Origin of the sequence: Bradyrhizobium sp. BLXBL-03 (assembly GCF_051853015.1) — a bacterium.
GTDB lineage: Bacteria > Pseudomonadota > Alphaproteobacteria > Rhizobiales > Xanthobacteraceae > Bradyrhizobium > Bradyrhizobium manausense.
This window is the reverse complement of record NZ_CP182470.1, coordinates 5,975,405-6,875,814: the sequence shown is the minus strand read 5'-3', so window position 1 is coordinate 6,875,814 and position 900,410 is coordinate 5,975,405. Positions and strand designations below refer to the sequence as shown.

Below are 900,410 nucleotides of genomic sequence, written 5' to 3'. Positions count from 1 at the left end.
GAGGAGATACCTCCGGAGGACATTTCGGCGGCGGAGGTCGCGCAATTCGACCTGCTTCTTCCATATCGGGAATCCTTCCTGCGGCAGACCATCGAGCGGGTCTGCGCCGAGGTGGGACTCCGCCCGCGCATCGTCGCCGAGATCCATTCTCAATCGATCCTCTTTTCGGCGATAGCCGCCGGAGTCGGCGCGGCAGTGCTGCCCATGTCGATAGCAAGGGAGTTGCCGAATCTCGACCAACTCTGCATTAGACGGATCAATGCGCCGTCGGCGTCGCAACAGATGTCGCTATGCATTTCCGATAACGCTGCGCTGTCCGACGCTGCATTCGCCGTCTATAAGATCCTCCTCGATATCATCATCAAAAGCTGGGGGCCGTTCGATTCCCAGCTCGGCCCGGCTGCCGTCGCCGCGGCTGGCTCAACGTCGCCTCCGGACGGTGCGAAGGACGAGCCATAACAAAACACGATACGGCAATCCTAAAATCTGAATTTGCCGCCCCAAGGCGGTTGGTTATGGAGGTGTAACGGAGATCGCGACAGCAAGGAGGTTACCATGGTGCACGTAATCAGGACATTTGATCGGCCCGCCACCGAGCTTGTCGAGCGCATCAAGAAGTTTCCTCCCTCCACCCTTCACGAAGCGCAAGGACGATCGGGCGCGCTGAACTCCCGCATCAAGCCGATCTATTCCGGGATGCGCGCCTGCGGACCGGCACTGACGGTGAGCTGCCATCCAGCCGACAACATGATGCTGATCACAGCGATTTCGCTGGCTAAGCCCGGCGACGTGCTGGTGGTGAGCGCGGGCGACCATCCCGAGCAAGGCGGCTTCGGCGAGGTGCTGGCGACCGCCTGTGTTGCCAAGGGCATCGTCGGACTCGTCACGGATGCCGGCGTTCGCGACGGCCTTGCGGTGCGCGACACCGGCTTCAACGTCTTCTCCTATGGCCTCTGCATGAAGGGTACCGTCAAAGAGACCCTCGGCACCATCAATCAGCCGATCGTCATCGGCGGCATCGCCGTCCGCCCCGGCGACATCGTCAGCGCCGATGACGACGGCGTCGTGATCGTGCCGAAGGAGAACATCGCCGATGTCTGCGTCAAGTCGGCGGCGCGCGAGGACAAGGAAGCCAGCGTGATGAAGGCGCTCAAGGCCGGCGGCGACATCCTCGAGCTCTCCGGTATCGGCAAAGTTCTGGAGTCCAAGGGCTGCACCTTCGCCTGAGCGGGCAAGCGCCGCAGCACGCAGTGATGGGAGATCAGGTGTCAGCCATTCTCGGCTCGGGCGAGCATCGCTACCGCGTCATCGAGAATTGGGCGAAGCTGCCGGACGGCTGGCAGCTCACCGATGTCGCCTCCGTCGCGGTTGACAGCAAGAACCGCATCTACGTCTTCAACCGCGGCGTCCACCCGATGGTGGTGTTCGACCGTGACGGGAACTTCCTGCGCAGCTGGGGCGAGGGGCTCTTCTGCCGCGCCCACGGTCTGCACATCGATGCCGACGACAATCTCTACTGCACCGACGAAGGCGACCACACTGTGCGAAAGTGCACGACGGACGGCAAGGTGCTGCTGACGATCGGCGTTCCCCAGAAGCCGGCTCCGTTCATGAGCGGCGATCCCTTCCATCGCTGCACGCACACGGCTTTGTCGCCGAAGGGCGAGATCTACGTCTCCGACGGCTACGGCAACGCGCGCATCCACAAGTTCACGCCGGGCGGCAAGCTGATCAAGAGCTGGGGCGAGCCCGGCACCGATCCCGGCCAGTTCAACATCGTGCACAATATTGTCACTGACGCCGAGGGCTGGGTCTATGTTGCCGACCGTGAGAACCATCGCGTGCAGGTGTTTGACGGCACTGGCAAATACGAGACGCAGTGGAACAATCTGCACCGGCCGTGCGCGCTGTGCTGTTGTGGTGGGCCGAAGAACCCCGCCTTCGTCATCGGCGAGCTCGGCCCCGCCATGCCGGTTAACCGCAAGGTGCCCAATCTCGGCCCGCGGCTGTCGATCGTTGACGCCAAGGGCAAGCGCATCGCGGGGCTCGGCGGCGAGGATGGTCCCGGTATTGCGAGCGACAAATTCCTTGCGCCGCATGGGATCGCGCTGGACTCCAGAGGCGACATGTATGTCGGCGAGGTCGGTGTCACCGATTGGAAGACGAACTTCCCCGATTATGAGATGCCGGACGTCGTGCGCGCCTCGCGCTGTCTGAAGAAGCTCGAGCGGGTGGCCGACGTTCCGCGCTAGAGGCGCCCCGCCGTCAACCTCCCCCTGCGCCTGGTTGCCATACGCTCGCCTCCGCCGATGGCATCACTTTCAGAGAAACGCTACACCCATCCGCGAGGGTGCGCGCCAGGCCACCCGACAGGACAACCTCAGACCGTGCTCTGGGATGATCAAATCGAAGGTGGCGAGTATTCGGTCGGTCGCATCCAAGAATTGCAGCGCCGCGCCCGACGTCGAAATATCGCGGACTATACAGGAGGTCTTGTTTTTAAACTCCCTCGACTTGCGCTGGCATGGCCGCGCGAATCGCGGTGCCCTGCGTGTCTCCACCGTTGGTTCCACTGCTACAGCAGCTCCCAAATCGATCTATATTCTTCAACGCTCTGATTGATCCAGAGCAGCGCGGTCCGCCTAATCTTGGTGTTCCTCCCCATCATCACCGGGAGTCATGTGCAATAAGAAAGGAATTCTCGCCAAATCGAAACAACGTGTCGCGTGCTCGGCGCTCGCTTAACGTTTGAACGTCGAGATATGGATACGCGTGGGTAGCAATAAGCTTCATGGCTGAAACCTGCTCAAAGTCGCCTCATGCGAAGCTCAGTTGATCAACCATTAGCCGTCTTAGAGAGAACAAACGGGCGCGTCACCGTGGGGGACAAACCTAAATGTGCCTTGGCTACCCCGCAAAAGTTCACTTTTGAACAAACCGCGCTACCCTTCGTTCACTGATGAATGGAGGAGGAAACAATGCCTCTTTACTTCTTTCATCAGCATGTGCGCGGTCAGAAGACGGAGGACCTGCGTGGAGAACTGTTCCCGACGGATGGGGCATGTCACCGAGCCGCGCAGCGGATGCCAGCCGGCCTTAAACGAGCTGCGGAGCGTTCCTCCAACACCTATGTCACTACCGAAGTAACCTAGCGGCAATCAGACCCTGTTCCTTGTGAGGGGAACAGTCATTGTCGAACGGCGATAACGGCGGCGTCCGCGCTCCGCGTCCGCGCTTGGCGATGGGTCGAGAAGCCGACGGCAAATTGCCCGCGTGAGTGGTCCCGTTACTCGGAGGCAATCCAGTCGCGCAGGCCCCCGATGGTGCGGAAACCGTCGGCCGCATAGCAGCGGATCGACGGAAAGCCACCTTGCATCATCTCGGCCAGCGCATGTCCCGGGCCGAGGTCCAGCACGCGATCGACGCCTTGCTCTGCGAGAGCATCCAGCGTCGCAGCCCAGTCGATCGGGCGTGCGAGCTGGCCGGCGAGCGTAGCCGTGGCATCGGATGCACAGAAGATGCGCTCGCCGCCATCTCCGGCGAGGAGGATCCGCTGAGCTGCAACAGGCACGTGCGTGCTCGCCGCGAACGCCTGTTGCAGGGGCTTACAGGCCGCTTCGAGCCGTGAGGTGTGCGAGGCGATCCTGACGGCGAGAAGTCCGGCCCGCGCGGCGCCCTGCGTTGTCGCCTCATCGCAGAGAGCGATGACATCCTGCTCCGTGCCGCCGACCACATAGAGGAGATCGGGATTCCTGATCGCGATCTCGCAGCGATGCTTCGCAAGCAGCTGGCCGAGCGTCGTCTGATCGAGCCCGCGGACATAGCCAAGCCGGCCGCCCGGGCCGGCCGCGCGGTCCATCAATCGGGCGCGGACATCGGTCAGTCGCAGCGCATCGGCGGCGGTCCATAGTCCTGCGACGCTCCAGGCCGCCATTTCGCCTACGCTATAACCCGTGACCACGGTCTCCTCAGTCAGCAGATCGGCAATGCGGGCGTGGATCGCGAGGGCCGATGTGACGGTCAGGATCTGGCTGACGCGGTTGGCGGACAGCACGTCCGCGTTCCGCGTCCTCACGAACTCTCGCGGGTCTTCCCCGAGACGGGCTGCTGCGGCAGCGAAGACCGGCTCGGCAGCGGGCTGGCCGGCGACAAGATCAAAAATCTTGTCCGAGAGCGTGCCTTGTCCGCCGCAGAGCAGTGCCAGCATCAGGGCCCCATCCGATCGACGAACAGGGTCATGGCGAGCAGATCTGCCGAGCCGCCCGGGCTGAGGTTGCGGGCGACGAACGCCTGATGAATATCGGCGGCGCGCTTGCGCCATCCCGAAGAGCCGACGCCTCCGGCGGCAAGGAATGCAGACGCGCTATCTTGAGCGAACCGCAATCCCTCGGCTCCGCCCCGGTGCAGCAGATTGGTGTCGGCGACTTCGGCGATCAACGCCATGCAGGTTTGAACGCGGACCGCATCGTCATCGTCAGGCGCGAGCATCCGTGCCGCATGCAGCGCGGGAAGGGCGATGTCATAGACGGAGGGGAAACCGCAAGCAGCTTCTGCCCTGGCGCCGCCGGCGCCATAGCGACGCGCAGCCACCGCGCCGTGGCTGCGCAGCAAGATCGGGCCGTCGGGGATGGCCTTGCCCCATCGTTGCGAGACCACTTCGCCGAGCGGCTTGCGGATGCCGAGCGCCTCGCGATAGCCGGCCGCGGCGCAAAGCAGGCCCAGCCCGAAGATCGCGCCGCGATGCGTGTTCACGCCTGACGTCGCCGCCAGCATCGCGCGCTCGGCCGCAACCCCGATCGCGCGCAGCCGGTCCATGCCGGCACCCACGGCGCCTGCGGCGGCGAGCTCGTGGAAGAACGGTGCCAGCGTGTCGGCGCTTCGGCACAGCAGTGCGGCATCCATATCGCGATGCGCGCCGTTGTCGACATGGCTGACGAGGCCGGGCTTCGGATAGGTCTCGACTTCGCGCTTCAGGCAAAGCGAAGCGAGATGACCGAGCTGCTCCGCACGGCGCGCGCGCTCTGGCAGCGCTTGCCATCTCAGCGCCGGGTTCATGACGCCGCACCCGCCAGAAAAGCTGCGCGCGTCGTGCTCGTGACACCGGCCGGACCTTTCACAAGGACCTCGTCCGCCTCATCGCCGGTCAGCTCGCGCCATTGCACGCCCCCGGCGGGAGCCGTGATCTCGCCGTCCAGCCTCATCGGCGCCTGCCTGGCAATCGCGGCAATGTCGGATGGCAGGATCTTGGCTTGCGTCACTGCTGACAGCGGCCAGAGCAGATCGAGATCTGAGCTCTCGGAAAGATATGGAAGGCCGGTGAGATGCTCCCAGGCCAGACTGCCGAACGTGCGCGTCTCCGGCAGAAGCGCAAGCAAGAGGTCGATGGTCGCGCTCCAGTGCGCAGGCGCCGCGGCGGCGGCATCGGCCAGCAGGGGCGGCGGAGCGGATGCGACAATATCGGCGGCGGCGAGAGAGAGGGCGATACGCCGTTTGCCATGGCTTGGAGGGAGCGGCAGACCGAGCGGAACGCGGCCGGCGGTATCGCTGCAGGCCGGCCGGCGGACGATGAGGGGACGTCCCGCATGTATCCAGCTCGCGACGATCGGCTCGCTGGCAAGCTCGGGATAGCGATCCATCACCGCGGCCCATCCGGTCGTCGAGGCCTTCACCATGCTGTGGCGTGCGAGAGCTTCAGCCATGTAGCGATTCCCGATGTGCCGCGAGCGCAACAACGCGATCGGCGATCTCGGCAGCTTTGCGCCGGCCGCCCCGCTCGGTACCGCGCCGGCTGCGATCATCCCGTCCTTGCGACCGTTGCAACACGGCCGCAAGCTGCGGCGCCAGCGGTGCGCTGTCGTCCCAGACGGCGTGAACGCCGCCTGTCAGCACCATGTTGTCGAGCCCGGGCGCGAACACGGACGTGGCTTCGGCCTTGGCCTTTAGCACATCGATCGGCAGTTTGGTGACCCGCGCCATCGACGGCAGGTCCATCACCGCGGGATGGGCGCCGGGCAGCGCCACCAGCGTGCCGGTGGCGAGCGCGGTCGCGATGAACGCACCGGCAGCGCTGCCGCCATAGAGCAGGCCGACGGTGCGATGCCCCTCGGCCTCCGCCAGCAGCAGCGCCTTGGCGAGATGCGACAGATATTCGCTGAGGCCGAGCAGCTCGTCGCGCTTGCTCATGCGCTGGCTGGCGGAATCCACCAGGAACAAGATCGGCGCCCGGTCCCCGGACTTGACGATGTCGATCACGCGGCTCGCGAGCACGATCGCCTCGTCGACGCCGAGCGGCTCTCCCCCGATGATGCCGAGCACATGGACAGGTCCGCCGTCGGGCAGCACCGCCCGTCCCGCGATTATCGCGCCTGATCTGTCGATCTTGCGTCCGTTCGGAAACAGGCTGGCCAGGATGTCATCGAGCGCCATCGGCATTCTCCCTGTCGTTGGCGGCGCGGAGGAAGGCGGCGGTCGGAAGTGCGGGGACATCGGACGGATTGCCGATGCCGAGAGTCCGCCAGATCTCGACGGCATCCTCGGCCTCGCCAAAGCGCTGCAGCCGCCGCTTTAGCCGCGCCTGTTCGGCTTCGAGAACCGCGACATCGCATCGCCCGCCGGCCTTGAGCGCATCGATCGCGGCCTGGCGAAATGCCAGCGCCTCGTCGTCGACGAACATGTCGACGCCGCCGATCAGATAGCGGTGCTTGCCGCCCATGGTGCGCCAGACCAGGGCGCGGTCGCGCGAGTCGAATTCCTCGATGCCCTGGTTGGTCTCGATCACTTCGGGGCCGCTGACGCTGAGCCGGCCCTGCTCGGAGATGATCAGCCGCGAGCAGGTGCCGGCGATCAGGCTGCCGCCGCCATAGCAGCCGGCACGTCCGCCGATCAGGCCGACGACGTTGACGCCGGCGCGACGCGCCTCGACCACCGCGCGCATGATCTCCGCAATGGCGAGCTCGCCGGCATTGGCTTCCTGCAGCCGCACGCCGCCGGTGTCGAACAGGATCAGCACGTCGTGCTTGAGCGCGCGTGCGGCGCGCAACAGGCCGGCGAGCTTGGCGCCATGGACCTCGCCGAAGGCACCGCCCATGAAGCGTCCTTCCTGCGCGGCGACGAGCACCGGCGCGCCGTCCAGCCGGCCGCGCCCGACCACGATGCCATCGTCGAACTGCTCGGGCAGGTCGAAGATCGACAGATGCGGGCTGATCTCGCGCAGCTCGGGGCCGATGAATTCAGAGAAGCTGCCGGCATCGAGCAGCGCGTCGATGCGCTGCCTGGCGCTCGCCTCGTACCAGCTCAGCGAGACGGCATTGGCTGTGACGGCTGTCATTGCTCCGGCTCCTCGATCTTGCGGACGCCCTGGGCAAGCCGCAGCGTCACCGTGTCGGGCCGGGCGCCGCCGTCATTGACGGAGATGCGCAAGCCGCCGGCCGAGCGGCGGGCGACGAAGTCGCGGACCACGGCGTCCCACACCGTACCGAAGCCATCGGCCGCCGTTGCGATGTCGATGGTGCAGATGTCAGGCGGAAGGCCGCGCTCCAGCAGCACTTCGAGATTGCCGGAGGCGACCACGCCGACGATGGCCTGCGTGCGCGTGCCGCCGGCGGATCTGGGTGCAGTCAGTCTGAAGCTGAGCTTTTCCATGCAAATCTCACCAGTTGCGGAAGCGGCTCGGCGGGCGGTAGAGGCCGCCGGAGGCCAGCATGAGGTCCTTGATCGAGCGGGCCGCCAGCAGATTGCGGTCGGCGTCGAGTGGATCGATGCCGAGATCCTCGGGGCGCTGGATCACGCCGCGCTGCCGGAGCTGTTCGACCAGCTTCGCATCTCGCGCGCGACCGATGTCGGTGTAGCCGGCCACGCCGCGGATCGCCTGCTCGCGCTCGTCCTTGCTGCGGCACATCAGGAGGTTGGCGATGCCTTCCTCGGTGACGATGTGGGTGACATCGTCGGAGTAGACCATCACCGGCGCCAGATCGAGGTCGAGCTTGTGCGCCAGCTCGAGCGCATCGAGACGCTCGACGAACAAAGGCGTGTTGCGCTCGCCAAAGGTCTCGCCGATCTGCACCACCAGCTTGCGGCCACGGCGCAGCGCCGCGTTGGTATCAGGGGCGGCTTCGGCGCCGGCCTTGAGCCAGGGTTCGCTCGGGTGGCGGCGGCCGCGCGGATCGGAGCCCATGTTGGGCGCGCCGCCGAATCCGGCGATACGGCTGGTCGTCACCGTCGAGCTGTGGCCTTCGAGATCGATCTGCAGCGTCGACCCGATGAACATGTCGCAGGCATAGAGGCCCGCGGTCTGGCAGAAGGCGCGGTTGGAGCGCAGCGAGCCGTCGGGCCCGGTGAAGAAGATGTCGGAGCGCGCCGCGACGTAATCCTCCATGCCGACTTCCGAGCCGAAGCAATGGATCTGCTCGACCCAGCCGGATTCGATTGCCGGAATCATCGTCGGATGCGGGTTGAGCGCAAAGTGCGTGCAGACCTTTCCCCTGAGCCCGAGCTTCTCGCCATAGGTGGGCAGCAACAGTTCGATCGCGGCGGTGTTGAAGCCGATGCCGTGATTGAGCCGGCGCACGCCATAGGGCGCGTAGATGCCCTTGATGGCCAGCATCGCCGTCAGGATCTGGGTCTCGGTGATGGCGGCCGGATCGCGGGTGAAGAGAGGCTCGACATAAAAGGGCCTGTTAGCCTCGACCACGAAATGTACGAGGTCGCCGGGGATGTCGACGCGCGGCACCTTGTCGACAATCTCGGTGACCTGCGCCACGACGAGACCGTTCTTGTAGCTGGTCGCCTCGACGACGGTCGGTGTGTCCTCGGTGTTCGGTCCCGTATAGAGATTGCCGTCCTTGTCGGCGCTGACCGCCGCGATCAACGCAACGTTCGGCGTGAGGTCGATGAAGTAGCGCGCGAACAGCTCGAGATAGGTATGGACGGCCCCGAGCTCGATCTTGCCGCCGAACAGCATGCGCGCGATGCGCGCCGATTGCGGGCCCGAATAGGAGAAGTCGAGCCGCCGCGCGATGCCTTTCTCGAAGATGTCGAGATGGGAGGGCAGCACCACGCCAGACTGCACCATGTGCAGGTCGTGAACATCCCGGCGGTCGAGGTTCGCGAGCGCCGTTGCGAGGATGTCGGCCTGCTTCTGATTGTCGCCCTCCAGGCATACCCGGTCGCCCGACCGGATCACCGCCGCCAGCAACGCGGGAAGGTTCGGGATCGGGACGACCTTTCCTTTGGCGTGCTGCCGGCCGGCAGCCCGCCGCTCACCGAGGGCAGCCTTTTGCATACCCCAATCGCTCATTTTGGCTCCTTGGCATGCGGGAAGTAGCTTCGACGGCGCCGAATGTATTCGTATTGCCTTTAATTGTCAATTAATGTATACGTAGAGCTATAAGCGAGGGATATTCGCATACACAGGAGGGAATTTATGATACGAATGCATACAGAGCGCCAAACTCCCGGGCCCCGTGCTCCATCCGCAGGCGGGAGGCGCCCGTGACCATTTCCGGTGTGGCGCTCCTCGCTATCTGCACCCTGCTGGGGGCCCTGCTCGGCGACCTTCTCGGCGTCGCCCTCGGTGTGAAGGCCAATGTCGGCGGTGTCGGCATTGCGATGATGTTCTTGATCGCTGCCCGGCTTTGGCTGGTGCGGCACAAGCTGCTCGGCCATGGCCTCAAGACCGGCGTCGAGTTCTGGGGCAGCTTCTACATTCCGATCGTGGTCGCCATGGCCGCGCAGCAGAACGTCGTCGCCGCAGCAAAAGGCGGTCCGATCGTGATCATCGCCGGCGCCGGCGCGGTCGCGGTGTGTTTCGCGATGGTGGCGCTGATCGGAAAGCTCAGTGGCCGCGTCGAGACCATGGACGAGATCGAGGCCCGGGAAGCGCTCGAGGCGAGCGTGCCGCACTTCAAGTCCGGGAGGGTCGCATGACCATGATTTCTTATGTTCTCGCTGCAAATTCGCTGATCACCGCCTTCGCCGCCGTCGGGATCCTGATGTGGATCTCGGGAGCGATCTCGAAATATCTCACCTTCGGACGCATCCACGGCTCGGCGATCGCGATCATGCTGGGGCTGCTGCTGGCCTTTTTCGGCGGCATCGCGACCGGCGGTGAAAAGGGCGTCGCCGATCTGCCCGCGTTGACCGGGATCGGCCTGATGGGCGGCGCGATGCTGCGGGACTTCGCCATCGTCGCCACTGCCTTCGAGGTCGATGTCGTGCATGCGCGCAAGGCCGGATTGATCGGTGCGGTCGCGCTCGGATTGGGCACGGTCGTGCCGTTCATCCTCGGCGTATTCGTCGCCGCAGTGTTCGGCTACACCGATGCGATCTCGCTGACGACGATCGGCGCGGGCGCGGTCACCTACATCGTGGGGCCGGTCACGGGGGCCGCGATCGGCGCATCTTCGCCGGTCATTGCGCTCTCGATCGCGACCGGTGTATTCAAGGCGGTGATCGTCATGATCGGTACGCCCTTCGTGGCGAAGATGATCGGCCTCAACAATCCGCGCAGTGCAATGGTGTTTGGGGGCTTGATGGGAACGGTGAGCGGCGTGTCCGGAGGGCTGGCGGCGACGGACCGGCGTCTGGTGCCCTATGGTGCGCTGACGGCGACATTTCACACCGGGCTCGGGTGCCTGGTCGCCCCCTCGATCCTTTACTTCGCGGTGCGTGCGATCACGGGAGACTGAATGGCGGAGATACTGAAGGTCGCAGTCGGCGCGGAAGACGATGGGGGACTGCTCTCCGATCGCATCCGCAATGCGCTCACCGACGAGATTGCGTCCGGTGCGCTCGTTGCCGGCTCGGCTTTGGAAGAGCAGCAGCTTGCCGATCGCTTCGGAGCATCCCGCACACCGGTGCGGGAAGCTCTCCGGCAGCTCGTCGTCAGCGGACTTGTCGAGGTACGTGGCCGGCGCGGCGTAGTCGTCGCGCGGATGACACCTGAGCGGATCATGGACATGTTCGAGACTAGCGCCGAGGTGGAAGCCATGTGCGTCCGCCTCGCGACCTTCCGCATGACACCACTGGAGCGCAGTCATTTGATCGAGCTGCACGAGAGCTCGCTCGCGATGGTCGAAGCCAATGATGTCGATGCCTATGATGCCTTCAACCGGACCTTCCACGAATGCATCTACAGCGCGACGCACAACTCGTTCATGGCCGAGCAGGCGCAGGATGTCCGGGCACGGCTCAGCGCCTTCCGCCGTACCCAGTTGCGGCAGGGCGATCGCATTCGCAAGTCGCGCGACGAGCACGACGCCATCATGCAGGCGATCGCGGAGGGGGACGGCGATACAGCCTCGCGCAGAATGCGGGCCCATATGCTGAACGCCGCCGCGGCGCTACGGCGCTACATCGATGATCGGTTTGGCCGTGATGGACCACCGAGCGTCGGCGACGGCCCCTTGCCACACGAGTAGTGGATTGGAAAAGCCTCCGCTCCCGGCGACCAGCAGCTCACCCAGGTCTACATCCCGGGCCGGGCGAGGCTCGCCTAACGAAGTGCGCTAATCTTGGTGACACATAGCGCTCCGTTGTCTCGGTGACTCCCTTACTACGGTTTTGTGCGCTGGTCTAACCAGGCGCTTGGCGGCACAGAAGGAATCGAACCTTGGACCTCCCGTGTGTCGGCGAGAGCGCTGGTGCATTGCGTTCGCTCGAGCGCGACCGAAATTCACCTGCCTGGCACGTTGTCCAGATGCCGCTTAGTCCGGCCTGTAAGTGCAGGTTGCGGTCGGTGTGAAGGAAAATGAACGGACTCGTCCCGGATCTGCCGGCTACTCGAACTCAACTTGTAACGAGTGATGACGCCAATGCCCTCTCAAGGCTGAAACAGGGGTTCGATTCCCCAAGGGAGCGCCAGTAAGCAATTTCAATCACTTAGTTCTATGAATAGCGGCCTTAGCGGCACTCGATAGCGGCATCTCACTATCAATGAAGCGCGGTGACCGACACCGATGCTCAAGCCCACCTCGGTAGAGCAAGAGCTAACTAAGTTTGGTGGCAGCGCAACACTCGACCTGAGCTAGCGATGCCGAAATGCGCGGTCGGCTGAAGGAAGGACTCGATCGCAATTTCCCGCCCAGCGTCGTCAAACCTCCTTGACGACAAGGGAAGGGTTCACACCCGTCCATGCGAAGATGCCCGGGCTCCTTCTCCCGGAGAAACGGATCATCGCCTTTCGTCATGCCACCAAGTTTGAGCATGTAGTATCGGGATCGGCGATCCCCTCGTCGAGGTGAACGCGAGGCCGACCGAGATTCGGTCCTCAGGTTTCGACGCCCAAGCGTTACTCGTTCCGAGGCCTTATCCCCGCGGCGTTCCTTCAACCTATCGATTCCAGCGTTTTTCCGGCCGGATCGTCGCCATGCTTGGGTAGAACCTTTCGAACGCGGTCTGAAAGGACAGCCGGTATGCGGAAAAAGTCACCAGTATGGCGATGTCGTCGCCCACGGTCGCGAAGTAGTCCGTGTAGTAATTGGGGACCTCAGACTCGAATTGTCTGCTGTGAACCCACATTTTCTCGCCGATCGTTTCGCGCCTGACGAATTGAACAGTCGAGGAGCGTCCCGTGGGTAAACCCCTGCTGTCCATCAACGGTTTTGCGGCAGATAGATGATCCTCATAGAGGTCGAGCCGATCTTCGCTTCCCCGTTCCTTCGCAGTCAGAATGATGATCGCGGTCTTCTGGGAGCCCTCCTCGGTATCTTCGCAGACCCATTCCAACCCTTCCAAACTGCATTTCCATGCCGGCGGGAGTTCGAAGGAAAGATAGGAGCTACGGAAGATTTCAGCCGAGGCCGGGGAGCCGAATCCGAGCAGCAGCACCGTCGCCAACACAAAACCGACTAGTTTCATCGTGTCTCCCCTTCTGCTACGTCATGGTCGATACGCTCCATCGTACGCATGATTTCGGTCCAGAACCGCCGTCCTTGGACGGCATCGTCGTCTCTCGCAAGGCGGTAAAGCGCTCTCGTGGATATGATACCGATATCGTTATCGGCTACCGACTCCGCCCATTCCTTCACTTGCGACCAATCGCGTTCCGACGGATCCAATTCAGCTTGAGGGTTCACTACTACGAGCTTTCTTCCGGATATTCGCGATGCGCGCGATGCCAGGCCGATGCGCGTAACCGGGGACATCGTTCGCGGTCCGGCAATGCAAAGCAGCGCGAGCGGAGCGAGGCCAGGAGGCTCGAATATCGGAGCGGCGCCGCCGGGGGTCGCTATCTCGCCCGCACCGAGCTTCAAGAAAAGTTCTCTGACCGCCGATTCGAGACTTCGCGCATCCTTGGCGGCAAGTATGCGGCTACCCGCTCTCGATGCCTCGATTTTCGACCGGGCGGTCCGCATGTCGGACTCCGTGCGGTCGCGAAGCGCGGCGAGTCGATCGAACTCACCGGCCGCCGCAGAGCCGTCTGGGGTGTCGTATCGCGCCAGCCAAGTCGGGTCGTCACGATCCAACAGCGCGCGCCAGCGCAAATGCTGCAGGAAGCGATCGCTCAGCCGATGATCATTCGAGTCCAGGGCCGCCGACAGGAGATATTCCTTCAGCTCGTCGGCCGCTTGCGCGGGCAACTCCCGAGCCAAGTAATCGAAAGCGCCCGCGAATCGGTCGTCCCTGGCCAGTGAAAAGCGCATTTCCGAATTCGCCTCCAAAAGCGCGAAATGGAGGTAGAAGTCGCCGATCTTCTCGTGCCTGAACCTGTACTCCGAGGTCGCCTTACCGCCGGCGACATCGACGGTGGTTCGCCTAACCTGCTTTCTTTGCTCGAGGATCGCGACATATTCCCCGAACGATGACCAATCGATCTCCGCCTTATTGTCCTGGCGGGCGTTGAGCGCCGACTTGGAGAACGCGCTGATAGGAAACGGTCGGTCCAACTTGGTTCGGCAATCCTCGTCGACTAGCCGGAATTGTTGTTCCTGCAATCGGAAGGGATCGGGATCGATGTCGAGCGACAGCAGGACTGCCGCCGTGTCGAGATCCATGGGATTGGCCAAGGTTGCCAAGAAGCTCGTGACGATCGCAGGATGTGCAGGATCCGCCGACTGCCGGTCCGCATTTTGGACCACTTCGTCGGACAGTTCGTCCAGATAGGCATTGACCCGCTGGGAGTAGTGCTCGCCGCGGAGAGGAGCTTCGGCATCGAGCGACGTCTCGCGACTCAAGAGAAACTCTCTCATCTGCTCCTTCGTCAACGGCAGGAGATAGTAGGTGGCCAGCCGGGTTGGCAAGGCGATGCCGACCTCCTGGGAACTCAGGAAAACGTTCGCGGTGGGATAGTCGACCACGAATCGCACAATGCGTTCCTGAAGCTCCCGGTCGACTTCGTTGAGGCCGTCGACGTAGATGTCGAGAATGCCGGAGCGGATAAGGGACACGATGAGGTCGGTATCGCGGCCGAGGCCGGGAAAGCGCGAGCAAACGGTCGATACGACGTCCTCTCCGCACTCGGCCGCGCGCAAGTAGACGAAGGGGGTCCTCTTGGACGCGTTAGCCGTGAGGACATGCCTCAAGTAGCTTGTCTTGCCTCGTCCCGAGGGACCGAAAAGGCAAGTCGGTCCCTTCCAATCGGCCAGACCGCGGACGATCTGCTCGGCGGGCGTCTTCAAACCACCGGACAGCGCCTCGCGTTCGGCGTCCTTCAGCCCGGCGGAAAGATTTGATCGGTCAAGCTTTAAGATCTGCGAGTCGGGATAGTACGGCCCTTCCTTCGTTCCGAACGAGCGGCGGCCGACGTCACCGGCCATACCGCCCGCGAATGGCGCGAACAACAATCGTCGCAGCGGACCGATCCAGACGAGGAGTATGTCGACGTAGCCGAAACCGAGGATCTTCCGAGCCAACGGGTTGTAGAAGATATGCGTCTGGACTCTGGTCGATTTGCGATAGGCCGCGAGCAGCACGCACCAGAAGGCCAAATGGAGGAAAAGCGCCGTCGGAACCGCCAGCAGGAGCAGGAATGCCGAACGAAGCAGCCACTCCCTCCTGACTGGCCAAACCTGGTCGGGCAGATCGCGCGAGAGTTCCGAATCCCATTTTCTGAGCAACCCCGTGTCCGCGACGCCCCATCCCATATGCGGCGCGAGAGCCGCCGCTCGCATCGCCATCTTCCGGCGAACCAGATCTCCCAGCGCCTGCGCCTTCGAGGCGGACCAAAGTTGGAAGAGCGTATCGAGTTGCTTCGCGGGCTTCTCGGTCGTCTCCAGCGTGCCGTCCCTGAGCGCGAGGAGCCACAGCATGTCACCTTGCTCTGTCAGGCCGATGGCATTCGCCGGCGCGAGCCAGGCCACGCAAGCCGGCAGCCAATCTTCGCCCTGGAAACTCTCCGCCGCCGACGCCTCCAGGAGCAGGACGGCGAGGCGGTTGTCGGAAAACGCTCCCAATGTCGCGGCATCGGCGCATATATTGGTCGTGCTGCCGAGCTTCGAAGGCACCGTTCGGGCCAGCATGTTCTCCAACCTCTTCGGATCGATGGTCGCCGAATCCGGGCGTTCTCCGAAGGCCCTGACGACCCTTCCCCGAAGGCCTTCGGTGGCCAATCGGTCCAGCAACCAGCCGGTTCGTTCGCGGCTGAACAGGGACGCTGGATCGTTGGTGACGCGCGAAGCCCTGGTGAACGCACGGATAGCCCTTACCGTGAGCTCGTCTGGCGAATCCGCGGGAGCCGCGCGAAGTCGCATGATCGCATCGAACGTATCGACGAGACCTTGTACATAACCCGCGAGCATCAGATCGTCGAACGCAGCTCTTGCGACGTCGAGATCGGCTTGACTGGACGACAGAAGGGCCAACTGATTCATGTCTTGGTTCGCCCACCCCTCCGATCGAGCGGTCAGGTGCAAGGCGGCGACGATGGATCTCTTGTTGCTCAGGATGTGGTCCGAAAGAGAGGCGTTCCCGGCGGGTTTGAGCGTTTGGCGCAGCGCGGACAGTGCCGGATGATCGGACGGCAGCGCCTCGATCAACGCGCCGACGAGGGGATCCACGTTCTCTTGGCGCGCGAGACTGACCAAACCAGTCGAATCCGAGGCGAAGGCGCGCCGCGTCGCTTGGGCGGTCCGGAGAATGTCGCGCACCGCCTTAAATCCCGAACCCGATTCGTCGAAGTTTTCGGCGGCGGCATTCGCAGCTTGCGATAGCGCGGCTGCGTAAGCGCGGTCGGCTGCGGTGCCGAGCCGGGACGTCGCGGCGTCCAGGACTGTTGCAATGTTTTCGGTCGAGCACGGGGGACCGGCCTGCGACCGCGCGATGCTCGAGAGCAGGCTTGTCAAGGAAGTCGCGGTGTCCTTCGGATTCAGATCCGGCCAGATCTCGACCGCCGGAATGAGGATGTCGCACCGGCCGGTTGCGAACATCTGTTTCAAAGGCAGGTCCGCAATCCGCCCTCTGAGCGCGGGTAGCGAACCGGGGGCGCCCGCGATGGCGCCCAATGCGGCGTATCCGCGATCGGCCAGCCAGAAGGCTTCGTCCCCGCGGTGACGATCGATGATTGCGGTCGCGGCGCTCGCATCGGTGCCGAGCAGGAGCCGTAACGCCTCGGCCCACGCGCCGGAATCTCCGCTTCGTTCCACGATTTTCGCCAGCGCCGTCCCGAATATCACGACCCTATCCGGTCGAAAGCTCGACACCCGCCGCAGCGCTGCGCGCACGGCGCCTGGATCGAGGCTATCGAGTGCGCCGAATAGTTCCGTGTCGGTCACCGGCAGTCCACGTGCCACCGCATATCTGAAGGCAAGAACGCGCGCCTTCGGGTCGTTCGACGACCGCAAGTCGAGCAGATAGCTCTCCATGCCCGAGACGATTTCGGGAAACGATGCGATCCTCTCGACGAGCTCGCCGCCGGCCCCGTTGGAGGGGTCGATCGCCCTTGCGATCAAAGCACGCTGCGCGGCCGGGGGCGCCCTGCGCATTCGACGCAGGACTTCGTCCACCGGCTTACCATCGACTACGCCCCGATCGTCGAAGGCGATCGTCTTGGCCAGCGCATCGGCCAGATCCGGCAGTTGCTGGGTCAGGCGCAAGTATATGTCGCGATTATCGGAGAAATTCGACCGGAGGCCCCTCTCCAGAGCTTCCTGTACCTCTCTCCTGGACATGATGGCGTCGATCGTCTTCGGCCAGAAATCGTCTCCCATTTCCAAGACTTCAGCGTGCTTGGCCGCCAACGTTTCCAGGACGTTGCGAGACAGATCGATCGGAGCTGACAGGAGTTTCACGACGCCAACGGCCAGGCGGTCTTCGGCCCTGTCGGGTACACCCGACCGAGCGAGCGGCGACATCGCGCCGAAGACCCCCATCGACAGAAAGCAGCAGGTAGCGAGGGCGGTGCGGCGTATCGTGCGGGGCCCGCCGACGCCCGAACGACCGACTCGCCCGAACCGATTGACCGCGTCGTCGCAGAATCCGGAGATTGAAGCCAACGAGGCCTCCCAGATCGACCCTACAGAATGGCATCTTCAGCATGGCTTGAAGAGCAATCCAAATGCAACGATAACGTGCAGTAGGGTGAGTTGAAAGATGTTCTTAGGGGCGCTCTTAAGGACCGGCGGCGATAGAGTGCGGCTCCGACGACGAGAGTTTTGCACAGAGCGGCTCAAGCAAAACCTTTCGGCTGCCTTCAGTTGGTAGGCATCAACGCAGTTACGGATGCCACGGTCCTCGACCGTGTGTAAAACAGCTCGAAGATCAGTGCGCACACATGCACCAGCACCCACTTGCGCGCCACGGTTGCGCGGGTCTCTGACAGTTTCTAGACAAAGGAGAACGTTTGCGAATGGGTCGCACCACTAATGTCTTCCAAAAGAGCATCCGCCCATTTGCGAAAGGCTCTCCTGTTGGAGGACGAGTGCCATCTGCCCGAACGCGGCGACCGACCGCGCATGAAGGAGGCGGAGTATTGCCATGAGCTCTCACTTCCTGCTGGATCGACATCGCTGGGCGATGGCGGCGCTGCACCGAACCCTGGGAGCGCGAGGAGCGGGAGATCTTTGCTCGGATGGTGCTCACCCGCCGAAATCTACCATGCCTAAGCGGGAGCGGGCACCCCGAGAACCGAGCCAATCTCAGGCTTTGTCTATAGGAATAGCTAGTTCGCGCGCGTCTACGAACTTTTCGACAATGACACGCGTGTGATTGGTCATGGCTTGTGGTCCGCCGCCTACGTGCCGTAACGCCCTTCAAGCGTTCGCACAATCCTCCACTCTTTAAGGCGCAGTTCGACTATCTCGGAAGGGACCAGGCGCTAACGACCCTGCAACACGTTGGAAACAGCGCTTCCGATCAGAGCTGCATTGTGTGCGTTGACGGCGGCCTCCGATGGCCGATTGACGCGCACAAGAACCGTTTTGCCACTCTGGTCCTTTGCCGCCTGGCATGACCATGCGCCAGGCGCGAGGGTCATGAAAACTTCGTGCGTCCGTGTGCGCGACGGGTCGAGCAGGGGGTTCGAAGGTGTGAAGATTCGGTCATGCCTTTTGGAACATTACAAGAACAAATTGTCGGGTTGATCGCCTCTGTGGCGACTGCGCCGCAGCGCGGCCGCCACCTCCGTCGCCGTTCATCGGGAATGACCGTGACGAGCGCCGACAACCGCGTCGAACGAGGAACGACTGCTCACTGAAGGTGGGCGGAGTTCCGTCCCCCAGGCGAAAATTTCAGAATATGTACTTGAAACCATATGTTTCCGATGCCATTATCTTCACATGGTTTGGCAGGTCAACTTGCACGACGAGTTTGAGTTCGATGAGCTTCCGTCCGAAATTCAGGACGAACTCTTAGCTCGTTTGAAGGTGCTCGCCGAGTTCGGACCTAACCTTGGTCGCCCGAATGTCGATACGCTTGAAGGTTCATCCTTCCCAAATATGAAGGAGCTTCGATTTCGGAAGGACGGCCTTTGGCGGTTCGCGTTCGCCTTCGATAGCCGGCAACAGGCAATAGTTCTTGTTGGTGGCGATAAGGAGGGCGAAAACCAAACGAAGTTCTACAAGACTTTGATCAAGGTAGCCGACGCTCGTTTCAGCGCGCATTTGCGAAAGCTGCGGCCTGCGTTGAAGAAGAAATAGGAGATGAACATGCGCAAGCTCGATGATGTGATTGGCAAGCTCTCCCCTGCTCGTCGGCAGAAGGTTGAGGCCAGGGCGCAGGAATTGATTGCCGAAGAACTGACCCTGCAGGATATTCGCAGAGCTCAGAAGCTCACGCAGCAGCAAATGGCTCGATCGCTCAAGATTGGACAGGACAGCATTTCACGCCTTGAAAAGCGAAGCGATATGATGCTGTCCACCATGCGAAGCTACGTTGAGGCTATGGGCGGCTCGCTAGAACTGGTCGCTCGCTTTCCGAAGCGAGCGCCGGTTATAATCAGATCAATGGAAGACGTTTCCTCTGCGCCGAAAAAGGTCGTCAAGCGCAAGAAGCCAGAGCTTGTTCGGGCCTGAAGAACTAGAACTGCATGAGACTGCAGGCTTAGCCGCCACGCTACTCGATACTCCGCATGTCGATCACGTTTACATGCTGCAGGCGATCGCCCTCGAGACAATCCGAGATCGACGACATGAAAGCCTCGTGATGCTCCTCTACGAGCCCTGGCCTCCTGTCCCCGATTGAATTTAGCTTGTCTTCGAGCTTTCGGTCGACGATGACATATCGAACACTGAGGTCTGGGGGGACGATCGACGCATTCCGCACCCGGTCAGCTTTGCGAAGGTGGCTGGCATCAAGAATCGCATCAGATCCTGCGCGCATCAGAGAAGCAATCTTCTCCCGCGCCGACCTAAAGATCGGCCCTTGACTGCCTGAAACGGACAAGCTGCCGTACATCTGCATTCGAAGGCTAACAAAGGCCGGGAAAGTTGTAGAATGTCACCCATCTCCCGGTAGCGTCACCCAAACAGTGCGCGCCGGCCCGTCATATCCGCCTTGACACGATCAACCGACGCAACGCAGCTCGGCTCGAACGTCGAGTTCCGTCCGAAAAGCTTGGCGTATGCCTGAAGAACCATCACTAGAGTCGATCTTACAGGACCTTCGGTCGAGGCATGAGGGGAGCCGTGTGCTGGGGCCAAGCCGTGCACCTGAGCCATCGGGGCCGATCGTCCCCGCTCGGAGTTGGCAGCCTCAGTCTTCAAGAACTGCATCGGACAGCGTCTAGCGCCGAATCGGCTGCTGTGACTGCGGCGCCAATGTTTCGTTTTCAGCCGAGGCCTGTCCGCACTGCGGCTCGGGCGAGCGTCCGGGCTTATGTGCAATACCCCAAAAGAGCGCGCCTGCACCGGATCGAGGAGAAAAACCGATCAGACCCTGATCGGCATGATGGCCCCGTGCTGGGGGATCGGCTTCTTCTACGGCGCCATGATGCTCGGCGCTCTCGGCGCCTTCAGGCGCTCACGTCCTGAGACATCTGCGCGAAGATGTGCCAGCCAACATTTTCGACGGACGGATGGAAGCCCGACGATGAGGATCACGTAGAGTGTGCCCGCATTGTGCCCCGGCATTTTCGGGGCACGCGGCGTGGGAAGAAGCCTTCTAAGTGATTGTATTTTCGAGATTAATGGTGGGCGCACAAGGGATCGAACCTTGGACCTCTCCCGTGTGAAGGGAACGCTCTCCCGCTGAGCTATGCGCCCGGGACCATCATGCCAACGGCCGGACTTTTCGGCCGGCCGGCGCATCGGAGCCCGCGATTTAGAAGTGCGGGCTATCAGTGTCAAGTTTTCAGGCGGCCCCAGGGGCGGAAAACCTTCCAATGGTGTCACAATTCGGTGGCGCGGCCGGATTTTGGGCCGCTTACGCGCCCTGCTGACGGGCGCGGGAGGCATGGGCCTGGAGCGCACGGATGCGCTCGGCCAGCGTTCCACCGCCTTCGGGCAGCGGGCCTGCTGCGCCATTGGTGGCGACGCCATTGGCCGGGCGCGGCGCGGGCTTCGGCGGCTGGCCGGCTTCGGCGGCCAGCAGCGCCTCGATCGGCGAGTTCGGGCCCTCGAGCTGCATCGCAAGTTTTGCCACCTCGGCGGCGATGTCGTTGATGCGCTCGCGCAGAAGCGCGTTCTCCATGCGCTCGGTCGCCCAGGAGCTCTCGGCCTGCTGCTGGATCGCATTGACGTCGCGCTGCAGTTTCGCGCGCTCGTCGCGGGCGGTGCGCAGCTGCTCTTCCAGCGCGGCCTTCTCGGCGCGCAGCGTCTCCATCGCGGCCGATGATTTGCCGCCGCTCAGTGCGGCGATCTCGACCCGCAGCTCCTTGATGGTGCGCTCGGCGCCCTCGTTGGTCTGGCGCAGCTGGTTGTTCTCGTATTCGCGCTCGGCCAGCAGCTTGCCCTGCGTGGCGAGGCGGCCTTCGAGGTCGGCAACGCGGCCCGAGAGCATCTCGGCTTCCTTGACCTGCACGATCAGCTGGCGATCGAGCTCGGTGACGCGCTGGCTCAGATTCTCGACACGGCCGCGGGCCTCGCCAAGCTCGCGCGAGACGGTTTCGGATTCGCTGCGCTCCTGCGCCAGGCGCGCCTGCGTCGCGGCAAATTCCTTCTCGGCATCGCCGACCCGGTTCTTCAATTCCTCGATCTGCGCGCGCACCGCGACCAGCTCGACCTGGCGGCTCTCCGCCATCATCGAGCGGTCCGACAGTTCGGAGTTGATCTTGGCGAGCTCGCCCTGCTTGTTGCTCAGCGCGATCTCGGCCTCGCGCAGCGCTTCGCTCTTGGCGTTGAATTCCTCCTCGGTCGCCCGCAGCTGCTCCTTCACCGCCTTCTCGCGCGCCTCGAGCGCGAAGATCGTGGCGTTCTTCTCGCCGAGCTCGATCTTCATGCGATTGATGGCGTCGGTCTTCTTGCCGAGCTCGGCGAGCTGGCTGGTAGTCTTGTTCTTGAGCTGCTCGACGCTCATCTCGAGCCGCCGCGCCGACATGGCGAACTCGGCGCGGAGCTGGTCCTTGTCGGCCTGGATCTCCGCCATCGACAGCGGCGTTGCCGCCTCGAGCCGGCGCGTGGTCAGGCGCACCGCGCGGTTATGCACCAGCGGCACGATGGCGAGCCCGCACAGCATCGACAGCAGGAAACCGATCGCCAGGTACATGATCGGTTCGACCATGGGTCAGAGCTCCAACAGACAAGGGAAAATTTACCAAGGACAATGCATGGCGGGCCGGCAAAAAGCCAGCCCTGCCCTGTTGTTAACGTGAATCCGGAAGCCGGATCGGGGGAGAAGCCTAGAACGGGTTCCAGGTCGCCCGCGGCGTGTATTTGAGGTAGCCGATATTGGCGCCGAGGCGTAGGCCGAGGCCGGAGCGGATCGGCACCAGCACGATGTTGTTGGCGGTGAGCGCCGTCATGCCGAAGCCGCCGATGATATAGGCCGAGCCGTCGATGCCGGCGAAGCGCTGGTAGATCGCATTGGTGGCGGGCAGGTTATAGACCAGCGTCATGGTGCGCGCGCCGTCGCCGCCCCAGTCGAAGCCGAGCGAGGGACCCTGCCAGTAGACGCGCAAATCGCCGGCGTTCTTGGTGTAGAGCGTGCCTTCGCCGTAGCGCAGCCCAGCGACGAAGGCGCCGGAGCCTTCTTCGCCGAGGATGTAGCCGTTCGGCAGGCCCCATTGGCTGACCGCCTTCTCGATGATCGAGGCGAGCCCGCGCGAGACATTGCCGAAGAAGCGATGGCCGGCGGTGACGAGCTCGTCCGGTCCATAGGTATTGGGAGTCGGGGTCCGCTGCGGTGGTGGCAGGTCCGGGGGCGGCGCGGCCGTCTGGGCGGAAGCCGGCACGGTCCAGCCAGCCAGCGCGATGAGCGCCGCTGCGGCAAGGCGTGATGCGAAAGTCATAAAAGAACCCCTGATATCGATCCCGGTCCGCTTCCCTTAACCTGATGCTATTAGGCACGGCTCTAGGTTGGTCCGGATGACCCCTCGACTCGAATGTTATCCGCAGCAACTATGACGGCACAACGGCAGGAAGATAGCCCTTTGCGCCCCGGAACTGCCTTGATCGGCGGTCTGGTCTGCCTGCTGGCGTGCATTTGGCTCGGCCTGTCCGGGTTACCTGCACAGGCCGCCACCACCGAGCGGATTGTCGTCAATCGCTTCTCCGGCGTCGCCATCGAGGGCTTCGACCCCGTGGCCTATTTCGTTGACGGCGGAGCCGAGCAGGGGACGGCGCAGTTCGAGGCCAATCTCTGGGGCGCGGTCTGGCGCTTCCGCAACGACGGCAACCGGGCGGAGTTCCTGTCCCATCCCGAGATCTATGGCCCGCAATTCGGCGGCTATGATCCCGTCGACATCGCCCGCGGCGTCACGATCGCCGGCAATCCCCGCTTCTTCGTGATCGCGGCGCAGCGGCTTTATCTGTTCAGCCGGGAAGACAATCGGGACGCCTTCACCGCCGACCCCGAACGATTCCTGTATGAAGTCGGCAAGCGCTGGCCGGCGCTGCAGGACAAGCTCAGTCAGTAGGTCGTTACCGCTTCGGCATCGCCCCAGGCGATGAAATCAGGGATGATGAAGCCGGTGTCGCCGCGCTCGCCGAACCGGAGCTCGCCGCCTTTGCCGTCGGTCACCTTGCCGCCGGCGGCCGTCACCACCGCGCAGCCCGCCCCGACGTCCCATTCGCAGGTCGGCCCGAAGCGGGGGTAGATGTCGGCATTGCCCTCCGCGATCCGGCCGAACTTGACGGCCGAGCCGCAGGTCTTTCTGACGGCGTTGGGCCTGCTATCGATGAAGGCTTCGCTCTTGGGGTCGCCATGCGAACGGCTCACCGCCGCGATCCAGGGCTCGCCAGGCCCGGGCAGCTTGCGGGTCCGAATCGGCTGGGCAGCGCCGCTGGTGGTGCCTTCGAATGTGACGCGCTCGGCGCCGCGCCCGACGATGCCGCGCCAGAGCACGCCGAGCGCGGGCGCGCTGACGATGCCGAGCAGCGGCACGCCCTTGGTAACCAGAGCGAGATTGACGGTGAACTCGTCGCGGCCGGCGACGAATTCCTTGGTGCCGTCGAGCGGATCGATCAGGAAGAAGCTGCCGCGAAACGGCGGCGAGGCGAGATGGGTCCGCTCCTCCGACAGCGTCGGCACGTCGTTCGCAAGCCGGCCGAGGCCCTCGGCAATGATTCGGTCGGCGGCGAGGTCGGCCTCGGTGACAGGCGAGCCGTCCTGCTTGCCATCGACCCGCATCGCGGAGCGGTTGACGGCAAGGATCGCCTCGCCGGCCTGCACCACCAGCGCGGTCAGGGGCTCCATCAGCCTACCAGCGGCCTCGCCGTCGATGATCCTCACCTGCATGCCTCATTCATCGGCAAGTTTGCCTCTGTTCACGTGATTCGCCCGTGTCCCCTTATGGCCGCTTCGAACCTATCGCAAGCTTCCTGCCACGGGCTGGCGAATGATAGAACCCGCAGCGACAGTCCAGGCCATGCGTGATTCGCCGCGTCCGCGCCGTGCAATTCCAGGAACCCTCTATGTCTGACGCTCCGTCTTCGGCTACCGCTTCTGCTCCCGATATGCTCGAACTCGCGGCCCTTTTGTGCTCGCGGGTCTGTCACGATCTCATCAGCCCGGTCGGCGCCATCGTCAATGGGCTTGAGGTGCTCGATGACGATCCCAAGCCCGAGGACCGCGAATTCGCGCTCGACCTGATCCGCAAGAGTGCCAAGACCGCCTCCGCCCGCCTGCAGTTCTGCCGTCTCGCCTTCGGCGCGGCCGGCTCCTCCGGAGCGCAGATCGACCTCGGCGATGCCCAGACCATGGCGAAGGGCCACATCGAGGACGGCAAGTGCACGATCACATGGAATCTGCCGCGGCTGCTGCTGCCGAAGAACCGCGTCAAGCTGCTGCTGAATATGCTGGTCGTGTCCCAGCACACGATCCCGCGCGGCGGCTTGCTCACGGTCGATCCGATCGGCGAGGGCGCGGCGATGAGCTTCCGCATCACCGCGACCGGGCACAACGCGCGCCTGCCGCAGAACATCTCCGAGCTCTTGAGCGGCGAGCGCGGCCCGGCCGCCGATGCTCATGCGATCCAGCCTTATTACACGCGGCTGTTGGCGCAGGCCTGCGGGCTCAGCGTGACGCTCAAGCTGGAGGGCGAAGCCGTCATCGTTACCGCTTCGTAAAACGCGCGCTGCGCCCTTAGTTAACCGATCCTTGACGAGGCGCTTCGGCTTGTCCGGAGCGCCTTATCTCTTTGTTGGTTCCGTTCTTTTGCACATACTCAACCAATATTAAACGCTTTGCGGTGAAGCTGGCCTCATTCCGATCTGGCGCATCACGTCTCGTGCGCGCCCTCCCTGTATGAAGGCCTGTTTTCATGGATGATCTGTTGCGGGAGTTTCTGACGGAGACCAGCGAGAGCCTGGACACCGTCGACAATCAGCTGGTGAAGTTCGAGCAGGAGCCGAACAACGCCAAGATCCTGGATAACATCTTCCGCCTGGTCCACACCATCAAGGGCACGTGCGGCTTCCTCGGGTTGCCGCGGCTCGAAGCGCTGGCGCATGCCGGCGAGACCTTGATGGGCAAATTCCGCGACGGCATGCCGGTGACCGGCCAGGCCGTGACGGTGATCCTGTCCTCGATCGACCGCATCAAGGAGATCCTGGCCGGCTTGGAGGCGACCGAAGCCGAGCCTGAAGGCAACGACCGCGATCTCATCGACAAGCTGGAAGCGATGGTCGAGCAGGGCATGGCCGCGATGTCAGGCTCGGCGCAGCCGATGCCGGCTGGCGGCTCCGCTCCCGTTGCTGACGCCCCGCCGCTGGTGCCGGAAGCGCCGCCTGCTGCTGCGCCCGCACCCGCCAAGGAGATGACCACGGGCTCGCTGGTCGACCAGACGCTGGAGCGTCCGCTCCGTCCGGGCGAGGTCTCGCTCGACGAGCTCGAGCGCGCCTTCCGCGAGACCGCGATCGAAGCGCCGGTGCCCGCGCCCGTTGCCAAGGCCGAAGTGAAGGCCGAAGCGAAGGCCGAGCCGGCTCCTGCCGCCGAAGCGCCGAAGGACACCAGGGCGCCCAAGGAGAAGGCCGCGCCGAAGAAGTCGATGGCCGACGAGAGTGCGAGCGAGGGCGAGCGCATCGCCAACCAGTCGATCCGCGTCAACGTGGATACGCTGGAGCATCTGATGACCATGGTCTCCGAGCTGGTGCTGACCCGCAACCAGCTGCTGGAGATCTCCCGCCGCAACGAGGACACCGAGTTCAAGGTGCCGTTGCAGCGCCTCTCCAACGTCACCGCCGAGCTGCAGGAAGGCGTCATGAAGACGCGCATGCAGCCGATCGGCAATGCCTGGCAGAAGCTGCCCCGCATCGTCCGCGACCTCTCGAGCGAACTCGGCAAGCAGATCGAGCTGGAGATGCACGGCGCCGACACCGAGCTCGACCGCCAGGTGCTCGATCTGATCAAGGACCCGCTCACCCACATGGTGCGCAACTCCGCCGATCACGGCCTGGAAACCCCCGCCGAGCGGCTCGCTGCCGGCAAGGGCGAGCAGGGCACCATCCGCCTGTCCGCCTATCACGAGGGCGGCCACATCATCATCTGCATCGCCGACAACGGCCGTGGCCTCAACACCGAGAAGATCAAGGCCAAGGCGCTCTCTTCAGGTCTCGTCACCGAGGCCGAGCTGGAGAAGATGAGCGAAGCCCAGATCCACAAGTTCATCTTCGCGCCGGGCTTCTCGACCGCAGCCGCCATCACCTCGGTCTCGGGCCGCGGCGTCGGCATGGACGTGGTCCGCACCAATATCGACCAGATCGGCGGCACCATCGACATCAAGTCGGTGGCCGGTGAAGGCTCCTCCGTCACCATCAAGATCCCGCTGACGCTGGCGATCGTCTCCGCCCTGATCGTGGAAGCCGCCGGCGACCGCTTTGCCATTCCCCAGCTCTCGGTGGTCGAGCTGGTCCGGGCCCGCGCCAACTCGGAGCACCGCATCGAGCGCATCAAGGACACCGCGGTGCTGCGCCTGCGCAACAAGCTGTTGCCGCTGATCCACCTGAAGAAGCTCTTGAAGATCGACGACGGCGCGGCCAGCGATCCCGAGAACGGCTTCATCGTGGTGACGCAAGTCGGCAGCCAGACCTTCGGCATCGTCGTCGACGGCGTGTTCCACACCGAAGAAATCGTGGTCAAGCCGATGTCGACCAAGCTGCGTCACATCGACATGTTCTCCGGCAACACCATTTTGGGCGATGGCGCTGTCATCATGATCATCGACCCCAACGGCATTGCCAAGGCGCTCGGCGCCGCCGGCTCCTCGGCCCATGACATGGCCGACGACAACAGCGCCCATCACATCGGCTCGGGCGAGCAGACCACCTCGCTGCTGGTGTTCCGCGCCGGCTCGTCGCAGCCCAAGGCGGTCCCGCTCGGTCTCGTCACCCGCCTGGAAGAGCTCCCGGCCGACAAGATCGAGTTCAGTAACGGCCGCTACATGGTGCAGTACCGCGAGCAGCTGATGCCGCTCGTCTCCATGGACGGCGTCACCATCGCCTCCCAGGGCGCCCAGCCGATCCTGGTGTTCGCCGATGACGGCCGCTCCATGGGCCTCGTCGTCGACGAGATCATCGACATCGTCGAGGAGCGCCTCAACATCGAGGTCGGCGGCTCGGCTTCCGGCATCCTCGGCTCGGCCGTGATCAAGGGCCAGGCCACCGAGGTGATCGACGTCGGCCACTTCCTGCCCATGGCGTTCGCCGACTGGTTCACCCGCAAGGAGATGAAGCCGTCGATGCATTCGCAGTCGGTGCTGCTGGTCGACGACAGTGCCTTCTTCCGCAACATGCTGGCCCCGGTGCTGAAGGCCGCCGGCTACCGCGTCCGCACCGCGCCGACCGCGCAGGAGGGCCTGGCTGCGCTGCGTGCGCAGAGCTTCGACGTGGTCCTGACCGACATCGAGATGCCCGACATGAACGGGTTCGAGTTCGCCGAAGTGATCCGCTCCGACAGCAATCTGGGCTCGATGCCGATCATCGGCCTGTCCGCCCTGGTGTCGCCGGCCGCGATCGAGCGCGGCCGTCAGGCCGGCTTCCACGACTATGTCGCCAAGTTCGACCGTCCCGGCCTGATCGCGGCGCTGAAGGAGCAGACCGCGGGCGCCGCCGGCGCCTCCGAGCTGAGCCGGGCCGCGGCATAAGGGCAGGGACCAGGAGACACTGAAATGAGCAAGAAGACGCAAATTGGCGAAGGCGCCATGGTCGAATACGTCACCGCGATGATCGGCGGCCAGCTGTTCGGCCTGCCGATCTCCCGCGTCCAGGACGTGTTCATGCCCGAGCGCGTCACCCGCGTTCCCTTGTCCTCGCGCGAGATCTCGGGCGTGCTGAACCTGCGCGGCCGCATCGTCACCGTGGTCGACATGCGCGCCCGTCTCGGCCTGCCGAGGGACGAGGACGGCAAGACGGCGATGGCGGTCGGCGTCGATCTGCGCGGCGAATCCTATGGCCTCTTGATCGACCAGATCGGCGAGGTGCTGCGCCTGCCCGAGGACGGCAAGGAAGAGAACCCCGTCAACCTCGACCCCCGCATGGCGAAGCTCGCCGGCGGCGTCCACCGTCTCGACGGCCAGCTCATGGTCGTCCTCGACGTCGATCGCGTCCTCGAGCTCGCGCCCGAGATGATGGCGGCCTGATACGGCGGCATCGCCGCCGACGATCAATTGGAAGTCCCCCTCACAGGGGATAGGAAGCAGAGGCTCACATGCGAACTTGTCTCGTCGTTGATGATTCCAGCGTCATCCGCAAGGTTGCGCGCCGGATCCTGGAAGGCCTCGACTTCCAGATTCTCGAAGCCGAGGACGGTGAGAAGGCCCTGGAGGCCTGCAAGCGCGGCCTGCCCGATGCTGTCCTGCTGGACTGGAACATGCCGGTCATGGACGGCTACGAGTTCCTCGGTCATCTGCGCCGCATGCCGGGTGGCGACCAGCCCAAGGTGGTGTTTTGCACCACCGAGAACGACGTCGCCCACATCGCGCGCGCGCTGCACGCCGGCGCCAACGAATACATCATGAAGCCGTTCGACAAGGACATCGTGACCGCGAAGTTCCAGGAAGTCGGCCTGATCTGAGCAAACACCGGAGGCTGGACGGCTCCTTCGGCGTTGGTTGTCAACTAAACCGTTTCAGTCCGAGTTGGTGAGTGATGAGTGTGGCGTTCGCAGGAAAATCGATCATGAGCCCGTCGCGTGAGGCCGGGCCGCTGCGGGTGATGATCGTCGATGACTCCGTCGTCATACGCGGTCTGATCTCGCGCTGGATCGGAGCCGAGCACGACATGGAGGTCGCGGCGTCGCTACGCACCGGGCTCGAGGCGGTCAACCAGCTCGAACGCATCAATCCTGACGTCGCCGTGCTCGATATCGAAATGCCCGAGCTCGACGGCATCTCGGCGCTGCCGCAACTGCTGGCGAAGAAGCGCGATCTCGTCATCATCATGGCTTCGACGCTGACCCGCCGCAATGCGGAGATCAGCTTCAAGGCGCTGTCGCTCGGTGCGGCCGACTACATTCCCAAGCCGGAATCGACGCGCGAGACATCGGCCGCCGATATCTTCCATCACGATCTGATCCAGAAGATCCGCCATCTCGGCGCGCGGCTGCGCCGGAAGCCGGCCGTATCGAGCCCGCCGCTCGCGCCCGCGAGCCCTGCTGTGCCGGCCGCGCGGACACCGTTTGTTGCGCGGCCTGCCCCGCCCGCACCGGCTCCGGCCGCGCCCGCCCCTTCGGGGTCGCTCTCCACACGTCCGTTCTCGACCCAGGCACCAAAGGTGCTGCTGATCGGCTCCTCGACCGGGGGCCCGCAGGCGCTGATGGCGCTCGTCACCGAGCTCGGCCCGGTGATTGATCGCTTCCCGGTGCTGATCACCCAGCACATGCCGCCGACCTTCACCACCATTCTCGCCGAACACCTGGCGCGTTCGAGCCGCAAGCCGGCGGCCGAGGCGGTCGATGGCGAGCCGGTGAAGCCGGGTCGCATTTATCTCGCGCCCGGCGGCAAGCACATGCGCGTCGTGCGCAATGGCGCGGACGCCGCCATCGCGCTCGACGACGGTCCCGCCGTCAATTTCTGCAAGCCTGCGGTCGATCCGCTCTTCACCTCCGCCATCGATGTCTGGCACGGCAACATTCTCTCCGTGATCCTGACCGGCATGGGCTCGGACGGCATGCGCGGCGGCAAGGACATCGTCGCGGCCGGCGGCAGCGTGATCGCGCAGGATGAAGCCTCCAGCGTCGTCTGGGGCATGCCCGGTGCGGCCGCCCATGCCGGCATCTGCGCGGCGATCCTGCCGCTCAACCAGATCGGCGCCAAGGTCAACCGCCTGTTCGCGGGAGACCGCACGTGACGCCGGCGGACTACGACTATCTGCGCAAATTCCTGAAAGAACGCTCTGGTCTCGATCTCTCGCCCGACAAGCAATATCTGGTCGAGAGCCGCTTGCTGCCGCTGGCCCGCAAGGCCGGCCTTGCCGGCATTCCCGATCTCGTTGTCAAGATCAGGAACGGCGACGGCCGCCTTGCCACCGATGTGGTCGAGGCCATGACCACCAACGAGACGTTCTTCTTCCGCGACAAGATTCCGTTCGATCACTTACGCGACAGCATCGTGCCCGGCCTGATCCAGGCCCGCGCCGCGCGCAAGTCGCTGCGCATCTGGTCGGCGGCCTCGTCGACGGGACAGGAGCCGTATTCGATCGCGATGTGCCTGAAGGAGATGGGCGCGGCACTCGCAGGCTGGCGCATCGAGATTGTCGCGACCGACCTCTCGCAGGAAGTGCTGGAGAAGTGCAAGGCCGGCGTCTACAGCCAGTTCGAGGTGCAGCGCGGCCTGCCGATCCAGCTGCTGATGAAATACTTCACGCAAGCGAGCGACGTCTGGCAGCTCAATGCCGATGTCCGCGCCATGGTGCAATTCCGCCAGCTCAACCTGTTGCAGGACTTCTCCCATCTCGGCACGTTCGACGTGATCTTCTGCCGCAACGTGCTGATCTATTTCGATCAGGACACCAAGGCCATGATTTTCGAGCGCATGGCGAAGGGTCTGGAAGCCGACGGCACGCTGCTGCTGGGTGCCGCCGAATCCGTCGTCGGCATCACCGATGCATTCCGTCCCGTGTCCGATCGTCGTGGGCTCTACCAGCTCAACCCGGCGCGGTCTGGTCGTCCGATGGGCGGCTTGATGCCGCAGCCGCTGAAGATCGCCGCGGCGCGGTGAACTCTCCTCGTCATTCCGGGGCCGCGCGCAAGCGCGGAGCCCGGCATCCATAACCATTCGGGTTTCTCACAAAATCGCATGCGGCAGAAACCGCGAGCTGTTGCCCGTGATCGGGCTCTCGTCCTCGCGGATCGAAAGTCCGCACGGCTCGTGGTTCACCAGCCAGCTTCCGATCACCGGATAGACGCCGGAAAAATTCGGCAGCGGCGCCAGCGCCTGCCGGATAAAGCCTTCGGCGCCGTAGGGACCTTCGTGCTCGTCGAGTGACATTCCGCCGGACACCAGCGTGACATTGGCGCCTTCGCGCGACAGCAGCGGCTTGCGGACATAGGAGCTGCCGAGCTCGGCGGCGCGCGGATCGTCCTCGAAATAGGCCGGCAACAGATTGGGATGGTTTGGAAACATCTCCCAGAGCAGGGGCAGAATGCCCTTGTTGGAAAGCAGCGCCTTCCATGGCGGTTCGATCCAGCGCGTCGGCGCGCCCTTGAGCTTCGCCCCGAAGGCGTCGTGGAACATCCACTCCCAGGGATAGAGCTTGAAGACCAGCTCCATGTCGCGGTTATCGAGGTCGACGAAACCGCCTGCCTCGTCGCGCCAGCCGATATCTTCAATGTCGAGCAGCGTCGTGGAGAGGCCCGCCTGGCGCGCCGTGTCTTCGAGATAAGCGAGCGTGCCGGCGTCTTCCTCGTTGGCGGTGGTGCCGGTGAGGTGCAGATGCTTGTTCGAGGCGATGTCCTTCCACGCCGCGATCAGCCGCTCGTGGATCGAGTTGAACTGGTCGGCGCGCGCGGGGATGATGCGCCGCTCGATCGCCTGCTCGAGCCAGGTCCATTGAAACACCGCGGCCTCGAAGATCGAGGTCGGCGTATCAGCATTGTATTCGAGCAGCTTTGCGGGACCGGCGCCGTCGAATTTCAGGTCGAGCCGGCCATACAGGCTGCGGTCGTCGCGCTCCCAGCTCTCGGCGATGAGGTCCCAAAATGCTTCCGGAATCTTGAGCCGGCGCAAATGGCGCTCGTCGCCGATCACGCGGCCGGCAAGCTCGAGGCACATCGCATCGATCTCGCCGGTGGGCGTCTCGATGTCGCGCTCGATCTCGGCGAGCGTGAAGGCATAGTAGGCGCGCTCGTCCCAATAGCGCTCGCCATCGATGGTGTGGAAGGTGAAACCGCATTGTTCGGCAGTCTGTTGCCAGTCGTCGCGCTCGGGACAAAGGATGCGTTGCATGTGTCAGCCGCCGCCGTGACCATGACCGCCGCCATGACCGTGGCCGGGATGGCCGCCCTGCATGCGATGCAGCGTGCCGCCGAAGCCGCCATAGCTCGGCCGGCAATAGGGCTTGCCGCCGATGCCGGGAACGGCTTCGAGGCCGGAGCCGCAGGGCCGCTCGCGGTTCACAAATCCCATCGAGACGGCGCCGGCCGCCGCGCTTCCCATCAGCGTGAGCATGACCCTTCGCGAGCGTTTCATGATGTGTCCTCCCGCGCGATTTAGAGCAGTGGTTACTTAAAGCAGGCCGCGCTCGGCGTTGAATTCAAAACCGCGCGTGTCAGCTACCGCCCGAAAAGGCATGCGCGAACGAGCCGAAGCCGCCGCGCGTGACGCCGCCGGAGCCTGCATCGGACGAGCCTCCCGACGAAGAATGACCGGAGGAGTCGCTGCTGTAGAAGCCCGACCGCGACGACCAGTGCGAGCCGCTGCCCGAAGAACTGCTGCTGCAATTGGTGTTGGTCTGCGCTGTCGTCCCGGCGACCGACGCCCCGGGAGGCGTAGGATCGCAGTTTCCCCGCGGCATCAGCGTGAAGGCGGTGCTGCCGACCGCGATCGTCCCCATCACCAGCAGCGCGACATGGCCCGAGCGCTTGACCGGCTCCCGCGGCGGTAGCGGCAAGTCCGCTGGCAGGCGCGGACGGCGCTTACCGAACTCCTGGCTGGGAGGTTTGTTGGCCATGTCAGTTCGCTACCATGTCAGTAAATCATGCAGGCGGCGTTGAGGAGGCCCGCGGCGAGCGAGGACAACCCGAGCCAGATGGCGGGAGCCAGTTCGCCGGCGGCGATCCGCCCCGACAGGTCGGGTACCGGGATCTTGACGATGTAGAACACGGCGACCTGCACGATCAGCGCGATGAAAGCCCAGACCATGCAGTCCAGCACGTTGGCCGAATGGGCGATCGCGCTGAACAGCGGTGCCACGAAGCCGAGCAGGCTGAGCCCGAGCGCGATCGCCGCGGCAGGGTCGTTGTCCCGGATCAGCTGGAACTCGTTGTGCGGCGTGATCCGCGTGTAGACGAACAGATATGCCACTATCGCGATCAGCCCGGTGCAGAAATAGACCAGGAAGGCGGGCAGGCCGGCGAGCGATTGCAGGATCATGGGGAGAGGTCCGACGGTTGCGCCGGGAATTCTGGCACGATCGCTTAGTCGCGGCACCGGGCGAGCAGGTTCGATCCCCAGAAAGAACCGGCACCGCTTGCGCCCGGGCATCGCACAAAAATTCGGGCCGCATGAGACATGCTTCACAAATGCGTCTCGAGGTTGTGTGTGATAGTCTGAGTCATTGTTCTGCCGCCGCCCGTCAGTTTTGATCGGCCGCGCTCATTCGAGGGATGCTTCGTTCAGATCAAGAATCTTGTTGAGTGAGGCTCAAAATGCCCGTTGCCGAATACGAAGATTTCGAGCTCGAGATCGGCTCCGATCTGCCCGTGGGTGGCGGCCCTCAGCAATATTACGGCCGTGTCGTCAGGTCGCCGGCCGGCGAGGCGCCGAAGAGCCAGGTGAAGTTCTGGTTCTCCGCGCCCGGCGAACTGGCCAAGCTGCGCGGCGAACTTGAAAACGCCGTCCTCGAGATCGACGACAAGAAAAGCCAGGGCCCGACCACGCGCGGCGAGCAGGTGCTGCAGGATTTTGGTCGCGGCGTGTTTCGCAGCATCTTCATCGACGTGCCGTCGATCCAGCGGATCTATGAGCGCAGCAAGGGCGCGGCGCAGGATCTGAGGATCAAGCTGCGCATCGAGGCCGCTGACCTCGCCGGCCTGCCCTGGGAATATCTCTACGACGAAGACGACATGCCCCGCTTCGTCGGCCTGACGCGCCCCATCGTGCGCTATCTCGAGACCGCCGGCGGCGTCGGCCGAATGGGCGTCAAGGGACCGTTGCGCATTCTCGGCATGATCGCCGATCCCTCGACCAGCGAATGGCCGAAGCTCAACGTCGTCAAGGAGCGCGACCGCATCAACAAGGGCATCGATGCGCTCCAGCACGCAGGCAAGGTGGATTTCCAGTGGGTCCCCGGCGGGACCGGCAAAGACCTGATGAAGAAGCTGCTGGAAGGCGAGTGGCATATCTTCCACTTCATCGGGCATGGCGGGGTCGAGGAAGCCTTGCCCGGCGCGGGGGCATCCGGCTTCGTCGTCATGGTCGACGAGGACGGCAAGCCGGTGAAGAAATTCGCCTCCGACCTTGCGATGATGCTGACGGGAGCACGACGTAGCCTGCGCCTGATCGTGCTCAATTGCTGCGAGAGCGCCAGGATCAATGTCGGCGACCGCTTCGGCAATCCGGCGATCGGCTTGATGAAGACGGGATGGCTGCCCGCCGTGGTGGCGATGCAGTTTCCGATCACCGACAATGCCGCGATCTCGATGTCGGAGGGGTTTTACGCCGCGCTTGCGCGCAACCGTCCGATCGACGATGCGGTGACGCTCGCGCGCAAATTCATCCAGGAGAAGTCCCGCGTCGAGTGGGGCATTCCGGTCCTGTACATGCGCTCGCCCGACGGCCGCATCTTCGACGTCGAAGCACCGCAGCCGCAGGCGGCCCCGCCAGAGGCGGCGCGGCCCTCGAAGGAGATGCTGCAGCAGCGCCGCGATGAGTTCATGGAGGCGCTGCTGATTGCCCCGACGACGATCGAGGCGCTGGAGGACCTGACCCGGCGCGGACAGGAGCTTCACGGTCTCCTGGCCGACGATGCCGAGCTCTCGGTCCAACTCGCAAAGGTCTATTTCGATCTCGGCACGCTCCAGCACAAGCAGAAGCAGATCTCGAAGGCCGCGGCGAGCTTCGCCTACATGCTCAAGCTCGACCCTACGAAGCCGGAATATTTCGTGCGAAGAGCCAATTTCAACGTGACGGTCGGTCTCTACGAGAATGCACTGAGCGACATCACCGAAGCGATCAAGCTGAAGCCGAAGAACCCGGAGTTTTACTGGATCAAAGGCGTCGTCAGCATGACCGCCGCCGGCACCGACGACAAGCGCGGCTATGTCGAGGAGGCGATCAAGGCGTTCGGCACGGCGATCGCGGCCAACGAGAACGAGCCGAAATATCTGGTGTCGCGCGCCAATGCCTATGCCCTGATCAAGGACGTGGTCAAGGCCCAGAACGATATGGACAGCGCGATTGCGCTGGCCCCCGACAATATCGATCTCCTGGTCCAGAAGGCCAGGATGGTCGCCCAGGCTGCGTGATTTCTCGCGAGTGTAGTCCGGCGCGCCTTTCAACAGCGAACCCTAGCAATAGGAGTTCATCGTGCAGATCGCTCATGTCGTCGATCCCTTGAATGCGATCTTCGAGTCCTTCGGTGGACCGGTTCTGGTCGTGCTGTTCTACTGGTTCCGCTTCCATACGATGAAAGGCACGCGCTCCTTCACCACGCGGCCGCTGTTCCTGTTCGGCCTCGCCGTCTTCATCACGCCGTTCCTGGTGATCTACGCCGTTCTGCCCGATAAATTGTCGCCGCTCGCATCGGTCTGGCTCTTGATGTTCGTCTGGCTCATTCCGGTGGCGCCGAAGGCGTGGCGCAAATTCTGCCAGGAACTGGCCGGCATTCCTGTCGCCGCGCTCGCGCTGCGCGAGGCGCTGGCCGCTGCTCCCTTCCAGGTCGGTCCGGATGACATGCCGAGCCTGCAGCGCAAGCTGTCCAGGGTCGGCTACCAGATCGACGATTTCCGCGCCACGCAATCGACCGCGATCCAGTCGCGCTTCCTCAAGATTTCCGCGCTGATGCTTCACCTGGAGCGCTGGGCCTGCGAGCATGAGGGCTTCATGGAGCGCAACTCCGATCTCTATGCGGAGCTGCTCGCGGTCTACGACGCGCTCTGCTTCCGCACCGTCCGCGTGCTCAAGAGCAGCACCGAGATCTACGGTGCGATCATGGAGGACAGCCATGTCGAGCCTGACGACTGGCAGGCGCTCGACAAGCTCTCGACCCGCCACACCGTGGTCAGCCAGCTTCAGCTCGCCGCCCAGACCGCGGCCGGATGCATGCTCGAGGATCTGCGCAAGGACATGGATGCGCTGCTCAACAATCTGCTGCTGTTCGCCGCGCGCGCAGCGCTCGCCGGCGAATGGACGTTTGCCCGCAGCCGCCAGCGGCTTGGCGCGATCGGCTTCACGCTGGAGCCGGCTCCGCCTGGCATCGCGAAATTCGTCGCGGTTGCGGCGGGCTTCGGCTTCGTCTGGTGCCTGGCCTGGCTGCTCGGGTCGGGCAAGATCGTGCACATGCCCGGAGACCAGGATGTCGGCATGATGCGGACGCTGCTGATGACGCCGCTCTATCTCATCGTGAATTTCTGGCTGGTGTATTATTTCAAGCGGCAATACGCCTTCGCGAACGAGACCATCTTCGGCCGGCTGCCCGTCGGCTTCATTCTGACGGTCGGCCTCTGGGGCGCGCTGATCCTTTTCCCTGTCCAGGCCGCGTTCGACTTCTACCAGTTTCCGCAAAGGCCCTATCTCGACGTCGTCCTGCACGAGCTGCCGGTCCTGATCTTCCCCTGGGGGATCGCCGCGATGGCGGCGCTGCTGGTGCAGGATTCGACCTGGGGCAAGCGGTCGCGCAAGACGCGGCGGATGCGCGATGGACTCGTGTTCGGCGGCGGCATGACGGTGCTGCTGTGGGTGCTGCTTGCGATCCACCGGGTCAGCCCGATGCCGGTGATGGAGGTCGTCGACAACGTCTCCGGCTGGACCTTCGTCTGGTCTTTCGTGCTGCCGACCTTCGGCTTCGGCTTCACCATCGGCTACGCCTTCATGGCCTGGCTGCGCGAGGCTGCCTCGCGCGTTCCGGTCAGGAGGCCTGTTATGGCAAGTCCTGTGCTCGCGAGCGTCTAACCGAGCGGTTCATCGCAAAATTCCGTCGCAAATATCGCTGCGGACTGTGAACACGTTCACACGAAAATCTGGAATCGACGGTAAGGTGAATTGCAACCTATGGTATTGCCGCACGGCAAGGCCGCCGCAGCGGCATCTCCGGTCATTTCTCAGGCATCGCCCCTGAAATCTTCGAGGAGAACGACGATGAGGTCATCCGTCAAGATCGCGCTCGGTTGCTGTTGGCTTCTGCTTGGTACCATTCCCGTTGCGGCACAATCGGTGCCCAATCCGGCGATGGATGCGCCGGATCAGCTCGCCTGGCAGTTCTTCATCCAGGTCAATACGCGCGCCGGCGGCAACAATGCGCTGTTCGAGACCTGGGCCAGCGACAGCGATACGTTCAAGGTGAACCCGCAATTCCCGACGACGGCGGTGCCGCTCCAGCTGCATGAACCGGCGGTGCCGGAGCTCGGCCGCTTCGCCCTGCAGCGGGCCGGCAAGCTGCTTCCGGCGATTCCGCCCGGCAAGGGTGTGCTGGAGGAATCCCGTCGCAACAAGGACTCGTTCGATTTCATCGTCCAGAACAACCTGTACAAGATATCCGGCCTCCGCGCCGCGTTCGGCAAGACCATCACGTTCCCGGTCGGCGCGATGGAGGTGAAGGCGAACTGGCAGCTGGTGACGGACATTCCGTCCTTCACCAACGGCAAGGTCGCGATCGGCGATGTGCCAAAATTGTACCACGTCAACACCGGCGCGGACGGCAAGCAATATGCCTTCGTGTCCATGCACATCATCTCCAAGGCAGTGCCGAACTGGACCTGGGCCACCTTCGAGCACAAGTTCAATCCCGGGCGCTGCGACATCATCGGCTGCCGGGACTCGTTCGGCGCGCAGACCAGCCCGGTAGCGCCCAATCAGCAGCCGGGCCAAGGTTACCCCGATTGCGCGAAGACGCCGGCGCTGTCGGCGATGATCGCATCCGCCGATTGGGATCCGGCATTTGCCAATTATTGTCTGAAGGGATCGCAGACCGATTTCACCGATGCCACAGGGCTCGACGTTCGCCTCGGCAATTCGGTGACCGAGGACGGTTTCGTCGATCAATCCTCCTGCATCACTTGTCATGGCCGCGCCGCCTGGGACAGCAAGGGTGCGCCGACCAGCGGCGCCGGATTTGACGACAATGGCGCCCCGCTCGGACCGATCCAGCCGAGCTGGTACTGGAGCTTCTCCAGCCAGCCGCCGATCTTCCAGGGCATGAGCGGCCTGTCGCAGATCGCGACCTCGGCGGACTTCGTCTGGTCGGTTCCGTTCTGCGCGCTCGACGACACCCAGAACCCGCCGAAGCTCAATCGCAACTGCAAGGGCAAATGATCGACCGGGCGGTGCGGTGGCCATGCAAAGGGTCGAGCTCGCCGGCAGCTATCGCGCCCCTCCGCCGGACGCGATCCATGTTGGCGAGGTCGATCCCGACGAACGTATCGTGCTGACGGTCTATCTCAAGCGGCGCACGCCCGACACATTCCAGCCGGGCAGCGCCGGGGACCTTGCCCGGCTGTCGAAACCGATCACGCGACAGGCTCTCGCGGCGCAACGTCGCCGGACCCACGGCCGCGCCGCCGCTCGCATCAAGAAGCTGGCGGCGCAGTTTCACGTCACTGTGCTCGATATCGACCTGTTACAGCGCATCGTCACGCTGCAGGCGACCGCGCGGCTGCTGACCGACATTCTCGGCGCCACATTGCGCATCTATGATGACGGCCGGTGCCGTTTCCGCACGCGGGTGGGTCCGTTGCTCGTGCCAAAGGAAATCGCTCCTTGGACGCGGGCAATCCTCGGCTTCGAGGACCGGCCGCTGTTCAGGCCGGTGCCGCGCCTGCGCGCGCTGGCCGGCGTTGGGGGCGGTGCCGGGCTCTGGCCGACGGAGGTCGCCGCACAGTACGGAATTCCACTCGACCGCGACGTCTCGAAAATCTGCGTCGGCATCATCGCACTTGGCGGCGGCTATCTCAAAACCGATCTCGACCAGGCGCTGACGGCGATGGGACGGGAGGCGCCTGTGGTGATCGATCAGGCCGTTACCATCGCGCCGGCCGTGCCTGGCGGCGCGGCTGCACCTCAGACCGGCAGCAATCAGTTCGGCCACGATGCAGTCGCGGACGAGGAGATCGCGCTCGATCTTCAGATCATCGCAGGCTTGCTGCCGAAAGCGCGCGTCGTCGTCTACTTCGCCGGCAACAATATCCGGAACCTGGTTGGTGCGATAAGCCAGGCGATCTTCGATCATGTCAACCGACCCCAGGTGCTGTCGGTCAGCTGGGGCAGCGCGGAGCTGTTCTGGAGCCCTTCGGCGCGCGACGCGATGCAGGCAGTGCTGGCGGACGCCAAGCGATTGAACGTCACGGTGCTGTTCGCTGCCGGCGACCAACTCGCGACTGGCGGACTGAATGACGGCAAGGCGCATGTCTGGTTTCCCGCTTCGAGCCCGTACGCATTGGGTTGCGGTGGCACACAGCCTGCGGACGGCGGGGGAGCTGCGGCCGGTGAGGTGGTCTGGAGCGACGGCAGCAGCGGTACCGGCGGCGGGATCAGCGACGTCTTCCCGGTGCCGGCCTATCAAGCCGGCCTCGCACTGCCGCCGTCGGTCAATGACGGTGCGCTGCGCCGTGGCGTTCCGGACGTCGCCGCCGCCGCGGCGGGCAACCCGGGCTACAAGGTCGTGCTCAATGGCGCCGTGGTGATCAAGGACGGCACCAGCGCGGTCGCGCCGCTCTGGGCGGGGCTGATCGCGATTGCCAATGCCGGACGCGGCACTCCGCTCGGCTTCGTCAATTCCGCGCTCTATGCCAATGCGACACTGTTCAAGCCGATAGAGCAGGGCAACAACCGTGTCGACGGCACCGGCTACGATGCCGGACGCGGCTGGAACGCCTGCACCGGACTGGGCGTGCCGAAGGCCGCTGAGCTCATCGCTGCTCTGACCGCCGCTCCGGTTGCCGTAGTCTAGTCCAGAAACGAAAACCCCGCCGATGCGGCGGGGTCCAGGCTGGAAGGAGCGAGCCCTCAGGGCTCGCGACATAAAACGGATCAGGCGGGGATGCGCTCTTCGTGCTCGTGCGGCTCGCGCAGCACGTAGCCGCGGCCCCACACGGTCTCGATGAAGTTGCGGCCCTCGGACGCGTTGGCGAGCTTCTTGCGGAGCTTGCAGATGAAGACGTCGATGATCTTCAGCTCGGGCTCGTCCATGCCGCCATAGAGGTGGTTGAGGAACATTTCCTTGGTGAGGGTGGTACCCTTGCGGAGCGAGAGCAGCTCCAGCATCTGGTACTCCTTGCCGGTCAGGTGCACGCGCTGGCCGCCGACTTCGACCGTCTTGGTGTCGAGGTTGACGACGAGGTCGCCGGTCTGGATGACCGACTGGGCGTGCCCCTTGGAGCGGCGCACGATCGCGTGGATGCGGGCAACCAGCTCGTCCTTGTGGAAGGGTTTGGTCATGTAGTCGTCGGCGCCGACGCCGAGACCCTTGACCTTGTCCTCGATGCCGGCGAGGCCGGAGAGGATCAGGATCGGTGTCTTGATCTTGGAGACCCGAAGCTGCTTGAGCACGTCGTAACCGGACATGTCGGGCAGGTTAAGGTCGAGAAGGATAATGTCGTAATCGTATAATTTACCGAGATCGACGCCTTCTTCCCCCAAATCGGTCGTGTAGACATTGAAGCTCTCAGACTTCAGCATCAGCTCGATCGACTGCGCGACGGCGCTGTCATCTTCAATCAGCAAAACGCGCATGCCAGTTCCCCATAGTCGCCGCTCCTGGGCGTCAGGTCGGCCGCATTCGCGGCACTCAACAAAACGCCTTTGAACAACTGATTCGGATCCTGACAACAGATGGTTAACAAATCCTGATTCTGGAACGCAAGTCCCCCCGGTGCAATTTTTGTCGAATCGCCCTAAGGTCTTGCGCGAGAAGCAGCTTTCGTTATCCGGCTCCGTTCAAGTTCCACTTTAAGAGACGGGTCTAACCGACTCCCGCGACTCAGCCTTCTTCTGAAGGGGAGCCACGCTCAGTCACAAAGACAGTGACGCAATGATTAATGATGCGGGTAAACACCAAGTTAAGCGCCGTTCAGAAATATGGCGAAATTTAAGGGTTTCCCCGTGAGGGCCCGGATATCGAAGGCGAGCCACCCTGATGAAGGCTCTCACCAAGGCGCGCTCTTGATGAAGGCTGCTCCATGAAAGCTGCTCTATGAAGGCTCTTGCCGAACAGATCGGCGATATCGACGGCATCAATATCTATGGCCGCGTGGTTGGGGTTCGCGGGCTGATGGTCGAGGTGGCCGGACCCATTCACGCGATGTCGGTCGGCGCGCGCCTCGTGATCGAGACTGGCGCCAACCGTTCCATCCCTTGTGAGGTGATCGGCTTCTCCGGCAGCAATGCGGTGGTGATGCCGTTCGCCGGCCTCGACGGCGTGCGTCGCGGCTGCAAGGCCGTCATCGCCAACGCCGCCAATCTGGTGCGTCCGTCGCCGGCCTGGCTCGGCCGCGTCGTCAACGCGCTGGGCGAGCCGATCGACGGCAAGGGGCCGCTGCCACAGGGCGCCTCCCCGATGCCGTACCGCAACTCGCCGCCGCCGGCGCATTCGCGCAGGCGCGTCGGCGCGCCGCTCGATCTCGGCGTCCGCGCCATGAACACCTTTCTCACCTGCTGCCGCGGCCAGCGCATGGGCATCTTCGCCGGCTCCGGCGTCGGCAAGTCGGTGCTGCTGTCGATGCTCGCGCGCAATGTCGATGCCGCAATCAGCGTCATCGGGCTGATCGGCGAACGCGGCCGCGAGGTGCAGGAATTCCTGCAGGACGACCTCGGCGAGGAGGGCCTCGCGCGCTCCGTCGTGGTGGTCGCAACCTCCGACGAGCCGGCGCTGATGCGGCGGCAGGCCGCGTATCTGACGCTCGCCGTCTCCGAATATTTTCGCGACGAGGGCCAGGACGTGCTCTGCCTGATGGACTCCGTGACGCGCTTTGCCATGGCCCAGCGCGAGATCGGCCTGTCCGCCGGCGAGCCGCCGACCGCCAAGGGCTACACGCCGACCGTCTTCACCGAGTTGCCGAAGCTGCTCGAGCGCGCCGGTCCGGGCCTCGGGGAGGGCGCCATCACCGCGATCTTCACGGTGCTGGTCGACGGCGACGACCACAACGAGCCGATCGCGGACGCCGTCCGCGGCATCCTCGACGGCCACATCGTGATGCAACGCTCGATCGCCGAGCGTGGCCGCTACCCCGCCATCAACATCCTCAAATCGGTCTCCCGCACCATGCCGAAATCGGCCGACCCGCAGTTCTGGCCTGTGATCCAGAAGGCGCGGGCGGTGATGGCGACCTACGCCGACATGGAAGAGCTGATCCGGCTTGGCGCCTACCGGGCGGGCTCCAGCCCCGAGGTCGACGAGGCGATCCGCCTGCACGAGCCGCTGGAGGCCTTCCTGCGCCAGCGCAAGGACGAAAATGCCTCGCTGGCCGACGGCTACCGCCAGTTGGCGCAAATCCTCGGTAATTTGGAAACGGAACGCTAACTTTGTCCCGTCATCATCCGTTCCCACAGAGTAGCAGAGCCGGTCTTGGCCCTGACAGGGCCAATGGGGAGACCGGTGCAGTCCCGATGTGTGTATGTCTTGCAGCCAAGGGACTTCTGGGGAGTACGAGTCGATGAAGTCACGTGATACCCTCATCCGCCTGAAGAAGTTTCAGGTCGACGAGAAGCGCCGCCGGGTCGCCCAGATCGAGTCCATGATCGCCGACTTTCAGCGGATGTCGACCGATCTCGATCGCGAGATCCAGACCGAGCAGGACCGCGCCGGGATCAACGATCCCGCGCATTTCGCCTATCCGACCTATGCCAAGGCCGCCATCCAGCGTCGCGAGAACCTGACCCGCTCGGCCGACGAGCTGAAGGGCCAGCTCGAGGACGCCAAGGCCGCGCTCGGCGAGGCCTTTGAAGAGCTGAAGAAGGTCGAGCTGCTGGACGAGCGTGACCAGGCCCGCGAGCGCGCCGAGGAAAACGCCCGTGAGCAGGCCGATCTCGATAGCATCGGCCTGATGCGTTCCCGGATCGGCGCCGTCGCGTAAGCGGCGGTCCGCGCCCCAAGACCGAGAATTTCCGAACCCGGACCCGCAAGGTCCGGGTTTTTGCGTGTCCTGTCCACAGCGTGGCGCGCCGCCTCTTGGTGACGGGCTTGGCCGCGCGCTATGGTGGTGGCGATAAAGGCTGCGCCAGCGACGGCGGTGCCCACCTCTCCCCGTCGGGGAGAGGTGAAGAGAGACGCGACGGGGACCGCGCGTTGGGGGGCTGAATGCTGACGCCAGCAGAGCTGGTCGGGCTGATTGAGGCGGTGGCGAGGCGCGATTCTGCCGCGTTCGAGCGCCTCTACGCCGCCACGCGCGCGAAACTCTATGGCGTCGTGCTCCGTATCTTGCGCCGACAGGATCTCGCAGAGGAGGTCATTCAGGAGACCTACGTCAAGATCTGGAACAGTGCCGGCCAGTTCAATTCGCAACTGTCCTCGCCGATTACGTGGATGGCCTCGATCGCGCGCAACCGCGCCATCGACATCGTGCGCAAGAAGACCGAAGCCTCGATCGAGGAGGAACCGCAGGCGATGGAGGTCGCCGCCGAAAGTCCCGATCCCCTGGCGCGCCGGGAGATGTCCGAGGAGCTGAAGCGGCTCCTGGAATGTATTGGCCGGCTCGAGCCGGACCGTCAGCGGCTGGTGCTTCTCGCCTATTACAACGGTTGGAGCCGCGAGCAATTGGCGGAGAAATTCGCAGCGCCCGTCAACACCGTGAAGACGTGGCTGCGGCGCAGCATGCTGGATATCCGGGAATGCCTCGGACTTTAAAGGATGATGAGAGCGCCACGAACCAGAGCGGCAACGGCAGTCCACCTCTCCCCGTCGGGGAGAGGTGAAGGACAGTGATGGCCTACAGCGAGGACCATATCGCGCTCGCCGCGGAATATGCGCTCGGTACACTCGATGCCGACGAGCGTGCGCAGGTCGCGACCATGATGGCGGTGGACCAGGAGTTCGCCGCGATCGTGCAGGCCTGGCAATTCCGGCTCGGCGTCCTCAACCAGATGGTCGGCACCATCGAGCCGCGGCCGATCGTGTGGGAGAACATCAAGCGCGAGATCGCGCAGACGGTATCGACGCAAGAATCGCAGCAGGATTTGCAGCAGGATTCGCGGCAAGGCACGATCGAGGCGCCGCCGGTGCTGGTGGATGCGCCGCCACCGCCATTGCCGGAGCTCTCGTCATCGGAGCTTTCAACTCAAGAGCCTTCATCTCCCGAGCCGCCAGCGCAGCAAGCTGCCGCGCCGGACGTGCAGCCGCCGGCACCGACCGACTCCGATGTCATTCCTGATATCGCGCCGCAATTCATTCCGCAGACCCACGCGCCCGACCCGCGCATTGCGCCGGCGACGCAGGTGCCGGTCGTCGGCGACACCAAGGTGATCTATCTCGAGAGCCGCGTGAAGCGCTGGCGCACGATCGCCTCCGCCGCGGGCGCGCTGGCGGCCGCGCTGCTGGTGACGCTGTCCCTGCAGATCCTCTCGCCCGATGCGCTGCCGGGCGCGCTGCGCCCGCCACCGCGCATCCAGACCGTCGAGGTCAAGACACCGCAGGCGCCGTCGGCCTTGCCCGCGCAATATGTCGCGTTGTTGCAGGGCCAGAGCGGTGGTCCCGCCTTCATCCTCACCATCGATGGCGCGACCAAGAACTTCACGGTGCGCAAGGTCGGCGCGACGCCGGAGCCGGGCAAGAGCTTCGAGCTCTGGCTGATCTCCGACAAGCTGCCGCGCCCGCGTTCGCTGGGTGTGATCGGCAACGGCGACTTCACCGCACGTCCGGTGCTCGCGGGCTACGATGCCGACGTCGTCAACAGCGCGACCTACGCCGTCACCGTCGAGCCCTCGGGCGGCTCGCCCAGCGGCCAGCCGACCTCGGCGCCGGTGTTCTCAGGCAAGCTGATCGAGACCGTGCCGTCGCAGCCGCAGGCGCCGGCGAAGAAGTAGTTTCCGTAGCCCGGATGGAGCGCAGCGCAATCCGGGACCTTCGTGCTTGCTGGCGAGAACCCCGGATTTCGCTTCCGCTCCATCCGGGCCACAGCGCCGCAACTGTCGCCACGGTCCATTTCGTCGTCGCAATCCGACAAGTCCCGCCAAATCCGCATCCGATTTGAACCTCCGTCCATTCCGCGGCGTCAAATGCCCGGAATTTGCAGTCGGCACGGCCGATCAAGGGTGCCGGGAAGGGGCTAGAAATCAGATGGATGCAGCCAAGCCGCCGGGCATTCTTATCCACCAATATACAGGCCTGCCGCAGGGGCCGGCGTTCGAACATTGGCGCGACCGGGCTCTGGGGGCCTGTGGCCTCGAGATCGGGCCGAGCCATGGCGACAGCATCGATTGCCGGTTGCAGGTCAGCGTGGTCGACAACATCACGCTCGCCATTCCCGAAGGCGCCTCCGCGCAATATTCGCGCACGCAGAGTGGCCTCGCCGACGGCAGCGACGATCTCGTGCTGATCGCAGCCCATGCCGGCCTCGTCAACGTCAGGCAGAACGGCCATGCCGTCGAGCTCGCGCCGGCGCAGATGGTGCTGGCCGACATGAGCATCACCGGCAGCGTCGGTCACACCGACGAGAACCGCTTCACCACCATCCGCATGCCGCGCCGCGCGCTGCTCGACATCAATCCGCGCGCCGAGGACAAGCTGTCGCAGGTGCTGTCCGACGGCGCCGTCGCCGAAACCATCTTTCGCTATCACGCGCTTGCCGCCCATCAGGCGCCGCATCTCGACGCCGTCGGCCAGCGCCTGACCGCGCAGCACATGGTCGATCTCGTCGGCCTGTTGCTCGGCGCCGACGCCGAGCACGCCGCGCTCGCGCGCGGCCGCGGCCATGCGGCGGCCCGTCTCGATCTCATGCGCGCCGACGTGATGGCCGCCCTCGGCCGCAACGATCTCTGCCTGTCCGAGGTTGCGACCCGCTCGGGCCTCAGCCCGCGCCAGGCGCAGCGGCTGTTCGAGCAGGCCGGCACCACCTTCACCGAATTCGTGCTGGAGCAGCGTCTGCTGCTGGCGCGAAAGCTGCTGGGCGATCCCCGCGCGCGGGCGCGCAAGATCAGCGACATCGCGCATTCCTCGGGTTTTTCGGATTTGTCCTATTTCAACCGCGCCTTCCGCAAACGCTTTGGCGCGACGCCGTCGGAACTGCGCAAAGCCTGAGGGCCTGCGGCGGCGCCGCTGCCGCATTTGGTCGATCCGTCCGGATGAGCTATATCTGCCCGGGCGGGGGGCTCAGCGGATCCCTGCAAGCAGCGAAGTCAACGGACATGGCGCGTATCGTCGTGCTCGGCGCCGGGTTTGCGGGCCTGTGGGCGGCCATCGGCGCCGCGCGCATGCGCGAGGCGATCGGTGAGGCCGGCCGCGACATCGAGATCCACGTCATCGACCGCAACCCCTATCACAACATCCGCGTGCGCAATTACGAGGTCGATCTCCGCGAGGTCGCGTTGCCGCTGGCGCAGCTGCTCGATCCGGTCCGCGTCACGCACGGCATTGCCGAGGTCGAAGCCATCGATCCCGTGCGCCGCGAAATCTCGCTGGTCACGTGCCGCGGCGAGGAGACGCTGGGCTACGACCGCCTCGTGCTTGCGCTCGGCAGCGAAGTGATGCGTCCCGTTATTCCGGGCCTCGCCGAGCATGCCTTCGACGTCGACAGCTATGCTGCCGCGCTTCGCCTCGAGGGTCATCTCACCTCGCTCGGACGCAGCGCGCCGTCGCCGGGACGGTCGACGGTCGTGGTGGTCGGCGCCGGCTTCACCGGCATCGAGGTTGCCGCCGAAATGCCTGATCGTTTGATGCGCGCCGGTGTCACCGGCAGCCGCCGCATCATCCTGGTCGATCCCAATCAAGCGGTCGGCGCCACCATCGGCGACCACGCGCGCCCCGTCATCGAGACCGCCTTGTCGTCGCTCGAGGTCGAAACGCGGCTCGGCGTGCGCGTCGCATCGGTCGAGGCTGCAGGCGTTCGCCTGAGCTCGGGCGAGTTCATCCCGGCGCAGACGGTGATCTGGTGCGCCGGCATGCGCGCGAGCCGTCTCGCCGAAAATTTATCGGGCGCGCGTGATCGCCTCGGCCGCCTTCTGGTCGATCCCTTTATGCGGGTCGCTGATGTGCCCGGCATCTTCGCCGCCGGCGACGTCGCCTCCAGCGTGATCGACGGCCTGCATCCGACCGTGATGTCCTGCCAGTTCGCCCGTCCCATGGGCCGTTTTGCCGGCCACAATGTGGTGGCCGATCTCGTCGGCGAGCCGCTGCTGCCGCTGCGGATCGACTGGTACGTCACCGTGCTCGATCTCGGCGCCTGGGGCGCGCTCTACACGGAAGGCTGGGATCGCGAAGTGCGGACGACCGGGCAGGCCGCCAAGGCGACCAAGCAAGCCATCAACTGCAAGCGTATCTATCCGCCGCTGACAGGCAGTAAGGACGACCTGTTCGCTGCGGCAGCGCCGACGGTGCAGGCGCCGCCGCCGACTTATGGGGTGATGCGGCGTTGAGCTGAGGTGCGCACCCACAAGCCCATCGAACCGATGCGCAGAAGCAGTCAGCGGCGAGCCAGAAGCAGACATTGAAAGGCAGCCGGTCAGCCTGACGGCCACGTGTGCGCTTCCTGCCGGCTCGGCGCGTTTCGCAAGCGCTTCAGCCGCCCCTACTTCGCAAAAGCGTCTCGGACGGCAGTTCTCCAAACGTGGCCTTATAGAGGTGCGATAGCTCTCCCATGTGCGAAAAGCCGTTCGCGAAAGCCGCCGATGAAACCGACGTTGCCGGCATGCCCCGTGCGAGTTGCGCGCGTAGAGACCAAAGCCTTTTGCCGTCGTCGTGCCGATGAGCAACCGGCAGATTGCTTCAGGTTCGAAAACGGCACGAGTTTGCACCGGGCGTGGAGGGAATCAATTTTGACCCAGTTCCGATAAACACGGTCGTAGTCGGTTATATGATCATCGGCATACTAAAAGGACAATCATTAAAAAGTAGAAGCACCGCATGTCCAAGGTCGTGCCCTTCAATCAACGGTCCGTACCGTCAGCGGGCGTGGCAACGGAGCGCTTGCGTCGAATCTCGGCGCCCAGATGACAGCTATCGCGACGCGGCGGTCTCTTTGATCTTCCCCGATCCGCCACATTTCGTGCAGGGACGAAACTCATTCTTTTCGCCCAAGCGAACCGGATGCATGCCCCTGTCCTGGCCGGTCCCGTCACACTCCGGGCAATTGCGTTCGACGTCGTTCTGGTCGGTCATTTGTAGCTCTGAGCTGGCCACTTGGCGGGCCATCGGTTGTGAAGCTGGCCGATTTAAACCCATTAATTGTCAGGGCGCCAACACATCCACAATCCCTTGCACTGCCTGACGGGCAAAACACCCAAGGCGTGGGGCAATATCTACCAGCAAAAATATTCCACTTTACCGAAATTCGGAAATGGCGTATGTATCGCGCAACCCGGCCCATGGAAGAGGGGCGTATCGCGATCGTCACGACGCGGGCCGGACGGCGGTGGGCGCAGGCCACATCGGCGCGATCAGGCTTTGCAGGGCGGGCAACCGTGAGCGAAGGCATCGCGCAAACGACCGGTGTGATTGCCGCGTACGGCAAAATCGTGTGGTCCTGGCGCCCGGAGCCTGTGCGCCAAGTCTCGTGGTGATGCGTGTGACCCGACCGGGTCCTTGCATCAGCCATCTGCGAGACGACGGGGGCAATAGTGCATCGCTCCCCGGGGAGATCACGACATAAGCCGTTCCAACCACTGCGCAGGGAAGGCCGGATGTTTCGGCTTCACCTGTATGCCGCTGTGCAGCCTCTTGTAGCGCAGACTATCGCACAGTGGACCGCGGGTGCCAGTCGGGCACCCGGTCTTCCCTGCGCCCTCTTTCATTTGAGGGTGAGGCGACAAGCAGAACTCGGGCGAGATGAGCCGCGAGGATGCGAAAGTGTGTCTGCGATGAAGATACAAATTGATGAAGCGACCATGCTTCCGCACACGCCGTCATTGCGAGCGCAGCGAAGCAATCCAGAAATCCCTCCGCGGAAAGACCCTGGATTGCTTCCGCCTTCGCCAAGGCTTCGGCGGACAAGTCGCTGCGCTCGCAATGGCGATGTGGAAGCAGTTGGGCGCGGAAACTGAGGTCGGGCGTTCGCAGCCACCCCCAGACATGAGAAAGCGCCCGTGGGGGGCGGGCGCTTTCTGTAGTCGACTTGGGGTTGGGGTCGTCTACATATCCACGTGGCGACTTTGGGGGGCTGGTAAAGAGCCGCGTGAATTCCTGAAACTCAAAATCTCCTTAGCGAACGAGCGATGCGTTCGAACTGGTGATCACGACCGGCTTGCCGGCCTTGATGACGCGAGCAGTCTGTGTGAGGCCTTCATCCGAACCCGAGCGCGCCGAGATGCCGAAACCCGCAACTGCGATGCCGGCGACGAGCGCCACGGCCACCACCTTCAGGTGGGTCGAGCGATCCGCGCTGTAGATCGAGTGGTTCATGGAAGCCTCCTGCCGCCATCTACCCGAAGTAGTCGCCGACCCCTGCAGGCAGGTTCATACTTCCGGTGCCCAACAACCTAGTATGTGTGGGATTCGTTCCCAAGAGGCCATCACAACAGCGTGATAGGACGTGAAAGATCGCGATCAAAAGCAGCGCTTGATCGGTCGATTTGGCAATTATTTCAACGGTATAATTTGCTCGAAAGGCGCCTTTTCGGCCTTTGGTCGACAAGGCGCCGGGAACTCAAAAACCATTTGCCTGTGGCCGAAAAACACACAGCTTCTTAAGGCAAATCAGATGCTTCCGACCGTTTTCAACCTCGCCCTGGGGTGGATCTCGGCCTGCGATAGAACCGTCGTTTGGGCCCGGAACCGCTCGACCAGGGAGCGGACGAAGGGACGAATTGCCGCAGAGGTCACCAGCACCGGCGCCTCGCCTTCGCGGGCGGCGCGCTCGAAGGCCTCGCGCACGGCGGTCATGAATTCCGACAGTTTTGAGGGCTGCATCGCGAGGCTGCGCTCCTCGCCCTGGCCGATGATGGATTCGGCGAAGGCCTGCTCCCATTTCGCCGACAGCGCGATCAGCGGCAGGTAGCCGGCATAGGAGGTGTTTTGCGCGCAGATCTGCCGGGCGAGGCGGGCGCGGACATGCTCGACCATGGTCGCGGGGTTGCGCGAGAAGGCGAGCGAATCGGCGATGCCCTCGAGGATGGTCGAGAGGTCGCGGATCGAGATGCGCTCGGCCAGCAGCAGCTGCAGCACGCGCTGGATGCCGGAGACGGTGACCTGTCCGGGTACGATGTCCTTGACCAGCTCGCTCTGCTCCTTCGGCAGCTCCTTGAGCAGCTTTTGCACCTCGCCGTAGGACAGAAGGTCCGACATGTTGGCCTTGAGCAGCTCGGTGAGATGGGTCGAGAGCACGGTGGCGGCGTCGACGACGGTGTAGCCCTTGAGCGAAGCCTCCTCCTTGAGGCTGGCGTCGACCCAGGTCGCGGGCAGGCCGAAGGTCGGCTCGGTGGTGTGGATGCCGGGCACCTGCACCTGGCTGCCGCCGGGATCCATCACCATGAACTGGCTCGGCCAGATCTTGCCAGTGCCGGCGTCGACCTCCTTGATCTTGATGATGTAGGTGTTGGCCTCGAGCTGGACGTTGTCGAGGATGCGCACCGCCGGCATCACGAAGCCCATCTCGATCGCGAGCGAACGGCGGAGCGCCTTGATCTGCTCGGTGAGGCGGTCGGTGCCGTCGGGGCCGTTGACGAGCGGCAAGAGCGCGTAGCCGAGCTCGATCTTGAGGTCGTCGATCTTGAGCGCCGCCGAGATCGGCTCCTCCGCGGCCGCAGCGCCCGGCGCGCCGGGCTGACCGGCCGCCGGCGCGGCCTTGGCAACGGCTTCGGCCTTGGCCGTCGCACGGTTGCGGTTACGCGCAGTCCAGGCCAGCGCGCCGGCGCCGGCGCCGAGCGCGAGGAAGGGGAGGGTCGGAATGCCCGGCAGCGCCGCCAGCACCAGCATCACCGCCGAGGACATTGCGAGGGCCTGCGGATAGCCGGAGAACTGCTTCATCAGCGCCTTGTCGGCGGCGCCGGAGACGCCGGCCTTGGAGACGAGCAGGCCGGCCGCGGTCGAGACGATCAGCGCCGGCACCTGGGTGACGAGGCCGTCGCCGACCGTCAGCAGCGTGTAGCTGCGCCCGGCATCGGCAAAGGACAGGCCCTGCTGCGCCACGCCGATGATCATGCCGCCGACCACGTTGATGAAGACGATCAGGAGGCCCGCGATGGCGTCACCGCGGACGAATTTCGAGGCACCGTCCATGGCGCCGAAGAAGCCGCTCTCGTCCTCCAGCGCCTTGCGCCGCTCCTTGGCGACCTTTTCGTCGATCAGCCCGGCGGACAGGTCGGCGTCGATCGCCATCTGCTTGCCGGGCATGGCGTCGAGGTGGAAGCGCGCGGCGACTTCGGCGATACGGCCCGAACCCTTGGTGATGACGACGAAATTGACGATGATCAGGATGGCGAAGACGATGATGCCGATGACGAAATTGCCGCCCATCACGAAGCTGCCGAAGGCTTCGATGACGTGACCTGCCGCATCCGTGCCCTCGTGCCCGTGCGAGAGGATCAGGCGGGTCGAGGCCATGTTGAGCGACAGCCGCAGCATGGTCGAGATCAAGAGGATGGTCGGGAAGGCGGAGAATTCCAGCGGCGCCTGGATGAACAGCGAGGTCATCAGGATCAGGATCGACAGCGTGATCGAGATCGCCAGGAACAGGTCCAGCACGATCGCGGGCAGCGGCAGGATCAGCACCACCAGGATGGTGAGGATGCCGAGCGCGAGCGCGATGTCGCCGCGCTTGAGGATGGTGACGATGTCGGAGAGGGAGGGGATCCCGGGCTTTGCGCCGCCTACGCCCTGACCCGCGGTGACGTCGACCATGGTAGCTGCCTCCCCGCGCGACTGCCGTCCGCGCGCCCCAAACGCCTGCGCAGCGGCCGAAGGGCCGCCGGTCCGAAAGTGAGGCACCGCACTGGCGTCCACGGGAGCTCCCGTCTTACGCGGCTGACGACACTCGACTTCACCCGGCAATTCTTGCCGGGTGTATGGTTAGCAAAGGGTTAACGAAGGGGGGTGGGGAGCTCGGGGCCGAAGGGATTCGGGGATTTTCCCGCGTCGTTCCGGGGCGCTCGTAGAGCCGAACCCGGAACCGCAAGGATCCGGGTTCGGTCCTGCGGACCGCCCCGGAATGACGGCGGTAGTGGTGGACCGCCCTACTTCGCCTTTTCCAGCTTCGTCACCGTGTACCCCGACGCCGCCTCCTCGGCTTCGAAGGTCACCTTGTCGCCGACCTTCACCTGCTTGAGCATGCCGGGATCCTTGACGCGGTAGACCATGGTCATGGGCTCGTCCATGCCGAGGTTTTTCGCAGGGCCATGCTTGAGCGTGATCTTGCCGGCGCCTTCGTCGATTTTCTTGACCTCACCGCTGATGGAAGCGGCTTGCGCCAGCGCGCTGATGGTCAGGCCCAGCGCCAGCGCAAGCGCTGCGGCGGTGGTGCGGATGATTGGCTTCATTGATGCCTCCATTGTCTTCATTTCACGGTGACGTGGCCGACCATGCCGTAATCGCGATGGTCGGGGATCAGGCACGAAAATTCGAAGGTGCCTGGTTTGGTGAACTTCCAGACGATCTCGGCCGTCTTGTTCGGCGCGAGCCGCACGCCGTTGGGATCGTCGTGCTCCATGTGCGGGTGTTTCTTCATCACCTCGGCATGGGCGAGATTTTCCTTAGGTGTGGCGAGCAGGAATTCGTGGTCTTCCCTGCCGACATTGCGCAGCACGAAGCGGATCTGCTCGCCGCGTTTCACGTCGATCTTGGACGGCTCGTAGGACATCTCGCTCATCGCGATCGCGATGGTGCGCGCCGGCTTGCTGGGATCGCCGGGCTCGCCGGCCGAGAAGCCGTGATGGCCGTGCCCCTCATGCGCACGGGCGGGCGCGATTGAAAGCGTGGCCAGCGCCAGGACGATGCCGATTGTTCTTGTCATTGTGGTCTCCGGTTGGTGGTTGATCGAAACGCGTGGGTTACATCTTCATCTTCGGCATCGGCGCTGCGGGTTGCCGTGCGGGCTCCGCCGCGGGCGAGGCGACTTCATAGGCGACGGTGCCTTGCGGGAATTGATAGGGGCCGGGATCGCGGTAATCGTCGCGCGCGAGGCCCTCGCGGATCTTCATCACCGTGAACATGCCGCCCATCTCGATCGGGCCGAACTGGCCGGAGCCGGTCATCATCGGCAGCGTGTTGTCGGGCGAGGGCATCTCCATGTTGCCCATCGCCATGCCGGTAGAACCCATTGCCATGCTGTCGGGCGCGAGCTTGCCGACCGCCTTGGCGAGATCCTTCCGCGACACGCCGATGAGGGTGCGCACCTCGTGTCCCATTGCATTCATGGTGTGGTGCGATTTGTGGCAGTGAAACGCCCAGTCGCCGGGATTGTCGGCGACCACGTCGAACACGCGCACGGCCCCGACCGGGACATCGGTGGTCGTCTCGGGAATCTGCGCCGTCTCGGGAATCCAGCCGCCGTCCGTGCAGGTCACAGAAAAGCTGTGGCCGTGCAGATGGATCGGATGGTTGGTCATGCTGAGATTGCCGATGCGCACGCGCACCTTGTCGCCGAGCCGCACCGGCAGCGGATCAATCCCGGGAAACACCCGCGAATTCCAGGTCCACATGTTGAAATCGGTCATCTCGTTGACCTGCGGCAGATAGCTGCCGGGATCGACGCGATAGGTGCTCATCACGAAGACGAAGTCGCGATCGACGGGCCGGAAGTTCGGATCGCGCGGATGCACGACGACCATGCCCATCATGCCCATCGCCATCTGCACCATCTCGTCGGAATGCGGGTGATACATGAAGGTCCCGCTCTTCCTCATCTCGAACTCGTAGACGAAGGTTTTGCCGGGCTCGATATGCGGCTGATTCAGTCCCCCGACGCCATCCATACCGCTCGGCACGATCATGCCGTGCCAGTGCACGGTGGTGTATTCGGGCAGTTTGTTGGTGACGAAGATGCGGACCTTGTCGCCCTCGACCGCTTCGATCGTCGGCCCCGGCGACTGGCCATTGTAGCCCCACAAATTCACCTTCATGCCCTCGGCGAACTCGCGCACCACGGGCTCGGCGACGAGATGGAATTCCTTCCAGTCGCCGTTCATGCGGAACGGCAGCGACCAGCCGTTCAGGGTGACCACGGGCCGGTAGTCCGGGCCGCTGACCGGGTGCAGCGGCGGCTGCATCACCACCTTGTCCATGGTCGGCGCTTCCGGAATCGATGCGGCCTGGACGCGGCCGCCGATGGCCGACGCGCCGGCAAGGGCAGCGCTGCCGAGAAATCCTCTGCGGGAAAACATGCTGGCCTCCATCTCAGTGGCCGCCGTCGGCAGATGCTGCCGCGGCGATGGTGGTCGAAGTGTCGCCGCCGGACGCAGGCGCGCCGCCGCCATTGACGGCCGTTTGCAGGTCGGACTGGGCGAGGAAGAATCTTTGTCTGGCATCGATGGCCCCGCGCAGCGATGCCAGGCGCTGTCGTGCCTCGGTCAGCAGTGCGAAGATGTCGACCTGCATGCTGGAGAAGCGCAGCTGCATCTCCTCGGTGATGATTTTTCGCAAGGGTAGAATCTCGCGCTGGAAGTGGCTGGCGATGTCGTACGTGGACCGATAGGTGCGATAGGCATCGCGCGCCTCCGAGCGAACGTTCACGGCACGCTCGGTCAGGCGGTTGAAGGCGAGATTGTAGGTCTCCGCCGCCTGCCGCACGCGCACCTCGCCGCCGTCGAAGATCGGGATCTGGAATTGAACGTCGAAGCCGCGTTCGCGGAACGGTGCGCCCTCCGGATCCTGGGTGCGGCGGGAGATGCCGGCGAGATCGAGCAGCGTGACGAAGCGGGTTGCCTCGGTCAGGTTCAACGAATTCGCCAGCGCGGTCAGTTCGAGCCGCGCGATCTGCAAATCGATGCGATGGGCGACTGCATCGGCCTCGATCGATGGCAAGGCCTGCGGCCGTCGTGGCAGCGGCGGCAATGCGTTGGGCAGACGGAAGTCGAGGCCGTCGTCCCACAGCCCCATCAGGCGTGCAAGTCGTTCGCGCGTGCTGGTCGCGGCCTGTCGCGCGGAGGCGAGATCGGCGGTGGTCTCGGCGTAGAATACCTGTTCGCGGGCCTGGTCGAGCTTGTTGATCGAGCCCGTTTCGCCGAGCTTGACGGCGAGCTGGGCCGTCGATTCCGCCGTAGCCTTCGCATCCGTCAGCAGCGCCACGAGTTCGTTGCAGGTGACCGCGCGGATATAGGCGCGCCGCACGTCGGCGGCGAGCCGCAACGTTGCCAATGCCGCGCGCAATTGCGCCTGGCGAAAGCGATCCCGCGCGATCTCGGATCGGAACGGCAGTGTTGCGAGGGCGAGGATGTCGCCGACAACCTGGCGTTCGATCTCGTTCGCGCCATCGCCTGAGATGCGCGAGATCGAAAACACCGGATTGGGCGGCAAGCTTTGCTCGACCAGCTCGGTCTCGGCCAGCGCCAGCTCGTTATAGGCGGCTTGCAGCCCCTTGTTGTTGAGCAGCGCGACCTGCACGGCGGTCTCGATGGTCAGCGGGCGCGCCAGCAGCCGGCGGACGGTCGCATCGACGGCCTCGGCGCCTTCGGCTGATCGGACGAAGGCGACGTCCTTATTGATGGTCTGGCTGGTGAGGTCCGAGACCGTCGTCATGCCGCCGTCCGGCGAGAACGCCATGCAGCCGGCAAGACTTATTGATGAGAGTCCGAACGGGGTGAGCATGCGCAAGCCCCGCGCGAGACGATGTGCCATGACGCGTCCCTACCGGTCTTGCTTCGGTTGCGGCGTTACGGCGTCGTTGCGTTGCCGCCATGGTGCAGGTGTCGCAGGCCGCAGGGTGGTATAAGGCGCGATGGTCGAGCGGTAGCCGACGCGTGCCACCTTCGCCGCCGGATCGGCGGGGTCCGCACTGGCCACGTGCGTGGTGGCTGGCATGCAGCCGGACAGCGCCAGCGTAACCACGGCCAGCAGCGGCCAATTCAATGGAAAGAGTCGCCCACCCACCGCAGCTGCGGCGGCAGACTTCGCCCCGAAAAGCGCAAGCATGATTCATCCCTGATCTGAAAACCACAGGTTCGCGCGCGCAAACGCGCGCTCGGACCGAGTCGTTGCGTCAGATCAGGCGATGGGGGGACGGTAGTGCTGGGGCGGCGCCGTGCTGTGCAGGCTGGCCACGATCTCCGGCGCGCAGGTCGACGTCGGCTGGACCGGTGTGGCAACGCCGGGCAGATCGGCTGGCAGCGCGCTGATGCACATCATCGCGCAGCATGGGCCCACCGTTCCCTTGCCGTCATGGTGATGCGGAGCGGGTGCATCCTTGGCCGCAATTAGGTGATGCGCGTGGGCTCCCGCATGTTCATGCGAGGAATCCCCATGCATATGGCTCGCCATCTGAACCGGCACGAGGTCGGTGAGGAGCGCGTCATCGAGGCATGGCGCGGGACCGGTACCCAAAGCGAGGCTTGCCGCCGGCGCGAGCACGCAGAACAAATAGGCGAGAGCGATGATCCGCCCCACCTTCATTCGCACCGATCGCGTCAACCGCAGCAACATCCGCCGATAGGCTCCTCGCGCGGCAATGTTGCACACGCTGATTGCAAACTAACGGCAAAAGACGATTTCGCCAAGCTCCTTCTTACCGCAGCGCACCGCGCATGCCCAATATATCGCCACGTTGCTTGACCGTGTGGCGATCCGCGGGCCATGGTCCGGCCCGTGCACGCGCCAAATCATCCCGAACAAAGACCAGACTCCTTCAGCCCTGATTCCCGTCAGGCCTGGATACGGCTCGTCGTTGCGCTGCTGATCGGCTCGATCGGCAGCGTCGGCATGTGGGCCGTGGTCGTCGTGATTCCCGTCGTGCAGGCCGAATTCGCCGCAACGCGCGGCGCAGTGTCGCTGGCTTTCACGCTGATGATGTTCGGCTTCGGGCTCGGCGGCGTCATCGCCGGCAAGATCACGGACCGGTTCGGCATCGTGCCGGCGATGGCGATCAGCATCGCCTTTCTCGGCGTCGCAAATACGCTCGCGGGACTCTCGACCCAGCTCTGGCAGTTCGTTGCGGCGTATTTCCTGATCGGGCTCGGCACGTCGGCGACTTTCGCGCCGCTGATGGCCGAGGCCTCGCACTGGTTCGAGCGCTATCGCGGCCTCGCCGTGACCATCGTCGCGAGCGGCAATTACGTCGCCGGCACGATATGGCCACCGCTGGTCAATGCGGGCATGGAGACGATCGGCTGGCGCTACACGCATGTCGCCATTGCCTTGATCTGCGCGACCTTGATGACGACGCTGGTGCTGGTCTTGCGCGCGCGGATCGGCGACGACAAAGTCCGCAATCACGCCAACGCGCCGCCGCCGCGCGTCGATCTGAAACTCTCAACCAACACGCTGACGGCGCTGCTCTCGATCGCCAGCATCTCCTGCTGCGTCGCCATGGCGATGCCGCAGGTGCATATCGTCGCCTATTGCGGCGATCTCGGTTACGGCGTGGCGCGGGGCGCCGAGATGCTCTCCCTGATGATGGCCTGCGGCATCGTCAGCCGCATTGGCTCGGGCTACCTCGCCGACAAGATCGGCGGCATCCGTACGCTGTTGCTCGGATCGCTGGCGCAAGGCTTTGCGCTGATGTTCTATCTGTTCTTCGACAGCCTCACTTCGCTCTATCTGATCTCCGCGATGTTTGGCCTGTTTCAGGGCGGCATCGTGCCGAGCTATGCCATCATCGTGCGCGAGGCGATGCCCGCGAGCGAAGCCGCAACTCGCGTCGGCATCGTGATCTTCGCCTCCGTGTTCGGCATGTCCTTCGGCGGCTGGGTGTCCGGCATCATCTTCGATGCCACCGGCTCCTACGCCGCGGCGTTCGCCAACGGCGTGGCATGGAATGCCCTCAATGTCGGCATCGTCTTGACGCTGCTGATCCGCTCGCGGATGAATTCAGTCAGGTCAGGACCGACCCTCGCGACTTAAACCGCCTGTCCGGCCTTCAGCAGTGAGCAGCCGGTGATCTTGTAGCTGCCGTCAGCCTGCTGCTCGAGCGTGTAGAGCGCTTCCCAGGCTTCGCCATTGGCATCGATGATGTGAACGCGCTGGGCAACCGAGCCGCCGTCGGTCTTGACGTCGCCGAACTCAAAACTCTTGTGGCGGTAGACCGGCGCGTAGCCGTTCTGCACCATCGACATGAAGATGTCGGGGGCGGGGAAGATCTGCTTGATCGCCGGCGCGGCATAGGAATAGGCGGCCGCCGCGTCGTCATGGACGAAGGCCTGCTCCTGGGCGCGGATCACGCCTTGCGCCGCCGAGACATCGTCAGCGCGCGCGGCAAAGGGGCTGAAGACAATAGCGAGGGCGACGACCAAGGCTGCGATGCGCATGACAGGCTCCGCGTTGATATGCCGGCGATGCTGATCCTAGCATGACCATTGGCAAATACGGGCGAACTATCGTCTCCGTTTCACCGCCGCCTTCGCCGGCTTGACTGTGCGCGCTTTGGCCTTTGCGGCAGGCCGCACGCGCAGTCCGTCGACAAACACGTCGAGCATCCGCAGCACCGAGGATTGCCAGCCGGGCTGGTCGTGCATGTAGCACATGCCGAAGAACGCGCGCAGCAAATCCTCGGGACTGATGTCGGCGCGCATCGCGCCGGCCGCGGCTGCGCGATCAAGCAGCGAGGCGATCGCCTTGGTCAGGCGCTCAAAGGAGAAGGCATGCAGTTCGGATCCGCTCTGCACGGCGAGTGCCAGGGCTGCCACCATGCCTTTCTTGGTGGCGACGAATTCGACACCTGAGCGCAGCCAGCGCCTGAGCGCGTCGACCGGATCCTTGGCGTTCTTCAGCTGTTCGGCGAGCTCGCTGAGCTGCTCGACCTCGCGCCGGTACACCGCCTCGAACAGATCCTCACGCGTCGGGAAATGCCGGTAGAGCGTGCCGATGCCGACGCCCGCGCGCTTGGCCACGGCCTCGAGGCTTGCTTCGGGGCCGCCGGCGCTGAACACGACCTTGGCCGCCTCGAGCACACGCTCGCGGTTGCGCACGGCATCGGCGCGGGGCTTTCGGGTCTGGTCGGTATGGTCGTCCATATCAGGCAATGTAGATCACGAATTGGTTAGGTTGAACCCCGAGCCTGCTGCATGGCGTTGTCAGTGCACGGCCTTTTTGACGAATTCCAATATTTTCCGAGGGGCCCTTGTTAAACGGAGGGTGCCTCCGTATCTTCGCGGGGTGTCGGCTCGGAACATGTCCGCGCTGGCGCGATATCGACAGCGGTCACGGCGGTGACGCGCTGCGCGATGACTCATGTCCATATCTGATCGGAGCCCTGTATGAACCACTCCATCAGCCTCACCGTGAACGGTGCACGGCGCGATTTCGTCCTCGACGATCCCCGCGTCACGCTGCTCGATCTCCTGCGTGAGCGCCTCCATCTCACCGGAACCAAGAAAGGGTGCGACCGCGGCCAGTGCGGCGCTTGCACCATCCTCGTCGACGGCAAGCGCATCAATTCCTGCCTCGCGCTCGCCATCAGCCATGACGGCGCCGATATCCTCACCATCGAAGGTCTCGCTCGCGGCGACCGGCTTCACCCCGTCCAGGCCGCTTTCATCGCCCATGACGGATTCCAGTGCGGCTTCTGCACGCCCGGTCAGATCATGAGCGCCATCGGCATGATGCAGGAGGCGCAGGCCGGCAATGACCCCGAACGCATTCGTGAGTGCATGAGCGGCAATCTCTGCCGTTGCGGTGCCTATGCCGGCATCGTCGATGCCGTGCTCGAGGCGCAGGCCGGTGCCGACGAAACCAACCAGAGGCGCTCCGCATGAAACAGTTCGATTACGTCAGGCCCGCCACGGTCACTGAAGCCGTCGCCGCCGCCGCCCAGCCGGGCGCAGTCTATCTTGCCGCCGGCACCAATCTGCTCGATTTGATGAAGGGCAATGTCACCCGCCCAGATCGGCTGGTCGACGTCACCCATCTCGATGGGCTCGATGGAATCGAGCGCCTCGCGGATGGATCGTTGCGGATCGGTGCGCTCGTCAGCAATGCCGATCTTGCGCATGATGGGGAGTTCGTGAAGGCCTATCCGGCCGTCGCGGAAGCGCTGCTCTCCGGCGCGTCGGCGCAATTGCGCAACGCTGCGACTGTGGGCGGCAACCTCCTGCAGAGAACCCGCTGCGCGTATTTCTATGACACCGCCAGCCGCTGCAACAAGCGCGCGGCCGGCTCGGGCTGCGACGCCCGCGACGGCGAGAACCGGTCCCATGCCGTGCTTGGCTGGAGCGACCGCTGTATCGCGACGCACCCCTCTGATTTCTGCGTGCCGCTGCTCGCGCTCGACGCCATCGTCGAGATCGAAGGCAAGAACGGTCGTCGCGAGATCGCGCTCGACGAATTGCACCGCCTGCCGGGCAATACGCCGGAGAATGAATCCGCGCTCGAGCCGGGCGACCTCATCGTCGCAGTGCGCCTGCCACCCGCCGCGCGTGGCTTCGCCGCGCATGCGCGCTATCTCAAGGTCCGCGAGCGGGCGTCCTACGCGTTCGCGATCGTCTCGGCCGCCGCGGCGCTGCGGATCGAGAACGGCAAAATTGCGGAGGCACGGCTTGCGCTCGGCGGCGTCGCCGCAAAGCCGTGGCGTGCCCGGGCTGCGGAAGATGTTCTCAAAGGCGTCGCGCCCAGCGCAGATGCCTTCCAGGAAGCCGCCTGGCGCGCGCTCACCGACGCAAAGCCGTCCGGCGCCAACGCCTACAAGATCGAGCTGGCGCGCCGCATCGTCGTGCGCGCGCTGACCCTTGCCGCAGCCGGGACGCCCGCGCGCATCCCCGCGCTGCCGGCCTCCCCCTTTGCTTCGACCTCTGGAGCCATTCATGCCTGAGCTCAATCTCACCAGCGCTCCTGCCCATCTCCGCCACGGCTCCAGCATCGGCCAGCCGCTGACCCGCCGCGATGGCGTGCTCAAGGTCAAGGGCCAGGCGACCTACGCCGCCGACAATCATCCGCCCGGCATGCTGTTCGCGGTGATGGCCGTGTCCAGCATCGCGCACGGCCGTGTGAGTTCGCTCGATGTCGCCGCTGCCAAGCGTCATCCCGGCGTGGTCGATGTCATGACGCCGGATCACAAGCCTGAGCTTGCGATCGATCCTGAAATCAAGACCAATCCGTTCGTGTTCCGGATGGAGGTGCTGCAGAGCAACGAGGTCCGCTACGCCAACCAGCCCATCGCCGTCGTGATCGCCGAGACGCTCGAGGCCGCGACGGAAGGTGCGGTGCTGCTAGCGCCGCGTTACGAAACGCTGCCACCGCTCGTCGGCCTCGATGCCGGCAAAAGCTACGTGCCACCGGTCGTCGGTGTCGGCAACCCCTCGGAGATTCATCGCGGCGACGTTGCGGCAGGCCTTGCTGCCGCCGACAAGCAGATCGATGCGACTTACGAGACGCCGGCGCAATATCACAACGCCATGGAGCCGCATGCGATCGTGGCTGACTGGAACGGCGACCATCTTCAGATCGACATGCCAACTCAGGGGCTCATGCTGTCGCTTGGCCGCGTCGCCGAGCTGGTCGGCCTTGCGCCCGACAAGATACACATCCGCAGCCCCTTCCTCGGTGGTGGATTCGGCTCGAAGGGCCTGATGGCTGGTCCCCCGGTGCTCGGCATCATGGCGGCCAAGCTGGTCGGAAGGCCGGTCAAGCTGGTGCTGCGCCGTGAGCAGATGTATGGCCCGGTCGGCCATCGTGCGCCGACGCGTCAGCGCTTGCGCATCGGCGCCGACGCCGAAGGGCGCCTGACTGCGCTCGATCATCACGCGCGGACCGTGTCGAGCACGTTCGACGATTTCTACGAGCCGGCTGCCGATGCCTCGCATACGCTCTATGCGGCGCCCGCCATCCGCACCTCGCATGACGCCGTGCGCGTCAACACCGGCACGCCGCTGTTCATGCGCGCGCCGGGCGAGGCGACCGGTTCGATTGCGTTGGAAAGCGCGATCGACGAGATGGCCTGGGCCTGCGGCATGGACCCGCTCGCCTTCCGCCTGAAGAACTATGCGGAGGTCGAGCCGATCACCGGAAAGCCGTTTTCCTCGAAAGCGCTGCGTGCCTGCTACGATCAGGGCGCGGCGCGTTTCGGCTGGGCGAAGCGCACGCTGCAGCCGCGACAGATGCGTGACGATGCCGGACTGCTGGTCGGCTGGGGAATGGGCACCGCGACGTTCCCCGCGCTGATGTTCCAGGCTGAAGCGCGTGCGGCGATCCGTCGTGACGGCACTGGCGCGATGGAGATCGGCGCGCATGACATGGGGCAGGGCGCCTGGACGGCGCTGGCCCAGATCGCGGCCGATGCCGTCGGCCTCGATATCGACCGCGTCACGTTCAAGGCCGGCACGTCCGATCTGCCCGATGCCGGCATTGCCGGCGGCTCGGCGCATACGGCGACGGCGGGGGCTGCGATCCACAGCGCCGGCGCGGCCGTCATCGCCAAGCTTGCCGATCTGGCCACCAATGACGAGCGTTCGCCGCTGTACGGTGCCGGCAATACCGGCGTGATTGCGCGCGATGGCCGCCTGATCCGGCGTGACGACGAGGGCCGCAGCGAGAGCTACACCGAGATCCTCGCGCGCGCCGGTATCGCCGAGGTCGAGGCGCGCGGCACTGGCGCACCGAACCCGGCGGCGATGGAGGAATATGCCATGCACGCCCATGGCGCGGTGTTCGCCGAGGTGAAGGTCGATCCCGAGCTCGGCCAGATCCGCGTCACCCGCATGGTCGGCGCCTTCGCGGCGGGGCGTATCGTCAATCCGCATCTGGTCAGGAGCCAGCTGTTCGGCGGCATGATCTGGGGCATGTCCTTCGCGCTGCACGAGGAGGCCATCACCGACCGCCGCACAGGCCGCATTATGAATGCCGATCTCGGCGAGTACCACATTCCGGTGAATGCCGACGTGCCGCCGCTCGATGTGATCACCGTCGAGGAGCACGATCCGCATGTGAATGCGCTCGGCATCAAGGGTGTCGGCGAGATCGGCATCACCGGCAGCGCCGGCGCCGTCGCCAACGCCGTCTGGCATGCGACCGGCGTGCGGGTGCGCCGCTTCCCGATCAGGATCGAGGAGCTGCTGACGGGGCGCTGAGCGCGCGCGGCGGGAGCTTCTTTCCGCCGCCGCTTTAGCGGATTCCGGGGAGGCGGTCGATATCGGGCGAGGGCTGCGCCGGGAACAGCCGTGCGGTCGAGGAAATATCGAGCCTTCGCTTGCACTTGGCTTCGTCGGCATTCCCGGCGATGCCGTTGTCGGTGTAGCGCTTCTTGGCGAAGTCGTCGTCGAGTCGGTTGACAATCAGCGTCGCGTGGTCGCGTTCGAGTGTATCCGGATTTCTGCCCTGCTCTTTCGAGGTGAACACAGCATTCTTGACGCTGCCTCTCATCTCGTAGTCGCAGCCGGCTTTCCAGTCGCCCTGCTCCCATTTCCAGCCATTGGCTTCGAGCCCGCCGTCCTTGTCGATGATGATCTCGATAATGGCATTGTAGGCGAGCCAGGTGCCTGCAAGGCCATCGCGCTTTTCGTCAAAACCTTCGAGCAGCGCGATCCGCTCGCGCTGCAGGCCGCTGAGATGATCGCGCGCATTGACCGTGTAGTGCATCTCCGAGGTCCGCTTCTCCCAGCCCGGGTGCAGGAACTCCGGGAATTGATCGGCCTGCGAGCGCACCCAGTGGCGTTGGTCCTCCGTCAAAGCGTGTCGCGTTGTCTCGTCGAGCCGAGGCAAAAGCGCCTTCCAGGCGCGGTTCAAGCGCTGATCGTTTTCGGCGAGCTCCGGATCGGCGCAGATCTCCTCGTCGGTCGCGGTCTCCGGATGCGCGCAATCGAAAGTCGGCTTGACGAATGTGGTGTCGGCCTTGTCAATCGCGTCGGATTTGCCGCTGGCAAAATAAGTGCCCGTGATCTGTCCAAGGCTCTCGCAGCCCGAATCGTCGAAGCCGTCCCATTGCTCGTCCGTCGCAACGAGAACGAGGCGGAGCGTGTCGCCCTGGCGGCGCAGCTTGATTGAGAGCGGCTCGGTTGGCTTGTTCTGTGGGGCGCCCGCATCGGTTGATTGCGCCGGCCTGGCGCGGTCGACCGCGCCGGACAGCCAACCGTTGCCGCTCGGCTTGACGGTCGCTCCTAGCTTGCATTGCCAATGCTTGTCGCTGCCGTAATTGCTGCTCAACTCGGCTGTTACGCGGTAGGCCCCGTTGTCGCCCACTGTAATGCCGACAGCGCCAAACGTGTTGGTCCATTTGCCGTTCAGCCCAGCGCGCCCGAAGCCGGCCGCGATCCCGTTCAGGACCGGGACGCGCTGGCGCAGTGTCGCGGCGAAATTCCTGCGGATTTCGGCCTCGTCCACCTCCTGCACGGTGGTGGCAGCTTCCTCGATCATCTCGTTGAACCAGACCTGATCGCGCTTGAGCAGGGGCCGGACATTGGCCGGCGCCTTTCCGACCGCCGCCGCAAACGATGCGTCGACCGCGGCGACGAGCTTGTCGTAGCCGTGAGCCTTGCAAAACTTGCTTGCGCCGCCCTCGATCTTGCTGCCGTCGGAGTTTTTCGTGCAGAACGTCATCGCCAGCGGTCCGCTGCTGCTGGCACGCATGAAATCGTCCATCGCATCGGCGGGGGCGGGGCTGAGCAACGCGGCTGCAAGCAGCGCGAGGCGGACAGGCCTGGACATGGTCGGCTCTTGGGCGGCTCTTGGTCGAAGCAGGTTCGGATCTCTCCTTGGTCGCCGCTTGCGTCCGTCCGGTTCAGGACCGCATGACGTCGCGTCCGCCCCGGTGGCCGGATCAGTTCATCATCCGGCGGAGTGCCTTGATCTGCTCTCGCTGCTCTTCGATGTATTTCTCGATGGCCGCCCGCAGCTCGCGTGAATGGAGCTTTCTTGTATCGCGCTGAACGTCGTCGAGCGCAGCTTCTGCATTGGCGAGGGTGGTCTTCATCGTGCGCTCCGTTACGAAGCGGCCCCGGAGTGCCTAGGAGTCCGGGGCCATAACCTCAACACCTTTGCGCGAGGCTGCTCGGCTACATCTCGTAATATATAGGAGGCCGGCCCGCAGAAATTGAGCTGGCTCAACTACCGTAAGATGCCGGTGCTCCGTATGATTGCGGATGTCGCGATCGCCCTTCAGAACGTCGGCGGCGTGCAGGCCGAAATCACCTCGCACGGCTTGCCGCCGACGCAGCGGAAGCGGTGCGGACGGCGGCTTTCGAAATAGTAGGCATCGCCGGGATTGAGGATGCGCCGCTCGTCCTCGACGGTGACTTCGAGCTTGCCTGAGATCACGATGCCGCCTTCCTCGCCGTCATGGACGAGGTGCACGCGTCCGGTGTCGCTGCCGGGCTCGTAGCACTCCTTCAGGATTTGCAGGCTGCGGCCGAACAGATTGTCGCCGACCTGCCGATACGAGATCGGCTTCTTGCCGACTTCGGTGAGCTCCTCGGCGCGGTAAAAGATCTTGCGCCTGGACTCCGGTTCCAGCGCGAAGAACGCGGCAAGCCCCATCGGGATGCCGTCGAGGATGCGCTTGAGCGCCCCGACCGACGGGTTCATCTGGTTGGATTCGATCAGCGAGATGGTCGAATTGGTGACGCCCGCGCGCTTTGCCAGCGCGCGCTGCGACAGCTTGTGGCGCGCCCGGATGAATCGCAGCCGTCCACCGATGTCGACGCTCATGCCTCTGGCCCTGTTTCAGGTGTTGCGGATCGCGCAAATATGGACCGGGTGCCCCAAGGAAATCAATGGCTTGCAGATCACCAGAAAAGGACTTGTTGCGCTATCGAAGCCGTGGCTCTGCTATGCCGTCAGCAAAGGAGCGTGGCCCGTGACCCTTCATCAGATTCCGAACACTATCAAGACCGACTCGTTCTGGATGCCGTTCACGGCCAACCGTCAGTTCAAGAAGGCGCCGCGGCTGTTCTCCTCGGCCGAGGGCATGCACTACACCACCGTCGACGGCCGCAAGGTGATCGACGGCTCCGCCGGCCTCTGGTGCGTCAATGCCGGCCATGGCCGCAAGCAGATCGCCGCTGCGGTCGAGCGGCAGCTGATGACGCTGGACTTCGCGCCGACGTTCCAGATGGGCCATCCGCTGGCGTTCGACTTCGCCGAGCGCCTTGCCGAGATCGCGCCTGATGGCCTCGACCGCGTCTTCTTCACCAACTCCGGCTCTGAATCGGTCGACACTGCGCTGAAGATCGCGCTCGCCTATCATCGCGCCACCGGCCAGTCGAGCCGCACCCGTCTCATCGGCCGCGAGCGCGGCTATCATGGCGTCGGCTTCGGTGGCATGTCGGTCGGCGGCATGGTCGCCAACCGCCGCGCCTTCGCCACGCATCTGCCGGGCGTCGACCATATCCGCCACACCCATGATCTGTCCCGCAACGCCTTCGCCAAGGATCAGCCCGAGCACGGCGCCGAGCTCGCCGATGATCTCGAGCGCCTCGTCGGCCTGCATGGCGCCGAGACCATCGCCGCCGTCATCGTCGAGCCGGTGCCGGGCTCGACTGCGGTGCTGCCGCCGCCGAAGGGCTATCTGCAGCGCCTGCGTCAGATCTGCGACAAGCATGGCATCCTCCTGATCTTCGACGAGGTCATCACCGGCTTCGGCCGCCTCGGCACGCCGTTCGCAGCCAATTTCTTCGGCGTCACGCCGGACCTGATGACGACGGCCAAGGGCATCACCAACGGCACCATTCCCTGCGGCGCGGTGTTCGCCAGCCGCAAGGTGCATGACGGGCTGATGGTCGGCCCCGAGAATCAGATGGAGCTGTTCCACGGTTACACTTATTCGGCGCACCCGACCGCCTGCGCGGCCGGCATCGCCACGCTCGACATCTACAAGGACGAAGGCCTGCTGACGCGCGGAGCGTCGATGGCCGAATACTGGCGCGATGCGCTGCATCAGCTCAAGGGTCTGCCGAACGTCGTCGATATCAGAAATTGCGGCCTGATGGGCGCGGTCGAGCTGGCACCGCGTGACGGCGTCGTCGGCGCACGCGGCTACGACGTCATGGTCGACTGCTTCAACACCGGCCTTTACCTGCGCATGAGCGGCGACAGCTTCGCGATGTCGCCTCCGCTCATCGTCGAGAAGAGCCACATCGACCAGATCGTCTCGATCCTCGGCGACGCCATCAAGAAGGTGGCCTGATAATTGCTCTTACAGCGGCGAGCGTGATGCCGCGGGAGTTTGACCAAGCGTGAAAGTTCTGATCCTCGGCAGCGGTGTCATCGGTGTCACCTCTGCCTACTACCTCGCCCGTGCCGGCCACGAGGTGACGGTCGTCGACCGTCAGCCTGAGCCCGCGCTTGAGACCTCGTTTGCCAATGCCGGCGAAGTGTCGCCCGGCTACTCCTCGCCATGGGCAGGCCCCGGCGTGCCGGTGAAGGCGGTCAAGTGGCTTCTGATGAAGCACGGCCCGCTGGTGATCCGGCCGAAGCTCGATCCGGTCATGTGGGTCTGGCTGCTCAAGATGCTGCGCAACTGCACCAGCGCACGCTACGCGGTCAACAAGAGCCGGATGATCCCGATCGCGGAATACAGCCGCGATAGCCTGCGCGACCTGCGCCGCGACATCGGCATTCAATATGACGAGCGTTCAAAGGGAACGCTGCAGCTGTTCCGTTACCAGGCCCAGCTCGAGGGCACCGGCGAGGACGTCGCCGTGCTCAAGCAATACGGCGTGCCTTACGAAACGCTGAGCCGCGAAGGCTGCATCGCGGTCGAGCCGGCGCTTGCGGGTGTGAAGGAGAAATTCGTCGGCGGCCTTCGCCTGCCGCAGGACGAGACCGGCGACTGCCACATGTTCACGCAGGCGCTGGCCAAGCAGGCCCAGGCGCTCGGCGTGCGCTTCCTGTTCAACACCGGCATCGACCGCATCGTCACCGACGGCGCGCGTGTCAGCGGTGTCGCGACCAGCGCCGGCCTTTTGCAGGCCGACAGCTATGTTCTCGCGCTCGGCAGCTATTCGTCGCGCATGGCAGCGCCGCTCGGGATTTCACTGCCGGTCTATCCGGTGAAGGGCTACTCGATCACGGTGCCGATCAAGGACGCCTCCGGCGCGCCGGAATCGACCGTGATGGACGAGAGCTACAAGGTCGCGATCACCCGCCTCGGCAACCGCATCCGCGTCGGCGGCACCGCCGAGATCTCGGGTTTCTCGACCAAGCTCTACGGCGCCCGTCGCGCCACGCTCGATCACTCCCTGAGCGATCTGTTCCCGCGCGGCGGCGATCTCTCCAAGGCGACGTTCTGGAGCGGCCTGCGTCCAATGACGCCGGACGGCCCGCCGGTCATCGGCCCGACCAAGTATGCCAACCTCCACCTCAACACCGGCCATGGCACGCTTGGCTGGACCATGTCCTGCGGCTCCGGCCGCGTGCTCGCGGACATGCTCTCGGGCAAGAAGCCGGACGTGGATGTGAGCGCGCTGACGGTGGATCGGTATCAGCATAGGTTCGGGTGATTGCTGCGTCATTCCGGGGCGATGCGAAGCATCGAGCCGGGAATCTCGAGATTCCGGGTTCGCCTCTTCGAGGCGCCCCGGAATGACGGCAAATTACCCGGTCACGCAATTCACCCACAGCACGACGCTGTTCGCATCCCGCGCCGGATTGGAAAACCGGTGCGGCCTGCGGCTCGCAAAGCGAAAGCTGTCGCCCGTCTTCAGCGACCAAGTTTGGCTGTCCACCGTGAGCATCATCTCGCCCTCTAGCACGAGGCCCGCTTCCTCGCCGTCATGGGTGTAGAGCTCGTCGCCTGTCGAGCCGCCGGGCTCAAGATGCACAAGGAATAGATTGAGCTTGTTGTCGGCGCTGGCCGGGCTCAGCAATTGCTTGGAGACGCCGGTGCGCCAGAGCTTCAGCTCGGGCCGCTGTAGCCCGCGCGTGACGACCTGATCGGATGTGCCGTCGGCGCTGGGGCTGGCGCCGAACAAGGCGGCGATGCCGACGCCGAGCACATCGGCGAGCGTCGCCAGCACGCGCAGCGAGGGCGACGACAGGCCGCGCTCGATCTGGCTCAGGAAGCCGATCGACAGCTCGGTGCGCGCCGCGACCATTTCGAGCGAAAATTGCCTGGCGCGGCGGAGATCGCGGAGGCGACGGCCGACCGCGACGTCCATTGGGGGCTCCGTCGGCTTCGCGGTAGCCTTCCTGACCCTCTTCGCCGGCTTTGCCGCGGCCGGTTTGCGCATTCTTTTGCCACCGCTCACGTCAAACCGCTTCCTTCATGTGCATGAAAACCGCTTGCATCGTCCGCGAAAGTGTGACCAAATTTTCATATTGGTGAAAATAGGCCGAAACGGCTTGGCCCGCAACGTCTGATCCACGACATGCGCGAGCGCCGGCATCGGTCGGGACCCAAGGGGGATGCGATGAAGCGTTTTGGTCTGGCCGCGGTCGCGGCGCTCGCAATGGCAGCGATGATGCCGGTCTCGGCGCAGCAGGTGCTGAAGGTCGGTTCGACGCCGACGGGCATTCCCTTCACCTTCCTCGACACCAAGACCAATTCCATTCAGGGCATCATGGTCGATCTCGTCACCGAAGTGGGCAAGGACGCCGGCTTCAACGTGCAGATCGAGCCGATGCAGTTCTCGGCGCTGATCCCGTCGCTGACCTCGAGCAAGATCGACATCATCGCGGCCGCGATGTTCATCACGGCGCCGCGCAAGGAGGTCGTCGATTTCTCCGACCCGATCTACACCTATGGCGAAGGCCTGGTCGTGCCGAAGAGCGACACCAAATCCTACGCCACGCAGGATGATCTGAAGGGAGAGACTGTCGGCGCCCAGGTCGGCACCGCCTTCGTCGATGCGTTGAAGAAGTCCGGCCTGTTCGCCGAGGTGAAGGCCTACGACACCATCCCCGACATCCTGCGCGATGTGAACACCGGCCGCCTCAAGGCCGGCTACGCCGACTATCCGATCCTGGCCTATAATCTGAAGCAGGGTGGGTTCCCCGAGGTGCGTCTCGTCGACGGCTACAAGCCCGTCACGGTCGGCTCGGTCGGCATCGGCGTCCGCAAGGGCGACACCGAGTTGCTCGGCAAGATCAACGCGTCGCTGGCGAAGCTCAAGGCCAACGGCACCATCGACAAGATCCTCGAAAAATGGGGCCAGAAGGCGCAGGGCTGATAGAGCGCTCATAGGGCTGCACGATGAAAGGCTTCTGGCACGACGCCGCCGAGTTCTTCCCGATCCTGATGAACGGCGTCGCGCTGACGGTTATCGTCACGATCGGCTCGCTGCTGCTCTCGACGGTGCTCGGCCTGATCTGGGCGATGATGCGGGTCTCCGGCATAAGAGCGCTGTCGATGCTCAGCGCCAGCCTGATCAACGTGATCCGCGGCATCCCGATCATCGTGTTGCTGTTCTACCTCTACTTCGTGATGCCCGATCTCGGCGTCACGCTCAGCGCCTTGCAGGCCGCTATTCTCGGGCTTGGCATCGCCTATTCGGCTTATCAGGCGGAAAACTTCCGCGCCGGAATCGAGGCGATCGATAAGGGCCAGATCGAGGCCGCGCAGTCGATCGGCATGGGCTGGTGGCTGACCATGCGCCGCGTGGTGCTGCCGCAGGCCGTGCGCATCGTGCTGCCGCCCTACGGCAACGTCATGATCATGATGCTGAAGGATTCCTCGCAGGCCTCCACCATCACGGTCGCCGAGCTTGCCCTGCAAGGCAAGCTGATCGCGTCCTCGACCTTCAAGAACACCAGCGTGTTCACGCTGGTCGCATTGATGTATCTCACCATGAGCATCCCGCTGATCCTGCTGGTCCGTCACTTCGAGAAGCGGGCGGGCAAGAAATGATCGAGCTGAACGACGTCCACAAGAGTTTTGGCAAGGTCGAGGTGCTCAAGGGCATCACGGCGAAGGTCGAGAAGGGCGAGGTGGTTTGCATCGTCGGCCCGTCAGGTTCGGGCAAGTCCACCATCCTGCGCTGTATCAACGGGCTGGAAAGCTACGATCGCGGCGAGATCAACGTCGAAGGCCTGAAAGTCGACCGCGACGCGCCGTCGATCGTCAACATCCGCACCCAGGTCTCGATGGTGTTCCAGCGCTTCAACCTGTTCCCGCATCGGACGGTGCTGGAGAACGTGGTCGAGGGGCCGCTGTTCGTGAAGAAGGAGCCGCGCGCCCAGGTGCTGGAGCGGGGTCGCGCACTGCTTGCTCAGGTCGGCCTCGCCGAAAAGGCCGACGCGCACCCGCCGCAGCTCTCCGGCGGCCAGCAGCAGCGTGTCGCGATTGCGCGCGCGCTCGCCATGCAGCCGAAGGCGATCCTGTTCGACGAGCCGACCTCGGCGCTCGATCCTGAATTGGTCGGCGATGTGCTCGGTGTCATGCGCAAGCTCGCTGATGACGGCATGACCATGGTCGTGGTCACCCACGAAATGGGCTTTGCCCGCGACGTTGCCGATCGTGTGCTGTTCATCGACGGCGGCATCATCGTCGAGCAGGGGCCGGCTAAAACGCTGCTCAACCAGCCCCAGCATCCGCGCACGCAGGACTTTTTGCGCCGCGTGCTGCATCCGCTCTGACCGGACTTTTACAATGACACGCCTGCCTCTGCCGCCATCGCTCTATGCCGACACGGCCGTCGCGCCGGTTGCGACGCCGGCGCTCGATACGGACAGGAGCGTTTCCGTTGCGATCGTCGGCGGCGGCTACACCGGTCTGTCGACGGCGCTGCATCTGGCCGAGCAGGGCGTCGAGGCGCTGGTGCTGGAGGCACAGGAGCCGGGCTGGGGCGCGTCCGGCAACAATGGCGGCCACACCAATCCCGGCCTGAAGCACGACCCCGATCAGATCGAGGCTGATTTCGGCACCGGGCTCGGCCGCCGCATGATCGCGTTCTCCTACGGCTCGCCGAACTTCACCCACGATCTGATCCGCCGCTACCAAATCCCTTGCGAGGCGCGGCAGAACGGCACGCTGCGCGCGGCCTATAACAACGCCAGCGCCGCTGCGATCGAACAGACCGCGCAGCAATGCATCCGCCGCGGCATGCCGGTGTCATATCTGAACCGCGAGCAGTTGCGCGAGATGACCGGTACGGATCGCTACATCGGCGCGATGCTCGATACGCGAGGCGGCGACCTGCATCCGCTCAGCTACGCCCGTGGTCTTGCGCGCGCTGCAATTTCAGCAGGCGCGAAGGTTCACGGCGAGACGCCGGCGCTATCGCTCCGTCGCGACGGCGCGCGCTGGCGCATCGAGACTCCGCGCGCAGTCGTGCATGCGGAGAAGGTGCTGCTCGCAACCAACGGCTTCACCGACGATCTCTGGCCCGCGCTCCGCCGCACCATCGTGCCGGTGTTTTCCTCGATCGCGGCTACTGCGCCGCTGCCCGACGAGGTCGCCCGCGCGATCATGCGGACACGGCCCGTGCTCTACGAGAGCGGCCACATCACCGTCTATTACCGCATCGACCAGCAGAACCGCCTGCTGATGGGTGGTCGCGGTCCGATGCGCTGGATCAAGTCGCCAACTGATGTCGCCTATCTCATGCGCTACGCCGAGCGGCTATGGCCGCAGCTCAAGGGCGTGGCCTGGACGCACGGCTGGAACAGCCGGCTCGCCATCACCGGGGATCATTATCCGCATGTGCATGAGCCGGCGGAAGGCATCCTGATCTCGCTGGGTTGCAACGGTCGCGGAGTCGCGCTCTCGACCGCCATGGGCGCGCAGCTTGCGCGCCGGCTGATCGGCGGTGCCAAGGCGGAGATCGACATGCCAATATCAGGCATCAAGCCGATCCCGATGCACGCGTTCTGGCCGGTCGGCGTGACCACGGCGGTGATTGCCGGTCGGGTGCGAGACCGGCTGGGGATCTAGCTAGCCTCAGCCTTCCGCCACAGCATCTGCCCAGGGCTGGAAGATCTCGACCGCGCCGGAATTGGTGTCGCCATCACGCATCACCACGCTCGGGAAGGCGAACTTCATCGGCAGGGTCTGCACCGGCGCCTCCCTGTAATCGAAGCGCGCGGCGAGAGCCTTGCGTGCATCCGCCGGCAGCCTGATGTCGCCGAGCACGATCGCGCCTTCGCTGCAATCGATACGGGGCTGGTGGATGGCGGCATCGAGGTCCATGCCAAAATCCACCACAAAGGACACGAGTTGCAGGACGGAAGGCAGGATGCGGCGGCCGCCGGAGGCACCGACCGCGAGTCGTTTGCCGTCCGGGGTCTCGGCGATCACAGGCGTGTAGTTGGTGAGGCAGCGCTTGCCGGGAGCGAGCGAATTGGTGGTGCCGGGCGTCGGATCGAACCACATGATGCCGTTGTTCATGGGAATGCCGCTCTGGGGCGTCACATATTTCGAGCCGAACGAGGACAGCAGTGTCTGCGTCACCGCGGCGATGTTGCCGTCGCGGTCGACCACGGAGAAATGCGTGGTGCAGGCCGGCGCGAGATACTCGGCGCCGAGCGCGCGCCTGCCGTCGACATCGCCCATGTCCTTGAGGCGCTCGCGATAGGCCGCCTGCAGAGCCACTGCATACTCGCTGTAGGCAGCGGCGTCAGGCGTGCCCGCCGGCTTCAGATTCTCCTGCAACAGCCGCAGCGCATGCGCCATGGTCGGGCCGGCCGTGAGTTCCGGCGTCGCCAGCACCTTGCCGCCGCGATAGGGGATCGCCAGCGGCTCGCGCAGATGGGCGCGGAATGCAGCGAGATCCTCGACCGATAGCGAGCCGCCATCGGCCTTGATGTCGGACGCGATGCTCTTGGCGAGGTCGCCCTGATAGAAGTCTCGTGGCCCGGCCTCGGCGAGGTGCAACAGCGTCGCTTTCAAATTGTCCTGTGGCAGCCGGGTCTCAGCCTCGATGCTCCAGGGCGGGCTCGGGGGCAGGCCGTCTTTCAGAAAGGCGGCCGCGCCTGCCGGATAGCGGCGCAGATCTGCCGCTGCACTCGCGATCGTCAGTGTCGTCCACCAGTCGACCAGCAGGCCTTCACCGGCCAGTGCGGCTGCCGGAGCAACCAGCTCCTTCCACGGCATCCTGGCGTAGCGTCGGTGTGCCTCCTCCATGCCGGCGACGACACCCGGCACGGCGATCGCGGCGGGACCGTGAACGTTGCGATCGTCCTTCACCCGCGGCCACGGAAACAGGTCGGTCGCGAGGCGGTCCCCAACGATGGGATAATCCGAGGCGCGCAGGCTTTGCGGCGCGCACATGCCGTAGTCGATCACCTCATAGCGATTTTCCTTGGCGCGGTAGAGCACCATCGCGCCGCCGCCGCCGATGCCGCTATTCCAGGGCTCCAGTACGTTCAATGCGAAGGTCGTCGCCACGATCGCGTCGACGCAGTCACCGCCCGCCGCCAGCACCTGCGCTCCCACCTCAGCCGCCTGCCGCGACTGCGAAGCCACAATGCCGACCTTGGATGTCACGGCGGGTTTGCGGAAGGTTTGGTTGAGGCTGAACTGATGAGGCATGATCTCGTCTTCCGATGGGCAAAGCTCGACGAGAATGGCACATCACCATCGGCGAAAACATCTGCTGCGAGACGCAACATGGCAGGTGTGAAACGGGCGCAGGATGGCACGATCAGCATTTTGACGCTGCGTCTTACGGTTCTCCAAAAAACGTCGATGGCCGGGCAAGCCCGGCCATGACGAAAGATACAAATGTCTGAAAAATGCGGTAAGCGCCGCCTCAGCGCATGCGGTCCAGCCGGCTAGCCTGGTACTTGGCGCGCCATTTCGGGCCAGGCCCGCGCATGTAATGCAGCTCGGGGCGGTAGGGATTTCCGGCGACCCGGATCAGCGTCAGCCATTTGGTGGCGACGAAGGTGAGGGGCTGGCGGAGCAGGGTCAGGGAAGCGAACAGCATGGCATCACCTTAATGGGGCTTGCCGAGCATGGCGGTGAAGGGGAGATCGAAAATCTCTTCGCCGTCGTCGTCGCTGATATGGATCACCCAATCGCGCCAGTCCTCGGCGCCTGGCGTCTCGATCATGGATCGCATGATCTGGGCAGCACGATCGCGCGCTTCGGTCAGATTGGCGACGGCAGCGCCGTAGCGGTCGATCAGCGTGCCCTCGGTGTTGGAGCAGTGAAAGTAGACCTGGACCATAAGCGCCTCCTGGAGAGAGCGATTGGGACGGCAAAACGATACCACCCCAAGCATTCCCAAAATATTCGGGTTGAACCCGGTAAGGGAATTTACGGAGGTTGGTCGCCACGAAGATCGTTACAGGTTTAATCACAGCCGGGTGATGGCTGGACGGCTCCTGCACGACATGGAACAACCCTCAACCGAAAATCGGGGGAGGCCGCTGTGAATCATCTCACTTTGCAGAATGGACGCCGAGGCTTGTGCGCAGCTGCCGCCGTCACCGCGGTCTTGCTTGGCCTTGCCTCGCCAGCGGCGTCCGATCAGTTGCGGAAAAGCGGCTATGCGGTCGGACCGGAGACCTGCGGCAGCGGCGATCTCGCCTTCCCAAGAGTCCAGATCGACATGAAGGCTGGCTTCTGCGCTGGCCTGGTCGGCAGCGAGGAAGACCATCTGAAATTTCCGCGGTCGATCATCCAGGTGCCCGGCCGTGAGCTGTTCGTGGTGGCCGACATGGGCGGTTGGGGCCACACCGACGGCCGGCTGCTGCTGCTCGATCCTCACGCCGCCAGCGGCCATCGCTCCAAGGAGCTGCTGACCGGGGTCGAATATCCGTTCGGCCTCGTGATCGGTCCGGACAAGAAGCTCTACGCCTCGAGCGCCGAGACAATCTTCCGCTTCGATCCGCTCGCCGATAATCCGCGCAGCACGGTCGAGACCATCATCCGTCATATGCCGGGCCGCCGCATCACGCTGCCTGACGGGACGAAGCTCGAGGAGGCCGCGCATCCGCTCAAGCAGTTCGTCTTCGACAAGAACGGGCGGCTGTTCGTCAATGTCGGTGCCCACAGCGATGATTGCATTGCGCCGGCGCCGATCACGAAGCCTTGCGCACCGGCTGAAGGCGCTTCCGCCATGGCGGCACTCTGGCTGTTCACGCCACCGTCAGGCGGCGTCTTCCCGGCCTTGAAGCCTGGCGATCCGGATCCCGCTCACACGATCTACGCGCGCGGCTTGCGCAACTCGCTGGCGCTGGCGCTGCACCCGAACTTCCCCGATGCCGGCTACGCCTTCCTGCAAGGAGAGAATGGTCGGGACCTGCCCGATATCTTCAAGCCGAACGAGGAGATCAACGCGATCGAGCAGGGTAGGCATTATGGCTGGCCCTATTGTTACGATTTGTCGACGCCGAGTCCCGAGTTCAAGCTCGTGCTGCAATCCGGCATCTACAAATCGCTCTGTACGGCGAGCGCGCTCTACAAGCAGCCCTTCTCGCTGCTGCCGCCACATGGTGCGCCGCTCGCGATGCTGTACTATCACGGCGTCAGGTTCCCCGAATTGGAAGGGAAGTTGCTGATCGGGCTCCACGGCTACCGCCCGACCGGCAGCCGCGTGCTGATCTACGACGTCGACGATCACGGCTTTCCAAAGCCTGCTCCGCCGCCGGTGCGCTACCACGTCAGCTGCGCGGCCGATCCGACCCACAATTTTCAGAGCGACGCCGGCGACGTCGCCGCTGCGCCGTTCGACGAACTGATCGCGGGCTGGCACCGCGTCAATGGTGCGCGGCCGCAAGGCGCGCCAGTTGGCATGACGGTCGCGGAGGACGGTGCGATCTGGCTGGTCGAGGACAAGAACCAGACCATCATCCGCATCGATCGCGCCGCCGGCGATCCGCCGCCGCCACTACCCTGCGATGTCAGAAGCCAAGCGTTGATCGACCAACTCGCGGCCTTCGTCGCCAAGGATCCGCAGAACAAGCTACGGCTCACCACGCTGCGCAAGAACCTCGTTGAAAAGCACTGCGTCGGCTGCCACTCCGATTTCGGCCTCAAGGCAGGGCAGTCGGACGCGGACAAGGATGCGACCGTGCTGAGGTTCATGCTGTCGCAGGATGGCTGGATCTATCCCGGCGATCCCGCCTCCGGCAGATTGCGCACGCGCCTGCGCGGCATCGGCGCGGAGAAGCTGATGCCGCCCGGCGGCGAGAGTCTGCCGAAGACCGAGCCGGGTTACGCGGCCTTGCTGACCACAGCGGATCTGCTGGTTGCCAGGATGGTTCCGGGAACGCCGATGCGCATCAAGCCGGGCCTGCCGCAGCGCAAGTTCTTCAGCAAGGCGAACAAGGAATGCGGCGAAATACCGGCTGCCAAGGTCGTCGTCGTGACACAAAGGAACGCTGTAGACAAACCCGGCTTCAGCCGGTTCTTCCGGCCGGCTGATCCCTATCTATATGGTGAGTGCAGCGACGACGATGGCTATTACATCCGGCAGGACTTTCTGGTGCCTGTGCAGTAGCATTCTGCTTGTCGTCGCGACGCCGCTCTTCGCGGCCGAGACGAAGCTGTTCGAAAGCGTGCAGGTCACGCCTTCAGGTGAATATACGCACGGTATCGAGGGCCCCGCCGCCGATCTCGATGGCGATCTCTTCGTCGTCAATTTCGGCAAGCCCGGCACCATCGGCCGATTGCCCGCGGGCGCTGCGGCGTCCGAAGCTTTCACGGAGCTTCCCGAGGGAAGCGTCGGCAACGCGATCCGCTTCGATCGCAATGGCACGATGTTCATCGCCGACTACAAGAAGCACAACATCTTTGCGATCCCGAAGGGCGGCACCGAGCCGGCCGTCTGGTTTCACTCCGACGAGATGAACCAGCCCAACGACATCACCATCGCACACGACGGCACGATCTATGCGAGCGATCCGAACTGGAAGGGCCGCGAAGGTCACATCTGGCGCATTGCCAAAGCCGCCGATGGCGTGGTGCAGGGACAGATCATGTCGGCGCCGCGTTCGATGGGCACCACCAACGGCATCGATCTCAGCCCCGACGGCAAGACGCTCTATGTCGGTGAGTCCAGCAACGGCCAGGTCTGGTCCTACATTATCCGGGACAGCGAGCTCACCGATGCGAAGCTGGTCAAGACATTCCAGCCCGACACCATCGACGGTCTGCGCACCGACGTCGCCGGCCGCCTTTACGTCGCGCGCATTCTCAAGGGTACGATCGCGCTGATGAAGCCGAGTGGTGTGGTCGAGCGCGAGATCACGCTGAAAGCGAAGGAGCCGACCAATCTCGCCTTCGGCGGCAGCAACGGCAAGACCGTCTTCGTCACCCAGCGCCAGGGCGGCTTCATCGAAACCTTCCGCACCGATCAGCAGGGCAGGGAATATTGTCTTCAGCGCGGGCGCTGCTAGAGCATGATCCGGAAAAGTGTGCAGCGGTTTTCCGAAAAGATCATGCTCAAACAAGAGAATATTTCGCGGGCGATCTGCTGCTGGCGCAGAGCGGTGCGGCACAGGCCGGCATTCTTCTTGCTTGCATCTGGCCGCCGCAGCGATCAAAAAACTCTGTGGCACTATCAAGGCGTTTCGAGCGAAGTGGATACCGGTTCGCGTCAGGAGAACGCGTCGATTCAAAAAGCCGCTGAAGAGCACGGAGTGTTGAGTGAAAGCCGTCCATACCGAACTGCACCGCAGCCACGATCCGCAATTCTTCCTGGTTCGCGGCGTCGTCAAGCGCACCACCGAGCAGCCCGAGCGCGCCGATCGCCTGCTCAAAGGCTTGAAGGACGGCAAGCATCAGCTGGTCGAGCCGACCGAATTCGGCCAGGGCCCGCGGGCGCGCATTCACAGCCCGGAATATCTGTCGTTCCTGAGCGAAGCCTGGGACGCCTGGACGGCGCTCGGCGATGCCGGTCCGGAGATGATCGGCAACGTCCATCCCGTGCGCCATGCCGCCACCTATCCGACCCACGTCGTCGGCAAGCTCGGCTGGCACACCGCCGACACCGCAGCTCCAATTGGGCCGGGCACATGGGCCGCGGCTTGCGCGGCGACGGATGTCGCTGTCACCGCGGCGCAGATGGTGATGGACGGCGAAGACGCTGTCTACGCGCTCTGCCGTCCGCCCGGCCATCACGCCTATCGCGATATGGCCGGCGGCTTCTGCTTCCTCAACAACAGCGCGATCGCGGCCGCGCATCTGCGCCTGAAGCACGAGCGCGTCGTGATCCTCGACGTCGACGTCCACCACGGCAACGGCACGCAAGGCATCTTCTACGCGCGGCCGGATGTCTACACGGTCTCGATCCACGCCGATCCGGTCGCCTACTATCCCTATGTGTGGGGCTATGCGCATGAGCGCGGCGAGGGCGCCGGCCTCGGCGCCAATCTCAACATTCCCCTGCCGATCGGCACTGGCGACGATGGCTACATGCAAGCGATGGAGATCGCGCGCAAGGCGATCGTATCCTTTGCGCCCGGCGCGCTCGTGATCGCGCTCGGCCTCGATGCCTCCGAGCACGATCCGTTGAAGGGGCTTGCCGTCACCACGCCCGGCTTCCGCCGCATCGGCCAGGCCATCGCGAAGCTGGGCCTGCCGACCGTGTTCGTGCAGGAAGGCGGCTATCTCTCGGATATCCTTGGCGCCAACCTGACCTCGGTGCTTGCGGGATTCGAAGAGGTGCGGTGATTTTCGCTGGATAGACCGTCGTTCTCCGTCATTGCGAGCGAAGGGAAGCAATCCAGACTGCCTCTAGGGAAAGGTCCTGGATTGCTTCGCTTCGCTCGCAATGACGATGCGGATGCAGTGTTGATCAGTAGTCAAAACATCCCGCTCGCCTTCAGCGCCTTGCAAACATGCTGCATCTCGGCCTCGTCGGCGACCATGTCGAGCATGACAGTGGTCAGCCCCTTCGCCGCAAACTCCTTCAGTTGGGCGCCGATCTCGGCATAGCTGCCGACGAGATAGGGACAGTCGGCCTGGAAGGTGAGGAAGGGCAGCAGCCAATAGCCATTGTCGGCGAGCTCTCCGCTTTGCCCCTCGTACAATCGCCGCTTCCAGACCGAATCTGAATTTTCGACCGTGAGCGCGAGCAGCTCGCGATCGTCAGGATTGTCGCGGAAACGGGCCTTGGCCGCCCGCCGCGCCTCGTCGCGGCTCTCGCGCGCGAAGATGCCAAAGTTCATACCTGATGCGCCGAGGCCTCGATCGAGGTCGGGCGGCAACATCTGCATCTTGATGCAGCCAGCCTCCTCGGCGACGCGCCTGGCTGCGTCGGATTGCCCCGCGATCAGAAATTCCGGCATCAGCTCGGCGGGCAGGCGCGGCCGCAGTTGCAGATTGCTGGCGCAATAGAACCGGCCGTCGACATTCACCGGGCGGGGGCTCGAGAGCAGCCTGCGCATCAAGGTGACGAACTCGCCGAGCCGGACATAGCGGTCGGCGTGAGACTGCTCGTCGCCCAGCCCCTGCAGATCGCTGATCGCGGTCCCCGTGATCATGTTGAGATAGACCTTGCGGCCGTAGAGCTGCGCAAAGGACGAGACGAACTTCGCCGCCGTGAACGGATGCATGTAGACCGGATTGACCGCGATGAGCGGTGAGGATCGCGTCGTCGCGGCGAGGATGTGCTGGGCCATCGCCCAGGGCTGGACGAACACGTCGTTGCCCTCGAACAGCAGAATACCTTCGAAGCCGTTGCGGTCGGCGAAATCAGCCACCCGCATCAGCTCGCCGACGTATTTTTCGGGATCGCGGTTGCGCGAGATCGCAGGAAAGACGCGCAGCCGCGCCGGCATCATTCCGCCGCGTCCTGGAGCGGCCAGGCGTTGCGGGTGATGCGCAGGCCGCCGGCCGCGCCCGAGCCGTCGGCGATCGCAAGGCGATGCGAGGGCGATGGCGAGCACAGCGAGAAGCGCCAGCCCGCTGGGTCGTCGGCAATATCGGGCTTGAAGCTGATCTTGATCGCCTCCCGCGACACCTGCATCGCGAACGCATCCAGCGGCAGATTGAGCCCAAAACCTCTTGCCTTCAGATAGGCTTCCTTCAGCGTCCAATAGTCGAAGAAGCGCTCGATCGCGGCGGGCTCCGGCAGCGTGCGCAGCGTCTCCACCTCTTCCGGCGCAAAGAAGCGAAGCGCGGTCGACAGCGGTGCGACGCGCCGCGACACGGTCTCGACATCGACGCCGACGGTCTCATGCTTCGAGACGACGCAGGCGACGCAGCCATCGGCATGGGACAGGCTGAAATGCAGCGGCGTCGCGGTCGTGGGCGCCGCGACAAAGGGTCGCCCGTAGCGGCCGGTCGAAAACGACCAGTCGGTCGGTTCGACCTCAGGGGCCGCATGCGACAACGCGAGGCGCAGCATCGCATGCGCGAAGACATATTGCCGCTGATGCCGTTCAAACTTGAAGCGGTCGGCGCGTATCTGCTCGTCGACCGAGAGCAACCCTCGGCACACATCCACCGCGCCGGGCGTATCGATGCTCTCGATCAATCCGATAAACAGTTCAATTCCGTCGTCTGCCATCAATTGGGCCCATAGCGTCAGGCGGAGGCCAAATCCGGCCCTGACTGAAGGATCAACCGAACAGGAAGCAACTCGGCGGACCATTTCTAGCGGTCCACCCAGGCAAATTCTTGTCAATCGCTGGCCGGTTTGCAGGAGCAGGCTTGTGCGAGACCCCGACCGGACAGGCGAGCGGCTCAAATCGAAAATGATACGCGAAGATCCGCCCGGCGTCCCGGCCGCCGAATCTTATTTCTTCTTCTTGGCCTTCTTCGCGACGCCCAGCGTCGCAAGGCTGGCATCGACGTCCTTCAGGGCGGACTGAAGTTTTTTCTTCTCGCCCGTCAGCAGCTTTAGCAGGGCCTTGCGGTCCTTGTCGCTGAGCGAGGTGCCTTTGGTAAATTTGATAAAACCCATAATGACGCTCCCCGGTTGAAAATATCGTCCAAATCAAAAGGCGAGAATAATCTTGCGCGCTGGAGCCGAATAATCAAGATGCAACTTGTGTCTTCACAGCTTTGACGGGTGAACTCGTGTTTGCCTGTCCTGTGCGGCTGGTCATGCCGCCCTGCGGGCGAGCAAGCGCTCCAGCGGCGTGTTTGGCCGGAGGATGGCAGCCTCAAGCAGCGCGACGAGATCCTCCATCCATGCGCCGACCGTGGCGCCGTCGAGCAGATCGTCTTTATAATTGCACGAACCTGTAATCCCGGTCGGGCGCTCCTTCAGCATCAGCGATAGCCAGGTCTGGTCGACTGGCAGCACCGGCTGGCCTTCCCGCGCGACGTTGCCGATCGATCGCACCGCGACATCAGGCAGGTCGAGCGGCTGGCGCAGGGGGTTTTGCAGCGTGAAATGGACCTGAAGCAGCGAAGCCGGGTCGATGCCCTCCCGCTCCAGATGGTCGGCCACGATGTTGAACGGCAGCTCCTGCCGCGCATGCGCGTCGAGCACGCTCTGGCGCACCCGGGCCAAGGCCTGGGCGAACGACAGATCCGGCGTGATTCGGCTGCGGACGATCACGGTGTTTTCGAACGGGCCTATGATGTGGTCGGTGTCCGGCTGGGCGCGGTTGGCCATCGCGGTGGCGACCGAAATGTCGGTGCGCCCGGTCCGCGCCAGCAGCAGGGCCTTCAGGCCGGTGAGCAGACACATGAACAGCGTGCTGTTGTGCTGGCGCGCATAGAAGGTGAGACCGACGACGAGATCACGCTCTAGGCTGAGCGGATGATGGCCGGTCGACGCGCCCGCGCGCGCCTCGCCGTCAAACACGGGGGCTGCACCGCGCAGATTGTCGGCCCAGTCGGCGGCCTGCCGGCGGGCCGCCGCAGTTCCGCACCACCAGCGCTGCCAGCGCGCGACGCTGGAAAACGCCAGCGGCGTGCCCGGCAGGGGCGGCGACGGATGGCCCGCCAGCGCGGCATAGCGGCCCGACAATTCCTCGAACAGCACGCCGATCGACCAGCCATCCGCGATGGCATGGTGCAGCGTCAGCAGCAGGACGTGATCCTCGGCATGAAGGCGCAGCAGGCGCGCCCGCAGCAGCGGTGCCCGCGCGGTGTTAACGGGGGTATAGGTCTCCTGCGCGATCAGGAGCTCGATCTTCCTGAACTCGAGCGCCTTGCGCCGCTGATTGTCGTGGGGCCGCCCGTCACCGATGGTTTCGACGGTCAGGACCGGACCGAGCGTGGCTGGCGCGATGACTTGGCTGACCGGCTGCTCGCCATTCCAACCGAATGCCGTCCGCAAGGATTCGTGCCGACGCACGATGTCGTCAATGGCTTGCGCCAGGGTGAGCGGATCGACCGGGCCTTCGAGGTGGAACGCGAAGGGCAGGTTGAACAGCGGCAGATCGGGCAGGTTCCGCTCGATCCGCATCATCTGGTCCTGCGCGATCGACAGCGTGGGAGGAGCGCTTTCGGCCAGGCGTGGAACGCCGGCCGCAGGCCTTTGCGGTGCCGTGGCCACGGCCTCGTCGACCCGCCGGGCGAGCTCCGCGATCGTCGGTGCCTCGAAGATGGTCTTGATCGGCAGCGATACGCCAAGCGCTCGGGCGATGCGCGCCATCGCTTGCCCGGCCAGCAGCGAATGGCCGCCGAGGTCGAAGAAATTGTCGGTGACACCAAGGCTCTCGACCTTCAGCAGATCGATCCAGATGTCGGACAGGACCTTTTCCGTGAAGCGCCGGGCCGGCACGGTCATCTCAGTCGCGGCGCTCTCCTGTTGCGGAGGCGCCAGCACGGCGGAGCGATCGAGCTTGCCGTGGGCGTTGAGCGGGACCTGATCCCGGAACAGGAACGCCGACGGGATTGCATGAACAGGCAGCCGGCTTTTGAGAAAATCGCGCAGCTCGCTGGCGCTGATCTTGTTGCCGGCTTTGGCTACGACGTGGGCAATCAGCCTGACATCGCCATTGGCATCGCGCCGCGGCTCGACGATGCCGGCCCGCACGCTTGCGTGGTCGGCCAGCGCAGTCTCGATCTCCTTGAGCTCGACGCGATAACCACGGACCTTGACCTGAAGGTCGGCGCGGCCGAGGCATTCGATCGTCCCGTCTCCGCGGCGCCTGGCAAGGTCGCCGGTGCGATAGAGCCGGCCGCCTTTCCCCCGCGCGAACGGATCGGGGATGAAGCGCTGCCGGCTCTGCGCGGGATCGTTGACATAGCCACGGCCGACGCCGGCGCCGCCGACGCAGAGCTCCCCGACCACGCCGATCGGCTGCGGCTCCAGATCCGGATCGAGCACGTAAAGCTGGGTGTTGGGCAGGGGCGCGCCGACCGGAACATTGATGGTCGCAGCATCGGGTGCATGAGTCAATCGGTGCAGCGAGACGTCGTCTGAGCATTCCGAGGCGCCATAGGCATTGATCAGCGGCACCTTCGGGCAGCGGGCGAACCAGGCGCGGCAGAGCTCGACCGGCAGCGGCTCGCCGGTCGAGATCAATAGTCGCAACTTCGCAAAAGCGCGCAGCATCGGCGCCTCGTCCATCCGTTCGAGGATCACGCGAAGCAGCGAGGGCACGATCTCCAGCACCGTTATGCCTTCGCGCTCGATCTCCCGCGCCAGCAGCATCGGATCCTGCACGATCGAATTGCCGCAGACATGGACCCGCGCGCCAACCATGGGACCGGCGAGGAACTGCCAGACCGAGATGACAAAGCTCTGCGGCGCGGTCTGCGCGATCACGTCCGTGGCCGTAAGGCCGAGTTCATCGATGAGCGAGGCGAGATGGTTCGACAGCCCGCGCTGTTCGATCATGACGCCCTTCGGTGCGCCGGAGGAGCCGGACGTATAGATGAGATAGGCCAGGCTCGAATCCGCCCGCCGGGCAGGGCGGCCCGGCTCGCTCGATCCGCCTGCGATTATATCGTCGACTACGGCGACCCGGATGCGTGCGACCAGCGGTTCGAGTAGCGCGTCGACCACGGCGGACTGCGCGCGTCCCGTCAGCAGCACGTTTGCGCAGCTCGAGCCGAGGATGGTTGCGAGCCTCGCCGGCGGCTGCTCGGGATCGAGGTTCAGGAACGCTGCGCCCACACGCTGCGCCGCGATCATCGCTGCGAGCAGGTCCGGTCCGCGATCCGCCAATAGCGCGACCACGGTCTCCGCACCGGCACCTTCGCTGGCAAGCCAGCGCGCGATCGCCTGGCTGCGATGCGCTAGTTCGCGATAGCTCCGGGACTCATGTCCATCTGAAATTGCGACGGCATTCGGCGCCTTTTTCGCCTGCCGCTCGAACCGTTCGCAGACATTTCCGCGCGCTGCGAAATTGGCTGGCCGGCCCTTCGTTAGCAATCGCCGGCGCTGCGCGGCCGTCAGCAGCGGCAGGCGCGAGATGCGCTGCTCGGGATTGGTGATGACCGCCTTGAGCAAGGTCTTGAAGCGATCCGCCATGGCCTCGATCGTCGCCGCATCGAACAGATCGGTGGCGTATTCGAAGAAGCCGGTGAAGCGGCCCTCGGCCTCGACCAGCTCGAGCGTGATGTCGAAGCGGGCGACTTGCGGATCGATTTCCAACCGCCGCGTCGACAGGCCGGGAAAGCGCGCGCTCTCGATCGATGCGTTCTGCAGGATGAACATGATCCGGAACAGCGGATTGCCGTCGCTCCTGCGCGCGATCTGCAAGGCACGCAGGACTTCCTCGATCGGAAGATCCTGGTTGCGGTAAGCATCGAGCGTGCCCTGACGCACCCGGCGCAGCAGCTCGCCGAAGGTCGGGTCGCCGCTGAAATCGTTGCGCAGGATCAGCGTGTTGGCAAACAGGCCGATCAGGCGCTCGCTCTCGATCTGGTTGCGGTTCGCGATCAGCGAACCCGTCGCGACATCCTCGTGCCCGGTGTGGCGGAACAGCAGACACTGAAACACCGCGAGCAGCGCCATGTAAGGCGTCACGCCCTGGTCCCGGCTCAGCGAGCGGATGTCGGCGGAAAGGGCCTTTGAGAATTCGAAATAATGACGGGCGCCGTGGCCGCTCCAGAACTCCGGCCGTGGCCGATCGGTCCGCAGCGGCAGCGTGGTGACGCCGTCGAGCTGGGTCCGCCAATAGTCGAGCTGCTCCCTCGCGGCCGGGGTCTGCGCCCAGCTCTGCTGCCAGCGCGCGAAGTCGCGATACTGAAAGCTGGGCGGGGCGAGCGCCGTCACACTTCCCTTGCGCGCGGCAGAATATCGGGCGGCGAGCGCCTCCCACAACAGCCGTTGCGACCAACCATCGGTGACGAGGTGATGGACATTGACCATCAGCGCATGGCTGCATTTGTCGAAAGAGAGCAGCGTGACCTTCAGCGGCGGCTCACCGGCAAGATCAAATTCGTACCGCGCAAGCTTGAGCGCCTCGCGCCTGACGACCGCAACCTGCCTCTCGGCAGGGCAGGGCTCGAGCTTGATCCGCTCGAGCTGTGGCGATGCCTGAAGCACGCGCTGCACAGGCTCGCCCTCGCGTTCGACGAAGATCGAACGCAGCGCTTCATGACGTGTGCAGATCGCGTTGAGGCTTACCTGAAGCGCGGCAATATCGACCTCGCCCTTCAGCAGCGCGACCTCGACCACGTTATAATTGTAGCGCGTCGGGTCGAGCCTTGAGAGCACGTACATCCGCTGCTGCTGGAACGACAGCGGCGCGTCCGTTTCGGCAGCCTCCTGGCGCCAAGCCGGCAACGTCGCATCGCGGTGCGCCGTGGTCTCGATCCGGGCGGCAAGAGCACCGACCGTGGCGCAATCGAAGATGTCCTCGAAGGAGAAGTCGACGTTGAAGCGTTCGCGCAGGCGGGAGCGCATCTGCGTGACCGCGAGCGAATCTGCGCCGAGCGCAAAGACGTCCTGGTCGATGCCGACCTGCGGAAGCTCGAGCAGACTGGCCCAGATTGCGGCGAGCTGGGTCTCCAGCTCGTTGCGCGGCAGCTGCGTTTCGTCATCGTCGTGGGGGGCTGAAATCAGCTCGGCCAGCGCGTTGCGCTTGACCTTGCCGCTGGCGCCCTTCGGCAGCGCGGCCATCTTACGGATCAGGTTCGGCACCTTGTAGGCGGCGAGACGCTTGCGTGCGAATTGGCGCAACTGGTCTGAGGTCGTCTCGGCATTGTCCCTGAGCACCACGACGGCGGCGACGTTCTCGCCGAGCGTGGCATGGGGAATGGCGAACACGCCGGCCTCCAGCACCGCCGGGTGGGCCAGCAGCACCTCCTCCACCTCCAGCGGCGAGATCTTCTGGCCGCCGCGGTTGATGACGTCCTTGATGCGGCCGACGATGAAGAGATAGCCGTCGGCGTCGAGATAGCCGAGGTCACCGGTCCTGAACCAGCCATCGCGGAACGCGGCCTGCGTCGCCGCTTCGTCATTACAATAGCCGCGGCTCATGTTGGGCCCGCGCAGCATGATCTCGCCATGCTGGCCGGGCGCAAGCAGGCGGCCCGTTTCGTCCATGATCGCGATCTCGGGGCCGGCGGCGCGGCCGACCGAGCCGATCTTGCGTAGCTCGAACGAATTGGCGGCAATCTGCGAGGCAGCTTCCGTCATGCCGTAGGTTTCCAGCACGGGGACGCCGAACATCGCCTCCAGCCCGTTCAGGATGGCGGGTGCAAGCGAGGACGAAGCCGAGCGGATCACCCGCAGCGACGACGACCGGACGCGCTCGGGGCTCGCTTCCGCGGCGGTGAGCAATGCGCGATGAATGGTCGGCACGGCCGTGTACCAGGTCGGTTGCAGGTCCCGCATCCAGCCGAAAAAGGACGGTGCGTCGAAACCGCCTGTTACGATCACGCTGGAGCCCGCCGCGAATGCGGTCAGGAGGCCGGAGATCAGGCCGTGGGCATGAAACAGCGGCAGGACGTTGAGCAGGCGATCATGCGGAGCGAGCGAAAGCACCCGGCCGGCATTCTGCGCGGAGAGACACACATTGCGGTGCGTCAGAGGCACCATCTTCGGGCGCGCAGCCGTGCCCGATGTCAGCAGGATGAAGGCGTCGTCCTCCGCGCGAGCGGTGCCGTCGGCACAGGCTGGCCCGATCGTCGGGCCCACGAACTTGCAGCCGCCGAGATCCGTCTCCGGTCTCGGCACGAAATCGATCACCGCGATATCAAGTGCCCTGGCGACGTCGCGGCTCGGCGAGTTCATGTCCGCCCGTGTAACGAGTGCCGTGAGCTTCAATTCGCTGAAATAACGTTGCAGCTCGTCCGCGGTGAAGTCGGGATTGACGGGGACGCAGGCGCAGGTCGATGCCACCGCGATCAGCGCCAATGCACTGTCGGCTCCGCGCGGCAGTGCGACGGCGATTCGGTCGGCAGGTGTAATGCCGAGCCCGCGCAGCGTGCGGACGCAATGCGCAATCCAGGTGCCGAGCGCGCCGTAGGCCAGAGGAGGCCGGCCGGGCGCGAGCAGGGCGGGCGCCGCCGGCATCGCGCGCGCGTGAAAAGCGAGAAGGCTGCCGATATCGGCAAGGTTCTCGGTTTCGACGCCCGCGCCGGCTGGTCTATCTCCCGCCTCGGATGCGATCTCCGACAATGCCATTCCCTTTTGATCCGATTGGGCTATTCTTCCCTGGAGTTTGGCAACGCGTCCAGTCTGAGGTGAAGTTTTGGCCCCAAAATCTGTGGTTGAGGGACCTTAAGCCCTTTGGCGCAGGGAGTGTACGGCGGGATCACCATGCTGGAGAATGAGCCGGGGACTGAAGTCGGGTTGAAGCGTTGGCTCGAAGGCATTGGTCTCGGTCACTATGCCGATTTGTTCACGCAGCACCGCCTCGATCTCGACGTCATGGGCGACCTGACCGAGGCCGATCTTGCCGAGCTAGGGTTACCGCTTGGCGATCGCAAACGGTTGCAGCGGGCGATGGCCGCGCTGTTCAAGGCGGAGACGGTGGAGGCGCCGGCTGCCCCGGCGCGTCCGCAGACCCGCACCGAGGTTGGCGCCGAGCGTCGCCAGCTCACCACCATGTTCTGTGACATGGTGGATTCCACGAAGCTCTCGGCCCAGTTCGATCCGGAAGACGTGCGCGACATGATCGCCAGCTTTCGCGAAACCTGCGTTCGCGTCGTCAAGCATTATGAAGGCTTTGCCGCCCGCTTCGTCGGCGACGGCATTCTGGTCTATTTCGGCTATCCGACCGCGCATGAGGACGACGCCGAGCGCGCGGTGCGCGCCGGGCTCGAGATCGTGCGGGTGCTGTCGACCGCGCGCGCGATCGAGCCGCGCGGCGCGCTCAGCCACGCGCCCGCCGTCCGCATCGGGATCGCGACCGGCCTCGTCGTGGTCGGCGACCTCGTCGGCCAGGGCACCGAAGAGCGCGACTCCGCCGTGGGCGAGACCGTCAATCTCGCCGCGCGTCTGCAGGCGCTGGCGCCTCCCAACGGCGTGGTGATCTCCGCCTCGACGCAGTCGCTGCTGAAGGGCAAGTTCGATTACCGCGATCTCGGCGCCCAGACGTTGAAAGGCATCTCGGAAAAAACCCAGGCCTGGCACGTCGTGCGCGCCACGCGCGTGGAGACCCGCTTCGCCGCCGCCATGGGCACGCGGCTGACCCCTCTGGTCAACCGCGAAGAGGAAATCGCGCTGCTGATGGCTCGCTGGCAGCAGGTCAAGGACGGCGACGGCCAGGTCGTCGTCAAGTTCGGCGAGCCCGGGATCGGCAAGTCGCGCATCATCCAGGAGATATTTGAGCGGATCGCAGGTGACCGGCACGGGCATGTCGCGTTCCAGTGCTCTCCCTATTACACCTCCACTGCGTTCTATCCCTTCGTCGAGCAGCTCAAATTCTCCCTCGGTCTCGATCGCGAGGATGCCTCCGCGCTGTCGCTGGCGAGCCTGGAGAATGCGATCGCCGCAGCCCACGGCGATATCGAGCAGGTGGCACCGCTGTTCGCCGCGCTGCTGTCGATCCCGACTGGTGGGCGCTATCCGCCGCTGGACCTGTCGCCGCAGCAACACAAAGACGCGACCGTCGCGGCGCTGGTCAATCACTTCCTGGGGCTCGCGCGCGAGATGCCGCTGGTGATGGCCTTTGAGGATCTGCACTGGATCGATCCGACGTCCCGCGAGGTGGTCGATTTGCTGGTCGACCAGGTGCAGAACCGGCCGATCCTGGCCATCATCACGGCGCGCTCCGAATTCCAGCCGAGCTGGAACGCGCATTCGCACATCACAACGCTGGTGCTGAACCGGCTGAGCCGGCCGCTGCGCACCACGCTGGTCGAGCGCGTTGCGGGCAGAGAGCTTCCCAAGGAGGTCGTCGAGGAGATCATCGTCAAGACCGACGGCGTGCCGCTGTTCCTTGAGGAGTTGACCAAGACGGTTCTCGAATCCAACCTCCTGACCGAGCGGCACGGGCGCTACGTGCTGTCGGGTCCGTGGCGGCAGCTCGCGATCCCGGCGACCTTGACGGACTCGCTGATGGCCCGTCTCGACCGGATGGGGCCGTTCAAGCGGATTGCACAGATCGGCGCCACCATCGGCCGCGAATTCTCCTACGAGACCCTGCACGCGGTCGCCAACACGCCGGCGGAGCAGATCGAGGCGGCGCTGACCCATCTGGAGGAGGCCGGCCTGATCATGCGCCGGGGGCATCCGCCAGACGCGGTTTACTCCTTCAAGCACGTGATGATCCAGAATGCGGCGCATGCCAGCCTGTTGCATAGTGAGCGGCGCAAGCTGCATGCCAGCATCGCCCAGGTCCTTGCCGAGATGTATCCGGAGAAGACCGATCGCGAGCCGGAGCTGCTGGCCCACCATCTGACCGAGTCCGGACAGAGCGAGGGCGCGGCGAGCTTCTGGCTCAAGGCCGGCAAGCAGGCGGCAAAGAGCGGCGCCAATCTCGAGGCCATCGGCCATCTTCGCCGTGGCTTGAGCGTCGTGCAGGCCAACGCACGCATGCAGGGCGCCGACGAGGTGGAGCTCGAGCTGCGGATCGCGCTCGGCAACGCGCTGATCGCCGCCAAGGGCTACGCCGTGCAGGAGGTCGAGGAGAACTACATTCGCGCCCTCGAGCTTGGCCAGCAGCTCGACGACGACGAAAAGACCTTTGCGGCGACGCGCGGGCTATGGGTGTGCCATTTCATCCGCGCCGACCTGACCCGCGCGCATGATCTCAGCGTCGAGCTGCTGAAATTCGCCAAGCGCGAGCGGTTGAACGAGGACGCGGCGCAGCAGACCGGCTACCTGATCGAGGCGCACCGCTCGATCGCGATGACCATGCTCTATCGCGGGCGCTTCGCCGCCGCGCAACATCATCTGCATCGCTGCATCGATCTCTACAGTCCCGATCTGCATTCCGACCTGATGGAGCGTCACGGCACCGATCCCGGTGTCGTCTCGCTGTCCTATCTCGGCTACCTGCTCTGGTTCCTGGGCCAGCCGGACGCGGCGCGCCAGCACAGCGAGCAGGCGATTGCGCTCGCGGAGAAGATCCGCCATCCGTTTTCGCTCGCCTTCGCGCTCGTGTTCGGCGCCTATCTCTGCCAGCATCTGCGCGATATCGAAGGGACGCGCGATCACGCCAACCGCGCCATGATCATCGCCACCGAGCACAATTTCCTGCACTGGAAGCAGCAGGCCGCGATTCTGCGCGGCTGGGCGCTGGCCCAGCTCGGCGACCTCGACGAAGGCATCAGCCAGATGCGCTTCGGCCTCGACGAGTATGAGGCGATGGATTCCTGGCTCGCCGGCTGCTGGTTCCGCTCCCTGCTCGCGGAGGCCTATGCCAAGGTCGGCATGCGCGATGCCGCCTTGCGCGCGCTGGACGGTGCGCTTGCGACCGCAAGGCGCACCGGCGATCACTCCTACCTCGCCGAGGTGTACCGCCTGCAGGGGGAGATCACCTTGTCGGATGGCAATCCGGCCTCGGTGCAGGAGGCGGAAGATCTGTTCGAGCTGTCGCTGGAGACGGCGCGCAAGCAGGGCGCGTTGTCCTGGGAGCTCAGAACCGCCGTGAGCCTCGCGCGGCTGTCGCACGCATCGGGCAAGCGCGAGCACGCAAGCCTTCTGCTCGTGCCGATCGTCGGCAAATTCAACGAGGGCTTCCTGACGCCCGACCTGAAGCTGGCCATGCAGCTGGTGCATGAGCTCGGCGGCGATACGCCGGCTCGTCCGCAGGCCAATCCGGTGAAATGAGCGATCTGTCCGCTGCGCGGGCGCGCTTCGTCGAGCTCATCGCGAAGCGCGAGCGGATTGCTTCGTCGCGCCTGCTTGCGGCGCTCGCGGCGGTGCCGCGTGAAAATTTTCTGGCGAAGGGCCCCTGGCGCATCAAGAGCGGGGCGGCGCGCAACTACCGGCTGACGCCCAGCGCCGATCCCGTTCATCTCTACGATAACGTGCTCGTCGCCATCGACGCGCGCCGCAAGCTCGACACCGGGCTGCCGAGCCTGTGGGCCCATTTCATCGATGTGCTCGACATCCGAGCGAAGGATCGCGTGATCCAGATCGGTTGCGGGCTCGGCTATTTCTCGGCGATCCTGTCGGAGATCGTGGGGACCAAGGGCAGGGTGTGTGCAATCGAATGTGACGCGCGGCTCGCGGCGCGCGCTGCGAATTACCTGCGCGCCTATCACAATGTCGAGGTCATCTACGGCGATGGCTGTCGCGATATTGGCGAGCCGGCCGACGTCATCATCGTGCATGCCGGCTTCTCGCATCCGCATCCGCTCTGGCTTGCATCGCTTCGCCCGCGCGGCCGGCTGCTGGTGCCGCTGACGCAGCGCGACCGTGAAGGTGCCGCCCTCATGATCACGCGCCGCGGCAAGGGGTTCGTCGCCGAAGCGGTACAGCAGATCCGGATCTTTCCAGGCCACGGTCGCGGGGTGACCGCGCTCGACGACCGCGTCGCCGACTGGTGGCAACGCGCATCCGCCCTGGCGCCGCTGCGCTTTCGCGGGATCGTGCAGGGACTGCCGTCGGATGGCTAACACTGGCTTAGATCGGACGTGAGTGTTCACCTCTCCCCGTCGGGGAGGGGTGAGACCCTGCCAGTCCTCACACGTCCTTCGTGAACTTGCTGATGACATCCATGAACGGCTTGGGCTTGAACTCGCCGTCGAGCGGCAATGGCCGGTTCGGCTGCTTGTCCGGGCGTTTGACGTAGCCGTTGATCCAGCTGTAGCGATCGGAAATGCCCCAGGTCAGGACCGAGCGCACGGGGCCGCTGCTCGCGATCGCGGTCAGGAGATCGTCGACGCGCTTGGCGACAATGGCGTCGCGCTCCAAAGGACTTCCGGTCAGCTTCTGATCGTCGACGTCGAGCTCGGTGACGAAGACCTCGAGGCCCCATGAGCGGATCTCGGTGACGAATTCGGCAAGCCCGTGGGTGTCAATCTCGAGCTCGGCATGGAGATGCGATTGCAGCCCGACCGCGTGCAGCGGAACGCCTTGATCCAGCAGCTCCATGATGAGGTTGCGGTAGGCCGCGCGCTTGGCGATGAACGAATCCTTCGCCGACTCGATATCGTATTCGTTGATCGCGAGCTTGACGTAGGGATCGGCGGCGGCTGCGGTGCGGAACGCCAGCGGAATCCAGCGGTCGCCGAGATGCTGCGTCCAGAAAGTGTCGCGCCGGTCCTTGACGTCCCTGGGATTGTCGGGGATCGGCTCGTTGACGACGTCCCACGAGGTCAGCTTGTCCTTGTAATAGGACGCGACGGTCGAGATGTGATCCACATAGGCGCGCTCGACGCCCTTCGAATCCTTGATCCGCTTGGTCCAGTCAGGAATGTTGTGATACCAGGCGAGCGTATGGCCGCGCATGGTCAAATCGTTCTGCTGCGCGAAATCCAGAATTGCGTCGGCGCGTTCGAAGGCGAAGGTGTGCGCGTCCGGCCGCAGCATCGGCCATTTCAGCTCGAGCACCGGCACCACCTGCGTGCAATAGGTGCTGATGGCCTCGCCCAGCCGTGGATCTGACTGCAAATCCCAGAGCGTGGCCGCCGCACCATAGCCCTGATGACGCCGGGCAAGTTTCGACGCCGGCAGCGCCGCGGACGCCGATGCGCCCGCCGCGAGCGTAGCGGCGCCGGCGAGGATAAATTCGCGTCTGTCGAGCTTGGTCACGTGGCTGCAGTCCTTTCGGAACCAACGCGCCATCGTACCAAGCGGCGCCTTGCAACGCCGCGGTTTCCTGTTGTTGGGTTAATTGTCGCGAATGTTTGGCTCAGCGCGCGTGGCGCTGCATCACCGCTTCGGCGATGTCGTAATAGTGCAGCGCGCCCTTTTCGAGCGTGAGGTTGTCCATGACATAGTCGCGAGGCGCGAAGCCGCCCGCGCTCACCTGCGACCAGAAGCCGCTCCAGCCGGAGATGAAGCCATCGGCATCGATAAATGTGCTGCCGCAGCGTGCGTCGAAATAGGGCACGGAGGACACGCCGCCTTCGTATCTCACTTTGTCCGGGAAATATTCCGGATCCTGCCACGGGCCGCCGCGGTCCCAGGCGAATACGGGCACGCCGCTGGACAGCGCCTGCTGGCAGGCAATGCCCTGGCTCTCGTGTTCGCAGAGGAATACCATGCTGCGGCAGCGCGCCAGCGCGGCCTTGTAGTCGTCTTCCTTGTATTGGCCGTAGCGGATCACCTCCACCGTGCGACCGCTCGCTTCGAGATGCGATCTTATCGGTTCGATCAGCTCGCTGTCGTAGCGGTCATGTTCCCAGCGAACCTTGTCGTAGAGCAGCACGTCGAGGCTTTTTTGCGCGGCCGGCGTTGGCGTCCACAAATCGGTTTCGATGCCGACCGGCCACACCTGGACGTCAGGCCAGTAGGGCCGGCACATCTGCGCATACCAGTCGCAGGGCACCAGGATCGTGTTCTCGTGAACAAGCTTGAGACGCTTGGGCACGTCAACCGGATGGTTGTACATGACGACGCCGAGCAGCAGCGGGTTCTTCCATGCGAACCAGTCGAGCACGAACGGGCGCCCGAGAATGCAGGCGAGCTCCTCCGGATGCTTGCGGATGTAGCTGTAGTCGTTGACGCGATAAGGAATTCCAACCCGGTCGAGCCCGGCGCAGAGATTGAGGAATACGCGCCGCTGGCCGCTGATCCAGGATTTTCCGAGCAGCATCCGCCGCACCAGCGGCCGGACATGGCGGTCGCCCGGAAACCAGCGGTCGTCACGCTCCTCGAAGAACAAATTGAGCGTCATCCGCTCGCCCCCGTCCCCGGGGGATGCCGGGACCAGGGACGCGTTCGTCCCGGCATGGGGCAGGGCGCTCGGGTTTGCCCCTATGCGTTCGACAACGTCCATCTCAGCCACGTCCACACATTAACCAAACGTCGGGCGACGTCTTTAAAATCATGGTTTCCTTTCGGTGATCGCGGCGGCGCGTTCAAGCACAGGGCAAATTTAACGCTAACGCGCGAAAGCGGTGGCTCCGTCCCATTCGGCGGCCGAGTTGCAGACTTAAATGACTATTTTGGGAGATGCTGCGGCGCAGTCCGATCACCAGCCTTTGTTCACCAGGTCTTCGTTCACCAAGTCTTCGTTCACAAGCCAAGGTCCAACTGAATAACGGCTGCTCGATTTCAAGGCCGCCGGTCCCGTGCACGCATGCTGAACCGCCATTTCTCCATCTACCTCGTCAGCTACATCCTGTCTGCTGCGATGGGTTTTTTCGCGGTCACCGCCTACACGCGGCTGCTGACGCCGGCGGAGTATGGCGTCTATGTCGTCGGCATGAGCATGGCCGGCATTCTGGGCGCGATCTTCTTCGCCTGGATCAAGCTGTCGGTGTCGCGCTATCAGGCGATGTCCGCGGAAGCGGATTTTCGGGGCACGGCGATGGCTGGCTTTGCGCTGACCGTCCTTGCCATGTGCGCGGCGACCCCCCTGGTATTCCTGTTCCGTAGCGATGTCAGTGTCGAGCTCGTGCTCGCCAGCATGTTCGTCGCGATCATGTCGAACGGGTTTGATGTCGGCCAGGAGTTCGAACGCGCCAAGTTTCGGCCCTTTCGGTTCGCGGCGATCTCGATGGTACGCAGCGTGGCGAGCGTCGGATTCGGCCTGCTCGGGATCTGGCTCGGCTGGGGCGGCATGGGCCTGCTCGCCGCCTTTGGCCTCGGCTCGCTGACCGGCGTCATCCTCAATCTCGTCAGCGATCGCGCCAGGGTCGCAAGCTTTTCGCGCAGCCAGTTCATGCAGCTGGCGCGCTACGGCCTGCCGTTGACGCTGGCCGGACTTTCCGTCGCGGTCTACTCGGCCAGCGACCGGCTCATCGTCGCCTATCTGCTCGGCAAGGATTCCGCCGGCATTTTCGGCGTCGCCGCCGACCTGCCGCGCCAGTTCATGGTCATGATCGCCACCAGCGTTGCCGCGGCCACCGTGCCGATGGTGTTCCGCTCGCTGTCGGAGGGGAACACGACGCGGGAGCGGCTGACCGAGAGCCTCGAGCTGCTGCTGGCCGTCGTCGCCCCCGTCGCGGTCTGGCTTGCGCTTGCCGCCGATCAGGTCACGGGCACGCTGGTCGGTGTCGATTTTCGCGGCGGCGTGGCCGCGCTGCTGCCGACGCTGGTGCTCGCCCGCTTCTTCGGCATTGCCAATCAATTCTACGTCCAGCTCAGCTTCCAACTCGCCGAACGCCCTTTCATGCTGGCGGCACAGTCGTTTCTCACGCTGGTGGTGAGCGTGGCGCTGATGTTCACAATGGTTGGGGGTTACGGCATCTACGGCGCTGCGCTGGCGACCCTCGCAACCGAGGTGATCGGCTTCGTCGTCGCCGTCGTGCTGATGCACCGCGCCCATTCCGTGCCGTTCGACGTCGTCAGCCTCGCCGGCGTCGCCGCTTCCGCCGCGGCAATGGCAGCTGCGATCCTCCTCGCGCGGTCTCAGGTCCACGGCACCGGTATCGCGGCGCTGATCATCGTGAGCGTTGCGGGCGGCCTCGCCTACGTCGCCGTCGCGTGGCTTCTCAATGTCGCGAATGTGCGGACGCTGTCGCTGCGCATCCTGCGGACGTTCAATCGCAAGGCGCTGGGCGTCTAAGCCGCCGAAGCTGACGAACCGGTCAGGCGGGACGGCTGCGGCTTGCGCATACGCATCTGAATTCCGCGCCACATCTCACGCCTGACAATCCATGTATCGTCTCACCTCCTCCAGCCACGGTGAAGCGACGATGGCACCATCAGGCCCTCTCAGCGGCATCCGCGTCCTCGATCTGACCAGCGTGCTGTTCGGTCCCTATGCCGCGCAAATGCTCGGCGATTGGGGCGCCGACGTCATCAAGATCGAGCCACTCACCGGCGACACCTGGCGCTACGCCGGCCTGTTCCGGAATCGCGGCATGAGCGGCCAGTTCATGGCGGTCAACCGCAACAAGCGCAGCCTCGCGCTCGATCTGAAGCATCCTGATGGCAAGGCGGTGCTGGCGAAGCTGGTCCCGACGGTCGACGCGCTCGTCACCAATGTGCGCCCGGCCGCAATGGCCCGGCTTGGCTTCGGTTACGCCGACTGCGCAAAGCTCAATCCGAGGCTGATCTATGCGGCCGCGACCGGCTTCGGCCAGGACGGCCCCTGGGCGGCGCGCCCGGCCTTCGATGAGATCATCCAGGCGGCCTCGGGCCTCGCATCGTCGATCGGATCGGACGATGAGCCGCAATTCGTCCCGAGCCTGATCGGCGACAAGATCTGCGCGATGGCGATGGTCGGTGCGGTCTCGGCAGCGCTGTTTCGGCGCGAGCGCACCGGGCAGGGGCAGATGGTCGAGGTGCCGATGCTGGAGACGATCGCGGGCTTCAACAGCATCGAGATGCTGGGCGGGCATGCGTTCGATCCGCCGATCGGCCCGACCGGCTACAAGCGCATGAAGAACCGCCGTCCGGTAAAGACCAAAGACGGCTGGCTGACGATGCTGCCCTATTCGGGGGAGAATTGGTGCGCCTTCTTCGAAGCCGTCGGCCGCCCCGAGCTGATCGAGGAGCTCGGCGTGCGCGATCCCGTGCTGCGCTCGCAGAACATCGACAAGGTCTACGACCGCATGAGCGAGATCGGGCCGACCCGCACCACCGCGGAGTGGGAGGAGCTATTGCTGCGGCTCGACGTGCCGCACACCGCCTTCGCCAAGCTGACCGAGCTCGGCGAGCAGCCGCATCTTAAGGCGGTCGGCTTGTTTGCCGATATCGATCACCCGACCGAAGGTCGCATCCGCCAGGCGCGTCCTGCGACAAAGTTTTCCGAGAGCCCGGCCGGCATCCATCGCATGGCGCCGCGGCTTGGCGAGCATTCGCGTGAAGTGTTGCGCGAGGCCGGCATCAGCGACGCCGAGATCGAGACCCTCGTCGCGAACAAGGCCGTCGGCGCGCCGTAACGCGTTTCGCCTGATCGCTTGGCGCTGGCAGATGCCGTCACCTTCGCCAGTCCGCGATCTTCTGTGATTCTGGTCACATCCAGTCAGACTGCTTCCCGGGGCGGACAGTGCGTCCGGGCGGTCACCGCCATCGCCAGCTCCGGGCCAGCCTCGGCCGCGGGCCGCCCTTCCGCCCGCACGGACCCTCGTATAAGAGAGTTTCGTCGCTGGAATGGACCGAATAATGCCGGAAACGGAACAGATGATGGCTGCGAATTCTTAATCCGAAGATCGCAATCTGACGGATCATCGATGCAAGTGCGGACAGACAACCGGGGAATGGCATGAAAGACCTGATGACGACGGCGCAATCCAATCGAGCGGTGCGACGTTGGGGGGCTCCCGGAGTTGTGATGTTCGCCCTAGCGCTGGCGCTGGCGGCCCCGGGCCAGGCGCTGGCCGCCAAGCAGCCGCGCCAGACCGTTGAGGCGGTGGCGCCGCGCGAAGCGGGCGAGCCGATCATGGCGATCGTGTCGATCAAGAGCCAGCAGGTGACGTTCTACGATTCCGAGGGCTGGATCCTGCGCGCGCCGGTCTCGACCGGCACGACGGGACGCGAGACGCCGGCCGGCGTCTTCGCCGTCATCGAGAAGGACAGGGATCACCACTCGACCATGTATGACGATGCCTGGATGCCGAACATGCAGCGCATCACCTGGAACGGCATCGCGCTGCATGGCGGACCGCTGCCCGGCTACGCGGCCTCGCACGGCTGCGTGCGCATGCCCTTCGATTTCGCCGAACGCCTGTTCGACAAGACCAATATCGGCATGCGGGTGATCATCTCGCCGAACGACGCCGCCCCGGTCGATTTCTCGCATCCTTCGCTGTTCGTGCCGAGCAAGGAGGCCATCGCGGCGGCCCCGGCGCGTGCGGACAAACTCCTCGTGGAGGAGGAGGAGGCCGTCAGGGCGGCCGATGAAGCCAAGAAGGCCGCTTCTGCTGCGGCGAAGGAGGCGCAATCGCTGCCGGCCATGCTGCGCAAGCTCGAGCAGCAGAAGGCGCGCGCCGACGCCGAGAACGCCTATGCCGACAAGCTGGTCGCCAATGCCAAGAACGACCAGGCCAGGGCAAAGGCCGACGAGCTGAAGCAGAAGGCGGCGGCCAAGGCCGCTGATGCCGCAACCCAGCTCGACGCCGCCAAGGCCGCCGCTCAGCCCAAGCGCGACGCGGTTGCCACGACCAAGGAGGCGGCCAAGGTCGCCGCGGCCAAGAAGGTCGAGGCTGTGAAGGCTGCGACCGATGCCAAGCTCGCGATGGAGCCGGTCTCGGTCTATATCAGCCGCGCCACGCAGAAGCTCTATGTTCGGCGCAATACCCACAAGCCCGCGCCGGATGGCGGCGGTGAGGTGTTCGATACCAGCATCGAGGTTCCCGTCACCATCCGCAATCCCGACCAGCCGATCGGCACGCACATCTTCACGGCAATGGCGAAGAGCGGCGCGGGCCTGCGCTGGAGCGTCGTCAGCATCGACGAGGGCGACGACGCCAAGGACGCGCTCGACCGCATCACGATCCCGCAGGAGGTGTGGGATCGCATCGCGCCGACCGCGTTGCCGCGGTCCTCGATCATCATCTCGGACGAGCCCTTGAGCGCCGAGACCAACTATCGCACCGAGTTCGTCGCGGTCCTGAGCAATCATCCGCAAGGCGGCTTCATCACCCGCAAGCCGACCGCGCCGCCGGTGGAAATGGCCAGTGACGACGGCTGGGGCGGTAATGGCTTCTTCTTCTTTGGGCAGCGCGATCCCTACGCGCAGCCGGTCAATCCGCGCCGCCGCGCCGGCCAGTACCAGTATTATCAGCCGGCACAGCCGATGCCGATGCAGCGGAGTTTTTGGTAAGGGCAAGGCTGGAGCATAGCTGCTGCGGCATTACGGCCGGGCCGTGATCACCAGCGCCTGAATCTTTGCTTCGACCGGTCCCGAGCCGTGGCGTTTCCGGATCGCTTCGGCGACCGCGTCGGTCGCGGCCTCGAGCCTGCTCGCATCCCTGGCCTCGATCTCGCCGCGCAGCGGCGTTCCCTGGCAATACGCGATCGCGACATATTCGGCCGATGGCGCGCGGCTCGTCGCCGTCAGGGTTTCGATCGATATGTCCCTGAAGCCTGCGCGCTCGAGATCGGCCTTGATGACCGCCTTGTCGTGATAGCCGTGCGGCGTCCGCGCCATGAACAGCGGCGGATCGTCGGGGAACATCTTGCCGAGCGTGGCGGTCGCCTCATCGGCGAACACATTGTCAGCGATACGGTCCCACACGTTGAACAGATAGGTGCCGCCAGGCTTCAACACCCGCCTCGTCTCGGCGTAGCCCTTGCTCCGGTCCGGAAAGAACATGGCGCCGAACTGGCAGAAGACCACGTCGAACGCGGCGTCGTTGAAGGGCAGCGTCAGCGCATCGGCCTGACGCCAGGTCATGCGGGGATCGTCACCCTGACGCTGCCTGGCGACTGCGAGCATCGGCTCGTTGAGGTCGGTCGCGACATAGCGGACATCCGACGGCAGCAGAGCCGCCGCGGCCCGTGTCACCGCGCCGGTGCCCGCGGCGATCTCGAGCAGGTCCGAGGGCGACAGCGCGGCGACGCGTCTGGCCAGGTCGTCGGCATAGACCGAGAAGATCAGCGGGACCAGATATTCGTCGTAGAGCTTGGGGACCGAGCCGGCGAAAACCTTGTCAGTTGCAGACATGCTTGCCTCTCTGAAGGTTGGACCGTCGCGGGCACGATAGCACGGTTCGAGCCGGAAATCCGAAGATCGTGGCCGGTTGCGAGCTCGGGCATACGCCTCGACGCCGGGGCGTGAGACGATTAATGATGCGTGGGTGATCCCCTGCTGGACGCCTGCACGACATGACAACCACGCTGCTGAAACCGGAAGACTACACCCGTGCGCCCTGGAAGAACGGCGGCGGCATCTTTACCGATATCGCGGATGCGCATCGGCCAGGCACGGAGGTGAAGAACTGGGACAGCCTGCTGTGGCGCTTTGCCTCGACGCCGATCGTCGCGCCCGGGCCGTTCTCGCACATGCCAGGCATTGACCGGCTGCAGATGGTGATCGGCGGGCGCGGGCTGGTGCTGAAAGCCGAGGGGCAGGAGTTCGACGAGCGCGAGCCGTTCACGACCGTCCGCTTCACCGGCGAGATGGAGATCGTGACCGAGCTCGAGGCCGGTCCGGTCGAGGTCGTCAATCTGATGGCGCGGCGCGGTGCGGCGGAGATCGCGCTGGTGGCGCTGAAGGAGCCCGGCGAGCGGTCGTTGCCCGCCGGCACGCATCTGGTGTACGCGCTATCAGGCGATTGCGGCATTCGGGTCAGTGGCGAGGAATTTCTCGTTCCCGGCGGCTGCACGCTGAAAGTCGAGCTGGCCGAGGCGTCCAGGCTGGCATTCGTTTCGGGACTTGCCGTGCTGGGATCGATTCGGCTCACCGGCTAGGCCGCGGTCGTGCGAATGCGTACAATCCGTGCAACTGGCTAGGTTGACGCGGTCCATCCGGAACACGATATCTGCTGACGTAAAGACTGCCGCCGAAGGCCAGGATATGAACGCGTCAGACAAGATTCCCGCTGCCACGTTAGCCGACGGCGTTGTCGACTGGCTGACTACCGGGACGCACAACGAGCGCTTCATCGACAACATTTTTGCCGAGATGTGCATCCGCGTCCAGCAAGCGGGCATTCCGTTGCAGCGGTCGACGCTTCACGTGCTGATCCAGCATCCGCAATGGCTGGGGGCGCGTTTCATGTGGGCCGCCGGCATGCTTGAGGCCGAGATCGCACGAGTCGATTTCGACGTGCGGGAGCGCTCCGAATATATCGGCAGTCCCGCCAACGAGATGCAGAATGGCGCAACTGAAGTGCGCGAAAATCTCGAACGGGATCCGGCGCTCGGCCGCAAGCACGCACTCTACGACGAGATGCGCTCGAAGGGCCTGACGGACTATGTCGCCTGGCCGCTCTATCACACGCTTGGCAAGCGCCATCTCGTCACCTTTGCTACAGACCGCCGCGGCGGCTTCGAGGATGCGCACATCGCGGCCCTGAAGAAGCTGCTGCCGGTGCTGGCGCTGGTCAGCGAAATTCGCATCAAGAACCGCCTGGCGCGGACGCTGCTGGAGACCTATGTGGGTTCCCATGCCGGCGAGCTGATCCTCGCCGGCGCCACGCGCCGCGGCACCGGCACGACGGTGCGCGCCGCGATCATGATCTGCGACCTCAGGGATTTCACAAAAATCTCCGATAACTGGCCGCGCGATGACGTCATCGATCTGCTCAACGATTATTTCGACGCGATGTCGGACCCGATCGCCCGCCATGGCGGTGAGATCCTGAAATTCATCGGCGATGGCCTGCTCGCGATCTTTCCGCTCAGCCAGCCCAACGCCTGCGCCAATCTCCTGCACGCCGTCACCGAAGCCCGGCAGGCGATGGCTGCCCTGAACGCGCGCAACAACGGCACGGGCCGCGCGCCGCTGAATTACGGCATCGGCGTCCATGTCGGCGACGTCATGTACGGCAACATCGGCTCGAAAAGCCGGCTCGACTTCACCGTGATCGGCCCCGCCGTCAACATGGCCTCGCGCCTGGAGGCGCTCACCAAGCAGATCGGCAAGAAGGTGCTGCTGTCGCGTGACTTCGCCGAGCTGGTCGATCGCGAATTCGAGCTGGAGCGCGTCGGCAAGCATGCTGTGCGCGGCTTCAGCGACCCGATCGAGCTGTTCGCGTTTGAGCCGGCCGCGCGGGCCTAGGCCCCGCCGCGCGAGCGCGCGCTGTTGCCAAGGCGCGGGCGTCGAATTACGCTTGAGGTCCGCCACATCGGTTCAGCATCAGCCGCATCGTCATGCCCAAGTTTCTTCGCGTCGGCCTGCATCAGTCGAACGTATCGGGGTACACGTCGAAGGCGTGGTGCGTGCGGCGGGTCGGCTCGGTGGTGCTCCTGAAATGGGGCGCCGTCGAAGTGCAGGGCGCCGGCAAGAGCCGCAAGGTTTACTGGACGCATCTGCCGCAGGAGAAAACGATCCGCTGCCGCACGGCGCAGCGCGCCCAGGACTACACCAGATCCGCCATCGCACGGCGGCGCAGCCATGACTATGAACCGCTCAGTGGCGCCATTGGCGTCAGGAGAAATTCTGCCAACGGCGGCGCCGAGCTCAAGCAGGCGCTCGCCACGATTCTGATCGTCGACATCGTCGGCTCCACGGCAAAGGCCGCAAAGCTCGGTGATGCGCGCTGGACCAAGGTGATGGGCCTCTACTATGCCGCCGTCCGCAAGGAGCTGAAGACGTGCCGCGGCAAGGAAGTCGTGACGACCGGCGACGGCGTGCTGGCAACCTTCAAGTCGCCGGCCGCTGGCATCAGTTGCGCAGCCGCGATTCAGAAAGCCGTGCGCACGCTCGGCCTCGAGATCAGGGTCGGCCTGCACGCCGGCGAATATAGCATCAGCGGCGGCGAGATGGTCGGTCTTGCCTTCCACATCGGTACCCGCATCGCCGCCAAGGCGCGCGCCGGCGAAGTGCTGGTCTCGAGCGCAGTGAAGGACCTGCTCGCGGCGCAATCCCAGATCCGCCTCAGCGATCACGGCAGCCACCAGCTCAAGGGCGTGCCGGCGCGGTGGCGGCTTTACCGGGTGGAGGGTTAGAGCATGATCCGGAAAAGTGTGAAGCGGTTTTCCGAAAAGATTATGCTCAAACAAAGAGCTAAAGCGCGATGACGATTCAACCCAATCTCATCGCGCTTTAGCCGGGAGGATGGCTTCCGCTCTGCCGGGCCTGCCACGCAGCAATTTTTCCTTCCAGCTCTCGCCGAACGCTGTCCACCACGCCGGCCCAGTCGTCCCGCTTCTTCTGCCTGAACAGGCGCATCGACCGATACCACGGGCTATCGCCGCGATTGAGCAGCCAGCGCCAATCCGGGTTGAAGGGCAGCATGGTCCAGACCGGTGCGCCAAGCGCGCCGGCGAGGTGAACGACGCTGGTGTCGACCGAGATCACCAGGTCGAGGCAGGAGACCAGCGCCGCGGTCTCGCTGAAATCGGTAAGCTGCTCGGTCAGGTCGATCATGTCGGAGCGTCCGGCGAGGAAGGCGCGATCCGCATCGCGAATGCCCTTCTGCAGGGAGACGAACTGGACGTCGCAATCCAGCAGCGGCACAAGCGCGCGCAGTGCGATCGACCTGTTGTGATCGTTCTTGTGACCGGGGTCTCCCGACCAGACCAGACCGACGCGAAGCTGCGTGCGGGGGCCGAGCCGGCTCGCCCACGACTCCACACGCGCTGCCGGCGGTGCAGGAAGATAGCCGTCCGCGAACGGAATCGTATCGGGGCGCGTCCCGAACGCCAGCGGCAGGCTACCGAGCGGGCAGTGCAGGTCGAACGCCAGCGACGGCGTCGACGACCGGTCGATACAATCTGCGACGCCGCTGATCCCGGCCAGCAGCGGCCGGACTGCAGACTTGACCTCCAGAATGACCCGAGCCCCGAGCGCGGCCACCATGGGCGCGTAACGCACAAACTGGATGGAATCGCCCAGGGCCTCGTCGGCATGAAGCAGGATGGTCCTGCCCTCGAGCGGGTGGTCGCCAAGCCAGCGTGCTTGCGAAAAGCCGCGCTCCGCAAGGCCCAAAGACGGCGCCTTCCAGCGGGCCTCGCGTCCAAGCCAGCCCCGCTCGAAATCTCCGGTCAGCATCTGCAGCAGCGCGAGATTCCAGATTGTATCCGCATTGTCGGGGGCGACCGCCAGCGATCGGTGAAACGTCGCGAAGGCCTCATCCAGCAATTGCAGGCTCCACAGTGCCCGCGCCTTTTCGTTGAGCGCCGCGGAAAAGTCGGGACGAAGCGCGAGCGCGCGATCGAAGCTAGCAAAGGCCTGCTCCATCCGGCCCAGTCTCGCATGCAGCGTGCCGAGATTCTTGTGCGTCTCGGCCTCAAGGGGGTTCAGCGCAATGGACTTCTCGAAGTCGGCCTGCGCCTCCGCAAGCCGGCCCAGCCGCTGCAGGCAAAGCCCGCGCGTCTGATACAGAGGTGCGACATCGGGATTGAACTTTTCGAATGCGTCGAAGCATTCCAGGGCTTCGGCATACCGGCCGAGCTTGAACAGCGATTGGCCCTGCTTCGCGGCCTCCAGGCTCTTAGCGGTCACCAGATGCTGCGACGCGACTTGTGGGGATTGCCTGGCCGCGGCCCGGCGCTCTCTGCGGTTCATGAGCTGACCAGAAATGGAGACGACGTCCCGTCGCGCTAATTTCTGGTGCCAGGCTGGTGCGAGGCTGGCGCAGCCTGAAAGGCTCCCGCAATGAAAGAGGCCGCCTTCGCGGCGGCCTCAGTTCTGTTGTTACCATCGACCGGGACCGACGCCGATCGTGACGCCAGGCCCGTCATATCCGCCGTCGTAATAGCCGCGGTCATAATAGCCGCGATCATAATAGGTGCGGGCCGGCGCCTGATAGTAGCCGTAGCTATCGCGCCACCTTGCGTGGCGGTGACGGCAATTTCCAACGCCGGCCATCAACTGACCACCACTCATGGCGGGGCCTTCGGCGCCGACCGCGTTGTTGCCTGAGCTCGTGCAGGGACCCGGGCCTTGCGCGAAGCTCGGGGTCGCCATCGCAGTCACCGCGATGGTCGCGGCAATCACGGCAATGCTTGGAACGATCTTCATGTCTGTCCTCCAGTTTCGAGAGGGATCAACGACGCGTAGCTGCCGACGTTCCCTGCGATGCGCTGATGCGAGCATGCGGAACATGGGAGCCTCCGTCTTCGCTACCGGGCGGTTCCAGCTCTGTGCAAAATCCTGCGCGACGTCAGCCTGGTGGGGTTCCCTACGGATCGCGTTCGGCCAGGAACTGGCTGATGGCGTCAAAGGCCTGCATGCGGTTCTTTTCGAGCAGCACCATATGGGTGCCTTCGCCGATTTCCACCCATCGCTTGTACGGCGCCCGTTTGAGCGAACTGAACAGATCCTGCATCGTGGCCATGGGCACATCGCGGTCCCATTCGGCATGAACGAGAAGCACGGGGACGCGGATGTCGTTCGGATCATAGTAGGCTTTGCCGGCGCCCCAGTAATCGCGGATATCCTGGATCGGACCATTCACCGCGCGCATCACGCGGGGGCGCTCAGCGTTCCCCAGCGGATCTGACGCGAGCGAGGCTTCCGCCCAGCGCTCGAACCAGCCTTCCGGGATCAGGCTCGCGCGTGCCGCTTCCGGCGCCGCGGCGAGCCAGCGCTCCCTGAAATCGAGCACGGCGACCTTGCGGTAGCCACCGAGTGCGCCACCGGAATCAATCGGGGCAGGGGTGTTCAGCAGCCACAGCGGCGCGACCAGCGCCAGCCGCGCGACCTTGCCGTTGTTGCCGGCGGTATAAGCCCCCGCCACCGAGCCGCCCCAGGACATGGCGACGAGATTGAGGCGCGGGATGCCGCGGTGTGCGAGGACATAGTCGACCGCGCTGGCGAGGTCGCGCACCGCGACTTCGGTGCGAACGAGCGGCGCGGAGTCCTGCGCCGGCGCGTCCATTTCAGCCGGCCGGGTCGATCCGCCATAGCCGCGCACGTCGAGTGCGAACACATCAAAGCCCTGCGCGGCGAGATGATCCATGAAGGAGCGGCCACCGAGCGGCACGTCGAACAGACTGGCCGACGAATAGGTCGCGCCATGGACCATCAAAATGCTCCGCTCGGCGGAGAAAGTCTTTTGCGCACTGGCGCGCTTGTTGCGCAGGTGAAGCGAAATCCCCGGCGTGTCGCTCGGGACGGTGAAATCCTCGACCACGAGGTCGGGCCTGTATCCATGTGCAGGAATGGTCTGGTCCATCGTCATTCTCCTTCTGTCAGAGGAATTGCCAGGCGAAGCGCTCGCCGCTGCGCGTGATGCGCCCGGTGGAGGACTGCGCGAAATGGGTGGTGAAGACGGTTGCGCCGCTCTCGGCCGCGTCCTCCAGCACGAATTTGCGCGAGCGAAGTGCTGCGTCGGGGAATTCGCAGAAGCAGGAATTGAGCGAGGGCTCGTAGACCTGGAGCGGGTGATGCATCACGTCGCCCGCGAACAGGGCTTGCTCGCCGCGAGAGACGAGGCGGATGGAGGCGTGGTCGACACTATGGCCCGGCGTCGGGATCAACGAAATTCCCTCCAGGACCTCGCCGCCGTCGACAGTGACGAGCCGTGCCAGGCCGGCATCGATCACCGGGCGTACGCTATCGTCATAGACGCGGTCGGCGGGCTTGCGCAGGGCAGGGCCCAAGGCCGGATTCGTCGCTGGTTCCTCACCATTGGCCAGGCTCTCGCCATAGGCCTGCTCGATGCGAGAGAAGATGTAGGTCGCGTTGGGAAACGTCGGCAGCCAGCTTCCGTCGATAAGGCGCGTGTTCCAGCCGACGTGGTCAGCATGGACATGGGTGAGGAGCACATAGTCGACCTCCTCAGGCGTGACGCCCGCAGCTTGCAGCCGCGCGAGGAAGGGCTCGTTGAGCCGGTGCAGCGGCGGAATGTCGGGCCTGTTCTTGTCGTTGCCGGTCGCCGCATCGATCAGGATGGCGTGGCGCGGTGTCTTGACCAGCCAGCTGTGGATGCTCTGGATGAACGTGCCGGTGGTGGCATCGAACGAGCCGGCCTCGAGCCGCGCGCGCTGGCGCTGCAGCGCCTCCGGGTCCGCGCCCGGATAGAGCATGTCGAACTGAAAGGCCGCGAGCGACAGTTCGTCGATCCGGGTGATGGTGGCATCGCCGACGCGATAAGCCTTCGTCTCCTTCGTCACTGAGCGTCCTCCGCTTCGGTCGGCGCCGGATCCGGCGAGATTGCCGACATCCCGGACCTGCCGCCGTGGCTGTGAGGTACGCGCCGGGCGCCGCGTCCGGGAGGGCCGTGGGCTCGATACGTCTCATCGATGCCGGTGATATCAGGGCCTTGCGGCGGGCTGCTTTTCATGCCCGCGTGAAGGCCTTAACCTCTCTCGGTGCGGCTCATGCGGCCGCGATCTTCTTGCCTTGAATGGAGGTGCCGCGATGGCGGATGTCGAACGCGGTCCGGGCCGGTCGGCCGACGATGCCGACCTCGCCGAGATCGACCTCGGCCTGTTGCTTGCGCTGGAGGCGCTCCTGCGCGAGCGCAACGTCACCCGTGCGGCATTGCGGCTGAACATCGGGCAGCCGGCGCTGTCGGCCCGGCTGAACCGGTTGCGGCAGGTGTTCGACGATCCGCTGTTCGTGCCGGCAGCGGCGGGACGGGGCGTCGTGCCGACACCGCGAGCCCTGCAGCTGCAGGCGGAACTCGCCGAAGTGCTCGGCAGGTTGCGCCGCATGGTGGAGGGGCCGGCCGCTTTCGACCCGGCGCGGGACCAGCGCACCTTCGTCGTTGCCATTCACGAGAATCCGGCGGTGACACTGGCGCCAGGTTTCGTCGCTCAATTGACCGCGATGGCGCCCCGCACGCGGCTCGCCCTCGTTCATCCCACGCCCGACATCGTCGATCGCCTTGAACGTGGCGAGATCGATATCCTGGTCACGGGACCCGGCGGGACCAGCAGCGAGCTGATGCAGCGTCCGCTGTTCGAGGACAGCTTCCTGACCGCGCAGCGCAAGGGCCATCCGCGCGGCACAGACGCGCTCGATCTCGACGCGTTTTGCGCATGCGATCATCTGCTGATCTCCGCAGATGGCGGCGGCTTTGCGGGCTTGGTCGACGACGCGCTATCAGCGCTCGGCCGCAGCAGACGTGTCGCGGTCTCCATCCAGACTTATGCGCTTGCCCCCGTCATCCTCGCGCACAGCGATTGCATCTGCACCCTGCCGCGGCGATTCCTGATGCGCTTCGCCCACGAGCTCGATCTGGCGCCGCCGCCGCTCGAACTGCCGCCCGCCCGCATCGTCGCGCTCTGGCACCCGCGCAACCAGGAGGACGCAGGCCACGCCTGGTTGCGCGATCGCCTCTACCAGGCTGCTGCCGCCACGTGATCTCTGCGACCGCGTGGAGCAGCCGAACTCGCGTTTGACAAAGGCCGGACGCGCCTAATCAATCTCAAGGTCCAGCAGGCGCGCGAATTGCTGCCCGGCATGCATGTCGCGTTCCTGCATCCAGCCTTGCGGATGCGGGCGCGGATAGGAAATCTTGATCACGTGCAGATTGTCGACCGGGATGCGTTTGACCAGGTCGGGATTGGTGCCGAACAAGCGCGCAAATGTCTGCGGCGACAGCGCCGGCGTATCGCGATAGCGCCTGAAATTCTCCTCGCCATCGAAGAAAAGGTCGACCGTCACCCAAAATGGCCCGGCATTCTTGGAGCGGACGTGGCGGCAGATGTCGCTGAGCTTAGGCATGGAGTGCCCCCTTGTTCGCATCCGCCGGGTCGATGCTCACGCTGCGCACGAGCTCGAAGGCGTCGCTCGTTCGCACGACGTGGTTGAGAACGAACTCATACACCTGGCCGCGCGGAATTTCGGCTGGCGTAAACGGGAATGCATAGCTCGGCATCTCGATGCCCGGGCGCAGCGGCGTGTGGAAGAAATAGGGGTTGCACGCCTTCGCCATCCGGTTGGCGAGGTCCTGCGTCGGCGCCGTGACCACGAACATCACGCCGACATCGCGCGGCGGGACCGTGTCCCGCGGCACCGGCCGGCCGGACGTGCCGTTCCACCCATAGATGCGCAGCGACACATCGAAGCGAACAGCTTCGTCACCAAAGGTCTTTCTGATGCGCCCCGTCAGGGTCTCCAGCATGAGATCGTGGAATTCGTCGAGATTGGCGAGCACCTCCGGATCTTCGATGCCGATCAGCATGATCGTCTGGAAATCACCGCCGCGGGCGCCTTCGAGCTTCATGGTGTAGGGCTTCGGCGTCCAGCGCGAGCCGGTGACGCGGGTGATGCGGTTATCGACCCAGCGATAGTCCGCATCCCGGGCATCAAGCACGCCGCCGGGCTCGGTCAGCGTGAACGGGTCGCTGTTTTCGTACAACAGGTGCGCGGACACGGTCTCCGGCGAACACTGGTTGTCGATATCGAGCGGCTCGATCTCGAAGGCGTCGCGGCCGACCCGCATCAGCACGCCGCCGAGCCCGGGATTGACCGTACATTGACCGCCGCATTCGGCGATCTTGGCGGCGTGCCAGGCTTGCGCGATGCCGGCGCCGCGCATCAAGGGAACCGCGGCGAGCACCGCCGTGTCGGTGGTGCGTCCGCCAAGCACGATGTCAGCACCGGCCTCCAGCGCTGCGATGTACGGCTCGGGTCCCATCAATGCGACGATATGCTCGCAGGATTTCAGGTCGGCGTCGCTGACCGGGCCTAGCGGCGGCAACGGCGTGATCTCTCCTTCGCCGTTCTTCCTGACGAGATCGTCCGCCTTCTGCTCGCTGTAGAGACAGACGATCTTCGGGGCGATGCCGAGCTCGGCGGCCACTTCGAGCGCAATGTCTCGGGTCCAATCGACGCCGCTGTCGGTGCCGCTGGTGCCGCAGCTTCCGACCAGCAATGGAATTTTCGCCGTATACGCTTCCGCCATCAGGATCTGCAGGTCGCGTTTGATGGATTCGCGGTTCATCTTCGATACGCCGCGCGCGAGATAAGCCGGCCCGCTATCGGTCGATCCGGAGTCCACCGCGATGGCGCTGGCGCCGCGGCGGAGGCCGTACTGGATTTGCGTGCGATTGACGCCGGCGCCCAGCATCCCCGTCGGGACGATGACGCTCACCGTGTCGGACAGATTTACACTCTCGGTCATGTACCTGATCACCTCTTGCGACAAATGAAGTTGCGCTAGCGCGCAATGTCTTCAAGCGAACGTCCGCGTGTCAGCGGACCGTAGATGCCAATCGAGCCCATCACCACGAACATGCTGAGCGAGATGAACACGAAGACCCATTGTGCACCGAAGTCCCTGAGAAGAAACGCGATGATGAAGCTCGTGAACACCGTCGACAGGCGACTGAACGAGTAGACGAAGCCGACCGCGCGGGCTCGCACCTCGGTTGGATAGAGCTCGGCCTGGTAGGGATGGTAGGCATACGACATCAGTGTGTTGGCGCCGACGATCAGCGTACCGCACAGGATCAGCAGCGAGGGAACCGTCAGCATGGCAAAGATCAGGCCGAGCCCGGCGGTGGCGCCTGAAGCGACGACGATCTGCCATTTGCGCTCGTAGCGTTCGGCGACGGTAAAGCCCCACAGCACAGCCCAGAGCGGAAAGGCCACCGCAATCACGGCGGAGTAGAACAGGCTCTTGGTGATCGAGTGCCCTTGCGCCGCGAGCAATGTCGGCAGCCAGTTGGTGAAGCCGAAGAAGCCGATCGTCTGAAAGAAATTGAACGCCATCAGCATGATGGTGCGCTGCCGATAAGGCGGCTGCCAGATTTCCGCAAAGCTTGCGCGGCGCGGGACGCCGACAATTTCAGGCGCAGGCGCCGGCAGCGCATGGCCAAGGTCCTGCTCGAGCTGCTGTTCGATTTCGCTGACGATCCGATCGGCGGCCTCGATGTTGCCGTGCTGCGCAAGCCACCGCGGTGACTCCGGCAGATTGACGCGCAACCACCACACGAAGGCAGCGCCACCTGCGCCGATCAGGACAACCCAGCGCCAGCCCGCAACGCCAAGGGGATCGAGCGGAATCAGCAAATAGGAAACGAACGCAACCAGCGGGATCGCAAGATAGGCGATCGCGTGCATGATCGCCGCCGCCTTGCCGCGCATATGCTTCGGCACGATTTCGACGAGGTAGGCATCGATGGTGACCAGCTCGATGCCCAATCCAATTCCGGCGAGCAGGCGGCACGCGAGGATGCCGTTTGCGGTCGATTGCAGCGCCATCACCAGCGTCGCGATGCTGTAGCCGACCAGCGCCCACAGGAAGATCGTCTTGCGGCCGAAGCGATCGGCGACCGAGGCAAACGCGATCGCGCCGATGAACAATCCAAGGAAGGTTGAAGACGCAAACGCGGCCTGGTCCGGCAGGCCGAACAATCCTTTGGCGCCTTCCGAGAAGATGCCTGATCGCACCAGGCCGGTTGGGACGTAGGCGGTCTGATAGAGGTCGTAGACTTCGAACATTCCCGCCAGCGAGATCAGGACTGCGAGGCGCCATGTGTGCCTGTTCTCCGGCAGCCGATCGATGCGCGCGGTGATCGCCGCGGCGTGCGCATGCGGCAACGGCTCGGCTGGCCGCTCGGCGATAGCCGTGATGCTCACTTGGACTTCCCCTGGAGAATGGGCGTTTCTACCTCAGGAGATTGAATACAATAAGCAAGATTGTCAACAATATCTTATATTGGCAACAATTTACTGGCCCATGACTGTGATTCTGGTAGTCTTGGCAGGAGACAATTCCGGATGAGAATCATGACGTTACAGCCAGCCAGCGGCGCTCTCGTCGACCAGATTGTCGCCCGCCTTGAACAGGCGATCCTCACCGGTGAGCTGGCGCAGGGGCAGAAGCTTTCGGAGCAGGCCCTGTCCGACCGGTTCGGCGTCAGCCGAGGTCCACTCAGAGAGGCGATCCGCACCCTCGAGGGGCGCCAACTCCTCGAACGCACGCCATTCTCCGGCGTCCGCGTCGTGCAATTGTCGCTCGACGATCTGGAGCAGTTATTGACGACGCGCGAAGCGCTCGAGGGCATGGCGAGCCGGCAGGCCGCCGAGAACATGACGCTGCACGAGACACGGCAGCTGCGCGTCCGTCTCGCCGCTTTCGAGGACAGCTATCGTCGCGAAGGCGTCGATGGCGTGTTCCGTGTCCGCAGCGCCGGCGACGATTTGCACACGCTGATCGTGCGCGGCAGTCGCAACCGCTGGCTCATCGACATCATCTGCAACGAGCTCTATCCGCTGCTGCAGATCTGCAGGTTTCAGAGTACGGCGGTGACCTTACGAACCCGGCAGCGGATCGAGGTGGTGCACCGCGAACACGAGGCGATCATCGTCGCGATCGAACGCCGCGATGCCGATGCCGCAGAAGCCGCAATGCGTGCCCATCTTGTCGCCTCGCGGACGATTCTGATGGCGCAGTTGCGCGGCGAGCCACCCGCGACCGCCGTGGCCGGAGCTTGAGGCGCGAAGGGGCGCGTTCATCCTGTCGCGGGGACGAGGCCGGTAAGCTTCCTTGGTCTTACCTTCGCCACGCTTCAGCGCTGCTATCCGGCAGCTCGTCTGGCCGAGGAGGCGACAATGGTGAGGACGATTGCGATCGGTTGTCTCGCTGCAACACTCTATGCCGCTCCGCTTCGCGCGGAGCCCGCCGATGCCGTATCTCCGGCGATCACCAAGCCGAACAATGACGCGACATTGCGTCCGCCGCACGTACGACCGCCGGCACCGCGTCGCACCGCTCCGGCAACCGGGTCTGCTCCAACGGATCAATTGCATCGGTGATGTGATCGAGCAGAGAGTCGCGGGCCGCGGCGCGAGCTGCGCTTCTCAGGTCGACAGCCGTGGGCGCGGCGTCAGAGGACGACGTCGCGGTTGACGTTCTTGTAGAGCAGATAGACCGCGTGATTGAGCCCGGTGGGATAGAATTGCTGGGGGCAGAACGATCCCATCCAGATGAAATCATCAACCCAGATTTCGTGCCAGCCGCCGCCAAGATAATAGAGGCCCTGCCCCTCCAGCATGAACAATCCGTGCTCCATGATGTGCGTTTCCACCGCCGGGAAGCAGACGCCGGGCTGGAAAAACATCAGGTTCATTTCGAAGTCGAACCTCAGGTCGCCCAGCGGCAGCAGGTGCTTGAACCCGCGGCCCTGTAATCCGGTATGGTTCGTCATCGGCATGGATTGCTGCTGGCCGATGATCGCCGTTGGGGCGGCAATGCCTTCGGCTTCCTCATAGCGTTTCTTGACGGCGATGATGCGCGCTGGCGCGGTGGGGCGACACGTCATCGCAAATGACAGGCCGGGCGGTACATAGACAAACGCCCCCGCTCCGAGCGGCACTGTGGAGTCGGAGCCGATGGTCACGTCCACTTCGCCTGCCACGACATAGAAGAAGTGCTGCAGATCCACACAGATCGGCCGGGCCGTACCTCCGGCCGGTTCGATTTCCAGCACGAACTGGACAAAGCCGGCGCCGAGCGATGGTGCTGCCAGAAAGCGCACGACTGTCGATCTCCACGCCGGAAGCCTGCTGACCAACACACCCTCCGGAGGGATGAACGCGAAGTTGCGGCCGACAACGCCGCGATTATGGCCGATCGCTCCGGGAGGAACGACACCGGGTTGGCCGGGCAAATCGCTGGGGTTCATCTGATGTCCTCGATCAATTCGCGGGAGTCCGATTCAATGGAAAGCCCTAACGAGAGGCGCCTCCCGGTTTCGGAAACATATGGCGGACGCTGGAGCCGGCTTCGCGTTGCAGCCAGTTTCGGACAGTCATCATCACGGGATCCTTGCGGCGAACGCGCGAATGCAGAAGGTACCAGCCCGTCCCTCGCATCAACGGGGGGAAAGACAGCGGAGCAATCAGCCGGCCGAGGTCGAGTTCCGACGTCACCAGACTGGGATCGATCAGTGCAAACCCGAGACCGTTCATCGCGGCATGTGCGGGCAACACGCTGCTGGCGAAATGCAGCATGCGTTGCGGTTGTTCGCCATGCAGTCCGACCATCGCAAACCAGGCGGCCCAATCCTGCGCCGTGTCGTCGGTGGAGATCAGGGTCTCGGTGAGCAAATGGGCCGGTTCGATAAGCCGTCGTTGTGCAGCGAGGTAGGCCGGACTGCACATCGGTATCAGCCGGTCGGCGAACAGGAAATGGGCGTTCAGTCGCGGCCATTCGCCTCGGCCGTGGGCAATCGCCGCATCAGGAGCACCCTCACGCAAAAGATCCGGCAGATCGGGTTGGGTGAGCAACCTGATGGTCAATTCCGGCTGCTCACGATGGAAGCGGGCAAAGCGCGGCAGCAGCCAGCCGGTGGCGAAAGCCGTCGGCGCATTCAATGCGAATGTCGCGCGCGGCCGCTCCGACAGCAGCCGGGCAGTCCCGCTTTCGAGCGTATCAAACGCCTCGGACACGACGGGCAGCCAGGTCCGGCCAAACTCCGTCAGCTCGAGCGACTGCGGGTAGCGATCGAACAGCTTGCGGCCGATTTGGACCTCCAGCGCCTTGACATGCCGGCTGACTGCTCCCGGCGTCACGGCCAGCTCATCGGCGGCAAGCGCAAAGTTGACGTGACGAGCAGCCGCCTCGAAAGCGCGCACCGCGTTGAGCGGCGGCAGACGGCGACGGGCCGGACGCTCGCGTTTCGACAGACGTGACACCGGCTGACCTGCCCTTTCACCCGCCTCGGTGCCGTTTCGAAGCGGTGTCCATGAGGCTTAGTTTTTATCATGCTCAGCCGCAAAACAAGTGGTTTGCTGAAAAAACGCCGGGGACGGTAGGTTCATCGGGTCGATGATGCGGCTCAATGAGCTCGCATCATGGGCCAACGATGCAAATCGGCCGGGAGGCGACCGAACACTGATCAGTCCTGTGATCGATGATGCTTCGCTCCAAAGCTGCGGCGAAGTATCTGGCAACAAAAGAGGTCCTCCGTGGGATTGCGCCATTTTGTGCTGTCAGCCGCGCTTTCACTTGTCGGTCTCGCCGGCGCTTCTGAGGCCGCGCACGCCGAAGACAGGGTGCTGAAAGTCTCGTTGCAGACCGAGCTTCAGGTTCTCGATCCGATCATCACCACAATCAATGCGACCCGCGTGTTCGCGTACCTCGTTTTTGACGAGCTCGTGGCGATCGACAGCGAAGGCCACTACAAGCCGCAGATGCTCTCCGGCTGGGAGGTCAGCTCCGACCGCCTGACCTACACCTTCCATCTCCGCGACGGGCTGAAGTTCAGCGATGGCGCGCCCGTGACGTCGGAGGACTGTGTCGCCTCGATCGAACGCTGGGCCAAGCGCGAGGGCTTCGGTGCCCAGCTGATGGATGCCGCGGAGCGATTCACGGTGATCGATTCCAAGACGTTCGAGTTGAAGCTCAGGCGGCCTTTCGCCTTCGTCATCGAGGCGCTCGGCAAGCCCGGCCATCAGATACCCGTCATGATGCCGGCACGCCTGGCCCGCCTGGACGCGAACACCGCGGTGCCGGAGGTCGTCGGCTCAGGGCCGTTCATTTTCCTGAAAGACGAGTGGCGCCCCGGCGCCAAGGCGGTGTTCGCCCGCAATCCCGACTATGTCCCGCGCTCCGAGCCGGCAGATGGTCTTGCCGGTGGGAAAGTCGCGAACTTTGACCGCATCGAGCTCTTGAGTATTCCCGATCAATCGACCCGCGCCGCGGCCCTGCAGAAGGGAGAGGTCGATCTTCTGGAGGTCGTGCCCTACGATTACATCGACGTGCTGCGCAAAAATCCCAAGGTGACGATCGGCAAGCAGCCGGCGATCGCCCAGAACATGATTGCGATCAATGTCGATCACACCCACGCGCCTTTTGACAATCCGCTTGTACGCCGGGCGTTGCAGGCCGCGGTCGAACAGAAAGACGTCATGGCTGGTCTGGGACTACCGGCCGACATGTACCGCACCTGCTATTCGATCTACATGTGCGGCAACGACGGAAGTTCGGACGCCGGCACGGAATATTCCCGCGACATCGGGCCGGAGGCCGCCCAGAAGCTCCTGAAAGAGGCCGGCTACAAGGGCGAGCCCGTGGTGTTTCTGCATGCGGGAACATCCGCCATTCTCAATCCGGTGGGCTCCGTGCTGGCCGACCAGTTGAAGCAGGCGGGCTTCAACGTCGATCTGCGGACATCGGACTACGCGACGGTTGCGGCGCGTCGCCTGAAGAAGGCGCCGGTGGCGGAGGGCGGCTGGAGCGTGACCCCGCTGGTGATGGCGGGTATCGATCTGGTCAATCCACTCGCGCAGCAGATGGTGTCGTTGAACTGCCTGGAGAACAATCCCGGCTGGTATTGCGATCCGGAGATGAGCAAGCTGCTGAAGGCGTATTCCCAAGCGTCGAGCCCTGCCGAGAGCAAGAAATACCGCGACGATCAGGCTGCCTTCCACGACAACGTCAACTACGTTCTCGCCGGACAATTTGCGACACCTCCGGCCTACCGTTCGGATCTCAAGGGCATGATCCCTTTCAGCTTCCCGGTGTTCTGGAATGTCCGCCGCGAGTAGCAGGAAGGTACGACGCAATCCGGCGGTCGTCGTCCTGCGTCTTGCCCGGGAGCAACGATGACATGAAGCCCAGAATTCTCTATCAGTTGACCAGTCCCATGCACCGTACCCTCGGGGTCGAGGAGATTGAGCGGCGCCGCGCATATTTGTCGGAGGCCGCCGCGTCCGATGTCGTCATCGACGTCTGGCCGCTCGCCGATGGGCCGTCGGCCGTCGAGTCCAACGCCGACGCCGCCCGGGTCGTGCCCGAGCTTCTCCTTGCTGTTCCGAAATGGATCGCGGAGAGCTACGACGCCGTCGTCATCGGCTGCTTCAGCGACCCCGGTGTTGCCGCCATTCGCGACCTCACCGATATTCCCGTCATCGGGCCGGGCGGCAGCGCGATGCACCTGGCGGCTCAATTCGGCGAACGCTTCTCGGTGCTGTCGTCCGATCCCACGCCCAAAGGGCTGCTCGCGCGCCTTCGTTCTCTTGGGGTCGCCGACGTCTTCGTCTCCGAACGCATGGTCGGCTGTTCGGTGCTCGATCTCGTCCGCAGACCGGACGAAGCCTTCAATGGAATTTTGGCAGCAGCACGCGCCTGTGTCGACGATGGCGCAGACATTCTGGTCATGGGCTGCATGGGGATGGGGTTCACGCCGCAGCTGACGGAACGTCTGCAGGATCGCGTCGGCGTACCCGTCGTCAATTCCGTGCTTGCCGGTCTCAAGATCGCTGAAGCAGCCGTCGGCATGAATCTTCGCCCTGCCAAAGTCTCCGGGAGCAACCGATGACCAGCGCCGCGCTCGCCGATGAGGTCGAACAGTTGAAGGCCGTGGCGCTTGCCTATGAGGCGCGGCATTTTCCGATTCCGGACTTCGTGCTTCCGCCCGGCGTGCGGATGGCGGTGAACTTCACGCTGGATTTCGATGCCATGCTGGCCCGCCGGCTTGCGAATGAGCCGCCGATGCAGCTCGCGAAAGGGGAGTTCGGCGGCCGCATCGGGATTTGGCGCCTGCTGGAAATGTACGAAGCTCACGACATCAAGGTCACGATCTTCACGCCGGGGCGCATTTGCGAGCTCTATCCGGAAGCCCTGCGCCGCGCGGCCAGAGCCGGGCATGAAATCGCCGATCACATGTGGGAGCATCACGTTCCCAAGGACAAGGCCCTCGAGGAGGACCATCTGCTCAAGACCATCGCCGCGCTTGAACGCGTCGCCGGTCGCCGTCCCGTTGGAACCCGCAGCGAGCACAGCCCCGCGCTGCTGCGGCGGCAGGGCTTCATCTACAATTCCTCGACCTCCTGCACCTACACACCGCTCCATCAGGACGACGAGAACGGGATGAACAGGATGGTGCAGCTGCCGGTGCACTTTGCTATCGATGACGCGATGTATTTCAGCGCGAATTGGGCTGGCAGCAAGACCGCCGCGCAAAGGCTGCTCGATCCGGATGAAGTGTTCGAGATGTGGCGAAGTGCCTTCTGGCACCAGTACAGGCTGGGCGGTTATCTCAACTTCATGCTGCACCCCTTCGTGTCGGGCCGTGCCTCCAGAGTCGATATGCTGGAGCGCCTGATCGTCGAGATGAAGAAGCTTCCAGGCGTGTGGTTCCCGACCTGCGAGGATCTGGCGCGGCACGTGCTCGCCCGGCATCCCGCCTGAAAATCGACGACAGCCCGTCAGGACCAGCTCAATGCCCTGGAAGCAGAACTACACGATATCGGACGAAATCGGGATGAAGGATTCGGAAGTCCGCTGGCCGGACGGCAAGCGTTGTTGCTTCAGCGTGGTCGTCGATCTCAGTCCTGCCTCGACACCTTCAGGGATTACCGCGCCCGATATCACGCATCCGACCTCGCTGTTCGGTATCACGGTCGGGCTGCAGAACATCATGCGGCTGCTGCGGCGATATGGTCTGCGCGCGACCTTCGTCGTCCCCGCCGTGATGGCGGAGATCCATCCCGACCGCATCAAGTCCATCCGCGACGACGGGCACGAGATCGCCGCCGGAGGATGGAAGCACGAGGATGTCAGCGCGTTGAGCGTGGAGGAGGAGAGAGAACGGATCGCGCTGACGACATCGACGCTGGAGCGGATTGTCGGACGCCGGCCGAAGGGATGGTTTTCCCTGCCCCGGCAGCAGGACGCGTTCGCCGTCGGCAGCGTGAGCTGTGCGACGATAGGCCTGCTGCTCGATGCCGGTTACGGCTATATGGGCAACGGGCTCGCGGACGATGCTCCGCACTATTGGGTCGCGGACTTCGTGCAGCGCAAGGCTTTCTTGACGCTTCCATACCATTACAGCTGCGACGATCAGTTTTTCCTGATGTTTCCGACCGAAGGCACAGGCCTTGATCGGGTCAATGCGCTGAAGCGAAATTGGCTTCGCGAGTTCGAGGCCCAGTATCGACGCGGTCGGTACTTCTCGCTGACGCTGCATCCGAAAGGGAGCGGCTGGGGACACCACGCCGAGGCGCTCGAAGAGGTGCTTGCATACATCGCGAATTTTCCTGGCCTATGGAATGCTACGGGAGCGGAATGCGCGGATTACTGGTCCGCGACCTATCCCGCGGACACCCATCTTCGCCTGTCCGCTTCGATCTGGCAGGACTATGAGGGCAGCCTGAGCTGACTCCTCGCGAATATTGATGCGGGGTGTTGCAATTATTTTGCGGGAGCATGATGCCGAACCAAACACAGTCAACCGAAGCGGAATCGCTTCTCGCCGGCCTGCGTCGCTGGGTCGAGATCGAAACGCCAACCGGTGACGTCGACAACATGGCGCGGCTGCTCGACGTCGTTGCCACAGACTTTGTACAACTCGGCGCCAGCCTGGAGCGAATTCCGGGGACCGATGGAATGGGCGACCATCTGCTGGTCCGGCTGCCGTGGGGGCGCGGGCCGGGCATCCTCTCCGTTTCGCATCTCGATACGGTATGCCCGCCGGGGTCGGTCGCCATGCGCCGCGATGGCGACCGCTTTCATGGTCCGGGCATCGCAGACATGAAGGCGGGCGGCTTTCTGGCCTTCAAAGCCGCTCAGCATATTGCCGGTCTGGTCCATCAGCCGCACCTTCCGCTGACGCTTCTCTACACCTCGGACGAGGAGATCGGTTCTCCGACCTCGCGCCGCATCATCGAGCGGCTGGCGCGGGAATCCCGCTACGCGCTGATCGCCGAGCCGGCCCGCAAGGACGAGGTCATCACCTTCCGCAAGGGCCGTGCGAAATACCGTCTCGACGTCGAGGGCCGGGAAGCGCATGCTGGCTCGGCTCACGCGAGCGGCCGCAGCGCCATCTCCGAGCTTGCTCGCCAGGTCGTGCAGCTTGACAAATTGACCGACTATTCGACGGGAACGACGGTCAATGTCGGGGAAGTCGGTGGCGGCACGGCGCGGAATGTCGTCGCGGGCCGCGCCTTCTGCACCATCGATGTCCGCTTCTCCTCCGCCGAGGCTGGCCGATTGGTTGATGAGACGATCTTGTCCACCGGGCCGATCGGCAGCGACGTCACGGTCACGGCCAGTGGGGAAATTGAAAAGCCGTGCCTCGAACGGACTGCAGGTGGATTGGAGCTGTTCTCGCTCGCGAAATCCATCGCGCGGGAGCAGGATATCGACCTCGTCGAAACCTCGAGCGGCGGTGGCAGCGACGGCAATTTCACCTCGGCCGTTGGCACCCCGACCCTGGATGGTCTCGGTGCGATCGGCAATGAGTGGCACTCGCCGAACGAATATGTCGTGGTCTCCGCGCTTCCACGACGCGCCGAGCTGCTGCGGGGAATGATCACGGCGCTTGGATCATAGACGAACCGGTCTCGGTGGCGTGCTCAGCTCGACATCAGCGCGCGCGCGGCGCGGGCGAGGCGGCGGCTGACGGTCTTCTGCCGCAGCGCCTCCGTCCAGTCGAACATGCTCGAATTGACATCATAGTCGCCGCGCTGGGCATCCGGGATCGCACCGGCCACGATACGTGCGATCAACTGTGGCAATTCCCGATAGAAAGCCTCCGTGCGATACGGCGGATGCAGCGAGTAGAGCCCGGCGCCCGAACCGAGAAAGTCGATGCGGGAAAGCCCGTTGCGCATCATGGCCGCGGAGATGATCTCCTCGGCCGGCATCGTCAGCGGCGACTGGTGAAACAGTCTTGCCCGGATCCGGCGCTTGAGATTCGGACGCACCAGCTCCAGCGCCCCGATCGACGCATCGAACCTGTTCTGATCAAGCACGAAGATCCGCGTGCTCACGGTGCGAAAACGGTAGGCCGGGTAGGCGGCGGCGAGCCGCTCGGGCGGCTGGATCCCGGTCAGTCCGGGGAACCCGCCATGCAGATCGCCGAGCGTGCCGTCAGTGCGGGGCGGGCCGGGAAGCGGTCCGGCGAACAGGGCATCCGGCGTTGCCGTCAGCCAGCCGATCGCTTCCGCCAGCCAGACCTGGCTGCCGCCGCCGAACAGCATGTCGCTGTCCATATGCACCACATAGTCCGCATTCGCCTTCGACAGACCGTAGAAATAGGCATGGAACGGCCCGCCATCGAAGGCCTTTTCCGGATAGGCGCCGGACGTGGAGAAATAGCGCTGCCGTACGGCCGCGAGCGCCGCCGGCGAATAGTCGACCTCGGCAATCTCCGCCTTCGGCGACTTCCGCGCGATGGCCTCCAGCAATGCGAACAGGCGCCGGCGGCTCTCCTCGTAGGCGCTGCCGGCATAGCGGCCGCTCTTGCTCTGCCTGGTGTCGACGGTGAAGACGATACGATCGACCTGATCGCCCCACACCTCGAGCTGATGCGGAAGTGTGTGGACCGCATGGCGCACGTCCAGCGGATGCAAATTGATCTGAAGCGCGGATCTGACCTGCATCTCATCTCTCCTTGCCGGTGAACGGGCCGGTCACGTCCAAGAGCAGCTTGCGTCTGAATCAGCTGTTCGAGGGAGGCGGCCTCAGCGGATCGGCCTGGATTTGCACCTTTCCGTGCTTCTATCCGCAATTTATCAAACATGGTCCTCGGCAGAAGCCAATTCGCCCTGCGTCGTTAATGAACCGCAGAGCGTCAATGATTGAGTAACCATTCTTGTTAGCCAAGCGCCGGCTGGCGCATGATCCAGAGAAGTGCGAAGCGGCGGAGGTCAGCTCTTTCTGATCATCCGCCAGCGACCGGGAGTGGTCCCCACCCTCGCCGAGAAAGCTCTCGTGAAGTGGCTTTGATCGGCGAAGCCGCATTTGATCGCAATGTCTATGAGCGGCAACGAGGAGCCGACGAGCAGGCGCTTGCTTTCCTCGATGCGCTGATCCATCAACCAGCGATGCGGCGGAGTGCCGGTGCTGATCTTGAAGGCCCGGGCAAAATGGGCCGTCGACAAGCCGCATTCGGTCGCGATGTCTGCCAGGGAAACCTCCCCGTCGAGATGAGCGCGTATCAGGTCCTTCGCGATGCGAAGCTGCCAGGGTGTCAATCCGCTGCGTTGCAGGCGATCGACGGGAAGAATGCTGGTGTAGGTGTGAAGGAAATGCGTGTTGAGCGCCATCGCAACAGAGCCAACGAACAGCTCGTTGGCCTCGTGCGGCCGCTCAAGCGCGGGCAACAGGCACTTGCCGAGATGCGCCACGACAGGATCGCGGATGTTCGTACCAGCCGCAATGTCGAACTGAACGTGCGCAGCCTCAAGCTCGCTCGCAAGACCACTCAACGCGCTGTGCGGCAGATACAGATAAAGAAAATCGAACGGATCCTGGAAGCGAACGATCGTCTCGCATCGCAGATCGTAGATGCTCGTCTCGTCCTTCGCGGCGCCCTTGCGGGCATGGCGTCCATCAACCCATGCCTCGGCCCTTTGACGTCGCAATCGCAGACACAGCGCGAACGCTGCATCGGGCGGTGACGGCAAGGTTGGATCGCTGGACGGCCCGAAATGGGTCATCCGCACCGCGGCGAACGTTCCCTTCTGGAGTGACTTGACGAGGCCCGTGCTGGGCTGCCGGATCATCGGGAATAATGTGGCGAGCCGCTCGCCATAGAGTCCGCAATCGTCCATGCTCTACGTTCGACGCTCCGCCGGCAACGACCCCCAGTCATTGCCGTCGGCGTATACTCCCTTTGCCCGCGCCATTGCGGGTCTTGATGTGCCGGATCGCTTTATCTCGGATTGGCGTTGGTTCGCAGTCAAGTTGCACGAAGGTATCTTATTCCCGTCGTCGTCTCGTGGAGAACCGATCCCGGGTGACACGGGCCGCAACGAAAGGCCGGATCTGAGCCGTCGACGATATGAAACTACTGGACCGGGGCAACGTCGACCGAGCAGCCCTCGCTGTTGCCGCCTATGCGCTCTTTCTTGACCGGTCTCAGGTCAGCAAATGCCTCTTCCAAAATCGTGGCCACCTCCAGCAGCGAAATCATCAGCCGGGGCGTTCGCCGAAGCTTTTCTTCGACGGCGGCCGCATGGAGATCGTTCGGCGTTCGCCCGCCGAGCAGTCGCCGCCGCCCAAAGGCGATCTTGTGGACGTTGCCGGAAGTATATCCGACCGACTCCCACGACTGTTTCGACTCCTGCAACAGCTCGTCCGCCATTCGCTGCATCACCTTGATGATGGCAATCATATCCCGCCTGGCACCGATGAGGCCGCCATGGCCGTCGCGCTCGATAGCGGAGGCCGCCACGGATTGGCTTTGCAAATCGGCGAGTTGGTCCAATAGCGTCGTGAATTGCGTCCGGGCAACGCCGGCGAGAGCCTCGAGCAAGGACAGATTGCTCTGCATCGACGCGGTTGCGACCTCCGGCTTGATCAGTGTGAAATACATCAAAGGCCCCAGAGACAACAAAGCAAACAGCTAAGGTGCGATTCTAGGAGGCTTCAATCGAGGGTGCTTGAACGTCTTGAGCCACGATTGATCAATGCAAGCCTCAAGAGCGAATTCGGGAACAATAGGCAACAAGGTCCCGCGCGAGCACGCGGTGCGTGAATATCTGTTCATCTTCCAGCGGCACGACGCCCTGTTTGAGCCGAGCGACTTCACCTGCTTTCCCGCAACCACCAAGGCCGTGCTCGCGCCATCAGCCAGGGCGTGTGCGACATTCGCTCGGAGCGGAGCTCAACGCCAGGGGGCACGATGGCGTAGCCCCTTCTCCTCGTGGTCGGAATGCCTTAGGACGGGACGAGGACGAGGGGTGAGATGGCAAAGCAGACCGTGAAGAAGCCGCCCGCACTCAAGGGCGTATCGGCGGCCGAACGGGCACTCGCGGTATTGACCGCGTTCCGCCGCGGAGACGGCGCCCTGAGCCTGGCCGAGCTCGCGGAGCGCACCGGCCTCGTCAAGAGCACGATCCTGCGGCTGGCCTTGTCGCTGCAGCAATACCGGCTGCTCGCGCGCCTGCCTGACGGCTCGTACCGGCTCGATGCGGAGACCTTGCGCCTCGGCACGGCCTATCAGCAGGCGTTTCGTCTGGCCGACCACGTCATGCCCGTGCTCGAGCAGCTCGCGGCAAAAACCGGCGAGACCACGTCCTTCTATGTCCGCAATGGCGAGGAGAGGCTATGTCTGTTCCGGGTGGAGAGCAGCAATCGTATCCGGATGACCGTGCAGCCGGGCGATACGCGCCCGCTGGACAAGTCTGCCATCGCGCAAACGCTGCAACGATATGAGGCCGGGCCGCCCGGGCCGGACGATGAGTTGCCGCTGTTCACCTCCGGCGTGACGGATCCCCATGCGGCCGCTCTTGCCATGCCCGTCTTCGGTATCGGCGATTCCCTGGTCGGGGCGCTGGCGGTCTCGGGGCCGGTCAGCCGGCTCACGACAGCGCGGGCGGAGCAGATCAAGCCGGCGCTGGTCGAGGCCGCAACCAAGCTGACCCTGGCCTGCGGCGGAACGCCGTCCTCCGGCACGGCGAGAAGCGGACGCCGGCGAGCCGGTTCGGCTTAAAACGAAACGCAGTTTCGTTTCAGCTTGCGACGTTGGCTTCGGCGGGCGACAATCCTGTCGAACTCTATGTTCTGCCAAGCGCGTCACAAAGGCCAGCCCATGACATTCTTCAGCCCGCCGCGCCGGATCGAGACCAGCATCTTCACGCGACTGCCGGATCATCTTCGCAAACCGCGCCGCACCGCCTGGGCCGATGCCAATCAGGGCGGACGCGAGATCGACTCCTTCCTCGAAGGGCCGTCCTTCGATCGGCAGGGGCGGCTCTACGTCACCGACATTCCCCATGGCCGCATCTTTCGCGTCAGCGCTGACGGGGAGTGGGAGCTGGTGTCCGAATATGATGGCTGGCCGAACGGCCTGAAGATCCACCGCGACGGCCGCGTGTTCATCACCGATTACAAGCGCGGGATCATGCTGCTCGATCCCGCCAGCGGCAACGTCACGCCGTTCCTGGAGACGGCGGCGAGCGAGAGCTTCAAGGGCGTGAACGATCTCGTCTTCGCATCCTCAGGCAATCTCTATTTTACCGACCAGGGTCAGACCGGCATGCATGATCCGACGGGCCGGGTCTGGAAGCTCACGCCGGATGGCCGGCTCACCTGCCTCATCAACACGATCCCGAGCCCGAACGGCATCGTCGTCGATCCCGAGGAAAGCTTTCTGCTGGTCGCGGTGACGCGCGCCAACCAGATCTGGCGCGTGCCGCTGCCGGCGAGCGGCCTGACCACCAAGGTCGGCATCTTCTCGCATCTGCACGGCGGCCCGGGTGGTCCCGATGGACTGGCGCTGGATGACGGCGGCAACCTTCTGGTCTGCCACACCGGCTTCGGCTCGGTCTGGCGGTTGTCGCCGCTGGCCGAACCGCTCGACCGCATCGTCTCCTGCGCGGGCGTCGGGACGACCAATCTTGCCTTTGGTGGCCCAGAGCGAAAGAGCCTCTTCATCACCGAGAGCCGTACTGGAACGATCCTGCGTGCCGAGCTCGAAACGCCGGGCCTGGCGATGTTCTCGCACGCCGATTGACGGCGGGAACCGCCGCCGTAACCAACGGCCACCGCTTCACTTTCTCCTGGGCACACCCTCGTCCGGCGGACACGGGCGCCGCTTTGGCTTTTCACAAAATGAAACGCCGTTGCAAAAAAAATTGCAACGGCGTTCTGTTTTTGCTAAGGCGCTTGCCATGGCCGGGACAACACCGGCGCCCCGGGAGGGAACCCATGGCAAGCGTCGCTGCCGCTTCAGTCCAACAGGGCTACACAGCCGAGGAGGAGAAGATCCTCGCGAAGGTGCTGTGGCGGATCGTGCCCTTTCTGCTGCTCTGCTACATCGTCGCCTATCTCGACCGGGTCAATGTCGGCATCGCCAGCCTGACGATGAACGGCGACCTCGGCATCTCGCCGTCCGCATTCGGCTGGAGCGCCGGACTGTTCTTCTTCGGCTATTTCCTGGCGGAAGTGCCGAGCAACCTGGCCTTGCAGGCCGTCGGCGCCCGCAAATGGATCGCCCGCATCCTGATCACATGGGGCCTGATCTCGGCGGCAACGGCGTTCGTGGTCGGCCCCGTCAGCTTCGGCGTGATGCGCTTCCTGCTCGGCCTTGGCGAGGCCGGCTTCACGCCCGGCGTGTTCCTCTATTTCACCTATTGGTTTCCGGCCCGCATCCGCGGCACGGCGACGGCGGCATTTCTGCTCGGCATCCCGATCGCGAACATCATCGGCGCGCCGATCTCGAGTTCGCTGCTCACCCTCGATGGCCTCGGTGGCCTGCATGGCTGGCAGTGGCTTTTGATCCTCGAGGGCCTGCCGGCGACCGTCCTGGGAATCGTGTGCTTCTTCACGCTCACGGACAAGCCAGAGCAGGCCAAGTGGTTGAGCCCTGACGAGCGGCGTTGGCTCGCCGAGGTGCTGGCAGCAGAGCGCGAGGCCATTGCCACAAAACATCCCTCGCGACTCAGGGACGCCTTCATCAATTGGCGCGTCCTCGCCTGCGCGGCCGTCAATTTCTGCGCCATTATCGGCTCGGTCGGTCTCGGGCTGTGGATGCCGCAGATCATCAAGGGGCTCGGCTTCGGCGTCGTCGCCGTCGGCTTCATCGCCGCCATTCCCTATATCTGCGGCGCCATCACCATGATGCTGTGGGCGCGACTGTCGGACAAAGGCGGCGAGCGCAGCTGGTTCGTGGCATCAGGGCTGCTCGTCGGCGCGGCCTCGCTGATCGTCTGCGGCTACGCGACGTCCTCCGCGCCGGTTTCGATCGTCGCGCTCTGCGGCGCCGTGATCGGCATCATGTGCTACCAGTCGACGTTCTGGCCGATCCCGTCGAGCTTCCTCACCGGCAGCGCCGCCGCCGCTGGCCTCGCGATCATCGTCTCGATCGGCAATCTCGGTGGCTTCGTCGGTCCTTATCTCATCGGCGTGATCAAGCAGTCGACCGGCAGCTTCTCCTGGGCCCTGATCTCGGTGGCCGCGTTTCTCGGCCTTGCCGCCATCCTGATCCGTCTGGTCGGTGCCAGTCTGCAGCGACAGGCCGGAACGGCTGACGGCCGCACCGGCCGCATCGCATCCCTCTCGAAAGGAATTTGAAAATGAGCGAACGAAAGCAGTTCCGTCTCGGTCTGGTCGGTTATGGCGAGATCGGCAGCACGCTGGGCAAAGGGCTGCGCGAGGCCGGCCTGCAGCAGATCTTCTGCTACGACAAATATGCCTTCGACGGTCCGTATGCCGATCTGATCCAGAGCCGCGCCAGGGCCGCGGGCGTGACACTGGTCAGGTCCAATCGGGAATTGGCCGATGCGGCGGAGCTGATCTTCAGCGTCACGCCGGGCTCGAGGTCGCTCGAAAGCGCTGATGCCTTCGCGCCTGTTCTCGACGGCCGCCACACCTTTCTCGACTTCGCCTCGGCCACACCGAAGGTGAAATACGGCGTCGTCGAGCGGCTCGCCGGCACCGGCGCCACGCTCGGTGACGGCTCCATCATGGGCACGCCCAAGCACGGCTATGCGATGCACATGATGTCGAGCGGTCCTGCGGGGCAGCGCGTGGTCGACCTGCTGGTGCCCTGGGGCATGAGCATCGAATTCGTCGGCGAGAAACTCGGCACGGCCTCCGGCATCAAGATCCTGCGCTCCGTCCTGATCAAGGGCATCGAGGCGCTGATCGACGAGACGCTGCTGGCGGCCCGATCCTACGGCCTCGATGAGACGGTACTGGCCTCGGCCTCGAAGACGCTGACGCGTCCGTTCATGGACACGGTCGAGAGCCTGACGCCGTCAGGCGTCATCCATGCCAAGCGGCGTACCGAAGAGGTCGAGATGGCGGCCGAGGCGGTCGAAGATGCCGGCATCGAGCCGTTGATGGCGCGCGCGACCGCGGCGCGGCTGCGCTGGAAGGACAGCCTCGGCCTGAAGGAGCATTTCAGGGGCGTCGTTCCCGAGAATTACAGGATCGCCATCGATGCGATCGCGACCAGGATGCAGGCCAGCGCAAAAGCAGCCGAATAAACCAACAACAAAAAGCAAAAAGGGAGAGAAACGTGACGGCTGCTCGAACGGACATCGACCCGATAGAGAAGGCGACGATGCGCAGGGTGATCCTGCGCCTCGTGCCGTTCCTGATGGTCTGCTACTTCTTCGCACTGCTCGATCGCGTCAATGTCGGCTTTGCGGCGTTGCAGATGAACAAGGATCTCGGCCTCACGCCGGCGATGTTCGGCTTTGGCGCCAGCCTGTTCTTCGTCTCCTACTTCCTGGTGGAAGTCCCCAGCAACCTGGCGCTGCAGAAAGTCGGCGCGCGGCGCTGGATCGCGCGGATCATGATCACCTGGGGCCTGGTGACGGCGTGCATGGCGCTCGTCGTGGGGCCGTATTCGCTGTACGCGATGCGCTTCATCCTGGGCGCGGCGGAGGCCGGCTTCTTTCCCGGCGCGATCCTTTATCTGACCTACTGGCTGCCATCCGAATATCGCGCGCGCATCCTGGCGACCTTCACGGTCTCGATCCCGCTCGCGACCTTCCTGGGGTCGCCGCTATCCGTCGGCCTGCTCGAGCTTGACGGCGTGCTTGGCTTGCGCGGCTGGCAGTGGCTGTTCATCCTGGAGGGGTTGCCGACCGTTTTGCTCGGGCTCGCCTGCCTGTTCGTCCTGACCGACAGGCCCGAAGGCGCGGCCTGGCTGACCAATGAGCAGCGCGATTGGTTGACGGCCCGCATGGCGGTGGATGCAGCCGCGCGCAAGCCGGTCGGTCATCTCTCGCTCTGGCAGCTTGCGACCAATAAATATTTCCTGGTCATGGCCCTGGTCTGCTCCGGCGCGTCCGCCACCGGCAGCGTGCTGTCGGTCTGGCAACCGCAGCTGCTGAAATCGTTCGGCCTGTCGAATCTGCAAACCGGCTTCGTCAATGCGATCCCCTACGGCATCGCGACCGTGCTCATGGTGCTGTGGGGACGGCATTCGGACAGCACCGCCGAACGGCGCTGGCACACGGCCATTCCGCTACTGTTCGCCGCCGGCGGCTTCACGGCATTGAGCCTGACCGGAACGGCAGTCGCGCCGACCATCGTCATGGTGACGTTCTGCCTGGTCGGCGCCTATGCCTTCAAGGGGCCGTTCTGGGCGCTGTCGGCGAGCTGGCTTTCGACCGGCACGCTCGCGGCCGGCCTCGCCGGCATCAACGCGATCTCCAATCTGATCGGCGGCGGCCTGATGGTGAACGTCGTTGGCGTCGTCAAGGAGCGGACGGGCAGCTTCGTGCTCGGGATGCTGCCGCTTGCGCTGCTGTGCGCCGTGGCGGCGACCTTGGTCCTCGTGCTCGGCCGCAAGGTCGCGCGCGCGGCCGACATGGTGGCGGTGAAATCATGAGCGAGCCCGGCAAGTCATCCCAGCACGCCATCACCCGGCGCGGCGTTCTTGCAAGCATGCTGGCTGTGAGCACGGGCGCCTGGGCCGGCGGGGTCGAGCAGGCGGTGCCCAACAGCACGGGGTCGGCGCCGCCGCGCTTGAACGCGGTTGCGGATGCGTGCGATTGCCATCACCATATCTACGACGGACGGTTTCCCGTTTCGCCGCATTGGCACCAGGGCTTTCCGTCAGGTGCGACCGTCGCCGATTATCGAAATCTCCGGCGCCGGCTCGGCACCACCAGGAGTGTGGTGGTGCAGCCGTCGACCTACGGGGTCGACAACCGGTGTCTCGCGGACGCGCTGGGCCAGCTCGGCTCATCGTCACGCGGCGTTGCCGTCGTCCATACCGATGTCGAGGAAGCAGAGCTGCGCGCGCTGGCCGAGGCCGGCGTCCGCGCCATCCGCGTCAATTTCGTCTCTCCGCAGAGCTGGGGCACGACAACGCCGCAGATGCTTGCCGCGCTTGCCAGACGAGTCGCCCCGCTGGGCTGGCACGTGCAGATCCTGATGACCGGCGATCAGATCGTCACGCATGAGAAAGTCATCCGGTCGCTCCCCACCAAGGTGGTGATCGACCATCTCGGGCGTATTCCCCAGCCCGATGGCCTCAAGCATCCGGCGTTCGCCGCTGTCCGCCGCATGCTCGATGAGGGCCGCACCTGGGTGAAGGTCACCGAGCCCTACGAAGACAGCAAGCTCGGTCCGCCCTATGCCGATTCCAGCCAGGTGGCGCGTGCCTACGTGCAGGCCGCGCCGGAGCGCATCCTGTGGGGCACGGACTGGCCGCATCCGACCCAGCGCGGCACCAAGCCTGACGATTCTTTGTTGCTCGATCTTCTCGCCGACTGGGCCCCGGACGAAAAGACGCGCCGGCGCATCCTGGTCGACAATCCCGCCGAGCTGTTCGGCTTCTAATCCAGCCGCTGAAGCGAAAGCATCTCAGTCGATGCCTTCGCACATCAGCTCGCGCAATTGCTTGTCCACCCAGGAGGCGTCGTGGGTGCCGGCCTCGATATTGGCCATCTGCTTCTGCTCGGCCTCGAATTTCGCCGTGGCCGCCTTGAACACCGCTTCGGTCTGATCGAACGGCACGCAGAGCAGGCCGTCATCGTCGCCGATGATGAGGTCGCCGGGCTCGATCACCATGCCGTCGATCGCGATCGCAACGTTGATTTCGCCGGGGCCGTTCTTGTAGGGGCCGCGATGCGTCACGCCGGCCGCGAAAACCGGAAATGTCTGGCCGCGGATGAAGCCGGCATCGCGGATCGCGCCGTTGATGACGAGGCCGGCCACACCGCGCTTGACCATCTGCATCAACATCATCTCGCCGGTAATGGCATTGGTGAGGTCCCCGCCGGCATCGACGACGATGACGTCGCCGGGCTCGGCCAGTGCGATCGCCTTGTGCACCATGAGATTGTCGCCGGGCGCCGTCTTGACCGTCTGCGCGGGACCCGAAAGCCCGCCGCTCCTGTGCATCGGACGAAGCCGCGCACCGCCGGCCGTCAGGCGCGACATGCTGTCGCTGACATTGGCGACCGGTAGCTGCGCGAAACGCGCGACGACCTCAGTGCCGACCTTCCTGGTGCGCTTCAAAATTCTGAATCCGACGGGCATGAATGGTTCTCCAATTGGTCGGAAAATTTATAGAACGTCGTTTCATTATTCGCAATGCGCGTCATCGATCGCCTGGCACGCCGCGCGAATGCGCGAGTTGGGCCGGTGGAACGATCGAATGACGGGCGGCAAAATCGATCAGGGCGCCGCGGGCGGGACTGTCCGGCTGCAGCAAGCCCCTGTGCGTGCCGAACAAGGTCACGGCCACTTCGATCTCGCCTTGCCAGTTCGTGATCGCGGACGAGATCGCGACCAGGCCCGGAATGTAGCGTCCGTCGACATAGGCAATGCGTTCGCGCCGGATCTTCATCGCCACGGCCTCGACACTTGCCATGTCGGGATTGAGATCCGGCCAGCTGACGCCGACCGAAGCGGCACGTTCGAGTTCGCTTTGCAGCCGCACGGCCAGTTGCGGGGGCGGCAGATAAGAGAGGAAGACGCGTCCGGTCGCGGAATCGAGCAACGGAAAGGTGCTGCCCAGACCAATCGACGTGGTCGTCAGATGAGGGCCTCGCTCCAGTCTGACCACGGTCGGGCCGTTGTGACTCCAGACAGCGAGCAGCGCGGCATGCCCTGTCGTCGCGGCCAATTCCTCGAGTTCATCGGAGGCGCGGACAACGAAATTGTTCCGGCTGATGGCCGCGACCCCCAGTTCGGCGGCTTCGCGGCCGAGGTCATAACGGCCGGACCGCTCCTTCTGCACGGCAAGGCCGGCATGAATGAAGCTCGCCAGATAGCGATGCACCTTGCTCGGCGGCATGCCGGCTTCCCTTGCGATATCCGATAGCGTCGCCGGCCCATCGAAGGACCTGAGGACTCGCAGGACCGAAAGTGCGGCGTCGAGAGCCTGGATACCGCCGGGGGCCGTCCCGCCGCTCTCGTCGTCAGTCTCTTTCGCCCGCGTCCGTTTCATCTCAACATGTCCTTGAACTCCTGCGGCACGCTTGCACCGCGGAGTTCGCCCGTATCAGTGACAGCGGCCCAGGCGCGCTGTTCGAAGCCGCTCGCAATCTGCACGTTTCTGACCGACAGCTTGTAGTCGATTCGAAACCGCCGCTCTTGCCACTCGGCCACCTCTGCCCGGATCGTCAGTTCATCGTCGTAGCGGGCTGGCCCCATGAACTGGGCCCCGACCTTGACCAGCGGTGTGACGCTGCCAAAGCGCCGCTTGAGCTCCCGCTGACTCAATCCATGGCTGCGCAGCCAGCGCTGCCAGGTGCAGTCAAACCAGTAGAAGTAGTTGGGATAAAAGACGATTCCGGCTTCGTCGCAATCGCCCCATTCGATCGTGAAAGCTGTCTCGAACATCCAAGAACCCTCCCGGCAAGCACGTCGGCGCGGAGCCTAATGCGTCGCCTCTATTCCTCATAAGAAAAATGATTCCTCATGGCGGAAGAAAGATATTGCACAAAAGGAAATCTATTGCATAATACGCAAACAAAAGCGGGCAGACAAACGCAAACACAGGGAAGGGAAGTCATGCCGCTCAGTCGCATTGCGGTGATGGGAGGAGGGCCTGCGGGCCTGTATTTCGCTGCCCTCTGGAAGCGTCGGCATCCCGAGGACCATGTCGATGTCTTCGAGCAGAATCCGGAAGGCGCCACCTGGGGATTTGGCGTCGTCTTTTCCGACAAGGCGCTCGACTTCCTTCGCGCCGATGATCCTGAGACGGCCGAGGCCGTTTCGGCCCGCATGGAGACGTGGCGCGACATCACGCTCGTCCATCGCGGCGAGCGCGTCGTGCTCGACGGTGTCGGTTTCTCCGCGGTCGGGCGGCTCGATTTCATCACGCAATTGACCGAGCGCGCGCGGTCCGCCGGCGCAAATCTGCACTTCGGCAAGCTCGTGCGTTCCGTCGACGAACTCGCGGGATACGATCTGATCGTCGCCGCCGATGGCGTCAACTCGCTGGTGCGACGCAGCTACGAAGGCGACTTCAACACGTCGCTTTCCTATGACGACAACAAGTTCGCCTGGTACGGCACCACCAAGCGCTTCGAAACGCTGACCCAGACCTTCGTCGAAACCGAGTTCGGCTGTTTCAACGCCCATCACTATCGCTATTCGCCGACGATGAGCACCTTCATCGTGGAGTGCGATCGTGCAACCTGGCTCCGCGCCGGCTTTGCCGAGAAGACCGAGGAAGAGAGCAGGGCGCTTTGCCAAAAGGTGTTCGCCGACACGCTCGAAGGGCATCCTCTCGTCGGCAACAAGTCGCTCTGGCGCAATTTTCCCTGGCTGTGGAACGACCGCTGGTCACACCGCAACATGGTGCTCGTCGGCGACGCGCTCCACACTGCGCATTTCTCGATCGGATCGGGCACGCGCCTCGCCCTCGAGGACGTCATCGCCCTCGTCAACGCGCTGGATGGCGAACCGAGCAACCTCCGCCATGCGCTGGAGCATTACGAAGCCACGCGCCGCCCGGTGGTGGAGAAGCTGGTCAAGGCCGCAAGGACCAGCGCGGCCTGGTACCAGCGCTTTGCCGAACACATGAAGCTGGCTCCGCTGGATTTCGGCTACAGCTACATCACCCGTTCCGGCCGGATCGACGACAGCCAGCTCCGCGCGATGTCGCCGCGCTTCATGGCGCGTTACGACGCCGGTTCATTGGTCCCTAGCACGTAGCGATGATGAGGAGCGCTGCCATGACGGACGGAATCGACCAAACGCTCTCGAATGCGATCGTGGACCACGTGCCTGATGATGCGCCCTGCGCGCAGGAGATCGGCTTCGATATGCCAGACCGCTACAACGCCAGCGAAATCCTGTTCGGCAATCTCGGCGCCGGCCGCGCCGACAAGGTCGCGATCTACACCGCGGCCGGCAACACCAGCTATGGCGAGTTGTGTGCCAGGGCCGCCCAATGCGGCAACGCGCTTCGCTCGCTCGGGCTTCGCCGCGGTGACCGCGTGCTGCTCCTGCTGAACGACACGGCGTCCTATCCCGCAATGTTCTTCGGCGCGGTCCGTGCCGGCTTCGTGCCGATGCTGATCAACACGTTGTCGCCCAAGGACCTCATCGGCTTCTACCTGCAGGATTCGGCCGCGCCGGTCGCGGTCGTCGACGCCGAATATGCCGCCCTGTTCGACCGGGAGACGGTCGCAGGAACGCAGCTGCATACGTTGGTGATGCTCAACGGCGAGGTCGCGGTCGAGTCCCCGGTCAAGGTTCTGGGTGGTGACCAATGGTTCGCCCAGTTTCCCTGCGAGCTGGATGCTGCGCCGACCTCCCGCGACGACATGGCGTTCTGGATGTACTCCTCGGGCAGCACCGGCCGGCCGAAGGGCATCGTGCATCTGCAGCACGACATGGCGTACACGGCCGACAGCTTCGGCCGTCACATCCTGGGAATCGAGGAGAGCGACATTTGCTTCTCGGTGCCGAAGATCTTCTTCGCCTACGGCTTCGGCAATTCCATCACGTTCCCGTTCTCGGTCGGCGCCAGCACGATCCTGCTGGCCGGGCGGCCCGAGCCTGGCGCCGTCCTGGATCTGATCGAGCGGTTCAAGCCGACGCTCTTCTTCGGCCTGCCGACGCTCTACAATGCGCTGCTGCATCATCCGCGCATCGAAACTGCCGATCTGTCGAGCGTGCGCCTCAGCCTGTCGGCCGCCGAAGTGCTGTCGCAGGACATCTTCAACGACTGGAAGCGACGCTTCGGTCTCGAGATCGTCGAAGGGCTCGGATCGACCGAAGTGCTGCACATCTATCTGTCGAACACGCGCGAGCGGAGGAAGACCGGGACCGCGGGCAAGCGCGTTCCCGGCTATGAGCTCAGGCTGACCACGCCCGAAGGGCAGCCCGTCGCGCAAGGCGAAGAAGGCGTGATGTGGGTCCGCGGTCACTCCAACGCGCCGTGCTACTGGAACAGGCCCGACAAGACCGCGCAGACCATGCGCGAGGCGGGATGGATCTGGACCGGCGACAGGCTCGTCGAGGATGCCGACGGCTTCTTCACCTTCGTCGGCCGGGTCGACGATCTCATCAAGGTGAGCGGCCAGTGGATCTACCCGGTCGAGATCGAGCTCTGCCTGTCGGATCATCCCGCGGTCCGGGAATGCGCGGTCCTGGGCCTCGAGCTTCCCGACCGCCGCATGACCACGAAAGCGTTCGTGATCCTTCGGGACGGTCATGCGGCGAGCGAGACGTTGACGCGGGAGCTGCAGGATCACGTCAAGTCGAAGCTGCTTCCCTACAAATATCCGCGCCTGATCGAATACCGGTCCGAACTGCCGAAGACCGGAACGGGCAAGATCGACCGGCAGAAGCTGCGCAGCGCCCCGCTGGTGACCTGAACAAGCAGCCTCCTTGTCTCAAGTCTCCTGAAAGTCACAGCCTACAAACCCACGCTCACTGGAGTTCGTGATGTCCGCTGCTGAAGATGTAGACGTTACCGAGGTCATCGAAGAGGCGCGGTTCGGACGCCTCCAGCTTCTGATCCTGGTTCTTTGCGCATGGATCGCGCTGCTCGACGGTTTCGACACGCAGGCGATCGCCTATATCGCACCTGTGATCGCCGAGAAATGGGGGATCGCCATGGCCGGCTTCGGTCCGATCTTCGGCGCCGGCCTCGCTGGACTCGCCGTCGGTGCATTCGTCCTCAGCCCGGCGGCCGACCGGTTCGGCCGCAGGAGCGTGATCCTGCTGTCCGTGCTGCTGTTCGGGATGTTCGCACTCGTCACGGCGCGTGCGACCACGCTGAACGAGCTCTTGGTCTACCGTTTCCTGACCGGCCTTGGCCTCGGCGGCGCCATGCCCAACATCGTCGCTCTGACCAGCGAATACGCGCCGAAGCGGATGCGCGCGCTGCTCATCGCCATCATGTTCTGCGGCTTTCCGCTGGGCTCGACCATCGGCGGCCTGATCAGCGCGCCTCTGATCGGAGCGTTCGGCTGGCAGGCGGTCTTCGTTGTCGGCGGCGTGCTTCCGCTTCTCACCCTGATGGTGCTGTTCGCCTGGCTGCCCGAGTCGATCCGCTATCTCCTGACGCGCGAGGTCGCAGATGTCAGGATCGCGAAATTGCTCGCAAGGCTTGATCCAGGCATCCGCGCGACCGCGGCGAGCCGCTACGTCGTGCATGGTTCGCAACGATCGGGCTTCCAAGGATCTGGCTTCCCCGTGACGAAGCTCCTCGCCGAAGGCCGCGCATCGATGACGGTCCTGCTCTGGATCGCGTTCTTCATGAACCTGCTCGTCATGTACTTCCTCGTGAACTGGATGCCTTCGCTGCTCAAGGCGAGCGGGCTGCCTCTCAACATCGCGATCCTCTCGACGGCGGTGCTGAATGCCGGGGGCGTCGTCGGCGCGATCGTCCTCGGCCGCTTCGTCGACCGGCTCGACCCCTATCTGGTGCTCGGCGGCGCCTATCTGGCTTCGGCCCTCTTCATCGCGGGGATTGCCTTCGGATCGGCCAGTGTCGGGACGTTGATGATCTCGACCTTCCTCGCCGGCTTCGGCGTGGTCGGCGCGCAGATCGGCATGAACGCGCTGGCCGCCGGCCTTTATCCGACCGAGATCCGCTCCACCGGCGTGGGCTGGGCGCTGGGTGTCGGCCGCATCGGCTCGATCATCGGCCCGGTCGCGGGCGGCGTGCTGCTCGGCTTCGGATGGGACGCGCAGTCCGTCGTCCTGACCGCGGCGGTGCCGGCGGTGCTGGCGGGCCTTGCGGTGATCGCCCTGCGCCGGCGCGAGCCGTCACTCAAGCTCGTGCCGTCGGCGGCGACACTCCATCACTAACAGCGAGACAGACCATGTCCCATCAAGCCATCATGGCGCCAACCGCCGATACGCCCGAGCGCCGGGCGTTCTACGACAAGATCGACAAGAGAAACCTGACGGCCCTGTGGCTGTCGCTGGCCGATCTCGTCACGCCGGAGCCGAGAAGCGCGTGCCGCCCTGCATCCTGGCGCTTCGACGAGATCCGCGCCTACATGCTCGAGGCCGGAAGTCTCATCACTGCGAAGGAGGCGGAGCGGCGGGTTCTCGTGCTCGAAAATCCCGGTCTTCGCGGCCAATCGAAGATCACGACGGATCTCTACGCCGGCGTACAGCTGGTGATGCCGGGCGAGGTTGCGCCGGCGCACCGCCATACGCAATCCGCGCTACGGTTCATCCTCGAGGGTGAGGGCGCCTACACGGCGGTCAACGGCGAACGCACCATCATGCATGAGGGCGATTTCATCATCACCCCGCCCTGGGCCTGGCACGATCACGGCAACCCCGGCTCGAAGCCGGTGTTCTGGCTGGATGGTCTCGACATCCCCGTCATTCAGATGCTGGATGCATCCTTCGCCGAGCATCTCGACGTCGACGAGCAGCCGATCACGAGGCCCGTCGGCGACAGCGACGCCCGCTATGGTCACAATTTGCTTCCCGTCGATCACAAAGGAGGTGGCGGCACCTCGCCGGTGTTCAACTATCCCTATGCACGCACGCGCGAACAGCTCGAACGCCTGCGGCGCGCCGCCGCCTGGGATCCCTGCCACGGCCTCAAGATGCGCTACACCAATCCGATCACGGGCAATCACGCCATGGCCACCATGGCGACTTTCATCCAACTGCTGCCGAAGGGCTTTTCCACCGCCGCCTACCGCTCGACGGATGCCACCGTGTTCGTGCCGATCGAGGGCAAGGGCCGCAGCGTCATCTCGTCCCGGACAGGCGAGGACATCGTGGTCGACTGGAGCAGGCGCGACATCTTCGTCGTTCCGTCCTGGCATCGCGTGCGTCACGAGGCGATCGGAGGCGATGCCGTGATCTTCTCCTATTCCGACCGACCCATTCAGGAAGCCCTGCATCTGTTCCGGGAGGACCGTGGCAATGCCTGACGCCATCTCTCACGCCGACTTCGTTCTGCCTGCGCCGCCGCAAGCCTCCGTCGCCGTCCATCAATCCCCGGCGCGCTTTCCGGTGCGCCGGATCATCTGCGTCGGCCGCAACTACGCGGCGCACGCCCGCGAGATGGGGCGCGATCCCGACCGCGAGCCGCCGTTCTTCTTCATGAAGCCCGCCGACACGGTCGTCGACGACGGCACGACGGTTCCTTATCCGCCGCAGACCAACAACTTCCACTACGAGATCGAGCTGATCGTCGCGATCGGGCAGGGCGGGACGGACATCCGTAACGAGAGTGCGCTCGATCATGTCTGGGGCTATGGCGTCGGCATCGACCTGACCCGTCGCGATCTCCAGCTTCAGGCCCGCGAGCAGGGCCGTCCCTGGGACTGGGGCAAGGGTTTCGATCTCTCGGCGCCAATCGCGCCGCTGCGACCGGTCTCGGACGTCGGCCATCCCGACGCCGGGCGCATCTGGCTTGCCGTCGACGGCACGCTCAAGCAGGATTCCGACATCTCAAAGCTGATCTGGCCGGTGCCTGATATCATCTCGATCTGCTCGCAGTCGATGGCGCTCAAGCCCGGTGACCTCATCATGACGGGAACGCCGGAAGGCGTCGGCCCCGTGCGGCGAGGCCAGGTGATGACAGGAGGAATCGAGGGGCTGGGCGAAATCAGAATACCCGTCGGATAGGATTGTCGGAGCGGAAGAGCTGACCGTCGATCGGCGGTCGACGATGCAAAGCGCAGCACCAAGCGCGCGTGGCCTGCGCTCTCTTACCTTAAGTTGTTGTAAATGGCCGACAGGCTATCTGGGTGGCATGCCCGTATTTGTCATGCCGTCCCGTCGCGCCGCTGTTTCAGACAGGGAATTCTCCGCCAGAGAACGAGCCGGTGGGCCGCATCCGCTGTCCGGCTTGAGGCGGTCCTCGTGATGGTTGCGCTGGACACAAGCGCGGGCGCGGTCACGCGCCGGCCGATCATCACGGCAGCGATGCCGTTGGTTGTCGGCGGCTTTGTCGTCCTGACCATCCTGCTGTTCTGGCCATGGCTCGGGCACCTGTCATCGGCGCTGATCGGCCCGGAAGAAGACAATATGCAGGATTTCTGGAACAGTTGGCACGCGGCAACAGCCCACGGCTGGCGCGACTTTCTGTTCACGAACCAGATCCGCTATCCCGAGGGCACATCGCTCAGCTACCATTCGTTTGCCTGGCCGCAGGTCGCAGCCGTGATGCTGCTTGGCCACATATTCGGCACCAGCCTCACCGATCTGATCCTTTTCCAAAATTTGACATTGCTGGCTTCTTTTCCGCTCTCTGCTGCGGCGATGTTCCTGCTGGCACGTCATCTCCTGGGCGAGCGCACGGGAAGCAACGCGGGGGCGGCGTTGGCCGGCTTCGTCTTTGCCTTCAACCCCTGGCACGTCGCGCAAGTGATGCACCACGCTCATGTCGCGACGATCGAATTCCTGCCGCTCTTTGTGCTGTTTTATCTTAAGGCACTCGACGAGCGGAATTATCTCCATCTCGCCGCGGCAAGCGCGATGATGGCACTCAGCGCGCTGTCATGCTGGTATTATCTGTTCTACGCGTTCTACTTCATGGCTTTCGATCTTGTGTTTCGATGCAGCCGGGATCGGAAATGGCCGGACAAATGGCAGCTCGCTGCGCCGATGCTTTGCGTGATCGGCAGCATTCTCTTGCTTTCGCCTTGGCTGATACCGATGATCATGGCCCGTGGTCCCGCCAATGCAGGCACCAACGCGTTCGTTGCCGATCTTTTTGCCCTGGTCGTGTTTCCACCCAGCCATTTTCTGGCTCGGCTCGGGGAGAGCATCTATGCCCGCCTGACCGGCAATCCCTGGGAGGCCACGGTCTATCTGGGCCTCGCCAATCTCGCGGCGCTGGCCTGGGCGTTCGCCTGCAAAACCGAGACCGACAAGCGGGTGATGCATTACGCGCTGGTCGGGATGCTGTTCTTTCTCGTGCTTGCCGCCGGGGAGACGCTGCACATCGGAGGGCATCCTTCCGGGCTGCCTCTGCCCTATTTCGTCCTGGCCAAGCTGCCTTTCTTCGGCAATGTGCGCACGCCTGCCCGTGCCATTGTCATGGTCTATATGTTCCTGGGGCTCGGCCTGGCACAAGCCTGCGTGATTGCCGCCCGCCGGGTCGGCATCAGGCAACGCGCTTGCATGGCGTTTGCCGCGATTGCGATCCTGTTCGACTTCTTTCCGACCAACCTCGCCGCGACACCGCTACGCTGCTCGCCCGCGCTCGCTGCGATCGCCGGCGATTCCGATAGCTTCGGCGTCCTGGATCTGCCGCGCGGCTACATTGCGGGGAACATCGCCATGGCACTGTCGGCCTGCCATGGTCATCCTATCGTTGCTGGCGAAACATCACGCAAATTGGCTGTCACGCTGGCCGACCAGCTCGAAACTGGCAATCTTGCGCTCCAGCGGCCTCAACTCACGGCAGCTCATGTCAAATATATCGTGCTGCGCCGCTCCAAGGGCCACTCCTTCGTCTGGAACGAGACTGACGGCAGTCTTGACGACTATCTGCGAACCTACCCGCAGGTCAGCTCGGACGACGAAGCGATCGTCTTGCGCGTCTATTAACGTGCCATGCCTGGCCTGACATAGACGCTTTCGTAGACGCCGGTGTGGGCCTCCTTCCACCCTCGCTTTGCCACGAGAAACTGCCTTAATTCTTCATGTCCCCTGAGCCATAGCACGGCGTCGATGTGATATTTTTCGAGAACGTCGTCCCAGGTGTTTTCGTCGATCTCCCAGTGAACCAGCCTGAAGTAATCTCGCAACAGTTCGTCAGGATAGGCGGTGGCAGCCCGTCCGTCCACAAACAGGGGCACCGTTCCATGAGTCAGGAGGATCAAATATCCTCCGACGTTCCAGTGATTGAGCACCCGCGCATGCGAAAGATGCGTTTGCAGATATTCGGCGTCCTGCTCCGACATCATCTCGGGTAACGCCAGAGCGGGCCTGATCTGAATGAATGTCAGAGGGAGCACACATGCGCCGAGAATCGCGGCGGTCACGAGCGCCCGCTGAACTTGCAGCTGAGGCAACTTGCCGGGGATCATGCGATCGAGGTGCAGAGCCATCGGGATGGTCGAGAAGATGAAGAAAAAGGACATGTATCGAAATTGATGGAGTCCGAGGGCCAAGAAGACCCAGGACAGAATGCGTGCCTCCGCGCGGATTTCCGTCGACGCTCCGTAGCGCAATTCGAGCGCAATAAACCCGACAATGTAGACCATTCCGGGAATGCTGCCCGGGATTTCGATGTTGTGAGAATACGGAAGCCACTCGCCGATATTGCCTTGGACGAAGTGTCCCAAGGTTGCGGTCACACCCTCATAGATTTGCCAGCCCAATGGATTGACGAAGGTCACGGCAAAGCAACCCAGCCCCGCCAGCATGATGGCTTTGAACCTTCTCAAGTCGTGGCGCCATAGGGCCCCTGCGCCAAAGACTGCTGGGATCATGAAGCCCAGCACGAATCCTCCGTGCAGGTTGACCCACAACAACATCATCAAGGGCAACAGCCACAGCTTGGTCGAGCGCAGGCATTCCCGGTAGAAAACGACGCTGAACAGCATCGTCGAAACGTTCGGAGATGCTGCCAGGTAGGTATTGGGAGCAGCCTCATAGGCAGGGTACAAAAGGCCTGTTGCGAAAGTCGCGACGCAGACGGCGAGTGCCGAAGCCCCGGTCTCCAGGCAGGCGGACGTCAGATACCAAATGATCAGCGCGCCGCACACGACGACCAGGCCGACAAGACCCCCATAGCCGGCATACTTGAAAATCAAGCTGGCGATAACATCCCATAACCAGGAGAGGTTGAACCATTGCTTGGTTCCGAGCGTGAACGACCACGGGTCCTGGAACGGAACGTGCGCTTCGGTTCTGATCAACTCACCGGCGGCCAGGTGCCAACCGAGGTCGTAGTGACTCAAGATGAGTGACGCGTTGGACAGGTAGAACACGCTCAAGAGCGAGATCAGGAAGACGTACGTTCCCAACGTCGACGACGGCGTTGCTTCGGATGGTTCAGCAAGATTCTGCAGCATCCGGACATTCCGATCGTTCATTCCAAAGCATAGGTCGGACGTGCGTCGACGGTCCGCCGTCGGTTGTCGCCCATTCCCTCACAGCCTAGCGGCGAATAATCTAAGGTAGAGTGAAAGTCGATTGTGCAATCGAGGTTCCGCAAGCAGAAGGAAGAGATGGTTAATGCGGGGTATCGGTCTGGAGCGATGATCCGGTGCCGGTCTCGTCACCACGTCGACGCTGGTTTCGCAGGTTTTAGGCAGTCGGTCATCGCGTGCACTGTCGCCGTGACCATGGCTGCCGCCAGCAGCGACCGCGCCGCTGCAACGGCGTCCGATGCTAGCCGCCCCATCCCGCATACGGATTGTGACCTGGTTCTGGCTGATCATCGTAATGCGGCAGCGGCTGAGGGCGGGCCGGCCCTGCTGGTGAATAGGCCCATGCCCCAGCGGGCCCTGTCGTCAAGGCGCGGGTCGAGTGAGCAGTTGCATGATGCCGGTGGCCCTGGGCTGCCATGGCGGCGCCGACAGGTGCACACAGGAAAATCAAAAGACTGAGGATCAGGCCTGATCGCATGGTCGTTGCTCCGGCGGACTTGCGGTGAACCATCAAGTGAGCCTCGGTCGATGTCCACGCAATCCGTCACCGCCTCGCGACGGGTCACATCCGCGGCATCATGCTCGGGTCGACGGTGGAATTCGTGCGAATCTGTAAACCCATACTGGATGAGCCCGCGTCGCCGCGCTGGGCGACCGCTCTGCAAAGGCCCAGCCTTGCAAAGGCGACACTCAAGATCTTGAGGTCTTCCGATGGGCCGGCCGGTGTCCGTCAGGGGTGCTGCCGAATATTTGCGCCAGAGGGCGTGCCTACGGTCTGTATCGGTTCACCGGGAGCGCGGTCGAGGGGTGGGTGTGGCCGCGCCAGCCCGACCGTTCCGGGAGGCGTGTCATTGCTGGACGGACGAGTATTGACGCGCTCCAACGTAATTGCCGATGCGGCGACAATGGCGATGGCAAGGGCGATTGTGGATAGGGCTAAGGCTGCTCGATCATTCGGGTCCATCGTCAGACCTCCGCGCTCCATAGCCGGGGAATAACGCCGGATGATCGATTTGGTTCTTGCTCAGGGTCCTCGGCCTCAGCGCCCGAGCGGCACCGACGCCTGGATCGTCCAATCGGCGATGGCAATGTCCTGTCCTGAATGGACGATGCAAATCCTGTCGAAGCTAATTCTGCGGCCCGCGAGACGCTGCCCGAATTCGACTGATGCCGGCGCCTTCACTCTTTCCGGCAGGTTGCCATAGAGCAGCGAGACATGCGGCATGAAGCGTTCGGTTTCCTGCGGATCGAGGCGGCGCTTCAGTCCGAAGAGCGGCACTGAGGCGGCGAAGCGCAGGTAGAAGGCGCGGAAGAACGCCTGCGTCGTCTCGATCCCGGTGATCGGCTCGGTGAAGGGCTGCATTGCTGCGGCTGCTGCCCGAGCGTCGTCGTGGAGCTGCTCGAACGCTGCATTCGTGTCGCCGCGCAGCGTCAGATGCGGCGCAAAATTCGGCGTGCCGAAGCGCGCCGCAAGCTCACCGATCAGCGAAGCGAGAAACGCTTCGTCTTCGGGGCACGGCATCAGCCAGAGCGATCGGATCTCGACGGCCATCGAAAGTCATAAATCTGTTGCACGAGCGAGCTAGGGGTCGTTATGTTTATTCCACGCTGATCGCAGAATGGAAGAACAATTCCATCTGAACAATAGGGCAGCGTGGAGGAGCGGAACGTGCGGGCGGGCTCGCAGGCTATGTCGGGTGTCGGCGCGGCAATCGAGGTGCGCGGCCTGCACGTCGCCTATGGCGGCACCAAGGTGCTTCACGGCGTCGATCTCGATTTCGCGCCGGGGTCTTTCACGGCATTGCTGGGCTCCTCCGGCTGCGGCAAGACCACGCTTCTGCGCGCGCTCTCCGGCTTTGTGCCGGTCTTGTCCGGCTCGATCGCTGTCGGCGGCAAGGACGTCGCGGGTCTGCCGCCCGAGAAGCGCGGCATGGCGATGGTGTTCCAGTCCTATGCGCTCTGGCCGCATATGACGGTGCTCCAGAACATAGGCTACGGCCTGAAGCTGCGCGGGGCGTCCAAGCGCGACATCGCCGCCAAGGTGTGCTCGCTGCTGGCGATGCTCGGGCTCGCCGGCTACGAAGATCGCAAGGTCACGGCGATGTCGGGCGGACAGCGCCAGCGTGTGGCGCTGGGACGCGCGCTTGCGGTCGACCCCGGCATCCTGCTGCTGGACGAGCCGCTCTCGAACCTCGACGCCAAGATCCGCCTGACGATGCGTCACGAGATCCGCGCCATCCAGCAGCGGCTCGGCGTCACCACGATCCATGTCACGCATGACCGCGAGGAGGCGATGACGATGGCCGACAGGCTGGTCATCATGAATGCCGGCCGCATCGCGCAGATCGGCACGCCCGAGGAGGTCTATGACCGGCCGAACAGCGCCTTCGTCGCCAATTTCATGGGCGCCGAGAACGTCCTGCCCGTCCATGTCGTCACCGGTGCGGGCCGGACCACGATCACGGCTGGCGAGGCGCGCCACGTGCTCCCCCGTGAACGCGACTTGGCTCTGCCGGCGGGCGAAGCACTCGCCTATTTCCGCGACGACGCAGCCAGTCTGGATGCCCCCGATGCCGAACCGGGCGAGGATCTGGTGGTGCCGGGTCGCATCGCGGCGCGCAGCTATCCGGGTGGGCTCTACCGCTACAGGGTCGAGGCCGCCGGCCGCCAGCTGACCGTGGATCACACCATCAGGCATGAACCCGGCGCGGCGGTCGGCCTGCGCATCCCGCTTTCACGCCTTCACATCTTCCCGGCCGCACAGGCCTCCATACAGGCCTCCATCCCTGCCTGAGCCCTTGCAACGATCCGACACGGAGCCAGACCATGCGCCTTCTCACGATCGCCACCTCGCTCGCCGCGCTGATCGCGGCTTCGCCGCTCGCAGCGCAAACGCTCAACGTCGCCTCCGCGGGCGACCAGAACATGGTCGACTATGTCAAGGATTACCTTGCCCCGATGTTCGAGAAGGCTCATCCGGGCGTCAAAATCGTCGCAGTCGGCACCGGGCCGGGCGATGCCGGCTCGCAGAAGATCTACGAGAAGCTCAACGCCCAGAAAGGCGCGACCGCATCCGATTTCGATGTGGTGGTGATCCACCAGAAGGCCGCCGGCCAGATGGTCAGGGAGGGCCTGCTCGACAAATATACGGCCGATGTCGATACCGCCAGGCTCGCCACGGGCGATGCGTCCAGGAACGCGCTCGGCACCGACGTGAGCGGCTACGTCATCCCGATGTTCCAGTCGCAGACCGCGCTCGCCTACAATGCCGACATGGTCAAGACGCCCCCGGCAACCTTCGCCGAGCTCGCCGATTGGGCCAAGAAGAATCCGAAGCAGTTCGGCTATAACGGCATCAAGGGTGGCATGTCGGGCGTCGCCTTCGTCGCCGGCTGGGTCTACGCATTCGGCGGCGATGCCGACAGACTGATGAAAGGTCCCTACGACGCCGCCACCAAGGCCAATTGGGACAAGGCCTTCGCGGATCTGAAGGCCTTCAACGCCGTTGCGACCATCACTCCCGGCAATGCCGGCACGCTCGACATGTTGAACCGCGGCGAGATCGCGATCGGCCCGGTCTGGGTCGACATGTTCTATTCGTGGCAGGCCGACGGCAAGCTGCCGCCGAACATGAAGCTGAAGCTGATCTCGCCCGGCATGCCCGGTCAGCCGATGTATTATTCGATTCCCGAGAAATCGGCGCAGAAGAAGCTGGCCGAGGCCTTCATCGCGCTGGCAACCTCGCCGCAAGTCCAGGCCGACGGCATCGTCAAGAAGTTCAACTGGTATCCGGGCATCGACGCCAGGAACCTTGAAGGCAAGCTCGACAAGGCCGCCTGGGACAAGCTCTTCAGCGACGTGACGCCGGCCGAGCTCGCCAGCAACGGCAAGCCCTTTCCCATAGCCCCCTACTTCAACGACATCCTCGAGGGCTACGAGAAGAAGGTCGCGAATTGAGGTTGGTTGCGGCGCGCCGCCGTCGGCAGGTTCGATGTCGATCTCGCAACGCCAGCTCGCTCTGCTGCTCATCACCCCTGGCCTCGCGCTGGTGGCGGCGCTGTTTCTCTATCCGCTGAGCTTCTCGCTGATTTCGGCCTTCACCGGGCCGAAAGGAGGTTTCTCGCTGGATGCCTTTCGAAAGGCCTGGGAGCTCTATTCCGGCGACATCCTCTTCACCGTCGTGATCGTGCTCGTCTCCTGCTCGTTGACGGGACTCGCCGCCATCGTCATCGCCGGTACGCTGACGCTCGGCGAGAACCGCCTGATCGTTGGCACGCTGAAAGCGCTCTATCGCTGGCCGCTCTTCATCCCGTTCATCGTCGCGGCGCAGTGCATGCGCACCTTCCTCGCCAAGAACGGGCTGATGAACAATTCCTTCGTCGCCATGGGGCTCATGGAGCCGCTCCAGGCGGTCAGCTTCCTCGACTGGCGCGGCATCATCGCCACCTTCGTCTGGAAGCAGACGCCCTTCGTTGCCCTGCTGCTCGCGGGTGCGCTCGCCGCGATCGACCGCGCGACGCTGGAAGCGGGCCGCAATCTCGGGGCCTCCCGCTTGCGCGTGCTGGTCGAGCTCGCGCTGCCTCAGGTGATGCCGCAGCTCCTCGTGGCGCTGGTGCTGTCGTTCGTGACGATGCTCTCGGTGCTGTCTGTACCGATGATGGTGGCGGGATCGCAGCCCACCTTGCTGACCGTCGACATGGCCTTCCGCATCAACGCCTATGGCGATTACGCCACGGCGAATGCGCTCGGCGTCATCACCTATCTGCTCTCGGCCGGCGCTGCGATCATCTATCTGAAGCGCGGCATGGCGAAGGAGAGTGCGCCATGATGCATCTCGGATCTGCGTTGCGCACGGCGCTGGCCGCGTTCCTGCTCGCGGCCTTTGCCTTCGTGCTGATCGGCCCGCTCGCCAACCTTGCGCTGTGGTCCGTGGCCGAGCGCTGGTACACGCCCTATAAGCTGCCGGTGAGCTACGGCACGCGCTATTGGGAGCAGGTCTTCCGCCCGACAGGCGACGCCATGGCCTCGCTCGGCACATCGGTCTTTATCGCGGTGCTGACGGTCGCCGTCGCGCTCGCGCTCTCGATCCCGGCCGGCTACGCGCTGGCGCGCTTGAGGCTGCCGGCGCGCGCCCTGTTCATGGTTGTGTTCCTGCTGCCGCAGGCCTTTCCGTCGGTGGCGATCTACATCAACGTCGCCCGCGTCTTCTACCAGCTCGGCATCAACGGCACGGTCCTCGGCGTGGTGCTCGTCCATGCCGCGCACGGGCTGGTCTATTCGGTCTGGATCGCGGCCGCCGCGTTCGGCGCGGTCGACAAGGATCTGGAGCTGGCGGCGCGCAACATCGGCGCCTCGCCGCTCAAGACGTTTGTCTCGGTGACGCTGCCGCTGGCCGCGCCCGGCATCGTCGCCAGCGGCATCTTTGTCTTCCTGGAATCGCTCGACGAGTTCACCGGCACCTTCTTCGTCGGCGTGCCGCAGGTCAGGACCCTGCCGCTACTGCTCTACAATGCGGCGATGGGCGGCAATTATCAGGTCGCCTCGATCACGGCGCTGATCCTGCTCGTGCCCTCTGTGCTGTTCATGCTCTTCATCGAGCGCTTCCTGCGCGCCGACGTGCTGGCCAAGGTCGGCGCCTAGCCCCGATCCCTGGCGAGCTCGGCAAACACCCGCCGGAGATTGCCGTCGCCATCCTTCAGAATGGTCTCCGCTTCAGCTCTGCTGACACCCAGCGCCAGAAGCACCGCCGTCTTGACGTTGCCTTCGGCCTGCTCCAGCGCGCGTGCCGCGTGCGATGGATCGCGCTCGGCGATTTGCGCCACCATGGCCTCGGCGCGCCGCTTCAGCTTGGCATTGGTCGGCTGCATGTTCACCATCATGCCGCGATACACCCGGCCAAGACGCAGCATGATGCCCGAGGAGATCAGGTTGAGCACGACCTTCTGCGCGGTGCCCGCCTTCATCCGCGTGGAGCCGGCGATCAGCTCGCGGCCGGTCTCGATCAGGATCGGAAACTTGGCCGATGCCAGCAGCACGGTGCCGGGATTGTTGGCGACACCGACCGTCACTGCACCGCAGGAGCCTGCCTGCTGCAGCGCCGCGACGGTGAACGGCGTCGTGCCGCTGGCCGCGACCGCGATCACCACATCATGCGGTGTGAGCCGCGCGGCGTTGATCTGCGCGACCGCGTCATCAATGTCATCCTCGGCGCCCTCGATGCTGGTGACGAAGGCACTGTCTCCGCCGGCGACGATGAAGCGGACGCGCTCGCGGGGCCAGGCGAAGGTCGGCGTCAGCTCGGCGCCGTCCTGGACCGCCACGCGCCCCGAGGTGCCGGCGCCGACATAGACAAGGCGACCGTGGTCGCCCAGCGCGGTCTTGGCCGCTTCGGTCGCCGCGGTGATTGCGGGAAGGGCATGGCCGATTGCGGCAATCGCCGCAAGCTGCCCCTCCCACATCGCTTCCATCGCCGACGCCAGCGGCCAGGCATCAAGGTCGGCAAATCTGGGATCGACGTCTTCGGTTGCCATATTGCTGATCCCAGCCTCAAACGCGGAACTTCGGAGCCTGTTCATGGTCAGTTTCTCTCCTGGGCAGGTCCAGCCTGGCCAAGTCAACGCGGCAGCGGGTGTCGCCCCACCGATGCCGCGATACCCGGTGCCTTTGTTCCCATCGGACGTTAACGCGAGGAACTAGCTTCGGGTCCCGAAACCACTGTGTACACTAAGGAGCCGGATGCGGCGGGGAGGCGCCTCACTAGTCCGTGAGTGCGATTTTCGGATCGGCACCGATGGCTCGAGCTGGGTCTTCCGCCGTTCTCTCGGTGCCCTACAGCACATCTTTGATGGTGCTGACATGTCCTGCGCGGATCTCGTCATCCTTCATCCGAACTTTGAGGTCGGCGGAACATGAATAGGTGGCATCGGTTCGATGGGCGAGGGGAGTAAGGTTCCCGAGCGAGGCCAGATGCGCAACGATCCCATCATCGTTCAGATTTATGGTGGTGTCTGCCTTGAAACACCGGCCAAGATTGGAGCGGTTGCGCGCAGTCTCGCCGACCTGCACGGGCGCGGTCATCGTGTCGTCGTGATCGTCTCGGCCATGGGCACGACCACCGACTAGTTGATCCAGATGGCGTCCAATCCACAGCAGCAGGCGCTTATGCGAGACGGGCAACCCGCGCTTGTCTCTCGCCAGAAGAATTCACCGCCTTGAAGGAAACCGTCTCGCCGGCCGTCATGCAACCGGTCAGAGTGGAGCAAGCGACTGCTATCACCAGAATGCGCATACTGAAATTCCCCCCGAGGAAAGAGACTATGCAAACGCAGCCTATGCGCGAGGGCAAGATGGTTTGTGCTTGTAGGTATCCGGGCCCACCGTCAAAAAGTCTAAGGCGCTTCTGATGTGTGGCACCGGCTCGCCGAGCCGAAGCTCGATGCAGCAGTCCGTCTTCGTTTCCGCTGCGCTCCAGCTACGCCGGACACCACGCTTCGCCCTTCGGCTCCTGCTGGCTGCTCAGCCCGCCTTCGCCCTCCGGGCTTCGGCGAGGCAGCCTTCACTCGCTTCGCTTTTGATGTGTGGCACCGGCTTGCCTAGCCGAAGCTCGCGAAGCGAGCGAAGGCTGGTGGGCCCGGCAGGACTCGAACCTGCAACCAGACCGTTATGAGCGGCCGGCTCTAACCATTGAGCTACAGGCCCCGCCGCGAGACGGCCCGCGAAGGGGCGGGCCGGCAACGGTGCGCGGTTCGTTTACAGGGATGGAGGCGGGGGTGCAATGCCGAGGCGGGTGACGTGAAAGCGCCAGCGCGACTTGGCGATGACTTCCAAATTTCCGAAGTTTGTGATGATGCCCTTATACGCCTGTTTTGCCCGACGGAACAAGCGTTTTTCGGTGGTATAGATTTTTGCTGCCGCAACCCGTTGTAATTCCCTCACTTTCTACTGTGCATGGGGTTGTTTTCGTGTTTTGACGGCCCGTCTTGCCGGGCACCTGACGCGTGGCGGCGGCCCGCTCAGTCTACCGAGACCCCGGCGAATTCCACCACCTTGCGCCACTTCTCGGTCTCGTCAGCGACCAGCTTGCCGAACTCGGCCGGCGTCATCGGCCTCGGGATGCCGCCATTCTCGGTCAGCCGCGCCACCACCTTGGGGTCCTTCAGCGCCTCGTTGACCGCCTTGTTGAGGAGCTCGACGATCTCGCTCGGCGTACCCTTCGGCGCGGAGATGCCGTAGAAGCCGACCGATTCGAAGCCCGGCACGGTCTCGGCGATGGCGGGCACGTCGGGCAGCGCGGGCCAGCGCTGCGGCGAGGTGACGCCGAGCGCGCGGACATTGCCGCCGCGCGACTGCTCGAGCGCGGAAGGAAGGTTGTCGAAGATCAGCTGCACCTTGTTGGAGATGATGTCGGGGAAGGCGATCGCAGATCCCCGATAGGGCACATGCACCATGTCGCACTTGGTCATCGCCTTGAACAGCTCCGCCGACATGTGCACCGAGGTGCCGTTGCCCGACGAGGCGAACGAGATCTTGCCGGGATTGGCCTTGCAATAGTCGATGAACTCCTGGACCGTCTTCACGGGCATCGCGTTGGAGACGACCAGCATGTTGGTGAGCTGCATGATGCTGGCGACCGGCGTGGTGTCGCGCAAGAAGTCGAACGGCAGCTTCTTGTAGAGCGAGGTCGAGATCGCATTGTTGGGCGCGACGAACAGCAGCGTGTAGCCGTCGGGCGGCGAATTGATCGCGGCGGCGGCCGCGATGTTGCCGCCGGAGCCGGTGCGGTTCTCGACGATGAACTGCTGGCCGAGATGGTCCGACAACCACTGCGCCATGATGCGTGCGACGATGTCGACCGGGCCGCCGGCGGCAAAGCCGATCAGCCAGTGCACGGGGCGGTCCGGGTAGGCGGCGGAGGCGGGAGGGGCCGCGTTGAGGAGACCTGACAGCAAGACCAGCCCGAAAACAGCGCACCGCAAGATTCGCAACATGTCGCCTCCCATTGCCTTATTGTTTGGCGGCATGCTTTCACAAAAACCGGCCGCTGCCTACATCGCCTCAAGTCGATGTTGACGCAGGCGCAGCCGGGCCATGATGAAATTCGTAAGTCGTATCCTTCTCAGTGTCGCGAGACCGGCGTGGTGAAATGACGATCGCTCTAAGCGATCGTCACTTCTTCAGCATCGCACACGCCGGGTCCGGCGGGCCGAAGGCCTTGTCGCCGGGAATCGTCGTGAGGATCTTGTAATAGTCCCACGGATATTTGCTCTCCTCCGGCGTCTTCACCTGCACCAGCCAGAGGTCGTGCACCATCAGATTGTCATCGCGAAGCTTGCCGTGGCGGGCGAAGAAATCCTCGACCGGCGTCTCGCGCATTTTCGCTGCGACCTTGAGCGGATCGTCGGTGCCGGTTTCCTTGATGGCGTTGAGATAGTGGATCACGCTGGAATAGACGCCGGCCTGCCACATCGACGGCATCTTGTTCATCTTGGCGAAATAGCGCTTCGACCATTCCCGGGTCTTGTCATCCATGTCCCAGTAGAACGAGGTCGTCAGGAGCAGGCCCTGCGCGGCCTGCAGGCCGAGGCCGTGGATGTCGGTGATCAGCGCCAGCAGCGCCGCCATCTGCTGGCCGCCCTTGAACACGCCGAACTCCGAGCCGGTCTTGATCTCGTTCATGTTGTTGGGGGGACCTGCCGCAATGCCGATGATCTTGGCCTTGGAGGCCTGCGCCTGCAGCACAAAGGAGGAGAGGTCAGGCGTCGCCAGCGGCGGCTTCACCGAGCCCAGCACCTTGCCACCATTGGCGGTGATGACGCTGGAGGCGTCGCGCTCCAGCGAGTGGCCGAAGGCGTAGTCGTCGGTGATGAAGAACCAGCTGTCGCCGCCGCGCTTGACGACCGCATCCGCAGTGCCGACCGCGAGCGCGCGGGTGTCGAACACCCACTGCATCGCATAGGGCGAGCAGAACTTGCCGTGGAAGTCGGCGGTGCCGGTGGAGTGGGTGATGAACAGCCGCTTCTTCTCGTTGGCGATGTTCTGCACCGCAAGGCCGACGGCCGAGACCGGCACGTCGACGATCAGGTCGACCTGGTCGACATCGTACCAGCGCCGCGCGATCGCAGCGCCAATGTCCGCCTTGAGCTGGTGGTCGCCGATCACGATGCTGATCGGCTTGCCGAGCACAGTGCCGCCGAAATCGTCGATCGCCATCTGCGCCGCCGTCACCGAGCCCTGGCCGGTCGGCGCGGAGGCGGGGCCATTCATGTCGGTCAGCACGCCGATCTTGACGACGTCGTCGGACACCTGCGCCATCGCACCACCCGACAGCAGCGCCGCCGCCACGGCGGCCGCAACCGGCAGTCCAAATTTGATTGGCTTCACGCTCGTCCTCCCCTGATCCGGCGCGTTGGCCGAAAATTGCTTGGCGCCGGGTACGGCCCGGCTGAATTGGTTTCTTTTGCAACTGTTTGGGGGTGGGCGTCAATCTCAGGCCGCGAAACGGATTTGGCCTGCGGGCGAGGGATCGTAACCGGTCAGCTCCTCGGCGCGTTGGCACAGCCGCCGTTCGTCCAGGAACCGGATCAGGGCCTGCATGGCGGGGCGGAAATAGCTGCGCTGCCGCATTGCGAGGTCAAAATTCTCCCAGACCAGCGGCACGAAATCGAGCCCGGCCGAGCGCGCTGCCGCGCGCGTCGCGACGCCGCAATCGGCTTGTCCGGCGCGGACCATCTCGGCGAGGTCGGGCCCGGTGAGGGCCGGCGTCTCCACCCGCCGCAGATCGCGCGTCGAGGCGCCGGCGCGCTTCAGCAGCACGTCGAGCAGCATCTGCGCGCCGGTGCCTTGCTGCCGCATCGCCATCCGCGCGCCGAGCGCGAGCACGTCGGACAGCCCCTGCAACTGCTTTGGATTGCCCGGGGGCAGCACGAGCCCCTGTTCGCGGCGCACGAAGGCGACCAGCAGCGCATCATGTAAGTCAGGTGCGTCCCGCAGCGCCGTCACGCTGGCGTCGGAGGCAAGGTTGCCTTCCGCGTCGAGGCTGTGGAAGTGCACGGCGACCGCCATCACCTCGTTGCGTTGCAGCCGCTCGAGCCCGCGCGCGCTGCCTTCTGTCATCGATCCGAGGCCTGAACCGGACTCGCGGAGGCTCCAGTCCAGCAGCTCGTCCTGGCTGCCGCCCACCACCGGCGGCGGCTCTGCCGTCAGCATGCCGGCAGGGCGCGCCAGGCCCGACAGCACCCAGAGGTCGAGCTCGTGTCGCGGGAAGAGCCATTTGCCTGTGACCTTGGTGCAGGGGATCGCGCCGTTGGTCACGAGTTCGTAGAGCTTGCGTTCGCCGAGGCGGAGATAGTCCGCGGCTTCGCTGGTCGTCAGGAATTCCATCCTGCATTCCTATGCAAATTCTTGCTTCTTTTTGACGTTCAACGCAGGGGAATTCTGCATTTCAGTTTCTGTCCGTGGGAACCATGCCTGATCATCTCGTTGCTTTGCAACACGTCCGCACGCCGGTTTTCACTGCTTTAGTGAACGAGCTTAAAGTGGGCGCATGCTTTGCCGAGATTTCCCGAAAGACCCGCCCAATGGGTATCGCGTCACGAGTGCGGCGCAATCGATCATCATCATGATCGCGTCATCGCCAATGGGAACCTGATATGGGCCGCCTGTCCGTTGCATTCGCGCTTTCCTGCGGCCTCACGGCGGCCGTTGCGGCCGCGTCCGCGGAGGACCGCAGTATCGTCCTCGCGACAACGACCGCGACGCAAGAATCCGGGCTCATGGATTATCTGCTGCCGATTTTCCGCGACAAGACCGGCATCGAGGTGACGGTGATTGCGCGCCGAAGCGACGAGGTGCTCGATGTTGCCCGAAGAGGCGAGGTCGAGGTGGTGTTGATGCACGCCCGGCCGCAGGAGGAGAAATTCGTCGCAGACGGTTTCGCCAGCAAGCGCTACGACGTGATGTACAATGATTTCGTGCTGATCGGGCCGAAGAGCGATCCCGCCGGCGTGAAGGGCAAGGACATCGTCACTGCGCTGAAGGCAATCGAAGCCAAGGGTGCGCCGTTCGTGACGCGGGGCGATCGTTCCGGCACCCATGCGGCGGAGCTCGCACTCTGGATCGTTGCCGGCATCGACATCGCCAGTGCCAAGGGCGCCTGGTATCGCGAAAGCGGGCAGGGCATGACCGCGGCGCTCGATGCCGCGCGCAAGGCGAATGCCTATATGCTTGCAGATCGCGCCAGCTGGATCTCGTTCAGGGAACGCGGCGATCTCGACATCATCGTCGAGGGCGACAAGCGGTTGCTCAACCAATATGGCGTGATGCTCGTGAACCCGGAAAAATTTCCGGACGTGAAGAAAGAATTGGGCCAGACCTTCATCAATTGGCTGATCTCTCCAGAGGGGCAAGCGGCGATCGCCGGTTACAAGGTCGACGGCCAGCAGGTGTTCTTTCCGAACGCGGACAAATCGGGCGGCTGACGGCCGAGGTACGAGTGGTTGCCAAACCGCGCGATGCGTGGTCCATCATGAGACATGATCCAGTGCTTGCCGCCTTCATTGACCCCGCTCGAGCCCGGGCTCGCCGCGCTGCTGCGCGGCGTCGATCCGGTCGGGCCGGTCGAATTGCCGCTGATTGAAGCGGCCGGCTGTGTTTCCGCGGGCATGCCATTGCTGCCGGCCTCTCCGCCGCGCGACATCGCTGCAGTGGATGGCTGGGCGCTTTGCGCCCGCGATCTCGTCGGCGCGTCCTCCTATTCGCCGCTGCCTCTGGCCGGCCTTCCGGTGTGGGTCGAGGCCGGCGGCGCGATGCCGGCGGGCTGTGATTGCGTGCTCGATGTTGACGCAGTTGAGGTGTCGGGCCCGCTCGCCCAGGTGCTGATGGAGGGCGTTCCGGGACAAGGTGTCGCGCGTGCGGGCAGCGATATCGCCGAGAACGCGCCCGCGGCCGCAACGGGATGTCCCGTCGATGCAGCAGCTCTGTTGCTCGCGCGCGTTGCGGGTGCGGACAGGCTGAGCGTCAGGCGGCCGCGCCTGCGCATCGTCAACGTGCCGGGTGGAAGCGCGACGCTGCAGATGATCGCCGAGCTTTCAAGCGCGGCAGGGTTGGATGTGAGCATGCATGAAGCCGGTTCGCGCGATGCGGCGTCGATCGCAGCGGCGCTCGATGTGTCCGCCTGCGATCTTCTGCTGACGATCGGCGGCAGCGGCGTCGGTCGCGCGGATGCCGCGGTGACGGCGTTGGCTGAGCGCGGGGCGGAGCTCGCCCACGGTCTTGCGCTCCAGCCTGGACGGACCGCAGCCGCTGGTCGGCTCGGAAAGGTTCCGGTCGTCGCCTTGCCCGGTTCGCCGGCTCAAGCGCTTGCGGTCTGGGTTGCGCTGGTGCTTCCGCTGATCGATCGATTGTCGGCACGGCAACCACGTCGCACGGTGACCTTGCCGCTCGCGCGAAAAATTGCTTCCAGCGTCGGCATTGCCGAGATCGCGTTACTAGCGGAGGAACATAAAACGTGGATGCCGCTTGCCATGGGCGAATGGCCGCTGCACGCGATCGGCCGATCCGATGCATGGTTGCTCATTCCCGCGAGCCGCGAGGGATTTGCTGCGGGCGAACCGGTCGATGCTTATTTGATGCGGGAATGATATGGGTTCCGGCATGACGATGATCCCAAGGCCGCCAGATCGCAGCACTCTCGAGCAGCAGCAATTTCTCAAGATCCTTTCGCGCGAGGAGGCGTTGGCGCGCTTCGATGCTGCGCTGTTTCCGCGTCCGGTCCCGAAAGAGGCGCGCAAGCTCGCCGATGCGCTCGGTGCGGCCCTTGCCGAAGACATCACCGCGCCGATCGACGTGCCGCCGTTCGATCGCTCCAATGTCGACGGCTTTGCCGTGCGCTCGGCGGATCTTTCAGTCGCCGGCGAAGGCGCACCCGTGCGGCTGGCGCTGAACAGCGAGACCATTCACTGCGGCACCGTACCTGTGCTGCAAGTGACGACAGGAACCGCAACGCCAATCGCGACCGGCGGCCCGCTGCCGCGCGGCGCCGATGCCGTCGTCATGGTCGAGCACACCCAGCCGGCCGGCCTCGCTGCGATCGATGTCCGTCGCGCAGTCTCGCCGGGGCAGTTCGTCTCGTACGCCGGCTCCGACATCGCGCGCAGCGAAGCGCTGCTGCGCGCGGGCACAATCATCGGCTCGCGCGAGATCGGCATGCTGGCGGCCTGCGGCATCGCCGAGGTGAGAGTCGCACGGAAGCCGCGGGTTGCGGTGATCTCCACTGGCGACGAGCTCGTGCAGCCCGGCGAGGCGCTTGCGCCGGCGGCGATCTACGACACCAATGGTGCGATCGTCGCAGCCGCGATCAACGAGAACGGCGGCGAGGCGATCTTCCTCGGTGCGATTCCCGACGACGAAGTCAGGCTGGAAGTGGCGATGCGTCAGGCGCTGGCGGATTCCGACATGCTGGTGCTGTCGGGCGGCACATCGAAGGGCGCAGGCGACCTGTCCCATCGCATCATCGACCGGCTCGGCCTGCCCGGCGTCATCGCGCATGGCGTGGCGCTCAAGCCCGGCAAGCCGCTATGCCTTGCCGTGTGCGACGGCAAGCCGGTGGTGATCCTGCCAGGCTTTCCGACCTCGGCGATGTTCACCTTCCACGACATGATCGTGCCGGCGCTGCGCAAGATGGCTGGATTGCCCCCGCGCTCTGATGCCAAGGTGAGTGCGACCGTGCCGGTACGCATTGCCTCCGAGCTTGGCCGTACCGAGTTCATCATGGTCTCGCTGGTCGAGGGCAAGGACGGGCTGATCGCCTACCCTTCCGGCAAGGGCTCAGGTGCGATCACATCCTTCGCGCAGGCCGATGGCTTTCTGCGCATCGATGCGCTCGCCGACCAGATGCCGGCGGGGACGAAGGCCGAGGTGACGCTGTTCACGCCGCATGTGCGGGTGCCTGATCTCGTCATCGTCGGCAGCCATTGCACCGGCCTCGATCTCGTCACCGCGCCGCTCGCCCATGCGGGCCTCACTGTGCGCTCGATTGCCGTTGGCAGTCTCGGGGGCCTGGCGGCGGCCAAGCGCGGCGAATGCGATCTCGCGCCGATCCATCTGTTCGACGACAAGACGGAGACCTACAACGCGCCGTATCTCGTCGAGGGGCTCGAGCTCGTGCCGGGATGGCGGCGGATGCAAGGCATTGTCTTCCGCAGGGGGGACAAGCGTTTCGAGGAGCTCGGCGCAAAGGAGGCCGTTGCTGCCGCGGTCGCCGACCCCGCCTGCATCATGGTCAACCGCAACCAGGGCGCCGGCACGCGTATCTTGATCGACCGCCTGCTCGGCGGAGCGCGCCCGGAAGGCTATTGGAACCAGCCGCGCTCGCACAACGCGGTTGCAGCGGCCGTCGCGCAGCACCGTGCGGACTGGGGCATGACCATTGCGCCGGTCGCCCATGCGGCCAATCTCGGTTTCATTCCGTTCGCGGAAGAGCATTATGATTTTGCCTTGGTGACCTCGCGCAAGCAGCGTCCGGCCGTGCAGGCTTTTCTCGATGCGCTCGGCTCGGATGAGGCGCGTGCGGCGCTGCAGCGAGCCGGATTCCGGCGTGCCTAGACGACCGAGCCGATGCCGTTGGCTTAGCGGCGCGCTCTCTCGCGCATTCCCGCTCCTCGGCTTCCGCAAGCGCACGCTGCGCTGCCGGCGGCAGCGGCTTCGGGTCCGACGGGACGTCGACGATTTTGTCGCTGCCCGTGGCCTGTTGGCTCAGCCGCTTGGTGCTGTCGATTGCTTTTGAGAGATCGAACACGAAATCGACGACCGCGAATATGGCATTCAGAAGAGAGTCGGCCATGGCTGATCCGGAGTGCGCCCCGATCAGTAGTCGCAGCTCGTCTCCATCCGGTTCGATGTTCCGTTAAATGCTAGGATGCCGCATCCAGTGCCGCGAGACGCTCGGCTGCAGTGATGTCCTCCACCGTGTTCGCATTGAAGAACGGATCGAGCGGCTCGGCCGGCCATGTTACTGTCGCAAGCGGATAGCGCGCGGTCCAGCGGTCGATCTTGCGGAGATCCTCGACGACCAGGGCGTGGCGCAGCTCGTCGCGCAAGGCGACGCGCCACAGGCCAATCACCGGATGCGACTGGTCGCCCGAGGCGGCGACCGCGAGCTGCGCGTTCTCCCGCGCCCGCGCCGCGTGGAGCCGCGCGACGAGGTCACGTGGCAGGAACGGGCAGTCCCCGGCGGCGCTGAGCACCCATTCGATCTCCGGCCGGTTTGCTGCGGTCCATTCCAGTGCGGCCAAAATGCCGGCGAGCGGACCGGGGAAGCCGGGCACGTCGTCGGCAACAACCTGCAAGCCAAATGTAGCGAAACGCGCCGGGTCGCCATTCGCGTTGAGGATCAGTCCATCGCACTGGGGCGACAGGCGCGCGATCACGCGCTCCAGGATGGTGCGGCCGCCGATGGTGCGCATCGGCTTGTCACCACCGCCCATGCGACGTGCCAGGCCGCCGGCGAGCAGCACGCCAAGAGTCGGTGGAAGGCCCGTTGGCGGAATGCTAGTCGTCACCACTTTCGCCCTTGCGCTTGTGCCTCGCTGATTCCTCTTCGACGTAAGCGAGGTTCTGGTCGTAGACGATCCGCTCCTCGCCGGCGAGTGCGATGAAGCGCTTGCCGCGGGTGCGTCCGACCAGCGTCAGGCCGACTTGCCGCGCGAGATCGACGCCCCAGGCAGTGAAGCCGGATCGCGACACCAGGATCGGAATGCCCATGCGTACGGTCTTGATCACCATCTCCGAGGTGAGGCGGCCCGTGGTGTAGAGGATCTTGTCGCCGGGATCGACGCCGTGGCGGTACATCCAGCCTGCGATCTTGTCGACCGCGTTATGGCGGCCGACATCCTCGGTGTAGCAGAGCGGCTCGCCTTCCTTGCACAGTACGCAGCCATGGATCGCGCCGGCCTCGAGATAGAGCGATGGCATGGTGTTGATGGTTTGTGTCATCCGGTAGAGCCAGGAGGTGCGCAGCTCCGCCTTTGGCAGCGCGACGCTCTCGACCGCTTCCAACAGATCCCCGAAGGCGGTGCCCTGCGCGCAGCCGGAAGTCTGCGTGCGCTTCTTGAGCTTGGCTTCGAAATTGGTGTGGTGTGAGGTGCGCACGACAACGACCTGAAGGTCGTCGTCATATTCGACCTCGGTAACCGCGTCGTTATATTTCAGCATGTTCTGGTTCAGCAAATAGCCGAGCGCCAGATATTCCGGATAGTCGCCGATCGTCATCATGGTGACGATCTCCTGGGAATTCAGGTAGAGCGTCAGCGGCCGCTCCATCGGCACCTTGATTTCGACCCTGGCGCCGGTCTGGTCAGTCCCGGTCACGCTCTGGGTCAGGCGCGGGTCGCCGGGGTCAGGGATAATCAGAGGCACCGGGGCCTTGTCGATCTTCATCATGGCCGCGACGTTAGCATGACATTCGCCGCAAGCCGATATAAGCATGCCGGGGAATGGGCAAAATGCCTCCGCTCGTCAGTGCGAGCGCAGCAATCCGGAATCTTTCCGCGGAAGCAATCTTGATTCGCTGCGCTCGCACTGACGGGGAGAGGCCGGAGGTTCCATCTGCTCGCGAGCCGGTGGCGGAGATCGAATGGTTATGAAAGTCATCGGCCTGGCAGGTTGGAGCGGAGCAGGCAAGACCACGCTGTTGACGCGGCTGATCCCGCATTTCAACGCGCAGGGCCTGCGCGTCTCCGTCATCAAGCATGCCCACCATCGGTTTGACGTCGACGTGCCCGGCAAGGATTCGTGGCGCCACCGCGAGGCCGGGGCGGCCGAGGTGCTGGTGGCGTCGTCGAACCGCTGGGCTTTGATGCACGAGTTGCGCGGCGCAGCCGAGCCGCGGTTGCCGGAACTTCTCGGCAAGCTGTCCGCGGTCGATCTCGTCGTGGTCGAAGGCTTCAAGCGCGAGCCGCATCGCAAGATCGAGGTGCATCGCGCCGCCAATGCCAAGCCGCTGCTGTTCCCCGATGATCCCGGCATTGTCGGGATTGCCACCGACGCTGCGGTTGAAACCCGGCTGCCGACCGTCCATCTCGATGACATCGAGGCTGTAGCGGCTCTCATGCTGCGTGCCGCGATACAGGTCGAGGATGCGATGGCAAGAAGCGCGGCGACGCGTTGACGAGGCACCATGGCACAACTGTCGGACGATTGCTTTGCTTTCGGCGGACCGATGATGTCGGTCGACGAGGCTGTTGGCCTGATCACGACCCGCGTCCACGCGATTGCCGACCTAGAGACGGTGGCGCTCGTGGATGCCGACGGGCGCGTGCTGGCGCGCGATATCGCGGCGCCGCTGCCGTTGCCGCTTTTCACCAACTCTGCCGTCGACGGCTATGCCGTCGGCGACGCGGATCTTCCGCAGGACCGGGAACAGGCCTTCCCGCTCGATGGCCGTATCCAGGCCGGCGGCCTTGCGCAGGCGCCGATCAAGCCCGGCCACACCGCACGCATTTTCACGGGCGCGCCGATGCCGCCGGGGGCCGGGACCGTGTTCATGCAGGAGGATGTCCGCATCGATGTATCAGGAAAGATCGTGCTGCCATCAGGGCTGAAGTCGGGTGCGAATGTCCGGCCGGCAGGCGAGGATATCCCCGTTGGCCAGATCGCGCTGCGAGCAGGCCTGCGACTGCGGCCGCAGCATGTTGCCCTTGCCGCCGCGTTTGGTCTGACCCGACTTGACGTGGTCAGGCGCATTCGTGTCGCCGTGTTCTCGACCGGCAACGAGTTGGCCTCGCCGGGCGAGCCGCGTGCGGCCGCGCAGCTGTTCGATTCCAACCGTTTCATGCTGATGGCGATGCTGCGCCGGCTCGGCTGCGAGGTCTCCGATCTCGGCATTCTGCGCGACGATCGTGCCTCGCTCGCGAACGGATTGAAACAGGTGGCGGGGCACCATGATCTGATCCTCACCACCGGCGGCGTCTCGACCGGCGAGGAGGACCACGTCAAGGCGGCGGTCGAGAGCGTCGGCTCGCTCGTGCTGTGGCGGATGGCGATCAAGCCCGGCCGGCCTGTGGCGATGGGCATCATCGGCGGCACGCCGCTGATCGGGCTGCCCGGTAATCCCGTCGCAAGTTTCGTCACATTCGTTCACGTGGTGCGGCCAACCGTGCTCGCGCTCGCCGGCAGCCTGCCGGAGCCGCTAGCGCCGATCCCGCTGCGTGCGGCGTTCACCTATAGGAAGAAGCTGGGTCGCCGCGAATATGTTCGCGCCTCCTTGCGCCGCGCACAGGATGGCGCGCTGGAGGCAATCAAGTTCCCGCGCGAAGGAGCAGGCCTGCTGTCGTCATTGGTGGAGACCGATGGCCTCATTGAACTCGGCGAAAATATCACGCGCGTCGAACCCGGCGACCTCGTAGGTTTCTTGTCCTACGCCAACCTGCTCTGAGTCCCTCGCGTTGACGCAAGCGATCCCTCCCGCCATGTTGCCCTGATGACCAGAACGACGCTTGATCTCACCGGGCTCAAATGCCCGTTGCCGGCCCTCAAGACGCGCAAGGCGCTGAAACCATTGCAGCCGGGCGATCAGCTCGAAGTCCACTGCACCGATCCCTTGTCGATCATTGACATTCCGAACCTGATCCGCGAGACGGGCGACACGGTGGAGATCACCGAGCGCAACGAGGCGCGCATCGTGTTCTTGATAGAAAAAGCGAATGGCTCGATAAAAAGCGCCAATGGTGCGCTGCGTTCTTAGGCGCGTTACTGCGCCGATACCGACCTTTTGTCTATCGACATCGATCCCGGCTTCTGCCCCAATTGACTTTGTCCGCGCCGGCGCGAAGGTTGAATCTTGCCCGCGATACGCGGATCAGCGGGCCGCGCACGAAGCCGTCACATCGTATCGGGCATAGAGTCCTGTTCGAGGGGTTAACTTTTCAGACATGCGTGACGGTCCTGGCGCGTGTTGGATGATTTTGCGGAGCAGCAGGGACCGCAGCTGCGCCGCAATGGGCTGAGCAACAGGATCGTAGCGGCAGTCTCGCTCAAAAGGGCGACTGCAGGGGAGGAGTGCATGACCACAATCGAGAGCGCGGGAAGGATTTCAGGCGCTGGCGCAGGAATTTTCGATCGCGAACATACGGTCGCAAAGGCAGGCTTCAACCGCTGGCTGGTGCCGCCGGCTGCGCTCTGCATCCATCTCTGCATCGGCATGGCCTACGGCTTTTCCGTGTTCTGGCTGCCGCTGTCGCGCGCGATCGGCATCACGCAGAGCAAGGCCTGCCCGGACATCTCGCTCTTTCAGGAGCTGTTCACCACCACCTGCGATTGGAAGGTCGCGAGCCTGGGGTGGATGTACACGCTGTTCTTCGTGCTGCTCGGCGTCTCCGCCGCGATCTGGGGCGGCTGGCTCGAGCGCGCCGGCCCGCGCAAGGCGGGTGCCGTCGCGGCCTGCTGCTGGGCGGCGGTCTTCTGATCGGCGCCTTCGGCGTCTATGTCCACCAGCTCTGGATCATGTGGCTCGGTTGCGGCGTGATCGGCGGCGTCGGTCTCGGCTTGGGCTACATCTCGCCTGTGTCGACGCTGGTGAAATGGTTCCCCGACCGTCGCGGCATGGCGACCGGCATGGCCATCATGGGGTTTGGCGGCGGCGCCATGATCGGCGCGCCCCTCGCCAACCTCCTGATCAACTATTTCAAGACGCCGACCTCGGTCGGTGTCTGGGAGACGTTCGTTGCGATGGGCATCATCTATTTCGTGTTCATGATGATCGGCGCGTTTGCCTATCGCGTGATCCCGGTCGGCTGGCAGCCCGAGGGCTGGACGCCGCCGAGCGAAAAGAAGTCGATGATCACCGAGCATCACGTGCATCTCGACAATGCGCACAAGACGCCGCAGTTCTGGCTGATCTGGTGGGTGCTCTGCCTGAACGTGTCGGCAGGCATCGGGGTGATCGGCATGGCCTCGCCGATGTTGCAGGAGATCTTCGCCGGCAAGCTGATCGGTCTGCCCGATGTAACTTTCAGCCAGCTCTCGACTGAGCAGAAGACCGTCATCGCCGGCATCGCGGCGGGCTTTGCCGGCCTGTTGTCGCTGTTCAACATCGCCGGCAGGTTCTTCTGGGCCTCGCTGTCCGACTATCTCGGCCGCAAGAACACCTACTACACGTTCTTCCTGCTCGGCATCGCGCTCTACGCGCTGGCGCCGACCTTTGCGGCAATGGGCTCGAAGCTGCTGTTCGTGGTCGGCTTCGGCATTATCCTGTCGATGTATGGCGGCGGCTTCGCGACCGTGCCTGCCTATCTCGCCGACATGTTCGGCACGCAGTTTGTCGGTGCCATTCATGGCCGTCTGCTGACGGCGTGGTCGACCGCGGGCATCATCGGCCCGGTCGTGGTGAACTACATCCGCGAGTTCCAACTCGCCGCCGGTGTGCCGCGCGATCAGCTCTACAACACGACGATGTACATCCTCTGCGCCATGCTGATCGCCGGCTTGATCTGCAACTATCTGATCAAGCCCGTCGATCCCAAGTGGAACATGAGCCAGGAGGAGGTCGCCCGCTTGCAGGCGGCCAGCGCGAAGAACGAAGCGGCGATCCAGCACGGCTCGTTTGGCATCGGCAGGGGCGGTCTGGATGCCAAGGCGGCGCTGTTCTGGGCTTTCGTCGGAGTTCCCTTGGCCTGGGGCGTTTGGAAGACGCTGGAGAGCGCGGTCAAGATCTTCTGATCGTAGATCCATGCCGCCGCGGAAGGTCACATGGCCTTCCGCGCGCATCTGTCGAATTGCTCAAGAACAGAATCCAGGGGGATTTCATGCTTCGCACCCGTATCTGTCTTGCCGCCATGATGCTGGCAGCAAGCCTTCACACCGCGTCCGCGCAGACCGCGACGGCGCCTGCACCTGCCGCAACGACCGACGCCAAGCCACCGGGCAAGATCAAGCTCACCATGCAGAAGCTGAAACACATGAAGGCGAAGTGGGCCGCCAACAAGCCGAAGCTGAAGGCGTGTCGCGCCGAGGTGAAGGCCAAGGGGCTGACCGGCGACGACCGCTGGTTCTATATCCAGGACTGCATGGACAGGACCTAAGCCAGAGTTCCACGTTGCGGTTGCGCGGAGGGTACGCAGAGCGGTGGCCTTCCCCGTAAGGCATTATAGAATCTTTCTAAATTCTCTCTTGCATCTGGCATACCAGAGACTAGAGTCGGTTCGATCGGGTTCGATCCACTGTGCCGCGGAGACGCGGTTCCCGGATGATCGTGCCTAGAAGATCAGGGCGGATCGCGATGGTCGTCCCGCCCGGAGATCATCGCGCTTTTGAGGAGAACGCGACGTTTCCATGAGCAGCAACGACGACGTTCACAAGGTCAGGGAATTCGAGCATCCGGGCGAGGGGCGCCGGCGCGCCAAGGCGACGCCCAAGGGGCGTCAGGTCGACCCGACCGCCGCGCATGAGATTGAGCAATTGCTCGGAGATCGCCCGCGGCGGCGCGATCTCCTGATCGAATATCTGCACCTGATCCAGGACACATATCGCCAGATCTCGGCTGCGCATCTCGCCGCGCTCGCCGACGAGATGAAGCTCGCTTTCGCCGAAGTGTTCGAGACCGCGACCTTCTACGCGCATTTCGACGTGGTGAAGGAAGGCGAGCCTGATATTGCCCCACTGACGATCCGCGTCTGCGATTCGCTGACCTGCGCGATGCTCGGGGGAGAGAAGCTGCTCGCGGATTTGCAAGAAGCCTCGGGGCCCGGCATCCGCGTGGTGCGCGCGCCCTGCGTCGGCCGCTGCGATACCGCACCTGCCGCGGAAGTCGGACACAACTTCGTCGATCACGCGACCGTTGCCAATGTGATGGCTGCGGCGAAGGTCGGTGATACTCACGCGCATCTGCCTGATTATATCGATTACGACGCTTATTTTGCCGGCGGCGGCTACAAGCTGCTGGGCCGCTTGCGCTCGGGCGAGATGTCGAAGGACGATCTCTTGAAGTCGCTCGACGATGCGTCGCTGCGCGGCCTCGGCGGCGCGGGCTTCCCGACGGGACGCAAATGGCGTGCTGTGCTGGGCGAGCCCGGTCCGCGGCTGATGGCGATCAATGGCGACGAGGGCGAGCCCGGCACGTTCAAGGACCGCTATTATCTCGAAACCGATCCGCATCGCTTCATCGAGGGCATGATGATCGGCGCGCATGTGGTGCAGGCCTCCGACGTCTACATCTATCTGCGCGACGAATATCCGGCCTCGCGCGAGATCCTGACGCGCGAGATCGCGAAGTTGCCTGCGGGCGGCCCGACATTGCACATGCGCCGCGGCGCCGGCGCTTACATCTGCGGCGAAGAGTCTTCGCTGCTCGAAAGCATCGAGGGCAAGCGCGGGCTGCCGCGCCACAAGCCGCCTTATCCGTTCCAGGTCGGCCTGTTCGGCCTGCCGACGTTGATCAACAACATCGAGACGCTGTGGTGGGTGCGCGACATCGTCGAGAAGGGCGCTGACTGGTGGAAGGGCCATGGCCGCCATGAGCGTCATGGCTTGCGCAGCTTCTCGGTCTCGGGGCGCGTCAAGAATCCGGGCATGAAGCTTGCGCCTGCGGGCATCACGGTGCGCGAGCTGATCGACGAATATTGCGGCGGCATGGCCGATGGCCACCAGTTCTATGCGTACCTTCCGGGCGGCGCGTCCGGCGGCATCCTGCCGGCGTCGATGGACGGCATCCCGCTCGATTTCGGCACGCTGGAAAAATACGGCTGCTTCATCGGTTCGGCCGCGATCGTGATCCTGTCGCAAAAGGACAGCGTGCGCGCAGCCGCACTGAACCTGATGAAATTTTTCGAGGACGAGAGCTGCGGCCAGTGCACGCCGTGCCGCGTCGGAACCCAGAAGGCGGCGCTGCTGATGCAGAAGCCGGTCTGGAACCGCGCATTGCTGGAAGAATTGAGCCAGGCGATGCGCGATGCCTCGATCTGCGGGCTTGGCCAGGCGGCATCGAATCCGCTGTCCTCCGTGATCAAATATTTCCCTGACGAGTTCAAGGAAGCGGCCGAATGACCAAGATTACGTTCGAGCTCGACGGCAAGCAGGTCGAGGCCAGGCCCGGCGAGACGATCTGGCAGGTCGCCAAACGCCAGGGCCGCGACATCCCGCATTTGTGCTATTCGCCCGCGCCAGACTATCGCCCCGACGGCAATTGCCGCGCCTGCATGGTCGAGATCGAGGGCGAGCGGGTGCTGGCGGCTTCGTGCAAGCGCACGCCGTCGGTCGGCATGAAGGTGAAGACCGAATCCGCGCGCGCGACCGCCGCGCAGAAAATGGTGATGGAGCTGCTTGTCGCCGATCAGCCGGCGCGCCAGACCAGCCACGATCCGGATTCGAAATTCTGGCACTGGGCCGAGACCACGGGCGTCACCGAGAGCCGCTTCCCGGCTGCCGAGCGCTGGGAGACCGATGCCAGCCATCCGGCGATGCGGGTCAATCTCGATGCCTGCATCCAGTGCGGCCTGTGCGTGCGCGCTTGCCGCGAGGTCCAGGTCAATGACGTCATCGGCATGGCCTATCGCAACCATAGTTCCAAGATCGTCTTCGACTTCGACGATCCCATGGGCGAGTCGACCTGCGTTGCTTGCGGCGAATGCGTGCAGGCCTGTCCGACCGGCGCGCTGATGCCGGCCGTCATGCTCGACGACAAGCAGACCCGCGTGACTTACGCCGACAGGAAGGTGGATTCGCTCTGCCCGTTCTGCGGCGTCGGCTGCCAGGTCACCTACGAGGTCAAGGACGAGAAGGTGATTTATGCCGAGGGCCGCGATGGCCCCGCCAATCATAACCGTCTCTGCGTCAAGGGTCGCTTCGGCTTCGACTACATCCACCATCCGCATCGTCTGACCAAGCCGCTGGTGCGGCTGCCGAATGCGAAAAAGGATGCCAACGACCAGGTCGATCCGGCCAATCCCTTCACGCATTTCCGCGAGGCCAGCTGGGACGAGGCGCTCGACATCGCCGCCAAGGGCCTCGTCAAGATCCGCGACGAAAAGGGCGCGAAGGCGCTCGCCGGCTTCGGCTCGGCGAAGGGCTCGAACGAGGAGGCCTATCTGTTCCAGAAGCTGGTCCGCACCGGCTTCGGCTCGAACAACGTCGATCACTGCACCCGTCTGTGTCACGCTTCGTCGGTCGCCGCGCTGTTCGAAGGTCTGAGCTCCGGCGCGGTGTCGGCGCCGTTCTCGGCGGCGATGGACGCGGAAGTGATCTGGGTGATCGGCGCCAATCCGACCGTCAACCATCCGGTGGCCGCGACGTTCATCAAGAACGCGGTCAAGCAGAACGGCGCAAAACTGTTCGTGATGGATCCGCGCCGGCAGTCGCTGTCGCGTCACGCCACCAAGCATCTGCAGTTCAAGCCCGGCTCCGACGTCGCCATGCTGAACGCGATGATCAACACGATCATCACCGAAGGCCTGACCGACGACCAGTACATCGCGGGCTACACCGAGGGCTTCGAGGACCTCAAGGAGAAGATCAAGGAGTTCACGCCGGAGAAGATGGAGCCGATCTGCGGCATCCCGGCGCAGACGCTGCGCGAGGTGGCGCGAACCTACGCGCGCGCCAAATCGTCGATCATCTTCTGGGGCATGGGCATCAGCCAGCACGTCCACGGCACCGACAATGCGCGCTGCCTGATCGCGCTGGCGCTGATCACCGGCCAGGTCGGTCGGCCCGGCACCGGCCTGCATCCGCTGCGCGGCCAGAACAACGTGCAAGGAGCGTCCGACGCCGGCCTGATCCCGATGTTCCTGCCGGACTACCAGCCGGTCGGCCGCGACGATCTGCGCGGCAGCTTCGAAAAGCTGTGGCAGCAGGATCTCGATCCCGTCCGCGGCCTGACCGTGGTCGAGATCATGAACGCGATCCATGCCGGCGAGATCAAGGGCATGTATATCGAGGGCGAGAATCCGGCGATGTCCGATCCGGATCTGCAGCACGCACGCCAGGCGCTCGCGATGCTCGATCATCTCGTTGTGCAGGATCTCTTCGTCACCGAGACTGCGTTCCACGCGGACGTCATCCTGCCGGCCTCGGCGTTTGCCGAGAAGGACGGCTCCTTCACCAACACCGATCGCCGCGTCCAGCTCGCGCGTCAGGTCATCAAGCCGCCGGGCGATGCGCGGCAGGATCTCTGGATCATCCAGGAGATCGGCAAGCGCATGGGCCTGCCCTGGAATTATGCCGGCCCGGGCGAGGTCTACACCGAGATGGCGGAGCTGATGCCGTCGCTGAAGAACATCAGCTGGGAGCGGCTGGTGCGCGAAGGCGCCGTCACCTATCCGGCCGATGCTCCCGACAAGCCCGGCAACGAGATCATCTTCACCACGGGCTTCCCGACCGCGAGCGGCCGCGGCAAGATCGTGCCGGCCAAGGTCATCCCGCCGGACGAACTGCCGGACGACGAATATCCCATGGTGCTCTCGACCGGCCGTGTGCTCGAACACTGGCACACCGGCTCGATGACCCGCCGCGCCCAGGTGCTCGACCAGATCGAGCCCGAGGCGGTGGCGTTCATGTCGCCGAAGGACATGCGCAAGAAGAAGCTCGTGCCCGGCGATTTCATCCGCCTTGAAACCCGCCGCGGCGCGGTCGAGGTCAAGGTGCGGTCGGACCGCGACGTGCCCGAGAACATGGTGTTCATGCCGTTCTGCTACGCGGAAGCGGCGGCGAACCTGCTCACCAATCCGGCGCTCGACCCGTTCGGCAAGATCCCGGAGTTCAAGTTCTGCGCGGCGAGGGCCGAGCGCGCGGAGATGCGGGACGCGGCGGAGTAGGGCGGCGAAAACAACCCCATGCACAGTAGGAACGGGGGTTGAAAGGCTTGAGCTATTTTCGGTGTTACCGAAAAGTGCTTGTGGCGTCGGGCAAAACACCTGTATAAGGGCATGATCACCAACAGCGCCCGGCGTCGCCGCGACGGCGGCAAACGTATCCCATGTCCAAGATCACCCCGGCCACCCGCGCGCTCACCGCCGCCGGTGTCGCTTTCACCGTCCACGCCTACGACTATGATCCCGATGCCGAAAGCATCGGCCTGCAGGCCGCCGCCGCGCTCGGCGAAGATCCGGCGCGCGTCTTGAAGACGCTGATGGCGCTGGTGGACGGCAAGCCGGTTTGCGTCATCGTGCCGTCCGACCAGGAAGTCTCGATGAAGAAGCTCGCCGCGGCCGCGGGCGGCAAGTCAGCACAGATGATGAAGCCGCCGGAGGCCGAGCGCGTCACCGGCTACAAGGTCGGCGGCATCAGCCCGTTCGGGCAGCGCAAGCAGGTCGCCACCGTGATCGAGAGAAGCGCGCTCGCGCATGACCTCGTCTATCTCAACGGCGGCCAGCGCGGCTTGCAGGTGAGGATGAGGCCGACCGATGCGCGGGATGTTGCGAAGGCAGTTGTGGCCGACGTGCTGGCGTGAGCGTTTTCGAGCTGGACGCCGACGGCCGCGGATCAAGGGGGCCCGTCGGCATGGGCCAGGGATCGAGAGAGGCCCCACTGAAGGCGACCGGCAAGGTGTTGCATCACATCCTCCAGCGATCTAGCTTGGTCGCATGCGATCTCAGCTGCTCGTCCTTTGTCGCGATGTTCCAGCTTCCAGCCGATGGTATCAAAAGCTACTCGGCTGCGTCGGCGGGCATGGCGGAACCGAATATGAGCGGCTTTGGGACCCACGGCACCACACGAGCAAGTGGGGGAGTGACGGGCTGATCTTGCAACTGCACGACTGGAATGCTGATCACCATCATGGTCCGCTTGGCGACATCGACAAGCCCATCGGCAATGGAATTCTGCTCTGGTTCGAAGTCGATGATTTCGACGAAGTGGTCCTTCGGGCCCGGGACCTTGAAGCCCACGTCGTCCGCGACGTCCACGTCAACCCGAACGCGGGGCATCGGGAATTCTGGATCAGGGATCTCGACGGTTACATGGTCGTGATCGCATCTCCGGATGGCGAGGGTATCGCGTAGCGCGGCTTGTAGGTGCGGATGAAACCGACCGATGTGCGGGATGTCGCGAAGGCGGTCGCTGCGCACGTGCTGGCCTGACGCAATTAAAGAGACTGGGAGTTTGCGGCCTTCAATCCGAGCCACTCGGAACGGCGCCCTCTCCTCGATGGTCCGAGCGAAAGATAGGTGTTTGGGCCCTCGGCATCGCAGGATCGATTTCCGCGAGCGCGTAAGCCATCGAATTGCCAACCAGATGGACGAGGCTATCCCACTTTGTTCTGTGTTCGACGTACGACTCGACGGAATTGCGAAGATCGTCGGTGACGCAAATTCCGGCGATCAGTAGTCGCTCTCGCGCATGATCATACCGGACCCGCCAGAGTTGCTGATTCGCACCGACGGGTTCACCCGATGGTTTTTTATGCAGGAAGACGCCGTTGAGGGTCGCAAGGAGCATTAGCCCGGACAACCAGACCTGCGTGACCGCACCGGATTTTTTCAGCCATTCCGCATCGTCCGGCAATGCACTTCGGATCAGTGAAACGGCATCAAGCGCGATGAGACACGACCTCGACACGGCGTAAATCGGTTCAGGGAAGCGGAAGTAGAACAGGATGGGATAAAAATGGTGGGCTTCCTTCGCGTCCGTCAGCTCTACCGCCATCTCGGAAAGGTTGTTGTAACCCGCGCTGAGCTGGTTCTTCGCAAATAGATGCGCGAGCAGTTCCGCAGCATCACCGGTCTCACCAGAGAGGGTGTGGATTTTGAGGCATAGTGAGTTTCTGCTCCTGAGAGCGCCGTAGATTTGCATCAGATAAGTGATGGTGAGCGATATGACTGACGTTCCGATCACCGAATTGACAAGAAACAGCAGCTTCGCGCCGGCGCTTTGCGGACCAAAATTGCTCCCGCCAACGATCGAAAGACTGCTTCCGGCCACATATAGTGCGGTCGTAAAATCGGTTGGTGTCTGTTGGTTGCTGTTCGTGATACTCGTCCCGAGCAGAGGGTGCACAACCAGCGCGGCCCCGAGCGCGAGCAGAAACGACCAGGTCAGTAGCAAGGCGACCAGGATAAGAGGTCCGCAGAACGAGAGCAGATGATTATTGCGGCTGGAGCAAATCCCGCGCATGGCCAGCCACACCAGCCTTGCCAGGCGGTCGCTCACGATCCCGGTGCCCGCGCGCGCGTAGAGCACCGTGAGGAAGACGTCAGCTAGGACGACGGCTATCAGCGACATGCCCAATATGGGCTCCAACCAATGCACCATCGGCCTCCTCGGCTGAGTCGCCAGGCCTTGTCGCTTACTTCCGTTTCGAGGCGCTGCCTGAGGTGACCGCGCCGGGATCGCGCGGCATGAACTTGAACAAAGTGAAGCTCTTGTCCGTCCATGCCATGTGGAACCAGGGCGAATCCTGAATATGCGATGCCGTCACATAGATGTGGCCGTCAGGACCTTGCGAAAAAGTATCGGGCCAGCGCAGGCGCGAATCCGTCAACAGCTGGCGTATGCTGCCGTCGTGCGGGTTGATGATCTTGACTGCGTTATTGGCGATCGAGCTGAGGTAAATCTCGTCATTCTCTCCCGTCCAGAGCCCGTCCGCCGGCTCTGTCTTGGCTACCATCTCGGGACGCGCACGGCTTGCCCTGTCGGGATTCTGGATGCTGGACGTGGAAATTCGGTAAAGGATCTTCCCGGTCAGGGCTTGCCAATACAGCGTGCTGCCGTCTTTGGACAGCGCCAGGCTATCTGCATTGAAGAGCGGTTGCCGTCCATCGGGCCGCCGCAGCGGCTGACCATCGGTCATCACATTGACGCTGGCATCGAATTGGGTTGAAGGATCGTCGCTCAGCACCCGCCAAGCCTGCCCTGAGTCAATGTCGAGGACGACGAGGCCGCCGGGTGAGCCGGAGTCGGTGAGGTAGGCGAATTTTCCATCGGGCGCGATGCGGATATCATTCAGATAGCTACCCGGACCAGCTATCTCTTGAGAAATCGGGAAAGATCGTTTCACGTTGTTCGATTTCAGATCTATCTCGACGATCTTGGGCCCGCCCTTGATGGTCTTCTCGGTATTTGGGGCCGCCGGATCGACGACCCAGAGAGATCCCCGCTGGTCCGCGACGACGCTTTGAACGCAAACGAAGTGATCGTTTGGTGAGACCTCGGACATCCGTACGTTGCGCCAGCTGTTCCACTCCCCATTGGGGTAAGGCTTGGTCGACCCATCCGGCAGAAGCTCAGCCACCGAAACGGGCGTGTCCTCCGTCCAGCGCGGGAAATTCACGAAGATACGGCCGTCCGGTGCCACGGTGACACCGGTGACCTGATGGTCGAATGTCGCGACCACTTGCAAGCGGTCGTCGCGAGTGTCGACCAAAGGAGAGACAAGTCGTTCCGCTTTGGCCTTGATGTCTTCTGTCGCCGTTTGCGCATGGACAGTGGAGGAGATCGACAGGAGCACTGCCGCGCAGTAGCCGAACGAGTTTGGACGCATTGCGTCGACCTCTCACTTGGGGAAACTCACGACACAATCTTCTCCTTTCGACATCGTTCCTGCTGCCGAGCGAAACCGAGCCACAAGACGTCGCGCGTAAACCTAGGTTAAGCATCGCGGCTCGCACCGGGGAAAGGTCACAAGCAGTCGCTGCCGGCCAACTGGGGCCACTTCCGCTTACCCCACGAAGCAGATGTTTATGATGCACGTCTACTGCTTCTGCAGCAGCTTCAGTCGGCAACGCAGCGCCTCGCGGATATGCGCGCGCGCGAGCTGCTCGGCGTTGTCGCCGTCGCGCGCCGCGATGGCATCGATGATGGCCAGGTGTTCGCCGTGGCTGGTTGAGGGGCGGCCTGTCACGGTGAACGTCGTGGGGCCGAGCAGGGAGATCCAGTCCTGCAATTCGCGCGAGGCGTTGTCGAGATAGCGGTTGCGCGCGGCTCGGCAGACTGCCTGGTGGAAGGCGCGATTGAGCCTTGCCATTTCTCTTGCCATCTCGGCGGCGTCTGTCTTGGATGCTTCCGCCAAAGCCTGCTCGATGTCCCTGAGCGCGTCGACCTCCGGCGCCGAGGCGTGCGCGGCGGCGAGGCGCGCGGCCGCGCCCTCCATGATCTCGCGCATGGCGTAGAGCTCGAGCACCTCCGAGATGTCGAGGTTGCGCACGATCAGGCCGCGGCCGCCGGCGGGCTCGACGAAGCCGCGCGCCGCGAGGCGGCTAAGGGCTTCGCGCACCGGCGTGCGGCTGACCTTCAGCCGTTGAGCAACCTCTTCCTCGCGCAGGCGGTCCCCGGCGCGGTAGCTGCCGGCCTGGAGCGCCGCGCAGAGCGAGCGGAACACGGCTTCGCCCAGCGCGACGCCGCCGTCGCGCGCGATCGATCCGCCTGACTTTGCCGGGCGTCTGGCCATGGTCCCTCGAAGCGCCGCGCGCATCCTGCCCATGCAGAGATGCCGCTTGCTTGAATTCTGTATATCATTGTATACAAAGGTACGCAAGCGGGGCCGGCTTGACCGGATTCCCTTGCGGGCAGAATGTCTCCAACTTAGCCGCATCGGACGGACCGTATGGGCAGCAAATACGATGTGCTGGTGATCGGCGGCGGCAATGCGGCGCTGTGCGCGGCGATTTCGGCGCGCCGCGGCGGCGCCTCGGTGCTGGTGCTGGAAGGCGCGCCAAAATTCTATCGCGGCGGCAACACCCGCCACACCCGCAACATGCGCTGCGCCCATGACGCCGCCACCGAAATTCTCACGGGCCCCTACACCGAGGAGGAGTTCTGGGAGGATCTGCTGCGCGTCACCGGCGGGCAGACCGACGAGCTGCTCGCTCGTCACATGATCCGCGAGTCCAAGGACATCCTGAACTGGATCGTGGAGCAGGGCGTGCGCTGGCAGCCCTCGCTCGGCGGCACGCTCAGCCTCGGCCGCACCAACTCCTTCTTTCTCGGCGGCGGCCGCGCCATGCTGAACGCGCTTTACCTCACTGCCGAACAGCTTGGCGTCGAGGTCGAATACGATGCCGAGGTCACCGACCTCGTGATCGAGGACGGCATGTTTCTCGCCGCCCGCCTCAAGCGGCCGATCAAGGGCGAGACCGAGATGCGCGCGACCGCGCTGGTCGCGGCGGCCGGCGGGTTCGAGGCCAACATCGAATGGCTGAAGCAATATTGGGGCGAGGCGGCCGACAATTTCCTGATCCGCGGCACGCCGTACAATCGCGGCTCGATCCTGAAGATGCTGCTCGACAAGGGTGTCCAGGAGGTCGGCGATCCCACCCAGTGCCACGCGGTCGCGATCGATGCCCGCGCGCCAAAGTTCGACGGCGGCATCATCACGCGGCATGACTCGGTCGTGTTCGGCATCGTCGTCAACAAGCACGCCCAGCGCTTCTATGACGAGGGCGAGGACATCTGGCCGAAGCGCTATGCGATCTGGGGGCGGCTGGTCGCGGCGCAGCCCGACCAGATTGCCTACATCATCTTCGATTCGACCGTGGTCAGCAGCTTCATGCCCACGCTGTTCCCGCCGATCGCCGGTCAAACCGTGGCTGAGCTCGCCGGCAAGCTGGGGCTCGATCCGGCGGCGCTGGAAAAGACCATCACCGAATTCAACGCGGCGGTGCGGCCGGGTACCTTCGATCATACCATTCTCGACGACTGCCGCACCGAAGGCGTCACGCCGCCCAAGACGCATTGGGCGCGCAAGATCGAGACGCCGCCCTATCTCGCCTATCCCGTGCGGCCGGGCATCACCTTTACCTATCTTGGCACGCGCGTGAACAAGGAGGCGCGGATGTTGATGGCTGACGGCAAGCCGTCGGCGAACATGTTTGCAGCCGGCGAGATCATGGCCGGCAACGTGTTGGGTAAAGGCTATGCCGCCGGCATGGGCATGACCATCGGCAGCGTGTTCGGGCGGATCGCAGGACGGGAAGCGGCGAAACATGCACGGAACTAGAATTCTTGATGAGGCCGACCGTCTGATGACGGTCTGCAATTCCTGCCGCTATTGCGAGGGCCTGTGCGCGGTGTTTCCCGCCATGGAGATGCGGCGCGCCTTCTCGGACGGCGATCTCAACTATCTCGCCAACCTCTGCCATTCCTGCGGCGCCTGCTACGTCGACTGCCAGTTCTCGCCGCCGCACGAGTTCAACGTCAACGTTCCCAAGACGCTGGCGGTCGCGCGCGCCGAATCCTATGCGGCCTATGCCTGGCCGCAGGCGCTGTCCGGCGCCTTCGCCCGCAACGGCCTCGTCATCAGCATCGTTGCCGCGCTCAGCATGGCGGCCTTTATCCTCGGTTTCGCCGCGCTCAACGACCGCGGCGTGCTGTTCGGTGTGCACACCGGGCCCGGTGCGTTCTACAAGCTGATGCCACACAGCGCGATGGCCGTGCTGTTCAGCGCCGCGTTTCTTTATGCCGTTGTCGCGCTGGTGATGAGCGTGCGTGCGTTCTGGCGCGACATCGGCGCGCCGATCGGCGGGCACGCCGACGGCGGCTCGATCTTCCAGGCGATCCGCGATGCCGGCGAGCTGCGCTATCTCCATGGCGGCGGCGTCGGCTGCTACAACGAGGACGACAAGCCGACCGACCGGCGCAAGCTCTTCCATCACCTGACGTTCTACGGCTTCCTGCTGTGCTTTGCCGCGACTTCGGTGGCGACGCTCTATCACTATCTGCTCGGCCGGGAGGCACCGTATCCTTGGTGGGATCTGCCGGTCGTGCTCGGCACGCTCGGCGGCGTCGGCCTCATCGTCGGCCCAATCGGGCTTCTCGTCGCGAAATCTCGGCGCGCGCCCGAACTGCTCGACGAGAACAGTTACGGCATGGACGTCGGCTTCATCGCCATGCTGTTCCTGACGGGTCTCACCGGCATGCTGGTTCTGATTTTGCGCGAGACAGCCGCCATGGGTCCACTGCTGGCGCTGCATCTCGGCGCGGTTTTCGCATTGTTCATCACCATGCCCTACGGCAAATTCGTGCACGGCATCTACCGCTTCGCTGCGCTGGTGCGCTACGCGCAGGAACGGCGCAGCGAAGCCGGCTCTTGAGGGACGCGCGGCTCTAACGTATCTCTTGAGCCATTCGCGCTATGCGCGAATCGCTTGGGGAGCCCGCGCTCATGTACATGTTTGTGCCATTTCTGTTGGCGCTCGCCGGCTGCGTGAGCGTCTGGCGTTCCCACGCGCGACTGGGCTACGGACTGTGGGGCGCAACGATCGTCGTCACCGTCGCGTGGTTCTTCCATCACGCGACCGATCCGCTGAAATTCTCTTTCTGACGGTGTCGAGATGAGCATCGTTGATACGAGCAAGAAACCGCCGGTCGGCGCGATCCTGAATGCGGCGGGATTGCTCGGGATCTCGCTAATCCTGACGGTCGCCTTCTCCTACCAACTTGGGCTGGGCGAATTGCCTTGTCCGCTTTGCCTGCTGCAACGAGCCGGGTTCATCGCAATCGGCATGGGGTTCCTGTTCAACCTGCGTCTCGGTGAGCGGCCGTCGCACTATGCGATGATCCTCATGGCCAGCCTCGTCACCGGCTTTATTGCGATGCGGCAGGTGTCGCTGCATCTGGCGCCCGGCGATCCCGGCTACGGTTCGGCGTTGTGGGGCTTGCACTTCTACACCTGGGCGCTCATCGCGGCCGTAGCTGTGGTGTGCTATGTCGCGTTGGTCCTTGTCCTGAAGGATGCGACCGGCAAGCAAGAGGGGGATGCGCCCGTGACCGGGTTCGCGTCCAATGCGGTCTTTGCGATGTTCGCATTGCTGGTTGCCGCAAATCTCCTTTCCACCGTGCTGGAGTGCGGCGCAGGTCAGTGTGACGACAACCCGGTCCGCTATCTCCTGCTCAGGTGAGTACGTGGAGGAGGCCGTCGCACCGGGCATCCGCCGATGCGACGATCCTGACCCTTACGCCACCTCGCGCTCCGGCGCGGAGGCCTGCTCGCGGGCCATCGCCGTGGCGGTGACGTAGTCGGTCTTGCCGGTGCCGAGCAGCGGCACCTTGTCGACCACCATGATCGTCGCGGGCACGGTCAGCTCGGAGGCGCCGATCGCCTTGGCCTGGGCCTGCATCGCGCTGCGCTCGGCATTCTTCTCCGTCGTCAGCAGCACGATACGCTCCCCCTTGCGCTGGTCGGGGATCGAGACGGCAACCGAGGCAGCCTGCGGCCACAGCGTGGTCGCGATGCTCTCGACCGCCGACAGCGAGACCATCTCGCCGGCGATCTTGGCAAAGCGCTTGGCGCGGCCCTTGATGGTGATGAAGCCGGCTGTGTCGATCGCGACGATGTCGCCGGTGTCGTGCCAGCCCTCGGGCAGCACTTCGAGCACACCAGGGTTTTCGGCCCTGAGGTAACCGAGCATGACGTTCGGTCCGCGCACCGACAGGCGTCCGCCTTCCTCGATGCCGGGGACCGGATCGAGGCGGCTCTCCATCAGCGGCGACAGGCGGCCGACGGTGCCGGGGCGGTTCGCCATCGGCGTGTTCATCGCCAGCACCGGCGCCGTCTCGGTGACGCCATAGCCTTCGAGAATGCGGATGCCATAGCGCTCCATGAACACCTGGCGTGTGCGATCCTTCACTGCCTCGGCGCCGGCGATCACCAGGCGCAGGGTGCGGAAGTCGTAAGGGTGCGCCGAGCGGGCATAGCCGGTGAGGAACGTATCGGTGCCGAACAGGATGGTGGCGCCGGTCTGGTAGATCAGCTCGGGCACGATGCGGTAGTGCAGCGGCGAGGGATACATGTAGATCGGAATGCCCGCCAGCATTGGCATCATCATTCCGCCTGTGAGCCCAAACGAGTGGAACACGGGCAGCACGTTGAACACCTTGTCATTGGCGTTGGCATCGACCCGCGCCAGCGCCTGCGCCGCGTTGGCGAGGATGTTGCGGTGGGACAGCACCACGCCCTTGGGCGTGCCTTCCGAGCCCGAGGTGAACAGCACGACGGCCGGATCGTTGGCCTGGCGGGCAACGCGCGGTGCGGTGCCTGCGAGTAGTCCCTTGATCTTGTCGACCGTGCCGATCGAGGCTCTGATGTCCTCGAGATAGACGATGCGCGCCTCCGCGGAGATCGCGGCCATCAGCTTGTCGAGCTTGCCCTTCTCGATGAAGGCCTTCGACGTCAGCACGGTGTTGACCTGCGCGGCCTTCATGGCGGCGAGCACGTTGACCGGGCCGGCCGAGAAGTTGAGCATGGCCGGAACGCGGCCGATGCTCTGCAGCGCCATGAAGACGGCGGCGACGCCGGCGGAGTTCGGCAGCAGCACGCCGACATTCTCGCCGGCCGAGGTACCGGCCTCCAACTTGCGGCTCAAAACCTGCGCACCGAGGATCAGCTTGCGATAGGTCAGCTTGGTGCCGAGCGCATCCTCGATGATGACCTTGCCGGTGTCGCGGTCGCGATAGGCATGGCCCAGCGCTTCGAACAGCGTGTGATCGAGCATGGCGTTCTTGACCATCGCGTCGATCATGACGTCCTGCAGCGCAGCACCCGCGGCATTGCGGCGCGCCTTGCCTTTCAGCTCCGAGGCGACCGGCAGCTTGACCGGCGGCAGGATCGTCACCGTCACCCGCGGGAACCACGAGCGCTTGATCTGGCTGCTATTGAGATAGCTGAGGTGGGAGCGCTGCGCGCCTTCGATGCGAACCGGCACGACCACGGCGTCGGCCTTGTCAGCGATCATCGCGGTGCCGTCATAGACCTTCATCAGCGAGCCGGAGACGGTGATGCGTCCCTCCGGGAAGATCACGACGGGCTCGCCGGCCGCGACGAGCTTGATCAGGTCGCGCGCGGCCAGCGGCTTGCTCGGGTCCATGGTGTAGTGCTTGACCACCCGCAGGAACGGTTTGGCCCACCAGGCCTTGGAGATGCCGGTGTCGACCGCGAAGCTGGCGTCGATCGGCAGCACGGCGTGCAGCAGCGGACCGTCGATCAGGCTGACATGGTTGGGCGCGATCAGCATGCGCGTGCCCGGCGGCGGCAGGTTCTCGAGCCCGCGCACCTCGGTGCGGAACAGGGCGCGGAATAATAGTCCGCCGAAATCGCGGACGCCTTCCTTGCCCCACTTCGTGAGCACGAACCAGACCGCACCGAAGCTGGCGACGCCGAGCCCGAAGAAGATCCAGCCGACATGCAAGCCGCCCGCCTGCAGCAGCGCGACGAACAGCGAGCCCACCACCATGAAGGCGGCCTGCAGCACGTTGCCGGCGGCGATGATGCGGGCACGCTCGTTCGGCGCGGACCAGGCCTGCACGGCGGCGAATGACGGCACCACGAACAGGCCGCCGCCGAAGGCGAAGGCGACGAAGTCTGCCAACATGCGCAGGCCGGCGAAGGAGGTTGCGAAATCGAGCGCAGCGATGTCCTGGCCCTTGCTGGTCACCGCGATGGCCAAGGCGAGGTCAAGGCCGGCGCAGCCCATGATGATGGCGCCGATCGGCACCAGCGCGAGGTTCGGGCGAACATGGCTCAGGCTGGCCGCGAACAGCGAGCCGACGGCAATGCCGATCGCGAAGATGGCCAGGCACAGCGTCACCACGCCCTCGCTGCCGCCGACGACATCCTTCACCAGCGCCGGCAACAGCGACAGCACGATGGCGCCGACCAGCCAGAACCAGGAGACGATCACGGTGCCGTCCCACAGCCGGTGGTCAGCGTGCAGCGTCCTGAGCAGACCGAGTGTCGAGGTCCAGGGATTGGCATCGACGGGCAGATCTGGCGCGGAGGGCGTCGTCTGCGGAATGCGGGAGGCAAAGGCCCAGGACAGCAGGGCGAGCACGACCACGGCCGATGCGACCCAGCCCATATGGGCGGAGCCCGCGACGAACTGGCCGCCGGCGACGGTGCCGAGCAGGATCGCCATGAAGGTCGCGCCCTCGACCAGCGCGTTGCCGGTGGCGAGCTCGCCGAGCTCGAGCTGGTCCGGCAGCATGGCGTATTTCACCGGGCCAAACAGCGCGGCGATGATGCCGAACAGTGCCAGCGCGGTGAACAGCAGCGGCACCGAATGCATGAAGAAGCCGGCGGCAGCGAAGCTTGCTGCGAAGATCTCGGCAAACTTCAACCGCCTTGCGACGACCGATTTGACGTATTTGTCGGCAAGCTGGCCGCCGAGCCCGGACAGGATGAAATAGGGGAAGATGAAGACGGCGCCGGCCACTGTCACAAGCGCATCGCCGTGGCCTGTCGCGGCGCTGTAAAGCAGGATGATGACGAGTGCGTTCTTGAGCACGTTGTCATTGAGCGCCGAGAAAAATTGCGCCCAGAACAGCGGCGCAAAGCGGCGAGACGACATCAATTCCCTGATCATGACGAGTCCTGTTGTGGAAAGGCAGCCTGAGATTGTTACGTTGCGGGTCGAACGTCACGACCGGAAGGGGGTGGGGAGCGATTGCAGGCGACGATGCTTGCCGGCCTGCCATGTCCCCTGCCGTCCCTCCGATCCTGTTGGTCTCCAGCTTGTCTCGTTAGGTTCGCAAAATATCCGGTCGCGGACCCAGCTTCGGGCGGAAATGCCGCGATTATGCGGATATCGCCGGGGCCAATAGCAAAAGCTGAACGGCATGCCTGACTTTCGCCGGGCGGCCGGCAATATCGCGACATGGTGAGTCCTTCGTTGCGACCGGCGTTCGCATTCGAGTGGACCTGCATGCGCATCGGCTTGTCCTCTAGGTGAGGTGAGCGAGATGGCGAAACGGGTTGAGGCGGCCAAGCAGGCCGACACGGCGACCCTCGTGGCGGGCGCGGCTGGTCCGCCACATCCGAAAATTGGCGCGGCGCTCGGCGAGCACACCGGCAATGTCGCAGGCATTCGCAATCCGATCGATCGGGGCCATCGCGAGCCGCAGGACAGCGCGGCCAAAGCCGCTGACGAGAGCCGCGGCGTCATCGATGAAGGTCGAGGCGATATCAACAGCGAGGGTTTGCATTTTGCAGGTCTCCCGGTTAATTTGAACAATGTTCACGTGAGTAGCTTGAAAATGAACAATGTTCAAGAAGAATCGGTCCGAGATCAAAAAAAATTGCGCAGGCGGCTCCAGATCCTCGAGATCGCGCGCGGGATTATCGCCTCTAAGGGATTGAGATCGTTGAAGGTTCGGGACGTCGCGGACGCCGTCGGCTGCTCCGTCGGCAGCGTCTATAACGAGTTCGACGACTTCGACGGGGTGATCCTGACCGTTAACAGGGAGACGGTTCAGGCGCTCACAGCGCGGCTTGGCGCGGTCCCGGCTGAGGATCCGGTTCGCCAGCTCTATGGATTGGCCGAGACCTATCTCGATTTCTTCGCCGAGAACGCCAATCTGCTGCGCTCGCTGTTCGAGCATCGGATGGAGGATGACCGCCCGTATCCCGACGACATCCTCCAGATGGTGATGGACGCCTTCGCGCTGATGCATCCGCCCCTGGTGCGGGTGCTGCCTGACGCGGATGACGTGAAGATCGCGCTGTTGTCACGCACGCTGTTTTCCGCGGTCCACGGCATCATTTCGCTCGGCCTCGAAGAGCGCATGGTCGCGGTGCCGCCGCAGATGCTGCGCCAGCAGGTCACGCAGTTCCTCGACGCGCATCTTCTGGGTCTCCGGATATTGCCGGCGCGCTAAAGCGCGATGAGATTGGGTTGAATCGTCATCGCGCTTTAGCTCTTTGTTTGAGCATGATCGTTTCGGAAAACCGCTTCACACTTTTCCGGATCATGCTCTAGACTAGACCAGCACCGGCTGGCGCACGCGCCCGGCATCGCCGAACACGCGCAAATAGCGCTCGATCTCGGAGGGCATTCCGGTCGCCTTCTCCGGATTGTCGGAGAGCTTGACGGCCGGACGTCCGTCGACCGACGACACCTTGCAGACCAGCGAGATCGGATCGAGATTGAACGAGCCGTCCGGCGCACAGCCGACAAAGTCGTTGGTCAGGTTGGTGCCCCAGCCGAACGAGAGCCGCACGCGACCGGCGAAGTGATGATAGGTCTCCTCGATCGAGCCGACGTCCATCGCATCCGAGAACACCAGCAGCTTGTCCTTGGGGTTGCGGCCCTTCTTCTGCCACCAGGCGATGATCTCTTCACCGGCCTGGATCGGCGGCGCGCTGTCGGGGCGGAAGCCGGTCCAGTCGGCCACCCATTCCGGCGCATCGCGGAGGAATGCCTTGGTGCCGAACGCGTCCGGCAGGGCGATCAAGAGGTTGCCGCCATAGGTCTGGCGCCATTGATCGAGGATGCGATAGGGCGCCCAGCGCAATTCCTCGTCGTCCTTGGCGAGCGCGGCCGCGACCATCGGCAGCTCGTGCGCGTTGGTGCCGATCGCTTCGAGATCGTTGTCCATCGCCAGCAGCACGTTGGACGTCCCGATGAAGGACGGGCCCAGCCCTTCCTTCACCGCCTCCACGCACCAGCGCTGCCAGAGAAAACCGTGGCGGCGGCGGGTGCCGAAATCGGACAGCCGCAAATTCTCCAGCTTGCGCAGCCGCTCGACCTTGGTCCACAGCTTGGCCTTGGCGCGGGCATAGAGCACATCGAGCTCGAACCGGCCGCGGCCCTTGCATGCCGCGCGCGAGCGCAATTCGTTGAGGATGGCGAGCGCCGGAATCTCCCACATCGAGGTGTGGGTCCACGGGCCGTGGAAGTGCAGCTCGTACTGGCCCTCGACCTTGCGCAGCTCGTAGTCGGGAAGGCGGAATTCGGCGAGCCAGCGGATGAAGTCCGCCGAGAACATGTGGGTCTTGCCGTAGAAGGTGTTACCGGCAAGCCAGATCAGCTCCTTCTTGGTGAAGCGGATGGTGCGGGCATGGTCGAGCTGGGCGCGCAGCTCGGCCTCGTCGATGATTTCGGCCAGACGCACATGGCGCGAACGGTTGATGACTGAGAAAGTGACTTGCTGATCCGGGTAATCCTCCCGAATCATCTGCAACATCAACAGTTTATAAAAGTCGGTATCCAGCAGGCTGCGGATGATGGGATCCAGCCGCCAGCTGTGATTGTAGGTTCGGCTCGCAATGTCGGTCACTGTCATGGCCGAATTCTAGCGTGGCCGCTCGCGCGCAACCAGTGGGTTTGGCGAGGGGCAGGCCACGGCCGGCGTCAACAGCCGGCGGGCAACGACCGATTCAGGCGGCTGCCGTCGCCGCCACGTGTTCCAGTTGTGTCCTGATCCAGCGGTGGGCCGGGTCCTTCTGGTAGCGCTGGTGCCAGACCATGAACATCGGCAGCTCGGCCAGCGTGCGCGTGCGTGAGGCCAGCGGAATCTGCACGTGCGCGAAGCCGCGCATGACGCCGGGCGCCAGCAGGCTCGGCATGCTCGCGAGCATTTGCGAGCCACGCAGGAACGCGGGCACGCCGGAAAAGCTCGGCACCGAAATCGCGATGTCGCGGTGGAAGCCGTTGGCCGCGAGCCGGCGGTCGAAGTCGAGCCGCTCATTGTCGGTATAGACCACGGTGACGTGGCGCGCCGCGAGATAGGCGCCTCGTCCCGATGGGGCGGCGCGCGTCTTGGGATCGTAGTAGCAGACGTAATGATCGCTCAGCAGGCGCTTCTGCACGATGTCGACGCCGACGGGCGGCAGTGGCGTGATCATGAGGTCGCAGCGATTTTCGCGCAGCATCGCAGGCGAGGGCGATTGCGACGGGATCACGCGCAGGTTCAGGCCCTTCACCTGCGCGACAACATGGCCGAAGAAGTGCGGCAGCAGCAGGTCGCGCTGGAAATCATTGGCGGCGATCGTCAGCGACAGCTGCGCGCTTCCCGGCTCGAAGGTGACGCCGCCGGCGAAGCTGCGCATCTGGTCGATCAGCGCGCGGGCCTTGGCCGCCAGTGCCTGGGCATGGGCGGTCGCGACGATGCCGCGGCCGGATTTCGCGAACAGCGGATCGCCGACGATCCGTCGCAGCTTGTTGAGGTTGTGGCTGACGGCGGATTGCGTCAGGCCGAGTCGCGTCGCGGCCGCCGTGACCGAGCCTTCCTCCAGCACCGCGAGAAACAATTCGAGGGCGTGGCCGTCAAGCGCCAAATGATCGATTTTGTTCATGGGATTCATTATAATCGATCTATTTATCTTGAGAATAGGGAGCGGCATTATCGTTCAACAAGCCGCGCACCCGGACCCGGGGCGCCCAAGGGAGAGACAACGCCGATGAATGCCCAGGCGACAGCCTTGCAGGATCCCCGCCTCAACCGCCCCGAGCCGTTCACGCCGCCACTCGGCGATGGCGGCTTCTTCCAGCGCGACCGCTCGATTCATCCGCCGGCCTATGCGCCCGGCTACAAATCCTCGGTGCTGCGCTCACCGCGCCAGTCGCTGCTGTCGCTCGAGAATTCGGTCTCGGAGATCACGGGGCCGGTGTTCGGTCACAACGATCTCGGTCCGCTCGACAACGATCTGATCCGCAACTACGCCAAGGACGGCGACCCGGTCGGCGAGCGCATCATCGTCCACGGCCGCGTGCTCGACGAGACCGGCCGCGGCGTGCCGAACACGCTGGTGGAGTTCTGGCAGGCCAATGCCGGTGGCCGCTATCGGCACAAGAAGGACACGTATCTCGCACCGATCGATCCGAACTTCGGCGGCTGCGGCCGCGCGCTGACGGACGACACCGGCTACTATTATTTCCGCACCGTGAAGCCCGGCCCCTATCCGTGGCGCAACTTCGTCAACAGCTGGCGCCCCGCCCATATCCACTTCTCGGTGTTCGGCTCCGGCTTTGCGCAGCGTCTGATCACGCAGATGTACTTTGAGGGCGATCCGCTGATCCCGGTCTGCCCGATCCTGACGACGATCCCGGACAAGGACGCGCTCGACCGCCTGGTCGCGCCGCTCGACCTCAACGCCTCGACGCCGTTCGACTCGCTGGCCTACCGCTTCGACATCGTGCTGCGCGGCCAGCGCTCCACCTATTTCGAAAATCGTCCCGAAGGGAACTGAGCACATGCCGCAGCCGCTCAACTATCTCAAGGAAACCGCCTCGCAGACCGCCGGGCCCTACGTCCATATCGGCCTGATCCCTGCCATGGCCGGCTTCGACATCTTCGAGAAGAACTTTTCCAACGTGCTGGTAACGCCGAACACCAAAGGCGAGCGCATCACGCTGGAAGGCAAGGTGCTCGACGGCAGCGGCACGCCGCTGCGCGACGTGCTGCTTGAAATCTGGCAGGCCAATGCGGCCGGCCGCTACAACCATCCGGCCGATCGCTCGGCCGGCGCGCTAGACCAGGATTTCCGCGGCTGGGGCCGCGCCGGCTCGGATTTCGAGAGCGGGCTCGTGACGTTCGAGACCATCAAGCCGGGCGCCATCACCGACAAGGCAGGGCGCAAATGCGCGCCGCACATCAATGTCTGGATCGTCGCGCGCGGCATCAATATCGGCCTCAACACGCGGCTCTATTTCTCCGACGAGGAAGCCGCCAACGCCGCCGATCCCGTCCTGAACCTGATCGAGCAGCCGGTGCGCCGCGCGACACTGATCGCCAAGCGCGGCGAGCGCGCAGGAAAGGTCGTCTATTCCTTCACGATCAATTTGCAGGGCCCGGACGAGACGGTGTTCTTCGACGTGTGAGGCCTCAGCCCTCGTCGCCATGGAGCTGCGCGCGAAAGGCGCGCGGCGACAGGCCGGTGGCCGCGGCATAGACCCGGCTGAAATAGGCGGGGTCCTCGAAGCCGAGGGCGTAGGCGATCGTCGAGACCGGCAGGTTGGTATAGACGAGGTTGCGCCGCGCCTCGCGGATCAGGCGGTTCAGGATCAGGTGCGAGGCGGTGTCGCCGGTCGCCGCGCGCGTGACGCGGTTGAGATGGGTCGGCGTGATCGCCAGCGACTTCGCGTAGTCCGCCACGGTCCAGCGTTCCAGGTGATGCTGTTCGAGCAAGGCCTCGAAGCGGCGGAACAGATTTGTCTCGGCATTGCCGCCAGCGCCGCTCGCGCCGGCGAGCGCACGTGCGACGAGGCCGATCATGGCCGCCGACAATGCCCGCAGCACATGCGCGCGGCCGAAATCGCGCGCGGCATGCTCGGCAAAGATCTGCTTCATGATGGCGCGGATCTGCGGCGTGCCGCGCACCACTGATGATCGTGACAGCACGCCGCGCAGGCCTTCGGCAGCGAGCAGCGCCTCGTCGAGCATTTCCGCGGCGATGGTCAGCACCCAGCCCTCGGTTCCTGGCACGAAGCGGAAGCCATGGACATGGCCGACCGGCACGTTGACGATCTGCATCGGCTTCAAGGTCACGACGCGTCCGTCGAGCGTCGCTTCGCCGCCGCCGCGCTCGATCAGCAGCACCTGGTGCAGACGGGCATGCCGGTGCACGGCGAGCTTCCAGTCGTGCAGCACCGAGCGCGACGCAATCGTCTCGCAGTGGACGACGTCAGGCAGATCGCCGGCTTCGCCGAACAGATTGTAGACCCGGATCGCCGGGGCGGGGGCTGCGTTCCTCATGTTCGAATAGTACAAGACAATGGCGAAACCCTCCATCGGTCTTCCGCATTGAATCTGCAAAAAAGCGCCGTCGGGAGGACGCAAAAATGAAAGTTCAGGTCTGCATTATCGGCGGTGGGCCGTCCGGGCTGCTGTTGTCCCAGCTTCTGCACCTGAAGGGCATCGACACCATCGTGCTGGAGAAATACAGCCGCGACCACGTGCTGGCGCGCATCCGTGCCGGCGTGCTCGAGCACGGTTTCGCCAGGCTGATGCGCGAGGCGCAATGCGGCGAGCGGATGGACCGCGAAGGCGAGATCCACAACGGTTTCGAGATCGCCCATGACGGCGTGCTCTCCCATATCGATCTGCACAAGCATTCCGGCGGCAACTCGGTGCTGGTCTACGGCCAGACCGAGCTGACGCGCGACCTCTACGAGGCGCGCGACCGGCTCGGCGGCAAGGTCGTCCACAACGCCGAGGACGTGACGCCGCATGATCTGACCTCGGATCGGCCTTATGTGACGTATCGCTCGAACGGGGAGACTGTTCGCGTCGATTGCGACTACATCGTCGGCGCCGACGGCTTTCACGGCGTCAGCCGCAAGTCGATCCCGAAGGACGTGCTGCGCGAATATGAGAAGGTCTATCCGTTCGGCTGGCTGGGCGTGCTGTCGCGCACCAAGCCGGTGTCGCCGGAGCTGATCTATGTCAAGCATGAACGCGGCTTTGCGCTGTGCTCGCTGCGCTCACAGGTGCTGAGCCGCTATTACGTCCAGGTGCCGCTGACCGACAAGGTCGAGGACTGGAGCGACGATGCGTTCTGGGCCGAACTGAAGCGCCGCCTGCCTGATGACGTCGCCGCACGATTGATCACCGGTCCCTCGATCGAGAAGAGCATCGCACCGCTCCGCAGCTTCGTTGCGGAGCCAATGAGCTACGGGCGCCTGTTCCTCGCCGGCGACGCCGCCCACATCGTGCCGCCGACCGGCGCGCGCGGGCTGAACAGCGCCGCCTCCGACATCTACTATCTCTATCACGGCATGCTCGCGCACTATCAGGATGGCGACGATTCTGGGTTGAAGGGCTATTCCGCCAAGGCCCTGGCGCGGATCTGGAAGGCGCAGCGCTTCTCGTGGTGGATGACGATGATGCTGCATCGTTTCCCCGATCGCTCCGAGTATGAGGACCGGCTCCAGCAGACCGAGCTCGAGTACCTCTTCTCGTCCGAGACGGCGCAGCGGCTGCTTGCGGAGAATTATGTGGGGCTGCCGTTCTAGGGGCCGCTACTTCCCTTCCAGCGTGTTCACCGGCGTCCAGTCGGCCGGCGGTGGATTGGCCGCCAGGGCCCGCGCACGCTTGGCAAAATATCGGGACGGCGGATCATCGCCAGCGGCGCTTTCGAACAGTTCGGCGGCCCTCGCAAAGTCGCGCGCCCGCCAGCATGCAAGTGCCCTGGCGTAGGTGGCCGCGCGCAGGCCCTGCTCCTCCGTCTCCTGGTTCTTCTCGGTGAGGGGCTCATACACCCTGATCGGCTCGTCGCGTCCCTGCACCTTGACCATGTCCAGCTCGCGCCAGGTATAGGCGCTGCGGCTCTGGTTCACCGTCGCCTCGGAGGCCATGATCACAGTGCCATAATATTTGTTGGCGCCCTCGAGCCGTGAAGCCAGGTTCACAGTGTCGCTCATGACGGTGTAGTTGAAGCGCCGGCGGGAGCCGATGTTGCCGACGACGGCCTTGCCGCTGTTCAGCCCGATGCGGTGGGCAAGGCCACGGCCCTGAAAGGCGGGGTGGCTGTCGTTGAGCTCCTTGAGCCGGTCGCGGCATTGCAGCGCGGCGGCGACCGCGTGCCGCGCGTGATCGGGATCGTCGGCCGGTGCTCCGAACATGGCGACAACAGAATCGCCGATATATTTGTCGACATAACCGCCATGGCTTTCGATGATGTCGGTCATGGCCGACAGATAGTCGTTCATCAATGCGACCAGCTCGGCCGGTGTCATCTTCTCGGCGATCGAGGAGAAGCCGGCGAGGTCCGAGAAGAACATGGTGATGTCACGCATCTCGCCGCCGAGCGCAGGCATCTTGCCGGAGGCAACCATGCTGTCGATCACTTCGGGCGCGAGGTAGAACGCAAAGCTCTTGCGCAGAAAGCGCTCCTCGCGGTCGGCGATCACGAAGCGATAGCCGATCATCATGGCGATGGCGGTCAGGCCTGCCAGCACCGGCTCGGTCAGGGGAAGTGCAAGCGCATGAACGAATGCGCTGACAGCGACGGTGGTGTAGGCGGCAGTGAGCGCGAGCCAGCTGAGCATCGCACCGGTCGGGGCGAGCATGCAGGCCGCGAAGGCAATGACCATTGCGAACCCGATCGCCAGGACCGTGCGCTGCGGGACGCCGAGTTCGGCGACAGCGTCACGCTCGATCAGGTTCCGGACCGCCGTGGCATGCACGAAGACGCCGGCGATGTCATTGCGGGCCTTTTGCGCCGTCCCGGCAGGCGTGGGCAGGGCGCATCGTGCGGCCGGGCTGCCGTCATAGCCGCCGGAGAGGTGCATCGAGGTGAGCTTGCGGTCCTCGAAATTGAGGATGGTGCCGAGCAAGACGACCTTGCCGTCAAAGGCGCGACGGAAGAAGTCCGTGTCGCCTTTCTCGATGCAAGCGCGCAGATCTGCGAAGGAATAGGCCGGGACGTCGCGGCCCATGCCGCGGAAGTTGAGCGTCAGTGTGTTGGGCTCGGCGCTCGGAATAGCATAGCCGGACAACGACATGGTGCCGGACGGCCCGGTCTCCGGCGGTAGGGCGAGTGCGCGCGAAGCGAGCTCGACAGCCATGGCCGGGATCGGCTTGCCGCCGATGGAAAAGCTGAGCGGCATCCGCCGGATCACGTCGTCGTCATCGGTGTAGACGTTGAGGGCGCGGACATTGTTCTTCACCGCAAGTCGCTGCGCGGCGAAAGGACTGTCCGGATGGTCATTGCTGAGAATCTCGCCGAGCACCAGCTTGCCGCTGTCGGACAGCTTGCGCAACGCGATCAGATAGTCGCGGTCAAATCCTTTCATGCGCGCGCCGACCGGCGCGTCGCCGAAAGGAATGTCCGACTGCTCGATCGAATTCTTGAAGATGACGTCGAATCCGATGACCTTGGCGCCGCCCTCGGTAATGCTGCCGAGCACCCGGCCGACCTCGCGCGTCCAGGTCTGCGTCGGCGATCCCTTGAAAGGCGGCGTCTCGTAGGTCTCCCCGTCGATCGCGACGACGACGACCGGCGACGTCGCGGGATCGCGCCGGTCGCCGATCAGCGTCCAGCGCAAGGCCGTGAGAATATCGAGCGAGAGACCTTGCAGTCTCTGGAGCGGCGGGGACGTGAAAGCAGCGCCGGTCACGAGCGCAATCACGATCGCTGCAACGATGTCCCGCCTGCCGATCCGCCGCATCGCTAGAGTCGCGGACCGTCTATTCGAACCGCAGCAGACGCCCGATGATCGGCGTCGGCGACGCGGTGGCGCTGGCATCGACCTGGAAGGTGTAGCGCTTGTTGCCGAGTTTTGCGAGATAGCTGCCGCCCGGCGTCAGCGACTTTCCGGCCTTCGAGAGGTCGAAGAATTTCCCGGCGACCATGATGTCGCTCTTGAGCGGCAGGCTGATCGCGGGCTCCTTGCCGTCGGTGCGTTCGATCACCAGCGTGCTGCCGCTCTTGGCCTGGATCAGCGGCGCGGTTCCGTAGATCGTCGGCAGCTTCGCCGGCGCGCTGCCGGCATCGGATCGCATGGTGCGAAACGTGGTCGCCGCGCTCTGGTTCGCCTCGCGTTCGGAGAGCTGCGCGGCGTTGGCATCGCACGATACCTTGACGCGCTGGACGTTGCCGAGTTGCACGGTGCTCTGCTCGGTGCCGACAAGCACCACGCCTTCGGTGATGGTCTCGCGCAGGCAGGATTTCAGGTAGCTGAGCGTGACGCCGGCCTTGGGGCCGAGCTTGATGATCTTGCCCGGCGCCACGTAATCCATGAATTCGATACCGTCGACCTTGCCCTGCACGTCCTCGACGATCGCGGCCGGTGTCTCCGCGACGGCGGGGGCGGCGAGGCAAATCGCGCCGACGATGGCGCCGATCAGGGTTCTCATGACTGTCTCTTCCAGTTCGAACGGTGTGTGACTGAGCCGGGTCCCGACGCGAGCCTAACAGGGGATGACCGAGCCAAGTGTGATCAGAATCACTCCTGGTGTTGATGCAGCCTAGCAGGAACAGGTTCAAGCCTGCGATGACAGAAATGGGCGGTGCCGCAAATCCCGGCCGTGGGCCCGATGTCGGACCGCCGTTGCGGCGGCGCGGTCCGGGGGGCGTCCGGCCCGGGAGCCGGGCCCCGTCCCCACGCCTGTCGCGAGCGAACACGGCGCCCATGCGATCCGCGCGCTTCAGGCGGCTCGGCTCAGGGACGCGCAGCGCGAGTTCGGTGGCGACATCAGTCAGATCATCCGTACGCTGTCCGCGATCCTGAATGATGCCAGTAGTCTCGTCGGTCACGGCCGCTCGCTGTTCGGCGGCGAGCATGGCTCCTCGTCGTCGTTCCTCGCCCGCATCAAGCAGACGCTGGCGCAGGCCTCGATCCTGATTGCGACCTGCGAGAACGCAGGCCGTTCGGTCGATGAGGCGTTGGCGGTCGTCGAGGAGGCAGATTCACCAGGCGCTGCGCGAGGTCGAGGCCGGCAACGAACGGCTCGGCAAGCTGGCCTCGTCGACGAAGGCGCCGAGTTCGAGGGCCTGATGAATTCGGCGCAAGGCCTGATGAGCTCGCTCGGCGAGTCCTCCGCAACGTTGCCCGCGGTCGCTGCGCGCCTCGAGACGGCAAGCGCGGGCACGCATCGGCCGCAGCTCCAGGACGAGGCGCTGCTCGACGATCTCTTCGCGCGCTACACGATGGAGCGCGAGCGCGACGTCCACAGGAACTTCTTGCAAGCCTTTGGGCTGTCGTCGAGCGCCGCCGCGCGCCGCGTCGACGCAGTCGAGCCTGCGGATGACGGCATAGAATTGTTTTGAGCTTGCCGCCGTCGCGGCGCAGCCCTGCGCCGCAATTTTAGGAACCGGCTTTGCAGGGCGTTAACCGTGGCGGAACACGCGCCATATCGGTCATTGTCGCGCCCCAGGGATCATTGCAAGTACGTCTGAATTTCACGACGGATGTCTTCATGCTGAGAGACGGCAAATACGCTGCCTGGTTCAGAACTCCGCGTGGCCAGGGCACTGGCCTTGTCGATTTGACCGAGGGACGAATCTCCGGCAGCGACAGCTTCTTCACCTATGGTGGTTCCTATCAGGTCGATCAGCAACGCTTCACGGCTGTCCTGACCGTGAAGCGTCATGCCGAGGGCAATCCGAGCGTGTTTGGCCCAGACGAAGTCGAGGCCAATCTTTCTGGTGATTGCAGCGGCGCGGTTGCGACGTGCTGGGGCACGGCAAAGGAGGCGCCTGACGTCAGGTTCGAGTGCACCTTGATCTACAGCCAGGAAGACGTCGTGGCGGCCGACGCCAAATGCGCGGTCGTGAAGCTCAACTCCGACAAATTGCCCAAGGGGCTCGACAGCTGGTCCCGGCCGCGCCGTCCGCTTGCGCCCGGGCCATTCGGATCGCCGCGCGATTAGCGCTCAGGCGGCTGCAGCCTCTTGAGCGCAAGCTTCATCATTTGGGCGGATGCGCCTTCTGGTGCCAGGCCCAGGCGGTGCGGATCACGGTCGGCAGGTCGGAATGGCGCGGCACGAAGTCCAGCACTTTTCGCGCAGCAGAAGGATCCGCGACGAGATAGGTTGGATCGCCAGCGCGGCGCGGCTTGACGGTGTGAGGCACCTCGCGTCCGGTCTCTTGCTTGATGGCGTTCAGGATCTCGCGCACCGAGAAGCCTGAACCGGTGCCGAGATTGAAGCTGCCGCCGCCATGTCCTGTCTCCAGCAGCTTCAGCGCTGCGACGTGGGCTGCAGCGAGGTCGGTGACGTGGATGTAGTCCCGGATCGCAGTGCCGTCGGGCGTGTCGTAATCGTCGCCGAATACGGCAAACTCGACATGGCCCTGCAAGGCCATCATGGCGCGCGGAATGAGATGGGTCTCGTTGTCGCGCAACTCGCCGATGCCGCCGGCGGGATCGGCGCCGCTGGCATTGAAATAGCGCAGGCAGAACGCACCGAAACCGTAAGCCGCGCGATAGTCCGCCAGCATGCGCTCGATCATCCATTTAGAGGCGCCGTAAGGATTGATCGGTACGCAGGGGAAATCCTCGGACAGCGCCTTGGAATCGGCATTGCCATAGACCGCGCCGGTCGAGGAGAAGACGATGCGGTGGCAGCCCGCATTGCGCATCGCCTGCAGCAGCGACAGCGTACCCTGGACGTTGTTGACGTAGTATTTCTGCGGGTCGGTCATGGACTCGCCGACGAGGCTTGCCGCCGCAAAATGCATCACCGCCGTCACCTTGTGGTCGGCAAAGGCGCGCGCCAGCGTCGCGCCGTCGAGCAGATCGCCCGTCACCAGTTCCCCGGCGACGAAGCTGCGATGTCCCGTCGTGAGATTGTCATAGACCACGGGCCGATAGCCGGCGGCGGCGAGGGCGCGGCAAGCATGCGCGCCAATATAACCAGCGCCACCCGTGACGAGGATAGTCGGTCGGTCTGTCATGTCCTTTTACCCCAACGCAAATGCAACGACCCATCCAGCTGAGGCCGCCAGCAGCAAGTCCACGCAAAGCACAAGTGGCGCAATCGTCGACCGGTTTCGTTATATCGTGTTTGATCATCCTGGATAGCTGCAAGCCTTGGTCCGTCAAGGCCACGAAAGAACTGCTAGTCTCGCTTCGGCGCAGGCCCGGAGGCTGATATCCAGGATCGTTCGAGGTTCCGAGATCGCACCCTTTGGCTTCGCATGCAAACCGCTCCTAATTCAGCTTCAATTGACCATCGTGCGACGAAAATGTCGACGGATTGCGCTCGCAGCAACAATACTTTTAGAGCCGAAAAATTAGGCTGAGGTCCATAACAAGGGACGGACGGACATGGCTCAGATCTGGATGACATATGACGAACTCGCCACGCTTTGTGAATGCAGCAGCAGCGAGGCGAGATTGCGGGCCATCCACCTGTCGCTTGACCGTCGCAAAAGCCGCGACGGGGCAACCCGCGTGAAACTGGATCTGGCGTTGACGGCCAAGTTTTTTGCCTCTGTCCGCGAGTCGGATTTTGACCTCGACAGCGCCATCGAAGCGCTCCGGGCCACACACCGGCAGATGGCGGAACTGCTGGCGCCGAGCGAGGTCCATAGGCGCGGGGTGGCTTAATCGCCGGGCACTCCCGGGGATGGGACCAGCCGGCTTGGCCGTCCGCCGTGATTCCCGCGATGGTTGTCGTCTCGAATCAGGCATAAATCCGCATCCGGAATTTACGGCTGCGGTCGGTGTTTCAACCGAGTTGGGGCCGAAGAGCCTGCAGGAGGATGCCATGAGGAAACCCAATCATTGGGTCTGCGTGCGCGTTTTGGGAGTGGCGACCCTGGGAGGGCTGCTCATCACCACAGTTGCTCCCGCAAGAGCAGAGGTCGTGAAGCTGCAGGCCGATCTGAAAGGCAGCAACGAGGTGCCTCCGAACAATTCGGCCGGCTCGGGTAAGGCAGAGGCCACCTACGACACCGAGACCAAGACGCTGACCTATACGATCACCTTTACCGGCCTGTCGGGCCCCGCGATGGGCGCCCATTTCCACGGGCCCGGTGAAGCCGGCAAGAACGCCGGCATCGCACTGCCGTTCAAAACGGCGCAAAGCCCCATTCGGGGCACCGCGACACTCACTGACACCCAGGCGACGGATCTGCTGGCCGGAAAGTGGTACGCGAACATTCACACGGCTGCGAATCCCGGTGGTGAGTTGCGCGGTCAGATGGTGAAATAGAGGGCCGATATCCTGGCGCGTTGACGCTTCGCCCGTGCCAGGTTTTCCCCACGTCAGGACGGCGGACGGGGAAGGAAAGCCAGGATCGTCTGGGCAAGGATGACCCCTACGGTGCCTCCCGCTGCCTTTTGCAGAACGTCCAGCAGACCGGGATCGCGATCAGGTGTCAGAGCCTGCAGCACTTCCAGCCCCATTGCGACGGCCACGACGAGCGAGCACGCCAAAACGAAGCGGCCCGGCAGCAAGAAGGAGAGAAGAAATCCCAGCAGGCCATAAGCACTGAAGCGCTCGATGACGACCACCCAATATGCCTCGTGGTGACCCATGAGCGCGGGCCGCCCCGCCAGCCGCGCCAAAGTGGCGTAGGCGATGAGGGCAAGGCAGATTGCCGAGGCTGCGATGAGGTGATTTCGGCGCATGGCGGCATCATAGCCGGCCAATCGGCGTACCGCTCTCAAAAGCGGAAAGTATCGTTAAAGCTCGGAGATCGCTGATGCAGCGTTCATGACTGCTGGTTCGCACCGGGACGCATCCATGCAGGGTGGTCCGGCGCCTGTCCGAATTCGAACCAGCCGCCTCGGTCAAGCCACCAGCGCAGCGTCGTTTGCCTGCGCTGCCGCGGCATGACGCGGCGCCATCAATTCGCTGAACTTCGCAAAGGGCAGCGGCGCGGCGACAAGATATCCCTGCCCGGTCTCGACACCGGAGGCGACCAGGGCGCGGAGCTGTTCTTCCGTCTCGATTCCTTCCGCAACGACCGTCATTCGGAAGTCCTTGGCGAGTGCGACCAGCATCTCGACGATCGTCGTGGTCGATGCATCCACGGTGATCGTGTCGACGAAGAATTTGTCGATCTTGATCGTGTTGGCGCCCAGACCCTTCAGTCGCGACAGTCCGCTGTGGCCGACCCCGACGTCATCGATGGCCACGTGGAAGCCATATTCGCGCAGCTCGGCCACGACGGCGGCCGCGCGCGCGAGATCGTCGAGCTCGTCGCGTTCGGTCACCTCGATCACGATTTGCCGGGTGGCAACTTTTGCCGTCAAGACGGTACGCCGAAGCGTTTCGACGAAGCCGGCGCTCAGGAGATGCTTGGGGACGACGTTGAAGGATAGCTTGAAATCCTTGTCTGCTTTCAACAGCGGCCGGAGGTCGGACAATGCTGATTTCAGGATCTGCCAGGTCATGGCCTGGATGCGGCCGCTGGACTCGGCAAGCGGAATGAAATTCATCGGCGGGACGACCGAGCCGTCTTCGCGTACCCAGCGCGCCAGGATCTCGCAGCCCTTGATCTCTCTCGTCCTGAGATCGAAGACGGGCTGATAGTACGGCTTGAATTCTCCTGCGGTCAGGCCGCGATCGAGATCGCCGACCGGTCCCTCCGTGCGGCGGCTTCGCGCCAGCAGGATCCCGAACAGCGCGCCAAGCCCGGCGGCGACGGCTAGTGCCGGCCAATAGGCTTCGCTATTCCAGGCCGAGAGGACGGCGCCGTCGACCTCGATGGTCGTGTGAAGGGGATAGCGGTCCGAAGACCTGTCGAAGCGCTTCGAATTTCGCCGTGGCTGGTCGGCATCGAGCTGGAACTCACCAAGCTTCTCTCCATTGCTCAAGGAGAGGGTCACCTCGCTGTGCCCGCGCAGCTCGGACGGCATGATGTCAAACAGGCTGGCATTGATGCCGACAATGGCGACCAGTGCAGCGCTGCTGTTGATATCCCTGAGAACGCCAAGCGCGTCGCCACCGAACTGCTGAACGCGGAACAGTGAGAGTTTCCCGTCGCGCGAGGCGAGCATGTCCCGGCGGTCGACCCATCCCTCGTCGAATTCCAGCGTTTCGGAATAGGCCGAGCAGATCACCGAGCCGTCCGGATTGACAAGGCGGACGTCCTTGATTGCCGAGCGCTGGTAGACATGGAGGCGGATGGCCTGGAGCGTCGCAGGCTCGCAGTTCACAGCGTCACGCTTGCCGAGTTCGGTCAGACTTGCGGCCGCGAACTCGACCGCAAATTCGGAGCGACGTAGGACGACCTCGGTCAACTCGTCGAGCTGACGGGCCTGCTGGTGGCGGATGAAGCTCTTCGCCGCAAGGTGTCCAGCCAAGCCGAACACGACTGTGCTCGCAAGCACGAGCGCTGCAAACGCGATGGTCGGTCGCTGTTGTCTCATCCTGCCCGGGCGGAAGTTGAGGAGGCTTCCGGCAGATCCTAGCCCGGACGCGCTAAGATAGGGTTTAATGAAGCCACCGGAGCGGACGGATGGGAACGGGTTTTGGTCAGGCTGTGCGGGGCGTTACTCATACTTGTGGGGCCCGGGAGATGCCGCGGCCTGGCACAGGGAACCAAGGATCGGGCCCCTGGCACCCAGACCTGCTCTTCAATCCGAAGCGGCATCAGCACGAACACCCGCTGCGACAGCATGGGGGCGCCTTCAAGGGCACGGAATGCCCATTTATGGAGCCAGTCCCCAACCAGCCGCGGCCTAGGCCCTTGAGATCGCTGGAAAATCCATGACTTAGAGGCCGTGATCCCCTCGGCGTCAAAGCTTTATCGCCGCATGTGGCGATGCTGGGAAACGAGCTCGGGGCGATAAGGGGCGATCGAACTGTTCAGGTTCTTTCCGCCGTGCGGGGATCGCGTCGCTCTCATTCTCAGCGCGACGTAGGCGATGTTGATGGCCAACCAGACCAGCATGACGCAAATGGCAAGATGCAGCACGGTCTGACCTCGCTAAAAGCCTAGGGCAAACGCCGAGTCCCTGCCTATGTTCCCCGCTGAATGCGCCGGATGCCGCGCACCTGTGTAACCCCTGTCTGACACGTCAAAGGAAATATGCCTGGAGCACCCACGACGCGCAGCGTCGCCGCCACGCCTGCCGGCGAGCGCTTGCTCCGCTCCAAGTGCAAATTTGCGCTTTTGCGCGCCCTGACGGTGAGATGCAGTTCTTGAACGAAACGAGTCGGTAACTGTTCTCTAGTGGAAAGCCGACTTGCTTGAAAGCGCCGCCGAGCGCGGGAGGCAATGTCATGCCTCCTACTTTTGAAATTTTCGTCGTTGTGTTCACTTTTGAACGGCAACGAAACGTCTACGAGCGCGTCTGGAGTGAATGGACCAAGATGATCTGCGCATGCTGCGGGAACGCATAAGGCAATATCGGAAGGTCGCGGACCAAAGCTCCGATCCGATGACGCAGATATTGTTGGCGGACATGATCGCCATGTCTGAGGAAATCGAGGAGTTGGAGCGGATGAAGCCGCTGCAACGGCACTAGCCTTAACCAAGCAGGAGCGGTGTTCTCTAAACGACGTGATTAGTTCGAAGAGCAAATTTAGTAAGCACCTCAAAAAGCCTAAAGCAACGTGGGTTGAGCCTGTTTTTACTGCAGAAATTGAATATCGCTGCTTCACGGTTGCGCGCAAGTGCCCTAAGGGATTTTCTAAGACCTAACCTTTATTGTTTCGGCTGACGAAGTATTGGCGTACTCTAAGGTCATCACCGCAAGGCCCGTGGCAAACATCGGTGACGAGGACGCCCATCACAGCGCTCCCGCCTTCCCAAAAAGGAGCGCGCATGCAGAAGCGGCGCCGTTTTAAACCATCTCCGTCTCTCGAAGCGTGTCTCGGCGAGGAGGCGGCTCAGTTGCGCCAAGCAGCCCGTGAGCTTCCGGAAGGACCAAAGCGCGACCACGTGTTGAGGAGGGCACGACAGTGTGAGACTGGCTCTCACATGACCGACTGGATGGACTCGCGCGGTCTTCAGCCACCGGATTAGGAGGAAATATGAAACTCAAGAGAAGGCGTTTCAAGCAAACGGACACGCTTGAAACTGGACTTCAACAATTCGCCAATGACATGCGTCGCAAGGCAGAGAAAGCAAGGCGCTGTGCAGAGAGCAGCCAACGCCGACCAAGCGATCGAACTGGAGCATCAGCTCAGTCTTACTCACTAAGGGGTCGTCTTCCTGGAGACTGCAATGAAACTTTTGGTTGAATATTTGGAGCGGGCCGTTCAGCTTGAACGGTTGGCTGCGAGTGAACGCGATGCCAAGTTCAAGGAGCAATTGTGTGCACAGGCGCAGGCCTACCGGAAGCTCGCGGCCAAGCGAGCGAAGGACTATGGCCTGCCGGACCCAAGCCCGTCTGAAGCAGCGCGAGCGGCTTCAGAAATCAAGCCCGGGACTCTTGATGCGCCGATCCCGATCCATAGGCACCTGCGCATAGATTGATTGAGTCGAGGCCCGACGCGCCGTCTAAGCTGTCAGTTTACAGGACATTCAGGGCAGGTGTCACCGATCGTCTCCAAGACTTCAGCAATCGCGAGCACGGCAGCAGCTGTAGAAATCCCGACAGGTGGTTCTTGACGAGCAACGTCGAATGCACGCTCCCGGGCGTGTGGGTCGGCCCGGTCCTGCATCCAACCGTGCTCTTCGCACTCGCGGATAGCGCCGGCTTCCTGCAGCACGGAAAGGGCCCATCCACGAAGTGTTTTTCTTGCGGACCGTCGTTCCTTGGTCACTAGCATTGCGTTGGCTCCTGCCGGGACGAATCCTTCGCCCACCTGCTTGTTCCGGGCGGTTAGCACGGAGCAGGGATTCGCAATCGGCAGGGCTGCGGCTTGTCCACCTGTTCGGCACCGTCTGTGCAGAAGTGCTACGCTGCCGGCACGGAGTCTTCCTTCTCGCCGGTCGCCACGATCTTCAAGGCGCCGTCGGGCAGCGGTCGCTGCAGCGCTTTGGCTTCGTCCCACGGTGACCGCATCCACACTTCGTACTCCGCGGTGGTGGTCACGATCACCGGCATGGCCTTCGGATGGCCGCGCTTCACCTCGGCGTTGGGTTCGCACGTCAGGAACCCGAAGACGTCGATGTTGACCTCGCCTTCCTTCGCCTTGCGAACGCGTCGAAGCATAACACGTGGCAAGACGTAGCCAGATTAGTAGGGGGGGATGAAGGCAAGAGCGTCTTGCTTTCAATTAAATACAGCCTCTGCCAGAAGAGCGAAGTAGGAGACGATCATGAAGAAGGCGATCGTCTGAAGCTCCTTCGCGCGCAACTCGGCTTCGCGATAGGCGATTGGCTTAGAACGGCGATTGACTGGTGCTGTCCGAAGTAAGACGAGGCACCATTCTGCAAGTGAATGCAGAAGCCTCACCGTCCCTGCCTCGAGAGCGCTCATTCACTCAGGATGTTCGTCTGGCTGCTGGCTGACGAGCGGGTAGGAAGCAGAACCTAGGCCGCGCTCCAACTCGTCGGCTTGCGCGTGATACTGCGCGGCGATCGATTTTAGGGTTTGAGACGCCCTGTGGTCGCTGATGGTTTGGGAAAGCCGCTCGGCCTGAAAAGCCTGTTCTCGCAACCGGTCGGATTGTTCGCTCATGAAATGATCACCTACCCAATGGCAAAAAAACGTCTCAGGGGGCAGCTTGTTCCTGTGCGAAATACCGCGTTTTCTCGCATTCGTCGCACATCGGGCCTGCGAACGCGACCTAACATTTATCAAGTTCGATGGCGCCTGCTACGTGGTAGTCAATCACCCTCGGCCCTACGACCGCACCGATCCTTAATCACTTTCTCCTATCGTGAGCCTTCCACGAAGGAGAGATCAATGGCAGAGGTCTGCAAAGGATGCGGCGGAGGCGATGCGCTGCCTTTCCAGTTCAAAATGGCGTTTCAGCCCATCGTGGCCATCAACGAGCAACGCATTTGGGGCTATGAGGCGTTGGTGCGCGGACCCAACGGTGAAAGTGCACACAGTGTACTTAGCCAACTGACCAAAGATCAGCTTTACCGCTTCGATCAGGCTGCTCGAGTCATGGCCATTGAAACTGCCGGAAGGCTTTTCAAAGACCGGCAGGCCCGGCTGTCCATCAACTTCATGCCGAACGCGGTCTACGAACCCCAGGCTTGCATCCAGAAATCTCTGGCGGCGGCGCACCGTTCGAATTTTCCGCCTTCGAACCTCATGTTCGAGTTCACTGAAAATGAACGCATGACAGACCCTGCGCACGTCGAGAAGATCGTGCATGCATACAGACGGCTAGGTTTTATGACCGCGCTAGACGACTTTGGAGCCGGTTATGCCGGATTGGGTTTGCTGGCGAGGCTCCAGCCCGATCTTATCAAGGTTGATATGGAGCTTTTGCGCGACATTCACCTTAGCCGGTCGAAGCAGGTCATTGTGGCCGGTATCGTCTCGATGGCGCGCGAACTTCAAATCAAGGTTCTCGCGGAGGGCGTGGAAAGCGAAGCCGAAATCACCGTGCTTCGAGCTGCGGGAATAGGACTCTTCCAAGGCTACTACTTCTCTAAGCCGGGATTCATGACACTGCCGGATGTGCCTGGTTATTCGAGTGCGTCCAGCGCCCTTGCAGGCTGACAGGAGAAAGCGTTGGCTTTGCATCTGCGAGGGGCGACTTGGTGCGCAGGAAAGTGCTTTGCTATCATCCCAGACTGCGCCCCGGAGGGATGGCACCGCTACGCAGTTTGCTACCAGACCGGAACAGCCACTGCAATTGACCCGCTAGAACCCGCCAATTGGTTGCGTAGGAATTCCAGCAATTGGTCACCCGAAAGAGCGGCAAGATCGAGTGACGCATCAGAAGGCCGCTCGATCAAGGCCATCGACCAATTCGGGAATAGCCGTTCGGTAGCGTCCTTGGCCTCGATGATGCTGAGTGCCTCGTGGCGAGGGTCTTGAGAGATACGGATAAAGAGGCTAGTCACTTTGCTCCGGTCGCCTTCAAGAACCTGAACAAAGTGATGTTTGTCAAAGAGAAGCGCGCCGGTGAGTGCCAGTGCCAAGTTGTTGCGCTCGGCCGATCTTACGATTTTTAAAAGCTCGCTACTGCCTGACGACCGCCTGAGCAAGTTGCGGCTGTGGTAGATGAGCCTGAACAGCATGGTACGCCTCCCTGAACACCCATAGGCTTTTGGGGTTTTTGGAAAGTTAACGAATGCAGCAGATCAGTGGGCCAAATTCCACAAGGAGGGACTGTCAATCGCGCGGAGCACCATGCGGACAGATAGCGCTCTAATTGTCCGAGAAACGTTCTCCGCACCGAGCGCATCGGTGCAGCTTAACGATTGCGCCGTTTCGAGGGTCGAGCATCGATATAGATAAGCAAGAAAAGGCTCCGCAAGTCGGACATGGTCGCTCCGCAAGGTGGCCACTTGTATGACCGCGGAGTTGGCGAGGCTGGCGTTGATTTTCTCGACACGAGCCGGTCCGCCGATAACATCGTAACGAACCCTCCTTACAACTGCGCCGAAGGCTTCATCCCGCTGCTGCCGAATAGCTCTCATGCAAGGATTTTACCGAAATCGTCGCCTCGAAGCGCCTCTGGCGTAGGACATGACCCTTGGCGTGATTGCCAGAAGGATTCGCTAAGCGGCATGCGCGGCACTTGCGCTCACCGGCATCAGAAAGGTGCGGTTGCGTCCGGTCTTCTTGGCGATATAGAGACCCTGGTCGGCGCGCTCAATGACGTCTTGCACGTCGCGGTCGGCTTCGTCGAAGAGCGCAAGCCCGACCGAGACGGTGAGGGGAATGACGGTGTTGCCATGGCGCACCACGGCGCTCTCAATCGAAACCCTGATGCGGTCGGCGAGCAGCATGGCGGTCTCCTGGTCGATCTCGCGCAGCAACACCACGAACTCTTCGCCGCCGAAGCGCGCCGCCTTGTCGGTGGTCCGGATTGACTGGCTGATGATGTCAGCGACACTCTTGATCGCGTCGTCGCCGGCGGCATGGCCATGGGTGTCGTTGATCTTCTTGAAATGATCGATATCGATCATCAAGGTTGCCATGCTCCGCTTGTATCGGCGGCTGAACGCCACGGCGTCGTCGGCAACCGCGAGGAAGGAGCGGCGGTTCATCAGGCCGGTCATGAAGTCGGTATCTGCGAGCTCGCGCAGCTTCAGCATGTCCTCCTGGAGCTGCATGGCATTCTCGGTCGCGCGCAATTCGGCTTCTTTGGTGCGTTCCTCGGCATGGCCGATGCGCCGCAGCAGCGAGCGCAGCGCGCGCGACAGCTGCACCACTTCGACCGAGCCGCTCTGGCGCGCGAGCATGGTCGGGCCGTGAGCGCGTCCGATGCGGTCGGCTTCCTGCGTCAAGGCAATGATCGGGGCCGCGATGCGTCGCGAGACCAGCACGGCCAGCGACAACGCGATAAGGGCCGTCGCGGCGCCGATCGCCAAAATCGTCTGCGCCGACGAGATCGCCGCCTTCAGCGCCACGCTCGCCGGCTAGCTCGCGGTGACGATCCAGTTCAAACCCTGGTAGTCGCGATAGCCGTTGCCGACATGAAACGCGGTCAGCATCTGCTGGCCATCAACCGTTTCGCGGAAGGTGCCGTCGCGGACCTTTAGCATGTCGGCGAGTTCGTCGCCGCCATAGCGGATGGTTTCCCGCTTTGGCCCGACGAGAACCATGCCGCCCTTGCTGAGGATCGAGAGCCGCGTGTCGGTGTTGCCGTCGTTGGCCTGGACGTCAGCGATGAGGTTGCTGGCCCAGGTCCAATCCAGGTGCCCGCCGAGCACGCCGATCACCTTGCCGGAGGTATCGCGCACGGGCAGGGCGATATCGACGAAGCGATAGGGTTCGTTGTTGGCACGTTGGGTAAGCAGCGAAGCCAGCAGGAGGGCCTCGTGCACGTCGCCGACCACGACGTTCTCGAGCCCCTGCTTGAACCAGGGGCGCGCGGCCACGGACTTGCCCTGCAGCAGCCCTCCGGTCGAGGCGACGACATTGCCGTTGAGGTCGGCAAAGCCGATCCAGGTAAAATCGAAATTGCGTTGAAGTGCCTCGAGCGCGCTACGCAACTCGGTCGGATCGCCCTGCCAGAGCCGTTGCATCGGCTCCAGCTCGGTAAACAGCTTCATCTCCTGCCGCCGCGTCGCCATGAAGCGGTCGAGCCGGGCAGAGGTGCTGGATGCAATTCCGGCAACACTGCTCTCGATGAGGGCGGCCGTGTGTCTGTAACTGATGATGGCGGCGCCGGCAGCCAGGGTGCTTACCAGCGCAATGGACATCGCGGCGACGGCCGCAGCGATCTGCGTCCGTACGGTCAGTCGATCTTCAATCGCGTGCAGGCGGCTTGCCGCCTCTTGCAAGAGGGCTTGCATGGAAAGGCTCCGGTTTTACCGTCGCTCATGCCACGTCGTATCTTCCAGCGGCTTACCGGCCGATTTCGGATTTGGATCGTATTGAATCGGTCGTGAAGCGAATTGGTTGATGGAGTCTTAATTAGAGTGCCGTAGACATCGATCCGCGCTATCGGATCCGACCTATAGTTACGTCCCGACCGCAAGGTCGGTCACGATGCTTTTGCTGTGATCGGCGAGACCATTCGCGAGATGAACAAGGTCGCCATCGGCCGCGTCGTCCTGACCAATCGCCAACACAACATTGCTCTCGAGCCCATGGACAAGGGGCTCGTCGGAACGCTGCTGCGCTACCCCTACGAGGTCCGCGGCGAACAGGAGTATTTCGACGAGATCCAGGACGTTAAAGTCACCAAAGGCATGCTGGATCTAGCCAAGCACATCGTGAACCAGAAGGCAGGCAATTTCGATCCTGAGAAGTTCGAGGACCACTACGAGAGCGCACTGGTCGAACTGCGTGTGCCCATGAAATCCGGGCCGAGCCGGACCTTGTCGCCCGCGCCATCGACGACCCGCGATTCACGCGCACCATCGCTGTTGTTCGAAAACGCGGTCGTACCCTTCCACTCGCAGCGGAAACCTTTTCCGCCGCGCTGGTGGAATTTCTGAGTGATCGTTGGCCCGATCCGAAACGAAGTAAACGAGGTGTTCGCGTAGAAGGCAAGCGAACCTCGGCATAGAGGCGTCAATGAGTCCCCTTGATGACCGCCAAGGATATTGAGGTTCCAAGCATTGTTGGCCGTTTCGCGGATTCCGGCGCACATGCCCGGGTTAGGAAGGGCTGACCTGCATTTGCGAGGCTATCTTTGCTTCGGCGCGCGGCGTCTTGGTGGTACGGCTCCTACTGTGCATGCGGTTGTTTTCTCGTTTTGCCTGGTCAGGGCCGCTTCATCGTCCGGAAGGTGATGGAATAGCGGCGCGCCTCGACCGGTGGAATGCTGTGCTCCCATTGTGATCGCGACTCACCGTCCATGAGGTAGAGGGAACGCGGTCGCGCCTCGAGCGTGTAGCGCTGCCACGTATCGCCGCAGCGGCGCCGAAAGCGGAATTTGCAGGACGAGCCGAGTGACAGTCCGAGGACCTTGTCGAAATGCGGCTTGTCCCGATGCCAACCGATGCCGACGCCTTCGTCATACTCGGTGCACAGCACCTGCTGCACACTGCCGTCCGAGAGGCCGGCCCACGCCTCGGCCTGCCGCGCAATGGGCGCGACCCAGTCTGGGATCGGCTCGGCCGCGGTCAGCCGTTGCTGCGAATAGTCGTATTGATGGCCGAACCACGCCACGCGCCGGTTGCCCTCGAAAGCGCCGAACTGGAAGCGTTGGAGTGGCAAGGCTGCGATGTGGCCGATCAGCGCTTCCTCGGCGGCGCCGTCGATAAAATTGTCCTGATGGCGAAGACCGGCCGGCCCCGCGTCCGGATCAGTGAACAAACCCAGTTGCGTCATTTCTCGTATTTCCGTGATGGAACCTCAAAGCGGCTGACGCGATTCATCTATAAACGCGGGAAGTAACATGCGAGGCTGTCATGGCAGAGAAGCAAACCGCCGCCACGGCAGAGATCGTGCGGGCGACCGTGTCCTGAGCTGGAATAACCGCCGGCTGGCGCCAGTCTGTCACTATCCTCGCCGCCCAGGATCGGCGGGTTGCCGCAGCGGAGGATCGGACGCCTTGAAGCCCTTCGGATGTTCGCTTTCGTCGACCATCAAACGTCGAAAGCCGTAACCGACAGAAGCGCCGGCCCGGTATCCGAGGCTCGCGACGCGACAAGGCCCGCATGCACCTTGACCGAAAGTCCCCGGCTCCATTCTGGGCCATGCCGCGCTCTCCCTGGACATTCGAACGTATTGTGCGGCCCGGCGCGCTCGGCTCCGCCTCGCCGAGCTTGTCCCTTTGGGAACAACAAGCTGCCAGTTGCCCATGCACCTCTCCTGCTACTTAGAGGTACCGCCCCAGCCAAGACACCCCAGGCGTGCCGGTTTGGAGCCGGCGTCCGGTCGAACGCTGCGTCCATGGTGTTGTACACAGCGCCCGGAACACGGGGACAACGCCCGGCTCTGCCGATTGCGAATCCCGGACCCGTGCTAACTGCCGGAACGAGCAGGCGGGCGGAAGGATTCGTCCAGGCAGGAGCCATCTCGATGCTGATGACGAAGGAACGACGGCCGGCGATCCGCACGCTGCGCGGCTGGGCGATCAGCGTGCTGCAGGAGGCCGGCGCGATTCATGAATGCGAGGAGCACGGCTGGGCAAAGGACCGGACCGACCCCCATGCCCGCGAACGCGCACTGGAGCTTGCTCGGCACGATCACCCCGACGGCGTCTCCCCCGACGATGCTGTCGCAGAAATCCGCGCCGTCTTGGATTCCGTCGGTGATACCTGCCCGGAGTGTCCACCGAGCGATTGAGCGCGTCCTTATCCCCAGCGCCGTCCCTACTGAGTCACGGTGCTGGGCTTTGAGAGCAAGCGTTTCGATCGTCTGAGGCTTGCCGCCTGGACCCGGCGTACCAGTCGGCGTACGGCGTGTTCTTGACCGCGTGTCGATTGAAGTCGGGCGTGCCGTCCTTCCACCACACCGGTCCGCGCTCACCCAAGCCACGCTTGGTCTGATCGACGAGCCGATGCGCTGCAGCTTCAGCTTCCGAATCTCCGGCCGCTTTGGTGTCTTCACTGCGCGGCGAGCATCCATCAACTGCTTCACCAGCCGCGCCTTGTCGCCGGGAGCTAAGGTCGGATCGCTCATCCGCCAGAGTTTCCCCCTGACGACGAAGTAGCGACCGTCCGGAGTCACGGGATGCTTGAGATCTGCCATCCAGAAGAGCTTACTTGGTGCGAACGGTCTTCGCGCCGGCGCCCTTCAGCGCCTCGACGATCTTGTCCAGCTCGTCGCCGTGGAAATCCACCGACACCTCGATCTCGCCTTCAAGCCTTTGCTGCCCTTCCGGCGTTGGTGCGGTCTTGGCGTCCGCACCAGCGGATCGCGTTCCAGACGAATTCGCAGCGCCCACGGGCTGGACGAAGATGTCGCCTGGCGCGACGCCACATTCCTGGACGACGTGCTCTACGGCTAACTCGGCCTCGCGCCGCGTGGCGAATTCTCCGATGATCGTGCTTTCCAAGGTTGTCCTCCGCGCCAGGAATCGTGAGGCGGGCAACCGGCCAGTCACGCCGAGAGTTCCTAAAGCCAGTCCGACGCCCTTCCTCCGACGGACGCCGCGCGCGATGCACTGGCGCTCAGCAGCAGAAACAGCGCCCGCTCGGCCTTGTACCTCGCGGCCGCGCGGCTGCACTCTGACCCTGACATCAGAATTTCTCCGTCAGCCCCGCGCACGGCCCACTTCCACCGGCCGCGTCCGCGCGGCTTCAAGACGATATCGTAACTCGGATGTTCGGTCGCCGTGCGGGGCTGCAGCAGGGCATTGATGTTCACGACGTTGTCGGCGGGGGCGGTCGTCGGCCGCATCGCTTGCTCCATTTCTGTTAGACGAGGTGAGGGAATGCCGCGCGGAGGATCCGCGCGGCCGGCGATCCTTGCCCTGTGTCCGGTCAGGCGGCCCTGGATTCGATCTGGGTCACGTTGCTAGAAGTGGCGCCGTTGATCTCGATGCGGCGCGGCTTCATCGTCTCAGGAATCTCCCGCTGCAGGTCGATAACGAGCAGACCGTTCTCGAAGCGGGCGCCCTTGACCTCGACATGATCGGCAAGGGTGAACTGGCGCTTGAAGTTGCGGTTCGAGATGCCACGGTGCAGGAAGGTCTTGCCCTCCTTGTCCGCCTTGCGGCCCTCCAGCGTCAGGACGTTCTGCTCGACCATCAGCGCGACCTCATCTGGCGTGAAGCCGGCGAGCGCCACCGAGATCTGGAAGCGGTTCTCGTCGAGCCGTTCGATGTTGTAAGGGGGGTAGCTCTCTTCGCCCACGCGCTGGGCGGCTTCGGCGAGGTCAAAGAGACGGTCGAAGCCGATGGCCGACCGAAAGAAGGGCGAAAAATCAACAGTGCGCATAGCCAGATCCTCCTGGGAGCAAAATGGTTACGAGCGGCACCGGACACGACCGGTGCCCGTCTCAATTGGCGGGACCCTGACGGCATCCCGATCGTCGTAGGACGACGCCGAAAGAATCTGGAAGTCCGGAGAGACTTTCAAGGGGCCGCCGCAAAAATTTTAGCAAGGACTTCGGAGGATTAATCAAGCGTTGCCGGCCTATTCCCTGGCCCGGTGCAGCGTGTCCTGGAGCCTTTCTCTTTCCCCCTTCCAGCGGACGTCTTCGGCCTTGATCCCCTTCTCGATACCGCGCCGCTCGGCTTCGAGGCCTTCCGATCGTTCTTCGAGCTCCCGCTGCGCGGCGTCCAGCTCGCCCTATCCATTCGAGGGCAGCGTAACCTACTCGCGCCCGGATTCGAGGTCGTTGAGAAATCGAGCCGAACTAAAAACCCTCGGTCGTCGCGCCGCGGTCCTAACCCTCCACAAGCGTCCCGCCTAAGATCGCCTAATTGCCGATGAGCTGCTCCTGAGGCTCGGGACCAGCCGGCTCGCTGGCTCGCTGCTGCTCCAGGAGGTGATGCCGGTAGCAATCGCTGGCCCCGGAACATTTGCGCAAAAACCTGGAAGGTGGGTCTTGCGGGGTGATGAATACCATCCATATAACATCCACATGGATGGCAACAGGATGGCGATGTCCAGTAACTTGCACGAAATCCGGCCAAGGCCCTCCGACTCTGAAAAAATCACGATCAACCTTGGCTTCGTCGATCTCGGTCAGGTCGACTTGATGGTGCAGGAGGGCTTTTACTCGAACCGTACTGATTTCATCCGGACCGCCATCCGCAACCAGCTCGAACGCCATGCCGACGTGGTCAAGCAGTCCACGGCGCGAAAGAGCCTTGACCTCGGGCTGCGCAACTACAGCCGTGAAGATCTCGAAGCAGCGCGGCGGGCGGGCGAGATGCTGCACATCAATGTTTTGGGTCTTGCGACCATCGCGCAGGACGTCACCCCGGAGCTTGCGCGCGCGACGATTGCATCGGTCTCGGTGCTAGGAGCGCTGCACGCCAGTCCGGCCGTCAAATCTGCTCTCGCTGACAGAACGAGGTAAGGCCATGCTGAACCAGGACATCATTCGCGAAGCCACACGCCTCACTCGGTCGGGCCAGATCGTCGAAGCTACTGCGCTGCTCCAGCGCATGCTTCGGGGGGAGAAAGCTTCGGACGCAACCACACCGGCAACCGGTCATCGCGCCCTTGCTGCAGGACGAGAGCCCCCGACCATCCACGCCAAGGTAAATGCTGCCGAAACGAGGCGTCCGCGTCGCACGGCCCGGCCGGCCTTGGATCTCGCCAAGAGCCTCGAAGGGCTCGGACTGAGCGGATCGCTGAGGCGCGCTCCGCCCTCTCTGGCGGACATGGTGCCGCACGGCGCCAGGTTCATCGAAGGCACCTACGCAAACGCCGCGGGAAGCCGCTCCTACCGGCTCTTCATCCCCAGCAGGTATCATGGCCAGGCCATTCCGCTGGTGGTCATGCTCCACGGCTGCACGCAATCGCCGGAGGATTTCGCCGCCGGCACGCGGATGAACTTCATCGCCGAAGAACGGACCTGCTTCGTCGCCTATCCCGCGCAGCGCGCTGAAGCGAACCAAGCGAAATGCTGGAACTGGTTTCGGCCGGCCGATCAGCAGCGCGACGGAGGCGAGCCCTCGCTCATCGCCGGCATCACCCGCCAGATCATGCGCGACCATTCGGTCGATCCGGAACGGGTCTACGTCGCCGGACTGTCCGCCGGAGCCGCGGCCGCGGCTGTCATGGGATCGACGTACGGCGATCTGTACGCAGCGATCGGCATTCATTCCGGACTGGCCTGCGGAGCGGCCAACGACCTTCCCTCCGCGCTGATGGCCATGAAGCAAGGCGCCGGACCTGAGGCAACGCCGAGCGACGGCCCGCCCGTGCCGACGATCGTCTTCCACGGCGATCGCGACACCACGGTGCATTCCAAAAACGGCGCTCGGATCGTCCGACAGGCGATCGGCGGATCCCGCATGAAGGCGAAGGTGCATAGCGGGCGGGTACCTGGAGGGCATGCCTACACCCGCACGGTCCACACCGACGCGGGCGGGCGCGCAATCCTCGAACACTGGGAAATCCACGGAGCCGGACACGCATGGTCGGGAGGCAGCCCCGCCGGCTCCTACACCGATCCAAACGGACCGGACGCAACGAGAGAAATGCTGCGCTTCTTCCTCGAGCATTCGCTCCCACCGGGGCGGAATTGAGTGGGGCATCCACTTTTCGGCTCGGGGATGGCAAGCGGACGTCGCAATCGTTCTCCATCGAACGGGAGGAGCCTTTGCAACAGCGGGCGCGGCGGGGAGGGCGCCGCCCCCCTAGGGGAGTCGATGACTTGCTCGCTTGCTTTCACGAAGAAAAGGTGGCCCGCCTAGGCGAAAGTTGGCGTTCCCTGCCCACCTCGTCCGCCGGGCGGTCCATCCAGATCAGCCGACTAAGGCCCGTCAAGCCAGTAAGTCGAGTGCGTTCTCGAGGGCGGCTCCAGCGGCGGTGTTGTCCAAGATGCACCAGGTCTCATCCGACGAAGACGCAAAATTCAGCCGCGTCTTCAGCGTTCGAAGAAATGCCCCGTCGTAAGCGGAGTAGTAAATGCGCGGAGCTCCATGCAGTCGGAAGTAGCGCAGGCCCAGCCACCCGCCCGGCAGGTCGGCATGGGGCGCCCGCGCCGGATCCGCAGCGACGCGGCAGATCCGGCGCTCGTTGAGCCAAGCACCGACTTCGGACGTGAACCAACTGGCATGACGTGGCTCGCAAACGAGAGCGGCTGAGCTTCTATCCCGCAATGCGCTGAATAGCACTTCAGCATCGGACTCAACGAACGCTCTGCGCGGGGCAAACTGAACGAGCAAAACCCCTAGCTTCGTGCCAAGTCCGGCGCTCTCTTCGGTGAACCGGTCGAGTTCACTCAGCGCAAGCTGCGAGGAATGAGTGACTGACTTCGGCACCTTCACCGAAAAGCGGAAATCATCCGGTGTCACGTCCGCCCACTTCTGATAGGTCGAACGCCGGTGTGGTCTATGAAATGACGAGTTGATCTCGGTGGCGTTCAATACCCGCGCGTATCGTTCGAGGTGACTGCCTGCCCCGCCAACCCTTTCCTTGCAGATTTGCGGAACATTCCATCCCGCTGTGCCGAGCCGCAGCTCAGCCTTGACGTGCGCGTCCTCTTCCATGTCGGTCCGTAATTACCGTCACCTGAGCCCTTCACAACATCAAGCCGACTTCCGCCGCGCCCCCGCCGTCGGTTTCTTCGCGGCGGCCTCCTTGACCGACTTCTTCCCGGTTACCGGCATGAGCATTTCCTTTTGACTGGCTGAGGCCTTCTTCGGCTTCTTAGCGGGCTTTGCCTCTTTCGCCGGCGCGGCTTCCCGACCCACGCTCTTGCGCAGCGCGTCCATCAGATCGACCACGTTCTCGCCCTTCGGCCGCTCCGTCGGACGGATGACCTTGCCGGCCCGCTTCTGATTGATGAGATCGACGAGGGCCTTCTCATACTGGTCCTCGAACTTATCGGGCTCGAACGAACCGGCTTTCTGGTCGACGATGTGACGGGCCAAATCGAGCATATCTTTGGTGACCCTCACCTCCTGGATCTCGTCGAAATATTCCTTGGGGTCGCGGACTTCGTAGGGGTAGCGCAGCAGCGTCCCCATCAGGCCCTTGTCCAGCGGCTCCAGCGCGATGATGTGCTCGCGGTTGGTCAGCACGACGCGGCCGATCGCGACCTTGTCCATCTCGCGGATGGTCTCTCGGATCACTGCGAAGGCGTCGTGGCCGGCCTTGCCGTCCGGACGCAGATAATAGGGGCGGATCAGGTAGCGCGGGTCGATGTCGGTCTTGTCGACGAACTCGTCGATCTCGATGGTCCGGGTCGAGTCCAGCGCGACCTCTTCGAGATCCTCCTTCGTCACCTCGATGTATTGGCCCTTGTCGAATTCGTAGCCTTTGACGATGTCTTCGTTGGGCACCTCGTCGCCGGTGTCGGCGTCGACCTTCAGGTATTTGATGCGATGGCCCGTCTGCCGGTTGAGCTGGTTGAAGCTGATCTTCTCCGACTCAGAGGTGGCCGGATAGAGTGCGACCGGACAGGTCACCAGTGACAGACGCAGGAAGCCTTTCCAGTTGGCGCGTGGGGCCATGAACGCGGTACTCCGGGGGGACGGTGCTGGATTCAAGACGAACGGAGCCTGCCGGTTCCGACATCGTCGCGGCCCGCTGACAGGAAAATTGGTCATCTGCCTACAGCGCCCCGGGGCACGTCCGAAAACGTCGTGAATCGCTTGTTTTCCAGGTACCTCGTGGACCTTTTGGCCGGTATTGTGGACCTATGGACGCGATGACACAGCCCCTTGGAGACCGGCATACTCTGGACCCGGCGGACCTGGCCGCAATGGCCGACGCGTTGGCTCAGTCGGCCGATTACAGGGTCCTTCGACGCCTGATCCCCCGGTCTCCTTACACCCCGCCGGCCGGGCAGGAGGTCCGGACGGGCATTCTTCTCGATACCGAGACCACGGGCCTCGATTGCGCCAAGGACGAGATCATCGAGCTCGGGATGGTCAAATTTGACTACGCGGCCGACGGGCGGATACTTGGCGTCAGAGACACGTTCTCCGCGTTCAACGAACCGAGTGCGCCGATCTCCGCGGAAGTGACGGCCCTCACCGGCATCACAAGCGAAATGGTCGCGGGACACAAATTCGACGATGCCGCCGTCACAGCCTTCGTCGAAAGTGCAGTCATTACGATCGCGCACAACAGCGCCTTCGACAGAAAATTCGCCGAACGATACTGGCCCGTGTTCGAGCACAAGGCCTGGGGCTGCAGCATGAGCGAGATCGACTGGCGCAGGCACGGCTTCGCTGGCGCGCAGCTCGGCTATCTGCTGAACGGCGCCGGCTACTTCCACCACGCGCACCGGGCAGTCGACGATTGCCACGCTTTGCTGGAGGTGCTCGCTTTTGAATTGCCGACGATGGGCTCTTCCGCACTGGCGCTCCTGCTGGAGACCGCCCGTAAGCCGACAATGCGAGTCTGGGCGGAGCAGACCGCTTTCGAGCTCAAGGACTCGTTGAAACGCAGGGGCTATCGTTGGAACGACGGCAGCGATGGCAGGCCGAAGTCCTGGTTCAGAGACGTCGACGAGACCGCGCTCGACGACGAGATCGCGTTCTTGCGGGCCGAGATCTACATGCAGGACGTCGAGCCAACCGTGCAGAGGCTGACAGCATTCACAAGGTTTTCCGGCCGGATTTAAGCTGGTCTAGCGTCCGAGACGCTTCTCGACGCCCTTGCGGCTGTTGCCGACCTTCTTGACGGCTTTCTTCACGGCCGATGCCGAGCGGCCGGTCTTCTTCGCTTCGTACCGGACTTCGTAGTCCTGTCCTTTGGACACCCGAGCCCGGTCCTGCGTCCACGCGCCGTCTTCTTTTTCGCTGCGGCCATGGGCTCCTCCTCTTGGAATGTTGATGGGGATGCGACGCCGCAAGGATTCGCGGGTTCCGGAAACGAATTCTATCGTCCTCACTTGAGCCCGCGTGTTGGCACGGCGCCGGATGCGGCGGATTCGAGCGCAGTTGCATCGGCTCGCCAGCCGGTGCGCAGCGCCTCTAGAAACTCGTCAAGGCGTCGGTCACCTTCGGCCCGTCGGGCGCTCGCGGCGACCAGCATGGCGCGAGGCCGATGCATCCGACGCCCATGAAGCAGATGGCGCGGTTCTTGGAAAGGCTGAGATCCGGATCGGAGATCATCCGTAGGCGCGCGAAGAACGGCTGTGCCTCACGGTCATGTGTCCAGGCCTCTATTGAAGTACGATCGTAATTTAATATTATGGTCGTAATCAAATCCCGTCGCCCCTCCGCGACGGATGCCTTCTTCCAGCTCTTCTCGAGGTTTCCATGGCCCACACCACTGCCGCTTTAGTCCGACCCACACTCGGCGAAATCAGTGACCTGGCTCAACTCGGGCTTGCGGCGGCGGCTGCGGCTATCCGAAATGGCGACATCACGTCCGAGGCCTACACCGCGGCACTTTTGCAGCGCGCCCAGGTCGTTGCCGACTTAAATGCCTTCATCACCATCGATGAGCCCAACTTGCTCGCGTCCGCCAGGGAGGCAGATAAGGCGCGTGCCGCGGGGACAACAGCCCCGCTACTTGGCGTGCCCATCGGCATAAAGGACAGCTATTTAACGAAAGGGCTTCCAACAACTCTTGGTCTGGAAGGGCTCGCGAACTTCTTGCCTTACGAAGATGCGGACGCCGTTCTCGCCATCAAGGACGGCGGCGCCCTTGTGTTCGGCAAGAACAACCTGGTTGAGATGTCCTATGGCCTCACCGGCCACAACGCGCGCTTTGGCCAAGTGAAGAATCCGCATGCCCGCGATCGTGTGTCGGGTGGATCGTCCAGCGGCTCCGCCTCCTCCGTCGCCGCCAACATTGTACCCGCATCCCTCGGGGGCGATACGGTCGGGTCAATTCGGGTGCCCGCATCATTCTGCGGCGTGGTGGGGTTCAAGCCGACGACCGGACGATGGCCGCGCGGCGGAGTCGCGCCAATTTCCCACACGCTCGACACCACGGGCGTGTTCGCGCGTAGCGTCGAGGACTGCGCTCTCATCGATCAGGTTGTGACCAAGGAGTCGGCCGGGGAGCTCTCCAATGGCGGCTATGACCTGAAGGGAGCCCGGCTGGCTTTCGCACCGCGTCAGTTTCTCGATCTCGTTGACGTGGAAGTCGAGGCTCGCTTCCGCGAGGTGGTTCGGCGGCTGCAGGACGCCGGCGCCGAAGTCGTCGAGGTCGATCTGGGCGACGATTTCAATGTCCTCATCCAAACCGCGACATGGGGAATCTTCGCTTACGAGACGATGGGAGCCATTTCGGAATTCCTGCGTCAGCACGACCTTCCGACCACATTCGAGGAGATCTACAAGGGTCTAAAGCCTCAGCTTCACCAAGCATGGGGGCAAATAGTATTGCCTGGCGGTGCGGGTGCTACATCGGCAGAAGCCTACCAGACCGCGCTCAACGCGAGCCGTCCGGAAATCCGGCGCCGCCTCCAAAGGGCGTTCGTCGAACAGGGGGCGCAGGCGATCCTGCAGCCGACGACGCCGTGCCCGGCACCTTTGATCCAGAACCAGGCGACAGTCCATATTGCGGGACAGGAAGTCAGCTACCTGGCTTTAGCGAACCACACTGTATCGGCCAGCAGCGTCGGGCTGCCCGGTATTAGCCTTCCTGTTGGCTTGTCCAGCAGTGGGCTGCCGATCGGCCTTGAGTTGGATGCCCCCTTAGGAGGCGACCGTGCGCTCTTGAATCTCGCGAGCCGAGTCGAAGTCCTTTGGGAAGCCTAGCGCGTAGGGGCGAAGAGCGGGAACATCCATGCGTTTCGAGAAAGGCCACAAGGCAGCAACGCGACGGCATATTGTCGATATAGCCTCTAAATGCATTCGCCGAGACGGTGTCGCTGCCTCCGGCATCGGCGGGATCATGAGCGAGGCCGGTCTGACCAAAGGGGCCTTCTCTCCCCATTTCGAGTCCAAGGAGGCGCTCGTCCGTGAAGCGATGGCGAGTGCACTCGCCGACCAGCAGGATCGTCTCGGCGGGGATCAGCAGGGCGGCGGGGACCTTGAAGCTTTGATCCGAGCCTACCTCAAGCGCGTCCACCTCGGAAATCCGGCGGAAGGGTGCCCCTCAGCGGCCTTGCTTCCGGAAATCGCCCGTCAACCGCTGCGTACTCGAAAGGCCTATGAGAAGGGACTGCGGAGCTACGTCTCGGCGCTGGCCGCGCTGCTTCCGATAACGGACACAGAGAACAGCCACCGCCGCGCAACGGCCGTCTTCGGGCTTATGGTCGGAACCCTCCAGCTCGCACGCGCTGTACCAGATGCTGCGTATGCCGAGCAGATTCTGGAAGGCGGCATCGACGCCGCGCTGCACCTCGCGCGAGCTCCATATCCCGAAGATTGAGCACCTTGGCGTGCTACTTGCGCTGGTGCCGCGCCGCGGCTGCATCTTCGCCGGACTTTCGTCGCCCGTGCACTCCGCGGGGACCGAGCTCTTCGCGCCGGAGTCATCCTCTGAGCGTTCACGCTCCCCGCCTTTCATCGGCTTCTCAGGCATCATTTCATCCGAGCCTTGTCTTTCAGGTCGCGGATCCGGATATCGGCTTCTTCCTTGGAAGTGACGATCTCCGATTCGTCCGGGACACGCGCAATTGCACTGAGCCTCTTGAGCTCGTCGAGTTGTTCCGTTGTGGGCTTTTCCATCTTCGAATCCTTGAGCGCTTGCACGACGGCTTCGTCGTCGAGCACATCCAGCAGCTTGTTTATGGTTTGCTTGCAATCTCTGGGGCCGGGCTCGACATGCCGGGCCAAAATGCCTTGTGCCTCTTCCAAGGCCTTCGCAACTCGCTGTTCCGGATCCATGACCGGTACTCCACAAACTCCGCAGGAAAACGCGGCTATGATCGGCGCGTTCCTTTGCTCAGCCCCTTGAACGAGCTGGCCCGCAGTAGACCTTCGGAGGTGATGTCACGGTACTCGATGTCGGCATAGAACTTGGGTTCGACCCACGTCGCCTTCGGTTTCCTGATGGTCTTGGTCAACTTCTGCTTCGGGCTCACGACGGTATCGAGCGCCTTGCGGATCTGCGCGGAGGTGGTCCGGCTCCATCCGGTCCCGACCTTTCCCATGTAGACCAGATCCTTGCCTTCCTTTTTGTCCAAATAGAGCGCGGCCACGCCGGACGGGTCCTTGATGAAACCGACCACGGGAAACTTGCCCTTCTGAACGACCTTGATCTTCTGCCAAGCCTCCACTCGATCCGATCGGTATGGTGCAGCCACCCGCTTGGAGACGATGCCTTCGTAATCCAGCCTGCTGGCTGCGGCGAAGAGTGCCTGGCCGTCCCCTTCGTGGTGCTCGCTATAGAGGACGGGCTCTTTGAGGTCGTGCTCCTCGATCAGATCCTTGAGCAGCCTCTTCCGCTCGATTTGCGGCTCTTTCCGCAGATCTCGGCCGTCCAGCCAGAGCAGATCGAAAGCGAAGTAGACCAGTCGATCCTGATCGCCTCTGCCGAGGTCTGCCTGCAGCTCGGAGAAGTTCGTGCGTCCATCATGGATGACGACAACCTCGCCGTCGACGATGGCCTGTCCTTCGATATCGAAGGCAGCCGCAATCCTTGAGAACTTGTTGACCCAGTTGTAACCGTTGCGGGTGTAGGCCCGCCGGTCGTCACCGTCGATCCGGAGCTGGATGCGGTAGCCATCGTATTTGATTTCGTGAATCCATAGAGATCCCGAAGGAGCCTTCATCTTCAGGGTCGCCAACTGGGGTTCGATGAACCCCGGCATTGTTGGGCCTTCGGTCTTTTCGGCCCGAGGCGCCTTCGTACGCTTTGCCACGCTACTCAACTCACAAAAAAGCCGCCGCCGGGTTGGGGCCGACGGCGGGCAGTCTACCTACCTTAATCAACGAGTCTCGCAACTTCGAAGGCGGCGAGGAGTTCTAGTGATTGCACTCATCCCGCATTTGCGCCAAGCCACGACGGGCGATCCAGTCTTCGCCGAACCCATCGAACTCCCGGCGAGAGCCGGCGTTTACTGACATCATGTCAGACGCATTCGATTACTTCCGCGCCTACGCCGTCCGAGCTCTCTGCAAAGCGAGATCTATGCCGCGGGGCAAGATGAAGCATCTGCAACTGGTGGCCGGCCGAATCTACAATCTCCTCAAGAAGGAGGCTGCCTACGGCCCCAATGTCCAGCACCTTGAGGACTTTCGCGCAGCTCAGAAGCTCGAGGCTTCTCTCGATCGCCAGCCGAGTGACAGCTCCGGCCGTCGCCCTGCTCCGGCGGCGCCGCAAAGTTCGCATAGGGAGGCTGGCTGAATGTCTTCGCTCGACGCGCGCGGTGTGGCAAGTCTTCTGCGAGAGTACGCGCAGCGCACCGCCTTGCGAGGCGGCAATCCCTACCGGGCGAAAGCCTACTCTCGGGCCGCCGACAGCTTGGCGGCTCTAGCCGTTCCTCTGGACGTGCTCGTCGCCGAAGATCGACTTACTGAGATCCCAGGCGTCGGCGATGCTATTGCCGACGTCATCACCAAGGCTCACACGACGGGCAGTCATCCCAGCCTCGAAAAGTTGCGGAAGGAGATTCCCGCGGGCGTGCTCGAGATGCTCGCTATACCCGGCCTTCGTCCGGAGAAGGTACTGCGCCTGTACAAAGATCTCGGCATCGGCTCGCTCTCGGAGTTGGAGGCCGCCGCCAAGGAAGACCGCATCAAGAAGGCGAAAGGACTCGGCGCCGCGCTGCAGACCAAGATCCTGCAGAACCTCGCGATCGCCAAAAGCGGAGAAGGCCGCCTCCACCTGCACCGCGCTTCCGCGCTGCTCACGCATGCGACGGACTCGATCCGCAAGTCCCGTCCCGAACTCAAGCGTGTGACGATCGCCGGCGACTTCCGCCGCGGCTGCGAACTCGTTGGCGATCTCGCGATCGTTGCGGAGGCTGCCAAGCAGGTCAAGACATCGACGCCACCGGCGGACGGGCTGCAAATCCGAGTATCTGACCGCAAGCACTTCGGCGCTGCTCTCCTCTTCGCGACAGGCTCCGCCACTCATATCGAACAACTCCAGGCTTTGGCGGCGGAAAAGAGGATGCGATTGGAGCCCGATGGCTTGCACAAGGGCCGCATGCTGATCGCCGGCGAGGAGGCTGAAATCTACCGCGCCCTCGGTCTGCCCTTCATCGACCCTGAACTCCGGGAGGGGCGCGGCGAGATCGAGGCGGCTTTGAAAGGCAAGCTCCCGAAGCTCGTCACCGACCAGGACCTGCGCGGGATCCTTCACTGCCACACGGATGCTTCTGACGGCACCGAAACACTGGAGACCATGGCTAAGGCCACGCGCCAGCGGGGCTTTGAGTATTTCGGCGTGGCGGACCATTCCAAGTCTGCCCACTATGCCGGAGGTCTCTCCGTCGAGGAGATCACGCAGCAGCACCGGGAAGCGGATCGACTGAACAAGCGCTTCGGCAAGGACTTCCGGATCCTCAAAGGGATTGAATCCGACATCCTGGCGGACGGGTCGCTCGACTATGACGACGACGTTCTGGAGCGTTTCGATTTCGTGGTCGTCAGCATCCACGGCCGCTTCAAGTTGGACCGCAAAGCGCAGACGCAGCGCCTGCTTCGGGCCATCTCCGATCCTCATACCACCATCATCGGCCACATGACCGGACGTCAGCTGCAGCGGCGGCCCGGCTACGAAATCGACGTCGAGAAGGTGCTGCGGGCTTGCGCCAAGCGCGACGTCGTAGTCGAGATCAATGCTCATCCATGGCGGCTTGACCTGGACTGGCGCTGGCACCAGGCTGCTCTCGAGTTCGGCTGCATGCTGAGCATCAATCCCGACGCGCACTCGATCCCCGAACTCGACCACATGCACTGGGGCGTCCAGATGGCCCGGAAGGGCGGCGTCCCTGCCGATCGGGTCCTGAACGCAATGAAGCTTCCCGAGATCACGCGCTATTTCCGCCACAAGCGGCGCTCGTTCGCCCGCGCCGCCTGATGCCGCAGGCGCACGATCTCTCGCTCGAAGGGAAGGTTGTGGCGGTCGCCGCCGATCGCGGCCACCACTTCAGCAAACCAACTCAGGCCCGCATCATCCTGGTGAAAGATCACGGCGTCGAAGGTGACGCCCACGCCGGTCCGTACGTCCGGCACCGCTATTTGGCAAGCCGTCGGCCCCGCCTGCCCAATCTCCGGCAGGTCCACCTGATCCCGTCCGAACTCTTCCTGTTTCTCCTCGAAGCTGGCTTCGAGGTTGGCGCGGGCGACCTCGGCGAGAACGTCACCACCGCCGGCTTGGACCTCGAATGGATGCCGCTCGGGACCCTGATCGAGCTCGGGCCGTCCGCGGTCGTCGAGCTGACGGGCCTCCGGACGCCCTGCGTCCTTGTCGATCGCTTCCGAGCAGACCTCAAGCGGCAGGTGCTCTCGTCGGCGGAAACAGGCCCCGCCTTCAAATCTGGAGTGCTGGGCGTGGTCCGGGCCGGGGGACCGGTTGTGGCCGGCGACAGCGCGCGGGTTCGCCTTCCATCCTCCTCGTTTCGGCCTTTGCCGGCCCTATAGAGAGCCCCTGCCATGGCCCGAAAATCGACCTTGCCTCTTCGCCTGCAGCCCATGCTGGCCACACTGACGGATGCGCCCTTCGACGATCCCGATTGGGTCTTCGAGGACAAATTCGATGGTTTCCGCATGGTCGCGGAAATCACGCGTGGTCGGGTCGCGCTCTACAGCCGTAATGGGAAGATCATCAGCCACTCCTACGTCGAGGTCGCGAAAGCGCTGGAGGGCGTGAAGGCGGATGCCGTGATCGATGGCGAGCTCGTCGCGATCGGCAAGGACGGCGCATCTCATTTCCAGTTGCTTCAGAACGCCCTGCGCCATGAGGCCAAGCTCTTGTACTGCGCGTTCGATCTCATGTTCGCGGACGGCGAGGATCTGCGCGCGCTGCCGCTCTTGCAGCGCAAGAAGCGGCTCAAGGCCATCCTGCCGCGCCACAAGCTGATCGCGTTCAGCAAGCACCGCAAAGGCAATGGAACGAAGTTCTTCGCAGAAGCCGAGCGAAGGCATCTCGAAGGCATCATGGCCAAGCGCGCGGACAGCCCTTACGCGTTCGGGCGCCGGACTGCCGACTGGCTGAAGGTGAAAACCGCGCAGCGGCAGGAGGTGGTGATCGCCGGCTTCACAGCGCCGAGGCGAACTCGGCCTTTCTTCGGCGCCCTCGTTCTGGCGGTACGCGAGGACGATGCATGGCGGTACATCGGCCATGTCGGCACCGGTTTCAGCCACCAGGTTCTGGAAGAGCTTCACGGCAAGCTGGTGAGGCTCAAAACCGCCAGATCGCCGTTTCCTGCCAAGGTGAAGGATGAGCGGGTCACGACGTGGGTGCGTCCTTCGTTGGTCGCGGAAGTGAAGTTTGCGGAGTGGACGAGCAAGGGCGAGCTGCGCCAGCCGGTCTATCTAGGCCTGCGGTCCGACAAGAAGGCCAAGGACGTCGTTCGCGAAAAGAGTTGGTCGCGCAAATAGAGCCGACGTGAAGAGACGTTCGACCCGGTCAACCAGCGGCGCGCTCGGCTGCCGAAGGCCACGGCGGGAGGGGCGGCAACCCGAGAGCTTTGCGTACAGGCCCGAATGACCGCCGATGAGCGGCGCATGCGCCAAGCCTGGCGAGAGCTTCGTAATGAGCCGGCACCGGGTAGCCCTTGTGATCCGCGAAGCCGTAGCCGGGGTGTCGCACGTCGAGCGCCCGCATCACGGCATCGCGCTCGACTTTCGCGAGGATGGAGGCGGCGGCGATGCTGGCGGACTTGGCATCACCCTTGATGATCGCCTGCTGAGGGGTGTCGATTTCCTTCAACCGCTTCGCATCGATCAGCAAATGATGCGGCGTCATCCCTAGGCCCCGGACCGCGCGCTGCATAGCCTGGATGCCTGCCCAATAGATGTTGATCGCGTCGATCTCCTCGACCTCGACGAACGCCACACACCAACTCTCCGCCTTTTCCTTGATCTCTTTGGCGAGCTCTTCGCGAGCCGCGGCGTCGAGTTTTTTCGAGTCGTCGATGCCGACAACGCGCGTGCCTGGTTTCAAGATGACGGCGCCCGCGGAGACTGGCCCGGCGAGAGGGCTCATTCCCGCCTCGTCCACGCCTGCCACGGCATAATGACCGCTTTTCCAGAGAGCGGTCTCGAAGCGGAGCATCTTGCGGAGGCGCTGCCCTTCGGACCGATTTTCAAAGCGGCGTTTATCGATTGCGGCCAGGATGGCACGCGCTCCAGCGCGGCTGTCGGCGCGCAAGATCTGCTCCACGCTGGCCTCGAGCGGTCTTCTCTCGACGACATAGCGTTGACGCAACACATCGAGTGAGTACTGGGACATCGCGGCCTTGGTGGAGACTGACTGTGGGAGCGTGTCGGTGAACTTTGTGGCGATTGTCTGAAAGTTAAGCCATGCCTCATCCGCTGCGCAGCACCTTGTTTTGAATGGAACCGGGCCGGCTCTCATCCGAGGTTCATATAATTTGCGCTGCCACCGACCTCAGAGCGTAACGAACTCGGCGCTGTAAGAGCCCAGCGCGCAACTCGGCCCTTCGATGGCCGAATCGAAAAGCGTTCGGTAGATCGGGCTGGCATGGCCGCAAACAAGGTAACGGCGGTACGCTTGGGGCTGGGGAGGCAATCGACGGTCCGGGACGGCAAAAATTGGCAATAGATCTCTTGTCACGGGCGGCCCAATGTGGCGATCGCCTTCAACGTTTGCTCAATCCGATGAGCTCCCTGTATTCGGGCGAGCGCGGCTGGCGTCAGCCCTTACCTCTCATGTAAGCCCGGTGCACGACTCGGCGGCCTGATAGCCGAATCGAAAAGCGCTCGGTAGATCGATCTCGCATGGCCGCAAACAAGGTAACGGCGGAACGCTTGGGGCTGGGGAGGCAATCGTCGGCGCAGCCTGGTCGAAGCGTTCCGAGGAGGGCCGCGACTACCTCTCGCTCAAGCTCGACGATCCTTACTTCAACGCTCCGATCTATGCGAACCTGTTCGATGACGAAGGCGGCGAGGGCTACACCCTCCTGTGGTCGCGGCCGCGCAAGACCGGCGAGTAAGAGTGCCCCACCAAGCCCCGTCTGGTCCGCTGGGCGGGGCTTTTCATTCTTCCGGGCATGAGTGAGCGATAAGGTCTTTCGGATCGAGCGGCTCGACATTTAATTATTCGGCCTGTCCCCGAGTCCTTTTCTTGGCGCTTGCGGACGGGCGAATGAGCAGGTCGGCGGCCTCGACACCAAGGCTGCGCGCCAGCCGATCGACAACGTCGATACCTGCCGCATAAACGCTTCGCTCGAGTGCGCTGATGTAAGTGCGGTCGATTTCAGCACGATGAGCCAATTCCTCCTGTGACAAGCCACGGGCCTGCCGGAGCTTCCGCAAATTAATTGCAAGTATCTCGCGTATATCCATGCGCGAGAGGGCATGTCCTTGAAGAGTATTTCACCACGGAGTATTCTCTACAAAACGCGATCGGGATGGCTCCCGCGACTATTTTGCTGCTCCTTCCTGCCCGCGTGTTAGAAATTGTCTAAACCAAGGCGTGGAGTCTTATGAGGAAGCCGCCGCTCGACCCAGACGTCGCCGACGCTGCGCCTGCAGATCAAATTCTCACTGTCTACGATGAGCAGCATGTCGTGACCTACATGCGCCTTCTGCAGGCCGAAAGCCAAGGGGCAGACTGGTTGGAAGTCGCTCGCCTGGTGCTGCATATCGATCCGGTGTGGGAGCCTGACCGTGCGCGAAGCGTATTTCAGAGTCATCTCGCGCGCGCCAAATGGGTGACTGAGCAAGGTCGCCTCTTACGCGCCACCAGCTCGAAATAGAAGAGAATCGTCGGCCGGCGGCTAACAGCAAGAACTATTTTCTTTTGCTGATCGGTGGTCATTCCTGTGCACCACGTGGTGCCAAACTAGGGACTTCCTACAACCGCTTCGTTCATAACTATTGCGCCGCCGTCCTTAGCTGCACACAATGGGACGGACGTAATGCCTGAGTTCGACTGGCGCGCCTGAGGTTCTTAGCGGCGGTCGTTCCGATCACCGTTGCCCGGGCCGCTGATCACAGTTCAGCGTCTCAACCGCTGCTCTGGCCGGGCGCGCTACCGTCAATCCTGGCTGGCTTTCGAATTACGGCATACTGCTGCTCGTCGTCAGCGCAGAGATGATCGGCGCCCAATTTGGAATCGGAGCATTCGTACTGCAGGTGGGCAATCTTATGCAGACGGATCAGCTGTTGGCCGGCGTGCTCATCCTGTCATTGTTCGGATTGACGGTAGGAAAGCTGATCAATCTTTTTGAGGTGAGGTTGTTGCATTGGCGATAGGGATTTCCGCGTCACGTTGCTTTAACGCTTCTTTGCCATCCGTTTTAGGAACTCATCAGGTTCGACGTCGAGCTTATCGGCAAGGCGGCCAATGACCTTTATGCTGACGTAGTATACGCCCTTCTCCAGTTGGCTCAGATAGCTCCTGCTTATCTCAGCCTCCAGAGCAAGTTCGTCTTGAGACCATCCCTTCGCATTGCGTAGACGACGCAAGTTGGTGGCGAATGTCTCCCGCAAATCCATGCGGGCAAAGATGCCGCTTGTTCAGTATATTGCACCTCGATATACTTAACAATGTGCGCCCTGTGAACCGCTGGATAGTAGATTCTGCGACCGTAAGATCATGCAGACCCACCGCTCGATCTTGCCGTGGCTGACCTGGCCCCCACCGGGTCTGTGCTGACGTGTTACGATGAGGGCCACGTTGTAACGTACATTCGCCTTCTACAAGCTGAGGGTGAGGGCGCGGACTGGCAGGAAGTCGCTCGAATAGTCCTGCATATCGATCCTGAGCGTGAGCCGGACCGTGCGCGCAATGCATACGAGAGCCATTTAGCACGGGCTAAGTGGATGACCGAGCAAGGACGTCTTTTGCGTGGCTCGAGGTCAAATTGGTAGAATCTCTGTCAGCAAAAGCATCTATCTGGAAATGATCTTCTCCGGCAGAGCGTGGTCATCCAGAAGCACCACGTGGTGCCAAACTAGGGGCTTCCCATAACCGCCTCGTTCATAACTATTGCGCCGCCATCCTTGTTAGCTGCATACAATGGGAGGGACGTAATGCCTGAGTTCGACTGGCGGTCGCCGGAAACCTACAAGAGCCTACAAGACGCCGAAATCACCGACATCGCCTGGGAATGTCTTCGTCGCAATGCGGACTATCGACGCGACTTTGAGGCTATGATGGCAAACAGTCCCGATGGCGAAGTGACACAAGAATTCAGGAGGAGATGGGGTGTCTGCTTTCGCCCATGACCCGCAGAGGTCCTTCGCCGAGCAGACAATCTTTTGGGCGCCTGAGATTCTAGCCGCTGTCGTTCCGGTGACGGTTGCCGCGGCGGCCGATCTCGGGTCGGCGTCTCAGCCACTACTTGACCTTAGAATTAGCTAGGTGCGCTGCGCCGCGAGCTGACGCATCCGGGCGTGCTGGCGCAGGCATCCGCAAGAGGGCTTCTGCCCCTTTAGTGCTTTGCGCTGCGGCTGGGTGCCAGACGGCAAAACGATGCCATCCTGACAGGCTGCGTCGCGGGCTAGCTCTTCTTGCCCGTCTTCGACTTCAACGACAGACCAAGCCGCATCGCCATGCGCTTGATCGCGTCAGGCGATCGCCCGAGTTGCTTTGCTGCTTCTTCCACCGACGTGGAAGACTTGGCCAGCTCCATGAGCCGGCGATCCTCTTTGAACGACCAGGGCTTCCGCGCCATAACCGAAACGTTCCTCTTCGCATAGACACAACGACAAAGCCGCCAAGCGGACCCATGTTCGCTCGACGGCTTTGCTTGGGTGGGGCCGGGCTTGGGGGAGCCCGGTGCGAGAAGTGGATAGGGTATTGACAAAACTTCGCAACAAACACCGCGGATTAAGCTAACTGCTCAACCTTACCAGGAGGAAGTTGACGCATCTCGCCCCGTATAATCACGGAGGTTGCGTCAGCCGAGACCTATTCATGCAGGTCGTAGCCAAGGCGGTCGGACACGAAAGCTGATGGGATCGCCGTGCGGAGTGCCTCTGGCGGCAATTCACTGAGCAGACCGCAGTTGCGCTCCACTATCCCCGCTCGCAGCGCGCGCCGATGTTGTCGGTATCGCAGACATTGTTGTGCTCAAAGTATCAAGGTCAGCGCATTGCGTGCTCGGCGACATAGAGGTAGTCGCAGATATTGCCGCCATCGCCGTAGACCAGCAGCGATTCGCCCGCCAATCCGCGAACGATCATGTGAGGAATGAAACGATCATGTGAGGAATGAGCTTTTCGGAAAGCGACAGGGCCCGTAATCGTTGAAAGCAGTTCGTCACCATGATGGGAAGACCGGGAGGCCCTATGCGGGCGCCGGTTGTTCGCCAAAGATGCCGGATCACGGCCGGGCCGATGAAGCCTGCACGCTCGTGCAGAATCTCTTGCTCGTGGTTTCGATCAATCTACACGCGAGCGTAGACTTTGGTCCCATCCCGTAGATCCGCAGCCGAGGTGCGTGGCTCACTACCGAAGAGCAGACCTGTGGGGTGATCTCGTCTTATTGCCGGAGGTGCAGACGGTGTCCGATCGCATCCGGTTAGCGCCCCAGGCGCGTCGTGGGCGAACCCGATGCCGCGGAACCAACGGAGAAGATTTTTCTCGCCGGATTAGGGAAAATTTGAGAATCTTCAAAGCGCTGCCGACGGTGAATAAAACAGAAACAATTTGTGACCGAAATTTATTCGTGGAGTTCCGCGAGTTAATTGAGGTAAGATTTTAATATTAATTCGATCCGGCGGAGGAAGAAATGTCCGAAAATTGGGAGCTGGCGCCCTCTTCGATTCACAATGATATGGCTGAAATGCAGCGGAAGCTGAGGAGCATCGGCGAGATGGAGCGCGTCTTGACCGAACGGAGTGCCGGCCGCGAAGCCTATCGATATCTGCTGGATGCCCACCGAATTTTATCACGAGAGGCATTTGAGGCCACTCGGTTGGTGGATCTCCACCAGCTCACGAACGCTCCGGGTCAGTCAAATGGCAGCCTAGCAGCGGCGGCGTGAGTGCTGTGCTCTAGGAGTGGCCCAAGGATCTTTATCAGGATCTTTATCGCTCGACGCAAACTCGATTTTGGATTGAGCGCCGGGCGCGGCTGCGCCCGTTAAACACGAACGCGAGTGACGCTCGGGCAACTAAGCGCGCGCTTCACGAATGCTCCTGCTCGTTCGTGCTTGTATCGGTAGCCTCTGTTTTTTCCGGAATTTTGAATTCCTCGAGCACATGTCCCGATTGCAGCGCCGCAACCAGCCATCGCGGTTGTTTTCCGCGCCCGGACCAAGTCTCGGAAGGTCTAAGCGGGTTGTAGTATTTAGGTATGACCTTTGGATATTTGCGTCGAACTGGTGCACTCGGGTCGAGAGTTCGCTCGTCCGGAGTTGCTTGGTCTAGACGATACAGCTGCGAAAGGCGCTTTTCGAGTTCCTGTTTCTCCGCTGTAATCTTTTCGGCAAGGACCTTCGTTAGCTCCTCGTGAAGGAGCCAGAGTTCCTCGAAGTCCATTGCCTCAAGATCTTCCTTGCGCATCCTGCCCTTATCGATGTTCTGCTGCCTCCAACTTCATCGTGCCGATGTCGACATGAAGTCGTGCTCCGATGGAAAGTAGGCAAGCAAGGAAATCCCATTTCAAATTGACGTCCTGAATAGATTTAAATATAATTGATTTAAGAGAATATGCGATAATTATTTTTTAGATAATGACCGTGCGAGGTTTGCCGTGTTGCGCAGCGCAAAAATCAGAGTGGTCGATCTGCCCCTTTCGCAATTGAAGGCCTGCATGGCTGAGTTAATCATGCCTCCGGCGCGTTGCAGGGACATCGAGTTACTGGAGCTGCAAATCCAATTGCGGTTCCGGGCCCTGAGGGATATGGCGGTCATTCGATCACGGCTGCGGTCCTGTAGAGGCTGCGCGCCCCCACAAGCGCCACGGACAACGGCCCGGCGCCGCAGTCGAGTGCACCGAAGGCCTTCAACAGGCTGGCCTGCGCAACTCGCCGGCCCGCGGATCTAGGCGTTCCATTCGCACGGTGACTTCAGGCCGGGGGTGCACGTGACATGTGTGCCTTGCGCTGTTAATGTGCGGGCCGCGGCATTTTTTTGCCCTTGATTAATGGTCGGGCCGCCGGTATTTCACTTGGGCATTTCTTTTTGGTTCCATATTTCGCTTTGGATAATGCCTGTCTGTCGCTTGATTAATGTCCTCTCTGGGGATATAAACGAGGTACAACTATAGGGTAGTGACATGTCCCCGAAGAAGCTTGAACTAGAGATCATGTCCCTTGACGATCTTTGGGTGCTCCACGAAGAGATCAGTGGCATTTTGTCGGCCCGGATCAAGGCCGAAAAGCAGGAGCTGGAAAAGCGCTTGGCCGTGCTCAATGGAGAAGCACGAGGGCCGCGGGACCCGAGTTCTTTTGAAAGAGTTCCGGACGACAAGCCGCGACGCAGGTATCCTCGGGTACTTCCAAAATATCGGAATCCTCAAACATCGGAAACTTGGTCCGGTCGTGGCAAGCGGCCGCGCTGGTTGGTGGCTGCAATGAAATCCGGACGCAAGATCGAAGAGTTCCAGATCAGCGACGCCGGCGCGAAAGCCCGCCAGCGAGCTTAGGTCCCGGTCGGCGCGCGGGCTCTGCGGTACTGACTTGGTCCGTGGATAATGTTGGCTAGAGGGCATTGCGTCCTCTGAACACCTCAAGGGGTGTCCGCAACAAGATTGCCAGGTCGAGTTGCAAGCTCCAGTTGTCAATGTACCACAGGTCATATTCAACGCGTCGTTCGATTGCAGCTGAATTGGGCGTGGGACCCCGGCACCCATGAATTTGTGCCCAGCCGGTCAAACCGGGCTTGACGCGGCGCCGGAAAGCATAATTGCGCAAGAGTTTATTGAACTGGCCGTCGTGCGCCAACGCGTGAGGGCGCGGGCCAACGAGCGACATGCTCCCGTCGAGCACGTTAAGCAACTGCGGCAACTCGTCCAGGCTGGTGCGGCGCAGCCATTTTCCAACGCGTGTGACGCGGTGATCTGCGGGGATTGCTTGAACTACAGCAGGCCCGTCCTCCATCACATGCATGGTACGGAACTTGCGGATTAAGAAGTGGTGGCCGTTAAAGCCGCAGCGCTGTTGTCTGAATATAACGGGCCCGGAAGAATCAACCTTAATTGCAAGCGCAACCAAGGCCAGGAAAGGAGCCAGAATAATCAAGGAAAGTCCGGCGCCGAATAGGTCGATAGCGCGCTTTGTTGCGTTTGCCATAAACGACAAAGGGCCATGCTGGAGTTCTATGCAGACGGCACCACCGATGCGCCGCGTAGGATGACGGAGCAAATCTGAAGTTGCACCGACGGGTACAAAAAAAATGGGAATTGGCAGAACTTTCAGGTCCGCCATAAGTGCGCGCCACTCAGGCCACCGCTCCGGATTTGCCTCCAGGACGATTTCATCGATCGTCGAACCGCGAATGTGCTCAATCACTCGCGCACTCAGTCGCTTTCGAGAAGCGGCACTGGAGCCGATCGGAGGTAGGGTGAATCGGCCAGCTACGCTAAAGCCGAGTATTGCAAGACTCTGTGACAGCCCAGCATATTCGGACAGCGGTTGATCCGTTATGAGAACGATGGTTGTCCCGGCAAACTTTCGGCCACTCAGGCCTTTAAGTAGAAGGGCCCTGAAGAGGCATCGCTCGGCAATCAGGCAAGCGAGACCGAACACAGCGAAGAATGGCCCAGCGCCCCGGGAGAATTGCGGAGAGATGCTCAAGGCATCCACCGCCAACGCCAACAGAACCAACCAGGTCCAGGCTAGGCAAACCCCCCGAATCTGCGTGCCCAGCACAAGCAATTCGGGGGGCAAATAAAGGCCCTTCAATTTTGATACGGAACCGAAAAAGCTCGCCGCAAGCAGCGCGTGTGCAACGCTCTGCCCCACTTCAGTCATGGTCCAGCCGGTGCGGATGTCGCTGATCAGCGAGGACAAAAGGCTCGCGATCAAAATAGCCATGAGGTCGGCAGCGACGACCGCAAGTTCGATGGAGTCGTACCGGATCGGCCACTTTCGCCCGGAAGATAGCGAGGACGGCAAGCGCGTCCGGGCCGCCTCGCAGTCTTGTTCCGCAATATGCCGGTTGACGAAGTTCATTACCAGGAACACACCAATTTTAAATGCCGGAAAATTTTAATTTATATTAACCAATTGATTTAATTTGTTCAAGCCAAAAATCACGAACCATCGCCGGTGCGGCCTAGCGCTAGTCCGTTTTCTTCTGCTGTGAGTAGCTGGCATTCAGTCCGGACATGAGATTCTCGGCGAAAACTTTGCCGCCCGCCGAGGCGGATCGGTAGGCCGCCATGAGCGCTGGTTCGAGAGTGCGCTGCCGCGTCAGGACAATTTCAATGTCCCTCTTGATGAGGTCACGCAATTCTGGGTTTCTAACGAGTCCATCGCGAGACAGCGCTAAAGAAAGCCGCAGTGGAAACAGCTCGACCTCGTTAGGGGCCGTGTAATACGACATCTTAAGGAGCCCGGCCATGTCATACTTGGGCTTCTCGGTCTCGGCCGAGGCAGCCGCAAGGAGGAGCCAGAGCTCGCCACGCAGCGGCGAAGAGTGCAACTGCGATATGAGCAGGTGGAGGGCTGAGGGACTCGCCGTCACGCGAGATTTCGTTGACAGCAAATCGCCCGTGTTGAAATTGTGAGGGACAAGCCAGCGGCCGGATTGTTCCTCCTGCGCTGACTCGCTCAAGCTCGCCGTAGGTATAACTGCTCTCAGGATGTGGCCGGCCAATACAGGGATCGCGTCGTCGGAATATCGCAGGTCCGCAAGAAGCCAAATCGTTTGCGACAGTAGCGCTGCGGCTAGCAAAACCAGGAGGACGCGATGTCCCATCTGCGCCGGAAGAGTTGATCGGAGGTGCCTACGATCGATCGGTTCTTGCGGCGGCGAACAATTGGTTTCATGCCCCGCTCCTGCCAAGCTCCGCCCGAATGCCAACCCAAAGAGGCCGGCCAGTAGCAGTGATGGGCCTAAATCGGTCAGCCCTCCGGTAGAGAGACTTATTACCGCTACCGATACGGCTGCTGCTGCGCCTAGCGTAGGATACAAATAGTCGCGCCCGCGCGACAGAGATCGCTTCACCAGCGTCCAGGCAGTCACCGCTACGACCAGAAGCAGGCCGCAGAGGAATACCCGTCCCATATCTACTGCGATTGAGGCCGCGTCGGTCGGGCGCTCGCGAATGGAACTTGCGCCAATGTCCCGATAGATTGGTAGCACTGAACCGAACGAGCCCGCCCCGAACCCCGTCGGTCGAATATCCTGGAGCATCCGCTCGGTTGCGCTCTGGCTTTGGGTCGCTATCGCGATCGTCAGATCCGTATCCTTCTTGGCCGGGATGGCTGTAAAAAACGCGACGAAGATCAGCGTAGCTGTTGCGAAGACGCCGGTACTGCCCCAGATTCCCAAGGACCATTTGCGAATGATTGGAATCGCAAGCAGCAGCTCCGCTCCAAGCAAAGTGGCAATGAAGACGGTGGGGGTCTCGCGGAGAACAAGAGCCAGCAGGCAGACCAACAAGGACGCAAGGGCCACGGGCAACGCCCAATTGGCGGGCATAAAGGCTGGTCGGGGCTCGCGCCGGCGGCGCGCGTCGTCCAACTCGCGCAGGATAGCTGCGCACGATAGCAGAGTACCTAACACAGGGGCGACATGACCGCCCTCTGATGCGGGCGCGAACTCGTTTCGGAACTCCATGGCCCACGACAGCAGTGATATCGCCGCTCCGCAGCTCGCGATGCACAATAGGACGTAGAGGAAATCGGCAGCCCGCTGTCTGTCGAGCGCCACGATCACCGCGACAAGACCGGTGGCCAAAACGGCATTGTACTGAACAAGCGAGAGCACCGTGGCACGGATGTCTACCGTGATTCTTTCGGCCAGCGGTTCGTTCAATGCAGCCGATGCAGTTCTCCAGATCGAGTTACCCCAGCCTTGCACCGGAACAGGAACTAGCTGCAAAATCATCCAAAGGATCGGCGCCGCAAGGATGGCAATCGAGAGGGGATTCAGCACCTTCTCAAAGCGAGCGAGTACAGATGACGGGACCAAAACGCTCGCTGCCAGAAGCGAGGGGGCCATGATGACCGTTGCGACAATTGGGCTTTTCAAGACCTCGGACACAGCGATGGCCGAGGATAACGCCACGAGTAGCGCAAAGAATGTGAATCGGGAAATCATGAGAGACCATCCCCGTATTGCTGGCGGAGGTCGGCTTAGTCAACGATAACCGGACTTCGCTCTGGCCTTGTTTGCGGTTTCAGGAGTCGGAAAAGCCATATCGAATGTAATGGCTGTCGTTGTAGTAGTCGCTGCGAGACGCGTCGTAGCGAGCCATTGCTTTGATGTTGGTTTTGTTGAGAACCGCTCCGATCACCGAATCCGAAATGGTCGGTGCAGTGTGCAGGGCGTGCTGAACGACATCGGTCTTCGTGCGTCCCCATTCGACCACGAGAATGTAACAGTCAACCAGCGGAGATGTTACACGCACGTCGACCAGAGGAGTGAGCGGTGGAAGATCCACGATCACATAATCATAGGTTTGTCGCAGACGCTCAAATAGCTTGCAGATGGCTTCCGTGGAAAGAATTTCGCTTGTATGAAATAGTGCTCCGCGGCGCACGGCCGGAAGGAAGACGAGATTGGTCTTCGGATCTCGCCAGATGACTTCCTCGAGCGAGCGACTGCCATTGGAAACCTCGATGAGGCCTGCGGAAGCTTTTGGACAGATACTTGCGGTCAGGGAGGGGTTCCTCAGGTCGCAATCGACAATGATGGCCCGTTTTCCGCTGTGCCCAATCAGCTGGGCCAGAGATGCTGCGATGGTTGTCTTGCCTTCATTGGGAAGGGCTGAGGTTATCCCGATCACCTGGTTCGAAGTCTTCGCCGGGCTGTGGTCCACCGCAAGCTTGATGGAACGGATAGCTTCGGTGAAGCGGGAGAGCGGCATTTCGACCACCGCGCGATGAATCGCCGGAACATTGGAGATCGTCCTTGAGCGCAGGTCTTCCTCCGCCTGCGAAGACTTGGCAGGCGATTTCGAGGGCTTTGTAGCTTGCAATGCCGGTACGAGGCACAAGCAGGGTAGCTCGAGGCCGGCTTCGATCTGGGATGACGTACGAAAGACTCCGTCCATGACATCTCGCAGGAGCCCCAGGAGAACTCCGAGAGCGACCCCTGCGAACATCCCGAGGCCCAGCACGAGATTGGTCTTTGGCTTGCTCCTGCCTTGAGGAGGGGAGGCGCCAAAGATCACCCGCGTTTCCGAAATTGGAAATGTCTCCTGCTGCGTTGAACCCATGTAGCGCTGCAGAAAGCTCTCGTACAAGCTGCGCAAGCTCTTTGCACGGCTTTCCAGATCTCTAATCGTGAGCTCAGCGGAATTCACCGATTGAGATTTTGACACGGCTTCGGCAAGCTGCTTCTCAATCTCCTGTTGTCTTTGCTTGGCGAGCTCGGCCTCACTTCGGCTGATTTCGGCGAGGCGCCGGACCTCATCGAACATGGAGGTTCGATACTCCCGCATTCGGTTGCGGATGTTCACGACAGCCAAGTGGTCGCGACCGACCCGACTAGCTAGCTCGGCCTCGCGACGCGCGAGTTCAAGATATTGCTGGCGGAGAGTCGTTAGAATTGTACTGTTTGTTGCGTCTGTTCCGATGGCATCGAGACCGCCGAGCGGTGCTTGCTTTGCTGGATCTGAGCTGAGAAGAGATTCGTACCGGGTTAACTTCGCGCTCGCTTCAGAGGTTTGAGCCCGCGCGGCGGCCAATCGAGTGTTGAGCTGGGTGATCAGTTGCTCGTCGATCGATTTGCCGTCGGAGGCGACGATGTTGTTCTGGGCCTTGTAGGTATCGACTGCGCGCTGGGCAGTGAGAGCCTGCTCGCCAAGATCGTGCATTCTCTCCTGTAACCAACTCGTTGCCCTCCGATTGGCTTCGAACCTCGCGTCCAGCTGATCCGTGACATAGGCGTTGGCAACCGCGTTCACGATCTCAGCCGCCCGTGGAGCGCTACTCGAACTGAAGCTGATTTCGATTACGTTACTCACGCCGATGCGAGTTGCCGAGAGTCGATTTAGAAAAACCCCGAGAGCCGCTTCGGACGGATCGTCCTCTGTATCCGATGGAGGAGGATTTTTCGAAGACGAAATCTGAGCTCGAGCCCACTGCCACGGCGACAGCAGTGATGAACTAGATCCGGTGAAGTCTGGGTCGTCGGCAAGCTTCAATTGATTGAAGACCTTGGTCGCGATCGCCTTTGATTTCAGGATCTGAAGCTGCGTCTCGATTTGAGTGACGTCGAAGGCCGGTTCGGCAAGAAGAGACTGTTGCTGCACGAACTGTGCCCTGGGAATTCCAAGCAGAACCTGGGCCTGCGCCGTGTAGGTAGGAGGCGCCAATCGCAAGTAAAGCACGCTGGCGGCGCATGCAAGGACGACAGTAACAGCGATCACGATGTACTGCCTCCTCAAAAAGCTAACCGCAAGTTTGACAAGGTCTCCAAATCCGCCGCTGTCCGGCTGATCGAACGAACTCTGACCGCTCAGCGCGACGCGCGTTCTCTCGGTGTGTAGAAGATTGCTCTGGAGCATCGGGTACCTTTGAAGCGGATCGCGCCGTCATTGCGACAGTGCAGGAGGAGGTTGCTGCCCTTTTGGTATTTAAATCATATATTATAAAAATCCAGTTGCAAAATTAAATATTAATCTGTTATTAAGGTCGCCATCCAACGACGAGGCCGCGCCGAGTTTCGTTGAGATTGCGTCAAGTATCGGCGTTCTCTGAACTATTTTGTTTCCTGCTCATATTTAAAGAGAGTCGCGAAATTCAATGATGTCCGAGCGCGTGCGGGTTAATGGGGTCGTGAGCCTCATTATTTTACGGCTCCGACCGGAGCGCGTGTCTCGGGGAGGTGTGGAATGATCGATATTCAATCTCCGCCGCCTGCCTGGATTGCACCCGCTCCCCCCGGAATGGTGGAGCTGGAGTTGTCTCTTTCGCAAATCGATTTGCTCTGTCGGACCCTCGGTGCGGCAGCCGCCGAAGGAAAGCAGATCTTCGGCTGCTCTATGTGGGGCTCTGGAGGATGTTTGATTATTGTTCCCAAGATCGGCCGGGTGAGCTCAATGGAAGATCAGGCGCGCGTCCGCGAACACGAGGTTGCGCACTGCAACGGCTGGAAACACGAAGACCGATGATTGCCAAGCCGAGAGTCGCGTTCCTTCGCAGCAAATCCGGTTCCGACTACGCACGTGTCGGCTGATGAGGCGCGCTCGCTGGGCGATCTATGGCGGAGAATGTCTAGGTCTCCTGGCTGGCCAAGATTGAGGACTAAAAATGGCGCAGAGACCCATTCTAGTCACGGGCCGCAAAGGACAGTTGGCCAGGTGTCTTCATGAGGTTGCTTGCCAGCATGGGCGGCCGATAGTGGCACTCGGGCGGCCGGACCTCGATTTAGAAGCCCGCCAGGACATCGACAAGCTCGTCGCGTCTATCTGGCCATCCGTCATCATCAATGCGGCTGCATATACTGCGGTTGACCAAGCAGAAAGCGAAGTTGCCAAAGCGTTCAGCGTCAATCGCGACGGTGCAGCTGCATTGGCTGACGTCGCTTGGCAGATGAACATTCCGTTCGTACATCTTTCGACCGACTATGTATTCAGCGGCACCAAGCCCGACGCTTACGATGAATCCGATATTCCAGCCCCATTGAACGTGTATGGCGCCTCGAAGTTGGCGAGCGAAGCGGCGGTGCTGGCAGCGCATCCACTAGCGACCATCGTCAGGTGCTCGTGGCTGTACAGTCCGTACGGTGCCAATTTCGTTCGCACCATGCTGCGCCTAGCTGAGACGCGACCTGTCGTTCGGGTTGTCGGAGACCAAGTTGGCAATCCAACATCTGCGTTCGACTTGGCGACGGGTCTTCTCCAGGTGATTGCGCGGCTACCGTCGATCGATCGAAGGACGAGCGCGGGAATATTTCATCTCGTCGGGCAAGGTGAAACGTCTTGGTATGGGTTTGCAGAGGCGATCTTTGATGGGCTCTCCCGTCGCGGAATCCCGGTTCCCAAGCTCGAAGCGGTGACAACGGACGAGTACCCGACCTCGGCGCGCAGGCCACGGAACTCGCGCCTGGATTCGTCCAAGGCTGAACGCGTATTCGGGGTCAGGTTGGGAGCTTGGCAGCATTCGCTTGATGTCTGCCTCACTGAACTACTTAGCACAGCGGGAGAAGCGGATGCTGAAAGGAATTGTTCTAGCTGGAGGCAGCGGAACGCGGCTGTACCCGATCACACGGGTGGTCAGCAAACAGTTGCTCCCGGTTTATGATAAGCCGATGATCTACTACCCGCTATCAACTTTGATGTTGGCGGGCATTCGGGATATCTTGCTGATCACCACACCGTCCGATCGTCCCCAATTCGAGCGGCTGCTGGGCAGCGGTCGACAATGGGGCATTCAGCTCAGCTACGCGGAGCAGCCCCGGCCGGCCGGCCTTGCCGACGCCTTTATCGTGGGCGCCGACTTCATCGGAAGCGATCGTGTAGCGATGATTCTCGGAGACAACATCTTTTTCGGAAATAGTCTCACCCAGCTGCTCGCTAGGGCCGCGGAACGGGAGCAAGGAGCAACCGTCTTCGCGTACCATGTTCGAGATCCGGAGCGGTACGGGGTCGTGACATTTGATGAAGCGGATCGCCCGGTGCGGATTGAGGAGAAGCCCAAACGGCCTGTTTCGAATTGGGCGATTACGGGACTTTATTTCTTCGACAGCCGGGTCGCGCAGTACGCCCGACGGATAGAGCCCTCGGCGCGTGGAGAGCTCGAAATAACCGATCTGCAGATGCGCTATCTTGCGGCTGGCGCACTTCACGTGGAGCGCATGGGGCGAGGCTTTGCCTGGCTAGACACTGGGACTGTCGAGTCGCTCACTGAAGCCGCCGGCTTTGTGCAGACGCTGGAGCATCGACAGGGAATGAAGGTGGGCTGCCCGGAAGAAGTGGCGTTCAGACAAGGTTTCATCGACCGGAACGAGCTCATGACACTGGCTGCTCCGCTGGAAAAGAGTGGCTACGGCAAGTACCTCACCGAACTGGTGAGCGTCCACGGCCTCTCCTAACTTAACACAAGGAATGTTGGTCCGGTGGAAAGAATTCAGAACGGCTGCGTCACCCCCTTGAGACACCTGGTCAACAGACCGGTCTCGCGCAACGCGCCCATGATTGATTATGCTCTCAGGGGTCTACGACAATGCTGGATCTCCGAGAAGGGCAGATGGTCTCACATCTATCATCTCGATGGACGTGCTTCGCCGAATGAGTCTCTCCCGCACAGCGACGTGTTTTACACGCTCAACGTCCTCCTTGGCATGTCGCGCGTACGGGACATTCCCGACGATATCGATCTGGCACAAATATTCGATCGGAACGTCGATGAGCTCACTCGGCTTCCGGTTGCGAAATATGCTTTTGGCATGGCACTTTGGGCTGCGGCCGAGCTCGGATTCGCGCTACCTGAGCCGGTGAAGCGGAAGGTGAGAGCGATCTTGACCGATCAGACGCGCTGGAAGAGCTTCCGGGCCCAAGATTTGGGAATGCTGCTGATAGGGGTGGTAGCGCAAACGCGAGCTGGTGAGAACGAGTGGGCTGTATTTGCCGATCCGCTGTTCCGCTTTCTCAGCCATCGCTTTCGGAGCGAATCAGGATTGTTTTTTGACACGCCATTCGGCTTTCGGCGGCGCTTCGCTTCGTTCGCGACACAGATTTATCTCGCCATGGGCTGCTATGAATACGGAGATTTCGTCAGAGATGGCTATGCCATTCATTTGGCCGACAAGTGCGTACGCAAGCTGATCGCCCTCCAGGGGCCCCAAGGCGAATGGCCCTGGTTCTTCGATGCGACGACTGGCCGCGTACTCGACTTCTACGAAATCTATTCCGTTCATCAATTTGGCATGGGCCCCGCGCTGTTGGAATTGGCGGAGCGCCACAACGTGCGAGGCGCACGAGAGGCACTAGCGAACGGCTTCAAATGGGGTCTCGGGCAGAATCAGCTCGGCCGCTCCATGCTTGTGCCCAAACTCGGATTGACGGTGCGCTCGCACGTTCGCGCGCGGGAATACACAAGTAGGATTCCGAGGATGTGTCGCGCGTTGAAGAACGCCTACTTGGGACGCGAGACGGGGTTGATCGACAATTTGGATGTGCGGCTCCGCCTCGAATGTCGCAGCTACGAACTTGGCTGGATCTTGTGGTCGTTTGGTCAACGTGTCGACATGCGCGAGCTTACGCAAGATCAGGCGTTTAGCGATATCTCCGTGGAACGAGATACGATCTAGCGGTTCCAAATCACAGACCGTCTGCTGCGCAGCTGTGCAAACATCGCAATGGCGCGATGCGTTCTCACCGCGCAGAGAACGGCGGTCGCCTTGAGGCGGGCCGCGCCACCCGCGAGACGGTCGCTCATCATGATGGTGACGACGCCCGATGCGGGGGAGGCTAATACCAGCAGCGCCTGTGCAATCCAGCGCAGTCGCCATGCCGGATCTCGTTCTCTCATGTTTCGATAGTGAGCAATTTGCCGATCCCATTTGGCGTACAATTCCTGCAGGGAATTGCGTGCGGGGTGATAGACGATCATACCTGGGGTGTATTGAAAACGAAGGCCGGCGCAAACCGCACGCTGTCCCCATTCCATGTCTTCAGCAACGTCGACTCCCGCGAAGCGGCCCACGCGCTCGAAGTCGCGACGAAAGACCGCCATGTTGCCTGTCCCGGAGTAGCCGTGCCGTTCAATATATAGTTTGAACCGGTAGGCAAACACACTTTCATATGCGGCGATAGCGCTGACGGCAGTTTCTGCCGGGTGCCAGATCCGAACGTCTCCTCCCAAGATCGTGCCAGGCGGAGACACGGTCAGTGCGTCGACAATGCTGCTCAGCCAATTCGGGTCTGCCCTGCAATCGGCGTCGATGAATGCAAGGATTTCGCCTCTCGCCAATTCCACGCCGGTGTTGCGTGCAGGTCCTGGGCCCGGGGTGATCTCGCGGAGCAGTGTTGCGCCTGGGTGCCTGGCAATGGCTTCGATCGGAACTGTTGCGGAACCGTTATCGACCACAATGACCTCAAACTTGTCGCGGTCCAGCAGCTGGCGATCGAGGCTGCAGAGGCAAATCTCCAGCGCCTCAGCTTGATTTAAATGCGGAATAATTACCGAGACCGTCGGTTTAATCTTGGGCGGGGTGGCGCCGCTACTCCAGGCGCTTGTATCCGGCTTTTTTTCGGCCATTCGCCGCCTCATTTTTTCGCTGATTTTAGATCGCTCGCATATTAAATTGTACTGGACATTATATGCATTATAAATTTAAATCTATAATGTTTTGATTAGGTCAGTCGGATTAGGGGTTCCCATGCGTGCATCTTTTCTGGATTGCCCCATTGATATTCTCACGATGGACGAGACCGTTGAACTTGGGCGTCAAGCCATGCGGACACGAAAGCGACTGCAGCACGTCGCACTGAACGTCGCCAAGTTCGTCAACATGCGCTCCGATGCAGTGCTCGCCGCGGATGTGGCCAGCAGCGACATCGTCGGCATCGACGGCATGGGAATCGTCTGGGCCGCGCGAGCACTTGGGCTTCCGGTCACCTCGCGCGTGGCTGGCGTGGACCTCCTTTGCGAATTGCTGAAGGTCTGTGCTGAGGATGGTTTTAGACCATATTTCTTGGGAGCCACTCCCGCCGTGCTCGATCAGGCCGTTCGTCGCGTCCGCGACAAGCATCCTGCCCTCGTCTTCGCCGGTTGGACGGATGGCTACTTCGATGATCGCGAAGAGCGCGAGATTGTCCGAAAGATCCGATCGAGCGGGGCCGACTGCCTTTTTATTGGAATGCCCACGCCGCGCAAAGAGCGATTTCTCGCGGCTCACCGCGACGAACTCGGCGTACCCTACATTATGGGGGTCGGTGGCGCGTTTGATATTCTTTCCGGCGTGGTACGACGAGCACCGGTTCTCATCCAGCAGCTCGGCCTTGAGTGGCTGTATCGGATCTATCAGGAGCCCCGGCGCATGTGGTGGCGTTACGCAAGGACCAATACTCTGTTTGCGGCCATGCTAGCGCAGGCGATGATCATGCGATCGACCGTACAAGGAGCACTCCCGCCCAGCCAAGTCGGAGGATGAGATGCAGAAGCATTTCCTGATCCTGCTGGGGACCCGGCCGGAGGCGATCAAACTCTTTCCAGTGATCAATCGACTGAAGTCCGAAAACAGAAAGGACGTCGCGATCACCGTCTGCGCGACGGCTCAGCACCGGCAGTTGCTCGATCAGGTTCTCAAGTTGGCCGAAGTGATACCGGATTTCGATCTGGACATAATGACAAGCAACCAGACCCTCGATCATCTCACGGCCCGGTTATTGGCTCAGATCGGGGACATGCTCGAGAAAGTCAGGCCCACAAGGGTCATCGTTCAGGGCGATACGGCGACTGCGATGACGGGAGCGCTTTCTGCTTACTACCACAGAATTCCCGTCTCGCATGTCGAGGCTGGATTAAGAAGTGGAGATATCTTCGCCCCATGGCCCGAGGAGGTGAACCGAAAAATTGTTGGCTCGATTGCGGACCAACATTTTGCGCCGACCGAGCGGGCCGCGCAGGCCTTGCGATCCGAGAATATCCCGACAAACCGGATTCATGTGACAGGCAACACTGTCGTTGATGCGCTGATCCTTGCGAAGGCCAGGGTTGAAGGCGATCCCGCGCTTTCGGCGCGATGGAACGGGATTAGGCAGTGCCACGGAAACCGCCGTATTATCCTGGTCACGTGTCATCGGCGTGAGAATTTCGGAGGCGGAGTTCTCAACATCGTAGCTGCATTGGAGACAATCCTTGCACGAGAGGATGTTGCGGTGGTTCTGCCTGTTCACCCGAATCCAAACGTTAGGGACGTGTTCGTTAGCAGGTTCTCCAATCACCCGCGCGTCGTGCTCATTTCCCCTCAGGAATACACCGACTTTGTCAGTCTGCTATCACTGTCATATCTCGTCCTAACCGATTCTGGTGGCGTGCAAGAAGAGGCGCCGACGTTCGGAAAGCCGGTGCTCGTCATGCGTGACACGACCGAGAGGCCGGAAGGCATTGAGGCAGGAACCGCCCGCCTTGTCGGCGCGAGCCACGAGCGAATTGTGGGCGAAACATTCCGTCTGCTGGATGACGATGAAATTTATGCATCAATGGCGCGCTCTCACAATCCATTCGGGGATGGTCATGCGAGCGAGCGAATCGTGAAGGTTCTACTCGATGCCTGAATTTGCCAAAGTCGCAGTTCTTGGTCTCGGCTATATTGGACTGCCGACCGCTGCGCTGATCGCGAGCCGCGGTTTACGGGTCGTTGGAGTTGATACCAACGAGCGCATCGTGGACACCGTCGGATCCGGTAAGATCCACATTGCTGAGCCCGACTTGGACGGGCTGGTTTCGAAGGTCGTCTCGAGTGGAGCGCTCGCGACCTCCTGCAAGCCCCAACCGGCCGACGTTTTCATCATCGCAGTGCCGACGCCAATTGACGGAGAAAATCGTCCGGATCTATCAAGCGTGGATGCTGCCATCGAGAGCATCGTCGACCTACTTACACCTGGTAATCTAGTAATCCTCGAGTCCACCTCTCCGATCGGAACGACTGAAGCAATCGCAAAACGGATTGGTGAACGGAGGCCAGACCTGCACATCGGCACCAACGGCAAGGAGAACGGCGCGATCTACGTCGCGTATTGTCCGGAGCGCGTGTTGCCGGGACGCATCTTGACCGAGCTTGCCAACAATGACCGTTGCATTGGCGGCATCACCCCGGCGTGCACACGCCGCGCCCAACGCTTCTATAAGATGTTTGTTCGTGGTGCTTGCGTCGGCACGACGGCGCGGGCGGCTGAGCTGGTGAAGCTAACGGAAAATGCCTTCCGCGACACCAACATCGCGTTCGCAAACGAGCTTTCGTTGATTTGCGATAGGTTGGAGATCAACGTGTGGGAGGTGATCGACATTGCAAATCGCCACCCGCGAGTGAACGTGCTACGGCCTGGCCCAGGCGTGGGAGGGCACTGCATTGCGGTGGACCCCTGGTTCATAATCGACTCTGCACCCGATCTGGCGCGTATCATGCGGATGAGCCGCGAAGTGAACAAGACCAAGACGCGCACGATCATCGAGCGTGCGGAGGCGCTGATCGAGGAGAATTCTTACGCCCACATCGCCTGCTGTGGCTTGACCTTCAAAGCCAATGTCGACGACTTGCGCGAGAGCCCGGCGCTGGAAATAGTTTCACATCTAGCGGGAAAGTATGGTTCGCGCATAAAGGTGGTCGAGCCAAATCTTCGACGGTTGCCACCGGAATTGGCTGATTGCCGGGTCGGCTTTGTGAGTATCGACGAAGCGCTACGAAGCTGTGAGGTGGCCATCATTCTTGTCGATCACGATGAATTCAAGATGGTCCCCTTAGCTGAACGCCGTCATCTTGACGTCATCGATACGCGCGGCATTTGGCAGGATATGCCGATGAGGGCGTAGTCCCTCCGATGTTGATCACCGAGATGGACCCGCTTCATGTCAATGGCTTGTCCCGATACCTTGGTAATCATCGAGAAAACCGCCAAGGCTTGCAAAGCGAGGGTCGCGAACACCTCGGGCTTAGGATGTTTTAGATGCCTAGTTGCAGACTAAAGGAGAGTGGCGTTGAGTGATCTGAAGGGCAAGCGCATTCTCGTCACGGGCGCTTCCGGCTTCATCGGATCGCATATCGTCGATCTGCTGTGCGAGGAGGGCTGCATCGAGATCGTGGCACTCGACAACATGCTAACGGGTCGACCGGAGAACCTGCGCAGAGCGCTGACTCGAGGGCCGGTGCGGGTGGTACATGGCGACGTGCGTGATATCAAGCTGATGGCCGCGTTGACCAAGTCGACTGACATAGTCTTTCACCAGGCCGCATTACGCAATGCCCGTTGTGCTGCGGAGCCGCGCCTCTTCATGGAGGTCATGGTAAGTGGCACGTTCGAGCTGCTTGAGCTTTGTGTGAAGCACGACGTCGAGAAGGTCATAGCGGCCTCTTCAGCTTCCGTGTACGGCTCGGCAGAGGAACTGCCAACCACGGAGCGTGAAGCGCCTTACCGGAACCGTACTCTTCATGGTGCGGGGAAGGCTTTTAGCGAGGGATTGTTGCGCGCCTATAACGAGATGTATGGTCTGGACTACGTCGCGCTCCGATACTTCAACGTCTATGGCAGTCGAATGGGCATTCACGGCCGCTACACTGAAATGCTGATTCGTTGGATGGAGCGAATTGAGGCGGGATGGCCTCCTATCATCTTCGGCGATGGTCAGCAGACGATGGATTTTGTGCACGTACGTGACGTTGGCCGCGCCAACATACTTGCGGCCAAGGCTCATGTCACCGACGAGGTATTCAATGTGGGGAGCGGCACGGAGACCAGCCTAACGCAACTCGCGGAGGTGCTCGTAGAGATAATGGGGCGTCGCGGACTGGCCCCAGAGTTCGCTCGCGAGCGTTGCGCCAGCCCTGTGCCGCGTTGGTGCGCTTCAACTGGGAAGGCGGAGCGGTTACTGGACTTCCGTGCGTCCATGTCGCTCGAAAAGGGCCTTGCCGAACTGGTGAAATGGTGGCGGCTCGAGCGTGGACTCGCGGCAGATCGTCACAGATCCGAGTTGGCCTCGTAACTCCCGCTAACCGCCTGCCGTGATCTGTCGAGAGTATCGCTGCGCGTTCTGGCGCTGCTCAGATGGCATCGATGGCACACACGTGGATCCCCTTGACGGCTCTGCCGGATGGATCATCCATTTTTGTGAATTCCTGCGACCAGCGGAACGCAGCGGGGCTCGAACACGCAATGGACGGCCCGACAGGTACAGTCAAACAAGCCGTCGGGTTCTTGAAGATGGTGTCAAAGATCATTCTATAGAGATATCCCTCCTTCGAGGTCGGCGTTTGCTTCGGAAAGCGATCCGCGGCCTGGGCCAGCATCTCATCGGTGACTGTTTGCGCCGCCTGTTGCTTCAGGCAATCAATCCAGTTGTACCCGACTCCGTCCGAGAACTGCTCCTTCTGGCGCCACAGGACGTCTTCCGGGAGGAGATCCCGAAATGCCTCCCGTAGTATGTACTTTTCAATTCTTTTGCCCGGACACATCTTGTCGGCGGGGTCTATGGACATTGCGTAATCCAGAAAATCCTTATCCAGGAACGGTACGCGTGTCTCCACCCCCCACGCTGCCGTGGCCTTGTTGGCGCGACAACAATCATATTTGCTGAGCGCGAATAGCTTGCGTACCGTTTCCTGGTGGAACTCCTCGGCGGTCGGGGCCATGTGAAAATACAGGTACCCCCCGAACACTTCGTCGGCGCCTTCCCCCGAGAGGACCATCTTGATTCCCATCGATTTTATCCTGCGGGCCATCAGGTACATCGGAGTGGCCGCGCGGATCGATGTGACATCAAAGGTTTCGAGATGGCGGATAACGTCCTTGAGGGCATCGAGGCCCTCCTCGATCGTGAAGATGATCTCGTGATGCACGGTACCAATGTGCGCCGCCACCTTCCGTGCATACTGCATGTCCGGAGCCCCTTCGAGGCCGACCGAGAACGAGTGGAGCCGCGGCCACCATGCCTCCTCGACTTCTCCTGTTTCAATTCTCTTGAAGCGATGCTGCGCGACGATTGCGGCGATTAGCGACGAATCCAAGCCACCTGATATGAGCACGCCATACGGGACATCGCACATCAGCTGCTGTTTGACTGCGGAGTCAAGAGCAGCTCGCAGGGCCGGTAAAGAGACCTTTCGCGCGGGGACCGTGTGTGCCCACTCGGGATCGTACCACTTCACGAACTGTCTATCGCGACTTGTGTAATAGTGGCCCGGTGGGAACTCTTGGATCGTTTCGCATACGTCATCCAGCGCCTTCATTTCGCTTGCGACGTAGCTCGTTCCGTCGATGCCCCATCCTATATAGAGAGGAACAATGCCGAGATGATCTCGGGCAATGAAAAATTCATTCTGCCTTTCGTCAAACAATGCAAACGCGAAGATGCCACTTAACATTTTGCATACGGCAGGCCCATATTCGTCGTATAGGTACAGAATGATTTCGCAATCTGAATTCGTCGTCCACGGGTGGGCGCGCTTCAGCTCTTGACGCAACGCGAGGTGGTTGTAGATCTCCCCATTCACGGCGAGCACGCGGCGGGCACTTGAATCGATGAGGGGCTGCGCGCCGTGGTCGACATCGACGATTGAAAGTCGCTCGTGAGCAAGCACCGCGCGATCGTTTACGTAAACTCCACTCCAGTCTGGGCCCCGATGTCGGATGGTCTTGGCCATATCGAGGGCGCGGGCGCGCGCAAATTCCAGCGATTCCTTAAATTCGAAAAGTCCGACAAAGCCGCACACGATGTTTGTCCTATTGCTTGGAAAAAATCGATTGCTCGAAGACCGGATCCGCGGCGTGAAAAAGATTATGCAATGCTAATTCTGAAGTTGATCTAGCCTTCGTTGAACCGAAGCAGCAAGGAGGCTGACTTTGGGTCCGAGCAAGAGGTCATTGACGGGGTAGTCGCCAACGTGATGCTCGCGCAGGCTTCGGGCAAATCGTCCCCATTGGTGGGATCGGTGCCACTTGTCGCCCGTGACAAATAGGTCGACATGACCGGGATAAGGGCGCGGCGCGTATTTGCGGACCGCCGCTACGGTGGCGCTTTCGACCCGTTCTCTCGCCCTTCGTGCAGCGGGGTCCATGAGTGCTTGGGCCCGCTGCCGCTCCAGTCGTTGCCGCAGTCTGCGTAAGAACTCTGCGGGCGCCAGCGCAGTCGCATAGCCGGCAAGGCGAACCCACAGCAGTGAGGTGCGCCCGAACACCGCGGGAAATGGGCTGCCGATGAGCGCGAGGAGGGAGACCTCATGCCCCGCGGCGACGAGCTGTTGTGCAACCTCGAATGCAAGGGTCCCGCCAGCACAGTGGCCCGCAATTCGATAGGGGCCGTGAGGCTGATACCGGCGTATCTGCTCGATCTCATAGCGCGCCAGCGCTTCGATGGAATGCAAAGGTTCGGTCCCGTCGAGCCCTGGTGGCTGAACGCCGATAACCGGCTGCGCAGCATCCAGGTGGCGTGCCAATGGCAAAAGACAAAAGACATCGCCAGCGTGACCGGATACAGCGAAAATCGGCGCCCTACTTCCCTCTGGCTTAATCGGAACAATGGAGACAGGTCCGCTCTGCAGCGCCTCCGCCTGGCGCAGCAAGGCGATTATCTCGTCCTTACGGCCCTTCAGCGCTTCGCGCAATGCGAGGTCGAGCGCCCCCACCGGCGCGCTGCACCTGAGCTGGGCATTCTCAATCCACAGCTTCACGTCTCGGGATCGAAGCGTCGACAGCAGTGCGGCAGCATCCATTACAACCAACCTCTCGCGCAGGCGTTGACCACTAAAGTGCGTCCTCCGCCTCGGCCCTCCAGCCGCTTCTCTCCACTCGAGTCAGCAAGCGGCATTGTTACTTTAAAATTTAATATATGGCAATTAAATCCATGAAAGAAAATACTTGCGAATTATTATATCTGTGTCAGATTAATAATGGCGATGCTTTTTTGGTATTTCCGTTGAGTTCTCGGCGCGAAGTGCATTGGGCGTTTAAATATGAATTTAATACAGCCATCATTTCGGCCGCGGTTGGCTTCCGGGCGATCGGAGCGCTCGGTGGGCATGCTTGCCATCGAAGCAGAATCCGGACTCGCAAAATGGCCTGACCGATATCGTGGCGATCCGCGGATCCCGACCAAAAGCTGCGCGGAAGAGAAGTGGCTCTGATGAACTGCGAAGCGCCCTGGACCACCGATGATACGCGGGTCTTCAGGAAGACGGCGCGCGAGTTCATTGCAAAGGAGTTTCTCTCGCGCCAGGCCCAGTGGGATGAGCAGGGGCGGCCCGATCGGGAAGCATGGCGCAAGGCAGGCAGGGTCGGCCTGCTGCTCCCAGACGTACCGGAGGAGTACGGCGGGGCTGGTGGGACGTTTGCTCACGAGGCGGTTGTCATCGAGGAGCTCGCCCGGGCAGGAATTCATTCGGGCTTTGGTGTTCAGAGTATCGTCGCGCACTACATCCTTGCTTACGGTAACGAGGAGCAGAGGCGCCGTTGGCTGCCGGGTATGGCCGCCGGCGAGCTGATCGGCGCAATTGGGATGACGGAGCCCAATGCGGGATCTGATGTTCAGGCAATTAAGACAACGGCCCGCAGGCAAGGAGATGAGTACATCGTCAATGGCTCCAAGACGTTCATCACGAATGGCTCGCAGACGAACCTTCTCTGCCTGGCCGTCCGGACAGGGGGGGCGGCGCCGGGGCCAAGGGCACTCTCTTTGCTCGTGTTGGAAACCAACGATTTGGCAGGTTATCGGGTCGGACGTTCGCTGCACAAGATAGGTCGACATTCACAGGACACGACCGAGCTGTTCTTCGATGATGTGCGCGTGCCGGCCCGAAATTTGCTCGGTCCGAGTGAGGGTAGGGGATTGTTCCAGATGATGGATCAGCTCTCCTACGAGCGGTTGTCAATCGCAGTGAGCGCGGTCGCCGCCGCGGAGAGCGCGGTGGACCTAACGACGCGCTACGTGAAGGAGCGCAACGCATTCGGCAAGCCGCTCATCGATCTGCAGAACACGAGGTTCAAGCTCGCAGAGTGCAAGACCGACGTGCACATCGGTCGGATCTTCGTGGACAAGTGCATTCAGCAGTTCATCGCGGGCCGGCTCGACTCGATCACTGCGGCGATGGTGAAGTACTGGCTCACCGAATGCCAATGTCGAGTGATCGACGAGTGTGTGCAGTTGCACGGCGGTTATGGCTACATGCAGGAATATCCGATTGCGCGGATGTGGGTCGATAGCCGCATCCAAAAAATCTACGCCGGATCGAATGAGATCATGAAGGAAATCGTAGGGAGCTCTTTATGACGACGCTGAGCGAGGTCCGGGTGCACGGGGCGACGAAGGCTGCAGGATGGCAATTGGACCATCTCGTCAACAACAACACGCGGGCCGAGTTCCCGCAGGTCTGCGCACACGAACTGTTCGAACAGCAAGTCAGTCGTGAACCGGCGGCGATCGCATTGGAGCATGGCCGTGTGCAGATCAGCTATCAGGAGCTGAACGAGCGCGCCAATAAAGTGGCTCATCACTTGCGTCGAAGTGGGGTTGGGCCAGACGTGCTGGTTGGGGTGTGTTTCGACCGCTCTCCGCAAATGGTCGTCGCGCTGCTCGCAGTCTGGAAGGCCGGGGGAGCCTACGTGCCCCTCGATCCGAGTTACCCGCTCGAGCGACTTGCGTTCATGATCGAAGACTCGCAAACGCCCATCCTACTCACCGAGGAGAAGCATCGGCGGCTCTTCGAGGCGGCGGCCACCAGGCTGATCTGCCTTGATTCCGATTGGCCGATGCTGTCCCGAGAGCCGCGCGAGAATCCCTCGCCCATCACGGCTCCAACGAACCTTGCTTACGTGATGTATACCTCCGGCTCGACCGGCAAGCCCAAAGGGGCCATGATCCTTCACCGCGGCCTGGTCAATTACCTCTGGTGGGCAATCAAGGCCTACGAGGTCGGGCCCGGGAGTTCGGTGCCCCTTCACAGTTCTATCTCTTTCGACCTCACAGTGACCAGTCTGTACACGCCCCTTCTGGCGGGTGGGTCCGTCGAGCTGCTTTCCGAGGACGTTGCAGCGCAGAGCTTGGTGGCTGCGCTGCTCAGATCGGGGGATCGCGGACTTGTTAAGATCACGCCGGCGCACCTGGAACTGCTGAGCCGTCAGATCGATCGCAGCGAGGCCGCGAACTTTTCACGAGCTTTCGTGATCGGAGGTGAAAATCTGCTGGCCGAAACTCTGCAGTTTTGGCGCGATGCTGCGCCTGATACGAGACTGATCAACGAGTATGGTCCGACTGAAACGGTCGTAGGTTGCTGTGTCTATGAGGTGCAACGCGGAGATCCCAGTACGGGATCTGTACCTATAGGGCGACCCATCGCAAATACCCAGTTGTACGTCTTGGATGCGAGCTTGGAGCCGGTCCCTCCTGGGGCAACCGGTGAACTATATATCGGCGGTGCAGGTGTAGCGCTCGGGTACCTGAACAGGCCTGAACTGACGGCAGAACGTTTCCTGGCAGATCCGTTCAGCCGTGACCCTGAAGCACGCCTATACAAAACAGGAGACCTCGCCCGCTACCGCAAAGACGGCATGCTTGAATATCTCGGGCGCGTGGACGATCAGGTTAAGATCCGTGGCTATCGAATAGAGCTTGGCGAGATCGAGGCAGCCCTTGCATCTCATCGCCGTGTTCAGTCATGCACAGTTGTTGCGCGGGAGGACGAGCCGGGAAGAAAGATTTTAGTCGCGTATGTTGTCCCGCACGATTCAAAAACATCAAGTGGTGACGAGCTTCGGGCATTTCTGAAGGACACGTTGCCGGAGTATATGATTCCTGCCCAGTTTGTATTCCTTGACTCGCTTCCGCTTACACCAAATGGAAAAGTGGATCGCAAGGCCCTGCCTGTGCCATCGAGAGAAAGCCTGGCGGCAGGAAAGGGTGGAGCACCCAGGAGCAGGAGCGAGGAGACGGTCGCGGAGATCTGGAGCGAGCTGCTGAAGGTCGATGGAATTGGTATTCACGACGATTTCTTCGACCTCGGGGCAGATTCGTTGACTGCCACTGCTCTGGTCGCAAAAATTCGCGGGGCCTTTAGCGTCGAACTCAGTCTCGCGAGCCTGTTCGAGAGGCCGACGATCGCGGGAATCGCGGAAATGATCGACGTGCTCGCGCTTGCGCGCGGAGGCCCCGGGGCGCAGGCCACGTTAGGCCAACGTGAGGAGTTCACGCTATGACGGAAACTGTTGCGCTCTTGTCCGCCCTCCGGCAACGCGATGTGAAACTCTGGATCGAACACGATCAGCTCAAGTGCAGTGCTCCAGCTGGCGCACTTGATGCCGAAATGCGGGCGAGCTTGGTTAACCAAAAGGACCAGCTCTTGGCCCTGTTGCGGCAGTCGAATGGCAATCCGGCTGCGCCAGAAGAACCCGCACCACCGCTCCTGCCGACCATTTCTCGCGAGGTCGGGTTGCCCGTGATCCCGGCCAGGGATGAGCAGATGTCCGACTTCGTCAGCGCGCTACGGAGCTGCGGATACGACCTCGCGAAATGCGCTGCACGCCTCGGCGTGTTCCCGCGGCTGGGCGTAAATTTTTGGGAGAGGATGAGATCGAACTGGAAGCCTCAGCCGGATGACCCGATCGATAACCTGATTACGCTGTTCATCGACGGTCACCCGGTAAGGGCGGATCTCCTGGCCCGCCAGATTTCAGCCTCGTTCGTAGATACGGCCCTTGAAATGAGGCTGGTTGAAGAACGGGGCCATTTGCTGAGCGCGAACCTATGCCTGTTCCCATGTTTCGGGAAATACATCGTCACCGATCAGGCGGCGAAAAACACGGCCATCAACCAGGTTATGTGGCTTTGGGGGGAGAGTTTCATTTTAGGAGGCTTCGTCGACCGGAAAGTGCGCAGGCGCGGCATTGATCTCGGGACCGGTTCGGGGGTGCACGCGATTCTTGCCAGTGATCACTGCTCGCAGGTGGTCGGCGCAGACGTCAGCTCTCGTGCGATTGCTTTCTCCAATTTCAACGCGCAGCTGAACGGGAGCAAAAACATTGATTTTGTTCTGAGCGACCTGCTCGATTCGATCGATGGGTCATGCGACCTCCTGATCGCCAATGTCCCCTATGCCCCCGACACCGCAGCCAGAGCAGGCGACAATTTCTGGAGCGGCGGCATTGATGGCACCGACCTTTTGAGGAGAGTTGTTGAAGCCCTTCCGACAAGATTGGAGAGGGATGGGGTCGCCCACATCAACTCGCTGTTTCCGAATCCTCCGGGAACGCAGATCAAGGATCACTTTGATGCGTGGTTGGGAGGAAAACTCGGCGAGTGGCAGGTGTTGGATCACACGTGGGCAGTGCCACGATATCAAGACCTGCTTTCCGACAAGCCGTACGAGGGGGACAAGAGCGCTTGGCGTTTTGGCGTCGTGAGCTTGCGTCGTTCTGGCGGCGGCAATGGCTGGTGGAAGGAACTCGCCGGACGGGGGCGGTTTTTCCGACCCGACGGAAGCTGCGCCGTCGTTGCTGATCACGAACTTCATCAAGAGGCGCCGTAGATCGCCAGGAGTGAGCCGGCGCAGGGCGGTGCTGAGCGGCCCTGAACGTTGGTACGATCAGGTCAGCGAAGGTGCGATTGACGATAGCAGGAAGAGCACTGGTGCGGAGTGAGGATGCCGCGAGCTAAGCGAGAGCTAAAGATTGCTATAAGTCTGGTTTACTACGTCTTCCGAAGCATTTTGCGGTGCTTGCTCCGCCTTGCAGGACGATCGAGCGCGCAGCGGCTTACGATCCTGTATTATCATGGTGTCCTCCCTGGAGAGCGGACCGCCTTTGCGCGTCAGATGGAGACGCTTCACCGCGCGGCGCGGGTAATCCCGACATCGTACAGGGGGAAACTCCCTCCGGGAAAGAAATGCGTTGCGATAACGTTCGACGACGCGTTCACCAGTGTTGCTGAAAATGCACTTCCAGAGCTAGTCAAACATTCCTTTCCTGCGACAATATTCGTCCCGGTGGCGTGGTTAGGGCGACCGCCTGGATGGGCAATGGAGGAAGACGCCTTGGCACGCCCCTCCGCTGCTGGACCAAAAGTTTCCGAGTTGGTGATGTCGTCGGACGATTTGAAGGCGCTCCCGGCCTCTCTTGTCTCGCTCGGGTCTCACAGCATGACCCATCCTCCTATTTCCGCATTAGATGCCGAGCGAGCGAGAACAGAAATCGCCGACTCGCGCCAGCAATTGGCTGAATTGAGCGGGCGGGAGATTCTCGAGTTTTCGTTTCCTTATGGTGACTATAACGCGTCCGCCCTGGCGACGTGCCGCGCAGCAGGCTATCAGGTCGCGTATTCGATCAAACCTCAGGAAGTTGATCCCGCTGGCTCCGAGTTCTTGCGCGGACGCACGAAGGTCGATCTGTCGGATAGTCCAATCGAGTTCTATCTGAAATTCAATGGCGCGTACGAATGGTCTAGCTATGCTTCTCTCTTGATGAACGCGTTCCGATGGGCCTTCCGTAGGCCGGTCTCAAAAATCGAAGTCCAAGCGCGGTGAGCCCCTGTTTGAAGGACCCTCACTCAACCGTGAAACTTTGGCCGGCCTGTCTCGCCCCTAATTCCAGCCAATAGTCCCTCTGCAGCAGCTCTGAAATTCTTAGAGGACATGGCAAAGAGATAGGTGATTGCGTAGGCGCAGCCAAAGAGGAGTCCCAACGGAAAATACCGATGCCAGTGCATGCGAACGAAATGAAGGTTGTTCCGGCTTTCGAGATAGACGGAAAGCCGAGATCTCTCGGCACGCAGACGGGCCGACCCGATCGTCGTGCCGCCCTTATGAGGTACGATCGAGTCCGGCGCATACCCTAACCCGTATCGCTTGGCGCGCATGGACCAGTCCGCATCCTCGTAATACAGGAAGAATCGCTCGTCCATTCTGCCAATTTTTTCGAGACAGGCTCGCGTGACATACATAGATCCACCTGCGATGCAGTCTAGATCGCCCTCGATCGAGCTGAGATCCACCGATGCACCCGCCTCTTCCCCCAGCCCGATAAAAGCAAGGCTTGTTCGTAACTTGCGCCAGCGGTGACCGGCGCGGCAATAGACGTAGTTGTGGTCAGCAGATGACACGATGGTACTGCCGACCATGCCTTTGCGGCCGGCGACGGCGCGATCTGTGAGAGCTTGCAAAGCGCGAGGATGAGGCTCGGAGTCCGGATTCAAGACCCAGATTCCGGCCCAGCCCGCGCTTGATAGCAGCCGGTCGATCCAAATGTTGAGCCCCCCAGCGTAGCCGAGATTCTCCGCAGCGCAGCCCAACCATACGCGCGCGTCTCGACTCTTCAGGGCCAAGCGTTTGACCTCGGACAACCGTCCCGATGGGGTGATCAAGGCATCTTGTGCCAACTCGCCCGAAATCGGCGTGCAGGCCCCCTGAGGGGCCACCAGTCTCTCACACAGGTCGCGGAACGCGCCGGGGCCGCCATTTTCACATATGAAGACGTCGAAACGAGGTTCTTCGGTCAACTGGGCGAGGGCGGCTAGACAGGCTTGTACGTCTTCCGGATTGCGAAAGCTGACGATCAGGATTGCCACTCGAAACGGATCTGCGTCAATCACACGACACTCCAACTGTATCTGTAATGCCGACCGGCTCCGCATTCAGCAGCGCAAATCCGTTACATGGACCCGGTAACATCGACCGCATTTCGTCGCTCCTTCCTTTCGCGGGTTTCCGGAGATACCCGCAATGTTTACTCTGTTCGATCGATGCGGCACGGACCCGCGTCGACTAGGGCGCGAGCGCGCCGGCCAAGAACGACCGTTGTCTCGTCCTCCACGACGCGTATGCGCGCCAGAGCAGCACGGACATGGGCAGCAGACAGGTTGCGGAGAATAGCATGCGCGTTGTCCAGGTTGGGCTGGGCGCGGACCAGATCATAAGGCCGAATAAGCTGGCCGAGGCCAAGCTGAAAACCATGCACTGGAGAATGATGCGTCCGGAAGATCTCAAGCTCGTGAAGGCGACCCAGTGAAAGACAGCAATGGAAATGACATCGCCGAACAGTCTTCCGGCCAGAATCGACTCCGGGGCGGGGTGCGTCACAACCAGAAGCGCGCCAGCAACGACGCCGAGGCCGACGGTGGCATTTGCGAACGCGAGTTTCGCCGTCTCACCTAAGCTCAGCAAAAGTATGGTATGAGCTCCGCGATACGTCGAGAGGAACACGATTCCCGTAATGAGAACGCGCCATGATGGCGGGACGGAGTAGTGGCTGCCGTAGATGAGCGGGGCCAAGAAATCGAGCGTCAGGCCGACCGCAGCAGCATAAGCGAAGGCAAGAAGTGAAAAGAGCCACAGCAACCAGGTGAACGAAGCAAGCTGCCGCTCCGGCGTGCCCTGACTACGCACCATCATCGACATTCCAAGGGTGCCGAAAATTTCGAACATCGGCGATATCGGGGTCTGCGCGAGACCGACCACGACCGCGTACACCGCAAGCGACTCCACGCCGAGTTTGCCGGCCACAAGGAGCCGGTCCGCCTGGCTTATTAACGCCAGCGCAATTCCGTTCGCGGTCAGCGGTAAACCATACTTAAGCACCTCCCGAATAAACCGCGGAGGGGCACGCCACTCGTAGTCAAAGGGAGAAAGCAAATGGCTCAAGACGACCAGCAAGAATGCTTCCCCGGCCAACGATATCAGAATGATCCGATGGTCCGGCACCCAGGGCACCGCTAGGATCACGATAGCAAACCCCGCTATGCTGCTCAGGCAAACCGAAAGGGCTTGGGGGCGATATTCGTAGTCCCTCTGGATTTGATAGACGCCCAAATGATAGAGCGACCGTACTAATGGAATGAACGCGGCAAGCAGGAAGCTTCTCCAGAATTGGGGCACGCCGAACATTGCACTCAGCGGAACGCAAAACGAGGCGAGAGGGATCGAGATCACCAGCCCTCGCAGGAGCTGTAGCCCATGCGCTGCTGCCAGGAACTCGCGAGCCTCTGGCCCCGATCTGACAAGCACCACATGATTCAAGCCAACCTCGGAGATCATCTCCGAAGTCGTAATCACGACAGCGATTGCGATCGCTATGCCGAGTTCTGCTGGGGCAAGAAAATGTGACAGCAGGATCGTTCGAAAGAACCGGGATGAGAATCCGACCAGCGGGGCTGCCGCAGCCAACGACAAACGCCGGGTCCATGGGCCGATTTCGAATCCAAGTTTCATGAGACGTATACCTGCGCGCGATGAACAGAAGCTGCCGACCAATGCGCTCCGCTCAGCACGCGTAAGAACAGGAAAACTTGTCCACTGACTCTAAATCCGAGCTCGCTCCCGCCGCTGTCGCACAGTCGCGTTTGTGCTGGTCGGAGTTGATTCAGTGTGGGGATGCATCGCGGAGGTTCCCGCCTCGCGTTTGATTCTCGCATGAGCCCGACGATGCCACCCCTCCGGGGACTAATGAATTAAATGACGATTTGATATTAATATCTTGATCCATTAGTTTCAACTGGTATAATTATATTTGAATTAAATAGATCGTAGGAGGGTACGTGACCTTACAGGATCTGGTGATCCACAATTACCGTCAGGCGCTGGCGAGAGTCGGGTTGGATCGTCTTGCTCCCTCGCCGGAGAATGTTTGGCCTTACGTGAAGCACCTAAATCCGTCGCCGCGACACGGCTCGGGCGAGAGCATGGAGCAGCTCTTCTACAGTCATACTGGGCGGCTCGCCCACAAATGGCACCACTATCATCGCATTTACGATCGTCATTTGGAAAGATTTCGCGGAACTTCCGTGAAATTCCTCGAGATCGGCGTCAGCCATGGCGGATCGCTGCAGATCTGGAGCAAGTACTTCGGACCGAACGCCACGATCTTCGGGATTGATGTCGATCCACGCTGCTCCGTCGTGGACGACCCGCCCTCGATCAACGTGCGAATTGGCTCACAAAACGATGTGCAATTTCTGCGGTCCGTGGTTGCCGAAATGGGCGGCATCGATATCGTACTCGACGATGGAAGCCACTGGGTGCCGCACCAGCGAGCAAGCTTTGAAGCCCTGTTCCCGCTGATCTCGGCGCGCGGTGTCTATATTGTCGAGGACCTGCAGACCAACTACTGGCGTGGACGTTACGAGGGAGGTTGGCGCCGTCGCTCGACCTTTTTGGAGCAGATGAAGGACCTCGTCGACGACATGCACAAATGGTGGCACACGAAGCCGCAGCGCCTGCCTGACGCGCATCGGTTCGTTGATGCGGTGCACTTCTACAATGCGATGGTGGTGATCGAGAAGGAGCCGCAGGACAAGCCATCCTCGATACAAATTGGCGAGCCGTCGTTTGTCGATCCTTTCACCGCTCGGGTTGACGAGCCAATTGAGTGAGGGCGTCCTTTATCGTCGCCTGCTCTGAGAACCAACTGCGCGGCCTCGATAATGGACCGATTTGGCCTTGCAAGCAGGCTTGCTCTGATCAGCTTCATGGGCCTGCTGAGTTCCATCACGACGATGAGCGCGCGCGGAAGCACCTACTATATCTCCGCCGAGGGCTCCGATCTGAACGGCGGCACCGACAAGGATAATCCCTGGCAGCATGCGCCGGGTATGCCGGATTGCAACGCCGCTTGTTCGGCGGCGACTCCGAAACCCGGCGATCGCTTCATTTTTCGGGGCGGCGACACGTGGCATACGTCTGTAGGTAAGGTTCGCGGAATGCCCTGGACGTGGACTTGGAGTGGGATGACCACGGATCACGTCTACATAGGAGTGGACAACACCTGGTTCAGCGGTTCGTCCTGGGCGCGTCCGATCCTGCACATGGACAATCCCTCGAGTACGGAGCGGCCGGAAAGCTGCAGCTACGACGATTCGGACATAACCGGCGTAAGTCTCGAGAACGTGCGGTACGTCGATTTTGACGGCTTCGAATTTACGGGAAAGTGCTGGGGTGGGACCCCGCGCGGAGCTTCGATTTTTCGCAGCGGCTCCTACATCACCGTTTCGAACTCATACTTTCACGGTTGGACGATGACGACGCATGCCGGCAACGATACTCACTACATGATTTCGGGTGCGGGAAGCGGAACAACGGGCAACGTTGTTGCATCGAATGTCTTTGATGGATCGGATTCGTCCTTGGGGACAACGCCGGGGAAGTCCAGCGGTTTCGCGATTTACGCCGAGTGCTATGATGTGCATGGCAATGTTTTTCGTCACGTCTCCAACGGAGCTGTGTGTTCGAACCTGACCCATGTTCACGAGAATCTCTTTGAGTATATGTACAACCCGGTTGAGCGGCATTTTGCCCACGGCAATGTTGTGGAATCTCTCGGAGGGCTCGAGCAGGGAACGACATATTTCTATAACAACGTCGTTCGGCATACCGCTGAGGGAGTGACGGTCTGGCTGCAAGCATCGATTTTATATGTCTTCAACAATGTGTTTTATGATATTGGCAATCCAATCAACTGCCTGATGCAGAACCCGCCGGGCTTTAGGGCCGGCGCCGGCGTCGCCACCTCCCACATCTACAACAACACCTTCGAATCGCCCTGCCATCTTAATTTCAACGCTGCCAACAGCACTACGCCCTCATGGTCGGGCTCGGTCTATTTCGGAAACAACCACCTCGTCGGATACTCGAGTGTTGCCGCTGGCATAGGATGCCGCTCCGCGGCGAGCTGCTTTCTCAATGACCAAGGCGGCAATGTCCTTCAAAATAAGGCGAAAGCCGCGGCCGAGGGCTACACGCCTGCAAACGGCTACGCTCCCGCCTCTGGGAGTGCTGCGACAATCGGTCGTGCGCTCAACTTATCGGCGATGTGCCCGTCTGTCCCCGCGCTCTGCAGCACCACGAGTTTCGGTGCAATCGATAGGCCGGACCGCGTCGTAATCTATCCCGCAATTCCGGTTCTTTCGCGACCGAGCGATCATCCCTGGAACGTCGGAGCCTTTTAGCGCAGTCGCGCGCCATGCGAGCAATGACGGAGAGTGTACATGTTACAACGTGACCCCTATTTGGAGCTTCTGAAGAAGACCCTAACGGGCTATGTATTCCCCGAATCTGCCTGGGCGCTGATGGAGCCAAGGGATGGTGAGCGGTCGCCCAAAGCGGCCCTCCGCAACCGAGTGCTTAGGTTGGCTGGGCGGAACGGGATTCGGCTCATGAAGGCCAATCGCTTCGATCCAGAAAAGCGAGAATATGGGGAGGATTGGCCTAGCATTGCTTATACGATGGTGGGCCTGAAACGCCTGGACAACGTGCAGGATGCGATCAGGCAGGTCGTTGAAGAAAAAATTCCTGGCGATATCGTTGAATGTGGTGTTTGGCGCGGCGGTTGCGCAATTTTCGCAAAGGCGGCCTTAAGGTATTACGGTGCAAATGACCGTATCCTCTGGGCCGCTGACAGCTTCCAGGGAATGCCCAAGCCGAACCCAGACAAGTATTCGGCTGATACCAGTGCGCCCGATCTCTCGAATTCCGAGTACCTGGAGGCATCCCTCGAAGCGGTTCGTGCGAACTTTCAGCGTTTCGATCTGCTCGATGAGAACGTGCGTTTCCTCAAGGGTTGGTTTGGCCAGACACTTCCGACCGCTCCAATCGATCGTATCGCCGTCCTGCGTGCGGATGGGGATCTTTATGAATCCACAATCGATATTCTGATCAATTTGTACGACCGGATGTCTCCGCGCGGATTCGTGATCATCGACGACTATCATTCTTGGCCGGAATGCAAGAGGGCTGTTGACGAGTTTCGTGGCTCGAGAGACATAACAGCGCCACTGGAGCCCATCGATCGCATGGCTGTCTTCTGGCGGGTCAGCCACCGGTGACGGCGTCGCAATAACCACAAACGCGACAGCCTGGGGCAACAAGGCGTCATCGATGACGCCCCCGAAGCATCATCTATCCCGCGATTCCAATTCGCTCACGGCCGAGAGAAGGTCCCTGGAACGTTGTGGCCTATTAGCGGGGCGAGGATATAACGTGGTGCAGCCCGCTCGCGCCATCGAAGGTCAGCCGGCGAGCGTTGGAGCACTGCTCCCGAAGAGAAGCGCGGATTCCAATGCAGAGTCCCCAAAACAACCAAACATTGTTCCAATAATGAACTGTCAGCCCCACGAACATGAGCACGACGAGACTCAAGGTGAATGCGGTGCAAAGCTGACCGACGTAGGGATCATGCAAAGTGCGGGCGTAAATCTGCCGCGAAGGCCAGAATGAGGCAACATTTGCAAGGAGCAGAGGGATTATCGAGGGAATTCCGAACCGAATGATCATGACGAGCCAGGTGGAATCGACTGAAACGTTCCCGAAGAAATCATCTGCGGGCGCGTAGCTATCGAATCCGTACCCGACGTAGGGCGACAGGCCGATATAGTAGAACGCAGTGTCCCAGGTGGCGACCCGAAAATAGCCGGTGGATGGATCGAGCGTCAGATTCGCGACGATCCATGACACCGGCCTGTTTGCAACCAAGAAGACAACCAAGAGGAGGGCGAACATGGCTGCGGTTAGAACCTGCCATCGGCAGCGGATGCCATGGAGGAGCCCATCGTAGAGCCGGACGAAGATCGCGATCAAAAAAGCGATCAGCGGTGCGGACGACATTGCGAGCACACATCCAAAGAAGCACAGGCTGCCATAGCAAACTCTACCAAGGGACGTGCGCTCGGAGTACAAGAAGATGGCCCCGGCCGCGGCGCAGAACGTGCCGAATAAGATCGGATGAGGAAATGTCGAGAATGCGCGCAGCCATCCGTATCGGTATTCGTATCCCGGAATGGGTAAGCCAAACAGCACGAAGCCAACGTGAGTCTGGCTCAATTGTTCGACGCTTGCGAGGGCGATTAAAGCGATGCAAATGAGTTTGAGCGCTCGAACAAATGTTTCCAGCGCTGGACGGCCGAATATATAGGACCGCGCCACCAGGTAGCCGCCCCCGAATTCGGTTATCAGCGCGGCCGTCGACGACCATGACTGGTCTGTCTGGGACACGGCAATCAACAGCCAGGCACAAAACGCACATGCAATTATATCAGGTGCGCCCCGATGCCGGCCTCTTTGCAACAGTTCGACCGCTGCGGGGAACACCAGCAGCGCGATCACCAGCCGGGCGATTGTGAACTTTGCGCCCGCTAGGAAGAAAGTCATGTTTGAGTGAACGGCAAGGCCTATCACGACAGCCCAGATGGCGAAGCTGTTCGGGCTGTTCGGCGCAACCGGAATGGCAGCCTGAACATCAGGCGAAAAATGACGATCGAGCTGCACCCTGCTGATGCTCCGGGCTGACAATCTGCAAGCCTCCTCAAACACCGCTTTTAATAAAAACGGCCGTTGATCTTTATTATATTATATAATACATTTTTATTTATTGTGGAAATTAAATCTCTGATCGGACTGAGGTCGAGCTTGAGGTCGCAATGGCGTGGTCCGTGCAGATCTGCTGTGTCGCAAACAACAATGCGATCTTGAAGCGAAATCTGAAGTCGTCGCCGGACGTGGCCAAGCGCCGGGTCCCGCTTTCGGTGATATGGGGCGCGAAGGCAGCGTCAGTTGCTTATCGCGAAGCCATTCAAGCAGCCCGGGCGGAGATTGTCGTTTTCGCCCATCAGGACGTCTATTTTCCAGAAGGCTGGTTCTCCAGACTGGAATCCGTCTGCGAGCGGCTGAGTTCAGCCGACCCATCCTGGGCCGTAGCGGGTCTATGCGGCATGACAAACGAGGGCGAATTCGTCGGACACCTCTGGGATGCCGGGCTGGGTGCCGTATGCGGTGGATCGTTCAGCTCCCCCCGAATCGTAACCAGCCTCGACGAAGTGGTCTTGATCGTGCGCCGCGCGTCAGGGATCGTCTTTGATCCGGCATTGCCGTCGTTCCATCTCTACGGGACCGATATCGTGCTTGAAGCACATCGAGCCGGCATGAAGTCCTACGTCGTCGATCTGCCGGTCATTCACAACAGCAAGGCCGGCGTTCGCTTGGACAAAACGTATATTGCCGCCTATCGCTTTATGGTTCGCAAATGGAGAGCACTGCTTCCGTTGCCGACGGTCATCGTTCGGCTGACGAACAATCCTTGGCCGCTGCTGCTGCGCCGCCTGCGCCTGAGATACAAGGCCATTTTCCGGGCCTCCACATTGCGCCCCATGGTTGAATCGCCCGAGTTGGTCGCGAGACAACTCGGATTTGCCAAGACGCTGGAGGATCGCGCTTGAACGATCTCTCTGGAACGATTGCGTTGCAGTCGACTGGTAGCCCGGTTGCCGCCGCTGAGCCCCCGTCGATGACCGTCGTGGTGTGCATCGAATCGGGGTTATTGGAGCCGCTCACGCTGCGAATGGTCGAGAGCTTACGCCGATTTGGCGGCCGCTTTGCGAGCCTGGACGTGGTTGCTGTAACCCCTCGCTTCACCCCGCCTCTGGCGCCGACGACGCGCCGCCGTATGGCGGAATTGGGGATTGATCACTTGCGCGTGCATCCGAGAGATCCGTACGCTTGGCACCACTACATGAACAAGCCGGAAGCGCTCGCGGCTGTCGAGGCACGGACCCGGAGCAATGCAATCGCCTGGCTCGACAGTGACATTCTCTTCTTGCGTGAGCCGAACGAACTTGAGCTGCCGGATGGGGTCGATTTCATCGCTGGTGCCCCGGACGCCGGCGTGATCGGGTCGGCTGGAGCGGGAGATACCAACGACTCGTTCTGGGGACGATCCGCGGCGCTCGTAGGCAAGAGGCTTGACGATTTGCCGTGGTTGCGCACCAGCGACGGGCGCCTCATTCGGTTCTACGTGAACTCCGGCGTGTTTGTTTATCGCCGCGCAACCGGCTTTGGTCGCGCGTATCTTGCTAACTGCAAGAAGTTCTTGGAGTTGAAGGTGGCAAGGACGCATTCCCAAGTGCATTTCCTGGACCAGGTGATGCTCGGCTTAACAGTCATCGAGCGTGGTCTAAGCTGGAAGATGCTACCGGCCTCAAGCAACTTCCCCGTTTGTGGTGCTCTGCCCGACAACTACGAACCCTCCAAAGTCGCCGACGTGAGTGTTCTCCATTTTCACGATTCCATGGGTCGTGCGCTCTGGGGGAAGCTCCTCGATAGCCTGGGACCGGACCATGATCGGGTGCGCGCCTGGCTCGAACCGCAGGGCCCGATAGAGTTGCCGCCGTCGGGCCTGTCTTCGCTCCTGCGCGGAGCGCTCCGTATAACCCGCGGTGTGCGGAGACAAGTGTTCTACGCGCGCTCCGGATTTAGCAAAGCCAGCAGCAGGGCAGGATCGACTTGCTGATCGAAAGTTGGCGCCGCCGGCGGGCTTGGCGGAGCAAGCTTGCACAAGGTGGAGGAGGTGGATCGTGGGAATCGACTTGACTGGCCTCAGGGCCTTAAACTTCGCAAACCGCGTCTACAAATTCAATTTTCGAAAGACCGCAACATTGGGCCGGCACGAGATCCATTTCTGGAAACAGGAATTCGATACCGTGCGGAAGGGTTTCGGCTTCGAATATGACCAGTCGCTCGCGGTAGGTTCGTTCTGCGAACCTCTTCTCAAAAAGCTGGGTGCCGAAGACATCACCTCGATCGATGCGTCCGGCTTCGAAGGTGCATCGCTGGTTCACGATTTCAATCTGCCAGTTCCGGAAACGCTGCACAATCAATTCGATGCGTTCCTGGATTTCGGCTCAATCGAGCATATTTTCAACGTCGCACAAGTGATCGACAACATCGTCAAGTTGGTCAAGCCTGGTGGCCAGGTCCTGATCGCTACCAACGCGAACGGGTTTCCGTCACATGGCCTGTTTCAGTATTCTCCGGAATTCTTCTATAGCGTCTTCAGCGAACGGAACGGCTTCCGAAACACATGCGTTTTTCTGGTCAATACGTCTCGTCCGAAGCTGTGGCATCTGATCGAACAACCAGCCCGTCTCAAGCGGAGGAACCAGCTCCCGTTCGCAAGTCAAATGAGCTTGGTGGTCCTCTCCACCAAAGTCAGCTGCGCGGATAAATTGCACGTGGTCCAGTCAGATTATGATGATACCTGGGCGAGGTTCGATACGGGCAACTGGACCAGATGGAATCCCGAGCAAATCTCGACCTGGAAGAAAGTGCTGCACGGAGTAGTCAACCCGTACGCTTACAAAATGGCGTCGCAGCTCGCTTTGGCCTTTGAGGTACGACAGCAGTACAGAGCCGATCGCATCCTGCTGGACCCGGACAATGTGGATCCAGCAAGATTCAAGAGGGATGGCGGTTCTCGAGCCGGCTCCGAGGCCTACGGCGCGGCTGTGGAAGCGCATTGATGGCGGGAAGGAGAACGCGGGTCGGCATCGCCAAATCCGGCCTCCTCATGCAGGCCGCCGGTTCGCGTGAACTCGGCTCGACCGACCGTGGCGGACCGCTTGAGGGCAAGTCCAGGCGCGAACTTGCGCGGTTCGGGTCAGGCGCACGCCCAAGGCTGCTCGCGCCGGAGGAACGGAGGACGCGCCGGAGCCGATCGTGGCGGCACCAACAGGCGAGTTTGTGGGCCGGAGCGCTCTTGGCCGGATTGATCATTGCCCTTCCAGGTCGCTGTGAAGCGCGGGATGCGAAGCCAGTCGCTCGACCTGATGCTGAACGCGGAACGACGGCCGGAATTGCGACGGGCATCCAAGCCGGGCCGACTGGCTCAGCCCAGAAGGATGATCATCCTCCAGAACCCGGGGCTTGTACCGCCCAGCATCCTCTTCTCCTGAGCAAATACAGAAAACGGCCGGACTGGCCAGTCGCTGGTGTCGACTTTTGCGTGGGTTACGCGGTGGAGACCGTCTTGAAGGACCCTGCAACGATCTCGCTCGACGGTGTCTCGGTCGATACGAAGAATCATATTGTCACCTTGACCGGCAGCAACGTTACGCTTGACGGCTATGACTTCTCGCTTGACGGCGGCTGGCAGGTGCGGGTGAAGGCTTCCGGGAGCAGAATCGTGAACTCAAAGTTCGTCGTTGGCTCCAACGATCTTCTACCGATCGTAGGCAGTCCGGAGGCCTCGCGTCTGGATATTAGTCATTGCACGATTGACGGCGCCGAGCACGACCCTCCTCCTTGGGGAACAATGATCGCATATAGTGGGGTCGACCTTACCATCGAATACTCCTGGCTGATGAATTCCGGCGGCGACATGATTCAGCAGATCGGCGGTACGGGTTCTATCGTCATCGAGCACAATCTCATCGAGAATGGCGGCTTGAGTCCGGGGACACACGGTGACTACACGCAGCTCGAAGGCGGTCCGTTCACCGTCGCCATCAACTACAATACGACGCTGCAGAGTCGCGGCGCCACGCAAGGCCTAATGACCGAGTACGTCGCGGAAGGTGAAATCGGCCACAATACGATGATCGGAACAGTCAGTTACTTCGTGTCGGTGGACCTGTCATCGATCAGAACAACCTTCACGGTTCATGACAATTATTTCGATCCTCGGGGTTACGGATTTGCCTATCCTTCGCGCAATACCGGAACGCCGAACGACTCCAGCCCGAAATCAATCTTCACCAACAACGTGAATATGCGTACGGGTGTCGTGCTGCAGGACGCCGTGCGTCGGTGAGTGTCTGTAGACCGCCGCCCCGATTGGTAGGTCCAATCGTTCGAGGAAACCAGATTGGTCGAGTATCTGGGAAAAGATCGGATTGCTGTAAACGATGTAGAGTTCGTGGTCGTTCTGCTCGAGCACGCTTCTTAAATTGTCGAGCATGCGCTTGAGGACGTCCTTTCCGAATGGATTATAGAGGAAGAGCACAGTGTCCTCGGTTGGAAATCGATAGGATGCGGCGTCGGCAAGGACTGAGGATATGTCCCGACATCTGGGCGCGATGAGTCGGCTGATATTTTCGGCCGCAATCGCGTTCAGTTCGGCGGCGAACTCGATTCCCAGCACGCGCCGAAACGGGTATTCCGAGGCCACGAGCAAGGTCAGACCCTTGCCGGAGCCTACGTCGATGTACACAAAGCGTTCGAGTGGGATCTGCAGGATTTCGATGGCTTTCCGCACGAAATCCGGGTCGGATGCCTGATACCGGACTCCTTCCGCATGATGAGGGCTCCGGATCTGGAGTTTCCAAAGAGGAATCGTCCCCGCGGTATCCGTTCCGTAACGACGATCGAAAGCGCTTTGCGCTTGCTTGGGAACGGAGAGGCGTCGCACATGCTCGATGCCGCCTTTCACGAACGACGCGAAGCCCTCCTGACGGAGCTTCTGCATACCAAACCGCAGCAGTGTTCTGAGCTGGCTGCGTCCGCTGGTCTCCTCAGACATGTGACAACTCGCGTGCTGGGATAGAGGCGCGGTCCTGGCGGGTTGCCGCGGCTTGCAGGCGACCGAGACAAATATAGCAGATAAATGATTATTTAAAATAACGCGATCTGGCTTTAATCTTCATCCAATATGTTGTTTAATTTGAAGCCAGGATTTCAGCGATTGTGCGAGCTACCATGGTCTCAGCGGGATACAGGGGGGTCGACGGGGCCGGTTACGTCGCCCAGGGTCCGAACTCGGGGGACCGTGTTTCTAAAGACGCGGTCAACGACCGCGTCCTGCAGGCGAAATCCATTCGGACTGCGGCTGTGAGAACGGACGAGGCTGCGCCGCGCCACATCGAGATTCTCCGAACCCGGCCGGAAATCGAAGCGCTTCGGAAGTTTTGGAACGCATGCAATCCGCCGCGAGACGCCGATCTCGAGTTTTTCTTATTCATTTCCGACATCTATCCTGAGGTCGAGCGGCCACATGTCCTGGTTCTCTACGAGGGCGGCGCTCCAAAAGCTCTTCTCGTGGGCCGACTTGAACGGGTTCGCTTACCCCTGCGGCTGGGATATCTCCCGCTCCCTAGTCCGACCGTTCGGATGATCCAAATCGTGCACGGCGGCTGGTTGGGAGCACTCTCCGAAATCAACGCCAAGCTCCTCGTGGAAGGTCTAATTGCCTCGCTCGCGGCGGGAGAGGCCGACGTAGCGTCCTTGCATTCGCCCGATCTTGCTTGCTCGATCGCTCGATACGCTCGAACTCTGCCGTCGTGGTGGTGTTCGGACCACACGGTCCGGCCGGAGGCGAGGCGCGTACGCGAGCTTTTGCCGGAAGCCGGCCCATTCTTGCGCAGCCTTTCTCAGAACGAGCGATACCAGCAGCGAAAGCGCGAGCGAAACCTGAGAAGCAGCTTTGGCGAGCCGTTGATCGAGATCTTTACCAGGCCGACCGAGGTCGATCGGCTGATGCGTGACGCCGAGACGGTCGCCTGCAGGTCTTATCAGAGAGGCCTTCACGTAGGCTTCTCGGATACTCCGGTCATTCGCAATCGTCTGCGGTTCGAAGCTGAAAGGGGATGGCTACAAGGATATGTTCTCTACCTCAACGGCGACCCGGTGGCTTTCTGGATCGGTTCCCTGCGCAACGGTGTTTTCCTTAGTGAGTACCTATCATTTGATCCGGCATATACGAAGTATGCTCCCGGAATGTATCTGATGCTGGTCGTGATGGAGAAACTGCATGACGGTCCCAGTCATGCTCCCGTGCGACTTGTCGATTTCGGCATCGGCGATGCTCCGTATAAGGCACGATTGGCCACTCGTCATTGGCAGGAATCGACGGTTCTCGTCTTCAGTCCGCGGTTGAGGTCCGTTTCGACTAATGCGCTACGTTCGTCTGTCGCGATGGCGAACCGGTGGATGAAGGAGGCCCTGCGCTTCACACCCTGGCTCTCGACGTTGAAACGGAGGTGGCGCGCCCGGGTGATGAGCGATGAGTGAGGGGGCGGAGACATCGGTGCATTCTACCCTGGGCCAGAAGTTCGAGTTGCCTCGCGAGGCGCGCAACAGCGAAGCCGCTGATTCCGCCCCAAGTCGTGCGAACCCGGCGCCGCCACCACATGATAAGCACGCCCTTGGCGAAGCGGCCGCATTGGGTGTGTTGATCCCGCTCCCTCTCAACGGAATGGGCGTCGGCTATACATGCAGCTCTCTTGCCCGCTGGATGGCGGACGAGCGGATCGAAATCACGGTCGTCACATCCCGTAACGAGCTCGCGCTGCCTTCAATTAAGGTGATCGAGGCTTTGCCGCGCTGGGCTCGACATGTGCCTTATCGTTGGACTCGCGGCTATGCGGGTCACAGGATCGAGCGGGACTTCCTTTCGTGTTTTGAACAGTACCGATCGCGAAGGCTCGCGGCTAGCCTTTGGCCTGATGCGTCGCTTGGGACAATCCATGAGCTGAAGCGGCGAGGCGTGACTGTTTTTCGAGAACAGTTCAATTGCCACACGGCTACGGCCAAAAGGATTCTGGACCAAGCATATGGGCGCCTTGGTGTTGAACCAGCACACACGATCACGGCTGAGACCGTCGAAGGCGAGAGGCGGGTCTTGGACGCGGTGGATTATGTTTTCTGTCCGAGTCCTTTGGTGCGAAGCTCATTGCTCGAGAATGGTGTTCCGGCACGCAAGCTGCTGGACACCACGTATGGATGGGATCCCGAGCGGTTCGCAGGACCACAAAGGCCTCTCGCGCCAGCCGAAGGCATCACGGCTCTTTTCGTAGGCACGATCTGTGTGCGTAAAGGTGCTCATTTATTGTTGGACTACTGGCAGCAAAGCGGCATCAAGGGGCGCCTGGTGCTGGCCGGTGAACTGGAGCCGATCATCAAGGAAAAATATGGGCACCTGTTCGGGAGGGATGACATCGTTGTTCTCGACTACTCCAAAGATGTTGGTGCACTCTACAAGTCTGCCGATATGTTCCTGTTTCCGTCTCTGGAAGAGGGAAGCCCTCTGGTGATCTACGAGGCGTGCGGTTGTGGGCTGCCGACGGTAACATCTCCGATGGGGGCTGGCAGGATCGTGCGGCACGACTGCGAAGGATTTGTAATCGATCCCTACGATGCAGCAGGCTGGTGTGCGACACTTCGTAAGTTGGCCGCGGACGCGGTATTAAGGCGGCGTATGTCCAATGCTGCCTTCGAGCGTGCGCGACTATACAGTTGGGAGCAGGTGGCAGCCGCCCGGCGGCAACTGATATTTGACGCCCTCCGCGCGACTTCATAATCCGGGGCTGAAAGGTCGTAGGTCAAGCCCTGGTCCGGCGTCGTCCGCTGCTGTCACTGCTTCGGCTGTTTTCGCGATTCTCCGCAGATTGGCTTCCAGATCTGAGACAATGTCGTGCAGCAGATGAGCTGCAAGTGGATCTGTGACCTCGCGCTCTAGGATGCGGTAACGCGCGATTTGCAACTCCTGCTCATTACTTTGGCGCTCTGTCATCGTGTTGCACCCTCGAAAGGCTACCCGGATGTGACCCTTCAGTCGTCCATTGGGCGAAGCGCTTCTTGGTTCGGCCGCTATGTCTTCGTCGTGCCCTGAGGCGGGCCGGAAATTCTAGTAGAACGCGACGGCGATTCGAGTTTCCTTGCGCCAGACCACCGCGCAGCGCCTCCGCTCACCTTCCGGAAGCAGAGTGAGCGCAAATTCCTCCGGAACGCTGCGAGCTTCGCGAACGTCGAGGGCTGCACCAAACGGAGAAATGCTCCGGATGTTGCACTCCGTCTGCGAGCGTCCAAAACTAATCAGGCCCAGATGTGCCGATCGGGGTTTGCTCTCATTCATGACGTGCTCCTAATTGTGAGGCTCCGGCTGCTGGAGTAGCCCACGGAATGGCCCGACTCCGCAGCCCGGGAGAGCGAGGAATAATAACACGTCACCGGCGCCAGTTAAATAATTAATTGTTTAATTTGTGGCAATAAATGTAGGTGCGCGCGATGTTTGGTGGCGTTCTGACCTGCCAGCCCCCATTTAAGCCGCCAAGTGGCTGATGTAAGCTATTGATGAGAAAAGACATATCAGATTGCTTCCGGGTCGGCGTGTGCGTTCCGAGCGACGCGCTCGGACTTTAACTGGAGGTGTAATTAAATATATGAAGTTTTAAAATTAAACCCTCAGGGCTTTGTCGCCGCCTCTTATAATGGGAGGCGGATAGCCGTCGTAGCGACACGACTACGTTGCGCCCGCGAGCGGCAATTCATCTGAGTTGTTCATTTGCATACGAAAGGAACGTGCGCCCCCAACCGGCGAGTTGCGTGCCCAGTGACGGAAGCATCGGTCGCTGCTTGACTCGTTGTCGATCCGACCGGCCGTCACGCCCATGAAGTATCTCAGCGGATCTCCAGGTAGAAACGGTGGCGCAATCGCAACAAATTGTGGCGGCTCGTGTTCGCTCTATTTCATCTGAACAGGTTTTACTCTTGCGTTTTGGAAGCACACGCCTCCGAAGCAAGATTAAATGAATCCAGATTGCGACAGGTCGAATCCGATCTGGTTGATGATGTGGATCTTTCCCGGAAAATTCATTGTGAGTCACAATCTCAATCCCCGGGTTCATACGGTATTTCAAATTGAGCTTTGAGCGATTGTCTGATGGCGGTGAGCCAGTATTCGGCGTTTTGATAATTTAATTTTCTGGTGTGACGTGCCTACCAAAACATCACCCTAGCACAGCCCCGATGTCGTCCAAAAAAAGCCCGCGGTGCCGGGGCAATAGTCTGCCCGCCGGTCCTGACGTGGTCGGCTCGAGAAGAAGCAAGACAGCATGGCGCTCGGGGAGCATCCTTGGATGAGCACATGTTGAGGGGAAATAGACATCAGGAGAACAGGTAGATGGCGCTTAACGACGGCTCAGCTAATGCACCGGTTGGATCACCGCAGCTTCCGAGCTTGCTGGACTCCTACGGTGCTAGCCGCCCTGCATGGAGTGTCGCCGGCGTGGATTATCATGTTGGGGTGCCGCAGGGTTTGGCACTCAAGGATCCCGCGACGATTTCGATGGCCGGTGTTTCGGTTGACACGACCAATCACGTGGTGACGGTCTCTGGCAACAATGTCACTCTTGACGGCTACGACTTTTCTGGCGGCGGTGGCTGGCAAGTAAGTGTCGAGGCCGCGAACACAAAGATCCTCGATTCCAATTTCGTCGTCGGGTCCAACAACTACACGCCGATTGTTGGTACCGAACAGGCGTCCAACCTCAGTGTGTCCAATTGCACGATCGACGGGGCAGGACACGACGCGGGAGTGTCGGGCACTCTGTTTTTGTATAGCGGCACCAACTTTAGCATCGACCACTCGTGGCTGAAGAATGCTGGCGGGGACACGATCCAGCAGACTGGTGGCTCCGGCTCCATCGTCATCGAACACAATCTTATCCAGGATGGCGGCCTGAGCCCGACATCTCACGGGGACTTTACGCAGTTCGAGGGCGGTCCGTTCACGCTTGCCATGAACTACAATACGACTGTCGAAAACAACGGTGAGACCCAGGGACTGTACACAGAGTTCATCTCTCAAGGGCAGATTACCCACAACACGATGCTCGGTAACCAGAGCTACTTTACGTCAATCGATACCCAATCCCTCACCGGAACCCTGACAGTCCAGGACAACTATTACGACCCGTCCAAGGCGTACGGTTTTGCCTATGAGGGCGGCTCGAGTCCGTTGGCTGTTCTTGATCATAACGTGGATATGACGAGCGGAACGCCCGCTACCACCGTCACAGGCACGCCCACTGGCACGGTGACCGGCACTCCGACTGACCCGTCGACGGCTCCTCCGACTGATACGACGGCGGGCACTCCGACTGACACGTCTACGGGTTCTACGGCCGACACGACGACCGGCACTCCGACTGACACGTCGACGGCTCCTCCGACTGATACGACGGCGGGCACTCCGACTCACACGTCTACGGGCACTCCGACCGACACGACGACCGGCACTCCGACCGACACGGTTACCGGCTCTCCGACCGATTCGTCGGACGGTTCGACGGGAACCGCAACGGATGCTCCGAATGCTCCGGTGCTGGTGAGCGATTCGATCGTTCATCATCATGCAATCGTGTCGGGAACGGCCGATCCGGGCACGACCGTGCAGCTCTACGAAGGCACAACGCTGCTCGGCTCGGGGACAACGGACGGTGATGGAAACTGGAGCGTAAGGACCTCTGCCCTCAAGGCCGGGTCACACACCTTCACTGCGACGGCTACGGATGAGGCGGGCAACACGAGTGCCTTGTCTGATCCGCTGGATCCCACTGTCGGTTCGCATAGCGGCTCGCATGCCCAACATGCCAGTACGATCACGGAGCCGAGCAGCAGCCAGGTCAATCCGAGCGGTGGTGCTCAGACGGCTGGCAGCGATGGTCATTCCGGCACGGGAAGCGGGGACACGTTCGTCTTCCACAGCAACTTCGGCCACCAAGCCGGGGCTTCCACGGCCGCCGCAGCTGGCCCCGATCAGCTCCAGGCTCACAACAGCGTATTCGACAGTTTTGCCAGCACCCTGTCGCATGCGGCTCAGTCGGGCCACGACCCCGTTAGTCCAACCGGGATTGACACGCTCGCGCTGAAGACCATGAAAGTCGATGCATCTCACAGCCACGACTTCCATTTCGCCTAACCGACAATCGTAACGACTCAACTCTGCCTTGGGGATGGTCTCGCAAAGGCACGGTTCAGGGGCAAGTGCTATGAGTGATATAGGATGGCGGGGGGTGATCCCCCCGCCGCGGAAGCTTCGCCGAGCGCAGTTCTCAGCGATGGCGAAGTGCTTTGACTATTTCGCGGAGGTCTCCGCTGTCGCTGGCCGCTTCCTCCAGCAAGCCGAACTCCGTTCTCGCACTGCCGAGCTGATCGGCTGGACGAAGCAGGTGCTGGAAGCGCTTAGGCTGCGACTGTTCTCGGATCAACAACGGGCCGGCGAGCACTATGACGAGCCGAGCTCCGAGATCTCATCGGTCTTGCGTTCTTGCCGTCTGGTCTTTTGGGCGCTGGCGGCGTTCAGCGGCATGAGCAATCTGTTGATGCTGACCGGATCGTTTTTCATGCTCCAGGTTTACGATCGGGTGCTTCCCGGCCGCAGCATCCCGACCTTGATTGCACTCATAGCGCTGGCAATCACGCTTTATCTGTTTCAGGGCGGGCTCGATCTCGTGAGGAGCCGCATCAGTGTCCGCGTCGGCCGCTACCTGGATGAGCGTCTGGGCATCCGCGTGTTTGATGCGATTGTGCGGCTTCCTCTTCGAACCAAGGCGGACGCCGATGGTTTGCAGCCGCTGCGGGATCTCGATCAGGTGCGCAGCTTCCTATCCGGGGGCGGTCCGACTGCGCTGTTCGACTTGCCCTGGATGCCCCTTTATCTCGGCATCTGCTTTCTCTTCCATTTTTGGATCGGCGTGACCGCTCTGATCGGAGCGTTCGTCCTGGTCGGCATTACCGTGGCCACCGAGACGCGGACGCGGGGACCGGCCAAAGCATTTTCGCGTCTGGCGGTCTCGCGCAGCGCCTTGGCTCTGGAGGGCCGACGAAATGCCGAGGTTCTGCAGGCCATGGGAATGCGCCGGCAGGCAGCGCTGCGATGGCAAGACGTCAATGCGAAATATCTTGCGGCTCACGAGCGGGCGAGCGACATTGCTGCCGGCCTCGGAGGCGCCTCCAAGATCTTTCGTGCGATCTTGCAATCATCTGTTCTCGCTGTCGGCGCCGTGCTGGTTATCAATCAGGAATCGACGGCTGGCATTATCATCGCGGGATCCATCCTCACGGCTCGGGCGCTTGCGCCTGTCGAAACGGCGATTGCGAATTGGAAGGGATTTGTCGCGGCACGTCAGTCGGGACATCGGCTGGACGGCCTGCTGAAGCTTCTTCCGGCCGAGGAAGAGCGACTGGCTTTGCCCGCGCCGACCGGAACGCTCACGGTCGAGCACCTCTATGTGGCCCCGCCAAATTCCGAGAGGGCAACTCTCAGTGAAATTTCATTCCAGCTGCGAAGTGGAGAGGCGGTCGGTATCATCGGTCCAAGCGGATCGGGAAAATCGACCCTGGCCCGGGCATTGGTCGGGGTGTGGCCGTCTCTTCGCGGCCGGGTCAAGCTCGATAATGCCGCGCTCGAGCACTGGTCAGCCGAGGCGCTTGGCAAGCACATCGGTTATTTGCCCCAGGACGTTGAACTTTTTGACGGAAGCATTGCGATGAACATCGCCCGGTTCGATCCGCAAGCGACTGCCGCGGCGGTCCTGGAAGCGTCGCGCGCGGCAGGCGTGCATGATCTCGTCCTCTCGCTTCCCGACGCCTACAGCACGAAAATCGGGCAGGGCGGCATGGCACTGTCGGCTGGTCAGCGACAGCGTATTGGACTTGCACGCGCGTTCTATGGAAATCCCTTCCTGGTCGTGCTCGACGAGCCATCCTCGAATCTGGATTCAGACGGTGAAGAGGCGCTGAGCAAAGCAATTATGAACGTTCGTCTGCGCGGCGGCATTGTCGTGATTGTCGCGCATCGTCCGAAGGCGCTCGAGGCCGTTGACCATGTGCTCGCGGTCGGGGAGGGACGGCTCCAATCTTTTGGAAAGCGAGAAGAGGTTCTCAGGAGGGTGCTGCGAACGCCTATACCTCTCAAGGTCGTCGCCGAGGGGCATGGGAGATAGGTGATGAGCAGCCAGATCGCTCCTGCGATGCAATCAATGCAGCGATACATGATTCTGGGCGCGGTCATGTTCGGCTGCGTGATCTTCGGTATGGGTGGCTGGGCAACGACCACCCAGTTGTCGGGCGCGGTCATTGCCCAGGGACTTGTGGTGGTCGATTCCAGCGTGAAAAAAGTTCAGCACGCGACGGGCGGCATTGTCGGCGAGTTGCGCGTTCGGGAGGGAGATCGCGTCAACGCTGGAGACATCCTGATCCGGCTTGACGAGACCCAAACCCTGGCAAATGCGACCATTGTCACGAAAAGCCTGGACGAACTCCTTGCGCGCCAGGCGCGGCTGGAAGCCGAGCGCGATGGTGCCGATCAGATCGTCTTTCCCAAAGTGCTCCTCGATCGGACCAAAGAGAGCAGTTCCGAAGCAAGTCGTGCGATCGCAGCGGAGCGTACGCTGTTCAATCTGCGGCGTCAGGCGAGAGGCGGCCAGAGGGCCCAGTTGGAGGAGAAGAGCTCCCAGCTGGAAAATGAGATTAAAGGCTATTCCGGACAGGCTGAGGCCAAGCAGAAGGAGGTCGATCTGATCCGCCAGGAGCTGGAAGGCGTACGCTCGCTTTGGCAGAAGAATCTGGTCCCGATCACGCGGCTCAACTCGCTCGAGCGGGATAGCGCCCGTCTCGAAGGCGAGCGCAGCCAGCTGGCGGGAATGATTGCCCAGTCGAAAGGCAAGATTGCGGAGATCGGACTGCAGATCATCCAGATCGATCAAGACTTGCGAACAGAGGTCGGCAAAGACCTGATCGATACGCGCTCGAAACTATCGGAGCTTTCGGAACGCAAGACGGCAGCGGTCGATCAGCTCAATCGCATTGATATTCGGGCACCGCAGTCCGGCCGTGTTCACGAGCTCAGCGTGCACACCGTTGGCGGCGTCATCGGCCCGGGCGAGCAAATCATGCTGATTGTTCCGGACGCCGATACACTCGCGGTCGAGGTCAGGATTGCTCCACGCGACATCGACCAAGTCTATGTCGGCCAAATGGCCACGATGCGCTTTGCTGCATTCAATCAGAAGACCACGCCGGAAATTGATGGGGAAGTCAGTCTGGTGTCTGCCGATATCACCCAGGACCAGCGCAGCGGGACCAGCTACTACACTGGCCGGGTGCTGCTCAAGCCGGAGGAAGTGGCGAAATTGGGATCCGCCAAGTTGCTGCCTGGCATGCCGGTTGAGGTGTTCATCAAGACGCCGGGAAGGACCGCGTTGTCTTACCTCTTGAAACCATTGCGGGACCAGGCCGAACACGCCCTGAAGGAACGATAACCGAACATGACAGGGTGCGCCGCCGGTGCCGCAATCAGCTAGACCTTGCCGACCCGGTGGGCGCGGGCCCTTTCCATGATGAACCGAAAGGTTTCGCGCTTGGGCATCGCCCAAGTGCCGTTACCGGATTGGCCGGCTCCCCGATATTCAGCGCCTAGCCCGCAGCGATAGTTGCGGTAGTCAAGCACGGCGGCGGCAAGAAGCGGCCAGCGCGCCAGCGGGAAACGTGCTTGCATGATTCGCCTTTTGAACTGCAGGCGCGGAATGCGCCGGCCGCGCATCGAAGCGGGAACGTCGACGCCTAACAACTCGGTCAAGGCGATGAGCTGGGTTTCGAGCGCGTTTCGCGCCAGTTTCCCTGGTACATAGCCGGCGAGCCGGATCCAATCGAGCCCGTCCGGCGAGTTGACCAAGTCGCGAAGCTGCAGGAGGTGCCTTAGATCAATTCCGCCTACCCAATAGTCGTAATCCTGGAATTGATCATGCATGGTCAGCAACAGAGCCTGGTAAGCTGCTGTTGGCACGTACGCTGACCCTGAACCAATCGATGTGAGCTTGCTATTCTCCAGGATGTCGCCCGCCGGGCGGTAAAAATACGCGGGGCCCGGCAGGGTCCGGTGCAGGTCGATCATTCCCACATCCTGAGGCCGCTTGAGATCAGTGCACCATTTTTCACTCGCGGCAGGAGTTTGGAAGTGCACGACGTAGCCGATGTCAGCGAGTGCCTGCAGAGAGATCTGCGTCTGCTCCGGCGGGACCAGAAGATCAATGTCGGCCATGAGCCTCATTGAGGCTTGCGCGCGTGAGGCTGTAACAAGGGTGGCGGCGCCCTTGAGCAACACCGGCGTCACTTCTCTATTATTAAGCGCAACGACGGCTTCGGTCAGCTGGGCAGTGAGCCGTTGATTCCGAACCTCATTGCGGCGATGGATCTCTCGCACATAGGCGCATACTTCTTCCGGCAGGCTTTGCTGGAACCGGTTCACGAAATCGATCAGGGCCGGCGTCGTTAGCGTCTCGTTCGCAAGTCCCAGAATGGCGAACCAATCGGGATCAGATGGCAGTACACCTCGCAGGCAACGGCACAAACTGAGCAGCGCAGAGCTATGAATCGCCATGACAAAGTCCGGTGAGCACACGCGCGGCATCTGCGGCATCCGAATAGATGAGCTCGAAGCATTCGGCCTCCGCGAGCATCCTCTTCAGTGCGATGAATCGTCTCCGTGATAGCTTACCGTCCGCCGCGAACGAGCCCTCCAGGATTCTACCGATTGCATCGATTTGGCCGATCCGAATTAGCTTGGTCGACAGACCTTCACTCCGCTGCAGGAAGACGATCCATTTGGCTGCAAATCTTCCATGATGCACGTTTACGGCGGGGAGATAGCGCACGCGAGCTTCGTCTGACCGGCGATGGACGGGCTGATCCCTGAGATCGCTGCGCAATCTCGAGACGATGTCCCAAGCCCCCGTTTTTACCGTGAGCGGAAACGGCAGTCCCTCGGCCTCTCCGTCTGGTGTAATAAGCACCACGTCATCGCCGCCATATTGAAATCCGGCGTGGCACAAATGCACAGAGAGCGTTGATTTGCCGACGCCGGGATTGCCACAGACGAGCAGCCCATTGCCCTGTCGTATGAGCGAAGCCGCATGAAGCGCGACATCCGCCCGATCGCTCAGGATGAGGCGCTCGGTCAAACACGCCTTGATCGCCGGTGCCAACTGATCAAATTCGCAGCGGAAGGTCCTGCCCCCGTTGAGGCGAAAAAATGCCTGATCAGCGTTCTCGACCGCCTCTATGAGGATGTCACTCGGACCGTGCCCGCGCGTGGAATGTCCAAAGAGCGGCTCCAATAGACCGAGCAACTGCTCGTTTGAGCATTGAACGGCAATCGTGCGCTGAGCAAAGCGGGTGTGTAGCGTCCAGTCGCTCGAGGGCTCCCACTCCAGATCGACCAGTCCCAGTTCAAGCCATTGATTTAGGGCCTGCTGCACCAACCGAGAGGCCGCGGCGCCGTCCATTCCGCAATTGCTCAGTTCCTTCGTAATCGCCTCGGTTTTCGCTCTCTCAAGCAATTTGCACCAGATGAAAGCGGCGATGCCGTTGAGTTCGAAGATTTGCTGATTACGCTCGCTGAAGACCAGGGGCCGATTGTCCATCAATGTGAACGAGCTATCTGCGGCCGGACGGAAAGCTACGGTTGGGCAGGAAACGAGGCCAGCCATAGGGGTTGGGGTTGTGCTTACCATCGAAGTCCTCAGATTAATCATCTCGCTGCTCCGCGCTCAAACGCAATAATACCCCTCGACAAAATAAAATAAATATTTAAATTTAAATTTTTAAATCAACGGGGGGTGGACATGTCAATCGAGTTCGTCGGCGACATTGAATGGGACGGCAAGGCTCTCTGCGCGCGGGTCGCTACCGGGTTCGGAGAGGTGCTCTGCAGGGTTCCGCGAGAAACAATTCACGCGCTTCCGGTCTATTCGGACGCGATCGAGCGGGAGATTCGCTCACAGCGGCACGCGATCATGGAACGGCTTGCTCCGGCTCTCAGAGCAAAGCTTGCCATTGCGGACAGGGATCGGGCGATCGAACTGCTTCCCTCGGAAGTTCACTAGCGGCAGCGCACGAGCTCCGCGAGCGCGTATCGCTGCCTCGCTTGAAAAAGATAACTAAAAATAATGGGCTAAATTAAATCGATCGATCAGGACAATCGTTGGGCGGCAGCGTGCATGACGGCGAGTATCTCATTGCGAGAGCCAATTGGCGAAGGCGCTGCAATTGCGATACCATGCTGGCAAGTGCCAAAGCGGTCGCAGAGAGCTCTTCATCGCGCCGGATCATTTCAGCCAATCGATTTACAACGTCGGGATTTGTGATCATCCGTAACTCGCATGCAAGAGGCGTGCAACTGAATTGGCCGGGCGGACCAATGGTGCCTGGGACCCCTCAAGTAGTACAGCGATAACTTAGCCGGAACCAAATTCGGGCGGTGTGAGGCAATTCACATTTGCAATCTGCCGGACAGCACAGGAAATGCGCAGCAAGAGGAAGCCAGGCGGCGCCATGGCTATTCTGGCTTGCTCCCGATGAACGAGCGGTGCTGACTGCACCCACCGTGCTGACAGTTCACCAATGTCGAGTTGCCGAGGATATCAGCTGCGCCATCCTCGTCGGAGCTATGCCACGCTGAGACTGCAAAGTGGAGCGTGAGTAGCAGGCTGCCGATCATCAATAGTCCAAGCAAGACGCGATCCACTTGCTATCCCCGCCCTGGTCTGCACCGGAACAGAAGAAACGGTTCTGCTGAGTCGAAAAATGCAGCACGGCTGACCTTGCTTGCATTCTCCCCGAATTTCACTGGCGAGGTGCGAAGCGGGAGGCGTGATTGAAAGCGGGATGCGTTTTGGATTAAATAGCTTAAAATGCCGGCGCCTCATCAATAATCTTGCTGGTTAATTTGGGGAGGAGATATGAGAGAGCGTGAGAGGGGCTTGTTCGAGCCGTCGGGCAGTCTACACGATCGACGGAGCATCGAGAGAACGGGACTGTCGCTGATCCAGCCAGGCAATCGCGTCACGATGAGCAACCTTGGACGTCGTCGCCACCCGAGCTACGCGGGTCTTGAAGGGACGATCGTAGGTCGGAGCGTCTATCCGAGTAGCGTTCGCGTGAAATTCGACCGCCGAATCCAAGTGGAGACCTTCCATCGCGACTACCTTGAGCTCGTGGACCCGACTGCCGCCCGGGCTGCTAGCGAGGTTGTCACTTGTGAGGATCGTTGAGGTTCATTGCCGACCCCGCGCATCGGCAAATCAGGTCCATGCGAGGGATGCGGACAGAGCGGTGCGCCATGCGCCCGATCTTGCCAGGTCTTACGTCTTCTGACGGCGCTTTCGTTGCGTCGATCGGGCGATCAAAAGCTCGTCAAGCTTCTTGCCCGCCCGCAGTTGCGCCCTGAGCCAGCGGGGCTGCTTGCCGCGACCCGACCAGGTCTCGTCCGGATTCTTAGGGTTCCGATATTTCGGCAGCACCGGTGGGTACGGACGGCGTGCGCGCTCCGTTCGAGGATTGCCCTCCCCACCTTCAATCTTGCGCAGTCGTGCCTCGAGCTTGGCCTTTTCCGCGGCCATTCGTCGACTGAGCACTGAGGTCACTTGGTCATAGAGTTCCCACAGCTCAGCCGTGGTCATCGAACCCCAGTCGCCCGTCTCCATGAAGCCGTCCCCAACTACCCCGCTAGGCGCGCAGGGATTTAACAGTCGGGCCGCTCTCGGGCAAGGGCGATGCAGGTCCGATATCGCTAGGGCCGGCTAGGGCGATACCTCCGGGCGGCCTGTCTCTTCCCGACGGACCGTCTGGTTGACCGTCGCCTGCCGAGCATTCTCTGCTCCGCCTCGAGCACGCGATTTCGTAGGCTCTGCAATTCCGTAAATTGTACAACGAGGGCTTGATGAGTTTCCCGTAAAGCACCTAAAGGATACATTGGCCACCTACTGGTTACAAACACTGACCCGACCGGCATCGATGATCTGTGAGGAGCCATCTTTCCGGTCGCAGGCACCGACTAATTAGTATGACTATTGATGAAGGGCGCGCGCTGTTTTGCTAATCTCCCCCTTGGCGTGCGGATTATGCTCGACCTTAAATGCCAACAGCAGTGGCCCCTATATATCGTTGGTTATACTCGCGATTCGCAGAATGTGAGATCTGAGCCCTCGCGGCTAACCGGTGGAACCCCGAGTGTGCCTGCAGCTTGCAGGCGAATATCATGATGTTTACTACCGATTAAAAAGGGTTTTCCCCAGTTTTTCTTGATTCGCTTGCGCAGGCGGCACGACGTACTATTCCGGAGGGCTCTTCACTCAGGGGAAGATATGCGCTAACATCGCTATCGAAGGTTGTTGGGTTGGCAGGCACCGAGCGCGACATTTTTGTCTAATGAAAGTTAATGTGTAGGCCGAGGTTTTGAAGAAGATGCCGACGGACGGGACTAAATTGGTTCGGTGCGGGGTTTGGCAATAGCAAGATCGAGGACCGCATGCGGCGCACGACGGTAGTCATTGCAGACCGGCAGCCGATCGTACGTGAAGGGATCACCAGCATCCTTACGGCGCAACCCGACTTTGCAATCGTGGCTGCCTGCCGGGACGGAACCAGCTGCATCGAAGCGATCCGGCGCTTTGTGCCTGACATTGCCGTTTTGGAGCTTTCGATGCCCGATCTCAGCGGGCCGGACATTCTGGCGATGGTAAAAGGCGACCGCCTCGCCACTCGAGTGGTATTCTTCACCGCCTCTATCGCGGAGCGGGAGCTGGGCGCGGTGATGGCGGAGGGGGCATACGGTGCGCTCACTAAGGATGCCGAGCCTGAGATATTGGTCCGAATGTTGCGACAGGTTGCGCAGGGTCACGCTGTATCGCCGGTGTCCTCGCCTGAACCGGAGGGATATCAGGACGAAACGCCAAATCGCGAGAAGCCCTTACGGCTGCTGACCGATCGCGAACGCCAGATCATGACTCTGGTATCGGAAGGGTTGTCCAACAAGGAGATTGGGCGGCGTCTCAATGTTGCTGATGGAACGATCAAGGTCCACCTGCATCACATTTTTCAGAAGCTTGAAATTGCCAACCGGACAGTACTAGCGGCGCTAGCGATCTCGCAGCAGGAGGCACGTATTGCGCCCGTGGAGATCGATCCGTCCAATACATCGCTAGAGGATGAGGCCGACGTCAAGTAAGGATTCCATTCGCGGTCCTCCCGGTACCAGATCCTGCCCGCAGCTGCTGTCGCAGCAATCGGCGGTGAAGAGCCAGCATCCAACGACCATTTGAAACCACCGAAGCCGCTAATTTCCAGTCTGCGCTCAATCTGCAAGGCTGCAGCGCTCACCCGGTGAGCCTGCTCTCACACGCAGTCTCGGCATGTTGATGCAGGCTGAGGGGCCCCCGCATGAAATTCGGAAAAATAGATGAAGGTCGCTGCGCCCCAGTGCCGTCTTCGAAGAGCGCCGCTCAACCAGCGGGCGATTAATCCTGAAGCAACCCGTTGCACAAACTTCATCGTCGTCTGACAAAAGTTTCAGCGACGGCCATCTTGAAGTCGTCACATCTGCACGATGAAATGTGATGGGAGGCGCGTTCCGAGTACTTAGGAACAGTCCAATGACAGCAATTCTGATTTTGGCATCGATTTTTGCTGCAGGTTTTGGCTGCGGCTATGGCGTGCGAGCATGGCGCTCACGCAGGCGGTCGGCACGGTATCGACTCTACGCGCCCTATACTCCGGCTTCAATCGGTGCTGGCCGAAGCCCGCCCACCTCGTAACGATCATCCGCAAGGTTAGCTCCTCTCTTCCCTTGAGAGCACCGGATCAGGAGTTTAGAGCTTACGAGCCTGTTGCGAGATTTGAAAGACGTCTGCAATTGCGAGGCGTGCGTAAGGAATCGGAGATGGCGTATCTTATTGCGTTGCTGGGCCTGACTGCTTGCGCGGTCTCATTGATTGCTTTTGTTGCATTTATAGTCGACGGCTCGAAGGACTCTCCGGCCCCTGGATCCTCCGTGAGGGTCGTCGTAATGATTGAGCAAAAGCGCCATGCGCGCGAAGATATTTCGTTGATGCGCAGGGGCATCGCGTTCTGATCGGCCTGTCGTCGGACGAAACGGCGGAATTTGAGGCCTTGGATCGGTCGCCGGTCGAAGGTCTCGTGCCGCCGGCGACCAGTGACATCAGCGACGGGTTCGCCGGCGAAAACGAGGTGAGGTGGCTCGAACTCTACCTCAAGCATGAGGGGGCGTGGCGGACCTGGATCACGCAAAGTCGAGCCGAGCAGGCGACAGCGTTCAAACTTTATTAACCGTATTTGACCGATGGTGGCCGCTTCAAATCCAAACGTGGGATGGCCCAAATGTTCCAGCTATTCCTGAGGGCACGCGCGCACAACCTCCTCAATTCCCGGCGTGAGGACAAGGGCTTCAAAGCCCGCTCGGCCGAGCGCGACGCCGAGACTGATCGCGTCCGGATCGAGGCGATCATGACAGCGCTCGATACTGCGCTGCAGGAGGCGGAAAGGGAGCAGGCCGGCCTCAATCGGCGTGTTGATGACGCTCTTGCGCGCGCCTCGGTCACCATTGGCAATGGCACCGACGAATATCTGGAGCGGGAGCCGCTGGACAATCATCATCAAGACCTTTTCGCCGCCGATATCTCCAACGGCCAGCGCAGGCTCAAAGAGCTGAGCAGCACGATTGCGCACCTGAAATTCGTCAAGGCTGCAATGCTGACCCGCTTCCCGGATTTCAAGCCGCCGCAGCTCAACAGCTAGTCGGCATCTGTTTCACAGAAGAGCGTCCAGCGCTCGAATCGACGCGCTGTGGCGCGATGATCCGGGCTTCTTTGCGGTTGGGCGTTTCGGCCGTCTTTGATATGGTCCCCCGTCACGCGGCGTGGATCAAAGGAGTGAGCAAGGTGCCCGTCAGAGATATCCGGAGGTTGTTGGGACTGGCGTGCTTGTTTGCGCTGATTGCTCCCACGACGGCGTCTGCCATCACCGCCGAAGTGGCGCGCACATGTGACGCGGCGGCCGCAAAGGCTTTCCCGCCAAAGCAGGTCGGTAATCCGGCCGCCGGCAGTTCCAAGGGCTCTGCGAAGGAGCGGCGTGACTATTTCAACAAGTGTGTCGCGAACAACGGCAAGGTTGACGACGCGCCGGCCGATGCGCCCCAGGATAGCAAAGCCAAAAATTAGTCAGGCAACCCGGCAAGCTGGCCGTCCTCGCGCTTAACGGGGCGGGGGGCAGGGAGAATAAAACGCACCATTAGTCGCGTTGATGCGTTCGACGCATTGAGTGGGATCAGTGACGGTCCCTGCGACCGTGAAGTCGTAGCCCATGCCCTTGACGACCACGATGTAGCGTCCCGGGGCAAGCGTGAAGCCGTCCTGCTCGGGCTGCAGCAACAGCATTCTTGGCTGGTCCTCAACGGGGCCCACTTTATAGGGGTAGGACATGCTGCGGATGACCCAGGCATCGCCGGCGCTGACCATGGCAGCCTTGCCGGTGGCGTCCACGCCCATCGCGCGGGAGACCTTGGCGACGACCCGAACCTCGGTCACGCTTGTATCCATCCCTCCATCCGGGCGGAACACGATGAATTTGACATCTCCGCTCGTCAGCGTGGTTGCGCTTGGCGTGTTGATGGCCGCCGATATCGCGACGCGCCGGTCCGGGATCTTTCCAGGGACCGCCTTGAGCTCCTGGAGTTGGCCGTCGCTGAGGGCGTAGACCCCGAACGTTGTCGGCAACGGCATCGAGGGCTGTGCCGGCGGCGCCGGCTCTTTTTGGCTATCCGGCGTCCGTTCCGCGGTCTCGCGTGGGTTCGGCGGCGCCGCTGGCTGCGGCTGAGCATCCCGGGACGCGGCCTGTCGCTGTGCGAGCTGCGAGAGGGCGGCGAAGTGTATCTTCAGCCGCGGCCAATAGGCCACTCCGATTCCAACCGCCAGGATCAACAGGAGTAGGACGGCCAATCGAATGGCAGATGTGAAGGCGCGGCTTCGCTTGGGGCGGTCTGGGGACTTGGACGGTGATTCTGCCGGCTGAGGAGCGGCCGCTACGGTCAAATCAGGAGGCGCTGCCGGAATGGGCGGCGGGCTCGGGGAAGCGACAGACGGAGGAACAGCAGCGGATGTTTCCGCGACGCTGCCTTTGAAGGAACGCTCGACCTCTTCGATGGCGCGTTCGAGAATTTGCAGGAGATCACAGGATTCCCGCGCGTCGGCGTGGGTAAATTGCTCGCGCAGCTTGACGCGGGCGAGCTCGTAGACGATTTCCCGCAGCTGCTTGGGATCGGCGGAGGTCTCTCCGATGCGATCCGACAGAAGGCGGACAAAGCCGGCCTTGATCTCTCGCGTGTTCGGAGCGTTGGCCGCAGTGTCGCCGGGATCGGTCATTACGGTCGATCAACTAGCTCGGATGAGGCTGTTTCGCTAGGCTTTTCCACATCAGGCCCGCCTCTCCGAGAGCGGTCGCTCCGTGGTCAAGCTTGCAAGAGCCTCTTCAGGCCGTCCCAAGGAGCTTGCTTTTGGACGAAAACCTGTGACATTCCAGCGAGCTTCTCATTCAGGTGTTTGATCATGCGCAACGGTTTAATGGCACTCACGTTTGTGGCCCTTTTGGTGCCGCCTTCCTTTGCACAAGGGGTCAAGGACAAGGCCAATCTGACCAGCACCAGCATCATCACCACGCCCACCACCAAGAAGACCCAGACGACCGAGGCTTCTCGCCCCACTGCGATCCGGAATTTGGCGCCGGGTACACTGCCCAGCGGAACAGCGGCCCAGGGCGTTTGGAGGGATGGCAAGCTCATTGCGGTGCCGCGGCGGTAAGACCCCAAGGAACCGTGAAGCAGCCGTGAAGCAACTGTGAAGGAACGGTGATCGCCACCCTAACGTTGCTGATCGGGAGATATCGCATGCAACGTTTAGCTTTGATCGCGGTCGCGCTGTTCGTGCCCGCAGCCGTCGGGGCGCAGGGGGTCAATGACCCCTCGACGCCTGATCGTAACGTCATTATCGTCAATCCGTCGCAGCCATCGCCGAGCACGGCGACACCGAATATCCCCAGCCAAATTCAGCCGCCGATCACCAGAGGCGGGCGGGCCCAGCCTTATTACGGCAACAGAACACGGGGTAGCGGCTCAGCTCGGCGTTAATCGCCGGACGATGCCACATGCGCTTGTTTTGCCCGAAGGGTCAAGTGCATTTCGGGAAAACAGTAGACCTCCGGCCGGCTGTTGCCGCTACTGTGCATGGGGTTGTTTTTCGATTTTTGAGGACGGCCGGGCTAGGGGGCGGGTCATTGCCCGCTTGACGTCATACCTCCGCCGGCCGGGAAATTGCTGGCCTTGAGGGCCATCCGCAAGGGTATAAGCTTGAGACAGGTTGGTGATTAGCCCCTTTTTGTGACCAGTCCCTTTTATGTTCAGTCCTTTGGAGACTTTACGGTGCATCCCCCGCGACGTGATCTGTTGTTAAATGGCGCGCTCCGCAGCGTCCTGCTTGGTGCCCTCGTTGCGGCATCAGGTGGTCTTGGAGCTTGCCTTGTTGACCCGACGCCTTGCCTTGCGGAAGACGAGCCGGGACCGACCATCAACGATTATCTTCCGCCCAGCGAGCCGGAGCTCACGCGCGATCAATGGCGGCAGCGGATCGACGAGGCCAGACAGCGCGCCAAGGAAGCCTCGCGCGAGCGTCGCGCGCATCCCGAACTCTACAAGCCTGTCCCGGAAGACCCTGATCTTGTCGCGACTGAACGTATTCTCAATGACGAAAGTCTGCAGCGAGGCGACATCGTCACCACGAAAAAGGGCACGTTCATCTACCAGGGAAGATCCGACCAGCCGCGCCGCGAGCAGGACTTCGTGCCCCTGGCCCCGAAACCGGGGCGCTGAGAGGCACCCGATCAACCCGCGTTCGGTGTCAGTACCGAAGCAGGATATCCTTGAATTTGGGATCGATCATTTGTGCTGATTCCGTCAAGAGCGATTTGCCCTGAGGGGTTGCCTGCACATAAGCCGCAATCAGAAGAGGGGCGTAGCGCGCGCGGTTGGCGAGCGCCGAGCGGATGTCGGATTGTGCCAGCAGCCTGATCTCATCGTCGGCCGCAGCCGCGCTCGATGTCACGGTCTGGACGCGGGAAAAGGCAACATCAACCGGCACTACCCCGGTTAGGTAGGACATTTTCAATGCGGGCGTCGTCGGCTCCCCCACTTGCGCCTTGACCGTACTGAGCGTGAGCCACAATGCGGGACGGATTGGCGAGACCTTCAGCGCGGACATGACGGCATCCTGGGCCGCCTTGTTTTCTTCGGTTCTCTTCGTCGTATCGGATGCCGGACGATGCAGAACGTTCGCAGCCGTCGCAGCGGCATAATTCGCAAGCGAGTCGCCGTCGAAGGAGACACGGGCTGCGAGCCGGGCGATGGTCAGATTGGCGTTGTCGGGCGGAAGCACGCCTGAGAATAAATCCTCCGCTCGAAAGCCCGGCCGCACGAGATCGCTGAAGAAGGTGAAGCCTGCATAAAGCGCAAGGACAAGCGAGACACAAATTCCGATGATACGAAGCGGGACAATGCGGTTCACAATCGAATCCGAAAACCAGGTGATGCCGAAAGGCTGAACCAGCCGCGCGGCAACCATTATTAAATTGCGAGCAGACTATCGCCCTGGATGGTCAGCAGCGTCAAGTTGCCGGTCGCGTAGGCGCCGGTGTCGATATTGATGCGGTTGGGGCGGATGTCGGGAGTGCTGACCGGTGTATGACCGTGCACGACATATTTGCCGAAGCGCCGCTCGGATTCGAGAAATTCCTCGCGGATCCAAAGCAGATCCTCGTCCTTTTGCCGGTCGAGGGCAATGCCCGGCTTGACGCCGGCGTGGACGAAGAAAAAGTCGCCGCACGTGAAGGACGAGGGCAATTGCTGAAGGAAGGCGAGGTGCTCCGGTGGGATCGCGCGGTTCAACGCCTCGATCAGATCGGCCTGCTGTTCTGGCGTAGGGTTCATCGTCGGTGTGATGCCGTAGGACACCAGCGTCAGAAGTCCGCCATAGTGGCGCCACTCCTGCAGACGCGATGGATCCTTCAAGACCTCGAGCAGGAAGACCTCGTGGTTGCCCTTCAGGCACACCGTCTCGTGCGATTTCGAGCGTTCGATCAACAGATCAAGGACGGCGCGTGAGTCCGGACCGCGATCGACATAGTCACCGAGAAATACCTGAATTGCGCGGCGAGGCGCGGACCGGGCAAGGTCGGCGTCGATGACGGTTAACAGCGACTGAAGCAGATCGGCGCGGCCATGCACGTCTCCGATCGCATAGATTCTCACGCCGTCGGGAGCCGCGGCTTGATCTTCTTGCGTAAGCGTGTGGATAGGCCCATCAGGTCGGTCGAATCGCCTTTTGCGTCGCGAGCGGACGCCGAAACGCTCTTAGCAGAACAAGTCTGGGATCGGTATTCTTAATTGTTTCTGACGGACACATCCGCATTTTGATTAAAGGATCGTGCGGCCTTTGAGCCGTATTTCAAGAGGTCTCGCGTAGCGTTTCCCCGACAAGAATGGGGAGCGCGACATGCGCAAAGTTGTAAAGTTCCTGGCGGCCGCGGCCGCTGTTGCGGTGGCTGTCGGGGTCCAGCACAGCGCGAAGGCCGCTTTCGTTGGCGCGCCGTCGGCGCTGCGGGGCGCCATCCAGCACATCAAGTTCGACCAGCCCACGCTGGCGCCGATGGCCTTCACCATCTTTTGCCTCAAGTACAAGGACGAGTGTAAGCCGACAACGCAGCGCATCGTGTTCCGGGGCGGTCGCCTCAAGCTGACGCCGGAGCGCCTGGCGCTGCTTCAGCAGGTCAATCGGGACGTCAACGACTCGATCCGTCCTGAGCCGAACCTGGAAGGGCTGCGCGGGGAGAAGTGGCTGCTGCATCCTGCGAGCGGCGACTGCAACGACTATGCTGTGACAAAACGCCACGACCTGATCGCCAAGGGATTCCCGGCGCGCTCGGTGCTGCTCAGCGAGGTCGTGGTGCCCTGGGGTGAGCACCATCTGGTGGTCGTGGTGCGCACCACGGCTGGCGATCTCGTGCTGGATAACCTCACCACGCATATCCTGCCGTGGTCGAAGAAGTCCTATCGCTGGGTCCGGATCCAGACGCCGAAGAACCCATACTATTGGGCCTCACTGAGCGGCGATCGCGACGCCTGACGATCTTGGCCTATCGTGAGCTGACGCTCTGCGAGAGCCCCAGTCCCAGGATCACTGCAAAGCACAGGATTGCTGCCGGGCGCAGCAATCCTGGACCTGCAAAGCTCTGAACCAGCGCAAACAACACACAGGCTGCGGCGGCCGTCGGAAAGAACGAGTCGCGCCCGCGCTGCAAGGCGCCAAAGAACAAGCGGATCAAGGCCGGCACGCACGCCACACCTGCGACCGCAAGACCAATCCATCCCATGTCGGCGAAGATGGCTGTCGCTGTCGAGGGGGCCAACAGGACCTCACTTGCGTCGCTCTGATAGATCCGCCCTAGGGCCGAAAAAGTCCCGGCCCCCGCACCGAACCATCGCGTGTCGGCCAACATCCGCTCCAACGCGGCCTTGGTTTCGGTCCCGACGTCAGGGACGAGGCGCAGGAGGGCAAGCCCGGAGCTTTGTTCAAACAGGAATGTCAGGACAATCGCCGTGCCAATCAGCCCGGCTGCAGCCAAGGCGCCGGCGGCCAATGGCGACAGGTCAAGTCTGCGGATCACCAGGACCAACAGGATCAACACGATGCCGAAGCCGGCTGCGACCGCACTGTTGGCGCTGGAGAAACCGAAGATCGCAAGCGCGCTCACCAATGCACCGAGCAGGCCGTAAAGACCGATCGTGATGGAGCGCAGCAGCGAGTGACGCGTCTCGGCGCGCTCGGCGGCAAGCTGCATGACGGCCATATTGAGCATGATGCCAAGGCCCGCCATGGTGGTGGCCAGATCGGCAGGCGTCGCCGCCATCAATCCGGGCAAGATCCGATGAAGGTCCATGGCGAGGGCCGCGATGGCGGTCGTTCCGCTCAGCACCAAGAGCACCAGTTCAGCGCGGCTGCGGTCGCGGACCACCACGATCGTGACGCCGAGCAGCGAGACCGCCGCTACGGCTTGCAGCAGGGCATTCAGCGTCGAGCCGATGTCGGCCGTGATCGGCCCGAGTGGCACGCCGCCAAGCGCATCATGGGTGCTGGCCCAGATCGGATGCGCCAAACCCAACCAAACCGGCGCGAGTTGGAGCGCAATGCCGAGCGGGATCGCAATCAGAATCCATCGGCCGAAATGCGTGGCGCGCAGATAGTGCTCGTAGTCGGCTTTGTGCGCGCTTGCGGCGGTCGCCAATAGGCCCAGCGCCGCAGCCATCATCCCGAGCTGCGCACCAAACTTGGCACCGGCAATTTCGAGAACGGAAGCGGAAACAATGGCAATGATGAGGGCAAAATAAGCGAGGGACAAACGGCGCGCTCGACGAGGAATCCTGAACCTGTCAGGTCACCATACAAGCCGTCGATCCGTTTTGAAACAGCAGGTCTGCCGCTTGCGAACAGCTTCGCCTCAAGCCTATGGCGCGCTCGCAGAAGATTTATCGGTGCCCGTCAGGTCGTGAAGACCAACCAAGGGAGATCGATCGTGGAGCTCAGTTAACGGAATCAGCGCGCTGCTTTGGCTGGGCGGGCGACCACGCGGGCGGCCCTGCTGGCTGCGAGAGCGAAGCGAGCGCCGGAGCCGAACAGATAACCGGCCTGCAGAGCAATTGCTGCGAACACCGCGGCCTTCAAACCTGCGAGGAAGCCGAGGCTGGTCATCAGCCCGACGGGGAGCACGGTCAGCACCAGGAAGAAGGTCACCGGCAGCAGCATCAGGACGCGAAAGCGTTGGCCCAGGACGGCGCCCGCGAGAAAGCTGAAAATCAAAAGCTCGGTCATCCGAAACACTCCGTGCTCCGGACCTTAGGTTCCCCACCCTAAAAGGACCCTTAAGTGTTATGGCTAAATTTGGTCTATTGGCTGCAATTGGCCGCCAGCAAATTATAGGCCTCACGAAGTCCCGTCAGAGCGACCACGCCCTTGATTTCGCTGTCGCTTTCCTTGACCGTCACCGCCAACGAGGGCGTCGTTTGCCATTTCCCTGATGCAAAGGCCGAGACCTCATCGGGCAACAGGACAGCGGCGCCGGCGGCGGCCATGCTGGCCTCGACCGTCAGCGTCCCGCCATTGCTCGCGGCGATCGTGACCTGGGGGTGGCTGCGCGGCGGGAAGGGCCGAATCAGGGCCACCAGCACATCGACCTTGCCCTTGGGCGCACAGCGGACGATCAGGCCGGCGAAGTCCGGGTCGGATTGGGTGGTGTCGGCCGTCTTGGTGATGGCGGCAAAGGTCTCGCCCTCCTTGGTGCCTTGGGTCCTGCTGAACTTCCAGACCGAGGACGACAGTGAGGGCGGCGAGGAGGGGCCCGCGATCCGAACGATCGGAGCGCCTAGGCAGGCGGATGGGCTCCTCGCCACGCCAAGAGACTTGGCACACAGGGCCGTCGTCCAGGCGGGATTCTTGCCTGGGGTGCCCGGCCCAACTTTGGGGCTCCGATCAAGAATCGATCCCGCCAGAAGCGCGACAAGGATGGAAAGGGGCACGCGGACAAGTTCCTTGGGACGGTGCGAATCCTATCAGAAGCATCCGCGTTCCGAGAAGTCTCGCCCTTCGGGTGAGCGGCCTGCTCGCAGATCGAGCACACGAAATACAACAAATGGTCACAAAGGGTTAAACTGGGCCCCAAACAGTGTCCCGCACGCAACAGTAGCGGACTCATTGGGCGTTCCCGGCCCCGGAACCCTTGTCGCACCGTCCACTCCGCCGTACCAATCAGGAGTAATGGGGGACTATGGGGCGCGTTGATGCATTCCTTTGCCAAGACCTATCTATTCAAGCCGGCGTTTCTGGCGGCCGTTTTGGCGCTCGGGGCGTGCTCGACCAATCCGGGCTCTGGTCCGCTGATCGATGACGTTAACAATCACGTCCAGACGGAGAACGCTCCGGCCTATGAGCTGGTGCCGCTCAACCCGGCCACGGTCAACATTCTGCATACGCACGAGCCGAAGGGGCTCGCGGGTGCGTTCACGGACAAGCGGCCTCCGGCCAGCATCGTGTTTGGCATCGGCGACGTGGTCAGCGTGACCATTTTCGAAGCCGCCGCAGGCGGTCTGTTCATTCCGGCCGAAGCCGGCGTCCGTCCGGGCAACTTCGTGACGATCCCGGACCAGTCGGTCGACAATGACGGCTTCATCACGGTGCCCTATGCCGGCCAGGTCAAGGCGGCGGGCCTCACCGCGGTGCAAATCCAGCGCGCGATCGTCGAGAAAATCTCCAATCGCGCCATCGAGCCGCAGGTCGTGGTGGCCATGGCCAGCCAGCGGACGCAGCTCATCAGCGTGCTGGGTGAAGTGAACAATCCGGCGCGGTATCCGGCGAGCGCGGCGGGTGCCAAGGACAAGGTGCTCGATGCGATCACCCGGGCCGGCGGCATCAAGGGCCAGGGCTTCGAGACCTGGGTCATGCTGGAGCGTGGCGGACGGCGGGCAACCGTGCCGTTCGAGAACCTCGTGATGACGCCTGAGAACAACATCTATGTTCGCCCGGATGACAGCATCTATGTCTACCGCGAACAGCAGAAGTTCCTGGCATTCGGTGCGAGCGGTCAGAGTGGCGAATTCAACTTCGATGCCTGGCGCATCAACCTCGGCGAAGCGGTCGGCAAGGCCGGTGGTCTCCTCGATGGTCAGGCTGAACCGGCTGGCGTGTTCCTCTATCGCCGCGAGCCGCGCGAGGTCGCTGCCCAGCTCGGCATCGACATCAACAAGTACACCACCGAGACCATCCCGGTCATCTTCAGCATCAACTTGCGTGATCCGGGTGGCTTCTTCCTCTCCACCAAGGTCATGATGAAGAATGGCGACGTCATCTACGTCTCGAACTCGCGCAACATCGAAGTTGTTAAGTTCCTGACCTACCTGCGGGTGATCATGGCGACCGGCGCTGATGCGATTAACCTCGGCAACGATGCGCTGATCTTCCGCAACAACATCAAGCTGGCGCCGTAAGACGCCTTCTTGATCCACCACGATCGATGGCACCGGGCTTTGTCCCGGTGCCATTTTCGTTAAGGGATCCGGGGTTCGTTCGAAGACCAGGGCCTCGCGTTCACTTATGGCGTGAACGGATCGAGGAGATCCGGATCAAGGCGCCACCGCGTAAGGCCCACCCGTCATCGGTCACCCCGCAGGGTCGCAAGAGGCATCATGCGCTTTCGAGCAGTCTCGTGTTGTCTGGCACTCGTCCCATTTGCCCTGGGATTTGCCCCATCGGCGAAGGCCTTTGGCGCGCCTGGTGAGCTCGGCATCCGCCACCGGATCGACGTGGTGGTCTCTGCGGAGCCCGACGCGCCAATCTTCCAGCACTTCAGAAGCGCCAAGGGGGAGCTCACATTCACCGTCCGATTGTCGGCCAACTCGAGGGAGAGCAAGTTCTTCGGGATGCTGCACCCGTCATTCCCGGACATCACCGTTCCCGACAGCTCGGGAAAGCCACTGGTCCAGCAGACCAAGCTCTGGGAGGAGGAGGTCTGTCACCAGCGGCGCGGCCTGCCCAAGGTTACCGTCACCCAGCTCAGCGGCCATTTTGGCGAGGGGGAGGAGCGGATCGAGATCTCCGCAATCAACCGGCACATCGGCCTTCTGGTCCCGCCCGATGAATTGACCCCTGGAATAAAACTCGATCAGGGGAGTGATGATCTTGGAGTATTCTACGCCTTCCGGGCGCAAACCCGGAACAGCCGCCTGAATGTGGATCTGAAGATCTATCCGATCGATTGCTTCTTTTAAGGGCCGCCGGCAACCGCGATGCATCTTCGGCTTCCCCATATCCGCTGGTCATGGAGCCTGCCCGCGGTCTTTCTGCTGTACTTCGTCGCAGCCGGCGCGCCGTTTCCGTTCGGCTCGACCAATGACCTGTCCATCGCGTTCTGGTGCCTGTGTCTCGGCATCGCCGTGATCGTGGCGCCAACGCGCGATTTGCGGCGTCCGCATCTTTGGATGATCGGCGGCATCTTCGTGATCGTCGCCGGATACACTTTCGTACTGCATGAGCAGCTCTCCGATCATCCCTGGATTGCACCGTTCAATCCGATCTGGAAGCAGGCCTCGGAGCTTTTGGAGGTGCCGATCGCGCCGTCGGCCTCGATCGTCAAGAACGAGGCATTCTTCGCGCTCGGCGCGCCGCTCGCCAACATCCTCGCGATCGTGCTCGGCATCACCGTCGGCGCCGACCGTGAACGGGCGCGGCGACTGATGTGGGTGATCGCGATCTCCGGCGCCCTCTACGCGCTCTACGGCGTCGCCTCGTTTCTGATCGAGCCGACCATGATCCTGTGGCGCGACAAGACGGCGTATCTCGGCAGCGTCACGGGCACCTTCATCAACCGCAACACGGCGGCGGCGTATTTTGGCTCCTGCGCGGTGATCTGGATGCTTTTGATCGTGGAAGACGTTCGAAAGCGGGTCCCCGAGCGGCACATCGAATGGAAGCGCCTCTCCATGGACCTTCGTTCGATCCCGCCGCGGGATATCATGCCGCAGCTTGTGGCGCTCCTGATCTGCCTGATGGCGATGTTCATGACCGGCTCACGCGCCGGCGTCGCGCTGTCGCTGCTCGCCATGATCGTCTCGTTCACGGTTTACTTACGCAAGGATCTGCCGCCGCGGACCGGCATCTGGATATCGCTCGGTTCGGGGATCGCGGTGGCGCTCGGCCTGATGCAACTGCTTGGCGGCCGCGTCTCGAGCCGCTTCGACAGTCAGGGCCTGGTCGATGAGGGCCGCGCCGAAGCCTGGAAATCCACGCTTCATATCATCGCGGACAATCCCTGGTTCGGCACCGGCATGGGCACCTTCCAATGGGCGTTCCCGCCGTATCGCAGCCCCAACATCTCGATTCGCGGCATCTGGGACATCGCGCATTCCACGCCCCTGGAGCTCGCCTCGGATGTCGGCATTCCCTTGGCGCTGCTGGTGGCAATCGCCTGGGCGATCATGTTCATCATCCTGGCGCGCGGCGTGTTCGGCCGGCGGCGCGACGTCATCATTCCGCTCGCCGCAAGCGCCACCGCGACCTTGTCGCTGTTGCACTCCTGCCTGGACTTCACGCTGCAGATCCCGGGTTATGCCATTCCGTTTTTTGCGCTTTTCGGCGCCGGCTTGGCGCAATCCTTCCGCTCCGGCGGGGCTTCCTCGGAGCTTGAGCCACCGATTGCGGGCGCCAAGGAAAGGCGGGAAGAGGAAGCGAAAAGAAGCCTCCGTGCGCAGCCGTGTGCTTAACAAAACTGTCTAATTTTGAAGCAGTTGCGCCTGTTTACGAAGTTTTCAGCATGAGTAGACAGGCGAGGGTTGTTCGGCTACTTTCGTTCGCGTCATTGCCCGAGCAGGGGGCAAGCCGATATTTTGGAGGTTCATTATGGGCGCCATTCGTTTTGCGCTTCGCTTGGCTGTGGCCGCGGCTCTGGCCGCTACCATTTCGACGGCCGCCAGCGCGGCCATCTATCCGCCGCAGCGCCAGCTGCCGCCGCAGGTCATCGCCGATTTCAAGGCGACGCCCGCCACGCTTCTCGCGCAATATCCCGCCGGCGCGCCGCTCATCTCGCGCGTGCGCGATCTCGGCGCCTCCGATCCCACGACCCTGCCGGCGCTGATCGGCCTGCTCAAGGATCCCGCGACAACCTCGGACCAGATCCGCGCGATCGTCGCCGGCCTTGCCCAGGTCGCCCGCATGGCCGCGCAAACCGACCAAGCCTTCGCCAATGAGATCCAGACCGCGATCGCCGGCACCGGCAAGCCCGACGTGATCGCCGCCTACCAGGCCGCAACCGGCGACGTTGCGATCGCCGCGGCCGGTGGCGGTGGCGGCGGCGGCAGCTCCGGCGCGGGCGGGCCGATCGGCAATCCCGGCAACACGGGCGGCAGCAACAACGGCGCGCCGACCTTCGGCGGCCTGCACTATGCGACGACGGTCAGCTCGAACGCCGCCAACGGCGTGAGCGGCACGACCAACGCCGGCAATCAGATCAGCTCGCACTGACAGTAGTTGCCCGGAGGTGAAAAGCCTCGACGTTGGGTTCTTTGATCGTTACGAAAGCGGCGCCATTGGGCGCCGCTTTGCGTAGACGCATTAAGGTTCACTGAAAATGTAACGTGAGGGATGCACTGCGCTGCGTCAACGACGTTCAATTTCTGATGGCATTGTGCTAATCTCATTTTCGGCAGAAAGAGGTGGGGCACGAGATTTGCTCCTATCGCCGCGGCGGGCTTTCAATCCCTAGACACGTAATCCGATTGATTTCAGGAACTGATAAATGTTGCAGGTGAACAAGCCGGCCTCGGAGATCAACCGCGAATTCGCCGAAATCGACAGCGCTCCCTCGCATGCGCTTGCCTCCTACGCCGACATCATCCGCCGCCAGTTTCCGACCATGGTGGCGATCGTGTCGGCCTGCGTGATTGTGGCGCTGCTCTATCTCTTCACCGCCGCACCGCTGTTCACCTCAACTGCGACGATGGTGATCGACACCCGCAAGGTGCAGCTGTTCCAGCAGCAATCCGTGCTTGGCGACGTTGCGATCGATTCTGCGACCGTTGAAACCCAGGTTGAGATCCTGAAATCTGAGAACATCAGCCTCACGGTGATCCGCGATTTGCACCTCACTGAGGATCCCGAGTTCACAGGCGCCGGCGGGGGCCTGCTCGGCGCGATCCTCGGCTCGGTCACCGGCCTTTTCTCGTCGAGCCATGCGCCTTCCGAATTCGAGCAGACGCGGAAGGCGCTCGGGGTTTTCGAGAGGAGCCGCACGATCAGGCGCGTCGGCCTCACCTATGTGATGGAGATCGGCTTCACCTCGAAGGATCCGCAGAAGGCCGCTCGCATCGCCAACGCGATCGCGGACGCCTATATCGTCGATCAGCTCGAGGCGAAATATCAGGCGACGCGCCGCGCTAGCGTCTGGCTGCAGGACCGCATCAAGGAGCTGCGCACCCAGGCCTCCACCGCGCAGAAGGCGGTGGTGGATTTCAAGACCGCCAACAACATCGTCGATAGCGGTGGGCGGCTGATGAACGAGCAGCAGCTTGCGGAAGTGAACAGCCAGCTTGTGATGGCGCATGCGGCGACCGCCGAGGCCAAGGCGCGGCTCGACCGCATGAACGACATCGTCAAGCAGGACATCCCGGATGCCAACGTCACCGACGCGCTGAAGAACGACACAATCGTCAAGCTGCGCGGCCAATATGTCGACATGGCCTCGAAGGAATCGATCTGGTCGGCCAAATACGGCCACGATCATCTCGCCGCGGTCAACCTGCGCACCCAGATGGCGGAGATCAAGAAGAACATCACGGACGAGCTGAAGCGCATCCAGGAATCCTACAAGAGTGACTACGATATCGCGGTGACGCGCGAGGAGGCGATCAAGTCGAGCCTTGCCAACGTCGTTTCGGAATCGCAGCTCACCAACCAGGCGCAGATCCAGCTCCGCGAGCTAGAGAGCAACGCCCAGAGCTACCAGGCGATGTACGATAATTTCCTGCAGCGCTACATGGAAAGCGTGCAGCAGCAGTCGTTCCCGATCACCGAGGCGCGCGTGATCAGCGCGGCCACCACGCCGCTAGCTAAGAGCTATCCGAAGTCGCTTGCCATTCTGGCAGCCGCGCTTTTCGGCGGCCTGCTGCTGAGTTTCGGCGCAGCGACGGCTCGCGAACTCACGGACAAGGTGTTCCGCACCACCGGCCAGGTCGAGGAGCAACTCGGAGCCAACTGCATTGCAATCCTGCCGGCGCTCGGTGCTCCCGCGTCGATCCCGGCGCTCGCCGGCAAGCTCGGCCGAAAAGCGAGCAATCCGCAACCGGATCTGCTGCGCTATGTCGTCGATAATCCGCTGTCACGTTTCTCGGAAGCCGTGCGCTCGCTGAAAGTGGCGGTCGATCTCAACTCCATCGTGCGCGAGAACCGGGTATTGGCAACCACCTCGACTCTGCCCAACGAAGGCAAGAGCACGCTCTCGACCAACCTGGCGCAGCTCATCGCCCATGGTGGCGCGCGGGTGATCCTGGTCGATGCCGATTTGCGCAACCCCTCGCTGTCCCGCGCCCTAGTGCCGGATGCGCAAGCCGGCCTCGTCGATGTGGTCGCGCACAAGGCGCAGCTCGAGGATGTCATCACCGTCGATCCGCAGACGAAGCTTGCCGTTCTGCCCGCCGGCACCACTTCGAGGCTGCTGCACACCAACGAGATCCTCGCCTCCAAGCCGATGAGCGATCTCGTGGCGCTGCTGCGCTCGAAATATGACTACGTGGTGCTCGACATGCCGCCGATGGCGCCGGTGGTGGACGTGCGCGTCACCTCGTCCTTCGTCGATTCCTTCGTGTTCGTGGTGGAGTGGGGCAAAACCAAGATCGACGTCGTGCGCCACAACCTGCGCAACGCGCCGGAGATCCAGGACAAGCTTTTGGGCGTGGTGCTGAACAAGGCCGATACCAAGCTACTGGCGCGCTACGAGTCCTACCACGGCCGCTATTACTATCAGAAATACTATGCCCGATATGGGTATGTGGAATAGCGATCATCCTGCAGGGGCCCTCATCCTCAGGGGCCGCGAAGCGGTCCCCGGGAACGGCGAAGCCGCGTCTCGCAGGATGAGCTTGCGAAGCAGGCCTATCGCAGCTTGCACACGAACTCTGCTGCTCTTGTTCGGCCTTGCTGGCGTCATCTGGTCGGCGGTCACGCTGCCGGCCTTCCGCTCGGCCGCGCCCGCCAAAGACGTGACGGCGCGCATTCTGGTCGATGATCGCTTCAAATCGCGAACGCTGAGCGACCTACTGACTTCGATGAAGGCCAGCTCCGAGCCTGTCGTTCAGCGCAGCGATCTCCCGCGCGCGGAAGCGCTGGTGCGGCTGCTGATCGCCGAAGAACCGATCGAGCGAAAGGGCCCGGATCAGGTGGACCGCGACGTGGCCGCAGCGGATGAGAGGCTGAAGTTCGCCTTGGCGCTCAACCCAGCCGACTCGTTCCTCTGGCTGATGCTGTATTCCGTTGCGGCTCGCAACGGCTTGGATTACGCCAGCATTCGTTTCTTGCATCAGTCCTACGGATCAGCTCGGCTGGAGGGTTGGATCGCCCTTCGCCGCAACCGACTGGCGCTAGCCATTTTCCCGATGCTAAGTGAGGCGATGCGCCAAAACGTGGTCTCGGAATTTGCTGCCCTAGTCGATAGTAACTTTATCGATGTTGCTGCTGCCAATCTGGCAGGCGTGGGATGGCCGCAACGAGAGGTGCTCTTGCGTGGGCTGACGCAAGTGGACGTTATATCACGCGAGGCACTCGCCAAGAGACTGGCGCGTGATGGTCTAATGGCGAATGTGCCTGGTGTTGACGTTGATGAGAGGCTGTGGCGCCAATGAAATTTCTCGTACCTCTTTTGATGGTCGCCTTGCTTGTGAGCAATGGCGCGAATGTCCGTGCCCAGTCGACAACGAATAGGCTGACGGTTCAGGAGCCTGCAGAGCCGTCCGGAAATGTCGTCAGAGATCCACTTGGCAAGGCCTGCCTCGACGTTGAGGCAGCGGCGCGCCCCCAATCAAGCAACCATGACATGCTCGATCACGTCGTTAGCATCAAAAACAACTGCCTCCGACCGATTAAAGTGAAGCTGTGCTACTACAAATCTGAGAGTTGCAAGCAATTCGATGTTCAAGCGTACAAACGAGTAGACACGATTTTGGGTGCAATGAGAGGTGTAAGTTTCTTTCGTTACAGTGTCTTCCAGAAATGACTCGTTCCGCTATTTTTGTGCTTATTGGCGTCTAAAATGAACGTGGATTCGGTAGCTCGGCAACACATTGGCTATCTTGACGGTTGGCGCGGGATGGCTGTTTTATCGCTCCTACTGGGTCATTTCACCCCAGTTCATTTCCTCGGTCAGTTTGGCGTTGAAGCTTTTTTCGTGCTCAGCGGGCGACTGATGGCCGACATTCTTTTCTTGAGAAAATTGGATCTTCCGACCTTCTTCTTTCGAAGAGCCTCAAGGATATGGCCGGCCCTGCTATCGTTCGCGACTTGCATTTTTGCAATCTGCTTAATCGCCCGCCACCTAGGCTATTCTTCAGAGAGTCTCGTTCGTCTCGGGGATTTTCAAGCCTCAATCTTTTTCTACATGAACTACTGGATTGGTTCTCATCATGAAACCGTGCTCGCGCATACGTGGTCGATTGCTGTCGAAGAACACGGGTATTTCTTGCTAGCTATCGTGGCGTTCGTCACGAGACGTTCGGGACGGACCGCTGCAATTGCGCTGATCATTCTATCGGTCTGTTGTATGATCAACGGAACGATTGGAAGCCTATCGGGAGGGGGACTCCATGATCTTTACTGGCGTTCAGACGTCAGGTTGTCTTCGATCCTCGTTCCTGCCGCGCTATTCCTGTCGCTTACATTGGACGAAAAACAACAGCTCTGGGTGGCGTCAGGTTGGATTCCGGTCGGAACATTCTTCGTTGCCCTAGTGCTGCACACAGGTGTTTTTCCAGATTGGATGCGATATACGCTCGGCACCCTGTGCTTGGGAATATCAGTCAATTCGCTGCAGAGCGCGCCCAATTTCGTTAAAGTCGCTATTGAGTCTCGGTGGCTCGGGGCACTGGGAGTTTTGTCATTCTCAATTTACTTATGGCAGCAACCCTTTGCGTTGCTTGCCGGCAAGCTTTCGCTTCCATTTACTTTACCCTTGCTGGGAGCGGCAGTTCTTGTAGGTGTGATGAGCTTTTATTTTCTTGAGAATCCTGCACGCCGTTTGCTGAATAGGGCGTGGACAGGTCGGGTCAAATCAGCTGGCGCGGAAGTATCCGGCGTCGCGCAGGCGTCGCCGCGAGAGATATAAAACGTGGCGAAGCTGATTTATTCATTGTTTACCACTGCGTTAGTTCAGGTCGCGAACTTGGGCTTCGGCATTGCAGCGGCTCGGCTGCTAGGGCCAACCGACAGAGGCGTATTAGCCTATCAAGTTACGTTGTCAGCAGTTATTGCAACCTTGTTTTCATTCGGGATTGGCGAAGCTATCGCGTACAAGGCGACTGCAAAAAGCGGAGCGTTCCCCCATTCAACGTATGTTGTGTCTTCAGTCGTTTACGGAATAGCCGGAACACTGGCGTGGCTGGCCGTCTATCCTCTCGTGACCTCAATTTCCAATAACGACCAGTATGTCGCGTATCTCATTTTTGCAGTGTATCCGGCGCTCAACTACATAACTGTCAGTTTCGTAGCATGGTTCGCTGGCGCCGGACAAACAAGGGCATGGAACATCCAGCGCCTCTTGGTTCAACTCGCGCAACCTCTCACTCTAGCGTGCTTCATCCTCATCGAGGGGCCGTCAATCTCTTCCTTCGCTTTCTCAATTGTTGCGGCTCACGTCCTCGCAGTCGGTGTGGGCGTGTACCAGATTTCAATCCCCTCCTTTCTTAAGCGGCCTCGTTGGGTGGATATGAAGGAAGTCTTTCAGCTCGGGGCGCAAAGTTTCGGCACCCGGCTATCGAACCTCATTAGAGATAATGCGGATCGACTGATCGTCGGCACGTTCGCAGCGTCGAACATTCTCGCGCAGTACGTTGTCGCGGTTTCTTTTGCTCAGATTTTTAACGCGTACTCACAAACGATCATCCAGCTTTACTTTTCACGAATTGGTGCAACGCTGAATTCGGAGAAGAAAGCGGACATTGAGCGCGAGTCTGCGTTCCTGATCTTTGGCGGTGGGATAGCTGCGACGTTAGTGAGTGTATGGGCCGGCAAATGGCTGGTTACAATGATTTTCGGCGACAAATTCGCCATGGCTGGAGAGCTGGCCCCGGTTCTGGTTGGTGGGATGGTCTTCTCCTCTATGAAGGCGCTTATAGCCGCTCACGCGCTTGCGATGGGCCGTCCTTGGCTGGCGAGCAAGATCGACGTCTATGCTGTGGTACCGACGATTGCTCTAATGCTTTTTTCGGTTCGTTTCGGCGGCGCCTTTGGGGCAGCCTACGCGTTTGCGGCATCGCAAGCGATCACAGCCTGCGCAACTATTCTGGCCTATCGCACGTATCGAAAGCGAGTTGGCGTCAGTCAAGCGAGCTTGACCTGCTAGTGCCGGACGCCGCTAACAGAGGCGTTTCAAGGCTTCGCAAGATTCGATCAACCGAGCCACGTAGTCATCCCATTCGCTGCTGTGGCTGCGCCCGGCAATGTAGGCGAAATCGATCTGCTTGTTGTGAAAGCGCTCGTTCATCTTGATCAGTGCGCCGGCTAGCTCGGAGACGTTTCCTACTGGTACCGACTCTCCGCTCTTATCATCGATCTGCATATCCGGCGCTCCCGTGTTTGGAGTGTAGATAATGTAATTTCCGTAGCTCCTGGCTTCGTTGTACACGAGCCCAAATCCCTCGATGATCGAGGGCATGACGAATACGTGTGATCGGGAGTATTCTGCCTGAAGGTCCGCGTGACTCAGATGCTTCTTTATGATTACGTCCGAAGGGATCAAGGCGACAATATTGGGATCGAGTTGGCCGCATACGCAGGTTAGTGTCGCGTTGCGCAATTTTGCTTCACGCCACGCGCGGAGAAGGTGATGGAGCCCCTTTCGGATGACGCCTTGGCCTACAAACAAGAACCGGCAGATATCGCTCTTCTTGTCCAACATGTTGAACTCGTCCGCTCTAAGCTTCGAAAAATACGGAACGACCGCCGTTGGTTTGTCGAAGCCTGCATATTCCAGACTGTGTTGCGAAAATGTGCTCGCGGTAACTACGGCATCAGCAAGTTCGATTTCGTCATCAGCATAGCGCCACCGCCACCAGGTCTTCACTTCGCGATCTGATTTAAATGCTTTCTCCGACTCGGGAAAAAGACTGGCGTCCGCTCGAAGTAGATCCGAGATGATTCGATGATGAGGATGATACAAGAATAAGAGGCGACGGAAGTTGGAGCCTTTAGACGCCAGAAACGCAGATCGAGCATATCCGGAGTACAATAAGAGGTCTGCAGGTTGCCGCTTCCAAATAGAAGCAGTCTTTCGTGCAAGGATGCGATCTGCCAAAAAATGAGTGTCAATGACCTTACTGAGCTTGCGCCCGCCGAGAAATTGAACCGCGGCTGCGGCTAGGCTTTCCTCCACAAACTTAGCGTCCAGTTCGGGGCTGTGATGATCAGCGAGGTGGGCGAGCATTCGTTGCCGCCAACTCGGGCCTTTTGTGAAGTAGATATCCGTAACGAGTTTAGTGAGCTGGTTTTTGGAAGCTAAGGCGCGTGGAATGACATAGGAATCTCGATCACGGAGAAAGTTGACAATGTATCCAGGGGCAATCTTGGAGTTGTTGTCGGTCAATTGTTCTTCTCGCATGGAAATTGTTATGGCCTGTGAGTTTGAGTCGAGGGGCTCAGATCGAGTGAGGTTGCGAGATAGTTGAACGTCGTTGCCTCGCTCTCCTTGCTGGCGTACGGGATAGGGGCTTCCCAGCGCGTCGTCGCCTCGCCGGACTGCGCCACGATCGACAGAAGACCCGGACTTAGATGCATCTTGTAGAAGTGGAGCCCGCTTCCGCCGCTGAATAGCTTGTGTTCGGAACCTGTCGTCACCTCAATCGTAACCGGCTGGTTGGTCTCGGCGACGATATGAAGATCGTCTCGTAGGTCAGCAGCTCCCCTCGGACAGGAGCTCATTGAGATGAAGCCGCACTGGCTGGACGATTGAGGTCGATAGAACACATGTACTCTGTTCTGAGTTACAGGAGGAGGCACGCCGCTCTTGAACCATTTGATGTAGTATCCGGTAAGGTTCAAATACGCGTCATGGGCTGTGAGCAATCCCCAGTGGCTGTCCCAAAGGGGAATTGTAGATTCTCCCTCGAACGGGCGCACGTAGCTGGACTCGCCCCAATCGTTCCAGGTAACGATCTCGACCCAATCTGCTTTCGACTCGATGGCCGCCTTCCATTGCTCTTCCATTCCGGTAAAGCCATCGGCTTCGAACACCCGAAAGTTCTGCTTCAGTCCTCGATAGTACGGCGTAACTGGAGCCATATACAGTTTCGAATGTGCATGGGAAAGCTCGACTCCAACGCGGATTGACTGTGCAATCGCCGGATATCGTCCAGCAGCGCCAAAATAGAATAGCCCATCGCTGAATGTCAGGTCTGCCAGGATTCCCTCAATTGTCACACGATCCGGCGTCTCGATAAGAGATCCCGGAATGCTCTTTGCGTGCGCGGGACGATGCGAATTCGGCACGAAGAAGATCGTGATGCCTCGGATTTTAAGGCCGTCCAAGATATCTTTGTACCATTCCACCGTACCGCCGTAGGTCGAGAGGACAGGCCGACCCGAGCGCTTGAGATAGGCCTGCTCGCCTGAGAACCGTGAGACCATGTCAACCACTTCCGAGGCGGAAAGGCCGGTGGAAGCGTCAGCGGAAAAAAACAATTTGAATCTGCTCTGTTGCGCGGCTTTGAACAGACGCAAAGAAATATCCTGATAGTACGGTTCTTTCAGCCAAGCGCCAACGTTGACCGCGAATCCGTCGATGCCGGCGCGAGCGGCAAGCTCCATCTCATGTTGCAAAGCATCAACCGATGCATTGTGGCCGGCGAACGGGCAGCACGCCATGTAGTGGGAGAAAACAAGTCTCTCAGCGTGCTCTATCGCGAAGCTGGGGGTAGTGAGAATAGGCCAAAGGAGCTGAAGCCACGCGATGATCATGGCGCTTAGGATCGCGCGGTGGCAGCTCCGCAGCGGGGAATCTGGCATGCGCAACCTAGCTCTGGGATCGAGAGTCAATCGAGATACGTCGTCGCATAGCGTACGGCTGTGCCGATCGTGACGGGTGGCGTGCGACAAAGGCTGCAATGATCGCTGGCAAGGTGAGAAAGAGCGTAAACTTGACAACGGATACCAGCACGCCATCGCGCATCCATTGTAGATGAAGCGGGATCAGCACTGTGTAGGCGAATGCTGCATTGGGACCGGCGTTCGACAGGAGCGTTCGCAGGATGAACGATGAGAGCATCACATAGATGAGGCAGGTTGCCACGATCCCAACTATACCGAAGCTCAGCCATCCCTGGCCGTACCAACCCGTTGAAAGGGTGACCATGTTTGCAAACCGGTTCAGCTCGATCATCTTGATCGGATCGCCGAAAGGCTTGCTTGACCACAGCGCGCGCGGAATAGGCTCGGTCAGCAATCTGACGTGTTCAGTAAAGTAAGTGTACGAGTCAGTAAGCCGAGGCACAATGCTGACGGCGGCCGTCTGGACCTCGAACGTGGACATATCAAGAGTATCAAGCGGTGACACTCTCTTCCAATCGTCCGTTACCCTTTCCGTACTGCTGGTATCAAAAAAGATTTCTCTAATTGCGGCGCGATTCTGGCCAAGCACCACGAAAGCGACGATCAGGGTGGCTCCAACAGGGAGCAGAAGTAGAAACTTCCGCAGATTGAGCCTGGATCGCGTTATCATCAGAATTGTTCCAGTCATCACGCAATACACGAAGACAAATCTGGAAGATCCCAAGGTCAACCAGAGAGAGCCGAGACCGCATACGGCGATCGTCCAGATTCGTGAAAATCCAGATGTCATCCAGAGGTACATTGCACAAAACACGAAAGCCGAAGATAGCTCGTACCACCAGCCGCTGCCCTGACTGAAACCAAAATTTCCCGTTCGAGCGTCTTGGACGAGTTGGAAGCCTTCGTCAGAGCCCAAGTACCCCCGCATGCGTTGAACGAAGGCTACGAACGACACGGCTAGCACGAGAAGAACGAGTGTGTGGGCCGTCGAGGATATTCCCGCACGGTTGATTTCGGGAGCAAGTATGGCGCGTATCTTCCGATTGTCATATCGAAAGAAGAAGACGTAGCCGAGATAGCTTGTAGAAAGGCCAAGTGTGGAGACTAGGATCGAATTTACAGTTTCTTCTTCATTGGGATAGAACTGCATGTATTCAAAGGCGTGGTTGTGGTTGAAATAGTACCACAGCGCCGGCTTCATGAGATGAAAGAGGAAATGGTAGCCTAGCAAGATCGTGACTGGTTGCACGATACTGAGCTGGCCCTTTGCCTGACAGTGAAGCAGGCACCCAAACCATATCACAAATTCCAAAAATAGCAGGGTGCTGATCATTTCGCTTGAGCCTGGCTATTCGCGATGGTCAGGCAGCCATCAAGGATGCTCTTGGCGGCTGAGTCAGGTGTGAAAGGCGCAATCTGGGCGAAACACGCTCGCGCGGTACCTGCGACATCGGAAAATGTCTCGGGAACGAGTTTCATCTTCTCTGAAAGATGGTTCACATCTCCCCATTCGAACGAGAAACCCGTTCTGCCTTCATTCACAAGCTCGGGAACGCAGCCGCAACGATGGCTCACGACGGCGGGACAGCCGTAACTCAGAGCTTCGTTTACCACCAATCCCCAAGGCTCGCTATGGCTTGGTAGGACGAGGCAACTCGCCTTGGAATACTCTTCGAAGAGTTCGGAGTCGAACTTCGGTCCGGCGAATGCCACGTGCTGCTGAACACCGAGTTGGGCGGCTAGATTGCGAAGTTCCTGCTCGGAAGGCCCCTTGCCCACGAGCACAAGCTGCGCTCCGGGGATTGATGCTATGACCTGCTTGAAGGCGAGCAGCAGGTGATCGAGAGATTTTTCCGGAGACAGGCGTCCAACGTATAGATATCGGGGAGGGGCATTCCGAGGAGCTTTTTCGAGGCGTTGTTCGAACGCCTTCGCGGCGGAGTAATCCTTCGGCAGGGCTGCTGCCTGACATCGGACAAAGCTCTTGCTGCTCGGTACATCGTAATGGCTCACGTACTCTACGGCGCGCACGCCATAGCAGAAGATGCCGTCGGCCCAGTTGAAGATGATGCGTTTGCCAATCCCCTTCCAAAAGTTTTGGGGTTGGTCGTAGATCGTGGAATCGCAGAACAGCGCAAATGGCCGCCGCTTCAGGCTCAGAATGAGAGCCTGGAGCCATACAACCGGCCTCTCGTAACCGGAAAGGATCACGATGTCGGCGGGATCCCTCCACGTCAACAGTGCTGCCTTCCACAACAGCTTGAGCGAAGGTATGTTGGAAGACGCGCCCTCGAAAAGGAGTGTGAACGGATACTCGTGCCAGCTCTGATCGATTGGCGAAAGGCCCGCGCGGTTCGCGTCCGTTTCTGCGATCTGATAGAAATTGACCGGGATGTTCTCAGTTTGGGCCCGGCGATAGATCGAAGAGAACACGACCGCCTTGTAGCGAGACCACATGATATTGTGCCAAATTGCAATCTTCATGAAACAGAATCTCTGCGGTTACAAAGCTGTAGGAGTTGCTGAAAGCGCCACTCGCGCCTTCGCTCTCTCCGCGACGTGCATATCAGTCGTGATGTGAACTACGGAAGCGCGGGATGCAGTCTTTTCCCGGCGCTCCTGAAGTTTGTGCAGCCACGCCAGCGCCGCTGGCACGAATGGCTCGTCTTGCGATATGCTCACGCCGCTATTTCCGATCTGAGAGGCAATGCAGCCTCTCTCGTATGCGATCACAAGGTTGCCTGCAGCGAGAGCCTCATAGAGCACTGTCGGCTGAGCCTCGTTGGCGTAGATGGTCGGAAACACAAACACGTCGATCGACTCGTAGAACCTGAGCTTGTCGTCGGCGTAGAGTGGGCCGGCATATTGCAGCACATCGCCAAGTTCTTTCTGCGCTGCTTCGAGAGCGCTCTTGTCCTGGGCCTCGCGCACCGGTCCAGCAAGCGTTCCCAGGACGTTTAAGCCCTGCTCGCGCGCGGCGCGCAACAGGTCGAGGAACAGGTAGAGGCCCTTTTCGCGATTTAGGTTGCTCAGCAGTCCGATCTTGAGGGGCCCCTCGGAGGAGGGCTCGAGTCGGTTGGTTGTAGGCGAGACGAATGCAGCATTCGAAATCACGACGGAGCGTTTGGGCCTCCAATAGGTCTCCCCGAAGCGCTGCTGCATGCGCTCGCAAAGGAAGATGTGCACGGTTTCGGGACCGCCGGCGTGAAGCGCAAGCCCCATAATGCGTCGTCGTTCGTTGATGTATCCGAAATTATGATGATGCAGGTAGGTCGGATATCGGAGCAGTCGCGCGACGGCGAGAAGATAAATCGTGTAGACGAGACCGAAATCGCTTTGACACGGCATGTAGCAGGTGCGGTTGGAGCGCCATGCGTTCGACACCAGATGCATCGACGCAAGCAGCACGGTGAAAGTCCGCGACAAATGATAAGCGATGCCGCGCTTGGCCACTTTCGGCGAAATGTTGAGAATCTTGATGTCGTGATCCTCGGCGAGGAGCTTGAGATATTCCGACGTGATGTAGGCGAGCCCGTCCATGGGTGGCGGAATCTGGCCGATCGCCACGATAAAGCGTCGAGGAGTGGGCATAGGGCGGATACGGTTCGGGCGAGACTAATACGCTGAGCTGTGGAGCACGCCAAAGGCCGTCCGCAGCAGGATGATCACGTCCAGCCTCAAGCTCCAATTATTGATGTACCACAGATCATACTCCACGCGCCGCTGCATCAGCTCGAGCGTGTGGGTTTCTCCGCGATAACCATTAACCTGGGCCCAGCCGGTGATGCCGGGCTTGACGTGGTGGCGGAAGGCATAGTTGCCGATGATCTGCTCATATTCGCTGTTGTGAGCGGCCGCGTGCGGGCGGGGGCCGACCAGCGACATCTCGCCCTTGAGCACGTTGAGGAGCTGCGGCAGCTCGTCGATCGAGGTCTTGCGCAGCCATTTGCCGATGCCGGTCACGCGCGGGTCGTTCTTGCGCGCCTGCACCACCGTGGGGCCGTCCTCCAGCACGCGCATGGTGCGGAACTTGAAGATCTTGAAGGCGCGGCCGTTGAAGCCGTTGCGGGTCTGGCGGAAGAACACGGGGCCCGGCGAGGTTAGCTTGATCAGGATGGCCGTCACCAGCATCACCGGGGCGAACACGATCAGCGCGAGGCTGGCGCCGGCGAGATCGAGCGAGCGCTTGAGCGCGCGTTCGTTCCAGGACAGGGGGGCACGGCGCAGCTCCGCCGTCCAGGTGTTGCCGGCGCTGTGCAGCGGGTAGCGCAGGAAACGCGCCGCGTGGGCATCGGGCACCAAGTGCACCGGAATGGGCAGGATCTTCAGCGCATCCAGGATGCTGTCGATGGCGTGCTGTCGGTCCCAGCTCATCAGGAGGAACACGTGCTCGATCCGGTTCTCGCGCGCATAGGCGATCAGCTCGTCGAAGCGCGGCGCGATCGCGGAGAGCAGGAGGGGCGAGGTGAGCTCGCGCTCGCGGATCTCCATGATCCGCATCAAGCGGTAGCCGTGCTGGGCCAGGTCCGATATCGCATTCGAGGACGCCGGCAGGCCGATTTCGGCGATCATCACCGCGCGGCTGTTGGCGAAGGCGCCGGTGCGCAACGCATTCGCCGTCCAGCGCGCGGCGAACGCCTTCCAGATCACCAGCACCGCTAGGCCGACGGCATAGAACGAGATCGTCGTGCCGCGGGAGAACTCGTCGGAAACCTTCATGGCGAAGGCGATCGCCAGTAGCGCGCCGAACACGCCCGTCCAAGTCGTCACCGTCATCCGCAACGTGCGCGGGACGTCGGTGATGGCCTTCAGCCGGTAACCCTGCTGCACGACAATGAGGAGGACGAAATTTAGTGCAACCAGCACGCTCGCCGCGGCATAGACATTCGCCTTGCCGAGCACCGACTGGGCATAGAGATGATAGGCCACCGCGCAGCCGATGCCGGCCGCGATCACCAGCATTGCATCGATCAGCATCACAAGCCGCTCGACAACCAGCGGGCGAAGAAAAGTCTTTGCGAAACCCGTGGGCCCAGCAAAGTCCCGCTCGGGCGCACTAGTTTCCGCAGCAGAATCAGGTGCTTGCTCCCGTCGAGCCTCCAGGATTGTCATCTGCCCCAGCCCATTAACAATCGATTCACTATCAAAGCGCGCCGTGCTATCGGCCAAAATCACTGTCAAAACAAGGCGAAGGAAAAAGTAACCTTACCCTTATGATTGCAATGTAGCGCATCTTGCCCCGACCAACATGTTAAATTTCACCCTTCGTTAGGAAGCTCTCCAGTGCCTCAAACCCGGTCTCGCCGGCGACGATCCAGGCGACACTTCGGCCGGTACGCCGTCATCGGTCTAGCCACCATCGCGCTCCTGGGGATTGCGCTCCTCGCGCTGCGCCCCGATTCCGCACCGGTCCGAGAGGCGACCGTTTCCACCTCTGGCACGCATCTGCTCTTAGATGGCCCATACGGCGCGCGCTTCGCTGGTGAATTGACGGCGCTCAAGCAGGGTTTCTTTGCTTCTGGCATCGGGCTTCGCCCGCACCCCGATGACCCGAATTTCGTCGAGACGATCGCACGCGAACGTGCCATCGGCGTGACGAGCGGGCAGAAGTTCCTCTTGGCCGCCTGGCGCGGTGTTCCCGTCACCGCTTTTGCGGCAAGTTTCCTTGACACCTCCATTGCGATTTTCACGCTCGAAAGTTCTGGGTTGCGTCGGCCCGCTGATCTCATCGGCAAGCGCGTGGGCTACCGCAGGGCAAGCGAGGGGGACGTCATCTTCGACGCCATGATGGCGCAGCTCGGTTTGCCCCGCAGCCAAATCACGAAAATGGCCGATCGCGACAGCTTCGATGCGCTGCGCGCCGGCGAGGTGGATGCCATTGTCGCCGCCATCGATGACCAGCCAACTCCGTCGGAGACGGGCTACAACGTCCGGCTGAATGTGATCAAGCCGCAGGACTACGGTATTCACGTTCCGGGGCTGGTCTATTTCGCCAGCAACGATCTCATTCATGATCGGCCGTCCATCGTCGCCGACGTTCTCCAGGGCCTCATCCGAGGCTGGCAGTTCGTCTACACGGACTATGCACGCAGCGTGCCTGTTCTTGTTGGCGCCGATCCGGAGAGGCTGAAAGCCGAGCGGGTCAGGTTTGAGCTGCAGCAACAGCGAAGTCTGGTTATACCGACCGGGGGCCGTATTGCGGACTACGACGAAAGTCGCTGGAACACCCTTCGGGACATCCTGATCTTCGCCAAGCTTGGTGAGGAAGAGGTGCCCCTCGCCCAATCAGTCAACTATCAATTCCTTCGCGACGTCTACCGCCGTTCGCCCGACCTTGGCACTCCCGGCGCCTGGACCGGGGAGAAATAGGGCCAAGAAGCCACAGTTCTGCGCCATATCGTGCAGAGCTCGGCTTTTGGGATCGGGATCGGTTGCCTTCGACCCCCACGGCTTGGTAGTCTTGGTTCACTATTTGAGCCGATTTCCGGCCGGTTCACGGCTATCGTGCCGCTGGAATAGTTCCTGCTTGGAGCTGCTCGGGTACGGTTCTGTTTGGGGCAAGGGGAGCTTTGCGGATGTTCAAGACGATTGCGCGCGTAGGTCTTTTGGCGTCGGCCGCACTTCTGGTGGCGGCGAGCGGTGCGGGTGCCGGCATGCAAATGCCTGGAAGTGCAGCATTGCTCACCGGCGAAGCCCAGGCGACGCCGGTCACCTTCTGGGCCCAGCCCTATCCGTACCGCTACGTGCCGCGGAGCCGTTGTCCACTGGTTCGGGTGGAAACGCCCTACGGCTGGTATTTTGACCGCGTCTGCGCTCCGGTTGGACCGATCTTGCGCCGGGCTTACTAATCGCGCGCCTCTAGGCAGGCGGAATCCCTCGCCGACGAGCAGCCGTGCGCCCCGTGCGGCTGCTTCGCCTAATTTGCCATCAGTCGCTGCCGGACGTTTACGCAACCAAGCGCAGTTCACCATCTTCATGCTTCCGGAAGAACACGGGCTGCCGGATGGTGAAGATTGTGTTAGCAAGCTGACTGTGTTGCATAGCGGTAGGGCGTTGGAGCCCGCTTTGGTGGGCTGTGTTGTCGGTTCTTTCGGGTGACGAGGGCCGGTAGAGGGGAGCGATGACAGGGGCTGCAATTTACGATCTCTCGGGTAAGCGGGTCTTTGTGGCCGGCCATCGCGGCATGGTCGGCTCGGCCGTCGTGCGCCGCCTCGCATCGGAAAATTGCACGGTGCTGTTCGCCGACCGACATGAGGTAGATCTCACCAAGGAAGAGCCGACGGTTCGATGGCTTGAGGCGAATCGGCCAGAGGTTGTGGTTCACGCAGCCGCAAAGGTTGGAGGCATTGCCGCCAACAATAATTTTCCGGTCGATTTTCTTTGCGACAACCTTGCGATCGAGCTCAACGTCCTCCGCGCCAGTCATGCCGTTGGCGTGCGGCGGCTCTTGTTTCTGGGTTCGTCCTGCATCTATCCAAAGCATGCCAAACAGCCGATCAGCGAAGATGAGCTGCTGACTGGTCCACTCGAACCAACCAACGAGTGGTATGCGATCGCGAAAATTGCGGGCCTGAAGATGTGTCAGGCCTATCGCCGCCAATTCGGCGATGACTTCTTCTCCGCTATGCCCACCAACCTCTATGGCCGTGGCGACAACTACCATCCCGATCATAGCCACGTGCCGGCAGCATTGATCCGACGGTTTCATGAAGCCAAGCTGGCGCAAGCGCCCACAGTGGCGGTCTGGGGCACCGGAACGCCGCTCCGCGAATTCCTGAACGTCGACGATTTTGCGGACGCCTGCGTGTTCCTCTTGAAGCACTATTCCAGTGATCTTCCGATCAATGTCGGCAGTGGTGACGAGTTGTCGATCGCTGATTTCGCGGCGACTGTGGCTGACGTCGTGGGGTACAGGGGCAAGCTGGTGTTCGACACGTCCAAACCTGACGGTACCCCCCGCAAGCTCCTGGACAGCTCGCGGCTGAGGGCGCTTGGTTGGCGTCCGAGTATTCCTCTGCGCAGTGGTCTCGCTACCGCTTACGCAGATTTTCTGAAGGGCTACGGGCGTCATCTGGAGGTCAGCGCAACGCGCTGAGCGAATTTACTTAAGCTACAAAAGACTTTTCTTTCATTCTAGACTTTGAGCTGGGCTGGGCTCTTATGCGTGTTCTCTTGGTAGGCATCAACTATGCCCCCGATCTGATCGGCGTGGCAAAATACAACACTGAACTCTGCGAGAGCCTTGCCGCTGAAGGCCACGAGGTCCGAGTGATCACGGCTCCGCCGTATTATCCGGCCTGGGAAATTCCTCCGAGCTTCAGCAACCATTACTTTCGATCGCGGCATATCGATGGCGTTCGCGTAAGGCGCACGCCAATCTATGTGCCGGCGCGTCCATCGGGAGCGAAGCGACTGGTCCATCACGCATCGTTCGCGCTCTCCAGCGCGGTGCCTGTCCTTATGGAGGCGCTGTCCTGGCGGCCCGACGTCATGATCGCCGTCGCACCATCGTTGATGTCGGCTGCCTTCGTCTCGTTCGTAGCTCGTCGCGTCGGCGCCAAATCATGGCTTCACGTGCAGGATTTCGAGGTGGATGCGGCCTTCGATCTTGGTCTGCTGCGCAATCCTTCTCTGCGAAAATGCATGCTTCGAGCCGAAGCGGCGATCCTCAAATCATTCGATAACGTTTCAACCATCTCTCATGCGATGGTGGAGCGGTTGAGGATCAAGGGACTGCGACCCGACAAAATCGCCGAGGTGAGAAACTGGATCGACACCACTGCGATCTGCCCGGGGCCTCGAACGACCAAATACCGTCAGCAGCTGAACCTGGCTGAGGGCGATATCATTGGACTGTATTCCGGCACGATGTCCAACAAGCAAGGCCTTGAACTCGTGATCGAGGCTGCGATTGGCTTAGAGCGAAGTCATCCGCATATCCACTTCATCCTTGCCGGCGAAGGGCCTCACAGGATGAGGCTCGAGCAGCTTGCCGCCGGACATCGCAATATCCACTTCCTGGGGCTTCAGCCCAAGGACAGCTTCAATCAATTGATGGCAACCGCGGATTTCCATCTGATTCCCCAGAAGGCCGAGGCCGCCGATCTCGTGTTGCCCTCGAAGCTCGGTGCGATCTTCGCATCCGCTCGGCCGGTCATTGCGATGGCTGAAGAAGGCACCGGCCTCGCTGCGGAAGTCGCGAATGCGGGCCTCGTGATCCCACCAGGAGATTCGTCGGCTCTCAGGGTTGCAATTTGCCAGCTTGGTGAAGCGCCGGCCCTGCGTGAGCATTACGGCGAGGAAGGGAGAAGGCGAGCCCTTGATCGCTGGGATCGACGCACAATCGTGCGCCGGTGGTCGGAGGCCATGACAGGGCACGGCAATGCGACAGGGCAGACGAATGCCGGCCTGAAGGGCGCTGCCAACGACATTGGGCTTCCGGTGGAGGATGCCGTTCGCTCCCCATGAGGCATTCGACTGCAGTTGGATGAGGTGACGTCATCCAAAAAAATGAGCGCCGCGATCAGCGCTCATTTGCCTGTTTGGTCGCCTTGCTGGCCGATCTACGAGAATTACTCGTGGCGAGGATAATATCTAAACCCGTGCTGTTTGATGAGTTCGTCGCGCTTTGCGGATTCGAGATCTTCCTTCATCATTTCTCGAACCAGGCTTTCGAACGACGTCTTGGGCTCCCAGCCAAGTTTCTGCTTGGCTTTTGACGGGTCACCAAGAAGCGTCGCGACCTCAGTCGGGCGGAAATAGCGGGGATCGACCGAAACGATACACTTGTCGGTCTTGGCGTCATATCCCTTTTCTTCGACGCCGCTTCCTTCCCAGCGGACCGTCATGCCGACTTCGTTTGCTGCGACATTGACGAAGTCTCGGACCGAATGTTGCACACCCGTAGCAATCACGAAATCCTCCGGGTTGTCCTGCTGCAGCATCAGCCATTGCATTTCGACGTAGTCACGCGCGTGTCCCCAGTCCCGCAGGGCGTCCAGATTACCTAGATAAAGCCTATCCTGCAGTCCCAGATGAATGCGCGCCAAAGCACGCGTGATTTTTCGGGTCACGAAGGTCTCGCCGCGGACGGGAGATTCGTGGTTGAAGAGGATGCCGTTGCAGGCATACATCCCATAGGCTTCGCGGTAGTTGACCGTGATCCAGTATGCATAAAGCTTGGCGACCGCGTACGGTGAGCGCGGATAGAAAGGCGTGGTCTCCTTTTGCGGAATCTCCTGGACCAAACCATACAGTTCGGATGTCGACGCTTGATAGAAGCGCGCCTTCCTTTCCAAGCCGGTAATGCGCATGGCCTCGAGGATGCGCAGAGCGCCGAGAGCGTCGGAATTCGCGGTGTACTCGGGTTCCTCGAATGAAACGGCAACGTGACTCTGCGCTGCGAGGTTGTAGATCTCGTCTGGCTGCACCTGGCCAACGATGCGGATCAGGCTCGAAGAGTCTGTTAGGTCGCCATAATGCAGGCGGAATGGCGGATTCGGCTCATGTGGGTCAAGATAGAGATGATCGATGCGATCAGTATTGAAGAGAGAGGTCCGGCGTTTGATGCCATGGACTTCATATCCTTTTTCCAACAACAATTCGGCGAGGTAGGCGCCGTCCTGACCGGTTACGCCCGTAATAAGTGCACGTTTCTTTGCCATAATATTCTCTAGGTTCGGTATCCCGTTCGTACCTGAAAACGGAAGGGATAGGGAGATGGCTGAGCCAAAAAAGGCAAGCTTAGATTAACGGCTTTCCCGGTCCGCGGAATGGGCAAAGGCTGCCTTGCTAACGATGTTATGAATTTGCGATCTCGCTTCTCAATTGAAGCCCTATAGAAGGGGCGTTTGTATCGCTGTATCTAATTTGCCTCGGAGCGTCCGATTTGGAACAACGCATTATCCCCCTGATCATGTGCGGTGGTGCCGGCACGCGGCTGTGGCCGGCTTCGCGCGAGGTGCGGCCAAAACAGTTCCTGCCGCTGTTCGGCCCGCGCTCGACCTTCCAGGACACGCTGCTGCGTGTCTCCGATGCGTCGCTGTTCGACCGGCCTGTTGTCATCACCAATGCGGCGTACCGCTTCATGGTACTGGAGCAGCTCGCCGAGATCGGCATCGAGGCCGATGTGATCCTCGAGCCGATGCGCCGCGACTCCGGTCCTGCGATCGCCGCCGGTGCTGCGTTCGCGCAAAACCGCACCAGTGAAGCGATCGTGCTGGCGCTCGCCGCCGACCATGTGGTGCGGGACAATGCCGCCTTCATCGCGGCGTGCCGCGAGGGCCTCAGCGCCGCGAGCACGGGACGCATCGTCACCTTCGGCGTCAAGCCGGAGCGGCCGGCGACCGAATACGGCTATATCAGCCCGGGTGAGGTGATCTCAGGCGAGGTGCATGCGGTCGCGCGCTTCGTCGAGAAGCCGGATGCGGTGAAGGCTTCGGATTACGTCAATTCCGGCTATCTCTGGAACAGCGGCAACTTCATGTTTCCCGCAAGCCTCCTGCTCGACGAATATCGCAAGGTCGATGCGGCGAGCGTGGATGCGGTGTCCGCGGCGGTGAACAATGCCGGCCGCGATCTCGGTTTCGTGACGCTGGAGCCGCAGGCCTTTGGCGCGGCCAAGGCGATCTCGATCGACTATGCCGTGATGGAAAAGACCTCGCGCGCGGCCGTGGTGCCGGTCTCGTGCGGCTGGTCCGACGTCGGCTCCTGGCGCGCGGTGTGGGAATTGTCCGACAAGGATGCGCAGGGCAATGCGGCGCACGGCACCGCCGTGTTCGAGGATTCCCGCAACTGCAACGTCACGACCGATCATGCGCTGGTCGCGCTCGAAGGCGTCGACGATCTCGTCGTGGTCGCGACCGCGGATGCGGTGCTGGTCTCGCGCCAGCAGGACGCCAACGGTCTGAAGCGCCTGATCACCAAGCTGAAGGCGGTCGCGCCCAAGGTCACCGAGGAGCATCTCAAGGTGCATCGCCCCTGGGGCAGCTATCAGTCGGTCGACAATGGCGAGCGCCACCAGGTCAAGCGCATCGTGGTGAAGCCGGGCGGACGGCTGTCGCTGCAAAAGCACCATCATCGCGCCGAGCACTGGATCGTGGTCCGCGGTGCCGCCCGCGTCACCGTCAACGAGACGGTGAAGACGGTGCACGAGAACGAGTCGATCTACATCCCGATGGGCGCGGTGCACCGGATGGAGAACCCCGGTAAAATCATGCTGGAACTGATCGAGGTCCAGACCGGATCCTATCTCGGGGAAGACGACATCATCCGGATTGAAGACGACTATCAGCGTACTTGAGGAATACTCGAACTGCGCATTGCGATGATTGGAACGGGCTATGTCGGACTGGTGTCTGGAGCCTGCTTTGCGGATTTCGGTCACGACGTCACCTGCGTCGACAAGGACGAGAAGAAGATCGCTAGCCTCCATCGCGGCGAAATCCCGATCTACGAGCCGGGCCTGGACGAGCTGGTGGCCAACAACGTCAAGGCCAAGCGGCTCGATTTCACCACCGATCTGTCCAAGCCCGTTGCGGATGCCGACGCCGTGTTCATCGCGGTCGGCACGCCGTCGCGCCGCGGCGACGGCCACGCCGATCTGTCCTATGTCTACGCCGCGGCGAAGGAGATCGCGCAGTCGCTCTCCGGCTTCACCGTGGTGGTGACGAAGTCGACCGTGCCTGTCGGCACCGGCGACGAGGTCGAGCGCATCATCCGCGAGACCAATCCGTCAGCCGACGTCGTGGTCGCATCCAATCCCGAATTCCTGCGCGAAGGCGCCGCGATCCGCGATTTCAAATTCCCTGACCGCGTCGTGGTCGGCACCTCCGACGAGCGCGGCCGCAAGGTGATGGGCGACATCTATCGCCCGCTGTCATTGAACCAGGCGCCGCTGATGTTCACCGCGCGCCGCACCGCCGAGATGATCAAATACGCCGCCAACGCCTTCCTCGCGACCAAGATCACCTTCATCAACGAGATCGCGGATCTTTCCGAGAAAGTCGGCGCCAACGTGCAGGAGGTCGCCCGCGGCATTGGCCTCGACAACCGCATCGGCACGAAATTCCTGCACGCCGGTCCCGGTTTCGGCGGTTCCTGCTTTCCGAAGGACACCAAGGCGCTGATCAAGATCGCGCAGGACTACGACGTCAATTTGCGCATCGTCGAATCCGTGCTCGCGGTCAACGAGAACCGCAAGCGCGCGATGGCACGCAAGGTGAGCCAGGCGCTCGGCGGCTCCTTGCGCGGCAAGACCATCGCGGTGCTCGGCCTGACCTTCAAGCCCGACACCGACGACATGCGCGATGCGCCGTCGATCCCGCTCGTCACCGGTCTGCTCGACATGGGGGCGAAGGTGAAGGCGTTCGACCCTGTCGGCATGGAGCAGGCCAAGGGCGAGCTGCCCAGCATCACCTATTGCGAAGATGCCTATTCCTGCGCGCAAGGTGCCGATGCGGTCGTCGTCGTCACCGAATGGACTCAGTTCCGCGGCCTCGATCTCGATCGGCTGAAGGCGGCCATGGCCCAGCCCGTCGTCGTCGACCTCCGCAATATCTTCCGGCCCGAAGATATGGCCGGAGCGGGCTTCGTGTATGAAAGCATTGGACGCTGACGGCTCCGCCCCTAGTCTTGGGATGAGCTGCTGGCTGCTCGAGCAATGATCCGTGCGAGAGCCATCAACGCTATCCCACAGATCGCCCCGAGAATCTTGACTAATGCATCAAGAGGCCGCCCGTGTCTGTCCGGAGTTAGCAATTGCGCGGCTTCTAAGGTAACTGCACTTCCAACAACGACCAGGAACACAAGAATAATGCGGTTTGGGTAGGCAAGCATGAACATCAGGCCGAGCGCAAAGAATGCGGCAAAATGCTCAATATGAGCAGGCGCGATGGTCGGCCGATCGTAGATCGGCGCTAGCGTCACAAACGCAACGAGAGCAAGTGCCAGCCAGCCAGCGACGAGATAAAGTTTTGCCATGCTCATCAGAGTGTATTGGTAACGCGGAAAAGACTCCGCTGAGCTCTTGCTACGATCTCTCCCGCCGCCGGTTTAACGAGCGCATCGTAAGTATAGACCCCGGGATTGCATGGGAGCCACATTATAATTGTATCTGGCGGTACGACGACCTTCTGAGGCAACAAAGTCTCCTGTCCTCCGGCTGGCAAAGGCGTCGCCGACGGTCGCACAAATCGACGAAATTGAAATCAGAAAGAAGTATCGACCTGAGCCTCTTGAAAACCAACACATTTTAAGTTCCTCGCGTAGCTATTGATAGTGGCCTGTTTTGATCAGGCTGGCCTATGGGGCTCCTAAACAAATGAGAGCCGAGTTGCCGGTCGGCAATCTTGCGCACATGGGCGCATAGCTATGGCGGTGGGGTGGAGCGGTGTCGATGTCCAGCGTATCATCAGAGAGCAAGTCTAGGTTGAGACGTTCTTGACTCTCGCTGAGATCTACGGAAACATTGCGACATTTCAACCAGGTTTTTTTGGAGCATTCGCCATGGCAACATTTCATATGGACTCGTCGGTTACTCAATCGGCGACGCGAGCTGTACCTAAAGCCGCTGTCCTTGCCTGCACGGCAACTAGCGCCCCCGATGTTTATGCGCACGCCATTTGGGTTGTTGTCGGTGATATAAGACAGTTCACGCTACACGCGGGGGACAGCATGGTTGTTCCTGACGCGGCAACCCTGACAATCTGGATCTTTCGGAAGAACCCCGGGAAAAGCACCTGGAGCGCTGATTTCGATCTTACCTAACGATCAGGGCGCGCATTTAGCGCTCTGCCGTCTGCGGCTACGACGCCTAGTCGGCATCGCGCGCACCGCTTGAATGCGAGGCAGGGCGGACGGACGGCTTATCTCGCATGAACGTCAACGACGATCACTGACGTCCCGCGCTGCTTTCGGTTTTCGCAGGATGTTTCCATCGTAAACGTATCGCTACGGCGCGCCGTAGCGAAACGAAGGGCCGGCGATCGTGACGACCCCGGCGCTGGGGCGCGTAACCAACTTGACGCTATCAAGCAGGATGGTCTTGCCGCTGCCTGTTGCAAGGCCTGATGATGCGAGCGGCATAGCGGAACGGTGAATTCGTCACTGAGCTTGCGGCCAGGGCTCTGGGTTGAGTGAAAACCAGAGGTGATGCGGTGATGCGCGTCGCGGGGCGTTTGCTTGCAGATGAGACAGGGCTGGCCATTCGGGCAGCGTCGCAATGTACATGCTCGGCTCACGCAGGGGTGCGCGGCTCCTGCCGTCGCTGAGCTCGATCGGATCGTCGAAGACACAGGCCCACAGCATCACGTCATGTGTTTCAGCCTCTTGCCGGACTTGGCGGCGGTCTGTGTCGGGCAGACTTGTTCGTTCCGGTGGATTTCGTCCCAACGGCGCCTTCGGCAACCCTGACGCGCCGACGTAGCTCTAACAGCTCGCAATATGCGGCACGAAGCGAATCGTCATAATCGAGCGTCGGCAATCGTTTTGAAGAATTCGTCGTGCCGTAGGATGAGTATCTGATCATCTCGAACACGCTGCGTTCTTGAAATTCTCGCAAGCGTATCAAGGCAATCCATCCGAGCAACGTAAACCGCTCGTTAGTGTTGATGTCGCGAGAAAACGTTAAATCGGGAACAGCCGATTCTCACCTTGTGTGGGATCGGTCCCAATGAATACTCGGTCCGCGAAGGACGGCCAGCGCCTAGGGCGCAGCCGCTACGCGAGCGAGCGCTTGCCGTCGTATTGGCTCTGAAGAGGTATCTCTACAGCGCGCGCAGCGCATCCTTGGAGATTATCTTAAGCCTCAACGCTGCATTAACGAACGCGTTATTCTCGATCAATTGGTTGAACTACTCGAAAGTCCCAAGCAACGTCGCGGTCAGACTACTGTTGCAATAGATCTTAACGATGAGCAATGGCTCGGAGCGCGCTGCTCGCGTCCGCCGCTGGCACACATCACGGTTATGGCGGCAAGTGCAACCTCATCGAAGCTTGGGGCACCCATTGTAAAGTAGAGTACCACCAGAGCGATGGCGGCAAATACCACATATGAAAGGGTGATTAAGCCGTCGTGACTGCGAGCGAGGGACGGCATGGGTGCTGAACGATGTGCAATATCCATGACCAAATTCCTCCGAAACGGCGCTTCATTTCGCACGCCGAGACTTTAGGCCGTCTTCGAGAGAGAGCTGTGAAGTAGTTCACAGTATGTTGCACAAAATTCTGGGTCGGCGGTGCGAGTTGCAATGAAGGCGCGGGCGCCGCTTGCGCCGCTCCATCATGGCGTTCTCCTTGCAACCTCGTGCTCCAGTGCAAGGACGGCACTACCGGAATATGTTGGCGGCGGTTTCATCCCACGCCGAAAGCTAACTTTCCCTTCTGAAAATCTGCCTTGATCTACCTCAGACCAGCCATCCGGCGCCGACCACGAACCCAGGAAAGCCGACCGCCTGTTGTGGGCCCGTCGCCGGCCTAGCGGAGATCATGGCTGGAGTCCGCAATGCGTATTGAGCGGACATACATCCGGCTGCTTTGCTTGGCCAGCGAAAGGACGGCCGAGCGTCGGGGCCGGGGCCGAGTGTCCATAGCGGCAATTAGCGCTGCATAGGTGAGGCAGGTCTGCCTGCAACGCCCAATTAGCGCTGGATAGGTAAGGCAGGTCTGCCTGCAACGCCCTCAGCGGCCTTCTATGAATTGCGTGACTGACTTGCGGGGTATTCGGATCTAGTGATTGGCGAGCAGCCAAGTCACGTCTTGATTGGAATCGATGCTGATTGATCGGTCAGTTGCCTCTCGGCCTGTTCGGCAAGACGGTCGTATTCCTCAGCCATAGTGATCAGCCGGGCTCTGGTCGCCGCGTCTCGTGTTCGCTCCGCTTTGGCGCGCGTCTGAGCTGCGCGTTGCAACCAATGGCTTGGGCTGGAGAAATCGCGCGACATCGGAGCCACCTCATTTCAACGCACCAAGGGAAGTCTGCGATTCGGTTCCAAATGAGGCATGAGGAGAATCGGCGCATGTGGGAGAGAAGATCGGCTAACAGCCATTAACCGCCTCCGTGCTAATCGATTTACCATGTTGAAAGCGCGTATTGGTAGAAGGTCTTTGGCGTCACTACCCATAGAAGTGCCCAAAATGATTTTGGTTAAGCGATTTTTTGCTGATGAACGGTGCCACCGCGATTGAGTATGGGCTGATCGCAGCCGGCATCGCGCCGGCGATCATCACGGTGATCAACGGTCTCGGCACAAGGCTGAGCGACAAGTTCGGCTCGATCAGTAGCTCGCTAAAATAGTATCGCCAAAGGTTCTATCCGGAGCGCAATCGCGGCGGCGGTGATGATCAGTGTCCAGGCATAGCTTGAGCAGCTTCTCGCGGCCTACAGGAAGCGTCTTGCTCGCATCGAACGAGAAGGCGAGCCTGCCGACCGATACAGCGTAGAGGAGCCGGCCAGCGCATCAAAGCGACGATTGCTCTCCTAGAGCAAGATTTGCACGACGCGAAATGACGGCATCGTGTTCATCACCAGGCGGGCCTTCGTCGGCCGGACGAAGGTCCCGCTCTCGCGCAGATCTAGCCAGCCACGCTCCCCCGCCAGTGCCGGCCCTTAACTCCGCGTTCGTGACCTCGTGCTTGTACAGGCGCCTTGGCCAACTCGATACAGATGCGGCCGCCCTGCACCGGCTCGATGTCGCCGGCAATTTCGACGAGCTTGCGGTGCCTGACCAGTCTGCTGTGCATTCGATAGTTGCGGGCTGCGGAGTGGTGGTCAATCCGAGAGTTAGCTCCTGCCAGTTTCCGGGCTACGTCGCGATCAAGGATGCTCGCTTCGCCAGCCGGGCCATCGGCTCTCTCAACGTGGCACAGAGGCAAACTAAGCTATTGATCACTTTGCAGCGGAACGGCGCGGCCTGGCCCGGTCATCTCGCGTTTGCGTGAAATGATGGCGACATCGAAAATGGGCTCCAATAGACGCATCTCCCAGCATCGCGCTGGCCGAGCTCGCCCCGCGAGCAGCGTTCCGGATTAGATGAACCTGAAATGATGTGCGCCGGAGGGAACGCTAGCTAGCCATGCAAGGCTGCCTCATCGGGAGCAAGACGGTGGTTGATCGGGACAGGAACTATCGCCACTTCCGCGCGGTTGACCTGCTTTACATCGCTCGAACGGTTCGATCTTTATCCGAGCCGGCTCCTCGGCGACAGCGGCTATGGCGCGGCCGAGATGCTCGCCTGGTTGGTCTACGAGCACGGGATCGAACCCCACGTGACGGTGTTCGACAAGTCGGCCGGCACAGACGGTACCTTCTCGCGCGAGGACTTCACCTATGACCACACCAGCGACGTCTATACCTGCCCCGACGGCAAGATGCTGACAACAACCGGAACACTGGTGAACGACGGCGCGACGATGCTCTACCGGGCGAGCATTGCGCAGGCTGCGCCTTGAAGGCGCGCTGCTGCCCCAACGACTTGGTCCGCAAAGTGTCTCGCTCGATCTACGAGGGCGCTCGCGACATGGCGCGCCAGATAGCACGATCATGGGAGGGCCGTACCTCACGCCGGTTGCGAAAGAAGATCGAGATGCTGTTCGCGCACCTGAAGCGCATTCTCAAACTCGACCGTTTACGATTACGAGGCCCAAACGGCGCACGCGACGAGTTCACTCTCGCAGCCACCGCGCAGAACCTTCGGAAGATGGCCAAGCTGATCGCGATGCCTGCCGCAAGGCCAGCATAGTACCAACTCGATCTCATCCTGGTTCAACGATTACAACGGAATACTGCCGACCTTTTTCACGGAATCGGCCATAACCGGACTGGTGCGCCGCAGCAAACTGCCGTGCTACTCGATGACTTCGTCGGCCTCAGCGAGGAGCGTTGCGGGTACGTTCAGTGAGAGTGCCTTTGCGGCCTTCTGATTGATAAACAGCTCGAATTTTGAGGCTTGATAAAATGGGATGTCTCCCGGATTAGTGCCGCCTAGAATGACGTGCATATCGCTTGCCATGCGCTTGTTCAATTCAACTAAATCTGTCGCATAACTCATTAGGCCCCCGGCCACAACAAATTCTGCGAAGGGATAGATCGCAGGCAGCCCGGCAGACGCGATCTGGTTTGCGACGACAACATAATCGACGAAGGGTGGTCCATCTAGAGCAACCATCACGCCATTTGCACCTTCACCCTTGGCCTTGGCGATTGCGCTTCGATAGATGGTCTCGCTGGTTGGCTCGTCGATGAGACAACTTGTGGACTGAATGCCTTGTGCATTGGCCGCCTCACGAACCCCGGAAAAATCGCCGTCCAGTGCCCTTCGCGTCCCCAGAAAGGCGAGCTTCTGCAAAGCGGGAAACATTTCGCGTAACAGCGCAATCCGCTTGCCATGGATCGGGACCTCGGGACTGAAGGCAGCGCCCGTGATGTTGCCACCCGGATGCGCGAGTGACTTGATCAGCCCCTCTCGAATGGGATCAAACGCGAGTGCCACAATTGGTATTGTGTTAGTCTCCTGCGCAAATACTGCGCCTGCCCCGACGCAAAAAATGATATCCGGCTTGCTATCGACAATCGCCACGATTGTGGCTTTCGATCTGACTTCTCTTGTCTCCCTGCCGTAGCGCTCGATTTTGATACTCTTTCCCTCGACAAGCCCGAGGCGCCGCATTTCGGCAAAGAGAGCGCGAATGTAGCGATTATAGCTGTTCTCATGCATCGAGTCTAAAGGCTCGGTCGGACTGTACATGACCATTCGCCGCATCGAGCCCCGCGATTGCGCGCGCGCCGCGGGCGACAGAAGCGCCGCACCGACTATGATGATGAACTCCCTCCGTCGCATGCTCCCCTCTAAGGCCATGCTGCAAGAAGAGGAGTCTAACACTTTGTCTGGCGGCTGTGAGGTGCTTAAAGAGCTGCTTTTGAGGACCGCTTCGGGTCACAAGCAGCGGTCGGCACGCGCGGGGCGGCTTCCGGTCTGGCACCGGTAGCTGACATCGCACCGGCCTCTGCCTTGTTCGGCCATGGGCCAGAAGCGGTCGGCAGCCGACAACTGCGGAGCAAGGTTGGCTGGACCTTTTATGACCTTTGGGTGCAGTTCGAGCGTCAGTCCTGCGCCGGCACCGTGCGCAGATATGCGACCACGGCATCGAGATCATCAGGACCTATCGTGGCGTAGTAGTGAAAACCCATTGGTGGCTTGAGGCGAGTGCCGTCGCGGCTGATTCCTTGCGTAATAGCGCGCTTGATCTCGGCGTCAGTCCATTCGCCGATCCCTTTGGTTTTGCTCTGGGTGATGTTGCGCGAAACGGAGACACCCCAAGGACCACGGAATTCGATGCCACCCGCCCCCAGCTTGGTGGTGAACTCGCGACCCCTCGGTCCCATGGGCGTATGACACGCCATGCAATGTGCGATGGTGGCGAGATAGAAGCCCTTCGTCACACTGTCGCTCATCATCGATTCCGTGAATGGCTTTTCGCCGCCGGGCAGGACGTTTTCGACTTGCGGCATCTTGTAAATCGGATCAGGCACCTTGTTATTAATCGGTGTGACCGTACGTAAGTACGCGACGACGGCGGCCAGATCGTGTTCAGTCATAATGTGGTAAAAGCTGGTCGGCATGATCATGGCGGTATGTACACCGTTGGGCGTTTCCCCAGTGCGCATCAGTTTCTTGATGTCGGCATCCGTCCAGTTTCCGATTCCCGTCTCCTTATCTTGCGTGATGTTAGCGGCAGATACCTTGAACGGCGGCTCGTCCCAGGACCCCCCACCGGAGAACGCCTTCTCTACGATGTCACCGTTCGGGCCCCTCGGCGTGTGGCAATTGCCACAGGCAAGAATACCGTTGACTAGATAGTCGCCGCGCTTGACCAGATCGGACTCGGCATGGGCGATACCGACGGTGATGGCAAGAGCGGCGACAGACGCGATGAAGAACCTGAACATTGCTTTCCCCTAATTAAATTTGGGCAATTGAATTCCTATTTGCCATGTGCAACGGCGCGCGCGATCAGAGCAAATGAGCCGAGCGCTTCAATCAAATGATCTCAAGTCAACTACACGTCAGCGATTTCGATAAATCTCTTCGAGAGGCAATTTGTCGCCTCACGGCTCGCAAGGGCCCCAAAAAGGTCGCTATGCACCACGTTAGTAGTGGGCCGGCAAGCTGGCAAGGTCCGCCCTGGGTGTGCGCCGTGCAAAGGCGGCGCTTTCCAGTGGGTGCAAGCCCCACCCGGCAAACGCTCCAGCCGGAAGCAATCGGAGCAGTCATGGAGGTAACGAAGTGGCTGAAGCCTTCGATTAGCGTGTCACGAATTGGTGACAGCGCGAGTGTGCAGGCCGTAACGCGAGTGAACGCCGAGCAAGCCTCGAAAAGGACGATGCGCAGGCCGACCCGACAACCCTTTCGGGGAAGGCTGATACGGCTGGGATAACGAGCGAAATCCACCCAGCCGCTGCGCCGGGGTAGTGGCGACAGCATGTGCACAAGGAAAGCGTACGCAACACGGGAGGCCCCACGACGTGGTCAGGGATGATCAACCGGACGCCCGCGAGGGACAGGCCGGGCGCCGTGGGGATGCGGAGGGGTTCGTAGTACTGGTGAAGCCGGGTAACGCCGGTGGAGGGAAGGGACCTCAGTTCAAGACGAACGCAACACGTAGTGAGGGACCTGGAGATTGGGCAACCTATCAACTCCGAAGAGTGTTCAGAAACTGCAGACGGCGTTGCACGCGAAAGCGAAGGCAGAAGCCGGCTATCGCTTCTATGCCCTGTACGACAAGATCAGCCGTGAGGACATCCTGGCGCATGCCTACGCTCAATGCCGCTCCAACAAGGGCGCGCCGGGCGTGGATGGTCAGGACTTTGCGGACATCGAGGCGTATGGGGTGCAGCGGTGGCTCGGCGAACTGGCGCTTGCGCTCAGGCAGGAGACGTATCGACCGGACCCTATCAGAAGAGTGTACATACCGAAGGCCAATGGCAAACTCAGGCCATTGGGCATCTCGACCTTGCGCGATCGAGTCTGCATGACGGCAGCGATGCTGGTGCTGGAACCGATCTTTGAGGCCGATCTTCCGCCGGAGCAGTATGCCTACCGTCCCGGGCGAAATGCCCAACAGGCGGTGGTCGAGGTGGAAGAGCAGCTATTCCGCGGCCACCCGGAAGTCGTAGACGCCGACCTCGCGGACTACTTCGGGAGCATTCCGCATGCCGAACTTCTAAAGTCGGTAGCGCGCCGGATTGTTGATCGGCGCGTGCTGCATCTGATCAAGATGTGGCTGGAATGTCCCGTGGAAGAGACCGATGATCGAGGAAGGAAGAAACGGACGACCGAGGCACGGGACAAGCGGCGCGGCATCCCGCAAGGCTCACCCATCTCACCATTGCTGGCGAATCTTTACATGCGCCGGTTTGTGCTGGGATGGAAGATGCTCGGTCTCGAGCAAAGCCTCGGCTCTCGCATCGTGACCTATGCCGACGACCTCGTAATCTTGTGTAAACGGGGCAAAGCTGAAGAAGCCTTGCGTCAATTGCGCATGATCATGGGAAAGCTGAAGCTGATGGTCAACGAGGAAAAGACACGAATCTGTAGGGTCACGGAAGAGGAGTTCGACTTCTTGGGCTATTCGTTCGGGCGGATGTACTCAGAGAGAACCGGCCAGGCACGCCTGGGGTAGCGGCCATCGAAGAAGAGCATCAAGCGTATGGTCGGACAAATCCATGCGCTGACGGTCCGAACGGGGACATGGCAAGAAACCACAGAGCTGGTGGGTAAGTTGAACCGCACGCTGCGCGGATGGGCGAACTACTTCAAGGTAGGCACCGTCACTAAGGCGTACCGCGCGATCGACAACTACACCGCTGTGCGGTTGCGCCGGTGGTTGCGCTCCAAGCACAAGGTCAGGCGACGCAAGGGCGGGACTTATCCACTCTCGCACCTCTACGGGCACTTCGGGCTCGTACGCCTAACTGCACGCGGACGCGACGTGCCGTGGGTGAAGGCGTGAGGTCTTGTCCGAGAGCCGGATGCGGGCGATCTGCATGTCCGGTTCGATGAGCGAGATGTGGAAACGGAGTCACGGTCGAACTACTAAGGCACCGCCAGACGAAAGAGGCGGCAACAGATATGTTCAGCCTACAACCGCCGCGCCACATCTCGACTCTACCAACAGCACCGTTTTGACCATCGGCAGGGCGCTTCCGCTTTACCCCGACCTCGGACATCTCGCCGCAAGGCCCTAAAAGCGAAGGGCCAGCAGCAGACTCACGCGCTGCAGAAAACAATTTACTCGATCACCTCGTCGGCGCGCACAAGCAGCGTCGTCGGCACGGTGAGACCGAGCGCCTTCGCGGTCTTCATATTGATCACCAGTTCAAACTTCGTCGGCTGTTCTACGGGTAAGTCAGCCGGTTTGCTGCCCCTCAGGACCTTGTCGATGAATCCGGTTGAACGTCGGAATATATCAAAAATATCGGGGCCATACACGAGCAAGCCGCCAATTGCGAATTGCCGGAAAAGATAGCTCGCGGGCAGATGATGCTTCGCCGCAAGCTGAACGACTCGATCGCCATTTTGATTGGTGACGGGGTCACCGAATATGACAATTGCATCGGCACGTTGCGCAGCGGCGGAAGCAAAAGCAGGATCCAGTTCCTCGGCGCTTGTTGCCTCAACTGCTACCAGTGACACGCCGACGAGGTCCGCAGCGCGAGGTATTTCGTCGGTCAGACGCAGCTTGTGTTGAGGGTTGCGCGGATTGATCAGGAGGGCAATCGTCGACGCGCTGGGCACCAGTTCTCTAAGGACCGCTATTCGTTTCGCGATCCACTCTCCGGGCACCAGATCGGTCAAGCCGGTCATGTTGCCGCCCGGATGTGAAAGGCTTTGGATGAGGCCCAGCCCTACTGGATCGGATACTGTGGCAAACACCACCGGAATAGCGCCGCTTATCGGCTTCAGGGCTACGGCTGCTTGCGGGTTCGGGGCAAAGAGCAGATCAGGTTTGAGGTTGACGAGTTCGGCTCCCAGAGCTGGTGCCTGCTCCGCGTGGTTCCCGAAGTATCGGTAATCGACAATCAGGTTCTTTCCCTCAATCCAGCCGTGATCGCGCAGGCCTTCCTGCCAAACCTTGAGTATTTGCGGATTTTCAAAAGCACCAAGCAGGCCGATCCGCCGCGATGCTCCTTGCCCTTGTGCAAACCAAGGTAAAACAAGGAGCGTCGCACTCGCCGCAATGAACACCCTTCGCTTCATTCGATTTCTATGAGGCGGCTTCAGGATGACAGGACGAAAACCATCCTGTCTCGGTACTGGTCCTACCACAGCATTTGTCAAATATTGGGCCAATGTGGCTTAGGCTAGGGCCGCTTTGGGTCAACAGCGACGTTTTGACCAGGGGTGGGAGCTTCCGCTTTAGCCCCAACCTCGGACATCTCGCCGCACCGCCCTCACGGAAGCGAAGGGCCATGTGTGGACGGCTGCAATGTCTCCAGCTCACGGGACCAATAGTGCGATGAGGCGCAAGCCTCAATACCGACGAGGCATGGCGGCAGTTTCTGGAAGAACGCCAGGACGTGCCGACGCTTCAACTGACGGCGTATGACCACCTGGCCGGCTGCATCAACGCCGTGCACCTGGAAGACCGACTTCGCGATATCCAGACCGATCGTCGAAATTGACTGCATAAGCTGCTCCTCCGAATCGTGGGAGCCTCAAACGGCGCCCACTCCTTGGCACTCTCGTGCCGGTGGAGGAGCCGTCCACATGGGGTAATCGCAGGAGCGAGTCGCCCCCGAACCCGGGTCAACCGAGAATGGAAACTGGTGGCTGTTCCCCGATAGGATGGAAATACGGGCTCACGACTGGACGCCGGGCCCAAGCATCAAATGGAGAACAGCCATGGAAGAATATATTGGTCTCGACGTGTCGATGAAAGAGACGGCAGTCTCGATCCGTCGAGGAGGTCAGCGGATCTGGCGCGGCAAGTGCGCAACTGATCCGAGTATCGTCGCCGAGCTCATCCGCAAGCGGGCGCCATCCGTGAAACGCGTCGTATTCGAGACCGGACCGCTATCGGTATGGTTCTATCATTCTCTTCGCACCGAAGGGCTGCCGGCGATCTGTATCGACGCGCGCCATGCTAAAGCGGCGCTCGATATGGCGACCAATAAGACGGACGCAAACGACGCCGATGGCCTGGCGCAACTCGCGGAAGTCGGATTCTTTCGTGAGGTGCGTGTGAAGGGATTCGACAGCATGCTGACCCGCACGCTTGTCGCAGCGCGGACGCGGCTGGTCCGAATCACTACCGAGCTTTCCAATCAGATCCGCGGCGTCATGAAAACCTTCGGTCTGCTCGTTCCCGCCGGAAAAGGAAGCACCTTCGAGAAGAATGTGCGGAGCCTTCTTGCCGACCAGGACAGACTTGCATCCATTGTGCTGCCGATGCTGGAAGCCTGGCGCGGCATTCGCCTCCGCGCCGCCGAACTCGGGCGCCAATTGGTGCGGGACGCGCGCCAAAGTCGTGCTTGCCGCATCCTCATGTCGATTCCTGGAATCGGTGCTATCACCGCGACCTCCTTTACCACCGCTATTGAGGAGCCTGACAACTTCAGGAAATCCCGATCTGTTGGCGCGTGGATCGGCCTAACAACGCGCCGCTACCAATCCGGAGAAGTCGATTATGACGGCCATATATCCCGACGTGGCGACCGCCCTTTGCGAGGGCTTCTCTACGAAGCGGCAGCGGTCATTCTGACGCGCAGCTCAACTCACAGCACGCTGCGCACATGGGGTCTGCAGCTTCGGGAGAGGATCGGCTTCAAGAGAGCTGCCGTGGCTGTGGCCCGCAAACTGGCGGTAATAATGCATACGATGCTTAAGACCGGCGAGCTGTTTAACCCGAACGCCGGAGCCGCCGCATAAGTCCAGATCGCGTTCGGAACCCGAACGCCTAAGGCGTCCCTGCCGGGACGTGAGCCGAGCCATTCCGCTGATGCTGTTGCACTGCTGACTCAGCAAAGTGCGTCGTCCACATTGAAGGCTCGTCCCGCGAAGCTCCATCATGCGGCGGCTGATGCCGACCGCGAAGACAACCATGCACCCGGCAGTGTCTCCTCAGCGATTATATGCTTGACGCCCCGGCAGCGATTAGACAACAGCATCAACAACGGACATCGGAAGCTCGCCTATTTTAGTGCGGCGCTGATCGCGTTTACGAGGTCGTTTTCCGTGAACGGCTTCAAAATTATTCGCAGGTCGTTGAACTCCTTTCGGACGTTCAGATCACGATAGCCGCTCATGAGGATGACTGGCAAAATTGGCCGCATCGCGCGGATCGCTTTCGCAACATCGCCTCCGCTCATTTCCGGCATCGCGAAGTCCACGAGAACGAGGTCTATTTCCTGATTGCTTGCGAGCACGCGGAGCGCTTCGCGCCCACTCTCCGCCGCCACCGCTGCATATCCGAGAACATCGAGCATCCTGACCGTGGACCTCAGAACGGCCTTGTCGTCATCCACGACCAGAAGACGCAATCGCTTCGTGGTCTGCAGACGTATGCTCGCATCGACGGAATCCGCGTGGTGATCGGCAATGTCGACCGTAGCGCGGGGCAAGAAGACCTTCACTGCAGTACCCTCGCCGAGGCGGGTCTCAATGCGCACGCCGCCGCCGGACTGCTTGGCAAAACCGAAGACTTGCGCCAATCCGAGGCCCGAGCCCTTTCCCGGTTGCTTCGTCGTGAAAAAAGGCTCGAAAACATGCGGCAGGACATCGTCTGCGATACCGGCGCCGGTATCCTTGACGGTGAGAACCACGTAGTCTCCCTGCGGCGGCTCTTCCGGCCGGAAGGACTCGCTCTCGATAGCGGTGTTGAACGTCTCGATGGTGAGCGTGCCCCCCGGCTGCATCGCGTCCCTGGCGTTGATAGCGAGATTGAGAACGATCATCTCAATTTGGTTTGGATCGACCAAAGCGGGCCAGAGATCCGGAGCAAATATCGTTTTGAGCTGCACAGTGCCGCCCAAGGTGACGCTGAGCAGATTGACCATCCCGACGAGCTTGCCGTTTAGATCGACCTCGCGGGGTTCAAGCCGCTGTTGGCCCGAAAAGGCGAGGAGTTGCGCAATGAGCTTCGCACCCCGGTCAGCAGCAGACCGGATCAATTCGATGCCTTCCTGGTCATAAGGCCCTTGCACTGTGCGGGAAAGCAAACGCGCATTGGTGAGCACCACGCTCAGCAGGTTGTTGAAATCGTGCGCCACGCCTGACGTGATCTGCCCGATCGCATCGAGGCGCTGCAACTGCTGGACCTCGGCTTCGGCGATCTCCCGTTTCTCTATCTGAGAGCGCAGCGCGTTGTTGGCCTCTTCCAGCTCCCGAGTTCGTGCCTCGACGCCGCGCTCGAGCTTTTTCTCGATACGTTTTCGGTCGGTGACATCGATCACGACGCCATAAAACCAAACGGGCTTGTCATTCTCGAAATGCGTCTGGCCACGCGTCGCGATCCAACGCTCAGTGCTGTTGTTGCCGAGCACCCGATATTCGACGTCGTAAACACCGTCGCCCTGTGGATCAGTACACCGTTGGATAGCAGCCTCGACAGCTTCCAGATCGTCCGGATGTATCGCTGTGCGCCAGGTGTCGTAATCCACGGTCGCATCCGCCGGAAGGCTCCACATCGCCCGGCACTTTTCGTCCCATTTCAGCTCATTCGTTTGAGGGTTCCAGGAGTAGCGGCCCAATTCTACCAAGTCGACCGCAGCCTGCAGCCGCGCTTCGCTCTCGCGCAAGGCCGCTTCGGTTTGCGCCCGCTCGATCAGGTCGGCCGCTTGCCGGGCCAACACATCGAAGCGGCTGAAATCATCCTTGCTGGGCTGGTGCGGCTCCCACCAATGGGTCGAGACCATGCCGAGCGCGCGGCCGTTGCGAGACCGCAGCGGCGTCGACTGGACCGCGCGCAGGTTGGAGAGGCGGTAGACCTCCAGGTCCTCGGTCCCCGCCATGAAGGCGCAGGTCTCGGTGTCGCTGACGAGAATGCGCCGTCCTGTCTTCAGCGCCTCGCCGCACGTGCTCGCCGAGTTGCCGTCGACGCGATCCCAGAAGGCGGCCGCGTCCGGATGAAAGCCGCGCCAGGCCAGCAGCTTCAAAATCCCGGTATCCGGCTCAAGCATCTGCATGCTCGCACCCTGTGAGCGCATCACCGCCATGGCCGCATCGAGAATTTTCTCGTAGAGAAGATCAGGACGGTCGGATAGCAGCTCCAAGCTGACCTGCTGGAGCTGACGGGCGCCTTCGAGCTCTTGCGCGAGTCGGGCCTCGCTTTTTCGCGCGCTTTCTTGGGCTTCCGAGAGGTCGCGGGTAAGGTCCTCAACCCGCCGCTCCAGTTCCATGCAGCGGGCTTCTGCTTTATCCAACGCCTCGGTCTGGCCTACAGGCGTGGTCATAATGACCTCTTGAGAAGAGCCAAGAGTGCTTTCGAGCCTTGACTCAGTAAGTGTGCAGCGAACCGGCCAAGTGGCCTACCTCAATCTCGATCCGCACGAGATGACGTCATCGGGCAGGTACGAGCCATTCCCGAGATCGAATTTCATTTTTTTGGCGGGAGCGTAGCCTTTCAGTCACCGGCAGATGCCAGGCAAGAACGATGATCAGAGCACCAGACTCCCTTTCCGTGACGATGTCGAGAGAAATCGGAAGGAAATGGGCGGTGGTTTGCGTCGATGCGTCGGGATGCGCACTAGGTCCCTGCACATGTTGAAGGAAGCACCCACGTCTGCTGTGGGTCTTGGCTGCGTGAAAAATCTAAGACGCTTGAGCGCGATAGAAGAAGTTGTTTGTCCAAGACCGATGTCGCGCGCAAGGTCGAAAGTGCCTTCAAACTTTGACGACGAACTGTAGAATCCAATTCTAGTCGTGTTTCGCACTTTTGCGTTTTCACGCAGCCAGGGTCAGTCGCGTCTTTTTGGCTGAGTCTCTGGCATTTCCGGTCTGGCCTCAAGTGCCGACGTGCCAGAGCTCCGAAAGGACCGAAAAGGTGACGGCGATCACAGACCGTGACGCTTCTTTGCCCGACTGATGCGCGACCGGCACGTATGGCCGTCATCAGCAACAGGAGATAATGACCATGCCTAAAAATAAAGAGTTGGAAACGCGTCCCTTGGGCGACAAAGAGTTGGAGACGGTGAGCGGTGGCTTCACCAGGACGGGAGACTTCTACGGTGAACCCGTCGTATACACCGTTAAGGATTACGGCACCGCTTGGAATACGGTTTCTCAGCTAAAGTGAAGTGACGGCCAGCGCAGGAGGGCACTGCGAGGCGCAGTGCCCTCCCAACTTTGTATGTACTGGAATAACCGGTTCGGGCCAATCGCGATTAAGGCGTCGCCCACACCCCTTCCGCATGCCCGATCAGATACGCTGATTATTCGCAAAGCCCTACGGATGCGCAACGGCCGTAGAACGACGGACGACGCGGCTGGGCTTAGGTTCGCAGCGCAGCATGGTGTGCGGTGTATCATCCAGATCATCACCTTCTCCCGCGCATTCGGATGGCTCCTTCTTCAACCGCAGTCCCAACGTTCGCGCCATGCGCCTCACCGATCCGGCGTGGCAGCCAAGTTCAGCGGCTATCTTCGATGCGCCCTGCCGCGCCAGTCCAATGAATCGTTGGACCTCCTGCTCGGCCCATTGCTTTGGCTTCGGTGTTTTCATGATGCGGCGCTCAGGCGGCGACCAGTTAACCAGCGTGCCAAGCAGTCAGCACTTGGGAAATTTACGGGTGGTCCAGCATGCGATGGGCATGCCATCAGCGGCTCACGACAGATCGTCCTGACGAATGGAAGAGGCCGCCTACCAAGGCGGCCTCTTGTTTCTCACGGGAGGTTGTTGTTGTTGTCTATTGTGTCTCCAAAGGAACTGTTTCCAGTAAAGATGCTGCCAGACGCAAAGTTTTTAGCCTTAATGCCCGCAATGATCTGCGCTTCATTCGTGGGTACGGACATTCCGCCGCTGATCTGGTCGAGCTCATCGATCGACAGTTTGAGAATTTCGGTTCGCGCAAGCTGCGTCATGTTCATTCTCCCTGGTTCATGAGGGGTTGCTCCCCGTTCAATCTCATGTCGCAGGTTTAGACTGCATAATTAATCTGCGCAGTGACGAAGGTCACACACTCCAGAGCGAGGCGGCGCAATCGACGCTGATGACCCTGGCTGCGTGAAAACGACGAGTCAGATAGAGATCGTCTGGGGGTTTTTGGAGACGATCAATGAATCGGTTCATTGAAGGGGCGGACCGAGCGCAATCGACGCTGTTGCCCGAATGCCTCGACGATTGGGTCGATGAGAGTAATCCGGTTCGCGCGGTCGATGCCTTCGTCGAAGCGCTCGATCTGGCAGAGCTGGGCTTCAAGGACGTCGAGCCTGCGGCAACCGGCCGGCCCGGTTATCACCCTGCGCCGCTGCTCAAGCTCTACATCTACGGCTATCTCAACCGCATCCAGTCGAGCCGCCGGCTCGAGCGCGAGGCGAGGCGCAATCTTGAGGTGATTTGGCTGTTGCAGCGGCTTTCGCCCGACGACAAGACGATCGCCGACTTTCGCCGCGACAACGGCCCCGCCATCAAGAAGGTGTGCGCGAAGTTCGTCGAACTTTGCCGGCAGATGGGCTTGTTGACGAAGGCGAGCGTCGCCATCGACGGCTCGAAGTTCAAGGCGGTCAACACGCGTGACAAGAACTTCACGAAGGGCAAGGTCGAGCGCCGTCGCAGCAGCTGGAGGAGAGCGTATCGCGCTATCTCGCGCAGCTGGACACCGCAGATCTGCAGGAGCCATCTGAGACTCTCGCCGCGAAGACGGCGCATCTGAAGGAGAAGCTCACCAAGCTCGCGAGCGAGATGCAGAAGCTCGAAGCCTGCGAACAGGCAATGCTGGCATCACCGGACCAGCAGATCTCGCTGACCGATCCCGACAGTCGGTCCATGGCCACGAGTGGCCGCGGCTCCGGTGTCGTCGGCTACAATGTGCAGGTTGCCGTCGATACCGAGCACCACCTCATCATCGCGCACGAGGTGACGAATAGCGGCTCGGATCGTGCACAACTCGCCAACATGGGTAAACAGGCCAAGGCCGTGCTCGGCGTCGACAAGCTCGAGGCCGTGGCCGATCGCGGCTACTACACAGGCGAGGAGATCAAAGCCTGCGCCGACGCCGATATCGCTGTGACACTGCCGAAACCGAATACGACGGGCATGGAGGCGAAGGGCAAGTTCGGCAAGCACGACTTCGCATACCTGGCCAAGCAGGATGTATATCGCTGCCCGGCGGGCCAGTTGCTGGCGTATTGGCTTACAACAGTGGATGGCGAACGCACCATTCGGCGCTACGCCACGAAAGCTTGTGGAAGCTGCCCGCTTAAGGCGCGCTGCACCACGGCCAAGAACCGCGTCATCTCCCGTTGGGAACATGAACACGTCATGGAGGATGCCCAGAGGCGGCTCGACGCCGATCCCCAGGCGATGCGTCGCCGTCGCGAGACGGTCGAGCATCCGTTTGGCACACTGGAGATGCGCATGGGCGCGACGCACTTCCTGACGAAGCGGTTGCCGAAGGTCGCCGCCGAGATGGCGCTGCACGTGCTCGCCTACAATCTCACACAATGAACATCATGGGTGTCGGTGCGCTGATCGCGGCGATGCAGGCATGAGGCAGGAGCGCTGTCGTGCGCGTGCCGCCAACCTTTATCGATCGATCACAGTGACCAAGGCAAGCCAATGGACCGGCTTCCGCCACCTTGCCGGAAAATATGCCACTTTGGCGTTAGCTGGCCCTCACAGTGGCCGTTCACGGCCGCGTCACCCCGCACTGAAGCGTTTTCACGCAACCAAGACCCACATCGGTCATAGCCCGACCCGAAATCTCGCACCAGGCCGTCTCCTGCCGTATCGCCGTGTGATATCCTCACTCGCAAGGAGTGGAGGGACTGCACAGTGAAACGCTGCGAGTTCATTACGCTGCTAGGCGCCCCAGCGGTGGCACACAGCGTGGTCGGTAAGCGCTGATGGGTATAGCAAGCAAAACAGTCAACCTTGCTTTACAGGGTGGCGGTGCGCATGGCGCCTTCACCTGGGGCGTTTTGGATCGCCTGCTCGAAGATGAGCGGATATCGTTTGAGGGGATCTGCGCTACCAGCGCTGGCGCCATGAACGGCACGGTCATGGCGTACGGCCTCACGATAGGCGGCCGCGAAGGCGCAAAACTCTCTCTCGCCGAGTATTGGCGCCGCATCAGTGAAGCTGCGGCCTGGGGACCGCTGCAGCCGTCCATTTTTGATCGTCTGTCGCAAAATCGCTCGCTCGAGAGATCGCCGGCCTTCATGTTCTTCGACATGATGACACGACTGTTGTCACCTTATCAGTTTAACCCGTTGAACTACAACCCGTTGCGGGACGTGCTCGAGAAGACCATCGATTTCGACCGGCTGCGCAGGGAGAATGTCGTCAAGCTGTTCCTTTGTGCGACAAACGTCCGCACTGGAAAGGTGAAGATCTTTGAGAACCATGAACTCACCGTCTCGGCCGTTCTCGCTTCCGGGTGCCTTCCGCAGCTCTTTCAGTCTATCGAAATCGATGGCGAAGCCTATTGGGATGGCGGTTACATGGGCAACCCAGCAATCTTCCCGTTGATCTATGGTTGCCAATCCACAGACGTCATTGTTATTCACATCAATCCAATTGTGCGTGGGGAAATTCCTCGTACGGCGAGCGATATACTAAATCGATTGAACGAAATTAGCTTCAATTCGTCGCTGATGCGCGAGATGCGAGCAATTGCCTTCGCCAACAAGCTCGTCAGCAGAGGCGCGCTGCGCGACGAGATAAAGACGATGCTGATTCATGCCATAGAGGCGGAGTCGTTCATGAAAGATCTGGGCGTCGCCTCCAAGTTCAATGCAGACTGGGAGTTTCTCACCTATCTGCGCGACGTAGGCCGTACCTGCGCTGAGGAGTGGTTAGCCGCAAATTATTGCCATATCGGTGTGCGTTCGACCATCGACATTCACGGCAGATACTTGTAGCGCGCTAGACTAGTGCGGCAATACAGGCCAACCCCAAAACTAGCGCCTAGGCGTTAGCCGAGGGTAGATGGCCTCGCGCAGGTGCTCGCTACGCCGAGAGCTTCCATGTTCTTGATCGTGGAGGCGCAACCACCTACGCTCGCTGATAAGATTCGTAACGTCATTCCGGTGGGTGTCCCGAACAGACCTTCGAGTCAACCAAGCGAGACCGCCTGTGCCACCATGAGGCCGGCACCCAGGATGCAGATTAGGCCAGCAAAAAGCTCAAAGACCGACGGTCCGGGGCGGCCCACCGCTACGAGCGCAAGGATGGTCGCGATGCCTAGCCGAATGCCCTGTGGGGTGAGGCTATCCCATCCGATAATATCCCAACCTGCAAAAGAAAAACTCATTCCGGCCTCCTGTGTTTGAACTTTTTGTTCCCCAGATTTCTGTACACGCAAAGCCTATGACGCCGTGGAAGGCCTGAGGCGACCGATGCGGAGGGTGCCAATAAAGCAAAGACGCGCAGCCGCCCGCGTGAGGTCTATCTCTGGTCATAGCCCGCTGACCCGGTGGAGAAACACTGTACATCGGAGCCGCCGGCTCGAGGCCGTTGGCGTCTTGTGGCAAGTTTACCTGAGGATCGCGAGCGGTGTCCTGATCTATTGAAATAGAATCGACGAACAACTTGGTCTTCTCTCGTGTCCGGCGGGGATCGTCGCGACGAAGGCAACAACGAAAGCGGCTGGCTGGGGCAGCACTGGAGACAAATATGGGAGCAATCGTCCTCGCAAACGAAGGCCCGTCGAATGGGAAGGGGCGCCGATCTCACCGCAAGAAGCATTGCCCACGGCTGCCACCGTCGAATGCTGCGGCAAACGGAAACAAAGGAGGCCGCCCTACCGAAGCGGCCCAACTGCCGTCGCCCCCGCTAGCAGGATGGCGTCACGATGCCGGCGACACCTTCACCTGTGTGGTGGGCCTTTCGTCGGCGAACGTAGGCATCCCCTGATATGCAGATCGGAGAATGCTTGCAACCGACTCAACCGCAACCTTACGCCTGTGGACGATACGGATACGCGCACCGCGAATGGTCCGCCAGCTATGGGAAATCCTAATCCGAGTCATTTAACCTCCGAGGTTCAATGGATGGTGACGGTTGGCTCAGCAGCGTGCTTTCCAACTCACGCCCGGGATAGCCGATCCCAAGGTCAATGACCGTGATGCGCGTCACTGGAACTTCGAGGAGTGAATTGGCTCATGACTTATAGCACTAGGACGGCGGTGAGGTCGGTGCTCTTGGCCGGCACTCTCGGCGCTTATGCTGCACAAATCGACGCGTACATGTTTAGCGGATTGGGACGCTCGCCAGCGATCAACGGCTCAGCGGCTTTCGCTGGGACTTAGCTATCGCGCCGCAAGGCAGCGAACAAGCACCCGGCTTTTTGCAACATGTGACCATGATCACGGCCCTGACGCACGACTTATAGGATTGTCGCGTCTATCAGAGTTTGCTGCTCTTCGAGGGAACACACTATGAACGTCGTGATTCAAAGACTTAATGGCCTGTGGCACGTCGTCGTCGGGTCATGCCTGCTCCGAACACCTTTCCTTGAGACACAGGACCGGGAGCGGGTCGTTACGTACGCCCGGCGAATTTACCCTGGTGCCAAAGTCTTCGAACGCAGCTGATCTCAAGCGACGCACTCGAGCGGATGCTGTCTGATGCTTGAGGATTGGCAGGTGCCTTCGCGTGGAACCACTCGGCTCACTATTTAGAGCGCGTCTGGCGAGCGTTCCGATCCGGTCACCGTTGGATGGCTATTGTTGTGTCGAGATTTAATCGTGAAATGTCCCGACACAAGTGTCCAGGCGAGATCAAGGAGCGACGCTCTCACGTAATCGGCGGAGCTGCGACCGGAGCCGTTCGCAACTCAATTCCCTCTCGAAATTGGTGATCGCCGGAAGTGTAGGTTCAGCGCGCAGGCTCTGCAACCGCGCCATGTCGCGGGTGCAGGTATCTTCGGCGCGGACATCCTCATTTCGTACCTGCTGCTTCGCAGCCGCTTGGGGCGCCGCATTTCCATCAGAAGGCAAAGCGCCAGTGCTAACAATACTCTCAAATAGACGCTGTATCTGTGGACGCAGCCGCGTGCAAGCGACCTCGCGTTGGAAGTTGATGATCTCGTTCGGCACAGGGGTGGCGCGCAGACGTGCCAGCCTCGCTTCGTCGCGGACACAGGGGTCCGTGGTTTCGGAGGGCGGCTGCGCGGGAAGCGGCGCGCTTGGAGGCGCTGGATTGACAACGACCGGCTTAGGTAACGCCGGCACCGAAACCGGCGGAGCGGGCGGCGGCACCGGCGGTACATTTGTTGTAACAAACTGCGGCACCAGGGCGATAGTGGCGCCGCCGAGAGAACCATAGATGAACGGCTCCTGCCGTCCACCGGTCATAGTGATGACCTCATCGCGCACGCGGCCTAGCGCGATCCGAATGTCGACACCGGGCTCGGCAAGGTGCCGGAGCAGCGCGGTTGCATAAGGGCTGTTCACGCCGTCGCCGTCATAGGAAATCGAGCCTGCCTTCGCCGCGAAGGCCACCAGCGTGTCGGCGCTGATTTCATCAAGCTTCGCGAGACCGCCTCTTGTCGGCGAGCGGCTTGCGGACCGCAACTTGGCCGCAAACGGGTTGTCGCGGCATGCGTCGAGCAGTATCAAACGCAGGCGGCGTACCGGTTGCAGCGCCCAGATGATGCGATCGAGCGCGATAGCCTCGTCGTCGACGTCGTAGTCGTGGCTCAGCTTGGCATCCATCGGTATCAGATAATTCACGCCGCCGATCTCGATGCCGTGGCCGGCGTAATAGACCACTGCCACATCGGCATTCTCTGCAGTAATCAGGAACTCGCGCACAGTGCGTTTGAAGTCGACGACACCGAGATCGTTGCGTGCAATGACGACGTCGAAACCGATAGACTTGAACAGCGTTGCGATCGCTTTGGAGTCGTTGCCGGTGTTGGGCAGCGGCGGTGCGTTCGTATAGGAGGAGATTCCGACCACCAGCGCGACCCGACGCTCCGCTGCGGCCCCATCGGCGAACATCGCGCTGATGACGAGGCAGAGGACGTAGATCAAGAGCCGGCGCGGTTTCATCGTTGCATCAATATCCGTAACTCCGCCAAGAGCGATGGCGCTGCTTACGCTTTTTCGGCGGCTGGCCGTTCTCCGTCACAGTGACGTTGATGACATCTGAGAACACCGCTGGATCATGCGGCACGTGGGTATAGTCGGCGAACAGAAGGCGCAGCTTGTGCTGGCCGATCGGGAGCATGATCTTCGCTTCGGTCTGGCCAGCGCCGAAGTGCAGGTGGTTGAAGTCGCTTGGGATTGGTTGGTCGAGTGGAGGCAACTCGGCGTCCACGAGCAAATGATGATGTCCCGTGTTGGGTTTGTCGAAGCCCGCCGGCGCCACGCCCATGTTCAACAAACCGAAGCGGATAACCGGGTTCGGAGAAATATAGGAGCCGTTCTTTGGATAGATGAAATAGACCTTCGCGTCCTTCGGCGAGGAACGACGTCCACCCACCGCAGGGGTGGCCTGCGCCACCGCCGGCCCGGTTTGGTCAGTAACCTTGACCTTGATCCGCTCGGAGATCACCGGCGGCGAATGCGGGACGTGATTCTTGTCGGCGAACACCAGCTGCAAAGTGTGCTCACCGGGGGGCAGCGAAATCTCTGCCTCGGTCTGTCCAGCCCCGAAATGGAGGTGCTGGAAGTCGTTAGGAATTTCAGCGTCCAGCGCGGGCGTTGGCGAGTCGACGATCAAATGATGGTGACCGCTGTTGGCGCGGTCCGAACCTGCCGGGGCTACGCCCATACCGTGCAGGCCAAAGTGTAGAGTGGTCTTGCTTGGCAGTGTGTCGCCATCCTTCAAGCCGATGAAATAGACGGCCGCCCCGGGCGGCGAGGGCGTTGGGCCGCTCGTCTGGGCTTGAGCCTGTGCGGCGTGCCAGTGCATCAAGCCGCCAATAAATGGAACCAGAACCGCTATGAGCAAACGTTGCATCATCGCAATCTTCCCAATGGATAGACCACAATCTGGACCGCAAGAGCCGCGGGAATCTGAAATAGCTGCAACTATCGATAATAGGCCCGTCCTATCGCCATACAGAACGGGGATGAAACGATAACCCTTTGCTCGCCAATGTAAACCACAATCGAGCGGGGCGACTGTCGCCTTGCCGGTCGCAGCCGAATGAAGCATTCTATGCGGCATTGAATGTGACGTATGCATACTCCTGATCGTTTGAGCCGACCGGAGATCACAAGATGAAATCCGCCGTCTTGTCTGTGATTTTTCTCACAGCACTATTTGCAAGTAGTGCGGCAATTGCCCAGCGAGGGCTAAGCAGCGGCCCACCTGGCGACCCATCATCCGCGCCATCCGACACCAGAGTAGCTCAACAACAGGGCGCCAGTCTGGATCCTGGAGAGTTGTTTCGCGATTGCGATAATTGCCCTGAGCTCGTGGTTGTGCCTCCGGCAGACTTTGTGATGGGATCCAATGACACGCCCTATGAGAAGCCCGAGCACCTGATCAGCATTCGCAAGCCCTTCGCGATCGGGCGCCGCGAGGTGACGTTCGCGCAGTGGGACTCGTGTGCCGATGCTGGCGCCTGCAAAGTGCGTCCCGAGGATCACGGCTGGGGTCGCGGTGACCGTCCGGTTATCAACGTCAGCTGGGAAGATACGAAGCTGTACGTCGCCTGGCTGTCGCAGAAGACCGGACAGAAATACCGTCTGCCCAGCGAAGCGGAGTGGGAGTATGCCGCGCGCGCGGGGACCAGAACGCCATTCTGGTGGGGCAAAGAGGCCGGCGCGGGTCATGCGCAGTGCGACGGGTGCGGAAGTCCAATCAAGCAGCAGGTCGTGCCAACGGGCTCTTTTCGGCCAAATGGATTTGGGCTCTACGACACTTCTGGCAATGCTGCGGAATGGGTCGAGGATTGCTGGAATGATTCCTATCGCAATGCGCCCAAGGACGCGTTGCCTTGGACGTCGGGCGACTGCCGCCTGCGGGTGCTGCGCGGGGGCAACTTCCTCAGCAAGGCCAGCGACGTCCGATCTTCGGCGCGATTTCGCTACGACGTTGACGTGCGCTACTATGCCAACGGATTTCGTGTCGTGCGGGAGTTGCCGTAATCATGCCGCGGACGGAAACGATGCGCGCGATCGTCGGAGCAATACTGGTGTTGTTTGCTGCAGCCCCTGCCGCCCGGGGGCAGTCCTACTCTGCCAGCGGGCAAATCGGCTATCTGCACGAATGGGAAATAACGGGTAATCTCGCGAAAACGGTTACGAGTCCAGGTACTGAATATTCAGGGACGGTCACGCTGCGCCACGTCGGCCTATGCAGCGTCAATGGCGTAGAGCAAAAGCAGGCTCGTTTGCAGCTGAAAGTGTCCTCCGGGCGGCTGGAAGGCGTATTGATCATGGAAGAGGATCGATGCCGCATCGTCGCATCCGGATCATCAGGTTCGGGGCAGCTGACCTGCGGCAGGGGACAAGACGTTCCGATCAATCTTCTGATCGGCAAAGCGGTTGAGATCGAGGCGGCTGATCGCGCGCGACTTTAGAGCGCAACGATTCCTGTCCTAAGCGCTGCTTGCTCGCCGCGCGACTGTCTGCGACGACTATAATACCGGCGACCGCGCCAACACACGCTGCTGCGGCCGCGACTGGCTTGGCCGCTCCGCCGCATCCGCAAACTCCATTGGAGAGGAGTGCACGGTTCCGGGAGGCAAGAGCTTTACGTGGTCTTTCCCAAATGTGCCGTTGGAGCCGCAGGCTGTTCTAGAGATCGTCTCTGCGCTGTGACGGAAGTGCCTCTCGGCGAATATCGCTCCGACGAAGGCACGCCGGACGATTGCTGCCGTGACCGCGTTCACCACCTGACAAAGAAGTATCAATGATTGTAGCTCTGGCAGCATAGCACTCTCTCAGTGCGGATTGCCGAGCACGAATGCGAACGGCAGAACGAATATCTCGTCGCCGGCCTCATCGCTGACGTGCAGAGCCCACTGACGCCAATCTTCCAGGTTGGCAGCTGCGACCAGAGAGCGCACCCTGCGGGTGGCCTCCTCACACGCTTCGATTAGGTCGGATACGAACGTACCGCGACGATCCATCAGTATCCCCTTTGTGTTCGAGCAATGGAAATAGACCTGGGTCAAGTACGCCTCCTTGCAATATTCGGGTCAGCAAGCCCGACCCTGCATGTCGGAGTCGTACTAGGCCGCAGAGCAGAGTGTCCGTGATCACCCGCACATTGCGCGGTTTGGTGGCCCCGCGGGGCCGTGGTCGGGCACGCCACATATGCAAGGTATGGATCCGACGTCTGCGTTAGGCCAATGGCTGTTGTCAGCCGTGCCTGTTCTGTCAGCAGCCGAAACCTCCGCGGCAGCTGTCGATCGTACGTCGGGTTTGGCTCGGCTGGCGCCGCTGGAAGCGGGCGCATGCCGGCAGAGATTGCAACAGAGCGCGGCATCATGTTGCAGTGCTTGCAAACGCGATGCAAGGAAAAGGCTGGGAGGTTTGGCTAGAATGGTGGCGGGACCGCATTGCCCCGCCATTGACCCACAGAGGGCCGTACGAGCATTTCTATATTGATCGGCTAGTCTAGGTCGTTACCCCGCGGCCATAGATAGAACCCGCCGCCAACTCTGAGTGATAAAGCGGTGGCTTCAGGGTGGTCATAAACGTCACAAAGCACAGCGCTCCGATCGCGAAGATGATAAGACTAAAAAAGCGGTTCAGGTTCATCGGTGTTCCTCGTTGCCTCTCGTTTGGGGTCCAATCATACAGCCCGTGAACCGGAGGATGAAGAGATCGACCCGCTTCTTCCGTGACGCCGCTCACATCGAGAGAATTGCCTCTCTGCCTCCCCTGAGACACGCAGCGGCCATTTGCTTGGCTACCTTCGCGATGGCCATGGGGTGCGTTGCCGCGGCGGCCGCGTGATTTCCGTCACAGATCGAAAAGTCAACCCTCAGTATGGTTCGAGCCACATGTTGTTCATTGCAAACCCTGAGGAGCGAACATGAGTGGAATGCGCGAACTGATCGATACAGAACTCGACACCGTGTGTGGTGGGCATCACGGGCATCATCATGGACATCACGGCCTCTTCAGCTTCGGTAACGTCGGCAATATCGGCCAATTCGGCAATATCGTCATAGAGCAAAACATTGCCGTGCAGATTGGCGTGGCTATCGGCAATAACGCCAGTGTCATACAGCAGCTCGGTCAGCTGAACTTCAGCGCTGTCCACTAAATGGCGGATCCCGAACACTGCTTGCCCGCTCCCGAGGGTGTTCGGTTACGAATTCAATCGAGAATTCTCATGGATACGGTCGCCGTGACTCAAGGCGCTCGAACAGTATCGACCCGGTGTCGATGCCCAACGAGCGTACCTGTTTCTCATTCTGCGAGGCGCCAGTTCGTGTCTATTCCGGTCGCGTCACCGCCCAAGGCTGCGACCGCTTCTGCAACCGCTTCGTTCGCTGGGGGCCTGCGTGCGGAGTTCACGTTCGCGCTTGCCGCGGCCAGTAGTGCCGCTGTCCAGATGATCGAAAGCTCGATTCTCGGCGTAGATCAGCAGTGAGCGCGCATCACCCGGAACAGAGTTCAATCAATGGGACGCGCCATAGGGTGGATTAACGCACAAGTTTCATGCGGTAGTTGCCAATCCGGTTCGCAATAGCGCCCAAGAATTGTCGGGAAGCTCCTGTCTCACCTCAAGGCTCGGTCAATATTTGTTGTCGACCGTGGCTGCAACGCCGATTTAGATCCAAGACCTCGCAATCAGGTGTGGCGGCTAGGCCAACGTCCGGCCGAACAGAAATCGCGAGGCCAGGCTGGTTTTTTCCCATGCCCCCACCGAACTCGGAATGTCGTGGAACGCTTCGCCCTATGGCGAGCTCGCGGCCGTCTCACTGCGCTCGATCAGCTCGTTGCGCAAGATGGGCGTTGGCTCCGCGCTAGATCCTTACGCGTCGTGCCTGAGACAGCTAGAGTCGTTTGAGACATGCGAGAGTCCAGGCCACATGAATCGGAAGCGCCGTGGGAGCAAACAGCGTGGATCCGACGGGCCATATCGTAGCCAAAGCTGACTGCCAGGGGGGCGCGTGATTTTTGTCACAGATAGAAAAACCATCCTTCAGTATCAACACGCATAGTGAGGCACTGGCTTGCTTTGAGCTGGATGTTGTTCACCCGCAACCCTGAGGAGGGATACATGAATGAAGTGCGTGAACTGGTCGATATGGAACTCGAAACCGTATCTGGCGGAGGGCTATTCGACGTGAGCAACTTGTCCGGCAATATCGTCGTACAGCCGCAGATTGCTACGCAGGTTGGTGTTGCCGTCGGCGGCTTCAGCGTCTTCGGCAATGGCGGCAACGCAAACCTCACACAGCTGCTCGCTCAGGCGAACGTCAGCTCGATCGGCTAGGTCTTGCATGCCCGCACACTCCCGGCTGCGCCCGGGAGTGTGCGGGTACAACTTAATCTCCGTCCAGTGCCCGCTGCAAGGTGTTCCGCCATCGGCTGAACGCCCTTAGCCACCAGGGCCGGTCAATCCCGCAACTTAATTCGACACATCCCCCGCCAGGTCTTATGACCTGCTGATCCGGGATATGGCTTTAGCCAGCATTCGAGCTTGTCTCTCCACGCCGCCATGGTCAGCCCTCCAAGAGCCGACCACCCATGAACCATTGATAAATCGGTTCGGAAATCCTTTGCGAACGCCAACCAAATGAGTGCTGGCAACCGTACGGCCGGACGTACAATCAGTCACTGCGGGCAGGTTCGTATCAAGTCAGATTGCCTGACCGCTGAAGCTGACGACGTCGATAGCTATGTACGATACGACATGACTCGTCCTGTCCGATAGGTTCGCAGAAATTGTCCACGTCAGTCTGAGAGGATAACGATCTCTATAGGTCGATGTCCCGCGCCGGCAGTCACAACCGAGCAAGTACTGCGGCGGTGGCCACGACGCCGGTTCGATCGGAGAACTCGACATCAGGAATGGCGCCTAGCCGTCATCCCTGCGAAAGTGCCCATTCGTCTACCCAGCCAGCAATGTCGTTGAAGCGTCTTCCACACGATCTAGTGATGTCATCGGGTTGCAATGCGCTCCGCCAAGCTTGCGGTCGCCGGCCTCGCAAATTCCGCGGGTGATATCGCAGCCAAGGCAGACTGCGTACTAAGTCGTGCGTGATTCTTCTCACAGATAGAAAAACAACCCTCCGGTAAGAACACGGGCAGTGAGGCGCTGGTTTGCTTTGAGCCAGACGTCGATCACAGCAACAAGAGGGAAGTCATGATTGAAGCGTGTGAACTGATCGATATGGAACTCGACGCCGTGTCTGGAGGGTTCTTCGACCTGAGCAATCTGTCCAACAACATCGTCGCGCAGGCGAACACGGCCACGCAGGTTGGTGTGGCTCAGGGCGGCTCCAGCGTCTTCGGTGCCGGTGGTGCCGCTGCCGTCACGCAGCTGCTCGCGCAGTCGAACACCAGTTCGATCGGCTAAGTCACAGATACCAGAGGAGGGAAGTCATGATTGAAGCGTGTGAACTGATCGACATGGAACTCGACGCCGTGTCTGGCGGGTTCTTCGACCTGAGCAATCTGTCCAACAACATCGTCGCGCAGGCGAATACTGCGACGCAGGTTGGTGTGGCTCAGGGCGGCTCCAGCGTCTTCGGCGCCGGTGGTGCCGCTGCCGTCACCCAGCTGCTCGCGCAGGGGAATACCAGTTCGATCGGCTAAGTCACCAATACCCGCACACTCCTTGCTCCCGGGGGTGTGCGGGTACTCATTTCAATCGAGAACTCTCATGGACACAAGCAGCCCTGATAACGAGAGCGGTGGATCTGGCAGAACCACACGATGCGCGGTTTGTGATCGCAAGTTTGGACTCGTCCGGCACTATTCGTGGCGCATCCCTTTATGCTCCAAGAAGTGCGTCAATCGCTACAGAGTTCGCCAGGCGAGTGATGGAAACTGGCTATACTGGCTTCTCACTTTAGACCAGCCGCCAGAGATCCGAGCGAGGGCTTGATGGCTTCCCAGATTTCACAACGAGGCAGGGAATACCGACAAATAGCACAGAGCTTGCTCCACGCTGTCAAAACCATGACCGACCGTACGATTGCCGCCCAGCTCAAGGCTCTCGCCGACGACTACGAGCGACGGGCCGAGAAAGCTTCGCATGATGGTGCGGCCAAAACGATCACGCGATCGGCCGCCAGTGCTGAACGCGAGTGGCGCACATGACCAAACGGGCGATTCATAGCCATCCTGCGGAAGAAACGGGGCCGAGGACGACAGTTTTCACAACCCAAGGCCACTCGGGTGAGTACTTGGCTGGTAGGGTGCTTGGGAATCCAAGCCTGACTACGCTTGGCCTGGAGGCGCGGCATAGAGCCCGCGGAGTCGCGCTGCAACGGCGGCGGAAAGAACATGAATGCGCTGTACTTATCTAGTTGATCGCTGCTGGTAGGACATGAGTGGCTCGATTTAGCAGGAAGCTGCTTACTCATCGCTTTAGGCTTCCGCGTCGCGAATGGCCAGATGATGGCCGGCGACCGCCCGTGTGAGAATTCTCTCCGAGCTCTGAAAGAAGACTCTTTCTGCCGCGTGCAGCGCTCGACGCGATTGCCGATGCACCGCCCTGAACGTTGAGGGTGAGCACGTGTTAACGCAATCAGGATTGCCAACCTCGGGAGTTTGGTGCTGTCCGTCTTTAGGCATCCCGATTTAGCTGCGGGTCGCTTCTCGAGTGCGTCAGTCTCACGATCGGGGTGAGTCGCTCAGACCTATGAAGGCCTGCGGCCAGTGTCGAGGCTGGTTCGGATGGTCGCACCATGGCACTGCGACGCTCGAAGCAAATTCGCTCGCCAACTTCGGTGGTGTGTCGTCTAAAGAGCCGGTGCGGGGGCGGCCTATCAGTGGTGTTATTTCTCGCCGCGGCTGCCGGCGCTCGCTGGGCGCGACGTTGCACCAGGCGATTCGTGGAGCAGCCCAACGTGCCATTCAAAGCTGCGTGATAGCCGGCTACCGCTCACAGACGGGTCGGAGGAGTGCAGCTTCAGCAATCAAACGTCACGCGACCCTTCCTTCGCATAACTCCGGGGCGCGTGGTGCCGGGTTACGAAGCCCATCGCGAACCGAAGCAGTTGCGGACTAACAAGCTAAGTCCAACGGGTAGTCAGAGCAGGGATGACCGAGTAGTCCATTTCCGCAGCTCCATGGTCGGACAACAACAAGAAGCATCTCAAGCCAAGGCAGACTGCGAAGTCGTGCGTGATTCTTCTCACAGATAGAAAAACAACCCTCCGGTAAGAACACGGGCAGTGAGGCGCTGGTTTGCTTTGAGCCAGACGTCGATCACAGCAACAAGAGGGAAGTCATGATTGAAGCGTGTGAACTGATCGATATGGAACTCGACGCCGTGTCTGGAGGGTTCTTCGACCTGAGCAATCTGTCCAACAACATCGTCGCGCAGGCGAACACGGCCACGCAGGTTGGTGTGGCTCAGGGCGGCTCCAGCGTCTTCGGTGCCGGTGGTGCCGCTGCCGTCACGCAGCTGCTCGCGCAGTCGAACACCAGTTCGATCGGCTAAGTCACAGATACCAGAGGAGGGAAGTCATGATTGAAGCGTGTGAACTGATCGACATGGAACTCGACGCCGTGTCTGGCGGGTTCTTCGACCTGAGCAATCTGTCCAACAACATCGTCGCGCAGGCGAACTCTGCGACGCAGGTTGGTGTGGCTCAGGGCGGCTCCAGCGTCTTCGGCGCCGGTGGTGCCGCTGCCGCCACGCAGCTGCTCGCGCAGTCGAACACCAGTTCGATCGGCTAAGTTACCAATACCCGCACACTCCATGGTTGCTTCCGGGGGTGTGCGGGGACTCTTTTCAATCGAGAACTCTCATGGACACAAGCATGCTCGCGCAATGCGGAAAGAGGCCGCGACACGGTGTCGATGCCCAACGAGCGTACTCGTGTCCACCTGCCGAGAGATCCACGGGCAATGACCCGGCCTAGCGATGCGTCCGGATTATCGTCTCCGTCGCCGTTAGACTAGCGTTGAGCCGATTCGAGCAACTGCCGCTTGGCAAAATCCGCAAACGGCCCAGGCTCGTTCATGAGCTCCGCGTAGCTTCCCGCTTGCACCACCTTGCCGCGCGACAGCATGACAATACGATCCGCATTGCGCACGGTGCTGAGGCGATGCGCAATCACAATCCTCGTAATGCTCAAGCGTTCCAGCGAGGTGCCGACGATGCTTTGGGTTTGGTTGTCGAGTGCGCTGGTTGCCTCATCAAACAGAAGAACCCGTGGTGAGCGCGCAAGAGCGCGGGCGATCAATAGTCGCTGCTGCTGACCGCCTGATAGCGTAGTCACGCCTTCAGCAACCAGCGTATGCATGCCCATCGGCATCTGCGCAATGTCGGCATCCAGCGCCGCCAGTCGGGCGGCCTCCCAGGCCTTCTCCAGCGGCAGATCAACGCCGCCGCAAATGTTGTCGTAAAGGCTTCCGGTTGCGAGCTTGGTATCTTGCAGCACTACGCCAAGCTGCCGGCGCACGGCGCTGATGTCGAGCGTGTTGAGGGCCTTGCCATCGTAAAACACCGTGCCAGCTTCCGCTCGCTCAAAACCGAGCAGCAAACGAAAGAGCGACGATTTCCCGCTGCCTGAGGGACCGACGATCGCGACGTAGTCACCCGGCGCAATGCTTAGGCTGACGTCATCCAGAACCTTCGGCCCGCCCTTCATATAGCGGAAGACTATGCCGGAAAGTTCAATCTCTCCGGTGAGTTCTCCGGGCGATCGGCGTTCTTCGGAGATCTCGGCAGGAGTGGAAATCACGGGCTTCAGGCGGCTGAGGTGAGGAATGGCCACTAGGGACTCGCTGACGCTCGAGGCCCAACTGCCGATCGCGGCCGTTGTCTGTCCGAAGGCTGCCAGAAAGCCGAGAAATGCGCCGAGGTCGAGTAGGATATGACTCTTTGTGTAGGAAGCAAGCGCAAAGATGGTCAACGTCGCCAGCATCGGAAAAGCGGTGTCAAAGGTGCTCAGCGCGTTGGCCGCTTGCTGCGAGGCGATGAAATACCGCCTCTGTACGGCAAATTGTTGCGACCAGCGCGCTAACGCGCGCACCGTTGCGCCGGCCACGCGAAGCTTGCCCACTCCCGCAATCAATTGCAGTACAAAGCCGCTGGCCTTGCCTTGCAGGTTGAACTGCTTGGTTTCGTAGTAGAGTCGCAAGGCGCTCGCGGCTAGAATTGCCGCCGCTCTAACCATAGTGAGCAGCAGTGCAATGCTTCCCAGTCGGAGGTCATAGTAAAGCATCAGCCCAATGCTGAAGAAACAAAAGAACGAGGCCGTAAAGCCGCCCAGCACACGTCCGGTGAAGATCCGGCGCGTGGCGTCGATGCCCATGGCGCGATCGACCAAATCGCCGCTGGTATATTCGCGAAACAGGGAGGTTGGTAGGCGAAGCAATCGGTCGATCAGCGCGGCCTGAAGCTTGTAGTCGAGCAGACCTTCGAGCCTTAACGTGACCCGTCCTTGCATGACCTGTAGGCTTGCGATCGCCACAGCGGTGACCGTCAGCGCAAGCGCACAAACAACGAGTTGGTCGATCTCGGTTCGCGGGATAACCGAATTCACCAAGACATTGGTGATCAGTGGCGGCATCAGCGAGAGCAGGCCGATTACCATAACAGCCAACGCGATGCGCGCTATGATGTCGGAAACGCCTCGCATCGCAAAGGCAAGCAAATCGCGATATTGGAGCGGGTGGGACGGCAACGCCGGATAGAAAGTGATGGCCTCCGGCTTGAGCTCACCCGCAACGGAGCGATCGACCAAGCGGCGACTTCCACTCTTTGGGTCGAACATCGTGTAAGTGTTCGCACGCTTGCGCACCAGAGCCACTGGAGTGCGTTCGGCTCCGTGCCAACCGAGGAGCGGTCCAGCATCGGTCGTCCACCAGGCATCGCGCAGAAGCACACGGCGGGTCCGCAACTGGGCTGTGCGAGCGATCTCCAGAATGTCGCTGAAGGCTTGTCTTGTGGGTTGAGCGCGCTGCGAAAGTGCAACCGGTATTCCCAGTTCTTCTCCGACAACCCGGCAACTGCAAAGCAGCGGGTCTGCCGGATCCCATTCGGATTGCGCGCGATCGGCTTTCTTGACCACGACATCGGCGAGCCGCTCAAACGAGTCGAGCGTTTGCGACACAGTGAGTTCGTCGCGGCGGAGCAGGCGTTCCCGCTCTCGAATGAGGCCCTCTGCCAGGCTGCGCTCAAGATGGGAAATGAATGCAATCTGGAATCGGTCAATGGCGGGCCAGAGAACCAGGGTATCTGGCGGGTTCGGGTCGAGACGCAATTTGCACCCATGCTGGCCAGCTTCCACCCACATCCCAGCGGTCAAAGGGAAGGGAGGCTGCCCGGGAGCGAAGCTCGAGCCGAGGTCCATGACGTTTGCAGTCCCGGTGTCGAGGTGTGCCCACACGAGGTCCCGCATCGGACCACGACGTCGCTCGCCTGGCGGCAGCTCAATCGCCTCGCCGCTCACCAACTCGGAGATGGCTTCGTTTGCCGCCGAGCGGACCATGAACACCGCCAATTGGGCGATCCAGCTAGACACAGAGCCAAATGACGCTGCGCTGCGCGGCACCTCCAAAAGCGCATTCCCAGGCGGGCCGACAGCGATGATTTGCAGTCGGCTGCCCGAGGTTTCGCAGGCATTGTGCAAGTCCAGAATGCATCCGCCGTTTTCGACACGAAACAAATGCTGGCGCGTGCCTGTCGGCCGAACTGCAAACAAATCGACGTGACCGGCTGCCACTTGAAGAACATGTTGGTGGTCGCTGAGAAGCATTGGGCGACGCGCATCGAGCGAAGTCCGGTGCGGAAGACCGATCGGCGCCTCGGGTTGTTGCCCAACGAAATTGTCTCTGACAAATCGATCCGTCATTCGCGCGCCACCAGTTTGGCATAGGAGGCCTGAAGCGCAAGAAGCTCCTCATGCGTGCCGCGCTCAACGATGCGACCGCGTTCAAGCACGACGATTTCGTCGCAATCGCGTATCGTGCTCAGGCGGTGGGCGATGATGATGCAGGTGCAGCCGCGGCGCCGCAGGTTGTCGTCGATGGATTTTTCCGTAACCGGATCAAGTGCAGCCGTCGCTTCATCCAAGACAAGGATCGAGGGATTGCAAACCAGAGCTCGGGCGATTTCGATGCGCTGACGCTGACCCCCGCTGAAGTTCGTGCCGCCCTCGTTTACGTGGCAGTCATAATTGCCTGGTCTCGTCGCAAGGTCTTGATGAATCAGCGCGTCCTTGGCCGCCGTCAGGAGGTGACGCTCATCGGTTGTTGGATCCCAGAGCGTCAAATTGTCTCGTGCCGTTCCCTCGAACAGAAAGACGTCCTGGTCGACATAGGCGACGGAGTTCGCAAAAATGTCCGCAGGGATATCCGTCAGCCTACATCCATCAAAATGAATCTCGCCGGACCAGGGTTTGTACAGTCCGCAGATCAGTTTGCCGAGGGTTGATTTTCCGCTGCCCGACATGCCAACAAGTGCCACGCGTGAACCGGCAGGGATCACCAGCGAAAGATCGGCCAAAAGGGGCGGTTCGAGCACCGAATAGCCGAAGCTGATATTGTGAAGTTCGAGCCGGCCGGTAAGCTTCGGCGGCAAGGCACTCGCATGTGTCGGTGGTTGCGGCGCTAGCGGGTATCGGTAGACATCCTCGAGCCGTTCGAGTGCTCCCTTGATGGTTTGCAATCCACCGAAATAGTTCACGAGGTTGACGAAAGGCTCGGAGAAACTCAAGGCTAGGGATTGGAAGGCCACGAGGCTTCCCAGTGTCAGGGAGCCCTGAATGACCCGCAAGCCTCCGACACCAAGAATCGCTGCGATCATGAGACCCGTGAGCAAGGTCGGGACCATGTCCAATATGATGGCGGAGGCGCCGATCTTCTGTTCGGCGTTGAGGTTCTTAGCCTGAAGACCGGCCCACCGGCCGAAGGCGTCGTCTTCCAACCCACTTGCTTTGATGGTTTCGATAGTTCGCACCATGCTCACGGTTGCCCCGAGCAGCTTTCCCTGATCGAGCGCCAGCCGATAGCTCAGTTCCTGGCGGCGTGAAGCGACAAGGCGCAGGAGAAGAACATTTATCAAAGAGATTGCGACGCAAAGAGTGGTCAGGCTGGCGTCGTAGACGGCCATGGCTGCGGCGAACAAGACCACCGACATCAGGCTGAGCGCATTAGCTGCAATGCCGCTTGAAAGCAGACGGGCGATCTGTTCGTTGGCTGCAATACGACCCGCAATATCGCCTGCGTGGCGTTGGGTGAAGAATTCCAGCGGCAGCATCATGAGGCGCCACAGAAAACGGCTGGTCATCACGACGGCGAGCTTGGTCTGCAGCCGCAATAGCAGCGATTGACGTATGATCGTCAGGACGGCCCGGAGGGTCGCCGTCAGCGCCATGCCGATCAGGAGCGGCACAAGCCAGTTGCGCGTTTGCTGAATCAAAATTTCATCGACAAAGATTTTTGAGAACCCCGCGGCAACAATATTGGGCAGGACCGCGGCGATGCTGACCACAACTAGCAGGGCCACCGCCTGCTTTGAGTGGCGCAGCTCCCGTATGAGCAGGCTTATTCCCTTCGGTTTGCTGCCAACTTTCTCGAAGCTTTCGCCCCGTTCAAACACCAGAACGACGCCGGTGAAGGCGAGGTCAAGCTCGACAAGATCGATCCGCCGACGTCCGCTCGCGGGGTCGTTTATATAGGCGTGCTTCTTGTCAATTCCTTCCAGGACTACGAAATGGTTGAAATTCCAGTGAATGATGCACGGGGTTGGAATCCCGGCGAGCGCCGGTGGTTCGACGCTGTAGCCCTTCGCCGTCAGCCCGTATCGGCGCGCCGCCCTGATGATGTTGCTCGCCTTGCTGCCGTCGCGCGATACGCCGCATGCGATACGAAGCTGCTCCAACGGGATCCACGCACCGTAATAGCCGAGGATAATGCCAAGGGCTGCCGCTCCGCATTCGACGGCTTCCATCTGCAGTAGGATGGGTGTCCGCCGGATGCGTTGCTGCGGCAACCAGCTCGCCATGCGGCTGACGTAGGATTTTGGTCGGCCACGCTCGCTGGGTGGCTGGTTTGGAGAGGGCTTATCCATCAATTCCCGTGAGGTGCTTGAGCAGGGGTATCACCAGATCGATCGGGCGCCGCCGGCGTGTTGTGATCTCGGCCCGCGCCAACGTTCCGCTGGTGAGACGGATGTTCGGCCCCTCGCCAACGGCCCATCTATATCCGGTTGCAGTGGAGGTATCTTCATCGAGTGCAACCATCGCGGCGTAAGGCGCACCGTCGCGCGAGAAGCGTGAAACCAGGCTTTCGTTATGCAGCAGCGCACCCATGCCTTGCGGCGTCATCGGGAAATCAGAGATGCTGACCACCTGGCCTAGCATCATGCCAAATTCCTCGCGCTTCACCGTGCTCGGCTCCAGTTGCACCTGCATGCCAGGCTTAATCTGTTTGCCCCGTTCGGCAGAAACATAGACGACGGCTTGGAGCTTGGTGCCTTCGCTTTCGATCGCAATAACCGGCGTACCGACGGCTAGCACCGAACCGGACGAAATCTTCACTTCCAAAACCCGCCCGTCCATCGGGCTGATAACTTGGGTGTTCTGGCTCAGCTGTTCGGCGGCGGCATTCATTTGCCGCCGGGCCTCGTTGAGCGCAAACTCGGACTGCTGAATTTCGCGCCCGCGCTCCGTTTCCAGATCCGTCTTCTGCGACCGCAGCTTTAAGATCTCGTTCTGGGCGTCAGTACGGCGCTGTTGCGCATCGGTCAGCTCCTGACGTCGCTCTTCCAGATTGCGCCGCGTCGTGTATCCCTTAGCCAGCAGATCCTCCAGATTTTTGACGTCGACGGTCAGATACTCGATACGTTGGCTCGTTGCCTTGATCACCTGTTGCAGGGCGATTTCAAGCTTTGCAAAGTTTTGGCTCTTGGCGGCGAGCTCGCTTGCAGCTTTCGATACCCGGTCGGCGTGTTCCCGCTCGCGTTCATGAAAGACCTCGGTAGCTGCGTCGTGCTTTTGCTGGATCTCGGTCTGAACGATCTGAGCGATGGGTTGGTCCTTCTTGACGTGATCGCCGACCGTAACTGCGACCGACTGCAGCCGTCCGGCTGCGGCGGATACAGCGTCGACGACCTTACCGCCACTGCCAATCAGGATACCCTCGCCTGAGACGCGAGTGGGCACGCGCCCGAAGATGCCCCACAGCACGGCCGCCACGAGCGCAATGCAGAGCACGAGGGTCAGAATCCAGTCAGCGGGCTTGGTAATAACAACGAGATGATCGAGCTGCTCGGGAGACGCAGCCCGGTCAAGGGCCGCGGCGCGAAACGCCCGTTGCGGCCGGTCGGTGATGCTCTTATGCTCCGGCTTTGGGAGCGGTTCAGACGCCGACATGTCTGCACGCAAAGCAAGTGTGAACTGAAGTCGACGTAGCTGATCTTTGCACAAGATCGACCGTCCAACAATAAGGGGCGAGCAGGGAGAGCAGCTGAAATGCACGGGCTGATGGGCACCATGTTGTTTTCGTTCCCAGCGCGAGCGCACCGAAAGATGCTGGCCGCCGGCTTGGGGCTTGCCTTGGTCTCACCCGGTGTGTGCGGTGCGGGCGTCCTGTCCGAGAGCGATTTCCGGCAGGCGGAGAGCCTTAAGCCACTCTTTGCCAACCTCATGAACGACCTTGTTGCAACCGCAAAGCGCCCTGATGTTTCCGGCGGCGACGCCGAGTGTGTCAACTCGACTGTCCGGGAACTTCTGCAAATCTCCGACGAACTCGCAAGCTACGAATATCTGATCACCATGGAGAAAGATCTGACCGACTTCGGTGACAAGAATCCGATGCGGGACATTGTCAAGTTTGCCGTCGACAAGAGCAGCACGATCCTGTCCGGCGAAAGAAAACGATTAGTTCAGATCTCCGAGCGGTGTACCAAATATCCGTTGGGGCAAGGCAAGATTGAGCAGGCCGTAACCGTCATCGACACGACGACAGGCATATTGGATTCCATTCGAGCTCGTCTTTGACGGGCGAAAGGAAGCGCCCGCGCGGTAGGCGATCTCGACGTGCGGAGATGAGAGCGAAGGACCACTTGGAGGTCCCAACGGAGAAAAGCGCGCCCAGGTCGACCAATGAGTAGCCGAGCACCATCGAGAACACCTTGGTGCCACTTTTTGTAAGCTGGGCGGCAAGCTTCCGGCGATGGAGGCCCTGACTGTCTTTAGATCGGCCCGCTGGGCGAGGGGTGTGACCCGACAGACCTTTGCGATGCAAATCCGGATCATGACAAGTTCCCGAAGTTGGATCACCGCGCTCGTCCTGTGGACTGCGGCAGCAGCGTCGACGTCTCGGCGGCTTGCCACCGCTGGTCGCGGGAGTATATTTTGTCAATGGCTATCAGCTCGCCCGATCTGAAAGCGTTTTTGCTTGCCACACCGTTCTTCGGTGGTCTCTCAGACGCGAGTTGCGATCTCTTGGTCTCAATGCAGGTCGAGCGCCGCTTTACGCGTACTACAAGGCCGATATCCGCGCGTATGTGATGGTGATGCAGAATGTCAACCGCGAGCTTTGTCGGCGGCTTCGTCCCGCCGACAATCGCATTGCGGAGTTGCAGATGCTTCACGCGTGTCGGTGACGAAGTGACTGATGACCGGTTTCGGTGCCCAGAACGTGTTTGACCGGTCACAAGAGGTTTATCTAGTACGCTGGAGCTACTGGGAATCGGCTGCTTTGCAGCCTCGTTGATCAACGAGCCAACTGAAGACTCTGCGCATTTGGGTATTCCTTTAGGATGTCGCCTTGAGTCAAAATCGGCGGTTTAGCTTCCCGCAAGGCGCTTCCGGTCTACTCCCCATAAGCCGACGATTTGGGAGCCCGCTCGAACTTCGCGTTCGGGCGCTAACAGCGGAAGCGGCTAGTCCACACGACCGCCTCGTCAGCACGCAAGAAGAGGCGCCGATCAGCACCTGAACGCCCTACCGGCTTACGATTTAGCAATCATGTCGCGCCACGCTTGTGAGTTCGCCGGAATCGTTCGCCGGTTTCGGCCAACGATGACGCAGGAGGAAACAAACGCCGCAAAGTGTCACCTTTCGCCACACAACTCGGCAGATGAAGATTCCGGAATGTCCCTCGGACGACAGCACGAATTCATTCGCAAATACGTAGTAAGGCGTGGAGATGCAGGCCCCCAGGGCGTTTATGTCGCGCACGACGCACGAATTCCAGCAAATGACAACCGCGCGGCCCGGTTGATTGGGATCCGCTCCATTGCTCGACGTTCGATCATCATGGCGAGATCTCCGGGTGAGAAGGCTAGTTCCCATCGCACGATCGCAGCGATTGCGATCGCACTCCCTGAATTTCCGGCCCGCCGAATCGGAAAACAGCAGCATCCGCCACGTTGATTTGCCCAAGGCACGCTAACAAGCAGTCCTGCTGTGATGGTTAACTTGGACTTTTGACATTTCGAAAGCAGGCGGTGAGCTTGCCCGGATGCCGCCTTTGGCTCGCAAATGCGTCCGGCAATCTTGCTCGGCTGGCTCGTTCTGACGACAGCCGACCGTTCTTGACTGGATGGTCTAAAGGGTCTCCCTCCCGATGATCGGCTTGGACCGGGTGACGTCTCCGGTTGTCTGCAAGCGGTCATCGAGCGAGAGGGTTTCTCGCCTGAAAATGCCGGCCTCATCAACTGAGGAAGGTCACTATGATCGACGTCTCAAGTTTCAAAGAGAAACACGCCAAGCGCATACCGTGGAATAAGGGAAAGATAGTCGGCGCAAAAGCCGACGCTCCGTCCGAAGCACGTCTGGGCAATTCGAACCTAGCTCCAAGTCGATGGCCGGATGCGCGATCTGGCGCGCTGTTCAACGTCGCTATCGATAGCAAGCTGCGCGGCTGCGACGTCACAGCCTTGAAGGTCGATGCCGTTGCGGCAGGCGGATATGCGGCCGACCACGCGAAACGCAGGTGACGTCGTGAGCGAAATCCGCAAAACAGGCCCCAGATATCAGTCCGACATAGCCCGTTCCGATCATGGCGATCCGCATGAAAGACCCGCGTCCTGTCTGCCGTAAAGCGTTGGACAATAAGTGTTGCGAGACAAAGTTCAGCCACTTTAACGCCCTCGCCAGACGCTCGGCCGCCTCGGCAAAAGCCGTGACTTGCGCGGTCGGCGCGCCGCTGTTTTTGGCCTCACGCCTGGCCTGCTCGGCAGACGCGTCGAGGGTTTCGGGCAGCGCGCAAAACACGTTCAGCGGCCCCTCAGGTGCCAGTGACCGTTGCTCGGCGGGCCAATCGGGCATTGGGCCCAGGTTTGCCGCGCATTCTAGGAAATCGCGCGCCTGGCCCCGCACCTCGGCCAGCGCCTCGTGCACCTCCACCCAGCGTGGGTGCTGCTCTTGTTGAGCTGGTCTCTGCGCAGGGCTTTGCCGATCTCGTTGAGCCAGGCGCGACACTCGCTTTCTTGGGCGGCTCCGAGGACAAGCGGCGTGGCTTGGATGAGCTCGTAAAATTGCGCATCAGTGAGCGAAAAAATCTGCGCGGGTTTAAGCCGCACCATGCCGATCCGCCCCCATAGGGGATCTACGCGCCTTGGCATCGATGGCCCTTTATCAAAAGATTCGCATAGCGCTGAGCCTAACAATGGCTCGCCAACCAGACCATTGGATTCCGACTCACCCGTACTTGTCCGGTAGCGCATTTCTAACACGTGGTGGCGTGTTGGATTTGCGCGGCGGCCGAAGATGGCGTCGATTTATCGATGTAAGGACTGTTCCCAGGTGCGGGCTATCCGCACAAGCGCCGTCATCTGGTCTCGCACAGCGCACCAAAGATTCTTCGCGAGCGACCCGCCTTCGTCATGGTGGCTGGCGATATTTGACAAGCTATGCCGCAGCATTAGACACAACAGATCCCACGAACGCGGCACGTGCGCTCAGGAGCCGTTGTGGTTCTGGATGTGGATTCGCCAGGGCCTGATCTCATCCAGAGCCGTAGCGTCGTTTCGTTTGCGTCGTGTGCGATTAGTCGGCTGATCGTCCTCACGATGAATGCCGTCGCTGCGCCGCATGTCAGCAAAAGGAAACGACACCTAACGAAACAGTTCGTTAGCTCCTGTGTGCGTTCCCTGCTCACGGCGCGCCAAATCCCTGTTCGCCTGCGGAATTTCCCTGTTCGGTGTTGGGGCCCCCCATCGCGAGACGATTGAATCGGGGGCGTTTTCGTTTGTTTTCACTGTGCGGGGGGCCGGCATTCGCGCGGGTTGTCCCTGTAAAATTCCCTGCAAGCAGGGAATTGATCGCGCCTTTCACAAAGGTTCAATGGCCGGTTGGACAGGAACTATCGCCACTTTCGCGCGGTTGACCTCTTTTCCATGGGAGAAGGTCAATGAACCGAAAGTCTCTTCTTCTTGCTACCGCGTTGTCTCTCGTCGTCGCCGCCCCGGTCCTCGCTCAAGGCGGTGGTGGCGGAGGTGGGGGTGGTGCCGGCGGAGGCGCAGGTGGCGCGGCCGGGTCAGCCGCCAGTTCAGGCGCAGGGACGGGCACATCTAGCAGTGCGAACGGCGGTCCCTCAGCGCCATCCGGTATGGGCACGAACGCGACCACCACGGGCGTGCACACCAACAACTCTCCCACCAATCCGAACGTCCAGCCGCCGACGCCAAATGGGACGGCGCCCGCGACCGGCTCCAGTCAGACCACGCAAAGTGGCACTGATCGATCTGGTATCACAGCAACAAACGGCTCGAATGGCGTCAACGGCCAACAGATGAGCCCCGCCGAGCAGGCAAGGACGGGGGTCAAGACGCTTCCCCAAGACCAAACTCCGGGTGCTGTCAGCGCACCAGGCGTCGGCGTCGGGCACGCGGCGAACGGCCTGCCGATCGGCACTCCCGGCTCCGGGACCAGCAACGTGGATCAAAAGTAAGCCAAGGCCGTTCTCTCGACCAAGAGGCGCGCTACGGCGGGTCCTGTAAGAGCTGCCGGCCCACCGCGTCGAGGGAGGGCACTGCTCTTGCGCGCCTCATTGGGTGATGTTCCCGTCAAGGGTCCGTCGGCGGGCCCGATGGCGAGGTCTGGGCCCGCATCTTCCAGGCGGCGATTGTAAGGTTGCCATCAGGACCATCAACTAGCCTCCCCGAAACAAATCATGGCTTTGTCACATCGGATGGGGCCGCCGACCGAGCTCCAGACATGCGGGGATTTGAAGTCGGCGCTGTTGATGGCGAGGCTCAGCTTGGCTGATATGGGAGGCGCGGCGCAAGACCATGAGCGAAAACTTGCTCGAGATACTCTCCATCTGTTTCTCACCTTTGGCTTTGCAGCTGGCTATGCCAACCGCTATCTGCAGTCCCGCAGGATTCGCCGCCGCCTCGATGCAGCGACGGTGATCCTTCAAACACACGGCTATTTCCTCGATTAAAGCGCCTGGCTTCTTCTGCCTGGCCGTCATCGGTGCGAGGCGAAGCCGACATCAATGTCGAGTCCGCCTGGCGCCATTCTGGAGGCCGCCCTGCGTCCGTATGGCTCGCGCGGTCGTCGCGCCAGCCGATAGGCGACCGCCAACAGGATTGGACCGGATGTCGTAGCGGGCGGCTCACCTGAGGAGGGCCAGCCAGTCCTGCGATGCAGGCAAAGTGCGACCGAGCTTGCGGAGCGCACGGGAGAGTCTCTGATGGCCGCAGTGACGCTCGCTGTTCGCGAGCGCTTGGAGCGGGTCCGCCGCGAACAGGGCTTGCGCTTATCGGATCGTTTGCTGAAGATCGGCCAGGATTGCGCCAAGCGACTCAAGGAGCCGTATCGATCTTTGCCTGCTCTATGATGAGCAGGGGGTTGTCACGATGATCATCGATACCTCCGCGCTGATCGCGATCCTGCGCAATGGGCCGCCTTCACACAGCGCAAGCGCGCCATCCGATCGCTCAGCGCTAAACCGGAGTAGAGTTTACTCCCCCAACGGGTGCAGGACCGTTCTAGCTTCTTCCCCATTGCTGGTGCAGGACAGGCCGGCAATGTCAAACGACGAAGGCATAACTCGCTGACATAGCTTTACGGATTGTGAGAAGCTGTTGGGGAGCCCTCTGAATTGGTGCGCATCTGCAACAATATTGTTTTTTTGGGAAAAATCGGCAGCTCACGTCGACTCCGCCTGTAAGCACCAGTAACTCTGTTTCCAATTGTTGATAGGTGTTTCCGGGCGGCGCGATGAGTAGAATGGCGGGTGGGCACGCGATCTGCTCTGCTATCTCCCATGACCTCCGCTCGACTTCCGACGCAAGCAGAGCGAAGTGGGACCATTCATTGGCAAATAGGATGAGCTCTGAGCTGCTGCCGGTTTGATGGACACCGAGATTAGGTGTTTTATCGAGCCGGAGGTTGGCGATGAAGAGACGGAAGTTCAGTCGCGAGTTCAAGGTCGAGGCGGCCAAGCTGGTCAGGGAACGCGGGGTGTCGGTGGCACAAGCCAGCCGTGACCTGGACGTGCACGAGAATGTCCTGCGCAAGTGGATCAAGGAGTTCGGCTCCGACCGGACACAGGCCTTCCCCGGCCATGGGCAGTTGAAACCCGAGCAGCAGGAGATCGATCGGTTGCGCCGTGAGGTCGCCAAGCTGAAGGCTGAGCGGGATATCCTAAAAAAGGCCGCAGCCTTCTTCGCGAAGGAAGCGACATGAAGTTCGTCTTCATCGCGAAGCACCGGGCGATCTGGCCGGTGGCATGGCTATGCGATGCGCTGGGAGTGTCGCGGTCCGGCTTCCATGCCTGGCTGAACCGCTCGCCCAGCGCCAGATCCCGCAGCGACGAGGATCTCGGCGACAAGGTGAAGGCCAGCTTCATGGCGAGCGACCGCACCTATGGCGCGCGCCGTGTCTGGCGCGATGTGCTCGCCGAGGGGGCGGACTGTGGCCTACACCGGATCGAACGGCTGATGCGCCTGCAGGGCCTGCGGGCACGGCCGCGCAGGCGGCGGTTGCCGAAAGACAGCGGCGATCGACAGCTCGAGACGGTGCCGGCGAACCTGCTGGACAGGCAGTTCGTTGCCGAGCGGCCGAACCAGAAGTGGATCGCCGACTTCACCTATCTCTGGACGACCGAGGGCTGGCTCTATGTGGCGGCGGTGATCGACCTGTTCTCGCGTCGGGTGGTGGGCTGGTCGATGAGTGCCACCATGACGGCACAGCTGGTAACGGACGCATTGTTGATGGCAGTCTGGCGACGCGGCAAGCCGGATGCGCTCTTGCATCACTCCGACCAGGGCAGCCAGTACACCAGCGAGCAGTTCCAGCGCTTGATGACCGACCACGGCATTGTCTGCAGCATGAGCCGTTCCGGCAACGTGTGGGACAACGCTGCGATGGAGAGCTTCTTCTCCTCGCTCAAGACCGAACGGACGGAAGCCAAAACCTACAGGACCAGAGACGAGGCGCGCGCCGATGTGTTCGACTACATCGAGAGATTCTACAACACGATCCGCAGGCACTCGACGATCGGCTACGTCAGCCCGGTTGAGTTCGAGCGCAAGGTGGGATTAGCTTAACCCGGTGTCCATCAAACCGGCAGCAGCTCACTCCGGGCGGGGGATGAAGCTGGGGCCGATTAGGGTCGCCGCCCTCTAGGGGAAGGGCATCGGGAAAAATCTACACTCCGCAAAGAGTTGCCGGTCTTCCGTGTCTTCCGCCGCAGTCTACCATTGCTCGGGCTGAAGTTTCCAAATTGCATTTGTAAAATACCTGAAATGCTTGCTAGCATCCCGCTTGGCGAGCCTCCCTAAAATGAGGGGTGGCTAACGGGGCTAGAAGCTATGCCGATCAATCGGCTATTGGGGAATGCCAGCTCGGGAGACGCTGAACGACTCCGTCAGGCGTTCGCTGCCACGTTGAAATCACTAGATTTGGTCAATCGCAACGATCCGATCAGCGAGATAGTCGCGCGGAAGGTAATCGAGATCGACGCCGCGGGCACTCATGACCCGGACGAGATCGCGAAGAGGGCCGTGAGAGAATTTGGCCCAATGGATTGAGGCCGCCCTGCAAGGGGGCCTCATGTCCCTTCAGAAAGATCACCTGTCGCTAGTCGCGGTGGTGATGGTGTTCGTGGTGCTCGTGCCGGACGCCTCCAACTCCGGAGTGCGCAATTGCGTTTGACATGAGGGAGGTCGACAGCAGCATGGTCATGGCAGGCGGTGTGGCCGCTGCGAATTTTCCGCAAGTCTTCAAAAACTCACGCCGATCTTCGTCTTCCGAAGTCATGGGAACCACCCTATGATTGCTAGGCGGCAGATATTAAATACCTCAGCTACATAAATTAAAACAAGTTAATCGGTTCCAATCACGAAATATATCGTGCGCCGGCCTTCTCGTCCTGCCGCTTTGCCATGTCGGAGGGTCGCCACGAACCCTATTCCCCGCCTCACAGGTTTCTTCGGCAATCGTACCCCGGGGGCAGCGACATTTAGCGCAGCGTCGATTGTCATAAGCTGCGCTTCTTTTTTGCCGCGCTTTGGTGTCGATGCTCTAGTGATTAGCCACAAGCTGCTAGCACAGCCGGCACATTCGTAGAGCTTTAGCTCGCATCCTTCAGCCACCGGAAAAAGCGCTATCAGCGTTCTGGCTTGGCAGCAAACGACGGCTTCGCCGTGCACTTTGGTCCCCGTTGAGGCAATTCCGGCTCGATGAAGAAGCCTGAGTCTGGAATCGGAAGCAATGGCGTGCGGCTAGTAGTTCAACGGCGTGCTCATCGTGCACACTGACAGGTTCCAAAAATGGAACCAGCCTGCGAGTCCGGTTAAACGATCGGGTGCTCCAGTGAACGTGTCCGGGCGCCGTCTTTTGCATCCCTTAAGAGACTTTCACCCCAGCTCAATCTGATACGCGAAAATTTTTTGAAAGCGTCGTCCTAACGGGCAACCCATTCTTCGTCTTCCGCGCTATGTTGGAATTATTTAGATCGCGACGGATATTTTCATGGGCAGGATCGGATTTGCCATCATCATTGCCGCATTCCTTGCGTACGAGGCAGATACGCGTTGGAACGAGCGCCATTACACCGACAGCACCTTGTCGGTGCTTCGCCATCTACAGCGTACGATCGGATTGTAGACCTCTCGCCTCAGTTGCGCGGCCCAATCTATCGTTCCAGGTTGCTGCCCCATCTCCGCAGAATCTGCGGTTGCTTGCAAACTCCCTATGAAGGCGTACGATTAAAGGTGATTTGCAAACACGGAGGCACAGCATGACTGCCGTCCTCGTTTTCAAAGTCGCTATCGTTGGGTTAAGCGTTTTTTCGGCGGCTCTCGCTTATTCGGTCATTCAGAGTAGCTTCTAAGAAAGCGGCCGCCTCAGTTGCCGACCTGTCTCGTTCTGCTCAACGCAATCTTGCAACGACGGGAAGCACGCTGGTCGCGTCCGCCTCCGGCGGCTTCCTATTCAGAATTGCGCTTCGTTGCGCGTCATCATCTTTGGCTTGATCTGCGATAGCACGTACGCCTCCGGTGGAGGCCGCCTTCCCGGATCGGGTACGGGCGTGAGATGGTTTGCGCATTAATTCGCAAGCAAATGAGCAAACGTGACGACGGTTACGGTTCTGTCCGGTCCTGAGCGGCGACGGCGGTGGACGAGTGCCGAGAAGCTTCGGATCGTGGAGGAGAGTCTGGCTCCTGGGGCGAGTGTTGTCGAAGTTGCTCGACGACATGACGTTCACCGCAATTTGGTTACGGCTTGGCGGCGGCAGGCGCGGACCGGCGTCCTCGCTTGCGGGCCCGAGCCGATGCAGCGGCAGGACGATGAGGTCCGTTTTGCGGCAGTCTCCATGGCGCCAGACCGGCAACCGTTGGCGGCGCCCTCGGGAAGTTGCGGTGCGATCGAGATTGAGTTCGCTGCCGGCGCTCGGATGCGGATCACCGGTGCGGTTGACGCGGCGACGCTAAGCGCAGTCGTGGCGGCGCTGACTGATGGACGGCCGCGATGATCCCGTTGCCGGCCGGCGTGCGGGTATGGCTTGCGACCGGCCATACCGACATGCGGAAGGGCTTTCCGTCGCTGGCGTTGCAGGTTCAGGAGATCTTGCATCGCGACCCGCTGGGCGGCCACCTGTTTTGCTTTCGCGGTCGCCGTGGCAACCTGCTGAAGGTGATCTGGCATGACGGCCAGGGCGCCTGCCTGTTCACAAAACGCCTTGAGCGCGGCCGCTTCATCTGGCCGAGCCCGACCGAGGGTGTGGTGACGATCTCGTCGGCGCAGCTCGGTTATCTCTTTGTCCGGAATCGACTGGCGGCACCCACAGGAGACGTGGCGACCGACGTCGGTCGGATGAGGCTTTGAGCTTGCGGATCGTGATGGATGTGATTCCATCAACATCGTGACCACATCTGAATCGCTCCCCACCGATCTGGCCGCCGCGCATGCGATGATCCTCGCGGAGCGCGCCGCGCGCCTGGAAGCGGAAGCGGTTGCGGCGAGCGCCAAAGCAGAAGCTGCCGACGCGAAGGCGGCCGAGGCCCTGATCAGTTACCTCAAGCTCGAGATCGAGAAGCTGCGTCGCCAGATTTACGGCAGCCGCTCGGAGCGCAAGGCACGGCTCTTGGAGCAGATGGAGCTCGAGCTCGAAGAGTTGGAAGCAACCGCAACCGAAGACGAGCTGGCGGCCGAGAGGGCGGCGGCCAAGACACAGACGGTACAATCCTTCCAGCGCAAGCGTCCGTCGCGCAAACCGTTCCCCGAACATTTACCGCGCGAGCGGGTCGTGATCGCCGCACCGCAGAGCTGCCCTTGCTGTGGCTCATCGAAGCTATCAAAGCTGGGCGAAGACATTACCGAGACGCTGGAGGTCGTTCCCCGGCAGTGGAAGGTGATCCAGACGGTGCGCGAGAAGTTCTCGTGCCGGGACTGCGAGACGATCACCCAGCCGCCAGCCCCCTTCCACGTGACGCCGCGCGGCTTTGCCGGGCCGAACCTGCTGGCCATGATCCTGTTCGAGAAGTTCAGCCAGCATCAGCCCTTGAATCGGCAGAGCGAGCGCTACGCCCGGGAGGGCATCGATCTGAGTCTGTCGACACTGGCTGACCAGGTCGGCGCCTGTGCGGTGGCCCTGCAGCCGCTTTATCGGCTGATCGAGCATCACGTCCTCTCCGCCGAGCGACTGCATGGCGATGACACCACGGTGCCGATCCTGGCCAAGGGCCAGACGGTCAAGGGACATATCTGGACCTACGTTCGCGACGATCGGCCGTTTGGCGGACGGGCGCCGCCGGCCGCGCTCTATTACGCCTCGCGCGACCGGCGGCAGGAGCATCCCACACGGCATCTCCAAAGCTTCTCCGGCATCCTGCAGGCCGACGCCTATAGCGGCTACAACGAGCTGTATGACGCCTCGCGCGCGCAGGGGCCGATCACGTCCGCACTCTGTTGGGCCCACGCCAGGCGCCAGTTCTTCGAGCTGGCGGACATCGCGGCCAATGCGAGGCGCGACAAGAATGCCGCAGCGATCTCGCCGATTGCCCTGGAGGCGGTCAAGCGCTTCGATGCGCTGTTCGATATTGAGCGCAGCATCAACGGCCAAAGCGCCGAAGAGCGTCTGCGCATGCGCAAGGAGCAAAGCGCTCCGCCTTTGACGGCATTGGAAGCATGGCTCCGCGAGCAGCGTGCCCGGCTGTCAAACTCGTCCGCGGTCGCCAAGCCAATCGACTACATGCTGCGCCGCTGGGACCGGTTTGCTCGCTTCATCGATGATGGGCGGATCTGCCTGACAAACAATGCGGCGGAGCGCGCGCTGCGCGGCTTTGCCCTCGGCCGCAAGTCATGGCTCTTCGCCGGCTCCGAACGTGGTGCCGACCGCGCCGCCACCATGGCGACGCTAATCATGACGGCAAAGCTCAATGACGTCGATCCGCAAGCCTGGCTGGCGGACGTCTTGGCCCGCATCGCCAGCACCCCTCAAGGTCAGCTCAATGAGCTGCTGCCTTGGGATTGGAACAGAACCCCCGTTCAGTCTGCGGCCTGATCGGGCCACCGCGCCACGCGATCATCCCGCGGCCCTCACCGGACGGTTACGATAGCACTGTGAACCACGTCACAGCATCGGGCACAGATTGTCGTGGCGGCTGCGCTGGGTCAGCAGCGCGCTGTCGGGCCCCGGCAATCAGGATCGCTGCTGACAGTATAGGCGGCCGTCTGGAAGGCGTTCGCGCCGATGTCGGGCGTTCGCCGCGTCTTTTCGCTCTGCGAGAAAAGCGATCCTAACGAAAAAGCGATTCAGTCGCGATGTGACGACAAGACTATCAGAGCGTTGCGAGCGCAAGGTCGTGATCTGTCGTCGCATCTCAACGAGATCGAGCCGGTTGCCGTAGGGCCATTTACCAAATGAAGCTCATCTTAAGGCGTTTAAAGGGAGGCCGCCGCGTCGAATATAATGGCGCGGCGGCCTCGCCAGTGGGACCGGACTAAGGGCAATGTCCGGTAATCGAAAGGCTACCGCCATCTAACTTCGGTGCAATCGAAGACGCGGATTAAGCTTGATGTCGCCGCCAGAGGTTAAATCTGGAACAAGCGCGTCCTTATCCAGCGACACGTCCCGGCGATCGCGGCGGGTCGTGAGGCCATTTCCCCACCCCTTCGTAGTGTCGAACGAAAAGAAAAGGCCGCCCGGAGGCGGCTAATTGTGGCTTCTTTCTCCTTATTTCTTGAGGGCGTCAGCGGCGTCCCGCGCGGCGTCCTTCACATCTCCAGCGGCATTGTGGGCAGATCCCTTAGCCTTATCGATTTTACCTTCGGCCTCCATGTCCTTGTCGCCAGTGAGCTTACCGGCACCTTCTTTGATGGCGCCTTTTGCTTTGTCGGCAACGCCCTTTACATGTTCTCGGTCCATAATCGTCTCCTCTCACGTACCTTAAGACGCAACAACAAACGCGTTTGCAGCCTGTTCCCATGAGACCGGGCAATCTTGCTCACGAAAGCTTCTGATCTAACCCGTTCGGATATTGACAGCGCTGACACATCCGCTCAACAGGCTTGAGCGGAAGCGCGCGGTGTCGGGTCAAAACCGAGATTGACACAGAGCCAACTGGAGGCGGATGGCCGGTTGAGGCTGGACTTCCGGTATCAGCTGGAACGACTCAGGCGGCGGTTTCAGTCGCCCTTCGCAGGCGACGGGAGGTTGGCATGAAGCGTATCGGCCGGCTCGGCCTCGTGATATTGAGCGCAATGTTGTACCTGGTACCGTCGTCCTCACCTTTGGCTCAGGACGTTCTCTCGAAAGGCGCAGAGCAACAGGTGTTCAACAACGCTTGTCGAACTTGCCATTCGATCCAAAAGGACGACAATCGTCTTGGTCCTAACTTGCACCAGATCATTGGAAGGAAAGCGGGATCGCTGCCGGAGTACAATTACTCGGCAGCGATGAGGAACAGTGATTTCATCTGGGATGAAGCAAAACTCGCGCGCTTCATAGCCAATCCAGATGAGGTCGTTCCTGGGAACAAAATGGTTCCCTACGGAGGTCTTTCGTCCGTTGAGGATCGAAAGAAGATCATGCTTTTTCTCCGATCGATGCGATCCCAATAGGGCTGTCAATCACGTGCAAGCGCAAAAAAAGCCCGCCGAAAGCGGGCGCAAGATGCCACGTCGTCCGCGGGATCACTCCGAGCCACACGGTGCCTCTCCAGCGCTTCTGCTCGGTCTCGCCACGCCAACGGTGAGCAGACTGGTATCTGCTGAAGCCTCGACAATTTTTCTTGTTTTTGGGGGTCTCGTCAGAATCTCGATCTGACTGGGAGAAGCCGGCATCCCGCCCAACATGAGCGTCGGTGCGGCCGCACTCTCCTCCACCTGGGCCGAGCCCAGCACCGCTACTTGATGCCCGGAGATCGGGAAACCGGTAACTTCAAAAGTTGGGCGCTGTAGTGCGCATCCGTTGGCGTGATTGACGGCCACGCTTCCAATGATCGAAATGGCGGTCACCATCAGAAACATTCTCTTCATGGGATTTCCCCTCTCTTGGATTAGAAGATATTCCCACCACAAATTTCATATTCATCCTAATCTTGGTCTACTTGAAACCATGTGAACTGCTTAACTGTTGGTCCGAGGCATTCCGCAAAGGTTCAATTGCGTTGAGAAAGGTCAGCGTCGTTGCACTTCCACAGAAGGCCGTAGCCGCGCCGAACTGACTTCAGGTTGAACTGGCGGAAAACCATTGCTACGTTTCGAGGCTCCATCATTTCTTCTAGTTGTGATGGGGCGGGCGATCAGGCCTACTGACTGTCAACCCGTTCAGTTGGAATAGGGAATATTTGGGCCCGAGCGCCCCGTCTCCGGGAGATGTCGTTGATGCATTTCCCTCCGTTCTCATTGCCCCGGAGGCGAGTTTATTACTCGGCGTGATCGCGTTCAAACAATTGAATTTTGAGCAGGGGGGCTCTTATGAGAGCTCGGTTACAGAATACCCACACCGTAAGATCGATGATGGTGGCATTGCTGCTGATGTCCGCCCCCGTGGCGGCTCGCGATCCAGAAGGCAAATACGCGCAGGTCGATCCGGAAATGCACAAATGGTTCGAGCAATTGAAATCCGAAGGAGGAGAGGCCTGCTGCGCTCTCTCCGACGGAAATACTTTGCGGGACACAGATTGGCGAAGCCAGAACGGGCATTTCCAAGTCTTTCTTGCGAACGAGTGGATTGACGTTCCGGACGTTGCGGTCGTGAAGGGACCCAACCGCTTCGGGAGAACGGTTGTCTGGCCCTACTATGAGGACGGCCATCCGACTATTCGCTGTTTCATGCCGGGCAGTATGATTTAGAGGCGCGTGGTAGTCTGGAAACGCTCCTTCAGCGACCTTGCGAAATGTCCGCTTTCTCGCCGCTGTTGGGAGTCGAGCGGACATCGGACATCGGACATCCAGCGGCCAGCCGCTCAGCGAGTACGCAGCTTCGATCGGAGTAAGCTCCGGCCGGCATTGCATCGGCGCCGGCCGAACTCTCTTGCCTTCGCAGCTTGCCTAGGCCGCCTCTTCCTTGGCAGCCGGGAGGCTGCTTGTTCGAACGTCTCTCCTGTCGATGAAAGCATTGTCTCTGGCCGCACACCGCCTTGAGACGGCGAAGCGCGATATCGCAATAACGCGAGGCAATCTCGATGCCGTAGCCGGTCCGGCCGATGAACGCGGCCGCGATCAAGCTTGTGCCGGAAGCCGAGGAAAGGATCGAGGCTGCGCTCTTTGCGTCGCGAGCAGTCGCGGATGGCATCCTCGACCATGGCGACACTGTCGCTTAAAGCCCGGGCGCCTGCATCCCCATCTGGAGTGACCGATGCAGCCGAAGGCGTGTTGAGCGGCCGCAGATGCCGCGGGCTAAGCCACCCGCTATCGTCAGTCTCGCCGGCTTCGGCGCCGCCTCGACGCAGCAACGGGGATCCTTCAGACGCCCGGCTATTTCCTCGATGAGGGGCGGCAACTAAATCGGACACGTCCCCGCAGCCGTGTTAAAGGCGGGGATGACAAAGCTCATTACCATCGTTGCGCTTCTCACCATGGCTCCGGCTTTGGCGCAGACGGGCGTGCCCTCCACCAAGCCTCCTCTGACCGATCGAGAACAAGTCAAAGCCGATCGCGCAAAAGCCGCAGAGGACGACAAAGCCCCAACGACGGCCCGCCCCTGGGATCGTGATGCGTACGGCAGACGCCCCTGGGAGCGAAGCCGGTAAAGCCCTGACTGCAAAAGCGTCTCCATGACGAGCTCGATCGGGTGACTGCAGTTTGGGATGATAAGGGGTGAGGCTGGGCAGCAATCCCAATTGGCCGGCCCTCGATCGATCACGAGTTGATGATCCGGATGCTTCTGATTCGGGATCAGATCGGAGCGGCGTCAGTGCAATTTTGGTCCTGCAAAGGAATAGTAAATTCGTCGGTGACTTTGCGCCCGAGCGCTCATGGTTATCCGAACTTGAGGTGGTCAGCGTCCGAGGGGCATGTCTTGCAGATCAAACAAGCCTGTCCCCGGACGAACGCAATATGAATCTTGCTACGCCTCTGCCGGCGCTTCTTTCGGAAATGAGAGGCCAGTTTCGTTTTCCTGCGGGAATTCTGCAGCGTGCCCAGCTTCGCCGATTTGCTCTGCAATTGTTCGGTCTATGGGAAACTATTGACCGCTCACCGGCGTTCGCCTCCATTATGGGCTCAGGTTCCTACGCAAGGCTTCACGCTCTCTGAGCAATCGACGGAGTTGTTCAGCATTCCCTATTTGTATTTCTTGCCACTCGATACGATCTTCGGCCGTCCATAAATAAGATTCGCGATCAAACCGCGCTTTTTCGATCTCATCAAATTCTAAGTACAGTAGAATTTCGCGTTCAACCCGCTCCAATTGCTCCTGGAGAGTGTTTGGCATTAGCCGTTCCTCCGGCTTTGCCCCAAGCCGGCATCGACCTTCCGCGCAATCGGCACCACGATTTATTGCCTTTTTCCGGGACGACCTGCGCATTTTTGTAAGGCTACCTGTCGAAGAGCCTGGCGAAGCGGAAGGATCGCGAAATGTGGCTGAAGGCATGCGGATCAACGGCTCTTTGAGAATGACAACTCGGCAGACAATGAAGGACTCATTCGGGCGTTCATTGGCATACTGAAATTAGTGCATCTGGTTGCTTGCAACGATCGGGTTTGCGAGATCTTCGCTGGAAAGTCATGGACACCGACGCCGCTGGCACACATGGCCTGGCGACGTGACCGCGGCGAATTTTCCGCAAGTCTTCAAGAACTTCAGACCGCCTTTGTTTTCAGAAGGCACAGCGTCTACCCTTTCCTTGTTGACTCGCATTTAAATACCATTAATCTAAACGGATTAAAACTGATAAATAATCGCAGGGTGAGTGCCCGGTCTTGGAAAGGGCCGGGGCTCCCGCGCCTAGTCCCTCGACTTAATCGTTTTAGGAATTCTTATTCAGGAGGGCTTCCGCACGGAGCTCGCGTACGCGGAACAACTTTCCGAATTAACGTTTCAGCTGGCCGGAGAGCTCCGAGGCCGTCCCGCTGACCTTGTCATATTTGGGTGGGATGAAGGCTTGGCCGGAGCAATGGCGTTTGTTTGCCCTCGAAACGGGAGGACATCTTCGCGTCTGTTAGCCCTACGCCGAGAGGCATTGGTCGTCCTGCCTAGGCGAGCCACTCGTCACGCGCGTTTCGTCAGCCAGTAGCTCCAAGCCGCTGAGCTTGATAGCCTCTGTTCAGAATACTTCGCCACCATGGCTTGTTCTCGATGTACCAACGTACAGTCTTTTGAATACCGCTTTCGAAAGACTCGCCGGCGCGCCAACCAAGTTCTCGCTCAAGCTTCGAGGCGTCAATGGCGTAGCGACGATCGTGCCCGGGGCGATCGCTCACGAAGGAAATAAGCTGATGATGCGAGCCACTTTCATTCGGAGCAAGATCATCGAGTAGATCGCAAATTGTCCGGACGACATGCAGGTTAGTGCGCTCGTTGCGACCACCAATGTTGTACGTTTCGCCGATCTGGCCTTGTTCCAGTACCAGCGTCAACGCTTTGGCATGGTCCTCGACATAGAGCCAATCGCGGACATTTTGACCATCGCCATAAACGGGAAGAGGATCGCGGGCCAATCCCCTGATGATCATATGAGGAATCAGCTTTTCGGGAAAATGATAGGGCCCGTAATTGTTGGAGCAGTTGGTCACCAAGGTGGGCAGCTCATACGTCTCCCGCCAGGCGCGTACCAGATGGTCCGACGATGCCTTGCTGGCTGAATAGGGCGAGTTCGGCGCGTAGGGGCTGGTTTCGGTGAACAAGCCCTCGGCGCCAAGCGAGCCAAACACCTCGTCGGTCGAGATGTGCAGGAAGCGAAAGCGCTCCCGCTTCTCGCCGGCGAGGCTGCGCCAGTGGCGCACCGCCTCCTGGAGCATGGTGAAGGTGCCGACTATGTTGGTCTGGATGAACTCGCCGGGGCCGTCGATCGAGCGGTCGACGTGGCTTTCTGCGGCGAGGTTCATCACTGCGTCCGGCTGGTACTTGTCGAACAGTTTTCGAAGACCCACGCTGTCGCAGATGCACTGCTGCTCGAATGCGTAGTGCGGATTTCCTGTCGCGCCGGGCAGGGACTCGAGATTGGCAGCGTACGTCAACTTGTCGATGTTCACCACCCGCGCTTGGGTATCGCGCAAGAGGTGCCGCACCACGGCCGAGCCGATGAAGCCGGCGCCGCCGGTGACGAAGATCGTGGAGCCTTTGAACCGCATGCTCGGTCTCCGGTCATGGTTTAGCGGGCGAGGAGCGCGCGCCGCCGATCTTAAATATTTTTCGCCGTAGCTGCTCTTGGCCGACTTCTCGGCAATCTTCCTTCGAGCATCAGAAGCGATCGCGAGTAATAAAGCATCGGTTTGAAGACCGGGAGCAAGTGTTTCGAAACCACCGTCGTCACCGGATGTTAAAGCCGCGAGCCCGTACCGTCTGCGAGATTGATCCCATTCATAGCCGCCGCATCATTTAATCCATTTGAAATGGTAACAGATGGCGTTATAAAAGTTCAACATTTCATGCTGTCCCGCCTCAAGGGGTTTGAGGATGAATGTTGTTGCGACTGATATACCTGAAGTCCTTATTCTGGAACCCAAGCTTTTCGGCGACCAACGAGGGTTTTTCCTGGAGACCTACCAGATCCGACGATACGCGGACGCCGGTATTGAGCGGCCCTTCATACAAGACAATATGTCTCGGTCTGCGCACGGGGTCTTGCGCGGCCTGCATTTGCAAAATCCGAACACACAAGGGAAGCTGGTCACGGTCCTGCGTGGTAAGGTTCTCGACGTCGCCGTTGACGTCCGAGTTGGCAGTTCGACGTTCGGGCGGCATGTGGCCGTCGAATTGAGCGAAGAAAACCGCCGGCAATTGTGGGTGCCGCGCGGCTTCGCTCACGGTTTCGTGGTCCTGTCCGAGACCGCCGACTTTTTTTACAAGTGCGACGATCTTTACAGCCCGAAAGACGAAATCTCCATTCGCTGGAACGATCCGGCGATCGGGATCAAGTGGGGCGTCGAAAGCCCCTCGCTGTCGCCCAAGGATGCCGACGCGCCGCTGTTGTCGGAAGTCAAAAATCTTCCTGTGTATGGACAAGCTTGGCGCGAATCCTGACAGCTGCATTCCGCCCGGATCGGTGATCTCGTCATCCCCGAGATGCGATCCTGGTCATTACTTGAGATATGCACTCCCGCCCAACAGTGATGAACGAAATGCCGCAGAGACCTCCAGCCACTTTAACCAGCGCGTCCGTGAGCTGACCATGTCGATCAGGAGTGAGCAGCTGTAGGGCTTCCAGGATAATCGCGCTGCCGATCACGATCAGGGTGGCCAGCATCATGCGATTTGGGTAGGCCAGCACGAATACGAGCCCGAGCACGAAAAATGCGGCAAAGTGCTCGAAGTGAGCGGGCGCAATCGTCGGCCGATCGGAAATGGGGGCGAGCGTCGCGAAAGCCACCAGGGCGAGAGCCAACCATCCCGCGGCGCGAAAGAACCTAACCATATCTTTCATTATCTAGAGTCGTGATCGGGTGCAATGAGCAGAACGGTGCAAACATTTGGCCTTGTGTGCTGGCCGGGCGGGTGATTGCGCATGGTCGCAGCTACGGCGATCAGGCAAACCCCCCGCTTGTAAGCAATGTTTGCAGCTCCAATCCCCGCGCCCAAGAGCTGCCGATCTGGCTGCATCGATACAGCGGGCACCGGCCCCATGGTGGTATAGAGTCACAAACGCCGATCAGCCGCCTCGGCCTGAGCGAGGACAACCTCTTGAGGCTCCACAGGAGAGCGCGACCACTACGTCCGCTGTCCCGGCTGCAGGGGCCTACTCGACGGGCGCGAGCTCGGCTACATCATCGATCACCTGCCCGGGCAAGAGATCGAGGAAGAGCCGACCAGACATTGGGAGATAACGGCAGCCTCAGCGATACGTATCCGGCTTGCCGTTGGGACTGCCGTCCCCGCCGCCATTGCCCCAGCCGTTATTGCCGTGCGCCAAGCCGCCGCCGGATTGCGCAAGGGCTGGGCTGGTTAGCGACGTCGACAGCAGCGCTGTGATAGCGGGCGGCGTAACAATCGCAAACTTGCCGCAGATCTTCAGAAATTCACGCCGGTCATCATCATCTTGTTGATCTATCATCGCGCCCTCCGTAACCAAATCTATCGTATTCTATAGGCTGTCTAATAATTAAACGAATTGGAATTCGATCGCGAAGTGCGACAGATGGCCGCCGGTCAGCGCAATTTCCCAACGTTCAACACGGCGCACAGCGCGAGCGGGTGCTCCCTCCCAAGCACAGCTGAAGAGAACTCGATCAGTTCTTGAAAGTCAGGAAAACTATGCAATCTTGAGACAAGCGTACGGACATTTGGCAGGTTCAGCCTGGCCCGCTGCATCAAGAGGTCGCTCGGCTGCTGAGATATGCGCTCGGCCACACAATTAGCGATGCCGGGGGCGAAGGCCGCGACGGAGTCTAGCCGTACGGCAGTCACCTCATTCATAGGCTGAGACGACTCCTATTGGCTGGATTCGGTTGCTCTCGAAATCCGTGTGTTAGCGCCGGGGCAATCGGTCCTTCGTTTCTCCTCATCCTTCTCGTCTGCGCAATCGACCCCACCATCTGCGCTTTGCGTTCCCGAGCCGCCGGCTGTCGCGAACGGCCCTTTGGGGGTTGCGCCAGCACCGCCCCCCGCGCCGCTGGATCCGCCGCCACCACCAGCTGTCCCGGCATGAGATGACCCGGCAGGGCGACCGCCTGGTGCTCCCCCACCCCCTGATGACCCGCCGGCGGAGCTCCGCGGTCCTGCCGCAAAGGACCGATCGTTCTCGAAGAACGACCGGCCGCTATCGTTCTGCGTCGCTGCAGGCAGGCCGCCTGAATGTGCGATGGCTCGTGAAGTCACGGAAGTGGACAGAAGCAGCGTCATGGTAGGGGATGTCACGGCTGCAAATTTCCCGCAGGTTTTCAAGAACGCCCGCCGGTCATCATCTTCGTTGTCGACCCGCATCACGATCAGCCCTCTTTCATTTAAAACCTCGCTTATCGTATTATATATTAAATGGACATTCAATCGTCATTTTATTCGTGCCGTAAGTGATCGAGCGCGCGCCACGGCAGATTACCGGCAATTCCCTCGCCCCTCTCTTCACTTAGTCAGCGTGCGTCTGTTCGATGCATGGCTTCGGGTTTGCATACGATATTAAATATGGTTAATTTTATATTTAACGGGTCGACCTGGGCACCGGCCGCAATGGATTATTGCGATGTCCCTGCAAGTGTCGGTCCATCCGCGACGTGGAGATCTGGAGTGCAAGCAGCCGGTCCCGAACCTAGCGGCTGCCCCGCTGGCGGGTTACTTGAGACAGGAGATGAAAGAGCAGGGGTGGCGTCCCCACCTTAGCGCGGATAGACGCTCTGCCCCATCTTGGCGAGGTCAACATTTAAATGGTCAGATGCAACTCCCGGCGCGCCAGTTTTTCCCTACCTACCCACGGGCCAACATCGTTCGAATCTGCCTGCCGCGCATGCCGGTTATCGCCTCCACTTCAGCCCGGGCGTCACCGCCAGAACGTGATCCACAGCATCGCCGCGGGGGGGCGCCGATTCTCCGATCTTGTGGCATCAAAGAGGCCGCCGGTGGGAAGGCGGCCTCTTGCAAGTCTAAGGCCGCCTAGTCGCGGTCCCGGTGATGATGGTGGTGCTCATTATCGCGGTGGTGGCCCCCTCCGCCTCCAGAATGCGCAATTGCCTTTGACGTGAGCGAGGTGGACAGCAGCATGGTCATGACTGGGGGCGTGACCGCAGCAAATTTTCCGCAGGTCTTCAAGAATTCCCGCCGGTCTTCTTCTTCCGAGGGCATGCCACATTCTCCCATGGTTGATATGAAAATACTAAACTCCTCACAAATTAAATACTTTAAACTATGTTACAGGTTCCAAACAAATTAGATGTCAGATGTAGCTTAGTCTCCAAGTCTGGCTCGTCTAGGATCGGGGCAGGGGCCCTATTCTCGGGGCGCATCCAAGCCGAAGCTGTCTCAGCCGCCCCAATTGGCGTCTGTCCCTTGACGCCATAGGCCGTTTGGACTGCGGTCTATGTTCTTGAAGGCGGAGCGAGGAAAATTCGGATGATCACAGCTCTCGACAAGGGTCCGCCGCCAAGAACCGGTCATCGTGCAATGGTGTAGAGCGATGGATCAAGGAGGCCGTCGACGAGGCGGCTTCTCCGCGAGGACCAGGGCGCTTGCGCGGCTTTCCCCATAAGATAGCCTGTAAAATCGCCGCACCGTCAAATTGCCGAATGGGGGAGGGCGCAGCCTCAGGAGCGCATGGCGTCGATCGCGTGGGCGATCAAGATCGCGACGCTAACGGTGATGAGGAAAGCTACCAGCAGCCAGGTGATCACGTTCGTCTCCAGTGATGGAGTTGAACGCGCTCATCCGCGCACAGTCAAAAACTCAAGCCGAAGTTTTTCAATTTCGGCCATTGGCTGAGGATTCAAAGCAACGGTTGTGGCCGCTGTCGGTCCTATAAGCGGAATGCCAGGAACAGAAGAACCCCAACAACGCATGCCGCCAGTAACAGCAAGTAAATACCCACGGCAACTCCCCGACTCATTTCAGATTAGGGATTTAAGTGAGAGCTTACGCCATCCCGGTGGCCAAGCTCAATTTTCCCCAGAAATAGCGCGGATCTGCCTCGGACCGTCGGCCCGGGACTAAAAACTTCAAACGGAGCCGACGGTCCGTTGGGCAGGGCGCGTCACGCGGAGTGCCTGCGCTCGCAACAGTACTTTACCTCTAAATGATCAAAATGAAAGAATTTTATTGCTGCATTAAATCAAATTAATCATGGTTATTCAGTTTCGGGCGGCTAAGTGCACGCGGGCGTGGAGCCAAGGCACTTGGCTCGTCGTCGCAGCATTGGAGCATAGCCATTCAAGCTGAAAGCTTGGTTCCGCCGCCGGCGCGCTGCAGAGGGAAATATGGCGCCCGCCTAACTCTGGACTTCGGCGCGTCCGTAGCTGGATCAGTCCGGGTCGGAGACCTTTATCGCTCATCGAGGGTAGCCAAAACTCCCCGAGACTTACGCGCTCGACAGTGCATGGCGAGGCCCCGCCGCTTTATTCATTGGCGGATCCAAGCTCCCGAGAAATACCCAAGTCAAAAGGCCTTCGCGTCGGGAGTAAGTCTTCCCCAGGGTTGGCGACCTCAGACTCAAGCCGAGGTCGTTTGTCTTGGATGCAAAAGGCTGTCCAAAGCCGCTTGCCAAACCGACCCCGTGCTCCCTGCCTTTCCGGTTGTGCCTCGTTGCGCATTAGTCCGGATAGTTTGAGCGCAGCCAAGCTGTGGAAATTGGTACAGTGATCGACCGCCAGGTTCGCCACATCAACTTTGTTTGTTGACGGATAGGACGACAGCAAAAACGTCGTACCGAGACAGCCAGCGACCGCCACTGCGATCAAGATCGTGCGCATAGGAGACCTCCTGGTCCCCCCGATTTGAGGGTTGGTCCAACCGCTCGGTGAAAGGTTCAATGGATGGGCGATCGATCGTGCCTCACCTTGTGGTGGAGGTATCGAGTACACGCCGCGGGACACAATTGTTCACCAGCAAGAGATGAAGGAAGTGCGTCAGAAGCCGCATTTGAAGCTCAACAGACCGAGTTGACTGGTACAAACAGCCATTCAATTTAGGTTATTGATGATCTGCATAAGCGGATTTTGCGCGTTCATAGCAAGTGATGAGGTGTTTGTGATACGGATACAGAAACGCACCTCCCTGCGCGAATCGGCTTCCAAACCTGCTTTCATACGCTCGAAATGCTTGCTCATCGTCATGTAGAAACATGATGTCGTGTAACGTCATATTGCGGATCGCCACCAGAGGAACCGGAGACCGCGAGATTGCGTTCCATTCAGGATTGTGGATCGCTTCTTCCCGGCACCTCGGATGAAACTGACCAATCATCAAACCAGACTTGACGATCTTCGGCTTGATGGTCCGGTGGCACTCATCGAGTGCCCCTAGGAATTTCTCCTCGATATTCGGGAATACGATGAGCAGCGCTTTTAGCGCCTGCTCATGCCGCGCAAAGGGGGGCGCCTCCTTGAAGGGATTGACGTATCCCAAGATTACGTCGGCAATCGACCCGGCATCTTCTCCGTTCAATTCGTTATGAAACACCATGTAGAGGGAGTTCGCTTTAATCGAGGCCTCCACATAGGGACAAACCGTCTGAGGCGGGTAAGGACGTCTGACCTTTTCTTCCTCCCGCGCAAGATAGTTCCTGGCCCAGGCAAGAACTCGAGCGGCGGCGATAACGTCTTCAGTCGTCACAAAGCTCTGAATCTTCCGCATTTTCCTTCAATCCCCGCGTACTGTGCCCGGCCAGATTTAAAGCGCCCTACATTAATACCTTGGGGATTTATTAATTCAACAAAATCATATATTGAATTTTCTCTAGATTATATTTAATCGAGTGGAATGACAATTGAAGATCGCAAACCATCGGCAAGGCAATCCAACCGGCAGGTTCAACACAGGTTTAACAGCCTGTCCTCAGCGGCCAATCAGCATGATTGAAGACGTGTACGCGCTGTCGCCGCTACAGCAAGGCATGCTGTTCCACAGTTTGTCGGCTCCCGGAACAGGGGTCTACACCGAGCAACTGCTGTGCGACTTGCACGAAGCAGTTGACGAAGCCTCTCTGCGGCGCGCCTGGAGAATCGTGGTCGCTCGTCATCCGGCTTTGCGAAGCCAGTTTCGCTGGACCGACGTCAATGAGCCGCAACAGCAGGTGCAAGCACAGGTCGAGATCCCTTGGCAGCGACAGGACTGGCGCGGAATTCCAGATTCCGAACAGGATCGACGAATGGTTGATCTATTGGAGAGGGACCGTCGTCGAGAATTCGATCTCGCGCGAGCGCCGCTGCTTCGTCTAACCCTGGTACGTTGTGGCGAGGCGAAGTACCGCCTCATCTGGACGTTTCACCACGCGCTGTTGGACGGCAGATCATTCCCGGCCATTCTTGGCGAAGTCTTCTCCTACTACGAGGCTCTCCGCGCTGGCACAGCAATAACGCTAAAGTGGCCCAGACCTTATCGGGACTACATCAAGTGGCTGCAAACACGGGAGTTCTCCAAGTCCGAAACGTTTTGGAGGAGCACCCTTAAAGGCTTCACGGCGCCCACTCCGCTGGTGGTGGATCGCTTGCCGACCAACGAGCGGAACGTCGACGTCCAGGGCGGCAATAAGGAGATCTTGTTGTCGCGTGAGATCACCTCCGCACTTCGTTCGCTTGCTGAGCAGAATGAGCTGACTCTCAATACGATCATCCAGGGGGCCTGGTCGGTGCTGCTAAGCCGGTATAGCGGCGAGGCGGACGTCGTGTTCGGAGTGACCAGGAGTTGTCGCCGAAGCACGATCGCGGGCGCTGAAGCCATGATCGGCTTGTTCATCAACACATTGCCGTTGCGCGTGTACGTGGACCGCGACGCCGCACTCATTCCTTGGCTTAAGGAAGTACGCGCGGCAATTGTGGCGATGCGCGAACATGAGCATACGCCGCTTGAGAAGGTGCAGGCTTGGAGCGATGTGTCAGCGGGCAGGCCGTTGTTCGAAAGCATCGTTGTATTTGAGAATCATCAACTGAACTCCCTGTTGCAAATGCGGGGACGGTCTTGGTCCGCTCGGAAATTCCATCTCTTTGAGCAATCCAATTATCCGATCACCTTGGCGGCTTACGACGGGACCGAGCTATGCCTGAAAATTGGATTCGATCGCGGTCGATTGGATAGCGCGACGGCTGGCCGAATGCTCGGCCACTTACAAACACTGCTTGAGGCGATGGCAGAGAAGCCGAAGCAACGGCTCGGTGATTTGCCGCTATTGGCAGCGGCTGAGCGTCACGACCTGCTGGTCGCGTGGAATGAAACACTGGCAGACTACCCGAAGGATGGGTGCATCCATGAACTCTTCGAGGCGCAAGTCGATCGAACTCCGGACGCCGTGGCAGTGGAATTCGGCGAGCAGCGCCTGACTTATCGCGCGCTCAACCATCTTTCAAATCAGCTTGCCCATCATTTGCGCGAATTGGGGGTTGGTCCCGAGGTTTTGGTAGCTATCTGCTTGGAGCGTTCGCCGGAGTTGATCATCAGCTTGTTCGGCGTTCTCAAAGCTGGAGGCGCTTATGTGCCAATAGATCCAGCCTATCCACCGGCACGCATCGCATTTATGCTGAAGGACGCCAACGCGCCCGTTCTGCTCACGGAGCGCAAGCTGAGCCGAATTCTGCCCGATCTTAGAGCGAACGCCGTCATTTTCATGGATGACCCTGCAGTCTGTGCGGGGAGCGTCGGCAATCCCAACCGCGCTGCGACCGACTCGAGCCTTGCTTACGTAAATTATACCTCGGGATCTACAGGAAATCCGAAGGGGGTCATGATTCCTCACCGAGCGGTCAGGAATCTGATGGCCTGGATGCAATCGACGTTTCCCTTGAACGAGGGCGATCGCGTATTGCAGCAGATTTCATTTAGCTTCGATCCCGCGGTCCTGGAAATCCTGGCACCGCTCTTCGTCGGCGCGCGTCTGGTCCTGGCGCAGCCGGGCGGACATCGTGACCCAGCGTATTTGGTCCAAACGATCATTCGATGCCGGATCACTGTCATGCACCTCGTGCCATCGACGCTGCGCTTGCTTCTGAAGATACCGGAACTCAAGGCCTGCCGAAGCCTCCGGCATGTGTTCTGCGGGGGCGACGTATTGACTGGAGAACTCGCCGGAGAGTTTTTTGGAATGGTCGGCGCAGAGTTGCATTATTTTTACGGACCAACCGAGGCCACAATCACCTCGCTGTTTTACTCAGTCCCGCGTCAACACGCTGACGATGTTGTTCCCATTGGCTTGCCAGTAGCCAACACTCAGGCTCACGTGCTGGATGCTCATATGCGGCATGTCCCCGTCGGCGTCCCTGGCGAGTTATATCTGGGTGGCATTCAGATAGCTCGGGGCTACCACAATCAGCCGGAATTGACGCGTGATCGATTCATTGGCGATCCTTTCAGCAAGGCGCCGGGAGCGCGGTTGTACAAAACCGGTGATATGGTTCGACGACTGCCGAATGGCATGCTTCAGTTTCTTGGTCGAGTGGATCATCAGGTAAAAATTCGTGGCCATCGCATTGAACTGGGCGAGATTGAGACGGTCGTGACCACACATCCAGCGGTGCAGGAAGCGGCGGTTGTAGCGCGAGAGAACTCAGCGGGGGACAAGAGACTGATAGCTTATGTGAGGCCGGCGATCTCGTCGGCTGGCCTCGGCGCCGAACTACGGAGCCTGTGCAGAGATCAACTGCCGACTTATATGATTCCTGCGGACTTCGTCTTCCTGGATGCATTTCCCACGACGCCTAACGGTAAACTGGACCGCGGGGCATTGCCATTGCCCGGTGTGAGGTCATCTCAGTCCGAGGAATTGTATGTGCCGCCAAGCACTCCGATGGAAGAAGTGGTTATCAGCATATGGTGCGAATTACTCGAGCTGAAGAAAATCGGTATCAAGGACGATTTCTTCGAATTGGGTGGCCATTCGTTAATGGCTGTGCGGATGATCAACCGGATCAAACAAGTAACGAACGTAACCCTTGGGATTTCGGATCTCTACAAAAGTCCGACCGTGGAAGAGCTATCAAAGGTCATTGCTACCCGAGGGCTAGCGACACGACCGCCGGTCGTTGAATTGCAGAAGGGCAACGCGGAGCGCCCGGTGTATTTCGTTTACGCGGGGCCGGATGAATTCGGGCTCGCCGAATTGCTGGATAGCCAGGTGTTCGGGATCGATATGCGTCCTTGGCCCCTGCAATGGCGTGCCGCGGTCGCAAACAACCGGAAATCCGCCTTCCCGACAATCGAACAATTAGTTGCGCCATATGCAGCAGCCCTGAGTGCCCATTTAACGTCGTCATCCTGTGTGCTCGCGGGGCACTCCTTCGCAGGGATCATTGCCTTTGAAATGGCTCATCAAATGCAAAAGCAAGGTCGCCGGGTAGATCTGGTGATGTTGTTCGATACCTCTGCGACATATCCAACGACACGTGAAGTTGCTTGGCGGAAATGCCGACAAATTTGGAAGCAAGCTCCGAACGAGCTGTCTTCACCAACAATCGCATCGCGCTTGCAGCGCTCATGGCAAACCGTCCACTGGATGCTCGATGAGGAAGCGCGGAAGTGGTTTCGAGGCATCTGGAGAGGACGAAGCACTTTTACCACCATGGTCGACGAGGACGGGGCTCCGTTGCCCACGAGGCTCGTAGAACGATTGTATACGAGGATCCTACGGTCTTATCGCCCGCGCCTCCTTGACACTCGGGGGGTTCTTTTTCGGTCAGAATCGGGGGACGGTATGCGGGGTTTGGACGACAGCCTTGGCTGGAAGGGTCTGTTTCTTTCGGGTCTGGAAATCATACCCGTGAATGGAGATCATTTGTCGATGTTCCGGGAGCACAATCGAACGCTAGCTCAGAGGATCAACGCAGCGCTGAAGCGATTTGGCACGATCTCGGAATGTGCCCAGATTGGGCCTCTACGTACGGGTCGAGCAGCAAGCACACAAGAGGGTAGCGCCTTCGATAATTCGGAGCCTGATACCCATCTCATTGATCAACATCGACTGGAGCATTACGAGGGCTTCGCCGATTGCGGAGACGCTGATAACAGCGACGCTGCACGCCAGATTGCGTCCCGGCGGCAGGATGTGGAAAGAAGGGCTGGCTAAGACGTTGGCTGCAAGTGAGCTGTGGGCGTGTCACCATTGCGCGTAACCGCGCGTGGTGAATTGCGTATTGCCCTTATCGTCGACCGAGCAGCCGTCGTGCAGTCCGGGTTGATAACTTCCCTCTTCGCCGCATTGTCCTTGCCTCCGCTTGACGCAGCCGAAAACGAAGTCCTTCCAGTTCTGTAACAAGTGCGATTAGACCCTGCACTCGGTCTCTCAGAATGGCCGAATAGTTGTAAACCTGACTTCGACTACTCATCAGCAGTTCCTAGAAACAATGGCCGAAATGACCGCGGCGCTATCGGGAAAACTATGCAATCGCAAGTAGGCGCATGATGCAAGGCAAAAAGGTTAAAAAGGCCTACTAATGTAGTGTGAACGAGCGTGCGCTCCTTTCGCTTTGGTTTCGGATCGAGTTTCACCTGAACCCTGCAGTTACAGCGCCTGCCAATCAGCCCTCAGCGTTTCGGACGAGAAGCCAAAAGGGTTCGGATCGGTGGGGCGAAATGCGGCTCGGAAATCCTGCGCCGATAGGAGGGTGGAAAGACCGCGGGCGTTTCATGGCGGACCCGACGCGGCTCGGCATCGAAAGCCACGAGTTCAGGCGTCTATAGCGAAATGGCCACACGTACAAAGGTTCCGCAGCTGCTGAAATGGATTTGGTGCTGCATCAGGCAGCCATTCGATTAGGATGGCGGAGTCATTGGATGGGATCGCCATGCGGTACAAAGCCTTCCTGGTGGACAGTAGCCGGCACCCGATCTGTGCCGCAAAGCTTGATTGCATCGACGAGCAGAGCGCGAGATATCGGGCCGAGCAAATGTCTAGCGAGCACGATGTTGAGCTTTGGGAAGGCGATCGGCTCATTGCGGTCTTTCGAACCCCTGGGGGACGTCGGGACAACTAGACGCTGAGCGACATCGGCTACATTGTTCGTCTGGATTGAATTGTGTACGCTCCTGCGAAATCAGCTGCTATGGTTGTCGCTTAGCCGTCGTCGGCTGGCAGCGCATCTTTAATCCATCCATCGCAGGACCTGCGCGATGCGCGCCAATACCACATCTTCGTCCCGATCTTAACTTTTTGCACCAACATCAAGCTTAACGAACGGCTCTGGTTGCGCAACGGCAATGCCCTGATACGCTTTGGGTGCATCATGGCTGCGTGTTTGCGATGATCAGATATTCATCCTACGGCACGACAAACTTCTCGAGGCGATCTCCTGCGGTCGAGGATTACGATCCACTTCGAGCAGCGTATGACGAGCTGTTGAAGTTACGCGAGAGCGTCGCCATCGCCGAAGCTAAAGCGGCGAAGCAGTCTCATGCAGGCTGGAAGGCAAATTGATCAAAAATGGCGGCTAAGCCGTTCAGGCAAAATGGTTCAGGCTTGGTCTGAAGGCTGGTTTCGCCTCTTTCGTATCTTGCCGCGCGCGCAATCTGCTTCTCATCGTGCATGTCGCGGATCCAACAGTGGGGACAGTCATGATCCCGCGGGCAACAGCAGGACTGTAATTCCGACCTTGAGCACTCCAGCGGCTGCACACTACGCAAACGGCTACTCCGGTCATGGCGCTTCTCCCGAAAAAGTCGCCTAGCGAACTGAGCAATCTGAGTCTCCGCCTAGAGTCGTGGCATCGGAAATGGCGCCATTATTTATATTAATATGGCGAAATTTAAATTGATAATAATTAAAAATTAAACTATAAATTTAAAGATAAAAGCCGACGGTGGGCTTGTCGGGCCAACGACACCTCCCGGCAAGCAGCAGGCCTGGCCGTTGGATATGGTGCGGATGTCAGAAGCCAGCGGAGGAGGGCAGCATGAACCCGCAGCGACTGGAGGATTGGTCCATTGATTGAGTCGTGGACGCTGCCCGTAGAGGTCGATGAAGCTCTGGCCGCGAGGCTCCTGCTTGTCATCTGACAGAACTCCAAATTATTCGAGGCAGGATCTTGGACTTCGAGGAGAACACCACGCGCTGAGATAAGGGGTACGTGGACACGACGACGAGAGGCCAGCCTGCCGCGCGAACCTAACACTGAGCTTTCCCAATTGTGAATGGGGGCTTTCAATGTCAAACTTCGTCGAAGATCTACAGATGCTCCGCTTGATCAGAGCATTTCAGAAAGTAACGGACCCAGCTGCTCGGCGTACGATCGTGATATTCGTAGAGGAGCAGGTGCAGAAGCAGGGCGCGAAAAAACCCGAGGATCGCATGAGCGGGCCGGCCTAGCTGGGGGTGCCTCGCCGGACTGTCTGGTTCGTTCGGCCTCCGTCGGAGTGTTCGCTCGATAGTTATGCGATTTCGTCTCGACCCGGGCAGCGCGTCGCCAGTCTTCGTCCGTGCGATGGGCATTTGCCTGACTGCCTTCGAAGACACATCGTCGAAGTTGCTCGGCTGGTCTCAATTATGCAGCGAGGCCATTCGGAAAAATCCGCCCCGCAGCCGCGCCTTGCCTCAAGCTGAGGCCCCGAAAACCTCAATGTCTCAACAAGGTCTAAGCCGCAGCCGCGCTGCGGTTCACGGTTCAGAAGAACGCGGGTTGCCTGAGGTGTCGAAACCGACGCGCCCGACGATTCCGCTTAGAGGGCTCTGCTATCAGTCAGAGGGCGGAGCAGCTAAAGGTACGCCCGGTCGCTCCCCAGCGGTCTCAAGGAAGCAATAGTCTTGCTACCGCCGATTGGTTGCACTTTTCATCGTATCCGCCCACCCTATCGACGTCGTGATTCGGGGAATCATGTATCAGGACCAGTTCGAGAGAATGTCGATGGACGAACTGTGGGAGCTCCACAGCATGGTCAATGCCATTCTTGCGGAAAGGCTGATTGCCAAAAAGCTCGCGTTGGAGACGCGGCTCAAACAGCTTCGATCGGAGAGCGCTGACGCAGGCAGTTCATCGCTGAGGCGGGATCAGTGAGTGACGATGCATGGCACGTCCGATCGAGCTGTCCGTGTCGTTGAACGGTTCTTCATTCGATGGAGATGTCCGCGTGCGCTGCGATGGCGGACATCGCCGAATGTGAGAGGGCTTCCGGTCGCGGCTATACAGTCGAGCAACGTGCATCCGCAACGCTAATATCGCGCCGCTGCGGTTTTGCTTTGATTTCGATACACTTGACGTTGCGGAATGATAAACGGGTCCTGTGCTGCCCGGCATATTGACGAGAACCACGATTCCATGGCCGGTCGGCGGCGCTTTGGTGTCCTGCGCTCAGGCTCGCCTACAGGCGTGCTTAGTCGTCCGTGAAGAGCGGCTAAGCGATTGAGCTAGAATCGCATTTGTCGTTGTGGGCTGTTTTGCGATTGCAGGGTTTTGATGTTTCGGGCATCGGAACCCTGCAATTTCATTTTCAGGATTCTTTCGAATCGCCAGGCATGATTCTGTCGTCGCATCGGAGGTGGCGATGCGACCGAAGAAGCACAGGACGACGGGATCGGGCGATCTGTTCCGGGCCAGGCTGGACCAGATCATCAATATGAAGCACGAGCTGGTTCAGCTCGCCGGCAAGGTCGATTGGGACTGGATCGACGGCGAGATCGCGCCGCTCTATAGCGAGAACGGCCGGCCCGGGATCGCAACCCGCTTCATGATCGGGCTGCTGCTGCTCAAGCAGATTTACGGCCTGTCCGATGAGGGGGTGTGCGAGCGCTGGGTCCACGACCCGTATTTCCAGTATTTCACCGGCGAAGAGTTCTTCCAGCACGCGTTCCCGCACGAGCGCTCGGATCTGAGCCACTGGCGCAAGCGGCTTGGCGACAAGCTGGAGCTGTTGCTGGCCGAGAGCTTGCGGGTGGCGCACGAGGCCGGCGCGCTACGCAGCCAGGACCTCGAGCGGGTCACGGTCGATACCACCGTGCAGCCGAAGGCCATCACCTTCCCGACCGATGCCAAGCTGCTGCACGCGGCGATCAAGGGGCTCAACCGCCTGGCGAGGAAGCACCAGGTCAAGCTGCGGCAGTCCTACCTTCGCATTGCCAAGACCGCCGCGATGATGGCGGGACGCTACGCCCATGCCAAGCAATTCAGGCGGCATCAGCGGCAGTTGCGGATCCTGCGCTCGAGGCTGGGCCGGATCATTCGCGATATCCGCCGCAAGATCGACGGTCAGGCCGTGCTCGAGAACGCGTTCGCCCTTCCGCTCAGCCGGGCCTCGCAGATCCGCTCGCAGCAGCAGCGCCAGCGCGGCTGGAAGCTCTATTCCTTCCACGCCCCGGAGGTGGAGTGCATCGGCAAAGGCAAGGCCGCCGCGCCTTACGAGTTCGGTGTCAAAGCCTCCATCGTCACCAACAACCGCCGCGCTCCAGGTGGCCTGTTCGTGCTCCACGCCAGGGCGCTCCCCGATAACCCGTACGACGGTCACACCTTGCGGGACGTCATCGACCGCGCCGAGACACTCACCGGCTGTCCGATCGAGCGGGCCTATGTCGGCAAGGGATACCGCGGCCACGACGTACAAAATCCCCGTCGCGTCTTCATCTCCGGCCAGAAACGCGGTGTCTTCGGAGCCATCAAACGCGAGCTGCGACGCCGATCCGCTATCGAACCCATCATCGGACATTTGAAGACCGATGGTCACCTCGGCCAAAAGGCCGCGCCGGCGATGCCGCCAACGTCATCCTTTCAGCCGTCGGCCACAACTTCCGCCGCATCCTCGCCTGGCTGAGGGCTCTCTCGTGCCTCATCCTGACCGTACTCATAGCAGCCATCAGTCGTCGCCCAGCGCTCAAATCGGCTTCTTAACGGACGACTGCTTAGCTCCGTCGGATGGGCCCGCCCACGAAACGGTAGTCTACGGTGCTGTTTTTGGTCCAACCCCTTTGAGCACTGCATGAAGAAAGGCGCTTGCGTGGTCATACTTCGCCGCGCGATCGACCGCCTGACCGCTTGGGCCAAACGCGCGGCCGCCACTTATTGGATCATACACCCCGGCGGGATCTGATGCGGGATCGAGGAGGTCTTCGCAAGTGCTTCGAGTGGGCACAAAAAGCTTGTGCAGTCGAGATGCGTCGTAATGGTTTTCGTTGTGGTCTACAGCCAACAAATATAGCGCAATAAAGTCACGGAAATCGGCGCGAAATGTTGCTCGCTGGGCCATGAGTATTCTCTCCGCCCCGATCGATAATTCGAAAATCAAATCAAACAATACATGATTTGAAATGGGAGGGCGACGAGAAAATTGCAGTCCGATTCACGCGGTCGAGCGTTCCGAAGCCGAGCGACAGGCATCGGAGAAAAGATACCGCGGACCGGGTGCACTAGCGTTGCGTGCGGATCCTAACGTGCCCTCGCAACTCACTCAGCAGCTTCAGAGCCGGTCAGCTCTACCCGATCACCTTCGCGGCTTGCGACGCCCCTTGCGACGAGCCGATCAACTACCGCGTCGCTGATCCGCTTGGTCCCGAACCGCCAGCCGCCGCGGACGCGCTTGTTAAAAGGTCCAAGTTGCAGCAGCCGAATGTAACCACGATCCTCTGGCGAGAAAGTCATATTTGGCCCCGAAAATTTAACACCGCCCAAGCTCTCTATATTAAGAATAATCCGTCGATCGCGACAAGTCTTAGCGATTTACGACCGAGGCGGTATTTAAATGCCGGCTGCACGAGCCGCCGAGCTAAGAAGCTGTAAATTGTGGTCTCTTGGCCGAATAGGGTGCATCGATTGACGCGGCCGAGTGCCGTCCCTTGGCGAGATCAACGGGGTGGCCTAAGGGGCCAGATGCCGATGTTCATGGTGCGCTGCGGCTTTGTCTTCCTCAAGTGCCGCCGAGAGGCACCGTGGACAAACCGAGAATTGTTTTTCAGTCGCCGCCCTACTCAAAGCACAAGCAGGTTTCGATGCGGCATGCGCGTTCGGGGCGTATCGCATCGCGCGCGAGGCGGCACGTCACAGACTGAGCGATGTTCTTCCGGCTCGCTTTACCGAGAAGCAGCGCTACGATGAATGCTCCCGCCTATGGCTTAACATAGGTCCAGCCCTGCTCTTCCAACTCCATCACCCGCACGACGCCGGACTTGACCACTTCAGCCTGGGGGATAATCGGGATGTCCTTGTTCTCAGCCTTCCGCATGTTCTCTTGGGTGTTGCCGCAGGCCTTGAACGAGACCTCCGGCGTGCTGAGCGCCATCGTTTCGATCCGCGCTTTCACTGGCGAGGTGTCTTCGCGGAACATGTGCAGCCCGGGACCGAACGCGATCACTTCGATTTTCACCTTGTCGCCGGTGTCTTTGTAATATTGCGTGACGTTCATTGCATTGTTGAGCGTGAGGTTCATTGCTGCGGGATCATTTGTATTCACCTGGAGGACCAGATGGTGCTGCTTGCTATTTGCCATGGCGTGGCGATCCGTCCGGGGAGACGCCGCCTGATGGCGCGTCCGCGCACTCGCGGGCGACGTCGCACGCGTGCTTGTGGTGCGCGTCCCTTCCGCAACTGCTGGCTTTGGCGCCGGCCACGGACGGGCGTACTCTTGCCCTGCAGAGAACGACGCGCCAAGCAGGAGTGCTGCGATGCAGACGATGGCTATTCTTAGCATGTATCGAAACTTGCTCATGTTCCAATCTCCTATCTGAAAAGACAGTCTTCTATCGCGCACTAGTTGTTGGGCTTCGCGATCGCTTGCGGCCATTTGCATGTAGCGGCGATCTTGGCGCGCACCCTGTCCAGTCCGGTCAAAAGGAAAGAGGCGTCTAGAAATGCTTGTGTCGACCGGGAAAGTTGCACGTCAAGCTGACCCTGGCTGGGAAGCGATTGTATCAAGGCCGCTGCATCAGTCTTGAACGCGACACCGCCTCCAAATGCTGGAGTAGCCGCAGGGAGCTGTATGACCTGGCCGCCATTAACCCGATAGGAAATGGCGTAGTCCTCACCGCGACCCGAAACATCAGATCCTGCGACCACGAGTTCCGTGCGTCCAGCGCGGCATCGGATCGAGAGCCGCGTCGCACTGCCTACATCTTGGCGCGATGATATCGTCGCGGTGGCGATCGGTGAGAAATCGACCGGTGATCTCGTTTGGCCGACAACCCAGCCATCCTCGTTGCGCCCCAGAGGAACAGCAGACGTGATGGCCTGGGAGAGTTCGTCAAGGCATTTCAGCCGCTGCGCGCCTGCCATCCCGGAGCAGGCGCGAAGCTGTGCTGTCGGATGGTCCTCCCCCTGCGCTAAGGCTACGCCGCTCACAAACACGAGAACGGCTGAGTCGAATGCGACGGCCCGTTTCATTGCGATGCCTGTGTCGCGGGTGGATGGGCGTCCAGCCATGCTTGTGCGGCGGGGAAACGTGAAAGCCCAGGAACCGTCGCCGCAAGATTGATCGATTTCCACTTCGGATCGAAACCCGCCACCTGCAAGCTCTCAATCCGCGAGAACAGTCGATCGACAAAGCGCGCGACGCGCCCGAAGCGGTTCGACTTCGGAGCCCAATTGAAGGCGACCAGCGCCGTCGGCACTGCGATCGTCGGCACGCGCTCGCCCGGCTTGATCAGGCTGGGATAATCGCTCGCGTCGAGAAAGGCAGGAACATAATAATCCTCCAGCTTGCCATCATAGATGACGGGAAGGAACTTGAATCCTGGATCCCAGTGACCGCGCACGAACGCGTCGACCGGCTTCGATGTGATGAATACAACTGCGGCGATATCGCCCTTGCGCATCTGCTCCAGTGCAACCTGATGTGGAATGAATGTCTGCTCAACGTCGAGGCCAAGACGACTGAAGATCAGCGGTCCCGAATAGGCCGCGGCGGTGCCCTGGGTATTGAAATTCACCTTCTTGCCGACCAGATCGCTCAGCCTGGAAACCTCCGGTCGCACGAAGATGTGTAGCTCGGATGGAAATAGGTTGAGAACGTAGGCTAGCCTGCGCTGGATGTCGGGCACCTGGCTCCTGTACTCTTCGAGTACGTCGGAATTGATGATCGCAGCGTCAACACCGCGAAGGTAGAGCAATGAATTGACGTTCTCGGTCGGCCCCCGCGTCACGATCGGCAGGACGTGGAGATTGTCTCCGTCATCGACGACGCGGGCCATCTCGGCGGCGAGTCGGATGGGGGCGCCTTCGATGAGGCCCCCAGCAAGACCGATCGTCCAGGCGTTCATCGTATCTTGCGGCTTAGGCGCTTGATGTACGCTAACGCCCTGAGCCTTGAAAGTTTTGGTACGCGCCTCAACCCAAGCCGGCCGTAAGGTCAGCAATAGCGAAATCGAGGCAGCGAAAGCAAACAGCGTCCATCGACCGAAAGAAGAGTTCATTTGCCAGGCCCTCCGATGGATCAAATTTCTGTCTGCGCCGCCTCTCCTCAATCGCGGGTCAGCGCCGCGACGAGTCGAGCCGCTCTTCTGCTTCCTTGATGCCGCCGGCCCGTGCTCTTGCGTAGAGATCGCGCGCTTTCGCCGCATCGCCGACCGTCCCATACGCGCCCCATTTGCGAAGGACGATCGGGTCATAGGTCTCCGCAAGTGCGAAGCTTGCATGCGCATCCCCGATCTCGGCGGCACGCTCGAGCACCGCGCGCGCCGAGGCGATATCACCCTGACCAAGCAAGACACTTGCTCGGGCTACGAGTCTTGCCACCTCTGCAGCAATCCCCGAATCAGGCCTGGCGTTCGTTCGCGTGGCGGCTAGGGTTGTCTGGGACGTCGCAACAGGCCTGATCGCGTCAGCCTCGGGCCGTTTGTCCTGCACGCCCCGACGCTTCGTGGTATCCCCGGATGCAGCGTTCCGCTGCGATGCAAGCTCCCGTTCCAGCTGTGCGGTCTTTTCGCGCTCCTGCTGAAGCAATCTCAAGGAGACCGCCGACGTGTCCGCGACAACCTGCTTCAGCCGAGTAGCTTCGGCGCTCGACTGGGCGGCCTGCAAGTCAATTTCCAGCCGGGCCGCCTCGAGATCATGCGCCAGCCGCTCTCCGCGTTCTTGCTCTTGTTGCAAGGACCTCCGCAACTCCGCGGCGCCGGTCTCTGACGCCTCCTGGGGGGTAGCCGCCCGATCAGCGGCCCTGCGGGCCTGAGCCTCATACGCGTAGATTGTGGCGTGCGCCATCGACAGATCGTTCTCGAATGCCTCGGCCCGCTCGTGCTCTTTCTCCAACGTCAGCTTGAGCTCCGCAGAGCTCTGCTCCGCTGTCTGCTTCATCCGGTTTGCTTCATCGATCGCTTTGGTTGCCAGTGCCGTTTGAGCTTCCACCTCACGCCGGGCCGCTGCCAAGGCTGCCTCCAAGCGGCTTGCGCGCTCTTGTTCGTGTTGCACGACTTTGCGAAGCTCCGCAGTGGTGTCGACCATGACCTGCTTGGCTCCGCTGGCGTCGTCTATCCCCTTTGCGGATGATGCCGTCTGCCTCTCGGCGTTGCCGCTGCCCGTTGTCAAATGCCGTTCCAGTGTCCCGACATGCTCCTGTTCTTGTGGTGCGGAATCGGAGGTGCCAGAGCCGCTGTCTCGCGCCGCATCATTTCTTCTTGGGACCTTTTCGGTCTCAACCTTTTTCTGTTTCTCACTCTGACCGAGCACCTCTGTCAGGCGCTTCTGTTCTGCCGCACCGGCCTTTGCAAGACATGCGCTTACCTTTTCGCTCACGCCTGCAAGAGCACACCAAGCCTCATCGGAGAGTGCCCTACAAGATTTGAAGGCGCTCAATATGTTGCCTCCGCACGAGGACTGGTAAAGCACGATGTCGTCGCTCTTAGCTGTTCGATATTTTTCGGAGCACTCCCGGCTCTTCTGCGCTGCTGCATGGGCGTAGTCGATCTGCTGCCGCTGATAGGTGGTGCACTCTTGTTGTGATTTCGGCTCCGCCGGCGGAATTGGCTGGTCGTCGGCAACCACGTAAGAAGCAGGGACGACCAGCGCTGGCAGCAGAAGCGTTATTGCTAAAGGACTTGAGCGAAACATCTGAGGACCATCGGGACAGCAGGGCAGTTCCTGGATTGCGTGGGATAAGCCCGTGAAATGGGTCGCCTCATGCCAATGAAGCTCCATCGGAAGTGTGTGCAGTATGGATAATTCATCGATCTGTCGTTCAATGGCTTTCCACTCCAATGTGCAGCCTCGTATCCAAGCCGTGAAAATGGCTCCGGCTGGATGGGGCTGGGCCACAATGCCCGAGCCAGAAGAGGCGCGGCTGGCGCGTTCAAGGCCTTTCGAACCTGCAGCCGTAAAAACCCATTCCAAATTTAATTATTATATCCATATAGAATTAAAGCAATATTTAATTAAAAGCAAGCTCGAGTCGGGCATCCCGCGAACCGATGCGCCGTGGTAGCGAGGCGCGTCTATCGTATGAGCAGCCGCTGGAATGACACGGCCCGCCTCTCTTGGCCCAATGCAGGTGTCCACTCATTTCACGCAAATACACGCAATGCTGCGGGACTAAACCTACGGAATGGCTATTGTCCGGCCGCGTTCTCTCCTGCGAAGAGTCCCATGCGTCGCGGCCGGAGCTTGATGCGTCATGCTGGATAGGATCCTACTGATGATGGGAATTGGAGTGAACCCCTCTTGCGGGTCGCGTTCTGGGGCGTGCACAATCGGATCGGACGGAACCAGGCGCGTCCGCGGTTCCGAGCGAAACTGGTAGCTCTGGTTCTGAAAAGAGCTGCGGTTCAAGCTTTTGCAGCGCTGCTGTTCCCACGCGCGCTGCGACAGGGGCCGTCGGCTTCCTTTCCAAGCCCTTCCCATCCTCAGTGCTGAGCGGGTGCCTTGAAGCTGCGTTACCAGTCCGCTCGCCAGCAAGCGGATGATGTTGCGCATGGAAGCGTTGTTGGTCTTTTCTGCAAGGGCCCAGCGTAAGGCGAACTAGTTGGTCTTGATCCTGAATACTTCAGCGACCATGCGACTAACGGTCCTTGTAAGCGATTTCATTCGCTTCTCCATGACGACGAAGAGAAGCATCAACCAAGTCGCGAGAGCTGAGCACCACAGCAGGGCTTCCAATTCTGGGCATAGCGCGACTCCCAAGATGCTTCTGAAATCACAAACAGTGCTGGCCGGACCGGTGGTCCTGGCAAATCCTCGTAAAAGCAGCGGCGCCTTGACCCGCTCGGCAAACGCCACAACGCGGCAACGGGGGAAACGAGAGCGCTCGAGAGCCGACAGTTGGCAAGACCGGCGCCTGCTGAGCCAACGGTTGCTGCGACAAAGCCATCCCAGATCCGCCGATGCCCTCGAACTCCAGATGTTCGAAGCAGTCCTTCGCAAGCTCTGTCCTGATCGACTGTGTCGGCGCAAAGGACCTTGAGACAGAAATAATCCTCACCGAACCGATTGTGCTCAGCCGCGCTCAATCGCGCCGATAGCCGCTCCCGCACCGAAGCACCGAGCGGCAAGGAAACGGCCCGGCACCCTTGGGGGCGTAAGCAGGGGGGCAGGAGGATGCCGGGGCCGTTTCTCGCAGGTCCTTGGCGCGTCCATCCGGCGCCAGCGACCACCAATCCTACCTCAAATTAAAATCATGTCCACAATTAATGCCGGTTTAAACTTGATTATAAAACGACCGCATGAGTAAATAGCGCAACAGTCGAAATGATGCAGTTATCGAAGTCCTTTAGAGGTTCTGGCATGACCCGCTCCCCATCCATAGTGCCTCTCGTGGCGGCAGATCAGGACGTCTATCTTGTGCTTGAGGATTTCGGGAGCCGACTTGGGAGAGCTTGGTGCGAGACGGCCGAAGAGGACACCTCCCGCGCGACACTGGTGCGGCGTTTGATCGATGGTCAGTACGAGCATCCCAGCCGCATCGTGGCGTTCAACACGGCGGAAGGATGGTCCCGTGATGTCACCACGGACATCGCAGATGAGCTGCGTCGCCGCTTTGTCGAGATCGACGAAGTGACTCCGGCGCTGCTGGAATTCTTGGAGAGAGCGGCGAGACATTGAGGCGGAATCGCTTTCGTAAACACTCTCTGTGTGGGGTGATGCGCCATCATATGCGAGTCGAACTCGCCTCCTTGCGCCGAAGGTGGCCCGCCGCCAACAGCGGCCCGGGACCGACTGATCGCAGGCCTCGGCCTCGCCGCATCGATGATCCGCAAGGCCGACTGTCGCGTCAATGCAGAGTTTCTTCTACGCCCCGAGCCGAACCACCCCGCAATCTCTGCTCAGGAAAGCTAGCGAGGGTGTTGGCCCGCTACCCCGATCAGACCCAACCAGCGAGACGCCAAAATATGCCAGGTCCTGAATGCCCGCCGGGTCACTCTCTCCGGTGGGCGGACCATCCCGAGGGAAGATTTGCTTTGAGCGGTCGCGTTGGCGACCCTTAAAGCGCCGTTCTCCAGCCGACTGCTATGCTCGCTGAAAATCAGAATAAAGTACCCTTTGCCTATATAAAATAGTTATTAAATGTAATCATAATGGCTTGGACGTAAAAATGGAATTAGACTTCGAGAAAATAATACCAAGGGAGGAGTGGATGGACACCGTACGCCGCTTGCGCGCGATGGCACAGTTGTGCCGACAAACTGCGGCTCATCATCCCGATCGAAGTTGGAAGCTGCTCGCTGAGGCCGAGTATTGGGAGCATTTGGCCGATGGCGTACTTCTTGCGCGATCAGGGCAATGCGAAACGGCGTGCACCACCATCGGTTGAGTATTCGGAACGCAGCGCCGCGGCAGCTTCATGCTTCGGCGCTCGTCTGATCTGCTGATTTTGACGAAATGATTCGTTAGCTCCCTCTATTCGATATTCAAACCGAGTGGATTGTCGAATTTTAGGCTGGATGCATGACTTGTTCGACCCGCCTAACGAACAGCGCTCGGCAGTGCTCCTTGTCTCGCGCGCCTACACCTGGTCGCGGACAGTAGTCGCGCGATCCCCCCTTGGATCCCGATCGCGACGGCTGTCAGCCGCTCCGATGTAGTCGCGCGCGCATCTTCAAGCTCTGCGGGCGCATAATGCCATGCAGGCTCGTCGCGCGTGAGGGCGAGCGAAATCCGGGAGCGGCGTACGTCATGCTGCGTGCGGATTGACCACTGTGTAGCCTCGCAGCGAACGCGCGTGAATCCTCGTCGCGTGGCCTCCCGAGTTTGCATCATACGCCAGCCAAATATCGCCACCGATGTGCTGTTCCAAGACGAAAACGTGTCCGTGTCGCGCTGCCACCATACCGGGCGCTGGCGACGTCCGTGGGAAGCGCAGCCAATTGGCTGCGAGATTCAGTTCTGGCACGATGCGGCCAAAGACACGCATAGCCGCACCGCAGCCGCAGAAGGATTGAGGACAGCCCGCAGGGCGACCTCCAACGATTCGAGCGACTGGGACGTCTACTCTGCCCGCAGACATAGCCAATCTTGCAAACGGCCTTCGCTCAAGAACATGCAGTCCATAGTAAGATCGAGACAATCGCGCCGCACCTGGCAGTGAATAGGAGAAATCGCACGGCATTGTCACATTACATTCCGCGGCCGGCTCGTGCGGAACGGGCGAGCTTGCGAGGAGATGGACTCAATTGAAACAAGCAGGGACGCAACAACTATTTGCTTAAACATGCAAGACTCCGGGGTTAATGGGTCCTGCCCCGGAGATAAAGACCAGTGCCAATTTGACCAAATTTAGTCACGCAGTGCGAACCGGAAGGTGGAATTCGTCAGGATTGGACTGCGAATTGGCCGAAATAAATGCGGATCTTGTTGTCGGCGACGAATGCTGCGGCAACAAGGGTGCGCCGCGGTCGGCCGCCTCAATCGGCGGCGTGCCAGCCGCGTTGTTGCAGGGAGTCTTTCTCGTCGTGACTCTGATCAGCCGCGCCATGACCTTCTTTTGAAGGCTTGGCGCTTTCGCCGGCCAACAAAAGCAGTTTTTGCATTTCAGCAAGGCGCGCGCGGCAATATTCGCGATAGAGCAGGTCAAATACGACGAGCATGGTCGCCTCCATCGTTGGAGCGCGCACCTACAGGATATTCGCGCAAGTGCGACGACGCACCTTAGCGCTCTCGTTTCAATTCCGTTGTGACGCCGTTCACAGCGGCGGCTGCTTTCCCGCAGGCCAACCGATCGTCCTTACTGTTCGTGAAAAAGAGCAGGGCCGGTGACCAAAGTTCGTTGCACGAGGCAATCGGCGAGAGGCCCGCTCGACCCCGCGGAACCATCTAAGCAATTGATCGCTTTTCGCAGCACGAGAGCCTGCAACGGTCAGAGGATACACTAGGAGATCACTACATTGAATTCAGGTAATGGGTCCGATGATAGACATGGACCTCCCATTTAAATGTGCTGCATGGCCACCCAAGAATTGTCCGCAGCCCAGGAGCTTAATGATGGCCGAGATACGCAATTTCAGGTCGGGAGAGCGGGAGGGAGGTGGGACAGTAGCGCGCCGCGCCGCCTCGCAGCGATCATCGTCGGTGATATCGCCTTCTATAGCCATCTCATGCAGTTGGACGAGGAGGGGACCCACAAGCGTGTCAAACGCATTCAGCGCGATTTGGTTGAGCCGAGCATAAGCGAACACGAGGGGAGGCTCGTTAAGACGACCGGAGACGGCTTTATCGCGATTTTTGACAGTCCGGTTGAAGCGGTGCGTTGCGCAATCGTGATTCAGCAGAACCTGCTTGGCCGCAACGTCCCTTTGCCGAAGCATTCAAGAATCGAGTATCGGATTGGCGTCAACCTGGGTGACGTCATCGTCGAGCCGGACGACATTTACGGCGACGGCGTCAACATCGCCACGCGCATCGAAGGTCTTGCTGAACCAGGGCAGGTATTCATCTCCGGCGCAATCTACGAGCAGATCAAACACAAGCTGGTCTGCGGCTATGAAGCGTTGGGAGACCGGCGCGTCAAGAACATCACCGATCCTGTGACGATCTATCGGGTGCTCCCCGATGCACAGGCGGTTGCAGGTCGGCGGAATCGTCGCGAGACGATCCTGATCTTGCTGCTGGGCGTCACAAGTCTGGTCTTGGCGAGCAGTGTGCTGTGGTACCTGGTCCAGCAGCCGAAGGGTGGAGCGGGGCGGCAAGTTTCGGTGCCGTCTTCGACCCCCGTCGCTCCACTCACGCCGACAACTCCCAGTCTGACTCAGTCTCAGCAGAGCCCTGAGGCGCCGGCATCGTCAGGCGTCAACGCGCCAACCATCGTGGCGAAGTCGAGCACACCCGTTCCGCAGGCGTCTCATGAGCCTACTCCGCGCGAGCCCGAGATGGTCCCGATTCCCGGTGGAGCGTTTGCAATGGGCAGCAATGATGATCCGACGGAACGGCCGATCCATCAGGTGACGGTGCGACCCTTCTCAATTGGCAAATACCCGGTGACCGTTCGAGAATGGAATGAATGCGCCGCCGCCAAGGCGTGCACCGTTGCCGCAGCCGGAGACGACGAGGCGCCAGCGGGCAACCTGAGTTGGACGGATGCACGACAATATGTGACGTGGCTGGCTAAGGTGACCGGCAAGCCATATCGGCTGCCGAGTGAAGCGGAGTGGGAATATGCGGCGCGCGCAGCACTCAGTCCAAGTATTGGTGGGGCGATCGGATGATGCCAGGGATGGCGGGGTGCAAGGACTGCGAACCGTCCTCGTCCGCGGCTCCGGTCAAGGTGGGAAACTATCCGCAAAATCGGTTCGGTCTGTACGATATGGGAGGGACGGTCGATCAATGGACCGATGACTGCTGGCATAAAAACTATCAGGGCGCGCCGACAGATGGCTCACCCTGGATTACAGGGGACTGCGCTTCGCGCGTCATTCGGTCCGGCTCTTGGAAAAACGATGCCAGACACGTGCGTCCCTCGAACCGAGACAGCTATGACGCTGGTGTCAGATATCCTACGCACGGCCTGCGCGTGGCCCTAGGTTCCTGAGAACTGGCAAGGAGGTACCGGATGAGGATTGTGGGTATGGTTGTCCTTGTAGCGCCCCTCTTGCTGACAGAAATGGCGCATGGGCAAGGTAAATCGCCTCCGAATGACGCGAAGCTGTACTTTATCTCACCCGTGGATGGCCAGAAAATCAAAAGCGGCTTTTGGGCCCGGTCGGGCTGCGAAACATGGGCGTGACACACGCGGGCGACGACTACGCGAACAGCGGTCATCACCATCTCTTGGTGGACGTTGACGAGCCGGTCGATCCCAAGGAGCCAATCCCGCAAGACAAATCTCACTTGCACTTCGGCGCCGGACAGACCGAAACGTATCTCGAACTTCCGCCTGGAAGGCACACTCTCCAGCTCGTTCTGGGCGACGCCAAGCACTACCCATTCGATCCTCCGGTCGTATCGGACAAAATCACCGTCCGGGTCGGAGAGGAGGCTATCAAGCGGCGTCGCTGGCGTCGTCTGCACTAGGCGGCTCCTGGCTCGTGGCCCAAAATCTCGCGATACAGGCTCGCAAATTGTCCACGAACGACCAAAGAAAGCGTGCAGCCCCGCGAGCCAAACTCCGATCGTGAGCCTTGCCGTTGCATGCGGCCAGGTTTATTAATTAAAACCGAACGCGCTCAGTTCGTAATAATTCCAGAAGCCTGTCAGCTCCGGGCGGTTCGCCTGTTTCGACATCGCCTAAACCGCGCTATTTTCATTGTATCCGGTACTCGAACGAATTTTTGCCGGTAGATTTTTTTATTAACCGAGTTGGAGACAGCGATGCGACGACACGTCGTGAGACCGTGGAGCTATCAAGATCTGGCCTTATTGAGGACGCTAGCGCGAGAATTGCCCACCCGAGAACTTGCGTTGAGGCTTGAACGCAGTCCAGCTGCCGTCATCTCGAAGGCGCGAGAACTTAAGCTTTCCCTAAAAATCCCGAGGATGAAAAAGGGCAGTCTAGTCTAGCTACTTTAAAAAAATACACAAAATTCCCTGGCTTGAAATATATCCGATTGAACCCTTGGATTGTTTTGCTAAACTGACGAATAATTTCTTTGAATACGTCTCTCGATCCGATCCTTGTATCTTTCATTCTCCGGGGGGCACAATGTTTGATGCCGCTACCACGGCCCTGCTACGTGCAGTTCTGAACGAAATCTGTGATGGCGTTTCGCCTCACGAAACCGGTGCCCGTGCGCATGTGGCATCCAAAATTCTTGAGGCCGCGACGAAAGGCGAAACGTCGGCCGATGGCCTGATGCAGGTCGGCCGGAAAGCGCTGAGTGACGCTCCCACTATGTGGCGGTAGCCCCGCCCGCGGTGCAACGTTGGCGCAGCCCGGAGAATGATGCCAAGGGCTTTGGGCCAATCATCAGTTGGTGTGGTCTCCCCGGCTCGAGAATCCTTCGGTGCGAACTTGCCGGAGTTCGCCCGCATCTGTCACCGCTTCGTAGAAGCGGAGTAGCAGCATCAACCGCGCAGGCCCGGGAATTTCCGCTGGAGATGCTCCGGCGCGGGGAGGGGGACCCTAAACTAGCGGGGTGCCCGTGCCAGGTCCCGCTCAAGTCCGGTTGTGAGCGCCGCCAAAGCAGTCCGGCCAGTCGAGGCTTGACGGCTATCGCGAACCTGAGAGGTTGGAGATCATAGGTGCTGCCATCGAGTTCTGCTCATCTCGTTCTATACGTCTGAGCAGACCAAGGCCTTCTCGGCCTCCGCAAACGCCGTGAATGGCGATGCATCGAGCTCGATGGCGCCGGTGCTTTCGTAAAGCGGCCTCCAACGCGCCATATAGCCAGGGCGATCATAAAAACTGGGACCATCGATGCTCTCGACGCTGACTACAAAAGAAAGGCCGTGAGTGCTTGCACTCCATATGTCCATGTGCGTGACAGAGCCACGGAAATGCAGTGGCATCGCAGAAGCTCCGCAGCAATATGGTGGTTGTATTCAAAACGAGAGTGCTGGCAAGATCATATTTAAAACGAAGACCTGCATCCATTTGAATTGCGCTGCTCGATGATCTGTTCAAGGACGCTCGGGCTGACCATTGCTGACGATTGAACCACGCGGCAGATGGACCAGCCTGTATTCGGCGGCGAAAACCCAGGTCCGATAATGATAATAATGTGGATTATATCGCCCAACTCTTGCCGGTCACCCGCAGTAGATTAGATTGCCGCTTGCGGCGCAAACACGGTGTCTTGCTTTGGGGGTGTCATGACAAGTGACGACTTTGGATCCATGTGCACAGATGATCTGTGGATTTTGTATCAAGAAATCACGGATATGCTGGCTGAAAAGATAGTCACCAAGAAAGCCGCATTAGAATTGCGCCTTTGTAAACTCGACACTGCCGAGAGGATGAGGGGTGTGCGAAAACGCCGCTCGTACCCGCCAGTTTTCGCCAAGTATCACAATCCAGATAATCTGGTGCAAAGTTGGTCAGGCCGTGGCAAGACACCTCTGTGGCTCAAAGCACAGCTTACGGCTGGAAATAGGCTGGAGGACTTCCTGATCGACCGTCCAGGCGAAGGCCGACGCAGGAGCGGATAAGGCATCGTGCCTTCGCTCGTCATCCTCGCGCTTCGCGCCAAGCGGGGCCACGAGGGGCTGCTTGCTCGCGTATCAGCACTATCAACGGAGTCCCTCATTACTGCCGATGGTGCGCCCATCACTGTCCGTTAGGACAGTAACGCCGGCATCAACATTCTCCGCTCAAGCAGCATGACCACGCACATCAACAAGGTCCATCACGTCACCACCCTCGCCAAGGTCGCCAAAGACCTCGGCGAAGATGAAGATTGGCTGTGGGACATGGCCAACGAGGTGGAGATCGAGGATGGCGTCATCTGGGTCTATGGCGTCGGAGAAGACGCTGCGGCCTACGCCAAACGGATACTCGAAGCGCGGCGCCGGCGAGAGTCAAATTGTCGATTAGTGGTGGCTTGGATCTCGCTCGAGCTACTGCGCGCCGTGGGTTCGATTGCAGAGGCATTTCAGATTAGTAGACAGCGGCCCGACTGCACGCTCACGTCCGGCATGCCAGCAGCGGACGAGAAGATGGAAGGCGCGAGCGGGCTCAGACCATCTCGAGCGAGTGCTTGAAATAGGCGATGGTCTCCTTCAGGCCGTCCTCGAGCGCCACCTTCGGCTCCCAGTTCAGGGCGACCTTGGCCTTGGTGAGGTCGGGCTGGCGCTGGCGCGGATCGTCCTGAGGCAATGGGTTGAACTCCAGCCTTGAGCGCGATCCCGTGAGCTCGATGACCTTCTCGGCGAGCTCGCGGATGGTGAACTCGGAATTGTTGCCGAGGTTGATCGGGCCGGTGACGTCTTCGCCCGTCACCATTAGCCGCATGATCGCCTCGACGAGATCGTCGACATAGCAGAACGAGCGGGTCTGTCCGCCGTCGCCGAACACGCTGATCGGCTCGCCCTTCAGCGCCTGAACGATGAAGGACGATACCACGCGACCGTCATTGGGCTGCATACGCGGACCATAGGTGTTGAAGATGCGCGCGACCTTGATCGGCAGGCCGTGCTGGCGCCAATAGTCAAAGAACAACGTCTCCGCACAGCGCTTGCCCTCGTCGTAGCAGGAACGGATGCCGATCGGATTGACGTTGCCCCAGTAATCTTCCGCCTGGGGATGGATCAGCGGATCGCCGTAGACCTCGCTGGTCGAGGCTTGGAAGATACGCGCCTTCAGCCGCTTGGCGAGGCCGAGCATGTTGATGGCGCCGTGCACCGAGGTCTTGGTAGTCTGCACGGGGTCGCGCTGGTAGTGGATCGGCGAGGCCGGGCAGGCTAGGTTGAAGATCGCGTCGACCTCGATGTAGAGCGGGAAGGTGACGTCGTGCCTGACCGCCTCGAATAGGGGATTTGCGATCAAATGGGCAATGTTGCGCCGGCTGCCGGTGAAATAATTGTCCGCAGAAACTACCTCGGCGCCGGCATCGAGCAGTCGCTCGCAGATGTGCGATCCGATGAAGCCGGCGCCTCCGGTTACGAGGATGCGGCTGTTCTTGTAGCTTTCAAACGGCATGATCGGTTCCAGATTGTCCGCGCGGCGGGGCGGGCTGAGTGGTATCGGCAACAGCCGGACTCGCCAACAGCCAAGTGGCTTGGGTCGAGCTAATTAATTACTCTACTATGCATGCGGTTGTTTTCGTATTTTTACCAGCCGAGGCGCGCGGCGATGCGCGTCTAGTCTAGCCGGGGCCTTCCCCGCATGCGTACGCATAGCCCAACTTACGCAGTTGAAAAGCGCTCCGCGGCAGTCCCATCAGCGAAAAAGCTCGAGCTTGCAACGCAAACCGCCGCTGCTCGGTTGCCCCGATGTAGCGGCGGTCGTTGTTCGAGCGTGACTTGGCTTAGCTAATCACTCCGGTGCTTACCGAAACCAAAATGGCCACCAACCACGACGAGGGATCGGCTGGGCCTGTGCCTTCATGGCCTGGACCTCTTCGACGGGACGAAGCTGCGGGCCATAGACCGCGGGGGGATAGACGTCGTCCCAAAACACATAGCCGGTCTGGACGTAGGCCGCGCGATGGTGCGATGGGGCAAGCGCCAGTTCTGCGGCCGGAGCCATGGTTGTTGTCATGGCGATGCCCAGTACGGAAAGGGCAATCGACGGAACAAGGGCACGGAGGCTCATTGCATGGAATCCCTATTAAAATGAGACGGGCAATAATGCTACGGGTTCCGAAAGGTTGCAAGGGCGTCCGGTCGCACCAAATGCCGCGGACAATCGTTTTCGGGGCATGGAGTCCGTGCGCAGTCGTGATCGGCCGGACAGGTGTGCGGTGAAGATCGAGTCCGACGCTGCACACCAAAGATCTCACGTGATCAATCTTTCGGCGCCAGGAATCATGATGTCGACACACTACTCACTCTTGATGACTGTCAGATTCCTCAGGACGCGTTCAATGGTTTCTGCCTCTGTCTCCGCATCGTTCTTCTGCTCCGGGCTCGCCTTGGGATACGCATTGCGCGCCTGGCGTGTCCGACGGAAGGTGGCAAACTTGTTCCTCTCCGCCTCGCGTCCTTCAGCAAGACCTGCCCGGACATCGACTTTCGGACATACGCGACGGGCTTTCTAGCCTTCGTCCGGTCATGCTGTAGATGGGCATCGTATCACTTTAGAGGGGACGACGACATGAGCGAGCCAAAGAAGGATGCTCCGCGGCGCTACATCAAGGACGGTGCCGGCCAACGTGTTCTGGTCGGCCTGACGATTTCCGAGACAATCGAATTCGAGACTCTCGAGAGTGGGCAAGCCCGCCCGGGCGCTGACTTGCTCGCCGGTGAGCCTGGGATCCGTCAGCACAAGCATAACGAGCGTTGGCTCGAACTCTACGTCAAACACGAGCAGGCCTGGAGCAATTGGATGGCCGAGACCCGCACTCGGCTGACGCCTCACATGCTCAACTAGTCCATCGACTCGTTCGCATTCGATCTCACACCGCCAGCATTCTGCTTCCCTGGATGCTCATCAGAGTGAGATTGCCGGTAGCATAGGCGCCGGTGTCGATGTTGGCGCGGTTATATCGTACGTCGGCGCTGCGCACCGGCGTGTGACCGTGCACGACATATTTTCCAAAATGCTTTTTGCTCTCCAAGAACTCCTTACGAATCCACAAAAGATCGTTCTCTTGCTGTTCGGATAGCGCCACGCCGGGTCGAACGCCCGCATGCACAAAGAAGAAATCCCCGCACGTAAAGCTAAGCCGCAGATTGTCGAGGAATTCCAGATGCTCAGTCGGCATTGCGCGAATCAAATCGCGCAGGATCGAAGTCGGCTCCTCGCGCTTCAAATCCGGCGGGGCGAGCCCGTAAGACATCAATGTCTGGGCCCCCCCGACCGCAATCCAGTCCGCGAACAGTGAAGGGTCTTCGAACACGCTCACCAGAAATGCCTCGTGATTACCCTTGAGGAAGACCGCATTGCCCCGGCGACTACGCTCGACCAGGATGTCGAGGGTGGCGCGCGTGTCCGGGCCGCGATCGATGTAATCGCCCATGAAAACCTCGATCGCATAGTGCGGGCGGCTGCGAGCCACGTCGGCGTCGATCACCCGCAACATCGGCTGCAGCAGATGCGCACAGCCGTGAATATCCGAGATCGCATAGATGCGAAGCCCGTCGGGCAAGCGCGGCTTGTGGATTGGCCGACGTGGTCGGGCGAAAGATATCATGGGGCAAAATCGATCAGGTGGTCGAGAAATTTCCCCAAGTCGCCGGCACCTGAGAACTCCCCATCTGATACGAACAATGCGCGGATGATGGAGTAGGTCCTCGTTCTCCGGCTTGATCACGCCAAAAGAAGGGCGGAACTTCTTGCCTACCCTTGCGACGGGTTCCACCAGTCCGTGGAAATTGCAGCGCTGAACTGCATAGCGCGGCAAAGATGCATGCCTCATTTCATGATGCATCTGCAGATTGAAATTCATCTGTATTCCCGCAAGTGACTCCTCGCGGCCTCGCGACAGATGAGCGCCTCAAAGATGAGCGAAGACGCGCTCGCGTGACCGTTAAAGCACGCGGAGGATATGGAACTTGATTCAAAATGCGGCAGCGCGTCGCCGATATGTCAGCACCGTGACGAGATCTTCAGTGCGCGTCGAATTGTCGATGCGCATTTCGACGCGACACATCATTCGTGCATCGCAAAAGTTTTGCATGCAGCGCCACAATGTCGCTGCGATCACTTAACACCCTTCGTTTGGAAGCGGTAAATCTTCAGCATCACAATGACCGCCAGGCACTCTCCACACGTAGAGGATCGAATGGTTGTTGCCACTTATGGTTCTGACAGCACCTATGCCACGTCCTCCGCACGGGGCACGGCTCTTCAGAAGCCTTTTCAGCTCCTCGTCATCGCGGCCGACCTTTTGCTGATCTTGCTCTGCTACGCGCTGGCGTCGGAACTCTATAGCGTCGCCGCGCCGTCATCTGGAGACGGAGCGCCCATCGGCGCCGGACTGATCGTCAGCGCAGTGTTCGTTGCAATCGCCTATTTTCAGGGTGTGTATGCAACGCACCGTTTGCTTAGTCTGGTCTGGCAATTGCGCAAAGCGGTGATCATCTGGCTGGTGTCACTGACGATCCTTGCGGTCGCGGCGTTTCTATTGAAATCGTCGGACAATCTCTCCCGCGGCACGTTCCTCGTCTTCACCGGAATTGGCGGCCTTGGGTTGCTCAGCCTGCGCTTTGCGTGGCAGTGGGTGCTCGGCACGAACTTTGCCAAGGGCCGATTGGTCGATCGCAAGGTTGCCTTGCTCAGCCTGAAGCCGCTTGATTTCACCTCGAGCCGTTTCAAGGACCTGCGCAAGAACGGATTCGACGTGGTTCGCCATTTCGTGCTTCCCGCTAACAACCATGGCGGCAGCTGGGAGAGGCAAATTCGCGATGTCATTCTCCAATCCCGTGCAGCGGATGTCGAGGAGTACCTGTTGGCGGTTGATTGGAATGAGCTGCCGTTGTTGCAGCAACTCGAACTGCACTTGCGCGCTGTACCACAGCCGATCCGTCTCTTGCCGGATAATTCGATCGCTGATTTGGTATCGCGCCCGTTTTTGCCGGTCAGCGGCACGGTGGCAATCGAGATTCAGCGACCACCGCTCAGCGTGTTTGAACGTCTCCAAAAGCGCTGCCTCGACATCGGTCTGGCGTTGTTTTCGCTAGTGGCCCTGGCGCCGGTGCTGATCACCGTCTCCATTCTGATCAAGCTGGAGTCGCCTGGGAGCGTGATCTTTCGACAGTCGCGCCGCGGCTTCAACGGCAAGCCGTTTGACATCTGGAAATTTCGCAGCATGTACGTGTGCGAGAATGGTAACTCGATTACTCAGGCAACCAAGAGGGACGCGCGCGTCACGAGGATTGGGCGCTTCCTGCGCATGACCAGCATTGACGAGTTGCCCCAGCTCTGGAACGTGCTGCGCGGCGACATGTCGTTGGTCGGACCACGCCCACATGCGCTTGCCCACGACAATTATTATGACGAGCTCATCAGCAATTACGTATACCGCCACCACATGAAGCCGGGCCTCACGGGCTGGGCTCAGGTTAACGGCTTCCGGGGCGAAACGCCGACCATCGATCTGATGGAAAAGCGGGTAGAATATGACGTTTGGTACGTAAGGAATTGGAGCATTTGGCTCGATCTGAAAATCATGGCGCGCACGGCGGCTACCGTCATTTCCCAGGAGGCGTACTAGGTCAGCGCGGGCGCCTTGGCGGGGCGCGGCGCGGACTCATTCATATGCGCCGAGCTAGATGTGGATTGACGCGAGAGCTCCTTTTGGAGCCTTTGAAGCAGGTCGTCGCGCTCATCACCAAGTTTTAGGCCTTATACCTACGCGTCCTGTTCCATAGCCGCACGATGACCTCCCGTATTGCGATCAGCCGGGGCATCAGGACGAAAAAGACTCCCATCGCGAGTGATCCGAGAGCATGGCGAACGGAGAATGTTTCGTTGCTATTTAGCTGGTCTTGATTCTTTTCGATCGGGACCGGCGCAAGGATTGTTCCCGACCTGTTGAGCCGCGATCGCGACCCGCGGGGAGGAACCACGATGAGCACGAATAAAACGTTGAGCAGCAGCCAGATGCTTAATATGGCAAGTATCGTCATCCAGTCCACCGAAATGCAGCAGTATGGGATCAAGTTAACCGTCGGAACCGCGGAAGGAAAGGGTGTGCAGCGCTGTTGCAGCGTCAGCTGGCTCCTTTCAGCCGACGAGTTCCCGAGATTGTCTCGATCACCCCACGACCGCCTTCGTCAATCCCCGCAAACATCGGCTACGACAATGACCGTCGTTTGTGGACTCCGCACTACTACGGTTGGCGCTGGACTTATGGATCGCGCGAGCGCTAGGTGAGTTCGCCGGCGGCGGGAACCGCCCCGTATAGCGCAAGAGAATTGATCGTGAAAAGAAAAGCGCGCGGCAGCGCGCGCTTTTCCTGAACGATCGAAGATCTGTAACCTATGAACGAAGCGGTCAGCTCCGGCATCACCCGGTGCCGATGGCTCCCCGCACTTCATCAGGAGTGTCCTGTCCGAATTCAACCGCGCAGTGTCGCCAGGAAGGACGGGTCGATCGATTCAACGGCATCCTCCAGGAAAGCTTTGCCCAGTTTTGATGCCCTCCGATAAGCGGACACGAGTGCCGATCTCGACCCAGATCGGCGTATCAGGATGAGCCGAATGTCATTGCGTACGAGGTCCTTGACATCGGGAAGGGCGAGTGCGTCGAAGTGGGCCACCATGTCGATCCGCACCGGCATCAATCGCGCGTCGTTTGGTGCGACGAAATATGCCATCTTCAGGGCCTCGACCACGACCGGATCGTGCGGGTCGCGCTGGACCTGAAGCAGCGCCAGCGCCATCCATAGTTCAGGATTGTAAGGAGAAGTCGACAGCGTCCGCCGGACCCGGCTGAGAGCGTCGGTATGCGCTATTGAGCGTAGGATCGTGGGCCCTAGCTGACCGGACTCAATTGTCTGCAGCGCGCCGATCAAGGAATGATTGCTCTCCAGCTCCGATACAAACGGCGAACGCGTTCCCAACACTGAGGTCGCATCTCCAGTCCACCGCGCCCCAATCTCGGCCGCATCTGCGGGAAATGTTGTCCGCCTTAGCGCCGTCACGGCCGACGCAATGGTATAGCATCCGACCGTCACGGCCAAGGCCATCAAAAGAATGCGAAAGGAGCCCGATGAACTCATTGTCCATGCATTAGTTCAATATAAAGCTAGTATTACGGTGCGCGGATGCCGCCGAGTGGTTGGCGCCACTGGTCCGTCCCACTGATTGTGCAAGTCCAACTCCAACCATCATCGCCACAATCGCTTGAATCGTGGGGTTTGAGAGGCTTGAGTCAAGAAAGCTCTCGCAGAGTACAACGACGACGCCGGCGGCCGCGGTGGCCGCGAAAAAGGAATCACGTCCTCGCCGGACGGCGCCGCGAAAGCTAACGAGGAAGAACTGGGCGGCGAACGCTGCCAGGAGGGCGCTCGGCAATCTTCCCGCCTCGACAGCCATCAAGACTGCGGTAGAGGGAGGGTCTGCCAGCGCAGCTCCGAACTCCTGATAGGCTCTCGAAGTCAACCTAAAGGTTCCGAGACCATTCCCCCACGTCGGTGCATCAGAGAGCAGGTGCCTTGCCGGCGCAACTGCTTCCGGGGGGAGGCTGACGAATCCAACGAGACCAAAGCCTCCGGATAGTGAGTGCGGCACAACCATCGCACTGGCGATCGCTGCAAGGACCAAGAACAACAGAGCCGAGGGCCAAAAGCGAAATCCCAAGCGCCGGACAGCGGCTATGAACACGAGGACCATCAATCCGCAGCCAGTAACCGCCACCAATGTGTGTTGTTCGAGGGCCGCAAGTGCGGCAAAGGCTACGGCAATTCCTAACAGGCCGCAGAAAACGCCGACCCACAGTTGGGGGGAGGCCAGATTGTGGATGTTCTGCTGGTGCAGGTGGCGTTCGAGTGCCCGAGCGACCAGCGCGCCATTTGTCAATATCGCAAGAGCCGCAGCTGCCGGAAACAGATTCTTGGCTGCGCCGGACTGGGGAATGATTCCGGCGAATAAATCGAGCCGGCCGAGTAGGAACTCGACTGACATGAGAGTCGTCACTGCGCTCAATACGAACAGGATCATTTCGGCCATACGGCGATCCCTTGTGATGATGACGGTCGACACCAGCAGCGACACATTGACCAGATAGAGGAACAGGCTTTGCAGCGTTGCGCCCGTATCAACGCTAATGCTGCCCTGCAGCGATGGCTGATTCAATGCGATCGAAGTCGCCGACCAGATCGGGTTCGCAAGCGAAGACATCGGAAAGATTTGCAACGTCATCCAGACGACCGGAAGCAAGAATATAATGAGAAACTGCTTCAGCAACTGCGCCGCAGACGCGATTTGCGCCTCCGGACCTCTTGTTGCCATTGCCATCATCAAGGCAGTAGCAAGTGAAATCACATGCTGTGCGAAGGAGCCACTTGTGATGGCCAAGATCGGAGTCGCGGCCAGCAATGTGATCAAAAGCCAGGAAGCGATAAGCAATCGGAGAACCGTGAGACGTGGAAGCGGGAATGGAGCGCAGCATTGCGCGAGTGAGACATTGATACGCGTCGCATAGCCGAGCACGCGACGCCACCGTCGTCTCGGTGATGGATGGCCGGATAGTTGCCACTATGACGCATCATCACAACGCGGCCTGTCAACTCGTCACATGCAGTCGATTTACGGGATTCGGCCGGCATGACAGTTTCCGTGACCAGCTAAACTATCGAGCATAGCAGTACTGCGACAAGTAACGGAGAGCCGTCGCCAGTCCAGCCATCGGCACCGCGCCGCGGATCGCGCTCGGTGTAGTCCCGATTTCGACCGCAAGCTCGTTTGCGGTTTGCCAGTCGCTGGCAGCAAGCTTCGAGGCGTCGGCGGGTAGTAGGAGCGCCACGCCGCCCTGGATTACAGATGCCTGGAACTCTGCGCGCTTCTCTCCTGCCATGAGGGCTACGTTCGGTCGCGCCGAGCGGGACAGTGGCTCGAGTACAATGAGTACAATTTCGATGCCGCCCTTCCCGCATTGCAGGCTCAGACCAGCAAGGCGTGTATCCGACTTGGCACTATCGACGACATGCATCACTGAAATGGCATCGTCGCCGCCGTCTGGATTCTTGCTCTTCACTAGGCGCCATCCGCCCTCAAGCTGTGTCGATTGGCTGCCGGACTCGATCTGCTTGAATGCCTCTTCGTCGCAACGTCGACGCTGCTCGGCGCTGATGCCAGACCCGCAGTTCAGAATGCCCGGACGCACCGGCTCGGCTCGACCGGGAGTCGTCGTCATCAACAGACCGGTACCGAGCAGAACTGAGAGCGCCATGAGAAGCGCCGACCTGACATGCGCTAGCGCCAAATCATTCATGTTGTATCCAAGGGCCCTGTCAAAAATCGGGCAAGCGCTGCCCACCGGTCCGGATCAGGCATCTGACGTCAATCGACGTAACCATACCTCTTGTAGTATCGATTGCGATAGTAGGCTGCGCCGTACGTATCGTAGCGGCTCATCACCGACACGTTCACCTTGTTAAGAACCGCACCGAGCATCCGCTCGCGCACAACCGGCGTTTCGTCTAGCACGCGCTCGACGATATCGATTTTCGACTTCGCCCATTCGATGACAAGGATATAGGAATCGGCCAACCCCCTGGTCGCCCGAACGTCGACGACCGGCGCCAGCGGGCTAAGATCGAGAACGATGCGATCAAAGTGCTGCCGTAGTTGCTGGAACAGGTCTTCCATCTGTTGCGAGGCCAGAACGTCGCTCGAATTCGAGAAGCGGGATGTGATGGCACAAGGAAGAAAATGTAGATTCGTCTGCGGGTCTATCCAGACCACGTTCCTCCAGTCGGCTTGGCCGATGACGACATGGATCAAGCCATCCTGAGCAGCCGGTGTAAGCCTTGCGGTGAGGCTTGGGTTGCGGATATCGCCATCGATCAGCAGCGTACGGCACCCGCTTTGCGCCAGGGTCTGCGCCAGCGCTTCGCTGACGGTTGACTTTCCCTCGTTCGGAAGTGCGGAGGTAATCCCCAGGACCTTGTTGGACCCTGCACCGAAATTTGCAAAATCGCTGGCTAGCTTGATTGACCGAAATCCCTCTGCGAAGCGTGAAAACGGGGCATTGATCACGTGCCGCCCGACGCTCTCCTTGGTTGAAAGCAGACGGTCGCGATGCGACTGCTGGTGGCTGAACCCGGGCGCGGACCCATGTAGTGGCAACGTCGTGCCAGATGCTCCGTATCTCGGCGGTGCCTGCTGCGGTTTGGGCTTGTCTCGTTTACCGAATCTCCAGGCGGCCTTGCCGGATTCAGCGGAAATCGCTTTGACGGCACCCTGTTCGATGACCGGAATCGAAGCGAGACAGCGGGTATCCACGAACTGCTCGACCTGCGAAACGGTGCGGAAGACGCGATCCATCAAATCAAGTAGAATTGCGACGAGAGCCGCGAGAATCGACCCACCCACGATCGCCGCAAGCAGAATGAGTGTCGTTCTTGGCGACGTCTTGTTGGGAAGAGTCGACGCGGCCTGACTGATCACCCTCGCTTCAGTAACGGGAAACGATTGCTGCTGAACCGAGACCATGTACAGTTGCAGAAAGTTGTCCGACAATGCGCGAGCGCTCTGAGCGTTGCTTTCCAGATCTCTCAGGACGATCTGGGCCTGGCTGGTATTATTCGAGACCGCGATCGTATCGTTCAAGCTCTTCTGGCTGGACTCCTCGCGCGCCTTAGCAATTTCAAGGTCACTCTTGTAGACCTCGGCCGTGCGTCGCAGTTCGTCAATGATCGAGCGTCGAATTTCTCGCATCTGGTTGCGTAAATTGACAACCGCCAGATGTGTCGAGCCATACCGGTTCGACCAATCGGCCTGCTTGGCCGCGTACTCGAGATAGGTCTGGCGCAACTTGGTGATGACCGGGTTGGCCATCGTCTCGCTCACAGTTGCCAGTTCATTCAGAATGACCTTGGAATCTTCGCTGTCCGCATTCAATATCGTGGTGATGCGTTCGAGCTTAGCTTGTGCCTCCGCACGTTGGCTACGCGCAGTCGTCAACGAAGTATTGATTTCAGCGAGTTGCTGCTCGGTGAGCAGTCGCCCGCCGGCGTCGACGATGTTGTTCTTGGCCTTGAAATCCGCAACGGTGCGTTCGGCGGAGGACGCCTGCGACCGCAATTCCTTCAATCGGTCCTGCAGCCAGACCGCCGCCCGTCTCGAGGCCTGATATTTCGATTCCAACGAGTCCACGATATAGCCTTCGGCGACCGCGTTGGCGATCCGCGCTGCCAGGTCCTGCGATAATGCCTGAAAGGAGATCTCGATAACATAGCTCACGCCGACGCGCTTGATGCTGAGGCCGCTCGCAAAGCGAGCGAGTGCTGCGCGCAGTATTTGCTCTTCCGTGGGCGGGGTCGACTCGGAGAATATTCTGGTAATCGCGTTACTGATGCTGCTGAGCAATCCGCCACCGTCGCTCATGAAGTCTGCCGACTCCGCAAGTTTCAGGTCCTTGATGACTTTGGAGGCGATCGCTTCGGACTTGAGAAGTTCGACCTGACTGTCGACCATCGCCGAGTCGATCGGGTTGTCTGCGCCGCTCGCGGGCGCTTGCGTCTGCAGGCCCTGCATCTTGCGGCTGTCGATCATCAGGATGGCCGTTCCGGTATATCGCTTCGGTGCCGTGAACACGTAAAAGCCGGCAAGGCAGATGCACAGGAGCAGCGTGAAAATCATTACTGGATACTGGCGGCTCACCAGCGCAAGCGCAGAGGAGATGGTCTGCTCCAGCGATGGAGCCTCCGGCGCGGTGGTTTCAATCTCGCGAGATGTGATCTTTTGAAGCATCCGGCCCGCCTACCTAAATCTCTGTGAATGCGGCATCAGGCTGGCCTTGCCGCCGCGCTGAATTCGTGAATTGCAAAGTACCACGTAGAAGTTGCACGTTGGTAGAATTCGACACGCCGGGTGATCGAGATCGCGGCGCTCGAGAGTTGAGCACTGGCATCGAGGCCTCGGCGAGAACACCTAGCCGGATAGTTCGGCACGTTGTTGGTCAGACACGTTGTTGGTCAGAGAAGTGTCGGCAACGCTGCCGGGCCATCGTCGGTGCCGCTCGCCGCAAAATCGTCATAATGCCATCTCCGTCAACTCCGCCAAAAAGCGACTTTCAAGATCGAGGCAATTTACGCCGCCTGAGAAGATCATTGCTCGCCCATGAATTGGGCAGGTTGCCCGAATCCCGCGTGCCGACCCGGTGGAACAGCGCCCGACCGGCCACGAATTCTGCGATGCAATATCGGCCTGAGTGTGACGGACAAGGATGGGGATCCAGCAGCTGCGGCAGGCGAGGCGAACCCGGTCTCAGGGTTACGACCGAATGAGCGCCGGAATGCAACGAGTCTGGTTTCGTCCGCTATGGTGGCGAGGGTCGGCTTTGAAGTTCCACCGGTGAATCTCCGATCTCCGGGCACTTGAATGATCAAGCCAACGAGACCTCAATCAAAATCTTTGATGGAGGATTCCCGATTCCAATCCACGAGCGAGCTTGCCAGATCGTAGTCGAACTTGAACCCGCTTGCGATCAGGTGCTTCGGCAGAATGTTCGTAGAAAACCACAACTTCTTGATCCGGTCACGATTGATGCCGGTCTTGATGCCGACAGCTTGCAGCACTTCGAATGGAAGCACGGCGAGATTCATGAGCCATACCGGAATCGTTATCGTCGGCTTTGGGTATTCGGCAGCTTCAGAGAAGGCGGAGCAAATCTCGCTGATGGTGTAACGGTGCTCATAGCAGAAATTGTAGATCGACAAACTGTCGTTGCGAGACGCCATGAAGAGCATCGACGAGACCAGGTCCTTCACGTAGCCGCACGACTTGATGGTGTCGGTTCGGCCGGGATAGATGAAGGCCCGCCTTTCGAGAAGCCTCGACAATCGCGTGAAATTGCCTCGCTCGTAGCGCCCATAGATAACTGCGGGGCGCACGATGGTCAGCCGCCTGTCCGGGTCCTCCGACTGCCATAGGCGATGGATTGCTTCGGCCGAGAGTTTGGAACGCCCATAAGCACTGACGGGGACTGGCGTCGCATCTTCGGTAAGTGGGGTTTCCGTCGGACCGTAGACCGATATCGAGCTGGTAAAGATGACATTCCGGCTGCCAGTGTCTCTCGCAAATCGGCAGACGTGCACCGCACCCAGCACGTTTGTATAATAATAGTCGCCGTCCGGATGACCCGGGGTGACATGGATCGCGGCGAGGTTGAAGATATCGGCAGGCACCCCGCCACCGAGTTTCGGTTCGATTGGCTCACGGACATCATGATGGACATATTCGACGCCTTCGACGTGCGCCCTGGGCTTCGCGATATCTACTGAGACGATTCGGTCGTAGCGGCCGGAAGCGAGCATTCGCGTCATCAGATGTGTACCGATGAAGCCTGCGCCTCCAAATACAATAGCCTGGGTGGGATGGGACATGTGCGCGAGGTCAACGTGAGTGAATGTGCTGAATCAACTGCGACGAACTTTGGTTCAAGGCTTGCTGAGGATGGAGCGCGCGCATCGGAAAACTGCACGACCGCCGTTGCAAGAGTTGTGCCTGCACAGTCCAGGATCGCTTGACACGCAGCACGCCCGCTCGCGACCGCGAGCGCTTTCGCTGCTGGATATCAATGAAGCGAGCAAATCGGGGCAGCAATTGGTTAGTCGTGCGCTTTTGATGCGGCGATAACAAGATCGTTACAGGCAGCGCGTGTGAACGCGGAAACTTCAGTTCCATTTGGCGATCCCGAATGCGGTGGCGTTGGTTCAAGCGGCGAGGCGCACATTTCTTGGGCGTGCAACCAGGGGTTATGTCTGAATCGACGACTCAATAGAGCTCGCGATACTCAAATTGAAAGTTCGTCGATCCGGCCGCAATCCCCAATAGTCTCTGCAGTTTCTGGTAGCCTTCGAGCGGAACGACAATGCAGTCGGAACTTCCCGCGTAGCAAACCCGAACCCTGATCGACTGACCGCAAATGTTTTGAACCAGCACGATCTGCTCGATGATCTTGGGATTGTTGGCTTGGGGGTGCGTCAACGGATTGACCGATATGCAAAGCTTTCCGTCCGCTGTCGTGTGATTTGGAGCGAAAGTACCTTCCATAGGTCGAATCGAACTCGAAGGCCGAGTGGAAATGCCGGAGCCGCCATACATCGGAGGAGATGTGCGACCGAAGCCGGAAATTTGAGCATTTGCCATCGTTGCGAGAAGCGATGAAGCGATAGCTACACATATCGCCGCATAACCGTCTGAGCGCCTAGATCGGTTATCATGTATCTTCACTGCTCTGCACATCCATGAGTTGGGACCAGCTTCCCGAAAGAAGCCGCGATTGTCGGCGGCAGGATAGATTTGCAGTTGCGGCAACAGAATGACAGGCAAAATGGTTCCCGGATTGCAGGAGCAATCGTGCCTCTTCCTTGCGCTTGAAAACACGTGCTAGAGGCTGCACCTTCCTGGATTGGGTGTCTGACCTCCGTCGACGGTGATGTTCTGTCGGCGGTCATGCGACGTACTTACAACGCGAGTATTCTGAGCGGCGAATGTTGAAGAAGATACCAGGACATGCTGAGTTGCCGGAAGTCGAACTGGCGACCCTGCCGCGCCTCTCGGTCATCATTCCGAACCACAATTACGCAGCTTACGTGGGATCCACGATCCGCAGCGCGCTGGACATACGATGGCCAAACATCGAAGTGATCGTCGTCGATGACGGGTCGACGGACCATTCACTCGACGTCATCAACGAGTTTGCAGACGAAGTCACAATCATCAGCCAGGCGAACGCCGGGCAGATGATGTCCTGTGTGAACGGCTTTCGCAGGTCGTCCGGCGATATCATCATATTTCTCGACTCGGACGATGCCCTGCATCCTGATGTGATGACGGAGATCGTATCCGTCTGGTCCAAAGCCGCGAGCAAATATCAGTTTCAGATGCGCGTGATCGATGCCGAGGGGAAGCCGACCGGAAATGTCCTGCCGCAGTACTTCTCCTGTCCGTCCTCGGAGGACGTCCGCAAATGGATGGCAACAACCGGCGCTTATCCGACGCCGCCCGGGTCAGGAAATGCCTACCCGAAATGGTTTGTCGAGCGTGTCTTCGGCTTTGAGTCCGACTTCATTGATCGAGCTCCGGACAGTTATCTTTTGGCGGCCGCTCCTGCGTGTGGCGAGATCGTGACGATCACCAAACCGTTGGCGGACTATCGCGTGCACGGCCTCAATCACGGGGCTTTCCTTCAACTCGACGATACCCGCTTTGCGAGAGAGATCGACCTCACGCGGAGGCGGTACAAGTTCTTTTCCGAGATCGCGCGCACGGAGAAGCTGCCGGTTGCGCCCGATGCGCTCAAGAGCAATTTGATATTTCTTTGTTTGCGGATAGCGTCGTACAAGCTGCGGCCGGACCTTCATCCAATCGCGGCGGATAGTTCATTGAGCATCGCTGTCGATGCGCTTGGAGCGGCTGCGTCGCCGCAAGGTTTCTCAAGATCGCAGCGCCTATCGCTGCTGGCTTGGATCTTCTGCATCCTGATCAGTCCGCAGTACTTCCGTCGTGCCCTGGTGAGTTTGCGCTACGTGCCCGCCCAGCGGCCGAAATGGTTGCGCGCGTTGCTCGGCCGACTCCGGATCATTCGATGATCAGGGCAGGGCTGGGACACTTCGGTCAGACGCAGCTTTGGGACGGATCGACCTCAGGCCGGCGCCGCCTGGCGGCTGCGACCATACGCACAGCATTGCCATCATGATCAGGAATGGAGCCATCGCGAGGTTGCCGCCGCCGAGCTGATAGCAGGCCAGCATTGTCAATGCGAGCATCGAGTTGTCTTTCCTGAATATCGAGAGGACGAGATAGAACAGGAAAATCAGTAGCCCGATAATTCCGTAATCCGCGACGAGCTTGAGAACGGGATTTCCGCTGCCGCCAAAGTAGGCGGGCGACCGTTCCAACCCGCCGGGCCCGGAGCCGATAAGCACTCTGTCGGTCTGAAAGAGATAGTCCCAGGTCTGTAGTTGTGCGACGTAGCGGGCATAGCCGCTCGACTTGGTTGAACTGAATTCATCAAGCCTACTAACGATGGGATCAAAAGGTTCCGGTGCAACGAGATACGTTGTGCCGATGAGCACGGCAACGGCCGCCCCGATGGCGATAACCCGCAGTGATTTGAGCGGAGCAATCAGGGGATAGGCACCGAGGGACACGACGAGTACCAGGAGGCCCGATCCCGACCGAGTGAGCACGTATGAGATGGCGTACAACGGAAGATAGGCAAGTCGCCGCAAAATGAACACATCGACGACCACACCTATAGCGAGCAACTGAGACAGCGCTCCCGGCTCCATCGGGAAAAACCCGTTCGCGCGCCGATTCAAAGACCCATAAAATTCCACCGCATTTTGGTTGTAGGCCGATTCGACGAGGACCGGATCGAGCGACGGGATTGCATCCTTGAACGAGAAGAGGCGTATTCCGCCGAATTGAAGAGCAATCTGGACGATTGCCAGAACGGCACACAGGCGAACATAGAACAGGAAGACGGGAAGGACCGCCTCGTTCGAGAATCTCGTCGAAGGTCCGAACAGGAAGATCGAATTCGTGACAAGAACCATCGCAAGTGATGCCGGGCTCATCTCGACACCGCGATCGGGAGATTCGGCTGCGGCGACCGCGCTGAAGAGAAACCAGACGACAACGAGCCCGAATGCGAGAGTCTGTGGCCCGCGAATGCTCACCAGACCAACCCGCCATCCCCATGCGACGAGCGCGAGGAATCCGAACAGCGAAAAGAAGATCTGTCCGGTTCCGATAAGCAGTCCGAAGCGCTGCATGCAAATGCACAGAATGAAGGCAATATGCGCGAAAATGACGCTGTTGGTCTCGTCGCTTGACGCTGCTGCAGCCCGCTTGTTAGACGAGGCTCTGGCTGGGAATGTGTCGAGGCTCACCATCTTGGGACTCGTCGATTACTGTTTCTTGGCGCCTCGGTGGGTGGGTGCGTCTGGACACAGGACAACGATCGCGATCGACCTTGGTCTCTCTCATGAGGCTGTTCACCCTCTATACAAGAGCCTGTAGCGACTTCCCACATGGAACACGACGCGAGCGCAAGATTTAACCCTTACGTTCATGGTGCCAGAGGCTTGTTTTGCCTCATGGTATTTGTCTATCACGTCGTTCATTCCGGACTACCCACGTTCGATCTGTTTGCCAGGGGGCTGTTGGGAGAAGCGCTGCAGACCGGAAAATTCGGTGTCGAGTTCTTCTTCGGGATCAGCGGAATCGTGATTCTGCCAAGCTTGTATCGGGCATCCTCGGTCGTGACCTTTATTTTGGATCGCTATGCGAGGATTCTTCCTGTGCTCTGGGCGACCGTGATCGCGATTGCGATTTTTGGCTGGCTTTCAGGAAATGGTCCAAGTCTGCTGTTGGTTGGTGCAAATCTAATGGCGCCGCCTCCATTTATTGACATCATCCAGATCAATCCCGCCGCGTGGTCGCTCGGATACGAATTCCTGTTCTATGGAGTGTGTGCCGTCGTTTTCGTGATCGGCGGTGTCAGTCGTCCGCTGGCGCTGGCGGTAGCTGTCAGTTCGTTGATCTTGCTCGTGTACTATCCCCGTGCGCTCCTGATGATTGGTGGCGTGCTCATCGCGGAGAAGTACCTATCGTCGACCTTGTTGCAATCCCTGGCGAAGTACCCGGCGATCTTCTTCGTGCTGTTCCTGACGGTCTGGAGAGGCCTAGAGCTTGCCAGCGCAACGGACTACGTTGGCTTTGTCACGCCAGCATATTTGTCATTCCATGACTGGATCTCTGCTTTTCCATTTGTTGTTCTTGGTGGCGTCTTCGGGACTATTTTCCTGCTAGGCATGTCCCGAGGAAACGGTCTGTTCGGAAGAATGTTGCGTTGGCAGGTGATGCAGTGGCTGGGAACGGTCAGCTTCAGTTTTTATCTCTGGCCGCCGATCGTCATGGCCGGGGTCAAGCTGATCATGTATCGAACGGGCATGGTCGATGCATTGGGGAGCGGATCGCAACTGTTTTTCCTCCTGGTCTCGCTTCCGCCGTCGCTTATCGTTGCAACGATCAGCCATCGCGTCCTTGAAGTGAAGGTGACGGGACAGATTCGAAAACGGCTCGACTGGGCCTCGCAAGCGAAACCGGCAGTCCGGCCGATCAATCAAGCGCTCGACGGCACTCAAGGAGGGAACCTAATAGAGGGACAGTCAAATGTTCTTGATTGTTCGACAAGTCACCGCCCCAAAACGATCGCAAGTTGACTGTCTATTCGGGAAAAAGCCGCAGAGCCGTGCGCTTGATTGTGCCGGCTTGCGACGAGGCAGTGTCACCGTTGCCATCGTCTTTGCGTATTGGGCCGGCACAGCGTCTCCCAGCCGGGCTAACAACCGAACCGAAAGGGTCTCGTTATGATCGCAGCCGTGCGCAGGCAAGTCCTTTGTGTCGCCTCGATAGTCGTTGCACTCGGATCAGCAGCGCCGGCCTGGTGCGCTGGCTGGGAACTGGTTTTTTCGGATGAGTTCAACGGCGACAAGCTTGATCGAACCAAATGGGCCACCCGATACATCTACAACAACGAAACGATGGATCGTTTCAACGATGAAAAGCAGCGCTACCGCGACAACCACGTGGTGTCCGAAGGCGCGCTGACCCTGACCGCAAAAAAGAATGAGGGGGCGGACACGTTCGAGTCCGCGATGATCCGGAGCCATCAGACATTCTACTACGGCTACTACGAAGCGCGGGTCTTTCTTCCGAATGCGCGGGGATCGTGGCCGGCATTCTGGCTCGAAGCCGATTACGACATCGATGGAAAGTTCTGGCATCCGCCGGAGATCGACATTTTCGAGTACGTCATCAATGGCGTGGAAGACAAGCCGAACATGCTGCACTCGAATGCCATGAGTAAAGATAAGTGGACGCCGCAGTCCTACACGTATGTGGACAACTCCTTCGTGCTCAGGTTTCAGGACATGGTCAGCAAGGAGGATCTGAACAAGGACTGGCATATTGCCGGCTTCGTTTGGGCTCCTGACCGCATTTCGTTCTTCTGGGACGGCCGCCTCGTCTACACGCGCATGTACCAGTGGCTCAGGAAGGACGGCCAACTGGGTCCGCCGGCGCACATCGATCTCAATTTCGCCATCGGCGGAGCAGCCTGGGCCGGCCGGCACGGGATCGATGACGCGGCTTTTCCGCAGACGTTCAAGATCGACTACGTTCGCGTCTGCCAGTTCACGTCCTCTGAGCGGGGAAGCCGAAAATGCGGCCCGAGCGACGTGACGCCGGATCCGAATGAATTTGGATATACGGCAGCGCTCAACGACATGCCGAAGCCCGCGTTTCTAGGTGCCGAGACGGCGACGGTCGCAGGGCAATCCGGCAGCGGGTCGTTGTCCTTGAGTCCCACCGACCAATTGCGTTTCGAAATTCCGCTCAATATTCCGGAAAACTATCCCGCCAACAGGTCGCTCCAGGTTTCGGTGGCGGATGGGGCAACAGGAGCGGTCGTGTCCACGACCTCCAGTAAGCTGGACGTAAGCACCCTGACGACGAACGCCGACGGCGTTCGCGTGATAGAGGTTTCAATGCCCGCTATCCAGCGCTCCGGCGACTATGTCTTGGTCGCAAGGCTGGTGGCAGAAACAATCGCCGAAAATGGCACGAAAGAGGTATTGGCAAGCCCTGTTACGTGCAGCACGCATGTAAGTCAGCCGGTTAAGGCGCGATCGTGTCGTCTCGCGATGCTGCGCGTTCGGCCTCACTGACGTCGCACGCGCCTCACGGAAACACCTCGCGTCGTATTGATCCTTGGAAGGCCTGTGTGGTGCGGGCTGATACGGGTGGCACCATTCAAAAAGGGCAATTGAATGCAACGCGAAATAGACTTTCTGGTGGACGAGAACCGGCACGAAGTCGGCGGGCGGCTGGTGAATAGCGCCGCAGTCCTGTGGGCGACAACCGCATTTTCGCGAGCTGCGCAACTGATTTCGACGGCCATCCTCGCCCGCATGCTCACGCCGGACGATTACGGCATCATTGCACTCGCTACAGCAGCAGTCGGGTTTATCAATATCTTGTCGGATTTTCAGGTGTCTGGTGCCATCATCAAGTCGCAGAGCTTGACGAGAGCTCATCTGGATACAGCGTTTACGATTAGCCTCATACGCGGGTTGATAACAGGAATTCTGCTGGTTCTTTCCTCAGGCCTCGTGGCGCATTTGCTAGGCGACGAGCGTCTGAAAGACGTCCTGTGCATCATGGCCATTCCATCCCTGCTGGCCTGTCTCAATAACCCGCTCTTGAGCGTTTATTCGAAGAGACTCGACTTCGCTAGGGAAAGCAGGAGGCAGATCGTATCGATCGTCATTGGGGCGGCGGCAGGCATAACAGCGGCGTTCATGCTGCGTAACTATTGGGCGATCGTCCTTGGCTCGATTGCGTCGAGCACATCCATGCTGTTCTTGTCATACTACAATATCCCCTGGCGGCCTCGGCTGGACCTTTCCAAGACCAAGGAAATAGTTTCGTTCGGGGTTTGGCTGATATTGATCGGCGCTCTGGATTACCTGAACGGCAGGGTGGACTATCTGCTCATCGGAAGACGTTTTGGTAGCGAAACTCTTGGAGCCTATCATATCGGTCAACAGATTACGGTGATGACGACTGGAGATTGCGTAGCGCCCCTCAGTCGCGCTCTGTTTCCGGCATTCTCTCTGATGTCGAGCGACGTGGAACGACTTCGAAAGGCGTACCGAGAAGCGCAGTCGGTTATTCTAGCCATGGCGCTGCCGATTGGCTTTGGCATGTCTGCGGTGGCGAGAGATGCCGTTTATCTGTTTGTCGGTCCGCAGTGGGAGATCTCTGTAAACGTCGTGGTTTGCATTGCTCCCCTGATCGCCCTGCAGACGATGCTCGCCGGAATCGAAACAGTTGCCTTGTCGATGGATAGGGGGCGAGACCTTTTCGTTCGCGCGGCAGTTTTCTTTATTTTCCGAGTTTCGGTCTTGGTTGCGGGTTTCCATTTAGGAGGCTTGATGGGAATTGTCATCGGAAGGGTGATAACGGGCTCCTTTTTCATCTTATATGGCTTGCATCTGGCCGCCAGGATCACGCACAGCAGGATGCTGGATCCGATTACGGCGAGTTGGCGCAGCATCACGTCAGTGACAATCATGTACGCTACATTGATGCTCTTACCGAACTCTCATTTCGGGTATGTCGGTCCCCTGGCGCTCACTGCGATACTCGCCGGGAAGATTGTCCTGGGAGCGAGCATATACGTAATAAGCCACTCACTTCTTTGGATCGCGTGTGGAGCGCCCGCCGGCGCGGAGCGCAGGATGATCGATCAGTTAGGAAAACTCCGGCGGCTCCGGTTTAGGACCAGCGAACGCTGCTTGGAAGTTTGATCAAGACCAGGAAAAGAGGTTCAAGTGCGGCGACCAGTAATCTTTGTAAGCAGACTGAGCGATGGCAACATCGGAGATATGATGTCCAGTCCGCTCAACTATTTCGGTTCTGAATTCAACTGGGCAGTTCGCCAGGAAGTCCATGCCGGTGCAAGCCTGCCTCGTCGTGCCTTGCGAAAGCTAACGAGGGAAAACGCCAAAGCCGTCGTCGTAGGAGGCGGGGGGTTGATCGGGCAGCCATTTTTTGACGCGGACATTTCGTCTTGGACTCGCGGTCAGATACCGACAATCTTGTGGGGAGCCGGTCACAACAGTCACGATGTCTACGCGGTTGACAAACGGCAGCCGGGGTTTGAGGAGTATGGCCAGTTGCGGCAGTTCAACTTGGTCGGAATTCGCGATTACAACGCTGGATTTACGTGGGTTCCGTGCCCAAGCTGCATGAACCCGCAACTCGATGAACCGGGCAATTCGAGTTTCGGAACGCTTTTCCTGCTTCATCGCGACCTTCGGTCGGACAAAGAAATGATATCGTCCATCGTGTCGCAATCATCAGACGACGCGAGGATCGTGTTTAACGATTGTAGCAGCCAGGCATTTGTTGAAGCGATCTGTTCCGCTCGTCGCATCGTTACCAATTCATATCATGCGGCATACCTTGGCACGCTCGCGAAGAAGCCCGTGGTCGCAATCGGTGGCGGCAGCAAGATGCTCACGCTCAAGCACCAAGTGCCAATAGCGCAGGCGGACTGCTGGACTGCTGCATTTTCTGAATCCGAGATCCATGACAAGGCGTTGGAGGAGTGTCGGGATGCCAATAGAGACTTTTGCCACCGGGTGAAGGCCCTTATAGGCAATCAGTCTAAAGCCAAGGTGCGGCGGTACGTTCCCGATCCGATTCGGGAACGTATGGCTGACGAGTTAGCGTCAGATAGATCCTTCCCGGCAATCGTGAAGAATAAGGTCCCCAAGATCATTCATTTCGTCTTTGGCTTGTCGCCTGATTTCGGCGGAAAGCCATTCAACGTCATGCATAAAATTGCAGTCAGGTCTGCCATCGAGAAGATCAAGCCGGAAGAGGTCTTTTTTCATCACCATTACAAACCTGAATCGCCCAGCTTCAGGGACGTCGAAGGTCTGCTCTCGATGAACAAGATCGTTATCCCGCACGAATTCAAGGGACGTAAGCTGAACCACTTCGCCCACAAGGCAGATATCACGAGAATGGGCATATTGAAGGAGATGGGCGGTATCTATCTCGATCTCGACACGATAACGGTAAGGCCGTTCGATGATATGCTGGACAGCTCGTTCTCGATCGGTCTGCAGATCGGGCATAAGGTCGATGGACTTTGCAATGCCGTAATGTTGGCCGCTCCGAACGATGGGTTTCTCGTCGACTGGTTGGATTCGTACGAGCGATTTTCAGATAAGACTTGGGATCAGTTTTCAGTACAGCTTCCTTACGTCATGTGGCGGAGTGGTGTCTGGTCGATTAACGTGCAGCCTCATGATCGTTTTCACTGGCCGAGCTGGGACGATCAGAGCATGAAACTCATGTTCGAAGAGAACCATAGTTTCGACAATGCAGTCTGCCATCATCTTTGGGAATCCTATTCCTACAAGAAGTACTTCGTGCATTCCGACGAAGCGCGCCTTTCGGATTGGATAAGAAATGGCCGCTCGACCTACAGCCGCCTCGCGAGCAGGTATATCTAGGCGGCTCAGATTAACCGCCTGCTATGCGATTGGTCGAAGCCCAAGGTGGGTCGGATGGAAATGCGTTTCACAGAAATCCAAATTCTCGCCGTCTAGATTGAGGAGCGATCGGGGTGAATGAAAGCCTCGCGCCCGCGGGTTCGTAGATCAAGACCGCGAGTGAGAGCGAGAAGTGAGAGCGAGAGAAGGGGTATATCTCGACGTGAGTTGGTTGGGCCGGTCGAGATCGACGAGAGGGGCACATGTTGACGTTACGGCAAGACACGCGCATCGCCCCTCGGCTTTCTATGTGGCTGAACCTGCTACGCGGACTCGCTGCGCTCGCGGTTCTGATGTTTCACGCGTTCACCTTGGTCTTCACCACCTCTGCAGTCGAGAGTACTGGCGTGCTATTTGGCGTCGTCTGCGCAGCCCTTCGATTTGCTGCCAAATGGGGGCACGAGGCGGTGATTATTTTCTTTGTCTTAAGCGGCTATCTGGTCGGAGGACCATTTCTCATTCGTGTCTTGCAAGACAAGATGGTATTGGCCGAGTACCTTATTGCAAGAGTATCGAGGATGTTTGTTGTCCTGATTCCGGCTCTCTTGTTGACGGCAATCCTCGATGGAAGTTCGTTGGCTTGGCTGAATGGTCATTCCGTCATAGACGCGCGGGCCTCATTTTTTCCCGATCGCGAAAATCTATGGTCGTTTCTCAGGCTTCGCGAAGCCGTGTGCAACGCGGCCTTTCTCCAGATGTTGTGGTGCAAGCAATACGGCTCCAATCTGTCGTTATGGAGCATCTCCAATGAGGGACTTTACTATTTCGCCTGGTTCGGACTGGTCGTTGGTATTCGACAGCGGATATTCTTGGCCATTCCGACGATCGTCGCTTTGATTGTCGTTTGTTCATTGGCTCGTACGCAGATCTCCGAGTACACCGCCGTAAGCTATCTGGTTTACTTCCTTGTCTGGACCTCAGGCGCTCTATTGTTTTGTTTGGACAAGCCGTCGTTAAGGCTGCTTGCCCTGGCGTCTGCGCTTTCCACCTGCTTTTGGCTTTATCTGCGCAGACAGGAGTTGTGGCTGGCCAGCGACCTTATGCTGGGATGCGCGTTCGTTTGCGTTCTGAAAGTGCTCGAGGTGAGGGACGTGGCTTATGTCGCGGACTTTGGCTTTGCTCAAGCGACGTCGGAAATAAGCTTTTCGCTTTATGCCACCCATCTTCCGGTGGCCGTTTTTGTGCTGTCGCTGCTGGGACAGATCCATCCGGTCTCGCCGAGCTGGAGGAGTCTCGCGTCATTTCTTGTTGTCATCGCGAGTTGCTTGGCCGTTTCCGCAGTCTTTTGGTGGGCTTTTGAAAGCCGGACGCCCTCAGTAAGGACAATGATACGGAACTCCCTCTCTGGTCTATACGTAAAGCCCGCGTCAAAGAATCGCTAGGGCAGCCCTCCTTGGGCTTGCCATCGATTGTGGCGCAAGCTCAAGACGTCAGGCAGCCGACGACGTCACCGCAAACTTGATCGAGCGTCGCGCAAGTGCTCGTCCGACCTGCTCTCCGCGCTTTTCGATTTGCTGATACGAAATCAGGCTGAGCAAGACGGTGATCACAATGGCTCCAACCATAGCGACCAACATAGTCGCGCTGGTGACTTGCACGGTTCTCACCAACGCATAGCCCACCAATACTTGCACCGGGCGGTGAATCAAATACAGCGAATAGGAAGCCTCTCCAGTCCTAAAAACCAGCGGATTTGTGAAGGCAAATCTAAAGATCTTGCCATCGATCTGATCTGTCTTTGCTCCAGCCATATAGCTGTAAAATGCAGCCCAAATAACGAGCCCGAGCGGATCGCGTAGAAACATGATGGCAAGGACCGACAGGCAAATTGCGACCGCGATAGAGCGGAGATTCATCTCGCTGATCTTGTTAAAGCCGATACGAGATGCAATTCCAACGGCAAAATATCCGCTGGCGCCTGCCAAGGATGATGCGAGATCATAAGTACCGAGCATGCCTCTGCTATGGGCGATGTAGAGCAGGCCGAACACAACTGTCATGCAGACGGTCGACCGCCAATCGCGGAGACTCAGGAGAACCAGTGGGGCAACGATGTAAAACTGCCACTCTAGCGAGATGCTCCAGGCGGCCGGCAGGAACGTCATGGCTGATCGATTGAGAATTTCGTTCGGAATCGCGCCATGAAACATGAGGCAATGAGCTAAGAAATGCGCTGGAAGATTGCTCGTCATTTGATGCTCGATCTCGGCGAGCGATTGCGAGTATGCGGCCCAGCCTGCGGAAGTCTGCCAGGGCACAAGCGTCGACAGTGCAACCCAGTAGGGGAAGACAGCAAACCCGATCGCGGATGCGATGACGAACACCGGGTAAAGTCTGAAGAAGCGGCGAGTCAGGTAGGGCGCGTATGTTTCATCTCTTTGAAGAATCAGGTTCGTGATGACGAATCCGCTCACGATCATGAACAGTTGAACGGCCACGTCGCCGCGCAGAAGGAGCTTCAGTATCTTATTGTCTGGCTCCATAATTCCGGAAAGTTGGAGGCCATGTCCGATCGCAACCCAAAGGGCAAGATAAAAACGCAGCCCAACGATTTCGTCGAAGTACTCGCGTTTCACCATGTTGTGCCTTCATTTGAAGTTCAGCTTGACGGCATTAGTCATAGCGTTGTTGGCAACATTAAGTCTGCGATACTGCTAGGCAACCAAGTCTCCGATGGACACGACATGCGAGGCGCCTGCCCTTTTTGACGCGAGCTGCCGCCAGCTTGCGGTTACTATTGACAGCCTGCCCTTTGTCGATTTCAACGAAGTGCGTTCCCGAGTGCGGCCGCGCTATCCGGTTCCAAATCAACAGCGTCAGACTGATCAATCAATGGGCAGCAATCTCAGAATCGTGGCGATTAGTTTGGCCGGCTCCGCGCGTCGCGAGCGCGCGAGTGCGAATCTGGAGTCGCTTGAGATTCCATGGACCTTCTTTGATGCCTTGCGTGTGCCAGCTAGGGGGCTCCCGCAATATGACGAGGCGCTGGCCATCCGCTTTTGGGGCAGGGGCCTTTCACGTGCCGAAATCGGCTGCGCAGCCAGTCATATGAGTGTCATGGCGCAAGTGGCTGCTTCAGATGCCGACAATTCATGGACACTTGTCATCGAAGACGACGTCATTCTCGATGCCGGGTTCAGCTTCCGATTGCTTCCGGACATCTGCAAGGCTGCTGAGATCGGCTATCTCCGGCTGTATGGGCGACACATGGCGCCATGCAAGCACGTGGCCTGGCTGGATCAGCGGGAATTGGTGCGGTTTGAGCGTGCGCCAATGGGAACGCAGGCCTATCTTATCTCAGGCCATGCCGCGCGTCGGTTCATCGACAGCGTGACAACTATTCATCGGCCGATCGACTGGGAGATGGACCGCTTCTGGGCAAATGGCCTCCACAATTATGCCTTGTTTCCTTTTCCGTGCCTTGAGCTGACGCTGACATCTTCGATCGCAAAGGCGGCGGAGTCGGTCCGCGAGCCTACTGCGTTTGACAGGGCGGCTCGGTTTGCGTGGAAATCAAAGGAATATGTTCTGCGCCTCTCGGAAAATATCCGCCTTCGACAGTCGGACAGGCGGATTCGCGTCCGGCTCGCCGGCGCAAGCAGTCTTTCCGCGCCAATGCCGGAGACAATTCGTACGATCGAAAGCATGTGATTGACGCCTTGAGGAGCGGCACGAGATTTGACGAGCCGGATTACGTTTGCGCCGTGGCCCGCTCAGGCGGGCTTGCGCCGGATGACACTTCCGAACCTGACGAGCGGCCTCAGGAGTTCTGCCCTGTTGAAGCGGAGCATGATCAGCTGGTACGCAAGCCAGGAAGGGCTCAAGAACAACCCTGTGAACCAGACGATATGAGAGGCGGCGGCGCGCCAATGTGTGGTCGTGGTCAGCGCAAGCCATATCCCACGGCGCAGAAGTGAACTCGACGTGTCCGCGTCCTGCCCAACATAGCGCAGTCCCAGTTTACGGGACGCGAGGCGATAGTTGACAAAGACGATCTCGTTATCGATCGGCCGTGCCACTTGCACGTGCATGGACTTCCTGTCGCAATGTGCCTTGAGGATGTCGAACTCTGCAATGCGGAACCCGATCTGCCTGGGAAAATCCGGAAACCGCTGCGCCCGGCCCTTCGCGTCATTTCGGCTGATATTTTTGCCATGGAGCCGATATTGCCCGAGGGTCTCCTGCACCGTGACTACGTCTCCGTAAAGAGGGGCGATCGTGTTGAGGGCGCCGTCGTATCCCACGGGCGGATTGAGCGGGATGACCTGTCGAAGAAACTCTCGGGAGTACGCATTTCCCGACATGACTGGCCAGATGTACGTTCCCGACCGGGTAAATTCTGCGTGCACATCGTCCGGCGCGTAGGATTTGGGAAACGCACAGAACGAACGCCCAAGTCGCCTGCCGGTGTCATCGATGATATCCAGATTGAACTGAACTTTCGAAACACCTTCGCGGCTGTGCGCAGCAACGTTTTCGACCGCCGTCGGCATCAGGATGTCATCCGCATCGAGGAACAGCAGTACATCGCCTGTCGCTGCGCGATACCCAACTTCGAATGCTGCGATGTTGCCCTGATTTGCCTGAAATATGGCTCGAATCCTGTCACCATAGCCGGCGATGATCCGGCGGGAACCGTCGATCGATCCGTCGTCGACGACGACGATCTCGTCCGCCGGACGGGTCTGATTCAACGCGCTGTCGATTGCCAATCCGACATACCGTTCGTAATTGTAGACTGTTATGACGATGCTGATCTTCAACGTGTGTCGCTCACAAATTTGCAGGTGGCAAAAGAGGCTATCAATCCATGCCTTGATGGGCCAGAAGTAATTTCACAGTCCGCAAAGCATGATTGGTGAGGCAATCGCATGAAAATCGCTCTGATCGATCCGTCACTGTTTACTTGGCCATATGATCTTAAATTAGCCAAAGGATTGACCGATATTGGGCATGCAGCCAGCATTGTCGGGCGCCAGCTTGGGCAGAAGCCTTCCGTTGATGAAGACCTGTTTCTTGACCGGCATTTTTATCCGGGATTGCAGTCGCGCTTTTTCAAGAAACTTCCGCGCAACGTGCAGCTGGGGCTGAAGGGACTCAGTCACGCTGAATCAATGACACGACTGATCAGGCGCTTCAGGAAGACGCCGCCCGATGTGATCCATTTTCAATGGGCACCCCTGGCGATCGTCGACAGCCAGTTCATTCCCAAGTTCAGGAGGGTCGCGCCAACGGTTCTGACCGTTCATGACTCGAATCCGTTCAATAACAATCCGAGCTCGCGGATACAGCGAATCGGGGCGTTCAAGATTCTGCATTGCTTCGACCATCTTATCGTTCATACGACCGTTGCACGTGATCGCCTGCTGCGCGTTGGTATTCCGAGCGAGAAGATTTCGGTTATCGCGCACGGATTGCTGACGGATCATATCGCCCGACCTGCCGACGAGTCCGCGGCCGGCCGCGTTCAAATACTCTTGTTCGGCAAGATAAAGCCCTACAAGGGCGTCGACGTCATGCTTCGCGCGCTTGCATTGCTTCCCCGAGAGGTCAGGGCACGTTGCGTGGTGAAGATTGTGGGCTGGCCGGAAATGCCGATGGAGCCGCTGTTTGCGATGGTGAAGGATCTGCAGCTCGAAGACCATGTCGAATTCGACCTGCGGTTCATTCCGGAAGACGAAGTGACCTCGCTGGTCGCGCGCGCTGACATCCTGGCTTTTCCGTACCGGGATATCGACGCATCCGGTGTGCTGATGCTGGCGATCGCGGCGGGACGTCCGATCGTCGCTTCGAACCTTGGAACGTTTTCGGAATGGCTGAGCGATCGGGCGGAGGGGACGCTCGTTCCTCCAGGTGATCCCGCCGCATTGTCCCGGTCGCTCGAGCGCTTGATCAGCGACCCCGACTATCGAAACGCCAAGGGTCAAGGAATGCTGGATCTGCGCGACTCCGTGCCGACGTGGACCTCGATTGCCCGCCTGACCGAGGCCGCCTATGCGAAGGCCGGCCGGCGTGTGGACGCGCCGGCCAGTGCCCAGGTTCTGCAGCGTTCAGGAAACTGAAGGGGTCATCTGCCAGGTGGTCTGGCGGATCGACAGGATGCCCCAGAAAAAGCCAAGTGCCCACGCGAAGTGCATCACGGCGGCGGCCGGCAGTGCAAGCAGCCCGCAAATTGAGCGATGTTTTACTGCAATCATCATTGCGGTCAGGGCCAGTATCGCCAGATAGGCCGCCGGCAAGGTCAACAGCAGCGGCGCAGCCGGCGACAGCACGATGGCGCCGAGCGTCAATGCAACATGAGTGGGCACCAGGAATTGACGCAGTCGCAACGATCCTGGATGCCGTCTCACCGTTCTCGATCGACCACGCCCGTAGTTGAAGTATTGCTTCGCCAGGCTCAGAAAACTCGACCGCGGTCGATATGAAAGGCGGATGTCCGAATCCAGAAAAATCCGGCCGCCGAGTGCACGCAGCCTGCAGTCAAACTCTGCATCTTCATTGTGAGTGAAGGTTTCGTCGTAACCACCGGCCGTGCGAAAGGCATCGATGGTCATCGCGGCATGATGCCCGTGATCGACAAAGCCGCTTTGCTTTCCGCCGCGATGTGCCGATCCGCCCGAACCGACCTTGGTGTCTGAGACCCAGGCGACGGCTTTCTGCAAGCAACCCTCGCCACGAGAGTCCATGGGGACCACGACCGAGTCGGCCTTGCGCTCGTCCAGAGTCTTGAGGAGGCTCGAAACATAATCCGCTGGATATTCGCAATGGGCGTCACACCGCACCAGGACCTGCGCCGCAGCACCATAGACTTGTACGGCCAGATTGATCCCGGCACTCTGCAGCCGCTGGGGATTGCGCAACAGATGGACGCCGCGAATCTCCTTGCCAAGCTGGCGAACAATGTCAGGCGTCCCATCGGTGCTGCCGCCATCTGCAACCACTATCATGCGATCTTCGTCGAGACCGTCCTGCGCCAGATTGCGGACAACGGTCTCGATATGGGAAGCCTCGTTCAAAACGGGTACGACGATCAGGACGTTTCTGGACACGGTTTAGCTGCCAATTGCCATTGTTTGCTCAATCCGTTGGCAGGCGCGGGAATGGTCGTTGATGCTCGCCAAAGGACGTCCCGACGGTCCGTCAAAAGAATGGCCAACTCGTGACTGCTTCCTTGGATGCATCGGTTGCAAGTGGGTTACCGATGGCGCCTTAAAATGGGCGATCTCTTCTGCGTGAATCGTGAATAGTGCGTGCACCGATCGCTCGAAGATCGGAAGCGAAACTGATCGGAGCAATATGTGAGAGCTGTTATTGTTGCCTTCCCTTTGTTGCTGGGGGCCTGTCATCCTGCATCGGCCGATCCGATGACGTTGGATTTTTCATGGCGCGGGGTACGCGGCTGTGTCACGCTGTTCCCAAATCCGGAGATGCGTCTGCGCAATATTCCCGCCGGTGGCACGTCGGTGACGCTCACACTTGCAGAAGGCACTCGCGAGATGGGAGGCCAGAACATTCCGGTTCCGAGCAATGGCGTCGTGCCATCGGGGACGATCCGGACATTTGGTCCTTGCAAGCCGGGTGTGTATGAATGGACCGCCCTCGTGAAATCATCGACGGGACAGGTTCTATCGGAAGCGCATCAGGCGCGTTTCTATCCCGCGGACGAGACCGCAGCGAAGCAATAGTTTCGCAACATCAATCCACGGATTGCACCGTTTCGGTCCTTTGCAACTGCGCGTGGCAGCTTCACGCGTCTGCGCGCCGCCGTTCGATCGTACGAATGAAGCCACATTCCATCTAGATATGAATTAATGGAGTTTGGAAGGTTGGAGATTGAGAACAAGTTCACCTTCGTTACAAGGAGTTGAGTGTTGTTGGCGCGAAGGTTGATAAGGAAGCGTAACGATTTCGCCGGCCCGACAAATATCGGTAGTGTCCCAGCTCCGATCGATGCGCAACGCGCGGGCGCGGCGAGATGAAAAAGACCGTTCTGGTCACCGGCGGTGCCGGCTACGTCGGCTCGCATTGCTGCAAGGCGTTTGCGATGGCGGGTTGGAATGTCGTGACGCTCGACGATCTTTCCCGAGGCTGGCGCGATGCGGTGCGCTGGGGACCGTTGGTCGAGTGCGATATTCGCAATTCAGCCGGCGTGCGCGCAGCGCTGGACGCCTACGAGCCGGACCTTGTCGCGCACTTTGCGGCACTGGCTTATGTCGGCGAATCCGTGGCTGATCCCGCCATCTATTACGACAATAACACGAGAGGAACGCTTGCACTCCTGGAGGCAATGCGAGCGGCCGGTTGTTCGCGCGTGCTCTTTTCCAGCACGTGCGCCAGTTACGGAATTCCCCAGCACACGCCGATAGACGAAACACATCCGCAGGCGCCGATTAATCCCTATGGTTGGTCCAAGATGATCATCGAGCGCATGCTGGAGGACTTTGGCCGCGCGTACGAGATGTCGTCGGTTTCGCTGCGCTATTTCAACGCGGCGGGCTGTGATCCGGACGGAGAGATCGGCGAGCGCCACGAACCGGAAACGCATGCCATTCCGCTGGCGATCGAAGCTGTGCGCCGACCCGATCGGCCTTTCACCATTCTGGGAACGGACTTTCCGACGCCGGATGGCAGTGCAATCAGGGACTATATCCACGTCAACGACCTGGCGCAGGCGCACCTTCTCGCAGGTGACATGCTGGTGGCGCGAGGCGGTACTCATGTCTTCAATCTCGGTACAGGGGTTGGCACGAGTGTGCTCGAACTAATAAAGGCGGTGAGGCGTGTCTCCGGAGCCGATCCGGTCGTCCGCCGCGGCCCACGCCGCGCGGGCGACCCGCCCACGCTCGTCGCTTCCTTTGCCAAAGCCAAGCGGGAGCTCGGTTGGAGCCCGCGGCAATCCGAGATCGACTTCATTATTGAGACTGCACTGAGGTGGAGCGATAACAACCCGTCGGCATGATTTCGCACGAAGATGATCGATACTCCATTCGCAGGAATTGGACTGGGAAGAGGCGTGGCGCACGTCTCCGTGACGTCGGCGTCCGATGTTGCGGAAACGACATTGAACGAGGGCATGACGGTGTTCTGGCGCGCCGACCAGCCGATCGGCCATGTGCTGATGCATGAAGGCCAGATAACGGACGCCAGGATCGATCATATCGATAACACCTTCCTGTCAGCCGTCGATTCCCAAGTGCGAACCTCGACGAAAATGAGGCTCTCGGCGAGCGTGGTGATCTGCACGCGAGACCGTCCGGACGAGCTGAGCAAATGCTTGTCGTCGCTGCCGCAACAGACTCATCCTCCGCGAGAAATCATTGTCGTAGACAATGCATCGCGCGATCGGCGGACCCGGGATGTCGCGTTGGCCGCGGCAGTAACCTATATTCGGGAGGACCGACCCGGCCTGGACATTGCGCGCAATGCCGGCGCGCTCGAGGCGACCGGAGATATTGTCGCCTATACGGACGACGATGTGCTGCTTCACCCGCGCTGGCTGGAGCAACTGACATGTGCGTTTGACTCTCCCGAGGTCGGTGCGGTGACTGGGCTTGTGCTTCCCGCCGAGCTCGCGACCGAGGCGCAACGGCACTTCGAGACGTATTGGGGATTTGGCAAGGGCTATCGCGAACAGGATTACGACAGCGCAGCCTTCCGATCGCATCACGGCCAGGTCCTGCCCGCGTGGGACGTCGGCGCCGGAGCGAGCATGGCGTTCCGGCGCGAGGTGTTTCAGGCCGTCGGGCTCTTTGATGAGCGCCTGGACGTCGGTCAGGCCGGCTGCTCGGGCGACTCGGAGTACTGGTATCGATTGCTCGCGGGCGGCTACACGTGTCGTTACACCCCGGCGTCAGTCGCATTCCATTTTCACCGCAGGACAATGGATGGACTGGCCAGCCAGATCTATCATTACATGCGCGGTCATGCGGCCGCACTTTTGGTGCAGTATGAGCGAACGGGGATCTCGGCGAATCGGCGTCTGGCTTACTATCACAAGCCGCGTTGGTACCTCGCTCGGCTACTCCGAAAAGCAATGGAAGGAGACAGCATTCGCGACCGCTTCCTGAAGGAGGAGGTGACCGGATATCTCGCCGGATTGCTGTTCTATCATCGCCAAAGGTTTCGCAGATGACAGCCCATCCGCGTACGTCCATCGTGATCGCCGCCCGCGACGCTGCGGGAACCATTGCTGAAACGCTTGTCAGCCTGCTCGCGCAGAGCGCCCCCTCCTGGGAGGCGCTTGTCGTGGATGACGGTTCGATCGATGCCACGGCCGAGATCGTTGCTGAATATGCGGCGCGGGATTCCCGCTTTCGGGTTCTGCAGTCTGACGGAGTAGGCGCTTCCGGTGCCCGCAACAAGGGAATTGCAAGCGCGCGCGGCGAACGAATACTGTTCCTGGACAGTGACGATTGGATTGATCGATCCTTCCTTGCGCTGATGAATGCTGCGCTGGATCGCGATCCCTCGGCGGTGGCCGCCTACTGCAACTGTTGCCGGGTTATGCCTGACGGCAGTGAAACTTCCGTTCGCTGCGATCCGGCCATCCAGGACAACGCCTTCGAGCGTTTCGCTCGGACGTGTGCCACGTTCATCCATGGCGTGCTCGTCTTGAAGAGCGCGGTTGCAAAGGTCGGTGGCTTTGAGACCAGCCTCCGCACGTGCGAAGATTGGGACCTGTGGCAACGGATCGCCCGCTGCGGCGGCAGGTGGATCCATGTCGACGAGAAATTGAGCTATTACCGGACAAGCGACCGTTCACTGACGCAAGATGTCAAACGGATGCTGGCCGACGCGCGTGTGGTCATTGCGCGCGGATTTTCGAGTGACGACCGCGTCAGCGAGCCGGCATCCGCACACCAAGCTGGAGCGTCAACTGCATACGGCAGCGTCGCGGCGGCGTACGCGTATTTCGCCCTCTGGTGTGCCGGATTTGACTGCGGCCGCAGGAATGCCAGCGATCCATCGCCGGAAACGCTCAGCGACATTCCAAAGACCGAGACAACAGCGGACTTGGTTGCCACTGTTTTGCTCGATGCCGTGATGGTCGGGGCAAGAACGGTGCCCGCCAAGCTGGCGGAACGGTGGCCGCAATACGGGAAGGGCGTAACCCACCTCATTTCAGCAATGGGGCACGCATGGAGCGACCCGGCGGCAGCGCGAAAGTGTCAATACCGCTTTGAGCGAAAAGTGCTCGATTATGACGACCTTTCGGCGCCCAGGGTCCTCACGTTGACGTTCGGCACGCGCGTTGACCTTCGCCGTATCGATACCATCAGGCCAATCGGGACTGTCGATCGTTTGTATGTCTATCTCTGTGACGGGCCTCGCATCCTGACGCTGCTCGATATTGGTGCCCTCGGCACCGTCAACAACCGCTTTTGGATCGCGCTGGCCGCCCATGGCCTCGTTCATTTGCAGGTCAAAGACCAGATCGGAACGCTGATTCGGGCAAAAATCGCACTCCACAAGCGGACAGAACGACTTCAATCCTTCATGCGAGACGGCCGAAATACTCACCGGGGGCGGCTACGCGAGTTGGCCTCGCGGGCCTCACGTGAGGCGCGGTCGCGAGCCATCTCGGGCATCTCCGCTTCGAGCAGTCCCATGCGATGTGCCAGAAGATCTCGAGACACCACACGCAAGAAATTTTGGGAGGGTTTCTTCGAGCAAGAGGATCCCTGGAACTACGGTTCGCCCTATGAACAGGAAAAGTATAGCCGGCAGCTCGAGCTCCTGCCGGACCAGCCAGTGGATCACGCGCTTGAGCTTGCGTGTGCGGAGGGACATTTCACACGGCAATTGGCACCCAGGGTCAAGCGCCTCAGAGCCGCCGATATCTCGACCAAGGCGCTCGATCGCGCCCGTGTCCGATGCAATGGGCATCAGAATATCGAATTCTCTCAATTGGATTTATCCGCCGATCCGCTCCCACAGGATATCGATCTGATCGTCTGCTCCGAGGTCCTTTACTACCTTAACGACGAGGCCGAACTGGAATCGGTCGCGAAGCGACTGGTGCAGGCGCTGCGTCCTGGCGGTCACCTGGTGGCGGCCCATGCCTTTGTGCTGAAGGACAACATATCGCGAACGGGCCTCGACTGGGAGAGTCCGTATGGGGCGGAGACGATCAGGCGGATTATCCAGGGCGTGCCCGGGCTCGCCCTGGATACATCGATCGAGACGGAGCTGTACCGTATCGATCGGTTCAGGCGGTTAGTCCCGGGCGAAGCCGCCCCTGACATACAGGTGAAATTCGCGACTATCGACGCGCCGATTGAGCTCGAGGTTGCGCGGTCCATCGTGTGGGGCGGGGCCGTGGCGCGCAGGTTTGACGTCGCGCAATCCGAAAGACGAACGCACGCTCCGGTCCTGATGTACCACCGAATTGCGACAGAAGGACCAGACGAACTGGCGCGGTACCGCTTGTCTCCGGCTGCGTTCGGGCAACAGATGCGGTGGCTTCGCCGCAATGGCTACCACACGATCAATTCGGATCAGCTCGCCTGGTTCGTAGCAAGCAATCATCCGTTCGTGGGCAGGCCGGTGCTGATCACGTTCGACGATGGCTACCAGGACTTTGCCGAGTATGCATGGCCGATCTTGCAGGCAAACGATTTCTCGGCAGAGGTGTTCATTGCGACCGATTTCGTGGGAAGGTGGGCTGAATGGGATGCGCCGTTTGGAGAGCCCGCTTCGCTGCTCGATGCGGCCAGGATCGCCGGGCTGGCCGCCGAGGGCGTATCCTTTGGCAGCCATTTGGCGAGCCACCCGCGCAGCCAGGAACTTGCGACCCGGACTCTCGCCGAGGAACTGACGCGATCTCGTGCACAGTTGGAGCGATGGCTTGGGCGATCGATAACGTCGCTTGCTGCGCCTTTTGGCTCTACCAATCAGCGGCTTGGAATTCTCGCAGCCGAATGCGGCTACAAGACCGTGTTCAACACGGTCAACCGGGCTGCATCGCTGAAGGACAATCTGTTGGACCTGCCGCGAATTGAGGTCAGAGGCGATTTCACGCTGGACACATTCGCGCGCTGCCTGGAGCAGTATCAATGAGTAGCGGTGCGCTGCTGGTCAGTGTGGTTATTCCCGCCTTCAACGCCAGTGCAACGATCGATGAGACGCTTCGCAGCGTAAGGTCCCAGTCGCACCGGGAGCTGGAAATCATTGTCGTGGACGACGGCTCCACAGACGACACGGTCGCAGTTGTCCAGCGGCATCTCGTTCAGGATTCTCGCGTAACAATCATAGAACAGCGTAATGCAGGGGTGGCGGCCGCCCGGAATGCGGGCTGGCAGGCCGCCCGCGCGGACTTCGTCGCGTTCATTGATGCCGATGATCTCTGGACGCCTCGCAAGATTGAGCAACAGCTTCAAGCCTTGCTTAAGGCAGGAGAGCGGACTGGTCTGGTCTACAGCTGGTATGACTGGATCGATGCCGATAGTCGCGTAAGTGCCAGGTCCGATCCCGTCTTTCATGCGGGCGAGGTGCTGGACTATCTCTGTCAGGGAAATTTCATTGGCAACGGCAGCTCGGCGCTGGTTCGCCGGGAAGCCCTCATAGCTGCAAAAGGTTTCGAGAGCGGACTCAGGGCGTCGGGGGCAGAAGGCTGCGAAGATCTGCTGTTCTATTGCCGTGTCGCGGAGGCGTACCACTTCGCGGTCGTGCCCGAGTACCAAATCGGCTACCGCTATCTTCCGAACAACATGTCAAGCAACATGCCCCGGATGTTCCGGTCGTGGATGCTGGTCGCCGATGAGATCATGGCGCGGCACCCAGAGCGCACGGCGATCCTCGACCTGGGCTTCAGAAACTATGCGCGTTGGCTGCTTCGGAGAGCTCTGACGGGCGGTCACTTGTGGTACTTCATCTCAATCCTTGGACAGCTTTTCAGACGGAATCCCTTGCTCGCGCTCAGGGTCGCCGTGCACGATGTGCCACGGGATACCGTGTTGGAAGCCCGGTGGAAATGGCGTCATCAGCGTCGCAAGGTGGTCCGACCACCGGCTTCGTTATTTGCCATCGGCGATCCGAGTCAATTGCAATGACAGAGCACGCGAACAACACACGAAGTCCGAGATCTGCTCGCCGCGCTGCATTGGTCGAACTGTTCAAGCTGCTCAAGCTTGCTCCACTGCCCGGCTGGGTGACGCCCGCGCTGATTGTCCTTGGCCTGGCGACATCGTTGGCGGAGACGGTCGGGATTACTCTCGTGCTCCTGTTCTTCTATTTCGCCATGGGTCAGGTGGAGCTTGCAACGTCGACCAGCGGCCTGCTGGGCGAAGCGCTTCGATATGCGTCGAACTGGTTTCACAGCTCGACCGAAACTGCTGTCGTGCTGCTCCTTCTCATCATTGCTCGCGGTGCTCTTTCCTTTATCAACACATTGATCAGTGCGCGTGTCGGAGAGAAGATCAATGAAGTCGCGCGCAACCGCGTTCATCTGCAGTATCTGTCAACTTCGTATTCGTTCTTCCAACGCCATGACGAAGCCTATCTCATGGAGGTGTTGGGAACCGAGACATGGGTGATCTCCGGGGCATATGCCAGTCTTACCCGCATTGTCGTGAGTTCGTGTTCGGTTTTTCTCTTCGCGTCCTTTTTGTTGGCGCTCTCGATCAAGGTAACGGTCATCGCCCTCGTCGCCTCGATGATCATATCGGCGGGATTGCGCCATCTTTCGTTGCCAATGCAGCAGTTGGGCGCCGGCGTAAAGCTGGTTCATCAAAAGCTGGGTGAGCATATGCTGATGACACTCCAGGGCATGCGCACGATCCGCGCGTATGGCCAGGAGGAGAGTCACCAAAAGCGCTTCGAGCAGGCTTCGGCGCAGGCCCGACAGGTCGCGCTGCGCCTTGCGCGCCTATCCGCCCTGGTCTCGCCTCTGACGGAGGTGGGGTATCTTTTCGTGCTGTTTCTCGTAATCGCGTTCGCTGATCTATGGGGAATCGGCTTTGCGACGAGCCTAACCGCGGTCGCGTTGCTCTATCGATTGCAGCCGCATATGCGAGATCTCGAAGGGAACTTGCTGTATATGGCGCAGATCGAGCCGCAGCTTCGGTCCATCAGACACATGCTGTCGACAGATGACAAGGAGTACCCGAACGCCGGGCACGTGGCCGTGGCTAAGCTGGAGAACGGCATCTCATTTCGCAACGTGACGTTCCGCTATGATGCCGGTACCGAGCCCGCTCTTTTGGATGCTTCGTTTGACATTCCTGCGGGCAAGACCACTGCGCTCATTGGAGCCAGTGGGGCGGGCAAGACCACGATCGTAAATCTATTGTTGCGACTCTATTCGGCCAACGAGGGTGTCATACGGATTGATGGGCGATCCATCGAAGACGTTCGTCGAACCGATTGGCTCGGCATGCTCGCGATTGCGGGGCAGGATGTGGACCTGGTCGAAGGCACGGTGATCGAGAACGTTCGGATGGCCAAGAACGACGCCTCCGAGGAAGAGGTTCGGCAGGCGCTCCGGGTCGCGGGCATTTCAGAGGTCGTCGAGGCCTTGCCGGACAAATACGACACCTGGATCGGACAGCACGGCCTGCGCTTCTCAGGCGGTCAGCGGCAGCGCCTTGGTCTTGCCCGAGCGATCGTGCGCAATCCGAAGTTCCTCATCCTGGACGAAGCGATGAGCGCGCTCGATCTGACGCTCGAGGACAGCATTCGACGCGCGATCCAGCTACAATTCAAGAACCGAACTTTGTTGCTGATAACACATCGCCTGGATTCAGTGCGCGATGCGGACCACGCGGTGTGCATTGAAAACGGCCGGGTTGTCGCTGAGGGTCCTCCGGCGAAAGTCCTGGCGAGTCAAGGAGCGTGCGTAACGGGCACTTCGCAAGATGAAGTGGCCTATATCGGATGCGGAACGCGGTTCCCTAGCCGGAACCTGCGTGTTCGGCACTCGCCCGGTGAATGACGGGTACTGCCTTGAGCGTGCTTGTTGCAGATCAGCGCCGACTTCACATGAGCCCGTAGCATTACGGTGTCTCCGCAGAAATCTCTAGCCGTCAGCTGATTCTCGCGTCATGCGTCAAATTGCATCGAATCGATAAGGCTCTTTTGAACGCGTGCATAGTTGTGTGCACGTAAAAGGAGCACGCAATCCATCATGACCATTATCAATGGAAGCGCCGGTACTGACGTTCTGTTTGGCGGTACCGGAAACGATGTTCTGACCGGAGGCGCAGGCAGCGATACTTTCGTCGTCTCGAAGGGATACGGCTCCGATACCGTCACTGATTTTCAGGCGGGCTTGGGCGGCGATGTGTTGCGATTGCAAAACTACGGCTTTGCGACGTTCGCCAGTTTCCTGGCAGCGGCCACCCAAGTGGGCTCCGATACGGTCGTCACGCTGTCGTCCACCGAAACCCTGACGCTGCAGAATGTCGCGCTTTCGACCTTGGTTGCAAGCAATGTCGCGCTGGACAATCCGCTGCCAGCGAGCGGAACGGCATGGAACTGGGCGGGTACCGTCGCCGCGGGCGGTACGCTGACGACCGGTGCGACAAATGACGGCATGGAGGCCGGCGGCACGGGCGTCACGCTGATCGGCGGAGCAGGGGACGACACCTACTATGTCTATGACCACAACACCAAGGTCGTCGAGCAGGCCGGAGAGGGTATCGATACGATCCGTGTCTGGAACATCAATGGATACAGCCTCGTCAATGCGCCGAACGTCGAGAATCTTGTCCTGACAGATAGTGTTCCGTCGCCCGCCACCGGCAATGATCTCAACAACATCATTGTCGGCAATGCCGGCGACAACATGATCGACGGCGGGCGAGGCAACGATGTGCTGACCGGTGGGGCCGGTCGCGACACCTTTGTCGTGAAAGCGGGCAACGGCAACGACATTGTCACCGACTTTCAGGCGGGTGCGGGTGGGGACATCCTGCAGCTCAACAACACCGGCTTCAAGACGTTCGCCGACGTCACGGCGGCCATGAAGCAGGTGGGCACCGACCTCGTCCTGACGATCGCTAGCGGCGAAACGATAACGCTTGAAAACACCAGCCTCCAGAATCTCACGGCCGCCAATATAAACATCGTCAGTCCCCTGACCGGACTGGTCCAGACCTTCAACGACGACTTCAACACGCTCTCCGCGGGTCAGGATCCGAACCTGACCTGGCGCACGAGCTATGCCTGGAGCGGAGCCGCAGGGTACGGGCTGGCCGGCGAACAGGAGGTGTATGTCGATCCCAGCTTTTCCGGGCTGCCGGCCACTCAGGCATCAACGTCGCTCGGGCTCAATCCGTTCTCGATTCAGGACGGTCACCTCGTCATCACGGCGCAAGCGTTGCCTGCTAGCGCAACGCCTTATACGGGCAGTGCCATATTTTCGTCGGGCATGATCTCGACCCAGAACAGCTTTACTCAGACCTACGGCTATTTCGAGATGACGGCCACGCTGCCCAGCACGAGCGGAGCGTGGCCGGCGTTCTGGATGCTGCCCAGCACGGCCAATAACCTCAACACTGAGATCGATGTGCTCGAAGCCTTTGGCCAGGATCCTGACCAGGCGCATTGGGCCATTCACTCGCCCTACGCGCCGGCGACGAATGGGGGCTGGGCAAATACAGCCAACCTGACCACTGGAGAACACACGTTCGCGCTCAAATGGACGCCTTACGAATTGACATTCCTCGTCGACGGGAACGAGGTCGCGCGGCAGGCCACGCCCGCCGACATGAATACGGCGATGTACATGATCGCCAATCTGGCGATGGGCGGGAGCTGGCCGGGCAATGCCGCTCCAGGATCGACGGCGACGATGACCATCGATTCGATCAAAGCCTATCAATTGCCGGAATACACGCTTGCGAACTACACTCTGCTCACGAGTGGCACGCCGACCAACACGATCGCGGGAAGCGCGGCTGCGGACACGCTGAGCGGCACGTCCGGCAATGACCTGATCGGTGGTGCAGGAGGCGCCGATGTCATGACCGGCGGTGCCGGCGACGACACTTATGTCGTCACCGATTCCGGTGCGAAGGTTATCGAAGGCTATGGCGGAGGCATCGACACGGTAAACGCCTCGGTGACGTATACGCTTTCGAGCTACGTCGAGAATCTGACCCTCACCGGTTCCGCAGCCATCAACGCCACCGGCAATATTCAGTCCAACATCATCATCGGCAATGCCGCGGCAAACGTGATCACCGGCGGGCTCGGCAATGATATCCTGACCGGCGGCGGCGGTGCGGATAGCTTCGTAATCAACTCCGGCGACGGTTCGGACATCATCACCGACTTTTCGCCGGGATCAGGCGCCGGACACGATGTCGTCCAGCTCAACGGCTTTGCCTTCACCTCATTCGCCGACGTTCAAGCGGCGATGAGCCAAATCGGAAGCGACGTATATCTGAAGCTGACGAGCCAGGATACCCTGGTGTTCCGCAACACGACGGTCTCGGCATTCACCAGCGACGATTTCCAATTGCCAGCAACGCTCCCGGTCGGCGGCACGATCACGTCTTGGATCAGCGGGAAGGCGAGCAGCCGCATGGTGTACGGTACCGCGGCGAACGATAAGCTCTCGGCGGTCAATATCGATGACACGCTCGTCGGGGGGAACGGCGACGATACCTACGTCATCGGTAGTGCGAACCAGAAAATCGTCGAAAATCCCGGCGGCGGCGTTGACAGCGTGGAGGCTTGGACGTCGTACACGTTGTCGGCAAACGTCGAAAACCTGACGTTGATGATGGGCGGGCTCGCGGGCGTCGGCAACCAAACGGCAAACCGTATGGTCGGCTCGAGCGGTGACGATTTCCTGGATGGCGCAGGCGGGAATGACTGGCTCTTCGGAGGAGCCGGAAACGATACGTTCATCTACAATGTAGCCAGCGGCAACGATACGGTCGCCGATTTCCACGTGTTCACGAGCGCGACTGCCGAACATGACAAGCTGATTCTGAAAGGCTACGATAGCGGCGCCTACTTAACCCATGTGAACGATGTATGGACCGTTCACTACGCGGGTGGAGCAGACACGCTGCACATCGCGGGCGTGACCAGCTTGACGTCGGCCGACTATTCATTCGTTTCCGCGACGAATTCGCCGATGACCATGACATCTATCGCCGTGCCGACGATCGCGGCTGTCAACGACAGCGGCTCGATCGTGTCGGGCCTCATCAATACAAATCATCTGGTCCTCACGGGTCGCGCGCAGGCAGGTTTAACCGTCAAGGTTTTCGACGGGACAACTCAGATCGGCACGGCGATCGCCGACGGCAACGGTAGCTGGAGCATGGCGACTGCAATGCTGGCCGAAGGCGGCCACACCTTTGCCGCCGCAGCGATGGACGGTGTCGGCAATCTCACCGCGCTCTCAGCCGGGGCGAATGTCACCATCGATACGATCGCCCCGAACGTGCCCAAGCTCGCGTCGTTCTCGCCCGACAGCAACGTCGCTGGGGATGGCGTCACCAATGTCAACCACGTGAATTTGACTGGAACCGCGGACGCCGGGACCACGGTGCAGGTCTTCGACGGTGCGACGATGATCGGAACGGCAATCGCCGATACCAACGGAGCCTGGTCCTTTGCCACCGCAACGTTGGCGGACGGTAATCACACCTTTACCGGCAAGACCGCGGACACCGCCGGCAATGTCAGCGCTTCCTCCGGTGCGCTGAACGTCACGGTCGATACGCGTGCCCCGGTTGCACCCATCCTGACCTCGGGCGCACCTGGAGCTTCAAGCGCGATAATCGTGTCCGGCACGGCAGAAGCCGGAAGCACTGTCCGGCTGTACGAAGGCTCGGCCTTGATCGGCACGGGCGTCGCGGCGACGAGTGGGGCCTGGAGCGTCACCACCGGATCGCTCACGGCAGGGCAACACAGCTTCACGGCGACCGCCACCGACATCGCCGGCAATTTGAGCCAGCTTTCGAACACTTTCAGTTCCGCCGTCGGTACGGTGATCGAAGCGGCCGGCACGACATCGCTTATCAAGTCTGGGAGCAACTTCTACCTTTCGACGGTCGGCTCATCGGTGATCTTGAAGTATGGCGGAACGGCGGTTGTGGCGGGGCAGCTTGGGTCATGGGTGCCAGTGGGTGCGGAAGCGACGTCGAACGGCTATCTCGTCGCGTGGAAGATCCCCTCGACCGGCCAGTTCACGGTCTGGAGCACCGACCGCAACGGCAATTTCGTATCCACCTATCTTAACAAGACATCCGGCACCGACCCGGCTCTTGAATCGAACGAGACACTCTTTCACCAGGATCTCAACGGTGATGGCGTGATTGGTCTTCCATCGACGTCCCAGAAGGTTTCAGGCACGATAATCGAGGCGTCCGGCTCAACCAGCCTGGTTCAGGTCGGCTCGAACTACTTGCTCGATTCGATGGCCAGCGGTGCGGGGCCGACGTTGAAGTATGGTGGTGTGGCGGTTGTGTCGGGACAGTTCAGCGCTTGGACGCCGGTCGGCGTGGAGCAAACGACCAGCGGCTATGATGTCGCCTGGAAGATTCCGGCCACCGGCGAACTCTGCGTGTGGACCACGGACAGCAATGGCAACTGGGTATCGAACCTCCTGAATAAGGTGTCCCCGACGGACCCTGCTCTCAAAGCGGTCGAGACGACGTTTTACCAGGATCTTAATGGCGATGGAGTCATCAATACCTCATCGACCAGCCTCAAGATCTCCGGAAATGTCGTATTGAATCTGGGCAATATGTCACAGGCCGCGACGGTCGACCCCGGCGCCACGCTCGAATTGTCCGGCGCCGCTTCCGGGTCGATCACCTTCAAGGCGTCGACCGGCAATCTGGTGTTGGACCACGCGTCGCAATTTACGGGAACGCTCATCGGTCTAACGGGTGACGGCACCGCGTCAAATTCCAACCATATCGACCTGAAGGACATCGCCTACGGAGCGGGAACGACGGCGTCCTTTTCCGGCGATACGGCCGGTGGCGTGTTGACCGTGGTCGACGCTCAAAATCACACGGCACATATCTCGCTTGCTGGCGACTACACCAACTCGACCTTCAATCTCTCGAGCGACGGATCCGGGGGCACACTGGTCATCGATCCTCCGAAGGCTAGCTTTGATTTTTCGGCGGTTGCGCCGTCGCAGCCTCCTGCTACCGCACCGGCCGTCGGCACCGCGCGCCTGGGAGGCGAGGGGTTCGTGTTCGAGCAGTCCGCCACCTCCAACCCATATGGCTTAGTTAACGAGGCGTTTCATGAAACGGCCAAGGTAGGGCTCCTCGCGGCCACCACTTATCCAGATGTTGACTCGAGCCTTCATCAGGTCGACGCCGTTCACGCGGTAGCCCCGATTGATGTCCATCTGGCGGAGTTGCATGACTTCATTCTTCGCTGAAGGTCTTTGCCTTTCGAACAACGTTGCGCAACGCGCGTTTCGCAAGTTCCCGTTTCCGCGTGAAGGAGATCATGGCGAGGAGATATGATGCATAGGCAAGCGCCAGCAGCGTAACCAGCCCAGCGAAAGAGTTTCCATCCAGCAATGAGATGTTCGAAATCCTTGTGACGGCTGCCGCAACGCCACAACCGATCCAATGCGGGACGGTCGTCTTGACCAGGCTCGTTGTCGTCACCGGACCATGACGACCGATAGATATCGCGCAAAGCGGCAGCACGACGGTGCAGTTCACCAGCGTATACGCTGCGGCGATTCCAAGCGCACCCCAGGGAAGACCGACGAGGAATGAGGTCACGTTGATCAAGGCGGTCCAAACGCCAAGCCTGAAGTACTCCTGGCTACGGCCTTGACTGAGGAACAGCCAAGCTGCCGTCGCGGTCGCGACCTGGACCAAGCCGGCAACGCCGAGCCAGGAAAAAATCGGGGCTGCGCCCACCCAATGCTCGCCAAGGAGAACTCTGAAGAGCGGCTCCGAGAGTAGGATGGCAAACACGATGCCCGGCTGACATATGAGCATCACCATGGAAAGGGCATCATTGTAGGTACTGAGATATCTCTCCTTATCGAAACGAAGCCGCGACAGCAGCGGGACGATCACCTGGCCGATCGGGTTGTGTAATTGGACGATCGGCAGCAGCAGCAGCTTATAGGCTCGATCGTACAGGCCAAGTTCGTCGCCGCCTCGAAATTTGCCGATGAGAATGTTGTCCGCATTTCTCGAAAGATAGTTGACGAGGTTGAACCCTGACACGTGCAGCCCAAATCGCGCCATGTGGCGCGTCTCGCTGTCCAGACTGGGATATCCGGGGCGATAGCCGGAATAGGCCCAGATCCCGATTGTCGAAAAGAGGGTAAGAACGAACGTGGACAGGTAAAGTGCCCAATAGTTTCTCAAGATGATTACAGCGACGATCCCTGCGACAACGGAAGCGGTTGTCGCGACGACATCCAGGATTGCTAGGGCCTTAAATCGGGATTCTCTGGCAAGGAGAGCCGCCGGAACGGTCGGAAGGCCAGCTATGAAACTTAGGCCGGCAATTGCGATCATGAGCTGCTGAAGCGTCGTATCGCCATAAAACAGCGCAACCGGATGCGCGCTCAACGCCAGAACGAGAGCAGATGCCGCGGAAGCGAGCACCGACAGCCAGAACAGCGCATCGATTTGGCCCTTGGCGATTTCCGTGCGTTGAATGATGGCCTGTCCAACGCCGACATCCTTGATGAGCCCGAGGAACGTTGCGGCCGTCGCAGACATAGCCAGCAGGCCGAAGTCGGACGGGGCAAGATTTCGCGTCGAGAATATCGTCAGGACAAAACCGGCCGAGAGTTTCCAGGCTTGGGACCCGCCCGTTATGAGCATGTTGGTTACGGCCCGCGACTTGCTGTCCTTGTCCAACGGCTCACCCCCGCGATCTCAAACACCTCTTGCGCGGTCTCGCGCCTGCCAGCAAATGCCGCGGGAAATCCAGCGCGCTGCGCGATGGAGGTTCCGATCCTCTCCGGCTTTTAGCTTGGCCTTGACACGAACGGAAGACGTGATCGGGCGATGTGGGATCGGCCTGGGCGAGCCTGCTCGGAACTGATCTCAAGCGATGGCTGGACGTCACCAGCGTCAATGCAGACACTTGTGGTCACATCAATGCCCGCAGTTTGTCATATTTCGATTCACAGTGCTGAGGTTCCCGTGAGATGATTTTGTGAGCACTCACACCAGGAGAAGGGCAAGCTGCGCTTGCGATATTTGCAGGCCGCTAGTCATTCTATAATGTTCGGTTGATCTCGATGGCGAAGCTCCGGAGGTCCGAGACGGGATGACGTTGTACACTGTTGCATCACGGCAAGGAGCGCGGTCTGGCGTCGCGTCGCTTGCGGGACCTCTCTTCCTCCTTACAGTAGCCGTCATTCTGTCTGCGATTTCGCGGCGGGCCGTCACGCATCTCGCGCGCTGGTCTGACATTTACGCTCTGGTGCTGGTTTGCTCGGCATTTGCCGGCGCGCTCGCCTTCAGCTCCATTCGCTACCGTGATTTCTCGCCGCCATTGCGGATCACCGCCTTCGCGATCGGAATGACGATCTTCGTGCAGTTGCTGTTCGATTCATTGGGGCCCTTCGCAGGGCCTCCCAACATCCTGTTCGGGGCGGGCGACAAGATTATGTTCTTCCGCTACGGTGCGGTGGTTGCGGTTGTGGCAGGAATAGCCGCGATTCTGCGCCCTTCATTTCTGGTGCCGCTGTTCTACTTCTATCATGCATGGCGCGAAATGGTGAGCGTCGTGTCCGGCATCTTCGTGACGGAGACCGATTATCTCGGTATGCTCGACGTCGGTAACTTCGCCGTGCTTGGCGTGCTCGGCACGATCGTTCTCACCAGCGCCTGGGTGATGGATCGCGTGCCGAGGCTGCGAACTCTGTTCGCTTCCGCAGATGACGTGAAGCAGCTTCGCGATCGCGCCTATGGCTTGATTTGGGCGTGCGCGGTCGGGGCGCATCTCGGCAGCTATTTCTGGTCGGGAATCGCAAAGCTGCAGGCTGGTGGCGAGAAGCCGTGGACCTGGCTGTTCGCAAACCCCACGCAAACCTCCATCCTGATGGGCCTCGAACGCGGCGACGCCCCGCTCGGCCTGTGGCCGGGCGCGTTGCAGACCATCTGGGACGCGATCGTGAGCAACCAGCTGATCTTCAACGTCTTTGTGCTGGGTGCCCAGCTCCTGTCGCCCCTGGCTGCGATCTCGACGCGCGCGCTGTCGTTCTTCTGCCTGCTGTTCGACGTCTTCCACATCGGCGTGTACTTCACGCTCGGGGCTCTTTTCTTCTTCTGGATTGCGCTCAACCTGTTCATCGTGGCCGCGGCACGCACGCTGCCGCGCGATGGGTTCACCCCGGCGATGAAGGTTGTGATGGTCGTGACCGTCATCTGTGGCCGGTTCTTCTTCTACACCAATCACCTGGGATGGCTGGACGGGCCGAAGCTGGCAAGCCCGCGGCTTTTCGTCGAGACCCGCGATGGTCGCCAGGTTCTCGCGCCTTCCACCTATTTCGGCATCTACTCGTACATGATCGGGACCGGAACCATGTACATCCCTGAGAATCATTTCCGGGCTCGCGTTGGCGGCAACAACCACGATCTTGCGACTTGGCACGACGCGACCACCTGCGGCCCGGAGATCCTTCCGCGTCAAGACACAGGCGTATCCATGGAGGCCGTGGAAAAATTGGTCCGCGAGACGGATCGCTTTTTTCGTGTCTACCCCTGGGTGAAGGACAACAACAGCTTTTATGCCTATCCGCACCACATGCTGTCCAATCCATGGCTGTATGGCGAATTCAACGAGCTGACCATGGACGATATCGTCGCCTATCACTATGTGGTGGACTCAGTATGTCTCGGCCTGGCGGAGGGCAAGCTTGTGCGCGACGTTCGGAATCGAACGGACTATCGAATTGACCCATAGTGATGACGAGATCTGGGTGGTCTATGACGGCGAATGCCCGTTATGCAGCCGCTATGTTCTGCTGTACCAGTTGCGGGAGCGTGGGCAGCGCATTCACCTGATCGACGCGCGTTCGGAGCATCCGATCGTCGGCGATATCCGCGCCCGCAACCTCGATCTCAACGAAGGCATGGTGGTTCGCTGGCGTGGGCGGCACTACCATGGGGCCGATGCAATGCATCTGCTGGCAACGCTTGCCGCGGAGACGACTGTCTTCAATCGCCTTAATCGGCTGGTGTTCTCTCGGCCACGCCTGGCAAGGGCACTTTATCCGGCACTGGTGCGTGGAAGGAAGCTTCTCCTTCGGCTTCTCGGCCGCAAGCTGATCGATGAGATCAATGCTCCGGAACAGCGGATACCGGTCGGTCCTTCCGATGAAAACATCAAGCACAACGAGGGGATCCGATGACGATTGGAGGAAGGCTCCAGCGCGCCTCCTGTGTACAAGAAGCGGTGGGGCAGGTTATCGCGTCGCGGCCTCATAGGCCGGAGAGAGACGCATCAGGCCGCAACGGACAAGGTCGTCGGATGATTGGTAGATCAGGCTTTTCGGATAGATGAGTTCGAATGACCGATTTTGATCGAGTCGCTCCGCGTAGCGCTGATACTCGACCGATCCGAGATAGTAATTCCCTTCACGGACCGCGATTGCGACCTTATCGGTGAAGTCGTGGAGAAATTTGAAATGGAGCAGGGCGCCTGTGACATCGCCTGGCTTACCTGGTGGGGTCATCAGGTGACCGGCGGCGATATAGCGACGGCTGGGCAACCAGCGCGCGAGCGGCACTTTAGTGAGCAACGGTGGCTGCCAGCGCGTGATGTTAACTGCAGGCAGCAGCCGCGCCAGCCCGTATGGCTCAAGCAACTGTACGAGTGCGTCATAAAGGGCGATCATCGGCGGCATCGGTTCGTCATAAAACAGCCTCGCTCGCGCACCGCCCACCAGGTAGTTGGCCGGAAAGCCGCGCCGACGGCGCTTCACATAGGTATCTGAATCGAAGTAGGGGCAGAACGTGACGAGGCTCTCACCGGCTTGGTAGCGCTCCGGGCCTCCGAGCCAGCGTGGATACATGTCGACCATCTCCGCGGTCATGCAATCGGCGCCGGTGCTCTCCAGATATCGGCACAGCCATCGAAGATCAAAATTTTCGCAACCGGGATAGACAAAGAGTTCGTCGGCGTCGAGCGTCAGCGCCCACCGCCCTGGCGCGAATTGGTCGAGCACGGCGCTGGTCCAACGCGCGCCACCACTTGATTCTGCAAAGGGCTCCCGGATCTCGAACACGTGAACGTCCGGCTGATCGAGCAGGAATGCTCGCGTGCCGTCATCCGAACGGTCATCGATCGCGAGGAAACGTCGGACCCCAAGCCGGCGATGATGGCGCAGGAATTCGGGTAATCGCAGCATTTCGTTGCGGAGCTTGCCGACAGCCACGATCTCATCGGCGCCGAAGTCGAGGGGCCGGGTATCAATCCGGTGAATGACCGGATCGGGACGCTGCTTGGCCCGTGATCGCGCTGGCGTCAAAAATGCGACAGCCGCTTGACCCCTTACGATCAACTTTTGTAACGCGTTCTGCGCGCCGTTGCCGCCCGCGGCTGTTCTCGCCAGCAATTCCATTTTTAATTTCCAGCCAACCGATCATATCAGCATTGTCTACATAAAGACGGCGAATATAGGTGCTATGGAGAGTCATGTTGTCTCAGCGGGTTGATCTAGCATCATAAACCCGCGGCAAGGCGCAAATGTGCGCTTCTTCTTTGCAATCGAGGAATATTGGCCGGCGGCTTCGCATCGGTTTCGAATAAATTGCATTGCCATTTATTCCCAAACGTCCTGGGCATACTGTGTCGCGTCAGCTTGTCGCGGATTCGCCTCGTCTAAAAGCATTGCCTCGACTTGGTGCAACACAGCCATTCCGCTGAAGTTTCAACGAGCCGAAATCAAAATCAAAGAAGAAAGCCTGCGCCACGCATTCACACGCGTATTCAGTTGGGTGTAGCAGATATTGTCGTTGAGCAGATTGGAAGCTGCAGGCCAACAGCTTCAGCCGAGCACCACGCGCGCAGGGGGATCATGCCGCGTAAACGACGCGTTCACAACACACCGGCAGGAATGCGGCCCTGCGGGATGGTCTGCATGAACTAAGCAGGTGCGGCGCTTCTACGGGAGGTTGTCACAGTGTACGGACCTGCGACAACATTCTCGGTGGCCGCTCAGGATAGGTGTCTTAGGCTGCGATTTGCGATTCAGGCATCTGCGGTGATGCCTCCGACTGCACCTGGTCCAGCACCGAGAGGTTCGCGATGAGCAGATAGGTCAGCAGGCTCGCGCAATAGACGACTTGCAAGACCACCGCGCTAGCGACGAATGCGATCGCGCCCGTCGCGAAACCCTGCTCGAGGCCCAAATACCATGCTGCAGCCAGGATTAGCATCGTTGCGGGAATAAGGGCATATGCGCGAAGAAAACGCCCCAGAAGAACACCCGCCACGGCGCTTGCGATCATCAGCACAACCAAATCTGCCCTCCTGCTCTCCGGACGCGTGACGGGCCGTATTGTAGCCACAGAACCGCTAAAAACATACCATTTTTACGCGGCCCCGGCCAGTCTTTACCTGCCTGTGCTGCGGGCGGGCGGTTCCGTCGTAAAACGTGCTCTGTCATCGACCCGGTGCCCTGGAGTCCCAGCGGGATCCCGGAACTCTCCTGCCGACAACCTGGTGCTTCTCGGTTCCAGGGGCTTACTTCCCACCCCGTCTCGGCAACACGCCGACACGTAAATGCGGCAAGATGCTTGTGACCAGACGCGTCGGAGAAAAGGGCCCTAACCGCCCTGTTTTTTGCGCAGCAGGAGTCCGACCAGTTCTTCGAGGCTCTGCTCAATGTCCACGGACTGCAAGGATCCGGTGTCGGGCTTGGAGGAATGCGGCTCGATCAAACGCAAGCTTGCGCCGGCAGGCCCGGATTTCACTGGCTTCGGCTCCGCAATCGATACGGGTCTAAACGACTCAAGCATGTCATAGTTCGCCTGCTCAGTTATTGCGGGTTGAGGTGTGGCGTATCGCGTCATGGTGCTTTCATCGGAAGATGGCCGCCCGGTTCTGAGCGCAGGCGAAACGTAGGGCTGCAAGTTCAAGTACTCGGCGTGGCGCTTACGAGAGATCAGCTCACGCGTGCCGTAGCCGGTCGCGAAGCCAATCGCGAGCAGAACAGATATGATGAGGAGCCCAGCCATCAAACTACCCGCGCCCACGCATAATTCTGCCTCAGAGCTAACCTGTTACCGTCTATATCCCGTAGTTGACTAGATGCCGTAATTGACGATTTGAAGGCACGTCGTTCGCCGTGTCCGGGGAGGGCTGCGCTCGCGTAAGGATCGCTTCCAACGAATCGTGAGGTGTTCGCGATGCGAGATATCCGCTGCATCCCTAGCGATGCGGTGACTTGCCTATTTGCTGGTCAATGCACCTTCGGTTTGGCATCGCGCTGTCGTGAGTGTGACGGCCCTCAATTGACAGCTCGCTCAACGTAGCGAACATCGCAAACAGGAAATCACCATACCGAGATCGCCGCCTTGTCGTTACAATCTCCAGGTTCCGCCATCAAAGCCGATAGTCGCGCGGAGAAGATCGGCGCGGTCAACGGTTTTCGCGGACTCGCCATCTTGATGGTGATCCTCTTTCACTTGCTTGTTCCGTTTACATCCAGCGCGTCGCCGTTTCCCGGCGAACTTGATCCGAATGGTCTCCTGGCCATTGTCGCCAAGCACGGCTTCCTGGGTGTAAATATCTTTTTTGTGCTCTCCGGATTCGTTCTGTACCTGCCCTATCGCACAAAGAAGCGAGCCATCGGTCGGCTCGCCGACCTCCCGCATTTCTATTGGCATCGCGCAGCCCGGTTGCTTCCACTTTACTATACGGTAGTCCTCGTGACGGTTGCGCTCCATGCCAAGTCGCCCGCTGGATCGCACGCGTGGTACCTGGAACTCGGCGGACTGTTATCTACGCTTTTCATTTTTGTGCCGCACGGGTTTATGCCCCCCTCCAATCCCGTATTATGGTCCGTAGGCGTTGAGATCTGGTTCAGCCTTTTGTTTCCGCTTCTGATTCTTCTCACCGCGCGCTTTGGCCTCCGAAGGCTGTTGCTGTTGAGCGTCGTCATCTGCTCAGCTTTCGTGGTGGCTGGTCACCTTATCGCGGTGGATCGGATTGGGATGTTTCGCCCGTTTGTGGGCGGAATATTTGGGTCGTGTTACCAGTTCATTTTCGGAATGTTGGTCTGCGATCTCTACGTCAAGTCCAGGGACAGTGTATCACTTAGGAGATTTCAGGCGCGCGGGCTGCTGCCCGGACTGCTGGTGATGATTGCCGCCATATACCTCAAGGATAACGGCCCCTGGGCGGTGAGCATTCTCTACGCCACGATCTTTTGCGCCGGGTTTGCCATGGTGTTGCTGGCGGTGTTGTGCGGGGCATGGTCCGCAAATCGCCTGTTCGAGGCGTGGCCAATTCAAGTCGTCGGATGCATGTGCTACAGTATTTATGCGTGGCATTCGATCATCATGGTTGAAATGATCCCGCCCGATACGTCTCCGTTGCAAGACACGCTTCAACTTTCATTGCCCTATCTTGCAATAACGATCCTGCTAAGTGCCCTGAGCTACCGCTATATCGAATTTGGCCATCAGCGCGATTGGAGGTCGTTGTTCCTGTTGCGCAACGCCAATTCCGACGAACTCGCCGGCGCGCGGGCTACCTCGGGCTAGCCTCCCACAACTCCAGCGCCATCCGCAATGGCGTGATCTGGAGGTTCGCCCACCAGGCGCGTTCATTGCCCTACCGGTGCAGCTGTTGATGATGCTCGCGGCACATTGGCACCGTGAACTCGTCGCTGAGACCTTGCGTCCGAGGCTAGTTGGTTGCGCGAATCTCAGATGATGAGCGTCGCATGGGGTTTGCTGGCAAGCCAGACATGGTTGCTGTGGGACAAACAACAAATGGGCCTTGCTGCGCTTGCGGGGAGGCTCTTTGGGATAAGTCAGCAAAATCTCTTGTCCGCAAGGCTGCAGCGCCGGGTTGGTCCCTGCGGCGGCAGCCGTGAGCAACTCCGCGTGCAGCGCGCGCCTTGCTGCGACAGTTCCTGATCGTTTAGCTTTGTCAGATCGAGGGCATATTGCTGATGGCCGCCATTGAAGACTTCGCACTCTCGTGCGATCTTCGTTGCCAAATTTCTCGAACCTCGGCCTTCAGATTTTTTCTGTCTTTCGGCGGACGCATAAAGCAGACGTTGCACCTCGGCCGCGTCGCCTTGCTGCATGCGAGTCCGCGGTGTAGAGGTTGGCAATGACCGACGACACCCACTCCTTTCGCAGCGGATCGCTCACCGCGACCGTCAAGGCGTACGGCGCCGAGCTCTGCTCGCTGAAGGGCGGCGACATCGAGTTCCTTTGGCAGGCCGAACCGGCCTGGCCGCGCCACGCGCCGTTGCTGTTTCCGATCGTCGGGCGTCTCGCCAATGATGAATTGCGGCACCTGGGCAAGACGTACCGGATGACCCAGCACGGCTTTGCGCGCGACAGCCGATTTGCATGGGGGGCACGCGAAGAGAACAGGTGCACGCTGGTGCTAGAGGACAGCGAGGCGACGCGTGAGCGCTATCCGTTCGCGTTCCGGCTGACCGCGACCTATGCGCTCGATGATGCCGGTCTCGATCTCATCCTCGCGGTCGAGAACACCGGAGGCGAGACGCTGCCGGTGTCGCTCGGCGGCCATCCCGCTTTCAACTGGCCGCTTCAGGCTGGCGTGCCGAAGGAAGACTATACGCTGACATTCACGCATGAGGAGCCGTCGCCGATCTGCCGTGTCGAGGGCGGGCTCCTGCTCGCGGCTGCGGATCCCAGCCCGGTCCAAGGCACTGTGCTCCCGCTGTCGGAGGCCCTGTTCAGCAACGACGCAGTGATCCTCAATCCCGTCAACAGCGCCGCGGTCCGCTATGCGGACGGGCAGGGCACCGGGCCCTGGCTCAAAATGTCCTGGCGCGGCTTTCGCGAGCTCGGCATCTGGTCGAAACCATCGGGTGCGTCGTTCCTTTGCATCGAGCCCTGGCGCGGCTATGCCAGCCCCAAAGACTTCGACGGCGAGTTCACCGACAAGCCAGGGCTGATGCATATTGCGCCCGGTGCGGAGGAGCAGCTCTCGTTCCGGATCGATGTGGGCACGTCCTAAAGCATGATCCGGAAAAGTGTGAAGCGGTTTTCCGAAAAGATCATGCTCAAATAAATAGCTTTAGGCGCTCGCGCTCGATCCGCGTGAGATCTGGCGTTGCGTTCTACTGGGACATCGATGCGCTGAATGAGAAATGTGGGGCAATTCATATTAATACTTCAATCCCGTGACCTATATTGTTCGGGCGACACAACGCGCCTAGTATTGCGGCAGGCAATTTCGGGGGCTCGAACAAGGCGTGAATGTTCGTTCACAGGACAGCGCATCACGCGGCCATTTGAATCTTCAGGCCCAGTCGCAGGCACACAGGACATCCAACATCGTGGCTGATTCCGCACTTCAGGAATTGCGGCCGGTCGGGCGCGAGCGGCTGATCGTCGTCGAAGACGATCCCGTGACGCGAACGATGCTGGTCGGCTATTTCAGCGAGAATAATTTTGACGTGGTCGGCGCCGGCACCTGCGCCGAATGCCGCCAGGCGCTGCGCGCGCGCACCGACCTGGTCTTCCTCGACGTCCAATTGCCGGACGGCGATGGCTTCGAACTCGCCAAGGAGATCCAGACGACCAGCAATGCCGGCATCATCTTCGTGACCCGCCGCGACACCGACGTCGATCGCATCCTTGGCCTCGAGATCGCCGGCGATCATTATGTCACCAAGCCGATCAATCTGCGCGATCTCTTGGCGCGGGCGCGCAGCGTGTTGCGGCGGCGCTCGATCGACCGCAAGGCGGCGCGCAACCACAATTCGATCGCCTTCGGCGACTGGATCATCGACCTGACGCGGCGCGAGCTATTGGGCAGCGACGGCAAGCCGGTGGTGCTGACGCGTGCCGAGTTCGACCTGCTCGCGGCCCTCGTCGGCGCGGACGGACGGCCGCTCAGCCGCGACTATCTGATCGAGGTCGTCAGCAATCGACAGGCCGAGGTCGACATCCGCACCGTCGATGCCCTGGTGGCGCGGCTGCGCCGCAAGCTCGTCGGCGGCGACACGCCCGTCATCGCCACCGTCACCGGCGTCGGTTACAAGCTCGCGCTCAGCGAGCGCCTCTAGGCGCGAGTGCCCGAGGGGCCGTCGCGCCGGCCGGGGGCCTGGCCGGCACCGACTGCTTCAGCCGCTGAACCCGACCAAGAACCGGATGGCGATGAAGGTCGAGGTGGCCACGGCCGCCGTTGCGACAATCGCAAACAAAACTCTCAAACCGTTGTGCATGGTCTCTATAGGGGTTACGCAAAAACACTATTGGCTTAATTGCTGCAGCTATCCCGAAAAGGGGAGCCTCCGCAGTATTCCATCGACCATGACGGTGTCGTCAAGGGCTGGTCCGGGTCGTGACGAACGATCGTTAACGCGAGGCCGTCCGCTTCCACCTGGCCTCGATGCGGGCCTTGATGCGGCTGATCCTGGCCTCATGCGCGGCCCAATAGGCGCGGCTTGCGGCGGCCGTGCCCCTGGTGTAGCGGGCATAGACGTCCTTGGGCTGGGCCGGCCTGGGGCGCGTCTGCGGCCTTTCAGCTCTTGCTGATGTCGTTGCCGGTGCCGGCGCCGTCGCGGGTTCAGGCGGGGATGCCGAGGGTGGGACGGCCGCATCAGGGGTGACTGCCGCCGTCGACTTCATCGCGAGCAGCCGGTTGCGGGTGCGATTGCAATAGACCTGCGAGCGCGGGCTGATCTCTTCCTCGTCGCGGCTGGCCCGATATTTCATCAGCGTGCGGCAGAGGTCGCCGCCGGTGAGGCGCCAGGCGCGGCTGAGATGAAGCACGCCGTAGTGGATGTTGATATCGGGTTCAGTGAGCTCCGCAGCGTTTCCCCTGAACCCAAGCGCCGCCGCGGTCTCGAGCCGCAGCTGCATCAGGCCGAGCTCGCCGGCGCTGCCGACGACGGCCGGATTGTAGCCGCTCTCGACGAAGACGACGGCCTCCGCAATGTCGGCGGGCAGATTGGTCCTCGCCGTCTCATGCTCGATGATCTTTCGGATCTCGGCCCGCGACGTCGCGGTTTCGCCTGCGCCGAGGTCGGCATCCTGAGTGGGGATCGCCGCGGTCGTGCCGAAATCATCCGTGGCGCGCTCCCTGGCGGCATCCTGGGCCTGCACGCAGGTCGCCGCCGACAAAAGCGCCGCGACCACGATGCCTCGCCACATCGCGCTGGAATTCGATCGTACCCGGCTCCGCAACATGCGGTACGTCGTACATCTTCCGAGTTAACAACCGATGTGCCGCAGGTGGGTTGTGCTCAACAATTCTTGAAATGTAAGGTCGTTCACACGCCTCGCTCCGCGATCGGATCATCGTGCACGTCGTCGGTGCTGGCCGCATCCCGCGTCCGGATCGATCCACCGGTGAGCCAAGGAGGCAACATGAGCAACGCAGCAAACAGGGAAGAGATCGTCCGCAAGTTCCTGGGGTCGAAGGTGTTCGACTTCAATGCTTTCGGAAAATTCGTTGCCGAGAACGGCGCGAGCCTTGCGAGTGCCAGCGAAAGCGAGTTCGGCTTCGTGGTCGGCAATCGCTTCATCCGTTACTGCATCCCGCCGGTGGTGGAAGTGGAACAGGGGATCAATCCGGCCGCTATCCGCAATGAGGTCACCGGCCGCTGACCCGGCCCCGAGGTGCGCTTCCGGCGCGGCCACGATCTCGCTTTGGTCCATCAGCTCCCGCATTTCCCTTCTCGTGAGGCGCCTATGCCAAATCTGCAGGATCGGACTGCCGCGCCGGGTTGCAACCGCATTGCGGCCGGCGCCGCGAACCCCGCGGAAGTTGCCCAGGATCTGCGGCGACGACTGCAGCTCGCCGTGCGCATCGCCGAGCGGACGCTCCAGTTTCTCGGCAGGGACGGGTTCGACGGTGCGGAGGTGCCGGACGGAAATTTCGCCGCGGAAAAGCCGCTCGCCGAAACCGCGATGCTGCTCTATGTGGCCGCACGCTACGCGCCCGATGTTGGCACGGCGGCGCCGCTGCGAGATCTCGTGCCCTATGCGCGCTCGGAGCAGATGCGCTGGGACGTCGTACGCTATCCGTCGGTCTGCCTCCAGCTCGCGACGCCGCACATCCTGCTGAGTGCACTCGGCCATGTCGATCAAAACTTCGACGAACTGCTGGCGCGAAGCTGGTCGGCGTCGGCGCGAGCCGGGCACGAAGTGGTGCCTTACCGCGAGCTCGAAGTGCTCTGGTTGCATGCGCTGTGGCGCCGCGAGCGGCCGGGCCCCGTGTGTGAAGAGATCGCGCGCAAGACCGCGCTCGGAAATCCGATCGATCTATTGAACGGCACGCGCGATGACGCCTATGCGCACACGCATGCCCCGATGTATGCCACCAATTTCGGGGCGTGGCAGGTGACGTTGCCGCGGCCGAGCGGCGAGTTTCTCGACGAGGCTGGGTCCGTGCTCGCCCGCGCGCTGGTCGTCGAGGACTATGACCTTGCGGGCGAAGCGCTGATGGCGTGGCCGCTCTTGTCGTCGCACTGGAGTCCGGCCGCTGCGTTCGGCTTTCGCGTTCTCGCCTCGCTGGAGGACAAGGTTGGATTTCTTCCCGCAGGACGCTCGGCGTCGGGCCGGATCCGGCGGTTGAACGGACACGACAAGACCAGATGCGCGCTCGCGACCTCCTATCACACGGCTTACGTGATGGGCATGTTGTGTGCGGTGTCGCTCAAGGACGGTATGGCGTCGCCGTTTGACATCGCAGGTGCCGCATATCAGATGGATCTCATCGAGATGTTGTATGCCGCGATACCCCGGACAGGCGCGCATTGGGAGAACGTTTTCCAGTCGCTGGATGCGCGCGAGCAGATGGCGCTCGCGCCGTTTCTGCTCGATGTTGCGCTGATACGGTCGAGCCGCAGCGGTGACGCCGCACGGATGGTGCATCTGCTGCAGACGGCCTTCACCCACGGCATGGCGAACACCGCGCTGTGCAGCCAATCGGCCGAGTATCTCTCGCGACTGGGCGCGATGGTGGATGGCCGGCACACGGTCTCGCGCCTATCGTGAGCGTGAGACCCGGTCCGTCGCCATCCCCTGCACGCTGCCGGAGGCGAGCTGGTCGTCGACGGCATAGAGTGTGCAAGTCGGCGACCATTTCATGCAGGCCGCGAGCGAATCGCGTTGCGCCCCGTCCACGGTGCTGCGCCCCGAACGCCAGCCGTAGCCGCCGTTCGGCGACACCGCGAAGGCCTTGTGCGGCACGGTGCTGTCGAGATAGCGCGCGAACTCGGCTTTCGCCGCGTCGTTGAAATGAGCAGGCGGCGGCAGCGGATCGGGCAGGCTCAGCACGTCGTGGCCAAGCCCGCGCTCGCGCAGGAAGGCGTCGATGTACGGCGTCCATTGCGGGCGGGCCACCACGGAATAGAGATAATGGCCGTCATCGCCGTAGGGCGGCGCCGCGACGAATTTGGCGTCGCCGCCGCCGGCGCGAAATCCGTCATAGAACCGGCGCGCGAGATCAGGTCCGAAGTACAGGTCGTTGGTTGCGTAGACCCACAGCATCGGCACGTGCGAGGTCTTGCCGAAGGTCGCGAAGGCCTGCACCAGCCCCTCCGGATTGCAGACGTCGTCATCGTCGCGTGAGCCGCGGCCGCCGGCGAAGCTGATCGCGGCAACGAGGCCGCTTGGCGCCTGCGCGGTCAGCGCGACGGTGGCGAGTCCCCCGGCGGAATGGCCGGCCGCGATCATGCCCGTGGTGGTGACGTCGGTCCTGCGGCTCATCGCATCGATTGCCGCGCGCAAATCCGCGACCGCGACCGCGGCCGCCGGCAGATAGGCGGCCTTGGCGCAGCCGCCGACTCCGTCGACCCGTCCGCCGGGCGAAGTACCGTAGCCGCGCCGCATCACGATCAGCGCGGCAAAACCGCGCCGGGCATATTCCAGTGCGATGCCGTAATATTTGTGCGCCGACATCGTTGCGCGGTCTTCGAAGCTGCGCGGCGAGCCGTGGCTGAGCAGCGCCAGCGGATAGCGCTTGGTGCCCGCGGGGCGGACCAGGAACGCCTCCAGCCCCTGCGGTCCGGCCTCCGCCATCGGGATGCGCAGGTCCTCGCTGTAGAACTGGCCGGCGTCGGCGCGAGCCCCAACCCCCGCGATGGCGAGCAGGACGAGCACGGGCAGATGCCGGCGCGCAAAGCCCATGGGGCGATGATTCTCCGTGGCCGTTGCGGATCATAACAGAACCCGCATAACCCGGCGAACCGGCCTCGTTCCGGATCGCTCTAGCGTCCGTCCCGATCGATCACTTCAGCGTCTGGAGATAGGCGATGACATTGGCCCGATCTGCGGGATTCGCCAGCCCCTTGAAGAACATCTTGACGCCGTGGACGTCGCCGCGGGGATCGGCGAGATAGGCGTCCAGCGCTGTTGGCGTCCAGGCCTCCTTGTTGGCCTTCATGGCATCAGAATAGGCGAAGTCCGGGACGGCGCCAGGCTTGCGGCCGACGACATTCCAGAGGCTCGGGCCGACCTTGTTCACCCCGATCACTGCCGCGTGGCAGTTCTCGCAGGTTTGCTGGAAGACGGCCTTCCCCGCCGCCGGATCGCTCTCCGCGGCGCAGGCCGACGACGCGGCGCTGGCCAGCATGAGCGTGAAAAACAGACGTCCAATCATGGTGATCGCCCCACTCGCGGGATCTGCCGGTATATCCCGCAGGTCCCCGCCTTCGTTCATCAAACGGGGAGCATCGTGCGCCGCGCCGGGCAACGGCGTCCTTGTCCTGCATCAACCGATACCCGGCACCAAAGTACGAGATCGCCATGTGCCATTTCCGATGGATCGCTCGGTGCAGGATCGGCGTTGTCGATTGATCGTTGACCGGGGCATGGCATCTGACCGGCCCGCGAGACGGCTTGGCGCGCTCCCGGCCGATGCTATGGTGGGCCGCAATCCCTTCAAGGACAGGACGAGGATATCCCAGTGGCAGATGTTCATCCCGCGGCGGGCAAGCTGGTTTCGCCGGACGCGCTCGCCAACATTCCGCGGCTCGTGACCGCCTATTTCGCCGGCAAGCCCGATGCGGCCGACCCGGCGCAGCGGGTGGCGTTCGGCACGTCGGGCCATCGCGGCACCTCGCTCAAGAACACCTTCAATGAAGGCCATATCCTCAGCACCACGCAGGCCATCTGTGACTACAGGAAAGAGAAGGGGCTGACCGGTCCGCTCTTCATCGGCATCGACACCCATGCGCTGGCCGAGCCGGCGCTGGCCAGCGCCGTCGAGGTGTTCGCGGCCAACGGCGTCGAGTTGATGATCGACAAGGACCATGGCTACACGCCGACGCCCGTCATCTCGCATGCGATCCTGACCTACAACAAGGGCCGCAGTCACGGCCTTGCCGACGGCGTCGTCGTCACGCCCTCGCACAATCCGCCTGAAGACGGCGGCTACAAATACAATCCGCCGCATGGCGGCCCGGCCGACACCGACGCGACCTCCGTCATCGAAAAGCGCGCCAACGCCTATCTTGCGGATGGGCTCAAGGGCATCAAGCGCATCGACTATGCCAGGGCGCTGAAATCGTCGACCGTGCACGGCTATGACTACATCACGCCTTACGTCGCCGATCTCGGCAGTGTCGTCGATCTCGAGCTGGTCAAATCCGCCGGCGTCAATATCGGCATCGATCCGCTCGGCGGCGCCGCGGTGCACTACTGGGATCCGATCATCGCGCGCTACGGCCTGAAAGCGAGCGTGGTGAACGAGGCGATCGACCCGACCTTCCGCTTCATGACGGTGGACTGGGACGGCAAGATCCGCATGGACTGCTCCTCGCCTTACGCGATGGCGAGCCTGATCGCGATGCGCGACCGCTTCGACGTCGCCTTTGCCAACGACACCGACGCCGACCGCCACGGCATCGTGACGCGCACCGGCGGCCTGATGAATCCGAACCATTATCTGGCGACCGCGATCTCCTATTTGTTCGCGCACCGCCCGAACTGGGGCAAGGATGCCGCGATCGGCAAGACCGTGGTGTCGAGCTCGATCATCGACCGCGTCGCCAGGAAGCTCGGCCGCAAGCTGGTGGAGACGCCGGTCGGCTTCAAATGGTTCGTGGATGGTCTGCTCACCGGCGGCTTCGGCTTCGGCGGCGAGGAGAGTGCAGGGGCCTCGTTCCTGCGCCGCGACGGCGCGGTGTGGACCACCGACAAGGACGGCATCATCCTCGGCCTGCTCGCCGCCGAGATCATGGCCAGGACCGGCCGCGATCCGAGCCAGTTGTTCGGCGATCTCACCGCCGAGTTCGGCGTGCCCCACTACGCCCGCATCGACGTCGCCGCCACCGGGCCGCAGAAGACCATTTTGAAATCCGTCACGCCGGAGCAGCTTGGCCTGAAAGATCTCGCCGGCGATCCGGTTCGCGCCACGCTGAGCAAGGCGCCCGGCAACGGCCAGCCGTTCGGCGGCATCAAGGTCGAGACCGACTACGGCTGGTTCGCGGCGCGGCCGTCGGGCACCGAGGATGTGTACAAGATCTACGCCGAAAGTTTCCGCAGCACCGAGCACCTGAAGCGGATTCAGGAAGAGGCCCAGGCCGGGCTCGCAAAGGTGTTCGGGGCGTAAGGCGCGCTTCACGAGGGGTCGTCATGCCCGGGCTTGTCCCGGGCATCCACGTTCTTGGTGCCGCGCGGCAATTCGTGGATGGCCGGGACAAGCCCGGCCATGAGGGTGCCTCCAGAGTTCCAGCTCATGATGTATACATATTCAAGTATTTAGGTATTATAGTACGCAACATTCTCCCTTGAATGGGCCGATCGCTCTGTTATTGTATACACAACGCATACAATAGCCCCGGGAGATCGCCCATGACAAAACCCTTTCCCATGAACGCCTGGTACGCCGCCGCCTGGGACGCGGAGGTGAAGCCGGCGCTGTTGCCGCGGACGATCTGCGGCAAGCACGTCGTGATGTACCGCAAGGCCGATGGCTCGGTGGCCGCGCTCGAGGATGCCTGCTGGCATCGCCTGGTGCCGCTGTCCAAGGGCCGGCTTGAAGGCGACACCGTGGTCTGCGGCTATCACGGCCTGAAATACAATGCGCAAGGGCGCTGCACCTTCATGCCCTCGCAGGAGACCATCAATCCGTCCGCCTGCGTGCGCGCCTATCCCGTGGTCGAGCGTCACCGCTATGTCTGGCTCTGGATGGGCGATCCCGCACTCGCCGATCCCGCGCTGGTGCCCGACATGCACTGGAATCACGATCCCGCCTGGGCCGGTGACGGCAAGACCATCCGCGTTGCCTGCGACTACCGCCTCGTGCTCGACAATCTCATGGACCTCACCCACGAGACCTTCGTGCACGGCTCCTCCATCGGCAATGATGCCGTTGCCGAAGCGCCGTTCGACGTCACCCATGGCGAGAAGACGGTCACCGTGACGCGCTGGATGCGCGGCATCGAGGCGCCGCCGTTCTGGGCCAAGCAACTCGGCAAGCCCGGCCTGGTCGATCGCTGGCAGATCATCCGCTTCGAGGCGCCGTGCACCATCGCCATCGACGTCGGCGTCGCGCCTGCCGGCACCGGCGCGCCTGAGGGTGACCGCTCGAAAGGCGTCAACGGTTTCGTGCTCAACACCATCACGCCCGAGACCGAGAAGACCTGCCACTATTTCTGGGCCTTCGTGCGCAACTACCAGATCGGCGAGCAGCGCATCACCACCGAGATCCGCGAAGGCGTCTCCGGCATCTTCCGCGAGGACGAACTGATCCTGGAGGCGCAGCAGCGCGCCATGGACGAGAACCCGGACCGCATCTTCTACAATCTCAACATCGATGCCGGCGCGATGTGGATGCGCAAGCTGATCGACAGGATGATCGCGAAGGAAAACGGACCGCAGCATCTGCAGGCCGCGGAGTAGGGGGCATGGCCGAGGTCGACCGCTCCATCTCGCAGACCGTGAAGGCGCAGCTCGCGCTGCGCGACCAGATCCTGTCCGGATCGTTGCGTCCAGGCGAGCGCATCTCCGAGCTTCAGGCGGTGGAAACCACCGGCGCCTCGCGCACGCCGGTGCGCATGGCGCTGGTGCGGCTGGAGGAGGAGGGCCTCCTGGAGGCGATCCCCTCCGGCGGCTTCATGGTGAAGGCGTTCTCCGAGCGCGACATCTCCGATTCCATCGAGCTGCGCGGCACGCTGGAAGGCCTCGCCGCACGCTTTGCCGCCGAGCGCGGCGTTTCCGCGCGCGAGCTCGAGCCGCTGAAAGAGTGTCTGGCCGCGATCGACGAGCTGCTCGGCCAGGTGCCGATCTCGATCGAGGCCTTCTCGTCCTATGTCACGTTGAACGCGCGCTTCCACGCGCTGCTCACCGAACTGTCGCGCAGCCCGCCCCTGGTCCGGCAGATCGACCGCGCCTCGGCGCTGCCGTTTGCCTCGCCCAGCGGCTTCGTGATGGCAGAGTCGGCGCTGCCGGAGGCGCAGCAGATCCTGATCATCGGCCAGGAGCACCACCGCGTCGTGATCGACGCGATCGAGAACCGCGAAGGCGCGCGCGCCGAAGCCATCATGCGCGAGCACGCGCGGCTCGCGGTGCGAAACCTGCGGCTCGCGCTGCGCAACCGAACCCATCTTGACCTCTTGCCGGCGCTCGCGCTGATCAAGACCGCAACCGATTGAGGGCACCATGCGCTTCGTCGAAACCTGGATTCCCGCAACGCTGGTCGCGACCCGCGATCTGTCGCCCGGCATCCGCGAATTCCTGATTCTGCCCGACCGGTTCGACGGCGCAGCCTATCCGGTCGGCAGCCACATCAATGTCAGCGTTACAATTGCCGGCCAGCCCGAGACGCGGTCCTATTCGCTGGTCGGCGAAGCGACCTCGCAAGGCTTCAGGATCGCGGTGCGCCGCGCCGAGGATTCGCGCGGCGGATCGCGCTACATGTGGCAGCTCGCAGCCGGCGCGCGGCTCGACATCACCCGGCCGGCTTCGCTCGTTGCCGTCGACTGGGAGCGCGAAAACTATTGCCTGATCGCCGGCGGCATCGGCATCACCCCGATCGTCGGCGCAGCGCAAGCGCTCGCGCGCCGCGGCGCCAACGTCACCCTGCATTACGCCGTGCGCAGCCGCGCGGATGCCGCCTATCTCGACGAGCTCGCCGACATGCTCGGCGACCGCCTGGTCGTCCATGCCAGCGATGAACGCGGGCGGCTCGATCTCGACGCGCTGTTCGCCTCACTGCCCAAGGGCACGCTGACGCTGCTCTGCGGCCCGATGCGCATGCTCGATGCCGCGCGCCATGCCTGGATCGGTGCCGGCCATCCGTTGTCCGATCTGCGCTACGAAACCTTCGGCTCCAGCGGCACGCTGCCGACGGAAGCGTTTCGCGTGCGCCTGAAGGATTCCGATGTCGAGCTCGAAATCCCGCGCGAGCGCTCGATGCTCGACGTCCTCAACGCCAGCGGCTTTGAGGTGATCTCCGACTGCAAGCGCGGCGAGTGCGGCCTCTGCGCCATCGACGTCGTCGCCGTCGAGGGCGAGATCGACCACCGCGACGTCTTCTTCAGCGAGCACCAGAAGCACAGCAACGCGAAGATCTGCACCTGCGTCTCGCGGGCGCGTGGCACCATCACGGTGGATACGCTGCTGCGGGCCGATGCGGTTTGACCAGCCGAAAAGCGGGATTCAGGCCGGCTATCGCCCGAGCTGCTTCGGGTCGTAGAAGAACCGCTCCTCGATCAGCTTGTCGCCGCGCCAGGTCTGCCAGGCGATCTCCTCCAGCGTGCGCGTGACGCCTTCGGCGTTGGTGAAGCTGAAGATCCAGCGGCTCGCAACGTTGTCGCCCTCGATCAGGCTCGGCCCGACGCGCACGGCCTTGACCTCTTTGGAAGCCGCCAGCACGCCCCGCTCCTTGGCGACGAGGTTGTCGCGGCCGACCGTCGGGGCGGCGTTGTTCTCATAGGTCGCGGCATCGGCCGTGTAGTACTGCTCGATCGCTTCGACGAACTCCCCGTTCTCCAGCCGCCTTGCAAAGGCTTCAACGACGTCACGGCTCGGCATGGCGGCACCTCTTGATAAAACCGACTGCTGGTCGGTAAATACCGACCTTCGGTCGAAAAGTCAACTGGCCGCGGAAAGTGAATTCGATTAGACCAAATCCATGGCCAAACAGGCGGAGCGGCGGGCGGCGACATCTGAGGCGATCCTGACCGCGGCGCGGCGGCTGTTCGGGACGCAAGGCTTTGCCGCCACCACGATGGACGACATCGCCGAGGCAGCCGACGTCGCCAAGGGCGCGGTCTATCATCACTTCAAGACCAAGGAGGCGGTGTTCGAAGCGGTGTTCGATCTCGTCTCCCGCGACCTCGTCGCCGAGATCGACGGCGCCGCGCGGACCGAGAAGGACGTGCTCTCCGCCATGGTCGCCGGCACCCAGCATTATTTTGCCGCGACCGCCAAGGGTGCGACCGGCCAGATCATTCTGCGCGACGGTCCCGCCGTGCTCGGCTGGGAGCGCTGGCGCGAGATCGATGCAAAACACTTTGGCGGCAAGATGCCGCGCGCGATTGCTGCCGCGATGGAGGCCGGCCTGATCGCCAAACAGCCGGTCGAGCCGCTGGCGCGGCTGCTGCTCGGCGCGGTGACGGAGGCCGCAGTCGCCTGCGCCGGACGCACGGATATCGCAAGGGCGGGCGCTGAATATGCCCGTGCCTTCAAGTCGCTGGTCGAGGCGCTGCGTCTGCGGGATTGATTGTGCTAAGGTCTGCGCTGAGCGCGGCAGCCGTCTATCATCCGGCCTGAACCTGTCGTATGGGCAATGACGCGCACGCGACACACGTGCTGGATGGAGAACGGCTTGGCTATGCGACTACGGATCGGCACCCGCAAGAGCGCGATGGCGCTGGCGCAGACGGAAGAGATTGCGCGTCGCCTGACATCGGCCGTATCAGGTCTCGACGTCGAGATCGTCAAGTTCGACACCACGGGAGATCTCGACCAGACCAGCAAGCTGCTGCCCCATGGCGGCAAGGGCGGCGCCTTCGTCGCCCAGATCCGCGCCGCCGTGCTTGCGGGCGAGCTCCAGGCCGCGATGCATTCGCTGAAGGACATGCCCGGCAATGAGGACACGCCGGGCCTCGTCATCGGCGCCACCCTGTCGCGCGATCCGCCCGGCGATGCCCTAGTGCTCCGCGCGGACGTGACGCTGCAAGCGCTGCGCCAGTCCGGCGGCAAAGGCTTCAAAATCGGCACCAATGCGGTACGTCGTGCCGCCTATGCGCGGCGGCTGTTTCCCGACGTCGAGGTGATCCACTTCCGCGGCGCCGCCGACACGCGTGTGCGAAAGCTCGATCATGGCGAGAAGCAGAAGCTGCCGGATGGCGGCGCGGTGGGACCCGCGGATGCGCTGATCATGGCGCGGTCGGGACTTGATCGCGTCGGTCTTTCCAGCCGGATCGCCTACGAATTCACCGCGGCGGAGATGCTGCCGGCCGCAGGGCAGGGCATCGTCGCGGTCGAATGCGCGGCGCAGGACTGGCAGACGCGACAGATTCTCTCGTCAATCGACGATCCCTCAGCCCACGCCTCTGCCGATGCCGAACGCGAAGTGCTGTGGGTGCTCAACGGCCACTGCAATTCGCCGGTGGCGGGCTTCTCGACCATCTCGGGCGACCAGATGTCGCTGACGGCGTCGGTCCTCGATCTCTCCGGCAACACCATCATCGAAGCCTCGCGCACGGGGCCGGCCAACCGGCCGCGCGAGCTTGGTCGTGCGGTGGGTCTCGATCTCCTGGCGAAGGGCGCCGCCGAGATCATCGAGCGCAGTCGGCCACGCTAGGCCATGTACCCGCAGGTCGGGGGCTTACCTTGGGTCGAGCTGCTTGCAGGCGATCTCGGCAAGCACCGTCGCATTGGTCACGCCGCTTGAACCGATCTCGATGATCTTGCGGGCAACAAGATCGCAAAGGGGATCACGGCGATCGACCAGATCGAGTTTGCGCAGGGTTGCGTTGAAGGCCAGTTCGTAGACGTGCCGTTGCTCTGGCGTAAGCTCGCTCGCTTCAAGCAGGCGATTGATCGGCATGACCGCCTCCCGGTGTTCGGCGGGAGCGCGACAGGTCTCTCAGTCACCGATAGAAGCCTCGGACCGGACGGTGATGGTTCCAGCGTGCGCCGTTAACTAGTGGCAGTCAACCGGGATGAAGTGCCAGAACGACGGGTTCGCGAGTGAAAGAGGTGAACTGAGGCAGCTTTACTGACGCTGGATAATGTTGGGAGGCGGACCCCCGTCGGCCTTGGGCAGCCCTTCGTCGTCGATCCGCTCCTTGAGGTCGGCGGCCCTCTCGATGAAGCCAACCGCCACGGCTGGGTCGGAGCTCGTTTTGGCCAGCTTAAGCAGCGTCGCCGCTACTTCTCGGGTGTTCTTCGTAACCACGGCATTCCCTAACAAATATCAAGTGCAGGGAAGATTCTGGAACACCTGATTCCGTTCCGGGGGTTGGTGCAAAAATGTACACAAGCGATAAAAAGGCCTCAGCTCCGGGGCTGGCGCCGAGCTGAGGCCTTTTGCTTCGGTCTTACGTTCTCGAGGCGTGATTTCCGAACAGACAAATTTGGGTCCGACTGTCTTGTTCCCCGCAACGGGCTTTTAGTCCATCTTGCGGCGGAAGCTATCTGCGATTTTCCGCTGTTCCTCGATGTCCTCGCGGACCATCCGTCGCAATTCATCGATGGTCAAAGGAGTGTGGCGCACGACTGGCTTCGCTGGCGCTTCCTTGTCGGCCATGGGCTTGGAAAACCTCTCAGTCACCCGATCTCAATCGCTGCCGGTGAACAGCCATCAGTAAAACAAATATTATGTTCTGACATTCACACAAGTTAATGGGCTGGCCGCGAGCACTACCGCCAGATGGGCCTCACTAAGACACCAGCCAGAGCAGAATAAAATAGGTTGAGCGCATCGTTCGCCGTTGCTGCGATGACTATCAGCGCGCCGCTTGGTAAGGCATTCCCCGCTCCCCGCATGTCGTCGGCCCGTCCGGCGCACCGGACGAACCGTTCTGCAATCACATCTTCGCTTAGTGCTGAACCAGGAAACAGCCGACGCCGCCGCCGACGAGTACGGCGGGCACGGCCCACAAAATCAAGACCGGCATTTCTCCTCCAATTGCTTGTCAGAGCAGCACGCCGAGTGGTTATTGCTCGGTGCAGACCTTTGTGGTCTTCACGGCGGACTCGGCTTCCGTCTTGGTCGTGTAGACGCCGTCGCCCACGACCGTCGTGGTGGTGGTCGTTGGCTTGGTGTCGACGACAGTGCACTTCTTGGTGGTCGCGTCGCGAACGATGTAGAACTCGGCGGCGGTGGCCGCTTGGGTCACGAGGGCAAAAGCGGCGAGTGCGCCGCATACGATCAGCTTCTTCATGGTGTCCTCCTCAAACAGGGCTAAGTAGTCACTGCTAATGAGGAGGCTCGGCCGAAGTTCCACTTTTCCCAGCGCGGCGGAACGCTGGAATCTCATCACAGGGATGAACCGGCGGCCCTTTCCAAGTGGGCTGCCTCCCGATCACACGAAAGCGCGCGTCCTGCTTAGAGCACTAAATAGACGCCGCGCCCTTTTACTCTGCGATCTCCCTGATGGTCCGGACGAGTTCCTCGGGATTGAAAGGCTTCTTCACGATGCGGCTGCCCGGGACGGGGCGTGGTGTCGTTGGCGAGAAGCCGGTGGCGTAGATGACCGGCAGCTTCGGATCCTGCTCTCGGTATCGCTCCGCGATCTGCCACCCGTCGATCTGTCCCGGCAGCGTGACGTCCGTGACCAGCACATCCGCGACGCGGCGCTTGCACCAGGCCAGTGCCTCCTCGCCGTTACTCGCGTGGATCACGTGATAGCCTGCCTCGCGCAGCGCCTCGACGACGAATTCGCGGATCAGAGGGTCGTCCTCAACAAGAAGTACGCTCACTGCTGGCTCTTAAAATCGCTTGCGTTATCGAGCAATCGAACGGCGCAACATGTCGGTCGTTCCCCATCCGAGGAAGGTTTGCAGGAGAGCCGGGCCGATGCCAAGGCGAGGAACGGCTATCGGCGACAGGCGTTTTTTCAATTCATGAACAGGCTCTATCCGCTCGTTCTTGAGCACCGGCTTCCGACTCCCGTCCGGTACGGCGTCTCGGCGACAATGATGCTGGGCTGCGCCGTACTGCAGATGGTCTTGCAGATGCAGACCGGCTCGCCGGGGTATTTCCTGCTGCTCCCCGGCGTGTTTCTGTCGGGCCTGATCTTCGATCGCGGGTCCGGAATATTCGCCGCGATCATCGCCGTCGCCGTCGGCGCCTATCTCAGCTATGCCGGCAGCAACGGCATCGACTATTTCGCGCCCAATGCGCTCTTCGCGATCACTGCAGCCGGGACGGCCGCTGTCGCCGAATTCCAGCGCGCCGAACTGCGGCGGGTCATGCTGGCGGACAAGACCAAGACCTTGCTTCTGCAGGAGATGGCCCACCGGACCAAGAACAACCTGGCGATCCTCGGCGGGATGATCAGGTTGCAGGCAAGGCACGGCGGTCCCGAAATCGAGGCCGCTCTGGAAGCCACTGCCCGTCGGTTGCAGGTGATGGCGGAGGTCTACGACCACCTTTCGCCCACACGAGATTCTCGCTCGGTGAACATGCGCTATTTCCTGAACGACGTCGTCGAGAAGGTCTTCCAGTCCTTGGCTCCTTCCGGACCGATCGCTTTCCAGGTGGTCTGCGAGGACGTCGACCTCGCCAGCAACCACGCGCTCGCGATCGGCATGATCACGAACGAGCTTGAATGCGATCAAGTATGCTTTTCCCGGCGACAGACCCGGCCACATCGCGGTCGCGTTCTCGAGTGGCAGCGGCATCGAACTCTCGGTCTCCGACAACGGCGTAGGCCTACGGGAGGGGGAAGAGCCGGGCGGATTGGGGTCGCGCATCGTTCAGCTGCTGGCCCAACAGCTCGAAGGCGAAACGTCCTACGAACGGCTCGATCCCGGCCTCAAGGTCCGGGTGCGGGCGCATCCCCGATAGTTCGGCACAGAAGCGGGCGTCAGCTCCGCCAGGCGCCGAGAACTTCTCTTCGCTCGGTATTTTCCCGGGGTGTTGAATTTCATCAGCTTTAACAATTTTTGGGAATGATCACGCTCATGATGCGGGAATCTGACCAAGAAGCGGAAGCCCTCGCTGCAATGAGGAAAGCCATTGCCGCGAATTGCCCGGCTGAACGCCAGAAGTGGCTTCGGATTGCTTTGGCTTGGGCTGACCTCGCGCGTAGCTCTAAGGGCAACCTCGCCGCGTAGAAACAGCCCCAATCGCGACGTTTTGCCCCCGGAATTCGGAGATCTCTGATGATTGCACCAGAAGAAGAGAGGATGCTGAAAACGCTCTTGGTCGAGATGTTCGGCCACATCAGCAGCATGCGGCGGGAATTTGCCGCTCTTCAGGGCGGCACCAAGGGCAGTTTCGCGACGATGACAGACACCCTCGACGCGATCGTCGAGAACACGGAGGTGGCCGGAAATGCGATCCTCGAAAGCATGGAGGCGATCGGCGCCAGCGTCGCGAAGTTGCAGAGCGTCGAGGATACGACCGCCGCGTCAGTATGCGATGAGATCGCCAATAGCACGAACAAGGTGTTCGAGGCTTGCGCGTTTCAGGACCTTACAGGGCAGCGGATCACGCGAGTGATCAAGTCGCTGCAGTTTATGGAGGACCACATCAACAGGCTGGTGCGCATGTGGGGCAAAGAGGAGTTGGCACGGCTGGCCGCCGAGCTTGCGGTCCAAAGCGCACCAGACTTTCTGCAGGGCCCACAGCGGCCGAAGGCGGCGATTTCCCAGGACGACATCGACAAGCTGTTCGCGTAAACAGCCGTGTGCGCACCGTGACGCCGCGGCGGACCGGGCCGACCGCGAAGTGCAGGCGAGCGCCGAAACTAGTCTGGTCGACCTGCGGTTGGCTTCGACGGGGCACCGAACGCCAGAGAATATCCGTTGTCGTCGCGGATGCCGAATTCGTGTGCGCCGTAGTCGAAATCGTCCACCGCATAGATCACCTCGGCTCGGTCTTTGACAGCCGCCCAGAGTGCGTCCACTTCGTCGGCCGTTTCCAGCTCGATATAAAGCTGTCCGGTAAATTTCGGACCCTTCCAGTCCCCATGAGCGTTTGGCGCAGCCAGCATAATGCGCACTGCATCGCGATATAGGTTCGAATAGCCGGGGGTCTGCATGCCACAGGTAAACCCGAGCACGTCGACATAGAAGCGGACTGACCGGTCCATGTCCTCCGTCGTGAGGATTGGGGCCAGCGATGTCATTCGCACGAACTGTCTCCCTTCGGCACCACAGCGGCTTGCCTGCTAGAACGCGATAGTGACTACTTTTGGGTCAATCGGGAGTTAGATCCGGTCTAACCCTGAAAGCTGACTTATCCTCGGTCGCAGGATGCGGCAGGGCCTTTTCCGATTCGTGCACCGCAATAAGTGCGGCGCGGTGACGCCGGGTGTTCGCCGCCGCCGAGAGGTCTTACCGCCGTTCGACAATGACCGTTCCCCTCACGACAAACAGGGTCCGGTCGCCGTTAGTTACCTCGGTCGTGACATAAGTGTTGCGGAAACGCACCGCAGCTCTTGTCAGATTGGCCGGCATCCGCTGCACGGCTCGGTGACATGCTGTCGCATCGGTCGGAAATAGCTTTCCACGCTGGTCTTCAATCCTCTGACCGCGCACATGCTGATGAAAGAAGTAACGAGGCATTGGGGCCTTCCTCCGTTCATGAGTCAACGAGAGGTAGCCCGGTTCGTTCAAAAGTGAACTTTGGGGGTAAACCGGGAAACTCCGACGCCGAAGCACCGAGCCGCGGTGACCTCCGTACTGCCGGTGCGCCAAGGCGCGTATGGAGGTTCGACGCCGAGGGCCAATGCGACGTGACGAACGGAAAGAGGCCGCAACTCAGGCGGCCTCCAGCGTGCCTGCGACGGCGCGGAGGATGATACCGGTTGTGATCAGCGCTGCGATGGAGAGGATGCACCTCCCTCGTTGTGAAGATGGTTTTCAATTACTCTTCCTTAACGACGAGGGAGCCGAGCCAATGTTCCGAATTGGCCGAGTATCGCCCGGCGCATGCGGGTATCTCGCAATCGATGCAATCGCCCGAGGCGCGACGGCATCTCGCGTTGCAGGCTCGGAATGAAAGGAAAGAGCCTTTGCTCGAATCCGTGAAACTACGGAAGGGCGAATATAGAAACTGAAGGGGTCTCGAATGCACGGCCAAACAGCTCAGCCGCAGCGCACCGGTTCGGGTGCTGGGCTCGAAGACAAACGTTCAAGTGCAAAAACCAACCGTTCAAGGTCCGTCACCATCGGCTTTCCGGCTCAGCGGGAGCACGAAACCAAGAAGGTCCATTTCGACCCGCCGCGATGTGCTCGGCTTGTCAATCCCGACGGAAGCGAGATCGCCGAGTGCGAAGTCACGGCAGTTTGGGAAGGGGGTGCACAACTGCGATTGGATTGTCCGCCGCCTTTTCGATTTGTCCTGCAGTTTGCCTGGTCTCCAACCGTCGTTTTGCGGTTTTGCAAGCGCGTCCGGTGCCGTGGCGAGGACGTTTGGGTCGAATATGAGCGGCAGCGTCCCTGCTATTCCCTGGAGTATGACCGGTGATGGACAAGAGCATCCACCTGCAGAGCAAGAGCATCTACCTCGAGAATATCTTCTCGGCTCCATGGGAGCAGAAACTTGTGAGCGACATTCTCTCCGAACTCGAACGCTGTTCGGGCGAGAGGCGGTTCTGCGTTGAAGAAATGCGTCGCTTCCTGGCGGTGAAGGGTTATCGCGATTTGCTCAGCCGATTGCAGCTTGCGTGCCAGAACAAGAAGTCTTTCGAGGCGCTGAGGGCCGCGGCGCACAGCATGAGGCTGTACGCGCTTGAACGTCCCGCAATGTCCGCCGCAACATTTCGCACGCCGATTACAGATACCGCCGAGTGGCGAGCCGCGGTGGACAGCTTGCGGGTGTTCATGACCGGAATCCTGTCCGAATGCGGATTGAGCGAGAAGGCGGCAGATGAAGCTCTCCGAATACTTCGGAGCCTTGTTCGCGGATTCGTCATGCACGAAGTCATGGACTCGTTCTTCGATCCTGATTCCTACAACGAGTCCTACGACAGGGCGATCGAGGTCTTCATAGCTGGATTGCCGGTACTTCTGACAGCACATCAAGAGCGCAATATGCAAACGTGGGATAACGTCGTACGCGAGCCCGAGCCTGCTATGGATCAAACTCTGCCCTGCGGCGTTGAAATGGCGGCTTCCGGAGATCGGTTTCGTGGCCGGGATTCTTTTTGTCGCAGTGCGCGGGATTCGATTGGAAGATAAAGTCGGGCAGCCCCACATTCAACCCGGGCCTAAACGTGGAAACGTGTCCATCATGACTGCCTTTGGCCAGGCGAGCGTAGACATTCGACCATTGTCGATTGATGACCTCGATTTGTTTCTCGCAGTCCGTGTGGAGGCTTTGCAGAAGCACCCCGAGACGTTTGGCTCAGCCGAAGAGGAGGAAGGCGGCGAGGCCGCTGTGGCAGCCTATCGTCATTGGTTGAGCGGCAGCATGCTGGGTGCGTTTGAACGTAAGGCCTTGGTCGGGATCGCAGGTTTCTGTGTCTCGCCGGAGAAAAGATCGCAGCACAGGGGGCACATTTTCTCGGTGTACGTACGCGAACCCGATCGCGGTAAGGGTGTGGGGGATAGGTTGATTAAAGAGCTCCTTTCCTTGGCTGAGCCCCGTGTCGATCAGGTGCATCTGGCCGTGCTGATCAGCGCAACCGACGCGATTGATATTTTCAAGCGACACGGATTCAAGATTTATGGAATCGATCCCTGCGTTATTCGCATAGGTGCTATCAGCTATGACAAATATCTCATGATCAAGAAATTCAGATAGGCAGACGCTCGGTGTTTTGTTGCGACTTGGGAGCGGTGATGCATGGCAAGCTCCCGGTTGATCGATGGCCGTAGTCCTACGGTTCTTGAGCGAACCACATTTTCTGCATTCCTCTCATCATCGGTGTTAGAAGCGGAGCCACAGCGAACGGTTGCAATTGTTTTAGTCGGCGCGTCGTCTTCTGGTGGCCGAAACCGAACAATGTCGACTGACCTGCAGTGAAGGAACGGCAAACCGGTGGAAACGATCTTCTCGACTGACTCGGTTCATCCCCGCGACAGATTTGATTATTGGCACAGCATCGCGTGCAAGAAGATCATAGGCCACGACTCCTTGCCCGAGAACCGGCTGACGTTTCAGGCGGAAATGAAGGCAGGAAGGTTCGGCAACCTGGACCTTGTCGAATTCAGCAACTCCCCGCTGCAGGTCTCTCACACCTTTGCCCATGTCGACCGCACCAACCCGGACATGGCGTTCCTCTGCTACCAATTGTCCGGGAGCGTCCTCGTCGTTCAGAACGGGCGCGAGGTTAACCTGGATGCCGGCACTTTGATGCTGCTGGAGCCGCTGTTGCCGTATGAGGCGAGATTTTCGGCCGGCGCGAAAATGCTTGTCATCAAGGCTCCGCGGCGCGAGCTCCGCGCGCGGATCGGGGCAAATCGCGAACTGACCGCGCGTCGCGTGACCGCCGAGCGGTTGGACGATAATTTGGCGCTGTCGCTTGCGGCAAAACTGCCAGACCTCGCCGGGAGGACGACTTCGATAACCGAAGAAATCGTCGCCAATCATGTCCTTGACCTGATCGGACTGTCGATTGGGAGAACGCTTGGGAACGCTCCCGGTCGCGTCTCGAATCCCAAGGCGTTGTTGCTGGCTCACATTCGCTCAGTTGTGGAAACGAGGCTCAGCGAGCCCGAACTCGACGGACAGAAGGTCGCCGATATTGTCGGAATAACTTTCCGATATGCCAATGCGTTGCTCGCCGAACAGAATACCTCGCTCAACCGCCTCATTCTGTCCCGCCGGCTCTCGCGTTGCCGTTTTGCCCTTGAAGATCCGAACCAGCCTCATCGGACTATCGCCGAGATTGCACACGGATGGGGCTTTTCGGACATGACCCATTTTGGGCGCTGCTTCAAAGCTGCATACGGGGCTTCGCCGCGCGATTATCAGAAAGCGGCACAATCCGGGCAAGCCGGCCGGTCCTGACCCCAAAGGGTGCCTTGGAGATGAGCGTGCCCGAGAGATCCCCGAAGGTCTGAGGTCGGCCGGTCGCTGACTTCATGCGAAATGACGATCGGCGGGATGATGCCATCATACATCTGTTTTGCCCGACGCGTCAAACGACATTCGGAAAAATAGAAAATTTGGCCGGCGCGAAATTCTTCAATGATTTGTACTGTGCATGGGGTTGTTTTCGCAGGTTTTGTTGTCACCCCCGCACGCGCCTGATCATCTGCTCGACATGGGCGATCGGCGTTTCCGGCTGGATGCCGTGGCCGAGATTGAAGATGAAGCGGCCTTGCGCAAAATTTGCCAGCACGTTGTCGACCGCGCGGTCGAGTGCCGCGCCGCCAGTGATCAGCACCAGCGGATCGAGATTGCCCTGCACGGCGACGCGGCTCTGCACCCGCTCGCGGATGAAGGCGGGCTCGGCGGTCCAGTCCATGCTGACGGCGTTGACGCTCGTCGCTTCGACATAACCGGGCAGCTGCGCGCCCGCCCCGCGGGGGAAGCCGATGATCTTCGCGTCAGGCACCTTGGCGCGCACGCCGTCGACGATGCGCCGCGTCGGCTCGGTTGACCAGCGCGCGAATTCGGCCGGTGGCAATACGCCAGCCCAGGTGTCGAAGATCTGCAAGGCGTTGGCACCCGCATCGAGTTGCGCCAGCAGATAGTGGATCGAGCTCTCGATGAGCACGTCGATGATCTCAGCAAACGCCTCGGGATGCCGGTAGGCCATCATCCGCGCCGGCGCCTGGTCGGGCGTGCCTTGGCCCGCCACCATGTAGGTCGCGACCGTCCACGGTGCGCCGCAGAAGCCGATCAGCGCCACTCTTGGATCGAGCGCCCCGCGCACGATCCTGAGCGCCTCGAACACCGGCGCGAGCTTGCCGAAGTCGGCCTGCGCGGCCAGCGTTCCGACCTTGGCCGGATCATCCAGCGGCTCGAGCCGCGGACCTTCGCCGACCTCGAACCGCACCGCGCGGCCGAGCGCATGGGGGATCACCAGGATGTCCGAGAAGATGATCGCCGCATCGAAGCCAAACCTTCGGATCGGTTGCAGCGTGACTTCGGCGGCAAGCTCCGGATTGAAGCAGAGATCGAGGAAGCCGCCGGCCTTGGCGCGCACCTCGCGATACTCAGGCAGATAGCGGCCCGCCTGCCGCATCATCCACAAAGGCGGCACGGCTTGCCGCTGGCCGGAGAGCACGTCGATGAAGGGCTTTGTCGCAGACTGGGGCACTGATGGTCCTGATGCAGAGTTGAGGTTCCTGATACACCGCCGCGGGCGGAAGCGGAACAGGGGAACCAGCGCAAATGCGCCGCGTTGACCCCGCCAATGGAGGAGGAATTCCATGGCCCAGACGTTCAATCCCGCGCCGCATGACAAGCATGCCGAGGACCTGCGCGAAGCCCTTGCGGCGGATCGCCACGCCAAGCTCGACACCGGGTTGAAGGATAGCTTTCCCGCCTCCGATCCGGTCAGCGTCACGCAGCCGACGCCCTCGAAGGCGGATGCGGACGCCGACAGTCCTTCGCTGTGGGACAAGGTCAAGGCGATCTTCAGCTAGGGATCGCGAATTTCCGACAGGTTTGCTAAGACCTTGTTAGTGATCTGCCGAAGTCCCGGTCCGTAGGAGTACGGAAAAGCCCGTAGATGACTGTGAATCCCTTTCAGCGCTTCAGGGTTCACTAAGAGAAGCGGCAGAATTTCCCCCCATTGGAGAATTCTGTCGCATGAACGTCGTCTCACTGAGAGCCGGATGGAGCCGCCTGCCGTCGCGCGCGGCGGCTTTCGTCGTGCTCACTTGCGTCGCGATCCTCGGCGTCAGCGGCTGGCGCGAATGGGCCGCGCGCGATCAGGTGCTCAGGGGTGCCGAGACCGAGATGGCGAACGTCGCCCGCTCCTTGACGCAGCATGCCGAGGACAGCCTCGATTTGCTGGATTCGGGCGTTGTCGGTGTCGTCAGCCGTCTCGAGATGGACGGCACTGACCCGTCCACGATCGCCAAACTCGGCAACGTCCTTGACGCCCGCAAGAAGGCGGTCGCGCGCATCCACAGCCTCGCCATCATCGACGACCGGGGTAACTGGCTGACCTCGCCCGGTGCCATCGCATCGACGTTCAGCGACGATATGTTCTTCCGTCACCATCAGCTCTCGCCGAAGCGCGAGGCCTTTGTCGGTCACCCCGTAAAGAGCCTGCTCGACGGGCAATCGGTCGTCACGCTGTCACGCCGGTTCAACAAGCCGGATGGCAGCTTCGGTGGCGTCGTGCTTGCAACGATCAGCGCGGGCTATCTCTCGCACTTCTACGAGCAGTTCGACATCGGGCGCAACAGCTCGATCGCGCTCGTGCATGGCGACGGCCTGATCATCGCGCGCAATCCGAACAACGAGCGGTTCGTCGGACGCAGCGTCGGCGACGGGCCGCTGTTTCGCGACCCGAGCCTACAGCGGCCGAGCGGCGCCTATCATTTCAAGTCGCCGCTGGATGGCGTCCAACGAGTCAGTTTCTTCAAGCGCAGCAGCAGCTACCCGCTCGTTGTGCTCGCGACCGTCGACAAGGACGAGCTCCTGGCGCCGTGGCGCGCCGCGGCGATCTCGCGCATGCTGCATGTGCTCGCGCTGGTGATGCTGATCGCGATCATCGGCGCGGTGCTGGTGCGGCAGTTGCAGCGCGGCCAGCGCATGGCGGCGGCCCTGATCGAGAAGGAGGCGTATTTCCGCCTGCTCGCCGAAGGCTCCAGCGACATGGTCACCCGCATCGGGCTCGACGAGCGGCTACGCTATGTTTCGCCGTCGTCCAACCGCGTCGTTGGCTGGCGGCCCAATCAGCTGATCGGCACGGAAGCGCTCGCCGGCATTCATCCGGAGGACCGCCCGCACGTCCAGACCATCATCGATGCCATGAAGCGTGGCGACATGGAGGAAGCGCGCGTCACCTACCGCAACGTGCACCGGCAGAAGTCCGAGGTCTGGCTGGAATCGACCATGCGCGTGACGCGCAAGGAGAACGGCACTGTCGACGGCGTGGTCGCGATCTCGCGCGATATCACCGAGCAGAAGAATCTGGAGACAAGGCTCGAGACGCTGGCGATCGAGGACAGCCTCACCGGGCTTGCGAACCGCCGCCGCTTCGACGAGCGGCTGAAGGAGGAATGGGCGCGCGCGTATCGCGACCGTTCCAGCCTTGGCCTCTTGATGATCGACGTCGATCACTTCAAGGCCTACAACGACGAATACGGCCATCCCGCGGGTGATGCCTGTCTGCGCGTGGTGGCAAAGACCATTGCGGCCGAGGTGCAGAGGGGCGGCGATCTCGCGGCCCGTTATGGCGGCGAGGAATTCGCCATGCTGCTGCCGAACACCGATGCCGCCGGTTGCGCCCGGCTCGGTGAGCGGATCCGCAACGCCATCCGCGATGCCGGCCTGGTTCATGCCTCCAATCCGGCAGGGCCTTGCGTCACCGTCTCGGTCGGCGGCGCGGCTTGCCGGCCGGCGGTGGAGCGGACCGCGGGCACGAGCTCGCTGGTGGAGGCCGCCGACCGCGCACTCTACGCCGCCAAGGATGCCGGCCGCGACCGGCTGATGATGTCCGGCGAGGTCATGAACCTGCTGCCCAGAGCGTCAGGTCAGTAATCGCACTCAATAATGCGGCGGGCGCTCGTTGGAGGGGCCCGCCGCGTTGGTCTCGGCGTCCTGCAGCCGCTCGCCGAGCTCTGCGACCTTCCGGGTCAACGCATCGATCTGCTTCCACTGCGCGGTGATGGTCTGGTTCAGCGTCTCGATGGTGTCGTCCTGATAGGCAAGGCGCATCTCCAGCGCGTCGATGCGTTCGGCAAGCGTCTTGATGTCATTCGTCACCGGCGTGCCCCTTATCCCGTTCGCGGAGACCAATTTCTTGCAGACCATGGCCAAGCGCGACACGTTCGTCGAACACAAAACATTCGCCGCGCCAGCGGCTCTGCGCCTCCGGCACCACTTCCAGATATTTTAAGATGCCGCCCTTGAGGTGGTAGACCTCGGCAAAGCCACGCGCCAGCAGATGCGAACTTGCCTTCTCGCAGCGGATGCCGCCGGTGCAGAACATTGCGATCTTGCGATGCTTGGCCGGATCGAGCTTTTGCGCGGCAAAGTCCTTGAACTGGCCAAAACTCTTGATGTCGGGGTCGACCGCACCCTCGAACGTCCCCATCGCCACCTCGAAAGCGTTGCGGGTGTCGAGCACCAGCGTGTCGGGCGAGGTGATCAGCGCGTTCCATTCGCGCGCGTCGACATAGATGCCGACCTGCCGGGTCGGATCGGCGGCGGCATCGCCAAGCGTGACGATCTCCTTCTTCAGCCGCACCTTGAGCCGGCCAAACGGCATCGCCTCGGCTGTCGAACATTTCAGTTCGAGATTGTTCAGCCGGCCGCCAAACATAGCTCCATGTGCGAGCTCATGGGCGAAGGCGTCAATCGCGTCGGCCGACCCGGCGATAGTACCGTTGATGCCCTCCTGAGCCAGCAGCACGCTGCCCTTGAGGGACAGGCCGGCACAGAACGCCCGCAGCGGCTCGCGCAGCTCGCGGAAATCGGGCAGGGCAGCGAATTGGTAGAAGGCGCAGACCTTGTAAATCATGCGCCCGTTTAGCAGGCGGCCGGCGCCCAGAAAACCGCAAGGAGCAGCTCTATTCTCAGCGAATAGCAGCCATTTCCCTGGTATGCCAGCATTGCCCGGACCGCCTGGAATGTGTCATGAAGGCCCGGTTTTTCCGAGACGGCGCGGCGCGCGCCCCACGGTTCTGAGAGAGCAAAACTTCGATGAGAAATTTCCATTTCCCCGGCAGGTCCACGGTCCACGCCACCAATGCGATGGTGGCGACCTCGCATCCGCAGGCTTCTCTTGCTGCGATCGAGGTGCTGCGCGAGGGCGGCACGGCGGTGGACGCGGCGGTGGCGGGTTCAGCGCTGCTCGGCGTGATCGAGCCGCAATCGACCGGCATTGGCGGCGATTGTTTTGCGCTGATCCAGCCGCGCGGCGAGGGCAAGATCATCGCCTATAATGGCTCCGGCCGGGCGCCAAAGGCCGCCAACGCCGACTGGTATCTCGAGCGCAAGATCAATTCCGTGCCGCTGACCTCGGCCCATGCGGTCTCGATCCCCGGCGTGATCGATGCGTTTGCGACCGTGCTGCGCGACCACGGCAAGTTCGGTTTCGACCGTCTGCTCCAGCCTGCGATCAAGGCTGCGGAGGAAGGCTATGTCGTCGCCCCCCGCATCGCCTTCGACTGGAAGAACCAGTTCGAGAAGCTGAAGAACGGTACCAACACCGTGCGTTACCTGCTGCCGGGCGGCAAGCCGCCGGTCGCCGGCGATGTCATCCGCCAGGCCGAGCTCGGCAAGACGCTGCGCGCGATCGCCAAGGACGGCCGCGACGCCTTCTACAAGGGCGAGATCGCGGAGGACATGGTCGAGACCCTGCGCGGCATCGGCGGCCTGCATACGCTCGACGATTTCGCCGCGCACACCACCGAAGTCACGACGCCGATCGGCACCATGTACAAGGGTTACGACGTCTGGCAGTGCCCGCCCAACGGTCCGGGCGTGACCGCACTTCTGATGCTCAACATCCTGTCGCGCTTCGACCTCACCAAATACGCACCCGTCAGCGTCGAGCGCTTCCATCTCGAGGCGGAAGCTGCGCGCATCGCCTACATGAACCGGGAGATGCATGTCGCCTCTCCCGACCATATGAAGATCAACGTTGCCGAGATGCTCGAGAAGGGCTTTGCCGACGAGTACATCAGCAAGATCCGCATGGATGGCATGCTCGACCTGCCCAATGTCGCGCCGCCGATGAATCCCTCGACCATCTACATCACGGTGGTGGACAAGGATCGCAACGTCTGCTCGTTCATCAACTCGGTCGCGCATTCCTTCGGCTCGGCCATTGTCTCCAACAAGACCGGTGTGCTGTTCCAGAATCGCGCCGGCGGCTTCCGCATCCAGCCGGGTCATCCGAACTGTATCGAAGGCGGCGAGCGCCCGCTGCACACGATCATGCCGGGCCTGCTCACCAAGGGCGGCCGTTCCACGATGTCGTTCGCGGTGATGGGCGGCCAGTACCAGCCGACCGGGCAGACCCATCTGCTGACCAACGTCCTCGACTATGGCTGCGACGTGCAGGAGGCAATCGACATGCCGCGAGGCCTGCACTACGAGGGCCAGTACCAGCTCGAGGACAGCGTGCCGGCGGCGGTCGTCGAAGGCTTGAAGAAGCTTGGCCACAAGACCACCAGCGTGGTCGGCCCGCTCGGCGGCGCCCAGGCGATCTGGATCGATTGGGACAAGGGCACGCTGACCGGCGGTTCCGATCCGCGCAAGGACGGTTGCGCGCTCGGCTATTGATCGTCGCGCGAGGTTCCTCGACAAGATCAGGAAAAGTTGACGGAGGGCGGCGCGGCATCGACAGCGCCGCCCTTTTCCGTTCGGAACGGAGCTCATGGCGCAAAGTTGGTGGGCGATGAGCGGTGCAGGCGTGCGCTGCCTTGTTGTCGAAGCGGCGGAGGCCCTCCATGTCCGATCATCCAAGTTCCCAATCATCCGGATACGATAGGCGTTCCTTCATGGCAGGTGCTGCCGGCAGCGCGCTTGTTCCGCTGACCGCGCGCGCGACCGTGCACGAGGCACGAGCGGCAGTGGCGCAGGATCCGGCGCTTCCCGTCGACGTCACGCTGCGGGTGAATGGTCAGGAAAAGCGTCTGAGTCTCGATGCGCGCACCACGGTGCTTGACGCACTGCGCGAGCATCTCAAGCTCACCGGCAGCAAGAAGGGTTGCGATCACGGCCAGTGCGGTGCCTGCACGGTGCTGATCGGCGCTCGCCGCGTGGTGTCGTGCCTGACGCTCGCACTGGCCGCTGAAGGGCAGGAGATCACGACCATCGAAGGCCTCGCCACCGACGACCGCCTGCACCCGATGCAGCAGGCCTTCATCGACAACGATGCGTTCCAATGCGGCTATTGCACGCCAGGCCAGATCATGTCGGCGATTGCCTGCGTGGAGGAGGGACATGCCGGCACCGATGCCGACATCCGCGAATATATGAGCGGCAACATCTGTCGCTGCGCCGCCTATCCCAACATCGTCGCCGCCGTGAAGCAGGCCGCGCCCGAGATCATGAAAGGCTAGGCGAATGCGACCATTTTCTTACCAGAGGGCGACAGACCCCGACATGGCCGTGCAGGCGCTCAGTGCCGCTGCGGCCGCCAACAAACCGTTGACGCAGGCCTCGGCCCAGCCGCTCGCCGGCGGCACGACGCTGATCGACCTGATGAAGCTCGACGTGATGCGGCCCGCCGCGATCGTCGACATTAATCCGCTCGCGCAAGGGTGGTCGGAGATCTCGCCCGGTCGCGAGAACCTGCGGCTCGGCGCGCTCGCAAAGATGTCCGACGTCGCTGCGCATGACGAAATCCAGCGCAATTATCCCGTGATCGCCAATTCCCTGAAGCTCGCCGCCAGCGCCCAGCTCCGCAACATGGCGACACTCGGCGGCAACGTAATGCAGCGGACGCGTTGCAGCTATTTTCGCGATGTCTCCTATGAAAATTGCAACAAGCGCAATCCCGGCTCCGGCTGTGCCGCGATGGACGGCATCAACCGCATGCACGCGGTGCTCGGGATCTCCGATCAGTGCATCGCGACCTACCCCGGCGATTTCGCCCAGGCGCTGATCGCGCTGGATGCCACGGTCGAGGTTACCGGCAAGTCCGGCACCCGCAGCATGCCATTTGCGGAGCTCCACAAGGCTCCCGGCAACACGCCCGAGATCGAGACGACGCTGCAGCCAGGCGAGTTGATCTCGGCCTTTCTTATTTCCGGCCGCTGGCCCCGCTCGGTTTACCTGAAGGCGCGCGACCGGCAATCCTATGAGTTTGCGTTGTCCTCGGCTGCGGTTGCGCTGGACGTGCAGGATGGGACGATCCGGGACGCGCGCGTGGCGCTTGGCGGCGTCGCGACCGTGCCCTGGCGCGCTCGCGAAGCGGAGGCGCAGCTGAAGGGACAAAAATTCGACGACGGTCTGGCGCAGCGCGCCGCCGATGCTGCATTCGCTGAGGCCAAGGGGCGCCAGCACAACAGCTTCAAGATTGCGCTCGGCAAGCGCGTGGTGGCGCGTGCGCTCCAGCAGGCCGTAATGATGGAGATATGACCATGACCGCTGCCGCTCCCGAGCCGAAGGCGAATATGGGCAAGCCCGTGCCGCGTTACGATGCGGCTGCGAAGGTCACAGGGCGTGCAACCTACGGGTCCGACATGCCGCTGGACAATCCCGCCTATGCGTTCCTGGTCACCAGTGCGATCGCCAAAGGCCGCATCAACAGCTTCGATCTCGACGATGCTAAACGCGTGCGAGGCGTGATCGACATTGTCACGCACGAGAACGCGCCCAACCTGAACGAGTCAAAGCTGTTCAGCAATGGCGGTTATGCTGGCACCACGATCCAGCCGCTGAAATCGACCGACATTGCCCATGACGGCCAGATCATCGCGGTGGTCATCGCCGAGAGCTACGAGGCCGCGCGCGAAGCCGCCAACCGCGTCAAGGTGAGCTATACAGCCGCAACCCCGAGTGCGAGCTTCGACTCGCCGGGAACGACGGAAGCCGCCGCAAAAGGCCAGAACGCGCAATTCAAGGAAGACCCCAAGGTCGGCGACTTTGCCAAGGCGTTTGACGAGGCCGAGGTGAAGGTCGATGTCTCCTACGAGACGCCGACGCAGCATCATAATCCCATGGAGCTTTTTTCGACGAGCTGCGCCTGGATGGGCGACACTCTCGTCATCTATGAGCCCAGCCAATATGTCCACGGCCTGAAGAACGGCGTTGCCGAACAGCTCGGCATCGACGCCGACAAGGTGAAGGTGGTCAATCCCTATGTCGGCGGCGGCTTTGGCTCGCGTGGTTCGATGACGCCGAGAACCGCGATCATTGCCGGCATCGCGAGGCGGCTGAACCGGCCGATCAAGCTGGTTCCGACCCGCGACCAGGGCTTTACGATTGCGACCTATCGCGCCGAAACCCGCCACGAGGTCAAGCTCGGCGCGAGCCGCGACGGCAAGCTGGTCGCGCTGAGGCATGAAGGCGCCGAGGTCTCTTCGCGCGCCGATCCCTATTGCGTCGGCGGCACCAAGACCACGACGCGGCTCTATGCCTGCCCAAATGTCGACAGTCTGGTGTCGATCGTGCGCGCCGACCGCAACACGCCGGGCTTCATGCGCTCGCCGCCTGAGGTGCCGTATTTGTTTGCGCTGGAGAGTGCGATGGACGAGCTGGCTGTGAAGCTCAACATGGATCCGATCGAGCTCCGCCGCATCAACGATACCACCAATGAGCCGATCGGCGGCAAGCCTTACACGTCGCGCTCGCTGATGGCGTGTTTCGACGAAGCTGCCAAAGCCTTCGGATGGGCACAGCGCTCGGCGGCGCCGAAATCGATGTCCGACGGCGACTGGCTCATCGGCTATGGCTGCGCGGCCACCTGCTATCCGACGCAGATGGCTCCGTCGGCGGCGCGCGTTCGCCTGCAGCGCGACGGCCGTACCCGCGTCGAGATCGCCGGCCACGAGATCGGCACCGGTGCCTACACCATCCTTGCGCAGACAGCCGCCGAGCGGCTCGGCGTGCCGCTGGAGAAGGTCGCAGTCTTCATTGGTGACAGCGACCTGCCGCCGGGGCCCGTTGCTGGCGGATCGAATTCGACGGCCAGCACCTGCTCCGCTGTGATGATGGTGTGCGATCAGGTTCGTCAGCGCCTGTTCAAGGCGCTGATGCCGAACGAGAGCCTCACGGACCAGGCCAAGGAAACCGTTGGCATGGGGCAGACCCCGTCGACCCAGGCGGCCAAGGGCGATCGCCCGATCGATCTGGAGAAGGCTTTCGACGCACTCGGCGTCGGCGTGGTCGAGGAATATGGCGAGTGGAAGCCGGAAGGTGCGCCGCAAGATTCCTTCAAGGCGATGCACAGCGGCCACCCGCGGCTCGTCGGCGGTGCGGCCATGAAGGACAAGATCGCCTATGCCTTCGGCGCGGAGTTCGTGGAAGTCCGGATCAATCGCTTCACCCACGAGATCCGCGCGCCGCGCCTGGTTGGAGCGTTTGCGGCGGGTCGCATCATGAATCCGCGCACGGCTCGCAGTCAGCTGATGGGCGGCCTGATCTGGGGCATGTCCTCGGCGCTGCTGGAGGTCAGCGAGATCGACGCGCGCACCGCACGCTATGTCAACGACAATTTTGCCGACTATCTCATTCCCGTGAATGCCGACGTCCCCGGCGTCGAGGTGATCCTGCTCTCCGAGCAGGATGATCACATTAACCCGGCCGGCGCCAAGGGGCTCGGCGAGCTCGCCAACGTCGGCACCAACGCCGCCATCTGCAATGCGATCTATCACGCCACCGGCCAGCGCATCCGCAAGCTCCCCGTGCGGCTGGAAAATATCGAGGTCTAAAGGGGGGTGGAAACGGCGTCGGCCTTGCGCTAGACACCTTCAGCCTCAAAGGGAAGGTGTCTTATGCAGCGTGTCCAGCGCGTGCTCCTCGCCATCATGTCGGCATTCGCGATCACGTCGATCGGCGGTGTGCCGACGTTTGTTTCCACCACGGCCTCGGCCCAGATCGCAGGAAAGACCATGACCACAGCTTCAGGATTGCAGATCACCGATAGCGTCGTCGGCACCGGCGCCTCGCCGAAGCCCGGCCAGATTTGCGTGATGCACTATACCGGCTGGCTCTATGAGAACGGCCAGAAGGGCAAGAAATTCGACTCGTCCGTCGATCGCAACGAGCCTTTCGAATTTCCCATCGGCAAGGGCCGCGTCATCGCCGGCTGGGACGAGGGCGTTGCCACGATGAAGGTCGGCGGCAAGCGCACCCTGATCATCCCGCCGCAGCTCGGCTATGGCGCGCGCGGCGCCGGCGGCGTGATCCCGCCGAACGCCACGCTTATGTTCGACGTGGAATTGCTCGGCGTGAAGTGACTGTGGCCAGCCGTCATTCCGGGATGGTCCGAAGGACCAGACCCGGAATCTCGAGATTCCGGGTTCGCTTCGCGCCCCGGAATGACGGCGCGAATCGACAAACAAGACAAACAAAAAGACCGGCCCTTCGGCCGGTCTTTTCACTTTCAATGCCAGCACGCTCTACTCTGCCGCGCGACGTGCGGCCGCAGCGGCGCGATCGATCGCTTCCTTCGCTGCGTCCTTGGCATCGCCCATGGCCTTTTGGCCCTTGCCCTTCACTTCCTGGACGGCGCCTTCGCCCTGCAGGCGTTCGGAACCGGTGGCTTCGCCGATGCCCTGCTTGGCCTTGCCGATGGCTTCGTTGGCGTTGCCTTTGATCTTGTCGCTGGTGCTACCCATGAAACTATCTCCTTCCAGATTGCTCGCGATGACAACGCTGGGCAGCTATGAGGGTTCCGATTTGGTATGGCTTGATAGGTCGCCTTTGGGTAGTTTCGCGCACGGAACCAGCAGAAAGCAAAGTCAATGACCGGCCATGACCACAGCCATTCCCACCATGACCACGAGCACCAGGATGATCGATGGAAGCATGACGGCGTGCGCGTCATTCCCGGGAATCAACTCGATACCAATGTGCCCTCGACGCCAGGCATGGACCGCGCGGCCGCGATCAATTTCGCCCGCGTCGGCGCGCAGAAATTGTGGGCGGGCACCGTCAGCATCAAGCCCGACGCCAAGACCGGCGCGCATCACCACGGCCATCTCGAGAGCGTCATTTACGTGGTGAAGGGCAAGGCGCGGATGCGCTGGGGCGAGAGCCTGCAATTCACCGCCGAGGCCGGTCCCGGCGATTTCATCTTCGTGCCGCCCTACGTGCCGCACCAGGAGATCAACGCCAGCCCCGACGAGGTGCTGGAATGCGTGCTGGTGCGCAGTGACGGCGAGGCGGTTGCGATCAATCTCGACATCGAGCCGGTCGAGAAGCCCGAGACCGTGCTGTGGATCGACCCCGTGCATCGGGATCCGAACGAGAAGAAGTAACAGCGAGGCTCGCGGGGTCGGTGCGACCAAACCCCGCAGCCGTCTCGGCAAAAATAATTCGGCATGCGCTGTCGGATGGCGGCCCCAGTCGTCCGTCCTTGGGCAGAACCCCGCCCAAGGAGCTCCCATGCCCAGGATGATTTTCGTCAATCTGCCCGTCACCGATCTCACGCGCGCGACCGCCTTTTACGAGGCGGTCGGCGCGACCAGGAACCCGCAATTCAGCGATGACACGGCAAGCTGCATGGTCTTTTCCGAGACCATCTACGTGATGCTGACGACTCACGACAAATTCCGTCAATTCACGCCGAAGCCGATTGCCGACGCCAAAACCTCGAACCAGGCGCTGTTCTGCCTGTCCGCCGACAGCCGCAAGGAGGTCGACGATATCGTTGGCAGGGCCAAGGCTGCGGGCGGCGTGGCCGATCCCAGCCCGGTTGACGAATACGATTTCATGTATGGCCGCAGCTTTGAGGATCCGGATGGCCATATGTGGGGCGTGAACTGGCTGGACATGACAGCCGTCCCGCCGAAGCCCGCCATGGCGAACGCCTGATCGAAACCTGAAAAGGAGCATTCGCAATGTCCAAGCTCGTGCCCTGCATGTGGTTCAACGGCGATGCCGTGGAAGCCGCCAAGTTCTACGTCTCGCTCGTTCCGAACTCGGAGATCACGCACGTTCAGCACAACGTCTCGGATAGCCCGTCCGGCAAGGAAGGCTCGGTGCTGGTCGTCGAGTTCACGGTGGCCGGGCAGCCCGTGGTGGCGCTCAACGGCGGCATGAAGATGGAATACACGCATGCGATCTCGCTGATGATCCATTGCGACGACCAGGCCCAGGTCGACAGCGTCTGGAATGCGTTCCTCGCCCATGGCGGCAAGGAAGAACAGTGCGGCTGGCTTAGGGATCGCTGGGGCGTGGCCTGGCAGATCGTGCCGAAAGTGATGTTCGAGTTCCTCACCAGCTCCGATAAGGCGGCCGCCGCCCGCGCATGGCAGGCTATGATGAAGATGGTGAAACCGGACGTGGAGGTGCTGCAGCGAGCGTTCGAGGGCAAGTCGGCGGCGTGCGGCTAACACAGGTCCTGTAGGGTGGGTTGGCCGAAGGCGTAACCCACCACTTCTGTGACCGCGGAGACGAAAGAGGTGGGTTACGCCGAGCGATTGCGCTTAGCGCAATCGCAGGGCTAAACCCACCCTATACGAGACCGCGCCCGGCGCTAATAATTGATCCTCAGCCCGACGCCGCCGTGGATCGTGTTGCCGACAGGCTGCGGGCCCAGGGTGCCGTTGGCGAAGAGGTCCACGACCCAGCCCTTCTGCACACGGAAGCCGAGACGGCCACCATACTCGAACCAGCCCTGGTTGCCCATCGTCGGCACCACCATGCCGTCGCCGGTCACGGTGGCGACGATGCCGCTGTGGCTGGCGAAGGACTGCACCCAGCCGCCATTGATATTGGTCTCGACATTATCGGCGAAGAGATGGGTCCACTGGCCGCCGATCTTGACGAGGCTGGTGCGGTCGGTGCCCGTTGCAATGGTGGCGTTGAACGGATTGAACGCGGCCGTGTTGTCGGCATAGCCTGACACGCGCTGCCAGAGCTGCCAGAGTTCGATGGAAGCTGCGACCTCATCGCGCGGTGACAGGCGACTGATCCAGCCGGCGCGGCCATAGACTGCATAATTGGAAGCGTCGGTTGAGCTCGTCACGCTGACCGGACCGAGGCTAGAGATGTAGCTGCGGGTGTAGCGCGCCTTTTCCCACGGCGTCAGGATCGTGCCGACGTCGAAGAACGGACGCGATGAGCCCCAATCGGTGAAGTCATAGCGCAGCGCAAAGGCGCCGATCGGCGCGCTGGTGATGTGATAGCCGCCCTCGCTGTATTGCGTGTAGGCGATACCGGCAAGCAGCGACAGGTTGGGCGTCAGCTCCTTGCGGCCGTGGATGCCCGCCGAGAACGAGCCGGCCGACCCGAACGCGCTGATGCAGTCGCTGCAATTGATCTGCTCGTTGACGCCAAGCAGCACCGTGCCGAGCACGCGGTTGGTGATCATCTGATTGAAGCGCTGGCCCGCGAGGCCATTGACCGAATTGCCGCTGGAATCGGAGCCGGTCGGCGTTGGGCTCGGCAGCGGGGTCGGGCTCGGCGACGGCGATGGGCTCGGGGAGGGCGATGTGCCTGGTGTCGGTGACGGCGAATAGGTCGGTGAAGGGGACGGCGCCGGATTGCCGCACTCGGATTCGCAAAAGGTCGCGGCTGTCGCTGGACGGGCGTCGAGCGCGAACAGCGTGAGCGCGGCGGCTGCAGCGAGTGTGCAGGCCAGTGCGAGGCGTTTGAAGCCGGGCTTTGCCATCGTCAGCGCCCGCACAGCATGCCGTCGTCATGGACGGCGGGCGTGGTCGGCGAGGCATCGGCATATTGGTTGACGGCGCACAGACCGGCATTGGCGGCGCAGTTGGCTGCGAACGTCCAGGGCGGCGAGTTGGTCTTGGTGATCGTGACTTTGCCGCCGGTCGAGGTGATGATCGCGGTGTCGTCCGGCTGGGTGAGCTGGATGCACTGGAAGCTCAACGTGCAGACGCTCGCCGCTCCCTCCTGAAGCACGACGACCGAGCGGCTGCGCTGCGAGAGGATGTCGAGGATTGTGCCGCGAACGCCGATGGTCGCCAGCGGCGTCGTGATCTTGTAGGCGGTCTTCTCCGAATGTCCGGTCACGAAGCGGAATGCGCCGGTCGCCATTCGGATGGCGACGTCGCGATAGCTGTGCTCGTCGTTGAAGATGGTGCGATCGAGCTTCAGCGTCGCACTCGGCCCGAGCGAAAGATTGGTGCTGTCGGCCATGACGAAACGCGCCGCACTGTCGGCACCGGTGCGCACGGTCTCGTCGCGCAGCATGCTGTCGCCGACATTGATCGGCGTCGTGCTCGCGGCGACACGCACCACTTCGTTCTGGACGAGGACGGCTTCGCCGACACGCGTCTGGGCCTGCACAGAAGGCGCAGCGCACAATGCAGCCGACAGCAATGTTGGGAAAAGCAGAAAACGCAGATTCATGTCGTAACCGATCGATGCCCCTGATCGTGCTGGATCGCGCACGCTCGCGTTGTGGCAGAATTATCACAGGCGGCACGAGACGAGCGTTAGCTTAGTGACAGTTGCGGCAGAATGCGTTCAATGCATCGGCTGAGTGATTTTTTATTCGCGGTGACGCAGATTTGCCACGCAAAATAGCCCTACAGCAGTCGCTTGAAGCACATGCGGTGCCGATGACGTCGCGAAGCGCAGTGATCGCTGTCGCGATCTTCCTAGCCGCGCATTTTGCGCTGCTGATCGGGCTGACGACGCCGGACAAGTTCGTGTTCGACGAGGTGCATTACGTGCCGGCAGCACGGCAGATGCTGGGCTTCACTGCGCCGCAGCCGATGCTCAATCCGATGCATCCGCCGCTGGCGAAAGAGCTGATCGCGGCATCGATCGCGGCATTCGGCGACAACGCACTGGGCTGGCGCTATCCGGCGACCTTGTTCGGCGCGCTCGCTGTCGTCGCGATCTATCTCTGCGGGCTCGCGCTGTTCGGCTCGCAAGCACCCGCGATTGCGACGGCGCTGATCGCGGCCTTCAACCAGATGCTTTATGTGCAGGCGCGCATCGCGATGCTCGACATCTTTGCACTTAGCCTCGGCTTGCTCGCCATCGCTGCTTTCATGCACGGCTTTCGGCGAGAGCGGCCGCAGGCGCTGTTCGCGATCGCGGGTGCGTTGTTCGGTCTCGCAGCTGCCTGCAAATGGAGCGGCTTGTTTCCGCTCGCTGTCTGCATCGCAATCGTTGCGGTGATCCGCCTGATGCAGGGCTGGCATACTCTGTTTGCCGATGCGAGGCCAACCGACTGGTACCGGCCCGATCTCTGGCCCACATTCAGGGCGCATCATGCCGCGCTCTGCTTCGCGGTGTTGCCGGCAGTGACGTATATCGCCGCCTTCGTTCCGCTCTACGGCCTGTCGCTGCCGGATCTGATCGAGGCGCAGCGCCGGATCTTCGCCGACAACACCACCACTGCGATCGCCGGCCACACCTATATGAGCTCGTGGCCATCCTGGCCGTTGCTGGCGCGGCCGGTGTGGTTCCTGTTCGACAAGACATCAGACGACAACGTGGCGGCGATCGTCTTCCTCGGCAACCCGCTGGTCGCCTGGCCGGCGCTGCTCGCACTTGCCGTTGTGTTGCGCGACGTCGTCGTCGCGCGTCGTTGGGATGCGTTTCTGATCGCGGCGTTCTATTTCGGCTGCTGGCTCGCCTGGGCTTTGCTCCCGCGCACGCTGGGCTTCATCTACTATTATCTGCCAGCCGCAACGGTTGCGTCGCTTGCGCTGGTCTATGCGCTGCGCCGAGAGGGACTGCCGCGCTGGCTGCTGTGGGCCTATGTCGGCATGGCTGCCGCCGGCTTCGCGGTGATGCTGCCGATTTCGGCGGCCTTCATCGGCACATCGATGCAGACGTTCAACCGGCTGATGCTGTTTCAGAGCTGGATCTGACGACAGAAAACCGCCTGCCAGTCTCGCGGCAGGCGGTTTGTCTATCGTTGCAATAGCGTCCCAGGTCACTTGTTCAGATCATTTGGACGCGGTCTTGGTGTCCATGTTCACGACCTGGACGCGGCGGTTGATCGGGTCGGCGCCGTTGGCGGCGTCCTTCAGCTTGGTCTTGCCATAGCCGACGGTGACGAGGTCACTGCCGTTGAGACCGTAGTTCTGCACCAGGTACTTCTTGATGGTGTCGGCGCGACGCTCCGACAGGCCCTGATTGTACTCCTCCGTGCCGATCGCATCGGTATGGCCGGCGACCACGAAGGTCGAGCCTTTCAGCGACGGGTCGGACAGCGCCTTGCCGAGGGCTTGCACCGATGCCACCGAGGTCTTGGCGATGTCGGCCGAGTTGTAGTCGAACTGGATCTCCAGATCGATGTTCGGCTTGGTCGAAGCGAGCTCGGCGATCTGGTCACGTTCGCCCATCGAGAGCGAACGGGTCTGCCGGTTGCGCACGGAATTCAGGAAAGTCGCTTCCTTGGCCTGCGCGGTCGGATCGGCCTGCGGACCGACGGAGAGGCCGCGGGTGATCGGCTTCGGCTTCAACGCGTCCAGGATCTGGCTGGATGAGACGTTGCTGTCGCCGGCGAAAGCCAGGCCCGCCGTCAGCGACAGCGCGGCGGTGAGCGTGATCGCCTTCAGTCCAAAAGACTTATTGAAATGGGTCATTGTCGTATCCTCGCTGTAACGCCTGATGGCGATTTGATGCTGCGAGCATAGGGAAGGTTCAAAGGCTCCGATGTGATGCGGGTCACATTCCAAAGGGCCGAAACGTCCTCTGCGTCCTCGCGCGGGAGCCTGTCGGCATCCATGGCGTGCTCGCGCCACTGGCATCGCGCTACCATCAGGAAGGCGCGCTGTCTCATTCGGCATCGAGCAGAATCCTGATCCATCACGCATTCTCGGACGAGGTTTCAATAGCTGCTGGACTTGCAGCTCCAGCGGGTACAATCTTTTGCCATTGCTCGTCACCTGCCGGATTGCCCGCTGCGTCAGCAGCCCGAAGAGCGATCGTCGCGGCGACTCCCAGCTCGGTTCGGGCAGCAGAAATCCCCGAGTGATCCAAATCACAGTGCGTCCTTGTGAGTTGGATCAGATTGCTCTCATCGGATCGGCCAAAGCCGATGCGAGAGCAGCGAAGAAGTTTGGATCAGGGGAGAATGATCATGCGCTTCTTGATCGCAGCAATTTCACTCGCAGCATTCATCGTCAGCGGCAATACGGCCCTCGCTGACAAGCGCGTCGCCTTCGTGGTCGGCAATGCCGCCTACAAGAACGTCCCGCAGCTTCCCAACCCCGCGATCGATTCCAAGGCGATGGCCAGGGTGCTGCGCAATGTCGGCTTCGATGTCGTCGAGGGAGCCAACCTCACGCGCGACGTCATGACTGCAAAACTCCTGGAGTTCGGCAAGAAGAGCGAGGGTGCCGATGTCGCGGTGTTCTTCTATGCCGGCCACGGCATTGCCGTGAACGGCATCAACTACCTGTTGCCGATCGATGCAGACCTGAAATCCGAGATGGACGTCAAGCTGGGCGCGGCGATCAATGTCGACCTCACGCTCGATCAAACCATGTCGGACGCGAAGGTGAAGCTCGTGTTCCTGGATGCCTGTCGTGACAATCCTTTCGCGGCAAAGATCCGCTCGGCGAAAGCCACCCGGTCGGTCAACGTCCAGGCCGGTCTGGCAGAGATGAAGTCGGGCGAGGGCACGCTGATTGCCTTTGCCACCGGCCCAGGTCAAACCGCGCTCGACGGCGAAGCCGGGACCAACAGCCCGTTCACGCGCGCGCTTGTCGCCAACATTGCCCAGCCTGGGATCGAGATCCAGCAGGCGATGACCAAGGTCCGCGCCCAGGTCAGTGACGAGACCGGCAAAGGGCAATTGCCTTGGGGGCACACCAACCTGACGGGCAACGTCTACCTCAATCCGGTTGGCGGGCCGGCTGCGGGCGCGACTGACACGTCGAGCGCGCCGGTGTTGGCCGCGAGCAAGCAAGGCTCCGACGTCGAGCTCGAGTTCTGGCGCTCGATCAAGGACTCCAACAAGGTCGAGGAGCTCAACGCCTATCTCACCAGCTATCCCAACGGCACGTTCAAATCGATCGCACTCGCCCGCATTGCGGCGTTGCAGGATGGTCCATCCAATGCCAGCCGCAACCTGTCGGTTGGGATCGATCCCGCGACCTTCACGGAAGAGGCCAACCAAGTATCTGAAGACCAAATTGGTCTGGACAAGAGCCAGCGTCGTGACGTGCAGCGTCGCCTCACCGGGCTCGGTTTCGACGTCAAGGCGACAGGCCAGTTCGACGACGAGGCGCGTTCCGTGATCAGGCGGTGGCAGGCTGCGCGCGGTTATCCCGCTACGGGCTATCTCAACAAGCTCCAGCATAAGGCTCTGCTGTCGGAGATTGTCTCGACCCGCGCGGCTTCCTCGGAACAGGCAGACGATGAGCCGGCGCACCGCCGCTACTCGGGCGGTGGCGGCCGCCGCCATTATAGCGGCGGTGGTGGCGCTCCGGCAGGTCCCGGTGGTCTACTCGGCGGTATGATGGGCGGGTTGTTCGGCCGCCGCTGAGGGGCAGGGGAGTAAGCAAAAGGCGGCCCGCTTTGGGCCGCCCATCGTTCCGGAACCAGCGCTTACCGATCGTCGCAAAGCTGTCGCGGCATGGCCTGCGTGCGAACAAGAATTTGGCCAGATGCGCGCCTAGCAGACCTCGACGAGCCGTCACCGCAAGCCGAAGGGAGCCGAGTTCCATCCAGTGCCGAGGCCCAGTGACTATCAATTCCATCGCAGCGGCCCGCCGGATCGGACTGTGTCTCTGAGCGCCATGCCGATCTACGTCGGCGCGGCGATGATCGCGGTGTCGATCCTGCTTTCGACGCTGATCACGGGCTTGACCTCCCGCTATGTCGGTCTCGAAGCTCCGACCGACGAGAACATGTGGCTGGTCGATCGCCTGACCGGCAGCGTCTTTCGCTGCGGGGCGGAGGGGCGGGGCAGGGCCTCCTGCGAGCCCGACATCGCCACCGGCAGCCTCGGTGACCGGCCCAACGACCGGACCAAGGCACCGAAGAACGGCCGTTAACGTCGGCTCGCTTTGCATTGCAGCAAGAAAATTGTCTTCTCCAGGAAACGTTCTCGCCAGAAAATACGTAATTGCGAATGCCGGCATGACGCCGGTTTCGTTTTACTTTAAGGAGACTTTTCGATGAAGACCTTGCTCAGCGCCGCAGCCCTTGTCGCGTTCGCTCTTTCCGTTTCGCCCGCATCCGCCGCCATGATGGCGTGCACCAGCGCCAATATGATGAAGTCGGCGGCCACGATGACCGGCACCGCCGACACGCCCGCCAAGATGGCCATGAACAAGGAAATGGCCATGGCCAATTCGGACATGAGCATGGGCAAGATGAAGGGCGCCTGCATGCATTACATGAAGGCGCAGAAGGCCATGTCGATGAAGTAGGCCTCGGCCGCACCCATCCCGGCCGCGCTGTCAACAGATGGCAGCGCGGCTTATCTATGCCGCGTCGTTCTTTCTCTTGTCCTTTTTCTTGGCGCGAATCCCGCTACATTGCCTCGCGCAATGCCCCGCGCCCCAAAACCCCTCCCAATCCCGACGACACAGGCCCGGCAGATCTGGCTGCGGGCCCAGCGGCTCGACACGCGTGAACCATTCGGGGAAGGGCCGCAGGCGGTCAAAGACGCGGTCGCCCATCTCGGCTATGTGCAGATCGACACTATCAACGTGATCGAGCGCTGCCACCACCACATCCTGTTCAGCCGTATCCCGTCCTATCGCCGCGCCGATCTGCGTCATGCCCAGAGCGTCGACAAGAGCGTGTTCGAATACTGGACTCATGCACTGTCCTACGTACCGTCGGATGATTTTCGCTTTTTCCTGCCGGCCATGCGCGAGCACAAGCGCGAGGGGCACAAATGGTACGCGTCGGTAACGCCGGCCGACACCCGCAAGGTGATGCGGCTGCTACGCGCCGGTCCCCTGACCATCCGCGACATCGAGGACGATGTGCTCACCGAGAAGGAGCATCTCTGGCAGAGCCGAAAACCTTCGAAGCGGGCGCTTCAGCTGGCCTTCTATACCGGCGTCGCGACCATCGGCGCGCGCCAGGGCATGCTCAAGACCTATGATCTGATGACGCGGCATTTCGGCTGGGACAAATTGCCGAAGCCGGCATCGCCGAAGGAGATCACGGCCTATCTGCTCGACCGCGCGCTGCGCTCGCAGGGCATCGTCAGTCTCGATTCGATCTGCCATCTCGATGCGCCGAGCAAGAAGGCGGTGGGCGCCCTGGTCGCTTCGCGCGTTCGGCGCGGCGAACTCGTGCCTGTCGCAATTGAAGGCGCCGGCAAGCAGGAGCATTGGGCGACGCCCGCGGCGCTCGAGCCTGCCGAGGTGCCGCCGGATCTCGTCCACATCCTCTCGCCGTTCGATCCGCTGATCATCCAGCGCAAGCGCACCAATCTTATCTTCGGCTACAACCATCTGTTCGAGGCCTATGTGCCGAAGGCCAAGCGCAAGCTCGGCTATTTCGCGCTGCCGGTGCTGGTCGGCCACGAGATCGTCGCCGCGCTCGATCTCAAGACCGACCGGCAGGCGAAGAAGGTGTTGATGCAGAAATGGACCTGGGTCGGGCAGGGCAAGAAGACGGCAGGGCGCAAGGAGCTGAAGCGGAAAATCGAGGAAGAACTCGACCGGTTCGAGCGGTTTCAATTGGCGGAGTGAAGATCGTGCGCCACACTGCCGGTCTCGTCGGGTGGGCAAGGCGGAGCGTGCCCACGATTGCCCAAGGTAGCGGACAATCGTGGGCACGGCGCTAACGCGCCTTTGCCCACCCGACGACACCGCTCATTTCGGCGAGCCGATCGATCCAAACTCCGAACGCAATCCCGATCGCATACGCGACCAAATCCACGGCGAGAAGATGCGGGCGCGGGTCAGCGATGTCAGTAGCAGTGCGGCAGAATGATTTGGCTGCGTCCCATGCATTGCTTGTTCCATTGACTCTTTGGCCGCGATGCTCAAAACCGGGATCAGCTCACAAAAGCAACAATACGGGGGACGCCATGAGCCAGACCACGACCTATACCGCTTCCGCCGGTGCGAAAAGCGCCATTGAGACCTCAACGATTAGCGCCATCTCCTGGCGCCTGATCCCGTTTCTGGTTCTGGCCTACTTCTTCTCCTATCTCGATCGCGTCAATCTCGGCTTCGCCGCGCTGACCATGAACGCGGAGCTGAAGTTCACGCCGCTGATCTTCTCGTGGGGCGCCGGCATCTTCTTCATCGGCTATTTCATCTTCGAGGTGCCGAGCAACCTCGCGCTGGAAAAGTTCGGCGCCAGCCGCTGGATCGCCCGCATCATGGTGACCTGGGGCATCATCTCGGCGCTGATGGCGCTGGTGAGCGGCGTGACCAGCTTCTACGTCCTGCGCTTCCTGCTCGGCGTCGCCGAAGCCGGCTTCTTCCCCGGCATCATCCTCTATCTCACCTATTGGTATCCGGCCGAATACCGCGCCCGCTTTCTCGCAGCCTTCGCGATCGCCGTACCGGTTTCGACTGTGATCGGCGCGCCGATTTCGGGCCTGTTGCTCGGGCTCGACGGCGTGATGGGTCTGAGGGGCTGGCAGTGGCTGTTCATTCTCGAGGGCATTCCCTCGGTGCTGCTTGGCATCGTCACCTGGTTCTACCTCACCGACAAGCCGGAGAAGGCGGACTGGCTCTCGGCCGAGCAGAAGGCCTGGCTCAAGGCGAAGCTCGATTCGGAGATCGCCGCCAAGCAGGCGGTGAAGCATCTGTCGCTCGGCGAAGCCTTGTCGTCACCGAAGGTGATCGCACTCAGCCTGATCTATTTCGGCTTCGTCGGTGCGCTCTATGGCATGCAGTTCTGGCTGCCGCAGATCGTCAAGGCGTTCGGCCTCACCAATGCCCAAACCGGCTTCGTCACTGCAATCCCGTATCTGTTCGGCACCATTGCCATGATCCTGTGGGCGCGGCATTCGGACGCCACGCGCGAGCGCGTGATGCATGTCGGCGCGCCCATGATCCTGATTGCGATCGCGCTCGCCATCTCCAGCTATCTCACCGACCCCACCCTGACCATGGTGGCGCTGACCTTCGCAGCGATCGGCGTGTTCTGCGTCTTCGGCGTGTTCTGGACCTTGCCGACCGCCTGGCTCTCCGGCACGGCGGCCGCCGGCGCCATCGCGCTGATCAACTCGATCGGCAATCTCGCCGGCTTCGGCGGGCCGTATCTGATCGGCTGGGTCAAGGAAGCGACGGGGCAGACCTCGACGGGTCTGCTGGTGCTCGCCGTGCTGCCGCTGCTCGCCGGCATTTTGGTCTTCATCGGCGGCCACGAGAGCAAGCACGAGTTCGGCGACCAGGGGCGCTAGAGACACCGTCACCGCTGACGTAGGTTCCGTAGCAGGGTGGGCAAAGGCGCTCTGCGCCGTGCCCGCCATCTCTCTCGACCACGAAAAATGCGTGGGCACGCTACGCTTTGCCCACCCTACGATAGCACCTTCCTGGCACCCCTTTTTCGATCCTCACCATCTCTTAACGATCACGCATTACTGATGACTGACGATTATTGACTTTTATCAGTGATTATTCGACATTCCTCTCATTGCAGACGCAGGAGTGTCCCCGATGTTGGTTCGGTCGATTTTGTCCAGCTATTCCAGGCTCTTGGCGGGCGTGTCGCTGGCCCTGATGGCCGCGGCGCTGGCCGGATGCAACGATTCCGTGGCGCAAAAAGCCGAGCCGCCCCGGCCGGTCCTGGTCGCGACCGCGCATTATGACGCCGAGACCCCGGAGCGCAGCTTCGTCGGCACCATCAAGCCCCGCATCGAGAGCGATCTCGGTTTCCGCGTCGCCGGCAAGGTCGCAAAACGCCTTGTTGAGGTCGGTCAGACCGTGGACGTCGGCCAGGCACTCGCCACCCTCGACGAGGTCGATCTGAAGCTCCAGGCCGAGCAGGCCGTCGCCGAACAGACCGCCGCAACCGGCGTGCTGGCCCAGGCCGCCGCGGCCGAGCAGCGCGCCAAGGATCTGAAAGCCAAGGGCTGGACTACGGACGCCGCGATGGATTCGAGCCGCGCCGCGGCTGACGAAGCCCGTGCGCGCCTTGATCGCGCCGTCCGCTCGGTCGAGCTGACCAAGAATTCCCTTTCCTACGCGACGCTTGTTGCCGACGCCCGTGGCGTCGTGACCGCAACGCTGATCGAGCCCGGCCAGGTGGTCGCCGCGGGCCAGGCTTCGATCCGTGTCGCCCGCTTTGCCGAAAAGGAAGCGGTCGTCGCGATCCCTGAGACGCTGGTTGGACGCGCCAAGTCGGGCGTCGCCAGCGTCACTCTTTGGTCTGAGCCGGACAAGAAATATGTCGCCAAGCTGCGCGAGATCGCGCCGGCCGCCGATCCGGCCACGCGCACCTATCTCGCAAAATTCTCGCTGCCCGAGGCTGGCGACAAGGTCGCGCTCGGCATGACCGCGACGCTGACGCTGTCGGATGCCGGCACCGAGCGCGTCGCGCGGCTGCCGCTGTCGGCGCTGTTCAACGAAGGCGGCAAGCCGTCCTTCTTCGTCGTCGACGACAACGGCGCGGTCACGCTCAAGCCTGTTGTGGTGAAGTCCTACGACAGCAACGACGTCGTCATCAACGGCGGCGTCGACGAGGGTGCCAAGATCGTCGCCCTCGGCGTGCAGAAGCTCGACCCCGGCCAGAAGGTGCGGGTCGTGTCGGCGCTGTCTTTCTAGGCGTGACGACCAGTTACGTCGTGTGAGGTGAGCTTCTGCCTTTGCCCCTACGCAAAGGCTGAAGCGGCGAAGCGATCCAGAACCTGCCCAGCCCCCTGGATTGCTTCGCTGCCTCGCGACGACGGTTGATCAGAGCGGCTGTCGTTTGGGCAATTGGATCGATTTTCCGGAGAGTGCGATGAAGCGCTTCAACCTTTCGGCCTGGGCCGTCAGCCATCCGACGCTGGTCCTGTTCCTGATGCTCGTGCTCGGCGTTGCCGGCTTCTTCTCCTATCAGAAGCTCGGCCGCGCCGAAGATCCGTTCTTCACGGTGAAGGTGGTCAACGTTTCCGTGCTGTGGCCGGGGGCGACCGCACAGGAGATGCAGGCCCAGGTCGCCGATCCCATCGAGAAGAAGATCCAGGAGCTGCCCTATTTCGAGAAGGTGCAAACCTATTCCAAGCCGGGCTTCACCGCGCTCCAGGTCACCTTCCGCGATTCCACGCCGCCAAAGGACGTGCCGTATCTGTTTTATCTGCTGCGCAAGAAGCTGGTCGACGTGCAGGGCCAGTTGCCGGCCGGCATTCTCGGACCCGTCGTCAACGACGAATTCTCCGACGTCGATTCCATCCTCTACATGATGACCGGCGACGGCGCCGACTACGCTCAGCTCAAGAAGGTCGCGGAAGGTTTCCGCCAGCGCCTCCTCAAGGTGCCCGGTGTCACCAAGGTCGACATGTACGGCAACCAGGACGAGCGCATCTACGTCGAGTTTTCGCACGCCAAGCTCGCCACGCTCGGCATCACGCCGCAGGCGCTGTTCGATTCGCTCGCCAAGCAGAACAACGTGACGCCGGCCGGCACGGTCGAGACCTCGTCGCAGCGCGTGCCGCTGCGCGTCACCGGCGCGCTCGACGGCGCCAAGGCCGTGGCCGAGACCCCGGTCGAAAGCAATGGTCGCGTCTTCCGCCTCGGCGACATCGCCACCGTCACCCACGGCTATGTCGATCCGCCGAGCTTCGTCGTCCGTCAGGAAGGCAAGGCAGCGATCGGCATCGGCGTCGTCACCGCCAAGGGCGCCAACATCCTCGAACTCGGCAAGGACGTCGAGAAAGCGACCGCCGAATTCATGAAGGCGGTGCCGCAAGGCGTGGACGTCTCGCTGATCGCCGATCAGCCCAAGGTGGTCGAGCATGCCGTCGGCGAGTTCGTGCACTCCTTCATGGAAGCGCTCGCGATCGTGCTGTTCGTCTCGTTCCTGGCGCTCGGCTGGCGCACCGGCATCGTGGTCGCGCTGTCCGTGCCCTTGGTGCTCGGTATCGTCTTCATCGTCATGAACTCGATGTCGCTCGACCTGCACCGCATCTCGCTCGGCGCGCTGATCATCGCGCTCGGGCTTCTCGTGGATGATGCCATCATCGCGGTCGAGATGATGGTGGTGAAGATGGAGCAGGGCTGGGACCGCATGCACGCGGCGTCCTTTGCCTGGGAATCAACTGCGTTTCCGATGCTCACGGGAACGCTGGTCACGGCCGCTGGCTTCCTCCCCATCGGCTTTGCCAATTCGGCGGTCGGCGAATATGCCGGCAGCATCTTCTGGATCGTGGCGATTGCGCTCATCGCCTCCTGGTTCGTGGCGGTGATCTTCACGCCCTATATCGGCGTCAAGCTGCTGCCGAACATCAAGGTCCACGCCAACCACGATCCGCATGCGGTCTACGAGACCCGCATGTACCGCGGCTTGCGTGCCGTCGTGCAATGGTGCGTCAATCATCGCATCACCGTGGTGGCCGCGACCGTCGGCGTGTTCGTTGCCTCCATCGTCGGCTTCGGCCATGTCCAGCAGCAGTTCTTCCCCCTGTCGGAGCGGCCTGAGCTGTTCCTCCAGCTGCGCCTGCCCGAGGGCACCGCCTTCAACGTCACCGAGAAGGCCGTGAAGAAGGCCGAGACGCTGCTGAAGGACGACAAGGACATCGAGACCTACACCTCCTATGTCGGCCAGGGCTCGCCGCGCTTCTGGCTCGGCCTCAACCCGCAATTGCCGAACGAGGCGTTCGCCGAGATCGTCATCGTCGCCAAGGGCGTCGAGGGGCGCGAGCGCGTCAAGGCCAAGATCGAGGGCGCCGTCGCCGACGGCATGCTCACCGAAGCGCGCGTGCGCGTCGACCGCTTCAATTTCGGCCCCCCCGTCGGCTTCCCCGTGCAGTTCCGCGTGATCGGGCCTGACGCGAACAAGGTGCGCGAGATCGCCTATCAGGTTCGCGACGTCATGCGCGAGAACAAGAACGTCAAGGACGTCCAGCTCGACTGGAACGAGCAGTCGCCCTACCTCAAGCTCGTCGTCGACCAGGACCGTGCCCGCGCCATGGGCTTGACCCCGCAGGAGGTCTCGCAGGCGCTGTCCATGCTGATCTCCGGCGCGCAGGTCACGACCGTGCGTGACGGCATCGAGAAGGTCGGCGTGGTCGCCCGTGCGATCCCGTCCGAACGTCTCGACCTCGGCGGCGTCGGCGATCTCACCATCACCTCGAAGAACGGCGTTGCCGTCCCGCTGCAGCAGATCGCCAAGATCGAATACGCCCACGAGGAGCCGATCATGTGGCGGCGCAACCGCGACATGGCGATCACGGTGCGCTCCGACGTCGTCGACGGCGTGCAGGCGCCTGATGTCACCAACCAGATCACGCCGAAGCTTCAGGGGATCAAGGACAGCCTCGAGCCGGCCTACCGCATCGAGCCGGGTGGTGCGTTCGAGGAATCCGCCAAGGGTAATGCCTCGATCTTCATCCTCTTTCCGATGATGGTCATGGTGATGCTGACGCTGCTGATGATCCAGTTGCAGAACTTCTCACGCCTGTTCCTGGTGTTCCTGACCGCGCCGCTCGGCATTGTCGGCGCCTCCTTCGGCCTCAACATCGCCAATGCACCGTTTGGGTTCGTGGCGCTGCTCGGCCTGATCGCGCTCGCCGGCATGATCATGCGCAACACCGTCATCCTGGTCGACCAGATCGAGACCGACGTCAGCCACGGCCTGACCCGCCGCGAGGCGATCGTGGAGGCGACCGTCCGCCGCGCCCGTCCCGTGGTGCTGACGGCGCTCGCCGCCATCCTGGCCATGATACCGCTGTCGCGCTCGGCGTTCTGGGGCCCGATGGCGATCACCATCATGGGGGGCCTGTTCGTCGCGACGTTCCTGACGCTGCTGTACCTGCCGGGCCTCTACGCCCTCTGGTTCCGCAAGAGCCTGGACGAGGCCGGAACGCCCGAGCAGCCCGCCGCACCGCAACATGGCAGCGATGACCCGCACGCAATTCCGCTTGCCGAGGCGGCTGAATAGATGAGAAGACTGCTGACCAACGAGTCCTGACTGATGGCCCTTGTTTCGGAACATATCGAAGTCGACACCCGGGATCGCATCCTCGAGGTGGCCGAGCGGCTGTTCCGTCAGATCGGCTACCAGAAGACCACGGTCGGCGACATCGCCAAGGAGCTCAGGATGAGCCCCGCCAACGTGTATCGCTTCTTCGAATCGAAGAAGGCGATCCACCAGGCGGTGGCGCGTTCGCTGATGGGCGGGGTCGAGCTGGAGGCGCAGCGGATCGTGGCGCGGCCCGGTCCGGTGCTGCCGCGCTTCCGCGAGCTGCTCACCACCATCCATCGCATGAACACCGAGCGCTATGTCGGCGACAACAAGCTGCACGAGATGGTCGCGATCGCGATGGAGGAGGATTGGGACGTCTGCGTCGCCCATATGGAATGCATCGCCGGCATGATCGGCCAGATGATCGCGCAGGGCGTCGCTTCCGGCGAGTTCGAGGCGCCGGACCTGCAACTGGCTGCGCTCTGCGCCTGCAGCGCGATGATCCGCTTCTTCCACCCCCAGATGATCGCCCAGTGCGCCACCAAGCCGGGCCCGACCATCGACCAGATGATCGATTTCGTCATCGCCGGTCTGTCCCCGCGCCACTGACGGGGCGGGACTTTTCTCCCTATAAGCTGCTTCTCTGTCATTCCGGGCGCCTCGAAGAGGCGAACCCGGAATCTCGAGATTCCGGGTTCGGTCCTGCGGACCGCCCCGGAATGACGGAGAGTGGAGAGCCAGCGTGACCGAGAAAGACCTGCATTTCTACGAACCCTCCAAGGGCCACGGCCTCAGGCACGACCCTTTCAACGCCATTATTGCGCCGCGGCCGATCGGCTGGATCTCGTCCCGCGATGCCAAGGGCCACGTCAATCTCGCGCCCTATAGCTTCTTCAACGCCTTCGCTTACGTGCCGCCGATCATCGGCTTCTCCTCCACCCACTGGAAGGACTCGGTCGAGAACATCCAGCAGACCGGGGAGTTCGTCTGGAATCTCGCCACCATGGATCTGGCCAAGCAGATGAACGCGACCGCCGCGCATGTCGCGCCCGAGGTCGATGAGTTCAAGCTCGCAGGGTTGACGGCGGTCCCGGGCAAGCTCGTCAACGTGCCGCGCGTCGGCGAGAGCCCGGTCGCCTTCGAGTGCAAGGTGGCCGATATCGTCCGTCTCAAGGGTGCCGACGGCAAGGAGGCGAATGCCTGGCTCACGCTCGGCGAGGTCGTGGCCGTCCACATCGACAAGGCCATGATCAAGGACGGCGTCTACCAGACCGCGGCGGCCCGCCCGATCGTGCGCGCAGGCCGCCGCGGCGACTATTTCGAGATCAAGCCGGAAAACATGTTCGAGATGATCCGGCCCGACTGATCCGGTCAAGCCCTCACCTGTAGCCCGGATTGCGCTTCGCTCCATCCGGGCTACGGCTCCTCTCCCTCCCGGAACTGTCCCCGCGCCCAGGCCGTTATGGTTCGAGCGACCGCCCGGCCGCGTCAATGTCGCAGGCGAGATGTTCCCCTCCGGCGGCCACTTTCCGCTAAAATGCCCTGTCACCGCGCCGATCCATGAGGTCCGCCATGAGCTTCCGCCGCGACAGACTGACAAAACCGATCTTCTCCTGGGCCCGCGGCGTGCTGCCGGCGATGTCCGACACCGAGCGCGAGGCGCTGGAGGCTGGCGACGTCTGGTGGGACGCTGACCTCTTCACCGGCAACCCCGACTGGTCGAAGCTGCTGAAGACCCCGCAGGCGACATTGAACGCCGAGGAGCGCGCCTTCCTCAACGGCCCCGTCGATGAGCTCTGCGCCATGCTCGACGAGTGGAAGATCTTCTGGGAGTGGCGCGACCTGCCGCAGGACGCCTGGACCTTCATCAAGCGCGAGAAGTTCTTCGGCATGATCATCCCGAAGCAATTCGGCGGCCTCGGCTTCTCGCCCTATGCCCATTCGGAAGTGGTGCGGAAAATCTCGACCCGCTCGATCGCTGCCGCCGTCACGGTGATGGTGCCGAACTCGCTCGGCCCCGGTGAGCTCCTGATGCGCTTCGGCACCAAAGAGCAGCAGGAGCGCTGGCTGCCGCGGCTTGCCGACGGCCGCGACATTCCCTGCTTCGGCCTCACCAGCCCGGAGGCGGGCTCCGACGCCGCCTCGATGGTCGACAGCGGCATCATCTGCAAGGGTGTGTTCGAGGGCCGCGAGGTCACAGGTCTCCGGCTGAACTGGCACAAGCGCTACATTACGCTCGGCCCCGTCGCGACGCTGCTCGGCCTCGCCTTCAAAGCCTATGATCCCGATCATCTGGTCGGCGATCAGGAAGAGCTCGGCATCACCGTCGCGCTGATCCCGACCCATCTGCCCGGCGTCGAGATCGGCCACCGTCATCTGCCGTCGATGCAGGTATTCCAGAACGGCCCGAACCGGGGCCGCGATGTCTTCATTCCGCTCGACTATGTCATCGGCGGCCAGGAACGGCTGGGCCAGGGCTGGAAGATGCTGATGACCGCGCTTGCCGCCGGTCGCGGCATCTCGCTGCCGTCGCTCTCCGCAGCCGGTGCTGCCTATGCGGCGCGGACGACCGGTGCCTATGCCCGCATCCGCGAGCAGTTCGGCATCTCCATTTCCAGGTTCGAGGGCGTCCAGGAGCCGCTCGCGCGCATCGTCGCCACCGCATACCAGCTCGACGCCGCGCGGCGGCTCACTTGCGCGGCGCTGAATGCCGGCGTCCACCCCGCCGTGATATCAGGCATCATGAAGCTGCATGCGACCGAACGCATGCGCATCGCGATCGACGATGCCATGGACATCCACGGCGGCAAGGCCGTGATCGACGGCCCGCAAAACTACATCGGCAATCTGCACCGCGCCGTGCCCGTGGGCATAACGGTCGAGGGCGCCAACATCCTGACGCGCAACCTCATCATATTCGGGCAGGGTGCAATCCGCGCTCATCCCTATCTGCTCGACGAGATGAACGCGCTTGCGGACACCGATCGCGAGCGCGGGCTTACCGCATTCGACAATGCGTTCTGGAAACATGTCCGTCACAGCTTCCAGACGCTGTTCCGCGCCTTCGGACGAAGCTGGACTTTTGGCGCTTTTGCGCTGGCGCCGGATGCCGGCGATGCAACGCCATTCTATCGCCAGCTCTCGCGCTACTCCGCGGCGTTCGCGCTTTGCGCCGATCTGGCGCTGCTGACGCTTGGCGGCGCGCTCAAGCGCAAGGAGATGTTGTCGGCGCGGTTCGGCGACATCCTCTCCGAGCTGTACCTGCTCTCGGCCGCGCTGAAACGCTGGCAGGATGAGGGTCGGCAGAAGGAGGATTTCGCCGCGTTGGAATGGTGCATGGCGACGGGCTTCAAGACCATCGAAGCGAGGTTTGCCGAAATCCTCGCCAATTTGCCGAACCGCTTCGTCGCCGCCATCCTCAAGCTCGTGGTCCAGCCCTTCGGTGCCCGCGTACTCGGTCCCTCCGATCGCGTCGTGCATCGATGCGCCAGCCTCGTGCTCGAGCCCTCGGCCGCACGTGAGCGCCTCACGCCGGATCTCGCCCATGTCGACGACGACAGCGGCTTCGCCCGGCTGGAGCGCGCCTTCAAGCTGGTCGCGGCGACCGACGCCATTGCCAAGCGCGTGCGCGCCGCGCATGTCCAGGACTGGAAGGACGCGGTGACCAAGGGCGTGATCACGCAGGCCGAAGGCGAGCAGCTCGCTTCTGCTCATGCCGCGGTCACGGAAGTCATCGAGGTCGACGATTTTGCGCCGGAGGCGCTGTCGCCGATTTACAAGAAAATCGGCGACGTGCATCAGTTCTTCCAAGAACTCGGTGAACAGAGGGCGGCGAGCTGATGGCACGACCGGTATTCATCATCGACGGCAGCCGGACGCCGTTTCTGAAGGCGAGATCCGGGCCGGGGCCGTTCACGCCTGTCGATCTCGCCGTGCAATGCGGACGGCCGCTGTTGGCGCGCCAGCCGTTTGCGCCAACGGATTTTGACCAGGTCATCCTCGGCTGCGTCAACGTCATCGCCGACGAGATGAATCCGGCCCGCGTCGCCGCACTCCGGCTCGGCATGGGCGAAGACATGGTTGCCTTCACCGTGCAGATCAATTGCGGCTCCGGGATGCAGTCGATCGATACCGCCTATCGCTATATCCGCGAGGGCCATGCCGACATGGTTTTGGCGGGTGGCACCGAGGCGCTGAGCCATGCGCCGCTGGTCTGGCCGAATTCCGGCGTGCGCTGGTTCGCTGGCGTCGCCACGGCCAAAGGCGTAGCCGCGAAGCTCGCCGCAGCGTTCAAGCTGCGGCCGCGCTATCTCAAGCCGATCATCGGCCTCGAGCGCGGGCTCACCGACCCCATCACCGAACTGAACATGGGCCAGACCGCCGAAGTCGTCGGTCATCTCTTCGGCATCACCCGCGCGCAGTCCGATGCCTATGCCGCCGAAAGCCATCGCCGGCTCGCCCATGCACAGGCCGAAGGCTTCCTGAAAGGCGAGGTCGAAACTGCGTTCTCGCGAGACGGCAAGTTCTTCGACCATGACGATGGCGTGCGGGCGGACTCCACGGCCGAGACGCTGGCAAAACTCCGGCCGGTGTTCGAGCGTCCCTGGGGCCAGGTCACCGCCGGCAATTCCTCGCAGATCACCGATGGCGCATCGTGGGTGATCCTCGCCTCTGACGCGGCTGTGGCAAAACACAAGCTGACGCCGAAAGCCGCAATCGTCGACAGCAACTGGGCCGCGCTCGATCCCGGCATCATGGGGCTCGGCCCCGTGATGTCGGCGACGCCGCTTCTGACCCGCAACAACCTCACCCTCCAGGACATCGAGACCTGGGAACTGAACGAGGCCTTTGCCACGCAAGTGCTCGGCTGCCTCGCCGCCTGGAACGACGACAAGTTCTGCCGCGAGATTCTCGGGCTCGACGGCGCTGCCGGCGAGATCGATCGCGAAAGACTCAACGTCGATGGCGGCGCCATTTCGCTCGGCCATCCCGTCGGCACGTCAGGCAACCGCATCGTGCTGCATCTCGTCAATGCGATGAAGCGGCTCGGCACGCGGCGCGGGATTGCCACCGAATGCATCGGCGGCGGGCTCGGCGGCGCCATGCTGATCGAGGCGGTGTGACCATGGATTCAAAAATCATGACCGCGCTCGGCGATCGCGTGCTCTCGCTCGGGCCCCCGCCGGCAGCAGATGGTCCCTATAAGCACTTCAAGCTGACGCGTGACGCCGACGGCGTCGCCTGGCTGTTGTTCGATCGTGCCGATTCCAGTGCCAACACGCTGTCCTCCGATGTGATGGAGGAGTTCGACGCCGCCCTCGCGGCGATCGAGACCGAGCGCCCCGCTGGCCTCGTGATCCGTTCGGCGAAACCGTCCGGCTTCATCGCCGGCGCCGACGTCAACGAATTCCGCGGTGCGTCCGATCCCAAGGTGGTGGAAACGCGAATCCGTGCCGCGCATGCGGTGGTCGATCATCTGGAAGCTCTCAAGCTGCCGACGGTCGCGGTCATTCACGGTTTCTGCCTCGGTGGCGGGCTCGAGGTCGCGCTCGCCTGCCAGTCGCGCATCGCCGTCGACAGCGCGCGCTTCGGCTTCCCGGAGGTGATGCTGGGCCTGCATCCCGGCCTCGGCGGCACCGCGCGCTTCACGACGCTGGTCAATCCGGCTCAGTCCATGGCGCTGATGCTGACCGGCCGCACCATCGATGCACGCCGCGCCAAAGCGCTTGGCCTCGTCCACAGCGTGACGCAGGAGCGTCACGTGGGGGGCGCCGTGAAGGACGTGTTGTTCGGCCGCATGAAGCGGGCGAAGCCCGGCCTGCTCACCCGCGCGGCCAATCTCGGCCCCGTACGCGGGCTGCTTGCCAGGCGCATGCGCACCGAGGCGGCGAAGGCCGCGCCGCGCGAGCACTATCCCGCGCCCTACGCGCTGATCGATCTCTGGGAGACGCATGGCGGCAGCAAGGCCGCGATGCTGCAGGCGGAGCAGGCCTCCTTCGCCAGGCTGATGGTGACGCCAACCGCGCAGAATTTGATTCGCGTCTTCTTCCTGCGCGAGGAGATGAAGAAGGCCGCAGGCTCCGGCAACACGATCAAGCACGTCCACGTCATCGGCGCCGGTGCCATGGGTGGCGACATCGCGGCTTGGGTCGCCGGGCAGGGGCTGCGCGTCTCCCTGGCCGATATGAAGGCCGAGCCGATCGCGGGCGCGGTGAAACGCGCCGCCGAGCTCTACGGCAAGATCATACGAAAAGCCACCGAGGTGCGCGACGCGCTCGATCGGCTGATCCCCGACATGGACGGCGAGGGCGTCCGCAATGCCGATCTCATCATCGAGGCGGTGCCGGAAAAGCTCGAGCTGAAGCAAAAGGTCTATGCCGGCCTCGAGCCCAGGATGAAGCCGGGCGCGATCCTTGCGACCAACACGTCGAGCATTCCGCTTCAGGATCTGCGCACCACGCTGGCGCGGCCGGAGCGGCTGGTCGGCCTGCATTTCTTCAATCCGGTGTCGCGCCTGCAACTGGTCGAGGTCGTCAGCCATGACGGCAACGACGCGCAGGTGCTCAAGGCGGCGCTCGCTTTCGTCGGCGCGATCGATCGCCTGCCGCTCGCGGTCAAGAGCTCGCCCGGCTTCCTCGTCAACCGTGCGCTGACGCCTTATATGCTCGAAGCCATGGTGATGCTGGACGAGAAGACCGATCCGCGCCTGATTGATGCGGCGGCGGAACAGTTTGGCATGCCGATGGGACCGATCGAGCTCGCCGACCAGGTCGGTCTCGATATCTGCCTCGATGTCGGCGACATGCTGCGCGCCAAGTTCGGCGACATGCTGCCGCCGACGCCGGCCTGGCTGCGCGAGAAGGTCACCAAGGGCGAGCTCGGCCGCAAGTCCGGCAAGGGCTTTTACACCTGGAAGGACGGCAAGGCCGAGAAGGCGCCATTGCCCGAGACCGGTCCGCGCGTCACTGATCAGATGATCGACCGCCTGGTGCTGCCGATGTCCAATGTCTGTGTCGCAGCCCTGCGCGAAGGCATCGTCGACGATGGCGATGCGGTCGACGGCGCCATGATCTTCGGCACGGGTTATGCGCCGTTTCGCGGCGGTCCCCTGAACTATGCGCGCACGCGCGGCGTGGAAAATATTGTATCCAGCTTGCGCGCGTTGGCCGGGCGATTCGGCGAACGCTTCGCGCCCGATCCGGGCTGGGACAATTTCAAGTGAGATCCACATGACTGAAACGTCCGACACCGGGCCGAGCGGCGATCTCTGCATCCGCACCTTGGCGATGCCCGCCGACACCAATGCCAATGGCGACATCTTTGGCGGTTGGCTGCTCAGCCAGATGGACGTCGGCGGCGGCGTGTTCGCCTCGAAACTCGCGAAGTCGCGCACTGTTACGGTCGCGATCGAGGCGATGAATTTTCGCAAAGCGGTTTATGTCGGCGATCTCGTCTCCGTCTACGCCACCCTCGTGCGCGTGGGCCGCACCTCGATGACCGTCCATCTCGAAGCCTGGGCGCTGCGGCGGCGCGAGCTGCAACCGATGCTCGTGACCGACGGCAATTTCACCTATGTCTCGATCGACGATCACGGCCACCCACAAGTGATCCAGCGCAACGATCCGCCAATCGCGACGTAATCGCGCCGCGCTTCGTCCCGCCTCGCGAAAACTTGCGGCATCGCGAAACGCGGCACTGATGAGTCAACCCGTCGCTTCTTCGCCAAGAACAGGTCACAAAACGGATGAGGTCCCGGCGTACTCAATAGCCCGTCGATTCGGGGTGGAACGGCCGATTTGCCCTCAGGAACCTTTGGGCAAAATTGTCGTTATTTGCCCGCACTGAGGAATCCACGGGCCATGCCAGATAGCTACATTATCGAAGTTAACTCAGAGACCGCGGGCATCGTCGTGCGCGGTCAGGGCGGCTACCGCTTCTTCGCCTCGTCCCATCAATTCAATCGCCTCGAAGGCCAGCTCTTCCGCAACGCCCGCGAAGCCGAACGTGCTGCGCGCAAGCTGGTGAACGGCGATGTGAAGGAGGCGGCGTAGGAGCCGTCATTCCGGAGCGCGGGAGCGTGGTCGGAAATTTTTGCAGCCCTTGATGCCGCTGCCTTTTCCTTCTCCCTTGTGGGAGAAGGTGGCGCGAAGCGCCGGATGAGGGGTGTCTCTCCAACTCGCAAGATCGTTCGTGAGGAGAGATACCCCTCACCCGTCTCGCCGCTAACACGGCGAGCCACCCTCTCCCACAAGGGGAGAGGGCAAGAGCATGATCACAATTTCGTCGCGGAGCGCGACAACAGCTTCCACTCGCCGCCCTGTTTCTGCCAGTTCATCAGGATGTGGAGGCTGTTTGCCACTTTCTTTCCGTCGGTCATCATCTCGGCCATCCAGTGGAAGCGGACGATCGCGGCAGGGCCGACGATCTTGATGGTCGGATCCTTGTACGCAATCGACAGGAATTTCGTCTTGCCGTCCGTGGCGTTGGCGACGAAGGCTGCCTTGTCCTCGAGGAAGCCGTTGGAATGGCTGTAGCTCAGATCGTCAGCGCATAGCGCACTGAGCGCCTTTGGATCGGCCGCGATCTGGGCGAGGCGAAAAGCCTCGACTTTTTGTGCCACCGCATCATGGTCGGTCCTGGCGGCGTGATCGCGATCGAGTGTCATCCTATCCTCCATTCTTGATGTTGCGGCCAATGTTGCAGCCGCATTCGATTTTGTCGAGTGTCACGTCGCCATCGCCGCAACGGGCTGCATTGCGTCATCAGGGCCAAGTTGATACGTCTCGCGCATCGTTGCGCCGTGCGCGAGAGGAACACGATATGATCCAGGGACTGGGCAGGGCATTGCTGTTCGACATCGACGGCACGCTCGCCAACACCGACCCGCTGCACTTGAAGGCGTTCAATCAGGTGCTGGGCCCGCACGGCCATGTCTTCGACCACGCGCGCTTCTCCAGGGAGCTGCAAGGCTTCGCCAACATCTCGATCGGTGAACGCTTTTTGCCTGACGAGACATTGGAGCGCCGCGCCGAGATTCTCGGTGAGAAGGAAGCAGTGTTCCGCGACCTGGTCGCGGGGCAGATCGAACCGTTGCCGGGCCTGATGGCGCTGCTCGACCGCGCCGATGCTGCCGGCATTCCCATGGTCGCCGTCACCAACGCGCCGCGTCTCAATGCCGAGCTGCTGCTCTCCGGCCTCGGCATCACGCAGCGCTTCAAGGCACTCGTGATCGGCGACGAGCTGCCATACGGCAAGCCGCATCCGCTGCCCTATCAGGAGGGGCTGCGCTTCGTCGGTGCCAGTGCGGCAGCCTCGATCGCCTTTGAGGATTCCCGCTCCGGCGTGCAGTCGGCCACCGCCGCCGGTATCCCGACCATCGGCATCCGGACCAGCCTTAGCAATGCTGACCTTGTCGGATCCGGCGCGGTCGCCTCCGCCAGCGCCTTCGACGATCCCAAGCTGCTCGCGCGGCTCTCGCGCGCCATGGCTTGGTAAGGCTTGGCGTGGTAAGGCTTGGCTTGGTCAGAAAAAGGGCTTCATCCGTGAACCGTGATCGGCATGCGCATTGACCGCGCGCGCGGGAAGCCGCACCATGCACCATTCTGATTTGAGGCCATTGCCGTGACCGGATTAACCCATCGCCAAGCCGAGATTCTCAACATCGCCCGCGCCTCCGGCCGCGTCATGGTCGAGGAGCTGGCGCGCCGGTTCGAAGTCTCGGCGCAGACCATCCGCAAGGATCTCAACGATCTCTGCGAGCGCCGATCACTCACCCGTATCCACGGCGGCGCCATCATCGCCTCAGGCGTCGAAAACCTCGCCTATGAGGCGCGGCGCTTCGTGGCCGCCGACGAGAAGAAGGCGATCGGCGCCGCCGCAGCATCGCTGATCCCGAACGGCTGCTCGCTGTTCATCAACATCGGCACCACGACGGAGGAGGTGGCGAGCGCGCTGACCTCGCACGAGGATTTGCTGGTCATCACCAACAACCTCAATGTGGCCATGCTGCTCTACCGCCATCCCCGCATCGAGGTGGTGGTCGCCGGCGGTACGGTGCGCCGCGCGGACGGCGCCGTGGTCGGCTCGACCGCAACGCAACTGATCGGCCAGTTCAAGGTCGATTACGCCATCATCGGCGCCTCCGCGATCGACGAGGAGGGCGCGCTGCTCGACTTCGACTATCGCGAGGTACAGGTGGCGCAGGCCATCATCGCCAATGCCCGCAGCGTCATGCTGGTCGCCGATTCCACAAAACTTCGCCGCAGCGCGCCAGTCCGCATTGCGCACATGACCCAGATCCAGACCTTCGTGACCGACCAGGAGCTGCCCGAGCGCCTCGCCACGATCTGCCACAGCAAGGGCATCGAGGTGGTGGAGGCGATGCCGAAGAGCGCCGATATCGATGATCCCCAGGCCGATGCGCAGGATGCGGCGCCTGAAGCCGCACCCGTGGTACGGCTACGATAAGAGTTTTTAGACGCCGTCCCAGGGGTTGAGCAGCGGCACGCCGAGCGCGGCAAAATCCTTCACGTTGCGGGTGACGAGCGTGAGGGTGTTGGCGAGTGCAGTCGCCGCGAAGAATCCATCCATCACCGACAACGCGATGCCATTGCTGCGACTCTGCGCCATTAGATCGCCCCAGCGCTCAGCCACGGCATGATCGATCGGCAAGATGCGATCAGCAAAACGGGCCGGCAGATCATGGGTTAGCCAGGCACTTAGCGCCGTACGCCGGCGTCCGTCATCCAGCAGGGCAACGCCGCGACGAAGCTCGGCGATTGTGGCAACGCTGATGAAGGCGCGATCCTCATCAATGGTATCGAGCCACGCCATGACTTTCGGAGAAGGCGCCGGCCGTTGAACCTCCGACAGCACAACGGTGTCGAGGAGCAGGTTCACGGTAGCTCGTCGCGTGGTTCGTCATGTACGCGTTCAAATTCGAGCTCAGCGCCGCGCAGTGGCGAGGCCAGCAGAAACTCGGCGAGCGTGCCCTTGCGGGCAGTCTTTCGCGCCCATTCTTCGGCGGAAACCACCACGGCGTTGGGCTTGCCATGACGGGTGATGATTTGTGGACCGGTTTGGGCGCGGTCGACCACCTCGGACAAGCGGGCCTTCGCGTTGGCAAGCGTCCACGTGTCGGTGGGGTGTGAATCTGAAGGGGGGCTGTGACCCGGCATGACTATTATGACTATATAGGCTGGAGATGACCATTCAAGAGCGGGGGCTGCGTGCAGCGACATCACTTTGGCTGCTCAATTTGACGGCGAACTGCCCAACAGAAAGTTCCATTTTCGCTTCTTTCCGTCTCTCTTTCGTCTTGCTTTCGTTTTCTGGTGTGATCTAATCAAAAACGAAAGCTGCCGGCTCGACTGAACGAGCGGTTTCCGGGGGATGCGTCTGTTGGAGCGTATTTTCGACCTCGCCATCATTGGAGGCGGTGTTAACGGTTGCGGCATCGCGCGCGATGCCGTGGGCCGCGGCAACACGGTTTTCCTGTGCGAAATGAACGATCTGGCGAGCGGGACGTCGTCCTGGTCGACCAAGCTGGTGCATGGCGGCCTGCGCTATCTCGAATATTACGAGTTCCGGCTGGTTCGCGAAGCGCTGATCGAGCGCGAGATCCTCTGGGGCATCGCGCCCCACATCATCCGCCCGCTGCGTTTCGTTTTGCCGCACCACGCCGGACTGCGTCCGGCCTGGCTGCTGCGCCTCGGCCTCTTCCTCTATGATCACATCGGCGGCCGCCATCTGCTGCCGGCGACGCGTTCGCTCGATCTCAGGCGCGACGAGGTCGGCAAGCCGCTGATCCCGAATCGCTACAGCCGCGCATTCGAATATTCCGACTGCTTCGTCGATGACGCGCGCCTGGTCGTGCTCAATGCGCGCGATGCCGCCGACAAGGGCGCCGAGATCCGCACCCGCACCCGCGCGACGGATATCAGGCAATCCGACGGCGTCTGGACCGTTAGCATGGTCGACACGCTGACCGGTGCGCGTTCGCAGATCCAGGCCCGTGCCCTGGTCAATGCCGGCGGTCCCTGGGTCGAGGACGTGCTCGGGCGCGGTGCCGGCGTCAACGCGAAAGCCAAGGTGCGGCTGGTGCAGGGCTCGCACATCGTGGTCAAGAAGCTCTACGACCACGACCGCGCCTACATGTTCCAGAACGCCGACGGCCGCATCATCTTCGTCATCCCCTATCAGGACGACTTCACGCTGATCGGCACCACCGACCGCGACTATGACGGCGATCCCTCCAAGGTGAAGGCTACGGGCGAGGAGATCCAGTATCTCTGCGCTGCCGCGAGCGAGTATCTCGCCAAGCCCGTGACGCCTGAGGACGTGGTCTGGACCTATTCCGGCGTACGTCCGCTCTATGACGATGGCGCCAGCGAGGCCAAGGCCGCGACCCGCGACTATGTGTTCGAGCTCGACACGCCCGGCGGTTCGCCCCTGCTGTCGATCTACGGCGGCAAGATCACGACCTACCGCCGCCTTGCCGAAGAGGCGCTGGAGCGGCTCGCGCCCTATCTTCGCAGTGCGAAAGCACGCGAAGGCTGGACCGGCAAATGGCCGCTGCCTGGCGGTGACATGGACGTTTCCGCCGTCGATGGTCTGATCGCCGAGCTCCAGCGCGGCTATCCTTTCCTGAGCCACGGGCATGCGCGACGTCTCGCACGCGCTTATGGCACCCGCGCCATCAAGCTGCTTGGCGACGCCAAATCGGCGGCCGATCTCGGCCAGGCCTTTGGCGCAACTCTGACCGAACGTGAGGTTCGCTACCTGATGACGAACGAATGGGCGGTGACCGCCGAGGATATCGTCTGGCGCCGCTCCAAGCTTGGCCTGCGTCTATCGGCCGACGAAATTGCCGCACTGGACGACTGGATCAGGACCCAAATTGTATCGCAAAGTCCTCTGCTCGAAGCAGGAGGACGCTCATGAGTGTGACACTCGAGCACGTGACCCGCACCGTCGACGGTGTCGAGCATATTCGCGATGTCTCGCTGACGCTCGAGAGCGGCACGCTCAACGTGCTGCTCGGACCGACACTGTCTGGCAAGACCTCGATCATGCGCCTGCTCGCCGGCCTGGACAAGCCGACCACGGGCAAGGTGCTGGTCAATGGCAAGGACGTCACGGGTATCGACGTGCGCCAGCGTTCGGTCGCAATGGTGTATCAGCAGTTCATCAACTACCCCTCGCTGACGGTCTACGAGAACATCGCCTCGCCCTTGCGCGTGCAGGGCAAGCCGCGCGAGGAGATCGAGACGCGCGTGGCGGAGGCCGCCAGGCTGTTGCGGCTCGAGCCGTTCCTGAAGCGTACGCCGCTCCAGCTCTCCGGCGGCCAGCAGCAGCGCACCGCGATGGCGCGCGCGCTGGTGAAGGGCGCCGACCTCGTGCTGCTCGACGAGCCGCTCGCCAATCTCGACTACAAGCTGCGTGAAGAGCTGCGCGCCGAGCTGCCGCGCATCTTCGAGGCATCAGGCGCGATCTTCGTCTATGCCACGACAGAGCCGACCGAGGCTCTGCTGCTCGGCGGCAACACGGTGTGCATGTGGGAGGGCAAGGCGCTCCAGATCGGCGAGACGCCCGGCGTCTATCGCCGTCCCCGGACGCTGCGCGTCGCGCAGGTGTTTTCCGATCCACCGCTCAACCTCGTCGGCATCGAGAAGAAGAACGGCTCCGTGCAATATGCGGGAGGCATCGCCGCGCCGGCGTCCGGCCTCTATTCCTCGCTCGCCGACGGCGCCTATCGCGTCGGTTTTCGCGCCCACCAGCTTGCGCTCGCCAATGGCGAGACTGATCGCCACGCCTTCCATGCCACTGTGACGGTGACCGAGATCACCGGTTCGGAGAGTTTTGTGCATTTGACTCGCGACGGATCGAACTGGGTTGCGGTGCTGCACGGCGTGCACGAGTTCGAGCCGGGTCAGACCATCGATGCCGTGCTCGATCCCAATGATGTCTTCGTCTTTGATGCGGCAGACCGCTTGGTCGCCGCTCCGAGCTCTTGAGGGAGATGCGCCATGGCCCGCATTGACCTCGTCGATCTCGCCCATTCCTACGGTGGCAATGCCGCGCCGCAGGAAACCTTCGCGCTGAAGCCGGTGACCATGACCTGGCGGCAGGGCGGCGCCTATGCGCTGCTCGGACCAAGCGGCTGCGGCAAGACCACGCTGCTCAACGTGATCTCCGGCATCATCACGCCGTCGCGCGGGAAAATCCTGTTCGACGGCCAGGACATCACACCGCTGTCGACCCAGAAGCGCAACATCGCCCAGGTGTTCCAGTTCCCGGTGATCTACGACACCATGACGGTGGGGGAGAACCTGGCATTTCCGCTGAAGAATCGCGGCGTGCCCAAGACCGAGATCGACAAGCGCGTCGCCGAGATCGGCCGTCTGCTCGACCTCGAGCCCTACCTGAACCGCAAGGCGACGCGGCTCACCGCCGACGCCAAGCAGAAGATTTCGCTCGGCCGCGGCCTCGTGCGCTCCGATGTCGCCGCCGTGCTGTTCGACGAGCCGCTGACGGTGATCGATCCTGAATTGAAATGGCAGCTCCGCTCCAAGCTGAAGGCGCTGCATCGCGAGCTCGATCTCACGATGATCTATGTCACCCACGATCAGACCGAGGCGCTGACCTTCGCCGACACCGTCGTCGTCATGCATGACGGTCGCGTGGTGCAAAGCGGCACGCCGGCCGAGCTGTTCGACAAGCCCGCCCACACCTTCGTCGGTTATTTCATCGGCTCGCCCGGCATGAACATCCTGCCGGCCGAGGTGAAGGGACGCCAGGCCAGGGTCGACGGCCATGTCATTGCGCTCAACCGCAGCTACGACAACCTGCCCGCAGGCGCCAAGATCGAGATTGGCGTGCGTCCGGAATTCGTCGACGCGGTTGCGCCGGCGTCCGGCCTGCTCAGCGCAAAGATCGAGCGCGTCGATGATCTCGGCCGCATCCGTTTCGCGCGCGTCCGCCTCGGCGAGGCCAGGATCGCGGCGCGTGCGCCGGCCGGCTTCACCGGCTCCGACGGCAATGCCGGGCTGAAATTCGATCCGGCACACGTCCACGTCTATGCCGACAGCCTTCTGGTTGAGGGAGCCGCCTGATGGACAAGACCATCAACCAAAAAGCCTGGTTCCTGGTACTGCCGGTGTTCCTGGTCGTCGCCTTCTCCGCGGTGCTGCCGCTGATGACGGTGGTGAACTATTCGATGCAGGACACGTTCGGCAACAACCAGTTCTTCTGGAACGGCGTCGGTTGGTTCAAGGAATTGCTCGATCCCTCGACCGATCTCGGCGGCCGCTTCCTGGCCTCGCTCGGGCGCAATCTGTTCTTCTCGCTGGTGATCCTCGCGATCGAGGTGCCGCTCGGCATCGTCGTCGCGCTGTCGATGCCGCGGCAGGGCTGGACAGTGGCCGCCTGCCTCGTCACCCTCGCACTGCCGCTGCTGATTCCGTGGAACGTCGTCGGCACGATCTGGCAGATCTTCGGCCGTCCCGACATCGGCCTGCTCGGCTATACGCTCAATGCGATGGGCCTCGACTACAACTACGTGGCCAACGCAGTCGACGCCTGGGTCACCGTCATCGTGATGGACGTCTGGCATTGGACCAGCCTCGTCGCGCTGCTCTGCTACGCCGGCCTGAAGTCGATTCCCGAGGCCTATTACCAGGCCGCCCAGATCGACGGCGCCTCGCGCTGGGCCGTGTTCAAGGCGATCCAGCTGCCGAAGATGAACCGCGTGCTCTTGATCGCGGTGCTGCTGCGCTTCATGGACAGTTTCATGATCTATACCGAGCCGTTCGTCGTCACCGGCGGCGGCCCCGGCAACTCGACCACTTTCGTGTCGATCGAGCTCGTCAAGATCGCGCTCGGCCAGTTCGACCTCGGCAAGGCAGCCGCGCTCTCGCTGGTCTACAATCTGATCATCCTGATCGTCTGCTGGATCTTCTACACCGTGATGACCAATGCAGGCGTCGAGCGTAAGGCACAGACGGCGAAGAAGCCGGCGGCGGAGCCCAAGCCCGCAGGCGCGCTCCAGCCCGCGCCCGCGCTCAAGCCGAAGGAAGGAGTGGCCTGATGCATTCGATCCCCGGCCGCCGCCTCATCATGGGGCTGTTCCTGATCTTCCTGATGTTGCCGATCTACTGGCTCGTCAACATGAGCTTCAAGACCAACGGCGAAATCGTCTCGACGATGACGCTGTGGCCGCATACCCCGACGCTGCAGCACTACAAGCGCATCTTCACCGATGAGAGCTGGTATTCCGGCTACATCAACTCGCTGGAATATGTGGTCCTCAACACCATCATCTCGATTTCGGTGGCGCTGCCCGCGGCCTATGCGTTCTCGCGCTATCGCTTCCTCGGCGACAAGCACCTGTTCTTCTGGCTGCTGTCGAACCGCATGGCGCCGGCGGCGGTCTATGCGCTGCCGTTCTTCAACCTCTATTCGGCGATCGGCCTGTTCGATACGCCGTGGGCGGTTGCGCTCGCGCACTGCATCTTCAACGTGCCGCTGGCGGTGTGGATCCTCGAGGGCTTCGTCTCCGGAGTGCCGCGCGAGATCGACGAGACGGCCTTCCTCGACGGCTATTCCTTCCCGCGCTTCTTCGTCCGCATCCTGGTGCCGCTGATCGCGAGCGGCATCGGTGTCGCCGCCTTCTTCTGCTTCATGTTCTCCTGGGTCGAGCTGCTGCTGGCGCGGACGCTGACCTCGGTGCAGGCCAAGCCGATCGCGGCGATCATGACGCGCACGGTGTCGGCAGCCGGCATGGATTGGGGCCTGCTGGCGGCCGCCGGCGTTCTCACCATCATTCCGGGCGCGCTCGTGATCTGGTTTGTCCGCAACTACATCGCGCGCGGTTTTGCGCTCGGTCGCGTCTAAGGGAGGCAATCATGGAATCCATTGCATGGATGGCCTGGACGCTGCCGACGGCGATCTTCTTCGTCGCGCTCGCCTGCACGCTCGCGGTGATGACGTGGCTCGCGGCTGCTTATCCCGAGGCCGAGCGTGTCGGCGTGCTCAGCATTCCGACCACGCGCGGTGATCGCCTGTTCATCTCGCTGATTCTCGCGGCCGTCGTTCACCTGGTGTGGATCGGCCTCGTCGGCACCGACCCGATCGCATCGGTGCCGATCGGTGAAGAGAGCATCGAGATTTCGAGCCTGTGGCTCGCAAGTGGAATTTCGCTGGTCACGGCCGTGCTCATATTTCGCACGGTCTGAAGCTCGCGAAGGGACGGCCAGATCCGGGAGGCAACCCGGGCCTGTATAAAAGTTTGTCGCTGCAACGGAGGAACAACATGCGACAGTTTAGGAGAAGGAAAGGTCCATTGACCAAAATCAGCTTTCTGACCGTATCGAGCGCCGCGGCCATTCTCGCCACCGCGTTCGCTGCCTCGGCGCCGGTCCGCGCCGCGGACGACGCCACGATCCAGAAGTGGATCGCGGAATTCCAGCCCTCGACCCTGTCGAAGGAAGACCAGAAGAAAGAGCTGGAATGGTTCGCCAAGGCGGCCGAGCCCTTCAAGGGCATGGAGATCAACGTCGTCTCCGAAACCATCACGACCCACGAATACGAGTCGCAGACGCTGGCCAAGGCGTTCACCGAGCTCACTGGCATCAAGCTCAAGCACGACATCATCCAGGAAGGTGACGTCGTCGAGAAACTGCAGACCCAGATGCAGTCCGGCAAGAACGTGTACGACGGCTGGATCAACGACTCGGACCTGATCGGCACGCACTTCCGCTACGGCCAGACCATCGTTCTGTCGGACTACATGACCGGCGAGGGCAAGGACGTCACGGATCCGATGCTCGACGTCAACGACTTCATCGGCAAGTCGTTCACGACCGCGCCGGACGGCAAGCTCTATCAGCTTCCCGACCAGCAGTTCGCGAACCTCTATTGGTTCCGCTACGACTGGTTCACCAACCCGGACTACAAGGCCAAGTTCAAGGCCAAGTATGGCTACGATCTCGGCGTGCCCGTGAACTGGTCGGCGTATGAAGATATCGCCGAGTTCTTCACCAACGACATCAAGGAGATCAACGGCGTCAAGGTCTATGGCCATATGGACTATGGCAAGAAGGACCCGTCGCTCGGATGGCGTTTCACCGACGCCTGGCTCTCGATGGCCGGCAACGGTGACAAGGGCATCCCGAACGGCCTGCCGGTCGACGAGTGGGGCATCCGCATGGAAGGCTGCCGCCCGGTCGGCTCGTCAGTCGAACGTGGTGGCGACACCAACGGTCCTGCGGCGGTCTACTCGATCACCAAGTACCTCGAGTGGCTGAAGAAGTACGCGCCGCCGCAGGCGCAGGGCATGACCTTCTCTGAAGCAGGCCCCGTGCCGGCTCAGGGCAACATCGCCCAGCAGATGTTCTGGTACACCGCCTTCACCGCCGACATGGTGAAGCCGGGCATCGCCGTGATGAACGCGGACGGTACGCCGAAGTGGCGTATGGCTCCGTCGCCGCATGGCGCCTACTGGAAGGAAGGCATGAAGCTCGGCTACCAGGACGCCGGCTCCGTGACGCTGTTGAAGTCGACCCCGGCGGATCGCCGCAAGGCAGCCTGGCTCTATCTCCAGTTCATCATCTCCAAGACGGTGTCGCTGAAGAAGAGCCATGTCGGTCTCACCTTCATCCGTGAATCCGACATCTGGGACAAGTCGTTCACCGAGCGTGCGCCGAAGCTCGGCGGCCTGATCGAGTTCTACCGCTCGCCCGCGCGCGTGCAGTGGACCCCGACCGGCAACAACGTGCCTGACTATCCGAAGCTTGCGCAGCTGTGGTGGCAGAACATCGGCGATGCGTCGTCGGGTTCGAAGACGCCGCAAGCCGCGATGGATGCGCTGGCCGCTGCCCAGGACTCCGTGATGGAACGTCTGGAGAAGTCCGGCGTCCAGGGCAAATGCGGTCCGAAGCTGAACAAGAAGGAGTCGGCCGAGTACTGGTTCGCAAAGGCCGAGAAGGACGGCACCATCGCGCCGCAGCGCAAGCTCGCCAACGAGAAGCCGAAGGGCGAGACGGTTGACTACGACACGCTGATCAAGTCGTGGCCGGCCAGCCCGCCCAAGCGCGCCTCGCTGCAGTAAGCAACGTCTCACAACGACGACGAAAGGCCGGGAGCAATCCCGGCCTTTTTGGTTTGGTGCACGCTCCGGTGCTTCCACACCGTCATTGCGAGCGCAGCGAAGCAGGGGGGACTCTGGATTGCTTCGCGGAGCCTGTCATCGGGCCGCGCTTCGCGCGGACCCGGTGGCTCGCAACGACGCGCTTGTTGACGAAGGCGCCCGCCACGCCTCGGTGTCGTCCTGGCGAAGGCCAGGACGACACCGGGCGAAGGCCGCGCACCCAAGCTTGACTCCCCGTCACATCGAATTCATGATCAGCATAATGCGATTGAAGTAATCGTATTGCGATTACAAGCGCAGACGCCGTTTGGGCCGGCATCGGCCCGTCCCGGAGGTCGGTAGATGCCATTGATCGAGGCGTTCAGGCAGTTGCTGGGCGACACGGCCGTGCTGACGCGCGAGGAGGATCTCGCTGGCCTCACCGAGGATTGGCGCGGCCGGTTTCACGCGCCGGCGCTCTGCGCGGTGCTGCCCTCGACCACCGAACAGGTTGCCGCCATCGTCCGTCTCTGCGTCGCCCATGACACGCCGGTACTGCCGCAGGGCGGCAATACCAGCCTTTGCGGAGGCGCGACGCCGTCGGGGCAGGGCAAGCCACCGGTCATCGTCGCGCTGACGCGCATGCGCCGGATCCGCTCGCTGGATCCCGTCAACAACACCATGGTGGTCGATGCCGGCTGCGTGCTGGCGACTGTTCAGGAGGTCGCCGCGTCCGCTGGTCGGCTTTATCCCGTCAGCCTCGGCGCCGAAGGCTCCTGCCAGATCGGCGGCAATATCGGCACCAATGCCGGCGGCACCGGCGTGCTCCGCTATGGCAACACGCGCGACAACGTGCTCGGGCTGGAAGTCGTCCTGCCGGATGGTTCGGTCTGGGACGGCCTTTACGCGCTGCGCAAGAACAATACCGGCTACGATCTCAAGCATCTCTTTATCGGCTCTGAAGGCACGCTCGGCATCATCACCGGCGCGGTGCTGAAGCTGCATCCGCTGCCGACGGCGGAGTCCGTCGCCTGGCTCGCGGTCGACAGTCCGCAGGCCGCGCTCAAGGTGCTCGGCCTGTTCCAGGCGTCGTGCAGTTCGCGGCTTTCCGCTTTCGAGCTGATGAATGCGAAGCAGATTGAACTCGTGCTCGAGCAGGTGCCGGGCCGGCGCTGCCCGGTCGCGGAGATCGACGCCTGGCACGTCCTTGTCGAACTCTCCGACACCGGCGATGCAGCCGCGCTCGCGGCGACGATGCAGACGGTGCTCGAGCAGGCGCTCGAGACCGGGCTCGTCCGCGACGGCGTGGTCGCCACCAGCGAGGCCCAGCGCAAGGCGATGTGGCTGGTGCGTCACAGCGTGTCGGAGGCCAACAAGAAAGCGGGCGTCGGCCTGACCTCGGATACCGCGGTGCCGGTCTCGACCGTGCCTGATTTCATCGACCAGGCCATGGCAGCCGTGCGCGCGATCGTGCCGGGTCTGCCGTTCATCATCGTCGGCCATATGGGCGACGGCAACATCCATCTCATCCCCTTCTTCAGCTTTGCCGAATGGGACGCGCTGCCGAACCGCGACGAGACTGCGCAGCGGATCCGGCGCGCCATGAACGATGTCGCCAGTTCCTTGCGTGGCACCTTCAGCGCCGAGCATGGCGTCGGGCGCACGCTGACCGGCGAGATGATCCGCTACAAGCCGCCGGTCGAGCTCGCTCTGATGCGCGCCGTGAAACAGGCGTTCGACCCGTCGGGCCTGTTCAATCCCGGCCGCGTTCTGCCGCCGTCGTCGGCGACTGAGGTGACCGCAACTTCGCCGACCAATGCAACATCGTAGAGAGGGGACTGACATGACAAACGCATCGAAGCTCATTACTTCCCGCCGTCGTCTGCTGCTTGGCGCCGGAGCCGTCGCGCTGGCCGCGCCGTCCGTCTGGTCGCCGTCGCGCGCCGCTGGCAAGCGCATCGTCGTGCGCGACGATGGCGGCATCTACACCAAGGCCTACGGTGCGGTATTCTACCGTCCGTTCACCGAAGCGACCGGCATCGAGGTCGTCGGCGTGCAGGCCAATGCCGAGCCGGTCGCGCAGATCAAGACCATGGTCGATACCAAGAACTACACCTGGGACATGGCCAAGATCTCCTGGCCCGCGATCGAGATCCTGACCAGCGGCGGCAAGCAATATCTGGAGAAGCACGGTCTCGAATCCGAACCGGTCATCAAGTCGATCCCGTCTGAATTTGCTTCGCCCTACGGTGTCGCCACCAACGTCTACACCACCGTGCTGGCCTACCGCACGGACGCCTTCAAGGGCCGCAAGGCGCCGCAGTCCTGGGCTGATTTCTGGAACGTGGCGGAGTTTCCGGGACGCCGCGCCGTGCGCAAGCATCCGTTCGACACGATCGAGCAGGCGCTGATGGGGGCGGGCGTGCCCACCGCGCAGGTCTACCCCTGCGATCTCGACAAGGCCTTTGCCTCGCTCGACAAGATCAAGCCGCAGGTCGCGGTGTGGTGGACCAGCGGCGCGCAGGTCGAGCAGATGCTGACCTCGGGCGAGATCGATCTGCTGCCGACCTGGGTGTCGCGTCCCCAGGCCGCCCAAGCAGCCGGCGCGCCGGTCGAGATCGTCTGGAATCAGGGAATCTGGGGCGGCGACAATTGGTCGATCCTGTCAGGCACGCCGAATGCCGATGCCTGCCGCGAGTTCATCAAGTTCGCCTCCGATCCGAAGCGGCAGGCGGCGCTGGTCGAATATTTCCCGGCCGGTCTCACGCAGCCGGAGGCCTTCAATTACGTCAAGCCCGAGGTCGCGAAGAACTGCCCGACCTACCCTGACAACATCAAGGCCGGGCTGAAGATCAACGCCAAGTACTGGCTCGACAACCAGGCCGCCGTCATCGAGCGCTTCAACAGCTGGATCCTGGCTTGATCGGGTCAAGCGGATCGGAGCGGCCCATGGTCTCGTCGAGCCTGTGCATTCGCGAGCTCTGCAAGCGCTACGGCGATTTCGTGGCCTTGGCGCCGACCAGCCTCGACGTCGCCAAGGGTGAATTCCTCACCCTGCTCGGCCCGTCGGGATCAGGCAAGACCACACTGCTCAGCCTGATCGCCGGGCTCGCCCAGCCCGACGAGGGACAGATCCTGATCGACGAGGCCGACGTCACGCATAGCCCGGCCTATGACCGCGACATCGGCGTCGTGTTCCAGAACTACGCCCTGTTTCCTCACATGACGATCGAGGACAATATCGCGTTTCCGCTGAAGATGCGGAAGGTGTCGGATGCGGAAGCCCGCCGGCGCGCTGGCGAGGCGCTGGAGACGGTACGCCTGCCGCACGTCGCAAAGCGCTATCCGCGCGAGCTGTCCGGCGGCCAGCAGCAGCGTATCGCGCTGGCGCGCTGCATCGTCTATCGCCCTGCGATCATCCTGATGGACGAGCCGCTCGGGGCGCTCGACAAGAAGCTGCGCGACCAGATGCAGCTCGAGATCAAGCGCATCCATCGCGAGCTCGGCACCACGATCGTCTATGTCACCCACGACCAGGAGGAGGCGATGACCATGTCGGATCGCATCTGCCTGATGAATGCGGGTGCGATCGAGCAGCTCGGCACGCCGCAGGATCTTTACTTCCGGCCGCGCTCGCTGTTCGTCGCCGACTTCCTCGGCGAGTCCAACCTGCTCAGCGCCACCGTGCGTGGCGTCGACGGCGAGGGGCTCGACATCGTCCTCGCCGAGCAGCTTGCGGCCTCGCGCGCGGTCGGCAATGGCTCGCGTTTCGCCGCCGGCGAACCCATCAAGGTCATGGTGCGCCCGCAGAACCTCTTGGTCGGCGAGGGCGGCCAGCTGTCCGGACGTCTCACCGACGTGATGATCAGCGGCAGCCTGACGCGGCTCTACATCGCGCCGGAGGCTGCGGGCCTGCCCCAGCTCGTGGCCGCGCATCCGACCCGCAGCGGCTCTCCGCCTTACGAGATCGGCCAACGCCTGTCACTCGGATGGCATGCGGCGGATGCCGTCGCGATCCATGAGGGGAAGGGGATCTGAACTTGGCCACCATGCGCGCGATATCGCAGAGGCTGGCCTGGACGCGGGCCGCGATGGGCGCGCCGCTGGTGCTGCTGCTCGTGCTTTTCCTGGTCTATCCCGTTGGCCAGCTGCTGCTGCTCAGCGTCCATGGCGACAATGGCTTCACGCTCGCGCAATATCGCCAGCTGTTTGCTTCTTCGGTCTATCTCGACGTTCTCCTGATCACCCTGAAGATCTCGCTGGTGACGACGCTGGTCTGCGTCGTCACCGGCTATCCGATCGCCTATCTGATCTCGGTCGTCGGCAAGGAGCGCAAGGCGACGCTGCTGTTCTGGGTGCTGCTGTCGTTCTGGACCAGCTTTCTGGTTCGCGCCTTCGCCTGGATCGTGCTGCTCGGACGCAACGGCGTCATCAACAAGCTCCTGCTCTGGCTCGGCATCATCTCGAGTCCCGCGAGCCTGCTCTACAATTTCGGCAGCGTTTTGGTCGGCATGGTCAACGCGCTGCTGCCGCTCGCGGTGCTGACCATGCTCTCGGTGATGGAGAACATCGATCGCAATCTGCCGCGCGCCGCCGCAACGCTCGGGGCGCGTCCGGGCATGGCGTTCTGGAAGATCTATTTTCCGCTGTCGCTGCCCGGCGTTGCCGCTGCCGGGATCATGGTGTTCGTCACCGCGATCGGCTTCTTCATCGTGCCTGCGCTGCTCGGCGGGCGCCGCGAGACCATGATCACGCAGCTCATCATCGACCAGGTGCAGCAGACCATGAACTGGGGCTTTGCCGGTGCGATCTCGGTGCTGCTGCTGGTCGTAGTCCTCATCGTCTTTGCCGCCTATGACCGGCTGCTCGGCCTGTCGACCATGACCGGCGCATCGGCGCCGCGCAATGCCAAGCCGTCGCGCCTGTCGGGCCCGGTCGTGCGGGCAGGGGATGCGCTGCTCACGCTGCTCGGTGCGATCTCCGACCGCATCATTCTGCTGCTGTCGTCGCGCCGCCGCGACCGCGATCCCGATCAGGCCGGCATGGGCTTGCAGGCCTTCGTCTGGACCATGCTGCTCATCATCAGCGCGCCGACAATTCTGATGATCCCGCTATCGTTCGGCAATGGCGGCCTCAATTGGCCCCCACAGGGCTTTACCCTGCATTGGTACGAGACGGTATTGAGCTCGCCGGTCTGGACCCAGGCCATGCTGCGCTCGCTGCTGGTCGGCATCGGCACCGGGCTGCTCGCCATGCTGATCGGCACGCCAGCCGCGTTCCTGCTGGTGCGCAGCGACATCAGCGGCAAGGCGGCGTGGCTCGCCTTCATCCTGTCGCCGATCGTGGTGCCGCGGATGATCATCGCGGTGGGCCTGTTCTACGTGTTCGCGCGCATCGGCCTCGTCGGCAGCGCCGTCGGTCTCGTTCTCGGCCACACCGTCGTCGCGGTGCCCTACGTGGTCATCACCATGATGGCGGTGCTGCGCAATTACGACACGCGGCTCGATCAGGCCGCGCAGAGCCTCGGGGCGCGTCCGCTTGCGACGCTGCGCTACGTCACCTTCCCGATCCTCGCTGCAGGCATGATGTCGTCCTTCCTGTTTGCGTTTGCGACCTCGTTCGACGAGCTCACCATCGCGCTGTTTGCCACCGGCGGGCTCAACGCGACGCTGCCCAAACAGTTCTGGGACGAGGTGACGCTTCAGGTCTCGCCTGTGATCGCCGCCGTCTCGACCTGTCTGTTCGTTTTCATGGGGCTTCTCATCTTCGTCGCCGAACGCCTGCGCCGGCGTGCCGCCGCGAGATAGAAGCGCCGCCGTCCAACCAGAGGTTCTCAAGTATGCTCACTGCCATCAGTCTCCGCGGCCTGTTCCCGGCCATTCCGACCCCGGTCAAGGCCGACGACACCATCGATGCCGGTGCGGTCTCTTCCATGTTCACCTGGCTCAACAAGCAGGGCATCGACGGCGTGGTGCCGCTCGGCGGCACGGGCGAATATGGCGCGCTGGCTAGATCCGAGCGGATCAAGATGGCTGGCCTGTCGGTGAAGGCGATGGCGGGCAAGGGCCCGGTCATCGCCGGCGTGCTCGACACCGGCTTCCACGATGCCTTGCAGGCCGGCCGCGAATTCGCAGCCGAGGGCGTGGACGGCCTGCTGGTTCTCACGCCATATTATACCAATCCGACCCAGGCGGGCGTTCGCGACTATTTCCTGCGCTATGCCGATGCCTCGCCGGTGCCTATCCTGATCTACGAGATTCCCTATCGCACCCGGATCGCGATCGAGCCCAAGATCCTGCATGAGCTCTCCAGGCATCCCAACATCATCGGCATGAAGGCCTGCAATCTCGACATGTACCATTTCCTCCAGGTCGTGGCCGGCGTCGACGAGAGCTTTGCGGTGCTGAGCGGAGAGGACAGCCTGTTTCCGTTGCATCTCGCAGCGGGCGCGAAGGGCGGCATCATCGTCACCGCGTGCCTGTTGCCACGCGCATGGCGCCGGATCTTCGAGACGGCGACGGCAGGCAAGACGGCGGAGGCGTTGAGCCTGCATCGCCGCCTGATCCCGCTGATGAACATGGCGTTCGCCGAGACCAACCCGGGACCGATGAAGGCGGTGATGGACATGGTCGGCGTCGAGGCGCCGCGCATGCTGGCGCCGCTGGTGCAGCCCGCGCCGGCGCTGGTCGCCTCCTTGCGCGCCGAGCTCGGCCGGCAGCTGGCGATCTCGGAGGGTATCGCATGAGAGGGTGGCAGCATGGCGCGTAGCAGCCGCGCGAGCGGCGGCCAGCCTGTCAAGGCAAAGGCCGTCAAGGCGAGCGGGAAAACCAGCGTGAAGGCGACGGACAAGGCCGACGAGCCGCGCTCGTCCTTGTTCGTCGGCTCGACCGAAAAGGCGTTCCAGGTCCTGCATGCCTTCGACGGGCCGCAGCGTTACATGACACTTGCTGACATCGCGCGCGCCGCCGATCTCGACCGCAGCGCCACCCAGCGCCTGGTCTACACGCTTGAGACCCTCGGCTATCTCAAGCGCATCGAGGGCACGCGGAACTATGGCCTCACCTCGAAGGTCCTGCAGTTCTCCCATAGCTATCTCAAGGCCAACGAACTCGTCGACAAGGCCTCGCCCTATCTGCTCGACATGAGCCGCAATCTTGGCGAGACCTGCAACCTGCATGAGCTCGACGGCCACGAGGTCGTGTTCGTGGCGCGCTTTCCCGGGCAGCACCTGATCCATATCGATTTCGTGATCGGAAGCCGGCTTCCGGCCTACTTCACGGCTTCCGGCATAGCCATCCTGGCGGCCCTTCCTGAAGCAGAGCAACAGGACCTCCTGAAGCGGACGCGGCTTGAGCCGCTGACGCCTTACACGATTACGGACCCTGTCAAGCTCGCAGAGCAGGTGCACCTGGCCGCCAAACGCGGCTATTCGATCCAGATCAACCAAAGCGTCATGGGCGACATTTCCGTTGCGGCGCCGATCATCGACGAGCACGGGCGGCCTATCGCTGCGGTCAACATCTCCGTGCCCACGACGCGATGGACCACCGAGCGTGTCGAGGCCGAGCTCGTTCAGCACGTTCACGTCGCCGCAACCTCGATCTCCAAGTCCAAGTTCAAACGCTACGCGGCCTGAAACGCCGATGCCGATGCTCCTCAATGCCAGCGACTATCGCAGCCGCGCGCGACAATTCCTCCCGCGCGGGCTGTTCGAGTATATCGATCGCGGCTCCGAGGACGAAACCGCGCTGGCGCGCCTGCGCGGCTCGCTCGACGCCATTACCTTGCTGCCCGCGGTCCTGACGGGGCGCGACAGGTGCGATCTCGACACGGTGTTGTTCGGCCGGAGGATCGCTGCGCCCCTCATTGTCGCGCCGACGGCGCTCGCCGGTCTTGTTTCGCATGACGGGGAGACGAAGCTCGCCCGCGCGGCCTCGCGCATCGGCATTCCCGTCTGCATCTCGACGCAATCGGTGACATCAATCGAGGCGATCCGGCGCGGCGCGCCGGATGCCCTGCTCTGGTTCCAGCTCTATGTCTGGCGCGATCGCGCCCTGACCGCGCGGCTCCTGGAGCGTGCGAGCGCATGTGGCTGCGACAACCTGCTCGTCACCGTCGATACGCCGGTCTCGCCGAACCGGGAGTATAATGAACGCAACGGTTTCGGCATTCCCTTCAAGCCGCGGCTGCGCAGCATGATCGACGTGGCACTGCATCCCGGTTGGCTGTTCGGGGTTCTCGCGCTTTATCTCATGGGCGAGGGTGTGCCGACCTATGGCCACTATCCGGAAGCGTTCCGCACCGCCATCACCCGCGCTGACATCGCCGAGTCGGTCCGGATCGAGCCGCATCTGAGCTGGGACGACATGCGCTGGCTGCGCGAGATCTGGCCGGGTAAGCTCACCATCAAGGGCGTGCTCGCGGTGGACGATGCTGAAAAGGCGGTCGGGATCGGTGCCGACGGCATCGTGGTCTCGGTTCATGGCGGGCGCAATCTCGACTGTCTGCCGCCTCCCGCGGACTGCATTCCGGCGATCGTGGCTGCCGTGAAGGGACGTCTGACGATTCTGGCCGACAGCGGCGTCCGGCGCGGCACCGACGTCCTCAAATATCTTGCGCTCGGCGCGGAAGCCGTGCTTCTCGGTCGCTTGCCGCTGTGGGGACTTGCGGCCGGCGGGGAGCAAGGCGCCGAAGCCGTCCTGCGCATGGTCCTGCGCGAGATGGAGACCGCGATGGCGTTCCTGGGAGCGCATTGCGTTCCCGCCTTGCGGAACGGGCGCACGAGCGAGCAACCGAACTAAGATCAACTCCAACATTTTGGAAAGCCGCCATGTCCGTCAAATCAGCACCGCAGACGCATACCGCCAACGCCGATCTCGCCGGCGAAGTCGACAGGCTTCTCGCCGGACTCGGCGTCAAGCGCTCCGACTATACGGAGGGCAGCATCGTCGTGCGTACGCCGATCACTGGCGGGATCATCGGCCGCGTCGCGGAGATCGGCGCAGCCGAAGCGGCCGGCGCGATCGAGCAGGCGCACGCGGCGTATCTCGGCTGGCGGCTGGTGCCGCCACCCAAGCGAGGGGAGCTCGTGCGGCTGTTCGGCGAGGAGCTCCGCGCCAGCAAGGAGGCCTTGGGCCGGCTGGTGTCGATCGAGGTCGGCAAGATCGTCTCCGAGGGTCTTGGCGAGGTTCAGGAAATGATCGACATCTGCGATTTCGCGGTCGGCCTGTCGCGGCAGCTCTACGGCCTGACGATCGCAACCGAGCGTGGCGAGCATCGCATGATGGAAAGCTGGCATCCGCTTGGCGTCACCGGCATCATCTCTGCGTTCAATTTTCCGGTCGCCGTGTGGGCCTGGAACGCAGCCCTGGCGCTGGTGTGCGGCAACAGCCTGGTCTGGAAGCCGTCCGAGAAGACACCGCTCACCGCGCTTGCGACACACGCCCTGTTTGGGCGTGCGGTCAAACGCTTCAACGAAGCTGGCGGCGATGCGCCGCAAGGGCTTGCCGCAGTGCTGTTCGGCGGCCGCGAGATCGGCGAGGTGCTCGTCGACCATGCGAAGGTGCCTCTGGTCTCGGCAACCGGGTCCACGGCGATGGGACGCGCGGTCGGTCCGCGGCTCGCCAGCCGGTTCGCCCGGGCGCTGCTCGAACTCGGCGGCAACAACGCCGCGATCGTCGCGCCGACGGCCGACCTCGATCTCACCCTGCGCGGCGTTGCCTTTGCCGCGATGGGAACGGCGGGACAGCGCTGCACGACGTTGCGCCGCCTATTCGTCCACGAGAGCATCTATGACAGCTTTGTGCCGCGCCTGAAGCAGGCCTATGCGTCCGTCACCGTCGGCTCTCCGCTGCAAGGCGGTAACCTGGTTGGTCCACTGATCGACGGCGCGGCCTATCGCGCGATGCAGATTGCGCTCGAGGCTGCGAGCGCTGCCGGAGGTCAAGTCCAAGGTGGCGAGCGCATCGCCATCGAAGGGGCGGCCGACGCTTACTATGTCCGCCCGGCGCTGGTCGAGATCGCGACGCAGACCGGACCGGTGAAGCACGAGACCTTTGCGCCGATCCTCTACGTGATGAAATATCGCGATTTCGATGCCGTGCTCGAGTTGCACAATGCCGTTCCGCAGGGGCTGTCGTCGTCCATCTTCACCAATGATCTGCGCGAAGCGGAAACATTCTTGTCGGCGCGTGGCTCTGACTGCGGCATTGCCAACGTCAATATCGGCCCATCCGGCGCGGAGATCGGAGGCGCCTTCGGCGGCGAGAAGGAGACTGGCGGCGGACGCGAGTCCGGATCCGACGCGTGGAAAACCTATATGCGGCGCACGACCAACACCGTCAATTACGGCCGCACGCTCCCGCTGGCTCAAGGCGTCAAGTTCGACGTGGTGTGAGGACGCGGCGTACTGTCATGCCCCGTCCCCGTGCGCAATTGCGCACCAGGCGGGGCATGACAGCGTTGGCGTGGGAACCTACTCCGCCGGCTCGGCCGCCAGCGTCGGGTAGTCCGTGTAGCCCTTGGCGCCGCCGCCATAGAAGGTGTTCTTGTCCCAATCGTTCAGCGCCGCGCCCTGCTTCAGCCGCTCGACCAGGTCGGGGTTGGAGATGAAGGGCTTGCCAAAGGCGATGAGATCGGCCGCGTTGGCGTCGAGCACCTTGGTGGCGAGGTCGAAATCGTAGCCGTTGTTGGCGACGTAGGCACCCGCGAAGCGCTTGCGGATGCTCGCATAGTCGAACGGGGCGACGTCGCGCGGACCGCCGGTGGCACCTTCCACGACGTGGAGATAGACGAGCTTCAAGGCGCTGAGGCCGTCGACGATATGGTCATACAGCGCCTGCGGGTTGGAATCCGAGATGTCGTTGGCGGGCGTCACCGGCGAGATGCGGATGCCGGTGCGGTCGGCGCCGGCTTCAGTCGCGACGGCCTTGGAGACCTCAAGCATCAGCCTGGCACGGTTCTCGATTGAGCCGCCATAGGCATCGGTACGCTTGTTGGCGCCGTCCTTGGCGAACTGTTCGAGCAGATAGCCGTTGGCGCCGTGAATCTCGACGCCGTCGAACCCGGCTTCCAGCGCGTTCTTCGCAGCGCGCTTGAAGTCGTCGATGATGCCTGGAATTTCGGAGAGCTCGAGCGCGCGGGGCTCGGAGACGTCGGCAAAGGTGCCGTTCACGAAGGTCTTGCCCTTGGCGCGGATCGCGCTCGGCGCCACCGGCGCTGCGCCACCGGCCTGGAGATCGACATGCGAGATGCGGCCGACATGCCAGAGCTGGATGAAGATCTTGCCGCCGCGCTCATGCACCTTGTCGGTGACCTTGCGCCAGCCGGCGACCTGGTCCTTGCTGTAGATGCCGGGGGTGTCCTGATAGCCCTGGCCCTGTTGCGACACCTGGCTCGCTTCGGTGATCAGCAGGCCTGCGGAAGCGCGTTGGCCGTAATACTCGGCGGCGAGCGGGGAAGGGACGAAGCTGCCGGGCGCGGCGCGGTTGCGCGTCAGCGGCGCCATCACGAGGCGGTTGGCCAGCGTGATCGGGCCGAGCTTGTAGGTCTCAAACAATTTGGTCGAGCGGCTCATTGAGGATGATTCCAGAGGTTAAGGGGTCTGGAACACTTGTGCATTGCGACATCGGGCGCAAGAGACGAGCCATACGGAAAGTGCAGGCGAGCTGCGCGGCAGGCTCCGCGCAGCATATTTCGTGTGCAATTTCGGCCACGGCAGCAGAATTCCGCTACGCGGTCGTCGATCCAGCAATCAGTTGGCGCCGAGGAAATCGCGTTTGCCGATCTCGACGCCGTTGTGGCGCATGATGCCGTGAGCGGTCGTGGCGTGGAAATAGAAGTTCGGCAGCGAGACGGCGCTGAAGAACTGCTGGCCCTTGAGCGTCATGGTCCGGTCCGGGCCCGCAGGGAAGGTCACGTCCTTGGCCTCGGCGCCCGCGAACTGCTCCGGCTTGAACGATTTCACATAGTCTATCGTCTTCGCGAGCCGCTGCTTCAGCTCCTCGAACGTCTTTTCCGTGTCGGGCATCGAGGGCAGCTCGCTATGGGTCAGCCGGGCGCAGCCCTTGGCGGCGAAATCGCTGGCGAGCTGGATCTGCTTCGACAGCGGCAGCATGTCCGGGAAGAGGCGCGAGCCGAGCATGACGCCCGGGTCGATCTTCCTGGCCGCGCAATGCGCCTCGGCCTTGGTGAGCAGGCCGATCAAGCTGTTCAGCATTTGCAAATAGGCGGGAACGACGGCGTCGTAGAAGGACATATGATGCTCGCTTTAATGGTGGGAATCTCAGGCGGAAAACCTGAGCCACTCACATGGGAGCCTCATGGAATAATACAATCGGAAAAGTGGCTTGTGCAGTGCGAAAATTCTACCGTGTCACCCCTCCGCTGTCATCGCCCGGCTTGACCGGACGATCCAGTACGCCGCGGCGGCTGTGATAGAGCCGAGACGCTGCGGAGTACTGGATGCCCGCTTTCACGGGGCATGACAGCAGATGTGGCTGCTACCGCACCGTGCTCGCGGGCTGCGCCTGTGCCGTGCCGCCGCGCATGCGGGCCAGCAGCTCCGCGGTCGGCCAGGAATCGGCGGGCAGGCCGTATTTGATCTGCATGGCCTTCACGGCTGCGCGGCTCTGCTGGCCAAGAACGCCGTCGATCTTGCCGACATTGAAACCGGCCTGGACCAGCAGCTGCTGCAATTGCTTGAGCTCGTTGAACGGCAGTTGTGCGACCGGCGTCGCCGGCTTGCGCATCGGCGCTGCGCCCGCGATGCGCGAGGCGAGATAGCCGGCGGTGGTCGAATAGATCAGCGAGTTATTCCATTCGGTATAGGCCGCGAAATTCGCGTAGGCCATGAAGGCCGGCCCAAAGCGTCCCATCGGCAGCAGCACGGAGGCCGGAAGATTGTCGTTCGGCAGCGGCCTTCCGTCGGGATAGGTGACGCCGAACTGCGCCCATTTCGAGCGCGGCAGCTGCACGCTGAGATCGGTCTGGTCCCACGGCAGGTTCTGCGGCACCTTGATCTCTTCCAGCCACGGCTCGCCGCGCCGCCACTTCAAGCCGTTGGCGATATAGTTCGCGGTCGAGCCGATCACGTCGGCCTCGCTGCGCAAGAGGTCGCGCCGTCCGTCGCCGTCATAGTCGACGGCGTAGTTGACGTAGTGTGTCGGCAGGAATTGCGTCTGGCCGAGCTCGCCGGCCCAGGAGCCAATCATCTCGTCGGGCGTGAGGTCGCCGCGATCAATGATCTTCAGCGCGGCGATGGTCTCGTTCACGAACATCTCCGAGCGCCGGCAGTCATAGGCGAGCGACACCAGCGATTTCAGCGTCGGCAGATTGCCCATATTGGCGCCGAAGTCGCTCTCCAGGCCCCAGAACGCGGCGATCACCGCCGGCGGCACGCCGTACTCCTTCTCGGCGCGCGCAAACGCTGCCGCGTGCTGCCTGATGTGCTGCTGGCCGTTCTGCATGCGATAGGGCGCGGCCATGCGGCCGGCGAATTCGGTGAAGAGCTGGCCGAACACGCGCTGGCCGCGGTCGCGATTGACGATGCCCTGGTCGTAGACCAGGTAGGGCGACGCCTCCGATATCGTTCGTTGCGACACGCCCGCCGCGACCGCCTGCTGTTTCACCTCGGCGAGGAAGCGATCGAAGCTCGCTCCGTTGTGGCACGAGGCGGCGCGTGGCGACGGCGCCCTGGGCGCCACGGGCTTTGCGGGCGGCGGCATGAACTGGGCGGAGGCGGGAAGGGAGAACACGGCGAGGGTAACGGCCGCGATCGCAAATCGGGTCAGGAGCATGAGGTTTCCGAAAGGGGGAGACGCTTGGATTCTTGACGAAGTTTAATGGAATGATCGCCCGCAAACCATCCCTTCGTCATTCCGGGGCGATGCGCAGCATCGAACTACGGGGCGCGATTGCGCCCCTGCGAATCTCGGGCTTCCGGGCTCGCCCTTCGGGCGCCCCGGAATGACAATGCATGGTTGAGCCAGGGCCGCGGCTCCGCGACGCACCCTGAAACCTTGCGCCTTAGCAGGGGGCGTTCCTACCTGATGTCTGCCGGCCCGCAGTGCCTTGGGCGGCCATCGCCGGCGCTGGAGACGAGCCATGAACTATCTGCGCACGGCAATGCTTCTCGCGGGCCTGACCGCCCTGTTCATGGGCGTAGGCTATCTGATCGGCGGCGCCTCAGGCGCCATGATCGCGCTTGTGATCGCGGCCGCGACCAATCTCTTCACCTACTGGAACTCCGACCGCATGGTGCTCTCGATGTATGGCGCCCATGAGGTCGACCGAAATAGCGCGCCGGAGCTGGTCGGCCTCGTCGCCGAGCTGGCGGGCCGTGCGGGCTTGCCGATGCCGCGCGTGTTCCTGATGGACGAGGCGCAACCCAATGCGTTCGCGACCGGACGCAATCCCGAGAACGCTGCCGTGGCCGTCACCGCCGGCCTGGTGCGCCAGCTCAGCCGCGAGGAACTCGCCGGCGTGATCGCGCACGAGCTTGCGCATATCAAGCATCACGACACGCTGCTGATGACCATCACCGCGACCATCGCGGGCGCGATCTCGATGCTGGCGCAGTTCGGCATGTTCTTCGGCGGCCATCGCGACAACAATGGTCCCGGCATCGTCGGTTCGATCCTGATGATGATCCTCGCGCCGCTCGGGGCCATGCTGGTGCAGATGGCGATCAGCCGCACCCGCGAATATGCCGCCGACAATCTCGGCGCGCGGATCGCAGGGCAACCGATGTGGCTCGCCTCGGCGCTGCTCAAGATCGAGAGCGCCGCGCATCAGGTGCCGAATTATGATGCCGAGCGCAATCCGGCGACCGCGCATATGTTCATCATCAATCCGCTCTCGGGCCACGGCGTCGACAATCTTTTCGCCACCCATCCCTCGACGCAGAACCGCATCGCGGCGCTCCGGCAGCTCGCGGCCGAGCTCGGCACGCATGCGATGCCCTCGGTCGGCGCCGTCGAGAACTATCCGCCGCACGGCCCTTGGGGCCGCTCGTCCTCGCGCGGGCCGTGGGGATGAGCTTGCGAGTAGCGCCGGCGTATTCTGATCGCGCTGCAATTCGAGCGGGAAATTTCTGATGCAACGTCGCATTGCCGGCACCTGTCGCGATCCGGCCCAGGGAACGGCAGGCGGACAGGACGCCGCCTGGCGCGGCCCATTATGCTGCCATTGTGATCTGGCGCACAGAGGGCCCTCTCAGGGGGTGTTAACACCTCACCCAGAATGTTCCTTCGAAAGGGGATGTGTGACCGGCCTGTCGGTCACCGCCAAAGATGACCAGAGTTGCCGTGCCATTGTTGATCGTGCTGGGCTTGGCCATCGGCCTGTCCGTGCATACGGTCGTGAATTGCGGCGACGAGGACGAGCCCGACATCTGCTCGGCCGTGATTGGCTTTTCGCCGTTGCGCGGCTCCCTGATCGCCTTCGCCTATGAAGGGCGCGGGCGGATCGCGCTCCGCCACGGCGACAACGCCCGGGCGATCGCCGATTTCAATGAGGCTATCCAGCTCAATCCTAACCGCGCCTCGCTCTACCGCGACCGCGCGCGGGCGTACCGGCAGAACGGCGAGCCGGAGCTTGCGATCACCGATTATGACGAGGCGATCGCGCTTGATCCAAAGCCAGCGGCGCCCTATCGCGAGCGCGGCCTTGCGCTCATCGCCAAGGGCGATCTCGATCGCGCCGTTCTCAGCTACAACACGGCGGTCCGTCTCGACCCCCGCGATGCGCAAGCCCGCATCGACCGTGGCCTCGCATTCCTCGCCCGCGGCCAGGCCATTGAGGCCCGCGCTGATTTCGAAGCCGCCCTTGCGCTACCTTCCGGCAAGGACAGTCGGGCCCATGACGCCGCGCGCGCCAAGCTCGCCGAGCTCACCAATTCCGAGCCGACCGAGGTCTCCACACCGCGACGGTGAAAGTGCCGGCTACTTCGCCTTCTTGGCTTTTGCGGCCTTCGCCTTCTTGGCCTTCTTCGCGGGCTTGTCCTTTGCTGGCTTGTCCTTGGCCGGCTTTTCCGACTTCACCTCGACGGGCGTGCTGGCGGCGAGCCGCATCGCGCGGGCGTAGCTGTCGGCGACGTTATCTGCGGACATCTGCAGGCGCCGCGCGGCGGCGGTGGCCTGTTCCATGGTCGCCTTGGCCATCAGCTTGAAGCGGGCGCCGGTGTCCTGGCTCTTGGCCTTGGCCGCGAGGCCGCTGAAGCGATCCCGTCGCTGCTTGGCGCGGGTCATCAGGCCCGTCTGCAGCTGTCTGGCCAGTTGCCGGATCACGACATCCAGGTCGGCGTCCGCCATGTCTTCTATCCTCTTCGAAACAGTCCAATCGATGCGGCGGGACTATGCAGATCAGCCCCCGCCTTGGCAATTGCCGCCCGTGCGTCATCCGCAGCTTCCGGCCTTACAAAACGAAAAAAGCCGCGCATGTCGCGCGGCTTTTGGGCATCAGGTTGGCACTCGCAGCGCCAGGCCGAACTCACTTCAGCGAGGCGACCGGTCCGCTCGAGGCCGCTGCCGGGTCCGGGTCGAAGCCGAACACGCCGATCAGATATTTGTAATAGTCCGGCATCTTCTCCTTGAGCGCCTCGCGGGTCTTGGGATCCTGGTAATCGCTCTTTCCCGCCAGGAAAATGCTCGCCGTCACCGCGAAGAATTCCATGTGATTCTTCATCGCGTAGGCCTCCTTGGGCAGGAGATCCTTGGACTTGGCGTAGGCGTAATAGCTGATCACGCCCTTGTTGGCGTAGCCGTCCGGCAAGAGCCGTGCGTGATAGGCGTGCAGCATTTCGTGCAGCAGCACGGCCTCCTTCTCGTAACGCATCATGTCCGGCCGGATCATGATCACGCCGAGCCCGGAATCGACCGCGAGGTCGACGGCATTCGGATTGGTCCAGCGCTGCTTGTCATGGTCCCACACCGTCAGGGTGCGGGGGGCGGTGCGCTGGATGTCCGGCGTGACCCGGCCGTAGCAGGCGGTCGCGGCGCCTTCGTCGAGGCAGGCCAGCTCGCTCGCGATGATCGGAACGGTGTGGAAGAAACGCATCACGCGCGGCGACAGGCCGGAGGCCTCGACGACGTCGATCTGCTGCTTCAGATTCTCGGTGAGCTTGTCGAGGTCCTTGCGATCGGACGCCTCCGACACGTCGAACATGTAGCCGCGGTAGCTCTGGAAGCCCGGCGGCAGCGCGGCTGACGCGACGTCGAGCGAGCCGGCGTTGGACGGATTGGCAAAGAGCGCGCCGACAATGGTCGCGGTCAGCAGCAACGCAATGCGCATGATGAACCCCCTGATGTCACTTCACGCCGCAGGATAGGCTGCCGTTGTTTGCGAAAAGTGAGTGGGGCAAGACTAGGGCAGCGATGTTGAGGCGTGCTTAATCCCTGGTTGCAGATCGCGGGCGCAGGTTAGGGCGGGGTTAACCAAGCCGTAGATCGGCCGCGCGCTTCGGCGTAACATGCGAACGGGCCACAAGCCCCACATCAGTAGCCGGAAGGGAGGATGCCATGTATGCCGCCATCCGTCAGGCCAAGGCGAAGAGCGGAAGCGCCGAGGAGCTGGCGCGCCGGATCAAGGACGGTGCCGTTCCGATCATCAGCGACGTCGACGGCTTCAGGGCCTATTACGTGGTCTATGCCGGCGACGACACGGTGACCGCGATCTCGATCTTCGACAAGTTCGAGCAGGCCGAAGAGGCGAACAGGCGCGCCATCGCCTGGATCGAGAAGGATCTGGGCTCGCTGCTGGCCGGTCACGCCAGCGCCGCCGCGGGGCCGGTGATCGTGCATACGCTGGCGTGAGCCTCTCGTCATTGCGAGGAGCTCTTGCGACGAAGCAATCCAGGATCTTTCCGCGGAGACAGTCTGGATTGCTTCGCTTCGCTCGCAATGACGAGGAGGCAGATGTGCCCCCTCACAACTCCCTTGCATTCGAGAACGCGAACGAACTCACCCGCCGCGTGGTCTCATCCAAAATCAGCGTGCGGGTGATCGGCGGCTCGGCGCGCTGGGCGCAGTTTTCGCGCTCGCAGAGCCGGCAGTTGACGCCGATCGGCGTGCCTTCCGTCTTCTCAAGGTCCATGCCGGCGGCATAGGTCAGGCGCGCGGCGTGACGGATCTCGCAGCCGAGGCCGATGGCGAAGCGCGGCTGCGGCAGCGGGTGCGGCGCGACGGGGCGGCGTACCATCTGCGCGATCGAGAAATAGCGCGTGCCGTCGGAGAGCTCGATCACCTGCTTGAGCAGGCGATCCGGCGTGTCGAAGGTCGAGTGCACGTTCCACAACGGACAGGTGCCGCCGAATTTCGAGAACGGGAATGTGCCGGAGGAAAAGCGCTTGGAGACGTTGCCGGCATTGTCGACGCGCAAGAGGAAGAACGGAATGCCGCGTGCATTCGGCCGTTGCAGCGTGGTCAGGCGATGGCAGACCTGCTCGAAGCCGGAATTGAAGCGCTGCGCCAGCACGTGGATGTCGTAGTTCAGCGCCTCGGCGGCGGCGAGGAAGGCCGGGTAGGGCATCATCACCGCGGCGGCAAAGTAATTGCCGAGCGTGATGCGGAACAGCCGCCGCGGCGCATCGTCGAGCGGGCCGGCGCGGCCGATGATGGTCTCCAGGGCTTGCGCGCATTCGCCTAAGCCCAGCTGGAAAGCGAGCTGGAAGGCGCGGCCGGGCGGATCGACCAGCTCCGAGATCAGCAGCTGGCGGCGGTGGCGGTCGAAGCGCCGCAGCGTCTCGCGCATCACGTCGACAGGCATGATCCGGGTCTGGATCGAATGCTTTTCGCGCAGCCGCGCGGCAAGCGCGGCGTAGAGCCCTTCGGCCGGCACGTCCAGCTCATCGCGAAGCGTCTCCGCGGCCTGCTCCAGCTCCGGGAAATAATTGCGGTTGGCCTCGATCAGCTCGCGCACGCGCTCGACCGGATTGGCCTCATAGCGGGTGCCGACGTCGCGGTCGGCCATTTGCGCGGCCGCCAGCGTCTCGCCCTGGCGCGCCTCGGTATAGGCCGCGTAGAGCCGTTGCAGCGCATGGGTGACGCCGGGACAGAGCTCGGCGAGGTCGCGCAGCTCCTGCTTGGGCACATCGATTTGGCGGAACAGCGGATCGGAGAAGATCTCGTTCAGCTCGGCGAAGAAGCGGTCTTCATCGGCGGTGGCGAGATCGCGCAGGTCGAGGTCATAGGTCTCGGCCAGCCGCAGCAGGATCTGCGCCGTCACCGGGCGCTGGTTCCGCTCGATCAGATTGACATAGCTCGGCGAGATGCCGAGCCCCTCGGCGATCTGGGTCTGCGACAGCCCCAATTGCTGCCGGATTCGCCGGAAGCGCGGACCGACGAACAGCTTTTTCCCGGATTCGGCGGGCATTTTCAGTCCTCCAGACGCATCAAGGTCAGTCATCCTGACCTATAATTTACAAAATTTACAAAATAACATCTATTACATGTTCTGATGTTACATGACATCACCATTCAAATACAAGGCCTCTATACGAACTTCTGTTTCTCGCGTTTATCTCGTGCCACGCATTTCGCAATGCATTGTCAAAAATGTCGATGACGAAGCGCTTCGCTTCGTCATCCGTCGAGAAGGATAAGGCACATGAACTACCAGCCCCGCGGCATCAGCACCCTTCAGGGCCCGGCCTCGTATCAGAGCGAGATCGAGGCGGCCCAGGCGCTCCTCAAGACCCAGCCGACCTGGAACGGGGTGACGGCCGAGGCCGTCGCGCGCATGCGCCTGCAGAACCGTTTCAAGACCGGCCTCGACATCGCCCGCTACACCGCGGCGCTGATGCGGGCCGACATGGCGGCCTATGACAACGATCCGACCAAGTACACCCAATCGCTGGGCTGCTGGCACGGCTTCATCGCCCAGCAGAAGCTGATCTCGATCAAGAAGCACTTCGGCGGCAGGACCGATCGCAAATATCTGTACCTGTCCGGCTGGATGATCGCGGCGCTGCGCTCCGAGTTCGGCCCGCTGCCCGACCAGTCGATGCACGAGAAGACCTCGGTGCCGGCGCTGATCGAGGAGCTCTACACCTTCCTTCGCCAGGCGGATGCCCGCGAGCTCAACGACATCTTCCGCAGCCTCGACAAGGCGCGCAAGGAAGGCGACACCGCGCGCGAGAAGGAGCTGATCGCGAAGATCGACGCCTTCCAGACCCATGTCGTCCCCATCATCGCCGACATCGACGCCGGCTTCGGTAACGCCGAGGCGACCTATCTGCTCGCCAAGAAGATGATCGAAGCGGGCGCCTGCGCGCTGCAGATCGAGAACCAGGTCTCGGACGAGAAGCAGTGCGGTCACCAGGACGGCAAGGTCACCGTGCCGCACGAGGTGTTCATCGCCAAGATCCGCGCCTGTCGCCACGCTTTCCTCGAGCTCGGCGTCGAAGACGGCATCATCGTCACCCGCACCGACTCGCTCGGCGCGGGCCTGACGCAGCAGATCGCGGTCAGCCACAAGCCGGGCGACATCGGCGACCAGTACAACAGCTTCCTCGATTGCGAGGAAATCACGGCGGAGAACGCCAAGAACGGCGACGTCATCATCAACCGCAACGGCAAGCTGATGCGTCCGAAGCGGCTGCCCTCGAACCTCTACCAGTTCCGTCCCGGCACGGGCGAGGACCGCTGCGTGCTCGACAGCATCACCTCGCTGCAGAACGGGGCGGACCTGCTCTGGATCGAGACCGAGAAGCCGCATATCGAGCAGATCGCGAAGATGGTCGATCGCATCCGCAAGGTCATTCCGAACGCCAAGCTTGCCTACAACAACTCGCCGTCGTTCAACTGGACCATCAACTTCCGTCAGCAGGTCTATGACGCGTGGAAGGAAGCCGGCAAGGATGTCAGCAAGTACAGCCGCGCCGAGCTGATGAAGCCGGAATATGACGATACGCCGCTGGCCGCCGAAGCCGACGAGCGCATCCGCACCTTCCAGGCGGATTCGGCCAAGCGCGCCGGCATCTTCCACCACCTGATCACGCTGCCGACCTATCACACGGCCGCGCTGTCCACCGACAACCTCGCACGCGAGTATTTCGGCGAGCAGGGCATGCTCGGCTACGTCAAGAACGTGCAGCGCCAGGAGATCCGTCAGGGCATCGCCTGCGCCAAGCACCAGAACATGGCCGGCTCCGATATCGGCGACGACCACAAGGAATACTTCGCGGGCGAAGCGGCCCTGAAGGCGGGCGGCGCCCACAACACCATGAACCAGTTCGGCTAACGCACCTCGACAGGAGACTGACAATGACCAAAGGCAGCAATTTCTGGGTGATCGGCGGCGAGTTCGGCTCGATGAACTTCCACAAGCTGGTCGAGGGCTCGGCCCAGGTGCAGGGCCCGTTCAAGACCCGCAAGGAAGCCGAAGACGCCTGGCGCTCGGTTTCGGAAGAGAACCGCCACAAGGCCGGCGTCCGCTTCTCGATCGTGGAAGAGCCGTCGCGGGTGTCGGCCTGACGGCCAGCCGACAAGTCTCAAGAAGACGTCCAAGGACGGAGGGTCCCATCCGGCGCAAGCCGGGTGGGATCGTCTGTTTTTGGCACACATCAGAGGTCTGTGGGCACCGTAAGTATCTGGAATAATGGGCCCTTTGCGGGGGGTCTGGTTGCTGATAGGTTAACGGGGAGAGTTGAGGACAGGGACGACAATGTCAGAGCCCGAGACCAGCGGTATCAATCCCGGCCAGCCGCGCCCGGTGCGGCTGCGCGATGCGCTGCTCCGCGCACGGATCGAGGCTGCCGACCGGACCGGGGTGGTCGTCGATCTCAGGGACGCCGAAGTGGCCCGGCTCGAGATCCTCAACGACGCGCTCGATCCGCTGTTCGCCCAGGTGCCCGACAGGATCGATCTGTTCGACCGCGGCATCAGCCAAGGTGATACGCCGAGACTCTGGATCGACGTCGTCGCCCATATCATGATGGGGCGCGACAAGCGGCAGTACCGCTTCGTCCAGGACACCCGCTTCGGCCGCATCGTGCTCGCCGAATCGCACGACACCGCCGTGATCGTGGACGCCGTGACCGACTACGTCGCCCGCCGCATGATCGAGCGCGAACATGCGATGGTGGTGCCGCCAGAGCCCAAGGAGGAAGTTGCGGAGCCGCCGCGCCGCTCGCGCCTCTGGCCGTTCCTGTTCGGCTTCATCCTCGGGGCCGCCGCGTTGTTCGGCGTCGCCGTGCTCGCGGCGTTGCGGAGCTGGTGAGAACTTCACCGCCGTCATTGCGAGCGAAGCGAAGCAATCCAGAAATCCTTCCGCGGAGGCAGCCTGGATTGCTTCGCTTCGCTCGCAATGACGGGGACCTAAATCACCCGCGCGCGCTTGATCTCGCGGATCTGCAAGCCATGATCGATGCTCCGCACGATCTGCTCGCAGCGCCAGCCTTCATTGTCCTTCTCGATCGCAAAAAGATTGTAGGCCGCCGCAGGATAACGTCCATGCGCGAGCGCGGAGGCCGATGGCACGCCGATCGCGGGAATCCTGCCATTGGGGCCTTCGAACCACATGGTCGAATGAATGTGGTCGTGCCCGTGCAGGATCAGCTCGACACCCCGCCGCTTCAGCAGCGCCAGCAGCGCGGCCGAATCCGTCAGCCGCTTCTGGCGGGCGTCGGACTTCAGGGGATGATGCACCAGCAGCACGCGGAAGACGTCCTCGGTCGCAAGCTGCTCGAGCACCTGTTCGAGGTCAGTGAGCTGATCGCGCCCGAGCGTGCCCGTCGCCATCAAGGGCAGCGTCGGCACCGCGCTGGAGAGACTGATCAGCGCAACCGGGCCGCGTCGGCGCACGCCGGGAAAGCCGATGCGGCCGTCGTCATCTGCAAGATAGGGCGCAAAGGTCTCGCCGAAGCGGTGATAGGTGGCGCGGACATAGGCGTCGTGATTGCCGGGGATCGTGGTGACGCGGTCAGGCGGACCGACTTCGTCGAGCCAGGCGCGCGCCGGCGCGAACTCCGCCTCCATCGCCAAATTGACGAGATCGCCCGTAACGGCAATGTGGTCCGGCGCCTGCGCCCGCACATCGGCGACGAGCGCATCGAGCACCTCGCGGCGCTGGTATTTATGGCGGTTGCGCGTCCAGTTGACATAGCCGAGCGCGCGCTTGCCGGCGAGCTCGGTCAGCCGCGGCTTCGGCAGCGGCGGCAGATGCGGGTCGGACAGATGGGCAAGCGTGAAGGGTGCCATGAAAGATGTCATCCGCGCGATGGCCTCGCTATTCCGATGCCGTAATGGCAAGGTCTCCGGCAACGTGCAAGGAAAGCCTGAAGAGCAAAGCCTGAAAGAGCCAAGCCTGAAAGAGGAAAGCCTGAAAGACTGATGGGAGAGCCTCTGCACCGGATCCGACGGAAATTCGAGCCGCTGCTGCGGCGGTTCTTCCATGCCTATTTCCTGGTGGTCCGCGGCATGACGCTGGGCGTTCGCGCCGTGGTGCTCGATGCCGACAACAAGGTGTTCCTGGTCAAGCATAGCTATGTCTCTGGCTGGTATTTGCCCGGGGGCGGGGTCGATTTTGGCGAGACCATGGAACAGGCAATGCGCCGCGAGCTCAAGGAGGAGGGCGATATCGACCTGCTAGGGGAGGCCGTGCTGCATGGCATCTTCCTGAACAGCCACGTCTCCCGCCGCGACCATGTCGCGGTCTATGTCGTCAGGCATTTCCGCCAGGACCGGCTACCCGAGCCCAACCGCGAGATCATCGAATGCGGCTTCTTCGACGCCGCCGCGCTGCCGGAGGAGGTGACTCCAGGCACTCGCTTGAGGATCGCCGAAGTGCTCGATGGTAAGCCCGTGATGGCGACGTGGCGCTGATGCTATGCTAGTGACCCGAACCGGCGCCACGGAAACCTGATGAAATCAGCAAAACTCGCCTTCGGCCTCATCTGTCTTGCGATCCTCGCCGGCAACATTTGGGGAATGTCGCGATGGAGCGAGGCGCGTGGGGTCTATGACGACATCTGCTATCTCAGGCAGGCCCACCTGTTCCAGCGCTTCGGCATCAGTGGGCTCGATACCAACGCAGTCGGGGACGACGACCGCTATTTCGAAGGCAAGTTGAAGGAGATCGCGTTTTCCGAATGGAAGGATCCGATCCGCTGGCCCTGTCACAACCCGATGCCTGGTGGCAAAGTGGTGTTGCAATATCCGCCGGGCACGGGTTTCCTGCTGGCGCTGTTTCCGGAAGGCCACCAGGTGGTGCCGCTCTACATTGCCGCGAACCTGATTGTTGGCGGGCTGGCGCTCTCGGCTATTGCAATGGCGAGAAGCCTGCCATCGCTCATTGGCGCAGGCGTGTTCGGCGCGCTTGCGATCGGTCTCATGATCAATCCCGCCAAGGCGAGCTATTCGGTGGCGCCGACCATGGCGCTGTGCGCTGTTGCAGGTTTGCTGACCGCGGTGTGGCTGAGCCGGGACAAACGCAGCGTTCTGCTGATCGCGTTGATCGGGCTCCTGCTCGGCGCCTCCGTCAATCTCAGGCTGCCGAACGTGCTGCTCGCCGCCGGCTATTTCCTGTTCCTCGGCATTCCCTTCCTGTGGACGCGCTCGCTCGCGATCTTCGTGCAGGGACTTGCCTTCGGTGCAGGCGTGCTCGTCGGCATGGCGCCGACGCTGGCCGCGCAGGCCATCAACGCCGGCAGCGCGCTGGCGACCACCTATGGCAGCGCCGACGTGGTTGCGCCGGCGTTCGATCTTGCCGTGTTCGTCCAATATCTGCGCGACATGCAGATCGTGCTGATCGTGCTCGCGATCGGCGCGACGCTTTGGCTGCTGTGGGCCGGCGAACGACATGTGCGACAGGCCGCGTTCGTCGTTGCCGGCAACCTCGTCGTCAATCTCGCATTTTTCATGACCCACCCGATCTTCACACCATACTATGTCGTGCCGATCACGATGCTTTCGCTCTGGACGCTGTCGTTTGCGCAGGTGTTAGAGCCCGCCGCGGCGCCCATGGCCGCATCGGTCCGGAACACAGCGGCGAGCCTTGGACCGCTGCCGCGATGACGCCCCAGCCGGCGCTGAAAAGGGACTGAAGTTGGGCGCGACGCCCATGGACCTTGCCAGGCGCAGATGCTATCCCGCAAATGATATGAACGATCTCTCCATCACCATCCGTCCCGAAGCCGCAGGCGACGCGCAGGCGATCGAGCGGCTGCACGAGCGCACCTTCGGCCCCGGCCGTTTCGTGCTCAGCGCCTATCGCATCCGCGAGCACGTCGAACACCTGCTCGACGTCTCCTTCACCGCCCGCATCGGCACGCTGCTGGTCGGCTCCGTCAGGCAATTGCCCGTGACGGTTGGCGAGACGCCTGCACTGCTGCTCGGGCCGCTCACGGTCGAGCCGCCGTTCCGCAGCCGCGGCATCGGCCGCATGTTGATGGAGCGGGCCCTGAAAGAAGCGAAGGACAAGGGCCATCGCATCGTGCTGCTGGTCGGCGACGAGCCCTATTACAGCCGGGTCGGCTTCAAGCTGGTCCCCAAGGGCCGCGTCACCATGCCGGGCCCGGTCGATGCCGCGCGGATCCTGGTGTTCGAGCTCGTCGACGGCGCCTTCGAAGGCGTCTCGGGCGCGGTTGCCCCGGACTGGAGCAGGGCGCGAGGATAGCGCATCCGCTCGGAGCTCACATCTTCCGCGCCACCACCGAGACATTGCAGGCCTATCTCGATTTCGATCCCGCGCGAAGCGCGATCTGGCCGGGTTGCACAGGGCTGACTGCCAGGACGCCGACGTCACTCCAGAGCTTTGAATGCGAAAGTCTGACCCGCTATACCGTCGGCGCGGTTTGTGCCAAAACGGCAGGCGAAGCTGACGAAGGATTGATGAAGTTTGGCCGCATCGAAGAAGGGCGCCTCGCCCGCGGAACGCCAGAACGGGATTGATCGGACCATCGATCTGCTCGAAGCGCTGCTGCATTTGCGCGCGCCCTCCAAGCTCAGCGACCTCGCCAAGCAGATGGGCGCGCCGCGATCGACGGTCTATGCCATCGCCAACCGCCTGATCGAGGCGGACCTGCTCGAGAGCGTCGGCGACGGCGGTCAGGTCTATTTCGGCAAGGCGGTGCATCTCTACGGGCGGGCCTATGCGGAGGCCAATCCGCTGCATCGCCACTGCCGCGAGGCGCTCGATCGTCTCGCGACCCAGCACAGCGCGACCGCGCAACTCTGCGCGCTGCGCGGCCGCAAATATGTGGTGGTCGATACCCGCGACGGATCGGGCCTGTTCCGCATCACCACCGACGTCGGCATCGAGGTGCCGCTGCCCTGGACGGCATCGGGCCGGTTGCTGCTCGATCACATGAGCCCGGCGGAGATTCGCGCGTTCGTTCCGAAGGAGGATTTCCGCCTCCCTGATGGCCGCGTGCTCGACGTCGATGATTTCATCAAGGACGTCGCACGGGCGCGGCGCGACGGCAAATGCGTGACCACGGCACTGTCCGATCGCTTCACGTCGTGCCTTGCCGCGCCGATCCGCGACAAGAAGGGTGTCGCGGTCGCGACGCTTTGTTTCGTCGTTCCCGCTGATTCGGTGAAGGAGCGCAGGACCGCGCTGCTCGACGATCTCGTCGCCACCGCAACGGAACTCTCGGATCGTTCCTGAACCGAATCGACCGTCAAGGTCGCTGACCGATGTTCCCGCATCGTTGTGCGTTGTCGCCGTACCATGTTCGCGCAGACCGCGACGCGGGCGAACGCGCGTCGCGGCCGGAATGTCCGCTCTTGACACCACGACGCTGTCATCTCTAACGTGTCGCTATAAGATAATATTGTCCACTATAAGAGACAATGCAGTTGCGGGCGCGATGAGGTTCTCCCGGTCCCATGTCGGGATTGGAGACGCGATCCTGCGTGTCCAAGCGAGGATTCAACGTGACGAAGGCAACCCAACAGGTACCCGGACGACGCTGGCTGATCGGTTGTCTCCTCGGCGTTGGAATTCTCATCAACTACATCGATCGCGTCGGCCTCTCGGCCGCGACGCCGGAGCTCACCAGGGAGCTCGGCCTCACCGCCACCGACATCGGCCTGCTCGGCAGCGCATTCTTCTGGACCTATTCGCTGCTGCAGGTCCCCGGCGGCATGGTGCTCGACCGCTTCGGCGTCACCACGGTCGGCCGCGTCTCGAGCTTCCTTTGGGCGGTCGCCGCCACCATCACCGCGCTCGCCAGCGGTCTCTGGGGCATCGCCGGCGCGCGTCTGTTGCTCGGTGTCGCGGAAGCGCCGGCGTTTCCGGCCAGCCAGAAGGCGACCGGCCACTGGTTTCCGCTCGACGAACGCGCGCGCTCGACCGCGATCTTCGATTCCGCCGCAAAATTCTCCAACGTGATCGGCGTGCCGCTGGTCGCCTATGTGATCTTTCTCTACGGCTGGCGCTGGGGCTTTGGCGTCACCGCGCTGCTCAGCTTCGCCTATTTCATCGCCTACTACGTGATCTATCGAAATCCGAGCGAGGATCCGAAGCTCTCCAAGGCGGAGCATGACTACATCATCGCCGGCGGCGGTACGCCGGAAGGCCCGGCCGCAGCGGGGCAAAGCCGCATGCTCGGCTACCTCCTGCGCAACCGCAAGGTCTGGGGCCTGACCATCGGCTTCTCCGCCTATGGCTACACCTTCTATCTCTTCCTCACCTGGCTGCCGGGCTATCTCGCCCAGACCATGCACATGAACCTGATGTCGGCCGCAGGCTATTCGACCATCCCCTGGATCTTCGCGACACTGTCGGACCTGTTGATCGGCGGCTTTCTGGTCGATCATCTGATCGCGCGCGGCTACGACTCGACGCGGGTGCGCCAGTCGGTGATCATCGTCGGCATGCTGATGGGGCTCGCCGTGATCGGCGCCGCCTTCACCGTGAAACCGGGCTGGGCGCTGCTGTGGTTGTCGATCGCGATCTCGGGCCTGTCGGCCGCCGCACCCGTCGGATCCTCGATCGTGTCGCTGATCGCGCCCAAGGGTGGCGCGGGCACGGTCGGCGGCATCCTGAATTTCACCAACAACATGATGGGCGTGCTCGCGCCGATCGTGACAGGCATCGTGGTCGACTGGACCCAATCCTTTGCCGGTGCTTTCATGATTGCCGGCGTGGTGCTGCTGATCGGCATCTTCTTCTACGTCGTGGTGCTCGGCCGGATCGAATCGATCCCCGACTACGAAGAGGTCGCACCATCAGGCGCCGTGGCTGTTCATTGAGGAGAGGGGCATGCCCCAGACCACCAGCGGCACGGACACGCTGATCCGCAACGCCAGGCTGATCGACGGCACCGGCGCGCCGTGGTTCGAGGCCGACTTGCGCATTAGCGGCAGCCGCATCGCGGCGATCGGCGCCGCGCTGCCGGCGGAGGGCGCCGACATCATCGACGCGCGCGGCTGCTATCTCGCGCCCGGCTTCATCGACGCCCATTGCCACGACGATCTGATCTGCCTGCGCGAGCCCGACCGGCCCGAGAAGGTGTTGCAGGGCGTGACCACGCTCGTGGTCGGCAATTGCTGCTTCTCGCTCTATCCCGCGACCGCGGGCTCCGCCGAGATGCTGCGATTGCACTTCTCGGGGCTCGCCGGCGAAACCCGACCCGACGAAATCTTCGACAGCTTCGACGGCTACAAGCAGGCCCTGGAAGGGCCCGGCGTCGCGCTCAACCTCGTCTCCCTGGTCGGACATGCCGCGATCCGTCTTGCCGTGCTCGGTTACGAACGCCGCGCGGCGAGTGCCAAGGAGATCGCGGCGATGCAGGCGCTGCTGGCGCAGCAGCTCGCGCAAGGCGCTGCCGGCCTGTCGCTCGGCCTCGTCTATCCCCCGAGCGCCTTTGCCGACACCGGCGAGCTCAACGCGCTGGCGGAGACGGTGCGGGCGCACGGCAAGCTGCTCACCGCGCATGTCCGCAACTATGAAGCGGGCCTCCTGCCATCCATCGACGAGTTCATCGCGATCCTGCGCGCCTCAGGCGCGGCGGGGCTGCTGTCGCATCTGCAATCGGCCGGCAAGCCGAACTGGGGCGCGATCCCGAAGGCGCTCGACCGGCTCGAGGCGGCGCGCGCGGAGGGCATCGACATCTCCTTCGACATGTATCCCTATCCCGCCGGCAGCTCCTACATGCTGCAATTGCTGCCGCCGGCCGCGCTCGAGGGCGGCATCGATGCGTTGCTGGCGCGGCTGCGCGATCCGACCCAGCGCGAGGCTCTGCGCGTCCTGGTGGAGGAGGGCGATCCCGACCCGCATGCCGCACAGTCCAAGATCGTGCTGATCGGCTGGCACAATGTGCGCATCTCCGCCACGGCCAACCCCGCGTTGAAGCCGCTCGAGGGCAAGTCGATGGTCGATGCCGCGCGCGAGCTCGGCATCTCGCCGTTCGAGCTGATGGTCCGCTGCATCGAGGAAGACCAGGGCCAGACCGGCATCATCATGTTCCAGCTCGATGAGGCCGATTTGCGCGCCGCGTTCACCCATCGCCTGCACATGGTCGGCTCCGATGGCATTCCGCGTCCGGGCACCAAGCCGCATCCGCGCGCCTATGGCAGTTTTCCGCGTGTTGCCGGCCGGCTGACGCGGGAGCAAGGCTGGCTGACCTTGGAAGATGCCGTGCGGCGGATGACCGCGATGCCCGCGCAGCGCTTCGGCCTGTCCGACCGCGGCATCCTGCGGCCCGGCATGATCGCCGATCTCACCCTGTTCGACGAGACCATCATGGACAGAGCGACGTTCGAGACGCCGACGGAAATGCCCGCAGGCATCCGTGCGGTCTTCGTCGCCGGCGAAGCCGTGGTCGCGGACGGACGCAGCACCTTCGCACGGCCGGGCCGGGCCCTGACTTGAACCGCCATACCCAGGACATGATGCAATGACGCTGAAACGATACGGCGCGGCCGGCGGCACCGGCACCGGCGGCCAGCACCTTCCGTTTGCCCGCGCAGTGGAGGCCGACGGCTGGCTCTACGTCTCCGGCCAGACGCCGATGGAGAACGGCGAGGTGATCGAGGGCGGCATCATTCCGCAGTCGCACAAGGCGATCCGCAACATGCTCGCGATCCTGGCCGAGGCTGGCTATGAGCCCAAGGATGTCGTGCGTTGCGGCGTCTGGCTCGATGACCCCAGAGACTTCCAGAGCTTCAACAAGGTCTTCGCCGAATATTTCGGCGCCAATCCGCCGGCCCGGGCCTGCGTCGTCTCGAGCATGGTGGTGGACTGCAAGGTGGAAATCGACTGCGTCGCCTATCGCAGGTGAGCGCTCGTTGCAGCGATGGCGCGCGTTGCCGTCATGCGAGAGCCGCGTGCTGTCCTAGCGGGCGAAACTCACCGGCGCGAGATAGCTGTCTCTTGCGCCCGGCTTCGCGGCCGGAAATGCCGGGAACGGGCTGGCGCGATGGAGCAAGTCGAGCGCTTCGTGGTCGAGCACCGCGTTGCCGGATGACTTTGCTATCTCGCTCTCGATAACGTCGCCTGCACGGTTCAATTCAAATCGGACGGTGACCGTGCCGGACGCGCCGTGCGCCGCCGCAGGATAGCGCTTGAATCGCTGCAGGTGACCGAACACCAGCGCGTTATAGGCATTGGCGCTGGCCTGACTGAATTGCCCGATGTGCTCGGTTTTCGGCGGCGCCCGGGTTTCCGGGGCCGGCGGCTCCGGCTCCGGCTTCGGTTGCTCGACCTGCTTGGGCGTTTCCTGAGGCATGGTGACCTCGGCCTGCTGCTGCGGCGGTGGCGGCTGCTCCACCTGTTCGACGGGTTGCTCCTGCTTCGGCGGCTCTTGCGGTGTCTCCTCCGCCTGCTGCATGGTTGGCCCGACCGCGACGTCCTGGTTCTGGATCTCGGGCGCGCTGGCCTCGACCGGCGCGAGGGTCACGGAAATGGCGGGGATAATGTTGGGTTCGGTCGGTGGCCGGCGGGCATACCAGAGCGCAACGGCGGCCACCAGCGCCGCATGGGCGAGCAGGATCGTCAGGGCGGCGATGCTCCAGCGCGAGAAGCCCGATCGCTCGGGCAGATGCAGCGTGTGCGCGTTCATGGTTTGCTTGCGGGGGTTTCCAGCCCGACCAAAGCGAGCTTCAGATAGCCGGCGTCCCGCATGATGTTCATGATCTCCATCAGCTCGCCATAGCTCAGGGCCTTGTCGCCGCGGATGAAGATCGTTTCATCCTTGTGACCGTTGGTCGCCGTATCGAGCGCGCCGGGAAGCGCCAGATGATCGATAATGGTGTCGCCGATGGCAACGGTTCGGTCCGACTTGATGGTGACGAAAACCGGCTTGTCGGGCCGCGGTTGTTCCGGAGCCGTGCTCGCCGGGAGATTGACGCCGATATCGACGGTCGCAAGCGGCGCCGCCACCATGAAGATGATCAGCAGCACCAGGATGACATCGATGAAGGGCGTGACGTTGATCTCGTGCTGGATCTCGAGATCGTCGCCGCCGGAGCGTGAGCCAAGACGCATCGCCATGGCCGTCACTCCGCCGCGTGTGGCAGCGACATGGTTCGGCCCAGCTTGCCCCGGCTGATCATGAGCAGCAATTGCGCCGAGGCGTCGCCCAACAAGGCGCGATATCCCGCGATCACACGAGCGAGGTGATTGTAGATCACGACGGCGGGAATGGCGGCAACGAGCCCGAGCGCGGTGGCCAGCAGCGCCTCGGCGATGCCGGGCGCCACCACGGCGAGATTGGTCGTATGAGACTCCGAAATGCCGATGAAGGAGTTCATGATGCCCCACACCGTGCCGAACAGTCCGACAAAAGGCGCGGTGGCGCCGATGGTGGCGAGGATGCCGACGCCGCGCGAGATCTGCCGCGTCGCCGCCGCTTCCACACGCTCCAGCCGCAATGCGACGCGCTCCTTGAAGCCGTCATCGACCACGCCGCCCGACAGCTCCGCCTCGCGCGCGGTCGAGAGGATCAGCTGTGCGATGGCGTCACGGTCGCCGTCGCAAGCGTCCACCGCGTCACGCAGATTGCCGCCTTGCTCCAGCATGCCGATCCGGCGCCGCGCGCGGCTGCTCGCGAGGCGCAGCTCGATGGTCTTGGCGAGCCAGACTGTCCAGGTCACGAGCGAGGCGAAGGCAAGCCCGACCAACACCCCCTTCACCACGATGTCGGCATTGAGGAACATCCCCCATGGCGACAGATTATGCGGCAGCAGCGGGTTCGGAGCCTGCGCGCGCGCGGGCTGCGCGAGGAATGCAGCCGTGGCAAGCAGGCCGAAGGCACCCAGGACGGGCCGGGAGCAAAGCGCGCGGCCGAGTTTATTTTCGCAACTGTTCATATCGTTCTTTCTGTCTCGATCGACCCCCCAATCGTTCCAGCACCCCATTGTTTCGCGAAAAGCCATCAAAGCAGTCCGTCAAAGTGGTAGTTCACGCCGGCTTTGACCTGGTCGACCGCGGTGTCGACGTTCACGCTGTTGCCGAACGGGGTGGCCAAGCTCAAGCTTTTGCCGCCGAAGTCGAGGTGACTGTACTCCAGCTTGGCCGACCAGCGGGAACCAAGCATATATTCCACGCCGCCACCGGCGATCCAGCCGGGCCTCGTCGTGCTGACCAGGGAGGTGCCGTCGAGCCCGCTGTTCACGTCCATGCGGTAATCCGCATTCATCCATGCGGCGCCACCCTTCGCATAGAGCATCAGCGGTCCCATGACATAGCCGATCCGGCCGCTCAAACTGTCATACCAGTTGTGATCGCTGGTCATCGACAGTGCGGCCGTCCCGGCGGGATCGACGAAATTCGCTTTGCCCTGAGCCGAGGTCCAGTCGAGTTCGCCCTCGACGCCGACCAGCCAGTTCGGCGCAAGCAGATGATTGTATCCGAGCTGCAAGCCGCCGAGCGCGCCGGCCGGATTTGTCGCGCCCCAGCCGATCGGCGTCAGCACATGCTCGCCCGCGCTCAGTGCGGCCCCGAAATTGGCGCCGACATAAGCACCCGCCCAATGATAGGCGATCGGGGCCTGGGCCTTGGTGTAGAAGGCAGCCATGACGCCGGGAGTTTTTTCCGGACCGCCGATCTTTTGCGAGATGCCGAAATAATATCCGCGCCGCGGTCCGTATTGTGGGGCAAACACGCCGATGCCGCTGCCGTTGCGGATTTGATAAATATAGTCGGCGACGTTGACCACGTCGAACCGCACCGTCACCGGAAGTCCGTTCCAGCCATTGATAAACTCATGCGCCACGCCGGTGTTGACCTGCCAATAGGACGGCAGGTGAGCGCAGTTCGGGCAGGTCGAGCCATCCGCAGGATCCGTCCGCAGGCCGCTGCCGTAAATGAACGTCGCGCTCACGGTGGTGCCGTCCAACCAGGTGTTGGAGTCGGACCACCGGTAGGCGACGCGTCCCGAACCCGTATAGGTCTGATCGTGGTCGGTGTGGATCCAATGGTTCTGGATGTAGGCCAGGTCGTCCGGACTGAACAGCGTCTGGTTCGACACGACTGTGTGGGCGTGCTGGACACCCCATGCCCAACTGGTGTCGGCAGCGAAGCCGCCCCACCTGAACCTGAGCTTCAGCTCGGCGCCGTAGTTTTCGGCTTTGTCGTAGTTGAATGCGGTCAGCGTGTAGGCTTGGCCGAACTGCCCGTCGTCAAGCAGGTCCCTGGCCTTCTTGTAGTAGATGCTGCCGCCGAGCTCCAGGCTCGGACAATTTGCTGCAACGGGCGCTTTGGTCGGCATCGCGCCCGCGCTGGTCGGACATTGCGGCAGCAATTGCTGGGTGAAGCCGGCGTCGTAGACGTCCGCCCGCTCGGGCTGGATCGCGCCGATATTCTGAAGCGGCTGGCCGGCCACCTGGCCCGGCAGCACAGCGGCCTGATCGGGCGTCACGGTCGGCACGGCCGCAGTCGTTCCGTTGAAGATATCGGTCGGGATGGTTCGGCCGAGCACCTGCGGCGGTGGCTGGAAGGTGCGCATGTAGCCGACATGCAGCACGGTCGACCACCAAGGCTTGTAGGTCAGGCTGGCGCGCGGACTGAACTGGTTGGCGTCGGTGTATTGATAGATCTGATCGAACCGCAGGCCGTAATTGAGCGTGAGCTCCCGGGTGAGCCGCCACTCGTCCTGGGCATAGGCGCCGAGCTGCCAGCCGAACAATCTGCTCTTGTCGACGATGTTGAACGGCGAGTCGATCGCCGTCAGGCCGCTCGGATCGGCGGGATCGAGCGGCTGAACGGTGCTGACATTCGCGATCTGGGTCTGCTCGCCATGGGTGTAGAAGCCGGCGCGGACCGTGTGCGCCTCGTTCAGCCGGTACGAGAAATCGCCGGAGACGCCGTTGAGGAACGAGCTGCGGTAAACATCGGAAGCGACGTTGTTGATGAAGAGATCGCCCACAGGATCCGGAACGAAGTGAAGATCGCTGTAGCGCGAATAATAGGATAGCTGCGCATCGAAATTGCCTTCGGATTTCTGCCAGGCAATGACGTTGTAGGCGTTCTTCTCGTATTGGTTTTGATTGAGGGTCGCCGAATCGAAACCACCCTTGCCGAAGGCCGTGTAGGCCGGAGCAGTCGGATTCGGGCTGCCATCCGGATTGAGGCAGGGGTTCGCCGGGTCGAACGGTCCGCCACAAAAGCCCCCGGCGTTGCCGGGCTGCCCGGGATTGTTGGGGATTTGATATCGGGTCAGGCCGAAGCCGGAGATGGTGACGACGCGCGTCTGCGGATCAAGCGCCGTGGACGTATAGGCGAAGAATCGGCCCTGTTCGGAATGATCGTGGATGGCGTTGAGCGACGGCAGCGGATTCTCAAGACCCAAGCCGGTGCTGAGATAACGGCCGGCGACATAGTAGTCGGTGTTTCCGGCCACCCCGCCATATTCGAAGCTGGGCGTGATGGTCTGGTGGCTGCCGCCATAAATGCTGACGCTGCCGCCGGACAGCGCGGCTCCGCTCTTGGAGGTGATGTCGAGTACGCCCGCCGTGCGCAAGCCGTATTGCGCCGGCAGCGCGCCGGTGAGCAACTGGATGTTGCTGATGAAAGACGTCTCCAGCAGCTGCGAGAAACCGGAAACGCCGTCGGGTAGCATGATGCCATTGATGCGGTACTGAACGTTGGCGTGCTCGTTGCGAATATGGAAATCGCCCGAGCTCGTTGAATCCTGGTAGACGCCCGGAAATTGCAGCACGATGTCGCTGAGCTGCGCCGCGCTTCCCTGCAGCAGCGTCTCGAGGTCCTTCTGGTCGAGCTGGTAGTTCGTCGTGCCCGTCTTCGGCAGGATGACATTGTCACGCCGCTGGTCGAAGTTCTGGGTCTGCTGCACGACCTGACGATTGGCGGCGGCTTCGGCCTGTGCCTGGGTCGGCACAGTCGCGGCCGGACTGGTCGTCACCTGCCGCGTCGGCTGCGGCGCGGAGCGCGGCCGCCGTCGTTCGACCGGCGCGGCCACTCGGGTTTCCGGCAGCACATTTGTGCCCGGCCCGGCCGCGGGAGCCGCCTCCTGCTGCGGGGCTTGCGCGGCCGGTTGTGCCGGAGCGGGTGTCTCGGTCGCTTGCGGCGTCGGCGAGGGCGCCACCGTTGGGGAAGCGGCGGGCTGCGGCGTGGCAGGCGATGCGTTGTCGTTCTGCGCCATCGCGCCCGCGTTCCAAAGGGTCGCGAGAGTCAGCGACGATGCCGACATGAGCAGGATGCGAAAGGCACGCAACGAAGGGAGGCTGTTCATTTGAGATGTCCTGACGAGACACTTGCCGCAAGGCGCGGGCGCGCGAGCAAACGGAGCTTCGCTCCATGGCCCGCGGCGCGCCTCACTACGCGGCGCTAGCTGTGGATCGAAGCTTGGGCGTCAGGAGATCGGAGGAGCGCGCGACTGAAACGCGTGCTTTGCCGATTCCAGATGGAGGAATTCGGCATCGGTGGTCCGGTAGAGCAACTCGACCACCTGCGGCAAATGCAGCAGAGGCGGGGTTGCGAACACGACAGTGCCCGCCATCGCGACCACTGCGCAAATCGCGCAATTGTCGTCACCAGGATGTTCACGGTCCGGATTTGTCGGTGACTGCTTCTGGATGGCCGCGCTGTCGGGCGATGCGATGCCCTTGACGCTGTCGGCCAGCTGGGATTGGGCGAGCGGTGCCGCCTGCGCAAACCAATGGCTATGGCCGAAGGTCAGCACGAATTGCACCAGCATCGCAAACAATGCGAGCCGGGCACCCTGCCTGATTTTCGACCGGAACCACTTCATTCAAGCGCACCCTGCATCGCGCGACCAATCGGGCGCCACGATGTTATACTGTAACATCGCCTGAGGCGGCAGCGGGTGTCAACCGAGACTGGGGTCGGGTTGCGCGGGCGGAACGTAAGATGTGGCGTTCGGCAACTAGTTCACCGCCCCTCACGCACCCAGGTCGCTGCAAACGCGCCGAGCAGCAGCAGGAGCCCGATCAGGCCGGCGAAGATCGGCAGCACGCCGACGCCCTTGACGACGCTGGCGTCGCGCATCCGCACGCCCATCCAGCCGTCACCGGCAAAGACGCTCGCTGAGCGCACCGGGACGATGCGCGGCAGCTCGACGCTGCCGCCATCGGCGATCCGCACCGAATTGCCGCCGGTCGCCTGCGTCAGCGGCTTCAGGGTCTCGGTGGTGGAGGTGACTTCCGAAAACTCCTTCGGATTGGTCGGGCCGACATTGATCAGCGCCTTCAGCGTGCCGTCGGTCGCCTGCCACAGGCCGAGCTCGTTCGCGGGCAGGCTGGCGCGCCACTCGCCGGGATCGCCGGCGCTGAGCGTCAGATCATGCGAGACGCCGGAGGGCGAGGTCACGCTCACCGGCTGCACGCTATCAGCCATGGTCTGGCGCACCACGACGAGATCCTTGCCCTGCACCTGCAAGCGAAGCGCTTCCTCGTCGAGATCAGGCTGCTTCATCAGCCAATGCGACATCCGCCTGAGCAGATCGAGATGCGGGCCGCCGCCCTCGTAGCCGCGCGCCCACAGCCAGATGTGGTCGGACAGCAAGAGCGCAACGCGGCCCTCGCCGAAGCGCGACAGGAACAGCAGCGGCTTGCCGTCCGCGCCCGTCATCACCGGCGGGCTGACCGCATTGCGGGTTTCGACGGTGCGGAAGAAGCGGCTCCAATGCGGCGGCTCGAACGCCGAGCCCTCCAGCCCGCGCGTCACCGGATGGCGTTTGCCGATGTCGGACAAATGCGCATAGAACGGCTTCTCCGTGACGCCGACCGGCTCGGCCGGCAGCACCGTGTCCAGGGGCGTGCGCCAGATGCTGCTGGTCGAGGCATAGTCGGGGCCTGCCGAGACCAGCACGGCGCCGCCCGCGCGCACATAGCGTGCCATGTTCTCGAAATAGGGGATCGGCAGCACGCCCTGGCGGGCGTAGCGGTCGAAGATGATCAGCTGGAATTCGTTGATGTGCTGCTGGAACAGCTCGCGCGTCGGAAACGCGATCAGCGACAATTCGTTGATCGGCGTGCCGTCCTGCTTCTCCGGCGGACGCAGAATGGTGAAATGCACGAGGTCGACGCTGGCGTCGGACTTGAGCAGGTTGCGCCAGGTGCGCTCGCCGGAATGCGGCTCGCCCGAGACCAGCAGCACGCGCAGCTTGTCGCGCACGCCGTCGATGGCGACGACGGCGCGGTTGTTGACCGGGGTCAATTCTCTTTCGAGCGGCGAGGCCTCGATCTCGACGATATTCGGGCCGGCATGCTTGATCTCGACATCGACGCTCGCGCTCTGGCCGCTCGAAAGCGTGCGCTCGTTGACGACCTCGCCGTCGCGGCGCACGGTGACCTTGGCGCGCTCGCCTGATACGCCCTGGTCGTCGAGTTTATAGGAGATCGTCTGGTTCTGGCCGACGATGCCGAAGCGCGGCGCCGCGGTGATCGCGATGCGGCGATCACGCTCATCCTTTTGTCCGGTGATCAGGGCCTGCACCGGCGCCTGGAAGCCGAGCGCGGCGGCATTGGCCGGGATGTCGTGGACGCGGCCGTCGGTGATCAGGAAGGCGCCGGCGACGCGGTCCACCGGAACGTCCGACAGGGCGGAGGCCAGCGCGCCGAACAGCTTGGTGCCGTCGGTCTCGCCGTCGGCCTGTCCGGCCTCGACGACGCGCACCTCCAGCCCCTTGATCTTCTTCAGGCTGTCGACCAGCGCCTCCTGTGCCTTGGCGGCTTCCTGGTTGCGCTTGCCGAAATTCTGGCTCGGGCTCTTGTCGACGACGACCGCGGCGACCGAGGTGAGGGGATCTCGGTCCTCGCGCGTGAAGGAGGGATTGGAGAGTGCCAGCAGGAACAGCGCCAGCGCCGCCACGCGCACCGCCGCGCCGCGCGCCCGCGCCAGCAGCAGCACGATGGCGATGAGGACGATCGCAGCGAGCGCGATCCACAGGACGATCGCGGGGACAAGCGGCGTAAAGGCGATGCCGTAGTTCATCAGGCAGACCTATCAACGTCATTCCGGGGCGATGCGAAGCATCGAACCCGGAATCTGGAGATTCCCCGGTGCGCAATGCGCACCTGTGGTCTGGTCCTTCGGACCATCCCGGAATGACTGGGCGTGTGGTTCAAGCTCGTCACCCGCATCATTGCCCCAGCCGTTCGATCAGGGCCGGCGCGTGCACCTGGTCGGCCTTGTAGTTGCCGGTCAGCGTGTACATCACGATGTTGACGCCGGCGCGGTAGGCGAATTCGCGCTGGCGCGGCTCGCCCGGCGTCAGCGGCAGCATCGGCTGGCCGTCGGGCCGGAGCGCCCAGGCGCCGGCGAGGTCGTTGGAGGTGATGATGATCGGCGAGACGCCGTCGCCGCCGCGGGCGGGCCGCTGCGCGCTCTCGTCGTCGTCCTCGCGCGGCAGCGTCTCGACCCAGGTCTGGCCTGAATTGAAGCGGCCGGGGAAGTCGCGCAACAGATAAAACGTCTTGGTCAGCACGTGCTCGCGCGGCACCGGCTCGAGCTCGGGCACGTCGAGCGAGGACAGGATCTCGCGCAGCGCCTGCATGCCAGGCGTCTGCGCGGCGCCGTTATCGCCGGGCGGTGCTTCGACCGCATCGCGGGTGTCGAAGATCACGGTGCCGCCCTGCTTCATATAGGCCTCGATCTTGTTGATGGCGTCCTGCGGCGGCTTCGGCTGGCCCGGCACGATCGGCCAGTAGATCAGCGGGAAGAAGGCGAGCTCGTCGCGCGCGGGATCGACGCCGACGGGATCGCCGGCCTCGAGCGCGGTGCGCTGGGCCAGGAACAGCGTCAGGCCGGACATGCCGGCCTTGACGATGGAATCGACGTCGGCATTGCCGGTGACCACATAAGCAAGGCGGGTCTGCGACGTCGACTTCATCGCGAACTCGTCCGAGACGCCGTCGGCGCGCGAGGGCGTCGGCGACAGCGCCGCGACACCTGCGAGCAAGACGCCAAGCAGGATCATGGCGGGCGCGGCGCGGCGGCGCAGCAGCGCGGCAAGGCCGCCACCGAGCAGCGCGACGATGAGGGCGTCGATCAGGAACAGCGCCAGCGAAGTCGACAGCAGCCAGCCGCGCAGGTCGCGCGGCTCGGCATTGGTGTAGGTGGCGCGCCTTGCGTGCAGCGGCGCGGTGTTGAGGGCTGCGATGCGATCGGCGGCGGCGAGCGTGTTCACGGCGAGCGGTCCTTCTGCCGGACCGTAGTAGCCGGGCGGATGGTCCGGCGTGGCGCGGTCGCGATAATCAGCCGTCAGCGGCTTGGCGGTGGCGGGCGGCGGGCCGAAGGCGCCGAAGCCGTCGAGCATATGCAGCGGCGCCAGCGTCTCGGCGGTCGCTTCAGCGGCAACGCCGGGGCCGGGCTTGGCGGTGTAGCCGGACATGTCGACGACACGCCGGAGCATTTCGACGAAGGTGCCGGACATCGGCAGATCCGACCAGCGCATGTCGGCGCTGACGTGGAACAGGCTGACGATGCCCTTGCCGCGATGCTCGCCTGTGACGAGCGGCGTGCCGTCCTCGAGCGAGGCCCAGCTCTTGGTGGCGAGCACGGCATCTGGCTCGGCCAGCACCTGCCGGCTCACGGTGACGTCCTTGGGGACGGCGACGCCGGCAAACGGGCCGTCAGGGGTGAAGCTGGCGAGATGCTGCGGCTTCTCCCAGGTCAGGCTGCCGCCGAGCGTGCGGCCGCCCTTGCGCAGCTTGACCGGCACGAGATCGTCTTCGGCCTGCGCCAGGCGGGGCCCGGCAAACCGCACCAGCACGCCGCCCTGGGCGATCCAGGCGTTGAGGCGCTCGCGCAAGTCAGGCGCGACGGTGCCGACATCGGCGAGGATGATCATCGGCAGCTTCTGGTCCAAAAACTGGGTGATGCCCTGCTGCGGGGCGCCCTTGTCGGCGAGCCGCACGTCGGCGAACGGCGCCAGCGCCCGTGTCAGGTAGAAGGTCGGTGCGAGCAGCGGCTGCGAGGTCTCGCTGGTCGAGCCCGAGACGATGCCGATGGCGCGGCGGCGCCAGCGCTTGTCGAGCAGCTGCACCGCGCCCGCCGAACGCTCGCCGGAGATCTCGAGCCTGGAGATGTCATTGCGCAGCTCGACCGGCAGGTCGAACGCGGCGTCGACCTCCTTGTCCTGCGGTCCGAAGGTGAAGCGCGCCTCGCCGATCGGCGAGGCTTTCTGGTCCAGCGCCCGCACGGTGCCGGCGAGAATGCCGCTGTCGGTGCGCAGCACCTTCACCGTCATCTTCGCCGCCGCGTTTTCCGCCGCGACCAGCGCCAGCGGGGAAGAGGTGCCGCCTTCGAACAGCGTCAAGCTGCGATCCCCTATGGTCCTGCCGAGCCCGGCCACGAACTCTTCGCCGCGGCCGGTGTCGACGCCGTCGGACAGCCAGGCGATCTCGCAATCGCCGGTTGCTTTCAGGAAACGATCGATTGCGGTGAGAGTTTCAACGCGCTCGATCGAATAGGGTTTTGGCACGAACTGCCGCAGCGCAACGCGCGCCGCGCCCGCCGGCATCAGCGTGATATCGCGGTTCGGCTCCGACAGCGGCACCAGCGCAATGCCGCGGCGGTCGTTCTCGGCATTCGCGATCAGCTCGTCGGCGGCCCGGATCCTGGTGTCCCAGTTCGAGGCGGCGCTCCAGCCATCGTCGAGCATGATCATCAGCGGCGCCTTGCTGCCGGCAAGGCCGGTTTGCGGATTCCAGACCGGGCCGGCGGCGGCGAAGATCACCAGCGCGGCGGCCAGCAGCCGCAGCGCCGTCAGCCACCATGGCGTCCGCGAAGGCGTCTCCTCGCGCGGTGCGATGTCGAACAAGAGACGGGTCGGCGGAAATTCGATTCGGCGCGGCCGCGGCGGCATCACGCGGAGCAGCCACCACAACACCGGGAGGCTGACGAGGCCGATCAGGAGCAGCGGTTCGGTGAAGGCGAGCGGCAATCCCATCATGCGGCCGGCCCCGCCTTGATCGAGGTGACGCGGGCGCCCGACTTGCTCACCTGCATGCCGGCATGCAGGAACAGCAGCAATTCGGCGGCCGAGCGGTCAGTCGCGTGCGTCGTGAACAGCCAGTCGAGCTTGGCCGTCTCGGCGCGGATCTGGTCGCGGTGCAGCGCCAGCCGCGTGGTGTAATCCTCCGCCCAGCTCTCGGCGCGGCCGGCGGTGATGACGCCAAAGCCCTCGGGCTCGACGAACTCGACGCGGCCGGAATAGGGGAAGCTCTCTTCGGCGGGATCGACGATCTGCACCAGCGTGCCATGCGCACCGGAGCCGGACAGTCCCGCGAGCGTCGTCCTGATCTCCGGTATCGGCGACCAGAAATCCGACAGCACGATGGTTTCGGCCAGCGCCGCGGGCACGAAGGAGGGCGGCAGGCTCAGCCTGATGGCATCGTCATGCAGCATCGCCTGCGCCATCTTGTCGATGACGCTGCGGCTTGCGGTCGGCGCCATCAATCCGGGAATGCCGACGCGCTCGCCGCCCGCGACCAGCAGCTCGGCCAGCGCGAAGGCAACGATCAGGGTGCGCTCCAGCTTGGATTCGCGCGCGGTCCTCGAGGCGAACGCCATCGAGGGCGAGCGATCAGGCCAGATCCACACCGTGTGCGAGGCCTCCCATTCGAGCTCGCGGACATAGAGATGGTCGTCACGCGCCGATCTGCGCCAGTCGACATTCTGCGACGGCTCGCCGGAGACGAAGCGGCGATATTGCCAGAAATTTTCGCCGGAGCCGGCGCGGCGCCTGCCGTGCAAGCCGTGGATGACGTTGGCGGCGATGCGGCGGGCCTCGAGCACCAGGCGTGGCAAGGAAGCTGCAAGCGTGCGGCTTTCGCCATCGGCACGTCGGATTGCGATGATCTCCTTGGTCGTGTGCCCGGTCTCTGCAGCCATCAACCGATCCGTGTCTTCAATTGCCGGATCACGTCCGGAATCGTGCGTCCTTCAGCGCGCGCCTGGAACGTCAGCGCCATGCGGTGCTTCAGCACCGGCTCGGCGAGGTCGAGCACGTCGTCGATCGAGGGCGAAAGGCGCCCGTCGATCAGCGCGCGCGCACGCACCGCGAGCATGAGGGATTGACTGGCGCGCGGACCGGGGCCCCAGGCGATGAACTTGCCGGCCGCGCCGCTGTCAGGACCCGGACGCGCCGAGCGCACCAGCGAGAGGATGGCCTCCACCACGGAATCGCCGACCGGCAGGCGGCGCACCAGCCGCTGCGCCGTGATCAGCGCATCCGCGCTCATCGATCCCTTCGCCAGCGTCTCCTCGGCGCCTGTGGTCTCGAACAGGATGCGGCGCTCGGCGTCGCGATCGGGATAGTCGACGTCGATCTCCATCAGGAAGCGGTCGAGCTGCGCCTCGGGCAGTGGATAGGTGCCTTCCTGCTCCAGCGGGTTTTGCGTGGCCAGCACGTGGAACGGCTTCGGCAGATCATGGCGCGCGCCGGCGACGGTGATGTGCTGCTCCTGCATCGCCTGCAGCAGCGCCGATTGCGTGCGCGGTGAGGCGCGGTTGATCTCGTCGGCCATCAACAGCTGCGCGAACACAGGACCGGAGATGAAGCGGAACGAGCGCTTGCCCGCGGTGCTCTCGTCCAGCACTTCGGCGCCGAGAATGTCCGAGGGCATCAGGTCGGGCGTGAACTGGATGCGCTTGGCATCGAGACCGAGCGTGACGCCGAGCGTCTCGACCAGCTTTGTCTTGGCAAGGCCGGGAACGCCGATCAGAAGCGCGTGGCCGCCGGAGAGGATGGTGACCAGCGTGTTCTCGACCACGCGATCCTGGCCGAAGATCACCGATCCGATCGCATCCTTCGCTGCGCGAATCTGTGCGGACACCTGCTCGGCCGAACGAACGATGCCGTCTTCGAGCTTCTCGACACTCTCTGCCATCCGTTAGCTCCTCGAGCCTGCCACGCGGCTCTGCTGCGTCGTCGAATTTATCGTCGTCGAATTTATCGCATCGATCTGCGTCATGGCCCCTATGCTAGACTTGCAGGAACGCCATGTATTCGTTGAATTAACCTATCCCCACCTTATCGGCTTCGGGGTATGTACGGCATCACGAAGTGGAGACCTCCACACCGGGGGAAACCGGGGTGGAACCGTAGACTTACGTACCACGTAGACTTCTAAGTCAGACCTGCACCAATCGTGCCAACGGACAAAGTCAGGGCAAACCATGGCGAACCAAGGGCAGAGCGCCGATCGCGGTCTCGAGGGGCTGACTGCCGCCGCCAAAAGTGCTGCCAATGCCGAAGGTGCCAAAAAGGGCCTGCCTCCGGTGCACCTGTGGAATCCGCCGTTTTGCGGCGATCTCGATATCCGAATCGCTTCCGATGGTACTTGGTTCTACATGGGCACGCCAATTGGCCGTCACGCGCTGGTCCGCCTGTTCTCCACCATCCTCAAGCGCGAGGGCGACAAGCACTTCCTCGTCACGCCGGTGGAGAAGGTCGGCATCGTCGTCGATGACGCGCCGTTCATGGCGGTGGAGATGCTGAAGCGCGACGAGGACAACCATCCCGTGCTGAGCTTCCGCACCAATGTCGACGACTGGGTCACCTGCGATGCCGCGCACCGGCTGCGCTTCGAGCAGGCGGCCGATGGCGGCCTGACGCCCTACCTGCATGTCCGCGCCGATCTCTGGGCCAAGGTCACGCGCGCGCTCTATTACGATCTGGTTGACATGGGCGAGGAGCGGATGGTCGATGGCCAGCCGATGTTTGGCGTCGAGTCGGCCGGCGAGTTCTTCGCCATGGCCGACGCGGAGCAGGTGAGGGCCGCGCTTTGAACAAGCCTATCTCCAAGAGCGATTCCAAGTACGCGATGGGAGCCGCGGATTTCTTCGCCCGCTCCAAGGCGAGGCTCAGCTTCGACGTGCCGGCCGCACTTTTTGATCCGAATATTATCCCCGCCTCCGGCGATCCCGGCACCGACAAGATGCTCGAGATCGTCGCGCGCGAGCAGCCGGTGCGCCCTGCGGCGGTGCTGATCGCGGTGGTCGACCATCCCGAGCCGACCATCCTCCTGACGCAGCGCTCGGCGCATCTCAACGACCACGCCGGCCAGATCGCCTTTCCCGGCGGCAAGATCGACGCGATCGATTCCTCGCCGCTCGACGCCGCGCTGCGCGAGGCCGAGGAGGAGGTCGGATTATCCCGGGATTTCGTCGAGCCGATCGGCTATCTCGATCTCTACGGCACCGCGTTCGGCTTCCGCATCCTGCCCACGGTCGCCCGTGTCAGGCCCGGTTTTCAGCTCAACATCAACCATTCCGAGGTTGATGACGCATTCGAAGTGCCGCTATCCTTCCTGATGAATCCGGCCAATCACCAGGTCCACAGCAAGGAATTCCGCGGCATGGAGCGGTTTTACTATGCGATGCCGTTTGCAGAGCGCTACATCTGGGGCGCCACGGCCGGAATGCTGCGTGTGCTGTATGAGCGGATCTATTCATCATGATCCGGCCGGTTCTGACCGAGATCGGAATCTTCCTCATCCCCTTTGCCGTCTATGCGCTGTTCCTGGCCGCCACGCGGTCCGGCCTGTTCGTGCAATCGTCCTGGCCTGTTACCATCGTCGCGCGCCTCATCCTGGTGGCGCTCGTGCTCGTCATTGCCGGCCTGGTCGGCCTTGCGCATTTCTCCGGCGCTGCGCCGAACTCGACCTACGTTCCCGCCCATATCGAGAACGGCAAGCTCGTGCCGGGCACCGAAAGATAAGGGCCGGACGATGAGCGCGGAGCCGATCCTTGCGGGTGCGCCCTGGCTGACTGCAGGCGGGACCGCGCGCGTCCTGCAACTGCTGGGCGCTGGCGGCGAGCAGGCGCGCGTGGTCGGCGGCACCGTCCGCAACGCGCTGCTCGGCCTGCCGCCGGGCGATATGGATATCGCCACCACGGCGCTGCCGGAGGAGGTGGTGCGGCGCGCGAAGGCCGCCGGCATCAAGTGCGTGCCGACCGGCATCGACCACGGCACCGTCACGCTGGTCATCGACGGCGCGCCCTACGAGGTCACGACGCTGCGCGAGGACACCGAGACCTTCGGCCGCAAGGCCAAGGTTGCCTTCGGCCGCGACTGGGTGAAGGACGCCGAGCGGCGCGACTTCACCATGAACGGCCTGTCGGTCGACGCTAGCGGCGTCGTCTACGACTATGTCGGCGGCATCGCCGATGCCAAGGCGCGCCGCGTGCGCTTCATCGGCGATCCCGATCAGCGCATCGCGGAAGATTACCTGCGCATCCTGCGGTTCTTCCGCATCCACGCCGCCTTTGGCGCCGGCGAGCCCGACCGCGAGGCCACTCTCGCCTGCATCCGCGGCCGCGCCGGCCTTGCCACGCTCTCGGCCGAGCGGCTGCGCATGGAAATGCTGAAATTGCTGGTGGCGCAAGGCGCATCCGCCGCCGCGCTGGCCATGGTCGATGCCGGCCTGCTGCAGGCGATGATCGGCGGCGTCGCCTATGCCGGGCCGCTGACGGCGATGATCGCGATCGAGCGCACGCTGGGCCTAACGGCCAGCCCCACGCGCCGTCTCGCGGCGCTGACTGTTGCCGTCACCGAGGACGCCAAGCGTGTCGCGACGCGCCTTCGGCTCTCCAATGCGGAAGCCAAGGCGCTGGATTCGATGGGCCACCGCTGGTGGCGCTTTGCCGCCATGGACGAGGCGCGTGCACGGCGGCTGCTCTACCGGCTCGGCCCCGAGCGCTATCACGATCGCGTGTTGCTGGCCTGGGCACGCAGCGGCAGCGATGCCAATTCGTCGCGCTGGCGCGAGCTCGCCGAGCTGCCGCAGCGCTGGACCGCGCCGAAATTCCCGCTGAAGGCCGCCGACTTCATCGCACGCGGCATGGCGGAAGGACCTGCGCTCGGACATGTGTTGACACTCGCCGAGGACGCTTGGCTTGCAGCCGATTTTCCACTAGAGCAAGCCGCACTCGCTGCCATCGCCGATCAAGCCGCAGCACGCGCCACTCGCGAGAAACATTGACCATCGTCGCAGGCTTCGCCGACATCTCGATTTTCCAGCTGCTGCTGGTCGCAATGATGGCGTTGTTCGCTTCCATCATCGGTGGTCTCGCCGGCTACGGCACCGGCGCCTTGATGCCGCTGGTGCTGGTGCCTCTGGTCGGCGCCGAGCCGGTGGTGCCGATCATCGCGATCTCGGCGCTGTTCACCAATTCCAGCCGCGCTGTCGCTTATCTCCGCTACGCTGACCGACGCCGCGCAGCGATCGTGCTCGCCTGCGCCGCGCTGACGACGGGGCTCGGCGCCTACGGCTACACCCGCCTCACCAACGCCGGCGCCGCGATCGTGATCGGCACCATGCTGATCCTGAGCGTGCCGCTGCGCCGCGCGCTCCGTCGCCGCGAGGTCAGGATCGGCGACACGGGATTGGCCGCGGGCTCGGTCGGTTACGGCGTCCTCGTCGGCGGCACGTCAGGCTCCGGCGTGATCCTGCTCTCGCTGCTGATGGCCGCCGGCCTCGAAGGCGCCGCCGTGATCGCAACCGATGCGATGATCTCGCTCGGCACCGGCCTCATCAAGATCTCGGTGTTCGGCCTCGCCGGCGCCGTCACCGCGCAAGTGCTCGCCTTCGCGCTTTTGATCGGCGGCATCGCCATCCCCGGCGCGTTCCTGGCCAAAGCCTTCGTCGAACGGATGCCGGTGCACATCCACACCGCGATCCTCGACGTCGCCGTGATCACCGGCGGTCTGGTGATGATCTCGGCGGCGGCAAAGCAGCTGATCGCTTAAAGGGTATTCGCGCGACGCGGATCTCGGCTTTGGGTGGCTCGGACGTCCGTATGCCGGACTGGCGCCGACGCCCCTAGCTCGTGCCCCACTGAGCCTGATCGTAGGTCTGCAGGATCCGGACAAAATCAGCCATGCTGGATCGATCCCGGTTGTCAGCCATATCCGCGACCTCGGTATTGGCCGCGGTCTGGCGTCCCGGCCAGAACCACATCAAGAGATCAGCGATGTTTCTCATGGCGTACTCTCCGCACCAACCATGGCTGTAAGCATCAGCTGAGCGAAGCGCGGCAAGATCTGGAGCAGGGCCGACGGGCATTACGCCGCCGGCCGCGTCCCGCAACTGCCGGCTCGGAAGACCGGTTCCGCTGCTTGTCACTCTGCATGTATTGGTAACGCCGAGCACCTCGTCGGCGCCATCGCGCACAGGTATGAAGCGACCATACCTAGGTAGGATTGGGCTAGTGAACCGGGATTAATTTGCAGGATCCGTCGAGCGGAGCTGATCGCTTAGACGGACTTGCTCAGCGCGCGGTCATCGCGGGCGCAGCGTTCAGCGGCGCTCCCCCGACCGAGATCGGACCCGTCGGGGTCGCTACGCGCGGCGGCTTCTTCTGCCTTGGGAGGACGCGCGCCGCTTGAGCTGGCGCGACAGGAGGCCCTGAAGTTGGCGGCATCGACGTGACAGGCCCAGGCGACGGGAACGGTGCGGCCGGTGGCTGCGGGGCCGGGCTCTTCAGAGCCTCGATCTTCGAACTGAGATTGGCAAGCTGACTGACGATCGCCTTCAGTTGCTCCTGCTGATCGGCGACGGCCCTTTCGAGCGCGGCCAAATCGTCAGCCGTCTTTTGCTGCGTGGCGAGCAGGTCCGTCATGACAGCCTTGTCATTGGCGCCGGTATCGGCCTCCGCAGCCTCGCGCCCCGCGGAGGGAATGAAAAACCCCGGATTCAGCCAGACATAACCGCCCGCGGCGCCTGCGAGCGCTAGGACAACGGCCACGAGGAGCGCAAGCGGCCACCGGCGACGCGGCGCGGGCAGGAAGGGTGGTGGCTCCACGACTGGCCAACTGGGGGGCGATTCGGAATTCATCCGAATTTCATAGAGCATGATCCGGAAAAGTGTGAAGCGGTTTTCCCTCGCGCCAAACGCGGAACGCGTTTGCGCGGCGATCATGCTCGAACAAAGAGCGTGATGACGATCTAATGAAATCTCATCGCGCCTTAGTCAGACTTTTCGCTCCACGCAATCGGCGCTTCGGCGATCGGCATCTCTAGGGCGTCCCCGTCGAGGCGCTGCGACGGAAAGGCTGGTCGCGGCAGTGCCAAACACCCAGCCTCGCACGCGAAGCAGTCCAGTCCTTAAGCGGCGGTCGCCAGCACGCGCAGGCGATGACCGTCGGGGTCGAGTCCGACGAAGGTGTCTCCGAAGGGCATGGCGGTCGGAGGCTGCGCAATCCTGACACCGCGGGTCGTCCACGTCTCAAAGGTCGCGCGCACGGCTTCCGCGTCTGTGACCGCCCATGAGATCTCGCTGCTGCCGGCCTCCGCAATAGATGGCGGCACGACCGCATCCCGCTGCCACAGGCCGAGCATGACGCCGCTCCCGAGCGGAAGAACCACGAATTTGGGGGATGATTGCGCGACGGGGCAGCCCAGCAGGGTCTGATAGAAAGTGGAGCTCGCTTGCGCATCGTTGACATAGAGCACCACGAGGTTGAAGTCGGCCATTTGCATCTCCTGTTCAGCTGGCGATGGCCGACGCTTAACTGAAGGTACTGCCAGTTTCTGTCAGCATGGTCAGTGCTCGCTGATGCATTCCCGCTGCCGCCATTCCCGCAGCAAATCGGGGCGGCGGCGTGGATAGCGGCGCTCCGTCAGCGTGATCGACACGATCCGGTCGGTGCGGAAATGGCGGTAGTCGCTGCGGCTCTCGCACCAGGCCGCCACCATGCGGACCCGGTCGAAGAACCCGAGCGCGATCGGCCAGATCGTGCGATTGGTGCGGTTGTCCCGTTCGTCGCTGTAGACGATGCGCAATTTGCGCTCGTTGCGGATGGCGGCCCGGATGACAGGCAATTCGGCGTCGCCTGCCGCCGGATCGCGGCGCGCGACCATCAGGCCCGAGGTTTCCAGGCTCCGCTGCAGATCGTCCGGCAGCACGGCGGCGATCTTCGCAAGCACGTTCTTGGCCGCGTTGCCGAGCGGCTCGTCCGGCTGTGCCGCAACCCACCGGCCGCCCAGCACCAAGGCTTCGATCTCCTCTTCCGAGAACATCAGCGGTGGCAACATGAACCCCGGCCGCAGCACATAGCCGATGCCGGCCTCGCCATCGATGTGGGCTCCCTGGCCCTTCAGCGTCTCGATGTCCCGATAGATCGTCCGCAGCGAGACACCCAGCTCCTCGGCCAGCCGGCCTGCCGCGACCGGCCGACGGTGCCTGCGCAGGAGCTGGATCACGTCAAGAAGGCGTTGAGCGCGCGACATGTCGGCTGATATCACGCGCTGCTGGCAGATCCTGTCAGCATCGAACATCCGGGGCGTCATCCGAGATCGCCGAGGGCTGCGGCAAATATCAGCCGGCGGGATGCGGCGGGGGTAAACAGGAAGCGACCGCCCGGCATTCCGGACGGCGCTCCTGACGGCGGCGTGGACTAGCGGCGGCTTTCGGCGACCTGCCTTTCGCCGGCCAGCTTGCCTCCGGCCAGCAGGCTGGTGCAAAGCCACCTGGTCTCTCGGGGCGATGCGCCGAGGAAGGCCTTGGTTTCGACGCACTGGGCGTAGGTATTGTAGGTCAGCGTGTCTCGGCACGTTGCCGAGAAATGACTGGTGTAAGGCTCAGAGCCGCCACTCAAGCTGCATCCGACCCAGGGCGCGTTGCCGACTCGATAGCTGGTTTCGCAGCCACCGTTGCAGCTGCCGGCGGATCGCTCCAGCTTGGCAAGCCTCGCCAATGGTGTGCCCGGCGCGAACGCCGGATCTTGAGCGGATGATGAGCCGCTGGCGCGGTGGTGAGAGGTCACGGTCGCTGGCCCCTGCCGTGGCGCAACGGTCGGTCTGGGCTTCGGCGCTTCGACCGAAACGGCGGGCAGCAAGGAGTTTGGTGTGGGTTGCGACAGTGCCGTGCCTGATGTGCTGCACAGCAAGACAGTTGACAAAGTAAGCACGACGGACGGCACGGCGAAGCCAAACGACGATCGCATGGGTACCTCCAGAAAATAGTCGGAAATGCTTTCCCGACAGCCAGGGGTTGTATCACAACATTCCGGTACCAGCTATTCGCGCTGTGCAGAACCGCATGAGGATGTGTGTCGCAAGATCTGGCGGCAGGATGAGGCCGGCGGCAACCGCGGCAGAGATTGCAGAGTCTAATAGAGGGTCGGCTGGAGAGCGGCGGAGGTGCAATGAACGTCTACGGAATTCGAGCGGCCAGGCTGGACGAGCAGCGTGAGCTCACGCGCCTCTGCGTCCGCGCGACGATGCATGCAGGGCACGACGAAGCGTTCATCGATCGTGTGATGCCGGCGCTGACGATCACGGTGCCCTTGATCAATTCGGGACATGTCCAGGTCGCGGAAGATGCCGGCAAAGCCATTGGCGTGGTCTGGGCATTGCCGGGACTTCAAGGCATCGCTCTGCTTCACGGCCTGTATGTCGATCCACCGTGTTGGAAACGCGGAATCGGTCGGGCTCTGTTCGAGGCAGCCGTAACGAGCACGCTCGGGATGAAGGCCGGCGCCCTGATGATCAACGCCGAACCTTCCGCGGAAGGGTTTTACACGCGCATGGGGGCCATCAGGATCGGCGAAGGGCCGTTCTACTTCTCGCCGGAAACCATTCTGCCGCAGCTCCTGTACATCATTCCTCGCGACCGCGAGCCCGCCTCTACTAAGCGGCAGGGGAATGTTCACTTTGGAACGTGGAAGAAGGGGTAAGATGACAGGGCAAATGACCGTCGAACTCTACGGCTACCAGTACAGCGTATATTCCTGGATCGCTCGGCTGGCTCTCCATGAAAAGGGCGTGGTCTACAATTGGCTCGAAGTCGATCCGTTCTCCGAAAATGTGCCAGCAAGCTATCTTGCCATCCATCCGTTCAAGCGTGTGCCCGCGCTGATTCACGACGGCTTCGCCGTTTACGAGACGGGCGCCATCACGCGATACGTCGATGAGGCCTTTGATGGTCCGAAGCTCCAGCCGACCGAGCCGAGAGCACGCGCGCGCTGCAGTCAGATCATGTCGATCGTGGATAGCTACGCTTATTGGCCCCTGGTGAGACAGGTCTTTTCGCACAGGGTTTTCCGGCCCGCCATGAGGCGACCGGTCGACGAGAGCGAGGTTGAACGCGGCCTGGAAGCAGCGCCAAAGGTCCTTGCGGCGCTGGAGACAATGGCTGGCCAGGGGCAATACCTCACCGGTGAGGATTTGTCGTTGGCCGACATCCACCTCGCGCCGATGATCGGCTACTTTGTGTTGGCCCCGGAAGGGCTGGCACTCCTGCAGAAGCACACCAGGCTCGGTCGTTGGTGGTCGGCGCTCTCCCGGAGAGCCGCGCTCCTGGCCACGATGCCGCGATTGCCCCAAGCACCACGATAGTGACGGCGGCCGCGCGAAGTTGCGCCGGGTCTGATCCGAAGGCGACATGCGAACGCATGTTTGGTCGCGCTTCGCCATTCGCCACGCGCTAAACAGGGTAGCAACGCGCCGCGCAGGACAAGCAAAGCGGCCATGATTGCGACGGCGGCGAGCTCGAGGAAGGCCGGAACGGGCGATCGATCGTAAATATGGGCGATGTACAGCACGAGGGCCAACAGAATGGCCACTGATGCTCCAACTCATCCTACAAGCCACGAGCTCAATCCACGCCATGCGCTGTCGAAATGGTCACGGCCCGTACAGGCTGTGCAGAAACCGCTCTTTTTCGCCGGGCGCATAGCCCTGACAGGCGCCGAAATACGGTTCGGGCTGGTCACAGGAAGAGTGGCCGGATCGGAATTGAGCCGGCGGCTCAGCTGGCGCGTAGGCAAAGCTCGAAGCGGAAGCCGGTGCGCCCTGCTGGGAGCGCACAGCAGCATTCCGATGGGGGTGATGTACCGTCGCTGCATTGGCAGCGCCGCACAGGGCGATCAAAAGGCTCATAGCCAAAATCGAACGCATCGTTTTTCTCCAGATGTCGCTGCCTCCTTAGCTGGCGCGCGACGGCAAAGGGCCAACAGATCACGGCTTCACGATGGGTCACATTCCCGGGACCACGGGGCCGTCGTGCGATTTGGCAAAGATGCCTGGCGACACCATCAGATGTTCGCCTATGTGCCGGTTGCCTGCTTGGAGCAGACCCGGCTACCGCCCGCAAAGTCGGCCCCTTGACGCGGGTGCGAGCCATCTTGGCGGAAAAGCCGGCAGTTTGATTGCATTCCTTGGTTCCACAAGAAGCCATCAATCCCTAGAGTGCAGGTGATCAAGATTCTGATCGGGGACATCGCTTGCTGCAGCCCGAACAAGTTGCCGACCTGGGCCGTATGGATCGCAAGTGGTCGATTCGGCGCGGCTTGGTGTTCGGAGGCGTTGCGCTCGTCTCTGTGGCGTTGCTGATCTGCGCCATCGGCATCTACTTCTTGCTCTATCGGCCGCTGGTGAAGCAGCTCGCCGCCTCGGAGAGCGGCCGTGCCGCCGTACAGGTGACCGCCGATTTCGAGAGCATATTCGTCAGGGTCGAGGCGATCGCTCGCCTCGAACGCGAATGGGGAATCAAGGGACTGATCGATGTCGATCGTCTCGACGCCTCGAACGCTCTGCTTCGCCCGATCCTGAAAGGGACCAGCGGAATCACGTCGTTCGCAATCGCGCGCGACGACGGTCGCGAGGTCCTGATCTCGTCGGAAGGCAACGGGCGCTGGTTCAACCGCCTCACCGATCCGGACGTGCGTGGCGGCGTCGGGCGCTTCATCACCTACGACGAGAGCGACCGGGTGGTCGGCGACGAGCTGCGAAAGACCGACTACGATGCCAGACAGCGTCCGTGGTTTCTGGCCGCGGCAGCGATGCCAAAGGACGACGATATCCATTGGACGGCGCCCTATCAGTTCGTCTCTTCGGGTGAGCCGGGCCTGTCGGCGGTGGTGCGGTGGACCGCTCCGGACGGCCACCGCTACGCCATCGCCAGCGATGTGTCGCTTCGCGAAATCACGAACTTTACGCAGCAGGTCCGCTTCACCAATTCCGGACTGGTGGCGATTTTGACCGACGCCGGCGAGGCGCTGGGTCTGCCGCGCGACCCGCGCTGGACCAGCGAGACCGTCAGGAAGGCATTGCTGAAGCCTGTCGACGCGCTCGGAGTGCTGCCGCTGACGGCGTCATACCGGGCCTGGCGGGATCGCGGACGTCCTCCCAACGAGATCTTCCAGGTCGAAGAAAGCGGAAACATCTGGTTCGCATCGTTCCATCCGGTGCGCCCCGCAGGTCAAACCTTCTGGATTGCAACGCTCGCGCCCTCGGCGGATTTCGGATGGGTGGGCACGGATAGGCTGGCGATTGGCGCAGCGCTTGTCGTCGGCTGCATGCTGATCGCCTCGTTTGCCGCGATATGGTTCAGTACGCGCATCGCGCGGCCGATCGAGCTCTTGTCGGCCGAAAGTGCGCGCATCGGGCTCATGGAATTTTCTCGACCGATCAACGTGGCATCGTCGGTCGACGAGATCGATGCGCTGGCCCGCTCGCTCGAAAGGATGCGATCGAGCTTCATGCAGGCCCAGTACGAGCTGGAGAGCAAGGCCGAGCTGGAACGGAAACTGGTGCAGGCCCAGAAAATGGAAGCCGTCGGCCAGCTCACAGGTGGGGTGGCGCACGACTTCAACAACATGCTCACCGTCATTCTTGGCACCATCGAGATTCTGAAGGACGGCGTTGCCGGCAATCCAGAGCTTTCCGCGGTCGCGAAAATGATCGACGAGGCCGCGACGCACGGCGCGGACCTGACCCATCGGCTGCTCGCCTTCTCCCGTCTGCAGCCGTTGCAGCCGCGACGAACGGACGTCAATGCGCTGGTCATCGATGCGGCCCGGCTGTTGCAGCCGATGCTCGGCGACAACGTCGAGATCGATTCGATGTTGGCGGACGATGTGTGGCCTGCCCTGGTCGATCCGAGCCAACTGAGCAACTCTCTCGTCAACCTTGCCGTCAATGCGCGCGATGCGATGCCGGCCGGCGGCAAGCTCATGCTGGAGACCGAGAACGTCCACCTTGACGAGGACTATGCGAGGGCAAACGGCGACGTTCGTCCGGGACCTTACGTGATGATCGCCGTCAGCGACACCGGGCAAGGCATCCCAGCAGCGATCCGCGACAAGGTGTTCGATCCGTTCTTCACGACCAAGCATTCCGGCAAGGGATCCGGGCTCGGCCTCAGCATGGTCTACGGCTTCGTCAAACAGTCGAACGGCCACATCAAGATCTACAGCGAGGAAGGATCTGGAACGACGGTCAGGATCTATCTGCCGCCGGCAGGGGAGCACGATGAAGCGCAGTTGCGCACCCAACCGGCGACGCCGATCGAGGGCGGAACTGAAACCATTCTGGTCGTCGAGGACGAAGCATTGGTACGCGATTACGTTGGCGCGCAGCTGCGGAGCCTGGGCTATACCACGATCCTTGCGAGCAACGCTGAGGAAGCGCTGGCCTGTATCGATCGGGGCGATGCCGTCGACCTGCTGTTCACCGACGTCATTATGCCGGGAATCATGAACGGGCGTGATCTGGCCGACGAGGCCGTGAGGCGGCGGCCCGGCCTCAAGGTGCTCTTCACCTCCGGATATACCGACAACGCCATCGTGCATCACGGGCGCCTCGATCCGGGCGTCCTCCTGCTGGCGAAGCCGTATCGCAGGTCAGATCTTGGCCGAATGGTACGCACGGCACTCGCCAGGCGCACGCCCCATGGTGACACCGCCACGTGACGGGGGCCGCCTGGATCGCTCTCATAATCGGGAGTGATGATCGCCGGCAGGCGCTCCTGTCCGAGCGAGCAGCTCATCAATCCCGGTGAGATGCGCCTACTCGTCGTCCTCGTCGTCTTCTTCCTCGTCCTCGTCGTCTTCTTCCACCTGGACGAGGGTGGCGAGCGGCAGCGTCTCGCGGAAGAGATCGCCTTCCATGCCCATCCAGAGGCACAGCACGTCCTCACCCTTGACCTCTGCCACCGTCAGCGGCTGGCCGCCCGATCTCAGCATCACGACATCGCCGGGTTTCAATTCCATGGCCTGGTCCTTTCGCTTGACACTGATGCGAGGCTAGCAATTTGTCATGACAGCCCGACCACAGGCGGGGATGCGCAGTGCGCTCACGAACCGAGAGGCGCGTCGATCGCAATATCCCACGATGGCATCATACGCCTGTTTTGCCCGACGGAGCAACAAATTTTCGTAAAATCCGCAGTCGCGTTGCGTTGTGCGGCAAGCATTGATTCTGCAGCAGCCGCCTACTGTGCATGGGGTTGTTTTCGAAAACCTAGCCCGGCACCAGCTCGGTCAGCGAGCGGATGATGCGGTCGGGCTTGACGGTCGAGCCCTCGGGCAGGCCCTCGCCATGCGCGTCGAGCCAGATCGCATAGATGCCGAGGCGCTGCGGGGTGACGACTTCCCATTCCAGATTGTCGCCGATCATCCATGTGTCCTCGGCGGTGACGCCGAGCGCCTCCATCGCATGCAGATAGGCGCGCTCCTCGGGCTTGCCGAAACCATGCTCGCCCTCGATCTGGATGTGATCGAAGCGATGGGTCAGCTCGAAGCGCTCGACCTTGGCGCGCTGCATGTCGGCAGCGCCATTGGTGACCAGCGCGAGCTTGACGCCGTGGGCCTTGAAGGCGTCGATCGCATCATGCGCACCGGGGAAGACGAAGATCGCTTCCTCGCGATAGGTTGTGAAGCGGTCGGCGAGGCGATCGGCGAGATCGTCCGAGAGCGCCCGATGGCCGCTCGCGGCGAGCGCGGCAAAACCGCCGCGCACCGTCAGCCGGCGGGCCTCGCCGAGCTTCATGCGCCACTCTGCTCCCGCGGTCGACCAGAACTGCCGTGCATAGGCCAGCACGGCGGTGGCGACCTGCGGCGGCGGCAGCGGCGCGAGCTCTTCGGCGAATTCCTCCGCGATCGTGTTCCAGGCGATCTCGGGCCGGCCATAGGCCGACAGGATGGTGTCATCCATGTCGATCAGCATGGCGCGGGGCAGCGGTTTGATCACGCTGTTTGTCGTGGTCATGGCCATTTCACCTCCGGCGGCAGCGACGACAGGATCGACTCCACATTGCCGCCGGTCTTGAGCCCGAAGATGGTGCCGCGGTCGTAGAGCAGGTTGAATTCGACATAGCGCCCACGACGGATCAACTGCTCCTCGCGGTCTTCAGCGGTCCAGCTGGTCGCAAAATTGCGCCTGACGATGTCAGGGTAGATCTTGAGGAAGGCGCGCCCGACATCCTGCGTGAACGCGAGGTCGGCGTCCCAGTCGCCGCTGTCGTGCCAGTCGTAGAAGATGCCGCCGACCCCGCGCGCCTCTTTCCGGTGCGGCAGATAGAAATACTCGTCGCACCACTTCTTGTACTTGTCGTAATCGGCAACGCCGCCCGGCTGGTCGCAGGCCTGCTTCATCGCGGCGTGGAAGGCGAGGGTGTCCGCATCCTCCTGCGTGCGCCTGCGATTCAAGACCGGTGTGAGATCGGCGCCGCCGCCGAACCACGCCTTGGTGGTGACGACGAAGCGCGTGTTCATGTGCACGGCCGGCACGTGCGGATTGCGCATATGCGCGATCAGCGAGATGCCGGATGCCCAGAACCGCGGATCTTCCGCCGCGCCCGGAATCTGCGCACGAAACTCGGGTGCGAACTCGCCATGCACGGTCGAGCAGTGCACGCCGACCTTCTCGAACAGCCGGCCATGCATCATCGACATCACGCCGCCGCCACCCTTGGCCCCGCTGTGGTCAGTGCGCTGCCAGGGCGTACGATTGAAGCGGCCGGCCGCGCCGGGATAGAGGCTGTGCGGCGCGTCGTCCTCGAGCCGCTCGAAACTGTCGCAGATGTCGTCGCGCAAGCGCTCGAACCAGGCGCGGGCGCGGGCCTTGCGGTCTTCGATTATCGAAACGTCCATCTCCATTCCACCGCTCTCGTAGGTGGGCAAAGGCGCCCTTGCGCCGTGCCCACCATCTCTCACCCTCGTCTCGCTTGGTGGGCATGCTCCGCCCGCCCTACGAGATATCACGTCTGCGGACCGTAATAGGTGCAGCTTTCGTTGCAACTGTCGCGGTGGATGCTGACGCGGGTCAGCTTGCCGATGTGGGCGAGCCGCTCCCAGACGAAGCGCGAGAGGTTTTCCAGCGTCGGCGTGCCGAGCGCCTCGATCTTGTTGAGGAACTTGTGGTCGAGCATCAAGCGCACCTCTTCGATCGCGCGCTGGAGCAGGCCGAGATCGACCACCATGCCGGTCGCAGGATCCGGCGTGCCGCGCACCGTCACCTCGGCGCGGAAGGAGTGGCCGTGGATCTCTTCGCTCGCTTCACCAAAGGTCGTCCCCTTCAGCGTATGTGCCGCCTCGAAGCGGAACTGTTTCGTCAATTCCCACATCTGTCCGTTCAGTCCTATCTGATGCCGAGCGATTTATGCGTCTGCACGCTCAGCCGCCATTGCGGATGGCGCAGGCAATAATCGATCGCGCGCGCGGTGTTCTCGGCGACCTCGGGCCCGTCCATTGGTTGCAGCGAGAAGCGCTCGAAGGCGAGGCCCTCGAATGCTTCGGGCGCCGCGAGGGCCTGCGGATAGACCAGCTTCAACTCATGGCCGCGCTTGAGCACGAGTTCGCAGCCACCCTTGGGGCTGACGCAAATCCAGTCGAGGCCTGCAGGGGCTTCGACCGTGCCGTTGGTCTCGACGCCGATCTCGAAGCCTTTGGCATGGAGCGCCGCGACCAGGGCGTCGTCGACCTGGAGCAGCGGCTCGCCGCCGGTCAGCACCACATAGCGGTTGGTGGCCGGGCCGGTCCATTGCCCGGCGATGATATCGGCGAGTTCCGCGGCCGTGGCGTAGCGGCCGCCGAGCGTGCCGTCGGTGCCGACGAAATCCGTGTCGCAGAACTGGCATATGGCCTGGCTGCGGTCCGCCTCGCGGCCGCTCCAGAGGTTGCAGCCGGCAAAACGGCAGAACACCGACGCGCGCCCGGCATGGGCGCCTTCGCCTTGCAGGGTCAGGAAGATTTCCTTGACCGCGTAGCTCACTGGCCTCTCCTCGTCATATCAATTCGTGCGGGTTCCGGACCTGCCGGAGCGCTTCGCCTGCGGCCATCGCCGCGCTCATGGCGACATTGAGCGACCGCAACCCTTCGGTGATCGGGATCACCAGTCGCGCATCCGCGGCCTCGACCACCGCGTCGGTGACGCCGGCGCTCTCGCGCCCGAATAGCAGGATGTCCGACGTGTGGTAACGGAAATCGCGGTAGTCGGTGGCGCCTTTGGTGGTGAACAGCAGCAGGCGGTAGCTTTGTGCCATCCGCCATTCCTCGAATTTGGTCCAGGAGTCATGCCTGGTGATGCTGACATGGTCGAGGTAATCCATTCCCGCTCGGCGGAAATGCCGGTCGGAGACCGGGAAGCCGGCCGGTTCGATGATATGGGCGGAGATGCCGAGGCAGGCGCACAGGCGGAGAATCGTGCCAGTGTTCTGGGGAATGTCGGGCTGGAAAAGTGCGATCTGCATGGGCGTTACAGGGCTTCGGGCGGGGCGGAATTGTCTCAATAAAACATCGCTAGCGCGGGAATTCGTGCATTGCACGCTCCCGCGCCGTTAGCGGGCTTGCGCTCGCCTTGCAAGGGTGCCAATAGAACGATTCTGGACTGCTGTTTTCGCCTTGTTTTGGCGAGGACAAGCCAAGTTCTGCCGCCGCGGGGGGCCGCGGGCGCCGGCAGCGCTGTTCCGGGGACCTTGGGGGCTCCTGGAGCGGTTCCACCGGCAGCATAAGAAGAAAGGGTTGGAATCGTGACGACAGCGTCTTCGGCGGACCATCCGACACGCCGTGATTTCTTATTCGTTGCAACGGGGGCAGCTGCCGCAGTAGGGGGCGCGGCCGCGCTCTGGCCCTTTATTTCCCAGATGAATCCGGACGCCTCGACCATCGCCGCGGGTGCGCCGATCGAGGTCGATCTGAGCCCGGTTGCCGAGGGGCAGGACATCAAGGTGTTCTGGCGCGGCAAGCCGATCTACATCAGCCATCGCACCAAGAAGCAGATCGACGAGGCGCGCGCCGTCAACGTGGCGAGCCTGCCCGATCCGCAATCCGACGAGGCCCGGGTCAAGTCCGGCCATGACCAGTGGCTGGTCGTGATCGGCATCTGCACCCATCTCGGCTGCATCCCGATCGCCCATGAAGGCAATTACGACGGGTTCTTCTGCCCCTGCCATGGTTCGCAGTACGATTCGTCCGGCCGCATCCGCCAGGGGCCCGCGCCCGCGAACCTGGCCGTGCCGCCGTACACTTTCGTTTCCGACACCAAAATCCAGATCGGCTGAGCTTCGGACCTGCGTCCGAAGCCTCGAACCGTCACGTCGTAATATTTCCTCAGGATCGCATCATGAGCGGACCATCCGACTACCAGCCGAGCAATCCGGCCCTGCAATGGATCGAGCGGCGCCTGCCGATCTTGGGTCTCGTCCATTCCTCCTTCGTCGTCTATCCCACCCCGCGCAACCTGAACTACTGGTGGACCTTCGGCGCCATCCTCTCCTTCATGCTGGGGATGCAGATCCTGACCGGCGTGATCCTGGCGATGCACTATACGCCGCATGCCGATCTCGCCTTCAAGTCGGTCGAGCTGATCGTTCGTGACGTCAACTACGGCTGGCTGCTGCGCAACATGCATGCCTGCGGCGCGTCGATGTTCTTCTTCGCGGTCTACGTCCACATGCTGCGCGGCCTCTATTACGGTTCCTACAAGGAGCCGCGCGAGGTGCTCTGGATTCTCGGCGTCATCATTTACCTCTTGATGATGGCAACAGGCTTCATGGGCTACGTGCTTCCCTGGGGCCAGATGAGCTTCTGGGGCGCCACGGTCATCACCAATTTGTTCTCCGCCATCCCCTATTTCGGCGAGAGCATCGTGACGCTGCTGTGGGGCGGCTATTCGGTCGGCAACCCGACGCTGAACCGCTTCTTCTCGTTGCACTATCTGCTGCCGTTCCTGATCGCCGGCGTCGTCGTGCTCCACGTCTGGGCACTGCATGTCGCCGGCCAGAACAATCCTGATGGCGTCGAGCCGAAGACCGAAAAGGACACGGTGCCGTTCACGCCGCATGCGACCATCAAGGATGGCTTCGGCGTCGCCTGCTTCCTGCTGCTCTACGCCTGGTTCATCTTCTACATGCCGAACTATCTCGGCGATGCCGACAACTACATTCCGGCGAACCCGGGCGTGACGCCGCCGCACATCGTGCCGGAATGGTATTACCTGCCGTTCTACGCGATCCTGCGCTCGATCCCGAACAAGCTCGCGGGCGTCATCGCGATGTTCTCGGCGATCATCATCCTGTGCTTCCTGCCCTGGCTTGACAGCGCCAGGACGCGTTCGTCGAAGTACCGCCCGCTGGCCAAGCAGTTCTTCTGGATCTTCGTCGCGGTCTGCATCCTGCTCGGCTATCTCGGCGCGCAGCCGCCGGAAGGCATCTACGTGATCGCCGGCCGGGTTCTGACGGTCTGCTACTTCGCCTACTTCCTGATCGTGCTGCCGCTGTTGTCAAAAATCGAGAAGCCGCGGCCGGTGCCGAACTCGATCTCGGAAGCGATCCTCGCCAAGACCGGCGGCAAGTCGACGCCAATGGTCTCGACCGCGATCGTGCTCGCCCTGTCAGGCGCGCTGTTCGCCGCGTCGGCCGACAAGGCCCGCGCCGAGGAAGGCGGCACCAAGCCGCCGGGCAACAGCTGGTCGTTCGCCGGCCCTTTCGGCAAGTATGACCGCGGTGCGCTCCAGCGCGGTTTGAAGGTCTACAAGGAGGTCTGCTCCAACTGCCACGGCCTGTCCCTGATCGCGTTCCGTAATCTCGGCGATCCCGGCGGCCCCGGCTATTCGGCGGCGCAGGTGGCGGCGTTCGCGTCCGAGTACAAGATCAAGGACGGCCCGAACGACCAGGGCGAGATGTTCGAGCGCCCAGGCCGGGCGGCCGACTACTTCCCCTCGCCATTCCCGAACGAGCAGGCGGCTCGCGCGGCGAACGGCGGGGCGGCGCCTCCCGACTTGTCGCTGATCACCAAGGCGCGTTCCTACGGTCGCGGCTTCCCGATGTTCCTGATCGACTTCTTCAGCCAGTACCAGGAGCAGGGTCCGGACTATGTCGCCGCCGTGCTGCAAGGCTTCGAGGACAAGGTGCCTGAAGGCGTGACCATCCCGGAAGGCTCGTACTACAACAAATACTTCCCGGGCCACGCCATCAAGATGCCGAAGCCGCTCAGCGACGGCCAGGTGACCTTCGACGACGGCTCGCCAACGACGGTCGCGCAATACGCCAAGGACGTCACCACATTCCTGATGTGGACCGCAGAGCCGCACATGGAGGCACGCAAGCGCCTCGGCTTCCAGGTCTTCATCTTCCTGATCATCTTCGCGTTCCTGATGTACTTCACCAAGAAGAAGGTCTGGGCCGACTCGCATTGAGCGGCACGCGCGACACGAGAACGAAGAAGCCCCCGCAAGGGGGCTTTTTTGTTGGGCCGTCATTCCGGGGCGATGCGTGGCATCGAGCCCGGAATTCATTCATCCACCCACTCTGAGGCCCGATGGATTCCGGGCGCGCGCTATCGCGCGCCCCGGAATGACGAGAGTGTGGATTGCCTCGCGCCCGCTTACCCGCCAAAATGCCGCCAACCTCTCCCCTAGAAACGCCTCGGAGGACACCATGGGAACCGCCATCACCTTCAAGCGCCCGGACGGCAAGGACGCCTCGGGCTATCTCGCCAACGCCGCGCGCGGCAATGCGCCGGGCGTGGTCGTGATCCAGGAATGGTGGGGCCTGTCGGACCAGATCAAGGGCCTGTGCGATCGCTTTGCACTCGCCGGCTTCGATGCGCTGGCCCCCGATCTCTACAAGGGCAAGGTGGTGCCGTATCACGACACGGATTCGGCCAACAAGGAGATGAACTCGCTCGACTTCATGGACGCGACCACGCAGACCGTGCGCGGCGCCGCGCAATATCTGTCGCGCAACGGCGCCAAGGTCGGGCTGACCGGCTTCTGCCTCGGCGGCGCCGTCACCATCATCGGTGCGGTGCATGTGCCCGAGCTTGCGGCCGGCGTCGTGTTCTATGGCATCCCGCCGGAGCAGGCGGCCAAGCCCGCCGACGTCAAGATCCCGCTCCAGGCCCATTTCGCCAACAAGGACGATTGGTGCACGCCGGAGCTGGTCAGTGGCTTCGAGAAGGCGATGAAGGCCGCCGGCAAGTCGCTCGAGCTGTTCCGCTATGACGCCGAGCACGCCTTCGTCAACGAGCAGCGCCAGGCCGTGCACGACCGCGAAGCCGCCGAGCTCGCCTGGGGACGGGCGACGGAGTTTTTCCGGAAGCATCTGGGGTAGGCGTCGGTCGCCCCACATTTTCGGTGTCGTCCCGGCGAAGGCCGGGACCCATAACCCCCGGGATTTTGTGATTGCTGTGAGCTGTCACTCCGAGTCTTCGCCAAAGTCAGTTCGGTGGTCATGTCCCGGCCTTCGCCGGGACGACGGCGGAGATTGACGTTGATGGCTCCTACCCCGCCCACCCTTGACGCCGTCCCCGCGCCATGGTGAGTATCCGGCCCATGAGCACCGCAGCCTGCCCATCCCGTCGTTGGTGGCGCACCTCCTAAGAGGTGGCCGGTGCGATTTATTCTCCCAAAATCGTCTGAGGTCGCCAGCACAGCGCGGCGGCCTGATCGTTTGTCCTGTGTGGCGTTCCCTCGGCAAGTTTCGTAAGAGGACGACATGAACAGGACAGTCTTTGCCCTCCCGCCCAGAAGCGATTACGTCACCCGCGGCGGTCTTGCGATCACGCGCGTGGCCGAACAATTTACCGGCGGCGCCAACAGGCTTGACGATCTCGTCAGCCTGCTCGACCGCCGCCGCGGCGTGGTGCTGTCCTCGGGCACGACCGTGCCGGGCCGCTACGAGAGCTTTGACCTCGGCTTCTCCGACCCGCCGCTCAAGCTCGAGACCGTTGGCACCAATTTCAAGCTCGAAGCGCTCAATGCGCGTGGCGAGGTGCTGATCGCGTTCCTCGCAGATGTCCAGCGCGAGCCTTGCGTCGTGATCTCCGAGAAATCATCGACGCGCCTTGCCGGTCACATCATCCGGGGCGATGCGCCAGTCGAGGAAGACCAGCGCACCCGTCGCGCCAGCGTGATGTCGCTGGTGCGCGACATCATTGCGGCCTTCTTCGCCAATGACGACGGGCTGCTCGGCCTGTTCGGCGCCTTCGCCTACGACCTCGTGTTCCAGATCGCGGACCTCGTGCAGAAGCGTCCGCGCGAGCAGGACCAGCGCGACATCGTGCTCTATGTCCCGGATCGCCTGCTCGCCTATGACCGCGCCACCGGGCGCGGCGTTGTGCTTTCCTACGATTTCGCCTGGAAGGGCAAATCGACCGAAGGCCTGCCGCGCGAGACGGCCGAGAGCCCGTATGTGAAGACCGATCGTCAAGGCTTCGCCGATCACGCGCCCGGCGAATATCAGGCAACGGTCGAGACCGCGCGCGCGGCCTTCGCCCGCGGCGATCTGTTCGAGGCCGTGCCGGGCCAGCTGTTCGCCGAGCCCTGCGAACGCTCGCCGGCCGAAGTGTTCCAGCGGCTCTGCGTCATCAACCCGTCGCCCTATGGCGCGCTGATGAATCTCGGCGAGGGCGAATTCCTGGTCTCGGCCTCGCCGGAAATGTTCGTGCGCTCCGACGGACGCCGGGTCGAAACCTGCCCGATATCAGGGACGATCGCGCGCGGTACCGATGCCATCGGTGACGCCGAGCAGATCCGCCAGCTCCTGAACTCGGAGAAGGATGAGTTCGAGCTCAACATGTGCACCGACGTCGATCGCAACGACAAGGCGCGCGTCTGCGTGCCCGGCACGATCAAGGTCTTGGCGCGCCGTCAGATCGAGACTTATTCCAAGCTGTTCCACACCGTCGATCATGTCGAGGGCATGTTGCGTCCCGGCTTCGACGCGCTTGATGCCTTCCTCACCCACGCCTGGGCTGTCACCGTGACAGGCGCGCCAAAACTATGGGCGATGCAGTTCGTCGAGGACCATGAGCGCTCGCCGCGGCGCTGGTATGCCGGGGCGATCGGTGCGGTGAACTTCGACGGCAGCATCAACACCGGTCTGACCATCCGCACCATCAGGATGAAGGATGGTCTTGCCGAGGTGCGCGTTGGCGCCACCTGTCTGTTCGATTCCGATCCGGCCGCGGAAGACCGCGAATGCCAAGTGAAAGCCGCAGCCTTGTTCCAGGCGCTGCGCGGCGATCCGCCGAAGCCGTTGTCGAGCTTTGCGCCTGACGCGACCGGCTCGGGCAAGCGCGTGCTGCTGATCGATCACGACGACAGCTTTGTACACATGCTCGCCGATTACTTCCGTCAGGTCGGCGCCGAGGTCACCGTGGTCCGCTATGTGCATGCGCTCGACATGCTCAAGCAGAAGAGGTGGGATTTGCTGGTATTGTCGCCCGGTCCCGGTCGCCCGGAGGACTTTGGGATCAAGAAGACCATCGATGCGGCGCTGGAGAACAAGCTGCCGGTGTTCGGCGTCTGCCTCGGCGTGCAGGCGATCGGCGAATATTTCGGCGGCGAGCTCGGCCAGCTCACCCATCCGGCGCACGGAAGGCCCTCGCGGGTGCAGGTGCGCGGCGGGCGCTTGATGCGCAATCTGCCGAACGAGATCGTCATCGGCCGCTATCATTCGCTCTTTGTCGAGCGCGACAGCATGCCGGATGTCCTATCCGTCACCGCCAGCACCGAGGACGGCGTCGCCATGGCGCTGGAGCACAAGACCCTGCCGGTCGCCGGCGTGCAATTCCACCCGGAATCGCTGATGTCGCTCGGTGGCGAGGTGGGCTTGCGTATTGTTGAGAATGCGTTCCGGCTGGATGCGCCGGTCAATTGAGAGGCACCAATGACCTTTGACCACGATTTGAAGGCGAGCGTCCGCACCATCCCCGACTATCCCAAGCCGGGGATCATGTTCCGCGACATCACGACCTTGCTCGCGGATGCGCGTGCCTTCCGCCGCGCGGTCGACGAACTCGTCAATCCCTGGGCCGGCAACAAGATCGACAAGGTCGCCGGCATGGAGGCGCGCGGTTTCATCATCGGCGGCGCCGTGGCGCATCAGCTTTCGGCCGGTTTTGTGCCGATCCGCAAGAAGGGCAAGCTGCCGCACACCACCGTGCGCATCGCCTATTCGCTCGAATACGGCATCGACGAGATGGAGATGCATGTCGACGCCATCCAGCCCGGGGAGCGCGTCATCCTGGTCGACGATCTCATTGCCACCGGCGGCACCGCAGAAGGCGCGGTGAAGCTGCTGCGCCAGATCGGCGCCAATGTCGTCGCCGCCTGCTTCATCATCGACCTGCCAGAGCTCGGCGGCGCCGCCAAGCTGCGCGCCATGGACGTGCCGGTGCGCACGCTGATGACGTTCGAGGGGCATTGAGGCGGTTTAGATCGCCTCGGCCTTCAGCTCCGCCTGCCAGTGCAGCGCGCGCTCCTTCAGCCGCGCGTTCCTGACGTAAGCGCTCTGTTCATCCTCCAGCCGCTCGCATTCGCTGAACGCCAGGCCGGCCTCGCCATGCGCGTTCCAGGCGGCCTGGAGGCTGTGGCAGGGGTGGCCGCCCTGGCGCAGCGTGAACCAGATGCGGTTCTGGATGGTCTCGAGGTTCGGGGCCTGGCCGACCCAGACCTCGCTGGAGGCCGCACAGCGGACGACGAAAATGCCCGCAACGGTCTTCCGCTCCTTGTAGGCGGCGATGGCTGCTTTCCGGTCGATGCTCACGGGGATCCTCGCTGAGGGATGCTGTTGTGCAGTCTCAGTAACGGTCGATGCCTTCGTCGTCAATATTACCCGGATAAAATAATCTGAGGGACGAGCCTCGTCCTTTTCTCGCCCCGGAATGACGTCACGACCGCTGCAGGATCAGGCTGAGCTCGAGCTCGCGGAAGGCGAGGTAGTTGCGCCGGATCCACTGGTGCAGCTCGGTCGAGGAATCCTTCTCCTGGCGCAGATAGCCGGTGAAGGAGAAGCTCAGCCGGTCGATATAGGTCTTGAGGAAGCCGGGCAGCGCGGGAAGACCGAACAGCCGGCCGCCTTCCATCGCCGGCGGCAGCTCGCCGCGGATGACGAACTCGTTGTCGACGGTGATCAGGTTCATGCGCGGGATCTGCTGGCGCAGCATCTCATGGGCACGGGCCGAGACGCGGTCGGTGTCGGCGACGAACAGGATCTGTGGTGCGACATGCCGGCGCACCGCTTCCTTGAGCAGGCCGATCTCGTCGGTCATCTTGAAGAATTCGTCGAAGGCGTGGAAGCCGAGATCGATGACCTTGGCAAGACCGTCGTCGATGATGACGCGGTCCATCAGCTGCATCTTGCCGAAGGTGTCGATCACGTCGGCGGTCTCGGTCACCTTCGGCAGGTAGTCGAGCAGCGACGGCTCCTTCAGATTGACGTCGAAGGCCGCGACGTTACCGTTCTTGAGCAGCAAAAATTCGCTCAACAGCCGCGCCAGCAGCGTCTTGCCGACCTGCGGGCGGGGCGAGCAGATGATGTAGAGCGGCGTCGCGGGCATCACGCTATTATCTGAGCGAACTCACCGCCCAATCCAGCCGTATCAGCTCTGCTAGCGCAACTATTTTTCGCTGTTGCGGGTGACGGGTTTCGAACCGACGATGTCGGTCAGGCGGATCCGGTCGAACTCGCTCCAGACATTCGCCAGCCAGTGCCGGACATAGCCGCGCAGCACGAACGAATAGTTCGCGGCCTCGTCGTGGATGCCTTTGTTGGCGACGAATTTCAGGAACGGGACCGAGGACACCTCGACCTGCTCATAGGCCATTTCGTTGAGCTTCGGGATGGTCAGCTCGGTCGCGTCCTTGATGCGGTGGAAGTAGGAATTATAGGTCGCCTGGTCCCACTGGAAGAACTGGGTGTCGTTGATGAAGTTCTTCACCAGGAAGTATTTTGCACCACCCATGAAGCCGGCGGTCTCAGCGATCTCCTCCAGCGAGGCGATCGAAGGTCCGAGAATGTGGAACACGGCAAAGGTGATCTGCCCGGCCTTGGCGGCGTCGAGGAAGCCGATGTCGCGCAGTGAGGCCAGCGCAGGCGAGAGCAGGCCGGCGCGAACGTCGATGACGGTGACCGAAGGGCTGACAGCGTTGAGCGTGTCGAAGATCTTCATCTGGTCGGCCGTCGTTGTCATGTCGACGATCTCGGTGATCTCGGGGTGGAAGCGCTTCAGCGTTCCCCGCGGCGACTCCGTATCGAAGGCGCGCGTCGGCACGTTGTTGGCTGAGAAATAATCGAGCAAGGTGCGCGATACCGTGGTCTTGCCGACCCCGCCCTTGTCCGCGCCCACCACAACTACCGCCGGCTTTGCCATTGCTGTCCCCTAACGCGCGCCCCCGATCGCGAGGTCGCAATCGGCCGGGCCCCAAATCAATGTCCCGAGTCTGCTGTTGGGCGCGAACATGGCAGAAACAAGGGAGAATTCAAATCTCTGGCGCAGGCCAGCTGCAATTCCTGGAGTTTTTCCCAAGGGCCGGGAATCCGGCTGCAAGGCGTGACGAATTGCTCGCTCAATGGCGGCCCCAGGGACCCATGGGATTGCCCATAGAATTGCCCATGGGATTGCCCGGAGGGCCGAGCGGATCGGCTGCAGCGGTTCCGGCGGAGCTCGGCGCGGGCACAGGCGGCGGACCGGGCGGGTTGGCTGCATCGTTCCACGGGCCATGCGGGATTGGAGGAGGGGCACTCTGCGGATCGGCCTGTGCCTCGGGCGCGTCGGTCTCGGGCTGCTCGGTCTCGTCAGCGGGCGGCGGCAGCGGACCCGGATCATGGCCGCCGGCAAACTTGACCAGCGCGTCGACGCGGGACTGCACCGAGGGGTGAGTCGCGAACAGATCGGCAAAGCCTTCGCGCGGATTGTCCAGGCACAGCTCCATCACCGCGGAGGTCGCGCCCGGTAATTCGCCACGGCCCTCGATCTTGCGCAGCGCCGAGATCATGGCATCAGGGTTTTTCGTCAGCTCGACCGAGCCGGCATCGGCAAGATATTCGCGCGAGCGCGACAGTGCGAGCTTGACCACCTGCGACACCAGCCAGGCCACCACGATCAGCACGACCGCGATGATGATGACGATGATTGCGCCGCCCCCGGAATTCTTGTTGTCGCTCGACGACGAGGACGAGCGGGACGACGAGGAGGAGCCCGACGACCAAGATCCGCCACCGGAGCTCCAGCTTAAATTGGTGAACAGGCGGAAGAACAATTCGCCGAAGAAGCCGACCACGCCGGCGATGATCACGGCGACCACCATCAGCTGCACGTCGCCGTTCTTGATGTGGGTCAGCTCGTGGCCGAGCACCGCCTCGATCTCCTGGTCGTTCAGCGCCTTCAGCAGACCCGTGGTGACGGTGACGGCATATTGCCGCGGATTGAGGCCGGTCGCGAACGCGTTCAGCGCCGGAGAATCCATGATCTTCAGCTTCGGCATGGTGATGCCGCGCGAGATGCAGAGATTTTCCAGGAGATTGTAGAGCCGCGGCTCCTCCTGCCTGGTGACGTCGCGGCCGCCGGTGACCGCGTCGATCATCGACTGGTGGAAGAAATAGGCGATGGCGATCCAGGCAATCGCCGCGGCCGTCGCAAAGGGGAAGGCGACAATGAGGTCGTGAAAGCCCCGGTTCAGATAATAGGCGACGGTGCCGTTGCCATTGGTGACGACCTCGGCGACCAGCGCGCCGGCAAAGACCAGCACATAGACCAGCGCGAACAGGCCGGCGAGCAGCAGCATCGAACGAAATTTGTTCGAGGCGATGTGCGTGTAGAGACCATACGCGGCCATGACTGCTTCCGTTAGCTTCGGTCATTCCGGCGCACGCCAACGGCGTGAACCCGGAAACCAGAGCTTAGTGTCGCGGTCGAGGTTCCGGGTTCGCGTCTTCGACGCGCCCCGGAACGACGAAGGTGAGGATCATGCTGCAATCAGAACTTCACCTGAGGGGCGGCCTCGACCTCGGTGCGGCTGGTGCCGAGATCGAAGAAGTCCTTCTTGGTGAAACCGAACATGCCGGCGAACAAAGCGGCGGGCATCTGCTGGATGCCGGTGTTGTACTCCTGGACCGCGTTGTTGAAGAAGCGCCGGCTCGCGGCGATCTTGTTTTCGAGGTCGGAGAGCTCGCTCGCGAGCTGCTGGAAATTGGCGTTGGCCTTGAGGTCCGGGTAGGCCTCCGACAGCGCGATCAGCCGGCCGAGCGCGCCGGAGAGCTGGTTTTCGGCCGCGGACACCTGCGCCGGCCCCTGCGCCGACATCGCAGAATTGCGCGCCTTGATGACGTCGTCGAGCGTGCCGCGCTCGTGCGAGGCATAGCCCTTCACCGTCTCGACCAGGTTCGGGATCAAATCATGACGCTGCTTGAGCTGCACGTCGACATCGGCAAAGGCCTGGCCGACGCGCTGGCCCAGCGCCACCAGCCGGTTGTAGGCGCTGAACGCCAGGAACACGAGGACGACGATGACGCCGAGAACGATCCAGCCGGTCGACATGGAGGACTCCTGAAGAGGGAAGAAGGCGGGCGCTAGGGTAGACCAAATTGGCGCAGGGCGAGAGCCCCGGCGCAGAGGGAAGGTAAGGCTTGGTCGGAACGGGAACCATCCAAGTTCAAGGAGAAAGCCCTGAACGAGGTTAACTTTCGGCAATAACGGCCTCGCCCCAGCGCCAGCGGCGGGCACTCGCGTAGGCCGCTTTGTCGCGCCGCGGGACCTTCGCAAGGTCGACACCGTCCGCGGTGCAAAGCTTTGCCGTGACCTCGACCTTGCCGACCTCAGGCGTCGCCAGCACGCGTGCGGCGCGGATTGCCGGCGGCGCGCGGGTCAATGCGACGTAGATGAAGCGTTCGTCCTCGAACGGCACCTCGGCGCCCTTGATCTGGCGGTGCGCCTGGGAGCGCGGCAGGCGCTGGTTGAAATGGCACCAGTCGGGAGCGATGAGCGGGCACGGTTTTTCGTGCGGGCAGGGCGCGGCGACGAAAGCGCCTTGCGCGATCAACTGCGCGCGCAGCGCGAGGATGCGGTCGTAGCCGGCAGGCGTGCCGGGCTCGATCACGACCAGCGCGTGGCGCGCTTTGGCCCACATCGTCTCCGCGAGCTTGCGCTGGTCGCCCTCGCTGAGCTCGCCGACGATGTAGCTCGCGACCACGAGATCGGCCTGCGCAACCTCGGCGAGGTTGGTGGCGGCCTCGCCGGGCAAATAGCGGCAATCGGCGAGGCGCGTGCTGTCGCGAGCGAGCTCGAGCGCGAGCCGGCTGAGCGTAGCGTTGGCGTCGAGCAGGGTGAAGTCCTGCAGGGACGGAAACGCTTCCGCGGCGGCCCAACTCGCGGTGCCAGGACCTGCGCCAACATCGAGCAGCGTATCTGGTGCGAAGTCGGGCGCGATCTCAGCCAGCGCGCTCAGGCTCGCAGCGACGGCCGCGTAGGTGGCCGGCATCCGCGCCAGCGCATAGGCAAGTGCATCGGCCTCCGACTTGATCGTGCCGGACCCGCCGCCGGCCCGATAGGTGGTCGAGATCTTTTGCGATCGCTGCGCGGCGTCGGTGCGGGAAAAGCCCTGCAGCCTGGCGTCGAGCGCGGCCTTCAGTTCGGCGGGGAGGTTGGGCGAGATCATGTTGTCCCACCGTCATTCCGGGGCGCGCGAAGCGCGAACCCGGGATCTAGAGATTGTAGCGCGAGATTCCGGGTTCTCGCTTCGCGAGCCCCGGAATGACGGCAGAGATATCACGCCACGTTCTGGTCGAGAATGTCCACGGCTTCGGCGAGGCTCACCGAGACCAGCTGGGAGACGCCGCGCTCGGCCATGGTGACGCCGAACAGGCGGTTCATCCGCGCCATCGTGATCGGGTTGTGCGTGATGATGATGAAGCGCGTGTCGGTCGAGCCGGTCATCTCGTGCAGGAGGTTGCAGTACCGTTCGACGTTGTGGTCGTCGAGCGGCGCGTCGACTTCGTCCAGCACGCAGATCGGCGAGGGGTTGGTGAGGAATACCGCGAAGATCAGCGCCATTGCGGTCAGCGCCTGCTCGCCGCCCGACAGCAGCGACAGCGTCTGCGGCTTCTTGCCCGGCGGCTTGGCGATGATTTCGAGACCGGCCTCCAGCGGATCGTCGCTCTCGATCAGATGCAGCGCGGCCTCGCCGCCGCCGAACAGCTCGACGAACAAGCGCTTGAAGTGGTTGTTGACGACCTCGAACGAGGTCAGAAGCCGCTCGCGCGCCTCCTTGTTGAGGCTCTGGATGCCCTGGCGCAGTCGCTTGATGGCTTCGACCAAATCGTCGCGTTCGGTGACGAGGCCCGTGTGCTGGGTCTCGACCTCGCGCAGCTCTTCCTCCGCGCGCAAATTGACGGCGCCGAGGCGCTCGCGGTCGCGGCGCATCTTTTCGAGGTCTTCCTCGATGTCGTGCAGCGGCGGCAGCTCGGCGCCGGGCTCGATCTCGGCAAGGCCGGCGACGGCCTGCGGCTCGACCTCCAGCATGTCGCGGATCTCTCGCTCGATGTCCTCGAGCCGGCGCCGCGCGCCTTCCATGCGCTCCTCGGCGCGGGCGGAGGCCTCGCGGGCGCTCGACAAAGCTTCAAGCGTCAGCTTGGCAACGCGATCGGTCTCGGCCATCGCGGTCTCGGCGGTGGCGAGCGCGTCGGCGGCCATGCGGCGGTCGTTCTCGGCGTATTCGATCTCGGTGATCAGAGCGCTGCGCTTCTCGGCGAACACGGCCGGCGCGTTTTCGAGTTCGCTGCGCTCGATCGTGAGTTCGGCGATACGGGCCTGGATGGTGTCGATATGGGAGGCCGCGCTTTCCTTGCGGTTCTGCCACTCGGTGCGTTCGGCGAGGATCGCCTGGACGCGGCGGTCGGCGAGCTCAGCCTCGCGCGCCAGGGCCTGCGCCTCGGCACGGACCTGGGCGGCGATGCGGCGATGGTTTTCGATGTCGCTCCGCACGGCGGCGAGACGCGTCTCGGTGTCCTCGCTCGACGGCAGCTCGCTGATGCCGGCTTCGGCGTATTCGTAGGCGGCCTCGGCCTCGGCGCGGTCGGCGGCGAGACGGCTATGCGCTTCCGACAGCGTCGCCTTGCGCGCGGCATGGCGGCTGATCTCGCGCTCGGCGGCGGCATGGCGCTCGCGCGCGACGTTCAGCTCGCGCTGTGCGGCACGCATGGCTTCGCGGCTGGCGCCTTCGGTGCTCGCCGCCATCTGAAGCTCGGACTCGGCATTCTCCAGCGCCTGGCGCTTGATCTGCGCGTCGATGCGGGCCTGCTCCAGCTCGTTCTCGATGTCGACGAGGCGGGCGCGCTCGGCGAGGCGCCGTGCCGCGCCAGTCGGGGCGTGCGCGGCGGCGACAAAACCATCCCAGCGCCAGACATCGCCCTCGGGCGAGACCAGTCGCTGGCCGGTCTTGAGCTGGGCGACCAGCTCGGCCCCGCGCTCGCGCGGCACCACGCCGATCTGCGCCAGGCGCCGCGTCAGCTCGGCCGGCGCCTGCACATGGCTCGCCAGCGGGGTGACGCCCTCGGGCAGCTCCGGATCGCCGTCCGTGACGCCGACATTGGTCCAGCGCATCGGCGCCGAGGGATCGATCGGCGCATCGAGATCGTCGCCGAGCGCGGCGCCGATGGCCTTTTCAAAGCCCTTGTCGACGGTGATGCCGTCGATGATCGGCGGCCACAGATTCTTGGTCTCGCCGTTGACGATTTTCGAGATCGTGCGCGCCTCGGTGTCGAGCCGCTGCACGCGCTTGTCGGCTTCGACCAGCGGCGAGCGCGAGGCTTCCAGCGTCTGGCGCGCGGCGACATGCGCGGCTTCGCTCGCTTGAGCTGCAGCTTCCGAAGCCGCCAGCGTCTGCTCGGCGCTCTCGACCGCGGCGGTCAGCTCGTCGAGGTCGCCGAAGCCACCGGTCTCCGCAGCGAGCTTCTGCTCCTCGGCTGCAACATTCGCGATTTCCTGGTCGAGCCGGGCGAGCTTGTCGCGGTGGGTGCGGACGTTGGCCTCGAGCTGGTTGCGCTTGGCGGTGAGGTCGGCGAGCGCGGTGGTGAGCTCGGCGAACTGCTGCTCGGTCTCGGTCAGCACCGCCTCGGCTTCGGCGACACGCTCGTCGACGCCGGAACGCTTCTCGACGCGTGACTTGATTTCGTCCTTCAGCTCGGCGTCTTCGGTGTCGAGCCGCTGCAGCGCGACGTCGGCATCCATGGTTTGTTGCTGAGCGCGGGAAATATCGCCTTCGAACTGGGCGAGACGACGCTCGAGTTCGGCGACGCGCTCCTTGGCGCGCTCTTCCTCGCGGTCGAGCTGCTCGCGGGCATTGGTCAGGCGCTGCAGGCCTGCGGCGGCGCGCGCCTCGGCATCGCGCAGCGCCGGCATTTCGGCGGCGCGGATCGCCTGGATCCGCGCGGCCTCGGCCTGATGCTGGGTGCGCTCGGCCATCTCGCGCACGGCAAGGTCATGCGTCTGGCCGGATTCGTTGACGTCGGCATGGGCGCCGATCCAGCGTAGATGGAATAGCGTCGCTTCCGCCTTGCGAACCTTGGCCGCGACCTCGCGATAGCGCACCGCCTGGCGGGCCTGCTTCTTCAGGCCTTCCATTTGCCCTGCGAGCTGGCCGATCACGTCCTCGACGCGGGTAAGGTTGGTCTCGGCTGCCTTCAGCCGCAGCTCGGCTTCGTGGCGGCGGGCGTGCAGACCGGCAACGCCCGCGGCGTCTTCCAGCACGCGGCGGCGCTGCTCGGGCTTGGCCTGGATGATCTCGCCGATCTTGCCCTGGTGGACGAGGGCCGGCGAGCGAGCGCCGGTGGCGGCATCTGCGAACAGGATCTGCACGTCGCGGGCGCGCACGTCGCGGCCGTTGATGCGATAGACCGAGCCCGCCTCGCGCTCGATGCGGCGGGAGATTTCGAGAATCTGGCTGTCGTTCATCGCCGCCGGCGCGGTGCGATCGGCATTGTCGATCGTCATCGTCACTTCGGCGTGGTTGCGCGCCGGACGGTTGCCGGAACCGGCGAAGATCACCGCGTCCATGTCGGCGGCGCGCAAGCTCTTGTAGGAGGTTTCACCCATCGCCCAGCGCAGCGCCTCGACGAGGTTCGACTTGCCGCAACCGTTGGGTCCGACCACGCCGGTGAGGCCAGGCTCGATGACGAAGTCCGTGGGCTCAACGAAAGACTTGAAGCCGTGAAGGCGCAGGCGGGTGATTTTCATAAGCACGCATCTCTGTTGGCAGGCGCGAATCCCCCTGCCCGGACAATACCATGGAAGGCAATGTCGCTGTCTGGGCGAGTCGCGCGGGGCGCCTCATGCGGCGGACAATGGCCGCGGTGCGCCGCGAGGGCAACCAGCGAAAGCCGCTTTTCCCAAGGGATTTATGCCGGGAAAGATACGGCTTTCGAGATGCGAATCAGGATCTTGACGAGCGAATCAGCTCTTCAGCAGCGGATTGATCTTCTTGGCGAACTCCTCGAACGAGGCCTCGCCCTTGATCTTCTCGCCGTTGATGAAGAAGGTCGGCGTCGAATCCACCTTCAGAACGTCGCTGGCGTATTTCTGGTCGGCGGCGATCTTGTCGAGCAGCGCCTGGTCCTTCAGGCAAGCTTCCACCTGCTGCTGGGTGAGGCCGGCCTGCTTGCCGATCCGCGTCAGGGTCTCCGTGGTGTTCTTCGCCACCCAGTCGTTCTGCTGGCGGAACAGCATGTCGGTGACGGCGAAGTATTTCGCGGCGTCGCCATTGGCGATGCAGCGCGACAGCATCGAGCCCGCAGCGGCCTTGATGTCGAGCGGGAACTCGCGGAAGACGTAGCGGATCTTGCCGGTGTCGATGTACTCCGACTTGATCTTGGGGAACACCTGCTCGTTGAAGGCCGCGCAGTGTGGGCAGGTCATCGAGGCGAATTCGGTGATGGTCACAGCGGCGTCCTTCGGGCCGAGCGCCATGTCGGGCAGCGATACGGGCTTGGCCACAGCAGCGGCGTCCTGGGCCATGGCTTCAGGGATCAAGGCTTCGGAGATGAACCGCAGCGGCGGGAGCCCGGCGAGCGCGGCAAGACCGGTCAGCGACAGCATCGTGGTGAAGGCGCGGCGGGTGATGATCAAGGTCGGCTCCCGAATTGGCGTGGTCTTGCCCGAGGTGCGTATCGAGGTTCCCGGGCGGCCTGTCGCTAGCTTGAAACGTGGTTTGAGGCAATGGCGAGCGGCAGCAACGGGTCCAGAATAGCCCGGGAATGAGGCTCAATTTCGCTTGATGGCGGCTCCGAGCCGCGCCAGCGCCGTCTTCAATTCCTCGTCCTCGATGTCGCCCAGGCTCTCCGCCACCTTGGCGACGACCTTGGGGTCCGGCGGGCCGGGTCGCTTGCGGACCCGGGGTCGCGACAGGGGGGCCTGGCGGAAGGCGAGCTTGCCGACCGCGCTCCAGCCCAAGAAGCGGTTCACCCGTTCCAGGATCACGTCGGCCGAGTGCTGGATTTCCAGCGCCATCGGCCCCTCGACCCGCAGCACCAGCGTCGCCGGCTCCTGCGGCTGGCCCTCCACGGGCCGCGGCCACTGCATCTTAAGCGGCTCGGCATGGGCGGCGATCTCGGGTCCCGCGATCTGCGCCCACCGCGTCACCAGCTCGCGCGCCGCAAATCCCTGCTTGGCATAGGCCTCGGCAAAGACGTCGTTGAGCAGGATCCCGAGCGGCTTGGCGCTGATGGGGCCGGGTTTGGGAGGGAATTTTGCCATGGGGCCTTATAGCACTCCGGCGTGCGGCCGGCAGACTCCCCGCAGCGAAGAAAGACGTGGATGCCCGCGACGAGCGCGGGCATGACGTGGAGAGGCCGGTGCGTTGTCGCTACTGTGAGAGTATGAGCACCAAACCCGCCCGGATGGCGACATCGGAACCGAGACCGTCAGAGACCGTGTCGCGCCCCGTCGCGTTGCTCGCCTGGTACGACCGCCACCGCCGCAGGCTGCCCTGGCGCGCCGCGCCCGGCGAGACCTCGGATCCCTACCGCGTCTGGCTCTCGGAGATCATGCTGCAGCAGACCACGGTGAAGGCGGTCGGCCCCTATTTCGAGAAATTCGTCGCGCGCTGGCCTGACGTCACGGCCTTGGGAACCGCCTCGCTTGATGACGTGCTGCGGATGTGGGCCGGGCTCGGCTATTATTCGCGCGCGCGCAATCTCCATGCCTGCGCGGTCGCAGTGACGCGCGAGCATGGCGGTGTGTTCCCCGATACCGAGGAGGGGCTGCGCGCGTTGCCGGGGATTGGGCCCTACACGGCGGCGGCGATTGCCGCGATCGCGTTCGACCGCCACACCATGCCTGTCGACGGCAATATCGAGCGCGTGGTGTCGCGCCTGTATGCGGTCGAGGAGGAGCTGCCGCAGGCCAAGCCGCTGATCCAGCGGATGGCAGCGACGCTGCTGGCCAACGCGCGTGCCGGCGACAGTGCCCAGGCCCTGATGGATCTGGGCGCCTCGATCTGCACGCCGAAGAAACCGGCCTGTTCACTATGCCCATTGAACGAGGATTGTGTGGCGCGCGCGCAGGGCACGCAGGACACCTTTCCGCGCAAGGCGCCGAAGAAGAGCGGGACGCTGCGGCGCGGCGCTGCCTTCGTCATCACGCGTGGCGATGAGCTGCTGGTCCGCTCGAGGCCCGAAAAGGGCCTGCTCGGCGGCATGACCGAGGTGCCGGGCTCGAACTGGCTCGCCGGACAGGAAGACGCAGCGGCGAAGCGGCAGGCGCCTGAGTTGAAAGGGCTGTCGCGCTGGCAGCGCAAGGTCGGCGTGGTCAGCCACGTCTTCACGCATTTTCCGCTGGAACTCGTGGTCTACACCGCGAAGGCCGAAGCCCGCACCCGGGCACCAGCGGGCATGCGTTGGGTGCCGATCGCGACGCTGGCGGACGAGGCGCTACCCAACGTCATGCGCAAGGTGATCGCGCACGCGCTGGACCTTTCATCGGGGCCAGCTTCCTGACAGCACGCTGGCAGCAGCGCTGCGCTATCAGCATGCAATATGGAGGCTGCCAATGGTCAAGACCGCGCTCGACAACTTCAAGAGGCCGCCTTGTGCCGAGCTATTGGGGTGGCGCCTGCTCGATGCTCGTCCCGACGAGGGTTGGATCAAGCTCGGCTTCGAAGGCAGGCCTGAGTTCTGCAACCCTGCTGGATTCATTCAAGGCGGCATGCTCTCGGCAATGCTCGACGACACGATGGGACCCGCGGTCCTCGTGATGAGCGAGGGCCGCCTCTACACCACCACCATCAGCATGACCGTGAATTTCCTCGCGCCCGCAAAGCCTGGCCCGATCATCGGCGAAGCCAGGGTGACGCAGCTCGGCAAGACCATCGCGTTCGTCGAGGCCAAGCTGATGACGGAGGATGGCACGGTGCTGGCGACGGCCAGCGCGAGCGAGCGATTGCTGGAGGCGGCAAGGGTGGTGAAGTGAGGCGAGTGCGTGCGATTCGCCTCCGCCAAATTTCCGGGTCGTCATGCCCGGGCTTGCTCACACCCCCACCCGCGCGTCCTTGCTCACGATCGGCGGCTTGGCGTTCAGCGCCTCGACCTGGAAGCCCGCCACGCGCTTGTAGTTCGCGGCGATGTCTTCCAGCTCTTTTTGTGACAGCACGTCGGTGACGACCTTGTAGCCGTCAGGCGCGCGTTCTTCGACGAGCTGCATCACCTGCTCGGGGCCGTTCTTGCGGTTGAGCAGCACGAGATCGGTGGTCGCAGGCCGCCGCTCGGCCTCATAGGCGAGCAGAGCTGCGGTCGTCGGGCCATGCGCCAGGATCTCGCGGGTGATGGTGCGGGCATCCAGGATCGCCTGCGAGGCGCCGTTCGAGCCGATCGGGTACATCGGATGCGCGGCATCGCCCATCAGCGTCACCTTGCCGAAGGTCCATTGCGAGACCGGATCGCGGTCAACCAGCGGATACTCGTAGGCGTGCGGACAATTCCTGATCAGGCCGGGCACGTCGAGCCAGTCGAATGTCCAGCTCTCGAACCAGGGCAGGAACTCGTCCAGCCGCGCGGTGCGGTTATAGTCCTCGCGGCGCCATTGATAGGTCGGCGGCATGTGCCGCTCGGCGACCCAATTGATCAGGTGGTTGCCTGCGGCGTCCGGCTCCTTCGAGATCGGATAGCAGACGAATTTCAGGATCTCGTGGCCGGCCATGATCATGGTGCGGCCGGTGAGGAAGGCTTTCGAAGGGGTGACGCCGCGCCAGAGAATGCGGCCGTTCCAGATCGGTGGGCCTTCGTTCGGATAGAGCTTTTCGCGCGCGGCGGAATGGATGCCGTCGGCGGCGATCAGGATCGCGCCTTCATATGTGCCTGCGGCCTTGCCGGTCGCCTTGTCGATGAAGTCGGCACGCACGCCGCTGGCCGTCTCGGTCCAGCCGGTCAGATGATGGCTGGTCAAAAGGTTCTCGCGGCCGAGCCGCTCGATTGCGGCATCGAGCAGGATCTGCTGCAGCGTGCCACGATGGATCGAGAATTGCGGCCATTTGTAGCCGGCTTCCAGCCCGCGCGGCTCGCTCCAGATCGGCTTGCCGTGCTTGGAGAAATAGGCGAGCTCGCGAGTCCGCACGCCGCTGGCATCCAGCCTGTCCAGCAAGCCGAGCTCGATCAGCTCGCGCACCGCATGCGGCAGCACGTTGATGCCGACGCCCAGCGGCTTCAGCTCCGCGACGCTCTCGAACACTTTTACCGGCACGCCGATTTGATGCAGGCTGAGCGCGAGCGTCAGCCCGCCGATGCCGCCGCCGGTGATGAGGACCGTCATGACAAACCCCTCCGATTGCAGGCGTCTTGGCACAGGCGGGCGGATGTGGGCAACTGCGAAGAGGATGTCGTGCTCTAGACCTCGGGGGCAACAGCCGTTAACGTCCGGCTTTCCCATGAGGTCCGACATGCTCAAGCTCTACTACGCCCCCGGCACCTGCGCGCTCGCCACCTACATGACCCTCGAGGAGGCCGGCGCCGACTACACGGCTGAACGGCTGAGCCTCAAGGACAATCAGCAGAACAGCCCGGAATATCTCGCCATCAACCCGAAGGGGCGTGTCCCGGCCCTGGTGACCGACCACGGCGTCCTCACCGAGACGCCGGCGATGCTGGCCTATATCGCGCAAATCTTCCCGAAGGCGAAACTCGCGCCGCTCGACGATCCCTTCGACTTCGCCCAGGTGCAGTCGTTCAACTCCTATCTGTGCTCGACCGTGCACATCAATCACGCCCACAAGCTGCGCGGCGCGCGCTGGGCGACACAGGAGAGCTCGTTCGCCGACATGAAGGCGATGGTGCCGCAGACCATGGGCGCCTGCTTCAAGCTGATCGAGCAGAGGATGTTCAAAGGTCCGTGGGTGATGGGCGATCAGTTCACGGTCTGCGATCCCTATCTCCACACGCTCTCGCACTGGCTCGAAGGCGACAGCGTCGACATCAACGCCACGCCGAAGATCGCCGACCATTTCAAGCGCATGATGGATCGTCCCGCGATCCGCAAGGTGATGGACGCGCAGAAGGCGTGAAGGCAGATCTTGTAGGGTGGTTAGCCCTGCGGATGCGCAAAGCGTATCTGCACGGCGTAACCCACCTCTTTATTATCAGCGGAAACAGAAGTGGTGGGTTACGCCTTCGGCTGACCCACCCTACAAAGCTTTCTTCTCCAACTCCCGCCCCGTCTCCAGCATCAGCCGCCGCAGCCAGATCGAGCCCGGGTCCATCTGCGCCCGGGTCGGATAGAACATGAACTGCTCGTCGATCCCGGGATCGAGCGGCGGCGCGACGGTGACGAGGCCGAGCTGCTTCGACAGCGCGGCGATCAGCCGCCGCGGCACGAAGGCGACGAGGTCGGTCCGGGCGGCGACGTGCAGGGCCTCGAGATAGCCCGAGACCACCAGCGAAACGTGCCGCTCGATGCCTTTGCTGCGCAGCCAGGTGTCGATCAGGTCCTCGGGCTGGCCGCGGATGGTCACGCCGACATGGCGCGCGGCGAGGAACGCCTCGCGCCGCTTCAGCTTTGGCGCAAGCGGGTGGCCGCGCCGCACGGCGAGCGCATCGCCGTCGGTGTAGAGCAGCTGGCGATGAAAACCCTTGAAGGCGTTGCCGATCGAGATCACGAGGTCGATGGTGCGGGCGAACTCGGCGTGAAAGATCGCCGGTCCCCGCCACGGCACGACGTCGATGCGGACATTGGGCGCAAGGCGCGTGACCTTCTCCATCAAGGGCGGCATCAATAGCTCGACGGCGAGGTCAGGCATCATCAGGCGGAACTGCCGCTCGCTGCGCGCGGCGTCGAATGCCTCGGGCACGAACAGCCCGCGCACCTGGTCCAGCGCCTGCGCCAGCGGCCCGCGCAGGGCTTGCGCCCGCGGCGTCAGCTCCATCCGAGCGCCGGTTCGCACCAGCAGCGGGTCGCCGAAGATATCGCGCAGCCGCTGCAGGGCGTGGCTGGTGGCGGGCTGTGACAGCCCGATGCGCATGGCGGCGCGGCTGACATTGGCCTCGCCCAGCAGCGCGTCGAGCGCAGTCAGGAGGTTGAGATCGAGCGAATTCAAATTCATGAGACGAATAGATATCATATTCGCTATCGATTTGAAGAATTCCAATCAAGCGGCGATGTTCTCCCGTGTTGCCATGACAAGGAGATGCCGCCATGAGCGCTGCCGCCAACAAGAAACTGATGCAGGATATTTTCGCCGCCGCCGCCAGCCCCGACCCTGATGTCCGCGACCGGTCGCTGTTCAGCGCAAGCCTTGCCGACGACGCCAAATGGATCGTCACCGGCCAGTATTCCTGGTCGCGCACCTTCACCGGCAAGGACGCGATCCTCAAGGATCTGCACGGCTATGTGCGCTCCCGCCTGCGCGACCGCGCGCGCACGGTCGCCGAGCGCTTCATCGCCGATGGCGACATCGTCGTGGTCGAGGCCAAGGGCGACAACGTCACGCCGGAGGGCGTGCGCTACGACAACGACTATTGCCTGGTGTTTCGGTTCGAGGACGGCAAGTTCAAGGAGATCCGCGAGTACTGCGACTCCGTGCTGACCGAGAAGGTGCTGGGCCGGTTCCCGCAAGCAGCAGTCAGAGCGGCTGGCTGATCCGGCTGCGGCGGGCGGTTGCTTGGCAGGCGCCCGCCCGCCTGCGCCTCGAGCAGGAAGGACACAATTAACAAGTGTGCTTCATGGTGTCGCCGCGCAGCGAGAAACGCCGTGAGGACGTTCGGCTGCTCGAATCCGGGGGGCGGGCATGCTGGGCATTCGTTTGAGAATTCGGGGACGTCTTTACGCCGGGTTCACGGCTCTTGCCGCCGTGGGCCTGATCATGACCGTGGTTGCCGTCTGGAACCTGTGGACGGTCCAGGACCAGGTCGCGAAAATGTCCGCCTTCTCGGACAATGCAGCGCGCGTTCGGGAAATATCGGTCCATCTCCAGGCGCTGCAACGGGCCAATCTGCGCTACATCTATGACGCCAACGAACCCGCCTTCAAGGAGGCCGCGGAGCGGGAGGCGGCGGCGGTCGAGTTGCTGAAAGCGGCCTCGGCGGCGTCCTTCACCGAGGAGCGGCGCAAGATCTACGACGGCCTCATCGGCGATGTCGACAAGCTGCAGGCGCTGCGCGAGCGCATGGGCGCAGCGGTCAAGGAGACGACGAAGGGCAAGGCCGCCCTGCTGCCCGGTGGCGAGGAACTGAACACCTATGCCGGCAAGCTGGTCATTGCGGCGCATGGCACCCACGATCCCGAGATCACCGCGCCCGTCGCCGACCTCGAGTCCAAGATCCTGCAGGCGCGTCTGGCGAGCTGGCGCTTCCTCGCCATGCGCGATTCCAAGGCGTCCTCGACCTTCAGAGCCAATACCGAGAGGGCGCAGCAACGGATCACGGCGCTCCAGGACGCCACCCTGCCGGAGCAGGTCAAGTCTGCGCTCGCGCCCGTCAGGACCTCGCTTTCGTCCTACCAGGCGGCGTTCGAGGCGACGTCCGCCGCAATCCTCGTGGCGGAGGAGACCTACCGCAACAACATTGCGCCCTTGATCGCCGGAAGCATCGACAAGCTCAAGGTCGCGGATGCCGAGCTCACGGCCGACTCCCAGAAGACGCGAACGATCGCCGCAGGCGTCATCGCCAGCACGACGTGGATTCAGGCCGCCGCAGGTGGCCTCGCAGTCGTATTCAGCGTGATCGTCGCCGTCCTGATCGCCCGCAGCATCGTCGGTCCGCTGACCTCGATGACGCGCGCGATGGGTCGGCTCGCCGGCGGCGACCTCGCGGTCGAGATCCCCTCGCGCGGCAAGACCGACGAGATCGGCGACATGGCCAAGGCGATCCAGGTGTTCAAGGACAGCATGATCGACACCGAGCGCCTGCGCCACGAGCAGGCCGAGAGCGAGGCGCGGCAGGCCGAGGATCGCAAGAAGGACATGGTCCGCCTCGCCGACCAGTTCGAGCAGGCGATCGGCGAGATCGTCGACACCGTGTCGTCGGCCTCCAGCGAGCTCGAGGCCTCGGCCGGCACGCTGACGACGACGGCGACGCGCGCCCAGGACCTGTCGACGGAAGTCGCCTCCGCATCGCAGGAAGCCTCGGCCAACGTCCAGGCCGTCGCATCGGCGACCGAGGAGCTCTCGTCCTCGGTGAGCGAGATCGCCCGTCAGGTCCAGGACTCCGCCCGCATCGCCGGCGAGGCGGTGGAGCAGGCAAGCAAGACCAACGCCCGCGTCAGCGAGCTCTCCAAGGCGGCTGCCCGCATCGGCGACGTGGTCGAGCTGATCAGCACCATCGCCGGCCAGACCAATCTGCTGGCGCTCAACGCCACCATCGAGGCCGCGCGCGCGGGCGAGGCCGGCCGCGGCTTTGCCGTGGTCGCCTCCGAGGTCAAGGCGCTGGCCGAGCAGACCGCAAAGGCGACCGGCGAGATCGCCCAGCAGGTCTCCGGCATCCAGACCGCGACCGAAGAGTCGGTCGGCTCCATCAGGGAGATCAGCGGCACCATCGAGCGGCTGTCGGAAATCTCCTCGGCGGTCGCCGCTGCCGTCGAAGAGCAGGGCGCAGCGACGCAGGAGATCTCCCGCAACGTCCAGCAGGCCGCGCACGGCACCCAGCGCGTCTCGACCAATATCCGCGACGTCCAGCGCGGCGCGGCCGACACCGGCTCGGCCTCGTCGCAGGTCCTGTCGGCGGCGCGCTCATTGTCGACAGACAGCAACCGATTGAAGACCGAGGTCGCAAAGTTCATCGCGTCGGTCAACGCTGCCTGAGGTGCCTGAGCATGGCCGGGGAGAGCGACCGCGGGTTTGCCGGACGGTGTCCGCGGGGTGCGCAGATCAGCCGGCGTAGACGAAGCCGATGCCGGCCGCGACGATCATCGCTGCGCCGACCGCTTCCAGGCGAAGCCCGAGCTTGGCCGCGAGATGCATGTCGGAGACGCGCGCTTTGCGCTCCGAGCCGCGCGCGTAGCCGTGCACGATGACATCGTGATTGAAATTGTCGTGCGCCTCGTTGCTGCTCGCGAGCCCGACACAGATCACGAGCACGCCGAACAAAGCGAGGCCGAAAAAGCCGAGCAGGGCGATCAGGAACATCGGAAACATGCCGACCAGGAAGATCGGCAGCAGCGGCACCAGCAGCAAGGTCTCGGACTGTCGTCGCATGGGAGCCGGACCGTCAGGACGGTTTCATCGCTCAAAGGTAGTCCTGATGGCGCCAGCGTCCAATCAACACTATGTCATTCCGGGGCGCGCCGCTTGGCGCGAGCTTGGAATCCATTGGGCCGCAGCTGCTGTCGTTCGATGGAGTCCGGGTTCTCGCTTCGCGAGCCCCGGAATGACGGAGAAACCTACTCCGCCGCCATGCCGGCGCGGATCTCGGCGCGGAGCTCGTCGATCAGCTTGAGACCCTTGTTGGTCTCGACATGCCAGAAGGTCCAGCCGTTGCAGGCCTGCGCGCCTTGCGCCACCGCGCCGATGCGGTGGATCGAGCCGACCTTGTCGCCGAACATGATGGCGCCGTCGGCACGCACCAGCGCGCCCAGCTTCTTCTTGGCGTCGAACAGTTTTGTGCCGGGCATGATCATGCCGCGCTCGATCAATTCGGAGAACGCCACGCGCGGCGCCTCGCGCGCGGTCATGAACGGCGCAAGGCTCTCTTCCGGCAGCGGCTCGACCGCGGCGATGCGCGCCTCTGCCGCCTTGGCATAGGTCTTGTCGCGCTCGAAGCCGATATAGGAACGGCCGAGGCGTTTTGCGACCGCGCCGGTCGTGCCGGTGCCGTTGAAGGGATCGATCACGAGATCGCCGGGCTTGGACGAGGACAGCAGCACGCGCGCCAGCAGGCCTTCCGGCTTCTGCGTCGGGTGCACTTTCTTGCCGTCGGCGCCCTTGAGGCGCTCCTCGCCGGTGCAGAGCGGGATCAGCCAGTCGGAGCGGGCCTGCACGTCCTCATTGGCCGCCTTCAGCGCCTCGTAGTTGAAGGTGTAGCCCTTGGCCTTTTCGTCACGCGCGGCCCAGATCATGGTCTCGTGCGCGTTGGTGAAGCGTCGGCCACGGAAATTCGGCATCGGATTGGTCTTGCGCCAGACGATGTCGTTCAGGAGCCAGAAGCCGAGGTCCTGCATGATCGCGCCGACGCGGAAGATGTTGTGATAGGAGCCGATCACCCAGATCGTCGCCGACGGCTTCATCGCAGCCCGCGCGGCGAGCAGCCAGGCGCGGGTGAAATCGTCATAGGCGGAGAATGAATCGAACTTGTCCCAGTCGTCGTTGACGGCGTCGACATGGGATTCGTCGGGGCGCTTGAGATCGCCCTTGAGCTGCAGATTGTAGGGCGGATCGGCGAACACGAGATCGACCGAACCTGGCTTGAGCTTCGACATCTCGGCGACGCAATCGCCGACAATGATGCTGTGCGAAGCAGACTCAAAGTTTGTGCGGGGCGCCTTTGCAGACGCCCCGCGACGCGACACTACCATGACTCAAGAACTCTGACTCAGGCGACGCTGTCGGCGACGCGGGACCAAACAACCGACTGGCCGTTACAATGGAGCGGCAAAGTAAAAATCGACTTAACCCGCCGCTTTCGTGAGCAGGCCCCGCATCGCATGTTGTGCGCGGGAAGCTGCGCGCAATTGCCGTGTTTTATAGTGTGTTTCGCGTTTCTTCGCGTTGCGGGGGTGGCTGGATCTGCAAAAGACTCCCAAATTTCTCTCGGAAAAAATTGCTTGGCCCTCGGAAAAAATTGCTGGCGTCGCAGGCTGTCGCACTAGGCAATAATTGCCGAGCGGGATATTGATTAACGCAATGGAAATTTTAGGTATGTGGCGCGTTAAGGTTTTCGCATTTCTGCCGTGCCCCGCGCCGTGATATCGCCGATCTTAAGGGAAGCCGCCATGCGCTACGATGATTTCCGCCGCAGCGACGACATCGAGGATCGTCGCGACGACGGCGGTGGAGGATTCGGCGGCGGAGGCGGCGGCTTCGGTCTGCCGATGGGCGGTGGCGGCCTCGGCATCGGCACCATCATCGTGCTTGGTCTGGTCGGCTACGCCTTCGGCATCGACCCGCGCATCCTGATCGGCGGCGCCGAGATCCTCACCGGTGGCGGCCAGGCGCCGAGCTACCAGAGCGACCGTCCCTCCAGTCAGGCCAAGCGCGGCGCGCCGACCGACGAGATGGGCAGCATGATCTCCGGCATCCTCGGCGAGATCGACGATCGCTGGAGCGAGATCTTCCAGGCGAGCGGCCAGTCCTACACCGGTCCGAAGGTCGTGCTGTTCCGCAACGCCACCAATGGCGGCCGCTGCGGCCGGGCCGAGTCGGCGATGGGGCCGTTCTACTGCCCGCCGGACCGCACCATCTTCCTCGACACCTCGTTCTTCCGCGAGGTCGAGACGCGCTTCCGCGGCTGCTCCGGCAAGTCGGCGTGCAACTTCACCACCGCCTACATCATCGCGCATGAGGCCGGACATCACATCCAGAACCTGCTCGGCATCATCCCCAAGGTGACGCGGCTGCAGCAGCAGGCCAGCAGCAAGGCCGAGTCGAACGCGCTCCAGGTGAAGGTCGAGCTGCAGGCCGATTGTCTGTCCGGCATCTGGGTCAATCGCGAAGCGAAGAAGCGGCCGAACTTCCTCGAGGCCGGCGACATCGACGCCGCGCTGACCACGGCGAGCGCGATCGGCGACGACACGCTGCAGCGCCAGGCGACGGGGCGTGTGGTGCCCGACTCCTTCACCCACGGCTCGGCCGCGCAGCGCAAGCAATGGTTCATGACCGGCTATCAGCAGGGCACGCTGCAGGCGTGCAATACGTTCGGCGGCGGCGGGCCGTAGTTATCCGTCATCCTGAGGTGCTCGCCTCTTCGGCGAGCCCTGGGATGACGAGCCCGTGGCCCATCCTTCGAGGCTTCACCTTGCGATGCGCCGCATCGCAAGGCTCGCACCTCGGGGGCGAACGCAAGTGCGTTCGTCCCGGGATGACGGCAGTCCTTGAGGAAGCAGGAGCAAAGTTGTGGCCTCCATCGACGAATCCAAGCAGTTCATCCCGCTCAACATCGCGGTGCTCACCGTCTCCGACACGCGCGCGCTGGCCGATGACAAATCCGGCCAGACGCTCGTCGACCGGCTGACAGCAGCCGGTCATCATCTCGCCGCGCGCGAGATCGTCACCGACGATGTCGAGGCCATCCGCGCCATCATCCGCCGCTGGATCGCAGATGACAGCGTCGATGTCGTCATCACCACCGGCGGCACCGGCTTCACCGGGCGCGACGTCACGCCGGAGGCGATCGAGCCGCTGTTCGAGAAGCGCATGGATGGTTTCTCGATCGCCTTCCACATGCTGAGCCATGCCAAGATCGGCACCTCGACGATCCAGAGCCGCGCCACCGCAGGCGTTGCGGGTGCGACCTACATCTTCTGCTTACCCGGATCGCCCGGCGCCAGCCGCGATGGCTGGGACGGCATCCTCGCCAGCCAGCTCGACTACCGCACACGCCCCTGCAATTTCGTCGAGATCATGCCGCGGCTGGACGAGCACCTGCGCCGGCCGAAAGCGCAGGGCGCGACGGTGTAGGTGCGGAGGTCGCTCGGGAGTCGCTCCGCATCATTGGGGTCGTAGGGTGGGTTAGCTCAGCGGCTGCGCAAAGCGCAGGCGTGAGCGTAACCCACCATCTTCGATCGGCATTTTTGAAGCGTGGTGGGTTACGGCTTCGCCTAACCCACCCTACGAGACCGCGCTCGTGGGCGACATCGCTACAAATCCATCTCCCACGTCTCGCCCACAAGATCATGCCCAAAACTGTGATGCGGCTTGGTTGCCACCAGCTCGAAGCCGGCGCTCTTGTAGATGCCGCGAGCGGCGACCAGGATGCTCTGCGTCCACAGCGTCATCCTTTTGTAGCCGCGCTCGCGCGCGCCCCGGATGCATTGCTCGACCAGAACGCGGCCGACACCGAGGCCGCGCGCTTTCTTCTCCACCTGCAACAGGCGCAGCTTGGCGATCTCGTCGGTGGCCTTGACCAGGAAGACCGAGCCGACCGGCTCGCCATCCAATTCGGCGATCCAGCAATGCTCGCGTGCGGCGTCGTAAGACTTGATGAACTGCGCGCAGATCTTCGCGACCAGCGCCTCGTAGCTGATGTCCCAGCCGTAGTCCGCGGCATAGGCGGCGCCTTGCTTGGAGATGACCCAGCCCATGTCGCCGACGCGGTGGCTGCGCAGCACGACGGATGCGGGCTGGCTCCGGCCCTGCTCGAGCACGGCCTGGACGGTCGCCATCGCCTGGGTAAGCCGCGCTGCATCGCCGGCCGAGAGCCGGGCCAGCATGGCGGCGACCTCGTTCTGCGAGCCGAGGTTCAGCTTGGCGAAGGCCTGGCGGCCCTTGGCGGTGAGGCTGAGCTGGTACTGCCTGCGATCCGCGGGCAGGGGCGTGCGCGTGATCAGCCCCTGTTCGTCGAAGCTCTGGACGATGCGGCTGAGATAGCCGGGGTCGAGACCGAGCTCGTTGCCAATCTCCTTCGCCGAAGCGTCGTCGCGATGCGCGAGCTCATAGAGCACGCGGGCCTCGCTCAGCGAGAATGGGCTCTGGCCGAGGTGCTGGTCCAGCACGCCGAGCTTGCGGGTATAGAAGCGGTTGAAGGCGCGCACTGCCGCGATCTGATCGTCGACACCATTGATAGTCATGGAATTTGGCATGGGACACCTCAATAATTGCCATTGTCAAATAATTATTTGACTTTGGCAAGTATGTGGTGGCGTCACCCGACCATGACGATCCGGCTGCGCAGCAACGTCCGGGAGGAACGGCCGAGCCGCCGCAGCAGCCGGGCCTCGGAACGGCGGGCCTGGGGTGGATAGCCGCCGATCCGGTCGTAATGGTCGCGCGCGATCAAAAGCCCCTGATCGCCGAGCGGGCCGACCAGCTTGCGCGCCACAGACCACAGCAGGTCGCGGAAGCCGGTATTTGCGTAGGGCGAGCGCGCGTAGCGAAACACGGCCGCGCGGTCCCGGCCACTGGCCGCGACGGCCTGGATGAATTGGGTTGTTTCCTCGATCCAGCCGGTGTCCAGCACCGCGCCGGCCGGGAGGAACATCAGCCACGGCGAACGGGCCTGGAGCGCGCCGGCGGCCAGCGCTGCGCCCTGCGAAGTTCCCTCATAGCCGATGAAACGGCAGCCGGCGACGTCGGCAACGCGCTCGATGACGCCGTTGCGGGTGCCGTCGACCAGCAAAACTTCCTTGATGATGCCCGCTGCGGCGCCGGGGACCAGCGCGGCCAGAGTTGCGACCGCCGTCTGCTCGACGCCTTCAGTCGCTATGATGACGCTCAGCATGATTGAGGCTTCGATATCAGCACTTCGGGAGAAGCGTAACTCGTTATGATATTGTCATAAACACGCAGCGATGCCGAGTGCAACTTTTGGCGGCGTTTGGTCGGGCCATGGTAAACCACCGCCGGTCCATCGCAGTCGAATGTGTCGCGCGCAGGGTGGTCATATTGCCGAATATTTCGGCGAGTGACGGGAGCGAGATGTCCAATGACCGTCGATCAACTTCCCGCTGGTGCGCTGTCAACATCGCCGAAGCCGGACCCCGCGCCGACCTTGCGGATCCGCGCCGTGATGCTCGGCGAACGCATCAACGCCTCGAACCTCGAACTCGGCACCCTCGTGTCCTCGACGCCGGCGGCGTTTCGCGTCCATGGCGGCCTCGCCGTGATCTTCCGCTACGGTGTCGTGGTGCTGATCGGCCTCCTCCCTTCGGAGGAGAAGGTGCTGCTCGACAGCCTGAAGTCCCGCGTGACCGGCGAGCTCAGCCCGATCGAGGAGGAGACCGCCCAGGCGCAGCTGTGCAAGGACGAAAGCGCCGAGGCGATCCAGCCGGGCGGGCCGATCTGCCTCTCCAAGTTCTCCGACGAGCGACTGTTGCTGATCGCGGACGCGCTCGCCAAAAGCACGTCACTGGCGCGCGACGAGCGGCGTGTCGCTGCGGTCTTCGATGTCATCGAGCCCTTCGCGCGGGAGCTTGCCGAGAAGGGCCGGACGTCGCGACGTCGCAGGGGCATCCTGCAATTGATCGGCAATGCGCTGCTGGTGCAGCAACGCGTCGCCGGCCGCGTTGCGGTCGCCGAGAAGCCCGATGCGCTCTGGGAAAAACCCCAGCTCGACCGGCTCTATGCGCGTCTCGAAGATGAGTACGAGCTGAAGGAGCGCCTCGACACGCTGGAGCGGAAGCTCACGGTTATTTCCGAGACCGCCGACGCGCTGACCGACATCATCGACACGCAACGCTCACTGCGGCTCGAAATCGCGGTGGTGGTGCTGATCGTGATCGAAGTCGTGATCGGGTGTGTCCAGATCTTCGCGGGGGGTCACTGAGCGTCGAGCCTGCGCGTTGTCGTGCCGGATGTCTCGGCGAGCGAGGTCTCGTAGGGTGGGCAAAGGCGCACTTGCGCCGTGCCCACCACCTGTCCCGCATCACAAAAGTGGTGGGCACGCTCCGCTTTGCCCACCCTACGATACAGTCCCCGCAGCTTGCAGCACCGCGACACAATGCCGTGCGATTGTCAGCTCCTCGTTGGTCGGGATGACGAACAGATCGACAGCACTGTCCTCCGCATTGATCCGCTCGCGCCCCTTCTCATCCGCCGCTGCATCGATGCGCAGGCCGAGCCAGGCGAGCCGCTCGCCGATGGCGCTGCGGATCTCTTTCGCATGCTCGCCAATTCCGCCGGTGAAGACGAGGCCGTCGAGCCCTCCCAGCGTGTTGGCCATGACCGCGATCTCCTGCGCTGCGCGGAAGACGAAGAGATCGACCGCCTCGCGCGCCGAAGCCTCGCTGCTCGCCAGCAGCGTCCGCATGTCCGCGGAGAGGCCGGAGACGCCCAGCAGCCCTGACTCGTGATAGAGCAGATGCTGTAGATCTTCGCTCGTCATCTTCTCATGCTGGAGAAAATAAAGCAGCACGCCTGGATCGATCGCCCCGCAGCGGGTGCCCATCACGAGACCGTCGAGCGGTGTCAGTCCCATTGTAGTGTCGACGCTGCGGCCGTCGCGCATGGCGCAGAGGCTTGCGCCATTACCGAGATGGGCGATGACGACGCGCTTCGTGGCGAGTTGCGGCGCGATCTCGGCGAGCCGGCCTGCGACATATTCGAATGAGAGCCCGTGGAAGCCGTAGCGCCGCAGGCCCTGCACCTCGTAGCGCTTCGGGATCGCGAAGCGATTCATCGGCGGCGTCATGCCGTGATGAAACACGGTGTCGAAACAGGCGATCTGCGTCAGCGCAGGCCGGATCATTCTGACCGGGTGGACCGGTGCGAGGCACCGCGGCTGATGCAGCGGCGCCAGCGGCGTCAGCGCCTCCAGCTTGGCGTAGACCTCGTCGGTCAATTCGACCGGGCCTGAATATTCCGGGCCACCATGAACGATGCGGTGACCGACAGCGCGCAAGCGGTGATCACCGAAGCGGTCCTCGACGAAAGCGAGCACGTCGGCGAACAGATGGCCGCCGTCGGCATCCGACGCCTCCCGCTGCGTCTCGAACAGGGCCTCGCCCGATGGGGTCTTGGCCACCAGCCGCGGCTTCGCCTCGTGCTCGTCGAGCAGGCCCTTGCAGAGCAGGGCAGGTTCGGTGCCCGAGATCTCGAACAAGCCGAACTTGATGCTCGACGAGCCCGCATTGAGGACAAGGACCGCGTCAGCCATGGCGCCGTCAATCGCCGGCTTCGGCCGGCGTGGTGCCGCCGGCACTGTTCTGCCAGACCCAATTTTGAATGTCCGGCATGTCCTCGCCATGCTCGCGCACATAACGCGAATGCTCGATCAGCTTGTCGCGAAACTGCTGTTTGACCTGTGCGGCCTTGGTCGACAGGCCTGGCACGCGCTCGATCGCCTCGATCGCGAGGTGGTAGCGGTCGAGCTCGTTGAGCACGACCATGTCGAACGGCGTCGTGGTGGTGCCTTCCTCGGCAAAGCCGCGCACATGCAGGCCGGCATGGTTGGTGCGGTTATAGGTGAGGCGGTGGATCAGGTGGGGATAGCCGTGATAGGCGAAGATCACCGGCTTGTCCTTCGTGAACAGGCTGTCGAAATCGCGATCGGACAGGCCATGGGGATGCTGCTCCCTGGGTTGCAGCGTCATGAGGTCGACGACGTTGACGACGCGGATCCTTAACTCCGGCAGCGCCTTGCGCAGCAGGTCGACGGCGGCGAGCGTCTCCAAGGTCGGCACATCGCCGGCGCAGGCCATCACCACGTCGGGTTCGCTGTTCGCGTCCTCGTTGCTGGCCCAGGTCCAGATGCCGATGCCGGCATCGCAATGCGTCGCGGCCTCCTGCATCGACAGCCATTGTGGCGCCGGCTGCTTGCCGGCGACGATGACGTTGATGCGGTTATAGGTGCGCAGGCAATGATCGGCGATCCAAAGCAGCGTGTTGGCGTCGGGCGGGAAATAGATGCGGACGATGTCGGCCTTCTTGTTGGCGACGAGATCGACGAACCCCGGGTCCTGGTGGCTGAAGCCGTTGTGGTCCTGGCGCCAGACATGCGAGGTCAGGAGATAGTTCAGCGAGGCGATCGGCCGTCGCCATGGCAGGTGCCGCGTCACCTTCAGCCATTTGGCGTGCTGGTTGAACATGGAATCCACGATGTGGATGAAGGCCTCGTAGCAGGAGAAGAAGCCGTGCCGTCCGGTCAGCAGATAGCCTTCGAGCCAGCCCTGGCAGAGGTGCTCGCTCAAGACCTCCATCACGCGGCCGTCCTGTGCCAGATGCACGTCGTAAGGTTCGATTGGCTCCATCCAGACCCGTTCGGTCGCATCGAACACGGCATCGAGGCGGTTTGATGCGGTCTCATCAGGACCCACGATGCGGAAATTGCGCTCTCCGGCGTTGAGGCGGATGACGTCGCGCAGGAACTTGCCGAGCTCGCGTGTGGCTTCGCTTGTCACGCCGCCGGGCCGCGGCACCTCGACGGCAAAGCTGCGGAAGTCGGGCAGCTTCAGCTCCTTCTTGAGCAGCCCGCCATTGGCGTGCGGGTTGGCGCCCATGCGTCTGTTACCTTGGGGCGCGAGGGCCTGAAGCTCGGGAACGAGCGCGCCGCTGGCGTCGAACAGCTGGTCCGGCTCGTAGCTGCGCATCCAGTCTTCGAGAATCTTCAAGTGAGCCGGGTTCTCGCGGCAGTTCGCGACGGGCACTTGATGCGCGCGCCAAAAGCCTTCGACCTTTTTCCCGTCAACCTCCTTCGGGCCGGTCCAGCCCTTCGGGCTGCGCAGCACGATCATCGGCCAGCGCGGCCGCTCCACGCTCGCACGCCCGTCGCGGGCGTGCAGCTGGATCGAGCGGATGCTGGCGATCGCGACGTCGAGCGCATCGGCCATCGCCCGGTGCATCAGCTTGGGATCGTCGCCTGCGACGAACAGCGGCTCGTGGCCGAATCCGCGGAACAGATCGCGGATCTCGCTGTCGGGCATCCGGCCGAGCACGGTTGGACCCGCGATCTTGTAGCCGTTGAGGTGCAGGATCGGCAGCACGGCGCCATCATGTGCGGGATTGAGGAACTTGTTCGAATGCCAGGACGCTGCCAGCGGGCCGGTCTCGGCCTCACCGTCGCCGACGACGCAGGCAACGATCAGGTCGGGATTGTCGAAGGCCGCGCCATAGGCGTGCACCAGCGCGTAGCCGAGCTCGCCGCCTTCGTGGATCGAGCCCGGCGTTTCCGGCGCTGCATGGCTCGGGATGCCGCCGGGGAAGGAGAATTGCCTGAACAGTTTTCGTAGCCCGTCCGCATCGCGCGGGATGTCAGGATAGACCTCGCTGTAGCTGCCTTCGAGATAAGTGTTCGCCACCATGCCCGGGCCGCCATGGCCGGGACCGCAGACGTAGAGCACGCTCAGGTCCAGCGCGCGGATGACCCGGTTGAGGTGCGCATAGATGAAGTTCAGCCCCGGCGTCGTGCCCCAATGGCCGAGCAGGCGCGGCTTGATGTGCTCGGGCCGGAGCGGCTCGCGCAGCAGCGGGTTATCCAACAGGTAGATTTGCCCGACGGAGAGATAGTTGGCCGCACGCCAGTAGCGATCGAGGAGATCGAGGTCGCTGCTTGCAGCGGACGATTGTTGTTGAAATGTCATGATCATGCCGACCTTCGCCCGGGATCGTCATCAACCGGGTTCCGGCGAGATCGATCCTTCCGCCGCATCAAACGGGATCGAGGTCACGCGGTGTTGCGTGAGGTCAAAGGACCGCGCGCGAAGTTTGGGCAGCGCTACTGTGCATGGGGTTGTTTTCGCGTTGTCGATTCTTGTTCTTGATTTGTTCCTTTGGCGTGCTATCTTGAATGCATGAGTCCAGCTTCTTCTTCTGCTCTCAAGCACCCGCCGGTCACGGCGCCCTCCGAGCCGGCGGGTGCGCCTTCTGACTTCCCTGAACTGGCTGTCGCCATCGACCGCCAGCGCAGGCGGGGGCGGGGCGCCCAGTCCAACGCCAGTGGGCGCTATGAGGCCGAGGCGCGCGTCGCCTTCGACGATGGCTGGCAGAGCCTGGACGATCTGCCGCCGTTCAAGACCATTGTCGGCGTCGACACCTCGCGCAGGGTGATCACCCGCAACGACTCGCCCGACATCGGCTTCGACCGTTCGATCAATCCCTATCGCGGCTGCGAGCATGGCTGCGTCTATTGCTTCGCGCGGCCGACGCACGCCTATCTCGGCCTGTCGCCGGGGCTCGACTTCGAGGCAAAGCTGTTCGCCAAGCCCGAGGCGCCTGTTCTGCTCGAGAAGGAACTCGCGGCCGCAGGCTACGAGCCGCGGATGATCGCGATCGGCACCAACACCGATCCCTACCAGCCGATCGAGCGCGAGCGCAAAATCATGCGCGGCATTCTGGAGGTGCTGGAGCGCACCGGCCATCCCGTCGGCATCGTCACCAAATCCGCGCTGGTCGTGCGCGACATCGACATTCTCGCCCGCATGGCCAAGCGCAACCTTGCCAAGGTCGCGATCTCGGTAACCTCGCTCGACCCGAAGCTCGCCCGGACCATGGAGCCGCGCGCCTCGACGCCGCCGAAGCGGCTGGAGGCGCTTAAGCAGCTCTCGGAGGCTGGCATACCCACCACGGTGATGGTCGCGCCCGTGATCCCCGCCCTGAACGATTCCGAGATCGAGCGCATCCTCGATGCCGCGGCGCATGCCGGTGTCAAGGAAGCCTCCTACGTTTTGCTGCGGCTGCCGCTGGAGGTGCGCGATCTCTTCCGCGAATGGCTGATGGCGAATTATCCGGATCGCTATCGCCACGTCTTCACCCTGATCCGCGACATGCGCGGCGGCCGCGACTACGATTCGAAATGGGGCGAGCGGATGAAGGGCACAGGCCCGATGGCCTGGACCATCGGCCGCCGCTTCGAGCTCGCCTGCGACCGGCTTGGGCTGAACAAGCGCCGCTCGAAGCTGACGACGGATCATTTTACCAGGCCGAAGCAGAACGGCGAGCAGCTCAGCCTGTTCTGAGGCGCGAGGGGCGGGCGCTGAATAACGGGAATTGCGCGGAGTTCCCGGTTGCGCCCGCGAGCCGGCTTACGCACGATCCCGGCCATGATTCGGGACAAGTCCGCCAAGAAGCCAGTCAAGGATGCGCCAGAAAAGGCTCCTGAGAAGAAGGCTGCGCCGGTCAAGGCAAGCTTCCGCCGCGAGCGCGCGCTGATCAAGCGGGGCATCTGGCCGGTCGCGGGCTGCGACGAGGCCGGCCGCGGGCCGCTCGCCGGCCCCGTGGTGGCGGCTGCGGTGATTTTGGATCCTGATCGCATCCCGCGCGGCATCGACGATTCCAAGCGCCTGACGGCGGAAGAGCGCGAAAAGTTGTTCGACAGGATCTGCGCCACCGCGCAGGTCTCCGTCGCCGTCGCTTCGCCCGCGCGGATCGACCGCGACAACATTCTGCGCGCCTCGCTGTGGGCGCTGAAGCGCGCGGTGGTCGCGTTGCCCGAGCCTCCGAAGCTCGTCTTCGTCGACGGCCGTGATCGCCTCGACACGGCTTGCGACTGCGAAGCGGTGATCGGCGGTGACGGCATCGTGCTCTCGATTGCGGCGGCCTCCATCGTCGCCAAGGTGACCCGTGACCGGCTGATGTGCGCGCTGGCGCAGGATTGCCCCGGCTACGGCTTCGAGCAGCACAAGGGCTATGCCGTGCCCGAGCATCTCGACGCGCTCGACCGTCTCGGCCCCACCATCCACCACCGCAGCTTCTTCGCCCCCGTCGTCGCCGCCCGCGCCAAGCACATGCCCTGGACCGTCGAGCCGGTGCAGGATCTGTTCTCCGTCACCGAGGTCGAGACTGCAGTTGAAATCGAGGCTTCAGCGGGCCTCTAGCGCAGACCGAAGTTGCCACGACGCGTGGCGCGCTTTATCAAAACAGCTGTGAGCGAATAGGGCCGGCTGGACGGGTTGGCTGCATCTTGCGGGCGTTGCATGCGGTTTACCTCCCTGGTCATCGAGCTCATTCGCGCCCGGCCGCGGTTGATCGTCTGGATTGCCGTGCTGCTGCAGGCCACGATGTGGCTGCTGGTGGCGCTGCTGTTCTACCGCAGCCCGCCCGGCAATCTCGCGACCCTGCTGGCCTTTGGCCGCGAATATCAGGTTGGCACTGATCTCGGCCCGCCGCTGTCGCTCTGGCTCGCCGATATCGCCTATCGCGCCGCAGGCGGCCATGTCTTCGGCGTCTACGTCCTTGCCGAGCTCTGCGAGATCGCGACCTTCATCGCGCTGTATCATCTGTCGCGGGCCGTGGTTGGCAGCCAGCAGGCGGTGCTCGCCGTGCTGCTGACCATGACGGTGCTGGCCTTCTCCTCGTCCGCGCTCGACTTCGGCCCCTTGGTCCTCGCCCGGCCGCTCTGGGCGCTGCTGCTGCTGCATTCCTGGCAGATCATCGGCCAGCGTCGCGGCAATGCCTGGTTCGCCTGGTCGATCGAGGCGGGCCTTCTGCTGCTGACCACGCCGGCTGCGATCTTCCTGCTCGCGCTGCTCGTCATCTTCGCGCTCTCGACCGCCGGCGGCCGCCGGACCTTGCGCGCGCTCGATCCGCTGTTCGCACTCGTCGTCGTCGCCGTGCTGGCGCTGCCCTATGCGGTCTGGCTGATGCGCGCCCAAACGCTGGCGCTGCCGGCCTTGCCGCAAACGGCCGACCTCGGCGCCCGTGCGATCCACGCCGCCTGGCTGCTCGGTGGGCTGGTGTTTGGCGCGATCGCGGTGCCGGTGCTGAGCTTCCTCAACACACCCCTGTTCGCCGGCAAGAGCGAGGAGGCGCCGATCATCTACCGCCCGCCGGTCGAGCCGCTCGCTCGCAACTTCGTCTATTTCTTTGCACTCGCGCCGGCGCTGGGGGCGGTCCTGATCTCCGGCCTGTTCGGGTTCGAGACTGTCGTCGGCGGCGCCGGCGTCGTGCTGGTCATGTCGGGCCTCGCCATGGTCGTCATGGCGGGCGATCTCATCGCCATGCGCCGCGCGCGGATGTTGCGCACGGTATGGGCGGCGGCCGTCATCGCCCCTGCCGCCGGCGTCGTGCTGGCCGTGCTGTTTCTGCCCTGGACCGGCACCGGCGAGATCGCGACCTCGATGCCGGCGCACGCGATCTCGGATTTCTTCGACGAGAGCTTTGCCCGCCGCACCAACCATCGCCTGCGCGCGGTCGCCGGCGAGACGCAGCTTGCGAGCCTGATCACGCTGCATTCCGGCCGGCCGCATCTCTTCATCGATGCCGATCCTGCGCGCACACCGTGGATGTCACAGGCGAAATTCAGCGAGAGCGGCGGCGTCGTGGTCTGGCGTGCATCCGATACTGGCGGCACCCCGCCGCCCGAAATCCTCGCACGCTTCCCGGGCATCGTGCCCGAAGTGCCGCGTGCCTTTGAATGGCTGGTCAATGGCCGTCAGGGATTGCTGCGCATCGGCTGGGCGATCGTACGGCCGAAGGGGGCTTAGCGACAACCGCAGAAATCGTAGGGTGGGCAAAGGCGCAAAGCGCCGTGCCCACGTCAGGCCGATCCGTCGTCACGATTTAGGTGGTGGGCACGCTTCGCTTTGCCCACCCTACGAGAGCTACGGGAGCTCACGCGCCAGCCAACGCCTTCGCAATCGCCCGCAGATCCTGCCAGGCCAGCCGCTTGTACGACGGCGAGCGCAACAGATAGGCCGGGTGGAAGGTCGGCAGCGCGCGGATGGTGCGTTGGCCGGTGTCGTAATCGAACCAGCGCCCGCGCGTGCGCATGATCCCCTCACGGGTCGAGAGCAGTGTCTGCGTCGAGGGATTGCCGAGCGTCACCAGCACATCCGGGTTCACCAGCTCGATATGGCGCTGGATGAAGGGCAGGCACACTTGCGTCTCCTGCGGTGTCGGCGTGCGGTTGCCCGGCGGCCGCCAGGGGATGACATTGGTGATGTAGGCCGTGCTGCGGTTCAGTCCTATTGCGCCGATCATCAGATCGAGCAGCTTGCCGCTGCGCCCCACGAACGGCAGTCCCTCGATGTCCTCGTCGCGGCCCGGCGCTTCGCCGACGAACATGATGCGCGCCTGCGGATTGCCGTCGGCGAATACCAGCCGCGTCGCGGTGTGCTTTAGCGCGCAGCCTTCGAAGTTTTGCATCAGCTCGCGCAGGGCCTCGAGCGTTGGCGCCGTGCGTGCGGCCTCGCGGGCCGAGGCGATCGCAACGTCGGGCGCCGGTGCGGCCTCGCCGCGCATCACCGCAGGCGCGGCGATGGGCCGCGGCGCTTCGATCGGTGCCGCGCGCGGGGCTGGCGGCGGGGCGTCTAATTCCGCCAGGCGGTCGACCGGTTCCTCTGCGAGCGCGCAATCGACACCGGCCTCCAGATAGAAGGCGAGCAGTTCACGGACGGTGGGTGCGGGCTCGGGGATCATTGGGAAAGTCAGACTATTAGTTCATCTTAAGGCGCCTTGCATCCCAGCGGAACGCATTTCCGTGGTTGTCCTACCCGGAAAAATCGGAAACAAGGGGGCGCAAATGACAAGGAACCGTCTCAAGGGCTGAGATCAGATGAGCATCGAAGAACTTCCCCCGCGCGAATCCATGGAATTCGACGTCGTCATCGTCGGCGCCGGCCCCTCAGGCCTGGCTGCAGCGATCCGGCTGAAGCAGCTCAACGCCGATCTCAACATCGTCATCGTGGAGAAGGGCTCCGAGGTCGGCGCGCATATTCTCTCCGGCGCCGTGATCGACCCGGCCGGGCTCGACAAGCTGATCCCCGACTGGCGCGAGGATTCGGATTGTCCGCTGAAGACGCAGGTGAAGGACGATCGCTTCTACTGGATGACGACCGGCGGCGCGATCAAGCTGCCGAACTTCATGATGCCGCCGCGGATGGACAATCATCACTGCTATATCGGCTCGCTTGGCAACGTCTGCCGCTGGCTGGCGCGCAAGGCGGAGGCGCTCGGCGTCGAGATCTATCCGGGCTTTGCCGCCGCCGAAGTGCTCTACGACGACAAGGGCGCGGTGAAGGGCATCGCCACGGGCGACATGGGCATCGGCCGCGACGGCAAGCCAAAGGACTCCTTCACCCGCGGCATGGAACTGCTCGGCAAGTACACGCTGTTCGCCGAAGGCGCGCGCGGCAGCCTGACCAAGCAGCTCATCAACAAGTTCGCGCTTGATGCCAAGAGTGAGCCGCCGAAATTCGGTATCGGCCTGAAGGAAGTCTGGCAGATCGATCCCGCCAAGCATCAGAAGGGCCTGATCCAGCATTCGTTCGGCTGGCCGCTCGACTGAAGACCGGCGGCGGCTCCTTCCTCTATCATTACGACGACAATCTCGTCGCGGTCGGCTTCGTCGTGCATCTGAACTACGAAGATCCCTATCTGTCGCCGTTCGACGAATTCCAGCGCTTCAAGACTCATCCCTCGATCCGCGGCACGTTCGAGGGCGCCAAGCGTCTTGCCTATGGCGCGCGTGCCATCACCGAGGGCGGCTATCAGTCGGTGCCGAGGCTGACCTTTCCCGGCGGCGCGCTGGTCGGCTGCGCGGCCGGCTTCGTCAACGTGCCGCGCATCAAGGGTGTGCACAATGCGATGGGCACCGGCATGCTGGCGGCCGAACATGTCGCGGCGGCGCTCGCGGCGGATCGTGCCAATGACGAGGTCGTCGACTACGAGAACGCCTGGCGGTCCTCGTCGGTCGGCAAGGACCTGTTCCTGGTCCGCAACGTCAAGCCGTTGTGGTCGAAGTTCGGCACCGTGCTCGGTGTCGCGCTGGGCGGCTTCGACATGTGGTGCAACACGCTGTTCGGCACCTCGCTGTTCGGCACGCAATCCCATGCCAAGCCCGATCGCGCGACCCTCGATCCGGCCAGGCAGCACGCGCCGAAGAACTATCCAAAGCCGGACGGCAAGATCTCGTTCGACAAGCTGTCCTCGGTGTTCCTGTCCAACACCAACCATGAAGAGGACCAGCCGGTCCATCTGAAGGTGGCCGACATGAACCTGCAGAAAACCTCCGAGCACGACGTCTTCGCCGGTCCCTCGAATCGCTATTGTCCGGCCGGCGTCTACGAGTGGGTCGAGGAGGGTTCGGGCCCGCGCTTCCAGATCAATGCCCAGAACTGCGTCCACTGCAAAACCTGCGACGTGAAGGATCCCAACGGCAACATCACCTGGGTTCCCCCGGAGGGCGGCGGCGGCCCGAACTACGAGGCGATGTAAGAGGGACGTCGGATCACAAAGCGTGATCCGGCGCAGGTCGCCGTGAGGACCCCGGCTGCGGCTCCCCGCCGCGGCCACGATAAGGCCATAGTACCGTCGTCTTGGGGCTCTCTTGACGGTCGATTGAACCGTCACTTGGCCGATTTGGGGCGTGCGGCGGGGATCGCCCGGTCCGAATCCTTGCGGTGAGGCGCCAAAAGCGGCATTGTCCCGACCCGACGGTTCCGGGTCACATGTCGCCGGCCGCGTTCGCGCGCGAGACGGCCTTTGCTTTAAACCCAGGCACTACCAACTCAAGGCGAGCCCTGATGTTTTCAAATCGTTTCAACCGCTGGACTGCTGCTGCCATCGTTCTTGCCGGCTCCGCGATCGTGGCGGTCCCCGGCGCGGTGCTGGCGCAGACGCCGGATCATCCGGCCGACACGGCGGCGCAGTTTCCGACCCGAAACGATCTGAAGTCGCTCACCACCGCCGGCAGCTATCTCGCCGCCCGCCACGCCAGCGTCGAGCGCGATGCGACCTCGGCCGCCGCCTTCTATCGCTCTGCGCTGCGGACCGACCCAAAGAACAACGAACTGCTCGACCGCGCCTTCATCTCCTCGGTCGACGACGGCGACATCGACGAAGCGGTCAAGCTCGCCGAACGCATCCTCACCATCGACAAGACCAATCGCGTCGCGCGCCTCGTGGTCGGCGTGCATGACCTGAAGTTGAAGAAATATCCGAGCGCGCAGAGCAACATCAACCAGTCGATTCGCGGACCGATCACCGATCTCGTCGCGACGCTGCTCTCGGGCTGGGCCGCCTATGGTGCCGGCGATGCCAAGGCGGCGGTCGCCACCATCGACAAGCTGGCGGGCCCGGAATGGTATCCGCTGTTCAAGGACCTGCACACCGGCATGATCCTCGAGAACGCCGGCAAGGAAAAGGAGGCGGGCGTCCGCTTCGAGCGCGCCTACAAGCTCGACGATTCCATGCTGCGCGTGACGGAAGCCTATGCGCGCTGGCTGTCGCGCAACAAGGACGCGGCCTCGGCGACCGCGATCTATGAGGCCTTCGACAAGAAGCTCGCCCGTCATCCGCTGATCGTGGAAGGTCTGCGCGAGACCAGGGCCGGCAAGAAGCTGCCGTCGCTGGTCGATTCCGCACAGGCCGGCGCAGCCGAGGCGCTCTACGGTATCGGCGCCACCCTGACCCGCCGCGGCGGCGAGGATCTGGCCCTGGTCTATCTCCAGCTCGCGCTCTATCTGCAGCCCAGCCATCCGCTGGCCCTGCTCTCGCTCGCCGATCTCTATGAATCGGTGAAGCGGCCGCAGATGGCGATCAAGATCTATGAGCGGGTGCCGTCGTCCTCGCCGCTCAGGCGCAACGCGCAGATCCAGCTCGCCATTGACCTGGATTCCGCCGACCGCAGCGACGAGGCGATCAAGATCCTCAAGGGCGTGACCGCCGAGGACCCCAAGGATCTCGAGGCCATCATGGCGCTCGGCAATCTCCAGCGTGGCCGCAAGAAGTTCGGCGACTGCGGCGCGACCTATTCGCAAGGCATCGACGTGCTGCCGGCAGGCAACGACAAGGCCAACAGCGTCTGGTACTATTATCGCGGCATCTGCGAGGAGCGCTCCAAGCAGTGGGGCAAGGCCGAAGCCGACATGAAGAAGGCGCTCGAGCTGCAGCCTGACCAGCCGCATGTCCTCAACTATCTCGGCTATTCCTGGATCGACCAGGGCGTGAACCTCGACGAAGGCATGAAGATGATCAAGCGTGCCGTCGAGCAGCGTCCCGACGACGGCTACATCGTCGACTCCCTTGGCTGGGCCTATTACCGCATCGGCAACTACGAGGAGGCGGTGAAGAACCTCGAGCGCGCGATCGACCTCAAGCCCGAGGATCCCACCATCAACGACCATCTCGGCGACGCCTATTGGCGCGTCGGCCGCACGCTGGAAGCCAAATTCCAGTGGGCGCATGCCCGCGATCTCAAGCCCGAGCCGGACGATCTGCCGAGGATCGAAGCCAAGATCGCCAACGGCATGACCGAGGACAATTCGAACTCTTCAGCCGCGCAAGCGGACAAGAAGAAAGACGACGGCAAGGGCGGCTAAGCTGCGCATGATCCGGAAAAGTGTACTTGCGGTTTTCCCGCGACAAACGCGGAACGCGTTTGCGCAGAGATCATGCGCACAACGAATGATGTGATTGGGGGCGTATCGCCGATGCCGGCGTTGATTGAAGAAGGGCGCGCGAAGGTCAACTTGAGCCTTCGCGTGGTCGGCCGTCGCGCTGACGGCTATCATGATCTCGAAAGCGTGGTTGCGTTTGCGGATTGTGCCGACCGGCTGACTCTGGAGCCGGGCGACGAGCTCACGCTCGCCACCACAGGGCCGCTCGCAGCGGCCTGCGGCGAGACCTCGGACAATCTCGTGTTCAAGGCCGCCAAGCTTCTGGCCGATGCCGTGCCGAATTTGAAGCTCGGCGCCTTCGCGCTCGACAAGGTCTTGCCGGTTGCAGCCGGTATCGGCGGCGGCTCGGCGGATGCCGCGGCGGCGCTGCGCCTGCTCGCGCGTCTCAACGATCTGTCGCTCGACGATCCCCGCCTGCAGGCGGTCGCGCTGGCGACCGGCGCCGATGTGCCGGTGTGCCTGCTCTCGCGCGCCTGCGACATGACCGGCGTCGGCGAGCAGCTGCTGCCGCTGGCGTTGCCCAGCATGCCCTGCGTCATGGTCAATCCACGCGTGCCGGTTGCGACCAAGGACGTGTTCAAGGAATTGGGACTGCGCAACGGCGAATTGCTGGTCGGCGCCACCTCGGTCCTCGGAGCTCCGGCCTGGCCGGACGAGGGCGGATCAATCTCGGACTGGGTTGAGGTTCTCGAGACAGTCCCCAACGATCTCGAGGCCCCTGCGCTCCGCATCGAACCTGTCATCGGCGACGTGCTAGACGCTTTGCGCGCGTCCGCTGGCGTCAAGCTGGCTCGCATGTCCGGCTCGGGCGCGACGTGCTTTGCGATCTATGGCGCGGCAGCCGACGCGCATGCCGCCGCAGAGAAGATCCGCAGCGATCACCCCGGCTGGTGGGGGCATGCGGGCACGTTGAGCTAGTATTTTCTGAGGGAAGGTCTCGTAGGGTGGGCAAAGGCGCGCAAGCGCCGTGCCCACGATCTCTCGCCAATCGCGACAGGTGGTGGGCACGCTACGCTTTGCCCACCCTACGGTAGCTCGCTAAGCCCAAGAAATTTCCGAATCTCACCCAGCACCTCTTCCGGCTTGTCGTGCTGCAGCCAGTGCCCGGCCCCCGCGATGGTTTCGACGCGCGCCTGCTGGAAGTAGCGCTCCAGGCCCGCCGACCGCGCGCCTGCCAGGAAGCTTTCGCCGGCGTTCAGCAACAACGTCGGACAGGCGATGCGCGACCACAGCGCGATGTGATCGTCCGGCCAGAGCCGGTGCGGTGCGCTGGCCCGCTGATAGGGATCGAATTTCCAGCTATAGGTGCCGTCCTCGTTCTGTCGCGCGCCATGCGTTGCGAGATGCAGTGCAAGGTCGCGGGAGAGGCGCTTGTTGTGAAGCACCATCTGCGCGGCCGCGTCCTCGAGCGTCGCATAGCGGCGCGGGGTGCGGTCGTGCAGCCTGTCGAGCTGGCTGACCCATTTGCCAATGCGCTCATGCGTCGGAGCTTTCGGCGAATCCGGCAGCATCGTCACGCCGTCGAGCACGACGAGCTTGTCGACCAGTTCGGGGAACGATCCCGAGAAGATCAGGCTCACCATGCCGCCCATCGAATGGCCGATCAGTGTCACGCGAGGCGCCGCGATGCTGCGGGCGAGCTGGACGAGATCGTAGACATATTCGGTCAGCGCGTAGCTGCCGCCTCTGGTCCAGTCGGAATCGCCGTGGCCGCGTAAATCCGGCGCGATCACATGGAAGTGCGGATGCAGCGAGCGGGCGATGGCGTCCCAGCTCCGGCAATGATCGCGGCCGCCGTGAACCAGAATAAGCGGCGGCGCGCCCGCGTTGCCCCAATCGGCACAATGCAGCCGCAGGCCGTGAGATTCGTAGAAACGGCTTTGCGGGTCGAGCATCGGGTCGCGATCCCCTGGACTGACGGCAGATGTCCTGACCTAGCCTGCTGCCGGGCATTCGACAAGCGATCGCTCACGTTCGCTTCGGAATCGTTCCGTCGCCAGGCATCGGCCGATGCGCCGAGTTCCCGCGCCCGCTAGCCCATGTGGCGGAAGATCGCGCTGGCGTTGACTCCACCAAAGCCAAAGCCGTTCGTGATCGCGTGCTGCATCGGTAGCGGACGTGCAGCACCGGCAACGATATCGATTCCTTTCGCGCCGGCATCCGGGTTTTCGAAATTGAGCGTCGGCGGTGCGATCTGGTCGCGCAGGGCAAGCACGGTGAAGATCGCCTCCAGTCCGCCGGCGGCGCCGAGCAGATGGCCGGTGGCCGATTTGGTCGCGCTGACCGCGATGGATTTGTTGCGGCCGAACAGCGCGCCGATGGCACCGAGTTCGCTGTCGTCGCCGGCGGGCGTCGAGGTCGCATGCGCGTTGAGATGCTGCAGATCGCCGGGCGCAAGGTTCGCCTGCCGGAGCGCGATCTCCATGGCGCGGCGGGCGCCGTCGCCATCCGGCGGACCCGACGTCATGTGATAGGCATCGGCGGTGGTGCCATATCCAACAAGCTCGGCGATCGGCGTCGCGCCGCGCGCCAGCGCATGTTCCAGCTCCTCGATCACCAGGATGCCGGCGCCTTCACCCATGACAAAACCGTCGCGGTCACGATCGAACGGACGCGAGGCTCGTGTGGGCTGGTCGTTGAAGGCGCTCGACAGCGCGCGAGCAGCGGCAAAGCCGCCGAGGCTGACGATATCGATGCAGGCTTCGGCGCCGCCGCAGATCGCGACATCGGCATCGCCCGCGCGGATCATGCGCGCGGCGTCGCCGATCGCCTGCACGCCGGCGGCACACGCCGTGACGGGCGTGCCCAGCGCGCCCTTGTAGCCGTATTTGATCGAAACGTGGCCGGCGGCAAGGTTGGCAAGGAAGGAGGGGATCGTGAACGGCGACAGCCGGCGTGGGCCGCGTTGTTCGGTGATGCGCACCGCTTCCGCCATCGCGGGAAAACCGCCGACTCCAGAGCCGATGATCGTTGCGGTCCGCTGCAGCGACGCCACATCCTGCGGTGCCCATTTGGCCTGCGCGACCGCTTCCGCGGCGGCGAGTAGCGCGAACAGGATGAAGCGATCCATCTTGCGCTGGTCCTTTGGCGCAGCGGCCTTCGCCGGATGGAAGCCGCCTTCGGCGTCATCGGCCTTGTCGGGCACGAGCCCGGCAATGCGCGCGGGCAATGCCTGCGACCATTGCGGCAGCGTGCGCAGCCCGCTTTGCCCCGCGAGCAGCCGGCGCCAGGATATCTCGACACCACAGCCGAGCGGCGACACCGCCCCCATTCCCGTCACGACGATACGAGGCATGTCAGTCTCCAGCCGGCGCGAGGTCCGGATTCATGGCTTTGAGCGAGGTAAGCCGCCGCCGCATCAGGCGGCTCGCGGCAGGACCTGCGATCACCACGGCATTGGCGAGCGTGATCGGCTGCCGATCGGTCGCATCGACCACGACCGGATCGAGCGGCCGACGATCGTCGCGGGTCGCCAGCAGGATGGATTCGCCTTTCGGCGCGAGATGCTTGTTGCCCCAGGCGAGCAGCGTCGCGATCACGGGAAAGAAATCCCGTGCCTTGTCGGTCAGCACATATTCGTAACGTGGCGGCCGCTCCTGGTAGCGACGACGGACGAACATGCCGGTCTTGGTGAGATGGGCAAGGCGTCGCGACAGGATGTTCGGCGCAATGGAGAGATTGCGCTCGAACTCGTCAAACCGCGTCGAGCCCTGCAAGGCATCGCGCAGGATCAGGATGCTCCACCATTCGCCGACCGTCTCCACGGCGCGGCCGATCGGGCATTCCTGGAGGGAAGGGGATTTGGGCTGCATGGCGGGGAAGGTAGGGGAGTGACTTGCGAAATGCAAGTTACTAAGTGCACTTGCCGAAACGGCTGCGTTGGTGAGATAAGACTGCCAGTTATGTGGTGGGCGTTTGCTAGTCAATTGCGTGCCCGGACGCGGCAACGCGAAGGGCGTTGCTGCGCGTCCGGGACACGAAAGTTGAGCGACGGCCGCGCCCTACTCGGTCATTGCGAGCGCAGCGAAGCAATCCAGGCTCTTTCCCTGGAGGGATTCTGGATGGCTTCGCTGCGCTCGCAATGATGTGAAGAGAGCGATTCCAACAAATCTATCCCGTCACCCTGAGGCGCGAGCGCAGCGAGCCTCGAAGGGCGAACGGCCAGGATGCATCTCGGCCGTGCATCCTTCGAGGCTCTCCATGGGACGCGTTGCGTCCCATGGACAGCACCTCAGGGTGACGGAATTGATAGCGGAGGCGGAACGCGCGTCGCGCCTAATGCGACCGTGCCAAACAGAACGCCACCACCTGCTCCAGCGCGCTCTTCATCGGCGACGACGGGAACAGCGCGAGTGCGTCCACCGCCATGGCGCCGTAGTGCTGGGCGCGGCTCAGCGTGTCCTCGAGCGCGCGGTGCTTGTTCATCAGGCCGATGGCGTGATCGAGGTCGGAATCACCGATCTCGCCGCGCTCAAGCGCCTTGATCCAGAAAGCGCGCTCGGTGTCGTTGCCGCGGCGGAAGGCGAGCACCACCGGCAGCGTGATCTTGCCCTCGCGGAAATCGTCGCCGGTGTTCTTGCCGAGCTTGGCGCTCTTGCCGCCATAGTCGAGCACGTCGTCGACGAGCTGGAAGGCGATGCCGAGATTCATGCCGACCGAGCGGCAGGCGGTCTGCTCCGCCTTCGGGCGGTTGGCGATCACGGGGCCGACCTCGCAGGCCGCGGCGAACAGCTCGGCGGTCTTGCCGCGGATCACGGCGAGATATTCGTCCTCGGTGGTCGCGGTGTTCTTGGCGGCCGCAAGCTGCATCACCTCGCCCTCGGCGATGGTGGCCGCGGCAGCAGACAGGATGTCGAGGGCGCGCAGCGAACCGACCTCGACCATCATCCGGAAGGCCTGGCCGAGCAGAAAGTCGCCGACCAGGACGCTTGCCTCATTGCCCCAGAGCATGCGCGCCGACAGCTTGCCGCGGCGCATCTCGCTCTCGTCGACCACGTCGTCGTGGAGCAGTGTGGCGGTGTGCATGAACTCGACGGAGGCAGCGAGCTTGATGTGGCCGTCGCCGGTGTAGCCGGCGAGGTTGGCCATGGCCAGCGTCAGCATCGGCCGCAGCCGCTTGCCGCCGGAGGAGATCAGGTGGTTGGCGACTTCCGGGATCATGGTCACGTCAGATCCGGTCCGCGACAGGATGGTGGCGTTGACGCGCTCCATGTCAGGGGCAACAAGGGCAACCAGCTCTTCGATCGACGCGCCGGGGGTTTCGAAAGGTACGATGACGGCCACGCCGGTCTCCAATATTTGCCCCGGAAGGGCTATTCTGATGGAAGGACAATAGAAACTGGACGGGGATGCGGCAAGGGCTGTGGAACCATTGACATTTGCCGCTTTGACCCCTTTCAGCCCAGGAGGCTCGTCTTGCGTGAACTGGTTCGGACCAACGATATCGTGCTGGTGTCGGCGATCGGCGCGCTGCTCGACGGCGCCAACATCCATCATCTGGTGCTGGACCAGAACATGAGCATCATAGAGGGCTCGCTTGGCGTCCTGCCCAGGCGGATCCTGGTCCATGAGGACGATGCCAGCGAAGCCCGGCAATTGCTGACCGACGCCGGCCTCAGCCACGAACTGCGCGGCGATGATTGACGTCGTCACAGATCTTACCGAGGATGCCTTTCTCGGCGGCCAGCTGCTGCTCAAGCAGAAGCGGACCGGCCACCGGGCAGGGCATGACGCCATTCTGCTTGCGGCTGCGACGGAGGCCCGTGAAGGCGACCGTGTGGTCGATCTCGGTGCCGGCATCGGTACGGCTGGCCTCGCGCTGGCCCGGCGCATTGGCGGCATCAATCTTTGCCTCGTCGAGATCGATCCGGAACTCGCCGCGCTCGCGCGCGCCAATGCGGCCGCGAATGCGATTGCCGCTGAGGTGGTCGTGCTCGACGTCACTGCGGACGCGCAGGCATTTGCAGCACATGGGCTCACGCCTGACAGCGCCGATTGCGTGTTGATGAACCCGCCCTTCAACGATCCCGCGCGGCACCGCGGCTCGCCGGACCAGGCGCGTCACACGGCGCATGTCGCGACCGACGAGACGCTGCATGCCTGGGTGCATGCGGCGCGGCGTATGCTTCGATCGAACGGTGTGCTCACCCTGATCTGGCGCGCTGACGGAATCGCAGATGCCTTGGCAGCGCTGTCACGCGGTTTCGGCAGCCTGTCGATCCTGCCGGTTCATGGCGAAGCGGGACGTCCTGCGATCCGCGTCCTGGTGCGCGCAGTCAAGGGCGGCCGAGCGCCGACGCGATTGCTGCCGGGCCTCATGCTCAATGATGAGTCACGGGTGCCTAAAAAAGAGGTGCGGAATATTCTTGAAGGGAGAGCGGTCCTGCCGCTGGTGGAGCCGTGACGGCTTACTGGGGAAGCGATTCCGACTGCTGTTCCGGCTGGGACGTAAAGCGAATCGCCGTAAAGAGCGCGCCCATCAGCATCAACAGCAGATAAATCTTCATGTCGTTTCCTCCGCTGCCTCATTGCAGCTTCCCAACCGGGATTCTGCAAAACACGTTCCAGGCACTAGCAATGACAGTCACGTGATAAATAAAGGTTAACCAGAGGTGACGGCATGGCCGAACAATTGAACGATCCCGAGAATTCCGGCCTGGCCGACAAGCTCTTGCAATATCTGCCGGCGCGCTTCCGCCCCGGTGCTGCGGTCGTGCCGGTGGTGCGGCTGTCAGGTGTCATCGGCGCGGTGACGCCGCTGCGTCCGGGCATGACACTGGCGGGCGTCGCCCGGGTGCTGGAGCGGGCGTTTTCATACCGGAACGCCAAGGCGGTCGCGCTGGTGATCAATTCGCCCGGCGGCTCGCCGGTGCAGTCACGCCAGATCTATCTGCGCATCAAGCAGCTCGCGGCGGAGAAGAAACTGCCGGTGCTGGTGTTCGTCGAGGACGTCGCGGCGTCCGGCGGCTACATGATCGCCTGCGCCGGCGACGAGATCTTCTGTGATCCGTCCTCGATCCTGGGATCGATCGGCGTGGTCGGCGGCAGCTTTGGTTTTCAGGAGGCGATCAAGCGGCTCGGCATCGAGCGGCGTCTCTATACGGCCGGCGCCCACAAGGCGATGCTCGATCCATTTCTCCCCGAAAACCCTGATGACGTCGCCAAGCTGAAGGCACTCCAGCGCGAGATCCACCAGATCTTCATCGCACTGGTGAAGGAGAGCCGTGGTACCAGACTCAAGGGCGCGGACGACACCCTGTTCACCGGTGAGTACTGGGCCGGCGAGACGTCGATCGCGCTCGGGCTCGCTGACGGCATTGGCGATATCCGCTCAACTCTTCGTGCCCGCTATGGCGAGAAGGTTCTCACCCCCGTGATCGCGCAGCCGACCGGACTTCTGTCCGGCCTGTTGGGGCGGAAATCGCCCGGCGCGGGCCAGCTTTCGGCCATGGAATCAATGGCCGGGCTGCCGGACGAGCTGATCTCGGCGGTCGAGACGCGGGCGATTTGGGCGAAATTCGGGTTCTAGGTCCGGCTCCCCCGCGCCATTTGGTCCGTGCTGAGCCAATTGCGGCGCAGCCCGGACTGCGCGAGAATGCGTGTGGGGGCTGAGCACGACACAAGGATCGACCGATGCCGCCGTTCGTCGCATTCGCGGGCGTCCTGGGTGGGCTTGCCGTGGTCCGCTGGGCCTACAAGACCGCACTCAGGATCAACGAAGAGCTGGAGGAGATGCGCCTGTCGCGCGTCACTGAAGCCGCCCAGATGGGGAATATCCAGACACTGAAGCGCGACCCCGTGACGGGAGCGTATCGGCCGGGATAACCGCTCCTTCCACACCCACCGTCATTCCGGGGCTCGCGAAGCGAGAACCCGGAATCTATCGAACCGCGGAGCGAACGGCGCAATGGATTCCGGGCTCGCCCTGCGGGCGCCCCGGAATGACGGCCATTTCCGCCTCCCTTTGCCTTGATTCCCATCCCCGCCGTCGATACGGTCCCGCGCGATTCAAACCCCCCGCGAGAGCCTGATCCGACGATGGACGCCTCATTGCCCGCCCATATGCGCCCGGACCGCTCGTTCCAGGGCCTGATCCTGGCCCTGCAGCGCTATTGGGCGGATTACGGCTGCGTGATCCTGCAGCCCTACGACATGGAAGTCGGCGCCGGCACCTTCCATCCCGGGACGACCCTGCGCGCGCTCGGGCCCCGGCCGTGGAATGCCGCCTATGTGCAGCCCTCGCGCCGGCCCAAGGATGGCCGTTACGGCGAGAACCCGAACCGGCTCCAGCACTATTACCAGTTCCAGGTGATCCTCAAGCCGTCGCCCCCGAACCTTCAGGAGCTGTACCTGAAGTCGCTCGCCGCCATCGGCATCGATTCCGCCATCCACGACATCCGTTTCGTCGAGGACGATTGGGAGAGCCCGACGCTGGGCGCCTGGGGCCTGGGTTGGGAATGCTGGTGCGACGGCATGGAAGTCAGCCAGTTCACCTATTTCCAGCAGGTCGCGGGCGTCGAATGCGCGCCGGTCGCGGGCGAGCTGACCTACGGCCTCGAACGCCTCGCCTGTTATCTGCAGGGCGTCGACAGCATCATGGACCTGAACTTCAATGGCCGCGAAGGCGCCGAGAAGGTCAGCTATCGCGATGTGTTCTTCCAGGCCGAGCAGGAATATTCGCGGCACAATTTCGAACATGCCGACACCGCGATGCTGTTCGAGCAGTTCAAGATGGCCGAAGCGGCGTGCAGGAAATACCTCGAGGCTGGCTGGAAAGACGGCAAGCGCGAGGCGCATCTGATGGCGCTGCCGGCCTATGACCAGTGCATCAAGGCGAGCCATGTCTTCAACCTGCTCGACGCGCGTGGTGTGATTTCGGTGACGGAGCGACAGAGCTACATCTTCCGGGTGCGCGAGCTGGCGAAAGCCTGCGGCGAAGCCTGGGTGCACACCGAAGCCGGTGGAGCGGCCTGATGCCCGATCTTTTGCTTGAACTGTTCTCGGAAGAGATCCCCGCGCGCATGCAGGCCAAGGCGGCCGACGACCTGCGCCGTCTGGTCACCGACAAGCTCGTCGCCGAAGGCCTGGTCTACGAGGGCGCGAAAGCTTTCGCGACGCCGCGCCGGCTTGCGCTCACCGTGCACGGCATCCCCGCGCGCCAGCCTGACCTGAAGACCGAGCGCCGTGGCCCGAAAGTCGGCGCGCCCGATGCGGCCGTGCAGGGCTTTTTGAAGGCGACCGGCCTGAAGTCGCTGGATGAGGCCAAGATCCAGCGCGACCCCAAGGGAGATTTCTACATCGGATTGATCGAGAGGCCCGGCCGCGACGCGATCGACGTGCTCGCGGAAATCCTGCCCGTGATCATCAGAACCTTCCCCTGGCCAAAATCGATGCGCTGGGGCGCGCGCTCGGCCAAGCCAGGCTCGCTGAGCTGGGTGCGTCCGCTGCACGCGATCACCGCGACCTTTGGCCTGGAGACCGAGGAGCCCGATGTCGTGAAGTTTTCCATCGACGGCATCGAGGCCGGCCAGACCACCTATGGCCATCGCTTCCTCGCGCCGTCGGCTATCTCCGTTCGCCGCTTCGAGGACTACGAAGCCAAGCTCCTCGATGCGAAGGTCGTGCTCGACCCCGACAGGCGCAAGGACGCGATCCTCACCGACGCCAAGCAGCTTGCCTTCGCCCAAGGCTTCGAACTGGTCGAGGACCAGACCCTGCTCGACGAGGTCTCGGGCCTGGTCGAATGGCCGGTCGTGCTGATGGGCTCGTTCGAGCCGGAGTTCCTGAAGACGCCCGACGAGGTGATCCGCGCCACCATCCGCAACAACCAGAAATGCTTCGTGGTTAGGGATCCCAAGACGGGGAGGCTGACCAACAAATTCATCCTCACAGCGAATATCGAGGCCATCGACGGCGGCAAGGTCATCGTATCAGGCAACGAGCGCGTGATCCGCGCGCGGCTGAGCGATGCGAAGTTCTTCTACGAGACCGACCTGAAGACCAAGCTCGAGGATCGTCTGCCGAAATTCGAGCAGATCGTGTTCCACGAGAAGCTCGGGACCCAGGCGGAGCGCATCAAGCGCATCGAGCGCCTCGCCGCCGAGATCGCGCCGCTGGTCGGCGCCGATGTTGCCAAGGCCACGCGTGCGGCGCATTTGGCGAAGGCGGATCTGCTGACGGAAGTCGTCGGCGAATTCCCCGAGGTGCAGGGCCTGATGGGCAAGTATTATGCGCTGGCGCAGGGCGAGGATGCCTCGGTCGCTGCGGCCTGCGAGGAGCACTACAAGCCACAAGGCCCGGCCGATCGCGTGCCGACGGATCCGGTCAGTATCGCAGTCGCGCTCGCTGACAAGCTCGATACGCTGGTCGGCTTCTGGGCGATCGATGAGAAGCCGACGGGATCGAAGGACCCCTATGCGCTGCGGAGAGCGGCGCTGGGTGTTATCAGGTTGATCGCCGAGAACGCGCTGCGCCTGTCGCTGCTGAAGGTGGCAGCGTCCGCGCTCGCGGGCTTGTCGGTGAAGCCCGCCGATGCGGAGAAGCTCCCGAGCGATCTGCTCGCCTTCTTCGCCGATCGCCTGAAGGTCCAGCTCCGTGAGCAGGGCGCGCGTCACGATCTCGTCGACGCCGTGTTCGCGCTCGGCGGCCAGGATGATCTCTTGATGATCGTTCGCCGCGTCGATGCGCTCGGCAAATTCCTCGACACCGACGACGGCAAGAACCTGCTCGCCGGCACCAAGCGCGCCAGCAACATCCTTTCGATCGAGGAGAAGAAGGACAAGCGCACCTTCCACGGCGCGCCGGATGCTGCGCTCTACAGCCTCGCAGAGGAGAAGGCGCTGGCGAAGGCGATCGGCGAGGTGACGACGGAAGCAAGTGCCGCCGTCGCCAAGGAGGACTTTGCCGCCGCGATGCGCGCGATGGCGAAGCTTCGCCCACCGGTCGATGCGTTCTTCGACAAGGTGCGCGTCAACGACGACGATCCGAAGGTCCGCGAGAACCGGCTAAAACTGCTGAACGAGATCCGCAGCGCCACGCGCGCGGTGGCGGATTTCTCGAAGATCCAGGATTGAAGTGCTATCGTGCGACGAACATCACCCGTCATTCCGGGGCGCGCGTAGCGCGAAACCGGAATCTCGAGGTTCCGGGTTCGGTGCTGCGCACCGCCCCGGAACGACTGTGCTTTGACAGAAAAATGCCCCGCCCGGCGGGGGGAAGACCGGGCGGGGCCTGATGTCCGATTACACTGCTCGCGCCAGCGCCGTTGATGCGGCGCGCCGGACATCTAGTTGAACAGCCGTCCTAGTCCATCACCTCGACGATGCGCCGCGAGCGCGGCTCGACCAGCACCGTCTCGCCGTTCACGACAGTGTAGCGATAGGTCGTCGCGCCGAAACGTTGCGGCACGTCATAATAAGTGATGCCGGTTTCGGGTAAGGTGGCACCGACCACGACGCGATCGGGAATATGGAAGGCCGGCACACGTTGCTCGATGACATAGTCACGGAACGCCGGCCGTTGCTCGACCGCAATCGTCGGGATTTCCTCAACCACCACGGGTGCGCGTCCCACTGTGATTCCGGTTTGCGCCTGCGCCGCGATGGGCGCGCTGAGCGCGGCGCCAAGCACTGCGAGAGCGAGAATCCTGTTTCGCATGGGCAACTCCTTCGAATTGACTTCAGCCCGCGCCAATGACGCGACCGCTTGCCAATGCTGCGCCGCGCGCGATGTTCCGGAAAAAGCCTGCCGCATCCGCGGCAATTTCGGGCAGTTTTTGCGAAGCCGGGAACTCGTATCAACCCCTCCGCGTCTCTACGGGCGAAACCGGGTCCGCTATGATCCGCCGCGATTCGCCTCATCCCTTGGGAAAGATAATTCATGCACCTCACCGTCGCCCACATCTCGCCGCTCCTGTCGCTGCTTGCGGGCGTTCTCATCCTCGTCATGCCGCGCCTGCTCAACTTCATCGTGGCGATTTTTCTCATCCTCAATGGTGCGATCGGGCTCGGTTTGCTGAAGTGGCTCCATCTCTAGGCCTTCATTTTCCGGAACTCTTCGACTTGCGCGGGCCTGCTCAAAGTGGTGTAAGGCGCGCGATTTCCCATTCCTCTCGAAGGTTGTGTGCAAGCTATGGCCAAAGCCGCCTCGAAGCCTAAGAAACTGCCAGCGAAATCAAAGCCTTCCGTCAAGGCGAAAGCCGCGCCGGCGGCCCGCAAGGCGCTGCCCAAGAGTTCTGTGAAGAGCGCCCCGAAGCCGGTCGCCAAGGTTGCCGCCAAGGCCGCGGCCAAGCCGGCCGCAAAGGCTGCGGCCAAGGCGGCCAAAAGCGCGCCGGCAAAGATCCCGGCCACCAAATGGGTCTTCACCTTCGGCGACGGCAAGGCCGAAGGCCGGACGGAGATGCGCGACCTGCTCGGTGGCAAGGGCGCCAACCTCGCCGAGATGGCCAATCTCGGCCTGCCGGTGCCTCCGGGCTTCACCATCCCGACCTCGGTCTGCACCTATTTCTACGCCCACGACAAGACCTATCCGAAGGAGCTGCAGTCGCAGGTCGAGAAGGCGCTCGACCATGTCGGCAAGTTGACCGGCAAGGTGTTCGGCGACACCAAGAACCCGCTGCTGGTCTCCGTACGTTCAGGCGCGCGCGCCTCGATGCCGGGCATGATGGACACCGTGCTCAATCTCGGCCTCAACGACCAGACGGTCGAAGCGCTGGCGGAGCTCTCCGGCGACCGTCGCTTCGCCTACGACAGCTATCGCCGCTTCATCACCATGTATTCCGACGTGGTGCTCGGCTTCGAGCATCATCACTTCGAGGAAATCCTCGACACCTTCAAGGACAGCCAGGGCTATACGCTCGACACCGACCTCACCGCCGAAGACTGGGTCGAGCTGGTCGGCAAGTACAAGGACGCGGTCGCGCGCGAGACCGGCAAGGACTTTCCGCAGGATCCGCATGACCAGCTCTGGGGCGCGGTCGGCGCGGTGTTTTCGTCCTGGATGAATGCGCGGGCGGTGACCTACCGCAAGCTGCACGATATCCCGGAGTCGTGGGGCACCGCGGTCAACGTGCAGGCCATGGTGTTCGGCAACATGGGCGAGACCTCGGCAACCGGCGTTGCCTTCACCCGCAATCCCTCGACCGGCGAGAGCAAGCTCTACGGCGAGTTCCTGATCAACGCGCAAGGCGAGGACGTGGTGGCGGGCATCCGCACGCCGCAGGACATCACCGAGGAAGCGCGCAAAGAGTCGGGTTCCGACAAGGCGTCGATGGAAGCGGCGATGCCTGAGGCCTTCAAGGAGCTGACGCGGATCTACACGCTGCTCGAGAAGCACTACCGTGACATGCAGGACATGGAGTTCACGGTCGAGCAGGGCAAGCTGTGGATGCTGCAGACCCGCAGCGGCAAGCGCACGGCGAAGGCTGCGCTCCGCATCGCGGTCGAGCTTGCCAATGAGGGCCTGATCACAAAGAAGGAAGCGGTGACGCGGATCGATCCCGCCTCGCTCGACCAGCTCCTGCATCCGACCATCGATCCGAACGCCAAGCGCGACGTGATCGCGACCGGCCTGCCGGCTTCGCCGGGGGCTGCCTCCGGCGAGATCGTGTTCTCGTCGGATGAAGCGGCCAAGCTCCAGGGCGACGGGCGCAAGGTCATTCTGGTCCGGATCGAGACCAGCCCGGAAGATATCCACGGCATGCACGCCGCCGAAGGCATCTTGACCACGCGCGGCGGCATGACCTCGCACGCGGCGGTCGTCGCGCGCGGCATGGGCAAGCCCTGCGTCTCCGGCTGCGGTACCATCCGCGTCGATTACGGCCGCGGCACCATGAGCATCGGTTCGCGCACCTTCAAGGCCGGTGACGTCATCACCATCGACGGCTCGCTTGGCCAGGTGCTGGCCGGCCGCATGCCGATGATCGAGCCGGAACTGTCCGGCGAGTTCGGCACGCTGATGACCTGGGCCGACCAGGTCCGCAAGATCGGCGTCCGCGTCAACGGCGACACGCCCGACGATGCCCGCACCGCGATCAAGTTCGGTGCCGAAGGCATCGGCCTCTGCCGCACCGAGCACATGTTCTTCGAGGAGACCCGCATCCGCACCGTGCGCGAGATGATCCTCTCCGAGGACGAGCAGTCGCGCCGGGCCGCGCTGGCAAAGCTGTTGCCGATGCAGCGCGCCGACTTCGTTGAGCTGTTCGAGATCATGAAGGGCCTGCCCGTCACGATCCGTCTGCTGGACCCGCCGCTGCACGAATTCCTGCCGCACACCCATGCCGAGGTCGAGGAAGTGGCGCGCGCCATGAATACCGATCCGCGGCGTCTGGCCGACCGTGCGCGCGAACTGTCGGAGTTCAATCCGATGCTCGGGTTCCGCGGCTGCCGCATCGCGATCGCCTATCCTGAGATCGCCGAGATGCAGGCCCGCGCGATCTTCGAGGCGGCGGTCGAGGCCGAGAAGCGCACCGGCAAGGCCGTCGGCCTCGAGGTGATGGTGCCGCTGATCGCGACCAAGGCCGAACTCGACCTGGTCAAGGCCCGCATCGATGCCACCGCGAAGTCGGTCATGCGTGAAACCAATACCAAGATCGCCTATCAGGTCGGCACCATGATCGAGCTGCCGCGCGCCTGTCTGCTCGCGGAAGAGATCGCCGAAAGCGCCGAGTTCTTCTCGTTTGGCACCAACGACCTGACGCAGACGACCTACGGCATCAGCCGCGACGACGCGGCGAGCTTCCTCGGTCCCTACGTCGCCAAGGGCATCCTTTCGATCGATCCCTTCATCTCGCTCGACCAGCAAGGCGTCGGCGAGCTCGTCAAGATCGGCGTCACGCGCGGCCGCAAGACGCGGGCGAAGCTCAAGGTGGGCATCTGCGGCGAGCACGGCGGCGATCCCGCCTCCGTCGCCTTCTGCCACAATGTCGGTCTCGACTACGTGTCCTGCTCGCCGTATCGCGTGCCGATCGCGCGGCTCGCGGCGGCCCAGGCCGCGCTCGGCAAGGCGATTGCGAGCCAGGCGTAAGGCGAAACAACATACCGTGATGCGAAAGAGGCGGAGCTTACTCCGCCTCTTTTCATTTGGGGCGACGCCTTCTCGACTCGTCATTGCGAGGAGCCCTTGCGACGAAGCAATCCAGAATCTTTCCGCGGAGACAGTCTGGATTGCTTCGCTGCGCTCGCAATGACAGCGGAGGAGGAACCAGGCGCGTCCCGTAATGACACGCGTGCGCAAGAGTTCCTTCACCATTCGCGTTGACCGATTGTTTACCGCTTCTCGCGACGCGGTGTTTACCAGCACATCGCATCGCCCCGTGAAAACACCCGACATCGCTTGCGTGTGTTTCGCGCGCAACGCGGATTAACGCCCCGGCAACCTAAATTAGATACTTACGACAAGGATCGAATTGCACGGATGTACTGAGTTCGATCAGGACGGGCGTAAGCGTAGCGTGAGCGTATCGATGTCAGTGTTGCGTAACCATCCGAAGGGTGCGCGGTTCGCATCCTTCGGACTCGGTCTCTGCATCTTCGCATTGATGCCGAGAGAGATCGGATATCAGGACATAGGCTCGCTGCTGGCGCGTCAGCCCGGCGTCGCCGAGCGCTGGCAGAAGCAGGTGTTCTCTGCGGCCTCGTCCATTCAGCTTGCCACTTACAGTTTCTCGCCCCCGATCGGCACGTCGGCGCCGCAGAGCGCGATGGTTCGTCTCGCCAGCCTCGACGGCCGCGATGTCACCGGTTCCATTTCGCGCAATCCGGTGCTGCAGGCGCCGGCGCGTTACCAGGCCTCCGACTTTCCCAAGGTCGATCGCGCGCTGAAAGGCGATCGTCTCGCCATCGTGACACCTGCGCCAGTACCTCAGCCGGCTGCTCCGGCCGTGACGCCCGCGCAGCAGGATCCCGCGACCTCGAACAGCTCCGTGTTCGGTGCCAAGACCGCCGAGCTGCGCGCCGTGCAGTCGCAGGCGATGTCGCCGGAGTCAGCGGCCGCGCTCGATCCCGAGCTTCAGGAGGCGATGCGTGCGCCGCCGTTGGCTCAATATACAAATCCGCCGAAGGCCGATGACAACGCGCTGTCGTTCGCGGCGCAGCCGCTCAACACGCTGAAGCAGGCGACATCAGCAGCCCCGCCGCGCGATCCCTTCAGCGTCAAGACCTCGAACCTGTTCTTCGGCAGCTCCTCGTTGGGCGGCAACCTCGAGAGCATCGAGAGCTGGCAGCCGGGCGCCGAGCCGCTGATCGTGATGCCCGACCCCGACATGAAGCTGGCCTCGCTGTCGCCGCCGAACGAGGACGCCGCCAGCATCACCGAGAGCGGCGAGAGCATCGCGCCGAAGGGTGAGGTCAACGCCGACAACCAGCGCGCCAAATCTCCGGCCGAGCGGCTGGCGCTCGACGAGAAATCACGCGCGAAGTCGGAGAAGTGCCTCGCCGAAGCCGTTTATTTCGAATCCCGCGGGGAGGCGGTGCGCGGCCAGATCGCGGTCGCGCAAGTGGTGATGAACCGCGTATTCTCGGGCAAATATCCCGATACGGTGTGCGGCGTGGTCTATCAGAACAAGTACCGCCACTTCGCCTGCCAGTTCACCTTTGCCTGCGACAACAATCCCGATGTGATCCGCGAGCCCGAGATGTGGGAGCGCGCCAAGAAGATTTCGAGGGCCATGCTCGACGGCCAGATCTGGCTGCCTGAAGTGGGCAAATCGACGCATTACCACGCCTATTGGGTGCGTCCGTCCTGGGTCGCAGAGATGAAGAAGATGTACAAGACCGGCGTGCACACTTTCTATCGGCCGCGCAATTGGGGCGATGGAGCTGAGGAGCCGAGCTGGGGCACGCCGGCGCAGACCGCCGCGCTCTCGGCCGAGCTCGCGCAGGCGGCCAAGAGCTCCGCCGAGATGGGTGTGACGGAGCGAAGGTAGTTATCGTCAGAAACGGTCGTCACGCCCGGGCGTGTCCCGCCTGCGCGGCTGTAGCCGCTTCGGCGCGGCGAAGGCCCGGGCATCCACGTTCTTCGTGCCGCGGGAAAGGCGTGGACGGCCGGGACAAGCCCGGCCATGACGTTGCGGAAGCTTTGGGTGCGCCGTCCTCACATCTCGATATCCAGCGCGCAGTCGAAATTCGGCGCCGAATGCGTCAGGGCGCCTGACGAGGCGTAATCGACACCGGTCGCCGCGATCGCCGCAATCGAGTCCAGCGTGACACCGCCCGAGGCTTCCAGCTCCAGCCGGCCTTCCGTCATTCGCACAGCCTCGCGCAGCGTCGCGATGTCCATGTTGTCGAGCAGCACCGCATCGGCCAGATCAGTGGCGAGCACGTCGCGCAGCTGTGCGAGCGTATCCACCTCGATCTCGATCTTGACGAGATGGCCGGCACGCGCACGAGCGCGTTCCAGCACCGGCCGGATGCCGCCGGCAACCGCGATGTGGTTGTCCTTGATCAGGATGGCATCGTCCAGGCCGTAACGGTGGTTGAAGCCGCCGCCGCAACGCACCGCGTATTTCTCCAGCGCCCGCAATCCGGGCGTGGTCTTTCGCGTGCAGCAGATGCGCATTTTCGTGCCCTCGGCGCGCGCGACGTAGTCGGCCGTGAGCGTCGCGACGCCGGACAGGCGGCCGACGAAGTTCAGTGCAGTCCGTTCCGCGGTGAGAACCGCGCGCGCCGGGCCGGAGATCGTCAACACCTGCTGCCCGCGCCCGACGCGCGCGGCGTCGCGGATATGCGCGCGGACCTCAATGTCGGTCGAGAGCTTTTGCAGCGTCGCCAGCGCCAGCGGCAGGCCGGCGATGACACCGGACTGGCGTGCAACCAGCACGGCCTGCGCCTTGGTCGCTTCCGGGATCGTCGCGAACGAAGTGATGTCGCCGGCGCGGCCGAGATCCTCGTCGAGTGCGCGATGCACGGCGTCATCGATGGCAAGCGGAGACAGGAAGGCGTCGGGATAGAGCAGGGAGGTTGGGGTGATCATGACAAACTCCGTCAGGCGATCATGGATTGCGCGATGCGCGGCGTTGATTGCGCACTCAGCCCGTCCGCGACCTCATGCGCTTGGGCGAGTGCCATCATCGTTCTCTGCGCCAGCGCGGGCGCCTCCTCGGGATGGTCGGAGCGGAAATGCGCGCCACGACTCTCGCGCCGGCTCCAGGCCGCGGACGCCACGAGCAGGGCCGCTGTCGCCATGTGGCGGACTGCGATGCTTGTTGCCGAGCGCTCGAGCCCGGCAAAACTGCGGACAGCTTCTGCCAGCCCGTCGCCTTCGCGGATCACGCCGACATGCGTGGTCATCATCGCGCGCAACCGCTTCACGGCGCTTGCATCCGGCGCGCCGCCGCGTGGCGTCACCAGTGCTTCGGGGAGGCGGGCAGGTGAGGGGATCGCCCGGCCGGCGATGTCGTCGGCGATGCGCGCGGCATAGACCACGGCCTCCAGCAGCGAATTCGACGCAAGCCGGTTGGCGCCATGCATGCCGGTGGACGAGACTTCGCCGCCGGCCCAGAGCCCGTCGATCGAGCTACGGCCGCGTGCATCGACCGCGACGCCGCCCATGTGATAGTGCACGGCCGGCGCGATCGGGATGATTTGCGTTGCCGGATCGATGCCGGCGGCGATGCAGCTTGCATGCACCGTCGGGAATTTGTCGGCGAAGCGGGGGCCCAGCGCTTGCCGCGCATCGAGGAAGGCGCCGCGCCCCGCCGCGATCTCGGCAAACACGCCGCGGGCCACGATGTCGCGCGGCGCGAGTTCGGCGAGGGGATGCTGCGCGAGCATGAAGCGATCGCCCTCGCTGTTGATCAAGGTCGCGCCTTCGCCGCGCAGAGCCTCGGTCGCGAGCGGTGCCGGGTCCCGGCCAACCATGATCGCCGTCGGGTGGAATTGCACGAATTCCGGATCTGCGATCACGGCGCCGGCGCGCGCCGCGATCGCAAGGCCCGATCCATTGGCCTCGGCCGGATTGGTGGTGACGGCATAGAGATGGCCGATGCCGCCGGTCGCGAGCACGACCGCGCGCGAGGACATCATCACGGGCCTTGCCGCAAAGTTGCCGGCCTCGCGCAATTGAAGGCCGGTGACGGCGCCATCCTCGGTGAGCAGCGCTTCGGCGACAAAACCTTCGATCAGGCGGATCGACGGCGTGCGGTGCACGGCTTCGCTCAGTGCCGCGATGATCGCTGCACCCGCGCCGTCGCCGCGCACGTGCACGATCCGCCGCGCCGAATGCGCGGCCTCGCGTCCCACCGCAAGCCGGCCTTCGAGATCGCGGTCGAACGGCACGCCATAGGCGAGCAGATCGTGGATCCGCAAGCCGGCCTCGCGCGCGATGCCGAGCGCGACCGTTTCATCGACGATGCCGCCGCCGACCGCGACTGTATCCGCAGCATGCGCTTCGGGAGTATCGCCGCCCGCGACGGCAGCTGCGATGCCGCCTTGCGCCCATGCGGACGATGCGCCTTGTCCAAGCGGCGCCGCCGAGATTAGCGTCACCGGCCGGGGCGCGAGTTTTAACGCGCAGAACAATCCGGCGAGGCCACCGCCGACGATGACGACGTCGTCGGTGGAGCGGGTGAGGTTGTGGATGTTGTGTGTCATAACTCTCTCCAAATTCTCAGTTGTCGTCCCGGCCTGGCGCGCAATTGCGCGCGGGGGCCGGGACGACCCCGTGTGTGTTGCGGCGACTCGTGCTCAATTCCTCAGATTGATCATCCGCTCGACCGAGCGCCTTGCGCGCACGACAAGCGCCGGATCGATCGTCACTTCCTCGCCAAGCGTCAGCAGGCTCTCCAGGATGTTGGACAGCGTGATACGCTTCATGTGCGGGCAGAGATTGCAGGGACGCAGCATCTCCACGTCAGGCAGCTCGGCGCGGAGATTGTCGGCCATCGAGCATTCCGTGATCATCACGAGGCGCTTCGGCCGTCGCTCGCGCACCCAATTGATCATGTGCGCGGTCGAGCCGGTGAAGTCGGCTTCTGCCAACACATCCGGCGGACATTCGGGATGCGCGATGATATGCACGGAGGGATCGGCGTCGCGGAAGGCGCGCAGTTCCTCGCCGGTGAAGCGCTCATGCACCTCGCATGCGCCCTTCCAGGCGATGATCTTCACATCCGTCTTCGAGGCGACGTAAGTTGCGAGATAGCGGTCGGGCAGGAAGATCACGCTCGGTGCGTTCAGGCTCTCGACCACCTGCACCGCGTTCGACGAGGTGCAGCAGATGTCGACCTCGGCCTTCACCTCCGCCGACGTGTTGACATAGGCAACGACAGGCACGCCGGGAAATTTTTCGCGGAGCAGGCGCACGTCGGCCCCGGTGATGCTGGCAGCCAGCGAGCAGCCGGCGCGTGCGTCAGGGATCAGCACTGTCTTGTCCGGATTGAGCAGCTTTGACGTCTCCGCCATGAAGTGCACGCCGCACTGGACGATGACGTCGGCCTTCACCTTGGTAGCCTCGACGGCGAGCTGCAGCGAATCGCCGCCGATGTCGGCGACGCCGTGAAAGATCTCCGGCGCTTGATAGTTGTGCGCGAGGATCACCGCGTTGCGTTCGCGCTTGAGCTGGTTGATCGCGTGGATCGTCGGCGCCATCAGCGGCCACTCGATCGGCGGAATCACATGCTTGACGCGCTGGTAGATTGGCGCGGTGGCGCGTTCGACCTCGCTGGTCCATTCCAGCGACGGCCGCGGCAGCGTAGGCTCGGATCGTGCCGGCGCTGATGGCGTGAAGGTCGCTTGGCCCTGTGGCCGGTTGGCGAAATCATCTGGGCCGTAAATTTCAGCAATCGGCATCGAGGCCTCCCATGCGTCTCAATTATGCTCAACATGAGTATATATGAGCTCTGAGAAATCCGGCCGAGGGGCCGGTGGGATTTCGTCAATCACATATACTCAATCTGAGTAAATCAAACATAACATGGTCTGCGGCGGACCGCTAGGCCCCGCCGCACACATTCCCGTCAAGTCGGTCCTGTGCGGCGCCGGAGGAGGTCTCGACGAAACGCAATGCTCCCGCAAAAGCCCTCCGTGGAACGCAACCATTTCTGACTTTCGATTTTCATGCATCTGCATTAAACGGCGGACATGCGGTCGCCGATTTAGCGGATCGCCAATGCCGAATGAGGGAACAACCATGTCGACACAAGCGGGCGAACTCGCTCCCTCTCGTTCCTCTCACTGGCGCACCCCGGCCGCCATCATCCTCTGCGGCTGTGCGATCGGCATGCTCGGCTTCGGCCCACGCTCGGCGCTGGGCTTCTTCGTGCAGCCGATGAGCCACGAATTCGCCTGGGGCCGCGACGTGTTCGGCCTTGCGATCGCCGTGCAGAATCTGTTGTGGGGATTGGGCCAGCCGTTCGCCGGCGCGGTCGCCGATCGCTTCGGCCTGTTCCGCGTGATGTGTGTGGGCGCGCTGCTCTATGCCGGTGGTCTCCTGCTGATGCGCTATTCGTCGACGCCGATGTCGCTCAACATCGGTGCGGGCGTGATGGTCGGCTTCGGCCTCGCCGGCTGCTCGTTCAATCTGGTGCTGTCGGCGTTCACGAAACTCTTGCCGGCTGAAAAGCGCGGCCTGGCGCTCGGCGCCGGCACCGCGGCGGGCTCGCTCGGCCAGTTCCTGTTCGCGCCTGTTGGCGTGGCGCTGATCGACAATTTCGGCTGGCAAGAGGCGCTCACCGTGTTCGGCTTCCTGATGCTGCTGATCATCCCGCTGTCGCTGGCGATCTCGACGCCGCCGGTCGCAACCACGGCCAGCTCGGCGCCTGCGGATGAGCAGACCATCACCCGCGCGCTCGCCGAAGCTTTCGGCCATCGCTCCTATGTGCTGCTGGTGCTCGGCTTCTTCACCTGCGGCTTCCAGCTTGCCTTCATCACCGTGCATCTGCCGGCGTTCCTGGTCGATCGCGGCGTTTCGACGCAAACCGGCGGCTGGGTGATTGCGGCGATCGGCCTGTTCAACATCATGGGCTCGCTCAGCGTCGGCTATCTGCAGAACTCGCTGCCCAAGCGCTACATCCTCTCGGCCATCTATTTCACCCGCGCGCTCGCGACGCTTGCCTTCATCTCGTTCCCGATCACGCCGTTCTCGGCGATCGCATTCGGTGCAATCTCCGGCCTCACCTGGCTGTCGACGGTGCCGCCGACCTCGGCGCTGGTGGCGCTGATGTTCGGCACGCGCTGGCTGGCCACGCTCTATGGCTTTGCCTTCGTCAGCCACCAGGTCGGCGGTTTCCTCGGCGTCTGGTTAGGCGGCATCGTGTTCGAGAAATTCGGGTCCTACACGCCGATCTGGTGGCTCTCGATCCTGTTCGGCGTGCTCTCGGCGCTGATCAATCTCCCGATCGTGGAGCAGCCGGTCGCACGAGCGGTTGCGCAGCCTGCCTGATCGGCTAAACATCCCGGTCAAACAAGTCAGGGAGTTCAAGCCGTGGCCACATTCAAGGCGATCCGGATCGACAAGGCGGACAAGGGCACCACCGCGCAGCTAACGCAGTTCGACGAAGCCGAGCTGATGGAGGGCGACGTCACCGTCCGCGTCGAATACTCGACGCTGAACTACAAGGACGGCCTCGCGCTGACAGGCAAGGCACCGGTGGTGCGCCGCTTCCCGATGATCGCCGGTATCGATTTCGCCGGCACGGTCGAGTCCTCTTCCCATCCGCAATGGAAAGCGGGCGACAAGGTCGTTTGCACCGGCTGGGGCATGGGCGAGACCCATCTCGGCGCCTATGCCGAGAAGGCACGCGTGAAAGGTGACTGGCTGGTTGCTCTGCCGCAGGGCCTGTCGGCGCGCGATGCCATGGCGATCGGCACCGCCGGCTTCACCGCGATGCTCTCGGTGCTGGCGCTGGAGAAGCACGGCCTGTCGCCGAAGAGCGGCCCTGTGGTCGTGACCGGCGCGGCAGGCGGCGTCGGCTCCGTCGCCATCGCCGTGCTGTCCCGGCTGGGCTACCACGTCATCGCCTCGACCGGCCGCGCCTCCGAGGCCGATTACCTGAAGAGCCTCGGCGCAGCCGAGGTGATCGACCGCAATGAATTGTCGGGCCCGGCAAAGCCCCTTGCCAAGGAGCGCTGGGCGGGCGGCGTCGATAGCGTCGGTTCGACCACGCTGGCGAACCTGTTGTCGATGACCAAGTATGGTGGTGCCATCGCCGCCTGCGGTCTTGCAGCCGGCATGGACCTGCCGGCTTCTGTTGCACCCTTCATTTTGCGCGGGGTGTGCCTTCTCGGCATCGATTCCGTGATGTGCCCGATTGAGCCGCGGAAAGCCGCCTGGCAGCGCCTCGCCTCCGACCTCGATCGGACAAAACTCTCTGAAATCACTACGGAAATTTCACTCGACGAAGTTCTGGAATGGGGCGCGAAAATCCTGGCCGGTCAGGTCCGCGGCCGCATCGTGGTAAAAATTGTCTAACGGCGTTCAGACTTTACCAACCAAGCTGCTTCAATGTCGCCATGGTTAGTATGGTAAGCAGCGGGTAAAGAGATAAAGGCATCGCCCGCTGCGGGGTCGGTTCGGAGTAGAGCATGCTTGCGCGTATTGTGTTGGGGGCTGTCACGGCAGTCGTGACGTTTGCGCCGGCCATCGCCTTGGCCGGGAGTATGAATGCCGACGAGGCGCGTCGCTTCGTCGCCGGCAAGGTCTTCGCCTTCACCTGTTTCGACGGCACCCGCGGTGCAGGCCGGATCCTCGACGACCTCGGCGCCGCCGGCGCGGTGCAGTTCTCGGGCTCGGGCCCGGTGCGCCATCTTCGCCTGCCGGGCAACACGCTCCAGATCCGCGGCCAGAACGTCTGCGCCTCGATCAAGGGCATTCCGTTCGAGCCTTGTTTCAACCTGGAAAAGACCGACGATCGCAGCTTCCGCGGCTCGGTCTCCGGCATGGGCTTCGCCTATTGCGACTTCCATCACCAGGGCGGCAACCAGATGCTGATGGCGCGCGCGGTTGCGCGTCCCCGCTCGCTGCGGGCGCCCGAGCAGACCGGTTCGATCAATGCTCCGAGCACCGAAGTCGCCGCGCGCGTCGAGACGCCGCGGATCGAGAGCAGCCGGATCGAACCTGTGAAGTCGGAAGCGAAGTCCGAGCCGAAGGCGGAATCGAAGAACGAAGGTCCGCTGGAGCTGCGCCGCTCGACCGAGTGATGTCGGGCGCAGCCTGCGCTCAATTTACCTGCCCTTGACGAAAGCATAACACGGCGAAGCCGTGGCGCCGTAATCATACGGCCCGCGGTCTTTATGCCTTGGTAGCGACTGTCGCCCCAGCCTGCGGAACGGCCGGGAGGCGGCCCTACGCAAGAGTTCATCAATGTCGCTGTATTTCTTTCGCATCAGCTCTGGCCGCTATTCCGGTGCGGCTGATCAGCCGTACGAGTTCGAGGATGATGCCGCGGCCTGGACCGAGATGACCGAAGTGTGCGCCAATCTGCTCGGCAGCATCGCCCGCAATCTGATGCCGAACGCGAAGTGGAGCATGGAGCTGCTCGACGAGAACAAGAAGCAGGTCTTTCGCGTCAGCCTGGTCAGCGAGGCCGTCTGCTGCAGCGATAAGAGTGCGGACAGGCGTTGACGAAAGCGGCACCTGCAAATCCGGAAAGCGCCAGCGCGCCCTCTGTGTGCATCTCTCTTCGGAAGGAGCCTTAGACGCCACAACTCCGACCAGCGTGTGATTAACGTGATAAGCACGCTTTACGCGCTTGTTTTGTCGGCCTTTTTGATCGAATTCCAGTACTTCCCCGGAGGTTGCTGTTAACCAAATCGGAACGACAGGCGCTCATATTTTAGGCAAAGGCGATCAACGCCAAGAGTGGCCGGCAAAGACTCGACCACACTTTTCCTGTCGGGAAACCTGCCCATGTTGAGCCTCGTTCGAAATTTGCGGATCGGGACCAAGCTGGCGATCGCATCGGCACTTGCCATCGTCCTGGTTGTTTCGATGATTGGAAGTCAGCTCCTGGGTAACGCGAGCGTACGCGACGCCAACGAGAGCGTGCTCACACAGCAGGAGATAGCGCGCGGCGCGGTCACGACCGAGGTCGCAGTTCGCGGGATGCAACTCGCGGCCCGAGACATTCGCCTGGCCAGTAGCGTGGCCGATCTGCAGAAGGCCACACAGGCCTTGGCCGACCAACAGAGGGCGATGAATTCGCACATCGAGGCGATGCTGGGATTGTCTCATTCCGCCGAGAACCGCGCCAGGATGGAGCAACTGAGATCCCTTGCGGCGGACTACGCCAAGGGAGCCCAGCAGATCGCGGGGATGCGCAGCGAAGCCCTTGCTGCAGTGTCGAGCGGCTCAGACGGAGCGGCCCGCGCCACCAAGCTCAACGAAGAGGCGGTTCGCTTCGCCCGCGACGTTACCCTGCCCATTGCCGGCAAGATCGATGCGCTAATCGAGCAGATCGCCGACTATGCAAGGCACAAGTCCGAGGCGGAGAGTGCCGCAGCCACCGCGCAAATGAAATCGAGCGAGCGGACTGGGATGGTCATCGGTGCAATCGCCATGATGATCCTGATCGGCTCCTGGCTGATGTCCTTCCTCTCCATCGCCCGGCCGATCCGCGCGCTCACGATCGCGATGGAGCGGCTCGCGGAGGGAGATTTCTCGGTGGTGCTGCCGGGCCTCGGCCGCAAGGACGAGGTCGGCGGCGTCGCAGCGGCTGTCGAGAAATTCAAGATCGTCTCGGCGCAGAAAGCCAGCGAAGCCGCCGAGGCCAAGATCAGGCAAGACCACGCCGCCGCTGCCCAGCGCAAAGCCGAGATGCGCAAGCTCGCGGACGGCTTCGAATCCGCGATCGGTGAGATCGTCGAGACCGTATCGTCGGCCGCGACCGAGCTTGAGGCTTCGGCCTCGACGCTGACCTCGACTGCCGAGCGCGGCCAAGGGCTCGCCACAATGGTCGCCGCCGCCTCCGAAGAGGCTTCCACCAACGTGCAATCGGTGGCTTCCGCGACCGAGGAGCTGTCGTCCTCGATCACCGAGATCAGCCGCCAGGTGCAGGAATCGGCGCGGGTGGCGAGCGAGGCGGTCAGCCAGGCCCGTACCACGACAGACCGCGTTGGTGAGTTGTCCCAGGCCGCAACGCGCATCGGCGACGTGGTCGAGCTGATCAATACCATCGCGGGCCAGACCAACCTCCTGGCGCTCAATGCGACGATCGAGGCCGCGCGTGCCGGCGAAGCCGGCCGCGGCTTTGCGGTGGTCGCGTCCGAGGTGAAGGCGCTGGCCGAGCAGACCGCGAAGGCGACCGGCGAGATCGGCCAGCAGATCGCCGGCATCCAGACCGCGACCGAGCATTCGGTCGGCGCCATCAAGGGCATCAGCGACACGATCGAGAAATTGTCGGAGATCTCCTCGACCATCGCGGCCGCCGTCGAGGAGCAGGGCGCCGCGACGCAGGAGATTTCCCGCAACGTGCAGAAGGCGGCTGAAGGCACCCATCAGGTATCGGCGAACATCACTCAGGTGCAGCGCGGCGCGAGCGAGACCGGATCGGCCTCCGCGCAGGTGCTGTCGGCGGCGCAGATGCTGTCGGGTGACAGCGATCGCCTCAAGCTCGAGGTCGGCAAGTTCTTAGGGACCGTTCGCGCGGCCTGAACAAGGTCGGCGCGGCCCTCTCGATCAACGACATAGCGGTCGCTGCGCTCGTTTGCATCCAGGGTTGCATCGGCCGCAGCGGATTAAGTAGCCCGACGGGATGTTCGCGTTGTTGCAACAAATGGTTGTAGAAGAAATAACGGCCACATTGTCACATCCGTAGTTCCACGTAGGCCTCTGTTAACGGCTGCTTGCAACTATGTGCGCAATCTTGCCGGGTAGGAACCAGCCAGCATTGATGGAATGACTCCGTCCTGCCGTCCGCCGTGACGGTTGTGGCGCAGATGACGTATGGGTTCAGGTCTCATCGGGATTTGTCATGATGTCGAAATTGTCAATCGTCTTCAAGCTTCTGGCCGTTCTGTCGGTCCTCGTGCTGTCGCTTGCCGGCGTCGGCGTCGTGGCGATCGGCACGATGCAGAACATCAACTCCCATACCGTCGAGATCGCAGAGAGCTGGCTGCCGAGCGTCCGTGCGCTGGGTTCGATGCGCGCCGACATCAACGAGTTGCGCGTCGCGCTGCGTCTGCACCTGATGCAGGATAGCGCAGAAGGCAAGGAAGCGGCTGAGAAGCGTCTCGCCTCGCTTCGTGAGCGTATCGAGAAGACCCGGAAGACCTATGAGCCGCTGATCACGTCGGCCGAAGAGCGCGCCATTTACGGGCAATGGACCACGGCGTGGGGCGAGTATCTGAACGGCGTGCAGGACGTGATGGCGCTGTCGCGCAAGAGCCCAGGCAAATTCCCGACAGAGGCCAACGAGATGTTGCAGACCAAGGTCGCGAAGATGGCCCAGGCGGCAGATCCGCTGCTCCAGAAAGGCATTGAGCTGAACAATCACGGCGCCGAGCTGGAAACGAAGCAGGCGGCCGACAGCTACGCCACCATCTTCCGCTTGCTGGTCGGCATCATCATCGCCTCGGTGGCGATCGCGATCGGTGCGGCCTATTATCTCGTGCGCGACGTGTCGCGCGGCATTGCCTCGATCATCAAGCCGATGCAGTCGCTCGGTGAGGGCGACCTCTCGGCCGAGGTGCCGCACCGCGGCGAGAAGACCGAGATCGGATCGATGGCGGATGCGCTGCAGATCTTCAAGGAGGCGCTGATCGCCAAGCGCGCGGCGGACGAGGCCGCGAGGGTCGACGCCGAGGCCAAGATCGAGCGTGGCCGCCGCGTCGACGCCATCACCCGCAAGTTCGAAGCCATGATCGGCGAGGTCGTTGGGACCGTGTCGTCGGCGTCGACCGAGCTCGAAGCCTCCGCTTCGACGCTGACCAACACCGCCCAGCGCGGCCAGGAGCTGGCGACCGTCGTCGCCGCGGCCTCCGAAGAAGCATCCACCAACGTGCAGGCTGTGGCATCGGCTTCCGAGGAGCTGTCGTCCTCCATCACCGAGATCAGCCGCCGCGTGCAGGACTCAGCGCGGATGGCGGCGGAGGCCGTCGAGCAGGCGTCGCGGACCAACGAGCGCGTCAACGAGCTGTCGCAGGCGGCCGCCCGCATCGGCGACGTGGTCGAGCTGATCAACACCATCGCGGGCCAGACCAATCTGCTGGCGCTGAACGCCACCATCGAGGCGGCGCGCGCCGGCGAAGCCGGCCGCGGTTTTGCCGTCGTCGCCTCCGAGGTGAAGGCGCTGGCCGAGCAAACCGCGAAGGCGACCGGCGAGATCGGGGCGCAGGTCGCAGGTATCCAGGCCGCAACGCAGGAATCCGTCAGCGCCATCCAGGAAATTGGCGGCACCATCGAGCGGCTGTCGGAAGTGTCGGCGGCGATTGCCGCCGCGATCGAGGAGCAGGGCGCGGCGACGCAGGAGATCTCGCGCAACGTCCAGCAGGCCTCGGTTGGCACCCAGGAGGTCTCCTCGAACATCACAGATGTGCAGCGCGGGGCGATCGAGACCGGCTCGGCCTCAGCCGAAGTTCTGTCGGCGGCGAAGTCGCTGGCGACAGACAGCACACGTCTCAGGGTCGAGGTCGCGCAGTTCCTGGAGTCGGTCCGCGCGGCCTAAATAGCAGGTCGAGGTTGCCTTCACCTCTCCCCGCCGGGGAAAGGTGAACACTCGACCTCCGTTATGAGCTTGTCTGCGGCGCCGGCGGTGGCATTGCCTGTCGCCGGAACAGGATGCGCTGGTAGAGCCAGCCGATCGCGACCAGCACGATGCCGAGGCCCATGAACGACAGCGCACGATAGACGCCTGTCAGCGTCGACATGTCGATGACGAAGGCCTTCAGGATCGTCAGCGCGATGACGGCGGCGGACGCCAGCCGCGCCCGTTCGGAGTTGGCGAGAATGCCGATGCCGAGCAGCACCACGCCGAAGGCGAGCCAGCCGATCGAATAGGTGTATTGCTCGGCTCCCGTGGTCTCGCCGCTGGTGAGGAACGGGCCGTGATAGAAGCGGCGGATCTCCAGCGTCAGATAGACAAGCGCAAACACCAGCGCGGCCCCCGCGATCGTGTTCGCATAGACCTTGCCCCGCGCGCCGACGACCGCGTAGGCGAGCAGCAGCATCAGCACCGCGGGCAGGGCGTAACCGAGCAGCAGCAGGTTGAACACGGCGCCGCCGACATCAATGTGCCACAGCAGCGGATTCTCCAGGAACAGCAGGCCCAACACGCTGATGCAGCCGGCGATCGCCGTCAGCACGATGGCGCCGACATTGTGCACGATAGAGTGGCTGCGCAGCCGCAACCGCTCCAGTCCGATCGCCATCGCCAGCGCCACGCAGACCTGAAGAGCGGCCTCCAGCAGCGAGGGCGATGCGATCATGTCGCCGCCGGTCGCGAAGTGGCGGACCTCCATGAAAGCGAGCAGCGCGGTGAACAGGATCGCGGCCGCTTCCACCATGCGCAGCGGCGCATCGTCGCCCCTGCGGCGCAGGAACCGGCTCGCCGCCCAGAACGAGGCGGCCGGCAGGCCATAGCCCCACAGCAGCCAGTTGAAGATCGGCGTGGTGCCGACGGCATCGCCAACGATGCGCGGATCATAGAGGATGCGCGCGGTGACGATGCCGGCGAAGATCGCGGCGAGCCAGCGCAGGAACGGGATCGGCCGCTGCAGCGCAATCCAGGCGGTGCCGAGCGACATCAACGCCAGCGCGATGGTGAGCCAGCCCTTCTCCAGCGCGAAGGTCAGCGCCAGGGCCAGCGCGCCGAGCGTGCCGGTCGCGAACAGCGCCGTCGAGATCGCAAGTCCCGGCCGGGTCTCGCGGCGGGTCAGCGTTTCGGTCGCAGCGCCGAACGCAGCTGCCAGCAGCACGGCGAGGATCGCGAACGGGATCGAGCGGTCGAGATGGGCGATGCGGGCGTAGAGCGCGATGAGGATCGCGATTGGCGTCGCGACACCTGCTGCCGACCACACCACGGGAATGATCGCCGAATGCGAGCGACCCTGGGCGAAGAAGCCGGCGATGCCGAAGCCGGCGGCGAAGATCGCGGCCATCGCCAGATGCTGCGTCACCGCGCTGTCGATCGCGTTCGGCGTGATGCCTGGCATGGGGCCGCCCGGCAGCACCAGCATGTCGGGATTGGCGCGTACCGCCCATTCGGCGAACACGATGAACACCGTTGCCGCCGCCGCGCCCAGCGCGCCGACGGCAGCCTCTGCGCGCCAGGCGACGAACAGCGTGGCCGCAACGAGCAATGTGTAGGCGATTAGCGCGAGGTCAGCATGCGCGCTCGACAACACGATCAACATCGCGCCGAACAGATAGGCACCGAGCGCGCTCGAGGAGACCGGCTCGATCTGGCCGCCTTCGATATCAGGGCCGAACATGAAGCCGCAGACCACGAGCAATGCAGCGAGCACGAAGCCTGACATCACGTGGAACGCATGCGGCGCGACGTGCAGGTCACCGGTATCGAGGCCCGGGAAAATCCAGAGCACGGCGAAGACGATCGTCGTCACCGCGAGCCAGCGCCATAGCCTGATGCGGGCGAGGCCAAAGCTCGCGGCGGTGACGATGGCAAGATAGATGTACAGCGCCCAATAGTCCGGCTTGCCGCTGGAGACCAGCACCGGCGTTGCGAAGGCGCCGACGATGCCGAGGCCCGCGAGCGCCGGCCCGTGCAGCAAAGCTGCCGCGAGCGTGGCCATCGCCACGATGCCGAGCAGCACGAAAGCGGTGGCCGGCACGAGGAAGCCATAGAGCGCATAGGCCGCATAGACGGTCGCGAACGCCACCGCCGTTCCAGCCGCGGTGAGGATCGCGGGGATGTTGGCGATCGGCAGCGCTGCAATGCTCGAGATGCTCTCCTTGCGCCGCGTCCATTCGCCGGCACCCAGCAGCGCGGCCGCAAACAGTCCGCCCAGGAATACCCGCACGCCGGGGCCGACAAGGCCGGCCTCGATCGAATAGCGCACCATGAAGAAGCCGCCGAGCGCGAGCGCCAGGCCGCCGATCCACACCACCCAGCGGGTGCCGAGCCGTTCCTCCAAGCCGGGGGCGGGGGCGGGCGCGGGCAGCGGCGGCGGCGCGCCGCCTGCGGGGCTGGCTTCAGGACTTGCTTCGAGCGGCGGCGGCGCAGCCTCTTCGGTGGCGAGCGGCGGCGTGGTCTCGGCCTCCGGCGCAAGCGGCGGCGGCTCTGCTGCACTCGTCGCAGGCGCGTTTGCGGGCGCCTGCACCAGCACAAGTGGCGGAGGCTGAACCCGGCGCGCCTGCAGTTCGGCCTCCAGCGCGCCCAGGCGGCGGCGCAATTCGGTTGCCTGGTTCGACGTTTTCAGCGCGATCAGGAACGCGGCGATCGCAATCATCACGGCAAAGACGTCGAACGGGGCGTCGAACATGGGGTCTCCTGGCAATCGGCGGGCAGGGGCCGACAGCAATCCTTGATCTAGCGCCGGGAGCGTACGCGCAAGCCTGGCGCCGGCCGTTCCTGGAGCACGTCGCGGCGGAAGCGATAGAGCGCCGCCGGTCTCCCGCCCGTCTGTGTCGACATCACGCCGGTCGGTTCGACCAGCGCCTCGGTTTCGACCAGGCGACGGAAGTTCTGCTTGTGCAGGTGCCGGCCGGAGATCGCCTCCACCGTATACTGCAACTCCGTGAGTGTGAACTCGGCGGGCAAAAGTTCAAACACCACGGGGCGATACTTCAGCTTTGCCCGCAGCCTGGCGATCGCTGTGGCAAGGATCCGGCGGTGGTCGAAGCGCATGGACGTGCCGAGCGCGGGCAGGGACTTGCGCGCCAGCGCCGCAGGCCGGCCGTCGCGTCGCGCCTCCTCGACGAGGCCGGCCTCGTAGAGCAGCTCGTAGCGGTCGAGCACGCGCTCCTCGTCCCAGGCCGCGCCGTCGAGGCCGAAATAGAACCGCACGCGATCCTTGCGCGGCAATGCGCGCGTCGTCTCGGGCGTCTCCTCCTCGGCCCATGCCGTCAGCGCCGGGATGATGTCACGGGCGATGATCGCCGGCGGTGCCTCGCGCCGGTCTTCCCAAGGGAAGAAGCGATACCAGGGCTCGAAGCTCGCGGCATTCGCAGCTCCCTCGGCGGTGCGCGTCAGCGCGAGATAGCCGATCGACACCATATGCGCGCCGGTGTGGCCGGCCTCGGCATGACGGCCGCGATCGCCAAACGTGTAGAGCTGCTCGACATAGCCGAGCCGCAATCCCACCTGTTCCTCGACCCACGCACGCAGGCCGATCTCGAAGGTGCGATGGCTCGGCGCATCGAACGGACCGAACGGCAGCCCGGCGAGCCCGTCGGCGCCGCGCGCGGTCAACACCAGCGGCTCGTGGTCCTCGATCGCGACGATCGCGGCGGTCAGGCCGATCTCGATCGGCGTCAGCTTGTCGCTCATGCGATGGGGATTGCAGGTGTCATTCGAGCTCGATCACGAAGGGGCGGCCTTCGACCAGCATCTCGCCCGGGCCCATCTCGTCGAGCGCGCGCAGCATGCGGCCGTTGCGGCCGAGCGCGCGGTCGGCGAGGTCGACGATGCGGCGGTTCGGCGAGGCGATCGGGGAGGCCGCACGGATCTTCTTCGCAATCTCGATCTCGTCGCGATCAGGATTGAGCGCGCAGACGGCGGCGAACGCGCTCGCCGTGGAGCGGCTGATGCCGGCATAGCAATGCACCACCAGCGGCGCAGCCCGATCCCAGCCGCGCACGAAATTCAGCACCTGTTCGATATGCGCCTCCGACGGTGCGACAAAGCCGTCCATCTCCTCGGTGATGTCGTCCATCGACACCTTGAGATGATTGGCCGGAAGCACCGACACCGGCCGCGCCACCTGCTCGACATTGGCCATCACGGTCAGCACATGGCTGGCCCCGGTGCGGCGAACGGTTTCGGGAAGGGCGGCGAGCGAGCAGACGTGGATCATGGCGGACCTTTTAATTGATTATAGCGAGCGCTCGTAGGGTGGGCAAAGGCGCATCGCGCCGTGCCCACCACCTCGCATTTGCGCATCTCATTCGGTTTGGTGGGCACGCGGAGCCTGTCATCGGGCGCGCATTCGCGCGACCCGGTGGCTTTGCCCACCCTACGAAAGGATGATGCTACGCGAACACCGCCCCAAACCGTTCCAGAAACTGCTTCTCGGCCCGCGCCGCTGTCCAGGGCGTCAGATAGTCGCGCCTGATATTGTCGGAAAGGCCGGGATCCTTGCCGAACAGCCGCTTCGCCTCGCCTTCGCTGAAGCCGGCAAGTTCGGTCGCCTCGAGGTAAGCCGCGCCGCGATCGGCGGCCTTGATCGCCAGCGTGATCTCCTCGGGTAGCACCGGCGGCAGGCCGAAGCGGATGTGGATGGCGCCGAGCAGGCGCTTCTCCACCGCCTTGTAATGGCCGTCGAGCACCGCCTTGAACGGCGAGATCATGTCGCCGATGACATATTCAGGGGCGTCGTGCAGCAGCGCGGCGAGCCGGATGCGCTGGTCAGCGCGCGGCATCTCGTGCCGCAGCACGGTCTCCACCAGCAGCGTGTGCTGGGCGACCGAGAAGATGTGCGCGCCGATGGTCTGTCCGTTCCAGCGCGCCACGCGCGCCAGCCCGTGGGCGATGTCGGCGATCTCGACATCGAGCGGGGAGGGATCGAGCAGGTCGAGCCGCCGACCCGATAGCATGCGCTGCCAGGCCCGGGATTCGGATGCGCGCGCGCTCTTCCTGGCCGTCATTTGGCCTTGAGGCGCGGCTTGCGCTGCAGCTTGCTGCAGGTCGCGTGGCAATGGCAGTCGACGAGATGGTCGTTGACCATCCCGGTCGCCTGCATGAAGGCATAGACAATAGTGGGGCCGACGAATTTGAAGCCGCGCGAGGACAGCTCCTTGGAAATTTGCATCGACAGCGGTGTCGACGCCGGGACGCTTGCCGTGGTCTTGAAATTATTGACCTTGGGCCGGCCGTCCATGAAGCCCCAAAGAAGTTTCGAAAAGCCCGGGCCCTTCTCCATGATGTCGAGGTACGCCTTCGCGCTCAGGATCGTGCCTTCGATCTTGGCCTTGTTCCGCACGATGCCGACATCGTTCATCAGCGCATGCACCTTCCTGTCGGTGTAGCGCGCGATCTTCTCCGGCTGGAAATCGTCGAAGGCTTTGCGGAAATTGTCGCGCTTGCGCAGGATCGTGATCCAGGACAGGCCGGCCTGAAAGCCGTCGAGGATCAGCTTTTCATAGAGCGCGCGGTCGTCATATTCAGGCACGCCCCATTCGGTGTCGTGATAGGCGACATAGAGCGGGTCTTCGCCCGGCCAGGGGCAGCGGGTCTTTCCGTCGGGATGCAGGCGGGGAGCGCGGCTCATGCAATGGGCTGCTTTGCGGGAATGCGAACGACGTCCGGTTCTGCCAACCTCAGGGCGAGCCCGCCAGCGGTGAGCGGCTGGCCGGCATCGAGCGCATCGGCAACGCGGTCGATCCGCACCAGCGCAATCCCCTTGCCCTTCGCCGATGAGCCCATGGTGCCGACGGATTTGTCGCCGGCCATGACACTGACGCCGACTTCCGGCGCGGAATCCTCGAGCAGCACCTTCACGCTGCGGGTCCGCGCAGTGCCGCGATGCTGCATGCGCGAGACGACCTCCTGGCCGACATAGCAGCCCTTGTCGAAATCGACGCCGGCAAGGCGATCCATGTTGGTCTCGTGCGGGAACGCATCGCTGTACATGAAATCGAGCCCGCCGCGCGGCACGCCGAGCGCGATCCGGTGCGCCTCGTACTCGGACGCATCGACCAGCTCGGCGCCGATCAAATCGGAGAGCTTCTGCTTGAGATCTTCGGGGATCAGGATGCGCGTGCCGAGCTCGGCATTGCGGGGATCGGCGAAGGCGAGATCCGGCTGCGTCGCGGGCTGGCCGTCCCAGGCCGCGAGCACGCCGAGCTCGAGGATCTCCACGGTGACCTTGGCGCGCAGCTTGTAGAATTTCAGCTTGGTGGCAAGGCCATCGGTCAGCGGCTTCGGGCAGTCGATCAGGAACCCGCCGCCATGGCCGCCAGGGGCTTCCGTGATCAGGAAATCCACGATGATCTTGCCTTGCGGCGTCAGCAGCGCGCCGAATCGCCCCAGGCCCGGCTCGAGCTTGTCGACGTCGGTGGTGATGAGGCCGTTGAGGAAGTTGCGTGCGTCCTCGCCGGCGACCTTGATCACGCCCCGGTCGGGAAGAAACGCTGATTTCATGTGAAAATCTCTTGCGACATGGTGCTCCGGAACGTAAGCCCGCAAGGCATAAACGACAAGACCTCGGGCCCTGCGCTTGGGGATGAGAGAGGCCCCATGACCCAGCGTTTCGATGTGATCCTCAAGGGCGGCACCGTCGTCAACCAGGACGGCGAAGGCGTTCGCGATATCGGTATCATCAATGGCCGCATCGCCGAGCTGGGTCCGCTGTCGCAGGGCTCGGCGGCGGAGGTGATCGACTGCAAGGGCCTGCACATCCTGCCCGGCGTGATGGACACGCAGGTGCATTTCCGTGAACCCGGGCTGGAGCACAAGGAAGATCTCGAATCTGGCTCGCGCAGCGCCGTGATGGGTGGCGTCACCGCCGTGTTCGAGATGCCGAACACCTCGCCGCTCACGGTGACCGAGGCCACCTTCTCCGACAAGGTGAAGCGTGCCCATCATCGCATGCATTGCGATTTTGCTTTCTTCATCGGCGGCACCCGCGAGAACGTGCAGGACCTGCCGGTGCTCGAGCGTGCCCCGGGCTGCGCCGGCGTGAAGGTGTTCATCGGCTCCTCGACCGGCGCGCTGCTGGTGGAGGATGACGAGAGCCTGCGCCGCATCTTCCAGGTGATTCGTCGCCGTGCGGCGTTCCATGCCGAGGACGAGTACCGCCTCAACGAACGCAAGTCGCTCCGCATCGAGGGCGATGCGCGCTCGCATCCGGTCTGGCGCGACGAGACCGCGGCGCTGATGGCGACGCAGCGCCTGGTCAAGCTCGCGCATGAGACGGGAAAACGCATCCACGTGCTGCACATCTCGACCAAGGAAGAGATCGAGTTTCTGCGCGACCACAAGGACGTCGCCTCCTGCGAGGCGACGCCGCATCATCTGACGCTGGTCGCACCCGAATGCTACGAGCGGCTCGGCACGCTGGCGCAGATGAACCCGCCGGTGCGATCAGCCGATCATCGCGCCGGCATCTGGCGCGGCATCGAGCAGGGCATCATCGACGTGCTCGGCTCCGACCACGCCCCGCATACACTGGAAGAAAAGCAGAAGACCTATCCGGCCTCGCCCTCCGGCATGACCGGCGTGCAGACGCTGGTGCCCTTGATGCTCGATCACGTCAATGCAGGCCGGCTTTCTCTCGCGCGCTTCGTCGATCTCACCAGCGCCGGCCCGGCGCGCCTTTACAACATGGCTTGCAAGGGCCGCATCGCCGCCGGCTACGACGCCGACTTCACGGTGGTGGACCTCAGGCGCAGCGAAACCATCACCAGCAAATGGGTGGCGTCCAAGGCCGGCTGGACCCCCTATGACGGCGTCCGCGTGACGGGTTGGCCCGTCGGCACCTTTGTGCGCGGCAAGCGCGTGATGTGGCAGGGCGAGCTGGTGACGCCGTCGCAGGGCGAGGCGGTGCGGTTTCTGGAGACGCTGAAGCAGTAACCGATGTCTGGTGGGGACCCGCAGACCTTCCCCACCCGTCATTGCAAGCGCAGCGAAGCAATCCAGAATCCCGCCGCGGAAAGACTCTGGATTGCTTCGCTTCGCTCGCAATGACGAGGGGAGAGGCCTACACTTCCTCGCGAACGGGAGTGTAGTCCGATGTCCCAGCCCACCGCCCTCATCACCACCGAGCAAGTTGCCGCGATCCTCGCCGATCCCGATCTCCGCCTCTACGACTGTACGACCTACAACGAGCCGGTGCCACCAGGCAGCGACGTGCCCTATCGCGCCGTCCCCGGCGACAAGACGTTTGCCGCCGGCCACATCCCGGGTGCCGACTATCTCGATCTGCAAGGCGAGTTCTCGGATGCTTCCGCGCAGCAATTCTTCACGATGCCAGATGTGGCCCAGCTCGAGGCCGCCTTCGGCCGTCACGGTGCAGACGCATCCAAAACCATCGTGCTCTACAGCATCGGCACCATGATGTGGTCGACGCGGTTCTGGTGGATGCTGCGTTCCCTTGGCGTCGTTGCGCGCGTGCTCGACGGCGGCTTCGACAAATGGAAGGACGAGGGGCGGCCGGTCGAGACGGGTGCGCCGAAGGGTTATCCGGCGACAACCTTCAAGGCCTCGCCGCGGGCAGGCTTGTTCGTCGACAAAGATTTCGTGAAGGAGCGCATCGGCGATCCCGCGACTGTCACCGTCAATGCGCTCGGACCGCAATTTCATAGAGGACTCGAGCCGAGCCGCTACGGCCGGCCCGGCCGCGTGCCCGGCAGCGTCAACGTGTCGGCTGCAACCCTCGTCAATGCCGACAAGACGCTGACGACGCTCGCCGATGCCGAAGCCAAATTCGCCGCGGCCGGCGTCACGCGCGACAAGAACGTGATCCTCTATTGCGGCGGCGGTATCTCGGCGACGATCGACCTCTTGATGCTGACGCAGCTCGGCTACGACAAGCTGACGCTCTACGATGCGTCGATGGGCGAATGGGCGAGGGACCCGTCGCTGCCGATCGAGACGGATTAAAGCGCGGGCTTTACTGCCGTGCCAGGCTGACGGAGAACTCGCCGTTGCGGATGCGGGCGGGAAAGCCCTCGACGAATTTTGCCACCGCGTCCTCGCCATAGGTACCGACGAGCTCGGCCAGCGCCGCGAACAGGCTCGCTTGCGCCAGGCAATCGCCATCGACGCCGTCATGGCGCGCTTCGGCCCAGGCCTCGTTCAGATAGCTCAGGGCGGCCTGTTTCTGCTCATGGTCGGGCAGCGGCGCGCGGGCGGGGGCGTAGGAAATCGGCTGGCTCATGAAACTCGATCAGGGCTGGGGCGCGATCCACGGCGATGCGCTGTGCGAGAGGTGTAGCACGCACATTAACGACCGCTAGGCCACATCTTTAAGAACGGTTAACGGCTGTGAACAAAGTCGACGACAGGGTTCCAGTCATTGTCATTCCGGGGCGCGACGAAGTCGCGAACCCGGAATCCATCGAGCCACCAACTCTGCGGCTTGATCGATTCCGGGTTCGCGCTATGCGCGCCCCGGAATGACGGAGAAAGCTAGTTCGCGTAGCGCGCCGTCAGATCCCGCGAGATCTTCGAGCCTTCGTCGATGTAACGACGAATCGCCACCGTCGCCGCCGGCGTGCAGCTTCGGTAGGTTTGCTGAAAGCCGTTATAGCCGCGGTTGAAGGCGGCGATCATGCGGGTGCGCCGCTCGCCGGCAGGGGTTTCGGCATCGATCAGCGCCTGCATCTCGCTCCGCCATTTGTTGCCCTCGTTGGCGCCGCAGATGCCGCGAAGATAATGCAGGCCGCCCAGGATCTCGGCCAGCCGCTGCAAATCGGCGTCGAACGGCGCTGCCACGTCCTGGGCCCGGGCGGGCACGGACGCGCAGGCGAGGATCAGGGCAAAAATGGCCAGAAATCGCGGGAACATCGGCGGGCTGTATGCCCCCTCAGAGCTGATGACGCAAGGCGGGCGGTCAGGGGCCGATCAGGCGCGCGGCGGACTGGACGATCTCCTCCAGCCCCCCGGTCAGCTTGAGGTCGCTGAGGCTGCCAAGCGTATCAGGGGCGATCCACCTGAAATCGTCGAGTTCGTCGTTCAGGGTGGGTTCCCGCGCCAGCCAGCGGGCGGCAAAGGACAGGATCAGGTAATGGCCGGCACCGGGTGCGGCCGGCAGCACCTCGCGCCAGCCGGCAAGGCTGACGATCTCGATGGCGAGCCCGGTTTCCTCGTCGACCTCACGTTTCACGGCCTGATGCAGCGATTCGCCGAATTCGACCCGGCCGCCTGGCAGCGAATAGAAGCCCTTGGCGGGGGAGCGGGCGCGTCGGGTCAGCAGGACCTTGCCGTCGCGGAAAATCGCGGCGCTGACGGCAATCTGTGGATGGGTGGGCTGGACGAGCGTGGCCATATCTTCAAGACTTGGCCTAGTTCGCCATGATGGTATCGACGTCGGCTTCCGCGCCGCCGTTGATGATGCCGCCGCAGGCCGCGATCAGCGGCTTGACCCAGGCCGTCGCCTGCTCGGCGAGGCGAACGCGGGTTGAGTCCTTCTCGACCTCGCGCATGGCCGAGCCGACCGCTGTGAGAATCGAGGTCATGGTGTCGGTGATGTGGTCGAACTGGGCGCGCACGGACGGTTCGGCCTTCTCATAGGCCTCGATGGCGAGATCCCGCGCCTTGAAATTCGACGCCGTGAAATGCTCGGCATAGGACAGCGGCGACCAGGTCAGAAAATCCTCGGCGCATTCAGGCATATCCGGGATCATCTCCAGGAGCATCACGGCTTCATTGAAATGGTTGAGATAGTCGGTGGCAAGCCCGGTCCGCGGGTTGATATTGGCCAGGCGCAGCCGCTCGGCCCAGGCCACGGCCTCGGGGCCCGTCTGTGCGCGCATCGCGGGTTGGGAGGCCATTGAGCTCATCGGCCGCAGTGTTAACGTCCGGGGTTAAAAGGACCTCAACGGACCCTATATTGGCGCAAGGATGTGTGGACGCTTTGTCATAACTTCGGCCCCCGCGGCCTTACGGCAGCTGTTTGGCTATATCGAGCAGCCGAATTTCCCGCCCCGGTACAATGTCGCCCCGACGCAACCTGTTCCGGTCGTCCTGGTCGAGAATGGCGCACGCCATTTCCGCCTGATGCGTTGGGGCCTGCTGCCGGGCTGGGTCAAGGATCCCAAGGGCTTTACGCTCCTGATCAACGCCCGCTCGGAGACGGTGCTGGAAAAGCCCGCGTTCAAAAAGGCGATTCGCCGGCGGCGCGGCCTGATTCCGGCTGACGGCTATTACGAATGGAAAGCGGAGGGCGGCCGCAAGCAGCCGTTTTTCATCCATCACGCCGACGGTGCCCCGCTGGGTTTCGCCGCATTGTTCGAAACCTGGATCGGGCCGAACGGCGAGGAGCTCGACACGGTCGCGATCGTGACGGCCGCCGCCGGCGAAGATTTGGCTGCGCTGCATGATCGCGTCCCCGTCACCATCAGCCCGCGCGATTTCGAGCGCTGGCTCGATTGCCGCGGTGACGAGATCGATGCGATCCTGCCGCTGATGACGGCGCCCCGCGTCGGCGAATTCGCCTGGCACCCGGTCTCCACCCGCGTCAACCGCGTTGCCAATGACGACGAGCAGCTGCTGTTGCCGATCAGCGCGGAGGAGATGGCGGCAGAGGTAGAGGCGGCGAAGCCGAAGAAGGTTGTGCGGAAAGTTGCAGGTGCGGCTGTGGATGACGGGCAGGGCTCGTTGTTCTAGGCGATGGTGCGTAGGGTGGGTTAGTCGCAGCGTAACCCACCAACTTCGTTCGACGTGCGCGGAAGCATGGTGGGTTACGCCTTCGGCTAACCCACCCTTCTGTAACGGGCTTTCAAAGGTCAATCCCTTTTTTGCGTCGTACCGTTCGCCGGGGTCTTGCTTCTGTACGGGGTCGGCGCAAGGCCGCCACCTGATGGGGTTTGAAGAGGATAGGCCGACCAATCTACGTTCGCGTGGTCGCAAGGGCCACTGGATGGGTTGCGGTCTGACCTGATCCATCGTCCCGGCGAGGGGACTTCGCTTCGAGAGGGAGGTGTCGTGACCCGCTCGAAAACCTTTTGCCTCCTTGTTTAAGCTGCAGCAGCGATTTTCTTGTGGGCTGGATTGAACGGCGTCCCATCGACCAGCATCCGATGCATGATCACAGCTAATCTGCGCGCCAGCGCGACCTTCGCCTTGCTCATGCCGGCTCGCTTGGCGATCCGCATCGCCCAGCTCTTCAGCTCGGTGCAGCCTTTGAGCGGCTTGGTCAGCATGATGTGTGCGGCCTCGTAGAGCGCGGTGCGCACCGAAGCGTCACCGATCTTGCTGATCCGACCGGTATAGTCGGTCTCGCCGGACTGATACTTCTTCGGGGTTATCCCGAAATGCGCCCCCACTTGCTTGGACGATTTGAATCGGGCTGGATCGTCAATTGCCGAAGCATAGGTGAGCGACACAACCGGTCCGACGCTCGGGGTCGACATCAGCAGCTTGGCTTTGGCATCGGAACGCGCCATCCGACGAACCTGCTTCTCAAAACCGTTGAACTCGCGCAGCAGCACAGCGTGTACCGCCAGCAAGGCCTCTGCGACGGTCTCCAGGTTCGGGTGACCTGCCACCAGCTCACGGATCCGTCCGCAAAAACTTCGTTCTGTCGTCGGTCCGACCTTGAGCCCAAACCCGCGCAAGATCCCGCGCAGGCTGTTCTCGACATCGCGCAACTTCGACTGCACCAGCTTGCGGGCGGTCAACACCGTGCGCGTCTCCTGCGCGTCCATCGACTTGCAATGCACCGGGCGGAACCAGCCGAGCCGCATCAACTGGGCGATGCCGCGCGCATCGTTGCGGTCAGACTTCACCGGCATCGCCTCAAAGGCTTTGCGGACGTGCCGCGTCTCCAGTAGCTCCACTGCAAGACCGGCAGCCTTCATCGCCGCAAACAGCCATTGTGACAGCGGTCCGGCTTCCAGCCCGATCCGCTCGAGGCCCAAACCCAAACCGTGGAACCAGGCGATCAGTGCCTCCGGCTCGCTCGTCACCTTGGCCTCCCGCAAAATCTTGCCGCTGGCGTCAACAACACACACGCTTGAGCATTCCAATGATACGTCGATTCCGGCATAGTGGTGCATGGTCGTTCCTCAATGATGCTTGGAGCGGGCTTGCCCGACTCCGTTTGATACCATCAGTCTGAGGGACGACCGCCTCCCAAGCCAGCCGCGCGACGCGCGCCTTCAAATAGCGCCGTAGCTAGCGCGGCTGGCTTGGGAGGCCTCCGTGCCCGTTACCCCATCTACAAGACCTGTACTTGTTCGCCTCAAGCCGCCGCAGCGACCGCCGATCCGAGCGCGGCGTTGCTGAAGGCTTCGCCGCCGATGCCCCAGCCGCCGTCCACGGCGTAGCTGACATTTGCAAAAATATGCTCGCGCTTGATGCGTCCCTCGGCCGCCTTCTCGATGATGGTAGTTCCCTCGGAGATCCAGGCGTCCTTCAGCTCCTGCGTCGGCAGCACGAAGGACGGCACCTTGAGCTCGAACACGGCAATGTCCGCGGGCTTGCCGCCGGAATAGGTGCGCCGCTTCGGCACCACGGTCACCTCGCCGATGACGTTCGGCGTCATGAAGCGGTTGCCGGTGAGGCCGTGCAGGCGCAGCAGCAGCTCGGTCAGCTTGCCGAATGCCTCGGCTTCCCCTGATGGCGTCAGCGCGCCTTCGGGAACGATGATCTGGATAGGCATGTGAGAAGTCTCCCTTTGAGCCGTCAGATAACGGTCGTTATATAAAACATAACGATCGTTATATCGTCAAGCCTAATATAACGATCGCTATCGAGAGGTGACGGCGATGGCACGACCGAAGAAGAGCGATGGAGACGCTCGCACGCGGCTGGCGGACGCGGTCGGGCGCGGCTTCCGCACCGGTGGATTCGGTGGCGCCGGGGTGGATGCGCTCGCAAAGGGCGCGGGCCTCACGTCGGGGGCGTTCTACGCCCATTTCGAGTCCAAGGCGGATGCGTTCCGGCTCGCGGTCGCGGACGGGCTCGCCTTCCTGCGCGGCGGCATCGCCCAGTTTCAGGCGCAATATGGCAGCGGCTGGCGCGATCCTTTCATCGATTTCTATCTGGGTGAGCGGATGGAGGTCGGTCTCGATGAAGCCTGCGCGCTGCCGAGCTTCTCCTCCGACGTCGCGCGCGCGGACGCGGCCACGCGCGCTGTCTATCAGGGCGAGCTGGAGCGTCTCGCGGACCTCGTTGCGCAGGGTTTTCGGGGCACGCATGCGCGGCAGCGCGCGCTGGCACTGCTGGCGATCCTGACCGGCGCAGCCGACATGGCCCGCGCGGTGAAGGACGATGCCGCCAGGCGCGAGATCCTCGCCGCGGCCAAGGTCGCGGCCAAGGCGATATAGCCCGCGGGCGCGTGCGGTCGATCTCGATGCAGTAGGGTGGGCAAAGCGGACGCGTGCCCACGCGTTTTCGTGACCGAGAGGGATCGTGGGCACGGCGCAAGGGCGCCTTTGCCCACCCTACGGCAGCGGACTTCTACACGATCTCCCGCGCCCTCAGCGCTGCGATCTCCGCCGCGTCAAATCCGAGCTCGCTTAGTACCGCATCCGTATCCGCGCCGAGCTCCGGCGCCATTCGATCGAGTTTGCCGCCGCCATGGGCGAGCTTGAAGCCGCTGCCGGCAAAGCGCAGGCGGCCATAGGGCGTGTCCAGCTCCTGCATCGCGCCGCGCGCCCTGATCTGCGGGTGGTCGATCACCTCCTCGATCTTCCAGATGCTGGCGCAGGGTGCGCCGGCATCCTCGAGGATCGTCTCCCATTCGCGCGCGGGTTTTGCCGCCAGCGCCTCTTCGATGATGGCCCGCAGTGCCGGTTCGTTTTCGTTGCGGGAAAACCAGTCGGCAAAGCGCGGATCGCTCAGCGTATCCTCGCGGCCGAGCGTGGTCATCAGCGCGCGGTACTGCTTCTCATTGTTGACCGCGAGCAGGATGTAGCCGTCGCCCGCCTTGAACAGGTTCGCGGTGGTCTTGCGGCTGACGGCCTGGTTGCCCGAAAGCTGCTGGCGATGGCCGGCGACCGACCAGTCCGCGATCTGCCCCGACAGAAACGCCAGCGTCGCCTCCAGCATGGAGACGTCGACGAGCTGGCCCTTGCCGGTGCGGTCGCGTTGGTACAGCGCGCTCGACACGGCAAATGCGGCCGTTGCGCCCGAGAGCACGTCGCACACCGCAAAGCCGGCGCGCGTCGGGCCCGTCGAGGGGTGGCCGGTGATCGCCATGATGCCGGACAGCGCCTGCATCTTGCCGTCATAGCCGGGCCGCAGACGATCCGGGCCGGTCTGGCCGAAGCCCGACACCGCGCAATAGATCAGTTTTGGATTGATCGCCGACAGCGCCTCGTAGCCGATGCCGAGCTTGTCCATCACTCCCGGGCGGAAGTTTTCCATGACGACGTCGACCGTGGCGGCAAGCTTCTTCACGATCGCGATCGCGTCAGGCTTTTGCAAGTCGAGCGTCAGGCTGCGCTTGTTGCCGTTGATGGCCTGGAACGCCGGGGCCAGTCCGCGCTCGGCCCATTCGCGGGATAGCGGCGTGCGGCGCATGTCCTCGCCCTCGCGCCGCTCGACCTTGATGACGTCGGCGCCCAGCAGCGCGAGCTGGTAGCTCGCATAGGGCCCGGCCAGCACTTGCGTGAAATCCAGGATCTTCACGCCCTCGAACGGTCGCGTCACGTCTCTCTCCCGACGGTTATTGTTATTGGAAGACGTCAGGCGGCGCGGTTGCCGCGGGCGATCTCCTTCTGCTTGTCGAATTCGGCGCGGCGACGCGCCAGCTCTTCCGGCGACAGCTGCGCGACATTGTTATAGTCGAGCTTCCAGGAGGCGTCCTCGCTCCAGCGCAGCGGCGACTGCATCGTGGTCTGCGGCCCGCTCGCGGTCTCCAGCAGCGTGAGCGCCAGCTCCAGCGTCTGTGCCTGCGAGGCGATGTCATGCGGCTTGCCGGCGGAATTGCCGAGCGGGAAGTCGCTGAACAGAAAGCGCGGCACGGCCGCGTGCTCGATGATGTCCTTGGCACAGCCCATGATCACGGTCGCAATGCCATTGGCCTCGAGATGCCGTGCCACCAGCGCGGTGGTCTGGTGGCAGACCGGGCAGTTCGGCACCAGCACCGCGACGTCGACCGCATCAGCGAGGCAGCGCGCCAGGATCTCCGGCGCGTCGGTGTCGAGCGTGACGCGATGGCTGCGATTGGTCGGCGCGCCAAAAAAGCGCGGAGCGACCTCGCCGATGCGGCCGGCGGCTTGCGCCGTCAACAGTTGCGGCAGTGGAAACCAGGTGCCGTTGTCCGCCGCAGTGGTGTGCTTGCGGTCGTAGCCGATATGGGAGATGCGCAGGTCGTGCTGCTTCGACGTGTCACCGTCATAGACCTGGTAAAACTTCGCGCTGCCGTTATACGCCGCGCCGGGCCCCTGGTCGCCCTTGCCGGGATCATAGGGTGCCGCCGTGGTGATGATGGTGACGCGAGACTGCGCCAGCGGCTTCTTCAGCTTCTGAAACGGCGCCGCGGTGTAATGCGCCCAGCGATATGGCGTGGTGTAGCCGATCGCGCTGTAATAATCCCGCGTGCGCTGCATATAGGGGATCGGGGAATCGTAATCGGGCGCAAAGCCGAATTCATCGTCGCGCGGAGCGGACATGGGCGCGTCTCCTGGTTCTTGGTTAGCGCCAGACTAGAGGTAGTTTTCGGGTTGCTCAAGCGGGGCGAGGTGAATAGCGCACCTACTGAAAAATATGCAGTGCCGCGTATTGCAGCAGCATGATCGCCTTGCCGTCGATGATCCTGCCGTCCGCGATCATCGCCAGGGCCTCATCGATGCCGAGCTCCAGCACCTCGATGTCCTCGCCCTCATGCTCGAGGCCGCCGCCGTCGCTGACCCGCATATGCGGCTCGTACTCCGCGACGAAGAAATGCAGCTTCTCGGTGATGGCACCAGGGCTCATGAAGGCTTCGAACACCTTGTGCACATGGTGCAGGCGATAGCCGGTCTCCTCCTCGGCCTCGGCACGGATGCGGGCCTCGGGCTCGGCATTGTCGAGCACGCCGGCAGCGGCCTCGATCAGCAGATCATCATAGCCGCGAATGAAAGCCGGCAGGCGGAACTGCTTCACCAGGATCACGCTGCGCTGGGCGCGATGATACGGCAGGATGGCGGCGGCGTTGTCGCGCTCATAGGTCTCGCGCTTCTGTGTCTGCCACTCGCCGTTGGCGCGACGGTAATCGAACGTGGTGCTCTTCAGCGTGGTCCAGCCGTCCGAGAGTACGCGGACGTCCTTGATGCGGACGCGGTCGGAAATGGTCATGATTGTCTTTCAGTGTTCGCGGCCGTCGAGCCACTTCTGGAACATCATCGACGTCGATTCCTCGAACGCCAGCGATTGGTAGAACGCACTCGCCTGCGCATTCTCGCGGCGGACCAGGAGCTGGAGCTTTGCGATGCCGGCCGCGCGCAGCCAGTCCTCGGCCGCCGTCATGATGGCGCGACCATAGCCGCGCTTGCGGCCATCGGGGTCGACCGCGACGTAATAGACCCAGCCGCGATGGCCGTCATGGCCAACCATGACGGTCGCCACGATCGCGCCGGCGTCGCGGCCAACGAGCACCGTCGAGTTCTCGCGCCGCCGTGCCAGCGCGATATCGGCATGCGGATCGTTCCAGGGGCGCGTCAGGCCGCAGCGCTGCCACAGCGCCACCACCGGCTCGACATCGGTATCGTCGATCGGATGGATCTTGAGAGCGGACATGCCTACAGAACCTTCCCCGGATTCATGATGCCCAGCGGATCGAGCATCGCCTTGATCGACCTCATCAGCTCGATCGCGGTCTTGTCTTTCACCTCGGGCAGCTCGTCACGCTTGAGCACGCCGATGCCGTGCTCGGCCGAGATCGAGCCGCCCATGCGCAGCACGATCTCGAACACCACGGCGTTCATCTCATGCCAGCGCGCGAGAAAGTCAGCGGTGTTGGCGCCGATGGGCTGGCTGACATTGTAATGCAGATTGCCATCGCCGAGATGGCCGAACGGCACCGGCCGCGCGCCGGGGATCAGCTTGATCACCGCGGCATTGGCTTCCTCGATGAAATCAGGCACCGCGGCGACGGGAACGGAGATGTCGTGCTTGATCGAGCCGCCCTCCGGTTTTTGTGCCGCCGACATCTCCTCGCGCAGTTTCCAGAAGGCGTTGCGTTGGGTCAGGTTGGCCGCGATCACGGCGTCGTCGACGATCTCCTCTTCCATGGCGCGGCCAAGAATCGTCTCCAGCGGCGTGCGGGCGTCGTCGCTGGCTGTGGACATCTCCATCAGCACGTACCAGGGGTGCTTCTCGGCGAGCGGATCGCGCACGTCGATGCCGTGGCGGATAGAGAAATCGACCGCCATCTCCGACAGCAGCTCAAAGCTCGTCAGCGCATTCGCGGCCTCGCTCTGCGCGATGGTCAGAAGCTTGAGCGCGGCTGCCGGCGATTTCAGCCCGACATAGGCGGTCTCGATCGCCCGCGGCTTCGGAAACAGTTTGAGCGTCGCCGCGGTGATGATGCCGAGCGTGCCTTCCGCGCCGATGAAGAGATTGTGCAGATTGTAGCCGGTATTGTCCTTCTTCAGCTTCGACAGCACGTCGAGCACGCGCCCGTCGGCGAGCACGACCTCGAGCCCCAGCGCCATCTCGCGCGCGACGCCATAGGCGAGCGCCGCGGTGCCGCCGGCATTGGTCGAGAGGTTGCCGCCGATGGTGCAGCTGCCTTCCGCGCCCAGCGACAGCGGAAACAGGCGGTCGACGTCGGCGGCCTTCGCTTGCGCGATCTGCAAGACCACGCCGGCCTCACATGTCATCGTGTTGGATGCGGTGTCGACCTCGCGGATCTTGTCCAGCCGCCGCAGCGACACCACGACCTCGCCGTTGTGCGGCGTCTGCCCGCCGACCAGCCCGGTATTGCCGCCCTGCGGCACCAGCGCGATTCTGTGCTCGGAGGCGAGCTTGCAGATCGCGGACACTTCCGCCGTCGAGCCCGGGCGCAGCACCAGGGGCGAGCGGCCGTGGAACAGGTTGCGCTCCTCGGTGACGTAGGCCTCGATATCACTGGGATCGGTGATGGCATGACGATCGCCGACGATCTTGCGAAATTGGTCGATCAGCTCGGGCGCAAGCGGTGGAGTGGCGGATTGGTTGATGTTCATTTCGTCTTCTTTCATTCCGCGTTCTAGCGCGCAACTGCCGCGCGCCGCAGCCGGTCATTGATCGCTTCGCCCAGGCCTTCTTCCGGAATCGTCATCACGGCAATCGCCTTGGGTGCCTTCGCATCGAGGCTGCGAAGATAGCCGAACAGATTGGCCGCGGCTTCATCGAGATCAGCAGTGGACGACAAATTCATGATGGCGGCAGCGGCCTCCTGGCCGGGCAGGCGCGCAGGGCCAAATGCCAGCAGCGCCTCGCCGGGCGCAACGTCTCGCGCGCGCAGCCGCACGGTCGCGCGCGGCGCGTAATGCGAGGCCAGCATGCCCGGCGCCAGCGGCTGGCTGTCGTCGCTGTCGGCCTCGACAGGCGGCCGCGTCAGCGGCGCGCCGAGCACGGCCTCGATTCTCTCGCGCGAGAGTCCACCGGGGCGGAGCAGCATCGGCGCCTCAAAGCAGCCAACAATCGTCGATTCGACGCCGACCGCAACAGGTCCGCCGTCGATGATCAGGTCGATCCGTCCCGCAAGATCGCTCTCGACATGGGCCGCCAGCGTCGGCGAGACGTGGCCGGAGATATTTGCGGACGGTGCCACCACTGCCCCGCCAAAGGCGCGCAGGATCGCCTCCGCTACGGGGTGCGCGGGAATGCGGATCGCGACGGTGTCGAGGCCGGCGGTGGCCAGATCGGCCACGGGGCAGTGCTCGGTCTTCGGCACCACCAGCGTCAGCGGTCCCGGCCAGAACGCCTCCGCAAGCCTGATCGCGCGCGCGTCGAACCGGCCGATCCGCCGTGCCGCCGCGAGGTCGGGGACATGGGCGATCAACGGATTGAACGCCGGCCGGCCCTTGGCGCTGTAGATGTGAGCGACCGCTGTGGCATTGGCGGCGTCGGCGCCGAGCCCATAGACCGTCTCGGTCGGAAACGCGACCAGCCCGCCGGCGGCGAGGGTCCGGGCGGCAGCTTGTGCACCGGCCTCGCCGGCCGGCAAAATCAGCGTTTCAAGACCCGTTTTCACAGGGACAAAATTCCTCTTATCGGCCGCTTGCGGTGCGCCAAACCCGACGCTATAAGCCGGCCTCTTGTCGGAGTGTGGCTCAGCCCGGTAGAGCACTGCGTTCGGGACGCAGGGGTCGCAGGTTCGAATCCTGCCACTCCGACCATTCTTCCAAAAGTTGGCGTTTTCCAAAGGCTTGGCGGACCGGCCGCCAGCGCCTTCTGGGCCCTTTTTGCAACGATTTTGAAGGCGGGTCCACGGCCGATTTGCCCTTCGCAGGCTGACCTGTTCCGCGGGCATGGCTCGTGGCTGGGCCGAAGTCGCGTCGCCCGAGCGGCTGGCCGGACGTTCCGCCACCGCCGTGGGCGATGTGGTACCTAGCGATATTGCCTCGATCCGGAGCCTCGATTGCAACCTCCTCGTCCAGTCCCGCTGCGGCACGCGCTGATCGCAGCATTTGCGCTCGCGGCGATCGCGGCGGCGGGCTGGCTGGCTTACGTGCTGGCGCTCGATGCCGGCTTTGCGCGGATGCAGCGGGAGGGCAATGACCGGCTCGCGCTGATCGCCAGCACTTTCGATGCGACTGTCGCGCGTTATCGCTATCTGCCGGCGGTGCTGGCGCTCGCCGATCCGATTCGCGAGCTCTATCGCGATCCACAGGATACAGCGGCGATCGCTGCCGCCAATCACTACCTCAAATCCCTCAACCAGGGTGCGCGATCCGCGGAGCTGTATGTGCTCGACAGCACCGGCGTTGCGCTGGCGGCGAGCAATTTCGATCAGGAGTCGAGTTTCGTCGGATATAATTACGCGTTCCGCCCCTATTTCGTCGATGCCATGCGCTCCGGCGAAGGTCATTATTACGCCGTTGGTGCCACGACGGGACAGCCCGGCTATTTCCTGTCGCATCGGATCACGGAGGGCGGCAAAACCCTCGGCGTCGCCGTGGTCAAGATCGATCTCTCTGCGCTCGAGGCCGATTGGGCGCGGGCGGGCGATCTCGTGGCGATGGAAGACGAGAACGGCGTGGTCTTTCTCGCCAGCCGCGCGGACTGGAAGTATCGCCCGCTGCTGCCGGTTCCCGCCGAACGCCTCGCAGAGCTGAATGCCGCGCAGCAATTCGGTCAGGCCATCGACGCCGCGCCGATCTTCGTGCCCAAGAGCAGCCGCCGGGGCATCGAGATCGGTCACGCGCGCGGCCGCGGCAATACCGAGCTCGGGGAGTACGCGCTTCAGATCCGCCCGCTCGATCGGGGCTGGAAGCTGCTGTTGTTCTCCGACGTCGTGGATGCACGGCGCAATGCGGCGACCGTCGCGATCGCCGGAATGTTCGCTCTCATCGCCTTGCTGCTGGTGGTGCTGGTGGCCTATCAGCGGCGTCAGGTCGTCAGGGCCAAGCTCGAGGCGCATGACGTTCTCGAGCGTCGGGTGGCCGAGCGTACGGAAGAGCTGCGCCGGACCCTCGAGAGCCTGGTCCAGAGCGCCAAGCTCGCCAGCCTCGGTCAGGCACTGGCCGGCGTCGCGCACGAGATCAACCAACCGCTGGCCGCGCTGATCACCTATGTCGCCAGCAGCCGCGTCCTGCTCCGCCGCAACGAAGTCGATCGCGCGGCTGAGAACCTCGACCTGATGTCGTCGATCGCCGAGCGCATGATGGCGCTGATCGACCACTTACGGATGTTCGCGCGCAAGGAAACCGGCTCGCGCAGCGCCGTCGCGCTCGCGCCTGTCATCGACAACGCGGTCCGCCTGCTGCAATACCGCATCGAACACGAGCATATCGAGGTGGTGCGCATCGCGCCCGCCGAGCCGCTTTACAGCTTCGCCAATCCGATTCGGCTCGAGCAAGTCGTGGTCAATCTGTTGTCGAATGCAATCGATGCGATGCGCCAGTCCGAGCGGCGCTTGCTTAGGGTGGCGCTCGGCAGCGAAGCCGCCAACGCCGTGATCGAGGTCACCGACACCGGGGCCGGCATCGCGGCCGAACACGTCAAATCGCTGTTCGATCCGTTCTTCACCACCAAGGAGGTTGGCGAAGGGCTTGGCCTCGGGCTTTCGATCTCGTACGGAATCGTCAGGGAGTTCGGGGGCGACATCTTGGTGGACAGCGTGCCGGGCAGGGGGTCGACTTTCAGGGTCGTCATTCCGCTGCTGGATGTCGCGCCGGCCTCGCAACATCGGGAATTGCAGGCATGAGTGGCAGCGTGCTCGTCGTCGACGACGAGGACATCGTCCGCAATTCGGTGCGGCAATGGCTGGAGCTCGGCGGCTTCACGGTTCGCGCTGCCGCCGGCGCCGACGAGGCCATGCGCTTGGTGAAAGACGTTCCGCCCGACGCCGTCCTGACCGATTTTCGCATGCCGCAACGATCCGGGCTCGACTTGATGCGCGAGATTCACCGCGTCGATCCCGACATTCCCGTGGTGCTCCTGACTGCGCATGGCGACGTGCCGCTGGCGGTGGCCGCCATGCGCGAGGGCGCCTACGATCTCCTGCAGAAGCCTCACGATCCCGAGCTGCTGTCGGCGGTCATCACGCGCGCGGTCGAGCGGCGGCAACTCAAATTGCAGCTCCGCCAGCTGTCCGATCGGCTGGCCGCGCCCGGCGCGATCGATGCGCGCCTGATCGGCCTGTCGCGGCCGATGGAAGCGGTGCGGGCCAGCGTGCTCGAGCTCGCCGGTCACGATCGCGACGTCATCATCACCGGCGAGACCGGCACCGGCAAGGAGGTGGTGGCGCGGGTCCTGCACGATTTCGGAGCGCGTGCGAAGCGGCCGTTCGTCGCCGTGAACTGCGCCGCGATTCCGGCCGAGCTGTTCGAAAGCGAATTGTTCGGTCACGAGGCCGGGGCCTTCACCGGTGCGCGTGGCGCCCGCGTGGGGAAATTCGAGCACGCCAATGGCGGCACGCTGTTGCTGGACGAGATCGAGAGCATGCCGCTGCCGTTCCAGGCCAAGATCCTGCGCGCGCTCCAGGAGCGCACCATCGAGCGGGTCGGCTCCAACAAGCTGCTGCCGGTCGATGTTCGCGTCGTCGCGGCGGCCAAGGGCGATCTTGCCTCCGAGAGCCGTCAGGGACGTTTCCGCTCCGATCTCTATTTCCGCCTTGCCGCGGCGGAGATTCACCTGCCGCCGCTGCGCGAGCGCGGCAACGACATCCTGCTGCTGTTCGAGCATTTTGCCGCTGCGGCCGCCAAGGGCGCCGGCCGCACCATGGCGCCGCTGCGGGCGGACGATCTCGATGCGCTGCTCGCCCATGACTGGCCCGGCAATGTGCGCGAGCTGAAGAACGTCGCCGAGCGCTATGCGCTGGGACTCGCGGCGACCGGCCGCAGCGTTGCCGAGATCCTGCGGCGCGGCGAGCCGGGAGCGCCGCAGCGGACGCTCGCCGATCGCGTCGCGTCCTATGAACGCGCGCTGATCGAGGCCGCCTTGCGCGAGCACGATTGGTCGATTGCGGCCGTCACCGCGGAGCTTGGCGTGCCGCGCCGGACGCTGAACGAGAAGATGGCGAAATACGCGCTGGCGCGGCCCGGCCGCAAGGAGCCCTGAGTCGGTCACGCCATCGGCGGAAATCCGCCGATGGCGGCTGTCGCATCGGCGGATTCCTGCCGATGCTCGTGCCCCGCGAGGTCGTCCTCCCCGGGAAATGCAGGCAATTCCCGCAGTTTTCCGCATTTCCGCATGTCACTCACGATTGGCATGGCCGTTGCTGAAGCAGCGACGAAGCCATCCGGTTTTCCAATAAATCTGCGGAGGAATGTCGTGAGTTCACAGGAAGCCTCGATCCAGACCATGGCTGCGCCCGTCACGGAGACGCGCGCGAAGGCCGCCGACATGAAGCGCCGGCTGCGCGCGATCTTCATCGGCTCGGTCGGCAATCTCGTCGAGTGGTACGATTTCTATGCCTATGCGGCGTTCTCGCTCTATTTCGCCAAGGCGTTCTTCCCCGATGGCGACGAGGTGGTGCAGCAGCTCAATGCGGCGCTGCTGTTCGCGGCGGGCTTTCTGGTGCGCCCGCTCGGCGGCTGGCTGTTCGGCCATCTCGCCGACCGCCATGGCCGGCGCAATGCACTGACGCTGTCGGTCGTGATGATGTGCTTCGGCTCGCTGGTCATCGCGGTGACGCCGACCTACGCTTCGATTGGTCTTGCCGCTCCCGTCGTCCTCGGCCTTGCACGGATCCTGCAGGGGCTGAGTCTGGGCGGTGAATACGGTACCAGCGCCACCTATCTCAGCGAGGTCGCCGACGAGAAGAACCGCGGCTTCTACTCCAGCTTTCAATACGTGACCCTGATCGGCGGTCAGCTCTGCGCCATCCTCGTGCTGCTTCTGCTGCAGAAGGTCTTTCTCTCGACCGACGAGATCCGCGCCTGGGGCTGGCGTGTGCCGTTTGCATTCGGCGCCGTGCTGGCGGTCGTCGCCGCCTTGATGCGGAGCAACCTTCACGAGACCGATGCCTTCAAGACCAGCCGGGTCACCGTGAAGAAATCCGGCTCGATCCGCGCGCTGCTGAACTATCCGCGCGAGCTGATGCTGGTGGTGGGGCTGACCATGGGCGGCACGGCGGCATTCTACACCTACACCACCTATATGCAGAAGTTTCTCCGCCTCTCGGTGAAGCTGACCGACGACCAGACCACCATGGTGACGGCGGGCAGCCTCGTCTTCGCGATGGTGTTGCAACCGGTCTATGGTGCGATCTCCGACCGCATCGGTCGCAAATGGCTGCTGATCGGCTTCGGCGTATCAGGCACGCTGTTCACGATTCCCCTGTTGACGACGCTGCAGGCGGTTCACGATGGGTTTTCCGCCTTCCTGCTGATCGCCGCCGCCTGGATGATCGTGTCGGGCTATACCGCGATCAACGCGGTGGTGAAGGCCGAGCTGTTTCCGACCAGCGTCCGCGCGACGGGGGTTGGGGTGCCCTATGCGCTCACCGTCTCGATCTTCGGCGGCACCGCCGAATCCATTGCGCTGTGGTTCAAGTCCATCGGTCACGAAAGCTGGTTCTACTGGTACCTGACCGGCTGCATCGCGGTGTCGCTGCTGGTCTACCTGACCATGCGGGACACCAGGACGGAGTCGGCGATGGACCGTCACGAATAGGCCGGGGCACTATACCGGCGGTGGGACGGTCTCACCGCCGCGCCACCAGCATGCCCAGCAGAAATGCCACCATCAGTGATGGCAGCGGGGCCTCGCGCACCATGCCGCGGACGATGTCGGACCAGTGCTGCTCGGGGACGAGCCCTGGCGACCTGATCCGGGCCGTCGGCGCGATGCCCCACTGTGACGCGAGTTCGGCGATCTCGCTTGAGGCCAGACGCACGCCGTCACGCACGCGGAAGATCGCGGCCTCCGCGCGCTCGCGCGGCGCGAGCAGCATCACGGTTGCGACCGCCGTGCGCAGCGTCATCTCGCCAAAACCTTGCAGCCTCACCGACTCCTCCGGTTCGGATATCATGCAAAAATCCTCACAGGGCGAAGTGGCGCGCGATGGTGAAGGCCGCCGTCGCGCACAGCACCAGCGTGGAAACCGCGCCGGCCACGCCTCGCGCGAAATGAGCTCGCGTCAGATGCCTGGACATGATCTTGCTCCATGCTTCACCATGCCAATGGCGGGGCGGAGCGTTGGTTCCGCACGCTGTGCCGAATTCGTCCTGCGCGCCGGCGCGGTTACTTTCGCAGCAATTCCCGCAAGGCCGCCGTCGCCTCGGCGCAGCGGATGTCGTCGATCTCCCTGGACAGGCTGAGCGCGCTCGCTTTCAGCTCTTCCAGCTTCCAGCTTTCGGGATGCTGGCTCTCGAGCTGGCTGAGCCGCTTGTTCAGATCGTCCAATTTGGATTGAAGCTGCCCGATGCTGGCGGCTCCATTCACGTTCCAAACGCGTTGTGCACGCATCGTCGTTCCCCTGACTTGTCTCACGACGTTGTGAGCAGGGTTCGTGGCCGCAATGGGCGTTTCTTTTGTCCGGTCTTAGATCGTTGGGAACCGTTGCAGATAGGCAACGAAAGTTGCTGGAATGCCTGATAGCGCCGAAATTCCTTGCGGCGTCAGATCGAACAGGCGCGGAATGTGCATGCTCCCGGCTGGATGCGCCCGGCCGGACATGCTCGGCTGGATATGCGCGACCGGATATTTGCGGCGGGGCTCGGGAAAACCGGTGAGCGAATGAGGGCAAACGCGTGGCGAGATTTTTGACCGTTGCAGCCGGCCAGCTTGGTCCGATCGCGAGACGCGAGACTCGGGCCGAGGTCGTGGCGCGGCTGATGGCGTTGATGCGCCAGGCCAAGGCCAATGGCTGCGATCTGATCGTCTATCCCGAGCTCGCGCTGACCACGTTCTTTCCGCGCTGGTATTTTGAGGATCAGTCCGAGATCGACAGCTTCTTTGAACGCGAGATGCCGGGGCCGGAGACGCAGGCGCTGTTCGATCTCGCGCGCGAGAGCGGCATCGGCTTTTGTCTCGGCTATGCGGAGCTCGCGGTCGAGGCTGGTCGCGTCCATCGCTACAACACGTCGATCCTCGTCGACAAAAGCGGCGCGACGCTTGCGAAGTACCGCAAGGTGCATCTGCCCGGTCATGCCGAGCATGAGCCCTGGCGCAAGTTTCAGCATCTGGAGAAGCGCTATTTCGAGCCCGGCTCCGGCTTCGGCGTCACCACCGCCTTCGGCGGTATGATGGGAATGGCGATCTGCAACGATCGCCGCTGGAGCGAGACCTACCGGGTGATGGGCCTGCAGGGCGTCGAGATGGTGATGATCGGCTACAACACGCCGGTGCACAATCCGCCGGCGCCGGAGCACGACGATCTCTCGCTGTTCCACAATCATCTGGTGATGCAATCGGGCGCCTACCAGAACGGCACCTTCGTGGTCGGCGTCGCCAAGGCCGGCGTGGAGGAGGGCGTCGATCATATCGGCGGCAGCTGCATCATCGCGCCATCAGGCGAGATCATCGCGCGATGCACCACCAAGGGCGACGAGCTCGCGCTCGCCCGCTGCGATCTCGATCTCTGCAACTCCTACAAGCGCACCACCTTCAATTTCGATGTTCACCGCCAGCCGCGGGCATACGGGATGATCGTGGAACGGAAGGGCGTGACGACCATGGCTGACGGGACGCCGGTGAGGCCGAAGGGGTGATCGCTCTCGCCTTCGTCATTCCGGGCGCTTAGCTGCGCTTGCAATGAAGCAGCGCACATGACTTTGCGACCGCCACCCTGAGGTGGCCGCTTCTTCAGCGGCCCTCGAAGGGCGACTGCCCAGCTCCATCCGGGCCGTGCATCCTTTGAGGCTCCCCATGGGACGCTTTGCGTCCCATGCCTCGCACCTCAGGATGACGGGTCAACCAACGCCTTCATTGCCCCACCCCGATCACAACCAATTGTCTTTATTTGGAAACGATCATTCCCTATTATCCCGCAATGCAAAAGGTCGCCCGAAAATCCGAGCCGTCAGCCCATCCCCCCGGTCGGCCCCGGGAGTTCGACATGGACACCGCGCTGGACGGCGCCATCAGTGTGTTTTGCGAGCGCGGTTATCATGCGACCTCGATTGGAGAGCTGACGGCGGCCATGCGGCTGGCGACCGGGAGCGTCTACAAGGCGTTTCGCGACAAGCATGCCGTCTTCCTTGCCGCCTTCGAGCGCTACGTCGCGGTGCGGAGCGAGCAGACCCGAAGCGCGGCCGCGCGCGGCGCCAATGGCCGCGAGCGGGTGCGCAACGTGCTGCACTCCTATGTCGAGCACTCGCAAGGCGCAGAGGGGCGACGCGGCTGCATCGTGGTCGGCAGCGCGGTCGAGCTGTCGGCGGTCGATCCGGCGATGCGTGCGCGCGTCACGGCGCAGCTCAAGACCAACGAAAGCTTCATCGCCGGCCTGATTCGCCAGGGCCAGGCCGACGGCTCGATCCCTGATCATGTCGACGCCGACGATACCGCGCGGCTGATGATCTGCATGACGCAGGGGCTGCGCGTGGTCGGCAAGGCGCGCCTGCCGCTCGACGGCGAGCGCCTGGTCGGCGTCGCGCTGAAGCTGCTTGCCTGAGATATTGCCGCATTAGGAAATGAACGTTTCCTATATGGAATCGTCTATGGAAGTCCTGGAGAGTTTGGAATGACGATGAATGCCACGATCGAGACCGCGCCCCAGCCGGATGCGGTATCGCGACGACTGACCTTCGTGCTTGCCGCGGCCTGTGGCATGGTCGCCGCTAATATCTATTATGCCCAGCCGCTGATCGCCCCGATCAGCGCCGCGCTCGGGCTGTCGCATGCGGCGGCCGGCCTGATCGTGACCATGACGCAGATCGGCTATGGCACGGGGTTGCTGTTTATCGTGCCGCTCGGTGATCTCGTCGAGAACCGCACCTTGATCTGCACCGTCATCGCGCTCGGTGCGGCGGCGCTGGTGGCGGCCGGCTTTGCCACCCACGCGCTGCCGTTCCTGATCGCGGCGCTGTTCATCGGCCTCGGCTCGGTCGCGGTGCAGATCATCGTTCCCTATGCCGCTCATCTGGCGCCGGAAGCCGTTCGCGGCAGGGTCGTCGGCAATGTCTCCACCGGATTGATGCTCGGCATCATGCTGGCGCGGCCGGCCTCGAGCTTCGTCACCGCGGCGCTGTCCTGGCATGCGGTGTTCTTCTGCTCGGCGGCATTGATGATCGCGCTCATCGTCGTGCTTCGCCTCACCCTGCCGCAGCGCAGGCCGGTGGCGCGGATGCATTACGGAGCGTTGCTGCTGTCGATGCCGCATCTGGTGCGGACGATGCCGCTGCTGCGGCGCCGCGCGCTCTACCAGGCGGGCCTGTTCGGCGCCTTCGCCCTGTTCTGGACGGTCGTGCCGCTGCAGCTTGCCGGCCAATTCGGCTTCACCCAGAGCGGCATCGCGCTGTTTGCGCTCGCCGGCGTGTCAGGCGTGTTCGCGGCGCCGATCGCAGGTAGGCTCGCCGATCACGGCCACAGCCGCATCGCCACGCTTGCGGCGATGCTGTTCGTCGCCCTCGGCTTCCTCGTCACGCATGTCGGCGCGGCCGGATCGATGCTCAACCTCGCCTGTTTGGTTGTCGCAGCGATCGCGATCGATTTCGGCGTGCAGGGCAATGTCGTGCTCGGCTTCCGCGCCATCTTCGTGCTCGGACACGAGCACCGCAGTCGCCTCAACGGCCTCTATATGGCGACGTTCTTCGCCGCCGGTGCGGCCGGATCCGCGGTCGGCGCCTGGGCCTTCGCGCAAGGCGGCTGGACGCTGGCCTCGGCCATTGGCCTTGCACTGCCGGCCGCGAGCCTGATCTATGCCACGACCGAGTAGCGGTACGATTGTGTGACGCAGCCAGCCGTTTACCAGCCTCGGATGACCGGGCCTGGGCGCCCAATTTGCGCCTCGCAGATTCCCTGCAGCTGTAGTACTTTGGTCGCAAGCGGCCTGGTTAAGGGCGGCGGGGAGGCCCTATGAGGCGTGCGGGACTGGTTGGCGTACCGCGAGTACGGCCATGGTCGTGGCAGGCGTTTCTGCTCGGACTTATTGCGGTCGCGGTGTCGGCTGCGCTTCAAGCTATCTGCGCCGCGCTCGGCGCGGAACTCTATTTCGCAACGTTCCTGCCCAGCCTGTTCGTGCTCGGTCTCGTTGCCGGTGCGCCGGCGGCCATCTTCGCAGCTCTACTCACCGTTCCACTGGTCTGGTGGGCATTCATGCCGCCGGTCTTCGAGATCTCGCCGCTCACCGCTGCCGACGCCGATTCCATCAACCTGTTCTTCCTGCTTGCCGTACTCCTGATCGGCCTTGCCGATCTCTGCCGCAAGGCCATGGCGATCGTCAGCCGTGGCGGGTTGAAGTCGCCGGGCGAGAGCGCGGCAACGAATTCTCAATAGAGGGTGATGCGCGATCAGGCCGTTGCGCGCGCGCAACAGTCCGGCAACCATCCATGCAGCCGGATCGCGCCGCTAACTTTTCGAAAAAGATTTGGCCGCAATTTCTCCCGCGGGAACACGAGGGAGTTTTCGTCATGAACGGGCACGCCATTTTCGAGAACGTGCGCCGCTATCGCGGCATCGCATCGCTGTACCGCCAGACCGCAGCGTTTCGTCCGAGCCAGCGCTGGTCGCTGTTGGAGCAGGCCAGCGAGTGGGAAGCCCGCGCGCTGTCGGAGCTGGAAGCCTATTTCGCCGCGCGGGCCGATTTCGCCACGCCGCGCGCCGCCTGATCGTTAACCATCGCCGGCATGCATGCCGGCAGGATACGTGGGCCATACGGAGTTACGGCGTCGGCCCGGCATGCTAGCCATTCGCCGACCAATTCCATCACGACGACCGGGCGCGCGATGACCACCTTCAACCGCATCTTCACCACTGAGCGTCTGCTCCAGATCATAGTCATTCTGGCGGCGACGATCGCCATGAAGCTGATGGGCTGAAGGCGGCACCATCGCTCGCCCGAAATCGGGTACTTCGGGCAGATCGTTCGGGCCCTCTGCACATTCCGGTCGTCGCCGAAGGGGTGGAGACGGAGGCGCAGCGCGCCTTCCTGGAAGGCGAGGCCTGCGAGGAAATGCAGGGCCATCTCATCGGGCGGCCGGAACCGATCCAACGCTATTTCGATTTGATCGGCGTCAATCTCGAACGCCGGCGTTACGCTTAAAAGTATGACGAATGCCGCGCTCGGTTTCGCTGACAGGAACCAATGTGCGTCTGCACATTTCTTTCGAGCCCCCAGAGGTTAATCGGGCTGGCGCACGCAGAAAATGTTTTGCACAATCGCCATCGACCTGACGCAAATCAGGGCAATAAGCCCGGTGTAAATGCGAGGGAGGGTTATCATGGAGAACGTACGTCGCTACCGCGCGCTGGCGTCCCTCTGTCGCCAGCAGGCTGCCTATCGGCCGCTGCAGAACTGGCAGCTGCTCGGTCAGGCCGAACATTTCGAACATCTCGCCGAGATCGCGCTGAAAGCGCATTTCGAGGCGTGCAATGCGCAGCGCGAAGACGACGCGATCGCCGCCGCGGCATGGGAGACGTCGGCTGCGGCGTGACGCCAGCCGTTTGCATCTTCGCTAAAGCGGAATGCGTTTTGATTGAATCGACATAATCCACGCGCTCTGATCACCTCTGCCGTTGGGGAGAGGTGATGCCGGGCGTCGATCGAACCCAACGTCATCATGCTCTAATGCGACATCAGCGTAGGGACGGTCATGGCTTCCAGCATGGCGCGCGTGACGCCGCCGAGAAAGCGCTCCTGCAAGCGGGAATGGCCGTAGCCACCCATCACCAGCAGATCGAGGTTTTCGTCGGCTGCCAGCGACAGGATGGTCGGCTGGATATCGGCGCGTGTGGCCGACAGGCTGATCGTGCGGGGCGAGAGGCCGCGCCGTCCGAGGTGCTTGGCCAGATTGTTCGCCGAGGCGTCGGGGGCGCTGTCGCCCTCGTTGATCGCAATGATCGCGATCTCCTCGGCGCGCGCGAGGAATGTAGCTGCATCGCGGAGCGCACGCGCCGCGACGCGGCTGCCGTCCCAGCAGATGCCGATCCGCTTCGCCTTGAAGGCCCCGCGAAAGGTGTATGGAAGGAACAGCACCGGACCACCGGCCTGGAACAGAATCTCGCGCGGGACCTCGTTGTCGAACGTCACCTGCTCGGGATCCGGTTGAAGCACGATGCTAAGGTCGTGCAGCCGCGCCATCTCGCCGAGTGAACCGGCTGCATCCACCGGAATCGCGCCGAGCGGGTGGCAGGTGCAGGAGATATCGGCGTTGCCCGCTTCGCTCCTGAAGACGGCAAGCGCGGCTTCGGCCCGCTCGACCGCGCGTTCGCGTTCCATCTCGAACACGGCCGCCACGGCAGCACCGCCCTCCATCACGTAGGCCGTGGTGCTTGCGACATAGCCGACCGCGACCGCATCGACATGGGCATTGAGGCTGGCTGCGAGCGAGACCGAGCCATCAATCACGGCGCGCATCGGTCGTTCGGTCGGGATGTGGACGAGAATGTCTTTGTACATGGCGGCGTCTCCGATGGACATCATCCGATGGAAGAAGTGTTTCACCGCCAGCAGGGCTCGCGTTGAGCTGCATCAAATCTTCGACGAGGATGGTGCCCTGCGGCCGCCCGCCGCACTTTCTTTGCCAAGAATTAATCGCGTGGACGGGACGCCGTAAGGTGACGATGTCCATGTTGGGTGCAAGGCGACTTACCCAACATGGACATTTCGACATGATCGATCGCGTCAATTCCGACACCACCAGGACCCCTACAATTTTGAGGCCGCGCCGGCTCGCGCTGCTTGGCACCGTGGCCGCGCTGGGCGTGGCCGTGCTGGCGGCTTCTCCCGTTTCAACGCCGTTCGGCGTGTCCTCCCTGATTTCGCCTGCGCAGGCCGCTGAAAGCGCCGCAACGCCGCAGGGCTTCGGCGACCTCGTCAGCAAGGTCAAGCCGGCCGTCATCTCGGTGCGGGTGAAAATCGACCAGGACAACGACAAGAGCGCGATGCTGCAACAGAACCGGATGGATCAGGACGAAGAGTCCCCGTTCGACCAGTTCTCGCGGCAGTTCGGCTTCCTCGGCCCCGGCGGCATGAACGGCATGCCCCACCAGCGGCACCAGATGGTCACCGGCGAGGGCTCCGGCTTCTTCATCTCGGCCGACGGCTATGCCGTGACCAACAACCATGTCGTCGACCACGCCCAATCCGTTCAGGTGACGATGGACGACGGCACGATCTACACCGCGAAGGTGGTCGGCACCGATCCGAAGACCGATCTCGCGCTGATCAAGGTCGACGGCAACAAGGACTTTCCGTTCGTGAAATTCTCCGACCAGAAGCCGCGGATCGGCGACTGGGTGGTCGCGGTCGGCAATCCGTTCGGCCTCGGCGGCACCGTGACGGCCGGCATCGTCTCGGCCAGCGGTCGCGACATCGGCAACGGCCCCTATGACGACTTCATCCAGATCGATGCGCCGATCAACAAGGGCAATTCCGGCGGGCCGGCCTTCGACATGAACGGCAACGTCATTGGCGTGAATACCGCGATCTACTCGCCCTCGGGCGGATCGGTCGGCATCGGCTTCGACATTCCGGCCTCGACCGCAAAGCTCGTCGTCGCGCAGCTCAAGGACAAGGGCGCCGTCACCCGCGGCTGGCTCGGCGTCCAGGTGCAGCCGGTGACCGCGGAGATCGCCGAGAGCCTTGGCCTGAAGGCGGCCCGCGGCGCGATCGTCGACAATCCGCAGGATGGCAGCCCGGCGGCAAAGGCCGGCATCGAGGCGGGCGACGTCATCACCGCGGTCAATGGCACCGCGATCAAGGATTCCCGCGATCTCGCCCGCACCATCGCCACCCTGGCGCCGGGTACGTCCGTGAAGCTCGACGTCGTCCACAAGGGCGACAGCAAGACGGTGACGCTCGCCCTCGGCGAGCTGCCGAACGAGCGGCAGGCCAAGGCAGGCAATCAGTCCGATGACGGCAAGACCCAGCAGACCGCCGGCACGCCGCGTCTCGGCCTCAGCCTGGCGCCATCAGGCGAAGTCCAGGGGGCCGGGCAGAAGGGCGTCGTGGTCACCGAAGTCGATCCGCAGGGACCGGCCGCGCAGCGTGGCATCCAGACCGGCGACGTCATCCTCAATGTCGGCGGCAAGGCTGTTTCCAACGTCGCGGAGGTCCGCTCCGAGCTGGCGCAGGCCAAATCATCAGGCAAGAACAGCGTGCTGTTGCAGGTGAAGAGTGCGGAGGCGACCCGGTTCGTCGCGGTGCCGCTCGCCTGATCTCGCGAGCCTGACGGCAAATTCAAAAGGCGGCCCTTCGGGCCGCCTTTTTCGTGCGCGCCTCTCGAGATACCCACAGGCTGCCGATAACATTCTCGTTAACGGCAGCAATGATGACGGGTTCGTCCGAAAAAGCCGCGTTCGCTGGTCAAACTTCGCCAATACTGTTGCGCTTCGGCGGCAATGAAGCCGCAGAGGCAAGTTGCAGGAGTGGAACTTCGGACGTCCGGCTGATTTGTGGAACCGGCCGATGTCCGTATTGATCGGTGCCGACATGGATCGATTGAAGCTCTCGCTGAAGCTCGGGCTGCTCGTCGCGCCCTTCCTGCTGTCGACCGGAAGCGCCTTGGGTCGTGATGACGGTCGCTTCACGGACTCGCCGCTCAAACCCTGGTTCGACAGCTTGCGCAGCCATCTTGGTCCGTGCTGCTCGGATGCCGACGGCGTTGCGGTGGCCGATCCCGATTGGGACTCGCATAATGGTCACTACAGGGTGAGGCTCGATGGAGTATGGGTCGAGGTCCCCGACGAAGCCGTGATCACCGAGCCAAATCGGGCCGGCCGCACCATGGTCTGGCCGGTCAAGACGGTGTTCGGCGTTTCGATCCGCTGCTTCATGCCCGGCAGCATGATCTGACGGCGGCCAGCTCACCGCCTGGAGGATTTGCGCTTCGAGCTCTTCTTGCTCGTCTTTTTCTTGCTCGTCTTTTTCCTGGACGTCTTTCGCTTCGACGCCTTCTTCGGCACCTTCTTGCCTTTCTTGCGCGCTTTCGACAGGCCGATCGCAATCGCCTGCTTGCGGCTCTTTACCCGTCCGCCGCGACCGCCGCGTCCGCTCTTGGCGGTGCCCTTCTTGTAGCGCCGCATCTCGCTCTCGACATCGCTGCCGGAGCTACGTGAATAGCGGCGCTTCTTTGCCTTGCGTGCCATCAGCTCTCTCCCATGGCTCTGCAAGAAAACAGGAGTGCTGACCCAATGTTCCAAAAGCGCCCGGCGACAGACCTCTTCAGAAAGAATTCGCGAGCTCGATCTCTGCCTCCAGGATCTGGATGCGGCGTGCGGCTTCGGCAAAGGAGAGATCGCGATCGTATTGCGCGGGCTGGTAGGCCTCTTCACTCAGCCGCTTCAGCCGCTGCCCCTGCGCCCGGGTCATCTGCTCCATCAGAAAAGCCTTGGCGTCCGGAAGAGCCTTGGCGTTCGGAAAAGTCTTGGCGTCGTATTTACCCTGAACCTGCATCTCGCTCTCCATCCTGTATTCGTGGCTTGACTATATGTTCTTATTTTGTTCTAACAAGTCATGGACAACAGAATTAATGAAATTCGACGTAAAATCAGCGTCTTGAGGCTGGAGATGGCGGATGTCGAAGCGTCCGTGCGCGATCTCATCAATCGCGACCGCGATTGCAGCGAACGGGCCCAGGCGCAGATCCAGCTGCGCCGGAAGATCAACCTGCTGATCAGCGAATGGAAGGCCGCGGGCGGCGGCGAGGTGTTGCCCGACATCCGCGACCGGGTGCATCTGCGTCCGCTGAAGAACGAGGACAGGCCGGTACGCCGCTGAGGCGTTGGTGGAGGGAGGCTGGCCGTGGAGGAAGACCCGGACACATACCGGATTCTGAGACTGCGCGCCGAGATCCTCGAATTGGGCTCCGCCATCCGGCAATTGCAGCGGGAAGGCCTCGACGACGCCGCCGCCCAGCTCCTGATCGCGCGCAAGCGGGCCCAGCTCGATCAACTCGTGAAGACGAGCTCCGTAGTCCATTCCCTTAACATCCCTGACATCCGACGCAGCTAAGGCGGTCGCGCGACGCGACCTGCCGGAGTTCGTCCATGCCCGATGCCGAAATGGCCGCCTTGCTGCAGGCGGTGCTCGATGAAGTCTGCGCAGACGTGCCCGCGTGGGACACGACGACGCGCGAGCGCGTTGCGATCAGATTGCGGGCGACCGCACGCCAGGACCGCTGCTCATTGCAGGATCTGAAGCGGGCTGGGCGGGACGCGCTGACCCGCGCGCCGACGATGTGGCGGTGAGGGACGTCCCGATGTGAATGCTGTTTCAGGAACGATCGCACCGCGCCTGATTTGACTGCGACCATCCCGAAACAGAAGGAGTGTTCCATGGAGCTCAGCGGCAAGACCATTGCGATTCTCGCCACCAATGGCTTCGAGCAGTCGGAACTGGAGGTGCCGCGCGACCGCCTGAAGAAAGCCGGCGCGACGGTTCACGTGATCTCGCTCGCGGAAGGGGAGATCAAGGGCTGGGACATGAAGGACTGGGGCCGGCCGGTGAAGGTCGACAAGACACTCGATCAGGCCGTCAGCACCGACTACGACGCAATCGTTCTGCCCGGCGGGCAGATCAATCCCGACCTCCTGCGCGTGGAGCCCAAGGCGCTGGCCTTCATCAAGGAGATCTTCAACGCCAAGAAGGTCGTCGCTGCCGTCTGCCATGCGCCTTGGCTGCTGATCGAGACCGGCATCGCCAAGGGCCGCAAGATGACGTCCTACAAATCGATCAAGACCGACGTGATCAACGCCGGCGCGTTGTGGGAAGATTCGCAAGTGGTGGTCGACCAGGGCGTGATCACCTCGCGCAATCCCGGCGATCTCGAAGCCTTCAGTGCCAAGATCATCGAAGAGATCAAGGAAGGGCGCCACAGCCAACGCAGCGCAGCGTGAGCGCACTGCTCACGCGCAACGAGAAGCCCCGCGTCGCCGCGGGGCTTCTTATTGCCGTAAGCCCGCGCTTACTTGCTCTGGCCGTTCTGGGGCGCGGTCATGCTGCCACCGTGATCGCTGCCGGGGCCAGAACCGCCCTGGCCGGACGGATCGGGCGGAACGGTCTTCTTCATGTTCGCTCCCGTGGTGGTCTGCGACATGGAGGAGGAGTGATGCTTCTTGTGCGACTTGGCCTGCGCAGCGAACGGCGCGGCGGCAAGGCCGGTGGCCAGCATCACGGCAAGAGCGAGCTTGATCGTCTTCATGAAAGGGAACTCCCTGAGTTGAATCGACGCAGGAGCAACCGCCATTTGCCGCAGGAGTTCCGAAGAATATTCGTCGCGCGCGTTTCGCGCCCGCTTCACGTTTCCTTGTTCTCGTTGAGGATGAATACGACGCCCGTCAACGAGGCGCCGATGGCAAACGTCATCACCATCGTTGCAACAAACACCAGGGCCGCCGCACGCCCGCCATGGTTCAGCAATTCCGCAACCGCGGGATTGGCCAGAATGAGTGCGAGCGTGAACATCAGACCGAGTGCAGCGCCCATCATCGCATGGGTCATCAGCTTGATCACGCCGGTGGGAGAGATCAAACTTGGCGATCTGTTTGGCGACTTTTTTGCGCGCATGGAACTGCCGATCGATCTGGCATGCAAACGCGGGCCGTCATGGCGAGGTTCCATTGCGCATAAAGGATTTGTCATCATCCGCTTCATCGGACGTTCATGCCGGCCTTGCCAGGATGTACGCATCAACACGGGAACATCAGCCATGGGTAAGGTGGTCTTTCTCTATCGATCGCTGGCCTACCGTAACGCGGCGGCCGACATATTGCGCAAGGCGCGCAAGCTGCCGCGTGGTGCAGACCGCAGCGCGGCGCTCCGCTACGCGAGGGCGCTGCGCGATCTCGCGCAAACGGAAGCCTGGCTCGAAGGGCGCATCGCCGATGAACCGCGGTCGATATCGCGGCTGAAGGTTGCCGCGTCGCGTTAACCCGACGCGCGCTGAAGCTCGGGGGAGCTGTTGGTCTCGAACTTGTCCTGCGCCGTCGCTGTCGCCGCACTCTTGTGCGTCAAGGGGACTTCGAGACGGCACAGCAAGCCCTCCGAACGCCAATCGAATTGCGCCTGTCCGCCAAGCTGGGATTCGACGCTGGCGAGCAGGCTTCTTGTTCCGAAGCCGCGCGATTTCGGCGTCCTGACCATCGGCCCGCCGGTCTCGTCCCACGTCAGGATGAGGAGGTCGTTGTCGGCCTGCCAGCTGATCGCGAGCCGCCCAGACCGCGTCGAGAGCGCGCCATACTTGGCCGAGTTGGTGAAGAGCTCGTGCAGCGCCAGGGCCAGCGTCTGCGCAGTGGCCGGCACCAACTGCACTTCGGGACCTGCCAGCTTGATCTGTCCGCCGAGCGAGTAGGGCGCCAGCTCCTCCTCGATCAGCTTGGAGAGCTCGGCGCCCTGCCAGCTCGACAAGGAGAGGATGGTGTGCACGCGCGCGAGCGCATTGATGCGTCCCTCCACGGCACTGACGTAAGCCTTGACCTCGTCGGCGCGGGTGAGGCGCACGATCGACTGCGCCAGCGCCAGCGCATTCTTGGCGCGGTGATCGACCTCGCGCGCCAGCAGGTTCTGGCGTTCCTCGGCCCGTTTTCGTTCGGTGATATCGACGGTGACGCCGCTCACCCGCACGACGCGACCGTTCGCATCCGCGGATGCGGCCGCCGTGCCGACGCACCAGCGCACCTCGCCGTCGGGCCGAACGATGCGGAATTCGGTCTCGTAGGCGCGCGTTCCTTTGTTGAATTCGGCGATGGCCTTGCGCAGCTGATCGACGTCGTCTGGATGTAACAGTGCCTGAACGTTGACCGGGTTGACTTCGAAGTTCTCGGGGCTCACGCCAAAGATGCGATATTGCCCGTCGTCCCACATCCAGTCGCCGCTGACCCAATCCCAATCCCAGGATCCCATCTTGCCGGCGGCGATCGCCATGGTGCGTCGCTCTTCGCTCTCGCGCAGCTTGGCGGTCGAATTCTCCAGCTCGGCGGTACGGGCGCGGACGCGATCCTCGAGATCCTGGTTCAGCCGTTCGAGCTCGCGCGTCTTGCGATAGAGCTCGGCAAACACCTTGACCTTGGCGCGCAGCACTTCCGGGATGACAGGCACGGGGACGTAGTCGACCGCGCCCATCTCGTAGCCGCGCAGGCGGTCGATGTCGCTGACCTGAATGGCCGAGATGAAGATCATCGCGGTCTTCTGGAAGCGCGGATGCTCGCGGATCATGGCGGCGAGCTCGAAGCCGTCGAGCTCGGGCATGCAGACGTCGACCAGAATCACCGCGATCTCGGTCTTGAGCAGCACCTCCAGCGCCTCCCGGCCGGACGAGGCGACCACGAGATTCTCACCGAGCTCCTTCAGGATCACCTCATAGGCGAGCAGCTTGGCCGGCTGGTCGTCGACGAGGAGGATGTTGACCTTTTCGTGGTCCATTCTCGGATCCAAACTCAACGGTGCAGCCACATGCGGATCGCAAGCAGCAATTGGTCGGTGTTGACTGGCTTTGCGAGATAATCGGAGGCTCCTGCCTCCAGGCATTTCTCGCGGTCGCCCTTCATCGCCTTCGCTGTCAGCGCGATGATCGGCAGGCGCAGGAAGGCCGGGTTCTCCCGGATCACGCCGATGGTCTGATAGCCATCCATCTGCGGCATCATGATGTCCATCAGCACGATGGCGATCTCCGGGTTGGATTCGACCAGCGCCACCGCCTCGCGCCCGGTGGTCGCCGTCAGCACCTTCATGCCGCGCCGTTCCAGCACGCTCGACAGCGCGAAGATGTTACGGGCGTCGTCGTCGACCAGCAGCGCAGTCTTGCCGATCAGGTCCTCGTCGGAACTGTTGAGCTTCTCCAGCATGCGCTGCTTCTCGACCGGCAGCTCGGTGATCACGCGGTGCAGGAACAGCGCGGTTTCATCCAGCAGACGTTCGGGCGATTCCACGCCCTTGACCACGATGCTGCGCGCCATGGTGTGGAGTTCCGCATCTTCTTCCGCCGACAGCTCGCGGCCGGTGAATACGACGACGGGAACGTTCGACAGCGCCTCGTCGCGCCGGATCTGGTCCAGCACCTCGAAGCCGCTCATGTCGGGCAGACGGAGGTCGAGCACCACACAGTCGCAAGGGGCCTCGCGAAGCATCGAAAGCGCGCCGGCACCGGTGTCGGTGGTCACGATCTCGATGTCGTCGTGGTGCAGCAGCTCGCGGATCGACAGCTGCTCGGCCTCGTTGTCCTCGACGATCAGGAGCCGTTTGCGTCTGGGACGCGCATATTCCTTGATCTGGGTCAGCGCTGCGGCAACGCCCTCGGTCGTCGTCGGCTTGTTGACGAAGGAGAAGGCGCCGCGTGCCAGCGCATGCTGGCGGTCCTCGTCGAGCGTGATGATCTGCACCGGGATGTGGCGCGTCAGCGGATTGTGCTTGAGCTGGCTCAGCACCGTCCATCCGAGCATGTCGGGCAGGAACACGTCGAGCGAAACGGCGCTCGGTTGATACTGCTTCGCAAGTTCAAGCGCCTCCGCGCCGCGCGCGGCGACCAGAACCTTGAAACCCTTGTCCCGCGCGAGGTCGACCAGAATCCGCGCGTAATGCGGGTCGTCCTCCACGATCAGGAGGATGCTGTCGCCGGGCTCGATGTTGAGGCGGTCGTCGGGCAGCTGCTCGATGGCACGCTGTTGCTCCGGCGCGGCCGGCTGCAGCGCCGGCGGCTGGTTGTATTGCTGTGCTGCCGGCGCGCGCGGTGCCTGCGTCGGGCCGGAATATTTCAGCGGCAGATACAGCGTGAAGGTCGAGCCCTTGCCCGGTGAGCTACGCAGGTGGATTTCACCGCCGAGCAGGCTCGCGAGCTCGCGGCTGATGGCAAGGCCGAGACCGGTGCCGCCATATTTGCGGCTGGTGCCGGCGTCCGCCTGCTGGAACGCCTCGAAGATCAGCTTCTGCTTCTCCAGGGGGATGCCGATGCCGGTGTCGGAGACCTCGAAAGCGATCACGGCCGGTGCGGAGTTCAGCACCGGGTGATCGGTGCCCCAGCCGCCGAGCGCGCCGGCGACCTTGAGCCGCACCTCGCCTTCGGCGGTGAACTTGAAGGCGTTGGAGAGCAGGTTCTTCAGCACCTGCTGCAGGCGCTTGGAGTCGGTGACGATGCTGCGGGCGAGGTTCGGATCGACGTCGATCTTGAACGACAGGTTGCGGTTCTCCGCCTCGTGCCGGAACGGCCGCCCGACCGTCTCGAGCAGGTTGGCCGTGAGGATTTCCTCGGCATCGACAGTCACCGTACCCGACTCGATCTTGGAGAGATCGAGAATGTCGCTGATGAGGTTGAGCAGGTCGGTGCCGGCGCCGTGGATGGTGCGGGCGAATTCGACCTGTTTGGGCGAGAGGTTGCCGTCCGGGTTGTCGGTGAGCTGCTGTCCCAGGATCAGGATAGAGTTCAGCGGCGTGCGCAGCTCGTGGCTCATATTGGCCAGGAATTCCGACTTGTACTTCGAGGTCAGCGCGAGCTCGGTCGCCTTTTCCTCGAGCGCGCGGCGGGCCTGCTCGATCTCCTGGTTCTTGCGCTCGACCTCGACGTTGCGCTCGGCGAGCTGCTGCGCCTTCTGCTCGAGCTGGTCGTTGGTCTGCTGCAATTCGCGCTGTTGCGTCTGCAGCTCGCCGGCGAGCTGCTGCGACTGCTTGAGCAGGCCTTCGGTCTGCATCGTCGCTTCGATCGAGTTGAGCACGATGCCGATGGAGTCGGTGAGCTGCTCCAGGAAAGTCATCTGCGAGGTCGTGAACGAGGTGAGCGAGGCGAGCTCGATCACCGCCTTGACCTGGCCCTCGAACAGCACCGGCAGCACCACGAGGTTCTTCGGTGCGACGCGCAGCAGCGCCGAGTTGATCGGCACCACGTCGGCGGGAATGTCGGAAACCAGGCGTGGACGCCGGTCGACGGCGCACTGGCCGATCAGGCCGTCGCCGAACTGCAGCACGCGCTGATAGGGATAGACGCCATCGCCGGCATAGGAGGCGAGCAGCAGCAGCTGCGGGCTGTCTTCGTTCTCGACCTGGTAGATCACGCCGGTGTGCGCGTTCACCAGCGGCGACAGCTCGGTCAGCAGCAGCCGGCCGACGGTGGCGAGATCGCGCTGGCCCTGCAGCATGTTGGTGAACTTGGCGAGGTTGGTCTTGAGCCAGTCCTGCTCGGTGTTCAGCTCCGTCGTCAGACGGAGGTTGGTGATCATGGTGTTGATGTTGTCCTTCAACTCCGCGACCTCGCCGCGGGCGTCGACCTGGATCGATCGCGTCAGATCGCCCTTGGTCACGGCGGTCGCCACTTCCGCGATCGCGCGCACCTGGGAGGTGAGGTTGGCCGCCAGCAGGTTGACGTTGCCGGTCAGATCCTTCCAGGTGCCGGCCGCGCCGGGCACGTCGGCCTGACCGCCGAGGCGGCCTTCGACGCCGACTTCGCGCGCCACCGACGTCACCTGGTCGGCGAAGGTCGCCAGCGTCTCGGTCATGTTGTTGATGGTGTCGGCCAGCGCCGCAACCTCGCCCTTCGACTTCACGGTGAGGTTCTGCTTGAGGTCGCCGTTGGCGACCGCGGTCACCACCTTGACGATGCCGCGGACCTGCTCGGTCAGGTTTGCCGCCATGAAGTTGACGGTGTCGGTGAGGTCCTTCCACGTGCCGGCGACGCCGGGCACCTGGGCCTGACCGCCGAGCTCGCCCTCGGTGCCGACCTCGCGCGCCACGCGCGTCACTTCGCCGGCAAACGCGTTGAGCTGGTCCACCATTGTGTTGATGGTGTTTTTCAGCTCGAGGATTTCGCCCTTCACGTCCACGGTGATCTTGCGCGACAGGTCGCCGCGCGCCACGGCGGTGGTGACTTCGGCGATGTTGCGGACCTGCGTCGTGAGGTTCGCCGCCAGCAGGTTGACGTTGTCGGTGAGGTCCTTCCAGGTGCCGCCGACGCCGGGCACGACGGCCTGACCGCCGAGCCGGCCTTCGGTGCCGACCTCGCGCGCCACGCGCGTCACTTCAGCGGCGAAGGAGCGGAGCTGCTCCACCATGGTGTTGAGGGTGTCCTTCAGCAGCAGGATCTCGCCGCGGACGTCCACCGTGATCTTCTTGGAAAGGTCGCCGCCGGCGATCGCGGTCGCGACCTCGGCGATGTTGCGCACCTGCGCCGTCAGGTTCGAGGCCATGAAGTTGACGTTGTCGGTGAGGTCCTTCCAGGTGCCGGCAACACCGGGCACCTCCGCCTGGCCGCCGAGCTTGCCTTCGGTGCCGACCTCGCGCGCGACGCGCGTCACTTCGCCGGCGAAGCCGTTGAGCTGGTCCACCATGGTGTTGATGGTGTTCTTCAGCTCGAGGATTTCGCCCTTCACGTCCACGGTGATCTTGCGGGACAAGTCGCCGCGCGCCACGGCCGTGGTCACTTCGGCGATGTTGCGGACCTGGGCGGTGAGGTTGCCCGCCATCGAGTTCACGCTGTCCGTCAGGTCCTTCCAGGTGCCGGCGACGCCGGGCACGTTGGCCTGGCCGCCGAGACGGCCTTCGGTACCGACCTCGCGCGCCACGCGCGTCACCTCGCCCGCGAAGCGGTTGAGCTGGTCGACCATGGTGTTGAGCGTGTCCTTCAGCTGAAGGATTTCGCCGCGCACGTCCACCGTGATCTTGCGCGACAGGTCGCCGCCGGCGATGGCGGTCGCGACCTCGGCGATGTTGCGGACCTGGGCGGTGAGGTTGCCCGCCATCGAGTTGACGTTGTCGGTGAGGTCCTTCCAGGTGCCGGCCACACCAGGCACTTGCGCCTGACCGCCGAGCTTGCCTTCGGTGCCGACCTCGCGCGCGACGCGGGTGACTTCGCCGGCGAAGGCGTTGAGCTGGTCCACCATGGTGTTCAGCGTCTCCTTCAGCTGAAGGATCTCGCCCGACACGTTCACCGTGATCTTCTTCGACAGATCGCCCTTGGCGACCGCGGTCGCGACTTCGGCGATGTTGCGGACCTGGCCGGTCAGGTTCGAGGCCATCGAGTTGACCGAGTCCGTCAGGTCCTTCCAGGTACCGGCGACACCGCGCACCTGGGCCTGGCCGCCGAGCTTGCCTTCGGTGCCGACCTCGCGCGCCACGCGCGTCACTTCGCCGGCGAAGGCGTTGAGCTGGTCCACCATGGTGTTGATGGTGTCCTTCAGCTCCAGGATTTCGCCGCGCACGTCCACCGTGATTTTCTTCGACAAGTCGCCGCCGGCGACCGCCGTCGTCACCTCGGCGATGTTGCGGACCTGCGCCGTCAGGTTCGACGCCATCGAGTTGACGCTTTCCGTGAGGTCCTTCCAGGTGCCGGCGACGCCGAGCACGTTGGCCTGGCCGCCGAGCCGGCCTTCGGTGCCGACCTCGCGCGCCACGCGCGTCACTTCGCCGGCGAAGGCGTTGAGCTGGTCGACCATGGTGTTCAGTGTTTCCTTCAGCTGAAGGATCTCGCCCGACACGTTCACCGTGATCTTCTTCGACAAGTCGCCGCCGGCGATGGCGGTGGCGACGTCGGCGATGTTGCGGACCTGAGCGGTCAGGTTCGACGCCATGAAGTTGACGTTGTCGGTGAGGTCCTTCCAGGTGCCGGCCACACCGGGCACCTGGGCCTGGCCGCCGAGCTTGCCTTCGGTGCCGACCTCGCGCGCCACGCGGGTCACTTCGGAAGCGAACGAGTTGAGCTGGTCCACCATGGTGTTGATGGTGTCCTTCAGCTCCAGGATTTCGCCGCGCACGTCCACGGTGATCTTGCGCGACAAGTCGCCGCGCGCCACGGCGGTCGTCACGTTGGCGATGTTGCGGACCTGTGCGGTGAGGTTGCCGCACATCGCGTTGACGGAGTCGGTCAAGTCCTTCCAGGTGCCGGCAACGCCGGGCACGATGGCCTGGCCGCCGAGCTTGCCGTCGGTGCCGACTTCGCGCGCCACGCGCGTCACTTCCGAGGCGAAGGAGCGCAGCTGGTCGACCATCGTGTTGATGGCTTCCTTGAGCTGAAGGATCTCGCCGCGGACGTCGACGGTGATCTTTTTCGACAGGTCGCCGTTGGCGACCGCGATCGTCACCTCGGCGATGTTGCGAACCTGGTTGGTCAGGTTGTTCGCCATCGAGTTGACGCTCTCGGTCAGGTCCTTCCAGACGCCGGTCACCTCAGGCACCTGGGCCTGGCCGCCGAGCTTGCCTTCGGTGCCGACCTCGCGCGCGACGCGCGTCACCTCGGAGGTGAACACGCCGAGCTGCTTGATCATCGTGTTGACAATGGTCGCCGATTGCAGGAATTCGCCGCGCAGGGGGCGGCCATCGACGTCGAGCTTGACCGTCTGAAGCAGGTCGCCCTGCGCCACGGCCGCCACGGCGCGCGTCACCTCGCGCGTCGGCCAGAGCAGATCGTCGATCAAGGTGTTGACGGACCCTTCCATGTCGGCCCAGGAGCCGGAGGCGAGGCCGAACTTGACGCGCTGGCGCGTCTTGCCTTCGCGTCCGACCACCTGGCCGACCAGCTCGAGCTGCTGCGCCATGCGCTGGTTGGCTGCGATGATTTCGTTAAGAGTGTCGGCGATCTTGCCGTCGATGCCGAGATAGTCGCCGCTCATGCGCACGGAGAAATCGCCGCTGCGCATGGCCTGGAGCGCGAGCAGCAATTCCTGCCGAGCATCCGGCTCTGAGGTGCCATTGGGTTTGGGTTTTGGAACGCGACGACCGGAGCGTGATGCAGTTCCGGGATCGAGGTCGCTCATATTGATTCCCCCGCAAGCGTCCGCCGAATCCTATGGCGTGACGCGCCTGATCAAACTTAGAGCGTCAGCCAAATTCGAAATCAAGCGCCAAGGTAGCGACGCCGCATTGGAACCTGCCGTGCTCAGCCCGACGAAGCTAACGGCGAAGAGTATCGAGAGTTCCATCCGATTAGCTAAAAGTTCTTCGACCCTTAAGGGGGCGGGCGATGTTCCGGTTTCGAAACCCAGGGCCCTGGCTTTAGGAACGCCGGGACAGGTCCTGAGGTTAGCCTGCAAAAGAGGGAGAGCGCATATGAAAGCGGGATTGAGCGTCCTCATCGCCGCATTATTCGCAACGGGATCTGCGCTGGCGCAGGCTGGCGCGCCCAGCGGGCGCGGGGCCGTAACAGGAGATCCAGCCGCCAGCTCCGCCACGCCGCAGGCGGATTCGCAGACCACGGGGACCGCCACCAGGACGAACCCCAGTGGCAGCGGCACCTCGACCTCGGGCGGCAAGGACGCCAATGGCGACGCCGGGCGGGACAACATGCCCGACAGCGATCGCACGGTGCGTCCGATGGATCAGCAACCTCATCCGCACGACAAGTAAGGCACTACTTGTCGGCCATGGTGCGCTCGGCGTCCTTCAACTGGGCGCGCAGCAGGGGAAGGTGCTCCCGTGCAAAGGCTGCGAGCGCGGGATTGTCAGGCGTCCTCAGATAGCGCTCGAGCAGGGCGATCGCGGACTCGTATTCGGGGATCTGGGCGGCATAGAAAGTTCTGACATAGGCCGGCCCCTCGGCATCATCGGGTTTTGCGAGGCTGATGCCGGTTGATGTCGCCTTGCTCAGGCGCGGCTCGGCGCCGATCGCGTCCTGAATCTCCTTCAGCGTTTGGTCGCGCTTGGCCGCCTCCTCGGCGCGAAGTGCGGCGAGGTTCTTGACTTCCGCATTGCCCTTGAGGTCGGTACTCTCCAACAGGCCCTGCTGGAATTGGCTGAAACTGTAGAGGCCACTGATGAGCTCGGTGGCGTCAGGCACACGATCTCCGCGCATTTGCTCGCCGGTGCTGTCGGCAACGGCCGCGGTGCTGATGAAGGCCAGGATGATCGCGACAAATATCCGCATGATCATTCAATGACCTGTAACGTGCAAAGTTCCGGCGGAGGTTACGATCCCGTTAGAGCATGATCCGGAAAAGTGTGCAGCGGTTTTCCGAAAAGATCATGCTCAAACAATAACCTAACGCGCGATGAGGGATTCATCCTGATCCCATCGCGCTTCAGGCGGTTGCGGGCGCCGGGTTCCGTACCCACGTCTAAGGCATGAAACAGTCTGATATCTTCAGGGACAACGCAGAGAACTGCCTGCAATTGGCCGAGCGCTCGGAAGGGCGGCCCGCCTATAACAGATACTCGCGCATGGCGGATGCCTGGACGGCTTTGGCGAAAGAGCAGGACTGGCTCGACGGCGAAGTCCCACCCATCAAGGTCAGCGTCGTGCAAAGCCACGGCGTCTGAAGCCAAGGCCGTCTGACGGCTGCCTTTGTCGTGGATCTGCGTGTGAGGCGGCTCACGGAATGAGCTGCAGAAATCAACGATCATGCTGGAATAGTCGGTCGCATTGATTTTTCGATTCCAGAAGGAGGTTCTTGCGATGGCTCCGCGTCTGGCACTTCTCTCACTCATTCTCGCATTTGGCGTCTCCGTCGCATTTGCGACGGTGACGACGATCCGGCAGGTTCATCAGGAAAACGCATCCGTGGCGGTGCACGCGGCGCACAGCTAGCACTGCTTCCTCTCGCGCTCGTAGGAACATTCGGTGCATGGAGGCGTAAGCGCTTCGAAGCATCGGAAGAAGCGAGAGGATCTCATGGCACATTCCGACCACGGCATCGTCAAGGACAAGCGCGGGGAGGATCAGCCGCGCGACAAGCACCGCGCGCAGACCGTGCACAAGACAAACGAAACCGGCTCGCCATCGCGCGAGGCGACGCGCGATCCCAAGCTCAACGACGACAGCAAGACGCCGGGCTCAGGCATGACGCCGGATGATTCCGGCGCTGCTCCGAGCGGCTAATCTTTCACGAGGAACGAATCGTCCTGCGAAGAGTCGAGTGATTGCTTCCGGTGACATGCCCCCGGTGCTCCGGAAGCAATCTCCAAGGACGGCCCTGGCACCCCCCGTGCCGGGGTCGTTTGCTGTGAGGCCGTGATCAGCCCTGGGTGCCGTTTTCGGGATCGTTCTGAGTGTGCCCCTCCGGTCCGCGCCCGAATACGCCGAAGCTGCTCGACTTGACCCCGGGTATTGCATCAACGCCAACGGCGGCCAGTCCCGACTTGAGAAGTTCGCGGACCGCTGCCGCACGCGTCGGCATGCGGTGCTTGAACCGGAAATCGTCAACCGCGGCCAGCTCTTCCGGAGAAAGCATGACCTGGAGACGCTCGGCGCGAAGGTCATTCATGGTCGATCACACAAAGTGAGTAAGTTGAGTAGTTTGTTCAACGGGCGAGATCGGCGCGGGTTCCACAAGAGTCGTAAAATCCTCCAAATGAGTAAAAATACTCAATAAAATCAAGAAGTTAATATTGAAACGAGTCGGGCTTTGGCGCATTCTCCTGTCAAGGGAGATGGGCCATGACAGATGAAGTCAGGTTACCCCGCAAGCTTTCCGATGAGCCCGAAGGACCAAAGCCGGTGCGTCCGAGCCACCAGAAGGTCATCGAGCAGATCGAGCGCTGGGCCAACAGCCCGGGCCTGCAACCCCCAAGGAAACCTCCAAGGAAACCTCCAAGGAAACCCCCAAGGACAGATGATGCGAAAACGATCTGAGCCCCATACGTTCGAACAGCGTCTCCATGAGCAGAGGCTTCGGCTTGAGGATGAGCTGGCGCACCTGCCGGACGGTGGTCAGCGCGATGCCCTCGCGGCCCGTATCGATCAGTTGAAAACGGCAGCCGAGATGTACGATTTCCTCAAGTTGGGGGAAGCGGCAGCGGCTGCTCGCTGATCGCCCTCAGCGTTCAGTCTGCGTGACGTGAGGTGATGCGAAGCTTTCGCCTCAGCCACCACGCCGCCACAGAGACGGCAGCCCAAACCAGGATAGAAGCCGCGAATGCCCCGATCACGCTCGCCGTGACCAGGGCGTGGAAGGTCGCGGCAAACGCCGCAAGACCAATGCTTCCGAGGCCAGCCCCCGCAGCATCGAGAGCCGCAGCCTGCTGCCCGCGTCGCCGTCCGGCAAGACCGGCCTTTTCCTTGGCGCGGCGCTCGTGGCTCTCGATCAGGGTCGCGCTGGCGCAGAAGATGGCAGGGAGCGCGAGGAAGAGCCCGCCGATGGCGACGCCAAAGCGTGCGCTGACGAGGCCGGTGAAAACGGTCGCCAATCCGCCGAGCACGAAGCGAATGCCGTACTCGTACCAGCGTGTTTGCTTCAGAGCCGATGATGACAGCTTGACAAGCATCACATGGTCCCTCCGAAGCCCGCGAGCAGGCCGAAGGCGACCGCAAGCCAGACGACGGAGGCGCTGAGAGTGGCAGCGAGCGCCCGGAAGCGAAACCTCATCAGAAGCTGGCAAACCGCGATGCTGAAGCAGGCGAGGGCTGCTGCGCCATAGATCATGGTCCAGCTTTCCGCCGCAGCATATTGCGGGCCGTGCTGAACGACGGCGATGCTGAGCGTTGCCAGCGCCACCGACGGCGCCGCCGCGAGCAGCCCGGCGAAACTCTTGGGTCGCAACATGTCGCCGAGAATCGCGAAGGCCGATACGATCGCGCCCCCGGCGATGAAGCGGAGGAGATACTCAGTCATCGCCGTGTCCGGGCACGCTGCGCGACCGGCCGAGCGTAAGGGGCCGTAACACGCGTTCGACGGCGATGCCCAAGGTAAAACCGGCCAGCACATCGCTTACCCAATGCGCAAGCAGGACGACGCGCGTCAGCGAAAGACCCACGGCGAGAGCGCGAACCATGCGCCGCGGCCCGGACGGAAGCAGGTCAGCGGCGGAGGCGAGGGCGCCCATGTGAACGGCGTGGCCGGATGGAAATGCGTCTCGCCGGCGCCCTGATAAGGGAACGCCACGGCAATGGCCGAGTGCCGTCAGCCGATCCGGTCGTGTTTGATCGAACACGGACTTCAGGACATGCGGTAGCGCGGCCGTTACCAGCGACACCAGCAAGATGTGATTTGCGGTAGGACGTTGCCTGGGCGCGCGCAGCTGGGCGTAGACCCATCCAGCCGCAGCAAGCCCTAACAGGATGTGCTCGTCGGCTCCCCAGGTCAGCGCCTGGGCTACATGCTCCACTTCCGAGTTGGTGTGGCTTGCGATCTGGTCGGCGATTGCATTGTCGACGCGTGTTGGTTCTACAGTGAAGAGGGCCATCGATCCGTTATGAACGAGCTAATCATCATGACAGTTGCGTTACGCTCGTGTGACAACGGATATTCCTGCCCGACGGTTCCTTCACGGCTGGCCCGATCCACCCGCGGAGCCATAGACCTGGCCGGTCGCGTAACTCGCATCGGCCGCGGCAAGCTGCACGTAGATCGAAGCCAGCTCGGCGGGTTGGCCGGGACGGCCAAGCGGCGTCATGCCGCCGAACTTTTCCAGCTTCTCCATGGTGGCGCCGCCGGAGACCTGGAGCGGCGTCCAGATCGGTCCCGGCGCAACGCCGTTGACGCGAATGCCCTTCGAGGCGAGCTGCTTGGCCAGGGACTTCACATAGCTCATCGTCGCGGCCTTGGTCTGCGCGTAGTCGTAGAGATCCGGCGAGGGATCGTAGGCCTGCTCGGATGTCGTGCCGATGATGCAGGAGCCGGGCTTGAGATGCGGCAGCGCCGCCTTGATGATCCAGAACGGCGCGTAGATGTTGGTTTTCATGGTCGCGTCGAAATCCTCCGACGAGACGTCGAGGATGGAGGCGCGCGTCTGCTGCCGGGCGGCGTTGTTGACGATGATGTCGAGCCCGCCGAGGCCCTGGACGGCCTCGTCCACCAGCTTCTTGCAGAAAGCTTCGTCCTTGAGATCGCCGGGAATGGCGAGGCCGTTGCGACCTTCCTTCTTGATCAATGCGATCACCTCCTGCGCGTCCGGCTCCTCCGCGGGCAGATAGTTGATGGCGACGTCGGCGCCTTCGCGCGCATAGGCGATCGCGGCCGCCCGGCCCATGCCGGAATCGCCGCCGGTGATCAGCGCCTTGCGGCCCTTGAGGCGGCCGGAGCCTTTGTAGCTGCTCTCGCCGTGATCCGGCCGCGGCTCCATCTTGCCGGCGAGGCCGGGCCAGGGTTGCGATTGCTTCTTGAAGGGCGGCTTGGGATAGCGGGTGACGGGATCGATCAGGTGTTGCTCGGCCATGTCAGCGTTCATGTCAGCGTTTCCTTGCGCGGTCGACGACGCCAGCGAAGCCGCAGCGAGCGTGGCGCTCGCCGCGCGGACGACGTGCCGGCGGGACACTGAAGTCTTGTCTTGATGTGCCATGAGGGCCTCCACATTCGCGATCTCAATGCGCGGAGGCTGGCATTGTTGCAGAACGATGGACGCCGGGGGCCACCGGCGTCCTCACGAAGGCTTCTACTTCGACTGCCCAACGCTCGGTGCTTTGCCGAGCTCCTTGGCCATGTCGAGGTGGTGCCTGAGCACGGGCAGCGTCTTACCCGCCCAATCCTTCAGCTCGGAATTGTCGCCGCCCTTGGCGTAACGCTCAAAAAGCGAGACCGCGTCCTCGTGGGCGCTGACCTGGTAGGAGTTGTAGTCCGTGCTGAAATCCTTGCCCGAGGCACTCTTGAGCTTGTCGAGCTTGCTCTGGTGCGAGCTGTCGAGCGCGGTCGGCAACGTCGCCTGGACCTTGCCGTTGCCGACGAGGCCCTTCAGCTCGCTGCTGGTCTTGGTGTGGTCGGTGACCATTTGCTGCGCAAAGCTTTTCTCCTGCGCATTGCCTTTTTGCTCGGCGAGCTTGCTCGACTCGATCTCGAACATGTCGCTGATGGCGACCTCCTTGACGAAATCGGCGGTCGCAGGCGCGACGCCGAGCGCCGAATTGACGCCGGTCTTCTCGCCAAGCGACTGGGCGAGAGCTGGGCCTGCAAGCAGCACGCAGGCAATGGCGATGACGGTACGTTTCATGGTCCGGTCCCTCTGATGAGCGGCGCGGCACTTGCCCCGCCGGTCTTTCCGGCGATCAACACGGCTTCGGGACCGAGGTTCCTAATCCGTGGGGTGACGGCCGGTGCGGGGATTGATCGGATCGGTCGGCTTCCGCCGCAGCCGCTCGGGCAGGAACGGCTCGGACGGCGAGGCCGACGGTTCGGCTCGCACGTCCGCATGACGCTGCGCCCGCTCGTGCGGCGTCTGGTTGGTGTTGATCTGACGCTTCACGTCGACGCCGTGGACGGGATCGTTGACGCCATGCTGAATGTCACGAAAGTCGCTCATGGTTCACCTCATTCCTTTCCAGGCAGGATCGATTCAAGCACCTGCCGCGCCGCGCCCTTGATCACGCTGCTCTCGTTGGGATCGCCCTTCATCAAGGCGAGCGAGAAGTTCTTCGCCTGCTGCAAGGTGATGTGCGGTGGCAGCGGCGGCACCTCGGGATCGGTCTTCACCTCCAGGACCACGGGCTTCTCGCTTGCCAGCGCCTGTTCCCAGGCCGAGCCGAGCAGCTGCGGGCTGTCGACGAAGATGCCGGTGAGGCCGATCATCTCGGCGAAGCGCGAATAGGGCACGTCGGGGATGCGCTGGGAGGCCTCGAATTTGGGGTCGCCATTGATGATGCGCTGCTCCCAGGTGACCTGGTTGAGGTCCTCGTTGTTGAAGACGCAGACGACCAAGCGCGGATCGCGCCAGGATCGCCAGTATTTGGCGGCCGTGATCAATTCGGCCATGTTGTTCATCTGCATGGCGCCGTCGCCGACCAATGCGATCACGGGGCGGTCAGGATGGGCATATTTCGCCGCCAGCGCATAAGGCACAGCGGCGCCCATCGAGGCGAGGCCGCCGGAGAGCGAGGCCATCATGCCGCGTCGTATTTTCAGATCGCGCGCAAACCAGTTGGCGCAGGAGCCGGAATCGCTGGTGATGATGGCGTTCTCGGGCAGGCGCGGCGACAATTCCCAGGCGACGAGCTGCGGATTGATCGGCGCGGCGGGCTGATGCGCCCGGTCGTCCAGCGTTGTCCACCATTTGGCGACGTCATCCGCGATCGACTGCCGCCAGGCGCCGTCGCTCTTGGGAGCGAGCCGCGGCAGCAGGCTCCGCAACGTCTCGGCCGCATCGCCGACCAGGCTGACCTCCATGGGGAAACGGATCGACGTCATGCCGGCGTCGATGTCGATCTGCACGCCGCGCGCGGCGCCTTCCTTGGGAAGGAATTCCGCGTAAGGGAACGCGGAGCCGACCATCAGCAGCGTGTCGCATTCCATCATCATGTTGTAGCTCGGCTCGGTGCCGAGCAGGCCGATCGAGCCCGTCACCCATGGCAGGTCGTCCGGCAGCGCCGCCTTGCCGAGCAGCGCCTTGGCGCAGCCGGCCGACAGGCGGTCGGCGACTGCAATCACTTCGTCAGTGGCGTGCAGCGCGCCGGCACCGACCAGCATCGCGACTTTCTTGCCGGCGTTGAGAACTTCGGCGGCATGATCGAGCTCGGCCTCGCGCGGCATCATTCGTGGACCGCTGTAGCCGACGCCGGAATGCAGCGTGCCGTGCGCGCGTGGAGGCCCTTCATAGGGCTCTTCCTGCAGGTCGTTGGGCAGGATGATGGCCGTCGGGGCCCGGCGTGCGAGCGCGATCCGTACCGCGCGGTCGATCAGGTGCCGCACTTGAGCGGGCGAGGAGGCCTGCGCGACATAAGCGCCGGCAACGTCCTTGAACATCGAAACGAGATCGAGTTCCTGCTGATAGCTGCCACCGAGCGCGTTTCGCGCCTGCTGGCCGACAATCGCCAGCACGGGCTGGTGGTCGAGCAGCGCGTCATAGAGCCCGGTGATGAGATGCGAGGCGCCGGGGCCCGACGTTGCGATACAGACGCCAAGCTCGCCGCAGAATTTCGCATAGGCCGATGCCATGAACGCCGCCATCTCCTCGTGGCGGGCCTGCACAAAGCCGATCCTGGTCTCGGCCTTGGCCTCCGCCCGGTTCAGGGCGCCGAACACGCCATTGATGCCGTCGCCGGGGTAACCGAAGATGTGACGCACGCCCCATTGATGCAGACGCTGGACGACGAAGTCGGAGACGGTCTGAGACATCGCGGGCGGCTCCCGGTTTCCTTGGCTGGACAATCAAGAACAGCGCGCCTGCGGTGATGTTCCTGTCAGGGCGCAGGTGCCCTCTGGAACGATCGCCCCTTGGCGCTCGTTGGTCCCCACACTGGCTGAGTGGAGAACAGACATGTTGAATCAAGGCGAGCTGGACCGCAGCGAGATGGGCCGTCTGATCGGCAGCGACAAGGTCGAGGGAACATCGGTCTACGGCGCCGACCGCAACCGGATCGGTTCGATCGAACGCGTGATGATCGACAAGATCAGCGGCAAGGTGTCCTACGCCGTGCTCGGCTTCGGCGGATTCCTGGGGATCGGCAACGATCACTATCCGTTGCCCTGGCAGTCGCTGAAATACGACACCGAGCTCGGCGGCTATGTCACCGGAATCACCGCGAAGGCGCTCGAAGGCGCGCCGAAATATGGCGAGCGCAGCGACTGGAACTGGGGTGATGACGCCGCGATGCGCGGCGTCAATGCCTATTATGGCGTTCCATTCGCTTAAAGCTCGTTGCAGACAAAGGCAGACCCGATGAGCAAGGAAAAGCCCACCGACGATCCCAGGCAGCAGAACGACTGGGGATCGCACGCCCAGACGGACAAGCCCTGGAAGGGCAATCCGGAGAAGGAGCAGAGGTCCGGCGACAAGAAGGCCGATCTGGAGAAATGGCAGGAGACCAAAACGCACTGATCTCGTGCGCAGGCAATGAATGAAGCGCGGTACCGCCGGTGCCGCGCTTCTTTCTTGCGCAATGCGTTCACGATTGACGGCGGTGCTTCCGGCAGCCGGAACCATGCCCCAGCGCTGCGGTTAGGTTCCGGCGTGCGCGCAAGGCGAGCCTCTGCCGCAGCAAAAACCCCGATCGAGGTGTTCGCCGTGGATGCTCAAATCCGGGAGCGTGGCCCGTCGGCGGAGCAGCCGCAGAAGGCGGAAGCTCCAAAGACTTCGCCTGATCCAAAGCACGAGAGCAAGGAGCAGTCGGCCAAGCCGGACCAAACTCCGACGCTGCGCGAGCGGATCGCCGAGCACTGGCTGCTCGCAACCGTCGGCGCCATCGTGCTGATCGCAGCGTTGGTCGGCGGTCTGCTCTACTGGCTCCAGGTCCGCCACTATGAATCCACCGATGATGCATTCGTCGCCGCCCGCAGCTTTTCCGTGGCCCCGAAGGTCGGCGGCTACGTCACCGATATCCCTGTGACCGACAACCAGCATGTCAATGCCGGCGATCTCCTCGCCAGGATCGACGAGCGCGATTATCGCATCGCCGTCGACCAGGCCGAGGCCCAGGTCGAGGTCTCCAAGGCCAACATCAGCAATGTCGCGGCGCAGATCGATTCCCAACAGGAGCAGATCAAGCAGGCCCAGGCGCAGCTCGAGCAGGCGCAGGCCCAGCTTCAGTTCGCGCAGGAGGAGTTCAACCGCGCACAAGATCTCGTCGAGAAGGGCGCCGGCACCGTGCAGCGTCAGCAGCAGACCCGCTCCGATCTTCAGGCCCAACAGGCCAACACGGAGCGCGCGAAGACGGCGGTGATCGCGGCGCAGGTCGGCATCAAGAGTCTGCAAGCCCAGCTGGAAGGCGCCAAGGCGCAACTCGAGCAGTCGCAGGCGCAGCTCGATCAGGCCAGGCTGAACCTGCAATACACCGGCGTCGTTGCGGCGCAATCCGGCCGCGTCGTCAAGCTCTCCGGCGCCAAGGGCACGTTCGTTACCGCAGGCCAGAGCCTGATGATGTTCGTCCCCGACGATGTCTGGATCGTCGCCAATTACAAGGAGACTCAACTTGCCGACATGCGGCCGGGCCAGCCGGTCGAGATCCGCATCGACGCTTATCCCGGGCGCAAGCTGAGCGGCCATGTCGATTCCGTGCAGCCGGGCTCCGGCACCGCCTTCAGCCTGCTGCCGGCGGAGAATGCCACCGGCAATTACGTCAAGGTGGTGCAGCGCGTGCCGGTGAAGATCGTGGTCGACGGTTGGCCGGCCGACCTGCCTGTCGGCCCGGGCATGTCGGTCGTGCCCTGGACCAGGGTGCGATGACGGACTCAACGCAGGACGGCGCGTCCACTGGTGCCTGGTCGCCGGAGCGCTCGGCGGCCGGCGGGCACAATCCTTATCTCATCGCCTTCGTGGTCTCGATCGCGACCTTCATGGAGGTGCTCGACACCACCATCGCCAATGTCGCGTTGCGCCACATTGCCGGCGGGCTCGCGGTCGGCATCGACGAGAGCACCTACGTCATCACCAGCTATCTCGTCGCCAATGCCATCGTGCTGTCGATCTCGGGCTGGCTGTCGACCGTGATCGGCCGCAAGCGCTTCTACATGTTTTGCGTGGCGACCTTCTCGGTGGCGTCCTTGTTGTGCGGCTTCGCGTGGAATTTGCAGGCACTGGTGCTGTTCCGCATCCTGCAAGGTCTCGGCGGCGGCGGCATGGCCACCAGCGAGCAGGCGATCCTCGCCGATTCCTTCCCGCCGCAGAAACGGGGCCAGGCCTTTGCGATCTATGGCGTCGCCGTGGTCGTCGCGCCGGTGGTCGGCCCGACGCTCGGCGGCTGGATCACCGATACCTATAGCTGGCACTGGGTGTTCCTGATCAACGTGCCGATGGGACTGCTCTCGCTGTTCCTGGTCGGCACGCTGGTCAAGGAGCCGTCAGGCGCGGAGGAGGAGCGGGCGAAGCTGCTCGCGAAGGGCCTGCGCGTCGACTATATCGGCTTTGCCCTGGTCGCGATCGGGCTCGGCTCGCTCGAATTCGTGCTCGACGAAGGCCAGCGCAACGACTGGTTCGGCTCGAATATGATCGTGCTTTTCGCGGTGCTCGCGGCGGCCTCGCTGCTCGCGCTTATCCCGTGGGAGCTGACGCGCGAGGATCCGATCGTCGACATCCGCCTGCTCGGTCGGCGGCAGTTCGCCGCCTGCTTCCTGGTCATGCTCGGCACCGGCGCGGTGCTGATCTCGACCACGCAGATTCTGCCGCAACTGCTTCAGACCGAGCTGAACTACACGGCGATGCTGGCTGGTCTCGCGTTGTCGCCCGGCGGTATCGCAACATTGTTGCTGATGCCCGTGGTTGGCAGGCTCGTCAGTACGGTGCAGCCCAAATATCTCATCATGTTCGGCGCCGCGGTCGTCGCGTTCTCGATGTGGCATCTGACCGGGCTCAACGGCGACATCACCTACGGCTACGCGGCGCTGGCTCGCATCTTCCTCGCGATCGGCCTTCCCTTCCTGTTTCTGCCGGTGACGACGGCTTCATATGACGGCGTGCCGCCCGACAAGACCAACCAGGCCTCGGCGCTGATCAATGTCGCCCGCAATATCGGCGGCTCCATGGGCGTCGCGCTGGCGCAAACGATTCTTGCGCAGCGCCAGCAATTCCATCAGAGCCGCCTGATCGAGCATGCCGCGCCATCCGACCTCGGCTACCAGCAGACCATCGAGGCGGTGACGCGCTACTTCCAGGCCCAGGGCTCGAACGCGAGCGATGCCGCCTCGCAGGCGGTCGCCTGGGTCGGCAGGACCTTGCAGCAGCAGGTCGATTTCCTCGCCTATATCGACGTGTTCTGGACGCTCGCGATCATCGCCGTGCTGATGATCCCGATTGCCGCCGTGCTGCGCCCGATCAATCTCGGCGCGCCCGCGCGGGGGCATTAGGCACCATCCGTCATTGCGAGCGCAGCGAAGCAATCCAGAATCGCTCCGCGGAAAGACTCTGGATTGCTTCGTCGCTACAGTGCAAAATTGCTTCGCAATTTTGTCACGAGCTCCTCGCAATGACGATGTCGTGAGACAGAACTCACCCCACCGCTTCCTTCCGCCCCGGCCCCGCATGCACATGAACCTGCTTGGCATGCAGCACATCGCCGCATTCCGAGCACACCATCACCGGGTCGAACAGCTTGCCGCAGCTCTTGTGCTCGTGCAGCAGCGGGCGGCCGCGCTCGTCGCCCATGTGGGTGTCGCCCCAATGCACCATCGCCATGATGACCGGATAGAGGTCGAGGCCCTTCTGCGTCAGGATGTATTCGTAGCGCTTGGGCGCTTCGGAATAGGGGACGCGGCGCAGGATGCCGAAGCGGACCAGCTTCTTCAGCCGCTCCGACAAGAGATGCCGCGTGATCTGCAGCGACGACTGAAACGCATCGAAGCGTCGCACCCGCAAAAAGCATTCGCGCAGGATCAGCAGCGTCCAGCGGTCGCCGACCACGGCGACGGTGCGGGAGAGCGAGCAGGGCTCCTCATCCAGCGTATCCCATTTCATGATCCCGTCTCCGGCACGGATCTAGTCAGTCAGAAAAAGGAACTGACTTTGAATGAACAAGGCTATTTCGGCTCGAAGCTAGCATTCGGATCGCAAGTTTGACAGTTCTATTTTAGAACTATAGCCTCCGGTCCCAATCATGCTCTCAGCGGAGGAGGCGACGATGTCCAGGCGAAACGCGACCGCGGCCGTGATCGGGGCCGGCGATTTCATCGGCGCCGAGATTGCCAAGAAATTCGCAGCCGAAGGCTTCTCGATCTACGCGGGCCGGCGCAACGGCGACAAGCTCGCGCCGCTGGTGAAGGACATCGAGGCCGCCGGCGGCGAAATCCACGCGCGGTCGCTGGACGCCCGCAAGGAGGAGGAGGTCATCTCCTTCCTCAACGACGCCGACAAGCATGCGCCGCTGGAGGTCTGCATCTTCAATGTCGGCGCCAACGTCAACTTCCCGATCCTCGACACCACCGAGCGCGTGTTCCGGAAAGTGTGGGAGATGGCCTGCTATTCCGGTTTCCTCGCCGGCCGCGAAGCGGCGCGGCTGATGCTGCCGCGCGGTGGCGGCAATATCTTCTTCACCGGCGCGACCGCGTCCTTGCGCGGCGGCAGCGGCTTTGCCGCCTTTGCCAGCGCCAAGTTTGGCTTGCGCGCCGTGGCGCAGGCGATGGCGCGCGAGCTCGGGCCGAAGAAGATCCACGTCGCCCATCTCATCATCGATGCCGGCGTCGACACCGAATGGGTGCGGCAGCGCCGGCTCGAGGCGCTCGGCCCCAACGCGCTCGACAATCCCGACCTGCTGATGCCTCCGTCGGCCGTCGCCGGGTCCTATTGGCAGCTTTATCAGCAGCCGAAGAGCGCCTGGACCTTCGAAATGGAGATCCGCCCCTTCGGCGAGACATGGTGACCGCGGCGCAAAAGTCCGGCTAGACTGAACGCAAGATCAGGCCAAATTCCGGGGAGGAGAATGAAGTGAAGACCGCGATCACCGAACTGTTCGGCATCGAGCATCCCATCATCCAGGGCGGCATGCATTTCGTCGGCTTTGCCGAGCTTGCCGCTGCCGTCTCCAATGCCGGAGGCCTTGGCATCATCACCGGCCTCACCCAGAAGACGCCGGAGCTGCTGGCCAGGGAGATCGCCCGCTGCCGCGACATGACGGACAAGCCGTTCGGCGTGAACCTCACCTTCCTGCCGGCTTTCTCGGCCCCGCCTTATCCGGAATACATCGCCGCCATCGTCGAAGGCGGCATCAAGGCGGTGGAGACCGCGGGCCGCAGCCCGGAAGCATACATGCCGGCGCTGAAGGCGGCGGGCATCAAGGTGATCCACAAATGCACCTCGGTGCGTCATTCGCTGAAGGCCGAGCGCATCGGCTGCGACGCCGTCAGCGTCGACGGCTTCGAGTGCGGCGGCCATCCCGGCGAGGACGACATTCCCAACATGATCCTGCTGCCGCGCGCTGCGGAGGAGTTGAACATTCCGTTCGTCGCCTCCGGCGGCATGGCCGACGGCCGCAGCCTCGTCGCGGCGCTGGCGCTGGGCGCATCAGGCATGAACATGGGCACGCGTTTCATCGCCACCAAGGAAGCGCCGGTGCATCAGAACGTGAAGAACGCGCTGGTCGCGGCGACCGAGCTCGACACCCGCCTGATCATGCGAGCCTTGCGCAACACCGAGCGCGTCTTGAAGAACGCCAATGTCGAGCGCCTGCTCGAGATCGAGCACGCCAGGGGCGACAAGCTCACGATCGACGACATCCACGACCAGGTCGCGGGCGTCTATCCCAGGATCATGCTGGAGGGGCAGATGGATGCCGGCGCCTGGAGCTGCGGCATGGTCGCGGGCCTCATCCACGACATCCCCAGCTGCAAGGAACTCATCGATCGCATCATGACTGAGGCGGAACAAATCATTCGTAACAGGCTGATCGGGTTCCTGGATGGGACGGGTGCGACGCGAAAGGTCGCCTGACACCGCCAAACTTCTTAACCACTGTTACATTTGGCCGCTGGAAATGCACGCCGCGCCTCCTAGATAGGAGTAAATTACTCCTTAACCAATCAATTTCAGGAGGCGTCCGTGGTCCTGAAAAGCATTCCCAGTGTGGTTGCCATTGCCCTCGTGCTCGCAGTGGGCGGTATCGCGCGCGCTGACGATTACAAGCCTGACGAATATCTCGGTCTCGATCTCTCCAAGGCAGTGCTGTCGCCGAAGCGGCTCGGGCCAGAGACGCATTTCGCTCCAGTCGCGATGGAAGCGAAGGGCGGCAACGAGGCGCAGGCCCGCGCCGAACCAGTCGACGTACCGAAGAAGGTCGCGGCCGAACGCGTGCACGTCTCCGAGCCCAAGATGGCTGAGACCAAGATCGCTCACACCGAGATCGCTCACACCAGGAGCACCCAGCCGCGCGGCGCAGCCCGCACCAGGCTCGCGCACCGTCACGCCAATCCGCTCGACGCGCAGGCGATGGACACCCGCATCCAGACCTGGCCGTGCCGTTCCGGCGGCATCTGCAACTGGAAGCATTAAGAACAGCCGCTTCATCTCGCTTGCAGCCCATCCTTCGAGACGCCCGCCGATGGCGGGCCCTCAGGATGAGGGCGGAGTACGCGGCTGCAACTTAAGCGGGGGCAATGCTGCTTAGCCTCATCCTGAGGAGACCGCTGGAAGCGGTCGTCTCGAAGGACGAGGCGCTTGCTCTGGCAGTCGCCAAGAAGCCACGGTCGCACATCGCCCGTCACCTGCGCGTCGCAAAACCGTAGGCCCGGAGTCAACAAACCGTAAGCCGGCCGTCAAACGACGCAGGCACCTTCCGTCGCGATTCGACGAAGGTTTCCTTGATGGCAACGCACCGCGCCGCGCGCGCATGGACCCGGCGGCAATTCCTGGTTCGCTCCACATCCTCTCTCGCCATCGCCTCGCTCGCAACGCCCCGCATCAGCCGCGCCGCTGATCGTCCGCACATCGCAGGTGGCATTCAGTCGGGCGATGTGTCGAACGGCTCGGCCGTGATCTGGGCCCGCGCCGATCGGCCGGCGCGGATGCAGGTGGAGTGCTCGACCGTCGAGAGTTTCACGACCATCAACGCGTCAGCGTCACGTGATGCGCTGCCGGACGCAGACTTCACGGCAAAACTGCAGCTCGACAATCTGCCGGCCGGGCAGGACATCTTCTATCGCGTCAGCTTCGACGACATCGCGACCGGCATGACAGGCGAAAGCCGCCTCGGTCATTTTCGCACGGCGCCAGCCGCAGGCCGGTCGATCTCGTTCCTGTGGTCCGGCGACGTCGCGGGGCAGGGCTGGGGCATCGACCTTTCGCGCGGCGGCTATCGCAGCTACCGCACCATGCTGGACAATAGACCGGATTTCTTCATCCACTCCGGCGACCACATTTATGCCGACTGCACGATTCCCTCCGAGCAGAAGCTGCCGAACGGCGAGATCTGGCGCAACGTCGTGACCGAGGAGAAATCGGAGGTCGCACACACCCTGGCGCAGTTCCGCGGCAACTACAAATACAACCATCTCGACCAGCACTTCCGCGCCTTCCACGCCGCGGTGCCGATGTTCGCGCAATGGGACGATCACGAGGTCACCAACGATTGGTCGCCGGCCGGCAGCTATGACGAGGCCGGCTTTGAAGACGACGGCACGCCGCGCCTGGTCGCACGCGCCCGCCGTGCCTTCTTCGACTTCATGCCGATCCGGGACATCGGCGCGCGGCAGGGCCGGGTCTATCGCAAGATCGCTTACGGCCCGCTGCTCGACATCTTCATGATCGACATGCGCAGCTATCGCGACGACAGCTGGAACAAGGGCGATGATCACCGTGGCTGGATTCTCGGCGCCGGGCAGCTCGCCTGGCTGAAGCGCGAGCTCGCCGCCTCGCGCGCGACCTGGAAGGTGATCGCGGCCGATTTGCCGATAGGGCTGGTCAGCCTCGACGCCGTCGCGCTCGGCGACGGCCCCCCTGATCGGCGCGAGCACGAGATCGCTGATCTCCTGGCCTCGATCAAGCGCGCCGGCGTTCGCAACATCGTCTGGCTCACCGCCGACATGCACTACACCGCGGCGCACTTCTACGATCCGAACAGGGCGCAGTTTAGGGATTTCGAGCCGTTCTGGGAGTTCGTCTCTGGCCCGCTCCACGCCGGCACCTGGGGCCCGGGCGAACTCGACAACACCTTCGGCCCGGTCGCAATGTACCGGAACGGCTGCAGCGAGGCTCAGGGCGAGAATCTCGCACCCTGCTTCGGCTTGCAGTTCTTCGGCCGCGTCGACATCGACGGCACCAGCGGCGTGATGACGGTGACCCTGAAGGACGTCGACAACCGCGACCTCTGGTCAGTCGATATCGTGCCGCAACCGCAGCCGCGCCCGGCGGTCGTGGCGCAGCATTCGTGAGGCACTGTCATTCCGGGGCGATGCGCAGCATCGAACCCGGAATCTCGAGATTCTCAGGTGCGCAAACGCGCACCGGAGTTCGCCCTGCGGACGCCCCGGAAAGACGCCTCCAAACCCTAACCCGATCTTGATTGGCCGCCCCGCGCCTGCCGCGCTATCATGCCCGCTCCCGCCACCTCTTTTCCATCACCGAAGAGTCTGCTCACGCGGCATCGCTGCCTGCATCCGGCGGGCTGCAATATCTCAGGGAGCCTGTTCCATGGACCATCTGAAAACACGGGGCATCAGCATGCCCAAGCTCGGCCTCGGCACCTTCCGCATGCAGGGCGATGTCTGCCGCGAAGCGGTCGAGAGCGCGCTGTCGATCGGCTATCGCCACATCGACACCGCCGAAATGTACGCCAACGAGGAGGCCATCGGCGCCGCGCTCGCCGCTAGCTCCGTGCCGCGCGGCGAGCTGCATGTCACGACCAAGGTCTGGCACGAGAATCTCAGCCCGGATGCGATCCGCCGCGCCTTCGACGCCAGCCTGGCAAAGCTCAGGCTCGATCATGTCGACCTCTACCTCGTGCACTGGCCGTCGAGATCGGCGAACTGGGGCGCGGTGTTCGAGACCTTGATGAAGCTGAAAGAGGAGGGACGGACGCGGGCGATCGGCGTTGCCAATTTCACTACGGCATTGCTCAAGATCGCGGTCGAGGACATCAAGGCGCCGATCGCCTGCAACCAGGTCGAATATCACGCGATGCTGGATCAATCGAAGCTGCTGGCCTATCTCAGGGCGAAGTCTATCCCGCTGGTCGGCTATTGCCCGCTGGCGCAGGGGCGCTTTGCTTCGGATCCGGTCCTCGCCGAGATCGGCGCGAAGCACAACGCGAGCGCGGCACAGGTCGCATTGAAATGGCTGCTCGACCAGGACGGCGTTGCCGCGATCCCGAAGGCGTCACGCCGCGAGAGCCAGCAGGCCAATCTGGATGCGCTGAAGATCAAGCTGGATGATGCCGATCGCAAGAAGATCGCCGCGCTGCCGAAGGACAAGCGCTGCGTCAATCCGGGCTTCGCGCCGCAGTGGGATTGATGGGCTCGCGAAGTATCGTAGCGTGGGCAAAGCGATTTGTCCGCCGTAGCTCGAAGAGCGAAGGCGGAAGCGTGCCCACCTCCTAGCCGTGGGCACGGCGCAAATGCGCCTTTGCCCACCCTACGATTTCGGACTTGCGGAGAGATGCCTCTCGCCCGTCTCGCCTTGCAAGGGAGAGGGCGCAGAACGCATGGAAATGGCCCCGCGAGGGGCCATTTCCGGTTGCGTTGCGCATTAGTCCCAGTGATGATGGCGATGCTTGATCACCACGACGCGGTCGTGATGGCGCCAGCCGCGATGCCAGCCATAGTCGCGATGCTCGCGGAATTCGGCGCGGGCGCCGTACGGGCCGTGATGGCCGTGCTTGATGATCACGGTCTCAGCACTTGCCAGCGTCGGCGCCGCAACCGCGAGCGCACCCAGAGCGGCAACGACATAACCAAGCTTCTTCATGATGTCCTCCTCCAATCGAATGCAAATCTAAACCGCGCATCCGCATGAACGTTCCGGCGAAACGGGAAGAGAATTCTGAATGGATGTTCAGGATCAGGACGATGGCTGTGTGCAGCGTTGCTGTGGAAGCGTCGGCGCGCCAGTCTTCACGTATTTGCCATCCTTGATGGTGTATTCGCCCCGATCGCTGCGATTATAGATCGCGCGCAGGCTGCCGTCATTCGCATGCAGCAATCCGAATTCGCGCGTCTGGTGCAACGATGCGAAGTAGACCATCAGGTTGAGCAGGCCCTCGGCGTTGACGGAGGCGGACACCACCTCGTTCTCATCCTTGACGTCACCGAAATTGCGCCGGTACATCACGCGGCCGTCCTTCCGGATTTCGTAAGTCAGCACCGCGCCCTTGTCGCGGTCGGGCCTGATAGCGCAGTCGACCGCCCATGACCCGAGCAAGCCCCATTGCTCGATCGTCGCCGCGAGCGTCTCGGCACGCGCGAGCGAACTGAACGCAACCCAAAGCACCGCCGCGCTGGTCCAGCGACTCAAATGACGCATCATGTCCCGAAAGGCCCCGCCTCGAATAATTCCAGGCAAAGTCTAGCATCCCCGCCGCGATCGTCCACGGCAGGCCCCGATCGCGCGCGCATTTGATCCGCGTCAATGAGGCTCGGCGCTGACGGGGTAAGATGACGCTCCCGAAGGCGATGCGTGGTGAGAGCGATGCTGAATCAAGTCATGGATTTCGCGGGTGAGGTGCTGCCGGGGAGCTGTGCCGCGCCGCCTAGTTCCGAGACCGCGTTTCTGGCGGAGCTGGGCGAGCGCCTGAAGTCGTCCCGCGCCCGCTGCGAGCTGTCGCGCCGGGAGCTGGCCCGACGCTCCGGGATTTCGGAGCGCTACATCGCCCAGATCGAGGCCGGCAAGGGCAACGTCTCGATCGTCCTGTTGCTGCGGCTGGCCTCCGCGATCCACGGCAGCCAGCCTCAGGCGGCCTGACTTCAGGCCCGCTTCTCCACATTGGCGCTGCGGGCCGGCACGCCGAACTCCTTGCGGCAGATTTCGGCCAGCACGGCGACGCCCTCGCGAATCTGCTGATGCGACGGACTCGCAAAGCATAGCCGCAGGCGCGAGCTTGAATAGCCCTTGTTGGTCGACCATTCCGGGCCCGGATTGATCGAGACGCCGGCAGCAAGGGCAGCCTGATAGAGCTTGAGCGTATCGACCTGGTCGGGCAGCTTCACCCACAGGAAGATGCCGCCTTTGGGCTCCCTGAACTCGGCCGCGGTCCCGAACTGCTCGTTGAGGGCTTCCATCAGCGTGTCGAGCTTGGTGCGCAGCGCCTTGGACAGCGCCGGCACGTGGCTGGCGAAATGCGGCTTGCAATAGCTGGCGAGCACCATCTGCTCCAGCGCGCCGGAGCCGGCATCCGTCTTCAGCGCCAGCATCCGCGACATCACATCCCAGGGCGCCACGATGAAGCCGACGCGCAGCGCCGGCGCGATCGACTTCGAGAACGAGCCGATATGGATCACCCCGCCGTTCCGGCTCATCGCATAGATCGCCGGCGGGCGCTCTCCGGACCAGACCAGGTCGGCATAGCAATCGTCCTCGAAGACAGGCACGCCATATTCGGCCGACAGGCGCAAGAGCTCGGCGCGGCGGCTCTCCGGCATGATGCTGCCGGTCGGGTTCTGCACGGTCGGGATGGTGTAGATGTATTTCGGCCGGATGCCGCGGCTCCTGAGGTCGGCCAGCGTCGAGGCCAGCACATCCATCCGCATGCCGTCGTCGTCGAGGGGAATGCCGACGGTGTTGACGCCGAGCCGCGTCAGCCGCTGCAACGCCCCCTGATAGGTCTCCTGCTCGACGATCACCGTGTCGCCGCGCGTCAGCAGCGTGTTGTTGACGAGGTCGAGCGCCTGCAGCGAGCCCGAGACGATCATGAGATCGTCGACCGTGCAGACGATGCCGGCATCGCGCTTCAGCTTTGTCACCAGGAATTCGCGCAGGGGCACGTAACCCTGAGGGCCGTGCGCGAGCCCGTAGGTCGCAAGCGAGCGGCCCTCGCGTCGCAAGGCTTGATCGGCCGCCTCGATCAACTCGTCGAGCGGCAGCTGCTCGGAATCGTTGTTGCCGCCGACAAAGCTGTATTTGGCAAGGCCCGTCCAGCGCGCAGAAGGGGCCGGCAGCCCTGCGGCAAACAGGGGCGCGAAGTCAAAGCTGGACGTCATGGGGGTTCCTCGTTGTTTTTTATTGAGCGTTGTTTTTATTGAGCGATGTTTATATTGGGCAGGCCGGCGTGGTGCCGCCCGGGCGCCGCGGTTTCGATGATGACATCATGCCAGTGTTTTGCCCGACGCGTCAAACAAAATTCGTAAAATCCGCATCATGATCGCGTCTGCGAACAGGGCGTTGATTTCACTGATGCGGCTACTGTGCATGGGGTTGTTTTCGTGTTTTCGGCCTGTGGTCGCGACGGAACTCGCTCGAAGCAGCGGCCGCGTTACTTCTTGCCCACCGTCCTGGTCGGACGCCCCTGGCTGATGAAAGCGTAATGCGCATTGGCGACGCCGCCAACCATCAAGGCCTCGACGACAGGCTCGGCGATCTCGCCCGTGGCGGCCCAGTCGACGATGAAATTGGCTCCGGTCCCGCCGCGCACATCGTCGGTCGGAATGACGATCGAGATGGTGGCGAGCGGCTTCACCGCGACCGGCGCCTTCAGATAGCTCTCGACCTGTTTCCCGGCGGTGTCGAAATAGGCGATGCGCCTGACCACCAGTGCTTGCGTCTCCGAGGCGTTGTGGACGCTCAGCGTCACCGAGAAGTCGACCCGCAGCTTGCCCTGGCTCATCGCCAGGCTGGAATAGGCCGGCACATAGAAGCCACCGGAGATGGCGAGCTCCTCCTTCGGCATCGCTGTGAGCGAGCCGGCGAAGGTCTGCTCGATCTCGACCTTGCTCTGTGCGAGCGCCGGCGTGACCAGGACGAGGGGGCACAAGAGGCCCGCGAGGAGTGGAGCGAGGAATCTCATCTGGTGCATTGCCCGTTTCACCCTTGTCACCCTTGGCGTAGTTTGCCCGGCAGCCACGATCCTGACTACCCTATTGCCGGGGATTGCACAGCTCTATCAGGCGCGGAGCGGGTCTGGTCAGGGGAGGGCTCGGACACCTTTCGCGCGCCCCCGCCACGCCTATATGGCTGGTATCCGCCGGTACAAGGCTCAAGGCCGGCACGGGCGCATGTGCGGTTGCGGCCGGGGCACTAGCGCATGGATCGGAGTCCGGCTAAGCCTCCCGCCCACACCATTAAGAGATTGGGAAATGCCCGATACCGTTCAGGAAGTTTTGCAGGCCTTTGCCCGGGGCGAGCTCGTCGTCGTGACCGACGACGAGGACCGCGAGGGCGAGGGCGATCTGATCGTCGCCGCCTCATTCTGCACGGCGGAAAAGATGGCCTTCATCATCCGTCACACCTCCGGCATCGTCTGCGCGCCCATTACCCCCGACGATGCGCGCCGGCTGCGGCTCGATCCGATGGTCGCCCACAACGATTCCGCGCACACCACCGCCTTTACGGTCTCGATCGACTACAAGCCCGACGGCGGCACCGGCATCTCGGCCGAGGAGCGCGCCTCCTGCTGCCGTGCGCTCGCCAATCCCAATGTCGGCGCCAACGACTTCGCCCGCCCGGGCCACATCTTCCCGCTGATCGCCAAGGACGGCGGCGTGCTGCTGCGCTCCGGCCATACCGAGGCCGCGGTCGATCTCTGCAAGCTCTCGGGCCTTCCGCCGGTCGGCGTCATCAGCGAATTGATGAACGACGACGGCAGCGTGATGAAGGGCGAGCAGGTCGCCCAGTTCGCCGCCAGGCACAAGCTGAAGCACGTCACCATCGCCGACATGATCGCCTACCGGCAGGCGCGCGAAAAGCTGATCGAGCGCGTGTCGACCTTCACGACCGAAAGCCCGATCGGCCCGCTTCAGGGCTATGCCTACCGCTCGCCGTTCGATTCCATCGCCCACGTTGCATTCGTTTACAACGGCGTCGGCGACGGCAAGAACGTGCTGACGCGCTTCCACAAGCCGAACATCGTCAAGGACACCTTTACCGGCCACAAGCGCATGGCTGTCGTGCTCGAGCACTTCAAGAAATCAGGCCGCGGTGTGCTGGTGTACTTGCGCGATGGCGCGGCCGGCGTTCCCGTCTCGCCGCTGCCGGATGAGACGTCGACGGAGGCTGACCGCAACCGCCAGTGGCGCGAGGTCGGCGTCGGCGCGCAGATCCTGCGTGATCTCGGCGTCACCTCGATCCGCCATCTCACCTCGTCGGTGCACGACTACAAGGGCCTCTCCGGCTTCGGCATCGAGATCGTCGCCAACGAGCAGCTCGAAAGCTGACGCCAACGCAATTGCACTTGTGGCGCCGGCGCTTTAGTTTGTCGGGCAATTTCTAGACGGAACCAGATGCGAAAGGACGTTTCATGAGCGTGCGCCCTCAGACCAAGGACAAGCCGGCTGCGGCTTCCTTCCAGTGGGACGATCCGTTCCTGCTCGACGAGCAGCTCACCGAAGACGAGCGCATGGTGCGCGACACGGCGCGCGCCTACGCCCAGGACAAGCTGCTGCCACGCGTCACCAAGGCCTATCTGGAAGAGAAGACCGATCGCGAGATCTTCAACGAGATGGGCGAACTCGGCCTGATCGGCATCACGCTGCCCGAGGAGTATGGCTGCGCCAATGCGAGCTACGTGGCTTACGGCCTCGTCGCGCGCGAGATCGAGCGGGTCGATTCCGGCTATCGCTCGATGAACTCGGTGCAGTCGTCGCTGGTGATGTACCCGATCTACGCCTATGGCGACGAGAACCAGCGCAAGAAGTACCTGCCGAAGCTTGCCAGCGGCGAGTGGGTCGGCTGCTTCGGCCTGACCGAGCCTGACGCCGGCTCCGACCCGGCCGGCATGAAGACCCGCGCCGAGAAGGTCTCGGACGGTTATCGCCTGACCGGCAGCAAGATGTGGATCTCGAACGCGCCGATCGCGGACGTGTTCGTGATCTGGGCCAAGTCGGCCGAGCACGACAACCAGATCCGCGGCTTCGTGCTCGAGAAGGGCATGAAAGGCCTCTCCGCGCCAAAGATCGGCAGCAAGCTGAGCTTGCGCGCCTCCATCACCGGCGAGGTCGTGATGGACGGCGTCGTGGTTCCTGAAAGTGCGCTGCTGCCCAACGTCTCCGGCCTCAAGGGACCGTTTGGCTGCCTCAACCGCGCCCGCTATGGCATCTCCTGGGGCGCGCTCGGCGCCGCCGAAGACTGCATGCATCGCGCCCGCCAATACACGCTCGACCGCAAGCAGTTCGGCAGGCCGCTTGCCGCGACCCAGCTGGTGCAGAAGAAGCTCGCCGACATGGAGACCGAGATCGCGCTCGGCCTGCAGGGTTCGCTTCGCGTCGGCCGTCTGATGGACGAGGGCAAGTTCGCGCCCGAGATGATCTCGATCATGAAGCGCAACAATTGCGGCAAGGCGCTCGACATCGCCCGCGTCGCCCGCGACATGCACGGCGGCAACGGCATCTCGGCCGAATTCCACGTGATGCGTCACGTCCATAACCTCGAGACGGTCAACACCTACGAGGGCACCCACGACGTCCACGCCCTGATCCTGGGCCGCGCCATCACGGGCATCCAGGCGTTTTTCTGATTGGGCATCCGTCATTCCGGGGCGCGCGAAGTGGGAACCCGGAATCTCGGGCCGCATCATTCCTGTTCCATCGAGATTCCGGGTCTGGCCCTGACGGGCCATCCCGGAATGACGTCAAAGAACAAAGAAGAAGCCATGTCCGACAATGACGACGTCCCGTTCAACCGCAACTTTCCGCTGAAGGCCGGCGTCGTCGAGGAAGTCCGCCCCGGCGTGCGGCGGGTGCTGTGTGACAATCCGAGTCCGTTCACCTTCACCGGCACCGTCAGCTACATCGTCGGCACGGACAACGTCGCGATCATCGATCCCGGTCCTGATGATGAGGCCCATGCGGCCGCCCTGCTCGATGCCGTGCGCGGCGAGACGGTGAGCCACATCTTCGTCACCCACACCCACCGCGACCACTCGCCGAACACGGCGCGGATCAAGCAGGCGACCGGCGCGCCTGTCTATGCCGAGGGTCCGCATCGCGCCTCGCGCCCGCGCTTCGAGAGCGAGAAGCACAACCCGGAATCCGGATCAGATCGCGACTTCGTGCCCGATATCAGGATCGCCCATGGTGACGTCGTCGAAGGCGCCGGCTGGCGGCTCGAGGCCGTGGCGACGCCCGGCCACACCGCCAATCATCTCGCCTTTGCCTGGCCCGAGCGAAAATTCAACTTCGTCGGCGATCACGTGATGGGCTGGTCGACCTCCATCGTGGCGCCGCCCGACGGCTCGATGATCGACTACATGGACTCGCTCGACCGGCTCGCTGCGCGCGAGGAGGATCTGTATTTCTCCGGCCACGGCCCGGAGATCCCGGAGGGGCAACGCTTCGTGCGCTTCCTGATCCGTCACCGCAAGGCGCGTGAGGCCTCGATCCTGCACCGCCTCGCCAAGGGCGAGACCGATATCCCGTCCATGGTGCGCGCGATCTATATCGGCATCGATCCCAGGCTGACGACGGCCGCCGGCTATTCCGTGCTGGCGCATCTGGAAGACCTCGTCGCACGCGGCATCGTCGCGACGGATGGCGATCCCGTGATTGGTGGGACGTACCGGATGGCGGGTTAACCTCGGTCATTCCGGGGCTCGCGAAGCGAGAACCCGGAATCTCGACGGTGCGGCGCGAGATCCCGGGTTCGCGCTAATGCGCGCCCCGGGATGACGCTCTATCGCGTCACTTCTTCACCGTCTTTGCCGGAGCCTTGGGTGGCGGCGCCACCGGGGTCTTCTTCGCCGGCTTCAGCGCATCGGCCTCGGCCGCGGTGTTGAGATCATCGATGAACTTCGTCACGCGCGCAGCGTTGCTGCCGAGATCGCTGTCGAAATAGCGCGAGGCGGAGCGGATATCGACGCGGGAATCGTCGCCGTCAGGCACGACCCTGATCGAGACATCCTCGCGAAAGCCCATGATCGGCGTGCGCGCCACCGCCTCGATGCGGCCCATGCGGCGCGGCGGCTGCGGCTCGCGTTCGTCGATGACGGTCCATTTGCGCTTGATCACGAGCTGGCGCGCGATCGCATAGGCGCGGTCGACGGGGATCTCGAGCTCGATCGGCTCGATATCGGGATAGAACTGACGCTGCTGCTCAGCCGAATACAGGCCGGCATAGACGGCGGTGTTGGTGCCGTCGCCGGTGCGCAGGCGCGACAGCGCCTCGAAGCGCGGCGGGTCGATCGGGTCGGTCGTGATGTCGTAGATATGAGGCAGCTTGCGGTAAAGCAGCGCCTGATAGGCCGGGTAGGCGAGAATCGCTCCGTCGATCAGGAAGGCGAGCAGGATTCGCGCCATGCCGCGCGAGCCGTTTTGCCAGATCGCGGCAAAGCCAGCGAGGCCGAACAGGATGGACAGTCCAGCGATCGCGAGCCCGCCAAAAAAGGTGGCCAGCGCCGGTTTCATCTCCAGGAAGTCGAAGCGGACGATGATGACCGACACCACCACCGTCACCACCGCGAACACGGCCAGATTGCGCGCCCAGGTGGCGAGGCTGGACACGGGCTCCGTCTGATAGGGAGCGGAAAACCTGCGGGCCATCGGATGAGCTCAACGGGGGTTTTGGGGCGGTGCCGGCCAATTTGGCGCGACGGTCAGCCGTTGAGACCACGGTCTGGCGGCAAATTCAAGGGAGTCCCGGTTGTTGCAGTCCGTCATTCCGGGGCGGCTCAAAGAGCCGAACCCGGAATCTCGAGATTCCGGGTTCGATGCCCGCTGGCATCGCCCCGGAATGACGTGAGTGTCCCTACGCCGCCGCGTTCGGGAAGCGATAATCCTTGAACTGGTCGCGCAACGCGGTCTTCAGGATCTTGCCGGTCGCGGTATGCGGGATGCCATCGACAAAGGCGACGTCGTCGGGCATCCACCATTTGGCGATCTTGCCGTCCATGAATTTCAGGATGTCCTCGCGCGTGGCCTGCTGGCCCTGCTTGAGCTGGACGATCAAGAGCGGGCGCTCGTCCCATTTCGGATGGAAGACGCCGATCACGGCGGCTTCCGCCACAGCAGGGTGGCCGACCGCGAGGTTTTCGAGGTCGATCGAGGAGATCCACTCGCCGCCGGACTTGATCACGTCCTTGGAGCGGTCGGTGATCCGCATATAGCCGCCCTCGTCGATGGTTGCGACGTCGCCGGTGTCGAAGAAGCCCTCCTCATCGAGGATGTTGGTGTCGAGGCGGAAATAGGCCTTTGCGACCGCGGGGCCGGAGACCTTGAGGCGGCCAAAGGTCTTGCCGTCCCAGGGCAGCTCCTTGCCGGCATCGTCGGTGATCTTCATCTCGACCGCGAAGGGCGCATAGCCCTGCATCTGCAGCACGTCGAGCCGCGCCTCGCCGGTCGCATTCTGGTGCGGCGGCTTCAACGCAGCGACGGTGCCGATCGGGCTCATCTCGGTCATGCCCCAGGCGTGGCGCACGTTCGAGCCCATGTCGAGGAAGGCCTTGATCATGGAGCGCGGCATCGCCGAGCCGCCGCAGATCACCATCTTCAGATGCGGCAGCTTCAGATTATTGGCGGTCATGTGCTGGAGCAGCATCAGCCACACCGTGGGCACGCCGGCGGTGTGCGTCACCTTTTCGGTTGCGAGCAGCTCGTAGACCGAGGCGCCGTCGAGCTTGGCGCCGGGCATCACCAGCTTGGTGCCCTGCGAGGGCGCGGAGAAAGCGATGCCCCAGCTGTTGGCATGGAACAGCGGAACCACCGGCAGCATTGTCTCGGAGGCGCTGGTGCCGAGCGCGTCGACATTGTTGGCCATCAGCGCGTGCAGCACGTTGGAGCGATGCGAATACAGCACACCCTTCGGATCGCCCGTGGTGCCCGAGGTGTAGCACATCGCAGCTGCCGTGTTCTCGTCAAAGTCCTTCCATTTGAATTTGCCGTCGGCCTCGGCGATCCAATCCTCGTAGGCCACGACGTTCTTCAACGTGGTCTCGGGCATATGCGCCTTGTCGGTGAGGATGATGTACCGTTCGACACTCGGCAGCTTGTCGGCGAGCTTCTCGACGACCGGCACGAAAGTCAGGTCGACCATCACGATGCGGTCCTGCGCATGGTTGATGATCCAGGCGATCTGCTCGGGGAAAAGGCGGGGATTGACGGTATGGCAGATGGCGCCGATGCCCATGATGCCGTACCAGACTTCGAGATGGCGCCAGGTGTTCCAGGCAATCGTGGCGACGCGGTCGCCGAGCTTGATGCCGTCGCGCTCCAGCATCTGCGAGACCTTGAGCGCCCGCTGGTGGATTTCGGCGTAGGTGGTGCGATGGATCGGTCCTTCGATCGATCGCGTGACGACCTCCTGCTTGCCGTGAATCTTGGCGGCGTGTTCGATGATCCGGTGACAGAGCAGGGGCCAATCTTGCATCAAACCGAGCATTCAGACGTTCCTCCGAGAAATCGCTGGGCGCATTGCCGCTCTCAGCGCAGGGCCAAAGAATTGACATGAGTTTTAGCCTGCCGGACTTTCGCCGCAAATGGTCTTATCGCGGCAATATGTCCGCCGGCGCGGCAATGGTTACCGCTGCGCTTGGGCTATCTCTTGTGCTGCCTGAGCCCGTGGATGCGCGAAACTATGCTGCACCGCTCGATATCTTCGGTCTTGGTACGCCACGGCGTCACCGGAGCGTTCACGCGACCAAGATACCGCTACCAAAGCCTCGCCCGGAGGAGGCGCCGAAGGCAGCGGCCGCGCCAGAACCCGACAGCCAGCCCACCCCGGAGAAACCGAGCAAGCCGGCCGAGGCTGCGCCGCCTCCCGAGAAGCAACTCTCGGCGTGCCGGCTTGCGCTGACCGAGGAGATTGCGGTCGCGCCATCCATTCCCGACATCCACGGACCCGGCGCCTGTGGCGGCGAAGACCTGGTGCGGCTGGAGGCCATCGTGCTGCCGGACAAGCGCAAGGTCGCGGTCAAACCGGCGGCGATTCTCCGCTGTACCATGGCGTCGGCGATTGCGGATTGGGTGCGCACCGACATGGCGTCGCTGGCCACCAGCCTCGGCTCGACCATCACTGATCTGGACAATTTCGACAGCTTCGAGTGTCGTGGCCGCAACCGCGTCGCCGGCGCGATGCTGTCCGAGCACGGCAAGGCCAACGCGCTCGACGTCCGTTCGCTCAAGCTCGCCAACGGGCAATCGATCAGCCTGACCGATCGTACCCTATCCCGCGACGTGCGCGAGCGCGTGCTGCATTCGGTTTGCGCGCGCTTCTCCACCGTGCTCGGCCCGGGCTCGGACTGGTACCACGAGGATCACATCCATCTCGATCTTGCGCAGCGCCGCAACGACTACCGCATTTGCCAGTGGAACGTGTGGGATCCCTTGCCGCAGATCGCGCCCCTGCTGCCGGCGGAACGCCCCGAGGAGGCGCCGCCGCGCGAGGTCGCCGCCAAGTCGGAAGGTGTGAAGTCGGAAGGTGCCAAGTCGAAAGGTGCCAAGGAAGAGGCCGACGATCAGGAGAAGCCTGCCGCGCCGGCGGGCAAGCCGGCAGCCGAGTCCGGCAAGAGCAAGCCGGCAAGAAAAAAGCGCCGGTAGGACCGGCGCTTTTCAAAAGCCTTCAGATCACATGGAATCCGCTAATTGCTGCTCGGAAAACCGCCGCCGCCCTGCAGCGCGAGGCGCGAATTGTAGGGCGAGTCGCCATGCTTCGGCTCGAGCACTACGACGATGGTGCCGATCTTGACGCGGCTGTAGAGGTCGATTGCGTCCTCGTTGGTCAGGCGGATGCAACCCGAAGAGATCGAAGCGCCGATATATTCGGGCTGGTTGGTGCCGTGGATACGGAACAGCGTGTCCTTGCCGCCCGAGTACAGGTACATCGCGCGCGAGCCCATCGGATTGTCCGGACCAGGGGCGACGTAGGTCGGAACGCCCAGACGCGAGATCTCGCCCGGCGTCGGGTGCCACGCCGGCCATTCCGTCATGCTGCCGACCTTGGCGATGCCGGACCAGGCCATGGCCTCTTCGCCGACGGTGATGCCGTAGCGGATCGCCTTGCCGCCATCCATCACGTAGTAGAGGTAGTGGTTGTCGGAATCGACCACGATCGAGCCCGGTGCCTCCTTGCGGTGGTAATCGACAATGGCACGACGGAACGGCTCTGCCACCGGCGTATTCTCGTACCGGATCTTGGCAAGGAGTTCCTTGTCCTTCGGCTTGAAATTCTGGGTGTTGGTGGCTTCGTAATGCGTGGCCTGCATGCAGCCCGAGAGCATGAAGCCCGCAGCCAAAACGCCCAACATAACTTTCAGCGACGACATGGTTTGGTTCCAATCAAACAAATACCGCGCAGGTCCTTGAAGCGTAGCACCCAAGGCCTTCGACTCCGTTGATTTCATTATCGTTGAAATCTGCCACAATTCCAGCTCTTAGGGGCTTATCCCGCGCTGCGAGACCCAACCTGTGGCTTTTTTGCCGCAAGTTTTCCGCGGATCGGCTGGCTTTTTGGCGCGAAAAGCACAGTTCTCGAGTCCCGCCACGGTTGGGCCATGCGGCCGCCACAAATGCAAACGCTCCGTTAATGTGGTTGTCATCATGAACTTGTCAGAATCGCGCTAAGGGCAGTCATTCTGTCGCAGGTCCCCTGCTGGAGTTGTTCATGTTTTCTGTGTTCGTCCCCACCGACACCTCCCTGAAGAAGGCCGTCGTCAACGATCTCGAGGCGGTGCCTGATCACGCCGTGTGGATCGACCTGGTCAATCCGACCGCGGCCGAGGACAAGGCCGTGGAACGGCTGCTGGGCATCGCGATCCCCACCCGCGAGGACATGCAGGAAATCGAGATCTCCAGCCGCCTCTATATCGAGAACGGCGCGCGCTACATGACCGCGACACTGATGTGTCATTCCGATACCGATATGCCCCGGACCACGGCGGTGACCTTCATCCTCGGCGACCACCGCCTGGTCACCGTGCGCTACGACCAGCCCAAGCCTTTCGCCCTGGTGGAGGCGAAGCTTGCCCGCACCTGCGCCCCTGCGATCACGGGCGAGATGGTGCTGATGGAACTGCTGGACGCCGTGATCGACCGCTGCGCCGACATTTTGGAACGCTGCGGCACGGAGATCGACCAGGTCAGCCACGACATCTTCGAGCCGGAAAGCGAGCGCCACGGCCACGCCAAGCAATATTCGCAAATCCTGATCTCGATCGGCCGCAAGGGTGACCTGACCTCCAAGGTCCGTGAGAGCCTGGTGTCGATCGGCCGCGTCGTCACCTTCCTGTCGGCGGTGGTGGAGGGCGTGAAATGGTCGAAGGACATGCGCGAGCAGCTCAAGACCATGCAGCGCGACGTCGCCTCGCTGACCGACCACGCCTCCTATCTCTCCAGCAAGATCACCTTCGTGCTCGACGCGATGCTCGGCGTCGTCAACCTCGAGCAGAACAATATCATCAAGCTGTTTTCGGTCATGGCTGTTGTCCTGATGCCGCCGACGCTGATCGCCTCGATCTACGGCATGAACTTCAAGGCGATGCCGGAACTCGAATGGGCGCACGGCTATCCGTATGCGCTGGTGCTGATGGTGATCGCCGCCGTCGTGCCGTACTGGATCTTCAAATGGAAGAAGTGGCTGTGATCCGGCTCGCGTTTTTCGAAATAGCTACCGAGACCTTACGCCGGTTGCCAAGCCAAGGCTGATGGTGTCGCAGAATAGAGCGTCATTGCGGCCGCGCTGTGATGTGTGTGCCGTGCCCCAATTCCTCCGGTAAAATTTGAGCGGTGGGCTGAACGTTTGCGCGAAACTTGTCTGCGATAAGCAGCGGGTTAGCCGCGAGGAAGAACCATGGTTGAAAAACACATAACGACGCCCCCCAACGTCATCGATCTGACGAGCTATCGTCAGGTGGTGGCGAGCGGCAAGGCGCCGTCGTTGTCGGTGCGCATGTGCCGGCACTGTGGTGCTCCGCTGCTCGATGGCGAGAACGATGACGACTGCTCGACGGCATTCAACGCAGCCGCACCGCGGCTGCGCGAACGGTCGCGTCGAATTCGCCTGGACTGAGGAGCGGAAGGAAGGGCGGGCGATCCAGTCTTGCGGCGGCGTTGTCTGGATCGCCTAGCTTCCCTAAGCGCAAAATTTCGTCATTGCGAGGAGCGAAGCGACGAAGCAATCCAGACTGTCTCCGCGGAGGCAGTCTGGATTGCTTCGCTGCGCTCGCAATGACAGAGGATTGCCTAGACGTGCTGGCCGCCGTTGATGTGGATCTCGGCGCCGTTGACGTAAGAACTGGTGTCCGTGCACAGCACGTAGATGATCTTGGCGACTTCGTCGGGCGTGCCGAGACGGTGCATCGGAATCTGCTGGTCGACGATCTTCTCGGTGCCCGGCGACAGGATCGAGGTGTCGATCTCGCCCGGCGCGATCGCGTTGACGCGCACGCCGACGCGGCCGAAGTCGGAGGCCATCTCGCGCGTCAGTGCGGCAAGCGCCGCCTTGGAGGTCGCGTACGCCGCGCCCGCGAAGGGATGCACGCGCGAGCCGGCGATCGAGGTGACGTTCACGACCGAGCCCTTGGCCGCCTTCAATTCCTCCATCAGGCCACGCGCGATCATGATCGGCGCGAAGAAATTGACGTTGAAGACGTGCGTCCAGGTGTCGAGATCGGTGTCGACCGAGCCGAGGCGGGAGCCGCCGGGCCCCTTCGGCGAGATCGCGGCGTTGTTGACGAGGGCATGTAGCATGCCGCCTTCGAGGCGGCTCTGGATCTCTGAGATCGCGCGTGCGGTGTCCTTGACGTCGCCGAGGTCGACCTGGATGTGATCCTCAGGGCCCGCATCCCACGGGCAATCCTCGGGGAAGGCATGCCGCGAACAGGTGATGACGCGCCAGCCCGCCGATGAGAAGCGGATCACGGTGGCGTGGCCGATGCCGCGGCTCGCTCCGGTCAGGAGCAGCGTGCGGCGCGGCGCATTGGACGAATGCGGCATGGACATCTTTCAGGTCGGGCCAATGATTGAGGCAAAGCTCAAGGATACATCCGCGTCTTGGACCACGGCTGGCCGGCCGCGTCACGACGAAATTCGATGCGGTCGTGCAGGCGGAACGGACGGTCGTGCCAGAACTCGATGCGAACAGGCGTAATGCGCCAGCCGCTCCAGCCGGGCGGCCGCGGCACCTCGCCGATGACGTATTTGGCCGCGACCTTGGCGATGGCCTGCTCGAAGGCGAAGCGGCTCTCGAGCTCTTGCGACTGCTTGCTGGCCCAGGCGCCGATCTGCGCCTGCTTCGGTCGTGTTGCGAAATAGGCGTCGGCCTCGGCGTCCGTCACCGGCGTCACGTTGCCGCGGATGCGGACCTGACGGCGCAGCGACTTCCAGTGAAAAAGTAAAGCCGCCTTAGGATTTGCGGCAAGTTCGCGGCCTTTCTGGCTGGCGATGTGGCTGTAGAAGACGAAGCCCCCGGTATCGAAGCCCTTCATCAGCACCATGCGCACGTCAGGCAGGCCATCGGGATCGACGGTTGCAAGCGCCATCGCGTTCGGATCGTTCGGCTCGCTCTTGATCGCCTCGTTCAACCAGGCCTCGAACAGCGCAAACGGCTCGTCGGCGGCGGTGAAATCACCGGATGTTAAGGGTGTCTGGTGTTTCATCGAGGTCGTGTCGGTCATGTCTGGAGTCCGAATTGCGTCCCGCGGCCCAAAGCGCGCTGTCATCTGCACCTGCCCTATATAGGGCATGGGGACGCGTTGGCCTATCGGCGATGCGGTCATCCAGCTTCGTCCTTACAACGATTCTGATCGGCCTCGGCGCCGCCGGCTGCAGCATGTCCCGCACCAACACCAACGCCTACGCCAAGGCTGACGACGGCGACCGCACGGGTTCGATCGCGCGGCAGGCCAAGGACGCCGCACCGACCGAGACCGACCTGGCCTTTGCCCGCAACGCCGCCTCCGACGTGCTCAGCATGGGTGACAAGGACGCCAGCCAGCACTGGGAGAATCCGGAAACCGGCGCGCGCGGCTCGGTAACGCCGATCGCGCAATCCTACGCCGCCGAGGACGGCCGCAAGTGCCGCGATTTCCTGGCGAGTTATGTCAACGGCACCACTGAAAGCTGGCTCCAGGGCGCCGGTTGCCAAAGCAGCCGTGGCCGTTGGGAGATTCATACGCTAAAGCCGTGGCGGAGCTGAGCATGATCCGGAGAAGCGGGAACCGGTTCTCTGATAAGATCATGCTCCAAACGTAGAGAGTCGGCTGGCCTGACTAGTTGCAAAAATGCCACGCCCTCCCCACATGGATGCCAAGTGGGGCGGGGAGCCCTTTGAACAATTGGATTCCGTGAAGGAGACGTGACGGATGCGCGACCCCTATGAGGTCTTGGGGGTGCCGCGGAGCGCCACCGCTGCCGCGATCAAGAGCGCCTATCGCAAGCTTGCCAAGAAGCACCATCCCGACAGCAACAAGAACGACCCGAAGGCTGCGGAGCGTTTTGCCGAGCTCAATTCGGCCAACGAGATCATCGGCGACGAGGACAAGCGCAAGCAGTTCGATCGCGGTGAGATCGACGCCGAGGGCAAGCCGCGCTTCCAGGGCTTTCCGGGCGGCGGTGGGCCGCGCGGCCGCGCCGGTCCCGGCGGGTTCGAGTACTCGTTCCGTGGCGGCGCAGGCCCCGGTCAGGGCGCCGGCGCGTTCGAGGACATTCTCAACAGCATGTTCGGCGGCGGCATGCGCGGCGCTCGCCCCGGGGCGGGCGGCGGAGCCCAGTTCGAATTCGACACCGGCGGGATCGGCCTCGATCTCGACGTCAATGTCGCCATGTCCGTCTCGTTGGAAGAAGCGGTCAAGGGCGGGGAGAAGCGCGTCCGGCTGCCGAACGGCAAGGAGCTCAACGTCAAGATTCCGGCCGGCGTCATCGAGGGCCAGCAGATCCGTCTGCGCGGACAGGGCGAGACCGCGCAAGGCCATCCGCCCGGCGACCTCCTGATCACCATCAGCATCGCAGCCCATCCCTTCTTCAAGGTCGATGGTGCGGACCTGAGGATCGAACTGCCGGTGACGCTTTATGAGGCCGTGCTCGGCGGCAAGGTCCGCGTGCCCACGCTCGGCAATGCCGTGGAACTGTCGGTCCCCAAAAACACCTCCAGCGGCCGGACCTTCCGCCTCAAAGGCAAGGGCCTGCCGAGATCTGGTGGAACCGGGGATCTCTTCGTCACCATCAGGATTATGCTACCGGACGGGAACGACGCCGAGCTTGAAGCATTGATGGAAAAGTGGCGGGACCAACACCCCTACAATCCACGTAGCGGGCTTGGCTAGGGCAAGATCCAAGCGAAGGGGTTTCTCCTAAGAGACCTAAGGCGTCGTCGAGCGGATGATGCCCATCATATGTCCGAGGCCTAGTAGCGCTTCGTATGCTCGACGTGTCGACTGTCCGGCCGGGCAGCCGATAAAAAGGTGCGGCCTCGAGAGGGGGACCAGCGCGGTACCAAAAACCCCAATCGAGGCCGCCCGCGTCGATCGGCGGATCGAACGCTGCACATTTTCGCGTGAGCATCCGGTGCGATAATGAGACGCGCCCATGTCCTGATTCCAAATTTTCAATGACGGAATCTGGGCACGGCGTTTGCGCGGTTGTTCAGCCGCCGTTTTTCTCGGCTTGGTCGTACACGGCCTGCGCCACCTTGGTCAGGCGATCGCGGTCGGCGCCGCCGCCGCTGACGACGTAACCGACGCCGCGCTCGGCCCAGAACAGCGCCCCGTCCTTGTCCGTCCTGGCATAGCGCATCTGCGTTGCGCCGGTCTCGGTCTTGGCAGTGTAGATCGTGTAGCGCTCGCCCGAGGCGCCCTCATACATCAGGAAGGACGCCGGCCCATTCGGCCCCGGCAGCAACCGTCCGCCGACCAGCTTCAGCCCGCTCGCCTCCAGATTGGGCGCGAACACGGTCCAGCCACAGCGCCGGGTCAGCCAGGCCTGGAGGTGGTCGCGTTCATTGCCGCCGACCTCGACGGGGTGGCGCACCTCGACGACATAGAGGCGGTGGGCGTCGAGCGCATCCGCCGTGAAGGCCTGGAAGGTCGAGGGCGCATTCGCGGCGCCATGCGCGACCCAGCCGGCCGTGCCGCCGGCGACGAAGGCAACCAGCGTGGCCGCGATGGCGCCATAGAGCCATTGCCGCGGACGGCGCTCCAGCCGCTCGAGCTCCAGCCGGGCCGGCACCGGCTCCTGGGCGACGCCGTCGTAGCGGGCGTGCAGCATCTCGGCCATGGTCCGCCAGGACTGTACCCGCTCGGCATCCTCGGGGTGGGCGGCAAGCCAGGCTTCGACGTCGGCGCGGCGCTCGGGCGGCAACTCGCCATCGACAAAGGCGTGCAATTCGTCTTCGGTCACTGGAATATTGTGCTCGTTCATATCGGTCGTCTCTGGCTCTGCGGCCCAAAATATCTGACGTGGTTCAACTGCGCCGTTTCTCTCGTCATGCAGGGACGCAGCATCCGCGATGCATCAATCCTGCCATCATTTCACCCGCCTGAGCGCCGGGCGCTCACCCTCCAGCGACGCTTTGACGTGGGCGCGGGCGCGTGCCAGGCGCGACATCACGGTGCCGATCGGCACGCCCTGGATGTCCGCGACCTCGCGATAGCTCATGCCCTCCAGCATCACCAGCAGCAGCACCGAGCGTTGCTCCTCGACCAATGTCGAAAGGGCTCGCTCGATGTCGCGTCCTTCGGCCTCCGTTCCGCTGGCATCCGGATTGTTCTCCGTCAGCTGCATGAATTGCGGCCGCCTTGCCAGCGAGCGCCGCCGGTTCTTGTTGAGGTTGGTCAGGATCGTGTAGAGCCAGCTCCTGACGTCGCCTCCCAGAAACAATCGCTCCGAGCGCAGCGCACGCACCAGCGTGTCCTGCACCAGATCGTCGGCCGCATCCGCATCGCGCGTCAGCGCGCGGGCGTAGCGGCGCAACGCCGGGATCATGGCTTCTACATTCTGGCGAAACGCACTCATGCCGTCCTTGCTGTCCTGCCGTTCGGCGCGAGCGCCTCCAGCAATCATAACACCCGAATGGAACGGCTATTCCGGCGCCGGAAACAGCGTTAACGCCGCGGATTAGGACTGTACCACAGGGGAGGGCTGGTGTACCTCCAGACCTTGATCCAGTTCGACGGGACGTGAAGAAATGGCGCAGAATTCAGGTCTGATGCAAGGATTGATGCAAGGCAAGCGCGGGGTCATCCTCGGGGTTGCCAACAACCGCTCGATCGCCTGGGGCATCGCCAAGGCATGCCAGGCAGCCGGCGCCGAGATCGCGCTCACTTACCAGGGCGATGCGCTGAAGAAGCGGGTCGAGCCGCTCGCCGTCGAGCTTGGCGCGCTCATGCTTGGCCATTGCGACGTCACCGACGCTGCGACGATCGACGCGGTGTTCGATGTGCTGAAGGAGAAGTGGGGCAAGATCGACTTCGTCGTGCACGCCATCGCGTTTGCCGACAAGGACGAGCTCGAGGGCCGCTATGTCGACACCACCGCGGACAATTTCTCCAAGTCGATGCTGATCTCCTGCTACTCGCTGACCGCCATCGCGCAGCGCGCCGAGAAGCTGATGACCGACGGCGGCTCGATCCTCACGCTGAGCTATTACGGCTCCGAGAAATGGATGCCGAATTACAACGTCATGGGCGTCGCCAAGGCGGCGCTGGAGGCGAGCGTGCGCTATCTGGCCGCCGATCTCGGCGTGAAGGCGATCCGCGTCAATGCGATCTCGGCAGGGCCGATCAAGACGCTGGCCTTCGCCGGCATCGCCGATTCGCGCCTGCTGCTGAAATACAACGAGATCAACGCACCGCTACGGCGCAACGTCACGATCGAGGAGGTCGGCGACAGCGCGGTGTATTTCCTCTCGGACATGTCGCGCGGCGTCACCGGCGAGGTGCATCATGTCGATTCCGGCTACAACGTGCTGGGCATGATGCGGCCTGAAGCCGCGGATACGTCGAAGGACTGATCACCGCCCGCAATGCCCTTGCCCACGATCTACTATCTTCGCCATGGCGAGACCGAGTGGAATGCGCTCGGCAGGCTTCAGGGCACCAGGGACATTCCGCTGAATGCGCGCGGCCGCGACCAGGCGTTGCAGGCGGGCCTGATCCTCGCCGATCTGTTCAGGCGCGACGGCCGCGACAAGGCTGATCTGCCCTATGTGTCGAGCCCGCTCGGCCGCGCCCGCCAGACCATGGAGCTCGCGCGCGGCAGGCTCGAATTGCCGGTGGCGGATTATGCACTGGACGATCGGCTGCGCGAGATCGGTTACGGCGTCTGGGAAGGGCTGACGCTGGCCGAAAGCGAGGCGAGAGACCCCGAGATCTATGCCAGGCGCCTCGCCGACAAATGGACCGTGGCGCCTGCGGGCGCCGAGACCTATGCCGACGTGCAGGTCCGCGTCCGTGCCTGGTATGATGCGCTGCAGACCGACACGGTCGCGGTCGCCCATGGCGGCACCTGCCGGGCCCTGATGGTCTCGCTCGGCCTGGAAACGCCGGCCAGCGCCGCCGATCTCTATATCGAGCAGGGCGCCGTCTACGTGTTCCGCGACGGCCGGCTGGAGAAGTTTAGCTAGGCCCACCCGTCATTCCGGGGCGCCCGAAGGGCGAACTCCGGTGCGCCCTTGCGCACCTGAGAATCTCGAGATTCCGGGTCTGGTCCTTCGGACCATCCCGGAATGACACTGCATGGGTTTGACCCCCGGCTCCCCGCGCGTTACCACACGCCGAAACCAAGCCAGCGATCAGGTATGTCCTTCAACACCTTCGGCCACATGTTCCGCGTCACCACCTTTGGCGAGAGCCATGGAGTGGCGATCGGCTGCGTGGTTGACGGCTGCCCGCCGATGATCCCGCTGACCGAGGCGGAGATCCAGCAGGACCTCGATCGCCGCCGGCCCGGTCAGTCGCGCTTCACCACCCAGCGGCAGGAGCCGGACCAGGTCAAGATCCTGTCCGGCGTGATGGCGCACCCGGAGACCGGCGTGCAGGTGACGACCGGCACGCCGATCGGGCTCCTGATCGAGAACACCGATCAGCGCTCGAAGGATTATTCGGAGATCAAGGACAAGTTTCGCCCCGGCCATGCCGACTTCACCTATGAGGCGAAGTACGGCCTGCGCGATTATCGCGGCGGGGGCCGCTCCTCGGCGCGGGAGACCGCGATGCGGGTCGCCGCCGGTGCGATCGCGCGAAAGGTGCTGCCTGATGTGAAGGTGCGCGGCGCGCTGGTGCAGATGGGCCCGCACAAGATCGATCGCGCCAAGTGGGACTGGGACGAGATCGCCAGAAATCCGTTCTTCTGTCCCGACAAGGACAAGGCTGCGTTCTTCGAGACCTATCTCGACGGCATCCGCAAGAGCGGCTCCTCGATCGGCGCCGTGCTCGAGATCGTCGCCGAGGGCGTGCCGGCGGGCCTCGGCGCGCCGATCTACGCCAAGCTGGATTCCGATCTCGCCGGCGCGATGATGACCATCAACGCCGTGAAGGGCGTCGAGATCGGCGCCGGCTTCGGCGCAGCCGAACTCACCGGCGAAGAGAACGCCGACGAGATGCGCACCGGCAATGACGGCACGCGCTTTCTCTCCAACCATGCCGGCGGCATTCTGGGCGGCATCTCCACCGGGCAGCCCATCGTGGTGCGCTTCGCGGTGAAGCCGACGTCGTCGATCCTGCAACCGCGCCTCACCGTGGATCGCCAGGGCGCCGACACCGAGATCATGACAAAGGGCCGCCACGACCCCTGCGTCGGCATCCGCGCCGTCCCCGTCGGCGAAGCCATGATGGCCTGCGTGCTGGCCGACCACTTCCTGCGCGACCGCGGGCAGGTCGGGCGCTGAGTTCATCACCTCTCGCGGTACCAGCCCACCGCGCAGCTTGACGATTCCACAACTTCGTCGGCTAATGCGGCATGGAAAACTCCGAGCTCCAGCGTATCGTCAATTGGCTGATCGACGGTGCCAGGTCGTCGCGCGGGTCGGCCGAGATGATCTCGGACGCCTGCGAGCAGCTGGTTGCGGCCGGCCTGCCGTTGTGGCGGTTCGGCGTCTTCATCCGCACGCTTCATCCTGAAATCTTCGGCCGCAATTTCATCTGGCGGCAGGGCGAGGACGTCGAGATCGGCACGGTTGATTTCGAAATTCTCGCCACACCCGAATTCGCGCGAAGCCCGCTGCGCATCGTGTTCGAGGAAGGCCTGGAGGTGAGGGGCCGCATGGACGACCCCGACAGCAAGCGCTTTCCGTTCCTGGACGACATGCGTGCCGAGGGTGTCACCGACTACATCGCGACGCCGATGCGGTTTCTCGACGGCTCGATCCATGCCATCAGCTGGAGCACGCGACATCCCGGCGGCTTCAGCGATGAGGACATTGCGACGATCCGCTCCATCGTGGCGCCGCTCGCGCGCGTCAGCGAAATCGTCACCCTGCGCCGCACCGCTGCGACCCTGCTCGACACCTATGTGGGCAATCGCGCCGGCGAGCGGATCCTCGCCGGCCAGATCCGCCGCGGTCACAACGACACCATGCAGGCTGCGATCTGGCTGTCGGACCTGCGCGGCTTTACCGCGCTGTCGGACCGGCTGCCGGCCGAGACGGTGGTCGATATCCTCAACCGCTATTTCGACTGCCAGGTCACCGCCATCCGGGGGCACGGCGGCGAGGTGTTGAAATTCATGGGCGATGGCCTGCTCGCGGTGTTCCCGATCGACGAATATGTCGGTGACGCCGCGCATGTCTGTTCGCGCGTGCTGGAAGCGGCGCGCGAAGCCCGCGCCAGCGTCGAGGCGTTGGCCCATCCGGTCGGCGATGTCGTCGAGCGCTTCCGCTTCGGCGTCGCGCTGCATGTCGGCAACATCCTCTATGGCAATATCGGCGGCGGCAACCGCCTCGACTTCACCTGCATCGGCCCGGCCATCAACCTGGCGGCGCGGCTGGAGAAGATCGCCGGCCGCCTCGGGCGGACCGTCGTGGCGTCCGAGGCCTTTGCCAAAGCCTGCCAGCACGATTGGCGCAATCTCGGCGAGTTTCCGATCGCAGGGTTCTCCAAGGCGCAGCGCGTGTACGGGCTCGCCGAGGAAACGCCGGTGGTGATGGCGTGAAGGCGGCGGCTGACGATGTTTTGGATCACCTGCCGCCGCGATAGCGCGTCTTAAAAAGCAACCTTCATCGCGAGCGTCGCGATCACGATCATGATGGCGCCGCCGACGCGGGTGGCGATCTGGGCGAAGGCCATCAGGCCCATGCGATCCGCGGCGCCGAGGATGGCGACGTCGCCGGTGCCGCCGAGGCCGGAATGACATGCGGTCACGATCGCCGCCTCGACCGGATACATGTTCAGCCATTGGCCGACGAAGAAGCCGGAGGCGACCATCGCCAGCACCGTCGCGGTGCAGATCGCGATGTAGCCGGGATTGAACGACGCCACCAGCTGCTGCCATGACACCAGCAGCGTTCCCATCGCCACCAGGATGCCGAAGGTGAGGTTGGTCGACATGAACTTGTTGATCTGGTAGGCGCCGAGCTCCATCTCTGCTGGAAGCAGCTTCGTCAGCTTCAGCGTAACAGCGGCGATGATCATCAGGATCGGACCGGGAATGCCGGTCGTGGGCGCGAGCACCATGCCGAGCACGAACAGCCCACAGGACAGCACGATGCCGGCACCTAACAGGCCGAGATCGATCGGATGATCGGATCGCGCCGGGCCGAGGATGTCATCATCGCCTGTCTTCACCAGCATGCCCTGGCCATCGAGATCGCGCCGCTTCTCGGCGAGCCGCGCGAGCAGCCCGGCCGCGACGATGGCGACGACATTGCCGAGCAGCGCTGCCGGCACCATCTGCGCCACCAGCTCTGCTTGCGGCCGGTGCAGCATCTCGGAATAGGCAATGGACAGCGGCAGCACGCCTTCCGCAAGGCCGCCGCCGATGATCGGGATGATGACGAAGAAGAACGTCTCCTTGGGGCTGTGGCCGAACAGCAGGCCGACAGCGATGCCGATCGCGATCGCGCCGAGCGTGCCGACCAATAGCGGTACGAACATGCGCAAGAAGCCCTGCACCAGCACGCGGTGCGGCATGCCGAGGATCGAGCCGGCGACGAGGCAGGCGATGAAGAAATACTGGAAGTTGGCGGTGCGGAACGTCGTCGCGATCGCCTTCAGCGCCGTTTCCGGCATCAGGCCGTAGGCGACCAGCGCCGCCGGCACGAACAGGCACATGATCGCCGTGCCGCCGATCCGCTTCAGAAGCGGAATGGTCTGGCCGAGCTTGCCGAGCAGGAAGCCGAGCAGCATCAGCACCGAGAGGCCGCCGATCACGTCGTTCGGCAGCTTGCCGGAATAGACCGCCGCCGCGCAGACGAGCGCTGCGGGAACATAGACCGTGATCGGCAGCGGGCCGATTTTCAGCGCCGCGAGCGCCGATGGTGGCGTCGTCTCCGCCAGCTTCACGGTGGTGTCGGTCAAGAAAGCCTCCCTTGTCGTTTCATTCTTGTTTGTGGACGCGCGCTCAGAACCAGGGATTGTCCGCCCGGTGTCGCGCCTCGAAGGCGCGGATGTCGTCGGCAAGGACGAGCGTCGAGCTGATGGCGTCGCGCCCCGTCAGGAATGCCTCTTTCCGGGCCGGCTCGATCGGGAATGGGATGGTGCTGCCGCCATCGATGCGGATGGTCTGCGGCTCGAGGTCGATGGTGAGTCGGTTGCTCGCGGGGCTCGCGACGATGCCGGCGAGGGTACCGACGGTCGCGGCGTCGAGGCTGATCGTCAGCAGGCCGTTATTGGCGCAATTATCGCCGAAGATCCCGGCGAAACTCGTGCCGATCAGGGCGCGGATGCCAAGCTGCTGAAGCCCCCAGACCGCGTGCTCGCGGCTCGACCCGCAGCCGAAATTCGGGCCGACCACGAGAAAGCAGGCATCGCGATAGCCGTCTCTGTTCAGCACGAAGTCGGGATTGGGCCCGCCCGCGCGGAAGCGCAGCAGGTTGAAGGCGCCTTCACCGAGCCCGCTGCGATCGACGCCTTTCAGGAACATCTTGGGCATGATCACGTCGGTGTCGATATTGGGCGTCATCATCGGTGCGGCGACGCCGGAGACGGAATGGAACGGCGTCATGGCAGATCTCCTTCGATCAGCTCGCGCACATCGGTGATGCGGGCGGTGACTGCGGCGGCAGCGACCATCGCGGGACTCATCAGATGCGTGCGCGCGCCGGGCCCCTGGCGGCCCTCGAAATTACGGTTGGTCGAGGAGGCCGAGCGCTGGCCCGGTGCAAGAATGTCGTCGTTCATCGCAAGGCACATCGAGCAGCCCGATTGCCGCCACTCCACGCCCGCATCGATCAGGATCCGCGCGATCCCCTCCGCTTCGGCCTGGGCGCGGACCTGCGTCGATCCGGGGACGACGATGGCGCGCACGCCTGATGCGACCTGGCGGCCTCTGAAGACGCGCGCCGCATCGCGCAGGTCTTCGATGCGTGAGTTGGTGCACGAGCCGATGAAGGCAAGGTCGATCGGCACCGACTGGATCGGTGTTCCCGGCGTCAGGCCCATATAGGCGAGGGCGCGTCTCGCCGCCGTCTTGCTGTCGGCGGCCGCGTTGCTCTCGGGATCGGGCACGCTGTCGGTCACAGCGATCGCCTGGTCCGGGCTGGTGCCCCACGTTACCAGCGGCGCGACATCGCCGGCATCGATCGTCATCTGACGGTCGAAATGGGCATCGGTATCGGAGCGCAGCTGCAGCCACGCCTTGGCGGCGCGGTCCCACATCTCGCCCTTCGGCGCGCGCGGACGTCCCTTGAGATAATCGAGCACCTTATGATCGGGAGCGATGACGACGCCGCGGGCGCCGGCCTCGACGATCATGATCGACATCACGATGCGTCCCTCGACACTCATCTCGCTCACCGCAGGGCCGGCGAACTCCACCGCATAGCCGCTGGCTCCATCGGCGCCGATGCGCCGGATGATCTCCATGACGATGTCCTTTGACGTGACGCCAAGCGCCGGACGCCCGGTCACGACGATGCGCATCGTCTTCAGGCGGCGATATCGCACGGTCGAGGTCGCCAGATAATGCTCGATGTCGGAGGTGCCAATGCCGTAGCCGAGCGCGCCGAACGCACCGTAGGCGGTCGTGTGGCTGTCGCCGGCGGCGATCACCATGCCGGGCATGACGAGGCCCTGTTCGGGGGCGACGACATGCTCGATGCCCTGGCGCGGATCGAGAATGTCCAAATATTCGATGCCGAAATCGCGGGCGTTGTCGGCGAAATAGTCGACCTGCCGCGCAGCGTCGGCATCCGGCATCTGCCGGGTGCGGCGGGCCGCGGTCGGATTGACGTGGTCGACCACCATCAGCGCCGCGGACGGATTCCACACCTTGCGCCCGGCGGCGCGCAGGCCCGCGAACGCCTGCGGGCTGGTGTATTCGTTGAGCACGGTGCGGTCGACATAGAGCAGCACCAGTCCGTCATCGTCGAGGCGGCGGACCACATGCGCGTCGATCAGCTTGTCGTACAGCGTACGCCCTGACATCAGGCCTCCAATGGATATTTGACTTTCCCAGGAGGGTGCCGGCCAGCGTTCTGGAAATCCAATGTCACCTCATGATATGATTATGCAGGATTTGCATAAGAGGGACGGATGCCATGGAGATCAACTGGCTGCACGATTTCATCGCGGTGGCATCGACGCGCAGCTTTTCGCGCGCGGCCGAGCAGCGCAATTCCTCGCAGCCGGCGCTGAGCCGCAGGATCAAGGCGCTGGAAGTATGGGCGGGCGCGGCGCTGTTCGAGCGCACCACGCATGCCGTCAGTCTCACCGCCGCGGGCGATGCATTCCGCCTGACCGCCGAGGACATCATCCGCCGCCTGTCCGCCGGCCGCCTCGAGGCGCAGGAGCTCGCGCGCGGCTCATCCGACGTGCTGAAATTCGCCTCGACCAACGCGCTGTCGCTGACGTTCTTTCCGGACTGGCTGCGCGGAATCGAAACGACGCTGTCCTTCGTGCCGAATGTGCAGCTCGTCGCCAACCACATGGAGGCCTGCGAGCGCATGCTGCTGGCGGGTGAGGTGCATTTCCTGCTTTGCCATCATCATCCGTCCGTGGTCACTGCGCTGACCACGTCGCAATTCCGCTCGGCCCATGTCGGCGATGATCGCCTGATCCCGGCATCCGTACCGCTCTCCCGGTCGAGCAAGACGCCGCGCTTCAGGCTGCCGGGAACGGCGGCAGCGCCAGTGCAATTCCTGAGCTATCGCTCCGAGTCAGGCATGGGCACGATTCTCGAGGCTGTCCGCTCGACTTCACCGCTCAAGGCGGAGCTGAAGCCGGCATTCACCTCGCATCTTGCAAAGCTGCTGGTCACCATGGTCCATGCCGGCCGCGGCATGGCCTGGCTTCCGCAAAGCCTGATTGTGGATCAGCTCGCGTCCGGCGAGCTGGTGAGAGCGGGCGGCGAGGCCTGGGAGATCCCGATCGAGATCAGGGTGTTCCGCCCGCGGTCGCGACTGACGCCGGCGGCAGAGGCATTCTGGACCCATGTTCAGGAGGATCCCGCAGGGAGCCCGCGCAAGGCGCCTCGCGCGCGTCGCCCTATTCCTCAGGCTCGGTCGTGAACAACAGCGGATAGCCCTTGGCGCGGCCGGCGTCGGTGGCACGGGTGGCTTTGGTTTCGGCAACGTCCTTGGTGAAGACGGCGACGACGCAGGCGCCCAGCTTGTGCGCGGTGATCATGACCTTGTAGGCCTGATCCTCGGTCATGCGGAATTCGGCCTTGAGCACCATGGTGACGAATTCACGCGGCGTGTAGTCGTCATTGATCAGGATGACCTTGTGCAGCTTCGGCCGCTCGACCTTGGTCTTCGTCCTGGTTTTCGGCGTCGTAACAGTGTCGTTCATTCCGCCTCCTGGACACGGCGGGCTCGGGTTCCGGGCCGGAGCGATCAGCTCGCGACCTTCGCACCATATTGCAGGACCTGCACCTTCTCCAAGGTGATCAGGCCGCTCGACATCATGCCATCCAGGATGGGCAGGAATGCGTTGATGTTGTCTTCGCTGTCGACGATCTCGATCAGCAGCGGCAGATCCTCCGAGAGCCGCAGGATTTTCGAGGTGTGCAGCCGGCTCGACTTGCCGAAGCCCATCGGGCCACGCAGCACGGTGGCGCCGGCAAGATGCCGCTCGCGCGCCGTTGTCACGATGGCTTCATAGAGCGGCTTGCCGTCGTAATGGTCGCTCTCGCCGATGAAGATCCGCAGCGAAACGGCCTGATTGGGGATTTGCATCGTCAACTCCTCGTCAAGCGGTTGTAGCGGCTCGCCATCATATGCCCCGCCCATACCGACACCAGCCAGCAGACGACGGACGCCGCGACATAGGCGATGGCGATATATTTCATGCCGCCGTGGAATAGGCGAAAGGTCTCCAGGCTAAAGGTCGAGAACGTGGTGTAGCCGCCGCAGAAGCCGGTCATCACGAACTGCCGGTGCTCCGGCCGCGCCAGCATGCGGCCATCGGGGCTGGTCAGCGTCGCATAGAAGCCGATGATCAACGAGCCCGTGGCGTTGATGAACAACGTGGCGAAGGGAAAGCCCGGGCCGGTATCGAGGGCGAGCCCGACCAGATAGCGCGTCAGCCCGCCGACGATGCTGCCGGCGGAAACCCAGGCATAGAGGATTGCGGTACGCCAGCGGTCGGCGGAGGAAGGCTTCATTCGCCTCTATCCCCCAAAACCGTCAGCAAGGAGGAAGCCGCAGCTCACGGCCGCAAGGCACAGGCCGACCGAGAATACGACATTGCCGAGGGCGTGTGCCGGCTCGCCGTTGCGGGCCAGGGTCAGCGTTTGCAGGCTGAACGAGGACACCGTGGTGTAGCAGCCGAGGAAGCCTGTGACCGCGAACAGCCACGGATTCGGCGTCGCGAACACCGAGCCGGGATGGGTCGCCAGCGCGCCAAACATGCCGATCAGGAAGGCGCCCGTGACATTGATGGTCATGGTGCCCCAGGGAAAGGTCTCGCCCAGCCGGCGCGCGATGACGCCGGAGACGAAATAGCGGGCGCAGCCGCCCAGCACGCTGCCGGCCACGATCGCGATCACTCCGCTCAGCACGATGAACAGCCCCCTGTCATCACTTCTTCTCCATGGCCAGGCCGTCGCCGACGGTCAACAGTCCCACCAGCGCGGCCAGTGCGAAGCCGAGCCCGGCAAGGAACGTGCCGACCGGCCCATAGGCATCCCACAGCGCGCCGGCGATCACACTCGCGGCCAGCATCGCAAGGCCGGTGAACAGGTTGAAATAGCCGAACGCGGTGCCGCGCAGGCTTGGGGGTGCAGTATCGGCGACGAGGGCCGAGAGCAAGCCTTGCGTCAGTCCCATATGCAGGCCCCACAGCACGACGCCGAGCGCGAGGCCGGCCAGATCAGGCAGCAGCGCCAGCGCAAGGTCGGCGCCAGCGAGGAGGACGAGGCCGAGTCCGAGCAGGGCGGTCCGGTTGATCCGGTCCGACAGCGCGCCGGCCGGGTAGGCGGAGAGGGCGTAAACGATGTTCATCAGCACCAGCACCGCCGGCACCCACATCGCATTGAGCCCGATGTTCTGCGCCCGCAGGATCAGGAAGGCCTCGCTGAAACGCGCCAAGGTGAAGATGACGCCGACCGCAACGACCCGCCAGTAGACCGGTCCGAGCTGCCGCATCGCGGCGGTGTTGAGCGGATTCTTCGCGGGCTCCCGGCCGGCATCCGGCTCCGGCTCGGTCACTGCGAAGGTGATCAGTCCGAACGACAGGAACGCCGGCAGCACCGCCACCCAGAACACGGCGACAAAATGATCTGAGGTCCACCACATCAGTCCGATTGCGACCAGCGGCCCGACGAAGGCGCCGATCGTGTCGAGCGATTGCCGCAGGCCGAAGCTCGCGCCGCGCAGGCCCATCGGCGAAATATCGGCGATCAGTGCATCGCGCGGTGCGCCGCGAATGCCTTTGCCGACGCGATCGATGAAGCGCGCTGCCACCAGCCAGCCCACGCTTGGGGCAAGCGGGAACAACGGTTTTGTCAGTGCAGCCAGCCCGTAGCCCAGGGCCGCGAGCAGCTTGCGACGGCCGAGCCAGTCGGACAGGGCTCCGGAGAAGATCTTGGTGATGGCGGCGGTCGCCTCCGCGATGCCCTCGATGAAGCCGACGGTGAGGGTGGAGGCGCCGAGCATGGTGACGAGATAGACCGGCAGCAGCGCATGAATCATCTCGGAGGAGATATCCATCAGCATCGAGACGAAGCCGAGCACCCAGATCCCCCTGGGCAGCCTGGCATGGGCGGCATTCGGTGTGGTCGTCGTCACGTCGTGGACGTCTCCTTGGTCTTCGTTTCAGGCAACAAAAAACCCGCCAGCGGCGGGTTTGTCCATGCTCCCGCCACAGGCAGAGGCTGATGGCCTTGCCTTCGGCAGGAGTCATCAGCCCATTGCAGTCACGCGACCGCCGGGCGGTTGTCGGGGGACTCCATCCCCATCTGTCGGGTCAGCCTAGCATGGAAATCGGGGGGGACAAATGGGCGGCCGTCACGCGGCGCGATCGCGTGGCGGCGCAGGCGTGGCGACACGGCGGCGGTTTCGCGCCGGCGTATGAAAATCCTAACCTGAATGTGAAGCCCAAGCGATCTTCGTGCTTTGCGGCACGGCGTTTGCGTGTCACCATCGCGTCATACGACGGGAGACTGCGATGCGCTTGCTGTTCTCGATCGGGGCTGTGCTGGTGGCCGGCGTGCTTGCCGGAGGGGACGTCGCGGGCTTCGCGGCACCAAGTTCTAAATTCGGATCGCCGAAATTCGAACCAACGAGACAGCAGCGCCAGGCGGCCGACGGCGATGCGCAGTCGGTTGATGTCGAGCTGATCCTCGCGGTCGATGTCTCCTACTCCATGGATATGGACGAGCTCGCGATCCAGCGCGAGGGCTATGCCCAGGCGATCCAGTCCAAGGAGTTCCTGCAGGCGCTCAAGGCCGGCCCCAACGGCAGGATCGCGGTGACCTATTTCGAGTGGGCCGCCTCGAGCGACCAGAAGATCATCATCCCCTGGCGCCTCATCGACGGACCGGAGACGGCGGATGCGGTCGCAGCCGAGATCTTGAAGACGCCGATCCGGCGCGCCTCACGCACCTCGATCTCAGGCGCGATTGGATTTGCCATGCCGCTGTTCGACGAGGATCCCTATCACGGGCTTCGCCGCGTCGTCGACATCTCGGGCGATGGTCCCAACAACAATGGCGGCCCTGTCACGGTGGCGCGCGATCTCGCACTCGAGAAGGGCATCATCATCAACGGCCTGCCGATCATGGTGAAGGAGCCGTCCTATTCGACGATGGATATCGACAATCTCGATTACTATTACGAGGACTGCGTGATCGGCGGACCCGGCTCCTTCGTGATCGCGATCAAGGATCGCGAGAAGTTCAAGGAGGCGATCCGCACCAAGCTGCTGATGGAGGTGGCGGGCCGAACTCCCACGGTGGTGCACGTTGCGGACAAGGACAAGGAGCCGCGCGTGAGCTGCCTGATCGGCGAGAAGATCTGGTCGGATCGCTGGGGCCGCTGACGTGCCCGATGAGACCATCCGTCGCCGCGCGGCCGGCGGCTGAACTTAACTGTCCGTTAACTCCGCCGTGCCCCTAATCCGACTGTTCTGAACGTTGCTGATGCTTCCTGCCGCCGCTCGCAGGCCAGCGAGCCCGTCGAACTCCTCCATCGCATATACTCATGTCCGTCGTCGCGCCAAGCACCAGCCAGATTTCGCCCGCCAACGAGCGGCTGTACCACCAGAGCGCCTTGATCGGCGACTGGAAGGGCACTTGGGCGGGCAACAACCAGCCTGTCGGCTTCAAGGTCGTGAACATCCGCGGCAACCGAGCGCAGGTCGAGTACACCCATAACGGCCACACCGAGCGCGGCTTTGGCGAAGTTCAGGGCACGCTCATCAACTTCGGCGGGGTCACGGTCGGCACCAAGGACGGCAAGAACATGGTGCTCCTGTTCTCCTTTGGAGGCAGCGGCAAGCAGACTGCAACTCTCGAGAAGCAGGCGCCACCGGCCTCCGACAGCCGCCTGATGGGAAGCTGGGGTGGCTATTCCAGCGACATCGGCAAGAGCGCGAGCTTCAAGGTGCTCTCGGTCAACGGCAATGAAGCCCAGGTCAGCGTCACCACCGAGGGCATCACCCGCCAGGGCACCGGCATCGTCTACAAGAACGTCATCATGTTCGGCCAGGCGCAGATCGCGACGGACGACGGGCAGAACGGCAAGATCACCTATCAGGTCGGCACCAAATCCTTCATGGTGCCGGTGACGAAATATCCGCCGGCGGATTCGTCATCCTCCGTCGACCGGACCGCGTAGCAGTTCGCCGGTGCTTCGCACCGACGCCGCAGCTTGACATGGTCGGCCGCGGCGTCCAGCGCGATCAAAATCAGATCCGTGCTTCGAGGATCAGGTTGAACGGCGTTTCCGCGGCGCGGCGGAAGCGCGACAAGCCGCCTTCGGCTGCGACCTTGCGTAGCCTTGCCTCGCCGGCTTGCGCGCCGAGTGCGAGGCCCACCTCCTGGTCGAGCGAGGCCGGTGTGCAGATCATGGTCGATGCCGCGTAATAGACGCGCCCGACCGGGTTGAGATTGTCTTCGAGGCGGTCGCCCGCGAATGGCTCGACCAGCATGCAGGTGCCGTCCTTCGCCATGGTCTGGCGCACATGGCTGATGGCGCCGACGGGATCGCCCATGTCGTGCAGGCAGTCGAAGAAGCAGACGAGATCGTAGCCCTCGGCCGGATAGGTCTTGGCCGAGTGAACCGCGAAGCTGACGCGATCGCCGAGCCTGGCCTCGGCGGCCGCCTTGCGCGCCGCCTCGATCGAACCCTCGTGATAGTCGAAGCCATAGAAGCGGGAGTTTGGAAAGGCCTCCGCCATCAGCCGTGTCGAGACGCCATGTCCGCAGCCGACATCGGCGACCTTGGCGCCGCGCTTCAGCTTGTCCACGACGCCGTCAAGCGCGGGCAGCCATTCCTGCACCAGGTGATGCATGTAGCCGGTGCGGAAGAAGCGGGCGGTGCCGCAGAACAGGCACTCACTGCGCCGGTTCCAGCCGACGCCCTTGCCGGACTTGAATGCGTCGGTGATCTTCGGCTCGTCGAGAAAGGTCGAGGCAACGACATTGGGGAAGGCACCGAGGAACACGGGGCTATCCTGATCGGCAAGCGCCATCGCCTGCTCCGGCAGCATCGAGAACTTGCGCGATGCGGAATCGTATTCGATGTAGCCGGACGCCGCCTGACTCGACAACCATTCGCGGACATAGCGCTCCGCCGTCCCGGTGGCGCTTGCGAGCTCGGTCGAGCTCATTGGCCCCTTGGCGGCGAGCGTCCGGTAGAGCCCAAGCTTGTCGCCGAGCAGGACCAGCGACGCGTTCATCGCCGCACCCATCTCGGTGACCATTTTACCCATAAAGGCATTCAACTTGTCGGAATTGACCTCCATGACAGCCTCCATCGAATGTCGGGCATTTTCAAAGGTCTGCGCAATCGCGCGTGATCGGACGGCATCGGGCTTTCGCGGTCAAAGCCGCGGCTTCAGCTTGCGCGTCTCTTCAATGGGTCAATCCGGCACGAAGGAGGTTCAAAGCGTCAGGGTCTGGAACCCGATGGCGTGATCAGCGGCATCGCATCACTGGCATTCGCACCTTGGCGGGCGTATATTTTGCGCACCATTCTGACGGTTACCTCGATGCCCGGCTTTACTCGTACCTGTGGTCTTACTGCCCTTCTCGCGCTGCTCTGCCTTGGCGGCGGACCTGCTCATGCCCAGGTCGCGCCTGTGCAGTATTGGATTCCGGGCGGGGCTTTCGGCTATGGCGGCAGCACCGAGAGCTACAGCGATGGCTATGATTTCCGTCCCGGCTTTTTCGTCGGAAGCCGGAGCGGCAATCTCGGCCTGAGCGGTTTCACCCAGGCCGGATCTTCAGGCAATTTCAGCGCGCTCTCCTTCGACAGCACGCAGTTCGGCTACAACATGAAGACCGCGGGCGGCTCGCCCGTGACCTTCTTTGCCGGCTTCGACACGCTGAAATACGGTAACGGCATCGGCAGCTCGGTTGCACCGCTGACCTCCGCCGCCGGTCCCGGCTACGGCGGATTTGCGGGCGTCGAATTCAAGCCGACGTCCAATCTCAGCCTGTCGTTCGGCGCCGGGTTCACCCAGCGCGACTCCGGCCTCATGGACAGCGATATCAGGTCGAACATGCTGCCGGGCGAGTCGCCGGCGCTGGGCCAGCTGCGGCGCTAAAGCATGATCCGGAGAAGTGTGAAGCGGTTTTCCCTCGCGACATCAGCGAAACGCGTTTGCGCGGAGATGATGCTTAAATAAAGAGCTGAAGCGCGATGACGATTCTACCCGATCTCATCGCGCTTTAGCGGCTGAACTTCGCCACCAGCTCGACATGCGGCGTGTGGCGGAACTGATCGACCGGGACGACATTCTCGACCTTGTAACCGCCATCGATCAGCAGCCGCGCGTCACGGGCGAAGGTCGCGACATTGCAGGACACCGCGATCACCACGGGCACCTTGCTCGCGGCGAGTTTCAGCGCCTGTGCCTGTGCGCCCTGGCGCGGCGGATCGAATATCACGGCATCGAAATCGCGCAGCTCCGGTGGCACCAGCGGACGGCGGAACAGGTCACGCGGCTCGGACTTGATCGGCTTCAGTCCCGGCGTGCGCGCCGCCTTGGCGAGCGCGGCGATCGCGCCGGCGTCGCTGTCATAGGCGGTGACGCGGGCTTTCTCGGCGAGCCTGAGCGCAAACGGACCGACGCCGCAGAAGAGGTCGAGAACCTCCTTCGCCTTGCCGACGCGCTCGGCGACGAGTGAAGCAAGCGTCTCTTCACCGGCCACGGTTGCCTGCAGGAACGAGCCCGGCGGCAGCGTCACCTCGGCGCGGCCCATCCGCACCGTTGGCGGCAGGCGTTGCAGCACCAATTCGCCACGCCGCGTCAGCCGCGCCAGACGATGCTGCTCGGCGACGCGCGACAGCGCGGTGACCAGCGGCGTCGGCAGCGGGCCGGAGCCGCGCACGTCGACATCGAGGCCGTTGATGGTGGCGGTCACCTGGATGTCGAGCGGTTTGGTCACCGGCATTTTCGACGTCAGCGGCTCGGCGATGGCCCAGGCGGCATCGAGCGCGCCTTCCAGCGCGGGATCGAGGATCGGACAGCGGTCGATCGGGATCACATCGTGCGAGCTCGTCGCGGAAAAGCCGACCTTGAGCACGTCATGCGTGCCGAACCTTCCGTGCAGCGTGACGCGCCTTCGCCCGGCACCATGCGCATCGACCAGCGGGGCCACCTCGCAAGGAATGCCGGCCTGCGCCAGCGTCTCGACCACGATGTTGCGTTTCCAGGCCTGGTAGGGCTCCGCTGCCCAATGCTGGATCGCGCAGCCGCCGCAGACGCCGAAATGCGGGCAGAACGGTTCGATGCGCTCGGGGCTGGCGATATCGACCGCCAGCAGCTTGCGACGGTCGGGATGATGGCCGGCAACGTGATCGACCTCGACGCTCTCGCCGCCAAGCGTGTAGGGCACATAGATCGCATCGCCCGTCGTGAGTGAAACGCCGTCGCCGCGATGGCCGACATGATCGATCGTGACACGTTCAACCACGGCGCGCGCCCAGGAAGAATTCGATATTGCCGTCACCGCCTGATATCGAGGAGGGAAACACCTCGATCTCGGTGCAGCCGAGCGAGGCGGCAAAGGCCGCGATGTCGTCGCAGATCTCCTGATGCACGGCGGCGTCGCGGATGATGCCTTTCTTGTTGTGCTTCCTGTCAGCCTCGAATTGCGGCTTGATCAGCGCCAGCAGGCTCATCGGCGCGGCCGCCAGCGACAGCGCAACGGGAAGCACGGTCTTCAGCGAAATGAAGCTGACGTCGATGACGACGACATCGGGCCGCGCCGGCAGCCGCTTGCCCTCATAGGCGCGGATGTCGGTCTCCTCCATCGATACGATTTTGGGATGACCGCGCAGCGAGGCGTGCAACTGGCTGGTGCCGACATCGACGGCGAACACCAGGCTCGCGCCATTCGCCAGCAGCACCTCCGTAAAACCGCCGGTGGAGGCGCCGACGTCGAGGCAGACATGGTCCTCGATCTCGATTCTGTAGCGCTCCAGCGCGCCGGCGAGCTTGACGCCGCCGCGCGAGACGTAGGGATGCGCCGGCTCGGCCTGGATCACGGCGTCCTCGGCGATCGTCTCCGACGGTTTTTCGACCTGCTTGTCGTTGGCCGTGACGAGCCCGGCCTCGATTGCCGCGCGCGCCCGCGCCCGGCTCTCGAACAGGCCGCGCTCGACCAGCAGAACATCAGCGCGCTTGCGGGCAGGGGACATCGATCTCTCCAGCGATTGATCGCTATGTAGCGATCAATCGCGCGGCCGCCATCCGTACGCAAGCCTCGAACGCGGCCAGATCATGCCAGACGTCAACAGGCATTTGCGCCGGCGTCACCAGCGGGCAGCCATGCAGCTCCAGCGCATGGATCATCATCAGGTTATCGACGAGGCCGAAATCCTCGACGGTCAGCCCCTGCGCATCGACCAGCCGTCCGTCCTCAGGGGTGACGGCCATGAAGCGACCGAGGCGGTCGGCATAGGTGGCGGGATCGTTGCAGTAAGCGAGGCAAAACTTGCGGCGGCCGGCCATGTAGCCGAGCTCGTAGACGGTGCCGGGGTCGGCGCCGGCACCGCGGAACGGGGTGAGATTGGCGATGATGGCGTCGGCCCCGTCCATCATCGCCTCATTGCCGCAAAAGATCTGCCGCGAGGCGTCTGAAGCGGTGAGGTCAATGGCGTTGTCGAGGGGATAGAGACCGGTAAGACCGTGGGCGGTGCAGATCGCGGCCTTGCGCCGGCCGATCTCAACCGCATCCGGCAGGAACACGTCGGGACCTGCCAGATAGATTTTCATGAGGAGCGAACCGAAAAATGGGGCCGAGATGCAAGCCACAGCGTGCGGTCTGCTCCCTTCCCCGCCTGCGGGGGAGGGTTGGGGAGAGGGTGTCTCCTCTCGGGGACACCCCCCGGAGGTTAGAACCCTCACCCGCGCCTTCGGCGCGACCTCTCCCGCAAGCAAGCGGAAGAGGTGATTCAATCAAGCCAGCTTGACCGTCTCGGCCTTCACATCCTTGCCGAGCGCTTCGAACACCTTGGCGACGATGCCCTTGGCGTCGAGGCCGGCGCGGGCGTACATCGCCGCCGGGGTATCGTGGTCCTGGAACACGTCGGGCAGCACCATCGCGCGGAACTTGACCATGCCGGTGTCGAGCACGCCCTGATCGGTCAGGAACTGCGCGACATGCGAGCCGAAGCCGCCGACCGAGCCCTCCTCGATCGTGATCAGCACGTCGTGGTCGCGGGCGAGCTTGAGCACCAGCTCGGTGTCGAGCGGCTTCATGAAGCGCGCATCGGCGATCGAGGTGGAGAGGCCATGGGCGGCGAGCTCGTCGGCCGCCTTCTCGCATTCGGCGAGACGCGTGCCGAACGAGAGCAGGGCGATCTTGCTGCCCTGGCGGATCATGCGGCCCTTGCCGATCTCGAGCGGAATGCCGACCTCGGGCATCTCGATGCCGCGGCCTTCGCCGCGCGGATAACGCAGCGAGCTCGGACGGTCGTTGATCGCGACCTGGGTCGCCACCATGTGCACGAGCTCGGCTTCGTCGGCCGCAGCCATGATCACCATGTTGGGCAGACAGCCGAGATAGGCGTTGTCGAACGAGCCGGCATGGGTCGCGCCGTCGGCGCCGACGAGGCCGGCGCGGTCGATGGCGAAGCGCACGGGCAGGTTCTGGATCGCGACGTCATGGACGATCTGGTCGTAGCCGCGCTGCAGGAAGGTCGAGTAGATCGCGCAGAACGGCTTGTAGCCCTCGGTCGCGAGACCGGCGGCGAAGGTCACGGCGTGCTGCTCGGCAATACCGACGTCGAAGGTGCGGTCGGGGAACGCCTTGTTGAAGATGTCGACGCCGGTGCCCGACGGCATCGCCGCGGTGATGGCGACGATCTTGTCGTCCTTCTGCGCTTCCTTGACGAGGCTCTGGCCGAACACGTTCTGGTAGGCCGGCGCATTCGGCTTGGCCTTGGCCTGCGTGCCGGTGGCGACGTCGAACTTGACGACGGCGTGGTACTTGTCGGCGGAGGCTTCCGCCGGCCCGTAGCCCTTGCCCTTCTGCGTCACGACATGGACCAGGATCGGCCCTGTCTCCATGTCGCGGACGTTCTTGAGCACGGGCAGCAGATGGTCGAGATTATGGCCGTCGATCGGGCCGACGTAATAGAAGCCGAGCTCCTCGAACAGCGTGCCGCCGTCCATCATGAAGCCGCGGGAATATTCCTCGACGCGGTTGGCGCGGTTGGCGAGGATCTTGGGCAGGCGCTTGTTGATCTGCTTGGCCGCATCGCGCAGCGTGCGATAGGTCTTGCCGGAGTAGAGGCGCGACAGATAGGCGCTCATGGCGCCGACCGGCGGGGCGATCGACATGTCGTTGTCGTTGAGGATCACGATCAGGCGCGAATTCATGGCGCCGGCATTGTTCATGGCCTCATAGGCCATGCCCGCCGACATCGCACCGTCACCGATCACGGCGATAACGTTGTTCTTGCCGCCGGAGAGATCGCGCGCGACGGCCATGCCGAGACCGGCGGAGATCGAGGTCGAGGAATGCGCGGCGCCGAACGGATCGTAATCGCTCTCGCTGCGCTTGGTGAAGCCGGACAGGCCGCCGCCGGTGCGCAGCGTGCGGATGCGGTCGCGGCGACCGGTGAGGATCTTGTGCGGATAGGCCTGATGGCCGACGTCCCAGATCAGCCGGTCACGCGGCGTGTCGAAGACGTAGTGGATCGCGGTGGTGAGCTCGACCACGCCGAGGCCAGCGCCGAAGTGACCGCCGGTCACCGAGACGGCATCGATCGTTTCCTGCCGCAGCTCGTCGGCGACCTGGCGAACCTGCTCGACCTTGAGCTTGCGCAGGTCTTCCGGCGTCCGGATGGTGTCGAGAAGCGGCGTTTTACTGTATGCGTTCACGGCGATTTCCAATTTGTCAGCGCCGGAAGGTCATTCCGGTGCGCGATGGGTTTGCACAATATCGGCGCAGCGCGAGTCCTTAAACCGTCGGAGCCACCTGCATGGGGCAAGGCCCCGTCTTCAAGCTTAGGTGAGCCTAAGTGCGCTCCGGTTCAGTCTCTGTGATCCCTGTCACGTAGATCGGCTTCGTCCGTCCCAGCCAATTCATTAGCGATTTGAGGCACTTGACATCGAAAATCGGTCCCCACGTCAAGGCTAACAAAAAGCCACACTCCGCGCAGCTTTACACCAAAGCTTAGGCCAAAGCCAACCCACAGGGCCGATCACGGGTATGCAGCTGCAACCGTCGGGCCAATTTGGTTAATCGTGGCGCCGGAGCGAAGGTTCCAATCCTGCCCGGTTCTTTGGCAGGATTCTTGCGGAAAGACGGCCTTTTCGGCGGAATTCGCGGGATGGAGAACGCCGAGGCGGGAACTCTCCGACCTTCCGGTTCCCTTCGCCGGCCAAGACGGTGCGTGCGATCTTGAAAATCGCAAGCGGCTGATGCGCGAGTCGGGTGGCTTCGGGCCTTACTGCACGTCCAGGGGCGCCGTGCCGGCGGCCTGGCCACTGGCGTCGGTGGTGATCTTGTCGACGCGCGCCTCGGCCTGGCGCAACAGCTCCTCGCAGCGCCGTTTCAGGGCTTCGCCGCGTTCGTAGATCGTGACGGATTCCTCGAGCGGCACCTTGCCGTCCTCGAGCCGCTTCACGATCGTTTCGAGTTCCTCGATCGCGCGCTCGAAGGTGAGCCTGGAGACGTCGACTTGGGTATTTTCGGCCATATCCGTTTCCGATTGCCCGATTCGCTGCGCTTGCAAAACAGCAGAGTTTTGCGGGCTTAATGTGGCGGGTATCTCAAGCGCCCATCAGGGCGCCGACATGCGCCGTAACAGATTCTTTCAGTCCTTGCAGGTCGTAGCCGCCTTCAAGCACAGAGACAACGCGTCCCCCGGCGGACTTGTCGGCGAGGTCCATCAGCTTGCGCGTCACCCAGGCATAATCCTCCGCGCGCAAGTTCAGCGAGGCCAGCGGATCGCGGTAGTGCGCATCGAAGCCCGCGGAGATGATGAGGAGCTCGGGGCTGAATTTCTCCAGCCGCGGCAGGATCAGATTCTCGAACGCGCTGCGGAATTCGGGGCCGCCGTCTTCCGAGGCGAGCGGCGCGTTGACGATGGTGTCGTGATCGCCGCGCTCGCCCTTGGCGCCGGTACCCGGAAACAGCGGCATCTGGTGGGTCGAGCAGTACATCACTGATGGATCCGACCAGAAGATGTCCTGGGTGCCGTTGCCGTGGTGGACGTCGAAATCGACGATGGCGGCCCGCTCGATGCCGTATTTTCGCTGCGCATGGCGCGCGGCGATGGCGACATTGTCGAAGAAGCAGAAGCCCATCGGCTTGCCGATCTCGGCGTGGTGGCCGGGCGGGCGCACCGCGACGAAGGCGTTGCGGTGCTCGCCGTTCATCACGGCCTCGGTCGCCGCCACCGCGCCGCCGACGCCGCGCATCACCGCTTCCCAGGTACCCGGGGACATCGAGGTGTCGCCGTCGAGATAGATCTGGCCGCTGCTCGGCGCGACGTGGCGCAGCTCGGTGACGTAGTGCTCGTTGTGGCAGAGCGTGACGAGATCGAGATCGCCCTCCGGCGCCTGATCGCGCGCCAGGAACTGGAAGCGCTCGACCGACAGCGCTTCTTCCACCGCACGCAGGCGATCCGGGCGTTCGGGGTGTCCCGGCGGCGTGACATGGTCGAGGCAGGCCTTGTGGGAAAGAAGAAACGTGCTCATCAGGTCGGCCTCACGGGGAACGAACTCTCGACGTCGCTTGGCGCATCCGGCGCCAAAACGCAATGCAAAACCCAATCTAGGCGTTCCGCAGCGAATGGCAAAGGCCCGACCCGTTCCGGCCCGCTTGATCCAGATCAATTGACGCGCAGGATGCGGGTGGCCGGCAACGGGCCGATCGGACCATGCGCCTTAAAGAAGGCAAACAGCGCGTCGGAATCGTAGCCGCCATATTGCGGCGAGGTGCCCTGCTTGGCGACGGTAAAACCGTCGCCGCCGACCGCCAGATAGTCGTTGAGAGTCACGCGATAGAAGCTGGCCGGCTCGATCGGCTTGCCGTTGAGCGTCATCTTGTCGGCCATGATGCGCTCGCCGAATGACTTTGACGCGTCCCAGCTGTAGCTGAACCCGATCGAGACCTGGAGGATTCGCGGCCGCTTCGGATCGAGCCATTGCTGCTCCAGCATATCCTTGAGCTGACTGCCCGTGAGCGTCATGGTGACGAGGCGGTTGCGGAACGGCTGGCTTGCGAACAGGTCGCCATAGGACACCGCGCCGTTGTCCTTGGGGACGAGATCCGTGCGGATGCCGCCGGGATTGGTCAGCGCGATGACAGCGCTGCCGTCCTTGGCATCCTTCGTCGCGGCGAGCTGGGCATCGGCGATAACGTCACCGAGTGCGCTTTCACCGGCTTCGTTCGGAACGCGCGACAGCGTCTGCGTCACCGATCCGGCCGGCCGGTTGGCGATCGGCGCCGAGAGCTTGTCATAGGCGTCGATCAGCGCGGTTTGCTCCGGATCCTTGGCCAGCGAAGCGTTGGCGACGATGACGTTCTCGGCTTTGGCGCCGACGATGTCGCGGGTTGCAGGATCGAGCTTGAGGTCGATCGCGGTCACCAGCGTGCCGTATTTGTCGCCGCTGGTGACGAGCCGCCCATCGATATCGCAGACATAGGCGCGGTGCGTGTGGCCGCTGACGATGACGTCGACGGCAGGGTCGAACTTCTTGACGATGTCGACGATGGGTCCGGTAATGCCGGGGCATTCGTTGTAGTCGCCTGCGGGCTCACCGCCCTGGTGGATCAGCACCACGATCGCCTCGACCCCCTTCGCCTTCAGCTGCGGCACCAGTGCGTTCACCGTCTCGGCCTCATCGCGAAATTCCAGTCCCGCAATGCCCTTGGGCGAGACGATGCCGGCGGTCTCCTTCAGGGTCAGCCCGATGAAGGCGACCGGAATCCCACCGAACTCGCGGATCTCGTAAGGCGGCAGCACGCTCTTGCCGGTCGCGGTCTCTACCGTGGACGCCGCGAGATAGTGGAATTTGGCGCCGGTGAAAGCATGCGGCCCCTGGCAGCCGTCTTCGGGATGGCAGCCGCCATTCTGCATCCTGAGCAGCTCGGTCTTGCCTTCGTCGAATTCGTGGTTGCCGACCGAGGTGATCGCAAGCCCCATCATCGAAAGCGATTCGACCGAGGGCTCGTCGTGAAACATCGCCGACAGGAACGGGCTCGCCCCGATCAGATCGCCGGCGGCGACGAAGATGGTGTTCTTGTGCCCCTCGCTCAGCTGCTTCACCAGCGTCGCCATGTATTCGGCACCGCCGGCGGCCACCATCACCTTCCTGGTCTTGTCTTCGGGGTCAGCGATGCGGATGCCGCCCGGCGGCGGACGGAGGTTGCCGTGGAAATCGTTGATCGCGAGAATCCGCAGCTCGACCGGCGCTGCGGTCTGCGCCGCGGCGGGGAGGGTGAGAAGCGCGAGCGAAAGCGTGGCAAGGATGGATTGGTATCGCATGGAACAAGATTAATCGCTCGGCGCGAAGATTTCACGAAGGTTCTCGCTGTGATTCCGGGGCGGGCGGAGCGCGAGCCCGGAATCCATCGCGCGCCAGCGACGGTGGATGAATGGATTCTCAGGTGCGCAATTGCGCACCATAGCTCCCGACTTCGTCGCGCCCCGGAATGACGGCCGGGGGGATGGGGCGACGGACAGTCCTACTTCCTCTTCTTCCTGTTCGCGAAGGCATTGAACGCGGCAATCGCATCGTTGGACTTCAACCGCTCGCCGAACAAATGGGCCTCCTGGTCGATGCGGCGGGTCAGTTCTTCCGGCGGGGCGCGCAGCAGCTTGCGCGAGATTGCGACCGCTTCGGCCGGAAGCCGGCAGATCTCGCGCGCTACCTTGCGGGCTTCGACCTCGGTATGTCCCGGCGACACCACGGTGTTGACGAAGCCGGCGGCATGGGCCTCGGCGGCCGTGAAGCTGCGGCCCATCACCAGCATGGCGAAGGCGCGCTGGTAACCCATGGTGCGGGGCATCAGGAGGCTGGCGGCACCGACCGGAACGAGCCCGAGATTGATGTAGGGCGCCGAGAAGGTCGCGGCGTTCGAGGCGAGCACATAGTCGCAGTGAAACAGCATCACGGTGCCTATGCCGATCGAGGCACCGTCCACGGCTGCGATGATCGGCTTGACGTTGAGCGCCAGCGAATAGAGGAATTTGGCGCCGTCCGACAACGTCTCCGGACGGGCCGCGTCGGCATGCATGAAATCGTCGATATCGTCGCCGGCGGTGAACACGCCGGAGCCGCCGGTGATGATCATGCAGCGGATATCGGGATTATTCTGTGCGGTGTCGATCGCCCGGCTCATCTCGCGATACATGTGCTGCGTGATCGCGTTCTTCTTGCCGGGACGGCGCAGGGTGATGACGCGTGTGCCGCGGTCGTCCGTGACGATGATATTGCCGTTCGGCATGAGCACTCCCTGCGCTCGCCGCGGCGCTGCCGCTGGCGAGTCTTGCACAGCTCAGCCTACATGATCCCGCAGGCGTGCCAATCCTGCGGCTCAATCAATTCGGCAGTGATGCCGTTAAATGGTTGCATGACACCCGCCCCGATGGCGTCGGGGGAACGACCTAGCAGCGCGATTTGCGCATTGCAACAATCGGCTACATCTTTCATTTGAAAAACCGGTGGTTGTGCGTCACGATCAGCCGTTCGTTCCATCAGGCCGATATCTGACGATGATCGCCGCAACTGAGGTTGACGAGTCCTCGCTGCGCTACCGCGGCTGGCGCGTGGTGCTGGCCTGTTTCCTGATGGCCTTCTTCATGTTCGGCTTTGGCCTCTACGGCCAGGGCGTCTATCTCGCCGAGCTCCAGCGCGCCCATGGCTGGCCGGGCACGCTGGTGTCCTCGGCCAGCACCTTCTCGTTCCTGCTGAGCGCCGTCCTCGTGATCTTTACCGATGATCTGCTTGTCCGCATCGGGTTGCGCGCGCTGATCCTGTGCGGGCTTGCGGCGCTTGGCGCATCGACCGCGCTGCTGGGATTGATGCAATTGCCCTGGCAGCTCTATCTAGCCTATGCCCTGATGTCGGTCGGCTGGACCGGAATGGGCTCGGTGGTGATCGCCACCGTGCTGAACGCCTGGTTCGAGCGACGGCGCGGGCTCGCGCTCAGCCTCGCCTTCAACGGCGCCACCTGCGGCGGCATCATCCTCGTTCCCGTATTGCTGGCGCTGAGCACCAGCATCGGCTTCCGTTCGGCCATGCTGGCGGCGACCATCGTGATGGTGGCGCTGGTCTTGCCGGTGGTCGTCGTCTTCACCGGCTGGCCGGCCGCCGCGTCGCTGCATGCAGCGGGACCAGTTTCCAGCGGCGGCAACGCCGCGCGCCATTCGCGCCGGGCGCTGCTCGCCGTTGCATCATTCTGGACCATGGTGCTGCCGATCGCGATCGCGCTGCTGGCGCAGATGGGATTCATCATTCACCAGGTGACGTTCCTCGAACCATTGATCGGCCGCGCCAGTGCGGGCCTCGCGGTCACCATCATGGCCGCGATGGCGGTGATCGGGCGACTCACGCTCGGCCTGTTCGTCGACCGGCTCGATCCGCGGCTTGCCTGCGCGGCGTCGATGATGAGCCAGGCGGCGGCCTTGCTCGTGCTCCTGCACAGCCAGAGCCCGATCGTGCTGCTGTTGTGCTGCGCCGTCTACGGCTTTTCGATCGGCAACATGATCACCTTTCCGCCCTTGATCATCCAGCGCGAGATCGGCAGTGCGGCGTTCGCGGCCGCGATGGGGCTGGGTACGTCGATCAGCGGCATCGTCAGCGCCTTCGGTCCCGGCATCGTCGGCCTCGTGCGCAGCGCGAGCGGCGACTACACCATGGCGTTTGCGATGTGCGTGGCGCTCGATGTGATCGCGGCCGGCATCGTGCTATGGCGGCCGGGAAAGAGGGCGGAGGTCGCGGCTTCGTAAGCGCATAGGGTGGATTAGCGAAGCTAATCCACCTCTTCTGTTCACGCGGCGGCACAAGCGGTGGTTACGCCGTGCGAACCGCGCTTCGCGCGGTCGCAGGGCTAACCCGCCCTACGCACCGACGCTCGCGGCAAGCAGCTTACCCCAACAGCACCGCATCCGCCGCCGCGACCGAGTCCGCGCTTTCCGTCACGGTGCGCTCGAGCGCGCCCGCCTGCACGGTGATGTTCTCGGCGAAGAAACGCGCGAGCGAGACGTAGCGCGCCGCCTCGGTGTTGCCGTCGGCCTTCGCCGCGAGCGCCTCGGAGGCGAGCAGGCAGCCGCCGAGCGTTGAGCCGAACTGCTGCAGATAGGGCGTCGCACCGGCGAGCGCCTCGTTCGGCGCCGACGTGACGCGTTCGAGCAGCCACTTGCTGCTGCGCCTCAAGGCCTCCAGCGCCTCGCGCAGCTTTACGCCGGTGGTGCCGAAGGCGGGATCGTTGGAGGCCTCGACCTGTTTGACCGTGGCCGAGAGCTCCTCAATCAGCGCCCACACCGCCGCGCCGCCATTGGTGGCAAGCTTGCGCGTCACGAGGTCGATCGCCTGGATGCCGTTGGTGCCTTCATAGATCGTGGTGATGCGGGCATCGCGATAATGCTGCGCGGCGCCGGTCTCCTCGATGAAGCCCATGCCGCCATGGATCTGCACGCCGAGATAGGCAACCTCGTTGCCGATGTCGGTCGAATAGCCCTTCGCCATCGGCGTCAGCAGCGCCGCGCGTGCGGCCGAATCGGCGCGGACCTTCGGATCCCTGGCGCGCATGGACACGTCGAGCGCGACCGCTGTCGCATAGCAGATCGTGCGCGCGGCCGCGGTCTGCGCCCGCATCCGCATCAGCATGCGCTTGACGTCGGGGTGCACGAAGATCGCATCCGACCCGTCGCCCTTTTTGCCGACGGCGCGGCCCTGCTTGCGCTCCTGCGCATAGGCGAGCGCCTGCTGATAGGCGCGATCGGCGATGCCGACGCCTTCCAGGCCGACGCCGAGACGGGCCTGGTTCATCATCGTGAACATGCAGCGCATGCCCTGGTTCTCTTCGCCGATCAAAAATCCGATGGCGCCGCCATGGTCGCCCATGGTCATGGTGCAGGTGGGGGAGGCGTGCATGCCGAGCTTGTGCTCGACGCCCGAGGCAAAGATGTCATTGCGTGCGCCGAGCGAGCCGTCTTCATTGACCATGAATTTCGGCACCAGGAACAGCGAAATGCCCTTGGTGCCCGCGGGGGCATCGGGCAGGCGCGCCAGCACGAAATGCACGATGTTGTCGGTCATGTCGTGCTCGCCATAGGTGATGAAGATCTTCGTCCCCTTGATGCGATAGGTGCCGTCGGCCTGCTTTTCGGCACGGGTGCGCAGCGCACCGACGTCGGAGCCGGCCTGCGCCTCGGTCAGCTGCATCGTGCCGGTCCATTCGCCGGTGACGAGCTTTTCCAGATAGATTTTCTTCAGCTCCTCGCTGCCATGCGCCTCCAGCGCCTCGATCGCCGAGGCCGTCAGCAGCGGGCAGAGGCCGAAGGCAATATTCGACGCGCTCCAGATCTCGGTGCAGGCGGCGTTGATCGCCAGCGGCAGGCCCTGGCCACCAAAGTCCTCGGAGCCCGAGACCGCGTTCCAGCCGCCGTCGATCCAGCGCTTGTAGGCGTCCGGCCAGCCCGGCGCGGTCGTCACCTTGCCGGCATCGAGCTTGATGCCATGCTCGTCGCCGACCTTGTTCAGCGGCGCCAGCACGTCGGTTGCGAATTTGCCGGCCTCTTCCAGCACGGCGGCGGCAATGTCGGCGTCGAAATCGCCGTAATGGCCGGCCTCCACGGCGGCCTTGAGGCCGGCGCCATGGTTGAGCGACAGCAGCATGTCAGAAATCGGCGCGCGGTAGGTCATGGCAAACTCCCCGTGGACAGGTTTGCCGCCGTATTCCCATGAAATGGCTGAGGCCTCAATGGGTGCGATACGGGACCGCATCGGGGCTTCGCCCCCGCCTATATTAAGGTGTGGCGCGCCCGCGCCCCGGGCGGTGGTATTTTGCCCCTCCAGGCGGTTGAAATGCCGCGCCGCACCCTATAGACCGGCTGCGACCGAAGGGAATCTGCGGGTGCCAGCTCGCCCGCCCTTCCCGTGGTCACCTGATGGGGCGTAGCCAAGCGGTAAGGCAGCGGATTTTGATTCCGCCATTCGGAGGTTCGATCCCTCCCGCCCCAGCCAGCTCCCGAGCACTACTGCACCCGTGCCAGCATCCGGCGGAAACGGGCAAGTGCGGCCGCCAGGAAGATTGCGCCAAGCGCGACAATCGCGGCGAGATGCGGCCAGACCTGGTCGATGCCGGCGCCCCGGCACAACACCGACTGCGTGAATTGCACGAAATGCACGGCCGGCGAAACCTGGTTCGATCCCTCCCAGCCCCCCGCCGGGTGCTCGCTACCCCTCGTATTGATCCGGTCCCATCGCCCACGACGTCTGGTCGTGACTGTGCGCGTAGTTGCGGTTGTTGACGGCGGGATTGCGATTGACCAGCGGCCGCATGAACATCGGGTGCGTCGCGCTGCGCACCTCGTGCTCGACGGTGAAGAGGGGCTTGCCGCTGTCGAGATCGACGATGTCGCAGAAGCGGTACTGATACTGATTGTCCTCGCGCGAGATCAAATCGCGCGCCAGCAGCTTGCGATAGGGGCCCGAGAAATCGGTGATGTAGATCTGCACGTGGTGGCCGTCATAGCCCGGCTGCGGCCGGTCGGTCTCGCGGAACAAGAGATGCTGGTCGCGGCCGGTCTTCACCGCGGCGACCTTTCCGTCACCGTTGCGCAAGCCCGCGGGCATGCCCATGACCTCAGGATAGAAGGCGCAGATCGCCTGCGCCGATCCCACCGGCACATCGAACGAGACATAGGGAATGCCGAGCGTGATGCGCCCGAAGCGGGCCGCATCGGGTTCATGGACGCGAATGCGATTGCCCCAGGGGCAGGTCGCCTCGACATAATCATTGTGCTCGGCGTAGCTGAAGGCGGTGCCTTCGAGCTTGCCCTTGATCGAGGCCAGTCGCGCCAGCAGCGCCTCGCGTCCCTCGATGACGAGCCCGGTATGGCCGCGCAGCACCTGCGCCTTGCCGCTGGGCAGATGAAACTGGCTGCGTCCGGCATTGATCCACATGTTGGTGTCCGAGACCATCAGATAGGGATCGCGGGTCAGCCCGAGGCCGGTGACGTAGAACAGCGTGGCGAGGCGCTGATCCGGAACCGTGATGTTGACGTGCTCGAGATGAATGGCGTTGCCGAGATCTTCTGCGGATCGGTCGAATTGCTGCGGCATGGCTATCGTGCTTCCGGCTGGAGGGACTGCTGCTCCATACTAGAGCAGAATTTCCGCCAGCCGAAACACTTGCCCCATCACATCTTGCGAGCAAGGCAGGGTGTGAGCTGCCATCTTGCCGCGGCACCCATTCCCTGTAATCTGGCTGGAAAGAGATAAGGAACGAGGACGATGGGGGGAGTTCTGGAAGGCGTGCGCGTCCTCGATTTCGGGCGCTATATCGCGGGTCCCTATTGCGCGACATTGCTGGCCGAGTTCGGCGCCGAGGTCATCAGGGTCGAGAAGCGCGACGGCAGCGAGGACCGCTTCGTGGCGCCGGTCGGCGAAGGCGGCGAGGGTGCCTTGTTCCTCCAGGTCAACCGCAACAAGAAGTGCATCACGCTCGATCCGATGACGGCGAAGGGGCAGGAGGTGATGCGCAAGCTGATCGCGACGGCTGACGTCGTCGTCGCCAATCTGCCGCCGCAAACGCTCCGCGCGATGCAGCTCGACTATGATTCACTCAAGGCGATCAAGCCCGACATCATCCTGACGACCGCGACCGCGTTCGGCGGGCCGGGTCCCTGGTCCGACCGCGTCGGCTTCGATGGCGTCGGCCAGGTCATGTCGGGCTCGGTCTACATGACCGGCGCGGGCGATCCGCCATATCGCGCCGCGGTGAACTGGGTCGATTTCGGCACGGCACTGCATTGTGCCTTCGGGACGCTTGCCGCGCTGATCGAGCGCGGCAAATCCGGGCGCGGGCAGATCGTCGAGGGCGCGCTGCTGGCGACCGCTCTGTCCTTCACCAATGCGACGCTGATCGAGCAGGCGGTCATCAACGTCAACCGCGTGCCCACAGGCAATCTCGGCCAGACCGCGGCGCCCGCGGATATCTATCGCACCAGGGACGGCTGGGTGCTGTGCCAGGTCACGGGCCATCCGCTGTTCAAGCGCTGGGCCAAGCTGATGGGCGAGGAGGAGCTTTGGCTGAATGATCCGCGCTTTGCCGACGATATCAGCCGCGGCAACAACGGCCGTGTCATCAGCGAGCGGATGGCGCGCTGGTGCGCGATGCGCACCACACAGGAGGCGGTCGACGCACTCGGCAAGGCGATGATCCCGACCGGGCCGGTGCTGAGCCCGCAACAGGCGCTGGATCATCCACACATTCGCGCCGCCGGCTTCCTGCAGGACGTCGACTATCCCGGCTTGCCGAAGCAGGCCCCGGTCGCGCGCGCCGCGATCCGACTGTCCGAAACGCCCGGCCAGATCGCATCGCGCCCGCCGACGCTCGGCGAGCACACTGATTCCGTGCTGGCGGAACTGGGCTACGACAAGGCCGCGATCGCAGCGCTGCGGCAGAGCGGCATCATTTAGCCGCGACGTGATCACAGGAGTGGAAATAGGCCGGCGCGTCTGCTAGACGACTGGCGGCTCATCCTCGCGCATTGTGCGTTGGCCGGCGACCTCTGCGTCGCACGAGGTTTTTCGGAGAGGCGCATGTTCGTGCGCCCCATCCCATATGCATGACCATTCGCAACCGAATCATCATGAGCTCGGTGGCGCCTGGCATTGACGACTGCCCAAGACGACTGCCCAAGACGACGACCCAAGACGACTGCCTAAGACGACTGCCTAAGACGACTGCCTAAGACGAGAAACGGATTCACGTGCGTCATTCCAAGACATTGCGGCCCGCCAAGAACGCGGCAATCAAGAAAGCGGCAGTCAAGACTTCGCCCAGAAAGCGCGCGCTCGCAAACAGCCCGACAAGCAGGCGCCCGCCAGGCAAGGCTTCGCCGAAGCCGAGCAAGGGCGCGCAGCGCGCCACGATCTCCTCGTCGTCGCCGCTGGGCATGATGGCGCTGCATCTGCTGGCGCAGTGGAAAGAATCTGGCCGCAGCGGTCTTGTGTTCCTCGCCGAGAGCGAGAACAGGGCCGAGCGGCTTGGCAGCGTCATTCACGCGCTGGACCCGACTTGCGAGGTGCTGGTGTTTCCGCGGCTGAACACCCTGCCGTTCGATCAGTTGGAACCATCGCGCGAGATCGCGGGCCGCAGAGCCTCGGTGTTGCGGCGCCTGGCGAAAGCCAAACAGCCGATCTTTCTCATCTCCACGGCTGAAGCCGTGATGGAGCGCCTGCCGCCGCCGGCGAGCCTGTTGCGTCTGAACCTCAGCTTGAAGGTCGGCGGCCCCTTCTCCGAGAGCGAGCTTCGCGCCCGCCTGGAAGAGCTGGGCTACGATCTCGACGACGAGCCGGATTATCCGGGCGGCGCGCTGTTTCACGGCCAGACCTTCGAGATATTTCCCGCTGGCGCGCTGGGGCCGTTCCGGGTGGAGCATTCCGGGCGCACCATCAAGCGGATCGTGGCGTTCGACCCGCAACAGCACGACATCATCTTCGAGACAAAAGAGCTTCTCATCGATCCCATGTCGGAACGAACGGCCCTGTCAGGCGCGCGCGCCAGGCGTGCGACGCTGTTCGACTATTGCGGCAAGGCCAGGTGGATCGCGGATGCCGGCGTGCCTGATCATGCCGGTGCCTGGCTGAGCACGATCGAGGAGGCCGCAGGCCGCGCTGACAGGGAGCGCGAATATCTCGGGCGAAGCGACTGGAAGCAGGCGACCCGCGGCACGAAGGTGCTGCCGCGCACCTCTCCGTTCCAGCCGACGCCGGAATTCTCAAAGCTGTCGTCCGCCAGGAAAGCCCTGCGCGCCTACGTCGAAGAGACCAGGCGCGCCGGCTCGCGCTTCATCTTCGTCGCCGCGCAAGAGGAGGATCTGCGCGTGATGGAGCGGATGAGCGGTGTCAAGACGGAGCGCATCGCCGATTGGGCGGAGGCCGAGGGCGCGCGCCATCGCGACGTGGCGCTGCTCGCCGATCTCGATGGCGGCTTCGTCATGCCGGGCAAGAAGCCTGCCGTGGTTCTGACCGCGACCGACGTGCTCGGCAGCCGCGCGCATCATCCGCAACCGATGGCGCGAAGCTGGAGCGCGGCGTTCGATCATGCTGACGTGCCGGAGCAGGGCACGGTGGTCGTGCATCTCCAGCGCGGCATCGGCGTGCTCGACGGCTTGCAGACCGTCAACACCGGCGGCGGCGCCATGCGCGAGATGGTCCGCTTGTCCTTCGCCGGCGATAACGCGGTCCTGGTGCCGCCGCCCGATCTGGCGCTGATGTGGCCGTATTCCACCGAGCGCGGCAAGCTCGCGCTCGACAAGGCCGACGGCAGCACATGGTGGGCGCGCCGCAGCGCGGCCGAGCAGGAGATCCAGGCCGCCGGCAAGGTGCTTGCCAAGCACATCAGCCAGCGCAAGCGACGCAAGGCGGCAAAGCTGGTGCCGCCGGGGGCGCCTTACGAAAAATTCGTCGCGCGCTTTCCCTACTTCACCACCATCGATCAGGCCAAGGCGATCCACGACGTGCTGGACGACCTCGCCTCCGGCCATCCCATGGACCGCGTGATCTGCGGCGACGTCGGCTTCGGCAAGACCGAGGTGGCGCTGCGCGCGGCGGCGGCCGTGGTGCTCTCGGGCAAGCAGGTCGCGATCGCGGTGCCGACCACCGTGCTCGCGCGGCAGCACGTTGCGACCTTCCGCAAGCGCTTTGCGCCTGTTGATATCGAAGTCGGCAGCCTGTCGCGCGCCACCTCGGGCGCGGAGGTCAGGGAGACCAGGGAGGGCCTGCGCAGCGGCCGGATCAAGGTCGTGGTCGGCACGCAGGCGCTGACGTCGAAGGACGTGAAGTTCGATGATCTCGGCCTCGTCATCATCGACGAGGAGCAGCATTTCGGCGCTGCCGAGAAGGCAAAGTTGTCGGGGCTGGCCAGGAACGCCCATACGCTCTGGATGAGCGCGACGCCGATCCCGCGCACGCTCGCGGCCGGCCTTGCCGGTTTCAGGGACCTCAGCGTCATTGCCTCGCCGCCGGTGCATCGCTTGCCGGTCGCGACCAAGATCGCGCCGCTGTCGGATGCTGCCATCGCCTCGGCGTTGCTGCGCGAGCAGCGGCGGCACGGGCAGAGCTTCTTGATCTGCCCGCGCATCCAGGATCTGGAGCCGATGCTGGCCCGGGTGCAGGCGGTCGCGCCCGATCTGAAGATCGTCTGCCTGCACGGCAAACTGCCGGCCGACGAGATCGACGAGCGCATGATGACCTTCGTCGAGGGCAAGGCCGACGTGCTGCTGGCCACCAACATCGTCGAGAGCGGTCTCGACATCCCGCGGGCCAACACCATCGTGGTGTGCTGGCCGGAGAATTTCGGTCTGGCCCAGCTGCACCAGCTGCGCGGACGTGTGGGGCGCGGCGGCATCCGCGCCTTCGCCTATCTCCTGACCGAGTCGGCCTCGGGGCAATCAGAAAAGCGGCTCGCGGTGCTGGAGGAGTTCAGCCGTCCGGGCGCCGGCTTTGCCATCAGCGAGCGCGACCTTGATCTGCGCGGCGCGGGCGACCTGTTCTCGGAGCAGCAGTCCGGCCACGTCCAGGTGTTCGGCCCGGTGCTTTACAGCCACCTTCTGAAGATGGCCTCGGAGAAGGTCGACGACGGCATGTCCGTGGTGTGGGTGCCCGATCTCAACCTGCCGATCGCGGATATGCTGCCTCCGAGCTACGTGCAATCGGCGCCGGTGCGGCTCGAACTCTATGCCCGCGCCGCGCGCTGCGCCAGCGAGGACGATCTCGACGATCTCGAAGAGGAAACCTCGCGCCGCTTCGGACCCTTGCCGCAGGCCGCCCGCGATTTCTTTGCAGCGGCGCGGCTGCGGCTGGACTGCAAGCGCCGAGGCATCATTCGCCTCGACGTCGGGCAAAGCGCGGTGGCCGCGACGTTCCTGCCGGGACGACTGCGCAAGTCCAAGGGCAAATCGCTGCAGCGCGACGGCGATCGCGTCGTCTATCACAGCCCGATGCGCGATGCCCCGTTCGAGCGGGTCGAGGAGCTGCTGGAACTTCTCGACGAGGCTTGATCGCGCAGCGCAGGTCGGCGTTATGTCTTGCCGATTCACATAGCCTAATGCGGAACGCATCCAGACTCTCCAAAATCGTTGCGGGAACGGGGCTACGACGGCAATGGATCGCGTCGAAAAGGTTTTCGTCGGGACGGCGATCACGGGCTTTCTCATTATGCTCGGGGCGATGATATGGATGATGTTGAGCTAGTGGCCAGAGCGACTCCGGTCCTGCGCGTCTTCCTGCCATATCTCGCCGTCTTCATCTGCGTCGTGGTCGCAGCGTGGCTGACCTGGAGCAGGCTGCTCTAGCCGGCTCGGAATTTCCTGCGCTTCAATTTGGCTGTCGCAAGTCGAGAGGGGCCGTCGAACCGCACTACGACATCCGGCGCGAGCCGATCAGTCCGCCGAGTCCGCGGATCATTGACGCGATGTCGATCGGCTTTTCCCAGAGCGCCACGTCCTGGAATTGAGGTGCGATGCTCACCGGGTCGTAGCCTGTCGTGAACACGAACGGCACCTGGCGTGTCCTGAGCTCTTGCGCAATGGGATAAACCATCTCGCTGCGAAGGTTCACGTCGAGCACAGCCCCGTCGACGATCGAGCCGTCGTGGAGGATGCGCAGCGCATCCTCCAGTTCGCCGACCGGTCCGGCGACGTCGGCGCCGGCCGATCGCAGGGCACGGCCGATATCGTCAGCGAGGTAATATTCGTCCTCGACGACGAGGACTCGGCGTCCCGACAGCGACCCGCGCTCATGCGACGACGTTGGCATCATCGGCAGGTTTCCTCCGCTGGCTCGAAAGAGATTGGAACATACGGCCAAGGGCCGCCTTGGTGCAAACGAAGCAGGAGATGGCGGGTTCCCGATGAGCAACCGCGACATCATTGTCATTGGGGGCTCGGCTGGCGCCACCGCCCCGTTGAAGCAGATCCTGGCCGGGCTTCCGCGCGAATTGCCGGCCGCCATCTTCATCGTGCTGCACATTCCGGCGCAGGGCATCGGCATCCTGTCGACCGTGGCCGCCGCTGCGGGGAGGCTGCCGGTTCATCAGGCGGTCGACGGGATGACCTTCGAGCGCGGCCATGTCTATCTGGCTGCACCCGACTACCACCTTCTGCTATCGGGAACGCACATCCAGCTTGGGCGTGGTCCGCGCGAGAACATGGTCCGTCCGGCGATCGACGCCCTGTTCCGCTCTGCGGCCGTGCACCACGGTCCCCGCGTCATCGGGATTGTCCTCAGCGGCCTGCTCTCGGACGGCGCTGCCGGGCTCCATGCCATCAAACGCTGCGGCGGAATGGCGCTGATCCAGGACCCCGCCGACGCGATTTCGCCGGAAATGCCGCAACGCGCGCTGGGGGCGACCATCGCCGATCTCTGCGTTCCGGCTGCAAGACTAGGTGATGTCCTGTCCGATCTCGCGCAGGAGCCGCCGGGGACCGCGGTGCCGGTGGCTCCCGACATCCGCCTGGAGGTCGAAATCGCGGCCGGCGAAAGAATCGGGGCAGAAAGTCTCACCAAGATTGCGGATCCTGCAGCACTGACCTGTCCGAGCTGCGGCGGGGTTCTATCCCTGTTGAAAGGTGGCAAGCCCATGCGCTTTCGCTGTCAGGTGGGCCATGCCTATACCGCCGACGCGCTCGCCAAGGAGCAGGAGGGAGAGGTTGACGAGGCACTGCGTGTGGCGCTGCGGATCATCGAAGAGCGCGCCGAGTTGGTGCAGCGCATGGCGGACGATGGAAGGCGCAGCGGTCGGCCCGCGGTCGCCGAGATGTACGATCTGCGCGCCGCCGAATATCGCGAATATGCCGACATGATCCGGCGGGTTGTGCTACAATCGTTCGATCCGGCGATCCGCCCGCGAGAGACGTAAGGCGCGACATGGCCATCTCCCTTGCCGACCGGACCGAGCAACTCCACGCCGAGCAGCGCCTTCTCGTGAAGGCGGATGCCGACATCAACGAAGGTTGGCTGCGGATTCGCAACCAGGAGGATCTGGTGCGCGAGCTGCGGGCCGGGGGGCACGACTCGCGCCAGGCGGAACGACTGGTCGAGCTATTGAAGCAGACCCTCGTCGAATGGGAGCGGCACCGCACCCTGGTCGTCCAGCGGGTCAACTACCTCCAAAGTGAGATCGATTCCGCGCCACATCCGGCCCGCTGACCGCCACGATTTTCGGGGTAGCCGATCAGCCTCTCCCCTTGTTCTATGATCCCCAGCTCCACGCGGAACACGAAGCTATTTCCGCCATTTGGCTGTTGGGATAGGCTGATTTTCTGGTATCTGCTGGCGGCTGAATTGCTTGGATCCCGCGAACGAGAGTAACGGCCATCATGGATGAAGTTGCCACTGCGCCGGGTGATGGGGAGCGCCAGGGCAAGGCGCCGCTGATCATCGGGGTTGGTGCCTCCGCCGGCGCCATCGACAGCATCGAGCGCTTCTTCGCAAAGCTTGCTCTTGGGGACGACCAGACCGTCGTGCTCGTGCTTCAGCACCGCGAGGCGTTCTCGGACGGGCGGCTCGCGGCTCTCATTCAGCGCGCCGAGGGAGCCCGGCTCTCGGAGCCGCGGGATGGGGCGCCAATCGAGGGCGGGACGATCTATCTCAATCCCGCTGCCATGATCACCACGATCCAGGGCGGTCGTTTTGCCGTGCGCAGGGCGGAGCAGGGGCCCGGCGAGCGGGCGACCATCGACAGCTTCTTGGTATCGCTCGCGGAGGAGCGCGCCGAGCAATCCATTGGCGTGCTGCTGAACGGCACCGACGGCGATGGTACGCTGGGAGCGGCCACCCTGAAGGACCATGGCGGCCTGGCGATCGCCGAAAAAGTGGCCGATGACGATTCCGAGCATCTCGTCGACAGCAACGGACCAGCCGCTATCGCCGATTATGTGCTTTCTCCGGAAGACATTCCGGAGCATATCCAGGTCTATGCGCGCCATCTGCGTCGTCTCGAGGAAAAGCAGGGCTTTGACGAGGTGCTGGCCGCCGCGGCGACGTCGCTGTCGCGCATCGCCGACATTCTGCGCAACAAGACCGGCAACGATTTCCACGGCTACAAGCAGAACACCTTCCTGCGGCGCGTCCAGCGCCGCATGCAGGTGGTGCAGATCGAGGAGATCGCCAGCTATGTCGATTTCCTCCGGAACGACAAGGACGAGGCCCAGAACCTTTTCAACGATCTCCTGATCGGCGTCACCGAGTTTTTTCGCGACAAGCGGGAGTTCGAGGTGCTCGAGAGCCAGATCATCCCGAAGATCTTCGAGAACAAGGCAATGGGGCAGCAGGTTCGCGTCTGGGTGCTCGGTTGCGCCACCGGCGAAGAGGCCTATTCGATCGGCATCCTGCTGCGGGAGCATATGGCGACGCTGGACTCCGCCCCGCAGGTCCAGATCTTCGCGACCGACATCGACGGGCGGGCGCTCGCGACCGCGCGTGTCGGCCGCTACCGCACCAATATCGAGCATGACATGAGCGCCGAGCGCCTGGCGCGCTGGTTCGTGCGCGAGGGCGATACCTACTGCGTGGTCAAGGAGCTCAGGGAGATGTGCATCTTCTCCCAGCACAACGTGATCAAGGACGCGCCGTTCTCGAAACTCGACCTGGTGTCCTGTCGCAACCTCCTGATCTATCTCAACGCCGAGCTGCAGAATCGCGTCATCCCGCTGTTTCACTTTGCGCTGCTGCCTGAGCGCTATCTGTTTCTCGGCAATTCCGAGAACGTGACGCGGCATCCGAAACTGTTCGCGCCGGTCGATCGTCGCGCCCGTATCTTCAAGAAGCTGGATACCGGCACGCGGCTGCCGCCGGAGTTTCCGATCTCGACCACCGCGGGCCGCGTTCCGGTCGAGTTGCCCTCGGTTCGTTCGTTCGGCCCCGACGTCGGGCTGGAGCGCCGCGCCCAACGTATCGCCGAGCGCTACGCCCCGGCCTATGTGATCACGGACGACAACTTCCAGATCCTGCATTTTTCCGGTCGCACCGGCCGCTATATCGAGCCGACGGCGGGTGCAGCCTCGCTCGACCTGCTCCAGCTCGTGCACCGCGACCTCAGGCTGGAGCTCCGCACGGCGCTCAGCCGCGCGGCCGAGACCGGCGAATCCGCCCAGGCCGAGCAGGTCCAGCTCGGCGTCAACGGCCACCGTGTGCTCGTCGATATCGCCGTGGAGCCGATCCAGGATGGCCCGGACGGAGACCGCAGTTTCGTCGTGCTGTTCAAGGATGGACCGGCGCGCGGGCTGGAGGCAAGCGACAGCGGTTCGGGCAGTCTGGTGCGAACCGAGCATGTCGAGCGGCTTGAGAGCGATTTGCGCGCCACTCGCGAACGCCTCCAGGCGACCATCGAAGAGCTTGAAAGCACCAACGAGGAGCTGAAATCCTCCAACGAGGAGTATCAGTCGCTCAACGAGGAGCTGCAGTCGGCGAACGAAGAGCTCGAAACCTCGCGGGAGGAATTGCAGTCGGTCAATGAAGAGCTGACCACGGTCAATGGCGAACTCGCCCACCGCGTACAGGAGTTGACGCGCGCCACCAGCGATCTCAAGAATTTCCTCGAAAGCACGCAGATCGCGACCGTGTTCCTGGACAACGATCTGCGTGTGATGAACTTCACGCCGGCGATCACCCAGATCCTGCATCTGGTCGAGACCGATGTCGGCCGCCCGATCGCCCACATCAAGGCCCGTATTCCGATCGAAGAGCTCTACGACGATGTCCGTCGCGTGGCGCGCACGCTCGCCAGCGCCGAGCGCGAGCTGCCCGCGCCGGACAGCGGCACGCGCTATATCGTCCGAATCCTGCCCTATCGCAGCATCGACAATTTCATCGCCGGCGTGGTCGTCACCTTCATCGACGTCACCGCGATCACGCGCGCGGAGGAGCGGCAGCGGCTGCTGCTTGCCGAGTTGCAGCATCGCGTCCGCAACACACTCGGCGTAGTACGTTCGATCGCTCGCCGATCGGCCGAGACCAGCTCCACCGTTGAGGAGTATTCCGCGCATCTCGATGGCCGCCTGAATGCCTTTGCACGGACGCAGGCGCTGGTGACGCGCGATCCCGAAGGCGGTGTCGATCTCGAATACCTCGTCGTCGAGGAATTGCTTGCCTATAATGCCCGAGAGGGCGAGCAGATGCGCGTGTCCGGCCCCGCGGTTCGCTTCCAACCCAAGGCCGCAGAGACCTTTGCGCTGGCGATCCATGAGCTTGCGACCAACGCGCTCAAATACGGCGCGCTCGGCCACCCCTTGGGCCGCCTTGAAATCTCCTGGCGCATCGATGAAGCCGCCGACTCGCCGCGACTGCTGTTCGATTGGCGCGAGCGAGGCGGGCCGCCGGTCATTCAGCCGACGCGGAAAGGCTTTGGTGCGGAGCTCCTGGAGCGGACCCTGGCGTTCGACCTGAAGGGGCAGACGACGATGTCCTTCAATGCTTCAGGGTTTCAGTGCCAGATTGCAATTCCCCTGAGCAAACGAACCTTTCACACGCCTTCAATGGACGGCTGATGCGCTCCCAAGGCAACGAAGGAGGATTGGCACAGGCGGTCGTTCGCCGCCTCAACCTGTTGCGGCCGTTGTCGGAAAGCGCTGTTGCGGCACTCGAGCGAGCCATTTCCGAGGGCCTGTTCCGGGCCGGTCCGGGAGAGGATCTGGTCGCTGAAGGCGATCCGATCGACAGCGTCAGGGTGGTGCTCTCGGGCTGGCTGTTCCGGCACAAGACGCTCGAGGACGGTCGTCGCCAGATCGTCAATTTCATCCTGCCCGGCGAGACCTGCGACGCGCATGCCTACCTTTTGCCTGCCATCGACCATTCGATCTCGACGGCGACGTCGGTTGCCTATGCCGAGATCAAACGCCCCCACTTCGAGACCCTCATGGCAAGCGAGCGCACGCTTGCCGAAGCGTTCATGTGCGAGACCGTTCTGAACAATGCAATTCAGCGGGAATGGGCGATCAATCTCGGGCGGCGCGCGGCGCTGGAGAAGGTTGCCCACCTGTTTTGCGAAATCTACGAGCGGCTCCGGCCGGTCGGACATGCCGACGGCAATTCGTGCAGCTTTCCCGTGACCCAGATGGATCTGGCCGACGCGACCGGGCTTTCGGTTGTCCACCTCAACCGCACGGTCCAGGAGCTCAGGGCAGCCGGCCTGATCATCCTGCGAGAGCGGACGCTCACGATCCCGGATCTGGATGCGCTCAAGAGTGCGGCGCTGTTCTCGCCGGGATATCTGCAACTCTATCGCCAGTCCAAAGGCCCGAGCCCGCAGTAAGCTATTCGGTGCTGCGCTTCCACGCGCCGGTGCCCAGTTTGCCCGTGATCAGCGCCAGCGCGTCGTGAATCTCATAGGCACCGCCGTCGCTGTAGCCTGACAGGCCCCTGGTTGCGTGCAGGGTCCAGCGGCCGTTCGCGGCCGTGATCGTGCCTTCATGCGCACGCGCCGAGCGCTGCGGCTCGGCATGGAATCTGTAGGTGCCGTCGCCCATGATCTGCCAGATCCAGCGCGACTGGCCGCGGCCGCTCGACACCATGATCTCCCAGGTGCCGACCAGCGCCGGATCGATCACAGGCGACGTCGGTGCGGGGGACACCGCCGCCGGAAGCTGGCTTGGCGGCGGTGCTTGCCCGCTGCCATCAGCAGGCCGGCCGGCGAGATAGATCGCCTTGCGCGACAGCGAGCCATAGACGAACGGTTGCTGTGCGTTGCGCGTCGCCTCCATCACGTCGTCGCGGACGTTGCGGAACATGAAGCTGACCTCGACGCCCGGCGCCTCGATGTTGCGCAGCAGTGCCGCCGCAAACGGGCTGTTGCGCGCATCGCCATCGAGCGCCGTGGTGCCGTCGCGCGCGGCATAGGCGACGAGAACGTTGCCGACGGGCTCGATGCGGCCGAGCCCGCTCACGGGAGCGGCGCGCGTCGCGATCGACCTGTTCATCTTGGCCGCAAACGGATTGTTGCGGCAGGCGTCGAGAATGACGAGGCCGAGGCTCGTGGTGTTCGACACCTGCAACATCACGCTCTGCAGATTGATGGCTTCATTTGCCGCGTCCGTGTCCCGCTTCAGCTCGGCATCAACCGGGATCAGCCAGTTCTCGCCATTGATCTCCATGCCATGGCCGGCGAAATACACCGCCGCCATGTCGGCGCCGGCGGCCTCGCGCCCCAGCGCGATCAGGCCGCGCCGCATCTCGTCGAAGCTCGCATTCGTTGCCAGGGAGACCGTGAAGCCGAGCCGCCTCAGCGCCGCGGCGATGTCGCTGGCATCATTCGGCGGATTGAGCAGCGCGGGCACATTCCTGTAGGCGCCATTGCCGATGACGAGTGCGACGCGCTTTGCTTCAGCGGCTTCAGCCAAAGGCGCTACGTTCGCGAATGCTGACGCCGCAGCCAATCCTGAGACGAATTCGCGCCGGTTCATCCTGATCTCGCTGGATCGAATCCGTTTCGATCCTAGCGTATCCGGCGCAAGGGGGCCACGGGGCCGCCTCTCAGTTCGCCGCCAGCGCGGTCTTGGCGACTTCGGCCATCCAGCCCGATGCCACCGGGAGAATCGCGTCGTTGAAATCATAGCGCGGACCGTGCAGCTCGGCGCCGTCGCGCAGGGGCCCGTTGCCGATCCACACGAACGCGCCGGGCCGTTGCGCGAGGTAGTGGGCGAAATCCTCGCCGGCCATGCTCGGCGCGAGATCGCGCCGCACGGGCGCCCCCACCTTGTCCGCGGCCATGCGCGCAAGGCCCGCTTCCGCCGGCGAGTTGATCGTCACGCCGACCCCCATGACGATGTCGGGCGTGACCTTGACGTCAAAACTCGTGGCGATGCCGGCGCAGATCTCGGCAATCCGCGCCAGAATGATGTCCTTCACGGCATTGCGATGATGCCGCAGCGTGCCGCGGATCGTGACTTTCCCCGCGATCTGGTTGGGCGCAGTGCCGCCCTCGATGGTCGACAGCGAGAGCACGGCAGTGTCGAGCGGATCGATGCTGCGCGAGACGATTCCCTGCATCGCCACGATCAGATGGCCGGCGGCCATCACGGGATCGCGGGTGAGATGCGGCATGCCGGCGTGGCCCGCATGGCCCTCGATGGTGATGGTGACGCGTCCGCCCGAGGCCATGACCGCGCCGTCATGCACCGCGATGGTTCCGGCCTCGAGACCCGGCCAGTTGTGGAAGCCGAACACGCGCTGCATCGGGAAGCGCTCGAACAGCCCGGCCGCGACCATCGCGCGCGAGCCGCCAAACCCTTCCTCGGCCGGCTGGAAGATGAAATCGACGGTGCCGCTCCAGCTGGTGTCGGCGGCGAGCAGCGCGGCCGCGCCGAGCAGCGAGACGGTGTGCCCGTCATGGCCGCAGGCATGCATCACGCCCGGATGTTTCGAGGCGTAGCTGAGCCCCGTATCCTCGGTGATCGGCAGCGCGTCCATGTCCGCGCGCAGGCCGACGCGCCCCTCGGCCGATCCGCGCGTCAGCGTCGCGACGATGCCGTGGCCGCCGATGCCTGACACGAAGGGAATGCCGAGCTCGGTGAGCCGCTCCTGCACGAAGGCGGCGGTCGCCTTTTCCTGCAGGGATAGCTCGGGATGGGCATGCAGATGCTGGCGCCACGCGGTCAGTTTTTGATGCAGCTCGGGGGTCAAAATGCGGCTCTCTCTGATGGTGTCAGCTGTCACCACTCTAGTCGATTATCCGCACTTCGCATCAAGCCCGTTGGAATGCCTCGCGTGCAGCAACGCGTTCCTACGCCGCCAGCTTCGCCAGCCCGGTCCAGTCGAAGCCGATGCCGTGGCCCGGGCGGTCCGGCGCCAGCGCCTTGCCGTCCTCGAGCACCAGCGGATGCTCGATATATTTGTCCAGCCCGAAACCGTGCGCCTCGAGGTAGGAGCGGTTCGGGCAGGCCGCGAGCAGATGCACGGTGATGTCGTGCGCGCCGTGGCTGGTGACGGGCAAATTGAAGGCCTCCGCCAGCCGTGCGATCTTCATGAAGGCGGAAACGCCGCCGCAATTGGTGACGTCGGGTTCGGGATAGGACACCGCGCCTGCGACGATGTAGTTCTTGAACTCCCACAGCGAGCGCAGATTCTCGCCCGCCGCGATCGGCACGCCGCCGGCCTGCATGATGCGCGCGTGGCCTGCGACGTCGTCGGGAATGACAGGCTCCTCGAGCCAGGTGAGGTCGTAAGGCACCAAGGCGCGGGCGGCGCGGATCGCTTCCTCCACCGTCCATTTCATGTTGGCGTCCGCCATCAGCGCAAAGCCGTCGCCGAGATGCTGTCGCATCGCCGCGACGCGCGCGACGTCGGATTTGAGATCGGGCCGGCCCACCTTCATCTTGATGGCGCGAAAGCCCTTGGCGAGATTGCCGTCGGTCTGCTTGAGCAGCGCCTCGATCGAAAGATCGAGGTCGATGCCACCGGCGTAGCACGGCACGCGCGCATCGAAGCCGCCGAGCAGCCGGTACAGCGGCAAATTCGCGCGCCGCGCCTTCAGGTCCCAGAGCGCAATGTCCAGCGCGGACAGCGCCAGCACCGTCGGCCCGCCGCGCCCGCCATAATGCAGGCCCCACCAGGCGTGGTGCCAGATCGCCTCGGTGTCTTCGGCCTCGCGCCCACCGACCAGCGGCGGAATCTCGCGCTTGAGGATATCGGCGATAGCGCCGCCATTGCGGCCGACCGTGTAGGTGTAGCCGACACCCTCCGCGCCATCGGCATCGCGGATGCGGCAGGTGATCAGCTCGAACGCCGACATGTCGCCATGCGTGGAGTCGGACAGCGTGACGGGGAGGGGAATCCGGTAGAGTCCGGTCTCGATATCAGCGATGCGCGGCATGTGGCCTCCCTGTTTTTTAGGGTGGGTTACACCCTACAGACTTTCACCGCATCGTCGCCAGCTGCACGGCCAGCGCACAGGCCCGGTCGTATTCGTCCAGATTGATCCACTCGTCGATCGTGTGCGCCTCGTTCTGGCCGGCGCCGAACGTCACGGTCGGAATGCCGTGGCGGACCATCCAGTTGGCATCCAGGCCGCCATTGGCGGCGCGGACGTTGGGCGTGCCGCCGACGGCAGACACGGCCTCGATCGCGCGCTTCACCACCGGCAGGTTCTCCTTCATGCGGAACGGATAATAGTCGGTCTCGGCCTTGAACTTGACCTTGCCGGACTTGCCCTGCGCATTGGTCACCTTCTTGGCGGCCTTCTCGAACGCGGCCTTGTAGGCCTTGGTGATCTCCTTGAAGAATTTTCCGTCATGGCTGCGGCATTCGCCGCGCACATGCACATAGTCGGTGACGACATTGGTGGCATCGCCCGCGGGCCGGCCTTCGCCGCCGGTGACCGGGCCGACATTGCTGGTGCCCATCCGCGCGCTCGCACCCTTGCCCTTCACCACCTTGCCGAACCAGCCGCCGGCCTTCACCTCGGCGAGCGCCAGCGCCATGATCATGGTCGCGGAGATGCCGCGGTCCGGCGCGACGCCGGCATGCGAGGCGCGGCCGAAGATCTCGACGGTCCAGCGGTCGGCGCCGACAGCGCCGATCACGACATTGGAGGCCGAGCCGCCGTCATAGTTGAACGCCATCACCGGCGAGCCGAGCTCGTCCAGCTTGACGTGGCGCGCGCCATAGAGCCCGCTCTCCTCGCGCACGCAGAACAACAGCGTGATCGGCGGATGGTCGAGCTTCTGCTTCTCGAGCTCGGCCGCCAGGGTCACCAGCACGCCGCAGCCGCATCTGTTGTCGCCGCCGAGCGCGGTCCTGGCCTCGTTGACGATCTTGCGCCCCGATTTCTTCGGTTTGGCGCCGGCGCAGAGCGGCACCGTGTCCATATGGGTCATGAACATGATGCGCGGCTGGTTGTGCAGCGCGCCGCGGCCGGGCAGGTCGACGATGAGGTTGCCGGTTTCGGTCGGCACGGGAATGCGCGTGTTGGCGTCATCGAGCCGGATCGCCTTGGCAGGCACGCCGCTCTCCTTCAGCGCAGCGGTGAGCTCACGCCCGATCGCCGCCTCCTGTCCGGTGACGCCTTCCACGGAAAGGAAGCGCATGAGACGATCGGTGGCGGCTTTGGTGTCGACAGGCATGAAGCATTCCTTTAATGCGCGGACTATAGGGTGGGTTAGCCGAAGGCGTAACCCACCTCTGGCTTCCGCAGTGACAGAAGTGGTGGGTTACCCCAAGCAGATGCGCTTTGCGCATCTGCTGCGCTAACCCACCCTACGAACTCGCCGAGGTGTAAGTCAAAAAGATCATCACGCCGATGAACAGCATCGCGGCCATGAACAGCAGCACTGCCGGCAGTCCCGCGACCGCCGCGACGGCGCCTGACATCGACTGCATCAGCGCGGTGCCGAGGAAGAAGGCGAGGTTCACCGCCGCCAGCGCCTTGCCCGCGACTTGCGCGTCGACCAGCTGCCGGCACATGCCGAACAGCAGCGGCTGCGCCGAGGTCGCTAGCCCGATCAGCACGAACAGCACGAGATCATATTGCGGCGGCATGACCTCAACGCCGAACAGCCATGCCACCGCATGATGCGGCGCGCCGAGCGCCATCAGCGCCACCAGCGTCGCCGCGAGACTGTGCGTGCCGGCCACCAGCTCGCGGCGGCGGCCGACCTTGCGGTCGAGCATGCCCATCAGCAGGGGACCCGCGATCATCGCCAGCGTGTAGGCGCCGAGCTGGTTGCCGGCCTCGACCCGCGACAGGCCCTTGACCTGCATCAGCCACGGCCCGCCCCACAATCCGCGCAGCACCAGCGAGGTCGCGAGCGACACCAGCGCCAGCGCGATCAATCCGCGCAACGGCCGCGACAGACCGAGCCTGAGCACCTCGATCATCTGCGCCAGCGCCGACGAATCGTCCTTGTGCTCGGCCGGCTGGTTCGGCACCAGCACCAACACCGCGAGCGCCACCGCGATGCCGCCGGCTGCGGCGATCCAGAACCCGGCGCGCCACCCGTAAGTGTCGACCACGAAGGCGAGCGGGCTCGCCGACAGCAGCATGCCGATATTGCCGATCGACAGGATCGCGCCCGACCACAGCCCGAAGCGCGCCGCCGACAATTGCTTGGCAGCCAGCGTCATCGGGCACATCAGCATGCCCGACGTGGCGACGCCCAGCAGCAATTGCCCGAACGCAAAACTCTCAGGTCCTGTCGCCAAGCCCGACGCGATCGCGCCGAACACGGTTCCCGCAAGCAGGCTCAGCGACACCGGCCGCACGCCAAAACGGTCCATCGCCGCGCCCACCGGGATCTGCGAGGCCGCAAACGCAAAATGATAGACCGAGGTGAGGCTCGCCAGCGCCTGCGGTTGCACATGAAAATCCGCCGCCATCAGATCGAGGCTGAGCGCGGGAATGGTGCGCAGCAGCGTGGACAGCATGTGCCCGCAGGCCAGCGCCACCAGCGCAAAGATCAGCGCGCGAGTGCCGTGCCCCGCGTCGTCATTGGCAATCGCATCCATCAGCGTCCCGTCCCGGCAAGGTTTTTGTCGGGTTACATGATCGGAGAGGGCATGCCAATGCCGCGAGGGGGCAGCTTATCGCATGGCCCGCCAGCGGTGGCGGCACGACGCTCCGGCGCCGCGCTCGATTGGAGCGTGCGCGTGATGCCGTAATCGATGATAAGCATGTGGCGGGAATATCATCTCGATCAGGGGGCGCAAAAATGATCGCAAGGCTCGGACGAATCGTTCTTCTCGGTGCATTCGCGGCGTTCGCCATGTTTGGCACCGCTCACGCTGCAACCGTCGTCGCCCTTGGCGCCAGCAACACGTTTGGCAAGGGCGTCTCGCGCAGCCAGGCTTATCCCGCACAGCTGGAAGCGCTGCTCCGTGCGAGAGGGCTTAACGTCCGCGTCGTCAATGCCGGCATCAACGGTGACACCACGGGAGGCATGCTGGCCCGGCTCGATCGCGTCGTTCCCAAGGGAACGAGCGTGGTGATCCTCCAGCCCGGCGGAAACGACCGGAGAAAGCTGGCCGCCGACAACACGCCCGAAATCCAGAGCCGGCTCGGCGCGATGGGAGTCAAGGTGGTCATGCTGCCGAACGGGATGCTGCACGGACTGCCGCATCAACCCGACGGGCAGCATCTCACGCCCGAGGGCTATCACATGCTGGCCGAGCAGCTGGCCGGCCAAGTCGCCGCGGCGCTCGGCAAATAGCGTTGGATCGTCTGTTGAGATCAGGGAGCTCAAGTCGGAACGGCCAGGCTGTTCGACTTGAGCGAAGCTCGGCTCGTTGCCGGTCGTCGCCGTTCAAGGCTTCGGAGCCGCTTGCATCTCGTGCCCCGGGCTGAAGCTGGATGCTCCCGGCTGCCCGGAGGGCGGGCTTGACGTTGCCGCCTGCATCTCATGTCCCGGGCTGAAGCTGGATGCGCCCGGCTGCCCGGAGGGCGGGCTTGACGTTGCCGCCTGCATCTCGTGTCCCGGGCTGAAGCTGGATGCGCCCGGATGCCCGGAGGGCGTGCTTGAAGTCGCCGCTTGCATCTCGTGCCCCGGGCTGAAACTGGATGCCCCGGGATGCCCGGACGGCGGGCTTGAAGTTGCCGCCTTCATTTCGTGTCCTGGGCTGAAGCTGGATGCGCCGGGATGCCCGGCATGGCCTGGTGAACCGTGATGTCCGGTATGCGAGTGCGAGCTCGAAAACACCGCTGAAAACGCCGCCTGTATTGCGTGCCCCAGGTGTCCCGGGCTGAAGCCTGAAGCGCCGTGATTCGTTCCATGCGAGTGCGAGCTCGAAGACGCTGCTTGCATCGCGTGCCCTGGAGCTGACGCCGAACTGCCGTGGCCGACTCCTCCCCCTCCGCCATGCCCTGCACCCGCGCCGCCGCCATGTCCCCCACCCATGCCAACGCCGGCTCCGACGCCGCCGCCTCCGCCAACTCCCCCTCCGGCGCCGCCGCCACCACCACCGCCGCCACCCCCACCACCGCCGCCAGCGAGCAGCGGTCCAGACGTTGCGATCAACAAGGCCGGTATGGCGGTTACTGCAAGCAGCTTGGCGAGCTTCGTCACGATGATCTCCTCTTCGCCATCGAATGTTCCGCACAAAGGGTGATTGATTAAGGCGAGCAGGTGCGTACGCCATTTCTGGCGCGGACTGTTACCCGAACGGCACATATTTCACTCCGTTCAGGAGTGCTCGGGGCATTGCTCTCCTCCGGCGAGCATTGCGCACAGGTAAAGCAGGCGGCGAGGGGCCCGCAGGTACCTCCTGATCGTGGGGGGCCGGTGATTCTCTTTGGCCGCGCGTTAACGTGAGCGCGGCGCAATGACGTCATCTCCCGAAATCATTTGCCCGGCGCGATGCGCAGCCGGTGCAATCGATGCAGCTCCTTTGCGGCATCCTGCATCAGCCCGCGTGCCGCCTCGCGTTCCTGGCCGACGATGAAGCCCGATGCGAAAGCCTGGGCGCGGCGGTTCGCCGGCGGGGCGTTCAGCGCGGCGTCTGTTGCCAGCTCGCGATGCGCCATGAAGTCGTTGAGCGATCCCAGCGCGGATTGAATCCGCTTCAGCCGGGACGAAAGATCTGCGAGCTGGTTCTGGTCGCGCTCGCGGTAGAGGCTCCCGAAGAAATCGATGCCATAGCGGATCTTCTTGATTCTGATGCGCAGCTTGTGGCGCTGGTCCGGAGCGAGCTCGCCGAGCCGTTTGCCCTGCTTGCGCGCCTTGTCGATGCGCCGGCCAAGCACCTGGGCCGCGTAGGCAGGGATCCCCGGGTCATCATCGGGACGTTGGCGCAGCGTTTCGATCCATTCGAGCACGTCGATCAGCAGGCGGCGGTAGCGCGCCGACCCAACCGCCTCGCCGGCGCGGCTGAACGCCGCGTTCCGCTCTGCGGAGAACCTGTCGCGAAGCGCGCGTGCGCCTCGCTTGGGGACACCCCGATCGGCGATCGGTCGAACGCTCTCGTTGACGAACACGTCGATCTCGCGTGCCGGCGCAAGCTCGCCTGTGAGCCATTTGAGCTCGGCCTTGATCCGCGCCGTCTGCGCGCGCGGCAGGACATCGGCAAACAGCGAGATCGCCGCCCGCAGCCGCCGCAGGCCCACCCGCATCTGGTGGACCCCTTCCGAGTCCATCTTCCGCACCGGATCGGCATTCGCCGTAATCTGTCGCAGCGTCGAATGCGCGATGGCCCGGAATGCATCGAGGGCCGACATCGCGTGATCGAGCCGGATCGGCTCGGCATGTTGTGCGCCGTCGCGCACGCCCGTGGCAAGCCGGTAACCCCGCTCGGCCTTCGAACGCAGATCGAGCTCGGCGCCGGTTTTGCGCGCGATGGTTCGCGCCATCTGGAACAGATCGCCGACACGGCCGGATTTTAGTTCCAGCTCGAGCTCGGCGATCGGCTGCGCGCGGCGTCTGGCGCCGATGCGGCCGCGGTCGACCGCAAGCTCGATCCGGCTGTTTCTGACACGGCGCGCCTGCGCGACGCGATGAACAATCGTTTGAAAAACCGGCCTCAGCTTGCGAGAAAGCTTCTTGCTCGCGAGCCTGTCGAGCGGCGTATCCCTGCTCTTCTCGAGATCGGGCTTTTCGCCGGCGACGTCCTGTTCCCATTCGCCGCGGGTTACGCCTCCCGCTCCGCCTGCCTTGACGGTCTGGATGAAGTGGTCCTCGATCTTGCGCACCCGAAGCGTGAGGCCGTGCCGCCGCAGCTTGTGCTTGCTCGTGTCGTAATAGGTCGAAACGAGCGTCTTCTCCGACCGGTCGCTGCGTCGGCCGCCGCGCAGGACCGACGCCAATTTTCGGGGCGCAACGCGGAATTTCAGTTCCGTTTCGGCATTCATCGGGCATGCCTCCGTTGCGGGATTCAAAGTGGCGCAACAACGAGAAGTTCCGAAAAACGCAGGGCAATGGCATATGGATTTCACGAGGATTGGTTCATCTCGGTGCCATCCCGGTCTCGATGCACCTCACTCGGCCGGAGGAACCAACCATTTTCGGAAGAATGCGAGCACGTCGGCGTTGAACTCGGCATGGAATGCCCCGCGGTCGAAGCCGGGCGCATCCGCGCAGAGTTCGGGCCGCTCTTGGACCAGCGCCGGCGGACACAGGAAGAACGCGAAATGCCCGGCGTTCGGAACGACGCGATATTCGTGTCGGGCCGGAAGGTTTGCGTCCACACCGGCGACATCGTGGGGCAGCACGCCGTCTCCACCGCGTTCCGATGCCCAGAGTTGAACCGGCGCCTTGAGAGGGGCCAAACTCTCGGCAGAGAAGAAGATGGCCAGAGGATCGGCGAGCACCGCGGCCTTGATCCGCGGATCGTGCGTGAGGGGCTCCGACGGGTATGTCCTGCCGAGGATCTGCTGGCAGAACAGCGTCTGCCCTCGGCGGCAATAGTTCGTGGCCGCTCCGGTCCAATCCGGATCGGCGCCGAGCAGCACAAGTCCGGTATAGCCGCCGCGCGAGAAGCCGAAGAAGCCGATTCTGTCTTGATCGATTTTCGCTGCGAACGGCGATGTCCCGATCATGAAGTCGATCAGGCGCTTGATGTCGGTGGGCCGCTCGACGAAGACCGAGAGATCGCCGGAACGGCCTGGATCCAGCGCGGTATCGCCTGGGTGATTGACGGCTGCAACGACGAAGCCGCTGTCGGCGATCGCCTCGGCGGTGTCGCGATTGCCGAGAAACGAGGCGCGCCGTCCATGGGAAGCGGCGATCAGCGGCAGGTGGTCTCCTGCGAGCGGGCAATTCTTCACCCCTGGCAGGACGAAGACGCCGATACGAAGCTCTCCCGGCGGTTCGGCGCAGGGATACCAGACCACGCCGTGAATCGCCGGACCATCGGCGTCGGCGGGAATATCAATCGATCGCAGGCCGGCAGCCGGCGCCAACGTCGAATTGAGGCAGAAGGCGATGGCAGCGAGGAATCTGCAAGCGTTGACGGAAGCGGACATCGACGTCTCCTTCGTGTTGCGCAGGGCTGCTCGACTCGCGAAAATCCTACGGCACCCGCTTGATCTCGCCTGAGCCCGACACGTGCGAATTGACCCGCGCCACGGCGCCGTGCAGCTTCACGACGGCGCTGCCGGAGACCGAGATATCGGCATCCTGGCGTGGCGCGAGGTCGACGTCGCCGCTGCCGTGGATTTTCGCGCTGGCTTGTTCGGTGATCAGTCCGCCGAGATTGGCGCGGCTGGAGCCGGCGGAGTCGAGCGACACCTCGTGCGCCGTTCCGCTGGCGGTCATGGCGCTGCTGCCGCTCATGACAACGCGCAGCATGTCCTGCTTGGCATCGGCGAGCTTGAGCTTCGTGCTGCCCGACATGTTCGCGCTGGTTTTTTGCGCGATGAGCCGGCCGAAATCGGCTCGTGCCGAGCCGGCGGCATCGAACCATAATTCCTTGGCTTCGCCGCTTGCCGTCACAATGGCGCTGCCGTGCACGCTGACGCGCAGCACATCCTGCTTGATGTCGGAGAGGCTGAGTTCGCCCGAACCGTTCAGCGTCCAGGCCGTGACCGCAGGGCCGGAGAGCTGGACGACGAGATCGCTCGCCGGAAAGCAATCAACCAGGCGGTCCCACTCCACCGTGTCCCATTCCAGCGTGCCGTCGCGCAGGCGCACATGGCTGACCAGCTCGGCATCGCCGCTGACGCTGGCCTGTGGCTTCGGGCCGGGCTGATAATGCACATGCGCCGGAATTCTGATCTTGACGGCATCGCTGCCGGCCCAGGCGAGATCGACGGTGCGGCGCTCGCTTGCGCCGGCCGTTTTCGCCGCAGCACAGCTTCGCAACGTTCCTGCCCAGGATCGGTGGTCGCCGTCCATCCATTCCGTTGCCGAGGTCAGAACCGCGATGACCCCGCACGCCGCCGCAATGCCCAGCGACACCATTGCGGTCCCTAACAGACGTCTGCGCATGGCGCACCTCCTATCAAGTCGGATCTTGTTCTGGCTTGAGCAGCCGGTAGTGCAGCCGGGCGTAATTCCCGAGCAACTTCACGGCGCCGTCGAGCGCCAGCAGCAGGAGTGCGCCGCATCCGACACTGGCCGAGATCAGCCCGATGCCGGCCAGCGCGCGCAGCAGCATCGCGGCGACAGAGGCAAAGTGCCCGATCTTCACGAGGCTCAGCAGCAATCCGAGCCCGACGATGCCGAGCGCGAAGACGACAAGGCCGATCACCAGCATGATCAGGGCGACAGTGAACAGCAGCGGCAGCAGGAACAGAATATCGACTGTGGCCAGTCCCCCCAGCGCGAGCAGGGCGGCGGCGGAGTTGCGTGGGGTGCGGTGATTTTCCCAATGACGCAGCCCGGTCTCGGCGCGCAGCTCGCGCGCCAGCCGCCTGGGGTCGCCGAGCGCGGCTGCCACATCGGCCTCGCTTCGCCCGGCCGCCTCGGCTTCGTCGAAATAGGACATGTAGTCGGCGAGGATGTCGTCGATCTCCCGCGCTGGAAGTCCGGCGAGCCCGTCATTGAGGACAGTCAAGAAGGCGACGCGGTTCATTCAGCGTTCTCCCAGCAACTGGTTGACGGCATCCGTGAACGTCCGCCACTCGCGCTTCTGCGCCGCGAAGGCGGCGCGGCCGGCGGGGGTGAGCCGATAATATTTGCGAGGCGGGCCGCTGTTCGATTCGGCGAGGCGCGTATCGACGAGCCCGTCGTCCTGCATGCGCCGCATCAGCGGGTAGATCGTTCCTTCTCCCATGCCGACGCCGGAAGCGAGCGCGCTGGCAATCTCATAGGCATAGCTTTCGCCGCGCGCCAACAGCGCCAGCACGCACAGTTCGAGTGCACCTTTCTTGAGCTGGACTTGGTTCTGTTCGGTCATGGCAGCTGCGCGGTTGGTCGTGGAGACAACATATTGCAAGGTACCTTTTAATGCAAGGTACATCTCTATAAAAGGTAGCGCCCCGGCTGTCGCGAGCGCGGCCGGCGCGATCACGTTTGCTGGAGGGAAGAGAACAAAGGGGCTGTCATCTACAGGTGAACGGGAGGCTGCACCGGGCTCCCGCATCGCTCAGGCGGTGTCTGCGGGCTTGCTCCCGCCCTCTCCCGCCTGCTTGCGGGAGAGCATAGGCCGCCTTCGGCGGCCGTCCTTCCAAAGGACGCCGAGGCTATGCACGCCCCGGGGCGATGCGAAGCATCGTCTCGCGCGTGGCAAGCGATAGCCCTGCGCCAAGGCGCAGTGGGTTTCGTTGACGCGCTACAAATCCTACGAGCTGCGAACCATCGACTATTGCCCGGCTTCCGCCAGCAGCGTTGTCGCATAGACCGGCTTGGTGAGGAATGTCGCGCCGGGCGGCAGGGGACGCGGCAGCGGATGACCCGAGATCACGATGATCCGCATGCCGGCGTTCTGCTGCTGGGCAAAGTGCGCGAGCTCCACGCCGTCCATCTTGCCCACCAGACTGATGTCCGTGACCATTAGCGAAGGGTGCCGTGCTTTCAGCGCCATTGCTGCGGTCTCTGCATCCTCGCATTGGAGTACCTGGAAATTGCTCTCCTCGAGCAGCAGCGCGAGCATCTCGCGTTGAATGTCGTCATCTTCGACGACGATCGCGGTCGGGCGGATCGGCTTTGATGGGCCCATGACGCACCTCGCTTTCTAACTTTTGTTAATTGCCGAGGGGCAGTTCTGTTCCGGCGTAAAATGGGTTCCGCCCGGGCGCGGGTTGCCGTCTGCTTCCGGCTGTGCAGGCAACTGGCAGAGCAAGTGCTCCGCCTCAGCCAAGATGGTGCGGACAAATCTCCGCTCCTCGATCGCCTCGCTGGTGAAGTAGCCGTGCTTGAGGGCATTGCTGTTTCCATCAGGCGCGCCGGATCCCCATGCGCCGCCGTGCATGCGGCAGCGCATCCTGCCGCGCAGCGCCGGCGCGCGGCAGGCGTCACCATTGCGTGTTTGCGCGCCGCAACGCCGGCTCGTTCGCATCGCGCAGGTGTTGCGGGCGTGGCTCATGCCGGGAGAGCCGCCGCATCCACAAAGCCGGGCTGCGCAGCGATCAGGTTCGTGTGCTGCGTGAAGTTGCCGACCACGGCCTTGCCGCCGTCCTGCACCGAGAGATTCTGCACCGTGATCGCGCAGCCGCCGCTGCTGCGGTGACGGTTCAGCGCCTCGATCTGCGCCGCGAAGGTGCGTGACAGCCGAGTCATGGCGCGGGTGAGGCTCTCCTGCTGCTGCACATCGTCGGTGCAGGCGAGGCGGCAGGCGCAGCGCATGGTCGCGACCTGAATGCTGACCATCTGCGCCGCCAGCATGGATTCGAGCGAATCCCTCGGCGCGATGCTCTTCAGTGTCGAGACCATGAAGGCGAGGTTGCCTTGGTCGGGCTTGCGCGCGACGACGCTGGCCTTCACCAGCTGGCTCAACAGGCCATGCAGCGCGTCGCGGTCGGCGGCGCCGAGCGCCTCGGCCAGCAGCGCTTCGCCGGTGTTCGTATCAGGGTGTTCGATCACGATGCGCCGGCGACGGAGCTTGACTTTCGGGCTGGCAATGATCGCGGCGCGATTGCTGGCTGCGATGGCCGTCGTTTCGGGAGAGGTCAGGGATGTGGTCATGCGATGTGTCCTTTGCCGGCGCAGGCGCGCGGCCTCGCGGCGAGCGAAGCCGATCGGGCGTCTACTGATGCGGCGGTTGAGATTTTTCAGGTGGAGATGAGACGTTGTCGCGCAGCCTGGTCGAGCGCGCCGCCCCGTTGGGCGGAGCTGGACAGGGCCTGATAGCGCGATGATGCCACCATACTCCTGTTTTGCCCGACGGGTCAAAGCGATTTTCTGAAATTCAGCAGTCGCCCGCGCGAAGGGCCCTCGATCTGGCGGGCGCCGGCTACTGTGCATGGGGTTGTTTTCGACGGCCCGGGATGCCGGCGCTTGTCGATGGCATCCGCAAGGTTCCGCGCCGGTGAAGCGCCCGGTTCTCGTCCGGGAAAAACTGGAACCTCGTTTCTTAACGCAGGTTAGTAGCCAATATTTGTCGGGACAAAAGGGAGAGAACCATGATCCGCCTGTTGGCCACCACCGCATTGGGACTTGTGCTGGCGAACGCCGCCTTTGCGCAAGCGCCGAACACGACCTCGCAGCAATCCGCACCATCGCAAGACAAATCCGCGACGCCCTCCACCACCACGCCATCGGGGACGGCTCAGTCGCAGCAGACCAGCTCGCAGCCGCAGCAGCCCTCGACGTCGGGACCGTCGGCACAGAATAACCAGAGCACCGCACCATCTTCCGCATCCCCCGGTTCCGGGACCAACGCGGCCAACAACACGGATACATCGTCACGGCCGCAGACCGGTACGGCGAGCTCGAGCCCGGCCAATCCGCCCGCGAGCCAGCAAAGCGCCAATCCGCCTGCGACGAACACCAACCAGGCACAGGATCGCAGCCAGCCGCCCGCCAACACCAACAACCAGGCGCAGCAGGCGCCGAGCGCGACCGGAACCAATCAGGCTCAGCAGGCGCCGGCTAACAACCAGGCTCAGCAGGCGCCGAGCAGCAACCAGGCGCAGGGCGCGCGCACCGACACCAATTCGCAGATGGCTGCCCGAACCGACGTCAAGCTCGACCGGCAGCAGGAGACCAAGATCAGCGCCTCGATCTCGCACCTGAACGTGCGGCCGCTGACCAACGTGAATTTCTCGCTGAACGTCGGCACGGTGGTGCCGCGCGACGTGCAGCTGGCGACGCTGCCGCCTGACGTCGTGGAGATCGTGCCGCAATATCGCGGCTACAGCTTTGCACTGGTCAAGGACGAGATCGTCATCGTCGATCCCGCCACCTACAAGATCGTAACGGTGCTGCCGTACTCAGGGCAATCCACCGCGACGACGACAACGACGACGCGCGAGCGCAGCGCCAGCAAGTTCTCGGATCGGGATCGCGAGGTCATCCGCAAGCACGTCAAGGCGCGCCCCGAGCGGAGCGAAGTGCGGACCACCGGCAGCACCGCGCGCACCGAGATTCATGTCGGCGATCGCGTTCCTGACAGTGTCGAGGTCGAGGAGTTCCCGAGCACCGTCTACCAGGACGCGCCGGGTCTGCGGGACTACCGCTACATCCATCGTGACACGCGGACCTATGTCGTCGAGCCTCACGAGCGTCGCGTGATCGAGGAGGTCGAGTAGCCGCCGCAGGAAGCCGCTCCATCGAGCGGCTTCCTGATCCATGCATCAGCCCGAGGAGCGCTCGCGCGCCGCCAAGCGGACGGCGTGGGCCTTCGCCCCCTTCGCTCCGCCCTTGGCGCGGGCCGCGATCATGCTGCGCGCCTTGCCGCGGGCGGCGCCGCCCTTGCGGAGCAGGGACACGAGATGCTTGCGGGCGCGATTGGCCGCGAGCCGCGCCGCCAGCTGCTCGGACCTGCGAATGATGCTGGCCGTCGAGGGCGTGAGGCTCGCGGGCACCCAGGCAACGTCCCTGATTTTGGAGAGGCTGCCGACGCCCTCGCACGGTGCCTCGCGCGGCAGGTCGATCCGGATCGCCAGCGCATCCGAACGCTCGATCCAGTCTTCGGCTTTGGTGCCGGTGATGATGCGGACATAGTCGCGCGTCTCGCGCGGCAGCTCGCTCTCCCTGGCGAGCCATTTCTGGATCCGGCCGGGGCCGGCGTTGTAGGCGGCTGCGGCGAGGCCGAGATTGCCGAAATCATCGCGAAGCTTGCGCAGGAATCTTGCCGATGCGGGCAGCGCCTTCATGGGATCGAAGGGATCGTCGAGCCCCATCTCGGCGGCGGTCTCCGGCATGAACTGCGCAACGCCTTGTGCGCCAGCCTGGCTGACCTCGTTGGATTTGAAGCGGCTCTCCTGCCAGAGCAGGCGGGCAAAGAACGGCACGGGAATGCCGCTCTCCTCCGCCGCTTGCTTCAGCGCGCGGCAGAATTGTTCAGTCGGGGACGGCGGAGTCTCCGCGGCAGTTTCGACTGCGGGCTCCGGCTCGATCGTCTCCTCGTAGGACGCACGCGCATTGGCAAGTTCGATGGCCTGTACGCTGGCGAGGAAGAGGTCGACGAGCGGCACCAAGGAGGGCGCGCGATCGGACTTCGGCGTGGCCTGGTCGACATGTGAGATTTGCCATGTCGGCTCCGGGCTGACGTCGCACATCAGAAGCAGGAACGCAGCGCAAGCCGCGACGAGAAATCGCATCTCGGTAAGAGTCCTCGAACTGTGGGGAACGACCAGCGAGCGCTGGTGACAAGGACTTCTTAACCGTAATTGCGGCGAAGCTGCGATTCCGAAAGACCACCGGTGTTAGTACGGTGTTCCCGTCGCAGGAACGCGCGTGGCCGCTTCCGCGGTTCCACAGCAGCTCAGGATCAGCCGGCGATGAAGGCGATCAGGGTGCCATTGGCCTTGGCCGGGGGCACGACGATTGCCGCTCCGCTGCGAACGCCTGCCGGGCCGAGTGCCTTCTCGGTCGCTGCGAGATCGCCGCTGACGAGCACCAGCGCTGCGCCGCCGCGCCCTGAGAGGCCAGCGAGCGGCACGCCGGGATAGCGCTTGCCGAGCTGCTCCAGCGTCAGATAGACGAAGTCGGCGCGGTCGCCGCCTGAGGGCACTGTCACTGCGCCGTCAGCTCCTGCCTTCGGCTCGCGATCGATCAGCCGCGCCAGATGAGCGGCTTCCGCTGCGGGCTCGGGCGCCGCGATCAGCACCTGGCTGATCCGCTTCGCCGCGTTGGCGTGCTTCATCAGCTCGGGAATCCACACCGTCTCGCGGGTCTTGTGCTGACAGGCGAAGATGCGCACGCCGCCGGGCGCTTCGGCGGTTGGCCACATGAAGGTGCGGAATTTGGCGGCCGAGACCGTGCCGTCAGGCAGTGTCACCGGACGCTCGAAATCGGTCGGGCCAACAGGCGTGAAGCCGCGTGCGCGGATTTCCTCGGCACCTTCTGTGGAATCGATCGCGGTGAAGGCGATGCGCTCGATGCCTTCACCCTGTCGCTCGACAAAGGCGCGCGCCGGCGCATTGTGCTCGGTTGCGACCAGCACGCCGAGCAGCTCCATATAATCGGGGTCGAACATGATGGTGTAGTTGCCGGTGCCCATATGCGCGCTGTGGGTGCCCCGCGGCGACAGCGTGAAGCCAAGCTGGCGATAGTTCTCGGCAGCCTTGTCGAGGTCCTTCACCATGACCACGGCGTGGTCGATACCGATGACATTCTTGAGGGCCACTGTGATTTCCCCGGCAATTGCGAACTGACTCTGGACGGCCTGCGGCCGCCGGTCCTGTCTACGCCGGATAAGCGCCCAAGTCATTTTCAAATCGGGGGGGAGATGCGGATTTTCATTCCGCGAACGCGGCATCGACGCGTTGTGTTCAGCGATGCTGCTCGCCGATATAGGCGGCGAGGACGGCGCGCTCCTCGCTGGTCATCTCGGTGATATTGCCCGGCGGCATCGCATTGGACCAGGCCGCGACGCGCCCGATCAGGCGGATGTTGCGATGGATGTGCTCGGGTGCATCGAGCAGGATGCCCCTCGGCGCGGTGACGATGCCGGCCCAGACCGGCTCGGCAGCATGGCACATGCTGCAGCGGGACATCACGATCTCCTCGACATTGGCGAGTGTCGGCTGCGTCGACAGCGCGCCGGTCTTGACCTCGCGCGGGCCAGCTGCGGAGAGAAAAAGGATCGCGATCGCGCCGGCTGCCGCCACGCCCCATACCCACCATGGCGATTTGCGTCCGGCATGGCCCTCGTTGAAGAAGTGGCGGATCACCGGTCCGAGCGCCAGCACGATCGCGACGATGATCCAGTTGAAGCGCGTGGCGTAGAGCAGGGGATAGTGATTGCTGATCATCAGCACGACGACCGGCAGGGTCAGATAGTTGTTGTGGACCGAGCGCTCCTTGCTGGTCTTGCCGAGCTTCGGATCGGGCGCCTGGCCTGCGATCAGGCTGGCCACGATCTTCTTCTGGTTCGGAATGATCACCGCGAAGACGTTGGCGACCATGATGGTGCCGATCAGCGCGCCGATCTGGTTGAAGGCGCCGCGGCCGCTGAGCACGTGGGTGAAGGCGTAGGTCAGCGCGACCAGGAACAGATAGCCGCCGATGGCGAAGGGCAGCTCGCGCTGCGCAAGCCCGGTGCGGCAGGCGGCCTCGTAAAGCAGCCACGCCAGTGCAAGGCTGCCGAAGCTGAAAAGCCCGGCCTGCAAAGGCGTGAGATCGAGGATCGACTTGTCGACCAGGAACAGGTCGGCGTCGAGATAATACACCACCACCATCAGCGCGAAGCCGGACAGCCAGGTGGTGTAGGCCTCCCATTTGAACCAGGTCAGTTCGTCCGGCATCTGGGCGGGAGCCACGAGATACTTCATGATCCGGTAGAAGCCGCCGCCATGGACCTGCCAGGCCTCGCCCTGCACGCCGTCAGGCAAATCGCTCCTGGGCTTGAGACTGAGGTCGAGGGCGATGAAATAGAACGAGCTGCCGATCCAGGCGATCGCGGCCACCACGTGCAGCCAGCGCAGCAGCAGGCCCGCCCATTCCGATACGATCGATCCCCACATGATCACCCCATCAATCGCGACACCGATGCCCCAGCTTTGATGACCGCAACCTGCGGCCGCGCCCTTACAATCTGTTGCACCGATCCGCGCCGTTTTCCAGTACGATGGATCACACCGTCTGCACATCGTGCGGGCATGAGCTGACGAGGGATTTGGCAGATAAGTCCGGGAGGAAGGTGGCGTGAAGATTCATGTTGCGCACATGATGCTGTCCGCATGGCTGTTGAGCGTCTGCACCGTTGCCCAAGGCGAGGCCATGCTGCAGGGCAAGGATGCCTATGGTAGTTGGCAGGCCGACAAGCCCGGTACCGTCAGACTGATCCGCCCGCAGGATCTGGCCAAGCCCGGAGCCACGCCCTCGGTCTCAAATCCCACGCGCGTGACCGCGCGCGGCAGCGCGACACCTGATGTGCCTGACGGATTCAAGATCGAGCTTTTGGCTGACGGCCTCTCCGACCCCCGCGTGCTGCGCGTCGCGCCCAATGGCGATATCTTCGTTGCCGAGACCGGGCCGGGGCGCATTCGCGTGTTGCGTCTCGCAGAGGGCCGCAAGGTTGCGAGCAACGAGGTCTTTGCCAGCGGGCTCACCCGACCGTTCGGCATCGCCTTCTTCCCGAATGGTGACAATCCGCAATGGGTCTATGTCGCCAATGCCGGCAACGTCGTCCGCTTTGCCTATCGTGCCGGCGACCTGAAGGCCTCGGGCAAGGCCGATGTGGTGGTGGCCAACCTGGCGCATGGATCGGGCCATTCCACCCGCGACATCGTGTTCACGCCTGACGGCAAGCGCATGCTGGTGTCGGTCGGCTCCGCCAGCAATGTCGCCGAGGGCATGGGCAGCCCGCCCGGGGGGCTCGAGACCTGGGCGCACACCCAGGCGCTCGGTGCGTCCTGGGGCTATGAGGCGGAGCGTGCCGCGGTGCTCTCGTTCACCCCCGAGGGCAAAGACCGCAAGCTTTACGCCACCGGCATACGCAACTGCGTCGGCCTTGCGATCCAGCCGCAGACCGGCATGCCCTGGTGCTCGACCAACGAGCGCGACGGACTCGGCGACGATCTCGTGCCCGACTATGTCACCAGCGTGAAGGAGGGCGCCTTCTACGGCTGGCCCTGGTTCTACATCGGCGGCAATGAAGACCCGCGTCATGCCGGCGCGCGGCCGGACCTCAAGGACAAGGTGACGGTCCCTGATGTGTTGATCCAGCCGCATTCGGCATCGCTCGGCATGACCTTCTACCAGGGCACGCTGTTTCCGTCCGAATATCAGGGCGACGCCTTCGCCGCCGAGCACGGCTCCTGGAACCGCTCCAAGCGCACCGGCTACAAGGTGATCCGCATCAGGCTGAAGGACGGCAAGCCGACTGGCGAATACGAGGATTTTGTCACGGGCTTTGTCGTGAACGACAGCCAGGTGTGGGGGCGGCCGGTGGGGATCGCGGTGGCCAAGGATGGATCGCTGCTGATTTCGGAAGATACTGGCGGCACGATCTGGCGGGTGACAAGCGCGCCGCGATGATCGTGCTTGCCGCCCTCATCCCCGCCGCACACTCGCTCCGCCATCCACCGGCAGCGTCACGCCGGTGATGAAATTCGCCTCATCCGACGCCAGGAACAGCGCGGCATTCGCGACGTCCCAGCCAGTGCCCATCTTCTTGCGCAGCGGTACCTTGCTGTCGCGCTCGGCTTCGACCTCGGCGCGGGTCCTGTGCCATTCGCGGGCGCGGGTATCGACAGCCATCGGCGTGTTCATCAGGCCGGGCAGGATGACGTTGGCGCGGATACCGTATTCGGCGTTCTGGTAGGCGAGCTGCTCGGTGAAGGCGATCATGGCCGATTTCGTCGCCTTGTAGGCGACGTAGGGATAGGTGGTGATCGCTGCCATCGACGAAATGTTGATGATGGCCCCGCTCTCCTGCGCACGCATGATCGGGATCACTTCCTTGGCCGCGAGGATGCAGCTCTTCAGATTGATGGCGACGACGCGATCGAACGCCTCCTCGGTGATTTGCAGCAGGTCGGCGTCGCCGCCGGCGAGGCTGACGCCGACATTGTTGTGCAGCACGTCGATCCGGCCCCAGCGCGATATGGCATCTGCTACCATCGCCTTGATGTCGGCGGACTTGGTCACGTCGGCCTTGAAGGCCGCGGCGGTCCCGCCTTTTGCGGTGATTATCGCAACCGTTTCCTGCGCCGATTCCAGGTGGTGATCGACACAAAGCACCTTGGCGCCCTCGCGCGCGAAGGTCAGCGCGGTGGCGCGGCCGTTGCCCATGCCTTCGCCGGGGCTCTGGCCGGCGCCGACGACGATCGCAACCTTGTCTTTGAGGCGCATCTCACTTCGCTCCCTGGATCGATACATCGCATTATTTTCGTGCACATTAGCAATCGATCCGATCCGAGAGAAGGGCGTGCTCCTGCGTTCATGTCATTGACATCACACGGAATTGCATGCTGCGGCCGGCTCATCGGGCATGGCTGCTCTTTGCTGTTCGGGAACTGTTCTGAGGTCGCGGCGTTTGTTGCGGAGCCTTTTCCGCGCTAGGCTCTCTTCGGGGCTTCCCAATCGCCAGTGGCTTGCCGATGAATCTGCTCGATCCACAAGGGCCGGTGGCTGCCGCCAACAGCACCATCCTGGTCGATTCCGTCTTCATCATGCTCGCGATCGTGGTGCCAACCATTGTCGCGATCGTCGCTTTTGCGTTCTGGTTTCGCGCCTCGAACACGAGAGCACGCTTCCAGCCGGACTTCGTCTATTCCGGCCGCGTCGAGATGGTGGTGTGGTCGATCCCTGCGCTGACCGTTATCCTGCTCGGCGGCGTCGCCTGGATCGGCTCGCACCAACTCGATCCCAGAGCACCCGTGCCAGGCACCGGCAGTCCGGTGCGGATCCAAGCCGTCTCGCTCGACTGGAAATGGCTCTTCATCTATCCCGACCAGCGCATTGCGACCGTCAACAGTTTGACAATTCCCGCAGGTGCCGAACTGAATTTCCAGCTGACATCGTCGAGCGTGATGAACGTGTTCTTCATCCCGCAGCTCGGCAGCATGATCTACACCATGAATGGCATGGTGACGAACTTGAACCTGCGTGCGGACAATGAGGGCAAGCTGCAAGGCCTCTCGGCGCATTTCTCCGGCGACGGCTTTCCCGACATGATGTTCGACGTCAACGTGGTCTCGCCGCTCTCATTTCCGGACTGGGTCGCAACCACCGCGAAGACCGATGCCGTGCTGAACGAGGACAGCTACAAGAAGCTGATGCAGCAGGGCATCGAGAAGGGCAGGCCGACCTATCGGCTCGACGATCCGCGCCTGTTCGACCTGATCGCAACCCAGCACATTCCGCCAGGGCCGGGGCCGGAGCTCGTCTCCGATGCAGGCCGTTCCCACACTGGAGGCGTTGATGCTCGGTAAGCTCGACTGGTCCGCCATTCCGTTTGATCAACCTATTCCCTTGATCGCGGGTGGCGTGGTGCTGGTTGCGATCCTGGCAGTGCTGATCTGGGTCGTCGTGAAAGGGCATCTGCCCTATCTCTGGCACGAATGGATCACCAGCGTCGATCACAAGCGGATCGGCGTCATGTACATCCTGCTGGCCTCGGTGATGCTGCTGCGTGGCGGCAGCGACGCCATAATGATGCGGATTCAGCAGGCGATCGCCTATCAGTCGCAAGGCTATCTGCCGCCGGAGCACTATAACCAGATCTTTTCTGCGCACGGTACCATCATGATCTTCTTCGTGGCGATGCCGTTCGTGATCGGACTGATGAACCTCGTCGTGCCGCTTCAGCTCGGCGTCCGCGATGTCGCGTTTCCGACCCTCAATTCGGTCGGCTTCTGGCTCACCGCGACAGGTGCCCTGCTGGTCAATCTGTCGCTCGTGATCGGCGAATTCGCCCGCACCGGGTGGCTGGCCTTTCCGCCGCTGTCGGAACTGTCCTACTCGCCGGGTGTCGGCGTCGACTATTACGCCTGGTCGCTCCAGATCTCCGGTGTCGGGACGCTGGTCGCCGGAATCAATCTTGTCACGACAGTGCTGAAGCTGCGGACCAAGGGCATGAACTATCTGCGCATGCCGATGTTCTGCTGGACCACGCTGGCCTCGAACCTCCTGATCGTCGCGGCGTTCCCGATCCTCACAGCGACGCTCGCGATGCTGCTGCTCGACCGTTACCTCGGCTTTCATTTCTTCACCAATGAAGCCGGCGGCAACGTCATGATGTTCATGAATCTGATCTGGGCCTGGGGGCATCCGGAGGTCTACATTCTGGTGCTGCCGGCCTTCGGCATCTTCTCCGAGGTGGTCTCGACCTTCTCCGGCAAGGCGCTGTTCGGCTACCGCTCCATGGTGCTTGCGACCATGGCGATCTGCGTCATCTCCTTCATGGTCTGGCTGCATCACTTCTTCACCATGGGCGCAGGCCCCGACGTCAACGCCATCTTCGGCATCGCCAGCATGATCATCGCGGTGCCGACGGGCGTGAAGATCTACAATTGGCTGTTCACGATGTATGGCGGTCGCATCCGCTTTGCGACGCCGATGCTGTGGGCGGTCGGCTTCATGGTCACCTTTATCATTGGCGGATTGACCGGCGTGCTGGTCGCGGTACCGCCGGCGGACTTCATGCTCCACAACAGCATGTTCCTGGTGGCTCATTTCCACAACGTTATCATCGGCGGCGTGCTGTTCGGCGCCTTTGCCGGCTTCGAATACTGGTTTCCCAAGGCATTCGGTTTCCGTCTCGACGAGCGCTGGGGCAAGCTGGCGTTCTGGTTCACCTTCACAGGCTTCTGGATCACCTTCGTGCCGCTCTATGCTGCCGGCATGCTCGGCATGACGCGGCGCTTGCAGCACTATAATGTTGCGGAGTGGCGACCGTGGATGATCGTGGCGGCCATCGGCATGGCCGTGCTGTCGATCGGCGTGATCTGCCAGATCATGCAACTCGTGGTCAGCATTCGCAACCGCGAGGCGTTGCGCGACCGCACCGGCGATCCCTGGGACGGCCGCTCGCTGGAATGGGCGACCTCGTCGCCGCCGCCGGTGTTCAACTTCGCCTTCCATCCTGATGTCCGCGGCGAGGATGCCTATTGGGACATGAAGGCCTTGGCCCTGCAGCAGTCGTTCCAGCACGAAGTACCTGAATATCACGACATCGAAATGCCCCGGAATTCGCCGACCGGCTTCGTCTGCGCGTTCTTCGCCACGATCATGGGCTTTGCGCTGATCTGGCACATCTGGTGGATGGTGATTTTGGGCGGCATCGGCGCCTTCGCGACCTTCGTCGTGTTCGCCTGGCGCGACCATGACGAATACGTCATTCCGGCAGCCGAAGTCGCCGCGATCGACCGCGTCAATCTCGAGGAGCGGCGCAGCCTCGTCAGCATGGCGGGGGCGATCTGATGTCGATGACCGCAACCGCCGGCCGCGCACATGCCGATCCCCATCACATCGGTCTTGTCATCGAACATCCCGGACCCGCGCCGAAGCGGATCGTGACCGCCTATGGCTTCTGGGTGTTCCTGCTCTCCGACATCGTGATGTTCTCCTGCTTCTTTGCCGCTTACGCCGTGCTGGTCAACCAGACCGCCGACGGTCCGAAGGGCTCGGAGATTTTTGAGCAGCGCAACGTCGCGGTCGAAACCGTCTGCCTGCTGTTGTCGAGCTTCACCTGCGGTATGGCCAGCATCGCCGCCGACGTGCGCAACCGGTTGTGGTTCTATCTCGGCATGGCCATAACCTGCGTGCTCGGGCTGATCTTCCTCGCCATCGAGTTCAGGGAGTTCGCCGACCTCGTCTCCCGCGGTTATGGGCCATCGCGCAGCGCCTTCCTGAGCGCGTTCTTCTCGCTGGTCGGCTGCCACGGCCTGCATGTCTCGGCCGGCGTGCTCTGGCTGCTCACCATGATGGCGCAGGTCTTCGCCAAGGGCTTTCGCGCCGATGTGCTGCGCCGGATGATGTGCTTTGCGCTGTTCTGGCATGCGCTCGACATCATCTGGGTCGGGGTGTTTTCCGTCGTCTACCTGCTAGGGGGTGGCGCATGAGCGATCAGACGCATATGCCGGCCGGACATGATCTTGCGCCGGGCGAGGAAGAGCAACACAGTGTCGGCGAGCGGGTGCTTGGCTATGTCGTCGGGCTTGGCCTGGCGCTCATACTCACGGCGACCTCGTTCTTCATCGCGGGGACCGATCTGGTTTGGCAGCCATCGATCCCCGTCGCGCTGATCGTGCTCGCGATCGCGCAGATGGGCGTGCATCTGGTGTTCTTCCTGCACATCACCACGGGCCCGGACAATACCAACAATGTGCTGGCGCTGGCCTTCGGGCTGCTGGTCGTCGTCCTGGTGGTTGGGGGCACCGTCTGGATCATGGCGCATCTCAACCAGAATATGCCGCCGATGGATCAGTTCATCCGGATGCACAGCTAGCGCTGTACAAAAAAGAAGGGCCGCTTGTGAGTGACAAGCGGCCCAAGTCTAGGGAGGAAACGCCCGAGCAAGGACAATCCGATGGGGATCGTCTGCCAAGGAAACGCTCGCGCAAAGCGCTTGCGTACATATAAGGTGCAGCAACTCCCGTTTCAGTTCAATTCCGGATCAATACTGTCTCGGCCCACCACTCACGGCTGCGTGAACCAAATGTTCACTTTGGCCGGCGGCAATTATAGGCCTTGCGGAAACCCGAAGCCTGGGCGTCGTCCTCCGAGCAGAACCAGCGGTCCGGCCTGGTCGTCGCGGCATAGCTCGGGCAGCCCCTGAGGTGATAGATGCCGATATTGCCGGTGACGCGGGCGCGCACTGCGAGCTTGCCCTTGATGGCGCAGCTCGGGGGCGCCGTCAGCTCCTCCGGAAACAGGACCGCCCGGATTTCCTTGTCGCGGTCGGAGCGGCAGGCGGCGCCGAGCAGGGCGCCGTCCTTCTTGCCGGTACGGAATTCCTGCGGCGCAACAAAGCAGCCCTTCCAGAGGCCTGATGACGCCGTCTTGGCCTCGGCCGCCGCCGGCTTGACATTGGCCTTCAGGGGCTCGCGCGCGATGGCAAAGCCCAGCCTGACCAGTTGCTCGTTCAACGAGACCTTCTCGCCGTCGACCGTGCAGATCGCGCGGTGGCGCTTGCCGAATTTCTTCTCGGGACCGACGTCGTCACAACGCACCGGCTTGCCGCCGACCAGCTTGGCGAGCTGGTCGCGGGCCTCGATGCCGCAGGTCCAGGAATCGGCGTGGTCGTCGATGCAGACCTGGTCGAGCTCGGGCGCGTCGACGCCGTCGAGCCGGTAGGTGACGTCGCCGAGCTGGATCGAATTGGCATCCCGCACCGTCGCAGCCGCAGTCAGCGCGGCGGCAGGATTGGAGGTCCCCAAGAATGCGGATAGTGCGAGAAATGAAACAAGGGCGATGGCGCGGGCGGCGGCCGATGAATTTTCGAAGGACATAATATCTCGCTGTCGATTGCTCTGGCGCCTCGTTCCTAGCATCCGGTCATCGTCAGACCAATGGTCTGCGTTGTGCGAAGTGCGACATTCGCCAGCCAGCCTTTACTCGCCGGCCGGTCTGCCCCTATCGTCCTGCGGCTTTGTCAGCCGTGATGGCCGAATCGCCCGGAAAGTGGCGAGGGCGGGAGGAAGACTTTTCGATGAAAGACCCCGTAGACGTCCTGATCATCGGCGCCGGCGCTTCCGGCGCGGCGGTGGCATGGTCGCTGGCCGAGACCAAGATGCACATTCTCTGCCTGGAGCAGGGCGGCTGGATGAACCCGGCGGAATATCCGAGCACGGGCCGGGATTGGGAGGCCAGGTTCTTCGGCGAATGGTCGTCGAGCCCCAATATCCGCGGCCGGCCCGAGGACTATCCTGTCAACGACGACAATTCGCCGATCAAGGTCGTGAACTATAACGCTGTCGGCGGCTCGACGGTGATGTACACCGCGCATTGGCCGCGGCTGCACCCGTCCGATTTCAAGGTGAAGACGCTCGACGGCGTCGCCGACGACTGGCCGATCGAGTATGACGCGCTGACGCCGTTCTTTGAAGAGAACGATCGCATGATGGGCACGTCCGGCCTGTCAGGCGATCCGCTCTCTCCGCTGACGCATCCGCCGATGCCGCAGCAGCCGATGGGATTGTCCGGCGCCATCGTCGCCAAGGCCATGAACAAGCTCGGCTGGCACTGGTGGCCGTCGGACACGACGGTCGCGACCATGGACTATGAAGGCCGGGCGCGCTGCATCAATCTCGGCCATTGCACGCCGGCCTGCGCGCAAGGCGCAAAATCCTCGACCGACATCACCTATTGGCCGCATGCAATTCGCGCCGGGGTCGAGCTGCGCACGCATTGCCGCGTGCGCGAGATCACCACCGACGACAACGGCATGGCTTCGGGCGTGGTCTATTACGACAAGGACGGCATCGAGCAGTTCCAGCCCGCCCATGTCGTGATCATCGCCTGCAATGGCGTCGGCACGCCGCGGCTGCTGCTCAACTCGAAATCCGACCGCTTTCCGAACGGCCTTGCCAATTCGTCGGGCCTCGTCGGCAAGAACCTGATGTTCCATCCCTACGCGCAGATCTACGGCTATGTGAAGGAGCCGACCGACTCGAACCGCGCGCCGCCGACCTGCCTGTGGAGCAAACAGTGGTACGACACGGACCTGTCGCGCGGCTTCGTGCGCGGCTATGGCGTACAATTTGTGCGTGGCGCAGGTCCCGTGTTCGAGGCCGTCATCAGCGAGCAGAAGGGCATTCTGCCCTGGGGCGCCGATCACCACCGCGTCTTCCGCAAGCTCAATGGGCACCGCTTGGGCTTCTCGGCGATCTGCGAGGATCTGCCGGAGGAGCACAACCAGGTCACGCTCGATCCGGTGCTGAAAGACAGCCACGGCATTCCCGCGCCGAAAATCGACTACACGATCTCCGAGAACAGCCGGAAGATGATGGACCATGCGCTCGCCCGCGGCCGCGAGGTCCTGGAGACGGCCGGCGCAACCGACATCTGCGTCAACTCGCCGATCCCCTGGGGCGGATGGCACCTGCTCGGCACCGCGCGGATGGGCACCGACCCCAAGCGCTCGGTCGTCAACGAATGGGGCCGCACGCATGACGTGAAGAACCTCTTCATCGTCGACGGCAGCATCTTCGTCACCTCGGGCGGTGTGAACCCGACGTCCACCATCCAGGCGCTTGCGCTCTACATCGCCGACCAGATGAAGCAGCGCCTCGCCAATTTGTTCGACTGAGGCCGTCATGACCGCTGACAACCAACTCACGCGCGCTCAGCGCGACGACCTCCGCACCATCGCCGCGATGATCGTGCCCGCCAGTGACGAGTACAAGGTGCCCGGCGCCGACGATGCCGCGATCCAGGCCGACATGCTGGCGACACTCGGCCGCGACACCAGGATGGTGGCGGCAGCGCTGGACCATCTGGCGCGGCTGGCCGGCGGGCCGCTCGCCGAGCTCGACGCGACGCAGCGCGATGCCGTGGCGCAGGAGTTTCGCAAGAACGGCGGCGCGGCTGCGGCAACGCTCGTTCGTGTCGTGCTGCAATGCTACTACCGGGACGACCGCGTGCTGCGCTCGCTTGGACTGGAGCTGCGCGCGCCGTTTCCCAAGGGCCACGTGCTCCCCGACGGCGACTGGTCGCTGCTCGATCCGGTCAAGGCGAGGGGCGGCACACTGCGGCGCGCGCCCTAGCCATCTGGGCAGTTCAGTCCCGCGCCCCAGGCGGGTCCCTTGCACGGCAGGGCTCAGGCCACCATCTGTGTGAGCTTCAAGGATTCTTGCCATGCTGGATTTCACCTCAGATATCGTCGATGACGCAGCGTCATCGCGAACGACAGAATCTGCCCCCGTCGATGACCGGGTCCTGCTGGACGCCTATTCCAACGCCGTGATCGATGTGACCGACCGCGTCGGTCCTGCCGTCGTGCGCGTTGAGACGGGACCAAAAACGCCGAATGGCCGCGAGCGTGGCGGGCTCGGCTCGGGCATCGTGATTTCGCCTGATGGCCTCGTGCTCACCAACAGCCATGTGGTCGGCTCGGCCAAGGTGATCCGGCTACGCGATGTCGAGGGCCATGTCGGCGATGCCCGGGTGCTGGGCGTCGATCCGGATACGGATCTCGCGCTGCTGCGCGCCAACGGCGTGCGCGACTTGCCGTATGCCGCGCTTGGCAACTCCAAGACGCTGCGGCGCGGCCAGCTCGTGATCGCGATCGGCAATCCGCTCGGCTTCGAATCGACCGTCACCGCCGGCGTGGTCTCGGCGCTCGGGCGCTCGATCCGCTCTGTGAGCGGCCGCACCATCGAGGACGTGATCCAGACCGATGCCGCGCTCAACCCCGGCAATTCCGGTGGTCCGCTGGTGTCGTCGAATGCCGAGGTGATCGGCATCAACACGGCCGTCATCAATGGGGCACAAGGCATCTGCTTTGCGGTCGCCAGCAACACCGCGCAATTCGTGCTGTCGGAGATCATCCGCCACGGCTATGTCCGCCGCGCCTATATCGGCGTTGCTGGGCAGACCGCGCCGGTGCCGCGGCGGCACGCGGTGCTCGCCGGCGTCGAGAACAAGATGGGTGCGCTCTTGATGCAGATCGAGCCGGATGGACCGGCGGCGAAGGCCGGCCTGTTGCCCGGCGACGTCGTGATCAGGCTCGACGGCGTCGAAATCAACGGCGTCGACGATCTGATCCGCGTGCTCGATCGCGACCGGATCGGCCGGCGGCTCGCGATGGACGTGCTCCGGCTCGGACGGCTGCGGGCGATCGATATCGATCCGATCGAGCGGAAGCCGCAGCGCTAGCTGCGGGACGGCGGGCGGGGTATGACGGTGTCATGCCTCGCCTCCGGATCCCAGCCGCATGATGCCGGCGCATGAGACCTACGACGTCATTGTCATCGGCGCGGGTGCCGGCGGCATGACGGCTGCGGCCGTCGCCGCCGCTGAAGGCCTGCGTGTGCTGGTGATCGAGAAGACCGCCTTCGTCGGCGGCACCACGGCGTGGTCTGACGGCATGGTCTGGATCCCCGCGAATGCCAAGATGAAGGAGACGGGGCTCGCCGACAGCATTGCGGATGCAGTCCAGTATCTGTCGAGTACGGTGCCCGAGCCCGCCAACGCGGGCCTGCGCGCGGCCTTTCTCGCGCGCGGCCCGGAGGCGATCGCCTATCTCGAAGCCAGGACCGAGGTGCAGCTTCGGCCGGTGAAAGTCTGCCCGGACCATTATCCTGAGCGGTTAGGTGCGACATCGGGGGGGCGAGTGCTGCAGCCCGCAGCCTTCGACGGAACACGGCTCGGCGAAGCTTTCGCGCGGCTGCGCCCACCGCTGCCGGAGTTGATGCTTTTCGGCGGGATGATGGTCGATTGTCTCGACATTCCACATCTATGTCGCGTCGGAAAATCGTTGCGGTCGACCCTGCGCGTGGCACGGCTGGTTTCCCAATACGCGCTGCAACGGCTGCGCTGGTCCCGCGGGACGACGCTGCATCTCGGCAATGCGCTCGCCGCGCGGCTGTACGCCTCGCTGCTGGCGCGGCGGGTGGAGATCCTCTGCAGTGCCGACGTCGAGGATCTGTCGATACAGGGTGACCGTGTCAGCGGTGTGGTCATTCGTCATGGCGCGCGGGATCGCCTGATCACCGCGCGGCGCGGCGTGGTCCTGGCGACGGGCGGCTTCTCGCACGATGCCATCCTGCGCAAACGTTTGTTCCCTGCGGCAGCCGGGTTGGTCTCGGCGACCGACACCTCGACCACGGGCGATGGAATTCGCCTTGCGACGACGGCTGGCGCTGCGCTCAACACGGAGGCGACGAGCCCGGCCTATTGGGTGCCGGCCTCGCTCTTCCGACGCGCCGACGGCAGAAGGGGTGTGTTTCCCCACATGGTGACCGACCGCGCCAAGCCCGGCGTGATTGCCGTCAACGCCGCCGGTCGCCGTTTCGTCAATGAAGCGCTGCCGTACCATGAGTTCGCGCTCGCCATGCTGCGCGATGCCAATGGCGAGCGGGACCGGCCGTTCTACCTGGTCTGCGACCGCCCCTTCCTGTGGAGCTACGGTCTCGGCCGCATCAGGCCGTTCACGCGCAACCTGCGGCGATATGTGGCCGGCGGCGAGCTGATTGAGGCGCCTGACATCGCAGAGCTCGCGGCCAAGATCGGCATCAGGCCGGCTGTGCTCACGGCGACAATCGCGAGCTATAATGCCGATGCGAAGGAGGGCCGCGATCCCGAATTCGGCCGTGGCAGCACCATCTACCAACGGCACCACGGCGATGCTGCGCACAAGCCCAATCCTTGCGTCGCGCCGATCGTCGGTGCGCCGTTCTTTGCAATGCGGATCTATCCCGCCGATCTCGGCACGGCGATCGGCATGAAGGTCGATGCGCAGGCGCGCGTGCTACGCGAGGACGGCGCGCCGATCGCGGGGCTCTATGCCTGCGGCAACGACATGGGCTCGATCACGAACGGGAATTGTCCGGCCCCGGGCATCATGCTCGGGCCGGCACTGACGTTCGGCTATATTGCCGGGCGGCATCTGGCGGAGGGCGGGGTGGCAGCGCCGAGCGCTGCGCGGGCGTCCGTCTGAGTGCCGTCCGCGCCCTCTCAACAAGTTCCGTCATTGCGAGCGCAGCGAAGCAATCCAGACTGTCTCCGCGGAAAAATTCTGGATTGCTTCGTCGCAAGAGCTCCTCGCAATGACGCGGAGGGAGGCTCGCGTTTAACCGCTACTCCGCCGCGGCTGCAAAGCAGCTGTTCTCCAGCTCCGCTTCCAGTCGCGCCTTCTCGGCTGCTGCCAGCTTGACGTTAGCTTCCTTGACGTGGCCGAAGCCGCGGATGGTTTCCGGAACACGCGCGAGCCGCGTCAGCAGTGGAATCTGCTCCGCCTTCAGTCCAGCCATCCGCTGATCGATCATGTCAAGATAATCCGCGACCAGCTTCCGCTCCATCCGGCGCTCCTCGGTGCGGCCGAACAGATCGAACGCGCTGCCGCGCAGGAATTTGAATCTTGCCAGCACGCGGAAGGCGTGGATCATCCAGCCGCCGAACTCCTGCTTCTGAAGCCGTCCCGTCGTCTTGTCGCGCTTGGCGAAGATCGGCGGTGCCAAATGGTACTTCAGCGTGAAGTTGCCGTCGAATTTCTCCGACACCTTTTTGGCAAAGCTGCCATCTGTGTAGAGTCGCGCGACCTCGTATTCGTCCTTGTAGGACATCAGCTTGAACAGGTTCTTTGCCACGGCCTCGGTCAACTCCGAGGACCGAGGCGAAGCGGCCGTTTCTGCCTTGCGCACCTTCGCAACCGCCGCAAGATAGCGGTCGGCGTAGGCCTTGTCCTGATAGCCCGTCAGGAACTCCGCGCGGGTTGCGATGACATCGTCGAGCGAATTGGTCGCGGCGGAGGCGCGGCTCTTGAACTGCAGCACGCTGCGCACGCGTGACATGTCGTGAGCGGCGAGGCGGCCCCAGGTGAAGGCGAGCTTGTTCATCTCGATCGCGGCGCCGTTGATCTCGATTGCGCGGAGCAGGGCGTCCAGCGACAGCGGGATTGCGCCCTTCTGGAAGGCGAAGCCCAGCATGAAGGGATTGGTCGCGATGCTGTCGCCCATCAGTGCCGCGGCAATGCCTGTCGCGTCGATGATGTCAAGGTTCTTGTCGCCGACGGCGTCGCGCAGCACGGCCTGCATCGTGCCCATCTCGAAATCCAGATCGGGGTTTTGCACGAAGCTCGCGGTCGGCTGAAGGTCGGCGTTGATGTAGGCCTTGGTCACGCCGCGGTCGGCGCGGCTGAGCGCGGTGGGGCCGGCCGAGACGATCATGTCGCAGCCGAGGATGACGTCGGCGCCGCCGGTGGTGATGCGGACGGCCGAGATATCCTCCGGCTTCGGCGCGATGCGGACGTGGCTCATCACGGCGCCGTTCTTCTGCGACAGGCCGGTGAAGTCGAGCGCCGAGCAGCCGCGGCCGTCGACATGGGCGGCCATGCCGAGCAGCGCGCCGATCGTGATGACACCGGTGCCGCCGATGCCGGTGACGAGGATGTTGTAGGGACCGTCCAGCTCACGCAGCGGCGGCAGCGGCAGATCGGCGAACAACTGGCCGGAATCGACCGCCGATGTCTTCATGCGCTTCAGCGAGCCGCCATGCACGGTGACAAAACTCGGGCAAAAGCCTTCGACGCAGGAAAAGTCCTTGTTGCAGTTGGACTGGTCGATCTGGCGCTTGCGGCCGAACTCGGTCTCGAGCGGCTGCACCGAGACGCAGTTGGAGGCCTGCGAGCAATCGCCGCAGCCTTCACAGACCAACTCATTGATGAAGGCGCGCTTGGCCGGATCGGGATAGAGGCCGCGCTTGCGGCGGCGGCGCTTTTCGGCGGCGCAGGTCTGGTCGTAGATGATGACCGTGAGGCCCCTGATGTCGCGCAGCTCGCGCTGCACGGCATCGAGCTCGCGGCGATGATGGATGGTCGCGCCTTGTGGGAAGTAGTTCCCCTCAGGATATTTGCCGGGATCGTCGGAGACGATCGCGAGCCGCTTGACGCCCTCGGCCCAGACCTGATGCGCGATTTGCGCAACGTTGAAGGAACCTTCCGCCGGCTGGCCGCCGGTCATCGCGACGGCGTCGTTGTAGAGGATCTTGTAGGTGATGCTGATGCCGGCCGCTGAGGCAGCGCGCAGCGCCAGCAAGCCGGAGTGAGTATAGGTGCCATCGCCGAGATTCTGAAAGATGTGCTTCTCGGTGGTGAAGGGCGCTTGTCCGATCCAGTTCACGCCCTCGGCGCCCATATGCGATATCAGGTCGGTGCGCCGCGTCGGCATGCTCAGCGCCATGCCGTGACAACCGATGCCGGCCATGGCGCGGCTTCCTTCGGGTACGCGCGTCGAGGTGTTGTGCGGGCAGCCCGAGCAGAAAAAGGGCGTCCGCGCTAGCTTGATCTGCGAACTGGTCGTGACGGGATTGTCGAAGGCCTCGAGCCGCGCGAGGCGCTGCTCCAGCACCGGGCTGTGATGGCCGAGCTTGCGCAAGCGCGCGACCAACGCGCCCGCTACGATGGTCGGCGTCAGTTCGCCTTCGCTCGGCAGCAGCGGCGCGCCGCTCTCATCGCGCTTTCCGGTGATAGTCGGGCGCTTCGACGCATCGATGTTGTAGAGGATGCGCATCAGCTGGTCTTCGATGAAGCCGCGCTTCTCCTCGACGACGAGCACGTCCTGCAGGCCTTCGGCAAAGCGCTTGGCGCCGCTTTCCTCCAGCGGCCAGGTCAGCGCGACCTTGTAGATGCGCAAGCCGAGATCCTGCGCGTCCTTGTCGGTAATGCCGAGGTCGGCCAACGCCTGGCGCAGATCGAGGTAGGCCTTGCCGGTCGCGATGATGCCGAGCCGGGCGGCCTTGGAATCGAGCACGATGCGATCGAGTTGGTTGGCGCGGGCGAAGGCCTGCACCGCTTGCATCTTCGGCCCGAACAGGCGCCGCTCGGCCTCCAGCGGCGGATCGGGCCAGCGGATGTTGAGGCCGCCGGGCGGCATCTCGAAATCATCGGGAAGCGCGATCTTGATGCGTTCAGGATCGCTGTAGATGGACGCCGAGCTTTCCACGGTCTCGCTGATGGCCTTGAAGCCGACCCAGCAGCCGGAGAAGCGCGACAGCGCAAAGCCGTAGAGGCCAAGATCGAGATAATCCTGCAGCGTGGCCGGATTGATCACGGGAATCAGCGCCGCCGCGAAGACCTGCTCGCTCTGATGCGCCAGCGTCGAGGACTGGCAGCCATGATCGTCGCCGGCAAGCGCCAGCACGCCACCGTTGAGTGAGGTGCCGGCCGCGTTGGCGTGCTTGAGCGCATCGACCGAGCGATCGACGCCGGGACCCTTGCCGTACCAGATGCCGAACACGCCATCGACCTTGGCGCCGGGAAACAGGCCGACCTGCTGGCTGCCCCAGACCGCGGTCGCCGCCAGATCCTCGTTCAGGCCCGGGACGAAGGCGATATCGTGCTGCTGCAGATGCGACTTCGCGCGCCACAGCGCGTGGTCGTACATGCCAAGCGGGGAACCGCGATAGCCGGAGATGAAGCCGCCGGTGCTGAGCCCTTGGAGCCGGTCGCGTTCGCGCTGCAACATGGGCAAGCGGACCAGGGCCTGGGTGCCGGACAGGAAGATCCGCTTCGATTCGAGCCGGTATTTATCGTCCAGCTCGACCTGCAATAGCGTCATTTCAGCAGTCCTCGTCGTCGTATCAGGTGGGAATTTTGCGCCGCGGAAAGATTGGCGACTTGCGAAGCGGATGCCGCAGTCAAAAGCATGGAGCATCGAAGTCAATATCGCTGGCCGCATCCGTGGCGGGCCTGCTAGTCATGGCTGCCCGTGGAGGAACCGATGACAGCGAACGCGTTCAATACCGAGATCACCGAAACCGCCGAGGCTCTGATCGGGCCGTGGCGTCAGCCGCGCCAGATGCTGCACGCGCAGGTTTACGACGCGCATGCCTCCATCCACGACGACGCCACCGCGCAGAAGCTCGGCTTCAAGGGCGGTACCATCGAAGGCCCCACGCATTTCAGCCAGTTCGCGCCGCTCGGCGCGCGGCTGTGGGGGCGGGCGTGGTTCGAGAGTGGTTGTCTCTCTGCGCACTATCGCAATGCCTGTTTCGAAGGCGAGGACGTGCAGGCGATCCTGTCAAAGCCTTTGCCTGGAACGAGCCAGTGCCAGATCCAGATGATAAAGCGCGACGGCACCGAGGTGCTGCGCGGCACGGCGTCAGTCGGCGATCCCAACGCTGCGACAGCGCTGGAGACGCGCCTGACAGAGCTCAAGCCGCTCACCGATCCGGTGATCCTGCGCGACGTGAAGGTGGCGCAGACGAGCAAGCGGCAGCTGGTGCGGATGGCGTTCGACCAGAACATGGGCGACCTCTATCCGTTCTCCCTCAGGCAGAAGCTCGCAGTCATCACCGAAAGCTCGCCTTACTATTCGAGCGCCGACAATCCGTGGCGGAAGGCGATCATCCCGATGGAAATGCTGAGCGTGCTGTTCCAGTACCGTTCCAAGGACGATCCGCTGCCGGCGAAGGGACCGGCCGTCGGCCTGTTCGCTGACCAGGAGATCCGGCTGGTGAAGGGGCCGCTCTTCGTTGACGAAGAATACGAAGTCGAACGCGAGGTGGTCGCGCTGTCCGGCAGCCGTCGCACCGAAAGCGCCTGGGTCAAGACGCGGGTGTTCGACAAGGCTGGCGCGATGGTCGCGACCATGCTGCTCAACATGGCGACGCTGAAGGATTCGTACGCGCCCTATGAGGAGGAGTATCGGCGGCTGTATGGAGCGGGGCGGTAGCACCATCCCGTCATTCCGGGGCGCGGGGAGCGCGAGCTACGAGCAATTGCGCATCTGAGAATCCATTTCACCGTACGTTTGCTGCTCGATGGATTCCCGGTTCGACGCTGACGCGTCGCCCCGGAATGACGGAGGAGGCCGCTCATCCTCTAGGCAAATGCACGTCGCAAAGCCGTCGCACAGGGAATAAGCAGACGTCGGCGTCTGACGTAACCTTCTGAGCACGCATCGATTTTCGTTTCAACTCGCACGTCGGCGCAATTGTACACAATGGCATGGTGCTTGCAGAACTCTCCTCAAAGAGAGTTCTCGCGGGGGCCTGCGTCATGTTGAACTCAGCCAAGCCGACACTGGGCGTCATCAGTGCCGAGCCCGAGCCGATCAGGCTCGACTGGTCGTCGACTGCTCTCGTGATCATCGACATGCAGCGCGACTTCATGGAGCCCGGTGGTTTCGGCGAGACGCTTGGCAATGATGTCAGCCAGCTTGCGCGCGCGGTGAAGCCGATTGGCGCGGTGCTGAAGGCGGCGCGCGACACCGGCATGCTGGTGATCCACACCCGCGAAGGTCATCTGCCCGATCTGTCCGATGCGCCGCCGGCGAAAGTCGAGCGTGGCGCGCCGTCGTTGCGGATCGGCGATCCCGGCCCGATGGGCCGCATCCTCATTCGTGGCGAGGCCGGCCACGACATCATTCCGGAGCTCTATCCGCTCGACAGCGAGGTTGTGATCGACAAGCCCGGCAAGGGCGCGTTCTACGCCACCGAGCTGACCGATGTGCTGGAGAAATATGGCATCGAGAATCTGCTCGTGTGCGGCGTCACCACCGAGGTGTGCGTCAACACCACCGTGCGCGAGGCCAATGACCGCGGCTATCGCTGCGTCGTCATCTCGGATGGCTGCGCATCCTATTTTCCCGAGTTTCACGAGATGGGCCTGAAGATGATCAAGGCCCAGGGCGGCATCTTCGGCTGGGTCGCTAGCTCAGCCGCAGTACTGGAGGCGATGACGATTTCGACCACATAGGGGGTTCTCATGAGCACTTTGACGGGGACGGCCGGCAAATCTGACAGCAATACGTCCGAATTTAAACCGGCGTTATGGACATCGGGCGACTGGAACGCGTTTTTCGGCTTCGGCACCAACATCCTCGTCAACATGCTGGTGCTCACGGGCCTGCTTCGTTTCGTGTTGAAGATGCCTGATAGTCTCGTGTTCGGCCGCATCCTGCCCGCGCTCGGGCTGATGATGTGCCTCTCCACCTTCTACTACGCCTTCCTCGCTTATCGGCTCGCGCAGAAGACCGGCCGCAACGACGTCTGCGCGCTGCCGTCGGGCGTCAGCGTGCCGCACATGTTCATCGTCACTTTCGTGATCATGCTACCGATCACGCTCAAGACCGGCGACCCGCTCAAGGGCTGGTCAGCCGGCCTGGTCTGGGTGTTCTTCCAGAGCTTCATCCTGATGATCGGCGGCTTCATCGCGCCGTTCATCCGCAAGATCACGCCGCGCGCGGCACTGCTCGGCACGCTCGCCGGCGTCTCCGTCACCTTCATCTCGATGCGGCCTGCGCTGGAGATGTATATGACGCCGCAGATCGGCCTCGTCTGCTTCGCCATCATCCTGGTGAGCTGGTTCGGCGGCGTGAAATACTGGCGCGGCATTCCCGCAGGCCTCGTGGCGATTGCGGCCGGCATGATCATCGCCTGGGGCTCGAACCTGTTCGGGCTCGGCCTTGGCGGGTTGAGTCTCAAAGGCGTGGGCGCAGCCTTCGCAAACTTCGGCTTCTCGGTGCCAATCCCGGCGGTGGGCTATGTCTTCTCCGGCTTCGAGTTCCTCGGCGTCATCCTGGTCACTGCCATTCCGTTCGGCATCTATGACCTCGTCGAGGCCATGGACAATGTCGAGAGCGCGGAAGCAGCCGGTGACGAATATCCCACCACGCGGGTGCTGACCGCCGACGGCGTCGTCAGCCTGATCGGCTGCCTGATGGGCAATCCCTTCATCAACGCGGTCTATATTGGCCATCCCGGCTGGAAGGCGATGGGCGGCCGCATCGGCTATTCGGCGGCGACCGGCATCATGGTGGTGGTGCTGGCCTGGTTCGGCATCATCTCGGTGCTGCTGGCGCTCGTGCCCGTGGTCGCGATCTCGCCGATCCTGCTCTATATCGGCATGCTGATCGGTGCGCAGGCGTTCCAGACCACACCGATCAAGCATGCGCCCGCGATCGTGCTGGCGCTGACGCCGCATCTTGCCGCCTGGGCCAAGCTCCAGATCGACACGATGCTGGCCTCGACCATGACAGCGGCCGCGACCGTCGGCGGCATGGCGGCCGACAAAGCCGACGCCGTGAAGACCGCGGCGGTCGCCGCTCTGCCGCAGCAGGGTGTGTTCTATCACGGGCTGGAGGTGATGGGCGGTGGCTCCATCCTTGGCGGCCTCATCCTCGGCGCGATCGGCGTCTTCATCATCGAGCGCGACTTCGAAAAGGCGTCGGCCTTCGCGCTTGTCGGTGCGGTGCTGACCTATTTCGGCTTCATGCACGGCGAAGCGGTCGGCGTCGGCGGCGGCTTTGGTGTCACGCCCGCCGTGGCCTTCTCCTACGCCGTGATGGCTGCTGGCCTGTTTGCGGCCAGCAAGCTTGGAGCCGGCGAGCACTACGCCGCGCATCCGGAGATGCACGCCGCTCCGGCGGAGTAGCGGCGGTAGATGCGAAACGACGGGCGGCTGGTTGCCGCCCGTCGTCGCAATTTTAGGGCATCGATTTCTTGCAGACGAAGCTTTCAGCGGCGGCCTTGTCGCCACCGACATAATGTGGGTAATCGGGATAGCGGCACATCGGCCGGGCTGCCTTCAGGGCGAAAGGCGGTGCGGTGTCTTTCGAGGTCTGGATCAGCGTGTCGGCCGGAGCGATGCCGTCGCTCGCCCAGCGGTCGAGCGGTCCGAGCAGGTCGACCATGGTCGGGATCGCCGAGCCGTCCAGCACGCTCGTGCCGGGTCCGGTATGTGTCGAGCCGGGCGAGACGTAAAGCCGAGCCGATGCGTCGACCGTCGACTGGCCGAGACGCGCCACGACCGATTGGAAATAATTGATCCCGGCGAGTGGGCTTTGCGCGAGATCGGCCATGTTCTCGCGTAGGATCAGCTTGCCGCCGTGGGCGAAGAACGCTGAGAGGTCCGGATTCGTAGAGTCGAGAAGTTTCGAGACCTCCTCGATGCGGGCGCGGAAGTTCTCGGGGCGGTAGTTGCGCACGTCGAACTTGTCATCGCGCGTCACGATAAAGCGTATTGCGTTGACGCCATAGAGCCATTGCTGCGATACCGTTGCAACATCGATTGGCTGCGCCGGTGGGGCCGTGCCCATCACCCAGCGCGTGATGGTCATCCGCTGCGGGTCCGGCGTGATCTCGTTGCCATAGAGCCATTGCGGATAGCTGGTGATGCCGTTCGCCATCGCAAACGGAAAGGGATGCGGCGCATGCAGCGTCTGGATGGCGGCGATCTGCGCGTCCGACAAGCAGCTATCGCCCGTGTCGGTGCCGCCTTGGCAGCGCAGCCCCTGCAAGCTCACTTTCGGCTGGCAGGTGAGATAGTTGCTGATGACGCCGTCGCGCAGGCCATCCAGGTCGTCACAGGCATCGGCCACGAATCGTGCCAGCGTCTCGCTCTTGGCCGGGTTGAGCCAGCCGCCGTCGAATTGCGGCAAATTGTTCGGGACATAGGACTGGAACAACATCGACAGCTGCACCACCGGGACCACGCTGACGATCCCGTCGTAATCCGCCGGGAAGCGCTGTGCCATGGTGAGGCCCTCGCGGCCGCCCTCCGAGCCGCCGAAATAATAGATCCTCGACGGCCGCTTGCGATAAAGCGCGTCGACGAGCGCGACGGCGACGTCGCGCACCTTCTTGTAGGAGGCATAGGCGTAGTTGATCAGCATCTCCTCGTTGAGGCCGAACTCGCCGATGCGATCGGGCGCAAAGCTAGCAACCTGATGACCGGAATCCGTGCCGAGCGTGGCATAGCCGCGCGTCACGGGCAGAGCGTCATCTGGCGCGGCATCGCGCAAAGGAGCCAGGCCGCTCACGAGCGTGCCGTTGTACCCGCCACCGCCATATTGCAGCAGCTTGCCGTTCCATGCGGCAGGTAGGTTCAGCTGAAAGTTGATCAGTTGCGCGGCGGGATCGATCGGAGCAATGGTGCCGACCACCTTGCAGAAATCCGGTGTCGCGGAAGATGTCGCCTTCGCTGGCGCGGCAGGCGTGTAACTCGCCGATGTGACCGTGGCCTCGCCGCTGGGCAGCCCGATCAGTCGGGTCGGGATCTTCAGCCCTGCAAGCCGCGCGCAGTCACTCGGGAATGCCGCCTCCGCTGCCGCGGGCCTGCCCGACGCGGAGAGCGCGATCGTGCAAAGAACGAGGCTGAGGGCGGCTCTGTGCCACACCGCGAAGCTTTGTCGTGAATGATCGGCGCCCGGCATAATTATGCTTCTCGGCTCTCATTGGCTTGTTCCTGATACACGCACCGGATCCTACGGCTTGATCGACGAGGAAGGTGCTCACCCGCCCTTGACGGCGCCCGCCGTAAGCCCGGCGACGATCTGCCGCTGCGCGAACACTGTCAGCAGCAGCACAGGCAGCGTGACGATCAGTGCGGCCGCGGCGAGCGGGCCCCAGCTGAGCTGGTCGAACGAGATCATGTTGTAGACGGCCACGGGCAGGGTGCGGGTCTCGCGCCCGGCCAGCACGATGCCGAACACGAAATTGTTCCAGGAGAAGATCACCGCGAGAATGAAGGCGACCGCGATACCGGGCTTGGCGATCGGCAGCGCGACGTGGCGAAACACCTGCCAGCGGCCGGCACCATCAATCAGCGCGGCCTCTTCCAACTCCAGTGGTGTCGTCTCGAAATAGCCGATCATGATCCAGATCACGATCGGCACCGTCACGACCAGATGGATGATGATCTGCGGCACCAGCGTGCCGAGCAGGCCGAGCCATTGGAACAGCAGGAACAGCGGGATCAGATAGGACAGGCCGGGCGTGATGCGGGCGATCAGGATCACGATCGCCGATTTGTGCGCGGCCATGCGCGCAATGCCGTAGCCGGCGGGGACGCCGACCATCAGCGCAAGCGCCGTCGCGCTGCCTGTGACGATCAGGCTGTTGAAGAAATAGGTGACGAAACGATTGGAGGCGAGCACGTCCGCATAGTTCTTCCAGGCGAAATGCTCGGGGATGAAGACCGGCGGGTAGGCGGCGTTGTCGACCTCGAATTTGAGCGAGAGCGACAGCATCCAGAGAAAGAACAGGATGGCCGGCGACACGATGACGAGCACCGCGAACCACAGGCTGATCTTGCCGATGATTTGCTTCGGAGTCATGCGTCGCTCGCGATCTCGGTCCATAGCATGCGCTGGCGGGCGTAGAGCATCACCGCTGCAAGCAGGACAATCAGCAGGAAGAACACCACCGCGATCGCTGAGCCGTAGCCGAGGTCGTAATAAACGAAGGCGACGCTATAGAGGTAGAGGTTAATGGTCTCCGACGCGGATCCCGGTCCGCCCTGCGTGATCGCGAAGATGACGTCAAAGCTCTTCACAGCGTCGATCATGCGGATCATGCCGGCGATGAACAGGAACGGCATGATCAGCGGCAGGGTGATGAAGCGGAACACCTGCCACAGGCTGGCGCCATCGATCTGCGCGCTCTCATAGGGCTCGGTCGGGATCGCAGCGAGCCCGCCGAGCACGATCAGCATCACCAGCGGCGTCCATTGCCAGGTCTCGACCAGCACCAGCGAGGGGATCACCGTTGCCGGATGAAACACCCAGAGCTGCGCGGGAATCCCGACCAGCGACAGCAAATAGTTGAGCACGCCGAGCTGCGGGTGGAACATCATGGTCCAGACCAGCGCGATCGCGACGGGCGTAGCCATCATCGGCATGATGAAGATGCCGCGCAGAAAACCGCGGCCGGCGAATTTCTGGTGAAACACCACGGCCGCGAACGTCCCGAACACAAGCGGCAGCAGCACGGACAGCACGGTGTAGACCAGCGTATGTCCGATCGCCTCGATGAAACGCGGATCGCCAGTCAGGCGCAAATAGTTGGAGAAGCCAACGAAGGTGGTCGGCGAGCCGACCTTCCATTCGTTCAGGCTCATCCAGATCGTGAACACCCATGGGAAGATGATGATCGCGAGCACGACGACCAGCGCCGGCACCACGAACGGCCAATAGGACGGCGGCCGCAACTCCTTCTCCGGCGCGGCATCAGACTGTGCCGCGCGCGGAGCAGATTGTATCAACGTACTCACGCCTTTTCGCTACGCTCCAGGATCGGCCGGAACTGGTCGTGGGCCTTCTTCAGCTCTGTTGCGGGATCGGAGCCGGCCAGGGTCGCGGTGACAGCGGCGCCGACGAGATCGCGGAATTCGGCGACGGGGATGATCACCGGCAGGCCGAGCTTGCTGATCTTGGCGGAATCGATCACCGACTGCAGCCACTCCTTGGGCATCTTCACGCCCTTCTGGACCTCAGCATCGTTCAGGATCGAGTTACGGAACGGCACGCCGCCGCCAGCCTGCAACAGCCGCGCGCCCTGCGTCTTGGAGACCGCCCACTGACACAGCAGATAAGCCGCTTCCTTGTTCTTGCTCGCCGCGGCAATGCCGAGGCCGTCGCCGTAGGTGGCCGAATATTGGCCCTTCGGTCCGGCAGGCACGACAGTGTAGCCGACCTTGCCGACCACGCGCGAGGCGGCCGGATCCTCCAGCGGCGGCGCCCAGCCGACGCCGTCGATCCACATTGCCGATTTGCCTTGCGTGAACGAGGCCATCGACTCCATCCAGTTGAAGCCGGCGACGCCTGGCGGGGCCATCTTCGTCAGCAGGGTCTGGTAGAGCTTGGTCGCTGCGACGGCCTCCGGACCGTCGGTCAGGATGTTGCCCTTGGCATCAAGGAATTCGCCGCCATAATCGAGGAAGAAATTCGTCCACAACGTCATGTTGGCGTTGCGCAGGCCTCGCCCGACGAAGCCATAGGTGCCGTCCTTGGCATCAGTGAGCTTTTCGGCGGCTGCAACCATGTCATCCAGCGTCTTGGGCACCGCGACGCCCTTCTTCTGGAACAGCTCCTTGTTGTAGTAGAGGATGAAATAATCGACAGACCACGGCAGGGACAGCATCTGCCCCTTGTCGTTCTTGCAGTACTGCAGACCTGCGGCCGAAAAATCGCTCTCGACCAGGTCAGGCGCGGTCAACGTCGGGTCCTTCATATAGGGCGTCAGATCGGCGAGCCAGCCGGCCTTTTCGAACTGCCGCTTCTGCACGTGATAGCTGAGATGCACGACGTCGAAGCTCGGTCGGCCCGAAGTGAGCTCAATGACGCACTTCTGGCGCTGCTGCTGCTCGGGAATCTGTTCCGATTCCACGTGAATTCCGGTGAGATCGGTGAACTCCTTGATGTTCTTTTGCAGGTTGTCGCCGCGCGGCCCCTTGGCGAGGATCACCTCCAGCTTGGTGCCCGCATATTTCTTCCAGTTGACCTCGGCGCGCGCCGGCAATCCCGTCAGGCTGAGCGCGCCAGCCGCAGCGGTGCCCGTCAACAGCGTACGGCGCGAGATCTTATGGTCAGCCACTTTAGTTCCTCCCTCTGATTCAATTGTTTGGGGGGATACTAGCGACCGTTCCACGCCTGCCTAGTCCTAATTTGAGCGTTACGGTCGCACCGCTGGCGTTTCCAGCGGCATTCCGCGGGCACGCGACATCAGATAGAGCTCGAGAGCGACCAATTCGGGCGCGCCGTAATCATAAGCCTGGGCGCGGACGCCGACCATGCAACTGCGCAGGCGCCGCTCCAGGGATCCCAGCGTCTGCCATTCCAACCGATAGAGCGGATAGCCGGTCGGCTGCCCTTGCGTGATCGGCGAGCCCGCAAGGTGCTTGTCAAAGTTGTCGTCATGGCAGTTGGTGCAGGCCAGGTTGAGCTGTCCCTCGCGCTGCATGAAGAGGCTGCGCCCCTGTTCGACGAAAGGTTTTAGCTGTGGATCGTCGCCCGCGGTAATCGCAACGCCGCGCGACTGACGAGCAACGAACGCGGACAGCGCCAGGATGTCGTGGCTCTCGTAAGGCAGGGGGCTCGCCTGCTGATGATCGGCACGGCAGAGGTTGATGCGCTGGTCGAGCGTAACGGGGCGCCCCAGCGTCTTGTCGAAGGTTGGATAACGCGCCGCGACGCCTTTCATGCTGCTTCGCGCATCGCCGTGACAGTCTGCGCACGCTTTATCGGCGCCGCCGGCCTTCTTGCTCCACAGCGCCTCGCCGTCGAGCACAAACAGCATGCCTGGATTGGAGGTATCGTCATCCTGCATGGCGCGGGTGTCAGCACCCATGAAGGAATAGCCGGAGCGGCGCGCATCGGCCGGGATCTCACCGGCGAGCAGGGCAGAGGTCGTAGCGACAAGCGTCGCCACTGCTATCGCGTGCCATGAGATCATTCGACCGTGATCGATGCCGATGCGGTGGACGAATAGCCGTTGTCGCCGATCCATTCGAACTCGAGCTTGCCGCTCTCTTTGGCGATCGTAAAGAAGGACAAGTACGGGTTGGCGGCGATCGCCGGAAACAGATCGGCGCGAAAGATCTCGGTGCCATTGTAGCGGCAGGTGAAGCTCGTGATGATATCGCGCGGTACCAGCGCGCCATCCATGGTGTGGCGGAAGCCGGTTTCCATGATGTGCGAGGTCAGCGCGCGGATCTCGATGATGTCGCCGCGCTTGGCCTTCGAGGGGACATTGATGAGTGCCGTCATCAGTTCACCTCCTCGGTGCAGGCGGCGAGAGTCACGACAACATCCGCCGTGACCTGCCAGAAGCTGTCGTCGGAGAGGCGGGCGATCGCGACCACTTTCTGGGTGTCGGCAAGCCGGATCCGCGTCGAGATTTGCGCGCGGCCGCAGGACGGGTTCAGGTAGAAAGTTCCGATGTTGGGCTGCGGGTTCTTCTCGTTGAAGATGTGGATGCTCTTGACGTAGTCGTCCGCCGTCATCGGACTTGTGACGCTGACCGTCATCGGCACCGTGTTGCCGTTCTCGACCAGCGGCGGAATGTCGAGCTTGACCTTGCCGGTGCGAATGGGGGCTTCGCCGACGATGTTCCGGATCGCACTGCTGAGCATCGCAGGCGTTGCTTCGGCCGGCCGCAGCGTGACGATCGGAATGACCGTAACGCCGCCAGCCAGGCTCAAAAATTGTCGTCGCGTCGTTGGCATAAGCGGTCCTAGTCGCGAAGGGTGGCGAGAAAAGCCACGATGTCCTCGATCTCTGCGGCCGATAGTATCGGCTTGCCAGTGAAATTGCGTCCGACGCGGACGAGGCCGTCCGCACGGTAGTAGGACGGCATCATGGTGGCCGGGTTGAAACGCGAGGCGTCAACCAGACGAAGCCGCAACTGGCTCATTGTCCAGCGGTTCCCCGTGCCAGCGAGATCGGGCGCCAGGTCGCCTTGGAACCGCACTTCCGGGAAAGGACCGGAATGGCAGAGGAGGCAGGTCGTCGTGCGTGTCGCCACCAGCGTGCGTCCCCGCGCGGCGTCGCCGGGGGCGCCGGTCAGCGATTCCGGAATGCCGTCGCCGACGATCTTGTAGGGCGCGAGTCCTTCGGCTTTCGCGCACGCGATGACGGCGAGACCGGCGGCAATCAACGTGGCCATATGGGCGATCGACCTAGCCAAAGGTGTCCGCCGTGATGGTTTGAAACCAGCGCTCCGCCTCCGCCGCTTCCCGGGTGCGCAGCTCACGCGGCGCATCGACCGGGCTCGTAGTCCCGCCTTCGACCTCGGCAAAGATGTCGCCCCTTGGCTGGTAATTGCCCGCGAGCGAGAAGCCATAGCCGGGTGCGACGATGTTGTAGCAGACGCCGGTCAAGCGCGGCGCTTCCGGCGCACGATCAGCGAGCAGATTGACGATGGCGGCGGCGCACGCCTTGCCTTGCGCGCTCGCGGCCGCTGCTGATTTGGGGATGCCGCCGCCGAGGCAGGCGTCGCCGATGACGTGAATATTCTTGACGAGCTTTGACTCGAAGGTGACAGGGTCGATCGGGCACCAGCCGGTGGCGTCCGCAGCGCCTGCGATTTCGGCAATGCGCCCAGCGCGCTGCGGCGGGATGACATTGGCAACGTCAGGGGTGTAATTGCCGAATTCGGTGACGATGGTCTTGGTGGCGGGATCGACCGAGGTAACGCGACCGCCTTGTGACAGGCCGATCCGTTCGATCATGTCTCCGTACAGCTCTTTCCACGCCGTCTCGAACAGCCGCTTCTGTGAGAAATTGTCCTTGGCATCGAGGATCAGCACTTTCGAGCGCGGCTTCTTCGTCTTCAGATAATGCGCGATCAGGCTGGTGCGCTCGTAGGGCGCCGGCGGACAGCGCGAAGGGTTGGCGGGAATCGCGATGGCGACCGTGCCGCCATCGTCCATCGCCTCCAACTGCCTGCGCAGCAACAGCGTCTGCGCGCCAGCCTTCCACGCGTGCGGCATTATTTCCGATGCGGCCTCGTCATAGCCGGGCAAGGCTTCGAAATGGAAGTCGATGCCAGGCGAGAGCACGAGGCGATCATAGGGCAGCGCGACGCCGTCGGCGGTCATGACGCTGCGTTGCTGCGGCTCGATAGTGGTCACTGCATGACCGATCACGGTGATGCCCTCGGCGGCGAGCTTGTCGTAGTCAAACTGCTGCGCTTCGATGTCGCGCAGGCCTGCGATCACTAGGTTGCTGAAAGGACAGGCGGTGAAGACCGCATTGGGTTCGATCAGGATGACTTGCAAGTCTGCCTGCGCCCGCTTGAGCGCGCGGGCGCAGGCAGCCCCCCCGAAGCCGCCGCCGACCACGACGACGCGGCCCGTCGATTGCGCACATAAGAGCGATGGCCGCGCCAATGTCGCGGCCGCGGCGGTGATGCCGAGCACGGCAGTTCGCCGTGTCATCGGTCGCGCGGTCATCAGGATCATCCAGTCAAAATGCCGCGGCGGCCCTCATGGCCGCCGCGGTGCTTCCTTAGGCAAAGGTGATGTTCTGGTCGCGCAGCGGCACGGAACGGATGCGTTTGCCGGTCGCTGCGAAATAGGCGTTGAGCACCGCCGGTCCCGCAACGCCGATGGTCGGCTCGCCGACACCGCCCCAGAAGCCGCCACTCGGCATCACGATCGATTCCACCTGCGGCATCGCCGCGATACGCATCGAATCGTAGGTATCGAAGTTTGTCTGTTCGACGGCACCATCCTTGACCGTGATGCCGCCATAGAACAGTCCGCTCAGGCCGTAGACGAACGACCCGGCAATCTGCCGTTCGATCTGGGCCGGGTTGACGGCATAGCCGGGGTCGGTCGCCGCAACGATGCGATGCACCTTGATCTTGGTGCCGTCGGTGACGGAGATCTCCGCGGCCGCCGCGACGTAACTCCCGTAGGAGGCGAAGTGCGCAAGTCCGCGGTAGATGCCCTGCGGCGGCGCGTTGCCCCAACCGATCTTCTCGGCCACGGCCTCCAGCACCGCAAGATGCTTCGGATGGTCCTTCATCAACTTGCGCCGGAACTCCAGCGGGTCCTGCCCTGCCGCGTGCGCCAGCTCATCCATGAAGCATTCGACATAGATGGCGTTCTGGTTGACGTTCACCCCGCGCCAGAAGCCCGGGATGATGTGCGGGTTGCGCATCGAATGCTCGATCAGGAGATTGGGCAGCGAATATCCAAACGGTGCATCGCCCTTGGCATTGAGGCCGGCGAAGGTCGCCGGATCCATGCCGTTGACCAGCGCCTCCGGCCGCAGGCTCGCCAGGATCGACTGGCCGGAGATCCGCATATGGAGTGCCGTCAGGTTGTTGTCGGCATCGAAGCCTGCGGTCAGCTTGCATTGCGTGACCGGATGGTAGCGGCCATGCGTCATGTCCTCTTCGCGCGTCCACAGCAGCTTGATCGGTGTGCCCGGCATCTGCTTGGCGATCAGCACGGCCTGCCGCACATAATCGGTCTGGCCGCGCCGGCCGAAGCCGCCGCCGAGCAGCAACTTGTTGACGTCGCATCTCTCGGCCGGAAGTTCTGACGCTTCCAGCACGGCGGCGAAGGCCGCCTCGCCGTTCTGCGTGCCACACCAGACCTCGCACTTGTCGGCCGTATAGAGCGCGGTGGCGTTCATCGGCTCCATGGTGGCGTGGTTCTGGTAGGGATAATTGTAGACGGCTTCGACCGTCTTCGCCGCACCGGCGAGTGCAGCTTTGGCATCGCCATTGGAGTTGCCGACATAGGCCGGACCGCCATCGAGGCCTTCGGCCAGCCACTTTGCGATCGAGGCGCTGGAGACCTTGGCGTTCTCGCCTTCGTCCCAGGCAATCGGCAGCGCATCGAGCGCGGTCTTGGCGTGCCAGAACGTGTCGGCCACGACCGCAACCGCGGTGTCGCCGACCTTCACCACTTTCTTCACACCCTTCATGTCGGCGATCTTGGCTTCGTCATAGCTCTTCAGCTTGCCGCCGGTCACAGGGCAATCCTTGATCGCGGCGTTGAGCATGCCGGGCAGCTTGACGTCGATGCCATAGACGGTGGTGCCGGTGACCTTGTCCGGCGTGTCGAGCCGTTTCACGCCCTTGCCGACCAGCCGCCAATCCCTGGGGTCCTTCAGCTTGACGTCGGCCGGCGGCGTCAGCTTCGCCGCGGCTTCGGCGACCTTGCCGTAGGTCGTGGTCTTGCCCGACGGCGTGTGGGTGATGATGCTGTTGGCGGCCGTGCATTCGGCGGCCGGCACTTTCCACTCATTGGCTGCGGCCTGGATCAGCATCATGCGCGCGGTGGCGCCGCCTTTGCGCACATAGTCGTGCGAGGCGCGGATGCCGCGGCTGCCGCCGGTCGAGTAATCGCCCCAGACGCGCTTGCGGGCGACATTCTGGCGGGGCGAGGGGAACTCGGTGGCGACCTTGGTCCAGTCGCATTCGAGTTCCTCTGCGACGAGTTGGGCAAGGCCGGTCAGCGAGCCCTGACCCATCTCAGAGCGGGCGATGCGGATCACCACGGTGTCGTCGGGTCGGATCACGACCCAGGCATTGACCTCGGGCGAGCCGTCAGCCGCGCGAACCACGGTCGGGCCGCCGAACGGCAGGTCGAAGCCGATCGCGAGGCCAGTGCCCACAGCGGCGGTGCCGATCACGAAGGCGCGGCGGTTCATCTTGGGAGCAACGTGCTTGTTCATGGGCCGGCTCCCTTATGCGCTTGCGATCGTGTGGATTGCCTCGCGCACCTGCTGGAAGGTGCCGCAGCGGCAGATATTGGTGATGGCCTCGTCGATGTCGGCGTCGGTCGGCTTCGGCTTCTCGCTCAGCAGCGCCGCTACCGCCATGATCATGCCGCTCTGGCAATAGCCGCATTGCGGGACGTCCTGAGCGATCCAGGCCTCCTGCACCTTGTGCAGCGTGGCGCCAGAGGCGAGCCCTTCGATCGTGGTGATCTTCTTGCCCTCGGCCTCGGCAACCGAGATCCCGCAGGAGCGAGTGGCGACGCCGTCCATGTGCACGGTGCAGGCGCCGCATTGCGCAATGCCGCAGCCATATTTGGTGCCGGTCAGGCCGGCATTCTCGCGGATCGCCCAGAGCAGCGGCGTATCTGACTCGACATCGAGCGTGAAGTTTTTTCCGTTGATTGTTAGGTTTGCCATCGCAAGTCCCCTGATTGGCCCATCCACCGATGGACTCAGTGGCGCAATGTGTCCGGCAAACCGGAACCTTTCAAATCAACAGTCTGAGGGATCGCCACGAAGATTTCCTCGGTGGCGGGAAGATTGTCGATCGTGCGGTGTTGTGCGCATTTTGGGATGGCCCACGAAGGCTCGCGCTGGATGAGCAATTGCCGGTTCCGGTCGTTGCCGCCGGCGCGGCCGCAGCGCAAAATCAGGCCTGACGTCCCCCGAATTCAGGGCTGCGACTGTGTGCCGCTCGCTTGACAGCGGAACAACCTGGGGGTGATCGTTTCCGGGACAACAGCGGGGCGCCATCGATTGCGGCGACCCCGGCGGATTTCCAGGCCTGTCGGCGATCAAGATCGGCATTGCGACGAGAATAGCTTTTTCGGGGGTGCGGCATGTCAAGGAAGGTGATCGGCTGGTCGGTCGCGGCGTTCGTCGCGATTGCACTTGTCTTCAACTATCTGCCCTCGTTGGTCGCCGACTCCATCTACAAGAATGTCGACGACATCACTGATGGCGAGATGCCCGCCACCGTCACCTCCTTTGAGTCGGGACCGGATATCGTCAGCACGATTGGTGGCAGCGGGGAGGGGTTGAATTGCAGCCTTCCTGCTCTGACCAACGTCTTCTTCGATGGAAGCAGGGATTCCAGGGGCAAGCGTCATCTCGTCCTGCAGCGGTTCCGGCAGGCCTGCGTGTTCCATGACCTCTGCTACCGCCACGGCCTCGCCACCTATGGCTATAACCAGAACGATTGCGACCGCATCCTGCAAAATGCGGCGTTCCGGCTGTGCACCTATATTCGCAACGGCAGCGGGACCGGCAGCGCGACGCGCTGCCAGACCGATTCGAAGATGGTCCTCGCAGGCGTCAGCATGGGTGGATACAACGCCTTTCGCGGCTGGGATCGATCGACCTATTTCGAGTTCGAATCCGATCCGTTCCGCTCGAATGGATTCCAGGCGAGCCGCGTCGTGGATCATCCGTTCAAGGCCGTGGATCCGGTCAAATATCGCAACGATCCGGACCAAGTCATCCTGTCGTTCGAGAACGTTCGATCCGATATCGCCGTAACCTGCATGACTTGCGGACAACTTCCGGTGTTCGAATACACGCAGGATCCGAACGAGGTCGACGCCGAGCTGCGCTCGGTCGGCGTGACGAAGCTGCCCGAGGCATTGCTCAAGCGCGAGCCGATGCTGTCGGAGACGGTGCCGATCTGGCTGCCGCCGCGTCGTCATCATGCCGCGCCGCATTTGTTGGTGGACAGCGCGGGCAAGCATCATCTGATCTGGATGAGCCGTAACAATCGACAGGACACGATGTCCTGCATCGTCGGCGCGGATGCCGCGCGGCTTCTCACCAATACGCTGCCTCGGCGGGATCTCTGCTCGAAAGATGCCGGTTCCTCGTTGAGCATGGTGGAAGTCGACATGTTCGCGACGTCTCCACTGCCGATGGAAATTCCGGGCGCGAGCGACCCGATCTACGCGACCGCCATCAGCCCGCAGAAGACGATCGACAATGATCTCAGCTTCTGCTCGCGTTCGGCATCGAGGCCAATCGATCAATCCGGTCATGACGACCAGTCCAAATGCATCCACTTCTCCGGGGACGACGTCAGCAAGGGTGCAGCGCTCGGCGCGTTCCAGGACTTTCAGGTCATTCGTCCCGGACAGCAGATCGTCTTCGCGCGGGATGTCGACCAGCGGACGAACTCGCCGCTGACGGCGATCTGGCAGCGTGTGCTTGGCGATACCTTTTCACCTGCTGGTGCGCTGCTCGTGATCGACGTCGCGCCACCGGCCACGCCCAAGGGACCTGCGTTGGCCAAGCTGAAGAAGATCGTCCGGTTCAATATCGACGATCGCTTCGATCCGATGATGCCGATCACGCGCAAGCTCGACGATCTGCGTTTCCTGAGCCTGGAGGCATCGAAGCAGACCGTGCGCCTCCGGACGATCGATTTCGCCAAGGATAATCCCGCCGTCGGTACTGTCCGGCTGACGATGGGTGCCAGGGACCTGGATCTGGATCGCTCCTGGGCCGCACGGCCCGTGATGGTGCTGGAGACCCGGGATGCTCAGCCCAAGACGAAGCTGGTGTTCTCGCGCGGTGAGATCGCAATCGACCCCGACAAGCCGGTCTCGCCGGATGCGACGACGGAAGCGCTGACATTGCAGACGCTGGTCTTCGAACGCGACGCCGCGGCGCCTTCGGATGCGCCATTCGTGAAATCGGCCGGGGCGGCCTGCAGGATCACCTATGAGTTTGCGCCCGGTCATGCCGACTGGCCGTGCTATCGCGCCTTCGAGCCTGATCGTACGATGCGGGCCTCACCGGCTGCGCGAATGCAGGCCTCGCAGATGCTGATCGGGCATTTCTCGAAGAGCGCCGGCCACGCCCTCGCGTTTCCCGATGCCTGCCTGAAGTCGGAGCCGATCATTCTCAGCCCGCAAGGGGATACGTTCATGCCAGTGAGCGGGTCTGCGGGCTGGGCAGGTCCACCGAAGCTGCGGCGCACGATCACATGCGAGCCGCTCGATACGGCCACCGTCGTCAGCCAGCCGATCGCGCAAAAGGCGCGCTGAAGCACGGCCTGCTTCACCGCCAATCGCACAAACTCGAAAACAACCCCATGCACAGTAGAAGGGCCCTTAGGACAAGGGCTTTTTCAGACGTGGACGCGACGACACCTTGAATCGCGTCGACGTTGACACGTCGGGCAAAACACCGGCACGACAGCCGCCATCAAAGCTTTTTACACTGAAGCCAGCTGCGGATGGCCCCGATGAGTTCTGCCTTGCGTTCCAGCGGCAGCCAATGCCCGGCGGGCAAGTTCATTATAGTAAGGTCTGGGCAGGCCGCGCGCATCGGGTCACCTTGGTGATTTCCGGTGATGCTGCAGATTTGATCAAAGTCGCCGTTGACGAACAACACCGGGTGCGACAGGCGGCCGCCATCGGGTGCCTTGCGCGCGTAGGCGATGTTGGCATCGTCGTTCAGGTACCACGCACAGGATGGACGGAAGCCGTGAGCCCCAAACGACTGCACCAGCACGTCGAAGTCCCCCGGCGGCCAAAGAGCCGGATCAGGTTCGGTCGGCGGGGCGCGGTGTGCGGCGCCAAAGCGCCCTCCGTTGCGCGTAACCGTTGCGTTCGGCGAAGGCTTGCCTGTCGCAGCGGGGTCGCCCGGCCGAAAGATCGACGCCAGTGACGCTGCGAGGTTTGCATCGAGGTCGGCGACGGCCGCCTCGAAGTGCGTCGTGTAGTAACGGTAGTAGTCCCATTGGCCGTCCGGATATTGGTCAGCCGGGTAAATCGTTCGGTCGACAAGTGGGACGATCGTGCGCAGGGCGTGCCCGTCGGGTTGATACGCGAGCGAGGTCAGCACGACGCCCCGGCTGCGCCTCGGCTCATGCGCGGCCAGCTCGCCAACCACGACACAGCCCCAGTCGTGGCCAATCCAGATCGCAGGCTTGCCGCCAAGGTGGTCGTGGAGCTCCGCCATGTCAGCCACGACGTCCTCGATGGTGTAGGCATCATTGTCCGCAGGCTTAGAAGAGTCGCCATAGCCGCGCAGATCGGGCGCGACGCAATGCCAACCGTCGGTGGCAAATGCATCGATCTGAGCGCGCCACATCAGACCGATGCTCGGCCAGCCATGGGCGAAGATCATCAACGGTCCGTCGTCCGGCCCGCTTTCGATGTAGTGCGTTGTCTGACGAGGCGAGCTGAAACTGCGTTGGTTGAGTTTTGGTCCGGCTCCAGAACCGATCGATCGAAGTGGGTCTGTCATGGTCGAACCAATCCGGTCGAATTCAGATCGTTCCCGGACGCGAGCAGCTCCAGGCTTCACAACGCTTCCCGATTGAAACGAAGCGGCCGCTGCTTCTGCTCCACCCTCATTGGCGGACGCTTGGACAGCAAAGGAGGTTGCCAGCCTCGGGCCAATAGCAGTCAAACCTGCTATTGCGCGCCAAGTCCGACTGTTGGTTGTACCCGCGAGACAACCGGCGGAATCCAGCGTCCGGTCAACACCTCAGACTTTGGGCCGTAAACCCGCATGGTGAGGTTGAAAGGCCCCTTCGGAGCAGGCAGCCAGTTGGCCTCCTTGTCCTTGCCTGGGCTCTCGTTTTGAAAGTAGAGCGTCAAAGAGCCATCCGTGTCGACCTTGAACGGCATCCAGCTGCTCACAGCAAAGCGGTTGAGCGCGTTTGCGACCTGAAATCCCTCTGAATCATACAGCGTGATTGACCAGAATGCCTGTGTCGGCGGCGTCGCGCCCTTCTCGAAGGTGATTGTGTATTTGCTCGACCCGTCGAGCGGTTTGCCGGTTTCATCGCCGAGATTGAGCGGGTAGATGGCATCTTCGGGCAGATTCGCCCCAAGACCTACTTGGGCGACGATCGCGCGCTTAAGGTAATAATTTCCGTAGACACCCATCGTGTCGGTATTCATCGACCAATAATTCGCAACGCGGGCGAGTGTTGGCACTTTCCAGGCCATCAACTTCTGTGCGGTCTCCGGCGCAAGTTCGACGGCTTTCCTGACCGCAGGTGCAAGGCCGGTGAAATCAAAGGTCTTGCCCGGCTCGATGCCGATCCGTCTCATCTGTGCGATGATCGGCTGATCGGTGGCGTGCGGGGGATGCAGCTTGAGAAGTTCGGCCGCATAGGCAAAGTATTTTTCCCCGCTCATGGTGTCGACCTGAGTCTTTGGCGGAGTCTTCACATCGACGCTCCGGTCAATGATCTGCTGGACTGGCTTGAGGGCCTGCCCCCATCCGGACAGGGGCGTTATCTTGTAGTTCGCCTGAATCCGTCGCACCGCCTCGTAGTCGGGCGGACCATCGGTCTTGGTGCGACCAATGATCCAAACGTAAGGCGTTGGCGCTCCGATCCGTGTCATGCCGGCTGGAATCGTGCCGCTCCAACCCGGCGGCGTGATGAGAAAATTTCCCGCTTGCGTGCCCGTGGTGCGCCAGCCGGGCGATGCGAAAACGTCGGTCCACATATCCAGCATGGGCATCAGATAGTAGCGCCCGCCAGTGTCAGGCACCGAGAGCACCAATGGTTCTGTGGTGAGATCGAGCCAGGCGGAAGAGTAGAGTGTGTCGAAATTCGGCCGGACAACTGCTTTCATCTCCGCGGGCGGAAATGCCGGGATGTTGACGAATGCGTTCATCGGGCCGCCGATACCGGTGCCAGGCTCCGAGTTGACGAGCTGCTTTCGAGTCACGTCCATGGATATCAGCGGGTAGAAATAGATATAGCTGTCGGCGGCAATAGCGATCGCCTCCTGCTCCGTGATGGTTGCCGCAGCCTGCTGGGCCGCCGCCGGCGCGACGAGCGCTGCACTCAGCAAGAGTGCTGATGAGAACGCGACTAGCACCCGATTCATGATTTACTCCTTCCCTGCAATCCCGGCCGTCGCATCGGTCCTGGACACAGGTCGGGGCATGTTTGCTTCGAACCTGTGTAGACCAACCCACTAACGTGGTTGTCTGAATGGCCGGCCTAAGAAATGATGGTCATTAACCCGGTGCCGTATTTGACTCAGATCAACGGATGTCCGCTCCGACGGTGCTGGGCGCGAAATCGTTGACATCACCACTGAGACCCCTTGGGGCATATCAGCCTCGGATGGTACGACCAAATTCCAAGTGTATGCTGAGCAGCTACAATCTGGCTCGAATAGCTAGCAGCCTTCGTCCGCCTCGGGTGCTCCTGACAGCTGACATATCCTCGGCCGTGGGATGCGGCGGCGATGGGCCAATAGGACATTCGCTACTATGGAAAAAGCCGCGCCACTGTCCTTATTCGATCACCTCGTCGGCGATCACGTGAAGAACACTGAATCCCTGGCCTTGGGCGGGACCTAAGCTTTGCATCTCCCCTTGGGATTGGAGGTAGGAATTGCGTGTGACCGCGGAGCGGGCGAATTTCCGACAAACCTCCCCCGGCGTCAGGCTTGGCTGCAACATACGGTCGGAGAGGATGCAGCAAAGCCCGTTTCGCGCGCGCTTGCTCATGAGCGCGCGCCAGGTTGCCCTTGCAGGAGCGATCAGTAATCCCAGAACACCGGCACCCAGCGGAAGGCATCGCCGGCGATTGCGACATGGCCGACTGATGGGAACGGCATATGCGTGGCCACCAGCAGCTCGCCGCTTTCTGCAAGGTCGCGCAAGAGGCGGACGCGAACGCGCGCCGCCTCTTCGGGATCGTGCTCGAAGCCGTTGTGCCATTCGGGCTGGTCGAACCCGACGGCAAACACGGCGTCGCCGGCGAATGTCAATGCGTCCCCGCCGGACGCCACACGAACCACGCTGTGTCCGGGTGTATGGCCGCCGGTGCGGCGAACGATGACACCGGGTGCAACCTCGTGCTGCGCATCGAACGGGCGTATCTGGCTGCCGTACATCTTCACGAACTGCCGGGCAGCGGCCCGAAGCGCATCCGGGAATCCCTGCGGCATGTTGGTGTGGGTGAAGTCGGGCGCTTCCCAGAATTTGAGCTCGGCTGCCGCGACGTGGATGCGCAGGTCCTTGCGCAGCCGATCCTTCACGCCGTCGACCAGGAGGCCGCCGACATGGTCCATGTGCAGGTGGGTCAGCACCAGGTCGGTCACGGATGCGAGATCGATCCCGGCGGATTCGAGCCGTTTGATCAACTGACCGGCCCGCGGCAAGTGCAAATTCGGGTCCGAGCCCAGCCCGGCGTCGATGAGGATGGTCTTGTCGCCGCTTCGCACCATCACTGCGTTGAGGGCCCAGTCGAACGCGTCCGGCGGCAGGAACATGTCCTTGAGCCAGCTTGCCCGGCTTGCCGGATCGGCGTTGTGCGCCAGCATGGTGGTCGGCAACGGCAGCACGCCGTCGCTGACGACCAGGACGTCGATCTCGCCGATACGGACCGCATAGCGCGACGGGACGAGCTCTTCGGGTTTCGATTTCAGGGAAGCGTTGTGCAGATTCATGTTGGTCTCCTGTTGAAGGTCGCTGATGGCGAGTTGTTCAGAGAGCGGTGACGCGCTCGGGGTCGGCCGAGGCGAGGGCGGCGGCGCGCTCGGCTTTCGGCGGGTAGATCCAGACGGTGTTGATTTCCTGCTTGGTCTTCTTGGCGACATCGCCGACCATCTCGACCGTGCGTTCCCAGCCGCGGGTGAACAGCGCGCCGGCCTCGCCGAGGTCGAGGCAGGTGACATAGGCCTTCTGGTGATAAGGCCTGGTCGCAACGCCCAGCAACTCGGCAGCAGCATTGTTGCCGGCGAAGGCGCCCATCCGCGTCGCATGCTGGCACGACATCAGCGCGTAATTGCCGACGTCGTCACACGCAGCCCGTGCGGCATCGCCGGTGGCGAAGACGCCATCGACCTTCGGAACGCGTAGGTCACGGTCGACCAGCAGCCGGCCGAACTGGTCGCGCTCGGCCGGGATCTGCGTCGTCAAGGGAGCTGCGCGGATGCCGGCAGCCCAGATCACGGTTTCGGATGCGATATGTTCGCCGCTGGAAAGCGTGACGCCTGATTTGTCGAGCGAGGTAACGCCGGCACCGAGCCTGGTTTCGACGCCGAGCTTGCCGAGCGCCTCCTCGATGATCGGACGGGGGCCCGGGCCCATGTCGGGCGCGATCGCCTGGTTGCGGTCGACAATGACCACGCGCAACTCCGCATCGTTGCCGAGAATCCTGCGCAGGCGCGATGGCACCTCGGTTGCGGCCTCGATGCCGGTGAATCCGCCGCCTGCGGCGACAACGGTATTGCGTGCCTTCGAGGCGGGACGGTTCGACAGGCCGTGCAGATGGCGGTCGAGCGCGATGGCGTCGTCAAGCTGGTCGACGCTGAAGCCGTGCTCGGCCAGGCCCGGAACGTTCGGCCGGAACAGCCGGCTGCCGGTGGCGATCACCAGCCGGTCATAGGACAGCTTCCTCTTCGTGCCTTGCGCGACAGCGATCTCGACGACCTTCGCCGCAGTATCGATCGCCTCGGCATGGCCCCTGACATAGACGACGTCGATCGCCTTCAGCACGCCCTCCAGCGGCGCCGTCAAGGTTTCGGGTTTCGGTTCGTAGAGCCGCGGCCGAACCACCAGCGTCGGCTCGGGCGCGACCAGTGCGATCTCGAGCTTGTCGGGCGAAACGCCCTGGATCTCGCGCAGGCGGGCGGCGGATAGGGCGGCATACATGCCGGCGAAGCCGGCGCCGATGATGACGATGCGCATGTCTGATGTTCCTTGGTTGAGATGATTGCAATGGAGCGAGGTTGTTGTTTACGCGTGATCTCCGCGCAAACGCGTTCCGCTGATGTCGCGAGGGAAAACCGCTTCGCACTTTTCCGGATCATGCTTCAGGCCGTCACGAACCTGAGCAGATCGGCGTTGACGATGTCGGGATGCGTCGTGCAGAGGCCGTGCGGCAGCAGGTCGTAGATCTTCAGGGTGCTGTGCTTCAGAAGCCGGGCCGACAGCGGCGCCGAGTCGGCAACGGGAACGATCTGGTCGTCGCCGCCGTGCAGGACCAGCGTCGGCACCGTGATGCTTCGCAGGTCCTGGCTGAAGTCGGTCTCGGAGAAAGCCTTGATGCCGTCGTGATGGGCCTTGCTGCTGCCCATCATGCCTTGACGCCACCAATTCCAGATCGCCGCCTGGGAGGGCTCTGCGCCTGGGCGATTGTAGCCGTAGAACGGCCCGCTTGCGAATTCGAGGTAGAACTGCGACCTGTTGGCGGCGAGCTGCCGCCGCAAGCCGTCGAACACCTCGAGCGGCAAGCCACCTTGATTTGCCTCGGTCTTGAGCATCAGCGGCGGCACCGCGCCGATCAGCGCCAGCTTGGCCACGCGGTCCCGGCCATGACGCGCGACGTAGCGCGTGGCCTCGCCGCCGCCCGTGGAGTGGCCGATATGAACCGCGTTGCGAAGATCGAGATGTTCGGCGAGCGCCGCGACGTCGGCGGCATAGTGGTCCATGTCGTGGCCGTCGCTGATCTGGCTCGAGCGGCCATGGCCGCGGCGATCATGCGCGATCACGCGAAAGCCCTTGCCGAGGAAGAACAGCATCTGGGCATCCCAGTCGTCGGCGCTGAGCGGCCAGCCGTGATGGAAGACGAGCGGCTGCGCCGACCTCGGTCCCCAGTCCTTGTAGAAGATGTTGACGCCGTCGCTGGTGGTGACGTAGGTCGCGGCGTCGTATCTCCCGGTCGAGAGGGCGGCTGTTTTCATATCGCCGCCTGCTGCCGAGGTGGAGCGCAGGGTCATCGACGCCGCATACATGAGCGTCGTTGCGAGAATGCTTCGTCGCGAGGTACTCGCGAGCTGGCTGACAGAGCTGATCAAGGCCATTTGCAGTTTCCGTTTCAGGAGTGGGGGCGCTGCGATTCCTAGCGTGCCGCACGTGCCGATGCCCCAGCGCGATTGACGTGATTGCAGCGCGATTGCTGCTAGCGCACGCGCCGCCGCCAATCGCTCGGCGATTCTCCGGTCAGTTTTCGAAACGCCGCGGCGAAGGCGGTCTGCGAGGAGTAGCCGAGCGCGGCTGCGATCGAGACGACAGGCGTGTCGGTGTCGCGCAGCATGTTCATGGCCTGCTCAAGCCGGTGCTGGCGCAGCCAGGCATGAGGAGAAAGTCCGGTGCTGTCCTTGAATGCGCGGCAGAAGTGAAAGCGCGACAGGCCGGCCTCGGCGGCAAGAGCCGCGAGCGACACGTCGGCATCGCTGTCCGAGCGCAGGCGTTCGATCGCGCGGAGCAGCGTCTTCGGCGCCAGTCCGCCTCTGGCCGGCGTGATCACGTTCGGTGAGCCGGTGTGCGCGGCAAGAAGGCGCGTGGCCAGCAGATCCATGAGCTGCTGCCTGAACAGGGTGTCCAGAGCCTCGTTGCCCTCCAGCACGTCTGCTGCACTCAGGAGCAGACGGGATGTCACGGGATCGGGATGAGCGGTTCGCTCGAGAAGTTCGGCCGTAGAGCCGGCTTCGGCTTCGTCCGCAACACGCCTCAGCGTTGTCTGCGGAAGATAGAGCTGGAGGACGTCGACCGGTTTTGGGATGTCCCACCGGGAGCTCGATCCTTCCGGAATGATGATCACGACGCCCGGACGAAACGTCCCGATCGCGATGGATCGTCCGGAACGACGCTCCATACGCTGGACCGAGCCGTTGTAAGCCATGATGACGTGGTGGTTCATGGGTTCCACGACGTCGTGCAACGGCTCGTGCTTCCAGTGCGCAATCCCGGCACCGGATGCATCCAATGCCATGCGAAAAGGCACTGTTCCGAGCACGCGGGCCATCTCGGCTTCGGCAGCCGGCCGGTCGCCGCCCGGAGCGAGCTCGCGCCGGTCTTTCGGCTGGTCTTGGGGCCGGTCTTGGGGCTGGTCTTGGGGCCGGTCTTGGGACGCGGCGGGCATTTCGTTCGACGATTCGCGCAAGCTGGCGTTGCTCATGGAGTTTGACTCGCGTGGGGGCGCATCGCTGCATGCGCGACGTCGTGATCATGCCGTCAGCCGCCGCATGAGGGGGCCGTACGGTATGTCTGCTGATCTCTGTTCAACGGATGGACCGGTGGTCGAGGACGTTCCGTCGCAACTCCGGCACCGTTGATTTGCGGGTTCTAGGCGGCGCGAAAATCCACGTCTTTCCTGATACTGCCCTGCCTTGCCTGATCCTGCTCCGCGGACCCGTTGCGCTCACAGCTTGCGTGCGTTTGTGAAAAGTCGTGATCCCCTCGTTGCGGTCGACGACGGCCCCGAGTCCTACCGGCCCTCACCTGATCGTTCTGAAATCATTGCCAAATCTCGCCGTGGCGGGGCCGGGCCTGCGCGGCAGGCCCCGCCGAGTGCGACATCGGCAAGTCGTGGACAGCGATCGGTGAATGGCCGATACACCGTGTGCGAGATGGCAGGATGCAGTGGCCTGCGCGACCCTTCACGGAAGAAACGGGCTATGACCAGGACAGGCGCTTACGGCGAACGGTTCGGAGAGTTCCTTCGCCTCGAGCAAGCTCCGCCCTCGCTGCTGAGCCGTTCGCTGCGCGGCACCGAGATCGCCGTCACCGAAACGCGCAACCACCATCCCGTGCCGGGTCTTTCCGGTTCGTTCGCTCTGGAAGATGCCTATCTCGTCAGCCTGAAGCTGCGCGACTATCCCGCGTGCCAGATCTGGGAGCAGGGACGTCACCTCAAGAAGACGGATGTCCATGCCGGCACGACCTATCTGTACGATCTCAAGGCCGACCCGCGTTATGTGATCGACAAGCCGTTCCACTCTCTCCATTTCTATGTGCCGCATTCGGCGCTCGATAGCCTCGCCGATCAGTCGGGAGCGCGGCGCATCGATGCGCTCGATTGCCGCCCTGTCGGGCATGATGACGCCATCGTCCGTCATATTGGCGCGTCCTTGCGCGAGGGCCTGCGCCGGCCCGATGAGGCCAATCAGCTCTTCACCGATCACATGATGCTGGCGCTCGCCGCCCATGTCGCGCAGGCCTATGGAGGTTTTCGGCAGACGGCCGAGACCGGCAGAGGTGCGCTTGCGCCGTGGCAGCTGGCGCGCGCTTGCGACAAGCTCGAAGCGGATCTCGGCGGCAAGCTGCCGTTGCAGGCCATTGCGGCCGAGCTCGGCCTCTCGGCCAGTCATTTCTCGCGTGCGTTTCGTGCCTCGACCGGCTTGCCGCCCTATCGCTGGCTTCTGCATCATCGCGTGAGGACCGCCAAACGTTTGATGAGCGCCCACGGCGTGTCGCTGTCCGAGGTCGCGATTTCGGCCGGCTTTGCCAACCAGAGCCACTTCACGCGGGTCTTCTCGGCGATAACAGGCGTCAGCCCGGGCGCGTGGCGTCGCGATGCGCTGGGAGCGACGAGCCGCGAAGGTTGATTCCATCGCGGCCGACCAGCACATCATCATCGACCACCCGCCTCCGCGCCTTCGGCGCGCGAGCATCCGTTCAAGAGTTCGGTGCAAAACATCTTGCTGACGGCGGACACGCATCAGACCGGTCCGACGACGATCGACGGGCCGGCATCCGGTTAACACCGTCGACCTCGGCGGGATGGTCAACCAGATCAGCGTCGGTTCCGGAACGAACACGATCATAGCCGGCAACGGATTGGATAGCGTCGTTGCCGGCCGGGCCACGATCCCATCACGCTCGGCGGGGTCGCCAATCACGTGACGCTCAACGGATCCACAGCAGATGTGACGAACCAAATTGGTCAGGACGTCATCACAGCCAATGGCGGTTCGGATCAGTTCAACTTTGTCGGGTTCGGCAGTCAGGCGATCATCAATGGCCCGGCCCATGTCGACATCGTTGATCACAGCACGGGTTTGACCGTCACTGTCAATTCCGGCAACCAGATCGATACGATTTCCGGCTTTGGTCATGACCCGCTTGGTCTCATCGATCTTGCAAACGGTGCAGGCAATTATCACTCCGTCGCCGACATCATGAGCGCGCTCAGGAGCGATGGCCATGGCGGGACGGTGCTTGCGCTAGGCAGTGGTCCCGATGCGGGGTCGATCGATTTCGTCGACGCCGCGATCAGCCAATTGCACGCATCGAACTTTGCGATCGTGTAGAACGCGGCTTCCTTGCAACGCGAAGGCAAGTGACGGACTCGTTCGCCCCCGGGGAGGCCGTGGCCCGATCGGAGGCACGTCAGTACCTCTGCCTCACATTTGTGCCTGGTGTTGACCCTGATCAAAGGTCGAGCCGTGGGGAGGGTCACGTTGAGCGGGTCAGCGTTCGCACGGGAGGAAACAACATGATCTTCAACGTCAGGCGTCTTGGGCTGGTGGTGGCAGTGGCCCTGTCAACCGCCGCACCATTGTCGGTCCACACTTCGTCCTCAACACTTCCATCCGTATCACTCGACCGCGCTGAAGCGAGAGTGGGCCGGCCGCTGACGCCGATGAGCGTCGCGGGCGTGAACCGCAGAGTGCATCGGCGCGCCTATTACGGCGCGGCGGCGGTTGGAGCTGCCGGGGCTTACGGTGCGTACGGCTACCGCAGGGCCTGCGGATATTATCCGTATCCACCCTGTTATTGAGAGAGCGCGGGGTGACCTTGCCTCTCCCCGCAAGCGGGGAGAGGGAGAGAAGTCAAAACTGATACCGTCTCAATCCCCCATCCACCGGGATCACCGTTCCGGTGATGTAGCGCGCCACCGGCGAGGCCAGGAACACCGCGAGTGCGGCGAGGTCTTCCGGCTCGCCCCAATAGCCGACCGGGATCTCTTCCTCGGCAAAACGCTCGCGATACTCAGGCGGATAGTTGCGGCGGATCTGCTCGCTCATGATGCGGCCGGGCGGGATGCAGTTGATGGTGATGCCGTGCTCGCCGATTTCGCGCGACAGGCCCTTGGCCCAGGCGTGAACGGCGGCTTTCGCCGCGAAGGCGGCGTTGAGGCCTTCCGGCTCGGACTTGCCGGTAATGTTGACGATGCGGCCCCATTTGCGTTCGATCATCTGCGGCAGCAGCGCATGCGCGATGCGGCGGTAGCTGGTGAAGTTGAGCGCGATCGCCTCGTCCCATTTGCTGTCGGGCGCGTCGACCGGGAGGGGACGGCTGCCGCCGGCATTGTTGATCAGGATGTCGACAGGGCCGAGCTCCTTCAGCGCGAAGGCTGAAATCCTTTCGGCCGCGTCCTTGGCCATGATGTCCTGCTCGAACGGCGTGATCAGGCCGGAGCCGACCTCCCTTGCGAGCTTGGCGAGCAGGTCGGTGCGGCGCGCCACGCCGACGACGCGCACGCCTTCGGCGGCGAGGCCCTTGGCGATGGCGCGGCCGATGCCGATGCTGGCTCCGGTGACGACAGCGGTTTTCGATTTCAGCCCGAGGTCCATGGTTACTCGCTCTCTTGATGGGGTCTTGCTTTTTGCTTTCGTTTCCTGCCGATCCCGCGCCGCTTACCGAATTGCCTGGGCGGGACGAGCAGTGGTAACCAAGGGCGATCTCGAAGGAAACACCAAAAAGAAAAGGCTTGAGCCATGGTCTGGGATCCGCAGCAATATCTGAAGTTCTCCGGCCACCGGCTCCGGCCCGCGGTCGACCTGTTGATGCGCATTCCCGATGTCGGCCCGCGCACGGTTGCTGACCTCGGCGCCGGCGCCGGCAATGTCACCAAGCTGATCAAGGAGCGCTGGCCATCCGCCGCGGTGACCGGCGTCGAGGGTTCGGCCGAGATGGTCGCTGCGGGGCGCAAGGCCGCGCCCGACGTGGAATGGTCGCATGAAGACCTCGGCCATTGGCGGCCCGCGAAGCAATATGACGTGGTCTATTCCAATGCCGCACTGCACTGGCTGCCCAATCATGCGGCACTCTTCCCCTCCGTCATGGAGAAGGTCGCGCCCGGCGGCATGCTTGCGGTGCAGATGCCGCGCAACTTCCTGGCGCCGTCGCATGTCCTGATCGGCGAAACCGCGATGGACGGGCCCTGGCGGTCCAAGGTCGAGCATCTCGTGACGCCGCCGCCGGTTGAGGGGCCGGCCTTCTATCATGATGTGCTCGCGCCGCTGTCGCAGAACATCGACATCTGGGAGACCGAATATCTCCAGGTCCTCGAGGGCGAAAATCCCGTGAAGGAATGGACCAAGGGCACCTGGCTGACGCGGTATCTCGACGTGCTCGAGGGCGACGAGAAGGCCGCGTTCGAGGCCGCCTATGGGATGCGGGTCGCGAAAGCCTATCCCAGGAATGCGGCGGGGCAGACGCTCTTCCCGTTCCGGCGCCTGTTCATCGTCGCCCAGCGCAAGGGTTAACAGCGTTTCGGCGATGCGACATAAGCGCTCGCTCCCGTCCGTGGAGCGCGCGCCGGGTTGCGCGTGCGACCGCAGGCAAGATAGCCTTGCTGCGGCATGGTTTCGCTGCGGCAAATTGGGCTTAGGTCTAGTTGTTCGGCTTGCCGATTGCTGCCACTACTGACCTGCAAAGCCGATCTGCAAAACCGATCTGCAAAACAAAAAAGAACCCGGTCTTCTAGGGTTGTTGGGGAGGTCCTTCATGCGCAAACTGCTCTTTGCGGTCGCCGCGGCCGCGCTCGCCTTGGCCCCTGTGGTCGCCGCAGCTCAGAGCCCAATCATCATCAAGTTCAGCCACGTCGTCGCCAACGATACGCCGAAGGGCAAGGGCGCGCTGAAGTTCAAGGAACTTGCCGAGAAGTACACCGACGGCAAGGTCAAGATCGAAGTCTATCCGAACTCCTCGCTCTACAAGGACAAGGAGGAGATCGAGGCGCTCCAGCTCGGCTCGGTGCAGATGCTGGCGCCCTCGACCGCGAAATTCGCACCGCTGGGCATCAAGGAATTCGAGGCGCTGGACCTGCCCTGGCTGTTCAAGGACGAAGAGACCTATTCGAACGCGATGAAGGGCGCGGTCGGCAAATGGCTGTTCCAGAAGCTCGAGGCCAAAGGCATTACCGGCCTCGCTTTTTGGGACAATGGCTTCCACATGGTGTCGTCGAATCGCCCGCTGATGAAGCCGGAGGATTTCAAGGGCCTCAAATTCCGCATCTCCGGTTCCAAGATCGCCGACCAGTATTTCCGCCTGATGGGTTCGATCCCGCAGATCATGGCGTTCTCCGAAGTGTACCAGGCGCTTCAGACCGGCGTGGTCGACGGCTGCGAGAACACCGCGTCGAACTACCTGACGCAGAAGTTCTATGAAGTGCAGAAGGACATCACCGTGTCCTATCACGCGCATCTGCAATACGCAGTGATCGTCAATTCGAAATTCTGGTCCGGCCTGCCGCCCGACATCCGCACCCAGCTCGAGAAGGCGATGGCGGATGCGACCGACTACACCAACCAGATCGCGCACCAGGAGAACGAGGACGCGCTGGCCGAGATCAAGAAGAGCGGCAAGACCACGCTGCATTATCTCAGCGATGCCGACCGCAAGGCATGGCAGGAGGCGATGCAACCGACCTATAAATGGGCCAAGGGCCGGGTCGGGCAGGAAGTGCTCGATCTCGTCGCCAAGGAACTCGACGTCAAGATGAACTGACGCGGTTTCCGGCAAGAATATACCAACGGTCGGGAGTGAGTGCACTCCCGACCGTTTCGTATCGACAGGGGGGCTTTGATTTGCTGCGCGTGCTCAACCAGCTGCTCAATCATCTCGAAGAATGGTTGATCGCGACGCTCATTGCGGCTGCAACCGGACTGATCTTCATCGCCGTCGTGCACCGTTACGGTGCGGGCGAATCGATCAACCTGTCGCGCTGGGCGGCGGCGCATGGAATGACGTGGCTCGCATCGGCGTCGATGGCGGTGTTCACCTTCATGTCCGAGCTGGACCTGTCGTGGGCGCAGGAACTCTGCATCTACATGTTCATCTGGATGGCGAAGTTCGGCGCGGCCTATGGCGTGCGCACCGGCATCCATGTCGGCGTCGACCTGCTCGTCAACCGGCTGCCGGAGCATTCGCGCAAGCACGTCATCCTGTTCTCGCTGCTGTGCGGGGCGCTGTTCACCGGCATGATCGCCGCCTTCGGCGCCTCCTTTGTCGGCGAGATGTTTCACACCGGGCAGCAGTCCAACGACCTGGAAGCGCCGATGTGGTTCGTGTATCTGGCGATCCCGCTCGGCTCCGGCCTCATGTGCTTCCGCTTCCTGCAGGTCTGCTGGTTCTATTACTGGACCGGCGAGCTGCCGCATCACGACGAGACCCATGTCGAGGGCGTGGAGGCCGACGTCTCGCCGGCGCTGCATCCGCAGCCTGCCGGCGCCGCCACGAAAGCTGCTGCGCGAAAAGTTTCGCCGCTTGGCGTCATCCTGATCCTGGCGCCGATCCTGATCTTCGCGCTGTGCCTTGGCGAAAAGACCGGTTTCATCGTGCTGCCGCACTGGATGCGCGCCGCGACCGTGTTCGCGCTGCTGATCGCGCTGATGCTGACGGGCATTCCGGTCTCGATCGCGCTCGGCCTCACCGTGATGACGTTCCTGTTCACGTTGACCGCAGTGCCGATCGAAGCCGTCTCGATGAAGCTCTTCACCGGCATCGAAGGCTTCGAGATCATGGCGATCCCGTTCTTCATCCTCGCCGGCAATTTCCTCACCCATGGCGGCGTCGCGCGCCGCATGATCAACTTCGCGACCTCGCTGATCGGGCACTGGCACGGCGGCCTCGGCCTTGCCGGCATCGTCGCCTGCGCGATGTTCGCGCTGGTCTGCGGCTCCAGCGTCGCGACCGTCGCCGCGATCGGCGCCATCGTTCTGCCGGAGATGGTCCGCCACGGTTATCCCATGCGCTTCGGCGCCGGCATCATCACGGTGGCGGGGTCGCTCGGCATCCTGATGCTGCCGTCGATCCCGAAGATTGTTTACGCCGTTTCGACCAACACCTCGATCGGCGCGCTGTTCGTTGCCGGCCTGCTCCCCGGCATCATGCTGACGACGATGCTCTGCATCGTCACCTGGTGGCTGGCGCGCAACCGCGACTATCCTCGAATGCCGAAGGCGAGCTGGGGCGAGACTGTTCGCACCTTCCGCGAGAGCATCTGGGGCTTGATGCTGGTCGTCATCATCATCGGCGGCATCTATAGCGGCCTGTTCACCGCCACCGAGGCCGCCGCGATGGCCGCGGTCTATTCCTTCATCATCGCCGTGTTCGTCTACAAGGCGATCAGGATGTCGGACGTGCCGCGGGTGCTGCTGCGCGCCGCCAACACCAGCGCGATGCTGCTCTACATCGTCACCAATGCGGTGCTGTTCTCCTTCGTGCTCTCCAACGAGAATTTGCCGGCCACGCTCGCCGACTGGATCGCGGCGCAGAACCTCGGCTGGGTCGGCTTCCTGCTCGTCGTCAACGTGCTGCTGCTGCTCGCCGGCAACTTCATGGAGCCGAACTCGATCATCCTGATCATGGCGCCGATCCTGGCGCCGGCCGCCAAGAAGCTCGGCATCGATCTCGTGCATTTCGGCATCGTCATGGACGTCAACATGGAGGTCGGCCTCTGCCATCCGCCTGTCGGCCTGAACCTGTACGTCGCCTCGATGATAGCCCGAATGCGCATCACCGACCTCGCTGTCGCAGTGATGCCGTGGCTGCTCACCATGCTCGGCTTCCTGGTCATCGTGACCTATTGGCCCGATTTGACGCTGTGGCTGCCGCGGGTGCTGGGGATGCATTAGTCGGATCTCGTAGCCCGGATGGAGCGCAGCGAAATCCGGGTCTTTGTTTCGTTTCGACAGATTTCCCCGGATTGCGCTTCGCTCCATCCGGGCCGCTGATCTCCCCCAGCATAGCAATCGACCGCAAGATGCGGTTAGATGCCGCGTCAGGCCGGGAGGAAACAATCATGACTGAACCCAGCAGCGAGCCGAAGGACGCGACGCCGTCCGTCATCGCGCGGCATCACACGATGCTGGGCGCTTTGCCGTTTTCCGACACGCGGGATTTCGACGACGCGGCGCGCGGCTTTCTCGGCACGATCGAGCACGCGAAGATCGCGAATTCGCAAGGACGGACGGTCTGGAGTCTGGAGCCCTACGGCTTTCTGTCCACCGAACAGGCGCCGCCGACGGTCAATCCGAGCCTGTGGCGGCAGTCGCGGCTCAACATGCACCACGGCCTCTTCGAGGTCGTGCCGGGCGTCTACCAGGTGCGCGGGCTCGACATCGCCAACATGACGCTGATCGAGGGCGACAGCGGCGTCATCGTGGTGGACACGCTGACCTCGATCGAAAGCGCGCGCGCCGCGCTCGATCTCTACTTCAAGCACCGTGGCCCGAAGCCGGTTGCCGCTGTCATCTTCACGCACACGCACACCGACCACTGGGGCGGGGCGCGCGGCGTCCTAGAGGAGGACACGCTCGCCACCGGCCGCGTACCGATCATCGCCCCGAATCTGTTCATGGAGCACGCCGTCTCCGAGAACATCATCGCTGGACCAGCGATGCTGCGCCGGGCGCAATATCAGTTCGGGCCGTTTCTCGCAAAGGGCGTGCGTGGGCAGGTCGATTGCGGCCTCGGCAAGACCATGGCGGCCGGTGCGGTCGCGCTGCTGCGGCCGACCGACCTGATCATGGCGACCGGCGACAAGCGCGTTATCGACGGCGTCGAGTTCGAATTCCAGATGGCGCCGAACAGCGAAGCGCCAGCGGAAATGCACTTCTTCCTGCCGGGCTACAAGCTTCTGAACCTCGCCGAGAACTGCACGCATAATTTCCACAATCTGCTGCCGTTCCGCGGTGCCGATGTGCGCGATGCGCTGGCGTGGTCGAAATATCTCGGCGAGGCACTGCATCTGTGGGGCGGCAAGGCCGAGGCGATGTGCGGCCAGCATCATTGGCCGGTGTGGGGCCGCGAACGCATCGACAGCATGATCCGCGAGCAGCGCGACCTCTACAAATTCGCGCATGACCAGACCATCCGCCTGATGAACCACGGCCTCAACGCCGCCGAGATCGCCGAGACGATCCAGCTGCCGAAGAGCCTGGAAGGTGCCTGGCACGGCCGCGGTTATTACGGCCACATCAGGCACAATGTGAAGGCGATCTATCAGAAATATCTCGGCTGGTACGACGCCAATCCGGTCAATCTCGATCCGCTGCCGCCGGTGGCGTCGGGCAAGAAATACGTCGAGTATATGGGCGGCGCCGATGCGATCCTGACGCGGGCGCGCGCAGATTTTGACAAGGGCGAATTCCGCTTCGTGGCGCAGGCGCTCGGTCATCTCGTCTTCGCCGAGCCCGATAATCAAGCGGCGCGCGCGCTGCTGGCCGACACGCTGGAGCAGCTCGGCTATGCCGCCGAGAGCTCGACCTGGCGCAATGCCTATCTGTTCGGCGCCCAGGAGCTGCGCCATGGCATGCCGAAGACGCCGCCACGCGCGCCGATGCCGCGCGAGACGCTGGCCGCACTGCGCACGGAACAGCTCTGGGACGTGCTCGGCATCCGCCTCAACGGACCGAAGGCGGAGGGCAAGCACATGGTGCTGAACTGGAGCTTTTCGGATACCGGCGAGAGGTTCGTGCTGAACCTGGAAAACTGCGCTCTGACCTATACGAAAGGAGTGCAGGCGGAGAATGCCGACGCCGGCTTCACCCTGGCGCGTGCGACGCTGGACGAGGTGATCGCGAAGCTGACGAGTTTTCCGGAAGCAGTGGCTGCGGGGAAGGTCAAGCTGTCGGGCAATCCGATGAAGCTTGCCGAGCTGATGGGATTGATGGACGAATTCCCGCGGATGTTCGAGATCGTCGAGCCGAAGCGGACGGTGGTGGTGTAGGCACTGTCGCTGCCACGGACTCCGTCATTGCGAGCGCAGCGAAGCAATCCAGAATCCCTCCGCGGAAAGACTCTGGATTGCTTCGCTGCGCTCGCAATGACGGGTGGATGGAGCTGGGCGCTTCGCCAAACTATTGCTGCGACGTATGGGTCCCGGCTCTGCGCCGCAACGCTAAGGGCGTTGCAGCGCGTCCGGGACACGAGAGCAGTGGAGACTGCTACTCCGCGCTGCTCACCAGCTTGATGCGTGGCGCCTGTTCTTCGGTCAGGCTGCGGTAGGCGGCGAGATAGTCGAGTGCCATCCGCCGCGCGGTAAAGCGTTTCTCGAACTGCTTGCGGATGGCGGCGCGATCGAGCTGGGCGAGGCGGTTCACGACACCTGCGGCGCTGAGGACGTCCTCGACGACGAAGCCGGTGAGCCCCTCATCGATGATTTCAGGCACCGAGCCGCGGTTGAAGGCAATCACCGGTGTGCCGCAGGCCATGGCTTCGATCATCACCAGGCCAAACGGCTCCGGCCAGTCGATCGGCAGCAACAGGCCGAGCGCGCCGCTCAAAAAGTCCGACTTCTCGTGATCGCTGATCTCGCCGATGAAATCCACCAGCGGATTGCCTGCGATCATCGGCTTGATCAGTTCGTCATAATAATCCTGGTCGGCGCGATCGACCTTGGCCGCGATTTTCAGCGGGATGCCGCAATGCATCGCGATCTTGATGGCGCGGTCGACGCCCTTCTCCGGCGCGATGCGGCCGAGCACGGCGAGATATTCCTGTTTCGCCGGCTTCGGCACCAGCAGGTTCTCGGGCAGGCCGTGGTGGATGGTGGTGACCCAGTTCGCCTGCGGCACCGGCCGCCGCTGCGCGCTCGAGATCGAGATGACCGGCATCTTTGAGAAAGTATTGAACACCGGCTGATGCTCCGGCAGGTCGAGCCGGCCATGCAGGGTGGTCAGGAACGGCGTCGGCTGCCGGCAGAACAGCGACCACGGATAATAGTCGAGATGGAAATGGAGGAAGTCGAACTCCTCGTCGTCACATTTCTGCCGCACGCGCTCCAGCAGCACCATGTGCAGTGCATTGGGATCCCGCACGGAACCGTCGAGGCGAAGCGCCCGCGGCCATAATGCGTCGAGCTTCGCCGACGTCTGCGAATCGCCGCTGGCGAACAGGGTGACATCGTGTCCAAGGGCCACCAACTCTTCCGTCAACCAATGCACCACCCGCTCGGTGCCGCCATACAGCTTGGGTGGAACAGCCTCCGTCAACGGAGCTACCTGCGCGATGCGCATCTCACCATCTCCTCTGCGATCATGTGGACGTTGGAACCCCCGCCGTGTAATTGGCACCGGCATGCCAACAAGGGAACGTTCCCGCAGTTGCGAAGTTCCTCTCAACAAACGTTACTTATTCGACACATCGCGAACATGTCTCGATGCTGCCATCTCCTCTTCGCAGATCGTCCGCATCCGCATGTCGTGATGGCGTTGCCCCGGAACCGAGGCGAACTGGTCGTTGTTCAATCGACCAGCCAGAACAATTGAAATCACGACGGGGTCTCATGGATCATCTTTCTGGATACGCGCGCAGGCCATTTGCATTTGTCTTGCGCTACCTGCGGCGACGGCTGGCGTCGCATCTGGTGATCCTGACCGCTGTGGTGGCAGCTGTTGCCTGCTCGGTGGGCACGCAGTACGGCGTCAAATCTCTCGTCGACGCGTTGTCCGCGGGAACTTCACATGGCGGTAGCGTATGGCTGGCATTCATCCTGCTCATGTCACTGATCGCCGCCGACAATTTTCTGTGGCGGATCGCCAGCTGGACGGCGAGCTTCACCTTCGTCCGTGTCACCGGCGATTTGCGCCGTGACATCTTTCGTCATCTGACCGGGCATGCGCCGAGTTACTTCCTGGACCGCATGCCGGGCATGCTGACGAGCCGCATCACTGCCACGTCCAATGCGGTGTTCACGGTCGAGAACATGTTCGTCTGGAATGTGTTACCCCCGTGCATCGCCACAATTGCGGCAATCGGGCTGATCGGAACCGTAAGCCCTTATATGGCAGCGGGCCTGACCGTGATCGCCGGCGGCATGGTGGTGGCGATGTTCCGCCTAGCCGCGGCCGGCAAGCCGTTGCATGACGACTTCGCCGACAAGGCGGCCGCCGTCGACGGCGAGATGATCGACGTCATCAGCAACATGCCGCTGGTTCGCGCCTTCTGCGGCATCGGCCATGAGCACGAGCGGTTCGACGCCACGGTGAGCCGGGAAGTCAATGCGCGTGGACGCAGCCTGCGCTATCTGGAGAAGCTGCGGCTGCTGCATGCCGCCGTGACCGTGATCCTGACGATCGCCCTGATGGCCTGGGCCGTCACGCTCTGGCAGCAGGGCGAGGCGACCACCGGCGACGTCGTGCTGGTCTGTACCCTCGGTATCTCCATCCTGAGCGCGACCCGCGATCTTGCCGTCGCGCTGGTCGATGTCACCCAGCACGTCGCGCGCCTGACCGAGGCGATCGCGACGCTGCTGGTGCCGCACGAGTTGCGCGATCACCCCGAGGCCGAGCCCCTGGTCAAGAGTGGTGCCGCGATCGCGTTCAACAATGTCACCTTCGGCTATCCTGGGGCTGAGAAGATCTTCGAGCGCTTCAGCCTGCGGCTGCAGCCCGGTCAGCGCGTCGGCCTGGTCGGGCAGTCCGGCGGCGGCAAGTCCACCCTGTTCACGCTGCTGCAACGCTTCTACGACGTCGACGAGGGCAGCATCACCATCGATGGCCAGGACATCTCCAAGGTCACGCAACAGAGCCTGCGCGAGGCGATCTCGGTGGTACCGCAGGACATCTCGCTGTTTCATCGCTCGATCCGCGAGAACATCCGCTACGGCCGGCCGAACGCGACTGACGACGAGGTGCTGCGCGCCGCGATCGCAGCGCGCTGCGATTTCATCGACAGCCTGCCCGACGGTCTCGACACCATGGTCGGCGACCGAGGCGTCAAAATGTCCGGCGGCCAGCGCCAGCGCATCGCGATCGCGCGCGCCTTCGTGAAGGACGCGCCGATCCTGCTGCTGGATGAAGCCACCGCCGCGCTCGACAGCGAATCCGAGGAGGCGATCCGCGAGGCGCTGTCGCGCCTGATGCGCGGCCGCACCGTGATCGCGATTGCGCATCGCCTCGCGACGCTGCGCAATTTCGACCGCGTCGTCGTGCTCAGGAACGGCAAGATCATCGAGGACGGAGCGCCCGACCGGCTGATGCAGGGGCATGGTCCGTACCGCGAACTGGTAACGCAGGAAATGAGCCGGCTCGCGAAGTTCGCCGCGTAAACCCAACAGTTGCGTTTGCGTTGGTCGCGTTCGAAACACTGGCAGCAGGGGAGCAGCTCATGGCAGTCGAAGCCGCAACCAGGATCAGCTCGGCCTCGCAGACGATAGAGGCCGTTGCCGAGCAGCCGTTCTACATTCCAATGACGGGGCCCGCCGCGCGGCCCCGTCGCTCGCTCAAGCACGACGACACCTTCATCGTGCTGGACAGCCATGGCGACATCGGCGCCTCGGCCGGCGGGCCGGACGGCCTGTTCAATTGCGACACGCGTTATCTGGCGCGGCTGGAGCTGGTGCTCGACGATCTCCAGCCGCTGCTGCTCGGCTCGAACCTGCGCGACGACAATTCGGGTCTGACGGTCGACCTCACCAACCCCGATATCTATCGCCAGGGCCGCATCGTCCTGCAAAAGGACCTGCTGCACATCGTGCGCACCATCTTTCTGTGGCGCGGTACGGCGTATCAGCGCATCGGGCTGCAGAACCACGGCGAGCAGCCGGCCTCCTTCGAGCTGACGCTGCTGTTCGACAATGATTTTGCCGATCTGTTTGAAGTGCGCGGCGAGCGGCGGCCGCGCCGGGGGACCGGCACCAGCAGGCTGCTCGGGCCGACCGACGTGCTGTTCGAATATCGCGGCCTCGACGAGGCCGAGCGCATCACCGGCCTGCATTTCGATCCGCGCCCGACGCGGCTCTCGGTCAACGCCGCGACCTGGCAGCTCGAGCTCGATCCGCACGAAGCCAAATCGCTGTTCGTGGCCGTGTCGTGCAACCGGCCGCTCGCGGAGAAGCCGGCGCGCTTCTTCCGGGGCCTGCTGGCGCATCGCCGCGAGATGCGGCAATCGGCGATCGGCGCGACCAGCATCGAGACCTCCAACAACATCTTCAACGAGGTGCTGTGCCAGGCCATGGCCGACCTCAACATGCTGATGACGGAGACGCCGCAAGGGCGCTATCCCTATGCCGGCATTCCCTGGTATTCGACCACGTTCGGCCGCGACGGCCTGATCACGGCGCTGCAGATGCTGTGGGTCGATCCGCGGGTGGCCAAGGGCGTGCTGCGGCGGCTTGCGCATTTCCAGGCCAAGGCGGTCGATCCGCTCGCCGACGCCGCGCCCGGAAAGATCCTGCACGAGATGCGCGGCGGCGAGATGGCGGCGCTGCGCGAGGTGCCGTTCTCGCAATATTACGGCAGCGTGGATTCGACGGCGTTGTTCGTCCTGCTTGCCGGTCGCTATTTCGAGCGGACCGGCGATGAGAACACACTGGTCGAGCTGTGGCCCGCGATCGAGGCGGGGCTTGCCTGGATCGACGGTCCCGGCGATCCTGATCAGGACGGCTTTGTCGAGTACCAGCGCGCGACCGAAAAGGGGCTCGCCAACCAGGGCTGGAAGGATTCCTACGACGCGATCTTCCACGCCGACGGCAAGCTCGCGGAAGGCAATATCGCGCTCGCCGAAGTCCAGGGCTATGTCTTTATGGCCAAGCAGCTCGCCGCGCGGTGCGCACGGACGCTGGGCAAGCCCGATCTCGCCAGCAAGCTCGAGGCGGAGGCCAAGTCGCTCGCCGAACGTTTTGAGGCGGCGTTCTGGTGCGAGGAGCTTGGTACCTATGCTGTCGCGCTCGACGGTCAGAAGCGGCGCTGCGAGGTCCGCACCTCGAATGCCGGGCAGGTGCTGTTCAGCGGCATGGTCCGCGAGGACCGCGCCCGCCTCGTGGCCGCCGATCTGATGCGCCCGCATTTCTTCTCGGGCTGGGGCATCCGCACCGTCGCGCGCGGCGAAGTCCGCTACAATCCGATGTCCTATCACGATGGATCGATCTGGCCGCACGACAACGCACTGATTGCGCTGGGCCTCGCCCATTACGGGCTCAAGCACTCGGTCGCGCACGTCTTCAAGGGCCTGTTCGACGCCGCGGCCTATATGGATCTGCGACGATTGCCGGAATTGTTCTGCGGCTTCCGCCGCGAGAAGCGGCGCGGCCCGACGCTCTATCCGGTTGCCTGCGCGCCGCAGGCCTGGGCCAGCGCGACGCCGTTCACGCTGCTGGAGGCGGCGCTCGGCCTCGAGTTCGACGTCGCGCGCCGCGAGATCCGGCTGCGTAACCCGCATCTGCCGGCATTTCTGAACGAGGTCATCCTGCGCGACCTGCGCCTGGGCGAATCCAGCGTGGATCTGCGCGTCAGCCGCCACGGCCACGACGTGGCGCTGGAGGTGCTGCGCACGCGCGGCCGGATCCAGGTGTCGATCGTGCTGGCGCATTAGTGGCCGCGGCAAGGAGGGTGTCATGCGAACCGCCGGATGGTTGGTTCTGAGCATCGCGATCGTCGCGGAAATGACGGTTGCCGTATCGCGTGCCGCGGAGGAATTGCCCCCGTCCGCCAATGCAGCTCCGACCGAGACGAACGCACCGCCGACGGCTGCGCCGCCGGCTTCGGTCGTGCCCGTCACCCCGAAGGATGCGGTGCCGCCGCCATCGGTGACCATCATCGGCGCCAGCGACGCCCATGGCGTGCTCGGGCGTGACGTGCGCAGCGCGGCGGATGAGGACATGGGGCGTATTGTCGATGTCATCGTCGATCGCGAGGGACATGTCCGCGCCGCCGTGATCGATTTCGGCGGCTTCCTCGGCGTCGGCAGCCGCAAGATCGTGGTGGACTGGAATGCACTGCGCTTCGGCAAGATTGCCAACAAGAAAGACAGCATCACCTTGGAATTGACCAAAGCGCAGGTCGCGGCTGCACCGGAATACAAGGAGGATACGCCGATGGTCGTGCTCGGGGCATCCGGCAGTCTGCAACCGCTGCAGGCCATCCAGTGAGGAGGGGGGAGGGCTGACCGCCTGTGCTCTTGTCGAGGAAGCCTGATCACGAGAGGCGCGAAGGACGCGTTGAACGGGGCAACGTGGCCGCACCCGTCCTTGCGGCTATTCCCGCGCCGTCGCAACGAAGCCTGCGTGGTCTCGACTGGTTCATCTTCTTCCTCGCCGACGTGCAGACCGGCTTCGGCCCCTTCATCGCGGTCTACCTGACGACACAGAAATGGACGCAGGTCGAGATCGGCTTCGTGCTGTCGATCGGCGGCATCGTCGCGCTGATCGGCCAGATGCCGGGCGGCGCCATCATCGATGCTGCGAAATCAGAACGACTGGTCGCGGCGCTCGCGATCGCCACCATTGGCTTTTGTGCGCTCGCCTATGCGGCGATGCCGATCTTCCCGGTGGTGGTGACGGCGGCGACGCTGCATGCGGCGGCGAGCTGCGTGCTGGGACCGGCGATCGCGGCGATCAGCCTTGGCCTCGTCGGCCCGCTCAAGATCGGCGAACGGCTCGGCCGCAATGCCCGCTTTGCCTCGCTCGGCAACGGCGTCGCTGCCGCCGTGATGGGCACGGCCGGCTATCTTCTTTCGAGCCGTTCGGTGTTCCTGGTCACATTCCTGCTCGCGATCCCGACACTGATTGCATTGTCGCGCATCCGCGAGGAGGAGGTCGACATCGCGCGCTGTCACGGCGAGATGCCGCGCGAGGCGCCGGAGCCCGGCGATACCAATATCTGGCATCTGATCCGGCAACGGCCGCTGATCGTCTTTGCGTTGAGTGTATTGTTGCTGCAGCTCGCCAATGCGTCGATGATGCCGCTGATGGCGAGCGCCGTGACGGCGAGGTCGAGCCAGTGGGCGACGGTGCTGGTGGCCTTCTGCATCGTCGTGCCGCAGGCGATCGTGGCGCTGCTGTCGCCGACCGTCGGACGCAAGGCGCAGGCGTGGGGACGGCGTCCGCTGCTACTGATCGGGTTCGGCGCGCTGGCGATTCGTGGTCTTCTGTTTGCGACCGTGCGCGATCCCTATCTGTTGGTGGCGGTGCAGGTGTTCGACGGCATCACCGCGGCAGTGTTCGCAGTGATGATTCCGCTTGTTGTGGCCGACGTCGCGTTCGGAAGCGGGCACTTCAATCTCGCGCAGGGCATTGTCGGCACGGCGACCGGACTCGGTGCGTCCTTGAGCACCGCGCTTGGCGGCTATGTCAGCGACATGTTCGGCAATGCCACTGCATTCTTGGGGCTGGCGAGCATTGCAGCCTTGGGGCTCTTGCTGATCTTCTTCGTGATGCCGGAGACCCGGCGCACCGGCATTGCGGCAAAAGAAATGGCCGGCTGAACGAGATCAGCCGGCCATAGGGGGTAGGGGAGGACGAAACGATCAGGCGTCGAGATTGTGCAGGCGCTGGCGGTTGCGCAGCACGATCTGGCGGGCGCCGGAGAAACCGAGAATGCCTTGGGCGTGGAGCTGCGACAGCGCGCGCGACACGGTCTCGAGCGTGAGGCCGAGATAGTCGCCGATGTCGCGGCGGCACATCGGCAGCGCCATCATGCCGGCAACGGCGAGGCGGCGGTCCATTTCGAGCAGGAAGGTCGCAACCCGCTCCATCGCGGTCTTGCGGCCCAAAAGCAGCATGTGGTCTTCGGCGTGGCGTAGCTCGCCGGCAGTCATGGCCCAGAGCTTGCGGGCGACCTGCACGTCGGTGCCGGCGGCCTTTTCGAGGCTGACGCGCTTCACCAGGCGCACATCGGTGTCGATAATGGCCTCGGCGGCGAGGCGGTGGCTGGCGCCGGATTCGAGGCCGAACACGTCGCCGGGAAGATGGAACGCGCCGATCTGGCGGCGGCCGTCCGAGAGGAGCTTGTAGGTGCGGACCGCGCCGGAGACGACCTGGTAGACATATTCCGCAGGCTCGTCCTCGCCGTAGATCTCCTCGTCCTTGCGGTAGGAGAACTCGGTGGCGACCAGGCCGACATGACCGGTGATGGCGCCGAACTGGTCGGAGACGGGATGAACGGGGGCAATCCTGCCACCGATTTGGGTGTTGATCGCCTGGGTGTTGAGGGTCTGCGTCAGCATTTGCGCCATCTCCGTTGTGATGGCGCCTTGATACGCGGTATCGGTTGCTTCGAAAATTTCGCGAGATATCTTAAGGAGGGTTACCTACGTAGAACCCCGTAGGCCGCCGAGTTCGTAGCCGGGATGGAGCGCAGCGAAATCCGGGGTTAGCTCCGCAATCGGATTCCCGGATTGCGCTGCGCTCCATCCGGGCTACGGGACCTACGTAGAGTCCCGTAGGTCAATTCCGGCGGCGGGCCTGGATGGCGTGACGGATGCCTTTGACCAGATTCTCGTCGAGAAGCGGCTTCAAGATCACGTCTTTCACGCCTGCTGCCTTTGCCCGAGCCGAGATATTGCTATCGGGATAGCCGGTGATCAGAATCACCGGCGTGTCGCGGTCGGACTGGTGCAAGCGGCCGGCGAGCTCGATGCCGTTGATGTCGGGCATCTTGTAGTCGATCACGTAGCAGTCCGCGCCGGACGGGCTCGTCGCGTTGAGCAGCGCCGTGGCGTTCCTGAATGTCCGCACGGCAAAGCCGTCGGTTTCCAGCAGAAAACGCAGGGATCCGAGCACGGCGTCATCGTCGTCGACCACGTAGACGGTGGGCTTTACCGATGACGCCATGGGGAGCCGCGCATGGTGCGAGCCGATTTCGATCATTCGAATTGGCTAGCACAGGCCGAGGCAACCGCCTTGACTTGCCTCAAGCCGCCTTGGCTCAATCCTTCAGCAAGCCGGCGCGCATTGCCAGCCGGACCAGCTCCGAGAGGCTGCCCGCCTGCATCTTGGTCATGACATTGGCCCGGTACACCTCGATGGTGCGCGGGCTGATGTCGTATTCGCGGGCGATCAGCTTGTTGGACAGGCCGGCGACCAGTCCTTCCATGACCTGGCGCTCGCGCGGACTGAGAGACGCGACGCGGGCGGCGATGTCCTGGGATATGGCTTCGTTCTTGGCGGCGGGCTCGGCCTGCTGGATCGCCGCTTCGATCATCGAGACGAGGCGGTCGTCCTCGAACGGCTTTTCCAGGAAGTCGACGGCCCCTAACTTCATCGCCTCGACCGCAAGCGGCACGTCGCCGTGGCCGGTCATGATCAGGATCGGAAACGGCGAGTGCTGCGCCTTCATCAGCTTCAGGAGCTCGATGCCGTCGATGCCGGGCATGCGCACGTCGGAGAGGACACAACCGAACGCGAGGCCGGGGAGGGCATCGAGGAAGCGTTGCGCGTCATCGAACAGGGTTACGCTGTAACCCGATGAATCGAGCAGAAAATTCAGCGAATCGCGCATCGCTTCGTCGTCGTCGATCACGTAGACAATTCCGTTGGTCGTCATGGTTCAGCTCTCGTCGGCTGCAGGCAGAGTGAAGCGGAATGTCGCGCCGCCCGATGCGTTGCTCTCGGCCCACATGCGCCCGCCATGAGCCTCGATGATCGAGCGGCTGATCGACAGTCCCACCCCCATACCGGTTTCCTTGGTGGTGAAGAAGGTCTGAAACAGATTCGGAATGACGTCGTCCTGGAAGCCGGAGCCGGTGTCGGAAACCTCGATCTCGATCATGTCGTCACCGACACGGGTGTTGGTGACGACGAGCTCCCGTCGCGGCGACTGCGCCATCGCCTCCAGCGCGTTGCGGAACAGATTGACCAGGACCTGCTGGATCTGAACCCGGTCGGCGAGCACGAGATCGGCATTCTGATCCAGACTGAACCGAAGCTGGACGTTCTGTTCGCGCGCACCGGCGAGCCCGAGCGCGCCGGCTTCCTCGATCAGCTTGGAGAGGCTCTCCACCCGCTTTTCGGACTCACCGCGTGCGACGAAATCGCGAAGGCGGCGAATGATCTGGCCTGCACGTACGGCCTGCTCCGAGGCGCGATCCAGTGCGCTTTCGATCTTCGCCAGATTCGGATCTGCGCTGCCGGCGAGCAGTCGCCGCGATCCCTTCATGTAGTTGCTGATCGCGGCCAGAGGCTGATTCAGCTCGTGAGCCAGCGCGGACGCCATCTCGCCCATCGCGCTCAGGCGCGAAACATGGACGAGCTCGGACTGCAACTCCTGGAGCCGCGCCTGGGTCTGCTGATGCTCGGTGAGGTCGCGGACGAAGCCGGTGAAATAGGGCTCGCCGCCGGACTGCATCTCGCCGATCGACAGGTGCATCGGAAAGGTGGTGCCGTCGCGGCGCTTGCCGGTGACGATGCGGCCGATGCCGATGATGTGCGGATCCTGGGTGGAGCGGTAGCGCGCGATATAGCCGTCATGGCGGGAGCGATCCGGCTCCGGCATCAGGATGCTGACGTTCTGGCCGATCGCCTCCTGCTCCGACCAGCCGAACAGGCGCTCGGCCGCCGTCGAGAACAGCTGGATGATGCCGCGACCGTCGATCACGATCATGGCGTCGGGAATGGTGTGGAGGATGGAGCGGAGGTGGGTCTCGCGCGTGCGCAGCGCTTCCTCGACGTGCTTCTCCTCGTCGATGTCCAGGAAGATGCCGCTGAGATGGCGGGCGGCGCCGGCCTCATCGCGGATCAGGCCGGCGCGGGCCCTGATCCATTTTTCCCCGCCTATGGCCCCGGCGACTCTGAAGGACACATCGAGGCCGCCGCCGCGCTCGGAGACGCGCCGGATCGCACTCTCGACCCGCTCACGATCCTTCGGCTCCAGACGCGCCAGGAAGAGCTCGTAGCTCTCCGGCTGGTCTGCCGGGACGCCGAGCAGGGCCTTCGACGCGTCGGACCATTCCCATTCCATGGTCTTGAGGTCGAGATCCCAGGTGCCGACGCCGAATCCCTCGATCCGGACGCGGAAATGTTCGCCCCGGCCGTCATCTTGAGGGTGCGTTACGCGGGTCGGCGACAAGCAATGCTCCTGATCCTGATGCGGTGACCCCGATGGGGTTACCGCTGCCGCAATGTCGCCGAAGCCCGGCTCGGAGGCAAGTTCCGTCCCCGGTCGGCGGGTGGAGGCGGAGCGCTTGATCTATCTCATCTCCGGAATTCAGGCGGGGCGTACATTTTCATCAAATAGATTTGCACTGGAGGCTCCCGATGACATACGCGACGGTGATGGTCAGCCTGGCGCTCGGCCAGCCCAACGATGCGCGCCTTCAGGTCGCCGGCGAGCTTGCCGAACGATTCGAGGCGGCGATCGTCGGGGTCGCCGCGGCGCGGTTCGCTCCGCCACTTTATTTCACGGACGGCATCGCAGCTCAGCGGTTGATCGATCAGGAAGAAACCTCCATCAAGGGACGCCTGGCCGGCCTGGAGACGCAATTCCGCGCCGCGACCAAGGCCCGCGGCGGACGGGTGGAATGGCGCAGCGCCACGGACTTCCCCGCACGATTCGTCGCAGCGCAGGCGCGCTGTGCCGACATCGTCGTCAGCGGCGGACAGAGCCCCGCCTTCTCCGATTCCTTTGCGCTCGCAAGCCCCAAGGATCTGGTGATGCAGGCCGGCCGGCCGCTGCTGGTGGTGCCCGACGGGATCAAGTGGCTCGATCTGCGCAGCGTGCTCGTGGCCTGGAAGGACACGCCCGAGGCGCGGCGGGCGGTGGCTGACGCGCTGCCCATGCTGCGCAAGGCGAAGGACGTCACCATTGTCGAGATTCCTGAGGCGGACGGAGACCATGCGGTCGTTGCCGAGCGCGTCAGCGATGTCGCCGCCTGGCTCGCCCGCCACGGCGTCACGGCGACGGCGCGCGTGGTGGAGGCGGCGAACGAAACGGCCGACGTGCGATTGGAGGGGATCGCCGGCGATGTCGGAGCCGGCCTGATCGTCGCCGGGGCCTACGGCCATTCCCGCTTCAGCGAGCTGATTCTCGGCGGCGTCACGGAATATCTGGTCACGCAATCCGCGCGCTGCGTGCTGCTGTCGCATTGAAGGCGAGGCCGTACCGACAAATCGATGAGGACGTGCCGTGTACAAATTCCTTGAGCAGACCGCCGGCGGCTACATGACGCGCAACGTCAGGACGGTGCAGCGTGACCACAATCTGCTCGCGCTCAGCGAGATGTTCGAGCAGGACGATTTCAATTCCTACCCCGTCGAGGACGACGGACAGGTCGTCGGCATTGTCACCAAGTTCGACATCCTGAAGTGCTTCGCCTTCACGCCGAGCCAGATGCTGCCGCGCTATCACGACCTGATGGGCCGGAAGGTCGGCGATGTCATGACGCCGGAGTTCATCTATGTCAGTCCCGACACGCGGCTGACGCGCGTTCTCCAGATCATGGTCGAGCACCGCATCCGCAGCATCATCGTGCTCGACAGCGCCCAGAAGCTGGCCGGAATCGTTGCGCGCGAGGACGTCATCGCGGCGCTGAAGGCGACCGCGAGCGACTAAGTGGCTCAAGCCGGGCGGTAGGTTCCGGCCTCCGTCATTGCGAGCGAAGCGAAGCAATCCAGAATCTTTCCGAGCAGGGACTCTGGATTGCTTCGCTTCGCTCGCAATGACGATGGGGGCAGCGGTAGCATATCGACGAGTTGCGCCGCAAAAATACCGGGCTGTCGCGAAAATGACCGCCAGATCCGAAGAACTGAACGGCAAGTCTTGATTTCAATCAATTCCCCGCGAGGGTGAATGTGGTTTCTGGCAGCGTGTTCTTTCAGAGAGAATCCGCGATGCCCCAGCCCTCCATCTCCAAATCAATGACCATCGGTGAAAGCGGCTTGGCTGTCGTGTTCGCAGTCACCGCGTTCCTCTGTGTGATCGCTTCGGCCAAGGCGCTTGACGCGCCCTTCGCCTTCCACGCTGCGCTCGGAGCAGTTGGCAGCCTTGCCGCGGTGTTCTTCATCGTCAACAATTACTACGACCGCCCGGCGAGCTTGCCCGCCGAGGAGATCAACGGCCGGCCCAACTACAACATGGGCCCGATCAAGTTCTCCTCCTTCATGGCGATGTTCTGGGGCATCGCCGGCTTCCTGGTCGGGCTGATCATCGCATCCCAGCTGGCCTGGCCCGCACTGAACTTCGATCTGCCCTGGATTCAATTCGGCCGGCTGCGGCCGCTGCACACCTCCGCCGTGATCTTCGCTTTCGGCGGCAATGTCCTGCTCGCAACCTCCTTCTACGTGGTGCAGAAGAGCTGCCGTGCGCGGCTCGCGGGGTATCTCGCGCCCTGGTTCGTCGTCGTCGGCTATAATTTCTTCATCCTGGTCGCGGGCACGGGCTATCTGCTCGGCGTGACGCAGGGCAAGGAATATGCGGAGCCGGAATGGTACTCCGACCTCTGGCTGACCATCGTCTGGGTGGTTTATCTGCTGGTCTTCCTCGTCACCATCATCAAGCGCAAGGAACCTCACATCTTCGTCGCGAACTGGTTCTATCTCGCCTTCATCGTGACGATCGCGGTTCTGCATCTCGGCAACAACCCCGCGCTGCCGGTATCGATCCTCGGCTCAAAATCCTACATCGCCTGGGGCGGCATCCAGGATGCGATGTTCCAGTGGTGGTACGGCCATAACGCGGTGGGCTTCTTCCTCACCGCCGGCTTCCTCGCCATCATGTACTACTTCATTCCGAAGCGCGCGGAGCGGCCGATCTATTCCTACCGGCTCTCGATCATCCATTTCTGGGCGCTGATCTTCCTCTACATCTGGGCCGGTCCGCACCATCTGCACTACACCGCGCTGCCGGACTGGACGCAGACGCTCGGCATGACCTTCTCGATCATGCTGTGGATGCCCTCCTGGGGCGGCATGATCAACGGCCTGATGACGCTGTCGGGCGCCTGGGACAAGCTGCGGACCGACCCCGTGCTGCGCATGCTGGTGGTCTCCGTCGCCTTCTACGGCATGTCGACCTTCGAGGGACCGATGATGTCGATCAAGGTGGTCAACTCGCTCAGCCACTACACTGACTGGACCATCGGTCACGTGCATTCCGGTGCGCTCGGCTGGGTCGGCTTCGTCTCCTTCGGCGCGCTGTACTGCCTGGTGCCGTGGGCGTGGAATCGCAAGGGTCTCTACAGCCTGAAGCTCGTCAACTGGCACTTCTGGATCGCAACCCTCGGCATCGTGCTCTACATCTCGGCGATGTGGGTGTCCGGCATCCTCCAGGGCCTGATGTGGCGCGCCTACACCTCGCTCGGCTTCCTCGAATATTCCTTCATCGAGACCGTCGAGGCGATGCATCCCTTCTACATCATCCGTGCCGCCGGCGGCGCGCTGTTCCTGATCGGCTCGCTGATCATGGCCTATAACCTCTGGATGACCGTTCGTGTCGGCGAGCAGGAAGTCCAGATGCCCGTCGCTCTTCAGCCGGCGGAGTGAGGAGCTTCCCATGTCGTTCTGGACACGCCATCAAGTCTTCGAAAAGAACTCGATCATCCTGATCGTCGGCATCCTGCTGGTGATCGCGATCGGTGGTCTCGTTGAAATCACGCCGCTGTTCTACCTCAAGAGCACGATCGAGGCGGTCGATGGTGTCAGGCCCTACACGCCGCTCGAGCTCGCCGGGCGCAACGTCTATGTCCGCGAAGGCTGCTATCTCTGCCATTCGCAGATGATCCGCCCGCTGCGCGACGAGGTCGAGCGCTACGGCCACTTCTCGCTCGCCGCCGAGAGCATGTTCGACCACCCGTTCCAGTGGGGCTCGAAGCGCACCGGTCCTGACCTTGCCCGCGTCGGCGCCAAATATTCCGACGATTGGCACGTCACCCATCTGACCAATCCGCGCGCGATCGTGCCGCAGTCGGTGATGCCCGGCTATCCGTTCCTCAGCTCGACGGAGGTCGATCCGTCGACTATCGCCGATCATATGCGCACGCTGCGGACCGTCGGCGTTCCCTATAGCGACGACCAGATCGCCAACGCGGCCGCGGACATGAAGGCGCAGGCCGATCCTGACAATGCCGGCGCCGATGCCTTCACCAAGCGCTACGCCAAGGCCGTCGTGCGCAATTTCGACGGCAAGACCGGGACGCCGACCGAGATGGACGCGCTGATCGCCTATTTGCAGATGCTCGGCACGCTGGTCGACTTCAAGCTCTACAACGAGAAAGCCAATCTTCGCTGAGAAGGCATCACCGATGAAAGCCATCCTGACATTCGACAATCTCGCATCCAGCCTCGTGACAACGATCTGGACGCCGGTCTTCGTCGCGATCTTTCTCGCGATCGTCGCCTACGCATTCTGGCCCCGCAACAAGGCGGCCTTCGACGAAGCAGCCCGCCTGCCGCTGCGGGAGGAGTGAGAGATCATGAGTGAGCATCAAGGGGAATTCGATTCCGTCACCGGCAGGTCCACGACCGGACATGAGTGGGATGGCATCAAGGAGCTCAACACGCCGCTGCCGCGCTGGTGGGTGATTACGTTCTATCTCACCATCGTCTGGGCGATCGGCTACTGGATCGTCTATCCGGCCTGGCCGCTGATCTCCGGCAACACGCGCGGTGTGCTCGGCTATTCATCGCGCGCCGACGTCGCGGTCGAGCTCGCCAATCTCGACAAGATCAGGGGCGACAAGATGGTGGCGCTGGGCGCGGCCTCGCTTGCCGACATCGAGAAGGATCCGGCCCTGCTGGCGCTCGCCCGCGCCAAGGGCAAGACCGTGTTCGGCGACAATTGCGCGCCGTGCCACGGCTCGGGCGCGGCCGGCGCCAAGGGCTTTCCGAACCTGAACGACGACGACTGGCTGTGGGGCGGCACGCTCGACCAGATCATGCAGACCATCCAGTTCGGCGCACGCTCCGGTCACGCCAAGACCCATGAGGGCCAGATGCTCGCCTTCGGCAAGGACGGCGTGCTGAAGCCGGACGAGATCGTCACGGTGGCCAATTATGTCCGCTCGCTCGCGGGCCTTCCGACCCGGAACGGCTACGACGCTGCCAAGGGCGGGAAGATTTTTGACGACAATTGCGTCGCCTGCCACGGTGACGGCGGCAAGGGCAACCAGGAGCTCGGTGCGCCAAACCTGACCGACAAGATCTGGCTCTACGGCTCCGACGAGGCGACCCTGATCGAGACCATCACGAATGGCCGTGCCGGCGTCATGCCGGCCTGGGAAGGGCGGCTCGATCCGGCCACCATCAAGGCGATGGCGGTCTATGTCCACTCGCTGGGCGGCGGAAAATAGTCTGAAAACTGACGATCGGCGGCAGGCGGGGGCGAACAAAATCGCCCCCGTTTGCGCTGGATCAACGGACCCAGCGACGTCGGGTCTAGGTTTAATCGCACCTTCCGAGGCGACTTGAGCGATGAACAAGGCCGTGAACCCGAAAGACCTCACATCAGATGATGACTACGGGCCGCTCTACGCAGCCCGCAAGAAGGTCTATCCCCAAAGCGTCCACGGCACCTTCCGCCGGATCAAATGGGGCCTGATGGCGTTCTGCCTCGGCGTCTATTACTTCCTGCCCTTCGTCCGTTGGAACCGCGGTCTCGGCGCCCCGAGCCAGGCCGTGCTGATCGATCTTCCCAACAGCCGCTTCTATTTCTTCTTCATCGAGCTGTGGCCGCAGGAGGTCTATTATTTCACCGGCCTTCTGATCGTCGCCGCGGTCGCGCTGTTCCTGATGAACTCGGTGGGCGGCCGCATCTGGTGCGGCTATCTCTGCCCGCAGACGGTGTGGACCGACCTGTTCTATGCGGTCGAGCGCTTCGTCGAGGGCGACCGCCGTGAACGCATGATGAAGGACAAATCGGTGGGCGCGTTGACGATCCGGCGTGTCTCCGAGATCGCGCTGAAGAATTTCATCTGGCTGATGATCGCCTGGTGGACCGGCGGCGCCTGGGTGCTCTATTTCAACGACGCCCCGACGCTTGTGAAGCAGCTGTTGACCTTCCAGGCGCCAGCCCTCGCCTATATCTGGATCGGCATCCTCACCGCGACCACCTTCGTGCTCGCCGGCTACATGCGCGAGCAGGTCTGCACCTATATGTGCCCGTGGCCGCGCATCCAGGCCGCGCTCACCGACGAATGGGCGCTCAACGTCACCTATCGCTACGACCGCGGCGAGAAGCGCACCTCCGTGAAGAAGGCCGCCGAGCTGCGCGCGCTCGGCGAGCATGTCGGTGACTGCATCGACTGCTATCAATGCGTCGCGGTCTGTCCGACCGGCATCGACATCCGCGACGGCGCGCAGATGGGCTGCATCCAGTGCGGGCTCTGCATCGACGCCTGCGACAATGTCATGACCAAGATCGGCCGGCCAACTCGCCTGATCGCCTATGACAACGACATCAACATCCACCGCCGCCAGGAGGGCGAGGCGCCGATCTACCGCATCGTCCGTCCGCGCACCATGGTTTACAGCGCGATCATCGCGGCGGTCGGCGGCATCATGATCTACGTGCTGGCGACCCGCACCCTGCTCGACATCAACGTGCTGCATGACCGCAACCCGGTTGCGGTCAGGCTCAGCGACGGCTCGATTCGCAATGCCTACACCGCCCGGCTCTTGAACAAGAGCGGACATGATCGCGTGATCGCGATCGATATCGACGGCCCGGTCAATTCGACGATCCATGTCGTCGGTGCTGATTCCGTGACGCCGGACCGCCCGATGATCGTGATACCCCGCGACTCCACCAGCGAGCTGCGCCTGCTCGTCACCGCGCCGGCCGAAGGCAATCCGGAGAAGTCGATTCCGGTTCGCTTCCACGTCACCGATATCGGGCTCGGCGAGGCTGCATCCACCACAGACAATTTCGTCGCGCCGTAAGACCAGGAGACTGCAATGGCAACCAGGCCGCTGACCGGAACAAAGGTCTTCCTGATCCTCGTCGCCTTCTTCGGCGTCGTGATCGGTGTCAACGTCACCATGATGAAGCTCGCGATTGCGACGCTGCCCGGCACAGATGTCGACAGCCCCTATGCCGCGGGTCTCGCCTACGACCGCGAGATCTCGGCGGCGCAGGACCAGGCCTCACGCAAATGGCAGGTCAACGCCCATATCGAGCGGCGCGCCGACGGCAACGCCGTGCTTCAGGTCGAGGCGCGTGACGCAAGCGGCCAACCGTTGACCGGATTGAAATTCGCAGGCCGCCTGGAACGACCGACCGACAAGCGCGCGGATCTCGCGGTCGGGCTCGCGGAGGCCGGCATCGGCATCTATCGTGGCAATGCCGCCTCCGTCGCGCCCGGCCAGTGGGATCTCGTCATCGAGGGCGACGCGAAAGGTGAGCGCGTGTTCCTGTCGCGCAACCGTGTCATCTTGAACTGAAGGCCCCGCCATGCAGGTGACACGCGATTTCTCCCACTACGTCCGCACCGCAGGCGCGGGCCTCCAGCACATCGACCTCGCGGTCGAGGGCGTTCACTGCGCCGGCTGCATGGCCAAGATCGAGCGCGGCCTGTCTGCGATCCCGGACGTCACGCTCGCGCGGGTGAACCTTACCGACCGCCGCGTCGCGCTGGAATGGAAGGAGGGCAGGCTCGATCCCGCCCGCTTCATCGACCGGCTCGAGGAGCTCGGCTACAAGGCCTATCCTTACGAGACCGAGAGCGCGGAAGCGACTGAAGTGGCGGAATCGCGTTTCCTGCTGCGTTGTCTCGGCGTTGCCGCCTTTGCCACCATGAACGTGATGATGCTGTCGATCCCGGTGTGGTCGGGCAACGTCTCGGACATGCTGCCCGAGCAGCGCGACTTCTTTCACTGGCTGTCGGCGCTGATCGCGCTGCCGGCGGCGGCCTATGCCGGCCAGCCGTTCTTCCGCTCGGCATGGCGGGCGCTGTCGAACAAGACCACCAATATGGACGTGCCGATCTCGATCGGCGTGGGCCTCGCGCTCGGCATGTCCGTGGTCGAGACCGTCAATCACGCCGAGCACGCCTATTTCGACGCGGCAATCATGCTGTTGACCTTCCTTCTGGTCGGCCGCTTCCTCGACCAGAACATGCGGCGCCGGACCCGCGCGATCGCCGGCAATCTCGCCGCGCTCAAGGCGGAGACAGCAGCAAAATTCGTCGGGCCCGACGAGATCTCGCAGGTGCCGGTCGCGGCGATCCATCCCGGTGACATCGTGCTCTTGCGGCCCGGCGAGCGCTGCGCCGTCGACGGCACCGTGATCGAAGGACGCTCCGAAATCGACCAGAGCCTGATCACCGGCGAGACGCTCTATGTCACGGCCGAGCGCGGCACGCCTGTCTATGCCGGCTCCATGAACATCTCCGGCAGCTTGCGGGTGCGGGTTTCGGCTGCGTCGGAAGCAACGCTGCTCGCCGAGATCACCCGCTTGCTCGACAACGCGCTCGCCGCGCGCTCGCGTTACATGCGGCTCGCCGACCGCGCCTCGCGCCTCTATGCGCCGGTGGTGCATGCCACCGCGCTGATCACCATTCTGGGCTGGGTGATCGCGGGAACGAGCTGGCACGATGCGATCGTGACAGGCGTTGCGGTGCTGATCATCACCTGTCCCTGCGCGCTCGGGCTTGCGATTCCGACCGTGCAGACGGTGGCCTCGGGCGCGATGTTCAAGGCCGGCGTGCTGCTCAATTCCGGCGACGCCATCGAGCGTCTTGCCGAGGCGGATCACGTCATCTTCGACAAAACAGGCACGCTGACGCTGCCGGATCTCGATGTGACCAATGCGGCTGACATTCCCCCCGACAGTTTTGCGCTCGCCGGCCGGCTCGCGCTGTCGAGCCATCACCCGGTCGCTGCCGCGGTTGCGCAGGCTGCGGATGCAAAGTCCCCGATCGTGGGCGCGGTCGAGGAAGCCGGGCAGGGCGTCCGTGCTGTGGTGGACGGCGTCGAGCTCCGCCTTGGCCGTCCCTCCTTCTGCGGCGCCGAGGCGCTGGTCGGTCGCGCCACGCTGGATCCTGAAGCGTCTATCGTGGCTTTCAGCAACGGCGCTGAAAAATTCATCCTCTCGGTGCGGCAAGGCCTGCGGCCGGATGCGCAGGCCGTGATCGCCGCGCTGAAGGATCGCAACATCGGCGTCGAGATTCTCTCCGGCGACCGCGAGCCCGCGGTGATTGCGGCAGCCCACGCGCTCAGCATCGCCGAATGGCGCGCCGGCGTCACGCCCGCCGACAAGATCGCGCGGATCGAGGAGCTGAAGCGGCGCGGCAGCAAGGTCCTGATGGTTGGCGACGGCATGAACGATGCACCGTCGCTGGCGGCAGCCCATGTCTCGATGTCGCCGATTTCGGCGGCACATCTGAGCCAGGCCACTGCCGATCTCGTCTTCCTCGGCCGGCCGCTGGCCCCGGTCGTCGCGGCGATCGATTCCGCGCGCAAGGCGCTGCATCTGATGCGGCAAAACCTCTGGCTTGCGATCGGCTATAATGTGCTGGCCGTGCCGGTCGCGATCAGCGGCGTGGTGACGCCCTTGATTGCCGCGGCCGCCATGAGCGGATCCTCGATCCTGGTCATGCTGAACTCGCTGCGGGCCCGCAGCGCCTCGCGGGAGATCGTGTAATGGAGATCCTGGTCATCCTGGTGCCCCTGGCGCTGATGCTTGGAGGTGCCGGCCTTGCCGCCTTCCTCTGGTCGCTCCGCAGCGGCCAGTATGACGATCTTGACGGCGCCGCCTGGCGGGCGATTGCGGATGACGAGCCGCCGCCCCAGGAGGCGCCGGCAAAGCGTTAACGCATCCTTGGCTGCGTAAGCTTCTGCACTCCCTCCCGGACGATGGATGCTGGACGGCCGATGGTCGTCGGGCGTAACAATGACGGAGGATTTTGCGTAAGGCTCTTCCGGAGCAGGAGTGCGGCGGGCATGGGAAATGCCGGGGTGTGCAGGCCGAGTGGCCTGCCGGGACAGATCGTGCTGGTGCTGCAAGGCGGCGGCGCGCTCGGCGCCTATCAGGCGGGTGTCTACCAGGCCCTGCATGAGGCGGGCATCGAGCCGGACTGGGTGATCGGCACCTCGATCGGCGCCATCAATGCCAGCCTGATTGCCGGCAATGCGCCGGAAGTCAGGCTCGCGCGCCTGAAGGAATTCTGGAAGCGGATGGAGCAGAAGCCGGTCTGGCCTCTACCAACAGGCGTTGCCGGCTTCGATGACGCGCTTGCCTATTGGTCGACAGTTGCCCACGGCATTGCCGGCTTCTTCCAGCCCAATCCGCTGGCGCATGCCGGCGAGTGCTTTCCGCTCGGCGCCGATCGCGCCGGCTATTATTCGACAGCGCCGCTGGAACGCACGCTGGCCGAGCTCGTCGATTTCGGCCGCGCCAATTGCGGCGCACCGCGCCTCACGGTTGGTGCTGCGCATGTCGGCAGCAGCCAGATGCGCTATTTCGACACGCGCGACTGTGAGCTGACCGTGAAGCACGTGATGGCCTCGGGCGCGCTGCCGCCGGCCTTCCCGGCGGTGCGTATTGACGGCGAGCTTTATTGGGATGGCGGCATTCTTTCGAACTCGCCGACGGAAGCCGTGTTCGACGACAATCCGCGCCGGGATTCGCTGATCTTCTCCGTGCATCTGTGGAATCCCGTCGGCGCCGAACCGACGACGATGAGAGAGGTCCTGACCCGGCACAAGGACGTGCAATATTCCAGCCGGATCACGAGCCAGATCGAGCGCCAGCAACAGGCCCATCGCCTGCGCCACGTCATCAACCAGCTTGCGGCGCGATTGCCCGAGGGCGAGCGCGATGATCCCGCGGTGAGGGAGTTGATCGCCTACGGCTGCTCGACGCGCATGCATGTCGTGCGGCTGCTGGCGCCGCAGCTCGCGCGCGAGACCCATACCAAGGACATCGACTTCAGCCCGTCCGGCATCAAGCAGCGTTGGGACGCCGGCTATGCGCATACAAGGTCGGTGTTGGCGCGCACGCCGTGGATCGGCGAGTTCGATCCGTTGTCGGGCGTCGTGCTGCACGACCATATCGACGAGATGCCGCTGGCAGCGGAGTAGCGGTCCGCTTCATCGAATTGCCACAGGCCTTGTGGATCGTCAGACGTCCGGGAATCGAAAGGTCCAGCATTGGTATCCGAGAATGATCTGGAATCCGCTCTCGACAGGGTCCGCGTCGACGCGGCGGGACCCGTGGCGGGTGTGTTCGGCCCGGACTCGATGACCTGGCGGATCGACCGCGAAGCCGCCGTCTTTCTTGGTGCCGGCCGCGCGCTGCTGCTTCAGCTCGCCCATCCCTGGGTGGCGGCCGCCATTGCCGAGCACTCGACGACCCTTGTCGATCCGGTCGGCCGCTTTCACCGCACCTTCGACGTCGTCTTTGCCATGGTGTTCGGCTCGCTCGACCGGGCGCTGCTGTCGGCCCGGCAACTGCACCGGCGCCACACCATGATCGTCGGCGAGATGCCCGAGACCGTCGGCCCGTTCGCGGCCGGGTCGCGCTACTGCGCCAACGACATCGCGTCGCTGCGCTGGGTTCATGCGACGCTGGTCGGGTCGGCGCTGATGGCGCATGACCTGATCCTGCCTCCGCTCATGGTCGAGGAGCGCGAGCGCTACTGGGCCGAGAGCCGGACCTATGGCGCGCTGTTCGGACTGACTGATGATGATCTGCCGGCGGACTGGGCTGGCTTTGCGGCTTATACGGCGAAGATGATGCAATCGGAGACGTTGACCGTCAGTCCGGCCGCGCGCGAGATCGCCGCGCAGATCCTTGGTGGCGCGCGGCCCTGGTTGCGGCCGCCGCGCTGGTATCGGGCGCTCACCGCAAAGATGCTACCGGAGCGGCTCCGCGCCGGCTTCGGGCTTGCGATTGACGAGCGGGACGCAAGGTCTGCCGACACAGCGCTGCGCTGGATCCGGCGCATCTATCCGAAACTGCCCGACAGGCTGCGCTATGCCAGCCCTTACCACGAAGCGCAGGCGCGCCTGCGCGGCGAGCCGCAGCCCGACTGGCTGACACGTGGTCTCAACAGGCTTTGGATCGGCCGGCCGCAGATGGATGTGCGCGGGAAGGGGTGAAAGCGCCCGCTCGTGCCACACGCGCGCCGTCATTGCGAGGAGCTCTTGCGACGAAGCAATCCAGACCGCTTCCGCGGAGACAGTCTGGATTGCTTCGCTCCGCTCGCAATGATGGAGGATGAGGAGACGCCCCCAGCCTCACGCTACCGCCAGCTTCCTGTACAGCTTGCTGTAGCTTCCCGCCGAGATGCTCCACGAGAACGACCGGCCCATGGCGCTGCGGCGCATGGTGTCGAGCTGGTCCTGGGCCATGAACGCCTCGAAGGCGCGGCGGACGCCGCCAAGGAAGGATTCGTGCGAGGGGCGCGAGAACAGGAAGCCGGTCTCGCCGTCGGTGATGGTCTCGGCAAGGCCACCGGTCTGGTGGCCGATCGGCAGCGAGCCGAAGCGCTGGGCGTACATCTGGCTGAGACCGCACGGCTCGAACCGTGACGGCATCAGGGTGAAATCGCTGCCGGCGAAGATGCGCCTGGCCTGCGCCTCGTTGAAGCCGATGGCAACGCCGATGGCATCGGGGCGGCGGCGATGCGCGTTGATCAGCGCCTGCTCCAGCGCGGGCTCACCGGAGCCGGTGACCACGATCTGTCCGCCGGCGTCGATGATCTCGTCGGCGGCCGACAGCACGAGGTCGATGCCCTTCTGGTGCACGAGGCGCGCGACGATGCCGAACATCGGTCCGCGCGAGACCGCGAGGCCAAACTGCTTGCGCACGTAGTCCGCATTGGCTTTCTTGCCGACCCAGTCGCCGGCGCCGAATTGCTGGGCGAGCTGGGCGCAGGAGCGCGGGTCCCAGCTCTCGTCGATGCCGTTGAGGATGCCGGTGAGCTCGGACGCGTCGGAGCGGACGCGCAGCAGGCCTTCGAGGCCGCAGCCGAATTCCTCCGTGGTGATCTCGCGCGCATAGGTGCCGCTGACGGTGGTGAGGTGCGAGGCGTAGACCAGGCCTGCCTTGAGGAAGGAGAGCTGGTCGTAGAACTCGACGCCGTCGATGTGGAAGGAGCTTTCGGGGATGCCGATTCGCCGCAGCGACTCCTTTGGAAACAGACCCTGATAGGCGAGGTTGTGGATGGTCAGGATCGACGGCAGCTTGGCGCCTTGCCAGGCGAGGTAGGCCGGTACGAGCGCGGCCTGCCAGTCATTGGCATGGATCAGGTCTGCTGCCCAATTCTTGTCCAGCTTGCCCATGGCAAGCTCAGCGGCAGCCGAAGCAAAGCGCGCGAAGCGGATGTCGTTGTCGGGCCAGTCGCGCCCGGACTCGTCACCGTAAGGGTTGCCGGGACGATCGTAGAGTTGCGAGCACAGCAGCACATAAACCGGCATTCCGTCCTTGGTCGCGGCCCGTCCAAGCGAGCAGGCCGGCATCTCCGCAAATGCCGGGCAGCGTCCAACGACCTGAATATGCGTGAGTTGCTCGATGATGTCGCGATAGCCGGGCAGCATGATCCGGATATCGGCGAAGGGGCGGAGCGCTCTTGGGAGGGCCGCGGAAACGGCACCAAGTCCGCCGACGCGGACGAAGTCGTCCATCTCTGTCGTAACGAATAAGACCCTCAAGAACGGCTGCCCTCTTCCGATCCCGATTGCTGCTATGCAAGATCGGGTCCAGTTGCCTCTCGATATTCTCGGCCCCCCCGTGAGACGCACCGGCTCGGTAAAGACTTTCCTACTCGGCCGCCGCCATCTAGGGTCGGCGCACCAACAAGAGAGAACAACGATAGTTCCAAATGGACTTAGGGACTCGGCGAGGGCGCGGCACGGATGCAATTAGCAGATAAGCACGAAGCGACGACGACAAAGGCCTTCGCCGGTCTCAGGGTGCTGGATTTTTCGACCACGATCGCCGGACCCCATTGCGCGCGGATGCTGGCCGACATGGGCGCCGAGGTCATCAAGATCGAGACCGACGAGGGCGAGACGATGCGGACGCGGCCGCCGCTGCGCAAGGGCTTCAGCACCGTGTTCGGGCAGCTCAATGTCGGCAAGAAGAGCGTGGTGCTCGACCTCAAGTCCGAGGACGGTCGGGAGGCGGTGCGGCGTCTGGTCGCGACCGCGGACATCCTGGTCGAGAATTTTCGCCCGGGCGTGATGCCCCGGTTGCGGCTCGACTACGACAGCCTCCGCCCGGTCAATCCCAGGCTGATCTACTGCTCGATCTCGGGCTACGGCCAGACCGGTCCGTCGGCCGCGCTGCCCGCCTACGCGCCGGTGATCCATGCGGCCTCCGGCTACGACATGGCGCATCTTGCCTACCAGCCCGGTCGCAACAGGCCGGACTATTGCGGCATCTACCATGCCGATGTCGTCACCGGCACCTATGGTTTTGGTGCGATCGCCTCCGCGCTCTATCAGCGCACCGTGACGGGGCTCGGCCAGCACATCGACGTCTCCATGCTGGAGTCGATGCTCACGCTGACGGTGATCGAATTGCAGAGCTCGCAATTTGCGGTGAAGCCGCCGCCGCGGCCGATGTTCGGCCCGACTGAGACCGCCAACGGCTATGTCATGATCACTGTCGCGAGCGAGAAGACCTTTCAGGCCTTGATGGGTGTGATCGGTCGCCCCGGATGGATCTCCGATCCGCGCTTTTCGTCTTACGCCCCACGGCGCGAGCACTGGGCCGACATGATGGACGGCGTCGAGGCCTGGTCGCGGCAGCTGTCGACCGACGCCTGCCTTGTCGCCCTAGGCGCGGCCGGCGTGCCGGCCTCGGCCTATCGCACCATCAAGGAAGCCCTTGATGATCCGCAACTGGCGCACCGGCAGGCGCTTTCATCCGTGGAGGATGGCGGCGGCTCGTTCAGGGTCATCAGTCTGCCGTTCCGGATGACGGGCGCCGATACGAGGCCGGGCAAGACCATCGCTACGCTCGGAGAGCACACGCGCGAGCTACGCGGGGAGATTGGCCTCGCCGATGACGCGCCAATTCCGTCAGGCAAAACGGAAGCGATCAGCTGAGCACGTCACGCCGCATATAAGCGGCATCGAACCCCCTTCCGTTCCTCTTGCCGTGGCGAGCATTTCTCGCCAATCTCGCCCGAGTCATTCAACGATCCGAAACATCGGACGAGGGATCCCGGGAGGAACCATGACGAACATCGCTGCCGCGGCGCGCAAGCGCGCGCCGATTTTCCTTGCTACGGCATTTGCGTTCCTTCCATTGGCTGAGCCCGCGCAGGCGCAGAAGGCTGGCGGCAGCATTACCGTCGGGCTGGAGCTCGACGTTCCCGGCTTCGATCCGCTCAAGGTCGGCGTCTATGATGCGGCCGCGCTCACCCCGGCCGCCGCCATCTTCGACACGCTGACCTATCTCGACGACAAAGGCGAGCCGCAGCCCAGGCTTGCGCTGTCCTGGACCCATTCAGACGACTTCAAGACCTGGACGTTCAAGCTGCGCCCCGGCGTCAAATTCCACGATGGCACGCCGTTCAACGCCGAGGCTTACAAGGCCAATTTCGACCGGCAGAAAGATCCCGCCAACAAGTGCCGGTGCGCATTCTACATCGCTGCAGTCAACAACGTTCAGGCGCCCGACGAGCTGACGGTCGTTTACAATCTGAACGATCCTTCCGTGAATTATCCGACGCTGGTGTCCTATCCGCACCAGAACGCCGCCGTGCATTCGCCGACCGCCTGGAAGACCAGGGGCGACGACTACAACCGCAACCCCGTCGGCACCGGGCCCTACATTTTGAAGTCATGGACCGCCGGCGATCGCATGGTGCTGGAGCGGAATCCCGACTATTGGGACAAGGACAAGGTTTTTCTCGATCGCATCATCCTGAAGCCGCTGCCCGACGCGCAATCGCGCTTTGCAAGCCTGCAGTCGGGTGAAGCCGATCTCATCTGGGATGACGAATACGATCCCGACAATCTTCAGAAGGCCCAGAAGGATCCGAAGCTGACCGTGCACAGCTATACGGGCTCAGGCGCTCAGGTCTACGCATTCAATACGAAGGCACCGCCCTTCGATGACGTCCGGGTGCGGCAGGCGCTGGTGATGGCGATCGACCGCAAGAAGATGTCACAGGCGGTCACGAACGGGCTCGCCAAGCCCGCGACAAATCCGTACGGCGACGGCTCGTGGGTCAAGTGCAAGGATGACGGCGCGTTGCCGCTTGACGTCGCAAAGGCCAAGGCCCTGATCCAGGAGTATGGCAAGCCGGTCGAATTCAAGATGGTGGTCACGGCCACTCCGCGCGGCCGCATCATCGGACAGGTGTTGCAGCAATTCTGGAAGAATGTCGGTGCCAGCATGGAGCTCGACCAGGTCGACCAGGCGACCATTCCGCCGCGCGGCTTCATGCGGCAATTCCAGCTTCTCCCATGGCGCATCGTCGACCTCGCCGATCCCGATCCGCAGATGTTCGCCAACTTCCACACCGGCAGCCCGGTCGCACTGGCAAATTATTCGAATCCGGAGCTGGACAAGCTGCTCGAGCACGCGCGTGTGACCGCCGAGATCGACAAGCGCATTGACGACTATTGTGCGGCCACGCGTGTGATCAACAAGGAAGCGATCTGGTTCTGGACCTTCCAGAACACCTATTACGCGGTGTCGAGCGCCAACATCAAAGGGCTGCCCAAGATGTACAGCGGGATGATCGACGTGTCCCGCGTCTGGAAGGAATAGCCCGCGCATGGTCGGCTTCGTTGCGCGCCGCTTCCTGTACATTGTGCCGGTCCTGCTTGCCGTCTCGCTGCTCACCTTCCTGATCGCCTCGCTGCTGCCGGGCGATCTCGCCTATGTCATCCTGGGCGATCAGGCGACGCCTGAGAAGGTCGCGGCGCTGCGCCATGATATGGGGCTCGACCAGCCGCTGTGGTGGCGTTACCTGAGCTGGCTCGGTCACCTGCTTCAAGGCGATCTCGGTCGCTCGTTCCGCACCGGGCAGACGGTGCTGCAGGCGGTCAGCGAGCGCATCCCGGTCTCGCTCGAGCTGATGCTGATGGCCGAGTTCATCGGCCTCTTGATCGGCGTTCCCGTCGCCATCGCCTGTGCCGCGCGCGCGGGCGGCGCATTCGACCGCTTCATGACCGGGAGCGCCTTTGCGATGCTGTCGATGCCGTCCTTTCTGGTCGCGATCCTGCTGATCTACCTGTTCGCGGTCGAGCTGCATTGGCTGCCGGCGACCGGCTATGTGCCGTTTACCGAGGATCCGCTGGCCAATTTGCGCTTCTTCGTGCTGCCGGCCCTGACGCTGGCGCTGGCGGAATGGCCGGGGATCATGCGCGTGCTGCGCTCCGACATGATCGCAACCTTGCAGGAGGACTATATTGCGCTGGCCAAAGCCAAGGGCCTGAAGCCTTCGCGCATCCTGTTCGTCCACGCGCTGAAACCGTCGTCGTTGACGCTGGTGACGGTGACGGGCATCAATATCGGCCGCCTGCTCGGCGGCACGCTGATCGTTGAGTCCATCTTCGCACTGCCGGGCATCGGCCGGCTGCTGGTCGGCGCGATCTACACCCGCGACCTCGTCATCCTCCAGGGCGTGGTGCTGCTGGTGGCCTGCGGCTTCGTCATCGTGAATTTCATCGTCGACATGCTCTACGCCGTGCTCGATCCGAGGATCCGCCATGGCCACGCTTGAGCTGTCAATCCAGGACGAGATTGCATCCGAGCCGATCCGCCGCGGGCGCAAGCTCGGCCTGTTGTTCTGGATCGCGAGCGGCTGGCTCGCGATCATCCTGACACTGGCGATTCTGGCGCCGGTGCTGCCGCTGCAGAACCCTGTCGACATGGACATGCTGGAGCGCCGCGCCGCGTTCTCCGGCGAGCATTGGCTCGGCACCGACGGCCTTGGCCGCGACGAGCTTGCCCGTCTGATCTTTGGCGCGCGCGTGTCACTGACGGTTGGGCTGATCGCCCCGATGATCGGTCTTGGCATCGGCGGCGCGCTGGGCCTTCTCGCCGGCTATTTCCGCGGCCGGTTCGAGACACTGGTGGTCGGCAGCATGGATGTGCTTCTCGCCTTTCCGCCGCTGATCTTTGCCCTCGCGGTGACGGCCTATCTCGGCCAGTCCATTCCCAATCTGACCGTGATCCTTGGCGTGCTCGGTATTCCCGCCTTCATGCGGGTGGCGCGCGCGGCGACGCTGTCGCTGGCGCGGCGCGAGTTTGTAATTGCGGCTGAGGCGCTGGGCGCCAGCCACGCGCGCATCCTGCTGCGTGAGCTGTTGCCGAACGTGATCCTGCCGCTGCTGGCCTTCTTTTTGCTCGGCGTCGCCGTCACCATCGTGGTCGAGGGCGCGCTGTCCTTCCTCGGGCTTGGCGTGCCGCCCCCGATGGCGAGCTGGGGCAGCATGATCGGCGAGGGGCGCGACAGTCTCGACGTCGCGCCGCGGCTGGCCTTCCTGCCGGCAGCCGGGCTGTTCCTGACCGTGCTGGCCTTCAATCTCGTCGGCGACACCATGCGGGCGCTGACCGACCCGCGTCAGGGGGCGCTGTGAGTATGCCGCTCCTGACCATCGAGGATGTCGCCGTCGAGCTGCCGACGCCGCGCGGCAATTTGCGCGCGGTTGATCGCGTCGATCTGTCGCTGGAGGCGGGCCGTACGCTTGGCATCGTCGGCGAATCCGGCTGCGGCAAGACCATGCTGTCGCGCGCGGTGCTCCAGCTGCTGCCGAACAAGGCAAAACTCTCCGGGCGCGTGATGTTCGATGGCCAGGATCTGGTCCGGCTCGCGCCTGAAAGCCTGCGGCGCCTGCGCGCGCGCGAGCTCGCGGTCGTGTTCCAGGATCCCATGACCTCGCTCAATCCGGTGCTCACGATCGGTACGCAGTTGATGGAGACGATCCAGGAGCATCTCGAGCTCGATGCACCCGCGGCGCGCAAGCGCAGCATCGAGCTGCTCGCGGCCGTCGGGATTCCCGCACCGGAGCAGCGGCTGGCGCAATATCCGCATCAATGCTCCGGCGGCATGCGCCAGCGTATTGCCATTGCGATCGCGCTGTCCTGCGAGCCAAAACTGCTGATTGCGGACGAGCCGACCACGGCGCTCGACGTCACCATCCAGGCGCAAATTCTCGATCTGCTGGCACGCGAGCAGCGGCGACGCCATATGGCCATGATCATCATCACCCACGATCTCGGCGTCGTCGCCGGCCGTGCCGATGAGGTCGCGGTGATGTATGCGGGCAGGGTGGTGGAGCGCGCACCGACGCTGGCCTTGTTCAAGCGCATGCACATGCCCTACACCGAGGCACTGCTGGCGGCGATCCCGAAGCTGGAAACCGCGCCGCACACGCCGCTGCCGGCCATCTCCGGCCGCCCGCCCGATCCGACGCGACCGCTCAAGGGTTGCTCCTTCGCGCCGCGCTGCCCCTATGCGACCGGGCGTTGCCGTGAGGCCAAGCCCGAGCTGAAAAGCGCGGAGATATCGGAGCATCTCTATGCCTGCTTCCATCCGATCCAGATGACGGAGGGGGTGGGCGCATGATGCAACTGGCCGTTCGCGATCAGCCGCTCCTGAACGTTGACAATCTCGTTGTCGAATACGGTCTCGGCAACAAGATCGTGCATGCCGTCTCCGGTGTCAGCCTTCACGTCGCGCGCGGCGAGACGTTGGGGTTGGTCGGCGAATCCGGCTGCGGCAAGTCGACGCTGGGGCGCGCAGTGCTGCAATTGCGCCGTGCCAAGTCCGGCCGCGTGCTGTTCGACGGCGAAGACCTGACGGCGATGGAAGGCGAGGCGCTGCGAAAAATGCGCCGCCGCGTGCAGCTGATCTTCCAGGATCCGATCGCCTCGCTCAATCCGCGCCGGCGCATTGGCGACATCGTCGCCGAGCCGCTGATCATTGCCGGCGTCAAGGACGCCGCCGAGCGCAAACGCCGCGTGCAGGAGGTGCTCTCCGCGGTGGGGCTTGATCCCGATCTCGTGGCGAACCGCCTGCCGCATGAATTCTCAGGTGGTCAGTGCCAGCGCATCTGCATCGCGCGGGCGCTGGTGCTCAATCCGGAATTCGTCGTCTGCGACGAGCCGGTCTCGGCGCTCGACGTCTCGATCCGCGCGCAGATCCTCAATCTGCTGGAAGAGATGAAGGCGCGCTTCGGCCTGACGCTGCTGTTCATCGCGCATGATCTTGCCGTGGTCAAAGCCGTCAGCGATCGCGTCGCGGTGATGTATCTCGGCCGGCTCTGCGAGGTCGCCCCGTCGGAGCAATTGTTTGCACGACCCGTGCATCCCTACACCGCGCTGCTGCTGCAGGCGATCCCGGTGCCTGATCCGGATGTTCGTCCCGCCGAAAGCGTGGCGACCGGCGAGCCGCCATCGCCGATTGCGCCGCCATCCGGCTGCCGTTTCCGCACGCGATGCCCGCGAGCAGACCTGCGATGCAGCGCGGAGATACCGGAGCTGCGCGAGGTCGCATCCGGCCAGTTCGCGGCTTGTCATCATCCGCTGGCCTGACTTAAGACCCCTGCCGGGTTTGTCTCGCCCCGCCGCCCATGGCATGGTGGCGCGACAACAAGCATGCCGGGAGGACGCCATGAAGAGTTTCAAGGTCGCCGATTTCAAGGCACCGCTGCAGGAGTTCGACGAGGCGACGCCGCAGCCCACGGGCACGCAGGTGCTGATCAAGGTGAAGGCTGCCGGGGTCTGCCACAGCGATCTCCACATCTGGGAAGGCGGCTACGATCTCGGTCACGGCCGCAAGCCGCTGTCGCTGAAAGACCGCGGCATCAATCTGCCGCTGACCATGGGCCACGAGACCGTCGGTGAAGTCCTGGCGTTCGGTCCCGATGTGAAGCCGACCGACCAGGGCGACCTCAAGCTCGGGGACGTCGGCCTGGTCTATCCCTGGATCGGTTGCGGCAAGTGTGCGACGTGCCTTGCCGGTGATGAAAACATGTGCCTGACGCCGCGCTCGCTCGGCGTCTATTGCGACGGCGGCTATTCCGACCACATGCTGGTGCCGCATCCGCGCTACCTGCTCAACCTGAAAGGGCTCGATCCCGCGACCACTGCGCCCTATGCCTGCTCGGGTGTCACCACCTACAGCGCGCTGAAGAAGGTCGAGCAGCATTTTGACACGCCGATCGTGATGTTCGGCGCCGGCGGCCTCGGGTTGATGGCGCTGTCGCTGCTCAAGGCGATGGGCGGCAAGGGCGCGATCATGGTCGACATCGATGCCAGGAAGCGCGAGGCCGCGGAGAAGGCCGGCGCGCTCGCCACGGTCGATCCCAAGGCGGGCGACGCGTTGGAGCAGCTCGCAAAGAAGGCGGGCGGTCCGATCCGCGCCGTGATCGATCTCGTCGGCAACTCTGCCACGACGCAGCTCGGCTTCGATTGCCTGACCAAGGGCGGCAAGCTCGTCATCGTCGGCCTGTTCGGTGGCGGGGCGACCTGGGCGCTGCCGCTGATTCCGATCAAGGCCGTGACGATCCAGGGCAGCTATGTCGGCAACCTGCGCGAAACGCAGGAGCTGCTCGATCTCGTGCGCGCCAAGAAGATCCCGCCGATCCCGGTGACGACGGCGCCGCTCAGCAAAGCCAACGATGCGCTGTTGCAATTGCAGCAGGGCGCGGTGGTCGGGCGCACGGTGCTGACGCCGTAGTTCGACGCTCTCTCCCCGTCATTGCGAGCGAACTGAAGCAATCCAGACTATCTCCGCAGATGTCGTTCTGGATTGCTTCGCTTCGCTCGCAATGACGACCTGGCTAATTCCCTGCCTTGAGGCCCCTTAAATGTCCGCAAACAACGCCTTCCACATTGCCGTGCTCGCCGGTGACGGCATCGGTCCCGAAGTCATGGCGCCCGCGCTCGAGGTGCTGCGCAAGATCGAGACGAGGTCAGGCTTGCGCTTCCGCTTTACCGAGGCGGCTGCCGGCGCCAACAACTATCTCGCCACCGGCAAGTCGATGCCGGACTCGACCATCAAGCTGTGCGAGGAGGCGGACGCCATCCTGCTCGGGGCCTGCGGCCTGCCGTCGGTGCGCTATCCTGATAATACCGAAATCGCGCCGCAGATCGAGCTGCGCTTCATCTTCGATCTCTACGCCGGCGTGCGTCCGGCGCGTCTCATTCCGGGCGTGCCGAGCCCGATCGTCGGTGCCGACAAGCGCGGCATCGATCTCGTCGTGATCCGCGAATCCACCGAAGGCCTGTTCGCCTCGATGGGCAAGGGCATCGTCACCCATGAGGACGCGCGCGAAACGCTGGTCATCACGCGCAAGACCTCGGAGCGGTTGTTCGAATTCTCGTTCCGCCTCGCCGAGCGGCGCAAGGCGCGCGGCAAGCCTGGCAGCCTCGCGTGCGTCGACAAGGCGAACGTGTTCAAGGCGTTTGCCTTCTTCCGCCGGATCTTTGACGAAGCCGCCCAGCGTCATCCCGATGTGAATACCGATCATCTCTATGTCGATGCCTGCTCGGCGATGCTGGTCAAGCGTCCCTGGGATTTCGACGTGATGGTGATGGAGAACATGTTCGGCGACATCGTCTCCGACATCACCGCGAGCCTGATCGGAGGTCTCGGCATGGCGCCGTCCGCCGACATTGGCGACAAATACGCCGTGTTCCAGCCGTGTCACGGCACCGCCCCTGATATCATGGGGCAGGGCAAGGCCAATCCCACCGGCATGATCCTGTCGGCCGCGATGATGCTGGACTGGCTCGCCGACAAGCACGGCCTCGAAGGCGTCGCGGAAGCCGGCGACCAAATCGAGCGGGCGGTGGACCAGGTCTATGCCGGCGGGCTCAAGCCGATGGAGTTCGGCGGCAGCAACGGCACGGCAGATATCACCAAGGCGGTGCTCGGGGCGCTGTAGCGAGCGCACTCAAAAAAAGGGGCCTTGCGGCCCCTTCGTCATCTACCAGCGGTGCCAGTGGCGGTGCCGCCAGCCCCAGGGACGTCCGTAGAACGGGCGCGGGCCATAGTAACCATAGGCGCTATAATAGTTCGGGCGCCACCAGCAGCGGCCCCAGGCGTTGCAGACCATCCGCACCTGGTCGACCTGGGCGGCCGGACCGCCGGCGAGCTGATCAGCTTGGGGAATGCCGTTCGGCATCGCCGCCAGCGCTTGTCCCGACGCCAGCGCCGCGGTGCCGAGCGCAGCCAGACCAAGAACGGCAAGTTTGAGTTTCATCGCGATCTCCCTCGTTGGTGGCGGGAGAACCTGCGGCGCATCAATTGGTTGCTATCGCGATGCGGGGAAGTGAGGAATTTAATCTTGGTGAATGAAGGTTCAGCTTAGGTGAGAGTTCCTGGTGTGCTCGGTCTCTCCACCTCGTCATTGCGAGCCACCGGGTCCGCGCGAAGCGCGGCCCGATGACAGGCTCCGCGGAGCAATCCAGAATCCCACCGCGGAAGATTCTGGATTGCCTCGTCGCAAGAGCTCCTCGCAATGACGGTGGCGAGAGATGTGAGCTCACAGCGACGGAGGAGTCACTTTCCCCTGAACTGCGGCTTGCGCTTCTCCATGAAGGCCTGCCGGCCCTCGCGGAAATCGGCGCTGTCCATGCAGGCGGTGCCGATCGCCTTGATGGCGCCCATGTCGCGCGCGCTTTCGTCCTTCAGCACCTCTGCGATGGTGATCTTGGCGGCCTTGATCGCAAGCGGCGCGTTCTGCGAAATCGTCAGAGCAATGGCCATGGTCTCGCCCCAGAGCTGGTCGTCCGGGATCACGCGTTCGACCAGGCCAATGCGCAGCGCCTCGCTGGAATCGATGCGCATGCCCGTATACATCAACAGCCGCGCCCAGGACGGGCCGACCAGCGACACCAGATGCTTCAACCCGTCATAGCCATAGGCGATGCCGAGCTTCGCCGCGGGAATGCCGAACTGGCTGTCATGCGCGGCAATGCGGATGTCGGCCAGCATCGCGACCTGCATGCCGCCGCCGAGGCAGAAGCCCTGGATGCAGGCAATCGTCGGCTTGGGGAAATCGGCGAGCATCGCGCGCTGGGCCGCACTGCGCTTGCCGTATTCCTCGGACGCGGCCGCGTTGTGCCTGACCTTCTCGAACTGACTGATGTCGGCGCCCGAGACGAACGCCTTGCCGCCGGCGCCGCGCAGGATCACGACGCGCACCGCCTCGTCGTCGCGCAAGGACGTCAGCGCTTCGCCAAATCCCTCCCACATCTCCAGCGACATCGCGTTGCGCTTGTCGGGATTGTTGAAGGTGATGATTCCGACGCCGTCGGTGACCTGCTTGAGGATCTTGCCGTCGGCGTAGGGAGTCTCTTGGGACAGATCAGGCATCGCGCGCTCGCTTGTCGTTTGGCGAGGCACAATGTGCTGTCAGGCCGAGGCCCGGGTCAACCGCGGCCGGGGATGCGGCTCTGCATCCGCCCGTACCGCGATTGCATGCCTACTGCGCCATATGCGCGGTCAGCGGATGGTTGCCGGCATTGCTGAAGAACGCAGCCTCTTCCGCGGTGGCCTCGAGCAACTGCTCGTCCTGGTTATAGACGTCGTTGCGGAACTGGATGGTCTGGTCCTTGGTCATCCACGCCGTGAGATAGATCCAGGCCACCGGCACCTTCTTGGCCATGGCGACCTCCTGATGCTGACCGGTGGCGATCTCGGCGTCGATCGCCGCGCGCGTCCATTTCGGCTGGTCCTTGAGCAGCCAGGCCGCGAGATCGCGCACATTGTCGACGCGGGAGCAACCGTGGGAATCAAAACGGTAGTCGTCGCTGAACAGATTGCGCTGGTTGGTGTCGTGCATATAGACCGAATAGGAGTTCGGCATGTCGATCTTCACCGCGCCGAGCGCATTGAAGCTGCCGTTCTGCTGCCGCACGGTGAAGTTCGGCGTGTGCGTGCCCGACCAGTCGACCGAATGCGGATCGATCGGATTGTCGTGGGCGTCGAGCACCTCCATGTGCATGCGCGACAGATAGGTCGGGTCCTTGCGCATATGCGCTGAGATCTCGGTCTTGGCGATCGAGGAGGGCACCGTCCAGGTCGGGTTGAGCACCACGCCCGTGATCTGGGCCGTCAGCGTCGGCGAGGGTTTTTCGGTCTTGCCGACGATGATGCGATAGCGCCGCACCACGACATCGTTCTCGACCGCCTCGGCGAAGGCGGCCGGGATGTTGACCACGACGTAGCGTTGGCCGAAGGAGAAATTCGTGTTCTCCAGCCGCTCGAGCGAGGCCTCGAGCTGGCGGATGCGCTTTTGCACGGACACGTTCATCGCCGCGAGCGTGCGCGGCGTCATCGTGCCGGTCGGCGCAAGACCGTGTCGGGCCTGGAAGCGTTTCACGGCATCGGCCAGATCCTGGTCGAAGGCGCCGCTCGCCTTGTCGGCCGCGAGGTCACCGGAAAGGATCAGGCGCTTGCGCAGGAGGTCGTCATCGGCGCCCTGGACGCCGAGCGCGAACTTGGCGTCCGCGGCAATCGCAGGCCAGCCGCCGCGCACAGCGAGATCGGAATAGCTCAACGCCGCGTCCTTGATCCGCTGGGCCGTGCCCTCGTCATAGGTCGGCTCATGCGTCAGCGCGAGCGCCGCGGCGGAGCGGCTCTCGGCGGTCGACGCCGGGGCCGCGACTGCGGTTTTGGGCGCGGCGGCGTGAGCCGGGTTGGCGGTTGCCGGTACCGTCCCGGACGGGGCGGCGGGTTTGGGGCCGGCCTGGCCCGTGGTCTCGGTCTGCGCCAACGCGGACGCGCTGGCGAGCAGGCCCGTCGCGAACAGATTCGTGGCAATGATCACGGCAAGGCGTTTCGACATCTGTCTGGTCTTCCCCATGAGGACGAGGCCCGCAACGGACGCTCGCATCAGCAATTTCCGGCCGCCGTGCCGTGTGCGCCGATTCGTTAGAATCGGCGGCAATCTAGGTCGTCAGGGTTGAGGCCCCATTAAGCACAGCGAATTAAAAACCCCGCGCCTCCCAGTGCGAAGGCTCTCGATTGGTCGCTGCAGAGCAGGAATGGGTTCGCAAAATCAGCGCCGAATGGCGGGGCAATGACTAGAGAAAAGGGGCGGCAACACCGCCCAGAAGCCTGACCGCGCGCAGATCACGCATAGGCCAATCTGATCCGTCAGATCGGGTCCGTCAGTCCAGTCCAATCCGGCCACGCCGCCGTGACGTGGCGGATTGAACATCGGCCATGGTGGCCGGACCGCAGATCGGCTCAGCTTTCGTTCGCTGCGATCGATTCCATCAGCGAGACGAGCTGACGCTGCACCGTCTGATCCTTGATCTTGCTGTAGGCGCGCAGCAGGCGGAGGCTGAAAGCCGAGTCCAGGAACAGGAGGCTTTCGACTTCGCGGGCCTTGTTGTCGCCGTCATAGAAGAAGGTCACGGGCACGTCGAGAGCGGAGGCGATCTGCTGAAGCCGAGCCGCGCCGACGCGATTGACGCCCTTCTCGTATTTCTGGACCTGTTGGAAGCTCACGCCAAGCTTTTCGCCGAGCTCAGCCTGCGAGATCTTCATCTCGACGCGCCGCAAGCGGATCCGCTTGCCAAGCTCGATGTCCGGCTTGCCGGCACTGCGCTGCTTCATTCTCTTCGCCGCTGCTTTCATTTTGGTTTTCACCTTTGTTCTTCGGTTGAAAATCCCCCGAAGAGCTGGGTCAGGGGTTCGCCCATATACGAGTCCTTGAATTCATGCGGGGGCACGAATTCTTCCTTAAACCACGGGAAGCGAGCCGGATTGAAAGCTTCGATCAGCCAGTCAATCATGTGCCGCACGCGGGGAATCCGGCCGCTACCGGGATGGTAAGACAACCAGATATCCAGTGGTCGGTTCAATTCGACCTCCAGTGGAATCAACTTCCCGCCAAGCGCAATGGCATAGCTCGGGAAGACGCCGATGCCGGCGCCGTTCGCGACCGCCCAGTAGTTGGCGCTTGAGACGTTTGTCTTCATGACCAGGAGGTCACGTTCCTGAACGCCCGGGAAGAAGCTTTCAAAGGTTTCCTTGGCGGCGAGCTGGTCGGCGAATTGCAGCACCAGGCGGTGCTTGATCAATTCGTGGGCCGAGCGCGGCGTGCCGTATTTCTCAAGGTACTTTTCCGAAGCCCAGAACATCAGATGCATGCGGCCGAGCCGGACCAGCTTGACGTCGAGGGCCGAGGGCCGCGACAGATGGATGGCGACGTCGGCCTCGTGGCGGGAGACGTCGGCCGACCGCATCGCGCAATGCAGATCGACCAGGACTTTCGGATAGGCCTGCTGGAATTCGACCAGGCGCGGAGCAAGCCAGAACGTTCCCAACCCTTCCGTCACGGCGACGCGGACCTCGCCGGTGAGGGCGTTGGCGGTGGAATCGCTGGTGCGCAACACGTCGAAGGCCGCCGCCTCCATGCGCTCGACGGCAGACACCACCATCGCGCCTTCGTCAGTGAGATGGGTGCCGTGGACGTCGCGGGTGAACAGGGTCGTGCCGGTCTGGCGCTCAAAATCATCGATTCGGCGGCGGACAGCGTTGATCGACAGAGACAGACGTTCGGCCGCCGAGCGGAAACTGCCGCATCGAACGACTTCCAGAAATATGCGGGCCGCGTCCCAATCGGAGAGGCCGCTGAAATTTGTTTTTAGGCGTTCCTCCAGGGGAACGCCCCTTTCCGCCAAGGAGTGCATACAAGTCCCTTCGGACCGCTAAACTGGCAGAATCTAGCGCAAACCACAACCACGACGGGTTGGGGAACGGCGAGTTTTGAACGGCATACTTACCGCGCCTGATGTGGTATTGGAGTGTTGCTAGCGCCGGGAATCGGGCAAATTGTTGCTCGGAAGAGGGGTAGTTGTGCGTTCCGTTGCGAGCCTTGACGTGGCTGCGGGATTGCCGGGTCCATGTGGATCTCAGGACGGCGTACGCGATGACGCGCGTTCCCGGGACATGGATCGATCACACCTGGCCAAGCGTTTCGTCCTCGACCGTTCCGACTTGCGCCGCGAAGCAATGCCGTCCGGAACCGCAGTTTCGACGCAGAAACACGTTGAATTCGTATTCGAGGGCTCGGATCCCTCGTGCTATCCTTCGGTCGCTTGGGGGGCCGAGGGAATCACTTCAAGCACGTCTCCAGCCTGAAATAACGGAAAGAACGCCGGTGTCGCATACAGACGAACAATTGCAGTCGGTGCTCGAGACGCTCGAGGAGTGCCGCAAGGTTCTCAACGAGAGCAACAGCCGCGAGTCGGCCGAGCTGCTCTCGATCGTCATCCTCGATGTCAGGATGAAGCTCAAAGGAATCGACAGCGCCGATCTCAAGGCCCTGTGCGACGAAATGTTGCGGAGCGCCGCCAGCGCGCCGCCGCCCCCCTCCAAGCAGACGCAGGACCAGCCCCGGCGTCCGCTGCTCCGCGTGGTGAAGTAGCCGCGCCGCCGAATCTCGCTTTTTGGCGAGAATTGTGCGCGTCCCGATGCCGCACCTGTGATCACAGACGGCATCGGGAGGAGCCCTGGTTTGATCGCGCCTCTGTTGCGCATTCCCCGGCATCGGCTACACCAGAGCCGGTTCGGCCCAAGTCACGTGCGCAGTCCCCGCGCCCGGCCCGAGGGCCGGGGATGGCTCCGACTGCATCATGCAAAATGTTTCGATTCCCGCGGCGATGATTGCCGGTCTCGTCAGCTTCCTTTCGCCCTGCGTCCTGCCCCTGGTCCCGCCCTATCTGATCTATCTCACCGGCGCCACGATCGAGCACGTCGAGAGCGGCGAGCCTGACACGGTGTCCAAGCGCGCCATCATGATGGCGGCGCTGCTGTTCGTGCTCGGCTTCTCCACGGTGTTTGTGGCGCTCGGCGCCAGCGCCTCGCTGATCGGCGGGCTGATCCGCGCCTGGTCGGCGGAATTGTCGATCCTTGCCGGCATCGTCATCATCATCATGGGTCTGCACTTCCTCGGGCTGACGCGGATCGGCTTCCTGATGCGCGAAGGCCGGCTCCCGATCCCGAAGCCCGTCGGACTCTGGGGCGCCTATATCATGGGACTCGCCTTCGCGTTCGGCTGGACGCCGTGCATCGGCCCGATCCTCGCCGCGATCCTGTCGATCGCGGCGGCCGAGGCGACGGTGACGAAGGGCGCAGGTCTGCTCGCGGTCTATTCCGCGGGCCTCGGCATCCCCTTCCTGATCGCGGCGCTGATGATCGAGCAGTTCTCCACGCTGTTCGCGCGGATGAAGGGCCACCTTGTCAATGTCGAGCGCGCCATGGGCGTGCTGATGGTCATCACCGGCATCGGCTTCCTCACCGGCGCGGTGTCGAATGTGAGCATCTGGCTGCTGGAGACGTTCCCGATGCTGCAGACGATCGGGTAGAGCCGTGCAAATCAGAAGGTTCACACGCCGCGTTGCGGGGTCCAGTTCTCATTCACGACAAACCGCGCCATCGCCTCGCGGTCGACCTCGATGCCGAGTCCCGGATCGTCAGGCACGCGAACGATGCCGTTACGGTGCTCGATCGGCTCTTTCAGGATCGCCTGCCGGATCGGATGCTCGGTGCGGTCGAATTCGAGCATTGGCTCGAGCGGCGCCAGCGAAGTTGGCGTATGCGAGGGCAGCACCGCGAGGAGCTGCAGCGAGGCGGCGATCGCGATTCCGGTGCCCCAGACGTGCGGGTTGTAGCGGACGCTGAACGCTTCGCTCATGTCGGCGATCTTCTTGCATTCGGTGAGTCCCCCGGCCGCGCAAGTGTCGGGCTGGGCGATGTCGAGGGCATGCGAGGCAAACAGGTCGCGGAAGCCGAAGCGCGTGAACTCGCATTCGCCGCCGGCGATGGGAATGGAGAGCGCGGACCTCACCGCGCGATAGCCGGCGACGTCCTCCGGCGGCACCGGCTCCTCGAACCAGGAGATGTCGTGACGCTCGATCAGCCGTCCGAGTCGGATCGCGGCGACGGCATCATAGGCGTGGTTCGCGTCGACCATCAGAGCGACATCGCCGCCAATCGCCTCGCGCACGGCGTGCGTGACTGCAGCGTCTTCCTCGATGCCGAAGCCGACCTTCAGCTTTACGGCGCGAAAGCCTTCCGCGGCATAGCTGGCTGCTTCCTCCGGCAGATATTTGAGGGGATCGCCTGATCTGCGCCGGTAGAGCCCGGTCGCGTAGGCCTGCACCTCCTTGCGCGCGGCGCCTCCGAGCAATTGACAGGCCGGTACGCCAAAATGCTTGCCCTTGATGTCCCACAGCGCGATGTCGATGCCACTCAATCCCTGGATCACCACGCCCTTCTGGCCGTGATCGCGCAGGCGTGCATAGATCATCCGCCACAGCACGTCGGTTTGCAGTGGATCCTGGCCGACCAGCCACGGCGCGACGCCCTGCACGACGGCCGCAGTCATCCGCGCAGGACCGTAGCACTCGCCCCAGCCGGTCAGGCCGGTGTCCGTCTCGACCTCGACCAGCATGGCGGTGCGCGTGTCGTACCAGGCGCGCGAATAGGCGAAGGGCTGGGACAGTCTTGCTTCGAGGATGTGCGTCCGAATCCCAGTGATCTTCATCGTCCCGATCCCGTTCACCTTGTCTCGTCCAGCACGCATGTCACCGTGCAGACCACGCCGCGCGGCAGGAAGTCCACCGTTGCCTCGCCGCCGAGCTGGTCGCGGGCGCTGCGCTCGATCAGGCGCGAGCCGAAGCCGCGCCGCACCGGCTCCGTCACCGGGGGGCCGCCGGTCTCGGTCCAGATCAGCCGGAGCCGCGGCTTCGGTATATCGGCGATGACCTCCCAGTCCAGCGTGACCCTGCCGGTCTCGTTGGAAAGTGCGCCGTATTTCGCGGCGTTGGTCGCGATCTCGTGCACGATCATCGACAGCACCACCGCGAGCCGCGGCGAAAGCGGCACCGCCGGCCCTGACATGCGGATGCGGTCGGGATTTGCCAGCAGGAACGGCTGGAGCGCACGCGCGATCACGTCCCGCAGCTCCGAGCCCGCCCATTTCTCCTGGCTGAGAAGATTGTGCGCTTCGGCGAGCGCACTGAGACGCCCCTCGAACTTGGTCCGCTCGTCGCGGCTGGCGCTGCGAAAAGTCTGCACCGCGATCGCCTGCATCAAGGCCAAGGTGTTCTTGACGCGATGGTTGAGCTCCTCGACCAAGAGATTGTGCAGCATCTCGCCGCGCGCGATCGTGGTCGCCATCCTGACGGCGAAGGTGAGGCCGATCAGCAGCAGCACGCCGCCGATCAGGCTCGTGATCGCGATGTTGCGCCAGAGCGGTGCGATCAGCGAGCTTTCAGGGACCCCGGCGGCGACCGTCCAGCCCGTCAGATGCGATCGCGTATAGGCGGAGGCGAGGGCAATGCCGTCGAGCGACACCGATGAGAGTGCAGCCTCGTCGCTGCGAAACATCTCGGCGTAGAGCGATGGCGCGGCGCGCTTGCCGAAGGTTTCGCCAGGGTTGGGCACGCGGGCGAACACGGTGCCTGTGGTGTCGAGCAGAGACACCGTCCACTCCGTGTTGGGCCGCTGCTTCTCGACGAGAGTCTGGAAGATGCCGATGGGCGGGCTGAAGCAGAGGTCGTAGACGACTTCGCCGTCGCGAAACACCGGAACCTCGACGGTGAGAACCTGACGATGATTGTAGACGCCATTGAACAAATCGGAATATTGCGGTGCCTTGATCGCGAACAATCTCTCCACGATCGCCATATTGCCGCGTGGCGGCAGGCTCGCAGTGTCTTCCGTCGTGGAGGAAAACAGGATGCGTCCCTTGCTGTCGGAGATCAGCACGAGGCCGCTCTTGCCATATTGTTCGAGGAAGCCGAGCGCGATACTGCGAAAATTGACAAAGTCGTCGTTGCGGAGCGAGTCCGTGAGCGCCAGCACCTGCAACCCGCCGGTCATCCGCTGCACCTCGGAATCCAGCACCAGGCGCATGCTGCGTACGTTCTCCAGCACGCGGCGGGTCGCATCGCTGCGGTCCTGCTTGTAATTGTAGAACGCGATGCCGACGGCGAAGACGATGAGCGGCAACATCGTTCCTGTGACCAGGAGAGCGAGCCGGACCGGCAGGGTGAGCTTTGACAAACGCGGACGTCCCGATTCCGGCGCTTCAGCGCCGGATTATGATTTTGCAGAGAACCATACGGGCAGGAATTGCGCGGCGCCACGATTTTCGCATTGGGCGAGCAGGCCGAGGAGATTTTTGCAGCGCGGTCGCTGACGGCGCGGAACGTCGTTGCGTCAGCTCATGCTGATGGCAGTGAGCAGCAGGCACATGGCGTACACGGCCGCCAGGCTGAGCCCGGCAATCCGGGCTTCTCGATGCGGTGTCATGTGATCAGCTCCGAGAGAGCGGCTGCCCAGGAAGGCGGCCGCTCGTCCGGTTACGTCCTAGTCGATTTCCTGCACGACCGTGCGGGTGCCAGGATCGACCAGCATCACGCGATCGCCGGAGTAGACGTAGCGATATTGCGTCAGCGACGGACCCCAATCGGCCGGAACCGACTCGAGTTCGACATCACTTGGAACCTTCGCACCGACGATGATCTTTTCCTTCGTCGTCACCGGCCGCAGATGATGCTCGGTGACGTAGGATTTGATCCGCGTCCGGTATTGCGGCTCGATCTGGACCGCCGCGGCATGACCGGTTCCGGTCGTGGTCACCACGGTGGATTGTGCGAACGCGCCGGTCGAGACCATCAGCGCCGCCGCGGAAAGTAGGAACAGCTTTTTCATATCGTCCTCCTCATAACAAGCGCCGCACCAACATCTCACCGCCGATGACGTTCCCCGACGGATAGGAACAAATTGCTAGTTTTTCCCGTTTGCATCTGGACCGGGCGAGGAACACCCGGATTGGAGGAGGAGAGAATGAAGCTGAGGATCGCAACCGCAGCAGTGATGATCGCTGCATTTTCGTTGCCGGCGTTCGCGGCCGACGAGTTCTATGTCGTGCAGGACGTCAAGACCAAGAAGTGCACGGTGGTCGACAAGAAGCCGACGGACACGAGCATGACCGTCGTCAGCCCGTCGGGCACGATCTACAAATCGCGCACCGAGGCTGAGAGCGGCATGAAGACCGTCAAGGTCTGCACGTCAAACTGAGGAGGAAGCACATGCCAGTCTTGATTTTGTGGGCCGTGCCGGCCGTGCTGGTGATTGGCGGCGGCATCTATCTGATCGGTCATTTCCACTGATTCAAAACGAGCATCATGGCCGGGCTTGTCCCGGCCATCCACGCCTTGGCGAAGCCGAACGAAGAAGATTCGAGATGTCAGAGATTGCTCTCGGTGATCGCGGCATAGACCATGCTGCGTAGCTCGCGCCGGATCGGATAGGCGCTAGACGGCAGCACCTGGGTCATGAAGATCGTGATCAGTTCCTCGGCGGGATCGATCCAGAACGAGGTCGTGGCCGCGCCGCCCCAATTGTATTCGCCGGGGCTGCCCGCGATCAGCGTCTCGGCTGGGCGCATCGTCACTGCAAAACCGAGGCCGAAGCCGATGCCGTTATAGGTCGCCTCGGAGAACAGCGAGCGCGATACGTCCGGCAGTGCCTGTCCGCCCGGAATGTGGTTGGTCGTCATCAGCGCCAGCGTCTTCGGCCCGATCAGTCTGACACCACCAAGCTCACCGCCATTGAGCAGCGCCCGGCAGAAGGTGAGATAGTCGGCCATCGTCGAGCATAGGCCGCCACCGCCGGAGATGAAGGAGGGCGGAGACAAGAACGAACTCGTGGTCGGGTCGTCTTGCACCGTCAGGCCCTGCCGGCGCTGGCCGGCATGGAAGGTCATGCCGCCGCCGGGATCGGCGGAATAGCAGGCGGCGAAGCGATGCGCCTTCGAGACGGGCACATGGAAATCGGTATCCGTCATCCCAAGCGGATCGAGGATGCGTTGCTTCAAGAACTGCTCGAAGGGAATTCCTGAGATCTTGCCGATGAGGTAGCCGATCACGTCGGTAGAGACGGAGTAGTTCCAGGACTCGCCCGGCGAGAACTCCAGCGGGATTTTTGCAAGGCTCTCGATCATGGTCTGGAGCGTGCCTGATTTCTCGACCTCGCCGATCTTCTCGGCGCGATAGGCGGCATCGACGTTGGAGCGCTGCTGGAAGCCGTAGGTCAGACCGGACGTATGCCGGAGCAGGTCGACGATCAGCATCGGCCTTGACGGCGGCCGGGTGAGGAAGTTGGGCCCGCTGCCGGCGACGAAGACTCCGAGATTCTTCCATTCCGGAATGTACTTTGCGACCGGCTCGTCGATCGCGACCAGGCCTTCCTCGACCAGCATCATGAAGGCAACGCTGGTGAGCGGCTTGGTCATGGAATAGATGCGGTAAATCGTGTCGTCCTTGACCGGCGCCTTGCGCTCGATATCGGCAAAGCCTTGCACGGTGCTGTGGGCCACCTTGCCGCGGCGGTAGACCAGGAGATGCGTGCCGGGGAAACGGCCGGCATCGATGTACCGGGCCTTCAGATGGGCATCGACGCGGTCGAGCGCGGCCTTGGACATGCCCACGGATTCGGGCGAGGCGGGGGTAGGGGCGAGCATCGGTTCCTCCAGGCAGTTTGTCAGGCGTTGATAGCCGAAATGACGACCCTATTCCAAGCGGGACGCGCTTAACGCGGGGCTGCGGGTTGGTGTAGGCTCCGGTTCGGAACGCCGTCAAAAGCCCCGCCGGGCCAACGAGAAAATCCAGGGCAACGCACCATGACCCAGTTCAACGAGACCGAACTCACCGAAGCCGTCGTCAAGAGCTTCGACAACACGCCAAACCCGCGTGCGAAATTCCTGCTCCAGGAATTGGTGAAGTCGCTGCACGATTACGTGAGCAAGACCGGTCTCACCTTCGAGGAGTGGGAATACGCCATCGATTTTCTCACCCGAACCGGCCAGAAATGCACCGACACCCGCCAGGAGTTCATCCTGCTCTCCGACGTGCTCGGCGTCTCCATGCTGGTCGACGCGGTCAACCATCGCGATCGCGACGGCGCGACGCAGACCACCGTGCTCGGCCCGTTCTATGTCGGCGAGCACAAGGTCACCGCTCACGGCACCGACATCTCGCCGAACAATCTCACGGGCGAACGGATGTTCGTGCAGAGCCGTGTCACCGACCTCCACGGCAAACCGCTCGCGAACGTCCCGGTCGACGTCTGGCACGCCGACGATGACGGCTTCTATGATTCCCAGAAGGCGAATTACGACGAGGTCGGGGCCTCGGCGCGGGCGCGCTTCATCACCGATGCCGACGGCCGCTTCTTCTTCCGCACGATCTTGCCGTGCAGCTATCCGATCCCGACGGACGGGCCGGTGGGCGAGATGATCGTGCAGACCAGGCGCCATCCGATGCGTCCCGCGCATGTGCACTTCCTGGTCAATGCCAAAGGCTACGAGCCGCTGATCACCCACGTCTTCATGGACGGCGACAAATATCTCGATTCCGATGTGGTGTTCGGGGTGAAGGACGATTTGATCGCCAAGGTCGAGCCGCGCAACGATCCTGAGATGCCCGACGGCGGCAAGGCGAACGGGAAGTGGCACCTGATGAGCTACGAATTCCATCTCAAGCCCGGTGGTGGCATCGCGCCCAAACCGCTGGGGACGAAGGCGGCTGAACCGGCTTGAGCGATCGTTGCGCTAGCGCGCGTGGAGCAGTGCGAGCAGGACCACGACGACGCAGGCCAGTGTCACCGTTGTCAGCTTCCAGAACAGCAGCGGATTACGCTCCAGCAAAGGCGTGGTCCGCGTGCTGAGATAAGCCGGATTGGGGTTGCGCAGCTCGTAGGTGAATTCGAACAGATCCTCGTGGCGCTTGTTGGGATCGGGATGCAGGGCCTTCCGCAACGCGCCATCGATCCAGACGGGGACTGCGCGGTCATCGTGGCTGGCCGGACGATACCTCAGCTTCCACGCATCCGATCTTCCCCTGATGCGCGCGAGCTGGGCGCCATAGGGCAGGCTTCCGGTCAGCATCTGGTAGCAGATGCTCGCGAGCGAAAACATGTCCGACCGCGGCGAGCCGCCTTCGCCGAGAAAATATTCCGGCGCTGTGTACTGAACCGTGCCGAGGATCTCGGCGTCAGCCGGATTGGCGGCTGCTTCGATGACGCCGGCAACCTTGACGGCCCCGAAGTCGATGATCTTCGCCGTGCCGGTCTTGTCGATCAGAATGTTGTCCGGCCTCAAATCCTGGTGCAGCATCTCCATGCGATGGAAGGCGCGCAAGCCCGCCGCGACCTGGTCGACGATGCCGCGCACGGTTTCGAGGTCGGGGCGCGGATTGTCCAGCATCCATTGCCTCAGCGTCTGTCCCTCGATGAACTCGGTGGCGACGTAGAGATAGTTGCGCCGCCTGGATCGTAAGCGGGGCTTGAGGACGTGAGGGCTGTCGATCCGGCGCGCGATCCACTCCTCCATCAGGAAACGCTTCAGATAGGCGGCATCGTCGCGCAGATCGATCGACGGAATCTTCAGCGCGACCATCTCCTCGGTCTCGGTCTCGGTGTCGATGGCGAGGTAGATGTGGCTGCGGCTGGAGGCATGCACTTCGCGGACGATGCGATAGCCGTCGAACAAGGCGCGCGGCTCCAGCAGGGGCGGCAGCGGCAGTTCGGCCGTGCCACCGAAAATATCGACCGGGCCCGTCCGCGGTATCTCATCGATGCGCAGGATCTGTACGGTGATGTTGTCGTCGCTGCCGCGCCGGTAGGCCTCCTCGACCATGGTTTGCGCGGCTGCATCGAGATCGGCGGCAGAGGCTGCAAGGGTGCTGGTGACAAAGCGATGATCGACGAATTCGTAGGCGCCGTCGGTCGCCAGCAGGAAGATGTCGCCAGGCTCGACCTGAATCGCCTGGTAGTCGATTTCGATCTGCGGATTGATCCCGAGCGCGCGGCCGAGATAGGTCTGCTCGGACGAGACAATGATCCGGTGATCCTCGGTGAGCTGTTCGAGGGCCTTGCCGGCGATCCGATAAATCCGGCAGTCGCCGACGTGAAAGATGTGGGCTGTGGTCGATTTGACGACCATGGCCGTGAAGGTGCAGACGTAGCCCTTGTCGCGGTCGTAAGCATATTGGCTGCGCCGGGTTTCCGCGTGCAGCCACGAATTGGTCGCTTCCAGAACGCGCCGCGCCGAATGCTTCACCGTCCAGGATTCGGAGGTGCAGTAATAATCGGTCAGGAAGCTCTTGACCGCGGACTCGCTCGCGACCTGGCTCAAGGCGCTGCTCGAGATGCCGTCGGCCAAGACGACGGCGATGCCCTTCAGGCTCAACAGCGGCTCGGTCGGGATCAGCGCGCCGTGAAAGTCCTGGTTGACCGGCTTGCGCCCCTTGTCGGAGTGCTGCCCGATCGAAATGCGCAAGCCCCGGCTCATCCTCGCCACCAATGCAAAGGGAGCCTCACCCTAGCAGGCAAAGCTCCCTTCTTCGACAACGCTCCTCGTTGAACAGCGATCGCTCAGGCGGCTGCGCGCGGCTGGCTCTTTGCCGCCACCTCACGCTTCGGCTTGGTCAGCACATGCGTGGCGTACAAGGTCAAGCCGGTGAAGGCGAGGCCGCCGACGAGATTGCCGAGCACGGTCGGGATCTCGTTCCAGATGAAATAATCCATGATCGAGAACTTGGCGTGCAGCATCAGCCCCGACGGGAACAGGAACATGTTCACCACGGAGTGCTCGAACACCATGTAGAAGAACACCAGGATCGGCATCCACATCGCGATGACCTTGCCCGGGACGGTGGTCGAGATCATCGCGCCGACGACGCCGGTCGAGACCATCCAGTTGCAGAGCATGCCGCGGATGAACAGCGTCGCCATGCCGGCGGCGCCGTGGGCGGCGTAGCCGAGGGTGCGGCCCTCGCCGATATTGCCGATCGTCATGCCGACCTTGTCGGGATCCTGGGTGAAGCCGAAGGTCGTCACGAACGCCATCATGAAGGCCACGGTGAGCGCCCCGGCGAAATTGCCGATGAAGACGAGACCCCAATTGCGCAGGACGCCGCCGAGCGTGACGCCCGGCCGCTTGTCGATCAGCGCGAGCGGGGAAAGGACGAAGACGCCGGTCAGAAGATCGAAGCCCAGGAGATAGAGCATGGAGAAGCCGACCGGAAACAGCAGCGCGCCGACCAGCGGCTGGCCAGTGTTGACGTTGATGGTGACGGCGAACCATGCCGCGAGCGCCAGGATGGCGCCGGCCATATAGGCGCGGATGACCGTATCCCGGGTGGACATGAAGATCTTGGATTCCCCTGCGTCCACCATCTTGGTGACGAATTCCGAAGGCGCGAGATACGACATCGTCAGTTCCTTTGTGCGTGTGACCCTTGAGGCGCGGCCGTTGCCGGACCGTGCCCTGGTCAACCCGATCGGCTGCACCCCGCGAGGCGGGAGCGGGCGACCGGGGCGATGTCGGCAGACACTGGGATAACGTCACGATGACCGCACTTCGGCGGTTCAGCGAACAGGCTTCGCTATCCTAGTGGCCGTCGGAAGCTCGATGCCCCCGGGCGCACTGCAGTCATCGTTGACCTGCACATCGTGAAGCAATCGATGTGCCAAAGGCACGGCGTCCCGGGCGTGCGTCTGCCGGGCTCCTCCGCCACCCCATTTGCAGGGAATTGCTCAGCGCAAATTCCCCTTCCAGCGGGCCGCCAAATGGCCGGTGGCGAAAAACCAGGCGGTTGCACAACTCTTGCGCGACGCACAATCAACGGGCGAATCAGCATTCAAGAATTGAGCGAGAAGCCGAAGTTTGATGCAATTATAGGCTTGCTCAAAGAATCGCCACTGTTGCTAGCCGATTGCTTTTAAACATATTTTCCCAACAATCGGCGTTGGCACAAGGCTTGAATTACGAGTTCTGACGCCATCGACGCCGTCACAAGCAATCATCCAATCTGTGACACCGCCCAATCGGGGCTTTCCCCCGAGTGCGCCTCTTTGCGTCCGCGATTTGCCGGTGTCGCGCCTTCCTAGTGAAAGGAATTTTCCAATGAGGGAAGACAATCCGACCTGGATCTCAGACTGGAGACCGGAGGATGAAGCATTCTGGAATGCGACGGGCAAGACCATTGCCCGGCGTAACCTGATCTGGTCGATCGTGGCCGAGCATATCGGTTTCTCGGTGTGGCTGATCTGGAGCATCGTCGCGACCAAGCTGCCGCAGGCAGGCTTCCACTACTCGACCGATGAGCTGTTCCAGCTCGTGGCCGTCCCCGGCCTGATCGGCGCGCTGATGCGCTTCCCCTATACGTTTGCGGTGACGACCTTCGGCGGCCGCAACTGGACCATCTTCAGTGCGGCGATCCTGTTCATTCCGACGCTGTCGCTCGCCTACTTCGTGAGCCAGCCCGAGACGCCGTTCTGGTTGATGCTGCTGATCGCGTCGACGGCGGGCCTCGGCGGCGGCAATTTCGCCTCCAGCATGACCAACATCTCCTTCTTCTTCCCTGACAGGATGAAGGGCTCGGCGCTCGGCATCAATGCCGCCGGCGGCAATATCGGCGTCTCCAGCGTGCAGCTTCTGACCCCGATGCTGATGAGCCTTGGCGTCATCAACCTGTTCCAGGCGACGCCGGTCGGCGGTGTCTATCTGCAGAACGCGGGCCTGATGTGGGTGCTGCCGATCGCGATCGCGGTGTTCGGTGCGGTCTTCTTCATGAACAACCTGAGCTCGGCCAAGTCGTCGGTGAAGAACCAGCTCGCGATCGTCAAGCGCAAGCACACCTGGATCATGGCCTTCATCTACATCGGGACGTTCGGCTCCTTCATCGGCTACTCGGCGGCGTTTCCGCTGCTGATCAAGACGCAGTTTCCGACGGTGACGATCTCGATCGCGTTCCTCGGGCCGCTGGTCGGCTCGCTGGCGCGGCCGCTCGGCGGCTGGCTCGCCGACAAGATCGGCGGCTCGATCATCACCTTCTGGAATTTCATCGCGATGGCGGCGGCAACGATCGGCGTCCTTTACTTCGTCGGACAGAAGGACTTCACCGGCTTCCTCACGATGTTCCTGATCCTGTTCGTGACGACAGGCATCGGCAACGGCTCGACCTATCGCATGATCCCGTCGATCTTCCGCGAGGAAAACCTGTTCAAGGTGCGCGGCAAGGGCGATGCGGCGCGCGCGATGGCGCTGAAGACGGCGAGCATCGAGAGCGGTGCGGCGGTCGGCTTCATCGGCGCGGTCGGTGCCGTCGGCGGCTATCTGATCCCGAGCAGCTTCGGCAAGTCGATTGCAGCGACGGGCGGTCCGCAGGTCGCGCTCGCGGTCTTCCTCGTGTTCTACGCCTCCTGCCTTGCCCTCACCTGGTGGTTCTACCTGCGTCGCGGCCCGCAAACTGAAGGCGCGGCAAGCCTGGCCGAAGCGCGTGTGTGATCCTCGGCATGAAACACGCTTCTCCCCGTACGCGGGGAGAAGACTCTCTGATGACGTTTGACCCATGAACCTTGTTCGCAATGGCGCGGACAAAAGCAGACCGAAACAGACAGGAGACCATTGTGACGCCCGAACAGATTACCCTCATCCAGCAAAGCTTCGCCAAGGTCGCACCGATTTCCGAAGCAGCTTCGCAGCTGTTCTATGACCGCTTGTTCGAGGTCGCTCCCTCCGTGCGCGCGATGTTTCCCGAAGACATGACCGAGCAGCGCAAGAAGCTGATGGCCATGCTCGCCGCTGTCGTCGGCGGCCTGTCCAATCTCGAGACGATTCTTCCCGCGGCCTCGGCGCTCGCCAAGCGCCACGTCGCCTATGGCGCCAAGGCCGAGCACTATCCCGTGGTCGGCGCGACCTTGCTGTGGACCCTGGAGAAGGGCCTCGGCGAGGCCTGGACGCCCGAGCTCGC

Annotated in this window: 818 protein-coding genes, 4 tRNA genes, 24 pseudogenes and 1 riboswitch (2 of these 847 running past the window's edge); of the genes and pseudogenes, 451 read left to right on the top strand and 395 right to left on the bottom strand. The window is 62.7% G+C overall.

Translation table 11 applies throughout. The features are described 5' to 3' along the window. The 3 genes from ACNJX9_RS32825 to ACNJX9_RS32815 all read left to right on the top strand — a co-directional run. Positions 1–459, top strand: partial view of a LysR substrate-binding domain-containing protein gene (locus tag ACNJX9_RS32825; RefSeq protein WP_439406165.1) — the final stretch only. It extends 528 nt beyond the left edge of the window; only the last 459 of its 987 coding nucleotides appear in the window; its start codon lies beyond the left edge, outside the window; its stop codon occupies positions 457–459. Positions 460–555: 96 nt separating this feature from the next. After that, positions 556–1,227 carry a 4-carboxy-4-hydroxy-2-oxoadipate aldolase/oxaloacetate decarboxylase gene (locus tag ACNJX9_RS32820; protein ID WP_439406164.1) on the top strand — a complete coding sequence of 224 codons (672 nt, stop codon included), beginning with the start codon at positions 556–558 and terminating at the stop codon, positions 1,225–1,227. 38 nt (positions 1,228–1,265) lie between these two features. Continuing rightward, positions 1,266–2,252, top strand: a complete 987-nt coding sequence (locus ACNJX9_RS32815) for a peptidyl-alpha-hydroxyglycine alpha-amidating lyase family protein (protein ID WP_439406162.1) — start codon at positions 1,266–1,268, stop codon at positions 2,250–2,252. Between the two features lie 69 nt (positions 2,253–2,321). Here the strand turns inward: ACNJX9_RS32815 and ACNJX9_RS32810 are convergent, their stop codons facing one another. From ACNJX9_RS32810 to mdcA, 8 genes are all read right to left on the bottom strand, one after another. Continuing rightward, entirely contained in the window at positions 2,322–2,561 is a 240-nt protein-coding gene (locus tag ACNJX9_RS32810) for a PilZ domain-containing protein (RefSeq protein WP_439406161.1), read from the bottom strand. Between the two features lie 725 nt (positions 2,562–3,286). Further along, the gene (locus tag ACNJX9_RS32805) at positions 3,287–4,207 is read right to left on the bottom strand and encodes an acyltransferase domain-containing protein (RefSeq protein WP_439406159.1); all 921 of its coding nucleotides are present in this window, start codon (positions 4,205–4,207) and stop codon (positions 3,287–3,289) included. Further along, positions 4,207–5,055 carry a triphosphoribosyl-dephospho-CoA synthase MdcB gene (mdcB, locus tag ACNJX9_RS32800; protein ID WP_439406157.1) on the bottom strand — a complete coding sequence of 283 codons (849 nt, stop codon included), beginning with the start codon at positions 5,053–5,055 and terminating at the stop codon, positions 4,207–4,209. Before mdcB ends, ACNJX9_RS32805 begins: the two co-directional genes overlap by 1 nt. Next, the gene (gene mdcG, locus ACNJX9_RS32795; RefSeq protein ID WP_439406155.1) at positions 5,052–5,699 is read right to left on the bottom strand and encodes a malonate decarboxylase holo-[acyl-carrier-protein] synthase; all 648 of its coding nucleotides are present in this window, start codon (positions 5,697–5,699) and stop codon (positions 5,052–5,054) included. The genes mdcB and mdcG overlap by 4 nt, the downstream gene beginning before the upstream one ends. Beyond that, positions 5,692–6,426 (bottom strand): biotin-independent malonate decarboxylase subunit gamma, encoded by a 735-nt coding sequence (mdcE, locus tag ACNJX9_RS32790; RefSeq protein ID WP_439406154.1) that lies wholly within the window; start codon positions 6,424–6,426, stop codon positions 5,692–5,694. Before mdcE ends, mdcG begins: the two co-directional genes overlap by 8 nt. Next, the gene (locus tag ACNJX9_RS32785; protein ID WP_439406152.1) at positions 6,413–7,327 is read right to left on the bottom strand and encodes a biotin-independent malonate decarboxylase subunit beta; all 915 of its coding nucleotides are present in this window, start codon (positions 7,325–7,327) and stop codon (positions 6,413–6,415) included. Before ACNJX9_RS32785 ends, mdcE begins: the two co-directional genes overlap by 14 nt. Next, on the bottom strand, positions 7,324–7,641 hold the full coding sequence (gene mdcC, locus ACNJX9_RS32780) for a malonate decarboxylase acyl carrier protein (RefSeq protein ID WP_439406150.1): 318 nt from the start codon (positions 7,639–7,641) through the stop codon (positions 7,324–7,326). The genes ACNJX9_RS32785 and mdcC overlap by 4 nt, the downstream gene beginning before the upstream one ends. Positions 7,642–7,648: 7 nt before the next feature. Further along, positions 7,649–9,295 (bottom strand): malonate decarboxylase subunit alpha, encoded by a 1,647-nt coding sequence (gene mdcA / locus ACNJX9_RS32775; RefSeq protein WP_439406148.1) that lies wholly within the window; start codon positions 9,293–9,295, stop codon positions 7,649–7,651. 194 nt (positions 9,296–9,489) lie between these two features. Between mdcA and madL the strand changes: the two genes are divergently transcribed. From madL to ACNJX9_RS32760, 3 genes are read left to right on the top strand one after another with little or no spacing between them, the layout of a single operon-like run. Further along, positions 9,490–9,924 (top strand): malonate transporter subunit MadL, encoded by a 435-nt coding sequence (gene madL / locus ACNJX9_RS32770; RefSeq protein ID WP_439406147.1) that lies wholly within the window; start codon positions 9,490–9,492, stop codon positions 9,922–9,924. Continuing rightward, on the top strand, positions 9,921–10,685 hold the full coding sequence (gene madM / locus ACNJX9_RS32765) for a malonate transporter subunit MadM (protein WP_439406145.1): 765 nt from the start codon (positions 9,921–9,923) through the stop codon (positions 10,683–10,685). The genes madL and madM overlap by 4 nt, the downstream gene beginning before the upstream one ends. Beyond that, positions 10,686–11,417 carry a GntR family transcriptional regulator gene (locus ACNJX9_RS32760; RefSeq protein ID WP_439406144.1) on the top strand — a complete coding sequence of 244 codons (732 nt, stop codon included), beginning with the start codon at positions 10,686–10,688 and terminating at the stop codon, positions 11,415–11,417. Between the two features lie 910 nt (positions 11,418–12,327). Here ACNJX9_RS32760 and ACNJX9_RS32755 read toward each other — a convergent pair. Further along, positions 12,328–12,855 (bottom strand): hypothetical protein, encoded by a 528-nt coding sequence (locus ACNJX9_RS32755; RefSeq protein WP_439406142.1) that lies wholly within the window; start codon positions 12,853–12,855, stop codon positions 12,328–12,330. Further along, a complete protein-coding gene (locus ACNJX9_RS32750; protein ID WP_439406141.1) occupies positions 12,852–17,426 on the bottom strand; it encodes a hypothetical protein in 4,575 nt (1,524 codons plus the stop codon). The genes ACNJX9_RS32755 and ACNJX9_RS32750 overlap by 4 nt, the downstream gene beginning before the upstream one ends. A gap of 1,299 nt (positions 17,427–18,725) precedes the next feature. Here ACNJX9_RS32750 and ACNJX9_RS32745 point away from each other — a divergent pair. Both ACNJX9_RS32745 and ACNJX9_RS32740 read left to right on the top strand, forming a co-directional pair. Next, a complete protein-coding gene (locus tag ACNJX9_RS32745; RefSeq protein ID WP_439406139.1) occupies positions 18,726–19,067 on the top strand; it encodes a type II toxin-antitoxin system RelE/ParE family toxin in 342 nt (113 codons plus the stop codon). 9 nt (positions 19,068–19,076) lie between these two features. Continuing rightward, positions 19,077–19,442 (top strand): XRE family transcriptional regulator, encoded by a 366-nt coding sequence (locus tag ACNJX9_RS32740; RefSeq protein WP_439406137.1) that lies wholly within the window; start codon positions 19,077–19,079, stop codon positions 19,440–19,442. A gap of 1,113 nt (positions 19,443–20,555) precedes the next feature. On the opposite strand, the gene ACNJX9_RS32735 is transcribed toward ACNJX9_RS32740, so the two are convergent. From ACNJX9_RS32735 to ACNJX9_RS32725, 3 genes are all read right to left on the bottom strand, one after another. Beyond that, positions 20,556–20,630: transfer RNA gene (locus ACNJX9_RS32735), tRNA-Val, on the bottom strand. Between the two features lie 160 nt (positions 20,631–20,790). Then, entirely contained in the window at positions 20,791–22,086 is a 1,296-nt protein-coding gene (locus ACNJX9_RS32730; protein WP_439406135.1) for a hypothetical protein, read from the bottom strand. A gap of 118 nt (positions 22,087–22,204) precedes the next feature. Beyond that, positions 22,205–22,813: a DUF1134 domain-containing protein gene (locus ACNJX9_RS32725; RefSeq protein ID WP_057748565.1), complete on the bottom strand. Its 609-nt coding sequence runs from the start codon at positions 22,811–22,813 to the stop codon at positions 22,205–22,207. 141 nt (positions 22,814–22,954) lie between these two features. Between ACNJX9_RS32725 and ACNJX9_RS32720 the strand changes: the two genes are divergently transcribed. Then, positions 22,955–23,440 carry a YHS domain-containing (seleno)protein gene (locus ACNJX9_RS32720; RefSeq protein ID WP_057748732.1) on the top strand — a complete coding sequence of 162 codons (486 nt, stop codon included), beginning with the start codon at positions 22,955–22,957 and terminating at the stop codon, positions 23,438–23,440. On the opposite strand, the gene ACNJX9_RS32715 is transcribed toward ACNJX9_RS32720, so the two are convergent. Beyond that, positions 23,434–24,261: a 3'(2'),5'-bisphosphate nucleotidase CysQ family protein gene (locus ACNJX9_RS32715; RefSeq protein ID WP_439406132.1), complete on the bottom strand. Its 828-nt coding sequence runs from the start codon at positions 24,259–24,261 to the stop codon at positions 23,434–23,436. The genes ACNJX9_RS32720 and ACNJX9_RS32715 overlap by 7 nt on opposite strands. Before the next feature lie 176 nt (positions 24,262–24,437). Here ACNJX9_RS32715 and chpT point away from each other — a divergent pair, with 176 nt between their 5' ends. The 6 genes from chpT (at position 24,438) to ACNJX9_RS32685 (ending at position 31,177) form a co-directional block, all read left to right on the top strand. After that, positions 24,438–25,091 (top strand): histidine phosphotransferase ChpT, encoded by a 654-nt coding sequence (gene chpT / locus ACNJX9_RS32710; RefSeq protein ID WP_057748559.1) that lies wholly within the window; start codon positions 24,438–24,440, stop codon positions 25,089–25,091. A 194-nt stretch (positions 25,092–25,285) separates the two neighbouring features. Continuing rightward, entirely contained in the window at positions 25,286–28,105 is a 2,820-nt protein-coding gene (locus tag ACNJX9_RS32705; RefSeq protein ID WP_057740847.1) for a hybrid sensor histidine kinase/response regulator, read from the top strand. A 24-nt stretch (positions 28,106–28,129) separates the two neighbouring features. Beyond that, complete coding sequence (locus ACNJX9_RS32700; protein WP_057748011.1) at positions 28,130–28,600, top strand: chemotaxis protein CheW; 471 nt, start codon at positions 28,130–28,132, stop codon at positions 28,598–28,600. 68 nt (positions 28,601–28,668) lie between these two features. Then, a complete protein-coding gene (locus tag ACNJX9_RS32695) occupies positions 28,669–29,034 on the top strand; it encodes a response regulator (protein ID WP_007600538.1) in 366 nt (121 codons plus the stop codon). Positions 29,035–29,108: 74 nt separating this feature from the next. Further along, complete coding sequence (locus tag ACNJX9_RS32690; RefSeq protein WP_439406129.1) at positions 29,109–30,308, top strand: protein-glutamate methylesterase/protein-glutamine glutaminase; 1,200 nt, start codon at positions 29,109–29,111, stop codon at positions 30,306–30,308. After that, positions 30,305–31,177 (top strand): CheR family methyltransferase, encoded by an 873-nt coding sequence (locus ACNJX9_RS32685; protein WP_439406127.1) that lies wholly within the window; start codon positions 30,305–30,307, stop codon positions 31,175–31,177. The genes ACNJX9_RS32690 and ACNJX9_RS32685 overlap by 4 nt, the downstream gene beginning before the upstream one ends. 66 nt (positions 31,178–31,243) lie before the next feature. On the opposite strand, the gene ACNJX9_RS32680 is transcribed toward ACNJX9_RS32685, so the two are convergent. From ACNJX9_RS32680 to ACNJX9_RS32665, 4 genes are all read right to left on the bottom strand, one after another. Next, a complete protein-coding gene (locus ACNJX9_RS32680; RefSeq protein ID WP_439406126.1) occupies positions 31,244–32,404 on the bottom strand; it encodes a glutathionylspermidine synthase family protein in 1,161 nt (386 codons plus the stop codon). 3 nt (positions 32,405–32,407) lie between these two features. Continuing rightward, on the bottom strand, positions 32,408–32,647 hold the full coding sequence (locus ACNJX9_RS32675; protein ID WP_057748002.1) for a hypothetical protein: 240 nt from the start codon (positions 32,645–32,647) through the stop codon (positions 32,408–32,410). 79 nt (positions 32,648–32,726) lie between these two features. After that, positions 32,727–33,128: a hypothetical protein gene (locus tag ACNJX9_RS32670; protein WP_439406124.1), complete on the bottom strand. Its 402-nt coding sequence runs from the start codon at positions 33,126–33,128 to the stop codon at positions 32,727–32,729. Between the two features lie 17 nt (positions 33,129–33,145). Then, positions 33,146–33,550 (bottom strand): DUF350 domain-containing protein, encoded by a 405-nt coding sequence (locus tag ACNJX9_RS32665; protein WP_057747996.1) that lies wholly within the window; start codon positions 33,548–33,550, stop codon positions 33,146–33,148. Between the two features lie 275 nt (positions 33,551–33,825). Between ACNJX9_RS32665 and ACNJX9_RS32660 the strand changes: the two genes are divergently transcribed. The 4 genes from ACNJX9_RS32660 (at position 33,826) to ACNJX9_RS32645 (ending at position 40,280) form a co-directional block, all read left to right on the top strand. Continuing rightward, entirely contained in the window at positions 33,826–35,643 is a 1,818-nt protein-coding gene (locus tag ACNJX9_RS32660) for a CHAT domain-containing tetratricopeptide repeat protein (RefSeq protein ID WP_439406123.1), read from the top strand. A 61-nt stretch (positions 35,644–35,704) separates the two neighbouring features. Then, the gene (locus tag ACNJX9_RS32655; RefSeq protein WP_439406122.1) at positions 35,705–37,288 is read left to right on the top strand and encodes a hypothetical protein; all 1,584 of its coding nucleotides are present in this window, start codon (positions 35,705–35,707) and stop codon (positions 37,286–37,288) included. 186 nt (positions 37,289–37,474) lie between these two features. Further along, positions 37,475–38,647 (top strand): hypothetical protein, encoded by a 1,173-nt coding sequence (locus ACNJX9_RS32650; RefSeq protein WP_439406121.1) that lies wholly within the window; start codon positions 37,475–37,477, stop codon positions 38,645–38,647. A 22-nt stretch (positions 38,648–38,669) separates the two neighbouring features. Beyond that, positions 38,670–40,280 carry a S53 family peptidase gene (locus ACNJX9_RS32645; protein ID WP_439410162.1) on the top strand — a complete coding sequence of 537 codons (1,611 nt, stop codon included), beginning with the start codon at positions 38,670–38,672 and terminating at the stop codon, positions 40,278–40,280. Positions 40,281–40,360: 80 nt separating this feature from the next. Here ACNJX9_RS32645 and ctrA read toward each other — a convergent pair whose 3' ends face one another. Further along, positions 40,361–41,062 carry a response regulator transcription factor CtrA gene (ctrA, locus tag ACNJX9_RS32640; RefSeq protein ID WP_008138878.1) on the bottom strand — a complete coding sequence of 234 codons (702 nt, stop codon included), beginning with the start codon at positions 41,060–41,062 and terminating at the stop codon, positions 40,361–40,363. A 460-nt stretch (positions 41,063–41,522) separates the two neighbouring features. Between ctrA and fliI the strand changes: the two genes are divergently transcribed. From fliI to ACNJX9_RS32610, 6 genes are all read left to right on the top strand, one after another. After that, positions 41,523–42,848 carry a flagellar protein export ATPase FliI gene (gene fliI, locus ACNJX9_RS32635; RefSeq protein ID WP_271598607.1) on the top strand — a complete coding sequence of 442 codons (1,326 nt, stop codon included), beginning with the start codon at positions 41,523–41,525 and terminating at the stop codon, positions 42,846–42,848. 133 nt (positions 42,849–42,981) lie between these two features. Further along, a complete protein-coding gene (gene fliJ, locus ACNJX9_RS32630) occupies positions 42,982–43,401 on the top strand; it encodes a flagellar export protein FliJ (RefSeq protein WP_057747978.1) in 420 nt (139 codons plus the stop codon). A gap of 224 nt (positions 43,402–43,625) precedes the next feature. Then, a complete protein-coding gene (locus tag ACNJX9_RS32625; protein WP_057747975.1) occupies positions 43,626–44,171 on the top strand; it encodes a sigma-70 family RNA polymerase sigma factor in 546 nt (181 codons plus the stop codon). 77 nt (positions 44,172–44,248) lie between these two features. Next, on the top strand, positions 44,249–45,346 hold the full coding sequence (locus ACNJX9_RS32620; RefSeq protein WP_057747969.1) for an anti-sigma factor: 1,098 nt from the start codon (positions 44,249–44,251) through the stop codon (positions 45,344–45,346). 253 nt (positions 45,347–45,599) lie between these two features. Continuing rightward, entirely contained in the window at positions 45,600–46,559 is a 960-nt protein-coding gene (locus ACNJX9_RS32615; RefSeq protein WP_439406118.1) for an AraC family transcriptional regulator, read from the top strand. Positions 46,560–46,666: 107 nt separating this feature from the next. After that, a complete protein-coding gene (locus tag ACNJX9_RS32610) occupies positions 46,667–47,893 on the top strand; it encodes an NAD(P)/FAD-dependent oxidoreductase (protein ID WP_439406116.1) in 1,227 nt (408 codons plus the stop codon). A 142-nt stretch (positions 47,894–48,035) separates the two neighbouring features. On the opposite strand, the gene ACNJX9_RS32605 is transcribed toward ACNJX9_RS32610, so the two are convergent. After that, positions 48,036–48,236, bottom strand: a complete 201-nt coding sequence (locus ACNJX9_RS32605; protein WP_430648625.1) for a helix-turn-helix domain-containing protein — start codon at positions 48,234–48,236, stop codon at positions 48,036–48,038. Between the two features lie 437 nt (positions 48,237–48,673). Between ACNJX9_RS32605 and ACNJX9_RS32600 the strand changes: the two genes are divergently transcribed. Next, on the top strand, positions 48,674–49,036 hold the full coding sequence (locus tag ACNJX9_RS32600; protein ID WP_439406115.1) for a hypothetical protein: 363 nt from the start codon (positions 48,674–48,676) through the stop codon (positions 49,034–49,036). Positions 49,037–49,673: 637 nt separating this feature from the next. On the opposite strand, the gene ACNJX9_RS32595 is transcribed toward ACNJX9_RS32600, so the two are convergent. The 8 genes from ACNJX9_RS32595 to ACNJX9_RS32560 all read right to left on the bottom strand — a co-directional run bounded on the left by ACNJX9_RS32595 (position 49,674) and on the right by ACNJX9_RS32560 (position 57,041). Continuing rightward, on the bottom strand, positions 49,674–49,874 hold the full coding sequence (locus ACNJX9_RS32595) for a hypothetical protein (protein ID WP_057747956.1): 201 nt from the start codon (positions 49,872–49,874) through the stop codon (positions 49,674–49,676). A gap of 294 nt (positions 49,875–50,168) precedes the next feature. Then, the gene (flhA, locus tag ACNJX9_RS32590) at positions 50,169–52,310 is read right to left on the bottom strand and encodes a flagellar biosynthesis protein FlhA (RefSeq protein ID WP_057747953.1); all 2,142 of its coding nucleotides are present in this window, start codon (positions 52,308–52,310) and stop codon (positions 50,169–50,171) included. Between the two features lie 332 nt (positions 52,311–52,642). Then, a complete protein-coding gene (locus ACNJX9_RS32585; protein ID WP_439406114.1) occupies positions 52,643–52,945 on the bottom strand; it encodes a copper-binding protein in 303 nt (100 codons plus the stop codon). 17 nt (positions 52,946–52,962) lie between these two features. Next, positions 52,963–53,418: a cupredoxin domain-containing protein gene (locus ACNJX9_RS32580; protein WP_439406113.1), complete on the bottom strand. Its 456-nt coding sequence runs from the start codon at positions 53,416–53,418 to the stop codon at positions 52,963–52,965. Between the two features lie 37 nt (positions 53,419–53,455). Beyond that, on the bottom strand, positions 53,456–54,787 hold the full coding sequence (locus ACNJX9_RS32575; protein ID WP_439406111.1) for a multicopper oxidase family protein: 1,332 nt from the start codon (positions 54,785–54,787) through the stop codon (positions 53,456–53,458). Positions 54,788–54,800: 13 nt separating this feature from the next. Further along, entirely contained in the window at positions 54,801–56,240 is a 1,440-nt protein-coding gene (locus ACNJX9_RS32570; RefSeq protein ID WP_439406109.1) for a TolC family protein, read from the bottom strand. A gap of 9 nt (positions 56,241–56,249) precedes the next feature. Further along, on the bottom strand, positions 56,250–56,534 hold the full coding sequence (locus ACNJX9_RS32565; RefSeq protein WP_439406107.1) for a hypothetical protein: 285 nt from the start codon (positions 56,532–56,534) through the stop codon (positions 56,250–56,252). A 72-nt stretch (positions 56,535–56,606) separates the two neighbouring features. After that, positions 56,607–57,041, bottom strand: coding sequence for a hypothetical protein (locus ACNJX9_RS32560; RefSeq protein WP_439406105.1), 435 nt, complete (start codon positions 57,039–57,041; stop codon positions 56,607–56,609). A 150-nt stretch (positions 57,042–57,191) separates the two neighbouring features. On the opposite strand from ACNJX9_RS32560, the gene ACNJX9_RS32555 reads away from it, so the two are divergent. After that, positions 57,192–58,457, top strand: a complete 1,266-nt coding sequence (locus ACNJX9_RS32555) for an MFS transporter (RefSeq protein ID WP_439406104.1) — start codon at positions 57,192–57,194, stop codon at positions 58,455–58,457. Here ACNJX9_RS32555 and ACNJX9_RS32550 read toward each other — a convergent pair. Both ACNJX9_RS32550 and ACNJX9_RS32545 read right to left on the bottom strand, forming a co-directional pair. Further along, complete coding sequence (locus ACNJX9_RS32550; RefSeq protein ID WP_057747934.1) at positions 58,454–58,861, bottom strand: DUF4864 domain-containing protein; 408 nt, start codon at positions 58,859–58,861, stop codon at positions 58,454–58,456. The two genes, ACNJX9_RS32555 and ACNJX9_RS32550, sit on opposite strands and share 4 nt — an antisense overlap. A 66-nt stretch (positions 58,862–58,927) precedes the next feature. Next, positions 58,928–59,566 (bottom strand): TetR/AcrR family transcriptional regulator, encoded by a 639-nt coding sequence (locus ACNJX9_RS32545; protein ID WP_439406102.1) that lies wholly within the window; start codon positions 59,564–59,566, stop codon positions 58,928–58,930. A gap of 243 nt (positions 59,567–59,809) precedes the next feature. On the opposite strand from ACNJX9_RS32545, the gene ACNJX9_RS32540 reads away from it, so the two are divergent. Genes ACNJX9_RS32540 through ACNJX9_RS32530 form a run of 3 tightly spaced genes read left to right on the top strand, consistent with a single transcriptional unit; the run spans position 59,810 to position 63,613 of the window. Further along, a complete protein-coding gene (locus tag ACNJX9_RS32540; protein ID WP_057747928.1) occupies positions 59,810–60,307 on the top strand; it encodes a (2Fe-2S)-binding protein in 498 nt (165 codons plus the stop codon). Then, on the top strand, positions 60,304–61,359 hold the full coding sequence (locus ACNJX9_RS32535; protein WP_057747925.1) for an FAD binding domain-containing protein: 1,056 nt from the start codon (positions 60,304–60,306) through the stop codon (positions 61,357–61,359). The genes ACNJX9_RS32540 and ACNJX9_RS32535 overlap by 4 nt, the downstream gene beginning before the upstream one ends. Next, positions 61,352–63,613: a xanthine dehydrogenase family protein molybdopterin-binding subunit gene (locus tag ACNJX9_RS32530; RefSeq protein WP_439406101.1), complete on the top strand. Its 2,262-nt coding sequence runs from the start codon at positions 61,352–61,354 to the stop codon at positions 63,611–63,613. Before ACNJX9_RS32535 ends, ACNJX9_RS32530 begins: the two co-directional genes overlap by 8 nt. Before the next feature lie 34 nt (positions 63,614–63,647). Here ACNJX9_RS32530 and ACNJX9_RS32525 read toward each other — a convergent pair whose 3' ends face one another. The 3 genes from ACNJX9_RS32525 to ACNJX9_RS32515 all read right to left on the bottom strand — a co-directional run bounded on the left by ACNJX9_RS32525 (position 63,648) and on the right by ACNJX9_RS32515 (position 66,185). Then, positions 63,648–65,186 (bottom strand): lysozyme inhibitor LprI family protein, encoded by a 1,539-nt coding sequence (locus ACNJX9_RS32525; RefSeq protein WP_439406099.1) that lies wholly within the window; start codon positions 65,184–65,186, stop codon positions 63,648–63,650. Positions 65,187–65,298: 112 nt separating this feature from the next. Continuing rightward, positions 65,299–65,451 (bottom strand): hypothetical protein, encoded by a 153-nt coding sequence (locus tag ACNJX9_RS32520; protein ID WP_167353982.1) that lies wholly within the window; start codon positions 65,449–65,451, stop codon positions 65,299–65,301. 185 nt (positions 65,452–65,636) lie between these two features. Further along, positions 65,637–66,185 (bottom strand): cupin domain-containing protein, encoded by a 549-nt coding sequence (locus ACNJX9_RS32515; protein WP_057747912.1) that lies wholly within the window; start codon positions 66,183–66,185, stop codon positions 65,637–65,639. A 148-nt stretch (positions 66,186–66,333) separates the two neighbouring features. Here ACNJX9_RS32515 and ACNJX9_RS32510 point away from each other — a divergent pair, with 148 nt between their 5' ends. After that, on the top strand, positions 66,334–67,662 hold the full coding sequence (locus ACNJX9_RS32510) for an aspartate aminotransferase family protein (protein ID WP_057748086.1): 1,329 nt from the start codon (positions 66,334–66,336) through the stop codon (positions 67,660–67,662). Between the two features lie 49 nt (positions 67,663–67,711). Then, a complete protein-coding gene (locus ACNJX9_RS32505; RefSeq protein ID WP_439406098.1) occupies positions 67,712–68,977 on the top strand; it encodes a D-amino acid dehydrogenase in 1,266 nt (421 codons plus the stop codon). Positions 68,978–69,070: 93 nt separating this feature from the next. Here ACNJX9_RS32505 and ACNJX9_RS32500 read toward each other — a convergent pair whose 3' ends face one another. Next, positions 69,071–69,706 carry a helix-turn-helix domain-containing protein gene (locus ACNJX9_RS32500; RefSeq protein ID WP_439406096.1) on the bottom strand — a complete coding sequence of 212 codons (636 nt, stop codon included), beginning with the start codon at positions 69,704–69,706 and terminating at the stop codon, positions 69,071–69,073. Positions 69,707–69,886: 180 nt separating this feature from the next. On the opposite strand from ACNJX9_RS32500, the gene ACNJX9_RS32495 reads away from it, so the two are divergent. The 4 genes from ACNJX9_RS32495 to ACNJX9_RS32480 are packed head-to-tail and all read left to right on the top strand — an operon-like array spanning position 69,887 to position 73,347. Further along, positions 69,887–70,645: an ABC transporter substrate-binding protein gene (locus tag ACNJX9_RS32495; protein ID WP_057747905.1), complete on the top strand. Its 759-nt coding sequence runs from the start codon at positions 69,887–69,889 to the stop codon at positions 70,643–70,645. A gap of 23 nt (positions 70,646–70,668) precedes the next feature. Beyond that, entirely contained in the window at positions 70,669–71,322 is a 654-nt protein-coding gene (locus ACNJX9_RS32490) for an amino acid ABC transporter permease (RefSeq protein WP_057747902.1), read from the top strand. After that, on the top strand, positions 71,319–72,050 hold the full coding sequence (locus ACNJX9_RS32485; protein WP_271598584.1) for an amino acid ABC transporter ATP-binding protein: 732 nt from the start codon (positions 71,319–71,321) through the stop codon (positions 72,048–72,050). The genes ACNJX9_RS32490 and ACNJX9_RS32485 overlap by 4 nt, the downstream gene beginning before the upstream one ends. A 13-nt stretch (positions 72,051–72,063) precedes the next feature. Then, positions 72,064–73,347 (top strand): NAD(P)/FAD-dependent oxidoreductase, encoded by a 1,284-nt coding sequence (locus tag ACNJX9_RS32480; protein WP_439406093.1) that lies wholly within the window; start codon positions 72,064–72,066, stop codon positions 73,345–73,347. A gap of 6 nt (positions 73,348–73,353) precedes the next feature. On the opposite strand, the gene ACNJX9_RS32475 is transcribed toward ACNJX9_RS32480, so the two are convergent. From ACNJX9_RS32475 to ACNJX9_RS32465, 3 genes are all read right to left on the bottom strand, one after another. Further along, a complete protein-coding gene (locus ACNJX9_RS32475) occupies positions 73,354–74,943 on the bottom strand; it encodes a gamma-glutamyltransferase family protein (RefSeq protein WP_439406091.1) in 1,590 nt (529 codons plus the stop codon). Between the two features lie 220 nt (positions 74,944–75,163). Then, positions 75,164–75,340: a hypothetical protein gene (locus tag ACNJX9_RS32470; RefSeq protein WP_439406089.1), complete on the bottom strand. Its 177-nt coding sequence runs from the start codon at positions 75,338–75,340 to the stop codon at positions 75,164–75,166. A 9-nt stretch (positions 75,341–75,349) separates the two neighbouring features. Beyond that, a complete protein-coding gene (locus ACNJX9_RS32465) occupies positions 75,350–75,583 on the bottom strand; it encodes a DUF6894 family protein (RefSeq protein WP_057747891.1) in 234 nt (77 codons plus the stop codon). A gap of 240 nt (positions 75,584–75,823) precedes the next feature. Between ACNJX9_RS32465 and ACNJX9_RS32460 the strand changes: the two genes are divergently transcribed. The 3 genes from ACNJX9_RS32460 (at position 75,824) to ACNJX9_RS32450 (ending at position 80,034) form a co-directional block, all read left to right on the top strand. Continuing rightward, positions 75,824–77,860: a PQQ-dependent sugar dehydrogenase gene (locus ACNJX9_RS32460; protein WP_439406087.1), complete on the top strand. Its 2,037-nt coding sequence runs from the start codon at positions 75,824–75,826 to the stop codon at positions 77,858–77,860. Beyond that, entirely contained in the window at positions 77,817–78,758 is a 942-nt protein-coding gene (locus ACNJX9_RS32455) for an SMP-30/gluconolactonase/LRE family protein (RefSeq protein WP_439406085.1), read from the top strand. The genes ACNJX9_RS32460 and ACNJX9_RS32455 overlap by 44 nt, the downstream gene beginning before the upstream one ends. A gap of 250 nt (positions 78,759–79,008) precedes the next feature. Further along, the gene (locus ACNJX9_RS32450; protein WP_439406084.1) at positions 79,009–80,034 is read left to right on the top strand and encodes a histone deacetylase family protein; all 1,026 of its coding nucleotides are present in this window, start codon (positions 79,009–79,011) and stop codon (positions 80,032–80,034) included. 131 nt (positions 80,035–80,165) lie between these two features. Here the strand turns inward: ACNJX9_RS32450 and ACNJX9_RS32445 are convergent, their stop codons facing one another. The 4 genes from ACNJX9_RS32445 to ACNJX9_RS32430 form a co-directional block, all read right to left on the bottom strand. Then, positions 80,166–81,146, bottom strand: a complete 981-nt coding sequence (locus ACNJX9_RS32445; RefSeq protein WP_439406083.1) for an LLM class flavin-dependent oxidoreductase — start codon at positions 81,144–81,146, stop codon at positions 80,166–80,168. Next, positions 81,143–81,874, bottom strand: coding sequence for a 4'-phosphopantetheinyl transferase family protein (locus tag ACNJX9_RS32440; RefSeq protein ID WP_439406082.1), 732 nt, complete (start codon positions 81,872–81,874; stop codon positions 81,143–81,145). The genes ACNJX9_RS32445 and ACNJX9_RS32440 overlap by 4 nt, the downstream gene beginning before the upstream one ends. 228 nt (positions 81,875–82,102) lie before the next feature. Then, positions 82,103–82,270, bottom strand: coding sequence for a hypothetical protein (locus ACNJX9_RS32435; RefSeq protein ID WP_167353980.1), 168 nt, complete (start codon positions 82,268–82,270; stop codon positions 82,103–82,105). 141 nt (positions 82,271–82,411) lie between these two features. Next, a complete protein-coding gene (locus tag ACNJX9_RS32430; protein ID WP_439406081.1) occupies positions 82,412–88,849 on the bottom strand; it encodes an amino acid adenylation domain-containing protein in 6,438 nt (2,145 codons plus the stop codon). A gap of 135 nt (positions 88,850–88,984) precedes the next feature. Between ACNJX9_RS32430 and ACNJX9_RS32425 the strand changes: the two genes are divergently transcribed. Together ACNJX9_RS32425 and ACNJX9_RS32420 are read left to right on the top strand one after the other, a co-directional pair. Then, positions 88,985–92,443: an ATP-binding protein gene (locus ACNJX9_RS32425; RefSeq protein ID WP_439406080.1), complete on the top strand. Its 3,459-nt coding sequence runs from the start codon at positions 88,985–88,987 to the stop codon at positions 92,441–92,443. After that, positions 92,440–93,234, top strand: a complete 795-nt coding sequence (locus ACNJX9_RS32420; RefSeq protein WP_439406078.1) for a protein-L-isoaspartate O-methyltransferase family protein — start codon at positions 92,440–92,442, stop codon at positions 93,232–93,234. Before ACNJX9_RS32425 ends, ACNJX9_RS32420 begins: the two co-directional genes overlap by 4 nt. Positions 93,235–93,301: 67 nt before the next feature. Here the strand turns inward: ACNJX9_RS32420 and ACNJX9_RS32415 are convergent, their stop codons facing one another. After that, on the bottom strand, positions 93,302–94,372 hold the full coding sequence (locus tag ACNJX9_RS32415) for an endo-1,4-beta-xylanase (protein ID WP_439406076.1): 1,071 nt from the start codon (positions 94,370–94,372) through the stop codon (positions 93,302–93,304). 100 nt (positions 94,373–94,472) lie between these two features. After that, positions 94,473–95,561, bottom strand: a complete 1,089-nt coding sequence (locus tag ACNJX9_RS32410) for a glycosyltransferase (protein ID WP_439406075.1) — start codon at positions 95,559–95,561, stop codon at positions 94,473–94,475. A 303-nt stretch (positions 95,562–95,864) separates the two neighbouring features. Here ACNJX9_RS32410 and ACNJX9_RS32405 point away from each other — a divergent pair, with 303 nt between their 5' ends. The 3 genes from ACNJX9_RS32405 to ACNJX9_RS32395 all read left to right on the top strand — a co-directional run bounded on the left by ACNJX9_RS32405 (position 95,865) and on the right by ACNJX9_RS32395 (position 100,499). Then, the gene (locus ACNJX9_RS32405; protein ID WP_439406073.1) at positions 95,865–97,295 is read left to right on the top strand and encodes an oligosaccharide flippase family protein; all 1,431 of its coding nucleotides are present in this window, start codon (positions 95,865–95,867) and stop codon (positions 97,293–97,295) included. 91 nt (positions 97,296–97,386) lie between these two features. Beyond that, positions 97,387–98,616, top strand: a complete 1,230-nt coding sequence (locus tag ACNJX9_RS32400; protein ID WP_439406072.1) for a CaiB/BaiF CoA transferase family protein — start codon at positions 97,387–97,389, stop codon at positions 98,614–98,616. 323 nt (positions 98,617–98,939) lie between these two features. Further along, positions 98,940–100,499: a L,D-transpeptidase gene (locus ACNJX9_RS32395; RefSeq protein ID WP_439406070.1), complete on the top strand. Its 1,560-nt coding sequence runs from the start codon at positions 98,940–98,942 to the stop codon at positions 100,497–100,499. Between the two features lie 30 nt (positions 100,500–100,529). Here ACNJX9_RS32395 and ACNJX9_RS32390 read toward each other — a convergent pair whose 3' ends face one another. After that, entirely contained in the window at positions 100,530–101,342 is an 813-nt protein-coding gene (locus ACNJX9_RS32390) for a class I SAM-dependent methyltransferase (protein WP_439406069.1), read from the bottom strand. A 161-nt stretch (positions 101,343–101,503) separates the two neighbouring features. On the opposite strand from ACNJX9_RS32390, the gene ACNJX9_RS32385 reads away from it, so the two are divergent. From ACNJX9_RS32385 to ACNJX9_RS32375, 3 genes are all read left to right on the top strand, one after another. Next, positions 101,504–102,088: a HutD/Ves family protein gene (locus ACNJX9_RS32385; RefSeq protein WP_439406067.1), complete on the top strand. Its 585-nt coding sequence runs from the start codon at positions 101,504–101,506 to the stop codon at positions 102,086–102,088. A gap of 106 nt (positions 102,089–102,194) precedes the next feature. Next, positions 102,195–103,400, top strand: a complete 1,206-nt coding sequence (locus tag ACNJX9_RS32380) for an adenylate/guanylate cyclase domain-containing protein (RefSeq protein WP_439406065.1) — start codon at positions 102,195–102,197, stop codon at positions 103,398–103,400. Positions 103,401–103,492: 92 nt separating this feature from the next. Further along, complete coding sequence (locus ACNJX9_RS32375; RefSeq protein WP_057747853.1) at positions 103,493–104,290, top strand: adenylate/guanylate cyclase domain-containing protein; 798 nt, start codon at positions 103,493–103,495, stop codon at positions 104,288–104,290. A gap of 97 nt (positions 104,291–104,387) precedes the next feature. Here ACNJX9_RS32375 and ACNJX9_RS32370 read toward each other — a convergent pair whose 3' ends face one another. The 4 genes from ACNJX9_RS32370 to ACNJX9_RS32355 form a co-directional block, all read right to left on the bottom strand. Next, positions 104,388–105,851, bottom strand: coding sequence for a tetratricopeptide repeat protein (locus ACNJX9_RS32370; RefSeq protein ID WP_439406063.1), 1,464 nt, complete (start codon positions 105,849–105,851; stop codon positions 104,388–104,390). Positions 105,852–105,980: 129 nt separating this feature from the next. Continuing rightward, positions 105,981–106,307, bottom strand: coding sequence for a hypothetical protein (locus tag ACNJX9_RS32365; protein ID WP_057747848.1), 327 nt, complete (start codon positions 106,305–106,307; stop codon positions 105,981–105,983). Between the two features lie 160 nt (positions 106,308–106,467). Continuing rightward, positions 106,468–107,463 (bottom strand): alpha/beta hydrolase, encoded by a 996-nt coding sequence (locus ACNJX9_RS32360; RefSeq protein WP_439406062.1) that lies wholly within the window; start codon positions 107,461–107,463, stop codon positions 106,468–106,470. A gap of 16 nt (positions 107,464–107,479) precedes the next feature. Then, positions 107,480–108,403 carry an MBL fold metallo-hydrolase gene (locus ACNJX9_RS32355; protein ID WP_439406061.1) on the bottom strand — a complete coding sequence of 308 codons (924 nt, stop codon included), beginning with the start codon at positions 108,401–108,403 and terminating at the stop codon, positions 107,480–107,482. Positions 108,404–108,650: 247 nt separating this feature from the next. On the opposite strand from ACNJX9_RS32355, the gene ACNJX9_RS32350 reads away from it, so the two are divergent. Next, positions 108,651–109,598, top strand: coding sequence for a LysR family transcriptional regulator (locus tag ACNJX9_RS32350; protein WP_439406059.1), 948 nt, complete (start codon positions 108,651–108,653; stop codon positions 109,596–109,598). Positions 109,599–109,652: 54 nt separating this feature from the next. Here ACNJX9_RS32350 and ACNJX9_RS32345 read toward each other — a convergent pair whose 3' ends face one another. From ACNJX9_RS32345 to ACNJX9_RS32335, 3 genes are read right to left on the bottom strand one after another with little or no spacing between them, the layout of a single operon-like run. Next, complete coding sequence (locus ACNJX9_RS32345) at positions 109,653–109,961, bottom strand: DUF4387 domain-containing protein (RefSeq protein ID WP_057747838.1); 309 nt, start codon at positions 109,959–109,961, stop codon at positions 109,653–109,655. Next, on the bottom strand, positions 109,954–111,363 hold the full coding sequence (locus ACNJX9_RS32340) for an acyclic terpene utilization AtuA family protein (RefSeq protein WP_439406058.1): 1,410 nt from the start codon (positions 111,361–111,363) through the stop codon (positions 109,954–109,956). The genes ACNJX9_RS32345 and ACNJX9_RS32340 overlap by 8 nt, the downstream gene beginning before the upstream one ends. Positions 111,364–111,398: 35 nt before the next feature. Next, positions 111,399–112,823, bottom strand: a complete 1,425-nt coding sequence (locus ACNJX9_RS32335) for an MFS transporter (RefSeq protein ID WP_439406057.1) — start codon at positions 112,821–112,823, stop codon at positions 111,399–111,401. A 150-nt stretch (positions 112,824–112,973) separates the two neighbouring features. Here ACNJX9_RS32335 and ACNJX9_RS32330 point away from each other — a divergent pair, with 150 nt between their 5' ends. Then, the gene (locus ACNJX9_RS32330) at positions 112,974–113,681 is read left to right on the top strand and encodes a GntR family transcriptional regulator (protein WP_439406056.1); all 708 of its coding nucleotides are present in this window, start codon (positions 112,974–112,976) and stop codon (positions 113,679–113,681) included. A 392-nt stretch (positions 113,682–114,073) separates the two neighbouring features. On the opposite strand, the gene allE is transcribed toward ACNJX9_RS32330, so the two are convergent. Beyond that, a complete protein-coding gene (gene allE / locus ACNJX9_RS32325; RefSeq protein ID WP_057747829.1) occupies positions 114,074–114,871 on the bottom strand; it encodes a (S)-ureidoglycine aminohydrolase in 798 nt (265 codons plus the stop codon). A 46-nt stretch (positions 114,872–114,917) separates the two neighbouring features. Beyond that, entirely contained in the window at positions 114,918–115,883 is a 966-nt protein-coding gene (locus ACNJX9_RS32320; protein ID WP_271598554.1) for a LysR substrate-binding domain-containing protein, read from the bottom strand. Positions 115,884–116,156: 273 nt separating this feature from the next. Here ACNJX9_RS32320 and ACNJX9_RS32315 point away from each other — a divergent pair, with 273 nt between their 5' ends. From ACNJX9_RS32315 to ACNJX9_RS32295, 5 genes are all read left to right on the top strand, one after another. After that, on the top strand, positions 116,157–117,737 hold the full coding sequence (locus ACNJX9_RS32315; RefSeq protein WP_439406054.1) for an ABC transporter substrate-binding protein: 1,581 nt from the start codon (positions 116,157–116,159) through the stop codon (positions 117,735–117,737). Positions 117,738–117,799: 62 nt separating this feature from the next. Next, a complete protein-coding gene (locus ACNJX9_RS32310) occupies positions 117,800–118,510 on the top strand; it encodes an aspartate/glutamate racemase family protein (protein WP_439406053.1) in 711 nt (236 codons plus the stop codon). Beyond that, positions 118,507–119,382, top strand: coding sequence for a polysaccharide deacetylase family protein (locus ACNJX9_RS32305; protein WP_439406051.1), 876 nt, complete (start codon positions 118,507–118,509; stop codon positions 119,380–119,382). Before ACNJX9_RS32310 ends, ACNJX9_RS32305 begins: the two co-directional genes overlap by 4 nt. A gap of 31 nt (positions 119,383–119,413) precedes the next feature. Further along, positions 119,414–120,352, top strand: a complete 939-nt coding sequence (locus ACNJX9_RS32300) for a polysaccharide deacetylase family protein (RefSeq protein ID WP_057747815.1) — start codon at positions 119,414–119,416, stop codon at positions 120,350–120,352. Between the two features lie 50 nt (positions 120,353–120,402). Beyond that, complete coding sequence (locus ACNJX9_RS32295) at positions 120,403–121,524, top strand: M20 family metallopeptidase (protein ID WP_439406049.1); 1,122 nt, start codon at positions 120,403–120,405, stop codon at positions 121,522–121,524. A gap of 23 nt (positions 121,525–121,547) precedes the next feature. On the opposite strand, the gene ACNJX9_RS32290 is transcribed toward ACNJX9_RS32295, so the two are convergent. Beyond that, positions 121,548–122,576 (bottom strand): glycosyltransferase family 2 protein, encoded by a 1,029-nt coding sequence (locus tag ACNJX9_RS32290; RefSeq protein WP_439406048.1) that lies wholly within the window; start codon positions 122,574–122,576, stop codon positions 121,548–121,550. A gap of 267 nt (positions 122,577–122,843) precedes the next feature. Next, entirely contained in the window at positions 122,844–123,242 is a 399-nt protein-coding gene (locus ACNJX9_RS32285; RefSeq protein ID WP_439410161.1) for a helix-turn-helix domain-containing protein, read from the bottom strand. 72 nt (positions 123,243–123,314) lie between these two features. Between ACNJX9_RS32285 and ACNJX9_RS32280 the strand changes: the two genes are divergently transcribed. Further along, positions 123,315–123,596: a hypothetical protein gene (locus tag ACNJX9_RS32280; protein ID WP_439406047.1), complete on the top strand. Its 282-nt coding sequence runs from the start codon at positions 123,315–123,317 to the stop codon at positions 123,594–123,596. Between the two features lie 389 nt (positions 123,597–123,985). Here the strand turns inward: ACNJX9_RS32280 and ACNJX9_RS32275 are convergent, their stop codons facing one another. Next, positions 123,986–124,471: a hypothetical protein gene (locus tag ACNJX9_RS32275; protein ID WP_157083539.1), complete on the bottom strand. Its 486-nt coding sequence runs from the start codon at positions 124,469–124,471 to the stop codon at positions 123,986–123,988. Positions 124,472–124,885: 414 nt separating this feature from the next. On the opposite strand from ACNJX9_RS32275, the gene ACNJX9_RS32270 reads away from it, so the two are divergent. The 6 genes from ACNJX9_RS32270 to ACNJX9_RS32245 all read left to right on the top strand — a co-directional run bounded on the left by ACNJX9_RS32270 (position 124,886) and on the right by ACNJX9_RS32245 (position 131,442). Then, positions 124,886–125,632 carry an IclR family transcriptional regulator gene (locus ACNJX9_RS32270; protein ID WP_439406046.1) on the top strand — a complete coding sequence of 249 codons (747 nt, stop codon included), beginning with the start codon at positions 124,886–124,888 and terminating at the stop codon, positions 125,630–125,632. A 99-nt stretch (positions 125,633–125,731) separates the two neighbouring features. Beyond that, positions 125,732–126,655 (top strand): SMP-30/gluconolactonase/LRE family protein, encoded by a 924-nt coding sequence (locus tag ACNJX9_RS32265; RefSeq protein ID WP_439406045.1) that lies wholly within the window; start codon positions 125,732–125,734, stop codon positions 126,653–126,655. Between the two features lie 194 nt (positions 126,656–126,849). Then, positions 126,850–128,214, top strand: coding sequence for an MFS transporter (locus ACNJX9_RS32260; protein WP_439406043.1), 1,365 nt, complete (start codon positions 126,850–126,852; stop codon positions 128,212–128,214). A 2-nt stretch (positions 128,215–128,216) separates the two neighbouring features. Further along, positions 128,217–129,131, top strand: coding sequence for a DUF1932 domain-containing protein (locus ACNJX9_RS32255; protein WP_439406041.1), 915 nt, complete (start codon positions 128,217–128,219; stop codon positions 129,129–129,131). Positions 129,132–129,163: 32 nt separating this feature from the next. Continuing rightward, positions 129,164–130,486, top strand: a complete 1,323-nt coding sequence (locus ACNJX9_RS32250; protein WP_439406039.1) for an MFS transporter — start codon at positions 129,164–129,166, stop codon at positions 130,484–130,486. Then, positions 130,483–131,442, top strand: a complete 960-nt coding sequence (locus ACNJX9_RS32245; RefSeq protein ID WP_439406038.1) for an amidohydrolase family protein — start codon at positions 130,483–130,485, stop codon at positions 131,440–131,442. Before ACNJX9_RS32250 ends, ACNJX9_RS32245 begins: the two co-directional genes overlap by 4 nt. 24 nt (positions 131,443–131,466) lie before the next feature. On the opposite strand, the gene ACNJX9_RS32240 is transcribed toward ACNJX9_RS32245, so the two are convergent. From ACNJX9_RS32240 to ACNJX9_RS32230, 3 genes are all read right to left on the bottom strand, one after another. Next, positions 131,467–132,144, bottom strand: a complete 678-nt coding sequence (locus ACNJX9_RS32240; RefSeq protein ID WP_439406036.1) for an RraA family protein — start codon at positions 132,142–132,144, stop codon at positions 131,467–131,469. A gap of 61 nt (positions 132,145–132,205) precedes the next feature. Next, a complete protein-coding gene (locus ACNJX9_RS32235; RefSeq protein ID WP_439406034.1) occupies positions 132,206–133,057 on the bottom strand; it encodes an IclR family transcriptional regulator in 852 nt (283 codons plus the stop codon). Then, the gene (locus ACNJX9_RS32230) at positions 133,054–133,452 is read right to left on the bottom strand and encodes an acyl-CoA thioesterase (RefSeq protein ID WP_439406033.1); all 399 of its coding nucleotides are present in this window, start codon (positions 133,450–133,452) and stop codon (positions 133,054–133,056) included. Before ACNJX9_RS32230 ends, ACNJX9_RS32235 begins: the two co-directional genes overlap by 4 nt. A gap of 171 nt (positions 133,453–133,623) precedes the next feature. On the opposite strand from ACNJX9_RS32230, the gene ACNJX9_RS32225 reads away from it, so the two are divergent. The 6 genes from ACNJX9_RS32225 (at position 133,624) to ACNJX9_RS32200 (ending at position 141,603) form a co-directional block, all read left to right on the top strand. Next, positions 133,624–134,772 (top strand): FAD-dependent monooxygenase, encoded by a 1,149-nt coding sequence (locus ACNJX9_RS32225; RefSeq protein ID WP_439406031.1) that lies wholly within the window; start codon positions 133,624–133,626, stop codon positions 134,770–134,772. A 20-nt stretch (positions 134,773–134,792) separates the two neighbouring features. After that, entirely contained in the window at positions 134,793–136,442 is a 1,650-nt protein-coding gene (locus ACNJX9_RS32220; protein WP_439406029.1) for a benzoate-CoA ligase family protein, read from the top strand. A gap of 70 nt (positions 136,443–136,512) precedes the next feature. Then, positions 136,513–137,883 carry an MFS transporter gene (locus ACNJX9_RS32215; RefSeq protein WP_439406027.1) on the top strand — a complete coding sequence of 457 codons (1,371 nt, stop codon included), beginning with the start codon at positions 136,513–136,515 and terminating at the stop codon, positions 137,881–137,883. Between the two features lie 14 nt (positions 137,884–137,897). Beyond that, positions 137,898–138,974, top strand: coding sequence for a gentisate 1,2-dioxygenase (gene gtdA, locus ACNJX9_RS32210; RefSeq protein WP_439406026.1), 1,077 nt, complete (start codon positions 137,898–137,900; stop codon positions 138,972–138,974). Continuing rightward, on the top strand, positions 138,967–139,674 hold the full coding sequence (locus ACNJX9_RS32205; RefSeq protein WP_439406024.1) for a fumarylacetoacetate hydrolase family protein: 708 nt from the start codon (positions 138,967–138,969) through the stop codon (positions 139,672–139,674). The genes gtdA and ACNJX9_RS32205 overlap by 8 nt, the downstream gene beginning before the upstream one ends. 237 nt (positions 139,675–139,911) lie before the next feature. Continuing rightward, positions 139,912–141,603, top strand: coding sequence for a hypothetical protein (locus ACNJX9_RS32200; RefSeq protein WP_439406022.1), 1,692 nt, complete (start codon positions 139,912–139,914; stop codon positions 141,601–141,603). Here the strand turns inward: ACNJX9_RS32200 and ACNJX9_RS32195 are convergent. Beyond that, complete coding sequence (locus tag ACNJX9_RS32195) at positions 141,600–143,075, bottom strand: hypothetical protein (protein ID WP_439406021.1); 1,476 nt, start codon at positions 143,073–143,075, stop codon at positions 141,600–141,602. The two genes, ACNJX9_RS32200 and ACNJX9_RS32195, sit on opposite strands and share 4 nt — an antisense overlap. Before the next feature lie 1,117 nt (positions 143,076–144,192). Continuing rightward, positions 144,193–144,705 carry a 2'-5' RNA ligase family protein gene (locus ACNJX9_RS32190; protein WP_439406019.1) on the bottom strand — a complete coding sequence of 171 codons (513 nt, stop codon included), beginning with the start codon at positions 144,703–144,705 and terminating at the stop codon, positions 144,193–144,195. Between the two features lie 117 nt (positions 144,706–144,822). Between ACNJX9_RS32190 and ACNJX9_RS32185 the strand changes: the two genes are divergently transcribed. From ACNJX9_RS32185 to ACNJX9_RS32170, 4 genes are read left to right on the top strand one after another with little or no spacing between them, the layout of a single operon-like run. Then, the gene (locus ACNJX9_RS32185) at positions 144,823–145,947 is read left to right on the top strand and encodes an ABC transporter ATP-binding protein (protein WP_439406017.1); all 1,125 of its coding nucleotides are present in this window, start codon (positions 144,823–144,825) and stop codon (positions 145,945–145,947) included. Between the two features lie 32 nt (positions 145,948–145,979). Beyond that, the gene (locus tag ACNJX9_RS32180) at positions 145,980–147,110 is read left to right on the top strand and encodes an ABC transporter substrate-binding protein (protein ID WP_439406015.1); all 1,131 of its coding nucleotides are present in this window, start codon (positions 145,980–145,982) and stop codon (positions 147,108–147,110) included. Between the two features lie 40 nt (positions 147,111–147,150). After that, the gene (locus tag ACNJX9_RS32175; protein ID WP_439410160.1) at positions 147,151–147,981 is read left to right on the top strand and encodes an ABC transporter permease; all 831 of its coding nucleotides are present in this window, start codon (positions 147,151–147,153) and stop codon (positions 147,979–147,981) included. Then, positions 147,981–148,793, top strand: a complete 813-nt coding sequence (locus ACNJX9_RS32170) for an ABC transporter permease (protein WP_057748056.1) — start codon at positions 147,981–147,983, stop codon at positions 148,791–148,793. The genes ACNJX9_RS32175 and ACNJX9_RS32170 overlap by 1 nt, the downstream gene beginning before the upstream one ends. Here the strand turns inward: ACNJX9_RS32170 and ACNJX9_RS32165 are convergent. The 6 genes from ACNJX9_RS32165 to ACNJX9_RS32140 form a co-directional block, all read right to left on the bottom strand. Then, positions 148,790–149,728: an N-acetylmuramic acid 6-phosphate etherase gene (locus tag ACNJX9_RS32165; protein ID WP_439406013.1), complete on the bottom strand. Its 939-nt coding sequence runs from the start codon at positions 149,726–149,728 to the stop codon at positions 148,790–148,792. The genes ACNJX9_RS32170 and ACNJX9_RS32165 overlap by 4 nt on opposite strands. Before the next feature lie 253 nt (positions 149,729–149,981). Continuing rightward, on the bottom strand, positions 149,982–150,230 hold the full coding sequence (locus tag ACNJX9_RS32160; RefSeq protein ID WP_439406012.1) for a hypothetical protein: 249 nt from the start codon (positions 150,228–150,230) through the stop codon (positions 149,982–149,984). Positions 150,231–150,775: 545 nt separating this feature from the next. After that, a tRNA-Ile gene (locus ACNJX9_RS32155) sits at positions 150,776–150,851 on the bottom strand. A 314-nt stretch (positions 150,852–151,165) separates the two neighbouring features. Continuing rightward, on the bottom strand, positions 151,166–152,140 hold the full coding sequence (locus ACNJX9_RS32150) for a Bug family tripartite tricarboxylate transporter substrate binding protein (protein WP_439406011.1): 975 nt from the start codon (positions 152,138–152,140) through the stop codon (positions 151,166–151,168). A gap of 178 nt (positions 152,141–152,318) precedes the next feature. After that, positions 152,319–153,533: an ABC transporter substrate-binding protein gene (locus ACNJX9_RS32145; RefSeq protein WP_057747746.1), complete on the bottom strand. Its 1,215-nt coding sequence runs from the start codon at positions 153,531–153,533 to the stop codon at positions 152,319–152,321. Positions 153,534–153,638: 105 nt separating this feature from the next. Next, positions 153,639–154,532: a substrate-binding domain-containing protein gene (locus ACNJX9_RS32140; RefSeq protein ID WP_439406010.1), complete on the bottom strand. Its 894-nt coding sequence runs from the start codon at positions 154,530–154,532 to the stop codon at positions 153,639–153,641. A gap of 269 nt (positions 154,533–154,801) precedes the next feature. On the opposite strand from ACNJX9_RS32140, the gene ACNJX9_RS32135 reads away from it, so the two are divergent. From ACNJX9_RS32135 to ACNJX9_RS32125, 3 genes are read left to right on the top strand one after another with little or no spacing between them, the layout of a single operon-like run. Next, positions 154,802–155,629 carry a substrate-binding domain-containing protein gene (locus ACNJX9_RS32135; protein ID WP_439406009.1) on the top strand — a complete coding sequence of 276 codons (828 nt, stop codon included), beginning with the start codon at positions 154,802–154,804 and terminating at the stop codon, positions 155,627–155,629. Between the two features lie 54 nt (positions 155,630–155,683). Then, positions 155,684–156,790, top strand: a complete 1,107-nt coding sequence (locus ACNJX9_RS32130; RefSeq protein ID WP_439406007.1) for a molybdopterin-binding protein — start codon at positions 155,684–155,686, stop codon at positions 156,788–156,790. Positions 156,791–156,803: 13 nt separating this feature from the next. Next, positions 156,804–158,753, top strand: coding sequence for a molybdopterin biosynthesis protein (locus ACNJX9_RS32125; RefSeq protein ID WP_439406006.1), 1,950 nt, complete (start codon positions 156,804–156,806; stop codon positions 158,751–158,753). A 308-nt stretch (positions 158,754–159,061) separates the two neighbouring features. Here the strand turns inward: ACNJX9_RS32125 and mobA are convergent, their stop codons facing one another. Both mobA and ACNJX9_RS32115 read right to left on the bottom strand, forming a co-directional pair. Further along, complete coding sequence (gene mobA, locus ACNJX9_RS32120) at positions 159,062–159,709, bottom strand: molybdenum cofactor guanylyltransferase MobA (RefSeq protein ID WP_439406004.1); 648 nt, start codon at positions 159,707–159,709, stop codon at positions 159,062–159,064. Continuing rightward, positions 159,699–160,589 carry a formate dehydrogenase accessory sulfurtransferase FdhD gene (locus tag ACNJX9_RS32115; RefSeq protein WP_439406003.1) on the bottom strand — a complete coding sequence of 297 codons (891 nt, stop codon included), beginning with the start codon at positions 160,587–160,589 and terminating at the stop codon, positions 159,699–159,701. The genes mobA and ACNJX9_RS32115 overlap by 11 nt, the downstream gene beginning before the upstream one ends. Positions 160,590–160,788: 199 nt before the next feature. Here ACNJX9_RS32115 and mobB point away from each other — a divergent pair, with 199 nt between their 5' ends. The 9 genes and pseudogenes from mobB (at position 160,789) to ACNJX9_RS32070 (ending at position 171,136) form a co-directional block, all read left to right on the top strand. Beyond that, positions 160,789–161,316: a molybdopterin-guanine dinucleotide biosynthesis protein B gene (gene mobB / locus ACNJX9_RS32110; protein ID WP_057747728.1), complete on the top strand. Its 528-nt coding sequence runs from the start codon at positions 160,789–160,791 to the stop codon at positions 161,314–161,316. Between the two features lie 9 nt (positions 161,317–161,325). Next, positions 161,326–162,582: a molybdopterin molybdotransferase MoeA gene (locus ACNJX9_RS32105; protein ID WP_439406002.1), complete on the top strand. Its 1,257-nt coding sequence runs from the start codon at positions 161,326–161,328 to the stop codon at positions 162,580–162,582. Positions 162,583–162,627: 45 nt separating this feature from the next. Next, a complete protein-coding gene (locus ACNJX9_RS32100) occupies positions 162,628–162,891 on the top strand; it encodes a sulfurtransferase TusA family protein (RefSeq protein WP_057747722.1) in 264 nt (87 codons plus the stop codon). Between the two features lie 318 nt (positions 162,892–163,209). Next, a pseudogene (locus tag ACNJX9_RS32095) lies at positions 163,210–164,864 on the top strand (OFA family MFS transporter). 86 nt (positions 164,865–164,950) lie between these two features. Next, positions 164,951–165,226 (top strand): hypothetical protein, encoded by a 276-nt coding sequence (locus tag ACNJX9_RS32090; RefSeq protein WP_439406000.1) that lies wholly within the window; start codon positions 164,951–164,953, stop codon positions 165,224–165,226. A 250-nt stretch (positions 165,227–165,476) separates the two neighbouring features. Further along, entirely contained in the window at positions 165,477–167,186 is a 1,710-nt protein-coding gene (locus ACNJX9_RS32085; RefSeq protein ID WP_439405998.1) for an NADH-ubiquinone oxidoreductase-F iron-sulfur binding region domain-containing protein, read from the top strand. Beyond that, positions 167,183–169,951: a formate dehydrogenase subunit alpha gene (fdhF, locus tag ACNJX9_RS32080; RefSeq protein ID WP_057747710.1), complete on the top strand. Its 2,769-nt coding sequence runs from the start codon at positions 167,183–167,185 to the stop codon at positions 169,949–169,951. The genes ACNJX9_RS32085 and fdhF overlap by 4 nt, the downstream gene beginning before the upstream one ends. A 161-nt stretch (positions 169,952–170,112) precedes the next feature. Then, positions 170,113–170,586, top strand: coding sequence for a Cys-tRNA(Pro) deacylase (gene ybaK, locus ACNJX9_RS32075; protein ID WP_057747706.1), 474 nt, complete (start codon positions 170,113–170,115; stop codon positions 170,584–170,586). Positions 170,587–170,719: 133 nt separating this feature from the next. Continuing rightward, entirely contained in the window at positions 170,720–171,136 is a 417-nt protein-coding gene (locus ACNJX9_RS32070) for a VOC family protein (RefSeq protein WP_439405996.1), read from the top strand. Positions 171,137–171,245: 109 nt separating this feature from the next. On the opposite strand, the gene ACNJX9_RS32065 is transcribed toward ACNJX9_RS32070, so the two are convergent. From ACNJX9_RS32065 to ACNJX9_RS32055, 3 genes are all read right to left on the bottom strand, one after another. Next, positions 171,246–172,355 (bottom strand): two pore domain potassium channel family protein, encoded by a 1,110-nt coding sequence (locus tag ACNJX9_RS32065; RefSeq protein ID WP_439410159.1) that lies wholly within the window; start codon positions 172,353–172,355, stop codon positions 171,246–171,248. Between the two features lie 64 nt (positions 172,356–172,419). Further along, on the bottom strand, positions 172,420–173,613 hold the full coding sequence (locus tag ACNJX9_RS32060) for an L-dopachrome tautomerase-related protein (RefSeq protein ID WP_057747697.1): 1,194 nt from the start codon (positions 173,611–173,613) through the stop codon (positions 172,420–172,422). 210 nt (positions 173,614–173,823) lie between these two features. After that, positions 173,824–174,519: a GntR family transcriptional regulator gene (locus ACNJX9_RS32055; protein WP_439405994.1), complete on the bottom strand. Its 696-nt coding sequence runs from the start codon at positions 174,517–174,519 to the stop codon at positions 173,824–173,826. Between the two features lie 156 nt (positions 174,520–174,675). Between ACNJX9_RS32055 and tcuA the strand changes: the two genes are divergently transcribed. The 4 genes from tcuA to ACNJX9_RS32035 all read left to right on the top strand — a co-directional run bounded on the left by tcuA (position 174,676) and on the right by ACNJX9_RS32035 (position 177,967). Further along, positions 174,676–176,067, top strand: a complete 1,392-nt coding sequence (gene tcuA, locus ACNJX9_RS32050) for an FAD-dependent tricarballylate dehydrogenase TcuA (RefSeq protein WP_057747694.1) — start codon at positions 174,676–174,678, stop codon at positions 176,065–176,067. Beyond that, on the top strand, positions 176,054–177,160 hold the full coding sequence (gene tcuB, locus ACNJX9_RS32045; protein WP_439405992.1) for a tricarballylate utilization 4Fe-4S protein TcuB: 1,107 nt from the start codon (positions 176,054–176,056) through the stop codon (positions 177,158–177,160). Before tcuA ends, tcuB begins: the two co-directional genes overlap by 14 nt. A 71-nt stretch (positions 177,161–177,231) precedes the next feature. Continuing rightward, positions 177,232–177,390: a DUF5993 family protein gene (locus ACNJX9_RS32040; protein ID WP_439405990.1), complete on the top strand. Its 159-nt coding sequence runs from the start codon at positions 177,232–177,234 to the stop codon at positions 177,388–177,390. Between the two features lie 10 nt (positions 177,391–177,400). Continuing rightward, positions 177,401–177,967 (top strand): disulfide bond formation protein B, encoded by a 567-nt coding sequence (locus ACNJX9_RS32035; protein ID WP_439405989.1) that lies wholly within the window; start codon positions 177,401–177,403, stop codon positions 177,965–177,967. Positions 177,968–178,021: 54 nt separating this feature from the next. Here the strand turns inward: ACNJX9_RS32035 and ACNJX9_RS32030 are convergent, their stop codons facing one another. Both ACNJX9_RS32030 and ACNJX9_RS32025 read right to left on the bottom strand, forming a co-directional pair. Continuing rightward, a complete protein-coding gene (locus ACNJX9_RS32030) occupies positions 178,022–181,426 on the bottom strand; it encodes an acyl-[ACP]--phospholipid O-acyltransferase (RefSeq protein ID WP_439405988.1) in 3,405 nt (1,134 codons plus the stop codon). 358 nt (positions 181,427–181,784) lie between these two features. After that, positions 181,785–182,045, bottom strand: coding sequence for a hypothetical protein (locus ACNJX9_RS32025; protein ID WP_439405986.1), 261 nt, complete (start codon positions 182,043–182,045; stop codon positions 181,785–181,787). A 51-nt stretch (positions 182,046–182,096) separates the two neighbouring features. On the opposite strand from ACNJX9_RS32025, the gene ACNJX9_RS32020 reads away from it, so the two are divergent. Beyond that, complete coding sequence (locus ACNJX9_RS32020; RefSeq protein WP_439405985.1) at positions 182,097–182,717, top strand: TetR/AcrR family transcriptional regulator; 621 nt, start codon at positions 182,097–182,099, stop codon at positions 182,715–182,717. 102 nt (positions 182,718–182,819) lie between these two features. On the opposite strand, the gene pncB is transcribed toward ACNJX9_RS32020, so the two are convergent. Together pncB and ACNJX9_RS32010 are read right to left on the bottom strand one after the other, a co-directional pair. After that, positions 182,820–184,124 carry a nicotinate phosphoribosyltransferase gene (gene pncB / locus ACNJX9_RS32015; RefSeq protein ID WP_057747681.1) on the bottom strand — a complete coding sequence of 435 codons (1,305 nt, stop codon included), beginning with the start codon at positions 184,122–184,124 and terminating at the stop codon, positions 182,820–182,822. A 94-nt stretch (positions 184,125–184,218) separates the two neighbouring features. Then, the gene (locus tag ACNJX9_RS32010; protein WP_439405984.1) at positions 184,219–185,145 is read right to left on the bottom strand and encodes a LysR family transcriptional regulator; all 927 of its coding nucleotides are present in this window, start codon (positions 185,143–185,145) and stop codon (positions 184,219–184,221) included. A 96-nt stretch (positions 185,146–185,241) separates the two neighbouring features. Here ACNJX9_RS32010 and pcaH point away from each other — a divergent pair, with 96 nt between their 5' ends. Next, positions 185,242–186,030 (top strand): protocatechuate 3,4-dioxygenase subunit beta, encoded by a 789-nt coding sequence (gene pcaH / locus ACNJX9_RS32005; RefSeq protein WP_057747679.1) that lies wholly within the window; start codon positions 185,242–185,244, stop codon positions 186,028–186,030. Between the two features lie 4 nt (positions 186,031–186,034). Further along, a complete protein-coding gene (gene pcaG / locus ACNJX9_RS32000) occupies positions 186,035–186,661 on the top strand; it encodes a protocatechuate 3,4-dioxygenase subunit alpha (RefSeq protein ID WP_057747677.1) in 627 nt (208 codons plus the stop codon). A gap of 4 nt (positions 186,662–186,665) precedes the next feature. Here the strand turns inward: pcaG and ACNJX9_RS31995 are convergent, their stop codons facing one another. Next, a complete protein-coding gene (locus tag ACNJX9_RS31995) occupies positions 186,666–187,571 on the bottom strand; it encodes a helix-turn-helix domain-containing protein (protein ID WP_057747675.1) in 906 nt (301 codons plus the stop codon). Positions 187,572–187,621: 50 nt separating this feature from the next. On the opposite strand from ACNJX9_RS31995, the gene pobA reads away from it, so the two are divergent. Continuing rightward, the gene (gene pobA, locus ACNJX9_RS31990) at positions 187,622–188,794 is read left to right on the top strand and encodes a 4-hydroxybenzoate 3-monooxygenase (RefSeq protein ID WP_439405982.1); all 1,173 of its coding nucleotides are present in this window, start codon (positions 187,622–187,624) and stop codon (positions 188,792–188,794) included. Between the two features lie 6 nt (positions 188,795–188,800). Here the strand turns inward: pobA and ACNJX9_RS31985 are convergent, their stop codons facing one another. Both ACNJX9_RS31985 and ACNJX9_RS31980 read right to left on the bottom strand, forming a co-directional pair. Beyond that, on the bottom strand, positions 188,801–190,951 hold the full coding sequence (locus tag ACNJX9_RS31985) for a CHASE2 domain-containing protein (RefSeq protein WP_439405980.1): 2,151 nt from the start codon (positions 190,949–190,951) through the stop codon (positions 188,801–188,803). 19 nt (positions 190,952–190,970) lie between these two features. Beyond that, positions 190,971–191,639 carry a hypothetical protein gene (locus tag ACNJX9_RS31980; protein ID WP_057747669.1) on the bottom strand — a complete coding sequence of 223 codons (669 nt, stop codon included), beginning with the start codon at positions 191,637–191,639 and terminating at the stop codon, positions 190,971–190,973. Between the two features lie 640 nt (positions 191,640–192,279). Between ACNJX9_RS31980 and ACNJX9_RS31975 the strand changes: the two genes are divergently transcribed. Both ACNJX9_RS31975 and ACNJX9_RS31970 read left to right on the top strand, forming a co-directional pair. Then, on the top strand, positions 192,280–192,552 hold the full coding sequence (locus tag ACNJX9_RS31975; RefSeq protein ID WP_439405978.1) for a hypothetical protein: 273 nt from the start codon (positions 192,280–192,282) through the stop codon (positions 192,550–192,552). Between the two features lie 149 nt (positions 192,553–192,701). Then, on the top strand, positions 192,702–193,154 hold the full coding sequence (locus ACNJX9_RS31970; RefSeq protein ID WP_439405976.1) for a hypothetical protein: 453 nt from the start codon (positions 192,702–192,704) through the stop codon (positions 193,152–193,154). 37 nt (positions 193,155–193,191) lie between these two features. On the opposite strand, the gene galE (ACNJX9_RS31965) is transcribed toward ACNJX9_RS31970, so the two are convergent. Next, positions 193,192–194,178, bottom strand: a complete 987-nt coding sequence (gene galE / locus ACNJX9_RS31965) for a UDP-glucose 4-epimerase GalE (protein ID WP_271600978.1) — start codon at positions 194,176–194,178, stop codon at positions 193,192–193,194. Between the two features lie 373 nt (positions 194,179–194,551). On the opposite strand from galE (ACNJX9_RS31965), the gene ACNJX9_RS31960 reads away from it, so the two are divergent. Together ACNJX9_RS31960 and ACNJX9_RS31955 are read left to right on the top strand one after the other, a co-directional pair. Further along, positions 194,552–194,833 (top strand): hypothetical protein, encoded by a 282-nt coding sequence (locus ACNJX9_RS31960; RefSeq protein ID WP_439405974.1) that lies wholly within the window; start codon positions 194,552–194,554, stop codon positions 194,831–194,833. A gap of 160 nt (positions 194,834–194,993) precedes the next feature. Continuing rightward, entirely contained in the window at positions 194,994–195,440 is a 447-nt protein-coding gene (locus ACNJX9_RS31955; RefSeq protein ID WP_439405973.1) for a CHRD domain-containing protein, read from the top strand. 53 nt (positions 195,441–195,493) lie between these two features. Here ACNJX9_RS31955 and ACNJX9_RS31950 read toward each other — a convergent pair whose 3' ends face one another. After that, the gene (locus tag ACNJX9_RS31950) at positions 195,494–195,859 is read right to left on the bottom strand and encodes a VanZ family protein (RefSeq protein WP_057748044.1); all 366 of its coding nucleotides are present in this window, start codon (positions 195,857–195,859) and stop codon (positions 195,494–195,496) included. Positions 195,860–196,021: 162 nt separating this feature from the next. Further along, on the bottom strand, positions 196,022–197,605 hold the full coding sequence (locus ACNJX9_RS31945; protein WP_439405971.1) for an EAL domain-containing protein: 1,584 nt from the start codon (positions 197,603–197,605) through the stop codon (positions 196,022–196,024). Between the two features lie 936 nt (positions 197,606–198,541). Here ACNJX9_RS31945 and ACNJX9_RS31940 point away from each other — a divergent pair. Then, positions 198,542–198,706, top strand: coding sequence for a hypothetical protein (locus ACNJX9_RS31940; RefSeq protein ID WP_439405969.1), 165 nt, complete (start codon positions 198,542–198,544; stop codon positions 198,704–198,706). Between the two features lie 701 nt (positions 198,707–199,407). Further along, positions 199,408–199,659 (top strand): hypothetical protein, encoded by a 252-nt coding sequence (locus ACNJX9_RS31935; RefSeq protein WP_057747645.1) that lies wholly within the window; start codon positions 199,408–199,410, stop codon positions 199,657–199,659. A gap of 32 nt (positions 199,660–199,691) precedes the next feature. On the opposite strand, the gene ACNJX9_RS31930 is transcribed toward ACNJX9_RS31935, so the two are convergent. The 4 genes and pseudogenes from ACNJX9_RS31930 to ACNJX9_RS31915 form a co-directional block, all read right to left on the bottom strand. Then, on the bottom strand, positions 199,692–199,955 hold the full coding sequence (locus ACNJX9_RS31930; protein ID WP_439405967.1) for a hypothetical protein: 264 nt from the start codon (positions 199,953–199,955) through the stop codon (positions 199,692–199,694). A gap of 128 nt (positions 199,956–200,083) precedes the next feature. Continuing rightward, a pseudogene (locus tag ACNJX9_RS31925) lies at positions 200,084–200,329 on the bottom strand (SOS response-associated peptidase); the annotation flags it as partial. Positions 200,330–200,401: 72 nt separating this feature from the next. Further along, positions 200,402–200,608: a hypothetical protein gene (locus ACNJX9_RS31920; RefSeq protein ID WP_439405965.1), complete on the bottom strand. Its 207-nt coding sequence runs from the start codon at positions 200,606–200,608 to the stop codon at positions 200,402–200,404. Then, a complete protein-coding gene (locus ACNJX9_RS31915) occupies positions 200,609–200,809 on the bottom strand; it encodes a hypothetical protein (protein WP_057747642.1) in 201 nt (66 codons plus the stop codon). 228 nt (positions 200,810–201,037) lie between these two features. Here ACNJX9_RS31915 and ACNJX9_RS31910 point away from each other — a divergent pair, with 228 nt between their 5' ends. Then, a complete protein-coding gene (locus ACNJX9_RS31910) occupies positions 201,038–201,808 on the top strand; it encodes an EAL domain-containing protein (RefSeq protein WP_439405964.1) in 771 nt (256 codons plus the stop codon). Between the two features lie 110 nt (positions 201,809–201,918). Here ACNJX9_RS31910 and ACNJX9_RS31905 read toward each other — a convergent pair whose 3' ends face one another. From ACNJX9_RS31905 to ACNJX9_RS31895, 3 genes are all read right to left on the bottom strand, one after another. Then, on the bottom strand, positions 201,919–202,332 hold the full coding sequence (locus tag ACNJX9_RS31905) for a BLUF domain-containing protein (protein WP_439405963.1): 414 nt from the start codon (positions 202,330–202,332) through the stop codon (positions 201,919–201,921). A 483-nt stretch (positions 202,333–202,815) separates the two neighbouring features. Beyond that, positions 202,816–203,670 carry a GGDEF domain-containing protein gene (locus ACNJX9_RS31900; RefSeq protein ID WP_439405962.1) on the bottom strand — a complete coding sequence of 285 codons (855 nt, stop codon included), beginning with the start codon at positions 203,668–203,670 and terminating at the stop codon, positions 202,816–202,818. A gap of 9 nt (positions 203,671–203,679) precedes the next feature. Further along, positions 203,680–204,558, bottom strand: coding sequence for a cache domain-containing protein (locus tag ACNJX9_RS31895; protein ID WP_439405961.1), 879 nt, complete (start codon positions 204,556–204,558; stop codon positions 203,680–203,682). A gap of 134 nt (positions 204,559–204,692) precedes the next feature. Here ACNJX9_RS31895 and ACNJX9_RS31890 point away from each other — a divergent pair. After that, a pseudogene (locus ACNJX9_RS31890) lies at positions 204,693–205,101 on the top strand (Ku protein); the annotation flags it as partial. 373 nt (positions 205,102–205,474) lie between these two features. Here the strand turns inward: ACNJX9_RS31890 and ACNJX9_RS31885 are convergent. Further along, a complete protein-coding gene (locus ACNJX9_RS31885) occupies positions 205,475–206,044 on the bottom strand; it encodes an alpha-ketoglutarate-dependent dioxygenase AlkB (protein ID WP_439405960.1) in 570 nt (189 codons plus the stop codon). A gap of 693 nt (positions 206,045–206,737) precedes the next feature. Between ACNJX9_RS31885 and ACNJX9_RS31880 the strand changes: the two genes are divergently transcribed. Further along, positions 206,738–207,004 (top strand): hypothetical protein, encoded by a 267-nt coding sequence (locus tag ACNJX9_RS31880; RefSeq protein WP_439405959.1) that lies wholly within the window; start codon positions 206,738–206,740, stop codon positions 207,002–207,004. A 34-nt stretch (positions 207,005–207,038) separates the two neighbouring features. On the opposite strand, the pseudogene ACNJX9_RS31875 reads toward ACNJX9_RS31880, so the two are convergent. From ACNJX9_RS31875 to ACNJX9_RS31860, 4 genes and pseudogenes are all read right to left on the bottom strand, one after another. Beyond that, positions 207,039–207,409, bottom strand: a pseudogene (locus ACNJX9_RS31875) (hypothetical protein). A gap of 10 nt (positions 207,410–207,419) precedes the next feature. Continuing rightward, the gene (locus ACNJX9_RS31870; protein WP_439405957.1) at positions 207,420–207,716 is read right to left on the bottom strand and encodes a hypothetical protein; all 297 of its coding nucleotides are present in this window, start codon (positions 207,714–207,716) and stop codon (positions 207,420–207,422) included. A gap of 59 nt (positions 207,717–207,775) precedes the next feature. Then, positions 207,776–208,060, bottom strand: coding sequence for a hypothetical protein (locus tag ACNJX9_RS31865; RefSeq protein ID WP_439405956.1), 285 nt, complete (start codon positions 208,058–208,060; stop codon positions 207,776–207,778). Between the two features lie 83 nt (positions 208,061–208,143). Continuing rightward, positions 208,144–208,599 carry an Hsp20 family protein gene (locus tag ACNJX9_RS31860; protein ID WP_439405955.1) on the bottom strand — a complete coding sequence of 152 codons (456 nt, stop codon included), beginning with the start codon at positions 208,597–208,599 and terminating at the stop codon, positions 208,144–208,146. 670 nt (positions 208,600–209,269) lie between these two features. Between ACNJX9_RS31860 and ACNJX9_RS31855 the strand changes: the two genes are divergently transcribed. Both ACNJX9_RS31855 and ACNJX9_RS31850 read left to right on the top strand, forming a co-directional pair. Then, positions 209,270–209,689: a CopG family transcriptional regulator gene (locus tag ACNJX9_RS31855; protein ID WP_439410158.1), complete on the top strand. Its 420-nt coding sequence runs from the start codon at positions 209,270–209,272 to the stop codon at positions 209,687–209,689. Between the two features lie 4 nt (positions 209,690–209,693). Beyond that, on the top strand, positions 209,694–210,866 hold the full coding sequence (locus ACNJX9_RS31850) for an extracellular catalytic domain type 1 short-chain-length polyhydroxyalkanoate depolymerase (protein ID WP_439405954.1): 1,173 nt from the start codon (positions 209,694–209,696) through the stop codon (positions 210,864–210,866). A gap of 237 nt (positions 210,867–211,103) precedes the next feature. Here the strand turns inward: ACNJX9_RS31850 and ACNJX9_RS31845 are convergent, their stop codons facing one another. Both ACNJX9_RS31845 and ACNJX9_RS31840 read right to left on the bottom strand, forming a co-directional pair. Beyond that, positions 211,104–211,832 (bottom strand): DUF72 domain-containing protein, encoded by a 729-nt coding sequence (locus ACNJX9_RS31845; protein WP_439405953.1) that lies wholly within the window; start codon positions 211,830–211,832, stop codon positions 211,104–211,106. Between the two features lie 39 nt (positions 211,833–211,871). After that, positions 211,872–212,798: a Ku protein gene (locus ACNJX9_RS31840; protein WP_439405952.1), complete on the bottom strand. Its 927-nt coding sequence runs from the start codon at positions 212,796–212,798 to the stop codon at positions 211,872–211,874. Positions 212,799–212,995: 197 nt separating this feature from the next. Between ACNJX9_RS31840 and ACNJX9_RS31835 the strand changes: the two genes are divergently transcribed. After that, positions 212,996–213,916: a 3'-5' exonuclease gene (locus tag ACNJX9_RS31835; RefSeq protein WP_439410157.1), complete on the top strand. Its 921-nt coding sequence runs from the start codon at positions 212,996–212,998 to the stop codon at positions 213,914–213,916. 6 nt (positions 213,917–213,922) lie between these two features. Here ACNJX9_RS31835 and ACNJX9_RS31830 read toward each other — a convergent pair. Beyond that, positions 213,923–214,104 (bottom strand): annotated as a pseudogene (locus ACNJX9_RS31830) (DUF3606 domain-containing protein). Positions 214,105–214,556: 452 nt separating this feature from the next. On the opposite strand from ACNJX9_RS31830, the gene ACNJX9_RS31825 reads away from it, so the two are divergent. Next, complete coding sequence (locus ACNJX9_RS31825; protein WP_439405951.1) at positions 214,557–216,008, top strand: amidase family protein; 1,452 nt, start codon at positions 214,557–214,559, stop codon at positions 216,006–216,008. Positions 216,009–216,036: 28 nt separating this feature from the next. Continuing rightward, complete coding sequence (locus ACNJX9_RS31820) at positions 216,037–216,624, top strand: TetR/AcrR family transcriptional regulator (RefSeq protein WP_439405950.1); 588 nt, start codon at positions 216,037–216,039, stop codon at positions 216,622–216,624. A 152-nt stretch (positions 216,625–216,776) separates the two neighbouring features. On the opposite strand, the gene ACNJX9_RS31815 is transcribed toward ACNJX9_RS31820, so the two are convergent. Together ACNJX9_RS31815 and ligD (ACNJX9_RS31810) are read right to left on the bottom strand one after the other, a co-directional pair. After that, positions 216,777–217,082: a hypothetical protein gene (locus ACNJX9_RS31815; RefSeq protein WP_439405949.1), complete on the bottom strand. Its 306-nt coding sequence runs from the start codon at positions 217,080–217,082 to the stop codon at positions 216,777–216,779. Positions 217,083–217,117: 35 nt separating this feature from the next. After that, positions 217,118–218,008, bottom strand: a complete 891-nt coding sequence (ligD, locus tag ACNJX9_RS31810) for a non-homologous end-joining DNA ligase (protein WP_439405948.1) — start codon at positions 218,006–218,008, stop codon at positions 217,118–217,120. Positions 218,009–218,544: 536 nt separating this feature from the next. Between ligD (ACNJX9_RS31810) and ACNJX9_RS31805 the strand changes: the two genes are divergently transcribed. Genes ACNJX9_RS31805 through ligD (ACNJX9_RS31795) form a run of 3 tightly spaced genes read left to right on the top strand, consistent with a single transcriptional unit; the run spans position 218,545 to position 221,747 of the window. Further along, complete coding sequence (locus ACNJX9_RS31805; RefSeq protein WP_439405946.1) at positions 218,545–220,224, top strand: helix-hairpin-helix domain-containing protein; 1,680 nt, start codon at positions 218,545–218,547, stop codon at positions 220,222–220,224. After that, entirely contained in the window at positions 220,224–220,787 is a 564-nt protein-coding gene (locus tag ACNJX9_RS31800) for an MOSC domain-containing protein (RefSeq protein WP_439405944.1), read from the top strand. The genes ACNJX9_RS31805 and ACNJX9_RS31800 overlap by 1 nt, the downstream gene beginning before the upstream one ends. Positions 220,788–220,799: 12 nt before the next feature. Further along, the gene (gene ligD, locus ACNJX9_RS31795) at positions 220,800–221,747 is read left to right on the top strand and encodes a non-homologous end-joining DNA ligase (RefSeq protein ID WP_439405942.1); all 948 of its coding nucleotides are present in this window, start codon (positions 220,800–220,802) and stop codon (positions 221,745–221,747) included. A gap of 28 nt (positions 221,748–221,775) precedes the next feature. Here ligD (ACNJX9_RS31795) and ACNJX9_RS31790 read toward each other — a convergent pair whose 3' ends face one another. Further along, entirely contained in the window at positions 221,776–222,600 is an 825-nt protein-coding gene (locus ACNJX9_RS31790) for a ribonuclease HII (protein ID WP_439405940.1), read from the bottom strand. 547 nt (positions 222,601–223,147) lie between these two features. Here ACNJX9_RS31790 and ACNJX9_RS31785 point away from each other — a divergent pair. Next, positions 223,148–223,324 (top strand): annotated as a pseudogene (locus tag ACNJX9_RS31785) (DUF736 domain-containing protein); the annotation flags it as partial. A gap of 103 nt (positions 223,325–223,427) precedes the next feature. Here the strand turns inward: ACNJX9_RS31785 and ACNJX9_RS31780 are convergent. Beyond that, entirely contained in the window at positions 223,428–223,676 is a 249-nt protein-coding gene (locus ACNJX9_RS31780) for a helix-turn-helix domain-containing protein (RefSeq protein WP_083514240.1), read from the bottom strand. A gap of 140 nt (positions 223,677–223,816) precedes the next feature. On the opposite strand from ACNJX9_RS31780, the gene ACNJX9_RS31775 reads away from it, so the two are divergent. Further along, positions 223,817–224,089 (top strand): DUF2285 domain-containing protein, encoded by a 273-nt coding sequence (locus ACNJX9_RS31775; protein WP_439405939.1) that lies wholly within the window; start codon positions 223,817–223,819, stop codon positions 224,087–224,089. A gap of 257 nt (positions 224,090–224,346) precedes the next feature. Continuing rightward, a pseudogene (locus ACNJX9_RS31770) lies at positions 224,347–224,588 on the top strand (ABC transporter permease); the annotation flags it as partial. 21 nt (positions 224,589–224,609) lie between these two features. On the opposite strand, the gene ACNJX9_RS31765 reads toward ACNJX9_RS31770, so the two are convergent. Next, a complete protein-coding gene (locus tag ACNJX9_RS31765) occupies positions 224,610–224,831 on the bottom strand; it encodes a helix-turn-helix domain-containing protein (RefSeq protein WP_439405938.1) in 222 nt (73 codons plus the stop codon). A gap of 126 nt (positions 224,832–224,957) precedes the next feature. Here ACNJX9_RS31765 and ACNJX9_RS31760 point away from each other — a divergent pair, with 126 nt between their 5' ends. Together ACNJX9_RS31760 and ACNJX9_RS31755 are read left to right on the top strand one after the other, a co-directional pair. Then, the gene (locus tag ACNJX9_RS31760) at positions 224,958–225,206 is read left to right on the top strand and encodes a DUF2285 domain-containing protein (RefSeq protein ID WP_439405937.1); all 249 of its coding nucleotides are present in this window, start codon (positions 224,958–224,960) and stop codon (positions 225,204–225,206) included. A 162-nt stretch (positions 225,207–225,368) separates the two neighbouring features. Continuing rightward, on the top strand, positions 225,369–225,563 hold the full coding sequence (locus ACNJX9_RS31755; protein WP_439405936.1) for a transcriptional regulator domain-containing protein: 195 nt from the start codon (positions 225,369–225,371) through the stop codon (positions 225,561–225,563). 275 nt (positions 225,564–225,838) lie between these two features. Here the strand turns inward: ACNJX9_RS31755 and ACNJX9_RS31750 are convergent, their stop codons facing one another. Further along, positions 225,839–225,970, bottom strand: coding sequence for a hypothetical protein (locus tag ACNJX9_RS31750; RefSeq protein WP_283809596.1), 132 nt, complete (start codon positions 225,968–225,970; stop codon positions 225,839–225,841). Between the two features lie 454 nt (positions 225,971–226,424). Continuing rightward, positions 226,425–226,652 carry an NAD-dependent epimerase/dehydratase family protein gene (locus ACNJX9_RS31745; protein ID WP_439405935.1) on the bottom strand — a complete coding sequence of 76 codons (228 nt, stop codon included), beginning with the start codon at positions 226,650–226,652 and terminating at the stop codon, positions 226,425–226,427. 418 nt (positions 226,653–227,070) lie between these two features. On the opposite strand from ACNJX9_RS31745, the gene ACNJX9_RS31740 reads away from it, so the two are divergent. Beyond that, complete coding sequence (locus ACNJX9_RS31740) at positions 227,071–227,325, top strand: hypothetical protein (protein WP_439405933.1); 255 nt, start codon at positions 227,071–227,073, stop codon at positions 227,323–227,325. 142 nt (positions 227,326–227,467) lie between these two features. Here ACNJX9_RS31740 and ACNJX9_RS31735 read toward each other — a convergent pair whose 3' ends face one another. Then, the gene (locus ACNJX9_RS31735; RefSeq protein ID WP_439405932.1) at positions 227,468–227,845 is read right to left on the bottom strand and encodes an H-NS histone family protein; all 378 of its coding nucleotides are present in this window, start codon (positions 227,843–227,845) and stop codon (positions 227,468–227,470) included. 715 nt (positions 227,846–228,560) lie between these two features. Between ACNJX9_RS31735 and ACNJX9_RS31730 the strand changes: the two genes are divergently transcribed. After that, positions 228,561–228,929 carry an H-NS histone family protein gene (locus tag ACNJX9_RS31730; protein WP_439405931.1) on the top strand — a complete coding sequence of 123 codons (369 nt, stop codon included), beginning with the start codon at positions 228,561–228,563 and terminating at the stop codon, positions 228,927–228,929. A 55-nt stretch (positions 228,930–228,984) separates the two neighbouring features. Here ACNJX9_RS31730 and ACNJX9_RS31725 read toward each other — a convergent pair whose 3' ends face one another. From ACNJX9_RS31725 to ACNJX9_RS31715, 3 genes are all read right to left on the bottom strand, one after another. After that, the gene (locus tag ACNJX9_RS31725) at positions 228,985–230,457 is read right to left on the bottom strand and encodes an exopolysaccharide biosynthesis polyprenyl glycosylphosphotransferase (RefSeq protein ID WP_439405929.1); all 1,473 of its coding nucleotides are present in this window, start codon (positions 230,455–230,457) and stop codon (positions 228,985–228,987) included. A gap of 109 nt (positions 230,458–230,566) precedes the next feature. Continuing rightward, positions 230,567–232,552, bottom strand: coding sequence for a hypothetical protein (locus tag ACNJX9_RS31720; protein ID WP_439405928.1), 1,986 nt, complete (start codon positions 232,550–232,552; stop codon positions 230,567–230,569). 79 nt (positions 232,553–232,631) lie between these two features. Beyond that, a complete protein-coding gene (locus ACNJX9_RS31715) occupies positions 232,632–234,965 on the bottom strand; it encodes a Wzz/FepE/Etk N-terminal domain-containing protein (protein ID WP_439405927.1) in 2,334 nt (777 codons plus the stop codon). A gap of 327 nt (positions 234,966–235,292) precedes the next feature. Between ACNJX9_RS31715 and ACNJX9_RS31710 the strand changes: the two genes are divergently transcribed. From ACNJX9_RS31710 to ACNJX9_RS31695, 4 genes are all read left to right on the top strand, one after another. Further along, positions 235,293–235,571 (top strand): hypothetical protein, encoded by a 279-nt coding sequence (locus ACNJX9_RS31710; RefSeq protein WP_439405926.1) that lies wholly within the window; start codon positions 235,293–235,295, stop codon positions 235,569–235,571. Positions 235,572–235,710: 139 nt separating this feature from the next. Continuing rightward, positions 235,711–236,703, top strand: a complete 993-nt coding sequence (gene rfbD / locus ACNJX9_RS31705; RefSeq protein WP_439405925.1) for a dTDP-4-dehydrorhamnose reductase — start codon at positions 235,711–235,713, stop codon at positions 236,701–236,703. Continuing rightward, a complete protein-coding gene (rfbA, locus tag ACNJX9_RS31700; RefSeq protein WP_439405924.1) occupies positions 236,612–237,493 on the top strand; it encodes a glucose-1-phosphate thymidylyltransferase RfbA in 882 nt (293 codons plus the stop codon). Before rfbD ends, rfbA begins: the two co-directional genes overlap by 92 nt. A 219-nt stretch (positions 237,494–237,712) precedes the next feature. After that, entirely contained in the window at positions 237,713–238,711 is a 999-nt protein-coding gene (locus ACNJX9_RS31695) for a hypothetical protein (RefSeq protein WP_439405922.1), read from the top strand. Here ACNJX9_RS31695 and ACNJX9_RS31690 read toward each other — a convergent pair. After that, positions 238,708–239,661, bottom strand: coding sequence for a glycosyltransferase (locus ACNJX9_RS31690; protein WP_439405921.1), 954 nt, complete (start codon positions 239,659–239,661; stop codon positions 238,708–238,710). The two genes, ACNJX9_RS31695 and ACNJX9_RS31690, sit on opposite strands and share 4 nt — an antisense overlap. Positions 239,662–239,782: 121 nt before the next feature. On the opposite strand from ACNJX9_RS31690, the gene ACNJX9_RS31685 reads away from it, so the two are divergent. The 4 genes from ACNJX9_RS31685 to ACNJX9_RS31670 all read left to right on the top strand — a co-directional run bounded on the left by ACNJX9_RS31685 (position 239,783) and on the right by ACNJX9_RS31670 (position 244,104). Beyond that, positions 239,783–240,556 carry a WecB/TagA/CpsF family glycosyltransferase gene (locus ACNJX9_RS31685; protein ID WP_439405920.1) on the top strand — a complete coding sequence of 258 codons (774 nt, stop codon included), beginning with the start codon at positions 239,783–239,785 and terminating at the stop codon, positions 240,554–240,556. 1 nt (position 240,557) lies between these two features. Then, entirely contained in the window at positions 240,558–241,682 is a 1,125-nt protein-coding gene (gene wecB, locus ACNJX9_RS31680; protein ID WP_439405919.1) for a non-hydrolyzing UDP-N-acetylglucosamine 2-epimerase, read from the top strand. After that, complete coding sequence (gene wecC / locus ACNJX9_RS31675; protein ID WP_439405918.1) at positions 241,675–242,937, top strand: UDP-N-acetyl-D-mannosamine dehydrogenase; 1,263 nt, start codon at positions 241,675–241,677, stop codon at positions 242,935–242,937. Before wecB ends, wecC begins: the two co-directional genes overlap by 8 nt. Positions 242,938–243,111: 174 nt before the next feature. Beyond that, positions 243,112–244,104: an NAD-dependent epimerase/dehydratase family protein gene (locus ACNJX9_RS31670; protein ID WP_439410156.1), complete on the top strand. Its 993-nt coding sequence runs from the start codon at positions 243,112–243,114 to the stop codon at positions 244,102–244,104. Between the two features lie 58 nt (positions 244,105–244,162). On the opposite strand, the gene asnB is transcribed toward ACNJX9_RS31670, so the two are convergent. Both asnB and ACNJX9_RS31660 read right to left on the bottom strand, forming a co-directional pair. Continuing rightward, a complete protein-coding gene (gene asnB, locus ACNJX9_RS31665; RefSeq protein ID WP_439405916.1) occupies positions 244,163–245,830 on the bottom strand; it encodes an asparagine synthase B in 1,668 nt (555 codons plus the stop codon). 75 nt (positions 245,831–245,905) lie between these two features. Beyond that, the gene (locus ACNJX9_RS31660) at positions 245,906–246,829 is read right to left on the bottom strand and encodes a thioesterase domain-containing protein (protein ID WP_439405915.1); all 924 of its coding nucleotides are present in this window, start codon (positions 246,827–246,829) and stop codon (positions 245,906–245,908) included. A 410-nt stretch (positions 246,830–247,239) separates the two neighbouring features. Between ACNJX9_RS31660 and ACNJX9_RS31655 the strand changes: the two genes are divergently transcribed. From ACNJX9_RS31655 to ACNJX9_RS31640, 4 genes are all read left to right on the top strand, one after another. Beyond that, positions 247,240–248,382 carry an acyl-CoA dehydrogenase family protein gene (locus tag ACNJX9_RS31655; RefSeq protein WP_439405914.1) on the top strand — a complete coding sequence of 381 codons (1,143 nt, stop codon included), beginning with the start codon at positions 247,240–247,242 and terminating at the stop codon, positions 248,380–248,382. After that, a complete protein-coding gene (locus ACNJX9_RS31650) occupies positions 248,379–250,304 on the top strand; it encodes a non-ribosomal peptide synthetase (RefSeq protein ID WP_439405913.1) in 1,926 nt (641 codons plus the stop codon). The genes ACNJX9_RS31655 and ACNJX9_RS31650 overlap by 4 nt, the downstream gene beginning before the upstream one ends. Beyond that, positions 250,301–251,632 carry a methyltransferase gene (locus ACNJX9_RS31645; protein WP_439405912.1) on the top strand — a complete coding sequence of 444 codons (1,332 nt, stop codon included), beginning with the start codon at positions 250,301–250,303 and terminating at the stop codon, positions 251,630–251,632. The genes ACNJX9_RS31650 and ACNJX9_RS31645 overlap by 4 nt, the downstream gene beginning before the upstream one ends. A gap of 114 nt (positions 251,633–251,746) precedes the next feature. Beyond that, a complete protein-coding gene (locus tag ACNJX9_RS31640; RefSeq protein WP_439405910.1) occupies positions 251,747–252,625 on the top strand; it encodes a polysaccharide deacetylase family protein in 879 nt (292 codons plus the stop codon). A gap of 23 nt (positions 252,626–252,648) precedes the next feature. On the opposite strand, the gene ACNJX9_RS31635 is transcribed toward ACNJX9_RS31640, so the two are convergent. Both ACNJX9_RS31635 and ACNJX9_RS31630 read right to left on the bottom strand, forming a co-directional pair. Then, complete coding sequence (locus tag ACNJX9_RS31635; RefSeq protein WP_439405909.1) at positions 252,649–253,689, bottom strand: glycosyltransferase family 2 protein; 1,041 nt, start codon at positions 253,687–253,689, stop codon at positions 252,649–252,651. Between the two features lie 172 nt (positions 253,690–253,861). After that, a complete protein-coding gene (locus ACNJX9_RS31630; protein WP_439405907.1) occupies positions 253,862–255,304 on the bottom strand; it encodes an oligosaccharide flippase family protein in 1,443 nt (480 codons plus the stop codon). Between the two features lie 326 nt (positions 255,305–255,630). Between ACNJX9_RS31630 and ACNJX9_RS31625 the strand changes: the two genes are divergently transcribed. From ACNJX9_RS31625 to ACNJX9_RS31615, 3 genes are read left to right on the top strand one after another with little or no spacing between them, the layout of a single operon-like run. Beyond that, positions 255,631–256,464 carry a class I SAM-dependent methyltransferase gene (locus tag ACNJX9_RS31625; RefSeq protein ID WP_439405906.1) on the top strand — a complete coding sequence of 278 codons (834 nt, stop codon included), beginning with the start codon at positions 255,631–255,633 and terminating at the stop codon, positions 256,462–256,464. Positions 256,465–256,515: 51 nt separating this feature from the next. Beyond that, complete coding sequence (locus ACNJX9_RS31620) at positions 256,516–258,036, top strand: hypothetical protein (RefSeq protein ID WP_439405904.1); 1,521 nt, start codon at positions 256,516–256,518, stop codon at positions 258,034–258,036. A gap of 39 nt (positions 258,037–258,075) precedes the next feature. After that, positions 258,076–258,912 (top strand): TylF/MycF/NovP-related O-methyltransferase, encoded by an 837-nt coding sequence (locus tag ACNJX9_RS31615; RefSeq protein ID WP_439405902.1) that lies wholly within the window; start codon positions 258,076–258,078, stop codon positions 258,910–258,912. Between the two features lie 133 nt (positions 258,913–259,045). Here the strand turns inward: ACNJX9_RS31615 and ACNJX9_RS31610 are convergent, their stop codons facing one another. Beyond that, entirely contained in the window at positions 259,046–260,350 is a 1,305-nt protein-coding gene (locus ACNJX9_RS31610) for an O-antigen ligase family protein (RefSeq protein ID WP_439405901.1), read from the bottom strand. Between the two features lie 152 nt (positions 260,351–260,502). Here ACNJX9_RS31610 and ACNJX9_RS31605 point away from each other — a divergent pair, with 152 nt between their 5' ends. The 4 genes from ACNJX9_RS31605 to ACNJX9_RS31590 all read left to right on the top strand — a co-directional run bounded on the left by ACNJX9_RS31605 (position 260,503) and on the right by ACNJX9_RS31590 (position 264,665). Next, positions 260,503–261,297: a hypothetical protein gene (locus tag ACNJX9_RS31605; protein WP_439405899.1), complete on the top strand. Its 795-nt coding sequence runs from the start codon at positions 260,503–260,505 to the stop codon at positions 261,295–261,297. Further along, positions 261,294–262,367, top strand: coding sequence for a hypothetical protein (locus tag ACNJX9_RS31600; RefSeq protein ID WP_439405897.1), 1,074 nt, complete (start codon positions 261,294–261,296; stop codon positions 262,365–262,367). Before ACNJX9_RS31605 ends, ACNJX9_RS31600 begins: the two co-directional genes overlap by 4 nt. Positions 262,368–262,431: 64 nt before the next feature. Continuing rightward, positions 262,432–263,376, top strand: coding sequence for a class I SAM-dependent methyltransferase (locus tag ACNJX9_RS31595; RefSeq protein WP_439405895.1), 945 nt, complete (start codon positions 262,432–262,434; stop codon positions 263,374–263,376). 236 nt (positions 263,377–263,612) lie between these two features. Next, positions 263,613–264,665 carry a hypothetical protein gene (locus ACNJX9_RS31590; RefSeq protein WP_439405893.1) on the top strand — a complete coding sequence of 351 codons (1,053 nt, stop codon included), beginning with the start codon at positions 263,613–263,615 and terminating at the stop codon, positions 264,663–264,665. Here the strand turns inward: ACNJX9_RS31590 and ACNJX9_RS31585 are convergent. Then, entirely contained in the window at positions 264,600–265,373 is a 774-nt protein-coding gene (locus ACNJX9_RS31585) for a class I SAM-dependent methyltransferase (RefSeq protein WP_439405891.1), read from the bottom strand. The two genes, ACNJX9_RS31590 and ACNJX9_RS31585, sit on opposite strands and share 66 nt — an antisense overlap. 176 nt (positions 265,374–265,549) lie before the next feature. Between ACNJX9_RS31585 and ACNJX9_RS31580 the strand changes: the two genes are divergently transcribed. Together ACNJX9_RS31580 and ACNJX9_RS31575 are read left to right on the top strand one after the other, a co-directional pair. Beyond that, entirely contained in the window at positions 265,550–266,860 is a 1,311-nt protein-coding gene (locus ACNJX9_RS31580; RefSeq protein ID WP_439405890.1) for a GNAT family N-acetyltransferase, read from the top strand. 16 nt (positions 266,861–266,876) lie between these two features. Beyond that, complete coding sequence (locus ACNJX9_RS31575) at positions 266,877–268,148, top strand: glycosyltransferase family 4 protein (RefSeq protein ID WP_439405888.1); 1,272 nt, start codon at positions 266,877–266,879, stop codon at positions 268,146–268,148. 327 nt (positions 268,149–268,475) lie between these two features. Here the strand turns inward: ACNJX9_RS31575 and ACNJX9_RS31570 are convergent, their stop codons facing one another. Then, positions 268,476–268,703, bottom strand: a complete 228-nt coding sequence (locus ACNJX9_RS31570) for a PilZ domain-containing protein (RefSeq protein ID WP_271621577.1) — start codon at positions 268,701–268,703, stop codon at positions 268,476–268,478. Between the two features lie 1,047 nt (positions 268,704–269,750). Between ACNJX9_RS31570 and ACNJX9_RS31565 the strand changes: the two genes are divergently transcribed. The 3 genes from ACNJX9_RS31565 to ACNJX9_RS31555 all read left to right on the top strand — a co-directional run bounded on the left by ACNJX9_RS31565 (position 269,751) and on the right by ACNJX9_RS31555 (position 274,893). Beyond that, positions 269,751–271,550 carry an Ig-like domain-containing protein gene (locus tag ACNJX9_RS31565; RefSeq protein ID WP_439405886.1) on the top strand — a complete coding sequence of 600 codons (1,800 nt, stop codon included), beginning with the start codon at positions 269,751–269,753 and terminating at the stop codon, positions 271,548–271,550. Positions 271,551–271,689: 139 nt separating this feature from the next. Beyond that, positions 271,690–273,576, top strand: coding sequence for a type I secretion system permease/ATPase (locus ACNJX9_RS31560; RefSeq protein ID WP_439405884.1), 1,887 nt, complete (start codon positions 271,690–271,692; stop codon positions 273,574–273,576). A 3-nt stretch (positions 273,577–273,579) separates the two neighbouring features. Beyond that, positions 273,580–274,893 carry an HlyD family type I secretion periplasmic adaptor subunit gene (locus ACNJX9_RS31555; protein WP_057747578.1) on the top strand — a complete coding sequence of 438 codons (1,314 nt, stop codon included), beginning with the start codon at positions 273,580–273,582 and terminating at the stop codon, positions 274,891–274,893. A gap of 38 nt (positions 274,894–274,931) precedes the next feature. Here ACNJX9_RS31555 and ACNJX9_RS31550 read toward each other — a convergent pair whose 3' ends face one another. Both ACNJX9_RS31550 and ACNJX9_RS31545 read right to left on the bottom strand, forming a co-directional pair. Beyond that, complete coding sequence (locus ACNJX9_RS31550; protein WP_439405882.1) at positions 274,932–276,011, bottom strand: nucleotidyltransferase family protein; 1,080 nt, start codon at positions 276,009–276,011, stop codon at positions 274,932–274,934. After that, entirely contained in the window at positions 275,998–277,164 is a 1,167-nt protein-coding gene (locus ACNJX9_RS31545) for a PqqD family peptide modification chaperone (RefSeq protein WP_439405880.1), read from the bottom strand. Before ACNJX9_RS31545 ends, ACNJX9_RS31550 begins: the two co-directional genes overlap by 14 nt. A 90-nt stretch (positions 277,165–277,254) precedes the next feature. Here ACNJX9_RS31545 and ACNJX9_RS31540 point away from each other — a divergent pair, with 90 nt between their 5' ends. Continuing rightward, on the top strand, positions 277,255–277,515 hold the full coding sequence (locus ACNJX9_RS31540) for a hypothetical protein (protein WP_057747575.1): 261 nt from the start codon (positions 277,255–277,257) through the stop codon (positions 277,513–277,515). Positions 277,516–278,772: 1,257 nt separating this feature from the next. Here ACNJX9_RS31540 and ACNJX9_RS31535 read toward each other — a convergent pair. Next, a complete protein-coding gene (locus ACNJX9_RS31535) occupies positions 278,773–279,114 on the bottom strand; it encodes an H-NS histone family protein (protein WP_439405878.1) in 342 nt (113 codons plus the stop codon). Between the two features lie 824 nt (positions 279,115–279,938). Between ACNJX9_RS31535 and ACNJX9_RS31530 the strand changes: the two genes are divergently transcribed. From ACNJX9_RS31530 to ACNJX9_RS31515, 4 genes are all read left to right on the top strand, one after another. Continuing rightward, positions 279,939–280,637 carry a LuxR C-terminal-related transcriptional regulator gene (locus ACNJX9_RS31530; RefSeq protein ID WP_271601031.1) on the top strand — a complete coding sequence of 233 codons (699 nt, stop codon included), beginning with the start codon at positions 279,939–279,941 and terminating at the stop codon, positions 280,635–280,637. 492 nt (positions 280,638–281,129) lie between these two features. After that, positions 281,130–281,540: a hypothetical protein gene (locus ACNJX9_RS31525; RefSeq protein WP_439405877.1), complete on the top strand. Its 411-nt coding sequence runs from the start codon at positions 281,130–281,132 to the stop codon at positions 281,538–281,540. Positions 281,541–281,806: 266 nt separating this feature from the next. Further along, positions 281,807–282,223: a hypothetical protein gene (locus ACNJX9_RS31520; RefSeq protein ID WP_057748023.1), complete on the top strand. Its 417-nt coding sequence runs from the start codon at positions 281,807–281,809 to the stop codon at positions 282,221–282,223. 134 nt (positions 282,224–282,357) lie between these two features. Beyond that, positions 282,358–282,645 carry a hypothetical protein gene (locus ACNJX9_RS31515; RefSeq protein WP_439405875.1) on the top strand — a complete coding sequence of 96 codons (288 nt, stop codon included), beginning with the start codon at positions 282,358–282,360 and terminating at the stop codon, positions 282,643–282,645. 33 nt (positions 282,646–282,678) lie between these two features. Here ACNJX9_RS31515 and ACNJX9_RS31510 read toward each other — a convergent pair whose 3' ends face one another. Further along, positions 282,679–283,845, bottom strand: a complete 1,167-nt coding sequence (locus tag ACNJX9_RS31510; protein WP_439405873.1) for a hypothetical protein — start codon at positions 283,843–283,845, stop codon at positions 282,679–282,681. A gap of 183 nt (positions 283,846–284,028) precedes the next feature. On the opposite strand from ACNJX9_RS31510, the gene ACNJX9_RS31505 reads away from it, so the two are divergent. From ACNJX9_RS31505 to ACNJX9_RS31495, 3 genes are all read left to right on the top strand, one after another. Further along, positions 284,029–284,280 carry a hypothetical protein gene (locus ACNJX9_RS31505; RefSeq protein ID WP_439405871.1) on the top strand — a complete coding sequence of 84 codons (252 nt, stop codon included), beginning with the start codon at positions 284,029–284,031 and terminating at the stop codon, positions 284,278–284,280. An 86-nt stretch (positions 284,281–284,366) separates the two neighbouring features. Beyond that, positions 284,367–284,606 carry a hypothetical protein gene (locus ACNJX9_RS31500; RefSeq protein ID WP_220001571.1) on the top strand — a complete coding sequence of 80 codons (240 nt, stop codon included), beginning with the start codon at positions 284,367–284,369 and terminating at the stop codon, positions 284,604–284,606. 291 nt (positions 284,607–284,897) lie between these two features. After that, a complete protein-coding gene (locus ACNJX9_RS31495) occupies positions 284,898–285,344 on the top strand; it encodes a hypothetical protein (RefSeq protein WP_439405869.1) in 447 nt (148 codons plus the stop codon). A gap of 28 nt (positions 285,345–285,372) precedes the next feature. Here the strand turns inward: ACNJX9_RS31495 and ACNJX9_RS31490 are convergent, their stop codons facing one another. After that, positions 285,373–286,092, bottom strand: coding sequence for a hypothetical protein (locus tag ACNJX9_RS31490; protein ID WP_439405867.1), 720 nt, complete (start codon positions 286,090–286,092; stop codon positions 285,373–285,375). A gap of 2 nt (positions 286,093–286,094) precedes the next feature. Beyond that, positions 286,095–286,778 carry a metallophosphoesterase family protein gene (locus tag ACNJX9_RS31485; RefSeq protein ID WP_439405866.1) on the bottom strand — a complete coding sequence of 228 codons (684 nt, stop codon included), beginning with the start codon at positions 286,776–286,778 and terminating at the stop codon, positions 286,095–286,097. A 244-nt stretch (positions 286,779–287,022) separates the two neighbouring features. On the opposite strand from ACNJX9_RS31485, the gene ACNJX9_RS31480 reads away from it, so the two are divergent. Next, the gene (locus tag ACNJX9_RS31480; RefSeq protein ID WP_439405864.1) at positions 287,023–287,652 is read left to right on the top strand and encodes a transglutaminase-like cysteine peptidase; all 630 of its coding nucleotides are present in this window, start codon (positions 287,023–287,025) and stop codon (positions 287,650–287,652) included. Positions 287,653–287,662: 10 nt separating this feature from the next. On the opposite strand, the gene ACNJX9_RS31475 is transcribed toward ACNJX9_RS31480, so the two are convergent. The 3 genes from ACNJX9_RS31475 to ACNJX9_RS31465 form a co-directional block, all read right to left on the bottom strand. Continuing rightward, the gene (locus ACNJX9_RS31475) at positions 287,663–288,925 is read right to left on the bottom strand and encodes a hypothetical protein (RefSeq protein ID WP_439405862.1); all 1,263 of its coding nucleotides are present in this window, start codon (positions 288,923–288,925) and stop codon (positions 287,663–287,665) included. Positions 288,926–289,119: 194 nt separating this feature from the next. Next, complete coding sequence (locus ACNJX9_RS31470) at positions 289,120–289,395, bottom strand: hypothetical protein (protein ID WP_271601041.1); 276 nt, start codon at positions 289,393–289,395, stop codon at positions 289,120–289,122. Positions 289,396–289,469: 74 nt separating this feature from the next. After that, entirely contained in the window at positions 289,470–290,099 is a 630-nt protein-coding gene (locus ACNJX9_RS31465; protein WP_439405861.1) for a hypothetical protein, read from the bottom strand. Between the two features lie 261 nt (positions 290,100–290,360). Here ACNJX9_RS31465 and ACNJX9_RS31460 point away from each other — a divergent pair, with 261 nt between their 5' ends. The 9 genes from ACNJX9_RS31460 to ACNJX9_RS31420 all read left to right on the top strand — a co-directional run bounded on the left by ACNJX9_RS31460 (position 290,361) and on the right by ACNJX9_RS31420 (position 300,673). Continuing rightward, the gene (locus ACNJX9_RS31460) at positions 290,361–291,563 is read left to right on the top strand and encodes a polysaccharide biosynthesis/export family protein (RefSeq protein WP_439405859.1); all 1,203 of its coding nucleotides are present in this window, start codon (positions 290,361–290,363) and stop codon (positions 291,561–291,563) included. Positions 291,564–291,761: 198 nt separating this feature from the next. Beyond that, positions 291,762–292,343 carry a hypothetical protein gene (locus ACNJX9_RS31455; RefSeq protein WP_439405857.1) on the top strand — a complete coding sequence of 194 codons (582 nt, stop codon included), beginning with the start codon at positions 291,762–291,764 and terminating at the stop codon, positions 292,341–292,343. Between the two features lie 18 nt (positions 292,344–292,361). Further along, positions 292,362–293,834, top strand: a complete 1,473-nt coding sequence (locus ACNJX9_RS31450) for an O-antigen ligase family protein (protein ID WP_439405856.1) — start codon at positions 292,362–292,364, stop codon at positions 293,832–293,834. Positions 293,835–293,970: 136 nt separating this feature from the next. Next, positions 293,971–294,591, top strand: a complete 621-nt coding sequence (locus ACNJX9_RS31445; protein ID WP_439405854.1) for a hypothetical protein — start codon at positions 293,971–293,973, stop codon at positions 294,589–294,591. Positions 294,592–294,865: 274 nt separating this feature from the next. Continuing rightward, the gene (locus tag ACNJX9_RS31440; protein ID WP_439405853.1) at positions 294,866–297,121 is read left to right on the top strand and encodes a polysaccharide biosynthesis tyrosine autokinase; all 2,256 of its coding nucleotides are present in this window, start codon (positions 294,866–294,868) and stop codon (positions 297,119–297,121) included. A 127-nt stretch (positions 297,122–297,248) separates the two neighbouring features. Beyond that, entirely contained in the window at positions 297,249–297,962 is a 714-nt protein-coding gene (locus tag ACNJX9_RS31435) for a hypothetical protein (RefSeq protein WP_439405852.1), read from the top strand. Further along, positions 297,959–298,333 (top strand): hypothetical protein, encoded by a 375-nt coding sequence (locus ACNJX9_RS31430; protein WP_439405850.1) that lies wholly within the window; start codon positions 297,959–297,961, stop codon positions 298,331–298,333. Before ACNJX9_RS31435 ends, ACNJX9_RS31430 begins: the two co-directional genes overlap by 4 nt. A 36-nt stretch (positions 298,334–298,369) precedes the next feature. Beyond that, positions 298,370–299,437 (top strand): acyltransferase family protein, encoded by a 1,068-nt coding sequence (locus ACNJX9_RS31425; RefSeq protein ID WP_439405848.1) that lies wholly within the window; start codon positions 298,370–298,372, stop codon positions 299,435–299,437. A gap of 3 nt (positions 299,438–299,440) precedes the next feature. Continuing rightward, positions 299,441–300,673 carry a lipopolysaccharide biosynthesis protein gene (locus tag ACNJX9_RS31420; RefSeq protein WP_439405847.1) on the top strand — a complete coding sequence of 411 codons (1,233 nt, stop codon included), beginning with the start codon at positions 299,441–299,443 and terminating at the stop codon, positions 300,671–300,673. Between the two features lie 12 nt (positions 300,674–300,685). On the opposite strand, the gene ACNJX9_RS31415 is transcribed toward ACNJX9_RS31420, so the two are convergent. The 6 genes from ACNJX9_RS31415 to ACNJX9_RS31390 are packed head-to-tail and all read right to left on the bottom strand — an operon-like array spanning position 300,686 to position 308,349. Then, positions 300,686–301,912 carry a glycosyltransferase family 4 protein gene (locus ACNJX9_RS31415; RefSeq protein WP_439405845.1) on the bottom strand — a complete coding sequence of 409 codons (1,227 nt, stop codon included), beginning with the start codon at positions 301,910–301,912 and terminating at the stop codon, positions 300,686–300,688. Between the two features lie 23 nt (positions 301,913–301,935). Next, positions 301,936–303,282 carry a glycoside hydrolase family 71 protein gene (locus ACNJX9_RS31410; RefSeq protein ID WP_439405843.1) on the bottom strand — a complete coding sequence of 449 codons (1,347 nt, stop codon included), beginning with the start codon at positions 303,280–303,282 and terminating at the stop codon, positions 301,936–301,938. Between the two features lie 55 nt (positions 303,283–303,337). Further along, positions 303,338–304,705, bottom strand: a complete 1,368-nt coding sequence (locus ACNJX9_RS31405; protein ID WP_439405841.1) for a hypothetical protein — start codon at positions 304,703–304,705, stop codon at positions 303,338–303,340. Next, positions 304,702–305,856, bottom strand: a complete 1,155-nt coding sequence (locus ACNJX9_RS31400) for a glycosyltransferase (RefSeq protein WP_439405839.1) — start codon at positions 305,854–305,856, stop codon at positions 304,702–304,704. The genes ACNJX9_RS31405 and ACNJX9_RS31400 overlap by 4 nt, the downstream gene beginning before the upstream one ends. Before the next feature lie 18 nt (positions 305,857–305,874). Next, positions 305,875–306,939: a glycosyltransferase family 4 protein gene (locus tag ACNJX9_RS31395; protein WP_439405837.1), complete on the bottom strand. Its 1,065-nt coding sequence runs from the start codon at positions 306,937–306,939 to the stop codon at positions 305,875–305,877. 48 nt (positions 306,940–306,987) lie between these two features. Further along, complete coding sequence (locus ACNJX9_RS31390) at positions 306,988–308,349, bottom strand: undecaprenyl-phosphate glucose phosphotransferase (protein ID WP_439405836.1); 1,362 nt, start codon at positions 308,347–308,349, stop codon at positions 306,988–306,990. Positions 308,350–308,655: 306 nt separating this feature from the next. On the opposite strand from ACNJX9_RS31390, the gene ACNJX9_RS31385 reads away from it, so the two are divergent. From ACNJX9_RS31385 to ACNJX9_RS31370, 4 genes are all read left to right on the top strand, one after another. Then, positions 308,656–309,741: an ABC transporter substrate-binding protein gene (locus tag ACNJX9_RS31385; protein WP_439405834.1), complete on the top strand. Its 1,086-nt coding sequence runs from the start codon at positions 308,656–308,658 to the stop codon at positions 309,739–309,741. 206 nt (positions 309,742–309,947) lie between these two features. Then, the gene (locus ACNJX9_RS31380; RefSeq protein ID WP_271597477.1) at positions 309,948–310,220 is read left to right on the top strand and encodes a hypothetical protein; all 273 of its coding nucleotides are present in this window, start codon (positions 309,948–309,950) and stop codon (positions 310,218–310,220) included. A 272-nt stretch (positions 310,221–310,492) separates the two neighbouring features. Next, the gene (locus ACNJX9_RS31375; protein ID WP_439405832.1) at positions 310,493–311,467 is read left to right on the top strand and encodes a GDP-L-fucose synthase family protein; all 975 of its coding nucleotides are present in this window, start codon (positions 310,493–310,495) and stop codon (positions 311,465–311,467) included. 65 nt (positions 311,468–311,532) lie between these two features. Beyond that, entirely contained in the window at positions 311,533–312,840 is a 1,308-nt protein-coding gene (locus ACNJX9_RS31370; RefSeq protein ID WP_439405830.1) for a WcaI family glycosyltransferase, read from the top strand. Between the two features lie 104 nt (positions 312,841–312,944). On the opposite strand, the gene gmd is transcribed toward ACNJX9_RS31370, so the two are convergent. Next, positions 312,945–314,036, bottom strand: coding sequence for a GDP-mannose 4,6-dehydratase (gmd, locus tag ACNJX9_RS31365; RefSeq protein WP_439405828.1), 1,092 nt, complete (start codon positions 314,034–314,036; stop codon positions 312,945–312,947). Positions 314,037–314,260: 224 nt separating this feature from the next. Here gmd and ACNJX9_RS31360 point away from each other — a divergent pair, with 224 nt between their 5' ends. Continuing rightward, a complete protein-coding gene (locus ACNJX9_RS31360) occupies positions 314,261–315,673 on the top strand; it encodes a mannose-1-phosphate guanylyltransferase/mannose-6-phosphate isomerase (protein ID WP_439405826.1) in 1,413 nt (470 codons plus the stop codon). A gap of 12 nt (positions 315,674–315,685) precedes the next feature. Further along, positions 315,686–316,987, top strand: coding sequence for a UDP-glucose dehydrogenase family protein (locus ACNJX9_RS31355; protein WP_439410155.1), 1,302 nt, complete (start codon positions 315,686–315,688; stop codon positions 316,985–316,987). Positions 316,988–316,998: 11 nt separating this feature from the next. Here ACNJX9_RS31355 and ACNJX9_RS31350 read toward each other — a convergent pair whose 3' ends face one another. From ACNJX9_RS31350 to ACNJX9_RS31340, 3 genes are all read right to left on the bottom strand, one after another. After that, on the bottom strand, positions 316,999–317,358 hold the full coding sequence (locus ACNJX9_RS31350; protein ID WP_439405825.1) for a VanZ family protein: 360 nt from the start codon (positions 317,356–317,358) through the stop codon (positions 316,999–317,001). Between the two features lie 878 nt (positions 317,359–318,236). Then, positions 318,237–318,611: a DUF968 domain-containing protein gene (locus ACNJX9_RS31345; RefSeq protein ID WP_439405823.1), complete on the bottom strand. Its 375-nt coding sequence runs from the start codon at positions 318,609–318,611 to the stop codon at positions 318,237–318,239. 1,509 nt (positions 318,612–320,120) lie between these two features. After that, entirely contained in the window at positions 320,121–320,312 is a 192-nt protein-coding gene (locus tag ACNJX9_RS31340; RefSeq protein ID WP_271597482.1) for a hypothetical protein, read from the bottom strand. Between the two features lie 221 nt (positions 320,313–320,533). On the opposite strand from ACNJX9_RS31340, the gene ACNJX9_RS31335 reads away from it, so the two are divergent. Together ACNJX9_RS31335 and ACNJX9_RS31330 are read left to right on the top strand one after the other, a co-directional pair. After that, positions 320,534–320,665, top strand: a complete 132-nt coding sequence (locus tag ACNJX9_RS31335; RefSeq protein ID WP_439405821.1) for a Flp family type IVb pilin — start codon at positions 320,534–320,536, stop codon at positions 320,663–320,665. An 884-nt stretch (positions 320,666–321,549) separates the two neighbouring features. After that, positions 321,550–322,109 (top strand): annotated as a pseudogene (locus ACNJX9_RS31330) (transposase); the annotation flags it as partial. Between the two features lie 105 nt (positions 322,110–322,214). On the opposite strand, the gene ACNJX9_RS31325 reads toward ACNJX9_RS31330, so the two are convergent. Together ACNJX9_RS31325 and ACNJX9_RS31320 are read right to left on the bottom strand one after the other, a co-directional pair. Next, a complete protein-coding gene (locus ACNJX9_RS31325) occupies positions 322,215–323,114 on the bottom strand; it encodes an ABC transporter substrate-binding protein (RefSeq protein ID WP_439405820.1) in 900 nt (299 codons plus the stop codon). Positions 323,115–323,470: 356 nt separating this feature from the next. Then, on the bottom strand, positions 323,471–324,316 hold the full coding sequence (locus ACNJX9_RS31320; RefSeq protein WP_439405818.1) for a c-type cytochrome: 846 nt from the start codon (positions 324,314–324,316) through the stop codon (positions 323,471–323,473). Positions 324,317–325,047: 731 nt separating this feature from the next. Here ACNJX9_RS31320 and ACNJX9_RS31315 point away from each other — a divergent pair. Both ACNJX9_RS31315 and ACNJX9_RS31310 read left to right on the top strand, forming a co-directional pair. Next, complete coding sequence (locus tag ACNJX9_RS31315; protein ID WP_439405817.1) at positions 325,048–326,049, top strand: reverse transcriptase domain-containing protein; 1,002 nt, start codon at positions 325,048–325,050, stop codon at positions 326,047–326,049. 27 nt (positions 326,050–326,076) lie between these two features. Further along, positions 326,077–326,379 (top strand): group II intron maturase-specific domain-containing protein, encoded by a 303-nt coding sequence (locus ACNJX9_RS31310; RefSeq protein WP_439405816.1) that lies wholly within the window; start codon positions 326,077–326,079, stop codon positions 326,377–326,379. A gap of 278 nt (positions 326,380–326,657) precedes the next feature. Here the strand turns inward: ACNJX9_RS31310 and ACNJX9_RS31305 are convergent, their stop codons facing one another. Continuing rightward, positions 326,658–327,626, bottom strand: coding sequence for an ABC transporter substrate-binding protein (locus ACNJX9_RS31305; RefSeq protein WP_439405814.1), 969 nt, complete (start codon positions 327,624–327,626; stop codon positions 326,658–326,660). A 227-nt stretch (positions 327,627–327,853) separates the two neighbouring features. After that, a pseudogene (locus tag ACNJX9_RS31300) lies at positions 327,854–328,057 on the bottom strand (IS110 family transposase); the annotation flags it as partial. Between the two features lie 214 nt (positions 328,058–328,271). On the opposite strand from ACNJX9_RS31300, the gene ACNJX9_RS31295 reads away from it, so the two are divergent. Next, a complete protein-coding gene (locus ACNJX9_RS31295; RefSeq protein ID WP_439405812.1) occupies positions 328,272–329,297 on the top strand; it encodes an IS110 family transposase in 1,026 nt (341 codons plus the stop codon). A 263-nt stretch (positions 329,298–329,560) separates the two neighbouring features. On the opposite strand, the gene ACNJX9_RS31290 is transcribed toward ACNJX9_RS31295, so the two are convergent. Further along, positions 329,561–331,819, bottom strand: coding sequence for a response regulator (locus ACNJX9_RS31290; protein WP_439405811.1), 2,259 nt, complete (start codon positions 331,817–331,819; stop codon positions 329,561–329,563). Between the two features lie 680 nt (positions 331,820–332,499). Between ACNJX9_RS31290 and ACNJX9_RS31285 the strand changes: the two genes are divergently transcribed. Beyond that, on the top strand, positions 332,500–332,661 hold the full coding sequence (locus ACNJX9_RS31285; RefSeq protein WP_439405809.1) for a hypothetical protein: 162 nt from the start codon (positions 332,500–332,502) through the stop codon (positions 332,659–332,661). A gap of 150 nt (positions 332,662–332,811) precedes the next feature. On the opposite strand, the gene ACNJX9_RS31280 is transcribed toward ACNJX9_RS31285, so the two are convergent. Together ACNJX9_RS31280 and ACNJX9_RS31275 are read right to left on the bottom strand one after the other, a co-directional pair. Then, positions 332,812–333,087 (bottom strand): hypothetical protein, encoded by a 276-nt coding sequence (locus ACNJX9_RS31280; RefSeq protein ID WP_439405808.1) that lies wholly within the window; start codon positions 333,085–333,087, stop codon positions 332,812–332,814. A 161-nt stretch (positions 333,088–333,248) separates the two neighbouring features. Beyond that, a complete protein-coding gene (locus ACNJX9_RS31275; protein WP_439405806.1) occupies positions 333,249–333,446 on the bottom strand; it encodes a hypothetical protein in 198 nt (65 codons plus the stop codon). A 194-nt stretch (positions 333,447–333,640) separates the two neighbouring features. Here ACNJX9_RS31275 and ACNJX9_RS31270 point away from each other — a divergent pair. Together ACNJX9_RS31270 and ACNJX9_RS31265 are read left to right on the top strand one after the other, a co-directional pair. After that, a pseudogene (locus ACNJX9_RS31270) lies at positions 333,641–335,075 on the top strand (IS1182 family transposase). Positions 335,076–335,429: 354 nt separating this feature from the next. Beyond that, positions 335,430–336,446 carry a patatin-like phospholipase family protein gene (locus ACNJX9_RS31265; RefSeq protein WP_439405805.1) on the top strand — a complete coding sequence of 339 codons (1,017 nt, stop codon included), beginning with the start codon at positions 335,430–335,432 and terminating at the stop codon, positions 336,444–336,446. Between the two features lie 194 nt (positions 336,447–336,640). Here the strand turns inward: ACNJX9_RS31265 and ACNJX9_RS31260 are convergent, their stop codons facing one another. From ACNJX9_RS31260 to ACNJX9_RS31250, 3 genes are all read right to left on the bottom strand, one after another. Further along, entirely contained in the window at positions 336,641–336,838 is a 198-nt protein-coding gene (locus ACNJX9_RS31260; RefSeq protein ID WP_439405803.1) for a hypothetical protein, read from the bottom strand. Between the two features lie 1,468 nt (positions 336,839–338,306). Further along, positions 338,307–339,581, bottom strand: a complete 1,275-nt coding sequence (locus ACNJX9_RS31255; protein WP_439405802.1) for a caspase family protein — start codon at positions 339,579–339,581, stop codon at positions 338,307–338,309. A gap of 7 nt (positions 339,582–339,588) precedes the next feature. After that, positions 339,589–340,497, bottom strand: a complete 909-nt coding sequence (locus tag ACNJX9_RS31250; RefSeq protein WP_439405801.1) for a DUF4399 domain-containing protein — start codon at positions 340,495–340,497, stop codon at positions 339,589–339,591. 260 nt (positions 340,498–340,757) lie between these two features. Between ACNJX9_RS31250 and ACNJX9_RS31245 the strand changes: the two genes are divergently transcribed. After that, entirely contained in the window at positions 340,758–341,630 is an 873-nt protein-coding gene (locus tag ACNJX9_RS31245) for a formylglycine-generating enzyme family protein (protein ID WP_271597367.1), read from the top strand. A 20-nt stretch (positions 341,631–341,650) separates the two neighbouring features. Beyond that, the gene (locus ACNJX9_RS31240) at positions 341,651–342,064 is read left to right on the top strand and encodes a hypothetical protein (RefSeq protein ID WP_439405800.1); all 414 of its coding nucleotides are present in this window, start codon (positions 341,651–341,653) and stop codon (positions 342,062–342,064) included. Positions 342,065–342,427: 363 nt separating this feature from the next. Here ACNJX9_RS31240 and ACNJX9_RS31235 read toward each other — a convergent pair whose 3' ends face one another. The 3 genes from ACNJX9_RS31235 to ACNJX9_RS31225 form a co-directional block, all read right to left on the bottom strand. After that, a complete protein-coding gene (locus ACNJX9_RS31235) occupies positions 342,428–342,661 on the bottom strand; it encodes a DUF6894 family protein (protein ID WP_439405799.1) in 234 nt (77 codons plus the stop codon). 445 nt (positions 342,662–343,106) lie between these two features. Further along, positions 343,107–343,250, bottom strand: coding sequence for a hypothetical protein (locus ACNJX9_RS31230; protein WP_439405797.1), 144 nt, complete (start codon positions 343,248–343,250; stop codon positions 343,107–343,109). A gap of 226 nt (positions 343,251–343,476) precedes the next feature. Beyond that, positions 343,477–343,779 (bottom strand): hypothetical protein, encoded by a 303-nt coding sequence (locus tag ACNJX9_RS31225; protein WP_439405796.1) that lies wholly within the window; start codon positions 343,777–343,779, stop codon positions 343,477–343,479. A gap of 945 nt (positions 343,780–344,724) precedes the next feature. Between ACNJX9_RS31225 and ACNJX9_RS31220 the strand changes: the two genes are divergently transcribed. Further along, the gene (locus ACNJX9_RS31220; RefSeq protein WP_271597587.1) at positions 344,725–344,940 is read left to right on the top strand and encodes a hypothetical protein; all 216 of its coding nucleotides are present in this window, start codon (positions 344,725–344,727) and stop codon (positions 344,938–344,940) included. A gap of 77 nt (positions 344,941–345,017) precedes the next feature. Here the strand turns inward: ACNJX9_RS31220 and ACNJX9_RS31215 are convergent. Beyond that, positions 345,018–345,203 (bottom strand): annotated as a pseudogene (locus tag ACNJX9_RS31215) (IS701 family transposase); the annotation flags it as partial. A 610-nt stretch (positions 345,204–345,813) separates the two neighbouring features. Here ACNJX9_RS31215 and ACNJX9_RS31210 point away from each other — a divergent pair. From ACNJX9_RS31210 to ACNJX9_RS31190, 5 genes are all read left to right on the top strand, one after another. Next, positions 345,814–346,026 (top strand): hypothetical protein, encoded by a 213-nt coding sequence (locus ACNJX9_RS31210; protein ID WP_129146102.1) that lies wholly within the window; start codon positions 345,814–345,816, stop codon positions 346,024–346,026. A gap of 26 nt (positions 346,027–346,052) precedes the next feature. Then, the gene (locus tag ACNJX9_RS31205; protein WP_439405794.1) at positions 346,053–346,265 is read left to right on the top strand and encodes a hypothetical protein; all 213 of its coding nucleotides are present in this window, start codon (positions 346,053–346,055) and stop codon (positions 346,263–346,265) included. Positions 346,266–346,556: 291 nt separating this feature from the next. Next, positions 346,557–346,772: a hypothetical protein gene (locus ACNJX9_RS31200; protein WP_271597269.1), complete on the top strand. Its 216-nt coding sequence runs from the start codon at positions 346,557–346,559 to the stop codon at positions 346,770–346,772. Positions 346,773–347,907: 1,135 nt separating this feature from the next. Beyond that, positions 347,908–348,120: a hypothetical protein gene (locus ACNJX9_RS31195; RefSeq protein WP_129146102.1), complete on the top strand. Its 213-nt coding sequence runs from the start codon at positions 347,908–347,910 to the stop codon at positions 348,118–348,120. Positions 348,121–348,146: 26 nt separating this feature from the next. After that, on the top strand, positions 348,147–348,359 hold the full coding sequence (locus ACNJX9_RS31190) for a hypothetical protein (RefSeq protein WP_439405792.1): 213 nt from the start codon (positions 348,147–348,149) through the stop codon (positions 348,357–348,359). Between the two features lie 221 nt (positions 348,360–348,580). Here the strand turns inward: ACNJX9_RS31190 and ACNJX9_RS31185 are convergent, their stop codons facing one another. The 3 genes from ACNJX9_RS31185 to ACNJX9_RS31175 are packed head-to-tail and all read right to left on the bottom strand — an operon-like array spanning position 348,581 to position 355,006. Next, the gene (locus ACNJX9_RS31185; RefSeq protein WP_439405791.1) at positions 348,581–351,484 is read right to left on the bottom strand and encodes an NHLP bacteriocin export ABC transporter permease/ATPase subunit; all 2,904 of its coding nucleotides are present in this window, start codon (positions 351,482–351,484) and stop codon (positions 348,581–348,583) included. Further along, entirely contained in the window at positions 351,481–353,637 is a 2,157-nt protein-coding gene (locus ACNJX9_RS31180) for an NHLP family bacteriocin export ABC transporter peptidase/permease/ATPase subunit (RefSeq protein WP_439405789.1), read from the bottom strand. The genes ACNJX9_RS31185 and ACNJX9_RS31180 overlap by 4 nt, the downstream gene beginning before the upstream one ends. A 58-nt stretch (positions 353,638–353,695) precedes the next feature. Beyond that, the gene (locus ACNJX9_RS31175; RefSeq protein ID WP_271597543.1) at positions 353,696–355,006 is read right to left on the bottom strand and encodes an NHLP bacteriocin system secretion protein; all 1,311 of its coding nucleotides are present in this window, start codon (positions 355,004–355,006) and stop codon (positions 353,696–353,698) included. A gap of 99 nt (positions 355,007–355,105) precedes the next feature. Here ACNJX9_RS31175 and ACNJX9_RS31170 point away from each other — a divergent pair, with 99 nt between their 5' ends. The 3 genes and pseudogenes from ACNJX9_RS31170 to ACNJX9_RS31160 all read left to right on the top strand — a co-directional run. After that, positions 355,106–355,633 carry a hypothetical protein gene (locus tag ACNJX9_RS31170; RefSeq protein ID WP_439405787.1) on the top strand — a complete coding sequence of 176 codons (528 nt, stop codon included), beginning with the start codon at positions 355,106–355,108 and terminating at the stop codon, positions 355,631–355,633. Between the two features lie 363 nt (positions 355,634–355,996). Continuing rightward, positions 355,997–356,241: pseudogene (locus ACNJX9_RS31165) on the top strand (hypothetical protein). A 1,071-nt stretch (positions 356,242–357,312) separates the two neighbouring features. Further along, positions 357,313–357,546: pseudogene (locus ACNJX9_RS31160) on the top strand (tyrosine-type recombinase/integrase); the annotation flags it as partial. Position 357,547: 1 nt separating this feature from the next. Here the strand turns inward: ACNJX9_RS31160 and ACNJX9_RS31155 are convergent. Beyond that, positions 357,548–357,655 (bottom strand): annotated as a pseudogene (locus ACNJX9_RS31155) (NAD-binding protein); the annotation flags it as partial. A gap of 2,101 nt (positions 357,656–359,756) precedes the next feature. On the opposite strand from ACNJX9_RS31155, the gene ACNJX9_RS31150 reads away from it, so the two are divergent. From ACNJX9_RS31150 to ACNJX9_RS31140, 3 genes are all read left to right on the top strand, one after another. Next, positions 359,757–360,029 (top strand): hypothetical protein, encoded by a 273-nt coding sequence (locus ACNJX9_RS31150; protein ID WP_439405786.1) that lies wholly within the window; start codon positions 359,757–359,759, stop codon positions 360,027–360,029. A gap of 252 nt (positions 360,030–360,281) precedes the next feature. Then, positions 360,282–360,428: a type II toxin-antitoxin system VapB family antitoxin gene (locus tag ACNJX9_RS31145; RefSeq protein ID WP_439405784.1), complete on the top strand. Its 147-nt coding sequence runs from the start codon at positions 360,282–360,284 to the stop codon at positions 360,426–360,428. A 560-nt stretch (positions 360,429–360,988) separates the two neighbouring features. Beyond that, a protein-coding gene (locus ACNJX9_RS31140) for an IS3 family transposase (protein WP_439405783.1) occupies positions 360,989–362,142 on the top strand; the annotation gives its coding sequence in 2 pieces (ribosomal slippage) (positions 360,989–361,238 and positions 361,238–362,142; 1,155 coding nt in all). Between the two features lie 532 nt (positions 362,143–362,674). Here ACNJX9_RS31140 and ACNJX9_RS31135 read toward each other — a convergent pair. Next, positions 362,675–362,854 carry a hypothetical protein gene (locus ACNJX9_RS31135; protein ID WP_439405781.1) on the bottom strand — a complete coding sequence of 60 codons (180 nt, stop codon included), beginning with the start codon at positions 362,852–362,854 and terminating at the stop codon, positions 362,675–362,677. A gap of 1,315 nt (positions 362,855–364,169) precedes the next feature. Between ACNJX9_RS31135 and tnpA the strand changes: the two genes are divergently transcribed. The 3 genes from tnpA to tnpC all read left to right on the top strand — a co-directional run bounded on the left by tnpA (position 364,170) and on the right by tnpC (position 366,602). Next, positions 364,170–364,571 carry an IS66-like element accessory protein TnpA gene (gene tnpA, locus ACNJX9_RS31130; RefSeq protein ID WP_439405779.1) on the top strand — a complete coding sequence of 134 codons (402 nt, stop codon included), beginning with the start codon at positions 364,170–364,172 and terminating at the stop codon, positions 364,569–364,571. Continuing rightward, positions 364,568–364,924, top strand: a complete 357-nt coding sequence (tnpB, locus tag ACNJX9_RS31125) for an IS66 family insertion sequence element accessory protein TnpB (protein ID WP_439405777.1) — start codon at positions 364,568–364,570, stop codon at positions 364,922–364,924. The genes tnpA and tnpB overlap by 4 nt, the downstream gene beginning before the upstream one ends. Before the next feature lie 85 nt (positions 364,925–365,009). Further along, positions 365,010–366,602, top strand: a complete 1,593-nt coding sequence (gene tnpC, locus ACNJX9_RS31120; protein WP_439410154.1) for an IS66 family transposase — start codon at positions 365,010–365,012, stop codon at positions 366,600–366,602. 672 nt (positions 366,603–367,274) lie between these two features. Here the strand turns inward: tnpC and ACNJX9_RS31115 are convergent. Continuing rightward, positions 367,275–367,466 carry a CsbD family protein gene (locus ACNJX9_RS31115; protein ID WP_057741240.1) on the bottom strand — a complete coding sequence of 64 codons (192 nt, stop codon included), beginning with the start codon at positions 367,464–367,466 and terminating at the stop codon, positions 367,275–367,277. 293 nt (positions 367,467–367,759) lie between these two features. Between ACNJX9_RS31115 and ACNJX9_RS31110 the strand changes: the two genes are divergently transcribed. Continuing rightward, on the top strand, positions 367,760–368,161 hold the full coding sequence (locus ACNJX9_RS31110; RefSeq protein WP_439405775.1) for a c-type cytochrome: 402 nt from the start codon (positions 367,760–367,762) through the stop codon (positions 368,159–368,161). Between the two features lie 72 nt (positions 368,162–368,233). On the opposite strand, the gene ACNJX9_RS31105 is transcribed toward ACNJX9_RS31110, so the two are convergent. Then, positions 368,234–368,578: a hypothetical protein gene (locus tag ACNJX9_RS31105; RefSeq protein ID WP_439405773.1), complete on the bottom strand. Its 345-nt coding sequence runs from the start codon at positions 368,576–368,578 to the stop codon at positions 368,234–368,236. 480 nt (positions 368,579–369,058) lie between these two features. Here ACNJX9_RS31105 and ACNJX9_RS31100 point away from each other — a divergent pair, with 480 nt between their 5' ends. Next, entirely contained in the window at positions 369,059–369,397 is a 339-nt protein-coding gene (locus ACNJX9_RS31100; protein ID WP_205668189.1) for a hypothetical protein, read from the top strand. A gap of 1,363 nt (positions 369,398–370,760) precedes the next feature. On the opposite strand, the gene ACNJX9_RS31095 is transcribed toward ACNJX9_RS31100, so the two are convergent. The 3 genes and pseudogenes from ACNJX9_RS31095 to ACNJX9_RS31085 form a co-directional block, all read right to left on the bottom strand. Beyond that, on the bottom strand, positions 370,761–370,979 hold the full coding sequence (locus tag ACNJX9_RS31095) for a hypothetical protein (protein ID WP_057741228.1): 219 nt from the start codon (positions 370,977–370,979) through the stop codon (positions 370,761–370,763). A 791-nt stretch (positions 370,980–371,770) separates the two neighbouring features. Continuing rightward, positions 371,771–372,838 (bottom strand): dTDP-glucose 4,6-dehydratase, encoded by a 1,068-nt coding sequence (gene rfbB / locus ACNJX9_RS31090; RefSeq protein ID WP_439405770.1) that lies wholly within the window; start codon positions 372,836–372,838, stop codon positions 371,771–371,773. Between the two features lie 98 nt (positions 372,839–372,936). After that, positions 372,937–373,071: pseudogene (locus ACNJX9_RS31085) on the bottom strand (glucose-1-phosphate thymidylyltransferase); the annotation flags it as partial. Between the two features lie 92 nt (positions 373,072–373,163). Between ACNJX9_RS31085 and rfbC the strand changes: the two are divergent. Further along, entirely contained in the window at positions 373,164–373,730 is a 567-nt protein-coding gene (rfbC, locus tag ACNJX9_RS31080) for a dTDP-4-dehydrorhamnose 3,5-epimerase (RefSeq protein WP_439405768.1), read from the top strand. A 31-nt stretch (positions 373,731–373,761) separates the two neighbouring features. On the opposite strand, the gene ACNJX9_RS31075 is transcribed toward rfbC, so the two are convergent. After that, positions 373,762–374,130, bottom strand: coding sequence for a VanZ family protein (locus ACNJX9_RS31075; protein ID WP_439405767.1), 369 nt, complete (start codon positions 374,128–374,130; stop codon positions 373,762–373,764). Positions 374,131–374,264: 134 nt separating this feature from the next. Here ACNJX9_RS31075 and ACNJX9_RS31070 point away from each other — a divergent pair. Next, positions 374,265–374,399: pseudogene (locus ACNJX9_RS31070) on the top strand (IS481 family transposase); the annotation flags it as partial. Between the two features lie 139 nt (positions 374,400–374,538). On the opposite strand, the gene ACNJX9_RS31065 reads toward ACNJX9_RS31070, so the two are convergent. After that, positions 374,539–374,757, bottom strand: a complete 219-nt coding sequence (locus tag ACNJX9_RS31065) for a hypothetical protein (protein ID WP_439405765.1) — start codon at positions 374,755–374,757, stop codon at positions 374,539–374,541. Between the two features lie 1,532 nt (positions 374,758–376,289). Continuing rightward, a complete protein-coding gene (locus ACNJX9_RS31060) occupies positions 376,290–376,493 on the bottom strand; it encodes a hypothetical protein (protein ID WP_439405763.1) in 204 nt (67 codons plus the stop codon). A 453-nt stretch (positions 376,494–376,946) separates the two neighbouring features. Here ACNJX9_RS31060 and ACNJX9_RS31055 point away from each other — a divergent pair, with 453 nt between their 5' ends. Continuing rightward, positions 376,947–377,111, top strand: a complete 165-nt coding sequence (locus ACNJX9_RS31055; RefSeq protein WP_439405762.1) for a hypothetical protein — start codon at positions 376,947–376,949, stop codon at positions 377,109–377,111. Positions 377,112–378,314: 1,203 nt separating this feature from the next. Here ACNJX9_RS31055 and ACNJX9_RS31050 read toward each other — a convergent pair. Then, entirely contained in the window at positions 378,315–378,977 is a 663-nt protein-coding gene (locus tag ACNJX9_RS31050) for a DUF6875 domain-containing protein (RefSeq protein WP_439405760.1), read from the bottom strand. A 133-nt stretch (positions 378,978–379,110) separates the two neighbouring features. Between ACNJX9_RS31050 and ACNJX9_RS31045 the strand changes: the two genes are divergently transcribed. Continuing rightward, positions 379,111–383,394, top strand: coding sequence for an amino acid adenylation domain-containing protein (locus ACNJX9_RS31045; protein WP_439405758.1), 4,284 nt, complete (start codon positions 379,111–379,113; stop codon positions 383,392–383,394). 1,322 nt (positions 383,395–384,716) lie between these two features. Here the strand turns inward: ACNJX9_RS31045 and ACNJX9_RS31040 are convergent. Then, positions 384,717–384,851, bottom strand: coding sequence for a hypothetical protein (locus ACNJX9_RS31040; protein WP_283809594.1), 135 nt, complete (start codon positions 384,849–384,851; stop codon positions 384,717–384,719). A 1,313-nt stretch (positions 384,852–386,164) separates the two neighbouring features. On the opposite strand from ACNJX9_RS31040, the gene ACNJX9_RS31035 reads away from it, so the two are divergent. Next, positions 386,165–386,314 (top strand): hypothetical protein, encoded by a 150-nt coding sequence (locus tag ACNJX9_RS31035; RefSeq protein WP_228749897.1) that lies wholly within the window; start codon positions 386,165–386,167, stop codon positions 386,312–386,314. Between the two features lie 487 nt (positions 386,315–386,801). Continuing rightward, positions 386,802–388,138 (top strand): annotated as a pseudogene (locus tag ACNJX9_RS31030) (IS5 family transposase). Between the two features lie 49 nt (positions 388,139–388,187). Here ACNJX9_RS31030 and ACNJX9_RS31025 read toward each other — a convergent pair. The 5 genes from ACNJX9_RS31025 to ACNJX9_RS31005 form a co-directional block, all read right to left on the bottom strand. Continuing rightward, the gene (locus tag ACNJX9_RS31025; protein WP_439405756.1) at positions 388,188–388,493 is read right to left on the bottom strand and encodes a hypothetical protein; all 306 of its coding nucleotides are present in this window, start codon (positions 388,491–388,493) and stop codon (positions 388,188–388,190) included. Between the two features lie 855 nt (positions 388,494–389,348). After that, a complete protein-coding gene (locus ACNJX9_RS31020) occupies positions 389,349–389,948 on the bottom strand; it encodes a DsrE family protein (protein WP_220006271.1) in 600 nt (199 codons plus the stop codon). Between the two features lie 41 nt (positions 389,949–389,989). After that, entirely contained in the window at positions 389,990–390,619 is a 630-nt protein-coding gene (locus tag ACNJX9_RS31015) for a hypothetical protein (protein ID WP_439405753.1), read from the bottom strand. Further along, complete coding sequence (locus tag ACNJX9_RS31010; protein WP_439405752.1) at positions 390,616–391,647, bottom strand: TAXI family TRAP transporter solute-binding subunit; 1,032 nt, start codon at positions 391,645–391,647, stop codon at positions 390,616–390,618. Before ACNJX9_RS31010 ends, ACNJX9_RS31015 begins: the two co-directional genes overlap by 4 nt. Before the next feature lie 58 nt (positions 391,648–391,705). Then, complete coding sequence (locus ACNJX9_RS31005; protein ID WP_439405751.1) at positions 391,706–393,427, bottom strand: hypothetical protein; 1,722 nt, start codon at positions 393,425–393,427, stop codon at positions 391,706–391,708. A gap of 1,518 nt (positions 393,428–394,945) precedes the next feature. On the opposite strand from ACNJX9_RS31005, the gene ACNJX9_RS31000 reads away from it, so the two are divergent. Further along, complete coding sequence (locus ACNJX9_RS31000; protein WP_057747554.1) at positions 394,946–395,263, top strand: hypothetical protein; 318 nt, start codon at positions 394,946–394,948, stop codon at positions 395,261–395,263. Between the two features lie 1,069 nt (positions 395,264–396,332). Here the strand turns inward: ACNJX9_RS31000 and ACNJX9_RS30995 are convergent. Next, positions 396,333–396,632: pseudogene (locus ACNJX9_RS30995) on the bottom strand (hypothetical protein); the annotation flags it as partial. Between the two features lie 430 nt (positions 396,633–397,062). Next, positions 397,063–397,245 (bottom strand): hypothetical protein, encoded by a 183-nt coding sequence (locus ACNJX9_RS30990; protein WP_439405749.1) that lies wholly within the window; start codon positions 397,243–397,245, stop codon positions 397,063–397,065. Between the two features lie 394 nt (positions 397,246–397,639). Here ACNJX9_RS30990 and ACNJX9_RS30985 point away from each other — a divergent pair. The 5 genes and pseudogenes from ACNJX9_RS30985 (at position 397,640) to ACNJX9_RS30965 (ending at position 402,289) form a co-directional block, all read left to right on the top strand. Next, a pseudogene (locus ACNJX9_RS30985) lies at positions 397,640–399,182 on the top strand (SUMF1/EgtB/PvdO family nonheme iron enzyme). A gap of 21 nt (positions 399,183–399,203) precedes the next feature. Further along, positions 399,204–399,664, top strand: a pseudogene (locus ACNJX9_RS30980) (DUF4399 domain-containing protein). 628 nt (positions 399,665–400,292) lie between these two features. Further along, the gene (locus tag ACNJX9_RS30975; protein WP_220006295.1) at positions 400,293–400,493 is read left to right on the top strand and encodes a hypothetical protein; all 201 of its coding nucleotides are present in this window, start codon (positions 400,293–400,295) and stop codon (positions 400,491–400,493) included. Between the two features lie 908 nt (positions 400,494–401,401). Beyond that, positions 401,402–401,737, top strand: a complete 336-nt coding sequence (locus ACNJX9_RS30970; RefSeq protein WP_439405747.1) for an H-NS histone family protein — start codon at positions 401,402–401,404, stop codon at positions 401,735–401,737. Positions 401,738–401,908: 171 nt separating this feature from the next. Then, positions 401,909–402,289: a hypothetical protein gene (locus ACNJX9_RS30965; protein ID WP_439405746.1), complete on the top strand. Its 381-nt coding sequence runs from the start codon at positions 401,909–401,911 to the stop codon at positions 402,287–402,289. Here the strand turns inward: ACNJX9_RS30965 and ACNJX9_RS30960 are convergent. Continuing rightward, positions 402,264–403,226: a UDP-glucuronic acid decarboxylase family protein gene (locus ACNJX9_RS30960; RefSeq protein WP_439405745.1), complete on the bottom strand. Its 963-nt coding sequence runs from the start codon at positions 403,224–403,226 to the stop codon at positions 402,264–402,266. The genes ACNJX9_RS30965 and ACNJX9_RS30960 overlap by 26 nt on opposite strands. 348 nt (positions 403,227–403,574) lie before the next feature. Continuing rightward, entirely contained in the window at positions 403,575–403,841 is a 267-nt protein-coding gene (locus ACNJX9_RS30955; RefSeq protein ID WP_057747528.1) for a hypothetical protein, read from the bottom strand. Between the two features lie 501 nt (positions 403,842–404,342). Between ACNJX9_RS30955 and ACNJX9_RS30950 the strand changes: the two genes are divergently transcribed. Further along, the gene (locus ACNJX9_RS30950) at positions 404,343–404,618 is read left to right on the top strand and encodes a hypothetical protein (RefSeq protein ID WP_057747529.1); all 276 of its coding nucleotides are present in this window, start codon (positions 404,343–404,345) and stop codon (positions 404,616–404,618) included. Positions 404,619–404,643: 25 nt separating this feature from the next. Here the strand turns inward: ACNJX9_RS30950 and ACNJX9_RS30945 are convergent, their stop codons facing one another. Then, on the bottom strand, positions 404,644–405,381 hold the full coding sequence (locus ACNJX9_RS30945; protein WP_057747530.1) for a metallophosphoesterase: 738 nt from the start codon (positions 405,379–405,381) through the stop codon (positions 404,644–404,646). A 591-nt stretch (positions 405,382–405,972) separates the two neighbouring features. On the opposite strand from ACNJX9_RS30945, the gene ACNJX9_RS30940 reads away from it, so the two are divergent. Beyond that, positions 405,973–407,403, top strand: a complete 1,431-nt coding sequence (locus tag ACNJX9_RS30940) for an undecaprenyl-phosphate glucose phosphotransferase (RefSeq protein ID WP_057747531.1) — start codon at positions 405,973–405,975, stop codon at positions 407,401–407,403. A gap of 654 nt (positions 407,404–408,057) precedes the next feature. Here the strand turns inward: ACNJX9_RS30940 and ACNJX9_RS30935 are convergent. From ACNJX9_RS30935 to ACNJX9_RS30900, 8 genes are all read right to left on the bottom strand, one after another. After that, positions 408,058–408,198: a hypothetical protein gene (locus tag ACNJX9_RS30935; RefSeq protein ID WP_439405744.1), complete on the bottom strand. Its 141-nt coding sequence runs from the start codon at positions 408,196–408,198 to the stop codon at positions 408,058–408,060. Between the two features lie 51 nt (positions 408,199–408,249). Then, a complete protein-coding gene (locus ACNJX9_RS30930) occupies positions 408,250–408,573 on the bottom strand; it encodes a hypothetical protein (RefSeq protein ID WP_439405743.1) in 324 nt (107 codons plus the stop codon). A gap of 349 nt (positions 408,574–408,922) precedes the next feature. Further along, positions 408,923–410,260 (bottom strand): hypothetical protein, encoded by a 1,338-nt coding sequence (locus ACNJX9_RS30925; protein WP_439405742.1) that lies wholly within the window; start codon positions 410,258–410,260, stop codon positions 408,923–408,925. A gap of 223 nt (positions 410,261–410,483) precedes the next feature. After that, a complete protein-coding gene (locus tag ACNJX9_RS30920; protein WP_439405741.1) occupies positions 410,484–411,125 on the bottom strand; it encodes a hypothetical protein in 642 nt (213 codons plus the stop codon). 68 nt (positions 411,126–411,193) lie between these two features. Next, positions 411,194–413,608 carry a polysaccharide biosynthesis tyrosine autokinase gene (locus ACNJX9_RS30915; protein ID WP_057747536.1) on the bottom strand — a complete coding sequence of 805 codons (2,415 nt, stop codon included), beginning with the start codon at positions 413,606–413,608 and terminating at the stop codon, positions 411,194–411,196. Between the two features lie 650 nt (positions 413,609–414,258). Continuing rightward, positions 414,259–415,242: an NAD-dependent epimerase/dehydratase family protein gene (locus ACNJX9_RS30910; RefSeq protein ID WP_439405740.1), complete on the bottom strand. Its 984-nt coding sequence runs from the start codon at positions 415,240–415,242 to the stop codon at positions 414,259–414,261. A 10-nt stretch (positions 415,243–415,252) separates the two neighbouring features. After that, on the bottom strand, positions 415,253–415,543 hold the full coding sequence (locus ACNJX9_RS30905) for a hypothetical protein (protein WP_439405739.1): 291 nt from the start codon (positions 415,541–415,543) through the stop codon (positions 415,253–415,255). A 90-nt stretch (positions 415,544–415,633) separates the two neighbouring features. Next, positions 415,634–416,191 (bottom strand): hypothetical protein, encoded by a 558-nt coding sequence (locus tag ACNJX9_RS30900; protein ID WP_439405738.1) that lies wholly within the window; start codon positions 416,189–416,191, stop codon positions 415,634–415,636. 161 nt (positions 416,192–416,352) lie between these two features. On the opposite strand from ACNJX9_RS30900, the gene ACNJX9_RS30895 reads away from it, so the two are divergent. After that, the gene (locus tag ACNJX9_RS30895; RefSeq protein ID WP_271597609.1) at positions 416,353–417,453 is read left to right on the top strand and encodes a glycosyltransferase family 2 protein; all 1,101 of its coding nucleotides are present in this window, start codon (positions 416,353–416,355) and stop codon (positions 417,451–417,453) included. Here ACNJX9_RS30895 and ACNJX9_RS30890 read toward each other — a convergent pair whose 3' ends face one another. After that, positions 417,454–418,761, bottom strand: a complete 1,308-nt coding sequence (locus tag ACNJX9_RS30890; RefSeq protein ID WP_439405737.1) for a hypothetical protein — start codon at positions 418,759–418,761, stop codon at positions 417,454–417,456. It lies immediately after the preceding gene. Positions 418,762–418,899: 138 nt separating this feature from the next. Here ACNJX9_RS30890 and ACNJX9_RS30885 point away from each other — a divergent pair, with 138 nt between their 5' ends. The 5 genes from ACNJX9_RS30885 (at position 418,900) to ACNJX9_RS30865 (ending at position 426,383) form a co-directional block, all read left to right on the top strand. Further along, positions 418,900–420,093 (top strand): acyltransferase family protein, encoded by a 1,194-nt coding sequence (locus tag ACNJX9_RS30885; RefSeq protein ID WP_271597611.1) that lies wholly within the window; start codon positions 418,900–418,902, stop codon positions 420,091–420,093. Positions 420,094–420,240: 147 nt separating this feature from the next. Beyond that, positions 420,241–421,599: a glycoside hydrolase family 16 protein gene (locus ACNJX9_RS30880; RefSeq protein ID WP_439405735.1), complete on the top strand. Its 1,359-nt coding sequence runs from the start codon at positions 420,241–420,243 to the stop codon at positions 421,597–421,599. A 102-nt stretch (positions 421,600–421,701) separates the two neighbouring features. Further along, a complete protein-coding gene (locus ACNJX9_RS30875) occupies positions 421,702–423,243 on the top strand; it encodes a lipopolysaccharide biosynthesis protein (RefSeq protein WP_439405733.1) in 1,542 nt (513 codons plus the stop codon). A gap of 81 nt (positions 423,244–423,324) precedes the next feature. After that, positions 423,325–424,962: a glycosyltransferase gene (locus tag ACNJX9_RS30870; protein WP_271597614.1), complete on the top strand. Its 1,638-nt coding sequence runs from the start codon at positions 423,325–423,327 to the stop codon at positions 424,960–424,962. Between the two features lie 242 nt (positions 424,963–425,204). Next, the gene (locus ACNJX9_RS30865; RefSeq protein ID WP_439405731.1) at positions 425,205–426,383 is read left to right on the top strand and encodes an acyltransferase family protein; all 1,179 of its coding nucleotides are present in this window, start codon (positions 425,205–425,207) and stop codon (positions 426,381–426,383) included. Between the two features lie 48 nt (positions 426,384–426,431). Here the strand turns inward: ACNJX9_RS30865 and ACNJX9_RS30860 are convergent, their stop codons facing one another. Continuing rightward, positions 426,432–427,580 carry an acyltransferase family protein gene (locus ACNJX9_RS30860; protein WP_439405729.1) on the bottom strand — a complete coding sequence of 383 codons (1,149 nt, stop codon included), beginning with the start codon at positions 427,578–427,580 and terminating at the stop codon, positions 426,432–426,434. Positions 427,581–427,674: 94 nt separating this feature from the next. On the opposite strand from ACNJX9_RS30860, the gene ACNJX9_RS30855 reads away from it, so the two are divergent. After that, complete coding sequence (locus tag ACNJX9_RS30855) at positions 427,675–428,652, top strand: glycosyltransferase family 25 protein (RefSeq protein ID WP_271597539.1); 978 nt, start codon at positions 427,675–427,677, stop codon at positions 428,650–428,652. A gap of 62 nt (positions 428,653–428,714) precedes the next feature. On the opposite strand, the gene ACNJX9_RS30850 is transcribed toward ACNJX9_RS30855, so the two are convergent. Beyond that, positions 428,715–429,764 carry a glycosyltransferase family 2 protein gene (locus ACNJX9_RS30850; protein WP_439405727.1) on the bottom strand — a complete coding sequence of 350 codons (1,050 nt, stop codon included), beginning with the start codon at positions 429,762–429,764 and terminating at the stop codon, positions 428,715–428,717. Between the two features lie 108 nt (positions 429,765–429,872). Between ACNJX9_RS30850 and ACNJX9_RS30845 the strand changes: the two genes are divergently transcribed. Continuing rightward, positions 429,873–431,063: a glycosyltransferase gene (locus ACNJX9_RS30845; RefSeq protein ID WP_439405726.1), complete on the top strand. Its 1,191-nt coding sequence runs from the start codon at positions 429,873–429,875 to the stop codon at positions 431,061–431,063. Here the strand turns inward: ACNJX9_RS30845 and ACNJX9_RS30840 are convergent. After that, positions 431,052–432,050, bottom strand: a complete 999-nt coding sequence (locus ACNJX9_RS30840; protein WP_057756846.1) for a glycosyltransferase family 2 protein — start codon at positions 432,048–432,050, stop codon at positions 431,052–431,054. The two genes, ACNJX9_RS30845 and ACNJX9_RS30840, sit on opposite strands and share 12 nt — an antisense overlap. A gap of 249 nt (positions 432,051–432,299) precedes the next feature. On the opposite strand from ACNJX9_RS30840, the gene ACNJX9_RS30835 reads away from it, so the two are divergent. The 7 genes from ACNJX9_RS30835 to ACNJX9_RS30805 all read left to right on the top strand — a co-directional run bounded on the left by ACNJX9_RS30835 (position 432,300) and on the right by ACNJX9_RS30805 (position 446,362). Continuing rightward, positions 432,300–432,686: a hypothetical protein gene (locus tag ACNJX9_RS30835; protein WP_157083763.1), complete on the top strand. Its 387-nt coding sequence runs from the start codon at positions 432,300–432,302 to the stop codon at positions 432,684–432,686. Positions 432,687–432,976: 290 nt separating this feature from the next. Continuing rightward, on the top strand, positions 432,977–433,960 hold the full coding sequence (gene galE / locus ACNJX9_RS30830) for a UDP-glucose 4-epimerase GalE (RefSeq protein WP_439405724.1): 984 nt from the start codon (positions 432,977–432,979) through the stop codon (positions 433,958–433,960). Positions 433,961–434,014: 54 nt separating this feature from the next. Then, the gene (locus ACNJX9_RS30825) at positions 434,015–435,133 is read left to right on the top strand and encodes a glycosyltransferase family 2 protein (RefSeq protein WP_439405723.1); all 1,119 of its coding nucleotides are present in this window, start codon (positions 434,015–434,017) and stop codon (positions 435,131–435,133) included. Beyond that, on the top strand, positions 435,130–438,060 hold the full coding sequence (locus ACNJX9_RS30820) for a glycosyltransferase (RefSeq protein ID WP_439405721.1): 2,931 nt from the start codon (positions 435,130–435,132) through the stop codon (positions 438,058–438,060). Before ACNJX9_RS30825 ends, ACNJX9_RS30820 begins: the two co-directional genes overlap by 4 nt. Continuing rightward, positions 438,057–439,052 (top strand): glycosyltransferase family 2 protein, encoded by a 996-nt coding sequence (locus tag ACNJX9_RS30815; RefSeq protein ID WP_439405720.1) that lies wholly within the window; start codon positions 438,057–438,059, stop codon positions 439,050–439,052. Before ACNJX9_RS30820 ends, ACNJX9_RS30815 begins: the two co-directional genes overlap by 4 nt. Positions 439,053–439,102: 50 nt before the next feature. Next, positions 439,103–440,932 carry an ABC transporter ATP-binding protein gene (locus ACNJX9_RS30810; RefSeq protein ID WP_439405718.1) on the top strand — a complete coding sequence of 610 codons (1,830 nt, stop codon included), beginning with the start codon at positions 439,103–439,105 and terminating at the stop codon, positions 440,930–440,932. 192 nt (positions 440,933–441,124) lie between these two features. Next, positions 441,125–446,362: an Ig-like domain-containing protein gene (locus tag ACNJX9_RS30805; RefSeq protein WP_439405716.1), complete on the top strand. Its 5,238-nt coding sequence runs from the start codon at positions 441,125–441,127 to the stop codon at positions 446,360–446,362. Here the strand turns inward: ACNJX9_RS30805 and ACNJX9_RS30800 are convergent. Next, positions 446,349–447,818 (bottom strand): lipopolysaccharide biosynthesis protein, encoded by a 1,470-nt coding sequence (locus ACNJX9_RS30800; protein WP_439405715.1) that lies wholly within the window; start codon positions 447,816–447,818, stop codon positions 446,349–446,351. The genes ACNJX9_RS30805 and ACNJX9_RS30800 overlap by 14 nt on opposite strands. A gap of 415 nt (positions 447,819–448,233) precedes the next feature. Between ACNJX9_RS30800 and ACNJX9_RS30795 the strand changes: the two genes are divergently transcribed. Together ACNJX9_RS30795 and ACNJX9_RS30790 are read left to right on the top strand one after the other, a co-directional pair. Beyond that, positions 448,234–449,874, top strand: a complete 1,641-nt coding sequence (locus ACNJX9_RS30795; RefSeq protein WP_439405713.1) for a hypothetical protein — start codon at positions 448,234–448,236, stop codon at positions 449,872–449,874. Further along, positions 449,864–450,322 carry a DCC1-like thiol-disulfide oxidoreductase family protein gene (locus ACNJX9_RS30790; RefSeq protein WP_439405712.1) on the top strand — a complete coding sequence of 153 codons (459 nt, stop codon included), beginning with the start codon at positions 449,864–449,866 and terminating at the stop codon, positions 450,320–450,322. Before ACNJX9_RS30795 ends, ACNJX9_RS30790 begins: the two co-directional genes overlap by 11 nt. Positions 450,323–450,376: 54 nt before the next feature. On the opposite strand, the gene ACNJX9_RS30785 is transcribed toward ACNJX9_RS30790, so the two are convergent. The 3 genes from ACNJX9_RS30785 to ACNJX9_RS30775 form a co-directional block, all read right to left on the bottom strand. After that, positions 450,377–451,534: a glycosyltransferase family 2 protein gene (locus ACNJX9_RS30785; RefSeq protein WP_439405710.1), complete on the bottom strand. Its 1,158-nt coding sequence runs from the start codon at positions 451,532–451,534 to the stop codon at positions 450,377–450,379. 610 nt (positions 451,535–452,144) lie between these two features. Then, positions 452,145–452,435, bottom strand: coding sequence for a hypothetical protein (locus ACNJX9_RS30780; protein ID WP_439405708.1), 291 nt, complete (start codon positions 452,433–452,435; stop codon positions 452,145–452,147). A 306-nt stretch (positions 452,436–452,741) separates the two neighbouring features. Next, entirely contained in the window at positions 452,742–453,152 is a 411-nt protein-coding gene (locus ACNJX9_RS30775; RefSeq protein ID WP_439405706.1) for a hypothetical protein, read from the bottom strand. A 339-nt stretch (positions 453,153–453,491) separates the two neighbouring features. On the opposite strand from ACNJX9_RS30775, the gene ACNJX9_RS30770 reads away from it, so the two are divergent. After that, positions 453,492–454,682 carry an acyltransferase family protein gene (locus ACNJX9_RS30770; protein ID WP_439405705.1) on the top strand — a complete coding sequence of 397 codons (1,191 nt, stop codon included), beginning with the start codon at positions 453,492–453,494 and terminating at the stop codon, positions 454,680–454,682. On the opposite strand, the pseudogene ACNJX9_RS30765 reads toward ACNJX9_RS30770, so the two are convergent. Both ACNJX9_RS30765 and ACNJX9_RS30760 read right to left on the bottom strand, forming a co-directional pair. Further along, a pseudogene (locus tag ACNJX9_RS30765) lies at positions 454,669–454,958 on the bottom strand (DUF968 domain-containing protein); the annotation flags it as partial. The gene ACNJX9_RS30770 and the pseudogene ACNJX9_RS30765 sit on opposite strands and share 14 nt — an antisense overlap. Continuing rightward, a complete protein-coding gene (locus ACNJX9_RS30760) occupies positions 454,955–455,233 on the bottom strand; it encodes a hypothetical protein (protein WP_439410257.1) in 279 nt (92 codons plus the stop codon). The gene ACNJX9_RS30760 and the pseudogene ACNJX9_RS30765, both read right to left, overlap by 4 nt. 26 nt (positions 455,234–455,259) lie before the next feature. On the opposite strand from ACNJX9_RS30760, the gene ACNJX9_RS30755 reads away from it, so the two are divergent. Beyond that, a complete protein-coding gene (locus ACNJX9_RS30755; RefSeq protein WP_439405704.1) occupies positions 455,260–456,141 on the top strand; it encodes an aldose 1-epimerase family protein in 882 nt (293 codons plus the stop codon). A 238-nt stretch (positions 456,142–456,379) separates the two neighbouring features. Continuing rightward, complete coding sequence (locus ACNJX9_RS30750) at positions 456,380–457,195, top strand: response regulator (RefSeq protein ID WP_439405703.1); 816 nt, start codon at positions 456,380–456,382, stop codon at positions 457,193–457,195. 292 nt (positions 457,196–457,487) lie between these two features. Here ACNJX9_RS30750 and ACNJX9_RS30745 read toward each other — a convergent pair whose 3' ends face one another. Then, positions 457,488–458,321 carry a transglycosylase SLT domain-containing protein gene (locus tag ACNJX9_RS30745; RefSeq protein WP_439405701.1) on the bottom strand — a complete coding sequence of 278 codons (834 nt, stop codon included), beginning with the start codon at positions 458,319–458,321 and terminating at the stop codon, positions 457,488–457,490. Between the two features lie 180 nt (positions 458,322–458,501). On the opposite strand from ACNJX9_RS30745, the gene ACNJX9_RS30740 reads away from it, so the two are divergent. Both ACNJX9_RS30740 and ACNJX9_RS30735 read left to right on the top strand, forming a co-directional pair. Continuing rightward, on the top strand, positions 458,502–458,741 hold the full coding sequence (locus ACNJX9_RS30740; protein WP_439405700.1) for a hypothetical protein: 240 nt from the start codon (positions 458,502–458,504) through the stop codon (positions 458,739–458,741). An 84-nt stretch (positions 458,742–458,825) separates the two neighbouring features. Further along, complete coding sequence (locus ACNJX9_RS30735; protein ID WP_439405699.1) at positions 458,826–460,133, top strand: DUF6895 family protein; 1,308 nt, start codon at positions 458,826–458,828, stop codon at positions 460,131–460,133. Here the strand turns inward: ACNJX9_RS30735 and ACNJX9_RS30730 are convergent. Both ACNJX9_RS30730 and ACNJX9_RS30725 read right to left on the bottom strand, forming a co-directional pair. After that, positions 460,125–461,267, bottom strand: coding sequence for an alpha/beta hydrolase family protein (locus ACNJX9_RS30730; RefSeq protein WP_439405698.1), 1,143 nt, complete (start codon positions 461,265–461,267; stop codon positions 460,125–460,127). The two genes, ACNJX9_RS30735 and ACNJX9_RS30730, sit on opposite strands and share 9 nt — an antisense overlap. Positions 461,268–461,367: 100 nt before the next feature. Continuing rightward, on the bottom strand, positions 461,368–461,739 hold the full coding sequence (locus ACNJX9_RS30725; RefSeq protein WP_057756890.1) for a c-type cytochrome: 372 nt from the start codon (positions 461,737–461,739) through the stop codon (positions 461,368–461,370). Positions 461,740–462,045: 306 nt separating this feature from the next. On the opposite strand from ACNJX9_RS30725, the gene pgm reads away from it, so the two are divergent. From pgm to ACNJX9_RS30705, 4 genes are all read left to right on the top strand, one after another. Next, positions 462,046–463,692, top strand: a complete 1,647-nt coding sequence (gene pgm / locus ACNJX9_RS30720; protein ID WP_439405697.1) for a phosphoglucomutase (alpha-D-glucose-1,6-bisphosphate-dependent) — start codon at positions 462,046–462,048, stop codon at positions 463,690–463,692. Between the two features lie 242 nt (positions 463,693–463,934). Then, positions 463,935–464,984, top strand: a complete 1,050-nt coding sequence (locus tag ACNJX9_RS30715) for an aromatic ring-hydroxylating dioxygenase subunit alpha (RefSeq protein ID WP_271621695.1) — start codon at positions 463,935–463,937, stop codon at positions 464,982–464,984. A gap of 5 nt (positions 464,985–464,989) precedes the next feature. Beyond that, a complete protein-coding gene (locus tag ACNJX9_RS30710) occupies positions 464,990–465,736 on the top strand; it encodes a GntR family transcriptional regulator (RefSeq protein ID WP_439405695.1) in 747 nt (248 codons plus the stop codon). Between the two features lie 7 nt (positions 465,737–465,743). Beyond that, positions 465,744–466,724, top strand: a complete 981-nt coding sequence (locus ACNJX9_RS30705; RefSeq protein WP_439405693.1) for a PDR/VanB family oxidoreductase — start codon at positions 465,744–465,746, stop codon at positions 466,722–466,724. A 27-nt stretch (positions 466,725–466,751) separates the two neighbouring features. On the opposite strand, the gene ACNJX9_RS30700 is transcribed toward ACNJX9_RS30705, so the two are convergent. Then, positions 466,752–467,117 (bottom strand): nuclear transport factor 2 family protein, encoded by a 366-nt coding sequence (locus ACNJX9_RS30700; RefSeq protein WP_439405691.1) that lies wholly within the window; start codon positions 467,115–467,117, stop codon positions 466,752–466,754. 100 nt (positions 467,118–467,217) lie between these two features. On the opposite strand from ACNJX9_RS30700, the gene ACNJX9_RS30695 reads away from it, so the two are divergent. Both ACNJX9_RS30695 and hemC read left to right on the top strand, forming a co-directional pair. Further along, on the top strand, positions 467,218–467,808 hold the full coding sequence (locus tag ACNJX9_RS30695) for a TetR/AcrR family transcriptional regulator (protein ID WP_439405689.1): 591 nt from the start codon (positions 467,218–467,220) through the stop codon (positions 467,806–467,808). 105 nt (positions 467,809–467,913) lie between these two features. Continuing rightward, a complete protein-coding gene (gene hemC / locus ACNJX9_RS30690) occupies positions 467,914–468,894 on the top strand; it encodes a hydroxymethylbilane synthase (RefSeq protein WP_439405688.1) in 981 nt (326 codons plus the stop codon). Between the two features lie 24 nt (positions 468,895–468,918). Here the strand turns inward: hemC and ACNJX9_RS30685 are convergent, their stop codons facing one another. From ACNJX9_RS30685 to ACNJX9_RS30665, 5 genes are all read right to left on the bottom strand, one after another. Beyond that, positions 468,919–469,140, bottom strand: coding sequence for a hypothetical protein (locus ACNJX9_RS30685; protein WP_439405686.1), 222 nt, complete (start codon positions 469,138–469,140; stop codon positions 468,919–468,921). Between the two features lie 168 nt (positions 469,141–469,308). Beyond that, the gene (locus ACNJX9_RS30680) at positions 469,309–469,491 is read right to left on the bottom strand and encodes a hypothetical protein (protein WP_439405684.1); all 183 of its coding nucleotides are present in this window, start codon (positions 469,489–469,491) and stop codon (positions 469,309–469,311) included. 213 nt (positions 469,492–469,704) lie between these two features. After that, positions 469,705–469,842: a hypothetical protein gene (locus ACNJX9_RS30675; RefSeq protein ID WP_439405683.1), complete on the bottom strand. Its 138-nt coding sequence runs from the start codon at positions 469,840–469,842 to the stop codon at positions 469,705–469,707. A gap of 409 nt (positions 469,843–470,251) precedes the next feature. Then, positions 470,252–470,479 (bottom strand): hypothetical protein, encoded by a 228-nt coding sequence (locus tag ACNJX9_RS30670; RefSeq protein ID WP_057756911.1) that lies wholly within the window; start codon positions 470,477–470,479, stop codon positions 470,252–470,254. Between the two features lie 193 nt (positions 470,480–470,672). Next, positions 470,673–471,017: a response regulator transcription factor gene (locus ACNJX9_RS30665; protein WP_439405682.1), complete on the bottom strand. Its 345-nt coding sequence runs from the start codon at positions 471,015–471,017 to the stop codon at positions 470,673–470,675. 144 nt (positions 471,018–471,161) lie between these two features. Between ACNJX9_RS30665 and ACNJX9_RS30660 the strand changes: the two are divergent. The 3 genes and pseudogenes from ACNJX9_RS30660 to ACNJX9_RS30650 all read left to right on the top strand — a co-directional run. Then, a pseudogene (locus ACNJX9_RS30660) lies at positions 471,162–471,707 on the top strand (histidine kinase dimerization/phosphoacceptor domain -containing protein); the annotation flags it as partial. A 157-nt stretch (positions 471,708–471,864) separates the two neighbouring features. After that, positions 471,865–472,107, top strand: coding sequence for an ATP-binding protein (locus ACNJX9_RS30655; RefSeq protein ID WP_439405681.1), 243 nt, complete (start codon positions 471,865–471,867; stop codon positions 472,105–472,107). 317 nt (positions 472,108–472,424) lie between these two features. Further along, the gene (locus tag ACNJX9_RS30650) at positions 472,425–472,943 is read left to right on the top strand and encodes a protein phosphatase CheZ (RefSeq protein ID WP_439405680.1); all 519 of its coding nucleotides are present in this window, start codon (positions 472,425–472,427) and stop codon (positions 472,941–472,943) included. A 68-nt stretch (positions 472,944–473,011) separates the two neighbouring features. Here the strand turns inward: ACNJX9_RS30650 and ACNJX9_RS30645 are convergent, their stop codons facing one another. Both ACNJX9_RS30645 and ACNJX9_RS30640 read right to left on the bottom strand, forming a co-directional pair. Then, positions 473,012–473,392, bottom strand: coding sequence for a VOC family protein (locus ACNJX9_RS30645; RefSeq protein ID WP_439405678.1), 381 nt, complete (start codon positions 473,390–473,392; stop codon positions 473,012–473,014). A gap of 208 nt (positions 473,393–473,600) precedes the next feature. Next, on the bottom strand, positions 473,601–473,831 hold the full coding sequence (locus ACNJX9_RS30640; protein ID WP_162268445.1) for a DUF6894 family protein: 231 nt from the start codon (positions 473,829–473,831) through the stop codon (positions 473,601–473,603). A gap of 903 nt (positions 473,832–474,734) precedes the next feature. Between ACNJX9_RS30640 and ACNJX9_RS30635 the strand changes: the two genes are divergently transcribed. The 3 genes from ACNJX9_RS30635 to ACNJX9_RS30625 all read left to right on the top strand — a co-directional run bounded on the left by ACNJX9_RS30635 (position 474,735) and on the right by ACNJX9_RS30625 (position 477,222). Next, the gene (locus tag ACNJX9_RS30635; protein WP_439405676.1) at positions 474,735–475,448 is read left to right on the top strand and encodes a TetR-like C-terminal domain-containing protein; all 714 of its coding nucleotides are present in this window, start codon (positions 474,735–474,737) and stop codon (positions 475,446–475,448) included. Then, positions 475,399–476,013: a GNAT family N-acetyltransferase gene (locus tag ACNJX9_RS30630; RefSeq protein WP_439405674.1), complete on the top strand. Its 615-nt coding sequence runs from the start codon at positions 475,399–475,401 to the stop codon at positions 476,011–476,013. Before ACNJX9_RS30635 ends, ACNJX9_RS30630 begins: the two co-directional genes overlap by 50 nt. Before the next feature lie 237 nt (positions 476,014–476,250). Then, positions 476,251–477,222 carry a helix-turn-helix domain-containing protein gene (locus ACNJX9_RS30625; RefSeq protein WP_439405673.1) on the top strand — a complete coding sequence of 324 codons (972 nt, stop codon included), beginning with the start codon at positions 476,251–476,253 and terminating at the stop codon, positions 477,220–477,222. 223 nt (positions 477,223–477,445) lie between these two features. Here the strand turns inward: ACNJX9_RS30625 and hemE are convergent, their stop codons facing one another. Beyond that, the gene (hemE, locus tag ACNJX9_RS30620; RefSeq protein WP_439405672.1) at positions 477,446–478,480 is read right to left on the bottom strand and encodes a uroporphyrinogen decarboxylase; all 1,035 of its coding nucleotides are present in this window, start codon (positions 478,478–478,480) and stop codon (positions 477,446–477,448) included. Between the two features lie 112 nt (positions 478,481–478,592). Between hemE and ACNJX9_RS30615 the strand changes: the two genes are divergently transcribed. Next, positions 478,593–478,808, top strand: a complete 216-nt coding sequence (locus ACNJX9_RS30615) for a hypothetical protein (RefSeq protein WP_439405671.1) — start codon at positions 478,593–478,595, stop codon at positions 478,806–478,808. A 166-nt stretch (positions 478,809–478,974) separates the two neighbouring features. Continuing rightward, complete coding sequence (locus tag ACNJX9_RS30610) at positions 478,975–480,879, top strand: diguanylate cyclase (RefSeq protein WP_439405670.1); 1,905 nt, start codon at positions 478,975–478,977, stop codon at positions 480,877–480,879. A gap of 6 nt (positions 480,880–480,885) precedes the next feature. Here ACNJX9_RS30610 and ACNJX9_RS30605 read toward each other — a convergent pair whose 3' ends face one another. Next, positions 480,886–481,104 (bottom strand): SlyX family protein, encoded by a 219-nt coding sequence (locus tag ACNJX9_RS30605; RefSeq protein WP_439405669.1) that lies wholly within the window; start codon positions 481,102–481,104, stop codon positions 480,886–480,888. Further along, complete coding sequence (gene trhO, locus ACNJX9_RS30600) at positions 481,094–481,861, bottom strand: oxygen-dependent tRNA uridine(34) hydroxylase TrhO (RefSeq protein WP_083514738.1); 768 nt, start codon at positions 481,859–481,861, stop codon at positions 481,094–481,096. The genes ACNJX9_RS30605 and trhO overlap by 11 nt, the downstream gene beginning before the upstream one ends. A 182-nt stretch (positions 481,862–482,043) precedes the next feature. Here trhO and ggt point away from each other — a divergent pair, with 182 nt between their 5' ends. The 5 genes from ggt to ACNJX9_RS30575 all read left to right on the top strand — a co-directional run bounded on the left by ggt (position 482,044) and on the right by ACNJX9_RS30575 (position 488,255). Continuing rightward, positions 482,044–483,630: a gamma-glutamyltransferase gene (gene ggt, locus ACNJX9_RS30595; protein WP_439405668.1), complete on the top strand. Its 1,587-nt coding sequence runs from the start codon at positions 482,044–482,046 to the stop codon at positions 483,628–483,630. Positions 483,631–483,848: 218 nt separating this feature from the next. Further along, positions 483,849–484,412, top strand: a complete 564-nt coding sequence (locus ACNJX9_RS30590) for a (2Fe-2S)-binding protein (RefSeq protein WP_439405667.1) — start codon at positions 483,849–483,851, stop codon at positions 484,410–484,412. A 4-nt stretch (positions 484,413–484,416) separates the two neighbouring features. Then, a complete protein-coding gene (locus ACNJX9_RS30585; RefSeq protein ID WP_439405666.1) occupies positions 484,417–485,433 on the top strand; it encodes an FAD binding domain-containing protein in 1,017 nt (338 codons plus the stop codon). Between the two features lie 2 nt (positions 485,434–485,435). Beyond that, positions 485,436–487,727 (top strand): xanthine dehydrogenase family protein molybdopterin-binding subunit, encoded by a 2,292-nt coding sequence (locus tag ACNJX9_RS30580; RefSeq protein WP_439405665.1) that lies wholly within the window; start codon positions 485,436–485,438, stop codon positions 487,725–487,727. A gap of 63 nt (positions 487,728–487,790) precedes the next feature. Continuing rightward, positions 487,791–488,255, top strand: a complete 465-nt coding sequence (locus tag ACNJX9_RS30575; protein WP_439405664.1) for an FKBP-type peptidyl-prolyl cis-trans isomerase — start codon at positions 487,791–487,793, stop codon at positions 488,253–488,255. Between the two features lie 162 nt (positions 488,256–488,417). Here ACNJX9_RS30575 and ACNJX9_RS30570 read toward each other — a convergent pair whose 3' ends face one another. After that, on the bottom strand, positions 488,418–488,636 hold the full coding sequence (locus ACNJX9_RS30570; protein WP_439405662.1) for a CsbD family protein: 219 nt from the start codon (positions 488,634–488,636) through the stop codon (positions 488,418–488,420). Positions 488,637–488,762: 126 nt separating this feature from the next. On the opposite strand from ACNJX9_RS30570, the gene ACNJX9_RS30565 reads away from it, so the two are divergent. From ACNJX9_RS30565 to ACNJX9_RS30555, 3 genes are all read left to right on the top strand, one after another. Beyond that, positions 488,763–489,278, top strand: coding sequence for a cupin domain-containing protein (locus ACNJX9_RS30565; protein ID WP_057756946.1), 516 nt, complete (start codon positions 488,763–488,765; stop codon positions 489,276–489,278). 127 nt (positions 489,279–489,405) lie between these two features. After that, positions 489,406–489,834: a VOC family protein gene (locus ACNJX9_RS30560; RefSeq protein WP_057756948.1), complete on the top strand. Its 429-nt coding sequence runs from the start codon at positions 489,406–489,408 to the stop codon at positions 489,832–489,834. 26 nt (positions 489,835–489,860) lie between these two features. After that, entirely contained in the window at positions 489,861–490,355 is a 495-nt protein-coding gene (locus tag ACNJX9_RS30555; protein WP_439405660.1) for a VOC family protein, read from the top strand. 143 nt (positions 490,356–490,498) lie between these two features. On the opposite strand, the gene ACNJX9_RS30550 is transcribed toward ACNJX9_RS30555, so the two are convergent. Both ACNJX9_RS30550 and ACNJX9_RS30545 read right to left on the bottom strand, forming a co-directional pair. After that, the gene (locus ACNJX9_RS30550) at positions 490,499–491,635 is read right to left on the bottom strand and encodes a hypothetical protein (protein WP_439405659.1); all 1,137 of its coding nucleotides are present in this window, start codon (positions 491,633–491,635) and stop codon (positions 490,499–490,501) included. 2 nt (positions 491,636–491,637) lie between these two features. Further along, a complete protein-coding gene (locus ACNJX9_RS30545) occupies positions 491,638–492,336 on the bottom strand; it encodes a FecR family protein (RefSeq protein ID WP_439405658.1) in 699 nt (232 codons plus the stop codon). Positions 492,337–492,548: 212 nt separating this feature from the next. On the opposite strand from ACNJX9_RS30545, the gene ACNJX9_RS30540 reads away from it, so the two are divergent. Next, on the top strand, positions 492,549–493,814 hold the full coding sequence (locus tag ACNJX9_RS30540; RefSeq protein WP_439405656.1) for a phospholipid carrier-dependent glycosyltransferase: 1,266 nt from the start codon (positions 492,549–492,551) through the stop codon (positions 493,812–493,814). 78 nt (positions 493,815–493,892) lie between these two features. On the opposite strand, the gene ACNJX9_RS30535 is transcribed toward ACNJX9_RS30540, so the two are convergent. Continuing rightward, on the bottom strand, positions 493,893–494,534 hold the full coding sequence (locus tag ACNJX9_RS30535; RefSeq protein ID WP_057756959.1) for an OmpA family protein: 642 nt from the start codon (positions 494,532–494,534) through the stop codon (positions 493,893–493,895). A gap of 497 nt (positions 494,535–495,031) precedes the next feature. Here ACNJX9_RS30535 and ACNJX9_RS30530 point away from each other — a divergent pair, with 497 nt between their 5' ends. From ACNJX9_RS30530 to ACNJX9_RS30465, 14 genes are all read left to right on the top strand, one after another. Further along, entirely contained in the window at positions 495,032–496,441 is a 1,410-nt protein-coding gene (locus ACNJX9_RS30530; protein ID WP_439405654.1) for a caspase family protein, read from the top strand. A 253-nt stretch (positions 496,442–496,694) separates the two neighbouring features. Continuing rightward, positions 496,695–496,952 (top strand): hypothetical protein, encoded by a 258-nt coding sequence (locus tag ACNJX9_RS30525; protein WP_057756961.1) that lies wholly within the window; start codon positions 496,695–496,697, stop codon positions 496,950–496,952. A gap of 123 nt (positions 496,953–497,075) precedes the next feature. Further along, a complete protein-coding gene (locus ACNJX9_RS30520) occupies positions 497,076–497,330 on the top strand; it encodes a hypothetical protein (RefSeq protein WP_439405652.1) in 255 nt (84 codons plus the stop codon). 120 nt (positions 497,331–497,450) lie between these two features. Further along, the gene (locus tag ACNJX9_RS30515; RefSeq protein WP_439405651.1) at positions 497,451–498,611 is read left to right on the top strand and encodes a winged helix-turn-helix domain-containing protein; all 1,161 of its coding nucleotides are present in this window, start codon (positions 497,451–497,453) and stop codon (positions 498,609–498,611) included. A 341-nt stretch (positions 498,612–498,952) separates the two neighbouring features. Then, on the top strand, positions 498,953–500,281 hold the full coding sequence (locus ACNJX9_RS30510; protein WP_271621725.1) for an MFS transporter: 1,329 nt from the start codon (positions 498,953–498,955) through the stop codon (positions 500,279–500,281). Between the two features lie 256 nt (positions 500,282–500,537). Next, the gene (locus tag ACNJX9_RS30505) at positions 500,538–501,644 is read left to right on the top strand and encodes an efflux RND transporter periplasmic adaptor subunit (RefSeq protein WP_439405648.1); all 1,107 of its coding nucleotides are present in this window, start codon (positions 500,538–500,540) and stop codon (positions 501,642–501,644) included. Between the two features lie 178 nt (positions 501,645–501,822). Further along, positions 501,823–504,960, top strand: coding sequence for an efflux RND transporter permease subunit (locus ACNJX9_RS30500; RefSeq protein ID WP_439405647.1), 3,138 nt, complete (start codon positions 501,823–501,825; stop codon positions 504,958–504,960). Positions 504,961–504,993: 33 nt separating this feature from the next. After that, the gene (locus tag ACNJX9_RS30495) at positions 504,994–505,593 is read left to right on the top strand and encodes a TetR/AcrR family transcriptional regulator (RefSeq protein WP_057756972.1); all 600 of its coding nucleotides are present in this window, start codon (positions 504,994–504,996) and stop codon (positions 505,591–505,593) included. Positions 505,594–505,726: 133 nt separating this feature from the next. Next, positions 505,727–506,350: a flavin reductase family protein gene (locus ACNJX9_RS30490; RefSeq protein ID WP_439405646.1), complete on the top strand. Its 624-nt coding sequence runs from the start codon at positions 505,727–505,729 to the stop codon at positions 506,348–506,350. A gap of 206 nt (positions 506,351–506,556) precedes the next feature. Further along, positions 506,557–508,824: an acyl-CoA dehydrogenase gene (locus ACNJX9_RS30485; protein WP_439405644.1), complete on the top strand. Its 2,268-nt coding sequence runs from the start codon at positions 506,557–506,559 to the stop codon at positions 508,822–508,824. Then, entirely contained in the window at positions 508,824–510,107 is a 1,284-nt protein-coding gene (locus ACNJX9_RS30480) for an acetyl-CoA C-acetyltransferase (RefSeq protein ID WP_439405642.1), read from the top strand. The genes ACNJX9_RS30485 and ACNJX9_RS30480 overlap by 1 nt, the downstream gene beginning before the upstream one ends. A 2-nt stretch (positions 510,108–510,109) precedes the next feature. Beyond that, entirely contained in the window at positions 510,110–512,206 is a 2,097-nt protein-coding gene (locus ACNJX9_RS30475; RefSeq protein ID WP_439405641.1) for a 3-hydroxyacyl-CoA dehydrogenase NAD-binding domain-containing protein, read from the top strand. A 7-nt stretch (positions 512,207–512,213) separates the two neighbouring features. Continuing rightward, positions 512,214–512,624: an acyl-CoA thioesterase gene (locus tag ACNJX9_RS30470; RefSeq protein WP_057756981.1), complete on the top strand. Its 411-nt coding sequence runs from the start codon at positions 512,214–512,216 to the stop codon at positions 512,622–512,624. Positions 512,625–512,843: 219 nt separating this feature from the next. Then, the gene (locus tag ACNJX9_RS30465; RefSeq protein ID WP_057756983.1) at positions 512,844–513,035 is read left to right on the top strand and encodes a hypothetical protein; all 192 of its coding nucleotides are present in this window, start codon (positions 512,844–512,846) and stop codon (positions 513,033–513,035) included. Between the two features lie 221 nt (positions 513,036–513,256). Here ACNJX9_RS30465 and ACNJX9_RS30460 read toward each other — a convergent pair whose 3' ends face one another. Next, complete coding sequence (locus tag ACNJX9_RS30460; RefSeq protein ID WP_162268447.1) at positions 513,257–513,649, bottom strand: nuclear transport factor 2 family protein; 393 nt, start codon at positions 513,647–513,649, stop codon at positions 513,257–513,259. A gap of 155 nt (positions 513,650–513,804) precedes the next feature. Here ACNJX9_RS30460 and ACNJX9_RS30455 point away from each other — a divergent pair, with 155 nt between their 5' ends. Together ACNJX9_RS30455 and ACNJX9_RS30450 are read left to right on the top strand one after the other, a co-directional pair. Further along, positions 513,805–514,479: an HAD family hydrolase gene (locus ACNJX9_RS30455; protein ID WP_439405639.1), complete on the top strand. Its 675-nt coding sequence runs from the start codon at positions 513,805–513,807 to the stop codon at positions 514,477–514,479. A gap of 126 nt (positions 514,480–514,605) precedes the next feature. Beyond that, positions 514,606–515,451 carry a DeoR/GlpR family DNA-binding transcription regulator gene (locus tag ACNJX9_RS30450; RefSeq protein WP_057756995.1) on the top strand — a complete coding sequence of 282 codons (846 nt, stop codon included), beginning with the start codon at positions 514,606–514,608 and terminating at the stop codon, positions 515,449–515,451. Positions 515,452–515,457: 6 nt separating this feature from the next. Here the strand turns inward: ACNJX9_RS30450 and ACNJX9_RS30445 are convergent, their stop codons facing one another. Continuing rightward, positions 515,458–515,883 carry a type II toxin-antitoxin system VapC family toxin gene (locus ACNJX9_RS30445; RefSeq protein ID WP_439405638.1) on the bottom strand — a complete coding sequence of 142 codons (426 nt, stop codon included), beginning with the start codon at positions 515,881–515,883 and terminating at the stop codon, positions 515,458–515,460. Further along, positions 515,880–516,161 carry a type II toxin-antitoxin system Phd/YefM family antitoxin gene (locus ACNJX9_RS30440; protein WP_057757245.1) on the bottom strand — a complete coding sequence of 94 codons (282 nt, stop codon included), beginning with the start codon at positions 516,159–516,161 and terminating at the stop codon, positions 515,880–515,882. Before ACNJX9_RS30440 ends, ACNJX9_RS30445 begins: the two co-directional genes overlap by 4 nt. 214 nt (positions 516,162–516,375) lie before the next feature. On the opposite strand from ACNJX9_RS30440, the gene glpD reads away from it, so the two are divergent. From glpD to amaB, 15 genes are all read left to right on the top strand, one after another. Beyond that, entirely contained in the window at positions 516,376–517,926 is a 1,551-nt protein-coding gene (glpD, locus tag ACNJX9_RS30435; RefSeq protein WP_057756999.1) for a glycerol-3-phosphate dehydrogenase, read from the top strand. Then, positions 517,923–518,999 carry an ABC transporter ATP-binding protein gene (locus ACNJX9_RS30430; RefSeq protein WP_439405636.1) on the top strand — a complete coding sequence of 359 codons (1,077 nt, stop codon included), beginning with the start codon at positions 517,923–517,925 and terminating at the stop codon, positions 518,997–518,999. Before glpD ends, ACNJX9_RS30430 begins: the two co-directional genes overlap by 4 nt. 12 nt (positions 519,000–519,011) lie before the next feature. Continuing rightward, positions 519,012–520,097 carry an ABC transporter ATP-binding protein gene (locus tag ACNJX9_RS30425; protein ID WP_439405634.1) on the top strand — a complete coding sequence of 362 codons (1,086 nt, stop codon included), beginning with the start codon at positions 519,012–519,014 and terminating at the stop codon, positions 520,095–520,097. Next, positions 520,097–521,071: a carbohydrate ABC transporter permease gene (locus ACNJX9_RS30420; RefSeq protein ID WP_057757003.1), complete on the top strand. Its 975-nt coding sequence runs from the start codon at positions 520,097–520,099 to the stop codon at positions 521,069–521,071. The genes ACNJX9_RS30425 and ACNJX9_RS30420 overlap by 1 nt, the downstream gene beginning before the upstream one ends. Further along, positions 521,071–521,877 carry a carbohydrate ABC transporter permease gene (locus tag ACNJX9_RS30415; protein ID WP_057757005.1) on the top strand — a complete coding sequence of 269 codons (807 nt, stop codon included), beginning with the start codon at positions 521,071–521,073 and terminating at the stop codon, positions 521,875–521,877. Before ACNJX9_RS30420 ends, ACNJX9_RS30415 begins: the two co-directional genes overlap by 1 nt. Positions 521,878–521,888: 11 nt before the next feature. Beyond that, the gene (locus ACNJX9_RS30410) at positions 521,889–522,218 is read left to right on the top strand and encodes a DUF2160 domain-containing protein (protein ID WP_439405632.1); all 330 of its coding nucleotides are present in this window, start codon (positions 521,889–521,891) and stop codon (positions 522,216–522,218) included. Positions 522,219–522,295: 77 nt separating this feature from the next. Beyond that, complete coding sequence (locus tag ACNJX9_RS30405) at positions 522,296–524,092, top strand: ABC transporter substrate-binding protein (RefSeq protein ID WP_057757010.1); 1,797 nt, start codon at positions 522,296–522,298, stop codon at positions 524,090–524,092. Positions 524,093–524,473: 381 nt separating this feature from the next. Continuing rightward, the gene (locus ACNJX9_RS30400) at positions 524,474–525,940 is read left to right on the top strand and encodes an FAD-binding oxidoreductase (protein WP_439405630.1); all 1,467 of its coding nucleotides are present in this window, start codon (positions 524,474–524,476) and stop codon (positions 525,938–525,940) included. Positions 525,941–525,953: 13 nt separating this feature from the next. Next, positions 525,954–527,033 (top strand): ABC transporter substrate-binding protein, encoded by a 1,080-nt coding sequence (locus tag ACNJX9_RS30395; RefSeq protein ID WP_057757014.1) that lies wholly within the window; start codon positions 525,954–525,956, stop codon positions 527,031–527,033. A gap of 26 nt (positions 527,034–527,059) precedes the next feature. Then, a complete protein-coding gene (locus ACNJX9_RS30390; protein ID WP_439405628.1) occupies positions 527,060–528,148 on the top strand; it encodes an ABC transporter ATP-binding protein in 1,089 nt (362 codons plus the stop codon). Positions 528,149–528,159: 11 nt separating this feature from the next. After that, the gene (locus ACNJX9_RS30385; RefSeq protein WP_439410153.1) at positions 528,160–529,917 is read left to right on the top strand and encodes an ABC transporter permease subunit; all 1,758 of its coding nucleotides are present in this window, start codon (positions 528,160–528,162) and stop codon (positions 529,915–529,917) included. Positions 529,918–529,949: 32 nt separating this feature from the next. Beyond that, positions 529,950–530,855, top strand: coding sequence for a 4-hydroxy-tetrahydrodipicolinate synthase (dapA, locus tag ACNJX9_RS30380; protein WP_439405626.1), 906 nt, complete (start codon positions 529,950–529,952; stop codon positions 530,853–530,855). A 12-nt stretch (positions 530,856–530,867) separates the two neighbouring features. Then, positions 530,868–531,746, top strand: coding sequence for an IclR family transcriptional regulator (locus tag ACNJX9_RS30375; RefSeq protein ID WP_439405624.1), 879 nt, complete (start codon positions 530,868–530,870; stop codon positions 531,744–531,746). 7 nt (positions 531,747–531,753) lie between these two features. Next, positions 531,754–532,911: an alpha-hydroxy acid oxidase gene (locus ACNJX9_RS30370; RefSeq protein WP_439405622.1), complete on the top strand. Its 1,158-nt coding sequence runs from the start codon at positions 531,754–531,756 to the stop codon at positions 532,909–532,911. A gap of 29 nt (positions 532,912–532,940) precedes the next feature. Continuing rightward, positions 532,941–534,506 (top strand): L-piperidine-6-carboxylate dehydrogenase, encoded by a 1,566-nt coding sequence (gene amaB / locus ACNJX9_RS30365; protein ID WP_439405620.1) that lies wholly within the window; start codon positions 532,941–532,943, stop codon positions 534,504–534,506. A 78-nt stretch (positions 534,507–534,584) separates the two neighbouring features. Here amaB and ACNJX9_RS30360 read toward each other — a convergent pair whose 3' ends face one another. The 3 genes from ACNJX9_RS30360 to ACNJX9_RS30350 all read right to left on the bottom strand — a co-directional run bounded on the left by ACNJX9_RS30360 (position 534,585) and on the right by ACNJX9_RS30350 (position 537,906). Next, complete coding sequence (locus ACNJX9_RS30360) at positions 534,585–535,685, bottom strand: alkene reductase (protein WP_057757025.1); 1,101 nt, start codon at positions 535,683–535,685, stop codon at positions 534,585–534,587. A gap of 177 nt (positions 535,686–535,862) precedes the next feature. Next, a complete protein-coding gene (locus ACNJX9_RS30355; protein ID WP_057757028.1) occupies positions 535,863–536,366 on the bottom strand; it encodes a DUF1993 domain-containing protein in 504 nt (167 codons plus the stop codon). Positions 536,367–536,610: 244 nt separating this feature from the next. Continuing rightward, positions 536,611–537,906 carry a lytic murein transglycosylase gene (locus tag ACNJX9_RS30350; RefSeq protein ID WP_439405618.1) on the bottom strand — a complete coding sequence of 432 codons (1,296 nt, stop codon included), beginning with the start codon at positions 537,904–537,906 and terminating at the stop codon, positions 536,611–536,613. A gap of 307 nt (positions 537,907–538,213) precedes the next feature. On the opposite strand from ACNJX9_RS30350, the gene htpX reads away from it, so the two are divergent. Next, the gene (htpX, locus tag ACNJX9_RS30345) at positions 538,214–539,146 is read left to right on the top strand and encodes a zinc metalloprotease HtpX (RefSeq protein ID WP_057757032.1); all 933 of its coding nucleotides are present in this window, start codon (positions 538,214–538,216) and stop codon (positions 539,144–539,146) included. Between the two features lie 254 nt (positions 539,147–539,400). Next, the gene (locus tag ACNJX9_RS30340) at positions 539,401–540,042 is read left to right on the top strand and encodes a tetratricopeptide repeat protein (protein ID WP_083514724.1); all 642 of its coding nucleotides are present in this window, start codon (positions 539,401–539,403) and stop codon (positions 540,040–540,042) included. A gap of 9 nt (positions 540,043–540,051) precedes the next feature. On the opposite strand, the gene ACNJX9_RS30335 is transcribed toward ACNJX9_RS30340, so the two are convergent. Both ACNJX9_RS30335 and ACNJX9_RS30330 read right to left on the bottom strand, forming a co-directional pair. Further along, positions 540,052–540,420, bottom strand: coding sequence for a hypothetical protein (locus tag ACNJX9_RS30335; protein WP_439405616.1), 369 nt, complete (start codon positions 540,418–540,420; stop codon positions 540,052–540,054). 178 nt (positions 540,421–540,598) lie between these two features. After that, positions 540,599–541,399 carry a hypothetical protein gene (locus ACNJX9_RS30330; RefSeq protein ID WP_057757038.1) on the bottom strand — a complete coding sequence of 267 codons (801 nt, stop codon included), beginning with the start codon at positions 541,397–541,399 and terminating at the stop codon, positions 540,599–540,601. 227 nt (positions 541,400–541,626) lie between these two features. Between ACNJX9_RS30330 and ACNJX9_RS30325 the strand changes: the two genes are divergently transcribed. Then, positions 541,627–541,920, top strand: coding sequence for an antibiotic biosynthesis monooxygenase (locus tag ACNJX9_RS30325; protein WP_045005289.1), 294 nt, complete (start codon positions 541,627–541,629; stop codon positions 541,918–541,920). 112 nt (positions 541,921–542,032) lie between these two features. Here ACNJX9_RS30325 and ACNJX9_RS30320 read toward each other — a convergent pair whose 3' ends face one another. Beyond that, positions 542,033–543,478, bottom strand: coding sequence for a helix-turn-helix domain-containing protein (locus tag ACNJX9_RS30320; RefSeq protein ID WP_057757041.1), 1,446 nt, complete (start codon positions 543,476–543,478; stop codon positions 542,033–542,035). A 234-nt stretch (positions 543,479–543,712) separates the two neighbouring features. On the opposite strand from ACNJX9_RS30320, the gene ACNJX9_RS30315 reads away from it, so the two are divergent. The 3 genes from ACNJX9_RS30315 (at position 543,713) to ACNJX9_RS30305 (ending at position 546,325) form a co-directional block, all read left to right on the top strand. Continuing rightward, positions 543,713–545,347 (top strand): isocitrate lyase, encoded by a 1,635-nt coding sequence (locus ACNJX9_RS30315; protein ID WP_057757043.1) that lies wholly within the window; start codon positions 543,713–543,715, stop codon positions 545,345–545,347. Between the two features lie 23 nt (positions 545,348–545,370). After that, positions 545,371–545,580 carry a DUF4170 domain-containing protein gene (locus ACNJX9_RS30310; protein WP_008137787.1) on the top strand — a complete coding sequence of 70 codons (210 nt, stop codon included), beginning with the start codon at positions 545,371–545,373 and terminating at the stop codon, positions 545,578–545,580. 190 nt (positions 545,581–545,770) lie between these two features. Continuing rightward, positions 545,771–546,325: a hypothetical protein gene (locus ACNJX9_RS30305; RefSeq protein WP_271599733.1), complete on the top strand. Its 555-nt coding sequence runs from the start codon at positions 545,771–545,773 to the stop codon at positions 546,323–546,325. A gap of 98 nt (positions 546,326–546,423) precedes the next feature. On the opposite strand, the gene ACNJX9_RS30300 is transcribed toward ACNJX9_RS30305, so the two are convergent. Further along, a complete protein-coding gene (locus tag ACNJX9_RS30300) occupies positions 546,424–547,305 on the bottom strand; it encodes a metallophosphoesterase family protein (RefSeq protein ID WP_057757047.1) in 882 nt (293 codons plus the stop codon). Between ACNJX9_RS30300 and ACNJX9_RS30295 the strand changes: the two genes are divergently transcribed. The 8 genes from ACNJX9_RS30295 (at position 547,304) to ACNJX9_RS30260 (ending at position 554,333) form a co-directional block, all read left to right on the top strand. Next, positions 547,304–547,438 carry a hypothetical protein gene (locus ACNJX9_RS30295; protein ID WP_439405612.1) on the top strand — a complete coding sequence of 45 codons (135 nt, stop codon included), beginning with the start codon at positions 547,304–547,306 and terminating at the stop codon, positions 547,436–547,438. The two genes, ACNJX9_RS30300 and ACNJX9_RS30295, sit on opposite strands and share 2 nt — an antisense overlap. Continuing rightward, positions 547,438–547,929, top strand: a complete 492-nt coding sequence (locus tag ACNJX9_RS30290) for an NUDIX domain-containing protein (RefSeq protein ID WP_057757049.1) — start codon at positions 547,438–547,440, stop codon at positions 547,927–547,929. Before ACNJX9_RS30295 ends, ACNJX9_RS30290 begins: the two co-directional genes overlap by 1 nt. Before the next feature lie 39 nt (positions 547,930–547,968). Continuing rightward, a complete protein-coding gene (locus ACNJX9_RS30285; protein ID WP_439405610.1) occupies positions 547,969–549,120 on the top strand; it encodes a hypothetical protein in 1,152 nt (383 codons plus the stop codon). A gap of 85 nt (positions 549,121–549,205) precedes the next feature. Beyond that, positions 549,206–549,721, top strand: coding sequence for a GNAT family N-acetyltransferase (locus tag ACNJX9_RS30280; protein WP_439405608.1), 516 nt, complete (start codon positions 549,206–549,208; stop codon positions 549,719–549,721). Between the two features lie 222 nt (positions 549,722–549,943). Next, a complete protein-coding gene (locus ACNJX9_RS30275; protein WP_439405606.1) occupies positions 549,944–550,714 on the top strand; it encodes an IclR family transcriptional regulator in 771 nt (256 codons plus the stop codon). 269 nt (positions 550,715–550,983) lie between these two features. Then, positions 550,984–552,303, top strand: coding sequence for an MFS transporter (locus ACNJX9_RS30270; protein WP_439405604.1), 1,320 nt, complete (start codon positions 550,984–550,986; stop codon positions 552,301–552,303). A gap of 10 nt (positions 552,304–552,313) precedes the next feature. Then, positions 552,314–553,924 carry an N-acyl-D-amino-acid deacylase family protein gene (locus tag ACNJX9_RS30265; protein ID WP_439405602.1) on the top strand — a complete coding sequence of 537 codons (1,611 nt, stop codon included), beginning with the start codon at positions 552,314–552,316 and terminating at the stop codon, positions 553,922–553,924. 25 nt (positions 553,925–553,949) lie between these two features. Next, positions 553,950–554,333 (top strand): RidA family protein, encoded by a 384-nt coding sequence (locus tag ACNJX9_RS30260; RefSeq protein WP_128962613.1) that lies wholly within the window; start codon positions 553,950–553,952, stop codon positions 554,331–554,333. A gap of 54 nt (positions 554,334–554,387) precedes the next feature. Here ACNJX9_RS30260 and ACNJX9_RS30255 read toward each other — a convergent pair whose 3' ends face one another. The 9 genes from ACNJX9_RS30255 to ACNJX9_RS30215 form a co-directional block, all read right to left on the bottom strand. Next, positions 554,388–555,113, bottom strand: a complete 726-nt coding sequence (locus ACNJX9_RS30255; protein ID WP_057757060.1) for an energy transducer TonB family protein — start codon at positions 555,111–555,113, stop codon at positions 554,388–554,390. Next, positions 555,110–555,544 carry a TonB system transport protein ExbD gene (gene exbD / locus ACNJX9_RS30250; RefSeq protein ID WP_057757061.1) on the bottom strand — a complete coding sequence of 145 codons (435 nt, stop codon included), beginning with the start codon at positions 555,542–555,544 and terminating at the stop codon, positions 555,110–555,112. The genes ACNJX9_RS30255 and exbD overlap by 4 nt, the downstream gene beginning before the upstream one ends. 5 nt (positions 555,545–555,549) lie before the next feature. Further along, a complete protein-coding gene (exbB, locus tag ACNJX9_RS30245; RefSeq protein WP_439405599.1) occupies positions 555,550–556,362 on the bottom strand; it encodes a tonB-system energizer ExbB in 813 nt (270 codons plus the stop codon). Between the two features lie 65 nt (positions 556,363–556,427). Further along, positions 556,428–559,745 carry a TonB-dependent receptor domain-containing protein gene (locus tag ACNJX9_RS30240; protein ID WP_439405597.1) on the bottom strand — a complete coding sequence of 1,106 codons (3,318 nt, stop codon included), beginning with the start codon at positions 559,743–559,745 and terminating at the stop codon, positions 556,428–556,430. Positions 559,746–559,865: 120 nt separating this feature from the next. Next, positions 559,866–560,264, bottom strand: coding sequence for a DUF2946 domain-containing protein (locus ACNJX9_RS30235; protein WP_057757066.1), 399 nt, complete (start codon positions 560,262–560,264; stop codon positions 559,866–559,868). A 140-nt stretch (positions 560,265–560,404) separates the two neighbouring features. Beyond that, positions 560,405–562,468 (bottom strand): hypothetical protein, encoded by a 2,064-nt coding sequence (locus tag ACNJX9_RS30230; protein ID WP_439405596.1) that lies wholly within the window; start codon positions 562,466–562,468, stop codon positions 560,405–560,407. Positions 562,469–562,616: 148 nt separating this feature from the next. Beyond that, the gene (locus ACNJX9_RS30225) at positions 562,617–565,430 is read right to left on the bottom strand and encodes a DUF4159 domain-containing protein (protein ID WP_057757068.1); all 2,814 of its coding nucleotides are present in this window, start codon (positions 565,428–565,430) and stop codon (positions 562,617–562,619) included. After that, complete coding sequence (locus ACNJX9_RS30220; protein WP_439405595.1) at positions 565,427–566,371, bottom strand: DUF58 domain-containing protein; 945 nt, start codon at positions 566,369–566,371, stop codon at positions 565,427–565,429. The genes ACNJX9_RS30225 and ACNJX9_RS30220 overlap by 4 nt, the downstream gene beginning before the upstream one ends. After that, complete coding sequence (locus ACNJX9_RS30215; RefSeq protein WP_439405594.1) at positions 566,371–567,369, bottom strand: AAA family ATPase; 999 nt, start codon at positions 567,367–567,369, stop codon at positions 566,371–566,373. The genes ACNJX9_RS30220 and ACNJX9_RS30215 overlap by 1 nt, the downstream gene beginning before the upstream one ends. Positions 567,370–567,658: 289 nt before the next feature. On the opposite strand from ACNJX9_RS30215, the gene ACNJX9_RS30210 reads away from it, so the two are divergent. The 5 genes from ACNJX9_RS30210 to ACNJX9_RS30190 are packed head-to-tail and all read left to right on the top strand — an operon-like array spanning position 567,659 to position 571,232. Continuing rightward, positions 567,659–568,270 (top strand): DUF1285 domain-containing protein, encoded by a 612-nt coding sequence (locus ACNJX9_RS30210; RefSeq protein WP_220003906.1) that lies wholly within the window; start codon positions 567,659–567,661, stop codon positions 568,268–568,270. Further along, positions 568,267–568,941, top strand: coding sequence for a CoA pyrophosphatase (locus tag ACNJX9_RS30205; protein ID WP_439405592.1), 675 nt, complete (start codon positions 568,267–568,269; stop codon positions 568,939–568,941). Before ACNJX9_RS30210 ends, ACNJX9_RS30205 begins: the two co-directional genes overlap by 4 nt. Further along, a complete protein-coding gene (locus ACNJX9_RS30200) occupies positions 568,938–569,201 on the top strand; it encodes a DUF6111 family protein (RefSeq protein ID WP_057757077.1) in 264 nt (87 codons plus the stop codon). Before ACNJX9_RS30205 ends, ACNJX9_RS30200 begins: the two co-directional genes overlap by 4 nt. Positions 569,202–569,211: 10 nt before the next feature. After that, entirely contained in the window at positions 569,212–570,465 is a 1,254-nt protein-coding gene (locus tag ACNJX9_RS30195; protein ID WP_057757079.1) for a CCA tRNA nucleotidyltransferase, read from the top strand. Further along, positions 570,462–571,232 (top strand): sulfite exporter TauE/SafE family protein, encoded by a 771-nt coding sequence (locus ACNJX9_RS30190; RefSeq protein ID WP_439405590.1) that lies wholly within the window; start codon positions 570,462–570,464, stop codon positions 571,230–571,232. Before ACNJX9_RS30195 ends, ACNJX9_RS30190 begins: the two co-directional genes overlap by 4 nt. 73 nt (positions 571,233–571,305) lie before the next feature. Here ACNJX9_RS30190 and ACNJX9_RS30185 read toward each other — a convergent pair whose 3' ends face one another. The 5 genes from ACNJX9_RS30185 to ACNJX9_RS30165 form a co-directional block, all read right to left on the bottom strand. Further along, a complete protein-coding gene (locus ACNJX9_RS30185; protein ID WP_167354013.1) occupies positions 571,306–571,467 on the bottom strand; it encodes a hypothetical protein in 162 nt (53 codons plus the stop codon). 286 nt (positions 571,468–571,753) lie between these two features. Then, a complete protein-coding gene (locus ACNJX9_RS30180; protein WP_057757084.1) occupies positions 571,754–572,404 on the bottom strand; it encodes a hypothetical protein in 651 nt (216 codons plus the stop codon). A gap of 185 nt (positions 572,405–572,589) precedes the next feature. Further along, positions 572,590–572,958, bottom strand: a complete 369-nt coding sequence (locus tag ACNJX9_RS30175) for a VOC family protein (protein ID WP_439405589.1) — start codon at positions 572,956–572,958, stop codon at positions 572,590–572,592. A gap of 69 nt (positions 572,959–573,027) precedes the next feature. After that, positions 573,028–573,714: a helix-turn-helix transcriptional regulator gene (locus ACNJX9_RS30170; protein ID WP_439410152.1), complete on the bottom strand. Its 687-nt coding sequence runs from the start codon at positions 573,712–573,714 to the stop codon at positions 573,028–573,030. Positions 573,715–573,881: 167 nt separating this feature from the next. Further along, positions 573,882–574,430: a hypothetical protein gene (locus ACNJX9_RS30165; RefSeq protein ID WP_063958332.1), complete on the bottom strand. Its 549-nt coding sequence runs from the start codon at positions 574,428–574,430 to the stop codon at positions 573,882–573,884. Between the two features lie 201 nt (positions 574,431–574,631). On the opposite strand from ACNJX9_RS30165, the gene ACNJX9_RS30160 reads away from it, so the two are divergent. Both ACNJX9_RS30160 and ACNJX9_RS30155 read left to right on the top strand, forming a co-directional pair. Next, entirely contained in the window at positions 574,632–575,162 is a 531-nt protein-coding gene (locus tag ACNJX9_RS30160; RefSeq protein WP_057757094.1) for a GNAT family N-acetyltransferase, read from the top strand. 13 nt (positions 575,163–575,175) lie between these two features. Then, positions 575,176–575,823 carry a glutathione S-transferase family protein gene (locus tag ACNJX9_RS30155; protein ID WP_439405588.1) on the top strand — a complete coding sequence of 216 codons (648 nt, stop codon included), beginning with the start codon at positions 575,176–575,178 and terminating at the stop codon, positions 575,821–575,823. A 288-nt stretch (positions 575,824–576,111) separates the two neighbouring features. Here the strand turns inward: ACNJX9_RS30155 and ACNJX9_RS30150 are convergent, their stop codons facing one another. After that, entirely contained in the window at positions 576,112–576,384 is a 273-nt protein-coding gene (locus ACNJX9_RS30150) for a hypothetical protein (RefSeq protein ID WP_439405586.1), read from the bottom strand. Between the two features lie 326 nt (positions 576,385–576,710). Here ACNJX9_RS30150 and ACNJX9_RS30145 point away from each other — a divergent pair, with 326 nt between their 5' ends. Beyond that, complete coding sequence (locus ACNJX9_RS30145; RefSeq protein ID WP_439405584.1) at positions 576,711–579,179, top strand: ATP-binding protein; 2,469 nt, start codon at positions 576,711–576,713, stop codon at positions 579,177–579,179. Positions 579,180–579,275: 96 nt separating this feature from the next. Here ACNJX9_RS30145 and ACNJX9_RS30140 read toward each other — a convergent pair whose 3' ends face one another. From ACNJX9_RS30140 to ACNJX9_RS30115, 6 genes are all read right to left on the bottom strand, one after another. Further along, positions 579,276–579,479: a YodC family protein gene (locus ACNJX9_RS30140; protein WP_057757098.1), complete on the bottom strand. Its 204-nt coding sequence runs from the start codon at positions 579,477–579,479 to the stop codon at positions 579,276–579,278. A 250-nt stretch (positions 579,480–579,729) separates the two neighbouring features. Next, a complete protein-coding gene (locus ACNJX9_RS30135) occupies positions 579,730–580,482 on the bottom strand; it encodes an HAD family hydrolase (RefSeq protein ID WP_439405582.1) in 753 nt (250 codons plus the stop codon). Continuing rightward, complete coding sequence (gene hemF, locus ACNJX9_RS30130) at positions 580,473–581,360, bottom strand: oxygen-dependent coproporphyrinogen oxidase (RefSeq protein WP_205668293.1); 888 nt, start codon at positions 581,358–581,360, stop codon at positions 580,473–580,475. The genes ACNJX9_RS30135 and hemF overlap by 10 nt, the downstream gene beginning before the upstream one ends. Positions 581,361–581,467: 107 nt before the next feature. Beyond that, positions 581,468–581,833, bottom strand: coding sequence for a 6-pyruvoyl trahydropterin synthase family protein (locus ACNJX9_RS30125; protein ID WP_057757100.1), 366 nt, complete (start codon positions 581,831–581,833; stop codon positions 581,468–581,470). 14 nt (positions 581,834–581,847) lie between these two features. Then, on the bottom strand, positions 581,848–582,480 hold the full coding sequence (gene queE / locus ACNJX9_RS30120; RefSeq protein ID WP_439405580.1) for a 7-carboxy-7-deazaguanine synthase: 633 nt from the start codon (positions 582,478–582,480) through the stop codon (positions 581,848–581,850). Positions 582,481–582,493: 13 nt separating this feature from the next. Next, complete coding sequence (locus tag ACNJX9_RS30115) at positions 582,494–582,958, bottom strand: tRNA (cytidine(34)-2'-O)-methyltransferase (RefSeq protein WP_439405578.1); 465 nt, start codon at positions 582,956–582,958, stop codon at positions 582,494–582,496. Positions 582,959–583,237: 279 nt separating this feature from the next. On the opposite strand from ACNJX9_RS30115, the gene petA reads away from it, so the two are divergent. From petA to ACNJX9_RS30090, 5 genes are all read left to right on the top strand, one after another. Continuing rightward, a complete protein-coding gene (gene petA, locus ACNJX9_RS30110) occupies positions 583,238–583,768 on the top strand; it encodes a ubiquinol-cytochrome c reductase iron-sulfur subunit (protein ID WP_057757105.1) in 531 nt (176 codons plus the stop codon). 62 nt (positions 583,769–583,830) lie between these two features. Continuing rightward, positions 583,831–585,903: a cytochrome b/c1 gene (gene fbcH, locus ACNJX9_RS30105; RefSeq protein ID WP_439405576.1), complete on the top strand. Its 2,073-nt coding sequence runs from the start codon at positions 583,831–583,833 to the stop codon at positions 585,901–585,903. Between the two features lie 241 nt (positions 585,904–586,144). Then, positions 586,145–586,819: a dienelactone hydrolase family protein gene (locus tag ACNJX9_RS30100; RefSeq protein WP_057757109.1), complete on the top strand. Its 675-nt coding sequence runs from the start codon at positions 586,145–586,147 to the stop codon at positions 586,817–586,819. Between the two features lie 384 nt (positions 586,820–587,203). Then, positions 587,204–589,369 carry an anthranilate synthase component I gene (locus tag ACNJX9_RS30095; protein WP_439405574.1) on the top strand — a complete coding sequence of 722 codons (2,166 nt, stop codon included), beginning with the start codon at positions 587,204–587,206 and terminating at the stop codon, positions 589,367–589,369. Between the two features lie 9 nt (positions 589,370–589,378). Next, positions 589,379–589,918, top strand: a complete 540-nt coding sequence (locus ACNJX9_RS30090; RefSeq protein WP_011085277.1) for an adenine phosphoribosyltransferase — start codon at positions 589,379–589,381, stop codon at positions 589,916–589,918. Between the two features lie 6 nt (positions 589,919–589,924). Here the strand turns inward: ACNJX9_RS30090 and ACNJX9_RS30085 are convergent, their stop codons facing one another. The 9 genes from ACNJX9_RS30085 to ACNJX9_RS30045 form a co-directional block, all read right to left on the bottom strand. Then, positions 589,925–590,257, bottom strand: a complete 333-nt coding sequence (locus tag ACNJX9_RS30085) for a GIY-YIG nuclease family protein (RefSeq protein WP_439405573.1) — start codon at positions 590,255–590,257, stop codon at positions 589,925–589,927. A 124-nt stretch (positions 590,258–590,381) separates the two neighbouring features. After that, positions 590,382–591,050 (bottom strand): hypothetical protein, encoded by a 669-nt coding sequence (locus ACNJX9_RS30080; RefSeq protein WP_439405571.1) that lies wholly within the window; start codon positions 591,048–591,050, stop codon positions 590,382–590,384. Positions 591,051–591,110: 60 nt separating this feature from the next. Continuing rightward, positions 591,111–591,863: a hypothetical protein gene (locus ACNJX9_RS30075; protein WP_057757117.1), complete on the bottom strand. Its 753-nt coding sequence runs from the start codon at positions 591,861–591,863 to the stop codon at positions 591,111–591,113. Positions 591,864–592,059: 196 nt separating this feature from the next. Then, a complete protein-coding gene (locus ACNJX9_RS30070) occupies positions 592,060–593,328 on the bottom strand; it encodes a M48 family metallopeptidase (RefSeq protein ID WP_439405569.1) in 1,269 nt (422 codons plus the stop codon). A 140-nt stretch (positions 593,329–593,468) separates the two neighbouring features. After that, positions 593,469–594,029: a LemA family protein gene (locus ACNJX9_RS30065; RefSeq protein ID WP_237870166.1), complete on the bottom strand. Its 561-nt coding sequence runs from the start codon at positions 594,027–594,029 to the stop codon at positions 593,469–593,471. 139 nt (positions 594,030–594,168) lie between these two features. After that, positions 594,169–595,146, bottom strand: a complete 978-nt coding sequence (locus ACNJX9_RS30060) for a small ribosomal subunit Rsm22 family protein (RefSeq protein WP_439405567.1) — start codon at positions 595,144–595,146, stop codon at positions 594,169–594,171. A 110-nt stretch (positions 595,147–595,256) separates the two neighbouring features. Next, positions 595,257–598,721 (bottom strand): chromosome segregation SMC family protein, encoded by a 3,465-nt coding sequence (locus ACNJX9_RS30055; RefSeq protein ID WP_439405565.1) that lies wholly within the window; start codon positions 598,719–598,721, stop codon positions 595,257–595,259. A 216-nt stretch (positions 598,722–598,937) separates the two neighbouring features. Beyond that, positions 598,938–599,609, bottom strand: coding sequence for a DsbA family protein (locus ACNJX9_RS30050; protein WP_057757129.1), 672 nt, complete (start codon positions 599,607–599,609; stop codon positions 598,938–598,940). Between the two features lie 135 nt (positions 599,610–599,744). Next, a complete protein-coding gene (locus tag ACNJX9_RS30045) occupies positions 599,745–600,236 on the bottom strand; it encodes a DUF721 domain-containing protein (protein WP_057757130.1) in 492 nt (163 codons plus the stop codon). A 122-nt stretch (positions 600,237–600,358) separates the two neighbouring features. Here ACNJX9_RS30045 and mutY point away from each other — a divergent pair, with 122 nt between their 5' ends. Both mutY and ACNJX9_RS30035 read left to right on the top strand, forming a co-directional pair. Beyond that, positions 600,359–601,477, top strand: coding sequence for an A/G-specific adenine glycosylase (mutY, locus tag ACNJX9_RS30040; protein WP_057757132.1), 1,119 nt, complete (start codon positions 600,359–600,361; stop codon positions 601,475–601,477). A gap of 52 nt (positions 601,478–601,529) precedes the next feature. Beyond that, the gene (locus ACNJX9_RS30035; protein ID WP_439405564.1) at positions 601,530–601,949 is read left to right on the top strand and encodes a PaaI family thioesterase; all 420 of its coding nucleotides are present in this window, start codon (positions 601,530–601,532) and stop codon (positions 601,947–601,949) included. A gap of 57 nt (positions 601,950–602,006) precedes the next feature. Here ACNJX9_RS30035 and ACNJX9_RS30030 read toward each other — a convergent pair whose 3' ends face one another. Beyond that, positions 602,007–603,284 (bottom strand): flavin-dependent oxidoreductase, encoded by a 1,278-nt coding sequence (locus ACNJX9_RS30030; protein WP_439405562.1) that lies wholly within the window; start codon positions 603,282–603,284, stop codon positions 602,007–602,009. Positions 603,285–603,411: 127 nt separating this feature from the next. On the opposite strand from ACNJX9_RS30030, the gene ACNJX9_RS30025 reads away from it, so the two are divergent. Then, complete coding sequence (locus tag ACNJX9_RS30025; protein ID WP_439405561.1) at positions 603,412–604,032, top strand: glutathione S-transferase family protein; 621 nt, start codon at positions 603,412–603,414, stop codon at positions 604,030–604,032. 120 nt (positions 604,033–604,152) lie between these two features. Here ACNJX9_RS30025 and ACNJX9_RS30020 read toward each other — a convergent pair whose 3' ends face one another. Next, entirely contained in the window at positions 604,153–605,067 is a 915-nt protein-coding gene (locus ACNJX9_RS30020) for a LysR family transcriptional regulator (protein ID WP_439405559.1), read from the bottom strand. Positions 605,068–605,159: 92 nt separating this feature from the next. Here ACNJX9_RS30020 and ACNJX9_RS30015 point away from each other — a divergent pair, with 92 nt between their 5' ends. Together ACNJX9_RS30015 and ACNJX9_RS30010 are read left to right on the top strand one after the other, a co-directional pair. Then, positions 605,160–605,603, top strand: coding sequence for a nuclear transport factor 2 family protein (locus ACNJX9_RS30015; RefSeq protein WP_439405558.1), 444 nt, complete (start codon positions 605,160–605,162; stop codon positions 605,601–605,603). 148 nt (positions 605,604–605,751) lie between these two features. Beyond that, a complete protein-coding gene (locus ACNJX9_RS30010; RefSeq protein WP_439405556.1) occupies positions 605,752–607,761 on the top strand; it encodes a methyl-accepting chemotaxis protein in 2,010 nt (669 codons plus the stop codon). A 66-nt stretch (positions 607,762–607,827) separates the two neighbouring features. Here ACNJX9_RS30010 and ACNJX9_RS30005 read toward each other — a convergent pair whose 3' ends face one another. Both ACNJX9_RS30005 and ACNJX9_RS30000 read right to left on the bottom strand, forming a co-directional pair. After that, positions 607,828–608,154, bottom strand: a complete 327-nt coding sequence (locus tag ACNJX9_RS30005; RefSeq protein WP_220003873.1) for a hypothetical protein — start codon at positions 608,152–608,154, stop codon at positions 607,828–607,830. A gap of 185 nt (positions 608,155–608,339) precedes the next feature. After that, entirely contained in the window at positions 608,340–609,470 is a 1,131-nt protein-coding gene (locus ACNJX9_RS30000; RefSeq protein ID WP_057757145.1) for a site-specific DNA-methyltransferase, read from the bottom strand. Positions 609,471–609,887: 417 nt separating this feature from the next. Between ACNJX9_RS30000 and ypfJ the strand changes: the two genes are divergently transcribed. Together ypfJ and moaB are read left to right on the top strand one after the other, a co-directional pair. Further along, positions 609,888–610,829 carry a KPN_02809 family neutral zinc metallopeptidase gene (gene ypfJ, locus ACNJX9_RS29995; RefSeq protein WP_057757147.1) on the top strand — a complete coding sequence of 314 codons (942 nt, stop codon included), beginning with the start codon at positions 609,888–609,890 and terminating at the stop codon, positions 610,827–610,829. A 178-nt stretch (positions 610,830–611,007) separates the two neighbouring features. Next, a complete protein-coding gene (gene moaB / locus ACNJX9_RS29990) occupies positions 611,008–611,571 on the top strand; it encodes a molybdenum cofactor biosynthesis protein B (RefSeq protein ID WP_439405553.1) in 564 nt (187 codons plus the stop codon). A gap of 179 nt (positions 611,572–611,750) precedes the next feature. Here the strand turns inward: moaB and ACNJX9_RS29985 are convergent, their stop codons facing one another. Then, on the bottom strand, positions 611,751–612,680 hold the full coding sequence (locus ACNJX9_RS29985; protein ID WP_439410151.1) for a bifunctional helix-turn-helix transcriptional regulator/GNAT family N-acetyltransferase: 930 nt from the start codon (positions 612,678–612,680) through the stop codon (positions 611,751–611,753). Between the two features lie 74 nt (positions 612,681–612,754). Then, positions 612,755–613,330, bottom strand: a complete 576-nt coding sequence (locus ACNJX9_RS29980; protein ID WP_439405551.1) for a glycosyl transferase — start codon at positions 613,328–613,330, stop codon at positions 612,755–612,757. A 204-nt stretch (positions 613,331–613,534) separates the two neighbouring features. Between ACNJX9_RS29980 and ACNJX9_RS29975 the strand changes: the two genes are divergently transcribed. Further along, the gene (locus ACNJX9_RS29975) at positions 613,535–614,374 is read left to right on the top strand and encodes an RMD1 family protein (protein WP_057757157.1); all 840 of its coding nucleotides are present in this window, start codon (positions 613,535–613,537) and stop codon (positions 614,372–614,374) included. Between the two features lie 135 nt (positions 614,375–614,509). Here ACNJX9_RS29975 and ACNJX9_RS29970 read toward each other — a convergent pair whose 3' ends face one another. After that, positions 614,510–615,703: an acetate/propionate family kinase gene (locus ACNJX9_RS29970; protein ID WP_439405549.1), complete on the bottom strand. Its 1,194-nt coding sequence runs from the start codon at positions 615,701–615,703 to the stop codon at positions 614,510–614,512. A gap of 7 nt (positions 615,704–615,710) precedes the next feature. Beyond that, positions 615,711–618,125, bottom strand: a complete 2,415-nt coding sequence (locus ACNJX9_RS29965) for a phosphoketolase family protein (protein ID WP_439410150.1) — start codon at positions 618,123–618,125, stop codon at positions 615,711–615,713. A gap of 210 nt (positions 618,126–618,335) precedes the next feature. On the opposite strand from ACNJX9_RS29965, the gene ACNJX9_RS29960 reads away from it, so the two are divergent. From ACNJX9_RS29960 to ACNJX9_RS29950, 3 genes are all read left to right on the top strand, one after another. After that, the gene (locus tag ACNJX9_RS29960; RefSeq protein ID WP_439405547.1) at positions 618,336–619,499 is read left to right on the top strand and encodes a PA0069 family radical SAM protein; all 1,164 of its coding nucleotides are present in this window, start codon (positions 618,336–618,338) and stop codon (positions 619,497–619,499) included. 84 nt (positions 619,500–619,583) lie between these two features. After that, positions 619,584–620,357, top strand: coding sequence for a ribonuclease HII (locus ACNJX9_RS29955; protein WP_057757267.1), 774 nt, complete (start codon positions 619,584–619,586; stop codon positions 620,355–620,357). Positions 620,358–620,456: 99 nt separating this feature from the next. Beyond that, positions 620,457–621,965: a glycosyltransferase family 39 protein gene (locus tag ACNJX9_RS29950; protein ID WP_439405546.1), complete on the top strand. Its 1,509-nt coding sequence runs from the start codon at positions 620,457–620,459 to the stop codon at positions 621,963–621,965. A 127-nt stretch (positions 621,966–622,092) separates the two neighbouring features. On the opposite strand, the gene ACNJX9_RS29945 is transcribed toward ACNJX9_RS29950, so the two are convergent. After that, the gene (locus ACNJX9_RS29945) at positions 622,093–622,899 is read right to left on the bottom strand and encodes a uracil-DNA glycosylase (RefSeq protein WP_271599685.1); all 807 of its coding nucleotides are present in this window, start codon (positions 622,897–622,899) and stop codon (positions 622,093–622,095) included. Positions 622,900–623,035: 136 nt separating this feature from the next. Between ACNJX9_RS29945 and ACNJX9_RS29940 the strand changes: the two are divergent. The 3 genes and pseudogenes from ACNJX9_RS29940 to ACNJX9_RS29930 all read left to right on the top strand — a co-directional run bounded on the left by ACNJX9_RS29940 (position 623,036) and on the right by ACNJX9_RS29930 (position 627,797). Then, positions 623,036–624,696, top strand: a pseudogene (locus ACNJX9_RS29940) (electron transfer flavoprotein-ubiquinone oxidoreductase). Positions 624,697–625,004: 308 nt separating this feature from the next. Beyond that, positions 625,005–626,801 carry a tetratricopeptide repeat protein gene (locus tag ACNJX9_RS29935; RefSeq protein ID WP_057757165.1) on the top strand — a complete coding sequence of 599 codons (1,797 nt, stop codon included), beginning with the start codon at positions 625,005–625,007 and terminating at the stop codon, positions 626,799–626,801. A gap of 111 nt (positions 626,802–626,912) precedes the next feature. Beyond that, a complete protein-coding gene (locus ACNJX9_RS29930; RefSeq protein WP_439405544.1) occupies positions 626,913–627,797 on the top strand; it encodes a 4-(cytidine 5'-diphospho)-2-C-methyl-D-erythritol kinase in 885 nt (294 codons plus the stop codon). A 107-nt stretch (positions 627,798–627,904) separates the two neighbouring features. Here the strand turns inward: ACNJX9_RS29930 and ACNJX9_RS29925 are convergent, their stop codons facing one another. From ACNJX9_RS29925 to ACNJX9_RS29910, 4 genes are all read right to left on the bottom strand, one after another. Further along, entirely contained in the window at positions 627,905–628,774 is an 870-nt protein-coding gene (locus ACNJX9_RS29925; RefSeq protein WP_439405543.1) for an alpha/beta fold hydrolase, read from the bottom strand. A gap of 137 nt (positions 628,775–628,911) precedes the next feature. Next, entirely contained in the window at positions 628,912–630,174 is a 1,263-nt protein-coding gene (gene fabF / locus ACNJX9_RS29920; protein ID WP_439405542.1) for a beta-ketoacyl-ACP synthase II, read from the bottom strand. A gap of 1 nt (position 630,175) precedes the next feature. Beyond that, positions 630,176–630,691, bottom strand: coding sequence for a winged helix-turn-helix transcriptional regulator (locus ACNJX9_RS29915; protein ID WP_439405540.1), 516 nt, complete (start codon positions 630,689–630,691; stop codon positions 630,176–630,178). A gap of 463 nt (positions 630,692–631,154) precedes the next feature. Further along, positions 631,155–632,162 (bottom strand): polyprenyl synthetase family protein, encoded by a 1,008-nt coding sequence (locus ACNJX9_RS29910; protein WP_057757269.1) that lies wholly within the window; start codon positions 632,160–632,162, stop codon positions 631,155–631,157. A gap of 132 nt (positions 632,163–632,294) precedes the next feature. On the opposite strand from ACNJX9_RS29910, the gene ACNJX9_RS29905 reads away from it, so the two are divergent. The 6 genes from ACNJX9_RS29905 (at position 632,295) to glyS (ending at position 637,951) form a co-directional block, all read left to right on the top strand. After that, positions 632,295–632,522, top strand: a complete 228-nt coding sequence (locus tag ACNJX9_RS29905) for a putative signal transducing protein (protein ID WP_057757173.1) — start codon at positions 632,295–632,297, stop codon at positions 632,520–632,522. Further along, positions 632,515–633,282 carry a tRNA1(Val) (adenine(37)-N6)-methyltransferase gene (locus ACNJX9_RS29900; RefSeq protein ID WP_439405538.1) on the top strand — a complete coding sequence of 256 codons (768 nt, stop codon included), beginning with the start codon at positions 632,515–632,517 and terminating at the stop codon, positions 633,280–633,282. The genes ACNJX9_RS29905 and ACNJX9_RS29900 overlap by 8 nt, the downstream gene beginning before the upstream one ends. A gap of 216 nt (positions 633,283–633,498) precedes the next feature. After that, a complete protein-coding gene (locus ACNJX9_RS29895; RefSeq protein WP_057757177.1) occupies positions 633,499–634,407 on the top strand; it encodes a S49 family peptidase in 909 nt (302 codons plus the stop codon). 104 nt (positions 634,408–634,511) lie between these two features. Beyond that, entirely contained in the window at positions 634,512–634,703 is a 192-nt protein-coding gene (locus ACNJX9_RS29890) for a hypothetical protein (protein WP_057757179.1), read from the top strand. A 213-nt stretch (positions 634,704–634,916) separates the two neighbouring features. Further along, positions 634,917–635,852, top strand: coding sequence for a glycine--tRNA ligase subunit alpha (locus ACNJX9_RS29885; RefSeq protein ID WP_057757180.1), 936 nt, complete (start codon positions 634,917–634,919; stop codon positions 635,850–635,852). Further along, a complete protein-coding gene (glyS, locus tag ACNJX9_RS29880) occupies positions 635,852–637,951 on the top strand; it encodes a glycine--tRNA ligase subunit beta (RefSeq protein WP_439405537.1) in 2,100 nt (699 codons plus the stop codon). The genes ACNJX9_RS29885 and glyS overlap by 1 nt, the downstream gene beginning before the upstream one ends. A 229-nt stretch (positions 637,952–638,180) precedes the next feature. On the opposite strand, the gene ACNJX9_RS29875 is transcribed toward glyS, so the two are convergent. Next, positions 638,181–638,534 carry a DUF1236 domain-containing protein gene (locus tag ACNJX9_RS29875; protein WP_439405536.1) on the bottom strand — a complete coding sequence of 118 codons (354 nt, stop codon included), beginning with the start codon at positions 638,532–638,534 and terminating at the stop codon, positions 638,181–638,183. Positions 638,535–638,756: 222 nt separating this feature from the next. Here ACNJX9_RS29875 and ACNJX9_RS29870 point away from each other — a divergent pair, with 222 nt between their 5' ends. From ACNJX9_RS29870 to ACNJX9_RS29860, 3 genes are all read left to right on the top strand, one after another. Next, on the top strand, positions 638,757–638,912 hold the full coding sequence (locus tag ACNJX9_RS29870) for a DUF3096 domain-containing protein (RefSeq protein WP_083514732.1): 156 nt from the start codon (positions 638,757–638,759) through the stop codon (positions 638,910–638,912). 96 nt (positions 638,913–639,008) lie between these two features. Then, positions 639,009–641,900, top strand: coding sequence for a pyruvate, phosphate dikinase (gene ppdK, locus ACNJX9_RS29865; RefSeq protein ID WP_439405535.1), 2,892 nt, complete (start codon positions 639,009–639,011; stop codon positions 641,898–641,900). 439 nt (positions 641,901–642,339) lie between these two features. Beyond that, a complete protein-coding gene (locus tag ACNJX9_RS29860) occupies positions 642,340–643,800 on the top strand; it encodes a cell wall hydrolase (RefSeq protein ID WP_439405534.1) in 1,461 nt (486 codons plus the stop codon). A 167-nt stretch (positions 643,801–643,967) separates the two neighbouring features. On the opposite strand, the gene nadC is transcribed toward ACNJX9_RS29860, so the two are convergent. The 3 genes from nadC to nadA all read right to left on the bottom strand — a co-directional run bounded on the left by nadC (position 643,968) and on the right by nadA (position 647,662). Beyond that, positions 643,968–644,846, bottom strand: coding sequence for a carboxylating nicotinate-nucleotide diphosphorylase (gene nadC, locus ACNJX9_RS29855; protein WP_439405532.1), 879 nt, complete (start codon positions 644,844–644,846; stop codon positions 643,968–643,970). An 11-nt stretch (positions 644,847–644,857) separates the two neighbouring features. Further along, the gene (locus ACNJX9_RS29850; RefSeq protein WP_439405531.1) at positions 644,858–646,465 is read right to left on the bottom strand and encodes an L-aspartate oxidase; all 1,608 of its coding nucleotides are present in this window, start codon (positions 646,463–646,465) and stop codon (positions 644,858–644,860) included. A 93-nt stretch (positions 646,466–646,558) separates the two neighbouring features. Beyond that, positions 646,559–647,662 carry a quinolinate synthase NadA gene (nadA, locus tag ACNJX9_RS29845; protein WP_439405530.1) on the bottom strand — a complete coding sequence of 368 codons (1,104 nt, stop codon included), beginning with the start codon at positions 647,660–647,662 and terminating at the stop codon, positions 646,559–646,561. A gap of 340 nt (positions 647,663–648,002) precedes the next feature. Between nadA and ACNJX9_RS29840 the strand changes: the two genes are divergently transcribed. The 6 genes from ACNJX9_RS29840 to ACNJX9_RS29815 all read left to right on the top strand — a co-directional run bounded on the left by ACNJX9_RS29840 (position 648,003) and on the right by ACNJX9_RS29815 (position 655,473). Beyond that, complete coding sequence (locus tag ACNJX9_RS29840; RefSeq protein ID WP_439405529.1) at positions 648,003–649,253, top strand: MFS transporter; 1,251 nt, start codon at positions 648,003–648,005, stop codon at positions 649,251–649,253. Positions 649,254–649,295: 42 nt separating this feature from the next. Beyond that, on the top strand, positions 649,296–650,282 hold the full coding sequence (gene acuI, locus ACNJX9_RS29835; RefSeq protein ID WP_439405528.1) for an acrylyl-CoA reductase (NADPH): 987 nt from the start codon (positions 649,296–649,298) through the stop codon (positions 650,280–650,282). 113 nt (positions 650,283–650,395) lie between these two features. Then, a complete protein-coding gene (locus ACNJX9_RS29830; protein WP_057757199.1) occupies positions 650,396–651,010 on the top strand; it encodes a hypothetical protein in 615 nt (204 codons plus the stop codon). 163 nt (positions 651,011–651,173) lie between these two features. Continuing rightward, positions 651,174–651,434 carry a DUF6894 family protein gene (locus tag ACNJX9_RS29825; protein WP_057757201.1) on the top strand — a complete coding sequence of 87 codons (261 nt, stop codon included), beginning with the start codon at positions 651,174–651,176 and terminating at the stop codon, positions 651,432–651,434. A gap of 285 nt (positions 651,435–651,719) precedes the next feature. Continuing rightward, entirely contained in the window at positions 651,720–653,462 is a 1,743-nt protein-coding gene (locus tag ACNJX9_RS29820) for a methyl-accepting chemotaxis protein (RefSeq protein ID WP_439405527.1), read from the top strand. A 322-nt stretch (positions 653,463–653,784) separates the two neighbouring features. Beyond that, positions 653,785–655,473, top strand: coding sequence for a methyl-accepting chemotaxis protein (locus ACNJX9_RS29815; RefSeq protein ID WP_439405526.1), 1,689 nt, complete (start codon positions 653,785–653,787; stop codon positions 655,471–655,473). A 61-nt stretch (positions 655,474–655,534) separates the two neighbouring features. On the opposite strand, the gene ACNJX9_RS29810 is transcribed toward ACNJX9_RS29815, so the two are convergent. From ACNJX9_RS29810 to ygfZ, 6 genes are all read right to left on the bottom strand, one after another. Further along, a complete protein-coding gene (locus ACNJX9_RS29810; protein ID WP_439405524.1) occupies positions 655,535–658,249 on the bottom strand; it encodes a DUF2339 domain-containing protein in 2,715 nt (904 codons plus the stop codon). 47 nt (positions 658,250–658,296) lie between these two features. Next, on the bottom strand, positions 658,297–659,256 hold the full coding sequence (locus ACNJX9_RS29805; RefSeq protein ID WP_057757204.1) for an NUDIX hydrolase: 960 nt from the start codon (positions 659,254–659,256) through the stop codon (positions 658,297–658,299). 19 nt (positions 659,257–659,275) lie between these two features. After that, positions 659,276–659,782 (bottom strand): tyrosine phosphatase family protein, encoded by a 507-nt coding sequence (locus tag ACNJX9_RS29800; protein ID WP_057757206.1) that lies wholly within the window; start codon positions 659,780–659,782, stop codon positions 659,276–659,278. Between the two features lie 175 nt (positions 659,783–659,957). Continuing rightward, complete coding sequence (locus tag ACNJX9_RS29795; protein WP_439405523.1) at positions 659,958–660,572, bottom strand: YfbR-like 5'-deoxynucleotidase; 615 nt, start codon at positions 660,570–660,572, stop codon at positions 659,958–659,960. After that, complete coding sequence (locus ACNJX9_RS29790; protein ID WP_057757210.1) at positions 660,569–661,195, bottom strand: DNA-3-methyladenine glycosylase I; 627 nt, start codon at positions 661,193–661,195, stop codon at positions 660,569–660,571. Before ACNJX9_RS29790 ends, ACNJX9_RS29795 begins: the two co-directional genes overlap by 4 nt. Continuing rightward, positions 661,192–662,067: a CAF17-like 4Fe-4S cluster assembly/insertion protein YgfZ gene (ygfZ, locus tag ACNJX9_RS29785; RefSeq protein ID WP_439405522.1), complete on the bottom strand. Its 876-nt coding sequence runs from the start codon at positions 662,065–662,067 to the stop codon at positions 661,192–661,194. Before ygfZ ends, ACNJX9_RS29790 begins: the two co-directional genes overlap by 4 nt. Positions 662,068–662,163: 96 nt before the next feature. Here ygfZ and ACNJX9_RS29780 point away from each other — a divergent pair, with 96 nt between their 5' ends. Together ACNJX9_RS29780 and ACNJX9_RS29775 are read left to right on the top strand one after the other, a co-directional pair. Next, on the top strand, positions 662,164–663,498 hold the full coding sequence (locus tag ACNJX9_RS29780) for a dihydroorotase (protein WP_439405521.1): 1,335 nt from the start codon (positions 662,164–662,166) through the stop codon (positions 663,496–663,498). Between the two features lie 159 nt (positions 663,499–663,657). Beyond that, complete coding sequence (locus ACNJX9_RS29775) at positions 663,658–664,527, top strand: sulfurtransferase (RefSeq protein WP_057757217.1); 870 nt, start codon at positions 663,658–663,660, stop codon at positions 664,525–664,527. Positions 664,528–664,537: 10 nt separating this feature from the next. Here ACNJX9_RS29775 and ACNJX9_RS29770 read toward each other — a convergent pair whose 3' ends face one another. From ACNJX9_RS29770 to ACNJX9_RS29755, 4 genes are all read right to left on the bottom strand, one after another. Further along, on the bottom strand, positions 664,538–664,804 hold the full coding sequence (locus ACNJX9_RS29770; RefSeq protein ID WP_057757219.1) for a hypothetical protein: 267 nt from the start codon (positions 664,802–664,804) through the stop codon (positions 664,538–664,540). Positions 664,805–665,055: 251 nt separating this feature from the next. Beyond that, entirely contained in the window at positions 665,056–665,433 is a 378-nt protein-coding gene (locus ACNJX9_RS29765) for a TIGR02301 family protein (RefSeq protein WP_439405520.1), read from the bottom strand. Positions 665,434–665,479: 46 nt separating this feature from the next. Next, positions 665,480–665,914 carry an NUDIX hydrolase gene (locus ACNJX9_RS29760; protein ID WP_439405519.1) on the bottom strand — a complete coding sequence of 145 codons (435 nt, stop codon included), beginning with the start codon at positions 665,912–665,914 and terminating at the stop codon, positions 665,480–665,482. Between the two features lie 16 nt (positions 665,915–665,930). Next, the gene (locus ACNJX9_RS29755; RefSeq protein ID WP_057757225.1) at positions 665,931–666,428 is read right to left on the bottom strand and encodes a hypothetical protein; all 498 of its coding nucleotides are present in this window, start codon (positions 666,426–666,428) and stop codon (positions 665,931–665,933) included. Positions 666,429–666,489: 61 nt separating this feature from the next. Here ACNJX9_RS29755 and ACNJX9_RS29750 point away from each other — a divergent pair, with 61 nt between their 5' ends. Beyond that, positions 666,490–667,254, top strand: coding sequence for an SOS response-associated peptidase (locus tag ACNJX9_RS29750; protein ID WP_439405518.1), 765 nt, complete (start codon positions 666,490–666,492; stop codon positions 667,252–667,254). Between the two features lie 350 nt (positions 667,255–667,604). Here the strand turns inward: ACNJX9_RS29750 and ACNJX9_RS29745 are convergent, their stop codons facing one another. Both ACNJX9_RS29745 and ACNJX9_RS29740 read right to left on the bottom strand, forming a co-directional pair. Continuing rightward, the gene (locus tag ACNJX9_RS29745) at positions 667,605–668,645 is read right to left on the bottom strand and encodes an IS110 family transposase (RefSeq protein WP_439405246.1); all 1,041 of its coding nucleotides are present in this window, start codon (positions 668,643–668,645) and stop codon (positions 667,605–667,607) included. A gap of 185 nt (positions 668,646–668,830) precedes the next feature. Next, positions 668,831–669,250 carry a hypothetical protein gene (locus tag ACNJX9_RS29740; protein WP_057753777.1) on the bottom strand — a complete coding sequence of 140 codons (420 nt, stop codon included), beginning with the start codon at positions 669,248–669,250 and terminating at the stop codon, positions 668,831–668,833. 106 nt (positions 669,251–669,356) lie between these two features. On the opposite strand from ACNJX9_RS29740, the gene ACNJX9_RS29735 reads away from it, so the two are divergent. Further along, entirely contained in the window at positions 669,357–669,917 is a 561-nt protein-coding gene (locus ACNJX9_RS29735; protein WP_057753775.1) for a TetR family transcriptional regulator, read from the top strand. Positions 669,918–670,050: 133 nt separating this feature from the next. On the opposite strand, the gene ACNJX9_RS29730 is transcribed toward ACNJX9_RS29735, so the two are convergent. From ACNJX9_RS29730 to ACNJX9_RS29705, 6 genes are all read right to left on the bottom strand, one after another. After that, on the bottom strand, positions 670,051–671,244 hold the full coding sequence (locus tag ACNJX9_RS29730; RefSeq protein ID WP_439405517.1) for a CaiB/BaiF CoA transferase family protein: 1,194 nt from the start codon (positions 671,242–671,244) through the stop codon (positions 670,051–670,053). Positions 671,245–671,279: 35 nt separating this feature from the next. Next, positions 671,280–672,209, bottom strand: coding sequence for a glycine reductase (locus ACNJX9_RS29725; protein WP_439405516.1), 930 nt, complete (start codon positions 672,207–672,209; stop codon positions 671,280–671,282). Between the two features lie 82 nt (positions 672,210–672,291). After that, positions 672,292–672,873 carry a GDP-mannose pyrophosphatase gene (locus ACNJX9_RS29720; RefSeq protein WP_439405515.1) on the bottom strand — a complete coding sequence of 194 codons (582 nt, stop codon included), beginning with the start codon at positions 672,871–672,873 and terminating at the stop codon, positions 672,292–672,294. Positions 672,874–672,882: 9 nt separating this feature from the next. Then, positions 672,883–673,314: a GNAT family acetyltransferase gene (locus ACNJX9_RS29715; RefSeq protein WP_439405513.1), complete on the bottom strand. Its 432-nt coding sequence runs from the start codon at positions 673,312–673,314 to the stop codon at positions 672,883–672,885. 2 nt (positions 673,315–673,316) lie between these two features. After that, a complete protein-coding gene (locus ACNJX9_RS29710; protein ID WP_439410149.1) occupies positions 673,317–674,744 on the bottom strand; it encodes an FAD-binding oxidoreductase in 1,428 nt (475 codons plus the stop codon). Between the two features lie 23 nt (positions 674,745–674,767). Beyond that, the gene (locus ACNJX9_RS29705; RefSeq protein WP_439405512.1) at positions 674,768–675,757 is read right to left on the bottom strand and encodes an L-threonylcarbamoyladenylate synthase; all 990 of its coding nucleotides are present in this window, start codon (positions 675,755–675,757) and stop codon (positions 674,768–674,770) included. 68 nt (positions 675,758–675,825) lie between these two features. Between ACNJX9_RS29705 and ACNJX9_RS29700 the strand changes: the two genes are divergently transcribed. The 3 genes from ACNJX9_RS29700 to ACNJX9_RS29690 all read left to right on the top strand — a co-directional run bounded on the left by ACNJX9_RS29700 (position 675,826) and on the right by ACNJX9_RS29690 (position 679,287). Further along, a tRNA-Pro gene (locus ACNJX9_RS29700) sits at positions 675,826–675,902 on the top strand. Positions 675,903–676,144: 242 nt separating this feature from the next. Continuing rightward, entirely contained in the window at positions 676,145–677,932 is a 1,788-nt protein-coding gene (locus tag ACNJX9_RS29695) for an ATP-binding protein (RefSeq protein WP_439405510.1), read from the top strand. Next, positions 677,929–679,287 (top strand): sigma-54-dependent transcriptional regulator, encoded by a 1,359-nt coding sequence (locus ACNJX9_RS29690; protein ID WP_439405509.1) that lies wholly within the window; start codon positions 677,929–677,931, stop codon positions 679,285–679,287. The genes ACNJX9_RS29695 and ACNJX9_RS29690 overlap by 4 nt, the downstream gene beginning before the upstream one ends. A gap of 5 nt (positions 679,288–679,292) precedes the next feature. Here ACNJX9_RS29690 and ACNJX9_RS29685 read toward each other — a convergent pair whose 3' ends face one another. Further along, positions 679,293–679,532, bottom strand: coding sequence for a hypothetical protein (locus ACNJX9_RS29685; protein ID WP_439405507.1), 240 nt, complete (start codon positions 679,530–679,532; stop codon positions 679,293–679,295). Between ACNJX9_RS29685 and ACNJX9_RS29680 the strand changes: the two genes are divergently transcribed. Next, on the top strand, positions 679,531–680,844 hold the full coding sequence (locus ACNJX9_RS29680; RefSeq protein ID WP_057753755.1) for an MFS transporter: 1,314 nt from the start codon (positions 679,531–679,533) through the stop codon (positions 680,842–680,844). The two genes, ACNJX9_RS29685 and ACNJX9_RS29680, sit on opposite strands and share 2 nt — an antisense overlap. A 31-nt stretch (positions 680,845–680,875) precedes the next feature. On the opposite strand, the gene ACNJX9_RS29675 is transcribed toward ACNJX9_RS29680, so the two are convergent. Further along, positions 680,876–681,202: a hypothetical protein gene (locus tag ACNJX9_RS29675; RefSeq protein ID WP_057753752.1), complete on the bottom strand. Its 327-nt coding sequence runs from the start codon at positions 681,200–681,202 to the stop codon at positions 680,876–680,878. Positions 681,203–681,414: 212 nt separating this feature from the next. After that, entirely contained in the window at positions 681,415–681,639 is a 225-nt protein-coding gene (locus tag ACNJX9_RS29670; protein ID WP_439405505.1) for a hypothetical protein, read from the bottom strand. A gap of 284 nt (positions 681,640–681,923) precedes the next feature. Between ACNJX9_RS29670 and ACNJX9_RS29665 the strand changes: the two genes are divergently transcribed. The 5 genes from ACNJX9_RS29665 (at position 681,924) to ACNJX9_RS29645 (ending at position 685,940) form a co-directional block, all read left to right on the top strand. Then, the gene (locus tag ACNJX9_RS29665; protein ID WP_439405503.1) at positions 681,924–682,883 is read left to right on the top strand and encodes an N-carbamoyl-D-amino-acid hydrolase; all 960 of its coding nucleotides are present in this window, start codon (positions 681,924–681,926) and stop codon (positions 682,881–682,883) included. Positions 682,884–683,230: 347 nt separating this feature from the next. Continuing rightward, on the top strand, positions 683,231–683,785 hold the full coding sequence (locus ACNJX9_RS29660) for a TetR/AcrR family transcriptional regulator (protein ID WP_439405501.1): 555 nt from the start codon (positions 683,231–683,233) through the stop codon (positions 683,783–683,785). Positions 683,786–683,854: 69 nt separating this feature from the next. Then, positions 683,855–685,048, top strand: coding sequence for an MFS transporter (locus ACNJX9_RS29655; RefSeq protein WP_439405499.1), 1,194 nt, complete (start codon positions 683,855–683,857; stop codon positions 685,046–685,048). Positions 685,049–685,188: 140 nt separating this feature from the next. Further along, entirely contained in the window at positions 685,189–685,608 is a 420-nt protein-coding gene (locus ACNJX9_RS29650; RefSeq protein WP_439405498.1) for a DUF4118 domain-containing protein, read from the top strand. Positions 685,609–685,742: 134 nt separating this feature from the next. Next, positions 685,743–685,940 carry a hypothetical protein gene (locus tag ACNJX9_RS29645; RefSeq protein WP_220000877.1) on the top strand — a complete coding sequence of 66 codons (198 nt, stop codon included), beginning with the start codon at positions 685,743–685,745 and terminating at the stop codon, positions 685,938–685,940. On the opposite strand, the gene ACNJX9_RS29640 is transcribed toward ACNJX9_RS29645, so the two are convergent. Beyond that, positions 685,895–686,296 (bottom strand): hypothetical protein, encoded by a 402-nt coding sequence (locus tag ACNJX9_RS29640; protein ID WP_439405496.1) that lies wholly within the window; start codon positions 686,294–686,296, stop codon positions 685,895–685,897. The two genes, ACNJX9_RS29645 and ACNJX9_RS29640, sit on opposite strands and share 46 nt — an antisense overlap. 256 nt (positions 686,297–686,552) lie before the next feature. On the opposite strand from ACNJX9_RS29640, the gene ACNJX9_RS29635 reads away from it, so the two are divergent. Beyond that, positions 686,553–686,765, top strand: coding sequence for a hypothetical protein (locus tag ACNJX9_RS29635; protein ID WP_057753734.1), 213 nt, complete (start codon positions 686,553–686,555; stop codon positions 686,763–686,765). A gap of 131 nt (positions 686,766–686,896) precedes the next feature. On the opposite strand, the gene ACNJX9_RS29630 is transcribed toward ACNJX9_RS29635, so the two are convergent. Then, complete coding sequence (locus ACNJX9_RS29630; RefSeq protein WP_439405494.1) at positions 686,897–687,730, bottom strand: universal stress protein; 834 nt, start codon at positions 687,728–687,730, stop codon at positions 686,897–686,899. A 212-nt stretch (positions 687,731–687,942) separates the two neighbouring features. Between ACNJX9_RS29630 and ACNJX9_RS29625 the strand changes: the two genes are divergently transcribed. Next, positions 687,943–689,490, top strand: a complete 1,548-nt coding sequence (locus ACNJX9_RS29625) for a Do family serine endopeptidase (protein ID WP_439405492.1) — start codon at positions 687,943–687,945, stop codon at positions 689,488–689,490. A 274-nt stretch (positions 689,491–689,764) separates the two neighbouring features. Beyond that, positions 689,765–690,127, top strand: a complete 363-nt coding sequence (locus ACNJX9_RS29620) for a hypothetical protein (RefSeq protein ID WP_057753897.1) — start codon at positions 689,765–689,767, stop codon at positions 690,125–690,127. An 11-nt stretch (positions 690,128–690,138) separates the two neighbouring features. Here ACNJX9_RS29620 and ACNJX9_RS29615 read toward each other — a convergent pair whose 3' ends face one another. Further along, the gene (locus tag ACNJX9_RS29615; RefSeq protein ID WP_057753728.1) at positions 690,139–690,420 is read right to left on the bottom strand and encodes a DUF6496 domain-containing protein; all 282 of its coding nucleotides are present in this window, start codon (positions 690,418–690,420) and stop codon (positions 690,139–690,141) included. A gap of 76 nt (positions 690,421–690,496) precedes the next feature. Then, positions 690,497–690,727, bottom strand: coding sequence for a DUF3072 domain-containing protein (locus tag ACNJX9_RS29610; RefSeq protein WP_439405491.1), 231 nt, complete (start codon positions 690,725–690,727; stop codon positions 690,497–690,499). A gap of 114 nt (positions 690,728–690,841) precedes the next feature. Here ACNJX9_RS29610 and ACNJX9_RS29605 point away from each other — a divergent pair, with 114 nt between their 5' ends. The 4 genes from ACNJX9_RS29605 to ACNJX9_RS29590 all read left to right on the top strand — a co-directional run bounded on the left by ACNJX9_RS29605 (position 690,842) and on the right by ACNJX9_RS29590 (position 692,169). Next, positions 690,842–691,051: a hypothetical protein gene (locus ACNJX9_RS29605; RefSeq protein WP_057753724.1), complete on the top strand. Its 210-nt coding sequence runs from the start codon at positions 690,842–690,844 to the stop codon at positions 691,049–691,051. Positions 691,052–691,075: 24 nt separating this feature from the next. Continuing rightward, entirely contained in the window at positions 691,076–691,285 is a 210-nt protein-coding gene (locus ACNJX9_RS29600; RefSeq protein WP_271597148.1) for a hypothetical protein, read from the top strand. A 35-nt stretch (positions 691,286–691,320) separates the two neighbouring features. Further along, positions 691,321–691,521, top strand: coding sequence for a hypothetical protein (locus tag ACNJX9_RS29595; RefSeq protein WP_057753718.1), 201 nt, complete (start codon positions 691,321–691,323; stop codon positions 691,519–691,521). Between the two features lie 87 nt (positions 691,522–691,608). Next, positions 691,609–692,169, top strand: a complete 561-nt coding sequence (locus ACNJX9_RS29590) for a type 1 glutamine amidotransferase domain-containing protein (protein WP_057753717.1) — start codon at positions 691,609–691,611, stop codon at positions 692,167–692,169. A 68-nt stretch (positions 692,170–692,237) separates the two neighbouring features. Here ACNJX9_RS29590 and ACNJX9_RS29585 read toward each other — a convergent pair whose 3' ends face one another. Further along, positions 692,238–692,474, bottom strand: coding sequence for a hypothetical protein (locus ACNJX9_RS29585; RefSeq protein ID WP_057753714.1), 237 nt, complete (start codon positions 692,472–692,474; stop codon positions 692,238–692,240). A 95-nt stretch (positions 692,475–692,569) separates the two neighbouring features. Then, the gene (locus tag ACNJX9_RS29580; RefSeq protein WP_245317202.1) at positions 692,570–692,785 is read right to left on the bottom strand and encodes a hypothetical protein; all 216 of its coding nucleotides are present in this window, start codon (positions 692,783–692,785) and stop codon (positions 692,570–692,572) included. Here ACNJX9_RS29580 and ACNJX9_RS29575 point away from each other — a divergent pair. Then, positions 692,778–693,203: a hypothetical protein gene (locus ACNJX9_RS29575; protein WP_439405490.1), complete on the top strand. Its 426-nt coding sequence runs from the start codon at positions 692,778–692,780 to the stop codon at positions 693,201–693,203. The two genes, ACNJX9_RS29580 and ACNJX9_RS29575, sit on opposite strands and share 8 nt — an antisense overlap. Here ACNJX9_RS29575 and ACNJX9_RS29570 read toward each other — a convergent pair. Together ACNJX9_RS29570 and ACNJX9_RS29565 are read right to left on the bottom strand one after the other, a co-directional pair. Next, positions 693,200–694,693: an HWE histidine kinase domain-containing protein gene (locus ACNJX9_RS29570; RefSeq protein WP_439405489.1), complete on the bottom strand. Its 1,494-nt coding sequence runs from the start codon at positions 694,691–694,693 to the stop codon at positions 693,200–693,202. The two genes, ACNJX9_RS29575 and ACNJX9_RS29570, sit on opposite strands and share 4 nt — an antisense overlap. A gap of 14 nt (positions 694,694–694,707) precedes the next feature. After that, positions 694,708–701,001: a HAMP domain-containing protein gene (locus tag ACNJX9_RS29565; RefSeq protein WP_057753702.1), complete on the bottom strand. Its 6,294-nt coding sequence runs from the start codon at positions 700,999–701,001 to the stop codon at positions 694,708–694,710. 292 nt (positions 701,002–701,293) lie between these two features. On the opposite strand from ACNJX9_RS29565, the gene ACNJX9_RS29560 reads away from it, so the two are divergent. Further along, positions 701,294–701,590, top strand: coding sequence for a hypothetical protein (locus ACNJX9_RS29560; protein WP_057753699.1), 297 nt, complete (start codon positions 701,294–701,296; stop codon positions 701,588–701,590). A 4-nt stretch (positions 701,591–701,594) separates the two neighbouring features. Here ACNJX9_RS29560 and ACNJX9_RS29555 read toward each other — a convergent pair whose 3' ends face one another. Beyond that, complete coding sequence (locus tag ACNJX9_RS29555) at positions 701,595–702,107, bottom strand: DUF4142 domain-containing protein (protein ID WP_439405488.1); 513 nt, start codon at positions 702,105–702,107, stop codon at positions 701,595–701,597. 197 nt (positions 702,108–702,304) lie between these two features. Between ACNJX9_RS29555 and ACNJX9_RS29550 the strand changes: the two genes are divergently transcribed. From ACNJX9_RS29550 to ACNJX9_RS29540, 3 genes are all read left to right on the top strand, one after another. Next, the gene (locus tag ACNJX9_RS29550; RefSeq protein WP_439405487.1) at positions 702,305–702,499 is read left to right on the top strand and encodes a hypothetical protein; all 195 of its coding nucleotides are present in this window, start codon (positions 702,305–702,307) and stop codon (positions 702,497–702,499) included. Between the two features lie 136 nt (positions 702,500–702,635). Beyond that, positions 702,636–702,767, top strand: a complete 132-nt coding sequence (locus ACNJX9_RS29545) for a hypothetical protein (protein WP_271597155.1) — start codon at positions 702,636–702,638, stop codon at positions 702,765–702,767. Positions 702,768–702,851: 84 nt separating this feature from the next. Next, complete coding sequence (locus ACNJX9_RS29540; RefSeq protein WP_057753694.1) at positions 702,852–703,058, top strand: hypothetical protein; 207 nt, start codon at positions 702,852–702,854, stop codon at positions 703,056–703,058. A 136-nt stretch (positions 703,059–703,194) separates the two neighbouring features. Here ACNJX9_RS29540 and ACNJX9_RS29535 read toward each other — a convergent pair whose 3' ends face one another. Continuing rightward, positions 703,195–703,443, bottom strand: a complete 249-nt coding sequence (locus tag ACNJX9_RS29535) for a hypothetical protein (protein WP_057753691.1) — start codon at positions 703,441–703,443, stop codon at positions 703,195–703,197. A gap of 173 nt (positions 703,444–703,616) precedes the next feature. On the opposite strand from ACNJX9_RS29535, the gene ACNJX9_RS29530 reads away from it, so the two are divergent. Next, entirely contained in the window at positions 703,617–703,811 is a 195-nt protein-coding gene (locus tag ACNJX9_RS29530; protein ID WP_439405486.1) for a hypothetical protein, read from the top strand. Continuing rightward, positions 703,795–703,989 carry a hypothetical protein gene (locus tag ACNJX9_RS29525; protein ID WP_057753888.1) on the top strand — a complete coding sequence of 65 codons (195 nt, stop codon included), beginning with the start codon at positions 703,795–703,797 and terminating at the stop codon, positions 703,987–703,989. The genes ACNJX9_RS29530 and ACNJX9_RS29525 overlap by 17 nt, the downstream gene beginning before the upstream one ends. A 13-nt stretch (positions 703,990–704,002) precedes the next feature. Here the strand turns inward: ACNJX9_RS29525 and ACNJX9_RS29520 are convergent, their stop codons facing one another. The 7 genes from ACNJX9_RS29520 to ACNJX9_RS29490 form a co-directional block, all read right to left on the bottom strand. Then, positions 704,003–704,443, bottom strand: coding sequence for a hypothetical protein (locus ACNJX9_RS29520; protein WP_439410148.1), 441 nt, complete (start codon positions 704,441–704,443; stop codon positions 704,003–704,005). Beyond that, positions 704,443–704,790, bottom strand: a complete 348-nt coding sequence (locus tag ACNJX9_RS29515; protein ID WP_057753685.1) for a DUF3147 family protein — start codon at positions 704,788–704,790, stop codon at positions 704,443–704,445. Before ACNJX9_RS29515 ends, ACNJX9_RS29520 begins: the two co-directional genes overlap by 1 nt. After that, positions 704,783–705,361 (bottom strand): phosphatase PAP2 family protein, encoded by a 579-nt coding sequence (locus ACNJX9_RS29510; protein ID WP_439405485.1) that lies wholly within the window; start codon positions 705,359–705,361, stop codon positions 704,783–704,785. Before ACNJX9_RS29510 ends, ACNJX9_RS29515 begins: the two co-directional genes overlap by 8 nt. Before the next feature lie 81 nt (positions 705,362–705,442). Next, on the bottom strand, positions 705,443–706,333 hold the full coding sequence (locus ACNJX9_RS29505) for an SDR family oxidoreductase (protein WP_205668269.1): 891 nt from the start codon (positions 706,331–706,333) through the stop codon (positions 705,443–705,445). A gap of 216 nt (positions 706,334–706,549) precedes the next feature. Continuing rightward, positions 706,550–707,101 carry a DUF4142 domain-containing protein gene (locus ACNJX9_RS29500; RefSeq protein WP_057753676.1) on the bottom strand — a complete coding sequence of 184 codons (552 nt, stop codon included), beginning with the start codon at positions 707,099–707,101 and terminating at the stop codon, positions 706,550–706,552. Between the two features lie 81 nt (positions 707,102–707,182). Next, complete coding sequence (locus tag ACNJX9_RS29495; protein ID WP_057753673.1) at positions 707,183–707,410, bottom strand: hypothetical protein; 228 nt, start codon at positions 707,408–707,410, stop codon at positions 707,183–707,185. A gap of 8 nt (positions 707,411–707,418) precedes the next feature. Continuing rightward, a complete protein-coding gene (locus ACNJX9_RS29490; protein ID WP_439405483.1) occupies positions 707,419–709,218 on the bottom strand; it encodes a thiamine pyrophosphate-requiring protein in 1,800 nt (599 codons plus the stop codon). 142 nt (positions 709,219–709,360) lie between these two features. Here ACNJX9_RS29490 and ACNJX9_RS29485 point away from each other — a divergent pair, with 142 nt between their 5' ends. The 4 genes from ACNJX9_RS29485 (at position 709,361) to ACNJX9_RS29470 (ending at position 712,881) form a co-directional block, all read left to right on the top strand. Next, positions 709,361–709,735: a PRC-barrel domain-containing protein gene (locus tag ACNJX9_RS29485; RefSeq protein ID WP_057753670.1), complete on the top strand. Its 375-nt coding sequence runs from the start codon at positions 709,361–709,363 to the stop codon at positions 709,733–709,735. A 27-nt stretch (positions 709,736–709,762) separates the two neighbouring features. Next, a complete protein-coding gene (locus ACNJX9_RS29480) occupies positions 709,763–709,921 on the top strand; it encodes a hypothetical protein (protein WP_439405482.1) in 159 nt (52 codons plus the stop codon). A 186-nt stretch (positions 709,922–710,107) separates the two neighbouring features. Then, positions 710,108–711,265 carry an HlyD family secretion protein gene (locus tag ACNJX9_RS29475; RefSeq protein ID WP_439405481.1) on the top strand — a complete coding sequence of 386 codons (1,158 nt, stop codon included), beginning with the start codon at positions 710,108–710,110 and terminating at the stop codon, positions 711,263–711,265. Next, entirely contained in the window at positions 711,262–712,881 is a 1,620-nt protein-coding gene (locus tag ACNJX9_RS29470; RefSeq protein ID WP_439405480.1) for a DHA2 family efflux MFS transporter permease subunit, read from the top strand. The genes ACNJX9_RS29475 and ACNJX9_RS29470 overlap by 4 nt, the downstream gene beginning before the upstream one ends. A gap of 142 nt (positions 712,882–713,023) precedes the next feature. Here the strand turns inward: ACNJX9_RS29470 and ACNJX9_RS29465 are convergent, their stop codons facing one another. Beyond that, positions 713,024–713,488, bottom strand: a complete 465-nt coding sequence (locus tag ACNJX9_RS29465; RefSeq protein WP_439405479.1) for a winged helix-turn-helix transcriptional regulator — start codon at positions 713,486–713,488, stop codon at positions 713,024–713,026. Positions 713,489–713,651: 163 nt separating this feature from the next. On the opposite strand from ACNJX9_RS29465, the gene ACNJX9_RS29460 reads away from it, so the two are divergent. The 6 genes from ACNJX9_RS29460 (at position 713,652) to ACNJX9_RS29435 (ending at position 718,969) form a co-directional block, all read left to right on the top strand. Further along, positions 713,652–714,389 (top strand): SDR family oxidoreductase, encoded by a 738-nt coding sequence (locus ACNJX9_RS29460; protein WP_439405478.1) that lies wholly within the window; start codon positions 713,652–713,654, stop codon positions 714,387–714,389. A gap of 65 nt (positions 714,390–714,454) precedes the next feature. Beyond that, the gene (locus ACNJX9_RS29455; RefSeq protein WP_057753661.1) at positions 714,455–715,456 is read left to right on the top strand and encodes an NAD(P)H-dependent flavin oxidoreductase; all 1,002 of its coding nucleotides are present in this window, start codon (positions 714,455–714,457) and stop codon (positions 715,454–715,456) included. Between the two features lie 108 nt (positions 715,457–715,564). Beyond that, positions 715,565–716,014, top strand: coding sequence for a hypothetical protein (locus ACNJX9_RS29450; protein ID WP_439405477.1), 450 nt, complete (start codon positions 715,565–715,567; stop codon positions 716,012–716,014). Positions 716,015–716,118: 104 nt separating this feature from the next. Beyond that, positions 716,119–716,247, top strand: a complete 129-nt coding sequence (locus tag ACNJX9_RS29445) for a hypothetical protein (RefSeq protein WP_439405476.1) — start codon at positions 716,119–716,121, stop codon at positions 716,245–716,247. 78 nt (positions 716,248–716,325) lie between these two features. Beyond that, complete coding sequence (locus ACNJX9_RS29440; RefSeq protein WP_439405475.1) at positions 716,326–717,891, top strand: alkaline phosphatase D family protein; 1,566 nt, start codon at positions 716,326–716,328, stop codon at positions 717,889–717,891. A gap of 259 nt (positions 717,892–718,150) precedes the next feature. Next, positions 718,151–718,969 carry an aldo/keto reductase gene (locus ACNJX9_RS29435; protein WP_439405474.1) on the top strand — a complete coding sequence of 273 codons (819 nt, stop codon included), beginning with the start codon at positions 718,151–718,153 and terminating at the stop codon, positions 718,967–718,969. Between the two features lie 234 nt (positions 718,970–719,203). On the opposite strand, the gene ACNJX9_RS29430 is transcribed toward ACNJX9_RS29435, so the two are convergent. Both ACNJX9_RS29430 and ACNJX9_RS29425 read right to left on the bottom strand, forming a co-directional pair. Beyond that, positions 719,204–719,422: a hypothetical protein gene (locus ACNJX9_RS29430; protein WP_439405473.1), complete on the bottom strand. Its 219-nt coding sequence runs from the start codon at positions 719,420–719,422 to the stop codon at positions 719,204–719,206. Positions 719,423–719,515: 93 nt separating this feature from the next. Then, complete coding sequence (locus ACNJX9_RS29425) at positions 719,516–719,980, bottom strand: hypothetical protein (protein WP_439405471.1); 465 nt, start codon at positions 719,978–719,980, stop codon at positions 719,516–719,518. A gap of 162 nt (positions 719,981–720,142) precedes the next feature. Here ACNJX9_RS29425 and ACNJX9_RS29420 point away from each other — a divergent pair, with 162 nt between their 5' ends. Continuing rightward, positions 720,143–720,415, top strand: a complete 273-nt coding sequence (locus ACNJX9_RS29420) for a helix-turn-helix domain-containing protein (RefSeq protein ID WP_271601668.1) — start codon at positions 720,143–720,145, stop codon at positions 720,413–720,415. A 2-nt stretch (positions 720,416–720,417) separates the two neighbouring features. Here the strand turns inward: ACNJX9_RS29420 and ACNJX9_RS29415 are convergent, their stop codons facing one another. Both ACNJX9_RS29415 and ACNJX9_RS29410 read right to left on the bottom strand, forming a co-directional pair. After that, entirely contained in the window at positions 720,418–721,650 is a 1,233-nt protein-coding gene (locus ACNJX9_RS29415; RefSeq protein WP_439405470.1) for a PLP-dependent aminotransferase family protein, read from the bottom strand. Between the two features lie 272 nt (positions 721,651–721,922). Beyond that, positions 721,923–722,453, bottom strand: coding sequence for a DUF3124 domain-containing protein (locus ACNJX9_RS29410; RefSeq protein WP_439410147.1), 531 nt, complete (start codon positions 722,451–722,453; stop codon positions 721,923–721,925). A gap of 289 nt (positions 722,454–722,742) precedes the next feature. Here ACNJX9_RS29410 and ribB point away from each other — a divergent pair, with 289 nt between their 5' ends. The 3 genes from ribB to ACNJX9_RS29395 all read left to right on the top strand — a co-directional run bounded on the left by ribB (position 722,743) and on the right by ACNJX9_RS29395 (position 726,173). After that, entirely contained in the window at positions 722,743–723,819 is a 1,077-nt protein-coding gene (ribB, locus tag ACNJX9_RS29405) for a 3,4-dihydroxy-2-butanone-4-phosphate synthase (RefSeq protein ID WP_057753632.1), read from the top strand. An 83-nt stretch (positions 723,820–723,902) separates the two neighbouring features. Next, positions 723,903–725,117: an acyl-CoA dehydrogenase gene (locus ACNJX9_RS29400; RefSeq protein ID WP_057753629.1), complete on the top strand. Its 1,215-nt coding sequence runs from the start codon at positions 723,903–723,905 to the stop codon at positions 725,115–725,117. A gap of 135 nt (positions 725,118–725,252) precedes the next feature. Next, positions 725,253–726,173, top strand: a complete 921-nt coding sequence (locus ACNJX9_RS29395) for an MBL fold metallo-hydrolase (RefSeq protein WP_439405469.1) — start codon at positions 725,253–725,255, stop codon at positions 726,171–726,173. A gap of 106 nt (positions 726,174–726,279) precedes the next feature. On the opposite strand, the gene ACNJX9_RS29390 is transcribed toward ACNJX9_RS29395, so the two are convergent. Then, the gene (locus ACNJX9_RS29390; RefSeq protein WP_057753626.1) at positions 726,280–727,137 is read right to left on the bottom strand and encodes a DUF1499 domain-containing protein; all 858 of its coding nucleotides are present in this window, start codon (positions 727,135–727,137) and stop codon (positions 726,280–726,282) included. 205 nt (positions 727,138–727,342) lie between these two features. After that, positions 727,343–728,971 carry a fatty-acid--CoA ligase gene (locus tag ACNJX9_RS29385; RefSeq protein WP_057753623.1) on the bottom strand — a complete coding sequence of 543 codons (1,629 nt, stop codon included), beginning with the start codon at positions 728,969–728,971 and terminating at the stop codon, positions 727,343–727,345. A gap of 65 nt (positions 728,972–729,036) precedes the next feature. Between ACNJX9_RS29385 and ACNJX9_RS29380 the strand changes: the two genes are divergently transcribed. Further along, positions 729,037–730,128, top strand: coding sequence for an extensin family protein (locus ACNJX9_RS29380; protein WP_439405468.1), 1,092 nt, complete (start codon positions 729,037–729,039; stop codon positions 730,126–730,128). 41 nt (positions 730,129–730,169) lie between these two features. Here ACNJX9_RS29380 and ACNJX9_RS29375 read toward each other — a convergent pair whose 3' ends face one another. Beyond that, on the bottom strand, positions 730,170–730,853 hold the full coding sequence (locus ACNJX9_RS29375) for a L,D-transpeptidase (protein ID WP_057753617.1): 684 nt from the start codon (positions 730,851–730,853) through the stop codon (positions 730,170–730,172). A gap of 338 nt (positions 730,854–731,191) precedes the next feature. Between ACNJX9_RS29375 and ACNJX9_RS29370 the strand changes: the two genes are divergently transcribed. Together ACNJX9_RS29370 and ACNJX9_RS29365 are read left to right on the top strand one after the other, a co-directional pair. Next, positions 731,192–732,169, top strand: a complete 978-nt coding sequence (locus ACNJX9_RS29370) for a magnesium transporter CorA family protein (protein WP_057753614.1) — start codon at positions 731,192–731,194, stop codon at positions 732,167–732,169. A 207-nt stretch (positions 732,170–732,376) separates the two neighbouring features. Beyond that, a complete protein-coding gene (locus ACNJX9_RS29365; RefSeq protein ID WP_439405467.1) occupies positions 732,377–732,595 on the top strand; it encodes a hypothetical protein in 219 nt (72 codons plus the stop codon). A gap of 173 nt (positions 732,596–732,768) precedes the next feature. On the opposite strand, the gene ACNJX9_RS29360 is transcribed toward ACNJX9_RS29365, so the two are convergent. Then, positions 732,769–733,521: an SDR family NAD(P)-dependent oxidoreductase gene (locus tag ACNJX9_RS29360; protein WP_057753873.1), complete on the bottom strand. Its 753-nt coding sequence runs from the start codon at positions 733,519–733,521 to the stop codon at positions 732,769–732,771. Positions 733,522–733,559: 38 nt separating this feature from the next. Then, positions 733,560–734,201 (bottom strand): pyridoxamine 5'-phosphate oxidase, encoded by a 642-nt coding sequence (gene pdxH, locus ACNJX9_RS29355; RefSeq protein ID WP_057753611.1) that lies wholly within the window; start codon positions 734,199–734,201, stop codon positions 733,560–733,562. Between the two features lie 92 nt (positions 734,202–734,293). Between pdxH and ACNJX9_RS29350 the strand changes: the two genes are divergently transcribed. Together ACNJX9_RS29350 and ACNJX9_RS29345 are read left to right on the top strand one after the other, a co-directional pair. Further along, a complete protein-coding gene (locus ACNJX9_RS29350; RefSeq protein ID WP_057753608.1) occupies positions 734,294–734,722 on the top strand; it encodes an RT0821/Lpp0805 family surface protein in 429 nt (142 codons plus the stop codon). Between the two features lie 166 nt (positions 734,723–734,888). Continuing rightward, the gene (locus ACNJX9_RS29345; protein ID WP_057753605.1) at positions 734,889–735,848 is read left to right on the top strand and encodes a DnaJ C-terminal domain-containing protein; all 960 of its coding nucleotides are present in this window, start codon (positions 734,889–734,891) and stop codon (positions 735,846–735,848) included. Positions 735,849–736,167: 319 nt separating this feature from the next. On the opposite strand, the gene ACNJX9_RS29340 is transcribed toward ACNJX9_RS29345, so the two are convergent. Then, a complete protein-coding gene (locus ACNJX9_RS29340; RefSeq protein WP_057753603.1) occupies positions 736,168–736,941 on the bottom strand; it encodes an anti-sigma factor family protein in 774 nt (257 codons plus the stop codon). 105 nt (positions 736,942–737,046) lie between these two features. After that, on the bottom strand, positions 737,047–737,535 hold the full coding sequence (locus ACNJX9_RS29335; RefSeq protein WP_057753870.1) for a sigma-70 family RNA polymerase sigma factor: 489 nt from the start codon (positions 737,533–737,535) through the stop codon (positions 737,047–737,049). 172 nt (positions 737,536–737,707) lie between these two features. Between ACNJX9_RS29335 and fabI the strand changes: the two genes are divergently transcribed. The 4 genes from fabI (at position 737,708) to ACNJX9_RS29315 (ending at position 741,669) form a co-directional block, all read left to right on the top strand. Next, complete coding sequence (fabI, locus tag ACNJX9_RS29330; protein WP_439405466.1) at positions 737,708–738,532, top strand: enoyl-ACP reductase FabI; 825 nt, start codon at positions 737,708–737,710, stop codon at positions 738,530–738,532. Between the two features lie 12 nt (positions 738,533–738,544). Continuing rightward, on the top strand, positions 738,545–739,144 hold the full coding sequence (locus ACNJX9_RS29325) for a histidine phosphatase family protein (protein ID WP_439405465.1): 600 nt from the start codon (positions 738,545–738,547) through the stop codon (positions 739,142–739,144). 174 nt (positions 739,145–739,318) lie between these two features. Beyond that, positions 739,319–740,407: a chorismate synthase gene (gene aroC, locus ACNJX9_RS29320; protein ID WP_271601681.1), complete on the top strand. Its 1,089-nt coding sequence runs from the start codon at positions 739,319–739,321 to the stop codon at positions 740,405–740,407. A gap of 71 nt (positions 740,408–740,478) precedes the next feature. Continuing rightward, positions 740,479–741,669, top strand: a complete 1,191-nt coding sequence (locus ACNJX9_RS29315; protein ID WP_439405464.1) for an adenylate/guanylate cyclase domain-containing protein — start codon at positions 740,479–740,481, stop codon at positions 741,667–741,669. 50 nt (positions 741,670–741,719) lie between these two features. On the opposite strand, the gene ACNJX9_RS29310 is transcribed toward ACNJX9_RS29315, so the two are convergent. Genes ACNJX9_RS29310 through leuC form a run of 3 tightly spaced genes read right to left on the bottom strand, consistent with a single transcriptional unit; the run spans position 741,720 to position 745,100 of the window. Next, positions 741,720–743,033: a 2-hydroxycarboxylate transporter family protein gene (locus ACNJX9_RS29310; protein ID WP_439405463.1), complete on the bottom strand. Its 1,314-nt coding sequence runs from the start codon at positions 743,031–743,033 to the stop codon at positions 741,720–741,722. A gap of 43 nt (positions 743,034–743,076) precedes the next feature. Beyond that, the gene (gene leuD / locus ACNJX9_RS29305) at positions 743,077–743,679 is read right to left on the bottom strand and encodes a 3-isopropylmalate dehydratase small subunit (protein ID WP_439405462.1); all 603 of its coding nucleotides are present in this window, start codon (positions 743,677–743,679) and stop codon (positions 743,077–743,079) included. After that, complete coding sequence (gene leuC, locus ACNJX9_RS29300; protein ID WP_439405461.1) at positions 743,676–745,100, bottom strand: 3-isopropylmalate dehydratase large subunit; 1,425 nt, start codon at positions 745,098–745,100, stop codon at positions 743,676–743,678. The genes leuD and leuC overlap by 4 nt, the downstream gene beginning before the upstream one ends. 113 nt (positions 745,101–745,213) lie before the next feature. Here leuC and ACNJX9_RS29295 point away from each other — a divergent pair, with 113 nt between their 5' ends. Beyond that, complete coding sequence (locus ACNJX9_RS29295; protein WP_439405460.1) at positions 745,214–746,182, top strand: LysR family transcriptional regulator; 969 nt, start codon at positions 745,214–745,216, stop codon at positions 746,180–746,182. Here ACNJX9_RS29295 and clpS read toward each other — a convergent pair. The 5 genes from clpS to ACNJX9_RS29270 are packed head-to-tail and all read right to left on the bottom strand — an operon-like array spanning position 746,160 to position 748,903. After that, positions 746,160–746,465, bottom strand: a complete 306-nt coding sequence (gene clpS, locus ACNJX9_RS29290; RefSeq protein WP_057753578.1) for an ATP-dependent Clp protease adapter ClpS — start codon at positions 746,463–746,465, stop codon at positions 746,160–746,162. The genes ACNJX9_RS29295 and clpS overlap by 23 nt on opposite strands. 44 nt (positions 746,466–746,509) lie before the next feature. Beyond that, positions 746,510–746,851 (bottom strand): DUF190 domain-containing protein, encoded by a 342-nt coding sequence (locus ACNJX9_RS29285; RefSeq protein WP_057753575.1) that lies wholly within the window; start codon positions 746,849–746,851, stop codon positions 746,510–746,512. A 2-nt stretch (positions 746,852–746,853) separates the two neighbouring features. Then, positions 746,854–747,279 (bottom strand): fluoride efflux transporter CrcB, encoded by a 426-nt coding sequence (gene crcB, locus ACNJX9_RS29280; protein WP_439405459.1) that lies wholly within the window; start codon positions 747,277–747,279, stop codon positions 746,854–746,856. A gap of 6 nt (positions 747,280–747,285) precedes the next feature. After that, positions 747,286–747,675, bottom strand: a complete 390-nt coding sequence (gene crcB, locus ACNJX9_RS29275; RefSeq protein WP_439405458.1) for a fluoride efflux transporter CrcB — start codon at positions 747,673–747,675, stop codon at positions 747,286–747,288. Between the two features lie 19 nt (positions 747,676–747,694). Beyond that, positions 747,695–748,903 carry an MFS transporter gene (locus tag ACNJX9_RS29270; protein ID WP_439405457.1) on the bottom strand — a complete coding sequence of 403 codons (1,209 nt, stop codon included), beginning with the start codon at positions 748,901–748,903 and terminating at the stop codon, positions 747,695–747,697. Between the two features lie 98 nt (positions 748,904–749,001). Next, positions 749,002–749,080, bottom strand: a riboswitch (Fluoride riboswitch). Positions 749,081–749,282: 202 nt separating this feature from the next. On the opposite strand from ACNJX9_RS29270, the gene ACNJX9_RS29265 reads away from it, so the two are divergent. Both ACNJX9_RS29265 and ACNJX9_RS29260 read left to right on the top strand, forming a co-directional pair. Further along, the gene (locus ACNJX9_RS29265; RefSeq protein WP_057753563.1) at positions 749,283–750,155 is read left to right on the top strand and encodes a DUF1194 domain-containing protein; all 873 of its coding nucleotides are present in this window, start codon (positions 749,283–749,285) and stop codon (positions 750,153–750,155) included. Between the two features lie 161 nt (positions 750,156–750,316). Next, positions 750,317–750,952 carry a hypothetical protein gene (locus ACNJX9_RS29260; protein ID WP_271601692.1) on the top strand — a complete coding sequence of 212 codons (636 nt, stop codon included), beginning with the start codon at positions 750,317–750,319 and terminating at the stop codon, positions 750,950–750,952. A 70-nt stretch (positions 750,953–751,022) separates the two neighbouring features. Here the strand turns inward: ACNJX9_RS29260 and ACNJX9_RS29255 are convergent, their stop codons facing one another. Continuing rightward, positions 751,023–752,081 carry a class I SAM-dependent methyltransferase gene (locus ACNJX9_RS29255; protein ID WP_439405456.1) on the bottom strand — a complete coding sequence of 353 codons (1,059 nt, stop codon included), beginning with the start codon at positions 752,079–752,081 and terminating at the stop codon, positions 751,023–751,025. 246 nt (positions 752,082–752,327) lie between these two features. Between ACNJX9_RS29255 and ACNJX9_RS29250 the strand changes: the two genes are divergently transcribed. Then, on the top strand, positions 752,328–752,885 hold the full coding sequence (locus ACNJX9_RS29250; protein WP_057753865.1) for a hypothetical protein: 558 nt from the start codon (positions 752,328–752,330) through the stop codon (positions 752,883–752,885). 124 nt (positions 752,886–753,009) lie between these two features. On the opposite strand, the gene ACNJX9_RS29245 is transcribed toward ACNJX9_RS29250, so the two are convergent. The 9 genes from ACNJX9_RS29245 to ACNJX9_RS29205 form a co-directional block, all read right to left on the bottom strand. Continuing rightward, positions 753,010–754,257, bottom strand: coding sequence for a class I SAM-dependent RNA methyltransferase (locus ACNJX9_RS29245; protein ID WP_439405454.1), 1,248 nt, complete (start codon positions 754,255–754,257; stop codon positions 753,010–753,012). Further along, entirely contained in the window at positions 754,250–754,984 is a 735-nt protein-coding gene (locus ACNJX9_RS29240) for a TlyA family RNA methyltransferase (protein WP_220000643.1), read from the bottom strand. The genes ACNJX9_RS29245 and ACNJX9_RS29240 overlap by 8 nt, the downstream gene beginning before the upstream one ends. Positions 754,985–755,006: 22 nt before the next feature. Beyond that, positions 755,007–755,561 (bottom strand): nucleoside 2-deoxyribosyltransferase, encoded by a 555-nt coding sequence (locus ACNJX9_RS29235; RefSeq protein WP_057753550.1) that lies wholly within the window; start codon positions 755,559–755,561, stop codon positions 755,007–755,009. A gap of 183 nt (positions 755,562–755,744) precedes the next feature. Further along, the gene (gene dxs, locus ACNJX9_RS29230; protein ID WP_057753863.1) at positions 755,745–757,673 is read right to left on the bottom strand and encodes a 1-deoxy-D-xylulose-5-phosphate synthase; all 1,929 of its coding nucleotides are present in this window, start codon (positions 757,671–757,673) and stop codon (positions 755,745–755,747) included. Positions 757,674–758,242: 569 nt separating this feature from the next. Further along, a complete protein-coding gene (locus ACNJX9_RS29225; protein WP_014497196.1) occupies positions 758,243–758,494 on the bottom strand; it encodes an exodeoxyribonuclease VII small subunit in 252 nt (83 codons plus the stop codon). A gap of 73 nt (positions 758,495–758,567) precedes the next feature. Further along, positions 758,568–759,497, bottom strand: a complete 930-nt coding sequence (locus tag ACNJX9_RS29220; protein ID WP_439405451.1) for a histone deacetylase family protein — start codon at positions 759,495–759,497, stop codon at positions 758,568–758,570. Between the two features lie 134 nt (positions 759,498–759,631). Continuing rightward, complete coding sequence (locus tag ACNJX9_RS29215) at positions 759,632–761,290, bottom strand: bifunctional metallophosphatase/5'-nucleotidase (protein WP_439405450.1); 1,659 nt, start codon at positions 761,288–761,290, stop codon at positions 759,632–759,634. Positions 761,291–761,490: 200 nt separating this feature from the next. Continuing rightward, positions 761,491–762,252, bottom strand: coding sequence for an enoyl-CoA hydratase-related protein (locus ACNJX9_RS29210; RefSeq protein WP_057753540.1), 762 nt, complete (start codon positions 762,250–762,252; stop codon positions 761,491–761,493). A 56-nt stretch (positions 762,253–762,308) separates the two neighbouring features. Further along, positions 762,309–762,503: a hypothetical protein gene (locus tag ACNJX9_RS29205; RefSeq protein WP_157083666.1), complete on the bottom strand. Its 195-nt coding sequence runs from the start codon at positions 762,501–762,503 to the stop codon at positions 762,309–762,311. Positions 762,504–762,520: 17 nt separating this feature from the next. On the opposite strand from ACNJX9_RS29205, the gene ACNJX9_RS29200 reads away from it, so the two are divergent. Continuing rightward, positions 762,521–763,756 (top strand): MFS transporter, encoded by a 1,236-nt coding sequence (locus ACNJX9_RS29200; RefSeq protein ID WP_439405447.1) that lies wholly within the window; start codon positions 762,521–762,523, stop codon positions 763,754–763,756. 139 nt (positions 763,757–763,895) lie between these two features. Here ACNJX9_RS29200 and ACNJX9_RS29195 read toward each other — a convergent pair whose 3' ends face one another. Then, entirely contained in the window at positions 763,896–765,674 is a 1,779-nt protein-coding gene (locus tag ACNJX9_RS29195; RefSeq protein ID WP_439405446.1) for an acyl-CoA dehydrogenase, read from the bottom strand. Positions 765,675–765,920: 246 nt separating this feature from the next. Here ACNJX9_RS29195 and ACNJX9_RS29190 point away from each other — a divergent pair. Next, positions 765,921–765,995: transfer RNA gene (locus ACNJX9_RS29190), tRNA-Gln, on the top strand. Positions 765,996–766,006: 11 nt separating this feature from the next. Here ACNJX9_RS29190 and ACNJX9_RS29185 read toward each other — a convergent pair. Further along, entirely contained in the window at positions 766,007–766,159 is a 153-nt protein-coding gene (locus tag ACNJX9_RS29185; protein ID WP_439405445.1) for a hypothetical protein, read from the bottom strand. A gap of 49 nt (positions 766,160–766,208) precedes the next feature. Beyond that, a complete protein-coding gene (locus ACNJX9_RS29180; RefSeq protein WP_057753532.1) occupies positions 766,209–767,096 on the bottom strand; it encodes a VOC family protein in 888 nt (295 codons plus the stop codon). 171 nt (positions 767,097–767,267) lie between these two features. Here ACNJX9_RS29180 and ACNJX9_RS29175 point away from each other — a divergent pair, with 171 nt between their 5' ends. Further along, positions 767,268–768,455 carry a CaiB/BaiF CoA transferase family protein gene (locus ACNJX9_RS29175; RefSeq protein ID WP_057753529.1) on the top strand — a complete coding sequence of 396 codons (1,188 nt, stop codon included), beginning with the start codon at positions 767,268–767,270 and terminating at the stop codon, positions 768,453–768,455. 298 nt (positions 768,456–768,753) lie between these two features. Here the strand turns inward: ACNJX9_RS29175 and ACNJX9_RS29170 are convergent, their stop codons facing one another. Beyond that, complete coding sequence (locus ACNJX9_RS29170; protein WP_057753526.1) at positions 768,754–768,936, bottom strand: hypothetical protein; 183 nt, start codon at positions 768,934–768,936, stop codon at positions 768,754–768,756. Between ACNJX9_RS29170 and ACNJX9_RS29165 the strand changes: the two genes are divergently transcribed. Next, entirely contained in the window at positions 768,935–772,042 is a 3,108-nt protein-coding gene (locus ACNJX9_RS29165) for a DEAD/DEAH box helicase (RefSeq protein ID WP_439405444.1), read from the top strand. The genes ACNJX9_RS29170 and ACNJX9_RS29165 overlap by 2 nt on opposite strands. A 358-nt stretch (positions 772,043–772,400) precedes the next feature. On the opposite strand, the gene ACNJX9_RS29160 is transcribed toward ACNJX9_RS29165, so the two are convergent. After that, complete coding sequence (locus ACNJX9_RS29160) at positions 772,401–772,802, bottom strand: response regulator (protein WP_439405443.1); 402 nt, start codon at positions 772,800–772,802, stop codon at positions 772,401–772,403. 91 nt (positions 772,803–772,893) lie between these two features. Between ACNJX9_RS29160 and ACNJX9_RS29155 the strand changes: the two genes are divergently transcribed. From ACNJX9_RS29155 to ACNJX9_RS29140, 4 genes are all read left to right on the top strand, one after another. Next, positions 772,894–773,901, top strand: a complete 1,008-nt coding sequence (locus ACNJX9_RS29155; RefSeq protein WP_439405442.1) for a chemotaxis protein CheB — start codon at positions 772,894–772,896, stop codon at positions 773,899–773,901. A gap of 8 nt (positions 773,902–773,909) precedes the next feature. Further along, the gene (locus ACNJX9_RS29150; RefSeq protein WP_439405441.1) at positions 773,910–774,191 is read left to right on the top strand and encodes a hypothetical protein; all 282 of its coding nucleotides are present in this window, start codon (positions 773,910–773,912) and stop codon (positions 774,189–774,191) included. 170 nt (positions 774,192–774,361) lie between these two features. Then, complete coding sequence (locus tag ACNJX9_RS29145; protein ID WP_439405439.1) at positions 774,362–777,529, top strand: CheR family methyltransferase; 3,168 nt, start codon at positions 774,362–774,364, stop codon at positions 777,527–777,529. Then, positions 777,529–778,293: a Crp/Fnr family transcriptional regulator gene (locus tag ACNJX9_RS29140; RefSeq protein ID WP_439405438.1), complete on the top strand. Its 765-nt coding sequence runs from the start codon at positions 777,529–777,531 to the stop codon at positions 778,291–778,293. The genes ACNJX9_RS29145 and ACNJX9_RS29140 overlap by 1 nt, the downstream gene beginning before the upstream one ends. Position 778,294: 1 nt before the next feature. Here the strand turns inward: ACNJX9_RS29140 and ACNJX9_RS29135 are convergent, their stop codons facing one another. The 5 genes from ACNJX9_RS29135 to ACNJX9_RS29115 form a co-directional block, all read right to left on the bottom strand. Then, positions 778,295–779,440, bottom strand: a complete 1,146-nt coding sequence (locus tag ACNJX9_RS29135) for a caspase family protein (RefSeq protein ID WP_439405436.1) — start codon at positions 779,438–779,440, stop codon at positions 778,295–778,297. A 70-nt stretch (positions 779,441–779,510) separates the two neighbouring features. Beyond that, on the bottom strand, positions 779,511–780,659 hold the full coding sequence (locus ACNJX9_RS29130) for an amidohydrolase (protein WP_057753859.1): 1,149 nt from the start codon (positions 780,657–780,659) through the stop codon (positions 779,511–779,513). A gap of 100 nt (positions 780,660–780,759) precedes the next feature. Next, entirely contained in the window at positions 780,760–781,848 is a 1,089-nt protein-coding gene (locus tag ACNJX9_RS29125; protein WP_057753509.1) for a mandelate racemase/muconate lactonizing enzyme family protein, read from the bottom strand. A gap of 43 nt (positions 781,849–781,891) precedes the next feature. Continuing rightward, positions 781,892–783,097 (bottom strand): M20/M25/M40 family metallo-hydrolase, encoded by a 1,206-nt coding sequence (locus tag ACNJX9_RS29120; protein ID WP_439405434.1) that lies wholly within the window; start codon positions 783,095–783,097, stop codon positions 781,892–781,894. A gap of 133 nt (positions 783,098–783,230) precedes the next feature. Next, complete coding sequence (locus ACNJX9_RS29115) at positions 783,231–784,478, bottom strand: MFS transporter (RefSeq protein WP_439405432.1); 1,248 nt, start codon at positions 784,476–784,478, stop codon at positions 783,231–783,233. A 203-nt stretch (positions 784,479–784,681) separates the two neighbouring features. Between ACNJX9_RS29115 and ACNJX9_RS29110 the strand changes: the two genes are divergently transcribed. Next, positions 784,682–785,179 (top strand): GDSL-type esterase/lipase family protein, encoded by a 498-nt coding sequence (locus tag ACNJX9_RS29110; protein WP_439405431.1) that lies wholly within the window; start codon positions 784,682–784,684, stop codon positions 785,177–785,179. Between the two features lie 669 nt (positions 785,180–785,848). Then, positions 785,849–786,082 carry a hypothetical protein gene (locus tag ACNJX9_RS29105; RefSeq protein ID WP_439405430.1) on the top strand — a complete coding sequence of 78 codons (234 nt, stop codon included), beginning with the start codon at positions 785,849–785,851 and terminating at the stop codon, positions 786,080–786,082. Positions 786,083–786,306: 224 nt separating this feature from the next. Here the strand turns inward: ACNJX9_RS29105 and ACNJX9_RS29100 are convergent, their stop codons facing one another. From ACNJX9_RS29100 to ACNJX9_RS29065, 8 genes are all read right to left on the bottom strand, one after another. Next, entirely contained in the window at positions 786,307–787,809 is a 1,503-nt protein-coding gene (locus ACNJX9_RS29100) for a CYTH and CHAD domain-containing protein (RefSeq protein ID WP_439405429.1), read from the bottom strand. 126 nt (positions 787,810–787,935) lie between these two features. After that, complete coding sequence (locus ACNJX9_RS29095) at positions 787,936–788,922, bottom strand: alpha/beta hydrolase family protein (protein ID WP_439405428.1); 987 nt, start codon at positions 788,920–788,922, stop codon at positions 787,936–787,938. A 46-nt stretch (positions 788,923–788,968) separates the two neighbouring features. Next, the gene (locus tag ACNJX9_RS29090; protein ID WP_439405426.1) at positions 788,969–789,886 is read right to left on the bottom strand and encodes a GIN domain-containing protein; all 918 of its coding nucleotides are present in this window, start codon (positions 789,884–789,886) and stop codon (positions 788,969–788,971) included. Between the two features lie 13 nt (positions 789,887–789,899). After that, the gene (locus tag ACNJX9_RS29085) at positions 789,900–790,472 is read right to left on the bottom strand and encodes a DUF1700 domain-containing protein (RefSeq protein ID WP_057753489.1); all 573 of its coding nucleotides are present in this window, start codon (positions 790,470–790,472) and stop codon (positions 789,900–789,902) included. Next, positions 790,473–790,796: a PadR family transcriptional regulator gene (locus tag ACNJX9_RS29080; RefSeq protein WP_220000671.1), complete on the bottom strand. Its 324-nt coding sequence runs from the start codon at positions 790,794–790,796 to the stop codon at positions 790,473–790,475. Positions 790,797–791,201: 405 nt separating this feature from the next. Beyond that, positions 791,202–791,558 (bottom strand): response regulator, encoded by a 357-nt coding sequence (locus ACNJX9_RS29075; protein WP_439405425.1) that lies wholly within the window; start codon positions 791,556–791,558, stop codon positions 791,202–791,204. 15 nt (positions 791,559–791,573) lie between these two features. Beyond that, entirely contained in the window at positions 791,574–791,924 is a 351-nt protein-coding gene (locus ACNJX9_RS29070; RefSeq protein WP_439405423.1) for an HGGxSTG domain-containing protein, read from the bottom strand. Then, entirely contained in the window at positions 791,921–792,523 is a 603-nt protein-coding gene (locus ACNJX9_RS29065) for a hypothetical protein (protein ID WP_057753483.1), read from the bottom strand. The genes ACNJX9_RS29070 and ACNJX9_RS29065 overlap by 4 nt, the downstream gene beginning before the upstream one ends. Positions 792,524–792,960: 437 nt before the next feature. Between ACNJX9_RS29065 and ACNJX9_RS29060 the strand changes: the two genes are divergently transcribed. Further along, positions 792,961–794,088: a DUF1236 domain-containing protein gene (locus tag ACNJX9_RS29060; protein WP_439405422.1), complete on the top strand. Its 1,128-nt coding sequence runs from the start codon at positions 792,961–792,963 to the stop codon at positions 794,086–794,088. Between the two features lie 45 nt (positions 794,089–794,133). Here ACNJX9_RS29060 and ACNJX9_RS29055 read toward each other — a convergent pair whose 3' ends face one another. From ACNJX9_RS29055 to ACNJX9_RS29045, 3 genes are all read right to left on the bottom strand, one after another. Next, complete coding sequence (locus ACNJX9_RS29055; RefSeq protein ID WP_439405421.1) at positions 794,134–795,102, bottom strand: lytic transglycosylase domain-containing protein; 969 nt, start codon at positions 795,100–795,102, stop codon at positions 794,134–794,136. A 170-nt stretch (positions 795,103–795,272) separates the two neighbouring features. After that, entirely contained in the window at positions 795,273–796,130 is an 858-nt protein-coding gene (locus tag ACNJX9_RS29050; RefSeq protein WP_439405420.1) for a VOC family protein, read from the bottom strand. Between the two features lie 145 nt (positions 796,131–796,275). Further along, positions 796,276–797,469: a urate hydroxylase PuuD gene (locus ACNJX9_RS29045; protein WP_439405418.1), complete on the bottom strand. Its 1,194-nt coding sequence runs from the start codon at positions 797,467–797,469 to the stop codon at positions 796,276–796,278. A 205-nt stretch (positions 797,470–797,674) separates the two neighbouring features. Between ACNJX9_RS29045 and ACNJX9_RS29040 the strand changes: the two genes are divergently transcribed. Beyond that, positions 797,675–798,985, top strand: coding sequence for a PQQ-dependent sugar dehydrogenase (locus tag ACNJX9_RS29040; RefSeq protein ID WP_439410146.1), 1,311 nt, complete (start codon positions 797,675–797,677; stop codon positions 798,983–798,985). A gap of 15 nt (positions 798,986–799,000) precedes the next feature. Here ACNJX9_RS29040 and ACNJX9_RS29035 read toward each other — a convergent pair whose 3' ends face one another. Further along, complete coding sequence (locus ACNJX9_RS29035) at positions 799,001–799,801, bottom strand: SDR family NAD(P)-dependent oxidoreductase (RefSeq protein WP_439405416.1); 801 nt, start codon at positions 799,799–799,801, stop codon at positions 799,001–799,003. Positions 799,802–800,049: 248 nt separating this feature from the next. Here ACNJX9_RS29035 and ACNJX9_RS29030 point away from each other — a divergent pair, with 248 nt between their 5' ends. The 4 genes from ACNJX9_RS29030 to cyoD are packed head-to-tail and all read left to right on the top strand — an operon-like array spanning position 800,050 to position 803,900. Continuing rightward, positions 800,050–800,883: a hypothetical protein gene (locus tag ACNJX9_RS29030; RefSeq protein WP_057753466.1), complete on the top strand. Its 834-nt coding sequence runs from the start codon at positions 800,050–800,052 to the stop codon at positions 800,881–800,883. After that, a complete protein-coding gene (gene cyoB, locus ACNJX9_RS29025; RefSeq protein WP_439410145.1) occupies positions 800,873–802,873 on the top strand; it encodes a cytochrome o ubiquinol oxidase subunit I in 2,001 nt (666 codons plus the stop codon). The genes ACNJX9_RS29030 and cyoB overlap by 11 nt, the downstream gene beginning before the upstream one ends. After that, positions 802,873–803,514 (top strand): cytochrome (ubi)quinol oxidase subunit III, encoded by a 642-nt coding sequence (locus ACNJX9_RS29020; RefSeq protein ID WP_439405414.1) that lies wholly within the window; start codon positions 802,873–802,875, stop codon positions 803,512–803,514. The genes cyoB and ACNJX9_RS29020 overlap by 1 nt, the downstream gene beginning before the upstream one ends. After that, positions 803,511–803,900, top strand: coding sequence for a cytochrome o ubiquinol oxidase subunit IV (gene cyoD / locus ACNJX9_RS29015; RefSeq protein WP_439405413.1), 390 nt, complete (start codon positions 803,511–803,513; stop codon positions 803,898–803,900). The genes ACNJX9_RS29020 and cyoD overlap by 4 nt, the downstream gene beginning before the upstream one ends. 214 nt (positions 803,901–804,114) lie before the next feature. Here cyoD and ACNJX9_RS29010 read toward each other — a convergent pair whose 3' ends face one another. After that, positions 804,115–804,903: a thermonuclease family protein gene (locus ACNJX9_RS29010; RefSeq protein WP_439405412.1), complete on the bottom strand. Its 789-nt coding sequence runs from the start codon at positions 804,901–804,903 to the stop codon at positions 804,115–804,117. Between the two features lie 200 nt (positions 804,904–805,103). Between ACNJX9_RS29010 and ACNJX9_RS29005 the strand changes: the two genes are divergently transcribed. From ACNJX9_RS29005 to ACNJX9_RS28990, 4 genes are all read left to right on the top strand, one after another. Continuing rightward, positions 805,104–806,702 carry a GMC family oxidoreductase gene (locus ACNJX9_RS29005; RefSeq protein WP_439405410.1) on the top strand — a complete coding sequence of 533 codons (1,599 nt, stop codon included), beginning with the start codon at positions 805,104–805,106 and terminating at the stop codon, positions 806,700–806,702. 7 nt (positions 806,703–806,709) lie between these two features. Continuing rightward, positions 806,710–807,159: a hypothetical protein gene (locus tag ACNJX9_RS29000; RefSeq protein WP_057753453.1), complete on the top strand. Its 450-nt coding sequence runs from the start codon at positions 806,710–806,712 to the stop codon at positions 807,157–807,159. Positions 807,160–807,250: 91 nt separating this feature from the next. Continuing rightward, positions 807,251–808,270 (top strand): S1C family serine protease, encoded by a 1,020-nt coding sequence (locus tag ACNJX9_RS28995; protein WP_439405409.1) that lies wholly within the window; start codon positions 807,251–807,253, stop codon positions 808,268–808,270. 58 nt (positions 808,271–808,328) lie between these two features. Beyond that, positions 808,329–810,053, top strand: a complete 1,725-nt coding sequence (locus ACNJX9_RS28990) for an FAD-dependent oxidoreductase (RefSeq protein ID WP_439405408.1) — start codon at positions 808,329–808,331, stop codon at positions 810,051–810,053. A 139-nt stretch (positions 810,054–810,192) separates the two neighbouring features. Here the strand turns inward: ACNJX9_RS28990 and ACNJX9_RS28985 are convergent, their stop codons facing one another. Further along, positions 810,193–813,669 (bottom strand): indolepyruvate ferredoxin oxidoreductase family protein, encoded by a 3,477-nt coding sequence (locus ACNJX9_RS28985; protein ID WP_439405407.1) that lies wholly within the window; start codon positions 813,667–813,669, stop codon positions 810,193–810,195. Between the two features lie 162 nt (positions 813,670–813,831). Between ACNJX9_RS28985 and ACNJX9_RS28980 the strand changes: the two genes are divergently transcribed. From ACNJX9_RS28980 to ACNJX9_RS28970, 3 genes are all read left to right on the top strand, one after another. Next, on the top strand, positions 813,832–814,785 hold the full coding sequence (locus ACNJX9_RS28980; RefSeq protein WP_439405406.1) for a hypothetical protein: 954 nt from the start codon (positions 813,832–813,834) through the stop codon (positions 814,783–814,785). A 326-nt stretch (positions 814,786–815,111) separates the two neighbouring features. After that, positions 815,112–815,810, top strand: coding sequence for a cysteine hydrolase family protein (locus tag ACNJX9_RS28975; protein ID WP_057753445.1), 699 nt, complete (start codon positions 815,112–815,114; stop codon positions 815,808–815,810). 9 nt (positions 815,811–815,819) lie between these two features. After that, positions 815,820–817,487: a hypothetical protein gene (locus ACNJX9_RS28970; protein WP_057753443.1), complete on the top strand. Its 1,668-nt coding sequence runs from the start codon at positions 815,820–815,822 to the stop codon at positions 817,485–817,487. A 52-nt stretch (positions 817,488–817,539) separates the two neighbouring features. Here ACNJX9_RS28970 and ACNJX9_RS28965 read toward each other — a convergent pair whose 3' ends face one another. The 12 genes from ACNJX9_RS28965 to ACNJX9_RS28910 all read right to left on the bottom strand — a co-directional run bounded on the left by ACNJX9_RS28965 (position 817,540) and on the right by ACNJX9_RS28910 (position 828,674). After that, on the bottom strand, positions 817,540–819,267 hold the full coding sequence (locus ACNJX9_RS28965) for a tannase/feruloyl esterase family alpha/beta hydrolase (protein WP_439405404.1): 1,728 nt from the start codon (positions 819,265–819,267) through the stop codon (positions 817,540–817,542). 78 nt (positions 819,268–819,345) lie between these two features. Then, on the bottom strand, positions 819,346–820,170 hold the full coding sequence (locus ACNJX9_RS28960) for a carbohydrate ABC transporter permease (protein WP_057753439.1): 825 nt from the start codon (positions 820,168–820,170) through the stop codon (positions 819,346–819,348). Continuing rightward, on the bottom strand, positions 820,167–821,105 hold the full coding sequence (locus ACNJX9_RS28955) for a carbohydrate ABC transporter permease (protein WP_057753437.1): 939 nt from the start codon (positions 821,103–821,105) through the stop codon (positions 820,167–820,169). The genes ACNJX9_RS28960 and ACNJX9_RS28955 overlap by 4 nt, the downstream gene beginning before the upstream one ends. Next, positions 821,102–822,427 carry an ABC transporter substrate-binding protein gene (locus ACNJX9_RS28950; RefSeq protein ID WP_439405402.1) on the bottom strand — a complete coding sequence of 442 codons (1,326 nt, stop codon included), beginning with the start codon at positions 822,425–822,427 and terminating at the stop codon, positions 821,102–821,104. Before ACNJX9_RS28950 ends, ACNJX9_RS28955 begins: the two co-directional genes overlap by 4 nt. A 78-nt stretch (positions 822,428–822,505) precedes the next feature. After that, positions 822,506–823,285, bottom strand: coding sequence for a sulfur oxidation c-type cytochrome SoxA (soxA, locus tag ACNJX9_RS28945; RefSeq protein WP_439405400.1), 780 nt, complete (start codon positions 823,283–823,285; stop codon positions 822,506–822,508). Further along, positions 823,282–823,599, bottom strand: a complete 318-nt coding sequence (gene soxZ, locus ACNJX9_RS28940) for a thiosulfate oxidation carrier complex protein SoxZ (protein ID WP_439405398.1) — start codon at positions 823,597–823,599, stop codon at positions 823,282–823,284. The genes soxA and soxZ overlap by 4 nt, the downstream gene beginning before the upstream one ends. Next, positions 823,599–824,057 (bottom strand): SoxY-related AACIE arm protein, encoded by a 459-nt coding sequence (locus ACNJX9_RS28935; RefSeq protein ID WP_439405396.1) that lies wholly within the window; start codon positions 824,055–824,057, stop codon positions 823,599–823,601. The genes soxZ and ACNJX9_RS28935 overlap by 1 nt, the downstream gene beginning before the upstream one ends. 8 nt (positions 824,058–824,065) lie before the next feature. Then, the gene (gene soxX / locus ACNJX9_RS28930; RefSeq protein WP_430648657.1) at positions 824,066–824,497 is read right to left on the bottom strand and encodes a sulfur oxidation c-type cytochrome SoxX; all 432 of its coding nucleotides are present in this window, start codon (positions 824,495–824,497) and stop codon (positions 824,066–824,068) included. A 13-nt stretch (positions 824,498–824,510) separates the two neighbouring features. Beyond that, on the bottom strand, positions 824,511–825,794 hold the full coding sequence (locus ACNJX9_RS28925) for an FCSD flavin-binding domain-containing protein (protein ID WP_439405395.1): 1,284 nt from the start codon (positions 825,792–825,794) through the stop codon (positions 824,511–824,513). Between the two features lie 46 nt (positions 825,795–825,840). Beyond that, complete coding sequence (locus tag ACNJX9_RS28920) at positions 825,841–828,024, bottom strand: molybdopterin cofactor-binding domain-containing protein (RefSeq protein WP_439405393.1); 2,184 nt, start codon at positions 828,022–828,024, stop codon at positions 825,841–825,843. A gap of 12 nt (positions 828,025–828,036) precedes the next feature. Next, entirely contained in the window at positions 828,037–828,486 is a 450-nt protein-coding gene (locus ACNJX9_RS28915; RefSeq protein ID WP_439405391.1) for a (2Fe-2S)-binding protein, read from the bottom strand. Positions 828,487–828,521: 35 nt separating this feature from the next. Continuing rightward, the gene (locus ACNJX9_RS28910; protein ID WP_439405390.1) at positions 828,522–828,674 is read right to left on the bottom strand and encodes a hypothetical protein; all 153 of its coding nucleotides are present in this window, start codon (positions 828,672–828,674) and stop codon (positions 828,522–828,524) included. A 234-nt stretch (positions 828,675–828,908) separates the two neighbouring features. On the opposite strand from ACNJX9_RS28910, the gene ACNJX9_RS28905 reads away from it, so the two are divergent. Next, the gene (locus ACNJX9_RS28905) at positions 828,909–831,104 is read left to right on the top strand and encodes a hypothetical protein (protein WP_439405389.1); all 2,196 of its coding nucleotides are present in this window, start codon (positions 828,909–828,911) and stop codon (positions 831,102–831,104) included. Between the two features lie 160 nt (positions 831,105–831,264). Here ACNJX9_RS28905 and ACNJX9_RS28900 read toward each other — a convergent pair whose 3' ends face one another. From ACNJX9_RS28900 to ACNJX9_RS28875, 6 genes are all read right to left on the bottom strand, one after another. Beyond that, a complete protein-coding gene (locus ACNJX9_RS28900; protein WP_439405388.1) occupies positions 831,265–832,311 on the bottom strand; it encodes an alpha/beta fold hydrolase in 1,047 nt (348 codons plus the stop codon). A 170-nt stretch (positions 832,312–832,481) separates the two neighbouring features. After that, positions 832,482–833,915, bottom strand: a complete 1,434-nt coding sequence (locus ACNJX9_RS28895; RefSeq protein ID WP_439405386.1) for a DUF1254 domain-containing protein — start codon at positions 833,913–833,915, stop codon at positions 832,482–832,484. A gap of 663 nt (positions 833,916–834,578) precedes the next feature. Further along, positions 834,579–835,490 (bottom strand): MBL fold metallo-hydrolase, encoded by a 912-nt coding sequence (locus ACNJX9_RS28890; RefSeq protein WP_057753418.1) that lies wholly within the window; start codon positions 835,488–835,490, stop codon positions 834,579–834,581. Between the two features lie 37 nt (positions 835,491–835,527). Then, positions 835,528–836,733: an NAD(P)/FAD-dependent oxidoreductase gene (locus tag ACNJX9_RS28885; RefSeq protein ID WP_439405384.1), complete on the bottom strand. Its 1,206-nt coding sequence runs from the start codon at positions 836,731–836,733 to the stop codon at positions 835,528–835,530. 125 nt (positions 836,734–836,858) lie between these two features. Continuing rightward, a complete protein-coding gene (locus ACNJX9_RS28880) occupies positions 836,859–837,728 on the bottom strand; it encodes an alpha/beta fold hydrolase (RefSeq protein ID WP_439405383.1) in 870 nt (289 codons plus the stop codon). A gap of 218 nt (positions 837,729–837,946) precedes the next feature. Continuing rightward, positions 837,947–838,945, bottom strand: a complete 999-nt coding sequence (locus ACNJX9_RS28875; protein WP_439405381.1) for a helix-turn-helix transcriptional regulator — start codon at positions 838,943–838,945, stop codon at positions 837,947–837,949. A 499-nt stretch (positions 838,946–839,444) separates the two neighbouring features. On the opposite strand from ACNJX9_RS28875, the gene ACNJX9_RS28870 reads away from it, so the two are divergent. Together ACNJX9_RS28870 and ACNJX9_RS28865 are read left to right on the top strand one after the other, a co-directional pair. Beyond that, entirely contained in the window at positions 839,445–840,374 is a 930-nt protein-coding gene (locus ACNJX9_RS28870) for a helix-turn-helix domain-containing protein (protein WP_439405380.1), read from the top strand. 294 nt (positions 840,375–840,668) lie between these two features. Beyond that, a complete protein-coding gene (locus ACNJX9_RS28865) occupies positions 840,669–841,079 on the top strand; it encodes a hypothetical protein (RefSeq protein ID WP_439405379.1) in 411 nt (136 codons plus the stop codon). Between the two features lie 522 nt (positions 841,080–841,601). Here the strand turns inward: ACNJX9_RS28865 and ACNJX9_RS28860 are convergent. After that, a complete protein-coding gene (locus tag ACNJX9_RS28860; RefSeq protein ID WP_439405377.1) occupies positions 841,602–842,345 on the bottom strand; it encodes an SDR family NAD(P)-dependent oxidoreductase in 744 nt (247 codons plus the stop codon). Positions 842,346–842,489: 144 nt separating this feature from the next. Here ACNJX9_RS28860 and ACNJX9_RS28855 point away from each other — a divergent pair, with 144 nt between their 5' ends. From ACNJX9_RS28855 to ACNJX9_RS28835, 5 genes and pseudogenes are all read left to right on the top strand, one after another. Then, complete coding sequence (locus tag ACNJX9_RS28855) at positions 842,490–843,260, top strand: methyltransferase domain-containing protein (RefSeq protein ID WP_057753409.1); 771 nt, start codon at positions 842,490–842,492, stop codon at positions 843,258–843,260. Positions 843,261–843,501: 241 nt separating this feature from the next. Further along, positions 843,502–844,503, top strand: a complete 1,002-nt coding sequence (locus ACNJX9_RS28850; RefSeq protein WP_057753407.1) for a DctP family TRAP transporter solute-binding subunit — start codon at positions 843,502–843,504, stop codon at positions 844,501–844,503. Continuing rightward, a pseudogene (locus tag ACNJX9_RS28845) lies at positions 844,431–845,111 on the top strand (TRAP transporter small permease); the annotation flags it as partial. The gene ACNJX9_RS28850 and the pseudogene ACNJX9_RS28845, both read left to right, overlap by 73 nt. Before the next feature lie 237 nt (positions 845,112–845,348). Continuing rightward, complete coding sequence (locus tag ACNJX9_RS28840; protein WP_057753838.1) at positions 845,349–846,632, top strand: TRAP transporter large permease; 1,284 nt, start codon at positions 845,349–845,351, stop codon at positions 846,630–846,632. A gap of 167 nt (positions 846,633–846,799) precedes the next feature. Further along, positions 846,800–848,728, top strand: coding sequence for an alkyl/aryl-sulfatase (locus tag ACNJX9_RS28835; protein WP_439405376.1), 1,929 nt, complete (start codon positions 846,800–846,802; stop codon positions 848,726–848,728). Between the two features lie 217 nt (positions 848,729–848,945). On the opposite strand, the gene ACNJX9_RS28830 is transcribed toward ACNJX9_RS28835, so the two are convergent. After that, on the bottom strand, positions 848,946–850,016 hold the full coding sequence (locus ACNJX9_RS28830) for a glycosyltransferase family 4 protein (protein ID WP_439405375.1): 1,071 nt from the start codon (positions 850,014–850,016) through the stop codon (positions 848,946–848,948). A 269-nt stretch (positions 850,017–850,285) separates the two neighbouring features. Here ACNJX9_RS28830 and ACNJX9_RS28825 point away from each other — a divergent pair, with 269 nt between their 5' ends. Genes ACNJX9_RS28825 through ACNJX9_RS28810 form a run of 4 tightly spaced genes read left to right on the top strand, consistent with a single transcriptional unit; the run spans position 850,286 to position 856,203 of the window. Beyond that, positions 850,286–852,049, top strand: a complete 1,764-nt coding sequence (locus tag ACNJX9_RS28825; protein WP_439405373.1) for an ABC transporter ATP-binding protein — start codon at positions 850,286–850,288, stop codon at positions 852,047–852,049. 59 nt (positions 852,050–852,108) lie between these two features. Beyond that, positions 852,109–854,313: an amylo-alpha-1,6-glucosidase gene (locus ACNJX9_RS28820; RefSeq protein WP_439405372.1), complete on the top strand. Its 2,205-nt coding sequence runs from the start codon at positions 852,109–852,111 to the stop codon at positions 854,311–854,313. A gap of 22 nt (positions 854,314–854,335) precedes the next feature. Next, entirely contained in the window at positions 854,336–854,869 is a 534-nt protein-coding gene (locus ACNJX9_RS28815; protein ID WP_057753401.1) for a PRC-barrel domain-containing protein, read from the top strand. Positions 854,870–854,892: 23 nt separating this feature from the next. Beyond that, a complete protein-coding gene (locus tag ACNJX9_RS28810) occupies positions 854,893–856,203 on the top strand; it encodes an MFS transporter (RefSeq protein WP_439405371.1) in 1,311 nt (436 codons plus the stop codon). Between the two features lie 42 nt (positions 856,204–856,245). Here ACNJX9_RS28810 and ACNJX9_RS28805 read toward each other — a convergent pair whose 3' ends face one another. The 4 genes from ACNJX9_RS28805 to fixL form a co-directional block, all read right to left on the bottom strand. Then, positions 856,246–856,944 carry a helix-turn-helix domain-containing protein gene (locus ACNJX9_RS28805; protein ID WP_057753832.1) on the bottom strand — a complete coding sequence of 233 codons (699 nt, stop codon included), beginning with the start codon at positions 856,942–856,944 and terminating at the stop codon, positions 856,246–856,248. Between the two features lie 220 nt (positions 856,945–857,164). Next, complete coding sequence (locus tag ACNJX9_RS28800; RefSeq protein WP_057753397.1) at positions 857,165–857,587, bottom strand: response regulator; 423 nt, start codon at positions 857,585–857,587, stop codon at positions 857,165–857,167. Between the two features lie 58 nt (positions 857,588–857,645). Further along, entirely contained in the window at positions 857,646–858,263 is a 618-nt protein-coding gene (gene fixJ / locus ACNJX9_RS28795) for a response regulator FixJ (protein ID WP_439405370.1), read from the bottom strand. Between the two features lie 3 nt (positions 858,264–858,266). Beyond that, positions 858,267–859,784: a sensor protein FixL gene (gene fixL / locus ACNJX9_RS28790; protein ID WP_439405369.1), complete on the bottom strand. Its 1,518-nt coding sequence runs from the start codon at positions 859,782–859,784 to the stop codon at positions 858,267–858,269. Positions 859,785–859,972: 188 nt separating this feature from the next. Here fixL and ACNJX9_RS28785 point away from each other — a divergent pair, with 188 nt between their 5' ends. The 12 genes from ACNJX9_RS28785 (at position 859,973) to ACNJX9_RS28730 (ending at position 871,747) form a co-directional block, all read left to right on the top strand. Beyond that, a complete protein-coding gene (locus tag ACNJX9_RS28785; protein WP_439405368.1) occupies positions 859,973–860,803 on the top strand; it encodes a universal stress protein in 831 nt (276 codons plus the stop codon). A 37-nt stretch (positions 860,804–860,840) separates the two neighbouring features. Next, positions 860,841–861,266 (top strand): CBS domain-containing protein, encoded by a 426-nt coding sequence (locus tag ACNJX9_RS28780; protein WP_271601773.1) that lies wholly within the window; start codon positions 860,841–860,843, stop codon positions 861,264–861,266. Positions 861,267–861,544: 278 nt separating this feature from the next. Then, entirely contained in the window at positions 861,545–863,194 is a 1,650-nt protein-coding gene (gene ccoN, locus ACNJX9_RS28775; RefSeq protein ID WP_439405367.1) for a cytochrome-c oxidase, cbb3-type subunit I, read from the top strand. Positions 863,195–863,204: 10 nt separating this feature from the next. Beyond that, entirely contained in the window at positions 863,205–863,939 is a 735-nt protein-coding gene (ccoO, locus tag ACNJX9_RS28770) for a cytochrome-c oxidase, cbb3-type subunit II (protein ID WP_057753389.1), read from the top strand. A 13-nt stretch (positions 863,940–863,952) separates the two neighbouring features. Next, positions 863,953–864,117 (top strand): CcoQ/FixQ family Cbb3-type cytochrome c oxidase assembly chaperone, encoded by a 165-nt coding sequence (locus ACNJX9_RS28765; protein ID WP_057753387.1) that lies wholly within the window; start codon positions 863,953–863,955, stop codon positions 864,115–864,117. Positions 864,118–864,123: 6 nt separating this feature from the next. After that, entirely contained in the window at positions 864,124–864,999 is an 876-nt protein-coding gene (gene ccoP, locus ACNJX9_RS28760; RefSeq protein ID WP_057753385.1) for a cytochrome-c oxidase, cbb3-type subunit III, read from the top strand. A gap of 121 nt (positions 865,000–865,120) precedes the next feature. Beyond that, complete coding sequence (gene ccoG, locus ACNJX9_RS28755) at positions 865,121–866,587, top strand: cytochrome c oxidase accessory protein CcoG (RefSeq protein ID WP_439405365.1); 1,467 nt, start codon at positions 865,121–865,123, stop codon at positions 866,585–866,587. Between the two features lie 15 nt (positions 866,588–866,602). Next, a complete protein-coding gene (locus tag ACNJX9_RS28750) occupies positions 866,603–867,088 on the top strand; it encodes a FixH family protein (RefSeq protein ID WP_057753381.1) in 486 nt (161 codons plus the stop codon). A gap of 10 nt (positions 867,089–867,098) precedes the next feature. Continuing rightward, the gene (locus tag ACNJX9_RS28745; protein WP_439405363.1) at positions 867,099–869,288 is read left to right on the top strand and encodes a cation-translocating P-type ATPase; all 2,190 of its coding nucleotides are present in this window, start codon (positions 867,099–867,101) and stop codon (positions 869,286–869,288) included. Beyond that, positions 869,288–869,458 (top strand): cbb3-type cytochrome oxidase assembly protein CcoS, encoded by a 171-nt coding sequence (gene ccoS, locus ACNJX9_RS28740; protein WP_057753377.1) that lies wholly within the window; start codon positions 869,288–869,290, stop codon positions 869,456–869,458. Before ACNJX9_RS28745 ends, ccoS begins: the two co-directional genes overlap by 1 nt. A 129-nt stretch (positions 869,459–869,587) precedes the next feature. After that, positions 869,588–870,727, top strand: a complete 1,140-nt coding sequence (locus ACNJX9_RS28735; RefSeq protein ID WP_439405361.1) for a DUF3734 domain-containing protein — start codon at positions 869,588–869,590, stop codon at positions 870,725–870,727. 69 nt (positions 870,728–870,796) lie between these two features. Then, complete coding sequence (locus tag ACNJX9_RS28730; protein ID WP_439405360.1) at positions 870,797–871,747, top strand: oxygenase MpaB family protein; 951 nt, start codon at positions 870,797–870,799, stop codon at positions 871,745–871,747. A 138-nt stretch (positions 871,748–871,885) separates the two neighbouring features. Here the strand turns inward: ACNJX9_RS28730 and glgA are convergent, their stop codons facing one another. Then, a complete protein-coding gene (glgA, locus tag ACNJX9_RS28725) occupies positions 871,886–873,301 on the bottom strand; it encodes a glycogen synthase GlgA (protein WP_057753370.1) in 1,416 nt (471 codons plus the stop codon). A gap of 204 nt (positions 873,302–873,505) precedes the next feature. Here glgA and ACNJX9_RS28720 point away from each other — a divergent pair, with 204 nt between their 5' ends. From ACNJX9_RS28720 to ACNJX9_RS28685, 8 genes are all read left to right on the top strand, one after another. Continuing rightward, on the top strand, positions 873,506–874,702 hold the full coding sequence (locus ACNJX9_RS28720) for a CaiB/BaiF CoA transferase family protein (protein ID WP_439405359.1): 1,197 nt from the start codon (positions 873,506–873,508) through the stop codon (positions 874,700–874,702). Positions 874,703–874,832: 130 nt separating this feature from the next. After that, positions 874,833–876,377: an ABC transporter substrate-binding protein gene (locus ACNJX9_RS28715; protein ID WP_439405357.1), complete on the top strand. Its 1,545-nt coding sequence runs from the start codon at positions 874,833–874,835 to the stop codon at positions 876,375–876,377. A 7-nt stretch (positions 876,378–876,384) separates the two neighbouring features. Beyond that, positions 876,385–877,335: an ABC transporter permease gene (locus ACNJX9_RS28710; RefSeq protein ID WP_439405356.1), complete on the top strand. Its 951-nt coding sequence runs from the start codon at positions 876,385–876,387 to the stop codon at positions 877,333–877,335. Beyond that, positions 877,322–878,194, top strand: a complete 873-nt coding sequence (locus tag ACNJX9_RS28705) for an ABC transporter permease (RefSeq protein WP_439405355.1) — start codon at positions 877,322–877,324, stop codon at positions 878,192–878,194. Before ACNJX9_RS28710 ends, ACNJX9_RS28705 begins: the two co-directional genes overlap by 14 nt. Next, the gene (locus ACNJX9_RS28700; protein ID WP_439405354.1) at positions 878,191–879,183 is read left to right on the top strand and encodes an ABC transporter ATP-binding protein; all 993 of its coding nucleotides are present in this window, start codon (positions 878,191–878,193) and stop codon (positions 879,181–879,183) included. Before ACNJX9_RS28705 ends, ACNJX9_RS28700 begins: the two co-directional genes overlap by 4 nt. Continuing rightward, a complete protein-coding gene (locus ACNJX9_RS28695) occupies positions 879,180–880,151 on the top strand; it encodes an ABC transporter ATP-binding protein (RefSeq protein ID WP_439405353.1) in 972 nt (323 codons plus the stop codon). Before ACNJX9_RS28700 ends, ACNJX9_RS28695 begins: the two co-directional genes overlap by 4 nt. Positions 880,152–880,230: 79 nt before the next feature. Beyond that, the gene (locus tag ACNJX9_RS28690; protein WP_057753356.1) at positions 880,231–881,298 is read left to right on the top strand and encodes an alcohol dehydrogenase; all 1,068 of its coding nucleotides are present in this window, start codon (positions 880,231–880,233) and stop codon (positions 881,296–881,298) included. A gap of 130 nt (positions 881,299–881,428) precedes the next feature. After that, positions 881,429–882,508 carry an isocitrate/isopropylmalate dehydrogenase family protein gene (locus ACNJX9_RS28685; protein WP_057753354.1) on the top strand — a complete coding sequence of 360 codons (1,080 nt, stop codon included), beginning with the start codon at positions 881,429–881,431 and terminating at the stop codon, positions 882,506–882,508. 42 nt (positions 882,509–882,550) lie between these two features. On the opposite strand, the gene ACNJX9_RS28680 is transcribed toward ACNJX9_RS28685, so the two are convergent. The 5 genes from ACNJX9_RS28680 to ACNJX9_RS28660 form a co-directional block, all read right to left on the bottom strand. Beyond that, positions 882,551–882,826: a hypothetical protein gene (locus tag ACNJX9_RS28680; protein WP_439405352.1), complete on the bottom strand. Its 276-nt coding sequence runs from the start codon at positions 882,824–882,826 to the stop codon at positions 882,551–882,553. Positions 882,827–883,125: 299 nt separating this feature from the next. Next, positions 883,126–883,941, bottom strand: coding sequence for an enoyl-CoA hydratase (locus ACNJX9_RS28675; RefSeq protein WP_439405351.1), 816 nt, complete (start codon positions 883,939–883,941; stop codon positions 883,126–883,128). 109 nt (positions 883,942–884,050) lie between these two features. Beyond that, a complete protein-coding gene (locus ACNJX9_RS28670) occupies positions 884,051–885,415 on the bottom strand; it encodes a L,D-transpeptidase family protein (protein ID WP_439405349.1) in 1,365 nt (454 codons plus the stop codon). A gap of 404 nt (positions 885,416–885,819) precedes the next feature. Beyond that, on the bottom strand, positions 885,820–886,191 hold the full coding sequence (locus tag ACNJX9_RS28665; RefSeq protein WP_020608151.1) for a helix-turn-helix domain-containing protein: 372 nt from the start codon (positions 886,189–886,191) through the stop codon (positions 885,820–885,822). A gap of 29 nt (positions 886,192–886,220) precedes the next feature. Next, positions 886,221–887,270 (bottom strand): LysR family transcriptional regulator, encoded by a 1,050-nt coding sequence (locus tag ACNJX9_RS28660; RefSeq protein WP_439405348.1) that lies wholly within the window; start codon positions 887,268–887,270, stop codon positions 886,221–886,223. Positions 887,271–887,740: 470 nt separating this feature from the next. Between ACNJX9_RS28660 and ACNJX9_RS28655 the strand changes: the two genes are divergently transcribed. Together ACNJX9_RS28655 and ACNJX9_RS28650 are read left to right on the top strand one after the other, a co-directional pair. Continuing rightward, a complete protein-coding gene (locus tag ACNJX9_RS28655; RefSeq protein WP_057753345.1) occupies positions 887,741–888,007 on the top strand; it encodes a hypothetical protein in 267 nt (88 codons plus the stop codon). 208 nt (positions 888,008–888,215) lie between these two features. Continuing rightward, the gene (locus ACNJX9_RS28650) at positions 888,216–888,947 is read left to right on the top strand and encodes a cytochrome c biogenesis CcdA family protein (RefSeq protein WP_439405347.1); all 732 of its coding nucleotides are present in this window, start codon (positions 888,216–888,218) and stop codon (positions 888,945–888,947) included. 20 nt (positions 888,948–888,967) lie between these two features. Here the strand turns inward: ACNJX9_RS28650 and ACNJX9_RS28645 are convergent, their stop codons facing one another. The 3 genes from ACNJX9_RS28645 to ACNJX9_RS28635 all read right to left on the bottom strand — a co-directional run bounded on the left by ACNJX9_RS28645 (position 888,968) and on the right by ACNJX9_RS28635 (position 892,302). Then, positions 888,968–890,128 (bottom strand): mandelate racemase/muconate lactonizing enzyme family protein, encoded by a 1,161-nt coding sequence (locus ACNJX9_RS28645; RefSeq protein ID WP_439405345.1) that lies wholly within the window; start codon positions 890,126–890,128, stop codon positions 888,968–888,970. Between the two features lie 14 nt (positions 890,129–890,142). Further along, positions 890,143–891,600, bottom strand: a complete 1,458-nt coding sequence (locus ACNJX9_RS28640; protein ID WP_057753822.1) for a sensor histidine kinase — start codon at positions 891,598–891,600, stop codon at positions 890,143–890,145. Between the two features lie 357 nt (positions 891,601–891,957). Continuing rightward, positions 891,958–892,302, bottom strand: coding sequence for a DUF1236 domain-containing protein (locus tag ACNJX9_RS28635; protein ID WP_057753339.1), 345 nt, complete (start codon positions 892,300–892,302; stop codon positions 891,958–891,960). Between the two features lie 135 nt (positions 892,303–892,437). Between ACNJX9_RS28635 and ACNJX9_RS28630 the strand changes: the two genes are divergently transcribed. Continuing rightward, the gene (locus ACNJX9_RS28630) at positions 892,438–892,671 is read left to right on the top strand and encodes a hypothetical protein (RefSeq protein ID WP_057753337.1); all 234 of its coding nucleotides are present in this window, start codon (positions 892,438–892,440) and stop codon (positions 892,669–892,671) included. 169 nt (positions 892,672–892,840) lie between these two features. On the opposite strand, the gene ACNJX9_RS28625 is transcribed toward ACNJX9_RS28630, so the two are convergent. Beyond that, positions 892,841–894,115 (bottom strand): serine hydrolase domain-containing protein, encoded by a 1,275-nt coding sequence (locus ACNJX9_RS28625; RefSeq protein WP_439405344.1) that lies wholly within the window; start codon positions 894,113–894,115, stop codon positions 892,841–892,843. A gap of 159 nt (positions 894,116–894,274) precedes the next feature. On the opposite strand from ACNJX9_RS28625, the gene ACNJX9_RS28620 reads away from it, so the two are divergent. After that, entirely contained in the window at positions 894,275–895,192 is a 918-nt protein-coding gene (locus ACNJX9_RS28620; RefSeq protein ID WP_439405343.1) for an intradiol ring-cleavage dioxygenase, read from the top strand. 12 nt (positions 895,193–895,204) lie between these two features. Here the strand turns inward: ACNJX9_RS28620 and ACNJX9_RS28615 are convergent, their stop codons facing one another. Both ACNJX9_RS28615 and ACNJX9_RS28610 read right to left on the bottom strand, forming a co-directional pair. Continuing rightward, positions 895,205–896,944: a protein kinase domain-containing protein gene (locus ACNJX9_RS28615; protein WP_439405342.1), complete on the bottom strand. Its 1,740-nt coding sequence runs from the start codon at positions 896,942–896,944 to the stop codon at positions 895,205–895,207. 83 nt (positions 896,945–897,027) lie between these two features. Beyond that, positions 897,028–897,867, bottom strand: a complete 840-nt coding sequence (locus tag ACNJX9_RS28610) for a formate/nitrite transporter family protein (protein WP_057753329.1) — start codon at positions 897,865–897,867, stop codon at positions 897,028–897,030. A gap of 694 nt (positions 897,868–898,561) precedes the next feature. On the opposite strand from ACNJX9_RS28610, the gene ACNJX9_RS28605 reads away from it, so the two are divergent. Further along, complete coding sequence (locus tag ACNJX9_RS28605; protein ID WP_439405341.1) at positions 898,562–899,944, top strand: MFS transporter; 1,383 nt, start codon at positions 898,562–898,564, stop codon at positions 899,942–899,944. Between the two features lie 122 nt (positions 899,945–900,066). Beyond that, a protein-coding gene (locus tag ACNJX9_RS28600) for a globin family protein (protein ID WP_057753819.1) crosses the window boundary here: on the top strand, positions 900,067–900,410 show its 5' portion. 85 nt of this gene lie beyond the right edge of the window; only the first 344 of its 429 coding nucleotides appear in the window; it begins with the start codon at positions 900,067–900,069; its stop codon lies beyond the right edge, outside the window.

Excerpts from the sequence above, each read along its gene's own strand:
- ACNJX9_RS31560 (WP_439405884.1), top strand. The coding sequence starts at position 271,690 with ATGGCGAAGTGCTTTGACTATTTCGCGGAGGTCTCCGCTGTCGCTGGC.
- ACNJX9_RS31230 (WP_439405797.1), bottom strand. The coding sequence starts at position 343,250 with ATGAACCTGAACCGCTTTTTTAGTCTTATCATCTTCGCGATCGGAGCG.
- ACNJX9_RS32020 (WP_439405985.1), top strand. The coding sequence starts at position 182,097 with ATGAACAATGTTCAAGAAGAATCGGTCCGAGATCAAAAAAAATTGCGC.
- ACNJX9_RS31710 (WP_439405926.1), top strand. The coding sequence starts at position 235,293 with ATGATCGATATTCAATCTCCGCCGCCTGCCTGGATTGCACCCGCTCCC.
- ACNJX9_RS31340 (WP_271597482.1), bottom strand. The coding sequence starts at position 320,312 with ATGTCGCGCGATTTCTCCAGCCCAAGCCATTGGTTGCAACGCGCAGCT.
- ACNJX9_RS31950 (WP_057748044.1), bottom strand. The coding sequence starts at position 195,859 with ATGCGCCGAAATCACCTCATCGCAGCCTCGGCAATCTGCCTTGCCCTC.
- ACNJX9_RS30730 (WP_439405698.1), bottom strand. The coding sequence starts at position 461,267 with ATGGGCTTTGCGCGCCGGCATCTGCCCGTGCTCGTCCTGCTCGCCATC.
- ACNJX9_RS28830 (WP_439405375.1), bottom strand. The coding sequence starts at position 850,016 with ATGCGCATCGCGCAGGTAGCTCCGTTGACGGAGGCTGTTCCACCCAAG.
- ACNJX9_RS30855 (WP_271597539.1), top strand. The coding sequence starts at position 427,675 with ATGGACACGACATGCGAGGCGCCTGCCCTTTTTGACGCGAGCTGCCGC.
- ACNJX9_RS30845 (WP_439405726.1), top strand. The coding sequence starts at position 429,873 with ATGAAAATCGCTCTGATCGATCCGTCACTGTTTACTTGGCCATATGAT.
- ACNJX9_RS29680 (WP_057753755.1), top strand. The coding sequence starts at position 679,531 with ATGGCTGCGCCCGTCACGGAGACGCGCGCGAAGGCCGCCGACATGAAG.
- ACNJX9_RS29610 (WP_439405491.1), bottom strand. The coding sequence starts at position 690,727 with ATGCAGGTTCAGGGTAAATACGACGCCAAGACTTTTCCGAACGCCAAG.
- allE (WP_057747829.1), bottom strand. The coding sequence starts at position 114,871 with ATGAACCCCAGCGATTTGCCCGGCCAACCCGGTGTCGTTCCTCCCGGA.
- ACNJX9_RS28935 (WP_439405396.1), bottom strand. The coding sequence starts at position 824,057 with ATGCCAACGACGCGACGACAATTTTTGAGCCTGGCTGGCGGCGTTACG.
- ACNJX9_RS31790 (WP_439405940.1), bottom strand. The coding sequence starts at position 222,600 with ATGTCCCAGTACTCACTCGATGTGTTGCGTCAACGCTATGTCGTCGAG.
- ACNJX9_RS31370 (WP_439405830.1), top strand. The coding sequence starts at position 311,533 with ATGCGTGTTCTCTTGGTAGGCATCAACTATGCCCCCGATCTGATCGGC.
- ACNJX9_RS31815 (WP_439405949.1), bottom strand. The coding sequence starts at position 217,082 with ATGGATCCGGAACAGCGAGTTGCGAAGGCCTTGGAAGAGGCACAAGGC.
- ACNJX9_RS30255 (WP_057757060.1), bottom strand. The coding sequence starts at position 555,113 with ATGAACGCGCACACGCTGCATCTGCCCGAGCGATCGGGCTTCTCGCGC.
- fliI (WP_271598607.1), top strand. The coding sequence starts at position 41,523 with ATGAAGGCTCTTGCCGAACAGATCGGCGATATCGACGGCATCAATATC.
- ACNJX9_RS30230 (WP_439405596.1), bottom strand. The coding sequence starts at position 562,468 with ATGAACTACGGCATCGCCTTTACGCCGCTTGTCCCCGCGATCGTCCTG.
- ACNJX9_RS30695 (WP_439405689.1), top strand. The coding sequence starts at position 467,218 with ATGGCCAAACAGGCGGAGCGGCGGGCGGCGACATCTGAGGCGATCCTG.
- ACNJX9_RS29685 (WP_439405507.1), bottom strand. The coding sequence starts at position 679,532 with ATGGTCTGGATCGAGGCTTCCTGTGAACTCACGACATTCCTCCGCAGA.
- ACNJX9_RS30165 (WP_063958332.1), bottom strand. The coding sequence starts at position 574,430 with ATGCGATCGTCGTTTGGCTTCGCCGTGCCGTCCGTCGTGCTTACTTTG.
- ACNJX9_RS30610 (WP_439405670.1), top strand. The coding sequence starts at position 478,975 with ATGAACGTCGTCTCACTGAGAGCCGGATGGAGCCGCCTGCCGTCGCGC.
- ACNJX9_RS31940 (WP_439405969.1), top strand. The coding sequence starts at position 198,542 with ATGGACCAAGATGATCTGCGCATGCTGCGGGAACGCATAAGGCAATAT.
- ACNJX9_RS32595 (WP_057747956.1), bottom strand. The coding sequence starts at position 49,874 with ATGAACCACTCGATCTACAGCGCGGATCGCTCGACCCACCTGAAGGTG.
- ACNJX9_RS28675 (WP_439405351.1), bottom strand. The coding sequence starts at position 883,941 with ATGCCTGATCTGTCCCAAGAGACTCCCTACGCCGACGGCAAGATCCTC.
- ACNJX9_RS32260 (WP_439406043.1), top strand. The coding sequence starts at position 126,850 with ATGGCAAGCGTCGCTGCCGCTTCAGTCCAACAGGGCTACACAGCCGAG.
- ACNJX9_RS32670 (WP_439406124.1), bottom strand. The coding sequence starts at position 33,128 with ATGGCCAACAAACCTCCCAGCCAGGAGTTCGGTAAGCGCCGTCCGCGC.
- ACNJX9_RS31490 (WP_439405867.1), bottom strand. The coding sequence starts at position 286,092 with ATGGTTGCCGCGCGGCTGGTTCAGCCTTTCGGCATCACCTGGTTTTCG.
- ACNJX9_RS32400 (WP_439406072.1), top strand. The coding sequence starts at position 97,387 with ATGTATCGTCTCACCTCCTCCAGCCACGGTGAAGCGACGATGGCACCA.
- ACNJX9_RS29530 (WP_439405486.1), top strand. The coding sequence starts at position 703,617 with ATGACAGATGAAGTCAGGTTACCCCGCAAGCTTTCCGATGAGCCCGAA.
- ACNJX9_RS32215 (WP_439406027.1), top strand. The coding sequence starts at position 136,513 with ATGTCCGCTGCTGAAGATGTAGACGTTACCGAGGTCATCGAAGAGGCG.
- ACNJX9_RS29400 (WP_057753629.1), top strand. The coding sequence starts at position 723,903 with ATGAGCGTGCGCCCTCAGACCAAGGACAAGCCGGCTGCGGCTTCCTTC.
- ACNJX9_RS29070 (WP_439405423.1), bottom strand. The coding sequence starts at position 791,924 with ATGAGCCACGCCCGCAACACCTGCGCGATGCGAACGAGCCGGCGTTGC.
- ACNJX9_RS30705 (WP_439405693.1), top strand. The coding sequence starts at position 465,744 with ATGCGCTTCGTCGAAACCTGGATTCCCGCAACGCTGGTCGCGACCCGC.
- ACNJX9_RS29080 (WP_220000671.1), bottom strand. The coding sequence starts at position 790,796 with ATGACCGAACAGAACCAAGTCCAGCTCAAGAAAGGTGCACTCGAACTG.
- glpD (WP_057756999.1), top strand. The coding sequence starts at position 516,376 with ATGCGTCTGTTGGAGCGTATTTTCGACCTCGCCATCATTGGAGGCGGT.
- ACNJX9_RS29095 (WP_439405428.1), bottom strand. The coding sequence starts at position 788,922 with ATGTCCGCTTCCGTCAACGCTTGCAGATTCCTCGCTGCCATCGCCTTC.
- ACNJX9_RS30895 (WP_271597609.1), top strand. The coding sequence starts at position 416,353 with ATGTTGAAGAAGATACCAGGACATGCTGAGTTGCCGGAAGTCGAACTG.
- ACNJX9_RS30195 (WP_057757079.1), top strand. The coding sequence starts at position 569,212 with ATGAGCGCGGAGCCGATCCTTGCGGGTGCGCCCTGGCTGACTGCAGGC.
- ACNJX9_RS29550 (WP_439405487.1), top strand. The coding sequence starts at position 702,305 with ATGAAACAGTCTGATATCTTCAGGGACAACGCAGAGAACTGCCTGCAA.
- ACNJX9_RS31280 (WP_439405808.1), bottom strand. The coding sequence starts at position 333,087 with ATGAAAACACCGAAGCCAAAGCAATGGGCCGAGCAGGAGGTCCAACGA.
- ACNJX9_RS31960 (WP_439405974.1), top strand. The coding sequence starts at position 194,552 with ATGGCTCAGATCTGGATGACATATGACGAACTCGCCACGCTTTGTGAA.
- ACNJX9_RS30815 (WP_439405720.1), top strand. The coding sequence starts at position 438,057 with ATGAGTAGCGGTGCGCTGCTGGTCAGTGTGGTTATTCCCGCCTTCAAC.
- fliJ (WP_057747978.1), top strand. The coding sequence starts at position 42,982 with ATGAAGTCACGTGATACCCTCATCCGCCTGAAGAAGTTTCAGGTCGAC.
- ACNJX9_RS32150 (WP_439406011.1), bottom strand. The coding sequence starts at position 152,140 with ATGTTGCGAATCTTGCGGTGCGCTGTTTTCGGGCTGGTCTTGCTGTCA.
- ACNJX9_RS31380 (WP_271597477.1), top strand. The coding sequence starts at position 309,948 with ATGTTCAAGACGATTGCGCGCGTAGGTCTTTTGGCGTCGGCCGCACTT.
- ACNJX9_RS32240 (WP_439406036.1), bottom strand. The coding sequence starts at position 132,144 with ATGCCCGTCGGATTCAGAATTTTGAAGCGCACCAGGAAGGTCGGCACT.
- ACNJX9_RS28660 (WP_439405348.1), bottom strand. The coding sequence starts at position 887,270 with ATGCACTCCTTGGCGGAAAGGGGCGTTCCCCTGGAGGAACGCCTAAAA.
- ACNJX9_RS28885 (WP_439405384.1), bottom strand. The coding sequence starts at position 836,733 with ATGCGCATCGTCATCATCGGCGCCGGCTTCGCCGGCATGTATGCCGCC.
- ACNJX9_RS31740 (WP_439405933.1), top strand. The coding sequence starts at position 227,071 with ATGTCCGAAAATTGGGAGCTGGCGCCCTCTTCGATTCACAATGATATG.
- ACNJX9_RS29350 (WP_057753608.1), top strand. The coding sequence starts at position 734,294 with ATGCGGTCATCCAGCTTCGTCCTTACAACGATTCTGATCGGCCTCGGC.
- ACNJX9_RS31555 (WP_057747578.1), top strand. The coding sequence starts at position 273,580 with ATGAGCAGCCAGATCGCTCCTGCGATGCAATCAATGCAGCGATACATG.
- ACNJX9_RS31550 (WP_439405882.1), bottom strand. The coding sequence starts at position 276,011 with ATGGCGATTCATAGCTCTGCGCTGCTCAGTTTGTGCCGTTGCCTGCGA.
- leuC (WP_439405461.1), bottom strand. The coding sequence starts at position 745,100 with ATGTCAGGGCGTACGCTGTACGACAAGCTGATCGACGCGCATGTGGTC.
- ACNJX9_RS31145 (WP_439405784.1), top strand. The coding sequence starts at position 360,282 with ATGGCCGCAGTGACGCTCGCTGTTCGCGAGCGCTTGGAGCGGGTCCGC.
- ACNJX9_RS31240 (WP_439405800.1), top strand. The coding sequence starts at position 341,651 with ATGCGCGCGATCGTCGGAGCAATACTGGTGTTGTTTGCTGCAGCCCCT.
- ACNJX9_RS29145 (WP_439405439.1), top strand. The coding sequence starts at position 774,362 with ATGGATGAAGTTGCCACTGCGCCGGGTGATGGGGAGCGCCAGGGCAAG.
- ACNJX9_RS31920 (WP_439405965.1), bottom strand. The coding sequence starts at position 200,608 with ATGAGCGCTCTCGAGGCAGGGACGGTGAGGCTTCTGCATTCACTTGCA.
- fabF (WP_439405542.1), bottom strand. The coding sequence starts at position 630,174 with ATGCCTCGTATCGTCGTGACGGGAATGGGGGCGGTGTCGCCGCTCGGC.
- ACNJX9_RS30645 (WP_439405678.1), bottom strand. The coding sequence starts at position 473,392 with ATGACATCGCTGGCCCCAATCCTCACGACGGAGGACATGGACCGGTCA.
- ACNJX9_RS29565 (WP_057753702.1), bottom strand. The coding sequence starts at position 701,001 with ATGAGCGACCTCGATCCCGGAACTGCATCACGCTCCGGTCGTCGCGTT.
- ACNJX9_RS32555 (WP_439406104.1), top strand. The coding sequence starts at position 57,192 with ATGGTCCGGCCCGTGCACGCGCCAAATCATCCCGAACAAAGACCAGAC.
- ACNJX9_RS32040 (WP_439405990.1), top strand. The coding sequence starts at position 177,232 with ATGTACATGTTTGTGCCATTTCTGTTGGCGCTCGCCGGCTGCGTGAGC.
- ACNJX9_RS29690 (WP_439405509.1), top strand. The coding sequence starts at position 677,929 with ATGAGTGGCAGCGTGCTCGTCGTCGACGACGAGGACATCGTCCGCAAT.
- ACNJX9_RS32385 (WP_439406067.1), top strand. The coding sequence starts at position 101,504 with ATGACAACCACGCTGCTGAAACCGGAAGACTACACCCGTGCGCCCTGG.
- ACNJX9_RS30440 (WP_057757245.1), bottom strand. The coding sequence starts at position 516,161 with ATGCCGGGTCACAGCCCCCCTTCAGATTCACACCCCACCGACACGTGG.
- ACNJX9_RS32255 (WP_439406041.1), top strand. The coding sequence starts at position 128,217 with ATGAGCGAACGAAAGCAGTTCCGTCTCGGTCTGGTCGGTTATGGCGAG.
- ACNJX9_RS30710 (WP_439405695.1), top strand. The coding sequence starts at position 464,990 with ATGGCCGAGGTCGACCGCTCCATCTCGCAGACCGTGAAGGCGCAGCTC.
- ACNJX9_RS30955 (WP_057747528.1), bottom strand. The coding sequence starts at position 403,841 with ATGAGCCTCCGTGCCCTTGTTCCGTCGATTGCCCTTTCCGTACTGGGC.
- ACNJX9_RS31245 (WP_271597367.1), top strand. The coding sequence starts at position 340,758 with ATGAAATCCGCCGTCTTGTCTGTGATTTTTCTCACAGCACTATTTGCA.
- ACNJX9_RS31100 (WP_205668189.1), top strand. The coding sequence starts at position 369,059 with ATGATGGTGGCATTGCTGCTGATGTCCGCCCCCGTGGCGGCTCGCGAT.
- ACNJX9_RS32515 (WP_057747912.1), bottom strand. The coding sequence starts at position 66,185 with ATGAGCGTCGACATCGGTGGACGGCTGCGATTCATCCGGGCGCGCCAC.
- ACNJX9_RS28890 (WP_057753418.1), bottom strand. The coding sequence starts at position 835,490 with ATGAATCTGCACAACGCTTCCCTGAAATCGAAACCCGAAGAGCTCGTC.
- ACNJX9_RS32435 (WP_167353980.1), bottom strand. The coding sequence starts at position 82,270 with ATGGGTTTTATCAAATTTACCAAAGGCACCTCGCTCAGCGACAAGGAC.
- ACNJX9_RS31980 (WP_057747669.1), bottom strand. The coding sequence starts at position 191,639 with ATGAGAACCCTGATCGGCGCCATCGTCGGCGCGATTTGCCTCGCCGCC.
- pncB (WP_057747681.1), bottom strand. The coding sequence starts at position 184,124 with ATGACAGTGACCGACATTGCGAGCCGAACCTACAATCACAGCTGGCGG.
- ACNJX9_RS32465 (WP_057747891.1), bottom strand. The coding sequence starts at position 75,583 with ATGGTCCAGGTCTACTTTCACTGCTCCAACACCGAGGGCACGCTGATC.
- ACNJX9_RS29830 (WP_057757199.1), top strand. The coding sequence starts at position 650,396 with ATGCTTGCGCGTATTGTGTTGGGGGCTGTCACGGCAGTCGTGACGTTT.
- ACNJX9_RS30385 (WP_439410153.1), top strand. The coding sequence starts at position 528,160 with ATGCGCGCGATATCGCAGAGGCTGGCCTGGACGCGGGCCGCGATGGGC.
- ACNJX9_RS29470 (WP_439405480.1), top strand. The coding sequence starts at position 711,262 with ATGACGGACTCAACGCAGGACGGCGCGTCCACTGGTGCCTGGTCGCCG.
- ACNJX9_RS31205 (WP_439405794.1), top strand. The coding sequence starts at position 346,053 with ATGATTGAAGCGTGTGAACTGATCGACATGGAACTCGACGCCGTGTCT.
- ACNJX9_RS30140 (WP_057757098.1), bottom strand. The coding sequence starts at position 579,479 with ATGGAATTGAAACCCGGCGATGTCGTGATGCTGAGATCGGGCGGCCAG.
- ACNJX9_RS31480 (WP_439405864.1), top strand. The coding sequence starts at position 287,023 with ATGCGCAAAGTTGTAAAGTTCCTGGCGGCCGCGGCCGCTGTTGCGGTG.
- ACNJX9_RS29735 (WP_057753775.1), top strand. The coding sequence starts at position 669,357 with ATGGCACGACCGAAGAAGAGCGATGGAGACGCTCGCACGCGGCTGGCG.
- ACNJX9_RS32235 (WP_439406034.1), bottom strand. The coding sequence starts at position 133,057 with ATGAAACGGACGCGGGCGAAAGAGACTGACGACGAGAGCGGCGGGACG.
- ACNJX9_RS30095 (WP_439405574.1), top strand. The coding sequence starts at position 587,204 with ATGAACAGGACAGTCTTTGCCCTCCCGCCCAGAAGCGATTACGTCACC.
- ACNJX9_RS29085 (WP_057753489.1), bottom strand. The coding sequence starts at position 790,472 with ATGAACCGCGTCGCCTTCTTGACTGTCCTCAATGACGGGCTCGCCGGA.
- ACNJX9_RS29435 (WP_439405474.1), top strand. The coding sequence starts at position 718,151 with ATGGACCATCTGAAAACACGGGGCATCAGCATGCCCAAGCTCGGCCTC.
- ACNJX9_RS30405 (WP_057757010.1), top strand. The coding sequence starts at position 522,296 with ATGCGACAGTTTAGGAGAAGGAAAGGTCCATTGACCAAAATCAGCTTT.
- ACNJX9_RS31060 (WP_439405763.1), bottom strand. The coding sequence starts at position 376,493 with ATGGGAGAATGTGGCATGCCCTCGGAAGAAGAAGACCGGCGGGAATTC.
- ACNJX9_RS28625 (WP_439405344.1), bottom strand. The coding sequence starts at position 894,115 with ATGCTCGCCCCTACCCCCGCCTCGCCCGAATCCGTGGGCATGTCCAAG.
- ACNJX9_RS31105 (WP_439405773.1), bottom strand. The coding sequence starts at position 368,578 with ATGAAGAGAATGTTTCTGATGGTGACCGCCATTTCGATCATTGGAAGC.
- ACNJX9_RS30185 (WP_167354013.1), bottom strand. The coding sequence starts at position 571,467 with ATGAGAAACATCGCTGATCTCTTGATGTGGTTCTGGCCGGGACGCCAG.
- ACNJX9_RS32525 (WP_439406099.1), bottom strand. The coding sequence starts at position 65,186 with ATGTCCAGGCCTGTCCGCCTCGCGCTGCTTGCAGCCGCGTTGCTCAGC.
- ACNJX9_RS31970 (WP_439405976.1), top strand. The coding sequence starts at position 192,702 with ATGCTGAGAGACGGCAAATACGCTGCCTGGTTCAGAACTCCGCGTGGC.
- ACNJX9_RS31405 (WP_439405841.1), bottom strand. The coding sequence starts at position 304,705 with ATGATCAGCACCCTGCTATTTTTGGAATTTGTGATATGGTTTGGGTGC.
- ACNJX9_RS29240 (WP_220000643.1), bottom strand. The coding sequence starts at position 754,984 with ATGTCCCCTGCCCGCAAGCGCGCTGATGTTCTGCTGGTCGAGCGCGGC.
- ACNJX9_RS30000 (WP_057757145.1), bottom strand. The coding sequence starts at position 609,470 with ATGGTAGTGTCGCGTCGCGGGGCGTCTGCAAAGGCGCCCCGCACAAAC.
- ACNJX9_RS30615 (WP_439405671.1), top strand. The coding sequence starts at position 478,593 with ATGGCCCAGACGTTCAATCCCGCGCCGCATGACAAGCATGCCGAGGAC.
- ACNJX9_RS31310 (WP_439405816.1), top strand. The coding sequence starts at position 326,077 with ATGGTCGGACAAATCCATGCGCTGACGGTCCGAACGGGGACATGGCAA.
- ribB (WP_057753632.1), top strand. The coding sequence starts at position 722,743 with ATGCCCGATACCGTTCAGGAAGTTTTGCAGGCCTTTGCCCGGGGCGAG.
- ACNJX9_RS30960 (WP_439405745.1), bottom strand. The coding sequence starts at position 403,226 with ATGCCGTTTGAAAGCTACAAGAACAGCCGCATCCTCGTAACCGGAGGC.
- ACNJX9_RS30225 (WP_057757068.1), bottom strand. The coding sequence starts at position 565,430 with ATGATGGGATTGCCGCTCGCCTTCACCGAACCGCTGCTCCTGATCGGC.
- ACNJX9_RS30030 (WP_439405562.1), bottom strand. The coding sequence starts at position 603,284 with ATGACGGTCCTCATCACCGGCGGCGGCATCGGCGGGCTGACGCTCGCG.
- ACNJX9_RS29090 (WP_439405426.1), bottom strand. The coding sequence starts at position 789,886 with ATGCGCAGACGTCTGTTAGGGACCGCAATGGTGTCGCTGGGCATTGCG.
- ACNJX9_RS32405 (WP_439406073.1), top strand. The coding sequence starts at position 95,865 with ATGCTGAACCGCCATTTCTCCATCTACCTCGTCAGCTACATCCTGTCT.
- ACNJX9_RS29605 (WP_057753724.1), top strand. The coding sequence starts at position 690,842 with ATGGCGGATGTCGAAGCGTCCGTGCGCGATCTCATCAATCGCGACCGC.
- ACNJX9_RS30540 (WP_439405656.1), top strand. The coding sequence starts at position 492,549 with ATGACGTCGCGAAGCGCAGTGATCGCTGTCGCGATCTTCCTAGCCGCG.
- amaB (WP_439405620.1), top strand. The coding sequence starts at position 532,941 with ATGTCCGTCAAATCAGCACCGCAGACGCATACCGCCAACGCCGATCTC.
- ACNJX9_RS30320 (WP_057757041.1), bottom strand. The coding sequence starts at position 543,478 with ATGCCCGCCGAATCCGGGAAAAAGCTGTTCGTCGGTCCGCGCTTCCGG.
- nadC (WP_439405532.1), bottom strand. The coding sequence starts at position 644,846 with ATGATCACCCCAACCTCCCTGCTCTATCCCGACGCCTTCCTGTCTCCG.
- tcuA (WP_057747694.1), top strand. The coding sequence starts at position 174,676 with ATGGGCAGCAAATACGATGTGCTGGTGATCGGCGGCGGCAATGCGGCG.
- ACNJX9_RS30755 (WP_439405704.1), top strand. The coding sequence starts at position 455,260 with ATGACCGACGACACCCACTCCTTTCGCAGCGGATCGCTCACCGCGACC.
- fdhF (WP_057747710.1), top strand. The coding sequence starts at position 167,183 with ATGACCAAGATTACGTTCGAGCTCGACGGCAAGCAGGTCGAGGCCAGG.
- ACNJX9_RS29770 (WP_057757219.1), bottom strand. The coding sequence starts at position 664,804 with ATGAGCCAGCCGATTTCCTACGCCCCCGCCCGCGCGCCGCTGCCCGAC.
- ACNJX9_RS32265 (WP_439406045.1), top strand. The coding sequence starts at position 125,732 with ATGACATTCTTCAGCCCGCCGCGCCGGATCGAGACCAGCATCTTCACG.
- ACNJX9_RS30020 (WP_439405559.1), bottom strand. The coding sequence starts at position 605,067 with ATGAATTTGAATTCGCTCGATCTCAACCTCCTGACTGCGCTCGACGCG.
- soxX (WP_430648657.1), bottom strand. The coding sequence starts at position 824,497 with ATGGCCACGTTGATTGCCGCCGGTCTCGCCGTCATCGCGTGCGCGAAA.
- ACNJX9_RS29140 (WP_439405438.1), top strand. The coding sequence starts at position 777,529 with ATGCGCTCCCAAGGCAACGAAGGAGGATTGGCACAGGCGGTCGTTCGC.
- ACNJX9_RS32480 (WP_439406093.1), top strand. The coding sequence starts at position 72,064 with ATGACACGCCTGCCTCTGCCGCCATCGCTCTATGCCGACACGGCCGTC.
- ACNJX9_RS30055 (WP_439405565.1), bottom strand. The coding sequence starts at position 598,721 with ATGAAAATCACCCGCCTGCGCCTTCACGGCTTCAAGTCTTTCGTTGAG.
- ACNJX9_RS28825 (WP_439405373.1), top strand. The coding sequence starts at position 850,286 with ATGGATCATCTTTCTGGATACGCGCGCAGGCCATTTGCATTTGTCTTG.
- ACNJX9_RS32675 (WP_057748002.1), bottom strand. The coding sequence starts at position 32,647 with ATGAAACGCTCGCGAAGGGTCATGCTCACGCTGATGGGAAGCGCGGCG.
- leuD (WP_439405462.1), bottom strand. The coding sequence starts at position 743,679 with ATGACGCCGTTCCATTCCGTCTCCGGCGTCGCCGCACCGATGATGACG.
- ACNJX9_RS29010 (WP_439405412.1), bottom strand. The coding sequence starts at position 804,903 with ATGTCCTTCGAAAATTCATCGGCCGCCGCCCGCGCCATCGCCCTTGTT.
- ccoS (WP_057753377.1), top strand. The coding sequence starts at position 869,288 with ATGGAGATCCTGGTCATCCTGGTGCCCCTGGCGCTGATGCTTGGAGGT.
- ACNJX9_RS31985 (WP_439405980.1), bottom strand. The coding sequence starts at position 190,951 with ATGCGGCGGATCGGCAGGCGGGACATCGTTGCAGCGATCGTGATTGCG.
- aroC (WP_271601681.1), top strand. The coding sequence starts at position 739,319 with ATGTCCTTCAACACCTTCGGCCACATGTTCCGCGTCACCACCTTTGGC.
- pcaH (WP_057747679.1), top strand. The coding sequence starts at position 185,242 with ATGAATGCCCAGGCGACAGCCTTGCAGGATCCCCGCCTCAACCGCCCC.
- ACNJX9_RS31535 (WP_439405878.1), bottom strand. The coding sequence starts at position 279,114 with ATGGAGACGGGCGACTGGGGTTCGATGACCACGGCTGAGCTGTGGGAA.
- ACNJX9_RS31020 (WP_220006271.1), bottom strand. The coding sequence starts at position 389,948 with ATGAGCAAGTTTCGATACATGCTAAGAATAGCCATCGTCTGCATCGCA.
- ACNJX9_RS30015 (WP_439405558.1), top strand. The coding sequence starts at position 605,160 with ATGAGCGCTGCCGCCAACAAGAAACTGATGCAGGATATTTTCGCCGCC.
- ACNJX9_RS30410 (WP_439405632.1), top strand. The coding sequence starts at position 521,889 with ATGGAATCCATTGCATGGATGGCCTGGACGCTGCCGACGGCGATCTTC.
- ACNJX9_RS32660 (WP_439406123.1), top strand. The coding sequence starts at position 33,826 with ATGCCCGTTGCCGAATACGAAGATTTCGAGCTCGAGATCGGCTCCGAT.
- ACNJX9_RS30180 (WP_057757084.1), bottom strand. The coding sequence starts at position 572,404 with ATGATCGCCGCGCAAACGCGTTCCGCGTTTGGCGCGAGGGAAAACCGC.
- ACNJX9_RS32300 (WP_057747815.1), top strand. The coding sequence starts at position 119,414 with ATGCCCTGGAAGCAGAACTACACGATATCGGACGAAATCGGGATGAAG.
- ACNJX9_RS28640 (WP_057753822.1), bottom strand. The coding sequence starts at position 891,600 with ATGTTGCCGCTCATCGTCTTCGCCGTCGGCATCGCGTTCTACAATTAC.
- ACNJX9_RS31110 (WP_439405775.1), top strand. The coding sequence starts at position 367,760 with ATGAAGCGTATCGGCCGGCTCGGCCTCGTGATATTGAGCGCAATGTTG.
- ACNJX9_RS32180 (WP_439406015.1), top strand. The coding sequence starts at position 145,980 with ATGCGCCTTCTCACGATCGCCACCTCGCTCGCCGCGCTGATCGCGGCT.
- ACNJX9_RS30870 (WP_271597614.1), top strand. The coding sequence starts at position 423,325 with ATGTCCAGTCCGCTCAACTATTTCGGTTCTGAATTCAACTGGGCAGTT.
- ACNJX9_RS31545 (WP_439405880.1), bottom strand. The coding sequence starts at position 277,164 with ATGATTAATCTGAGGACTTCGATGGTAAGCACAACCCCAACCCCTATG.
- ACNJX9_RS29840 (WP_439405529.1), top strand. The coding sequence starts at position 648,003 with ATGTCGACACAAGCGGGCGAACTCGCTCCCTCTCGTTCCTCTCACTGG.
- ACNJX9_RS31750 (WP_283809596.1), bottom strand. The coding sequence starts at position 225,970 with ATGGAGCTGGCCAAGTCTTCCACGTCGGTGGAAGAAGCAGCAAAGCAA.
- ACNJX9_RS32620 (WP_057747969.1), top strand. The coding sequence starts at position 44,249 with ATGGCCTACAGCGAGGACCATATCGCGCTCGCCGCGGAATATGCGCTC.
- ACNJX9_RS29380 (WP_439405468.1), top strand. The coding sequence starts at position 729,037 with ATGAGTTTTAGCCTGCCGGACTTTCGCCGCAAATGGTCTTATCGCGGC.
- ACNJX9_RS31275 (WP_439405806.1), bottom strand. The coding sequence starts at position 333,446 with ATGACGCAGCTTGCGCGAACCGAAATTCTCAAACTGTCGATCGATGAG.
- ACNJX9_RS32130 (WP_439406007.1), top strand. The coding sequence starts at position 155,684 with ATGATCCAGTGCTTGCCGCCTTCATTGACCCCGCTCGAGCCCGGGCTC.
- ACNJX9_RS28715 (WP_439405357.1), top strand. The coding sequence starts at position 874,833 with ATGACGAACATCGCTGCCGCGGCGCGCAAGCGCGCGCCGATTTTCCTT.
- ACNJX9_RS31620 (WP_439405904.1), top strand. The coding sequence starts at position 256,516 with ATGGACCGATTTGGCCTTGCAAGCAGGCTTGCTCTGATCAGCTTCATG.
- ACNJX9_RS30865 (WP_439405731.1), top strand. The coding sequence starts at position 425,205 with ATGTTGACGTTACGGCAAGACACGCGCATCGCCCCTCGGCTTTCTATG.
- ACNJX9_RS32575 (WP_439406111.1), bottom strand. The coding sequence starts at position 54,787 with ATGTTTTCCCGCAGAGGATTTCTCGGCAGCGCTGCCCTTGCCGGCGCG.
- ACNJX9_RS32755 (WP_439406142.1), bottom strand. The coding sequence starts at position 12,855 with ATGAAACTAGTCGGTTTTGTGTTGGCGACGGTGCTGCTGCTCGGATTC.
- ACNJX9_RS31425 (WP_439405848.1), top strand. The coding sequence starts at position 298,370 with ATGAACGTGGATTCGGTAGCTCGGCAACACATTGGCTATCTTGACGGT.
- ygfZ (WP_439405522.1), bottom strand. The coding sequence starts at position 662,067 with ATGAAATCAGCGTTTCTTCCCGACCGGGGCGTGATCAAGGTCGCCGGC.
- ACNJX9_RS29795 (WP_439405523.1), bottom strand. The coding sequence starts at position 660,572 with ATGACGGCCAGGAAGAGCGCGCGCGCATCCGAATCCCGGGCCTGGCAG.
- ACNJX9_RS32445 (WP_439406083.1), bottom strand. The coding sequence starts at position 81,146 with ATGATGCCGGCGCGGCTGCGCGTCTTTCCTGCGATCTCGCGCAACCGC.
- ACNJX9_RS31430 (WP_439405850.1), top strand. The coding sequence starts at position 297,959 with ATGAAATTTCTCGTACCTCTTTTGATGGTCGCCTTGCTTGTGAGCAAT.
- ACNJX9_RS32275 (WP_157083539.1), bottom strand. The coding sequence starts at position 124,471 with ATGCAGAGCAATCTGTCCTTGCTCGAGGCTCTCGCCGGCGTTGCCCGG.
- ACNJX9_RS32625 (WP_057747975.1), top strand. The coding sequence starts at position 43,626 with ATGCTGACGCCAGCAGAGCTGGTCGGGCTGATTGAGGCGGTGGCGAGG.
- mdcC (WP_439406150.1), bottom strand. The coding sequence starts at position 7,641 with ATGGAAAAGCTCAGCTTCAGACTGACTGCACCCAGATCCGCCGGCGGC.
- cyoD (WP_439405413.1), top strand. The coding sequence starts at position 803,511 with ATGAGCGATCAGACGCATATGCCGGCCGGACATGATCTTGCGCCGGGC.
- ACNJX9_RS29460 (WP_439405478.1), top strand. The coding sequence starts at position 713,652 with ATGTCCAGGCGAAACGCGACCGCGGCCGTGATCGGGGCCGGCGATTTC.
- ACNJX9_RS31455 (WP_439405857.1), top strand. The coding sequence starts at position 291,762 with ATGCGCTTTCGAGCAGTCTCGTGTTGTCTGGCACTCGTCCCATTTGCC.
- ACNJX9_RS29325 (WP_439405465.1), top strand. The coding sequence starts at position 738,545 with ATGCCCTTGCCCACGATCTACTATCTTCGCCATGGCGAGACCGAGTGG.
- ACNJX9_RS30965 (WP_439405746.1), top strand. The coding sequence starts at position 401,909 with ATGACCACGCACATCAACAAGGTCCATCACGTCACCACCCTCGCCAAG.
- ACNJX9_RS29860 (WP_439405534.1), top strand. The coding sequence starts at position 642,340 with ATGTCAGTGTTGCGTAACCATCCGAAGGGTGCGCGGTTCGCATCCTTC.
- ACNJX9_RS29040 (WP_439410146.1), top strand. The coding sequence starts at position 797,675 with ATGCTGTCCGCATGGCTGTTGAGCGTCTGCACCGTTGCCCAAGGCGAG.
- ACNJX9_RS28990 (WP_439405408.1), top strand. The coding sequence starts at position 808,329 with ATGATGCCGGCGCATGAGACCTACGACGTCATTGTCATCGGCGCGGGT.
- ACNJX9_RS28900 (WP_439405388.1), bottom strand. The coding sequence starts at position 832,311 with ATGACAGACCCACTTCGATCGATCGGTTCTGGAGCCGGACCAAAACTC.
- ACNJX9_RS28975 (WP_057753445.1), top strand. The coding sequence starts at position 815,112 with ATGTTGAACTCAGCCAAGCCGACACTGGGCGTCATCAGTGCCGAGCCC.
- ACNJX9_RS28960 (WP_057753439.1), bottom strand. The coding sequence starts at position 820,170 with ATGACTCCGAAGCAAATCATCGGCAAGATCAGCCTGTGGTTCGCGGTG.
- ACNJX9_RS31195 (WP_129146102.1), top strand. The coding sequence starts at position 347,908 with ATGATTGAAGCGTGTGAACTGATCGATATGGAACTCGACGCCGTGTCT.
- ACNJX9_RS31015 (WP_439405753.1), bottom strand. The coding sequence starts at position 390,619 with ATGAAACGGGCCGTCGCATTCGACTCAGCCGTTCTCGTGTTTGTGAGC.
- ACNJX9_RS32820 (WP_439406164.1), top strand. The coding sequence starts at position 556 with ATGGTGCACGTAATCAGGACATTTGATCGGCCCGCCACCGAGCTTGTC.
- ACNJX9_RS28880 (WP_439405383.1), bottom strand. The coding sequence starts at position 837,728 with ATGAAAACAGCCGCCCTCTCGACCGGGAGATACGACGCCGCGACCTAC.
- ACNJX9_RS28720 (WP_439405359.1), top strand. The coding sequence starts at position 873,506 with ATGCAATTAGCAGATAAGCACGAAGCGACGACGACAAAGGCCTTCGCC.
- ACNJX9_RS30325 (WP_045005289.1), top strand. The coding sequence starts at position 541,627 with ATGTATGCCGCCATCCGTCAGGCCAAGGCGAAGAGCGGAAGCGCCGAG.
- ACNJX9_RS30650 (WP_439405680.1), top strand. The coding sequence starts at position 472,425 with ATGATTGCACCAGAAGAAGAGAGGATGCTGAAAACGCTCTTGGTCGAG.
- ACNJX9_RS29970 (WP_439405549.1), bottom strand. The coding sequence starts at position 615,703 with ATGGCTGACGCGGTCCTTGTCCTCAATGCGGGCTCGTCGAGCATCAAG.
- ACNJX9_RS29060 (WP_439405422.1), top strand. The coding sequence starts at position 792,961 with ATGATCCGCCTGTTGGCCACCACCGCATTGGGACTTGTGCTGGCGAAC.
- ACNJX9_RS31845 (WP_439405953.1), bottom strand. The coding sequence starts at position 211,832 with ATGGAAGAGGACGCGCACGTCAAGGCTGAGCTGCGGCTCGGCACAGCG.
- ACNJX9_RS32550 (WP_057747934.1), bottom strand. The coding sequence starts at position 58,861 with ATGCGCATCGCAGCCTTGGTCGTCGCCCTCGCTATTGTCTTCAGCCCC.
- ACNJX9_RS29635 (WP_057753734.1), top strand. The coding sequence starts at position 686,553 with ATGGAGAACGTACGTCGCTACCGCGCGCTGGCGTCCCTCTGTCGCCAG.
- ACNJX9_RS29030 (WP_057753466.1), top strand. The coding sequence starts at position 800,050 with ATGAATCTGCTCGATCCACAAGGGCCGGTGGCTGCCGCCAACAGCACC.
- ACNJX9_RS29900 (WP_439405538.1), top strand. The coding sequence starts at position 632,515 with ATGATTGACGTCGTCACAGATCTTACCGAGGATGCCTTTCTCGGCGGC.
- ACNJX9_RS29420 (WP_271601668.1), top strand. The coding sequence starts at position 720,143 with ATGCTGAATCAAGTCATGGATTTCGCGGGTGAGGTGCTGCCGGGGAGC.
- ACNJX9_RS31170 (WP_439405787.1), top strand. The coding sequence starts at position 355,106 with ATGCACGGGCTGATGGGCACCATGTTGTTTTCGTTCCCAGCGCGAGCG.
- ACNJX9_RS29155 (WP_439405442.1), top strand. The coding sequence starts at position 772,894 with ATGAGCAACCGCGACATCATTGTCATTGGGGGCTCGGCTGGCGCCACC.
- ACNJX9_RS32395 (WP_439406070.1), top strand. The coding sequence starts at position 98,940 with ATGAAAGACCTGATGACGACGGCGCAATCCAATCGAGCGGTGCGACGT.
- ACNJX9_RS30045 (WP_057757130.1), bottom strand. The coding sequence starts at position 600,236 with ATGGCAAAATTCCCTCCCAAACCCGGCCCCATCAGCGCCAAGCCGCTC.
- ACNJX9_RS29260 (WP_271601692.1), top strand. The coding sequence starts at position 750,317 with ATGTCCGTCGTCGCGCCAAGCACCAGCCAGATTTCGCCCGCCAACGAG.
- ACNJX9_RS28630 (WP_057753337.1), top strand. The coding sequence starts at position 892,438 with ATGAAGCTGAGGATCGCAACCGCAGCAGTGATGATCGCTGCATTTTCG.
- ACNJX9_RS28685 (WP_057753354.1), top strand. The coding sequence starts at position 881,429 with ATGTCCGCAAACAACGCCTTCCACATTGCCGTGCTCGCCGGTGACGGC.
- ACNJX9_RS31605 (WP_439405899.1), top strand. The coding sequence starts at position 260,503 with ATGGCGTGGTCCGTGCAGATCTGCTGTGTCGCAAACAACAATGCGATC.
- ACNJX9_RS31305 (WP_439405814.1), bottom strand. The coding sequence starts at position 327,626 with ATGAAGCGAAGGGTGTTCATTGCGGCGAGTGCGACGCTCCTTGTTTTA.
- ACNJX9_RS30260 (WP_128962613.1), top strand. The coding sequence starts at position 553,950 with ATGACGCTGAAACGATACGGCGCGGCCGGCGGCACCGGCACCGGCGGC.
- ACNJX9_RS31885 (WP_439405960.1), bottom strand. The coding sequence starts at position 206,044 with ATGACGCAACTGGGTTTGTTCACTGATCCGGACGCGGGGCCGGCCGGT.
- ACNJX9_RS30315 (WP_057757043.1), top strand. The coding sequence starts at position 543,713 with ATGAACTACCAGCCCCGCGGCATCAGCACCCTTCAGGGCCCGGCCTCG.
- ACNJX9_RS31050 (WP_439405760.1), bottom strand. The coding sequence starts at position 378,977 with ATGCGGAAGATTCAGAGCTTTGTGACGACTGAAGACGTTATCGCCGCC.
- ACNJX9_RS31265 (WP_439405805.1), top strand. The coding sequence starts at position 335,430 with ATGGGTATAGCAAGCAAAACAGTCAACCTTGCTTTACAGGGTGGCGGT.
- ACNJX9_RS31645 (WP_439405912.1), top strand. The coding sequence starts at position 250,301 with ATGACGGAAACTGTTGCGCTCTTGTCCGCCCTCCGGCAACGCGATGTG.
- ACNJX9_RS28970 (WP_057753443.1), top strand. The coding sequence starts at position 815,820 with ATGAGCACTTTGACGGGGACGGCCGGCAAATCTGACAGCAATACGTCC.
- ACNJX9_RS29345 (WP_057753605.1), top strand. The coding sequence starts at position 734,889 with ATGCGCGACCCCTATGAGGTCTTGGGGGTGCCGCGGAGCGCCACCGCT.
- ACNJX9_RS31725 (WP_439405929.1), bottom strand. The coding sequence starts at position 230,457 with ATGAACTTCGTCAACCGGCATATTGCGGAACAAGACTGCGAGGCGGCC.
- ACNJX9_RS31840 (WP_439405952.1), bottom strand. The coding sequence starts at position 212,798 with ATGGCCCCACGCGCCAACTGGAAAGGCTTCCTGCGTCTGTCACTGGTG.
- ACNJX9_RS32035 (WP_439405989.1), top strand. The coding sequence starts at position 177,401 with ATGAGCATCGTTGATACGAGCAAGAAACCGCCGGTCGGCGCGATCCTG.
- ACNJX9_RS32085 (WP_439405998.1), top strand. The coding sequence starts at position 165,477 with ATGAGCAGCAACGACGACGTTCACAAGGTCAGGGAATTCGAGCATCCG.
- ACNJX9_RS29150 (WP_439405441.1), top strand. The coding sequence starts at position 773,910 with ATGGCCATCTCCCTTGCCGACCGGACCGAGCAACTCCACGCCGAGCAG.
- ACNJX9_RS31685 (WP_439405920.1), top strand. The coding sequence starts at position 239,783 with ATGCGTGCATCTTTTCTGGATTGCCCCATTGATATTCTCACGATGGAC.
- ACNJX9_RS29915 (WP_439405540.1), bottom strand. The coding sequence starts at position 630,691 with ATGCAGCCCAAATCCCCTTCCCTCCAGGAATGCCCGATCGGCCGCGCC.
- ACNJX9_RS32705 (WP_057740847.1), top strand. The coding sequence starts at position 25,286 with ATGGATGATCTGTTGCGGGAGTTTCTGACGGAGACCAGCGAGAGCCTG.
- ACNJX9_RS28905 (WP_439405389.1), top strand. The coding sequence starts at position 828,909 with ATGTCAAGGAAGGTGATCGGCTGGTCGGTCGCGGCGTTCGTCGCGATT.
- tcuB (WP_439405992.1), top strand. The coding sequence starts at position 176,054 with ATGCACGGAACTAGAATTCTTGATGAGGCCGACCGTCTGATGACGGTC.
- ACNJX9_RS29100 (WP_439405429.1), bottom strand. The coding sequence starts at position 787,809 with ATGAATGCCGAAACGGAACTGAAATTCCGCGTTGCGCCCCGAAAATTG.
- chpT (WP_057748559.1), top strand. The coding sequence starts at position 24,438 with ATGTCTGACGCTCCGTCTTCGGCTACCGCTTCTGCTCCCGATATGCTC.
- ACNJX9_RS31260 (WP_439405803.1), bottom strand. The coding sequence starts at position 336,838 with ATGAGTTTTTCTTTTGCAGGTTGGGATATTATCGGATGGGATAGCCTC.
- wecB (WP_439405919.1), top strand. The coding sequence starts at position 240,558 with ATGCAGAAGCATTTCCTGATCCTGCTGGGGACCCGGCCGGAGGCGATC.
- ACNJX9_RS28680 (WP_439405352.1), bottom strand. The coding sequence starts at position 882,826 with ATGAAACTCAAACTTGCCGTTCTTGGTCTGGCTGCGCTCGGCACCGCG.
- ACNJX9_RS29035 (WP_439405416.1), bottom strand. The coding sequence starts at position 799,801 with ATGCGCCTCAAAGACAAGGTTGCGATCGTCGTCGGCGCCGGCCAGAGC.
- ACNJX9_RS30745 (WP_439405701.1), bottom strand. The coding sequence starts at position 458,321 with ATGTTGCGGAGCCGGGTACGATCGAATTCCAGCGCGATGTGGCGAGGC.
- ACNJX9_RS30395 (WP_057757014.1), top strand. The coding sequence starts at position 525,954 with ATGACAAACGCATCGAAGCTCATTACTTCCCGCCGTCGTCTGCTGCTT.
- ACNJX9_RS29625 (WP_439405492.1), top strand. The coding sequence starts at position 687,943 with ATGATCGATCGCGTCAATTCCGACACCACCAGGACCCCTACAATTTTG.
- mdcB (WP_439406157.1), bottom strand. The coding sequence starts at position 5,055 with ATGAACCCGGCGCTGAGATGGCAAGCGCTGCCAGAGCGCGCGCGCCGT.
- ACNJX9_RS32715 (WP_439406132.1), bottom strand. The coding sequence starts at position 24,261 with ATGCAGGTGAGGATCATCGACGGCGAGGCCGCTGGTAGGCTGATGGAG.
- ACNJX9_RS32340 (WP_439406058.1), bottom strand. The coding sequence starts at position 111,363 with ATGACCGAGAGTGTAAATCTGTCCGACACGGTGAGCGTCATCGTCCCG.
- ACNJX9_RS31450 (WP_439405856.1), top strand. The coding sequence starts at position 292,362 with ATGCATCTTCGGCTTCCCCATATCCGCTGGTCATGGAGCCTGCCCGCG.
- ACNJX9_RS32570 (WP_439406109.1), bottom strand. The coding sequence starts at position 56,240 with ATGGCACATCGTCTCGCGCGGGGCTTGCGCATGCTCACCCCGTTCGGA.
- ACNJX9_RS29885 (WP_057757180.1), top strand. The coding sequence starts at position 634,917 with ATGGACGCCTCATTGCCCGCCCATATGCGCCCGGACCGCTCGTTCCAG.
- ACNJX9_RS30080 (WP_439405571.1), bottom strand. The coding sequence starts at position 591,050 with ATGCCCGCGACGCCGCTCTACATCATCTGCTCGCCCCGCCCGCAGGTC.
- ACNJX9_RS30760 (WP_439410257.1), bottom strand. The coding sequence starts at position 455,233 with ATGCAGCAAGGCGACGCGGCCGAGGTGCAACGTCTGCTTTATGCGTCC.
- ACNJX9_RS28985 (WP_439405407.1), bottom strand. The coding sequence starts at position 813,669 with ATGACGCTATTGCAGGTCGAGCTGGACGATAAATACCGGCTCGAATCG.
- ACNJX9_RS30585 (WP_439405666.1), top strand. The coding sequence starts at position 484,417 with ATGCGACCATTTTCTTACCAGAGGGCGACAGACCCCGACATGGCCGTG.
- dapA (WP_439405626.1), top strand. The coding sequence starts at position 529,950 with ATGCTCACTGCCATCAGTCTCCGCGGCCTGTTCCCGGCCATTCCGACC.
- ACNJX9_RS29410 (WP_439410147.1), bottom strand. The coding sequence starts at position 722,453 with ATGAGATTCCTCGCTCCACTCCTCGCGGGCCTCTTGTGCCCCCTCGTC.
- ACNJX9_RS29620 (WP_057753897.1), top strand. The coding sequence starts at position 689,765 with ATGGATCGATTGAAGCTCTCGCTGAAGCTCGGGCTGCTCGTCGCGCCC.
- ACNJX9_RS30350 (WP_439405618.1), bottom strand. The coding sequence starts at position 537,906 with ATGCTCCTGACCCGATTTGCGATCGCGGCCGTTACCCTCGCCGTGTTC.
- ACNJX9_RS30300 (WP_057757047.1), bottom strand. The coding sequence starts at position 547,305 with ATGGCACCCTTCACGCTTGCCCATCTGTCCGACCCGCATCTGCCGCCG.
- ACNJX9_RS29375 (WP_057753617.1), bottom strand. The coding sequence starts at position 730,853 with ATGTCGTCGCTGAAAGTTATGTTGGGCGTTTTGGCTGCGGGCTTCATG.
- ACNJX9_RS31720 (WP_439405928.1), bottom strand. The coding sequence starts at position 232,552 with ATGATTTCCCGATTCACATTCTTTGCGCTACTCGTGGCGTTATCCTCG.
- ACNJX9_RS29195 (WP_439405446.1), bottom strand. The coding sequence starts at position 765,674 with ATGACCTACCGCGCGCCGATTTCTGACATGCTGCTGTCGCTCAACCAT.
- glyS (WP_439405537.1), top strand. The coding sequence starts at position 635,852 with ATGCCCGATCTTTTGCTTGAACTGTTCTCGGAAGAGATCCCCGCGCGC.
- ACNJX9_RS30160 (WP_057757094.1), top strand. The coding sequence starts at position 574,632 with ATGAACGTCTACGGAATTCGAGCGGCCAGGCTGGACGAGCAGCGTGAG.
- ACNJX9_RS32205 (WP_439406024.1), top strand. The coding sequence starts at position 138,967 with ATGCCTGACGCCATCTCTCACGCCGACTTCGTTCTGCCTGCGCCGCCG.
- ACNJX9_RS29440 (WP_439405475.1), top strand. The coding sequence starts at position 716,326 with ATGGCAACGCACCGCGCCGCGCGCGCATGGACCCGGCGGCAATTCCTG.
- ACNJX9_RS29825 (WP_057757201.1), top strand. The coding sequence starts at position 651,174 with ATGTCGCTGTATTTCTTTCGCATCAGCTCTGGCCGCTATTCCGGTGCG.
- ACNJX9_RS30370 (WP_439405622.1), top strand. The coding sequence starts at position 531,754 with ATGCCGATGCTCCTCAATGCCAGCGACTATCGCAGCCGCGCGCGACAA.
- ACNJX9_RS32680 (WP_439406126.1), bottom strand. The coding sequence starts at position 32,404 with ATGCAACGCATCCTTTGTCCCGAGCGCGACGACTGGCAACAGACTGCC.
- ACNJX9_RS29660 (WP_439405501.1), top strand. The coding sequence starts at position 683,231 with ATGGACACCGCGCTGGACGGCGCCATCAGTGTGTTTTGCGAGCGCGGT.
- ACNJX9_RS32270 (WP_439406046.1), top strand. The coding sequence starts at position 124,886 with ATGGCAAAGCAGACCGTGAAGAAGCCGCCCGCACTCAAGGGCGTATCG.
- ACNJX9_RS32535 (WP_057747925.1), top strand. The coding sequence starts at position 60,304 with ATGAAACAGTTCGATTACGTCAGGCCCGCCACGGTCACTGAAGCCGTC.
- ACNJX9_RS30565 (WP_057756946.1), top strand. The coding sequence starts at position 488,763 with ATGACCGGCCATGACCACAGCCATTCCCACCATGACCACGAGCACCAG.
- ACNJX9_RS28620 (WP_439405343.1), top strand. The coding sequence starts at position 894,275 with ATGACCCAGTTCAACGAGACCGAACTCACCGAAGCCGTCGTCAAGAGC.
- ACNJX9_RS29555 (WP_439405488.1), bottom strand. The coding sequence starts at position 702,107 with ATGCGGATATTTGTCGCGATCATCCTGGCCTTCATCAGCACCGCGGCC.
- ACNJX9_RS32760 (WP_439406144.1), top strand. The coding sequence starts at position 10,686 with ATGGCGGAGATACTGAAGGTCGCAGTCGGCGCGGAAGACGATGGGGGA.
- ggt (WP_439405668.1), top strand. The coding sequence starts at position 482,044 with ATGAGAAATTTCCATTTCCCCGGCAGGTCCACGGTCCACGCCACCAAT.
- ccoG (WP_439405365.1), top strand. The coding sequence starts at position 865,121 with ATGAACAAGGCCGTGAACCCGAAAGACCTCACATCAGATGATGACTAC.
- ACNJX9_RS29515 (WP_057753685.1), bottom strand. The coding sequence starts at position 704,790 with ATGACTGAGTATCTCCTCCGCTTCATCGCCGGGGGCGCGATCGTATCG.
- ACNJX9_RS30420 (WP_057757003.1), top strand. The coding sequence starts at position 520,097 with ATGGACAAGACCATCAACCAAAAAGCCTGGTTCCTGGTACTGCCGGTG.
- pobA (WP_439405982.1), top strand. The coding sequence starts at position 187,622 with ATGAAAGTTCAGGTCTGCATTATCGGCGGTGGGCCGTCCGGGCTGCTG.
- ACNJX9_RS29110 (WP_439405431.1), top strand. The coding sequence starts at position 784,682 with ATGATCGCAAGGCTCGGACGAATCGTTCTTCTCGGTGCATTCGCGGCG.
- ACNJX9_RS31935 (WP_057747645.1), top strand. The coding sequence starts at position 199,408 with ATGAAACTTTTGGTTGAATATTTGGAGCGGGCCGTTCAGCTTGAACGG.
- ACNJX9_RS28805 (WP_057753832.1), bottom strand. The coding sequence starts at position 856,944 with ATGCTGACGCAGACCCTCAACACCCAGGCGATCAACACCCAAATCGGT.
- ACNJX9_RS30860 (WP_439405729.1), bottom strand. The coding sequence starts at position 427,580 with ATGGTGAAACGCGAGTACTTCGACGAAATCGTTGGGCTGCGTTTTTAT.
- ACNJX9_RS31585 (WP_439405891.1), bottom strand. The coding sequence starts at position 265,373 with ATGTCTGAGGAGACCAGCGGACGCAGCCAGCTCAGAACACTGCTGCGG.
- ACNJX9_RS31470 (WP_271601041.1), bottom strand. The coding sequence starts at position 289,395 with ATGACCGAGCTTTTGATTTTCAGCTTTCTCGCGGGCGCCGTCCTGGGC.
- ACNJX9_RS31525 (WP_439405877.1), top strand. The coding sequence starts at position 281,130 with ATGGCGCTCACGCAGGCGGTCGGCACGGTATCGACTCTACGCGCCCTA.
- ACNJX9_RS29820 (WP_439405527.1), top strand. The coding sequence starts at position 651,720 with ATGTTGAGCCTCGTTCGAAATTTGCGGATCGGGACCAAGCTGGCGATC.
- ACNJX9_RS30070 (WP_439405569.1), bottom strand. The coding sequence starts at position 593,328 with ATGGCCGCGTATGGTCTCTACACGCACATCGCCTCGAACAAATTTCGT.
- ACNJX9_RS31735 (WP_439405932.1), bottom strand. The coding sequence starts at position 227,845 with ATGCGCAAGGAAGATCTTGAGGCAATGGACTTCGAGGAACTCTGGCTC.
- ACNJX9_RS30520 (WP_439405652.1), top strand. The coding sequence starts at position 497,076 with ATGAAGACCTTGCTCAGCGCCGCAGCCCTTGTCGCGTTCGCTCTTTCC.
- ACNJX9_RS29595 (WP_057753718.1), top strand. The coding sequence starts at position 691,321 with ATGCCCGATGCCGAAATGGCCGCCTTGCTGCAGGCGGTGCTCGATGAA.
- ACNJX9_RS31800 (WP_439405944.1), top strand. The coding sequence starts at position 220,224 with ATGCCGCAGGCGCACGATCTCTCGCTCGAAGGGAAGGTTGTGGCGGTC.
- ACNJX9_RS31995 (WP_057747675.1), bottom strand. The coding sequence starts at position 187,571 with ATGGAGGGTTTCGCCATTGTCTTGTACTATTCGAACATGAGGAACGCA.
- ACNJX9_RS29670 (WP_439405505.1), bottom strand. The coding sequence starts at position 681,639 with ATGCGTGCACAACGCGTTTGGAACGTGAATGGAGCCGCCAGCATCGGG.
- ACNJX9_RS28815 (WP_057753401.1), top strand. The coding sequence starts at position 854,336 with ATGCGAACCGCCGGATGGTTGGTTCTGAGCATCGCGATCGTCGCGGAA.
- ACNJX9_RS31400 (WP_439405839.1), bottom strand. The coding sequence starts at position 305,856 with ATGAAGATTGCAATTTGGCACAATATCATGTGGTCTCGCTACAAGGCG.
- mutY (WP_057757132.1), top strand. The coding sequence starts at position 600,359 with ATGAGCACCAAACCCGCCCGGATGGCGACATCGGAACCGAGACCGTCA.
- ACNJX9_RS30775 (WP_439405706.1), bottom strand. The coding sequence starts at position 453,152 with ATGGCTGGGCTCCTCATCATATCTGTTCTGCTCGCGATTGGCTTCGCG.
- ACNJX9_RS32410 (WP_439406075.1), bottom strand. The coding sequence starts at position 95,561 with ATGGACGTTGTCGAACGCATAGGGGCAAACCCGAGCGCCCTGCCCCAT.
- ACNJX9_RS29175 (WP_057753529.1), top strand. The coding sequence starts at position 767,268 with ATGGGGGGAGTTCTGGAAGGCGTGCGCGTCCTCGATTTCGGGCGCTAT.
- ACNJX9_RS29740 (WP_057753777.1), bottom strand. The coding sequence starts at position 669,250 with ATGCCTATCCAGATCATCGTTCCCGAAGGCGCGCTGACGCCATCAGGG.
- nadA (WP_439405530.1), bottom strand. The coding sequence starts at position 647,662 with ATGCCGATTGCTGAAATTTACGGCCCAGATGATTTCGCCAACCGGCCA.
- ACNJX9_RS29535 (WP_057753691.1), bottom strand. The coding sequence starts at position 703,443 with ATGAATGACCTTCGCGCCGAGCGTCTCCAGGTCATGCTTTCTCCGGAA.
- ACNJX9_RS29210 (WP_057753540.1), bottom strand. The coding sequence starts at position 762,252 with ATGCCGAACGGCAATATCATCGTCACGGACGACCGCGGCACACGCGTC.
- ACNJX9_RS30125 (WP_057757100.1), bottom strand. The coding sequence starts at position 581,833 with ATGTGGGAATTGACGAAACAGTTCCGCTTCGAGGCGGCACATACGCTG.
- ACNJX9_RS30505 (WP_439405648.1), top strand. The coding sequence starts at position 500,538 with ATGTTGGTTCGGTCGATTTTGTCCAGCTATTCCAGGCTCTTGGCGGGC.
- ACNJX9_RS31520 (WP_057748023.1), top strand. The coding sequence starts at position 281,807 with ATGTTCCAGCTATTCCTGAGGGCACGCGCGCACAACCTCCTCAATTCC.
- gtdA (WP_439406026.1), top strand. The coding sequence starts at position 137,898 with ATGTCCCATCAAGCCATCATGGCGCCAACCGCCGATACGCCCGAGCGC.
- ACNJX9_RS29870 (WP_083514732.1), top strand. The coding sequence starts at position 638,757 with ATGCACCTCACCGTCGCCCACATCTCGCCGCTCCTGTCGCTGCTTGCG.
- ACNJX9_RS29165 (WP_439405444.1), top strand. The coding sequence starts at position 768,935 with ATGATGGCGCTGCATCTGCTGGCGCAGTGGAAAGAATCTGGCCGCAGC.
- ACNJX9_RS32580 (WP_439406113.1), bottom strand. The coding sequence starts at position 53,418 with ATGACAAGAACAATCGGCATCGTCCTGGCGCTGGCCACGCTTTCAATC.
- ACNJX9_RS28690 (WP_057753356.1), top strand. The coding sequence starts at position 880,231 with ATGAAGAGTTTCAAGGTCGCCGATTTCAAGGCACCGCTGCAGGAGTTC.
- ACNJX9_RS31460 (WP_439405859.1), top strand. The coding sequence starts at position 290,361 with ATGCATTCCTTTGCCAAGACCTATCTATTCAAGCCGGCGTTTCTGGCG.
- ACNJX9_RS30460 (WP_162268447.1), bottom strand. The coding sequence starts at position 513,649 with ATGACACTCGATCGCGATCACGCCGCCAGGACCGACCATGATGCGGTG.
- ACNJX9_RS29615 (WP_057753728.1), bottom strand. The coding sequence starts at position 690,420 with ATGGCACGCAAGGCAAAGAAGCGCCGCTATTCACGTAGCTCCGGCAGC.
- ACNJX9_RS31115 (WP_057741240.1), bottom strand. The coding sequence starts at position 367,466 with ATGGACCGAGAACATGTAAAGGGCGTTGCCGACAAAGCAAAAGGCGCC.
- ACNJX9_RS30175 (WP_439405589.1), bottom strand. The coding sequence starts at position 572,958 with ATGGCCGACTTCAACCTCGTGGTGCTCTATGTCAACGATGCGCAAGCG.
- ACNJX9_RS32310 (WP_439406053.1), top strand. The coding sequence starts at position 117,800 with ATGAAGCCCAGAATTCTCTATCAGTTGACCAGTCCCATGCACCGTACC.
- ACNJX9_RS29525 (WP_057753888.1), top strand. The coding sequence starts at position 703,795 with ATGCGAAAACGATCTGAGCCCCATACGTTCGAACAGCGTCTCCATGAG.
- ACNJX9_RS32065 (WP_439410159.1), bottom strand. The coding sequence starts at position 172,355 with ATGTCGCTGATAGCCGTCGTCCTAGCTGACGTCTTCCTCACGGTGCTC.
- ACNJX9_RS30240 (WP_439405597.1), bottom strand. The coding sequence starts at position 559,745 with ATGAACAGCCTCCCTTCGTTGCGTGCCTTTCGCATCCTGCTCATGTCG.
- ACNJX9_RS30025 (WP_439405561.1), top strand. The coding sequence starts at position 603,412 with ATGCTCAAGCTCTACTACGCCCCCGGCACCTGCGCGCTCGCCACCTAC.
- ACNJX9_RS30935 (WP_439405744.1), bottom strand. The coding sequence starts at position 408,198 with ATGCCGGAGCTGACCGCTTCGTTCATAGGTTACAGATCTTCGATCGTT.
- ACNJX9_RS28785 (WP_439405368.1), top strand. The coding sequence starts at position 859,973 with ATGACATACGCGACGGTGATGGTCAGCCTGGCGCTCGGCCAGCCCAAC.
- ACNJX9_RS31865 (WP_439405956.1), bottom strand. The coding sequence starts at position 208,060 with ATGCGGCCGACGACCGCCCCCGCCGACAACGTCGTGAACATCAATGCC.
- ACNJX9_RS29955 (WP_057757267.1), top strand. The coding sequence starts at position 619,584 with ATGATTCGGGACAAGTCCGCCAAGAAGCCAGTCAAGGATGCGCCAGAA.
- ACNJX9_RS31445 (WP_439405854.1), top strand. The coding sequence starts at position 293,971 with ATGGGCGCCATTCGTTTTGCGCTTCGCTTGGCTGTGGCCGCGGCTCTG.
- ACNJX9_RS32700 (WP_057748011.1), top strand. The coding sequence starts at position 28,130 with ATGAGCAAGAAGACGCAAATTGGCGAAGGCGCCATGGTCGAATACGTC.
- ACNJX9_RS32070 (WP_439405996.1), top strand. The coding sequence starts at position 170,720 with ATGCGATCTCAGCTGCTCGTCCTTTGTCGCGATGTTCCAGCTTCCAGC.
- ACNJX9_RS29125 (WP_057753509.1), bottom strand. The coding sequence starts at position 781,848 with ATGCCGCGCATCGCTGATATCGAGACCGGACTCTACCGGATTCCCCTC.
- ACNJX9_RS31025 (WP_439405756.1), bottom strand. The coding sequence starts at position 388,493 with ATGGCCCAGCGAGCAACATTTCGCGCCGATTTCCGTGACTTTATTGCG.
- ACNJX9_RS30725 (WP_057756890.1), bottom strand. The coding sequence starts at position 461,739 with ATGATTGGACGTCTGTTTTTCACGCTCATGCTGGCCAGCGCCGCGTCG.
- ACNJX9_RS29805 (WP_057757204.1), bottom strand. The coding sequence starts at position 659,256 with ATGAGCGACAAGCTGACGCCGATCGAGATCGGCCTGACCGCCGCGATC.
- ACNJX9_RS31975 (WP_439405978.1), top strand. The coding sequence starts at position 192,280 with ATGAATTCGGCGCAAGGCCTGATGAGCTCGCTCGGCGAGTCCTCCGCA.
- ACNJX9_RS30210 (WP_220003906.1), top strand. The coding sequence starts at position 567,659 with ATGGCGAACCAAGGGCAGAGCGCCGATCGCGGTCTCGAGGGGCTGACT.
- ACNJX9_RS30530 (WP_439405654.1), top strand. The coding sequence starts at position 495,032 with ATGCGCTTCTTGATCGCAGCAATTTCACTCGCAGCATTCATCGTCAGC.
- ACNJX9_RS29340 (WP_057753603.1), bottom strand. The coding sequence starts at position 736,941 with ATGAACGAGCACAATATTCCAGTGACCGAAGACGAATTGCACGCCTTT.
- ACNJX9_RS31565 (WP_439405886.1), top strand. The coding sequence starts at position 269,751 with ATGGCGCTTAACGACGGCTCAGCTAATGCACCGGTTGGATCACCGCAG.
- ACNJX9_RS32100 (WP_057747722.1), top strand. The coding sequence starts at position 162,628 with ATGACCAGAACGACGCTTGATCTCACCGGGCTCAAATGCCCGTTGCCG.
- flhA (WP_057747953.1), bottom strand. The coding sequence starts at position 52,310 with ATGGTCGACGTCACCGCGGGTCAGGGCGTAGGCGGCGCAAAGCCCGGG.
- ACNJX9_RS31850 (WP_439405954.1), top strand. The coding sequence starts at position 209,694 with ATGCTGAACCAGGACATCATTCGCGAAGCCACACGCCTCACTCGGTCG.
- ACNJX9_RS31285 (WP_439405809.1), top strand. The coding sequence starts at position 332,500 with ATGCCTAAAAATAAAGAGTTGGAAACGCGTCCCTTGGGCGACAAAGAG.
- ACNJX9_RS30570 (WP_439405662.1), bottom strand. The coding sequence starts at position 488,636 with ATGGGTAGCACCAGCGACAAGATCAAAGGCAACGCCAACGAAGCCATC.
- clpS (WP_057753578.1), bottom strand. The coding sequence starts at position 746,465 with ATGAACGACACTGTTACGACGCCGAAAACCAGGACGAAGACCAAGGTC.
- ACNJX9_RS31290 (WP_439405811.1), bottom strand. The coding sequence starts at position 331,819 with ATGACCACGCCTGTAGGCCAGACCGAGGCGTTGGATAAAGCAGAAGCC.
- ACNJX9_RS29365 (WP_439405467.1), top strand. The coding sequence starts at position 732,377 with ATGGTTGAAAAACACATAACGACGCCCCCCAACGTCATCGATCTGACG.
- ACNJX9_RS28735 (WP_439405361.1), top strand. The coding sequence starts at position 869,588 with ATGGGAAATGCCGGGGTGTGCAGGCCGAGTGGCCTGCCGGGACAGATC.
- ACNJX9_RS31505 (WP_439405871.1), top strand. The coding sequence starts at position 284,029 with ATGCGCAACGGTTTAATGGCACTCACGTTTGTGGCCCTTTTGGTGCCG.
- cyoB (WP_439410145.1), top strand. The coding sequence starts at position 800,873 with ATGCTCGGTAAGCTCGACTGGTCCGCCATTCCGTTTGATCAACCTATT.
- ACNJX9_RS32285 (WP_439410161.1), bottom strand. The coding sequence starts at position 123,242 with ATGGCGCTCAACACGCATTTCCTTCACACCTACACCAGCATTCTTCCC.
- ACNJX9_RS30535 (WP_057756959.1), bottom strand. The coding sequence starts at position 494,534 with ATGACCCATTTCAATAAGTCTTTTGGACTGAAGGCGATCACGCTCACC.
- ACNJX9_RS32470 (WP_439406089.1), bottom strand. The coding sequence starts at position 75,340 with ATGCTGTTCGCTTCCCTGACCCTGCTCCGCCAGCCCCTCACCTTCGTC.
- ACNJX9_RS31655 (WP_439405914.1), top strand. The coding sequence starts at position 247,240 with ATGAACTGCGAAGCGCCCTGGACCACCGATGATACGCGGGTCTTCAGG.
- ACNJX9_RS31335 (WP_439405821.1), top strand. The coding sequence starts at position 320,534 with ATGAACGGTGCCACCGCGATTGAGTATGGGCTGATCGCAGCCGGCATC.
- ACNJX9_RS30970 (WP_439405747.1), top strand. The coding sequence starts at position 401,402 with ATGACAAGTGACGACTTTGGATCCATGTGCACAGATGATCTGTGGATT.
- rfbD (WP_439405925.1), top strand. The coding sequence starts at position 235,711 with ATGGCGCAGAGACCCATTCTAGTCACGGGCCGCAAAGGACAGTTGGCC.
- ACNJX9_RS29075 (WP_439405425.1), bottom strand. The coding sequence starts at position 791,558 with ATGGGCCCATCAAAGCCGATCCGCCCGACCGCGATCGTCGTCGAAGAT.
- ACNJX9_RS29650 (WP_439405498.1), top strand. The coding sequence starts at position 685,189 with ATGAGGCGTGCGGGACTGGTTGGCGTACCGCGAGTACGGCCATGGTCG.
- ACNJX9_RS29045 (WP_439405418.1), bottom strand. The coding sequence starts at position 797,469 with ATGTGGGGATCGATCGTATCGGAATGGGCGGGCCTGCTGCTGCGCTGG.
- ACNJX9_RS29585 (WP_057753714.1), bottom strand. The coding sequence starts at position 692,474 with ATGAAGACGATCAAGCTCGCTCTTGCCGTGATGCTGGCCACCGGCCTT.
- ACNJX9_RS32160 (WP_439406012.1), bottom strand. The coding sequence starts at position 150,230 with ATGACCGCGCCCGTGCAGGTCGGCGAGACTGCGCGCAACCGCTCCAAT.
- ACNJX9_RS31880 (WP_439405959.1), top strand. The coding sequence starts at position 206,738 with ATGCTGATGACGAAGGAACGACGGCCGGCGATCCGCACGCTGCGCGGC.
- ACNJX9_RS29255 (WP_439405456.1), bottom strand. The coding sequence starts at position 752,081 with ATGGAGGTCAATTCCGACAAGTTGAATGCCTTTATGGGTAAAATGGTC.
- ACNJX9_RS31000 (WP_057747554.1), top strand. The coding sequence starts at position 394,946 with ATGACCCGCTCCCCATCCATAGTGCCTCTCGTGGCGGCAGATCAGGAC.
- ACNJX9_RS28765 (WP_057753387.1), top strand. The coding sequence starts at position 863,953 with ATGAAAGCCATCCTGACATTCGACAATCTCGCATCCAGCCTCGTGACA.
- ACNJX9_RS31690 (WP_439405921.1), bottom strand. The coding sequence starts at position 239,661 with ATGGCCGAAAAAAAGCCGGATACAAGCGCCTGGAGTAGCGGCGCCACC.
- ACNJX9_RS28605 (WP_439405341.1), top strand. The coding sequence starts at position 898,562 with ATGAGGGAAGACAATCCGACCTGGATCTCAGACTGGAGACCGGAGGAT.
- ACNJX9_RS28695 (WP_439405353.1), top strand. The coding sequence starts at position 879,180 with ATGATGCAACTGGCCGTTCGCGATCAGCCGCTCCTGAACGTTGACAAT.
- ACNJX9_RS30355 (WP_057757028.1), bottom strand. The coding sequence starts at position 536,366 with ATGTCCTTCTACGACGCCGTCGTTCCCGCCTATTTGCAAATGCTGAAC.
- ACNJX9_RS29390 (WP_057753626.1), bottom strand. The coding sequence starts at position 727,137 with ATGGCCCGCAGGTTTTCCGCTCCCTATCAGACGGAGCCCGTGTCCAGC.
- ACNJX9_RS32730 (WP_439406135.1), bottom strand. The coding sequence starts at position 22,086 with ATGGTCGAACCGATCATGTACCTGGCGATCGGTTTCCTGCTGTCGATG.
- ACNJX9_RS31955 (WP_439405973.1), top strand. The coding sequence starts at position 194,994 with ATGAGGAAACCCAATCATTGGGTCTGCGTGCGCGTTTTGGGAGTGGCG.
- ACNJX9_RS29765 (WP_439405520.1), bottom strand. The coding sequence starts at position 665,433 with ATGTTCCCGCGATTTCTGGCCATTTTTGCCCTGATCCTCGCCTGCGCG.
- ACNJX9_RS30495 (WP_057756972.1), top strand. The coding sequence starts at position 504,994 with ATGGCCCTTGTTTCGGAACATATCGAAGTCGACACCCGGGATCGCATC.
- ACNJX9_RS30310 (WP_008137787.1), top strand. The coding sequence starts at position 545,371 with ATGACCAAAGGCAGCAATTTCTGGGTGATCGGCGGCGAGTTCGGCTCG.
- ACNJX9_RS28840 (WP_057753838.1), top strand. The coding sequence starts at position 845,349 with ATGCGCGCCGCGACCGTGTTCGCGCTGCTGATCGCGCTGATGCTGACG.
- ACNJX9_RS30280 (WP_439405608.1), top strand. The coding sequence starts at position 549,206 with ATGAACGATCTCTCCATCACCATCCGTCCCGAAGCCGCAGGCGACGCG.
- ppdK (WP_439405535.1), top strand. The coding sequence starts at position 639,009 with ATGGCCAAAGCCGCCTCGAAGCCTAAGAAACTGCCAGCGAAATCAAAG.
- ACNJX9_RS32195 (WP_439406021.1), bottom strand. The coding sequence starts at position 143,075 with ATGCTGCAGAATCTTGCTGAACCATCCGAAGCAACGCCGTCGTCGACG.
- ACNJX9_RS30285 (WP_439405610.1), top strand. The coding sequence starts at position 547,969 with ATGAAATCAGCAAAACTCGCCTTCGGCCTCATCTGTCTTGCGATCCTC.
- ACNJX9_RS31765 (WP_439405938.1), bottom strand. The coding sequence starts at position 224,831 with ATGGATTTGCGGGAGACATTCGCCACCAACTTGCGTCGTCTACGCAAT.
- ACNJX9_RS30170 (WP_439410152.1), bottom strand. The coding sequence starts at position 573,714 with ATGTCGCGCGCTCAACGCCTTCTTGACGTGATCCAGCTCCTGCGCAGG.
- ligD (WP_439405948.1), bottom strand. The coding sequence starts at position 218,008 with ATGCCGGGGTTCATCGAACCCCAGTTGGCGACCCTGAAGATGAAGGCT.
- ACNJX9_RS29895 (WP_057757177.1), top strand. The coding sequence starts at position 633,499 with ATGGCCGAACAATTGAACGATCCCGAGAATTCCGGCCTGGCCGACAAG.
- ACNJX9_RS29930 (WP_439405544.1), top strand. The coding sequence starts at position 626,913 with ATGCCGGCGTTGATTGAAGAAGGGCGCGCGAAGGTCAACTTGAGCCTT.
- ACNJX9_RS32220 (WP_439406029.1), top strand. The coding sequence starts at position 134,793 with ATGACGGACGGAATCGACCAAACGCTCTCGAATGCGATCGTGGACCAC.
- ACNJX9_RS29720 (WP_439405515.1), bottom strand. The coding sequence starts at position 672,873 with ATGACCATTTCCGACCGCGTCCGCATCAAGGACGTCCGCGTACTCTCG.
- ACNJX9_RS29750 (WP_439405518.1), top strand. The coding sequence starts at position 666,490 with ATGTGTGGACGCTTTGTCATAACTTCGGCCCCCGCGGCCTTACGGCAG.
- ACNJX9_RS29265 (WP_057753563.1), top strand. The coding sequence starts at position 749,283 with ATGCGCTTGCTGTTCTCGATCGGGGCTGTGCTGGTGGCCGGCGTGCTT.
- rfbA (WP_439405924.1), top strand. The coding sequence starts at position 236,612 with ATGCTGAAAGGAATTGTTCTAGCTGGAGGCAGCGGAACGCGGCTGTAC.
- ACNJX9_RS30975 (WP_220006295.1), top strand. The coding sequence starts at position 400,293 with ATGTTTGATGCCGCTACCACGGCCCTGCTACGTGCAGTTCTGAACGAA.
- ACNJX9_RS32645 (WP_439410162.1), top strand. The coding sequence starts at position 38,670 with ATGCAAAGGGTCGAGCTCGCCGGCAGCTATCGCGCCCCTCCGCCGGAC.
- ACNJX9_RS29975 (WP_057757157.1), top strand. The coding sequence starts at position 613,535 with ATGACCGTCGATCAACTTCCCGCTGGTGCGCTGTCAACATCGCCGAAG.
- ACNJX9_RS30940 (WP_057747531.1), top strand. The coding sequence starts at position 405,973 with ATGGTTGTTGCCACTTATGGTTCTGACAGCACCTATGCCACGTCCTCC.
- ACNJX9_RS29950 (WP_439405546.1), top strand. The coding sequence starts at position 620,457 with ATGCGGTTTACCTCCCTGGTCATCGAGCTCATTCGCGCCCGGCCGCGG.
- ACNJX9_RS31135 (WP_439405781.1), bottom strand. The coding sequence starts at position 362,854 with ATGACTTCGGAAGACGAAGATCGGCGTGAGTTTTTGAAGACTTGCGGA.
- ACNJX9_RS31220 (WP_271597587.1), top strand. The coding sequence starts at position 344,725 with ATGAATGAAGTGCGTGAACTGGTCGATATGGAACTCGAAACCGTATCT.
- ACNJX9_RS28860 (WP_439405377.1), bottom strand. The coding sequence starts at position 842,345 with ATGGACCTCGGGCTGAAATCGAAAACCGCTGTCGTCACCGGAGCCAGC.
- ACNJX9_RS29445 (WP_439405476.1), top strand. The coding sequence starts at position 716,119 with ATGCTGCTTAGCCTCATCCTGAGGAGACCGCTGGAAGCGGTCGTCTCG.
- rfbB (WP_439405770.1), bottom strand. The coding sequence starts at position 372,838 with ATGCGGTTCAAAGGCTCCACGATCTTCGTCACCGGCGGCGCCGGCTTC.
- ACNJX9_RS30785 (WP_439405710.1), bottom strand. The coding sequence starts at position 451,534 with ATGGAATTGCTGGCGAGAACAGCCGCGGGCGGCAACGGCGCGCAGAAC.
- ACNJX9_RS28705 (WP_439405355.1), top strand. The coding sequence starts at position 877,322 with ATGGCCACGCTTGAGCTGTCAATCCAGGACGAGATTGCATCCGAGCCG.
- ACNJX9_RS31210 (WP_129146102.1), top strand. The coding sequence starts at position 345,814 with ATGATTGAAGCGTGTGAACTGATCGATATGGAACTCGACGCCGTGTCT.
- ACNJX9_RS29520 (WP_439410148.1), bottom strand. The coding sequence starts at position 704,443 with ATGCTTGTCAAGCTGTCATCATCGGCTCTGAAGCAAACACGCTGGTAC.
- ACNJX9_RS29755 (WP_057757225.1), bottom strand. The coding sequence starts at position 666,428 with ATGAGCTCAATGGCCTCCCAACCCGCGATGCGCGCACAGACGGGCCCC.
- ACNJX9_RS30060 (WP_439405567.1), bottom strand. The coding sequence starts at position 595,146 with ATGATCTCGCCCAACCTCCCCGCCGAACTGAAGGCCGCGCTCGACGCC.
- ACNJX9_RS30905 (WP_439405739.1), bottom strand. The coding sequence starts at position 415,543 with ATGGAACTGAAGTTTCCGCGTTCACACGCGCTGCCTGTAACGATCTTG.
- ACNJX9_RS32170 (WP_057748056.1), top strand. The coding sequence starts at position 147,981 with ATGCATCTCGGATCTGCGTTGCGCACGGCGCTGGCCGCGTTCCTGCTC.
- ACNJX9_RS29495 (WP_057753673.1), bottom strand. The coding sequence starts at position 707,410 with ATGAGCGACTTTCGTGACATTCAGCATGGCGTCAACGATCCCGTCCAC.
- ACNJX9_RS30635 (WP_439405676.1), top strand. The coding sequence starts at position 474,735 with ATGGACAAGAGCATCCACCTGCAGAGCAAGAGCATCTACCTCGAGAAT.
- ACNJX9_RS28920 (WP_439405393.1), bottom strand. The coding sequence starts at position 828,024 with ATGAACAAGCACGTTGCTCCCAAGATGAACCGCCGCGCCTTCGTGATC.
- ACNJX9_RS29395 (WP_439405469.1), top strand. The coding sequence starts at position 725,253 with ATGTCCGACAATGACGACGTCCCGTTCAACCGCAACTTTCCGCTGAAG.
- ACNJX9_RS30470 (WP_057756981.1), top strand. The coding sequence starts at position 512,214 with ATGACTGAAACGTCCGACACCGGGCCGAGCGGCGATCTCTGCATCCGC.
- ACNJX9_RS31855 (WP_439410158.1), top strand. The coding sequence starts at position 209,270 with ATGTCCAGTAACTTGCACGAAATCCGGCCAAGGCCCTCCGACTCTGAA.
- ACNJX9_RS29370 (WP_057753614.1), top strand. The coding sequence starts at position 731,192 with ATGTTTTCTGTGTTCGTCCCCACCGACACCTCCCTGAAGAAGGCCGTC.
- ACNJX9_RS32440 (WP_439406082.1), bottom strand. The coding sequence starts at position 81,874 with ATGGCAGACGACGGAATTGAACTGTTTATCGGATTGATCGAGAGCATC.
- ACNJX9_RS31905 (WP_439405963.1), bottom strand. The coding sequence starts at position 202,332 with ATGCTGTTCAGGCTCATCTACCACAGCCGCAACTTGCTCAGGCGGTCG.
- ACNJX9_RS29780 (WP_439405521.1), top strand. The coding sequence starts at position 662,164 with ATGACCCAGCGTTTCGATGTGATCCTCAAGGGCGGCACCGTCGTCAAC.
- ACNJX9_RS30700 (WP_439405691.1), bottom strand. The coding sequence starts at position 467,117 with ATGCCGAGCCGTGACGTCGTTGAAGCCTTTGCAAGGCGGCTGGAGAAC.
- ACNJX9_RS29800 (WP_057757206.1), bottom strand. The coding sequence starts at position 659,782 with ATGATCCACGTCTGCTCGCTCGCCGCCCTTCCCGAAACCGTTCGCCGC.
- ACNJX9_RS30945 (WP_057747530.1), bottom strand. The coding sequence starts at position 405,381 with ATGATATCTTTCGCCCGACCACGTCGGCCAATCCACAAGCCGCGCTTG.
- ACNJX9_RS30010 (WP_439405556.1), top strand. The coding sequence starts at position 605,752 with ATGCTGGGCATTCGTTTGAGAATTCGGGGACGTCTTTACGCCGGGTTC.
- ACNJX9_RS30330 (WP_057757038.1), bottom strand. The coding sequence starts at position 541,399 with ATGCGCATTGCGTTGCTGCTGACCGCGACCATTGTCGGCGCGCTCTTT.
- ACNJX9_RS32725 (WP_057748565.1), bottom strand. The coding sequence starts at position 22,813 with ATGACTTTCGCATCACGCCTTGCCGCAGCGGCGCTCATCGCGCTGGCT.
- ACNJX9_RS28835 (WP_439405376.1), top strand. The coding sequence starts at position 846,800 with ATGACTGAACCCAGCAGCGAGCCGAAGGACGCGACGCCGTCCGTCATC.
- ACNJX9_RS31410 (WP_439405843.1), bottom strand. The coding sequence starts at position 303,282 with ATGATCATCGCGTGGCTTCAGCTCCTTTGGCCTATTCTCACTACCCCC.
- ACNJX9_RS31510 (WP_439405873.1), bottom strand. The coding sequence starts at position 283,845 with ATGACCGATCCCGGCGACACTGCGGCCAACGCTCCGAACACGCGAGAG.
- ACNJX9_RS30135 (WP_439405582.1), bottom strand. The coding sequence starts at position 580,482 with ATGGCCATGACCACGACAAACAGCGTGATCAAACCGCTGCCCCGCGCC.
- ccoN (WP_439405367.1), top strand. The coding sequence starts at position 861,545 with ATGCCCCAGCCCTCCATCTCCAAATCAATGACCATCGGTGAAAGCGGC.
- ACNJX9_RS28820 (WP_439405372.1), top strand. The coding sequence starts at position 852,109 with ATGGCAGTCGAAGCCGCAACCAGGATCAGCTCGGCCTCGCAGACGATA.
- ACNJX9_RS30035 (WP_439405564.1), top strand. The coding sequence starts at position 601,530 with ATGGTCAAGACCGCGCTCGACAACTTCAAGAGGCCGCCTTGTGCCGAG.
- hemF (WP_205668293.1), bottom strand. The coding sequence starts at position 581,360 with ATGGACGTTTCGATAATCGAAGACCGCAAGGCCCGCGCCCGCGCCTGG.
- ACNJX9_RS32225 (WP_439406031.1), top strand. The coding sequence starts at position 133,624 with ATGCCGCTCAGTCGCATTGCGGTGATGGGAGGAGGGCCTGCGGGCCTG.
- ACNJX9_RS28635 (WP_057753339.1), bottom strand. The coding sequence starts at position 892,302 with ATGAAAAAGCTGTTCCTACTTTCCGCGGCGGCGCTGATGGTCTCGACC.
- ACNJX9_RS31580 (WP_439405890.1), top strand. The coding sequence starts at position 265,550 with ATGGTCTCAGCGGGATACAGGGGGGTCGACGGGGCCGGTTACGTCGCC.
- ACNJX9_RS31825 (WP_439405951.1), top strand. The coding sequence starts at position 214,557 with ATGGCCCACACCACTGCCGCTTTAGTCCGACCCACACTCGGCGAAATC.
- ACNJX9_RS28870 (WP_439405380.1), top strand. The coding sequence starts at position 839,445 with ATGACCAGGACAGGCGCTTACGGCGAACGGTTCGGAGAGTTCCTTCGC.
- ACNJX9_RS30795 (WP_439405713.1), top strand. The coding sequence starts at position 448,234 with ATGACGTTGTACACTGTTGCATCACGGCAAGGAGCGCGGTCTGGCGTC.
- ACNJX9_RS30480 (WP_439405642.1), top strand. The coding sequence starts at position 508,824 with ATGGCACGACCGGTATTCATCATCGACGGCAGCCGGACGCCGTTTCTG.
- trhO (WP_083514738.1), bottom strand. The coding sequence starts at position 481,861 with ATGATTTACAAGGTCTGCGCCTTCTACCAATTCGCTGCCCTGCCCGAT.
- ACNJX9_RS31540 (WP_057747575.1), top strand. The coding sequence starts at position 277,255 with ATGTCAATCGAGTTCGTCGGCGACATTGAATGGGACGGCAAGGCTCTC.
- ACNJX9_RS29980 (WP_439405551.1), bottom strand. The coding sequence starts at position 613,330 with ATGCTGAGCGTCATCATAGCGACTGAAGGCGTCGAGCAGACGGCGGTC.
- ACNJX9_RS31895 (WP_439405961.1), bottom strand. The coding sequence starts at position 204,558 with ATGCAAGCCCTCTTGCAAGAGGCGGCAAGCCGCCTGCACGCGATTGAA.
- ACNJX9_RS32430 (WP_439406081.1), bottom strand. The coding sequence starts at position 88,849 with ATGGCATTGTCGGAGATCGCATCCGAGGCGGGAGATAGACCAGCCGGC.
- ACNJX9_RS30875 (WP_439405733.1), top strand. The coding sequence starts at position 421,702 with ATGCAACGCGAAATAGACTTTCTGGTGGACGAGAACCGGCACGAAGTC.
- ACNJX9_RS29775 (WP_057757217.1), top strand. The coding sequence starts at position 663,658 with ATGTCCCAGCCCACCGCCCTCATCACCACCGAGCAAGTTGCCGCGATC.
- ACNJX9_RS31255 (WP_439405802.1), bottom strand. The coding sequence starts at position 339,581 with ATGAAACCGCGCCGGCTCTTGATCTACGTCCTCTGCCTCGTCATCAGC.
- ACNJX9_RS29170 (WP_057753526.1), bottom strand. The coding sequence starts at position 768,936 with ATGCCCAGCGGCGACGACGAGGAGATCGTGGCGCGCTGCGCGCCCTTG.
- ACNJX9_RS32530 (WP_439406101.1), top strand. The coding sequence starts at position 61,352 with ATGCCTGAGCTCAATCTCACCAGCGCTCCTGCCCATCTCCGCCACGGC.
- ACNJX9_RS30430 (WP_439405636.1), top strand. The coding sequence starts at position 517,923 with ATGAGTGTGACACTCGAGCACGTGACCCGCACCGTCGACGGTGTCGAG.
- madM (WP_439406145.1), top strand. The coding sequence starts at position 9,921 with ATGACCATGATTTCTTATGTTCTCGCTGCAAATTCGCTGATCACCGCC.
- ACNJX9_RS31615 (WP_439405902.1), top strand. The coding sequence starts at position 258,076 with ATGTTACAACGTGACCCCTATTTGGAGCTTCTGAAGAAGACCCTAACG.
- ACNJX9_RS32610 (WP_439406116.1), top strand. The coding sequence starts at position 46,667 with ATGGCGCGTATCGTCGTGCTCGGCGCCGGGTTTGCGGGCCTGTGGGCG.
- ACNJX9_RS29540 (WP_057753694.1), top strand. The coding sequence starts at position 702,852 with ATGGCACATTCCGACCACGGCATCGTCAAGGACAAGCGCGGGGAGGAT.
- ACNJX9_RS32565 (WP_439406107.1), bottom strand. The coding sequence starts at position 56,534 with ATGCTTGCGCTTTTCGGGGCGAAGTCTGCCGCCGCAGCTGCGGTGGGT.
- ACNJX9_RS32475 (WP_439406091.1), bottom strand. The coding sequence starts at position 74,943 with ATGCCTCATCAGTTCAGCCTCAACCAAACCTTCCGCAAACCCGCCGTG.
- ACNJX9_RS30735 (WP_439405699.1), top strand. The coding sequence starts at position 458,826 with ATGCCAAATCTGCAGGATCGGACTGCCGCGCCGGGTTGCAACCGCATT.
- rfbC (WP_439405768.1), top strand. The coding sequence starts at position 373,164 with ATGAATGTTGTTGCGACTGATATACCTGAAGTCCTTATTCTGGAACCC.
- ACNJX9_RS30150 (WP_439405586.1), bottom strand. The coding sequence starts at position 576,384 with ATGCGTTCGATTTTGGCTATGAGCCTTTTGATCGCCCTGTGCGGCGCT.
- ACNJX9_RS28665 (WP_020608151.1), bottom strand. The coding sequence starts at position 886,191 with ATGAAGCAGCGCAGTGCCGGCAAGCCGGACATCGAGCTTGGCAAGCGG.
- ACNJX9_RS32305 (WP_439406051.1), top strand. The coding sequence starts at position 118,507 with ATGACCAGCGCCGCGCTCGCCGATGAGGTCGAACAGTTGAAGGCCGTG.
- ACNJX9_RS31945 (WP_439405971.1), bottom strand. The coding sequence starts at position 197,605 with ATGAGACAACAGCGACCGACCATCGCGTTTGCAGCGCTCGTGCTTGCG.
- ACNJX9_RS32345 (WP_057747838.1), bottom strand. The coding sequence starts at position 109,961 with ATGCCTAAGCTCAGCGACATCTGCCGCCACGTCCGCTCCAAGAATGCC.
- ACNJX9_RS29285 (WP_057753575.1), bottom strand. The coding sequence starts at position 746,851 with ATGCAAATCCCCAATCAGGCCGTTTCGCTGCGGATCTTCATCGGCGAG.
- ACNJX9_RS29810 (WP_439405524.1), bottom strand. The coding sequence starts at position 658,249 with ATGTTCGACGCCCCGTTCGACGTCTTTGCCGTGATGATTGCGATCGCC.
- ACNJX9_RS31775 (WP_439405939.1), top strand. The coding sequence starts at position 223,817 with ATGAGGAAGCCGCCGCTCGACCCAGACGTCGCCGACGCTGCGCCTGCA.
- ACNJX9_RS32740 (WP_439406137.1), top strand. The coding sequence starts at position 19,077 with ATGCGCAAGCTCGATGATGTGATTGGCAAGCTCTCCCCTGCTCGTCGG.
- ACNJX9_RS29655 (WP_439405499.1), top strand. The coding sequence starts at position 683,855 with ATGACGATGAATGCCACGATCGAGACCGCGCCCCAGCCGGATGCGGTA.
- ACNJX9_RS28645 (WP_439405345.1), bottom strand. The coding sequence starts at position 890,128 with ATGAAGATCACTGGGATTCGGACGCACATCCTCGAAGCAAGACTGTCC.
- ACNJX9_RS32485 (WP_271598584.1), top strand. The coding sequence starts at position 71,319 with ATGATCGAGCTGAACGACGTCCACAAGAGTTTTGGCAAGGTCGAGGTG.
- ACNJX9_RS30805 (WP_439405716.1), top strand. The coding sequence starts at position 441,125 with ATGACCATTATCAATGGAAGCGCCGGTACTGACGTTCTGTTTGGCGGT.
- ccoP (WP_057753385.1), top strand. The coding sequence starts at position 864,124 with ATGAGTGAGCATCAAGGGGAATTCGATTCCGTCACCGGCAGGTCCACG.
- ACNJX9_RS32025 (WP_439405986.1), bottom strand. The coding sequence starts at position 182,045 with ATGCAAACCCTCGCTGTTGATATCGCCTCGACCTTCATCGATGACGCC.
- ACNJX9_RS32585 (WP_439406114.1), bottom strand. The coding sequence starts at position 52,945 with ATGAAGCCAATCATCCGCACCACCGCCGCAGCGCTTGCGCTGGCGCTG.
- ACNJX9_RS30290 (WP_057757049.1), top strand. The coding sequence starts at position 547,438 with ATGGGAGAGCCTCTGCACCGGATCCGACGGAAATTCGAGCCGCTGCTG.
- ACNJX9_RS31325 (WP_439405820.1), bottom strand. The coding sequence starts at position 323,114 with ATGTACAGTCCGACCGAGCCTTTAGACTCGATGCATGAGAACAGCTAT.
- ACNJX9_RS31200 (WP_271597269.1), top strand. The coding sequence starts at position 346,557 with ATGGCTTCCCAGATTTCACAACGAGGCAGGGAATACCGACAAATAGCA.
- ACNJX9_RS29180 (WP_057753532.1), bottom strand. The coding sequence starts at position 767,096 with ATGCCGCAGCAATTCGACCGATCCGCAGAAGATCTCGGCAACGCCATT.
- ACNJX9_RS28610 (WP_057753329.1), bottom strand. The coding sequence starts at position 897,867 with ATGTCGTATCTCGCGCCTTCGGAATTCGTCACCAAGATGGTGGACGCA.
- ACNJX9_RS29960 (WP_439405547.1), top strand. The coding sequence starts at position 618,336 with ATGAGTCCAGCTTCTTCTTCTGCTCTCAAGCACCCGCCGGTCACGGCG.
- tnpB (WP_439405777.1), top strand. The coding sequence starts at position 364,568 with ATGATCCCGTTGCCGGCCGGCGTGCGGGTATGGCTTGCGACCGGCCAT.
- ACNJX9_RS32140 (WP_439406010.1), bottom strand. The coding sequence starts at position 154,532 with ATGGAATTCCTGACGACCAGCGAAGCCGCGGACTATCTCCGCCTCGGC.
- soxZ (WP_439405398.1), bottom strand. The coding sequence starts at position 823,599 with ATGACGGCACTCATCAATGTCCCCTCGAAGGCCAAGCGCGGCGACATC.
- ACNJX9_RS29715 (WP_439405513.1), bottom strand. The coding sequence starts at position 673,314 with ATGTCCGCTCTCAAGATCCATCCGATCGACGATACCGATGTCGAGCCG.
- ACNJX9_RS29225 (WP_014497196.1), bottom strand. The coding sequence starts at position 758,494 with ATGGCCGAAAATACCCAAGTCGACGTCTCCAGGCTCACCTTCGAGCGC.
- ACNJX9_RS30425 (WP_439405634.1), top strand. The coding sequence starts at position 519,012 with ATGGCCCGCATTGACCTCGTCGATCTCGCCCATTCCTACGGTGGCAAT.
- ACNJX9_RS30675 (WP_439405683.1), bottom strand. The coding sequence starts at position 469,842 with ATGGCCGACAAGGAAGCGCCAGCGAAGCCAGTCGTGCGCCACACTCCT.
- ACNJX9_RS30200 (WP_057757077.1), top strand. The coding sequence starts at position 568,938 with ATGATCCGGCCGGTTCTGACCGAGATCGGAATCTTCCTCATCCCCTTT.
- ACNJX9_RS31650 (WP_439405913.1), top strand. The coding sequence starts at position 248,379 with ATGACGACGCTGAGCGAGGTCCGGGTGCACGGGGCGACGAAGGCTGCA.
- ACNJX9_RS29335 (WP_057753870.1), bottom strand. The coding sequence starts at position 737,535 with ATGAGTGCGTTTCGCCAGAATGTAGAAGCCATGATCCCGGCGTTGCGC.
- ccoO (WP_057753389.1), top strand. The coding sequence starts at position 863,205 with ATGTCGTTCTGGACACGCCATCAAGTCTTCGAAAAGAACTCGATCATC.
- ACNJX9_RS30990 (WP_439405749.1), bottom strand. The coding sequence starts at position 397,245 with ATGCTCGTCGTATTTGACCTGCTCTATCGCGAATATTGCCGCGCGCGC.
- ACNJX9_RS30685 (WP_439405686.1), bottom strand. The coding sequence starts at position 469,140 with ATGCCGATCAATCGCCTGCTTGAAGCGAGCGAGCTTACGCCAGAGCAA.
- ACNJX9_RS30390 (WP_439405628.1), top strand. The coding sequence starts at position 527,060 with ATGGTCTCGTCGAGCCTGTGCATTCGCGAGCTCTGCAAGCGCTACGGC.
- ACNJX9_RS32545 (WP_439406102.1), bottom strand. The coding sequence starts at position 59,566 with ATGGACGACCATACCGACCAGACCCGAAAGCCCCGCGCCGATGCCGTG.
- ACNJX9_RS29590 (WP_057753717.1), top strand. The coding sequence starts at position 691,609 with ATGGAGCTCAGCGGCAAGACCATTGCGATTCTCGCCACCAATGGCTTC.
- ACNJX9_RS32375 (WP_057747853.1), top strand. The coding sequence starts at position 103,493 with ATGCCCAAGTTTCTTCGCGTCGGCCTGCATCAGTCGAACGTATCGGGG.
- ACNJX9_RS32380 (WP_439406065.1), top strand. The coding sequence starts at position 102,195 with ATGAACGCGTCAGACAAGATTCCCGCTGCCACGTTAGCCGACGGCGTT.
- ACNJX9_RS29055 (WP_439405421.1), bottom strand. The coding sequence starts at position 795,102 with ATGCGATTTCTCGTCGCGGCTTGCGCTGCGTTCCTGCTTCTGATGTGC.
- ACNJX9_RS30910 (WP_439405740.1), bottom strand. The coding sequence starts at position 415,242 with ATGTCCCATCCCACCCAGGCTATTGTATTTGGAGGCGCAGGCTTCATC.
- ACNJX9_RS28670 (WP_439405349.1), bottom strand. The coding sequence starts at position 885,415 with ATGTCGAAACGCCTTGCCGTGATCATTGCCACGAATCTGTTCGCGACG.
- ACNJX9_RS29105 (WP_439405430.1), top strand. The coding sequence starts at position 785,849 with ATGTCCCCCACCCATGCCAACGCCGGCTCCGACGCCGCCGCCTCCGCC.
- ACNJX9_RS32690 (WP_439406129.1), top strand. The coding sequence starts at position 29,109 with ATGAGTGTGGCGTTCGCAGGAAAATCGATCATGAGCCCGTCGCGTGAG.
- ACNJX9_RS29760 (WP_439405519.1), bottom strand. The coding sequence starts at position 665,914 with ATGGCCACGCTCGTCCAGCCCACCCATCCACAGATTGCCGTCAGCGCC.
- ACNJX9_RS29560 (WP_057753699.1), top strand. The coding sequence starts at position 701,294 with ATGAAAGCGGGATTGAGCGTCCTCATCGCCGCATTATTCGCAACGGGA.
- ACNJX9_RS32455 (WP_439406085.1), top strand. The coding sequence starts at position 77,817 with ATGGCTATTACATCCGGCAGGACTTTCTGGTGCCTGTGCAGTAGCATT.
- ACNJX9_RS28925 (WP_439405395.1), bottom strand. The coding sequence starts at position 825,794 with ATGATCCTGATGACCGCGCGACCGATGACACGGCGAACTGCCGTGCTC.
- ACNJX9_RS29675 (WP_057753752.1), bottom strand. The coding sequence starts at position 681,202 with ATGATATCCGAACCGGAGGAGTCGGTGAGGCTGCAAGGTTTTGGCGAG.
- ACNJX9_RS32190 (WP_439406019.1), bottom strand. The coding sequence starts at position 144,705 with ATGGCCGTCGAGATCCGATCGCTCTGGCTGATGCCGTGCCCCGAAGAC.
- ACNJX9_RS28875 (WP_439405381.1), bottom strand. The coding sequence starts at position 838,945 with ATGAGCAACGCCAGCTTGCGCGAATCGTCGAACGAAATGCCCGCCGCG.
- galE (WP_271600978.1), bottom strand. The coding sequence starts at position 194,178 with ATGACAGACCGACCGACTATCCTCGTCACGGGTGGCGCTGGTTATATT.
- ACNJX9_RS29465 (WP_439405479.1), bottom strand. The coding sequence starts at position 713,488 with ATGAAATGGGATACGCTGGATGAGGAGCCCTGCTCGCTCTCCCGCACC.
- ACNJX9_RS29200 (WP_439405447.1), top strand. The coding sequence starts at position 762,521 with ATGATCGCCGCAACTGAGGTTGACGAGTCCTCGCTGCGCTACCGCGGC.
- ACNJX9_RS28895 (WP_439405386.1), bottom strand. The coding sequence starts at position 833,915 with ATGAATCGGGTGCTAGTCGCGTTCTCATCAGCACTCTTGCTGAGTGCA.
- ACNJX9_RS28915 (WP_439405391.1), bottom strand. The coding sequence starts at position 828,486 with ATGGCAAACCTAACAATCAACGGAAAAAACTTCACGCTCGATGTCGAG.
- ACNJX9_RS29000 (WP_057753453.1), top strand. The coding sequence starts at position 806,710 with ATGACCGCTGACAACCAACTCACGCGCGCTCAGCGCGACGACCTCCGC.
- ACNJX9_RS31390 (WP_439405836.1), bottom strand. The coding sequence starts at position 308,349 with ATGCTGATCGATGCAATGCTGGTGATCGCGGCCGGCATCGGCTGCGCG.
- ACNJX9_RS32650 (WP_439406121.1), top strand. The coding sequence starts at position 37,475 with ATGAGGTCATCCGTCAAGATCGCGCTCGGTTGCTGTTGGCTTCTGCTT.
- ACNJX9_RS30305 (WP_271599733.1), top strand. The coding sequence starts at position 545,771 with ATGTCAGAGCCCGAGACCAGCGGTATCAATCCCGGCCAGCCGCGCCCG.
- ACNJX9_RS31640 (WP_439405910.1), top strand. The coding sequence starts at position 251,747 with ATGCCGCGAGCTAAGCGAGAGCTAAAGATTGCTATAAGTCTGGTTTAC.
- ACNJX9_RS32135 (WP_439406009.1), top strand. The coding sequence starts at position 154,802 with ATGGGCCGCCTGTCCGTTGCATTCGCGCTTTCCTGCGGCCTCACGGCG.
- ACNJX9_RS30670 (WP_057756911.1), bottom strand. The coding sequence starts at position 470,479 with ATGAAGAAGCTGATCGTATGCGGCGCACTCGCCGCTTTTGCCCTCGTG.
- ACNJX9_RS31250 (WP_439405801.1), bottom strand. The coding sequence starts at position 340,497 with ATGATGCAACGTTTGCTCATAGCGGTTCTGGTTCCATTTATTGGCGGC.
- ACNJX9_RS29500 (WP_057753676.1), bottom strand. The coding sequence starts at position 707,101 with ATGAAACGTACCGTCATCGCCATTGCCTGCGTGCTGCTTGCAGGCCCA.
- ACNJX9_RS31910 (WP_439405964.1), top strand. The coding sequence starts at position 201,038 with ATGGCAGAGGTCTGCAAAGGATGCGGCGGAGGCGATGCGCTGCCTTTC.
- ACNJX9_RS29890 (WP_057757179.1), top strand. The coding sequence starts at position 634,512 with ATGCCGCCGTTCGTCGCATTCGCGGGCGTCCTGGGTGGGCTTGCCGTG.
- ACNJX9_RS32115 (WP_439406003.1), bottom strand. The coding sequence starts at position 160,589 with ATGATGAAGATCGACAAGGCCCCGGTGCCTCTGATTATCCCTGACCCC.
- ACNJX9_RS32500 (WP_439406096.1), bottom strand. The coding sequence starts at position 69,706 with ATGCGCAAACCGGCCGCGGCAAAGCCGGCGAAGAGGGTCAGGAAGGCT.
- ACNJX9_RS32230 (WP_439406033.1), bottom strand. The coding sequence starts at position 133,452 with ATGTTCGAGACAGCTTTCACGATCGAATGGGGCGATTGCGACGAAGCC.
- ACNJX9_RS29005 (WP_439405410.1), top strand. The coding sequence starts at position 805,104 with ATGAAAGACCCCGTAGACGTCCTGATCATCGGCGCCGGCGCTTCCGGC.
- ACNJX9_RS31095 (WP_057741228.1), bottom strand. The coding sequence starts at position 370,979 with ATGCCAAACACTCTCCAGGAGCAATTGGAGCGGGTTGAACGCGAAATT.
- ACNJX9_RS31755 (WP_439405936.1), top strand. The coding sequence starts at position 225,369 with ATGCCTGAGTTCGACTGGCGGTCGCCGGAAACCTACAAGAGCCTACAA.
- ACNJX9_RS28855 (WP_057753409.1), top strand. The coding sequence starts at position 842,490 with ATGGTCTGGGATCCGCAGCAATATCTGAAGTTCTCCGGCCACCGGCTC.
- ACNJX9_RS30090 (WP_011085277.1), top strand. The coding sequence starts at position 589,379 with ATGACCTTTGACCACGATTTGAAGGCGAGCGTCCGCACCATCCCCGAC.
- ACNJX9_RS32520 (WP_167353982.1), bottom strand. The coding sequence starts at position 65,451 with ATGAAGACCACCCTCGCCAATGCAGAAGCTGCGCTCGACGACGTTCAG.
- ypfJ (WP_057757147.1), top strand. The coding sequence starts at position 609,888 with ATGCGCTACGATGATTTCCGCCGCAGCGACGACATCGAGGATCGTCGC.
- ACNJX9_RS30415 (WP_057757005.1), top strand. The coding sequence starts at position 521,071 with ATGCATTCGATCCCCGGCCGCCGCCTCATCATGGGGCTGTTCCTGATC.
- ACNJX9_RS29120 (WP_439405434.1), bottom strand. The coding sequence starts at position 783,097 with ATGCCTGTCGACACCAAAGCCGCCACCGATCGTCTCATGCGCTTCCTT.
- ACNJX9_RS30075 (WP_057757117.1), bottom strand. The coding sequence starts at position 591,863 with ATGGCAAAGCCGGCGGTAGTTGTGGTGGGCGCGGACAAGGGCGGGGTC.
- ACNJX9_RS31065 (WP_439405765.1), bottom strand. The coding sequence starts at position 374,757 with ATGATAGATCAACAAGATGATGATGACCGGCGTGAATTTCTGAAGATC.
- ACNJX9_RS31915 (WP_057747642.1), bottom strand. The coding sequence starts at position 200,809 with ATGAGCGAACAATCCGACCGGTTGCGAGAACAGGCTTTTCAGGCCGAG.
- ACNJX9_RS31730 (WP_439405931.1), top strand. The coding sequence starts at position 228,561 with ATGTCCCCGAAGAAGCTTGAACTAGAGATCATGTCCCTTGACGATCTT.
- ACNJX9_RS29640 (WP_439405496.1), bottom strand. The coding sequence starts at position 686,296 with ATGGCCCTGCATTTCCTCGCAGGCCTCGCCTTCCAGGAAGGCGCGCTG.
- ACNJX9_RS28995 (WP_439405409.1), top strand. The coding sequence starts at position 807,251 with ATGCTGGATTTCACCTCAGATATCGTCGATGACGCAGCGTCATCGCGA.
- ACNJX9_RS30555 (WP_439405660.1), top strand. The coding sequence starts at position 489,861 with ATGTCCAAGCTCGTGCCCTGCATGTGGTTCAACGGCGATGCCGTGGAA.
- ACNJX9_RS29505 (WP_205668269.1), bottom strand. The coding sequence starts at position 706,333 with ATGGCCGAGCAACACCTGATCGATCCCGTCACCCGCTATCCCAAGCCG.
- ACNJX9_RS30545 (WP_439405658.1), bottom strand. The coding sequence starts at position 492,336 with ATGAATCTGCGTTTTCTGCTTTTCCCAACATTGCTGTCGGCTGCATTG.
- ACNJX9_RS30740 (WP_439405700.1), top strand. The coding sequence starts at position 458,502 with ATGAGCAACGCAGCAAACAGGGAAGAGATCGTCCGCAAGTTCCTGGGG.
- ACNJX9_RS28745 (WP_439405363.1), top strand. The coding sequence starts at position 867,099 with ATGCAGGTGACACGCGATTTCTCCCACTACGTCCGCACCGCAGGCGCG.
- htpX (WP_057757032.1), top strand. The coding sequence starts at position 538,214 with ATGAACTATCTGCGCACGGCAATGCTTCTCGCGGGCCTGACCGCCCTG.
- ACNJX9_RS29160 (WP_439405443.1), bottom strand. The coding sequence starts at position 772,802 with ATGATGCCAACGTCGTCGCATGAGCGCGGGTCGCTGTCGGGACGCCGA.
- ACNJX9_RS32060 (WP_057747697.1), bottom strand. The coding sequence starts at position 173,613 with ATGCGTCCAAACTCGTTCGGCTACTGCGCGGCAGTGCTCCTGTCGATC.
- ACNJX9_RS31530 (WP_271601031.1), top strand. The coding sequence starts at position 279,939 with ATGCGGCGCACGACGGTAGTCATTGCAGACCGGCAGCCGATCGTACGT.
- ACNJX9_RS30215 (WP_439405594.1), bottom strand. The coding sequence starts at position 567,369 with ATGGCAGAGAGTGTCGAGAAGCTCGAAGACGGCATCGTTCGTTCGGCC.
- ACNJX9_RS30590 (WP_439405667.1), top strand. The coding sequence starts at position 483,849 with ATGGCAGGTGCTGCCGGCAGCGCGCTTGTTCCGCTGACCGCGCGCGCG.
- ACNJX9_RS32615 (WP_439406118.1), top strand. The coding sequence starts at position 45,600 with ATGGATGCAGCCAAGCCGCCGGGCATTCTTATCCACCAATATACAGGC.
- ACNJX9_RS29545 (WP_271597155.1), top strand. The coding sequence starts at position 702,636 with ATGGCTCCGCGTCTGGCACTTCTCTCACTCATTCTCGCATTTGGCGTC.
- ACNJX9_RS30915 (WP_057747536.1), bottom strand. The coding sequence starts at position 413,608 with ATGCTTCAAAAGATCACATCTCGCGAGATTGAAACCACCGCGCCGGAG.
- ACNJX9_RS32360 (WP_439406062.1), bottom strand. The coding sequence starts at position 107,463 with ATGGACCAGACCATTCCTGCACATGGATACAGGCCCGACCTCGTGGTC.
- ACNJX9_RS30930 (WP_439405743.1), bottom strand. The coding sequence starts at position 408,573 with ATGGCGCTGGCGCTGCTTCAGGTCCAGCGCGACCCGCACGATCCGGTC.
- ACNJX9_RS32280 (WP_439406047.1), top strand. The coding sequence starts at position 123,315 with ATGCGCCACGACAGGATCGCGGATGTTCGTACCAGCCGCAATGTCGAA.
- ACNJX9_RS32365 (WP_057747848.1), bottom strand. The coding sequence starts at position 106,307 with ATGAAGATCGTTCCAAGCATTGCCGTGATTGCCGCGACCATCGCGGTG.
- ACNJX9_RS32805 (WP_439406159.1), bottom strand. The coding sequence starts at position 4,207 with ATGCTGGCACTGCTCTGCGGCGGACAAGGCACGCTCTCGGACAAGATT.
- ACNJX9_RS28965 (WP_439405404.1), bottom strand. The coding sequence starts at position 819,267 with ATGCCGGGCGCCGATCATTCACGACAAAGCTTCGCGGTGTGGCACAGA.
- ACNJX9_RS31010 (WP_439405752.1), bottom strand. The coding sequence starts at position 391,647 with ATGAACTCTTCTTTCGGTCGATGGACGCTGTTTGCTTTCGCTGCCTCG.
- ACNJX9_RS29235 (WP_057753550.1), bottom strand. The coding sequence starts at position 755,561 with ATGAAAATCTATCTGGCAGGTCCCGACGTGTTCCTGCCGGATGCGGTT.
- ACNJX9_RS29710 (WP_439410149.1), bottom strand. The coding sequence starts at position 674,744 with ATGAACATCAACCAATCCGCCACTCCACCGCTTGCGCCCGAGCTGATC.
- ACNJX9_RS30115 (WP_439405578.1), bottom strand. The coding sequence starts at position 582,958 with ATGCAGATCGCACTTTTCCAGCCCGACATTCCCCAGAACACTGGCACG.
- ACNJX9_RS30100 (WP_057757109.1), top strand. The coding sequence starts at position 586,145 with ATGGGAACCGCCATCACCTTCAAGCGCCCGGACGGCAAGGACGCCTCG.
- ACNJX9_RS29985 (WP_439410151.1), bottom strand. The coding sequence starts at position 612,680 with ATGACTATCAATGGTGTCGACGATCAGATCGCGGCAGTGCGCGCCTTC.
- ybaK (WP_057747706.1), top strand. The coding sequence starts at position 170,113 with ATGTCCAAGATCACCCCGGCCACCCGCGCGCTCACCGCCGCCGGTGTC.
- ACNJX9_RS29065 (WP_057753483.1), bottom strand. The coding sequence starts at position 792,523 with ATGACCACATCCCTGACCTCTCCCGAAACGACGGCCATCGCAGCCAGC.
- ACNJX9_RS32390 (WP_439406069.1), bottom strand. The coding sequence starts at position 101,342 with ATGTCTGCAACTGACAAGGTTTTCGCCGGCTCGGTCCCCAAGCTCTAC.
- ACNJX9_RS32665 (WP_057747996.1), bottom strand. The coding sequence starts at position 33,550 with ATGATCCTGCAATCGCTCGCCGGCCTGCCCGCCTTCCTGGTCTATTTC.
- ACNJX9_RS32490 (WP_057747902.1), top strand. The coding sequence starts at position 70,669 with ATGAAAGGCTTCTGGCACGACGCCGCCGAGTTCTTCCCGATCCTGATG.
- ACNJX9_RS29925 (WP_439405543.1), bottom strand. The coding sequence starts at position 628,774 with ATGCTCGACCCGCAAAGCCGTTTCTACGAATCTCACGGCCTGCGGCTG.
- mdcA (WP_439406148.1), bottom strand. The coding sequence starts at position 9,295 with ATGAGCGATTGGGGTATGCAAAAGGCTGCCCTCGGTGAGCGGCGGGCT.
- tnpC (WP_439410154.1), top strand. The coding sequence starts at position 365,010 with ATGATCCTCGCGGAGCGCGCCGCGCGCCTGGAAGCGGAAGCGGTTGCG.
- exbD (WP_057757061.1), bottom strand. The coding sequence starts at position 555,544 with ATGGCGATGCGTCTTGGCTCACGCTCCGGCGGCGACGATCTCGAGATC.
- ACNJX9_RS30715 (WP_271621695.1), top strand. The coding sequence starts at position 463,935 with ATGACAAAACCCTTTCCCATGAACGCCTGGTACGCCGCCGCCTGGGAC.
- ACNJX9_RS31075 (WP_439405767.1), bottom strand. The coding sequence starts at position 374,130 with ATGAAAGATATGGTTAGGTTCTTTCGCGCCGCGGGATGGTTGGCTCTC.
- ACNJX9_RS30885 (WP_271597611.1), top strand. The coding sequence starts at position 418,900 with ATGGAACACGACGCGAGCGCAAGATTTAACCCTTACGTTCATGGTGCC.
- ACNJX9_RS30360 (WP_057757025.1), bottom strand. The coding sequence starts at position 535,685 with ATGAGCCGCTCGACCAAATTGTTTGAGACCTACAAGCTCGGCCCGATC.
- ACNJX9_RS30065 (WP_237870166.1), bottom strand. The coding sequence starts at position 594,029 with ATGTCGACCGGCTGGATCGTTCTCGGCGTCATCGTCGTCCTCGTGTTC.
- ACNJX9_RS30920 (WP_439405741.1), bottom strand. The coding sequence starts at position 411,125 with ATGAATGATTTGGCGCTAGCGCATGTCAGGTCGGCGCTTCTCATGGCG.
- ACNJX9_RS31440 (WP_439405853.1), top strand. The coding sequence starts at position 294,866 with ATGTTGCAGGTGAACAAGCCGGCCTCGGAGATCAACCGCGAATTCGCC.
- ACNJX9_RS29020 (WP_439405414.1), top strand. The coding sequence starts at position 802,873 with ATGTCGATGACCGCAACCGCCGGCCGCGCACATGCCGATCCCCATCAC.
- ACNJX9_RS29945 (WP_271599685.1), bottom strand. The coding sequence starts at position 622,899 with ATGATCCCCGAGCCCGCACCCACCGTCCGTGAACTGCTCGCCTTCTAT.
- ligD (WP_439405942.1), top strand. The coding sequence starts at position 220,800 with ATGGCCCGAAAATCGACCTTGCCTCTTCGCCTGCAGCCCATGCTGGCC.
- ACNJX9_RS29485 (WP_057753670.1), top strand. The coding sequence starts at position 709,361 with ATGTTGAATCAAGGCGAGCTGGACCGCAGCGAGATGGGCCGTCTGATC.
- ACNJX9_RS29425 (WP_439405471.1), bottom strand. The coding sequence starts at position 719,980 with ATGATGCGTCATTTGAGTCGCTGGACCAGCGCGGCGGTGCTTTGGGTT.
- ACNJX9_RS30335 (WP_439405616.1), bottom strand. The coding sequence starts at position 540,420 with ATGGCGGACGCCGACCTGGATGTCGTGATCCGGCAACTGGCCAGACAG.
- ACNJX9_RS29415 (WP_439405470.1), bottom strand. The coding sequence starts at position 721,650 with ATGACGTCCAGCTTTGACTTCGCGCCCCTGTTTGCCGCAGGGCTGCCG.
- galE (WP_439405724.1), top strand. The coding sequence starts at position 432,977 with ATGAAAAAGACCGTTCTGGTCACCGGCGGTGCCGGCTACGTCGGCTCG.
- ACNJX9_RS31660 (WP_439405915.1), bottom strand. The coding sequence starts at position 246,829 with ATGGATGCTGCCGCACTGCTGTCGACGCTTCGATCCCGAGACGTGAAG.
- ACNJX9_RS30375 (WP_439405624.1), top strand. The coding sequence starts at position 530,868 with ATGGCGCGTAGCAGCCGCGCGAGCGGCGGCCAGCCTGTCAAGGCAAAG.
- ACNJX9_RS32495 (WP_057747905.1), top strand. The coding sequence starts at position 69,887 with ATGAAGCGTTTTGGTCTGGCCGCGGTCGCGGCGCTCGCAATGGCAGCG.
- ACNJX9_RS30890 (WP_439405737.1), bottom strand. The coding sequence starts at position 418,761 with ATGGTGAGCCTCGACACATTCCCAGCCAGAGCCTCGTCTAACAAGCGG.
- wecC (WP_439405918.1), top strand. The coding sequence starts at position 241,675 with ATGCCTGAATTTGCCAAAGTCGCAGTTCTTGGTCTCGGCTATATTGGA.
- ACNJX9_RS31820 (WP_439405950.1), top strand. The coding sequence starts at position 216,037 with ATGCGTTTCGAGAAAGGCCACAAGGCAGCAACGCGACGGCATATTGTC.
- ACNJX9_RS32295 (WP_439406049.1), top strand. The coding sequence starts at position 120,403 with ATGCCGAACCAAACACAGTCAACCGAAGCGGAATCGCTTCTCGCCGGC.
- ACNJX9_RS31780 (WP_083514240.1), bottom strand. The coding sequence starts at position 223,676 with ATGGATATACGCGAGATACTTGCAATTAATTTGCGGAAGCTCCGGCAG.
- ACNJX9_RS30265 (WP_439405602.1), top strand. The coding sequence starts at position 552,314 with ATGCCCCAGACCACCAGCGGCACGGACACGCTGATCCGCAACGCCAGG.
- ACNJX9_RS32290 (WP_439406048.1), bottom strand. The coding sequence starts at position 122,576 with ATGCAGGTCAGATCCGCGCTTCAGATCAATTTGCATCCGCTGGACGTG.
- ACNJX9_RS29645 (WP_220000877.1), top strand. The coding sequence starts at position 685,743 with ATGAACGGGCACGCCATTTTCGAGAACGTGCGCCGCTATCGCGGCATC.
- mdcE (WP_439406154.1), bottom strand. The coding sequence starts at position 6,426 with ATGGCGCTCGATGACATCCTGGCCAGCCTGTTTCCGAACGGACGCAAG.
- ACNJX9_RS32785 (WP_439406152.1), bottom strand. The coding sequence starts at position 7,327 with ATGACAGCCGTCACAGCCAATGCCGTCTCGCTGAGCTGGTACGAGGCG.
- ACNJX9_RS30340 (WP_083514724.1), top strand. The coding sequence starts at position 539,401 with ATGACCAGAGTTGCCGTGCCATTGTTGATCGTGCTGGGCTTGGCCATC.
- ACNJX9_RS30560 (WP_057756948.1), top strand. The coding sequence starts at position 489,406 with ATGCCCAGGATGATTTTCGTCAATCTGCCCGTCACCGATCTCACGCGC.
- ACNJX9_RS32125 (WP_439406006.1), top strand. The coding sequence starts at position 156,804 with ATGACGATGATCCCAAGGCCGCCAGATCGCAGCACTCTCGAGCAGCAG.
- ACNJX9_RS29490 (WP_439405483.1), bottom strand. The coding sequence starts at position 709,218 with ATGTCTCAGACCGTCTCCGACTTCGTCGTCCAGCGTCTGCATCAATGG.
- ACNJX9_RS31295 (WP_439405812.1), top strand. The coding sequence starts at position 328,272 with ATGGAAGAATATATTGGTCTCGACGTGTCGATGAAAGAGACGGCAGTC.
- ACNJX9_RS31040 (WP_283809594.1), bottom strand. The coding sequence starts at position 384,851 with ATGCACGATGAGAAGCAGATTGCGCGCGCGGCAAGATACGAAAGAGGC.
- pdxH (WP_057753611.1), bottom strand. The coding sequence starts at position 734,201 with ATGACCGACACGACCTCGATGAAACACCAGACACCCTTAACATCCGGT.
- fixJ (WP_439405370.1), bottom strand. The coding sequence starts at position 858,263 with ATGACGACCAACGGAATTGTCTACGTGATCGACGACGACGAAGCGATG.
- ACNJX9_RS31180 (WP_439405789.1), bottom strand. The coding sequence starts at position 353,637 with ATGGCGAGCTGGTTGCCGCAGCAACGCATCCGGCGGACACCCATCCTA.
- ACNJX9_RS31570 (WP_271621577.1), bottom strand. The coding sequence starts at position 268,703 with ATGAATGAGAGCAAACCCCGATCGGCACATCTGGGCCTGATTAGTTTT.
- ACNJX9_RS31350 (WP_439405825.1), bottom strand. The coding sequence starts at position 317,358 with ATGAGCATGGCAAAACTTTATCTCGTCGCTGGCTGGCTGGCACTTGCT.
- ACNJX9_RS28650 (WP_439405347.1), top strand. The coding sequence starts at position 888,216 with ATGCAAAATGTTTCGATTCCCGCGGCGATGATTGCCGGTCTCGTCAGC.
- ACNJX9_RS32370 (WP_439406063.1), bottom strand. The coding sequence starts at position 105,851 with ATGAACCGCAGAGAGCGCCGGGCCGCGGCCAGGCAATCCCCACAAGTC.
- ACNJX9_RS28800 (WP_057753397.1), bottom strand. The coding sequence starts at position 857,587 with ATGATCGAAATCGGCTCGCACCATGCGCGGCTCCCCATGGCGTCATCG.
- ACNJX9_RS28710 (WP_439405356.1), top strand. The coding sequence starts at position 876,385 with ATGGTCGGCTTCGTTGCGCGCCGCTTCCTGTACATTGTGCCGGTCCTG.
- ACNJX9_RS32090 (WP_439406000.1), top strand. The coding sequence starts at position 164,951 with ATGCTTCGCACCCGTATCTGTCTTGCCGCCATGATGCTGGCAGCAAGC.
- ACNJX9_RS30640 (WP_162268445.1), bottom strand. The coding sequence starts at position 473,831 with ATGCCTCGTTACTTCTTTCATCAGCATGTGCGCGGTCAGAGGATTGAA.
- ACNJX9_RS30510 (WP_271621725.1), top strand. The coding sequence starts at position 498,953 with ATGAGCCAGACCACGACCTATACCGCTTCCGCCGGTGCGAAAAGCGCC.
- mobB (WP_057747728.1), top strand. The coding sequence starts at position 160,789 with ATGAAAGTCATCGGCCTGGCAGGTTGGAGCGGAGCAGGCAAGACCACG.
- mdcG (WP_439406155.1), bottom strand. The coding sequence starts at position 5,699 with ATGGCTGAAGCTCTCGCACGCCACAGCATGGTGAAGGCCTCGACGACC.
- ACNJX9_RS32330 (WP_439406056.1), top strand. The coding sequence starts at position 112,974 with ATGACGTTACAGCCAGCCAGCGGCGCTCTCGTCGACCAGATTGTCGCC.
- ACNJX9_RS29570 (WP_439405489.1), bottom strand. The coding sequence starts at position 694,693 with ATGGACCACGAAAAGGTCAACATCCTCCTCGTCGACGACCAGCCGGCC.
- ACNJX9_RS29360 (WP_057753873.1), bottom strand. The coding sequence starts at position 733,521 with ATGCCGCATTCGTCCAATGCGCCGCGCCGCACGCTGCTCCTGACCGGA.
- ACNJX9_RS30525 (WP_057756961.1), top strand. The coding sequence starts at position 496,695 with ATGCCGATCTACGTCGGCGCGGCGATGATCGCGGTGTCGATCCTGCTT.
- ACNJX9_RS32350 (WP_439406059.1), top strand. The coding sequence starts at position 108,651 with ATGGCGGATGTCGAACGCGGTCCGGGCCGGTCGGCCGACGATGCCGAC.
- ACNJX9_RS30500 (WP_439405647.1), top strand. The coding sequence starts at position 501,823 with ATGAAGCGCTTCAACCTTTCGGCCTGGGCCGTCAGCCATCCGACGCTG.
- ACNJX9_RS32695 (WP_007600538.1), top strand. The coding sequence starts at position 28,669 with ATGCGAACTTGTCTCGTCGTTGATGATTCCAGCGTCATCCGCAAGGTT.
- ACNJX9_RS32010 (WP_439405984.1), bottom strand. The coding sequence starts at position 185,145 with ATGAATCCCATGAACAAAATCGATCATTTGGCGCTTGACGGCCACGCC.
- ACNJX9_RS30465 (WP_057756983.1), top strand. The coding sequence starts at position 512,844 with ATGCCAGATAGCTACATTATCGAAGTTAACTCAGAGACCGCGGGCATC.
- ACNJX9_RS29430 (WP_439405473.1), bottom strand. The coding sequence starts at position 719,422 with ATGAAGAAGCTTGGTTATGTCGTTGCCGCTCTGGGTGCGCTCGCGGTT.
- ACNJX9_RS29965 (WP_439410150.1), bottom strand. The coding sequence starts at position 618,125 with ATGACATTTCAACAACAATCGTCCGCTGCAAGCAGCGACCTCGATCTC.
- ACNJX9_RS29790 (WP_057757210.1), bottom strand. The coding sequence starts at position 661,195 with ATGAGCCGCGCTCCCCGCCTGCATCCCGACGGAAAGACCCGCTGCCCC.
- ACNJX9_RS31805 (WP_439405946.1), top strand. The coding sequence starts at position 218,545 with ATGTCTTCGCTCGACGCGCGCGGTGTGGCAAGTCTTCTGCGAGAGTAC.
- ACNJX9_RS31500 (WP_220001571.1), top strand. The coding sequence starts at position 284,367 with ATGCAACGTTTAGCTTTGATCGCGGTCGCGCTGTTCGTGCCCGCAGCC.
- ACNJX9_RS29815 (WP_439405526.1), top strand. The coding sequence starts at position 653,785 with ATGTCGAAATTGTCAATCGTCTTCAAGCTTCTGGCCGTTCTGTCGGTC.
- ACNJX9_RS29205 (WP_157083666.1), bottom strand. The coding sequence starts at position 762,503 with ATGGAACGAACGGCTGATCGTGACGCACAACCACCGGTTTTTCAAATG.
- soxA (WP_439405400.1), bottom strand. The coding sequence starts at position 823,285 with ATGATCTCATGGCACGCGATAGCAGTGGCGACGCTTGTCGCTACGACC.
- ACNJX9_RS29250 (WP_057753865.1), top strand. The coding sequence starts at position 752,328 with ATGCCCGGCTTTACTCGTACCTGTGGTCTTACTGCCCTTCTCGCGCTG.
- ACNJX9_RS30580 (WP_439405665.1), top strand. The coding sequence starts at position 485,436 with ATGACCGCTGCCGCTCCCGAGCCGAAGGCGAATATGGGCAAGCCCGTG.
- ACNJX9_RS30005 (WP_220003873.1), bottom strand. The coding sequence starts at position 608,154 with ATGCGACGACAGTCCGAGACCTTGCTGCTGGTGCCGCTGCTGCCGATC.
- ACNJX9_RS29215 (WP_439405450.1), bottom strand. The coding sequence starts at position 761,290 with ATGCGATACCAATCCATCCTTGCCACGCTTTCGCTCGCGCTTCTCACC.
- ACNJX9_RS29630 (WP_439405494.1), bottom strand. The coding sequence starts at position 687,730 with ATGTACAAAGACATTCTCGTCCACATCCCGACCGAACGACCGATGCGC.
- ACNJX9_RS29510 (WP_439405485.1), bottom strand. The coding sequence starts at position 705,361 with ATGGCCCTCTTCACTGTAGAACCAACACGCGTCGACAATGCAATCGCC.
- ACNJX9_RS30880 (WP_439405735.1), top strand. The coding sequence starts at position 420,241 with ATGATCGCAGCCGTGCGCAGGCAAGTCCTTTGTGTCGCCTCGATAGTC.
- ACNJX9_RS30575 (WP_439405664.1), top strand. The coding sequence starts at position 487,791 with ATGCAGCGTGTCCAGCGCGTGCTCCTCGCCATCATGTCGGCATTCGCG.
- ACNJX9_RS31175 (WP_271597543.1), bottom strand. The coding sequence starts at position 355,006 with ATGTCGGCGTCTGAACCGCTCCCAAAGCCGGAGCATAAGAGCATCACC.
- ACNJX9_RS29385 (WP_057753623.1), bottom strand. The coding sequence starts at position 728,971 with ATGCTCGGTTTGATGCAAGATTGGCCCCTGCTCTGTCACCGGATCATC.
- ACNJX9_RS29135 (WP_439405436.1), bottom strand. The coding sequence starts at position 779,440 with ATGAACCGGCGCGAATTCGTCTCAGGATTGGCTGCGGCGTCAGCATTC.
- ACNJX9_RS30515 (WP_439405651.1), top strand. The coding sequence starts at position 497,451 with ATGCCCCGCGCCCCAAAACCCCTCCCAATCCCGACGACACAGGCCCGG.
- ACNJX9_RS31190 (WP_439405792.1), top strand. The coding sequence starts at position 348,147 with ATGATTGAAGCGTGTGAACTGATCGACATGGAACTCGACGCCGTGTCT.
- crcB (WP_439405459.1), bottom strand. The coding sequence starts at position 747,279 with ATGAAGCCTTCCTCCGCCGACCGCTGGCGTACCGCAATCCTCTATGCC.
- ACNJX9_RS32245 (WP_439406038.1), top strand. The coding sequence starts at position 130,483 with ATGAGCGAGCCCGGCAAGTCATCCCAGCACGCCATCACCCGGCGCGGC.
- ACNJX9_RS32105 (WP_439406002.1), top strand. The coding sequence starts at position 161,326 with ATGGCACAACTGTCGGACGATTGCTTTGCTTTCGGCGGACCGATGATG.
- ACNJX9_RS31930 (WP_439405967.1), bottom strand. The coding sequence starts at position 199,955 with ATGCTAGTGACCAAGGAACGACGGTCCGCAAGAAAAACACTTCGTGGA.
- ACNJX9_RS30950 (WP_057747529.1), top strand. The coding sequence starts at position 404,343 with ATGAGCGAGCCAAAGAAGGATGCTCCGCGGCGCTACATCAAGGACGGT.
- ACNJX9_RS29220 (WP_439405451.1), bottom strand. The coding sequence starts at position 759,497 with ATGAGCACGTTTCTTCTTTCCCACAAGGCCTGCCTCGACCATGTCACG.
- ACNJX9_RS31150 (WP_439405786.1), top strand. The coding sequence starts at position 359,757 with ATGGCTTTGTCACATCGGATGGGGCCGCCGACCGAGCTCCAGACATGC.
- ACNJX9_RS32540 (WP_057747928.1), top strand. The coding sequence starts at position 59,810 with ATGAACCACTCCATCAGCCTCACCGTGAACGGTGCACGGCGCGATTTC.
- ACNJX9_RS30155 (WP_439405588.1), top strand. The coding sequence starts at position 575,176 with ATGACCGTCGAACTCTACGGCTACCAGTACAGCGTATATTCCTGGATC.
- ACNJX9_RS29115 (WP_439405432.1), bottom strand. The coding sequence starts at position 784,478 with ATGGATGCGATTGCCAATGACGACGCGGGGCACGGCACTCGCGCGCTG.
- ACNJX9_RS28615 (WP_439405342.1), bottom strand. The coding sequence starts at position 896,944 with ATGAGCCGGGGCTTGCGCATTTCGATCGGGCAGCACTCCGACAAGGGG.
- ACNJX9_RS30295 (WP_439405612.1), top strand. The coding sequence starts at position 547,304 with ATGAAAGATGTCATCCGCGCGATGGCCTCGCTATTCCGATGCCGTAAT.
- ACNJX9_RS30820 (WP_439405721.1), top strand. The coding sequence starts at position 435,130 with ATGACAGCCCATCCGCGTACGTCCATCGTGATCGCCGCCCGCGACGCT.
- ACNJX9_RS31055 (WP_439405762.1), top strand. The coding sequence starts at position 376,947 with ATGGCGTCGATCGCGTGGGCGATCAAGATCGCGACGCTAACGGTGATG.
- ACNJX9_RS32165 (WP_439406013.1), bottom strand. The coding sequence starts at position 149,728 with ATGAACAGGCTCCGAAGTTCCGCGTTTGAGGCTGGGATCAGCAATATG.
- ACNJX9_RS28750 (WP_057753381.1), top strand. The coding sequence starts at position 866,603 with ATGGCAACCAGGCCGCTGACCGGAACAAAGGTCTTCCTGATCCTCGTC.
- pcaG (WP_057747677.1), top strand. The coding sequence starts at position 186,035 with ATGCCGCAGCCGCTCAACTATCTCAAGGAAACCGCCTCGCAGACCGCC.
- ACNJX9_RS29315 (WP_439405464.1), top strand. The coding sequence starts at position 740,479 with ATGGAAAACTCCGAGCTCCAGCGTATCGTCAATTGGCTGATCGACGGT.
- ACNJX9_RS29875 (WP_439405536.1), bottom strand. The coding sequence starts at position 638,534 with ATGCGAAACAGGATTCTCGCTCTCGCAGTGCTTGGCGCCGCGCTCAGC.
- ACNJX9_RS28850 (WP_057753407.1), top strand. The coding sequence starts at position 843,502 with ATGCGCAAACTGCTCTTTGCGGTCGCCGCGGCCGCGCTCGCCTTGGCC.
- ACNJX9_RS30550 (WP_439405659.1), bottom strand. The coding sequence starts at position 491,635 with ATGGCAAAGCCCGGCTTCAAACGCCTCGCACTGGCCTGCACACTCGCT.
- ACNJX9_RS29295 (WP_439405460.1), top strand. The coding sequence starts at position 745,214 with ATGGAGATCAACTGGCTGCACGATTTCATCGCGGTGGCATCGACGCGC.
- ACNJX9_RS30400 (WP_439405630.1), top strand. The coding sequence starts at position 524,474 with ATGCCATTGATCGAGGCGTTCAGGCAGTTGCTGGGCGACACGGCCGTG.
- exbB (WP_439405599.1), bottom strand. The coding sequence starts at position 556,362 with ATGAACAGTTGCGAAAATAAACTCGGCCGCGCGCTTTGCTCCCGGCCC.
- ACNJX9_RS31320 (WP_439405818.1), bottom strand. The coding sequence starts at position 324,316 with ATGTTCAGGTTCTTCATCGCGTCTGTCGCCGCTCTTGCCATCACCGTC.
- ACNJX9_RS29850 (WP_439405531.1), bottom strand. The coding sequence starts at position 646,465 with ATGACACACAACATCCACAACCTCACCCGCTCCACCGACGACGTCGTC.
- ACNJX9_RS32560 (WP_439406105.1), bottom strand. The coding sequence starts at position 57,041 with ATGTTGCTGCGGTTGACGCGATCGGTGCGAATGAAGGTGGGGCGGATC.
- ACNJX9_RS31860 (WP_439405955.1), bottom strand. The coding sequence starts at position 208,599 with ATGCGCACTGTTGATTTTTCGCCCTTCTTTCGGTCGGCCATCGGCTTC.
- gmd (WP_439405828.1), bottom strand. The coding sequence starts at position 314,036 with ATGGCAAAGAAACGTGCACTTATTACGGGCGTAACCGGTCAGGACGGC.
- ctrA (WP_008138878.1), bottom strand. The coding sequence starts at position 41,062 with ATGCGCGTTTTGCTGATTGAAGATGACAGCGCCGTCGCGCAGTCGATC.
- fabI (WP_439405466.1), top strand. The coding sequence starts at position 737,708 with ATGGCGCAGAATTCAGGTCTGATGCAAGGATTGATGCAAGGCAAGCGC.
- fbcH (WP_439405576.1), top strand. The coding sequence starts at position 583,831 with ATGAGCGGACCATCCGACTACCAGCCGAGCAATCCGGCCCTGCAATGG.
- ACNJX9_RS32425 (WP_439406080.1), top strand. The coding sequence starts at position 88,985 with ATGCTGGAGAATGAGCCGGGGACTGAAGTCGGGTTGAAGCGTTGGCTC.
- ACNJX9_RS31715 (WP_439405927.1), bottom strand. The coding sequence starts at position 234,965 with ATGCTCCAGAGCAATCTTCTACACACCGAGAGAACGCGCGTCGCGCTG.
- ACNJX9_RS29745 (WP_439405246.1), bottom strand. The coding sequence starts at position 668,645 with ATGCACCACTATGCCGGAATCGACGTATCATTGGAATGCTCAAGCGTG.
- ACNJX9_RS32420 (WP_439406078.1), top strand. The coding sequence starts at position 92,440 with ATGAGCGATCTGTCCGCTGCGCGGGCGCGCTTCGTCGAGCTCATCGCG.
- ACNJX9_RS29935 (WP_057757165.1), top strand. The coding sequence starts at position 625,005 with ATGTTTTCAAATCGTTTCAACCGCTGGACTGCTGCTGCCATCGTTCTT.
- ACNJX9_RS31035 (WP_228749897.1), top strand. The coding sequence starts at position 386,165 with ATGGACGAACTGTGGGAGCTCCACAGCATGGTCAATGCCATTCTTGCG.
- ACNJX9_RS29480 (WP_439405482.1), top strand. The coding sequence starts at position 709,763 with ATGAGCAAGGAAAAGCCCACCGACGATCCCAGGCAGCAGAACGACTGG.
- ACNJX9_RS31630 (WP_439405907.1), bottom strand. The coding sequence starts at position 255,304 with ATGAAACTTGGATTCGAAATCGGCCCATGGACCCGGCGTTTGTCGTTG.
- ACNJX9_RS32055 (WP_439405994.1), bottom strand. The coding sequence starts at position 174,519 with ATGGCCAGACGCCCGGCAAAGTCAGGCGGATCGATCGCGCGCGACGGC.
- ACNJX9_RS32030 (WP_439405988.1), bottom strand. The coding sequence starts at position 181,426 with ATGATCAGGGAATTGATGTCGTCTCGCCGCTTTGCGCCGCTGTTCTGG.
- ACNJX9_RS30475 (WP_439405641.1), top strand. The coding sequence starts at position 510,110 with ATGGATTCAAAAATCATGACCGCGCTCGGCGATCGCGTGCTCTCGCTC.
- ACNJX9_RS31375 (WP_439405832.1), top strand. The coding sequence starts at position 310,493 with ATGACAGGGGCTGCAATTTACGATCTCTCGGGTAAGCGGGTCTTTGTG.
- ACNJX9_RS30485 (WP_439405644.1), top strand. The coding sequence starts at position 506,557 with ATGAGCTTCCGCCGCGACAGACTGACAAAACCGATCTTCTCCTGGGCC.
- ACNJX9_RS31835 (WP_439410157.1), top strand. The coding sequence starts at position 212,996 with ATGACACAGCCCCTTGGAGACCGGCATACTCTGGACCCGGCGGACCTG.
- ACNJX9_RS31185 (WP_439405791.1), bottom strand. The coding sequence starts at position 351,484 with ATGACGGATCGATTTGTCAGAGACAATTTCGTTGGGCAACAACCCGAG.
- ACNJX9_RS28980 (WP_439405406.1), top strand. The coding sequence starts at position 813,832 with ATGACAGCGAACGCGTTCAATACCGAGATCACCGAAACCGCCGAGGCT.
- ACNJX9_RS29725 (WP_439405516.1), bottom strand. The coding sequence starts at position 672,209 with ATGTCCGCTCCGCGCGACGATGAATTCGGCTTTGCGCCCGATTACGAT.
- ACNJX9_RS30220 (WP_439405595.1), bottom strand. The coding sequence starts at position 566,371 with ATGGCTGCAGAGACCGGGCACACGACCAAGGAGATCATCGCAATCCGA.
- ACNJX9_RS30455 (WP_439405639.1), top strand. The coding sequence starts at position 513,805 with ATGATCCAGGGACTGGGCAGGGCATTGCTGTTCGACATCGACGGCACG.
- ACNJX9_RS30235 (WP_057757066.1), bottom strand. The coding sequence starts at position 560,264 with ATGAAGTGGTTCCGGTCGAAAATCAGGCAGGGTGCCCGGCTCGCATTG.